Origin of the sequence: Bradyrhizobium sp. CB3481 (assembly GCF_029714305.1) — a bacterium.
GTDB lineage: Bacteria > Pseudomonadota > Alphaproteobacteria > Rhizobiales > Xanthobacteraceae > Bradyrhizobium.
In genome coordinates, this window is the sequence record NZ_CP121647.1 from 2,255,719 (window position 1) to 3,170,075 (window position 914,357).

The window sequence follows — 914,357 nt, forward strand, 5'->3', positions numbered from 1 at the left end:
TACCTGTTGCAGCCCTCTTTCTATTGGGAAATGTTCAAGCGGCGCTGGGCCTATTTTGTCCTGCCGTTCGTCGCGATCCTGAGCGCAGGCGTCGCGGCGGCCATGTTGTGGCCGCCAACCTACCTTTCCGAAGGGCGGATACTCGTTCAATCGCAGCAGATTCCATCCGAACTGGTACGGCCGACGGTGACCAGCGCCGCGCAGGAGCGCATTCAGGTCATCCAGCAACGGACCATGACGCGCGACAACCTCATCGCGATCGCCGACAAGTTCAAGCTGTTCCCCGAGAAGCGCGCGCTGATGTCGCCGACCGAGCTGGTCGCCGAGGTCAAAAAACACACCAAGATCGCGCCGGTCGACCTGCAACTGGATTTCAAACAACGCACGCGGGCGGCACTCGAAAATCCGACGATCGTTTTCTCGGTCGGATTCGAGTACGGTACTGCCACTGTGGCGGCGCAGGTTGCCAACGAACTGATGACGCGGATCCTGAACGAGGACCTTCGCGATCGAACCAGCCGCGCGACGGATACGACGAAGTTCCTTGGCCGAGAAGTGCAGCGGCTTCAGGCCGAGAACAATGCGCTCGATGCCAAGATCGCGCAGTTGCGCCTGACGCAGGGCAAGCCGGTGACCGGTGGCTCCGACCAGCCGACGACTCTCGCCCAGCTCAAGGCCGAATTGATCCAGAAGGGTGCCCTCTATTCGGAGCGGCACCCGGCCATCCAGTCTCTGAAGAAGCAGATCGAAGCCCTTGAAAAGGTGGCTTCCGCGTCGGTGCCTTCGAATGATGCCGCGACGGCGGCCAGCCTCGAAGCCATGGTCGCGCAACAGGAAAGCTTGCAGAAAAACCTGGATGAGGCCTCGGCAAAATTGGCCGCCGCGCGGCTCGGCGAAAATCTCGAAAAGGACCAGCAGTCCGAGAAGCTCGAAATCATCGAGCAGCCTACCGTTCCGCAAGAGCCGGTCAGGCCCAATCGGTTGAAAGTCCTAGCGTTGGCAATTGCGGCTGCTTTTGCCGGCGGAGCGGGACTGGCCTTCCTGGTCGAAATCATGGACACGGGAATCCGTAGAAGCAATGATCTTCTGTCGGTGGTCGACGGCAAACTGATCGTTTCAATTCCCTACATCACGACGGCAGCGGAATTGCGCGCGAAGCGACGACGCATGTTCCTTTTGCTGGGAGCATTCATGCTGGTTGTGGTGGGGTTGTTGGTTGCTGCCTACCTGTTCCTACCCCCGCTCGATCTGATCATTGCCAAGGCCAGAGTCGGGCTGTTTCGATAATTGCGGAGTCACGCAGTGGATTCAATAAAACATGCTGTCGAACTCGCGCGAGCTGCCGAGACGGTTCATCAGCCGGGCGCCTTGGGTGGACCTTCGCTGGCGGCTGACGGGGGGCTGCACCGTTCGACGGAGGCGCAGTACAACGAAGTGCGCCTGAACGCCGACCACCTCGAAAACAATCGAATCGTGGCCTACGGCACGTCGGGTCAAAACGGCCGCTATTACGACATGCTGCGCACGCAGGTGCTGCAGGAAATGGATAAGAAGAGCTGGCAGTTCGTGGCGGTGACGTCGCCGACCGCGGGGTGCGGGAAATCCGTCACGGCCTGCAATCTCGCGCTGAGCATTTCCCGGCTTCCCGAACGATCGGTGCTGCTGGTTGACCTCGATCTGCACCGCCCGGCGGTCGCAAAATATCTGGGCATCAACGGCACTGGCGGCGTTCTCAGCGTGCTCGAGGGTCGCGCGCCGCTTTCGTCGGCGGTCGTGCAGGCAAGCGTTGGCCCCAACAGAATGCTGGTGCTGCCCGGATCGGTATCGTCGTCTTCTTCGGAATGGATGGCGTCGCAGACGATGGGCGCGCTGCTCCAAACCATCAAGCGGGACTTCAGGTCGCGTATCGTCATCTTCGATCTTCCGCCGCTGCTGCTCGGCGACGACGTGATTTCGATCCTGCCCCGGATGGACACGACCTTGCTCGTGGCTGGCGTCGGCAGCACGTCACTCTCCGACATCAAGGAATGTCAGAAACACCTGCAGCGCACACCTGTCGTCCGTGTCGTCGTCAACAAGATCACCGAGGCCGTGGGATCGTATTACGGCTACTGTTAGCGGCTTTTACAGGCGCAGATCGGCCGGCAGGAATGCGGCAATCTCCGCTGCCGGAACGAAGTACTTGGCGATATCTCGCGTCTCCGGTTTTGCGGCGCCGAGCCGGGTTTGCGATTGGGAAATCTTCCGGCTCATGATGCCGAGCAGGCACTTGCGCTTGACGTCGAACACCCCTGATCCCGAATTGCCCGTGCGCGCCACATCGGCGATCACCGTGTTGAACCGCTTGCGCGTATCGGCTGGCAGCCGGTCGGGTGCGAGAATGTGAGAACGCACCGCAGATCCCGGAACGATGGTCACGACTTCCTGGCCGGGCACGGGCGGGGCGCTGCAGATCACGTTCCGCCGAAGCCACAAGCGCGCAGGAAGAAGGTCTTCCTCGACCGACAGCAGTGTGAGATCCGTTCCCTCGAAGCTGCCTTCCTTGACGACGCGAGTTGGATATTCCACGCCGGCAATGGCGACCTTGGGGCGCGTCAGCCAGCTCCGGCCTGCGACATGCGCCGCCGTGATAAACAAACCTTTGCCGAGATAGATGCCGGCTCCGGGGCCCCAGTTCTGCATCGGCGTCTGATGAATGTGCACCGCGTACGGCAGCAGCGTGTCGTCAGTGTCTTGCGCTAAAGCAGGCTGCCAGAGGATGAGCGAAATGAATGCGCCCCAAAGCAGGGCCGCGCGCATAGGCTTAAAGGCGCGTCGCTCAAATACCGAAATCACCCCCCAGATCAGCGCCTGGGACTTGCCGGGATCTTCAGCTCGCGCCCGTAAAGAACTTGAGTTCTTGGGGCGGAATGGCGGCGAGCAAATCGCGGATAAACTGATCCTGGAGCTTGAATGATACATCCTTCGGCAAACCGATCGTGGAGACCCTGATCAAGGCGCCATCGGGAATGATCCCGCGGAGGCCGTACTTCAACCGGCTCAATTGATGGTCGACGACGCCGTTGGCGATGTCATTGCCGACCCGCAGCCAGTAGGTAACAGGTTCGTACCGTGACTCCCTCGCCGCGATCAACCGCGTCATCTTGATGGGCTGCGTGCCGCCTCGGTAGCTCATCGCAGCATCCGCTTTTTCCGAGATCCGGAAACCATTGGCGGTATAACAAATCTCCGGGCGGTGGGACTTCAGCCGGTAGTTCTGCACCGGACCGTAGGCGACCATCAGCATGACGATGTTACCATGCCCGTCCGTATAGCCCCGGCCCACTTCCTGGCTGTAAATTTTGCCCGCGAGAGGATCCGGCTGGACGTATGCATCGGGATCTACGGGACGCACCGGGCTGACTTCCGGAACCAAGGTCCAGGTTCCAAATTTCCGCGGAATGACCGATTCAAGGCTCGGGGAGGCTGATGTGCGGGCCATGAGTTGGCGGGGCGCCAGCACCGTCGCGAGTACCGCACATCCCACGATTGCGATGCATGCCAATATGATCTGGATTCGAGGATATTTCATTGAGGCCCACAACAATCTTCAAGAGTTAATTGAATTAGCCGTTTCAGTTCAGGATATATCCCGGGCGGGGCACTTTGCAGTCAAAAGAAAGAGATAATAGGCTACCCGAACGAAATTAACATAAATAACGGAAATTGCAGCAAAAAAGCGTTATCTGCTCGACCCGGACCGGCGGGGCCGTTAGTCATGTCAGCACTGATGCGGGTGACCTGTTGTATGTTTCGGCGGCTCATTTGGATGCACGGAGTTCCTGGATGAAGGGTATATCCATTAAGATCGCCCGGCTTGCCGTTTTGCTCGTCTGTGGTGCAATCACCTTGGCTGGATGTGGCAAGAAGACCGATCAGCCTGCGGCCTCCAAAGGCCAGGTGGTTGCCCGCGTTGGCGAGGAAGTCGTGACGACCCAGGATCTCGAGAACGAGTTTCGTTGGGCGAACGTGCCGCCGGACAAACAGAAGGAGCCGGAAGTCGTCAAGCGTGTCCTGGGCGAACTGGTCGTACGGAAATATCTGCTGCGCCAGGCCATGGCTGCAAAGCTTGATCGCGAGCCGAGCGTACTGCTCGACCTCCTGCGGTCGCGTGAACAGATTCTCGAGAATGCGTATCTGCAGCGAACGGCGGCGGCCAAGGCGCCGGGCAAGGCGGACATCGACCGGTACATTGCCAACAACCCGGCGAAATTCGCCGGCCGGAAACTGCTAAGCGTTGAACAGATCGCATTCCCATTGGGCCCGACCGTCCAGTCCTTTGTCGAAGCGAACAAGAACGCCAAATCGCTCGATGAGATCGACGAGAAACTCACCGCCGCCGGTATTCCGCACGGCCGGCAAATGGCCGCCCTAAACAGCGGCGATTTGCCGCCGGAGTTTTACGGATTGATCCAGGCTAAAAAAGCCGATGACGTCTTCTTCGTTCGCTCGGGCCAGAACGGCGTGTTCTTCAAGGTCAAGGGCGAAGAAGCGCGTCCACTCGAAGGAGAGGCCGCTGCCAATCTTGCGCGGCAGTTGATGCGTGCGGACGCGGTCAAGGCAGAGCTCGGGATTGCGACCTATTCGGCGAATCTCGAAGCGAAATACGAAGGTGAGTACGCGAAGATCATGCAGCCGGGAGACGGAAAGCAAAATTGAGCGGCACGCTGGTTCGCGAATGTTCCCTGAGGGCGTATAGAGTGAGATGACGACGTTCTTTGATATATTGACCGTGACATGTTTCGTGGCGCTGGTGATCGCCTTCTTCCAGTTTACCGAGCGAGACAACCGAACATTGCTGCATTTCATGCTGGCGGGTATCGTGTTCGCCGTCGCCAACCAGGTCGGAAATGCGGGATCGTTCTATCTTGCGCTGGTCCTGATACTTGCCGGCGCCAGTTACGCGGTTTTGATAGCCCGAAGATGATGGTTCACTCCATTAATGGTAAGTGGACTGGATTAGGAGCCTGTTGGTATTGAAATGACATATTCGCAAGTGATGCCATCCGCGAAGGCAGGTTTTTTGGGCCCTTTTTTATGGCCGGCGCTGCTCGGCGCCTCCGTGATCATTGCTTATGTCCAGACCGTGCTCAGCCTGATCGATGGACCCTGGCAGACGGAGCAGGAGGGGCATGGTCCGCTCATCATCGCCGCCTCGCTGTGGCTGGTTTGGCAATCGCGCGAGAAACTGCGGGCAGTTGAAATTTCTCCGGCTCCCATCCTGGGATGGCTCTCGCTTCTCGGCGGCCTGGTCATTCTTTACCTCGCCCGGATTCAGCAGGGGCTTGTCACCTTCGAAACCTTTTCCCTGATTCCGGTCATCGTCGGCTGCGTCCTGATTTCGGTCGGATGGCCGGCGTTGCGAGTTCTCGCGTTTCCGATCGGTTTCCTGATCTTCGCCGTGCCGATGCCCGACTGGCTCGTCGATGCCGCGACCGTTCCGCTGAAGGTCTTCATTTCAAACGTCGTTACCAACGTCCTCTATGCAACGGGCTTCCCGGTCGCGCAGAACGGCGTGATGATCATGATCGGAACCTATCAGCTCCTGGTCAAGGACGCCTGCTCCGGGATGAACTCGATTTTCGCCTTGTCAGCGATCGGTGTCTTCTATGCGTATGCGTTTCGCTGGCAGGAGAAGGTCCGGAGCCTGTTGCTGCTTGCGGCGATCATACCCATCACTATCATTGCGAACTTCTTCCGCGTCTTCGCATTGGTCCTGATCGCGTATTACCTCGGCCCTGACATGCTCGAAGGACTTCTGCACGATCTCACCGGCATCGGCCTCTTTGTGGTCGCGGTCCTTCTGCTGTTCCTGTTCGATGCTTTCCTCGGCCTTTGCTTCGCGCTGGTGCGCCGCGTCCGCAATCGCTCCGCGCCGGCGACTGCGGTCTAAGTTTCGCAAACTGCGGCACCTCGCGGACCGCGCCTTGACGTGCTTTACTCGCGCTTCCTTGTTGCGAGATAGCTCGCTGACTTCTCGACCGCTTGTTGACGAAGGTTGCCGTGAGCCGAACCTATGCCATACCCGACCTTCATGGCCGGCTGGATCTGTTAGATCGCGCAATCGAGGCGGTCGAGCGTCACGCGGACGGCAAGTCCTTTACCATTGTGACGTTGGGCGACTACGTCGATCGCGGGCCACACAGCAGACAGGTCGTCGAGCGTCTCATGGGTTGGCGACCGAACGAAGCGAAGGTCGTTAATCTGAAGGGCAACCACGAGGCCATGATGAGCGCGGTCTGCGCGAACCTGGCTGAACTCGACTGGTGGCTCCAGAACGGCGGAGCAGAGACAGTCGCGTCTTATGACCTAGATCCGACGCGGCCTGATCTGCGCGCGGTCCCTGCGGGCCATCTGGAATGGATCGTCAGTTTGCCGCTGCTGCACGTCGATCGGCACAGAATTTTCGTCCATGCCGCGATCGATCCCAAGGCTCCGCTCGATCAGCAAAACGAAGAAACGCTGCTATGGAAACGTTACCCCGCTGGCGCCGATGTCGGGCACGGGCGCCGGCATGTTGTGCACGGTCATCATGCGGATCGGCGCGCTCCAATTGCAGGCAAACATAAAACTAATCTCGACGGGATGGCCTGGAAGACGGACCGGCTAGTCGTCGGAGTGTTTGAAGACGACCAGCCGGGCGCTGCTTCCGAATATCTTGAAGTGTTTGGCCGCGGAATCTGATTTGTCATACGGCCATGGCATCGCTGTCACTATCAGTAACTATCGCTGCTAATAACAGCGCCGTCCCTGCCGGTCATGGGGCACATAATCCGTACCTGGCGTGGGATAGTAGAGCTGTCCGCAGGCGCCTGAATTCACCGGCGCACCCTGAATATCGAGCTTCCTGTCCAGCGCATTCGGCGAGGCGGTCTGGTCGCTGCTGCCGCGGCCGTAATATTGTCCGCTGTACTGACCGTTGAACTGCCCGCCATATTGGCCACCGTACTGCCCGCCATAGCGGCCGCCGTACTGCATGTTGACCTGACCAATCGCCGGCTGCATCGAGCCGATCATCGTCGCAATCGCCGGTGCAAGCAGGATCCTCATTTCACTTCTCTGGAAGCGCGAGTGAGGGGCAGGGGGCGCCGCCGAATTTGCCGGCTATGCCGCCGAGCTAGGCTTCTATCAGGGCGACCAGCTTAGCCGTTTCCGTGTTCACATCATGGCGCTGCAATACCCGTTGGCGGGCATTTGCTCCCATCTGCGCGATCTTGTCAGGCGCCGTTCCGAGGCATTCCTCCATCCCTGCGGCCAGCCGTTCGAGGTCGCCGGCGGGAACCAGCCAGCCGTGTTCGCCTTGCTGAACCAGTTCCGGAATGCCTGCAACGAAAGTGCTGATTACCGGCCGGCGCAGCGCCATGGCTTCCATAATGACGACCGGCAGGCCTTCGGCGAAGCTCGGGAGCACCAGGGCGCGGGATGCGAGAATTTCGGCACGGACCTCCTCGCTGCTGATCCATCCGGTTATTCGCACGCTCTCTGCCAGCTTGTATTTTGCGACAAGCGTCTCGATCTCGCCGCGCATCTCGCCATCGCCGGCCAGCACCAGCTCGAATTTGACTCCGCGTTCCGCCAGGAGACGCGCCGCCTCGATCAGGAGCAATTGTCCCTTCTGTTCACACAGCCGGCCCACGCAGACCAATCGCCGTTCGTGGCCCGAGGCCGCAGTCACATCGGTTTCATGGAAAGCCGGTTCGAGGCCGCAATGAACCACCTTGATCTTGTGCCAGTGGGAGTGGGGTACATTGCGAAAGAGCTGGCTCCGCCCGAAGGAACTGACCGCCACGACAAAGCGCGCCCGCCGGATTTTCTCGGGCAGCGCGATGAATTTCGGCTTGTCAAACTCCTCGGGGCCGTGGGCCGTGAAGCTCCAGCGTGGTCCCCCTAGTTCCCGTGCAAGCATTGCGACTTCGGCGGAGTTGGTTCCGAAATGCGCATGCAGGTGCTCCACCTTTTCACTGCGCAGCCACAGGACCACCTGACAGGCTTCGAACAGATAAATTAAATGAACGGGAAGGGGACGCTCGGCCCGCCGACCGACCCTGAGCGTCAGTACCAGCGAGCGAAAGAGCCCGGCAGGATTGGTTATCAAGATACGGAGGAAGGCGGCCAGCAGCGGCGCCGGACCGCCGCGCAGCACGTAACGCGTGCGTTCCTGTTCGAGCCGATCTTCGGCACCGCGCTGCGGATCGGCCCAGCCGCGCAAGGATATTCGCAGGACCTCGTGGCCAAGGCGCTCGAGCGCCAGGATTTCGCGCCGGATAAAACTGTGGCTGACCGCCGGATAGTGGTTAACCAGATAGGCGATCTTCATGAAAAAGGAGCTCTCCCGAACCTGCCGCAAAAACGAGCTCGAAAAATAACCATTTCGGGCTCTCATCGTATTATCTGTTTGAGAAATATAGTAGTAATCGACAGCTAAGCGGGATATTTATAGCGGACTTGGTTACTCGCTTTTTGCCTGAAAAAACCTTAAGTCAAACGTTTCGAGATCGGTTGTGAAATGTTGATCTTGGCCGCTCTGGCTGGATTGCTCAGCGTTCCCGTCGCTGTCCTGCTGCTCGAAGTGATTGCGGCGCTCAAGGCGCCGAAATTGCAGCCGCTCGAAGTCCAGGAATTAAATATCGAGAAGCGCGTCGCAGTCATTGTTCCCGCGCACAATGAGAGCACGGGCCTCATTCCAACGCTGCACGATATCAAGCTACAGCTTGGCGCGGCAGACCGCCTGATCGTCGTCGCCGATAATTGCACCGATGATACTGCGGCGGTCGCGGCGGCTTCGGGAGCCGAGGTTATTGTCCGCAACGACCTGGAGAGAATTGGCAAGGGTTTCGCGATGGGATGGGGCATCGCTCATCTCAGCCACGACCCGCCCGATTTCGTGCTCTTCGTCGATGCCGACTGCCGGCTCCAGGTTGACTTGATCGGCGCACTCAAGCGCGTCTGTCACCAGGTTCAGCGGCCGGTGCAGGCGTTGTTCATGATGCAAAGCGCCGAGAATTCGCCGATCAATCACAGCTTCGCCGAGTTCGCCTGGATTCTCAGAAACTGGATTCGCCCCCTTGGATTGCGCAATCTCGGTGGTCCCGTTCAGTTGATGGGAACGGGAATGATGTTTCCCTGGGATGCGATCAGTTCCGTTCCATTGGCCAGTGGCCACCTTGTGGAGGACCTGAAGCTCGGTCTTGATCTCGCAGAAGCCGGCAAGGCGCCATACTTCTTCCCTTTCGTGCAGATCACCAGCACATTTCCGACCAGCGCCAAGGGGACCGAGAGCCAGCGCCAGCGCTGGGTGCAGGGACACCTCGGCACCATCGGCAAATTCGTTCCGCGGCTTCTTGCGGTCGGTTCGATGCGTGGCGACATCAATGTGCTCGCGCTTGCGTTCGATCTTCTGGTGCCGCCACTGTCGTTGCTTGCCCTGTTGATCGCCGGGACGACGTTCCTGACCTTGTCGGCCGCTCTGCTTGGCGGAGGATGGCTGCCCGCTCTGATCGCATGCGGCAACCTTGCGGCATTTATTCTGTGCGTTTTTCTGGCTTGGTTTAGATTTGGACGTCAGGTTTTTCCCGCCCACGAGGCATTGTCGTTCGGAGCCTTTGCGCTAAAGAAAATCCGGTTCTATTGCCGGATGCTGATCGGCGGGACAGCGTCCCAATGGATACGGACGGATCGGTCGACGCCCCGTTAGTGTCGTCGTTTTTTTTCCGCCAAATCCCCAAACGGGTCACGCAACCGTTATCGAACTCCCCTAAAGAACTCGCCGACGAAAAGGGCAATTGGGTGTCCCGGTCGCATCACAGCGTTTGACTGGCACACCGCTTGCTTGAGCTGGCAGGCAGAGGAGGGGCCATATGAAAGCGCATAGCCGCACGACCGTTCTGCCGAAACCAAAGAAGCCGAGGAAGGCTTCGAAGAAGCAGCCGGCCGAAACTATTGCCGAGCGATATATGGAATTGCGACGCCTCCGCGAGCGCCTGTCGGAGGCGGAAGCTCTGCGAAGTTCACAGTGATGAAATCGAAATTGCGCCAGGGACTGGCTCAGCCGCTCTACCTGACGGCGATCGGGATCGCCATGGTTGGCTGGCTGTGGGCGATATTTACCGGCGTGGAATGGCTTTTGGGGGTCTAGCGGGCCCCCCGGGTACATCAGGCTCCGGGGCAGCCGAGAGGCCTCCCAGGCCAGCCTAGGGGGCGCCTGCTGCCCTTGCCCGAGCTTTCCCCGTTAGTGCCGATCCTCTCACACCCGCTGCTGTTGCATTCCTGCCGCTGCGCACAAGAATCGGCCGCGTCCAAACACGCAGGCATACTTCTCGCCGCCTTTGTAAGCTATCAAGCCGCCTCAGAGCCGTTCATCTTGAGTCGGCGGGGCATAGGCGAATCCAGCGGCAGGCTTGTGAATGCGCCCCCGGCTGGGTTCTGCCTCGGACCGGCATCGAGTTCGACAAGCGGCTTTGGGGTTGCGGCGTGCCCCTCCGGCGTGAGGCCAGGCGGGCGCCAGATCGAGCAGGGGACTAGGGCCGTGTCGGATAGACTGACAAGCGCGCTGCTTGCTGCGCTGAACGAATCGACCGAGATCAAGGAGAGTGACTGGCTGACGCTCGAAAGGGCGCTGCGCGGCCAGTTGGACCGGGTCGAGAGCGTGCCGGCCACCGAGCCTAACGCAGGCCTGGAGAACCGGTTCGCCGCCACGGTATGCTCGGGAATGGCCAAGATCCGGGCGAGCCTCTGAGCGAACCGGCGTCGGCGGGCGGGCCCGGCAAATCCTGGGGCGACCGGGTAGCTCATTTAATTCGTCAAGCAGATTTTCAACAGGCGCTGAGCTGCCGCATTTAATTTGGCAACGTCGGAAAGCTGCGGGACAGGCCCCTTCAGGGCAGCCGATTCGCGGACGAAGGTTAACAGCGCCAGCTCCTCGCATTGACGTCCGGTCATTGTTGAAAGGCCGCTGAGCAGACTGTCTTTTGCTGGTAGAATGCCAGTCGATCCATTTTAGGCGTGCCATGCGCAATTTATTGATTGTCCTGTCTGGCATCCTGGCGTTGGGCGCGGAGGCGTTCGCGCAGGAGCGTGGTCGAATCCAGCGTCCGCCACCATCACCCGCCGAAGCGGAGCGAATCGCCTCGGAGATGGCGATGAATGACACGCTGCTGCAGAAGGGCGATATCGTCGTAACCGATCGGGGTTATTACGTCTTTCGGGGAATAGCCGCAGACGGCGTGACCAACGAGTTCACCCGGATTCCCCATCCCGCAAGCGTCCCGCGGGCCCCTCGGAATTGACAGCGCACGCTTCGGTTAATGTTTATCACGGCTTTTTGACTGCTCTACGCCAATCGAACGCCACCCCGTCGCATGTTCAGCGACCAATGTAATGAAAGCGGCGCATTCCGAATAAATCGCTCGATCTCGAACTGCCGCACATGGGGATGGATCGTTTTGCTACAAATAACGCATTCAGATTGTTAACGATAAACGCTCGCCCTGCAGATGTTCCTTGCACTGGCCGCGGCTCGTGGTAATAACTTGGTAACAATAAGTCGGCGTCGCTCGATTTAATTGTTCGTCTCTTTGAGGATTTAATATGTCGCTGCGGTCTCGTTTGCTCATTGCCCTCTCAACCACCGTGTTGGGTTCCACGGTCGCATCGGCAGGATTGGTCACCGTCACCAGCTACGAAATGAACAACGGCAACGGCGCCTCGCAATATACGACGCCGACCGGCGGTCAGAACTATTTCGACTTCACCTACACCAAGACAGGTGAGGGGTCGCCGACGGCCAACGCCGGCAAGAACGGATCGCAAAGCTCCATCCCCTATAACGGCGTGAACGACGCGCCGCTTTCCGGCGGCACTGGCAAGCTCACCGACGGGGTCAAGGCTAGCGACAATTTCTCGCTGGTCAGCGGCACCGACGGCACCATCTCCAACGGTTGGACCGTGGCGGGCTCACCCTACTATGGCGGGCTCAACGGAGGTCCAAGCCAGTATGTGGGCTGGAAGTATCAGGACCCGACGATTCTGTTCAATCTGACCGGCGGCCAGGCGGTGACGTCGATTTCGATTTACGCCGCGGCAAACAAGTCGGGCGGTCTGGTGGGAGCGCCGGCGAATATTGCGCTTTCGCTCAACGGAACTTTGCTGGATCCCTCGCTCTACACCCTGAGTTCAGTTGCCTATAAGCCCGGCAGCAACCCCTACGCGGGAAGCACCGATCTGATCACGCTGACGCTGAAGAATCCCGTGCCGTCCGCCTTCTCTTTCGGTTTGCAGTTTTTCCGCGGGCCGCTGCTGCAAGACGGTTATGACTACTGGAATCAGTACTACGACCCCGTCACCAAGACATTCAATGACCCGCTCAGCGGATTTGATACCAGCGCCTATTATCCGAACCTGGAGCCCTGGATCATGCTCAGCGAGGTCGAGTTCAATGCCGCCGTCCCCGAGCCGTCGACCTGGGTGATGATGATTGCCGGTTTCGCCGGTCTGGGATTCATGGCCTATCGCCGCAAGGCCAGGCAGCCGGCGCTGGCGACCGCGTGAGGCGCTCAAGATCAAATGCAATAACTGCGCAGCCGCCTCCGGGCGGCTTTGCTTTGTCAGTGTGAGATGGCAGTCGGAACTCGCGTGACGGACGGCGATGTCTTGCCCGGGGCGCGCGGGAGCAAGGGCCAGCGAGGTGGAGCCCGTTCTACTTTGCATGGGGTTGTTTTGCGATTTTTGCTTCGCACCAGCCACTAAGTCGGTCCGTCAATAATTGATCGACGTCTGCGCGAAGATGCCTTCGGCCCGCTTGTCGCCGGCGATGCGGAAGCGATATTGCAGCGTCAGCTCCCAATAGGACGGCGGCGCGAGATATTTGGTGTCGCCGAACCAGTAGCGCAGCGAACCGCCGGCGCCCACCGAATAAGCTTCATGATTGGCGAAAGAGTCGTCGTAGCTCGCGGCCAGCACGGCGTGCGGGAAGAACACCAGATTGCGGCTGATCGGATCGAGGCGGAAACTGTGCCCAAAGCGTCCTTCGGCGATGCCGACGAGCTGGCGCTTCTCGAGGAACTTGTCGACTTCGGCATAGACGTACCAAGTTGGCCAGTGGGTATCGATCGCCCGCAGATCGGTGCCGACTGTGTACGAATAGGCCGCGCGTAGCAGCGTATCGTTCCGCGCTGCGTCGCCGAGCGCGATCAGCTTGTCCACTTCGAGTACGAGGTTGTGGTCCGAGAATGGCTTCCAGCGCGCGCCGACCATGCCTTGCGTGGTGCGCAAGCCGGTGGGGCCCCCGGCCTGGTCGTACAGCGTTTCGAACAGCCGGACGAACACGTCGAACAGCGCGCCGTTGCGGTTGCCGAACTCCGGCGGCCGGTAATAGAGCTCGGTCCCGAGCTGCGAGGTGTAGGTGCTGGCCGGATTGTTCACTGTCAGGAACGGGTTCGGCGCTGACCCGACCTTGCCGTAGGTGACCGACGTGTTGATGCCCCACACGCGCGAGAGGTCGGAGATCGTGCGACGGGTTTCGAACAATTTCTGATCGTCGATATTGATACGGCCGTCGGCCTTGGCGTCGACGCCTTCCATGAGGTAGGCGATCGCCTTCGGATTCTGGAACTGACGCATCGCGGTATAACCGGCGTCGATGGTGGCCCGCGGCGGAAGCTGGCCGCGATCATGCGCCCGGTCGAAGCGGTGCAGCGCGACCGCGTCGTTGCCGACGGCGACCGCGAGATAGGCCAGATCGGCATCCCGCATCGTGCTGAGGCGGCCGCGCGCGATCGCAGAATCGAAGATCGCGCGTGCCTCTTGCTTGCGCTTCAATTCCAGTAGCGTGTTGATCTGGGCCCGCAAGGCAACGTCGCGCTGCGCAGCCGTCGCGCCGAGGCGCTCGGCGGTGCGGAATTCGGCGATCGATTCTTCCTTGCGCTCGAGCGCCTGCAGGGCGTAGGCGCGGCGGATCGCCGTGTCGTAGCTCACCGGCATCCGCTGCAGCGCGCGGAGCGCGCGCGCCGGGTCCTTGGCGGCAAGCGCGGCGTCCGCCAGCGACAGCCGCACGTTCCGCGTCTGATCCGGCGGCAGTCCGCGCTGAAGTGCGGTCTCCCAGTCAGCCATCGCGCCGCGCGGGTTGTGTTGCAGATTACGGGCATAACCGCGCTGGGCGTAGATTTCGGCGGTGCCTTGGCCGAGGGCGATGGCCTTGCTGGCGGCCACTTCCGCTTCGGCCGGCCGGCCCGCGGCGATCATCAGATTGACCAGCAGCAGGCGGTTGGCGATCGTATCCGGGCTGGCCTCGATGGCCTTCCTGGCCTCCTCTATGGCCAGCGAGTAATTCTTGGACCGGCTGGCCTGATAGGCCTTGCCGGCGGCTTCGAAACTCTCCGCAGCCTTATCGACGGGAGGGATCGGGGTGGCGATGCTCTGGACCAGCGGCGCCTCCAGGCTGCACACCGAGCCATAGGGCGTATCGCGACAGGTCTGCACTGGCATCGGCATCAGCTTGCCGTCGCCCTTCAGCGTCGCCTTTTTCTCGGCCACGGCGTCGGCATCACCCAGCCGCGTTACGACCGCCGGATCCGTCCTCGGATATTCCGCCAGCAGGTTGCGGGCGGCGGCATAGTCGCCGGAGGCCAACGCCGCGTCGGCTGCGATCAGGCGAATATTCTTCTTTTCGATGTCGGTCAGGTTGGGGGTGGCGAGGGCGGCATTGAAATCGCTGACCGCTTGCGCCCGGTTCCCCAGCTTTTGATGGAGATAGCCGCGCCAGACCAACGGCACGTAATTGCCGGGATCGAGCTGGATCGCACCGGTCGCGGTCGCGACCGCGTCGTTGAAGCTATTGTCCGCGATCTGAGCGCTCAGCAGCAGCAGGCGGTAGGACATCGAGTCAGGTGCATATTCCACGGCGCTGCGGGCCGCCCGGATCGCCGCCTTGGGATCACCCCGTTCAAGCGCCTTGTAGCCTTCACCGGCGGGCTGCTGGGCGAGGCGCTGCCGAATATTGGCCTGCCGGCCTTCGAGTTCCTGGTTGCCCGCAAAGGCCGCCGATGCGGTTTTGGTGGCCTGCTCGGCCTGGGTGAGATCGCCCGCGGCAACGAGCGAGTCGATCAGCAGCAGATGCAGGCGGAGGAGGTCGGGACGCAGGGCCACGGCCTCTGCGGCGCGTGCGGCGGACGCCTTGTAGTCGCCCTGGCTGAACGCCTTGTAGGCGCTTTCAGTAGCCGTATAGGCCTCGCCCTCCAGCGGGGGACCGCTATCGGCGACCTGGGCGCGGGCGACCGGACACGGCACGGCGGCGAGCAACAGTGCTGCTAACACCGCCCGACAAACCGTCTGGCCGAGGTATTTCCCGCCCCAATTGCCCATACAACCAGCGCTACGCCAATCCCCTTAAATTTTACCGCCGAACTTTAACCGAGGCAGTGATTCAGCGGAACCGGGATTTGGCCTTTTGGTGGCGCGCCAGCCGTTGATGTCATTCATTTTTCTAACTTTTTTCGAGGCTGTGATGTTTTTGCTGCGAACGTTTGAGCAAAACATGGCGCTGCATTCGTTAACCGCATTTTCTAATTGCGCAGGGCGTCCTGCACGCGCGCGCTCCAATCGGCCGGGCTGATGATGCTTTGCGACGCCCATTCCCCCATCGCGTCGGGACCGTTTTGAAGCTGGGCCTCGTTGAATTGCCAGACCAGGAATTGAGGAGGACTGCTCTTGAAGTCGGTTGATTTGAGGTACTGAAGTAAGGAAGCCCAGGGCCCGACGTCGCCGGGGTTCCATTTGAGGGTGACCGGCCGTTCAATCCTGTTCGACAGCCGCTGCGAGAACCCGAAATAGGGCTGCACAAAACTATTCCCCACCACAGCCACCGGCGCCGGGTCACCGTCCAGCAGCCCCCCGTCAGCCTTGCCAGATTCAGCCTTGGGAGCCTGGCGGATGACGTAGGCCTCCGGACCGATCGCGCGTTTGCGTTCGGGCGAAAGGAAATTCGCGGCGAGGTCGCCAAGATGGCGATCGTTGATCCATTCACCGAGTTTCATGCCCGTTCCGGCTTTGCCGGGCAGTGGGCCTGTCGAAAGCATCAGCGCGGCGACCTGGTCGGCGCTCGCCTCCGCGGCAAATGTGGTCCAGTGAAAATCGGCGCGGTAGAACACCTCCTGCTTGCTCGCGATCACCGTCTTGAACGCATCCCTGACATCAACCGCGGTGACGCCGCCAGTGCGGAGTTCTGTCAACAGTGCGTCGTAGCGCTTGCGGATCTCGTCCGACATCGCAGCGCCATCGGGCAGCAGGGGCTCGTAGTACCGCGGCTTCAGCGGAACGATCAGCACGATCAGCTTGATGTTCTTTTTTGCGAACATCCGGCTGGCGCCGGCAATCAGGGCGATCGAGGATTTTTCTGCGGCAGGCTTCGGGGCGGTCAGGCTTTCCCAGCCGGCAAACAGCCAGTTCTGCTTGCCCTCGAGCACGGCGTCACGCGCGTGGGAGGGAGTTGTCATCGCGAATAAAACGGCCGTTGCCGCGATCAGGTTTGCAAGGGGGCGACGCACGTTCAATGACCTTCGGTTTGCCGGAGCCACTGCCGCTCGGCATCGCTCAGCGGCGCCACAAGGGATCGCATCGGCCACTCCCATATCACAACCTTCGCGCCCGCCAACATCTCGGGCTTCTGCTGCAGCATTTTGAGCAGCGCGCCGGCAAAGCCGCCGCCGGCTTCGCTGACCTGCGCGACCTCCCTGAGGAGCGATACCTGCAGGTACTCGATAAAGCCGGAGTTCAGCGAGAACGAGGAGCCCGCGAGCAGGATCGACGGTGCCGCTGCGTCATCCAGCAGCCCACCGGAGCGCTGGATGTTGGCGCGTGCCTCCTCGACATATTCGGCTGCCGGCGCCAGCCACTTCGGCGCATCCAGTAATCCTGCCAGGCGCGCAAGGTCGCCGGGACGCTCGTGCCGGGCGCCACGCGTCAGGCTGACGCGTTCAGTTCCAGCTCCCAGCGCGCTGTTGACGAGTTTTGCGGTTGCTTCGGCCGCGAGCTGTGCACCCGTCGTGTCCCAATGCGTGTCGGTTCGCCAATAGCCGGGCCGCGGCCACTGATCACGCAAATTGACCCGATGAAGTTTTGTCGTTCCCGCGGCGCGCGCCCAGGCATCGGCTCGAACGCGAGATGCGTCGGCGGCGACGCCGCACAGCTTGTCCTCGACCTGCTCGGCCTTGTCGGGCACGGGGACGACTATCAGCAGAATATTCCGATCGGCGAACGCCTGTACCAAATGAGGTAGCATGCGAAGGCGCGCGGCCATATGTTCGGCATCGCGACGGTCGACACGCAACTCCTCGGTGGAGTAGAGCCAGTCGTTGCAGCCCGCCCACACCTGTGGTCCGGCGTCACGCAATCCCTTGTAGAGCAGCCCTGCCGACAAACCATTGAGATCGGCACTTCGCGGAATCGCATCGAACACCGCGCGATCGACTCTGCCCGAGAGGTTTCCGGACAGATAGTCCTTCAGCGGCGCCGCCTTGAGGATATCGAAAAGGGAATCGCCGCTGCGGACCAGGACCGACACGAAGCCGGAGAAGATGATCGCCAGAACAGCCAGAATTTTTATCATGCCGGCGCTCATGCTCAGAACTGGAAATAGAGAAACGGGATGACGGTTCGGCTCTGCATCACCCAGAGTGACCACAGCCACAATAGTGCAGCGAGCATAAACGGCGGCCGCGTGACGAACGAGATCAGCGACGGCGACGATTTGGCAAGCGCCGGCAAGTACACCAGCCCAATGCCGATCAGGAGCGTCACCACTTCGATCGGCCGCAGTGCGGCGGTGAAGCCGTTCGACATCGCAAGACCGTGCTGTCCCGCAAGCCCGCTGAACATGGTAGCGGCCGTCGGCCAGTCTTGCGCACGGAAAAGCATCCAGCCGATCATGACGAAAACGAGCGTGATGACATGGCCGACGAGCGCTGGCATATCCGGGAATCGCAGGGCATTCCAGGCGCGGCCGATGACGAGGCCAAGGCCGTGCCAGATGCCCCAGATCATGAAGGTCCAGCTCGCGCCGTGCCACAGCCCACCCAGTGCCATCGTCACCATCAGGTTGACATAGGAGCGAAACCGACCGGCACGGTTTCCGCCGAGCGGGATGTAGAGGTAGTCGCGCAACCAGCTCGACAGGCTGATGTGCCAGCGCCGCCAGAAGTCGGCGAGCGACGTGCTCAGATAGGGATTGTCGAAATTCTCGGGAAACTTCAGCCCGATCATCAGCCCGAGGCCGATCGCCATGCTGCTATAGCCGGCGAAGTCGAAATACAGATGCAGCGTATAGGCCGCCACCGTGACGATGGTGTCGCACATCGACGGCGCCGGCAGTGCGTAGCCGGCATCGACGAGCGGCGCCAGCGTGTCGCCGATCAGGACCTTCTGCGCAAAGCCCAGCATGAACCGCCGCAGGCCTTCGGCAAACTCATTCGAATCGAAGACACGCGACTTCAGCCGCTCGGCAACCGACTGATAGCGGACGACTGGGCCTGCCACGAGATGACCAAACATCGCCTGGTAGGTGGAATAGTTGATGAGGCTCGGCTCGGCCGGCACGGTCTTTCTGAAGACATCGACCGAATAGGAGATGGCGCCGAACACGAAGAACGACAATCCAATCGGCAGCGGAATCGCCGACCAGTCCTTGATCGGCGCGCCAAGGCTGGCGAGGCTATCGACGATCAGGTTGACGTATTTGAAATAGACCAGACTGACGAGCGGCGGCACGATCCCGGCGAGCAGGGCCCAGCGTCGCTCCGGCCCCGAAGCTCTCGCGATCCACAGGCCGGTCAACCACGACCAACAGGCGATCGCGACCAGTAGCGGCAGGAAATCGAAGCGCCACCAGCCGTAGAAAACCAGGCTGAAGAACAGGATGGTCGAATTTCGGAGGAAGGCGGGCACGCCCGCATAGGCGATCAGGAACAGCGGCAGGAAGACGAAGACGAAGGCGTCGCTGACGAAAACCATGCAGCGATCGCCTACCGCTCTTGATACGGTTCGGTTTCGTCAAATTGGCCTGATAGCGAACTCGTGCGGCCGGCCCGGGTGAGAAACAGGCTGTAGTGATCGCCGGAACGGAGCGGAGGCAGCTTCAGGGATGCCTGGCTGCCGCCACAGGCGGCCTCGAGCCGGGCTTCCACCGGATTGATGGCGCGCGATTTGACACCGGCGAAACCGACCGCATCGAAGACGGTGGGACCTTCGGCAATCCGCAGCGTTGCTTCGCAACCAGGCACGAGATTGAAGAAACGGAGCTGCGCTTTCAGGTCGCTGGCGTTGGCACCCTGGCCCTCGTCGATGGTGGTGCTGCTCCACTTCGCGCCGTCGCGTGCAACCACGAGGGTGTAGAACCGGTCAGGTGCGAACGTGATGTTGTCGCCGATGGAGGCGCCGTCGATCGAGAGCTTGACCGACGCGTCAGCGCGCACGACGCGATATTGGCTGGCGACCTGGTTGTCCGGCACAGGAAGATCGCGGCCGCTGATGTGCACCCTGGCGTCGGCCTTGCCGATGGATGCGATGCGAACGAACACCGATCCCGGCGGCGGCCGCGTGGCGTAGAGCTTGCCGATCTCCTGCGCAGGCACCGGACCGACGGCAATCCACCAGACCACCGCAGCCAGCAGCCACGGCCGGCTGAGATAGGATAGGAACGCGCGAAACGGTCTGGACCGGGAGGGCAATTTCAAATGCTCCGAAATGAGGGCTTCCGCCTGCGTCCGCGGTACGCTGGATTTATCGGAAACGTTGCACCTTTAATGCGCTGTCATACCAAACCGGCCGGGATTCGGAAATTTGCCGGAGCCACGAACCCCCGCAGATAGTAAACGGTCTATCGCCGGGAGCTGCCCCGTTAGGGTTAAATGCGCTGAGCCATTGCAGGAGCCGTGCGGAACCTGGATTTGTTGGGCGGAGCTGCGCACGGGCGGGTTCCTGACTTGACGGCTTTTACCGTGCACCATGACTTATTGCAGTCCAAATGGATTAATCGACATGGGTGTTGAACCGAACGTCGCCCTTCTGGATGTCCAAACATTCAAGCTGGTTTGCGAACAATGCGGCAGCCTTACCGTTGCGCTGCCGGTCGAGGCCCGGCCCGATCCGTGCTCCATCCTGAAATGCGGGCGGTGCGGGTCTCCCAGAGGAACGCTTCAGTCGCTGCGCGACACCTCGATTCAAGCGGGCAGCCGGCACCCGGTATAGCCGCGCTGTGTCCCGACAACCCCGGGGAAATGCAGTCAGCAGGCCCTAGCCAGCATTTGGCCAACCGGGTAGGCTTCGGCCGAAGCGTTCGGTCGGACTGTTTTCTGGAAACCCGGCCGCATTTTCCCAATTGTTTGCAAGGGGGCGTGAGACCAGACTCAGCCGCAACCGGATAGGCGGGGCGATCGCTGGCTGTTGCCCCTGTGAGCTTTGGCTTTCGAGACTGCTATTTATTTTCGCGAGGGAGAGAAAGAGACATGCGAACGATCTGTGCGTCCGTGCTGGCGGCCGGCCTTCTGATTGCGACCCACGCCGAGGCGGCGCCGCTCCTGAGCCACATGCAGCCCGCGCCGGATTCGCTGATCACGGCCGCGAAGGTCATCTGCGACGAGGCGGGCGTCTGCTATCGGCCGAACAAGCGGCGGCCGGTCGCCCGCTGGGTCTATGGCGACAAGAATTTCTACGGGCCGTATGCCGGGCCGGGCTACTACGGCAATCCGCGGTATCGCTATAATTGGTGGCCCTGGTACTGAGCTGATCGGCCTGAGATCGCTGCAGGGGCCGCTAGCCTGACGAAAGCCAATGCAGGAATGTGGCGCAGCCGCAGATCAGTTGCGATGCGAGCAGGAAAACGGCCCAGGAAACGAACAGGATTCGAATGACCATCCGCGCGCTCTCGACCCGGCTGCTGATCGCTGATTGGCCGGGCTAACGCGCCAAATTCGAAATTGTTCATCATTGGCAAAATGGGGCACCGATGCGCGACGGATTCTCCGCAACCGCATTGATATGGAACCCAAGTCGGATTTGTTTTCGACCTATAATCCGTATCAAATCGCTGGTATAAAGCCGCACAACGCAGCAAGGTTTGCTGGCTTACGGTCACTGTTTTCAAGATAATCACCTTGTCCAATATCATGGCGATTAAAATCAATGATGCAGCCGCGCGGTCAGAGCCGCGCGACAATTGCGATTCGACCGGCGGACCTGAAGTATCGCGCCACGATGACGCCGATGGCATCGACTGGTCAAAGGCGGCGCCAAGCTGGGTTTCAATGTTTACCGGGCTTGTTTTGCCGCTGCTCGGTTTCCTGCTGCTGGTTGGCTCCTTCGACGTTGGCTTGAGCTGGTTGTTTGAAAGATGGGCCAATCCTTCGGGCATGTCGCAGTTGTTGCGGTCTTCCATCATGTTGCCGCCGGCGCTGATTCTGGCTTTCGGCTGCTGCAAGCTCTTCCTGCATTTGAAAGATGCAAAGAACGCGAAGGCTGGGGCTGATAGACGCCCATGATCTGAACGGATCACGCGGCTGCGGCATTCCTGACGGATTCGAATCCGTGTATTCACGTCCATAGCCTGCCTTGATATCCGCGCGGTGTGCGGCGATGATTTGCGCCTGCAAAGCCCTTTCCCCGCACTTCGGCCGGGCTTTGAGGAGGGGGCTTCATGAGCCATGGAGATCAAACCCTATCGCATTTCGATCGGCGACGACGTGCTCGGCGATCTCAAATCGCGGCTGCGCAACACCCGCTGGCCGGAAGCTGAACTCGTCGACGACTGGAGCCAGGGCGCACCGCTGCGATGGGTCAGGGACGTCTGCCGCTACTGGGCTGAAGAATATGATTGGCGCCAGCGCGAAGCGCTGCTTAATCGCTTTGCGCAGTACACCACCGAGATCGACGGCCTCGACATTCATTTCCTTCACGTGCGCTCGCCGCATCCGGATGCAATGCCGCTGATCATCACCCACGGCTGGCCGGGCTCGATCGTCGAATTTCACAAGGTGATCGAACCTCTCACCGATCCGGCCGCGCGCGGCGGCAACGCCGCCGACACGTTTCATGTCGTCTGCCCATCGCTGCCGGGCTTTGGGTTTTCCGCCAAGCCGAAGACAACAGGATGGGGCGTCGATCGCATCGCCTCGAGCTGGGCGATACTGATGGATCGCCTTGGCTACAAGCGCTATGGCGCGCAAGGCGGCGATTGGGGATCGGCGATCACCACTGCCATCGGAGCACAGGATACCGCGCATTGCGCCGGCATTCACACCACGCTGGCGATGTCGGTGCGGCCCAACGTCGAGGGTCAGCCGACGGCGGAAGAGGCGCGGGCGCTGAACGGCATCAAGTATTACGCCGACTGGGACTCCGGCTATTCCAAGCAGCAATCGACGCGGCCGCAGACGCTTGGATACGCTCTAACGGACTCGCCGAGCGGGCAGGCCGCGTGGATCCTGGAAAAATTCTGGGCCTGGACCGATTGCGAGGGACATCCCGAGAACATCCTCGGCCGCGACGAACTGCTCGACAACGTCATGCTCTATTGGGTGACGGCGACGGCCGCTTCATCGGCGCGTTTGTACTGGGAAAGCTTTGGGCCGAAGCGCCGTACTGCGCACAAGGTGATGGTGCCGACCGGCGTCGCCGTCTTTCCCAAGGAGATCGTCACGCCGGTGCGAAAGTGGATGGAAGCGAACTACACGAACATCCAGCGCTGGAGCGAAATGCCCAAGGGCGGCCACTTCGCAGCGTTCGAGCAGCCGGAGCTGTTCGTGAAGGAGGTTAGGGAATTCTTCAGATCATTGCGCAAACCGCCGATCTAGTGATCGCTTTGGAACTGGTAAATTCATGCCAGAGGGTGGAGATCGAATTGCGGAGGTCGATTTGGGTAACAGGGACCACTCATTGTCATAATGCCGTTTGCGTTCCCCGAACCGCGTATAATCTCTGTCCCGGAGCGGTTCTCGGGCAATCTGGCCCGTCCTGATAACCACTCCGTCGAAGTTTATGCCAAGGGAAGCATTCGAACCGAAGGCACGCAGCGATCACACAGCTGCGGAGATAGATAGCAAATAGGCTAGGAGTCTAGCAGATCTGGCTTTAGCAATTTCCAAGCTTCTATCTTCAGTGCCTTTGCGATTTTTTCGATGTTGTCTATCGAGACATTTCGTTCGCATCGCTCGACAGAGCTGACGTAAGTTCGATTCATCCCAGATCCGTGTGAAAGTGCCTCTTGGCTAACGCCCTGGGCCGCCCGCAACATCCGCATGTTGCGGGCCAAAATCTCTCTTGCCGAGCGTCTATGGGATCGCCTGTCCACGACGCATTTACAACAGATTGACGACTTTGAGGCGACCTGATATAGGATACAAAATGAACACTATAAGATACATTCCTAATTCAGACGTCGCGACGACATCGGGCGGTTTTGGGGCATGAGTACGGATTGCAGGGTGCGAGGCCGAAGGCGGGGAGATGTTGAATTGCTGGTGCTGGGGCGGCAGCTGAATGCGGCCGTTCGGGAGCTCATGGAGCTAGAGACAGATCCTTCGCAAACTGTTGAGCGTATCGAGGCTCATCTGGCGAAGATGGAACCGATAGAGAGCTCGATTCTGGCGATCCCGGCGCAGGGGATGACAGGTCTTGAGGTGAAGGCGCGCGTTGCCGCTCAGGATCTATCCAATTATTGGGAAGTCCAAATTGATTGCCTCGATTTCGAAGCCCGAATCATTCGTCTCCTGATTGATGCGATCTTTGATGCAGCGGGAGTTTCGCATCCTCTCGCATCTAATTTCGATGCAGATCGTTTACGCCCGTCGAGTACTAAATAGGAGCCCGAGTACCCCAAAAGAACGGCCGCCCGGTCGCCGCCGCGGTCGGAGTCACAGAACAACCACGACTTCCGCCCCAGGGCAATGCCGCGCAGGGCTCGTTCGGCGGCGTTGTTCGACAGGCAGATGCGGCCGTCCTCGAGGAAGCGGGTGAACGCGCTCCAGCGCTTGAGCATGTAGTCCATCGCCTTGGCGACATCGTTGCGCCGCGAGAGCTTGGCGCGTTGCTCACGCATCCAAACTTCCAAATCGGCGACCAACGGCGCACTGAGCTCCTGGCGGACGGCCCGGCGCCGTTCGGGCGTCTCGCCGGTGATGCCTCGCTCGATCTCGAACAAGACGTCGATCCGGCGGACTGCTTCCAGCGCCAAAGGCGAGATCACCGCTGGCTTTTTACCCTGTACCTTGCGGCGCGCATTCTCCGCCAGATCAGCCATCACGAAGAACGGCCGTCGGGCATGGACCCAGCACGCGGCTTCCAGGATCGGACCTGCGTTGCGGCCCGGGTCGTAAAGCCTCCCATAGCCGCCATAGGCATCGGCCTGGAAGATGCCGCTGTAGCCGGCCAGATGGGCCTGGGGATGCTTGCCAGCGCGATCGCGCGAGTAATAAAACACTGCCCCCGGCGGGGCCTGACCGCCGAACGGCTTGTCGTCGCGCACATAGACCCAGATTCGGCCAGTGTCGGTCTTGCCCTTGGCCAGGACCGGCACCGTAGTGTCATCGCCGTGCAGTCGCTCGGCGCACAGCACATGGGCCTCGAGGCGACGCAACAAGGGCATCAATGCGACCGTACAGCCGCCGACCTGGTCGGCGAGTGTCGACAGGCTGATTGGCACGCCTTCCTTGGCATAGCGTTCGGCCTGCCGGTTCAGCGGCTGGTGCTGGCCGAACTTCTCGAACAGTACCATCGCCAAAAAGCTGGGACCGGCCCAACCGCGGGCGATGACGTGGAATGGCGCCGGGGCCTGGCTGATCTTCTCGCAGTCACGGCAGCTGAACTTCTCCCGGACGTGCTGGATCACCTTCCAGGATTTCGGGATGGCCTCCAGCGTCTCGGTGATGTCCTCCCCAAGCTTGGACAGCCGCGCTCCGCCGCAACAGGCGCACGCCACAGGTCCTGGCACGACCACCCGCTCGCGGGGTAGATGCTCCGGGAACGGCTGGCGTGACGGCCGCTTGCGGGTGAACGACGCCACCTTCGTGGTTTTGGCCGCCGCCATTTCGGCTGCGAGCTCGTCCTCAGTCGCCGAACTCTCCAGCTCCTCCAGCGTCAGTTCGAGCTGATCCAATAGCCGCGCGGTGCGTTCCGAACGCGGGCCATAGCGGTCGCGGTTGAGTTTCTCGATCTGCAGCTTCAAATGGGCAATCAACGCTTGGTCATCGGATTGCCGGGCGCGGGCGGCCGCAGCCTCCGCGCGCGCAACGATCAATGCCGCTTTCAGCGTTTCGATGTCGTCTGGCAGCGATTCAAAGCCGTCAACCATGACCTGATGGAATCACAAAAGGCGCGATTTGAGGCGTCTTTTCTTTCGCACCTCAGAGCTTTTTTGAACCTAGCCTGCGCTCTGTGGCCGCCACGTGTGCTGCGGGTTGCGCCAATCGATCGCCTCTCGGAGATAACTCATCTGCGCAGCGCTCAACGCCACCACACCGCCCACCGTCACCGGCCAGACAAAACGGCCACGGTCCAACCGCTTGGCGTAAAGCGACAATCCAATTCCGTCGTGCCACAACGCCTTGATCAGCGAACCGCCGCGTCCGCGGAACACGAAGACATCTCCGGCAAACGCGTCCCGATCTAGGTTTTCCTGCACCAATAACGATAGACCCTGCATGCCCTTGCGCATGTCGGTGTGGCCGGTTGCTATCCATATTCGCGAGGTGGAGGATATCGCGATCATCGACGCTCCAGGACCTGCAGCACCCGCGCCAACGCGGCGGCATCGACGCCGGCATCGACAATCACCCGGCGATCCCTGCCAATGACGATCACCATCTGCCCCTTCGTCGGTGCGGCAGCAACAGCCGGCTCGGCCTCAGCGGCAAGGACGACCCGCGCAAAGCCGGACTTCTCGCTCTGAGAGCCAATCGGTTTGGGACCGAACGACCGTCGCCAGGTCATCAGCAACGAACGTGATATGCCATAGCGTCTCGCCGTCGAGGATATCGCGCGTAGCGCCTCAAAGCTCTCCGTCACGATCCGCAGCTTCTCGTCATTCGACCAGCGCCGCCGGCGCCCAGTCTCTACTACCTCAAGCCGTTCAAGCTGAGTACTGCGCTTATGGCTGTCCATAAGGGCTGTTGTATCCATTCGGCGTAGGCCGCAGGGTTAGCGCCTGAGCAATCCAGGGTTCTCTTTGTAGAACCTAATCAGCTCGATGAGGTTTTCGATTCCGAAGTCGGTGAACGCCTGGACGCCGTCTTCTCCGACGCCATAGACCCAGATGACGCCGTCCTCGATTTCCATTTCGTTGGCGATGTCCCACAGCCAATCTTCATCTTCGCCGAGGTCCTTGGCGACCTTGGTAATAGTGGTGACGTGATGGACCTTGTTGACGTGGGTGGTCATGCCGCTCGAGCGGAGAGCGTTGATGCCGGCGTCCAATTCCAGGGCAGAAGTTCGTCCAGCCGATGAGCCGGATGGGCGGCGATGCGGGCGAGGATATCGGTGAGCCAGGCTTGCGGGTCGATGCCGTTCATTTTTGCCGTGATGATGAGGCTGTACATAGCTGCCGCGCGCCGCCCTCCGCGATCAGATCCGCAGAACAGCCAGGACTTCCGTCCAAGAGCGATGCCTCGCAAGCCTCGTTCGGCGGCATTGTTGGAGAGACACACGCGTCCGTCTTCGAGGAACAGCGTAAAGCTCGCCCAACGCTTCAGGATGTAGTTGAACGCCTTGGCCAGGTCGTGACCGCGGGACAGTTTGGCGAGCTGCTCGCGCATGTAGACCTGAAGGTCCTCGACCAGAGGCCGGCTCAGCGTCTGTCGCACCTGAAGTCGCCCTTCGGGGCTCCTGCCATTGATGGAGCGTTCGATCTCGAACAGCGCATCGATCCGCCGCACGACCTCGATCGCGATCGGAGAGAGCGGGATTTCCTTCTTTCCGGCACCCTTGCGCCGCGCATTCTCTTCGATGTCGGCCATGGCAAAGAACGGGCGCCTTCCATGTGACCAGCAGGCAGCCTCCCGGATCGGTCCGGGCTCGCGCCCGGCCAGATAGAGCTGGTTGTACCCGTCATAGGCGTCGGCCTGCAGGATGCCGGCATACCGGGCCAGATGCTGCTGGGGATGTTCGCCCTTGCGGTCGCGTGAGTAGTAGAACATCGCTGCTGGCGGACCCGCGCCCCCAAACGGCCGGTCGTCCCGAACGTAGATCCAGCACCGTCCCGTATCGGTCTTGCCCTTGGCCAGCACCGGCACCGTCGTATCGTCGGCATGAAGCCGCTCGGCTGCCATGACATGGGCTTCTACCAGGCGCAGCAGGGGATCCAGCGACGCACAGACCGACCCCACGGCATCGGCCATGGTCGACAGCGCGATCGGCACCCCTTCCAGGGCATAGCGCTCGGCCTGGCGGTTCAAGGGCTGATGCTGGCCGAACTTCTCGAACATGATCATGGCCAGGAGGCTCGGGCCGGCCCATCCCCGGGCGATGGCATGGAATGGCGCCGGCGGCTGGCTGATCTTCTCGCAATCGCGGCAGGAGAACTTCTCCCGGACCGTCTCGATCACCTTCCACTGGCGCGGCACTACTTCCAGCGTGCGCGTCACGTCCTCGCCGAGCTTGCGAAGGCGATTGCTGCCGCAGCATTCACAAGCCGTAGGTCCTTCGATCACCACCCGCTCCCTGGGAAGGTGCTCAGGGAAGGTCTGGCGCTCAGCGCGCTTGCGCGTAAATCCGCGCACCGTCGTCTTCGCCACGGCTCGTTCCGCCGCAAGCTCGTCCTCGGTGGCGTCGGCTTCCAGCTCTTCGAACGTCAGTGCCAACTGCTCGATCAGCCGCGCCGAACGTTCCGACCGCTGCCCATAGATCTGATGCTTCAGCTTGGCAATCTGCAACTGCTGCTGGGCGATCAGCGCTTCGTCTTCCGACGCCTTCGCGCGAGCGACCGCGAGCTCGGCGGCGATCTCCAAACCCTTCGCGCGCTCGACCGCCAGCGCCTCCTTCAGGGCGGCAACGTCATCCGGAACAGTGTCGCGGTCGGCATCCATGCGACGCAGTGAATCACAGATTGGACGCGATGGGACTCCCCAAAATGGCAGCAACCGCAGATTTCTTCGCTCAGCCCGCGCTTTGCGGCCGCCAGCTTAGTTGCGGATTCCGCCAGTCGATGCCCTCGAGCATATAGGCCATCTGCGCCGCTGAGATCGATACCGCGCCGGCCGACGCCGAGGGCCAGATGAACTTCCCACGGTCGAGGCGCTTGGCGTAGAGCGACATGCCCAGCCCATCGTGCCAAAGAATCTTGACGAGGTCACCGCGGCGGCCCCGGAAGATGTAGAGATCGCCGGCATGGGGATCGCGCTTCAAGCTCTCCTGAACTGTAAGAGCCAGGCTTTGCATGCCACGACGCATGTCGGTGTGGCCAGTGGCGATCCAAACCCTGACGCCGCTCGGAATCGGGATCATCGTCGCCGCAGCAGCTCAAGAATTCGCTGCAGCGCCTCAACGTCCACGTCACGGTCAACGCGAACGCGGCAGCCTCCGCCAAGCTCGATCTCGATGATTCCAGCCCTTGCACGTTGCGCAGGCGGTGAAGCCACTGGTTGTGGCGCGTCGCTCGAAGTCGGAGCCGCCATCGGTGTGATTTCGACCGGAACGAGAGCTGGCACAGAATCTCCGCCCAGTCGACCCTGGCGCGCCTGTCGACGCCAAGTGAACAGCAGGCTGTGAGCCACCCCATGCCGGCGCGCGACGCCGCAGACCGTCTCGCCAGCCTGCAAGGTCTCTTCGACAAGGCGAACCTTCTCGTCGTAACTCCATCGCCGCCGACGCTCGGCGCCCAACACATTGACCTGCATTCGCCACGTGACCTTAAAGCTAGACTTAAGGTCAAATCCTCGGGCCGCCAATCAAACTACACAAGGCGGCCGCCGCCGGAGGGATACGGGCTGTTACGCACCAATTGGACTAATCCAACAAGGCGACCTTCACCGGAGGGAGACGGCTAATCCAGCACAGCAACGGATGTATGACGATAAACGGCGCAGTTGGCGCGAATAAAGGGCAGCAGATGCTCAACTGTCGAGCATTCAGAGGGAAGGTTGCCTGGCTCGAAAAGTCGGCCGATCATAAACGATCTGCGACTTAGGAAATCCAAAGAGGCGTTCTGTAATAAGCCTAGATGATGGAAAAAGACGCTTCAGCTGATCGCCTGAAATTGGTCTTGTTGAAGCCATCTGCTCCGCGAGAAATCTATGCTCCGTGTGGTGCCACTTTCGAATCACTTTTCTTCGGAACTGCGTTGGAGTGAACCACCAAAAGGGAATGTCGCAATGCGCCTCGATGGGGAAGAGCGGAGACGGCGTTTGAATCCAGAAGCTTTCGCTAACGGATTGTACAAAATTCGCAAATGCCTGCTGCTTGCGAAGTGATCCGACATGCTCAATGACGCTATTGCTGAAGACAATTTCGTATTTTTCCCTTAGTCCTGGGCTTTTACAAACGTCCGCCTCTATAAGGCGATAAGGGGCGAGTTCAGTTCGACTGAAGTTCTCAAATGAGCCCGGCAGATTGATGAGTGTAACCCGGAACGAGTCACTATAGTTCTGCCAAAAGCCAGGAACACCATTGAGCGATGGTAATCCTCCCACATCCAAGATGGTGGCTCCTGCTGCCGGTCTCATAAGCTGGAGGAAGGTAGCCATGCGATTCTCTCGAAACGACGGCATCAACCTCCATTTCAATGAATGGTAAAAATCGATTTTGAGCCTAGGTCTCAAGCCTTCACGCCGAGCAAGAGCATCGCTCTCCGAAAATCATCGAAAATAGTACGGTGCGTCGTACAAGTACGATTTGGTGCTCTGACTTCCAGAACGCACCCTAGCGATTTCTGTCGCATTTGCTTTGCCGCCTCACTTCGCCATATGGATCTTGCAGATTGTTGTCTGACGTTGCCTATTGGAGGAGAGCAGCCGCAGGTCCTAACGTCTCCCCGAGGATTGATTAGAAAATTGCGAAGGGGATCGCGGCAGTTAATTTTGCTTGAAAGGTCGCGCGAAAAAAAAGCGACCATGCCCCGCAAACCGTCTTCCCCGGTCTCGATCGGTGCTCCCCTAGCTTTGAGAACTATCAATTCTTCCACTTGATCTCGCAACAGTAGGAGATCTGTCGGCTCGACTATTGAAAGACATTCGACGTCTTCCTTACGCCACAAGCCATTTACGGCATTGAAGTCAATCGATGTTGCTCCAACAGCTTCCGCCCATCGCACGATCGGAACTAGACTGCCAGCGTTTAGCTTGTGCACTGTTACTTTCAGTCGCACAGGGAAATTTTGTCCGGATCGATTGCGTTCGGAGATTAGAGCACTTGCGCCTCGTGAGATGCGCGACAGTGAACCAGGAACCCCCCGCGCGTCGTCGTGTATATCATTCGAGGCGCTATCTATGGAGATGTCGATCTTCAAAGGTCGCGCGGCAACGAGTTGTTGAACGAATTTGGTTCTTGTAAGTGTCGAACCGTTTGTAGTGGTGACCCAGTCGATTCCTTGCGAGCAGCAAAATTCAACGATGTCGAGGAAGTGCGGATAGATCGTAGGCTCTCCACCTGTAAAGTCGATCAAAAGAGGGCTGCAGAATTCTTTTAAGCTGAGAAGCGCCTCTTTCCAATCAGCTACCGAAATCTCGTCGGTGTAATGTTCCTGCCGCCAATGAGAGCAGTACTTGCATTTATAGTTACATTTTTCCGTGAGGACGCACTGGACGAAGGCTGGGGTCGTGAAATCCAACCCGCTGAGCCGAAAAAGACGCTCGTGAAAGCTTCTCCCTAAGCGTGCGTAGCCTTGGCGCATTAATGCCGAGAAAAGCATTTTGGGTTTCCTACATCGTCCTCAAACTTGAATTGTCGGCTGCATAGCCCAATTTACTTTTGCATCAGCGGTCGCCAGATCGATTAGATTAAAATCTCTGGAGAAGCGTCTGAACTTCCTCCAACAAGACTGAATTCCCACGTACGACTTGAATCGCCGGTAAGGCGAAAGGTTAGGTACTAAAGGCTGCTCTGAATCGAAATCTCTCGGATGGAAATATGTCATTACATACTCCGACCGGCTGGCGATGTGCCGAATAGTCGAATACGGCAGCAATCGAAAATATCCTCCTCCTGAGAAATTGAGATCCATACCGAGCAATCGGCCTGGTACGATCGGGAATTGCTTTATGAAAACGTTCCCGCAAAGCTCGATCTTAGCGGGCCCATTTGCTGGGAATCCGCGAAAGCCACCATGGGAGTGCCGCGATACGAAAATGGAAGAGTCTAACTCGATGCCGTTTTCTGCCAGTATCGACCATGCCCATCCTGTTTGTCTTGATATCGAAAAGCCTGGAGATCTATACGCGCGTATTCTAGTGCCAGTGACGTCTTCAAGAGCTCGTATAGAATTACGCAGGTCCTCTTGAAATTGTCTCGGTGTTAATCGGTGCACTAGTTTGTGAACGTCCGAATGAGATCCAATTTCGTGTCCAGCGCTATGGATAGCCCGAATGACTGCTGGATGGGTCCGCGCAACCCAACCTAAACAAAAGAAAGTTGCCCTTATGTTTTCCTCGGCAAGGCATTCCAAGATCTTATCTGTATTGCGAGCGATACGAGATTCGTAGCTGCGCCAACGATGATGATCTTCGGTTTCTTCGTGATCCAGTAGATGAAACCAATCTTCAATATCAAAGGTTAGTATCAGCATCCTACAAACCTCTGCCTTGCAAAACTCTGTAGAAGCACGCCAGTATCAGCTGGAGGTCATAATACACGATCTTAAGTGAGGAGCTCCTGTTTAGGATGTCTAGATAGTCGTACTCTCCTTCCTGTTTTCCGTATCGAGCTGTTCCTTTTAGCGATTGAGAGGGGCCAAATAATCCGGCCCTAAGAAGTTTGCGATGAATATTTCCTTGGGCAACATCTCGGTTGTAATGATGTACAGCTAAAGGCCGCGGTCCAACCAGGCTCATATCACCCACGAGCACGTTCAAAAGCTGAGGTAATTCGTCCAGATAATATTTTTTGAGAATCCGGCCGAGATGAGTGTGGCAATTCGAATCCCACTCTGCCGAATAGGCGTGCCAATCTCCTCTGCTTGCGGACGCCGGGTCGATGTGGGCGCTTCTGACAACACGAAACTTGTACTTCCAAAAGATGCGGCCCCTGCTAACAGCCTTATAGCGGATCAGTAGTGCACCTCGTTCATCCGATCGGAGAGCTGAAATGGTGAGGTGTGCTATAACTATTGCCGCTATAAGAGGTGTTGCGAGCAAAAGGGCGATGATAGCTCCTATACGATCGAACACCGCTTTTACAAATGGTTCTATTTGAGGTTGTTGCTGAAAAAGATGAGCATACCTCAGTCGTATGGTGGCTGATGGTGGCTGATGGGGGAACGCCTGTTGGGGCTCCGCTTCCATAAAGGTACTCGCGGGCTACTAAAGTTCAATAAACAACAATCTGAAGTGGCGAATAACTTTGCTAAGTACCTCAATCGAGTCAAGCGTATTTTACGACCTGTCTTAGATCTCCAAGCTTGCGCGAACTAAATGCGGAGCTAGGGACAAGTACCGAGCGTCAGTTATAGTTAAGTTGTTCGGCCATGGGTAACTTGCTCGCATATGCCGCGCTTATTACGTGGCCCTTAATTGCTCTGTTCTTGTACAGGTTTCAATCATTTACTCGGGCAACCATATGGACGGTCCTCGCCGCAGATGGGGTTCAGCTTGCCGGACCAATGGTCTGTCCGATTGTTCATCGCCCTGTGCCGCCTTTATGGTGTTCGGCCGTTCCTATAACCGCGGCAGCGCTCGACGACGATCATGGTCAGAGTGCCATGTCGCTTTTTCGACACTTGGTGTGGCGGCAGTTTTCTGACCTGCACAGGGACCTATGGCCCTATATCAAGCCGACGACGGAGCGGTTGATCCGGAAGGCTATCCACGCCGATACGGAGGCAGCCGAGACCGCAATCGAGCCGGCCAGCCTGCGACGCGCGAGGTTATCGACTTGCACAACTCCTGAGTTCAGCGAATAGCCCCACATCAAACTCAACTTGGCGAACGGTTCCTCTGCACGCTTTCCTACACATAGCGACGAGGCGATCAGCCTGAAGCGCTGCCGCCAGCGGACGTCGACACCCTCAGTCGAAAAGTTGAGGACTAATTTTGCGAAACGGTAGGATCGAACCAGCCGGGGACGAGCTTGGCACGGCCATGCCGTCATTCGGCCCGAATTGGCTGTGCCAAAGTGGCACGACCGAGGCGGAGGGGGCAGATGCACGACATTGTAAGTACGCCTACCGGGCTGCAGCCGGAAGATTTCGTATCGACCGCAGCCTATGTGGCGGCCGTAAAGGCGCTGGGCGATCCGCCGGCCCATGCGGACGATCCTTCGATGGCGAAAGAGCATGCAGCGCTGTTCGCGCTAGTGCCGCGCGCCGAAGCGACGCATGTCGCTGTCAGGAACGGCTCATGGTTCGATCCGACCACCTGGTCCGACGGACGCATTCCTGATGCGGGCGCCAAGGTGCTCATTCCCGAGGCCATCTCCGTAAAATATGACGGCGTCAGCGATGCGTCTCTGTTCACTGTACGCGTTGATGGCAAGTTGCTGTTCGCACCCGATCACGACACCCGCATGGTGGTCGACACGCTTGTCGTGGCCAAGACGGGACTCTTGCAGATCGGCACCGATGATCATCCTATTCAGGATGGCGTGACGGCGAACATCGTGATCGCGGATAACGGCCCGATCGACGTCAATTGGGATCCGATGCTGCTCAGCCGCGGGATTATCTCTCACGGCAGCACCGAGATTCACGGTCAGGAAAAGACGTCATTCCTGAAGCTGGAGATGGATCCTGTTGCGGGGAGCACGCTGCTTCACCTCGATGAGGATGCTGTTCAGAACGGTTGGAAAGTAGGCGATAAGATCGTCGTGACGGGTACTCATATCGGCCCCCAATTGATACCGGGGGCAGGCTGGGTAGATATCGGATCGCAAGACGAGGTCCGAACTATCAAAGCGATCTATGGTTCGACCATCGTTCTGGATCAAGCGCTCGCCTACAATCATGATTCTCCGCGGGCAGACCTCAAAGCTTACGTGGCCGACTACACCCGCAACGTGGTGATCGAAACGCAGCATGCGAGCGATCTCCCCTCATCGCAGCGGGGGCACGTCATGTTCATGCATAGCCCTTCGGTCGATGTGGAGAATGCTGAATTTTATGAGTTGGGCCGCACAGACAAATCCACCCGTGCGGTCGATGCAGCTACAGCAACCGACATTACGAGCGATACCAACGTCAAAGGCCGATACGCGCTCCATTTGCACGAAACTGGTGTCGGTCCTTTAAGCCCGGAGACCATCGTAAAGGGTAATGCGATCTGGGGATCTCCCGGCTGGGGCGTCGTCCAGCATGCATCGAGCGCGGACATCGAAAACAACGCCACGTTTAATACATTCGGCGCCGCTTATGTCGCCGAGACGGGTGATGAGACAGGTCTCTGGCGTAGCAACATTGCGATTCAAGCGCACGGAATCGGCGCGGGATCGTGGGTAGACAAGAACCAATTCGACGTCGCGGCGTTCGATCTCGCGAAGTCAGGAATCGGCTTTTACTTTCAGGGCCGAATGATCGATGTGACCGACAACGTCGCGGCTGGGGTTAACGAGGGCTTTGTGTACATGGTCAGGGGAACCCCGGCCAATATCGACGCTAACAACCTTGATCAACCCGAGATTCTGCACGGTTCGTCGTCGAGCGACGTAGCAGCCGCGCCAATACAAAACTTCACGAACAACGAAGTTCTTGCGGCAGCCTATGGCTTTATGGTCGTGAAGGCCAATCCGGCCCAGGGACACGACGTTCGATCGGTGATCGACGGTTTCAAGGCGTGGGAAACCGACATCGGTATTCACCTTGAGTATACGGCTCACTATACCTTCCTTGATGCGGATTTGGTTGGTCCCGACCTAGGTCGGGTGGCACCCAAGGGCACCAGCGGCATCGAGTTGGGGAACAATACCTTCGATATCGTGATCAACCGGGCCAACATCGCGAATTATCAGGAGGGCATAGTTCTATCAAAAGTAATGACGACCGATTCCATCTCACCGTCAGATCTGAACTATGTGATCATCGACCTGAAGACGCAGGACATCCAGAATAACGCGATCAAGAATTTCGATCCGCTTCTCGACAAGCAGTTGGCTTCGGGGCAACTCGTGTCAGGCCCGGCTGGCCTCGCAATGAGCTGGAGCCAAATTCCAGTCTGGGATTTCACCTGGCCGGGTGGCCGCTCCGTGAAGCTGGTAGGCGTAAAGACTGACAGCATCGGCCAGATCAAATATGCGAATGGTAATGAGACTTTCACGATCGGCCTCGAGGAGATGGCCGGCATCCTTTCGCATCAGGGATATTACACCACGGCAGATGGCCGGAAGATCGTGCTGATCGAGGAGTACTTTTCCGACCGGGCGACCGGTGAGATTTTCAAGACAAGCATCCCGATCCAGATTGCCGAAAACGTCCCGCTCCTGAAGAGCAGATGGTACATGTTGGACCGCGATGCGATTTCGCTGGGCAACATCGATCTCAATGCGCCAGCGCCTCTCGCTTTCGCCGATACGGCGTCAACGAGCGCAGGGATGAGCGTTGTGATCGACGTCCTCCACAACGACGTCGACCTGAAAAATTTGGCCATGAAAATCGATGGCACGACGCAGCCGGTCCACGGCACTGTCACCGCAAACCCTGACGGCACGCTGACCTACAAGCCCGACGGCGACTTCACCGGTGTGGACACCTTCAAATATTGGGTGACGGACAAGAATGGAAAGTTCGACGACGGCTTCGTAAGGGTGACGGTCGGCCCCGGGACCGGTACGGGCGGGTCACATGGCGGCGGCACGCCGGGCCACTCGCACGATCCCGGTGACGTTGGTGCGCATGACGACGATGGTCATGACCCCGATGTGCCACCGGAAGTCCCGGCTCCGCCCACAAGACCACTGCCGGCGCCGGGTCACGCGCACGATCATGACGATCGCGTCAATGACCGTGATCCCGGTCATGCTCATGATACCGGCGTGCCGTCGGTCCCGGAGGTCCCGTCTCCGCCGGCGGTGCCGGTTTTTGACAGGCCGGGAGCCTCTGATTCGCGGCCGTGGCAGCAGATCAATGTCCGGCTCAGTCACGACGAAAAAGATTGGGGCGGCTGCGGTGGGGAAGGTATGCTGAAGGCGGTGGCCGGAAGCTTGGAAGCGTTTGCGGGCGGCCGGTCAGGGTACGATCCCTTGTCCACTCCCTCAGCCGTGTACGGCGACGATTTCGGGGTCGTGAAGAAAGTCGGCGAACATCTTGAACGTGCCGTCGATCAGCCTTCGCCGGATCATGGCGTCATCGCTCCGAACGCACACCTATTTTCGATGGGCAATACGCTTACGTTGCACCTCGAAAGCTCGGCATCTGAAATGGGGCTTCCGGTGTCAGATAGCCTCGACCTAGCTTTTTCCTTCAGGGACTTGGCTACGCCCTATTTGGATGGGAGTCATCAGGCGGGGCCCGAAATGCGGCCTCTCGTCGAGCACTTGGGCGGAGTTGCATCCGGCTTTATTTTTGCGTGATTTGCAGCAGTTGAACATCCTCCGAATGAGTGGACACCTGTAGTAGGCTCATTGAGCCCGGAGGTGTCGAATGGGACGTCAACGTCGGTCATTTACCGAAGAGTACAAGCGCCAGGCCGTTGAGCTGGTGGTGTCGAGCCGTCGCTCGGTCACGTCGGTGGCCAAGGAGCTCGGTCTGCGCGACTCGGTGCTACGGCGCTGGGTGGACAAGTTCCGGCAGGAGCCGACATCGGCGGCGTGGCGCTCCACCACGCAGGCGACGCCGATGTCGGCGACCAGGCTTCGGAGATCGCCCGGCTGCGCCAGGAGAACGAACGGCTGCGCATGGAGCGCGACATTTTAAAAAAGTCGATCGCGATCTTCGCCGGAACCGGACATGAGCTTCCGCTTCATTGAGGGCCACCGCGACGTCTATCCAGTGCGGCTGATGTGCGCTGTGCTCGAGGTCTCGCCGGCGGGCTATTACGCCTGGCGCGAGCGGCCGGTGAGCGCCCGAGCAACCTCAAATTCCGTGCTGCTGGCTGCGGTCCGGCAAGTCCATCACGACAGCAGCGGCCGCTACGGAAGTCCCCGCGTCCATGCCATCCTGCGCAGGCAGGGCCGTGGCGCCAGCCGCGGCCGGATCGAGCGGCTGATGCGTCGGCACGGCATCCGCGCCATCATGGCGCCGCCGCGCCGTGTGCGCACCACCGACAGCCTTCACGACCTGCCGATCGCCCCGAACCTGGTCGCGCGAGACTTCACAGCGGAAGCCCCGAACCGGGTCTGGCTCGCCGATATCACCTATATCCCGACCGCGGAGGGTTGGCTGTATCTGGCGTCCGTCATGGATCTCTTCAGCCGAAAGATCGTCGGCTGGGCCATGCGGGAGCATATGCAGGTCGAATTCGCATCCGCGGCACTGACGATGGCCATCCAGCAGCAACGGCCGCAGGCCGGATTGATCCACCACTCCGATCGCGGCGTGCAGTATGCCTCACGCGCCTATCGCGACGCTCTCACGGCGCCGGCATCACCGCATCGATGAGCCGCAGGGCCGATTGCTACGACAATGCCCCGATGGAGAGCTTCTTCCATACCCTGAAGACCGAGGTCGTTCACCATCGCGACTACAAGACCCGCGCCGAGGCCCAGCGCGATATCTTCGCCTTCATCGAGGGCTTCTACAACCGAACAAGGCTCCATTCCGCCGTCGGATATATCGCCCTGATCGAGATGGAGCTAAACGCCGCCTAAACCCGTCCACTTTTTCGGGGGAAGATCAAGTGCAACCTTTCTGCCTTCCATGCCGTAACACGGGCGGCAGGCCCAACGCTATGCTCATAGCTGATGTCGGTTACAGCACGCGTTATTGAGTAACAAGCAACGCGGCTCAGCGAATCCGGTTCGGCAACGGCTGCTTCCGCAACCGGTAGGGACCGTGGTTGCCGGAGTGGGAATCAGGGCTCGAACGCAGGCTTACGCATTGGGGGAAGGCGCCGCCTTGGAAAAATGGAGTCGATCTACGCAAACTGTAAGGTTAGTTGCCGACGTTCTGGCCCGTCGTGGCGCTCACGGAATCAGCGTGGAGGGTAATTCGCACATCTGAAGGTCGGAACGGCGGCGCATTCCCAGGCGACGTCTTCCACACTTCCTCTGACCAGCTCCGCCGCTGCGATAAGCTACAAAGGGCGGCTCACCTTAGGTGAGGCCTCGGCTTGCCCTTGATCTTACTCTCGATGGTCTCCGCGATATCGAGGAAAAGGCATATCGCAGTTAAGGCAACGGCTAACACGATCAGGCTGAAATAGCGCGCAAAACTAACCAATATCTGCTTCATAGTACGCAACTCACAACTCAACGGTGCGGTGCGGATGCACCTGATTTAAAACGACAAAGGCTGTCGCAGGTTCCATCCCCCCGGGAAGCGTGCAAATGCCTCAGTCCGGCCAGCCATCCGAGCAGGGATGCGGCAGCGGCTGCGCGACGGCATCTACTCACTCGCCCCGACCACAAGGCGACTGCACCGATCCAAAAATGAAAGCGAGAAATAGAATCGAGGCAATTTCCATGGTCCTTCACGAAAGACTTCAAAAGGGTGGGGCCGCATCGAGGGCAGGTTGAAGCGGCCCTTGGCTCGCGCTGGGACGTATTGGGGATAGTCTGGTCCGCGCGACTTGCAATTACGCTATGCCCCGTTAGATCGGCTGCAACGAAACTCGTTGGTTAACATTGGCTGTTAAGCTTGATATCCGCAGTAGACTTTAGTTCTGGAACTGGCTGCGGAATTCCCACCCTCGCGGATATTGCACGTCGGTTCACGCTGGCGGTTCGGTAGCGGATGACGTGTTTTCGAAGCTGGAGCGCTTCTATGGGCCCATGCAGGATGTCACCACGGCTAAGCTTATCTGGTCTTGACTAGCCATGGCCTAGCTGCGAATGGAACAACGCCAGCATTTACTTTGATCGAGGAGCGACGCGAAGCGCTCGCCGCGCCCGTGCCTACAGAAGTGGGATTCAACCTTCGACTGCCGGGAGTTCGCTAATTACTCAGGGCAGCACACACATGTGGTGTGTCGAGCACCACCGGCAATTCCAGCGGTGGTGAATTTGGCTATGCTGACGCGGCGCGACCAACCTACTCGTCATCCCAAATTTCCGCAGCAACAAACTCGCAGTACGCGGTAAACCGCGCGGGAAGCTTTTACCGAAAGCACTTCAGACGGCAAAGGCTTCTAACTTGCATCTCGAACGGCGTCTAACACCCAAACCACTATTGGGGATCTGGCGGCACCTTAAGCACGCTGACTCAGCGAACACGGCAAGTGGGGCGATGCCAAATGGGAACCTTCTCTTTGATGGTGTCTGAGGCTTCGGCTACGACAACAAGCAAGTTTCAGTGGCCAGCTTCGGCGCCGCGCTTACAGCAACAGAGGCCGCCAACTACTCGCGGCTGCAACTTTCATGACTGCCGTCGGCAACTGACGACGAGGGTTGTCTGGAAGCCGCGAATCCAATCTCAGCGAACCCGATCAGCAGCATTCGCTCAGGCGCCAAATCGACGGCAAGAAACGCCGACGCCGTGCTACACCGCCGTTTGCAATTGGAGCGGTAGCAAGCGTGCCGGTCTCCGGTTCCACGCGTAGCCTAGCCCCGGCGGGGCGCTAGCCCGGCTCTCTTGCTCGGCAACTTGGGCAGAATTTGCTGACGTTTTCGTCTGATGACCATCCGGCGCGTTCCTCGAGCGCGCTGGCAGAGCAACTCTGGGTCATTTGATTCTTCGTTGTCACTCATGACAGGTCGTCGATGGCTTTGGCCAAGACGGCGTCGATCCCATTCCGCCGGTCGTAGAATTGAGCTTGGAGAGGTTCGCAAGCGTCGCACAGCCGCTTATAAATGGCCGGATCATCAAAAAGACGGGATATGACGTCGACATAGGAGTCGACGTCATCGGTGCGCGCTTCTAACGATGCCTCACGCAGCACCTCGAGGGCCGGCACCACTGGATTAGTGATCAGCGGACGGTTCGCCAATATGGCCTCGGCCGCGGTCATTGCGAGACCTTCAGCAAAATCGCTTCGGGTTGGTACGATCGAAATGTGATTGTCACTGTAGACCTGTTGCAATCGCTCAAGCGACACCCAACCGAGTAGGTTGACGTTTTCGAGCGCCAACTCGCTCTTTCTTTGTTGAAGAAGATCAAAATCCGGTCCGGTGCCGCAGATATCCCACTGCACTTTACCGGGATGTGTTTGTTCAAGCCGCCTCGCAATCTCAAGGATGTCGAACACGCCCTTGATCCGGTTCACGCGTCCTACATACATCACTCGGAGTTTTTTCCCGTCGAATGCCGGGGGCGGGGCAATGGGTACAAAGCGGCTCGGCAGGAATTGTGCACGGATCTCGTAAAGCGGTCCGTGAACGCCGTTGGTGATTTGACGGACCTGACGCACACACTCGGGCGACACACCGATGGTGGCTGATGCTCCCCATCGAAAGAAAGCCGCATCGATCATTGATAGTAGTCGATGATGCGGCCGCTTCGGCGGAAACCCGCGCGGCCAGATTGTATTGTGAAGAACGACGACGACAGGAATGCCGACCAGGCGGAACATCCATCCAGTGAAAAACTGGCTCGTTCCGGAGTCGATTACTGCTAGCGTCGCTCTGAATTTCAATGCCGTCCGGAAGAGGCTCCAGAAGTAGCTCAGTTCGGACCAGTGAAACCGCCAACCTTTGCTCGCGCTCCATTTAGGCCGATGTTCGAGCGTTATGAAGCCATCGTTGAGTAGATCAGCCGGGGACCTGTACGAAATGAAATAGGCGACGGCGCCGGCGCGCTTGCAGTAGTCTTCGATCTGACTGGAAAAGGTAATCGAGACCTCGGTTGGATCGTGAGCTCCAGCGCGCCAGTGCCGGTGGGCGGCAATGATATTGCCTGGGCCCGCGGCGTACAGCAGTCGATGTTTTGACATTCAATCTTCTAGCGTTTACTGGAGGCTTTGAACGAATCGACGGTCGCGCTCGATCTCTTCAACTGGTCTGGTCGAAGGAGCGTATTTCAGTCGCCGCAAGCATACGTAGACACCAGCGAAAATTCCGAGGGTGATGACTAAAAAGATGCCGAAAATCATGAGGTAGGTCTCCGAACCTCTTCCAAACTGATAAGACTACCCCGCGTTGCCATCTGTGCCAATCCACGAAAGGTGGTTAACTACCAGCAAATGACACTGGCACCCCGACAACATCGTTTTCCGTCCCGAAGAGGGGTTATAGTTCCCGATTGCTAATCCTGGCCGCCCGAGAGCCAGACTCTTGGTCCTGCTAGGGATGAAGCTCGAGGAGTTGAGGACGAGCGCGCTGGAGACCGGCGCGTCACCACCTACGATCGACCATGTCGATTCGATGATCTGGTCACCGTCAAGACGTGCGGTCCAGTCGACGTCGAAGTCGGCGACTTCGTGCGGATCCTTGCCACTTTCCCAGAACAACATCTTGATGGGTTCCTACTCGTCTTTCGGCGCGTAAACGGTACGCTCTTCCTTCATGGTGACGGCAATGAGCGAGGACTTCGTGATTGTCGCCACCCGTGACGAGCGGCCGAAGACATAGCGCATCGCCTGCGTCGACCCTGATCAGAACCCGGCTCGCCAGCGGGAGCGGTGCGCTTGAGGCTGAAGTGTCGCCAGCCGGACAGACCGGACGACGGCAGCGAGCTAGTTTTGCTTACTGGCTGTATCCTCACCCGCAGCCAGGGTTTCTCCTCATGGTTAGCGGCCTCGGCGCGCGAATGCCCCGGGGCCGCTTCTCATGCTACTGCCGGTTGATCGATCGCCGGATGCGGCAGCGGCCCAGCGTGATCAGCGACGGCGCCAAGATCGCTAATATCAATCCAACCGCCGCACTGCGGACACATGATAATTTCGGCAGCTTCCTTGGATGAGCGGCGCAGCCGCTCGGCAAGATATTTGCCGCGAGGAATATGCCTCATCGAGAGGCCTCCTTGACCCGCTCGACAGAGTGATGCAAGCGGTTCTTGATCTTGATCCAATGGGGCGAGCGGCCGCCGCGATAAGGGCTCTCTCTCTGCGCTTCGAAACTAAGCAACTTTCCGCTTGCAAGGTCTGACCGAACAAAAAAGGCGTTATTTCCGGTGATATTGCATCCGACGAGCGAATAACCTTTGTCAGACAGTAGGCGTGTCCATGCCGTAAGAGATGCGCTATACCAATCGGTGCCATCCCAAACGTGATCAGCGCGATATGGCATATGCCAGTCAATCGGAGGGCGTAGCTTGGGATTGTATTCGACGATGATTAGGCGCGCTTGGAGCTTTCCCTGCAGTGCTTCGATGATGTCATAGTCATTGCCATCGATATCAATCGAAAAGAGGTCTAATCCCTTCAGGGATGGCCATCGGGCGCTTAGTTCGGCGGAGAAGTCCCTCGTTACGAATTTCTGATTAGCCTCTAGCTGGCCGTTCGATATTCTGTCGGAGAACTTGTCCTTAATGGATGCTACGGCGGAGGATGATCCTTCGAACCAAACCCCCTTCCATCCATGATAAAGCAGAGTGCAAGTATTGCACTCCCAGCCGTTCTCTACGCCAATCTCTACGAACTGTTTTGTCTCAGTCCCGATGCGATTGAAGATTTCGGCAATAATCCCGTCTTCGTCTTCCTGCGAAAAGACCTTATAGCCGTGCCGCAAAAGTCGTTTCGGTTCCTGGTACCTTGTCTGCGAGAGGATGTCTTTCAGTGTTGCTTGGCCAATATGCCAGCGCAGCTCATAAAGCTGTTTTCGGATATCTCTAATGCCGAGCGCACGGTCGCTAAATCGGCGAAATAAGCTTGTTAAGCGATAAGCTATGCTAGGCAATGGCAATACTCGTGAAGCTGCAGGGGTACATTCCGCAAGCGATAGGCCATGCAGTCGATACTAGTAAGTATGACGGACGCGCCGAAGCGCCCCCACCCGGATCGAAATAGGCTTGCCGACGATAGCGCAGGGTCATTGAAACCAAATACCGATCAAAAAGGCTATAACACCTATTACTCAACTCCCCACTGAAAGCCCCATTCCACCTTCCCGCGGCGGCTGAGTCAATCTGACCAGGATTGCGTCTGGTAGGGCGGATCCATAACTAAGGTGTAGACGGACGCCTGCGCGGTTGAAGCGAAAAGCAGCGGGAAGATAAATGCAAGCAAACGCGTAACTCAATTCCTTACCATTCTGGCAAAGGGTGGCTACTTGCTGGAGTTCGTCAAATAGTGCAGAAATGTTGCTGCTGATTTTTTGACCTCTTCGCCGCTTAAGGGCGCCCCCAGCGACAGCGCACCAATGGTTATATCTGCTGCGGGTCTGTCTTGCTCGAAACTCGCGAATTGCTTGGATGCGCCCGAAATTATTCCTGAAATCCCTTCGGGTAAGTCCAGTTCTCCGCCCGGGTCCCCGTTCAGCCAAAACTGCATCTTTCGCGCGTCCTTTGTGATTTGAAGGACGATGATTTGAAAACCAGATCTCGAGCCGCATGTCGGGATGACCAACTACCTGTTTGGCAGCCGGCCCTCGCTCGCTGATTTCGCCTGGTTCGGCCAGCTCAGCGAGATGGCCACCGACCCGACGCCGATGCGGATCATGCGTGCAAGAGCGCCGTTCACCGATCACTGGGTACGGCGGCTGGACGATGCGTCGGGCGTCGAACGGGAGTGGTATCCGCGCGAGCAGGCGCTTGGTGGCATGGTCGAAGAGCTGCTGAAGATAGCCGGCGAACTCTATCTGCCGTTCCTTGTCGCCAATCAAGAGGCCTTTGCGAACGCCCTCGATCAGGTGGAGATGAAGGTCTGGGGCCTGCCTTATGCGCTGGCGCCGTTCAAATACCAGGTGAAGTGCCTCACGCTGCTCCGCGACAGGTTTGCAGCGCTCGATGCGGACAGCCGGGCGGCGTTGCGGCCGGTGCTGGAGCGCACCGGATGCTGGCAGCATCTGGCACACGGTTCAAATCGCTGAGCAGTTAATGCTGGCGGCTGCCCAGCGCGCGAGCACCGCCAGACTCTAAACTGACCCATGCACGCGTTCGTGGAATATGATCGACCAACCACTAAGACGCTCCGCCGGCCGGCTGGCCCCGTTTAATGCTGACTATGTCTCGTAGTAATGCTGTGGAGTAGAAGCGAAAACGTTTCGTCAGCGCAGGATGCTATAGCGAAGAAAATGTGAGCGTCAGTCCTGCAAAGTGATTGCGGGATTAGGTACGCCGGCCACGTCACATACTGCCTCAATGAGCAGGCGCACCGCTTTGGCGTGCCAATCGATTTGGTCCAGAGACTTGTCCCAGTACTCTGACATCACGTGAGCGGTGTGGCGTGCCTTTACCCCTAATCCGACGACCGGGTGAGCAGGCGTCGTCATGATTGCATCTTCGACGGGATAAAGTCTGCTCAGAATGGCTTCGACCTCGGATCCCTTAGCTTCCCCAATAGCTGCCACGCCCCCGGTTCGTATTGAAGCGAGTTCTTCAAGGAGGCCCGTCAACTCGGCTTCCAGTGCAAGCAACGTACGGTCATTGAGCCAGGGCGATGCCGCTCTAGTTGAGCTTTCCTCCGGGTTTAGCCCGGCATTTACAACGCGGTCTCTCATGATGGGAGTCTCCAGCGCAGAGCAGTTCGCAACGCTTGTTGAAATACAACGTTTGTTGAGTATACTCAATTGATGAGTACGTTCAACAGGTCGCATTCGTTCGAAAATGAACGATTTGCGGGATACTGTTGCTCGGAATTTGCGCCGGCTGCGCACGGTGAAGGGTTGGACACAGGAGGAGCTCGCGTATCGTGCAAAAGTTGATCGGAGCTATGTGAGTCAGCTGGAGACTGGGGTGTACAGCGCGTCCGTGACGATGCTTGGTAAGCTGTCGAAGGCACTAGGTGTGGATCCCAGCGAGTTGCTCAAACCTTGACCGTCTACCTTTGTCAGGCGTTCACTGGAGTGTTTTAGCAGACTTTTGCCAGCGCCCTTGCCCTTCAGCCTCAAGAATGGCAGCGGGCCGAATGACCAGAGCGCGTGCAAAGTCTGGCGTGATCGCCCAGTCCTTGTAGATTCTGAGCTGCCACTGAGCATTCCTCCAGAAGAAGCAGAGCCGATCTTGCCCATGGAGCCGATCCAGTTCGCAATTGGCGGTGCGGCTGCGCCTGAGACAGCAACTGCGGCGCGGTTAGCTGGACGAGTGGTGGCGACTGCCGAGCGCCGTCTTAATCGAGTCAGGATTTTTGATCCGCTCGATCAGCATGTCGATGCGATCCCCGCCCCAGAATAATTCGCCATTGAACACCATCGTCGGCACGCCGAAAACCCCGAGTTTCTCGGCCTCATCGATGATGCGATCATGTTCCGCCCGTGCCGGGCCGCGGACGTAAGCTTCGAATTGATCGGCAGAACCGCCGAGCGATGCGATCACGCCCGATATCTCCGACAGCCCGTCGATCTCGAGATCGTGACTCCAGAAGCGGCGGAACACCGTGTCGTGGTAGGCGCGGAACAGGCCCTGGCGCTGCGCGAACAGCATGCCGGCGCTGGCATAAAAGGCGTCATAGATGCGCCGCGGACCCTTCATGACGAGGCCCTGTGCATTGGCATGGCGGCGCGCATCCATATACGAATAGCGCACCTTGCGCCAGAAATGCGGTGTGCGCTCCTCGACCGTGCCCATGAACGCGGGAATGCGCAGCGTGTAGGGCAGCCATTCGAGTTCGACGCCGTGAACCTCCTCAAGTTCGAACAGCCGCTTGTTGGCGACGAAGGCGTAGGGGCTCTTGTAGTCGGTGTAGATTCGGACGCGTGGTCTATCCATGGCGCATTCCTGTTCGAGCGGATCAGTATCCGCGATCCGACCAGGGAAGGGAACCACGCCTCGCGTTTCCGACGATGCAAAAACGAATGGGCCCCGGTGCATGAGAGCATCGCGGGGCCCGACATCTTCGTTATAGGCGAAGGATTTCTGGTACACACCAGTAGGGTCTCAGGATCCTGGAGCACGTGGCCTTTGCGCTCCCAGTCCCGCGGATATGTGCGAATTTTTGAAAGCGCGATGAGGCTGGCAGCTGCTTATGACCTCAACCGCACTTGGACCTTGCGCTGAGCAAGGTCAGCCGGATAACCCGGTGGCGTCATGCTCCTCTCCAAGAGTTGGCCAACGGACTGTGTCCGCTTTCTGCGTGTCGTCTCGATCATGTAATCGGGACGCCAATGCCTGCAAAGCGGGGAGCTGACGCTCCGTGACTCCTGCAGGTGCAGTGAGCCAAATGCTGCGGCAGATAGAGCCATGTGTCAAGTAAACCAAGGTTTGTTGATCCACCGGGTTCCCGTGCCCGCTGGTATGTCAGGCCTTTGTGTGGCGGTAATCGCGTAAATCGGGATCGTGCGTCATTGCCCAGTAATCCACGAACCGCCAAGGCATTGCAGAGAACACGCGGCCCTGAGTGTTGCGGTAGTAGGTGGTCATGCCCGGATGAGTCCAGATCAATTGCTCATGCTCGGCATCGACTTTCCTGATGTATCGATCATGCGCTTCGGGACGAACATCGATCGCGGCGATGTCCTGCTCGATCATGTCGACCAGGCACGCCGAGATATAGCGGCTTTGGCATTCCGACTGGAAGATCACGCTGCCGCCATGCGCCGGTCCTGAATTGGGGCCGAGCATCACGAAGAGATTGGGAAAGTCTGGCACGGTGAGGCCGAGATAGGCGGTCGGGTTGTCGTTGGCCCAGGCCGTCTTCAGATTCTTTCCGCCGCGTCCGGTGATGTTAAGGCGAGCCGCCATTTCCGTGACCTTGAAGCCGGTCGAGATGACGATGATATCCGCAGGCCGCGTCTTGCCGTCGGCCGCGACGATGCCGCCACCGGCAAAATGATCGATCTTCTCGGTGACCAGTTCGACATTCGGCTTCGTCAGCGTCTTGAACCAGTTGTTGTCGAGCAGGATGCGCTTGCCGTAGGGCGGATAGGTCGGCACGCATTTCTCGACGAGGTCGGGGCGGTCCTTCAATTCGGACAGGATGAAGTTGGTCAGCTCCTCGCGATGCCGGTCATTTCCCTTGTTGACGGCGCGTTCGGGATGCGGCCAGTTGGGGTCCTTGCGCAGGAACGGCAGCAAGCCGTCGCCGTAGCGCCAGAACATGTTGAAGCGATACCACTGTACATAGAACGGCAGATGCGCGAGCAGCCACTGGGCGCCCTCGCTGATCGGATCGGAATAGCCGGCGACTGGGCGCGCCCATTGCGCGGTCCGCTGATAAACAGTGACCGAGGCTACGCGGTCTGCGATCGAGGGGACCAACTGCATGGCGGTGGCGCCGGTGCCGATGACGGCGACGCGCTTGCCGTCGAGCTCGATATCGTCCGACCACAGCGCGGAGTGCAGTATCCGGCCCTTGAAATCTTCCTCACCCTCGAAGTGCGCTGGATTGGGATCGTTGAGCTGGCCGATCGCGCTGACGAGAACGGTCGATTCAAATGTCTCCTCGCCATGGACGGTCCTTAGCGTCGATACCCAGCGCCGGCTGGCTTCGTCCCAGCGCGACGACGTCAGCTCGGTGTTGAGGCGCAGATGCTTGCGGATGTCGTGCTCGAGCGCGACCTTCCTGAGATAGTCGAGCAGCTCCTGCCGCTGGGCGAAATAGCGCGTCCACGGGTTACGCTTGCCGAATGAGAAAGAGTACGAATGGTTCGGCGTGTCGACACCGCAGCCGGGATAGCGATTGACATACCAGGTGCCGCCGAGCTCGTCGTTCTTCTCGACGATGGTGTAGGGGATGCCGAGCCGGCCAAGCGCGACGCCCAGCGCAATGGCGCAGACGCCGGCGCCGACGATCAGCACATGCTGCTGTGTCAGCTTCTCGTTCGCAGGTGGCTTGCGCCAGCGCGCATCGCGCGGGATGAAGCTCATTTCCTCGCGCATCAGCGGTGCATATTCCGGCGCGACGTTCTCGCCGAGCGTGGTGCGCATCATCTTCAGCATCAGCTCGTCGCCGGGGTCCGTTATGAAAGGCTTCGGCTCGCCGTTCGCGAACAGTTTCAACACCGCGGCACGGATTTCAGCCTGGATTTCAGGAGGGACGCCCGCCTGAGGGTCCGGGATCAGACGCACGTCGCGCTTCGGCTTGTAGGGTGGCTCCAGCCAGCGTTCGTCGCCGGTCATGTGCACCAGCACCATCAGCAGCACGCGGATGTCGCCCTCGGCGATGGCCGACGACAGATCGAGTTTCTTGCGCGGCAGCTCGATATTCATGCGGATGTCCTCGTTTACGCGCCAGGTAGCTCCGGCAAGCCGCCATAGGCGGCCCAGGTAGTGCCGGCGATGTAGCCGGCATCGACAGGAAGATTGATCCCGGTGACGCCGCTGCTCAGCGGCGAAAGCAGCCAGGCGATGGCCTGTGCGACCTCGATAGGCTCGACCAGCCGGTTCATTGCGGTCGGGCTTTCGGCGGATTTTCTATTCAGTGCGCCGGAGGCGATCGCGGCTTCAAGCGCCACGGTGCGGGTGAAGCCCGGCGAGACCGCATTGACGCGTACGCCGCAGCGGCCCCACTCGGCAGCCATGGTCTGCGTGATCTGGATGACGCCGGCCTTCGCCGCGGTGTAGGCATGGATCGGGCCCGAGGTCATGCCGGCGACGGAGGCGACGTTGACAATCGCGCCATGCCGGCGCTCGGCCATCTTCACGCCGACGCTGCGGGCGACCAGAAAGGTGCCGCGCAGGTCGATATTGACCTCGCGGTCCCATTGCTCCATCCGCACGCGCTCAATTCGGTGCATCTTGCCGAACACGCCGGCGGCGTTGACTAGGCCGGTGATCGGGCCGTGTGCGGCCTCGATGTCGGCGATGCCGTTGATGACGGCAGCCTCGCTCGCGACATCGAACGGCGCGGGCCATAGGATCGCTTGCGTTTCGGCCAGCGGCTCCGGCGCAATATCGACAATAACGATCTTTTGGCCCTGTTCGGCGAGCAGCGTGGCGGTTGCGGCGCCAATGCCGCGGCTGCCGCCGGTGACGAGAACGATACCTTCAGCGGTCATGGCTATTGCCCTTTTCAGGAGTGAACAGCCCGCGGGTGACCAGCTTCCGGTACGCGGAGATGACGTGCTCGGGCACCGCGGTGACTACGCCGCCAGCATAGGAGTAACGCCGGCTCAGATAACCGCGCGCGCCCATGAACATGTGAACGATCGCCTCGAATTCCTCGTCGCTGAAATCCACGATGGCGCCGGCGAGACGGGCGCGCTTGAGAATGCGCACATAGGCAGTGGAAATATTGTCGAGGTGCTTCTGATAGCCGCTCGGCGCAAAGAACTCGGCTTCGTTGAGGATGCGCAAAAACTCCGGAACCTCGCGGATGAACTCGAAGAAGGCGCTGAAACGTTCGATTTCCTGCCTTGCAGCGTCCGCATTCGCGGTGCGCTCGCGGATGAAGTGAACCATGTCGATGCCGATCTTCGGCAGCAACTGATCGAGCAGTTCCTGGCGGTTCTCGAAGTGATTGTAGAAGGTGCCCTGGGCCACGCCGGCTTCCTCAGTGATGCGGGCAACGGAGGCCTCGGCATAGCCGTATTTGCCGACGACCTTGGTGGCGGCGTCAAAAATCTTGCGCTTGGTCCAGGCGTTGCGCTCGACACGGTTTAGCTTTGCCACTTTGCCTGACGTGGCTTGCGATTGCGTCATGCTTTAAGATTCCAGTTCGGCGCGCAGCACGCGCTTGAGGACTTTGCCGGAAGGGTTGCGCGGCAGGCTGTCGCGGATGATCAGTTGCTTCGGGACCTTGAAACCGGCCAGACGCGCGCGGCAGTGTTCAGTCAGGCCGGCCAAATCCAGCGTGGCGCCATTCCCGAGCACCACGACGGCAACCGGCTTTTCGCCCCATCTTTCGTCGGGCATACCGATCACGGCGACTTCGCGCACCTCAGGCAGTTCGTAGATGACGCGCTCGACTTCCGAGGAGGCGATGTTCTCGCCGCCGGAGATGATCATGTCCTTCTTGCGGTCGGTCAGAAAGAGGAAGCCGTCGTCGTCGAGATAGCCGACGTCACCGGTGCGGAACCAGTCGCCGAAGAAAGCCGCCGACGTCTTCTCGGGATCCTTCCAGTAGCCCTGCGTGACCTTCGGTCCACGCAGGCAGATTTCGCCGTTCTGGCCTGATGGCAACGGATTGCCGGCATCGTCGCGGATTTCGATCTCGACATGGGCGGTGGCGCGGCCGGTCGAGCCGATCTTCTCGATCTCGCGGCCGGCTTCCATGAACGTATCGCCGCCGCAGGTTTCCGTCAGGCCGTAGGCATCGATGTAGCGGGCGTTCTTGAAGTACTCAGAGAAGCTGCGGATACGCGCTTCCGGGGTTTTCTCGCCGCCGCCGATCGCCCAGCGCAGGCTGGAGACGTCGTAGCTTTTGCGGGTGGGGCAGGTGAGGATCGCAGTGGTCATAACAGGCGCGAACCATGCGGCGTTGAGCTTCTCGGCCTCGATCGCCGCGAGCGCCTGCTCCGGCTCGAAGTTGCGGTGGATGGAGAGCAAGCCGCCATGCCACAGCACCGCGATCCCCGGAAGGTCGAGCGCGCCGACATGATAGAGCGGCCCGATCACCAGCAGTCGCGTTTCCGCGTTCAGTCCCAGGACAACCGTCTGATCGGCCGACTTCCAGTACATGTTCTCGTAAGTGAGCATCACGCCTTTGGGGCGGTCCGTCGTGCCCGAGGTGTACATCAGCCGCATCAGGTCGCGCGGCTGCCGCACTTGCATGGAGGCCGGCGCGACATCGACCGCGAGGAGGGAAGCGTTCAATTGCGCAGCTTCGTCGAGGAAGACGACCGGCGCGCTGCCGGCGGCTGTGCCGGAAAACTCGTCATCCGAAATCAAAATGCGCGCGCCGGAATTGCCGACGATGTAGCCGACCTCGTCGGCTGACAGGCGGTAGTTGATCGGCAGAAACACCGCGCCGATATGGCTGGTCGCAAACACCAGCTCGAGGAACGCCGTGCTGTTCTTCATCAAAACCGCGACGACGTCGCCAGGGCCGATCCCGCGCGCGGCAAGCCACCCGCCGACCTGCCGGATGCGGCGGTCGAACTCGGCGTATGAAATGTCCTCGCCGCGATATTTCAGCGCACAGCGGTCCGGCGTCCGCCTGGCGTGAAACGCGATAAAGCCCGAAAGATTGATCATTTCCCGCTCAAAAGGTCGATTTCGCGGCTCTTTCCCGTTTGATGAATTCTGACTCGTAATTCATCTTCGGCTTGACGTCACCCCCCTTGCTCTGAAATCCTCGGCTCGTACGGAGACGACACGATCTCCGGCTGGGACCTGGGAACGCCAACCCATTGGGAGGAAGCAATGACGAGAACCCGCAAACCGGGCGTGAGCCGACGTGCGACGTTGGCGATGATGGGCGCCGGCGCCGTAACGTTCGCGACACCATTTGGGATTCCTTGGGTGGCGCGCGCGCAAGCCAAGACCATCAAGATCGGCATGCCGACCATTCTCTCCGGGCGCGTTGCGCAACTCGGGACGTCGTCGCGCAATGCGGTGATGTTGGAGATCGAGAAGGTCAACGCCGCCGGCGGGCTCGCCGGCCGCACCATCGAAATGGTGATCCGCGATTCCAAGGGGCAGCCGCAGGAAGCCGCCCGCGTCGCCCGCGAACTCGTCAATACGGACGGATGCGAAATCCTGATCGATGCGGAAGCATCATCGGGTGCATTTGCGGTGCATGAGGTGGCGCGCGATCTCGGCGTGCTCTGCATTCACACCAATTCGGAAACTTCGGCGCTGACCGCCGATCCCAAGCAGCACATTCCGAATGCCTTCCGCACCGCGCGTCAGGGCGTGCATGACTCCATCGTCGGCGGCAGCTATGCCGCGGCGATCGCGAAAACCAAGGGCCTAAAGAAATGGGCGACCTGTTCGCCCGACTACGCCTATGGGCGCGACACCACCGGCGAATATGTGACCTACCTGAAGCGCTTTGCGCCTGACGTCGAGATCATCAGCGAGTCCTGGCCAAAGCTGTTCCAGCCTGATTATACCGAGGTGGTCACCAAAATCCTGCAGGCGAAGCCGCAGGCGCTGTATTCCTGCCTGTGGGGCGGCGATCTCACCTCCTATATCGACCAGGCCAATATCTACGCGCTGTTCAGCCAGATGGAGGTGTTTGCGGTCAACATGGCGGACTACACCGCGCTGACGGTGGTGAAGAACCTGCCGAAAGGCATTCATTCAGGTAACCGCTACATCAAGACCTATCCCGCAACGCCTGAGAACGCCGCATGGGGCGATGCCTACAAGGCGAAGTATGGCGAGTATCCCACCAACTGGTCCTGGGAGAATGCGACCGCGATCCAGCTGCTGGCGGAGGCGTCGAAGAAAGCCAATTCGGCCGACGGCAAGAAGATCGCGGAAGTCTTGCGCGGCCTGAAGATCAAGTCGCCATTCGGCGCCGACGGCACCGTCACCATGCGCGCCGAGGACCAGACGCTCGTGGGCTACGCGATTGGCTGGGGAACGACGATCCCGCAGGAGCCCTATGTGCCGCAGGTTCAGGCCGGCGATTGGAAGACGATCTTCGAGCTCGAAGCCGAGTGGAAGAAGAGCAAGGGTTATATCTGATCGAACGGAAGTGACGGAGGCGGCAAAACCGCCTCCGTTTCGCTTTGGAATGTTTCTCGCGTGCTGCGCATTCCGGCACGCCGCAATGGATGTTTCCCTTGGATCTCGACGCGCTTACCGGCTGTCTCGCCAGCTCCGCCTGTCTGGTGACACAAATCACCAGCGGCTTCATCATAGGCATGTTGCTGTTTCTCGTCGCCGTCGGGCTGACGCTGATCTTCGGCGTGCTCAAGGTCGTCAATTTCAGCCACGGCGCCTTCTATATGTTTGGCGCCTACTTTGCGATGACGGTTTATCAGCTCTCGGGCAGTTTTGCGCTGGCCATGCTGGCCGGCGCTGTCGGCACCGCCATCATTGGCCTGATCTTCGAGCGCGGGTTCATGAGCCGGGTGTACGGTGCTGACGTGCTGATGCAACTGCTCGTCTGTTACGCCTTCGTGCTGATCTTCGACGACGTCGTGCGGATGGTCTGGGGCCCCGAGTTCAAATCGATGGGCATGCCGGCGGCGTTTCAGGTGATGCCGCTGTTCATCGCCGGCGGTGTGGTGCCGCCATACTATCTGCTGCTGATCGGCGTCGCGCTGGCGGCCGCCGTCGTGCTTGGGCTGGGATTGGCGCAGACACGAATAGGCAAGGTGATCCGGGCGGCCGCGCATAATCCCGGCATGGTATCGGCACTCGGCATCAACACAGGGCTGATCTATGGCGGGGTGTTCGCACTCGGCGGCATGCTGGCGGGCCTTGCAGGAGCGCTGGCGGCGCCGGTGCGTTCGCTGACACCCGGCATGGGATTCTCGGTCCTGATCGAATCCTTCATCGTTACCGTGATCGGCGGCATGGGTTCGATCCTGGGCGCGCTGATCGGCGCGCTGTTGATCGGGTTGATCCGCTCGTTCGGGACGCTCGGCTTTCCCTTGTTCACGGAAGGGCTGATGTATCTGTTCATGGTGATCGTGCTGGTCTCGCGCCCGACCGGCCTGTTCGGCAAGGAGGTCGCATGACCGAGCTGCGGGCCGAGCAGGGCGCGCCGGCACTCGATGTTAGCCGCACCGAGGTGAAGCCGCGGCGTAATCGGGATGCTCTGATCGCGCTTGCGCTCTTTGTCGTGCTTGCTCTGTTGCCGATGGTGTTCAGCAGCAAATTGTTGCTCGATTTCGTGATCCGCTGCGCGGCCTATGGACTTTTTGCGACGTCGCTCAACCTGCTGGTCGGCTACACCGGCCTGACGTCGTTCGGCCACGGCATGTTCTTTGGCCTTGGCGCCTACGGCTTCGGGCTGATGATGCAGAAGACCGGCGTTCCGGTCCCGGTGGCTTTTGTCGCAACGCTGGCGATCACCTTCGTTGTCGCTCTCGTCATCGGCGCCATTTGCGTGCGACTGAGGGAAATCTACTTCGCTTTCGTGACGCTGGCGTTCCAGATGTTGATCCACTCGACCATCCTGTCCTGGGTATCGCTGACCGGCGGCGATCAGGGATTGCGCGGCGGTATTCCGCGGCCGCCGTTCTGGGGCATCGATCTATCGAACCAACTGCATCTGTACCTCGCGAGCTGTGCGCTGCTGGTGATCGGGCTGCTCCTGATGCGTCAGATTGCGCAGTCGCCGTTCGGCTACACGCTGCGCATGATCCGCGACAATGCGACGCGCGCCAGCTTCATCGGTATCGATGTCTGGCGGGCCAAACTGATGATCTTTGTCCTCGCGGCGCTGTTCGCCTCGACCGGCGGGATGATCATGGCGCTGTTCGTCTCGGGGGCCTATCCGGAATTCGCCTATTGGACTACGTCAGGCGAGGGCATTTTCATCAACATGCTCGGCGGCGTCACGACATTCCTGGGGCCGATGGTCGGGACCGTGCTGTTTCTGATTCTCAACGATACCGTCACCCGGCTGACCGAATATCATGGCCTTGTGCTCGGCACCGTGATCCTGTTCTTTGCGATCGGTCTGCGCAAAGGACTGATGGATTTTGCGGTCGAATGGTACGCGCAGCGTCGCAACGGTCCTGGGGGGCGCGGTTAGCCATGCTGCACATCCGCTCCCTTTCAAAATCGTTCGGCGGCGTCAAGGCGACCGATAATGTCACGCGCGACTTTGCCGACGGTTCGCTCACCGCCGTGATCGGCCCCAACGGTGCCGGCAAGAGTACGTTTTTCAATCTGATCACCGGGGCGCTGAGGCCGGATGCCGGCCAGATCCTACTCAATGGCGTCGATCTGGCCGGACGCACGCCACCCGAAATCGTGCGGTACGGCATCGGCAGGGCGTTTCAGGTCGCAAGCATCTTCCCGTCACTGACGGTGCAGGAGACGATGCTGGCCGCGGTCTGCGCCGATCAGCGGCGGGCCAGCGTCCTGCACCGGCGTTTCCCCCTCGCCGAGACGCGGGATCGTGCCGAGCATGTGATGGAATTGCTTGGGCTGGCTAGCAAGCGAAATCGCGTCGCAGCGACACTGTCGCACGGCGATCAGAAGCTGCTCGATATCGCACTCGCACTGGTGCTCGATCCGAAGGTGCTACTGCTCGATGAGCCGACCGCCGGCATGGGCACCGAAGAACGCTGGCGGATGATCGACAAGGTGAGGGAGCTTTGGGAGAAGCAGAAGATCACGGTGGTGTTCATCGAGCACGATATGGATATCGTCTTCAAGATCGCGCCTGAGATCGTCGTGCTCTGCTATGGCCGCATCCTCGCGACTGGCACGCCGGACGCGATCCGCCGCAACGAGGCGGTGATCGAGGCCTATCTCGGGGCCGAGCATCATGCGGAGGCCGGGGCATGAGCGCGCAACCGGTCGTGCAGGTCGAGGATCTCGACGTTTATTATGGCACCAGCCAGATCCTGTTCGGCGTCGGCCTTTCCGTACGGCAGGGCGAGACGATGGCGCTGCTCGGCAGAAACGGCGCTGGCAAATCGACCACCATGAAGGCCATTATGGGCCTCGCGCCGGCGCGGCGAGGCAGGGTGACGCTGCACGGCAAGGTCGTTTCCGGGCTGAAGCCGCATCACATCGCGCGCGCAGGGCTCGGCTTCGTGCCGGAAGACCGGCAGATTTTTCCGGAGCATACGGTCGAGGACAATCTGGTCATCGGCGCCAAGAAGGGACCCAATGGCGAGGACGAATGGCCGATCCGGCGCATCTATGATGTGTTTCCGCTGCTGGAGCCGCTGCGCCACCGGATCGCGGGACGGCTGTCCGGCGGCGAACAGCAGATGCTGGCGATTGCCCGCACGCTGATGGGTAATCCCGCGCTGCTGCTATTGGACGAGCCGAGCGAGGGGCTGGCGCCGATCATTGTGCAGCGGATCGGCGAGTTGCTGCGGCAGCTCCGCGGTACCGGCGCCACCGTGCTGATCGCGGAGCAGAACATGCATTTTTGCCTTGGCCTTGCGAGCCACGCGACGGTTATCGACAAGGGCCAGATCGTCTACACATCCGGGATCGAAGAGCTGAAAGGCAACGAAAACATTCGTCAGCGCTATCTCGCGCTGTAGCTTTCGGTCGATCCGGGAGAAGAGATGGCCATTGATCGCAAGCTATCGCCGACGCATGAGGCACCATATCGCGGGCTGCGCGTGCTGGATTTCGGGCAGGGCATCGCTTCGCCGTACTGTGCGATGTTGCTGGGCGCCTATGGCGCTGACGTCATCAAGATCGAGCCGCCGGAGGGCGACTGGTCGCGTTTCCTAGGCACGACTTATGGAAACCATACCACGCTGTCGGCAGTCTATAACCGCGGCAAACGCAGTCTCTGCCTCGACATGAAGCATAAAGACGGCATCGCGGTCGCTCAGAGGCTGGCGAGAGATTGCGACGTATTGATCGAAGGGTTTCGGCCAGGCGTCGCCGCGCGGCTCGGCATCGGTTATGAGGAGTTGTCGCGCGGCAATCCCGGCTTGATCTATCTCTCCGTCAGCGCGTTCGGACAAAGCGGGCCCTATTCGAAACGGCCGGGCTCTGATTCTGTCGCGCAGGCCTTTTCCGGCTTCGTATCGATCAATGTCGGCAATGATGGCACGCCGCATCGGGCCGGCACCACGATCTCCGACGTCGTGACCGGCGTCTATGCCTTCCAGGCCATTGCGACGACGCTGTTTGCGCGTGCGACCGTCGGCACGGGGCGTTGGATCGACGTCAACCTTTGCCAATCGACGTCTGCGTTACTCGGCCACAAGGTCGCCGAACATGTCCTCGAAGGCGGGGCGCCACGTGCGCTCAATGTTCCGGCGGGCTCGTACCAGACGGCGGACGGCTGGATGATGGTCACCCTCGTGAACGAGCCGCAATATAAGCGGCTGTGCTCGGCGATTGGTCGCGATGACCTCGCCGGCGATCCACGCTTCGCCGATTTTTCCCGGCGCGCTGATGCTGTGGATGCGTTGATCCCGCAGCTAAGGGAGGTATTTCTAACACAGCCAACTGATACTTGGCTGTCGCGCCTGCATGCTGCCGACCTTATCGCCGAGCGGATTTTCGATCCCGGCGAATGGCTGCGCAACGTCCATGTCGAGGCGACAAGGGCCGCGGTATGCCAGGACACGCCGGGGGTGGGGCCGGTGTACTCACCGCGAACCCCTGGTATTGCAAGCCTATCGGAGGATGACTTGTGTCCCGCACCTGATATAGGCCAGGACAGTTTTGAGGTGTTGCTCGAGGCTGGTTTCGAGCGCGGCGCCATCGATGATCTGGTCGCGGCTGGCGCGGTGCGCCTAGCCAAAGGAGGCAAGGCATGAGTACCCATCTTGTTCGTTATTCCGTCTCAAGCAATATCGCCGAGATCATGCTCGATCGCCCGCCGGTCAATGCGCTCAGCATGGACCTGATCGATGCGCTGCTGGTGGCGCTGGCGAAGGCAAGAGACGACGAGACGGTGCGCGCCGTGATCATCGGCAGCGCGCACAAGGTGTTCTGCGCCGGGCTCGATCTGGATATCGTTCGCGGCAGACCCGGGATCGAGACGAAGAAATTCCTTGAACGGCTGTATTTCGCGCTCAACGACACTCAGTACCGCATGGGCAAGCCGACCATCGCGGCCATCGACGGCGCCGTGCGGGCCGGCGGTATGACCATTGCCATCTCCTGCGACATGATCATCGCGGGCGACGGCTGCACTTTCGGCTATCCCGAGATCGACGTCGGCCTGATCCCGGCCATTCACTTCGTGCAGCTGCCGCGGCTGGTCGGCAAGCACCAGGCCTTCGGGCCGCTTTTCCTGGGCGAGCCCTTCGACGCCGCCACGGCCTTTCGCATGGGCCTGCTCAGCGAAGTGGTGCCGAAGGGCACCGCGCTTGAGCGCGCGCGGGAGATTGCCAGCAAGCTCGCCGCCAAATCGCCTGTTGTCATGAAGATCGGGCGCGATGCCTTTATGCGGGCGATCGACGCCGACTTCCGCCGCTCCGTGGAGAACGCCGCCGAGAGCTTTGCGCTGGTCGCTACGACGGAGGATTGTCAGGAAGGCTTGAATGCGTTCGTTGAGAAGCGGACGCCGAACTACAGGGGACGCTGATGGCTGGATTGTATTTCGAGGAATTCGAGGTTGGCCAGGAATTCCATCACGAGTTCAGCCGGACCGTGACCGAGATGGACAACACGATGTTCAGCCTGCTGACCATGAATCCGCAGCCGCTGCACATCGATGCGCATTTTGCTGAGAATACCGAATTCGGCCAGCGGCTGTTCAACAGCATCTATACGCTCGGCATCATGATCGGCATGAGCGTTTACGATACGACGCTCGGCACCACGATCGGCAACCTCGGCATGACTGACGTCAGGTTTCCAAAGCCGGTGTTTCACGGCGATACGCTCAAGGCGCACACCAAGATCATCGGCAAACGGATCAGCAAGTCGCGGCCGAACCAGGGTATCGTCGAGTTCGAGCACACCATGACCAATCAGCGCGGCGAGCTGGTGGCGAGCTGCCGCCGGACCGGCCTGATGCACTGCAAGCCGAAGGCATAAGACGATGCGATCCTTCCTGTTCGTTCCAGGCGACAGCCTGCGCAAGTTCGAGAGCGCCAAGAAGACGGCGGCCGATGCGCTGATCCTAGACCTCGAGGATTCCATTGCGCCAGAGGAGAAAGTCGGCGCGCGGAAGACGGTGCGCGAGATGCTCGGCGCGCGGAACCCTAGTCAGAAGGCCTATGTTCGCGTCAATGCGCTCGATACCGACCTGACGCTTGGCGATCTGGCCGCCATCATGCCGGGTCGACCCGATGGTATCGTGCTGCCGAAATGCGCCGGCGCCGCCGACGTCAATCGTCTTTCTCTCTATCTCGACGCTTTCGAGGCGGCGGCCGGGATTGAGCATGGGATAACGAGGATCGTTACGGTAGCGACGGAGACGGCGCGAGCGGTCCTCAAGCTGCTCGACTTCGAGAACATGAGCCCGCGGCTGTGGGGCATGATGTGGGGAGCTGAAGATCTTGCGGCTTCGCTTGGCGCGTCGCGTAACCGGACGGGGGGCCGTTTTCTTGGCCCGTTCCTGCTGGCGCGTGATCTCTGCCTGATCAGCGCCGCTGCCGCCGGCGTCGTTGCCATCGATACCATTGCCACCGATATCAACGACCTCGACGCGCTCAGAGAGGAATCCATTGCCGCGCGGCAGGACGGCTTTCTCGCCAAGGCGGTGATCCATCCAAAGCATGTCGACGTCGTCAATGCGGCCTTCATGCCGACGGATGAAGAGATCGCCTGGTCGGAAAAGGTCGTGAAGGCATTCAGCGAGAATCCGGCGTCCGGCGTCGTGAAAATCGACGGCAAGATGATCGACAAACCGCATCTGCGGGCCGCGGAGAAGATCCTGGCGCTGCGGGGACGGTAGAGAAAGCTTGGTAGCGCGGATGAACGAAGCGATATCCAGGGTAATACACGCGGAGTTCCCAGATGTCGCTTCGCTCATCCGGGCTACGGACCTCAGATTGACTCCGTGACTTGATCGGCTGCAAATGCAGTCAACAAATTGAAGGAAGAGTACCATGGTTGACGCGCTGATCATCGATGCATGCAGGACGCCGCGGGGCATCGGCAAGGCGGGGAAGGGCGCCCTGTCAGGCATCCATCCGCAGCAGCTCGGTGCCACGGTGCTGCGCGCGCTGGCCGATCGCACCGGGATCAATACCGCTGATGTCGATGACATCATCTGGGGCACCAGCTCGCAGCGTGGCCAACAGAGCGGCGATCTCGGACGGATGTCGGCGCTCGATGCCGGCTATGATGTGCGCGCCAGCGGCGTGACGCTGGATCGGTTCTGCGGTTCCGGCATCACCAGCGTCAACATGGCGGCCAACGCCATCATGTCGGGTTCGGAAGATCTCGTGATCGCCGGCGGCACCGAGATGATGTCGATGGAGGGCCGTCGCGGCGAGGGCCCGTTCATGATGGACAACGGCAACCTTCGCCTGCGAGCCCGCCATCCGCAATCGCACCAGGGCGTCTGCGCCGACGCGGTGGCGACGCTGGAGGGCATCACGCGGCAGGACGTTGACGAACTCGGCCTTGAGAGCCAGAAGCGCGCAGCGGCCGCCATCAAGGGCGGCTACTTCGACAAGAGCCTCGTGCCGGTTTACCGCGAAGACGGCAGTCTCGCACTCGACCGCGAGGAATACCCACGGCCGCAGACTACCCTTGAGGGACTCGCCGGATTGAAGCCGGCGTTCCCGGCGATCGCCGATTACGCGCTCGATGACAAGGGCACGACCTACCGCAAAATGATCCTGGACAAGTATCCCGATCTCGACATCAACTTCGTGCACCACGCCGGTAATTCCTCCGGCGTCGTCGATGGCTCGGCGGCTATCCTGCTGGCGTCGCTGAATTATGCAAAGGCGCACGGACTGAAGCCGCGGGCGCGTGTCGTTGCGATGGCGAATATGGGGGATTCCCCGACGCTGATGCTGAATGCGCCGGTGCCGGCCGCGCGCAAGGTGCTGGCCAAGGCCGGCCTGACGCTTGACGACATCGATCTGTTCGAGATCAACGAGGCCTTTGCGGTCGTTGCCGAAAAGTTCATCCGCGACCTCAAGCTCGATCGCGACAGGGTCAACGTCAACGGCGGCTCGATTGCGCTCGGTCACCCCATCGGCGCAACCGGTTCGATCCTGATCGGCACCGTCTTGGACGAGCTGGAACGGCGCGATCTCAAGCGCGGCCTGGTGACGATGTGCGCCGCCGGCGGAATGGCGCCGGCGATTATCATCGAGCGCGTTTGACCGCCCCGAAGGCAGCGCCTTTGCTGGTCGGCAATAGCCGGATCGATCCGCCGTGGCTGGTCATCACGGCCCGCACGATCGAGAGGCCCTGCCGGTGCCGCCAGTGTCGCGGCGGGTGGTGAAGAAGGCATCAAAAATCTTTTCTCGGTTCGGCTCGGAGATCGGATCGCCGTCGTTGCTGACGGTCATAAAGAGGTCGCGAGCCGTTATCTTGGCCTAACACGCGAAAATAATCCGCCGCGGCTCTGCCGTCGTGTGTCAGCGGAACATACTCGCCCTCAGCCTACCAGTGCGCCTTGCTATAACTCATAATATCCTGCTTTGTGAGCTATAGAAGGAATTCTATAACTCAAAGGGATGGTTTATAGGCGCAGGCGATCGCGCTCGGTCACCCATCGGCGCGACCGGCTCGATCCTGATTGGCACCGTCTTGGACGAGCTGGAACAGCGCGATCTCAAGCGCGGCCTGGTGACGATGTGCGCTGCCGGCGGCATGGCGCCGGCCATTATCATCGAGCGCGTTTGACCGCCCCGTTAAGCGGCCGGAAACTGCAACTCGAAGGCAGCGCCTTCGCTGGTCGGCAATAGCCGGATCGATCCGCCGTGGCTGGTCATCACGGCCCGCACGATCGAGAGGCCCATGCCGGTGCCGCCAGTGTCGCGGCGGGTGGTGAAGAAGGCATCAAAAATCCTTTCTCGGTTCGGCTCGGAGATCGGATCGCCGTCGTTGCTGACGGTCATGCGGACGGAGGCCGGTTCAGCGACGGCGTCGAGCCGGATATTTTTCGCATTGTGACGGATGGCGTTGTCGGTCAGGTGCGACAGGACGATCAAGGCTTTTTCGCTGGACATGCCGATCGAGCGGTCGAGGCAGCCGGTCGCGTCGATCGTGCGGGTCGGAAACCGGCTCTTTAATCCGCCGATCACCTGCGACAGTTCGGTGTGCTCGTTCTGGGGCACAGTTTCGGCGCGGGCCAGTTCGCGGAGCCGCTGGGTCATAGCCTCGAGGCGGCCGGTGTCGCTGAGAATGTTCGAGATGAAGTTCTTCTGTTCCATCCGGGTGAGGTTGTCGGATTTGCTTTGCAGCGAATCCAGCAGTAATTCAGCGGCACCCTTGATCGACGTCAGCGGCGACTTCAGTTCGTGGGTGAGATGCGAGGAGAACGTCGCAATATAGTCCGACCGCCGCGATAATTGTTCGGCCATGTCGAGGAAGCTATCGGACAATTGGGCGAACTCGCGCGTGCCATAATGGGCGAGCGGCTGGAATGCTTCGCGATCACCGCGGCCGATGCGCCTGGCGCGGTCGACCAGCTCACGCATCGGACGGGTGATGGTACGGGAAAAGATCAGACCGATGAGGATGGTCGCCAGAACAACGGTAAGACCCGCCAGGATGAACTTGCGGCGCTCCTGATAAAAGTGGTCGAAGATGTTGCTCGGCGTTCTCGACGTGTAGACAACCCCCGCGACACGGTTGTTGACGATGACGGGCATCGCCGAAAACACGTGCACGCCGACGCCGCGGCTGATCGAATAGATCGGAGGCGGAGGCTTGTCCGGTTTGCGAATTCGCAAAGCGGCGCGGTATTGTCCCTGCAGCGCTGTCGCCACTTCCTCGATATGGGCAAGAGACTGGCCGACCTCGTCGCGGCCGGCGATGACGACCCCGCGGGGATCGAGGATCCGGAAACCGGCCAGCGTGACCTTCTGCGTTTCCAGGATGATCGGCATCAGCCGCGTGCCGATCTCGACATAGGCGGCCGATGCGGGCGCGTTGGCCGGAAGGGCATTCGGCCGTCGCCGGAGAAGGTCGCCGCCGGCGGCAAGATCGAGGGCGGGGCGGATCGGCGTGAGCTGGTTCTCCCGGTCAGGCCGCGCTTCGGGTGGAATTTCAGCGCCGAGCGCTATTCCAGCCGCCAGCCGTGCCTCCACCTCGCGCGCGTACACGGCGGCGAGCACACGGCTTTGGGCGATCAACTCGGCTTGGGTCTGATGAATGAGCTGATTGTCGTAGAGGCGAAAGAAGAACAGCCCGACAAGGGGCAGCATCGCCACCGAGGCAAGCATGGCGAAAATGACCAGTCCGAGCGACGGTCGCCATTTCTTGCGTGCGCGCGATGTCATGCCTGCGGCTCGCATCGGCCGAGCTTGAAGCCAACGCCATGAATGGTTTCGATTACATTATCGCAGTTTACGGCCGACAGCTTGGCGCGGATGTTACGGATGTGGCTGTCGATGGTGCGATCCGATACCTGGATGTTGAGCTGATAGGCGGCGCCCATGATCTGCTCGCGGCTGAAGACGAAGGTCGGCCGCGTCAGAAAGGCGCGGAGGATTCCGAACTCGATCGCTGTCAGTCGCAGCGGCGTGCCCGCGAACTCGGCGATATGCTGTTCCGGATCGACGGACAGCCTGCCTTGCGACAGTGCCGCTGTGGACGCTCCGGTATCCTGACCGCGCACCGTGATGCGGCGCAAGATGACGTTCACCCGCGCGACCAGCTCGCGCGGGCTGAACGGCTTGGTGACATAGTCGTCGCCGCCGATTTCAAGGCCGAGGACACGATCGATCTCGTCGTCGCGCGCGGACAGAAAAAGGATCGGAACGCTGGAGGACTTTCTAATTTCCCGGCAGACGTCGAGGCCGTCGAATTCCGGCATGCCAATGTCCAGAATAATGAGATCCGGCTTATCGGAAGCAAAGCGGGCCAGCGCTTCCTTGCCGTCCCGCGCCTCGAAGACGGTCATTCCGGCCTTCTTCAGGGCAACGCGGATGACCTCACGGATATGAAGATCGTCGTCAACGATGAGAATGCGGTGCGTCAAACGTCTCTCCTGGCGCAATTGATCAGCGGTCGAATTAGCCTGCGGTCGAACTCTTCGGTTGGACGCCCATAGCGCGCTGGAGGCGCCAGCTCCGAAAGCCCCAGGAGCGCCAGAAAGCCGTGTCTTTCAGCTGCTGTTCTACAAGGCAACCACGGCGGGAAACAAGGGTGGGATCGATCCCGTGGAGGGCGATGGCCCGGTCGATCGCCGGCAATGCCTGCGGACCCAAGGAAAGCAGGTAGTTCATGTCGATCGATACGCCCTTGCCGGTGGCCTCGCGGCTGTGGCTGACATTGTAGTCGGCGATAATGGCGGCGAAGTTGACCAGCGAGCAGATGTAGAGCGTGGCCGTCAGGGCGATGAGGTTTGCACGGATCAGCCAATCATTTGAGCGGTTCAGAACGATGCGGGCAACGATGAGAATGAGGCCCAGCGCGACCAAAATCATCCAGATGAATGCCGCAACGCGCCACCAGGTCAGGAGATACACTTGAACATAGAGATCGAGGCGCAGGATCGACGACAGCACGAGTAGGACATTCTGCGCCACCCACAGATAGACCAGCGGTCGGACCACCCGCGATTGCTCGGCTGGACCGCCGGGTCTTATCGCCGCCAGAACGAAGCCCGCAGCCAGTAGCGCCGTGACAATGAGCGGATAGGCGCCCCGGTGCGCATATGATGCGTAGCTGATATCGGCGGGGAGGGCGACGTTATCCCAGAGGTAGACGGCATCGAGGATCGTCTGAACGGCGAACAACAGGTTGAACAGGACCAGCGACCGCAGGATCGTGGCGACGCCGAAGAATTCCACTCGCTGTGACGATCGCTTCGGTTCGGCAGCAGCCGTATCGGTCAAGGCAGACGTGGCCTCCACCTTGCGGCGCCACCACACCTGGACAAACGGCCAAATGACCGACAGTGCCACCGTCCAGAACAATATGCGTCCCAAGCTGACGTAGGACGCGGCATCGCCCGGGCTCATCAGGCGGATCCACTTCTCGAGCAATGGATTCGCCGAAACGAGCAGAAAGACGAAAACGCCGCCGAGCGCTATGGGGACGAGCCACACGGTAAGGCCGCCCTTCAAGGCTGGCAGATTGAATAGCCCCACGGCATCCCGGAAAAATCTGAACGGGCCGACCAGATACAGATCGCACAACGCCGCCGCTCGCCCGCCGAGATCGCGCTGCTGCGGATTGGTCGTCAGCAGCAGAGCGATGCCGAGCGCCAGAATCATGAGAATCAGCGAGGCTGCGTTGAATTCCTCGATCGCGGGTATAAGCCCGGCGAGCACGAAGGCGGCTGCCGGCAGTAACCGACTTCTGTTCAGGCTCGCGAAGTTGGCGGCAAGCGATCCGAGAGCCAGTGCGAGGGCGAAGGCGACGGCAGAAATTCCAATCTGATGCCCGTAGAACAGCCAGTCGGCCAACGCCGCGAGCGCGATCGCGATCGCAGGCTTGACGGATTGCGGACTAGCCTGAGCGGAGCCCGCATCGGACGCCGGCGTGGTGAGGTCGGTCATTCTTGCGGCACCTGTCTGGAGGGGAAAACTGCAAATCAGCACTGTTGCGGGGCGCTCGCAGAGCCACCACCCGTCATTGGCCAGTCTTGTCGGAATAGGCATTCGATGATCGTCACGCTGGTTGCACGGCCAACTATCCGGCGCAGTTGTGCAGTTGATTGGATTGCGCTCTGCAAGAGTTCAGGATTTTTATGCAGTTTCTATGCAGGCGTCGTTATGCGCCTCGCGCTATCGGGACTAGTTTGATAGGGCAATCGTCCCGTCCCGACTTCCCCGCGCAAAATCGTAATCTCATGCAAATTCTCAGACGTGTTGGCCTCGCCCTGGTCTGGTTCGCCGGAGCGCTCTTCGTGTTCGCGGCGGCCAACAAGAATGATCCCTATCTGATCTCGCTGCGCGGTTGGGGAAACATTGCTCTGGTCGTCACGAGCATCGCTGTTGCAATGATCCTCATCCGCCGCGGCTATTGGCGGAAAGGCATTGTGGGAAGGGCGCTGGTACTGCTGTGGTGCCTGCCAGCCCTTTCGATGCTCGGTGCGCATGCCGCGTTTGAATGGCAGAAGCAGCGGGTGCTGCAGGCGAATGCTTCAGAGGTGCGAAATTTGGGCCGGCACTTTGTCGTCGGATACTCGTCATTCCCTGAGATTTCAGCCCTCGCCGAAAAGGGGCTGATTTCGGGTGTCTACATCACCAAGCACAATATTGCTGGATCGTCGGCGGCGCGTTTGAAAGAGGAGATATCCGCGCTGCAGGAAAAGAGGCGTGCCGCAGGCCTGCCGCCGCTGATCGTCGCAGCCGACCAGGAGGGCGGCATCGTCTCGCATCTGGCGCCGCCGTTGACCAAATTGCCAGCATTATCCACCCTTGCGAACTTGCCGCCCGATGTTCGTGCCGAGAAGGCAGAGGCGTTCGGCCGCACGCACGGACAGGAGCTGGCGGCGCTCGGCGTCAACCTCAACCTGGCGCCGGTGCTTGATCTGAGGCCCGAACTGAAACGCAACCGGTTCGACTTTAATACGCTGATCGGCCAACGCGCGATTTCCAATGTTCCGGCCGTCGTTGCCGATATCGCGCGCGCCTATGTGAGCGGCCTCGAAGCGTCCGGTATCGGCGCGACGGTAAAACACTTTCCGGGGCTCGGTCGGGTGCGAACGGATACCCACCATTTCACCGCCGAACTCGATACGCCCGTCGACGAACTCGAAGCGTCCGATTGGATTCCGTTCAGAAAAGTGCTGGCCGGGTCGAAGGCGCAGCTGATGGTCGGCCATGTGACGTTGACGTCGGTCGATCCGGACCGTCCGGCGTCGCATTCCAAGCGGGTCGTCGACGGCATCATCCGCAAGAAGTGGAACTTCCAGGGGATCGTCATGACCGACGACCTCGTGATGGGTGCGATCTACCAGCGCGATGTCTGCACGGCGGTGGTCGAGGCGCTCAATGCCGGCGTCGATCTGCTGCTGGTCGCCTTTGACGGCACGCAGTTTTACCGCATTTTCACCTGCGCCATGGCGGCCTCAGTCGAGGGTAGGGTCGAGGCCGCCATGATGGGCGAGAGTGACCTGCGGTTGAAAGTGGCATTCCCGGTGGATTGAGGGGTCGAGGAAGGCCGGTGCGAATTACTTCGCGAACCGGCCTTGCTCCGGCACTCCGGTCATTGCACAGGCCTGGAACGCGGGCTTTTGGTCCTGCCGTTTCGACCAGGACACATAGTAGGCGACGCCCGTCATGATCGAGACCCCAGCCACGCTGACCAGGACGTGCATGAGAAGCGAATCCGGCCCGGTGATAAGGACGAGATGCCCGGCAAACGAAAGAAACACGCCGGCGCAGAACACGGCTAGCCACTCCTGCCCACATTTGATGATCGGCTGCAGCACCGGCCATCGGAATCCGGACCAGTCTCGCGGCACCATGTAGGCGAATAGAAACGCCAGCGCGAGAAAATGAAGTACCCTGTATGGCGCCAGGTTTTCCTTATGGTCAGGCAGAAACACATCGCGCAGCAGATCCGGGACGAGGCCGGCTTGGGGAAACTTCCCTGCCACCGTCATGGCCAGGGCGAACAGCAGATAAAGCCACGCGATGGCGCGCAGGATTGCAAATTTCCGAAGCGTCCGCAGGGCCTGGATCTGATTCGTACCGCTCAAGGCCAGCCAGGCGCCGAGCACGAACAGGAGCTGCCAGCAGAACGGGTTGAGGTACCACTTTCCATCCGGAAACGACGACAGATTCCAGTCAAAATGGCGGGCGGCGGCGTAGAGGGCGGCGGACGCCGCCAACGTGATATTCGGGCGGCGCACCATGCCGAACAGGACGAACGGGAAGACCGCCATCAGCACGATGAACAGCTGCAGCACATCGAGGTTGAGCGGCTTGGCCTGCAGCAGCAGGCCGTGAATCAGAGTCCGGATGGTATGGTCAACGATCCCCGTCACATTGAAGTCGCCGATCAGCTCGGATGCGCGGGCCTTTCGCGCGACATATCCGATCAGATCGATGTAGATCACGAACAGGACGATATAGGCGGCATAAAGCTGCCACAGCCGCTTGAAGATGCGGGTTGCCGTCACGACGAAGCCGCGCTCCAGCATCATCCGTCCATAGAGAATTGCGGCCGTATAGCCGCCGACGAACACGAACAGGTCGGCAGCCCCGCTGAAGCCGAAATTGCGCATGGTCAGCAGGCTGACCGCATTGTGCGGCACATGATCCAGAAAAAGAAACCAGGCCGCGACACCAAGCAGCAGACAGGGTCGGAGATCGCCGTCGCGCGCGGCGAGTTCGGCCTTCATTGACGGATGCATTGAGGTTTAAGAGCTTTACGAATCGGAGGAATCGAATCGCGACAATACCGCGATTGTCCGCAGCGTCGGAATAGACTTTGCGTGAAGAATAATTAAGCAGCCTCTCGGCGAATACAGCCGCGCATCAATCACGATTTATTGAGAGATGGCGCGACGCCTATGCCCGCCCGTGCTTGCGCAGGTCGCGCATGTGGTCGAACTGGCTGGCTTGCAGATCGGCACCGGCCGCGCCGATATCGGGCAGCGCTGCCTCGGTAAGGATTTCGGCGGTGATGTCCTCGACCGAGCAATCAGCGATTTCATGGATGAAGCTGATGTTTCTGTATTCACCCGAAGCAATGCGGGAGACGACTTCGCGCCTCGTCACTTCCGGATCGACGATCGCCTCTCGGCCACGGCGGCCGTAGTCGATCATCACGACGAAATACTGCATGTTGGCGATCTGATCCCATCCCCTTCGCCGGAATCGGCGATGGAAGACAATATTTCCGAAAATCGGAAATTAGTCAAGCGGCAATTCGGAAAAACAGAAGATGTCCTTCTGCGTCGAATCGAGCAATCCGAAAGCCGCGGTGACCTTATTTATCCGACGAGCGGCCCGAGGTCCGTGCCGCCTTGCGCGCCCGGGTCGCAGCCTTGCTCCGCAATCGCTCGATCTGCCCCCTGGGCAGGGTAACGCAGATCTCGCCGACCCATTCCAGCTTGACACTATTGATCGGCTTGGCATTGAAGCTCTTGAGGTTGACCACGGTCGGCGATTTTCCCCGCTCGATGGTCTTCAGATAACGTTCGCCGGTCTTCAGGCGGACGGCGGCTTCTTCGCCATAGAAGCTCGACAGCGGGTGACGCTGCTCGCGATAGACTACGATGATGTCGCCATTCTCGTATTTCGGCAGCATGGAATCGCCGGATACCTCGAAGGCGATGGTCTCTTCGGCGATCGGGAAAGGCAGTTCGACCTCGCCGAGACCTTCCGGCGGCACCTGCTCATGCTCCGGCTCGATCGATGCGCCAGCGCCGACGCGCCCCATAATCGGAACCGAGTTCAATTCTAGGTACTCGATGATAGGCGTAATTTCCGACGCTTTGATCAGGCGTATCCCAGACAGGATTTCAGAGACTGCCCCCGGGCGAACACCCATCGCAGCCGCCAATCCGCCCTTGGTCTTGCCCGGCTTCTCCAGGCCCCGTTCAATCAACTTCACATCCAGCATGGCCTAACCTCCGAGTCGAGATCCTAGCAATTCCGATTTTCAGAATCAAGCTTGACATGGACTTCGGAATATCGGAAATTATGGTTAGGGCTGGCAAACAATCATTTTAGACAAAGAAAGCTTGCGATGTCAGATAAGTTGTCAGTCCACCTGTGGGGCATGAGCGCCAACGCGGAAGGCCAACTAGCCATCGCAGCTATTATTGTGATAGTGCTCATAATCGCGATCCTCGCCGTGATTGCCAAGCGGCGGATCTAATGACCCGACTTCGGCTCTAATGAGAGAAGCTGAGGGCCCCACATCTATCGACAGCCCCGGGGCCGCGATCCCGCCGCCAGACGCTTTGAGGGCTACAGAAAAATCGCTAGGCTCTCTTTACGCCCATCCGGATGACCATTCCCAGACGGCCCGCAGCTCAATCTTGTGGGCTTCTGGTTGGAGGATTCTGTTCGACGCTGAGCAACTGGAATGAGGAGAGCCGTTGCGGTCGTGAGGCCCGGACACCCAAGCATTGTCCCGGCTTGCCTGTTTCGGGGTATCAGCCGTCGCTCTCAACTTGCGAGCAGGTTATGACAATCCGTTTTCCGGAACTCAACCAGTCGCGCAACGTTTAACCTGTGTCACCGGGCGTCCTAGGTACTCGACGGTGATGAGAACGGCGGAGAAGAATTCTTGAGGCGATCGAGACGAGGTCGCACTAGGCGAGTTCTTACAGATTTTGTTGGGCAGATATGAATTATTCCCAAACAAAAGACGAAACCCTATTGCGGTTTTACGACGACGTGCGCCAGCAAGTCCTCCTGGATGGCAACGGTCGCTACCGCTTCGCGGTTGAAGGCATTCGCGTCTACGCGGAAAAGCTTCGCGATGAAATGGATAGGCGTCGGCTCAGATACGCGTCTATTGATTGGACAAGCCCATGATGGAAACGCGACTAGAGGTCCCGATCGAACTTCGCGAAACCGTTGCGAAGACTATCGATCACACTGAACAAGCATTCAGCTTGTTCTTCGATGCTGCCAATACTTCTGTCCCGCCAGGCGCCACAACGTCTTACGCCCTTTTTCAACGCACGGTACATGCCAAGCTTGCCTATGCACGGCGACTAGCCTTCGCAAAAGATTTTCGCGAGACCACCGCAGCACATGCCGCATTCTTGCGGACTCAAATCGAAATCGCGACCGAGTTAATTCGCTTGTCGTCGAAATTCGCTGATTAGATTCTTCGATACGTCACATGCGCGGTGGCGAAAGGTAATCCTCCGCCCGACGCTGCCACACAATGCAGACCCGATCATCTATCCGATAAAACCAGTCATCGAATTTTAACTTGTTCTTCTTGCCATCCGCCGGCGGCACGTCCCCTGTACTTCCGATGAAACGCGCATCAACTGCTCACTTCCACTATATCTGCCTTCACCGCTCTTGCCGATCATCCAATGCAGTCTGTCAATGTGGCCATCGTCAAACGTATGGTTTCAGTGAAGGCGACCGTTTGTAGTAATATCCCATTCGCCAGTGGCAGAAATCTTGGCGCGCTTCTAAGCCGCCTACAAGACTTTCCAGTCCGGCCCAGCCTTCAAGCCTGCCAACGAAGAAGTGTTCGGGCAGAAATTCCGGCGTCGTTCCCTAGAAATCGTCAAACACTCCATGCGCGTCCTCATGTTTGGAGATACGAACAAGGGTGTACTTGGTTTCATTGGCGCGAGCGGCCTCGTGAGGTTTGGAGGTCTCCTCAGCGAGTCCGCTCGCGCGGCACTGCCGACCATTCAGAATGTCATCAGGATCGCCGCGAGCGATTGCGTTGATCGGGTCCATCTTTATCCAACCGTGCCACTTGACCTGGGCGCGACTGCTCGATGATAGCAATCTCATCTCTCAATTTTTTCAATTCGAGATAATTCTTGGCGAAGTCGAAGTCCTCAGGAACAGGGGGTGCGTGTGGTTTGGGCATAAGCAATCCTCCGGTGTCACACGCCGCAGCCCGCCGCCTGTGATACTAGGTACGGCACGCGAGCGGAATCGGTTCCCCGATGAAATCCGCAGCAACCGTGCCGCATTGGTAAGCCCCATCTAGTCAGAGCTTAACGATGCCTTTGATCAAGTCTGTAAGCTAATGTACATAAGTAAGCGGAACCCGCGTCCTGTGGCATCGGGGCGACAGGTCGAAACACCTTCAACGCGGCATATGTCATAGATAAGTTTCCATGGCCCCTGACACGGGCTCTAACATGCGGTCTTGGCGTTGATCCATGCGCTGGAGAATGCGCGCGAGCGGACTCGTTGGAGGCTGGAGGTCTCCTCAACGAGTCCGCAACCGCCGCCGCTGCTTGGTACCGCGCAGACGACCTTACGAGCGTCCGCGACAATGTCTGCAACGAAGCAAACATAATCACCGGGAATATTGCGCTGTGGTAACAAAGGTACAGTTGCACATGTACCGTTGACTAGAACAATCAAAGGCCAGCGAGACGTCGTGGCAACGAAGGACGTGTCGCGCCGATCCACACGCGTCCAACCTAAGGAACACGATACCCCACCGGTTAGCCAGTGGCGGCTCATTGCAAATGTCAAGCTCCCGCGCGGCTATGCGTGCTTGCAGACTTCTATTCTCTCATAGAAAACGGACGTTAGTGCCGATATGGCTGCCTTGCCTTTTCGATCGCATCGGTGACGGAAAGCGTGGGAGGAGACTTTCTGTCGGAGGCTGCGTACAGGAGCGCTATCAACCCACTTAGCGCGGTGCCCATAAGGCAGGCGTGTTGGAGCAAATTGGATCCAATCGCCCCTGCTTAAGGTCGCAAACGCCGCCCTCCGGCTGGCGCGCTTGTATGGCTTCGCGACGGAGCATCCAATCCCCGTCAAAAGCCGCCAGCGCTGAATCGCAGCGGCTGCACTACGTCATAGGCAGCCTTGGTCAGCGGTATGGCGTAGTCGACGGTCAAGGCTCCGAACGGCGAGGCCCAGGTCAGGCCGGCGCCGACGGAGGAGCGGACGACATTCTTGTTGGCGACCTGCAGCCCTGCCGTCGACCCGCTGTAACGGAATACGCTGCCGGCATCGACGAAGGCGGTGGCCTTAAGGCCGTATTCATTGGGTATGCCAGGAATGGCGCTCTGCAGTTCGGCGGTCGTTGCCCAATAGGCGCTGCCGCCAACATTATCCATCGTGGTGCCCGCCGTCAGGTCGCGCGGTCCGAAGCCGTTCGGCGAAAAACCGCGCACCATGGTGGGGCCACCGAAGAAGTTGTTCATCAGCGGTACCTGCTGGCCGCCCCAGCCGGTGACGTAACCGCCCTGGGCGCGAACCATGCCGACAAGGTCGCTGCTGAGCGACTTGTAATAGCGCACGTCTTCCGTGGTTTTCAGAAATTTTACATCGCCGCCCAGTCCCGCGAGATCCTGGCTGAGCTGCGACCTGATTCCGCTGGTCGGGCTCTGCGTATTGTCCAGCGTGCTGTAGGTCGTCGTGCTGCCGGGGGCCGAGACCCAGGTCGGGCCGGCGGCGGCGGCCTGCCGGACGGCCAGCGAAGGCATCAGACCGGAGCTGTTCGGTGAGATCGTGATGTTCTGGTTGTAGATCGAGTAGCGCCACTGAACGCCGATTTCCTCGGTAATGGGCGTACCGAGCTGAAATCGCGCGCCGTAGGTGGTGCTGCCATAGGATTGATAGCTGCTAAGATCAGTTTGCCGGCCGAAGAGGTCTATGCCAGCCGCGACCTTGGTGCCGAGGAAATAGGGTTCGGATGCGGCGAGATTGATGCCACGCGCATACTGGCCGTAAGTGAACGTCGCCTGGACGTTCTTGCCCGTGCCGTAAAAATTGCGCTCGCCGACTTTGACCTCGACGAGTGCGCCGTCGACGGTCGAGTAACCGCCGGCGATATTGAAATCGCCGGTCGCCTGATCAAGCGCCTCGACATCGAGGATGACATGATCCGGTGCGGAGCCCGGCCTGTTCGTTATCTTGACCGTCTTGAAGTAGTTCAAGTTCTTCAGGCGTCGTTCGGCCCGGTCGATCAGCGTCTTGTTGTAGGGATCGCCCTCCGCGACGTCGAATTCGCGCCGGATCACATAATCGCGGGTGCGCGTGTTGCCATGAATCTCGATCCGCTCGACATAGGCGCGGGGTCCTTCGTCGATCACGAAGGCGACATCGACGCGCTGCGTGATGGCGTCGCGGGTGAGGCGAGGGGTGGCCTGGGCAAAGGGATAGCCGAGCCTTGCCATTTCGATCGCCAGCAACTCGGTGGACTTGTCCAGCGCGTTGCCGTCGAACAGTGCGCCAGCTCGCGCGGTGGGAACGGCACGGAGCTTGTCGCAATCCATGCCCGGGATGTTGCAGGCGACGCTCACTTCCCGGAACTGATAGAGCGGACCCTCGTCGATTGCGAAGGTTAGCGTAAACCCCTTTGTCGCGGGATCATACTCGGCCTTCGCCGCCGCGACATTGACATCGGCATAGCCCTTGCTGCGGTAGTAGAGCCGCAGCTGCTCCTGGTCTTGCGCGACACGGTCGGGATCGTAAACGTTACCGCCGGTCAAAAAGCTCAACATGTGGGTCGCAGACGTCTTGATGACAGCGCGGAGCTGGCGTTCGCCGAAAGCCTTATTGCCGGTGAAGCTGATCTGCCGCACCGGCGTCTTTGCGCCCTCTGTGATGACATAGGCGAGGTCGATCCGGCCGTTGCCGCGGTCGATGATTTGCGGATCAACGCGGACCTCAGCCCGGCCGGCGCGCCGGTATACCTCGATGATGCGGCCGACGTCGGACTGCACGGTGGCGCGTTGCAGCGAGCCGCGCGGCTTCGCTTCGACGGCGGCGGCAAGGTCGGTGTCCTTGACCTTCTTGTTGCCTTCGAATGCGACGCGGCCGAGCACGGGTGCTTCGGAGAGACGAACGATCAGCCGTTCGCCGGCGCGCTCGATGGTAATCCTTTCAAACAGGCCCGTTGCAATCAGCGCCTTCAAGGCGGCGTCACGGGCGGCCTCGTCGAAGCGCCCGTCGGAGGATGGATGAAAATGCGAGCGAATGGTCTCGGCGTCGACGCGGCGGTTTCCTTCGACGATGATCGAACCCTGCGACGGCGGCGCGGGGTCGGCGAGAACCGGTGTCACGAAGACCACGCTGAGGGCAATGGCGAGCCGGCATGCAGCCGGTCTCCATCGACGCACCCGGTCGACTTGCGTGATGCTTCGGATCTCCACGTCCCCGCAGGACTCCCAATTGATCGAGTGTGATCGAATTGCCACGGCGGGGCAAAAAAATGTCTTGCATGGGGTGAGTTGCGGGCGAGTTTTAACGATGCGCCACAATTTTGACGCTTTTTGTTAGGGCCGATTTTCTCAGAATTGTCGCAATGAGCGCTTCATGCTTCGCCGCGAGAGCCTGGGACGCGCGCATCGGAATTGCGCAGGCGCCCGTGCTCGCAGGAGCATCACATGCGTTATGCAGCTTTCGTTGTCGCCGCGCTCATGCTGATTCAGCCCGCGCACGCAGGCACGACACAGGAAGTCGACCCAAGCGCCTCGCTCGGCGTTGTCCAGCGATGGATCTACAACTACCGGGCCAAGCCGGATTACGCCCACGTCCCGGCGGCCGTGCGCGTGCTGTTTCATTCGCAGACGTTCAAGGAGCCGGAGAACGCCGGAATCTATCTCGGCTTCGTTGCCGGCGCGATCGGCTCGAACCCGTCCAAAGCCGAGCAGCTCATTGCCAGCTTTTTCCCCGTCCGGCCCGAGGATGAATGGGTGATCGTCCGCGCCATTGCCTATTCGGGATTGCCGGACTGGCGAAACGTGCTGCGCCGGGTCGCGCCACGCATGCCGGGCCGGCGAGTCATGATCGACGCCTATCTGGCCGGCAAGCTGCCGACCTTGACCGACATTCCGCTCGAGGAAACCAAGCCCGGCATGATGGACAAGCTGCGCGGGGCCTTCACCAAGAATCCTTTCGCAAAGGACGAGCGCAAGGTGAACACGACGCTCACCTTTGCGAGCAACCAGGATTTGCTGGATACGCTGTGGGGCTATTACTTTGCGACCGGCTCGCATGCGCCGATCCAGCGCATCGTCCAAATGCTGCCGTGGAGCAAGAGCCGCGATACCGTCGACAAGCTGACGGTCGGAAGCATGGCGCGCTACACGCTCGCAAGTTACGCCATTCGCGATGGCAGTTTGCGCGAATATCTGCGCGGCGAACTTGCCAGGCAGCCGGCGGCGGTGAAAGCGCCGCTCGCTGAGGTGGTCGAGGCGGCCGACACCGTGCAAATCGCGCCACTGCGCAGGGATGCACTGGCCGCCGTCGACGAACTCAAGGCCAAGGGCTCTGACAGCCGTCGCGACCTCAGCTTCTGGGGACAGGTCGGCGTCGGCGCGGTCGCGCTCGGCTGCGTCTCCGCCGCGGCGCTGGGACAGGTGGCGGTCGGCATTCCCTGCGTGATCGGAGGCTCGGCCTCGCAAGGGCTGCTGTCGTTCTGGGAGAAGCAGCAATAGTCGACGGACAGTCGCTACTGCTCATTCCAGTCCGGCGCGGCGAAAGCCTTCGAGATAATGCTCGCGGTCGGCATCATGCTTCCATGGTAGCTGCGTCGCGATCCAGGCAAGCGAAATGTTGGGCTGGGTCCGCCGCAACTCCTGAAGCGCGGAGCGGGCGAGCTCGATCTGTCCGGTCATGCCGGCGGCGACGGTCAGCACCCGATAAGCGCCGGTCAGGTCGCCACGCTGGCGGGTCGCCTCGCGCGCGAGCGTGATCGCTTCATGATAATTCCTTCCGATGAACTGGGCGTAGGCGGCAACGCCGTAGTAGATCGCTGAAGAGGGATCGCGTGGGCTCTGACGGATCGCGCGCTGTGTCGCGGCATAGGCATCGGTCCATCGGCCAGCATAAGACAGCGCCAAGGCATAATATCCCTGCGCCAGCGAGAAGTTCGGGTTGAGCTGCAGCGCCAGCTCGAATTCGGCCAGCGAATGGTCGAGCCGGCGCGTAGAAAAATAGACGCTGCCGAGCGCGGTATGCGCCCAGGCGTCCTCTCTGTCGGCGGCAATCGCCGCCAGCGCCGCTTGCTCGGCAACGGGTGCCGCGGTTGCAAGGTCCGTCCAGCCCAGATGCACGCCGAACATATGGTTGGTCGCGAACAGGGCGAGTGCCTGACCGTATTCCGGATCGATGGCAATGGCGCGCTCCAGCAGCATTTGCGCCGCGAGGCTGTCGGACCGCGTTATGCGCCAGTGATGGGATAGTGCCCGCATCACAAGGTCCCATGCATCGATGCTGCTCGGCGGCTTCCGCCTGCTACGAAAGTTCTCCGCCGCGTAAATCTGCGGCTCGATCGCGGCTACGATGGCGTCGGTAATTTCGTCCTGTACTGCGAATACGTCGGTGAGGTCGCGGTCGTAATGCTCTGCCCAGATATGACTGCCGGTCGATGTGTCATTGAGCTGCGCGGTGATGCGCACGCGATCGCCGGCCCTTCGTACGCTGCCTTCGAGCACGTAGCGTACGCCGAGCTCAGCCGCGATCTGCCTCATGTGGACCGGCTTGCCCTTGTAGGTGAACGAGGAGTTGCGCGCGATCACGAAAAACCAGCGCAGCTTCGATAGTGCCGTAATGATGTCCTCGCTGATTCCATCGGAAAAATATTCCTGCTCCCGGTCGCCGCTCATATTGTCGAACGGGAGTACTGCGATCGCGGGCCGGTCAGGCAGCGTCGGTCCCGCATGCGATTGTTCTGCTTGTGCGTGCGCCGCAGCCTTCGCACCGCATGGGCGGTTCACGGCGCCTACGAAGCGAAGCCCCTTGCGCGGGATAGTGCGAATGAGCCGTTGTTCCTTGCCGTTGTCACCGATCGCATTTCGTGCCGCGTTGATCCGACTGTCCAGCGTCGAGTCGGACACGACCCGTCCACCCCACACCAGGGCGATGAGATCGTCCCGGCTGACCACGCGATCATGGTGCTTCAGCAGGTGAACCAGCAGATCGAATACCTGCGGCTGCATCGCCACCAATTCGCCGCCGCAACGGAGCTCGCGGCGATCGGTGTCCAGAATATGATTATCGAAATTGAATTTCACGTGTGCTTTCTCAAGGAACAATCAAGTCCATCTGAAGAAGAGCTGAAGCATAACGCAAAGTCCTGTGGACGCTCTTCGTGCAACGTTTTCAAGGCCGGCAGCTGCAAACCCATCTGCCGTAACGGAGCGAATTTCATGACGGAGACCCAAATCGTTCACCCGCCAGTACCGGGTAACCCAATACTAAGATTCACTGCATTTCTGTTCGGAGGTGTGGCCTACCTCACATTTCTCTTCACGATTCTGTACGCCATCGGCTTTGTATCCGGCCTCGCCGTGCCGAAGACCATCGACACTGGCCCGAAAGCCGGACTATTCGAGGCAATTGCGGTCAATCTCATACTGATGTCGTTATTTGCAATCCAACATAGCGTCATGGCGCGTAAATCATTCAAACACTGGTGGACGCTGTTTATTCCCAGGTCTGTCGAGCGCAGTACCTATGTATTGTGCGCAAGCCTGACCCTCCTCTTGTTGTTCTGGCAGTGGCGGCCGATGCCGACCGTGATCTGGAATGTGCAGGAACCCGAAATGGCTATGGTGATCGCGACGGTGTCATTCGTCGGTTGGGTCATCGTGTTTACGAGCACCTTCCTGATCAACCATTTTGAATTGTTCGGACTGCATCAGGTCGCGAACAACCTCGTCGGCCGCGAGATGCAGCCACCGGTTTTCCGGACACCGTTCTTCTACAGGTTTGTCAGGCACCCGATCTATCTTGGTTTCATCATCGCCTTCTGGGCGGCGCCGGTAATGACCGCCGGACATCTGTTGTTTGCGGCGGTGACCACGGCCTATATATTGGTCGGCATAAAGCTCGAAGAGCGCGACCTCGTCGATATGTTCGGTGATCAATATCGCCGCTATCGGGAGCGGGTTTCGATGTTGATCCCCTGGCACAAGCTTTCCTGATCACTTGGCAATCATCTGCAAGGAGACACACTAATCATGAAACACACTGGAAGCTGTTTTTGCGGCGCGGTCGAGATCCAAGTCACCGGTGAGCCGGAGGGAATGGGCTATTGCCATTGCCGTTCCTGCCGCTCGTGGTCCGGCGGACCGGTGAACGCGTTCACCTTGTGGAAGCCGGATGCGGTCCGGGTCACGGCGGGGGCGCAACACGTCTCAACCTTCGCGAAGACCGCGATGAGCCAGCGCAAGTACTGCGCGGAGTGCGGAGGTCATCTGATGACCAATCATCCGACGCTCGGCCTTGTCGATGTCTTCGCCGCTACCCTTCCGACGCTTCCTTTCAAGGCGGGCGTACACGTCAACTACGCCGAGACGGTGCTGCCGATGCGGGACGGGCTGCCAAAGCTGAAGGATTTCCCTGCCGAGCTTGGCGGCTCCGGCGAAATGGTCGCCGAATAGGGGTAGGCTTCCACTGAAGCAGTGGCGTCGCGAACGTTCGCGACGTTCGTTCATCGGCGGGACGCCGCTCGTCTCCCGGACCAGACCGGGAGGCGGGCGTCACTTTTTGGCATGGCCTTCTCCGGGAGACCCGTGATGCGAGGCGATGCGGCGGCTCCGCATGCCATCCGGAGAGCTATGTCAGCGGCAGGTCCCGCCCTGCAAAATCGGGGTTTGGCGTAACCCATTCGGTTCCGGTAAGACAGCCTTGAAGTCGCGGCGAAAACCTTCATTTCGCCAGGCAAAATAACAAGGGAAACGCCGGAAATGACAGTCAGACCGCAATTGCCGGAGCGTACGCCGCGCGCCAAGGGCGAGCCCACCGCGCTGGATGGTCTACTGGTCGTCGATTTCACCCGGGTCGTTGCCGGCCCGGCCTGCACGCAAACACTGGCCGATTTCGGCGCCGAAGTGATCAAGATCGAAAATCCCGATGGGGGCGACGATACTCGCCACTATGAGCACGCGGAAATCGGCGGTGAAAGCGCGGCCTTCCTGAGCCTCAATCGCAATAAGCGCGGCATTGTGCTCGATTTCAACAACCCGGCAGCGCTCGAAGTCGCGCGTGAATTGATCGCAAAGGCCGACGTCGTGGTGGAAAATTTCTCCGGCGGGGTGATGAAGAAGTTCGCCCTAGACTATGCCTCCGTTGCGCCGACCAATCCGCGGCTGATCTATTGCTCGATCTCGGCCTATGGCCGCAAGGGCGAGTTCGCCTTGCGTCCGGGCTTCGATCCGATCACGCAGGCCGAAAGCGGCTTCATGTCGCTGAACGGATTTCCTGATGGGGAACCGGTGCGGACCGGCCCGCCGATCGTCGACATGGCGACGGGCATGTCCGCCTGCAACGCGATCCTGCTGGCGCTGATCGCGCGCGACCGGCTCGGCCGCGGCCAGCAGGTCGAGGTTGCGCTGATCGACACCGCCGTCTCGATGACCGGCTTCTATGGCATGGCCTATCTGATCAGCGGTGCGAACCCGGGACGTTTTGGAAATTCGCCCAACGGATCGCCGACCGTCGGTGTCTATCAGGCGTCCGATGGACCGCTCTACATGGCCTGCGCCAACGATCGCCTCTATCGCCGGCTCGTGGTGGACGTGCTGGACAGGCCGGACCTCGTCACCGATCCGCGCTTCGCGCACCGAAAGGACCGGACGGCCAACAAGGAGAAGCTGCGCGCCATCATTGCCGGCGTCTTTGCCAGCGACAGTCTCGAGAATTGGATGGTCAAGATGAAGAAGGCCAATATACCGGTCGGCTATCTGCGTACCGTGGAGGAGGGGTTCAACGCGCCGGAAGTCCGCGACCGTCATCGGCTCAGCCGGATTCCGCATCCGACGGCAGGCACCGTTCCCAATATCGAGACGCCGGTGCAGTTGAGCTTGACGCCGACCATCGATCCCGTGGCGGCGCCACTGCTCGGCGAGCATACGCGGGAAGTGCTGCGGAAGACGCTCGGCTATGACGAGCAGCGTATCGCCGATCTGGCCGAGGCCGGCGCTTTCGGCAAGGCGGGCAATACGGGCTAAGGCGTCGGTTTTTCAAGATTGGTGCCCAGCCTATGATCCGTCTTTCATTCTATTTCACGATCTAACAATAAGCGTGGTTCGTCTGACGTTTCTCTCATGGATAGGCTTTGTCTCTCCCATCTTTCGCGATGCTTCTTGATTAGAGACACGGGGATAACACGAAACAATCTGTTCTCAAGGCCCGGGAGATTGCCATCATCGTGCACCGCACCGCGGTTTACCTTCTCGACAGTCCAAAGCCCGCGAAGACGGGATCAAGCCATGTGGCAACCCGAAGGTTAGCAAGTCAGAGCCGCTGCGGCTTGCGATCGTATCATGCTACGAGCGTGAGCAGGAGCAAACGCCTTGGCAGGATAGCGAGGAGGGCCCGCTCCAGTGTCGCCTGTCGGAGATCGCCGCGGACATCGTTGTGGCCGCCGAGCAAAACTATCGGCACGGCTGCTTCGAGCTTTCGAGTGGCGGGTGAAGCGCAAGGCCCGAAACACTAAATTTAACGTTACTTCATCGGCGAAACCGAGGGCCGGCGGATTTACGCTGGTGGGCCAAAGTTGTGGCCCCGACACGGGGAGAGACCGGGGCCACAACACGCCTTCAGATTGGGCAGGGGGACTGAAAGCCAGTGTAAACACTGGCCAATGGCGATTGTTCCCAAGCAACGCGAAGGGGGTGTGAGGCTGATTTTCAGCCTATCGCATGATGGCTTCCATCGTCTCTTCCATTAAGATTTGCAAAACTCGCCTGAGTTCATTTCGGTAAGCCATTCATTGCCGGCAGGGACGAAGCTAGGTGGCATTGCTTCGTCCATGGAACCCACAAACTTACGCACCGAGTCTAAAGCTGCCTCACGGTTCGTCGCATCCAGCTCATCCAAAATCGCTAGAACAAAGAGCTCTGTTGCATGATGCCTCGCGCTCATTTCGGCCAACGCCCTCGCCAACGTTTGCCTTTCTTCTTCCCGCCGCTGCCTGCCGAACCAATCCATGCAGCCTCTCTCGCGTCCCGCGGCCAACGCAGTTCATTTAGCTGAGAATCTCCTTGACCTTGATGCCTGCAGAGCCTCGATGCAGTCAGCTACCAAATGCAAAAACTCTTGCCGCTTTATGCTTTTCACCTGACGCCCTTCCATATTGATAAGAATGAACCTCGCCATTCGAAGGCGACTTCAAACTGCGATTTGCCGGTAACCTCAACATCGAATCTTTCAGCCATTTCGCTCTCCGAAGTTGTAATTGTTCACTCTAGAACCTCATATTCAAAGGCGACGCCTTCGTGTCGTTTTCCTCGAACCATTTTTCCGCGGCGTCGATATTGAGGGAAAGGCGCGCGAGAATGATAATGGCAATCACCTGTTCGGAACCAATCGATCACATTCGGCTTGTAGCCAAATGAGCGACTTCACCCCCCGGAATCGCGTCAGTAGCGAGCTAAGACGACCGCGCCGCATACTGCCGTGGGTTCTACTTCTTCTCCTCGCGGTTGCGATCGCTGCAGTGCTTTGGGCCAGCAATCGAATTGGATCCGAGACATCTCCATTAGCGGCTGTTCGCCCCAATGCTGAGCCGTCTCTGGCCGAAGTTGCGGACAAGGCCGCTAAAGATGCTGTGGCCAATTTCCAGCAATCGATCCAAGAGCTCCAGGCAGCACAGCAACGTGCCACAGAAGAGATCAGCGATCTACGGAGGCAGATATTAGCGGAGCAGGGCCAACGTAAGTTACTTTCGGAACAGCTAGGTGGGCTTTCCGCTCGCGTGGATGGCCTCCGAGGGTCGAACGCAGCAGCGCCACCGGGCGCCAAGAAAGAGCGCGGAAATTGAGTGCGGCGAAGCGCAGAGACGCAGAGATCATGCCCTTTCGCGGGGCTCATCCTGATGAGGATCGGTAGACCTGGGTTCAAGATGCCCGTCTCTTCAACCACGCGCGTGAATCCGCGATCGTCTTCTCGTTAATGTTGGACGGCTCTGGCTCCGCGCTTGCTGAAGCTCGAAATGCCGGCCGACGACGCTCAACTGCTCGACTTCAGCCTCTTGGATGCCAAGCGGCTAAAGGCCCCGCGGGAGGTCGTGGAATGCGCCTGATCCGCGCTCTTTTCCATCTCTACCGGCTGCGATTCGCACGTTGGCGCGTCATGCGCCGATACTGCCGCTGACCTGAGAAGCCGCGGCCCCTGGTCTATCGGCGTCCCGGGGCCGCGAGCCTGCCTGCAGGCAGATGCAGTGACGGAGGGCTGCAGGCTTTCCCTATACGCCCAGCGGAAATGATCGTTCCTAGATGGCTCGCCGGTTCACGCTGGCGGGTTTTTTCTATTGTAGGAACCGGACCTTTCGCTCAAGCGTATCTTCTACGAAGGAGGCCCGCGGCAGGTGCCCCGCTACTATTTCGACATCCGGGAGGGTGACGATCTCGCCCCTGACGAGGAGGGACTGGATCTTCCCAGCATTGAGCTGGTGCAAGAAGAGGCTGCCCGGGTACTAGCCGACATGGCGCGGGATACGGTCAGAAAGGACCGCGACAAGGCCGGCCACGAGATGGCAATCGAGGTCCGTGACGATCATGGGCCGGTGCTACAGGTAAAGTTCACGTTTGAGATGGACCGGCACAGGAATTGAGACCATCAGTTGCCGGCCTATTTGTGCGGGTGATTGGGTACTCCAAAAGATCAGATTGAACATCCTAAAGAGCGAGTACGAGGCAATCTGCCATTTGCTATCAAGGGATGTGCCGAGCTTCGGCACAGGAGACGCATTTCCTTTACGGCCCCAGCCCCCGAGCCCCTGCTGGGGTCGTATTTTATTTGGCGCGTCTTAACTACAACGACCAAAGAACCTGCCAGACGTTCGCCAGCACCATTCGCGGGAGCGTCGCACGATTTTGCGGCTTTATCTTAGTAAGCACTCGGAAGAGTGCATCTTGAGCGGGGACGGCTCTGGCGCATTTAGCCCCCAGGCCCGGCGCCGGGGCCGTTCTCGTCAGTTGCCCATACTAAGGTAGAATCTGCGAGCGAACATGAAATTGCATCGCGGACCTCAATGGGGAGGAACCGGCCTGCTGGTCGCGGATTGGAGGGCACAGCTACGAAGAAGGAGTGTTTCGATGCACCTTCACACCTATAAGGACGAGCAGAAATCGCGGCACTTCGATTTAGTGCGAGATGGCGACCACCCGAGATCGATTGATGTAGTTTTAGTGGCTATGTGTCACTTTTAGCTGTCGGCGCAGTCTGCGCTTTAGTCGCGCGCTTCCAGTAAACGCACCACTACTCTCAGCCGACGGGTGCACGCCATCGTCCGATGGTCCCGTTAGGAGGCGGGGCTCCTTCGGAGTATCGGCTTCGGCCGCGCCGCTCAACACCGCTGTCAGCGATAGACCCAGCCACTGTCGTGCGCTGGCGGCCCGCCCAGGCCTCCGGCTGCTACCCAACGCCGGACTCTCGCATCTCTCCGAAGGTGATTTTCTGATCGCGTGGCATAGGTTCAATTCCGCCCATAACCGGCCGTGGCCGGGATTAGCCATTCCTGGGGAGGCCGCCCGGGGGGCAGGGGGTGGCGATACCTCGAAGCTATTTGAACAGGTGCGTAGTATGGTCTCACAGGCCTTCTCGGCCTCCGCAAACGTTTGAAAGGGTGATCCACCAATTCTGATGGCCGGGCTGTTAAAGTCGATTGAGCGCCACGAAGCTACAAAGCCGGGTCGCCCGTGAAGTCCCGGACCACTGCTGCTCTCGTTACTTATTACAAATGAGAAGCCGCGCTCATTCGCGCTCCATATTTCGAGCTCCACTTTCGCGGTACCAACGCGGCTGAAGTGCAGAGCCATGCCACGATCCGGCCTATCCGCAAGCGGCCAACCTGAGCAGGTTTTCCTCCGGTTTGGGCTTGCGGTTCTTGTTGCCGGAGGTGGCGATTCGATTCTTGAGGCGATCGATCGTTCCCGCCGGGGGGAAAACATGCATCTGCTTCATGCCCGTCCCCGCCGAGGCCGCACCTCTACCCTACTGCGGCTGATCAATGGCCGGATGAGGCAGCGGCTCCGCGTGATCGGCAACGGACCCAAGATCGCTAATGTCGATCCATAATATGTTGGACCAGCTTCGTGCAATCTGTGTCCACTCATCCGGTTCTTAAAACCCTAACGTGGCCATGATTTCCTGGAGACGTTTCCATAGCTCCAACCAATTGTGACCAGTAACGTTAGGCAAAGCGGGTTCCGAACAATTAGGATCGCACTCTCGATCGAGAGCTCGATCGAGTGTCTGCACAAGAAGAAAATCGCCTCACTGAGATTGGTCTTGTTTGGCCAGTCGCGAATTGCAATCTCAGTTAGTTCATCGAATGCTCTCCCGTAAGAATTGGCAAAGTATTCGCGCGAGCGACATCTTCGGAAACGTCTTCTGACCAGCGCTCGGCAGTGTTGAAGGCGACCACGCGAAATGGATTGCTATACTGGCCGGTAAGCTGATCCTGAATGACAGTCTCCAGGTCCGTGGCTTCATAGTCCGCTTCGCGCCACGCTCGTCCAATGCGTCCGAAATCATTTGCGACCAGGTAGACCGTTTCGTCGTAATCAACGGGGACAATCGATGGTGTCCAGGTGGACCTACGCATTGAAAAACTCCACGCTGCTCACAATTTGGACTCAACTCGCCTGAGCCAAATCGTTCCCGGAGGAACTTGCCTCATCATGTGGCGTTGCTTCCTGAGAATCGAGGTATCTAAGGATGGCGAAGGCAAAGAAGCAAACGAGCCGAGGACGTTTGCAGGATCGCTCGCGGGTCGCCGGCGGACAGGAGTATGAGGTTCGCTACGAGGCCAGGAAAACTAAGAAATCCGCAGCCGCGGTGAAGAAGGCCGTTAAGAAGGTTGGCTCCAGCCGCAAGAAGGTGGAGCGCCGCCTTGGAGGCTAGGAACGTGCTTGCGGACGGTGAGTAATCCTCATTGCACTTTCCGCGGTGGAGGCCGGGCGCCTCCCGGTGATCACAATGATCACGAAAGAACAAGTCAAGCAGGTTATGGACGAGGTTGACGCTCTCAACCTGTCGGACGGCGCACACTGGGCCCTTGTCCATGAACGTCTCGGCCTCATGTATGGGGAGGTATTCGACATTATTGCAGAACATCCGGAATTCTTCGGAGTGATGGCCGTTTCGAACGCCCGAGAGGCAGATTGATGAGTGGCGCTCGCCTGCTCGACGTCAGACGGAAAAATGCCGCGTCATGCGATACTGCGTGAAATGCGACAATACCCGATGGGTCTGCGAAACTCACAACGAGCGCCCGTTCTTAGGCGAGAGCGCTTGCGACTGCGGTGCCGCGGGTGCTCCTTGTCCAGTCTGCAATAGAACCGACCTACAAGATCCTGCGGAGCTTCCCGCGATGCCTCCCGGCTTCCTTGTCGAGCTTGGGTAGGAATGAATGGGCTGTGGTTGCCGCGTAGCCTAGTTCGTCATTTCGAAATCGAAACTGAAGCGGACCTTCATAGTCGGTCCCTCTCATCTCTTACCTGGACCGACAGTTGCTCTGCAGCAAGGGGTGCAGTCGCCATCAGAAAGTCCCCTTGCCCAGTCGATCAACGACCGCGCGGCTTCAATCTGAACGTTGTGAAGACCTTCTATCTCCCGGCCTTCAGCGTCAACAACCAGGCCGTCACTCTCTAAGAGATCAAAATAATATCGAGCCATGCGCGCATTCCTTTCCATCTAGAACTGGAAAGCGAAGATGCTGCTTCCGTCCCCCGCGAATGGTGGCCTGGCCGGGCTTCGCTGGCCGCGACCTGGGGGCACTGGTAAGGCGGAGGAGCGGTATACACTTGACGGCCGTGATAGTTTAAGCAGCCACCGATCCTTAACCCGTCCTGGTTAGGATCCTGCCCAATCGCGGAGGTCATCACACCGCGGGAGTAACGCGTAGAGCCGCCGCTGATACGGCCCCAGCGGCGGCTTTTCTTATTCCGCCGGTTCGCGCTGGCCGGCCAAGCCGCGGCCCCGGATATCGGCGCCCGGGGCCGCGAACCTACCTCCTCCTCAGCGTACTTTGGGGGCGTCTGGAGGGTCGGAGGTCAGAGTCTACATCGGTCAATAAGGATCGTTCCTAAGTCCCGCCGGTTCACGCTGGCGGGCCTCAATCGCGTTAGGGTTGAAGTGGACTCGCTACCCGCTGACGGAAATCGCGTCTAGATAGTCGCAATGAACGGATGTTGGTGACTTGTTTCCGTCGAGCAAGACACGCGCGCAATTTACGTAGATGCTGCTCCGCCCGACGATGGTGCCCGCCTTGTCAGCTAGTCGCGGACACCGTAATGCGCCGAGAGCGCTGATTTGAATGCGATCACCAATAGAAAAATCTGATGTCATGGTGCCTGTCCAGATTGCATGGGATCAGGCGTGGAGTTAAAGGCGACTAATAGCGGCGGAGCACCTCGGCGTTCTGTCCACTATCGTACATATGTTGCCACTTTTTCCCGCTATTATCGGGGCGCCAGACGGTACCCACTACCTGTCCGGCAATTGGAATGGGAATACTTTAGATGGCCCCCAGGGCACGTCCCGCCTTGGGGCCATTTTTATTTCAAAACCTCATTATTCGATGCAACGCCTTCCGGGTCGTTCTCCTCGAACTAAGTCTGCGCCGCGTCTATGGTGGCGAACACTTTGAGGTGCTCGGGGTGGTCAATCTGCTTGGCAGTGTTCCCGTAGACAAAAACGGTCATTGGTCTCTCTTCAGCTTGCGCTTGCCCCAATGTGGCATCTTCAGATCCGGATCAAAGACCCGTTCGACGTGGCGGCTCAACGCGCGCATGACGCCGATCCGGGCGAGCATTGTCGGGCCGCCTTTCTCTGCCACTAGGATCAGGGCCACCATCGCGGCCTGCCATTCCGGCGTGGAGTGCTCGCCCTTCGGCAACTTCATGATGTAGCTCGCGGCATCCCTCAAGGTAAGGAGCCGGCGGCCATTCGGAAGCGGTATTGGATCCTCAAACGAGGTGGACCAGGGCAAGGGGAAAGGCTTTTCAAAATGGGCGGGGCCGCCCCTTGGGCGAGGCGGCCCTTAGTCGCGCAATACGCAATGGGGGACATTTCAGCGCGACCTGCAGCCACGCTAGGCCTGTTCAGATCGGCCGCAACGGATATTCTGGGTTAAGGCTGGAGTACGCCGTGGAGTTAATTCTGGATTGCATTCAGCGCAGGCCCATGACCCGCTTGCTGCTACCTTGGAAGTCCGGCCGGACGTCGGCACCGCGCTTGCCGCGCGCTTTGCAGACGAACTGCGGCTCGATATCCGACAGCCGCACGTGATCCGGCCAGCGATCGGGCTGCACCGGTAGTCGCTGCAGAAGACGTCAATCCGGCTGACGCCGGACTGCCGCATCTCTCCAAAGGTGATTTTCTGTTCGCGGGGCATGAGCCATATAGGAATCCTATTCAGGAGGTCCACGTGCGATCTCCGCACCAGACGCATTCGAATAGATGAATGACGTCTCCACTTTCAGCCTCCACGATCGTTTTGACGAGCGCAAGCCTTCGCCCGCACCGGCGGCAGTCATGGTTTGATTGGTCACGGACAGTGGCAATCTTCTCGGCTCGAAACAGCTCCATAGCGGGGCCCCCACCCCAGAGAAAAAGGGAGGATAGGAAGCATCTGTTTTGGAATTGATAAACTGCCGGTGCGGGCCGTAGTCTTACGGCAATGCTGTCTCAAAGGCGCGGCTTCAGGTGGGGTAATCCTATCGGAACTTGACTCCGATTAAGTTTATCGCGCGCCATATGACGGCGCAGCGGTGTTTCTTATCTTCAGTAATCGAAAGCGTGAATTGAGCCGGGATACCCCAAGGGCTCTCGACTTCCAGTGCCGCTCCCGTCTCGGACTGGTTACGAACCATACAGGCGATGGTGCGCCCGCTAAACTCAATACGTGCTGATTTCAAACTTCTTCATTCCAACGGCATCACTGCTCCGCGCTATCGCAGTTAGCGCGGATCGTCTGTTCGCTTGTGAACAAAAGCGCTGCACGAGATGCGCAAATTTGCCAAGAATCGGCCGCAGCTTGAATTTGCCATTCGGGAGCGCCTCGCAGTGGCAAGGGTCCGGCGTATGTCGTCCGGTCCCGTCGTGCGCCGGGTCGCTTTTAATCTGATGGACCGAACATCAAGTACATCAAGAGCACCATCACGGCGATGGCGGGTGATGACCTCCAGTATGACAGCCGCGCGAGCCCTTTCCATACCGGATCAACCGGGCGGGCAGTGGCACGTTCCTCCCATGTCGCCAAGGCGGGCGTTTTCTCTGCCGGCGCCGCTCCGGTGCAAGGGCGATCAAGCTTATCGCCAGCATGAACACGACGAAAAGGACGCCGGCAGTATCGAAAAATGGTTGTACGTTGGATTGTGCGTACAAATCTCAAGATTAAGAAATACGAATGTTTTCAATAGGTTTTGGCGGAAGTGGTGGGATTTGCCTTGCGCGTCGGGAGGTTTTCAAGACCTCTGCCCTAACCAATCAGGCACCTCTTCAAGAATCATAAGTTGGCACGCGAACCATCTTCAAGCGATTGCAAACAGATCAGCCGGTTAGCTTGATTCACTTTCTCAGGTTTCGCCGCCGGCGTCTCTCGCAAACGAATAACATCTCTGCGTTTGCATGGCGCCTAAGCCGTTCAAAGCAGTAGCTTTTCCCGCTTCTCCGGCTAATGTGCCGCCAAAAGTGGGAGAGAAGCATCATGAACGACGGGACCCCCATCCGATCGGCGAGAAACGTCGAACTCGGCGCCAGCGGCGAGGAATTCCAGAACCTCCACGAATTCATTCGGAAGGCCCGCGCGCGGCTCAACCAGAACGCCTGGGACTATATCGTCGGCGCTTCGGAGACGGAGACGACGATGCGCCGCAATCGCATGGCGCTCGACGAGATCGCGTTCCGGCCTCGGGTGCTACGCAACGTCGCCAACGTCGATCCCTCGATCGAGGTGTTCGGCCGGCGCTTGCGTCTGCCTGTCATGATCGCACCGGTCGGCGCGCTCGAGATTTTCGATCCTGATTCAGGCGCCGCGGTCGCGCGCGGCGCGGGGCAGTTCGGCGCCGCCCATATGCTGAGTTCGGTATCCGAACCGGGGCTCGAGGCGACCGCCAAGGCCGCGCCGGATGCGCTGCGCATCTACCAGCTCTATGTGCGGGGGGACGATGCTTTCGTCGAAGACGTCGTGAGCCGCAGCATCGACAACGGCTATGCCGCGTTCTGCCTGACGGTCGATACCGCGCATTACAGCCGGCGCGAGCGCGATATCGCCAAGCGCTATGTTCGCGAAAGCCGCATCCGCGCGACCGGCGGCGATTTCCAGAAGGGGCTGGAATGGCGCACGGTGAAGCTGATCAAGGACAAGTATAAAATTCCGCTGGTCATCAAGGGAATTGCCACCGCGGAAGACGCCAAGATCGCAATCGATCACGGCGTGGAATGGATCTACGTGTCGAACCATGGCGGCCGCCAGCTCGACCACGGCCGTGGCTCCATGCATGTCCTGCCGGAAATCGTCGATGCCGTCGCCGGCCGTGCCAGGATCATGGTCGACGGTTCGTTCTGCCGCGGCACCGACATCGTAAAGGCGATTGCCTCCGGCGCCGATCTGGTCGGCATCGGCCGTCTGCAGTGTTGGGCTCTCGCAGCCGCAGGCGAGGCGGGCATCGTGCGGATGCTTGAGCTGCTGGAAGATGAAGTAATTCGCTGTCTCGGACTGCTCGGCGTGACCCGCTTTGCCGAGCTCGACAAGTCCTACCTGCATCCGGCAACACCGACCAATCTTCCAAGCGTGTTCAGCGCCTTTCCGTTGGTGGATATCGAGCCGTATCGCTACTGAAAGATCAGAGCCGCCACGGTCCTCATCATTTACCGGTCGACATGGCCGGGGAACCCGATCGCGCCTGCCGCATTGTTAGCAGCGGGCAGCGCGCCGCCGTAACAGATCTTGATCCAAAAGGCGCAATGGTTGGAAGCGAATGGCGGAAAATCCTTTCGCCGAACTCGGCCTGGAAAAGGCTATCGGTCTTCGCTGGACACTGCGGGATATTCAGGCCCGGCGGCTGAAACTGTCGCCGGTCAGCGATGAAGATCTGAAGATATTGGCAGGTCTTGGCCTTGTCGAAGTGCACGAGGAGGGACCTGTGCTGACGGCGGCCGGGATTGCGGCACTGAATGGGGCGTGATCAGCGCGCCTTCAGGAAGCTCTCGCCGGAATCGCAGGGCGTACAGCGGTAGGTCAACACGTCGTAGTTCTGGTCGCGCGGCTCGATCGTGGCCAGACGCATTTGTGCACCGCATTTCATGCACGGCATTTCAATACTGGTTTGAAACCGCGTGCAGGTTGGCGTTGGCCGAAACGTTTGCAGCATTTTATCCCCTTGTCCCGAGAGACTAAATTCAGAGACGCAACGCCACGAAACCCTAACCGCGAATCACTATGCCACACTGTTGCCACCATTGGAATCCGCCGTACGACCCGTACAGCTACGGGCGAGAGAAACGAGAGGATTCCCTGGCCATCTCTCCGGACGTGGCCGGCTGAATGTCCAGCCCTCGGGGGTCCGCGCCCGGTGGCTTCCCACAATACGAAGCAGACGCGGCCGGGATTTGTGCTAACCTCGCAGGGCGACAGTGGAGAAGCGACCATGACTGAACCGAAACTCGAAGTCCCGGCCGAGCTGCGCGAGCTGGCCGAGAAAACCATCGATCAGGCGGAAAAGGCATTCAGCATGTTCTTCGATGCCGCCGGCAAGTCCATGACGTCGATGCCGGGGGCCGGTACGGAAATATCCAAGCAGGCACTGTCGTTCACCGAGCAGAACATGAAGGCTGCGTTCGAGCACGCCCGCAAGCTGGTTCATGCGACCGACCTTCAGGAGGCGCTGCGGATCCAGTCCGAATTTCTGCGCAGCCAGTTCACCAACGCCGGCGAACATATGCGGCAGATCACCGGCGGCGTCATCTCGGCCGCAAAAGACTCGACAAAGGGAAAGTTCTGAAGCGACGAGCTAGCGGCGGCGCCCGATCGCGACGCCGAACAGGAAGGCCACGAACAGGCTGGCCAGCGGCGCTTCGCGGGTAATCGCACTGATGGTCGAGAGTGGCATTCCAGGTCGCCGCGCCGCCGCGATCGCCTCGCTGAGACGATCGACCGCTGCGTGCAGCCCATCAGACACTTCCGTCAGCGTGCGCGACACGTCGGTTGCGGTGTCGATGGCGCGTTCGGCTAAACCCGGCTGCGGTGGCTCTTCGATCGTCACTTTAAATATTACCCCTTCCATCAGGCCGACATTTGCGGGGCTGTGGTTGATGCCCTGACAATCCGCGGCCAATGCATTTGTTCCTGGACGCCATGGCGTGCCGGCGAAGAGGGAACTTTTGCCATCGCCGGGGTTTAATTCAGATCGGAGGAAACCAGCGGACGTTTTGATGGCGAAGAATCTGCAGATGGCGAAGAACTTGACGGAAGATCATTTGAGCCGATCCGGCGGCGCGCCGCTGAAGGTTGCGATTGCCGTCGCAGTTCTCGGCGTGCTCAGCATGCTGGTTGTCGACCACGGGCCGTGGAGCAAGCCGAAAGTAGAGCACCCGGTAGTCGCGAATTACAGCAATACCGGCGAAGCAGCCCGCGCGGCCGGCGCGCAGGTGATACCGACCGAGCCAAGGCTCGAGGTCGAGCCTGAACCGCCCGTGCCGAAGCCAGTTCACCCGGTCAATCCGGCGCCACAGCCACAGTAGAGGACGGCGTTTGAAATTTCGGGCAAATCACCGGCATAAGGATATCATTCCGGAATTCGCGAATGACCCAACGAATTCCTCGCGGACATCTGACGAGCGCCCCAATGTCCGGCAGCGCGGCGTAACAGGAGCCTCCGACGGCTTTAGTTGGGGGTGCGTTGTCCTCGGCTTAACGACTTCACTTTCGGTTGCTCGATGTGTTGGATCTGTTTGCTTTGACACTTGACCTGTCGGGCAAATCACGCGCATTTAACACAATCAGAATTTCGTAGAGCTCGCGCTGGAATCAGTCGCGGGCTTTTTCATTTGTCAGGTTCGATCTACCCGAGACGGTGATCGCGATTTGTCGAGGGCGTTCCGTCGAGCTTTCGATGTTGTAGCGCCGCGGAGTTCACGCCTGATTGTGCCGCTGGCTCGGCGGACATCTAGACTAGCATTGCCATCACCGGAGCTGTTGCCCAGCATTCGCAACCGAACCTGTGCTGTGTTTAACGCGCTCGACGTTTCTCCGACCATATCGTGCGTTTCAGCTGATGAGAGTAGCTTCTAAGTAGGGTCGCTCGCTGGATGAGGCCGATACGAAGAAGCTGGAATCTAGATTGGAATAAACCGCGACTATTTGGGTGCGGCTTCTGTGGACGAGGAAGATCTTCGCTGGGGGAAGCTTTTTTGGCGCCGGTCAGCGTGTGCTCGTCCGCGCGATCATCTGGATTTTTCAGCGCCGTTCCATCCGTAGATGTTTTTTCCGAACGTAGGATTAGAGGCGGTGAACAGAATGGAAGCCAAAAATGTAAACGATATCATGAAAGCGCTGGCCGAGCGCCAGAGAAATCGTCAGGAGGATTTTGATGCAAGAGTTCTCAAAGCGGTGACAACCAAACCAAATTCGTTTGGGATCGATGAAGAGGAGCGAAGCGAGTTGCGGGTAGATTTTCAGCACTTACGGTGGTGGCGTAGAAACGTTGAGCAGGCCCAAAGCTATATATTCAAGGCAATAGTCACTGTGACGGTAACGGGCATTGTTGGAGCTGTGTGGTTCGGTATCAAAGGGACTGTCGGGAAATGACCCGTTTGCGACACGCTGGACTTCTTCCATGCGCAGAACCCTGCAGTGTGGTAGCCTGTACGCCTTGATCATTGGCGACCAGCCGGTAGACTGACAAAGCTCGGGCGACGGCAACAGAGCAGGCGAGGAGATACATGGCCGGAGACAGCGGCAAGCCGGATGCGGGTCTATCCGTGGGACCGGGGGCGGCGAGCTATGCTGCCATGGTCGCACGTGCAAAGGCCCTGATTCCGGAATTGCGCAATCGAGCTTCAAGAACGGAGGAACTCCGGCGGTTGCCGCCGGAGACCGAGCGCGATTTGCACGACGCTGGTCTATTTCGAATTGTTCAGCCCAGGCGGGTGGGCGGTGCCGAACTTGACTATGTCGCGCTGGTCGATTGCGCCGACGCGCTTGGACAGGCCGATGCTTCCGTTGCGTGGAATTTCGCAAACCTTGCCAGCCATCACTGGATGCTGGGCATGTTTGACAGGCAGGCGCAGGACGCAGTCTGGGGCAGAGATGCCGATGCATTGATTGCCTCGTCATTCATCTTTCCGGCGGGCCGCGCGAAGAGAGTCGATCGCGGCTACGTCCTGCGTGGCCACTGGCCGTTCTCGTCAGGGGTCGAGTCCTGCGACTGGAACATGCTTGCTGGCGTGGTGGCCACCGACGACGAGGCTGACGGCATCGAGTACCGGCTATTTCTGCTTAACAGGAGCGAGTACCGGATCAACGACACCTGGAACGCGACCGGGCTGTGCGGTACCGGTTCGAACGACGTATGGGTCGAGGACAGCTTTGTTGCGGAGAACATGACGATTGCGATTAGCGATCTGACCGGCGGACCGACGCCGGGAAGCGCCGTCAATCCAAATGCGCTCTATGCGCTACCGGTCTTCTCGCTGTTTCCCTATGTGTTGTCGGGTGTCGGTCTGGGCAATGCACAAGCCTGCCTGGACGACTATGTCGAGTTGGCGCGGCGTCGGGCTTCGACTTACAACCGCGCCAAACTTAGCGACTTGCAGACAACCCAGATCAAGATCGCGGAGGCATCGGCCAAGATCGATGCGGCCCGTCTCGTGATGCGGACCAACTGCATCGAAGCGATGGCCGACGCCCGGCGCGGGTACATTCCTGACCTTGCGGGCAAGACAAGGTTGCGGCGGGATGGCGCCTTTTCGGTGAACCTATGTACCGAGGCAGTCTCACTGTTGTTCGCCGCGAGCGGCGCGCGCAGCCTGTTCACGTCAGGCGCACTGCAGCGCCAGTTCCGCGACGCGCATGCGGTGAATTCGCACCTCGCATTCAATTTCGATGCGGCGGGCACCAACTATGGACGCGTGGCGCTTGGCTTGCCGTCCGAAAATCTGACGCTCTGAGGCACGGCGGATGTCTGACGCACCCAAACATCCGGCCGATCCGGCCAATGAACTGGCAAGCGACAATTCGGCGATCGATCCACGCGACTTTCGCAACGCGCTTGGCTCGTTTGCCACGGGTGTCACTATCGTCACGGCCATGTCCGCAGATGGAAGGCCGTATGGCGTGACGTGCAATTCGTTTGCCTCGGTATCGCTCAATCCACCTCTAGTATTGTGGAGTCTTGGGATGTTTTCTCAAGGACTCACGATTTTTCAGAATGCCAGTCATTTTGCCGTCAATGTTCTTGGCGTGTCTCAGCAGGCACTGGCGTCACAATTTGCAAAATCGTCGGAGGATAAATTCGCCGGCGTGAGCTGGACGCCGGGGCTTGGCAACGCACCGGTGTTGACCGATAGCGTCGCCAATTTTCAATGCCGGGCGGCCAATCGGTATTACGGCGGCGACCACGTCATCTTTCTGGGAGCTGTAGAAGCCTACACCTACAATCGCCAGGAACCTCTCCTGTTCGCGCGCGGCTCCTTCGGCCGCTTTATCGCCGGAGACGGCAACAAGTCCTCTTGACCGGATCACTGCTTTTACCGGTCGCCCATCGTCCGGCCATGGACGCTCGTCTAGACCTTTGCCATCTCCGCGCGATACCAGTCGCCAATCTCGCTGGCGGTCATCAACGCTACCCCATCGTGGCCAAGGACATAATCGAGTAACGCTTCCAGATATTTTATCCGATGCGGCACGCCCGTAATATAGGGATGGATTGAGATCGCCATGACGCGCGCGTTCGCTGCGCCTTCGAGGTATAACCGGTCGAACTGATCGGTACAGCGTTTCAGGAACTGCTCGGACGGCAGGTGCTGTAAAGCGTGGATGACGATGTCGTTGGTCTCGACCGAATAGGGGATCGTTGTGATGGTGCCGTGCGGCGTCGCAATGTCCTGCGGCAGATCATCGATCACCCAGTCTGCGACATATTCGATGCCGTTGAGGCGTAGCAGATCGAGTGTTTCCTCGGTTTCGGTGAGCCCGGGGCTTTCCCAGGATCGCGGCGGCTTTCCCGCGAATTCTGCAATTATGTCGACCGAGCGCTTGATCGCATCTGCCTGGTTCTCGACCTTGTGCATCGGTCCTTGCACGAAACCATGGCCCATGAATTCGAAACCCGCTTCGCGCGCGGCGGACGCCACGCGCGGGTAGGTATTGCAGACATTGGCATTGATTGCCAACGTCACCGGCACTTTGCGTTCAGTCAACGCCTTGAACTGACGCCAGAAGCCGGCACGCATTCCATATTCATGCCAGGACCAGTTCGGCACATCTGGCAATAGCGGCTGGCCCATCGGCGGGCTCAGCACGGTGCGAGGCATCGCGCCTTCGATCCGCCACTCCTCCACATTCAGGATGATCCATATCGCGAGCTTCTTGCCATCGCGAAGCACCAGCTTCGGCCGATCGACTTGCGCCTGATAGGGGACGCGATCGCTCAACGCCACGTCTAGCCTCCCTTGCGGACCATTCGAGCGACCTTCGAACTGCTCGATCTGCCGGCGTTGATCCTCGGCATGACTTTTTCGGCCATCAGGATCATCGACTGGCGCCCCAAGTCGCGATCCTTCCAGTCCTTGCCGGCGTAGAGCAGCGTCCCGAACGGTCCTGTCTCTTCCTGGAATGCCAGCAGTTGATCGGCAACGCTCTCCGCCGTGCCATGGATGATCAATTTGTCGCAGATATCTTCGAGGGTCACTTCGTCATCAGGTTGATCGCGACGAGTCTTGAACAACTCGATGCGCCCGCCGCGCTTCAACTTGGTGAATAATGAGCGATAGTAATAGACATAGGGACCATCTGGATCGGTGGCGTAGGCCTTTGCCGTAGCAGCGTCCTTGGCGACGAATACACTCTTGGCGACGCGCCAGTTCGCGGTATCCGCGGGCCGCCCGGCGCGTTCGCAACCCTCGACATATTTCGGCCAATGGCTTTTCACCCAGCCCGGCATCAAGAAGTTTGCCGAAATCGGCTCCCAACCACGTGCGGCAGCTTCCGTCACGCCTTTCGAGAATGGCGCCACTGCCGTCACCACGATCGGCGGGTGCGGCCGTTGCAGGGGACGCGGAATGAAACCCTGGCCAATGTCCTCGATCATGGTGTTCTGGACCGATATGTTCCAGTATTTGCCTTGAAGATTGTACGGAGGCTCGCTGGCCCAGATCTGAAGCACCTGATTGATGGCTTCCAGAAACATGGCGTTCCTGTCCGCTTCGAGATTTCCGAACACTTCCGCATCTGAAAGCAGGCCGCCGGGGCTGATTCCGAAAATCAGACGTCCGTCGAGCATGTGATCAAGCATCGCCATCGAGGCGGCGACTGTCGCCGGATGGGCATTGGGCATGTTGACGGTGCCGGTGCCAAGTTTGATCTGCCTGGTTGCGGCGGCAAGCCAGGCGATGAAAGCGATGCAGGACGTAATATTCTCGGCTCTGTCGGTTGTGTGCTCGCCGACATAGCCCTCGGCGAATCCCAGCTCGTCGGCCAACAAAAAAGCCTCTCGATCCTCTTTGAGCGAAAGCCGCCAGTCCTTGTCGACAGGATGGATCGGCATCGTAAAGAACCCAAGCTTCATGGTCGGCTCTTTCTCCAAGGGCAGGCTTTTTGGTTGGTACAGACCGTGCGTCGTTAGCCACGTTAAGACAAGCGCAAAGTCGAAATAATGGCGCGACATCAAACTTGACCTTTGGCGGCCTCAGCCTTCTAATCCCGGGAAAATACCAATCGTTGGCCGGGGAGGTCACACCAGGGATGAAGGCCTCGGCTTTCGCTTACGCTCGCGCCACCAGTCTCGAAAATGCGCTGGAACTGCTGACCGCGCACGGTGAGAAGGCCAAGGTGCTTTCGGGTGGCCAGAGCTTGCTGCCGGCAATGAATCTGCGTCTGATCGCACCCGAGTTCGTTGTCGATATCGGCGATTTGCTTGAGTTGCACGGCGTTGCGGTGCATGGAGACGTCCTCACCATTGGTGCACTGACGCGTCACGCCGATCTCCTGGGGTCGCCCGAAATTGCAAGCCATGCTCCCTTGCTGAGGGAGGCTGTGGCGCATGTCGCGCATCCTGCGATCCGTAACCGCGGCACTATCGGCGGAAGCCTTGCCCAGGCAGACCCGGCTTCAGAACTGCCGGCGTGCATGCTTACGCTCGGCGCCACCATTGTCGCCCGTGGGCCAGGCGGCGAGCGCCGGATTGCAGCACACGAGTTCTTCACCGGCATCTTTGAAACCGCGCTTTTGCCACAGGAACTGCTGGTTGCGGTCGAGCTGCCAATGCCTGCAAAAGACGCGACGCATTTCTTTCACGAGTTCTCCCGGCGGCACGGCGATTACGCGATTGTTGGCCTAGCAGCGCAGGCTCGCGTCAAGAACGATCGGTTCGCCGATCTTCGCCTTGGCTACTTTGCCATCGGAGACCGCCCGCTGCTGGCCAGTTCGGCCAGTAAACTGGTCGGCGTCGTCATTACATCTGCGGTTCTTTCCGAAGCGTGCTCCGCACTGGGTGCCGAACTGGCCCCCCTGGAAGATCAACAGGCGACGCCCGCCATGCGCAGACATCTGGCGAAAGTCCTGTTGACACGCTGTGTTTCCTCACTGCTTGCCCGTTCTGATCTCGGCGCCGGAGCATCGGCGTGACAAACCCGGTTGCGATTTCGCTGAGCGTCAATGGCGAGCGGGTTGAAGCGAATGTACTGCCGCGCCTCAATCTGGCGGATTTTCTCCGCGAGCATTTGAAATTGACAGGAACGCATGTTGGCTGCGAACACGGCGTCTGCGGCGCATGCACGGTTCGCGTCAACGGCGATATCGTCCGCTCCTGCTTGCTGCTCGCTGTGCAGACGCACAATGCAACGGTCGAAACCATCGAAGGGTTGTCCGATAGCGGTGAGATTGCCGATTTGCAGTCCGCATTCCGAGAACGCAATGCATTGCAATGCGGCTTCTGCACGCCGGGAATGCTGATGGCGGCGCAAGATTTGCTGAAGCAATTGCCGTCTCCAGATCGGGAGCAGATCCGCGAGCACCTTTCGGGCAATTATTGTCGCTGTACAGGCTATCAGGCAATCATCGACGCCGTTGAGACGGCCGCACGGGTGCGCAGCGGACGCTTGCCATGACTTCGGATCCGGTAAACCCTCAAGCGCTTTCCATGCTGGACCGCCCGAACTCCTATATCGGCAAGACCGTGCCGCGGCCGAACCTCGACCGCCTCATGCAGGGGCGGGCGCTCTATGTGAGTGACATCGAGTTGCCGAGAATGGCGCATGTCGTCTTCCTGCGCTCGCCGTACGCGCATGCGAAGATCAAGAGGATCGATGCTTCGGCGGCCAGGCAGATGCCGGGAGTGGTCGCCGTAGTCTCGGGCAAGGAGCTCTCGGCCGTGATCACGCCATGGGTTGGCGTACTATCGCATTTGAAAGGCCTCAAATCCGCTCCGCAGAGCGCCATCGCGATTGATCGGGTGTGCTGGCAGGGCGAAGCGGTTGCGGCTGTCGTGGCAAACAGCCGTGCCCAGGCTGAGGACGCGGCAGAGCTTGTCGAGGCCGAATACGAGGAACTTGATGCGGTCACGGACATGCGCACCGCGCTCGATCCGGCAACGCCGGTGATTCACGCCTCGCTCGGCGACAATCTTGCTTTTGAACGCGTGCACGATGCTGGTGCCGTCGATCAAGCATTTGCCGAAGCGGACGAGATCGTGGAGGCGGAATTCGTTTTCGGACGGCATACCGGTGTGACGCTGGAGCCGCGTGCGGTGGTCGCGGATTGGAACGTGGCGGAAGCGAGACTGACGATTTATCAGGGCACCCAAGCGCCACACATGGTGCAGAACATCGCGGCGTTCCATCTTGGCTTGAGGGAATCTCAGGTCCGCGTGGTTTGCAAGGATGTCGGCGGCTCATTCGGCATCAAGGTTCACATCTATGCAGACGAGATGGCGACCTACGCGCTGTCGAAGCTATTACGGCGTCCCGTCAAGTTCGTCGCCGACCGGGTCGAGAGCTTTAACACGGACATTCACGCCCGGGATCATCGCTGCAAGGGAAAGATAGGCGTCATGCGCGACGGCGCCATCACGGCATTCGAGATCGACGATCTGACGGGCATCGGACCGTATTCGATGTACCCACGCACCAGCGCGATTGAGGCCAATCAGGTCGTCAATCTCGTCGGCGGTCCCTATGTGGCCAGGAATTACCGCGCCCGAGCCCGTGTCGTCTTCCAGAACAAGAATGTGATGTGCCAATACCGTGCCGTCGGCCATCCGATCGCCTGCTCGGTGACGGAAGGGCTGGTGGACCTGGCGGCCGCGAAGATCGGCATGGATCCGGTCGAAATCCGTCGCAGAAATCTGATTGCAGACGATGCATATCCATATGCATCGCCGTCGGGCTTGCGCTTCGAGCAACTGTCCCACCATGCCGCGCTTACCAAGCTCGTCAGGATGATGGATTATGATGCACTGCGCGCGGAACAGGTGGCCTTGCGGGCAAGAAATATTCATCGGGGTATCGGCATCGCCAGCTTCATCGAAGTCACCAATCCAAGCGCGGCGTTCTATGGCGTCGGGGGTGCGAAAATATCTTCGCAGGATGGTGTTGCGGTGCGGCTCGATCCTCAGGGCTCGGTGATCTGCCAGACCAGCATAACAGAGCAGGGGCAGGGGTCGGAAGCACTCACGGCCCAGATTGTTGCAAGCATACTTGGCGTCTCAATGGATCGTGTTCGCGTCATTCTGGGCGATACCGACAATACGCCGTATGGCGGCGGAACGTGGGCCTCGCGTGGCGCCGGCATCGGAGGTGAAGCCGCGCTGCAGGCCACAAAGGCGCTGCGTAAAAACCTTCTCGATGTGGCAGCCGCCATTCTTCAGTCTGCGCCAAGTGAACTCGACATCGTCGACAACAGGGTGGTGAATGTCGTCGACGGCGCGCCGCGGATCGAGTTGAGTGAACTCGGGCGGATTGTCTATTTCCGTCCCGATACGCTGCCGCCAGGCATTCAACCCGAACTGATGGCGACCAGGCACTTCGTTCCCCGCGAATATCCATTTGCTTTTACCAATGGCGTTCAAGCCTCCTGGCTTGAGGTTGATATCGATACTGGTTTTGTCAAGCTGCTGAAGCATTGGGTCGTCGAAGACTGCGGCACCATCATCAATCCGCAACTGGTGGACGAGCAGATCCGGGGTGGCGTGGTGCAAGGGCTTGGCGCCGCGCTGTTCGAGAAATGCGTGTATGACGAGCGAGGTCAGCTTACCAACGCGAATATGGCCGACTATCTGGTTCCGATGGCCGGGGAGATGCCGGATATCGATGTCGGGCATGTGGTTTCGCCGACCATGGAATCTGAATTAGGCGCGAAGGGTGCGGGCGAGGCCGGCACGGCCGGAGCAGCAGCGGCGGTGACTAATGCGGTCAACGACGCACTCAGGCCGTTCGGAACAATTGTCACAGAGATTCCACTCACGCCGCAAGTCATCCTGACGGCGCTCGGACGAATCTGATGCAACAATAAGATTGGTTGAGAAGAGGAGGGCGTTCCATCGACGGCGCGCCATGATAAACCGAAACCAATGAAGTTCGAACCGCATCGCGGTCATCACACGCAATGCGCCTGAGCGCATGGACAGGATTTCATGTCAACTGACTGGTGTGGCTCATAGTTGACAATGGGATCCTTCGAATAAACGAATGAGCGATCGCGAGTGCCTACACTTTTGAGACCTGACATCCATAATGGATAGGGAGCGCGCACGATTGCAGCAACACTTCGAGTTAGTAACTTACGGCAGCTTGAGGGAGCGCAAGCGCGCGGGCCTAACTCTAGTTCGCGTCATAGTTTGTCCGCGAGCTGCTGCCGAATAGGCCGTCAAATATGGATTTCTGACGGATGCTTGGGCGGGCTTGGCCCGTTGTTCGTGCCATAGGCCGCCCGCGGTAGACTGTCGAGCAGACTCCGGAGCCAGTCCGCGCACGGGCGGGGCCCTCCTGCCGCCGGCGGAGAGGCCATCTGTTGCATCTGCTTCCGGGTCGGCATGCGCCAGCTTGCGGGGCGAGCGGAGCAGCGAGCTTGCGCCTCGCCCCGAGCAGGATCGTTCGCTCACGCCGTCAAGAGCTGAACGACGGTACCGTGAACTCGCGCGGCGCCGGCGCGAGCCAATATGGCATCTGCGGCGGCCTCAGCGTATCGACCTTCAAGGTGTTGACGCCCGCATTCCACGTCATCCATGGCATCGACTCGAGATGGGGAATCGGCGGGAGCGCGATCTTCTTTTCGAAGGCGTCGGCCGCAGCAGGTTTGCCCGGCATACGATCCATTCCCCAGGCCGGCAGCGACGGCAGCATGAGTAGCGCAGCCATCGACGCCGCGAGTATCCGCCGCACCAGGCGTTGCGCGGGGACTATCTGGGATTTCTCCGCCCGAGCGGAGATAATGGTGTGATCGGCGATCATCTCATCCTCCTATCGTTCGAAAAAGACTGATCCAGGCGATCGTGGTGCAGCTCAGGGTGAACATCAGCCAGTGCACGGCGGCCGCGCCATTCCTACGCAGCCTTCGCTGAAGATTCCTGCTCATCTGAAAGCTCCTAATTGTCGATCTGTCCTTTCCTGGTTCGAGGGATAGGTCTGTTGGCTTGTCCGCCAAGCTAGAAGTCCATCGGCGGCGCGGCCGGGGCTTCCGCCTTCTTCGGTTTCTCGGCGACGAGCGCCTCGGTGGTGATCAGGAGCGCGGCGATAGACGCGGCATCCTGCAAGGCCGTGCGAACCACCTTGGCCGGGTCGATCACGCCGGCCCGCACCAGATCCTGGTACTCGCCGGTCGCCGCGTTGAAGCCCCAATTGTAGTCACTTTTCTCAATCAGCTTGCCGACTATCAGCGAGCCGTCTTCTCCGGCATTCTCGACGATCTGCCGGGCCGGCATCTGGATCGCGCGCCGCACGATGTCGACGCCGGCTTTTTGGTCGGCGTTGGCGGTCTTGACGCGTTCAAGCGCCTTGAGCGCGCGCAATAGCGCCACCCCGCCGCCCGGCAGGACGCCTTCTTCCACCGCGGCGCGCGTCGCATGCATCGCATCGTCAACGCGATCCTTACGCTCCTTGACCTCGACTTCCGTGGCGCCGCCGACCCGGATCACGGCGACGCCGCCGGCGAGCTTGGCAAGCCGCTCCTGCAGCTTTTCGCGATCGTAATCCGATGTGGTCTCCTCGATCTGCAGCTTGATCTGGGCAACGCGCGCCTCGATGTCCTTCTTGGCGCCGGCGCCGTTGACGATGGTGGTATTCTCCTTGTCGATTACCACCTTCTTGGCCCGGCCGAGCACGTTGAGCGTGACGTTCTCGAGCTTGATGCCGAGATCTTCGGCGATCATTGTGCCACCGGTGAGGATCGCGATGTCCTCCAGCATCGCCTTGCGGCGATCGCCGAAGCCCGGCGCCTTGACGGCTGCGATCTTCAGCCCGCCGCGCAGTTTGTTGACGACCAGCGTCGCCAGCGCCTCGCCTTCGATGTCTTCGGCGATGATCAGCAGCGGCTTGCCCGACTGCACCACCGTTTCGAGCAGCGGCAGCATCGATTGCAGTGCGGACAGCTTCTTCTCATGGATCAGGATGTAGGTGTCTTCGAGCTCGGCCCGCATCTTTTCGGCATTGGTGACGAAATAAGGCGAGATATAGCCGCGGTCGAACTGCATGCCCTCGACCACTTCCAACTCCGTATTGAGGCTCTTTGCCTCCTCCACCGTAATGACGCCTTCATTGCCGACTTTCTGCATGGCTTCGGCAAGGAAGCGGCCGATCTCGGTGTCGCCATTCGCCGAGATCGTGGCGACCTGGGCAATCTCGTCGTTCGCGGTGACCTTCTTAGCGTGCGATCGGAGATCATTGACGATCGCCTCGACCGCGAGGTCGATGCCGCGCTTGAGGTCCATCGGGTTCATGCCCGCAGCAACGGATTTCGCGCCTTCCTTGACGATCGATTGCGCCAGCAGCGTCGCAGTCGTCGTGCCGTCGCCGGCGATGTCGCTGGTTTTGGACGCCACCTCGCGGACCATCTGCGCGCCCATGTTCTCAAACTTGTCTTCGAGCTCGATTTCCTTGGCGACCGTGACACCGTCCTTGGTGATGCGCGGCGCGCCGAAGGATTTGTCCAGCACGACGTTGCGCCCTTTCGGCCCGAGAGTCACCTTGACGGCGTTTGCCAGCGTATCGACGCCGCGCAGCATGCGGTCGCGCGCTTCCGTTGAGAATTTTACCTCCTTGGCAGCCATGACGTTCTCTCTCCTTTTCCCCTTCAATGACTGTCAGTGCTTCAAGCGGCTTTCTTCGTTGCGGAGCTCTTCTCGACCACACCCAGGAGGTCGCTCTCTTTCATGATGAGAAGTTCTTTGCCGTCGATCTTGACCTCCGTACCGGACCATTTGCCGAAAAGGACCCGATCGCCAGGCTTCACGTCGAGCGGCATCAATTGGCCCAGTTCGTTACGGCCTCCCGGACCGGCGGCGATCACCTCGCCCTCCTGCGGCTTTTCCTTCGCGGTGTCCGGAATGATGATGCCGCCGGCAGTCCTCTCCTCGGCATCGATGCGGTGCACCAGAACGCGATCGTGCAATGGACGGAAATGCATGCACATCCTCCCTGCAATTCAGCGATGTCATCAGAACCGGGGCCGCAACCGGCCCTCCGGCAAAATCGACCTAGGCGCGGCAAAGCTGAGGTCAAGAGGAGTTACGTAAATTTTTTCGACACCGCCGGCAGAAGTTTCCGCGACGACGTTGCCGCGACACCGCGGAGCCGTCACCCTGGGTGATCTCAGGCGGGACGGCGCGGCTCTCCTAGCCGATTTTCCGCAGTGCCGCAGGTCGGTCCGTCCAATTTACGCGGCCGTGGGCGGCGCTTCCGGGGCCGTGTCCGTGGAGGGCGGCCGAACACGCAGCGAGTGCCGATCGCCGGAACTGGGCATCGGAAGCCTGCGAAGCATCCTGTGGTAGATTCGGCCGTAGTCCGCCGCCATGCGGGCGGAGGAGAAACGCTCCTCGAACCGGGCGCGGACGGCCTTGCGGTCGAGCTGCAGCAGTCCGGGAACGGCCCGCACCGCCTCGTCGACGTCGGACACGATACGGCCGGTCAGTCCGTCCTCGACGATCTCCGGGACCGCCCCGCAGCGGAAAGCGAGCACCGGCGTGCCGCAGGCCATGGCTTCGATCATGACCAGGCCGAAAGGCTCCGGCCAGTCGATTGGGAAAAGCAGCGCTGCCGCTTCGCCGAGAAATTCGCTTTTGGCGTTCTCATTGATCTCGCCGATGAACTCAATTCCCGGCTCGTTCAGCATCGGCGCGATGACACCGCGGAAATAGGCGTCGTCCGCCTTGTCGACCTTCGCCGCTATCTTGAGCGGGAGGCCGGCTGCCCGCGCAATCGCGATCGCGCGGTCGGGACGTTTCTCCGGTGAGATCCGGCCGAGAAACGCCAGATAGTCGCCTTTCGGATTGTAGCTCGGAATGTGCAGATCGAGCGGAAGGCCATGATAGACCGTCGCCACGAAGTTCGCGCGTGGAAGCGGCGACCGTTGCGCGTTCGAAATCGAAACCAGCGGCATGTCCGCAAACCGGCGGTAGAACGGCATATGATCCGGAAGATCCTGCCTGCCGTGCAGCGTGGTCAGCGTCCGGCCGCGTTCAGATCGGAACAGCGGAAAATGCAGATAGTCGGTGTGGAAGTGGAGAATGTCGAACTCGTCGGCGCGCTCGCGCACCTTGTCGAGCATGATCATCTGGTGGGGAAGAGCGTCACGGACGTCGGGGTCGAGGCGCAGCGCGCGAGACGTGCAGGGGACGAGCTCGGCGGAGGTGATGGAATCCTCGCTCGCAAACAGCGTCACCTGGTGGCCTTGTCGGACCAGCTCCTCGGTCAGCCAGGAAACGACCCGCTCCGTTCCCCCATACAGCCGGGGCGGGACGCTCTCGAATAGCGGGGCTATCTGTGCAATCCTCATTTCTGTCGCTCCGCAATAGCCGCTGCGCCAGAGGGGGGCCTCCTTCCGCCGGGAAAGCCAGGAGGCAATCCATCCAAGTGAGCCTCGAGCGCGCCCCTGATCTTTTGTACTGCGCGAACCTCGATCTGGCGGATGCGCTCGCGTGACACGCCGAAAGTGGCGGCGAGCTCCTCCAGGGTCTTCGGCTGTTCGGCCAGAAATCGCGCGCCGACGATATGGCGCTCGCGGGGGTTAAGGAGCGCGAGCGCGTCGTCCAGTGCGCTCCATATCCGGTTGCGATCCTCCGTTTCCGATAGCAGCGTTTCCGGGTCCGGGGCCGGATCAATCAGCCAGTCCTGGATTTCCTCGGACCCGTCCTCCCGAGCCATGGGCAGGTTGAGCGAAGTATCACCCCGGATCCTCCCGTTCATCTCGACGACCTCGCGGGGAGCCACCTGCAGCTGGGCGGCAATATATTCGGTTTGCTCTGGCGACAAGTCGACTTCCTCGCCTGCAGAAATCCGGTTCTTCAGCCTTCGCAGGTTAAAGAACAGCTTCTTCTGGGCGGCGGTCGTGCCCATTTTTACCAGCGACCAGGACCTGAGAATGTATTCGTGGACCGTCGCCTTGATCCACCACATCGCATACGTCGCGAGCCGAACGCCTTTTTCAGGTTGGAACCGTTTCACCGCCTGCATCAGGCCTACATTGGCCTCCGAGATCAGGTCGGCGACGGGAAGGCCATAGCCGCGATACCGCAGGGCCAGCTTGGCGGCCAACCGGAGGTGACTTGTGACGAGGCGATAGGCCGCATCGCGATCGCCGTGTTCGTGCCAGCGGCGAGCGTACATGGCCTCGTCCGCCGCGCTCAGCAGCGGAAATTTGCGAATGGTGGCGAGGTAACGGGAGAGCCCGCCGTCCGAATGGATCGCGGGCAGATTCGATAGAACCGACAGGGTGCTCATTTCCAATTCCTCCTCGGAGCGAAGTGGGTTTGAGCTACCGAGCATGGCTTGGGCCCGGAAACGGCGCCCAAGCGCGTCATGCCGGCGGCGTCCACAGAATGTCGAAGCTGGCGGTTTGTTCCTTCGAGATTTGAAAGCCGACGAACCAGATAGCCGGGAGCACGGGCCCTGCCGACAGGGGCATGGACGAAGCAACTGGGCCCGCCCGGTAATCGTGCGATGTCCGGCTTATTGGCTATTGGGCCGGGCGTCAGATGGCATCGCGGCACGACGCCCGAAGTTCTCACGCCGTGACGGATAAGCTTGTTGGCTTAGTCGTGTAGCTGTCCGCCGTAGGCAAGCCCCGGGGCGGCGTCAAGAGGTGAGAGTTCGGACATGGCGCCTCGGGCGGGTTGGTTGCGCAGCGCCAAACGTGACCACCCGCAGCCGGCGTTGATGCGGTCCGCGCGGTCTCTCGAGCTCGGGCCAGGACGGTGGAAAAAAATGCAATTTGTGCGCGGGTGTCGCTCTTGAAGTCACCCCAGACCCTTCTAGTTCTCGTGGTGCCACATGCGTGGCGCCGGATGCCGTCAGGGTCCGGCCGAGACCGCCGGAAATCACGGCGTTGCCTCTATCCATGTTGCTCAAGGGAGGATGTGGTTATGAGAACCTACGAAATGTCCCCGTTGTGGCGTTCGAGCGTCGGATTCGACCGCCTGTTCGACCTCGTCAACAACGCGACGAACGACAGCGACGATTATCCGCTGTACGACATCGCGCGCACCGGCGAGAACCAGTACCAGATCACGCTGGCGCTGGCGGGCTTCAGCCCGGAGGAGATCACCATCACCACCGAGCAATCGACGCTGACCGTCGAGGGCCGCGAGCCCAACAAGGGTAATCGCGACTATCTGTACCAAGGAGTCACCCTGCGGCCATTCAGGCGCGTTTTCAACCTGGCGGACTATGTCCAGGTCAGGGATGCGACTTTCGAAAACGGCATGCTGACGATCACTCTGGTTCGGGAACTGCCGGCGGCGATGAAACCGCGTCGCATCGCGATCGAAACCGCCGGCAACGACAATCTGCAAATCGAGCAGAAGCAGACCGCCTGACGAAGTTCCGTTCGAGGCTGTCGAACCGCCTGTGCGCGGCTTGGCCGCGGGCGGCGGAGCTCTGTCCAGTGAACATGAAGAACAGAAAGGAGGACAACTATGGCACTACGCGATCTCATTCCGTGGAACGACGGCTCTCGTGATCTGAGCTTGCACCGCAACGAGCCCAATCCGTTCCTCGCGCTTCACCGCGAGATGAACCGGCTGTTCGACGATGCGTTCCGCTCGTTCGACATCGCTCCGTTCAGCTCCCAGGCGATGGGCTGGCCGAAGCTCGAGGTCAACGAGACCGAAAAGGAAGTCAAGGTTATTGCTGAACTTCCCGGTCTCGAAGAGAAGGACGTCAACGTCGAACTGAGGAACGGCATGTTGACGATCAGCGGTGAGAAGAAGAGCGAGACCGAAGATAAGGAGCGCCGCTTCAGCGAGCGCTACTACGGGCGCTTCGAGCGTTCCGTTCCGGTCGACGATGTCGATCAGGATAAGGTCGGAGCGTCGTTCAAGAATGGCGTTCTCAGCGTGACGCTGCCGAAGCTACCTACCGCGCAGCAGAACGTGAAACGGATCGCCATCAACGGCAAGTAACCGCGGGGCGGGCGGGAGTCTTTTGCTCTCGCCCGCGTTGAGGGCATTGCCAATCAACAATGAAAGGTCAAGCGAACTCGAATGAATGAGAGGAGCCAATGTAAGGAGTTGCAACCATGAACACCGTCTGGAAAAAAGACATGATCGCTGATGTGGCCAACCTTGTAATCGGCCTGGGCTTGTTCGTGTCGCCATGGGCCTTCGGGTTCGCCGCTGAAAGTCCCACAAACTGGAATGCCTGGCTGAGCGGCATCCTGATCGCTGCCTTGGCCGTAGCAGCGCTGGCGATCTTCGCCGAATGGCAGGAGTGGATGGCACTTGCCGCCGGCGTTTGGGTCGCCGTGTCGCCCTGGGTGCTGCTCTTCTCGGCCAAGGCAACGGTGACACCGCTCCACGTCATCGCCGGAATCCTGGTGGCGGCTGTTGCGGCTCTGCGCCTCTGGCAACTGCACCAGAGCCATCCCCGTGTGACGGCCTGATGCTCGGCGAGGGGAGATTGCTGCCAGCCTCCCTTCGCATTTTATCTGCGCGACTGCGCCATTTTGCTGGCCCGCGAGTCAACGATGATGGGTGCTGCAGTGAAAGGGAATACGCCAATAGCTTCTCAGTTGGCCGTTGTGCCAAGCAGAGAAGCCGTGCTGCTGACTTCGTGCATGTACACGCTTGATAAGAAGCGTCGCCGAGTCCTTGCGGGCCTTACCCCCGAGGAGACGACCGAATTCGAACTATTGGATGCTCAGCTTCCACTCGATGGCAAGCCGGCTTGGCGACCTTCCGATCTACCGCTCTCTCCAAAAGAGCAGCGGTGGCTGGAGCTATTCCGAAGAATGGAGGCCGCGCGGAAGCAGACCGCTGCCTGAAATCGATTGAGCGTGGTGAGTATGGAGGATTGGCCGATACGCGCGTCCTTCGCAAGAATGGGATCTTGGGCACGGAGCCTGTTCGCCGGCATGCGCGAGAAATGCCGCTCACCCAGCACAGTGAACGACGGTGTGCATCGGCAACCAGGTCCGCAGATCCTCGCGCGAAATCTGATGCAACAATAAGATTGGTCGAGAGGAGGAGGGCGTTCCATCGACGGCGCGCCATGATAAACCGAAACCAATGAAGTTCGGACCGCATCGCGGTCATCACATACAATGGACCTGAGCGCATGGACAGGATTTCAGGTCAACTGGCTGACGTGGCTCATAGGTGACAATAGGACCCTTCGAATAAACGAATGAGCGATCGCCAGCGCCTACCCTTTTGAGACCTGACATCCATAATGGATAGGGAGCGCACACGATTTGCAGCAACATTTCGAGTTAGTAACTCACGGCGGCTTGAGGGAGCGCAAGCGCTCAATAACGGCATTCTTTACTGACGTGTGAATGTGCTCCGGGAAGTTGTTGGGCAACTGGCTCTCTGTCGTATTCAAGGCAGCAGTCGCCTGATCGGCTACCGATGCAATTGCGTTCTCGACGAGGCGTTTAGGAACGCCCGCGGCTTCTGCCGTCTGGACGAAATGCCGGCCCTGCACGTCCGCGATTCGATAGTGGTTCTTTGAGCCAACTGACATTGCCAATTTCATTTGCTTGCGCTGTATCTGGCCACTATCAAGACTGGGTTGGGCCGTGAGTACGTCATATAGCGGCGTCAGGTGAAAGCGGCCGCCTTGCGAGAGGAAGATGCTGAAGTTCTTTGCGTGGCCATCCGTAGCACCGATCAGCCAGAAAATTATCTGCGCCTTCAGCAACATCGCTTGATCCTCTGCGGGCGTGTCACTGCCTTTGACAAGGTTCAGAAGGTGCGTAAGGCCAGGGCCGCCGTCACTCTGGTATTTGCGGCTTGGGGGGAATGACAGTGCTTGGCAACAGTCCTCCTGCGGCAGACGCAACAGACGTCCATCTTTCGTCCATCTGCGATCAAAGCGCTCGATTACAAGCGCGGTCGTTTTGCCGAATTTTGCGATCTCCGCGTTGTTGACGGGTAGACCAAAGGCGGCAACGAGCCTGAGGCAGTAGTACTCATTTTCGACACTATTAGTGAGGTCAAGGCCATTCGGCAGCTCGCCAATCTGCGTCTTGAGAATGTGGGTGGTCGGCGTAGTGCCGCGGGGCTTTAGCCATTTTCCATTCTGCCGCAGCAGCGCCGTTTTTTCTTGCGCACCCGCAATGGAAATCCGAAAGTCATCTTCGCGTGTCAGTCCGAGTGGGGCCTGTGCGAGGCCCTTGAGCATTTTTTCGATGGCGACGTCGTCAATGGCATCGCCAGAAAGCGAACGACCATCGTCGCCGTACTCGTCGGCCTCACGGACGAACTGTAACGCGCCAACACAATCGCGGCCGATGGCTGCCAGCAGACTGTAGGCGTCGGTACCGACAGCACCGACCCTTTCTGCCACTCTGCGGCGTAATGCATCTGAGTCGGGCAGCAGGTTATCAAAGACCGCGGTCACGTTATCCCCGCGGAAGGCGTCTTCGCGTAGGGGGAGGGAGAGCGAGACCGGCAACGTATGGTCCCACTCCAGCCAGGTTTGGTCGTAGCGAAATTCGATGGCCCCCGTAGCGGACTTGGTGAGGCGGCCGACAAGGCGGTTGTTGAGTAGAACGCGCAGAGGCGTATGACGCGGGCGTCTTGCCATCAGAAGATTTGCTCAATATCGGCAGCGGTTGTCTTGCCGCGGGGCGAGACCCTGAATTCAAGGTTGAGAGCTGCCAGGACATCCAAGATGGTCTGCAACTTTGCAGCAGGATTGCCCGTTTCGATGAGCGAGATCGTCTCCTGGCGCACGCCCGCGCGGCTCGCCAGCTCAGTCTGGCTCAGATCATTCCGTTTTCGAGCGCGGCGGATCAAATTGCCTATTTGTTGCGGGGTGCGGGCCAAATCGCTCATGAATTACCTCCCCAGCGATTATGCGCTAAATACGATAGTGCAACAATATCGGATTTAACGCATAAAAATGAATTATGCGTTACTTTGCATAAACGGGCTTATGGGCGAGCCGAATGTGCTGTTGAATCACCGCAGGCGCCATAACAAAGCGGCGCCGCGCCGCCCGGGGCGAGAATGCTGAGACCTTTCTCGCGTTTAGCGGGCTCGAACCGCTAAACTCAGGTTACCCGCGTTCATGTCTCAGGCTGACCGCCTGTCTTCCTCGCGGATGGCTTCGGCTTCATTAAGGCGATCTGCGATTTCAGGCGACGGCGGACTCTCCGCATCTGCGATGGAGGTGCCGTCCTGCTTCTTTATCTTCTGCCCTTCGGGCCTCCACCGGCCCGCGTTGTGGTTGGCACTGCCACCGTGACCAGACGAAAGCACAGAGAGCGCCGTCCCGTTAGGAACGCAAGTGAGGGAAGTGGGGTGACCCCGAGTCGCATCGTAGCCCGCTGCGGCGCCGCCGCTAGCGACCTCCATCTTATAGGGCTGAGGTCTGCGCTACATCGCGCGAAGGATACAGATCGCCCGCCTTACTCTGTCTGGTTGCGACCAGCGTCGCTAAAGGTTGCGCAGCTTTCTGCATCTTGTGCAGGTCCTCCGGTTTGAGATTGGGATAGCGTCGCAACATTCGCCAATCTTTACGCCCCGTCGCCATAGCAACCTGTTGTATTGAACGACCGAACAGGCGGGCTTATGGCTTTGCTGCACAGCAGCATGCTTTGTCGCAAAACCTTCATGCGTGACCTATACTTGCACGCCGGCTGATGCTGAAATCCCTTGAGACTGCGACGTTTGATCCGGAGTGACCCATGAAGACCGTCCGCTTTGTTCTTGCCCTGCTGGCGCTATCCTTGATCGCGCCCTGGCAATCTGCCAAGGCGGCTGATGTCATCTGCTACAATTGCCCGCCGGAGTGGGCAGATTGGGCCTCCATGCTCAAGGCCATCAAGGCCGATCTGAATTACGATATCCCGCACGACAACAAGAATTCCGGCCAGGCGCTGGCGCAGATCCTTGCCGAGAAGAATAATCCGGTCGGCGATATCGGCTATTTCGGTGTCACCTTTGGCATGAAGGCCAAGGCGCAGGATGTGCTGGACGCCTACAAGCCCGTAAACTCCGATCAGGTGCCCGCCGGCCTGAAGGATGCCGACGGCTACTGGACCACCATTCATTCGGGCACGCTGGGCCTGTTCGTGAACAAGGACGCGCTCGGCGGCAAGCCGGTGCCGGCCTGCTGGAAGGATCTCCTAAAGCCAGACTATAAGGGAATGGTCGGCTATCTCGATCCGTCCTCGGCCGCAGTCGGCTATGTCGGCGCGGTCGCCATCAATCTCGCGCTCGGCGGCTCCGAATCGAACTTTGATCCCGCGATCAACTTCTTCAAGGACTTAAGGAAGAACGATCCGATCGTCCCCAAGCAGACATCCTATGCCCGCGTCGTCTCCGGCGAGATGCCGATCCTGCTCGATTATGATTTCAACGCGTACCGCGCGAAATACTCGGAAAAAGGCAATTTTGAATTCGTGATCCCCTGTGAGGGATCGGTGGTATTTCCCTATGTCGTCGGTCTCGTGAAGAATGCGCCCCACAAGGACAAGGCCAAGAAGGTGCTGGATTATCTCTTGTCCGACAAGGGCCAGGCGATCTGGACCAACGCCTACCTTCGCCCAGCGCGGCCGATCGATCTCCCTGAGGCGGTCAAGAAGAAGTTCTTGCCTGACAGCGAGTATGCGCGCGCGAAAAATGTCGACTGGGGCCAGATGGAAAACGTGCAAAAAGGTTTTGTCGACCGCTATCTCGCCGAGGTCCGCTGAGGCAATATGGCGCCTTCGCCCCGCGGCACCCATTTTCTGATGTCGCATAGATCCTTTGTCTGGTTGTGCCTGCTGCCGCTTGCGGTGGTGACGGCGGCGTTTTTCCTGTTGCCGATGGCACGGCTGGTTGTAACCGGAGCAGAGGGACCACAGGGGATCGCGGCTTATCTCGCGATCCTGACCGAGCCGCGCTACCGGGCAACGCTTTTCAATACCGTCCTGCTCGCCGCCGCGACTACCGTTGTGACGCTGATCGTGGCAACGATTGCCGGGATGTTCCTGCAGCGGCATCATTTCCCCGGCCGCGCCGTTCTGGTTGCGATGCTGACCTTTCCGCTGGCATTTCCCGGTGTCGTGGTCGGTTTCATGATCATTCTGCTCGCCGGGCGGCAGGGCCTGATCGGCGATTTCTCCAATCGCCTGTTCGGCGAGAAGCTGGTCTTCGCTTATTCGATCTATGGGTTGTTTCTCGGATATCTCTATTTTTCGATTCCGCGCGTCATCCTCACGATCATGGCGGCGGTGCAGAAGCTCGACACCGGCCTCGAAGAAGCCGCGCGTTCGCTTGGCGCGAGCCCGTGGGCGGTGCAACGCGACGTCGTTCTGCCGGCGCTGGCGCCGGCCTTTGTTGCCTCCGGCGCCATTGCTTTTGCAACGGCGATGGGAGCGTTCGGGACGGCGTTTACGCTGGCGACGAACATCGATGTGTTGCCGATGCTGATCTATACCGAGTTCACGCTGGCCGCGAATTTGTCGATCGCCGCCGCATTGTCGGTCGGGCTTGGTATCATCACCTGGTTCATTCTTGCGCTTGCCCGTTCCTTCAGCGGAAGCGCGGTTGCGGCCGCTGGATGACACAATGCGCGATCGCCTGATCTTCACCGGCCAGCTTGTCTTTACCCTTCTGGTCGCCTCCTTTCTGGTGGTCCCCGCGATCCTGTCGATTTCCGCCGGTATAACCGTGAATTATTTCCGCGGCATTCAGTCCGGTGTGACGATGCAATGGGTCGCGCAGGTGTGGGAGCTCTATGCGGGCACTATTCTGCTCTCCTTCGTGGTCGCCTTCGCGACCCTTGCATTGACGCTAGTCGTGGGCGTCCCCGCCGCTTATGCGCTGCACATCCGGGGAGGGCGCATGTCGCGTATCATTGAGGAGATTATCACCTTGCCGCTGGCAATCCCTGGCCTGGCCATCGCGCTGGCGCTGCTCTTGACCTATGGCGGCTTCGGTGATTTCCGCCGTTCGTGGCTGTTCATTCTCGTCGGCCATGTCATCTTCACCATGCCATTCATGGTGCGGTCGGTAATGGCCGTGTTCGCGACCATCGACATCAAGACGCTGGACGAGGGCGCGGCTTCGCTTGGTGCTTCGCCGTGGCAGCGCTTCCGTGACGTGATCGTGCCCAATGCGCTGCCCGGCATATTAGCTGGCAGCCTGATGGTGGTGACGCTGTCGCTCGGCGAGTTCAACCTGACCTGGATGCTGCATACGCCGTTAACCAAGACGCTGCCCATCGGCCTTGCCGACAGCTACGCCTCGATGCGGCTGGAGGTAGCTTCTGCCTATACCCTGATCTTCTTCGTGATGATCATTCCGCTATTGATCGCCATGCAATTGTTCGCCGAGAAGGACCGAAAGAGATGAGTGCGCAGGCCGGACACGGCGCCGCCGTGCGTATCGAAGCCTGCGGCAAGACATTTGCCGACGGGACCCGCGCCCTGGAAGCGGCGACGCTCGACATCGCGCGCGGCGAAACGCTGGTGCTGCTTGGTCCCTCCGGCTGCGGCAAGACCACCATGCTGCGCATCATCGCCGGCTTGGAGCAGCCCGATGCCGGCGGCCAAGTGCTGTTCGACGGCAAGGACATGACGGCGGTGCCGATCGAGCGGCGTAATGTCGGCATGGTGTTCCAGTCCTATGCACTCTTCCCCAACATGACGGTGTCGGAAAATATCGGCTATGGTCTGAAGATCCGCGGAGTCCCTGCCAAGGAGCGCGCCGAGCGCGTCGCCGAACTGGTGGCACTGACCAATATCTCGGGCCTCGAGAACCGCCGCATTGACCAGCTTTCCGGCGGCCAGCGTCAGCGGGTGGCGCTGGCGCGCGCGGTTGCGATCCGGCCGGGCATCTTGTTGCTCGATGAACCCTTGACGGCGCTCGATGCCGCGTTGCGCGACCGGCTGCGTGGTGAATTGAATCGCCTGCTGCGCGCGTTGGGCATCACCACGATTTACGTGACGCACGATCAATCCGAGGCGATGGAGCTCGGCGATCGTATCGTCGTCATGCAGAAAGGGGCAATTGTGCAGATCGGCTCACCGCGGGAGATCTACTTCACGCCGCAAAGCCGCTTCGTCGCCGAATTCATCGGCGCTGCCAATATCGTCGAAGCCGCTATCGAGAAAGGGCATCTCGTGCTTCCGGGAGGACGGCTGCCGGTCCCGTGCGACGCCGATGTGCCCGCGGCGATAGCGATGATCCGCCCCGAGACCATCCGCGTGACCTCATTGGGCAGTGCGCCGTTGTCGGGCACCATTGATAGCGTCAGCTTCATCGGCGACAGACAACGGCTCGTCATCAGCGGGGCGTCCAACCGGTTGCTTACCGTCGACGCGCCGAATACGGTTCAGGCAAGGTCCGGTGAAAGCATTGGACTATCGATTTCGCCGGATGCGATTCGCTTGCTGCCGCACGAGAGCTGAGAAGTCCGATGTCGCCAAAACCGGTTCATATTGCCCAGATATCCGATCTGCATATCAAGCCGCCGGGGTCACTTGCCTACGGCAAGGTCGACACTGCAAAAGCGCTCGAGCGTTGCGTTGTTGCGCTGAACGAATTCGATCCGGCGCCAGACTTTGTGGTGATATCGGGCGACCTGGCGGATACGCCGACGGCCGAGGAGTATCAATATCTCAAGCGGCTGCTGGCGCCGCTCAAGCTTCCATTTGCCGGCATTCCCGGTAATCACGACTCGCGGGAATTGATGCGCGCGGCGTTTCCTTCCGCTTCATACGCCTTTGTGTCCGGGCCGCTCAACCAGAAGATCGAGGTCGCCGGGCTTGATCTCCTGCTGCTGGACTCGAGCGTGCACCGGAAGCCGCATGGCGAGCTCGATGAACCGACATTGCAATGGCTTGATGCGAGCCTTGCTTCCTCGCCCGCGCGGCCGGCGCTGCTGTTCCTGCACCATCCGCCGTTCAAGTCCGGCATTTGGCACATGGACCGGCAAAACCTCCTCAACGCAAGCCAGCTTGCGTCTATCGTGCGGCGTCATCCGCGTGTGCAATTGATCGCAACCGGGCACGTCCATCGGGCTGCGCTGACCATGTTTGCGGGCGTGCCCACCACGATCTGCCCGGCGCCCAATCACGCGGTCGATCTCGATCTGGCCGAACTGCGCGAACCTTCCTTCAAGGTCGAGCCGCCAGCTTTCTACCTCCATAGCTGGTTTCCGGGCGACGGGTTCGGTACCGTCGTGACCCACCAGGTCCCGATCGGCAGCTTCGACGGCCCACATCCGTTCTTCGGGCCGGACGGCAAGCTGCTGTGATCGCCGCCGCGCCTGCTACCGGGCGGCAAGGCGATTCGCCTGCAGGGCCATCCCACATTGTGGGATCGTTGCAAAGTGGGCAGTTCAAGGGCAAGCTTTTCCCATAAGTGGCGGCGCCGGTCATGAAAACGTGCCGCCAATTGGGGGAATAAATGCGCCTGATCCGATTGTTGATCCCTGCGTTCCTGGTGTTCTCGACCCAACACGCGATCGCGCAGGCGAACTATCCGGACCGGCCTATCAAGATGATCGTGCCGCTGGCCGCGGCAAGCGCGGTCGATGTCGCCGCGCGCATCGTTACCCAGAAGATGGCCGACAATATGGGCCAGCAGATCGTGATCCTGAACCAGCCGGGGGCGTCAGGCCTGATTGGAGCGGAGGCGGTCGCTCGCGCCGAGCCGGATGGCTACACGATTGGCGGATTCAACGACAGCATCATGACGATGGTGCCTAACCTGCAGACCAAGATGCGCTGGGACATCCTGAAGGACTTTGAGCCCGTGTCGTTGGTCGCAACGGTGGAGTGGGGACTGGTTGCCAGCAATCAGGCGAGCTTCAAGAGTGCCGCCGATCTCATCGCGGCTGCGAAAGCGGCGCCCGGCAAGATCGACTACGGCTCGGGCGGACCGGGCAGCCCGCAGCATCTGGCGATGGCGATGTTTGCGTCCGCGGCCGGCATATCGTTGACGCACGTGCCCTACAAGGGCGCCACCCAGGCCGCGACCGATATTGCAGCCGGTCAGATTCCCGTCGGTTTCCAAGGGCTGGGCACGGTTGCAACGCTCGTCCGGGGCGGTCAGCTCAAGCTGATCGGAGTGACCACGGAGAAGAAATTGTCGCAGTTTCCCGATGTGCCGACCGTCTCTGAATCCGGTCTGCCCGGCTTCTTCTTCAACTCGTGGTTCGCGATCCTTGCTCCGGCGGGCACCCCAAAGGGTATTCTCGCGCGCCTGAACGCCGAGGTATTGAAGGCGGTCGGCGACCCCGACGTTCGCCGCAAGCTTGAAGAGCTGGGTTTTGCAGTACGCGGCAGTTCGGCGGAGGAGCTGCGCGCGATGACGCGCGATCAACTCGCCAAGTATGAGCGTGTGATCAGGGAAACGGGAATCGCCAAGGAATAGCCGTATCGAACGGCGCCGCCGGCCGGTGCTGCGTCCGGCATAGCTCCGCTACCGGGCATCCCCTAGTTGCATGCCAGGTTATCTGCTACGGAAGTCCCGTTGTGGTTGAATCAACCTCCCTTCCAGTCCTTCGGTTCGAGATCCAGCGCATCATGGCTTATACCCGTCAGAACCTTCATCGATCTCGATCGACAACGTAAGTACTTGTTCGATCTGGATCTTTCGCTAGTCTGAACAAGGTGGATGGAGGAAGCTGAGGGTGTCCTGCCAGGTCTGTTTGTCGACGCTGAGAGCTGGCGACCTGTTTTGCTCGGCATGCGGCGCGGTTGTACCCAACCAGCCCGCGAGCCCGCCCGCATCCGAAGCCCGTGGCCGCATCGCCGGCGAGCGTAAATTCCTCACCGTGCTCTGCTCGGACCTGCAGCGTTCGACCGATCTGATCTCGGAGCTCGATCCGGAAGAGGCGATTTCCAGGCTCGAGCCGGCCCTGATCGCGATGCGCACGGCAGTTCGCCGCAACCGCGGGATCGTCAGCAAGGAAGGCGGGGACGGGCTGATTGCGCTGTTCGGTGCTCCGCGCGCCGACGACAATCATGCGGTGATGGCCTGCCACGCCGGCATCGAGCTCGTTCGCCGTATCAAGCTGCTGGAAGATCCCAAGCTCAACGTTCGGGTCGGCATTCACTCAGGTTACGTCGTCACCCATGTCATCGAAGCAGACTTCTCTTCGATCTATGAAGCGGGCGGGCCTGCGGTCCATCTGGTGAAGCGGTTTGAAAGCGCAGCGAACGCCGGACAAGTTCTCGCATCGGAATCCTGCCACGGTCTGGCGAACGGCATCGTGACCTTCAACGCCTTGCCGCCGAAGCGGATGGAAGGATTTGCCGCCCCGGTGCCCTGCTACGAAGTCGTCGAAATCAGCGGCTTGAGCCGCTGGCGGGCTCGCTCGGCCAGTGTCCTTTCATCCTTCGTCGGCCGGAATGAACAGATTTCGCAGCTCGAGCGCGCGGCGCAAGCGGTCGGTGCTTCCGGGAAGATCGCGGCGGTGGTGGGAACGGCGGGAATAGGCAAGTCCCGCATGGTCCATGAATTCGTGACGACCTTGCGGCAACGGGATTGGCAGGTCATCGAAGCCGAATGCAATCCGCTGGAGCAAGCGGCGCCCTATGCATTGCTGAAGAGGTTAGTTCAAGGCGCGCTGCAGGCGGAGGGGACGACCCTTGCGAATTATTTCGGCACCAGCGAGGAACCGGCGCCATCTCACGCCGAGCTTTGGCCAGCGGCGCTCAATTCGGTTCTCGACGAGCCCGTCGGAGACCCGCGCTGGCGAAATCTTGAACCCTTGCTGCGGCGGCGCGTGATCATCGATGCCGTCCGCAGCATGCTTGATCAAATGGTCTCGTCGCGGCCCACGGTTTTATTGCTGGAAGATCTGCATTGGATCGACAGCCAGAGCGAGACGGTGATTGAAGCGCTGATGTCGCTTGCAGCAAGCCGGCCGCTGCTGGTGCTGTTGACCTGGCGGACGGAGTATACGCCAGCCTGGCTCGAAGGCCTGGACGTAGTGCGTATATGGCTTCGGTCGCTCGATGCTGCCTCGGCCAATGTGCTGCTCGACAATTTGCTCGGCACGGCTGCCGAACTCGATACGCTCAAGGCCCGTATCCTCCGTCACACCGGACAGATCCCGCTCTTCATCGAGGAGGTTGCCCGGCAGCTCATCAATCGCCGTGCCGCGGGCGAGGAGAGGGTATCCTGGGACACGCTCGAAATCCCTCCCACTGTACAAGGGGTGATCGCGTCGCGGATCGATCGTCTGCCGAAAGAAGAAAAGGCGATGCTGCAGTTGGCTTCGGTTCTCGGGCCGCGCGTATCGCCTCATCTGCTTGCTACCATGACCGAGCTCCCGCTCGCGCAATTGCAAAGCCGGCTCTGGTCGCTGGAGATCCTGGACTTTCTGGAGGAGGCACGGTCGAGCCCAGCGATCGAGTACGTGTTTGCCCACGATCTCATTCGCGAGGTCGCCTACGAGTCGATTCTTCGCTCGCAACGGGAAGTGCTGCATCGGCGGACCTTGACCGCGCTCGAGGCAACCTCCGCCGGCAGGGAGGAGGATGTTGCGGAAGCTCTCTGCCATCATGCCGTCAAGGCGCAGGATTGGACCAGGGCCGATCGATATGGCCATTTGGCCGCCAGGAAGGCGTTCGCCAAGTCCGCGTTTCGGGATGCTACGGAATATTTTAAGATCGCCATGGACGCGGTGGACAAGCAGCCTGAATCGATGGCGCGCGAGCAACGGGCGATTGACCTTCGGATCGAGGCGCGGCTCTCGTTCGTGTCGCTTGGAAGTATCGAGGAGTGGTTCGGTCTTGGCCACGATGGGGAAGCTCGGTCCAGGAAGATTGGCGATGAAGGGCGGCGGCTTGCTTCCATCGCGATCAGGGCTGCGGCGCTGAACTTCTACGGAACGCCGTATGAAGCGATCGCAGTAGCGGAAGAAGCTGTCGCTCTGGCCAACCAGATGAACAGCGCCCGCTGGCTTGCTTTTGTCGAATACGGCCTTGGTCAATCCTATTTTCTAGCCGGGCGATATCGGGATGCGGAGCGGCATATCGCGAAGGCCACCGCAATGCTTACGAAGGCGCCGGAAAACGTTCCTCCAGGAACGACGGGCTCGAGCCTGCTTGTGCTTTGCTACATGATGAACGCCGTCATTCATGCATGGCTGGGTGAATTTGATGAGGCCGAACAGTGCTCCGAAAAATCGGCCGTTCTGGCAGAGACGAGCGGCCGCCCTTACGACATGATCGCAGCGGATTACGGGCGCGGCATCGTGCTGTTGATGCGCGGCGATCTCGAAGACGCAGAAAGCGCTCTCGATCAGGCGTTACGCTGCTCGCGTGAAAGCGAGGCGCGCTTGTTCGGGCCCCTCATCATGACCGCGCTCGGAAATATCTACGCGCAGCAAGGCCATCCCAAGCGTGCAACGGAGATATTGCTGCAGGCCAAGCATGAAGCCGACAGTCTCGGCCATGAAACCAGCAAGGTCGCCGTGCCGGCATATCTTGGGGCGGCTTATGCCCAACTCGGCGACGTCCAGCATGGGCTGGCCCTCCTGCGTGCTTGCCAAGCCAGCGCGCGACAGAAGGGATATGCGGGAATCGAGGCGCTGGCGACCAGCGCCGAGGCCAATATTCTCGCCTCGCAAGGCGGGCATATGCGCGAGGAGGCCATGGCCTGCCTGGAGCGCACCATCGCATTCACCGCCAATCTCGAAGCACTGCCCTTGCTGGGAGCGGCCAAGGAGACGCTCGCCCGGCTTTTGGCGGCTTCTAGCCCGGACAGATGAGGCGAAGGGGCTCGTCCGACCTTCAGCTCCTCCGGCCTGTCAAAAATGACTGTGCATCTACAGGGTGCCGGGGCCGAACGCTCCAATTTCTCCGACATTTGACATAATATGGCCGCGTTATGGCTGCGGCGGTCAGCCGCTTTTAAGAAGCAAGAAATGGGCGGGTTAGTCTACAGCGGAAAATTTGAAGAACACATCAACGAATTGTACAGTCCGGAGAATATCAGCAAAACCGCGAAGAAATTCAAAGAATACGAAAAGAAGAACGGCCCCTACGCATTCGGGAAATTCACAAAATTTCTGGTGCCGAAGAAGGAAAACTGGGCCGACGAATCAGGGTCGACGGCCGGGCACGACAGGTGGGAAAAGCACTCCGGTGCCATTCCCAAGGCAATCCGCGACAAAATTACCGAAGTCATTGCGACCAATCTGCGGTCCCCAAACCCGATGCCGCTGGTGCTGAAAGTGGGCGAAAACGTCGACGGGACGCATGACCTGAAAGTTAGGATCTTTGCCCATAATGGCCACATGCATATTGGACTTCACATGCTTTGTCCGAATTCTTCGCTGAAATAGCCTCATCGCGTAAAATTAGAGCGGCCAGCAAGACCCTCCGGTTTTGCTGGCTTTTTGCTGCAAATATCCCGCCTGCCGGGATGAAAGGGCGGTCCAGCCATTGTTCTGCCGTTAAGGCATGGGCTGTTTGAGGCCGCCAAATCGCCGCGACGGGGGCGCTTTCCGGTTGAAAAGCCGGCCTGCCTTGATTACGGAAGGGCTGCAATCCCGTGTTCCCTGGAGTTTGACTGTCGTGCCTCAACAAAGGACGGGTGAAGCTCACGGATTCTCGAACGGCAAACTGTCGGTGCTGCGCAAGCACCCGTTCTTTGCCGATCTCGAGCCCGAGGCGTTTGACCAGCTCTGCCGCTACGCCAAGCATACCACGTTGAAGCGCGGCGCCACGCTGTTCGCCAAGGGAGATCCGGGCAACAGCCTGTATGCGGTTATTTCGGGCACGGTGAAGATGAGCATTTCTTCGCCGGATGGCCGCAACGCGATCCTCAATATCATCGAGCCCGGAGAAATCTTCGGCGAGATCGCGCTGCTCGATGGCGGAGCCCGCTCGGCCGATGCCATCGCAAACTCCAATTGCGAGCTGTTCGTCATCGACAGGCGCGAATTCATCCCCTTCGTGAAGGAGCAGCCGGCGCTGGCGATGAAGTTCATCGAGTTGCTATGCGAGCGGCTGCGGTGGACCAGCGATCAGGTCGAGCAGATCATCCTGCAGAATCTGCCCGGGCGGCTCGCCAGTGCGCTGCTTCGGTTGTCCGAGAAACACAAGCCGGCCCAGCCGGGCCGGACCATCGCGATCACCCAGCAGGAGATCAGCGAGATGGTTGGCATGACCCGGGAGAGCATCAACAAGCAGCTGCGCGCCTGGGCGACCCGCGATTGGGTGCGTCTCGAGCATGGCGCCATCGTCGTGTTGAATGCCGAGGCGCTTCGGGATCTCGCCGACGCGGGGTCCGGCAGCGAGGGCGAGTAGGCCTGTTAGTTCCTTGCACGCGGGCCGGCGGGCCTGCCTTCACATATCGAACACCGCCACCGCGCGGATCGGCGAGGCGGTCCCGCCACGCCACTTCATCGGCAGGCCGATGAAGGTGAACCGGCCATGCCCCAGCAGCGCTTCGAGATTGCACAGGCTCTCGATATGGGTGATGTCGAGGTCGAGACAGGCTTTGTGGACGAGGGCATTCACCTTGCCTTCGGGTCCGGGCCGCATCGAATCGATCCCGAAATGCACCACACCTTGCTGCGCGAGCCATTCGGTGGCGGCGACGTTCACGCCGGAATTGTCGGTCGAATATTCCTTTCCGGGGAAGGTCCGCTCGTGATGGCCGGTGCAGAGCAGGACGGTGCCGCCCCTCGGCACCGCTACGCCGGCCTTCGTCACCACCGCTTCGAGATCGGCAGGCGTGATCTCGGCGCGCGGCGCAATGTGGCGCAGGTCGATGCAGATGCCCGGCACGATGCATTTTTCCAGCGGGTACTGGTCGATGGATATGCCGCTTTTGCCGAAATGCCGGGGCGCGTCGATGTGGGTGCCGGCATGGTCCACCATGGAGATAAACATCGAGGCCAGCCCGTGCACATTGCCGGACTCAGCGAAGGATTCCTCGTGAGTCTTCCAAACGCCGTGAATGACCGGCGGATGGCCGGGATAGCTCGGGGTGCGATGATATAGCTCCCGGCTGAGATCGACGATCTTCACGCGGCATCTCCCCCGCTGTGCACTTGCGGTGCCCGAACTAGAACCCGAACATCCTTGGCAGCGCGAGCGACAGCCAGGGCACGTAGGTTACGATCATCAGCACTGTAAACATCACGTAGTAGAACGGCCAGATGCCGCGCATTACCTCGTCGACCGAAACCTTGCCGATGGCACATCCGACGAACAGCGTCGTTCCGACCGGTGGCGTCAACAGGCCGATGCCGAGGTTGAGCAGCATGACGATGCCGAAATGCACGGGGTCGATGCCGAAGTTCTTCACCACCGGCAGCAGGATCGGGGTGCAGATCAGCAGCAGGGGCGCGAGGTCGAGCGCCGTTCCGAGGATCAGCAGCATGATGTTGAGCCACATCAGTAGCACGTATTTGTTGCTCGATATGGCGACGAAGAACTCGGTCATCTTCGCCGGCATCTGCATCAGGGCGGCGACGTAGCCGAAGCACGATGCGGTTGCCACCAGCGTCAGGACCATCGCTACAGTCTGCAGCGTCTTGTAGACCAATAGCGGCAGCTCGGACCATTTGTAGTCGCGGTAGATGAACATGGTGACGAAGAACGCCCAGACGCAGGCGACCGCGCCGGCCTCGATCGGCGTGAAGACGCCGGTGAGAATGCCGCCGAGAACGATGACCAGCGTCACGATCCCCCATATGGCGTCGCCCAGCATCTTGACCGCCTGCCGGATCGGAACGGGTTCGCCCTTGGGGTGCTTGTCGCGATAGGCATAGAACAGGCAGAGCACCATCAGCGAGAAGCCGAGCAGCAGGCCGGGGAGCACGCCGGCCAGGAACAGGCTGGTGATCGACACCACGCCGCCGGTCGCCAGCGAATAGATCACCGAGTTATGGCTTGGCGGGACGATGATCGCCTGCAGCGAGGCGCTGATGGTTACGTTGGTGGCGAACACCCGCGGATAGCCCTTGGCGGCCATCTGCGGGATCATCACCGAGCCGATCGCGGAGGTATCGGCGACCGACGATCCGGAGATGCCGCTCATGATCGTGGTCGCCAGAATATTGACCTGCGAGAGGCCGCCCCGGATGCGCGTGAACCCGACAAGGACCGCCGCGAAGTCGACCAGCCGTTTGGCCATGCCGCCTTCGGCCATGATGGCGCCCGCCAGCACGAAGAAGGGGATGGTCAGCATCGAGACCTTGCCGACGCCGCTGGCAAATTGCTGCATGACCGCGCCGACCGGCAAGTCGATCCAGAGCGCGCCGACGAGCGAGGACAATGCCAGCGCATAGGCGATCGGCATACCGATCGCGAAGAACAGACACATGCTGAGAAGCAGAACCGCAATATCCATGGCAGTTTACTCGACCGGTACGTGAGCGTCAGCGCCGTCGCGCGGCGGCGGGCCAATGGTCAGGCGTTCGATGACGAACAGAAGCATCATGGCGCCGCTGACCACGATCGGCAGATAGGTGATGCCGACCGAAAGCCACGGAAACTCGTCCACCGAATTGTCCCAGGTGGTCTGGACCAGCCGCAGTCCCCAGATCACCATGAAGATGGCAATCACGCCCATCAGTATTTCGCTGAGGAACAGCGACGCGCGGCGCAGCAGCGGCGGCAGCAGGTCGGTACCGACCGTCATGTTCATGTGGATGCGCTGGCGGTAGCAGTTGGCCGAGCCGATGAAGGTGATGCCGACGGTGAGCAGCACCGCCATCGGCTCGGGCCATGACGAGGCGCTGTTGAGAATGTATCGCGTGTAGACGGCCCATGGGATCACCGCCGAGACCAGCACGAGCGCGACACACCCGATCACGGCGCCGGTCCAATAAACCGTATCGTTCACACGCCGGAAGATTCCGGCCGCAGAGTTAGACATCTTGACCTCGGAAATAGCGGGCGTACTTGATCCCGCGAGCGATAAGGGGCGCGACCGGCTGAACAAAACCGGTCACGCCCAGTCGTGCGCGATCCTACTGGACCGCTTCGATACGCTTGACCATCGCGGCATACTTCGCGCCGTATTTGTCCCAAACCGGCTTGACGGCTTCCTGGAACGGCTTCTTGTCGATGTCGGTGATGATCTCGGTGCCGGCAGCCTTCATCTTTTCGATGGCGGCGTTTTCCGCTTCATACCAGAGCGTGCGCTGCTCTTGCTGGGCTTCCCTTGAAAGCTTCTTGATCAGCGCCTGATCTTCCGGCGACAGCTTTTGCCAGGAGATTCGCGAGAACACCAAAAGCTCTGGAATGATCAGGTGCTCGGTCATCGTAAAATACTTGGCCACCTGATAATGGTTCTGCGCCATGAACGATGGCGGATTGTTCTCGGCGCCATCGACCACGCCGGTCTGCATCGAGCTGAAAACCTGATCGAAGCCGAGCGCGACGCCGTTGCCGCCCAGCGCATTCATGGTGTCGACGAACAGCGGGTTGCCCATCATGCGGACCTTGAGCCCCTTGAGGTCGGCGATCGTCTTGACCGGCCGCTTGTTGTTGTAGACGTTGCGCGAGCCGGCGTTCATCCAGCACAGCGCAATCAGGCCGGTCTTTTCGTTGGCGGAAATCTTGGCCAGCAATTCGTCGCCGATCTCGCCGTCGATCACCTTCTCCATGTGCTTGGAGTTGCGGAAGACGAACGGCATGTTGAAGACATTGACGTCGTCGACGACAGGACCGACGGCGCCCACCGAAATGCGGGCGATCTGCAGCGCGCCAAGCTGCGCCTGCTCGATCATTTCCTTCTCGCCGCCGAGCTGCATCGAGGGGAACATCTGGATCGTCAGCCGGCCGTTGGTGGCGGCCTCCAGCTTCTTGCCCATCCGGACGACGGCTTCGACCGTTGGATAGCCGAGCGGATGTACGTCGGATGCTTTCAGCACCATTTTGGTCTGCGCGAAGGCGGGCGATAGCGACGTCGTGGTCGCCAGGGTCGCTCCGAGCCCTGCGCTCAATTTGATGAAGTCGCGGCGTTTCATGTGTTCCTCCTCTTTGTTTGTTTATCGGTTGTGGACTTTCCAGACTCTACGGTTGCTCGTCGAAGTACTCCGGATTGATGTGTTGAGTAGCCGAGATGTTCTCGATAAGACTTTCGAGGTGGATTTCCATCGCCCGCCTTGCGCGCTCGGCGTCATGCGCCTCGATCGCCGTGAGGACGGCCTCGTGCTCGACGATCACCTTCGCGATCCGCCCGCGCTGGGGCAGGGTGAGCCGCCGATAGCGATCGACGTGAACCTTCACCTGCTGGATATATTTCCAGATGCCAGGATAACCGGCGACATCGGCGACTGCAGCATGAAACATTTCGTCGGCCTGGTGGAACGTGTCGCTGTCTCCAGCGGCGCTCGCCTCGCGCTGGCGTTCCAGGATCGACTGCAGCGCCAGTATCTGGCTCGGTGTCGCGCGTTCCGCAGCAAGCCGCGCGGTGGTCTCCTCCAGCGCCTTGCGGATGATGATCGCTTCCGGCAGCGCCGCGATGGGAATGCGCGAGACGAAGATGCCGGATTGCGGAAAGATCTCCAGCAGGCCTTCATCCGATAGCTTGAGAATGGCCTCGCGGACCGGGGTACGGCTCACGCCGTAGGACAGCGCGATCTGTGCTTCGGAGATGGCTTCGCCAGGGCGTCGCTGCAGCGATAGCAGTTCGGCCCGAAGCTCGGAATAAATTCTGGACGCCGCCGTCGCCGCGCGCGGTCTGCCGCTGCGGCGGGTGCCGGTGGCAATTCGCCGAGCCGTTGGGGCCGTCTTTTTCGATGCGCGGGCAGGCATGGCTGTTTCCTCAATTAATATATTAGTATATGAATTGACTTTGACAACCAAAATCGAGCCCTGCAGAGCGCCATCCACCAGTTGATCCGGCGACACTAGCTCCGGCCGCCGATGAAACCGGCGCGCGTCCGCTGCTCTCCTTGTCCGGCACCGGTCAACAGCTCGATGAGGTACTGGGCTTGGCGCGGGTGGACGGCGGTAGTCGTGATACCTGCCGTGTACATGGTGGCGAGCTCGCAGCCCGTCGGCAGAGAACCAGACAGGTCGACGCCTTTGGTGCTGATGATCTCGGTCGATTGCGTGCACCCGATCGGACGCTGAGCCTTGGACGCCGCCAGTTCTCGCATCGCGGTCGCTCCATTTGGGAAAATCCGGAGCCGGCCGGCAACTTGCTCGGCGATGCCGAGTTGCCGAAGGACTTTTGCAACATGAATACCGGCCGTCGAGGTTCCGGTATCCGGCACAAAGATCGCGTCGGCCGACAACAAGACTTCACGCAGCTCTGCGGCATCCCTGACGCTGGCCGGAGGATCACCGGTTCGGACAGCAAGGGCCGTTTCGACCAGGCCGACGTCGGTTATCGATGCAGAAACCGCCAGCTTCTCCTGCGCAAGTTTGGCGAGGAGCGCCGCGGTCAGGATGACGATGTCAGCTGGTGTGCTCTGGCGCAATTTGTCGGCCATGACACCGACTGCGCCGAACTCGCCCGCAATGTCGAAGCCGGTAAAGGCTTTGAAGGCCGGCGTCAGGCTGGTGACGAGGCCCTGCGCCGCTCCGCCGCTCAGGATGTTCAGGCTGCTCATCAAGTCAATTCCATCGCCGCGATGATCCTGTCCCGTGTGATCGGCAAATTGCGGACGCGCACACCGAGCGCGTCGAACACCGCATTGGCAATGGCCGCCGTAACCGGGCCATGGGCGGCCTCACCGGCGCCGACCGGATCCATATCGGGCCGCTGGATCAATTCGACATCGACATCAGGCACTTCGCTGAAGCGCAGAATCGGATATTCCGTCCAGTTTGTGCTGGTGATGCGCTGCCGGTCGAAGCGGACGCGTTCCTTCAGCACCCAGCTCGTCGCCTGAATGGCGCCGCCTTCGATCTGGTTGATGACCCCGTCTGGGTTGATCGCTTCGCCGACGTCGACGGCCAGCGTCAGTTTCCTGACGCTGATGTCCTCCGCGCCCTCGATCTCGGCGATAACAGCGCAATAGGCGCCGGTGTTCTTGTAGCGTCCGAAGCCGACGCCGTACCCAATCCCGGGCCTTTTTTCGGGCTTCCACCCGGCGCGCGCAGCGGCGGCACGGATGACATCCTTGGCCCGCTCGTCCCGCAAGTGGCGCAGCCGGAACGCGACCGGATCCTCGCCGCGCTCGGCCGCGATTTCATCGAGCATGGATTCAATGGCGAACACATTGCCCTGTCCGCCCAGCGTCCGCAGCGCGGAGGTGCGAACCGGCATTGTCGTCAGACGATGGCTTTCGATATGCCAGGATGGAAAATCATAGAGCGGGATCGCGTTACGATCGCCGCCTCCGCCATTGGCCTGCGGCGGATTGGTCGAAATCATCCGGGGAAACGGGTTCTCCAACTCGAACGCGGCGAGTAGGGCGGGCTGTGCCGCGCGCCCCGGCCGCGCCGCATGGCCGTTGCTCCAGATCGAATGCCGCCAGCCGATGATCTCACCCTGCGCGTCGAGATCGGCCTCGACCTCGATCGCCATCGCCGCGCCAAACGGCGCATCCGACATTTCGCCCTGCCGCGACCATTGCGCCCGCACGGGCCGGCCGCCGGCGCCTTTGGCGAGCAGCACGGCATCGAGCGCAACGTCGTCGGCGGCATTGTGTCCGTAGCAGCCCGCGCCTTCCATATGCTCGACGGTGATGTTTTCGACGGGAAGCTTGAGAACGATCGCAAGGTCAGCGCGCAGCAGATAGACGCCCTGGCTGTGGGTCCAGACATGGACGCGGTCGCCGGTCCATTGTGCAATCGCACAGGACGGCGCGATCGATGCATGCGCAATATAGGGACGGGTATATTGTCGCCGGATGGTCCGTGTCGCCGCGCCGGGCGATGCGGCGGCCTTCGTGGCGATGATTGTGGATTCGCACGGCTGCGCTTTGAGGAAATTGGCGAGATCGTTTTCGTCCGGCAGCGGCTCGCCCTCGGACCACGTCGTGCCCTTGCGCAGTGCAGCGAGTGCTGCCTCCGCATCATGCTCGGTTTCGGCAACCACCCCCGCAAAACTACCGTCGCGTACGACCGCGACCAAGCCGTCCGCCGAACGCGCACCATCCTCGTTCAACCCGACTAATTTCGCGCGCGCGTTCTCCGGGCGCAGCACGCGGCCATGCAGCATTTCCGCTAATGCCTGGTCATGGATGAAGCGCGGCCGTGCAAATACCTTGTCCGGAATGTCGATGCGCGGAATGGAACTGCCCGCTACCGTCCGGCGCGCGGCGACCTTCGGCTTGACGCCCGGCGTCGCGTCGCGGTCGAGCGAGACCTCCCCGGCAAGCTCCCAGTAGCTCGTCGTGACGTTGCCCGGTCCTGAAATGGTGCCGTCCTCGATGTCGAGCGCATCGATATCGACTCCAAGCCGTTCCGCGGCCTGCTGCAGGAAGATCTGGCGGGCTTCGGCGCAGGCATGACGCAGCGCGCGGCCGGATTGCTGGATGGAAAGGCTGCCCGACGTGACACCCTCGTTGGGGCTGGCGGCGGTTGACGCGCGGACCATCTGCACGCGAGACGGAGCGACATCGAGCTCTTCCGCGGCGATCTGCGCCAGGGCCGTCACGATGCCTTGTCCGATCTCGACCTTTCCGGGCGAGATCGCTACTTGTCCATCGCTCGAGAATTTAAGCCACGCCGAAAGTCGCGGATTCGCTGCGAGGCTTACCGGCAGGGCAGGCGGAGAGCGAGCTGGCGCCTGCTGGCTCATGGTGCCGCCGCCATTTCTTGCGCGGCGCGGAGCACCGCCCGCACCATGCGGTTGTGCGAGCCGCAACGGCAGAGGTTGCGGTCGAGCGCTTCCTTCACTTCGCGGCTCGTCGGTGACGGGTTTCGCTTCAACAGCGCCGCGGCGCTCATCAGGATGCCGGAGACGCAATAGCCGCATTGCAAGGCCTGCTCGGCGATGAAGGCACGCTGCAGCGGGTGCGGCCGCTCGCTCGTTCCCAGCCCTTCGATGGTGGTGACATCCTTGTCCGCCACCGACCATAACGGCGTATCGCAGGCGGAGACCGCGCGATCGCCGACGATCACATTGCAGGCGCCGCACTCGCCGGCACCGCAGCCGAAATGCGGTCCGGTCATGCCGAGCTGCCCTCGCAGAATATCCAGCAATGAGCGGTCGGGATCGGCGTCAATTTCCAGCTCGACGCCGTTGAGGCGAATTCGAACGCTTGGCATCGCGGGCAGGCCTTCTCTTGCGGCTTCTTATTGCGGCGGCTTGTCGAACTTCTTGACTACCTCCGCCCACTTCACGATGTCGTCGCGGAGGAATTTGTCGAATTCGGCTGCGCTCATTGACATAGGCACGACGCCCTGCTGGGACCATAGTTTTATGATGTCAGGCCGTTTCACGATGTCGTTCACGGCCGCGTTGAGTTTGTCGATGATTGGCTTTGGCGTGCCCGCGGGCGCCATCAAGCCGAGCCAGATGGTGGCCTCATAACCGGGAACGCCGGCCTCGATCACGGTCGGAGCATTGGGAAGCACGGTCGAACGGATCTTGCCCGTCGTCGCCAGCGCGCGCACCTGATTTTCAGCGATGTTAGGTGCCATTGCCGGAAGCGCGTCGATCATCATCTGAACCTGGCCGCCGATCACGCCACTGCGTGCCTCGCCGCTGTTGCGATAGGGCACATGCAGCACATCGACGCCGGCCATGGCTTTGAACAGCTCGCCCGCCATGTGATACGGCGTGCCCTGGCCCGACGAGGCGTAGTTCAATTTCCCCGGCTGCGATTTGGCAAGCGCAACGAATTCCTGCAGGGTCTTGGCCTGCACGGAAGGATGAACCACGATGACGAGGTCGGAGTAGTTCACCGGCGCGATCGGCGCGAGGTCGCGCATCAGTTCATATTTGCGCTGCGGGACCAGCGATTCATTCGCGGTCTGCGTGTTCGACATCATCAGCAGCGTATAGCCGTCGGGCGGCGACTTCACCGCCTCCTGCGTGCCGATCACGCCGCCGGCGCCGGTGCGGTTTTCGACCACGAACGGTTGGCCGAAGCTTTCCTGCAGAATGCTGCCGATCTGGCGAGCGGTGACGTCGGCCGGTCCCCCGGCGCCGAACGGAACGATCACCTTCACGGGACGCGACGGGTAATCCTGCGCGAGGCACGGCGTCACAAACAGCGCCAGCACGAGCGCAAGCCTCAGGCCCCTCATTTCCATCTCCCTGTCCTGGTCTGTCTGCCAGTTTAGGGATCAAGTCTAGCCGCTAAGCGGGGGCCCTTAAAGCCCGCAAACCGTGCGGGCCATGCGGCGGCGCCTATACCAAGGACGGATATCCGGTCAGTGCGTGTGTTTCGGAAGTTCAGCGCTTGCCGCGCCCTTGTGCCGCTTCGGTGCTGCCTTCGTCGGCTCGACCTGCTCGGGACGATCGGGCGGCGTGTTCATCGCGCCAGCCATGCTATCCAGCGCGACCGCGTATTCCTCTGCTGTCGCCGGAGAAGCCTCGCCTGACGGGCCTGCCGGAGGCACTTCGTGCGGATTGGCCAGCTCGAGAGCTCCAGGCTCGAAGCGGAAGCGCTCGAGCTTTTGCCCGACGAACCACGCGCAGACCACGCCGGTGACCTTGCCGTCGTCAAAGATGCTTGTGTTGACGGCATCGACCGTCATGGTCGGTCCGCCGGATTTGAGCACCACAAGGTCGCCTGACTTGAAAACGGTCATGGCCGGATTCCCTGGAAACTCGGGCGAATCAGACGCGGTTGCAGTGCAACGATAGCAAATCGCCATTCTGGTTTCATCCCTTGGTAGAAGCCATCGCCCGGCGCACCGCGCTCGGCGGTCGGCGCGCTGTCCGCCATGACCTGCCAGCCATGGACAGCCGCCGATCCATGGGAATAATGGATGGGCGTATGGGGTACTCAACTTCGCCAACAGCGCGGGGAACGACAAATGAAACACCCAGGGATTTCGCGCCGCCATGTACTGGCAGGCGCCGGCGCCGTTTTCGCAGGCGCAGCATTCTCCACCCGCGTGATGGCGGCTGCGCCGCCGCCGGAAGCGGTGACACCGGCGCTGATCGAGGCGGCGAAGAAGGAAGGCAAGGTCATCTACTACACCTCGACCGATCTGCCGGTCGCGGAGAAGCTGGCGAAAGCCTTCGAGGCGAAATATCCGGGCATCGCGGTGCGGGTCGAGCGCACCGGTGCGGAGCGCGTGTTCCAGCGCATCGGCCAGGAATATTCCAGCAACATCCACGCCGTCGACGTGGTCAACTCGTCGGACGCGGCGCATTTCATCGTCTGGAAGCGCGAGGGCATCCTGGCGCCCTTTGTGCCGGAGGAGGTCGCAAAATACTATCCGGCCGAGCACAAGGATCCTGACGGCCAGTTTGCGAGCTTTCGCGTCTGGCTCAGCATCATCGCTTACAACACCAACCTCGTGAAGGCCGAAGACGCGCCGAAGAGCTTTGCCGATCTGCTCGATCCCAAATGGAAGGGCAAGATCGTCAAGGCGCATCCGGGTTACAGCGGCACCATCATGACCGCGACCTACCAGATGCAGCGCGATCTCGGCTGGAGCTATTTTGAAAAGCTCGCCAAGCAGAACATCATGCAGGTGCAGTCATCCGCCGATCCGCCGAAGAAGCTCGATCTCGGCGAGAGGGCGGTGATGGCCGACGGCAACGAATACAACATCTTCCAGATGAAGGAGGCCGGCCGTCCGGTCGAGCCGGTTTATGCCACGGAGGGCTCGCCGCTGATCATCGGGCCCAACGGCATTTTCAAGGATGCCCCCAATCCGAACGCGGCAAGGCTGTTTCAGTCGTTCAGTCTGAGCCGGGAGGCCCAGCAACTCATCATCGACGTCGGCGGCCTCCGCTCGGTCCATTCTCAAACCGTCGAGAAGGCAGGGCGCACACCACTCAAGGACATCAAGACTATGAAGGACGACGCGGCGGCGGTTGAGAAGGAGAGCGAGGCCATCAAGGCGCGCTACACGAAGATCTTCCGCGTTTGACCGGCATGGCTTCTGGATTGCCCAGAATTTCGGTCGCCGAGACGCTGGCCGAAAGGATCGCCGCGCTCCACTCCGGCGCCTTGCCGGCGCCGACCGTGCGGAAGTGCGAGGACCTCTTGATCGACGTGGTCGGCCTCTGCGTCACCGCGCGCAACGAGGATTACGTCAAAAGCGCGCTAACCGGCTGTGATGACGATGGTCCATGCACGGCGATCGGGCATCAGCGCATGCTGAATGCCGCGGGAGCCGCTTTCGTCAACGGCACGGCCGCGCATGGCGAGGATTTCGACGACACCTTTGAAGGCGGCCCGGTGCATGCTGGGGCCGTGGTTGTACCGGCGGTGCTCGCCGCCTGCGAGCGGCACAATCCGGATGGTCGCATGGCGCTGATCGGGATCGCTGTCGGCACCGAAGTGCTGTGTCGTTTGAGTCTCGTGGTGCCGAAAGCCGTTCACAAGGCAGGATTCCATCCGACGGCGATTTTCGGCGCAATGGGGGCAGCCGCTGGTGTCGGTGCGGCCCTTGGCCTCCATGCTCGGCAGATCGTCGATGCGCTCGGCATCGCCGGCAGCATGGCCGGCGGCATCATCGAATATCTTGCCGAGGGCGCGTGGACCAAACGGCTGCATGCCGGATGGGCGGCCCAATCGGGGATCCGCGCGGCGCTATTGGCACGGGCAGGGTTCGTTGGACCACGCACGGTGTTCGAAGGGGGGCACGGCCTGTTCCATGGCTTCGCGCACACCACGAAAGGCGACTACGACGCGCTGACCGACGATTTCGGCACGCGTTGGGTGACCGATACGCTGGCTTTCAAGCCCTATCCATGCGGGACCATGGCGCAGCCCTACATCGATTGTGCGCGTCGGCTGGCCGCGCGCGGCATCAAGCCGGAGGATGTCGTCGAGATCGTCTGCGAGGTCGCGGAGGGGACCGTGCACCGCCTCTGGGAGCCGCTTGCCGACAAGCAGCGCCCGCCCAACGGCTATGCCGCCAAGTTCGCCGTGCCTTACCTGTTGGCCGCCGGATTCGTGCATGGCGGCGTCGGGCTCGGTGCGTTCACGGAAAGTGCTGTCAGTGATGAACGCGTGCTCGCGCTCGCCGCCAAGGTCAAATTCGTGATCGATCCGGACAATCCTTATCCCAACAATTACACCGGCCACATCCGCGCCAGCCTCCGGGATGGCAGCGTGGTCGAGGAGCGGCAGCCCTATCTGCGGGGCGGCGCGCAGGAGCCGCTGACCCGGCAGGACGTGATCGACAAGTTCAGGCTCAACGCAGCACATGGCGGCTGGAATGCCGGGCAGAGCGATACGGCGCTGCAACTGCTGGCCGGTCTATATGATGGACGCATCGATCTAACCTCATTGCGTGGATAGCGCCTCATGATGAAAGAACTCTCAGGTAAAGTTGCCATCGTCACCGGCGCGGGCCGCAATATCGGCCGCGCGATCGCACTGACGCTGGCGGAAGGCGGTGCTTCCGTAGTGGTGAACGCGCGCAGCAACCGCACTGAAGCGGAAGCCGTCGCCCACGAGATCGAGGCCGCAGGCGGCGAGGCGCTGGTTCATATCGGCGACGTGGCCGACGTCGCAGCTGTGCAGGCAATGGCCGATGCTGCGGCAAAACAATTCGGTGGCATCGACATCCTTATCAACAACGCTGCGCTGCGGCGCGAAAAGCCATTCGCTGAGATGGATTATGCGGCATGGCGCGAAATCCTCGACGTGACGCTCGATGGAACGTTCCACTGCGTCAAGGCCTGCCTGCCGGCCCTGCGCAAGGCGGGCGGCGGGACCATCGTCAACATTGGTGGCCTCAGCGCGCATACGGGAGCGAAGAATCGCGCGCATGTCGTGACGGCGAAGGCCGGCATCATCGGCTTCACCCGCGCGCTGGCGCACGACCTGGCCGACGACGGCATTACCGTGAATTGCGTGGTTCCCGGCCTGATCGGCACACCGCGGCCGAACGACAAGCCCGAGCCGGCGCATCATCTCACTCATCAAACCATCACTGGCAATCGAGGCCTGCCGGAAGATGTTGCTGCAACTGTACGTTTCCTTTGCGGCCCCGGCGCGCGCTACATCAATGGCCAGGCGATCCACGCCAATGGTGGCGCCTATCTGGGCGCCTGATGCATGGCTAGAGGCCGTTTTTGCAGGTGCACGGCCGGACAAAGGCTCTCGGCGGCCGCCGCGTTTGATGTTACCTAAAACGCATGAACCAGCATGCCAAGATCGATATCCGCCACTCCACCTGTCCGCACGATTGTCCGTCGGCCTGCGCGCTCGACGTCGAGGTGATCGAGGGCCGCTCGATCGGCCGCGTCCGCGGTTCCAAGGTACAGACTTATACGGCGGGCGTAGTCTGCGCCAAGGTCGCGCGCTATGCCGAGCGCATTCACCATCCCGACCGGCTGCTCTATCCGATGCGCCGCACTGGACCGAAAGGCTCCGGCCAGTTCGCGCGGATTTCCTGGGATGATGCGCTCGATGAAATAGCCGCACGGTTCGATCAGGCCGAGCGCGAATTCGGCGCTCAATCTGTCTGGCCCTATTACTACGCCGGCACCATGGGGCTCGTTATGCGCGACGGCATCAATCGCCTCGCGCATGTGAAGAAGTATTCGCGCTTCTATTCGACGATCTGCGCCAATATCGCGCGCGTCGGCTTCTCCATTGGCACGGGCAAGATCGCCGGCGTCGATCCGCGCGAAATGGGCGTCTCGGATCTCGTCGTGATCTGGGGCACCAATCCGGTGAATACCCAGGTCAACGTGATGACGCATGCCTCGCGCGCCCGCAAGGAGCGCGGCGCAAAAATCGCGGCGATCGACATCTACAACAACGACACCATGAGGCAGGCCGACATCAAGATCCTGCTCCGGCCCGGCACCGACGGCGCCTTTGCCTGCGGCGTCATGCATGTGTTGTTCCGCGAGGGCTATGCGGATCGCGCCTATATGGATCGCTACACCGATTGCCCCGATGAGCTCGAGGCGCATCTCAAGACCCGCACGCCGGAATGGGCCTCGCGGATTTCGGGCGTGCCGGTCGACGAGATCGAGGCGTTCGCGCGGGCTGTCGGCCAGACCAAGCGAACGTTCTTCCGCCTCGGCTACGGCTTCACCCGCAGCCGCAACGGCGCGGCGCAGATGCATGCGGCGCTTTGCGTCCCCGCGGTGACCGGCGCCTGGCAGTACGAAGGCGGCGGAGCTTTCTTCAACAATGCCGGGATCTGGCGGTTCGACGAATCCATCATCGAGGGGCACGACGCGATCGATCCGACGACCCGCTGGCTCGACCAGTCCAAGATCGGGCGCATTCTGACCGGGGACGCCGAAGCGCTGAAGGGCGGTGGCCCGGTCAAGGCGATGTTGATCCAGAATACCAATCCGGTGACGGTGGCGCCCGAACAGGCGCTGGTGCGTCAGGGGTTTGCGCGCGAAGACCTATTCGTGGTGGTGCACGAGCAGTTCATGACCGAGACGGCCGCCATGGCCGACGTCGTGCTTCCCGCCACGATGTTCATGGAGCACGACGATCTCTACTATGGCGGCGGCCATCAGCACATCTCAGTCGGCGCAAAGCTGATCGATCCACCCGGCGAGTGCCGTTCCAATCATGAAGTGCTGCAAGGCCTCGGGCGCCGCCTGGGCGCCATGCATCCCGGATTTGAGATGACGCCGCGCGAGCTGATCGACGCAACGCTGAAGAAGAGCGGCCACGGCGACATCGAAACGCTGGAAGCGGATCTGTGGCGCGATATCCAGCCGGATTTTCGCACCTCGCACTATCTCGACGGCTTTGCGCATGCCGACAAGAAGTTCCATTTCAAGGCCGACTGGGCCAATCCGCCGTTCGGCAAGCCGGGGCTCGGCCCGTGGTCAGAGATGCCGTCGCTGCCTGATCACTGGACGATCATCGAGGAAGCGGACGACAAGCATCCATTCCGTCTCGCAACGTCTCCGTCGCGCAGCTATCTCAACACCAGCTTCAACGAAACGCCGGGATCGCAGGCGCGCGAGGGCGCACCGACGGTGATGATGCATCCGGAAGACGCCGCGAGCCTCTCGATCGCCGATGGCGATGCCGTGACGCTCGGCAATATGCGCGGCGAGACCACGCTGACGGCGAAATTATTCGACGGCGTGCGGCGCGGCGTGCTGATTGCCGAGTCCATCCATCCGAACAAGGCCCATATCGGCGGCCGCGGCATCAACATGCTGACCGGCGCCGAAGCGGTGGCTCCCGTCGGCGGCGCGGCGTTTCATGACAACAAGGTCTGGATGAGGAAGGCCGCACCGGCGATCTAATTCCCGCTTGCAGTCCTCCGCTATCCTGCCGCAAATGCTCAGAGATCAAGGACAGATAGGGCGAGCGGAACAATGACCGACACAAGCAGCGTGGTACGCGAGAAGCGCGGACAGGCGTATTGGATCACTATCAACCGGCCTGACAAGCGCAACGCCATCAACACCGACGTGGTCGCCGGTATCGCCCGTGGCTATCGCGAAGCGCATGACGACAAGGATGTCCGCGTCATCGTGCTGACGGGGGCGGGTGACAAGGCGTTTTGCGCCGGGGCGGATCTGCAGAACAGCGGCGCTGCCTTTGCGATGGATTTTTCCAGGCCGAACGTCGACTACGCCGACCTGCTGCGGTTGTCGCAGGACGCCACCAAACCCGCGATCGCGAGGGTGGGGGGCGTCTGCATGGCCGGCGGCATGGGCCTCCTGTGCATGACCGACATGGCGGTCGCCGCCGATCACGTGGTGTTCGGTTTGCCCGAGGTGAAGGTCGGCGTGTTCCCGATGCAAGTGTTGAGCCTCCTGCAGTCGATCGCGCCAAAGCGGCTGGTCAGCGAGTGGGCGCTGACCGGCGAGCCGTTTGACGCGCATGCCGCCAAGGAAGCAGGCCTGCTGAACTACGTCGTGCCGGCGGCCGAGCTCGATGCCAAGGTGGATTGGCTGGTCAGCCGCATCGTCGACAAGTCTCCGACGGCTATCCGTCGCGGCAAATATGCGATGCGGGCGATCGCCTCGATGTCGTTCGACGAGAGCATCGCCTACACCGAAGGCCAGATCGCATTGCTGGCGATGACGGAAGACGCCAAGGAAGGCCTTAGGGCGTTCAGTGAAAAACGGAAGCCTTCGTGGACGGGGAGGTAGCCAACTTGCAGTTCGCAGTGGGAGCCTTGATCAGCTAAACTTACAACGCGGCGGACGGATTCGGTAAAGGTCCATCCCAAAAGCGGAGGCCGGGTCGAAGGTGAATGAATGATCGTCGAGCTTCAGAATCGCCTTCCATTTCAATCGTTTGCCCGTGATTCATATTCTAATCTTGTCATAGGGTTGCTCGGATTGGCCGTCTGGTGTTAGAGGCTTCGGCGGATGGGGGGCACGTCCGTAATGAATCGCCTAGTCTATCGTCCAGACATCGACGGTCTCCGGGCCATCGCAATCGGCACAGTCGTGCTGTATCATGCGTTCCCTGGCGCTCTGCCTGGCGGTTTCATTGGGGTTGACGTCTTCTTCGTCATCTCAGGGTTCCTTATCTCGGGTATCGTCTTTGCCGAGATGGAAGCCAATCGCTTCTCTTTTCTGCAATTCTATGTCCGCAGAATATGCCGCATTTTCCCGGCTCTGGCGCTGGTTCTTAGCCTGACATGCGCGGTTGGCTGGCTGTGGCTATTACCAAATGACTGGCTTCGTCTGGGCCAGGAAGTACGCGGCGGCGCGTTCTTTTTCGCCAACTTCGTCTTCATGAATCAGGCAGGGTATTTCGATCAGGCCTCGATTCAGAAGCCACTGCTGCACCTATGGTCTCTGGCGATAGAAGAGCAGTTCTATTTTGCCTGGCCGCTGGCCGTGTTCCTCGTCTACTGGCGCACGCGCGCCTTGAGCGCCCTCATATGGATCGGCCTGATCGCTTCGTTCGTCCTTAACATTGCGCAAGTTGCTGGCAAACCTGTCTCGACATTCTACATGCCGACGACAAGAGCGTGGGAATTGCTCGTCGGTTGCCTGATTGCCTACCGCGCACAGTTTCACAAGAGCATGACATCGATGGTTTTCGACGTCATCGAGAGCGTTATCTCGCGCGAGGTCCGCGCCGTGTTAGGCTTGGCCTTGATTGCTTGGGCTGCAGCGCTTTTTGACAGCCATCAACTCTTCCCCGGATGGCGCGCTCTATTTCCAGTTCTAGGCGCCGCCTTACTTATTTCTGCCGGTCCAAAGGCGACGGTAAACCGTATTCTCTTGGCCAACCGCGCGGCGGTTTTCCTCGGCCTAATCAGTTATCCCTTGTATCTTTGGCATTGGCCGGTCTTGTCGTTCGCCACGATCTACAAAGGCAGCGCTCTCGGCGACAGCGAAACTTGGTTGCTCGTGTTCCTCGCAGTCGCCTGCTCGATAGCCACTTTCTATCTCATCGAACGCCCTATTCGTTTCGGCCGGCCGCAAGTTCGGCGAGCAGCAGCAGCGGGTCTGGCAACATTATGTGCGTCATTGGGCCTTACAGGGCACCTGATCGCTTTGGACAACGTGCGATCAAACGCCCACCGGTTCCAAGTGGACCGCATCGTTGACGCTTCTAGCGAATGGTCTTACCCAACCGATGATCTCACCGCCGAAGCTGTTCGCGGCCATGTGCTTCGAAAATACAAGGGCACGAACGGTCCAAACGCTGTTCTCTTCTTCGGGGACAGCAATATGGAGATGTACTGGCCTCGCGTTCAGGCCCTTGCATCGCATAGCGAGACAGCTAGCCAAAGCTCCATCTACTTCCTCACCTACGGCGGATGCCCACCGATCCCCGACGTTACAGAGGTTCTACATCCGTATTGCGCTGGCCTCGTGGATGCGGCCAAGGCTATCGTGCAAAACAAAAACATCAAGACCGTCGTGCTCGGCGCACATTGGTGGGGCTATCTAGGATCGACATCAGTTTACCGGTACAAGGATCAGAGATTAGCGACACCTGCGGGACGGACTGCTGCGATAGACGCTTTGGCAGCAATGACAAAATCGATGATTGCCGACGGTCGGACTGTCTATGCAATCATGAACATCCCTTTTGCAGCATCTATGCACCCCATAAGCATGGTTCGGCGACACCTGACCTCGTTCGATATTGTCCCGACCGCGATTTCTTTGTCGAGTCAAGATGAAGGTCTTTCGGTCACGGCCCTCCTTCGCAAAGCGCTTGAGCAAGCTGGCGCTAAGATCATTGATCCGCTGTCCAATCTCTGCCCTGGTGGTAACTGCCCCACAGTCACCGACGATGGAGACCCAATTTACAGAGACGCCATGCACCTCAGGCCAAAATACGTCAGGTCAAGCGTTTCTTACATCGACCAAGTGTTGGATTAGGTCATCTTGCGACAACGCCATTCACGCCGGTTCCTGATGAAGTCGAGCACCTCGATTCTTGCATCTCTTCTGGCGTCTTGCCTCGCAGTATCTTCTGCACTTGCGCAAGCGAACCTTGTCACACAATATGACCTCGGAGGATGTGGAGGGTATCCTCTCGATACGGAAGGTGTGGTCCAGGTTCCTTACGATCAGTTCGGCAAACAGTACAATCCAGTGACCATCAGTCAGACGGCGCTCGGATGTTATCACACCTACAAGCGAACAGGCAGTGTCGAGGCGCGCAAGACCTATCTTGATCAGATCCGGTGGATAACCTCGCATCATGTGCCTGCAGGCCAGGATATGGTTGCTTACGAATATCAGTTCCCATGGGATGGCTACGGACTTAAGTCGGGTTGGCGTTCTGGACTAGCGCAGGGACAAGCTATCTCAGCTCTGATCCGCTATCACTATGATACAGCGGACGCCTCGGTTCTGCCGCTGATCAAGAAGCTTAAGAATTTCATGTTCCTGCCTCGTGACAAGGGTGGGGTGTTGGCAAAAAGCCCGGAAGGCGGAATTTGGTTCGAGGAATATCCATCAGATCCTCCGTCGTTCGTATGGAATGGAAACGTCTCCACAGTCTTCGGCCTGTACGAGTTCGTGCGGCTATTTCCCAACGACAAGGACGCCAGTGAACAGTTGGATCAGGCGTTCGCCAGCCTCAAGGCATCACTGCCTGCCTACGATACTGGTGATTGGACGGTACTGGATCGCCGCAGCAGACCGTATCCGAAAGCAACAACTGGCTACGCGATCGGGCATGCCGTTCAGCTCAAGACGCTTGCTGAGATCACCCACGACAAGTTCTTCCAGCGCGCGTGGCTGAGATGGCAGAGCTTTTTCGATGACGCGAATTTCGATGCCTACGGCACAATGAGAGAATCGAATGGTGTCCTCCGATTAGCTTCGCGTCCGGCAACTCCGATGCCGCTAGACCAGTTGGCCGGGAATATCGAAGTGATCAGCTCGACGCCAACGGTGCCAGGATACGGAGTAGAAACATTATTTGACCGCAAGGACGATACGTATTTCGCCCCATCTGAAAACGGGGAAACGCATCTTCATTTACGGTTGAGGAGGCCCGTCAGCGCAAACCTTTTGTCCCTTGGACTCTACAATCCAATTCTTTATCCCCGATCGCTAAAATTAGAGATCAAAGAGTGCGGATCCGAGTTGAAACCGATCTCATACACACTCTCTTCGAGTCGGCTCGTTCTGAGCTATTATTTTGCTCGGCAGGAAATTTGCGAAATCAGAGTATCGTCGGCCCAAAACGCTGGTCAAAACCGTATGGTTCTATCCGAACTTTCAATAGGCAATCAGCCATTGCAATCGGAGCTCCCGGCCATCGGAAGCTACGTCACGTCAGTCTATAGGATGACGGAACCCGCGTTCACTGTCAGGCTTATTACCACTCAACAGCCGGCCATGGCCACGGCAATGTACCGTTGTGCAGACACCGTGGATAAAATCAACACACATGGCTGGGTTTTCGATATGCTTGATCCGGTCCGGGGCGATAGCCGTCCATCTCCAGCAGGGTTCTGCCAATTCAAATTTGTGTCCGATCCCAATTCTGCTGTCGCCGGGTGGCGAGTTCGCGTCGATGGTGTCGAAACGGCGTCTCAACGATAGCTGTGCTCCAGATTCTCGACGCGATTCTTCACGCGCTGCAGCGCAGAGCCGGTTGATAGTTGCGCATAACGAAAGAGTTGCCCCGCGATCAGACCTTGAATAATACGCAGTACATGATCCTTCGGGAGAACGTGCTCGGCAGGCACCCTTTCTTTTAGATCCATTGAAAGCCATTACCCAGCGCGGGGCTCCGAAGCCGTTCCTCCAAATTGAGCTTTGAGCTTCACCGGCGGTTGACAAGCCAGCCGCTCAGTTGGAGGAGTTACTTGGAAGCGTGACGAGAGCCTCAGAACCTTGCTCAGCGTTTGCTTCAGGAATTCATCGTGATTACCAAGTTCATCGACCGCTGATGCGTCGGCGAAATGGTTGGTTGCAGTCCTACGCTAGCTTTCGAAGCAACGCTGTCAGTTTGGACTATAGCTCGTCAGGCGAAGGCCGGACGGATCGGGTTAGGGGGGGTGCATTACTGGTCCTTGTCGTCACACATTGGGCCCCAAACCATGCTTGCCAATACTGGTAAGGCTGTGAGAGCCGGCAAAAGGCTCTCGAACGTCGAGCAGAGAGGTGCCTGAACAGCTATCGTCGAGAGGCATCCCAACGCAAATAATCGAAAGTGCAGCAAGGGCGAACGCCATGACGACCACAGAAACACCGATGGGATGCATTGTCGCCGCTCAAACAGGCCATCGTTGAGAATTTCGCTATGTGCCGACAATCAAAAAGACGGCTTCGATCATAGTTTGCTCTGCCAAAGGAGTGCGGCAATAAGATGCAATCCTTTATGTGTTTGCGAAGGGGGCTATCTACATTCAACTAGACTAGTGCAGGGACTAAAGAGTTTTCGACGTTTACAAGCTCTGTTCCGTTCCATGAACCTCTGGTTATCCAGCATTCGCCTTGAACCCAGCCGCTTCGATACCAGCGACGGCGCAGATTTCGTCATTGTCGGAGGTATCGCCGCTGACGCCGACGGCCCCGAGCAGGCTCGTGCCGTCCATGATCAGCACGCCGCCGGGCACCGGAACCAGGCGCCCCTGAGCCAGCGCATTCACCGCGCCGACGAAATAGGCCTGCTCCTGTGCCCGCTGAAACAGCGCGCGCGAGCCCATGCCCATCGCGAGCGCGCCATAGGCCTTGCCATGCGCGATTTCGGCCCGCATCAGGCTGGTGCCGTCCTGCGCGGCGGTGACCTTCACGCAGCCGCGGGCATCGAGAACGGTAATGACCAGCGGCTTCAGTTTCTTCTCCACGCCCTTGGCCAGCGCGGCATCGAGGATCTTGCGGGCGACATCGAGGGTAAGTTCAGCCATGAATCAGTTCCTTTGCGATTGATCGGGATTAACGGTTCGCTGCGCGTCGAGGCTCATCGCGAGGACCCGGGCAACATGCAGTGCGGCACGGTTCGCGCCGTCCTTGATCTGGTGGCGGCAGGAGGTGCCGTCGGCAACGATCAGCGCCGCCGCATCGGCGCGGCGCACCGCCGGCAATAGCGACAGCTCGGCCATTTCGATCGAAGCCTGATAGGTGTCGGCGCCATAGCCGAACGCACCGGCCATGCCGCAGCAACTGGATTCAATGGTCTCGACACTGAGATCCGGAATGAGGCGAAGTATCTTTTCGACCGGCTTGAACGCGCCGAATGATTTTTGATGGCAGTGGCCGTGAACCAGCGCTTTCACCGGCATCGCACCGAGCGGCAGCTTCAGGCGGCCGGCCTCCGCCTCGCGAACCAGAAATTCCTCGAACAGCAAGGCGTGCGCGCTGACGCTCCTGGCGTCATTGTCCGAGCGAAGCGAGAGCAATTCGTCGCGCAGCGTCAGGAGACAGCTCGGCTCCAGTCCGACAATGGGCATCCCGCGCGCAGCGAACGGCGCGTAGGCCGCGACCAGCCGGTCCAGCTCGCTGCGCGCCTGTTCGACCAGACCGGCCGAGAGGAACGTTCGCCCGCAGCACAGCGCACGGCCCTGGTCCGCGGGCCTTGGGAGATGCACACGAAATCCGCCTTCCACCAGAACATGCAGGGCCGCCGTGAGGTTCTCGCTTTCGTAGTAGCGGTTGAAGGTGTCGGCGAACAGCACGACTTCGCGGCCGTCGGCAGGGCCGAAGGCTTCGACATCCGGCCTGAACACGTCGCGGCGGAACGCCGGCAGCGTGCGTTTCGCGCTGATGCCGGCAAGCTTCTCGAACAGGCTGCGCAATAGCGGACTGTTGTTGCGCCGGTTGGCGATCGACGCAAAGCGCGAGGCCAGACCAGCATAGCGCGGCAGATAGCCGACCAGCCGGTCGCGCAGCGAGAGGCCGTGCCTTGCCGCGCGCGCCGCCAGCACCTCGATTTTCATCTTGGCCATGTCGACGCCGGTCGGACATTCATGCCGGCAGGCCTTGCAGGAGACGCAGAGTTTTAGCGTCTCCATCATCTCGTCCGAAGCCAGCGCATCCGGCCCCAACTGCCCGGAGATCGCAAGACGCAACGTATTGGCGCGGCCTCGCGTGACATCCTTCTCGTTGCGGGTCGCGCGATAGGACGGGCACATCACGCCGCCCTCGAGCTTCCGGCAGGCGCCGTTGTTGTTGCACATCTCGACCGCACCCTGAAAGCCGCCGCCCGCGCCAGGATAGGCCGACCAGTCGAGCACGGTCTTCAGTTCGCCAACGCGATAATCCGGCCGATAGCGGAACAGCGAGCGGTCGTCCATTTTCGGCGGATCGACGATCTTGCCGGGATTGAGCAGATGGTCCGGATCGAAGCGCTGCTTGATTTCCCGGAAATCGGCGACGATGCGGGAGCCGAACATCGCTTCATGGAATTCGGAGCGCACCAGCCCATCGCCATGCTCGCCGGAATGCGAGCCCTTGTATTCGCGCACCATCGCGAAGGCCTCTTCGGCGATGGCGCGCATCACCTTGACGTCCTTCTCGAGCTTCAAATTGAGGACAGGGCGCACATGCAGGCAGCCCTCGGAGGCATGCGCATACATGGTGCCGCGCGTGCCGTGTTTGGCGAAGACCGCATTGAGCCGCTCGGTATAGTCGGCGAGGTGAGGCAGCGGCACGGCGCAGTCTTCGACAAAGGAGACCGGCTTTCCCTCCTGCTTCATCGACATCATGACGTTGAGGCCGGAGGTGCGAAAATCCGCAATCGCCGTCTGCGTCGCGGGCTCGACGACGTCGACCACGCCGCCCCATTTGCGCGGCGGATGGTTCCAACCGAAACCGAGGTCCGACATCAATTCGGAAAGCTGTTTCAGCTTTTGCAGATTGTCGGCCTGATCCTCTTCGGCAAATTCGACGATCAGGAGCGCATCCGGATCGCCGCGCACGGTCGCCTCGATCACGGGCTTGAACATCGCGATATCGCGCCCGAGCGCGATCATGGTGCGATCGACCAGCTCCACCGCGATCGGCCGCAGCTTCACCAGATGCTGCGCCGCGTCCATCGCCTCGTAGAAGCTGCCGAAATGGCAGACGCCGAGCACCTTGTTGCGGATGACGGGCCATAGCTTGAGCTCGACCTGCGTCGTGAAGGCCAGTGTCCCCTCGGAGCCGACCAGGAGATGCGCCATGTTGTTCGGTGCATTGCGCGGCACCAGCGCATCGAGATTGTAGCCGCCGACCCGGCGCTGCACCTTCGGAAATCGCTCCGATATTTCGGCGGCCTCGCGCTCGCCGAGATCGAGCATGTCGCGGAACAGGGCTAGGCCGCTCTGCGGCGAGTGCACCCGCGCGAGATCCCGTGGCACTTCGCCGAAATGCAGCCGCGTGCCGTCGGCCAGCGCCGCATCCATCGACAGCGTGTTGTCGCGCATGGTGCCGTAGCGCAGCGAGCGGCCGCCGCAGGAATTGTTGCCGGCCATGCCGCCGATCGTGGCGCGCGAGGCGGTGGACACATCGACCGGAAACCACAGCCCGTGCTTTTTCAGTTGCCGGTTGAGGTCGTCGAGCACGACGCCCGGCTCGACTACGCAAGTGCGGTTTTCGACGTCCAGGGAGAGCAGGCGGTTCAGGTGCTTGGAAAAGTCGACGACGATACCTTCATTGATGGTCTGGCCGCATTGCGAAGTGCCGCCGCCACGGGGGGTGACTACGCGGCCCTCGTCTTTGCAAATGGCGAGCGTCGTCAGCGCCTCGTCCAGGCTGCGCGGCACCACGACCGCCGCCGGCACGATCTGGTAGAAGGAGGCGTCGGTCGCGTAGCGGCCGCGGCTGAAGGGATCGAACAGGACCTCGCCGGTCAGGTTCGACCGCAGGCGGCGTTCAAGCGGTGAGGCGTTCTTCATCCCAAATCCAAAGTGATCCAGAGGCTGTTGTAATCCCTCCACGGGATTATGCACTTTTTATTCGGATGAATTACATTATGAATTCATAATCGGCAAGCTAGCCGGCGGCGCCGGCCGTCCCATTGGCGTCGCTTGCGGTGGCCAAGTGCTCGATAGCGGCGCTTCGCTTGTTGCGCAAATGCTGGAACAGGATGTCGCTCAGCTCGCTTCCGGCGCGGCGGCGTAGCGCATCCAGGATCGCCTCGTGCTCGCGCATCGCCTCGCCCCAGCGCTGCCGCTTGCGGGCGAAATTGGCCGAATAGCGCACGCGGCGGATCCGGCCGGCGAAGCTGGCGTAGGCTGTGCGCAGGGCTTCGTTGCGCGCGGCGGCGACGATGCTCTCGTGAATGCGCTGGTTGACCTGAAAATAGCCGTGCATGTCGCTGTTGAGGTAGTGGCCGTACATCTCATAATGCAGCCGCTCGATCGCTGCGATTTCCTTGTCGGTGATGGCCTCGCAGGCCAGGCGTCCGGCGAGGCTTTCCAGGCCGGCCATCACGTCGAAAAGCTCCTCGAGATCGCGCTCGCTGAGCTGGCGCACCCGTGCGCCGCGATTGGGCAGAAGGTCGATCAGGCCTTCCGCCGCCAGGACCTTGAGGGCCTCGCGCAGCGGCGTCCTGGAGATTCCGAGCATCTCGCAAAGTTGCCGCTCCGGAACGCGCGCGCCATCCGGAATGTTGCCTTCGACGACATAGTCGCGAAGCCGCAGCAGGATTTCGCCGTGCAGCGAGGTTTCCTGGCGGTCGGATGGAGTGATCGGCACTCCGGTTTCGGGAATCGTGGATTTCATTTGCACAACAGTAGTTTGCGAAAATCGCGGCGTCGACGTTACAAATCGAATACCAAATTTCGGTTGAAAAGACAAAAAATGAATGCAAAATGATCGCCAAGACGATGTTTGGGAGGTTTGTCATGCGCCAAGGACGGCATTTTCTGCAGATTCCAGGACCCAGCCCGGTCCCGGAGCGGGTTCTTCGCGCGATGGACATGCCGGTGATCGATCACCGCAGCGCCCAGTTCGCCGAGCTCGGGCGGGCGGTGCTGGAAGGCAGCCAGAAGATTTTCCAGACCTCCGGACCGGTGGTGATCTTCCCGTCGTCGGGGACGGGCGCCTGGGAGGCGGCCATCGTCAACACGCTGTCGCCGGGCGACAAGGTATTGATGGTGGAGACAGGCCATTTTGCGACCCTGTGGCGCCAGATGGCAGGCCGCTTCGGGATCGAGGTCGATTTCATCGCTGGCGATTGGCGTCGCGGCGCCGACCCCGCCCAGATCGAGGCCCGGCTCGCGGACGATGCGGCGCACACCATCAAGGCGGTGATGGTCGTGCATAACGAGACCTCGACCGGCGCGACCAGCCGTATCGCCGACATCCGCGCCGCGATCGACCGGACCGGCCATCCCGCCTTGCTGATGGTCGACACCATCTCCTCGCTGGGGTCGGTCGACTATCGGCACGACGAATGGAAGGTCGATGTCAGTGTCAGCTGCTCGCAAAAGGGTTTCATGCTGCCGCCGGGCCTCGGCTTCAACGCCATCTCGGAGAAGGCCCGCGCCACCGCCAAAACCAACCGGATGCCGCGCTCCTACTTCGATTGGGAGGAGATGCTGAAGCCGAATGCGAAGGGCTTCTTCCCCTATACGCCGGCGACAAACCTGCTCTATGGGCTGCGTGAAGCGATTACCATGCTGCTCGAGGAGGGGCTTGACCAGGTGTTCGCCCGTCATCAGCGGCTCGCCGCGGCGACGCGTGCCGCGGTCAATCACTGGGGGCTGGAGGTGCTGTGCCAGGAACCCCTTGAATATTCGCCCGTGCTGACGGCCGTGTTGATGCCGCCGGGTCACGACGCCGACCAATTCCGCCAGGTCGTCCTCGATCGCTACAACATGTCGCTCGGCTCAGGTCTGTCCAAGGTCGCAGGAAAGGTGTTCCGCATCGGGCACCTCGGCGAATGCAATGAGCTGACGCTGCTCGGTGCGTTGACCGGTGTGGAGATGGGATTGTCGGTCGCCGGCGTGCCGCATCGCGCAGGCGGCGTGGCGGCCGCGATGAGCTATCTCGAAGGCCGAACGGAAACCAACAATCCCACGCCACTCAAGGTGGTGGGCAGGTGATGCACGCAAGCGGATCGAATTTTGTCGGTCCGTTTGAGGAGACATCGGTCGCGAATTCCGTCGGCTGTTGACGTTGTCAGCGAAGCCGCCGGAGCAATCAAAAACATCAGGCGTAAGCGCCAGAGATCACGGAGAGGAATATGCGCAAGGTAACAGGCATCGCCGTTGCACTGGCATTTGCTGCGAGTGCGGCGCCGGCGCTGGCATGGGAGCCGACGAAACCGGTCGAGATCGTAGTCGCGGCGGGCGCCGGTGGCGCCTCGGATCAGATGGCCCGCATGATGCAGGCGGCGATCCAGAAGAACGGCCTGATGAAGGCGCCGATCGTAGTGTCTCTGAAGGGCGGGGCTTCCGGTGCCGAAGCGCTGATGTACATGAAGTCCAGCGAGGGCGACGCCAACAAGGTGCTGATCGCCTATTCGCTGATCTACATGCTGCCGCTGTCGGCGAAAATCCCCTTCAACTGGCGCGATCTCACGCCGGTGGCCGTCGTGGCCATGGACCAGTTCGTGCTGTGGGACAATGCGGCCGGCCCGAAGTCGGTCAAGGATTTCATCGCGGCGGCGAAGGCGGCGCCATCGCCCTTCAAGATGGGTGGCACCGGTTCGAAGCGTGAGGACCATGTGCTCACGGTTTTCATGGAAAAGCAGACCGGCGCCAAATTCTCCTATCTGCCGTACAAATCCGGCGGTGAGGCCGCTACGCAGTTGGTTGGCAACCACACCGAGGCGAACGTCAACAATCCAAGCGAAAATCTCGAAGTCTGGCGTGCCGGTCAGGTCCGCGCGCTCTGCGTGTTCGACAAGGAGCGAATTTCCTACGCGGCCAAGGTGACCGAAGCGCAATCGTGGAACGATATTCCGACGTGCAAGGAAGAAGGTCTCGACGTGCAGTATCTGATGCTGCGCGCGATGTTCCTGCCCGGCAAGGTGACGCCGGAGCAGCAGGCGTTCTATGTCGACCTGTTCCAGAAGGTGGCGCAGACGGCCGAGTACAAGGAGTACATGGAGAAGCAAGCGCTCAAGCCGATCTTTCTCAAGGGGCAGGAGATGATCAAATTCCTCGAAGAGGATGACGCGCTGAACAAGTCGCTGATGACGGAAGCAGGATTTGCCGCGCGGTGAGCGTTCGTCCTCCCCGCGTTGCTCCACCATCGATCACAGATCTCGAAACCAGCGCAATAGATCATGTCCAACACTGATATTGAAATCGTTGTCGAAGATCCGACCGCTCCGGAAGACAATTCTCCCGCGATATCAAGCACCCGGGTCGTCGACATTGTGGCGTCGCTGTTGTTGCTGCTGCTGGCGCTGACGCTTGGCTTTGACAACTGGCGCACCGGCGCTGGCTGGGAGACGACCGGTCCGCAACCCGGTTATTTCCCGTTCTACCTTTCCGTCATCCTTGCCGGCGCCAGTCTCTATGGCCTGGTCGCCGCGTTCTTCTCGCGCAAGGAAGCGAGCGAGACGTTTGTCACCCAGGCGCAGCTGCGCCGCGTGCTGGCGGTGTTCGTGCCGACGGTGCTGTTTGTCCTCGCCACCCAGTTTCTTGGCCTCTATGTCGCGAGCTTCCTGCTGATCTCCAGCTTCATGCGGTTGGTCGGCAAGATCGCGTGGTGGAAGTCGCTGCTGACTGCTTTCATCTTCGCCGCCGCGATGTTCGTGACCTTCGACGTCGCCTTCGATGTCATCATGCCGAAGGGCCCGCTCGAAGCGGCGCTCGGCCGCTAGGAAGCCTGCCATGGAAGCGTTCGGATTGCTGCTGCACGGCTTCGCCGTTCTGATGACCTGGAAGATCATCACCTTGATGATCGTTGGGCTGGTGCTCGGCATCTTTGTCGGCGTACTGCCCGGCCTCGGCGGTCCCAACGGCGTCGCGATCCTGCTGCCGCTGACCTTCACGATGGACCCGACCTCGGCCATTGTGATGCTGTCCTGCATCTACTGGGGCGCGCTGTTCGGCGGCGCCATCACCTCGATCCTGTTCAACATCCCCGGCGAAGCCTGGTCGGTCGCGACCACTTTCGACGGCTACCCGATGGCGCAGCAGGGCAAGGCGGCGGAAGCGCTGACCGCCGCCTTCACCTCGTCGTTCATCGGCTCGCTGGTCGCGGTGATGCTGATCACGTTCCTGGCGCCGATGATCTCCTCGTTCGCGCTGAAGTTCGGGCCGCCGGAGTTCTTCGCGGTCTATCTGCTCACTTTTTGCTCGTTCGTCGGCCTCGGCCGCGAGGCCAAGCACAAGACGGTGATTTCGATGTCGCTCGGCCTTCTGCTCGCCGGCATCGGGATGGATACGGTCTCCGGCCAGCTCCGCATGACATTTGGTTCTTCGGAACTGCTGCGCGGCGTCAATTTTCTGGTCGCCGTCATCGGCCTGTTCGGCATCAGCGAGATCCTCTTGACCATGGAGGAGCGGCTGGCGCTGCGCGGCCACGCGGCCGGCATCTCGCTTCGGGTGGTGCTGTCGGTCTGGAAGGACCTGCCGAAATACTGGGTGACGCTGGTGCGCTCCTCCTTCATCGGCTGCTGGCTCGGCATCACCCCGGGCGGCGCGATCGCCGCCTCCTTCATGGGCTATAACCTCGCCAAACGCTTTTCGAAGGATCAGGACAGTTTTGGCAAGGGCCGCATCGAGGGCGTGTTCGCGCCGGAGACCGCGGCGCATGCCTCGGGCACCTCGGCGCTGCTGCCGATGCTGGCGCTCGGCATACCCGGCTCCGGCACCGCGGCGATCCTGCTCGGCGGCTTGATGGTGTGGGGCCTCAATCCCGGGCCGCTGCTGTTCGTCGAGCACAAGGACTTCGTCTGGGGCCTGATCGCCTCGATGTATCTCGGCAATGTCGTCGGCCTCGTGCTGGTGCTGACCACGGTGCCGATCTTTGCCTCGATCCTGCGGGTGCCGTTCGCGGCGGTGGCGCCGATGATCGTGGTGTCCTGCGCGATCGGGGCGTACGCGATCCAGAACGCGATGTTCGACATCTGGCTGATGCTGGGCTTTGGCATCGTCGGTTACGTCTTCAAGAAGATCGGGATTCCCCTGGCGCCGTTCACGCTGGCGCTGGTGCTCGGCAACCGCGCCGAGGATGCGTTCCGCCTGTCGATGATCGGCGCCGGCGGCGATCTCAAGGTGTTCTGGTCGAACGGCTTGGTCGGTTCGATCACGACGCTGGCGATCGTGCTGCTGTTTTGGCCGGTGATTGACAGGATCATCAGCGGCGCCGGAAAGCTCATGCGGCCGGCGCAGGCTTAAGGGGCAAAGCAGCACTGAAGCCCGTTGCCTGGAGGGGGCGCTCATCGGCGATATTCCCCTCGGCCAGGCCCCGATTCTATTGCATTGACAGTCCGACCCCGGAGGGGGACAACCCGGCGAAATAGTGATATTCGACCGTCTCGCGAAACCGAGACACTACCGGGAAGGACGCCTATGACCGTGCATACTGGAAGGCATTTTCTGCAGATTCCGGGACCGACCAATGTGCCGGACCGGGTGCTGCGCGCCATGGATATGCCGACCATGGACCACCGGGGTCCGGAATTCGCCGAGGTCGGATACGCCGCGCTGGCGGCCATGCAGCGGGTATTTCGCACCAAGCAGCCGGTGATCATCTACCCGTCCTCGGGCACCGGCGCCTGGGAGGCGGCCATCGTCAACACGCTGCAGCCCGGCGACAAGGTGCTGATGGCGGAGACCGGCCAGTTCGCGGTGCTGTGGCGCGGTATCGCCGACAAGTTCAAGCTCGAAGTGGATTTCATTCCCGGCAACTGGCGCCATGGCGCCGACCTCGAGCAGATCGAGGCGCGGCTGTCGGCCGACAAGGCGCACAGGATCAAGGCCGTGTGCGTGGTTCACAACGAAACCTCGACCGGCTGCGTCACCCATCCGCAGGAAGTCCGCGAGATCCTCGACCGCGTCAATCATCCGGCGCTTCTGATGGTCGATACTATCTCCGGCCTCGGCTCGCTGGAATATGAGCACGACGCCTGGGGCATCGACGTGTCGGTGGCCGGCTCGCAGAAGGGCCTGATGCTGCCGCCGGGCCTCGGCTTCAACGCCATATCGGAAAAGGCGCTCGCGGTCGCGAAGGCCAATCCGGCGATGCGTTCCTATTGGGACTGGCAGGAAGTCATCGCCATCAACAAGGCCGGCACCTGGCCCTACACGCCGGCGACCAACCTGCTGTTCGGCTTGCGCGAAGCGGTGAAGATGCTCGAGGAGGAGGGGCTGGAGAACGTCTTCGCCCGCCACAAGCGCCACAGCGCCGCCACCCGCGCGGCGATCAAGGTGTGGGGCCTCGAAACGCAATGCCAGGAGCAGGGCGCGCATTCGCCCGCGCTGACCGGCGTCGTCATGCCGGAAGGCCATGACGCCGACAACTTCCGTAAGGTCGTGCTGGAAAACTTCGACATGTCGCTTGGCACCGGCCTGAACAAGATCAAGGGCAAGGTGTTCCGCATCGGCCATATCGGCCACTTCAACGACCTGATGCTGATGGGCACGCTGTCGGGCGTCGAGATGGGCCTCGACCTTGCCAAGGTGCCGCATCGCGGCGGTGGCGTGCTGGCCGCGATGGAAGTGCTCAAGGGACGCGACGCCGTGCCGATGCCGAAGGCGGCCGTTGCCTGAGACCGTTTGACCGAAACAACAATATAGAGAGAGCTGCGATGAACGCACCGGTAGCTGCGACTGAAGACCTGATCTATTCTGTCGAGGACGGTATCGCCCGCCTGACGTTCAACCGTCCGCAGGCACGCAATGCGCTGACGTTTGCGATGTACGAGCAGATGGCGGCGATCTGCGAGAGCATCAACAACGATCGCTCGATCAAGGCGATGATCCTGACCGGCGCCGGCGACAAGGCATTCGCGTCGGGTACCGACATCTCGCAGTTCCGCGCCTTCAAGACCGCGCAGGACGCGCTCGACTATGAGGCGCGCATCGACCGCGTGCTCGGTGCGCTGGAGTCGTGCCGCGTGCCGGTGATTGCGGCGATCGCCGGGGCCTGCACCGGCGGCGGCGCCGGCATTGCGGCCTGCTGCGATATCCGTATCGGAACCGAATCGACGCGGATCGGATTTCCGATCGCGCGCACGCTCGGCAATTGCCTGTCGATGTCCAACATCTCCAGGCTGGTTTCGCTGGTCGGTCCGGCGCGGACCAAGGACCTGATCTTCAAGGCGCGCCTGGTCGATGCGCCGGAAGCGCTGGCGCTCGGCCTGCTCAACGAAGTCGTGCCTGATGTCGAGACGCTGCAGCGCCGCGCCGACGAGACCGCGAAGCTCGTTGCCAGCCACGCGCCGATCACGCTCGAAGTCACCAAGGAAGCGGTGCGCCGCATCCGCCGGACGCTGAGCCGCGACGAGGGCGAGGACCTGATCCTGCGCGCCTATATGAGCGAGGACTTCCGCGAGGGCATGGACGCCTTCCTCAACAAGCGCTCGCCGAACTGGAAGGGTAAGTAGGTTCGAGGCAGCGGCCGACATGGATGCGAAGAGCCAAATTCTGTTTCTTTGTACCGGGAATTATTACCGAAGCCGCTACGCCGAAGAGCTCTTCAACTTCCGCGCCAAGAGCGAAGGATTGGGCTGGTCTGCGTTCTCACGGGGGTTGGCTGAAAAGGGTTCGCCCGAGAACGTCGGAGCGATGTCCCGCTTTGCGCTTGAAGCGCTTTCGGCAAGAAATATCGAACCAGCGGGCGCGCGTCGCCTCCCGGTCTCCTGCTCGGTGGCTGACTTTGGGGCGGCCGAGCTTGTCATCGCCTTGAAGGGCAGGGAGCACCGACCGTTCGTCGAGCGCCGATTTCCTGATCTGCTTCCGCGGGTCATTTTTTGGGATGTCGATGATGTGGCGTTCGCGCCGCCGGTGGTGGCGTTGGCGCAGATTGATGACCTGATCGATGGTCTTATCTCAGGATTGCGCAAGACATGAGACGCGATGGCATACGGGAAAGCGCCGCAGCCATCTTGCTCGACGAGGACGGTCGTCTCCTGATGCAATTGCGCGACAACGTCCCGGATATTCGCGAACCGGGCAAGATCGGACTGTTTGGCGGCCAGCGGGAGGGCGATGAGAGCTTTCTCGATTGCATTGTGCGCGAAATCCAAGAAGAGCTCGGCTACTATCTCCCGCCAAGTCGTTTCGAACTCCTCGCACGATGGTCTGGTCCGGACGATGCGGCTCCCGAAGGTACCATTCACGCCGAACTGTTCCTCGCGCGGGGAGTACCTGTTGAGAAGCTGACAATTGCGGAAGGCGCCTTGAAGATTGTTGCAGTAGATGAATTGGAGCAGGTTCGGCCATTTCTGTCGTTGCCGACGCGCTATGCGCTGGATACCTTTCTCCCGCGCATCACAGCGACCAGCCGGCCGTCGCATGAGTGATCCAGCACAGTCGCGCGTAGCTGCGTTCGCGGTGGTGCGAGACAAACCAGTCGCGAACGCTTCCGTATCGTAGCGCCAGAATGTTATCGGCTTGCAGCTTGGAAGGAAGCCTAAGGCTTCTTGAGGCAAAGGCCGACGGTGGGCGTCGTCCCGCACTTTGCGCCATCGGGCGCGCCGCCGGATGGGCAGAACACCGACACCAGGGTTTCGCTTGCCTCGCAGCTGACCTGGCCGTCCGCCTGCACCGATCTTATCGAAGTGCCAGCCGGGCCCGGATCGCCTTTTGCACCGGGCGCGCCCTGCGGTCCCTGTGGCCCTTGAGGACCCTGTTGTCCCTGCGGACCCTGCTGCCCCTGCGGGCCGGGCACGCCTTGCAACCCTTGCGCGCCCTGCGGCCCGGCCGGTCCTTGTGGGCCGGTTTCCCCCTTCGGCCCGGGCTCCCTGCCGCAGCCGGCAAGCAGCACCGCCGTCCCCACAGCAACGGCTAGTAGAATAGTTCTCATTGCGTGCTCTCCTCCCGATCGTCCCATAAGCATTAAACGGTTGCACGTGTAGGCTTGCAACCGAAAAGCCCGCCGAGCCATTTGCGGAGCGCGCCTGGATTCCATCTAATGCGAAAGTCATAAGCCACGCATTGCAGTGCAGCTTGAACTGGTGGTGTTTCGCCCGCAAGATGATGCAAGAGGTCAAATCTTGCTTCCAAGTCCTAGAAAAAACATAGGGATGAAACTCGTGGGACATATCCTGAAAGCCGCGGCCGCCGTGACGGCCATGATCGCAAGCAGCTCGGCGCTTGCCGCCTGGGAGCCGTCCAAGCCGGTTGAAATCGTCGTTGCGGCGGGTGCCGGCGGCGCGTCCGACCAGATGGCGCGGATGATGCAGGCGGCGATCCAGAAGAACAATCTGATGAAGCAACCGATGGTTGTTTCGCTCAAAGGCGGGGCGTCGGGCGCCGAGGCGCTGATGTATATGAAGTCCAGCGAGGGCGATCCCAACAAGGTGCTGATCGCCTATTCGCTGATCTACATGCTGCCGCTGTCGGCCAAGATCCCCTTTAACTGGCGCGACCTGACGCCGGTGTCGGTGGTCGCGCTCGACCAGTTCGTGCTGTGGGACAATGCCGAGGGGCCGAAGACGGTGAAGGACTTCATCGCGGCCGCCAAAGCGGCGAGCTCGCCGTTCAAGATGGGCGGCACCGGCTCCAAGCGCGAGGACCACGTGCTCACCGTGTTCATGGAGCAGAAGACCGGCGCAAAATTCTCCTACCTGCCGTACAAGTCCGGCGGCGAGGCAGCGACGCAGCTGGTCGGCAAGCACACCGAATCCAACGTCAATAATCCGAGCGAAAATCTCGAAGTCTGGCGCGCCGGTCAAGTCCGCGCGCTGTGCGTGTTCGACAAGGAGCGCATCTCCTACAAGACCAAGGTGACAGAGACCCAGTCCTGGAACGATGTCCCGACCTGCAAGGAGGAGGGGCTCGACGTGCAGTATCTGATGCTGCGCGCGATGTTCCTGCCCGGCAAGGTGACGCCGGAGCAGCAGGCATTCTATGTCGACCTGTTCCAGAAGGTGACGCAGACGCCGGAATACAAAGACTACATGGAGAAGCAGGCGCTCAAGCCGATCTTCCTGACCGGCAAGGACATGCTGAAATTCCTCGAAGAGGACGACAAGCTCAACGCGCAGCTCATGAACGAAGCGGGCTTTGTCGCGAAGTAGAGTGTAAGCAAGCGCTACTCCTCCGCGTGGCCGTATCCGGTCATGCGGAGCCGAACCTTCTCGATCTCCTCCTTCGACAACAGCGGCGGCGTGCCGATCTGCAGGCAGCCGTGATATTGCCGCGCCAGCGTCTCGACCTCGACGGCGAGCCACATCGCTTTCGGCAGCGTCGGCCCCACCGCGATCATGCCGTGATGCTCGAGCAGGCAGGCCAACCGTCCCTCCAGCGCGCGCACGGCATGTTCCGAAAGCTCCTGGGTGCCGAAGGTCGCGTATGGCGCGCAGCGGATCGTGTCGCCGCCGGCGACCGCGACCATGTAGTGAACCGGCGGAATCTCCATGCCCATGATGGCCAGCATGGTGGAGTAGGGCGGGTGGGCGTGGACGATCGCATTCACTTCCGGCCGGGCCTTGAGGATGTCGCGGTGAAACCGCCACTCGCTCGATGGCCGCTGGCCCGGATCGTGGTTGCCGTCGAGATGCATATAGACGATCTGCTCGGGCTTCATCGCCTCGTAGGGCGTGCTGGTCGGGGTGATCAGCATGCCGTCGCCATGGCGCAGACTGATATTGCCCGATGTGCCCTTATTGATGCCTGTTGCATTCATGCGCAGGCAGGCATCGATGATTGACTGGCGTTTTTCCCGGTCCTTGGTGGCAGGCATGTCGAACCCTCTTGCGGCCTGCGGACAATGCTTGATTATTGCGTCGCAGTATAGTCGAACCTATCCTTGGAATAGCTGACTGGGAGTAGTCATGGCCCGTAGCGTGCTTGGCATCATCGGCGGATCTGGAATCTACGACCTGCCGGGGCTGGAGGACGTCCACGAAGAGACCATCGCAAGCCCCTGGGGCGAGCCTTCCGCTGCCCTGACGCGCGGCGTCGTCACCGGGCTGCCGGTTGTATTCCTGCCGCGGCACGGCAAGGGGCACGTGTTGTCGCCCTCCGACATCAATTATCGCGCCAATATCGACGTGCTGAAGCGGGCGGGGGTGACTGATCTGGTTTCGCTCTCGGCCTGCGGTTCGTTTAGGGAGGAGCTGCCGCCTGGCACGTTCGTGCTGGTCGATCAGTTCGTTGACCTTACCTATCGGCGCGAGAGCTCGTTCTTCGGCAAGGGCTGCGTCGCCCATGTCTCGATGGCCCATCCGGTGTCGCCGCGGCTGCATGTGCATCTGGCCGCTGCCGCCGAGGCGGAGGGGATCGCGGCGGTGCGGGGCGGCACCTATGTCTGCATGGAAGGTCCGCAGTTCTCCAGCCTCGCCGAGAGCCTGATGTACAAGGCGCAGGGCCATTCGGTGATCGGCATGACGAACATGCCCGAGGCCAAGCTCGCCCGCGAGGCTGAGATCTGCTACGCCAGCGTCGCGATGGTCACCGATTTCGATTGCTGGCATCCTCATCATGATGCGGTCACCGTGCAGGACATCATTCGCGTGCTGAACTCGAATGCCGGAAAGGCGAAGGCGCTTGTTGCGCGACTTGCCCGGGATTTCCCGCGCGAGCATGAGCCTTGCCCGATCGGATCGGACAAGGCGCTCGACACCGCGCTGATCACGGCGGTGGAGGCGCGCGACCCAGAATTGCTTGCCAGGCTGGACGCTGTCGCGGGCAGGGTGCTGAAGTCATGAAGGTCGATGGTCGCCATTTCCGCAGTATCTGGCTGGAGCCCGACGGCTGGACCGTCGGCGCGATCGACCAGCGGCGGCTCCCGCATGAATTTGCGATCGTTCGCCTTGAGACCGCGGATGCAGCCGCGGATGCCATTCGCAGCATGCTGGTGCGCGGGGCCCCCCTGATCGGCGCCACGGCCGCTTACGGCATGGCGCTGGCGGTGCGGGACGACCGATCCGACGCCGGCATCGATCGCGCCTATGAATTTCTGATTGCGGCGCGGCCGACCGCGATCAACCTGAAATGGGCGCTTGACGAGATGAAGCGCGTGCTCAAGCCGGCGCCGCCTTCCGAACGCGTACAAATCGCCTATGCCCGCGCCGCCGAGATCGCCGAGGAGGATGTCGCGATCAACCAGGGGATTGGCCGGCATGGCCTGGCGCTGATCGAACAGATTGCCGCGAGCAAGCCGCCCGGCGAGCCGGTCAACGTCCTGACCCATTGCAACGCCGGCTGGCTCGCCACGGTCGATTGGGGCACCGCGACGGCCCCGATCTACCTCGCGCATGATCGCGGCCTGAAGGTCCATGTCTGGGTCGACGAGACGCGGCCGCGCAATCAGGGCGCTTCGCTGACCGCCTGGGAACTCGGCCACCACGGCGTGCCGCACACCGTGATCCCCGACAATACCGGCGGCCATCTGATGCAGCACCGCATGGTCGATCTCGCGATCGTCGGCACCGACCGCGTCGCCGCCAATGGCGACGTCTGCAACAAGATCGGGACCTACCTGAAGGCGCTTGCCGCCCACGACAATGGCGTGCCGTTCTATGTTGCACTGCCGTCGCCCACCATCGACTTTAGTATCGATGATGGCATCAGGCAGATTCCGATCGAGCAGCGCAGCGCCGACGAGGTGGCTGTCATGACCGGCCGCACCGCAGATGGCCGCGTGGAGAGCGTGCGCATTGTTCCCGATGGCACGCCGACCGCCAACTACGCCTTCGACGTCACGCCGGCGCGGCTGGTCACGGGGTTGATCACCGAGCGCGGCCTGCTGCGGCCCGAGCGTGCTGCACTTGCGAGCGCATTCCCCGAGCGCAGCACCGGTCATTGACGGCGGCGACGTCGGCACGTAATCCCGTTCGACAGCGTCGCATCGGGGGTCGTCGTCTCCATGTCCAATACCGACATCGAAATCGTCGTCGAGGATCCGACCGCGCCGGAGGCCAACTCGCCTCAAATCGTGAGCGTGCGGGTGGTCGATGTGGTCGTCTCGCTCATGCTGCTTGCGCTCGCGATCACGCTCGGGTTCGACAACTGGCGCACGGGCGCCGGCTGGGAATCCACCGGTCCGCAGCCCGGCTATTTTCCATTTTATCTCTCGATCATCCTCGGCGGTGCCAGCCTCTACGGCTTGGTCGCCGCGTTCCTGTCGCGGACGGAGGCTACGGAAAGCTTCGTTACCCGGGCTCAGCTTCGCCGCGTGATGGCGGTGTTCGTGCCGACGCTGCTGTTCGTCCTCGTGACGCAATTCCTCGGGCTCTATGTCGCAAGTTTCCTGTTGATCTCCGGCTTCATGCGCCTGGTCGGCAAGATCGCGCTGTGGAAGTCGCTGCTCACCGCTTTCGTGTTCACCGCCGCGATGTTCATGACCTTCGACGTCGCCTTCGATGTCATCATGCCGAAGGGCCCGCTCGAAGCGGCGCTCGGCCGCTGACGGGGCGATGGAGCTGACGAAATGGAAGCCCCGTAAATGGAAGCTTTGGGCCTCTTGATGCACGGTTTTGCCGTGCTGCTGACCTGGAAGACGCTGCTGTTGATGATGACCGGGCTGGTGCTCGGTATCTTCGTTGGCGTGCTGCCCGGCCTTGGCGGCCCCAACGGCGTCGCGATCCTGCTGCCGCTGACCTTCACGATGGACCCGACCTCGGCGATCGTGATGCTGTCCTGCATCTATTGGGGCGCGCTGTTCGGTGGCGCCATCACCTCGATCCTGTTCAACATCCCCGGCGAGGCCTGGTCGGTCGCGACCACCTTCGACGGCTATCCGATGGCCCAGCAGGGCAAGGCGGCGGAAGCGCTGACCGCGGCCTTCACCTCGTCCTTCATCGGCTCGCTGGTCGCGGTGATGCTGATCACCTTCCTGGCGCCGATGATCTCGTCCTTTGCGCTGAAGTTCGGGCCGCCGGAGTTCTTCGCGGTCTATCTCTTGACCTTCTGCTCGTTCGTCGGCCTCGGCCGCGAGGCCAAGCACAAGACGGTCATTTCGATGTCGCTCGGCCTTCTGCTCGCCGGCATCGGCATGGACACGGTGTCCGGCCAGCTCCGCATGACATTTGGTTCGGCGGAACTGCTGCGCGGCGTCAACTTCCTGGTCGCGGTGATCGGCCTGTTCGGCATCAGCGAGATCCTCTTGACCATGGAAGAACGCCTGGCGCTGCGCGGCCACGCCGCCGGCATCTCGCTCCGCGTGGTGCTGTCGGTCTGGAAGGACCTGCCAAGATACTGGGTGACCCTGGTGCGCTCCTCCTTCATCGGCTGCTGGCTCGGCATCACCCCGGGCGGCGCGATCGCCGCCTCGTTCATGGGCTATAACCTCGCCAAGCGCTTTTCGAAGGATCAGGACAGCTTTGGCAAGGGTCGCATCGAGGGGGTGTTCGCGCCGGAAACGGCGGCGCATGCCTCGGGCACCTCGGCGCTGCTGCCGATGCTGGCGCTCGGCATTCCCGGCTCCGGCACCGCCGCGATCCTGCTCGGCGGCTTGATGGTGTGGGGCCTCAATCCCGGACCGCTGCTGTTCGTCGAGCACAAGGATTTCGTCTGGGGCCTGATCGCCTCGATGTATCTCGGCAACGTGGTCGGGCTCGTGCTGGTGCTGACGACGGTGCCGATCTTTGCGTCCATTCTTCGCGTGCCGTTCGCGGCGGTGGCGCCGATGATCGTGGTGTCCTGCGCGATCGGCGCCTACGCGATCCAGAACGCGATGTTCGACATCTGGCTGATGCTGGGCTTTGGCATCGTCGGCTACGTCTTCAAGAAGATCGGGATTCCCCTCGCGCCGTTCACGCTGGCGCTGGTGCTCGGCAACCGCGCCGAGGATGCGTTCCGCCTGTCGATGATCGGCGCCGGCGGCGATCTGAAGGTGTTCTGGTCGAACGGCTTGGTCGGTTCGATCACGACGCTGGCGATCGTGCTGCTGTTCTGGCCGGTGATCGATCGGCTGATCAGCAGCGTCACGCGGATGTGGAGGCCGGTGAAGATGTGATCGGATCGGCAACGACGGAGAGGTAGCGCAGCACATGCGATTGTCATCCCCGCCTAGTGCGCAATTGCGCACGGGGGGCGGGGATCCAGTACGCCGCGGCTTCTCGGTTCAATCACTGCTGTCTCTGGAATACTGGGTCACCCGCCTGCGCGGGTGACGACAGCTGAGTATGACTTTGCGATCTCGCGACATGTTTTGCCCGAGGTTTGCATCTTCTGTTGCCCCCATCGAAAATGAGGGCGCAGGGAAGACCGGGTGCGCGCCGCACCCGCGGTCTCGCGTGCTGTTTGCGCATAGGCAAAAGCTGCACACGAGCATACAGGTTCGGCGGAAGCATCCCGGCCTTCCCTGCGCAATGGCTTTACGGCTTACTTCGCGCTCTTCCCGGAGAACGGCTCTTTTGCCTCCGTCGCCCGCAAGCAGCTTTCGCCTTTCGCGGGCTTAACGCCAGCACCACGGCGCCAGAACCACACGACTTTACCGTACGCCTCGGCCATACTCGTCAGTTACGGCATCGGCGTCCATCGCATCTCGCCGCGCGTCAGTGACGATGGCCAACGCCCCTCATCCCGCGGTGAGACGGCGGTATTTATGCGGCTGATTTGGGGGAAAACGGAAGCGGAATATTTCTGATTCTCAGAAATTACTGACTTGACGCCACTTCCGAAAATCAGAAGTGATTTGCCCGTCGGGCAGTCGCAGACGAGATGGCACATGCCAGACCTCATCCTGAGGAGGCGCGAAGCGCCGTCTCGAAGGATGAATGGCACCAGCCGGGCCACATGGTTCGAGACGCGCGAAGACGCGCTCCTCACCATGAGGGTTGAGAAATTGCAGCACGTCGCATGCGCTCCTTTGCCCACCGTACGCGTGTCCTCAACCTGGCAGCAGCCGCTTTGGCAGGCCGAAGGCGAGGCGATAGAGCGGCAGGGCGTCGACCGCAGCGTGATGCTCGGCGGGAAGCATGCTGCGCAGACGATGCAGCGCGGCGCGGACGGCGGCTTCGTCGAGGCCCTCGATCAGCAGCAGGGCAGCGAAGGTGTCATCCCTGGTTCGCATGCCTTTCTCGCTGGTCTTGATCGAGGTCTGCGCGACGTCGGTGAGCAGGAGCCGCGCGGCGATGATCCGGTCGAGGCCGGCCAGCTCGGTGACGAGCATGGCGGCGTCACAGGAAGGAACGACGTCGAGACGCAAGGGCGCGACGATGCCGCCCTGGCCGATGCCGACTGAAGCTGCAACGCGGCCGCCACCGCGCGCAAAGTTGCCGAGCCGGGGCATGATACGCTGCGACCATGGCGTCGGCGCGTTCAGCCGCGCCAGATAGTCGGCGCCGCCGACGACGCGTTCATCCTCGAGCTCGTAGAGGATGAAGTAGCGGTTCACCGACGCGCCAAGCGCACGGAAGATGCGGCAGGCCAGAAATCCCTCGATGCCGACGCGCTCGGCGGCGTGTTCGCGCGTGATCCAGTGTGCCCAGTCGGTTTCGTCCTGCGGGGCGAGATCGCTCCAGATCGCGAGATAGCCGGCTCCCTGCATGTCAGCCTCCATCCGTCATTTCGGGCCGACACGCACCGGTGGCGGCAGCGCGGCGGGCAACTGGCCGGCGGCCTGCAACGCCGCCTGCATGGCGACGATGTAGCCATAGGGGCCGAGGCCGGCGATGACGCCCTTGACCGTGGCCGAAAGCTTGGAGTGGCGATGCAGCTCGTCGCGGGCGTGGATGTTGGAAATGTGCACCTCGTAGATCGGTCCCTCGAAGATCTTCATGGCGTCGAACATCGCGATCGAGGTGAAAGAGTAGGCGGCGGGATTGATGATGAGGGCGTCCGCCAAGGTGCGCGCGGACTGGATCAGGTCGACCAGCACGCCCTCGTGGTTCGACTGGTGGAACGCCAGCTCGGCGCCGGCGAAGGCGGCGAACTCCTCGCAAGACGCCTTGATGGCGTCGAGCGTGGTCGAGCCGTAGATGTGCGGCTCGCGGATGCCGAGCATGTTCAGGTTCGGGCCATTGAGGATCATGATGCGCATGGCGTGCCTTTCATTGCGGAAATGAAAGGCCAGTGTAGCCGATCCGGGCCACGTGTCAGCCGGCCACTACTTCACCGGCTGGGTGACAACGTCGCATGCGCTCGCGAGGGTGGTCCTGTGAAGCAGGGTGTCGCTGTCACCGCGCCATTGAGAAGCCTACACCACCTTGCGCTGGCGCAGCTCTGCGATCTCGTCCTTAGCGAAGCCGAATTCGGCGAGCACCTCCTCGGTCTGCTCACCAAATTCGGGCGGGCGTGCGGCCATCTTGCTCGGCGTGCGCGACAGCGTGACCGGCTGGCCGACGAGCTGGATGTGGCGGTTCTCGTCGTTCGGCACGTGCTGGGCGATGCCGAGATGCCTGACCTGGGCGTCCTCGAACATCTGGTCGATGGAATAGATCGGACCGCAGGGCACGCCGGCTGCGTTCAGCTCGTTGACCCAGGTCTCCGTCGATTTTTTCTCGGTGAGCTTGCCGATCACCGCATTGAGTGCGTCGCGGTTCTTCGAGCGCGCAGGCGCGGTGGCGTAGTCGGGGTTGGTGATCAGCTCGGGCGCGCCGATCGCCTGGGCGCAGCGTTCCCAGATCCGGCCGCCCGTGGTGGCGATGTTGATATAGCCGTCGGAGGTCTTGAACACGCCGGTCGGGATCGAGGTCGGATGGTTGTTGCCGGCCTGCTTGGCAACGTCCTTTTCCATCAGCCAGCGCGCGGCCTGGAAATCCAGCATGAAGATCTGGGCCTGCAGCAGCGAGGTCTGCACCCACTGGCCTTCGCCGGAGACGTCACGCTCCAATAGGGCGGTGAGGATGCCGAGGGCGCAGAACAACCCGGCGGTGAGATCGGCGACGGGGATGCCGACCCGCATCGGACCCTCGCCGGGCGCGCCGGTGATCGACATCAGCCCGCCCATGCCTTGCGCGATCTGATCGAAGCCCGGCCGCTTGTGGTAGGGGCCGTCCTGGCCGAAGCCGGAGATGCTGCCATAGACGATGCGTGGGTTGATCTGGCGCAGGCTGTCATAGTCGATGCCGAGTTTTGCCTTCACGTCGGGCCGGAAATTTTCGACCACGACGTCCGCCTGGGCGGCGAGGCGCTTGAATACCTCGAGGCCCCTGGGGTCCTTCAGGTTCAGCGTCATGGCCCGCTTGTTGCGGTGCAAATTCTGGAAATCCGAGCCATGGCGCGGGCCGCCCGGCTGCTCGCCGCCGCCATCCTCGAGCAGCGCGTCGACCTTGATGACGTTGGCCCCCCAGTCCGCCAGCTGCCGGACGCAGGTGGGCCCCGACCGAACGCGGGTCAGATCGAGCACGGTGAAACGGGACAGGGCCTGCGAGGCGCGGTGGGAGGGCATCAAGAAGTCTCCAGCCAACAATTGGTCAGAGTCAAACTATCCGCGAAATACATGGGCTTGTCATGCCGTCATCGCGGATGGTGTCCGTGCCGGGATGCATGGCATGTCGTGGCTAGCGCGATAGCGACCGCAAATCGGCTCGCGCTTTCGCCGCGAGAGGGTCGTCGGGGTGCCTGGCGATGAAGAGCTCCAGCGACTGAACCGTGTTCTGTCGCCGCGCCATTTGATATTCTTCCTCCACCGCCAGCTTGGGATCGCGGGCGGGCGGCATGGGTTTTGCGGCAGCCGTGCCAGGTTTTGCATCCGACGCGATGGCTTTGGCCATGGACAAATGACCCTTCTGAAGCAACCGATCCGGCTCCGGCAGGAAGACTGCCACGATCGGTAAAGAGATCGTAAACGCTAAAGAAATCGTAAACGCTTTTGCCGTAGCGTTCACGCGGAACACGCTTGGCATTGTTGAACCCACGCTGTTCTCTGGGCAGTTCCGGTCACCGGAACCTCGCCCCAAACAATTTTAGCATAGCATTGTAACTTGATCGAAACCCGAATTGCCTGGAAATGAGGCGCCAGACGAATCAGGTAACTAGGATCTCCCGGAGATAGACTTGGCCACGGCTGTAGGGGTTACCCAAACCAACAACTCGGAAATCGATGGTCTGCTGGGCGGCACGAAATGGTCCGGCACGATCTCCTATGGCTTTCCAGATTCCCCGAGCGATTACCCCGCCAACTATTACGGCAACGGCGAGCCGACGACCTCAGGTTTTGCGTCGGCACCGGCTGCGATGCAGCAAGCCATCATTTACGCCATTTCGCTGATCGCCGGCTACACCAATGCCAGTTTTCAGTACACAGGAACGAACGGAGCGGATATTGCGATCGCCCAGTCGCCAGCCGCCAATCCGACATCCTACGCCTATTACCCCGCTAATGTGCCGGCTGGTGGCGATATCTGGTTCGGGACCCAATACAACTACTCCCTTGCGGCGCTAGGAAATTACTATTTCGCCACGGCGCTGCATGAGCTCGGCCACGCTCTCGGCCTCAAGCACAGCCAGGAAACCGGCGGTGTCGCCAACGTCGCGGTGCCGGCGGCGCACGACAATTCCGAATATACCGTCATGAGCTATCGCAGCTATGCCGGTGCGCCGCTCACGGGATACACGGCCGAATCCTACGGCTTCTCGCAGACCTACATGGCCAACGATATCCTGGCCCTGCAAACGCTTTACGGCGCGAACTTCTCGACCCATAGCGAGAACACCGTCTACTCCTGGAGCGCGACGACCGGGCAGATGTTCATCAACGGCGTTGCCCAGCTCGCGCCAGGCAATGGTATCGGCGGCTCGGCGAACCGCGTGTTCGAGACCATCTGGGACGGTAACGGCGTCGATACCTACGACCTGTCGAACTACACGACGGCCGTAACGATCAATCTCAATCCCGGTGCATCCTCGATCACGTCGAGCACGCAGCTCGCCTATCTCGGAAACGGCCACTATGCGGCCGGGAATATCTACAACGCCTATTTGTTCAACGGCGATGTGCGATCCTATATCGACAATGCCATTGGTGGTTCGGGAAACGACACCATCACCGGCAATGCGATCGCCAATACGTTGAATGGCGGCAGCGGCAACGATACGCTGAACGGCGGCGACGGAAACGATAGGCTGATCGGCGGCTCCGGCACCGACACGCTGACCGGCGGTGCCGGCGCCGACACATTCGTGTTTGCCTTCGGCGAGAGTTCGGCCGCGAGCGGCCAGCATGACCGCATCACGGATTTCGTTTCGGGCCTGGACCACATCGATCTCAGCGGCATCGACGCGATCAGCGGGACGGGAGCCTATGACCTGTTCAGCTTCATTGGCGCTTCGGCCTTCAGCGGCTCCGCCGGACAGCTCAACTACTTCTATAACAGCGCGCTCGGCGTCACCACGCTGCAGGGCGACACCAATGGCGACGGGATCGCGGACTTCGCGATCGACATTGCCGGGAATGTCTTATTCAATGTGACTGATTTTGTGAGCGTATACGCTGGTCCAATCGTGATCGAGACGGTTGGCGCGACCAAGCTGGTGCAGGCCGGTGTCAACTATGAACTTGATCCGATGGCGGGTGGCTCGGGGCCGTTGCTGAAAACGGGCGGCGCCGTGGTGATGTCCGGTCAATTTGGCGGATGGACGCCGATTGGTGCGGAGCAGTCGGGAAGCGGCTATCTGGTCGCGTGGAAGTTCACTGGCATGGACCAGTATCTAGTGTGGGCAACGGACAGCAACGGCAACTGGACCAACAGCCCCATTGGCTCTGCGGTGTCCGGGAGCAATGCGACGCTGCAGTCGCTGGAAACCAGCTTTCATCAGGACTTGAATGGCGACGGCACGATCGGAGTCCCGACTACCGTGATCGAGACGGTTGGCGCGACCAAGCTGGTGCAGGCCGGTGTCAACTATGAACTTGATCCGATGGCGGGTGGCTCGGGGCCGTTGCTGAAAACGGGCGGCGCCGTGGTGATATCCGGTCAATTTGGCGGATGGACGCCGATTGGTGCGGAGCAGTCGGGAAGCGGCTATCTGGTCGCATGGAAGTTCACTGGCATGGACCAGTATCTAGTGTGGGCAACGGACAGCAACGGCAACTGGACCAACAGCCCCATTGGCTCTGCGGTGTCCGGGAGCAATGCGACGCTGCAGTCGCTGGAAACCAGCTTTCATCAGGACTTGAATGGCGACGGCACGATCGGAGTCCCGACTACGGTGATCGAGACGGTTGGCGCGACCAAGCTGGTGCAGGCCGGTGTCAACTATGAACTTGATCCGATGGCGGGTGGCTCGGGGCCGTTGCTGAAAACGGGCGGCGCCGTGGTGATATCCGGTCAATTTGGCGGATGGACGCCGATTGGTGCGGAGCAGTCGGGAAGCGGCTATCTGGTCGCATGGAAGTTCACTGGCATGGACCAGTATCTAGTGTGGGCAACGGACAGCAACGGCAACTGGACCAACAGCCCCATTGGCTCTGCGGTGTCCGGGAGCAATGCGACGCTGCAGTCGCTGGAAACCAACTTTCATCAGGACTTGAATGGCGACGGCACGATCGGAGTCCCGACTACCGTAATCGAGACGGTTGGCGCAACCAAGCTGGTGCAGGCCGGTGTCAACTATGAACTTGATCCGATGGCGGGTGGCTCGGGGCCGTTGCTGAAAACGGGCGGCGCCCTGGTGATGTCCGGTCAATTTGGCGGATGGACGCCGATTGGTGCGGAGCAGTCGGGAAGCGGCTATCTGGTCGCATGGAAGTTCACTGGCATGGACCAGTATCTAGTTTGGGCAACGGACAGCAACGGCAACTGGACCAACAGCCCGATTGGCTCTGCGGTGTCCGGGAGCAATGCGACGCTGCAGTCGCTGGAAACCAGCTTCCATCAGGACTTGAATGGCGACGGCACGATAGGAACCGCGGCGGCGAGCTTGCAAGCGGAGACCGTTCCGAACTTATTCGCGATGACATCATTAACAGCCGACGCTTTCATTTTGCGCACAGACCTGGCCGATCCATACAATGCAAAGGATCTCGGCATTCCCGATACGTTCCGTACAGGTGACCGCCAGTTTGTGGACGTCCATCATTCGGTACTTGAGGAACTTCACGGCTCGACCGAAGCTGCCCACGAGCATTCCGCCAATACGCAAATCCTTGCAGACATCCAGTGGATCACCTCCACGACGAGCTACTTGTTCGATCACTGACCGCGCCCTGCAGAACCTTCAATTCGGGTCGGCGGGACCTCGAACGGCAGAGCGAGGAATATCAACAGTTCGGGAGAGGCCGCAACGTTGAATGCGCCCTTGAGATCGACGAAGGTTGACGTTCATTGGATGAGCGAGCTAAGACGAAATGGAGTACTCGGGGTGCTCCCGTAAACGTCGACCCAAACCCAATCCTAGATAGGCCAGTCAATACGTGTGCGGCATATTCGGTCTTGTCACAAAGAACGGGCCCGTTGATGCTGATCAAGTCGATCAACTAACGGATCTTGTCGCCCACCGTGGACCGGATGGGCGTGGCGTGAGGGTCAACGGAAATGTCGGGTTAGGACACCGGCGATTGGCGATCATCGACCTCACCGATGATGGCGCCCAGCCGATGCGAGACCGGCAGCATCCGATCTGGATCACCTACAATGGTGAGATCTACAACTATCTTGAGCTCCGCGCGGAGCTTGAGGCGCTTGGACAGGTCTTTCATACAGCCTCCGACACCGAGGTTTTGCTGGCGTCCTATATCCGCTGGGGAGAACGGTGCCTCGAGCGCTTCAACGGCATGTGGTCGTTTGCGATTCATGATGAACGCGACAACACGTTGTTTTGCGCCCGCGACCGCTTCGGGGTGAAGCCGTTCTACTATGTGAATTCGGCGACGGGGTTCGCATTCGGATCGGAAATTCGGCAGCTTCTCCCCTTGATCGGGCGCCACGTCGCGGATGACGATCTGGTCAGGGATTTTCTCGTCTGCGGTCTGACCGATCATACCAATCGCACTTTCTTCACGGGCATCGAAAAGCTGCCGCCCGGACACCGAATGCGTGTCGATGTGTCCACGGGGCGGATTGAGATTGGACGCTATTATTCGCTGACCGCTGGGCTGAGGATGGCCGAGGAGAATGTTGCGGCTCAATCGCTGCGAGATCTGCTTGATGACGCGACCCGGTTGCGCTTGCGTTCGGACGTCCGGGTCGGAACCTGCCTGTCGGGTGGATTAGACAGTTCGAGCGTTGCTGCCCTGGCGGCAAGACGGTATTCATTGGCCTCCAACGAATGCTTTTTTGCCATCACTGCGGTGAGCGAACAGGCGACGAACAACGAAGAGGCCTACGCAGCGGAGGTTGTAGCAAAATCACAACTGAACTGGTTGCGCACCAAGCCAACATATGAAGATTTTGCATCGACTGCGGAAACATTGCTCGAAGTCCAGGAAGAACCATTCGCCGGCCCTTCGATCATGATGCAATATGAAGTTATGAAAACCGCACGATCGAATGGTGTGATCGTGCTTCTCGACGGCCAGGGCGGTGATGAAACGTTGCTGGGCTATCATCGGTATTACGCCGCCTGGCTACTTGACCATTTTCATCGTGCAGGCGTAGGCGGATTCTGCTCTGCTTTCAGTGAGGCCACGAAGGCGGGCATTTCGCCGCTGCGAATGCTGATGTACCTGTGTGGGGCAAGCTCAGCGGCGCTGCGGGCAGCCTTCTATCGCTGGCGGTACACTTTCTTGAAGAGGCCGGATCTGCCGGAATCTCTGCGCCGCTTCGCGCGGAAGACCAGCGACGCACGGGAAATGCAGGTTCTGGAGATTACAGAGACCAATTTGCCGATGCTGTTGCGTTTCGAGGACAAGAATTCAATGCGCTTTGGGATCGAAACGCGCTTGCCATTTCTGGATTACCGCTTTGTTGAATTTGCTCTGGCTCTGCCGACGTCCATAAAATTGAATAAGGGCTGGGCCAAGTGGCCGCTTCGCGACGCGATGCAGGACTTTCTGCCGGCCAGCATCACCTGGCGAAAGGACAAGATCGGATTTGCCGCGCCCGACCAACTTTGGCTCAGCCGCCATTCCCCTGTGATGTACGACAAGGTGATTGGCAGTGCACTGCTTGCTCGCTACGTCGACATGGGCGCAGTTCGGAAGAAATTCCACCAGCTCGACCTCGGAATGCGTTGGCGGCTCTATTGTGTTGCGCTCTGGGGTGAGCGCTTCCGGGTTGAGGTCCCATGAAGATATGCATGCTGTCCAGCGTTCATTCGGCTAATGACATTCGAATTTTCGAAAAAGAAGCGCGAAGCCTTTCCAAGGCCGGCCACAACGTGACCGTCGTGGCGCGGCCGCCTCGCGCCGGCGATGCAGGTAGCATCGAATTCAAGCTAATCGATCTGCCGGCAGTTGCGCGGTGGAAGCGGCCGTGGGTCATTGGGCGAGCTGCGACGCTGCTTGCCCGTGCGACCGGCGCAGATGTTGTGCAGTTTCACGACCCGGAATTGATACCCTTCGCACTGTGGCTCAGGGGGCGGGGTTTCAAGGTGATCTACGACGTCCATGAGGACGTGCCAGCGGACATTTACTCGAAGAAATGGATTCCCCGATGGATGCAGCCGCTCGTATCGCTTGGTGTGGAATTGGTGGAGCGAAGCACCGCGCGCCGTTTTGACGCGATTGTCGCGGCGACGCCAACTATAGCAAAGCGCTTTCGCGACTTCGGTGCCGCGGTGACGCTCGTTCGAAACAGCGTGCGGCTCGAGGAATTCGTCGAGCCTACCGACAACACGCCGCGAAAGAGACAGGCCGTCTATATCGGGCATGTAAGCTTCAACCGTGGGCTCGTCGAGATGGTTGAGGCATGTGAAGCCGCGGGACTGCCGCTTGTCCTGGCCGGCAGTATTGGCGCGATCGAAGCCGACTGGCTGAGAACTGCATCCGCTATGATCATCCATCGCGGAAAACTGGGCCGATCAGAGATCGCTGCTTTGCTCAATGAGAGCCTGATCGGACTTTGTCTCTTCCAGCACGAGCCAAATCACCTCTTCGCGATGCCGACCAAGATCTTCGAATATATGGCTGCGGGGCTGCCGGTCGTTACCAGCGACTTGCCGAGATCGACGGAAATCGTCGAAGCGGCCGGCTGCGGCTTTTCTGTGTCACTGGATGACAAGAAGGGGCTGGTGGAGTTGTTGTCCTTGCTCGCGGACGAACCTCGGCGCGCGATCGAGTTGGGATTGGCGGGCCGGACCGCGGTTGCCAGGGACTACAACTGGCAACATGACGCGGCGGAGCTCAACAATCTCTATGGAAGGCTGTCTTCGGTCGGTGCGCCTGCATGAATATCTGGCTTGTGCATCCGTTTGCGGGAGGACCGGATTTAGGGCGTCACTGGCGGCCATTTTGGTTGGCAGATGCCTGGCAGAGGATGGGGCATCGGACGTTGGTCGTGAGTGCCGGGTTTCATCATCTTCACAGGGAGCCCCGGGCGCCGGGTCCGCAGCGCATCAATGGGGTTGACTTCTGGTTCCTCGATACGCCGCGTTACGGTAAGGGCAGCCTGGATCGACTCCGGAACAATCTGAGTTTCGGGCCGCTCCTTCGCTCGGGTTCAACTGCGATAGCCAAGCAGTTTGGTGCGCCGGACCTCATGATCGCTTCAAGCCCACACCTGTTCTTCATATCGGCGGCACATCGCGTCGCGCGCCGGTTCGATGCCAAGTTCTGGGTCGAGATTCGTGATCTCTGGCCGGAGAGCATCGTAGCACTTGGGATGACCCCGGCATGGCATCCCTTGATCAAGTTGCTCCGCCGGAAGGAACGGTACGCCTATCGTGCGGCCGACCGTGTTGTCTGCCTGCTAGCCGGCGCGGAGAACCATATGCGGGCGTGCGGCTTGCCCGCAGGCAGGTTCATGTGGATTCCCAATGGAGTGTCCGAGGGCGAAATCCGCAATGCCCTTACGATCGAAAGTCTGAGCCACCCGCTCATCGACCGCATCAATTTGATGAAGCAACAGGGCAGGCGCGTCGTTCTTTATGCCGGGGGTATGGGGCCCCCTAATGCGATGGAGGTCATTCTCGACGCTGCGGCGGCGCTCGGCAGGACAAATCCCGAGATTTATTTCATCCTGATTGGCTCGGGCACCTCACGCGCCGAGCTGGAGCAGCGTGCGACAGCGCTTGCGAATTTGGAATTCCAGGATGAAGTAGACCGATCGATCGTCCACGGCATGCTTCACGCCTCCGATTGCGCGGTGGTGTCCTTCCACAACAATGCGCTCTATCATCACGGCATTAGTCCGAACAAACTCTTCGACTACTGCCTCTTCGCGCCGCGTAGCCTTATCGCGTGCGAACGCAAGGCGCTTGCAGGGCTCGAAGATTTGGTGACCAGACGATGCGAGCCCGATGATGCTGCCGCGCTCGCCGCATCCCTGGTGGCAGCGCTTAATGACCTGCCGCGCTCGTCGAGCGAACGGATGGCCGTCGCGCAGCAGTACAGCTATTCAACTCTCGCGGCGCAATATCTGGCCGATTGCGCGATCGCCCCCGCGGTGTGACCATTACGTCACATCTCTGCTTGAAAATTTCAGATAAATCAATGTGTTGAAGTGTTCATAGCGTGAACATTTTGCTTGACGTTCATCATGTGAACGCGCTAGTGCCTCTGCAGCGGAGACAGACGGCATGGACAGGATTGTTCCGACGGATGAGAAGGAGAGCGACCGGCTTGTTCTTGGTCTGCTCACCTCCGTTGAGGCTGATGGCGCGCGGTCGCAACGGCGGATCGCGGCCGAGCTCGACGTGGCTCTTGGCCTCGTCAATGCTTATCTGAAGCGCGCCGTCAAGAAGGGGCTCGTCAAAGTTGGCCAAGCACCGGCGCGCCGATTTGCCTATTACCTGACGCCCCAGGGTTTTTCTGAGAAGTCACGACTGACCGTTCAGTTCCTGTCTTCCTCGTTTTCACTCTTCAGGAAGGCAAAGGAAGACTATTCCAACGTTTTCGATCGCGCGCAGGCGTTGGGCTTCAAGCGAGTCGTTCTGGCGGGGAAATCCGATCTGTGTGAAATCGCTATTCTATGTGCCGTAGATGGCCCGGTCTCGATCGTCGCTATTGTTGATCCGGATGAAGCCGCGTCGCGCTTCATTGGGATTGATGTGGTGGCGTCTTATGCAGAAGTCGCCGAGCCGTTTGACGCCATTGTCGTCACGCATCTGACCAAGGCCAAGGATGCGTTCGATCAAGCCACGAATGAATTTGGGGCGGAGAGAGTATTGGCACCCGACTTGTTGGGATTGCGTCCCTCGCACGTGCAGAGGGCTGGATGACGACAATACAGCCGCAATTTGGGTCAAGCTGGCATGTCGTGCAGACGCACATCAATGCGGAAGCAAAAGCCGTAATCAATCTGGGTCGGCAGGGATTTGATGTTTATCTCCCCCGCTACCTCAAGCGTCGCAGTCACGCTCGCAAGATTGATACAGTGGCGCGTCCCTTGTTTCCGCGTTATCTGTTTGTCGCCATCGATCTCGCGACGCAGAGATGGCGCGCCATACAATCGACGCTAGGCGTCTCCCATCTAGTGTGCTGGAACGGCCGGCCCGCCTCGGTGGAAGGCTGCGTGATTGGGGCGCTGAAAGCGCGTGAGGACGAAAACGGCTTCATCACGCTGGTGCGCCGGCATGCCTTCTCGCCTGGAGATAAGGTTCGGATTATCGAGGGCGCATTTATTGACAGTCTGGCGCTGGTAGAGGGCGTCAGCGATCGCGAGCGCGTCGCGGTGCTGCTCGATCTATTGGGACGCAAGGTGCGCGTGACTGTCGCGGCAGATCTGATCGCGGCGGCCTGATAGCGTCCGCTGCTGGCGGGCGTGGTAGTCAAAATTCGCTCGGGGATGGCTCGATTCACCCCGAGTGCGGTAGCTTGGAAAAATTGCACTCAGTCGGAGGAGTGAGAGGTCAGATGCATTCATTTGCGTTGATTGGAGCTGCCGGTTATGTCGCGCCGCGTCACATGCGGGCCATACACGCCGTGGGTGGCGACCTGAAGGTGGCTTACGACCCAAACGACTCGGTTGGCATCCTGGACAGCTATTTTCCCAATGCACACTTTTTTACCGAGTTCGAACGGTTTGACCGCCATGTTGACAAACTTCGGCGTCGTGGCGAGAAAATCGATTACGCGTCGATCTGCTCCCCCAACCATCTGCACGATGCGCATTGCCGTTTCGCTCTGCGTTCAGGAGCCGATGCCGTTTGCGAGAAGCCACTAGTCCTTAATCCTTGGAACATCGATGGGCTAGCCGAGATAGAGCAGGACACTGGCCGCCGCATTTCGACAATCCTGCAGCTGCGACTTCATCCCGCCATCATCGCCCTCCGAGAAAAGTTCGGGACCAGCAACAAGCGTCACAAGGTTGAGCTTACTTACATCACCTCGCGAGGTCGCTGGTATTATACGTCGTGGAAGGGCGAAGACGAAAAATCGGGAGGGGTGGCAACCAACATTGGCGTGCACTTCTTCGACATGCTGAGTTACGTCTTCGGCTCCGTCAAACGTAATGAGGCGCATCTTCGCGAGCGCGAACGCGCGGCCGGCTTTCTCGAATGTGCGCGTGCCGACATCAGCTGGTTTCTGTCCGTGGACAGCAACGATCTGCCGCCTGAGGTGCAAGGCAAGAAGACGACGTTCCGTTCGATCACCGTGGATGGTGAAGAGATCGAGTTCTCGGAGGGCTTCACGGACCTCCACACGCGAAGCTACGAGGAAATACTGGCGGGGCGGGGTTTTGGACTTGAGGATGTGAGGGCCTCGATCGAAATCGTGTCTGCTTTCCGGCAGGCGCCAATCACCGCCGGGCATGAATGGCGGCATCCCTCGGCACGCAGGACGTCATCCAAGTGACCGAGATGAGGGAAGACCCGAGATTTCCGGGCGCGCTGATCCATGTGTCCAGCTATGTGGATGATGGTGCGGTTGTTGGACGAGGCACAAAGATCTGGCACTTCTGTCACGTGCTTTCCGGTACCGTGATCGGGGAAAACTGTTCGATTGGACAGAATGTCATGATTGGACCGCGAGTGAAGGTCGGCAATGGCTGCAAGATCCAGAATAACGTTTCCCTCTACGACGGTGTGGAGCTCGCAGCCGATGTATTTTGCGGCCCAAGCTGCGTGTTCACCAACGTCAATAACCCGCGCGCCAATGTGTCCCGCAAGGACGAATTTCGCCGCACGCCCATCGGGCGCGGAGCCAGCATCGGTGCCAACGCCACCATCGTGTGCGGTCATTCGCTTGGCGAATATTGTTTCATTGGTGCCGGCGCAGTCGTAACAAAGGACGTACACGCGTTCTCCTTGATAATCGGCAATCCGGCGCGCCGGGTGGGCTGGATGAGTCGTGGTGGAGAGCGGCTCGGTAAAGATCTCGTATGTCCGCGGACCGGTGAACGGTATCGGGAGCTATCGCCCGATCAAATTGCGCTGGTCTAAGGGAGGCTCTGTCGGTGGATATTCGCGGCAAACGCTTGGTGGTGATCGGAGGCGCGGGCCTTATCGGCTCCCATGCGGTGGATCAGCTAGTCCAGCAGGATGTGGGCGAGATCGTGATTTACGACAACTTTGTGCGCGGCACGCACGAGAATCTGGCGGGCGCGATGCGGGATCCTCGCGTGAGGATATTCGAGGCAGGCGGTGATATCACGCAGATCGATATTCTAGATGCAGCGCTCAAGGACGCGGACGGCGTCTTCCAGTTCGCAGCGCTGTGGCTCCTGCAATGTCATGACTATCCACGGACGGCGTTCGATGTGAATGTTCGCGGCATGTTCAACGTGCTCGACAGTTGCGTCCGTAACGGTGTCAAGCGGCTGGTCTGGTCATCTTCTGCCTCTGTTTACGGCGACGCCATTGAGGAGCCGATGACGGAGGATCATCCCTTCAACAACAAGAACTTTTATGGCGCGACCAAAATTTGCGGCGAGGCCATGGCCCGTGCGTATCACTTCCGCTATGGGCTTGATTACGTCGGCTTGCGCTACATGAATGTTTACGGCCCACGTCAAGACTATCGTGGGGCGTATATTGCGGTCATCATGAAGATGCTGGATGCGATCGATCAAGGCGAGGGGCCCACCGTCTTCGGCGATGGTTCCGAGGCCTTTGATTTCGTGGCGGTCGAAGATTGCGCGCGCGCCAACCTCTGTGCCATGCGCGCGAAAACCACGGATCGCTTTTACAACGTCGGGACCGGTAAGCGCACCTCGCTTAACGAGGTTGCCGAGAAGCTCCTTAATTTGACGGGCTCAAACCAGCCAATTAAGTACGCTCCTCGTAGTCAGGCAACTCTCGTTCGCAACCGCATCGGTTCGCCGAGGCGGGCGGCCGACGAGATCGGGTTTTCAGCGCAGATCGAGCTAGACGATGGGCTGAAGCGGCTCATCGATTGGCGGCGTAATCACATGGACCGTCTTGCCAGCTTGCGGAGCCGTGCGGCAACATAGCGACAATATTGCGTGACTTCTTCGGGAAGCAGATGGCCGAGCCCCTCGCCGTGAAACTTCACGAGAACGGCCGACGCCGGCTAGATCGCATCAAGACACTGCCGTTGTGGTTTCGTGTTCGGTTCAAAGGGCTATTGGGCTCGATGCTGAAGTTTCGGCTTTTCCGGGTCGAGCGTGAAATCGGATTGGCGCGTGGTACCCTTAGCGGCGCGAGCAGCCTGGTGATCGCTCAGCGCCGGAATGAACTGCTAATTCATGTTGTGGATGAGGAAAGCGCGAGACTACACCTGACGTCAGGCGTCACCGTGAAGGAAGCGGTGGCGAACATCCGGCGCGGGGCAATCGAACAGGTCATTCTCATTGCAAGGGTCGACGGCCGGTTACAGCATTTTCAGCTGCCCAAGCTGCTCTGCGTATTTCGACGTCATCCCCGTCGTGCCGCCGCCTGGCTCGAGGGGACTGTTTGCAACAGGACGAATGAAGCGGGCGAGGCAGCTGACCTGTTTGCAACGATCCGCTCGATTCGCGCCAACGAGCCGCTCATCGATTTTTTGGGGGGAGGGCAGCTTCCCTTCGAAATAAAGGAACTCATGCCGAGCTATCTTTGGGCGGAGCCCAAAAAGCGATCGGCAGTTCTGCTCAACAATTGCTACTACTACTACGAGGTGCTTGCAGCCGCCTTGCGGCGCCGGGGCTGGGAGGTGCGTACCGCTTCCTTCGAGCCTCCTGATAGCCCGTCACGGAAACTCTACTGGAATCGAGAGGAGATCATCTACGATCCCGACCCGATAGCAAACCGTCGCAAGGCTGCTGAATTTTTCCACTCCGTGGTCGAGCGGTTTGGGGCTATTCAACTTTATGGCCAGTTCCAGATGAGTTGCTTCCGGGAGAACTGGTCTTTCGGCGGAAGCAAGAGCGTCCCTTGGGACTTCCTCGAGATGCGTCGCAGAGGAATAGTCGTCGGATACACGCCAAACGGCTGCCTGGACGGCGCGCGCCAATCATCCATTCGTCGAGTTTCGGGCGATATGTGCAGTCGCTGCGTATTGGAGGACCAACCGTCAGTTTGTTCGGACGAACTCAATGGCGATTGGGCCAAACAATTGGATCTGATGTGTGATTGGGTCGGCTTGGAGAATGACTATGCCGTCGATGAACGGGCGGGACCCCGGTATGTGCGCCGTCCGATAGTGACTGGGCTCGATCCTTCTATCTGGACGCCTGAATTGACCGTTCCAAGAGAATACGTGATCGACCGGCGGCCGGATGAAATTCTCGTTTACCATGCGTTTGCGAACAGGCGCACGCGTCAGGCGGATGGGCGAGATTCGAAGGGTTCCGCTGTTGTTGTCGCAGCTATCGAGCGTCTTCAGCGCGAGGGAGTTCCCATAAAGCTGTTCTATGCGACAGACGTTCCGATAACTGAGGTGCGATTTTATCAGGTTCAGGCCGATATCGTTGTTGATCAACTCTACTACGGCCGCCTTGGCTCGAATGCGCGCGAGGCGCTGATGTTAGGCCGGCCACTTGTGACTCGACTTGAGACGGCGCAGGAGGGGCGCGCCGAGCCGCTGGATACGATGTCCACCGTTCCGGCGATTCCGGCAGATGAAGCGACGATCTATGACGTGCTTCGCCGATTGGTCCGCGAACGCGACACGCTTCACGAAATCGGAAAGCGATCACGGGAATATGCGCTCAAATGGCATTCCGATGACGTCTGCGCGGCTCGTTTCGAGAGGGTTGTTGACAGGGCTCGGGCCGGCCTTGCGGTCGATATCGACGAACATCCTGGCTTGTGATCGGCGGCAAAGGGGGTAACTGGTGGATAACGGGCAAAACAAGGCAGGTGTGGAAGCCTTTCTTCCAATTGCGAGACCGGCAACCGGTCCGGAAGAGATCGAGGCCGTTAGGAAGGTTCTCGAAAGTGGATGGCTCACCCAGGGCCCATTCGTGGCTGAGTTCGAAAAGGCGTTCGCTTCCCGACATGGTGTCAAGCATGCGTTCGCCGTGACCTCGTGTACGTCGGCGTTGCACCTTGCGCTTGTCGTGCTGGGCATCGGGCCGGGAGACGAGGTGCTGGTCCCCGCCTTCACCTGGGTTGCCACTGCCAACGTCGTTGTGCACTGCGGAGCAAAGCCGGTCTTCGTGGACATCAATCCCGGCAGTTTTAACCTGAATCCAGACGCGGTCAGTGCAGCTCTAACTGAGCGGACTAAGGCCGTGATAGCCGTGCACCTGTTCGGCCGGATAGCTCCCATGGACGAACTGCGCGCGATTCTTCCTGAGGGTATTCCGATTGTTGAGGACGCCGCTTGCGCGATCGGGGCTTCGTATAGCGGCCGGCCGGCTGGCTCGTTGGGAGAAATAGGCTGCTTTTCCCTGCACCCGCGCAAGGTCGTGACATGCGGGGAAGGGGGCGTGGTCACTACGAACGACGATGAACTTGCACAGCTCATCGATACCTATCGGAACCACGGCGCAAGCGTTTCCGAGGAAGTACGGCACCGTGGCGGCCGGCCCTGGGAGCTTCCCGCGTTCAAGGTGTTCGGATTCAATTATAGAATGACAGATATCCAGGCAGCTATTGCGCAGGTTCAGCTGCGCAAGCTGGACCGCTTCATCGATGAGAGGCGCCAACTTGCCGATCACTATGATGCCCGTCTTCAGTCGATCGATTGGATTAGGGCACCGGAGCGGCCGGATCATGCTGGACATTCGCTTCAGGCCTATGTCGCCACGATCGACCCTCTGCGTGCGCCTGTATCAAGAAATCGCGCTTTGGCAGTACTTCAGGAAAAGAAAATCGGCGCGCGTCCCGGAACCCACGCGGTTGTGGCGCTCGAAGCGTACCGGAGGGAGTTCGGGGTGGATCCGCAGCGCTTTCCCGGTGCTATGGCCGCGGAGGCCCAGTCCATTGCCTTGCCGCTTCATAATGAAATGGGGTGTGCTGATGTCGATCGGGTAGTGGAAGCGCTGGAGAAAGCTGAATGAACGCTGACCTCATTCAAAGGCTTTTCGGGCGACCACTACCTCTTGAGGGGGGCACGTTAGATTTGGGTCATCGGCAGCTGGTCATGCAGAATGGCATTCTTCGTGGCGGCGAAGTCGGGGATGCAGGCCAGGCCCAGACGGCCGAGACATTCGGGTTTAAGTGGGACCGGACCGAGAGCTATCAATCCGAGCATCTTAGGCAGAAGACCAAAACGTGGTTGATCGAGCGCTATGGAGACCTCCTGGAACAACTTGGCGCGAGAGATCACGCGCCGCTCTTGCTCGATGCAGGTTGCGGATCCGGCTTTACGGCAAGCTTGCTGTTCGGAGAGAGGCTTCGTGGTACGGCCTATGTGGGGGCCGATATTTCGACGGCCATCGAATTAGCCCGCGATACAATCCGAGGACTGGCCGGTGAAAGTCTGTTCCTCCAGTGCGACCTGATGGAACTGCCGTTTCCAAAGGAAAGCTTCGATCTCGTGTATTCGGAGGGGGTGTTACATCACACACCGTCGACCGAAGCTGCGATTCAGAAGACGGCCGCGCTAGTCCGGCCCGGTGGGCTCTATGCCATCTACGTCTATGCGCGAAAGGCACCGGTTCGAGAGTTCACCGACGATTACATTCGCTCCGTGTTGGTCAACATTCCTCCTCAGAAGGCCTGGGAGGAAATTCGTCCTCTTACACTGTTGGGCAAGACCCTTGGTGACCTCCACGTCAAGGTCGATGTTCCTCAGAATGTGGATCTGCTCGGAATCCCAAAGGGTGAAATCGATCTTCAGCGGTTGTTCTATTGGTATGTCTGCAAGATGTTCTACGATGAAAAGCTCACCCTTGAAGAGATGAATCACATCAACTTCGATTGGTTTGCGCCGCGCTATTCGCATCGACAGACCCCTGACCAGGTTCGCGCATGGTGCGAAAGCGCTGGTCTTCGCATCGAGCGTATGAAAGTTGAAGAGGCCGGCATCACCGTGGTCGCACGGCGGCCCGTGAACTAGTTCGGTAAATTTCCGATGTGCGGTATCGCTGGAATTTTGAACTTGGACGGCCGTCCCGTGGACAGGGCAGTAATCGGCGCCATGCGGGACGCGATCGCGCATAGAGGCCCAGACGGGGCAGGGCTCTTTCTCGACCGCTCGTTTGGCGTTGGGCACCGGCGCCTCGCGATCATTGACCTCCGGGACGTCGCGGGTCAGCCCATGAGTTCTCCCGATGGTCGATGGACAATCGCCTACAATGGAGAGATCTATAATTTCCGCGAACTTCGAGCCGATTTCGAAAAGAGAGGTTGGCAGTTTAGGACGCGTTCCGATACCGAAGTCCTTCTCGCGGGGATAGCGACAATTGGCGTGCAAGAGACCGCTCTCCGTCTTAATGGTATGGCGGCGTTCGCGGTCTGGGACCGACAAGAGAGGCGGTTGTTTCTTGTCCGGGATCGGTTCGGGACAAAGCCGCTCTATGTTTGGCGCAAGCCCGGCGTGCTGGCGTTTGCTTCGGAAATCAAGGCTTTCTGCCGTCATCCCGATTTCAGCGTGAGAGTCAACGCGGCTGCCTTACGCGAATATTTCACCTTCCAAAACCTGTTCCGGGATCACACCCTGTTCACTGGGGTGGAGCATGTTCCGCCGGCTTCGATTCTGATCGTCGACCGACATGGTGAGCGGATCGAGAGATACTGGGACTTCGATTTTTCAAACACCGTCGACGTGGACGAAGCCGAGAGCGTAACGGCGCTCAAGCGCTTGATGGGCGAGGCGGTCGAACGACAGCTCGTCTCCGACGTCCCCGTCGGGGCTTATTTGTCTGGCGGCATAGACTCCGGATCCATCGTCGCCCTTGCCGCCAATCAAATCCCGCGCTTGCAGACATTTACGGCGGGATTTGAGCTGTCAAAGACAGAAGGCATTGAAGCAAGCTTTGACGAGCGCCGTGCGGCAGAACTTATGGCGTACTCTTTCAAGACTGAGCACTATGAACAGGTCATAAATTCCGGCGATCTCCATTGGTCGCTAGCGCGCGTGGTCTGGCATCTCGAGGACCTGCGTCTGGGAATGAGCTACCCGAATTATTACATCGCTCGACTGGCTTCGAAGTTCGTCAAGGTTTGCCTATCGGGCGCAGGCGGCGACGAACTCTTCGGCGGCTATCCATGGCGCTACTATCGGGTTTTCCGGTCATTGGACAAACAGCATTTCCTGGAGAACTACTATCAGTTCTGGCAGCGGCTGACGACGGGGGAGGAACGGCGTGAGATGTTCGGCGCCGCTGCGGACGATGAAGGCGAGATGTTCGATGTGTTCTCGGGTGTATTCGCCAACACTGGCAACGTTGGCTTCGACACGCCTGAGCAACAAATCTCGGCCTCGCTATATTTCGAGTGCCGCACCTTTCTTACGGGTTTGCTAACGGTGGGAGATCGGCTCTCGATGGCCAATGGGCTCGAAGAGCGTTTTCCTTTTCTCGACAACGAGCTCGTCGATTTTGCCATGCGGCTGCCGATTCGACATAAGCTATCGGATCTGGAGCACATGCTCCAGATAGACGAGGATGCGTTGAAAAAGAAGCTCCTTGCCCAGGAGGCTTTCTCGAGCGGAAAGAGCTGCCTGCGGCAAGCCATGTCGCAGATCGTGCCAGCCGAAGTCATGGAACGCAGGAAGCAAGGCTTCTCGGCGCCCGAGGCCTCTTGGTATCGCGGCGAGAATGCTCAGTTTGTCCGCGAGATGCTGGAACCGCGCAAGCTGGCATGCACCGAATTCATCAATCCGAAGTTCATCGTCAGGACGGTGAATGAACACCTTTCCGGCAAATTCAATCATCGTCTATTGATCTGGTCGCTATTGTGTTTTGAGCAATGGTGCCGAACCTTCCTTGGCCTGCAGGAGGCTGCGGCTTGAGCGCCGAGGATTGCCAAGATGTGGTGGTGCGGGCGTTGGAAATGCCCGAGGACGCGGCCGCATATGCGCGCTTCCTGGAGCTCTCCGCTGCCGCAACTGTCTATCATTCGGCTCCCTATCGCGATCTCGTGCTCCGCTCCACCCAAGGCCGGGCGCGATATGGGTTGGCATGGCGCGGAACGGAAGTCATCGGGGCGTTACCGCTCATGGTCATGGATGGCCCACTTGGGCCGGTGGCGAACTCACTGCCGTTTTTCGGTAGTCACGGCGACCTGCTGACAGGCGACGCTGGTGCGGCCGCAGCTCTGCAGCAATGGTTTCGCAATCAGATGGAGCAGGACGACATGGCTGCTGCCACCATCATCTCCAACCCGTTCGACGCTGCACCGCAGGCGAACTGGCAAGATTCGACGCTCGTCGACGAGAGGATTGGCCAATGGACGCCGCTTACCGATGAAAGCGGGGAGCCACTCGACTTTCACAGCGCCATCGATGGCTCCGCGCGGCGAAACCTTGTCAAAGCGCAGGCCGAACGGGTTTCGGTTGAGGTCGACAACACCGCTTTGGACTTCCTGGCCGTGTGTCACAGGCAGAACATGGCCGAGATCGGCGGGCGAACCAAGCCGGCAGCGTTCTTCTCGGCGCTGCCGTCCGTCATGAATGCCGGGCGCGACTATCGCATTTATCTGGCGAAGCGTAACGGCAGTCCGATCGCCGCTCTCCTTGTATTCCTGTTCAAGCACTTCGTGGAATACATCATGCCGGTGACCGCACCGGGTAACCGAGAATACCAGCCGACCGCCGCTCTCATTTTCCGCGCGATGCAGGAATCGCAATCAGAGGGGCGCCGGATCTGGAATTGGGGTGGGACCTGGACCAGCCAAACGGGGGTCTACAGGTTCAAGAGAAAATGGGGCGCGACGGAGAAGCGATATGCCTATCACACATACGTCCGTGATAGCCGTGTACTCAGTCAATCCGCTGAGGCGCTGACCGCCGGCTACCCCTATTTTTTTGTGGTGCCCTTCTCAGGCTTGACGAAGGTTGGAGTGGTCGCATGACGGGCCATCGTTGGGCGTACCTATCCAGTGGACAGCGGACAGCCGTGTTGAAGCGGCTGATCTCGGAGGGCTACGATGTCTCCGGCGTTTACGTAACCGACCCCGAGCGCTGGCCGAAGGTCGCGTCGACCGTGAGCTACGCCAGAGAGGTCGGTCTGCCGGTTCGCATCCTTCGGCGCGAGGATCTTTTGACGCCTCCCGACGAATTGCGAGACGCCCAATGTCTTTCTGTAGGGTTTGGTTTCATCCTGCCCAAGGCATTCCTTGCACACGTCCGGATATGTCTGAATGTTCATGGAACGTTGCTGCCCAAATATCCCGGCGCGAGGTCGCTGAACTGGCTGCTTGCGAATGGCGAGCAAGATAGTGGCGTAACCGTGCACATTGTCGATGAGGGTGTCGACACAGGACCCATTGTCCTGCAGCGCGCATTCAGACTCTCAAATTTCGAGAGCTCTGCGAGTCTCTTGCGCAAAACGCTCGAGTTCGAGCCGGATGTTGTTGTTGACGCGCTGCGACGCTTTGAGCGAGAGGGACTGTCCTGCGCTGCTCCACAGTCTCCGCTCCAGGCCGCTCGTTTTCCGGACCGTGCGCCAACGCATTCTGAAATCGATCCGGAAAAGCCGCTTGCGGGCCTGTTCAATGAGATTCGGGCGGCGGATCCGGATCGCTTTCCGGCCTATTTTTACGTTGACGGCCAGAAGGTCTGTATCAGGCTGTGGCGGCCGGACAAGCCGGCGGACGAGTGGGATCTGATTTGAACTTCGGCTTCAGGCTTCGCCGAACAAGTGTGAACTAATACGAGAGAGGACCAGCGATGCGCAGCAATCGTGTATTCAATATGGTCAGGTCGCGATTATTTGGAACGGCGCCCAAGAGCGCCGCAACACCCGTGGCGGCTGAGGACAATGCCGCCGAGCAAGAGCGAGCGCGTCACGAAGCTTCGTTGAAAGCAACTTATTCGAATGGTTCCTTGCCAGGCAAGTTCTCGATCAATCTCGGGGCCGCTCCCTGCAACCATTCTTGCCGCTTTTGCCCGCAATCGGTTCACAAGCCGAGGCGAGCCTCCTGGCTCGATCTGGATTTGTTGCGCAAGGTCGCAAGTGAAATGCCGGAAGAGGGGATGGAAATCAATATTTCCTCGTACTCCGAAACCCTTGCCGCTCCGAACCTGCTTTCGGCCATCCGTTTGCTCAAGGAAGTTCGTCCAAAGCTCAGGATTGCCATGGCGACAAACGGTTCGCTGATGCGTGAAGATGTGGTCGTGGGCCTGATCGATGCGGGACTGGACCACTATTCGTACAGTTTTGATGCCCCGGACCGGCAATCCTACGAGCGGCTGATGCAAGTCGACCACTTCGACAGGGTTTGGAAGAATCTGGATCGCATTGTGGATTTGCGGAACGCGCGAAACTCGAAAATGCTCATTACGACGCACATCATGGGCTTCGAGGAGTTCCGGCAGTCATACGAGGAGTTCAAGGCCTACTGGGAGAAGCGGGTCAATTTGGTCTATTGGCGCGAGGTTGGAAACTGGGGCGGCGAAACCTGGGGGCTTGAGGAAAAGCTGGCGGAAGGAGGCTTCACCGTGCCGCGAGCTGCGCAAAAATTTCCGCGCGTGCCTTGCACGTCGATTTTCATGCACTTCAAGCTTCAGCACGACGGCCGATATGCACCCTGCGTGGCCGCCGTTCCAGATTACCTGCCGAGTGAAGAACGGCACAAGGTCGCCTACATCGGAGATGCCCGCGAGATCACGTTCATGGAAGCGTGGCAACGACTGAGCGACATGCGTCAGGCACATTTGCGCGGCGAGTGGGATCGCTATGAGTGTTGCAGCAGCTGCAATATCTGGGGCCTCTTTACGAACGGATGGGAGGATCGCGGAGTCAACCTTCCTGACAGACCGCGGTTTCACGTGCCCGGGATCGAGATCGCGCAGTAGTGCTGCTGGCAATTGATCGCGAGATGTCGTTCACAGAGAGATTGCGGTGATGGAATCGGGCGGAATTGTCGCGGTAGGTTGTCGCGGCGTGAGCAAGCGATTCGCCATCGTCCAAGCTGGGCAGCTCTGGCGCGTTGCGCTGGGATTATCTGGCAACATGGAGAGCTTCGAGGCGCTGCATGATGTCACCTTCGATGTGCCCAAGGGACAATTTGTCGGAGTCCTCGGTCGGAATGGCGCCGGAAAATCGACGTTGCTTCGCGTTATTGGTGGAGTATATCCCGCCGAAAATGGATTCGTCACGATTAACGGCGCTCTGTCAGGACTCTATGAGCTCGGGATCGTAGGCAACTCGCAAGCGACGGGACGCGAATATGCGGATCGGCTGCTCACCGTTCATGGCTTTGCCAAGCGCGAGCGAGAGCGCATGATCCTCGACATTCATGAATTTTCCGAACTCAGTGATCGCTTCGAAGATCCCGTCCAGACCTATTCAGCCGGAATGGCTGCGCGGCTCTATTTCTCGACCGCGACGGCCGGCCGGTATTCAGTCTATCTGCTCGACGAAATCCTCTCGGTCGGTGATCAGCATTTTCAGGCCAAATGCTGGCGTCGGCTTCAGGACCGGTTAGCCCATGGCGCTTCCGGGATTCTCGTCACGCATGATTGGAGTGCAGTGTTGAAGCTTTGCCAGACGGCGCATGTGCTCGACCGCGGCCGTATTGTTTTCAGCGGGCCTTCGGAACGAGCGACAAGAATCTATCTGTATGGCGATAATGCCGTCGGCGAAATGCGCCGAGATCTGGCTGCATTCATCAAGAGGCCGCCCGCGTTGGTCAATGCCCGCCAGGGCGAGGACTTCGTTGTTGCTGCCGATTTGGAGATATTTCAGCCCTGCGACGTCTGCTTTGGCTTCGTTATCGAGCGGATGCAGCCCGGCTTTGGTTGGGAGACCGTCATCGTGACGAAACGGCCAATTCCGGTTGGTTCCCAGCCAGGCCGTTATCGGGTTGAAGCCCGGGTACCGCGCCTGCCGATTGAGCCGCAAACTTATCAGGTCAGTCTTCAGCTCAGTTCGCCCGATCCGGGGGCGACAGGACAATTCGTCCTCCTCGATAGCGTCGGATGGTTGTCCGGCAATGGGATCGCGCTCGAGGTGGTTGGCGAGAGCAATACTCAACTTCTCAATGCGATCTGGAAAGTCGCCGCGGCATGAGCGCGTCAGTCAATGTCGAGCATGTGTCCAAATCCTTTGTTTTGGCGCAGCACGGTGGCTACACGGGCCTTTTCGAAGCGTTGCGGGCAGGCAAGCCCTCGGTCACACAACGGGAGATTCATGCTCTCCAAAATATCTCGTTTTCCATTGGGCCCGGTGAGCGGGTCGGCATTATCGGACGAAATGGAGCCGGCAAAACTACTCTCTTGTCATTGCTAGCCGGTATTACACAGCCGACTACCGGCAAGATTGGGGTCGTCGGGCACGTGCACGCCATGCTCACAATAGGCATGGTCTTGCGCGAAGAAGCCACAGGCCGGGAGAATATCCTGCTTGACGGCGCGGTGCATGGTCATTCGCGGGATTTCATTGAGGAGCTGGCACCCAAAATCGTGGAGTTTGCGGAACTCGGTGATTTCATCGACCGACCAGTTCGAACCTATTCGTCCGGCATGAAGGCTCGGCTGGCGTTCGCGATGGGGGCGTTCACGAAGTCGGACATTCTGATCATCGACGAGACTCTCTCAGTCGGAGATGCTGCCTTTTCGCGCAAAGCAACCCGCAGGATGAAGCAGCTGGCGGGCGAGGGCCAGATCGTGATTGCCGTAAGCCATAGCATGGGGGCGATTGCCGACATTTGCGATCGGTGCCTGTGGCTGGACAATGGTCGTCTGATCATGGATGGCCCCGCGGATGAGGTCACGAAGGCCTATGTACAGACGGTAGACAAAGCCGATGAGGCCGAGTTGGCGCAAAAATTCCAGAACACGGATTTCGGCGAGCCTCGTACAGAGTGCGGGACAATTACAGGCGTTGAGATACAACAGCACGGAGCCCCGATAGGCGCTTCCGCCCGTGCCCTGGTTCCGATCGAAATCACCGTGTGCGGCCAGCTGATGAATCCCAGGGGACGCGCTGACATTGAGCTACGCTGTACCCGAGTCGATGGTCGCTTAATCTGGGTAGATCGCTTGTCGGCCCACGATGGCTGGCTTCAGCACCGCCTGCCGTTCGAAGTGAGTGTCCGGATGGAGCCGCTAGTCCTTGGAGAAAATCTATTCAGGCTCGATGCGATACTCCTCGATGACCGGGGTCTGTCGTGCGGCTTGTCGCGAGTATTTGAAGTGGTGGATCATGACCCGCCCATCGGGGGGCGACCGATGCTCAATGTCTCGCCAGTAATCAACGTTCACGCCCTTGAGGAGGCCAATCAATGATCCTTGCGGGTTTTGACCAACGCGACTTTGCCATGCTTAAGAGCCTGTTTCGGATGAATCTCGGGGATCGCTTTCTGGGGTCCAAGCTGGGGCTTGTTTGGGCTGTGCTGTCGCCCCTTATGCTTATGGGCATCTTCTGTTTCGTGTTCACTGTTGTCTTTCCGGGACGCCTGCCCGGGAAGGAGGGGGCTATCCCCTTCCTGATTTGGCTGATCAGCGGTTATGGTCCGTGGCTCGCCGTGAACGAGGGTCTCATGAGCGCCACGAATTCCGTCGTTGCCAACAGCGGTGTGGTGAAGAACGTCGCATTCAAGTCCGAGATTTTGCCGATCGTTGGAGCCATGATGGGCGTCGTGCCGCTTCTCGTGGCAATAGTAGTTGTTCTCGGATTGCAGATTGTCGGTGGCGAGCTTCCCAAATGGACATTGATCCTTTTGCCGTTCGCAATGATCATTCAACTAGTGTTCTTGTCCGGAATCGGTCTGTTTCTGGCAGCATTAAATGTTTTTGTCCGTGATACGGCTTTGATTCTGCCAAACCTGCTTCAGATTATCCTGTTCGCTTCGCCGATTTTCTATGTACTAACCGCCTATCCGGCGTTCGTCCGGCCGCTTCTGGTCTGCAATCCATTCTATGCTCTGGCCGAATTCTATCGAGCCATTATCGTCGATGGCAAGCTGCCGGAGTTGTGGATGATCACTTATCTGGCGGCGGTCTCGATAGCTCTGTTCGTGGGCGGCCTATGGTGGTTCCGAAGGCTCAAGCTGTTCTTTGATTCAAGACTTTGAGCAGACACATTCAATTTTTTTGGCGCGAAAGAGACCGAGGTTGATGCAGAGGCTTTCGACCAGTAACCGGTTTCGAGTGTGTTCGGCTGCGGATGATCAGAAATGGCGCATCTAGTAGCAATTCATCAACCTAATTTTTTCCCTTGGCTTGGCTACTTTGACAAGATTCGCCGGGCAGAGATCTTTGTCTTCTTGGATGACGTCGACTATCCGAGATCAGGATCCGGCGGAATGGGCTCTTGGATCAACCGCGTGCGGCTTTCCATCCAGGGCGATGCGCAGTGGGTTACATGCCCGATCAAGCGGATGGCTCGGGGACAATCCATCATGGCGGCCCAAATCGACGATGGCCAGCCATGGCGCAAGAAGATCATGCGCACGTTGCAGATGAACTATGGGAAGGCGCCGCAATATGACCGTACAATGGAGTTTCTCTTACCTCTGATCGAGTCGGCCGAGAACAACCTTGCTGCCTTTAACATCTCAGTTATCCATGCAATTGCGGAACGTATCGGTGTAACCACGCGTTTCGTGCGTCAATCCGAGATCAGGAGCGAAGGGCAGGCAACGGAACGGCTGATCTCACTGGTGAAAGCGGTTGGTGGATGCGCCTATCTGGTGGGAGGAGGTGCAGCAGGGTATCAGGACGACGACCTGATCCGAGGAGCCGGCATCGATGTCGTTTATCAGCGCTTCGTTCCGGAATGCTACGGATCGCCAGACCGATTCCTGCCGGGCCTTTCGGTCATTGACTACCTGATGCACGATGGTCGTCCCCTCACCGAAGCTTTCCCTGACAGGTCGTGATGACGGAAACCGTTGTTCTGCTTACCGGCTTTTCTGGCAACGAACTCGCGCGATTGAAGGGTGCTTTCCCGGGTGTAGCTGACATCCGTGCGGTATCGAATCCAGAGGAGCTGAGCCGGCTTCAATTCGGCCCGCACATGCTGCTTCTGAGTTTTGGCACGAGCGTGATCGTTACGCCCGAAGTACTCGGTCGACTTGGGAGACCTGCCTACAACCTTCACGCGGCTTCTCCGGAATTCCCTGGTCGAGACCCGCACCACCACGCCATCTACCGCGACGCCACGACGTATGGCGCGACACTGCACATCATGGATGCGAAAGTCGATGCCGGGCCCATCGTTGCAACGGAGATGTTCCCGGTCGCACCTGATGCGACGCCCGCTTCATTGTTGGAGGCGGCGAACGAAGCCGGAATCCGAATGATCGAAAAAGTGGGCGCTAGATTGCTCGATGTGGAGCCAATGTCGTCGCTTACCGGCATCGCCTGGGGAAACGTGAAGACAACCAGGGCCGATCTCATCCGCCTTTCCAACATAACCCCGCTAATTGATGAGGTGGAACTCCGGCGACGTTACCGGGCCCTTGAAGGAGGTGCTTACGACAATCTGGTCGTTCGAATCCACGATCGAATGTTTCGGATCGACAAGCGTGCTACGGCTACAGCCGCCTCCGTCGCCGTTGATGACGACTTTACCGAAGATGCATATTGCCGGCTTCTTTCGATGCTCAAGGCCGGTCAGTATCGATTTGCTTTCTATGGCGACGTTGTGAGCGACCGCCACGTCATTTGGCGCCACGACGTCGATTTCTCCATGCATCGTGCGGCTGCGCTAGCCGAGATTGAGGCGAAGGAGGGCGTTATGGCCACCTATTTCGTCAATCCACATTCTATCTTCTACAATCTCCTGGAGCCTTCGGTAACTAAGTTGGTTCACCGCATTGCCGAGCTCGGACACGAGATTGGGTTGCATTTCGATTCAGCAGCCTATGATTTAAAAAAATGGGATATCGGCCACTTGGAGACATGTGTCGAGCGCGAGCGCAAACTCCTGGAGATCGCGTTCGAGGTACCAGTTCGATCGCTTAGTTGGCACAACCCGGATATGTCCAATCTGCTCGACTTCGATGCTGATCGTATCAATGGATTGTGGAACGCCTATTCGCGCCAGCTGCGCAATGAATATCGATACTGCTCGGATTCCAATGGCTATTGGCGGTTCCAGCCCATGTCGGCTGTAATTGCTGAAGGATATCCGCGTCTGCACCTCCTCACACATCCTGAGTGGTGGACGAAAGAGAGGCTATCTCCCTCAGAGCGAGTTGATCGCGCAATCCTCGGGCGCGCGCGTCAAGTCCGCCGCGAATATGATGCCGGCTTGGCGAAGGCAGGGCGCCACAATATCACTTGAGGACAAGTGGGTGCTTTTTTCAAAACGTCCGATCGGGTAGGTAGTTTGCCGGTGCTCAAATCTGCCGATGGACGGATTTGCGCGGTCACGGCTGAAACGAACTGCAAGGCGAACTCCCGATCACTCATGCGCGAATTGATCCTCTGACTCAACCTTTCCCGGCTTCTTGTGTATGAGACATCTAAGCGAGAAATTCTTCGTGCCGCTGACCTTGGAAGACTACCAAGGAGGTAACTACGAACGGTTGCAAAGGCGCGTCAGTCGCTCGAACCGCTTTCCATTGAAGCCGCTTGCCATCATGGCCGGTTTGCTCAACTGCACAGTTCTTACGATCATCGCTATTGTCGTGTGGCTGGGCGGAAAAGCTCGCCCAGCACCCTGGCACCGTGAATTGGGCGAGCTCTATTTTCATGTGCCGGAGATGGCAGTTCACAAAGGCATCGAACTGGATGCGCTGGCCGGTCATAGAAGCTGTCTACTCGGCCGCGGCATAGATATAGGATGCGGCAACGGATATATCGGCGGGCTCCTGAAGCGCATGGTAGGTTTGGCGGAACTTCACGGGGTCGATCCAGTCGGCAGCTTCGCCAACGACACTCTTGCGAACGGCTACACGGGCTTTTCCTGTGCGACTGCAAGTGAAATACCCCTGCCGCCAGCTTCATTCGACTGTGCCATCAGCATTTGCGTGCTGGAGCACGTTCGAGATCTCGACAGTGCCTTTCGTGAGATGCTTCGGTTGCTCAAACCCGGAGGTGCGCTTGTTTTCACGACGCCATCGCCTGAATTTCGTTCAAGCACACTGGACACAAGGTTGTGGGCATGCCTTGGAGATCGTACACGCGCCGAAGATGCTGCGCGTTCGCGAGACAAGGTCAGCATGCACTTTCACTACGCAACGGCGAATGAGTGGCGCATGAATCTCGAGCGAATCGGGTTCGACAGCGTTAATGTTTTGCCGATCTTCTCGAGGCGGCAACTGCTGGTATATGAATTAATGAATTGGTCGGTGCGAGTTCCCGAGTTGTATTTTCCAGATAAACTTTGGAGTCTGTGCCAGAAGATAAAGCCCATGAAGATGATGTTCGCTTGGTCAACTGCGGTGATCGCGGCGTGGGTCGGGCGTTGGCGCATTGGCGAAGGTTGCCAGACGCACTGGCTGATCTCTGCGCGGAGACCCACAATCACGATCTTTGATCGAACGCAGGTCGTTGCGCACGCTCCGTCCTGACACATAAACGTCTCGCCAATTCCTGCATCGGTCGCTTTCGTCATCCAGATTGCCGATTGTGAAATTCTCGCTGGGGACGGCGAGCAAAGGCGCAGTTCCACGAAGTATCGAGTCATTCGCCTAGATCGAAATGCGACAGCTTGACATGAGGCTCTCATTGCGAAGGAACGGTCGCTGATGTGCGGCGTATTTGGCGTCCTCGATCGGCGCGGTCTTGGACAGCCACAGCAAAACTTGCTACGCGGACTTTCCGTGGTCTCACACCGCGGCCCGGATGGCGAGGGTTTTGTCTGGTTCGATACGCGACCGGGTAGGACGGCGGCTTTCCGTGAAGTGGGCCCGGGCGCTTCAGTGAACGTACTGCTCGCGCACCGGCGTCTTGCCATTATCGACCTTTCGGACCTCGGGCACCAGCCGATGGCGTCTGAGGACGAGCAGGTTTGGATAACGTACAACGGCGAGATCTATAACTATCTGGAGCTCCGTACCGAGTTGGAGGGTAGGGGCGTTGTCTTCCGCTCAAATTCCGACACTGAGGTCATCCTCCGCTCATACGAGCAGTGGGGCTCGGATGCGTTCACCCGGTTTGTCGGAATGTGGGCGCTTGCGATCCTTGATCTTCGGCAGCGCCACCTGATGCTTTCACGCGACCGCTTCGGTATCAAGCCACTACACTATTTTTCATCCGGCGATCGCTTTGCGTTCGGCTCGGAGATCAAGCAACTGCTCGAAATCCCCTGGGTTCCGCGATCGCTTAACGCGCGAGCCGCCTATGACTATCTTCGTCATGAGGTCGCGGATATTGGGCCTGAAACGTTTTTTTCCGGAATCTACAAGGTTCGTCCCGGTTGTACGCTGGTGCTGTCGTTGGATGAAGGCCGCCACAAAGAGAATTCGTACTACAATCCGCCTGCCGGACCCGAGCTGGAGGATATTTCACCTGAAGGCGCTGCCGGGAGGCTTCAGGATCTCCTTCGTGAGAGTGTTCGCATCCACCTGCGCGCTGATGTGCCGGTCGGAACCTGCCTTTCCGGAGGCTTGGATAGCGGCGCCATTGCTGTCCTGATGCGGGATATCTCGCAACGTGAACAGCTTGGCATCGAAAGGCATGCGTTCAGCTGCCATTTCGACATTCCTGAGGCGGACGAACTTGAGTTTACGCGGCAGAATATGACTGCTGCGGGGATGCAGCCGCATTTTACCGAGCCTCGGGACAAGGACATCGAGGCCGACCTGAAAGAGCTGGTTTGGCATCAGGACGAACCGTTCACTTCAACCTCGATCTTTGCCCAATGGTCAGTATTCCGTCTGATCCAGGATACGGGGGTTAAGGTGGTGCTGGACGGCCAGGGATCCGACGAAATGCTTGGCGGTTACGCGAGCACTGCGCCGCATCTCTTCCTTGAGTTGGCAGCGCAGGGTCGGCTGATGAAGGCTCTTGTCGAGAGCTGGCAATGGTCCCGCTTGCAAGGAACTCCATGGCGTGCGGTTCTGCCCTTGCCGGGCGTGAGGCGAGCGCTAGCTGCGCTGACAAGGACAAAGGGCATTGCCGTGGCGTCCCCCTCAGCATTCTGGATGCGAGAGGACTTTGAACGGGCGTGGGCAGGCAAATCTGTGGTCGGAACAGGGGCATACCAAACCCCGTGGGACGATAAAGCCCCCTTGGCCTCAGTCCTGCGACGCTTCTTTTTTGAGAGCAACCTGCCAGCGTTGCTGCGCTATGAGGATCGGAACTCGATGGCATTCTCAGTCGAATCTCGGGTGCCATTCCTCGATCATCGTCTGGTTGAGTTTGCATTCTCGCTTCCAGCGCACATCAAGTTTCGTGGCGGTTACGCGAAGCGCGTCCTGCGCGATGCCATGCAGGGCCTGTTGCCGGACCCCGTAAGAATGCGCGCACGAAAGATGGGTTTTGCTACTCCGGAAATGCGCTGGCAAACAGGAGTGCTCAAGCCGTTCATCCTAGATGCCCTCCATTCGGACAAGATGGCTGACTTTATCGACCGAGAGGCTGCGCTGCAGGCACGTGATCGGATAGAGGAGACCCAACGGCTCGACTTTCTTCCCTGGAGGCTGCTCAATCTGTACTTGTGGCGGAACCAATTTCTAGTTTGACTTGTTCGCGAGTGTCTGCTCCAACACCGCACTTGGGCGCACGACAATGCATTTGGAGAGAAGGGTCTCATGACGACTGCCGCCGACCGCAGGCCCGTCATAGTATCTTTGACGCCGCTGCCGCTTTCGGCCGATAGCCGAACGCTGAAACAGGTGATTTCGGTCCATCGATTCGGCTTCCGATCCGTGGTTATCGAAGGCGAGAAAAGTCAACTCGCGTCCGCGGAAGTGCCGATTGAAGTCATATCGAGCTTGGATTGCGCGAAATCTGGAGCTTCGGCTCCTGAGGTCGGACAAGGGGACCCAGGAAGGAAGGAGCCGTCTTCACCATCCTCAGAGTCCACAGCCGCCCCGCGCATTTCCACGTTTTTGAGATTGCGGGAATCCAGCGTCGGCCGCTTTTTTCGGCGTTGGCGGGGGACTCGGGCTATTGCAGGAATGTTTGTGCCCGCCTTGGATCGTTTCGATCAGGCTGCTGTTTCCTGTCGAGGTTCGGGCTCAATCGCGGGAGTGCTCTCAATCAGGGCGGTCGTCGTCGCTGTTCCAGCTGCGACGTTCATGACCCTAAAAGCCATTGCTAGAGGCGCCGCGACGAAGCTTCCGAATTGGGCATTCTACCATCCGTCGCTCTTCGCGGAGCATCTCGCTGTTTATCTCAACAAGTATTTCTTCTCGGTCCTCGCTGTCGCTCCGCGTGCGGACGTCTACTACCTTCATGCGTTTTACCAATTTCCGGCCGTATGGTTCCTCTCATTGAGGTATCGGGCCAAGGTGATCTACGACGCTCATGATTTTTATTCGCAATTAGAAGATGACGGCAGTCTTTCGCCGTTCTGGAAGAACTGGGTCATGCCTTTCGAAAGGTTCATTGAGCGACTTTGCGTCCGGTTCGCAGATGATGTGGTAACCGTAAACGACGGCATCGCTGCCCTGATGCGAGAGCGATTTGGTTGCGACGCCGCAATTGTGCGCAATGCGCATGATCTTCGGCTTGACCGCGAACTTGCCGGGACCATTAGGGAAGCGATCGACCTACCCGTAGAAGCATTTCTGGTTGTTTCAATTGGGAATTGGAAGCCGGGAATGGCTATGGAGCAAATGTTTGATGCGCTCTCACGGTTGCCGGAGCATGTTCATTTGGCTTTTCTGGGAGGGGGTTATCCGCCGCTTGACGACGCGATCAAGTCGCGTGGCATTGATGGACGAGTTCATGTCCTTCCGCCGGTGCTTCCGCAAGAGGTGGTTCCATTTATCTCGTCTGCGGACGCATCGGTTGTGCTTTACTACGGCAAGTCGCCCAATTATCAGAACGCATTACCCAATCGGTTTTTCCAGTCGATCGCGGCAAGATTGCCGCTGGTCTATCCCGACCTCGCAGAGATTCGTCGTCTGGCGGATCGCTATGGCGTGGGACTTATGGCCGATCCCCGAGATCCGAGCCAGATCGAGTTGGCGCTTCGGTCATTTGTCGAGAACCGTGACCAGTGCGTAGCGATCAGGAGAAATCTCGATCTGGCCAGCCGTGAACTTTGTTGGGAGCGCGAAGAGCGAGTCCTCAGAGGGCTACTCCATCGAAATCTCGGCAAGGCTGAAGCCTCGTGTTCGGCGGTCGAGAGCGAAACCATCGGCTGAACAGGCGAGCTTCAAGATATCAAAGTGGCAAAGAAAAAGACTCTCTTTCTCGATCTAAACGGGATCGGGCCTACCGTCATGGCTTCGGCAACGCTGCTGCGAGGCTTGTTGGGAATCGAGGATGGTGCGCAACCGCCAAATCTGCTGCGTGGTAGCGCAACTATCCGTACGCTGTACGCTCATCTGCAGGATTTCAACCAGCGGTTATCCTACGTTCGTGATTGGAGGGATGCTTTCTGCCGATCGCCTGAGCTCGACGTCACCATCTGCGACATGAATAATCTCGTTCATCTCGGAACTTGCATGTTACGCGTCAGGACCTACGACCTCATTGTCGTGTCACATGTGGCGGCCGGTGACGATATGTCCTTGATCAACCGGATCGCGCCTTTCTTGGCCAAACGCTCCTGTCCGATCGTCGTCTTTCTAGGCAATGAATACGACCTTCTCGACCAGAAGCTGGAGTTTTGCAGAGCGGTGAAGGCCGAGTTTCTCTGCAGCCAGCTTCCTATTGCGGCCGCGGAATATCTCTATGGAGAGCTTGACGGAACGCAAATCCTTGCGACGCCGCATGCGCTCAATCCTTCCGTATATTCACCGCTACCCGGCGCGCAGCGCGATATCGACGTGGGATTTGTCGGTGACATCTACTGGCCCTTCGTCGGAGATCGGGAAAGAACCGACTTGATTGCGTATTTTGAGCGGCATGGGGAGGAACGGGGCGTTCGATGCGACATTCGAGGTGGTCGGTCGTCGCGGATGCCGCGCGATGAATGGGCGGCATTTCTCAATCGCTGTCGTACTTTGATCGGCGCAGAGTCCGGGACCTATTATCTCAACGAGAGAGGTGCTCTCCTCGATCGCGCCAGAACCTACAATCTGAAGCAGAATCAGAACGCCAGCTTTGAGGAAGTGTTCGAGAAATTCTTTGCCGGCGTCCCGCGCGGTGTGTCAGGCAAGAGCATCTCGTCAAGGCACTTCGAAGCGATCGGTACCAAGACCTGTCAGGTCCTGATCGAAGGAGGCTATAACGGCATTCTCAAGGCCAATGAACACTACATTCCGGTACGCGCTGACCTCTCCGATATTGACGAGGCGATTCGCGCGCTCCGGGATCAGACTCATTGTCGCGAGATCGCTCAGCGCGCCTATGATCTCGCAATGTCCGGTCATACCTACGATCATCGCGTTGCAGATATCGTGGCGCGTGTTCTCTAGCCGCTGAGCAGATAAATCAGATGTGCGGGATCGCAGGAATCATGAATTTTGACCGGCAGAAGCCGGTCGATCGTGGCGTGGTCGTCGCCATGACGAGAGTCGTCGCCCATCGTGGCCCTGACGCAGAAGGCGTTTGGGTGGATGGTTCCGTGGGGCTCGGTCATCGTCGTCTTTCCATCATCGATCTTTCCGTGGCCGCCGAGCAGCCAATGGTCTCCGACGATGGCCAAGTCCGCATTGTCTATAACGGAGAAGTCTACAATTTTTTGGAACTGAAGCGCGAGCTGCAGGCAAGGGGCTATGGCTTTCGAACCTCGTCGGACACCGAGGTCATCCTCCAGGCCTATCGATGTTATGGCCAGGACTTCGTAAAGCGTCTGCGGGGAATGTTCGCGCTGGCGATCTGGGACGCAGCGCAACGAACGCTACTGCTCGCGCGCGATCGGATCGGGATCAAGCCGCTCTATTATCACGTTGGCCACGAACACGTATCGTTCGCATCGGAGTTGAAGTCCCTGCTTGTCAATCCCCAGACGCCGCGTGAAGTTGACCAGGCGTCACTGGCAAATTTCCTTCATCTTCTCAGCATTCCCGACCCGCAATCAATTCTGAAGGGAGTTCGGCGGCTCGAGGCCGGTCACATGCTCATCGTTCGTGGGCGTGACGTGCGTGACCACGCGTACTGGAATGTTCCTCTGCCTTCGGCACCGCGATCGCTTTCGCTTGCGGATGCTTGTGTCGAATTCGATGAGCGGTTTGGCGACGCGGTTCGAAGTCACCTTGTTGCAGACGTGCCGGTAGGAGCTTTCCTGAGCGGCGGTGTCGATTCTAGCTCGGTCGTGGCCCTCGTTGGACCGCAGGCCAGTGCGGGGATGCGGACCTTTTCGGTTGTATTCAAAGGCGACGAAGTCTTCGACGAAGGACCTTATGCTCGCGTTGTGGCGGAACGCTACGGTACGACGCACCGCGAGTTGGATCTCGGTGCCGAGGCGGGTGATTTTCTTCCGGCGATGGCCTGGCATTGCGACGAACCCTTCGCAGTCTCGTCAGCACTGGGTATATACTTTCTCGCCAAGGCGGCGAGGGAGGACGGAATCAAGGTCGTTCTGACGGGCGACGGAGGCGATGAGGTCTTCGCGGGATACACCTGGAGGCATCAGGACTTTCCTCCGTTGGTCGCGACCAGACTAAAGCCGCTGCGCCGGCTGCTCTCGCAGGCTGGTGCGATCGGTCACCGCATGGCTCCAGACTTCCGGCTGTGGCGGGCGATGGCGAGAAGTGAGAAAGACGCGGAACGCTACATCGACAGTTATGCCTGCCTTCGAGACATCGACCTTGCACACCTTGTGATGCCGGACATTTGGCCGAATTTGAAGGACGCATGGTCTCGCAACATCACGGCTTCGCACTATGAGTCTGCGGTTGGCCAACCGGAGTTGACGCGTAAGCTGTACACCGACATGAAGTCCTCGCTGATCAGCGAAATGCTGACCAAGGTCGACAGACTCACAATGGCCGCTGGCGTCGAGGCGCGTGTTCCGTTCTTGGATCACGAACTGGTCGAATGGGCGTTCACGTTGCCCGGCAATCTTAAGATCAAGGGCGGCGAAGGCAAATTGATTGTGAAACGAGCCATGGAGTCGCGTCTCCCGGCCGATATTCTCTATCGTCCCAAGGCTGGCTTCAACCTTCCGCTCGGCAAATGGCTACGGACGGGTCTAAGAGATATGGTCTATGATCTCCTCTCCCCCGCTAGCGTCGCGCGCAGAGGCTACTTCAGGCCGGACGTTGTCTCGACAATGGTCGACCGGCACATGAAAGGTGGCGACGATATCGGCAACAGGCTGTTCGTGCTGCTCATGCTCGAGCTCTGGCACAGGCAAATTCTCGATCCCGGTGCTTCTGCAACGAACATCGGTCTGGTGGCCTAGCGCAATGACTTTGGCGTCATCCACATCCCGCCCGCTGAAGATCCTGGCGATCGGCTACGCGACGAGCACGCACGTGGTGAACAGGGTGCGCTGTTTCGGCGGCCTTGGGCATGAGGTCTATCTGTTGGGCACACCATCGGCAGGTCTCATCGAGGTTACGGAGCTTACACCGTCCGTTCGCCCGGGCCAGGACGAATGGCTCTCGCGTTTGGCGCGCTGGGGAAGCAAGCTGATCGGGCGCAATTTGAGTGGTCTGTCTGATATGGCGAGGTTGTTCCTCGACTTTCGCCGTCTGATAAGATCGACAAACCCCGACATCATCCACGTGCACTATGCATATAGCACGTGGGCCTGGCTGGCAGGCGCGTTGGGCTACCGTCCGCTGGTGGTCAGCGTGATGGGTGGAGATGTGCTGTTCGAGGAGCAGGGCGAGCCGACACCACGTGGAATTTCGCTGACCAAGCGCCTGTTTGCTGCGGCCGACCGCATCACCGCAAAATCCGACTTTCTGATTGCCAAGCTCAATGAACTGGGCGGCTATGGCGGCAAGGCGACCAGGGTGGTATGGGGGGTTGATCCTCAACAGTTCCGGCCGCTTGATGCGTCAAACCTTCGCGCCGAGTGCGGAATCCCGGACCATGCCCGGATCGTGCTCAGCCCAAAAATCCTGCAGCCTTTCTATAATATCGACGTTCTTGTCGAGGCTATGGCGCTGGTGGTCAAACAGGTTCCATCGGCCCACCTCGTTGTCACGGAATATGGCGCCAACCCGCAGTACCGCGCAGAGCTGTTGGCCCAGATTGAGCGGCTTGGCCTCGCGGGTCATGTGAGCTTTGTCGGTCACATCGCCCATGACCAGATGCCGCTCTTCTACTCCCTTGCGGAAGTGGCGGTCGGAATTCCGCAATCTGACGGTTTGCCGCAGACCTTGCTTGAAGCGATGGCCTGTGGTGTCCCGAATGTAGTTGGCAGACTCGACCGCTACGGAGAGATTGTCAAAGATGGCGAGAGCGTTCTGTTTGCCGATATCGAGCCGGCAAGTGTCGCGAGCGCTATCCTCAGATTGCTGGAGGAAAAGCCATTGCGGGATGCGATCGTCGCAAGGGGGCGGGAAATTGTCGTCGAGGAGGCGAACTTCCCGAACGACGTGCGGCGCGTGGAGGCAATATACCGCGAATTGGCTTCGCAGCCCATAAGGCGTTCCTGGTATCGCCCGATGATGCTGATCGATGTAGCGCGCTACTGGCTCAGAATCTGATCGGGACCTGCAACATCGCAGTAATCGCTGTAACAATGACTTTCTTCGAGGGATGACTTGCCTGCATGAAACCGATTGTTCCGCTTATTTGCCCCGACACGGGTGAACAACTGAAGCCCATTCCACCGTCCGAGGAAATTTCCGACAAAACGACAGAGCTGCGGTCATGCAGCGGCCGCGCTTACTCAGTGATCGGAGGCGTTCCACGCTTTGTTCCGCCTGAGAACTACGCTGCGGCATTTGGACTGCAGTGGAAGACTTTCAGGAAGACCCAGTTGGACTCCTACACCGGAACATCGATCAGCCGGGATCGGCTGGAGCGATGTTTGGGCGGCTTCGGCGCGGTGCGGGGCAAGAAAGTGCTGGAGGCAGGATGCGGCGCTGGCCGGTTTACGGAAGTGCTGCTGGCAGAAGGCGCGCAGGTCCTTGCATGCGATCTTTCCACGGCGGTTGAAGCAAACCGCGAAAATTGTGGCTCAAGGGATGGATATTTTGTTTGTCAGGCCGACATACGCGCGCTTCCGGTTGCGCCTCGATCTTTCGATGTTGTGATCTGCCTTGGGGTCATTCAGCACACGCCTGACCCCGACGAGACCATCCGGGTGCTCGCCGGCCACGTTGCTCCAGGGGGGCTTCTGGTCATTGATCACTATCGATATGGTCATGAGGATATGACCAAGACGCGGCAGCGCTTGCGCAAATTCCTCATCCGGCAGGATCCAAAAGTTGCGATGAATCTTGTAAGGCTGCTTGTTGCAGCTCTCTGGCCTCTACACCGACTGAGCTGGCATTTGCGAAAACTGGCGCTCGGCGGCAGATTCAGACAAGCCGTCTTGCATTTTTCGCCTGTTCTCGACTACCACGACTATTATGGACAATTGGGACCCAAGTTGCTCTATGCATGGGCCGTCCTGGATACTCACGACGCGCTTACAGATCGATACAAGCACAAAAGATCGACGGAGCAGATTGCGCAGGCTCTCGATGCTGCTGGGCTGGTTCAGATCGAAGTAAGCTATGGCGGGAATGGCGTCGAGGCGCGGGGTCTGGTTCCGAAGCTATCTCCCGCCGGAGTCTAAGGTCGAGAGCCGCGCCGCCGTGGCTTGACCCGGCTTGCGCACACCGAGATACCACGTCTGAAACGGATCATCTCGCGAGGCGAATGGCCCGGCGTAGTTCAAGCCGAGGCACTCTCTGCCTTGACTTCGGAAAGTCTCTTAGGGCTATCGCATGTGTGGAATTGCCGGTTTCCTTTCACTGACGTCCGAGCCGTATCCTCAGAGCGGGGTGGCGCTGCGCGCGATGTCTTCGCTGATCGCCCATCGTGGTCCTGATGGCACCGGTGAATGGACGTCGAGCGACCGGCGCGTGGGCTTCGTCCATCGACGGCTTGCGATCATAGACCTGTCGCCGAGCGGTGCGCAGCCAATGATCGCGCCAAACGGCACCGTGATCACGTACAATGGCGAGATCTACAACTATATCGAACTGCGTAACGAGTTGTCGTCTCGATGGGAGTTTCGCTCGACTTCAGACACAGAAGTGATCCTTGCCGCCTATGAGAGGTGGGGAGATGATTGCGTATCTCATCTGAGGGGAATGTTTGCGTTCGCGATCTGGGATGAGAAAAAGCAAAGACTGTTTGCTGCGCGTGATCGTTTCGGCATCAAACCACTCTACTATACCGAGCAGAGGGGGAGGCTCTTCTTTGCGTCAGAGGCCAAGGCCCTGCTGCCCCTGCTGCCCGAAATTCGCACCGATTCGAGTGCGCTCGCGGAATATCTGACTTTCCAGTATACGATCGGCGCCAAGACGCTCTTTGAACATGTCAACGCGCTGCTGCCCGGACATGTGCTCACGGTCGACCACGGAAATATCAGCGTTCGTCGCTACTGGGATGTGCAGTATGCCGTCGATTTCGATCACAGCCCGAGGTATTTCGAAGCGCGCTTCAAGGAGTTGATCGCCGACTCCATGAAGATCCATTTGCGGGCGGATGTACCGATCGGCGGATATGTCTCAGGAGGGCTCGACTCCAGTCTCGTGGCGTTGCTGGCCTCGCGTCACGACCACCGCAATCGTCTCGCATTCCACGGCCGGTTCACGGAGTATCCCGGGTACGACGAGAGCCGATATGCACAGGAGGTCGGAAGGCTGGCCGACATGACCTTGCACATGGCGGATATCACCGCGGAGGACTTCAGGACCTCGCTCCACGATGTCATCTATCATCTTGATTTTCCGGTCGCCGGTCCCGGTTCGTTTCCGCAATTCATGGTCTCGGCGCTCGCTGCGAGGCATGTGAAAGTCGTTCTCGGCGGGCAGGGCGGGGACGAACTGCTTGGAGGCTACGCACGATATCTCGTGGCCTACTTCGAGCAATGCATCAAGGCCGCGATGGACGGCACCTACCAGGAAGGAAACTACGTCGTCACGATCGAGTCCATCGTTCCGAATCTCGGTCTGCTCCGTGAATACAAGCCGATGATCAAGGAGTTTTGGCGCGAGGGGCTGTTCGAGGATCTGGACGAGCGGTATTTCAGGCTCATTGATCGCTCCACCGACATGGTCGGCGAAGTGGATTGGGGGGCGCTCGACAAGGCGCGGGTCTTCGAGGCGTTCCGCGGGATCTTCAATAATCAGGACAACGTCAGAAAAGAGGCCTACTTCGACAAGATGACTCACTTCGATTTCAAGTGCCTGTTGCCGGCGTTGCTGCAGGTTGAAGATCGAATGAGCATGGCGCACGGGCTCGAGAGCCGGGTGCCTCTGCTTGATCATCCGCTGGTCGAGTTCCTCGCCACGGTTCCTGCCGACGTCAAGTTCAAAGGCGGGCAGATGAAGCAGCTTATGAAGACCGCCTATCGTGACATCCTGCCGGCCGACGTATTGAAACGGCGAGACAAGATGGGTTTCCCGGTTCCCCTGAAGGAATGGTTCGAGGGATCGCTTCGCAGCTTCGTGACGGATATTTTCGATCAGCAGCGGGCGCGAGAGCGCGACTATTTCAACAGTGGCGTGGTGCTCGCAAACTTTCAGAAGGCGTCTCGTTTCTCGCGCAAGGCCTGGGGGCTATTGTCGCTCGAGCTATGGCACCAGCGCTTCCATGATCGGGCGGCCGAATTCAGAGCTATGGTTCAATCCTAGGGCCAGCGAAGTCCGTCGCAGCGGCGGCGCTCTTATTTCGCCGATCGCTGGACATGTTGGAAGAATGCGCGGGAATCGGGGTCTCGGATCGCCTTGCTTGCCGATGCTCCCGATCTGCGCGCGTCGGCCGTCCGCCGAAATGAGGCGGCGCGACGTCTCAGGCCGCGGCTCTGGGAGACTTGGGGTATATTTGACAACGGCGACCGTCATGTTATCTCCGCGTCATTCGTGCGATTTCCATAAACTGGGCCCGCGCCAAACCAATCGGAATGAAAAATGGGACACGGACGCAACATCGCTGTAATCGGGTTGGGCTATGTCGGTTTGCCTGTCGCCGTGTCGTTTGCGCGATCGGGTGCGCCGGTAGTCGGATTCGATATCGATCAAAGACGGGTGACCGAACTCAAAGACGGTCACGATCGTACGAGAGAGGTCGAAGCGCATGATCTGCACCAGGAGTCACTCGTCTTCTCGTCCGATCGCGCCGCGATGGCAAGGTCCGACTTCTACATTGTAACGGTGCCAACGCCGATCGATGAGGCGAGGCGGCCGGACTTGAGGGCAATGATCTCCGCATCGCGCTCAGTTGGTGCGGTGCTGAAGAAGGGCGATATTGTTGTCTATGAGTCGACGGTGTACCCCGGCGCCGTCGAAGAAGAGTGCATTCCGATCCTGAACGAGACATCAGGGCTCAAGGCGGGGGACGATTTCACGGTCGGCTATTCGCCGGAGCGAATAAATCCAGGCGACAGGCAGCATCGGTTTGAAACCATCGCCAAGGTGGTGTCGGCGCAGGATGAGCGAACGCTCGATATTGTGGCCGCCGTTTACGGGTCGGTCGTGACAGCCGGCGTTCATCGTGCATCTTCCATCAAGGTGGCGGAGGCCGCGAAGGTCATCGAAAATACGCAGCGCGATCTGAATATCGCCTTCATGAACGAGTTGTCGTTGATCTTTCAGGCGCTCAATATTGACACTGCGGATGTGTTGGCTGCGGCGCGCACCAAGTGGAACTTCCTGCCTTTCCAACCGGGGCTTGTCGGCGGCCATTGCATCGGTGTCGATCCTTATTACCTGACCTTTCGGGCGGAGAAGGCCGGCTATCATCCGGAGGTCATTCTCGCAGGCCGACGCATCAATGATGGCATGGGGCAGCGTGTGGCGCGAGAATGCGTGAGGGGGCTGTTGCGACGCAAGGCGCAAAGCGGCGTCGTCACGGTTCTTGGGCTCACATTCAAGGAAGATGTCCCGGACACGCGCAACTCGCGGGTCATTGATATTGTGAGCGAGTTGCAATCGTTCGGCTTGACAGTGCAGTTGCATGATCCTCTCGCAAACGCGGCCGATGCTGAGGAGGAATATGGAGTCAAGCTGCTGCCGCTGCGCGAACTGCAGTCGGCGGATGCCGTCATTCTTGCCGTAGCACATAACGAATATGCGAGCGGCGGGTGGCCGCTTATCCAGCGGCTGCTGATTGGCGGCAATGGCTTGGTTTTTGATGTGAAATCGAAGCTCGACCGCGGCTCGAAGCCGGTCGGCATTGAATTGTTGCGACTTTGAGCTCGGGTATGGCGAGCAAGGTAGTTCTTGTCACCGGAGCCGCCGGTTTCATCGGCTTCCATGTCAGTCAGCGTCTTCTATCGGAAGGCTTCGACGTCGTCGGCGTCGACAACATCAACCATTATTATGATCCAAAGCTCAAAGGGGCGCGCCTTGACGTGCTCAAGAGCAACTCTCGATTTTGCACCGAAAAGCTCGATCTTGCTCATCGGCAGATGACGAAGGCGTTGTTTGAACGGCATCGCTTTGGCAAGGTGATCCATCTTGCTGCGCAGGCCGGCGTCCGATATTCGATCCAGGATCCGCACGCTTACGTCGACGCGAATATGCAGGGCTTCGTCAACGTCCTGGAAGGATGCCGTCACAACGGATGCGAGCATCTTGTCTATGCGTCCTCGTCGTCGGTCTATGGCGCCAACACCAAGTTGCCATTCTCGATTGAAGACCGTGTCGATCATCCGATCAGTCTCTATGCTGCTTCCAAGAGGGCGAATGAGCTGATGGCTCATGCCTACAGTCATCTTTACCGCCTTCCTACGACAGGTCTGCGCTTCTTTACGGTCTACGGTCCATGGGGCCGGCCTGATATGGCGATGTTTGTGTTTGCCAGATCCATTCTGGCTGGCGAGCCAATAAAGCTGTTCAATCATGGTAAAATGCGGCGAGACTTCACCTATGTCGATGACGTCAGCAAATGTATCGTTGGTCTCATCGACCGGGCGCCGCAAGGCTTTGGCGATTTGAGCAGCGATAAGCCGGGTACCTCGGCGACCAGCGTCCCGTGGCGGATCTATAATATTGGCAACAATAATCCCGAGGAACTGACATACGTCGTTTCTCTTCTCGAAAAGGAATTGGGGAAGGCGGCCATCAGGGAGATGTTGCCGATGCAGCCTGGCGATGTCGAGGCAACCTACGCCGACGTCAAGGATCTCGAGCAAGATATCGGCTTTCGTCCCGCGACACAGATCGAGGAAGGTGTCGCTCGCTTCGTCAAATGGTACCGGGATTACTACCGGATTTAGCAATAGAACTCGACAACAGCTTCTTGAATCTGGGTGGTCATATGAAAATCTTTGTCACCGGCGGAGCCGGACAGGTCGGATCAACGGTCATAGACATGTTCTTGTCGCGCGGCGATGAGGTCGTTGCGATCGACAACTATGCGACCGGTCGGGCCGACAATCTGACCAAGCACGCAAAGCTTATGCTGATTGAAGACACGATCGCGAACGCCGAGGTCATCAATCGGCTGTTTTCGGATTTCCGGCCCGAGATCGTCGTCCACACTGCGGCGTCCTATAAAGATCCCGAAGATTGGGGCACCGATGCGCTGGTCAATGCCGTTGGCACGGCCAATGTCGCCAAAGCGTGCAAGGCGCATGGTGTATCTCGCCTCATCTACTTTCAGACGGCTCTTTGCTACGGTACGAAACCGCTGCAATCTCCTATCCCGCTTGATCATCCAATCAATCCCGTCAATTCGAGCTATGCAATCTCGAAGACGGCTGGAGAGAACTACGTTCAGTTTTCCGGAGTTGACTGGGTGACTTTCCGGCTGGCCAATGTGATCGGACCGCGAAACGTTTCCGGGCCGCTCCCCATCTTCTACGGTCGGTTGTCCAAGGGACAGAAGTGTTTCGTCACGCCGGCGCGTCGGGACTTCTGCTATGCGGACGACTTGGCGCGGGTTGTCGTCAAGGCTGCCGATGGCGCCGGCAGCGGCACCTACCATTTCTCCTCGGGCAAGGATGTCGCGATTAAGGAGCTTTATGACGCCGTGGTGCGCGCAATGAAGCTCAATGATTATCCTGAACCGGAAATCAAGCCGCTCGGCCCCGACGACGCGCCTTCCATTCTTCTTGACCCGGACCGCACATTCAAGGACTTCGGAGCGATAGAGTTCACTTCGCTCGATGACATTGCGCGCATGTCGGTGGAGCGATGGCAGAGGGATGGCGTTGTCGGAGGTTATACGCACCTGAAGGAAGCGCGGGCGGAAATCCGCAGTTGATCAGGATAGGTTGATGCGCATTGTCATTACTGGTGGCGCAGGCTGCCTCGGCTCGAATCTTCTTGAGCATTGGTTGCCGCAAGGTCACGAGCTCCTCGTCATTGACAACTTTGCGACCGGTAAGCGCGAGGTTGTGCCGGCTCTTCCCGGTCTGACGCTTGTCGAAGGCTCAGTCGCCGATCGCGATCTGGTACTGCGGACATTTGCCGAGTTCAAGCCAACTCACGTTGTTCACTCAGCCGCTTCCTACAAAGACCCCGCCAATTGGCGGGAAGACATTACGACGAATGTCGAGGGGACTGCAAACGTCGTCGAAGCGGCGCGCCGCGCGGCTGTTACCCGCATCCTGAACTTCCAGACTGTATTGTGTTATGGCAGACCAGAGAGCATGCCTATTCCCGTCGAGCATCCGCTGCGGCCGTTCACTAGCTACGGAATTTCCAAAGTCGCTGGCGAACAATATTTGGCGATGAGTGGCTTGCCCTTCGTCTCGCTTCGGCTTGCGAATGTAACCGGCCCTCGTCTAGCGATAGGTCCGATTCCGACCTTCTACAAACGCCTGAAGGCGGGCCAGGCATGCTTTTGCAGTGACGCCCAGCGTGATTTCCTGGACATGTCCGACTTTCTCGCCGCAGTCGATATAGCAATGACTGCTGCTGCGCCGGATGGTATCTTTAACGTGGCCAGCGGGGTAGGGCATTCGATCAAGGAAATATACGATCTGGTACGATCACATCTGGGCATGGCCGCCGATCCCGACGTCAAAGTAGTACCCGTGGGCGATGACGACGTGCCGTCGGTCGTTCCGGACCCGAGCCGAACACATGCCTTGCTTGGCTGGCGGGCGAAAGTGCCGTTTGAGGAAACGATCCGGCGGCTTCTCGCGTGGTATGACGCGCATGGCGTGAGCGACGTTTACAGCCATCTGGCCGAACCAAAGAGCTGATCATGATGTCTTTTGAGGGGGCGACCATTCTCGTGGTTGGCGGAGCCGGCTTCGTCGGCTCCAATCTGGTCCGAATGCTGCTGGAGAGGGGCCCGACGCGCATTGTGGTCGTCGACAATCTTTTGTCGGCGGACTCCTCGAATGTTCCGGATGATCCGCGCATCGACTTCATTCCGCGATCCATTACCGAAGATGCGGTGCTCGCCGCACAGCCGCAGGACCTCGACTACGTCTTCCATCTCGCCTGTTATCATGGGAATCAGTCGTCGATCGCCAATCCGCTCGCCGATCACGAGAACAACACCCTTACGACGCTGAAGCTTTTTGAGAAGCTCAAGGATGTGAAGTCGTTGCAGAAGGTGGTATATGCGGCGGCTGGTTGCGCAGTAGCGGAGAAGACGTTTGGGGGCGCTAGCGCAACGAAAGAGGATGCACCGGTTTCTCTGTTTCACGACAGTCCGTATTCAATCTCCAAATTGATTGGCGAGATGTACGGGAATTACTATTGGTCCCGCTACAAGCTGCCGTTTGTGAAAGCCCGCTTTCAAAACGTCTACGGACCCGGCGAGATTCTGGGGGCTGGCCAGTGGCGCGGAACGGTGCACACCGTCTGGCGAAACGTAAGTCCAACCTTCATCTGGAAGGCGTTGCACGGCGAGGCCTTGCCTGTCGAAAATGGCGGAGTTGCATCCCGCGATTTTATTTACGTGGAAGATATGGCGAGAGGGCTTATGGCGTGTGCGCTGTCGGGCGAGCCGGGAGAAATCTACAATCTCGCCTCCGGCGCTGAGACCACCATCCTTGAGCTCGCGAAGCGGGTGAACACGATTACTGGCAACAAGACGCCGATCGCGTTGGCGCCGGCGCGCGACTGGGACAGATCGGGACAGCGCTTTGGTGATCCTGCCAAGGCCCGGGAGAAGCTCGGCTTCGTCGCGACCGTTGGGCACGAAGACGGCCTCAACAGGACGGTGGACTGGACGCGCAAGAACCGCGAGCGAATCCTGAGCTGCATGCGAAATCACATCGGGCATGTGCCCGAGGTCGGCAAATACTCGTGACGCCGCTAAAGATCCTCACCATCGTTGGCGCCCGCCCGCAGTTTATCAAAGCTGCGGCCATCAGTCGCGCCATTCGCGAGATCGACGGGCTTTCGGAAGTGATGATCCACACCGGTCAGCACTTCGATTCCAATATGTCCGATATCTTCTTTGAAGAACTGGATATTCGACAGCCACAGCATCATCTGGCCATCAACGGGGGTGGTCATGGCGACATGACAGGCCGGATGCTGATCGCGATCGAGCCAATCTTGGTTGCCGAGAGGCCGGACTGGGTCGTGGTCTATGGCGACACAAATTCCACGCTGGCCGGATCATTGGCTGCGTCCAAATTGCACATTCCGGTGGCGCATGTTGAAGCTGGGCTTCGCTCTTACAATCGGCGCATGCCGGAGGAAATCAATCGCGTCGTCACCGACCATCTTTCCACGTTACACTTCTGTCCCACGGCGACGGCAGTTGCGAACCTGGCAGTTGAGGGGGTTACCCAGGGCGTACATCATGTTGGTGACGTGATGTACGACGCTACCTTGTTCGCAATAGACAAGGCAGAGAAGGCTTCGACGGCACTTTCCGACCTGAAGTTACGGCCAAAGGAGTACGCCGTTGCAACGGTTCATCGCGCGGAGAATACCGACGATCCCCGACAGCTGCGAGCGGTCGTGCAGTTTTTGCAGGAGCGGGCAGAAAGCCATCCCGTAGTACTGCCGTTGCACCCGCGTACCCGGCAGGCGGCATCCCGAATGGGAGTGAGTCTGGATCGCCTGCGGGTCATCGAACCGGTCGGCTACCTCGATATGGTAAAACTGCTGCACCATGCCGTCGGGGTTTACACGGATTCCGGCGGGGTTCAAAAGGAGGCTTATTTCCATCGCGTTCCATGCATCACTCTGCGAGACGAGACCGAATGGACGGAAACGGTCACGCATGGCTGGAACCGTCTCTGGAAGGGGCCCGAACGAGGCACACCTCGCGAGATTGAGGAGTATGGTAAGGGGCGCGCAGCGTTCGATATCGTTCACTTGTTGGCCTCGAACCGCGCCTCAACGTGAATGCCATTTCTCAATGCCGATTTGTCTGACTGAATTCTTGCTCAACCCAAGACCCAACTGGTTCGATCATCCTTGACCGGCGCTTTTGATGAGCACAACCCCGAAGGCAGGCTTCGGCCCCCAAACCGCGCGCGTCGCCTTTCGAAAGGTTGGTCGGCCAATCTCGTGCAGATAGTACTGGGGATCGCGCAGCAGGTTGCGCTGATTCCCATTTTTTTGCACTACTGGTCCAACGACATCCTGGCTGCATGGCTGGCGATTTATGCCGCCGGGAATCTCGTGCCGATCGTCGATGTCGGCCTGCAGTTTCGTGCGATCAATCGATTTCTCACACTTAAGTCGAGCGTCGATTGCGATCGCCGAAGTGGTCGGTTCTATGCCGACATGCAGCGGATTTACATTGGGCTGGCAGGATCCTTCGCCGTCGTGCTGGTGATCGCGGCTCAGTTTTTGTCACCATCTGTCGTGCTGGGATTTGGGTCCGTCCCGCAGTTCGATCTTGCGTTTGGCACCATGGTCGTGGGTATGATCCTCACCTTGCCAGCCAATGTCCCAGCGGCGCTCTACCGCGCTCGCGGCCTCTATGGGCGGGCAGTTAAGCTCGCGAACCTGGGAATGATGAGCGCGTTGTTCAGCCAATTGGCGGCCATCACGCTGACTCAAAGCCTGCTTTACGTAACGATCGTCTACGTCGCGACGCAAATGCTGTTCGCGCTGTATGTTCTCACGGTCGATGCACCGCGCTTGTTTCCGTTCCTGCGGGGCGCCGGCAAAGCCCATTCCCCGCGTTGGGTGATCGGCCAGTTGCGCAAGGGAGCTCCCTTCGGAATCGCGTCCGCAACGGAGCTGTTGCAGCTCAATCTGCCGGTGCTGCTGGTGAGCGCACTGGTGTCCGACCGCGTGGCGGTCGCGCAATGGGGCCTGACCCGGGTCGTCGCTGGATTGTTGCGCGGGCTTTGCCAGCAGGCAACGCTGCCGTTGGCGGCCGAACTTGGCCATGACCATGCCGTCGGGGCCGCGGATCGGCTCCGCAATCTCTACGCCCGCGGTTCGGTGCTGGTGACCCTGCTGGCCAGCCTCGTCGTCTCCGGTCTGTTGCCGTTCTGGCCGGATTTTTTCGCACTGTGGACGCATGGCGCCGTTCCGTACGACCCGCTGCTGACGATGACGCTGCTGATCGGTGCCGCTGCGGCGGCGCCTTCGATCCTGGCGCTGGGCTATGCCTATTACAGCAATCGTGGAGAGCTGTTGTTGCAAACCAAGGGGCTGCAGCTCGTTGTCTTCCTGGCGCTGTCAGCGGTTCTGATCCCCTCGACCGGACTGATCGGCGCAGCCATTGCCGTTGTCGCCAGCGACCTCCTGATACAGTTCGGTTTTCTGGGGCGCATCATCATGCAGCAGACATTGGAGCGTCCGCTGAGGCATGCCGGTTTTCTGACGGCGGTGATGATTGTGGTGACGCTGGCCGGCTGGGGATTGGGATCGGCAATCCGGCTGGCATTGCCCTGGACCGGGCCCATCCGCTTCGTCGCCGAATGCGCGCTATGGCTTGCGGTGGTGCTGGCCGCAGCAAGCCCCCTCGCGTTCGAAAGCGTGCGCGAGAAGCTGACCGCAGCGATCCCGCGTTAACGCAGAATCGCGGCCTGACGGATCAGATACTGCCCGTAGCCGGTACCTTTCATCGGCTCGGCGAGACGCAGCAACTGCTCGGCGTCGATAAAACCCTGGCTGAATGCGATTTCCTCGGGGCAGGCGATCTTCAGCCCCTGGCGCTTCTCCACGATGTGGATGAACTGCGACGCCTCGAGCAGCGATTCATGCGTGCCGGCGTCGAGCCAGGCGTAGCCGCGGCCGAAGCGTTCGGCGTGGAGCTCGCCGCGCTCGAGATACCACTGGTTGACGTCGGTGATTTCGAGTTCCCCGCGCGGCGACGGCTTCATCTCGCGCACGACATCGACGACGCGTTCGTCGTAGAAGTAGAGTCCCGTCACGGCGTAGTTTGACTTCGGCGCCTTCGGTTTTTCGATGATCCGCAGCGGCCGGTGAGCAGGATCGAACTCGATGACGCCGTAGCGCTCGGGATCGTCGACCCAGCACGCGAACACGGTTGAGCCGCGGTCCTGCTGCGCGGAAGTGCGGAGCAGCGCCCGCAGATTGTCGCCGTAGAAGATATTGTCGCCGAGGATCAGCGCGCTGGATCCGCCGGCCAAAAAATCCCGCCCGATCACGAAAGCTTCCGCGATGCCGCCCGGGTGATCCTGGACGGCAAAGGAAAGCGCGATGCCCCATTGCCGGCCGTCGCCGAGCAGGCGCTTGAATTGATCGATCTCATCCGGCGTCGTGATGATCAGGATCTCGCGCAAACCCGCCATCATCAGCGTGGTCAGCGAATAATAGATCAGCGGCTTGTCATAGACCGGCAGCAGCTGCTTCGAGGTCGCGAGCGTCAGCGGATAGAGCCGCGTGCCGCGGCCTCCTGCCAGAATGATTCCCTTGCGGTTCATGCGCCGAGCTCTTCGCAGTTGGCGGGGGGACGGCAGCCTCGTTAGCATGGGCCAACTGCCCTACAAAGAGCCTTCCTTGCCTTCATAGCGGAAATATTTCAATGGTTTACGCAAGGGCCGCCCGCGTTGCACCCATCATGCGGGTGGGCTAGGAATGGCGTTGCCGCGGCGGTTGGCAACGCACAACGCAATTCGCGACCTGCGACGGGGATCATGGCCAGCCGCGTTTACTGCACTTATTTCGATCACAATTATCTGCCGCGCGGGCTGGCGCTTTATCATTCGCTGCAGCGGCACGTCCCTGGCGCCGGGCTTTGGGTGCTTTGCCTGAGCGAGGCGTGCCATCAGGCCCTGCTGCGGCTCGAACTTCCGCATCTCGTGGCGGTGCGCCTTTCGGATTTCGAAGCCGCCGATCCCGACGTTGCCGCGACGCGGTCCTCCCGCAGCCAGATCGAATATTACTTCACGTGCTCTCCGGCCTGGATTCTCTTCGTGCTGGAAAGCAGCGGAGATGCCGAGTGGGTCACCTATCTCGACAGCGACCTGTTCTTCTTCGCATCGCCCGATCCGATCTATGAGGAAATGAAGGACGCGGCGTTCGGCATCGTTCCGCATCGTTTCTCGCGCGGGTTGGAAGACCAGCGCAGGTTCGGGCTCTACAATGTCGGCTGGGTCAGCGCGCGCAAACGCGACGACGGCATCGCCGTGTTGCGCTGGTGGCGCGAACGCTGCATCGAATGGTGCTACGACCGGGTCGAGGGCGACCGTTTCGCCGACCAGCGTTACCTCGACCGGATGCCGCAAATGCCGGGCGTTCATGTGATATCGCATCTCGGCGCCAACCTCGCGCCGTGGAACATCGCCGATTGCCGGCTCGAATGGAACGACAGCAGGGTCGAGATCGAGCGGCGCTATCCGCTGCTGTTCTTCCATTTCTACGGAGTCAAGCGCGACGGCGGCTACTATTTCAATAGTCACCGGTTCTATCACGCGCCATTCTCTGGTCTGATCAGGGAAAAACTGTACGAGCCTTATGTTGCCGCGCTCGTCGAGGCCGAGCAGTCCTCGGCTCCGCTGTTGCAGGGGCAGCTGCTCGAAACGATCCGTAGGCCCATGGCCGGTAATTTCATCGACCGCCTGTTGAACGCGCTGCGCAAGGCACGGATGATGGCCTTCCGCGGCGTCGATATCGTCACCGGCCGGGCGATTGCCGTTCGCTAGCCCGCTCTATTGCTCGAAAGATATTGTGCATGCGACTGCTGATCCTTGGCTACTCCTCGATCGTCGAGCGGCGCGTGCTGCCGGCCGCGGCCAAGGTTGGCCGCATCGAGGCGATCTCGATCGCGAGCAAGAGCCGCCCCAAGCCCGAGAGTTGGCCGAAGCACGGGCGCTTTTTCGACGATTATGAGGCCGCGCTGCACGGCAGCGATTGCGATCTCGTCTATCTTTCGCTGCCCAACGCGATGCACGAGCGCTGGGCGATGGCGGCGCTGGCCGCCGGCAAGCACGTTGTGGTCGACAAGCCGGCAATGATGACGTTGGCGGCAAGCGAACGCGTGGTCGAAGCGGCGCGGCGCGCCGGCCGTCTCGTCGCGGAAGCGACGGTGTTCGGCTATCACCCGCAGTTCGCGGCCCTCGCGGAATTTGTCGCCGAGACAGGTCCGTTGATCCAGTCGGCCGCGCAATTCATCTTTCCTCCACTGCCGCTCGGCAATTTCCGCAACCATGCCGAACTCGGCGGCGGCTGCCTGCTCGACCTCGGGCCTTACGCCGCCGCCACGATGCGCATTCTTGGCGGCGACGGCGTATCCGAGGTAACGGCGCTGGCCGGCGGCCGGCATCCCGAAACCGGCGTCGACATGGGCTTTTCGGTCCTGGCCCGGCTCGGCAATGGCAGCACATTTTCCGGCCTTTTCAGCTTCGAGGGCGAGTATCAGAATCGCCTGCTCGTTGTCGGTCGCTCGGGCTCCGTGCTAATAGAGCGCGTTTTCACGCCGCCCGCCGATTACGCTGTCGAATGGCGGCGGCGTGTCCGCAATGCCGATGGTGTCGTGACGTTCGAGCCCGCCGATACGTTTGCCAACTTCCTGGAGGCGGTAACGTCGGCAATCGCAAGCGGCGATCACGAGGGCTTCCATCGCGATCTCCTGAGCGACGCGAGGTGCCGGGAAATGATCGCGGCGGCGCTCGCATCAGATAATCCGGCACATCAATCCGTGTGAGAGACAATGCCAATCAACGTATGGGACTATCTGCGGGAATATGACGAGCTGCGCGAGGAGATCCTCGCTGCGGTCGATCGGGTGTTCCGTTCCGGGCGGCTGGTACTGGGACAGGAAGGCCTCAAGTTCGAGCGCGAGATGGCCGACTATCTCGGCGTCGCCGGCGGCGTCGGCGTCAACAGCGGAACCGATGCGATCTACATCGCGCTGGCCTCGCTTGGGGTCAAGGCCGGTGACGAGGTCATCACCGTGCCAAATACAGCGGTGCCGACGGTGTCGGCGATCCGCACGCTCGGCGCCACGCCGGTCTTCGTCGATATCAGCGACGATGACTTTCTGATGGATGTCGCGCAGGTGGAAGCTGCGGTCACGCCGCGCACGAAGGCGATCGTTCCGGTGCATCTCTACGGCCAATGCGTCGATATCGATCCGCTGATGGCGATTGCGGAACGGCACGGCCTGAAGGTGATGGAGGACTGCGCGCAGTCGCAGGGCGCGCTCTACAAGAACCATCAATCCGGCAGCATCGGGCATGCCTCCGCGTTCTCGTTCTACCCGACCAAGGTATTGGGCGCCTATGGCGACGGCGGCATGGTGCTCAGCGATGACGAGGCGGCGATCAGGCTGGCGCGCAGCCTTCGTTTCTACGGCATGGAGGCCCAGTATTATTCCGAGCGCCACGGCTACAATTCGCGGCTCGACGAGGTGCAGGCCGCGATCCTGTCGCTGAAGCTGCCGCGCATCGGGGGCTGGATCGCGCGGCGGCGGGAGATCGCCGCGCGCTATAATCGCGGGCTTGCGGGCAGCGGCCTCGTGCTGCCGCGCGAGAACGCCCACAGCCGTCATTCCTACTATCTCTACGTCGCGGAGCATCCGACCGACCGCGACGGCGTGCTGGAACGACTGGCCAAGCGCGACATCAACTGCAACGTATCCTACCGCTGGCCGATCCACACCATGCGCGGCAGCGCCGATCTCGGCTACCGCGAGGGCCAGTTTCCGGTCGCGGAGCGAAAGGCGCAGCGGATCTTCTCGCTGCCGATGTATCCGCACCTCAGGGATGAGGAAGTCGATACCGTGATCGACGTGCTCAAGGACGTAATCTGATGGCCGAGCGCGCGCATCTCGACTGGTTTCGCGGCCGGCTTGCCGCCTCGCTTACGATCGAGCCGAAGGACCCGGCGCCGATCCTGGCGTGGCGGGAAGAGCGCTGCCAGGCGATCCGGTTCAAGGCGGATCTGATCGGGCTCGACGAGGTGCGCGGCTGGTCGCACGATGCGAAGGGCAATGTGCGGCACCAGACCGGGCAATTTTTTGCCGTCGAGGGCGTCCGCGTCGAAAGCGGCGCGCTGCGCGAGGTCGCCTCGTGGGATCAGCCGATCTACACCCAGGTGGAAGGCGGTGTTCTCGGCCTCATCTCCCGCGAGACGCCCGCTGACGGCGTTCAGTTCCTGCTGTACGCCAAGGCCGAGCCGGGCAATATCGGCGTGCTCCAGCTCTCGCCCTCGGTGCAAAGCACATGGTCGAACATCCGTCGCGCCCATGGCGGAAAGCTGTCGCCGATGCTGGAGGTGCTGACGGCCAAATCCGGTGTTCGGATCATCTACCGTGCCGAGCACAATGAAGAGGGCGGGAGATTTTGGCGCAAGTCGAACGAGAACATCATCGTCTTCATCGACGACGAGGCGGTGATCCAGTCCGATATGACGATGTTCTACTGGGCGAGTCTCAGCCAGATCAAGGCGCTGGCCGCGATCGACAATGTGCTCAGCCCGTTCGTGAAGACAATCATCGCGCCGCTGTAAGGCGCGAGCTCACCTGTCAACGGGCCGCATCTTTCGAGAACAGATAGGTTTCGGTCCGCGAGCGATGGCCCGTCACCTCGGAGACATCGTAGGGAATGCAGGTCCATTCGCGCTGCAATCGAAGCCCGGCATCGCGGCACAGCGCCATCAATTCGCCCTTGCCGAACACGATCTCGATGACGGGCGCGCCATAGGCATATTTACTCAGATAGGTGGTTTGATGATCGTCAAACACCGGAACCGTATGCAGAATGCAGTATCGTCCGGCCACGCGCGCGGCTTCGCGGATCGCCGCCTGATAATTGATGATGTGCATCAGCGACACGCCGTTGAAGACGATGTCGAAGGCCTTGTCAGCGTAAGGCAGCCGGGTGGCGTCCGCGACCTGGAAGGCGGCCGATGGGTAGTTTGAATGCGCGCGCGCGATCATCGCTTCCGAATAATCTATCCCGGTGTAACTGACGCCGCCCGGAACGAGATCGGCAAACACTTCTGAATAATAGCCGCTGCCGCAGCCAACTTCGAGCAGGCGGGGAGAGGCGATACCTGTTGCGCTGACGGCTTCGGCCGCAACAGTGAAATCGAGCCGCGGTTCGCCATGCTTCATGCCGGCGATCAGTGCACGATAGGCGCGTTCCTGGCGCGCGACGGTGCGTGCCGCCAGCCAGCCGTCGGATGAGGTGGCCACACGCCGCGCCGCGTCGACACCATCAAGCACCTTGTAGTCGGTCGAGGTCAGGACATGGCGCCGCAGGATCGGGGCCGCCTTGATGACGCGCTTGCCGATCTGCCTGACGAGGCGCGGCAGCTTCATCGCGCCGCCCGCAGCGTTTCGATGAGGCCGAGGATCTCGGCGGCGCGGTGGCGATAGGTATGCTGCGCCATAGTTCTGGCCTGGCCCGCAGCGGCTATGGCGGCGCGGCTATCGGCATCGCCGAGCGCGCGGCCGATGGCGTCAAGGCAGTCGCCTATCGAGCGCCACACCGCGACCTCGCGGTCCGGCGCGAACAGGGTGTGCAGATTATCCTTGAAGTCGGTCAGCAGGAAAGCGCCGACGCCGGTCGCCTCGAACAGGCGCATGTTTCCGGCTTCGCGCCCGGCCATGTCGATGTGTGAGTTGAGCGTGATCTTCGAACGCCGCAAGGTCTGGTACATGTCGACGCCCCAGACTTCGCCCTGAAAGCAACGATGCAGCGGCGAAGAGGCTGGTAAGGTCTGTAGCGGGTTGCCGAACAGCTTGAGATCGTAACGCTCGGCGACGGCCTCGAGCAGCGCGATCCGCTGCTGGTGATCCGGCGACACCGTGCCGACAAAGGAGACGTCGATATCCGTGACCGGCGGCGGCGGCAGCATATCGAGAAGGGCCGGCTCGAACGCCAGGTGATTGACTTCCGCGCGCACACCGAGGCGGCGGAAGAACTCCACGTTCGCCGACATTTGCGACATCATGAGGTCATAGACCGACCAGTCGACACCTCGGGATGGCGCGACCCCGATTTGCCCGATCAGGAGAGGCCTGCCGATGGCCTTGATACGCCGCATCAAGCGCGGATCGACGTGAAAGGTGTCCTGATTGAGCACCACGTCGGGTTTGAAATCCTCGATCTGCGCCAGCAGGATCGCTTCGGCTTGCCGATCGAGGCTTGGGCTGAGACCAACCTTGCGGGCCAGCGGACGCAGCATCGGTTTCAGCGGCGCGACGGCGCGCTGCAGCCAGGCTGGCAGCGCGGTGGTTCCGCTGGCGGTGGGCCCCGCCATTTCGACCGCCATCCCGTGCTCGCGCGCCCACGCAGTCTGAAGCCAGGCGTTGTTGACGTGTATCTCCGCTGCCGTATGGCCAAGCGCGGCAAAATTCCGCGAATAGAAATCGGCGACGCCGAACAGGCTGGCGTTTCGCGCCGACATCTGGGCCACATAACCAGCGCTGCCTAACCCGGGATGTCGGCGATACAGCCAGCTGAGGAAGCGCGGGTAGTCGGCGTTGAGCACGAGGATGCGCATGACTGGCTAGACTGCTCGCCGAAAGCTGTAGTTCTTGTCAATCCACGCCTGATAGGCGCCGCTGGTGACGTCGCGCCACCATGGCTCGTGGTCGAGGTACCACCGCACGGTCTGCTGCAGCCCGCCTTCAAAGCTGACACTGCAGTGCTTGCTGAGCTCGTCGGCGAGCTTGGAGGCGTCGATCGCATAACGGTGATCATGACCGGGGCGGTCGGTCACATAGCTGATGAGCGTGCGGCAGGGTCTGCCGGCTCCCGCCGGGCAGGACGGAAAGCGCGAAGCCAGGCCAGCGTCGGCCGCGAAGGCGGCATCGATCGCATCGCAAATCAGGCTCACCACGTAGCGGTTGGTGCGCTCGTTGCCGCCGCCGACATTGTAGGTCTCGCCGATGCACCCCTGCTCGATTACGTGCATCAGGGCGCTGCAGTGATCGGAAACGTGCAGCCAGTCGCGCACATTGGAGCCGTCGCCGTAGACCGGCAGCGGCTTGCCTTCCAACGCATGGATGATCATCAGCGGGATGAGCTTCTCGGGGTGCTGATAGGGACCGTAATTGTTGGAGCAGTTCGTGATCAGCGCCGGCAGCCCGTAGGTGGCGACGAAGGCACGGACCAGATGATCGCTCGACGCCTTGCTCGCCGCGTAAGGCGAGTTGGGACGATAGGGCGAGGATTCCGTGAAGGCCGGATCAGACGGGCCGAGCGAGCCATAGACCTCGTCGGTCGAGACGTGGAGGAAGCGCGCCGTGCCGAGCATCGCCGCCGCACGCCAGTGATCGAGCGTCGTCTTCAGAAGCGTGAAGGTGCCAAGCACATTGGTCTGCAGGAAGGCTTCGGGATCGCTGATCGAACGGTCGACATGGGATTCCGCGGCGAGATGCGCCACACGCGAGAACTTGTGCTCGCCAAACAGGCGCTGCATCAGCGCCGTGTCGCCGATGTCGCCCTTCACGAACATGATGCTGCGGTCGGTGATCAGCGGCTCGAGGCTGCGGATGTTGGCCGCATAGGTCATGGCGTCGACGACGACCAGGCGGTCGGCCGGCCGCGCGGTCCGCCACGCATGCACCAGGTTCTGGCCGATAAAGCCCGCGCCACCCGTGATCAGAACGCTCTGCATTGGCTAACCTGGTTCTCCGGTATCGGAAACTGCGCGCGGCGCGAAAGCAGCGGAGCATTGAAATTTCTGAGGATCCGTAAGGCAATCATGATCACGACGGAGAACAGATCCTGGTGCGGGTACGTCACGAATGGGGCGAGGAGCGCTCAAATATCGAACGCGGCGTAACATACCATAGCAAGAAGAGAACGCCGGCGCCATTAGTCAGCAGGGTCGTCGAGAGAGGGACGTTCAGCAAGATCTGAGGAAGGATGCCCCCCGACAGCACGATAAATTGTGGCGGCAGGCCGGACGAAAGACGGTTGCCGATAGCGATCACCAAGCCGCAACCGAATGCGGAAAGCGGTGCCAACCATGGACCAACCGAGGCAATGCCTTCCGTCGCGAACAGCGACGCGTTGAATGCGCCTTGGTTATAGGCCTTCATGAGAATTGATAGCGGTTCATCATAAGGGCAGTCGATAACGAGCTTGAGTACGTTGATCTGGCAAAAATGCGTCAGCGGATGCGTCGAAAAGTAATTGTTATATACTTCCAGCGCGATCGACGGCATGGCGATCATCCTGGTATTGACCACGCCGAAGTATTGCGCTGCCCATTCAATGGGGAATAGCTCGGCCTTGGCGAGGAACAGGGTTGCCAGGCCGACCGTTGTCGGTAGCAGCAACGACAGAATGACCGTGCTTCTCGCTTCAACCATTCGGCATAGGAAGGCGAGAAACAGAAGCCAGAGCGGCGCAAAGAGCGCTAATTTGCTTAGCGTCACGGGATAGAGCAGCAGCATCAGAACAAGTACGATTCCTGCCCGCAAAGTACTTCCACCCAGAGCGAAGCCGGCAAAAGCAAATGGCAATAACGCGTTCGATGTAATGCCGATGGCATATCTCAGGGGCGCCGGAAACGCGATCTCTTCGCGAAAGCGATATATTTCCGAAAGGCCGACAAGTCTGAAATTGTAAAAAGCAGCGACCGCAACGAGGATCGCAGCAAATATCAAGATGGCGGATAGCAGCAGATCAAAATCCCTCACCGACAAGTCCAGCCGCGCCCTAACCGGTGAAGTGATAAATAGCGCGGGTGCCAGGAATGCCAGCGCAGATGCGAAGATTGAAATTATCGCCGACGGGTGATTGTAAGGAAGCAGCGAAAACTCGATCAACCAAAGATAGCCGAAGATCGTCGTATAGAAGTAGAATCCGACGAAGTAGCCAAAGCTGAATCGGCCGATCGCGAAAACGGTAGACACTACGGCGAAAGGTAGCGTCCGCAGTATCGCTATCGGGACGTTTGCCTTGTCAAACCCTACAATTCCAGAAAAAGCGGCTGCGGCGTAGCTTAGCGAGATACAACACGCCGCGACATGCCCGCAGAGGAGCAGGCCTAGTATGGGCCGGAACTCCAGGCGCCCGGATGTCGTCGCGAGATGGGCGTCCGGCCCGCTCATGGCATATTCTTGGAGTTCAGATGACCCCGATAAGAGTTTCTCATGGCCGTTGCCGAAGCCTCGCGCGATTGGATGCGCTCAAACAAGCATGTTGATACGCTGATGAAGCTCAAAATGTCCCTGGTCGGAACCGAAGGAAACTTCCGAACGGCAAGATTACGATTGGCCGCCGGTTCGAACTGACCATTCGGCCGATCATAGCATAGCGCGATTCGAGGTGATCACTGGCGGGGCCGCACGCTTGTAAGATGCCATCTCTCAGGACGGCTTCCAGCCGAGCGCGAGCAGCTTTGTCGGACGGGCGACGAGCGGTTTGCCGACCCGGTTCCAGGTGTCGGCCAATCCAAAGGCCGCAAAGGTTAGTTCGATCCATCTCTCGGGAATGGCTACCAGCCCGGGCGAACGGCCTAATACGGCGCGATGTCGGGAAATGAGGTCGCAGACAGTAACCGGCGTGGGATCGGACACGATGAATGTCTCTCCGTGTGTGCGCGGCTCGGTCAGTATCATCACGATGGCTGAGCAAAAATTGTCGATCGATAGCACCGATCTTTGGGCCGTCAGTCCGCCGAACGGCAGCGGTATAGGTAGGCTCGCGACCCTGTGGATGATGGAGACGTTACCCTTTTCGCCCTGTCCGTAAATCACGACAGGACGCAGGATCGTGAAGCAGGCTCCCGATGCGCGAATGGCTTGCTCGGCGGCTAATTTGGACCGCCCATAGCTATTGGCCGGCTTGGGAGGCGCTTCTTCCGTCAGTTCCTGTTCCGAAAACGGCCCGCTCTGCGCAGCGATCGACGAAACGAAAACCAGGTGCTTCTGCTGGCGACAGGCAGCTTTCGCCAACCCGGCCGTCGCCAGGTGATTGACGAGATTGTATTGCTCATCTTCCGAAAATCGATGCGCAACGCCGGCCAGATGGACGACGGCGTCGCACCTTTCCAGCAAGGGCTGCCAGTCGAACGGCAGAGCCAGGTCGGGAAGAGGGGCCGTGACTACATTGGCGCGAGAAGGGACTGAAGCGGCTCTGGAAGCCGCGATTACCTGAAAGCCCTGTGACGCGAGATAACCGACGAGATTGCGGCCAATGAAACCATCGGCGCCGGTCACGAGCACGGTAGCAGCCATGAAACTCACCGTAGCGAAGTTACTGAACGACGCTCCTTTAAATATACGCCCTTTCCTGGCGCAAGGAAAAAGGGCGTACGCGGTAGATTCGCCTGCGCCTGTGAAGGGCGGCGCGCTCGCCTGGCGCGTCAGCTGCCAATGCTATTGCTCCGCTGCAGGACCGATCTGACGAACTGCGCGAGGTTGCCACCCGAGAACAGAACGCCACGGAGGCCTGCGGCCCGCGCGGCCTCGAGGTCGGTTGGCTTGTCCCCGATGAGAATGCTGCGGGCGAGATCTACCGGAAAGCGCTCCAGCAGGTCGGTGATCATTCCCGGCGCAGGCTTTCGTCGATGGCTCACCTGACGATACCGCTCGATCACGGCGTCAGGATGATAGGGGCAATATTCGAACGCGTCGACGCGCGCTCCGATTCTGGCCAGATCCGCCGCCATCCACGCGTGCAGGGCCTGGACGTGATGTTCATCGAAAAAGCCTCGCGCGACGCCTGATTGGTTGGTCACGACGAATACAAGATATCCGGCATCGTTCGCCGCCTTCACGGCTTCACGGGCGCCATCTATCCATTTCAGTTTGCTGGCCTCGTAGACGTAACCGTCGTCCTCGTTGAGTACGCCATCTCGGTCAAAGAAAATCGCTGGTCTCTTCATTCGTTGCCTGAAAGCGGATCGCGGTTTTGGGGTAAGCTTGCCTTGTCGACGTAAGCCGCAGCATGAATGCACGCCTGGGGCCGACGACGAGCATCATTTCGACATTTTCGCGCTATCGCCGACCCGCCGCCAGGCCGGTGTCTCGCCGAGATCGCCGAGAGGGATTTGCCAGCCCTTGGAAGAAGCCGCTATCTAGCAGCCCTGGCGGAGATTTGAAAGGCGGCCCTTTCGAAGGGGCGGCTGCGAAGCGAGCGATCCATGCCGGCGACGTTGGGCCAGCGGCCTCGTGTGCTGAAATCACCGATTTTAAGGGCTTCGAAGTCCGAGAAACGCCTTGATTCACTGCGACTTCCATATAGAAGCAGTGGTTTCGCGCCGCGCTTTTCCGCGGCCCTCTGGTTTCCCTTGATCGCTGTTTCAGGCATCTCGCGAGCAGGCACGAAGACGCATGTATGTGATTGGAATTAGCTCCGGCATCAAGCATGGCCATCACGATGGTGCTGCGGTTCTGCTTCGCGACGGTCAACTCATCGCTGCGGCGGAAGAGGAGCGCTTCACGCTGGCCAAGCACGCACGTGGAGAACTGCCCCGGGGCGCCATCGGCTACTGCCTAAGTCAGGCCGGCATCACCATTCGCGATGTCGACTTCATCTGCTCGCCGCTGCGCACCTACACGAACTACGCGCAGCGGCTGACCGAATATTTCAAGTTTCAGTTTGGCCACAGCCCGAAGATCGAGCTTTACGATCATCATCTATGCCATGCTGCGAGCAGCTACTATGGTTCGGGATTTCGCGAAGCCACCGTTGCCTGTTTCGATTTTTCAGGCGACTCCAGTTCGGGACTGGTTGCCCATGCCAAGGACAATGACTTCAAGATACTGACGCGATTTGGCCGGCATAACAGCCTTGGTCTCTATTACGGCATGCTGACGCAGTATCTCGGCTATCAGATGACCAACGACGAGTACAAGGTCATGGGGCTGTCATCCTACGGCAGCCCGAAATACCTGGATGAATTCGCTGGTCTGTTGCGTCCGGATGGGATCGATTACGTTCTGGACCCCGAACTCGACAAGCGCAAACGGGACGCCGAGATCTTCACCAGCGATTTCTCGACGCGGCAGGAGCGTATCTTCACTGAGAAGATGGAAGATGTGCTGGGACCCCGCAGGCTCCGCGGTCAACCGCTCGACCAGCGCTTTACGGACATTGCCGCGAGCGGCCAGAAGCAACTCGAGATCGTCACGACGGAGGTGGTGCGCACCGCCATCGCTATGAGCGGTTGTGCCGATGTTTGCCTCGCTGGCGGCGTCGCGCTGAACTGCAAGATGAACATGGAGATTGCCGCAGAGCCGTCGATCGGGCGTCTGTACGTTCCGCCGGTACCGCACGATGCAGGCGTTGCTTTGGGTGCAGCGATGCTGAAATGCGTCGAGGCCGGGCATGCGATAGCGCCGCTGACGCATGCCTATTGGGGTCCCGAATATTCCAATGATTCCATCAAGGCGACGCTCGATAAGATCGGCGCGCGCTACGAAGTGCTGGATGATCCGGTTGCCGCGTGCGTCACCGACCTCGTCGATCAAAGGACGGTAGGATGGTTTCAGGGCCGGATGGAGTATGGCCCGCGCGCGCTGGGCAATCGATCGATTCTCGCCGATCCGCGCTCGCCCGGCATGAAGGATCGTATCAATCTCGGCATCAAGTATCGCGAGGAGTTTCGTCCCTTTTGTCCATCGGTGCTGTACAACAGGCAGGCCGAATATTTCGAGGATGCGTTCGATGCCCCATTCATGGTCGTGACGTTCCCCGTCAACGAAAAAATACGCGAATTGATTCCGGCGGTAGTCCATGTCGATGGCACCGCGCGCATTCAGAGCGTCCACGCCGAGACAAATCCGACCTACAGCCGGTTGCTCGATGAATTCAGCAAGGCTGCGTCGGTGCCGATGCTGATCAACACCAGCCTCAACATCAACGAGCAGCCCACCGTGAATTCGCCGCTCGAAGCACTGCACACGTATTTCTGTTCCGGCCTTGATGTGCTGTTTCTCGGCCCGTATCGGTTATCGAAGCCGAATTGATTTTGGCAGCTGCTGAAGCGCACCGTCCAACGATCATCGATGAGGCATGTGAGGACAGTTGCTTGCCCATGATCGGCAATGGCAAATTCTCAGCGTTCGTCAGATATCACCTTGCCGTCGTTGGGCAGCGAGCCGGGGCTGACCAGTTCGACATTGCCGCCGAGCTTGGTCACCGTGCGGAGCGTTGCGGTGAGTTGCTCCCGTAGAGCTCCACCCGTCGAATCCGTCTCCGCCTTCAGCGTCATCAGATCACTCTCGCCGGACCGCGTCACCACGAGGCGCAGGCGGCCGAGTTCGGGATGGCGCTTGCCGATCTCGGCGATCTGCTCGGGGCGAACGAACATGCCTTTGACCTTGGTGGTCTGGTCGGCGCGGCCCATCCAGCCCTTGATGCGCATGTTGGTGCGGCCGCACGGGCTCGCGCCCGGCAGCGTCGCGGTGAGATCGCCGAGCGCGAGGCGGATCCAGGGATGCTGCGGGTCGAGCGAGGTGACGACGATTTCGCCGACATCGCCGGGCGCCACCGGATCGCCGGTGCCGGGCCGCACGATCTCCATGATCAGGTCCTCGTTGACGACCATGCCCGCGCGTGCCGACGTCTCGAAGGCAACCATGCCAAGATCGGCGGTCCCGAACGCCTGATAGGCATCGATGCCGCGCGAGGCGACCTCGTCCTGCAGCGATTTCGGGAAAGCCGCGCCGGATACGAGCGCCCGCTTGATCGAGGAGACGTCGCGGCCTGTGCTTGCGGCGGCGTCGAGCAGGATCTTGAGGAAGTCGGGCGTGCCGCTGTAGCCGACCGGCCGATAGGCCTCGATCAGCTCGAACTGCTGCTCGGTATTGCCGGGCCCAGCCGGGATCACCGCGCAGCCCAGCGCCCGCGCCGAAGCGTCGAAGATGAAGCCGCCGGGCGTCAGATGATAGCTGAAGGTGTTGAGCACGACGTCGCCGGGCCGGAAGCCTGCCGCGAACAGCGCCCGCGCGCCGCGCCAGGGGTCGGCGTGAGCGGGTTCGGGCTCGAAGATCGGGCCGGGCGAGGTGAACAGCCGTCCGAACGACCCCAGCGGCCCCGCCACGAGCCCGCCGAACGGCGGCGCGGCCTTGTGCAGGGCAGGGAGTTCCGACTTGCGTAGCACCGGCAGGCGCGCCAGCGCGGCCCTATCGGTCACGGCAGCTTGGTCGATGCCCCTCAGCCGTTCGGCATAGGCCGGCGCTTCCAGCGCCTTGCGCAGGACGTCTGGCAGCCGTGAGAACAGCTCGGCCTCGCGTTTCGCCGGCTCGCGTGTTTCAAGGGCGTCATAGTGATCGGTCATGGCTGATGATCCCGCAGGAAGGGGCCGATTGCGTACCGCCGCTGACGTGCTATCAGACGGCCTCTGCCGGTGTTGCCCGTGTTCCAGAGGACGCAATGGTTGAAGGACATACTGCTGCGGCAGGAGACGCCGGCGCTTCGGCCGATATCGTCACGAAGCTGAAGCTTCGCATGATCGACCATTGCCTGCCGCTGTGGTCCACTGAAGGCTGGGACGCCCAGACGGGCGGCTTTATCGATCGGCTCGACGCCGACGGCCATGCAGACAGGCTGGCGCCGCGCAGGACCTTCGTCCAGGCGCGCCAGATTTATTGCTACGCCAAGGCCGCGCAGCTGGGCTGGTATCCCGACGGACGCGCGATCGCGCTCAAGGGGCTGGAGCACCTGCTGGCCAACGCTAAAGCCCCCGACGGCAAGCCGGGTTTCGTCCACGTGCTGACGCCTGAGGGCGCTGTGCTGGACCCGCTGCGCGATTCCTACGACCACGCCTTCGTGCTGCTTGCGCTGGCCACTGTCTACAGTCTGGATCGCGACGCGCAGGTGCGTTCCGAGATCGACGCGCTGTGCCGCTTCGTCGAGACGGAATTGCGTTCGCCGCACGGCGGCGTTCACGAGGGATTGCCTCCCTCGATGCCGCGCCGGCAGAACCCGCAGATGCATCTTTTCGAGGCGATGATCGCCGCGTTCGACGCGACGCATGACCTCGTGTTCCAGAACCGGGCCGGCAACTTCTTCAGCCTGTTTCTGGCCAACCTCTACGACAAGCAGCGTCAGGTGCTCACCGAGTATTTCGAGGAGGACTGGTCGAAGATCGAGCCCGTCAGCGTCGAGCCGGGGCATCAGGCCGAGTGGGTGTGGCTGCTCAGAGGCTTTGAGCGCATCACGGGCTGCCCGACAGGGCGCTACCGCGGCGAATTGCTGGCGACCGCGCTGCGCTACCGCGACGAAGCGACCGGTTGCCTGATCGACGAGGGCGACGCCAGAGGCAACATCCGGCGCCACACGCGCCGGCTGTGGCCGCAGACCGAAATGGCGAAGGCGTGGATCGCACAGGCCGAGTCGGGCGAGGCGGGCGCGGCGGACGAAGCGCGCGCGGCGCTCTCGCGGCTCGAGCGGCATTACCTCAGCCATCCCGTGGCGGGCGGCTGGTACGATCAGTTCGACCGCGACGGCAGCTCGCTGGTCGCCACCATTCCCGCATCGTCGTTCTATCATGTTCTCTGCGCGGTCACGGAAGCGGAACAGGTGCTCGGCTGAGCTCTTGAATTTGCTCACAGCCACCGCTTTCGCCGCTTGAAGCTTTTCAGGTTCTTGAAGCTCTTGCGCTGGTCGCCGGCGCCGCCGAGGTAGAATTCCTTGACGTCCTCGTTGTCGCGCAACTCATCGGCGGTGCCATCCAGCACCACCTTGCCCTGTTCCATGATGTAGCCGTGGCTCGCGACCGACAGCGCCGCGCGCGCGTTCTGCTCCACCAGCAGGATGGTGACGCCGAGGTCGCGGTTGATCTCCTTGATGATCGAAAACACTTCCTTGACCAGTAGCGGCGACAGGCCCATCGACGGCTCGTCCATCAGGATCATCTTCGGGCGCGCCATCAGCGCGCGGCCGATCGCCAGCATCTGCTGCTCGCCGCCGGAGAGATAACCGGCGAGCCCAGTGCGCTCCTTGAGACGCGGGAAATATCTGAACACCATGTCGATGTCGTCAGCGACCTCGTTGTCGGTGCGGGTAAAGGCGCCGAGCTTCAAGTTTTCGATCGACGTCATGTCGGCGATGATGCGGCGGCCCTCCATCACCTGGAAGATGCCGCGGCGGACGATCTTGTCGGGATCAATGCCGTTGATGCGCTCGCCGTCGAACAGGATCTCGCCGCGGATGACCTCGCCGTCCTCGGTCTTGAGCAGCCCGGAGATCGCCTTGAGCGTCGTCGACTTGCCGGCGCCGTTGGCGCCGAGCAGCGCCACGATCGCGCCCTTCGGCACCTCAAGGCTGAGGCCGCGCAGCACCAGGATGACCTTGTCGTAGACCACCTCGATGTTGCGCACGCTGAGCAGCGGGGCTTGCGCGGTGGTCTTCGCAGGACGGTTGAGTTCGGTTGTTTCAGTCATGTTTCCGATCCTGGCGTTGTTGGTGGGGCGGGTCACCCGCTCCACCCACCGCCGTCATCACCCGCGAATGCGGGTGATCCAGTATTCCAGAGGCGCCTGCGATCTATCGAGAAGCCGCGGCGTACTGGATCCCCGCTTTCGCGGGGATGACAGTTGAGTATGAGGCGCTTCGAGGCACGCCTAACTTTACCAGCCCAGCCAGTCGGGCTTGCGCGGCAGGTCGATGGTCTTCACCTTCTCCATCTTGATGCCGCCGTTCTTGACGAGGTCGTTGAGCGGCGCATCGGTCGCACCGGCGACCTTCATGCGATAGAGATCGACCTTGAGCGTGCCGCGGTGATCGGTCTCGGTGAAGGTCGAGGGATTGCAGATGCCTTCGCCGCCGGCGGGCACCCAGTCCTTCTTCTGGTAAAAGCCCTTCTTGACGTTCTCGCCGGTGGCGCCGCCGTTCTTGGCAGCCCATTCGACCGCTTCCTTCATGTAGAGCGCGGTGCAGACGCCGGCGATGTAGTGCACGGGACGATAGGTAGTCCCGGCCGCGTCAGACATCTTGGAGATTTCCATAAAGGTCTTCATGCCGGGCGCGTTGCCGCCCCATGCCACCGCGGTGCGAAGCGGAAACACCACGCCATCGGCAGCGGCGCCGGCGGCCTTGGCGGCGTTCTCGTCCATGCCCCAGACATTGCCGAGGAACTGCACGTCCACGCCCGCCGCCTTGCAGGCGTTGAGCACGGAGATGTTGGAGCCGGCGGTATTGCCGAGATAGGCGTAGTTGGCGCCCGAGCTCTTCAGCGTCAGGCACTGCGCGCTGTAGTCGCCGGGCGTCAAGGCAAACACGATCGGCGGCAGCACTTCGAAGCCGAGCTCGCCGGCAATGGCTTCACCGGCCGCCTTCGGAGCGTTCGGGTAGGGGTGGTTGGCGCCCATATGGACGTATTTCGGCTTGCCCGGCTTGCCCTTGGCCTTCCAGTCCTCGGCGGCCCAGGTCAGCATGCCGCGAAGCGCGTCCGAATAGCTCGGGCCATAGAAGAAATTGTAGGGCGCGGGCTTGGCCTTGCCGCCGGCACCGGTCGGATCTGACAGCGCCGCGGCGTACGACGCCGAGATGTCGGGGATCTTGTCCTGCGCCAGGAAACCCGTCAGCGCTTCGGTGTCGGCCGTGCCCCAGCCGAGAATGGCGGCGACCTTGTCGGCGCCCGACCATTTCTTGTACTGCGCGATGGCGCGTGGCACCTGATAGCCGTAGTCGACGGTGTCGACATTGACCTTGGCGCCGCCAATACCGCCGTTCTTGTTGATCCATGCGTAGGTGTCGGCGACGCCCTGTCCGAACGGCGTGCCGACGTCAGAAGTGGGACCCGAATAGTCGGCGAGATGTCCGAGCGAGATCGGCGCCTGGGCCGACGCCGCGGTACTGCCCACCAGCAAGGCGAGCGAGGCTGTGCTCAACAGAGTCTTCATCGTCATGGACATAGTCCTCCCGGTTACTTCTCGAGGTCTTCTCGTTGTCAGCCCCGTTCCGACCTCAATGCGAGAACGGGTAGAGTTTCCAATAGGCCTTGATCTGCCGCCAGCGATGCGCAAGTCCATCCGGCTCGAACACCAGAAAGACGATGATGATCACGCCGATGGCCATTTCGCGCAAGAAAGCGATATTGTTCTTTAGTCCGAGAAACTGATCGATCGGGCTGTCGCGCAGCGCGACGCTGAGCCACTCCATCGATTCCGGCAGCAGCACCATGAACGCCGTGCCCATCAGCGTGCCCATGACCGAGCCGAGCCCGCCGATGATGATCATGGCGAGGAAGATGATCGAGCGGTCGATGCCGAAACCTTCGTTGGAGACCACCAGATTGTAATGCGCATAGAGCCCGCCACCGACGCCGGCAAAGAACGCGGCAAGGCCAAATGACAGCGTCCGGTACTTGGTCAGGTTGATGCCCATGATCTCGGCGGAGAGATAATGGTCGCGCACCGCGACCAGCGCGCGCCCGTCGCGCGAGCGGATCAGATTGGTGACGAGGAGATAACAGACGATCACATAGGCCAGCACGACGTAGAAATACTGTTTATCGCCGCGCAGCGCGTAGCCGAAGAGCGAGAACGGCTCGGCGCTGGCGGGGACGCTGCCGCCGGTGAACCATTCGGCCCGCGCGAAGAAGTCGAGCAGGATGTACTGCGCCGCCAGCGTCGCGATCGCCAGATAAAGCCCCTTCAGCCGCGCAGCGGGCAGGCCGAAGATCAGGCCGACCGCCGCCGTCACGACGCCCGCGAGCGGGATGCAGAAGAAGACGGGGATGCCGAACCGGTTCGACAGATAGGCCGAGGTGAAGGCGCCGAAGCCGAAGAAGGCGGCGTGGCCGATCGAGATCTGACCGGTGAAGCCGACCACGATGTTCAGCCCGAGGGCGGCGATGCCGAAAATGCCGATCTGGATCAGCAGGCTGAGGACGTACTCGTTGACGACGTAAGGCGCAAAGCAGACCAGCACGATGCCCGCGATCATCGCGTTGCGGCTGGTCGTGGTCGGAAACACCGTGGTATCCGCCGCATAGCTGGTGCGGAAATCGCCGGCGGGAATGAGGGTATGGCCTGCCATGATGTTTTACACCCGCTCGATGTCTTTGGTGCCGAACAGGCCGTACGGCTTGATCATGAGGATGATGATGAGGGCATAGAACGGCGCGATCTCGTAGAGATTTCCCCAGTGCAGATATTCGCTGTCGAGAAAATGCGCGATGTTTTCGAGAAGCCCGATGATGATGCCGCCGAGCACCGCGCCGCCGACGCTGTCGAGACCGCCGAGGATCGCCGCCGGGAACACCTTGACGCCATAGGCGGAGAGACCGGCCGAGACGCCGTTGACGACGGCCACCACCACGCCGGCGACGGCAGAGACGGTTGCCGAGATCGCCCAGGCCATCGCGAACACGCTTTTCACCGAAATGCCGAGCGACTGCGCGACCTGCTGGTTGAACGCAGTGGCGCGCATCGCAAGGCCGTATTTGGAGAGGCGGAAGAACCACGCCATGCCGATCATCATCGCGACCGACACCGCAAGGCTCATCAGATAGACGGTCTGCACCTGCAGGCCGAGGAAATTGACGTTCTGGGTCTGGAAGATGCGCGGGAACGGCTGCAGGTTGACGCCGAACATCCACTTCATCAGCGCCGAAAACACCGTCGAGAGCGCGATCGTCACCATGATCACGGAGATGATCGGCTCGCCGATCATCGGCCGCAGGATGACGATCTGGATCGCAATGCCGAACAGGAACATGAAGACCAGCGTGATCGGCATGCCCAGATAGAACGGCACCTGGTACTTGGTGAGCAGCCACCAGCAGACCCAGGCGCCGATCAGAAGCAGTTCGCCCTGCGCGAAGTTCACCACCTGCGTCGCCTTGTAAATCAGCACAAACGACATCGCGACGACGCCGTAGAGCGTGCCGACCACGAGGCCGTTGACGAGGAGCTGGATCAGAAGCTGGGTGTTCATGCGGACTCACCGAACGTACAGGTTGTCATCGCCGGGCTTGACCCGACGATCCATCGCCTGAAGAAGCACTTTTTCGGAAGAGGATGGATGCGCGAGTCCCGGCTACGCCAAGGCTTCGCCGCGGCGATCCTCTGCTGGCGCGCCGAAGCTTTGGCGGAGGCGGCAAGCCCGCGCATGACGACCGGTTTTGCGGCGGCGTTGCTCGACATCACCCTCATTCCGCAGCCTCCGCCATCGGCGCAGGCCCGCCAAGATGGACGACGCGCAGCGTGGTGCGGATGCGCTGGGTGGTGCCGTCCTGGAAGCGGATCACGGTGTCGACGGGAATGTCGCTCTTGCCGGCATAGATTGCGTCGATGATGTCGGCGTATTTCTCGTTGATGACGCTGCGGCGGACTTTTCGGGTACGGGTCAGTTCGCCGTCGTCGGCATCGAGCTCCTTGTAGAGCAACAGGAAGCGCGAGATACGCTGCGCCGGCGGTAGCGTGGCGTTGACGCTTTCGACCTCCTTGCGCAATAGTGCATAGACCTCGGGGCGCGAGGAGAGGTCGGTATAGGTCGTGAACGAGATGCGGTTCTTCTCTGCCCATTTTGAAATGATCGAGTAGCGGATGCAGATCATCGCCGCCAGCGTATCGCGGCCGGCGCCGAGCACGACGGCCTCGGCGACGTAGGGCGAGAACTTCAGCTTGTTCTCCAGATATTGCGGCGAGAACCGCTCGCCGCGCGAGGTCTCGGCAAGATCCTTGATGCGGTCGATGACGACGAGCTGGCCCTGCGCGTTGAAATAGCCGGCGTCGCCGGAATGCATCCAGCCATCCTTGATGTCGGCGACTGATGCTTCCGGATTCTTGTAGTAGCCGAGGAACATGTTGGGGTGGCGGACGACGATTTCGCCGACTCCGTTGACGTCAGGGTTATCGACGCGGATTTCGACATCTTCCGCCATCGGCACGCCGGTCGTATCGGGGTCGACCTTGCCGGCGGGATGCAGCGTGTAAGCGCCGAGCAGTTCGGTCTGGCCATAGAGCGTGCGCAGCGGCACGCCCATCGCCTGGAAGAATTTGAAAGTATCCGGTCCGAGCGCGGCGCCGCCGGTCGCCGCCGAGCGCAGTCGCGTGAAGCCGAGCCGGTCGCGCAACGCGCGGAACAGGAGCTGGTCGGCAAACAGCGAGCGCTTGCCCTGCGCCAGCGCCGAAAGCCCGGTCTTCATGCCGATATCGAACAGCTTCTGCTTCAGCGGCGAGGAGTCCATCACGCCGGCGCGGACGTCGGCGGCGATCGATTCCCACAGCCGCGGCGCAAACAGCACGAAGGTCGGCGCGATCTCGCGGAAATCGTGCATCATGGTCTCGGGTTCTTCGACGAAGTTGACCTTCATCCGGCACAGCAGCGCTTTGCCGAGCGCGTAAACCTGTTCCATGATCCAGGGTAGCGGCAGCACCGAGACATATTCGTCGTCCGGCCCCTTCGGATCGAACGCCAGATAGGTCGCGCAATGTTTCAGGACACGGCCGGCCGCCAGCATGGCCAGCTTCGGGTTCGCCGTCGTGCCCGAGGTGGTGCAGAGGATCGCGACGTCTTCGCCGCCGGTCGCGTCGACCAGCCGGTCATAGAGTCCCGGCTCGCGCGCGGCGCGCTCGCGGCCCATTGCCGCGAGCTTCTCGGCTTCCATCAGCCGCGGATCCTCGTATTTCCGCATGCCGCGCGGATCGGAATAAACGATGTGCTTGAGATTAGGCGCGCGATCGGCCAGCGCCAACAGCTTGTCGACCTGCTCCTCGTCCTCGGCGAACACCAGCTTGGCCTCGCCGTAGCTCAGGAGATAGGCCGCTTCCTCGTCCAGCACGTCGCGATAAAGGCCGAGGCTCATCGCGCCGATGGCATGGGTTGCGATTTCCGCCGCTACCCAATCCGGGCGGTTGTCGCCGATGATGCCGATGACGTCGCCGCGCTTAAGACCCAGTTCGACCAGGCCGAGCGCGAAATCATGCGTGCGCCTCTGGTAGTCGTTCCAGGTGAAGACGCGCCACAGCCCGAGATCCTTTTCGCGCAGCGCAATATCGTCGCTGTGCTCCTTGGCATTGAGGCGCAGGAGTTTTGGAAACGTATCCGCCTGGGCGACACGTCCTGCATAATCCATCATGCTGCGCACTCCGGAGCTGCGGGCTTGTCATCGGGATCGACCAGCATCTCGTCCTCTTCGCCGAGATAGGCGCGCTTCACATGGGGATCGGCGAGCACGGAGGCCGGATCGCCCTCGGCGATCTTGCGGCCGAAATCCAGCACCATGACGCGGTGGGAGATGTCCATCACGACGCCCATGTCGTGCTCGATCATCATCACCGTCATGCCGAACTCTTCGTTGAGATCGACGATGTAGCGCGCCATGTCCTCCTTTTCTTCGAAGTTCATGCCGGCCATCGGCTCGTCGAGCAGGATCAGCTGCGGCTCCAGCGCCATGGCGCGAGCGAGCTCGACGCGCTTGCGCAGGCCGTAAGGAAGGGTGCCGGCGGTCGCCTTGCGCACCGACTGCAGGTCGAGGAAGTCGATGATCTCCTCCACCTTGTGGCGGTGCCGAAGTTCCTCGCGCCGCGCGCCGGTCAGCCAGTACAGCGAGCCGGTGATAAAGTTGTTCTTCAACAGGTGGTGCCGCCCGACCATGATGTTGTCGAGCACGCTCATATGGTGGAACAGCGCCAGGTTCTGGAAGGTGCGGCCGATGCCGAGCGAGGGCCGGGCGTTCGGATTAAGACCGGTGATGTCCTTGCCGCGATAGAACAGCCGGCCTTCGGTCGGCTTGTAGCGGCCCGAAATGCAATTGACGATTGAGGTCTTGCCGGCGCCGTTCGGGCCGATGATCGAGAACAGCTCGCCCTCGTTCACGCCGAATGAGACTTCGGTCAGCGCTCGGACGCCGCCGAAGCGCAGCGAGACGCCGCGCACTTCCAACGTATGAGCCACTCATTCCCTCCAGATACGGCGCTTGAGCGGCGCTCTTTATCTATCGTTTGCAATGCGCAATCCTACATCGGCGATGACGGGCGGACCATCCGACTATCGGTAGCGGCCGGTTGCCACATCACGCGTGGTAGGTGGCTCTCCTTACGGCAATGCGATAGTTTGAAATGTCTTTTCCCTGACAATCTGTCGGGAAATTTGCCTGGCGGCCTCCTGTTGCGGTGCAGCAAGAGGCCGATGGAGACGTGACGGTCGATGCGATCATGATTGCTGCGGATTACCTCAAGCGTATCGCGGCCTGGTCGCGCGAATTGAACGAGCGGGAGATCGAGGCCGCCCGTGCCGGCATCGTGGAGAAGTCCTACCGCGCCAATGAATTCATTTTCATGCGCGGCGATGCCTTCGATTACTGGACCGGTATTGTCACGGGCTTGGCGCGGATGGGCACAGTGTCGAGCGGCGGCAAGGCGGCGACGTTCGCCGGCCTCACGGCCGGCGCCTGGTTCGGCGAAGGGTCGATGCTGAAGAGCGAACCACGTCGCTACGATATGGTTGCGATCCGGGATACCAGGTTGGCGCTGATGGATCGGGCCACCTTCTTCTGGCTGTTCGAGAACAGCGTCGCGTTCAACCGGTTTCTGGTACGGCAGCTCAATGAACGGCTCGGCCAGTTCATCGGCGCGGTGGAACATGGCCGCACGCTCGACGCCACCAGCCGCGTTGCGCGCTCCATCGCCTCGCTGTTCAACCCGATTCTTTATCCCGACATGACGCGGCATCTCGAAATCACACAGGAAGAAATCGGAGCGCTGTCCGGTATTTCCAGGCAGAACGCCAACCAATGCCTGAAGCGGCTGGAGAAGGAGGGCCTGCTGCGGCTCGAATATGGCGGCGTCACCATCATCGAACTCGAACGGCTGCGTAACCATGGCGATTAAGATTAAGCCTCTAAGACCCTGATTTCAAACGGCTTTGCCGATAGACTTGGCGCTGGCGCAATGCTATGGGCAGCGCAATATTCGAATTGTGTATTTGGAGATGATATGGCGGCTCAGGATTCAAAACGGCGGGTGGCGCTGATCACCGGCGTCACCGGGCAGGACGGCGCCTATCTCGCCGAATATCTGCTCGGCCTCGGCTACACCGTCCACGGCGTCAAGCGGCGTTCGTCCTCGTTCAATACGGCGCGGATCGACCACCTGTACCAGGATCCGCATTCCCGCAACGTGCCGTTCCTGCTGCATTACGGCGACATGACCGACTCGACCAACCTGATCCGGTTGATGCAGCAGATCAGGCCGACCGAGATCTATAACCTCGCCGCCCAGAGCCATGTCGGCGTCAGCTTCGAAAGCCCGGAATATACCGCCAATGCGGACGCCATCGGCGTGCTGCGGCTTTTGGAGGCGATCCGCATCCTCGGCATGGAGAAGGAGACGCGGTTCTACCAGGCCTCGACCTCGGAACTCTACGGCCTGGTGCAGGAGGTGCCGCAGAAGGAGACCACGCCGTTCTACCCGCGCTCGCCTTACGGCGTCGCCAAGCTCTACGGCTACTGGATCACGGTCAATTACCGCGAAGCCTACGGCATGTTTGCCTCGAACGGCATCCTGTTCAACCATGAGAGCCCGATCCGCGGCGAGACCTTTGTCACCCGCAAGATCACCCGCGGCGTCGCCCGCATCGAGGCCGGGCTCGACGAGGCGCTCTATCTCGGCAATCTCGAGGCCAAGCGCGACTGGGGCCATGCACGGGACTATATCGAGGGCATGCACATGATCCTGCAGGCCGACAAACCCGACGATTTCGTGCTGGCTACCGGCGAGACCCGCTCGGTGCGCGAATTTGTCGAACTCGCCTTCGCCGAAGTCGGCCGCAGCGTCGAATGGCGCGGCAAGGGCGTCGAGGAGACCGGCGTCGACAAAAAGTCCGGCAAGACCGTGGTCCGCATCGACCCCGAATATTTCCGCCCCACCGAGGTCGATCTCCTGGTCGGCGATGCCAGCAAGGCGCGCGAGAAGCTCGGCTGGAAGCCCAAGACGTCCTTTGCCCAGCTGGTCAAGGACATGGTCGCGGGCGACCTCGAAGACGCGCGTCGGGAGGCGGCCCGTGGCCAGCATTCCGTTTGAGCTGAACGGCAAGACTGTCTACGTCGCTGGCCATCGCGGCATGGTCGGCTCCGCGCTGGTGCGCCGGCTGGCGCTGGAAAACGTCCAGTTGCTGACGACGGCCCGCAATGAGGTCGACCTGCGCGACCAGGCGGCGGTCAACAAATGGTTCGCGGCCAAACGGCCGCAGGTGGTGTTTCTCGCCGCCGCCAAGGTCGGCGGCATCGTCGCCAACAACACGCTGCGCGCCGAATTCCTCTACGACAATCTGGCGATCGCGGCGAACGTGATCCATGCCGCGCATGTCCATGACGCCGAGAAGCTGATGTTCCTCGGCTCGTCCTGCATCTATCCCAAGCTGGCGCCGCAGCCGCTGCGCGAGGATTCCATCCTGACGGGGCCACTGGAGCCGACCAACGAGCCCTACGCGATTGCGAAGATCGCCGGCATCAAGATGGTGGAAGCTTATCGCAGCCAGTACGGCGCCAATTTCATCAATGTGATGCCGACCAATCTCTATGGAAGGGGCGACAATTATCATCCCGAATATAGCCACGTCGTCGCCGCGCTGATCCGCCGCTTCCACGAGGCGAAGCTATCAGGCGCCAAAAAGGTGGTGGTCTGGGGTACCGGTACGCCGCGCCGCGAATTCCTCTATGTCGACGACCTCGCGGATGCCTGTGTCCATCTGATGAAGACCTATTCGGATGACGAACTGGTCAATATCGGCACCGGTGAGGACATCACGATCGCCGAGTTTGCCCGCGTGGTCGCCGCGACCGTCGGCTACACCGGCCAGATCAGTTTTGACACCTCGCGCCCGGACGGCACGCCGCGCAAGCTGCTCGACGTCAGCCGTCTGGCGAAGTTCGGCTGGCGCGCCACGACAAAGCTCGAGGATGGCATCCGGCTCGCCTATCAGGCGTTCCTCAGCGAGCAGGCGGAGAACGCCTAGCTCGCGGAACGAAGGTCCTGTCAGGTCGTGACAACGCGGAAGCGTTTCGCGTTGTCACGACGAAAATCGGTACCCCATTTTCCCGATCATGCTCTAGTATGCACGACGCCGAGCGGCCACAAGAGCCGCCGGCGCAGTGGAGGAAGCATGATGAAATATCAGCGTCGTCAGTTCCTGCAGCTCGTGGCCGGTGCGGCCGCCGTTCCGGCCATCTCGACCATCGCCAGCGCGCAGGCCTATCCCACACGTCCGGTTCGCCTCGTGATCGGCTATACGCCGGGCGGCTCGGCGGACCTCACCGCGCGCCTGATGGGGCAGTGGCTGTCGGAAAGGCTCGGCCAATCCTTCGTCATCGAGAACCGGCCGGGCGGCGGCACCAATATCGCCACCGAGCAGGTATTGCGCGCGACACCCGACGGCTACACGCTGCTGCTGGTCGCGCCGGCGAATGCGATCAATGCGACGCTCTACGACAAGCTGCCCTTTGATTTCATGAAGGAGATGGAGCCGATCGCCGGCATCATCCGCTTTCCCAATGTCGTGGTGGTGCATCCATCGCTGCCGATCAAGACGATCCCCGAGCTGATTGCCTACGCCAAGGCCAATCCGGGCAAGCTCAACATGGCATCGTCCGGCAACGGCTCGACCATCCACATGTCGGGCGAGCTGTTCAAGATGCTGACGGGCATCAACATGCAGCATGTGCCATATCGCGGCGGCGCGCCGGCGCTCACCGACATGCTGTCCGGCCAGATGCATGTGATGTTCGACAACCTTCCGACCTGCGCCGAGCACGTCAAATCCGGCAAGCTGCGCGGGCTCGCGGTCACCAGCACGACGCGCTCGGACGTGCTGCCCGATCTGCCGCTGGTCGCCGATTATCTGCCCGGCTACGAGGCCAGCGCCTGGTATGGCCTTGCGGCGCCGAAGGGCACGCCGCCCGAAATCGTGGGCGTGCTGAACAAGGCCGTCAACGAGATCCTCGCCGATCCCAAGGCGAAGGCCCGTTTCAACGAGATCGGCGCCATTCTGCTGCCCGGCTCTCCCGCCGATTTCGGCAAGCTGGTGGCTGACGAGACCGAAAAGTGGGGCAAGGTGGTCAAGTTCGCCGGCGCCAAGGTGGATTAGCGCTTCATCAAACTGGCGGCGAGGTGAGATTGCGCCGCGATAGGCCGGGAGTGGCAGCCATGGTGGAGAACCTAATAGCCGGATTGGTCGTGGTGGCTTTGATTATCATGGGCGTGCTTGCCTACGCCCAGAAGCATGAGGGGTGCTTGCACGGGCGCTCGCTCCAAACTTTCAAGCCCTGCGGATCGGTTAGCGTTGACATGTAACGCTGGCCGCGACGCTGCGCCCAACCTCGCGCGATTTGGTGCCAAGCGGACGGTCGCAAGCAAGGCGTCTGTGGTTTGTCAGCCTCTTGCCGGCATGCGCGGCGGGCCCGTGCCGGCCAGGCAATCAGAAATTGGTCTGAAGGTTAAGCCCGGTATAGAATCCCGATCCGTACGTCGAGTCCCGAACGAAGCCCAGCGACACACCGGACTGCATCCCCAACACGTTGAAGCCGGTGATGTGACCGCCGACCCGGACCTGGTCATAGGTCCAACTGCCCGAGAAAGCTGCCTCGGGTCCAATGAATAGGTTTTTGGCGATAGCTATGCCCGTCTTGCCCTGCACATAGAAGAACTCTGATCCGGTATTGTAATGCGCCTGGGCGTAGAGCATCGTATTGCTGGTTGGATTGCCGTAGACCGATGTCAATGCTTTGACGCCAAGTAGCGTCATATTGGATGGCGACAGCCCTGGTGCCGCATATAGATGGGCGTTCACCATCGATGGGCCCGCGGCAAGAAGCCATGACCAGCCATTTGAGATGAACTGATATCCCACTAAACCGTCGACCGTCGTATCGAGGCCGATGCGTTTCGTCCCGGCGTCCATGAAGCTGTAGCGCCGCGCGGACGCGATTCCCTGCACACGCCAGCCCTGCTCCCACAGGCTTCCAAACGGCGAGTAGGTTGCGGTCAGGTCCGTATAGAAGGCCCCGTATGATGCGAAATCGCTGGTGCTCTGCAGCGACCATCGGGGCGGCTCTTCTGCGCGGGCCGTCGTGAGACCCGCCGCGATCAGCGCCGCCAGAGCCGCGAGCCAATGCACCGCGATTGTCTCAAGCAAAGACTTTTCGCGGCGTGGCATGATCGTATGCCGGTTGATGCTGATCATGTCGTGGCCGATGCCAGTCTGGTGGAAATACGCAAGGTCAGGCCCGCTGTGATGTCCACGGCGGCCTCTCGCCACCCAATCAGGCTTATAAAGCCGTAGAGGAAGAAGCCCGCGTTGACTCCGCAAAAGGCGAAGAACAACAGATTGCCAGACCACAGGTTCATCCCGGCGGAAAAGATCGCGGTCGCGGTCAGGGCGCACAGCGCAAGCAGATGGGATGCCGGGGCGGCGGTGCGGCCTTCGATCTTCGGTGTGCGAGCAAACGGGCTTTTGCGGCCGGTGACCATCTGCTCCAGCGAACGATAGACGCCGGCCAGGTTAACGGGAACGAGCAGCAGGGTGAGCGCGTAGACCCGCAACAGATCACGCCATTTATAGCCGGTCCTTTTCAGGTCCTGACCGTAGAGCAAATAATACGGAGCGGCCGCGACCGGAAACCAGATGCTGGAGAACTCGCTGCCGAACGGGATAATCAGCAGCAGCAGCAAGCCGATATTCGCCAAGGCTGGCGACAGCAAATAGTGTGACCTGATGATCGTCTCGAGTAGGCCGGCGTTGGGTGACTGTCTCCAAAGTTCGAGCAGGCGCGGGAAAATGATCAGTCCGCCATTGGCCCACCTGCGGCGCTGGATGACGAGAGCGCCGAAGTCGGACGGGGTGGCGCTGAACGCCAGACGCTCCGGATGATTGTGCAACAGCCATCCGCGTGCTGCGAGATCAATGGTCGATCCGGTATCTTCAATGAGGGTCTTGTCCTGTATGAAGATCGGGATCGGATGGCCGCGCTCCTCCGTCATTGTCTTGATCTCGTCCAGAGCTTCGCGGCGGAGAACCGCATTCGCGCCGACCCAGAACGTGGCATTGTAAGCGGTGAAGCCCTGATGAATCAGATACTGGATGTCGGTGGTGGCACCGGCCACTCGTTCGAGCACGGTCGGCGGGCCGGGATAAGCGGAGTAGGGCGTCTGCGCGATCGCTATCCGCCGATCAGCTTCCATGATCGAGACGAGCTTGCGAACGTAGTCGGGAAGAATGATGCTGTCTGCATCGATGGTTATGATGTAGTCGGCATTGGGAACCTTGAACTCCGCCTCGCTCGCGGGCGTTTCAAGTAGCAGCAAAGCGCCGTTCGCGCTCTTCGATATGCGGAATGTCCGTCCGATCAGCCCGATATAGCTGTTTAGGTTCATGGCCTTGTTCGGGGCATGCGAGAGATTGGCAAATCGCTTGCGCTCGAAAATGCCGATGGGCACCGCAAATAGTTGCGCGAGACGTCGGTACTCCAATTGCAGTCGCGCCGCATCGATGCTCTTCCCGTTCCGAAGAACGGCCGCGGTGCCGCGATGCTCTCGGATGAGACGCTCGATGACTTCGCGCGCGAATAGTTCATCGGCATGAGCAAACGCCGGTTGGGAAAATTCGGCATATCGTCGTCCAAGGCATTCCACGACTGTCGCGGCATCGTCGAAGAGCGCCCCGATGAGCTGTCGTTCGCGTGAAATAGCCACCGATCCCGACGAAGTGCGTTCCAAATAGTCGCGTTCCGCGGCCCGAAATCGATCGGCCGCCGCGGCGAACGTTTCGTCAAGCTCGTTGATCAGATCACGAGTTGCCGAGAGCGCGAGTAAATCGGCTCCGGCACACTGCGGCGGGTCGTCGAGAAGCAAGGTGATCCTGCGATTCGGATATTCCGACAGCGCCGCCGATATCACCGTTTGCATGACGACGGGAACTTGTTCCTTGTAGGATGGCACGAGGATGCTGACCGTCGGGCTGCAAACGATTTCCTCGAACGATCGACGATCAGAATTATCTTCGGAGTCGCCGGAATGGCGCTTGAGCTGGCCGATCCGCGTCAACTGATAGACGACATTGCCGTAAAACAGACTGAGCAAGGCGATACTGAAGCTAATCGCGAGCGTGATCTTCAGGACTGAGCGACCGCCCGAGCCCAGTTCAATGCTCGAGAATACATCGGTGAATCCGAGCACAAGCGCGACGATGCTCGTGGCGGCGGCAACGCGCGTCAGCAAGATGTCTATCATTGAGGCGGCCGGGATCGGAGTGCGGAGTGGGAGTGATTGCCAAGTTTTCCCGATCGCGTAGAGTTAAGAACTATGACGCAAATGAGGCTCGATTTCGAACATCACAGGATTCTTGATGCCTGAGGTATCTGCATGCCCAATGATACTTCGTGCCTCGACGGCTGAGGTATCAACGTGCTTACGCATCGGCTCGAAAAGCGCGCTGCGATGAGCTGGTTGATTCGTTGTTGAGCCTCAGCGGATCAAGATGGCCATGCGCCGCTTCCGCTTCGGTCGCAAAGCGGAATTGGGCCGTCGTGATTGATCTGAGGTACGTCTCGGCTGTCAGCCTCTTGCCGCCATGCGCGGCGGGTTCTTGCCGAGGGCAGTTGCCATCGCCGAGATCAGCGGCCGCATGAAGAAGGCGTCCTCGGCCGGATAGATATCGGTGGCCAGGCCGTGCGACTTGAGTTCATCGGAGACCGCGGGTCCGACAGAGGCGATCGGCGTGCGATCGAGCCCGGCGCGTAGCCGGTCCTCGCAGTCGCGGGCGCGCGCCACCTCGATCAGGCGGCGGATCTGGCCGAGATTGGTCAGCGCGATGGCATCGACGCGGCCTTCCGCCATCTCGTCGATCGCCTTGATGATGTTGGCGTCCGCCGCCTGCGCATCATAGGCGTAGGGCAGCACGGGTTCGACCTCGGCGCCTTGCGCCTTGATCGCACCGATCAGGACGCCGTGATCCTTGTCCGGGTAGAGTTGCAGGCCGACGCGATGGCCCTTGAGGTCGAGGCGCGACAGCATCTCGGCGACGCCTTCGGAGGTTGGCTTCTCCGTCGTCATCTGCGGCTCCAGGCCAATTTCGCGCAGCGCCTTTCCGGGCTTGGGGCCGCGGGCGAATTTGCGCGCCTTGTTGAGCGCCGCGATGAATTCCTGCTCGACGCCGATCCGCCGCACCACCTTCATCAGCCGGCGCAGGCCTTCGCCCGTCAGCAGCACGAGGTCGTCGAACGGCTTTTCGATTGACCGCCGGATCCAGGCTTCCACCGGCGCGGGGTCCGGCGCATCGTGGATGGTGAACATCGGGCATTGCAGCACGTCGGCGCCTTGCTCGGTGAGGAGGCGGGAAAACTGCGCTTCCTCGCGCGTTTCCAGGATCAGGATGCGGTAACCGTTCAATCTGTCAGCCATGGTGTCGCTCCAACGCAAGACGGTGTGCTTTGTTCATCCTGCCTCCGGTTTCGGGATTGGCGCAAGCGCGCCGGCAGTGATAGAGCAGGGCCGCAAATCCCTAAGGTTTCCACCCTGCTGCCCGAATTATAATCAAGCGCCATGCCCGATCATCAGTTCGTCCTGACCCTGTCCTGCCCGGATCGCCCCGGCATCGTTTCCGCGGTGTCGACATTTCTGGCCCATAACGGGCAGAACATTCTGGACGCCCAGCAGTTCGACGATGTCGAGACCAAGAAGTTCTTCATGCGGGTGGTGTTCACCGCCGCTGATCTCGCGGTCGAATTGCAGGCGTTGCAGACCGGCTTTGCCGCGATCGCCGAGCGCTTTGGCATGGATTGGCAGATGCGCGACCGCGCGAACCGCCGCCGGGTAATGCTGCTGGTCTCCAAGTCGGATCATTGCCTGGTCGATATCCTCTATCGCTGGCGCACGGCCGAACTCGAGATGATCCCGACGGCGATCGTCTCCAACCATCCGCGCGAGACCTACGGCTCGCTCGATTTCGGCGAGATCCCGTTCCATTATCTACCGGTCACCAAGGAAACCAAACGCGAGCAGGAAGACGCGGTCTGGAAGCTGGTGCAGGACAGCGGGACCGATCTCGTGGTGCTGGCGCGCTACATGCAGATCCTCTCGGACGAGATGTCGGCAAGGCTGGCCGGGCGCTGCATCAACATCCACCACTCGTTCCTGCCCGGCTTCAAGGGCGCGCGGCCCTACCACCAGGCCCATGAGCGCGGCGTCAAGCTGATCGGCGCCACCGCCCATTACGTCACAAGCGACCTCGACGAAGGCCCGATCATCGACCAGGACGTCGAGCGCATCAGCCATCGCGACACGCCGGAAGATCTTTCGCGCAAGGGGCGCGACATCGAGCGCCGTGTGCTGGCGCGTGCTGTGCGCCATCACCTTGAGGACCGCGTGATCCTCAACGGACGTAAGACCGTGGTGTTCATGGATTGAGAGGCGGGCGCCTCTCCGCCTTAACGGGCCTTTTCTTCCGGCGACGGTGCCGGCTTTGCCTCTTCGCCGCGCTCGGAGGCCGGCAACAGCCGCTTGCGCTCGCGCTCCTTCATGTACTCGTCATACTTCGCCGTGCCGGGACGCGGCGGGGCGTCCGCCGGGATGCCGCCGAGCCACGCCGGTACGGCATCGCTGACGCCCGCCGAGACTTTCTCGTTGATCGTTCCGCAACCGGTCAGCCCGCCGCCCGCGAGGGCAACGGTAAGAAGTGTCGCAATGTGGCGCGCGCTGGTCGTCATCGGCAGAAGGCTACAACTTTCCTCTTTAAGGATGATGGATTTGCGGCGCTGCCCAACGCGCCGCTTCTTTGTTGACAGGACCATTTTATTTGTACAATCGTACAAATAGTCGACCGTTGGAGCGCCGTTGGGGGCGAACCGTATCAGGGATTATACCATGGTACCGTAGTGCATTTGGTTCCGCCGGGGCCGGCCCTCAGGCCAATGGTCCGATTGACAACAGGGTGGCGAAGGACGCCATGTTGCCGCGCTACCCGGCCAAAAAAACTGGGTTATGGTGAGATCAAGGGCCGGGGGACTCGGTTCGAGGCACAGACCGATCAGGGGGAGAAACATTGATGTCTATTCGCAGTCACATATTGCTGGCCGCAGGTGCGGCCGCCGCGATACTGGCGCTCACGCCGGCCTACGCCCAGGAGACCGTCAAGATCGGCTTGATCCTGCCGATGACCGGCGGCCAAGCCTCGACCGGCAAGCAGATCGACAACGCGGTCAAGCTCTACATGCAGCAGAACGGCGACACCGTCGCCGGCAAGAAGATCGAGGTCATCCTCAAGGACGACGCCGCGGTTCCCGACAACACCAAGCGCCTCGCGCAGGAACTGATCGTCAATGACAAGGTCAATTTCATCGCCGGCTTCGGCGTGACCCCGGCGGCCCTTGCCGCCGCTCCCTTGGCGACGCAGGGCAAGGTTCCGGAAATCGTGATGGCGGCAGGCACCTCGATCATCACCGAGCGTTCGCCCTATATCGTCCGCACCTCATTCACGCTGGCGCAGTCGTGCACCATTATCGGTGATTGGGCCGCGAAGAACGGCATCAAGAAGGTCGCGACTCTGACCTCTGACTATGCACCCGGCAACGACGCGCTGAACTTCTTCAAGCAAAACTTCACCGCCGGTGGCGGCGAGATCGTCGAAGAGGTGAAGGTGCCGCTGCAAAATCCTGATTTTGCTCCGTTTCTGCAGCGCATGAAGGACTCCAAGCCCGATGCCGTGTTCGTTTTCGTGCCGGCCGGACAGGGCGGCAACTTCATGAAGCAGTACGCCGAACGCGGGCTCGACAAGGCCGGCATCAAGGTAATCGGCCCCGGCGACGTCATGGACGACGACCTGCTCAACGGCATGGGCGATGCCGCGCTCGGCACGGTGACAGCGCATCTTTATTCCGCCGCCCATCCTTCGGCAGCCAATAAGGAGTTCGTCGCCGCCTACAAGAAGGCCTTCAACCAGCGTCCGGGCTTCATGGCGGTCGGCGGCTATGACGGCATCCGCCTGATCTACGAGGCGCTGAAGAAGACCGGCGGCAAGACCGATGGCGATGCGCTGATCGCGGCCATGAAGGGCATGAAGTGGGAAAGCCCGCGCGGCCCGATCTCGATCGACCCGGAGACCCGCGACATCGTGCAGAACATCTACATCCGCAAGGTCGAGAAGGTCGACGGCGAGCTCTATAATGTCGAGTTCGCCACCTTCGAGGCGGTGAAGGATTCCGGCAAGACGAAGAAGTGACCGAAGGTCATCCCGGGGCGACGCGAAGCGTCGAACCCGGGATCTCGAGGTTATTGCAACGAGATTCCGGGTTCAGCGCTGGTGCGCTGCCCCGGAATGACGAGTCCTAGAGGTTCTTCGCTGCTCCCATGACCACGCTGTTCACCATCCTGTTCGACGGTGTCGCCTACGGCATGCTGCTGTTCGTGCTGGCCTGCGGGCTCGCCGTGACGCTCGGTTTGATGAATTTCGTCAACCTCGCCCATGGCGCCTTTGCGATGGCCGGGGGCTATATCTGCGCGGTGCTGGTGAACAATTCCGGCTGGCCGTTCTTCGCGGCGCTGCCGCTCGCCTTTGTGACGGCTGCCGCCATTGGCGTGCTGCTGGAGCGGACGCTCTACCGCCATCTCTACACCCGCAGCCATCTCGACCAGGTGCTGTTCACTATCGGCCTGACCTTCATGTCGGTGGCAGCCGTGGACTACATCATGGGATCGTCGCGGATCTTCATCAAACTGCCGGCGGCGCTGGAGGGGCAGTTCGACCTTTTTGGCGTCGGCGTCGGCCGCTACCGCCTCATGATTATCGTGATCTGCGGCCTGCTGACGCTCGCGCTGCAACTGATCCTGTCGAAAACCCGCTTTGGCAGCCGCCTGCGCGCCGCGGTCGATGATCCCCGCGTCGCCAGCGGGCTCGGCATCAACGTGCCGCAGGTGTTCGCCTTCACCTTTGCGTTCGGCTGCGGGCTGGCGGGACTTGGTGGGGCACTCAGCGCAGAAATCCTCGGCCTCGACCCGTATTTCCCGCTAAAATTCATGATCTACTTTTTGATCGTGGTCACCGTCGGCGGCTCCTCCAGCATCACCGGGCCGTTCCTTGCTTCGCTGCTGCTCGGCATCGGCGACGTCGCCGGCAAATATTACGTACCGAAGATGGGGCCGTTCGTCATCTACACCATCATGATCGTGATCCTGATCTGGCGTCCGAACGGCCTGTTCGGCCGCGCCGCCGCGCGGTGAGCCTGCAATGACCGTCATCTCCGACGTCTCATCTCTCGCCTTGGCCCGCGCCCGCTGGCGCCCGGCCGAGATCGCGTTCTGGCTGCTCGCGCTATCCTGTGCGTTCCTGTTTCCGTCGCGTTATCTCATCATGACCGACATCCTGCGCCTGGCGCTGTTCACGCTGTCGCTGGACCTGATCCTCGGTTACGCCGGCATCGTCTCCTTAGGACATGCCGCCTTCTTCGGCGTCGGCGCGTACTCGGCCGGCTTGCTGGCGCTGCACGGCATCATCAACGAGCCGGTCATCGCGCTGGTCGCCGCCGGGCTGATCGCGATGGTGCTCGGCTTTCTCACCAGCTTTCTCGTCATCCGCGGCGTCGACCTGACGCGGCTGATGGTGACGCTCGGCATTGCGCTGCTGCTGGAGGCGCTGGCGGAACGCTTCTCCAACATCACCGGCGGCACCGACGGGCTGCAGGGCATCGAGATGCAGCCGATCCTCGGCCTGTTCGCCTTCGACATGTTCGGCAAGACCGGCTTCTTCTATTCGCTGATCGTGCTGTTCCTGCTGTTTCTGCTGGCGCGGCGGATCGTCAATTCGCCGTTCGGGTTGTCGCTGCGTGCGATCAAGAACAATCCACTCAGGGCATCCGCAATCGGCGTGCCCGTCAACCGCCGGCTGATTGCGATCTATACGGTAGCGGCGTTCTATGCCGGCATTGCCGGCGCGTTGTTCACCCAGACCACCGCTCTGGCCTCACTCGACGTGTTCGCCTTCGAACGCTCGGCCGATCTGATGCTGGTGCTGGTGATCGGCGGCACCGGCTATCTCTACGGCGGGCTGATCGGCGCCGTCGTCTTCAAAATGCTGCAGGAGCTGTTTCAGACCATTACGCCGCAATACTGGCTGTTCTGGATCGGGCTCGTTCTGGTCGCGATCGTGCTGGTCGGCCGCGAGCGAATCCATCGCTGGGTGCTGTGGGGGCCGAACCTCGTCATCCGACAGGTCTTCGGCCGCAAGGCCGGTGTCGCCGTTCCCGAGAGCGACGCGCCATGACGGTCGCGCTCGAAACCAGGGGACTGGAAAAATCCTTCGGGGGCCTTCGGGTCACCCGCGATCTGTCGCTTAAGGTGGAGCAGGGCGCCCGCCATGCCCTGATCGGGCCGAACGGCGCCGGCAAGACCACGGTCATCAACCTCCTGACCGGCGTGCTGAAGCCTAATGGCGGCCAGATCCTGCTTGAAGGCAACGACATCACCGATCTCGCCGTTCACAAGCGGGTACTGCGTGGATTGTCGCGCACCTTCCAGATCAACCAGCTCTATGCCGACCTGACCCCGCTCGAAACGATAGGGCTCGCCGTCTCCGAACGGCTCGGCCGCGGCGGCGACTGGTGGCGGCGGATGGGCACGCGTGACGACGTCAATCAGGAGATCGCGGAACTGCTTGGGCGCTTTCATCTGCTCGACGTGATGAACGAGCACACCGCGACGCTGCCTTACGGAAAGCAGCGCCTGCTGGAGATTGCGGTCGCGATCGCGACGAAGCCGCGCGTGCTGCTGCTCGACGAGCCCGCCGCCGGCGTTCCCGAAAGCGAGCGGCACGACATTCTGGCGGCGGTCGCGGCGCTGCCGCGTGACGTCACGGTTTTGCTGATCGAGCACGACATGGATCTGGTGTTTTCGTTTGCCGACCGCATCTCGGTGCTGGTCAACGGCGCGATGCTGGTTGAGGGTCCGCCGGACGAAGTGGCGCGGGATCCGCAAGTCAAGGCGGTCTATCTCGGCGAGGCCGCCGATGCCTGAGCTTCTCGCGATCGACGCCTTGCGCGCCGGCTACGGCGAAGCCGTCGTGCTGCCCTCGATGTCGCTGACGCTTGACGAGGGTCAGGTGCTGGCGCTGCTTGGCCGCAACGGCACCGGCAAGACCACGCTGATCAATTCGATCGTCGGCATCACCCGCCGCTTCGGTGGCGCGATCGCGGTGGGCGGATTGGATGTCACCGCGATGCGTCCGGACCAGCGGGCGCGGGCGGGGATCGGCTGGGTGCCGCAGGAGCGCAACATCTTCCGATCGCTGACGGTCGAGGAGAACATGACCGCCGTGGCCCAGCCCGGTCCCTGGACAGTGGAGAAGGTCTACCAGATGTTTCCCCGGCTGAAGGAGCGCCGCAACAATTTCGGCAACCAGCTTTCCGGCGGCGAGCAGCAGATGCTGGCGATCGGGCGCGCGCTGACCCTCAACCCGAAGGTGCTGCTGCTGGACGAGCCGACCGAGGGCCTGGCACCGATCATCGTTGAAGAATTGTTAAGGGCACTCGGCACGATCACCCGTTCCGGGGGCATCTGCTCTGTTATCGTCGAGCAGAACGCGCAAAAGATTCTGGGGCTGGCCGACCGGGTTGTGATATTGGAACGCGGCGCGATCGTGCATGATGCCGCCAGCAGCGCGCTGAAGGCCGATCCCGCCGTGCTCGAACGCCATCTCGGCGTCGCCGGCGCTGCCGCGCACTAGATTGATGGGAGTTGAAACCATGCAGAGAACCAAGCCCCCGTTCCGCGCCGACGAGGTCGGCAGCCTGTTGCGACCGCCGCGCATCAAGGAGGCGCGCGCCAAGCTGGAGAAGGGCGAGATCACGCCGGAGGACCTGCGCAAGGCCGAAGACCTCGAAATCGAGAAGGTCGTGCACAAGCAGGCTTCTATCGGCCTGAAGCTGGCGACGGACGGCGAATTCCGCCGCTCCTGGTGGCATTTCGATTTTCTTAGCCATCTCACGGGCTGCGAACTGTTCCACCCGGAAACGGGCATTCAGTTCGCCGGCGTCGAGACCCGCCATGACGCCGTCCGCGTCATCGGCAAGCTCGATTTCCCCGACAACCACCCGATGCTGGATCATTTCCGCTTCCTGAAGAAGCATGCGGATACGGCGCACGTCACGCCGAAGATGACGATCCCGTCGCCGGCTGTGCTGCACTTCCGCGGGGGCCGCAAGTCGATCTCCAAGGAGGTCTATCCGGATCTGGAGGAATTCTTCCTCGACCTCGGCAAGACCTATCGCAAGGCGGTGAAGGCATTCTACGACGCCGGCTGCCGCTACCTGCAGTTCGACGACACGGTCTGGGCCTATCTCTGCTCGCAGGACGAATTGCAGAAAGCGCGCGATCGCGGCGACAACCCGGACGGCCTGCAGGAGACCTATGCGCGCATCATCAATTACGCGCTGGCCGATCGGCCGGCCGACATGGTGGTGACCACGCACGTCTGCCGCGGTAACTTCCGCTCGACCTGGATCTCCACCGGCGGCTACGAGCCGGTGGCCGAGACCATGTTGGCCGGCACCAATTACGACGGCTACTTCCTCGAATACGACTCCGACCGCGCCGGCGGCTTCGAGCCGCTGCGCTATCTGCCGAAGGGCAACAAGGTCGTGGTGGTCGGCGTCATCACTTCGAAGTTCGGCGAGCTCGAGAAGAAGGATGACATCAAGCGCCGCCTCGAGGAGGCCGCCAAGTTCGCCCCGCTCGAGCAGCTCGCGGTGTCGCCGCAATGCGGCTTTGCCTCGACCGAGGAAGGCAACATCCTCTCCGAGGAAGAGCAGTGGGCCAAGCTCAGCCTCGCGGTGGAGGTGGCGAACGAGGTGTGGGGCAAGTAAGCGGCGCTCGCGCGTCGTCGTCATTGCGAGGAGCGATAGCGACGAAGCAATCCATCTATCCCGGTGCGGAGAGGTGGATTGCTTCGCTCCGCTCGCAATGACGGGGTGAGGGTGGTGCAAGTGCCCTTATTTTTCCGCCAGATACACCTCGCCCAACAACGACGAGTTCGACCACGGCACCTGCTTGCCCTTGGTCGCGGCGACGACTTCGGCGCGGACGCGCGTCAGCATCTGCTGCACCTCAAGTCCGGGCGTGCCTATGTGGCGCGACAGCGCGGCCGAGAACGGGCTGTTGGCGCCTTCGCCGTCGAGTGCGACCTGTCCGGGCGCCGTGGCAAAGGCGATCAGGGTGCCCGCGCCGCGCGTTGCGCCGGCGCCGAGCGTTGAGGGGGCGGCCAGCCCCGAGCCTACCTCGATATCGCGGGCAGGCCCGGCGGACGCCACTTTTGGCGCCATCGGATTGTTACGACAGGCATCGAGGATCAGGATGTTGGTGCGGACCTGATCGTCGAGGCCGGCCATGATCGTATCCATGTCCATCATCGCCTCGGTGACGCCGCTGCCGGGGCGAAGCTGGATGTCGATCGGCACCAGGTAATTACGGCCCTCGATTTGCACGCCATGGCCGGCGTAATAGACGACCGTCACCTGCGCCCGCACCGCGTCGCGCAGGAAATCGCGGATCGTCGCCTGCATGCCGGTGCGGTCGAGGTCGGTGCCTTCAGTCACCACGAAGCCGATCTCGCGCAGGCTCTTGGCCATCGCGCGCGCATCGTTGGTCGGATTGGGCAGCGGCTTGACATAGGCATAGGCGCTGTTGCCGATCACCAGCGCCACGCGCCGGCCGGTCTTGGCGCGCGGGCGCTGCTCCGCGGCGGGCGGCGGAGGCGGGCTCGCTGCACCCGCCGGCGCGGCCGGCGTTGCGCCGCTCTGGGCGGGGGCTGGGGCCGGCGCAGCGACCGCCTCCTTTGCCATTCGCGGAGGGGCAGGCGCGATCGCCCCCGACAACAGCGACAGGCGGACTTTTGCAGTCGCCTGGTTGGCCTTGCTGCCGGCGTCGGAGGCCTTGCCTTCGAGTACCGCCGCGTAATCCTGCCTGGCGCGGATGAGATCGCCTTTGGCCTCATAGGCGAGGGCGCGCTGGCCGTGGGCCGAGATCAGCACGCTGCCCGGCGGGGTCATGATGTTGGTTGGTGCTTTTGCTTTCGCGAGCCGGATCGCCTCTGACGCGTCGGCGATGGCGCGATCGAGATCTCCCTTCGCACGCCAGATCACCGAGCGGTTGGCGAGCGGCTGCGGCAATTGCGGGTCGAGCCGGATTGCCTCGTTGATGTCGGCCAGCGCGCCGTCGAGGTCGCCGAGCGCCTGTTTCGATATGCCGCGGTTCTGAAAGGAGAATGCGGATGGCGGGCCAAGCTTGATCGATTGATCGTAGTCGGCAACCGCCTTGGCGAATTCGCCTTTACTGCGCCAGGCATTGCCGCGGTTGTGATAGAGAATGCCGCTCGGCGGCCCCATGCGCAGCGCGTCGTTGAAATCCGCAATCGCGATATCGTCCTCGCCTTTATCGTAGTAGGCGGAGCCGCGCAGATTGTAGGCGGCGACGCTGGCGTGCAGGCGGATCGCCTCGCTGGCATCCGCAATCACCTGCGCGTAGTTGCCCTTCTTGTTCCAGCCGACCGCGCGCCAGAAATAGATCGTCGCGAGCTTCTCGCTGGAAAACACCTTCAGCGCGATGATCTTGTTGCAGGCGTCGATCTGCTGATCGGCCGGCGTGGTGTCGGTGGTGCAGAGCGGCCCAAGCTGACTGCGCGATTGAGCGGGAGAAGGAGCCGGCCACAGCGCGGCGGCAAGCAGGGCAAGGATCGGGATTGCGCGGCGCATCAGGTCCCCATGATTGGCTGTCGCAAGCTAGCGGATACTGCTTTGTTGCCGCCTGCGGAATGGGGGTTCAAGGCCGGCCGGCCAGGTGTGCCGGCGACCGACAGTAGGGGGTTTCTTTGGTGGGCAGGGCGTGGTAGGACGATCTCGTCACCCGGCGCTGCCCACCAACACTTCCCAAAATCCCGCCACGATGAAGAACGACCAGATCCTCAGCCAGATCACCGACTTCTGCCGCCATTCCGATATGGCGGAGACGACGTTTGGCCGCCGGGTGGTCAACGACGGCAAGCTCGTGCACCGCCTGCGCGAGGGCAAGCGCATCACCGTCGATACGCTCGACCGCATCAATGCCTATATCGCGGCGTCCACCGGCGCGCTGCCGCCGCCGCGCGGCCTGGAAGTGCCGCCGGAAAAGCGCGATCCGCGGGGTAATTTCCGCTTTTTCGAGAACCGGCAGAAGTACCTGCTGTTCGTCCACACCTGCAGCGAAAAGCGGGTGATTGCGGAGCGGGTCGGGCTGGAACTGTCCAGCCTGCATCCGCGCCCGCCGGCGCTGCGGGTGTTCGATGCCGGCGTCGGCGACGGCACGGTGCTGGCGCGGGTGATGCGCTCGATGCACGGCCGCTTTCCGCACATGCCGTTCTATATCGCCGGCAAGGAGCTCAGCCTGGAGGACGTCCGCCTGACGCTCGACAAGGTGCCGGACCGGCTGTTCGAGCATCCGGCGACCGTCGTCGTCCTGACCAACATGCATTATGCCGAGGCGCCTTGGCTGACGCCTGCCTCGCCGGCCGCGGCGGCCGGTATGATCTGGCATGAGGTCGCGCTACGGGGGGCCTCTTCAGGGGAATTCGAGACCCAGATCGCCGAATTGGGGCCGTTTTTGGAGCAGAACTGGCGGGCCAATATCAGCCCCAAATCGGGCATGCCGATCTATGAGCGCCCGGTTGCCCTGGTGGTGTACCGCGAGGACCACCGGTTCCTGCTTGATTCGATCATCCCCCGGGCAGGCCGGACGGAAGCCAATTTCGACCTCGTGATCGCTTCCCAGCCCTATCGGGCCAAATCCTCTGTGAATTTCCGCGCCAAGCGGATCATTGCGCCGCTGGCCCGCAGTCTGCGGGCAGGGGGCCGCTTGATCGGGATTCACTCCCACGGCCACGATCCGGGCCTCGAAATCATCCAGGCGGTCTGGCCGGGAGAAAATCCTTTCGCCGTGAGCCGCCATGAGCTATTGCGCGCCGTGAAATACGAGCTCGGATCGGCCGGGCGCGACCTTAACTTTAATGCCTACGCCGATAACCGTTCCATCTTCCGTTATGATATGGAAGCGCTGCCCAACGAGGTAACCGGCTCGATCGGAACCTCGACGGCTTTTGCAGCGTGGAATGCGGCAGTGTATGTCGCCCAGATCGAAGACGACCGGTTGACGGAAATGACAGAAAACAGCCGGGCCCTCGATGCCACGCGAGAGGTTCTGCGCAAGCATAATGGGCTTTGGTTTTACGACGAATCCTACGTCATTTCGCGGCGTCGCGACTGACATTCCGGGATAGATCACACACAGCCGCCGGCAGCCGGCGGGAACAAGGGGTTGTTGATGCGCGCGTCTTATCTTTTCACCAGCGAGTCGGTTTCCGAGGGACATCCGGACAAAGTTTGCGATCGTATCTCGGATGAGATCGTCGACCTGTTCTACCGGGAAGGGCCGAAGGCCGGAATCGATCCCTGGCAGATCCGCGCGGCCTGCGAGACGCTCGCCACCACCAACAAGGTCGTGATCGCCGGCGAAACCCGCGGTCCGAGCTCGGTGACCAATGATCAGATCGAGAGCGTGGTTCGCGAGGCGATCAAGGATATCGGATACGAGCAGGAGGGCTTCCACTGGGAGAAAGCCGACATCGAGATCCTGCTGCATCCGCAGTCTGCGGACATCGCGCAGGGCGTCGATGCGCTGCAGCCGGGCGAGAACAAGGAAGAGGGTGCGGGCGACCAGGGCATCATGTTCGGCTACGCCACCAACGAGACGCCCGACCTGATGCCGGCGCCGATCTTCTACGCCCACAAGATCCTGCGTTTGATTTCGGAGGCGCGTCACTCCGGCCGCGAGAAGGTGCTCGGTCCGGACTCCAAGAGCCAGGTCACCGTGCAGTACGAGAACGGCAAGCCCGTCGGCGTGCGCGAGATCGTGGTCTCGCACCAGCATTTGGTCGAGGACCTCACCTCCAATCAGATTCGTGACATCGTCGAGCCTTATGTGCGCGAGGCGCTGCCGAAGGAATGGATCAACGGCAAGACCATCTGGCACATCAATCCGACCGGCAAGTTCTACATCGGCGGTCCCGATGGTGACACTGGCCTGACCGGCCGCAAGATCATCGTCGATACCTATGGTGGCGCGGCGCCGCATGGTGGCGGCGCGTTCTCCGGCAAGGACCCGACCAAGGTCGACCGTTCCGCGGCCTATGCCGCACGCTATGTCGCCAAGAATGTCGTCGCGGCCGGTCTCGCCGACCGCTGCACGCTGCAGCTTGCCTACGCGATTGGCGTGGCGCGTCCGCTGTCGATCTATATCGATACCCACGGCACCGGTAAGGTTCCGGAGGATAAGCTCGAGAAGGCCGTCGCGCAGGCGATGGACCTCACCCCGCGTGGCATCCGCACCCATCTCGATCTCAACCGTCCGATCTACGCGCGCACCTCGGCCTACGGCCATTTCGGCCGCACGCCGGACAATGAAGGCGGCTTCTCCTGGGAGAAGACCGATCTCGTCGAACCGCTCAAGCGCGCGGTCTGACTTTTGCGTCATTCCGGGGCGCTCGCGACAGCGAGCGAACCCGGAATCCTTATCCATCATTTCGAGATTCCGGGTTCGCCTCTTCGAGGCGCCCCGGAATGACGAGCTAGAAAGCAGGAAGCTCTCATGAACGCCCCGACCAAGCCCGGCTTCACCGACTACATCGTCAAGGACATTTCGCTCGCCGATTTCGGCCGCAAGGAGATCTCGCTGGCCGAGACCGAAATGCCCGGCCTGATGGCGACGCGCGAGGAATACGGCCCCAAACAACCCTTGAAGGGCGCGCGCATCGCCGGCTCCCTGCACATGACGATCCAGACCGCGGTCCTGATCGAGACGCTGGCCGCGCTCGGCGCCGACATCCGCTGGGTCTCGTGCAACATCTATTCGACGCAGGACCACGCCGCCGCCGCGATCGCGGCTGCCGGCATTCCGGTGTTCGCCGTAAAGGGCGAAACGCTCGCCGAATATTGGGACTACACCGCAAAGCTGTTCGACTGGCACGGCGGCGGCACGCCCAACATGATCCTCGACGATGGCGGCGACGCCACCATGCTGGTGCATGCCGGCTACCGCGCTGAGCAGGGCGACACCGCCTTCCTCGACAAGCCGACGTCGGAGGAAGAGGAAATCTTCTATGCGTTGGTCAAGCGCCTGTTGAAGGAGAAGCCGAAGGGCTACTTCGCGGAGATCGCCAAGAACATCAAGGGCGTCTCGGAGGAGACCACCACGGGCGTGCATCGCCTCTACGAGATGGCGAACAAGGGCACGCTGCTGTTCCCGGCGATCAACGTCAACGACAGCGTCACCAAGTCGAAATTCGACAACCTCTATGGCTGCCGCGAGTCGCTGGTCGACGGCATCCGCCGCGGCACCGACGTCATGATGTCCGGCAAGATCGCGATGGTCGCCGGCTTCGGTGACGTCGGCAAGGGCTCGGCCGCCTCGCTGCGCCAGGCCGGGTGCCGCGTCATGGTCTCCGAAGTCGATCCGATCTGCGCGCTGCAGGCGGCGATGGAAGGCTATGAGGTCGTGACCATGGAAGACGCCGCGCCGCGCGCCGACATCTTCGTCACCGCGACCGGCAACAAGGACATCATCACCATCGACCACATGCGTGCGATGAAGGATCGCGCCATCGTCTGCAACATCGGCCACTTCGACAATGAGATCCAGATCGCGGGCCTACGTAACCTGAAGTGGACCAACATCAAGCCGCAGGTCGACGAGATCGAATTCCCCGACAAGCACCGTATCATCTTGCTCTCGGAAGGCCGCTTGGTGAATCTCGGCAACGCCATGGGCCATCCGTCCTTCGTGATGTCGGCCTCGTTCACCAACCAGACGCTGGCGCAGATCGAATTGTTCGCCAACAACAAGAACGGCAAATACGAGAAGAAGGTCTACGTGCTGCCGAAGACGCTGGACGAGAAGGTCGCGCGCCTGCATCTCGCCAAGATCGGCGTCAAGCTGACCGAACTTCGCAAGGACCAGGCCGATTATATCGGCGTCAAGCAGGAAGGTCCGTACAAGTCGGATCACTACCGCTACTGATTGCGCGCCGTCTGCGGTGCAGACGATGCCCTGAAGCAGACAACAGAGCCTCAAGAAGCCCCGGAGCGATCCGGGGCTTTTTGCTGGCCGGCGGAATAACCCGCGCTTTCGCGACGGAGGCGCCGCTTTCCGCTATTTCAATACAGGATGTATCGCGACAGCAAGCTCACAATGCGAGTTGCAATTTCTGCCTGCTGCCCATTACATCTGAAGCAGGGAGAGCGCCATGATCGATACGGCAGAGCATTTCGACGTCCTCATCGTCGGCGCCGGACTTTCCGGCATCGGCGCGGGCTATCACCTGCAGGAGAAGTGTCCCGGCAAGAGCTATGTGATCCTCGAGGGACGCGACTGCATCGGCGGCACCTGGGATCTGTTTCGCTATCCCGGCATCCGCTCCGACAGCGACATGTACACGCTTGGCTATTCGTTCCGCCCCTGGACAGAGCCAAAGGCAATCGCCGACGGGCCGCGCATCCTGAACTATGTGCGGCAGACCGCGACCGAGAACGGCATCGACAAGCACATCCGCTTCCGCCATCGCGTCAAACGCGCATCCTGGTCGTCGCCGGATTCGCGCTGGACGGTGGAAGCCGAGCGCATCGTCGGCGAGGGCGCGACCGAGACGGTACGCTTTACCTGCAATTTCCTCTTCATGTGCTCGGGTTATTACAAATACGAGGAAGGCTACACGCCGGAATTTTCCGGCACGGCGGATTTCGCCGGGCAGATCGTGCATCCGCAGAAATGGCCTGAGAATCTCGACTATGCGGGCAAGCGCGTGGTGGTGATCGGCTCTGGCGCAACAGCGGTGACGCTGGTGCCGGAGATGGCCAAGACCGCGGCGCACGTCACCATGCTGCAGCGCTCGCCGACCTATGTGGTGGCGCGGCCGGCGGAAGACGCGCTGGCCAACAAGCTGCGCAAAAATCTTTCCGCAAAGCTCGCCTATCACCTGATCCGCTGGCGCAACGTGCTGTTCGGCATGTATTTCTTCCAGCTCTGCCGCCGCAAGCCGGAACGCGCCAAGCAGCTGATCCTCGGCGGCGTCAAGATGGCGCTGGGACCGGAATACGACGTGGCTAAACATTTCACGCCGCGTTACAATCCGTGGGAGCAGCGGCTCTGCCTGGTACCGGACGGCGATCTCTTCAAGTCGATCCGCGACAAGCGCGCTTCAGTCGTCACCAATGAGATCGACACCTTCACTAAACGCGGCATCAGGCTGAAGGATGGCAGCGAGCTCGAGGCCGACATCATCGTCACTGCGACCGGGCTCGTGCTGCAGGTGGTTGGCGGCCTTGAGGTCAGCGTCGACGGCCGCACCATCGATTTCGCGCGGACGCTGAACTACAAGGGCATGATGTATTCGGACATTCCGAACATGGCCTCGGCGTTTGGCTACACCAATGCGTCCTGGACGCTGAAATGCGATCTGACCTGCGAGTATGTCTGTCGTCTCATCAACTACATGGACCGGAACGGCTACAAGCAGTGCATGCCGCATAATGTCGATCCTGAGGTGACGGAACTGCCCTCGCTCGATTTCTCGTCCGGCTACGTGCAGCGCTCGATCGCGAAACTGCCCAAGCAGGGCTCGAAGCGGCCGTGGCGGCTGTACCAGAACTATGCGCTCGACATCGTCACGCTTCGCTACGGCAAAGTCGATGACGGCGTGATGCAGTATTCGTGACGGCTCGCGACACCGCGTCCGCGCGCTTCATGCGTCATTTCGCGTATACGTAAGCCTCTTCGAATCGTCCAAGGTGCCCTCAGGGTTAACGCCGGATTAACCGGCGTGCCGCTACGCTGCACGACTTGCGGCCCCTGACAGCACGAGGAAGCCCATGGACGCCCAGCGCATTGCCATCGACGCCATCGTGGCGCTGACCGATTGCGACCGGGAGGCGGCGGCCGCCTTCGTCCGCAAATGCTATCTCGCCGGCGTCCGCGATCCCAAGCGCCTCACGTTCAAGGGCCTGCAGGCGCTGCGGGGGTGAGGCTTTCCAGCGCTTTCCGTCATTGCGAGCGAAGCGAAGCGAAGCAATCCATCTTTCCGTGTAAGAGGTGACAATGGATTGCTTCGCGGGGCCTGTCATCGGGCGCGCGTTCGCGCGACCCGTTGGCTCGCAATGACGGCGATAGCGACCCAAAATCGACTGTCATCCCCGCGACGGCGGGGATCCAGTACGCCGCGGCTTATCCGTTGAATCATTGACGTCTCTGGAATACTGGGTCGTCCGGTCAAGCCGGACGATGACAGGTGAATGTGAGGCGGCATTCTCGCGACATGGATTGCACGAGGTTTGCTGAAACTTCCCGCCCTCATCGAATTCTGAGAGCGCAGGGAAGACCGGGTGCGCGTCGTACCCGCGATCTCGTGTGCGGTTGCGCATAACAAAAGATGCACACGAGCATACAGGTTCGGCAGGAGCATCCCGGCCTTCCCTGCGCAATGGCTTTACGGCTTACTTCGTGCTCTTCCCGGAGAACGGCTCTTTGCCTCCGTCACCCGCAAGATGCTTTCGCGCCTTGTGAGTAACGCCAGTGCCGCGGCGCCAGAACCACACGACTTCACCGTATGCCTCAGCCATACTCGTCCGTCATGACCTCGGCGTCCATCGCATCTCACCGCGCGTCGGTGACGATGGCCAACACCCCTCATCCCGCGGTGACATAGACGGAGTTATTCCCGCTGATTTGGGTCGGAACGGAAGCGGACTATTTGACCTGACTTCCGAAGATCAGAAGTGATTTGCCCGTCGTGCCATTTGGCCGCGGCTGCTGCGTGAAATGTCTCGCAAAAAGCAAATCACTCCGCGGACGCCGTGCCAACCATCTGGCCGCGTGCTCGGTGATCGATCTGTGCTACAGCAGCTACGACAGCTTCGACATATTCTGTAGCAGCTGCAGAGCCTCATCGGCTCTGTGCTCCGGCACGAACAAATGGTCGTGATGAAAGGCCGATACCGCATTCACGCCGATGCCGGCCTCCGCCAGGCGAGCGGTGACTGTTGCCAGAAAGCCGACCGCCCCAAGTGAGGAATGAACGGTCAGCGTGATCAGCCGCGATGCAAACTGATAGGGGAGCGCGGCGCTCTCGGCTTCCTCACGCTGCACCACGAAGCTTATTCCTTCGCGTTCGCGGAAGATGTGCACCGGGCTGAGGGGTGGGGGAATCCTTTCGTCGCTCGAAACGCTGCAGAACACGAAGACGTCTTCGTGCATCTCGGGCTTCATATTCTGCAGCAATTTTGCGAGATCGCGTTCGCCCGACATGATCTGTATCTTTCGGGGCCCGCGCACGAAATCGGCGGGTTACGCTTTCGCTAACCCGCCGACCATTTCGAGCCCGCCGACTGAGCTAATGGCCGACGACGACTTCGCTGATCTGGATCACCGGGGACTGGTCGGTATAGTTCGGGATGTCGGCCATGATCTCCTTGGCGTGCGGTCCGAAGCCGGTCTGGAACGCCTCGATCGAGTCGCAGAAGATGTGGCACATGCCGACATAGGTGGCAGGAGCGCCGGGGGCCCCGCCGGCGAGGCCCTTATCGATGGTGTAGTATTTGCAGGCGTCGCCCATGCGCGCCTTCACCAGCGGCATATGCTTGTCGCGATAATAGTCGTGATCGAAGCGTCCGCCCGGTGTGTTGGGATACATTACGCTGACCTTGATCATGGACGTTCCTCCGATCTGATGTTCGCCGTTATTCTCCGGCAATAACCAAAATCTGCGGCAGTTTTGCGGATCTTGCAACCGGCATATGGTGGACGCGCCGCGATCGATTGCGGTGCATGAGCCCGGATGCAGTGCCGTAGGATGGGTAGAGCGAAGCGAAACCCATCAATTCCGGAGCACGCGGCGGATGATGGGTTTCGCTGCGCTCTACCCATCCTACGGCGTAACAAAAAGCCCCGGATCATTTCCGGGGCTTCTCGCGTGATGCGCGTTGCGCCGATCGCTATTCCGCCGCGCCGATATTCACCTTCAGCGTGCCGACGCCGTCGACGCCGCATTCGAGCTTGTCGCCGGGTTGGAGCTGGGACACGCCCGCGGGCGTGCCCGTCATGATGATGTCGCCGGCGGCGAGTTTTACCTGCTGCGAGAGCTGCCAGATGATTTCAGGCACGTTCCAGATCAGTTCGGTGAGGTCGCCCTTTTGCGCTTCCTTGCCGTTCACGGTCAGCCAGATCTTGCCCTTGGTGGGGTGGCCGATCTTGGACGCCGGCTGGATCGCCGAGCAGGGCGCGGAGTAGTCGAACGACTTGCCGATTTCCCACGGACGCTCCTTCTTGCGCGAGGCGATCTGCAGGTCGCGGCGGGTGAGGTCGATGCCGACGGCGTAGCCGTAGACATGGTCGAGCGCCTTCTCGGTCGGAATGTTGAGGCCGCCGCTCTTCATTGCGACGATCAGCTCGACCTCGTGATGCAGGTCCTTGGTCAGCGGCGGATAGGGGATCGTGGCGCCATCGGGCACCAGCATGTCGGCATGCTTGGCGAAGAAGAACGGCGGGGCGCGCTCGTCATTGCCCATCTCGCGGATGTGCTCGAGATAGTTGCGCCCGACACACCAGATCCGGCGGACCGGATAGACGCCGGTTTCGCCGACGACGGGAAGCGAGGCTTGCGGAGGAGCTGGTATGACGTAGGAAGCTGCGTTCATGAAAATCGTCTCAGGTGGTTACAACGGGAAAGCCGGCGGTTTGCCTTTTACGCGGTTGCGCTGACCGGCGCCAGACTGGGGTGACCTGCATCGCGCTGCTGCAGACGGAAGAACGAGGCGTAGCGGCCGCCGCGGCGCAGCAAATCGTCGTGCTGGCCGCGCTCGACGATCTCGCCGCCTTCGACCACCAGGATCGCGTCGGCGTGCATGATGGTGTGCAGGCGGTGGGCGATCACGATGGTGGTGCGGTTCTGGCAGAGATGGTCGATCGCCTCCTGCACCGCCTTTTCCGATTCCGAATCCAGCGCCGCGGTCGCTTCATCGAGCAGGATGATCGGCGCGTTGCGGATCAGCGCCCGCGCCACCGCGATGCGCTGGCGCTGGCCGCCGGAAAGCTGCGTGCCATGCTCGCCGACGGGGGTGTCGTAGCCGAGCGGAAAGCCCATAATGAAATCATGCGCGCAGGCCGCTTTCGCGGCTGCGACGATCTCATCCTGGGTGGCGTCCTCCTTGCCGAAGGCGATGTTGGCGCCGATCGTGTCGCGGAACAGGTAGACGTCCTGCCCGACATAGCCGCTCTGCCGGCGCAGCGACCGCCGCGACACGCTCGATATGTTTTGGCCGTCGATCTGGATGTCGCCCTGGCCCACTTCGTAGAGCCGCAGCAGGAGCGCGAGCACGGTGGATTTTCCGCCGCCGGATGGGCCGACCAGCGCCGTGGTCTTGCCGGGCTCGGCGACAAAATTCATGCGATTGAGCACCGGCTCACTCGGCCGGTAGCCGAAGGTGACGTCGCGGAACTCGACCCGGGCGTCAGTGAGCTTCAAGGGCGGCTTGCTGCTGTCGTCGGGCTCGCTCGGCGGGCTGTCGACGATTTCGAGCAGCTTGCGCGCGCCGATCAGGTTGCTGTTGAGCTCGATGTTCAGCCGGGCCAGCCGCTTGGCAGGCTCATAGGCCAGCAGGAACGCGGTCAGGAACGAAAAGAACTGGCCGGGCGGAGCGCCCATCGCGACCACGCGGTAGCCGCCATACATCAGGCCGCCGGCGATCGCAAAGCCGCCGAGGGTTTCCATCAAGGGGCTTGAGCGGTTGGAAACCCGCGCCATCTTGTTGGCGTTGCGCTCGACCGCAGCGATGCTGGCGTCGATCCGCTCGCGCATCGCCTGTTCGAGCGTAAAGGCTTTCACGGTACGGATGCCCTGCAGCGATTCCTGCATCGTCTCCATGATATCGGCGGTGCCGGAGAACTGGTTGTGCGCAAGGCCCTTGATGCGCTTCACGAGCTTGCGCAGCACGATCATCGCGGGCGGCGCCACCGCAAAGCCGAGCAGCGCCATCAGGGGATCGGTCATCACCATGACGATGACCAGCGCGATCAGCGACAGCAAATCGCGGCCAATGGCATTGATCAGGAGATTGAGCACCTGCGTCACCGCGGTCGCGCCTGCGGTCAGCCGCGCCAGGAATTCCGAGGAATGCCGCTCGGAGAAGAACGCGATATTTTCGCTCATCAGCTTGGCGAACAGTGCCCGCTGGTTGTTGGCGAGGATCGCATTGCCGATCTGCGAAAGGATCACGGTATGCCCGTAGGTCGCCGCGCCCTTGATCGTGAAGATGACGATGGTGACCAGCGACAGCAGCGCGATCCCGCGCACATCCTTGTCGACATAGGCCTTGTTGATGACCTCGCCGAGCAGGTAGGCGGAACCGGCGGTGGTCGCCGCCGCAATGCCCATCAGCGAAAAGGCGAGCAGATAGCGCCGCCAATAGGCGAGCCCCTGTTCGGCGAATAGGCGCCGAATCAGGATCGCCGCGCCATAGGGGTCGTCCGTGATTTTCTTTGGAAGTTCGGTCATCCGCGTTCCATTGACGGCGCCTGGATAGCCCGGCGCGTCAGGGCTCGTGCGATGCCTCCTTGCCTGCTAAAGCGGGGTTTTTCAAGCCAAATAAGCGCCTGATTTCAGGCCGATTCCGCCTGCTGCGGATGGCCGCCGCGCTCTGAGAACAGCCGCTTCTCCCAGGTCAGCGCGTGGCCGGCAATGGTCTCCAGGTTGTCGTAGTGCGGCGTCCAGTCCAGCACCGAGCGGATGCGGCTGGTATCGGCGACCATGGTCATGATGTCGCCGGGGCGGCGCGGCGCATAGGAAACCGCGAAATTGCGCATGGAGACGCGGCGCACCGCCTCGATGGTCTCTTTAACCGAATAGCCGCGGCCGTAGCCGCAGTTCAGCGTGATCGAGCCGCCGCCGTCACGGAGGTATGTCAGAGCGGCGCGATGGGCGTCGGCGAGATCGCTGACATGGATGAAGTCGCGGATACAGCTTCCGTCCGGCGTCGGATAGTCCGTGCCGTAGACGTCGACCTTGGCGCGCTGGCCGGTGGCGGCCTCGACCGCGATCTTGAGCAGATGCGTCGCGCCGACGGTCGAGAGGCCGCAGCGGCCTTCCGGGTCGGCGCCGGCGACGTTGAAATAGCGCAACACGACATACTTCATGTCATGCGCGCTGGCTGTGTCATGCAGCATGATCTCGGTCATCAGCTTGGAGGAGCCGTATGGCGACATCGGCCGCGTCGGCGCATATTCCGGCACCGGCACCTGGTCGGGATTGCCGTAGACGGCCGCCGTCGACGAGAAGATGAAGCTGTTGATGCCGGCCTTCACTGCCGCATTCAGCAGGCTGCGGGTGGTCATGGTGTTGTTGCGGTAATAGCCCAGCGGATCGCGCATCGAATCCGGTACCACCACGGAGCCCGCGAAATGAATGATGCTCTCGACGCGGTGCTGCGCGATCACGTTCTCGACGAGGTTTTCGTCACCGGCATCGCCGATGAACAACGGAACGGTGCGGGGCAACAGCGAGGAAAATCCGGTCGACAGATTGTCGATCACGACGACGCTTTCGCCGGCGTCCACCAGCGCATGAACCGTATGACTTCCAATATAACCGGCGCCACCTGTGACGAGCACGGTCATGGCACACCTCTCCCGTTCTTATTTGGGGACGATGCTAGGGGGCTCGCGGTGAAGAGGGGGTTTCGGCGCCGGTGAACTGGCCACTATGCTTAATGTTGCGTATAGGAACTGGCCGAAATGGAGCTGATAGTGCCGATCGACGACAATCTGGCCAGCGATTTGCAGCTGATCGTGCCGAATCTGCACCGGCGCTATTCCGGCGTCACCGCGACCAACCGGATGGTGGCGCCGAAACTCGCCCGGATGTACCGCGCGGCATGGCTCGGGCCGCATGCGCCTGACGGCATCGGGCGGATGGATCTTGCGGATCTGCTGAAGCTATGGCGCCGCCGCGAGCCCCTGATCTGGCATGCCCGGCGCAATGACGAGATGATCGCGGGCATCCTGCTGCGCGCGCTCGGCTGGCCCTTGAGGCTGGTGTTCACGTCGGCGGCGCAGCGTCATCACAAGCGGCTGACGCGCTGGCTGATCCGGCAGATGGATGCCGTGATCGCCACCTCCGAATTGTCGGCGTCCTTTCTGCAGCGCGAGGCGACGGTGGTGATGCACGGCGTCGACACGGCACGCTACGCGCCGCCGGCCGATCGCGCCACGGCGTTTGCGGAATCGGGGCTGCCGGGACGTTACGCGATCGGCTGCTTCGGACGGGTGCGTGCGCAAAAGGGGACGGACGTCTTCGTCGAGGCGATGTGCCAGCTGTTGCCGCGATACCCGGATTTTACCGCCGTCATCGTCGGCGCGGTCGTGGCGGAGCAGCAGGGATTTGCGAATGCCCTGAAGCAAAAGATCGAGGCCGCCGGCTTGCAATCGCGCATCGTCATCACCGGCGAGCTCGAGATCGGGGAAGTGCAGCGCTGGTATCAGCGGCTGACGATCTACGCCTTTACTTCGCGCAACGAAGGCTTTGGGTTGACGCTGATCGAGGCGATGGCGGCCGGCGCGGCGCTGGTTGCGGCGCGCGCCGGGGCCGCCGAATTCGTGGTCGAGGATGGCGTGACCGGCCTATTGATCCCACCAGGCGATGCCGCCGCGCTGGTCGCCGCGCTGGAGCCCCTGATGCGCGATCCGGCATCGGCGAATGCCATGGGTGAGCGGGCACGGACGCGCGTCGTGGAAAAGTTCAGCCTGGAAGCGGAAGCGAATGCGATCGCCGCGGTCTATCGCACGCTGGATTGAGCCGTCTTAGTACGTACCGTCGAAGCATGCCTTGTCGACGAGCGGCCACATTGTCCTGGCGTGCGCGACAGTCACGTGGTCCTGATTCAGGAACTTGGTGTCGTCGAAATCGAGTGGTAGCTGCCGGAAATCGACAAGGCGGATGCGCTCGGCGCCGGCAAACCCGCTCATCCATCGGTCGAATGCATCGAAGCGTCCCTCGGGCATGGCGCGGCCCAGTCTCACGTAATCTGCGGTGACCGGCGTTCTGAACAGGCAAACCTGGGCGCCACGCTCCCGCAGGAAGCGTATCGCGGCAACATAGTCGCGCAGGGCGTTCGAGGATTCGAAGTCGCTGGTCGGATTCTGTTCATACAGTCGTGCCGTCGTCAGAACCTCGCGCTTGTCCGGCTCGATTTGCGCCCAGTTGAAGGCCTCTCCACCGGCTTCGCGCTTGCGCGACCATTCCCTCGCATACTGGCCAACCTGCGACGTATTGATCGAGGGCTGCTGCGCCTTTGACGGCGAGATGAAAGCGGTCAGCGACACCATGTCCGCGATCAAAAATTTGAACAGCGAGCCGGAATATAGCGGCGTCACGGACAGCACGCGAATGCCGAACACGCTGATCGGCGGCCGCAGGTTCGCGGAGGTGAGCAGCGGCTGCCGCCCCTTGTGGTATTCGCCGACCCATTGCGGCGCGGCCTCGATGATGACCTTGCCCGGTTGCCTGTCGTCGAAAAGGAAGTGCACCAGGTTGAGAAGCTCGTGGGGCTGCTGCCCGGCCAGCCCAAAGAATCCGTAACCTTCGATCATCGGCGCGAAACCGACGTGCGAATCGCCAAAGACGGCATTTCGCGAACGGTCCGCGGCAATCGCCCGGATCGTGATGGTCTGTTCGTTGTCGAAGCGCTTGGAGGTCCTGCAATAGATCTCCAGCAGGCATGCCGCGACAAGGATCGTGCCGAGGAAGGCGGCAAGCCGGAGGCTAAAACTGGAAGTAGATGAATGCATTTGGCTGATTCCGCGCCATTCCGATCAGAGAGGCCAGGAGGGCAATCGCCGCCGCCGAGGATACCCAGACGGGCGGCAGTGGTATGCCCGGCGGCGCAGTCCAGTCGATCGCGTCGCGGTCGGCTGCAACGCGGAAAATCCCTGGAAGGTTGGGCAGCAGCAGCGCCCAGAGCGTTGCGACGACAACCAGCCAATGATCCGGCGGACCCGTGGTCGCAGCTATGTTGTCGGCATTGGCCACAATCGAGAGCAGCCATCGTCCTGATGTTGCGAAGTCGGGTGATCTGAACAGCGCCCAGGCGATGAGAACGATGGTCATTGATAGGGCCCACGCGCCGAAACCAAATGCCCGGTGCTCATCGAGGCGCTGGACGATTGGTAATTGCCTGACTTGATGGTTCGCCACCAATGCAACGCCGTGGACGAATCCCCATGCCACAAAGGTCCAGGCGGCGCCGTGCCAAAGGCCGCCGATCAACATCACGATCAAGAGATTTGCCGCGGTCCGGCGGGCGCCGAGGCGACCGCCTCCGAGCGGAAAGTAGATGTAGTCCCTGAGGAACGATGACAGGGTAATATGCCAGCGCCGCCAGAACTCGATGATCGAGGTGGCTTTATAGGGCGAGTTGAAATTGACCGGCAATTGAACGCCGAGCATCCATGCCACGCCCAATGCCATCTCCGAATATGCCGAGAAATCGAAATAGATCTGTCCGCTATAGGCCAATAGCGCCGCGATCGCATCCAGCGGCCTCACAAGGCCGTCCTGCAGCCGAACGACGGTTGGGTCGACGACCAAAGCGAGGTTGTCCGCTATGACAACTTTCTTGAACAAGGCGAAGCAAAAGATGCACAGGCCGGTGAAGATTTGCTCCTTGTAGCGCACCCCGGCCTGCGCGAGCTGCGGCGCCATCTCGCGAAACCGTATGATCGGACCTGCGATCAGCTTCGGGAAAAAGGTTACGAAAACCAGGTAGCGCAGGAAGTCGCCCTTGTGGGCTTTCTTGGAGCGAACATCCGACAGGAATGAAATCTGCTCGAACGTGATGAACGACAACGCAAGCGGAAGAACGATGTTCGGTAGCGCGAATTGCTGACGAAAAACGATATCGAAGTTCCAGACGAGGAAGTCGGCATATTTGAAGATGGCGAGAAGTGCGACGTTGAAGACGACGCCGAACCAGAACACCGAAGGGCGGGCGGTCCGCTCGATGAGTGCAGCGAGATAGAAATTGACGGCGGCCGAAACGATCAGGATCAGGATGTAGTCGGCGCGAAACCAGCCGTAGAACAGCAGAGAGAGCGCCAAAAGGGTTACAAGCAGCGTGCGCTGGCCGAACCGGGTGGCCACCGCGAGCGCCGCGATGGCGAGCGGCAGGAACAGAAGGAAGGTGTAACTGGAGAACAGCATTGCTTTGTGGCCAGCGGGTCCTGGGTCATCACGCCGGAGACCGACGCATCGAGGCCGCGAAGATTGTTGCGGCTCTCAACTTTTGCGTCAAGGCGCGCGCCCGGCCACCAGCAGGCGATGCGCCACATCGACCACGTAAGAGGGATCGATATCGCGCATGCAGCGGTGATCGTTCATCGTGCACGTGGTGCGTTGGCACGGCTGGCAGGATAGCTCCGTCTTGGTTTGAAGGACTGTGGCGGCAAGGCCGTTCAGCGGCGCCCAGAGATAGGGGCTGGTTGGGCCGAATATGCCCATGGTGGGCGTGCCGATCGCCGCCGCGATGTGCATCAGGCCGGAATCGTTCGAGATCGCGACGCCGGCCGCCGCCATCGCCAGGATACCGTTGCGCAGGTCAGTGCCGGTGAGATCGCGGGCCTTGCCGCCGGTGGCAGTGATGATCTCCTGCGCCAGCGTCTTTTCGCCGGGGCCGCCGACCACCCAGACGTCGATGCCGCGCTCGATCAGGAGCCGGGCGGCCTGTGGATAATAGGTCCAGCGCTTCGAGGCGCCGACCGAGCCGGGGCCGAGCGCCACGGCCGGGGCCGTGCCGAGCCCGTTTTCCTGCCGCCAGCGGGCGGTCTGTTCCGGCGGCACGGCAAGCTGCGGCACCGGCCATTCCGGCGGCAGCGGCGCGCCGTCGGGCAGCGCCAGCGCGGCGTTCTTGTCGATGAAGCGGGGCAGGGTCTTTTCGCCCCAGCGCATCCGGTTAATGAGCCCGACTCGTGCCTCGCCAAAAAAGCCGACGCGCTCGGGGATCCCGGCCAGTGCGGGTGCAATCGCCGCCTTCCAGGTGCGGGGCAGGACCAGGGCGGTTCCATAGTTGCGCGCGTGCAGTTCGTGGGCGAGACCGCGTTGTTTGGTCAGCGCCAGCCGGCTGCGGGGCAGGTCGAAGACGATGCCCGCCCGGACACCGGGCATATAATCGACCAGCGGTGCGCAGAGGGGGGTGACCAGGAGGTCGACCGGGCGATTCGGCCAGCGCTCCTTCAGGACCCGCACCACGGTATGGCCGCGGACGAAATCGCCAATCCACATATAGGGAACAATCAGGATAGGCCGGGTGTCGGCGCTATCTTCCATTTTGATCCCATTGTGTGAATTTGAATTCATATCTTTGTTGGCTTGCCGCTAAGCAATTGCGGCCCCGTCGGTAACCGCTCCGCGCCGGCAGGTAAAGGCACTCGATGGGTCATCGATTCGCCGAAGCGGTGAAGTTGCCTGCCGCGCGGGAGTGGGGCAAAGCTTTGCCGAGCAATCATGGCAGAGGATGGCATGCTACTGGTGACCGGGGGCGCCGGTTTTATCGGGTCGAACGTCGTGGCTGCGTTGAATGACGCCGGCCGCAGTGACGTTGCGGTCTGCGATATCCTTGGGTCTGACGGCAAGTGGCGGAACTTGTCCAAGCGCCAACTCGCCGACTTCGTGCCGCCAGCCGAGTTGATCGGATGGCTGCAAGGCCGCCGGCTCGATGCCGTCATCCATCTCGGTGCGATCTCTTCGACCACCGCGACCGATGGCGATCTCGTCATGGAAGCCAATTTCAAGACGCCGCTGCGGCTGCTCGATTGGTGCACCGCGACCGCTACGCCGCTGATCTACGCGTCGTCGGCCGCGACCTATGGCGACGGCGAGCGGGGCTTTGACGACGACGGCTCAGTCGCGGCGCTGAAGCAACTCAGGCCGATGAACCTCTACGGCTGGAGCAAGAACTTGTTCGATTTGGCCGTCGCCGAGCGCGCTGCGCGCGGCGAGAGGCTGCCGCCGCAATGCGTGGGCCTGAAATTCTTCAATGTGTTCGGCCCCAACGAGTATCACAAGGGCACGATGATGAGCGTGCTGGCGCGCCGCTTCGACGACATCAAGGCCGGGCGCGTCGTGCAATTGTTCAAGTCGCATCGAGAAGGGATCGCCGACGGCGATCAACGTCGCGACTTTATCTATGTCGACGACGTCGTGCGCGTGACTATGTGGCTGCTCGCCACGCCATCGGTCAGTGGTCTCTTCAATGTCGGCACCGGCAAGGCACGCAGCTTCAAGGACCTGATCTTGTCGGCTTACACGGCGCTCGGCCTGCCGCCGAACATCGAATATGTCGACATGCCCGAGCAGATCCGCGGCGCTTACCAATATTTCACCGAGAGCAAGGTCGAGCGCCTCCGGCAGGCGGGCTATAATGGCGGCTTTACCGCGCTCGAAGACGCAGTCGAGACCTACGTGAAGAATTTCCTCAATCGCAGCGATCGCTTTCGCTGACGGGCAACGGTTAGACAGATGTTCGATTTCGAGGCCCTCAGCCAGGCGATTGCCCGTCAGACCGTGCTCTGCGTCGGCGATCTCATGCTCGACGAGTTCGTCTATGGTGAGGTATCGCGGGTTTCGCCGGAAGCGCCGGCACCTGTGATCGCCGTCCAGCGCAGCGAGAGCAATGTCGGCGGCGCCGGCAATGTCGCCCGCAACATCGCCTCGCTCGGTGGGCGCTGCATCTTTGCCGGCCTGGTCGGCGAGGACGAGGCGGGCGCCAAACTGAGGCGCGATTTGGCTCAGGAGAAGCGGATCGAGGCGGTGCTGGTTTCGGATCCCGCCCGGCCCACGACGCGCAAGGTACGCTTCGTCTCCGAGCATTTTTCCACCCACATGCTGCGCGCCGATTGGGAACTCGCGGCGCCGGCATCGCCCGAGACCGAGCAGCGGCTGATCGACGCCGTGCTGCCGCATCTGCCGCGCGCCGACATCGTGCTGCTGTCCGACTATGCCAAGGGCGTGCTGACCGCGCGTGTCATCCGCAACATCATCGATGCGGCGAAGAAGCTCGGCAAGCGCGTGATCGTCGATCCCAAGAGCGCCAATTTCGCGATCTATCGAGGCGCCACGCTGCTCACTCCGAACCGTAAGGAGTTTGCGGAGGCCACCCGCAGCCGCGCCGACAATGACCAGAACATTGCTGGCGCCGCGCAGGACGCGATGGTCCTCGCCGATTGCGAGGCCATGCTGGTGACGCAGAGCGAGCACGGCATGACGCTGGTTAAGCGCGGCGGCGACGCGATCCACGTGCCGGCGCTCCCGGTGAAGGTGCGCGACGTCTCGGGCGCCGGTGACACGGTCGCCGCAGCGCTGGCGCTGACGCTGGCGGCCGATGCCGATTGGGAGACCGCGCTGCGGATGGCGAACGCGGCAGCGGCTGTCGCCGTCGGCAAGAAGGGCACCGCGACCGTGACGCCGACGGAGCTGCGGCGGAAAATTCTGCCGCATGCCTCGCTCGCGGCCGAGGAGAAGATCGTGCCTGTCGGCGGTGATCTCGATGCGCATCTTTCCGATTGGCGCAAGCAGGGATTGCGCATCGGCTTCACCAACGGCTGCTTCGACATTCTGCATCCCGGCCACGTCAAGGTGTTGACCGCGGCGCGCGGTGCCTGCGACCGCCTGATCGTCGGGCTCAATAGCGATGCCTCGGTGAAGCGCTTGAAGGGCGAGGGGCGTCCGGTTCAGGACGAGAGCGCGCGCGCCGAAGTGCTGGCGGCGCTGGAGGCGGTGGATCTGGTCGCGATCTTCGAGGAAGACACGCCGATCGAACTGATCACGAAGGTGAGGCCGAGCGTGCTGGTCAAGGGCGGCGACTACACCCGCGAGCAGGTCGTCGGCCACGAGATCGTCGAGGCTGCCGGCGGCGAGGTCGTGCTGGTCGATATTCTGCCCGGCCACAGCACGACGTCGCTGGTGGGCCGCGCGCGGGGAGGCAAGACGTGAGCGTGAATGCGATGCCGATATCCCAGCCGTGGATACGGCGGTATTGGCGCGACCAGGCGACGTGGATGACGATCGCGGACGTCTTCGCGATTCTCGCCGTACTGACGCTGCCGTGGTCGACGACCTTGCCAAGTATCTTCGTGCCGTGCTGGCTCGGCGCCGTGGCGTGGGTGACGGACTGGCGGGCGTTCTGGCGACTGTTGCAACAGCCGATCTGCTATCTGCCGCTCGCTTTCGCTGCTCTCGCCGCCGTCGGCACGCTATGGTCGGACGCGGCTTGGAGCGCGCGGCTTTGGTCCGTCGGCCCCATGCTGAAGTTGCTGGTACTGCCCGGCCTGTTCTATCATTTCGCCCGATCGAAACGCGGAATGTGGGTGTTCATCGCGTTCCTGGTTTCGTGCACGTTGCTAATGGTGGTGTCCTGGATCGTCCTGATCGATCCCAGTCTTTCGCTGAAGCCGCCTGCCGAGCGGGCGCCCGGCATTTTCGTCAAGAACTATATCGACCAAAGCCAGGAATTCGCGCTGTGCGCGGTGGCGCTGGCCTATCCGATCATCCGCTTGATACAGGCGAAGAGGCTCTGGTTGGCGATGCTTCTGGTCGCGCTCTCGCTTCTCTTTCTCGTCAACATGTCCTTTGTGGTTGTTTCGCGGACCGCGATGGTCACAATTCCGGTGATGATCGCGGTGTTCGCGCTGCTTCACCTGAAATGGCGAACCAGCCTGATCATCGCTTGCGGATTGGTCGTTCTCACAGGATTGGCGTTTCTCGTCTCGCCGCAACTGCAGCAGAGGGCGGCTTCCATCGTCAGCGAGTATCAGGTCTACAAGCAGCAGAACGTGGCTTCTTCCGTGGGGCTGAGGCTGGAATATTGGCGGAAGTCGCTCCAGTTTATCGCCGCTGCACCGGTCATTGGCAACGGGACGGGCTCGACGCTCGGCCTATTTCAGAAGGCCGCGAGCGGGGGGAGCCAGGACGTAACGGCCCAGGTCATCCGCAACCCCCATAACCAGACGCTTGCGGTTGCGGTTCAGTGGGGCATCGCCGGAGTAGTCCTGCTGTATGCGATGTGGTTTGCGCATCTGCGGCTGTTTCGCGGCGAAGGTCTCGTGGCCTGGATCGGATTGCTGGTCGTGGTGCAGAACATCTTTACCTCGCTCCTCAATTCGCACATTTTCGATTTCCACGAGGGTTGGATGTATGTGCTGGGCGTCGGTATTGCCGGCGGCATGATGCTCGCGGAAAGGCAACGCGGCACGGGCGAGCGGCGGGCAGGATCGTGATGGGCGCGGACTACCAGCGCCGTGAGAAGATCAACTCGATCGGCGAGATGCTGTCGGTCATGGCTTCGGCCCGGCACGACCCGTTCGCGCGCATGCTGAATGTCGATCTGATGGCGGTGCTGGTCGCAGCGCTGCTGCCGTGGTCGACCAGCGGCGTCGGCATCGGCATGCTGGTGTGGCTCGCGGCGCTGGCCGCGACGCTGGAACTGCGCCCGTTCCTGAATTCGTTGCGGCGGCCGATCAATGTGCTGCCGATCGCGCTGGTTGCGCTCGCCGCGATCGGTACGCTGTGGTCCGACACATCCTGGGGCTCGCGCCTCTACGCCGTCAGCCCTGCGACCAAGCTGCTTTTTCTGCCGTTCCTGCTCTATCATTTCGAACGGTCGACACGCGGCCTGTGGGTATTCATCGCATTCCTAGCGTCCTGCACGCTGATGACGGTCGCCTCCTGGATCGTCGCGATCGAACCCAGCCTTTCGATGAAGGGGCTCGGCGATCCCGCGACGTATGGCATCTTCACCAAGAACTATATCGACCAAAGCCAGGAATTCGTGTTGTGCACGGTCGTGCTGGCACTTCCCATCATCATTTCGCTGCGTGACGGCAAGATCCGTCAGGCACTGCTTCTGATGGCGGTCGCGGTCAACTTCATCGTCAACATGGCGTTCGTCGTCGTGTCGCGCACGGCGCTGGTCACGCTGCCCGTCATGCTGGTCGTGTTCGCGATGGCGCATCTGAGATGGAAAGCCAACGTGCTGCTGTCCGTTGCCGCCATCGCGCTCGGCGCGCTGGCGTGGACGGCATCGCCGCATCTGCAGGCGACTACGGAAAGGTTTACGCGGGACTACCGGCTCTACAAGGAACTCAACGAGCCGACATCGATCGGGCTGCGGCTCGAATTCTGGGAGAAGTCGTTGCGGTTCTTCGCCGAGGCGCCGATCATCGGGCATGGTACGGGATCGACGCGGGGGTTGTTCGAGGCAGCCGCAACCGGGCCTGCGGGATCGGCGCAGGGGCAGGTGATCGGGAACCCGCACAACCAGACCCTCAACGTCGCGGTGCAGTGGGGCATGGTGGGGGTCGTCATTCTCTATACGATGTGGTTTGCACATTTCTCGCTGTTTCGCGGCGAGGGGCTGGCGGCCTGGATCGGATTGATGGTGGTGCTGCAGAACATCTTCAGTTCGCTGTTCAACTCGCATTTGTTCGATTTTCATGAAGGCTGGATGTATGTGCTGGGCGTCGGGGTAGCCGGCGGCATGGTGCTGCGCGCGGGCGCCCGGCGCACGGATTCTTCAGGTATGGCCGCGCGATGATCGCTGGCATGCACGGCGCAGATAAGATATCAGCGGTCGAGCTACGCTTCGCGAATCTTCCTCGTTTCCGCGGCCGGCCATTCGAATGACGCCTGTTTCGCAACTGACCCGTCGCAACTACCTGATTGCCGCGCATGATGCGCTGGCGACGGCCGTCGCGCTGCTCGCGAGTTTCTACCTGAGGTTCGATGGCGGCGACTCATTCTATGCCCGCCTCCCGCTGCTCTTGCGCATCCTGCCGCTGTTCGTCGCCTTCAGCGTGGTGATCTGTTACGTCTTCAACCTGACGACGACAAAATGGCGCTTTATCTCGCTTCCCGATGCGCTGAATATATTGCGGGTCGCGACCGTGCTGGCGGTAGCGCTGATCGTGCTGGACTACGCCTTCATTTTCGCGGCAGCGAATGGCAAGTCGCCGGTGTTGTTCGGCCGGATCACCATCGTTCTCTACTGGTTCCTCCAGGTGTTCACGCTGAGCGCACTCCGCTTCGGCTACCGTTATTTCCGCTACACCCGGATTCGACGTCATGCCCAGACTGATGGCGCGTCCGTCACGCTCTTGATCGGCCGTGCCGCCGATGCGGAAGTATTGCTACGCGCGATCGAGAGTGGGGCGGTCAAGCAGCTTTGGCCGGTCGGCGTGTTGTCGCCGTCGGCCGCGGACCGCGGGCAGTCGATACGGAATGTTCCGGTGCTCGGCGGGCTCGATGACCTCGAGGACGTGGTCCGCGATTATGCCGGACGCGGAAAGCCGATCTCGCGGGTCGTCATGACGCCGTCGGCGTTCGAGCCCGAGGCCCATCCCGAGGCGGTGCTGATACGGGCCAAGCGGCTCGGCCTTTTGGTCAACCGCCTGCCGTCGCTCGAAAGCGGCGATGTCCCGCGGCTGACCAACGTTGCCGTCGAAGACCTGCTGCTGCGGCCGAGTCACAAGATCGACTACGCGCGGCTTGAAGCGCTGGTGAAAGGCAAGGCGGTGATCGTCACCGGCGGCGGCGGCTCGATCGGATCGGAGATTTGCGACCGGGTCACGACCTTCGGAGCCGCCCGTCTACTCGTGATCGAGCACTCGGAGCCGGCGCTTTACGCCATCACGGAGAGGCTGACGGAGCATGCCACCGGCGCCACGATCGAGGGGCGCATTGCCGATATCCGCGATCGCGAGCGGATCATGAACCTGATGAAGGAGTTTAAGCCCGACATCGTGTTCCATGCCGCGGCGCTGAAGCACGTGCCAATCCTCGAACGCGACTGGAGCGAAGGCGTCAAGACCAACATCTTCGGCTCCGTCAACGTCGCCGATGCCGCGCGGGCGGCGGGCGCCGAAGCCATGGTGATGATCTCCACCGACAAGGCGATCGAGCCGGTCTCGATGCTCGGCCTCACCAAGCGTTTTGCCGAAATGTATTGCCAGGCGCTCGACCACGACTTGATGGTGCAATCGGCCGGCAGGCCGCATATGCGCCTGATCTCGGTGCGATTCGGCAATGTGCTGGCCTCGAACGGATCGGTGGTGCCGAAGTTCAAGGCGCAGATCGAGGCTGGCGGTCCCTTGACCGTGACGCATCCGGACATGGTGCGCTACTTCATGACGATCCGCGAAGCCTGCGACCTCGTGCTGACGGCGGCGACGCATGCGCTGACGCCGGCGCGGCCCGATGTCTCGGTCTATGTGCTCAACATGGGGCAGCCGGTCAAGATCGTGGAGATGGCCGAACGCATGATCCGCCTGTCCGGCCTCGAGCCCGGCATCGACATCCAAATCGTGTTCACCGGGATACGGCCCGGCGAGCGGTTGAACGAAATCCTGTTCGCGAGCGAAGAGCCGCCGAAGGAGATCGGTGTCCCCGGCATCATGGCGGCCAAGCCGAACGAGCCGCCGATGCAGACATTGCGCAAATGGCTCGCGGCGCTGGAAGAGGCGATTGCGCTGGACGACCGTTCCACCATCGGCGCCGTGCTCAAGGACGCCGTGCCTGAATTCGGATCGCACGCCGCCTGATCTTGTTCCTCCGCGGGCAGCGGAGCCGCCTCGAAAGCCATCATGCAGAAATCCGGCAGGGTCGTCGTCGTCAGCCAGCACTATCCGCCCGATCCGAGCACGACGGCCGCGATTATGGCGGCGATTTCGGAGCGCATCGCGCACGAGGCCGATGTTCTGGTGCTGTCGGGCACGGCAGGCTCCGCCGCCGCGCCATCCGCCGGCAAGCCTGGAATCGTCGAGATCAGAAACTGGATGCCCGGCAAGGCCGTGCTGCTCAAGCGCGCGCTGGCCGAGCTGCTGTTCACGGCGCGGACGTTCGTTGCGATGCTGGCGCGGCTGCGGCGCGGCGACGTCACGCTCACCGTTCCGGCCCCCTTCATGCTGCCTTACGCCTTCGCTCTTGCTGCGAAGCTGAAGGGCGCGCGATCGGTGCTGATCATGCATGATCTCTATCCCGACGTGCTCGTCATGGCGGGCCTCCTGGAGCCGGGCTCGTGGCTGGCGAAGGCCATGCACGCGCTGAACGGACCGATGTTTCGCGCGCTTGACGCTGTCGTCATCATCGGACGCGACACTGAAAGGCTACTGCTGCGCTACCGCGGGATGAACCGCGACAAGATCCGGTTTATCCCGAACTGGGCGACGCTTGCACCCGGCGTTCGCCTCATCGCGCCGGACAATCCATATCGCAGCTCGCTTGCCGCCCGTTATGTGGTCGGGCTATCCGGCAATCTCGGCTTTACCCACGATCCCGTCATTGTGTTCGAGGCGGCACGTCTGTTGTGCGGCAGCAGCGATATCCACTTTCTGCTATCGGGCTGGGGCGTAGGCTTCGAGCAGTTGAAGGGCATGCAGGCCGAAGCGAAGCTTCCCAACGTTACATTGGTCGATCGCGTCGAGGACGAGCAACTGGAAACGTTTTTGTCGGCTGCCAACGTCTGGATCATCCCGTACCGCAAGAACGTCGCCGGCGTATCTGTGCCGAGCCGGTTCTATAATCTGCTAGCGATCGGTCGTCCGGTGATTCTGGTCTCCGAAGCGGATGCCGAAGCGGCGTTGACAGTAACCGAACACGATGTCGGCTGGATCGTGACGCCGGGCAGGCCGGATCAGCTGGCCGAGACAGTGCGCCGCGCCGCGACGTCGCAAGACCCGGGAAGGGCCGAACGCGCGACCGAGATATCCAGGCGCTTCGATTTCAATGCGGCCATGGCCGGCTACTCTGATCTGATCCGCGAGCTTGCGCAGAAGAAGTCGGATTAACCGAGGGATGGCCGCGCACGCGAAAAGCGGTGCATCAGGAAGGCGGTCGCGGCGGCGCCGATGACGAACAGCAGGACCGCGAATGTCGCCGACGAGGTCATGGCCGCGCCGATGGCCAGTGCGGCGAGCACGACGTTGAGCGCGAACACCTCGCTTACGACGCGCGATACCGAAAATCCGTTTTCGGTGGCGCGCTGGTAGAAATGGCTGCGATGCCCCTCCCAGAACGGCTCGCGTCTGGCGATGCGCCGAAGCAGCGTGACGGTGGCGTCGGCGAGATAATACAACGGCAACAACAGCGCGGCGGTGACCTGCTGGTGCCAGGCGAGCTGCAGCAGGCACCAGCCGACGAGCAGGCCGATCGGCAGGCTGCCGACGTCGCCGAGAAATATCCTCGCCATCGGCTTGTTGAAAGGCGCGAAGCCGAGCATCGCTCCGAACAGCGCCGCGGCAGCGACCGTCGTCGATGCCGGCAGCTCGCCAAGCCAGCCGAGCAGAACCAGCGCGCCGGTGACCGGTACGATCTCGGCGACCGTCATCAGGTCGAGCCCGTCCATGAAGTTGACGAGGTTCACGAACCACAGGCCCGCGAGAAACAGCAATCCGCGTTCGAGCCAGAACGGGCAGGCGGCGACGAGCCTGAGATTATCCGGTGCGGCAAGGATCACCGCGGCGACCGCCGCGCCCTGCAGCGACAGCCGCGGCGCGATCGGGATGGAATGGATGTCATCGGCAAAGCCGACGGCCGCGATGAACAGCGTGGCGCCAAACACGGCGAGGGGGATTCTCATTTCTGCCGCGCCGGCAAAGGCGATCACCGCTGCGGCCGCGACCAGCGTAGCTGCGATCACCGCGATGCCCGCGCCCTGCGGCGTCGGCACCCGATGGGAAGAGCGTGCGTTCGGCTTGGCCAGCGCTATCCGCAATAGCAGCGGGCGGAGCCCCCATGTCAGCACACCCGACAACAGCGCCGCCGATACTGCGGCGGCAAGCGACAGCAGTGATTGCGAATTGGCCATTCTATCCGCGCGTTACTCGAAGATTACTTGGGAACCTCGATCGGCGTCGCACCTTGCGCGGCCTTTTCGGCGCTCAATATCCAGACCACACCGCCGACCAAGCCGACGATAAAGGACACTGCGCCATAGAGCAGCGAGATGTTGACGCCCTCATTGGCCATCAGCCCGGCATAGCCGAACGCCAGCCCCATGGTGGCCTCGCGGACGCCCCAGCCGGCGATCGAGATCGGCAGCATGGTGATCAGCATGACCGGCGGAACGAGCTGGAAGATCTGGCCGAACATTACGGGGGCGGCGATCGACTGCACCACGCACCAGGCGATGACGACCGCGAGCACATGCACCAATAGCGAGAGCACCGCGACCTTCGGGCCGTGCACGCGGCCGAACAGCACGCGGTTGGCGATCACGGAGCAGGCGTGGATGTGGTGGGTGCCCCACCAGTGCTTCAGCCACGGCCATTTGAGCCGACCGAGCAGCAGAAAGCCGAGGCCGCCGGCGAGCGCGGCGAAATCGACCAGTAGCAGCGCCGACCTGCCATTGGGATCGGTGATCAGGCGATAGCTCCAGGGCAGGCTCGCGACGATGACGACCGCAAGCGCGATCAGGCCGATGGCGCGGTCGACGAAGATGGAATAGGTGGCGGCGCGCCAGCCGGCGCCGTTGCGCGCGACCAGCCACAGCCTGACCGCGTCACCGCCGATCGAGGACGGCAGCGTCTGGTTGAAGAAGGTTCCGATCACATTGAAGCGCATGGCCTGCCGGGTCGGCAGCGGCGCGCCGCATTCGGCGCTGATCTCGCGCCATCGCAGCACGCCGATGAATATCTGCAGGAACGTGACGGCGATCGCGAGGCCGATCCAGCCAAGACTGGACACGTCGATGCGGGCAGCAAGAGCGGCCAGATCGACCTTGCGCAGCGAGAAATACAGCAGCGCCGCCGAGACCAAGATCTTCAATGCCGAAAGCAGGATTTGGCGCATCTCGCCCGTGCCGGGTTTGGGGAGGAGGGTACAAAAAGCGATGCAATTCGGCGCCTTGGTATGGTTTTCGAGCCGTTCTGGCAATAGCAGGGCTGCTAAGTGTTGCGGGCACCTCGACAACGCGGGTAAAGAGGCGAAGCCGGAAGGGACGCACCGGTACCACGTTCAGGAATATGATGTCGGATCAGGCAATATTGGTCACGGGAGCGGCGGGTTTCATCGGCTTTCATGTCGCTCGCCGGCTGTTGGCCGAAGGCCGCGCCGTGATCGGGCTCGACAGTCTCAACTCTTATTACGATCCGGCGCTGAAACGCGCGCGGCTGGATATTTTGTGCGGGAAGCAGGGTTTCGCGTTCGAGCAGATCGATCTCGCCGATCGACCGTCCGTGGAACGCCTGTTCGCCAAACACCGTTTCGCGCGGGTGGTGCATCTGGCGGCGCAGGCCGGCGTGCGCTATTCGATCGACCATCCGCATGCCTATGTCGACGCCAATCTCGCCGGCTTCGTCAACGTGCTGGAGGGATGCCGGCACCATGGATGCGGCCATCTGGTCTATGCCTCGTCGTCGTCGGTCTATGGCGCCAATACCAAGCAGCCATTCTCGGTGGACGATAGGACCGATCATCCGATCAGCCTCTATGCCGCGACCAAGAAGGCCAATGAGCTGATCGCGCATTCCTATAGCCACCTCTACCGGCTTCCGCTGACGGGCCTGCGGTTCTTTACCATCTATGGCCCCTGGGGCCGGCCCGATATGGCGTATTTCATCTTTACCAAGGCGATCGTGGAGGGCACGCCGATCAGGCTGTTTAACCATGGCCGGATGCGGCGCGATTTTACCTATATCGGAGATGCGGCCCAAGCGGTCGTGCAACTGGTTGACCTGCCCCCACGCGACGGCGGCGAGGGCGCCGGACCGCCAGCGAAAGTTTACAATATCGGCAATAATCATCCGGAAGAGCTGACCCATGTGGTAGCGGTTCTGGAGCGGGAGCTCGGCCGCACGGCGGTCACGGAAATGTTGCCGATGCAGCCCGGAGACGTGACTGAGACCTTCGCCGATGTAACCGAACTGATGCGCGACACCGGCTTTAGGCCGCAGACCTCGATCGAGGACGGGCTCCGCGAGTTTGTCGCCTGGTATCGCGACTACCACAGGATTTGAGGCGCCGATGAACCGACGAATTATTCCCCTGATCATGTGCGGCGGTGCCGGAACGCGGCTGTGGCCGGCCTCGCGCGAGGTTCATCCCAAGCAGTTCATCTCGCTGTTCGGGGCGCGTTCGACGTTCCAGGACACGCTGCTGCGGGTTTCGGATGCGACGCTGTTCGAGCGGCCCGTCATCATCACCAACAATGCCTATCGTTTCATGGTGCTCGAACAACTCGCAGAGATCGGGCTCGAGGCCGACGTGCTGCTGGAGCCGATGCGGCGCGATTCCGGCCCGGCGATCGCGGCCGGTGCCGCGTTTGCGGAAGGCCGCGACAAGGATGCGATCGTGCTGGCGCTCGCCGCCGATCATGTGGTTCGCGACACGCCCGCCTTCCTTGCCGCCTGCCGCGAGGGGCTGGCTGCGGCGGAAGCGGGCCACATCGTGACATTCGGCGTGCAGCCCGAACGCGCCGCCACCGAATATGGCTACATCAATCCCGGCGAGGTGATTTCCGGCCAGGTTCGTGCGGTCGCAAAATTCGTCGAGAAACCCGACCCGGCGACTGCGGCTGATTACGTCAAGTCGGGCTATCTCTGGAATAGCGGCAACTTCATGTTCCGCGCCGCCGTGCTGTTGGACGAGTATCGCAACGTCGATGCGGACAGCGTCGCGGCCGTCACCGACGCGGTCGCCAAGGCTGGTACCGACCTCGGCTTCGTCAAGCTCGACGAGGCCGCGTTCGGATCGGCGAAGGCGATCTCGATCGACTATGCGGTGATGGAAAAGACGTCGCGCGCCGCCGTCGTGCCGGTTGCGTGCGGCTGGTCCGATGTCGGCTCCTGGCACGCGGTGTGGGAATTGTCCGCCAAGGACGGCGAAGGCAACGCGGCGCGCGGCGCCGCCGTGTTCGAGGACTCCCGCAACTGTAACGTCGCGACCGACCGCGCGCTGGTCGCGCTCGAAGGCGTCGACGATCTCGTGGTGGTCGCAACCCAGGATGCCGTGCTGGTCTCGCGGCAAAAGGATGCCAACGGTCTGAAGCGGCTGGTCGCGAAACTGAAGACGGTCGCGCCGCAGGTGACCGAAGATCACATCAAGGTGCACCGGCCCTGGGGCTCGTATCAGTCGGTCGACAATGGCGACCGCCACCAGGTCAAGCGCATCATCGTCAAGCCGGGTGGGCGGCTGTCGCTGCAGAAGCACCACCACCGCGCCGAGCACTGGATCGTGGTGCGCGGCACCGCGCAGGTGACGGTCAATGAACTGGTCAAGACCGTGCACGAGAACGAATCGATCTACATCCCGATCGGCGCGGTGCACCGGCTGGAGAATCCCGGCAAGATCCAGCTCGAATTGATCGAGGTCCAGACCGGCAGCTATTTCGGCGAGGACGACATCATCCGCATCGAGGACGACTATCGGCGCAGTTGAGCGGAGCCGTAGTTCTACCGGCTTGGCAGTTGTAACCGTTTGAATCAAAACGTGTCCGAAAACTGCCGATCGCGTTCGCCACGTCTGTGACCGGCATGCTAGAGAACCGCCGGGGAAAGTTCCGGCGCAGAATCTGCTTGGGGTCGACACATCATGAGTTCCAAAGAGTCCGCATCTGACGCGAAGGTCGATGCGAAACGCGCGCTTCGCGTCGGCGTCGTCGGCGCCGGCGTGATGGGCAGCAACCATGCCCGCGTGCTGGCCGGCCTGCCCGGGGTGACGCTGGTCGGCATTGTCGATCCGTTGCCGGAGCACCGCGCACGCGCCACTGCGCTGGCCGGTTGCCGCGCTTTCACCGATCTCGACGAGCTGTTCGACGAGGGCGTCGACGCCATCACCATCGCGGCGCCGACCCATCTGCATCACGAGATCGCGCTCGCCTGCATCACGCGCAACATCCACATCCTGGTCGAGAAGCCCGTTGCTTCGACGGTCGAGGAGGGGCGGGACATCGTCAACGCCGCGCGCAGCGCCGGCGTGACGCTGATGGTCGGCCATGTCGAGCGCTTCAACCCGGCCGTCGCCGCGATCAAGCAGGCGATCTCCGGCGAGGACATTCTTTCGATCGGCATCACCCGCGTCGGGCCGTTTCCGCCGCGAATGTCCAATGTCGGCGTCGTGATCGATCTGGCCGTGCACGACATCGACCTGATCCGCTGGTTCACCGAGTCCGATATCGTCGAGGTGCAGCCGCAGCTCTCCAGCGCGGTCGCCGAGCGCGAGGACATCGCGCTATTGCAGTTCCGCACCGCCTCCGGCGTCCTCGCCCACATCAACACCAACTGGCTGACGCCGTTCAAGGCGCGCAGCGTCACGGTTGCGACGCGCGGCAAATATGTGATGGGCGATCTGTTGACGCGCCAGGTGACCGAATGCTTCGGCTTCAAGCCCGACGGCAGCTACTCGATGCGCCATCTGCCGGTCGGCCATGACGAGCCGCTGCGCGCCGAGCTGATCGCGTTCCTCGATGCCGTCCGTTCCGGCAGCCTGCCGGCGGTCTCGGGCGATGAGGGCGTCGCCAGCCTCGAAATCGCGATCCGCTGCCTCGAGCAGCCCGCCAAGCCCGCGGCCTCCGCCGCGCGCAAGGGACCGCGCCGCGTCGTCGGCTGAATTTTTCTTGAAAGAACCGAGCAAGGCTCCATGAACCAGCACATGCGCCAAGAACCCATTCCCTTTACCGATATCGCCGCGCAACGTCGCCGGCTCGGCAAGTCGGTCGACCACGCCGTTGCCCGCGTGTTCGATCACTGCCAGTTCATCAACGGACCAGAGGTCACGGAGCTGGAAGCTGCGCTGGCAAAATTCTGCGGCGCCAAGCATGTCGTGAGCTGCGCCAGCGGCACCGACGCGCTGCTGATGGTGCTGATGGCGAAAGGCATCGGACCCGGCGATGCCGTGCTGTGCCCCTCCTTCACCTTTTGCGCCACCGGCGAAGTGGTGGTGCTGACCGGTGCCACGCCCGTCTTCGTCGACGTCGACGAGGCGACCTTCAACATCGATGCCGCTTCGCTCAAGCGCGGCATTGCGACGGCGCGGCAGCGCGGCCTGAAGCCGCGCGCCATCATTCCGGTTGACCTGTTCGGACAGCCGGCCGACCACGACGCGATCGATGCGATCGCGGAGGCCGAGGGCCTGTTCGTGCTCAACGACGCCGCGCAGAGTTTTGGCGCCAGTTACAAGGGCCGCCGGCTCGGCACCTTTGGCCTCGCCACCACCACCAGCTTCTTTCCAGCCAAGCCGCTCGGCTGCTTCGGCGACGGCGGCGCGATCTTCACCGACGACGATGCGTTGGCCGAGAGGCTGCGCAGCATCCGTGTCCACGGGCAGGGCTCGGACAAATACGACAATGTCCGTATCGGCCTCACCGCGCGGCTCGACACCGTGCAGGCCGCGATCCTGATCGAGAAGCTAAAGATCTTCGAGGACGAGATCGTGGCGCGCAATAAAGTCGCGGAGCGCTATGCGCGCGGCCTCGGCAATGTCGTGACGGTGCCGCGTGTCGCCAGCGGCCGCGATTCGATCTGGGCGTGTTACACCATCCGCCTGCCCAAGGGTACGGACCGCGACCGCTTCGCGGCCGACCTGAAGGCGCAGGGGATTCCGACCGCGATCTATTACCCGAAATCGATGCATCAGCAGACCGCCTATCGCGAATTCCCGGTCGCGGATGGCGGACTGCCGGTGTGCGAGAGCCTGTCCGCCGACGTCATCAGCCTGCCGATTCACGCCTATCTCGACGAGGCGACGCAGGAGCGGATCATCGCGGCGGTGCGCGGCGCGCTTCAGGCGTGATCGCGATCGGAAGGGCTGCGCGAATGCGAGGGGCCCTTTCCGGATTCGGTCAACATCATGGCTAGGCTGCGCGCGGGCTGATTTCCCCGCGCAGCGAATATGCGCTAGAAGCGGCGCATGCTTGGGCGCATCTTCACCGTCGGCGGATACACGCTGCTTTCGCGGCTGACCGGATTTGCACGCGACATCATGCTCGCGGCGATTCTCGGCGCCGGTCCAGTGGCGGACGCGTTCTTCGTGGCGCTGCGGCTGCCCAATCATTTTCGCGCGATCTTCGCCGAAGGCGCCTTCAATGCCGCCTTCGTGCCGGCCTATGCGCATGTGCACGGCCAGAGCGAGGCGTCGGCAAGGCTGTTTGCCGACCGCGTCTTCACCCTGCTGTTTGCCGTTCAGCTCGTCCTGCTCGTCCTCGCCTGGTGGTTCATGCCGGAGGTGATCGGCATTCTCGCGCCGGGCTTCAAGGACGACCCGGCGCGCGGCGAGCTTGCGATATCGCTGACGCGGATCACGTTTCCGTATCTGCTATTGATCACGCTGGTGACGCTGTATGGCGGCATGCTCAACGTGATGCACCGCTTCGCCAGCGCCGCCGCGGCGCCGATCTTTCTCAATCTGTCGATGATGGCGACGCTGGCGCTGGCCGCATTCTTTCCCGGCGCGGGCTACGCCGCGGCATGGGGCGTCCTGCTCGCCGGCATCCTCGAGTTCCTGCTGCTGGCCGGCGATGCCGCCAGGACCGGCATCCTGCCGAAATTTGCCGCCATCAAGTTCGACGAGGACGTGCGCGCGTTTTTCCGGGCGCTGGGCCCTGCGACCATCGGCTCGATGGGAACGCAGATCGCGTTGTTCGCCGACACCATCATCGCGACCTTTTTGCCGGCCGGCGCGCTTTCTGCGCTGTACTATGCCGATCGTCTCAATCAACTCCCGATCGGCGTGATCGGGATCGCGATCGGCACCGTGCTGCTGCCGGAGATGTCGCGGCGTCTCACCGCGAACGATATCGCCGGTGCATCGGCCGCGCAGCGGCGGGCGTTCGAATTCTCGCTGTTGTTTTCGGTGCCGTTCGTCGCCGCGTTCCTGACCGTCCCTGACGTCATCATGCGCGCGATGTTTGCGCGCGGCGCGTTCTCGAAGGCCGACGCGGCGGCTGCAGGCGCCACATTGGCCGCTTACGCGATCGGGCTCGTACCGTTCGTGACGATCCGCAGCGCGGTGGCGACCTTCTATGCCCGCCAGGACACCGCGACGCCGGTCAAGGCGGCACTGACCGGCGTTGCCGTCAACGTGGCGCTCAAGGTCGCCTTGATGGGCCCGCTGGCGCAGATCGGCTTGGCGCTGGCCACCGCCATCGGGGCCTGGGTCAATCTGCTCTTGGTGCTCGCCTTCGCGGTGCGCGCAGGCTACCTCGAACTCGACCGCGCGTGGATGATGTCGCTTGTCAAATTTGCCGCGGCGGGGGTGGTGCTCGCCGCCGGGCTGTGGGGCACCGCCCAATTCGCCAGCTTCTATTTCGCACCGATGCATGCCTTTCGCGATGAGACCGCGCTGCTGCTGCTGATCGTGGCTGGCGCCTTCGTGTATGGGGTGGCAATTCTCCTGCTGTTTGGGCGGGGATGGCTATTTACGCTGCTGCGTGACCGACGGCAGTCCGCCAAGTAATTGCATACAAACGTTATTTTGAATTGCGTCCGTTTGTGGCCCTATTCGGGTATTTTTGCAACAAATTCCCGAAAAGTGCTGGCCCCAGCCGATTCCAGCATGATGCAAGTTTCACGTAACGCTAGAGTGGGAACCAGATTCAACCACTTTTTTTAGAGGCTTCCATGCGCGTTTCGATTTTTAAGACGATTGCTGCTTCCGCTCTCGCAGCGATGGTTGTGGCTTCCGCGGCATCTGCGGCCGATCTTGCCGCGCGTCCCTACACCAAGGCGCCCGTTATGGCGCCGATCTATGATTGGACGGGCTTCTACATCGGCGGCAACGTCGGCTACAGCTGGGGACGATCGAGCGACACCTCGACGCTGACCAATGGCGCGGGCGCCGTGCTCTTCACCACCGGCGCTGGCGCCAACATGGATGGCGTGATCGGCGGCGGTCAGATTGGCTATAATTGGCAGGTCCAGAATTGGGTATGGGGTCTTGAGGCCGATATTCAGGGCTCCGACCAAAAGGGTCGCCGCGATTATCTCTGCCCCACCGGCGTCTGCACGCCGCCCTTCGGCGTAATTGCCGTTTTCCCGGGACCGGCCGTTCCGGTTGCGCTTGACCAGAAGCTTGAATGGTTCGGCACGGTTCGTGGCCGTGTGGGTGTGCTCGCAACCCCGCAAGTGCTGTTCTATGCCACTGGCGGTCTTGCCTATGGCGAGGTCAACACCTCAGCCGTGATCGGTGCGGGCGCCTTCGGATTTAATGCTCACGATACCCGGGTCGGCTACACCGTCGGTGCCGGCGTCGAAGGTGCGATCGGTGGCAACTGGACCGCCAAGCTCGAATATCTCTACATGGATCTTGGTAGGACGTCCGGGACGTTCCTGACAACGATTCCGGCGCTTGGCGGCGGCGTGCTCAGCTACAACTACAGCTCGCGTATCACCGACAACATCGTGCGCGTCGGTGTGAACTACAAATTCGGCGGCCCGGTGATCGCGAAGTATTGATTTCGACGTTATCTCCTTCCGAAAAATCAAAGCCCCGGCACCGTCCGGGGCTTTTTTTGTGCAAGCGCGAAAAGCATTGCGCTCCGCGGCGATTCGGTTGCCTAGGCGCAATGGCTAATTTGCCGAAAGCGGTTTGCGCTGGGCGGGCAACCACTGCAATATGGCGCCCGCTCTAGAACCGGGAATTGGAGATACGATGGCAGCTCCCATCAAATTCGGCGTCGGTCAAAGCGTTCTTCGCAAGGAAGACGACGCGCTCATCCGCGGCAAGGGCCGCTATACCGATGACCACTCGCCGGCGCCGGCGTTGCACGCGCTGATGCTGCGCTCGCCGCATGCCCATGCGAAGTTCACCATCAACGTCACCAAGGCCCGCGGCATGCCGGGCGTGGCGTTGATCCTGACCGCGGCCGAAGTCGCCGATCTCGGCGACCTGCCGTGCCTGTTCAACCTGGAGACCGATCCCTTCACCGGTCCGCCATACCCGATCCTCGCCAAGGACGAGGTTCGCCATGTCGGCGACGCCGTGGCCTTCGTGGTCGCCGATTCGATCGATCAGGCGCGCGACGCGATCGAGGCGATCGACGTCAAATGGACGCCGCTGCCGGCGGTGGTCGGTCTCGCCAATGCCGTCAAGCAGGGCGCGCCGCTTGTGTGGCCCGACAAGCCCGGCAATGTATTGTTCGACGTGTCGATCGGCGACAAGAACGCGGCGGAAGCCGCCTTTGCCAAGGCGCATGCGGTCGCCGAAATCACGATCGTCAACCCGCGCGTCATTACCAACTTCATGGAGACACGCGCCGCGGTCGCTGAATACGATGCCAAGCGCGACCATCTGACGCTGACCATCGGCAGCCAGGGCAGCCATCGCCTGCGCGAGATCTTGTGCGGCATGGTGCTGAAGATCCCGATGGAAAAGATGCGGGTGATCTGCCCCGACGTCGGCGGCGGCTTCGGTACGAAGCTGTTTCCCTATCGCGAATACGCGCTGATTTCGGTCGCCGCGAAGAAGCTGCGCAAGACCATCAAGTGGACCGCAGACCGCTCCGATCACTTCATGGGCGACGCGCAGGGCCGCGACAACGTCACGACCGCAAAGATGGCGCTCGCCGAGGACGGCAAGTTTCTAGGCATGGACGTCGACCTGATGGGCGACATGGGCGCCTATCTCTCGACCTTCGGGCCTTATATTCCGCATGGCGGCGCCGGCATGCTGCCCGGCCTATATGACATCCAGGCCTTCCACTGCCGCGTCCGCACCGTGTTTACCAACACCGTGCCGGTCGACGCCTATCGCGGCGCCGGCCGCCCAGAAGCGGCCTATGTGGTCGAACGCCTGGTCGATGCGGCCGCACGCAAACTCGGCATGACGCCGGATGCGATCAGGCGCAAGAACTTCATCCCGCCGAAGGCAATGCCCTACAAGACCGCGACCGGCAAGATCTACGATTCCGGCGACTTCACCGCGCATATGAAGCGCGCGATGGAAGTCGCGAACTGGAGAGAGTTTCCCAAGCGCGCCAAGGCAGCGAAGAAAGCGGGCTTGGTGCGCGGCATCGGCATGTCCAGCTATGTCGAGGTCTGCGGCACCATGGGTGAGGAGACGGCCAATGTCGCGCTCGATCCCAATGGCGACATCAACATCCTGATCGGCACGCAATCGAGCGGGCAGGGCCACCAGACCGCCTACGCGCAGCTGGTCGCCGAGCAGTTCGGCGTGCCGCCGGAGCGCGTTCATGTCCTGCAGGGCGACACCGACAAGATCGCGACCGGTCTTGGCACCGGCGGCTCGGCGTCGATCCCGACCGGCGGCGTCAGCGTTGAGCGGGCCACGCGCGAGCTCGGCAACAAGCTGAAGGAGATCGCGGCCGAAGCGCTGGAGACCAGCGCCGGCGACCTCGAGATCTCCAACGGCGTCGTGCGCATTGCCGGCACCGATCGTTCGATCAGCTTCGCCGACCTCGCGAAACGTCCGGGCGTCGATCCGTCGAAACTGAATGCGAGCGCCACCTTCGCACAGGCCGACGGCACCTATCCGAACGGCACGCATCTTGCGGAAGTCGAGATCGATCCGACAACCGGCATCATCAAGATCGTCAACTACGTTATCGTCGACGATTTCGGCGTGACTCTCAATCCACTGCTGCTCGCCGGGCAGGTGCATGGCGGCGCGATGCAGGGTATCGGTCAGGCGTTGATGGAGCAGGCGGTCTATAGCGCAACCGACGGCCAGCTCGTCACCGGCACCTTCATGGACTACGCGGTGCCGCGGGCATCCGACGGCCCGTCATTCCATTTCGAGACGCACAACGTGCCGTGCACGACCAATCCACTCGGCGTCAAGGGCGCGGGCGAGGCGGGCGCGATCGGCTCCTGTCCCGCGGTGGTCAATGCGATCATTGAGGGGTTGTGGCGCGAGTACCAGATCGACCACATCGATATGCCGGCTACCGCAGAGCGGGTCTGGATCGCGATCCGCGAGGCGCAGAAACGGCATAATCTCTGATATTTTGTCGCAGGCGGAATGGAACTCCGCCTGCGGTGTTTGCAAACAGTCGGTCGCACCATCTTGGGGCCGGTACAAACCGGAATTGAAGGGAATTTAGCCAATGAATCGGATCGTCGTCGTCGCAGCTGTGCTTGCATTCAGTGCCGGTGCGGTCGTTGCGCAGCAGGATCAGGTCAAGCGGACCCAGGGCATGATGAAGGACAATGGCAAGAACGCAGCCGCGTTGTCGGCGATGGTCAAGGGCGAAAAGCCCTACGACCAGTCGACTGTCAATGCCGCGCTGGCCCAGTTCGAAGACACCGCCAAGAACCTTCCGACGCTGTTCCCCGCGAGCATGAAAGGTCTTAAGCTGGAGGGTGATTACGATCCCTCGCCGAAAATCTGGGAAGACAAGGCCGGCTTCGAGTCCAAAACTCAAAGCTTTGCCAAGGTCGTCGATGATGCCAAAAGCAAGATCAAGAATCTCGACACGCTAAAGGCGGAACTGCCTGTCATCGGTAAGCAGTGCGGTGGCTGCCACGAGACATACCGGATCAAGAAGGGCTGATCGCATTCCAACTTTGAGCATGACCTCCGCGCAAACGCGTTCCGCGTTTGTCGCGAGGGAAAACCGATACACATTTTTTCGGATCACGCTCTGGCCTCAAAAAGGGGCGGATGCCGCGAAGCGTCCGCCCATTTTTTTCGATCGTCAGCCGACGCACTTACCTGGTTGGCTTACTTGGTTACCTGGCCGCGGATTTCGCCGCCCGGATTGGCCGCGGTGTGAATGTTGATGTAGTACTTGCCGGCCACGAGGTCGGCAGCCTGCGCGTCGGTCAATGTCGCGCTGCCCTCGACCGGGCTCGACGTCGCGTTGGGAATGGCGACCGCGACGCCGGCATTCTTGCCGGCTTCGGCAGGGCCGTGGAAATGCGCAGCGGTGGCGGGGCCGGACAGGCCGGAATAGTTCAGCTTCCAGCTCAGCTTCTTGCTGGCCGCATCGTAGTCGATGTCGGCGGTGCCCTTGCCGGCGCTGGTGTTGGGCGGCACCTGGGAATTGCCGTCAAGCGTCGCCTTCATCTTGTCGGCCAACGCAGTTCCGGCAAAAGCGATCGTTGCCCCCAATGCAAGCGTGACAAGCATGGTCTTGTTGGACATGGTGTTTCTCCCTGTTGACATCAAACTTCCGTGTCAGCCTCGAAACAACAACTCTCCGAATTTATTCCCGAAACGCCGGCTCCGCATGAAAATTTCGTGCAAGCCTGCGGCGCGAACCGCGTTCATACTGTCATCGTGAGACCACCTGATAACGGATCGGTGAATGCTGCGACGGATTCTCCTCGGCTTGGTTTTGATCGGCGCCGCCGGCTTTGGCATGTTCTGGTGGCTGACAACCCCGGCGGTCGTCGCGGCGGCCTCGCTGCCGCCGCGCACGCCGAACCTCGCCAACGGCCAGGCGGCATTCAACGCCGGAGGCTGTTCCTCCTGTCACGCCGTCCCCAACCAGCCCGACCGCCTGAAGCTCGGCGGCGGGCTCGCCATGCCTTCGCCGTTCGGAATGTTCTACGTTCCGAACATCTCATCGGATCCCACCTACGGCATCGGCCGCTGGAGCGAGGCGGACTTCGTCACCGCGGTGCTGAAGGGGACGTCGCCTGATGGTGCGCACTACTTCCCGGCCTTTCCCTATGCGGCGTATCAGCATGCGCGCGTGGACGACGTGCGCGATCTCTTTGCCTATCTGAAGACGTTGCCGGCGGTGAGCGGCAAGCTGCGCGATCACGACGTGCCGTTTCCATTCAACATCCGCCGGAACGTCGGCGTGTGGAAATTTCTGTTCACGGACGCCAAGCCTGTTGTGGCGGATGCCTCACGCTCGGCGTCCTGGAATCGCGGCGCCTATCTCGTGAACGGTCTCGGCCATTGCGCCGAGTGCCACAGCCCGCGCAATTTTCTCGGCGGCATTGTCGAGGCGCAGCGCTTTGCCGGTGGACCCAATCCGGAGGGCGAGGGCTGGGTGCCCAACATCACCCAGAAGCGGCTGGGCGACTGGAGCGCAAACGATATCGCTTACTTCCTCGAGACCGGGCAGACGCCTGACGGCGACACCGCGGGCGGATCCATGGTGCGGGTGATCAAGAACACCTCGCAATTGTCGGCCGAAGATCGCGCGGCTATCGCTGAGTATGTGAAATCGCTGCCGGCGGTCGAAGGACCGCCGCGGCCGAAGAAGGCCAAGGAAGGCTGAGATCTCGGGGCCGGGGGAGCGCTTCTTACGGCGTCAAGGCCGCCGTCATCGGCTCCCGCCGTTCCGGCAGCGAGGGCACGATCGTCAACGGTTTGCGTGGCACAGGCGGCGGCGTAACGTTCGGCGTCGCGTTCTTGGTCCGCCTCAATTCCGCGGGGCGCTTGACCGAGGTGATGTCGGTGAGCGGGCGGTTGAAATCCCCAGTGCGGTACATCACGAAGCCGCCATCGAAATAGGCGGCGGTGAAGCGCGGATAATACTGTACGCCCAGATTGTAGGTGGCGAAGGGCGCGACCGGCTCGAAGCGTCCGATCGGCGCCGCGATGGTTTCCTTCGCCAGGGGAACGGCAGCCATGGTGGCTGTTCCGGTCGTCAAGACGTCCTTATCGCGCTGGCTCAGCCCTTCTTCGTCCCGGGCGGAATCGGTTTGCAGCGAGGCGACCTCGAGCGCGCCGTCAGGCATCTCTGCCGCAACGGGTGGCTTGGAAAACAGCCCGAACAGGGTGTAGCCGCCGACCAGTACCGCCAGGATCAGCGAGGCTGCCATGGTGTTGGACGCGACCTTGCGCATGGTCTCGTAGGTGCGGGTCGCCGGCACCGTTTCGGGCTGCAGCGCAATGGCGAGCAGTTCGTCATAGGTGTCGCGCTGCTCGGGATCGATCAGGATGTCATAGGCGCGCACCAACTCCCTGAACCGCACCGCGGCATCAGGATTGTCGGGATTCATATCGGGATGCGTGGCCTTGGCGGCCTTGCGGAAGGCCGTCCGAAGTCCCTCGGCGTCATCGCTCGGAAGCGCTCCGAGCAGATCGTACAGCGTCCCCATTGGTGGTACTCGCGACTATTTCCCCCTCAGAGGTCCCCCGCCGCGGAGCCTCCGATTGACGACACTTAATCTAATGAAAAACTTCAAGGCGGTAGAATGATCCCCTTGTGGCAAAAGCAAGCCAACAGGGATCGCCGTTAACCATATGATGCCGCGAAGCTATTCGGCCTAGCCTAGCAGGCCCCCGCGGAAGGTTCCAGTCCCGAGTTCCATCACAAACGGGCGATCCCCTTGAACGACCCGTCCGTCTGAATGGCGGTGAGCAAGACCTTGGGAGGCGCACCCCCGGTCTTCGCCGACGGCGATGAGGCTTCCGCCGATATCGAACCGTTGTTTTCAATCGTGCGATCCTTTTACCTTGTCTGAAAAACCAGATGGATCGCGCCCAGGAGCGCCTCAGGCATGATTGTCCTCGGTCGTCATCGCGCGCTTGCACACGACACCTGGAATGAGCTCGCTGTCCGCACTGCAATCGAGGAGATTGCGGCCGATGCCGTCGCCCATTTCGATCCGGACACGTTCTGGCCGGCGCACCCCAGTGATGACGGAGTGGCAGACGGCGATCCCAGTCTCTACTGGGGCGCGGCCGGTGTTGTCTGGGCGCTGGACTATCTGCATCGCATCGAGGCTATCAGCGTTACCGAAGACTTTCGCCCCGTGCTGCCAAAGCTTCTGGAGCGGACGATCGCTGCTTTCGAAAGTCGTTCGCCTACCGGTTACGCGAAGCACGGCTCGCTGCTCTTCGGCGACATGGGTACGGCCCTTGTCGCCATGCGCCTGGCGCCCAGGCCGATCCTGGCTGATCTGGTTCATCGGCGCGCAGAAGCAAACATGGAGCTGCCGATCCGGGAGCTGATGTGGGGTATGCCCGGGTCCATGCTGGCCGCCATCCACATGGCCGGGATGACGGGGGAAGCGCGCTGGCGGGGCCTGTTCGAAGCGCAGGCGGCCCGGCTGCTGGCCGATCTGGGGGACACGCCGCAAGGTCAACTCTGGACACAGGATCTTTACGGCGCCAACGACCGCTGGCTTGGACCCGTTCACGGTTTTGCCGGCAATGTCATCCCGCTATTGCGCGGGTGGGATTGGTTGACATCGGCGCAGCAGGCAGAGGTGGCCGAGTTTGTGCCGAAGACGCTCGCCGCGAATGCGTGGCGGTCTGAAGTTGGGACCACGTGGGGCGCGAGAAGCAAGCGCGAGATGCCGCCAAGGATGTGTCAGCACTGTCACGGTGCGCCGGGCATGGTGACGGTCTTTGCAGATGCGCCATTCGCTACCTCCGAATTTGACGCGCTCTTGTTGGATGCTGGTCGCTTCACCTGGACCGCCGGACCGCTGACCAAGGGCTCCAACCTTTGTCACGGCACGGGCGGAAACGGCTACGCATTCCTCAAGCTCTATCGCCGCACCAAGGATCGGATCTGGCTCGACCGCGCACGCCAATTCGCGATGACGGCCATCGTCCAGCATCGCGGCGCGCAGATGGCCGTTGGCCGCGGACGGTATTCGCTTTGGACCGGCGACGTCGGCCTTGCAATCTACCTGTGGGACTGCATCACCGCGGAGCCTCGTTTCCCGACCATCGACGTATTCTGATCCGAATGCGACGACACATCAGCGTTGGGGCTTTGTCTTGAATGACTTCCTGCCGGGCAATAGATTAACGGCAGGCCAACTTTCGGAGCGCGTCCATATGGCGTTGGATTTACTTCGTGCCGGATACGCAACGCTGGAATACGAAATCGCCGAGGAGCGGGTGTCGGCGCTCGGGCGGCTTGGGCGGCGGCTGGAGGCCGCGCTGGCGGCACTCGCCGCATGCCCGCGGACGACCACTTCCGATCGAAACATCTGGGATAGTCTGGTCGAGCAGGCGGGATATGCGCTGTGGCTCTTCGTCGTGCAACGCGAAGCCTGCGGCCTGAACAAGATCGATCACGTGATAAAGGTCTATCGGGTACCGGACGAGGTGGTTGCGCGCATGGGGCCACTGGCGAGGCCGAGCGGCCATCCGGCGAAGACCAAAGGGGCTGAGGCAGCGCTGCCGCCAATGTTCTGAAAGCGGCTTTTCGCGGGGGCCACCGAATTCGACGCCAACGAATTCGACGCCAACGATGAGATCAGGTTCAGTCGATCACCTGGCTGCCGGTCCTTGCCGGCTACTGTGCATGGGGTTGTTTTCGATATTTTGTTTTGGGCGGCCGACGGAGCATCAGGCCGGATTCGATCTCGTCATGCTTTAATCGACGAGCCGCGATATTCCGAGCTCATCGGCGACCTGGTCCAGCCCGCGGAGCAGCGCCGGCGCGACGGGAATACCTGAGCTGGTCCGCTTGAGGCGCGTTTCGTGGCTGCGCTCGCCGGGCACCCAGATCCGTTCGACGCCGGGGATGCGCTGGCTGCCGCGGAAATCGCGCACCAGCGCATCGACGCTTCGCTTGAAGGTCGCGACGTCGCCGAAGGCGGCGACGTTGATCGCGGCGATCGCCTGTCCGGTGTTGGTGACGCTATCGTTGTCGTGGTTGAAGTCGATCACGTCGCGCCCCATCGCGGCGCCGCCGAGCGTGCCGGCGAGCAGGCCGATGATCATGGCGAGCCCATAGCCCTTGTAGCCGGCCTCCATGCCGCCGAGCGGGAGCAGCATGCCTTCGTCGGCGCGTTTCGGATCGGTCAGCGGCTTGCCCTCGCGATCGATCATCCAGCCCTCCGGCATGGTCTCGCCGCGCAGCGCCTTGGTCTTGACCTTGCCGTAGGCCGCGACCGTCGTCGCCATGTCGAGGACAACAGGCCGTTCCTCGCCGGCCGGGATCGCCGCCGCGATCGGGTTGGTCGACAGCAGCATGTCGAGGCCGCCCCAGGGCGGCAGATGATTGGCGTTGCCGACCGCGAAATAGAGCCCGATCATGTCGCGGGCGAGCGGCATCATGGCGTAGAGCGAGGCGGGACCGGCGTGGTTGCTGAACTGCGCGTTGACCCAGCCGATGCCGGTCGTGCGCGCCTTTTCGACCGCCATCTCGGCGGCGCGCTTCATGACGAGGTGCCCCATGCCGTTGTCGCCGTTCAGCACGGCCGTGCTGGCATGCTCGTGCACGATGTGGATGTTCGGCCGGACGTTGAAGCCGCCGGCCTTGATCCGCCTGATATATTGCGGCAGCCGGCTGACGCCGTGCCCGTCCGAACCCTGCAGGTCGGCCTGCGCCATCAGGGCCGCGACGGTTGCGGCGTCGGCCTCTGGTAAGCCGACCGCGGTGAGCGCCCGCTGAATGAAGCCTTTCAGCCGGTCAAAGGTGACAGAGATGTCGGACAGGGCGGGCACTCCATGAGGGCGCGCGCATGGCCGCGCGCCGGATAAGTCAGGGCAGGTGAGGCCGCCGCTGTTAGCCGGTGCCGAAGGCCTTGAAGGTGATGATGGTGTGGGTGTCCTGGATGCCCGGAATCACCTGCACCTTCTCGTTGACGAAATGGCCGATATCGGTGTCGTTATCGACGTAGAACTTGACCAGAAGATCATAGTCGCCGGCGGTGGAGTAGATCTCCGAGGCGATCTCAGCCTCCGCAAGCGCATTGGCGACGGCGTAGGACTGGCCGAGCTTGCATTTGAACTGGACGAAGAAGGGAACCATCGCTGTCGTCTCCGAATAGGTTGACCCCAATAGGCCAAAAACCGCCGATAATGGCAAGCCAGCTTGCTGCCGGCGGGAGGGCGCGTTACTTCTACCGGACCAGACCTGCTTAAAACCTCATCCTGAGGAGCCCGCGGCGCGGGCGTCTCGAAGGATGCAGGCCACCGACGGGGCCTCATGGTTCGAGATGCGCTTCGCGCTCCTCACCATGAGGGGCAAGCATTCCACGAGACTTTAATGACAACGCCGATTGCACTGACCATCGCGGGCTCCGATTCTTCAGGCGGCGCCGGCATTCAGGCGGATCTGAAGTCGTTTGCCGCACTCGGCGTCTACGGCGCCTCCGTGATTACGGCGCTGACCGCGCAGAACACGCAAGGCGTCAGCGGCATCCACCAGGTACCTGCCGAATTCGTCACCGCGCAGATCGATGCGGTGTTTTCCGATCTGGCCATCGGCGCTGTCAAGATCGGTATGGTGGCGCATCCGCCTGTCATCGATGCCATCGCGGCGGGCCTCAAGCGGTGGGCGCCGAAACACGTCGTGCTTGATCCCGTCATGGTTGCAACCTCGGGCGACCGTCTGCTCGCCGCGGAGGCGGTCGATGCGCTGCGAACCAGGCTGATCCCATTGGCCTCGGTGATCACGCCGAACCTGCCGGAAGCCGCCGCCTTGCTCGACGAGCCGATGGCGCAGGACGCGGCTGCGATTGCAAGTCAGGGCCAGCGGCTGCTCGTCTTGGGATGCGCCGCCGTGCTGATCAAGGGCGGTCATGGCGAGAGCCCTGAAAGCACCGACTATCTCTGCACTTCCAGCGGCACAATCGCGTTGGCCGCGAAACGTATCGCGACCAAGAACACCCATGGCACCGGCTGCTCATTGTCCTCGGCGATTGCCGCAGGGCTCGCCAAGGGCGAGGGCATGGAGAGCGCCGTGCGCAATGCCAAGGCCTGGCTCACCGCCGCCATCGCCGCCGCAGACCGCTTCAGCGTCGGGCACGGGCACGGTCCGGTCCATCATTTTCACAAGTTCTACTGAAACCTGTTCCCGCATCGCCGCCTTTGCGGGGACGACCGGCGCGGTGCATCCATGTTTATCTTGCACTGCGGCAAAAAAATTGCACACTCGGGACCGCCGGGTAGTTTCTGAGGTGCGAGCCTATGACCATGCCGTCCCAGACCGAGATCCGGTCCAATCGCAGCGACGAGGCGCTGGCGCTGGAGGAGGATGCCCGGCTGCGGACCGATATCCGCCTGCTCGGGCGCATTCTCGGCGATACCGTCCGCGACCAGGAGGGCGCCGACGTCTTCGACCTCGTTGAGCGCATCAGGCAGACCTCGATCCGGTTTCACCGCGACGAAGACAAGCTGGCGCGGCGCGAGCTGGAAACCATCCTCGACAGCATGTCGACTGCCGATACCGTGCGGATCGTCCGCGCCTTCAGCTATTTCTCGCACCTCGCCAACATCGCCGAGGACCAGAACAACATCCGCCAGATGCGTGGCCGGGGTCCGGCCGGGCCGCGGCCGAGCACGCTGACGCAGACGCTGGCGCATGCCAAGGCGGCCGGCATTGGCGCCGCCGAGCTGCGCCGCTTCTTCGGGAATGCACAGGTCAGCCCGGTCCTGACCGCGCATCCGACCGAGGTCCGGCGCAAGAGCACGATGGACCGCGAGATGGAGATCGCCGCGCTGCTCGACCGGCGCGAACGGGTGCAGCTTACGCCGGAAGAGGCCGAGGCCTGCGACGAGCAGCTCCGCCGTGCCGTGCTGACGCTGTGGCAGACCAACCTGCTGCGCCGGACCAAGCTGAACGTGCTGGACGAAGTTTCCAACGGCCTGTCGTTCTACGACTACACCTTCCTGCACGAGGTGCCGCGGCTGCATTGCGCGCTGGAAGACCGCTTGAACCAGAAGGAGGGCGGCGGCGCGCCGGGCGAGTTGGCATCATTCCTGACCATGGGAAGCTGGATCGGCGGCGACCGCGACGGCAATCCCTTTGTCACGGCCGACGTGATGCGCGGCACGCTGCGCCTGCAATCGAGCCGCATCATGAGCTTCTATCTGGAAGAGCTGCATGTGCTCGGGTCGGAATTGTCGCTGGCGGCGCATCTTGCCGATGTCTCCGACGAGCTGCGCGCGCTGGCCGAGCGTTCGCCGGATACTTCGCCGCACCGGAGCGGCGAGCCGTATCGCCTTGCGGTGTCGGGTATCTATGCAAGGCTGACGGCGACCGCGCTGCGGCTCGAGGTCGAGACCACGCGCCGGCCGGTCGGCGAGGCCGCGCCCTATGGAAGCGTGAAGGAATTCAAGGCTGATCTCGACGTGCTCGACCGTTCGCTGATCGCCAATAATTCCGGCGTGATCGCGCGCGGGCGGCTGCGGTTGCTCCGCCGCGCCGTCGACTGCTTCGGTTTCCATCTCGCCCGGCTCGACATCAGGCAGAACTCCGCGGTGCATGAGCGTACCGTGGCCGAGCTGTTCGATGCGGCGATATCAGGCATGTCCTACATGGACTTGAGCGAGGAGGCGCGCATCAATCTGCTGCTCGGCGAGCTGCGCAGCGCAAGACCGCTCAGCTCGGCTTTCGTCAAATACAGCGAGGAGACGCAAGGCGAACTCGCGGTGTTTCGTGCCGTGGCGGAAGCGCATGCGCGGTTCGGCCCCGACGTGATCCACCAATGCATCATCTCGATGTGCAAGGGCATGTCCGACATGCTGGAGGTGGCGGTGCTGCTCAAGGAAGTCGGGTTGATCAACCCGTCCGGCCGCAGCGCCATCAACATCGTGCCGCTGTTCGAGACGATCGAGGATCTGCAGGCCTCCTCCGGCATCATGGACCGGATGTTGTCGCTGCATGATTACCGCCGTCTGGTGGACAGCCGCGGCGGCATTCAGGAGGTGATGCTCGGCTATTCCGACAGCAACAAGGATGGCGGCTTCGTCACCTCGGGCTGGGAGCTTTACAAGGCCGAAATCGGGCTGGTCGAGGTGTTCGAGCGCCACCACGTGCGGCTGCGCCTGTTCCACGGCCGCGGCGGCTCGGTCGGCCGCGGCGGCGGGCCTTCCTATGATGCCATCATCGCGCAGCCCGGCGGCGCGGTGAATGGCCAGATCCGCATCACCGAGCAGGGCGAAATCATCTCCAGCAAATATTCCAACCCGGAAGTCGGCCGCAGCAATCTGGAGATCCTTGCCGCCGCCACGCTGGAAGCGAGCCTGCTGCATCCGCGCCAGAGTGCGCCGCGGAAGGAGTATTTGACCGCGATGGAGCAATTGTCGGCGCTCGCCTTCAAGGCCTATCGCGGGCTGGTCTACGAGACCAAAGGCTTTGCCGATTATTTCTGGGGCTCCACCGTCATCACCGAAATCTCGACGCTCAACATCGGCAGCCGCCCGGCGTCGCGCAAGAAGACCCGCGAGATCGAGGACCTGCGCGCCATTCCCTGGGTGTTCAGCTGGGCGCAGTGCCGGCTGATGCTGCCGGGCTGGTACGGTTTCGGTTCGGCGGTGGAAACCTGGATCGCGGAGCATCCGGAGCAGGGCATGCCGTTCCTGCAGGAGCTTTACCGCGAATGGCCGTTCTTCCGCACGCTCTTGTCGAACATGGACATGGTGCTCGCCAAGAGCTCGATCGCGATCGCCTCGCGCTATGCCGAGCTGGTGCCCGACGTGAAGCTGCGCGACAGCATTTTTGGCCGCATTCGCCGCGAGTGGCATGCCTCGATCGAGACCCTGCTCGACATCATGGGCCATGAGCGGCTGTTGCAGGGCAACCCGCTGCTGGAACGCTCGATCCGCAACCGCTTCCCCTATCTCGATCCGCTCAACCACGTGCAGGTCGAGCTGTTGAAGGAGCACCGCGCGCAGAACCCGGACGAGCAGGTGCTGCGCGGGATTCAGCTCACGATCAACGGGATTTCGGCGGGGTTGCGCAACAGCGGGTGAGGGGCGCCATTCCCTCCGCCGTCGTCCCGGCGAACGCCGGGACCCATACCGCGTGATCTTTCAGTAAGGCAGGATGGGAGACATCATCCTCCTACAATAGAACCCTGTGGTTATGGGTCCCCGCGTGCGCGGGGACGACTCGTGGTGGGCGCTCAACAACTACAGGCCCCTCACGGCTTCATCGCACCCTGCGCACTTGTATAAACCGCATACAGCGACGACGACCCGCAGATGTAGAGCCGGTTGCGCTGCTGGCCGCCGAAGCACATGTTGGCGACCGTCTCGGGGATGTGGATCTTGCCGAGCAGATCGCCGTCGGGCGTATAGCAGCGCACGCCGTCCTCGTTCGGATCGCCCCATCCGACCGAGCACCAGACGCGGCCGTCACGATCGCAGCGCAGCCCGTCGGTAATGCTGGGCTTGGGCATGTCCGCAAAGACCTTGCTGTTGGACAGTTTTCCGCCCGCGAGATCGACGTCGAACACGCGGATATGCGAGGGGTTGTCCGGCCCGTCCGTGAAGCCGGTATCGCAGATGTAGAGCTTCTTCTCGTCGGGCGAGAAGCAGAGGCCGTTCGGCTCGACGAAGTCGTCGACGACCACTTTGATGTCGCCGGATTTCGGATCGACCCGGTAGACATTGTGTTTTTCCTGCTCGGGCTCGGCCTTGATCCCCTCGTAATAGCCGCCGATGCCGTAGATCGGATCGCAGAACCAGATCGAACCGTCGGCAGCGACCACTGCGTCGTTCGGCGCGTTCAGCTTCTTGCCATTGTACTTGTCGGCGATGATCGTGATCGAGCCGTCGAGCTCGGTCCGGGTGACGCGGCGGCCGGAATGCTCGCAGGTGATCAAACGTCCTTCGCGGTCGATCGTGTTGCCGTTCGAGTTCATCGACGGCTGGCGATAGACGCTGACGTGACCGTCATCCTCCGAGAAGCGCATGATACGGTTGTTGGGAATGTCGCTAAACAGAACATAGCGCCCGGCCGGAAAGTAGACCGGACCTTCGGCCCAGCGGAACCCGGTCGCGACGCGCTCGACTGCCATGGTGCCGGCGAAGGCGGGGAAGCCGGTGGGGCCGAATGAGACCTTCGGCTTCTTCATCGATTCCAGGCGGGCATCGGGATAGCGCGCGCCGGGAAGCGGGCCGAGCGGCAGCGGCTGCGTTGCCGTGGTCGGCGCGCCGGTCTGGCCGAGCGGTGCGACGGAAGCGGCGGAAGCCGTCTTCACCGTTACGGCGGAAGCGGCCAGCGCTGCCGCGCCCGTCAATATCTTGCGACGGTCGAGGCCGCCGCCTTGTCGCTGGGGATCGGAAAAGGTCAGTGAGGTTGTCATGATTTCCTCCCATGTGTTTTTTGTTGGGAGGAAAAGCATCAGCCCGCATTCCGGCATAAAGCGGGCAGGCTGTGCTGGAGAACCGCAACTATTAGTCCCTCATGGTGAGGAGGCGCGTCGCGCCGTCTCGAACCATGCGGCCCGGCTGGTGCCATTCATCCTTCGAGACGGCGCTACGCGGCTCCTCAGGATGAGGTCTCGCAGGAGCAGAGTGGTGGGCACGACGCTACGCGTCTTTGCTCACCCTAGGCTGCGCGTCGTGCCCGGCTCAGATCGGATCCCACGTAAAGATATCCGCGGAGCGGTCGAGCTTGGAGAACGATCCCTTCAGTGCAGGCATGCCGTGCTCGGCGATGGTTTGCGGCGTCCAGCCTTCGCCGCGGTGAACCGAGCGGATCGGACGATTCTGGCTGAAAAGGAAGATCTCGTTCATGCGCACGCCGAAGATCTGTCCGGTGACGTCCTTGGCGGCATCGGAGAGCAGATGGCCGCACAGCGGCGCGATCTTCTCTGGGCCCATCTGCTTGATCTTCTCGACGCGCGCCTTCTCGGCGTCGGTCTCGGTCGGGATGGTGCCGATCATGCGGGTCCAGGCGAACGGCGAGACGCAGTTGGAGCGGACGTTGAAGCGGCCCATGTCGAGCGCGATCGATTTCGACAGGCCGACGATGCCGAGCTTGGCGGCGGCGTAGTTGGCCTGGCCGAAATTGCCGATCAGCCCCGAGGTCGAGGTGAAGTGCACGAAGGAGCCGCTCTCCTGCTCGCGATAGATCCGCGCGGCGGCGTGCGAGACGTAGAACGAGCCCATCAGGTGGACCTTGATGACGGCCTCGAAGGCTTCCACGCTCATCTTGTGGAAGATCATGTCGCGCAAGATGCCGGCATTGTTGACGACGCCGTCGAGCCGGCCGAAATGATCGGTTGCGGTCTTCACGATCTTGCTGGCGGGTATCGCTTCGGCCACCGACTCGAAATTGGCGACGGCTGTGCCGCCGCGCTTCTTGATCTCCTCGACGACCTCCTCAGCAGGCGCTGCGCTCGAACCGGCACCGTCGGCCGCACCACCGGGATCGTTGACGACGACTTTTGCGCCTTCGGCGGCGCAGAGCAGCGCGATTTCGCGGCCGATGCCGCGGCCTGCGCCGGTGACGATGATGACTTTGTCTTGCAGTGATTTTGCCATTGAAGTTCTCCCGATTGATCCGGCGTTCTTACCTCGCCCCGCGTGCGGGGAGAGGTCGGATCGCATCGTAGATGCGATCCGGGTGAGGGGGACTCTCCGCGAGTCCGAGTGTGTGGAAGCAGCCCCTCACCCCAACCCTCTCCCCGTAAGAACGGGGAGAGGGAGAGGCGGGCAGCTCGCTCATTTCTCGTTCGTAAAGATGATCGTACCACTGGCGGCGAACATGCCGCCGACGCCGTGGCAGACCGAGATTTTCGCATTCGGCACCTGTGCCGGCGCGATGCCGCGCATCTGCCGCACGCTCTCCTGCAGCGCGTACATGCCGTACATGCCGGAGTGCATGTAGGAAAGGCCGCCGCCATTGGTGTTGAGCGGCAGCTTGCCGCCGGGCCTCGTGTTGCCGTCGGCAATGAACTTGCCGGTTTCCTCATGCGGCATGAAGCCGAGATCGCCGAGGCCATAGAGCGGCAGATGCGCAAAGGCGTCGTAGATCATCAGGTGGTCGACGTCCTTGTGGGTGATGCCGGCCTCCTTGAAGGCTAGGGGGCCTGCGACCTTGAAGGCGCGCGAGGAGTTGAAGGTCTCCATCTGGCTGACCATCGGCGTTTCCACGCTCTCGCCGGTGCCGAGGATGTAGACAGGCTTGTTCGGAAAGTCCCTGGCGCGATCGGCCGAGGTAAGGATCAGCGCGCCGCCGCCGTCGGTGACGAGGCAGCATTGCAGCAGGCGGAACGGGTAGGCGATCATGCGCGAGTTGAGCACGTCGGCGACCGTGATCGGGTCCTTCATCGTCGCACGCGGATTCTTCGCGGCCCATTCGCGCTGCACGACGGCGACCATGGCAAGCTGCTCATGGGTGATGCCGTAGGTCTTCATGAAGCGCAGCACGGGGATTGGGAACATGCTGGGTGGGCCGTAGACACCGAACGGTGCTTCGAACTGGCCGTTGAGGCTATCGGGCGGCGTCGAGCGCGGCAGCTTGCCGACCATCGACTTGCCGCTTTCCGCATGCGTGATCAATACGGTCTTGCAGAGACCGGCCTCGATCGCGGCCGCGGCATGGCGGACATGCAGCATGAACGAACAGCCGCCGACCGAGGTGCCGTCGACCCAGGTCGGCGTGATGCCGAGATAGTGCGCGATCTGCTGCGGGGTTTCGACCGCGGTGGCGATGCCGTCGATATCGGAGAGTTTCAGCCCGGCATCCGCAATGGCGTTGAGCGCCGCATCCGCATGAAGCTGGATCTGCGACATGTTGGGGATGACGCCGAGCTCGGTGGTCTCGGCAGCGCCGACGACGGCGACCTGGTTTCTGCGCATGGTGCTTACCCCTTCGCCGGACGGAACAAGGGAAGGGTGATCTTGTCGTCGAGTTTTTCGAAGGCGACTTCGAGCTTCATGTCGAGCTCCAGCGCCTCCGGCGTCTGCGGACAATCGATGATGTTGCTCATCATGCGCGGACCTTCGTCGAGCTCGACGACCGCGATCGCGTAAGGCGGGGTGAAGCCGGGCGCCGCCGGACGGTGGTTGATGACGTAGCTATAGAGCTTGCCCTTGCCGCTCGCCTTGAACACGGAAACCTTGCGCGAGGCGCAGGAGGGACAGAACGGGCGCGGCGGGAAATAGACATTGGCGCAGGCATCGCAGCGCTGCAGGCGGAGTTCGCCGGCCTGCGTTCCATCCCAGAAATGCTGGGTTTCCGGTGTCGGCTTTGGTCTCGCGCGGGCAGGTTCGGCCATCTCGGCAATTTCTCCTTGGGAAATCGGGCGTTTTGCTTGAGCGTTGCGATCTTGATGCGACATTGACTGTGGGCCGTCAACGGTTCTGCGCTAGCGGCAATTGCATGGCCGCATTCCTGCGCCCGAGAGCGCTTGTATGCCACCCCATCATCGGAGATAGTCCGCGCCACGGTAAATTGCTTTCAGCCCGGAAGCGATCCAGACAGACAAGAGAGCCATGCCTGACCATCCGACGCTGGCGAGCCTCGCCGCCGATCTCGATGCCGGACGCACCACCGCGCGCAAACTCGTCGAGGAGTGCCTCGCACGAATTGCCGATCCCGCCGGCGAGGGCGCGCGCACCTTTATCCATGTCGACAAGGACGCCGCGCTCGCCGCTGCGGACGCGATGGATCATCTGCGCAAAGCCAACGCCGCGCCGTCGCCCTATGCCGGCATTCCCGTGTCGATCAAGGATCTCTACGACATCAAGGGACAGGTAACACGCGCAGGATCGCGGGCCCTTGAGGATTCCGCGCCCGCAGAGGCCGATGCGCCCGTCGTAGCGCGGCTGCGCCGGGCCGGCTTCGTCGTGATTGGCCGCACCAACATGACCGAGTTCGCCTATTCCGGCATCGGCATCAATCCGCATTACGGCACGCCGAAGAGCGTGTTCAATCGCAGCGTCGGCCACGTGCCCGGCGGCTCCTCCTCGGGCGCGGCAGTCTCGATCGCCGATCGCATGGCCTATGGCGCGCTCGGCACCGATACCGGCGGCTCCTGCCGGATCCCGGCGGCCTATAACGGCATCGTCGGTTACAAGCCGACGCAGGCCCGCGTGCCGCTCACAGGCGGCGTGCCGCTATCGTCCTCGCTCGACAGCTTTGGCCCGCTGGCGCGTAGCGTCGCCTGCTGCGCCGTGCTCGACGCGGTGCTGGCCGATGAAGCCGTGCAGCCGCTGCAACCGCGCCCGGTCAAGGGCATGCGGCTCGCGGTGCCCACGACGATAGCGCTCGACGATCTCGACGACGAGGTCGCGAAGACCTTCGAGCGCGCGCTCGCCGCGCTGTCGCGTCAGGGCGCCCTGATCGAGCGGATCGAGGTGCCGGAATTCAATGACGTCCTGGTCATGAACAGCAAGGGCGGGTTTGCCGCCGCGGAGAGCTACGCCTGGCATCGCTATCTGCTCGCGAGCAAGGGCGACGTCTACGATCCCCGCGTTCGCGTCCGCATCCTGCGCGGCGAGAGCATCAGCGCGGCCGACTACATCGATATCCTTGGCGCGCGCAGCTCGTTCATTGCGCGCACTGAGAAACGGATCGCGCCTTATGACGCACTGGTGTTGCCGACCACCGCGAATACGCCGCCGAAAATTGCTGACCTCGCCGATGACCAGGCCTTCGCCGTCCAGAACCTGCGTTCCTTGCGCAACTGCACGCTGATCAACATGCTCGACGGCTGCGCGATCTCGCTGCCGGCGCACGGTGAAGGCGAGGTGCCGGTCGGGCTGATGCTCGCCGCCGCCGGCGGGTCTGACCGCCGCATCTTCGAACTCGCGGCCGGAATGGAGGATGTCATCCGTGTTTGATCTGACCTTCAACGTCGATGACAAGGGGTTGCTGACGCCGCTGACGCTGGCGATCGATCAGGCGGTGATTGCCGGCTGGACCGGGCGTGATCCGGTGGCGCGCGACAAGCACATCGCCGAGCTCGAAGCGATCGGCATCGCACGTCCGGCAACGACGCCGATCTACTACCGCTGCTCGGCGCGGCGGATCACGCTGGCCGACCGCATCGAGGTCTCCGGCGAAGATTCCTCGGGCGAGGTCGAGTTCGTGCTGATCGGCTGGCAGGGCCGCATCTTCGTCGGCTGCGGCTCCGACCATACCGACCGCAAGGTGGAGAGCTACAGCGTCACCGTCTCCAAGCAGATGTGCGACAAGCCGATGGGCTCTACGCTATGGGAGCTGGAGGACGTCATCGGCCATTGGGACAGGATGATCCTGCGCTCCTGGGCCACGATCGGCGGCGCCCGCGTGCTCTACCAGGAGGGCACGCTGGACGCGATGCTTCCGGTAAAAGACCTGATCGCGCGCGGCTTCGGCGGCCAGGGGCTGCCGGACGGCTGCGCCATGTTCGGCGGCACCTTCGCCGCCAAGGGCGGCATCCGTCCGGCCGATCGTTTTGATTTCGAGCTGGAAGACCCCGTGCTGAAGCGCAAGATCAGCCACGGCTATGATGTGATCACGATGCCGGTGTTGGGGTAGGCGTCAACTATTGTCTCTGCGTCGTCCCGGCGAACGCCGGGACCCATAATCCCGGTCATCTGTTGTTGAAAGAGGCCGTCGGCCCCTCGTGCTCAGCCACAATCGCCGCGGCGTATGGGTCCCGGCGTTCGCCGGGACGACGACCGAGCATTCGGAAATCGGGTGGCTTCGACAAGCCCGGATTGCGATATTGGTGCCATGAGAGCAACCGCAAGAAATATCGACCGTCCGTTCACCGTCGCCGGCCGCGTGGATGCCATCGACTGGGCGCAAATAGAGGCCGATCTCGACGCGCAGGGCTGCGCCGTCCTGAAGGGGTTGCTGTCGCCGGATGAATGCGCTGCCATCGCCGCGCTCTATCCCGACGACGCGAACTTCCGCAGCCGGATCGTGATGGGCAGCCACGGTTTTGGCCGCGGCGAGTACAAGTATTTTGCCTATCCGCTGCCGGACCTGATCGCGGAACTGCGGCCCGCGCTGTATGCACGGCTCTGCGGCATTGCCAATCGCTGGAACGAGACGATGGGGATCGATATCCGCTATCCCGACAAGCACGCCGCGTTCCTTAAACGCTGCCACGACGCCGGGCAGACGCGGCCGACGCCGCTGCTGCTGCAATATGGCGAGGGCGATTACAACTGCCTGCATCAGGACCTCTACGGCGAGCATGTGTTTCCGCTGCAGGTCGCGATCCTGCTGTCGGAACCGGGGCGCGATTTCGAGGGCGGCGAGTTCGTGCTGACCGAGCAGCGGCCGCGGATGCAGTCGCGGCCTGAAGTGGTGCCGCTCCGTCAAGGCGATGCGGTCGCCTTTGCTGTGCATCACCGTCCGGTGCAGGGGACGCGCGGACCTTACCGCGTTAATCTGCGCCATGGGGTGAGCCGGATCAGATCGGGCCATCGCCACACCGTCGGCGTGATCTTCCACGATGCCAAATGAGTGCGGACTGAATTGACTGCGGATTTGTTCGAAAGCGTTGGCGACACGCGCCCATCGCGCGGGGTGATGGCGGACGGTGCGGTGCTGCTGCGTGGTTTTGCGAAGCCCTTTGAGGGCGAACTGCTTCCGGCCCTGCGCGTGATCGTCAAACAGGCGCCGTTCCGGCATCTGATCACGCCGGGCGGCCACCGCATGTCGGTCGCGATGACCAATTGCGGCAGTGCCGGCTGGGTGTCGGACCGGACCGGCTACCGCTATGACGCCATCGATCCCGAGTCCAAACAGCCGTGGCCGGCGATGCCGCCCGTGCTGCGCATGCTGGCGGCCAGAGCTGCTGATGACGCCGGGTTCAACGGCTTCGCCCCGGAGGCTTGCCTGATCAACCGCTATGTGCCTGGCGCAAAACTGTCGCTGCATCAGGACAGGGACGAGCTGGATTTTGCGGCGCCCATCGTCTCGGTCTCACTCGGGCTGCCGGCGATCTTCCTGTTTGGCGGCGCGAAGCGTGCCGACAAGACCGCACGCTACCGGCTGGAGCACGGCGACGTTGTGGTTTGGGGCGGACCGTCGCGGCTGTTCTTTCATGGCGTGGCGCCGCTGGCCGACGGCGAGCACCCGGTGCTGGGCCGCCAGCGGATCAATCTGACATTTCGCAAGGTGCGCTGATCTCGTGTCCCGGACGCGGCGCAGCGTGGAGCGCTGCGTCGCAGAGCCGGGACCCAATGCCGCGGCAGGCCCCGGCTTAGCAGCGCACCGTTTCACGCTGCGCTGCATCCGGGGCACGAGACCGTATCGATTGCTTTTCACTGGAACGCTTCGTGGTCTATGCTCATCCGGCCGGGGGCCGACATGAGCATGACAACCGCAGCGTCCGAAACCAGCGCTAACCGCACCGGCGTCTATCTCGCGATTTTGCAACTGGTCTTCACGCTGGGCTGGACCACCTACGTCATCTACCTGCCAAAACTCTGCGCTGACGTCGGCATCGCGCCGACGGCCGTGATCCTGATCCTGATGCTGGACCAGGCGATCTTCACGATCACCGATACCGCAATGGGCATAGCTGCCGATAAAATCGTGCCGTACGTCGGCCGGCTCGGCGTAGTCGTCGGCGTCGTGACCGCGATCTCCTGCGCGGCGTTTGTCGCGCTACCGTACGTGGCGGGCACCGGACCGGCCGCGCAGGCCTGGTTCATCGGATTGATCCTGATCTGGGTCGTGACGTCGTCGGCGCTGCGGGCACCGCCGCTGACGCTGCTCGGCAAATACGCCGCGCGTCCGGCGATTCCATTTTTGTCGGCGCTGACGATGCTCGGCTACGGCCTGGCCGGCGCGGTCTCGCCCTATCTCGGCGTCGTTTTGCGCAACCACGACCCGCGGCTGCCCTTCGTGATCTCGGGCGTGGTACTGCTGCTCACCACGCTGGCTCTTTCGAAGGTCGAACGTGATCTGGCGCTGGCACCTCCTGTCGCAAAACAGCCGGTTGCGCCCGCGAAACCGTTCGGACCGGTACCGATGTTCTTCATAGCCTCGATGGTCATCCTGTCGCTCGGCTATCAACTGCATTTTTCCATCAACAGCACGCCGTTCTTCCTGCGGTTTGCCAGGCCGGACGAATTGCCATGGCTGATGCCGGTGTTCTGGATCGGCTTCAACATCGCGATGTTTCCGGCGAGCATCGTGGTCAAGCACCGCGGCGGGCTGATCGTGATTGGTGCGGCGGGCCTGTTCGGCGCGCTCGCGGTGGTGGCTGCGGAAATGGCGGGCAATCTCAATATCCTGATGGCGGCGCAGTTGGTCGCAGGCGCCGCGTGGGGCTGCATGCTGATGGCCGCTGTCTCGGCGGCGCTGGCAATCGGGGAGACCGGTGCCGAGGGCAAGGTGGTGGGGCTGGTGTTCTCCGCGCTGGCGCTGGCCACCTTTGCGCGGATGGCGGCGGTGGCCGGTGGCCTGCAGAAGCTGCCGGAATATGCGCCGCTGTTGCAGTGGGCCCCGGTTGCGTGCTGGTCGGTGGCGGGCGCGGGGCTATTGGTGATCGCGGCGGCGCGGATGCAGAGGGAAGTAATGAAGCGAGCCTAGTTCTCTCCGCCGTCATTCCGGGGCGGTCCGTAGGACCGAACCCGGAATCTCGAGGTTCCGGGTTCGCGTCTTCGACGCGACCCGGAACGACGTACTAAATCAAGGCTTCGGCGGGTGAATGAACGCCCATGGGCTCACTTCCGAATCCGTCGGCACTTCCACCGAAATCAGGTAGGGCCCGCCATCGGCCAGCGCTTTTTCCAGCGCCGGCTTGAACTGATCGGGCGACGCCACGCGCACCGCTGGAACGCCGAAGGATTCGGCAAGCTTCACGAAATCCGGATTGACGAGATCGGACGCGACCACGCGGCCGTCAAAATGCTGGCGCTGGTCGCGGCGGACGTTGCCGTAGGCGTTGTTGTTGAACACCAGTGTGACCACGCCGATTTTGAATTGGACGGCGGTCGACAGCTCCTGCACGCCGAACATGAAGCCGCCATCGCCGGTGATAGCCACCACCGGCCTGTCGGGATTGGCGACCTTGGCGCCGAGCGCAGTCGGAAAGCCCGAGCCGAGCGTGCCTTGATAACCTGAGGTGATGAAGGTGCGGGGCTCATAGACTGGAAAGCCGTACCAGGAGGCGAAACCGACCTGCGATAGCTCGTCAGTAACGATGGCGTTCGCCGGCAGCACCTCGCGCAGGACGTTCAGATACGCCATTTGCGGCTGCACCTTTTGAATTTCCTGCTGCGCCGCCGCGGTCGCCTCGCGGATCTCGCCGCGCCGGCCGCTGGTCTTGCTGTAGCCGGCCTTTTTCACTGCGGCGACCAGATCGGCCGTGCCGGCCTTGGCATCGGCGACGATGGCGGCGTCGGTCGTCACCCGGCGCATTTCAACGGGATCGATATCGATGCGAACGGATTTCAAACCCTTCGGCTGGTACGGCCAGCGGAAACCGGAGGTCGGCAGTTCGGCGCGGGTGCCGATCGCGATCATCAGATCGGTATTCGTCCACAGTCTGTAGGCCGCGGCCATCGTCAGCCCGAGCTCGTGCGCGTTGGAGACGATGCCGCGGCCGCTGCGGAAGGCCACCACGGGCGCATCGATCATCTCGGCAAGTTCGAGGATTTCATCGCGCGCATCGATCGCGCCGCTGCCGACGAAGATCATCGGCCGCTTCGCATCCTTGATCAGCGCGGCGGCCGCCTTGATGCGGTCGGGATCGGGCTGCGGCGCGGGGAGGCGATCGAACACCTCCGACGGGCCGACCTGCGCGCGCTGGGTGAACACGTCCCACGGCATCTCCACAGACACTGGACCGCGCCGTCCCGAAAGCATTTCCTGGAACGCGCGCGACATCACGTTCGGTGCAGCTCCAGGATATTCGACGCGCTCGGCCCATTTCACAAAGGTGCGCAAGGTCGCGAGCTGATCCGGCATCTCGTGCAGATGGCCGCGGCCCTTGCCGAGGAACGACGTCGGCACCTGACCGGTCAGGCAAAGCACCGGCTCGTTGCAGCCGAACGCGGTGAGCAGCGCCGCGCTGGCATTGAGCACGCCGGGGCCGGGGACCACGCTGAACACGCCGGGCTTGCCGGACGAGCGCGCATAGCCGAACGCCATGTAGCCGCAGGCCTGCTCATGCCGCGCGCCGATCACCTTCAGCTGCGCCTGATGGAAGGCGTCGAACAGGCCATAAACTTGCGCGCCGGGCAGGCCGAACACGGTGTCGACGCCGTGCGCGACAAGGCCATTGACGATTGCTTCGCCGCCGGAGGTTGGTGTCATTGTGCTATCCACTCGCTTCTCAGGAATTGTCAGGCTTCGTCGACCACGCCGTTCCTCAGCACGCCAACGCCCTCGGCCTCGATCTCGACGACGTCGCCGGGCTTGAGATAGCGCGGCGGGTCGAACCGTGCGCCGGCGCCGGTCGGCGTGCCCGTCACGATGACGTCGCCTGGAACCAGCGTGGTGAAGGTCGAGAGATAGTTGATGAGGGAGCGGAAGCCGAAGATCAACCGCCCGGTGCGGTCGTCCTGCCGCGTCTCGCCATTGACCTTGGTGGTCAGGCGGATGTCCGCGATCTGGCTCTCGTCGGTGTAGGGTACGATCCATGGCCCGAGGCTGCCGGTCGAATCGAAATTCTTGCCCTGCGTGACGTTGAACTTGGCGTGCCGCACCCAGTCGCGGATGGTGCCCTCGTTGCAGAGCGTGACGGCGGCGATATGCCCCAGCGCGTCGCTCTCCTTGATGTGCCGGCCGGCCTTGCCGACGACCAGCACCAGTTCGCCCTCATAGTCGAGCTGCGCGGAGGCGCGTGGGCGCACCAGCGGCGTGTTGTGGCCGACGAAGGAGCGCGGCGTGCGCATGAACATGCTCGGATATTTCGGCACGTCCTGCCCGTCCTTGTATTCGGCGTTGCGGTCCGGGTAGTTGACGCCGATGCAGATGATCTTTTCCGGCGCCGGGATCGGCGGCTGCCAAATGATCGCATCGAGCGCGTGATCCGGCTGATGCCGCGCGCCTTCGTCCGCGAGCTTCATCAGTGCACCGGCCGCGATGACTTCGCGCAGCGTCGGAAACTCCTTTCCGAACCGCGCGGAGAGATCCACGATGCCGGCATCGGTCACGGCGCCGTACTTCTGCGCGCCGTTGATGGTGTAGGTGGCGAGGCGGGGAGACGTCATTGTTATCCGATACTCCATGTCGTCCCGGCGAACGCCGGGACCCATACGCCGTGTCTTATCTTTTGGGCACCAAGGCAGACACCTTCTGCAACATTACCGCCGCGGATTATGGGTCCCGGCGTTCGCCGGGACGACGCGTGGGGAAGCTCATTATCGGCACGGCGCACGACTCTAATCCGCAATGGTGACGTCGGCCACGAATGCCGGCTCGCGCACCTTTTGCCCGGTGAAGGGCGATCCTTCCTCGAACCACGAGCGCGGCGCCGGTGCACCCCACAGCGTCTGCCGGCGCGGGTCCTTCAGCGACCAGCGCAGCGGCTCGTGGTCGTGGTCGCCGGTGAAATAGTCACTGGTATAGAGCTCGAGGCGGTGGCCGTCGGGGTCGCGGACGTAGAGGAAGAACGCATTCGAGATGCCGTGCCGTCCCGGGCCGCGCTCGATGTTCTTGAGGTATCCGCTGGACGCCATGACGTCGCAGAGATGCAGGATGTTCATCGCGGTCGGCGTCCAATAGGCGATATGGTGCAGGCGCGGGCCGCGGCCGTTGGTGATGGCGAGGTCGTGGACATTGCCCTTGCGGTGCATCCAGGCCGCAGCAATCCGTCCGTTCGGCCCGTCCTCCTCGCCATATTCGGTCAGCCGGAAGCCGAGCCGCGCATAAAAGTCCATGGTGCCCTGAACCTCGGGCGCGAAGATGTTGAAGTGATCGAGCCGCTGCGGGTGGCAGCCCTTGTAGAGGTCGTAGCGCCGCAGCAGATGCGGGCGTTTTTCCATGGTCGCGTAGAGTTCGAGCTGGAAGCCGGCGGGATCGGTGAACTGCAGCGTGCGGCCCTGGAACGGCTGATCGGCGAAGGCGTAAGGGATGCCGTTCTCGGAAAAGAACGTCGCGGCCCTGTCGAGATCGCCGTCATTGCCGACCTTGAAGCCGAGCCGGCTGCAGGCCGCGGTGACGGCTTTCCGCAGCACCAGCGAGTGATGCTGCTGCTCCTCGCTGCCGCGCAGGTACACCGCGTTGTCATCGGCGTCCTCGACATGGAGGCCGATGGTGTTCTCGTAGAAGGCGCGGCTCTTGCCGAGATCGACGACCTCAAGCACGGCGTGGCTGCAGCGGATGATGTTGAAGGGCGGGGTGAATGTGTGAGTCGGAACGGGCATGTGGTTTCTCAATTGTTAATCCTCATGGTGAGGAGGCGCGAAGCGCCGTCTCGAACCATGTGGCCCGTGGCCCATCCTTCGAGACGCGGGCTTGCGCCCGCTCCTCAGGATGAGGGCAGGCCAAGTCTCTGAATCTTATGCCTCCCGCGGGCGAGCGAGACGTGCTTGGTTTCCATGTAGAAGTCGAACGAGTAATCGCCGCCATCGCGGCCGATGCCGGAGGCCTTCATGCCACCGAACGGGGTGGGCAGATGACGGACGTTTTCGGAGTTGAGCCAGATCATGCCGGCTTCCAGCGCGTCGGCCGTGCGCAGCGCGCGGCCCATGTCGCCGGTCCAGACATAGCCGGTGAGGCCGTACTGCACGCCGTTGGCGATCTCGATCGCATCCTTCTCGTCCTTGAACGGAATCACCGTCAGGAACGGGCCGAACACCTCCTCCTGCGCCACCCGCATGTTTGCATTCGCGCCGGTGACCAGCGTCGGCTGTACGTAATGCCCGCCGCCCGGGCCGTCATGCGGCTTGCCGCCGACCGCAATGGTGGCGCCGTCTTGCTTCGCGACGTCGAAATAGCTGCAGACCTTGGCGAGATGCCGCTCGTGGATCAGCGGCCCGATTTCGGTGGCGGGATCGAGGGGATGCCCGACCTTCAGCGCCTTCACCCGCGCGGTGAGCTTCTCGATGAACTTGTCCGCAACGCTCTCCTGAACCAAAAGCCGGCTGGAGGAGGTACAGCGCTCGCCGTTCAGCGAATAGATCATGAAGACGACGGCGTCGAGCGCGCGGTCGAGATCGGCGTCCTCGAACACGATGACAGGGTTCTTGCCGCCGAGCTCGAAATGTATCCGCTTCAGGGTCGGGGCGCCCTGTGCCATGATCGCAGACCCCGTGGCGCTCTCGCCGACAAAGCCGATCGCCTTGATCGCGGGGTGCTCGGTCAGCGCCTTGCCGGCTTCCTCGCCAAACCCGTGGACGGTGTTGAGCACGCCGTCGGGCAGGCCAGCCTGCTTGGCGAGTTTTGCCAACAGGTCCGCCGTCACCGGCGACCATTCCGCCGGCTTGTGCACGACCGTGCAGCCGGCGGCGAGCGCAGGCGCGATCTTCCAGGTCGACAGCATGAACGGTGTGTTCCACGGCGTGATGACGCCGACCGGGCCGATCGGCACTCTCGTCGAGATGTTCCAGTGCTCCTCGGAGGGTGTGTTGAGGCCGTCTCTCGCCTCGGCGCACTTGTCGGCGAAGAAGCGGAAGTTTTCCGCCGCCCGGATCGCGGCCTTGGCCATGAAGCGGTGGGCCTGCCCAGTATCGATGCATTCGAGCACGGCGATGTCATCGGCATGGTCCTCGATGGCGTCGGCGACGCGATGCAAGAGTTTCCGCCGCGCCGCCGCCGAAACCTCGCGCCAGGCCTTGAAGGCCCGGCTGGCGGCATCAGCCGCGCGGTCGATATCTTCGGAAGTGCCGCGGGCGACGGACGCCAGCACCGCGCCGTCCACCGGCGACTTCGTCTCAAAGGTCTGGCCCGAAGCCGACGGCACGATCTTGCCGTCGATCATGTGGCCGATGCCCTCGTTCTTTAATTTGGCGAGCAGGGGGGCTGCGCGGTCGCGATTTGCTTGAAACACGTCCTTGGGTGTCGCTTTATCCATTGATCGTTTCCACCTTCAGGGCTTCGTGGATGTTGTTGCGTTTCCAGCTGGTTTCCTTGTCGTTGATCTGCATGTCGAACGACAACGCGAACTTCTCGTTCGCAAACACTGGATCGAGATAGGCCGACAGGGCCTCGAAAATATGCTCGCCCGCCTTCTTGCGGGTGGCGAGATCGCGGCCCTCGCCGAGGCGGAGCACCATGTCGAGAAAGGCGTAAGTCTGCCGACCGTCGGCGATCGCATAGTGCTCGCATTTGATGGCGCGGACTCGGATACCGCCGAGCGGGAAGATGCCGGTCTCGACCGCAGCCTTGCGAACCAGTTCGACGACGCCGCCCATGTCGACGCACCCGTCCAGATTGCCTGAATACTCAATCGTGAAGTGCGGCATGTTCCGATTGCTCCAACTCTCTTAAAGCCTCAGGCGAAGTAGCAGCTCACCGAACCATACGGGCCATAGTCGGCCTGGATCGTGTCGCCCTTGCGGGTCTCGATCGGGCGGATGAACGATCCCGCCAGCACTACTTGTCCCGCCTCCAGCGCCAGCCCGTTCGGTGCGATCTTGTTGGCGAGCCAGGCGACGGACGTTGCGGGATGGTTGAGAACGCCGGCCGCGAGCCCGGTTTCTTCGAGCTGGCCGTTGCGGAAGCAGAGCGCGCCGATCCAGCGCAAATCGGCATCCAGGGGGCGGATCGGACGGCCGCCGAGCACGATGCCGGCATTGGCTGCGTTGTCGGCGATGGTGTCAAAAATCTTCCGCGTTGCCTCGGTCTCTCGGTCGACTCGCTCGACCCGCGTGTCCAGAATCTCCAGCGCCGGCACCACGAAGTCGGTGGCGTTGAGCACGTCGAACATCGTGCAGTCCGGCCCCGAAAGCCGCGACTTCATCACGAACGCCAGTTCGGCCTCGACGCGGGTACCGATGAAGCGGTCGGATGGCACCAGGCCACCATCGGCAAAGAACATGTCGTCGAGCAGGACGCCGGAATCCGGCTCGTCGATATTGAGCGCGCTCTGCATCGCCTTGGAGGTCAGGCCGATCTTATGGCCCTTCACGGCGCGCCCCTGCGCGACCTTCATTTCGACCCAGACCTTTTGAATAGCGTAGGCATCCTCGATCGTTATGTCGGGGTGCTCGAGCGAAAGCTGGCGGATCTGCGTACGGGTCTTTTCGGCGCGGTCGAGCCGCTCTGCAGCGCTGCGGATTTGATCTTGGGAAAGGGCCATGGCTGCGTCCGGGGGAACGGAAAAAGCACGTGCTGAAATTTGTTTAACATGTTAAGTTCTCCGGCGCAAACTGATTTGATGCTTGTTGCGCCGCAAAACTTTATCCTTGGCGATAGCGACGATTCCGGAAGTAACGGACCAGAGAAGATGGCAGGCAAGAGATCGCCGAACGGATCGAGTTCGGAGCAGGCGGAAACGCCAGAGCCCCGCCGCGGGCCGATGCGCGAATTCTCCCGCTCGCTGCCGATGTCGCTGCTGCGCGCCCGCGAAGCTGTCATGCGCCAGTTCCGGCCGTCGCTGCGCAACCACGGCCTGACCGAACAGCAATGGCGGATCCTGCGCGCGCTGACGGCGATCGACACCATCGAGGTGACCGAGTTGGCGCGTGTTGCCTTTCTCTTGGGGCCGAGCCTGTCGCGCATCCTGCGCGACCTCGAAGCGCGCGATTTGATCGAGCGGCGCACCGCCAAGGCCGATCTGCGTCGCGGCGAGGTCTCGATCTCGACCAGGGGGCTCAAGCTGATCGAGGCGGTTGCGCCGACGTCGGAGGCGATCTACGCCGAGATCACCAATCGCTATGGTGCGCGCAAGCTTGGCGAATTGCAGGACATGCTCGGCGAACTGGAACGCAGCCTCGCGGCGATGGAGGTAGCGGGCGAGGGCGACGCAGCGGCTGAAGAAGAGTAAGCGCAATTTTGCATGATGCTACCGGCCCGGTGCATAGCAGGCGGGCAAATGATTGCGATCATTTGGCTAATGCGATCGAGGCGAGTAGACACGCGCGTGGTTTTTCGCTCAAAGTGCCGGTCAAGCCGGTCATCAAAACCGGCGCGGGAAGCGAAGGTGTGCCGCCGATGGGCAGGCATCCCGGGCAAGGACAGGCTGAAATCCGGAAATGGTCACAATAAAAGTCAACAATCTGATCGATTTTGTCACTGACGTTTTCTCGCACGCGGAATCCTCGCCGGAAGAGGCGAGGCGCATCGCGACCTATCTCACGACGGCCAATCTCACGGGACATGACAGCCATGGCGTGATCCGGGTGCCGGTCTATATTCGCTGGAAGAAAACCGGCAACGTTGTTCCCAACCAGACTCCCGAAATCGTCGTCGATACGCCGTCGCTCGCGGTGATCGACGGCAAGTTCGGCTACGGCCAGACCGTGACGCCCTTTGCGGTCCGGACCGGCATCGAGAAGTGCAAGAAGGCGGGACTGTCCGCGATCGCGCTGCGCAATGCCGGGCATATCGGCCGCGTCGGCGACTGGGCGGAAATGGCCGCCGCCGAAGGGCTGGTGTCGGTACATTTCGTCAACGCCGCGGGCTCGCTGCTGGTGGCGCCGTTCGGCGGCGTGCAGAAGCGACTCTCGACCGCGCCTTACTGCGTCGGCATTCCACGCCAGGGGCAGGATCCGATCGTGCTCGACTTTGCAACCTCCATCGTCGCCGAGGGCAAGGTGCTGGTGGCGAGCCGCGGCGGCAAGAAGCTGCCGACCGGCGCGCTCGTCGATGCCGACGGCACGCTCAGCGAGGAACCCTCCGTTCTGTACGGGCCCTACACGCCGGACGGGCCGCGCGACCACACCAAGGGGACCGGCGCAATCCGCGCCTTCGGCGAGCACAAGGGCTCGGGGCTTGCCTTCATCTGTGAGCTGCTCGGCGGCGCGCTGACCGGCACGGGCGCCACCTCGGGCGGACGGCAGTTCGCCAACGGCATGCTGTCCTTCTTTGTCGATCCCAAGGTGATCGACACCGCGGGCTTCTTCGATGGCGAGATTTCGCGCTATACCGACTTCATCCGCCAGACCAAGCCGATCGCCGGCGTCGAGAGTGTCTTGGTGCCGGGTGACCCTGAACGGAAGACGCGCGCCGAGCGGACCAAGAACGGTGTGCCGCTGCCTGACGACACCTGGGCCGCAATCGTCAACACCGCACGCGAGGTCGGCGTCAGCGAGGCCGCCATCCAGCGCGCGGCCAGCTAATCCAATTCACGAACTCCAACAATCGCAACGATCACAAAGGGAAGGCGAGCAATGACTTCAAACAACGTCAAGAAAGTATGGGCCTCCGGCAAGGCCGTGGTGAACGCGTGGCTCGCGATCCCCTCAGGATTCTCGGCCGAAGTAATCGCGCAATGCGGTTTCGACAGTGTCACCGTCGACATGCAGCACGGCGTGCAGGACTATCTCTCGATGGTTCAATGCTTCCAGGCGATGAACGGCCACCCGGTGACCCCGATGGTCCGCGTGCCCTGGAACGAGCCCGGCATCATCGGCAAGGTTCTGGACGGCGGCGCCTATGGCGTGATCTGCCCGATGATCAACACCCCGCAGGAAGCCAAGGATCTGGTTCAGTTCGCCAAATATCCGCCGAAGGGCACGCGCTCAAACGGCCCGATCCGCGCCGGCCTGTACGGCACTGCCGGCTCGTACCAGAAGACGGCCAATGACGAGATCGTGCTGCTGCCGATGATGGAGACCAGGACGGCGGTGGAGAACATGGAAGCGATCCTCGACGTCGAGGGCATCGACGGCGTCTATATCGGCCCGTCCGACCTCGGCTTCTCCTACGGCCTGGTGCCGAAGCTCGACCGCGACGAACCGGAGATTTTGAAGATCTACGAGAAGATCATCAAGGAATGCGGCAAGCGCGGCCTCAACCCCGGCATCCACTGCTCCGGCGCCGAAGGCGCGGTGCGCGCCATCAACATGGGCTTCAAGCTGGTGACGCTCTCGAACGAGGTCGGGTTGATGTCGACCTACGCCAGGATGCAGGTGAACCAGACCAGGAAGGATAGCGCCGGGAAGGCGTAAAAGGCTCTCGTGTCCCGGACGCGGAGCAGCGTGTAACGCTGCACCGCAGAGCCGGGACCTAGTAGTTGCAGCAAGGGTGGGCCCCGGATGCTGCGCAGCGCTTTGCGCTGCGCAGCATCCGGGGCAAGATAGCTAGATTTCAGGAGACACCACAATGACCCCAGCCCCCGTGATCCGCCTGCATCCCGACGACGGCGTGCTGATCGCGCGCGCGAGCCTGCCGCCGGGCATGGTGGTCGCCGACGGCGTCACCACCACCGAGCGGATCCCAGCGGGCCACAAGGTCGCGATCAGGCCGATTGCGGTCGGTGAGCCGGTGCGGCGTTACGGCCAGATCATCGGCTTTGCCACCGCGCCGATCGCGCCGGGCCAGCACGTGCATACGCAGAACTGCGGCATGGGCGATTTCGCCAAGGACTATGCCTATGGCGTCGACGTCAAGCCGGTGCCGAATTTCGATCTGCCGGCGACCTTCGAGGGAATCCGCCGCGCCGACGGCCGCGTGGCGACGCGCAACTATATCGGTATCCTCACCTCGGTGAATTGCAGCGCCCATGTCGCCGGCATCGTCGCCGACATGTTCAAGAAGAATCCGTTCACCGGCGACAATCCGCTGGCCGACTATCCGAATGTCGACGGCGTGGTCGCGCTAACCCACAAGACCGGCTGCGGCATGACACAGAACGAGCCGCTGGCGCTGCTGCGCCGGACCCTCGGCGGTTATGCGCGGCACGCGAATTTCTCTCATGTCGTCGTGCTGGGCCTCGGCTGCGAGGTCAACCAGATCGGCGGGCTGATGGAGGAGCAGAAGCTCGCCGGGCGCCTGCGCGCGATGGACATCCAGGAAGTCGGCGGCACCCGCAAGACGGTGGAAGCCGGCATTGCCTTCGTGAAGGAGGCGCTGACCGACGCTAATAAAGTGAAGCGCGAGCCGGTGCCGGCGAGCGAGCTCACCGTGGCTCTGCAATGCGGCGGCTCCGATGGCTATTCCGGCGTATCGGCTAACCCCGCGCTCGGCGCGGCGAGCGATCTCCTCGTGCGTCACGGCGGCACCGTGGTCCTCTCGGAAACACCGGAGACCTATGGCGCCGAGCATCTGTTGACGCGCCGCGCGGTCAGCCGCGAGGTCGGCGAAAAGCTCGTCGGCCTGATGCGCTGGTGGGAGGAATACACGCAACGCGAAGGCGCCGAGATGAACGCCAATCCGAGCCCCGGCAACAAGGCCGGCGGCCTCACCACGATTCTCGAGAAGTCGCTCGGCGCGATGGCCAAGGCCGGCAGCACCAATCTTGTCGACGTGCTCAACTATGCCGAGCCGATCACCAAGAAGGGTTTTGTCTTCATGGATACGCCCGGCTACGACCCGGTCGCCGCAACCGGGCAGGTGGCGGGCGGCGCCAACATGGTGTGCTTCACCACCGGCCGCGGCAGCGTGTTCGGCTGCAAGCCGGCGCCGTCGATCAAGCTCGCCACCAACACGCCGATGTACAAGCGCATGGAAGACGACATGGACGTCAACTGCGGCACCATCCTCGACGGCGAAGAGACGGTGCAGGAATGCGGCCAGCGCATCTTCGAGCTGATGCTGAAGACGGCATCGGGCCAGCCGACCAAGAGCGAAAGCTTTGACTTCGGCAGCGCCGAATTCGCGCCCTGGGTGCTGGGCGCGACGATGTGAGGGCGGGCAGACTGTCTCAACCGTCATTGCGAGCGCAGCGAAGCAATCCATAGCGCGGCATAACGGAGAGATGGATTGCTTCGCTGCGCTCGCAATGACGGGGGCTCAGCCTGCCCCATAGGCACCCCATGCCCGTTGTTAGTGCTTGATCCCACCCGGAACCGGTGTTCTGCTTAAAAAAGCCGCTGGAGTCTCCGGTCCGTGTCGATCTTCGTCGCACTGCATCATGTCACGCACTACAAATACGACCGACCGATCGATCTCGGCCCGCAAACCGTTCGCCTGCGCCCGGCGCCGCATACGCGCACGCCGGTCCTGAGCTATTCGCTCAAGGTCACGCCCTCCAACCATTTCGTGAACTGGCAGCAGGACCCGCAAGGCAACTGGCTCGCGCGATTCGTCTTTCCGGAGAGGGCGACCGAGCTCAAGATCGAAGTCGACTTCACCGCGCAGATGACGGTCTTCAATCCCTTCGACTTCTTTGTCGAGCCTTACGCCAATTCGTTCCCGTTTCGGTACACCGCCGATCTCAAGACCGAACTGGCGCCCTATCTTGTCACGACGGAGCAGGGGCCGCTGTTCGCAGCCTATCTGAACGAGATTCCGCGCGAGGCCGACAGTTCAGTCAATTTCCTGGTCGAGCTCAACGCCAAGCTTGCGAAGAAGATCAAATATCTCATCCGGATGGAGCCGGGCATTCAGACGCCGGAACAGACGCTGGCGCGCGGCGCCGGCTCCTGCCGCGACTCCGCGTGGCTCTTGATCGAGACGCTGCGGCATCTCGGCCTCGCCGCGCGCTTCGTCTCCGGCTATCTCATCCAGCTTCGGCCCGATATCGATCCGGTCGAAGGTCCGCGCGAGGTCGAAAGCGACTTCACCGATCTGCATGCCTGGGCCGAGGTCTATCTGCCCGGGGCGGGGTGGATCGGGTTCGACGTCACCTCCGGCATGCTGACCGGCGAGGGGCATATTCCCGTTGCCGCCACGCCGCACTACCGGTCTGCGGCGCCGGTCTCGGGCAGTGCCGGCTTTGCCAATGTCGATTTCGGCTTCGAGATGAGCGTCAAGCGGATTCGCGAGGCGCCGCGGATCACGCGGCCGTTCTCCGACGAATCCTGGGCGCGGCTCGATGCGCTCGGCGAACAGGTCGATGCCGATCTCGTCAGTGATGACGTGCGCCTCACCATGGGCGGCGAGCCGACCTTCGTCTCCGTCGAGGATCTGGAATCGCCGGAATGGAATATCGCCGCCATCGGCCCGACCAAGCAGGCGCTGGCGGACGAGCTGATCCGCAAGCTGCGCGCGCGGTTCGCGCCGGGCGGGCTGCTACATTACGGGCAGGGCAAATGGTATCCGGGCGAGAGCCTGCCGCGCTGGGCGTTCGGTCTCTATTGGCGCAAGGACGGCGTGGCGATCTGGAAGAACGCGGATCTGATTGCTGATATCGACAATCCGCGCAAGTCGACCATCGAAGAGGCCAGGGCCTTCACGGAAGCAGTGGCGAAGCGGATCGGCCTCGATGCCGGCTATGTCATACCGGCTTATGAAGACCCCGTGCACTGGCTGCAGAAGGAGGCTGCGCTTCCCGTCAACGTCGATCCGCCCGACTCCAAGCTGGCCGACGCCGAAGAGCGCGCGCGGATGGCACGGGTATTCGATCAAGGGCTCGACAAGCCGAGAGGCTTCGTGCTGCCGGTCCAGCATGAGGACGCCGACGCCTCCGCCTGGATGAGCGAGCATTGGCAGCTTCGGCGCAGCCATCTGTTCCTGATCCCGGGCGATTCCCCGCTCGGGTTGCGGCTGCCGATGGCATCGCTGCCGCACGTTCCGCCGGAAGAATATCCCTACGTCGTTGAACAGGATCCGATGGAGCCAAGGCTGGAGCTTGTGGCCGAGGAGAAGACGGCGGGACCAAAAGGCGCGCAGCGGTCGAAAGCCAAGTCCAAGCCGAAGCCGGTGCGCACCGCTGCATCAGTCGAAATCCGAGATGGCGTGCTGTGCGTCTTCATGCCGCCGGTCGAGAAGGTCGAGCATTATCTTGAACTGGTTGCGGCGGTGGAGGCGGCCGCCGAGGAGATGCAGATCGCGGTTCATGTCGAGGGCTATGGGCCGCCCTATGATCCGCGCATCGAGGTGATCAAGGTGACGCCCGACCCCGGCGTCATCGAGATCAACGTCCAGCCGGCGCAGAGCTGGCGCGAGGCGGTCGATATCACCTTCGGCCTGTATGAGGATGCTGCGAAAGTCAGGCTCGGCGCCAACCGCTTCCTGGTCGACGGCCGCCACACCGGCACAGGCGGCGGCAATCATGTCGTGGTCGGCGGCTCCACCCCGCAGGACTCGCCGTTCCTGCGCCGGCCCGATCTCCTGAAGAGCCTCGTGCTGTACTGGCAGCGCCATCCGTCGCTGTCCTATTTCTTCTCCGGCATGTTCATCGGCCCGACCAGCCAGGCGCCGCGCATCGATGAGGCGCGGCATGACGGGCTCTATGAGCTGGAGATCGCGCTTTCGCATGTGCCGCCGCCCGGCCTCGAGGCGCCGCTATGGCTGGCCGACCGGCTGTTCCGGCACATCCTGGTCGATATCACCGGCAACACCCATCGCGCCGAAATCTGCATCGACAAGCTCTATTCGCCCGATGGGCCGACCGGCCGGCTCGGGCTGGTCGAATTCCGCGCGCTCGAAATGCCGCCCGATCCCAGGATGTCGCTGGCGCAGCAGCTCCTGATCCGCGCACTGATCGCAAAGCTCTGGCGTGAGCCGCAGCAGGGCAAGTTCGTGCGCTGGGGCACCGCGCTGCACGATCGCTTCATGCTGCCGCACTTCCTCTGGGAAGATTTCCTCGGCGTGCTCGATGAGCTCAGGCAGTCGGGCTACGCGTTCTCGCCGGAATGGTATCAGGCCCAGCTCGAATTTCGTTTTCCGGCGTTCGGCCGCGTCCATCATGGCGGTGTCGCGCTCGAATTGCGCCAGGCGCTGGAGCCCTGGCACGTGCTCGGCGAAGAGGGCTCGGCGGGCGGCACCGTGCGCTATGTCGACTCTTCCGTCGAGCGGTTGCAGGTCAAGGCGACCGGCTTTGTCGAGGGCCGCCATGTCATGACTTGCAACGGGAGGCGGATGCCGATGACGCCGACCGGGCGCGCCAGTGAGGCGGTGGCGGCAGTCCGCTTCAAGGCATGGCAGCCGGCCTCCGGGCTGCATCCGACCATTCCGGTCCACGGGCCCCTCACATTTGACCTGATCGACACCTGGAACGGCCGCTCGCTCGGCGGCTGCGTCTACCACGTCGCCCATCCCGGCGGCCGCAACTATGATACCAAGCCGGTCAATTCCTATGAGGCGGAGGCCCGGCGGCTGGCCCGGTTTCAGGACCACGGCCACACCCCCGGCAAAATCGACCCGCCGCCCGAGGAACGCACCATTGATTTCCCTTTGACGCTCGACTTGAGGACGCCGCTCCTGATCTAATCGGAGGCGACGGTCTCAGGGAATCGGAATGTCAGGCCAAGGCACCAGTCAAGGCGATAATCAGGAGATCAAGGCCCGGCCGGGCCAGCGCCGGATGGCGCAATGGACCCGCGATTATGCGCGGCTGCCTGGCATCCCCGACGAATATATCGGCCCCGACGGGACGCCGCGGCCGGCCTGGACCCGCTTCTTCGATGCCTTCGCCGCGCTTTCACCCGTCGATATCGAGCGGCGCTTTGCTTCCGCCGACCGCCATCTGCGCGAGGCCGGCGTCACCTATCGCGCGCCCGGCGAGACCGCCGATCGCCTGTGGCCGCTCAGCCATCTGCCGCTGATCATCGACGAAGCCGATTGGAAGCAGCTGACGACGGGCATCGCGCAGCGCGCGCAATTGCTCGAAATGGTGCTGCGCGATCTCTACGGCGAGGGGCGGCTGGTGGCCGATGGTGCGGTGCCCGCGGCGGCGATCGCCGGCAGCAGCGAATATCTGCGCGCGGTTTGCGGCGTCAAACCGCCGGGTAACCGCTACCTGCATTTCTATGCCGCCGACGTCGGCCGCGGTCCCGACGGACGCTGGTGGGTGCTCAATGACCGCACGCAAGCGCCATCGGGCGCCGGCTACGCGCTGGAAAACCGCCTGGTGCTGTCGCGCGCCTTTTCCGGCCTCTACAAGTCGATGAATGTCGAGCGCGTCGCGCCGTTTTTCGAAGCGTTCCGCGAGAGCTTGCGCGCCAGCGCCGACCGCGACGAGCCACGGATCGGGCTGTTGACGCCGGGCGTCTTCAGCGAAACCTATTTCGAGCACGCGACACTGGCGCGCTATCTCGGCTTTCTGCTGGTCGAGGGCGACGATCTCGCTGTCAGCGGCGACCGCATCCATATCCGCACCGTCGCAGGGTTGAAGCGGCTCGACGTGCTGCTGCGCCGGGTCGATTCCAATTTTCTCGATCCGCTTGAGCTCGATGCCTCCTCGCATCTCGGCGTGCCGGGCCTGATCGATGTCGTGCGCAAGAGTGGCGTCGTCGTCGCCAACATGCCGGGCTCGGGCGTATTGGAGGCGAGGGCGCTGCTCGGTTTCCTGCCGAGCCTGTGCCGGCGCCTGCTCGGCGAGACCCTGATCATGCCGCATATCGCGACCTGGTGGTGCGGCCAGAAATCGGCGCGCGACGAGGTGCTATCGCGGATCGAGGATTTTGCGATCGAGGGCGCGTACGGCCGCGCCGTCCCTGGCTTTTCCGATTATGGGCCCGTGCTGGCCGGCGAGTTGCCGCCCGCCGAGCGCGACCGGCTCCGGCAGGCGATCACTGACCGTGGCATCGACTATGTCGGCCAGGAGCTGGTGCGGCTGTCGACGACGCCGGTGTGGGAGGAGGGGCGGCTTACGCCGCGTCCGTTCGTGCTGCGGGTTTTCGCCGCCGCGACGCCGAACGGCTGGACCATCATGCCCGGCGGCTTCTGCCGGATCGCCGAGCAGGCCGATGCCCGCGCGGTGTCGATGGGCGACGGCGCGCGATCGGCCGACGTCTGGGTGGTATCCGACAAGGCGGTTGCTTCCGCAACGCTGTTGCCAGCGGCCGACACTGTGCGGATCAGGCGCATCGCCGGCGTGGTGCCGAGCCGTGCCGCGGACAATCTGTTCTGGCTCGGCCGCTATCTCGAGCGCGCCGAGGCGACGCTGCGGCTGATCCGAGCGCTCGGCACCTCGACGCGCAATTCGGCCAACGGCGCCTCCGCGCTGCCTTCGGTCGAGCGGATCCAGCGCATTCTGGTGAGCTGGGGCGCCACGTCGCAGACGACGCGGACCAATCCGGCGCGGGTGATCGCCGAGGCGCTGCAGAGCGAGCAGAAGTTCGGCTCGGCGCTTTCGCTGGTCAGGTCCGTGCAGCGCACCGCGAGCTCGCTGCGCGAGCGGCTTTCGCCCGACGCCTGGCAGATCATCACCGAAATGGTGGAGCGCCTCGCGCTGCAGGTCGATGACGACGACAGCATCGTCAGCGCCGCCGAACTGACACTGCAGGAACTGGCGAGCATCGCGGGCCTCGCGCAGGAGAACATGAACCGCGCCGCCGGATGGCGCTTCCTCGACATGGGCCGCCGTGCCGAGCGCGCCATCAACACCGTGCGGTTTGCCCGGCAGTTCGCCTACGACGAGGCGGGCGAGGAAGACCTCGATATGCTGCTGACACTGGTGGATTGCCAGATCACCTATCGTTCGCGCTATCTGGTCGGCCCGGCGCTGGCGCCGGTGCGCGATCTCGCGGTGCTCGATCCCTATAATCCGCGCTCGGTCGCGTTCCAGGTCGCAGCACTGAACGACCACATCGCCGCGTTGCCGAGCCTGAAGGAGCATGGCCTGATCGAGCGGCCGCAGCGGCTGGCGGTGGCGTTGCAGGCGACGCTGACCACGGCGGAAGCTGCAACGCTCGACGTCACCAGCCTGTTCTCGCTCGAACAGGCGCTGCTCAATCTCGCCGATGCCGTCGGCCAGCATTATTTCCCGCACGGACCGCATGCGAGCCGGCCCGAGAAGCTGACGGGCCTTGCGTGATCTACGACATCCGGCACGTCACGACCTATGCGTATGACAGCCCGGTGAGTTTTGCGCGCTGTTCGCTGCGGCTCGAGCCGTGGAGCGGCAACGGGCAGCAACTGATTTCCCACACCGTCGAGATCCGGCCGCGGCCGGCCGAGCGCACAATACGGCGGGATTTTTTCGGAACCCATACCGAGAGCGTGCTGATCGAGGCGGCGCATCGCAATTTGCGCATCGATTCCAGATCGCGCGTTTCGGTCTCGCGCAAGCAGCTTGACCGCGCCGCGCCGAGCCCGTCGTGGGAAGACATCCGCGAGGCAGCCTTTGAATCCAACAGCCTCGGCCCGATGTCGCCGGTCGGCTACGTCTTTGCGAGTTCGCTGGTGCCGGTAGATGCGTCGGTCACCGCCTATGCCGCCGTGAGCTTCGCGCCGGGCAGCGGCATCGTCGCCGGCGCCGCCGATCTGATGCGCCGGATTCGCAGCGACTTCAGATACGACCCCAAGGCAACGGTGATTTCTACGCCGCTCCGCGAAGTGTTCGAGAAGCGTCACGGCGTGTGCCAGGATTTTGCCCATGTGATGATTGCCGGCCTGCGCGGCCTCGGCCTGCCGGCGGCCTATGTCAGCGGATACCTGCGCACCATTCCGCCTCCGGGCCAGCCACGCCTGCAGGGCGCGGACGCCACGCACGCCTGGGTGTCAGTGTGGTGCGGCGCCGCGATCGGCTGGACCGGTTTCGATCCGACCAACGATCTCATCGTCGAGAACGATCACATCATTCTGGCGGTCGGACGCGACTTCTCCGACGTCTCGCCGGTCGACGGCATCATCGTCGGATCGCGCAAGCAGAAACTCGGCGTTGCCGTCGACGTGCTGCTGGTGGAGTGAAATGCCCGCTTCCTCAACGTCATGGCGGACTTGTCCCGGCCATCCACGTTCTTTTGTGAGTGCCCAAGACGTCGATGCCCGGGACAAGCCCGGGCATGACGAGTTTGGGGATACAGGCGATTGCCTGTCGGCAAACGGGAGGAGGCCTTAAGTCCCGGTCTTCCGCATCTGCTCGGAGGCATCCGCGCGCAGGTCACGGAAGAATTTTTCGACCTCGCGTGACAGCGTCTCCGCAGTCGCCGTCAGCTCGCTGGAGGCGGTGAGAACGGAGGCGGCCGCGGTGTTGGTGGTGCCGATCGACTCGCTCAGCGAGTTGATGTTGACCACCAGCGTTCCGTTGCCTTGCGCCGCCAGTTGCGCGTTCGACGAAATCTCGCGCGTTGCCGAATCTTGCTGTTCGATCGCGCTGGCGATGATCGAGGTCACCTCGTTGATCTCGCGCACGGCATTGCCGATCTCACGAACCGCCTCGACCGAGGTCTTGGTCGAGGTCTGGATTAGCCCGACATTCTGGCCGATTTCGGCGGTCGCTTTCGCGGTCTGCTCGGCCAGCGCCTTGACCTCATGGGCGACCACGGCGAAGCCGCGGCCGGCGTCGCCCGCGCGCGCGGCCTCGATCGTTGCGTTGAGCGCGAGCAGATTGGTCTGCTCGGCGATCGCCTGGATCAGGTTGAGCACGCCGTCGATGCGCTGGGTCGCGGCCGCAAGCCCCTCGATTTCCGAAACCGACTTTTCGGTGCGCTGGCCGGCCTGCTCGACGGCGCCGGCCGACTGCCGAACCTGGCGGCCGATTTCCTCGACGGAAGCGGACAGTTCCTCGGCGGCGCTGGCAACGGCGGAGACGTTGCTGGACGCCTGCTCGGTCGCGCCGGAGGCGGCCACCGCGCGGCCGCTGGCATCGGAGGAGACGCTGGCGATGGTCTGGGCGGTGTCGCGCATCGCGGTCGCATTGTCGGTGACGGCGCGTACGACGCCGCTGATGGCTTCGCGGAAGGCGTCGACTGAGGCCTCGATATGGCGGGAGCGCTCATCGCGCGCCTTGGAATCCTCCAGCACCTGCGAATTCAGGTTGCGGTTGCGATCCATCGCTTCCTGGAAGATCTTGATGGCGCGGGCGAGAGCGCCGATCTCGTCGGCACGGCCGGTATGCGGAACTTCGACGCCTTCGTCGCCGTCGGCGACCTGCTTGATGGTCGAGGTGATGGCCGAAAGCGGCCGCGCGATCGAGCGCGCGATGATCAGGACGCCGATCACGACCACCGCCAGCGCCATGACGCCGAGGCAGGTCAGCACAAAGGCCATCGTGTGATTGGTGTCGGTCTGCAGTGCAAGCTTCTTGCTGCGCTCGGCATAGACCTTCGACAGCGCCTCGAGGTCCTTGTTCAGCGCGGTGCGCACTTGGCGGTTGGCGTCGTTGTCGCCCCATTCGCGCCCCGCAGCCCCGTTGATCTCGACGCCGCGGCGCACCAGCTCTTTACGGAAATCGACGAACTGCTCGATGCGCTTTTTGAAGGTGGCGAACTGCTGGGCGTCGTCGGCCTGCACCAGCGCCTCCCAGTTCTTGACGACTTCGAGAATGCGGGCGTTGAACTTGAGCAGCCCGTCGCCGTACTTCTTCACCACGGGAGGCTCTGATGACATGTAGATGCCGCGCGATTCCATCACGACCGCATAGACCAGCGAATTGATGCGCTCGACATTGAGCGCAGCGCGGCTGGCGATCGAGACCGCTTCGGTGAGTTCGGCGTTCTGGCGCGTGTTGTAGTCGGACAGGGCCGTGATGGCCGCGACCAAGACCGCGAACAGCGCGAAGATCGAATACAATTTGGCTGCAAGCGAAAACCGGGATGCCATGGCGCCACCAAAAACGAGCAGGGGATATTGCAATTCAGGGGTAGCAAGACGCCGGCGCAGGTCCAGCGAATGCCGCCAACATGGGCAAAGTGTGCTGAACTTTGATGGACATTGTCTTAACGCGTGAAATCGCAAAATCTGCAACTAAAGCACAATAATCCAGCTGGTTCAGGTGATTACGAGCCCTCTGCGAATTGCAGGGGCGGGAAATTTCGGCAGCATCCCGCGACCACAGCGAGCCTCTGGTATGCCACCGCAATTGCAGGTCGCTGTTTAGGCGGAGCAGAGGCGCGCGGTCTTTCGTGACAGCGGCGGCAACCGAAAATAGTTCTGCGTCGCATTGCGCAACCGAAAGAATAGTTCTCACGAGGCGCATTCCTCATCGCCAGAGATCCCTTCACCGAATCAAGTTAGACAAGAGCAAGGGACGGAAGCTGGAGTTTCCGCTGCGCTCCCTGGGCAATGATAAGAACTGGACCTGATGACTCAAACTGCGATCCTGTCGGGCAATGCCGATCTCTATCTTCACGTGCGGGTGCTGATCGGAATCATTCTCGGGCTCAGCGTGACGCGCCTGGTCAGCGGCATCGCGGCAATCGTCCAGCACCCCAAACGCTACCAGATCTGGTCCGTTCACCTCGGCTGGGTGGCCTGGGCGCTGGTCAACGTAGTGACGTTCTGGTGGTGGGAATTCCGCCTGAGCCTCATCCCGCACTGGACGTTCGGCCTTTATTTCTTCGTCTGCGCCTATGCATCGATGTATTTCTTCCTCAGCGCGCTGCTGTTCCCGCAGGATCTTGAGGAATACAAGGGCTATCAGGACTACTTTCTGTCCCGCCGGCGCTGGTTCTTCGGCTTTGCGGCTCTCACCGAAGCGCTCGATGTGATCGACACCTGGATCAAGGGCGACGCGCATCTGCAGTCGCTCGGACTGGAATATCTCGTATCGGTCGTGGTCTTTATATTGATCTGCGGCGTCGCCGCGGTGACGCGGAATGTGAAATTCCACGCGCTGTTTGTGCTCGGCGCGCTGGTCTACGAGATCAGCTTCTTCGCCCGTTATTATCACACGCTGAACTAGCCGGGAGGCGGCCGGACAGCGAGCGCCGTGCTGAAAAAAACGACCACCTCTTCTTCCGCATCGTCGCGCGCAAGGTGATAGGATAGCGTTGCCATCGGGCTGATACGGTTTTTGGGAAACTCAGCATGGTCTATCGCCAGGTCATCGGTGCGACCTCCTACGTGTTCGGCGATTTGCGCGAGCTGCTCGCCAAGGCGACGCCGCCGCGGTCCGGCGACCGTCTTGCCGGCGTGGCGGCCGAAAGTGCCGAAGAAATGATCGCGGCGCGCATGGCGCTCGCCAATGTGCCGCTCAAGCAGTTTCTCAACGAGGCGGTGGTCCCTTACGAGGAGGACGAGGTCACACGGCTGATCATCGACAGCCATTCGGAGCCGGCTTTTGCGCCGATTTCCGCGCTGACCGTCGGCGGCTTCCGTGACTGGCTGTTGTCCGACGCCGCAACCGGCGAAACGCTCACGCGTGTTTCGCGCGGGATCACGCCGGAAATGGCGGCTGGCGTCTCCAAGCTGATGCGCAACCAGGATCTGATCCTGGTTGCGAGCAAATGCGCGGTAACCACGGCGTTCCGCAACACCATCGGCCTGAAGGGGCGGATGAGCGTGCGGCTGCAGCCCAACCATCCGTTCGACGACACCAAGGGCATCACCGCGTCGATCCTCGACGGCATTTTGCTCGGCTCGGGCGACGCCTGCATCGGCATTAATCCGGCGAGCGACGATCCGGCCGTGATCGGCGAGCTGCTGCGGTTGCTCGACGGCATCATCTCGCGGCTGCAGATCCCGACCCAGGGCTGCGTGCTCGCCCACGTCACCACGACGCTCGGCTTGATCGGGCAGGGCGCCCCGGTCGACCTGGTGTTCCAGTCGATCGCTGGAACCGAGGCCGCCAACCGCAGCTTCGGCGTCGATCTGAAGCTGCTCCGCGAGGCGCGCGAGGCCGGGCTGTCGCTGCGCCGAGGCACGGTAGGCGACAATGTAATGTATTTCGAAACCGGGCAGGGCTCGGCGCTGTCAGCCAATGCGCACCGCAACGTCGACCAGCAGACCTGCGAGGCGCGCGCCTATGCGGTGGCGCGGGCGTTCGATCCGCTGCTCGTCAACAGCGTGGTCGGCTTCATCGGCCCGGAATATCTTTATGACGGCAAGGAAATCATCCGTGCTGGCCTCGAGGATCATTTCTGCGGCAAGCTGCTCGGCCTGCCGCTCGGTGTCGACGTCTGCTACACCAACCATGCCGAAGCCGATCAGGACGACATGGACAATCTGTTGACGCTATTGGCCGCCGCCGGCGTCACCTTCATCATGGGCGTGCCGGGCGCCGACGACGTCATGCTGAACTACCAGTCGACCTCGTTCCACGACGCGCTCTATGTCCGCGACCTCTTCGGATTGAAGCGTGCGCCGGAGTTCGACGACTGGCTGGTCCGGTCAGGCCTTGCGAATGCCGATTTCCGGCTTGCGGGCGACGCGGGGCTGCTGCCCGAATTTGCCTCACGGCTGATCGCCTGAGCGGCAGAAGGGCCCGGCCCAACGCCTTCATATTTTAGTGCAACCAATTGAACCCGCTACGAGTTAGCAGACACTGTCACAATATTGAAGAATTGCTGGTCCAGCTTTCAATGTCGTGCTTAAATTCGTGTCAGCCTTGAGGAAATTTGATGAGAGCTGAAGGCCTTAGAACGGTACGGCGTATCCTGTGCGTCTTCCCGCGCTATACGTCTTCTTTCGGTACGTTCGAGCACGCTTATCCCCTGACCGACGGCGTCCAGGCGTTCATGCCGCCGCAGGGCCTTCTCTTGATCGCGGCCTATCTTCCGGCGAACTGGCCGGTCCGCTTCGTCGACGAGAATATTCGCCCTGCCTCCAGGGAGGATTTCGAATGGGCGGAGGCGGTGTTCGTCAGCGGCATGCACATTCAGCGCCAGCAGATGAACGATATCTGCCGCCGCGCGCACGCCTTCAATCTCGCCGTGGCCATCGGCGGACCGTCGGTAAGCGCGTGTCCGGATTATTATCCCTCGTTCGACTATCTCCATGTCGGCGAACTCGGCGACGCCACCAACGAACTACTCGCGCGTCTGGCGGATGATCCCTCGCGCCCGGCGCAGCAGGTGGTGCTGAAGACCAATGACCGGCTGTCGATGACCGAGTTTCCGATCCCGGCCTACGAGCTGGCGGAAGTGAAAAAATATCTGCTCGGCAGCATCCAGTTTTCCAGCGGCTGTCCCTATCAGTGCGAGTTCTGCGACATTCCCGGCCTCTACGGACGCAACCCGCGCCTGAAGACGCCTGAGCAGATCGTTGCCGAACTGGACCGCTTACGCGAATGCGGCATGACCGACACGATCTATTTCGTCGACGACAATTTCATCGGCAACCGCAAGGCTGCGCTGGACCTGCTGCCGCATCTGATCGAATGGCAGAAGCGGACCGGCTACGTCGTGCGGCTGGCTTGCGAGGCGACGCTGAACATTGCCAAGCGGCCCGAGATCCTGGAGAAGATGCGCGAGGCGCAGTTCGTCACCGTGTTTTGCGGCATCGAGACGCCGGATCCGGATGCGCTGCACGCAATGCACAAGGACCACAACATGATGGTCCCGATTCTCGAAGGTATCCAGACCATCAATTCCTACGGCATGGAGGTCGTCTCCGGCATTCTCATGGGGCTCGATACCGATAAGCCGGGCACCGCGGATGCGCTGCTCAAGTTCGTCGATGACTCGCGGATTCCACTGCTGACGATCAATCTGCTGCAAGCGCTGCCGAAGACGCCGCTGTGGGATCGGTTGGAGCGCGAAGGACGCCTGGTCGACGACGACGGCCGCGATTCCAACGTCGAATTCCTGATGCCCTATGAGGAAGTCATCAGCTCCTGGAAGCGATGTATGGAGATCGCCTACGAGCCGGCGAAGCTGTTCGCGCGCTATCAGTATCAATGCGAATATACCTACGCCAACCGTATCAAGGTGCCGGTTGCGCCCGAGATGAAGAGCTGGAGCAACATCCGCCGCGCGCTGATCATGCTGCGCAACATCTTCTGGCAGGTCGGCGTGCTCGGCGATTACAGGCGCGTGTTCTGGAAGTTCGCATTTGGGCGGCTCCGGCGCGGCGATATCGAGGGGTTCATCGGCTCCGCTACCATTGCGCATCATCTGATCAAGTTCGCGCGTGCCGCATCCGGTGGCCAGCAGAACGCGTCCAACTACTCGATCCGCCTGCGCGAGGCCTCTGTCCCTGCCGAGTAGCAAAAGATGAAAACGCCGGCGCCGCCGTCACGCCCGCTCGAAGCCCTGCGGGAGCTGACGCCGGCGCGCGTCGGGCTCGGCCGCTCCGGCGCCAGCATGCCGACCGAGGCGCTGCTCGCCTTCACGCTCGATCATGCCCGGGCGCGCGACGCCGTTCACGCCGTCTTCGATGGGCAGCGCCTCGTCATGGAGTTGGGTGGTCTCGGCCTTGAAGTGAGGACGGTTTCCAGCCAGGCGCGTAACCGGCGCGACTATCTGCGTCGTCCCGATCTCGGTCGCATGCTCGATGCGGACTCGCGTCGCGCGTTGGAGAAGCCGGGCGGCGCAGGCAAGATTGCGATCGTGATCGGCGATGGCCTCTCGCCGGTGGCCGTCAATATGCATGCGGTCGAACTGGTTCGTCAGCTTGTGCCGCGCCTGACGGAGGCGGGTGTTCCGTGCGGCCCTGTCGTGGTCGCCTCGGGGGCGCGCGTCGCGCTGGGCGACGAGATCGGCGCCGTGCTCGGCGCGCGGATGGTGGTGATGTTGATCGGCGAGCGGCCCGGCCTGTCGGCGCCCGACAGCCTCGGCGCCTACCTGACCTTTGCGCCGCGCATCGGCCTTACCGATGAGAAACGCAACTGCGTGTCCAACATCCACGGCGCGGGGCTGGGCTATGACGAAGCCGCCTTCAAGATAGCTTGGTTGGTGCGTGAGGGCATCGCGCGCGAGGTGACCGGCGTCGCGCTGAAGGACGAGAGCGGAACCGCGCTGATAGCCGCCAAGCCCCGCGATTGAAGGACCGAAAACGTTCCGGCCTGTGGCCGCGCTGCCGTTGTGAGCCAATTCGCGCCTGATATAAGCGGGCGAGAAGCGGGCAGGGACAGGCGATGGAGAAGACGGGGGCACGACCGACGGCCGCAAGCAAGCCTGCGATTGCTGACGCATTCCGGCTCGATATCAACGCGCTCCGCGCGTTATCGGTGGTCGCTGTCCTCGGCTTTCACTTCAAGATACCGGGTTTTGCTGGCGGCTTTGTCGGCGTCGATGTCTTCCTGGTGATCACCGGCTATCTCATGACGGCGAAGGTGCTGAACGAGCTGAAGCTCGGCCGATTTTCGCCGTGGACTTTCTGGATGATGCGGATGCGCCGGATCTATCCTGCGCTCGCGGTGCTCACCATTGCGTCAGTCATCGTCGGCTGGTTCGTGACCCTGCCGGCCGAATATCTGCGGCACCTGCTCCAGGCACTATCGGCGCTGACCTTGTTGTCGAACTTCGCCTTCAAGAGCGACAGCGGCTATTTCGCCATGGCGGCCCAGACCAAGCCGCTGCTTCACACCTGGTCGCTTTCGCTGGAATGGCAGTTCTATTTCTTCATGCCGTTGATCGTTGGCCTGGTGTGGCGGCTTGCCTCGCGCTCCACGTCGGGGATCACTGCGGTGATCGTGACGCTGCAGATCTTCGCTGCCCTGTCATTGGCGTGGTGTCTGTGGGCAAGCGAGCAGGATGCAACGGGCTCATCCTACTTCTCGCTGCAGGCGAGAGCCTGGGAGCCGCTGGCTGGCGGATTGATCGCCGCAGCAGAGGTCCGGCGCCGATCCGAAGGATCAGCCGGTCGCTCCTGGCTGCAATCGCCGGTCGCTGCGCTCGCAGGCTGGGCGCTGGTCGCCGGCTGCGTCGTCTATCCCTTGCCTGAAGCGCGATGGCCCGGCTTGCTCACGATCCTGCCGATCCTGGGCTCGGCCATCATCATTGCGGCCCGACAGGGGAGCCACGAAGCCGGTTTGCTGGGGGCGGCTGCGATCCAGCGCGTCGGCGACTGGTCCTATTCGATCTATCTTTGGCATTGGCCGGTCTGGGTTTTTGCACTGAGCTGGCTATCCGTGCGCGGGTATGGCGTGGGCCCCACGCAGAAAACGTTGATGGTGCTCATCTCGCTGGCGCTCGGCGCGATCTCCTATCGCTATGTCGAACAGCCCTTCAGAATTCGAAAGGATTTGTGGACGCCGCGCAGGCTGCTGGGAGCATCCATCGTCTCGTTCACGCTGTTGGCAGGCTTCGTATCGCTGACTTTCCTCAATAAGGGTTTTCCGGGCAGGCTGCCGGAATATCTGTTGTCCGCCGAACTGGCGAGAAGAACCAGCACACCGCGGGACGAGTGCTTCAGAAATGCCAACTCCACCAAGAAGGCGGCCGAGGCCTATTGCAGCTTCGGCAGCGCGCCGGCCGCCGGCAAGCCGACTGCGATCCTGTGGGGTGATTCCTATGCCAACCAGTATCTCGAGCCGATTTCGGCGGCGGCGCTCGACAACGGCATCCATGGCTTGATCGCGACCCAGAGCGCATGCAGGGCCTTCGTCGACGACGACGCTGCATACGCGGACGATCAGCCGCCATGCCGGCAGTTCAACCGCGCGACGCTCGCCTTCGTGTTGGCGCAGGCCGGGCCAAACATTGTCGTGCTCAACAGCAACGGGAGTGGCGGGGCCGAGATGTCCGCCCTGGCGGAACGCCTGTTGTCGGCAGGCAAGACCGTCGTCGTGATTATGCCGCTACTGGAGATCGGCTTCGACCTGCCGCAGCGCTGGATCGAAAACCAGATCCGCGCCGGCAAGGCGATCAGCGAATGGAAGGTTGAGGCTGGCCCCGCCATTACCAGAAGCGCCTTCCGGGAGGAGATCGCGCACGCGTTGGATCGGTATCGGGATAGTCCCCACCTCATCAAGGTCGATCCGCTGCCTGTCGTCTGCGAGCAGGGCTATTGCTACCTGATCCGGGACGGGCATGCCAATTTTCGCGATGCCGCCCATATCTCCAACGTCAATGCGCTCCAGTATCGCGGCCTGTTCGACGCTGCGTTCCGCGCGGCGCTGCGCGGGCGGACCGAAGCCGAGAAGAAGAAAGACTGAGCGCCGTGCCAGTTCGGGACGCGGGTTTTCAGGGGCGAGTTTCTTCCCGAAAAATTGACCCGAGGGTGCTGTGCCGTTCCGCTGCCACCGGCATTGGCCTCGCCATGGGCGCGCCGCCAACCGGTGGGTTTACGGGTGTGGCAAATCAGAGACTTAACGGCGATTTTCGTCATGTTCAGGCCGATTTGCCCGGCCTGGTGTGCTTGCCCGATGGGGTTCGGCCCTGTAAAACGGCGGCCGTTGAATTTACCGCGTGATTTCAAGGGCTAGCGCCCATTTCGAATTGGGCCGCCAAAGCCGTATTCGCGCCACCAAACTGCATAGAACCAAGCTGCACAAACAGGCCGACGTGAGAACTGGACAGGGTATGCTCGACAAGAACTCCGAAAGTCGCGTCCACGTCGCAGCCATCGAGGAGCCGCCGCCGGGCAAGAGCATCGCCTTCGGGCTCGAGCGCATGGGCCTGATCGCGGTCAAGGCGCCGATCCTGTCCATGATCATCCTGGCCGTGCTGATCGTCGGGGCTCTGTTCGGCATCGAGCGGATCAAGATCGACGACTCCTTAAGCCAGTTGTTCCGCTCCGATTCCAAGGACTACAAGCAATATGAGGCCGTGACCAAGCGCTTCCCGGCGACCGAATTCGACGTGCTGGTTGTGGTCGAGGGCAAGACGCTGCTGGCCCGCGAGAACCTCGAAAAGCTCCGCGACATGGTCACCGACCTGCAGCTGATCGAGGGTGTGCGCGGTCTGGTCTCGCTCTTTTCGGCGCGGCAGGCGCCCGAGCCCGGCAAGCTGCCGGCGGCGCTGTTCCCGCCCGAACTGCCGCAGGGCGCGGCCTACGACAGGTTCGCCGAAACCGTCAAAACCAACGAGATCATCCGCGGCAAATTGTTGTCGGAAGACGGCACGCTGGCGCTGATCGTATTGTCGCTAGAGCCGAAGATCGTTTCCTCCAACGAACTCGGCAAGGTGATCGGCGAGATCAGGAAGATCATGGCCGAGGATCTTTCCGGCAGCGGGCTCAACGCGCAGCTTTCCGGCGTGCCCGTCATGCAGCTGGAGATCCGCAACGCGGTCAAGCGCGACGGGCTGACCTACAACATCCTGGGCATTCTCGCCGGCTGCATCATCGCGATCATCTTCTTCCGCAAGATATCGTTCATGGTGGTCGCGGCCTTCCCGCCGATCATCGCGATCCTGCTTGCGCTCGGCGGCCTCGGCTGGGCCGGCTTCAACCTCAATATGTTCCTGAACGTGATGACGCCGCTCATCATGGTGATCAGCTTCTCGGACTCGATGCAGCTGACCTTTGCGGCGCGCGACCGCCTGATCGCGGGGCAGGACAAGATCACTGCCTTCAAAAACGCGGTGCTGGTGGTAGGCCCGGCCTGCGTGCTCACCCACGGAACCGCGGGCATCTCCTTCATCGCCCTACAGTTCTCCGATTCCGAGCTGATCCGCAAATTTGGCGAGGCGGGCCTTGCCGCCACCATCATCGCGCTGGTCGCCGTGCTGTCGCTGGTGCCGGTGTTCGGCGTGCTGTTCGTCCGCAACGAGAAGATCTTTGCGGTCAAGTTCCAGAGCGCCGATGCCGGCGTGCAGGCGCTGCGCAATTTCTGTTACTGGATCGCGGTGCGCATGGTCGGCCGTCCCGGGCTGTTCAGCCTGCTCGCGTTGGCCCTCGTGGCGGGTCTCGGCATCATTTACGCCACGCTCGAGCCGCGCTATCGCCTGGCCGATCAGGTGCCGGACAAACGCCAGGCCGTGGCGGCATCCGGCCGTCTTGATGCCAAGCTCACCGGCGCCAATCCGATCGATGTGCTGATCGAATTCCCCAAGGGCGCCTCGCTCTATGCGCCGGATACGCTGAAGACGATCGCGGAAGTTCACGCCATGGTCGAGAAGTCGGCCGGCGTCGGCAACGTCTGGTCGCTGGAAACGCTGCGCCGCTGGCTCGCTGAGAAAGCCGGCAGCAGCGACGTCGCGACGCTGAAGGAATATGTCAGCGTGATACCCGAGCATCTGGTGCGCCGCTTCATCTCGGCCGACCAGGATGCGGTGGTGGTCTCGGGCCGCGTGCCCGATCTCGATTCGAGCGAAATCCTTCCCGTGGTCGACAAGCTCGACAAGGCGCTCGACAAGGTGAGGGCCGAGCATCCCGGCTTCGAGATCGCGGTCACCGGCCTGTCGGCGATCGCGGCGCGCAATAGCGCCAACATGATCTCAAAGCTCAATCACGGCCTCACGATCGAGTTCCTGCTGGTTGCGATCTTCATCGGCCTCGCATTCCGCTCGGTCGTCGTGATGTTCTCGTGCATCCTGCCGGGCATTTTCCCGGTCGTCGCATCGGGCACGGTGCTCTGGATACTGGGCGAGGGGCTGCAGTTCGCCAGCGTCGTCGCGCTCACGGTGTCATTCGGCCTTGGCCTTTCAGCCACCATCCACTTCCTCAACCGCTTGCGGCTGGAGAGCAAGCCGGGCGTCAGTTCAGGACTGGCGGTCGAGCGCGCCACCGTGCTGGTCGGCCCGGCGCTGATCCTGACCACGGTGGTGCTGGCCTGCGGCCTTGTCGTCACCGTGTTCTCCGACCTGCCGTCGCTGCGGCTGTTCGGCTGGCTCAGCGCGTTCTCGATGATCGCGGCCCTGGTCGCGGACCTCTTCATCCTGCGGCCCACCTCGATGTTCCTGATCAACCTGTCGGAAAAGATCCGCGGCGTCAGTCACGCCACGCCGGCGGAGAACAAGGCTGCGGAATAACTGCGGCTGCTCATCAAATAATGGCTTGCCGGCCAACGGCGTGGCGACACGGGGCTGAGGAATGACGTCTGCAGGACTAGTCACACCACGTGCAGCAGATGCCGCCGCCTACCGCGCGGTCGAACACATCTATCATTCCTATCTCACCGGGCTGATCCTGATGCTGGCCTCGCGGGCCGGAAGCCTGCGCGCGGCGGAGGTGGTGTTTCGCACCTTCCGGCGCCAGCAATTGGCGCGCTTTCTGCCGGGATTGAAGAAGCTCGGCCTCGACCAGCTTCCGCATGCGGTCGCCTGCGCGCAATATCACTATTTGTCGAACCAGGTCGGCGGTGTGAAGGTCGAGTATGTCTATGAGAGCGACACCAAGGCCTGGGTGCGCTATCCGCCGCCGCGCTGGATCTGGTCGGGCACCGCGATCTGCGGCATCCCGTCAGACGTGTCGCGGGCGATGCTGCGCGGATGGCACGCCAACAATGGCGTCGTGCTCGGCAATCCCAGGCTCGGCTTCGTTTGCACCGGCCAGACCGTCGACGGCCAGCCGGGACTGGAGGGTTATTACAAAGAGTGGGATCGCGATCTCGCGCCCGAGGAGCGGCTGCAGTTCTCGCCGGGCGAACGCTGCCCGCCATTCCGCGCCGATCTCGCGCCGCGCCTGCCCGGGAATGCCTGGCCGGAGGAACGGCTGCAGAAGGTGCTGCGCAACTACGCGATGGAGTACATCACTTCGATCGTGCCGGAGACGATCAACGTGCTCGGCCCGGAGGAGGGCGGTCACCTCGCCGGCGCCGCGGCCCGGCTCGTCGGCATGCACACTTTCGACGAAGTCGCTGCGATGCTCGGCGGTGTGGAAGCGGGAGCGGTGGGGTTCGCAAAGGCGTTCGCGCGGCTGGCCCGCGGGCAGGATGACGATGCGGAATTACAGATCGAAGGCGCAAGCGCGACGGTGCGTCAGACCTCATGGCGCCTGATGGCGGAGCGCGAGGCGCTGTCGCCTGCCGTGTTCGACGCCTGGAATGAATTATGGGTCGGCGCGGCGCTGGCGCATGATCGCTTCATGCGGGTCGAGCTGATCGAGCGTCGCGACCGCGGCGATCCCTGCTGGCAGTGGAAATTCGGCTGATCTCAAAACAAAAGGCAGCGCTATTGCGCTGCCTTGAAGCGTTTGGATGGAGCGGCGTATCAGGTCTTGGTCATCGTGATCTTGACGCCGCGGATCTCGCCCTTGGAATCGATCTGCACGGTCTGCTTGTTGCCGTTGGTGCGCAGGTTGAGGTTGGCTGCAAAGCCTGAGGCTTCGACGAACACCTCGATCTGGCCGCCGCCGGCGGTGCCCTGCAGGTTGCCGAAGATGTTCCGGCTCTTCTCGCTCCAGTTGCCGGAGATGCGCTCGCCCTGGCTGGTGACGTCGCTCGACAGGTCGAACTTGTAGCTGTCGCTGGCGCAGTGCAGGTTCTGCTTCAGGCCAAGCCCGTTGGCATTGACCTTGTAGTCAGCCTTGCAGCGGATGTTCTCGGTGGTGCCGTTGGAGAGTGCGACCGTGCCCGTGCCGCTCCAGTTTCCGTCGAAGCCGGCGAACGGTCCGACCGCCTGGGCATGGCTTGCGGTGACCGACAACATCAGCGCGGCGCCGACGCCGGCCGCTGCCAAAGCCTGACCGAGCAAGCTGGAACCAAAGAGTTTCATCGTGATTTTTCCCATCAAATAGACGTGTCTGCAAAGATACGTCTCGCCGCATCGAAGATTTAGTGTTCCCGCAGTATCTTAGGTTCAAATGACGGCGATGCCGTTTCCGCCGGTCGTAGCAGAGAAATGGGCACCCGCCGGATGGAATCAATCATTCACATCGGCTCCGTCGCCGCAGCATCTAGCTTTGCGCCACATCGCCTGCAACATCGAATTGCCGGACATCTGTGGCAAAAATACACGTTAAATATCAGTCGGTTATTTTACGTGCTAATGCCGCGGTAGATGTCGCCGTAAATTTGACCGCATTTACCATGCTTGTCCTTGGCTCGCTGCTGCGCTACGCGGCGCCTGCCATCCAAACAAATCCGTTCCGGCGATGCCGAAGCGCTCCTCGGGAACAGGATTTCTTGCTGCCGAAATGAAGGAATATGATGCGTAAATCTCTCCTCGTCCTCACCTTGTTGTCGCTCACGGTTTCGTCGAACGTCGCCTTTGCCCAGCAGCGCGGAACGGCGGAAGAACAGAAGGCATGCACCCGTGACGCGCAGAAGTTCTGCCGTCCGGTACTCGATCAGGGCGATTTCACCGTCCTGGCGTGCCTGAAGGAACACCGCTCCAAGATCAGCGCGGCCTGCGACCAGGTTCTGAAGAGCAACGGCCAATAAGCCGGTCCAGCGTCCGTTAACCCTTCGCGGACAAGCCTTTTTCGGCTCTATGACGCGCGTCACGGGCGGGGCTAATCAGCCCATATAGCATTGGTTTTGGCTGCGGATTCCCCTATATGGGGCCCGCACCTCGCATGCGCCGAACCAACGGCGCATGCTGCCAATTCCTGATGATGTAGCCAGTTGTTGATGACCACCGCGAGCGACCTGCGATCCGGAAAGACCGACCGCGACGAGAATTTTCCTGTCGCGTCGTGGATCATCCACCCGCGTCACCGGGCGCTGATCCTTTCCTTCTATAATTTCGTCAGGACGGCGGACGACATCGCCGACCACGCGACGCTTAGCGCGGACGAGAAGCTGCGCTATCTCGACCTGTTCGAGGCGGAACTGCTCGGCAAGGGCGACACGCAGAAGGAAGCGGTGAGCCTGCGCCGCGCGCTGGCCGAGCGGTCGATGCCGCCGCGCCATGCGCTCGACGTGCTGGTCGCGTTCCGCATGGACGTCACCAAGCTGCGCTACGAGAACTGGGACGAGGTCATTCACTATTGCCGCTATTCGGCAATGCCGGTCGGGCGCTTCATGCTCGACGTCCACGGCGAGAGCAACTCGACCTGGGCGGCGTCGGATGCGCTGTGCGCGGGCTTGCAGATCAACAACCATCTGCAGGACTGCGCCAAGGACTACAAAAACCTCAACCGCGTCTATCTGCCGCGCGATGCGCTGGCCGCGAGCGGCGCCACCGTCGAGATGCTGGGGGAGGCGAAGTCGCAGCCGGCGCTGCTGCAATGTCTCCATGCGCTGGCGGTGCGCACCGAAACGCTGCTCAACGAGAGCAAGTCGCTCGGCGCCGAGGTGAAGGATTTCCGGCTCGGGCTCGACATTGCGGTGATCCAGGCCTTCGCCGACAAGATCGTCGGCATGCTCAAGGGGCGCGATCCGCTCAGCGAGCGCGTGCATCTGAGCAAACTCGAACTGCTCGGCCATACCTTCAGGGCCGTGGCGGGCGAGTTCATCCACCGCTCGGTCGGACGCCGCCCCTCGGCAAAACCGGCGGCCGGCGCATGACGATTCAGACGGCGGCGGCCAACGCAGATTACGGCACCACGGCGTCCGGCAGCTCGTTCTATGCCGCGATGCGCATCCTGCCGCGCAGCCAGCGCGAGGCGATGTTCCAGATCTACAGCTTCTGCCGGCAGGTCGACGACATCGCCGATTCCGACGGCCCGCGGCCCGACCGGCTGGCGGCGCTGCAGCAATGGCGCGACGATATCAATGCCCTTTATGAGGGCCATCCGCCGCCACGCCTGCAGGACTACGCCGCCTCGGTGAAGCGGTTCGGCCTCAAGCGCGAGGATTTCCTTGCCATCGTCGACGGCATGGAGATGGACGTGCCGCAGGATATCCGCGCGCCGGATCTTGCTACGCTGGATCTCTACTGCGACCGCGTCGCCAGCGCCGTCGGACGTCTGTCCGTCCGGGTGTTCGGCATGCCCGAGGAAGACGGCATCCTGCTCGCCCACCATCTCGGCCGCGCGCTGCAACTGACCAACATCTTGCGCGACATCGACGAAGACGCCGGCCTCGGCCGACTCTATCTGCCGCGCGAAAGCCTGATGCTCGCCGGCATCACCAGCAACAATCCTCACAAGGTGATCGCCGAACGCGCGCTGCCGAAAGTTTGCCTGCCATTGGCCGAACGGGCGAAGAAGCATTTTGAAAAGGCCGACGAGATCATGAAGCGCAATTCGCGCCGTGCCGTGCGCGCGCCGCGGATCATGTCTAGATACTATCGCACCATACTGGATTTGTTGCTGGCGAGGGGCTTTGCCGCCCCACGCGAACCGGTCCGCGTCCATAAGTGGGCGAAGATTGCCATCCTTCTCCGTTACGCGATCATCTGATGCAGAAAAATGCTCATATCATAGGCGCCGGTGTTTCCGGCCTCTCGGCCGCCGTGCGGCTCGCCAATGCCGGCTACCTCGTGCACGTCCACGAGGCGACGCAGCAGGCTGGCGGCCGCTGCCGCTCCTATTTCGACGCGGCCACCAATCTCACCATCGACAACGGCAATCATTTGCTGTTGTCGGGCAACAGCCACGCGAGGGCCTATGCAAGATCGATCGGGACCGAGGCGGGCCTGGTCGGGCCGAAGCAGGCGCAGTTTCCTTTCGCCGACATCTCGACTGGCCAGCGCTGGCTGCTCGACCTCGGCGAGGGCAAATTGCCGCTCTGGGTGTTCGACGAGGCGCGCCGCGTCCCCGATACCAAGCTGTCCGATTATCTCGCATTGGCGCCGCTGGTCTGGGCAGGTGCCGGCAAGCTGGTCGGCGATACGATCCCCTGCAAGGGCACGCTATATGATCGGCTGGTGCAGCCGTTGCTGCTCGCCGCGCTCAATGTCGACCCGCCCGAGGGATCGGCGGGCCTTGCCGGCGCGATCGTGCGTGAGACGCTGCTGGCGGGCGGCCAGGCGTGCCGGCCGCTGATTGCGCGCGAGGGTCTCAGCGCGGTCCTGGTCGAGCCAGCGATCAAGCTGCTGCAGGACAAGGGCGCCTCGATCCAATTCGGCCACGAGCTGCGCGAATTCGCGACCAAGGGCGAGGGCATCGGCGAACTGAAATTCGGCAGCGAGACGATTGCGCTCGGCGACGGCGACGTCGTGGTGCTCGCGGTGCCGCCGCGCCCGGCAGCGGCGCTGTTGCCGGGCCTGAAGACGCCGACGAAATTCCGCGCCATCGTCAATGCGCATTTCCGCTACGATCCACCGCGCGATGCCGCGCCCATTCTCGGTGTGGTCGGCGGCCTCGTGGAATGGCTGTTTGCATTCCCGCAGCGGCTGTCCGTCACCATCAGCAATGGCGACCGCCTCGTCGACATGCCGCGCGAAGAACTCGCGCTGGCGATCTGGCGGGACGTCTGCAAGGCGGCAGGCCTGCAGGGTGATCCGCCGTTGCCGCCCTGGCAGATCGTGCGCGAGCGCCGCGCGACGTTCGAGGCGACGCCGGAGCAGAACGCGCTGCGCCCGGGACCTGTGACATCATTCAAGAACCTGTTTCTCGCCGGCGACTGGACCGATACTGGATTGCCGGCAACCATCGAGGGATCGATACGGTCGGGCGACCGCGCTGCCGACCTGATCCTGGCGAGGCCTTGAGGCCTGAGCGGACGTTACGTGACCGGCCTCACGGAGCCGGCGCGCGAACAAAGGGATGCTAGCAATATGCTTTCCATCGACAAGACAATTGCGGGCAATGCCGTCGCGACCGTCGATCCGGTCGCGCTGGAGAAAAGCATCTCCTCGGCGACCGAAGCGCTGCTCGGCTACCGGCAGTCCGACGGACACTTTGTGTTCGAGCTCGAAGCCGACAGCACCATCCCGGCGGAATATATCCTGCTGCGCCATTATCTCGCCGAGCCCGTCGACGCCGAGCTCGAAGCCAAGATCGCCAACTATCTGCGCCGCACGCAAGGCAATCACGGTGGCTGGCCGCTGGTGCACGATGGCCCGTTCGACATGAGCGCCAGCGTCAAATCCTATTTCGCGCTGAAGATGATCGGCGATTCCATCGACGCGCCGCACATGGTGCGCGCGCGCGAGGCGATCCGTTCGCGCGGCGGCGCGGCCGGCAGCAACGTTTTCACGCGCTTCTTGCTCGCGTTCTACGGCGTGCTGAGTTGGCGCGCGGTGCCGGTGCTGCCGATCGAGATCATGCTGCTGCCGATGTGGTCGCCATTTCACATCAACAAGATTTCCTATTGGGCGCGCACCACGATGGTGCCGCTGATGGTGCTGGCGGCGCTGAAGCCGCTGGCGAAGAATCCGAAGGGCGTCGGCATCGACGAATTGTTCCTGCAGGATCCCAAGACGGTCGGCATGAACAAGAAGGCGCCGCATCAGAGCTGGGGCTGGTACGCGCTGTTCTCGACGCTCGATAAGGTGCTGCGCGTCGTCGAGCCGCTGTTTCCGAAAAAGCTGCGTCAGCGCGCGATCGACGCCGCGCTTGCCTTCACCGAGGAGCGGCTGAACGGCGAGGACGGCATGGGCGCGATCTATCCGCCGATGGCCAACATCGTCATGATGTATGACGCACTCGGCAAGGGGCCGGATTATCCGCCGCGTGCGGTCACCCGCCGCGGTATCGACAAGCTGCTTGTGATCGGTGAGCAGGAGGCCTATTGCCAGCCCTGCGTCTCGCCGGTGTGGGACACCGCGCTGACCTGCCATGCGCTGGCGGAAACGGGCGGCGAGGATACGCTTGCGAAAATGAAAGCGGGCCTCGACTGGCTGAAGCCGCGGCAGGTGCTCGACCTCAAGGGGGACTGGGCGGTGAAGGCGCCCGACGTCCGTCCCGGCGGCTGGGCGTTCCAGTACAACAATGCGCATTATCCCGATCTCGACGATACCGCCGTGGTCGTGATGGCGATGGACCGCGCACGCCGGCAGAGCGGCAGCAAGGACTATGATGCGGCCATTGCGCGCGGCCGCGAATGGATCGAGGGGCTGCAGAGCCGCGACGGCGGCTGGGCCGCGTTCGACGTCAACAATCTGGAATACTATCTCAACAACATCCCGTTCTCCGACCATGGCGCGCTGCTCGATCCGCCGACCGAGGACGTCACCGCGCGCTGCATCTCGATGCTGGCGCAGCTCGGCGAGAGCGCCGAGACCAGCAAGGCGGTTGCCGACGGCATCGCCTATCTGCGCCGCACCCAGCTTGCGGAAGGGTCGTGGTACGGCCGCTGGGGTCTCAACTACATCTATGGAACCTGGTCGGTGCTGTGTGCACTAAATGCCGCAGGCGTCGATCATCAGGATCCGATGATCCGCAAGGCTGTAGACTGGCTGGTGTCTATCCAGAACGTGGACGGCGGCTGGGGCGAGGATGCAGTCAGCTACCGACTCGACTACAAGGGATACGAGGTTGCGCCGTCGACCTCCTCGCAAACGGCATGGGCCTTGCTTGGTTTGATGGCGGCCGGGGAGGTGGAGAAGCCGGCGGTCGTGCGCGGGGTGGAGTACCTAAAAACCACACAAACGGAAAAAGGGCTTTGGGATGAGGCCCGTTACACGGCTACAGGCTTTCCGCGGGTGTTTTATTTGCGTTATCATGGCTACTCGAAATTCTTTCCGCTCTGGGCGCTGGCGCGGTACCGGAATTTGAGAAGCACCAACAGCAGGGTGGTAGGGGTCGGGATGTGACTTTGGGGGCGGAGATCGCCGCGGGGGACAATCTGATTGATCGTAGTTCAATCGATCCGCGGCCGGTGTTGATCGTAACAGGTTTGGTGCAGGAAGCCCGCATCGCGGCCGGGCCCGGCATGATTGTCATCTGCAGTTCCAGCGATCCGCAGCAATTGCGCGAACTGCTGGCAACGCTGGATTCTACCACTTTCAGGGGTGTCATTTCGTTCGGCGTCGCCGGCGGACTGGATCCGTCGCTGAAGTCGGGCGACGTGGTGGTGGCGACCGAGGTGCTGGCGGGCGATACGCGTTTCCTCGCCGGCCTGGCGCTGAACGAGGAACTGATCGCACGTGCGGCGTTGCGTCGCAGGCGCGTGGTGCGCGGCGGCCTCGCTGGCGTCGAGCGGGTGATCGCGGCGACCGCCTGTAAGGCTGCGCTCCATTCGGAGACCGGGGCCGCGGCCGTCGACATGGAAAGCCATATTGCCGCGGCCTATGCCGCGGAGGCCGGATTGCCATTTGCCGCGCTGCGGGTGATCTCCGATCCCGCCAGCCGGGCGCTTCCGGCGATCGCCAAGAGCGCGATTAAGCCGAACGGTGACATCGACCTCCGCAAGGTGCTGCGCGGCGTGGCACGCAATCCGACTTCGCTGCGCGCGCTGGTCTCGACCGGCATCGATTTCAACCGCGCGCTGCGCTCGCTGCGCGGTTGCCGCGGCTTCCTGCACGGCGGCGAGAGCGCGCTCGCGGCCGCGGAGATTTGATCCGCGAAACGGCGACTGGATTTTCAAGGGCGTCAAACAAAAAGAAAGGGCCTCGGTTCATTGCAGAACCGAGGCCCAATTCTTTTTTCCGATATCGCGCTCAGGCAGCGGTCGAGGCCTTCTCCTGCTGCTTGGCGGCGGCCGCGGCCGCCTCGTCGCGGCGGATTTCCGAAAGCTTCTTCTGCACCTGCTCGGAGAAGATGTACTGCGCCGGACGCTGCTTGGAGAGATCGATCTCGGGCGCCATCGGACCCGTGGTGCGCACGCCCCTCAGCGCCACCCACATCGCCTTCAGCGGGTTGTTGAACGCCGCGGTGGCGGCGGTCGGCTCATAGCCGCAATGCGCCATGCAGTCGGCGCACTTCTCGTAACGGCCGGTGCCGTAGGAGTCCCAGTCCGTGGTCTCCATCAGCTCCTTGAAGGTCTTGGTGTAGCCTTCGCCGAGCAGGTAGCAGGGCTTCTGCCAGCCGAAGATGTTGCGCGCGGGCATGCCCCAGGGCGTGCACTCATAGGACTGGTTGCCGGCCAGGAAGTCGAGGAACAGGCCGGAATGCATGAAGTTCCACTTCTTGCCCTTGCCGAGCGCAAAGACGTCGCGGAATAGCTTCTTGGTCTTGGTGCGGTTGAGGAAGTGCTCCTGGTCGGGCGCGCGCTCATAGGCGTAGCCCGGCGACATCGACACACCGACGCCGAGCTCGGTGGTGAGGTCGAGGAACTTTGCGATCTCTTCCGCCGGATGGCCGTCGAAGATCGTCGCATTGACGTTGACCGTGAAGCCGCGTGCCTTCGCCGCCTTGATCGCGGACACCGCGCGGTCGAACACGCCCTTCTGCGACACGGCCTTGTCATGGTGGTCCTTCAGGCCGTCGAGATGCACCGAGAAAAACAGATAGGGCGAGGGCTCAAACAGATCGAGCTTCTTCTCCAAAAGCAGCGCATTGGTGCACAGCGAGACGAACTTCTTGCGCTCCACCAGGCCGCGGACGATCTCGCCGATCTCCTTGTGAATCAGCGGCTCGCCGCCGGGGATAGCGACCATCGGCGCGCCACACTCGTCGGCCGCATCCCAGCATTCCTGGGCGGTCATGCGGCGGTTGAGGATGGCATCGGGATAGTCAATCTTGCCGCAGCCGACGCAGGCGAGGTTGCAGCGGAACAGCGGCTCCAGCATCAGCACGAGCGGATAGCGTTTGCGGCCAAGCATCTTCTGCTTGATCAAATACGCGCCGATACGCATTTCCTTGAAGAACGGTATTGCCATTTGAGAGGGTTTCTTTCTGGACTTGGAGCCTGGGCTTGGGGAGCCCAGGCCTGGAATCTTGCAGTGGATCAGCCCGCCGCGGCCAGTTCAGCCGGAAGCCGGAACTCGATGTTCTCCTCACGGCCGGGAAGCACCGATACCGTCACGGGTCCGATACGTCTCAAAGCCTCGATGACGTCGTCGACCAAAACTTCGGGCGCCGATGCGCCCGCCGTGATGCCGACGGCCTTTGCACTCTTCAGCCAGTCCGGGTTCAGCTCGCTCCCGTCGGCAATGAGATAACTCGGGACCCCGACCTCAGTGCCAATTTCGCGAAGCCTGTTGGAGTTGGAACTATTGGCGGCCCCCACCACGAGGATGACGTCCACCAGTTTGCTGAGATCCCTTACCGCAGATTGGCGGTTCTGTGTCGCATAGCAGATATCCCGGATGTCGGGGCCTTGAATATCTGTAAATTTGGCCTGAAGGGCCGCGATTATGTCCTTTGTGTCGTCCACGCTCAGGGTGGTCTGGGTGATATAGGCCACCGGCGCATCCGTGGGCAGCGCCAGGGCCGCCACGTCGTCGACGCTCTGGACCAGCAGGACCGGGCCGGGAACCTGACCCATGGTTCCCTCGACCTCGGGATGGCCGGCATGCCCGATCAGGACCAGGGTACGGCCCTTGGACATGTACCGTTTACCCTGATTGTGGACCTTGGTGACCAGCGGGCAGGTGGCATTGAGGACCGGCAAGCCGCGGGCGGCCGCCTCTTCCTCGACGCTGCGGGCGACGCCATGGGCACTGAATACGGTGACCGCCTGGGGCGGAACTTCCGACAGGTCCTCGACGAAGATCGCGCCCTTGGCCTTCAGGCTTTCGACCACGTATTTGTTATGCACGATCTCATGCCGGACATAGACCGGCGGACCGTACTTCTCGAGCGCACGCTCAACGATTTCGATGGCACGCACGACGCCCGCACAAAATCCGCGGGGCTGCGCTAAATACACTTCCATGGGATGTCCATTACGCAAGTTGCACCAGGTCCTGAATTCGCAAATTCACCCGAAGGTCTCCGTGCGGCCGGTCACACCGGATATTTGCAATATCCGCACCACGACCGGAACCCGTAGGTAGATGGAAGCGCAGGTCTATGTGTCAAAAATCGTGCAGATAGAAAAGGGCGGATCGCGCAATGGTTACCAAGTAATTGGTAACTAAATACCAAAAAATGCTCTTTCGGAAGCGGTGGTTCCTCACCGGTTCGTCACTTTATCGCCCACTGGAAAGGGCTATACCGGCGCCTGAACTTCCGGTGGCAGTCGGTTCTGCCGATTTGCTTGCACCGGCTGGGAAGTCGCCAAAACAACATTAGATCGGCTGCGGGAACTCCGCTAGACAGCGGGCGTTTTCGCCCAGCTCTCCTTGAGATTTAGAAAGAAACGAAGTGCTGACCAGCATTGTTGTCTCGATTGTCAGAACCTGTACGCGGTTTGCCACTCTCGTTATCGTCGTCTCCCTGCTTCTGGCAGTCGGGGCGTGCTACTACGCGGCCAAGCACTTCGCCATCAACACCGACATCAACACGCTGATTTCGCCCGATCTCGACTGGCGCAAGCGCGACAACCAGTTCGAGCACGCGTTCGACCGCGAAAAGCTGATTCTGGCCGTGGTCGAGGCGCCGACGCCGGAGCTTGCTAGCGCCGCGAGCAAGGCACTGGCTGCAAAACTTTCCGGCGACACCACGCATTTCGAATCCGTGCAGCCGCTCGGCTCCGGCGAATTCTTCGAAAAGAATGGCTTGCTGTTCCTGCCGGTGGAGGAAGTCGGCAAGGTGACCGGCCAGCTCGAAGCCGCCGGCCCGCTCATCGAGATCATGGCCGGCGATCCCTCGATCCGCGGCCTGACCGGTGCGCTGGAAACCGGGCTTGCCGGCGTCAAGCGCGGGCAGGTCAAGCTCGACAATGCCGAGCGCCCGTTCAACCTGATCAGCCAGACCGTCGAGGACGTCCTGAACAAGGGAACGGCGACGTTCTCCTGGCGCGAGCTCGTCAGCGACAAGCCGCTGGCCGATGCCGACCGCCGCGCCTTCATCGAGTTCAAGCCGAAGCTCGACTATCAGGCGCTCGAGCCCGGCAAGGACGCGACCGACGCGATCCGGCAGGCCGCGGTCGATCTCAATTTCGCCGGCGAGTACGGCGCCCGCGTGCGGCTGACTGGCCCGGTTCCTATCGCCAATGAGGAATATTCGACCGTGCAGGACGGAGCGATCGTCAACGGCATCGCCACCGTCCTGATCGTGCTGGTGATCCTCTGGATGGCGCTGCACTCGGCGAAGATCATTTTCGCGGTGTTCGTCAACCTGTTCATCGGCCTTTCGCTCACGACCGCGGTCGGCCTGATGATGGTGGGATCGCTCAACCTGCTGTCGATCGCCTTTGCCGTGCTGTTCGTCGGCCTCGGCGTCGATTTCGGCATTCAGTTCAGCGTCCGCTACCGCTCCGAGCGTTTCAAGAACAATGGAAATCTTGCAGAGGCGCTTGAGAGCGCGGCCAGCCGTTCGGCAGTGCCGCTGTCGCTGGCCGCGATGGCGACCGCCGCCGGCTTCCTGTGCTTCTTGCCGACCGACTACAAGGGCATTTCCGAGCTCGGCAAGATCGCCGGCGCCGGCATGCTGATCGCCTTCATCTCGAGCATCACGGTGCTGCCGGCGATGCTGAAGCTGCTGCACCCGCCCGGCGAAAGCGAGCCAGTCGGCTACGCATTTCTCGCGCCGGTCGACGAATTCCTCGAACGGCATCGCGTCATCATCGTCGGCGGCACGCTGGCCCTCGTTATTGCCGGCCTGCCGCTGCTCTATTTCATGAAGTTCGACTTCAACCCGATCAACCTGCGCAACCCGCACGCCGAATCGATCGCGACCTTCCTTGACCTGCGCAAGGATCCCAACACCGGCGCCAACGCCATCAACGTGCTGACCAATTCCGAGGCCGAGGCGAAGAAGATCGAGGAGCGGCTTTCGAAATTGCCGGAAGTTCTGCGCGTGATGTCGATCGACAGCTTCGTGCCGGACGATCAGCCGGCAAAGCTGCAGCTGATTGCGAAGGCGGCGAGGGTGGTAGGGCCCGCGCTCAATCCCGACTCCGTCGATGCTGCGCCAACCGACGAAGAGAATGTCGAGGCTTTGAAGAGTTCGGCCGAGGCTTTGCGCAAGACCGCTGGTGATGGCAAGGGGCCGGGCGCGGTGGCCTCGCGGCGGCTCGCGGATGCGCTCTCGAAGCTTGCCGCCAGCAACCAGGCAACGCGCGACAAGGCGCAGAATGTTTTCATAGCCCCGCTCAAGATCGTATTTGACCAGCTCCGCAACACGATCCAGGCCGGCCCGGTCACGCTGAAGACGTTGCCGCCGGAACTGCTCAACAGCTGGAAGTCGAAGGACGGCCTGATCCGCGTCGAGGCCTTGCCGAAGGGCGACCCCAACGACAACGACAATCTGCGCCGATTCGCGGACGCGGTGCTGGCTGCCGAGCCGAACGCGATCGGCGGGCCGGTATCGATTCTCAAATCCGGCGACACCATCGTGAAGGCGTTCATTCACGCCGGCATCTGGGCGCTGCTGGTGATCAGCCTCTTGCTGTGGCTGACGCTGCGGCGGATCAGCGACGTCTTGATGACGATGGTGCCGCTATTGGTGGCCGGCGCGGTGACGCTGGAGCTTTGCGTGCTGATCGGATTGCCGCTCAACTTCGCCAACATCGTCGCATTGCCGCTGCTGCTCGGTGTCGGCGTCGCCTTCAAGATCTATTACGTCGTGGCCTGGCGCGAGGGCAGAAACAATCTGCTGCAGTCGAGCCTGACGCGCGCGATCTTCTTCTCTGCGCTGACCACCGCGACGGCGTTCGGAAGCCTGTGGCTATCCAGTCATCCCGGCACCGCCAGCATGGGTAAGCTGCTGGCGCTGTCGTTCATCATCACCTTGATGGCGGTGCTGCTGTTCCAGCCCGCGCTAATGGGCAAACCGCGCGATGTCGGGAAGTAGGCAGATATCGCCGATATCGGCGGGCGGCGCGGCAGCCGCCTGCTTTTGACCCGGCGCAGCCTTCGGCGCAGGCGCAGGGTTGGCCGGTGAGGGCGCTGCACCCGTGGTCTTCGCTGCAGGGGCCGGTGCAGCCCCCGATGCTGTACTCTTGGGCGCCGCGCCGGGTGTTCCCTTCGGCGCGCCCTTGGCCATGCTGTTGGTCGGGCTTGAAGGAATCGGCGGTCCGACCCGGGTCCAGGTTTCGCCGCCGCAGAGGAAACCGAGCACGCAGCCCTGAATCTCGAGCTGGTCGGTGCCAACCGGCTTGATCGTCGAAGAATAGAGCTGTCCGTCCTTGGCGTTGTAGACTTGGCCTTCCCAGGCCTCAGTGCCCGGCTTCTTCTTCATGTCGATCAGAATCGGCATGCCAAGCGTCGGCCGGCTCTGCTTGGCGACGTCGGGATTGTTCTTGTCCTTGCCGCCCGGCTGCTTTTCCCAGGCGACGACCCCCCACATGCTGCCGTTGCATTGGGCTACGCGGATATTGGCTACACCATCGGCTACCTTCCAGTCGCCGGTAGGGTCGGCGGCAAGCGCCGCATTAAGACCTGTGGCCAAAAAGAATCCCGAATAAACTATTGTACGCGCGAGTGTTCTTGGGCAGTGCAACATGGGTGTAACCTATGTTTAAGTAGCTGGTCCAAAGCAGCGGTCAAAACGCCGCAATGAGTGTTTTCAGTTGACGAAACGGCCATCAACCGACGTATGTAGCCAATGCCAGATTCATATCTAGAGGTTTCCGAGCTGTTTGTAGAGCGGCAGGCGCAGCGCAGTTCCCTGCATGCGCGTCATCTCAATGAGCAGCTCGTCCGGGTGCTGAAGACCATCGGCTACGATGTGGGCTTTCAGAAGGGTCAAGGTCAATACCTGTTCGATCGTGACGGGGCCCGCTATCTCGATCTACTCAGCGGATTTGGCGTTTTTGCGATTGGCCGCAATCATCCGGCATTGCGTCACGCGCTGAAGAGCGTGCTCGATGCCGATTTTCCCAATCTGGTGCAGCTCGACGTCTCTACGCTCGCCGGCGTGCTGGCGGAACGTTTGGTCGAACATGTTCCATATCTGGACAAGGTGTTCTTCTCGAATTCCGGCGCCGAGACCGTCGAGGCCGCGATCAAGTTCGCGCGCGGCGCGACCGGCCGCCCCGGCATCGTCTCGTGCTCGCATTCCTTTCACGGCCTGACCTATGGCGCGCTGTCGCTGATGGACGATGCGAACTTCCGCAGCGGCTTCGAGCCGCTGCTGCCGGGATGCACGCAGGTTCCGTTCAACGATCTCGCCGCGCTCGAGCAGGCTTTGTCGTCACGTCAGGTCGCGGCGTTCATCGTCGAACCCATTCAGGGCAAGGGCGTCAACATGCCCTCGGACGAATATCTGCCGGGCGCGGCCGCGCTGTGCAAGAAGTACGGCTCGATCTTCATCGCCGACGAGATCCAGACCGGCATCGGCCGCACCGGAAAATTCCTCGCGGTCGAGCACTGGAACGTTGAGCCCGACATGGTGCTGCTCGCAAAGGCGCTGTCGGGCGGCCACGTGCCGGTTGGCGCGCTGCTGACGCGCAAGTCGATCTTCGACAAGATCTTCAGCCAGATGGATCGCGCGGTCGTGCACGGCTCGACGTTCTCGAAGAACGATCTGGCGATGGCCGCGGGCATCGCGACGCTCGACGTCATCAAGCAGGAAAGACTGGTCGAGCAGGCCGCCAAGCGCGGCGCCGAGTTGCGCCTTGCACTGACGCGCATGGTGCCGGGCTATGAACTCTTGAAGGAAGTGCGCGGCAAGGGGTTGATGATCGGCATCGAGTTCGGTCCGCCGAAATCGCTCAAGCTGAAGGCTTCGTGGAATCTCCTGGAAACCGCGAACAAAGGCCTGTTCTGCCAGCTCATCACCGTGCCGCTGTTCAAGGAACACAAGATCCTGACGCAAGTCTCCGGCCACGGCAGCCACACCATCAAGCTGCTGCCGCCGCTGGTGATCACGGAAGAAGACTGCGCCTGGATCGAAAAGTCGTTCGACGAGGTCATCGCCGCCAGCCACAAGGTACCCGGCGCGATCTGGTCGCTCGGCAAGACGCTGGTCGACAACGCGGTCAGGAAGTCGGCTTAGTCGCGCGACGGTAGGCCGCAATGGCAAATCCATTGCGTTGAAGCCGTCAATCTCCGAAGTATCGAGCGGGCCGGGCTGCAACGATCGGAGGAGACCATGGTCAACGTCACCGGCGGCTGTCATTGCGGCGCGATCCGCTATGAGATCACGGGCGAGCCCATTGTCCACGCGTTGTGTCATTGCACGGATTGCCGCCGCCACGCCGGCGCGCCGATGGTCGGCTGGACGATGTATGCGGCGGACGCGCTCAAGGTGACGAAGGGTACGCCAAAGCTCTACAAATCTTCCGAGCATGGCCGGCGCCAGTTCTGCGCCGATTGCGGCACGGGCCTGTTCTATACCAACGACAATATCATGCCCGGCACCGTCGATATCCAGAGCGGGACTTACGACGATCCCGACGCCGTGCCGGCGACGATGCATATCCAGACCGCCGAGCGTCTGCGCTGGATGGAGCGCGCGCATGAGTTGCCGGCCTTCGAGCGCTTTCCGCCGCAGAGCTAGCATGCGGAAATCGTGGGGCGGATTTAGCTAGCTAAGCCGCCCTTCAGCACCGCCGCGCGGCAGCGAAAGCGTTGCACCGATTGCTTCAGTTGTAGACGAATATTCCGTGCGTTGTCAGCAGAGCCCGCTCCTGCACCACTGGGCGTCCTCGCGCACGGCTTTTCACATCGCGGTGAAAGACCTCGCGCGGCTCTCTCGCATTTGCAGTGCGATACCCAAGTGGGTGGGGTAACTTCAACAAAAGAGGATTTCCCCAATGACCAGGTCTATCCCGACCATCGCCGCCGCGTTTCTGCTTACTGCGATCGCAACGCCCGTGTTCGCGCAGGCCGCGATCCAGGAGCCCGGCGCCTTTTCCTTCTTTCATCCCAACGCCGATGTGCTCGGCGGCCGGGGCGGCTACCGGTCGTTCGATCAATCGAACGCCTATTACAATCCCAATGCCTATTACGGCGAGGTCGCACCAACGCGTGACCGGCAACCGATCGCACCGCGCCGCCATCGCAAGGCACGCTAGGGAGCGTGTCCCGTCTTGCCGGCGCGGATGCATCAACGCAGCCGCGCCGCGCCATTCTATCCGGGGGCGCGCGTCGCGCTCTCGAATTTGTCGCCGAAATCCGCCAGCTCGTCTTTTGCGAGATCGCTGACCGCCCAGTAGTTGAGCCCGCGATCGCTCCAGTGGCGAATATTGAAGCCCTGGATCGTGTCGATCTTTGCTGCGCGCCGTTCGGTGCTCGATGTCTGCGAGACGAACAGGTTGATGACGTGCTGGCGGCGGCGATAGACCACGGCGCCGATGGCGCGGGCATCGACGTAATCGAGCCGGCCGCCGATCAGCGTGAAACCCTGCGCAGTCAGGTCGATCACCGGCGGTGAGACGTCGAGCTTGCCGTTGAACCACGGCTTTACGGTGTGCTGATCGGTCGAGATGACATCGGTGAGGTGACCCGCCTGCAGCGAACGCAAATGCGCCGATACGACCTCCGACTGGATGCGTTCGACATCGTCGTGGCGCAGCACAATCGCGACCAGGCCGGTTGCCGCCAACGCCGATACCGCCGAGCCCATCGCAAAGCCGCGTAGCACGGCGCGACGGTTCGTCGTCTGGCGCGGCTGCGGCAGCGCCGCCTCGATGCGCTGGCGCAAGGCCGCGGGCGCGGTGTAGCCCGCGCCGGCTTCCGTAATCGCTTTGCTCATCTCGCGATAATCGCGCAGCGCCGCCGCGCAGCGCGGGCAATCAGCAATATGGTCTTCCACCTCGCGCGCGTGCCCGGCGTCAAGTTCGCCGTCGATCAATGCGTCAAGCAGAACTTCGGCCTCGTCGCAGGTCATTTCTGTTGCTCCTCTTCCGCCAGCCAGGCCGATCGCAGCATGGCGCGGGCGCGCGCGAGACGTGACATCACGGTGCCGACCGGCACCTCGGCGACCTCGGCAATCTCGCGGTACGACAGGTTCTGGATTTCACGCAGCACAAAGGTCTCGCGGAATGGTTCGGCCAGCGCCGCCACCAGGCGGCGGAGTGTCTCGGAGTCCCAGCGGCGGCGCAGCTGCGCCTCGGGCGTTCCTTCGGACTCATGCCACAGCGGCGCCTGTTCGGCGCTTTCGGGGACGTCCTCGATCGCGCTGGTCGGCGTGGCGGCGCGCCTTGCATATTCGGCCCGGCAGACATTGCGCAGGATGGCAAACAGCCACGGCTTCATCGCCGGCCCGCGATATCCGTCGAAATGCCTGAAGGCGCGCAAATAGCATTCCTGCACCGCATCCTCGGCGTCATCGGCGCTGCGAAGCAGGTAGCGCGCCAGCGTATAGACGTCGTTCAGGTAGGGCAGCGCGGCCTCGCGAAACCGCCGCGCTTTTTCGGGATCCTCGTCGGATGCGTTGATCGGCATCTTCTTTTGTCCGGCTCTTGCAGAACAGGATTCCACCCGGCCGGGCTGTCGCCAGCGGCCGGGCAGGGATGTGATGCCTTGGTCTGACGCGCTACTCAACCTTGATCAACCCCGTCATATGCGGATGCAGCGAACAAAAATACTTGTATTCGCCAGGTGCCGTGAACGTGAACGCGAAGGTGTCATCGGTATCCATCGTCTTCGACCTGAACTTGCCGGCGCACACTACGGTGTGGGGAATGTCATCGCGGTTGGTCCAGGTCACGGTCTGGCCGACCTTCACCGTGAGCTGCGCCGGCTCGAATACGAAATTGTCGATGTGCACGGCCAAAGGATCAGTTGAGTCTTCGGCGCGCGCGGCGCCGGCCGAGAGAAGCGCGGCCGCGATCACGGCGATGCCGAAGTCGCGACGATTGATCGAATGCATTGCCAAAATCCTCTCAGCCCTGCAGCGGCGTGTCGATGATCGCGAGCCGCTGGTCGCCCTGCTTGAAGTTGATACTGGCGACGCCGAGCAGCGATCGAAGCCGGCTGTCTTCGACCTTCATCGGGCCGGGCGAGGGAGCGGTGCCTGGCGCCGGCTGCGGGAAGGCGGTCGAGCGCGCGGTATGGAAGGTAACGTTGCCCTCGACCTTCTGCATCACCTGATGGATATGGCCGTTGAGCACCGTGACCGAGCCGAAACCCTTGACGTATTCCAGCGCCCGCGCGCCGTCCTCGGTGCCCCAGCCCCATTGCGGATACACCGTCCACAGCGGGATGTGCGCGAACAGCACGATCGGCGTCGACTTCGAGCGGCCTTTCAGGTCGTGCTCCAGCCATTCGAGCTGCTCGTTGCCGAGATTGCCGAGGCCGCCACCCTTGAGGTCGACGACATTGACGAGGCCGACGAAGTGCACGCCGCCGGCGTCGAACGCGTAATAGCCGGGCCCCCTGGTGCCGCGGCCGTAGCGCTCCTTGTAGAGCTTGACCTCTTCATCGATGATGTCGTGCTCGCCCGGCACATAGTGCACGTCGAGCTTGGCCTGCGAGATGATGCGCTCGGCGTCGTCGAATTCGGAGGCCTTCGATAGGTGCGTGATGTCGCCGGTATGGATCATGAAGGACGGTTTTGCCGGCATCGCCCTGATCTTCTCGACGGCCTCTTCCAGCGTGCCGATCGCATTCGGATTGGCCGGTTTGTCGAAGCCGACATGGCTGTCGCTGATCTGCAGGAAGGTCATGCCTGTGGGCTCGGCGGCCTCAGCCGAATCCACAATGCCAAGCGACCGCGGTACGCCGCCCGCAACGGTCCAGAGCACGCCGGTGCCTGCCCAGGTCATGCATTCCAGCACGCGACGCCGGCTGACACCGTCATCGTGGTGATCGTGATCGCTCATGGCAAATCTCCCTGAGCCCGTGATTGGGCTTGCAGGGACGTGATCGGGCAGGGGCGGGGTTTATTCCCGCCATGTCAGGTAAAGCGGGAAGTCGCAATGACGATTTCGTGAGGACGGTAGCGACAAGGCGGTTGGATGCTTGGCGAAGTTACGCGACAGCGGGAGTTAATTGCAGCGCTTGCGCCCTCGGAGCCGCAATGCTTCTCCTGTTCTTCAAAGCTGCACGGACCAAACCGACAGGCTCGCGCATTACCAGCCAATTGCGCGTCGGAGAAAGGCAAGTTCAAGCGCGATGAGAGCAGCCTGCTCGTCATGATCCTTGCCGGAGCTGTGGCCGCCGGTAGCGGGCTCATAGAAATGAGCCTCATAGCCCATTGCCTGCAATTTGGCCGCCATTTTGCGGGCATGCCCGGGATGAACGCGATCATCACGGCGGCTGGTCACAAGCATGATTGGCGGATAATTCTTGCCGGGCGATGCGACGTGATAGGCAGACATCGGCGCCAGGAATTGCCAATCCTCGGGCTTGTCGGGGTCGCCATATTCATCGATACACGCCGCGCCAATGAGCAGCTTTGCATAGCGACGCATATCGATGACCGGGACGGTGCAGAGCAGGGCACCGAATCGATCCGGATAGCGCGTGAGCATATTGGCGATCAGCAAACCTCCATTCGATCCGCCCTCGGCCGCAATGCGGCCGGGATGCGTGACGCCACGGCGCACGAGATCGGCTGCCACGGCTGCGAAATCATCGTGCGCAAGGCGCCGGCCTTCGCGGCGTGCGGCCTCGTACCACTCGGTACCGAACTCACGACCTCCACGTAAACGTGCAATCACGCTTGTGCCGCCGAGTTCGAGCCAGAGCTTTCCGATAGCGGCGTTATAGAACGGTGGTAGCGAGACGTTGAAGCCCCCGTAGCCATAAAGGTGCACGGGCGCGTCTCCGGACATTCCCGGCGGGCCGACCTGCACATAAGGTATCCGCGTGCCATCGCTCGACACCGCTTCGTGCCGTGTGGTCACAAGGCCGGCTGGATCGAACGCCCGCGGAGCTTGCTTGAGCAGAACGGGGGCTGCCGCAGGTCTGACGACGAACAGCGACGGCGGTGTCAACGGGTCCTGAGCGCTCGCTAACAGATCCCCGTTCGACTCTTCCGCCTCGCTGTCGAAGGGCCAGACATACACCGTTCCAAGGTCGGGCAGGCCGGCGACAAGTTCGCGTGACCAGGCACCGTCGGCTGGAGTGAAAACCTCGAAGACGGGTTTCAGATCGTCGAGGATCGACAGGACCAGTCGGCCGCCACACCAGAAGAAGCCTTGCAGCGCGCGTCGGCTAGCTGGTTCGAAAAGAGTCGTGAAGCGACGATCGCCAGCCAGGAAGGCCGAAAAGGAAATGCCTATTACGGTGTCGGTCCCGTGCGTCTTGTCTCCGTAGGCTGCGTCAGGGATATTCCAGGGCGTGCGCGGTTTCACGGCGAGCCAATCGCGCTGCCAGGACAGCCAAGCGTCGGTTGGGACTTCGATCCGCATTTTCGGGCCCGTACGATCACCGGTCCAGACGTTGGATTCGATGATCCCGGGCTTCTCGACAAACCATACGAGCTCTTGGGGACTCTCCCGATCCACACCTGCGTAGACGAGGATAGAGTGGGGGCGCGTTTCGAAAATGATGAGAGCTGCGAGCGGATCGGTTTCTCTCTGCCAAAGCCGAACCGTGCGCGCGTAGCCCGATGCCGTCGCCATGTCCGGTCCCACCGCCGACATCAGCAACAGAGTGTCGCGGTCGAGCCAGACTGTCGAACTCTGGCCTTCCGGAAGGTAGAAGCCATTCGGCATGAAGGCGCGCTCGGCAATGTCGAATTCGCGCAGCACGACCGCGTCTGCGCCTCCGCGCGACAGGCTGAGGATGGCGCGGTCATGGGTGCCCGGCAAGATCGAAGTGCCCTTCAGAACCCAGTCTTCGTTTTCCTGGCGTGCGAGCGCATCCAGATCGAGCAGAACCTCCCAAGCGGGAACTTCACTGCGGAAGCTTTCCAGCGTCGTGGTTCGCCAAAGACCACGCGGATTGGCGGCGTCCTGCCATAAATTGAATAACCGCCCGCCGATCCGGGTGGGATAGGGAACGTTGTCGGGGCGGTCGAAGATCGTCTTGAGCAGATCCCGGTCCGCCGCAGTCTGCTTCTGGCCGAACAGCTTCCCCGTCGCCGTATTCTGCGCTTCAACCCATTCAAGCGCTAGAGCACCCTCGATGTCTTCGAGCCAGAGGTAGGGATCGTCGTCCGGCGCGTCGAGCGTTGGACGAGATTCAGGCCCGAGCATGACGTCTTCTCCAATGATATTCGAGGATGAAATCGGACTACCGGATGACAACCGATTTAAGCCATAGTGGAGCTTTCCATAATGTGGTCCATTCCCTGCTATTGCGGCCACAGGGCATTTGTTAAGCGCCCGCGTTCCGCGCGGTCCTCTGCGGGAGCGGCTACTATCGACGCGCACTTGTAAGCGCGCGGCTAGCAAATTCGTTCTACTACAACGCGAAACAATTTCAATAATCGCGTTCCGCGATGCGCGGCTATTTGTGCCCATCCTGCAGGATCATCGCGGCGTCTTTCTCGACGGTCATCTACCTCGAAGTATTGGATTGCCCGAGGTGACTGTCGGCGTCAGCAGTCTCAAGGGATGACATTTTCGTGAGCGAACGAGATCATGCTCCGTTACGGTTGCAGTCAACCTGCCTTGCTTCCGGCCGCATGGTGGCCGATGCTTTGTGTAGTGCCATGAGCGCCATAGAGGAGTTCACGATGACCGAGATCTGGCAACTCTCCGCGACCGAGCTGGCGCAGCGGATCGCAGATCGTCAGCTCAGTTCGGCGGAGGTGGTGGATGCGCATCTGGCGCGCATCGATGCCGTCAATCCGGCGCTCAACGCGGTGGTGCGTGTGCTGGCGGACGAGGCCCGCGCCGCGGCGGCCACAGCCGACCGAAAGCTGGCTGCCGGCGAGCGGATGGGTCCGCTGCACGGTGTGCCCTTCACGGTGAAGGAGAACATCGACATGGCCGGCCTGCCCACGACGTGGGGCGTGCCGGCGCTGGCCCAAGCCGTGGCACCGGCCGATGCGCCGGTTGTCGAGAGAATGCGCGCCGCCGGGGCGATACCGATCGCCCGCACCAATCTGCCTGACATGGCGCTGCGCGTTCACACCATGAGTTCGTTGCATGGACTGACGCGCAATCCCTGGCATCCTGAGCGCACCGCCGGCGGCTCGAGCGGCGGCGAGGCTTCTGCGCTCGCCAGCGGCATGACGCCGATCGGCCTCGGCAATGATATCGGCGGTTCATTGCGCAATCCGGCCAATGCCTGCGGCATCGCCTCGATTCGGCCCTCGGCCGGCCGGGTGCCCGATGCAGGTTACGTTCCGGTGGAAGACCATTTGCTGGCCGTGCAATTGATGAACGTCCAGGGTCCGATGGCCCGCCGCGTGGCCGATGTGCGGCTTGGTCTGCGTGTGCTGATGGGCGCGCATCCGCGCGATCCATGGTCGATCGATGCGCCCTTCGACGGCCCGCTGCTGGGCCGGCCGATCCGCGTCGCTGTTGTGGCCGAGCCGCCCGGTGGCAGCACGGATCCGCAGGTCGCCGCGACGGTGCGCCGCGCGGCGCAAGCGCTGGCCGACGCCGGTTATGTCGTCGAAGAGGTTTGCCCGCCGCGATACGAGGACGCCATAAGCTGCTGGGCGCGGCTGATCATGGGCGACTTCAATTCAGTGCTCGGGCTGTTGCAGCCGATGATGGGCGCCGACGCGGTCGCCTTTCTCAACATCGCCAACCAGGGCGTACCGCCGCTGGCCGACGCCACAGCGTGGTCGCATTTGATGGTTGAGCGCGACGGCGTCGCGCGCGCCTGGTCGACCTTCATGGCCGACAGACCGCTGCTGCTGTCGCCGACATGGTCGCAATTACCGTTCGCGCACGGCTTCGACTCAGCGACGCCCGAGGGCACCGCGGCGACCATGGAGCTGATGCGCCCGGTAGTCCCCGCCAACGTGTTGGGATTGCCGTCCGCCTGTGTGCCGGCCGGCCGCGATGAGGCGACAGGCCTGCCGATCGGCGTGCTGGTCACCGGCCGTCGGTTTCGGGAGGACCTTTGCCTGGAGGCGGCCGAAGCGATCGAGGCGCGGCTCGGCTTGGCTACGCCGATTGATCCGGTGCGCTGAACAAGGCTCAGCGACCCCTCGCCAATGCAGGCCACGGCGGTGCTTTGCACGCCGTGGCCGGTTGGCAGAGCCGTGGACAGATTCTAATAGGAGGAAGCCGACGGCGGAGCAGGGGGCGCATGCCAGCCACAACGTATTGCGACGAGGAGATGATGGCCTATCGGTCGGGCCAAAAAGTATATCGGCCTGGTGACTGTATCGCTTTCGACGATGGATACCGGCTCGCCCACCTTCCCCTCGTCAACCCCGGCCATCCGGCCGTGATAAGCGAAGCGGATGGGCGCGACTATCGGAACGGGACTTACGAGAAGGCGCGCCATGCGCTGGTGATGCCGATCGCGGCGGACGTCTTCGCGCAATCCGCGCCGTTTGGGGCGATCGAGCAGGCGATGAGATCAGCGCGCTTCGCGCCGAAGATTGCGTGGGAGATTGGCGAACGACGCCGGTCCAGGCTGCACGCCACGCTTGTCAGCGGCATGTCGGAGACCGATCTCGATCGCTACGTGGCCGCAGCGCGGGAATTGCTGCAGCGGACCGGTCCGATCTCAATTTGCCTGAAAGGCCCGTTTCTGGGCACCCGGAATACCGGCCGCATCTATTTTCCGGTCTATCCGCAGCAGATCGACGGCGAAGATCCGTTTGCAGTGCTGCAGAGAAGCCTGGGCATTTCTCCCACGGGGCTCTACCTCGTGGGCTATTATCATATGAGCACCGAGCTCGATGCGGTGGAAACGACAGAACTCGTCGAGCTGGTTGATCGGTGGCGCGACCGGGTTGTCGTCGAGACAACCATTTCCTCTCTTGAGTTGTATGCCACCAATGACGACCTTGCGCTGTCGGCGCGCATCCGCGCGAAAATTTCGGCGCGGGAGCAGCAGGCCTAGCTCCCATCCTCCAAAATCATCGCAGCCCCTTTCTCCGCGATCATCGCCGTCGGCGTGTTGGTGTTGCCCGAGGTGATCGTCGGCATCACCGACGCGTCGACGACGCGCAAGCCGCCAATCCCGTAGAACCGCAACCGCTCGTCGACGACAGCCATGGGATCATTCGGCGTGCCCATCTTCGCGGTGCCGACGGGATGGAAGATCGTGGTGCCGATATCGCCGGCGGCTTTGGCCAGCGAGGCGTCGTCATCGCCGACGCCGGGGCCGGGCAAATATTCGACCGGGTGATAACGCTCGAGCCGCTTCTGCTTCATCAGCCGCCGCGTGGTGCGGATCGCGTCCGCCGCGACCTGGCGGTCGTCATCGGTCGAAAGGTAATTCGGCGCGATCGACGGTGCTTCATCGGGCTTGGCGGAGCGGATGCGTACGGTGCCACGCGAGGTCGGCTGCAGATTGCAGGCGCTGACGGTGATCGCGGGGAAGCGGTGCAGGGGATCGCCGAACTTGTCGAGCGACAATGGCTGCACGTGAAACTGGATGTTGGCGCGCGCACGGCGCGGATCGGAGCGCGTGAAGATGCCGAGCTGCGACGGCGCCATGGTCAGCGGCCCGCGGCGGCGGAAGGCGTAGTCGAGACCCATCATGCCGCGCCGGATCAGCGACCAATAGGTTTCATTCAGCGTGCGCACGCCCTCGACCTTGTAGATCGCGCGCTGCTGCAGATGGTCCTGCAGGTTGCGCCCGACACCGGACTTGTCGAGCACCACATCGATGCCGAGCGGCGACAGCCAGTCGGAAGGGCCGATGCCGGACCGGTGCAGCACCTGGGTCGAGCCGATCGATCCCGCGCACAAAATGACTTCGCCCTTGGTGCGCGCTTCGACCTCCTCGTTGCCTTGCAGAAAGCGCACGCCGACGGCGCGGCCGTTCTCGATGATGAGACGGTCGACGAGCACGTGCTTTTCCAGCCGCAGATTGCTGCGGTTCAGCACCGGCTTGAGGAAGCCGCGCGCCGATGACCAGCGGCGGCCGCGCTTCTGGTTGACGTGGAAATAGCTCACGCCTTCGTTGTCGCCGGTGTTGAAATCCGGGATGCGCCTGATGCCCATTTCCTCGGCGGCGTCGCCGATCGCATCTAACACTTCCCAGGACAGCCGCGGCGCCTCGATGCGCCAGCCGCCGCCGACGCCATGATGCTCGCTTGGCCCGAGGAAATGATCCTCCAGCCGCTTGAACAGCGGCTTGACGTCGTCATAGCCCCAGCCGGTCAGGCCGAGCTGGCGCCAGTGATCGTAATCGGCGGATTGGCCGCGCATCGAGATCATCGCGTTGATCGCCGAGCAGCCGCCGATCACCTTGCCGCGCGGATAGGCCAGCGAGCGGCCGTTGAGGCCTGGCTCGGCCTCGGTCCGAAACATCCAGTCCGAACGCGGATTGCCGATCGCGAAGAGATAGCCGACCGGGATGTGAAACCAGATCCAGTTGTCATTGCCGCCGGCTTCCAGCAGCAGCACGCGGTTTTTCGGATCGGCCGACAGGCGGTTGGCCATGATGCAGCCGGCGGTGCCGGCGCCCACCACGATATAGTCGAAATCCCCTTCGAGCCGCTTCGGCATTTTTGGTTTCCACCCGATCCCGACCGTCATGCCCGGCCTTGCCGGGCATCCACGTCTTTCGCCTATTAGTCAGACGTGGATGGCCGGGACAAGCCCTGGCCATGACGGCTGGGAATGGGCGGCGTTCCCGTGCGCGTCTTGGGTGGACCAACCCTTGCATGCTACACGAGATAAGCATCCAAATTCGGAAAGCCTGTTATTACCATGCCCATCGTCAACCGCGTCGCCGAGTTGCAACCCGATATCCAGGCCTGGCGCCGGGATTTTCATGAACATCCGGAACTTCTCTACGACGTGCACCGCACCGCGGCATTGGTGGCGGACCGGTTGCGGGAATTCGGCTGCGACGAGGTGGCTACCGGCATCGGCCGAACCGGCGTCGTCGGCGTCATCAAGGGCAACCGTCCCGTCGGCACGGGCGATGTGAAGGTCATCGGCCTGCGGGCGGATATGGACGCGCTGCCGGTCGAGGAGGCGACCGATCTGCCTTACGCCTCCAAGACCAAGGGTTTGATGCACGCCTGCGGCCATGACGGCCATACCGCGATGCTGCTCGGCGCAGCGCGCTATCTCGCCGAGACAAGGAACTTCGCCGGCGATGCGGTCGTGATCTTCCAGCCCGCCGAAGAGGGCGGCGCCGGCGCGGTGGCGATGATCAAGGACGGTCTGATGGACCGTTTTGGCATCGAGCAGGTCTACGGCATGCACAACGGACCTGGCATTCCGGTCGGCTCGTTCGCGCTGCGGCCCGGCCCGATCATGGCTGGCGGCGATGCCGTGCTCATCAAGATCGAAGGGCGTGGCGGGCACGCGGCGCAACCGCACCAAAGCATCGATTCCGTTCTTGTCGGTGCGCAATTGATCACGGCGCTGCAATCGATCGTGTCGCGCAGCGTCGATCCGCTGGAATCGGCTGTCATTTCGATGTGCGAATTCCACGCCGGCCATGCCCGCAATGTGATCCCGCAAACCGCCGAGTTGAAGGGCACGGTGCGCACGTTGAATGGCGAGGTGCGAAAACTGGTCGAAAAGCGGGTCCGCGACGTCGTCGCCGGCGTGGCGCAGCTCACGGGCGCACGGATCGATCTGGATTACGTCCATGGCTATCCGGTCACGGTCAACCATACCGAGCAGACCGAGGTCGCGACGCGGGCGGCCCGCGACATCGCCGGCGATGCCAATGTGCAGGTGATGCCGCCGCTGATGGCCGGCGAAGATTTTGCCTACATGCTGGAGCAGCGGCCGGGCGCGCTGATCTTCTGCGGCAACGGCGACAGCGCGGGCCTGCACCACCCCGCCTACAATTTCAACGACGAGGCGATCGTGTTCGGCACCTCCTACTGGATCAGGCTGGTCGAGAACACGCTGGCCGCTTGATCCCCAAGCACAATTCCCAGCGCTTTTCCGGGCTTTTTGGCCTCGGCCGGCCAAGCTCCTTGTGGACGGGACTGTGAGGCAGCGTATTGGGTGGACCGCCCCTTGCATGCTACAGAGGCTCCAGCGTTTCCAACCCCGAGGTTCGAGAAAATCCATGCCTATCGTCAACCGCGTCGCCGATCTGCAATCCGATATTCAGGCCTGGCGCCGCGATATCCATGAAAATCCCGAATTGCTCTACGACGTGCACCGCACTGCAGCATTCGTGGCGGACCGCCTGCGCGAATTCGGCTGCGACGAGGTCGCCACCGGCCTCGGCCAGACCGGCGTCGTCGGGGTCATCAAGGGCAAGCAGCCCGGCAAGGGCGAGATCGGTGTGATCGGGCTCCGCGCCGACATGGATGCACTGCCGATCGAGGAAGAAACCAACCTGCCGCACGCCTCGAAAACCCCGGGCAAGATGCACGCCTGCGGCCATGACGGGCATACGGCGATGCTTTTGGGTGCAGCGCGATATCTCGCCGAGACCAGAAACTTCGCCGGCAATGCGGTCGTGATCTTCCAGCCCGCCGAGGAGGGCGGGGCGGGCGCCGACGCCATGATCAAGGACGGGCTGATGGATCGGTTCGGCATCGAGCAGGTGTACGGCATGCACAACGGCCCGGGCATTCCGATCGGTTCGTTCGCGATCCGCTCCGGCCCGGTGATGGCCGCGACCGACTCGATCGACATCAAGATCGAGGGGCTCGGCGGCCACGCCGCCCGTCCGAACAAGTGCATCGATTCCGTCCTAGTCGGCTCGCAGCTCATCACCGCGCTGCAGGGCATCGTCTCGCGGACCATCGATCCCCTGGACTCGGCCGTGATCTCGATCTGCGAATTCCACGCCGGCAACGCCCGCAACGTCATCCCGCAGACCGCCGAGCTGCGCGGCACGGTTCGCACGCTGACGCCGGAAGTACGCGAAACGGTCGAGCGGCGCGTCCGCGAAATCTGCGAGGGCATCGCCAAGATGACCGGCGCCAGGATCGAGCTGGTTTACGAGCGCGGCTATCCCGTCACCAAGAACCATGCCGAGCAGACCGAGTTCGCGACCCGGGTCGCCAAGGAGGTGGCCGGCGCCCAGAACGTCCACGAGATGCCGCCGCTGATGGGCGCGGAGGATTTCTCCTACATGCTGGAGGCCCGGCCGGGCGCCTTCATCTTCTGTGGCAACGGCGACAGCGCCGGCCTGCATCACCCCGCCTATGATTTCAACGACGAGGCGATCGTCTACGGCACCTCGTACTGGATCAAGCTGGTCGAGAACAAGCTGGCGGCGTCGTAAGCAGGCAAGAAGTCACTTCAACTTCGATCGCACATGAAGTGCGACGGCGCGTAAAAGAAGGCCTGTATGTTCAATACAGGCCTTCATTTTTTTTGTTCGTTGAGAAGAATTTCCGTCGGCCATGTCGGCAGAAGCTTCCTTCATCCGTCCTTGGAACGAAAGTGGCCGCAAGGTGCGGCTGGCTATGTGAGAGGAGCGTCGATGAAGGTCACACAACATCTCTGGTTCGAAAGGGACATGGAGGCCGCGATCGGCTTCTACACCTCGCTGATCCGTGGGTCCGCGATCCAGTGGGTCTCGGCTCTGCCGGCCGACAGCCCGAGCGGGCCCGCCGGCAGCGTCAAGATCGCCGCCTTCACCTTGGGCGACCAGCGCTATATGGCGATCGAGGCGGGTCCGCTCGATCCGTTCAACCACAGTTTCTCGATCATGGTCGAATGCGACACGCAGGCCGAGATCGACCATTTATGGGATGCGTTGCGGGAGGGCGGCAAGATCGAGCAATGCGGTTGGCTAAGGGATCGCTGGGGCCTTTCCTGGCAGATTGCACCGCGACGGCTTGGGGAATTGATGGCCGATCCAGATCCCGCCAAGGCAAAGCGCGTTTCCGAGGCCATGCTGAAAATGGTGAAGTTTGATATCGCGGAATTGGAAGCTGCGGCGCGGGGCTGAACGCTTGGGCGTGCAGCGCCGAACAGCCAACGCGTGACCAGCCGACAGGGAGGTTGCGTGCGGTGCAATAAGGAGAGGAGTTGAAGGGAAGTGGGTCGCGCGCTGCACGGCGCCGGGGCTGGAGGAGGACCGCGCAGCGCGTCGACCATATGGGAGCGTCATAGCGTGACCAAGACGTCCCACATTCCCTTGAGAATGCGATTGTGTCTCCAATCAATTAATAGTTGCAAACGGGATTGTCAATTTTTCCCGTTATATTTCACCAGAAATTGCGGGTCGGGATCGGCGAAATTCAGGCCGCATGTGCCGATTTTCGCAGCACCTCGGCGGCGATTTTGAGGTCCTGGACGAAGCGCCGGTATTCGCGCGCCTTGGCCTCCGCATCGGGCAATCGGAGCAGATAGGACGGATGCACCGTCACCAGCGCCCGGGTTCCATCATCTAGATCGATCGGACGGCCGCGATTCCTGTTGATCGGCGTAATCTTGCCGAACACGCTTTGCGCGGCGGTGGCGCCCATCGCCACCACCAGGTCAGGCCGGATAGCGGCCAGCTCGCGTTCATACCATTGCCGGCACGCCCGTATCTCCGGCGTGTTCGGCTTCTGGTGCAGCCGGATCTTGCCACGCGGCACGAATTTGAAATGTTTCACCGCATTGGTGACGTAGACCTTGCGGCGGTCGATCCCGGCCTCTTCCAGCGCACGATCCAGCATCTGCCCCGCGGGGCCGACGAACGGCTTGCCGGCGAGATCTTCCTTGTCACCGGGTTGCTCGCCGACCAGTATGATCCGCGCCGTCTGCCTTCCTTCGCCGAACACGGTCTGGGTCGCGTGCTTGTAAAGATGGCAGGCGCGGCAATCGGCGGCTTCCTCGCGGAGTGCCTCGATTTCGTCCAAGCGCTTGCGTGCCATGTCGTCCGCTCTATCGCCCGTCTGGGGCGGCTCCGGCCGCTTCTGCGGCTTGTGCGGTTCGCTTGCTGCCTTTGCGATCATCGCGCTGGCGATGCGTTCCGCGCCTTCGGTCAGGGGTTTAATCAATGAGGCCTCCGGCAGGTTCCGCCAGTATTTGCGCGGCATCTCCTTCTGCATGGCCTGAACCTTCAGCCGGGCGGGGTTGAAAATGCTGGCGTAGTAGCGCCGCCAGGTTTCCTCCAGCCGATCGGCGGTCGGCGCTTCGCTTTTGCCGACCCCGGGCGTGATCGAGACCGCATGGCCGTCCCAATGCGCGCAGACATCGGGGGTGAGGATCGACCAGGGCATGTCGGCGAAGCGGCGTGCGAAGAACGGGGCGGCCAGCTCGACGATGTGGTGCTCCGGCTCGAACCAGGCGACGAAGTGCGACTTCTGCTCGCGGCCAACTTCGCGGAAGCGGACGAAGGCGTGCATCTTGTGCTCGTCGCGGCGCACTGCCTTCGCCATGGCGGCGATCTCGGCCACATAGGGATCGGTCGCGATTTCGAGCAGGTCGTGATTGCTGCGCAGCCGCCAGAGCAGGCGGTAGAGCAGGGCGAACCGTTCGGGATTACGGTGCAGGATCGCGATCTCGGCCAGTTCGACAAATCGAGCCGGGACGTTGAAGGTGCCGTGGGGTGGTTCGAGCGGCGGATCGGTCGGCTCGAACAGGCCGGGCGCATCACCAGCCACGCGCCAGGTCACGTCGGAGGGTTTGACGTCGTTCAACGCCAGCGCCCGTGCTGCTTTGCGCCAGCCGTCGAAATCGGTTTCGCTATCGAGGGTGATGTGGTGCATCTGTACTCTCCGCATACTCCGCCGTCATTGCGAGCCACCTGGTCGGCGCGAAGCGCCGCCGGATGACAGGCTCCGCGAAGCAATCCATTTCTCGGCCTGTTGAGGCATGGACTGCTTCGTCGCTTCGCTCCCTTGCGCAAACGCTTCGCGTTTGTCGCAGGCAATGACGCCGGTGGTCAAAACCCAAATCCCAACTGCGTCGCCTTCGGCTTGAATCGTTCCATGAGGCCCGCACCATCGAGCAGGCGCGGCGACGGACGGTGGTCGCCGAGCACGATGAACGGCAGCGCTTTCTTCTGCGGAATGTGCAGCCGCGCCAGATCGGAAAGGCGGATCGTGGTCAGGCGGCGCGTGGTGATGATGCGGTCGACCGCCTTGGTGCCAAAGCCCGGCACGCGCAATAGTTCCTCGCGGCTGGCGGTTGCGACATTGAGCGGAAAGCGGTCGCGGTGGCGCAGCGCCCAGGCCAGTTTCGGGTCGATGTCGAGCCGCAGCATGCCCTTGGCCTCGTCGACGATCTCGCCGGCGTCGAACCCATAGAACCGCATCAGCCAGTCGGCCTGATAGAGCCGGTGCTCGCGAACAAGCGGCGGCGCAGCCAGCGGCAGCGCGCGGCTGGCATCCGGGATCGGGCTGAAGGCCGAATAATAGACGCGCTTGAGGCGGTAGGAGCCGTAGAGATTGGCGCTGGTGTCGAGGATGGTTTTGTCATTGGCTGTATCGGCGCCGATGATCATCTGCGTGCTCTGGCCGGCCGGCGCAAAGCGCGGCGGCTTTGCCCTGGTTGCGGCCTGGCTGTTCTCCTTGGCTTCATCCAGCTTCAGGCGCAGCCGGCCCATGGTGCGGCGGATCGCGCGCACGTCCTTCTCCGGCGCGAATTTGGCGAGGCTGTTCTCCAGCGGCATTTCGATGTTGATAGAGAGACGGTCGGCATATTTGCCGGCCTCCGCGATCAGCGCGTCGTCGGCCTCCGGAATTGTCTTGAGATGAATGTAGCCGCGGAAGTGATGCTCCTCGCGCAGTTTTCGCGCGACGCTTACCACCTGCTCCATGGTGTAATCCGCGCTGCGAATGATGCCGGAGGAGAGAAACAATCCCTCGATGTAGTTGCGGCGGTAGAAGTCGATCGTCAGCTGCACAATCTCGTCGACGGTGAAGCGGGCACGCGGCACGTTCGAGGAGGTGCGGTTGACGCAATATAAGCAGTCGTAATTGCAGGCGTTGGTGAGCAGCACCTTCAATAGCGAGATGCAGCGGCCATCAGGCGCATAGGAATGGCAGATACCCATGCCAGGTGCGGTCGAGCCGAGGCCCTTGCCGTCGCTGGAATCCCGCCTTTCCGTGCCGGAGGAGGCGCAGGAAGCATCGTATTTCGCAGCATCGGCCAGGATTTCCAGCTTACGTTGCACGTCCATCGGTGAATCCCTTTGATTCCGCTCATGAATCGCCCTGATGTCGATCTCGATTGACTCTGCTTGGGCTGTTAGCTTTATATTAGAACATATCATGAACGATTGGGCCAGCCGCGCGTTCACTTCGGGAAGAAGCGGCAAGGCCAAATTCCAGAAGGAGCGGCGCATGAGCGGCGCACGCACAAGCACGCTTGCGACTTTGCGGGGAAGCATCGAGCGCCTGGAGCAGGGCGCGGCGCATGATCTCAACAGGGTTGCGCTCGGCCATATGGTTGCGGATGCAACGTTGCAGGGCGGACTGGCGCGCGCGGCGGTGCACGAGGTATTCGCCGAGGGACACCAGAGCGCGACGGCCACCGGCTTCATCGCTGGCCTCGCGGGACGGATGTCGTCACGCCGGCCGCTGGTCTGGGTGCGGCAGGATTTTTCGGAAATTGAAACAGGCGCCCTCTCGATGAGCGGGCTGTGCGAATTGGGTCTTGATCCGCGGCTGCTGGTGACCGTGCGCGCCCAGGACACCGATGCCGCGCTGCGGACCGCCGCCGATGCGCTGGCCTGCGATGCGCTCGGCGCCGTCGTGTTGGAGGTCTGGGGGCAGGCGCGTCAGCTCGATCTCGTCGCCAGCCGCAAACTCACGCTGGCCGCGCAGGCTTCCGGTGTCACGGCCTTGCTGCTGCGGGTGGCGGCGGAGCCGCGGCCTTCGACCGCGGAAACCAGATGGATCGTGCGCGCGGCGCACTCGCCGCCGTCTGGTCCTTGGAGTGCGTGGGGCGCGCCAGTGTTCGACGCGCAGCTTGTTCGTAACCGTCATGGCCCGGTCGGCCGCTGGATCATGGAATGGAAATGCGATGAGTGCCTCTTCAGCGAACCGGCGGCGTATTCTCAGCCTGTGGCTGCCACGCCTGCCCGTCGATCGCATCCAGCGGCGGCTTATGCAGGCCAGCGCCGCGCAAGCTGAAAACTGCAAAGCGGATGAAAATTCCGTTTCGAGTCTCGCTGCTTGCGACACGACCGGTGCGCTCCCTCCCCCCTTGCGGGGGAGGGCTGGGGAGAGGGGTAAGCCACAGACACCGCCGTTGCCGCCACCCCTCTCCCTAACCCTCCCCCGCAAGGGGGGAGGGAACAACAGTGGTGCGCCGGTTGATACCTCCAGCCACACGACCAGTGCGCAAACTTACCCCACCGTCGTCGTCGCCAAGCAGCACAATGCCATCCTGATCCATTCGCTGGATGAGGCCGCCGTCCGCGCCGGCCTTTCGATCGGCCTGCCGCTCGCCAATGCCCGCGCGATCTGCCCTGAAATGACGGTGTTCGACGCCGATGAAGTGGCCGACCGCAAGACGCTCGAGGACATCGCCGACTGGTGCGATCGCTTCGCGCCGCTGGTGGCGCTCGATTCTCCATACGGGCTCTATCTCGACATCACCGGCTGCGCTCATCTGTTCGGCGGCGAACGCGCGCTGTTGCAGATCGTCATGGGCGCGCTGAGCCACCGCGGCTTTACGGTTAGCGCCGCGATCGCCTCCACCGCGATCTGCGCCCGCACGCTGACGCGGCACGCCTCCGGAAAGATCGTCGCCGACGGCGAGGAGGCGGAAGCTGTCGCGCCACTGCCGGTCTCCGCGCTCGGCACTGAAGATGCCATCATCGCCGGTCTGCGCCGTGCAGGATTGAAGACCATCGGCGACGTCGCCTTGCGTGCGCCCCACGAAATCACCGCGCGGTTCGGCGCGGCCTTTACGGCACGGTTGCAGCAGGCGCTCGGGCAGGGCGATGGGCCGATCAGCCCGCGAAAGCCGCTGCCGGATTACATCGTCGAGAAACGTTTTCCCGATCCAGTTGCCACCGACACCGTGATCGCGATGAACCTCTTGGCGCTGGCTGCCATGCTGGTCACGGCGATGGACAAGCAGGGCAAGGGCGCCCGAAAGCTGGAAGCAAGTTTTTTCCGCACCGACGGCGCGGTGCGGACGATTTCAGTTGAAACCGGACGTCCGGTGACGAAGCCTGAGATGATCGACCGCCTGTTCCGCGAGCGGTTAGAGGCGCTCAACGATCCTCTCGATCCCGGCTTCGGTTTCGATCTGATCCGGCTTTCCGCCAGCCGCACCGAAATCGTGGTGCAGCAGCAGCGCGACCTCGACGCGAACGTCCATGACAATGATGAATTGTCCGCGCTGATCGACCGTATCGCCGCGCGCATCGGGGGAAAACGCGTCGTAGTGCATCTGCCCGCCGATACTCACATTCCCGAAAGCGCCGTGCTGGCGGTCGCTGCGCAGCATCATCTCGCCGCGGCGACGCAGGCAGCATGGCCCGAACGCATCGAGGGCGAGCCGCCGCTGCGTCCCTTGCGGCTGTTCGAAAAGCCAGAACCGATCAAGGTGCCTTTCGCCACCGTGCCTGACGGGCCGCCGCACCAGTTCACCTGGCGGCGCGTGACGCACGCGGTGGTGCGGGTGGAAGGACCCGAGCGGATCGCCATGGAATGGTGGAAGCCAAACGGCGACGGCCCGACGCGGGATTATTTCCGCATCGAGGATGAAGCCGGCCGGCGCTTCTGGATTTTTCGCGGCGGTCTCTATGACAGCGAGCCGGCGGATGAGGAGGGCGAGCCCGCGCCGGTCAGATGGTTCGTGCATGGGCTGTTCGCATGAAAAACTTTGTTCCTGCTTATGCCGAAATCGGCATCACCAGCAATTTCTCGTTCCTGCGTGGCGGCTCCGATCCGCGCGCCTATGTGCATCAGGCGAGCGAGCTCGGCATTCCCGTCATCGGCCTCGCCGACCACAACACGCTGGCCGGCGTGGTGCGCGCCTACAAGGAGCTCGAGAATCCCGAGGTCAAGCACGCGCCAAAGCTCCTGATCGGCGCGCGGATCGTCTTCGTCGACGACACGCCCGATATTCTGGTCTATCCGCGCGACCGCGCTGCCTACGGCCGGCTCTGCCAGCTACTCACCCGCGGCAAGCGCGGCAACGACATCAATCGGATCGAGAAGGGCGAATGCCATCTGCGGTTCGAGGATCTGCTCGACTTCGCCGAGGGGCAGCTTCTGGTGCTAGCGCTGCCGCACCGTTTCGACGCAGAAGGCGCGCAAAAGATTCTGGAACGGCTAAAGGCGAGCCGCGCCGATGGCGTCTGGCTCGCCGCCAGCCTGCTCTACCGCGGCGACGATCGGCGCCGCCTTGCGCATCTGCACCATATCGCGCGCGCCGCCAAGGTGCCGCTGCTCGCGACCAACGAGGTGCTGTACCACAATCCCGCCCGCCGCAGGCTGCAGGATGTGCTGACCTGCATCCGCGAGAAGACCACGATCGACGCCATCGGCCGGCGGCTGGAGGCCAATGCCGAGCGCCACCTCAAGCCTGTCAGTGAAATGGCGCGGCTGTTTCGCGATCTTCCCGAGGCTGTTGCCGAAACCATGCGCTTTGCGAGCCGCATTTCATTCTCGCTCGACCAGCTCAAATACCAGTATCCGGACGAGCCGGTGCCGCCGGGCAAGACCGCACAGCAGCATCTGGAAGATCTCACCTGGGCCGGCGTCGACAAATATTTCGGCGGGGTGATCGATGACAAGCTGCGCGCGACCTTGCGAAAAGAACTCGATCTGATCGCCGAATTGAAATACGCGCATTATTTCCTCACCGTGCATGACATCGTGCAGTATGCGCGCAGCCAGAACATCCTCTGCCAGGGGCGGGGCTCGGCGGCGAACTCGGCCGTGTGCTACGTGCTCGGCGTCACCTCGGTCGATCCGACCAAGGTCGATTTGCTGTTCGAGCGCTTCATCTCCAAGGAGCGGCTGGAGCCGCCCGACATCGACGTCGATTTCGAGCATTCGCGGCGCGAGGAGGTAATGCAATATGTCTACCGCCGCTACGGCCGCCACCGCGCCGCGATCATTGCGACCGTCATCCATTATCGCCCGCGCAGCGCGATCCGCGATGTCGGCAAGGCGCTGGGGCTGACCGAGGACGTCACCGCGGCGCTTGCCGACACGGTGTGGGGAAGCTGGGGCAAGGGCCTCAACGAGATGCAGGTCCGCCAGGCCGGGCTCGACCCGCAGAACGCCATGGTCGAGCTTGCCGTGGAGCTCGCCACCGAGCTGATCGAATTCCCCCGCCATTTGTCGCAGCATGTCGGCGGCTACGTGCTGACGCAGGACCGGCTCGACACCTATGTGCCGATCGGCAATGCCGCGATGGATGACCGTACCTTCATCGAATGGGACAAGGACGACGTCGACGCGCTGAGCATGATGAAGGTCGACGTGCTCGCCCTGGGCATGCTGACCTGCATCCGAAAATGTTTTGACCTGATCGCCGGCCACAAGGGCAAGCGCTACGAACTGGCTGACATCAAGGCGATCGACAACGACGATGTTTTCAAGATGCTACAGAGGGGGGAGTCCCTCGGCGTGTTCCAGGTCGAGAGCCGCGCGCAGATGAACATGTTGCCGCGCCTGAAGCCGAAGACGTTTTACGATCTCGTCATTGAAGTCGCGATCGTGCGGCCAGGTCCGATCCAGGGCGACATGGTGCATCCGTATCTGCGGCGGCGGAACGGCAAGGAAAAGGTTAGCTATCCGTCGCCGGCGCCTGACCAAGGCCCGGCGGATGAACTGTACCGCGTGCTGCACAAGACGCTCGGTGTGCCGCTGTTTCAGGAGCAGGCGATGCGGATTGCGATCGAGGCGGCCAGGTTCACCTCCGAAGAGGCCAACGGCCTGCGCCGTGCGATGGCGACCTTCCGCAATGTCGGTACCATCGGCAAGTACGAAGACAAGCTGATCGGCAACATGGTCGCACGCGGCTACGATCCCGATTTCGCCAGAAGCTGTTTTGAGCAGATCAAGGGTTTCGGTAGTTACGGCTTTCCGGAAAGCCATGCCGCGAGCTTTGCCCAGCTCGTCTATGTCTCGTCATGGCTGAAGCATTATCACCCGGACGCGTTCTGCTGCGGCCTGCTCAATTCGCAGCCGATGGGCTTTTACGCCCCTGCGCAGATCGTCGGCGACGCCCGCAAGAACGGCGTCGAGGTCCGCGAGATCGATGTGTCCTACAGCTTTGCGCAGAACACGCTGGAGGAAGGGGACGGCAAATACTGCGCGGTGCGCCTCGGCTTCCGCCAGATCGACGGGTTTCATTGGCTCGATGAGGATGAGGAGAGGTTGAAGCGAATGCAGGCGTCATTCCGGGGCACGCGAAGCGTGAACCCGGAATCTCGAGGTTCCGGGTTCACTGCTATCGCAGCGCCCCAGAATGACAACATAGAAAGAGAGCAAGACTGGGCCGACCGCATTGTCGCCGCCCGCAGGCGCCGACCCTTCACCTCGCTTGAAGAGTTCGCCCGCGACACCGGCCTGCCGAAGCGCGCGCTGATCCTGCTCGCCGATGCCGATGCCTTCCGCTCGATCGGGCTCGATCGCCGCGCGGCGCTGTGGGCGGTGCGGCGGCTGCCGGATGACGTGCCGCTGCCGCTATTTCAGGCCGCGGTCGCCCGCGAGCAGCCCGACGAGAACGCAAAGCCGCTGCCACAGATGCCGCTGCCGGAGCAGGTGGTCGCCGACTACCAGACGGTCCGCCTGTCGCTGAAGGGCCACCCGATGGAGTTCTTGCGCGAGATGTTTACCCGGGAACGTGTCGTTCCCTGCAAGGACGTCAACCACAGGAACGACCGCCGCCGTGTCAGTTGCGCCGGCGTGGTGCTGGTGCGCCAGCGGCCGGGCAGCGCCAAGGGCGTCGTCTTCATGACGCTGGAGGACGAGACCGGCATCGCCAATATCGTGGTGTGGCCGAAGGTGATGGAGCAGTATCGGAAAGAGGTGATGGGCGCGCGCCTGATCCTGGTCGAGGGCTATATCCAGAGCAGTCCGGAGGAGGTGACGCATCTGGTGGCGCAGCGGATGTTCGACCGCTCCCACGATCTGATCGGCCTCGCCAATGATGCGCTGAGCCGCAAGCCTCCGGTGCCGGCAGGGGCAGCACTAATCGAGCCACTCAACGACGATCGCCGCGACCACGCCGATACGCCGGCCCAGAAAATCCGCCACCCGCGCGACGTCCGCATCCTGCCGCCGTCACGCGATTTTCATTGAGCTTGCGGAACGTGCCTCGTCGCTACAATCGATACGATTTTAATTGACGTTCTAAACAACCTGAAAGAGACGATCGCTTACGATCATCGCGCAGCCGGGTCTGACGTAGCGGGTGACACTTGCAGTACTTGGAATTGTCGCGAAAATCCCGCGGTCTCGTCGTGGCAAAAAAGCCGGACCGAAATCCCTCCTACGCCGATCTCATTGCACTCTGGCTATCAACGAACAGAAACGTTGATGGGCTCTGGGTGGGCACCATGGAAGATGAGCCCTATCCGGGCTTGCGTCGCGTCGAGGATGCGCTTCAACTGCTCAAACGCCACGACCCGCTCAACTATTTACGAGTCACCCGTAATCTCGACCGAATATGGGTGCGTCTGATTCCAAGCGCTGAAGCGCACTATGAAAGGACATTGAACGCTTGCATCCTTGATAAGCGTTACCTTCTCAAGGAAGAGATGACGCTCGATCGGATAACTTCCACCATCGTCCATGAAGCGACTCATGCAAGGCTCGAACGATGGGGAATCATCTATGAAGAGGAGAGCCGCTATCGGATCGAAGCCATCTGTCTCCGGCGCGAACTGAACTATCTCGCAAAGCTACCAGATGGCGGTCCTTTACAGGAGGAGATCGCAAGCACACTGGAGTGGTGCGCCACGGATCGGGACTATCTCTCCGATGCAAGCTTTCGAGACCGCGAAGACCAAGGTCAGGTTGAAACATTGCGCTACTTGAATGCACCGGACTGGATCGTCAGATTTGCGATGTGGCTCATCCGGAGACGACGGGCAGGTACTTCCGGATGAGTTTCGCGAGGAGGCGATGGCGGCCGCGATTTGTTGAAGCTCCGCGATCAGGGGGAGCGCTGGTTTCACGATGCACTCGCGCTTCGAGTTCCCGAGTCCGCAGCGGGACGAAACACCTTCCTTCACGGCGCGGCGACCTTGTCGGCACGGAAATAGACATCGGCCTTCATGCCGATCGTGAGGTCTCCCGGCACCGTCAATCCGACCACGACCCGGACGACATCAACGTCGGATTGATTGCGCGATCCGGGCGGATCGAGCTGGCCGGGCTCGATCAGCGGCGCGACCGACGAGACGCTTCCTTCGAACTCGCGGCCGGGAAATGCCGTCGCCCGCACGATCACCGGCTGGCCGACCCTGACTGCGCCAATATCGCGTTCGTCCAGTTCCGAGCGCACGCACAACGCAGAGAGATCGGCAAGCTGCAGCGGTGGCTGCGGCGAGCCCGGCGAAACTGCCTCGCCCTCCCGCACATTGACCTGAAGCACGGTGCCGTCGATCGGTGCGCGCACCGTCATCTTGTCGAGGGCGGCACGCGCCACGGCGTATTCCGCCCGGGCGATCGTCAGCTGCCCCTCCAGCGAAGTGGGCAAAGCGTCGTCATCGATGGTGCGAAGCTCCCCTTGCCGCGTTGACAGCTCGTTCTGGGCGCGCGTCAACGCCAGCCGGGCGGCGGTCAGGTCTGCCTCCGAGCCGGCCTTGGTTCGAAGCCGCGCGGCAGCCCGATCCACTGCGGATCGCGCGTCGTATAGCGTTCGCTCGGCGTCGGCCACGGCATCCTGGGCCTTGCGCCGTGTTTTGGCGCTGCCGGTCGCGGACCTTTCGTCCCGCGCACGCTCGCGCATGGCGACCTGCGCCTCCGCCGCTGCGAGCCGCGCGCGCAGCTCATCGTCGGCCAGCTGGATCAGCGGCTCGCCGGCAAACACCTTGTCATTGGCCTTCACCAATACCTTGTGAACCACCCCGACGACCGCCGCCGAGACCTTGATTTGACCGGAGCAGGCTTCAACACGCCCGGGCGCAACGGCTTGCCAGCGCTTTTCCTGCGGCGTGGCGGCCGACGGGCCCCACATCGCCGGATTGACCGGGCCCATCGCTGCGATCGCAGCCAGCACGCCGCCGACTGCGATCAGGGCCAGGACGGCCACGGCTATCCGGCGCTTCGACATGAATAACGGTCCTCCAGCCTTTCACACATTCATTGCAGTTTGCCGCGCTGCTCATCAATGATCCGTCCATCCTCGATATGGACGACGCGATCCGCAAAAGGCAACAGCCGCGGGTCATGTGTCACGATCAGCACGGCGCGTTCGCGTTCCCTGGCGACTCCAGCGAGTATTCTCATGATTGCCTGACCGTTCTCGCCATCGAGCGCGGCGGTCGGCTCGTCGGCAAGAATGATGGACGGATTTCCGACAATGGCCCGGGCGATCGCGACGCGCTGTTGCTCACCGCCGCTGAGTTCACGCGGATACGCCTTTATCTTGTGGGTCAGGCCGACTTCGGCCAACGCCTCACGCGATCTCGCTCTCGCCGCCCTCGAGGGCTCGCCGCGGACGTCGAGCGCCATCCTCACATTGTCGGTCGCAGACAGGGTTGGAAACAGATGAAACGACTGGAAGATGAAGCCGACATGCTCGCGCCTGAGACGAGCCAGATCCTCGGGCTCAGCGCCCGCAATTGCGTGTTGGCGGATGCGAACCGTTCCGGCCGTCGGCGTCAGCATGCAGCCGAGAATCGACAACAGCGTGGTCTTGCCGCTCCCGGAGGGGCCCATCAGCAGTGTCAGCTCGCCGCCCTTGAGCGCCAGGCTGACGCCCTTGAGCGCCGCCACTTTCGCAGCGCCGGTGCCAAGATCCTTCGTTACGTTCACCGCCTCGAGCAATGGTTCGGTCATCGCGTGAACACCATGGCCGGGTCGATGCGCGTGACCTGAACGATCGCAGCAATGGATGATCCGATGCACATGACGATGGTCAGCACAAACAGGCCGCCAACCAGCCAGGGCGTGATGACGATCGGGAGCGCAGTCGCCGCCGTTATTCGCACGACGACGTCGCTGACGAGCGCGGCGATCGAGAAGCCGATGATGGCGCTGAGTAGTGCCTGCCAGACGATCACCTTGTAGATATATTCCCGGGAAGAGCCCATGGCGCGCAGGGTGGCAAATTCGTTCAGGTGCTCTTTCGTGCTGGCATAGAGCGTCTGGGCGACGACGACGGTGCCGACGATCACGCCGAGCAGGGCGCCTGCGAACAGCGCCGCACCGGCGCCGGTGCTGAATAGCCAGAAGGTGCGGCTGCGGTCACGAAACTCGGCCGAGGTCAGAATTTCGACGTCAGTGATATCGGACGTCAATTGACGACGAACATGATCGAGATTCGCATCGGCGGTCAGGCGGATGAGAAGATAGGTGGCTTTGCCGGGCGGAACGCCCGTGTGCGTCCGCGCGCGATCGACGTCCATGAAAACGAATGGAGTGGTGGTGAATGAGCGGATGCCGCTCGTCACGGCCGCCACGCGCACGGGCTGCTGCCGGATTTCAGCGGTCGCCCCAACCCCGGAGATTCCAAGACGATCGAAATAGCTCCTGTCGACTGCGACCGCTTTCGGGCTCGACAGCGCCTCGATCTGGCCGTCCACCACGTCCCATGGCTGCAGGCCGCCCGTCCGCAGATCTGAACCGACGACGAAAACCGGCGTCATCGCACCGCTCGGCATGCGCCAATCTGCAAATCCGATCACCAGAGGGATGACGTCGGCCACGCCGTTGATGGCAAGCGCGCGATAGCGATCACGTGTGTTCAGCAGGGACGGATCCTCGAAGCACTTCGTTCCGCGTGGCATGATCCAGAGATCGGCCGAGGCGTGGTCGATCATCGTCGTCACCATGCGCCCAAAGCCGAGATAGAGACCCATCTGGATGGTCACCAGAACGATGGAAAACACGATCCCGATCACCGTGGCCGTGAGCCGCAGCCGGTCATGAAATAAATTCCGGAAGGCGAGGGTGAAAACCAATGGCATGCTGTTGGGGCTCGATTACCTTGTCCGTAATGCGGTTCGCTCTTCATGCGCCGCGCGCTTCCCGTACGGTCTCGCGCGGTCGCAGGACGGGCAGCGCGCCGCCGAGTGCAGCGGCCATGGACCAACTCGCGATCAGCGTCCCGCAGAATACGATCACGGCCTTGCCGATTGCAAACAAGCCGATGCCGAGCAGCGCGTATTGCAGCCAGACGGCGAATACGTAGTGGATCAGATATATGCGGTAGGCATTGGCCGAGAGACTGTCGAACGCCCGCGCGCGCCAATGCGCAAAGCGCAAGCAGATCGCCAGCGAGCAGAGACAACTCGTCGCACATGCGACGGCAAAACCTGTGCCTGTCGCCAGTTTCGCGGCGAGGGGAGCATTCTCCCAATCCGGCAGTGTCGCCGACGTCGCCGCAGCCCACAGCAGGAAGCTGGCAAAAGCTGCGGCGAGCCATACGATCCAGCGCTGCGCCAGAATCCCGTCGGGGCGGAGCAGGCCACGATCAAGGCCATGCGCCCCGACCGCCATGCCGGCTAGGAAATAGGCGAGATAGTGCAACGGGCGGGTGGGCTGAAAAGCCATCGGGCCGACATTGATCCATGCGAACGGAGAATAAGTCAGCAGCAGGGGAATGTAGGCCGCTGCGGAGATAGCGGCAAAACCGGCGCCGAACCGCACCGGATTCTCATCCGCGAGGGCCGCCAGCCGAGCAAGACGGAAATTCCATCCCGGTATGAAGCGGTGGATGCCGGCCGCGAGAATATTGAACGCGACAAGCTGTCCCAGGAACCACTGCGGTCCGCACGGCCAGAACGGCAGCGCGAGCCAACTTTGCCAAAAGGCGTCGAGGCCGGGATCGACCGCCGTCGTGCGATAGGCGGCGTAATAGGCAAGCGGCGAAAGAAAAATCACGGCCAGCGCCATCGGCAAGCCGATACGCAGCAGGCGGTCGGACAGGAATTTCCGGCTTCCCTTGCCGGCCAAGCTCGACGGCACGAACAGGCCGGAAAGGAAAAACATCAGGCTCATCAGGCCGACGTCCTGCCAGGCGCAGAACAGGTCGAAGCCGAACCAGCGTTGACTATCAATGATCGGAAAAGCCAGCCACAGATAAGGGGGCTGGTCGAACGGATATGGGGTGGGCGGCAGGAATGCGAGGTAGGGCAGCACCGAATGGAAAGCCAGCACGATCAGGATGACAGCGGCCCGAAGATTGACTAGGGCAAGACTTGAGCTGCTCATCCGTGAGGCCTCGTACCAACTCTGGGGATACGCACCAGAGAGGGCCCCGGTTCCACATCGGAAACTCGTCCTTGATTATTTCGCCTGCAATTCGCCGCTAAGGTGACGATTTGGCGGCGTACCCCGCGGAGTGCTTGCCGAGGGGAGCGCCCGATGAGCTGATGGGGTAGTGGGGTAGCTCAGCACCGGAGTCCTGCAGTTGCACTGCAGCAACTGCTAGCGGCCACGCCGACGCTTAGCCGGCGTTTGCGCGGTACGGTTTTGACTGGCTAGGGGCAATGCCGGTCGTCGGGCGAGCCAACGCACAGCTGCGCGCGAGGGATTCCTCTCGGTTGGTCCGCCGTCTTCGGGCCTACCAGTAGATCAGTCCCCTCGGCACCGTTCCGGCGCCACTTTTCGTAAACATGGCTGCGAGCCGCTGCTTTTCAGCGCAATGTGCAGCCACCGCATCGTAGAGCCTCGCCTCCATGAACGGGACGTGTTCCTTGCTGGTCGACGCTGCATCGGCGGTCGCGGATACCAGCGCACTAATCTGGCGGATCAGCAGATCGTCTATCGATGGCTGCATAACCTTCTCCTTCGATCTCCATTCAACAAGATGATTCCTGATTGCGGCTCACCGCAAGCCCGCAGATCCTGGCTGCGACAGATTGCTCGACTTCATCGAGTGAGGGTGACCCTGCGCATCTCCTGCAATCGAGCCAGACAATATTCCCGGTAGAGCATGTCGATGAGCGCCCGCATGATCGACTCCAATGTCTGATCAGGGGGCAGGCTACAACGGCTTCGTTTCCGGATCTCTTCGCCGGCTGGGAAAATGGCTTCGTGCCGGCGAAGGAACATTTCATGCCGCCCCCGGCGACGAAATACCCTCACGGTGCGGTGACTGTTACGTATCCCGTGCGCTGATTGTTCGTGCGGCGTTGAACCCCGCGTGGGCCGCTGCCGGTACGATCCAACCGCGACTCACCGGGCCGCCACTCAATCCTTCTTCTCCTCGCTCTCGCCGTCCTGGCCGATCTGCAGATCGCGCTCTTCCTTCACCAGCGTGAGCAGCCGCAGCGTCAGGAAGGTGAAGGCCGCGATCGTCACCGCGACGTCGTAGCTGCCAAGCCCGACGGCAACGCCGATTGCACCTGTCGCCCACAGGCTGGCGGCCGTCGCCGTACCCTGTACGGTGGTGCCCTGCTTGAGGATCGCGCCGCCGCCGATGAAGCCGATGCCGGTGATCACCCCTTCGATCACCTTCGACATGCCGTCGGGAGAATTTACCATCAATTGTTCGCTGGCCTGCACGAAGCCGCAGCTTGCCAGCGCGACCAGCGGAAAGGTGCGAAGGCCGGCGCTGCGCGCGCGCTTCTCTCGGTCCCAGCCGATCGGAACGGCGAGCGCAAAAGCTGCCGCCAACGCGACAAAATGAACGCCTATTTGAAACCGGTCCAAAGCCTGCCCTTTGAAATGAAAATGCCGCGCAATCTGCGGGTAACGCGGCAGCGCGGCGTAAAGTTTCAGGGCAGGTTGTCGCTACCGATGGCTGCCGCCGCCAGGCACGCTCGATACTTCACTGGCGATCACGGCATCGGTTCGGTAATGCGGCAGGTGATGCTGGAGCGAATAGAACACGCACAGTGCAAGGCTCGACCAGACCGCCAGGCTGAAATAGAGCGCCATCCAGGTCATCTCTTCCTTCCACTCGGCGTGGTCATGCGTCACCACCCAGCGCGTCGCCACGTCGCGCAGGCCCTCGCGCGGCGTCAGGCGCTTGTCGCCGTCGGCGTCGCCGGTGCGCCAGCGCTTGAGGTACATCGGCACGTCGATCGTCATCAGAAACGCCAGGAAGCAGGCGATGCCGGCGATGGCGACGATGAGGATTGCGCGCACGATGCCGGTGAACTCCGGCAGCAGCCGGCACAGCGCGACGCCGATGGCGAAGAAGGCGACCGCCCACAGCGAATTCTCGATCGCGTTGCCGAGATAGTTTCGGGTCAGCACCGCATACCATGACAGGCATTCCGCGATCAGGATCAGCGGCACGATCAGCCATGCGACATTCACGACGGTATCCGCGCCGGTCATGGTGCCGAGATGATGCAGGATGATCGCCCACTGCACCACGAAGCAGACCTCGGCAACCGTCGCCACCGAACGGCCGACCATGACGCTCGACAGCCAGGTGTCGAACAGGCAGATCCGCTGCACATCCGCGCGCGGCAGGAGCGAGCGGAAGGCGCAGCCGAACACATAGGCCGCGCAGAACAGCAGCATGATGCCGATGCTCGATGAGCTGCCGGCGGTCCCGGCCGGCGCCACCGGAAGCTCGCGATAGAGCACGAACCAGACGGCGATGTTGACGCCGCTGACCAGGGTCAACAGGCCCCACCACCGGGCCACAGGGTTCGACCAGGCCAGGGAACCTGACCGTGCCTGCCATTCCAAGCTCATTCGCCGCTCCGCTGTAATCGAACTGACATTTAACTGTAATAATACAGTCATGTGTCGAGGCCAATCACGATGAGAGCAGGCGGGCAATTATGACAGTCGGGGCCTTCATCCTTCGAGACGCGGCGAATACGCCGCTCCTCAGGATGAGGGTCTAAGACCAATGCTTGCGGAAGAATTGATGGTTGCCGCGGAATAATTGGCTCCCCTCATGGTGAGGAGGCGCGCTAGCGCCGTCTCGAACCACGAGGCCACGGAAGGAGCCACAGCGCTTACGCAGCGGCGAAGACGCGCCCTGTCAGGCCAGGAACTTCACGCCGTAGGTCTTTCCCCGGCGCCAGACCACTTCGCAGGACTGGCGTGTCGAATGTTCGGGCACCAGCGCCAGTTCGAAGCTGTCCCTGATATCGAACGCGGCGTCGGTCACGATCTTGGCGCCGCCGGGCGAGACGTCGAGGACGATGCATTCGATCTTCGTCACCCCGTTGTCGATCGTCATCCATGTCGGCCGCTTGCGCAATTGACGCCGCGGCTCGCGCTGCACCTTTGTCCTTTGTTCGTCGACAATCATGTCCTGCCCATCCGTCGTTTGACCCAGTCGGCTGGGTCGTCGAAGCGGGCCTCATAGTGAATGCAACTTCGTAAAGTTCCCTTAGCCTATTGATTCAAATTGACCGCTTCGATTGGCGAGGTTGTAAGCCCTGCACGCGCAACCAGGCTGGCCCGGTTTACGTCCGGTTGGCATCGCCGGACGCCGACGATTTCGCAGCTGCAGAAAGCTGCCCGCAGTGCGCGCAGACCGCGCGTCCGAATGCAGTTTCAACCAACCCGGAAAACGCCTACTGTCTGCGGCAGCCCGGGACGGCATGGGGGAAGCCCGGCGCAACAAAACCAACACCCTCAAATCACTTGGGAGGAAGTCATGCGTCGGAATAGTTTGGCGATTCTTGCGGCATGCGCCGCGGTAACTGTCTGCGGTCAGGCTGAAGCCCAGCAATCGGCCCCGCCGCCCGCGCCGGCGGTGCCCGACCAGATGCCGTTCGATGTCCCCTATGGAAATTCGATCACCGTCGATCGCGCCGCCGAGGTCGTCAAGGCAGTGCTTGCCGAGGCCACCAAATCTCCGCGCAACTGGAAGCTCGCGATTTCCGTCGTCGATACCCATGGCGAGCTCGTCTACTTCTACAAGATGGACAGCACCCAGCAGGCGTCGGTGGTGATTTCCCAGAACAAGGCGCGCACGTCGGCTCGCTATCGACGCCCGACCCAGAACATCAACAACGTGCTGCAGACACCAGCCGGCGCCTACATCATCACATTGGAGTCGCCTCCGCCAGCCGGATCACCCGGCGGCTTTCCGCTGATCGAGGGCGGCAAGATTATCGGCGCGATTGGTTGCAGCGGCGCTACCGGCGACCAGGACGCGGTGGCCTGCAAGGCCGGCGTGGAGACGATCAAGTAGTTTCATCATTCCGGAATCGTAGGGTGGGCAAAGCGTAGCGTGCCCACCATCTATCAGCGACTCCTGCTGCTTGATGGTGGGCACGGCGCAAGCGCGCCTTTGCCCACCCTACGGCCGCCTGCACACGACACATCGCCTCACGCACCGGCCGCGGCGAAGAACGCCTCAGGCCCATCCACCTCGACCAGCCTCTTCCTTTCGATCAGCCAGAACCGGTTGCCGACCGCACGCACGAAACTGCGGTCATGCGACACCAGAAGACAGCTTGCCTGGCGGCCGATCAATTCCTCCTCCAAAGCTTCCTGTCCTTCGATGTCCAGATGGTTGGTCGGTTCATCGAGCAGGTAGAAGTTCGGTTCAGCCAGCCGCAGCAACAGCATGCCGAGGCGGGCCTTCTGTCCGCCGGAAAGCTGGCCGATCGGGCGAGCCTGCATTTCCACCGAGAGGCCGGCGCCGGCCAGCAGCGTGCGCGCCCGCTGATCGCCGACCGCGAACCGGGCAGCGACCGTGCGCATCGGCGTATCGTTATCCCTGAGATCGGCGAGGGCCTGGTCGCCGTAGCCGAGAACCAGCGACTGCGTGGCCTTGATGCCGGCATGCACTGCGCCCGGATTCTCGATCGCCGCACGCACGAGGGTGACAAGCCGGGTCTTGCCGGCGCCGTTCGCCCCGAGCAGCACGATACGGTCTTGCTTGCAGATGAACTGTTTGCCGGTCTTGAATAGCAGTTTGCCGTTCGGCGTCTCGACGGCCGCATCGTCCAGCGTCACCAGGACCTTGGCGTGGGTGCCGCGATTGGCCAGCCGGATTGTGCCGGCCGAGCGTTCGAGATGCGCGGGCTGCGCCGTGTCTTCGAGCTTTTCGGCGCGCGCTTTCAACTGCCTCGTCTTCGACAGCAGCAGGTCGCTACCGGAATTGATGCCGATATTGTTGAGCTTGGCGGCCTGCTGGCGAAGCTTCTGCGCGGTTTTCAGATCGTTTTGGTAGCGCCGCTCGTCCGATGCATCGGCTTCGCGGAGCGCGGCGCGTGCCCGTGTGTAGGGCAATGAATACGCCTGCGACTGCTCCGGACGCAGGAACAGCGTCCGGTTCGTCGTCGCATCGAGAAAGGCGCGGTCATGGCTGGAAATCACGACCGGTATCTCGCGCGGCAGCGCATTAATCCAGTTTTCGAGCTGGCCGATCCGGGCGAGGTCGAGATGGTTGGTCGGCTCGTCGAGCAGCAGCACGTCGGCGTCCATCATCAGCACGCGGGCGATCATCGCCAACCGTTGCCAACCGCCGCTCAAATGCTTCAACGGCTTGTCCCGCAGCGCATCGGGCACGCCAAGCGAATCGAGTACAACATCCACCCGCCAGCGTTCGTTGGCGCGTTCTTCACCGGACAATAGATCGAGCACGGCGGCATGGAGCGGCATATCCAGCAGCGCCATTGGCACGTTCTGCTCGACATGGCCGACGGTCAGCCCGCGCGAGCGGATGATCTCGCCTTCGCTGGCCTCCATGGTAGCCGCCATGCAGCGCAGCAAGGTGGACTTGCCGCGGCCATTGGCGGCGACGAGCCCGATCCGGTCGCCGGGATTGATCGTCAGGTTAAGCCGGGAAAACAGCGGCGCACGCAGCGTCACGCCGAGATTGCGGAGGGTGATGAGCGTCATGATCGTTCTCTGGTCCTGCCGGCGAGCACGACGTTCGGTGGCCAGCGGCCATCATCGAACGTCGGTGTCGAAGCGCGGCGGTTGATTGAAATGCGGGCGCGAATTCAAGAGGCGCGACACCGCACGGCCACGAGGGCAGACCAGAAAGACGTTTTGCCAGAAGACGTTTTGCCAGAAGACGTTTTTGGAAAATTGTCTGGTCAGCCCTGCAAACGCATTTGCAGGGCGTGACCCGGGCCATGCTGGCGATAGTGCCGGAAAAACGTCGTCATCGCACGGCCCTCCTTTCTTGATGGCATTAGACTAGCGAGGCCGAGAGCGAACGGCAAGCCAAAGCCGTGGCTAGAAATTCACCCGGTTCGAAATCGCGCCGTCGACGACGAGGTTGGAGCCGGTCGTGAAGGAGGAGGCGGGGCTCGCCAAAAACACCGCCGCGTTGGCGATCTCCTGCGGCGTTGCCATCCGGCCGGTCGGGTTGCGCGCCAGCGCATCCTGGTAGCGCTTGGGCATGTCGCGCTCGACCATGTTCCAGACGCCGCCCTTGAAATAGACCGTGCCGGGCGACACCACGTTGACGCGGATTTTCTTAGCCGCGTGCTGCCGCGCCAAGCCCTTGGCCATATGGATCAGCGCCGCCTTGATCGGGCCGTAGGAGCTCGCGATGTCGGCCTGCGCGGCCGAGATCGACGAGATGATGATGAAGGCGGCATCGCCGGTCTTGCCGCCGCTCGCCTCGAGAAACGGCCGTGCCGCCTCGAACGCATTGACCGCGCCGAGCACGTCGAGCCGAAAGTTCTGCTCCCAGGAGGCGGGATCGCCGCCTTGCGCCATCGCGCCGGCGTTGGAGAACAGCATGTCGATGCTGCCGAGTTCGCCGGCCGCATCCGCGATCCATGCCTTCAGCGCTGTCGCATCGGTAAGATCGAGCGGTGTTCCGGTCGCGCGCACGCCCTTTGCCTTGAGCTCGGCAACGGTGGCCGCGACCTGCTCGGCATTGCGCGCGCAGACGGCGACGCCTGCGCCTTCGCCCGCCAGCGTCTCCGCAATCGCTCGTCCGATGCCGCGCGTGCCGCCGAGCACGATGGCGTTTCTGCCTTTCAAACCCAAATCCATTTTTGTTTTTCCTTGTGTGAGTCCACACGCATTGTAGCGGCGAAGGCCATCGAAGCGCAAACCGCGTGGGCAGTTCATGTTGCGAGATTACAACGTCAAACTCAGTTGTCGTCACCCGCGAAGGCGGGTGATCCAGTATTCCAGAGACGTCAGTAATTGAATCGAGAAGTCGCGGCGTACTGGATCCTCCGCCTGCGCGGAGGATGACAGTCGAATTGTGCGGCACTATCTCGGCGTCATTGCTGCGTTCGCAATGGCTCACTCCGGCGCGGCGCCTACCGGCGGGCCGCCGGGCGGGCGGTGCAGGAAGGTGATGGTCGCGTAGGCGCCGAGCCAGGAGCCGAGGGCGGCGAAGGCGACGTAGACCCAGTTCTCGGTGTAGCTGATGACGGCGTAGGACGAGAGCAGATACCAGATGCTGCTCCAGGTCGCCGCCGGCACGCGCTTGCGCGCCACCACCGCCGAGGTGAACATGACATAGACCGCGTCCGTTGCCGCGGTCGCAAGCAGAACGGCTCCTGCCGTCAGGGGATCGATGGCAGCCATTGCAACTCCTCTGGAGCTCGGGCAGAGCTTTTGCAAGCTAGGGAAGAGACACGCCGATGCAAAGCCCCCGCGAAATCCTTTCCGATATCTGGACCTCCGTCGGCGGCGAGGCGTCCGCGCTCGATGCCGTCACGCTGACCGGCGAGGAGCCGCAACTGCCGTCCTCGTTTCGCGTCGCCGCCGCCGCGCAGGTCAGCATCGCGGCAAGTGGGCTCGCCGCGGCCGAAATCTGGAAAATGCGGAAGGGGCAGGCGCAGGAGGTCGCTGTCGATATGCGCCACGCCGTGGTCGAGTGCCGCAGCGAGCGGTATCTGCGCGTCGATGGCAAGCCGCCGCCGCCGGCCTGGGACGCCATCGCCGGCGTCTACAGGGTCCGCGATGGCTTCGTTCGGCTGCACACTAATTTTCCCCACCACCGTGACGCCGTCTGCAAGGTGCTCGATTGCCGGGCCGACCGCGAGGCGGTTCAGGTCGCGCTGATGCAATGGGAGGGCGAAGCGTTCGAAACCGCCGCCTATGCGAATGGCGGCGTCGTCGCCTTCATGCGTTCGCAGGACAAATGGTCGGCGACGCCGCAGGCGAAAGCGCTCGCCGGATTGCCGCTGATCTCGATCACGAAGATCGGCGAAGCTGCGCCAAAGTCCTGGCCGCCCGGCGAGCGGCCGCTGGCCGGCATCCGCGTGCTCGATCTATCGCGCGTGATCGCAGGACCGGTGGCCGGGCGGACGCTCGCCGCCCATGGCGCCGACGTGCTGCTGATCTCCGGTCCCGAACTGCCGGCAATCCCTTGGCTCACCATCGACACCGGCCGCGGCAAACTGACCAGCTTTGTCGAGCTCAAGAACGAAGAGGGGCGGGCGGCCTTGCGCGAACTGCTGGCGGCGGCCGACATTTTTTCGCAGGGCTATCGCCCGCGCGCGCTCGCACGCCTCGGCTTCTCGCCGGAAGATGCCGCGCGCATCAGTCCCGGCATCATCTATGTCACCTTGTCGGCGTACGGTGCCGCCGGGCCGTGGGCGGAGCGGCGCGGCTTCGACTCCTTGGTGCAGATGGCGACCGGATTCAACCATGCCGAGGGGCAGGCCGTGGGCATCGATGGTCCCAAGGAGTTGCCGGCGCAGATGCTCGATCACGCCACCGGCTACTTCATGGCGTTCGGCGCCATGATGGCGAAAGCGCGTCAGGCGCGTGAAGGCGGCAGTTGGCACGTCCAGGTATCCTTGGCGCAGACCGGACGCTGGCTCTGGAATCTCGGACGGATCGATGGCGGGCTGGATACCCGGGATTTTACGGGGGAAACGGTAATGCCTTTTATGGAGGCGATGGATTCCGGCTTTGGTGCGCTGCGATCGGTCAGGCATTCCGCGGTTCTGTCAAAAACCCCGGCATTTTGGGATCGCCCGGCGATGCCGCTCGGCAGCCATTCACCGCAATGGCCCTCCTGCGAATGAGGCGGTCATCCGTCATTCATCCGCATTTCTCCAAACTTTAACCTCACCGCGAACCCGGTTTCGATTTTTAGGTTGTCTAAATGCCCAATTGCGCACTATTAGCGGATAGGTGAGGCAAAACGTCGCTGAGTGGCCCGGGCCAAAATGCTGAACGAATTTACAAAGCGCTGGCAGCCGCTTAGTCGGAAGCGTTGGGCTATGATCCTGACGCTGGTCGGCCTTGCAGGCGCGGGCGTCTACGGCTTCTCGAAGATCGGGGGCACCAAGGCCGGGCATTCCGAAATTTCGAGCCAGTCCCGCAAAGGACTCCAGCGCTACGCGCCGAGCCCCGCGGAATGGGCCAGCCTGACCATTCAACCCGTTACCGAACGCGGCTTCCGCGCCGAGCACGTCACCGAAGGCAAGATCGCGATCGACGAAGATCGCTCGACGCCGGTGTTCTCGCCCTATGCCGGCCGCGTCACCCGGTTGCTCGCCAAGCCGGGCGACAGCGTCGTCAAGGGCCAGCCGCTGTTCGTGATCGAGGCCGCCGACAACGTTCAGGCACAAAACGATTTCATCGCCGCGATGACGGCGATGAACAAGGCGAAGTCCGCGCTCGATCTGGCGCAGTTGCAGGGCCAGCGCGCCAAGGATCTGTTCGAAGGCAAGGCCGTTCCGCTGAAGGATTATCAGCAGAGCCAGGCAACCCTGATCCAGGCGCAGAACGACCTGCGCTCCTCGGAAACGGCGCTGCAGGCGGCGCGCAACAAACTGCGCCTGCTCGGCCTCACCGACGAAGACATCGCGACCTTCCAGGAGAAGGGCCGCATCAACCCCGAGATCACCATCTTCGCGCCGATCGCCGGCACCGTGGTCCAGCGCAAGATCGGCCCCGGGCAGTACGTCAACGCCGGGGCAAGCGATCCCGTCTACGTGATCGGCGACCTCTCGACCGTCTGGCTCACGGCCTTCGTCCGCGAAAGCGACTGCGCCAACGTCGCGATCGGGCAGGACGTGACCTTTAACGTGCTGGCGCTGCCGGGACGCTCGCTGACGGCGCGGATCAACTATGTCGCCACCGCGATCGATCCGGCGACGCGGCGCCTTTTGGTACGCGCCACCATCGACAACAAGAACGGCACGCTGAAGCCCGAAATGTTCGCCAATGTCACGATCTATTCGGCGAGCGACCGTCCGGCGGTCGGCGTGCCGAAGCAGGCGCTGATCTATGAAGGCGACCAGGTCCGGATCTGGGTCGCGCATCCGGACAAGACCATTGAACTGCGTCAGATCAAGCCCGGCCTCACCAATGGCGAACTCGTCGAGGTGGTCGGCAATCTGAAGCCCGGTGAGCAGATTGTCACCAAGGGCGCCCTTTTCATCGACCGTGCCGCGTCCGGCAGCTGACCCCTCACTGAAAGCTTCGATCTGAATGGATCGCCTGATTGCCCTAGCTGTCAGCCGCCGTTATTTGATGGTCGGCATGTTCGTCGCGGTGCTGATTGGCGGCGTGCTTGCATTCAAGCAGCTCAACATCGAGGCCTATCCCGATCCGACCCCGCCGATGGTCGACATCGTGACGCAGAGCCCGGGCCTGTCGTCGGAAGAGATCGAGCGCTACATCACGATCCCGATCGAGACCCAGGTCGCCGGCATCAAGAACCTGCGCACCATCAGAACCATCTCGCTGTACGGCCTGTCCGACGTCAAACTGCAATTCTCCTTCGACTACACCTATGAAGAGGCGTTGCAGCAGGTGCTGAACCGCCTCGCACAATTGCCGCCGCTGCCAGGCAATGTGCAGCCGACCATCTCGCCGCTCAGCCCGATCGGCGAGATTTTTCGTTATCGGCTGAAGGGACCGCCGAACTACAGCGTGCTCGACCTCAAGACGCTGCAGGACTGGGTATTGCAGCGCCGCTTCCGTGCCGTGCCCGGCGTCATCGACGTCACCGGCTGGGGCGGCAAGACCAAGACCTATGAGCTGCAGGTCGATTTCAACAAGCTGGTCGCCAATGGGCTGACGCTGCCGCAGGTGCTGCAGGCGGTCGGCAACGCCAACATCAATGTCGGCGGCAACACCGTCAACATCGGCGCGCAATCCGCCGTGGTGCGCGGCGTCGGCCTGATCCGCTCGATCGACGACCTCAGCAACACCATGGTGTCGCAGTCCGGCGGCAACCCGGTGCTGGTTCGCGACATCGCCCATGTCACGATCGGCGAGAAGCCGCGGCTCGGCATCGCCGGCCTCGACCAGGACGACGACATCGTGCAGGGCATCGTCCTGATGCGGCGCGGCGAGCAGAGTTCGCCGACGATTGCCCGCGTCGAAAAGCTGGTCCACGACATCAACCATTCCTCGATCCTGCCGCCCGGCGTGAAGATCGAGCGCATCTACGATCGCAAGGACCTGATCGACCTCACCACCCACACCGTGCTGCACAACATGGTGGTCGGGATACTGCTCATCGTGCTGCTACAGTGGATATTCCTCGGCGATCTCCGCAGCGCGCTGATCGTCGGCGCGACGATTCCGTTCGCGCTGTTCTTCGCCGTCATCATCCTGGTGCTGCGAGGCGAATCCGCCAATCTCTTATCGGTCGGCGCGATCGATTTCGGACTGATCGTCGATGCCACCGTGATCATGGTAGAGGCGATCTTCCGGCGCCTGACGCAGACCACCGCACTGTCGGAGGCCGAGGAGAGCCACATCTCGTTCGAGACCACCATGGGCATGAAGAGCCACGCCATCATGTCCGCGTCCGCCGACGTGTCGCGCTCGATCTTCTTTGCCGCCGCCATCATCATCGCCGCCTTCCTGCCGCTGTTCACGCTGAGCGGTGTCGAAGGCAACATCTTTGGCCCGATGGCGCGGACCTACGCCTATGCGCTCGCGGGCGGACTGCTGGCGACTTTCACCGTGACGCCTGCGTTGAGTGCTATCATCCTGCCCGCGCACATGCAGGAAACCGAGACCCGCATCATGGCGTTCCTGCATTGGCTCTATATGCCGATTCTAAGAAGAGCGATTGCGAACCGCCGGATCGTCATGATCGGTGCCGCAGGCCTGGTGCTGCTCACCATCGCGCTCGCGCGCCTGCTTGGCCTCGAATTCCTGCCCAAGCTGGAGGAAGGCAATTTGTGGATCCGCGCCACGCTGCCGCCGACCATCTCGCTGCAGGAGGGCAACGCCTACGTCAACGAGATGCGCAAGATGATCCGCGCGCGGCCCGAGGTGGAATCGGTAGTGTCGCAGCACGGCCGCCCGGACGACGGCACCGACGCCGCCGGCCTGTTCAATGCCGAGTTCTTCGCGCCCTTGAAGCCGATCACCGAATGGCCCGGCACCCGCGACAAGGACGAGCTGACGGCCCAACTGCTCGGACAGCTGCAGGACAAATTCCCCGGCGTCGAATTCAACTTCTCGCAATATCTGCAGGACAACGTCTCGGAAGCGGTGTCGGGCGTCAAAGGCGAGAACTCGATAAAACTGTTCGGCAACGATCTGCAGGCGCTGACCGATACCGCCAACAAGATCAAATCCGTGCTCGGCACGGTGCAGGGCGTCACGGATCTGGCCGTGTTCACCTCGCTCGGCCAGCCGACCATCCAGATCGATATCGACCGCGCACGGGCGGCGCGCTATGGGCTATCGCCCGGCGATATCAACGCCACCATCAAGGTCGCGGTCGGCGGCGACAGCGCCGGCGATCTCTATGAACCCGGCAGCGACCGGCATTTCCCGATCATCGTTCGCCTCGCGCCGGAATATCGCAAGAGCGCGGAGGCGATCCATAATTTGCGGATCGGCGTCGCCGGGCAGGGTGGGGCGATCTCGCAGATCCCGCTCAGCGAGGTCGCCTCGATCAACCTGATCTCGGGCGCCGCCTATATCTACCGCGAGGGGCAGGAGCGCTATCTGCCGATCAAGTTCTCGGTGCGCAACCGCGACCTTGGCAGCGCGATCCATGAGGCGCAGGACAAGGTCGCCGAGCAGGTCCAGCTTCCGCCGGGATCGAGGATCGAATGGGTCGGCGAGTTCGGCAACCTCAAGGACGCGATCCGGCGGCTGTCGATCGTGGTCCCGATCAGCCTTGCCCTGATCGGCGTGCTCTTGTTCTTCAATTTCGGCTCGATGGTCGACACGCTGCTCGCCATGAGTGTGATCCCTATGGCGATCTTCGGCGGCGTGCTCGGATTGTTCATCACCGGCATTCCCTTCAGCGTGTCGGCGGCGATCGGCTTCATCGCGCTGTTCGGCATCGCCGTGATGGACGGCATCATCATCCTGTCGCAGTACAACCAGCTGATCGATGAAGGCTATGAGCGGATCCGCGCGGTGATCCGCACCGGCGAATTGCAGCTCCGGCCGGTGCTGATGACCTGCGTGGTGGCGGGCGTTGGCCTATTGCCGGCGGCGGTGTCGGAGGGGATCGGCTCGCAGGTGCAAAAGCCGCTGGCGATCGTGGTCGTCACCGGCATGATGCTGGCCCCGCTCGTCATCCTGGTGACGCTCCCGGTGCTGATCTCGGTCTTCTCGCGCCGCGCCCGGTGATGGGCATGTGGGCACATGCCCATGTTTCCTGCCCACTCGATTTGTGGTTGACGCCTTCCCGTGGCCGTTCCTTGATACCTGCAGGGAAAAACCGCAGGAGCAAGCCATGCGGGCCGAGGAAAGCCAGGGACATGCCAACGGCCACGTGCCGCCGGCGAAATCGCCGGCCACGGCCGAGCAGATACTCGGAGAAATCCGCGAGTTCTGCCGTCAGACCCAGACCGCTGAATCGACCTTCGGGCGGCTGGTCGTCAATGACGGCAAGCTGGTCTCGCGGCTGCGCGACGGCGCGCGGATCACGACCGGCACGCTCGACAAAGTCCGCGCCTATCTCGCCGAGCACCAGCCCGCCTCAAGCGTAAATGGCGGCCAGTCGCCGCCGGCCGCGAAGCCGCAAAATGGCGTCGCCGCGGCGCCGGCGGTGGCGCCCCCAGGCTTCCGGTTCTTCGACAACCGGCAAAAATACCTGCTGTTCGTCTCGACCTGCAGCGAGAAGACCGAGGTCGGTAACCGCATCTCACTCGAGCTCGGCAATCTGCAGCCCGCGCCGCCGGCGCTGCGCATCTTCGACGCCGGCGTCGGCGACGGCACGGTGCTGTCGCGGGTGATGCGGGCGGTGCACGCACGCTTCCCGACGATGCCGCTCTATGTCGTCGCCAAGGAGATCAGCTACGAAGACGTCCGCCTGATGCTGGAGAAAATGGCGGACCGCCTGTTCGAGCATCCCGCCACCGTGCTCGTCGTCACCAACCTCTATTATGCCGAGGCGCCGTGGCTGACGCCGCGCTCGGTGACATCGGCGCACGGCCTGATCTGGAAGGACGTCACACTGACCGGCAATACCGCGCACGGCTTTGCCGAGCAGATCGGCCAGCTCGAAGGCTTCCTGGCCGAGAACTGGCGCGCCGGCATCAGCCCGGTTACCGGCAATCCGGTCTACCAGCGCCCGGTGATCCTGACACTGCGGCGCGAGGACCATTCGTTCCTGCTCGATCCGATCATGCCGCGGCCGGGGCGGGTGATGGCAGACTATGATCTCGTCATCGCCTCGCAGCCCTACCGGGCGCGGGCGAGCGTCGAGTTCAAGGCTTCGAAGGTCATCACGCCGCTGGTCAAGTCGCTGCGGCCGGGCGGGCGGCTGATCGGCATCCATTCGCACGGCAAGGATCCCGGCATCGAAATCATCGATCAGGTTTGGCCCGGCGATGATCCCTTCAAGACCGACCGCTACGCGATCCTGCGCCAGGTCAAGCACGAGCTTGGCGCGGCGGCCCGCCACTATAATTTCAATGCCTCCTCCGACGCGCGCTCGATCTTCCGTTACCACATGCACACGCTGCCGGATGAGGTCAGCGGCCCGATCGGAACGTCGACGCTGTTCGCCGCCTGGAACGCCGCGATCTACGTCGCGCAGATCGAGGACAACAGGCTGTCGGAAGTGGTTCGCGACGGCCGCTATCTCGAGGCGACCGACCGCGTGCTGCAGAAGCATGGCGGCCTCTGGTTCAACGACGAGACCTACGTGATCTCGCGCCGCCGCGCACCGGCCTGACGAGGAGGCGCCGGTGACCGTCTCCGTTCAGTCATCCGACCGTCTCGCCGCGCTGCTGCCTGCGGCCTCGGTCGAAATCTCCTCACGCGGGCACCAGGTCGCGGAATTGCGCGATCATTTCGCTGAAGGCACCGACGTCACCATCACCTTCCTGCCCGGCGACCATTATCGTCACAACGTAGAAACCGCCGCCGCGCTGCGCCGCGCCGGCTATAATCCGGTGCCGCATATCGCCGCGCGCGAAATGGCTTCGCGGGAGGCGCTGGGCGATTTTCTCGCGCGGGCGCGGGGCGAGGCCGATGTCTCGCGCATCGTGCTGATCGCGGGCGATGTCGCCGCAGCCAGAGGCCCATTCAAATCAACGCGCGACGTTGCCTCAAGCGGCTTGCTCGAGGCGCATGGAATTGCGTGTGTCAGCGTGGCCGGTCATCCCGAGGGCCATCCCTATCTCGAACTGCCGGAGGCGCTTGACGGCCTGAAGGCATGGCGCGACTGGTCTCGGCAGACGGGCACGCGGGTCGATGTCGTCACGCAATTCTGCTTCGAGAGCACGCCAATCCTGCAATGGATCGGCGCACTCGATAAAGGGGGCATCGATCTGCCTGTCATCGTCGGCCTCGCCGGCCCGGCCACGCCCGCGACGCTGACAAAGTTCGCGCTCCGCTGCGGCATCGGCAATTCCATGCGCGCGCTGCGAGCCCAGATCGGCCGGTTCGGCCGGCTGCTGACGGATACCGGGCCGGACGAGGTCATGAGAGGGCTGCGGTCGGCGCCGACAGGCGCGACCGCTGCGATCACAGGATTTCACCTCTTCCCGTTCGGTGGCCTGCGCAAGGCCGGCAACTGGCTGCGCGATTACGACCGCGACCCGCTCCCACCTGCGGAGCGCGTCGCGGCCGCGCATGCCGGGCTTCAGAACCCGTAGAGCTGCGCTGGGTTGTCGACCAGAATCTTCTTGCGGACGGCGGCATCCGGTGCCCACACCGGAAGCTGGTTCAACAGCCGGCCATCGTCGATCTGGAATAGCGGCGTGACGTCGGTGATCTGCTTGCCCGGCGGGGTGACGGAATCCGGATGCGGCCAGTCGGTGCCCCAGACGATGCGGTCGGGATTGGCCCCGATCAAGGCCTTAGCGAGCGGAATGCAGTCGGTGTAGTCGGGCCCGAGTTTCGAGGCGCGATAGGCCCCGGAAATTTTCACATAGGCCTTGCCGGCTTTGACGAGATCGACGAGGTCGGCAAAGCCGGGCTGCTCGACGCCGAGCGCGGCCTGCGCGCCGCCGAAATGATCGAAGACGACTGGCACCGGCGAAGCCATGACCAGATCCTTGACCGCCGTGATCAGCGGCATATTGGTATAGATCTGCACGTGCCAGCCACGCGCCTTCATGCGCTCGACGGCGGTCGTAAATCGGGGACGGGCGACGTTGGGATCGTTGACGCCGCCGGTTGCGAGGTTGACGCGCACGCCGCGGATGCCGGCCTTGCCCATGAGGTCGAGATTGCTGTCCGAGGTCTTGTCGTCGATCACGGCAACCCCGCGCGCGGTCGGGCCACGTGCTGCCATGCCGAACAGCGTGGCCGAATTGTCGGTGCCGTAGATCGAGGGCGTGACGATCACCACCCGCTCCATGTGCAGCGCCTTGTGCAGCGCCGTCATCTCCTCGGGCGAGGCCAACTCGGGCGTGTAGACGCGGCCGGAGAAAAACGGATATTTCGCAGGGTCCGGGTGAATATGGGTGTGGCAGTCGCAGGCGCCGGCGGGCACGTCGAAATTCACGGGCGTTGCGGGCTGCGCCGCTTTGGCAGAGGCGGTTCGGCTCTTCATCATGACTCCGGCGGCGATCGAGGCAAGCATCATACTGCGTCGCGTCAGCATTGGCGTTCTCCCTGGACAATGTTGTTGATTGTTGACGTCTGACGGGCGGGGCGTCCGTCAATTCCAGCGTTCTCCCATTCCGGCGCCGAGCGTTGCTTCGCCCGTTATGCGGCCCGCGAAGCTTATCGGCAGAAGTGAGGCGCGGGAAGGGCGGGCATCGCCGAGTTGTCGATTCGCGAACGCAGCCCGCCCATCGAACCGGAAGGCCGTCCGATTTGACTAATCACCCGCCCGCCCGGAATATCTCGCCATCCTCTGGAATCACTTCATGCGAAAATTTTCAAAAAGGTTCAAAACCGGCGCGTCGGTCGTTGCCGTAGTCGTCGTGCTGCTCGGCATTTACAGCTACCGCAAGCTTCAGGCGCTGGCGGCTGATCCCACCGGCGAGAAGGATTGCGGGCCGGCGGCCGGTGGTGGCGAGCAGGCGAAAATCGATCTGGAGCGGGTCAAGGCGATTGCGCCGCTCAAGGACGTGAAATGGTCGCAGCTCGGCGGCAGCATCAATGATGCAAGCTGTCTCAACAAGACCGAAATCTACGGCGTGGTCGAGGTGCGCAGCGTCGAGGATATTGCGAAGACGCTGGCCTTTGCGCATGACAACAAGCTGTCCGTCACCACGGCCGGCGTCCGCCACAGCATGGGCGGGCACGCATTTCGCCAGGGCGGCATCGTCCTGGACATGCGCGGTTTCAACAAGATCGTGCTCAACGAGAGCGCGCGATCGGTGACGGTGCAGCCGGGTGCGACCTGGCACGATATCCAGAACGTGCTGCACCCGCGCTTTGCGGTTCGCGCGATGCAGTCGACCGACATCTTCACGGTCGGCGGCTCGATCTCGGTCAACGCCCACGGCATGGACCACCAGGCCGGCGCGCTCTTAAAGTCGATCAAGTCGATGAAGGTGATGCTGGCGGATGGTTCGCTGAAGACCGTATCGGCGACGGAGAATGCCGATCTGTTCAATCTCGTGGTCGGCGGCTACGGCCTGTTCGGCGTCATTATCGAGGCGGAGCTCGATATTGCAGACAACCTCGTTTACCAGACCGGCCGCCGCGTGCTGGATTACGAGGAATTTCCGGCGCTGTTCGCCGGCGAGATCGAGAAGAACAGCGATATCGGCCTGATGTACGGTCATCTCTCGACTGCGCCGAGCAGCTTCCTGAAGGAGCTATTGCTCTATACCTACACCAAGGTTGACGGCAGCGACTTCAAGCGGCAGCCGCTCGGCGAAGTCTCCGGCGTCAAGCTACGCCGGCTCACGGTCAATCTCTCCAAGCAGGGGCGGCTGTTTCAGGAAATGAAATGGCTGTCGGAGAAGCATATCGAGCACCGCATGGAAAACTGCACGGTGACACGCGCGCAGGCGATCGGATCGGCGGAAGCCTGCCTCGTCAACCGCAACGATCCCATGCACGATTCCGTGCCTTACTTACGCAACTCGCTGCCCAACGATACCGACATCCTCCACGAATACTTCATCCCGCGCAGCCAGTTCGTCTCGTTCGTCGACGGCATGCGCAAGGTGCTGACCGACAACAAGACCAACCTCTTGAACGCGTCGGTCCGCGTCGTGCATCAGGAAAGCAATTTCCTGACCTATTCGCCGGAGCCGGCGTTCTCGCTGGTGCTCTACATCAACCAGACCACGGATGACGAGGGCAACCGGCGCATGAAGAAGGCGACGGAGGAACTGATCGATCTCACCATCGCGCACCAGGGCCGATTCTTCCTGCCCTATCAGCTCTATTATTCGAAGGACCAGCTGCAACGGTCATATCCGCAAATCAACGACTTCTTCGCAGCGAAGCGGAAATATGATCCGGGTGAACTGTTCACGAATACGTTCTATCAGAAGTACGCGTCGTAACGCTCGTTCCGATTGGGTCGATCAAGGTCGTTTCCGCAGCGGTGGGGGCGGGGCCGGGTTCACGAGCGGAGCGCTGTTGGCAGCCAGCAGATCGTGAACGACCTTGATAAACTCCTGCGACAGCCGGGATTGCGCCTGATGGCGCGGCTGGATGAAGCGCCCGATGACATTCACTGCCGGGTTGAATGGGCGCAGCACAAGATCATCTCCCGGGGCGCCCATGAGGCTTATACCGTCCAAAAGTGCGACCCCGGCGCCGGCCCGTACCAGGGCGCATGCGACGGTCGATTGCGAAACCTCGATGGCAGCATGCAGGGGAACGTCGGCATCTGCATAGACGCGCATTGCCAGCGCACCAAGCGGAAGATGTTTGCCGAGGCAGATGAGTGTCTCACGCTCGAGGTCCGAAGCCGTCACGCTCGCTTGTTTCGAGAGCCTATGGTTGCGTGGCATGACGCATCCGAACACGGTCGAGCACAGGGGCGCGATCGATATCCCCGGCACTGAAATCGAATCGATGATGAAGCCGAGATCGGCTTGATGAAGGGCCACGCCAGTGGCCACTTGCAGGGCGCTCATCACCTGCAGGGTGATGGTGACTTCCGGCCGCGTCGCGCGAAATCGCTCGACCGCAACGGGCAGAAGCGCGTTTGCAAAGGCCGAAATGGCGGCAATTCGTAACACGCCTCCCTGGCCCGAATGCAATTCGTCCGTACGCCGCTGGATCGTATCAAGCGCGGCGAACACGGCGGTCGTTTCGGGGAAAAGGACGTGCGCCTCGGCGGTCGGCAACAGGCGCTTGCTGCGCCGCAGGAAGAGGGCGAACCCCACTCGCTTCTCCGCCTGCTGCAGGATACGGCTGACCGCCGGCTGGGAAATATGCAGCGCTTCGGCGGCTGCCGTGATGGTGCCGAGCTCCATGACGCGACGGAATACATCGAGTTCGCGCAGGCTGAGCATCCATAACCCCAAGGCATGATTGGTATAGGAATTTGTATTAGAAACACATGACATCCCGAGCGACAATACTGGCGAATGATCCACCACGTTCATCGCCCGGCGGCGTTGCCTGCCGCCGGAGGCAGAATTTGAACGCCGGAAACGTCGCAGAGGTGTTCGGGTGAAAGCGCAATTGATCGCCGACGTCGCAGCGATTCCGTTGCGCATCCCGTTCGATCACTGGGCTCCTCCGCCGCTGTTTGCAGGCCGGCCGCGCACGACAATGGATTCCGTGCTGGTGCGCGTCGCCACCGATGGGGGATTGGTCGGTTGGGGTGAGGCCTATGGCAGCACCTGGCCGGCAATCGTTTCGATGTGCCGGGACTGGATAGCACCGCTCGCGGTCGGCCAAAGTGTGGAGGACGTCGAGCTGTCGCCACGCCTGGAACGCCTGATGCACAATCTCGGCCGGGCCGGGCCAAGCATACATGCGCTCAGCGGATTGGACATCGCGTTGTGGGATCTCCGCGGCAAGATCGCCGGTGTACCGGTTTCAACGCTGCTCGGCGGGCGCAAGCGTGCTCGGATCGAGGCATACGCCTCGTTGCTGCAGTACAATGGTTCAGTCGGCCACGTCCGGAATGCGGTCAGGCGCGCGCTCGACGCTGGCTATCGGCAGATCAAGCTGCATGAGCGCACGACAGAGGCCGTCGTGGGCGCCCGCGCGGAAGCGGGGCCGGAGGCGCCGCTGATGGTCGACACCAATTGCGCCTGGCTTCCCGACCAGGCAACGGCAGCCGTCACGGCGATGGCGGCATCGAACCTGCTGTGGATCGAGGAGCCGATCTGGCCGCCGGAGGACTTTACCTCGCTCGCCGCGCTTCGGAAGGCCACGGGTGTTGCCACCGCCATCGGCGAAAATGCATCCGGCGTGCTCGACTTCCGCAAGATGATCGACGCGCAATCGGTCGATTACGTGCAACCCAGCGTCATCAAGATCGGTGGTTTGACGAACCTGTGGCGCATATGCACCGGGGCAGAAAATGCCGGCGTGACCTGCGTTCCGCATGCGCCGTTCTTTGGTCCGGGCTATCTCGCCACCTTACATGTACTCGCGGCCAAGGAGCGGGAAAGTCCGCTCGAGCGCTTCTTCTTCGATATGGCATTCCTGCCGTTCCGGGACACCGTCGCGGTCTCCCGCGGGTATGTCGACGTCCCCGATGGTGCAGGTCTGGGCGCCGACCCCGAGGATGAATTGATTGAAAGATATCGTGTCTGACGTCCACCACGCCTGTCCCGAGGAAAATAAAAATGCACAGGTTTGACCGACGATCGATACTCCTTGGCCTTGCCTTGACACCGCTTGGCGCGGCCGCAGATCAGGCGTGGGCGCAGGAATATCCGCAGCGGCCCGTTCGGGTGATCGTGCCCTACGCGGCTGGCGGCGCCTCGGACATCGTGGCGCGCCTCGTTACTTCCTACATGGCCAAGGAACTCGGTCAGATGTTCGTGGACAACCGTGGGGGCGGCGCCAGCATAACTGGCACTCAGGCGATCGCGACATCCCAGCCGGACGGGTACACCGTTGGTGTCATCGACACGGCTTTCACCATCAATCCGGGCCTGTTCGGCGCCCGGCTGCCGTACAACACTCAGAACGACTTCGCGCTGGTGTCGCTGTTTGCGCGCAGTTCGCTTGTGCTCGTGGTGCCGGCATCTCTGCCGGTCAACGGCCTGCAGGATCTGGTCGCGCTCGCCAGGGCCAAGCCCGGTACGGTCACCATGGCGTCGGCAGGTCTCGGCACCGCGATCCATCTTGCATGCGAGCAGTTTCGGCAAGCCGCGGGCATCGAGACCATCCACGTCCCCTATCGTGGAGGCGGCCCCTCGATCATCGATCTGCTCGCCGGAAAGGTCGATTTCACGTTCGGCACGATCCCGGCGATCCTGGAGCATGTTCGCAGCGGTCAGTTGAAAGCCCTCGGCATCACGACGGGAGGTGTCGATGTGCTGCCGGGGGTACCGACCATGGCTGAATCCGGACTGCCGAATGTAGATGCCGCCGCCGAATTCGGAATGATCGCTCCGGCTCGCATACCGGAGCCGATCATGACCAGGCTCAGCACGGTCGCGCAGAACGTGCTGCAGATGCCGGAACTGCGCCGCCGCATGACGGAGATCGGATTCGAGGCGGTCGGCATGGCGCCCAAGGAATACAGCGCGCATATCGAGGGCGAAATCGCCAAGTGGACGCGTGTAATCGCGGCCGGCAACATCAAGGCGGAGTGAAACTGGCTGCTACGGCAGTGCTGACTTCGTGTCATCAACGGTGCCAGCACTTTGGCGGTGCTCGGCGAAGTGGAGCGGCAATCCAATCTATTGCAGGAAATCTCGCAACCTGCCGAGCTCAACCGCGAGTTCGGCAGAGATTACTGCGGGGATCAGGTCGCCCTGTGGGGCGGTGTGAATCTCGTAGAGATGACGTTGGCCAAGCGGGAGCTTCAGGAACTTTGTGATGCATTCGTCCAGGGTGCCATCAAGGACCGAGTACGGAACGGGCCAACGTGCATCTTTGACGCGTTCGTTGTTTTTCGAAGGCCATTTCTTGAGAACGGCAGGAGAGGTGAAATTCGTTTGCGGCTCCTTGAGGACTTGCTTCCAGGGCAGAACGCCAGCTCGGCCAGCAGTATACAGTGATTTCGGCCGAAAGCGTTATCAGCTGCCGGAGCACCATCAAAGTTGTGCGGTGGATCGCTTGGGCGGCAGGCCGCTGCAGCCGCCCGCTTGCTCGGCGTCCAGCACCAGCAGTGCGCCGGCCGCGTAGAGACGACCGACGAAGTCAGCGTCGTCGGATCGCGCGATGGTAACGTAGTTGTTCGACGCAAGTATGCGGCCATTGGCCTTGGCGATGGCCGCAAAGGCCTGCGACGGGGGACCGATGACGGCCATCGACTTGCCTGGTGTCGAACCAAAGGTCAGCGCAACGACCACCGCAAGCCAGCCGACGATCACAACAGCGATCGCGCCTGCAATCCGGCCCCATGGTCCGGCCCTGTGCTGACGTCCGTCAGTAGTCATAGAAGTGCTCAATGCTTGCACCTTTGGCTTTGAGCTCACGGTTGATGTCGACGAGCTTGTCGATCCTGGCTTTCAGGCCGGCGCGGCGAAAGCCGGGCCGCGCATCCAGCGCCAGTGAAAACAGCTCGGTCGTACCCTTGATATCGAGTTTGGCGGGATCGGGCGCGATCACCGTGATAAGGATGTCGTGATTGCCGGCGACCTCCGCAAGGCCAAAACCCTTGTCCAGCAGGCCCTGGACGATCTCGGTGAAGTCCTTGTAGCGCGGCGTCTGCACCAGCTGCCATTGCGGCGTCAGCGTCCGGACTGGCTTGATGCGCGGCTCCTTTGCGATCACCTCGGGCGGCAATGTCGCGACCACGAACATGATGTCGCGCGGCTCGCTATCATTGCTGGCGTCGAGCGCCTTCTGGATCAGCGAGGCATAGCCGATCTTCGCAAAATATTCGGTGCCGAGCGCGAAGTCGCGTTCAAAGCTGCGCAACTTGCTTGGCGTCGGCGCCGAGATCGCCAACAGGCCGTCGAGCTTCTCGCGGAACGGATACTTGTACCAGGGGATGGTGTAGAGGAAGGCGGCATAGTCCTGCAACACGGCGCGGCCGAACTCGTCCTGCGGCGTGCGCTTCTCGCCCCTGATCCACTCGAAGACGCGGCCGATGGTGTTCTCGTAAAAGCCCTTGATGGCGTATTCGACGGAATAGCTGATGCCGATGACATAGATCATCGTCTTCACCTCCGTGAGCGATTCTCCCGTCGCCGGCACCGCGCGGTTGATGGTGCAGAAGCTGCGCCAGAAGCCGAGGATGTGACCGAGATAGCCGAAATGGCTTTCGCTGGAGCGATCGAGGAAGCGGCCGAAATCTTCGAAGGAATAGACGATGTACCACTCCGGGAAGGTGAAGTAGGTGTTGTTCAGCTTGCGCCGGTAGCCCGGCTCGTCGACGGCGGGCAGCGTGATTGCAGGCCCCGCCGGCGCCGACGGGCTCGCCTCGGGCCGGCAGGTGCCCTCGATATAGGCCAGCGGCAAAAGCACCGTCAGCGCAATCAGGATTGCGACGACCGCGAGGATGCGCCGCAGCCATTTAAGCATGAACGGCGGTCCGCGTCCGCGGCGCGAGCAGGTAGCCGATCAGGATCGCCACGCCGCCGAGGCCGAGATGCGGGGCGTTGGCGAAGAACCGCGTCGAGAGCGGCAGGTTGAGAACGCCATTGATCAGGATGCCGAAATCGAGATAGCCGCTGCCGGTCAACAGGCCGAGCACGCCGTCGGCAAAGTAGAATGCGCCGAACAGTTGAAAGAATAATTCGGAGGCGCGACGCGAGGTCAGCGCGGCCGCGGCCGCCCACAGCGCCGAGACGAGATGCAGCCCGTCGGCGTACCAGGTGCGGCGAAACAGGCCGAAGATCATGTCGTTGGCGTCAATGAAGGCGGGGATATAGCCGGTGAGGATCACGAAGCCGAGCAGGGCGGCGTAGCCCCAAGCGCACAGTCTGATGATGTCCATGATATCTCCGGCCACTTTTTCCGAATCTCGACCCAGTCTAGAGTTTTGCAAGCGTCTTGAGCAGGGCGTCGTTGAACATGGTGGGGTCCTCGATCTGTGGAATGTGGCCGAGCCCCGGCAGCAGCGTGAGCTCCGTCTCGGGCGGCAGCAGCGTCTGGAGGTCGCGCGCCTGCTCGACCGGGGTGATGGTGTCCTTGTCGCCCCAGAGGATCGCGACCGGGACTTCCAGCTTTGCATAGGCACTGCGATCCGCGCTTGCCGCATTCGTGTCGCTGCCGAGGAAATAATACAGCCAGTCGGCGATGTCGCTGGTGCTGTCGCGCTGCGTCAGCGGCCGTTGCAGGATCGCGACATATTCCGGCAGCGCACGCTCCTTCTTCGCGATCATCGATTGCAGCAGCATCTGCGTCGCGATCGGATTGGTGATGGTGAGCGACACCAGGATTTCGCGGATCCATTGCGGCCGGATCACCCAAGGTGCGGGCGAGGGCGCGGCCATCAATCCGAGCGCGGCATCGACCAGCACCAGGCCGCGCGCCCTATCAGGATATCGCATCACGAACTCGGTCGCGGCACCGGCGCCGAAGGAGTGGCCGACGATGATGGCGGGCGGGGCCTCCAGCGCCTCGAGCACGTCGTGGATTCGCCCGGCCTGGTCTTCCCGCGTATAGCTGCCGGGGCGATCCGAGAAGCCGAAGGGCGGCAGGTCAAGGGCGATCACGCGAAAGCCGGCCTCCGCCAGCACGCCGCTGGTATGCCGCCATAGCTCGCTCCATGCCGCCGTGCCGTGAAACAGCACCACGGGAATGCCGTTCGCCGGCCCTTTCTTCTGCACGAAGACGCCGCCCGAACGCGTCGGCACCAGATGGCCGCTCCGCGGCGCCAGTTGGGCGCGCAGGCCGGTCTCCCGTATCGAGGCCGCCATGCGAAACGAGGTGATCAGAAGGATGATCGCCAGGACGAGGACCAACAGGCCGTTGGCCGACCAGCGCAGGATGTTTGAAACCACGAGGCCTCGCAAGATCGGTCCAGCAAAGCAGGGGCAGGAACGGGCCTGAGTTTTAGGCCAACGCCGGTTACTGGCGATTGAAAATATCCGACATGATCAGCGCTCGGTTAACACCGCCGTCATTCCGGGATGGTCCGAAGGACCAGACCCGGAATCTCGAGATTCCGGGTTCGATGCTGCGCATCGCCCCGGAATGACGCTGGAAATACAACTACTGCCCTGACGGCGTCCGCAGGCCGTGCCAGGCGTCGCGCACCTGGTGGTAGTGCACCTCCGGCAGATAGTCTGGCGTGTTGAGGCCGAGGTTGCGGACGTCGAGCCGGCCGATGGCGCTGAGCAGCGTGTAGGAGGCGATCACGCGGTCACGCTGCGCGCCGATCAGCCGGGCCTTTGCCAGGATGAGGTCCTGCTGCGCGTTCAGCACGTCGACCGTGGTGCGCTGGCCGCCGGCCGCCTCCCGCTGCACGCCCTGCAGCGCGACGGTGGCGGCGCGGACTTCGGCTTCGGAAGCCGTGACCGCGATCTTGGCGCCCTCATTGGCGACCCAGGCACCGACCGCGGCGGTGCGCGCCTGGTTGCGGACCTGGTCCAGCACCAGGCGGCTCTGGCTCGCCAGTTCCTTGGCCTGCCGGGTCTGTGACGCGGCCATGCCGCCGTCATAGATCGGCTGGTTGAGCTGGGTGGTCACCGAGGCCTGATCGGTCGCAAAGGTGCCGAGAGTCGGATCGGAATCCCTGCTGCGGCTGGCGCTGCCCTGCAGCGTGATGGTCGGCATCAGGCTGCTTTCCGCGACCCGAATCGTGGTCGAGGCGACGTCGACATCGAAACTCGCCGCCATCACCGCCGGATGCTGGCGGAAGGCAAGGCCCGTGGCGTCGTCGCGGCTGCGCGGCAGCAGGCGGTCGACGGCGTCGGCGGGACGGAGCTGGCTCGGCGCGTTGCCGATCACCTGGGTATAGGTCGCCTGGCTGACGGCGAGGTTGACTTCGGCGGCGTTCAGATCGGCCCGGCCGCGGCTCAGGCGCGCCTCGGCCTGCGCGGTATCGGTCGGCGTGACGTCGCCGGCATTGAGCCGCTTCTGGGTGATGCCGAGCGTCTCCTGCAGGAACGCCACGTTGGCGCGCTGCGCCTCCACCAGCGACTGGTTGGCGAGCACGTTGGTATAGACGGTGACGGCATCGAGCAGCACGCCCTGGCCGACATTGCGCAGGGCTTCACGGCCGGACCGTACCTGCAGCTCCGCGACACGGACGCTGTTGGCGGTCTTGAAACCGTTGAACAGCGTCTGGCTCACCGTCACGCCGATGGTCCACGGCTTTAGATTGGCCGACTGGACGGTGTTGTCGGGCAAGAGGTTGCGCACCGCCTGAAAGCCGGCGGAGAGTGTCGCGACGATCTGCGGCCGATAGCCCGAAAGTGCCTGCGGCACGTTCTCGTCGGTGGCGCGCTGGCGGGCGCGTTCGGCGTTGAGGGCGGGGTTGGTCTGGTAGGCCTTGGTCAGCGCCTCGGGGAGGCTCTCGCCATGGGCGGCTGTCGCGACAAGCGCGAAGCCAACCGCTGCAAGGCAGATGCCCGATCGAAGCAACCGTTGTGTAACGTGGCCAACCCGTGCGGCGCGCCTAGCCATTTGATCCTGTAGTCGACACGAGAACGTGATAACCCCGTTTCGGGTCATCCCGCTCTATCTGCTTGTTTGGGCATGATCTTCGGGAACGCCGGTACTCACTCTTCCCGATCATGCACTGCCCGTCCGCCCCCCGGCAGCGCGGTTCGTGTACCTGTTTAGGGGGCGTCGCCGCCACAGGCAAACTGCCGCGCGACATCAGTACATGAATTCGGTGAAATCCGCGCTTGGCTGTTGCTCGTTCGTCACAGCGAAAAGTTCGCGGCAAATGCGCTATGCTCCGCCGGCTGGCGTCCGATTCAGGGCGGTTGGCTTCCCCAGTCGTGCCCGGATCCGCAACTGATGCCAAAACTATTTTCCGACCCCGAAGCGATTGCGGAGGACATCATCCGCGATGTCGGAACCAACCTCGTGGTCGGCCTGCCGCTCGGGCTCGGCAAGGCGAATCACGTCGTCAACGCGCTGTATGCCCGCGCCGTCGCCGATCGCTCGATCAAGCTCACGCTGTTTTCGGCGCTCACGCTGGAAAAGCCCCGGCCGTCAGGCCTGCTGGAGGCGCGCTTCATCGAGCCGGTGATCGATCGGCTGTTCGGCGGCTATCCCGATCTGGAATATGCCAAGGCGTTGCATGCGGGCGAGCTGCCGCCCAACGTCGAGGTGATCGAGTTCTTCTTCCTCGCCGGCAAATGGCTGCACGTGCCTTATGCCCAGCAGCATTACATCTCCGCGAACTATACCCACGCCGCGTCCTATCTGCTCACGCGCGGTCTCAACGTCGTCACACAACTCGTTGCGAAACGGGTGGTCGATGGCACGGCGCGCTACAGCCTGAGCTGCAACACCGACACCACGCTCGACATCCTGCGCGCGCGCAAGGAGGGGCGGGCATCGTTCAAGCTGATCGGCCAGGTCAATTCCGAACTGCCGTTCATGCCGGGCGCGGGCGATCTGCCGGAGGATGAATTCTCTGCCGTGCTCGACGGCCCCGCGACCGAGTTTCCGCTGTTCGCGCCGCCGGCCGAGCCGGTCAGCGACGCCAAATACGCGATCGGGCTTCATGCCGCGAGTCTCGTCCCCGACGGCGGCACGCTGCAGATCGGCATCGGGCAGGTCGGCGATGCGCTGGCGCAGGGGCTGATCGTCCGTCACCATGACAATGCGCAGTTCCGCGCCGTCATGAAGCGGCTTGCGCCTGATATCGAGCCGGCGCAGGCCGCACCGTTCGAGAAGGGGCTCTATGGCGTCAGCGAGATGCTGATCGAGGCGTTTCTCGGCCTGATCGAGGCCGGCATCCTCAAGCGCGAGGTCGATGGCGTGAGGCTGCACGGCGCGTTCTTCCTCGGGCCGAAATCGCTCTATCGCGCGCTGCGCGAGATGCCGGAGGAACAGCTCGCGAGCATCCAGATGATGCCGGTGTCCTTCACCAACGAGCTCTATGGTGACGAGGACGCCAAGCGCCGGGCGCGCGTCGGCGCCCGCTTCGTCAATAACGCGATGATGGCAACCCTGATGGGAGCCGCGGTCTCCGACGGCCTCGACAATGGCCAGGTGGTCAGCGGCGTCGGCGGCCAGTACAATTTCGTCGCGCAGGCATTTGCGCTTTCCGGCGCGCGGTCGGTCCTCACGCTGGAAGCAACGCGGCAGGCGGGCCGGAAGACGCACTCCAACATCCGCTGGAGCTACGGCCACGAGACCATCCCCCGCCACCTGCGCGACGTCTTCGTCACCGAATACGGCGTTGCCGATGTCAGGGGCAGATCGGACGCCGAGACCATCGCGGCGATGCTGTCGGTTACGGATTCCCGTTTCCAGGACGAGCTGGCGAGGACAGCCAAGGATGCCGGCAAGCTGCCGAAGAGTTTTGAAATCCCGCGTAGCCACCGCGAGAATTTTCCGGAGCGGATCGCGCAGGCGGTCAAGCCGGCGCGCGAAGCCGGACTGTTGCCGTCATTCCCGTTCGGCAGCGACTTTACCGACGTCGAGCAGCGGCTGATCCCGGCGCTGCAGCTGTTGCGAGAAGCGCAGCGGACGCCGCTGTTGCTCCCCGGATTGCTATGGCAGGGAATGACGCAGCCGCCGGATGCGTCGAGCCGCGAATGCCTGGCGCGGCTAGGTCTCGATCAGCCAAAGACGTTTGCCGAGCGCGGCTACCGCGCGCTGGTCAACGCGGCGCTGGCGCGGACGAAATAGCAAGGCGTAACGAAAATATCGAAAACAACCCCATGCAAAGTAGCTGTTGGGGGCAAAGCGAGCGCTACGGCGTCGACCTTACCGACGTCCAAAAGCAAGCCGGAGCCAAACGCAGCCGGCGCAGGGTTTTTCTTTAGACGGCTGGCGCACCGAAGAGTAAGGCCGCCTCGGTTGCCGACCTTCTTGTGCGCGTGATGGAGGCACCCCAAAAGATCCGATTGGACACCCAAAAGTGCAAGTGCGAGGCAATCTGCCATTTGCTACCAAAGGGAATGTGCCGAAGCTAGTTTTGTTTCTCGGCACAGACGCTTATCCCTTACTTACGGCCCCAGTCGCGGCCCAAGCCTGCTGGGGCCGTATTTTAGCTGGCGGCGTCTTACAGACTACACGATGACTCCAGCACCTGCCCGCCGATTGCCAGCACCGAGATAACGGGCGTGGCGTAAGCAATCGTGCGGCCAATGCGGTTCACTTTGAGGTGTGACCTACTTCATCTTTTGATCGATGGGCCGGGCTTATACTCTTCCACGTTTAGTCCTCGAGAATGAGCAATCGGACGGGAGGATGTAATGAGGATTGCCAGCCTGACAGCACTAGCATTCTTTGCCACCGCAACGGTCGTACCTGCCGTTGCAGAACAGGCCACCCCTATAAAGAAGCCCAAGGTGTTGGGCGAAAGAATAAGTACGGTGACGACTTACCAAGCGGGCTCTCATATCAATTGCCAAGGGAGGTGCTCGCCGGGTGCTGGATGGGAGTATTGGCAATGTAAAGGCACACACGCCGACGTAAAGTGCTTCGTTGACTGTAGAGGACCGGCACCGCATGGGCAGTGTGTGCCATTTTGAGCAAGGTCAATGATTGCTGCAATAGAAGATACTGGGTGCGAGGATCGCCAGGCAGGCAATGACCAGGGAGACGAAGTGAGTTGGTTCAAATAGCCCGCTCCGGCTCCGCAATGTGATCAACCTGCATCAACCTGAGGACGCCTGCCTGCTAACCAGGTGCAAAGTCTACGGCGAGGCTGCGCCCTCGACCGCGAACGTATGATACCTGGCATACTTTTCGCCGACAGCCCGCACTTGCACGTAAGCTGGGTCATTGCGCCAAGCCTGTAGCGCGTCCATGCTCGGATAAGCATAGATGACAACACGCTTTGGTGGATTTCCGTCCACGGCAACTATTGGCGAACCAGCGGCTGCGCCGGCAGCTGCGACCAGCCGTCCTCCGTGCGCCTTGATGATCTCCCTTGCCTTGGGCAGATATTCCCTCGCATAGCCTTCAGGATCGGTAACTTCGATTTGCCCGATCAGATAGGCTGGCGGCCTGACTTGGCCATGAACCGCTTCGCCGCCGATTGCACCTAATGCGATACCGCTCAACACGACCATCGCGACGGGAGCCCTCATAGTGCACCTCCTCGTTTTGTAGAATGACGAGGCGGATAGCTTGCGCGTGACGCGAATGCAGGTCCAATATATAAATATTCTAGGTTATTATGCTCAATCGCTATAAGCAACAATGAACCTTCGCCAGGCGCTGACATTCGTGACCGTGGCCGAACTGGGTGCAGTTTCAAAGGCAGCACTACGCCTGCGCATTGCGCAGCCTGCACTGTCCAGACAAATCATCGATCTGGAGGAGGAGCTCGGCCTTCGGCTCTTTGATCGGGTAGGTCGCCGATTGCTCTTGACTGGCGAGGGCGCGCAAATGATCGCCGGCTGTCGCCTCCTGCTCAACACTGCCAATTCCGTCAAGGAGCAGGCTCAGCTGCTCCGACATGGAGATACCGGCGTCTTGAAGGTCGCCGGTTCGCCACAGCACATCGAAAGCGTCTTGTCGCAGTTCCTGCACCGGTATGCGGGGCGTTTTCCAAATGTAGAGGTGAAGATTACCGAAGGGACCGGCAGTGAGATTTTGAAGCTGCTCGAACGCGGAGAGATTCATCTTGGACAAAACCTGCTACACGCCGTCAAGCTGAACGAACAGCATTTTGCCAGCCTTCCCCTCGGGGCCGTCGAACTTCTGGCAGTTTGTCACCCAAAGACATCGCTGGGCTCTCGCTCGACCATCGAGGTCGCTGAGCTTGCAGATTTTCCGCTGTTACTGATGGATAGCGGGTTCGGATTCCGACGTGCATTCGATGCAGCGAGCCGGATGGCAGGGTTGCATCCCAAGACCATATTCGAGAGCCGCAACCCGCATACCTTGCTCGCGCTTGCAGAGGCTGGACATGGAGTTGCGATCGTGCCGTCCCAACTGCAGTGCCATCGTTACAGGTTGAGAGTTGTCGGACTTACGTATCGGCGCCGCGCCTTGCGAGAGCCACTAACCATTTCGTGGGACAAACGCCGGCCGTTACCTCGTTTCGCCACTGGATATTGCGAGATGCTCGCAGCGTATATGCGCGAGGTCTTTCCCATTACTAGACCAACTCAGCCAAGTCCCAGGCGGGCGCACCTTAGGCAAACGCGTTCTTCACGCGATCGATAGAAGGATGCTTTCGGTTCTCGAATCCTTCTCCGAACGACACCGGAGCCTTCTCTGAGAATGGGAAGTCAGTTTCGTGAACGAAGCAAGGCCGAGGCTGCAGTCCAGCAGTGTCATCCCAATTACAATGCGCCGCGAGAATGCGGACAAAGACTCACCCGCCTTGTGCGCAATTGCGCGCTGGGGCGGGTGACCCGATATCAAAGACAGTAGTGGTACAACCGATAAGCCGCGGCGTACTGGATCCTCCGCCTGCGCGGAGGATGACGGCGGTGGGTGCGGCGCTGTCACCGCGTCATAGCAACGCCGCCCTCTACCTGTTCTTGTTCACCGGCTTGCGCTTCTCGATGAACGCCGCCATGCCCTCGGCACGATCTTCCAGCGCGAAGGTCGAGTGGAACAAATTGCGCTCGACGTTCATGCCTTCGGAGAGCGGCGTTTCGAACGCGCGGTTGATGGCTTCCTTGGCCATTGCGGCGGCGGGGCGCGACATTGACGCGATCTTTTCCGCCGCTGACAGCGCTTCTTCCATCAATTTGTCGGCCGGCACGACGCGGCTGACGAGGCCGGAGCGCTCGGCTTCCGCGGCGTCCATCATGCGCCCGGTGAGGCAGAGATCCATCGCCTTGGATTTGCCGATCGCGCGCGTCAGGCGCTGGGTGCCGCCGATGCCGGGGATGGTGCCGAGCGTGATTTCGGGCTGGCCGAACTTGGCAGTGTCGGACGCGATGATGATGTCGCACATCATGGCGAGCTCACAGCCGCCGCCGAGCGCATAGCCGCTGACCGCGGCAATCGTCGGCTTGCGACAGGTGGCGACGCGGTCGCCGCCGATCGCGGTGAAATCGCTGGAGAACATGTCGATGAAGCCCTTCGGCTGCATCTCCTTGATGTCGGCGCCGGCGGCGAACGCCTTTTCGCTGCCGGTCAGCAGGATGCAGCCGATGTTGTCGTCGGCCTCGAGGTCGTCGACGGCCGCCGCGATCTCGCGAAACACGCCGAACGACAGCGCATTGAGCATCTTTGGCCGGTTCAGCGTGATGATGCCGACCGCGCCCTTGCTCTCGACAATGATGTATTCGAACGTCGCCATGATCCACCCCGGGTAACCGATTTGCGGGCAATGTGCCTGCTGCCGGGGTGGGCTTCAAGTGGGATGGGAAGGATTGCGGGACGCGGCGAGGCCGCGCCCGGCTTACGCCATGAACATGCGCGCGGCGGACGCCACCGTGAGCAGCGCGCCGACGGCGATGAAGATCTTCCCGATCATCGAGGTCTTGTCCAGCGTGGAACTGTCGTTGCTGGCCTGCGCCACGGTCTCCGAAGACGGCCTGGAGGTGGAGGCCATGACAACCGACTGCGTGGCGCTTGTCGCCGTGGCGGGGGTTTCATGCAGGGCACGGTCGAGGTCGTTGAGCTGGTCGGAGCCGGCCGCGCCGGTCTCGGCCGGGGCCTGTGCCTCGGCCGGCTGGTCGGCCGCCGTCTGCAGCACCGTGTTGGCCTTCTCGGACATGGCCGCGGACATCGCCTTCGCGCTGTCGTTGGTGATGTCTTTGGCGCCATCGGACGGTGCGTCGGCCGCCGTCATCTGGGCGTTGGCATTGGTGAGCCAGTCGGGGATCGCCCGCGGAGTTCCACTGCTTGCGTCGGCGACCTGCTTTTCCTCGGTCTGTCTGCGCTCATCGGATTTCGCCGCCGGGGGCTCGGCTTTGCGGTGGGCATAGCGCTTTTTCAGGTAACGCGACCCCTGTCTGACCGATTTGTCCGACGTTGCGCTCTCTGATTTCGAGACGGTCGCGCTATCGGCCCCCGCAGCGATCACAGGCGCAGATCCTGCCAAACTTACCAGAATCCCTGCCGCAAAAAGCATGGCCGATCGCGCGCTGGCTTTGATCGTCATGTGGAGTCTCCCCATTAGCCGCCGCCCAGCGCCGAAATGAGACCCTGCCGATGTCCACAGCACGGCAGAAAGTAGGAATCTTCGGGCAACACCGGGCGAAAGCTGGGCAATGGTGTTGCAGCGGATATGAGTCCGTGGACATTTGGGCCGCCGCTGGCGTCATGGAGAGGGCTGCGGCGGATGCGAGGCTGCGCAATCGATGTTATGAGCCTGCCGTCCGCGCGAGGCCGGCCGGCCTGATTCCCCTTCTGGCCGCCGACAGCGGAGGAGGGACGTCTGCGGCGTTGATCACGACTTCGTGATCAGGCTGCGCCGGTGTAACAAATTGAAAGATAGACCGAATTGCAAGGGTAGGAGCGCGGGTGCGCGAGCGGGATGACGAGTGGACCGGCCTGATGCGGTCGGCCATCGCAGGCGATAGTGCGGCGTATCATCGCCTGCTCAAGGCCGTCACGCCGGTGCTCCGGGCCGCGGCGCGCCGCGGCTTGGCGCGCGCAGGGCAACCGGTCGATCAATCCGAGGACATCGTGCAGGACATTTTGCTGGCGGTCCATCTAAAGCGGCATACCTGGGATGTCAGCGCCCCATTTGCCCCATGGCTGTTCGCCATCGCCCGCAACAAGCTGATCGATGCGCTGCGCCGCCGCGGCCGGCGCATTTTCGTCGATATCGACGATTTCGCCGAGACGCTGCCGGGCGAGGCCCCGGCGGAGACCGCCTCGGCGAGCGAGGTCGCCGCCCAGCTCAACACCTTGCCGGCGCGGCAGCGCGAGGTGCTGCAGTCGATCGCCGTCGACGCCGCCTCGATCAAGGATACGGCGGCGAAATTTTCGATGAGCGAGGGCGCGGTGCGAGTGGCACTGCACCGGGGGCTGGCCAGCCTGACGGCAAAGCTACGGGAACACTGAAATGGATACCGATCAGCTCATTCGAACGCTGGCCGCCGACAACGCCAACCGCGCGCGCCCCGTCGGCTTCGCGCTGATGCTGGCGCTGCTCGCCGCCGCGCCGGTCTCGCTCTTGATGTTCTTTACCGAACTTGGCATCCGGCCCGACGTGATGGTGGCGATGCACAACCCGTTCTTCGACCTGAAATTCGCGGTGACGCTGGCGCTGGCGATCGCGGCGATTGCCGTCAGCCTGCATCTGTCGCGGCCCGAGGCCTCGCTGCGCGGATTTGGCTGGCTGCTGCTTGCTCCGGTCGGGATTTTGGCCGCCGCGATCGGCGGCGAGATGATGATGCCGCAGCGGATGCCGATGATGACCCGCCTGGTCGGCAAGAACTCGTCGGTCTGCCTGGTAGCGATCCCGCTGCTGTCGCTGCCCCTGCTGGCCGGTAGCCTGATCGGGCTGCGCCACGGGGCGCCGTCGCGGCCGGCCCTTGCCGGCGCGCTCGCCGGCCTGTTGTCGGCGGGACTGGCGGCAACGCTCTACGCCTCGCACTGCACCGACGATTCACCGCTGTTCGTCGCCACCTGGTACACGATCGCAACCGCGCTTGTGACCGCGATCGGCGCCCTCGTCGGCGCGAAATGGCTGAAATATTGATGCCGCTCTGTCACCCCTCCAGGGGAGGGTAAGAAGGTCATGCCACCGGCACGTTCTGCTGCATGCGGTGGAAGCGCAGCACCTGCTGGGCCGTCGAGGGCCGCAGCCGCTCATAGGTATCCTTGCAGGCGTTCAGGTCGCTCGGCTCGGCGCCGGACACTTCGTCGCGCATCTTGATGAGGGTCCGGACCGTCGGCCACGACAGCCCCGCCACCTTCGCCAGGATCATCACGCCTTCGGCCCGGCTTTCCAGCATCATGTTCTCGGCGATCGCGACCGGCAGATTGGCAAGCGCCGCGATCGAGGCGTTGGCCTCGTCGAATTTCCCGGCCTCGACAAACTTCGCCACCTGGGATTCGTCGAGCCGGCCATCCGCATGCAGCGACTTGACCAGCGCATGCGCGATCTCGGTGTCTTGCGTGATCGTCGAGGTCGCCGAGCGCGCGCGCCGCGTCGCTTCCTTGATCACGGTCGGCACCTCGGCCGCCTGCTGCGGGTTGGCGGCTTCCAGCCGCTGCCGCACCGTGTCGGAGGCCTTGGCGAGCAGTTTCAGGTAGAGATGCCGCGGCACCGACGGCCGCATGCCGACGGAGGCCGCGAGATTGTCGTTGCCCTCGGCGCGGTCGACGAGGCGGGTAAAGCCGCGCTCCGTGAACTCAGCGCCGGGATTGCTCACGGTCGACTGCACCACTTCATCATTGCCGCGCTGGACCAGCACGTCGGTGACCGCGCCGCTCAGGGTCCTGCGGGTGGAAATCGCCATCAGATGCGCCTGGCTCTTGCAGCGTGCGTTCTCGATCAGCGTCTTATCGTCGAGCCGCGCCGATCGCGACAGCACGGGACCCGCCACCTCGATGATGTCGTCGAAGGCCAGCGCGCGGATGGTGAGCGGCGGCGCGGTGTCGATCGGGGCGAGGCGGTTGGCCAGCAGCATCTTGGCCGATGCTTCGATGTGATCGATCAGGCACTGGAAGACGTCGTCGAACAGTCCGACCTGCTCGTCCGAATAATCGACTGCGCCGTTGATGAAGAGATCGGTGACCCGCCGGAGGGTTTCTACGCGGCGTGCGACGGTGCCGTGCGCGAGCGTGGACTGCAGCTCATCGAGCAGACTTCCGGGAGAGGAGATAGTAGCGGCTTTCGAAATCATGACTCTGTCCTGGAGCAAAGCCGGCGACGACTTCTTCGCGGCCGGAGCTGAAATATCTCGGATCAAGCGCTGGTAATGCGGTTGCGTCCCTGTGCCTTGGCTGCATAAAGCGCGCTGTCGGCGCGCGCGAGGAATGTGTCTGACGTTTCGCTCGGATTGAGCGTTGCGACGCCGGCGGAAATCGTCACCCTCATGCCGGGCGAAAATGCGCTCCAGTCCAGATCGGCAATGATGGTGCGCAGGCGGTCCAGCGCTTGGGCCGCGCGCGCGGTGTCCATGCCGGGAAGCACCAGCAAAAATTCCTCGCCGCCATAGCGGCCGAAACGGTCGACGCTGCGGATATTGGCGAAGGTGGTGATTGAAAAGGTGCGCAGCACCTCGTCGCCGGTCGGGTGGCCGTAGGCGTCGTTGATGCGCTTGAAGTAATCCAGATCGATCAGCGCGATGGAGCAGGGCGAACCGTTGCGGGTCGACCGTGCGATCTCCTCTTCCAGCGTGCGCATGATGCTGCGGCGGTTGGACGCGCCGGTCAGCTCGTCGAGCTCGGCGAGCTCCTCGATCCGCTTGTAGGCGGCTTTCAGCTCAAAGCTGCGGTCGTAGAGCATCTTGCGCATGGTCGAGCCATACAGCCCGACGAAGGCGCATTGCCCGATCGTCAGCACGAAGGAAAGCATCGCCGCGAGCCGTTCGGTCTGGGTGGTGATCGGCAGGCCGATCGGGGTGCTGCTGAACAGGAAGATCGGCGCCAGGCCGATCATGGTCAGCGTCCAGGAGGTGATCGCCTGCCGGGACGTCATGCGCAGCGCACCGAACCCGAAGATCAGGAATACGACGCTGAGAAAGACAAATCCGATTTGCGGGGCTGCCAGCAGAAAACAGAGCTGCAGCGCGACGTGGCCGCCGACCTGGAAGATCGTGAGATAGTGATCCTCGAAGCGGTCGTTGAAGTGGGCTTCCGACAGCACGATGAAGACCGAAACCAGACCGATGCCGGACAGGAAGTAGGCCGACGGAATGATCAGGGGGATGGTGCCGGCGTAGCAATAGACCAGCAGGACCGACGAGATCAGCGCGTAGCTGACGACCTGGACAGCCAGCATGTGGCGGCGCTGGCCGGCCCGCCGTCGCAATACTTCCGGCGGCTTGCGGGCGGCATGCGCGGTCGCATTGTGGGAGCCTTGCCCCTGAAGCACTGAAGCCGCGCTGCTCATGTCCCGTCGCTGTTGGAGTATGCCAAGCGAAACTTTAGGGAATAAAGCCTTTAGGTTTGGTATCTTTTCGCGTCGAATCGAGTCCGTTAAAACCCTGCCATTGCACTGTTTTCACAATGGAAATCTGCCGGATTCCGATAGTGTGGAACCCGCCCTTGCGGCCAATCCCGCGCCTCACGCCGATGCTGCCCTGCCGGCGAAGCCTTGCTAAGGTTGTGGGGTGCAGTCTTTAGGAAAGCGTTTCCGTATTATGGTACCAATTTCGGGGCTCAATTCGTTTCTGCCGGGACAATGGCCCGGCCCCACCCGTCTGTGCGGTAAGTCACACATGCGGTTGCAGCATTGCCGTAATGTGAAGAATCTCACTCTTCATATCGAACCGCCGGCCACTCCCGTCCGACCAACCTTGCGAGACGGCCATTGAGTGCGGCACAGGCGGCTTCAGACGAAATTCTGATCGCTCGGATCGCTCAAGGCGACCGGCTCGCCATGCAGGTGCTGTACGGAAGGCACCATGTCAGGGTGTTCCGTTTCGGGCTTCGGCTCGTAAGGGATGAACAAGTCGCGGAAGATCTCATTAGCGAGGTTTTTCTCGATGTGTGGCGTCAGGCCGGCAAGTTCGAAGGCCGCTCCGCCGTTACCACCTGGCTGTTGGCGATTACCCGGTTCAAGGCCCTTTCGGCACTAAGGCGCCGCAAGGACGTTGGACTGGACGAAGAGGCCGCGAACGCGATCGAGGATACGTCCGACGATCCGGAAGTGGTGGTGCAGAAGAAAGATACGGGTGAAGCGTTGCGGAAGTGCCTGACCGGCCTTTCGCCTGAGCACCGGGAGATCGTCGATCTCGTCTACTACCACGAGAAGTCCGTGGAAGAGGTGGCCGAAATCGTCGGAATTCCGGAGAACACCGTCAAGACGCGCCTGTTTTATGCGCGCAAGAAATTGGCCGAGTTGCTCAAGGCAGCAGGCATAGAGCGAGGTTGGCCATGATGGCAGCGAGCAGAAAAATGCTGGATCAAGAGCCCGGCGACATCGAGATGCTGCTGCCATTCCATGCGGCCGGCACCCTGAACGCGCGGGATGCACGCCGCGTCGAGGAAGCGCTCGCCAGCGATCCCGATCTCGCCCGGCAATATGCCGTTATCCGCGAAGAATACGCCGAGACGATCAGCCTCAACGAGAGCCTCGGCGCGCCGTCCGCGCGCGCGATGCAGAAGCTGTTTGCCGCCATTGACGCGGAGCCGGCGCGCGAGCCCTCGCGTTCGGTGAGCCTGTCTGCGCGTGTATCGCAATTTTTCGCAAGCCTCTCGCCGCGTACGCTGGCCTGGTCGGCAAGCCTCGGTGCCGTGGCGCTGTTGCTGCAGGCCGGCGTGATCGGCGCTGTGCTGATGAAGAACCAGGGCGGTTCGTTCCAGACGGCGTCGCTCAGCATGAACGAGCCGTCGTCCGGACCGGTTACGCGTGACCTTGGAGGCAGCCTCGCACCGACCCGTGCGCTGGTGCGATTTGCGCCCGAGGCGCGGATCGCCGACATCACGGCGCTGCTCGACAATTACCAGGCCTCGATCATCGATGGTGCCAAGGGCGGCATGTTCCGCCTGCAGTTCGGCAAGGCGATGAGCAAGGACGAGGCCGCTGGCCTGATCAGCAGGCTGCAGCGCGAGAAGATCGTCAGCCTGGCGGTGGCAACGCCGTAACGGCGTTCGCGCGGACCGGGCAAGCCGAGGTCGCATGGTTCATGATCGCAAGAGTTGGCGGCTAAGGACCCTGCGCACAGTAGGGGCGTTGTCGGCCGCGCTATTACCGCTGCTCGCCCTTGGGGCCTCGGCGGTGCATGCGCAAAGCTTCATGCGCACCCCTAATCTCAACGTTGGCGCTCGGGTACCGACCATCAATCCGACGGTCGCGCCGCGGATCAATCCTGCCGTCGCGGCCCGGCCGAGCGTGAGTGCCGATCGCGTGGCGCGGACGCCGCCGACCCGGCTCGGCACCATGAGTTCGACGATGCGCGTGCGTCCCGGTGCCGGCGTTCAGTCGACGCTGCCTTATGCGCGGTTTTCGCCCAACCTCTATCCGGCCTGCCAGACAGCATTACGCGGTCCCGACGGCGAGTGCTTCGATCGTCCGGTCGTGTCGGCCGGCGGCGACGGCGGCAACACGGCGAAGAAGGGCAAGGGCAGCTCTGGCAAGAACAACGCGCAAGCGGCGGTCAATCTGCGCGCGGTCAAGAACGAGCTCGTTGCCGAGATCGACGGCGCGCTGTCGAGCGCCGAGGCCGACGAACTGGCGCGCCGTCACGGCCTGGAACGCATTTCCTCGCAGAGCTTCCGCCTGCTGGGCGGTACCATCGGCCTGTTCCGCATCGTCGATAACCGTCCCGTGGACACGGTGCGCCGCGAACTCGCGGCCGACGGCAGCGTGCGTTCGGTGCAGCTCAATTTCCGCTACTTCCTGCAGGACCAGAAGAAGACCGAGGGCGACGCCGCGCAATACGCGGTCGCCCAGCTTCGGCTGCCGCAGGCGCATGCGGTCGCGCGCGGCATGAACGTCACCATTGCGGTGATCGATTCCGGCATCGACGTAAGGCACCCTGAACTCGCCAATTCGGTCGCCGACAGTTTCGACGCGCTCGGCAGCAAGGAAGGTGCGCATACCCATGGCACCGGCATTGCGGGCGCGATCGTCGCGCATGCCAAGCTGATGGGCAGTGCGCCGGAGGCGAGGCTGATCGCGATCCGCGCCTTCGGCTCGGGCGCGAAGGGGGCGGAGAGCACCTCCTATGTCATCCTCAGGGGACTGGACTACGCGGCCGAGCACGGCGCGCAGATCATCAATATGAGCTTTGCCGGCCCGAAGGATCCGCTGATCGAGCGCGGGATTGCCGCAACCGCGGCGCGTGGCATCCTGATGGTGGCCGCCGCCGGCAATGCCGGGGCGAAATCGCCGCCGCTCTATCCGGCCGCCAACTCGAACGTCGTCGCGGTGAGCGGCACCGACGCCCAGCAAAAGCTGTTCACGGCATCGAACCGCGGCAACCACATCGCGATCGCGGCGCCCGGCGCTGATATCTTCCTGCCGGCGCCGGATGAAAAATACCAGATCACGTCGGGCACCTCGTTCTCCGCCGCCTACGTCAGCGGCGTGGCCGCACTGATCATGGAGCGCAATCCCGCGCTGAAGCCGGCGGACGTGCGCGCCATTCTGACGAACACCGCGCGTGACCTCGGCGCTCCCGGCCGCGACGAGCAGTTCGGAGCAGGCGAGGCCGACGCCTTTGCGGCCGTTACCGCGGCGGCCGCGGCGCCGGCGGTTCCGCTGGCCTCGGCTACAGGCAAGCCGGCGGCGGAAAAGCCCCCGGCGCTCGATCCGGCCGCAGATAACGCTTCCGTGAGCCGGGCGCTCAACGATGCCCCGCCGTCGATGGCGGCGGACAAATCGGCCGCAAACGCCGCCAAATAGCGCCGTTACGCCGCATTTTCCGGCAATCGCTTCCAAACAAAGGGTTAAAAAAAATCGCCGGGCGTTTTGAACGTGCCGGGAGGGTGCTGCGACTTATGAACGTGGGAGCGGTAATCCCTCCCCAGTGGCTATATACGGCGCGAGCGCCCATCCACCCCAAGCGCCCATATGGCTTTGACCCGTCCGGTTGTCCCCCCGGACGGGTCTTTCATTTTGGGCGGATATTTCCTGAACAGGTTGTGCGGCATACGGTGGTGCGCACTGGCGGAGGCCGGCCGATCACCGGGCGGGCGGACGGACGCCGTATCTCGGATCGCTTGCCGGTGAACGCGCTCCCGTGTGCCGCTTCGCGCGAAATCCATCGACGTGTCCTACGCAACATGGCCATGCTGCCGTGCGGCTTGACCATTGATCGAGCGGAGAACTCCGTATTTGTGCTGAAATCTTCGATCGCTGCGCACTTCCGTAGCTTCACGCTCTGGACAACGAAAAAGTTTTCCACAGAATATCCCTGTCACCTCCCAACTGATTCGTCTCTGGTTGCGTCTGCGTCCGTCTCTCTCTTACGGGCTAATTTATGGCACATCCAGCAGACGTGGCGCGCGGCCGCAACATCGTTGCGCGCTGGTGCAACCTCGCCGAGCAACGGTTGGAACATCTCACTGAACTGTTCGAGACCGGACGCTGGCGGCGCTATCACACCGAACGCGAATTTCTCGAAAACATCAGGGAAGCCAAGGAGGCGGTCGCAACCTGGCGCGATTTGTTGAACCGCGAGGCCGCGCTCGACAACACGACGATCGACCTGGCCTGGCTTGGCCGCCGCCGGACCTCGCCATTGCCGCTGACGCCGCTGCCGCGCGATGAGGGCTATCGGCGGCCGATCGTGGAGCTTCAGCCGCAATTGCAGTCGCCACCGATCGTCGCCGCACCACCGCCGGTCGCCGCCCCACCGCCCCGCGACATTTCCGACGATGTTCTGGTTGCGCTGGAGAGCCAGCTTGCCGTGGCGAACGAGGCCCCCTCCGTGCCGGACGCGCACGCGCTCGAGGAAACGGCGTTTCCGGCCATTGATTTCGACGCCATCAAGCAGCGCTATCCGGCGCTGCGCAACGTGCTGTAGGCGTTGTACTAGCGCCGCACGGCATTGCCGCCGACCACCACCTGCGCATAGCGCTGCGCGCCGTCGGCCGACAGGTCGGTCGTGATGGTGCGGGCGTGGTCGAGCCCGACCACGGCGCCGCGCGGGGTTTCCGAAATCATGTTGTTGTTGACCAGCGCCGTGCCAGCGCCCGGCAGCACCGATACGCCGACGCCGACGAACGCCTTGCGGATCACGTTTCCGGTGATGGCGACGTCGCGGAGATATTTGCCCCAGCCGGCGATGATGCCGAACGAGGGCGCGTTCTCGACCACGTTGCCGGTGACCGTCGTATCAGCCTCGACATAGATGCCGATCCCGGCGTCGTCGTCAGGCGCGGTGCCGATCGGCCGCTTCGGCAAGAGGTTGCGGATGATATTGCCCTGGACCACCGCGATACGGCCGCCCTCGTTGAAATTGCAGACGGAGACGCCGAGCGCGGCGCCGTCCACCGTGTTGTTGGCGATGACGGCGGCCTCGAAGGCGAATTCGGAATAGAGCGCGACCTCGCGGACATTGCTGATGCTGTTACCGACAATCTGGATGTTGGAAGCCGAATTGCCGCGCACCGCCGAATAGTCGCAGTTCCTGATGCGGTTGCCGCGCACGATCACGTTGCCGGCGCGGAAGGCGTTGATGGCGTTGCCGTACTGCCCGGAGCCACCGGGACCGGCCTTGATGTCCTCGATGCGATTATCGAGCACAAGCGTGCCGTCGTCGCCGATCGCGGTGCGCAGGATCTCGATGCCGTTGTCGTTGGCGTCGATGATGGTGTTGCGCGCGACGATCAGGCCCTTCGCGTCGAACGACACGACCGCGGTCGTTGCCATTTTGGTGAGAATGTTGCCGGAGATGTCGCCGGAGATTTGCTCGAGCCAGATGCCGTTGCCGCCGCTGCCGGTGATCTCGCAGTCGGTGATGCGGACGTCGCGGCCGCCGAGGCAATGCACGAGACCGCGCCGTTCCGGCAGGGGAATATTGCCCCCGTCGAGCGTCAGGCCGGTCAGGCCGACGCTGCCGGCGCCTTCGCTCAACAGAATGGAAGCGCCGCCGGTGAATACGAGCTTGGTCGCGCCGCGCACGCCGACCAGTTGCGTACCGTTCGAAAGCCTGAGCATGCCGGTGCGATAGACGCCCGGCGGCAGTGCCAGCGGCACTTGCGCGCGCGCTGCTTCGTCGATCGCGCGCTGCAGTTTCGCGGTCTGGTCCTCGGCGCTGCCGGGCCGCACGCCGAATTGGGTGACGTCGCGGCCGAGTGTGGAGGTGAGCGGCGCGGCGCGGGCGGCGTCGGGCGACATCGCCAGCGCGCCGGCAATGCCGACAGTGGATGCTCCAATGAGATGGCGGCGGTTCATGTCCATGGTGAGTCGCCCTCGCGGGCTAAATGTCGCGGTAGTTGTGTTTCCCTAGGTATCGCGCAAATGCGGCTCCGCTTGGTGAAGATGCGGATGGGGGCCGGCGATTGTTGGGGGTAGGGTTAATCAATCCCCCGTCGTCCCGGCCAAGCGAAGCGCGAGCCGGGACCCATACGCCGCGGCCCTTGGAAAGGGCACGAGAGTAGATAGCTTTTTTTGACAACTCACGATGGTGGCTATGGGTCCCTGCGTTCGCAGGGACGACGAAAGAGTTAAACCGCTTGCCGTGCCAACCTTACCATCTCCAGCAGCATCGCTTCGCCGGCGTCGACCAACTCCTCCAGCGTGATGCGCGGAAAGCCCTTGCGTCTCACCGCGCCGCTGCGCGCCAGTGGCGGGATGTGGATGAAGGCGGCAAGGCGAGGGCCGCTGTCGGCATTGACAGCCTCGATCGCGCGCCAGCTCAGATAGTTGCAGAGATAGCTTCCGGCATCGCGCGAGGCGCGGGCGTCGAGGCCGGTCGCCTTGGCGGCCCGCAATAGCTTTGCGGCATGCGGACCGAACCTTTGCGCATCGGCGCCCTCGGCGATCGATCCTTTCCGGAAGCGCGTCTGCGCGGCGTCGGGCCACAGCATGGTGACGGTATTGCGGGCGCGGGTTTCGATCCGCAGGTAGGGCGTGCGCGAGGCGAGGCCGAACATCAACAGCGCGTGCGGCCTGTGCTGCCGAAGCGCCAGCGGCAATTCGCGGTCGACTGCGTTGTAGGTCACGGGAAAGATATGGCTGGATAGTTCGACGTCGTCGAAGGCGGGACGGCGCAACCGCATCAGGCGCGCCACCAGCGGCTGCGTCGGATTGTAGGGCGCGCCGGGAAACGGGCCGAAGCCGGTGACGAGGACGCGCAGCTTGTCGCTCACTTGAGCCACTCCGCGATCTGTTCAGCGGCGAGTGCCGGCGTGATGCGGCCCTCGGCGACCTCGGCCTCGGTCTTCTTCACCTTGGCGCGGATCGTTGCATCGGATCGCAGCCGCGCCATCATGCGCTGCTCCAGCATCGACCACATCCATTTCACCTGCTGCTCACGCCGTCTCCCTGCGAATTCGCCCGAAGCATTCATGGCGGTGCGGTGATCGACGACCTTCTGCCACAGCGCGTCCATGCCCGCGCCCGTCAGCGCCGAGTAGGTCACGACCGGCGGATGCCAGTGCTGCGAGCGGGGGCTCAGGATATGCAGCGCCGAGCGATATTCGGCCGCCGCCATGTTGGCGCGCTTGATGTTGTCACCGTCGGCCTTGTTGATCGCGATCATATCGGCGAGTTCGACCAGGCCCTTCTTGATGCCCTGCAATTCGTCGCCGGCGCCGGGCAACATCAGGGCCAGGAAGAAATCGGTCATGTCGCTAACAGCGGTTTCGGACTGGCCGATGCCGACGGTTTCCACCAGCACCACATCGAAGCCGGCCGCCTCGCACAGCAGCATCGCCTCGCGGGTTTTCGCGGCGACGCCGCCGAGCGTACCCGACGAGGGCGAAGGCCGGATGAAGGCGGCGTCCGAATTCGCCAGCCGCGCCATCCGCGTCTTGTCGCCGAGGATCGAGCCGCCGGTGCGGGCCGAAGAGGGGTCCACCGCCAGCACCGCGACCTTGTGGCCGCGCTCGATCAGGAACATGCCGAGCGCGTCGATGGTGGTGGATTTGCCGACGCCCGGCGAGCCGGTGATTCCGACGCGGAATGCCTTGCCCGTGTCGGACAATAGCGCCTGCACCAGGTCGCGGGCGGCGGCCTGGTGATCGCCGCGCCTGCTCTCGATCAGGGTGATCGCCCGCGCCAGCGTCGCGCGCTGGCCGGCGCGGAGGTCCTTGGCGAGCTTCTTGATATCGAGGGAGGCGGTCTTCGGCAGGGTCATGCCGGTGGTTTACAACGGCCGTGCCGTGCAGGCGAGGGGGCCTGCACGGTTCATTCGCCGGGCGATGCGGCGGGAACGGGCTCGCGCCTGAGCTTCCGCCACACCCAGACCAGCACCGGCCAGATCAGCGCGCCGATCGCCATGGCGGCGAGAATGGCGGCGATCGGCCGCTCGAAGAACGGCAGCACGCTGCCGTCGGACTTGATCAGCGAGGTGACGAAGGCCTGCTCGATCATGGTGCCCATCACGATGCCGAGCACCATGGCGGCGACCGGATAGCCGTTCTCCTCCATGACATAGCCGATCACCCCGAAGGTCGCGACGGTCACGACGCCGAACATGTTGTTGCCGATGGCGAACGAGCCGACCGCGCAGCACAGCATGATAACGGGCATCACGGTGGAGCGCGGCGCGCGCAGCACATGGCTGGCGAGGCGGATCATCACGATGCCGAACGGGATCATGATGATGTTGGCGATGATGAACATCAGATAGATCGCATACATGCTCGACGCTTTTTCGGTGAACAGCGTCGGGCCGGGGTTCAGCCCCTTCATGTAGAGCACGCCGATCGCGATCGCCGCGATGGTGTCGCCGGGGATACCGAATAGCAGCGAGGGCACCCAGCCTGAGGCGATGCTGGCATTGTTGCTGGCACCGGCTTCCACCAAGCCTTCAACATGGCCGGTGCCAAACTTCTCGGGTTCTTTCGAAAAACGCTTGGACATGGCGTAGCTGACCCAGGCGGCCATGTCGGCGCCAGCGCCCGGCAGCACGCCGATGATGATGCCGATGATGTTCCCGCGCGTCATCTGCCAGTGATATTTTCTGGTGAGCCGCCACTGGCCGGCCATGATGCTTCCGAACTTGCGCCGCGGAATCGGCGGCGGTTCCGGGGTGAGCATCGCGCGCATCACTTGCGCCACGGCAAACACGCCGACCAGCGCCGGGATCGGCTCGATGCCGCCGAACAGGTCGGTGATGCCGAAGGTGAAACGGGGGACGCCGCCGGGGTTTTCGATGCCGATGCAGGAGACCAGCAGGCCGATGAACATGCCGGCGATCGCCTTCACGGGCGAGGAGCGTGCGACCAGCGTCGCGCACATCAGGCCGAGCAGTGCCAGCCAGAAATATTCGAAGGTCGAGAACGACAGCGCGATCTCGGCGAGCGGCGGCGCCAGGATCATCAGTGACAGCGTGCCCGCGATGCCGCCGACCGCGGAAAACCAGACGCCGGCGCCGAGCGCAAGCTCGGCCTCGCCCTTGCGAGTCATGGCATAGGCTTCATCCGCATAGGCTGCGGATGCGGGCGTGCCGGGAATGCGCAGCAGCGCGCCGGGGATATCGCCGGAAAAGATTGCCATCGAGGAGGCCGCCACGATGGTGGCGATGGCGGCGATCGGCGAGAGATAAAACGTGACGGGGACCAGCAGCGCGGTCGCCATGGTCGCCGACAGCCCGGGCAAGGAGCCGATGACAAGGCCATAGACCGATGCCGCCAGCATCGAGACGATGACTTCCCAGGTGGAGATCAGCGCGAACGCATCAAGCAGGGTTTTCAGCATCGGTCACCAGGGCATCGGCAGCAGCCCGGCCGGCAGCGGCACGCGCAGCAATTTTGAAAAAATCAGGTGGATGCCGATCGGCGCCAGCACGGCGAGCGGCAGCGATAGCTTCCAGCGGGCGCCGAGCGCGGTCGACGTTACGAACACGATCAGCGCTGCGGTGATGATGAAGCCAAGCCGGTCGGCCACGGCGACGTAGAACAGTAGCAACGCAGGAGGGAGCAGGGCGCGCAGGCCGTAAAATCTTCCGGTCGGCGGCGGCTGGCCGCCCTCGACCGGAATGAGCTCTTCCTCTTCTTCGAAACTGTGGCCAATCCCGAATGCGATCGCGAGCCCGCACAGCGCAAGGCCCGTTCCGATCACGAGGGGAAAGACGTTCGGCCCGACCGGCTGGCCTGGCACCGGTGGCAATTGCCAGCCGCCATAGGCGGCGGCTGCGCCGAGGCCAACGAGAAACAACCCCGTGACGCGATCGGGAAGACGCATGAACTGGCTCCGCAGATATCGGACGATGTCAGCCGATGAGGATCAGGCCTTGGAGAGACCGGCGGCCTTCATCGCCACGCCCATCTGGGCGTCGCCCTTGTCCATGAAGGCAGCGAATTCGGTGGCATCGCCCCAGACCGTTCCGAACCCGCGGTTGCTCATGAACTCCTTGAACTCCTTGGACTCGTAGACCTTCTTCAGCGCCGCGGTCAGCTTGGTCGCAACGTCAGCCGGAATGCCCTTGGGGCCGGCAATGCCGCGCCAGGCGCCGGTCGAGTAATCGATGCCCATCGCCTCCTTCAGCGTCGGCACGTCGGGGAAGGCCGGATTGCGCTTGGAGGCCATCAGCGCCAGGCTGCGTGCCTTGCCGGCCTCGATGATGGCGCGCGCTTCCGGCACCGAGCAGGTGGTGAGGTCGAGGCCGCCGGCCGCGAGATCCTGCATCGCCGGCGCGGCGCCGTTCGAGGGCACCCAGGCCACGTGGTTCGGCGCCAGTCCCATCGCCTGCAGCCAGCCGACCAGCGCCAGATGCCAGATGCCGCCCTGGCCGGTGCCGGATGCCTTCATCTTGCCCGCAGGCGCGGCCTTGATGGCGTCGGCCAGTTCCTTCACGGTCTTGTAGGGTGAGGTGGAGCTGACCTGGATGCCGGGCGGATCCTCGTTCATCAGCGCCAGCGGCGTGTAGCTCTTGGGCGCGAGCTCGGTGAGCCCCTGCCAGTGCATCATCGAGATTTCCACCGTCAGCATGCCGATGGTGTAACCGTCGGCCGGCGCGGTCGCGATGGCGGAATGGCCGACCACGCCGGAGCCACCGGTCCGGTTGACGACGTTGAAGGGTTGGCCGAGATCTTTTTCCAGAAGGGCTGCCACGATGCGCGCGGTCGCATCCGTGCCGCCGCCGGCGCCCCAGGGCACGATCACGGTCACCGGCCGCGCCGGGTAGGCCTGCGCTGATGCCGGCCTGAGGCCAAGACCTGCGACGGCTGCGGCAGCAGCGGATGAAGCCGCAAAGGCGCGGCGCGTGATCTTTTTGGACATTGTTGATCCTCCCTGCGGCATCCGTGAATCCGGACGCTCTTGTGATGCGACATTGTAGGCGGCTTTGCGTTGGGGTCGCAAGGCGTTGGCGGGAAATGGGGCGCATCGCCGGTGGGGATCCCGCCACAGCCGGAAATCGGGTGGTGGCGGTCGGTCTACCCGAAATAGGTATCGCTGTGCGGCTCATCAGGCGGGCCGCGACCTGCTGCGGAGATAACCATGACGACAGCCTATTACAGCACCGTGCTGAACCATCCCCTGGAAACCGTGTGGTCCCTGATCCGCGATTTCAACAACTACCCGGCCTATATCGAGGGCGTCAGCGAAAGCATGATCGAGGACGACAAGGGCAGCGACGAAGTCGGCGCGATCAGGCGCTTCTGCTATCTCGGCAACTGGGTCCGGCAACGTCTCGCCGGCCATTCCGATCAGGCGCATTCGCTGACCTATGCGGGTATCGATCCGTTTCCATTTCCATCCGAATCGCAGTCCGCCGTTCCGGCGCCGACGCGCTATGAGGGGACGATGCACCTGCTGCCGATCGTCGAGGGCGACCGAACCTTCATCGAATGGTCGGTGAAGCTCGACACCACGCCGCAGGACGAGGATCGCTGGCGCGCCCTGTTTCAGTCCTGGATTCCGGACTGGACCCATTCGCTGGAAAGAGCGCTGGACCGCAAGGCTGCTTGACGGCAAACGCCGTCATTGCCGGTCTTCATCGTCCTTGGGACGCGCGCCGCCGAAAATCCTGACGCCTTCCGCCGTCAGATACGGCTTCAATTTTTCCCACGGCACGAAGGCGATGTACTCGCCTTCGGCATAGGAGCCGACCGCGTAAGGCGAATAGTGAAAGGTCAGGCCGGAGCTCTTGCCTTGCTCGGTCGACGGCGCCAGCGAGACCGGCCCGATCTTGAGCAGTTTTGGTTCGATCGCCTCGATGGCGCTGGCATCAAGGTCTTCCGCGCCGCGTTTCTTCTTTTCAGCTTTAAGCGAAGCAATGACCTCTTGCCGCATCGCCTTCATCGCCGGGCCGTTATCGGCGGTTTCGGTGAAGAACGGACGGATGCTGATGCGCTTGCCCGCCGATTTGTCCCACAGGATCGTATCGGACGAAGAGTTGGGATGCGCGCCGCCCGTATATTCGTAATCGGCCCTGATGATGCTGACATAGCGGCCGTCGACCACCGAGCGCGTCAGGTATTTCCGTTCGTATGACCACGGGTTGCGGAACAGCTCCGGGTCCTGCTTGCGCTCCTTGTCGGCATCGGCACGGTTCTTCTGGGCCCATGCCTTGCCCTCGCTCAGGCAGTTCGCCGCCAGGGCCGGATCGGCTTTGACGGTCCCGTCGAGAAAGACTGCCGCCTCGACCCATTTGGTCTTGATGGAAAAGTCTGGCTTGGGATCGTCGGCGAACGCAGGACCAACTGCATGATAAGCAACAACAGCCGTCGCGAAGCCCACGAGCATGCGCAACTGAACGTACCGGTTCATTTCGAGAAGAGTCTTCTGCAATTTGACAAGTATGCTTGCCTAAACATTGGTATTTCTGATGATCTTCTGAAGTAGGATGTCCATGTTTGCTAAAACTAGGTCACGTGACAGCATGCCGCAAACGGCGTCTGAATACATGTCCACTTTTTCGATAAAGGCATCTAACCCCTGTATTGACTTCGGAATCTCTCCGAACTGAACGGCGGAGAGGGCTAGGACATACTTAGCGACGCAGACCATGGTTATGAAAAGCAAATGCGTAGAATAGGCACGGAGAACTGGTCCGCGTTGCAAAGTTTGGACTTCATCTTTTGAATAGACAAAAAAGTGAGTGTGATGGTCGTACTCAAAGTGAGTGTATTTTGACATGAGGCCGTATAGTTGCCCCGCGGCCGGTACGTATCTTTTCAAATGGTTGAGGCATTGAATTGGCTTAATGCCTTGAAAGTCTTCTGCCCCACTTAATGTTGCAAGTCTCGAGCAGTATGCAAACTGTTCGAGCGCAGATCTAAGAATATTGGCGGCCTCACATAAGTAGCCCAGATCAGCCAGACGTTTTGTGGCGTCAAGAGAACCCAGGCTTCGGTAGAAGAAATTGATTGCATGGGTCCGAAAGGATTGATCGTTCTCCGGAATCTGATCTCTTTCGATCGAGATATACCAACTCAAATATTCCCGACCCTCGCGATACATCGCGTCGATCGTGTCTGTCAAACCCATCCACCGGGACTGATCGCTTTCTTCGGTGTATCGACGTCTTGCGTATGCCAAGCTAATGCCGAGCTTATCGGCCACAAGGGCAGCCAGTAAATCTCTACGCAATCGAAGTGAATCTTTGTCTGATAAGCCAATGGTTTCGCCGTGCTTTAGACCAACAACGTAATGAGCCGCAAAGTCGGGCAGGATGGGAAACAACGCGTTATAGCGCTCGATACTTTCATCGGAATGCCAAGGGGTTGTTCCGATTTCTTGCAAGCTACTCCGCCGCCTCGCTGCTGTGGCCGAGCCGGGCGTTGAGCTTGCGGATCAGCTCTTCAGCGGCATCTGATATCACGGTGCCCGGCGGGAAGATCGCTTCCGCGCCGGCCTTGTAGAGGGCGTCATAGTCCTGCGGCGGCACCACGCCGCCGATGATGATCATGATGTCCTCGCGGCCGTGCTTCTTCAGCGCGGCTTTTAATTCCGGCACGGCGGTGAGGTGGGCGGCGGCCAGCGACGAGACGCCGAGGATATGGACGTCGTTCTCCACCGCCTGCCGCGCCGCCTCGTCGGCGGTGGCGAACAGCGGCCCGATATCGACGTCGAAGCCGACATCGGCAAACGCGGACGCGATCACCTTTTGGCCACGGTCGTGGCCGTCCTGGCCGATCTTGGCAACGAGGATGCGGGGGCGGCGCCCTTCCGCAGTCTCGAACGCATCGATCAGCTCCTGCACCTTTTCGACCCGGTTGGACATGGCGGACGCCTCCCGCTTGTAGACGCCGGTGATGGATTTGATCTCGGCGCGGTGACGGCCGAACACTTTTTCCATCGCGTCCGAAATTTCGCCGACGGTTGCCTTGGCGCGCGCCGCATCGATCGCGAGCGCCAGCAGGTTGCCGTTACCTTCGCCGGCGCTGCGCGTCAGCGCGGCGAGCGCCTGGTCGAGTTCCTTCTGGTCGCGCTCGGTACGCAGCCGCTTCAGCTTGTCGATCTGCAGCCGGCGCACGTTGGAATTATCTACCTTAAGCACGTCGATCGGTGCTTCGCTGACCGGCTTGTACTTGTTGACGCCGATCACGGCCTGCTTGCCGGCGTCGATCCGGGCCTGGGTCTTGGCGGAGGCTTCCTCGATGCGCAATTTTGGCACGCCGGCCTCGATCGCCTTGGCCATGCCGCCGAGCGCCTCGACCTCCTGGATATGGCCCCAGGCCTTCTGCGCGAGATCGCGGGTCAGGCGTTCGACGTAATAGGAGCCGCCCCAGGGATCGATGATGCGGTTGGTGCCGCTTTCCTGCTGCAGGAACAATTGTGTGTTGCGCGCGATGCGGGCCGAGAAATCCGTCGGCAGCGCTAAGGCCTCGTCGAGCGCGTTGGTGTGCAATGATTGCGTATGGCCTTGCGTCGCCGCCATCGCCTCGATGGTGGTGCGCATCACGTTGTTGAAGACATCCTGCGCGGTCAGCGACCAGCCGGAAGTCTGGCAATGCGTGCGCAGCGACAGCGAGCGCGGATCCCTGGGGTTGAACGGCTTGAGCAGCTTGGCCCACAGCAGCCGGGCGGCGCGCATCTTGGCGACTTCCATGAAGAAGTTCATACCGATCGCCCAGAAGAACGACAGCCGTGGCGCGAAGCGGTCGACATCGAGGCCGGCCGCAAGGCCGGCGCGCAGATATTCGACACCGTCGGCGAGCGTATAGGCGAGTTCGAGATCCTGTGTCGCGCCAGCTTCCTGCATGTGATAGCCGGAAATGGAAATGGAGTTGTACTTCGGCATTTTTTGCGAGGTGTACGCAAAAATGTCGGAGATGATCCGCATCGAGGGGGCGGGCGGATAGATGTAGGTGTTGCGCACCATGAACTCTTTCAGAATGTCGTTCTGAATGGTGCCCGACAGCTTCTCCGGCGGAACGCCCTGTTCCTCGGCGGCGGCGACGAACAGCGCAAGGATCGGCAGCACCGCGCCGTTCATGGTCATCGACACGCTCATCTGGTCGAGCGGAATGCCCGCAAACAGCGTGCGCATGTCATAGATGGAATCGATGGCCACGCCCGCCATACCGACGTCGCCAGAGACGCGCGGATGATCCGAGTCGTAGCCGCGGTGGGTGGCGAGGTCGAACGCGACCGACAGGCCCTTTTGCCCGGCCGCGAGGTTGCGGCGGTAGAACGCGTTGGAATCTTCCGCCGTGGAGAAGCCGGCATACTGCCTGATGGTCCAAGGCTGGTTGACATACATGGTCGGGTAGGGGCCGCGCAGATAGGGCGCGACGCCGGGCCAGGTCTCCAGGAAATCGATGCCCTCGAGATCGGCCTCGCTGTAAAAAGGCTTGACCGGGATGCCCTCCGGCGTCAGCCACGGCTCGGCGCTGCCGACGGGCGGAGCGGGCGCTACGGCTTCAAAGGCGATATCTGCGAAGTCAGGTATGCGGCTCATGGTACCCATCATAGCACATGCTAGTTGAGGGGACGTCACCCCTAATCATGATCCGGATGCTGGTGGCTGGTGATCGTCGCCATCTTTTCCGGCCCGTAATTCTGCATCGTGGTCTGGCTCGGCAAATTGGCGATGCCGACCACCCAGCCGAGGCGGGATTCGGAGCCATATTGCCGCGTCGGCACCACCCGGTCGGGGCGGTCGAAGGTGCCGGTCATGATCTCGATCCGGGGGCCGCCGATCAGCCGGTAGCTCAGCGGCGTGCCGCAGGAGGAGCAGAAATCGCGCTCGGCAATGGAGGAGGACTGGAACGATGCCGGCTTGCCGCGGGTCCAGGTGAAATGCTCGTGCTCGATGTCGGCAAGCGAGGCAAAGGGCGCGCCCGAGGCCTTCTGGCACATCCGGCAATGGCAGATGCTGACCTTGGTCGGCGCTTTCGACATCGCGAAGCGGACGGCGCCGCATTGGCAGCCACCGGTCAAAACCGCCTTATGGTTGTTTTCCGTCATGCTTGCTCCATCCGCCGCCAGGCTTCCTGCAGCATCGCCAGCGCATCGCCGCCGGCAAAGATGAAATCACTGATGCCAGCCTCGCGCAGTGCGGCCTCCTGCTCGCCGGGCCGCCCTGCCAGATAGATATGCTTGCAACCCGCGGCTTGAAGGGCCTTTGCGGCCGCCACGGCGTGTTCCGCATAGACCCTGTCGGACGAGCACAGGCAGGCGATCGCGGCGCCGGACGCCTTGAACGCGGTGGCAAGCGCCGCCGGATCGGCAAATCCTTGCGTGTCGAGCGCCTCGATGCCGCCGGTCTCGAAGAAACTTTTTGCGAATGTGGCGCGCGCGGTGAAGTCGGCGGGCGTGCCGAGATTGGCGAGGAAAATTGTTGGCCGCGCGCCCGATGTCTTGAGCTTTTCGTCCGACTTGTCGCGCAGCGCCTCGAACGGCGCGGCGAGCCGGATCGGCGGCAGCGGATCGAACTTGAATTTTGCTTCGCCATAGGGCGGCAGCACGATCGGCGTGGCGCCGAGCACCGCGATATCGTCTTCATGCAGGTTCGGGAATTCGCTGGCGCCGGTCAGCACATCCCGGCGTTTGGCGATATTGGCCTCGCGCGCCGCCCGCGTTGCTGCGACCTTTTGCTGGAGCAGGTTCTGCTGGAGCGCGGCAAAGATGCCGCCGGCCTTTTCGATTTCCTGAAACAGCGACCATGCGGCTTCGCAAAGCTGCTTTGTCAATGTCTCGATGCCGCCCGAGCCGGCTGCGGGATCGCTGACTTTTGCGAGATTGGATTCTTCCAGCAGCACGAGTTGCGTGTTGCGCGCGATACGCCGCGCGAATGGATCGGGCAGGCCGAGCGCCAGCGTATGCGGCAGGACGCTGATGGCGTTGGCGCCGCCGAGGCCGGCGGAGAAAGTCGCCATCGTGGCGCGCAGCATGTTCACGTAAGCATCGCGCTGCGTCAGCAGGCGCCAAGCGGTATCGGCCGCGACGAACAGCGGCTTGGGAGTCAGCCCGCAGGCCTGTTCGATGCGGGCCCACAGCAGCCGTAGCGCCCGGAACTTTGCCAAAGTCATGAACTGGTCGGCGTCGGCGCGGAGCCGCGCATAGATCATGCCCTGCGCGTCTTCGAGCGCGACGCTGGCGCCTTCGATCGCGCGCAAGTACGCGACGCCGCTTGCCAGCACGAACGCCAGTTCCTGGACTTCCGATCCGCCGGCGTCGTGGATCACCCGCCCATCGGCGGCAGTGAACGGGCCCTTGAAGCCCATCGCGGCGAGGCCTTTCACCGCACCGGTGACGGCCGGGACGATTTCGTCCCAGCTATACGGGCTGGAGCCCCACACTGCACCGGACCCGAGCGGGTCGAGACCGAAACGGATGTCGCAGGCCGCGGGATCGATGCCCTTGCCTTTGATGTATTCGGCGAGGTGAATGGCGGCCATGCGCGACTGCGGCCCGATCTGCAGCTCGATGCCGATTCCGGCGTCGAGATGGATGCCGTCGAGAACCTGCGCGACCGCCTCCGGCGTAGGATCGAGCCCGAAACCATGGGCGCCATTGGCGCCGGCGAACACCAGCGTCAGCCCGGTCGCGCCGTTCTCCAGATCGTGCAGCGCCTGGGCGTTGGCGGCCTTGGCATCGGGGTGGTCGATCCGCTGCATGATCTGCCAGGGCGCGGCGGCGGGACGGCCGGCGACCGGTACGGCGCCTTGGGCGCGGCGATAGATTGGATCGATTTTCAGCCCGTCGGACGTCTTGCTGACCAGTTTTTCGAACGGCGCGCCCTTCAGCACCCCGTCGACCAGCTTGCGCCAGTCCTCATAGGTCGCCTGCGGAAACTCCGCGGCCAATGTCAGCTCGTCGATCCCAGTCATCCGGCCCATCAATCCCTGGTCGTCGCTTGATTTGGCCGGAAATTGCCACGCCGCGCCCGCCAAGCCAAACGGTTGTTTTGGGGTGTTCCGGCTGTCAATCGAGGTCGGGCAGCGGCTGGATACCCTCGGTCGAAAGGCCGGCCAGCGCGTCGCGCACGCGGCGTCCCGCAATGACACGGTCAGGGGCGATCTCGGCCAGCGGCACCAGCACGAAGGCGCGCTCGAAGACCCTCGGATGCGGCAGGGTCAGTTCCGGCTTGTCGAGCCTGACATCGTCATAGGCGATCAAGTCGAGGTCGAGGGTGCGCGGGCCCCAGCGCGTCTCGTTCGCGCGGTCACGGCCGAACTTCTTCTCGATCTTGTGCAGCGTGAACAAGAGCGCATGCGGATCGAGGCTGGTCTCGATCTCGATACAGGCGTTGGTGAATGGCGCCTGGTTTTCCTCGCCCCAGGGCGGCGTGGTGTAGTCAGAGGATCGCGCGATGAGGGCAGCCTGCGTCATGCCGCAGATGTTGGCGATGGCCTTGCGGAATGTCGCGCGGACGTCGCCGACATTGCCGCCGAGCGCGATCAGCACGCTGGCCATCTCAGGGCGACGGCCGCGTGCGCATCAGCACCACGCCGACATCCTCGAAGATCTCGGCAATCGGTGCGTGCGGCTTGTGGACGGTGACCTTGACCGCATCGACGCGCGGGAACGTCGCGAAGATCGCGTCCGAAACGGCGCCGGCTGCGCGTTCCAGAAGCTTGTAATTGGTGTCTGTGAATGCGGCGGTCGCGGTTTCAACCACGCTGGCATAAGAAACGGTGTCGGACAGCCGATCGGAGTGGGAGGATTCCGACAGGTCGATGGAGAGTTCGAGGTCGATCACGAACCGTTGCCCGACCTTGGTCTCGTGCTCCATCACGCCGTGGCGGGCATGGGTGACGAGGCCGGTGATGAAGATCGTATCGCTCATCCCTGTTCCCTGATTGCGGCTGCCACACGCAGCGCCTGTACAGTTTCGGCAACGTCATGCGCCCGGATGATCCGCGCGCCATTCTGCGCCGCCAATAGATGGGCTGCAATCGAGCCGCCGAGGCGTTGATGCGGCTCCAACGGCGTCACCGTGCTGATGAAGCGCTTGCGCGAGGCGCCGACCAATAGTGGCAAACCGAACGATTGCAATTCGCCGAGCCGCGCCAGCGCGGTCATGCTCTGCTCGGGCGTCTTGCCGAAGCCGATGCCGGGATCAAGCACGATGTTGTCGGATGAAATCTTGGCCTTCGCGGCGATGTCGAGCGAACGGGTGAAGAAATCCGCGATGTCCTGCATGATGTCGATGTCGGGATCGGCACTTTCGCGGTTGTGCATGATGACGACGGGCACGCCACGCTCGGCGACGAGGCCGGCCATGCCGGAATCGCGCTGCAGCCCCCAGACATCGTTGGCGATGGCCGCGCCCTGATCGAGCGCCCAGGCAACGACGGCGGATTTCATGCTGTCGATCGACACGGGAATACCGAGCGCAACGACGCCGGCCAGTACCGGCTCAAGGCGCGTCATTTCCTCTTCCACGGAGATCGGTTCCGATCCATAGGGCCGGGTGGATTCCGCGCCGATGTCGATGATGTCGGCGCCCTCGGCGATCATCCGCTGCGCCTGCGCCAGCGCCTGCTCGGGAGCTGTGAACTGCCCACCATCGGAGAATGAATCGGGCGTTACGTTCAATACGCCCATCACCGCCGGATAGGGCCTCGACAACAGCGCAGGCAGCACCGGATGGCCGGCAGAACCGGTCGCAGCGGTGGATCTAGGCTTGGCGGCGATCATGCGGTCGCTTTGCGCGGTCCGCGGCGGGGAGTCAAGGCGGGAGAGCGGGCCGCGCGGCCGTCCCGAAGGAGATCCTAATAGCTGATCTTGGGCGGCAGCCTTCGCGCCTGCTCGATCAGCAGCTCCACCGATCTTTCGGAGGGCAGAACGCGAACGAGTTTACGTTTTATGTTCACGTCTTTCATGTTCTGGGCAAGCCGCGCCGGGTTGCGGTGGGCGAGCTCGCGCACCGTGGTGACGCCGGCGGCGCGCACCAGGCCCACCTTGGCCTTGCCCATGCCTGGAATGCGCATGTAGTCGGAGAAATTCGCCCATTCCAGCAGTTGCTGTTCGCTGATGCCGGTCTTTGCCGAAAGCGCTTTGCGTCCCTTCATCGTGCGGGCGGCTTCCAGGAGCGCATCGGTCGTGCGAATGCCGAGCGATTTCAGCTTCGAGGCAGAGTAGGCGGTCAAGCCGTCGATCTCGGAAAGGGGATAAGTCATGATACCGGATGAAAAAAGAATGTGCCCGCGTCGAATGTGCTCTCCAGTGCCTGTGTCAGGCGAACTGGCTGATGCCCGGCGTGCCCTCAATAATTTCGCCCATTTGATCCGCTCCGATTTTGTCGCGTCCGAACCTGAAAAGTTCACGCGCCACGTTTTGAATCTCGCCCATGCCGAGGCCAAGTGCCATCAATCGGGTGCCGACGGCCATCACGCCGCCGCCCATCAGCCTCGACAATCCGCTTGTGTTGCTGGTCGCTGCAATCGCAGCTTCGGCCCCCGGAATTTGATCGATCAACGCCTGAACCTGATCGGAGGGGCCCTCGTTGCGGAGAAACCCCAGGACGATACCGATGGTTTTTTCAGCGACAGCGCTATCGATGCCGGCCTTTGAAGCCAGCCGCCCAATCAGTTCGTCCATACATTTGCCCCGTCCCCAACCGGCCCGTTTGCCAAGCCGCTTGCTCAAAATTGATCTTGAGCGCCTGCGTTCTGAAACACAACACCAAGGCGGCTTTGATTCGCGATCGCCGCGCGAGTGTTGCAGCAATGCAAGAGTGAACGCCGGATTCACGCAGATTTATTGCGCTGCGTTCTCGATTTCTTCGCTGAAGGTTGGAAAAAAGTACGAGAAGTGACCGACGAGGCGAGTGAACGCTCACGTATTCGCCGCTGAAGGTTTCAATCGGCGGTCAGGATGCGATATGATTGCGGACCAAATCTCCCCGATGCGCGCGAAGAGGCGATGCGATGCCAACCCCCGATAACAAGACCGCCGATACCGACGAGAAGATTTTCATCGGAAAGGGCGATGAAACGGCCTGGCTGACGCTTGCGCTCGCCAATCGGCATGGGCTTGTCACCGGGGCGACCGGCACCGGCAAGACCGTGTCGCTGCAGGTGATGGCGGAGGGCTTTGCCCGCGCCGGTGTTCCCGTATTCGCGGCCGACATCAAGGGCGACCTGTCCGGAATTGCCGAAGTCGGCGAGGCCAAGGACTTCATCCTCAAGCGCGCCAAGGAAATGGGCCTCGATTTCCAGCCCGACCAGTTTTCGACCGTGTTCTGGGACGTGTTCGGCGAACAGGGGCACCCGGTGCGCGCCACGGTTACGGAAATGGGGCCGCTGCTGCTGTCGCGGATGCTCGATCTGAACGACGTGCAGGAAGGCGTCCTCAATGTCGCATTCCGTGTGGCGGATGAAAACGGCCTGACATTGATCGACATGAAGGATCTACGCGCGCTGTTGGATGCGATTGCGCCGGTCGCCAAAAAGGCAGCGGCTGCGGACGATGATCCCGATGACAATGAGGAGCTCAAGGCCGCGCTCCGAAAGGCCGCGCAGAGCTACGGCAATGTCACCAAGGCAACGGTCGGAACCATCCAGCGTCAGCTTCTGGTGCTGGAAAACCAGGGCGCAACCAAATTCTTTGGCGAGCCGGCGCTGACGCTGAAGGATTTCATGAAGACCGACAGCGACGGGCGCGGGATGGTCAATATCCTGGTCGCCGACAAGTTGATGCAGAGCCCCAGGCTCTATGCCACCTTCCTCTTGTGGATGCTGTCGGAATTGTTTGAAGAGCTGCCGGAAGCCGGTGACCTGGCGAAGCCGAAACTGGTGTTCTTCTTCGACGAAGCGCATCTGTTGTTCGACGATGCACCGGATGCGCTGATGGACAAGATCGAGCAGGTGGTGCGCCTGATCCGCTCCAAGGGCGTCGGCGTCTACTTCGTCACCCAGAATCCGATCGACGTGCCGGACAAGGTGCTGGCGCAGCTCGGCGGCCGCGTGCAGCACGCATTGCGCGCCTTTACGCCACGCGACCAGAAAGCGGTGAAAGCGGCGGCGCAGACTTTTCGGCCAAATCCGAAACTGGATACCGCCCGCGTCATCATGGAGCTCGGCAAGGGCGAGGCGCTGGTGTCGTTCCTCGAAGGCGGCGGCACGCCGACTATGGTCGAGCGCGTCATGATCCGTCCGCCGACCGCACGGATCGGGCCGGTCACGCCGGAAGAGCGCAAGGCGATCATGAACCAGAGCCCGTTCAAGGGCAAATACGACACCGCTGTTGATGCCGAATCCGCCTATGAGATGCTGCAGAAGCGCGTGGCCGACACGGCGGCGCCGGCGGATGACCAGGGTGGTGGCGGCGTTCTCGGCCAGATCGGTTCGATCGTCGGCACGATCTTCGGCACCAACACAAAGCGCGGCCGCCTGACGACCGGTCAGGTTATTGCGCGGGACGTCACGCGGTCCGTTACCAACAAGGTGGTCGGCGGCATCGTGGCGGATCTCGGCAAATCCGTCGGCGGATCGCTCGGCGGTTCGGTCGGGCGCGCGCTGGTACGCGGCGCGCTCGGCGGCTTGCTGCGGCGATAGATATCTCCTCTTACGAATCCGGAAACGAGTGTGCTGAGATATCCGTCGCTTCGAAGGCCGCTCGATATCCTTTTTCTGGTCTGTTGCATCGCGCTCACCGCCGATGTGCTGGTCCCGGAAATCTGGGGCAGCGGCAAGACCAAGGATTATCCGCTGTGGTTCTGGGCCGGGCAGCAGGTGCTCCAGGGCGGGAAACTCTACCCTGAGAATCCCGCCGCCTATTTCGAGTTTATCTATCCGCCGTTGTCGGCGGTGCTGCTGGCGATCCCGAGCTGGTTCGGCAAGATCCCGCTCTATCTGTGCCTATCGTTCCTCAACATCGTCGCCTGGTGGATGACGGCGCAGTTCTCGCACGCCATGGCGGGCTCGGGGCACAAGCCCGGGCCCTGGCTGGAAGCGCTGCCGGGTTTCATCACTGTCACCTTCGTGTTCGACATGTTCGATCTCGGCCAGCCGAACCTCGTGCTGCTGTTCCTGATGCTCTACGGCTTCTGGCTGCTCCGCGACCAGCGCGGCTGGATGGCAGGCTGCATGTTTGCACTCGCCACCGCGATCAAGGTGTTTCCGGTCGCGGTGCTGCCGTATCTGGTGTGGCGCAGGCAATGGGCAGCTTCCGCGAGCCTGTTGGTGTTCATCGGCGTGTTCCTGTTCGTGCTGCCGGCGCCGTTTCGTGGCTTCCAGCACAATGTCACGGAGTTGAAGACCTGGTACCAGGGCATGGTCGGATCGAGCTCGGAGAAGGGGTTCGGGCAGCGCGACGAGCAGAACTGGTCGTGGGTCAACCAGTCGATCATCGCGGTGACGCATCGGCTGACGCGGCCGGTCAACTACAACCAGGACAATCCGTCCAGGCCGGTGCGGACGATGAACATCGTCGATGTCGACTTCAAGACCGCGAACCTGATCGTGCTGGTGCTCTCGCTCGTGATCGGGCTCGGATACATCGCGGTGATGCCGCCGGCGTCGCGGCGGACCGAGCGCTCGGATGCCGAGGAACTCGGCATCCTGTTCTGCCTGATGACGGTGGCGTCACCGCTGGCCCGCCAATACTACTTCCTGTGGCTGTTCTTTCCGATCACGGTGCTGCTCCATCGCGCCGCCTACGATCCACGTCCGGCGGTCAGGACCGGCACATGGCTGCTGCTGGCGGGCGCGGGCGGTTTCCTGGGCCTGTCGCTGCCGCTGTTTCCGATCGACCTGCAGGCCTATGGCAACAATCTTGCAGCCACCGTCCTGCTCGCGGCAGGGCTGGTCTGGCACATGCGTCATCCCTGCGTGGAAGCCACCTTGCCTGATCCAGCGGGCAAGCTACAACTTGATGCCAATAACAAGGCTCACAGCCAGGGATGATCAGCCATGTCCAACGCAAAAATCCAGCCGGTCCTCGATCATATCGACGCCGATTTCGATAACAGCCTCGAGCGGCTGTTCGCGCTGTTGCGGATCAAATCGATCTCGGCCGATCCGGCCTTCGCCGCGGATTGCAAGGCGGCGGCTGATCACCTGGCCAAGGATATCGCGACGCTTGGCTTCAAGGCCGAGGTGAGGCCGACCGCGGGACATCCCGCGATCGTGGCCAAGATGAATGGCAGCACCGATGGACGGCCGCACGTGCTGTTCTATGGACACTACGATGTGCAGCCGGTCGATCCGCTCAATCTCTGGCACCGCCCGCCGTTCGAGCCGGTTGTCACCGACCATGCCGACGGCAGAAAAATCATCGTCGCGCGCGGCGCCGAGGACGACAAGGGGCAGTTGATGACCTTCATCGAGGCCTGCCGCGCCTGGAAGAAGGTCACGGGATCGCTGCCGGTCGATGTCACGATCCTGATCGAAGGCGAAGAAGAGGTCGGCTCGAAGAATTTCGTGCCGTTCATGGAAGCGATCAAGGACGAGCTGAAGGCCGACTTCGCGCTGGTCTGCGACACCGGCATGTGGGACCCGAACACGCCAGCCATCACCACCTCGCTGCGTGGCCTGATGTATGACGAGGTCACCATCAAGGCCGCCAACCGCGACTTGCATTCCGGCGTGTTCGGCGGCGGCGCGCGCAACCCGATCCGCGTGCTGACCAACATCCTCGGCGGGCTGTTCGACGACAACGGCCGCATCACCATTCCCGGCTTCTACGACGGCGTGAAGGATCTGCCGCCGGATATTCTGGCGCAGTGGAAGAACCTGAACCTCACGCCGGAATCGTTCTTGAAGCCGATCGGCCTTTCGATCCCCGCCGGCGAAAAGGATCGCCTGCTGATCGAGCAAATCTCCTCGCGTCCGACCTGCGACATCAACGGCATCGTCGGCGGCTATACCGGCGAGGGCTCGAAGACCGTGATCCCCGCGGAAGCTTCCGCAAAGATCTCATTCCGTCTGGTCGAGGGCCAGGACCCGCAGAAGATCAAGCAGGCGTTCCGCGATTATGTCACCGCGCGGCTGCCAGGCGACTGCAAGGCCGTGTTCACCGAGCATTCCAGCGGCGCGGCAATCGCGCTCGACTGGAACATGAAGCCGCTGGCCGCCGCCAAGCGCGCGCTGACCGAGGAATGGGGCAAGGAAGCGCTCCTGGTCGGCTCTGGCGCCTCGATTCCGATCGTCACCGACTTCAAGCGCACGCTCGGCCTCGATAGCCTGTTGATCGGCTTCGGCCTCGACGACGACAACATCCATTCGCCGAACGAGAAGTACGACCTCAAGAGCTTCCACAAGGGCATCCGCTCTTGGGCCCGAGTTTTGGCCGCGCTCGCGGAGGGGAAGTAAGATCCGTAGGATGGGTAGGAGCGCAGCGAAACCCATCATTTGGTCGTACGGGCAGACCATGACCGCATACCGTCGCAATTTCATCCCCGGCGGTTGCTTCTTCTTTACGGTCAATCTTGCCGATCGACGGTTAAAACTACTGACGGAACATGTTGATGCGCTTCGCTTTGCGTTTCGCGAGACTCGCGAGCGTCATCCGTTCACGATCGACGCCATGGTCGTATTGCCGGATCATCTGCATGCGGTCTGGACAATGCCAGAAGGCAATCGAGATTTTGCAACGCGCTGGCGATTGATCAAGTCGACGTTCTCACGCCATTTTGCTGCCGGGGAGCCTATCTCAGACAGCCGAGCCGCCAAAGGCGAGCGCGGCATTTGGCAAAGGCGCTATTGGGAGCATACGATTCGCGATGAGGACGATTTGGCACGTCACATCGATTACGTTCATATCAATCCGGTAAAGCATGGGCTGGTAACGCAAGTGAGGGATTGGCCGCATTCGTCATTTCACCGCATGGTAAGGCTTGGAATTTATCCCGAGGATTGGGCGGGGGATTTTGCCGAACTGTCCGGAAGTTTCGGCGAACGATCCTGACGCGGCGACCTGATGGGTTTCGCTGCGCTCTACCCATCCTACGGCACCTCAATAAAAACGCCGCCCGGGATTGGGCGGCGTTTGGATTCCTGACGTGTAGAGGTATGTGGCTGATAGTTTAGCATATCCACGCAACGCGTCCACTCCCGCAGCTTCAGTCGACCGGGTACGGCCCATCGCGAAAGGCGCGGTCGTGATAGCCCTTGCTGCCGATCTCCCGCGCGAGCGGGCTGCTTATGTCTTCATCAGATCTGAGCCGGGCAACCAGTGCGCGGAAATCATGGCGTGGCTGCCAGCCGAGTTCGGCCCGCGCCCGCGCGTTGTCATAGACGCGGTCGATGCCTGGAACCATACTCCAGCCGCGCCGTGCAAATTCGGCCTCATAGTCCGGCACGTAACGGCGGACCACTTGCGGCGCGTTGTTGCGCAAATCCGCCGCGTCCTGGCGCGCGAATGGCGTGGTGGCGCTGATGATGTATTTGGCAAAACCGGCCGATGGTGCATGCTCGGCGGCGAGCAGGTGGGCGCTGACCACGTCCTCGATATCGACGCGGCGATGGAGGAACTCGTTGCTCTTGATGTTGGCGTCGGCATAGACCTCGCGGACCGCGTGGTTGTCGTCCTCCTCGGGAAAGAAACGCGAGGTGCGCAGCACAATGGTGCGAAGCGCATGGTTGCGCGCGAACAGCTGGCACAAATCTTCCGCCGCCGCCTTGGTCACGCCGTAGATATTCTTCGGCACCGCCGCCACGTCTTCGGTGATCCAGGCGGCCGGCTCGCCCGGCGGCGGCACCAGCGCATCGCCGAAGACGCTCGTCGTGCTGGTGTAGACGAACGCCTTGACGCCGGCCGCGGTGGCCTCTTCGAGCAGATTGAGCGTGCCCGTGATGTTGACGTCGACAAAATCCTGCCGGCTGTGGGTCGCCACATGCGGCTTGTGCAGCGTCGCCGCGTGCAGCACGGTCGTGGCATGCCTCATGCAGCGATGCACGAAAGCACGGTCGATGATGGAGCCGACGTGATGCGTGAACGCGCCGGGCAGAACATCGATGCCCAAGGCTTCGCGCCGCTGCGCCTGCAGCGTCAGCATCAGCGCCTCGCCCAAATGGCCGGAACTGCCGGTCACCAGTATCGTCACGCTACCAGAACCTTTCGCGCGCCGGTCCGCCTCAGGTCTTGTAGCTCGGATCGATGCGATCGAGCTTGCGGAGCAGGGGCGGCCAGACAAGGTTGGTCGAACGCCGTTCCGCGAAATCGGCATTACTGAACAATTGCTCGTTCTTGTCGATCACGGCCTGTTCGATCGGGTAGGCGGTCGGTCCCAGCATGCGGGTGCGCACCTGCATCGTGCAGGCCCGCTCGAGGTGATACATGCGCTCGAAGGCGGAGGCGACCGAACGGCCGACGGTCAGCGTGCCGTGGTTGCGCAACAGCATGTGGTTCTTGTTGCCGAGATCCCTCTGCAGCCGCGGACGCTCCTCATGGTCCAGCGCCACGCCTTCGTAATCGTGATAGGCAAGGTCGTGGGTGACGAATTGCGCAGTCTGGTTCATCGGCAGCAGGCCTTCCATGCAGCTCGCCACCGCGGTTCCGTCCGCCGTGTGCAGATGAAGCACGCAGCCGGCATCCTCGCGCACCTCGTGGATCGCCGAATGGATGGTGAAGCCGGCCGGATTGATGCTGTATTCGCTCTCGCTGAGCTGATTACCGTGCAGATCGACCTTCACCAGGCTCGACGCCGTGATTTCCTCGAACATCAATCCGTAGGGGTTGATCAGGAAGTGATGATCGGGGCCGGGCACGCGCGCGGAGATGTGGGTGTCGACCAGATCGTCCCAGCCATAAAGTGCAACAAGGCGATAGCAGGCGGCCAGATTGACGCGCTGGTTCCACTCCGCGTCCGTCATGCCGGACGGAATTTGCGTGAGGCGAGCTTCGGCTGGCGACATGACGCGCTTCTCCCGTGGATGGCTGATTGGGAGGCGAGCCTAATCCTGCGCCGGACGGCCAGCAAGGCAGCCGCTGCGACTGGCAGTCATGTCCTTGCGGACTTACCTACGGCGCCGGTATTGCCAGCAGGGTGGAGATGGCGCGGCCGCGGATGTCGTAGACCCGCGCGAACACGACATCGTCGCGCTTGATTTCGACCATCACGGGCGCGGTGAGGCCCTTGCAGTAGAATTCGCCCAGCGTCATCGCGAAGTCGGCGGACTGGCTGTCCCAGCCGATCGTGAAATCCGGGCCGAGCGCGACCTGCGCCGGGCGCTGCGGGCCGCATACCGCGACCTTCCATTTGCGTCCCTGCGGCGGCACTTCCTGGCGTTCGACCAGTTCTTCGCGCAGGCCGTCGGAGGCCTGCTTCAGCGCCAGCCCCCAATAGTCCAGCATGAAGTAATTGTCGGCCGCGCGCACCGTGCCGGCAATATGGTTGAAGTGGGTGTACTCGTAGGGGTGCAGGCGGATCATCTCGCTGAGCGGCAACAAGAGGCCGAATGTAAACAGCGCAAGCGCAGCAGGCTGCCAGCGGCGGTGATTGTCTTTCAGCCAGTTCATGCCCCAGGCGAAGGAAACGCCGGCGACCACCGCCATCGGCGGGATGACGAACACGAAGTGCCGGATGCCGTTGTAGAGCGCCGGCCGCTTCACCATCGCGATCACCAGCGGCAACGTCGCCGCCAGCGTCAGCATCAGGAAGATGGTCTTGCGGCGGGCCGTCACGTCGAGGCGCGACAGCGACATGAGGGTTCCGACGATGCCGGCGACCAGCAGTCCAAGCAGCACCTCGGGCAGCTGCAGCGCGAACAGCGTCGGCAGGTACGACCACGGCATGTCGGGCACCGACACCAGCGCGCCGTCGAACATCTCCTTCCAGGGCTTTTCGAAGAAGTGCGAGAAATAGGTCAGCGCCTTGAAGGGGTGGTCCGCCTCCATGATCGACCAGGGCCACACCAGGCCCATGACCAGATACCCGAACGCGAGCCCAGGCAGCAGCACATACACGACATGGGCGAAGCGGCGGATCGCTTCGCGCGGGCCTTGCTTGCGAACTTCCTCGATCAAGAGCGGGACGAAGCCAACCATGGCATAGACCAGTGCCAGCCCGCCGAGAATCCGACAGCCGATGGAGAGGCCGGCGCCGAGGCCGACGATCAGAATGGTGCGCGGCGAGGGCGCGGGATACTCCTCGGCGAGGCGCACCAGGCCCAGGATCAGGATCACCATCGAGACGGCAAACGGCGCGTCCTTTGGATTCATGAACATGTGCCCGTAGAAGGTCGGGCACAGCGCGAGCAGCAGCAGCGTCGCGAGGCCGGCTAGCGGGCCGCCGACGCGCCGCGCCAGCCGCCAGGTGACCGCAAGGCCGATCAGGCCGACAACGGCGCCGAGCAGGCGGCGCGTTTCAAACAATTCCAGCGGGATGATCTTGTGCAGCAGCGCCGCCGCCATGTCGAAGCCGCCGCCATACATATAGAGATTGGCGAACGAGAGCGCGCCGGTGTCCTTGAAACCGGAACCGTACATGCGCAGCAAAAGATCCGCATATTCGGCGTGCGTGTAATCGTCCCAGCCCAGCCCGTAATCGCGGAAGGTCAGACCCGCGACGATAGCGACCATGGCCAGCACGAAGATGGCAAGGTCGTCACAGGTCCGCTCGACCGAGCGCCGCGCGGGCGTGTCGAAGGCAGAAGTCGTGATGGAAGACATGGCGATCGGTAACCCAGCGTCCCTATAGCCCAACTTGGATATTCTTGAGCCTCATTCCCCGGGTACCCATATAGCGCAGTTCCATTTCCAAGTAATTGGGAATTGTGGCGTAAATCCCTGATGCAATGCAACAAAAGGGCAGTAATTAGTAGCTGGTAAAACTACGGCCAGCGGGCTGAACGGCGCCTGAATGGAACGACGCGGCTCAAAGGGAATACTGCAAGCGAATGACGCGATACGGAACCTCCGGCGGAAATGGCGTTGGCGGGCCGCACAAGATGACGGTATCGTGGCCCGGGGCGGCTGGCGAGCGTTCGGGCGCGGCTGAGGGATTGGTTCAATGATGTTTGTCATGTTGGTCGCAGGCATCGGCCTCGTTCTGGCAGGCCTGCTGGCGACGGCATACGGAATTTCGGTTCAGCTCTCCACCGGCAACACAATGATCCTTGCCGGAGTCATGGGCTTCTGCACCGGTGTGATCATGCTCGGGCTGTGGATGACGGTCCGCGAGTTAAAGAATATCGCGCGGCGGATCGGTTCCGGTTTGCCTGAAGCAAGCGGCGATGCTGCGCTGCCGCCGCTGCTTTCGCCTGCTACGGCGCGGGACACGGCCCCTATTGGCGCGCCGGCCGCCGAACCGCCCGGCATGCCCGGGCCATTCCCGCCAGCAGCGCCGCCGCCGTGGCAGAACGAGGCGGTTCTGCGCGATCACCCGATTCCGGAGCCGACGCACCCCGAACCCCCGTCATCGGCTCCCAAGCCGAAGCGCAATCTGCTGTTTGCGTCGACGTCACGAAAGGAGCGCGAGCGCGCCCAGACGCGCGCCGGCGAGCCGCTGCCGCCGGACCTGTTGTCGTCAGACCTTCGCTCCAGGCCGCCCACCATTCCCATGGTCGAACCGGCTGAGCCGCCGCCATCATTCGACACGACCTGGCCGAGGGGGGAACGCGCCAAGTCCGGCGAGACGCTGCTGCCGCGGCGCGGCCGCGCGCCGCCGCCGATCACAGAACCCAATGGCGGACCGCCGCACGCCGAGGAGCCGCCGGCCGTGACGGTGTTGAAATCGGGCATCGTCGATGGCATGGCCTATTCGCTCTATTCCGACGGTTCGATCGAGGCACAGATGCCGGAGGGTATGATGCGCTTCGCCTCGATCGATGAGTTGCGCGCGCACCTCGATCAGCGCTCGTAAGAGCGGCAATACTTGCCGCGAGACTGGCTATCGAAAATAAAACGCCGTCGTTCTTGTCAGTTTCCCGGCACTGCGTTCATATTCGCCAAGTCGTATCGGATTCCGATGCTGTATAGGCGCGGCTGGATACTGTCCGAACCGGGCAGCCGACAGATGCATTCGCGATCCCAGAAGGTTGAGCCATGACCGATTCCGCCGGCAAAACGCCCGTCGAACTGACCGCCAATATCGTATCGGCCTATCTCAGCAACAATCCGACCCAGGCCTCGGAAATCCCGAATCTGATCAGTCAGGTCCATGCGGCCTTGATGCGGGTGTCGAGCGGCCGACCCGAGACGCCGCTCGAGCCGGCCAAGCCCGCCGTGTCGGTGAAGAAATCGATGACGCCGGAATATCTGGTCTGTCTGGAGGACGGCAAGCGCTTCAAGTCGCTGAAGCGCCATCTGCGCACGCAGTACAACATGACACCCGAGCAATACCGCGACAAATGGGGCCTGCCACCGGACTATCCGATGGTGGCACCGAACTATGCGGTGGCGCGCTCGCAGCTCGCCAAGAAGATGGGCCTCGGCCAGCAGGCGCGAAAGCGGAAATAGATCCCGGTCGCTTCGCGTCTATGAAGCCGCGGCGAGTGCCTCGCGTGCGTCGTTACGGATGCGCTCGACCATCGAACGCAGGCCGTTGGAGCGCTGCGGCGTCAGGTGTTCGCGAAATCCGAATTCGTCGAACACGGCGAGCGCATCGGTTGAAAGGATCTGTTGCGGCGTACGGCCGGAATAGAGCGTGAGCAGGATCGCGACCAGGCCACGTACGATGTGGGCATCGCTGTCGCCAAGATATTTCAGGTGCGGCTCGCCATTGCCGCTGCGGTCGATCTGCTTGGAAAGCCAGACCTGGCTGACGCAGCCATTGACCTTGTTCTCGGCGGAATGCTCGCCCTCCGGCATCGGCTCGAGTGTGCGGCCGAGCTCGATGACGTATCGATAGCGATCGTCCCATTCCTCCAGCAGCTCGAAATTTTCCCTGATTTCGTCGATCGTCATCGCGGCCCGCGTCCGTTTCTCCATTGTCTATATAGGATGCGGATCGAACGAAAGCGACGGAAATGGAACCGGTTCCGCCGCCTTATTTCGCGGCCGGCGGCGTCCGCGGCAGGCGCCATTCGATCGCCATGTCATCGTCCGTCAGCGCGTCGGCGGGCGCGGCGGCTGTGAGCACGGCCTCGGCATCGATGGAGCTGGTGTGATCGGGCTTCTTCGCGGGAGCGGCGGGAGCGTTCGGTTGGACGCCCGGCTGATCGGGCTTCTTGTCGGTGATGATCTTGTACACTTGGCGGGCGCCATCCTGCGCGCGCTGGCCGATCGCCGTCGCGGCCTGACCGCCGACCTCGCAGGCCGCCGGCTGACGCTTGCAGAACTGGCTCATATCGGAGACGGCCGCCGTCGCGGCCGATATCGCTTCGGATGCGTTGATCTGCGGCGCCTTGTCCGATTCAGACGTCTTTTCCCTGGGCAGCAGCACGAGCACCAGCCCGAGCCAGAATGCCATGCGAAGAAGAAAAGACATGTCGCGACCCCGGTCGTCTTTTGGTTGTGCCGCACTTAAGGCGCAGCTTCGTTTGTAACTAACAGTCGTGGATAAAGCCTAAGTGTTTTCATTGAAGTAAATTCGGCGAAAACTTGCCGAAAATCGCAAAGATTCGATTCGGCGTAAATTTTCGATTGATGATGCTCAATGCGGCAAAGGTGGCCGCACGGGTGCATCCACCATTTTGAAACCATAGATCGGCCGCGCTTGGAAACCTGTCGTTCACCATGCGCGCCGAATGGAGGCCGTGTGGCGCGCGAAACCGCCGCGCAATGACGGTGTCGGGCGCCAATCCGCCACGCCTTAGCGTTCGCTTAAGTTCGCTCTGACACGGTGGCGCAAAGGATAATGGGGGCGTTCCGGCGCGTCTGTCTGACGAATGAGCCGAAGCGCGAGAGCCGTGATTGTTTTGAGTATCATCCGCGATTGTCTCGATGCGTTGCTGCATCCCTCCGCACGATATGATGCGTTGACGCGTGCGCGTCATCGCGCCTTCATGGCGCCGCGGCTGCTCGGCAGCCTGGTGGCGCTTGCCGCTTTTCCGGTCTATCTGGCGATGCGCGGGGCGCCCACCGCGCTCGAGGTCGCGGCGTTCGCCTGGCTGATCGCACCCATTCTGTTGTCGTGGTTTCTGTCGCGCACCGGCCGCTATGAAGGCGCGCATATCCTCTCCGCGCTGGCGCTGGCGGGCCTCGTCATGATGGTCGCCGTGACCACCGGCGGCATCGAATCCTTCGCCGCGGTCTGGCTCATCGTCGTTCCGCTGGAAGCGGCGCTGTCGGCCTCGCGCCGCGTCGTCGCCTTCGCTTCCGCACTGGCACTGTCATGCGCCGCCTCGCTGATCGCGCTCGGACATTTCCATCTTCTGCCCGAGATGGAGCCGAATGCCGCCCTGCATGGCGTCCTGATGGGGGCGGGCGTCGCTTCGGCGACGCTCTATGCTGCGGGGCTGGCCGTCAGTGCGGAATCGCTGGCGCGTACTTCCGTGGCCCTGCTCAGTCTCGAGGAAGACCGCTACCGGTTGCTCGCGCGCAACATGAGCGACGTGATTTCGCGTCACAACCGCAATGGCGCCGTGGAGTTCATTTCGCCGGCGGCGGAGGCCATGCTCGGCACCCCGTGCGCCCGGCTCACCGGCCATGGCCTGTTCGACCGCGTTCATGTCGCCGACCGCCCGGCCTATCTTACGGCACTGTCGGATGCCGCGCGCGGCAGCGAGCAGCGCAGCGTCGAATTCCGCCTGCGCCGCGATGCCACGCGCGGTCAGAACACATCAGCCGATTTCATCTGGGTCGAAATGCGTTGCCGGACGCTCGAACAGGTTTCGCCTGAAGCCGAGGTCGTCGCCGTGATGCGCGACATCACCGACCGCAAGATCCAGGAGCAGGCGCTCGAACTGGCGCGCACCGCCGCCGAGCAGGCCGATGCCTCCAAGACGCGATTCCTGGCCACCATGAGCCATGAACTGCGCACGCCGCTGAACGCCATCATCGGTTTCTCCGAGATGATCGTGCATGAAGAGGCGATGATGCTCGATGCCGCGCGGCGCAGGGAATACGCGCAGCTGATCAACGATTCCGGCCAGCATCTGTTGTCGGTGGTCAACGGCATCCTCGACATGTCCAAGATGGAAACCGGCAATTTCGAAATTTCGCCGGAACCGTTCGCGCCGCGCGCCGCGCTGCTGCATTGCTGCAATCTGCTGGCGCTGAAGGCGCGCGACAACGGCGTCGACCTGGTCACCCGCGCCGCCGAGGATTTGCCGGTGATGAACGGCGATCCGCGTGCGTTCAAGCAGATCGCGCTCAACCTGATCACCAACGCCATCAAGTTCACCGAGCGCGGCGGCAGCGTCACGGTTTCCGCCGCGACCGAAGGAACGCGGCTGATGCTTGTTGTCACCGATACCGGGGTCGGTATCGCCGCCGAGGACCTCGCGCGGATCGGCGATCCGTTCTTCCAGGCCGGCAAGACCTATCAGCGCAAGCACGAGGGCACCGGCCTTGGCCTGTCGATCGTGAAGGGCCTGGTCGCATTGCACGACGGCGAGATGAACGTGCAGAGCACGGTCGGCGAGGGAACCACGGTGACGGTTGCTTTGCCCCTTGACTTTGTGCCGCTGCTGTCGCCTTCAAGCAACGTCGCGACGCTGGTACCGGCGCAGCGACCCGAATCACAGGATCAAGCTCAGGTGAAGAAGAGTGCCTAGGCGTATCGACGACGACGATGAGGAGACGCCGCGCCGCCGCCGTCGCAGCGCGAAGGCCGCTGCTGTCGCGGTGGAGCGAGAGCGCGGTCTTCTGATGCGCATGTTCCTGCACAGCCCAAAGGACATGATCGCGGGCCTGCTCGCTGCCGCCGCGATCTGCGCCATCGTCGCCAATGCGCTGTTCCTGCAGGCCGGCCGCCATCCGTCGCCGATGTTCGGCTCGGTCGTCACGCTGCCGGCGCCGCAGGCGGGCACCGCGAACCCATTGCCGCGCCCGCGCCCGGTCGAATTGACCAGGTCGGCCGACACCGATCCGCCGGAAATCAGGCCGGTCGAGGTGAGGGGCGCCGATCCCAAGCACGTCGAAACCAAGAGCGCCGATCCCAAAAATGCCGATCCCAAGAATCCCGATCCAATGGCCAATCTGGTGGTCAAGTCGACCAATGCGACCACGACCGCGCCTGCCAATGGCGTGCGTCCGCCGGCACCGATTCCGGGGAATACGCAAAGCGCGGGCGCGAAGCGCGTGGCCGCGGTGCAGCGGGCGCTGACGCAATATGGCTATGGTCAGTTGAAGCCGACCGGCGCGGTCGGTTCGGATACGCAGGCTGCGATCGCGAAATTCGAGCGCGACCGCAAGCTCCCTGTGACGGGCCAAATGTCTGACCGCCTGGTGAAGGAGCTGACGGCGATGATCGGGCATCCGATCGACTAGCTTCCGCCGGATCGCTGGCCTATCGTCCAAAATATGCGATTGAAATCATCCATCTGGGTGGCTGCTTACCTGCGCCGCTGCCAGACCGAGGGAATCTTTGGCGCCGTGCGCAAGCGCGGGGCGGAGGAGGCGGGCGCGGTGTTCGTCAAGGTGGCGCTGCTCGATGGCAACGCCATGCTGTACGCCCCCGCGCCGCAGACCGTCTATGACGAGAGCCGCCCGGCCGAGCGGCTGTTCGCGCCGGCTTCTCCAGCGCCGGTGCCGGAGCAGTCGGTCGAGGAGCGGCTCGCCAAGGAAATCCGTTTCGATCCCGACGCATGGATCGTCGAGACCGAAGACCGGGCAGGGCGCCACCTTCTGGATCTGGCGAAAGCCTAAGCAGACAAAAACAATGCGCTAGCGCTTCGAGCCGTCGGTGCCGGTGCGAACGGCCGGTGCCGTTCCGGGCTGCACTGCGGGCCGTGCCTGCAAATTCGCCGCGCGGGCGCGATGACGTTCGTCGTCGTACAGCGCGGCGCGGTATTTGGCGCGGGTCACCGCCATGGTCGAGCCGCGCCAGGCGGCCAGCATCACCAGCGCGGAGCGTTCGCTGAGGCAGTCATAGAGCCGCGACAGGCGGTAGACGTTGTGCACGGATGAGCCGAATTCCGGATTGAGGAACAGCAGCACGCGCTGAAAGATCGCGCTCGACATGTCCAGCGCTTTCATCGCACACGCCAGCGGCTCGCCGCCGGGATCGTCGACGACCTGCGCGGCGATCCGCTGCGGCAGGATCAGGGCCTCGCCGAGCTCGAGCGCGAAGTTTTCGGTGTCCTCGGCGAACGCCGCCATTTCCAGAATATGCAGCGCGCGCGCGGCGCGGGCGGTCGGAATGCGCGGCGAGGCCTTCAGCGGCGTGTCGGCCAGATTATGCAGGATCAGCGCGCGCTCGCTGGCGCTGGCGGCGAAGAACATGTCGCTGATTTCGGCGGCATCGTTCGGCCGCATCGCAAGACTGGACGCGATCCGCAGCTCTGCCTCGGTCGGCGCCCTCGCCGCCGGTGGGGTGGCCGGCGCCGCAGCGATCGGAGCAGCCAGCGGCAGCGGCTCGCCCGGATGTGGAGATCGCAATCCGAGCTTGGCCATGACCTCGACCGGCGTCGCCGGATAGATCGCAAGCCGCGCCCGCACCGCGGCGCGGGTGGCGTCGTCGACCTGGTCGATCAGGCGGGACGTCAGCTCGACGAACTGCCGCTCTTCATCGGCCGAATGGGCGCTGGTCTGGACGTAAAGGTCAGTCAGCACGCGCAGCAGGGTCGGCCTGATATCGACGCCCTCGCGGCGCGAGAGCGTCATCAGCCCGTCGAAACCTGGAAACAATGGAGCTGCCGTCATGTCAGGGATACGCGACTTCGATCATCCTTCGCGTCAGACTACGTTAAGGCACTTTAATGGTTGGTTAAGGAAAACGGCCCGTGAAGGAATCCGATAAAATGCGAACTTTTCGAACGCAGTAGAGCTGTCCGAGCCCGTAACTGTACCGACCTCACACATTAAGATGCCGTTAACCACGTTCTGTTCTGAATGATGGCATGTCGCCGGCCAAATCGCGTCCGCGCGGCAACCAGAGAGAACGGAATATGGGCACCATCATTGAATTTCCGGCGGATGCGGCTTCAAAGCGGCCGGGCTCAACCATGGATGGCGCTCCACGCGATGGCCTGGGTACCGTGCTGATTCTTCCTGTCGTCCGTATCGAACGCCAGGCCGGCGAGACCGGCGACGGGCGCGGGCCGGAAGAGGGGACGGCGCCCGGTCGCCGTCGCCGTCGGCGCCCCTGAACCACGGATGTTTGCAAATGCCGGAGCCGTGCCTCCCGATCCGGACCGCCGGGCTTCGGTCACTCCCGGCTCTCATGATATTCGCGGCGAGCGCCGTGCTCGGCGGCTGCAGCGGCGGCGATTTCGGCCGTACCCGCGCCGACATGCGCAACGACGACATGCACCGCTGGATCGGCGCGGAGGCGACCGCCAGTGTCGGCCTCAGGCCCTCGCACTTCCAGCTTACCGAAAACGAACGCCAGCTCCGCGATCTCGCCTATCCCCTGATCGAGCCGCCGCATTCGCGCCCCGCCTGGAAGAGCGTGTTCGGCGATTACCAGCCGCTGCCCTCGCCATGGCGGCAAAAGGTGGTGTTCGACCGCACCACCTATGGCCGCGCCTTGATCGACGAGCCGCACCGCTCGCACACCTCGCGCTATCAGCAGTTGATCGAGGACGTCCGCAACGACATCACGCGGTTCGAGCCGTTCTTCGCCTCGGCGGTGCGCGTCATCGAGCTCGACCGCAAGCGCAGCGCCAGCCTGAAGATGGTCTCGGAATTGTCGCCGCGCGAACAGGCCGATGCGATCGCCCGCATGGAAGAGAACACGCTGATCGTGCAATGGGTCCAGCAATGCCTGGAGCGGCGGATTTCTTCCTATCGCTGGGCGCTGGAGCGGCTGGTGATCCAGGCGCCCGATGGCATCGCCGCCGACGCCGACCGCCTGATCGGCGAACTCGCCGCGCAAACCGCCAACCCGCCGGTCGCCGCCCAGCCCGTGATCGGGCGCGCGGTGACGGTGAAGGGGTAGGCGAGGGCGTTATTCACAAATCCGAAAGAGCCATGTACATGGCGATGTCCGGATTTCGGCTCAGAAGCAGACACCAGGGTTGGTCTTCAGCAAGTCTGCTTTGGGCCACAACCAGACAACCGTATGCGGGAGACGAGAGGAGATCGTCGTCGGGTGATCGCGCAACTAAATTCTTTAGTTCTTCGGAAGAACGTGAGGCGAGGAATGGTGATGTGCGATGCACCACTCATTTCCTTGCTTGGTGACGAGCATGGTGAAGCGCGACGGACCTGGTACTGATTTGCCATCCACCATACGAGTGAACGTGTAGAAGCCGGTGACCACGGCGGCGCTATCGTTGATCATTATTGTGCGCCGCTCTTCGATCGTATTCGTGTTGCCGCTCCCTTTTATGGGTGTGAAGTATTTTATTATCGCTTGCGTCCCTTCGGAGATGACCGGACTAACAGTTCCGAGAAGGACTGCAGTCGGACAATAGGTCTTAGCAATGGTTTCTGGATCATTGGTGCCATACGCAACTGACCAACGGTCCACTGCAGCATTTGCATCTTCCGACGGGCCAGCCAAGGCCAGAGTGGGGGCCATCAGTATCATTGCAATGTAGGCGAGCGTGACAGTTCGTGTCATTACTTCCCCCCATTTGCTACAAGCACAACCCTTTGTAAGGGCAGGCAGTATAACAAACGCAATTGCGTTTAGCCATTGCGTGCAGCGACCGCTTTGGGTCAGCAGGCGGAGAACTCAACCTGAGCAATTCTAGTCCGCTATGCCCCACTGAGCAGACCTCAATGAGAGCTGCGGCCACTTCGCTGATGGGCCAGATGCGGACCGGTGCTTCACCTACTCGTAGAAAAGGAGCTTTGCTCTCGGAAATATGCGGACACTTCGGCCTCCCACCGAGCGTGTTGCGAGGAGCTGATCATGAATGACGTCAGACGACGAACGCCGTCTTCCGCCGAATAGATCATCACCGTGTATTCCTGACTGAGTTGGTCGGGTGTTTGGGGAATGCCGACCGGGTTGGCAAAGTCTCGGTAGTCGGTTCGTAGCCCCATTCGGACTTCAAAGACACGACCATTTTCGGCGCTGCCTCTCTTTACCTCGGTAATCTCGACTTTTGTCGCGAACACGTCGTTACCAGGCTCCTCGCCATGACGGCCAAGGAGCCAAATTGGCGGCTCCAAGAAACGAACCTTAGCGATGATAACGTCCCTCGCGTTGGCAGGCAGGTTGTTCGACACATCGGCGCCATCTGACGTCTTATCAAGAAAATATGCGATAGGCGCCTTGGCTTGTGCGTGCGCAAAGGACGGTGCACCGACTATCACGCCGCTCAGAGCAGCGAAGGCAAAAACTAGCTCAAGCAATTTTTTGGCTCTGCATCGCATCAGGATTGTAGTGCTAATCTACACCATTTTAGGATGGTCTAACAGATCAGGTCCGCTGAGGGGTCACAAGCCGACATTGCCCGCCGGTACCTTTTTCTCAACCTGATCGGCAAGTCGTTGCAGGTTCAAATGCCGCTTTGCGCGACCGAACCTGGAGTTCTACGGCTTTCCGGGCAGTCTCCCATGGCACCGCAAACGTGCCTGTCATCCGATCAATTGTAAATTTGCCGTCGAACTGAATATCGCGCGTTTTACCTTCGTCCCATTCAATCGAAACTGAAAAAGATAATTGGCCGGACCCTCGATCGTAGTTAGCGACTTTAGCGGCGACGGGCTGCTTCAGGGCGCCTTCAGACCAACTCAACCTGATCACCGGGAAAGGCTTACCGTCCGAGACGATGACGACATAGCCGCCAATGTCGCCGCTTTCCTGTTCCACGCAACTGTCAGTGTAGTAGACGGTCCTGTCTGCAGATGCAGGCGAGCAAGTCGCTCCGATAATAACTCCTGCCGCGGCTGCAAACCAGCACACGTCGCGTTTGAACCTTCTAGATAGCACAGTCGATCTCCTTAACTGTCGAGCCACCACACGGACTGGGCTTCTGTCAGCGGGCTATAGCGATCAAAAGGCGAAGTTCCGGGCTAGCCAGCACATGTCTGCTTTTGCGTCAAAAGCAGACGTCTCTCGTTTTATGGGTACACTATCGCCGGGTCTTGTCGGCCGATTTGGCACGGCCCGCTTCGGGCCGCTGGCTCTGCAGTTTCGCGATGAAATTCTGCAGCGCCTCCGACGGCGGCCGCTTCGTGCTGTAGGCGAGGCCGACCTCGCGCTTTACATCGACGTCGATCTCGCGCACGGCGACGTCAGAATTGGCGCGCGCCACGCCTTCGGGCACGATGGCGATGCCGACGCCGGCGGCCACCAGCGCCATCGCCCAGTCTTCGGATTCGGCAATCGCCGCGGGCTGCCGCTTCGCCGAGGCAGCACGGCCGAAGAATTCGCTCTGCTCGCAATGACAGCGATCGACCATGGCGGCGCCGGCGAGATCTGCGGTGCGCAGCCGCTCCTTAAGCGTCAGCGGATGCGACGGCGGTAGCGCTGCGACATAGCGCTCGACCCAGAGCGGAACGAAATGCTCGTCAGCGCGCAGAACGTTCTTCGAGATGATCCGCGCATCTGCCGCATCATCGATGCCGACCAGGCGGAGCGCGATATCGGACGTCCCGGTCAGCGGCTTCAATAGCGCGATGGTGCGGGGACGGTCGAGCGTGCGCATCAGGCCGAGCGTCAGCGTGTTCCGCGTCGCAGATTTCCGGAACAGATTTTTCGCAGCATCGGCTTCATCGATGATGCGGCGGGCCACGGCGTGAAATTGTTCGGCGGCTTCCGTCGGCGCCACGCCCTTCTTGTGGCGGATGAACAGCGCCGTGCCGAGTTCGGCTTCGAGATTGGTGATCGCCGCCGAGATCGAGGGTTGCGAGATGAAGCAGCGTCTGGCCGCCGCCGTCAAATTGCGCTCCCTGAACACGGCCGAGAAATAGCGGAGCTCGCGAATATCCATAGGTCTATCCTATCGATGATATCAATTTTCGATATTTTACCTATGATATTCCGGATGACAAGCTGAGGCTCCGATCTCAAGGAGACATCGTCATGCGCGTCCACCATCTCAACACCGGCACCATGTGCCCGATCGGCCGGCGCCTCGTGAACGGCACCGGCAGCATTTTTCAGCGCGCCCGCATGGTGTGTCATTGCCTGTTGGTCGAGACCAATGACGGGCTGGCGCTGGTCGATACCGGCATTGGCCTCGACGACATCGCAGAGCCGCCGCGGCTGGGTCCCAAATGGGTCCGACAGACCAAGCCGCGCCTCGATCCGGCCGAGACCGCAGCAAGGCAGGTCGAGGCGCTCGGCTATGCGAGGGGTGACGTGCGACATCTGTTGCTGACGCATCTCGACCGCGATCATGCCGGCGGCATCCCGGACTTCCCGAACGCAAAAGTGCACGTCCATCGCCGCGAATACGAGATGGCGGCGGCGCGTACGGTGCCGGCGCCGAACGGCCGCTACATCACCGCGCAATGGCAGCACGGCCCGCAATGGGCGTTCTACGGCGAGGGCGGCGAAGACTGGTTCGGCTTCAGGGGCGTGCGCGCGCTCGGCGACCGCGAGCCCGACATTTTGATGATCCCGTTGCCGGGCCACACTATCGGCCATTGCGGCATCGCCGTGCGCAGCGGGGACAGATGGCTGCTGCACGCCGGCGATGCGTACTTCTTCCACGGCCAGATGCAGACTCCGCCGCAGGTGCCGCTGGTGCTCGGCCTGTTCCAGCGCCGCGCCGACATGGACCGCGCCATGCGCATGGAGAACCAGGAGCGCTTGCGAACGCTCAAGGCCAAGCACGGCGACGCCGTGACCATCTTCAACAGCCACGATCCCGTCGACTACGAGCGCTGCCGCTGCGGGCTGCATTAGGGCAGACGCCTTGAAGCTGGCAATCGTTCCGAGTCACCAGCAGACGTTCACGGGGACCACACGCCATCCCCAGCCTGTCCAGACCCGACGCCATCTCGTGCAACCATCCCACGCCGCGTAGCCCCAGCCGGGAGTACCCCAGCCCCAGCCGGGCCCCCAAGCGGCTGCGCTGGCCAGCCCTAGACCAAGCCCGATCCCCACGGCTGGGCCGCGCCAACCCCAACCACCGCCGCGCCAGCCGCCTCCGTGCCAGCCACCGCCATGCCACCCACCGCCGTGCCATCCTCCCCCATGAAAGCGCTGTGCAGAAGCAGCGTTCGGCGTCAGCGCGAGGACCGCAGCCACACCGAGCGCGAAGAGCGTCTTCCTCACCATGCAAGCCTCCTTACGTTGAAGATGCGCTCGTATGAACGCGGTAAGCGCGGAGACGTTGCAATCCGCGCGGCGCAGGACACCGGAAGCGCCCGGTTCCTGCTACGGAACCTGAGATTGTTGCGGGTTACTTCACAATCTTTCGATGTGTTTGGTGCAAAGTTTCCTTGTATTACTCAGAGGTTGTGTTTGACTTGGTGTGCTCGATTCATCGCTCCCAGCCCCTTCCAGATCGGCGGATCGGGCGGTCCCCGGTGCAGGACCCGTCCTTCTGCGCCGGGGCCCTGATTTAGTGGAGTTGCGTGATGCCGCCATCAGAGCGAAGAGACATGCTCCGGGTGATCGCAATCGGCGTCGTATCGTCGGTGCTGCTGGTCGCAGCGTTCGACTTTCTGCATTAGGCGCTGAACCAGATCATGCCTGATGCCGATCTGGCTCGGCAGGTACATCGTCTTGATCGCTGGGCTAGGTTTTGTTGCAATCCGGGTAGGGCTCGCCAGGCCCTCCGCAGCCGCACGCCCACTCACCAGCGAATGGCTTGCCCAGGTGGTTTTCAGAGCGTGCACGGACAATCCAGAAGGCGTGCAGGAGAGGACGTCGGTCGCGTGCGGACGGCATAGAGGGGGGTGCATTGACCTAACCATCTGCCATTTCTAGGCTGCGCCGGAAATTCGGAGGGGGCAGGCGTGCTTTCAAAGCTCAAAGATCTGGCCGCAGGCGCCGTGAAGAGCGTCAGCGAAGGGTTCGCGAACGCCTCCAGCGCCATTGCCGACCTGGCCGCCAGTCTTGCTACCCGCGCCGTGGCGGCCGCTGATCTCGGCCGCATTCTCGACATCATAGAAATGGTCCCGGGCGTAAGTTTCGACAAGCCCGAGCCCGATGCCGACTATCTCAATACGTTGCTGGCCGCGGTGCAGATGGGCGAGCTGACGCTGGCCGTGCACTACCGCCAGCAAACCGAAGCCAGCGTGGTGCGCTTGCATCCCATCGCAACGGCAGAGGCCAATCGACTGACCGGCACGGACAACAAGTTCTCCTCGAAAATCCTGCTCGACGGTGAAAACGACAAGCCCGCCATCCAGATGCTGATGAACACCGAGCATCTGGCAAAAAATTACCGGCACGTTTCCGCCGATACGCTGATCAACGCATTGGCCTTCCCGATCGAAAATGTCAAAGGCGGTTTCCTCATCGCCAGGCCGTTTCGCGCGATCGCACGGCCCATTGCAGGCTGGCTGCTCAATATTATTTTCGACCAGGGCGAAAAACTGCACCGGCGTTTCCGCGGCAATCGCGGCGAAGATCAGCCCGGGCTACCTTCGCCACCTGCGGACCAGGAACAAGCCGACGTGCCGCGTGCCTCAAGCACGTCGGAAGGCGACGACATCCAAGCGCGAGACGCCGATCGGCCCACGGGCAACCAGCCGCGGAATGATGGCGCAAATTGACTGAACACAGTTGAGAGCAGTGCACTCACCGTCAGCGCCAATCGGAATTCGGTTAAACGCCGCTAAGGAGAGGCGTTTTCCGCGGGGGTCCGTTTACCAGTATCTCGATGTCGCTTCGTAAGCCAATTAGCCACGGTCGCAAGTCGATATCAACATTGGTACTCTTAGCGGATGGCAAGGTCGGTAATGCTCAGAACTTTTCGAGGTGTGTGCCTGATTTGCCTGTGCATCCTGGGAGGTGCCGTTATCGTAGCCCTCCTGGAGCTTGTCGCTTATCCCATTGTATTGAAATCAACTGGGTGCAGTTGGACCGATGGACCGCAGAGGTTCACCTGCGGAGACGGTTGGGTCGGTCATTCGATCGCAATTGTCCTCAACCTGCCGATACTATTCTCCTACGCGCGAACGTTTACTCTTTTTGGCGCCAGTGCATCGTTTGGTCGGGAATTCACGCTTTTGCTCTACTTGTTCGACGTTATCTTCATTCTCGCTCTGACCTATCCTCTTCTGATCCTCTTTGCGCGGAAGAGCGGTCGGCGCAGCAGCTAACATCGGCAATGGGGTCACAAGGCGACATCTGCGGTCGCGGCTGCATGTTCGCATACCTTCAAAAGCGGACATCGCCGGTGCATAAGTGAATGTCCGCCATGGGCCAAATGCGGATATCGCGCTGTGGTCCACGTAGAAGTCTCGCAGCCGTTACACTCGCTCGTGAGCCGGGTGACCCAAGTCGCCGATTTCCATCGACCACGGTTCTATTTTTCATCATCCGGCAATACAACCTAAGGATTCAATCGATCATTTTTACGCCCGTTTTTACAGTTCATTAATGTTGGCCCTTCAAAATAGAAGATAGTCAATAATACAACTACAGCTGGGTTCCAATGAATGTACCGGCGGCGGTCATCTCCGCAGCGTTCGGCGCAGCGGTTTTCGCAGCGATGAACGCCTTTCAGTATCGGCCTTCTTCGATCATGCCCGACTACTCGCTGGATAGCATCTTCGCAACGAAGCACTCGAAAGCTCGCCTTGCAGTCACTCGTTTGTTGATCGATCCGGCATCGGCGGATTTTAGTGCGTTGCGCTCGGTTGAGGAAGACAAGGCGGAGTACGTTTGCGGCGCCGTCAGGGCGAAAGATAAATCGGGCCACTATGTCGAGTATCGCGACTTCGTTTACACAGTGGCGGTCGACGTCGCCCGTATCGACGACGACGGTCGGATTGCACATCGGCATGGTGCATTCAGGAGATGCCCAATTTCGGAGGAAGAAAAGGTCGCCCTGCGGAAGATGCCGACAATGCCCGGCGCAGCCTCGATGGCGAAAAATATTCAAACGATCCTGCCAACAGCGGGTGCTACGGTTCTGTCTACCATGACGCCTGATATGTCAGCAGGAGGTGCAATGTCTTCAGGTGGGACCTTGGAGCAACAGGTTGGTCAGATGGCAAGCCAGCTCGGTTCGGCAGGCCAGCCCGGGTCAGTGGGACAGCAAGGGGCAAGTTCGACATTCAAGGCGGCTTTACGGAAGGAGGGCGAGTGGCGCAGCGACCAGCCTCCACTCGCATGGCCAACGTTTCCGTCGGACCACCCGCTGGCGAGACCAGCGAAAAAACGGACCACGGCACAAGCCATGGACTTGGCCAAAGATATCGAGGACCGTTGGGAGAAATCGAACTCCGGGGCCTCCAATTCGCGTCCTTCATCCGATGAGGTCAAAGAAGCCTGCCGCGCGCTGCTCGCAATCGATCCGAAGGATGAGGCATATCCGAAAGCATGGGCGGCGTTCGTGCGGCTGCGAAAAATCGATCGCGACACGGCCTCCTAACGCTGGCCATTTCGCAGTCGAATGTCCGTTGCGGGTTCAAAAGGCGACAATCCGTGGTCGCGGCCGCGTGTCCGCTTTCCCTCGAAAGCGGACATCTCGGATTTATGAGGCTCGTCCTAGGTAAGTAGTGTGCCCACCCAAGCCCTGCTCAGCGCTTGCCCTTCGGCGCGGGCGTCGGGGCTGGCGGCGGCTCGGGCTGCTTGGCCGGCGGCGGCTCGGTCTCCACGGTGCATTTCGACGCCGCCAGCGAAGCTTGCGCCTGCGGCATCAGGCCGGGCTCCGGGGCGAGGGCCTTCAGCACGATCAGGCCGGTCGTGGTCGGGGAATCGATGATCAGCCGGTCGGCGGCGGTGACTTCCTCGTCCTCCGGCAGCGCCGAATGCTGCTCTTCCGTCATCAGGTCGAGCTCGATCACCTTGCGGCCGGCCGAGCGGTCGTTGATGGCGTAATAGGCGACTTCGTTGCGGGTGTAGAACGACACCGACGTGTAGGCCTGGCTGACCGGCACCGTGAGTTTCAGCGGGCCATCCTTGAGGTCGTAGCGGCAGATCGCCACCGCAAAGGCCGGGTCCATGAACGGCATCGGCGCGTTGCTCGGCTCGGCGAGCGGCAGCGCGGTGACGGCGTTCTCCTTGGTCATTGACGTCAGGCGCGAATAGGCGTCCTGGGTCGCGATGCGCGGCAGCGCCAGCACGCTGACGAGATGCACCACGCCGCCTAGCAGCACGCCCGCGATGATGGTGAACGCCAGGCGGATCATGGGCAACCCACCGTCGATATCGAGGGCATCGGCGCGTCGCGCTGCGTCCGCGTCGCGACGCCCACCGGCGTATCGTAAAGCCGCAGCATCAGCGTGTAGCGCTCGATGCCGCCGGTCGGCAGCCAGTTTCCGGCGCGGGATCGCGCCGCCACGCGGATCTCGAATGCGCCGTCGGAGCCGCGCACGATCTCCTGGCTGGTGAAGCCGTAGCGCTGCAGCGAATTGGCGACCAGGTGTCCCTTGCGGTCGAACAGCGTCAGCGTCCAGAACCGGGCCGCCGGCGTCACCCCGGCGACGACCACGTCGCAACGTCCGTCGAGCGGCTTCTTGTTGTCGTCGGTGGTGGCGGTAAAGGCGATGCCGTCGCCGGTGCCGATCGGCAGCTCGCCGCTGCGGGCAATCGAGGCGCGAGAGTAGGGATCGATTTCGGAGCTGCCGCTCTTCGGTCGCGCCGTCCAGGCGCCGATCGTGAGCGTGCCGAGATCGGTGCCCCGTGTCGACGTCACGTAGGTCGAGCCGAGACCGACGGCCGTGGCAAGCGCCAATGCCAGCAAGGTGATGAAGATCAGCCGCACGGGCCTGTGCTCCGAAATCTCACGGCGTCAGATTCCGCGCGGACCGGCTTCATCCGGCAGGTGAAGCGTTTTGCCTGGTTCGCGCATGTCGGCGCGGACGCTTCGCATCTGTTCTAGGGAACGCCAGATAACAACCTGCCGGATCATGCGTTTTAATTCTTCCGCCCTGCCGGCGCACCCTGTTCACCGGCGGCCGTGATGTAGTTCTCCGGAAATGCCAGCGCACCTGAGGTGACCGGCTTGGCGGGCTGCTTCTGATCGTTGGACGAGGTCTTGCCCGCGGCCCTGCCGGCCTCGTCGAGCAGCCGCTCGACCCGCACCAGGATGTCAGCACCGCGCCGGGTCAGCACCGGCGGCGGTCCCGGCTTGGTCTCGAGCACCCGCGGGCCGGCGGCGACGTTGGCAGGCGCGGCAGGCTGCGGCAGCTTGGTGCCCATGCCGATGCCGGGGATTTCCTTCACCTCGACGCCCTGGTGCGCCACCACCATGATGTCGTGCCAGGTCTGCGCCGGCAGCGAGCCGCCGGTCATGCGGTTGGTCGGCGAGTAATCGTCATTGCCGTACCAGACCGCGCAGGTGAAATTGCCGGTGTAGCCGACGAACCAAGCGTCGCGGTAGGCGTTGGTGGTGCCGGTCTTGCCCGCGGTCGGAATGCCGTCGAGGGCGGCCCGGCGGGCGGTGCCTTCGCTGACGACATGGCTCATCATCTCCGCCATGTCGGAGGCGACCGAGGCGGGGATGGCCTGCGTCGGCTTCTTGCCGTCGCGGTCGAAACGCCAGACCAGGTCGCCGGCGCCGGTGCGCACTTCCAGCACCGAATGAGGTTTCACCGCCTTGCCCTTGTTCGGGAAGGTCGCGTAGGCCACCGCGTGCTCGAGCACGGTGACTTCGTCCGAGCCGATCGGCATCGAGGGCGTATCGGGCAGGGGGGCTGTGAGGCCGAATTTCCGCGCCACTTCGGTGATCTTGACGCGCCCGGCCTTGGCCGGGTTCGGCGTCTTGCCGCCCAGCGCAATCGACAGCTTCACCGGCACGACGTTGATCGAGCGGGTGATCGCCTGGGTCAGCGTCACCGAGCCGGAATAGGAGTGGCCATAGTTCTGCGGGCACCAGTTGCCGATGCAGACCGGGCCGTCGACCACGATCGAGGTCGGCTTGAAACCATTCATGAGCGCGGTGGCGTAGACGTAGGGCTTGAACGAGGAGCCCGGCTGCCGGTAGGCGTCGGTGGCGCGGTTGAACTGGCTGGCGCCGTAGTCGCGGCCGCCGACCATGGCGCGCACGCCGCCGTCGAGATCAGCTACGACAACGGAAGCCTGGGTGGCGTGATAGTCGCGGCCGAACTGGCGGAGCTGGTTCTCGACCGCATCCTCCGCGGCGCGCTGCACGTTCATGTCGATCGCGGTGCGGACCACGAAGACGCGCTCGGTGTAGGATTTCGGGAAGGTGTCGACCAGCTTGCGCATCTCGTCGAAGGCGTAGTCGAGATAATAGTTCGGCGAATTCTCGTCGCGGCGGTCGACCGCGACCGCCGGGTTGCGGCGGGCGCCGAACACCTGGCCCTCGGTCATGAAGCCGGCGTCGACGAGGTTGTCGAGCACGACGTTGGCGCGGGCGCGGGCGGCGGGCAGGTTGATGTGCGGGGCGTATTTGGTCGGCGCCTTGAACAGGCCGGCCAGCATCGCGGATTCCGCGAGCGTGACGTCGCGCGCCGACTTGTTGAAATAGAAATGCGCCGCGCCGTCGACGCCAAAAGTGCCGCCGCCCATATAGGCGCGGTCGAGATAAAGCTTCAGGATCTCGTTCTTGGTCAGGCGTGTCTCGAGCCAGATCGCCAGGAAGGCTTCCTTCACCTTGCGCTCGATGGTGCGCTCGTTGTTCAGGAACAGGTTTTTGGCGAGCTGCTGGCTGATCGACGAACCGCCCTGGCGAACGCCACCGGCCTGGGCGTTGGTCACGAGCGCGCGCGCCAGGCCGGGAAAGTCGATGCCGAAATGGTCGTAGAAGCGGCGGTCTTCGGTGGCGAGCGTCGCCTTGATCAGGTTGTCGGGAAAGTCTTCCAGCGGAATCGAGTCGTTGTGCTTGATGCCGCGGCTGCCGATCGGGTTGCCGTAGCGGTCGAGGAAGGATACCGCCAGATCTGACTTCTTCAGCCAGTCGTCATCGGCGGTTTCGCGAAACGCAGGGATCGCGAGCGCCAGCATCATGACCAGGCCGCCGAGACCGATGGTGGCGGCCTCCGACAGCGGCTCGATGAACACCCAGCGCTTCCAGCGGCCGACATAGAAGCGGTCCATGAAGGTCGAGTAGCGCTCGTAGAGTTCACGCAGGCCCTTGCCCGACGAGAACAGCGTCGAGTCGATGCGGGCATCCAGATCCAGGAAGAAGTTCCGGATCTTCTGCTTCACATGCGGGGGTAGGATCTGGCGCACTAGGACCCTTGGTCGTTCGAAACGCTCGCGGCGCCCATCTCGGACGCGATCGATACGTCATGCTTCGATGTTGCGGCAAACCCAAGGCGCTTTTAGGACCCTTGGGGGACTCGCAACTGTTCTATCCGAGCGGGGGCTATAAACCAATGCTCCCGCTCACCATTTTGGTGGTCAGGCCTAACGCGTTCCACGCGTTTTTGGGCCCGTAGTCGGCCCGCTTGCGCATCTATTGGCCGACCCCCTAGAAGGGCCTATCGCCGAATACGATCCGGAACTATTGGACCAGATGACCGCACCGCCCAAACGAGCTTCCGGCCAGGAGGGATTCTTCTGGAAAACCAAGACGTTGGAAGAGATGTCCAACGCCGAATGGGAAAGCCTGTGTGACGGCTGCGCGCGCTGCTGCCTGGAAAAGCTCGAGGACGAGGACACCGGGAAAATCTATTTCACCCATGTTTCCTGCAAGCTGCTCGATTCCGGCCTGTGCGCCTGCAAGGATTACCAGAACCGTTCCGACAAGGTCCCCGACTGTGTCCGCCTGACGCCCGAGAACGTCCGCACCCTGACCTGGCTGCCGCCGAGCTGCGGCTACAAGCTGGTCGCCGAGGGACGCGATCTCTATTGGTGGCACCCGCTGATTTCGGGCGATCCCAATACCGTGCATGAAGCCGGGGTTTCCGTGCGGGGGCGGGTGCAGGGCACCGAGGACGAGATTCCGGACGAGGAGCTCGAAGACCACATCGTGCAATGGCCCGCGCTGCTGCCGAAGCGGGCAAGGCTGAAAAAGCGGCCGAAGGCCTGAGCATAACCAAACGCCCGCGCCTCCTGCCGGACCATCACGCAAACGCGATGGTCGGCGCGCGGGATGCTCCCATGCGCGCGCGGCGCTGCCGCCGGGGCAATATGCCCTCTAATGTGCGGCCATATGGCGATTCCATCTCTGCGGTTTTGGCCGCGTAGAACAATATTACGCTCGACATGAACAAGCACCAACGGCAGGGCGCTGAGCCCGCCGACCAGACGACATTGCCCGAGGATATCGGCGAGGAGCTTTCACGCATCACGACCGAGGTGATCGACGTCAGCGACGCCCCGCCGCTCGCGCCGCCGGCCCCGCTGACCCAGGATGAGGTTCGCACCATCCTGATGAGCCTGTTGCTGACGATGTTCCTGGCGGCGCTCGACCAGACCATCGTGGCCACCGCGCTGCCGACGATCGGCCGCCAGTTCAATGACGTCAGCAACCTGTCCTGGGTTATCACCGCCTATCTCCTAGCCTCGACCGCGGTCGCGCCGGTGTTCGGCACGCTGAGCGACATCTATGGCCGCCGCGTCATGATCACCGTGTCGCTCGTCCTGTTCACGGCGGGCTCGATTCTCTGCGCGGTGGCGCCGAACATGCCGGTATTGATCGTCGCGCGCGGCCTGCAGGGGCTGGGCGGCGGCGGCATCATGCCGGTCGTGCAGACCGTGATTTCCGATGTCGTCTCACCGCGTGAGCGCGGCAAATATCAAGCGTATTTCAGCGGCGTCTGGATGGCGGCGGGCCTGCTCGGGCCCGTGCTTGGCGGCGTGTTCGCCGAGCATCTGCACTGGTCGATGATCTTCTGGATCAACGTGCCGCTCGCCGTCGGCGCGCTGTTCCTACTGCTGCCCAAGATGGCCAAGATCCCGGTGTTTCACCGCCGCCGCAAGGTCGACTGGCTCGGCGGGGTGCTGCTGATGGCCTCCGCTGTGGTCGTCATGCTGGTGCTGACCTGGGGCGGCAACCGCCATGCCTGGCTGTCGCCGGCGATTATGGCGATGATCGGTGCGTCGGTGGCGCTGGCGCTCGGCTTCGTCTGGCATGCGCGAACTGCCGAGGAGCCGTTTTTGCCGTTGCCGCTGCTCGGCGGAACGGTGGTGCCCTTTGCCATGGTGGCCGGCGGCTGCGCGCTCGGCGCCATCACGGGCCTGACCGTGCATCTGCCGCTCTATTACGAGGTCGTCTATCACCTGAGCGCGAGCGAGGCCGGCCTCGCATTGATCCCGCTCGCCGCGATCTCGACCTGCGGCGCGGCGATCGCCGGACGGACCATGGCGCGCGCCAAGCATTACAAGCGTGTCGCGATCGTCGGCACGTCGGCGGCCACGATCTTCGGTGCGGTATTGACCGCGACGACGCTGCCGCTGTGGGCGTTGCTGGTCGTGCTGTCGCTGTTTGCGCTCGGGCTCGGCACGACGTTCCCGGTCAGCGTGGTTTCGCTGCAGAACTCGGTGGCGCGCCCGCAGATCGGCACGGTGACGGGCGCGATGAATTTCTTCCGCTCGCTGATGTCGTCGTTCACGGTCGCCGCCTTCAGCGCGATCCTGTTGATGGCGCTGGGGGCGGGCATCTCGCTCGGCGAACATCGCGGGCCGGCGAATGCGATACCGGTGGCCGACATGGTCACCGCGTTCCATTACGTGTTCGGCGCCGCCACCGCGCTGCTGGCCTGCGCCGCGCTGTGCATCATCCTGATGGAGGAGCGGCCGCTCGCCGGTCCATCGACGCCGGCGGAGATGGCGGAGTAGGGCGTCTATTCGATTTGCATGCGGGCGCCCTTGGCGCCGTTCAGCAATCGCTTGAGGTGAAAATTGGCCAGAGGGTCCTCGGCATGCGAGCCGACAAGTGCAGCAAAGGCCGGCATTGCAGCGCCGTCGCCGGCCTCAAGCTTGGCGAAAGCATCGCCATACTGCGATGTCGCTGGCGCTCCAAAACTCGCCGCCGATAACGGCTCGTAAGCGCGCAATGGTTCGCTGCGCCCACGCAGCACGAGATCACCGATTGGTCGACCCCTGAAATTCTCCGCCGCGCTTGCAATTGTCGCGCTGACGCAAATCCGGGTGCCGAGAAACTTGTTCGCTCCTTCAAGCCGCGCCGCCGTGTTGATGGTGTCTCCGTAAGCGGTGTAGTCAAAGAAGCGGTTGCCGCCGAAATTGCCCACCAGCGCAGGTCCGGCATGAACACCAATGCGGGTCGCACCGAAATTCACACCTTTCGCTTTCCACCGTTCGCGAAACGCTTCCGCCCATAGGTCAAGTTCCTGCGCACAGGCAACCGCGCGCGTCGCATAGTCGGGCTGGTCGCTGGGCGCATTGAACAGAACCTCGATCGCATCGCCGATCACCTTCGCCACGGTTCCCTCGTGCGCGAAGACGACGTCGGTCATTCCGGCCACATATTCGTTGAGAAGCTCTCCGAGCAGTTCAGGCACGGCAGTCTCAACCAGCGACGTGAAACCGGTTATGTCGGTGAAAATGACCGCAACCTCTCGCCAGGTCACCTCCGTGCCGTCGCCAACACTGGCCGCAAGCCGCTTGGCGAGCTCGGGCGAGAAATAACGGGAGAGCGAGGCATGGGCGCGCTCGGCTTCCGCCTGACGGCGACGAGCATCGCGCAGCACTTCGATGTGCCGCAGAGTCTTGTCGATCGTCGCTTCGAGATCGGAAAAATCGATCGGCTTGGTCAGGAAGTCGAACGCGCCGCGATTCATCGCAGTGCGGATGTTGCTCATGTCGCCGTAAGCCGACACGATAATGGTGGACTTTTTATCCTCGGCTTCCTGCAGTTTGGCGAGCAGCGACAAGCCGTCCATTCGCGGCATGTTGATGTCGGAGACCACCAGGTCGACGTGCGGATGCTGCTCGAGCGACTGCAGCGCCTCGAGCCCGTCACGCGCAAACATGAAGCTGACTGAACCCTCGCGAACCTGCCGCCGGAATTTCTGAAGGATCAATGCCTCCAGATCCGGCTCATCATCGACCACGAGGATGGTTGCAGTCATGCGGCTTGCTCGACCCTGGCATCGATCTCCCGACGCAGCGTCACGAAGTCGATCGGTTTGGTCAGAAGGTCAGTCGCGCCGTTCTCGAGTGCCTTGCGCTTTGTGTCGGCGTCGCCATAGGCCGTGATCATGATGACCGGCACCTCGGGCCGCATCTGCTTGACCTTCGGCAACATCTCCAGTCCAGTCATGCCGGGCATATTGATGTCGGACAGAATCAGAATCAGCGAATGCTCGATGTTCGAGCCGACGCGCTCCAGCGCATCCGGTGCGGAATTGGCGAAGTCCATGACGAACCGCTGCGCGCGCAAGTCACGGCGGAATTGCTGGCGGAACAACGCTTCGATGTCGGGCTCATCATCTACAACCAGAACCAGAACGCTCACGGCTATCCTCTGGAGTTTTCTGCAAAATTGCTTGTTCGCGGCAACACGATGCGGAATTCGGTGAAATGACCTTGTTCAGTATTCACGTCAATTGTGCCGCCATGTTGTTTCACGATGATGTCGTGGCTCATCGATAATCCCAACCCGGTTCCTTCACCGGCCGGCTTGGTCGTGAAGAAGGGGTTAAACATCTTCTCTCTTACCTCGAGCGGTATGCCGGTCCCGTTGTCGCGGATGCGGATTTCGACGGCATCGCCGAGGTTTTTTGTGCTCGCCCGGAGTGTCGGCTCGAAACCGGGCTCGCCGCCTTCCTTGTTGCGCTTGGTCACGGCATGGAAGCCATTCGAGACCAGGTTGAGGATCACGCGGGTGATTTCCTGAGGGAACACGTCGATCTGCCCCGCGGCGAGATCGAAGTCGCGCTCGAGCGTGACATTGAAGCCGGGCTTCTCGGCGCGGGCGCCGTGATAGGCGAGGTTGAGACTCTCGTCGACCAGCGCATTGATGTCGGACGGCCGATGCTCGCCGCCGCCCTCGCGCGAATGCAGCAGCATGTTCTTGACGATGGAATCGGCGCGGCGGCCGTGCTGCACGACTTTTTCCAGATTGCCCTTCAAAAGCCCCGTCAGCTCGTCGACCTCGGTGCGGACTTTCCCCGCGAGCTCAGTCGGCTTGAGGATGTCGTTCAACTCCTCGGTCAATTCGGCCGAAAGGGCGGCGAAATTGTTGACGAAGTTGAGCGGGTTCTTGATCTCATGCGCAATGCCCGCGGTTAGCTGGCCGAGCGAAGCGAGTTTTTCGGTCTGCACGAGGCGATCCTGCGCGGTGCGGAGATCGTCGAGCGATTTGGAGAGATCACTGGTGCGCTGGCGCAGTTCGTTGAGCAGGCGGGCATTCTCGATGGCGATCACGGCTTGAGCCGCGAACTGCTTCAACAGCGCAATCTGTTTTTCGGAGAACGGACTATCTTCCTGCCGGAAGATCATGACATTGCCGACCACGCGTTCGTCCTTGAGCAGCGGCACAGCCAGCAGGCTGCGTGCGCCGCCGATGTCCACCAGTGCACGGCGATTCGGGTCGCCGCGGCGATAGGCCTCGGAATCGATCAGGTGGAGAATTTCCACATGAGGCTCGCCCTGCAGCAGGAGGGCCGGCGCCGTGCCCGGTCCATAGTCGAGCGGCTGTCTGCGGCGGAATTCGTCGTAGGCAGGCGGCAGGCCGTAGGTAGCTGCCGTATGGAAGTGCGAGCCATCATAGGTATTGAGCACGCCGAAATTGGCGCCGCAGAGCTGCATCGCCTTGCCAAGCATGGCATCGAAAACCGGCGCAAGGTCGCCCTGCGATGAACTGATGGCGTGCAAGACCTCAGAGGTAGCGGTCTGTTGCTCCAGCGACTCCGTGAGCTCGCGCGTGCTGGCCTGAACCTCCTCGAAAAGACGAACGTTGCCTATGGCGATCACCGCCTGATTGGCGAAAGTCTGCAGGAGCGCGACCTGCTTGTCGGTAAATGGATGCACCTCCGTACGCCTAAGCAGGATCGCACCAATGCTTTCGTTCTCGCGCAGCATGGGAACGCACAATATGCTCCGAATGCCGTCCCTCCGCGACAGTTCTCGCGATTCCGGAAAGTCCGCCGCTTCTTCTGAAAAGACATCGCTCACATGGACCGGGATCTTATCAACCATCGAGCGCCCCGCGACATAGCCGCGGTTGATTGCGCGATTCTCACCAAAGACGACAGGGATGGGGCCATGATGTGCCTTGTAGCCGAGGCGATCGCCTTCTCTTAGGAATACGATGGCGTCATTGGCGTCACAAAGCTCGCAGGCACTCTCCACTATCGCGTTGAGCACAGGTCCGACGTCCGTCGGTGAAGAGGCGATAACCTTGAGGATATTGGCGCTGCCGGTCTGGTGGGTGAGGGCCTCGGTCAGATCGCGGGTCTTGGCCTGCACCTCCTCGAATAGTCGGACGTTGCCGATCGCTATCACGGCCTGATCGGCGAAGGTCTCTAACAGCGCGATCTGCTTGTCGCTGAAGGCTACCGGTTCCAGGCGACGCAGCGCCAGCGCGCCGATGGCCTCTCCCTCCCGCAACAGCGGTACGCTTAACGTGCAGCGGTGGCCCTGTTCGCGCGATTGCCGCTGCCCCTCGGGAAACTCGCCGGCTTCGGGAGCTTCAAAGTCCGGCACCTGCACCGGCACCTTGTCGACGACCGAGCGACCCACCACCCATTCTCTGCTGATCGGACGCGGCTCCTGACCTGTCGGAATGGGGCCGTGATGGGCGCTGAAATGCAGATCGTTGCCGATCTTCAGGAGCACGCCCGCATCATAGGCGTCGCAAAATGCGCAGGCGCTCTCGACGATGGCCTGCAGGGCCGGTTGGACGTCGGTAGGCGAGGAGGCGATCACCTTCAGCACGTCACCTGTGGCGGTCTGCTGCTGCAGAGATTCAGTGAGGTCGCGCGTCTTGGCCTGCACCTCTTCGAATAGCCGGACGTTGCCGATGGCAATCACGGCCTGGTCGGCGAAGGTCTGCAGGAGATTTACCTGCTTGTCGCTGAAAGGATTCACTTCGGTTCGTCGAAGAATGATGGCGCCTATGCTTTCACCTTCGCGAAGCAAGGGGACGGCCACCATCGTGCGATGGCCCATGCGGGAGGACATGTCGCGCCCATCCGGAAATTCGTCGCCCTCGGCCATCAGGTCATACACGTGCACCGGTCTCTGATCGACAAAAGCACGTCCCGTCACCCATTTGCGGTTGATGGGCCATTTGTCGAAGTCCATCGGGATCGGCCCATGGTGCGCGCTGAAGCGAAGGTAGTCACCGTCCCTGAGGAACGCGATGCAATCGTAGGCCTCGCACAAGTCACAGGCGCTTTCCACGATCGCCTTCAGGACCGGCCCCACGTCTGTCGGCGAGGAGGCGATCACTTTCAGGATGTTGGCGCTGCCGGTCTGATAGGTGAGCGCTTCGGAAAGGTCCTCGGTGCGTTGGCGCAGTTCGTTGAGCAGGCGAGCATTTTCGATCGCGATCACGGCCTGGGCAGCAAAGTTCTGCACCAGCGCGATCTGCTTTTCGGTGAACGGCCGGACCTCCTGACGGTAGATGCCGATGGTTCCGACGAGCTGATCCTCCTTGAGCATGGGCACCTGCAGCAGCGTGCGTGCGCCTCCGAGTTCTGCAACGGCGATCATGCCCGGATAGCCCTCAAGATAGGCCTCATGCTGCAGGACATCACGGACGTGAACAGGCTGCTTCGTGTCCACGACTTGGCCCAGCGGAAGCTTCGGGTCGATGCGGATCGGAGTCTGCGCAAGAAATTCGCTGAAGGCGGGAGGCAAATTCCACGCGGCGACGCCGTGAAATTGATCGCCTTTCAATAGGCGCAGCATCGCAAATTTCGCCTCGCAGAGCCGCCCAGCGTTTTCCAGCATGGTGTGGAACACCGGCTCTGGTTCGCCGGGGGAAGCGCTGATCACCCTGAGTACGTCGGCGGTGGCGGTCTGCTGCTGCAGTGATTCCTGCAGATCGCGCGTCTTCGCCTGGACCTCGTCGAACAAACGAACATTTTCGATGGCGATGACGGCCTGGTCGGCGAACATCTGCAATAAGCGGGTATGCTGCTCGCCGAATGGGCCGGGCGCGACACGGGTGACGGTGATAATGCCGACGGCCTCGCCTTCGTTCATCAGCGGCGCGAACAGCATGCTGCGGTAGCCGCGCGCGCGTGCGATGTCGCGCGCCGCCGGTTCGAGATCGGTATCGGGCAATTCCGCGGGCGCGCCATCGCGCGTCAGGTGGTAGGGCGGAAACTCGGCGAGTGTAACCGGGAATGAAGACTGCAGGACTGCGTCGCCTTCTGCATCTGTTGGTGTGAAGGCCGCGAGATGAATCTGGCCGTCGACATAACGGAACACCGCGGCCGAAAAGCCGCCGATCAGGCGGTTGGCACTGTACGCAATCGCGTCGAATACCGGCTGCACGTTCGATGGCGAGGAGGCGATGACCTTCAGAATGTCGGCCGTGGCGGTCTGCCGCTCCAGCGCCTCGCGCGTCTCATTGAACAGCCGGACGTTCTCGATCGCGATCACGGCCTGGTCGGCGAAAGTAGCCACGAGATCGATCTGCTTCCGCGAAAACGGCTCGACGCGCGTGCGCGCCAGAACGATCACGCCGATCGGTTCGTTTTCGCGCAGCAACGGCACGCCGAGCGTGGTGCGTTGGCCGGCGAGCGTGGTTGTTTCATGCAGCGTATATTCGGGATCAGCCGCAACATCCACAATCTGGACGGGGCGCCTTTCGAGCACGGCGCGGCCGGTCACCGTACCCCGGTCGACTGCCAGCGGATGGTTATTGAGAAAGTCGATGTAAGCTTGGGTGTAGCCGACGGCGGCTCCCGCGCGGTACTCGTCGCCTACGCGGCGCATGATGAAGGCCATATCGGCTTCACAAAGCTGTCCCGCCGAATTCACCAGCGTGTCGAGCACCGGTTGCAAATCGAAGGTCGAGCGGCTGATGGTCTTGAGCACGTCGCCGACCGCCGTCTGCTGCCGCAGCGATTCCGTGAGATCGCGCGTCTTGGCCTGCACCTCCTCGAACAGCCGGGTATTCTTGATGGCGATTACGGCCTGGTCGGCGAAGGTTTGCAGCAATTGAATATGATGCGGCTCGAATGTCCCAGGCTCCTTGCGGGTGACGGTGATGGCGCCGATCGGACCTTCGTCGCTGTTCATGGGCACGAGCACCATGGAGCGAAAGCCGCGCGCTCGTGCCATGGCCATGGCCGCCGGCGGTACGCGCGATTCGCGCTCCATGTCGAAAACCTGGGCGACCTCACCGCCGCGGACCAGCTCGAAGAGCGGATAGTCCGCCAGCCGACGCGGGTACAACGCCCTAAGGGCGGCATCAGCCTCGGGGTTAACTGGGGTGATCGCTCCCAGCTCGACCCTGTCGCCGACGTACATCGACACGGTCGCAGAGTGGCCGCCGACCAATTGGATTGATCGCGCCGCGATTGCCTCGAACACCGGTTGCAGGTCGGATGGTGAAGAGGCAATGACCTTCAGGATGTCCGCCGTCGCTGTTTGGCGTTCGAGCGCTTCCTGCGTCTCCTTGAAAAGCCGCGCGTTCTCGATGGCTATCACTGCCTGGTCGGCGAAGGTCTGCAGCAGCGTCAGTTCCTTGTCACTGAACCCGCCTTTGTTCCGCGACGCGCCGATTGCGCCGATGCCGCGCCCGTTCGACACCATCGGCGCGTAGGCCATGGACTCGTATCCTGCGAGTTGGGCAACCCGTCGCACCGTGCGCGTAAGCTGAGGATCGTTAGCAACGTCGGAGTAATGCACCGCGCGCCGCTCGCGAATGGCGCGACCTGCAGGAGATTTGTCCAAAGGGGCAGGAAAGCTCGCCGCCACGGCGTCGTGTTGCTTGCCGACATAGGCGCCGAGTGTGATGGTGTCTTCGCCATCGAGCAGCAGCACAGCCGTCTCGTCGCTGCCGAACAGATGCTTGCAACTGTCAAGAATCTTGTCGAACACCGGTTGAGCGTCGGCCACGGAGCTGCTGATCACGCGCAGGATGTCGGAAGAGGCCTTCTGTTGCTCCAGCGCTTCCTTGGTCTCGTTGAACAGCCGAGTGTTCTCGATCGCAATCACCGCCTGGTCGGCGAAGGTCTGCAGCAATTGCACGAAGTGGTCTGAGAACGGACCGGGTTCTACCCGGGTGACACTGATCAAGCCGATCGGCGTACCTTCGCGCAGCAGCGGAGTAAGGAGCATGCTGCGAAAACCGCGTGCCCGCGCGATGTCTCTAATGTCGTCGGACAGGGCTTCCGTATCCGCGGCCTGCACAGTTCGCCCGGCCTGTACCATCGCAAATGACTGGAAATCGGCAATCGGACGCGGGAATGAATTCTTCATTATCACGTCGGCCGCCGGGTTCGTCGGCGTGATGGCCTGCAGGTGGGCAGTCCCGTCAATGAAACGAAACACCGCGGCTGAGAAGCCGCCGAGAAGCCGCTTCGCGCTTCCGACAATCGCCTCGAACACCGGTAGGACGTCGGAAGGAGACGACGCGATGACTTTCAATATCTCCGCGGTCGCGGTCTGCCGCTCCAGCGCTTCCTTGGTTTCATTGAATAGCCGCACATTTTCGATCGCGATCACCGCCTGAGCGGCAAAGGTTTGCAGCAACTGTACATGATGCGACGCGAAGGCGCCGGGCGCTTCGCGCGTCACGCTGATCATGCCGACCGGCGCGCCGCGGTTCATCAGCGGCGTGAACAGCACGCTGCGAAAACCGCGCAGCCGGGCCAATTCCCGGTTTGCCTCCGGCACCGCTTCGGCCTCGGTGTCGGAAAACTGGATAGTCTCGCCATTGCGAACCAGGGCAAAGGTTGGGAATTCCGCGAGCTTGCGCGGGAAGGAGGCTTTCAACGCTTCATCGGCTTCGGGACTCGTCGGCGTGTAGGCGACGAGATGGAGTTCATCGCCGACAAAATGCAGCACGGTGGTCGAGAACCCGCCGAGCAATTGCTTGGCGTTCGAGGCGATGGCCTCGAACACCGGCTGGATGTCTGCAGGTGAAGAGGCGATCACTTTCAGGATTTCGGCCGTTGCGGTTTGCCGCTCCAATGCCTCGCGCGTCTCGTTGAACAGCCGTACGTTCTGAATAGCAATCACAGCCTGATCGGCAAAGATTTCCAGCAGCCGGATCTGGCTGTCGGAAAACAGACCGGGGTCGCTCCTTGCCACGAAAATTGCGCCAACGACCTCGCCTTTGTGATGCATGGGCACGCCAAGACAGTTCCGGTACCCGGTCTGTGCGGCGAGACCCTTATTGTCGTAGGTGGTATCGGCGAGTACGTCGCCAATGTGAACGACGGTCCCGGACTTGATGGTCCGCGCGGTAACGGTCTGGCGATCAAGCGGCATCGGGAAGTGCGCGCGAAAGAGCTCGACGCCCTCTCTGCTGATTCCACGAATACCGGCGACCCTGATGAGGTCGCCATCGAGAACGGAAATAACGCTGATTTCCGCGTTGCACAGCTTCTCGGCACGCTCGCCAATGACGTCAAACACCGGCCCGGCGTCGGTCGGAGACCGGCTGATCACATTCAGTACGTCGGCTGTCGCCGTTTGACGCTCCAGCGTCTCCCTGGTTTCGTTGAACAGCCGCACGTTCTGGATGGCAATGACTGCCTGGTCCGCGAAGCTGTTCAGCAGTTCGCACTCCTTGTCGGTAAATGGCACCATGGACGAGCGGCCCACGAAAATCGTGCCGATCGCCTTGTCTTCCCAGAGCATGGGGGCAATGGCCATCGAATAATTTTGTCCAATCCGGCGGGCCGTCTCGCGCAGCTTGATCGGCATGTCGGGATCGTTCTGGACGTCGGCAGAACGCACCAGCTTCCGCTCGCGGATCGCAAGCTCGCTTGCCGTTCCTTCAACGGGAATTGGAAACCGCTCGCGCGCGGCCTCGGCGCTTGCGCCACGCGCGGCCGCAATCCGCAGCAGGCCGTCATCGTCGGTGAGAAAGATCAGGCTCTCTTCGCCGTCAAAGAGATGCTTGATGCTGGAGAGGATGCTTTCGAATACCGGGTTGGTATCGGCCACCGAACTGTTGATGACGCTGAGGATGCCGGTGGAAGCCTTCTGCTGCTCATGCGCCAGGTTCAACTCCCGGCGCAGGTTCGCATTCTCGGTCTCAAGCTCGACCTGGCGCGCCTTCGCCTCATCGCGTTCGGCGCTGACGGATTCGAGGTGCGATTCCAGCTCGGTGATGGCTGATTCCAGCTCATCGATCGCGACCGACCTGTGCTCGGGAAGTGTCGCCATTCCAGCTATTCCTGCCCGGAGCGCGAGGCATGGTCCTCGCGTCGCGGTTCCATCCTCCGGATTATTTCATTCCGGAAGCCTTAGAGCCAGCGGCCATAGCGGCCTTTAGGTGGCGTTCGGGCGCTCACGTTTCAGGGGTGCCCCAACCGTGCAGCCCAAGGCCTGCGCCGCCCTGTGCATCATCCTCCATGGAGGAGCGACCGCTCGCCAGCCCCTCGACGCCAGCGGAGAGGGCGGAGTATGCGGAGTATTATGTTACCTCAATCTGCGGCTTTTCGTACTTTGCATGGGGTTGTTTTCGCGATTTTGTCTTCGGCCATCCGGCGCACCGCCGAGGACGGGTCTAGGCTGAGCGGGTGAGAAACTGCGTGATCGCGCCGCCGAGACGCGCGCTCTCGAGCGGTTCGGCGAGCGAGGCTTGCGCCGATGTCACGACGCGATCGGGCGCATCGCCCTTGCTGCGCGCCATCTCGCAGCAGGCGAGCGCAAAGCCGACCGAGAATTCCGGATGCGGCTGCACCGATAGCGTCCGGCCGCTGCTATAGAGCAGCCCGGCATAGGGCGTGAAGTCCGAGGACAGGATGGTCATGGCGCCGTCCGGCGGCGTGATGACCTGGTCCTGGTGCGAGCAGGCGATGGCGATCTGCGTGCCGTCGATCACGCCGTTGCCGGGCGCGACCTCGTAGACGTGCCGCCCGAGGCCCCAGCCTTTCTCCGATTTGCGCACCACACCTCCCAGCGCCTGCGCGATCAATTGATGGCCGAAGCAGACCCCAACCATCGGCACCCCGGCCGCATGCGCCGTACGCACGAACTGCTCGAGCGGGGCGATCCACTCGACATCGTCATAGACGCCGGCCGCGGAGCCGGTGACGAGGATCGCCTCCAGCCGATCGGTATCGGGCAGCGCCTCGCCTTCGGGAAGGCTCACGGTATCGAAGGTGACGGTCGCGTCGGCGGCACCGATCATCCGCTCGAACATCTGCGGATAGGAACCATGGAGTTCGCGGTTTTTGGGGCTGACCAGCCCGGTTTCGATGATGGTGACGCGCATCGGCGATGACCTGCTGCGTTGGCCTTAAGTCCCCGGCCTCGACACCTCGGTCTCCTTGCTGGTGATGAACTCCAGCAGCACCGGCACGCCTTCCTGGGTCTTTTGGATGCCGCGCTTGATGGCGGGGATGATGTCTTCCGGCTTCGTCACCCGCTCGCCATAGCCGCCGAACGCTCGCGCCATCGCGGCGTAGTCGCCGGAAATATCGGTCGAGCGGTATTTCTCCGTCGAGATCGGCATCACCTTCAATTCGATCGCCATGGAGAAGTTGTTGAGCAGGATCGACATGATCGGGATGCGCTCGCGCACCGCGGTCTCGAAATCCATGCCGGTGAAGCCGATCGCGGCATCGCCCCAGACGTTGATGCAGAGCTTGTCAGGCTTTGCCAGCTTGGCGCCCATCGCAAGCCCGAGGCCGTAGCCGAGCTGCGTGGTCTTGCCCCAGCCGATATAGGACAGCGGCTCGACCGATTTCCAGAACGGGGACAGCTGATCGCGCGGGCTGCCGGCATCATGGGTGATGATGGTGTTGTGGATGTCGACCGTGTGCTGCAGATCCCACAGCACGCGATAGGGGTTGAGCGGCGCATCATTGTGCGTCAGCTTCGGCAGCCACTTTGCCAGCCACTCCTTGTGCAAGGCGGCGATTTCGGCGGCGACCCCTGTCGCATCGCGATCCGCGGTGACGGTCTTGCCAATCTCTTCCAGCAGTGCATCCAGCACCAGCGCGGCATCGCCGACCAGGCCGACTTTCGCCTCGACATCCTTGTTGAGATGGTTGGGATCGAGCGTCGAATGGATGATGGTCTTGCCCTTCGGCATGGCGGTGCCGAACGATGTCTCGGTAAAGGAGCAGCCGATGCCGAAGATGACGTCGGCTTCCCCTAAGAATTTCGGCACCGCGCGCGGCACCGCAAGGCCGCCCGATCCGAGCGACAGTGGATGCGTCTCGGGAAACGACGACTTGCCGCCCAGACTGGTCGTGACGGGGATGGCAAGGCGTTCGGCCAGCCGCTTGAGCTGCGGCCAGGCTTTTGCGTAGTGCACGCCCTGGCCGGCATAGATCACCGGGCGCTTGGCGGCGACGAGGAGGGCGGCCGCCTCCTTCACATGGACGGGGTCGGCGCCGTAGCGGGTGCGCAGCACCGGCGTGTAGTTTAAGGGTTCCGGCACCTCCTCGTTCCACATGTCGGCAGGGATTTCGACGATCACCGGTCCGCCGCGGCCGTTCTTCAGCTTGGTGAAGGCCCGGCGGAAGATGTTGCAGACCTCAGTTGCGATGTTGATCGGCTCGGACGATTTCGAGAACGCCTTCATCGCCTGGCTGGAATTGAAGTTCGGGTCGATATTGGCAAGCCGGCGCGCATAGCCCATCGGCAGCACCAGCACGGGCACGGATTCGCCGTAGCATTGCGCCACGCCGCCCATCGCATTTTCGGCGCCGGGTCCGTGCTGCATGCAGAACGCGCCAATCGAGCGGCCGGAAGTGACGCGTGAGATCGCGTCCGCCATGTGAACGCCGATGCGCTCCTGGCGCACCATCACCGGGCGGATCTCGGCATTGGCGGCGTATTCGATCAGGTGATTGACCGGATAGCCGCAGAGGATTTCGATTCCCTCCCGCTTCATGATTTCCGCGATGGCGGCGCCGAGCTTCATGACGGTCTCTCCCCCTGATCGGCAAGCCGGTTCGATCCGGCCCATTGCCGACAGTTGGAGCAGGATTTTACCGTGCGGTAAAGCGCGCCCGGCGCGTGCGCGCGGAAGTGCTGATATGCGTTTGGCCGCGCGAACGGCTCTCCAGGCAGAAATACCGGGGGCAGGGCAGTGGAGAATTTTCTTGCTCCCGAGACGTCGCGCGCAAAACGAAATTAGAGGTTTTGCCTCGGCGCGCTGACCCGCCGTGGCGAAAACATCACAGCCGCGGTCCAAGTGTCGCGGCATCACAAGCTTGTCATTCCAGATAACGATTTTTGGATTACCTGTGTCGCATGCAACTGCATGAATCGCGGGACAGGAGACTTTAATGATTACGGCGCGAACACTCATACTCGGCTCGGCGGCCGCCTTGATGACCCTGAGCGGGGCACAGGCGGCCGACCTTCCGGTCAAGGCCAAGGCGGTCGAATATGTGCGGGTCTGTTCGCTGTACGGCGCCGGCTTCTTCTACATCCCGGGTTCCGATACCTGCATCAAGCTTGGCGGCTATCTGCGCGCGGACACCACGTTCAACGGCGGCGCGCACGGCGCCCCCGGCTGGAACGGTGATATCGGCCAGCATAACCGTTATCAAAATTACATGGTCTCCCGCTCCCGTATAGCGCTGACGGTCGACACTCGCACCGCGACCGAATATGGCGTGGTCCGCACCTTCGGCCAGGCTGACATTCAGTTCACCACGCTCGGCGGCAGCACGTTCAACCCCAACTCGCTCGCCACCAACCTCGGCAACAACGCGAACCTGCTTGACACCGCCGGCGCCGGCTACGTCGCGGTCGAATACGTGTTCATCCAGTTCGCCGGCTTCACCTTCGGTAAGTCCGCCTCGGCCTATGCCACGCCGTGGCAGGGTTTCCCGGGCAACATCAACTCTTCGTTGCTCGGCGGCCAGAACACCGATACCGGCGTCAACAACATCCAGTACACCGCCCAGTTCGGCAACGGCGTATCGGCCTCGATCGGTCTCGACGACCCGACCGTGTGGGACCGCACCGCCGTGTACAATCTGGGCATTCCGTCGGCGATCGGCGTCAATGGCACCGGATCGAACGCCTATGCCGGCGTGCATGCGCCCGATATCGTCGGCAACATCCGGATCGATCAAGCCTGGGGTCTGCTGCAGTTCTCGGCTGCCGCGCATGAAGTGAGCGGCTCGTACAACACACTGGCTGCCGGTGGCGTTCCCAATGCGCTTTCCGAAATCAGCGGTCACCCCGACACCAAGTGGGGCGGCGCGGTGATGGCGGCGCTGCAGATCAAGAACCTGCCGACTGGCACGGGCGACGACATCAAGATCGACGCATCCTACGCCAAGGGCGCGACCAAGTATGTCATCGCCACCAGCGGCACCTCGCCGAGCTTTGCGATGTTCGGCAACAGCGGCTTCGCCTATCAGAGCGCCGGATTTGGCGCGACCACCGACGCCGTCTATATGCCCGGCGCTGGCGGCACCGGCGGCCTTGTCCTGACCACGGCTTGGGGCGTCCGTGGCGCGTTCAATCACAACTGGAATCCGAACTGGTCGACCAGCCTGTTCGGCAGCTATTCCGCGGTCCGGTATGATGGCGGTGCGAACGACAATTTGCTCGGTGCCGGCACCACCACGGCCAAGGGCGCTTATTGCGCTGCCTTCAACGTCAGCCACCCCGGTCAGGCGCTGGCCGGCAACGCTGCCGGTAACTACACCTGCAATCCCGACTTCAACGTCTCGCAGCTCGGCATCGTGACCCGCTGGACCCCGGTCAAGAACCTGACCTTCTCGGGCGAAGTCCAGTGGTTCCATCTCGACCAGAAGATGTCGGGTTCGTCAGTGTTCACCGCGACCGCGCCGAAGCCGAACGCGCTGTATGAGTTCAAGGACCAGGACACCGTTCTCTTCCAGGCCCGCGTCCAGCGTAACTTCTGAGAACGACGTTCCGGACCGGGCCATGGCCCGGTCCCTTGTTCAATGCCGCGGCCGGGGCGGGGGCTACCTCGTTACGCCGCGGCGCCCGAACAGCGCGGCCACTAGGTCGAGTATGTGATCCACGGTCGGATACTTCGCGGCCGCCGATAGGTCGGCAATGCGCCGCTCGTCGGTCTCCTCGTGCGGGAGGCCGATGTAATTCCTATCCCTGTCGCGCTTCTGCGCGCTCATGTCCGCTCACTCCGAGAAGCCGCCGATCGCGGCCACGATGAACGGTCGGTGAGCAACCGATGGTAAATTTTCCGTACCGTACAATTCCGGCCCTGCGATTGTGCGTTCGCCTTAATCAATCGTTCATTCTGTTCCTCAAGGGCTCTTCAACGGTTCCCTCCTAGAGTTTAACCAGTATGGCGCGGGAGAAATTCCGGGGAGCGTCGACAGGAGTTTTTTTATGCGTCGATTACTGGCACGATTTGTCGACGATGAATGCGGCGCGACCGCCATCGAATATTGCCTCATTGCCGTCGGCATCAGCATTGTGATCATCACCGCGGTCAACGGCGTCGGCAGCGCGCTGAGCACGAAATTCGTCGACGTCGGCACGTCGATCAAGTAGCGCGAAAAGGGACGGCGGCAATTGCAGCCGCTGGCTAGCCTGCTTTTTTGCCATCCGCATTGAGCGCCCGGATCATCGCGATCCGCGCGAACATCAGCCAGCCTCCGCCGGTCTCGGCCGCGTTGATCAGATTCTCGATCGCGGTCTGCCAGTGCGCCTCGTGCTGCACGCTTTCCGGCAATGCCATGACATGGTCAGCGGCCTGCTGCAGCGTCGCGAGCTTGCGGCCGCCACGCAGCAGTATCGGATCATCGAACGGGGTCGACCAGGGCATTGCGCGCTAGACGGTGCGATCTATCGCGCTCCTCTTTCGGTCATCCGGCCTTCTTGGCGCGGGCGGTGCTGCGCACCGGCTTTTCCGCCTTCTTGGGCGCTTCTTTCGCCGTCTCCTTGGCGGCGCGCTTGCCGCTGCCGCTGATCGGCAACAGCATCTCGCGCTGGCCGGCGGCGGCCTTCTTCGGCTTCTTGCCCTTCGCCTTGGCCGGGGCAGGGGCGGCCTCTTTCTCGCTGGCGAGGCTGCGCTTGAGCGCATCCATCAGGTTGATGACGTTGCCGGAGGTCTTCGGCGCCGGCTTGGCCTTGGTGCTCAGCCCGTTGCGCTTCTGGTTGATCAGGTCGATCAGCGCCTGCTCGTAGCGGTCCTCGAACTGCTCGGGCTCGAATGATGCGGATTTCTGCTCGACGATATGCTTAGCCAGATCAAGCATATCCTTGGTGATCTTCACGTCCTGGATATCGTCGAAATATTCCGTCTCGCTGCGGACCTCATAGGGGTAGCGCAGCAGCGTTCCCATTAGCCCCTTGTCGAGCGGCTCCAGCGCGATGATGTGCTCGCGGTTGGTCAACACCACCCGTCCGATCGCGACCTTGTTCATGCTGCGGATGGTTTCGCGGATCACCGCAAATGCATCGTGACCGACCTTGCCGTCCGGCACGAGATAATAGGGGCGGATCAGATAGCGGCCGTCGATATCGGATTTCGGAACGAATTCGTCGATCTCAATGGTGCGGGTCGATTCCAGCGCGATGTCGTCGAGCTCGTCCTTCGACACCTCGATGTAGGTATCGGTGTCGATCTTGTAGCCCTTCATGATGTCTTCGTTGGCCACTTCCTCGCCGGTCTCGGCGTCGACCTTCGAATATTTGATGCGATGGCCGGTCTTGCGGTTGATCTGGTTGAAGGAGACCTTCTCGGTATCCGACGTCGCCGGATAGAGGGCGACCGGGCAGGTCACCAGCGAGAGGCGCAGAAAACCCTTCCAATTGGCGCGGGGGGCCATGGGCTACTCCGGAATACGCAACGGACAATCCCTGACGATACCATCGGATGGCCCGGTCTCAAACATGCCCGGGCAGGGAATCGCCGATTGGCGTTAACTGTCCTGGTGGCCACGGGCGAGGGGCCTTTTTGACGGTTCAATGCGAGGCGATCGGAAGCCCGGAACATCATTTCCGATCAGGCGTTGCTTTAACGGCCGGTGTCGAAGCATTCGCTGGCATTTACAGGCACTTACTCGAAGAGGTCACCATGGCAACGCAACGGCATGGCCAGATCGTCGAAACCCCGACCGAGGCGCGTCAGGGCGAACCCGGCCCGTCGGTCCTCGCCCTCCTGTCGGTGTCGACCGGGCTTGCAGTCCTGATCCTGGGCATCGTCTGGTTCGTATTCTTCCGTACTTGAGGAAATTGACCGAGGCGGCGCGTTTAGCCTCCCTGTCCGGCGGTGGGAAGGTTGCGCCTGCTTGCGGACGAGGGCCGCGACCAACGGGTGCGGCTGCCTTTGCCACCTCACTTGGGGCATCCGGAGCTATATGTCAGGCCCTCGGTCTCCCGGGCCCGCCCCGCGAGCCCTCATGACGAAAAAGTAACATTGCCTCATATCCGCCGTTCATGGGCCGTTCACGCCGGTGGGCCTCATCTGGCGAACCTGATATCGTAGGGTTCACTTTCGGAGGCCAGCTTGCGCCTGCTTGTTGTTGAGGACGATCCGGATCTCAACCGTCAGCTTACGACGGCGTTGACGGATGCCGGTTATGTGGTCGATCGCGCATTCGACGGCGAGGAGGGGCACTACCTCGGCGACAGCGAACCGTATGACGCCGTCGTGCTCGACATCGGGCTGCCCAAGATGGACGGTATCTCGGTCCTGGAAGCCTGGCGCCGCAACGGCCGCGCCATGCCGGTGCTGATCCTGACGGCACGCGACCGCTGGAGCGACAAGGTGCAGGGTTTTGACGCCGGCGCCGACGACTATGTCGCCAAACCCTTTCACCTCGAAGAAGTGCTGGCGCGAATTCGCGCGCTGCTGCGCCGCTCGACCGGCCATGCGCAGTCGGAACTGACTTGCGGTCCTGTGTCGCTGGATACGCGCACGGGCCGGGTCAGCGTCTCGGGCAACCCGATCAAGATGACCTCGCACGAGTACCGGCTGCTCGCCTACCTGATGCACCATACCGGGCGCGTGGTATCGCGCACCGAGCTGGTCGAGCACCTCTACGACCAGGACTTCGATCGCGACTCCAACACCATCGAAGTGTTCGTCGGCCGCATTCGCAAGAAGCTTGACGTCGACATCATCCAGACCGTGCGCGGCCTCGGCTATCTCCTGACGCCGCCGACGCCCGGAACCTGATGAGCCTTGCTCTTTTATTCGAGCGTGATCTTATCCGAAAACCGGCCTCGCTCGATTGGATCGGGGCTTGGGGATGTGCTTTTCGGGATCGTGCTCTGATGCGCGGAAGTTCGCTCGCCACGCGGTTGTTCCTGTCGGCGACCGCGTGGGTGGTCGTGATCCTGCTCATAACAGGCGTGATCCTTTCCTCGGTCTATCGCAACGCCACCGAGCGCGCCTTCGACCGCCGCCTCAACCTTTATCTTCGTACCCTGATCGCCGAGGTCGCGACCCCGGACGAGCCGCCCGACCACCAGTTCCAGTCGCTCGGCGAGCCGCTGTTCGAGCTGCCATTATCCGGCTGGTACTGGCAGATCGTCCGCACCGACGAAAAGGCCGAGACGCGGGCGTCGCGTTCGCTGTGGGACAAGAAGCTGCCGAAGCTGGAGGAGCAGGGCGCCGAGTTGACGGCCGCCGGCATCCGCCTTGGCTATATCGACGGCCCTGAAGGCCAAAGCCTACGGGTGGTCGAGCGTCCGATCGACCTTGGCGCCGACGGCAAGTTTTTGGTCAGTGTGGCCGGCGACGCATCGGAGATTTTCGACGAGATCCGCGCCTTTGACTACTACCTCGGCGGCACCTTCGCCGCGCTCGGCATCGTGCTGCTCCTGACCACGATTTTCCAGGTCAGGTTCGGCCTCGCGCCGCTCAAGCGCATTTCGGAGGCGATTGCCGACATCCGTTCCGGCCGCGCCGAACGACTGGAAGGCGACTTTCCCGTCGAGATCGCGCCGCTGGCGCGCGAGACCAACGCGCTGATCGACGCCAACCGCGAGATCGTCGAGCGCGCGCGGACCCATGTCGGCAATCTCGCCCACGCCATCAAGACCCCGCTCTCGGTTATCGTCAATGAAGCCAGCGCCCACGCGGTAAATCCGTTTGCCAGCAAGGTCCTGGAGCAGGCCGATGTGATGCGGGATCAGGTTGCCCACCACCTCGAGCGTGCACGCATCGCCGCGCGCGTCACCATCGTCGGCACCGTCACCGAGGTCGCGCCCGCCATCGAGGCGCTGCGGCGGACCATGGAAAAGATCCATCGCAACCGCGGCATCACGATCTCCGTGAAGGCGGACGCGCAGGCCAAGTTCCGCGGCGAGCGCCAGGATCTCGAAGAGATGGCCGGCAACCTCGTCGACAATGCCTGCAAATGGGCAGCGTCGCAGATCTCCATCGAGGTGAGGGTCGAGCCGCCGGCGGAACCCGGGACCGGGCCGCGGCTGCGGATCATCGTCGATGACGACGGCCGCGGGTTATCCGCCGCCGAACGCGCCCAGGTATCCCGGCGAGGTCAGCGGCTGGATGAGTCCAAGCCCGGATCCGGGCTCGGCCTATCGATCGTGGTCGATCTTGCGGCGCTCTATGGCGGCAGCCTCGTGCTCGGCGATGCCCCGATCGGCGGGTTGCGGGCGGAACTGGTGCTACCGGGCATCTGATGGGTAGGGTGATTACGGGTGATTGCGTGGATTACTTGGAGTTGACGGGATAGCGGCCGGCAATGTCCGGGGTCGATTTCGTTATTCCTAAAGGGCTTCTTAACGCGCACGCTTCTAAGATCGGCGGCGGGCGCTTTTTGCCGTCCGCATGACACACGCATCCACACCAGGCGAATGAGCCAGACATCGACCGAGCGGCTGAGGGACTATCTCGCCCAGCTCCCGCCCCAATCGCAGGCGCTGCTGATGCGCGAGTTCGAGCGCGCCATCGAGCGCGGGGAGGACGTCGCCGTCGCCAATTTCGTGCTTGAGCAACTTCGCAAGGTGGTGCGGGGCAGCGAGGAAGAGGACGAGGCGCGCCCGCGGACCGACGATCCGGCGCGGCTGCTGTTCCGTCCGCTCGAGCCATTTCTGGTCGAAAGCAACTTTCCAATCCGGGCCGGGCAGATCAGGCGCACCTCGCTGGTGCCGGTCTGGCAGTGGCTCAGCCGCGATGGCGCGCCCACGGCGGCCGCGGCCTTCGAGGCCGCGCTCGCCGGCATCAGGCAGAGCGACTCGACCGCCGGCCTTGAAGCCGCGACCCGCAAGTTCCAGCTCGCCGCCGCCGAGGCCATCGCGCAGGTCGCTACCCCCGCGCAGGGCGACGACCGGCAGCGCGTGCTCTCCCGGATCGGTCCACCGAATGTTGTCGAGGATCTGCTCTCGATCGGCGCGGTGCTGCGGGCCCGCGAGGCGATGGAGGTGCTCGGCAGCAAGCTTCCCGGCCAGATGCGGGCGTTGACGCCCTCCCAGCTCGAGACCGTGACCGCGGCGCTCAACGTCCCTTCGTTGCAGACGCCGCAATTGCTGCCGTTCGCGCTATCGCTGATCATGCAGCGCCTGGCCTCGCCATGGCAGATCATCCGTCTCGCGATCAAGATGGCGGCATCCGACGACGAGATTCGCGTGGCTGCCACGCCCTATGGCGTTGCCGTCACCATCGCGCTGCACGATCTCTCGTTCCTCACCGCCTGTCTGCGCACAGACATCAGGCGCAGTCATTTCACCAATGTCGGCGACCACCTGAAAATCCTGCATGACGGCGTGCGCGGGCTGCGGACCGAGCTCGACCTGCGCAACGATTCCGCCTGGGGCCGCCAGCTCACATCGATCCGCGCCGACATTTCCAATTCGCTGCAGTCGGAAATCGAGAGCGTGCCCGGCCGGGTCCGCCGCCTGCTGCGGCAACGCGCCGACAAGGATATTGCTTCCGCACCCAAGATCGATACCGCGGAGGTCGAGGAGATCGCCGCCCTGATCGACTTCGTCGCGGTGTGCCGCACCTATGCCAGTGAGCTGGCCATCAACGAGGTGACGCTGCGGACCTACTCCGATCTCCAGCATTACGTCGAGCATTCCACGGAGAGCCTGGTGCAGGCGCTGCGCGGCGGCGATGCCAAGGCGCGCGCTTACCGGCAGATGCAGGCCAAGGCAGCGATACGCTTCTGCGAAATCCTGTTCGGCCACGACTATGCGTCGCTGATGAACCGGGCGGCCGAAAATGCCGTGACCGGCGAGCGCAAGACCACCAAGGCCGGCTAGGCCCGAAGTTTCACCGAATTTACCCGCCGGCCTGACCCGGGAGTCTTCCCGAGGCGTGATCAATATTGCGCAATGTCAATTGCCGGGCTTGCCGCCCGTGGTGTAAAGCGGCGCATTGGCGGCTCGCCTGGGCTGCCGTTCCGCCTCCGGGAACCGCTTGATGACGCTGTGGTTTGTGTTCGCGCTGATGACGGTCGCGGCGATCTTTGCCGTGCTATGGCCGTTGAGTCGCGGCGCCTCCGCGCCTGATGGTGGCAATGAGGCGGCTGTCTACAAGGATCAGCTCGATGAGGTCGAGCGTGACGCGGCTGCCGGGCTGATCGGCGTGGCCGAAGCGGAAGCCGCGCGCATCGAAATCGGCCGCCGCCTGCTCGCCGCCGCCGACAGCCAGCGCGAGCTGCCGTCGCGCGCGAAGCTTGGCCTGCGCCGTGCCTCGGCGGTCGCGGCGCTGATCGGGCTGCCCATCGCGGCGGTGACGTTCTATCTGTCGCTGGGTTCGCCGTATCTTGGGGATTTTCCGCTGGCCGCGCGCACCCGCACCGCCGACGCCAACCAGCCGATCGAGAACATGGTGGCGCAGGTCGAAGCGCATCTGGAAAAGAACCCGACCGACGGCCGCGGCTGGACCGTGCTGGCGCCGGTGCTGGCGCGGCTCGGCCGGTTCGACGATGCCGTGCGGGCCTATCGCAACGCCATCGCCTATGCCGGCGACAGCGCGGACCGCCGCTCCGACCTCGGCGAGGCCATGGCGGGCGCCGCCGGGGGCGTCGTCACCGCCGACGCCAAGGCCGAATTCGAACGCGCGGTGGCGCAAAACGCCGACGAGCCCAAGGCCAACTACTTCCTCGGGCTCGCCGCCGAACAGGACGGCCGCCCGGCGGACGCGGCCGCGATCTGGCAAGGCATGCTCGCCAAGGCGCCAGCCGACGCGCCGTGGCGACCGTTGCTCCAGTCCGCCCTGACAAGGGTCGGCGCCCCGGCCGCGCCGGCGGTCTCTAGCGATGTGATGGCCGCCGCCAAGGACATGAATGAGGACGACCGTAACGCGATGATCCGCGGCATGGTCGACCGCCTCGCCACGCGGCTGAAGCAGAACGGCGACGACGTCGAGGGATGGTTGCGGCTGGTGCGGGCCTATGTCGTGATGGGGGAACGCGACAAGGCGGTGAGCGCGCAAACGCAAGCGCGTCAGGCGGTTGCGGGCGACGCGGAACGCTTGCGGCAGCTCAATGACGGCCTGAAGAAACTTGGGCTGGATGGATGAGCAGGGCGGCAGCACAAATAACGGAACGTAGGGAACAGAAATGACGCGCAAGCAACGGCGTTTGACCATGATCGGCGGCTCGCTCGCGGTGCTCGCGATTGCGGCGGCACTGGTCTTGAATGCCATGCGCGATTCCATCGTGTTCTTTTCCACGCCGACCATGGCGGCCGAAAAGCACATTCCGGCCGGCAAGCGGTTCCGCCTCGGCGGCCTGGTGCAGCCGGGCTCGCTGGTGAAGGGCGACAATCTCGCCGTGAATTTCTCCATCGCTGACGGCAGCGCCACGCTGCCGGTCGCCTACAAGGGAATTCTGCCGGACCTGTTCCGCGAAGGGCAGGGCGTCGTCGCCGAGGGCGCACTGGATGCCTCCGGCGTGTTCAAGGCCGACACGGTGCTCGCCAAGCATGACGAGACCTACATGCCCAAGGATGTCGCCGATGCCCTGAAGAAGCAGGGCCACTGGAAGGACGATTACGCCAAGCCGGGCACGCCGGGGGCGCAGGCCCAAGGAACGCCCCAAGCGACACCTCAAGGGGGAACGACGAAGTGATCGCAGAAGCCGGGCATTACGCGCTGGTGCTGGCGCTCGCGCTGGCGCTGATCCAGTCCATCGTGCCGATGCTGGGCGCGCGCTGGGGCGATCATGCCTTGATGAACGTGGCGCGCTCGACAGCGCTCGCGCAATTGCTGTTCGTCGGCGCGTCGTTCACGGCGCTGACGATGCTGCACGTCGTCTCGGATTTTTCCGTCGCCAACGTGTTCGAGAACTCGCACTCGATGAAGCCGCTGCTCTACAAGATCACCGGCGTGTGGGGTAATCACGAAGGCTCGATGCTGCTGTGGGTATTGATCCTGGCGCTGTTCGGCGGCCTGGTCGCCGCGTTCGGCAACAATCTGCCGCTGTCGCTGCGGGCCCATGTGCTGGCAGTGCAGGGCTGGATCGCTGCTGCCTTCTATCTCTTCATCCTCGTCACCTCTAACCCCTTCCTGCGCATCGCAAGCCCGCCGATCGAGGGCCGCGACCTCAATCCGGTGCTGCAGGATATTGGGCTCGCGGTGCATCCGCCGATGCTCTATCTCGGCTACGTCGGCTTCTCGATCTCGTTCTCGTTCGCCGTCGCCGCCCTGATCGAAGGCCGTATCGACGCCGCCTGGGCGCGCTGGGTGCGGCCGTGGACGCTGATGGCATGGATCTTCCTCACGCTCGGCATCGCCATGGGCTCCTACTGGGCCTATTACGAGCTCGGCTGGGGCGGCTGGTGGTTCTGGGACCCCGTTGAAAACGCGTCGCTGATGCCCTGGCTCGCCGGCACCGCGCTGCTCCATTCCGCTGTTGTGATGGAGAAGCGCAACGCGCTGAAGGTCTGGACCATCCTGCTGTCGATCCTGACCTTCTCGCTGTCGCTGCTTGGCACCTTCCTGGTGCGCTCGGGCGTGCTCACCTCGGTGCACGCATTCGCGACCGATCCGGCGCGCGGCGTCTTCATCCTGCTGATCCTCTGTCTCTTCATCGGTGGCAGCCTGTCGCTTTATGCTTTCCGCGCATCGACGCTGAAGCAGGGCGGGTTGTTCGCGCCGATTTCGCGCGAAGGCGCGCTGGTGCTCAACAACCTCTTTCTCACCTCGGCCTGTGCCACCGTGTTCATCGGAACGCTGTATCCGCTGGCGCTGGAGGTTTTGACCGGCGACAAGATTTCCGTCGGCGCGCCGTTCTTCAACCTGACCTTCGGCCCGCTGTTTGTGCCCTTGCTGCTCGCGGTGCCGTTCGGTCCGCTGCTGGCATGGAAGCGTGGCGATCTCTTGGGCGCGGCACAGCGGCTGACGGCGGCCGGCATCGCCGCGCTGGTCGCCATTGCGGTGCTGTTGGCGTGGACCCAGGGCGGCGCCACGCTCGCGCCGCTCGCGATCGGGCTTGCAATATTCGTGATCGGCGGCGCCGTCAGCGACCTTGCCGAGCGCATGGCGTTGTTCCGCGTTCCCCTTGGAATCGCACTGCGCCGCGGGCGCGGCTTGCCGCGCGCGACCTGGGGCACGGCGTTCGCGCATGCCGGCCTCGGCGTTGCCCTGATCGGCGTGGTCTGCGAAACCACCTGGAATAGCGAATATATCGGCACGATGAAGGTGGATAGCGTTGCGAGCGTCGCCGGCTATCAGCTGAAGCTCGACGGCATCACGCAGCGGCAGGGGCCGAATTTCCGCGAGATGATCGCGCAGTTCACCGTTAGCCGCGACGGTGAAACGCTGCAGGTGATGACGCCGTCAAAGCGCAACTTCACCACGCGCGGCGCCTCGACCACCGAGGCGGCGCTACTGACCCGCGGCGCCAGCCAGCTCTATGTTTCGCTCGGCGACACCAATGCCGAAGGCGCGATCGCGGTCCGCATTTATCACAAGCCGCTGGTGCTGCTGATCTGGTGGGGGCCGGTGCTGATGGCGTTCGGCGGCGTGCTGTCGCTGTCCGACCGCCGCCTGCGCGTCGGCGCGCCGAAGCCTGCCAAGGCGGCCCGCGCGCTGCAGCCGGCGGAGTGAGCCCGTGAAGAAGCTTCTCGCCAGCTTCTTTGTTGCCGCCCTGCTGTCGGCCGCGCCGGCCGCTTACGCCGTGCAGCCCGACGAGATCATGGCCGATCCGGCGAAGGAGGCCCGCGCGCGCGATCTGTCGCGCGAGTTGCGCTGCATGGTGTGTCAGAACCAGTCGATCGACGATTCCGACGCGCCGCTGGCGCGTGACCTGCGGCTTCTGGTGCGCGAGCGGATCGCATCCGGCGACAGCGACAGGCAGGTGATCGATTTCCTGGTCGCGCGCTACGGCGAGTTCGTGCTGCTCAAGCCGCGCTTTTCGCCGCACACGCTGTTGCTGTGGCTATTGCCGCCGCTTGCCTTGGTCGGCGGCGGACTGGCGCTCTGGTACTACAGCCGACGCCGTCCGGCCCCCGGCAGCGCCGCCGATCCGTCGCTGCGGGATCTCACCGAGGAGGAAGAGGAGAGGCTGGAGCGCCTGCTCGCGGCTGATGCAGCGGACAAGAAGGCCTGAGCCGCGCATTGCAAGCCGACCGGTTTCCGCTATGACATTCCGCTGCAAAACAATCAACGCAGGGGGAAATCGGACATGGCCTTTTCACTCTACGACGCCACCGTGGCGAATTATCTGCAGACCCTCGGCGCGGTCAGCGGCTTCCTCGAACGTGGCCTCAAGCATTTCCAGGACAACAACATCGATCCGGAAACGATGGTGGAGGCGCGGCTTGCGCCTGACATGTTGCCGCTGCGCTTCCAGATCATCTCCGTCGCCCAGCATTCCCGCGGCGCCATCGAGGGCGTGCAAAGCGGTGAGTTTCGTCCGCCCGCGTCGAAGACGCCGTATGACTACGCCGGACTGCAGGGCCTGGTGACGCAAGCCCGCGAAGCCTTGTCGGCGTGGACGCCGGCAGCGGTCAACGCGCTCGGCGGCCGCGATGTCGTCTTCCACGTCGGTGACCGGCAATTGCCGTTCACGGCGGAGGATTTCCTGATGTCGTTCTCGCTGCCGAATTTCTATTTCCACGCCACCACCGCCTACGACATCCTGCGCACCAACGGCGTGCCGCTCGGCAAGCGGGATTTCATGGGCCGGCTGAAACTGAAGAGCTGAAATTCGGAACAAGCGAACCATCAAATTGCCTGTCCGGCGGGCCCTGCGAAAGGGACCGGCTATGCTTTCCGGCGTTCAGATCGAGGGCTATTCTGCCCGCGACGGCTGTTTTTCAGCTAGCACTAAGCCATTGATTGCCTGCGCTATTCTGCCGCACGGCGAAACCGCCGCATTACAAAAGTTTAATTCCCCAGCCAGCGGACGGTAAGGCGGCAAACACCATCTTCAGACCTATCAGGTGCCTAGCCCCCCGCACCGTTCAACAATGAAGAATTCAGGCTCTGGAGATTTCAAGAATGACCGAACGTCCCGTCGATCTTTCCTCGCTACCGTCCCACGGCGCGCCGCGCCGCTCGCTGTTCTCCGCACGCAAATTCGCGCTGATGGCTTCCGTCGTCGCCGGCCTCGGTGCCGCCGTTTATGGCTTTGGCCCGCAGCAGGGCCCGGTCGACGTTTTCGCCAGCGCGGCGCATGCGCAGGTCAATAACGAGGTCCGCAAGGTCGAGCGTCCGATCGGCTTTGCCGACATTGTCGAGCGCGTGAAGCCGTCGGTGATTTCGGTCAAGATCAACATCGCGGACAAGAGCAGCAAGGACGACAGCGCCAACAAGGACGAGGACTCGCCGTTCGCGCCGGGCTCGCCGATGGAGCGCTTCTTCCGTCGCTTCGGCGGGCCGGACGGCTTGCCGCCCGGCCTGCGCGGCGGACCGCGTGGCGGCCGTGGCCCGGTGACGGGGCAGGGCTCCGGCTTCTTCATCTCGCCTGACGGCTATGCCGTGACCAACAACCACGTGGTCGACGGCGCCGACAAGGTCGAGGTGACGATGGACGACGGCAAGAACTACACCGCGAAGGTGATCGGCACCGATCCGCGCACCGATCTGGCGCTGATCAAGGTCGAAGGCCGCACCGATTTCCCGTTCGCCAAGCTGTCCGATAGCAAGCCGCGGATTGGCGACTGGGTGCTGGCGGTCGGTAACCCGTTCGGCCTCGGCGGCACCGTGACCGCCGGCATCGTCTCGGCGTCCGGCCGCGACATCGGCAACGGCCCCTATGACGACTTCATCCAGATCGACGCGCCCGTGAACAAGGGTAACTCCGGCGGTCCGGCGTTCGATATCAACGGCGAAGTGATGGGCGTCAACACCGCAATCTATTCGCCGTCCGGCGGCAGCGTCGGCATCGCGTTCTCGATCCCGGCTTCCACGGTCAAGAATGTCGTCGCCCAGCTCAAGGACAAGGGCACGGTCAGCCGCGGGTGGATCGGTGTCCAGATCCAGCCAGTGACCTCAGACATCGCGGACAGCCTCGGCATGAAGAAGGCGGAAGGCGCGCTGGTTGCGGAACCGCAGGCGAATGGCCCGGCGTCCAAGGCCGGCATCCAGTCCGGTGACGTCATCACCGGTGTCAACGGTACCCCGGTCAAGGATGCTAAGGAGCTCGCCCGCACCATCGGCGGTCTGCCGCCCGGCACAGCCGTGAAGCTCAACGTGCTGCAGAAGGGCCAGGAGAAGGTCTTCAACCTAACGCTCGGCCAGCTGCCGAATACGGTCGAGGCCAAGGCTGACAACGACAAGGAAGACCGCGGCGGAGCCACCAAGGGAACCGGCGTGCCGAAGCTCGGCCTGACGGTAGCCCCCGCCAACAGCGTGGCCGGCGCCGGCCGGGAAGGCGTCGTAGTGACCGAGGTCGACCCGAAGAGCGCGGCGGCCGAGCGCGGCTTCAAGGAAGGCGACGTCATTCTCGAGGTCGCCGGCAAGAGCGTCGCCACGGCAGGCGAGGTGCGCGAGGCGATCGACACCGCGCGGACCGAGAACAAGAACAGTGTTCTCATGCGCGTGAAGAGCGGCGGTTCGTCGCGCTTTGTCGCGGTGCCGCTGGCGAAGGGCTAAACGAGGACTAGATATCAGATGGAGGGTTTCGCCGGCATTAGTCGCCCCCGCCGACGTCTCCTTCCGGGGAGCGGGTCCCAAACTCGCTCCCTCTGGCAACCTTCCCTCGGAACACGCCCCCCTCCGTCGGAAGGCCCAAAGGGCGGTGAGGTCCCCCAGCTTCACCGCCCGCTTTTTTCACTTCAGCGAGAATGCGGCCGGCCGCCTTGCATGTGCAGGGCGGCCGCGCCATGGTGAGAGAAAGCCAATCCCGTGACCGCAACTGCCCCGCAAATGCGCCTGCTGATCATCGAAGACGATCGCGAGTCCGCCGACTATTTGGTCAAGGCGTTCCGTGAAGTCGGCCATGTCGCCGATCTCGCCAGCGATGGCGAGGAGGGCCTGTCGATGGCGGATGGCGGTGATTACGATGTGCTGGTGGTGGACCGCATGCTGCCCAAGCGCGACGGTCTCTCCGTGATCGGCGCGCTGCGCGAGAAGGGCAACCGCACGCCGGTCTTGATCCTCTCCGCGCTCGGCCAGGTCGACGACCGCATCAAGGGCCTGCGTGCCGGCGGCGACGACTATCTGCCAAAACCCTATTCGTTCGCTGAGCTGCAGGCGCGTGTTGAGGTGCTGTCGCGCCGCAATGTCGGTCCGGCGGAAGAGACCACCTATCGTGTCGGCGATCTCGAACTCGACCGGCTCTCTCACCGTGTCGCTCGCGGCAAGGACGAGTTGACGCTGCAGCCGCGCGAGTTTCGCCTGCTCGAATATCTGATGAAGCATGCAGGGCAGGTGGTGACCCGCACCATGCTGCTGGAAAACGTCTGGGATTATCATTTCGATCCGCAGACCAACGTCATCGACGTGCACATTTCGCGGCTGCGCTCCAAGATCGACAAGGGTTTTGAGCGGCCCTTGCTACACACGATCCGCGGCGCCGGATACATGATCCGTGACGGCCTTCGGTAAGCTGATCCGCACGACGGCGTTCCGGCTGACGCTGGTCTATCTGTTTCTGTTTGCGCTGTTCGCCGCGTCGCTGCTCGGCTATTTCGCCTGGAATACGCGGCGCCTGATCAATGAGCAGATCACCGCCACGGTGACCGCCGAAACCGGCGAGCTCGTCGACATCTATACGCGCCGCGGCTTGCGCATCCTCGTCCCCTCGATTGAGAACCGCGCGCTGCGGCCGGGCGCCAATCTCTATCTCGTGACCACGCCTGAAGGGAAAGCGATCGGCGGCAATGTCGGTGCGCTGGCGCCAGGCGTGATGGCCTCGATCGGCTGGTCCGAGACCGCCTATCGCCGGCTCGACGAGCAGGACACGGCGCATCATCGCGCGCTGGTACGCGTCACCGAACTCACCAACGGTTTCCGCCTCCTGGTCGGTCGCGACCTGGAGGAGCGGCGGCGTATTTTCGGCATCGTCGCCAAAGCCGCGCAATGGTCGCTGCTCGTCGTTATCGTGCTGGGCATCGGCGGCGGCATCTTCGTCGCGCGGCGCGTGCTGCAGCGGATCGACGCGATGACCGGGACCACAAGGCGCATCATGGCCGGCGACCTCTCCGGCCGCCTGCCGGTCGGGCGAAGCGGCGACGAACTCGACCGTCTTGCGGAAAGTCTCAATGCGATGCTGGAGCGCATCGAAGCGCTGATGACGGGGCTAAAGGAAGTCTCCGACAACATCGCCCATGACTTGAAGACGCCGCTGACGCGCCTGCGCAACCGCGCCGAGGAGGCGCTGGCGAGGTCAGGCAGCGAGGCCGAATACCGCGCGGCGCTGGAGCGCACCATCGAGGAATCCGACGGCCTGATCCGCACCTTCAATGCGCTGTTGATGATCGCCCGCGCCGAGTCCGGGCAGGCGCGCGGCAACATGGATGATTTTGACGCGGCCGACGTTGCCCAGGGCATCCATGAATTGTATGAGCCGCTGGCCGAGGACGACGGCATGACGCTGCGCGTCAAGGCAGCGACCGCGCGGCTGCACGGCAACCGCGAGTTGATCAGCCAAGCGCTCGCGAATCTGGTCGAGAACGCCATCAAATACGGCAAGCCGTCACCGGTGGTGCAGCCGCTCGACCCCGCCGCCGCGGCGCGGGCCCGCGAAATCCTGATCGAGGCGCGGCGCGAGGGCGACCGCGTGCTGCTCAGTGTGACCGATCACGGGCCCGGTATTCCCGAAGCGGATCGCAAGCACGCGGTGGAGCGCTTCGTGCGCCTCGAGGCGAGCCGGACGTTGCCGGGTTCCGGCCTCGGCCTTAGCCTGGCGTCCGCCGTGGCGACCCTGCATGGCGGTGAGCTCCGGCTCGGCGATTCGCATCCGGGCCTGACCGCAACGCTGGTCATCCCGGCGCTATCTGCCGCGGCTGACAGGCTTGCCGCGCAAACACCGGATGTGCCACAGAAGGTGGCATGAATTCCTCCGCTCTGGCCGCGCGGCTGGTCTGCGGGCCGCATGTTCCAGCTGATTGCACCGCTGAACAACGCTTCACGGACTGGCTCGCCGAACTGGAGCCGGCGCAGGCGGCCGAGATCCGCGTGCGGCTGGAGAGTCCGCACGTCAGGGCTATCCTGCTCGGCATCACCGAATTCTCGCCGTATCTGCTCGACCTGATCCGCGCCGATGCCGCGCGGCTGGTCCGCCTCCTGGCATGCGACCCGGAACGGCATCTCGCTGCGCTTATCGAAAAGACCTCGCGTGACGTGCTGGCCGCTACCAGCGAAGCTGACGTGATGCATCTGCTTCGCCGCATGAAGTCGGAGGCGGCGTTATTGATCGCGCTGTGCGACATCGGCGGCGTCTGGCCGGTGATGCGGGTGACGGCGGAGTTGACCGGTCTGGCGACCTTCTCCGTGCAGACGGCGCTGCGCTTTCTGCTGCGCCAGGAGATCGCGCGCGGCCGCATGAGCGCATCCAACCACGACCGGCCGGAGGAGGGCTCCGGCCTGATCGTGCTTGCCATGGGCAAGATGGGTGCGGGCGAACTGAATTATTCCAGCGACATCGACCTGATCGTGTTCTTCGATCCCGCGGCGACGTCGCTCGCCCCTGATATCGAACCGGCACCGTTCTTCGTGCGCGTGACGCAGGGGATGGCGCGCCTGTTGCAGCAACGCTCCGGCGAGGGCTACGTGTTCCGCGTCGACCTGCGGCTGCGGCCCGATCCGGCGTCGACGCAGGTGGCGATCTCGACCGAGGCGGCGCTGCACTATTACGAGCGCGAAGGGCGGACCTGGGAGCGCGCCGCGATGATCAAGGCGCGCGTCTGCGCCGGCGACGTCAAGGCCGGCGAGGCGCTACTCGCCGAGCTTGCGCCGTTCGTCTGGCGCAAACACCTGGATTTTGCCGCGCTCGCCGACGTCCACGACATGAAGCGGCAGATGCAGACCTATCGCGGTCAGAGCGAGATTTCGGTCGAAGGCCATAACGTCAAGGTCGGCCGCGGCGGCATCCGCGAGATCGAGTTTTTCGCGCAGACGCAGCAGCTCATTGCCGGCGGCCGCCATCCGGAACTGCGGGTACGCCCGACACTGCACGCGCTGCAGGTGCTGGCCACCAGCAACTGGATCGGCTTCCAGGCCTGTGACGAGTTGACGGCGGCCTATGAATTCCTGCGCCGCGTCGAGCACCGGCTGCAGATGATGTGCGACGAGCAGACCCATTCGCTGCCGGAAGACGCCGAGGCGGTAGCGCGGTTTGCGAACTTCTTCGGCTATGAGAGCCGCGCGGCCTTTGCGAACGACCTGCTTGGTCATCTCAACATCGTGCAGGGCCATTACGGAAAACTGTTCGAGGGCGATCCCACCGGCACCGTGAAGCTGCCGCAGCTCAACTATGCCGCGGGTCCGGAGGATGCGCGCCTTGTCGATCATCTGACAACGCTCGGATTCAAGAAGCCGGTCGCGGTGGCCGGAACGCTGCAGCTCTGGATGGAGGGCAATTACCGCGCGCTGCGCAACGAGGCGACCAAGGCCGCCTTCATCGAGTTCGTGCCTGGCCTGATCGACGGGCTCGCCAACGCCGAGGACCCTGACGATGCCGTGATCGCGTTCGATCGCTTTCTCGGCGCGCTGCAGCGCGGCGGCCGGCTGATCTCGCTGCTCAGCCAGAACCGCGACCTGGTCGCCCTCGTCGCCCTGATCCTCGGCGCCGCGCCGCGGCTCGGCGACATGCTGGCGCGGCAGCCGCAGATCATGGACGGCCTGATCGATCCGCGTTTCTTCGGCGCGATGCCGGACCAGAAGGAACTGTCGGAACGGCTGGCGGCGACGCTGAAGGACGCGGACTCCTATGAGGACTTTCTCGATCGCCTCCGGCTGTTCGGGCAGGAAAGCCTGTTCCTGATCGGCACGCGCATCCTGTCCGGAACGGTCTCGGCCCAGCAGGCCAGCGTCGCCTTTGCCGACGTCGCCGAGGGCGTCGTGCACACCGTGCACGGTCTGGTCACCGATCAGTTCGCCAGCCGATATGGCGGGATCAAGGGGCAGGAGACCGCGATTGTCGCGATGGGCCGGCTCGGCAGCCGGGAGATGACGGCGTCCTCCGACCTTGACCTGATCCTGCTCTATGACTTCGATCCGGACCATCCGGATTCCGATGGCGAGCGATCGCTGCACGGCGCGCAGTATTTTGCGCGGCTGACCCAGCGCCTGATTTCGGCGTTCACCACGCGCACCAATTACGGCGTGCTCTATGAGGTCGACATGCGGCTGCGCCCCTCGGGCCGGGCCGGCCCGCTGGCGTCGCGCATCGATTCCTTTGCCGACTATCAGGAACGCGAGGCCTGGACCTGGGAGCACATGGCGCTGACCCGGGCACGGGTGATCTCGGCCTCGCCGGCGTTTCGCCAAAAGATCGAGGCCATCATCCGCAGCGTGCTGACGCGGCCGCGCGATGCGGCCTCTACCGCCGGCGATGTCGCCGACATGCGGCGGGCGATTGCGCAGGAAAAGGGCGAGGACGATATCTGGGATCTCAAGCTCGCCGCCGGCGGGCTCGTCGATATCGATTTCATCGCGCAATATCTGCAGCTCGCCCATGCCGCGGACAAGCCCGATATTCTCAGCGTCTCGACGCTGCAGGTGCTCGACAACGCCGCACGCCTCGGCGTGCTGCCGCAGTCGGACGCCGAAATCCTGCGCCATGCCGCGCGCCTCTATCACGATCTGACCCAGATCCTCAGGCTCTGCGTCACCGGAAAATTCAACCCGGCAACGGCGGGGGAGAACCTCTTGCGCGTGATGGCGCGCGCCGGCGATACGCCCGATTTCTCGACGTTGGAAGCACGGGTGCGCGAGACGCAACTGGAGGTAAGGCGGGTGTTCCAGGCGCTAGTGGGCGGGGATTAGAAGTTAATCCGGCCCGCCCGCCATCGCGACAGGCGCGTCAGTCGAATCGCGCTGTTGCCGTCTTGCCGTCGGGCGCTGTGAGCTGAACCGCACCCTTGGGTTTGGCCGGCAGGGCCGTGGCGGCCGTGCCGCTCAAATTGTTCTTTTCCGAAGGCGCGAGTGTGATGCGTTCGGCTTTTCCTCCGAGATTGAGAATGGCAACGCCCTTGAAACCCTTGGGGTCGACCGGCTTGTCGTTTTCGCCGATGAGGAAGATTTCAATCGCATTGTCCTTCGCGACGAGTTCCAGATGGTATGGACCGGCTTCCGCGACACGTCCGCCATGGGACGGTTTCGGTTCGTGTGCGTAAGCCGGCATCGCGGCCAACAGGGCACCGCCGAGAGCAAGATATCTAAGCTTCATGATGATCTCCTTTCGAGATGCGAGTATTCAATAAGAGTGTGAAGCGGCACGAGCATCAACGGACTCGCCGGGTTGCCGCTGCATCAGCCGTATCAGCGGCTTTCTGCCGAACATCAGGAACAGCACCGGCGTAATCAGCGCATCGAGCAAGGTGGCGCTGATAAGCCCGCCGAAGATCGTGATCGCGACGGGATGCAGGATTTCCTTGCCCGGCTCATCCGCCGCGACAAGCAGCGGCAGCAACGCAAGCCCCGCGGACAGCGCCGTCATCAGCACCGGCGTCATACGCTCGAGGCTGCCGCGGATGACAAGCTCGGGCCCGAACGGGATCCCCTCATGCAAGGCGAGGTTAATGTAGTGGCTGATCTTCAGAATCCCGTTGCGTGTCGCGATCCCTGTCAGGGTGATGAAGCCGACCATGCTGGCGACTGATAATGGCTGGTCGGTCAGCGCCAGCGCCGCGACCGAGCCGACCAGCGCGAGCGGCACCCCGCCCATGATGATCAAGGCGAGCACGACGGAGCGATAGCGGCTGTAGAGAATCGCAAAGATCAGTGCCAGCGAAAGGGCTGACAAAATAGCTATCCTGCGGCTGGCTTCCTCCTGCGCCTGGAAAGTGCCTTCAAGGCTCGCGGTGACGCCCTGCGGCAGGCTGGTTGCCTGCAGCTCGGCGCGAATGCGGCGCACGATCTCCGCCATGTCGGTCTTGCCGTCGGAGTTCGCGAGCACGACGATGCGCCGGCGGCCGTTCTCTCTCAGGATCTGGTTCGGCCCGTCTGTCTCCTTGATATCCGCAATCTGGCGTGCCGGTATCCAGCCCGAGGGGGTCTTGATCAAGAGCTCGCCGAGCTTCTCGGTGGTGCGCAGGCGCTCGGGCAGCCGCATGACCACATCGTAGCGCTTGTAACCGTCGACCACGCGCGAGATGACGCGTCCGCTCGACAGCCGGGACAGTTGCTCCGTCACGGCGCCGGGCTGCACGCCGTACAAGGCAGCGCGCGTATAGTCGACGCGGACTTCGAGCTGCGGAATGCGTACCTGCTTTTCGACCTGCAGGTCCTGAATGCCGTCAATCCTGGCAAGCCGCGCACGCAATTCTTCCGCGCTGTTTCGCAGCGTGTCGAGGTCGTCGCCGAACAGTTTGAGGGCGAGTTCGGCGCGGACGCCCGAGAGCAGGTGATCGAGCCGGTGCGAGATCGGCTGTCCGACATTGATCGAGAGCGGCAGCACCGAAAGCCGGGCGCGGATGTCAGCGACGATCTCGGGCTTTGGCCGCCGCGAGGGCTTGAGATCGACTTCAAGGTCCGAGGAATGGACGCCTTCCGCATGCTCGTCCAGCTCGGCGCGGCCTGTCCTTCGCCCGATGCTGATGACCTCCGGCACATCGAGCAGCAGGCGCTCTGCGATCGATCCGACCCTTGAGGATTCCGTCAGCGAAACGCCCGGGGCAAACGCGATATTGATCGTGAACGTGCCCTCGTTGAAGGCCGGCAGGAACGCCCGCTTCAAAGCGAATACGCCGGCGCCCGCGCCGAGCACCGCGAGTGCCGTCACGCCAAGCAGCAACCCTTTGTGGACGAACGCGAACCGGAGCGCGGCATGATTGGCGGATTTGAGCTTGCGAACAAGCCAGCTTTCGCGTTCGGCGAGCCGTTTCATGCCCGGCAGCAGGTAATAGGCTAGCACCGGCGTCAGGGTGATCGAAACCAGAAGGCTTGCGAGGATCGAAATGATGTAGGCGTGGCCGAGCGGCGCGAACAACCGCCCCTCGATGCCCGAAAGCGCAAACAGCGGCACGAAAACGAGGACGATGATCATCGTGGCGTAGACGATGCCAGATCGCACTTCGTTGGATGCCGAAACCACCACATCGAAGGTCGAGCGGGGATTGCCTTGTTCCCTGTTCTCGCGCAGCCGCCGAAAAATGTTCTCGACATCGACGACGGCGTCGTCGACCAGCTCGCCGATGGCGATCGCAAGGCCGCCGAGCGTCATCGTGTTGATCGACAGGCCGAGCAGCTTGAAGATGATGGCCGTGGTGAGGATTGAGACTGGGATCGCCGTCAGCGAGATCGCCGTGGTGCGCCAGTTGAGCAGGAACGCGAACAGGATCGCTGCCACGACCAGCGCTGCCTCAAGCAGCACCCGTTCGAGGTTCTGGATCGAGTTTTCGATGAAGTCCGCCTGCCTGAAGATGACTTCGTTGGCCTTCATGCCGGAGGGCAGGGAGGGCTCCAGCTCGGCAAGCGCCCGTGTGATCTGTCGCGTCAGCTGCACTGTGTCGACATTCGGCTGTTTCTCGACGGAGACGATCACGGCGGGCCGGCTCATGTAACCCGCATCGCCGCGCTTGACCTTCGGCGCAAAATCGACGTTCGCCACCTGCCGCAGCAGGATGGGGCGCCCTTCGACGGTGGTAACGACGATGTTGCGAAGGTCTTCCAGGCTCGTGGTGCGCCCGATATTGCGGATCAGATATTCGCGGGCATTCTGGTCGGTGAAGCCGCCGCCGGTGTTCGTGCCGAACTGCCGAAGCGCGAGCTCGACCTGATCATAGCCCACGCCGAGCGCACGCAGCGCGGAAGGCAGCGGCGCAATCCGGTATTGACGGACTTCGCCGCCGATCGGGATCACCTGCGCGACGCCGGGTATGGCGAGGAGCCGCGGCCGGATGGTGAAATCGGCGATCTCGCGCACTTCCATCGCCGACGCCGTCTTCGACGTCACCGCGACCAGCAGGATTTGACCCATGATCGAACTGATCGGGCCGATTTGCGGGGTGACGTTAAGGGGCAACTGGCTTTGCACCTGCGCCAGACGCTCCGCGACCAGTTGACGGTTGCGGTAGATATCGGTGCCCCAGTCGAATTCCACATAGACGATCGACAGGCCGATGCCGGAGACCGACCGCACACGGCTGACGCCCGGCACGCCGTTCATCTGGGTCTCGATCGGGAAGCTGACGAGCTGCTCGACTTCGGGCGGGGCATAGCCTTCCGACTCCGTCATGATGGTGACGGTCGGACGGTTGAGGTCGGGAAACACGTCGACCGGCAACTGGCGCGCGGTATAGGCGCCGAGCACGACGAGGATGCCTGCGATCGCCAGCACAAGCAGACGGTTGCGAAGCGAGGCGCTGACCAGGAATGTGAACATGGATGTGTTCCCTCAGCGCACGTGATCGAGCAGGTCCGCGCCTTGCGACACCACCCGCTTGCCGGAAGCGATGCCGGATACGATCAGCACGCGATCGCCGTCGAGAGGCTCTGTGCGCACGCTCCTTGGCACGAACCTTTCAGGGGCGACATGCTCGTAGACGAAATCCTGGCCGTTCGAGCCGCGCACGACGCTGCTGCGCGGCACCGCGAGGCCTTCCTTGGTCTCGTCGGTAGCGACCAGCACGGTGAGGAACTGGCCGGCCCTGAGGCCGGCTGTGTCGCCCGTGATGGCAAAATGGACCGGCACGGATTGGCTGCGGTCGGCAAAACCGGTGCCGCGATAGGTGAGATCGTAGTTCTTGCCGGTATAGGTCGTTGCGCGCGCGCCCTGCGACGGCTCGACGCTCTCGAAGCTGAGCGCCTCCACCCACAGCCGTGCGGGATCGATGATGTTGAAGACGATGGAGCTTGGCTGAACGATCTGGCCCGCCACCGCGCTGCCTTCCGCGATGATCCCCGCGACCGGGGCGATCAACGCTTCGGGTTCGCGGCGCGACGCCCTTTCAATCGATGCGCGCCGGTCGCGAAGCCCTTCCAGCTCGAGCCGCGTGTCCTCGAGTTGGGTGCGGGAAATGGCGCCTGACGGTGCGAGCTGCTCGTAGCGCGCAAACCGGCGCTCCACGATCGAGATTTGCTGATCAAGTTCGCCCTGGCGCTGCCGCATGTCGGAAACGTCGATCGCCTGGATCGGCGGGGTGACATAGCCGAGGATATCGCCTTGCTTCACCCGCGTGCCGAGGCGAGGGAAGCCGTCCGGCGGCGCGGAAAGCCGGCCGCCCACTGCGGATTGAGCGTAGCCGCTGGCATTGGGATCGGGAATGATCCTGCCCGGCAGCTCGCTGACTTTCCTGTGCTTGGCCTGTTCGGCGACCAGCGTGCGCAGCGCAAATATCCGCTGCACGGTCTTGGGCACGAACACCGCGCCGTCGGGCAGGCGCTGGGCGCGTTCGCCTGCGACGACGTCGATCGCGACTTGCGCCTTGTCTTGCTCATGGCCGTGGCCTTCATGCGGGCCTTCATTCGCTTTCGTCTCGCGGATGCCCGCGAGCGCCGCGAGGATGACGACAATGGCCGCCGCCCGTCTGCCGTGCATCGCGATGGCCGTCAGCAGCGCACCCGCCACCAGGCCGGCCAGCACGAGAAGGATCGAATTCGTGCCGATGCGCCCGTCATGCGTCGCGTCTTCCTGCGGGGCGCTTTGCGCCGTCTCACGCGCCGTCTGAAGCGTCATCGGCAAAATGTCGGTCGCACCGTCAGCTGTCACGGTGAAGATGAGGTCGGTACGGCCGTTCTTTGCCAGCCACGGTGCTGGCAGGTGGTATGTACCGTCAGGATTCGCGGTCGCCTTTGCGGAGCCGGCTGGCGTTTCAACTTCAAGAACCGCGCCGATGACCGGCTCGTTCGTGGCGAAGCGGTCAACATGGATCTCGAGATGGTCGCCGCGGACGACGGCCACGATCTCGAACGCATTGGAATCGGTCTCGCCACGCGGCAACGCGGTGGCCGAGACGGCGGGTGGTTGTTCGTCGTGGTCGTGGCCCTCATGGGCGGCAACGGGAACGATCGCCGCGCACAGAGCTGTGACGGCCAGGAGAGCGCGCAGGGCACGCCCGAAACGGGAAAACATACCAAAAATCCTTCAGTCTGAATGACCGTCAGTTGCCGGCCGTGACGTCCGGCCGCGCGAATTCACTGATCTTCTTCGTTCAGATGAAGTGTTTGGGAGGGCGCCTGAGGGACTCAGGCGCGCGATCCGGTTTCATTTGAGCCGGGACAAAGGCAACACGCGTTGTCGATCGCGGCAACGGGACCAGTTGCACGAAATTCGGCAATCCGGCGGCGCTGCAAGCGGAGCATACGGTGCTGCAGCAGGCGCCGACGCAATTCCGGTCCGAAGAGGCCGGTACTTCGGTTTGCCCGCGCGGAGCCTGTTGCAATACGGCCTGTGTCGCCAATCGTTCAGATTGAACAATGGTAACGTGACCATGGCCGCCATGGATGTGAACGGCGGCATGATGCGGGTGGCCGATGTGGGCCCGGGCAACGGAGGGCGCGAGCGAAAGCACGATCAGGACGATCGCAGCTCCCAGCATGCACATAATTCGTTGCTTCAACATCACAGTCCGATGGCGCCACAAGCACGCACTAGATATCGCCGGGGAACCGGGAATTCAATACCGCAATGCGGCGGTACCGATATGGTTACCGCGCGCGTTATATTGTTACGAATAGCTGCGAGCGTTTCTCAGTTCCGTTTGCCAAGAAGCCTGTCAAAGACCTGCCTGGCGGTTTCGCCGATGATGTGTCCGGTGGCCTCGTCTCCCTTGATCATCGAGGACATGAAGCCGTGGGCCTGCTTCAGCGTGACGTGAGGCGGAAGCGGCACGACTTCCGGACCAGTCTTGACCTCGATACCTCGATCACCACCGGCCGGTCGCTCCTGAGCTCTTCCTGCCAGGCGGAGGCGAGGCTATCGCGCTGGAACTCCTCCAGCTAATATGAATTGTAGCGGGAATAATAGGAGGCTGGGATGCATACCGAGATCAACATCTTTGACAAGCCGATCGAGCGCATCCGGAAGACGTGCGAATTGATGGGGCTTGGCGCCGACTTCGACCGCAAGCTGCCGGAACTCGAAACCCATCTGGAAGCGCTGGTGGCCGCAGGCGAAACCAGCGAAGAACGGCTGGCCGTGAGCGGCCTGACCTTTCTGAAACAAGCCCACTAGGTATGCGGCGCGGCCACGTCAGGAGATTTCTTGGTCAGGAGATTTCTTGCGGAAGCTCCCAGGCCGGATCCGGCGCGCAACATTCCTCCAGCTTGATTTCCTTCACATGGTAGCGCGCGGGCAGCACCTGTCCGCCTGCTTCGTCGGCAACGGGAATGTCGGAAATCAGGCCATCGTCGAGCGCGTGCTTCCAGACTTCCGGCTCGCTTGGCAGGCCAGGGCCGATCTGCTTGTCGTCATTGAACAGCGCGTAAGCCAAGTGCCGCTCCCAAATCAAAACCCCGCCAGCTATCGCAATAACTGACGGGGCTTTTGAGCCGATATTTCCGGAAAAATCTCTCTTTCCTGAATTACCTGCTCACTCCTTTAACGCGGAAGATGCGAGCTCGTTCCGGCTTTTCGGTGCTCTGCGCAGAAAAATCCGAGAGACCGGGTGCGTGGAGCGAAGCGATACCCATCCGGGCTATCCATCCGACGAATCGCTGCCGGCGGTTCGCCGGTAGCGAAAGTCGCAATGGCTGGCGCCCTGCATGATGGTCTGAGTGCGCGTCAGCTCGACGTCGGGCCCAAATCCCTTGGCCGTGTCGAAATCGGCTGAGCAAACCAGCAGGAACCCAAGCTCGGGCTCGCCAAGCTCCTTGTAGAATTCCGCATAGCGGCATCGCGTGACATCGAAGGCAAAGGCGTCCTGCGACTGCTCGATCACGCTGTAGTGCAACGCATCATCGCGGGCGTAGGTGGTGAACGCCGATCCGATGGCCTTGCCGAGGTTCGTCTCGTTCTTCGCCCGCCAGAACTCTTCGCCGAACTGGCGATAGAGATCGCCGAGCGTCCTTCGTACGAGCTTCCTGGCGCGTTCCTCGCCCAGTTCCGCCTGCAGCGCCTTGACCAGCGGCACCAGAACCTGGGCCTGGATTTTTGCCTGTTGGATGACGGGAATGCTCACGGGCGGCCTCCATGCTTTGTTCTTGAAGCTAGCGATATCCACGCCTTTCTGGAAGGCAGCCGCATTGGCGTGGAACTATTGCCACTTTTTCCTGTTTTGACGTTGGCCGTTCAACCCTGGAGCTGGTGGACCATGCGCGCACTACTATTCGGACTAGCAATCACGATGCCAATCGCCTTTGTATCCCCGGCGGCCATGGCGCTGCCCGCGGGCCATGCGATGGGCCACGCTCCCTTGGTCAAGGCCGATCTGATTGAGGTCAAGGGCGGATACGGCCACGGCCACGGTTGGGGCGGCGGGCATGGCTTTCGCCCGTATGGTTGGAGCCGCGGCCGCAAGGTCGGCTGGGGCGGGCGTGGTTGCCCTCCCGGCCATTGGAAGAAGGGCTGGTGTTGAAACTTGAGTGCAGTTCGTAGGGCGGAAGAACTTGGCTATTCCGCCCCGCTGCTATTCCCACGTGGCGACACGACGGATCCTTGACGCTGGAGACGCATCGTCGGCGGTTGCCAGGCGACTACAGCGCCCGTGCTGCGTTGCCCTTGAACAGGACCGGGCCGGTTGGCCGTCCGATCGGTGAGCCGCCTTCCGGCTCCAGCGTGATTTCGAACAGCTGGTCTTGCACGGTCTCCGGCAACGCCTCGAGGTCGAGCTGCAGTGTGCGCGGCTGACCGGTGAGGCCGATCGATTTCGGGCCGACCGCGCGGTCCCACAGGGTCCAGACCTGCAGCGTGCGGCCGGCGGGAACCTCGATCGGTCGCAGCGGTATCAGCTCGACCCGGCCGTTCGAAAACGCGTTGACGATCGCGCCGGCCTCCTTGGTCGTGTCGTTCACCAGCACGGCGACGTAAACCGGTTTGCGCTGGGCGAGGGCAAGCATGTCGTGACGAAGCTGGCGCGACGTCGCCAGCGCGCCGATCATGATCATGGCAAAAACCGCTGCAGCGAAGGCGCCGCCGATGCCCAGCGCCCGCCAGAACCGGATGTTGTCCCACAGCGTGGTGCCACGCAGCGCGGCGCGTGCGGAGGGCAGGGCATCGATCGGCGCGATCCTGGTGGCGTCCGCGATGCGCTGCCAAAGCGCCTCGCTCGGCGGGGTCTCCTCGGCCGTGAGATCGAGGTCTGCGAGCCGTTCCCGCCACGCGGTGACAGCCTGGGCAAACGACGGGTCGGTCGCGATGCGTTGTTCGGCAGCGGCGTGCTCGGCACCGTCAAGCAGGCCCATCACGTAATCGGCGGCCAAGTCATTATCGGAGTCGTGCGGGTTCATCCCATGCACTCCTGCAACGCAAAGAGGCTGCGCCGCACCCAGCTTTTGACCGTGCCGAGCGGGACCTTGAGCCTTGCAGCCAATTCGCCGTGGCTCATGCCGTGGACATAGGCCAGCACGACGACGTCGCGCCGGGGGCGGTCGATCTGCTCGAGACACCGGCGCAGCGCGCTGGTCTCCGGCATCCGCGACAGGGTGGCTTCGCTGTCGACGTCCTGGGCGGCTTCATCCGATGCTTCATAGCGGTGCTCATCGCGATGAATACTCAGCGCGCGGTTGCGCACCACCGCATAGAGCCAGCCCCGCGCGCTGCCGCGGCGCGGATCAAAACCGGCGGCGCCACGCCAGATCCGGATAAAGGCGTCGTGCACCGCCTCCTCCGCAAGGTCCTGCCGAAACAGGATGCGGCGGGCGATGCCAGTCATGCGCGGCGCCTCGCTGTCGTAGATCGCGCGCAAGGCGGTGCGGTCGCCGGCCGCGCAGCGCGCCAGCGCCGCGGCAAGCTGCGCCTCGCGCTCCTGATCGAGCGCGGCTGGAGCCTGCGCGCTGGCGGTGATGTTGCCATTTCCGGTCATGTCTATGCCCTTGCATAGTTGTTCTACCTTGAGATGCGGCATTTGGATGCATGTCCCGAAAATTATTTTCAGTGGCCTGCATCCGTTTCGCCGCGCCGCCGGTACCCGCTGTGTTGGTCCCGAGGGGATCATAGGAACACAGGGAGCTTTACGATGAATTTTCGCTCGATTTTCGCTGCTTCGGCGGCGCTTTTGCTGTCGTCCGCCGCCGCCAACGCCGCGCAGGTCGCTGCCCTGATCGGCGGCGACACCATTGCGATGGTCGATACCGCGCAGAAGAAGGCAACGGGCTCCGTCAAGGTCACCGGGATATCAGGCGCGCTGGTCGGCATCGACGTGCGTCCGGACGACGGGCTGCTCTATGGACTGGTCGACGATGGCACCATTGTGACCATCGCGACGGACGGCAAGGTCACGGCGAAGTCGAAGCTCGACACCATGCTGGCCAAGGGCGTGGCCGCGACAGTGGATTTCAATCCGGTGGCGGACCGCCTGCGTGTGATGGGCGCGGACGGGATGAACCTGCGCGCGAATGTCGACGACGGCAAGGTGACCAAGGACGGCGACCACAAGTTTGCCGACGGCGACATGCACAAGGGCGAAAAGCCGAACATCGTCGCCGGCGCCTATACCAATTCGGTGAAGGGTGCCAAGGAGACGGCGCTGTTCAATATCGACGGCACCATCGGCGGATTGATCAAGCAGGCGCCGCCGAATGACGGCGTGCTCGGCGCGATCGGCAAGCTCGGCGTCAAGGCGGATACCGTGGCGTTCGACATCTGGTCCGACGGCAACGGCAAGAACGAAGCCTGGCTGATGGCGGACGGCACGCTCTACAGCGTCGACCTCGCGACCGGCAAGGCAACCGAGGCGGCGAAGATCGCTGGCGTCAGCGGCGCGGTCAAGGACATTGCCGTCATGGGAATGTAGGATATTCCTGAAGCACGACGAACGTAGGTTGGCGCGAAGTCACTTACTTCTCCCTCGCCCCGCTCTTGTAGGGCGGGGGTTGGGGGTGAAAGGTGCTTCCGCGAAGCTGGTGCCAGGACGCGTATGCAAAAAGACGAGATTGATCGGTGCGGCTTGGTCGATGTCCGCTGTGGCCGGACAGCGACCGAATTCGTAGCGCAGCGGTATGACGTGATGGGCCAGATTCGGTCCAGCGGCTCAAAGCGCGGGAACGTCGAAAAGGGCCATTAGCTCCCCTTCATATGCGGTCTTTCATAAGGTATTTGGTGGGTTACGAGAACTGGACCTTGGTCGTCCCAATGTTGCGAAGGCTAGTCTTCATTATCGTCGCACTGATAGTGACCGCGCTGTGCGCTGCCGCGGCCGGTCCATGGCTGCTCTACTGGTATGGACTTCGACAAATAGATGGTCGTCCCACCGCAGCTACTCATACCGCTACAGCTGAGCAATCGGACCGCCTGTTTAAGAAGCTAAAGATAGCGCCACCGGTTCATCTCGAGATACTTTCGCCCTACACGTTTGTGCTTCAAGGAGCACGCCCGACATCCAGCGGTCGGCTCGCGTGGAGTATCGCTAGATCCTACAATCTGAACCACTTGGGAGATCAGAAAATACGGATGTGGCATTTGTCCGGTGCGGCGCTGACGATATGGCTCACTCGCAACTGGACCCTGACTGAGCTAATCGCGAAGGCAGTCGAGTTGGAGGCACCCATGGGGAATTCGACCATCCCGTAAGCAGGCTTCCGCTTTGGATTTCCCGGCCATGTCCGCTATACCCGGAAAGCCGAAGTCTTTCGGGGTCTGCATCCGGGTGCACCGCAGCGCGCGATCTGCCAGGGAGCTATGGGGTCGCGGCTTAAACCTTCTTCAGCGTTTCAAGCGCGTCGCGGACAAATGGATCGAGCCCGGTGCCGCCATTGTCCAGATGGGCAAAGATCGCGTTGCGCATCCGCGGGTCCCAGAATTTCCTGATGTGCTCGGCGATCCCGGGGACGGCCTTGTCGTGGCCCTGGCTCTGAAAGAACGTTCCAATTTGATTGGCCATGTAGATCAGCCGATCAGGCGACATGAGTAGCCTCCGCAACGCCGGTATTTCGGGTGAGCGCAATCCGCTCCGGATGGGTGAAGATTTCAAAGCCGTCGGACCGGGCGATCGCCGCGAGCGTGATGCCGGCGGCGTCCGCCGTACGGACGGCGAGCGCTGTCGGCGCCGATACCGCTACCATCAGCGGCGCGCCAATGGCGGCGGTCTTCTGCACCATTTCGACCGAGACGCGGCTGGTCAGCAGCACCATGCCCTCGCTGGCGGGAATTGCGACATGCGCCAGCGCGCCCGCGAGCTTGTCGAGCGCATTGTGACGGCCGACATCCTCGCGCAGCGCCACGATGCCCTGCGCCGGCGTCCAGAACGCCGCGGCATGCACCGCGCGGGTCTGGATGTTGATCTGTTGCAGCACTGTGATGCCAGCCATCGCCGCCATGATTTCGGCGGGCGCAAAGGTGCGCCCCTTCGGCACGATCGCGGCAGGACGGACGGCTTCCGCAATCGATTCGACGCCGCAAATGCCGCAGCCGGTGGGCCCTGCAATATGCCGCCGCCGTTCGTTGACGAACTCCGCACGGGAGGGCTTTAGCCACATCCTGAGCTCGATGCCGTCGTTGAGTTCCACGATATCGAGCGTCTCGATCTCGTCCGGCGACTGCACGATGCCTTCGCTGAGGCTGAAGCCAACGGCAAAGTCCTGCAGATCCTGCGGCGTGCCCATCATGACGGCATAGGTGCCGCCATTGTAGGTGAGGGCGATCGCCGTTTCCTCTGGGATCAGGCGCGCGCCCTCGCCAGGCTGGCCGTCGCGCCAGATTCGCCGGTCGGCGCTATAGACCGGACCGTGCATGATCACTCCGCGGCTTCCGCAGGCGCGATGCGCCGCGAATGGCGGGCCTGCTCGTCATAGGCCTTCTGCCAATCGCTCGGACCATTGGACGGCGAAATCTGCACCGCCGTGACCTTGTATTCCGGGCAGTTGGTGGCCCAGTCCGAAAAGTCCGTCGTGATGACGTTGGCCTGGGTGTCCGGGTGGTGGAACGTGGTGTAGACCACGCCCGGCGCGACGCGGTCGGTGATTTCAGCGCGCAGCGTGGTCTCGCCGGCGCGGCTCGCCAGCCGGACCCAGTCGCCGTCGCGCACGCCGCGCTGCTCGGCGTCATGCGGGTGGATTTCCAGCCGGTCCTCGCTGTGCCAGACAACATTGTCGGTGCGGCGGGTCTGCGCGCCGACATTGTACTGGCTGAGGATGCGCCCCGTGGTCAGCAGCAGCGGGAATCTCGGACCGGTGCGCTCGTCGGTGGCGACATACTCGGTGATGATGAACTTGCCCTTGCCGCGAACGAAACCGCCGATATGCATCACCGGCGTGCCCTCCGGCGCCTTCTCGTTGCAGGGCCACTGCACCGAGCCGAGCTCGTCGAGCCTGGCATAGGAGACGCCGGCAAAGGTCGGCGTCAGCATTGCGATCTCGTCCATGATCTCGGACGGATGATTGTAGTGCATTTCAAAGCCCATCGCCTTGGCAAGGCCGATGGTGACTTCCCAATCGGCAAGGCCGTTGCGCGGCGTCATCACCTTGCGGACACGCTGGATGCGGCGCTCGGCATTGGTGAAGGTGCCGTCCTTCTCCAGGAAGGTCGATCCCGGCAGGAACACATGCGCATAGTTCGCAGTCTCGTTGAGGAAGAGGTCATGCACGATGACGCATTCCATCGACGACAGCGCCGCCACCACATGCTTGGTGTTCGGGTCCGACTGCAGGATGTCCTCGCCCTGAACGTAGAGGCCCATGAAGGTGCCTTCGATCGCGGCGTCGAACATGTTGGGAATGCGCAGGCCCGGCTCGGGATTGAGCTTGACGTTCCACATTGCCTCGAACTGGTCGCGCACTGCATCGCCCGAGATGTGCCGGTAGCCGGGAAGCTCATGCGGGAACGAGCCCATGTCGCAGGAGCCCTGCACGTTGTTCTGGCCGCGCAGCGGGTTCACGCCGACGCCGGGGCGGCCGATATTGCCGGTCGCCATCGCAAGGTTGGCGATCGCGATCACCGTGGTCGAGCCTTGGCTGTGCTCGGTGACGCCGAGACCGTAATAGATCGCGCCGTTACCGCCGGTCGCGAACTGGCGGGCGGCCTCGCGTAGCACCTTGGGATCGACACCGGTCATGATCGCGGTTGCTTCCGGGCTGTTCTTCGGCAGCGCCACAAAGGTGGCCCAATCCTCGAACTCGCTCCAGTCGCACCGCTCGCGCACGAAGGCCTCATCCACCAAGCCCTCGGTGACGATGACATGCGCCAGCGCCGTCAGCACGGCAACGTTGGTGCCGGGCATCAAGGGTAGGTGCAGCGCCTTCATGTGCGGCCCTTCCACCATCTCGGTGCGCCGCGGATCGACCACGATCAACTTTGCACCTTGCCGCAGCCGCTTCTTCAGCCGCGAGGCGAACACGGGATGGGCGGAGGCCGGATTGGCGCCGATCACCATGACGACATCGGTATGTTCGACCGAGTCGAAGTCCTGCGTGCCGGCCGAGGTTCCAAAAGTCTGCGACAGGCCGTAGCCGGTCGGCGAGTGGCAGACGCGCGCGCAGGTATCGACATTGTTGTTACCGAAGCCGCCGCGGATAAGCTTCTGCACCAGATAGGTTTCTTCATTGGTGCAGCGGGAGGAGGTGATGCCGCCGACGGCGTCGCGGCCGTACTGCTGCTGGATGCCCTTGAACTTGGCCGCGGCGAAATTGAACGCCTCATCCCACGACACTTCGCGCCAGGGATCGGCGATATCTTCGCGGATCATCGGCTTGAGGATGCGCTCCTTGTGGGTGGTGTAGCCCCAGGCGAAGCGGCCCTTGACACAGGAATGGCCGCGGTTGGCCTTGCCGTCCTTCCACGGCACCATGCGCACGACTTCCTCGCCGCGCATTTCCGCCTTGAAGGCGCAGCCGACGCCGCAATAAGCACAAGTCGTGACCACCGAATGCTCGGGCTGGCCGATCTCGATGACGGATTTCTCCGTGAGCGTCGCGGTCGGGCAGGCCTGCACGCAGGCGCCGCAGGACACGCATTCAGAGCCGAGGAAGCTTTCACTCATGCCGGGCGAGACGCGGCTGTCGAAGCCGCGCCCCGAAATCGTCAGTGCGAAGGTGCCTTGCACTTCCTCGCAGGCGCGGACGCAGCGCGAGCAGACGATGCATTTCGAGGGGTCGTAGGTGAAGTATGGGTTGGATTCGTCCTTCGGCATCCAGTTGTCATTGTCGCAGCCATGCGACTTGGCGAACACATGGTTTTCGCCCTCATAGCCATAGCGCACGTCGCGCAGGCCGACCGCGCCTGCCATGTCCTGCAGTTCGCAATCGCCGTTGGCGGCGCAGGTCAGGCAGTCCAGCGGATGATCGGAGATGTAGAGTTCCATCACGCCCTTGCGCAGCTTCTTCAGCCGCTCGGTCTGGGTATGGACGACGAGGCCGTTCATGACCGGCGTGGTGCAGGAAGCCGGCGTGCCGGCCCGGCCTTCGATCTCGATCAGGCAGAGACGGCAGGAGCCGAAGGCGTCCACCATGTCGGTGGCGCAAAGCTTTGGGATCTGCGTGCCGGCTTCCATCGCCGCGCGCATGATCGAGGTGCCATCGGGCACCGTGACGCTTCGCCCGTCGATGGTGAGCGTCACCATCGTCTCGGATTTCGAACGGGGCGTGCCGAAGTCGATTTCCTCGATCAAGGACATTGTCAGTCTCCTATTCCGCGGCCTGCAGGGTGGCCGGTGCCGGGCCAAAATCTTCCCGGAAATGTTTCAAGGCGCTCAGCACGGGGTAGGGCGTGAAGCCACCGAGCGCGCAGAGCGAGCCGAATTTCATGGTGTTGCAGAGGTCTTCGACCACGGCGAGGTTTTCAGAGACACGCTCGCCATTGATGATCTTGTTGATGGTCTCGACGCCGCGGGTCGAGCCGATCCGGCACGGCGTGCACTTGCCGCAGGATTCCACCGCGCAGAACTCCATGGCAAATCGGGCCTGCTTGGCCATGTCGACGCTATCGTCGAACACGACGATGCCGCCATGGCCGATCAGTCCGTCGCGCGCCGCGAAGGCCTCATAGTCGAACGGCGTGTCGAACAGCGCGCGGGGAAAATAGGCGCCGAGCGGGCCGCCGACCTGCACGGCGCGCACGGGACGGCCGCTCAACGTGCCGCCACCGATGTCGTCGACGAGTTCGCCGAGCGTGACGCCGAACGCGGTTTCGAATAGCCCACCATGCTTGATGTTGCCGGCAAGCTGGATCGGCATGGTGCCGCGCGAGCGGCCCATGCCGAAATCGGCATAGGCTTTGGCCCCGCCGGCAAGGATGAAGGGGATCGCGGCGAACGACAGCACGTTATTGATCACGGTCGGACGGCCGAACAGGCCCTTGTGCGCCGGCAGCGGCGGCTTGGCGCGGACGATGCCACGGCGACCTTCCAGGCTTTCGAGCAGCGAGGTCTCTTCGCCGCAGACATAGGCGCCGGCGCCGACGCGGACTTCGAGATCGAAGGTATGGCCGGAGCCGACGATGCGCTCGCCGAGATAGCCGGTGCGCCGGGCGGCCGCGATCGCGGCGTTCATCGCCGCCACCGCATGGGGATATTCCGAGCGGATGTAGATATAGCCCTTGGTGGCACCGACGGCGATGCCGGCGATCATCATGCCTTCGATCACGACGAAGGGATCACCTTCCATGATCATGCGGTCGGCAAACGTGCCGCTGTCGCCTTCGTCGGCGTTGCAGACAATGTATTTGCGGTCGGCGCTGGCCTGGGCCACCGTCTTCCACTTGATGCCGGTCGGGAAGCCGGCGCCGCCGCGGCCGCGCAGGCCCGATGCGGTGACGTCGGCGATGATCTCGTCCGAGGTCAGCGTCACTGCGCGCTCCAGCCCCTTGTAGCCGTCGTGGCTGCGGTAATCGCTGATGGAGCGGGGGTCGATCACGCCACAGCGCGCGAAGGTGAGGCGGGTCTGCCGCTTCAGCCAGGGAATTTCGTCGGTGACGCCAAGCCGCAGCGGATGCGGCGCGCCGGTGGCCATTGAATCAAAAATCGACGACGCATCCGCGGCTGTCACCGGTCCGAATGCGACGCGGCCTTGCGATGTCGCGACTTCGACCATCGGCTCGAGCCAATAAAGCCCGCGCGATCCCGTCCTGACGATCTCGACGGGAATGCCCGATTTGATCGCGGCCTGCTCCAGCGCGATGGCGACTTCATCAGCGCCGACGGCAATGGCGCCGGCGTCGCGGGATACGAAAATGCGCATCGTCATCGCTGCGCCTCCGCGACCAGCGCATCGAGGCGCGATTCATCCAGCCGGCCGACGAGGCGGCCATCGAGCATCGCCGAGGGCGCGGTAGCGCACAGGCCGAGACAATAGATCGGCTCCAGCGTCACACGGTCATCCGCAGTGGTGTCTCCGAGCGCGATGCCGAGCCTAGCTTCGGCGCGCGCGGCGAGCGCATCGCCGCCTGCCGCCTGGCAGGCTTCGGCGCGGCACAGCTTCAGCACATGGCGACCGGCGCGCTTGCGGCGGAAGTCGTGATAGAAGGTGAACACGCCATGCACTTCGGCGCGCGACAGGCTGAGTGCGGATGCGATCATCGGAACGGCTGCTTCCGGCACGTAACCGAACGCCTCCTGCATCGCGTGCAGGATCACCAGCGTTGCACCTTCAAGCTTGTCGTGCTCGGCGATGATCTCGGCGCCGCGCGCTTCGTTCCAGGGTTCGTAGGCCGATGTCATTTCCGCACTCTCATCAGAGGTTGTGTCCTCCGATGAGTAGGGGAATCGCAGCGATTATCAATAAAGCTGTCTCATGTTGCGATTTCAAAACGCAATCAAGACAAGGACATAGGCAATGCCTATGGGCTGATAGCAACCGGGATCGAGGTTAACGCCCGACTGCCGTCACATTCGGCAGCGGAACGCGCCCGCCAGGTCTGTCCTGACGGGCGCGTTTGCACATTTCGAAGTCAATTTCAGAAGATACCCGGCACGAGCATCGCCACTTTTTCGCGATAGCGCCTGTATTCACTGCCGAACATCGCCACGAGGTCGCGCTCCTCGAGATAGATGCCGACAAAGATATAGGCTGTCGTCACCGTGGCGAACAGCAGCTGGCCGAGCGTCATCGTCGGCGCGCACCAGAACGCGATGATGAAGCCGAGATAGATCGGGTGCCGGATCATGCGATAGAGGCCCGGCGTCTTGAACTTCATGGGTTCGACCATGCGGCCGGCGAAATGCGAGACCACTTGCGTCAGTCCGAACAGCTCGAAATGGCTGATGAGGAACGTGCTGTAGAGCACGATCAGCCAGCCGACGGCGCCGCCCGCGGTCGCGATGCCGGCGAGAATCGGATTGTCGATGTGCCAGGCCACAGAAGGCATCGGCTCCCACTGCCAGAACAAGAGGATCAGCGAAAGGCTGGCTAGCAACACGTAGGTCGAGCGCTCGATCGCCGGTGAAGCGAAGCGCGCGAAGAGTTGCTTGAAGCCTCGGCGCGCCATGCCGCTGTGCTGGATGGCGAAGATAGACATCAGCACCAGGTTCGTGAGCAGCGCTGTCATCAACGACGGCGCCGGACCCGTGTTGATGTTCTTCGGCACGACGTATTGCGAGACAAAGCCGATGGCGTAGAGGAACGTGCCGAGGAAGATCAGATAGGCGAGACCGCCGTAGCAAAGCGTCAGCAATCTCGCCGCGAGAGAAACTGTGGTCGCGGGACTGTTCGGCCCGGTCTGCATGGCAATCGACATTTTCAATCTCCTTGTTTGAAGTGATGTTGTTGGCAATGGTCTTGGTCAGGAATGTCTGAGCTGGCGCCGCCTGTAGATCTTCGTTGCTTTCTCGACGGCATTGTCGATCGGGCTGCGATAGATGCGTGCCTCATCCAGCCCCTCGAGACGGTGCAATGCGCACAGCGCAATCTGCCGCTCGTGGTAGGCGGTGGTCACGGCAGCCCAATGCTTGAAAAATCGGCGCACACGCACCACCACGTGAAGGGTGTTTCTTCGCAACGCTGGCGCTGCCGCTGATGGGTCGGTTGTGATCATCAACAGACCCCCCGTTGCGGCGGCCAGGCTTGCGTCATGGAAAGAATGAGGCGCAGACAAGCGGCGCTGGCCGTGTGGCCTTGCGGCATCAAGCCTTCTGGCGAGGCATTGAAATTGGTGAGATCAAGCAGGCGGGTCATGCGCCGTCTCCGGTTGAATGAGCGTTGACCCGTCTGTAAATTGAGATCTTCCTATAAGCTTGGCGGAGTTCTTCAGAACACCTTGGTTTTTCCTTCCTGAAGCGGTTGTTTTTGCTCAATTTGTTCCATTGATTTCTCTGGTGGTTGCGAGGGCCCGGATCGCATTAGCATCAGTAGGGGTGGTAATGCAGTACCGATTCGCCGAGTTTGAGCTAGATCTCAGCCAGCAAGAGCTGCGTCGGGTTGGCGAACTCGTGCATATCGAGCCGCAGGTGTTCGACCTCATCGTGCACCTCGTGCGTAACCACGACCGCATCGTCAGCAAAGATGAACTGATCGACACCGTTTGGAACGGCCGGATCATTTCGGAGGCGGCGCTTTCCAGCCGCATCAACGGTGCCCGCCGCGCTCTCGGCGACAACGGAACCGACCAGCTTTTCATTCGGACGCTCCACAAGCGCGGTTTCCGTTTCATTGGCGATGTTCAGGCCGTCAGCGCGCCGGAAGCCGTGGTGGGAGCAGCCCCACTTGTGCCCGACACTTCGCCGGCCAATCCGCCCGCCCGGGTTTCGGTTTCGCCTGAAGTCTCTCGCCTCGATGACATCGTCTCGGAATCGGTGAAGGCCGAGGCCAATGCGCGGCCGTCGATCGCGGTGCTGCCGTTCGGGAATATGTCTGACGATCCGGAAAACGACTATTTCAGCTACGGGCTGACCGAGGACATCATTCGCCTGCTGGCGCGTAACCGGTGGCTTTCGGTGATCTCGCGTCACTCGACCGTCGCGTTCCAGGGACGGGCCGTCGATGCCCGCGAAGTCGGTGAGCTGCTTGGCGTCCGCTATGTCATGGTCGGCAGCGTTCGCAAAAGCCGGGATGCGGTGCGGATCACAGCCGAGCTCGTCCGCGCGGCCGACGGCAAGCAGCTCTGGGCCGACAAATACGATCTGCAGCTCGAGGATATCTTCGATATCCAGGAGGAGATGGCCCGCCAGATCGCCGCCACGATCGAGCCGGAGCTATCGAAAGTCGAGCAGCAGCTCGCCGCCCGCAAGGCGCCGGAGAGTCTGGACGCCTGGGATTGCTATCAGCGTGGTCTGTGGAACCTGTGGCGCTTCACCACGCCGGGGTTCGACCTGGCCGAGGAATATTTCCAGCGCGCGATCGAGGCCGATCCGAACTTTGCCCGCGGCCATGGCGCGCTCAGCTACGTCAACCTGCAGCGTGCCTTCATCGACGAGCCGAAGGACCGCGCGGCGCGACTGGAGACGGCGCTGCGCCAGGCGCGTCATTCGGTTGCGCTCGATGAGCTCGATTGTTTTTGCCACTGCGCCCTGGGGCGCGCTTTGTGCCTGACCCACCAGAACGACGAGGCGCTGGCGGCGCTCGACGTCTCGCTGGAGCTCAATCCGAGTTTTGCGCAGGCTTATTTCGCGCAAGGCTTCAACATGCTGTGGTATGGGCGGGAGATCGAGGCGGAAACGCTGCTCGACCGCGCGACCATGCTGAGCCCGCGCGATAGCCATCTTTCAGCGTTCCACCATGTCCGCTCCTGGGCGCACTTTTCGCTCGGAGAGTACGATATCGCGGTCGAGTTCGCCCGGCGGGCAACCAGGCAACCTAACGTCACCTATCAGGCCTTTGCGACGCTTGCCTCTTCGCTTGGCCTGCTCGGTGACGCTACACAGGCGAAAGCGGCGGCTGCCGAGCTTGCGCAGCGCAAGCCGAACTACAGCGCCGCAACGGCACGGCAGGAATTCTTCTTTTGCAACGATGCCGGCTTCATCGACCGCTTCGTCGAAGGGCTGCGCGTGGCCGGCATACCGAAAGCCGGGCGAAGCGCGGCCCCATGATCACGGCTGCGGGCCGGACAGGTTCATTTCTCGCTCGGCCCGGAACACGTTGCTGTAAAGATTTGCAATCCACTGACGCCCCCTTGAGGTGACGTTGAGATAGCGTATGGCTGTCTGGATCTGCGGCGCCACGTTGTTCCAGTAGAACTGCGGATACTTGTAAACGACATCGGCCGGCGTCTCGTAGCCGAGTTGCTTGGTCAGGCCGATCTCGAGGAATTCATAGAACAGCGCGTTCGATTTTTTCAGGTAGTTGGGGTCGCCGAGCTGCCCGATGAGGTCGGCCGCACGCAGCAGCAATCCTTCCTCATCGACCAGATCGTCGCCTGAGGTTTCCGGGTAGGGAAAGCGGGTATATTCGATCGCCCTGGCAATCCGGCTGGCGTCGACCTCTTCAGTGTCGAGGCGTTCGAAGACGAACAGCTTTGAGCGGTCCACATGGTAGGGCGCCAGCGACGCATCGGACGAGCCTCTCGGCAGGCGAATGGTTCGGCCGCTGAGATCTGCGACATAGGACTCGCCGTCATCTCCCTGAACCGTTCCTCTGACATATCCGATGTCGTGGGTCAGGCACGCCAGGATGAAATTGGCGTAGTCGTCGGGCGTCGTTGGCCGCAGCACCGCCCGTCCCATCAGGATGTCGTGGCCGGCCAAGGTGACGAGCAGGGTATGCTCGACGTTGTGATAAAGCGCATCGCTGTTGCCGATGCATTCCAGCGTGAGGCGGGCGGCATAGGGCAAGAACTCGGCCAAGCGGGCTTGAGAGGCGCCGAATCGGCTCTTGGTTTCCAAGGTGAGAAACGATCCGAGGGCTTGCGCTACCAGTTCCGGAATTGTGATCATCTGAACCCCCATATCGGCGTACGACGTCGCGAGTTAGGGTAGGTATCGGGGAGGATGATAGCACGCCGTCGCCGATCCGCGCGCGTCCCGGCGTCGTGATTTCAGTGTGACCGACGCCCGGCCGGATGCTTCCGAACCCGCACCGTGAGCGCTAAAATCAAGATTATCTGCAGATTATCTGAATATTGGCTCTAAGCGCCGAAAGCCGGGCTGCGCCATGCTGGCGGCATGAAACGACGCGATTTCATTGCATTGATGGGGGCTGCGCTCGCCTGTCCGGCCGCCGCGCTGGCGCAGAACCAGGCGCGGGTCTATCGCATCTACTGGCTTTCCACGCAGGCCCAGCCCGATCCGTTCCTGGATGGGTTTCGGGAGGGATTGCGCGCGAAGGGCTATGTCGAGGGCAGGAACGTCGTCCTTGAACTGCATTATGCGATCGGTAATCCGCAGGCGTTGCGCGAAGTGGCTTCCGAACTCAGGCGCGGCAAGGTCGACCTGGCGGTATCGAGCGGCCCGGCGACACGGGCGATGACGGCGGTCGCGGAAGTGCCTGTCCTGTTTGCCCTGAGCGGCGACCCGGTGGAACTGGGTCTCGTCAAGAGCCTGGGTGAGCCGGGCGGCAATTTCACCGGCTCGACCTTTCTGTCGCTGGATCTGGCAGGGAAACGGGTGGAGCTGTTGAAGGAGGTGCTTCCGAACCTGCGCAAGCTTGCGGTGTTTTCGAACGCCAATCATCCGGGCGAGCAGTCGGAATGGCGCGCGACCAGGGAGGCTGCGCAAAAGCTCGGGGTCGAGCCGATTTACGTTCCTTTCTCCGGCGCAAGCGAGTTCGACAGCCCACTCGAGAAAGTAGGGCAGGTGCATGCGGACGCGCTGCTGGTCTTCCCGGACGTTCTCACGATGGTGCACCGGGCCAAGATCGCTGACTTCGCGATGGCGCATCGGCTGCCTTCGATGTTCGGCTGGAGCGAATATTGCGACGCCGGCGGATTGTTGAGCTATGGCGCCAACCAGCGCGCGACGTATTTCTGGCTCGCGACTTACGCCGACCGGATCCTGCGCGGCGAAAAGCCTGCGGATCTCCCGGTGTTCCAGCCCACCAGATTTGAACTGGTGGTGAATCTAAGAACCGCCCAGCGGCTTGGCATTGACCTCGACAAATCCTCCATCCTGTTTCGCGCCAATCGGGTGATCGAATGAGACGGGCACGTCCGATATTGGTGTGCGGCTTGTGTTGTAGGACCTTCCTCAGGTGACCCGTCCGCGCCGCTCCCTATTCTTCAAATATTTCATCACACTGTTTGTCGCGGTGGTGGTGCCCCTCGTGCTTGGCGCGATCACCGAAGCGTGGTTCGCCTTTCGGGACAATCGGCTCTATCTCAACGAGATCCTTCAGGTCGAGGCGCGTTCGGCCGCCGACCGTATCCAGGCGTTCACCGATGGAATTCGCGATCAGCTCGGTTGGGTCGTGCAGTTTCCCTGGACGGAAGGTGAGGACGATCGGCGCCGGATCGATGGATTACGCTTGCTGCAGCAGGTGCCGGCGGTCGTTTCGCTCTCGATGATCGATCCGAGTGGCATCGAACGCGTCTTCGTCTCACGCGTCAGCATGAACCGAGCCGGCCGCGGCTCCGATATGTCGGCCGACCCTCCGGTGGCCGGCGCACGTGCCAACCGGGTATGGTATGGACCGGTTCACTATCGTCGCGATTCCGAGCCTTATATGCAGATCGCGGTCGCGGGCAACCGCGCTGCCGCCGGCGTCGTGGTGGCCGATATCAACCTGAAACTGATCTGGGACATCATCGCGGCAATAAAGATCGGCGACACCGGTCATGCCCTTGTGCTCGATGACGCGGGGCGCCTGATTGCCCATCCCGACATCAGCCTGGTTCTGCGCAGCGGAGCAGGGGCAGGCGACCTCAGCCGGCTGAAGTCTTCCGTCAGCGAAGCCAATGGATCGGCGGTCTCCACCACCGGCGAGGACGGCAAGTCGGTTGTTGCCTTGGCGGTGCGTGCCCCCAATGTGGGTTGGACGGTAATTGCCGAACAGCCGGTTCTGGAGGCGTATGAGTCGATCCGGGCCGCGTTGTGGCGCTCCGTGATCCTCATCTTCATCGGTATCGTTTTCTCGCTGGTGCTCGCCTATTGGCGCGCGTGCCGCATGTGGGGACCGATCCGGCAGCTCGAGAAGGGCGTGGAGCGGATCGGCATGGGACAGTTCGACCATCGCATCACGATTCAGAGCCGCGACGAGCTGGAGCAACTAGCGGCGCGGTTCAACCAGATGGCGGAGGAGCTCGGGACGTCGCAGCAGAAGTCCGAGCGCATCAATCGGCTGAAGCAATTCCTTGCGCCGCAGGTGGCCGAACTGGTCGAGCATTCCGATCCGCGGCTGCTGGATGGGCAGCGGCGGGAGGTGGTCGCCATCTTCGGTGATCTCAGGGGCTTCACGGCATTTTCCGCGCGTGCCGAGCCGGATGCCGTTATGGCCGTGCTGCGGCAGTATTATGAGGCCATCGGCGCCGTGACAGCCCGGCACGAAGCGACCCTGATCCGCTTTGCCGGTGACGGGGTCATGGTCCTCGTCAATGCACCCGTCACTTGCGAGAGCCCGGCCGATCGGGGCGTTCGGCTCGCCATCGACATGCAGGCCGCGGTGCAATCCCTTGCCGGCACTTGGTCCGCAGGCGGTTCTGCGATCGGCTTTGGCGTCGGCGTCGCAACGGGAGCAGCGACCGTCGGAACGCTGGGCTATCAGGGACGCCTCGACTACACGGCCATTGGAAGTGTCGTCAATCTGGCGTCGCGCCTCTGCAGCCTGGCCGGTGACGGGCAGGTATTGCTTGATAGCGCGGTCCGTGAGCGGGTCGGGAATGGCTTTGCGCTCTCGTCGATCGGGGAGCGGCCCATCAAAGGCTACGATCGCGCGCTGGAGATTTTTGCCGTGAACGGAAGGAATATGTCCGCATCAGGCCTCGGCCCCGCTGGAGACTCCAGTTTGGAGCGGCCGCGCCAAGGTTTGGCGCTGGCGGAGACAACGTAGCGAGGGCCCGTCTGCTGAGGCGCGCAGCGACCTGCGTGGTTGATAAGGTTACGATATCGGGTGATACGGGCCCCGAATTACCGCGGAAATCCGACGCTCTGGAACGCTGTTTTTGAAGTTTTGGCTATCCTGGGGCCGTGCTATTTCTGCTCCTCCTGTAGCATCAAACTTCCGGGGCCATCCCTTTGATCGACAAGCTTGAACTCCTGCTGGCGCTCGCGAAGGAGCGGCATTTCGGACGGGCGGCGGAAGCCTGCGGCGTCACCCAGCCGACGATGTCGACCAGCCTCAAACAGCTCGAGGAAATTCTCGGCGTCATGCTGGTGCAGCGCGGCTCCCGCTTCCAGGGGTTTACGCCGGAGGGCGAGCGCACGCTCGACTGGGCGCGGCGCATCGTCGGCGATGCCCGCGCGATGCGGCAGGAGATCAACAGCCTCAAGGACAAGCTGTCCGGCGAAATCAGGATCGCGGCGATCCCGACCGTGCTCGGCATGGTGGCACAGCTCACGACGCCGTATCGCGCGCGCTATCCGGACGTGCGCTTCCGCATCCAGTCCTGCACCTCGGCCGACGTGCTGGGGCTCCTCGAAAATCTCGAGGTCGATGCCGGGCTGACCTATATCGAGAACGAACCGATCGGCAAGGTGCGCACCATCCCGCTCTACAACGAGAGCTATCGCCTGTTGACCGCGCCCGACGCCATGTTCGGCGACCGCGACAAGGTCACCTGGAAGGAGGTCGGGCAGGTGCCGCTGTGCCTGCTCACGCCGGACATGCAGAACCGCCGCATCATCGATCGCGCGCTGGCGTCCGTCGGGGCCGAGGCGACGCCGACGCTGACCTCGAACTCGCTGCTGGTACTTTACACCCATGTGAAGACCGGACGCTGGGCGAGTGTCATGCCGGCCAAGCTTGCGGAGACGCTTGGTCTGTCGGACTCCGTCCGCTCGATTCCGATTGTCGATCCCGTCGTTGATTACAGCATCGGCCTGGTGGTGCCACAGCGCGATCCGATGACGCCGCTGATTGCCGCGCTGGTGCAGGTCGCCCGCGAAGTCGCGCCGACGCTGGAATAAGGGCTGGAATAATCAGGCCGCGGCGTTCTCGATCCTGGCCTTCGCCTGCGGCCGTTGCACCTCGCGCGGCAGCACGATGCGCACCACGGTGCCGGCGCCGAGCTTGGAACGCAGCCGCATCGTCCCGCCATGCAGGTTGGTCAGCGAGCGCGCGATGGCAAGGCCGAGGCCGGAGCCCTGGTAGGTCTTTGTAAGCTGGCTCTCGACCTGCTCGAACGGTTTGCCGAGCCGCCGCAGCGAGTCGGGCGCGATGCCGATGCCGCTATCGGCGATCATCAGCACGATCGAATCCGGCAGCACGTGGCTGCGCACGGTTACCCGGCCGTCGTCAGGCGTGAACTTCACGGCATTGGACAGCAGGTTGACGAAGATCTGCTTCACGGCGCGGCGGTCGGCGACGACCGAGATGGTGCTTTCGATGTCGGCGTCGAGCGTCAGGTTCTTGTCCTCCGCGCGTCCCGAGACCACGCGCAGCGACTCCGCGAGCAGCTTGGAGAGGTCGAGCTGCTCCTTGTCGAGCTTCATGCGGCCGGCCTCGATCTTCGACATGTCGAGGATGTCGTTGATGACCTCGAGCAGGTATTTGCCCGACGTCAGGATGTCGTGGCAGTACTCCTGATACTTGTCGGAGCCGAGCACGCCGAACATGCCGCTGCCCATGATCTCGGAGAAGCCGATAATGGCGTTCAAGGGCGTGCGCAGCTCGTGGCTCATATTGGCGAGGAACTTCGACTTGGCCTGGTTGGCTTCCTCGGCGCGGTTCTTCTCCTGCGAATATTTTTCCGCGAGGTCGGCGAGTTCGGCTTGTGAACGCTTGAGATCGATGACGTTGGCGCGGAGGCGGGCGTCGTTCTCGATCAGTTTCTGCTCATGCTCCTTGATGCGGGTGATGTCGGTGCCGACCGAGACGTAGCCGCCGTCCTTGGTGCGGCGCTCGGAGATGTGCAGCCAGCTGCCGTCGTCGAGCTGTGCTTCGAAGGTACGGGCACCCGGCACCGGCGCGCCGGTCTCGTGCAGGCGGGTGCGCACCTCCGGCATGCTGCCGACCTCGATCACGGTCTCATAGGAGGTGCCGGGGGTCACGGCCGTGTCGGGCAGCTTGTGCAGGCGCTGGAAGTGCGAGTTGCAGAGCACCAGGCGATCTTCTGCGTCCCACAGCACGAAGGCCTCCGGGATGGTCTCGATCGCGTCGCGGAGCCGAAGATCGGCCTCCACGGTCTTCTCGGCGAGGCTCTTCTGCTCGGTGATGTCGACCGCGATGCCGATCAGGTGCAGGCCGCCGTCGGCCTGGGTGTGGCTGAGTTCGCAGCGTACCCTGAGCCAGATCCAATGGCCGTCGGTGTGCTGCATGCGAAAGCTCTGGTCGATGTGGTCGATCTCTCCGGCGATCATTTGGTCGGCAATCGCGAACAGGTCGATGTCGTCGGATTTCACCAGCGCGTTGACTTCGCCGAAGGTCAGGAGATCGTTGCGGGAGTCGAGGCCGAGCATCGTGAACATCGAGGCCGACCAGAAGATCCGGCCGCGGGAGAGGTCCCAATCCCACAGGCCACAGCGGCCGCGGTTGAGCGCGGTGTCGATCCGGCCGCGCACCGCGTCGTTGATGAGGTCGCCCTCGCGGGCGCGGGTCGACTGCCAGTGGAAGGCGAAGCCGAGGATCAGCACGACGAAGCCGGTGGTGGCCGACAGCGTTACGGAGAGCGCGGCGTCCGAGCCCCACAGCGGCTCGTTCTTTTCCTGGATCACGATGACCTGGCCGGGCAGCGCCTTGACCAGCCGCGAGATCGCCATGGCGCCGTTGCCGTTCGGCAGCGTCATATCGGCAACGACGCCCTGCTGGCCTGGAGCCGCGATCAGTTGGGCCGTGCTGATGATGTCGAGGACGCGGTCGTTGCCGCCGAGGCCGCTTTCGACGGGGACGCGCGCCAGAATCCGATGATCGGATCCGGTGATGATGACGTGGCGGCCGGCAGCTAAGCCCCAGGACGGAATGAGATCGGGCAGCAGACTCTGCAGCCGCTCGATGTTGGCGGCGCGGTCCTGCCGCACCGAGGCAAAGCGATCGAGGCGTTCGGCGAGCAGGTCAGTGAGTGCAGAGAGGTCGCGCTTCATCGCGGCGCGCTTCTGCCGGCTCTGGTCGATCACCTGCACGAAGGCACCGAGGCAGATCGTGATCAGGAAGGCGATGATGAGCGTGGGAACGGCGCGACGAAGCGCCGGCTCGGCAATGAGCAGCCGGTGATAGGCAGGTTTCGCGATCGATTGCGCCAATCCTTTAATCGAGTCGGATTGAACGTACGCGTTCTCCGCGTGCGCTCGCGCCATGCCTTAGACCCCCGCCGAAAGCCCATTTGCACATTGTCCGGAAGCACCCACACAACTTCCGAATCACAGCGATTTGAATCCACTTTTTTGGGGCTGTCGAGAGTCAACAAATCGTTAATCGAAATAAATGTTGTCCAACACAAATTAAGGCATCGTCGAGACGAGTCCGAAACGAGAACGCGTCCGCAAAACTACGCACGCGGCGGTTCCGCGTGGCTGATCACGCGCTTGATCGAGGGAAAGGCGCGGCGCAACGAGCGCTCGATCTCGTCGACGTTCTCGTGCACCTTGATCACGCTCATCGACGGTGCGGCGCGGCAATGGAAGTTAACGATTTCGCCGGCCTCGGTGTCGCGCACCCGTACGTTATGGATGTCATGGATCGCGCCGCTGCCGGCAAATTGCGACAGCGCCTTCCTGATGACCTCGACGCGCTCGGGCGGAGCGTCGGTGCCGTGCGGCAGCTCCGGCTCGAGCGGCTCGATATGGGTGTCGACCTCGACATCCTCGCCGAAATCCTCACGGATGCTGCGCTCCAGCCCATGGGCGATATCGTGCGCAGCCTTCAGCTCCATGTCGCCGTCGACCTCGAGGTCGATGCTGACGGTCAGCTTGTCACCGAGATCGTGCACGGTGACATGATGGACCGCGAGGCCGGAATTGCGTGCAATCACCATGATGCGCTCGCGCACGCTCTCATTGTCGCGTGCGACCGGCACCGCGGTGAAGGTAAGGTCGGCGTCGCCGAGCGCTTCGGAAACCGCCGCCTGCGCGGCTCTCTTGATCGCCTCGACGCGATCGATCGGGTAAGTGCGCGGCACCTTGGCGATCGCGTCGATGAAATGCGTCGGCCCGACCATGCGCACCCGCACGCGCTCGACGCCGACCACGCCGGATACCGAGCGGATCGCCAGCGTCGCTTTCGCCGAGGCGCCCTCCGGCGCGCGGTCGAGCAGGGTCTCGATGGTGGAGCGGCCGAGCCGCAGGCCGAGAATCGCTATCATCACGGCGACCGCGATGGCCGCGACCGAATCGCCCCAGGCAAAGCCGAGGCCGGTCAGCACGAGGCCGATAATGACCGCGATCGAGCCGAGCACGTCGGAGGCGAAATGCAGTGCGTCCGCCGCCAGGGCCTGGCTCCGGGTCTCGCGCGCCGTACGGTGCAGCGCTCGCGCGCGCCAGAAATTGACGGCGATATCGATCACCAGCACCACGAAGGGAACAGCCGAGATCGTCGGCGGCGGCGCGCCTTCGCGCAGCCGGCTGTAGGATTCCACCAGAATGCCGCCGGCCAGCACATAGAGCAGGGCGATGACAAAGAGCGCCGACAGGCTCTCGAACTTGCCGTGGCCGTAATGGTGCTCCTCGTCGGCTGGCTGGTCGGACACCCGAACCACCAGCCAGGTGATGACGGTCGCGATCACGTCGACGGAAGAGTGCAGGGCTTCCGAGATCAGCGCGAGCGAGCCGATCGCGATGCCGACCACGAATTTGGTCGCCGCCATGCCGGCGCTGGCAAAGATCGAGATCGCCGCGACATTGGTTTTAAGGGTAGGGATGCTGGTCATGGCGGGCGGTTTAGCAGGGCGTCGCGCAACATTAAAGCCGAGGTCTAACACGCAATCGCCAATCACTTGCAGGAGCGAATTGTCGTTGCTGTCGTCTTCCGCGAAGGCGGGGTGCCCTGTACGCCGCGGCTCATCGATTCGATCACGGCAGCCTCGACATAACTGAGTCGCCCAGCACGTGGGATGGTGGAGTGAAGCCATACCCATCCCTCCGTTGACACCGGCGATGGGTTTCGCTGCGCTCTACCTATCCTACGAAGACATATCGACGGATATCTGGTTTGGAAGTCAGATGCGAGAAGTCTCAATCGTGGCTTAAGCGGCGGGCCATATAGAGATGCGTCTCGTAGTTCACATCGAGCGTGCCGCCGTGATCGTCGATCGTCCTGGCAATTTCGCCAAGCATCGCTTCACGTTTTTCGGCTTTCATCATCCGATGATCCGATCGCGTGTGCAGCAGATCTATGTAGCTCGATGTCGTGTGCTGCCAGATCCAGGGATAGCTTTTATGCTGCACCGGCCCGAACAGCCCTGGCTCGTCGAACCATCGCTTGAATGGGCCGCCAGGCAGGTACCAGGCCTCCGGCGGGAGGCCCCATTTGCCGATGTGGCGCAGGTAGATTTCCTTGAAGGCCTGAAGCAGCGGGGCGGGAAATCCCACCGGCACGTGCCCGAACACCGCAAGCGCACCGTCGGGCGAGAGCGCCTTGGCGGCTTTCGCAAACCGCACCTCCGGAGATACCCAGTGCCAGGATTGGGCGGCGATGATCAGTCGGAACGCTTCCTGGCCCGCAGGGAAGGCCTCGAAAGTGGTCTCCAGGAATTCTACGTTGCCGAAGCTTGCCAACGTCTCCTGCGCGCCGCGCAGCATTTCCGGACCAGGGTCGGTCGCGAGAATCCGGAAACCGCGCTTGGCGAAGCTCTTGGTTGCCTGGCCTGTGCCGCAGCCGACTTCGAGAATTCGGTCGTCCGGCTTCAGGTCGGCGTAGGAGAGAACATCCTCGACGAGAGCCTGAGGATAGTCGGGGCGCGCGACGCGGTACACGCGCGCGATCTGGTCGAATGTGAAGCGCTGCTCCATGAACTGGCCCCTCGCATTGAGTGGGAACGGCCCAGTAAAGCTGTTTGTAGCGCGCCGCACAACCTGAAAGCCCTGGCCTGATTTCCGCATGACGCGCACGATGATAGCCAGCCGTCCCAAACATGCGGCCCAGCATCGTTAGCGCTTCGTAACGATTGCAAAGCAAATGCGTTGGCTCCGATGTTGGCTTCCTTGATCAGCGTGATGCAAAGTACCGGCCAAACGCGCAATCACGTCGCCAAAGACCAGCGAGAGTCATCGATGAAGGCCAAGCTCGCCATCGCAGCATTCCTCGTCCTTGGCGCCGTTGCTGTTCGCTATGTTTACGTTCTTGGCTATCCGCCATTCAAATCTCAATTTGTGCAGACCTGCGAGAACGCGATCAAGCAGCGGCTGGCGGCTTCATCTACCTATCAACGGATTGGTGTGGAGGAGTCCAGGAGGATACTCACGTTCGAGGAGTTTTTTGCCGATCCGATGCGGGCCGTGTCCGAATCGAGCAGAAAAGCGATGATCCAGATCGCGCGAGTGCCACCAGTGCAGTATGTCGCGCTGATCGACTACCAGGCGCAGAGCTTTGTCGGTGCCATCATTCGGGAAAGGGCGACATGCACCTTCAACTCGCTTGAGGGGGACGACGATGCGCCGACCCGCACCTACTGGGTGATGATCGACGGCGAGTACAACATGGCTTGGGCGGCAAGGCAGCCCAATGCCGCGGGTCTCCAGCTACGCCTGTTCAAAGATTAGCGGCGCACAGCGAGACGCCGAGGGCCGCAGGTCGGATTGCAATGTCGGGGGCGTAGCCGAATTCGCTGCGTGCATCAGAGCCATGATAGCCGAGCGTTCCGCGTAGTTAAAAAGCGTTCGCGATCACTTTAGAAACCATCAACGAAACCCTGAGATGGAACACTTGGGGTTGTGACCGAGATCATACGGGTTCCCTCGGGTTCCGGTGCATTGTGTCGCCGCTATTGATCCCCTGAGGTCCGGATGCACTGCACGAGTTGCGCGGCCGAAATCCCGGAGCAAAGCAAATTCTGTTGGCAATGCGGAGCGGCGGTGGTGCGGCGCTGCCCGGCCTGCCGTGCGGTAAATCCAGCCGTCAGGAAGCTGTGCGTCGACTGCGGGACCCCATTGCAGGTGGAGTCTCCCGTGCAGAAACCGCGGGATTCGCGACCGATCGAACGGCGGCAGCTTACGGTGCTGTTCTGTGACCTCGTCGGATCGACCGAGCTGTCCGCGAGGCTCGATCCCGAAGATTTCGGCGCCATCATCGCAGGCTACCGGCGCTGCATTGTTGAAACCATCGGCCGTTTCGGCGGCTTCGTCGCGCGGCATCACGGGGACGGCGCGGTGGTATATTTCGGCTATCCTCATGCGCAGGAAGACGACGCAGAGCGCGCTGTTCAAGCGAGCCTTGCTTTGGTGCAGGCGATTGCCGCCTTGCCCGCGAAAGAGAAACTGAGTGCCCGCGTCGGCATTGCAACCGGTGTCGCCCTGGTCGGCGACATGTCCGATGGCGCTATTTCGGAGGAGCACGGTATCCTCGGCGACACCCCGAACCTTGCCGCCCGATTGCAATCACTCGCAGAGCCGGGCAGCGTCGTCATCTCGGAGAACACAAAGACGGTCGCAGGGCCGCAATTCGCGTATCTCGATCTCGGCAAAGTCGACGTCAAGGGATTCGCAAGACCAATCGCTGCCTGGCAAGTCGCGGGCAGGACAGCCGTGACCACCCGGTCGCACGCTCTCCAAAGTAGCGATTTGCTGCCGCTGATCGGTCGTGATGACGAAATGGAGCTGATTCTAAGCCGATGGAAGCAAGCCAGGAGCGGCGAAGGTCAGGTGGTGCTGCTGTCAGGTGAAGCAGGAATCGGCAAATCGCGACTCACCGTGGCACTGCTGGAACAGCTGGCTCGCGAACCACATATACGCCTGCGTTGCTTCTGTTCGCCGCAGCATACCGACAGCACACTCTATCCGGTGATCGGCGAGATGCAGCGCGCCGCTCACTTTTCCCACGATGACAGCCAGCAAGTGAAAATGGACAAGCTTGACGCCCTGCTGGCGCAAAGCTCGACGTCTTCGGAGGATGCGGCGCTGTTTGCCGAAATGCTTTCGCTGCCCAATGATGGACGTTACCCCCCGGTTGAAGTTGAGCCGCAGCTCCGTCGCCAGAAAACGTTGAAAGCACTTGCCGCGCAGATCGAGGCGCTGGCACGCATCAATCCTTTGCTGGTGATCTTCGAGGATGCGCATTGGGCCGATCCGACCAGTCTCGAATTGTTCGTCCAGGTGGTGGATCTGGCCGTGAGCCACCGGCTCTTGCTACTGGTTACCTTCCGGCCGGAGTTCAGTCCGCCCTTGATCGGACGGCCGCACGTGACGGAGCTGACCCTCAATCGGCTGGCGCCGGGCGACATCGACTTCCTGATCGAGGGAGTTGTCGGCGACCGATCGCTACCGACGGGCATCCGCCAGGACATCATCGAGCGCACCGACGGCATTCCGCTGTTCGCCGAGGAGATGACCAAGGCGGTGCTGGACGCGGAGGACGAGGGGGATGCGCAGCGGGTCTACGCGGGAGCGCCGACGCCTGTTGTGGCGGTTCCGGCCAGCCTTCAAGCCTCGCTGATGTCGAGGCTCGACCGGCTGGGGCTGGCGAAGAACGTGGCGCAGGCCGGCGCGGCCATCGGCCGGTCATTTTCCCACATGCTGCTCGCCGCGCTCGTACGAAAGCAAAAGGAAGAGCTGGACGCCGACCTCGACAAGCTCATCGCCGCGGGCTTGTTGTTTCGACACGGCACGCCGCCGCATGCACGCTACCTGTTCAAGCATGCGCTGGTGCAGGACGTGGCCTACAGCACGCTGCTGCGGGAGCAGAGGCGCGCGCTGCACGCGCGGATCGCCGAAATCCTCGAAAGCCAGTTCCCGGAAATCGCCGAGAGCCAGCCCGAGCTGCTCGCGCGTCACTGCACAAAGGCCGACCTGATCGAGAAGTCGGCGCGGCTGTGGGGCAGGGCGGGACTTCGATCGCAGGAGCGCTCGGCGCTGGTCGAAGCAGCAGAACAGCTTGGTCAGGCGCTGGCGCAAATGGCAACTTTGCGCAGCACGCCCGACCTGCGGCGCGAGCAGATCATACTGCAAGTCGCGCTGCTGAATACGCTCATGCATGTCAAGGGATATGGCGCTCCCGAAACCAAGACCGCTGTGGCGCAGGTGAGGGCGTTTATCGAGCAGGCCGAACAGCTTGGCGAGCGGCCCGACGACCCCTCCCTGCTCCTCTCGGCCCTTTTCGGCCAGTGGATCGTCAATTTCATCAACTTCAACGGCGACGTTGCGCGGGAGCTCGCGGCGCGGTTTCTGGAGCTTGGCAAAAAGGAGGGAGAGGCGGTCCCGCTCTTGATCGGGCACCGCACCATGGCGAGCACGCTCGCGCTGAGGGGCGACCTCGTTGAGGCGAAGGCGCACTATGATGAAGCCCTCGCTCTCTATCGCCCCGCCGAGCACCGGCGATTGATGACGCGATTTGGCCAGGATCTCCGGGTGACGTGCCTGGCCTTTCGATCGTTGGACTCCTGGCTGCTCGGCTATCCCCAGGCCGCGCTTGATGATGCAGACTGCGCGCTGATGGAAGCGCGCCAGATCGAGCATGCCGCCACCTTGATGTTCACGCTGAATTTCCCGATTCTTGTGAATACCTATTGCGGCAATTACCACGCGGCAAACGAGCATCTCAACGAGCTTGTCGCGCTGGCCGAGGAGAAGGGTGCCCCGTTCCGAAAAGCGGAGGGCGTGTTGCGGCGGGGCTATATCCTGACGCTTACCGGGGCCGCGAAAGCCGTCGAGACCGTCACGGCGGGTATTGATCTGTGGCGGTCGGCCGGGTCGACGATATTTACGCCGGAGCAGGAGTTCATGCTGGCCATAGCGCACGCGGATGCAGGCCAGTTCGATCATGCCTGGCGCTGCATCGGCAACGCCATGACAGCGATGCAGGCAACCAAGGAAAGATGGTGCGAGGCCGAGGTTCATCGCGTGGCCGGCGAAATCGCGCTCAAGTGGCCGCGGCGGGACGAGGCGAAGGCGCAAGAGCATTTCGAGCATTCCCTGACCATTGCGCGCGCGCAGTATGCAAAATCATGGGAATTGCGTGCGGCCACCAGCTCGGCACGGCTCCTCAGCCACCAGGGCAAACGGAAAATGGCACGTGACCGTCTCGCGCCTGTCTACGATTGGTTTACCGAAGGATCCAATACACGCGATCTACGAATGGCCGAGGCTTTGCTCGCCGAGCTTCATTGATCGCGCGTTCCGGCGACAATTTCCTGGATACGGCCGGTGAGAGCGCTGGTCTCGCGCCGCCGGACGCATTGCAGCGCCGCGTTCTTGTCCTCTGGACACGAGTGGGCCGCATTGTCCAAACTCGTCCGATAACAAAAAGTGGAGGCGCCGATGATCGTTGTCGATTCCCAGGTCCATGCCTACGAGGCGAACAGTCCGAAGCGGCCCTGGCACAGTGTGCCGAACTGGCCCGATCACGTCACCGGCGATGAGATGGTGGCGGCGATGGACAAGGTCGGCGTCGACGGGGCGATCTTCATCTCGGCGTTTTCGCTGTACCGCTACGACGCCAGCTATGCCGTGGAAGTGGCGCGGGCCCATCCCGGCCGGCTAGCCATCGTCAAGCCGATCGATCCTGACGATCCCGCCGCGGCCGACGTTGTCGCGGAGTGGAAGAAGACGCCGGGCACGGTGGGAGTCCGCGTCTGGCTGACAAAGGATGCGAACCGCGCGCCGGATGATCCCGGTATCGAGCGGATCGTGCGCGCGGCGGTGCGCCATGATTTCCCGGTGAACGTGCACTGCTGGGACAATCTGGACGCGGCCGCTGCGCTTATCGACCGTTATCCCGACACGCGGTTTATCATCGACCATATGGGCATCCTGCAGCCGCGCGTGCCGCCGGCGCCAGCAGAACCCTGGATCACGCTTCCGAAGGTGCTGGATCTCGCCAAGCGGCCGAACGCCGTGATCAAGATCAGCGGCGCCTGCACGCTGTCGCGCGAGCCGTATCCGTTCAATGATATCTGGGATCCACTGGCGCGCATCTTCGATGCCTGGGGTTTCGAGCGCTGCCTGTGGGGCACCGACTGGACGCGGGCGTTTGCCGTCGTCAACTATGAGCAGGCGGTCGAGCCGTTCCTCAAAACCAGCCGCCTTAGCGAGAGCGAACGGGCCATGCTGATGGGCGGCGCCTGCATGAAGGCGTACGGCTGGTCGCCGAAGAAAGGGTAGGCGCAGTGCGTAGGGCGGATTAGCGAAGTGTAATCCGCCATCTAGATGCGAGATGCAGCGGCGGATTACGCCTTCGGCTAATCCGCCCTACGCCCCTGTTAGGCCACTTACCGCTCGGCACTGACGAGCTGATAGGTGCCGCGTTCGAAGGCGTCGTAGACGGCCAGCGCCTTGGCGTCGGCGAACGGCAGATACTGCATCATGATCACGCCGGCGATGCCGCGCGCCGGATCGATCCAGAAGAAGGTGTTGTTGATGCCACCCCAGCTCAGGCTGCCGGGTGAGCGCTTGCCGGGCACCTGGTCTGACGTGATGAGGAAGCCGAGCCCCCATTTGTCGCGGCCGTTGGCGATGAAGGTGAAGTCGGCGCTGCGCGGCAACGCGGATTTCAGCGCCGGGACCGAGACCGCGCCGATGTGGTTCTGGCCCATCAGATCGACCGTTTCGGCCTTGAGCACCCGCACGCCGTCAAGCTCGCCGCGATTCAGCAGCATGCGCACGAAGCGCCCGTAATCATCGGCGGTCGAGGCGAGGCCGCCGCCGCCGATCGGGGAAGCGATGGTAAGGCCGAGCTGCGGGCTTTGCAGCTCGACGGCGCCGTCCATGCGGGCGCCGGCGCGCTGCTGTTGCGCGACGAGGCGCGGCCCCTTTGCCTCCGGCACGTTGTAGGAGGTGTCGTCCATCTTGAGCGGCGCGAAGATGTGCTGGCGGAAATAATCCTCCAGCTTCTGGCCGGAGATCGCCTCCACCAGCTTGCCGCAGACATCGGTAGAGGTGCTGTAGTGCCAGCGCTCGCCCGGATCGAACAGCAGCGGTCCGCCGAACGAATAGCTTTCGCCGGCCTTCGGCTTGAAGTCGCGCCAGATCGTGCTGGTGAAAGGATATGCCAGACCAGACGTGTGCGTCAGGAAATGCCGCACCGTCGGCAGCTTTGCGGCTGGGCGGAGCTGATAGGCGCCGGTCGCAGGGTCAAAGGATTCGAAGACTTTCAGGCCCACGAGCTCCGGCAGGTATTTTTCAGCCGGGTCGTCGAGGCCGAGGCGGCCCTGCTCGACGAGCTGCATCAGGGCGACCGATGTCACCGGCTTGGTCATCGAGGCGATGCGAAACAGCGCGTCGGCGGTGAGGGGGCGGTCGGTAAAGACATCGGCGACGCCAAAAGCGCTCCGATAAAGCACGCGTTCGCGGTCCGTGACCAGCGCGACCACGCCCGGCACGTCCTTGCGCTCAACGGCGCCACGAAGGCTTGCGTCGAGCGCGGTGCTCGCCGCCGAATTCTGTGCGCTCGCGGTACCGTCCAACGCGGAAACCGCAACGCCCATGCTGAAGATCATTCCAATGGCCTTTCGATTCACCGAAGCCTCCCCGTTGCGCCCCGGGTGTTACCCGTGCAGCCCTCCCGAGGCCGATTTTTTTCTTGTTTGGCGCCGCGGCGATAACAGCGACAGGATGCGGCGCCGCAGTCGCCTGTCGCGGCGCGACGCTAGCATCTGTTATTGGACGAGTCTCCCACGATCGCGCGGTGCTCGCGGGACGGCAACGGATGATGTGCCGATCAGGTTCGAGGACCGAGTGGGCACGGGCCCAGCGCGCAAATTCATGGGGGCATGACGCCTTCGGCTAATCCGCCCGCCGATCTTAACAACGGCCATTCGGCATCATAATCTCCCGCTCGGGAGGAACCGGCGATGGAATTTCGAATCTTTGGCCGCACCGGCCTGCGGCTCTCGATACTTGGTTTCGGCTGCGGTGCCGTCGGCGGGTTGATGGTGCGCGGCGATGCTGCCGATCAGGAACGGACCGTCGCGCGGGCGATTGCCGCCGGCGTCAACTACTTCGACACAGCGGTGCTGTATGGCGAGGGCGAATCGGAAAAGAACCTCGGCCGCGTCCTGCAGAAGCTGAAGCCGCCAAACGTCGTCGTCGGCACCAAGGTTCGCCTGACGCCCGGCGACCTCGGGCGCATCGGAGACGCGATCACGATGTCGCTCGAAGGCAGCCTGTCGCGGCTCAAGCTCGACCGCGTCGACATTTTGCACCTGCACAACCCGATCACGGGGGAAGGCGGCGGATCGGCGCTGAGCGTGCGGCAGGTGCTCGGCGAGGTGGTCCCGGCATTCGAGCGGCTACGTCAGCAGGGAAAGATCCGGTTTCTCGGCCTGACGGCGCTCGGCGAGACGGCGGCGCTGCATGAGGTGATTGGCGCCCGCGTCTTCGACAGCGCGCAGGTCATCTACAACATGCTCAATCCATCCGCGGCCGACGCGTTGCCGCCAAACTATCCGGCGCAGGATTATGGGCGGCTGTTCGATGCGACACACGCGGCGGGCGTTGGCGTCGTCGGCATTCGCGTGCTGGCCGGTGGCGCCTTGTCGGGGTCGGCCGAGCGTCACCCGATCGCGGGGCCGGCGCCGGAGCCGATCGGGTCGGCGATGAGCTATGAAGCCGATATCGGGCGTGCGCGCCGCCTGATGCCGCTGGTCGAGGAGGGGTTCGCTACGAGCCTGACGGAGGCCGCCACGCGGTTCGCGCTGTCGCATTCGGCGATGGGCACCATCCTGGTCGGCATGGCGACACCGCAACAATTCGAGGACGCACTGGCCGCGGTCGAGAAGGGGCCGTTGCCGCAGGCGGCACTGGATCGGCTGGTGGCACTGAGGCAAGCGTTCTCGGGCGAGGCGCGGTGATCGGCGTGTAAAATGTATTATCCCGCGCGTTGTCACGGAAAACCTGCGCCCGCAACTTCGACCTCGATTACGTCGATCCTTGCCGACGACTTCCGTTGCCGCAGCTCTTCATAGGACGTCGCCGCGCTCAGGCAGAACAGCGTTTTCCGTTCTTCGCCGCCGAGCGTGCAGGCGAGGGCGCGGCGGCCGGGGACTTCGATGCGCTGCAGCTCGCGCCCGCCGCGGTCGATCCGGATGAACGCATCCTCCTCGAACGCGGCGACCCACACGGCGCCATCGCGATCGAGGCAGATGCCGTCGGGAGATTTCATCTGGCCGAAGCGGCCACGTAGCGTCAAGTCGCCGTTCGCCTCGATTCCATAGTCGGCAAGGCACCCGCCATCCATCTCGGCGACCACCAGCCGGCTGTGATCGGCCGAGACGGCAATCCCGTTCGGAAACCGCAGTCCTTCCGCGACCACGCGCGTCGCGCCGTCGGGCATCACCAGGATGATGCGGCCGGGAGCGCCGCGATCGGGCGGTGGCGGCAGATCGAAGCCGAGATCCCCGACATAGGCGCGGCCAAGCCCGTCGACGATCATGTCGTCGATCGTGCCGGTCGCGATCCCGGAAAGATCGGCGTAGAGCGAAAGCTTACCATCTGCATAGGCTAGCAGGCGCTTGCGGAACATCGTCAGCACAATAATCCGGCCATCCGGCAGCACGCCGAGGCCGCAGGGCGTATCGTCGTCGAGTTTTGCGTGCTGCTCGCATTCGCCTGACAGCGATAGGCTGAGCAGCGTCCGCGCCATGCAGTCAACGAACCAGAGCCGGCCTGCGTGCCAGCGCGGGCCTTCGTAATAACGTCCGCCATCGAGCAGGCAGCGCACCGTCATCGGCTACAGCGTCACCACGATCTTGCCGAGGTGCTTGTTGGCTTCCATGTGCTCGAACGCTTTTCCGATCTCGGCGAAGGGGTAGACCTTGTCGATCGGAAGTTGCAGCTTTCGCGATTCCACCGCGCCCCAGATGTCCTTGCGGACCTCGTCGAAGATCTCGCGGACTTCCTCGATGGAGCGGGTGCGGAAAGTGACCCCGATATAGTGGATGCGGCGGGCGGCATGCAGGTCGAAATTGAAGTCGCCATGGGTGCCGCCAAGCCGGCCGACATTGACGATGCGGCCCTTGACCTTGGTCGCGGCGAGGTTCTGGTTGGCGACCTTGCCGGAGACCTGGTCGACGATCAAATCGACGCCTTCGCCGCCGGTCGCCTTCAGCACCTGATCGACCCAGGCGGGATCGCTTGAATCAACCGCGAGATCCGCGCCGAATTCCTTCAGGCGGCCGCGGCGCATCGCATCCGTCGAGGAGCCGATCACGAGTTTGGCGCCCTTGAGCTTTGCGATCTGCATCGCCATCAAGCCGACGCCGGAGCTGGCGCCCTGGATCAGCACGGTCTGACCGGCCTGCACCGCGCCATTGGTCACGACGGCATTGTGCATGGTGGCGAGCGCAACGGGGAGGGTGGCGGCCTCCTCGAAATTCATGTTCGAGGGCGCGCGGAACAGCCGGCCATGATCGGCCAGTGTGTATTCGGCAAACGCCGCGCCGCCCGAGCCCATGATCTTGTCGCCGATCTTAACCCCCTTGGCATCGGGCCCGAGCTCGGCGACTTCGCCCGCCCATTCCATGCCAAGCACGGCGCCGATGCCGCCGGCCGAACCATGGGCGTGGCCTTTTGTCATGCCGAGATCGGCGCGGTTGAGCCCGCAGGCATGGACCTTGACCAGCACCTGCGTGCCCTTCGGCGTGGGTTTTGCGACCTCGGTGATTTCCGCGCCATTGGCGCCATAGACATAGGCTTTCATGGGTTCTTCTCGTTCTTGGCTTGAGGCCGCCGTTCGGCGACCTCTCTCTCGCGCGAAAGCTGGCTATTCGGCGGCCTGCCGCTGTGCTCCCGACAGCATGCCTTCGAACCGGCCACGCATGATCGCTTCGGCATCGCGCATGATGCGCGAGATCAGTTCGGCGCAGGTCGGGATGTCATGGATCAAGCCCTGCACCTGGCCGGCCGACCAGATGCCCTCGTCGGCATCGCCGGTCGCATAGACCATCTTGCCGCGGGCGCCGGCGACGAGTTCGCGGACGTCCTCGAACTTCGCGCCTTCCTTCTCCATCGCCACCACTTTGGTCGAGATCGCGTTCTTGGCGACGCGCGAGGTGTTGCGCATGGTGCGGAAGATCAATTCGGTCTCGCGTTCGTCATTGGCAACGATGCGCTCCTTCACCAGTTGATGGATCGGGCTCTCCTTGGTGCACATGAAGCGCGTGCCCATGTTGATGCCCTCGGCGCCGAGCGCCAGCGCGGCCACGAGGCCGCGGCCATCGCCGAAGCCGCCAGAGGCGATCATCGGTATCTTGACCTTATCGGCGGCTGCCGGAATCAGGATCAGGCCGGGCGTGTCGTCCTCGCCGGGATGGCCGGCGCATTCAAAACCGTCGATCGAGATGGCATCGACGCCCATCCGCTCCGCCGACAGCGCGTGACGGACGCTGGTGCATTTATGGATGACCTTGATGCCGTGCTTCTTGAAGTCGGTGACGTGATCCTGCGGCTTGTTGCCGGCGGTCTCGACGATCTTGATGCCGGCCTCGATGATGGCCTGGCGGTATTCGGCGTAGGGCGGCGGCTTGATCGCGGGCAGGATGGTCAGGTTGACGCCGAACGGCTTGTCGGTCAGGTCGCGGCAGCGCGCGATTTCCTTGGTCAGATCTTCCGGCGTCGGCTGGGTCAGCGCGGTGATCAGCCCGAGTGCGCCGGCATTGGCAACGGCAGCGACCAGCTCGGCGCGGCCAACCCATTGCATGCCGCCCTGGACGATCGGGTGCTCGACGCCGACGAGCTCGGTGAATCGCGTCTTGATCATGTCTGCCCTCTGTTTCCCCGGCACGGAGGCCCGCGCACGTCATGTTCTGAGATTTCGCCAGGCAGGATGCCGTCACCCCCTGCAAAAGTCTACCGGGCAGGGCAGGGATCAGGGCAACGCAATCATGCAAAAGCGAGGCTTGTTCCGCAGTGCGAACAATTCCGCGTGTGGTCATGCTTCCTTGGAATGCTCACTTTCGGCCGAGGCGAGCGCCGTCTGGCTGGCAATCTCGTCAGCGCGCCAGCACCTGACCGAATGTCCATCGGGACGCGTTTCAAGCGGTGGCACCGGCGCGCGACGACACACGGCCTCGGCGTGGCGACAACGCGGACTGAACGCACATCCCTCCGGTGGATTGAGCGGATTGGGAAGCTCGCCTTTTGCCGTTGCGAGCGGTGCGCGCCGTAGCGGATCGGGAATGGCGGCGATCAGGGTTTGCGTATAGGGGTGCGCCGGCCGTTCGAAGATGTCGCGCCAGCCGCCGGTCTCCACGATGCGGCCGAGATACATCACAGCGACCCTGTCACTCATGTGCTCGACGACGCCGAGGTCGTGGCTGATCATGATGTAGGAAAGGCCGAGCGTTTCCTTCAGGTCCAGCAGCAGATTGATGATCTGGGCGCGGATGGAGACATCCAGCGCCGATACCGGTTCGTCGCAGATGACGATTTTCGGATTGAGGATCAGTGCGCGCGCGATACCGATGCGCTGGCGCTGGCCGCCGGAGAATTCATGCGGATAGCGGCCAGCCTGTTCGGGCCGCAGGCCCACATGCCTCAGCATGACAGCAACACGTTCGTCGATCTCGCTTTTGGCCGTTACGCCGTGCAGGCGTAATGGATCTTCAAGCGTGCGACGAACGGTCTGGCGTGGATTGAGCGAGGCGTAGGGATCCTGAAACACCATTTGTACGATGCGGGCCAATGCCTTCCGATCGCCCGATTGCCGGCCCGTCACGACATGCCCGTCCAGCACGATCCGGCCACGCGTCGGCGCCAGCAGGCCAAGGATCGAGAGCGCGACGGTCGACTTGCCGCAACCGGATTCGCCGACGAGACTGAGGCATTCACCGCGCTTCAGTTCGAGATCGACGCCGTCGACTGCGCGGAGCAGCCGCACGCCTCCGCCCAGCAGGCCGCCGCCCACCGGAAAATGGACGGCGAGATCCTCCACGCTGAGGATGACATCGCCGCCAGACTTTTGCGCGGGGTCATGCATGGTGATGGCACCTGACTAACCCGCCTGCACCGAGTAGCGTCGTCTCTGGTGCGGTCGTGCGGCAAATCTCGGTCGCCCGCGCGCAACGCGGATTGAACCGGCAACCGTCCGGAAAATCCGCGATCGCCGGTACGACACCCGCGATTTCCTTGAGCCGCGTCCGGCCAAGCGCCGCGCGGCTTCCCAGCCGCGGCAGCGAGTCGACCAGGCCTTGCGTGTAGGGATGCGAGCAGGCGCGGAAGATATCGGCCGAGCTGCGTTCCTCGACGATGCGGCCGGCATACATGACGGCGACGCGGCGGCAGACATTGGCAACCAGGCCGAGATCGTGGCTGATCATCAAGATCGCCGTGCCTTTCTCGGCGCATAAATTCCGCATCAGCTCGATGATCTCGGCCTGCACCGTCACGTCGAGCGCGGTCGTCGGCTCGTCGGCGATCAGAAGATCCGGGCCGCATGCGAGGGCGATGGCGATCATCACGCGCTGGCGCATGCCGCCCGAAAGCTGATGCGGGTAATCCTTCACCCGCCGCTCGGGCGCGGGGACGCGGACGCTGGCCAGCGCCTCGATGGCCAGCCGGTTGGCTTCTCGCCAATCCTTGCCCTTGTGCAGCACGAACATCTCGGCGATCTGCCGGCCGACAGGGGAAACAGGATTGAGCGCCGTCATCGGCTCCTGGAAGATCATGGCGATGCGATTGCCACGCAGTGCGCGTTGCTCGGCCGCCGGTAGTCTCTGGATCTCGCGGCCGTCAAATCGTATGGCACCGGCGCCGACCGAAAGCGGCGGGCGCAACAGTCCGATCAAAGCGAGCGCCGTAATGCTCTTGCCACAGCCGGATTCGCCGACAAGGCCGAATGTCTCGCCGCGCTCGATGCGGAATGAGACCCCCTCGACCGCCGCAACGCGGCCGGACGGATCGCTGAGATCGATGCGCAAGTCCTCGACTTCGATCAAAGGAGGGCTCGTCATGTGCGCCGGCTCCTCGACTGCGGATCAAGGACGTCCCGCAAGCCATCGCCGAGCAGGTTCAGGCCGAGCACGGTCAGGAATATGGCAAGGCCCGGGAAAACCGAAAGCCACGGTGCCGTGGTGATCTGGTCGCGGGCCTCCGACAGCATGCTGCCCCAACTCGGAAAGGGCGGGCGGACTCCGAGGCCGAGGAACGATAATGCGGCCTCGGCCAGCACCGCGCTGCCCATGCCGAGCGTGCCGATGACAATGATGGGTCCGAGCATGTTCGGCAGCAGCTGCGTGAACATGATGCGTACATCGCCATAGCCAAGCACTTTTGCTGCCTGCACATAGCCCTGGCTTTTGAGCGACAGCGCTGATGCCCGCGCGATCCGGCAAGTGAAGGACCAGTTGGTCAAGCCGAGCGCTATCAATAGGCTCGTCAGCCCGGGTCCAAGCACCGCCATGATGGCAAGGGCGAAGATCAGCGAGGGGATCGCGAGCATGAGATTGGTCAACCCGTTGACGACGTCGTCCCACCAGCCGCCCCAATAGCCGGCGGTCAGGCCCAGCGTCACGCCGATGACGCTGTTGACGAGTTGCGAGACGATGCCGACCGTCAGTGAGATGCGCGCGCCGTACACGACACGGGAGTAGATGTCGCGGCCCTGCGCGTCGGTGCCGAACCACCACATCCAGCTCGGCGGCTCCTCCGCATTCATGAGATTGGCATCCATGACGGGATCCGTATGCGCCAGCCAGGGTGCGAGCAGGCCGACGAAGATCGCAAGCGCGAACAGCGCCCCGCCGATGACGAGACTGGTTCCGAGCTTCATCGACGCCGCCCCACTGCGTGCGGGACAATCGCATGCGGTGTAGTCGAGGACTGGCCGCGGGCTCGCTTCGCCTCTCCCGCTCGCGGGGGAGGCCGACGCGCTCGAAGAGCGCGGCGGGTGGGGGCTTTCGCCACGCAGGGAATCCCGATGTGGAAGCACCCCCACCCCAACCCTCCCCCGCAAGCGGGAGAGGGGGCGCAGTGCCGATGCCGCCGCACCTCGCGCACACAGGCGTAATCCGGCCGGCTACCGCTCATACGTATCTGATCCTGGGATCGATCACGGCATAGAGCACGTCGATCAGCATGTTGATCGCCAGAAAGAACAGCACGACCACGAGGATACAACCCTGAACGGCGGGAATGTCGCGCTGCAGGACGCTGTCGACGAGCAGCGAGCCGATGCCCGGCCAGGAGAACAATTTCTCGACGACGACCGCCTGTCCCATCAACGCGCCGAACTGCAGGCCGATCGTTGTCAGGATGAGCACGAGTGCGTTGCGCATCACGTGCCACTTCACGAGCCGGGTTTCGCTCATGCCCTTCGAGCGCGCGGTCCGGACAAAATCGGCGGTCATGATCTCGAGAACCGCGGCCCGCGTCGTCCGCGCCAATAGTGCCATCGGCGAGACGCCGAGCGTTACGGCAGGCAGGATCAGATATTTGAGCCCGCCGTCGCCATAGCCGAAACTCGGCAGCCAGCCGAGCTTCAGCGCAAACAGGTACATCAGCAGCAGCCCGAGCCAGAATTTGGCCATTGAGAGGCCGGACACCGCCAGCACCATCGACATCGTATCGACGATGCTGCCCGGCCGCAGGGCTGCGACGAAACCGAGCGGCACGCCGATCACAACCGCAAACATCATCGCTGCGAATATCAGTTGCAGCGTCGGCCACATCCGTTTGGCGAGCATGGTCGTGACCGGCTCGCGCGTCCGGAACGAGGTTCCGAAATCGCCCGTCGCGAGCTTGGCAATGTAGGAGCTGAAGCGAACGTAGACGGGATCGTCGAGGCCGAGTTGTTTTTTCATGCGCTCCACGACCTGCGGATCCGCCGCACCTCGGCCGTCGTCGCTCATGCTCGATACGATGCTGCCCGGAACGACGCTGAACAGCACGAAGATCACCAGCACGACGGCCAGCACGGTCGGAATGGCTTGCAGGAGACGGCGGATCACAAACGAGAGCATTGGAATTGTTCCTCCCTCCCTCCATCATGTTGCGATGCAGGGAGGGCGAGCGCGCGTCACTTGGCGGGCGAGGTCTCGTCGACCCAGAGGTCTTCGACGTTTTGATGGGTCAATTCCGTCGCGTTCAACTGAATCCCCTTCAACCAAGGCTGCACGGCCATGACCGCCTTGTTGTAGTTGAAGAACCAGACCGGCGCTTCGTCATAGAGCAGGGCATTGGCCTTTTGCAGCAGCTGGTCGCGCCTGGCGGCGTCGTCGGTTTGCCCGGCCTCATCGATCATCTTGTCGAAATCCGCGTTCTTGAAGGTCGTGTAGTTGCAGGCTGACTGCGGCGTCGTCGAGTAGAAGCATTTCAGCGCCGCCTGGGGATCGGGGCCGGTCGCCATGGAATAGACGTAGGCCTGGAATTCGCCCTTCTTGATTACCTCCGCCAGCACCGCAGTCTCGACCTGCTTGACCTTCACTTTGATGCCCACCCGGTCCAGCATCGGGATAATGGCCTCGACGATCGGCAGGCCCCAGCTTTCGTTCTGACTGGTCGTCCACTCGAATTCGAAGCCGGTGGGATAGCCGGCGTCGGCCAGCAACTTCTTCGCCTTGGCGGGATCGAAGGCGTAGGGCTTCATCGTCTTGTCGTAGAGCGGCGAGGTCAGGGGGAGCCAGCTCGTGGCGCGATAGGCCTTGCCCTTGACCAGCTTGCTGATGATCAGGTCGGTATCGATCGCATGGTTGATCGCCTGCCGAACCCGCTTGTCGGCAAACGGCTTGAAATTGGGATTCATGCCCATATGCCGCGTGAAGACCTCGGCAACTTCCGTGATCGTGCCCTTGAGGTTGGGATCGGCCTGATAGGCGACATATTGCGCAGGTCCCAGCACCGAGGTGTCGATTTCCTTGTTGCGGAAGGCAACGTCGCGTGCCGCAGCTTCGCCCATGACCGAGACGACGAGCTTGTCGGCGTACGGCTTGCCGGGCTTGTAGAACCGGTCCCATCGCTCGAGAACGACGCGCGATCCCGGCACGTGCTCGACAAATTTAAACGGCCCAAGGCCGATCGGCTTCTGGATGAAGCTCTCCTTGGCGCCCTCGTCGGCGGGGTAGATCGAAGTTATCGCGTTGAAGAAGTAGAAGCCTGGATCGGCTTTCTCGGTCAGCTTCATTTCAAGCGTGAAGTCGTCGATCTTCTTCAAGCCAGAGATTTCCTTGGCCTGGCCCTTCTCGACCTCGGCCGCGCCCTCGATCAGGCGGACAAAACGCGCGCCGGGATAGGCCTTGCTGCCGTCCATGATGCGATTGAAGCTCCAGATGACGTCGTCGGCCGTCATCTTGCGGCCGTGGTGGAAATAGGCGTCGTCGCGCAGCTTGAAGGTGTAGACGAGACCTCCGCCCGAGACCGTGACCTCCTTGGCAAGCTCCGGAACCGGCTTGCCCTCGGCGGAGTCCCAGATGTAGAGCGAGCGATGCAGGCCTTTGGCGTATATCTCGTCCTGGGCGCGCTGCGTCGTATGAATGTCCATGCTGGAGAAGCTCGAGCCATAGGGCGCCGTCATGCGAATGGTGCCACCCTTGCGCGGTGTCTGCGCCTCCACAGCGGTAGAGAGCGCCAGGGCCAGACCGGCCACGATCGCAATCTTCTTGAGCATCACGTCTTCTCCGACAATGCAGGAATATTCCGATCCGCGAGTTGACCACTCGCAGCGTATCAGACGCAAGGGGGGACTGTTCTGAATTCGCCAGGGCTCCGGAAACAAATCGCCATATTGCGGCAGTGCATCAGCCTGCTTCGGGCGCCTGTCGGAAATGAGGTGCCCGGCCCGTGGTCGCAATGCGCATCAAAAGAGCATCGGTTGCCCGGACGAATGGCGTCCGCCTGCGTTTCACTCGCTCATGCCGCCGTGCAGCTCCGCTTTGAACCCATCGGTATTTTCAAAGTTGACTGTCACCTTGTCGCCGTCGAAGGTCAGCGACCAATTCTGGATTTCCCCGCGTCCCAGGATGCGCCGCTCCATCGCAAAGGTGCGTTCGTTGATCCAGCGACCCTTGGCGGCATTTATCCCGTAAAGCGCAGGGGGACTCTTGCGGTAACGTCCATCAAGCCCGAACAGTCCGGTAAATCGTTCGGTGGAACGCTCCGTCTTGTCGGTGTAGGTCGTGATTACCCACGACGAATCCGACTCGAGGAAATTCAACGTGAAGCTCTTCACGCGCAGGACGTTGTCGGAGAACTGATAGGTCCTGCCCGAAACTGCCTTGACCAGATCCGGCGTACCGCCAACGGCCGACGGCTTTTCTGTCGCGGCGAGCTGTATCGCGCTGGTCAGCAACGCCGCGGCGATGGGGTCAGCGCGCAGCGGCTTATCGGATTTGACCGCCCTGGCAATATCGTCGATCAGCCCGGAGACTGAGTAGAACTCGTTATCCCGCAAGACGCCGGTCATGACGGCGACGATATCCAGTTTCGGCATCACGAGGATCAGCTGCGAATGACGGCCGCGCGCCATGTAGGCTCCCTTGTCGGGAAGCGACCACCAGAGGTTCGCGTACTGGAATCCGTTGCTCGCGGCAATCTTGCCTTCTTTCGCCCGTTCGACCCACGAGGAGGGAATGATCTGCTTTCCCTCCCACATCCCGTTGCGCAGGTAGAGATAGCCAATTCTCGCCATGTCATGCGGTGAAAGGAAGAGTCCGGCTTCTCCAATCGTGACGCCCTGCGCATCGACGGCGCCCCATTTGGCGCTCTTGATGCCAAGCGGTTCGAACAACTCCTTCTTTGCGAAATCGAATGCGTTCTGCCCGGACTTCCTGTTGATCAGCGCGGACAACAAATAGGGGTTGCCGCCATTGTAGTTGAATTTGGCGCCGGGCACGCCGGCCATCGGCTGATCGAGCACGAAGGCGGTGCGATCAGGGCTCTTGTACATCCGCATCAGCGTCTCGTCGGGCGTATAGAACCTCTCCACCCACTCCATGCCTGACGTCATGTCGAGAAGGCTCTGCACCGTCATCGCCTTCTTACGATCATCGACGTTCTGAATTTCCTTGTCGGAAAACAGATCAATCACCGGATGGTCGACGCTGTCGAGGTTGCCCTTCTGCAGCTGGATCGCGGTCAGCGTGCCGACCACGCTCTTGGTGACCGATCTCAGGTCGTGGCTGATTCCTGCGACGTAGGGCGCATAGTAGGCTTCAGCCACGATCTTGCCATGCCGGACGATCATAAGGCTGTCTTGCTTGTAGGTGCCGACGGTCTCGATCAGCCGGGCAAGACTGGCTGAATCCATGCCTTGCTGCTCGGGCGTCGAAACCGGCCAGGATTTCGTCGGCCACATTTCCTGCTGATCTTGGCCTTCGGCTGCGGCTATTGCCGAACCATATCCAGCAACGCACTGAAATCCCGCAACCAGTGCGGCAATGGCCACTACTCGGAGATGCATCGACAGCCTCCCATCGGCGCCCGTTGTCGTGCGCCAGCAGTCACAGAGGCAATCATAGATTGAAATCGTAACAGAAATCGAGCCCTGGCCAGGACCGAACTTCCGATTTTGCGGTCGGCGGGGCAGCCGAGTGCCGTGGTCATGCGCCAAGGCGCATGACCGCCGGCACCGATTCGATCGGGTGCGCCGCAGGTTTCAGGGGCGACCGTCTCCGGCCGCGATAGAACAACGAAGGCCTTGCGGGGTTGCTCAATATCGAGCTTTGGTCCGGCCGACTGTGTTCTCAAAACGACGATGGATATTAAGTGCGAAAAGCCAAGAAAGCCGGCGCTGCGGGCGCAATGGAGAAAAGCAAGGGTTCACAGCGTTCTGCGGTCTCCTCTTCCTCGCCGCTCGGCATGTTGGCGCTCCATCTCCTCGAAGAATGGAGGAAGTCCGGCCGCGCCGGCATCGTCTTCCTGGCCGAAAACGAGAACAGGGCGGAGCGGCTCGGCAGCGTGCTCCATTCGCTTGACCCCTCGCTCGATGTATTGGTGTTCCCGAGATTGAACACCTTGCCATTTGATGGACTGGAGCCATCGCCCGAAATTGCCGGCCGACGGAGCTCGGTGCTGCGGCGTCTCGCCAAGACGAGGAAGCCCGTCTTCCTGGTGTCGACGGCAGAGGCGATCATGGAGCGGCTGCCGTTGCCCGCGAGCTGGGGACGCCTCAGCATCAGCCTGAAGGTCGGGGCGACCCATGCCGAGCAGGATCTCAAGGCCCGTCTGGAGGCGCTGGGATATGATCTCGGCGAAGAGGCGGAATATCCGGGCACGGCACTGTTTCACGGCAAGACGTTCGAGATCTTTCCGGCGGGCGCGCTTGGTCCGTTCCGGATCGAGCATTCCGGTGGGGCGATCCGCAAGATCCTGGCCGTCGATCCGGCGGAGCATGACGTCTTGTTCGAGGCCAAGGAGCTCTTCGTCGATCCGATGTCCGAGCGCCTTGCATTGGCAGGCAAGCGGGGACAGCGGGCGATGCTGTCGGACTACTGTGGTCGGGCGCGATGGATCGCGGATGCAGGAATTCCTGTACATGCCGATGGCTGGCTGAGCACGATCGAGGAGGCCGCCGGCCGCAAGGACGCGGAACGCGAATATCTCGGGCGAGCGGATTGGAAAAAGCTGGCGAAGCGCATGAACGTGCTGCCCCGCAAGGCAGCTTTTGCGGCGACGCCGGACTTCTCGAAGATGGCGGCGCCCAGGAAGGCGCTCCGCGCGTTTGTCGCCGAGACGCAAGCCGCGGGATCGCGGCTGCTCTTTGTCGCGGCGGTGGAGGAGGACCTGCGCGCGATGGAGCGCATGAGCGGGATCAAGGCGGAGCGTTTCGCAGGTTGGGACGAGGCGAGTTCAGGCCGAAGTCGCGAGGGCGCGCTGCTGGCCGACTTCGATGCCGGCTTCGTCGGCTCTGGCAGGAAGCCTCCTGTCGTCGTGACGGCGTCCGACGTGCTCGGCAGCAGAGCCCATCATCCGCAGCCGATGGCCCGGGCCTGGACGGCGGCTTTTGATCACCCTGATGTGCCGGAGCGAGGGGCGGTCGTCGTTCATCTCCAGCGTGGGCGGGCCTTGCTGGATGGCTTGCAGGCCCTGAACATGGGGAAAGGAGCATCGCGCGAGATGATCAGGCTCGAGTTTGCGGGCAACGACGCCGTTCTCGTTCCGCCCGCCGATCTCACGCTGATCTGGCCTTACGCGGCGGAGCTCGGCAAGCTGACGCTGGACAAGGCGGACGGAAGCACGTGGTGGCAGCGGCGTGGCGAGGCCGAGCGGGAAATCCAGATTGCGGCCAAGGACCTTGCCAAACATATCGCCCAGCGGCGTCGGCGGCGCGCGCCCAGGCTGGTCGCTCCGGGGCCCGCCTATGAGAGGTTCGTCGCACGCTTTCCGTATTTCACGACGATCGACCAGGCGAGGGCGATCCAGGACGTGCTGGCCGATCTCGCATCCGGACATCCCATGGATCGGGTCGTCTGCGGCGACGTCGGCTTCGGCAAGACCGAGGTTGCCTTGCGGGCGGCCGCGGCGGTGGCTCTGTCCGGGAAACAGGTCGCCATCGCGGTACCGACCACCGTTTTGGCCAGGCAGCACGTCGCGACCTTCCGCAAGCGTTTCGGTCCACTCGGCATCGAGGTCGGAAGCCTGTCGCGGGCCACGTCGGCGCCGGAAACGAGGGAAACGAAGGAAGGCCTGCGTCGCGGCAAGCTGAAGGTCGTGGTGGGCACGCAGGCGCTTGCGGGGAAGGACGTGAAGTTCGCCGATCTCGGCCTCGTCATCATCGACGAGGAACAGCATTTCGGCGCGGCGGAGAAGGCAAAACTCTCAGGGCTGGCGAAAGGCATCCACACACTTTGGATGAGCGCCACGCCGATCCCACGCACGCTTGCGGCGGGCCTTGCGGGCTTCAGGGATCTCAGCGTCATCGCAACGCCGCCGGTTCACCGGCTGCCGGTTGTCACCAAGGTCGCCCCGCTATCGGACGCGGCCATTGTCGCTGCGCTGCTGCGCGAGCAGCGGCGTCACGGGCAGAGCTTTCTGATTTGCCCTCGCATTCAGGATCTGGAGCCGATGTTGGCGCGGGTGCAGTCGGCAGCCCATGATCTGCGCATCGTCTGTCTTCACGGCAAGCTGCCGGCCGACGAGATCGACGATCGAATGATGAGCTTCGTCGAAGGCGAGGCGGATGTTCTCCTGGCGACCAATATCGTGGAGAGCGGCCTCGACATTCCCCGCGCGAACACCATCGTGGTCTGCTGGCCGGAAAAGTTCGGTCTGGCGCAGCTCCATCAGCTCAGGGGGCGGGTGGGCCGAGGCGGGATACGGGCCTTCGCGTATCTGCTGAACGAGTCGAGCTCGGCACAATCCGAAAAGCGCCTGACCATTCTTGAAGAATTCAGCAGGCCCGGCGCGGGCTTTGCCATCAGCGAACGGGATCTCGACCTCAGGGGAGCGGGCGACCTCTTTTCAGAGCGGCAGTCGGGCCATGTCCAGGTTTTCGGACCCGTGCTCTACAGCCATCTTCTGAAGCGGGCCTCGGAGAAGACCGAGGACCGGGCAGCCGATTTCTGGGTGCCCGATCTGAATCTGCCGGTCGCGGATATGCTGCCGGCGGGCTACGTGCAGTCGGAAGCGGTCCGGCTTGAAATCTATGGCCGCGTCGCCAGGTGTCAGAACGAAGACGATCTGGAGGAGTTGGAAGAAGAGACCGCGCGCCGCTTCGGCCGGCTGCCGCAGGAGGCGCGCGATTTCTTTGCGGCGGCGAGGCTCAGGCTCGATTGCAGGCGCCGGGGTATTGTCAGGCTGGACGTTGGGCCGGAAGCCGTCGCTGCGACATTTCTGCCCGGCCGGCTGCGCAAATCCAGATCGAAATCCAGATCGCTCGAGCGCGATGGCGATCGCGTCGTCTTTGCCAGCAAGGGAAATGGGAAGCCATTCGAGCGGGTCGAGGATTTCCTGGAGAGGCTGGACGAATAAGGCTCCGGGTGCCGCTTATCCTCGAAACGTGAGCTTCTCGGCGGTGCTGCAGAGCGACCTCGAGATCTTTGGATTCCGGCCGATCGCAGGGCCAAATACCATGATCGCTTGATGTCATGATCGTTTGGGTTTGGTGCTGATCGAGTTCAGCAGTGTGGCGATTGCGATCATCGCTGCGATACCAGCGAGACTCACCCCTATCTGCATCGCTGGTCCGGCTGAAAATTCGAGCAGCGCCAGATGGCTGGCAAACGTCAAGAGAACACCGAGACAATAGATTGGCAGCGAGTTCTGGCCACAGCGGATCGCACCGCGCATTACCGGCGTTGCGAGTCCTCGCCAATTGCGGGGCACGAACCATGCCGCCACAACCGCTATGGCCAAAAAATGCAGTAGTCGCAATGCAGGCAGATTCGATTTGTCCAATGGGTGTTTGGCCAGCGCCGGCGGAATCAGCGCTTCCAACGGGCCAATGCGCCAGCTCAATGCGATGACCATGCTGAAGACCAGATACAGGACGGCGAGTATGAGCGTCGTGCGTGACGTCATCCACGGCTGGACTCTCTTGCCCTCGATCATCCACCACGCTCCGAGCAGGACAAGCAGCTGCCAGGCCAGCGGATTGAACGCCCAGTGTCCGTCCGGCCATGCCGGAACGGTCCAGCCAAAAACATGCACCGATACATAAAGCGCCAGCGAGGCGCCAAGCGTTGCGTTCGGCGCTCGCAGCAGCAGCCACAGCAGCGGCGCGAACAAGAGGTGAAGGAGCACAAAGACCGGCAATACGTCGGTATTGACTGGACGGTATTGCAGTATCGCCGCGCGCGCGAGCGTCGTGCCGGGATGGTCCAACAGGACTCGCGTGTTGCTCTCGTCAGCAAGACGACCTGTGAGATGAACCAGGATGGCGCAGGCGAGGGTAACCAGCAGAAATGCGACATAGATGTCCCAGCTTCGCCGCAGTGTTCGGCTGATCACTCCGGGCCAGCCCTCGCTGCGCCAGGCCGCTCCGTAAGCCAGCGCGCAGGTCACGCCCGACACGAACATGAACACTTCCGCGGCATCGCTGAAGCCGTAGTTCCGCAGTGTCAGCCAGCTTCCGATGTTGTTGGGGATATGGTCGAGAAAGATGAACCAGAGCGCGATGCCTCGACAGGCATCGATTCGCAGGTCGCGTCCTTGGCGTTTGAGCTCCGGCAACTCGCCGACCGCTGACTGGGGGATGGTAATTCGGTCGTGCATTTGGCTCACCCCAAGCCGGCAAGATGGACCTGCCGCGCCAGCTTTTGGTGTGAGCTCGTTCACCTTTAAGTACTTATTTTTTCAGGTGAATCTGCGCGCGAACGTTGAGTGCTGGTGGCCTTGCACGCGGTCATTTGCGACACGCGATCGGTGCGATCTCGCTGTCCTGCAATCTGGCTCTATTGACGCCTTCAACCCGCGTTGTCAGGCACGAAACTCACAGCTTTCGTTGCCGCGCGTTCCTCGTGTGTGCGTTCGCGATACATCGATACGGCATGACAGCGGGAAAATTGCCACGCTGCATCGGCAGTCAGATGAACGAGTATCTCGCCAGCCTTCTTCTACGCAAACGCCCGCTGCGAGCGCAGCGGTAATCGCGCGAGCGGCGAACGGCCACTTAGTATTGCGGCACGCAAATCTGCTTCTATGTCGGTTGTTGCTGCTGCCCGTTCACGGAGGGCCAGCAATGCGTCGATCTCGGCACCACCCGGCAGTACGGCGGCGAGTACCGGGGACGCTGTTCACGAGTATCGAAAGCATTGCTGGGTCCTGTGGTGGATGTCGGCGTTGGCCACGCAATCCCGCAGGCGTCAGACACTTAGCCAGCGGACAGGATGCTTCGCGGGTCTGTATCCCGGTGCGATGCAACGTAGTCGATTTCGCCGCGCGAGATACCGATATCCGCGAGCTCGCTGTCCGTCAGATGGCACAATTCTGCACGCAGCCTATCACGCTTGCGCCACTCCAAAAATGCATACCAATATTTTTCAAAGGGACTGTAGACCTGACGATTTGCCGTTGCCGGTCGGAGCTCGGTGGCTCCGTATATCGTGCTCATGGCGGTGTCCTGTCTGGACTGTTTCACCATGCAGAGGTTGCCGCAAGATACGCCGCTTCGCTTAACTGAAGCCTTACATTTCCCTCACCGGCAGCTTATTCTTCGGCTTTCAGTTGGATTTAAGGAGTAACCCTGAGAAGGAATGGCAACTTGCGCTATCTCTTCGAGGACTTCGCCCTTGATACCGAAAGGCGTGAACTGCATCGCGGGGCGGAGACCGTCCCCGTCGCTCCACAGGTTTTTGACTTGCTGGACTACCTGATCCGCAATCGGGAGCGGGTCGTCGGCAAAGACGATCTCATCGAGGCCATTTGGAATGGGCGCAGCGTCTCGGATGCGGCGCTGACGACCCGTCTGAATGTTGCCCGGAGCGCGCTCGGCGATTCTGGCGAGGAACAGCGCCTCATCAAGACATTGCCGCGCAAGGGCTTCCGCTTTGTGGGTGCGGTCCGGGAAGAGCGGGCGTTAGTAAGATCTGCAATGACCGAAACCCCGATAGAGTCGCCGAGGCCCTCTCTCTCGCTACCCGATAAGCCGTCGATTGCGGTGCTGCCGTTCCAGAATCTCAGTAACGATCCGGAGCAAGAGTATTTCGCCGATGGCGTCGTTGAAGATGTCACGATGGCGCTGTCTCACTTCCGCTGGCTGTTTGTGATCGCGCGCAATTCGAGCTTTGCCTACAAAGGTCAGTCCGTGGACATCAAGCAGGTTGGCCGGGAGCTTGGGGTGCGCTATGTGCTCGAGGGTAGCGTACGCAAGGCTGGAAGTCGCCTTCGCATCGCTGGTCAGCTTATTGATGCTGAAACGGGAGCACATCTCTGGGCGGACCGTTTTGACGGTGCGCTTGAAAATATCTTCGAACTACAGGATCAAATGACGTCCAGCGTGGTGGGGGCGATCGCGCCCATGCTGCTGCGTGAGGAAGTCAGGCGGGCCAGGCGCAAGCCGACCGAGAATCTGGATGCATACGACTATTATCTGCGTGGCCTGGCGAGCGTTCGCCGCTGGACGCAGGATGCGAACAGTGAGGCACTCCAGCTCTTCAGCAAGGCGATTGAGCTCGACCCCGGCCTGGCGTGCGCCTATGGCATGGCCGGATGGTGCTACATCCAGCGCAAGGCGCGTCGCTGGATGGTCGATCGTGAAAAAGAGAGCTCCGAAGCTATGCGGCTAGCCCGCAGGGCGGTGCATCTGGGAGCAGATGACGAGGTAGCGCTATCCATGGGTGCATATGTACTCACCTTCATTGCCCATGAATTCGACGATGCCATTGCATTCGTGGATCGTGGACTGGCAATCAATCCAAACTCGACGCTAGCCTGGAATCTTGGTGCCTGGGTGAGAGTTTTCCGAGGTGAGCCCGACCTTGTAATTGATTACGCTGCGCGTGCCATGCGTCTGAGCCCGCTTGACCCGTCTATGTACGCCATGAACGGAGCCGTGGCGTATGCTCATTTTCTTATGGGCCACTATGATTCGGCGTCGTCGTCCACCGAAAAATCACTGCGCGACAATCCCGAGTTCCTGCTGGCGATCGCCATGTTCGCAGCCAGCAACGCGCTCGCCGGATGCCTTGCGGCAGCCCGGAAAGGCATCGCACGTGCACGCGAATGCAATCCGGATCTGCGCCTCTCTAACCTGGGAGATCTTGCGCCATTTCGTCGACCGGAGGACGCAGCCCATTTTGCCAACGGCCTTCGCGAAGCAGGTCTCCCGGAATGATTGCAAGCTCCCATCTCGAACGTGGCGACGCAGGTGGCCATTAAGCTGATATGGCCTCGGCGCTCTCGCCCAGTTTCTGATTGACGATCCGGACCGTGCGGTCGATTTCGGCATTGGGCATGCCAAGCTGGTGCGAGATCAGCTTCACGAGGAGGTCTACGCGCTCGATGAACGGCGAGCCGCCAGCGACTGCGCGCGCCGCCGAGGAGGGTCTGAGAAGACTTTCCGCGGCCTTGGCATATTTCTCGAAAGGTACCTGATCGCTGGGATCGGCGCCGAGTCGCTGGGCGACAGCATCGACATGCTCATAGATCGACTGCGAGAGGTTGATGTCGCCAAGCACCGCCTCGCGGATCGATCGCGGCTCGTGGGGCGTAATGCAGCGGTAATTGCCCGTGAGCAGCATCGACCATTTGGCCAGAGGGACGAACATCGAATCGAACACCCTGAGCTTCACCGGAACATCCTGTCCGTCGAGCCTCACGGCATCGATGTCAGCTTCCAGCTCCCGAAGCAGCAAATTGTGCTTCTCATCGGCAAATGACGCGGCCTTGAAATTTGTCGGCAGGCCGACGTGAAGAACATTCGCCGCTTCCTCCGGCGGACGGAAGGCCTGCGGATCCGGAGAGCAGAGCGAGACCAGGCCCGGCTCGAACCGATCCCACACCGCGGCATTGGTATAGGCTTTCTCAAGATCCATTTCCGCCAGCGCCGGGATGCGCTTGAGGTAGGGCAAAGGCGGCATGTTCATGATCGAAAGGCAGGGCAGCTTCGCCTCGGCGATCTTGATCAGCATAAGCCGCATCGTAGGAGCTGCGTATTGCGGCTCCTGCATCGCAAGACCAACCAGATCGTAGCGGGAAGGATCGACATTGGCGGGCTCGACCGCGTCCAGCATCCCGGGCAGATCGCGCGAGAAGATCGGCCGATGGGTCGCCTCGTCGCGCAGCCTGATGCGAACTTCGGTGCCGTCACGATTGATGAGCTCTGCGGTCTGCCTGCGGCAAACCAGGGTCACGTTGTGACCCGCCATCAAGAGCTTCGTCGCCAACAATGAGCCGTACGAGGCTCCGAGGATCAGAACGTTGCGCGCCATGCGCCCTCCATCGATGATGTTTTTCCGGCGCACCACGACCCCGGCGCTTTGCCAGCGCCCGGTTTGCGACAGGAGTTAAGCGGAAGCTTGCGGTGCGATGCCGGTTCTTCCTGTTCCCGCAAGAGAACCGGCATGCGGAGCGTGAGGTCAGGCGGCGTAGACCGTCTCTTTCGCCGTGGCCTCTTCATCGAATGCGGCAAGGATGTCGCGCATGCTGATGACGCCGATCAGGCTGTAATTGTCGATGACGGGGAGGTGGCGGATATGCTCGCGGTTCATCACGTGACGAACGTGCTCGAGCGTATCTGACGGCGTGCAGGAGATCAGCTGCTGCACGGAGACGAACTGCGAGACCTTCATGTTGGCGCCGGCCGCGCCGTACTGGGCGATCGCGCGCACTACGTCGCGCTCGGTGAACATGCCGACCGGGGTGTTGCCTTCGGTACGCACGACATCCTTGACGACCAGCGCGCTGATATTGCCGGAGCGCATCAGTTGCGCGGCAATGGCCACGGTCTCGTTCATGCGGACCGTTGCGACACGGGCGGCTTTCTTGCGCAGGATATCTCCGACTTGCATGGCAACCTCCTTGGGGTGAATCATTACCCGTAAGTCTGGTATACATAATGCCAATTGTCAACACGCATCAGGATAGAAATCGTGCGCGGAATACAAGATAAATAGGCAGTATTGCTGACATTTTTCCGGAAGGCGTTTGAGACCGATAAGGCCCGCCGGCGGCCAAGCAATTACAAAAGCTGATCAGGTATACCAGGGAGGTCCGGGCCAAAAGAAAACGCGCCCATCCCGGAGGATGAGCGCGTCTCTATCGATCGACTGATCTGTCGGATCAGGCCGACAATTGCGACTTCTCGACCACTACCTTGCGCCAGGGCTTGAGCACCGCGATCGCCAGCAGCGAGGCCAGGATATTCGCGCCGGCCGCGACGATGAACACGCTGTCCCAGGTGCCCGACGACTGCTGCATGTAGTTCGCAACCGGCACCAGGAGCGCCGCGGTGCCCTTTGCCGTATAGAGCAGGCCAGCATTGGTGGTCGCGAACTTGGCGCCGAACGTATCCGTGCAGGTCGACGGGAAGAGCGAGTAGATCTCACCCCAGGCGAAGAACACGAAGCCCGACAGCAGCACGAACCACACCGGATCGTGGCCCAGCATATAGAGGCCCCAGATGCCGATGCCTTCCATGCCGAACGCGAGGAACATGGTGTTCTCGCGGCCGATCATGTCGGAGATCCAGCCAAAGAAGGGGCGGGTCAGGCCGTTGAGCACGCGATCGATGGTGGCCGCGAACGTCACCGCCGTCATCGTTACCGCCATCAGCGTGACCGGCACGCTGTCGACCTTCCAGTCGACCGCGATCGGCTTCAGGTTGGCGGTGACCATCAATCCGCCGGCGCCGACGATCACGAACATGAAATACATCAGCCAGAAGATCGGCTGACGGATCACCTCAGTCGGCTGATAGTTGCGCCGGCTCTGGATGATGTTGGCGTTCTGCGTCACCGCGGGGACTTGTCCCGATTTCGGCGCGAACAGGAAGAAGGCGAGGAGGACGATGATGATGCCCTGGCCGAGACCGAAATAGAGGAAGGTGGTCTGGAAGCCGGAATCCTTGATCATCGCCTGGATCGGCGCGACCGTCAGCGCCGAGCCGGCGCCGAATCCGGCGGCCGTGATGCCGGCGGCGAGACCGCGCTTGTCGGGAAACCATTTCAGCGCGTTGCCGACGCAGGTGCCGTAGACGCCACCGGCGCCGATGCCTGCGATGATCATGCCGAGATAGTATCCGTTGAGCGAAGTCGCCTGCGCGTTGATGGCCCATCCGAGGGCGCAGAGCACGCCGCCGACGAGGACGACGATGCGCGGGCCGTATTTATCGACGAACCATCCTTCGACCGGCACCAGCCAGGTCTCGAACAGAACGAACAGCGTAAATGCCCACTGGATCGAAGCACGATCCCATCCGAATTTCTTCTGGATGTCGGGGACGAAGAAAGTCCAACCATATTGGTAATTGGCGATCATCACCATCGCGAGCACGCCGATGGCTAGTTGCGTCCAGCGGTAGGTGTCGCTGACCCGGGCCGCCACTGGGGCTGCCGCTCCGTGCACAGTATCCGTCATCTTCCCTCCAAAGGCTGTTCTATCTGTTAGCCGACAGCTCAAGTGCGGAGTTTGGTATATGTTATGCCAGTAGACAAGCGGAATCTTATCGAGTTATCACAATTCGTTTGCGTGCGACATGCCGCAGGCGCGAAAGAAAACGGGCCGCGTCCACTGCGCGGCCCACCGGTCGAAAATAGACAATATCCTTGATTTTACAGGTAATTACGACCGCCCTCTAGGCGGCCGCACCACGCAAGCGGGTATAGCCCTGCTGGATTGCAGACCAGAACAGCGCAATCAATCCCAACACCATGATCGAGCTGACCAGGGTGTTGGAGAAGAAGATGCCGAGCGAGCCCTGGGATCCCAGCAACGATTGCCGGAAGGCTTCTTCCGCCTTGTCGCCGAGCACGATCGCAAGCACCAGCGGGGCGAGCGGATAATTGCACTTCTTGAGCAGGTAGCCGATCACGCCGAACACCAGCATCAGCATCACGTCGAACGTCGAGCTGTGAACCGAATAGGCGCCGATCGCGCACAGCACCAGGATCAGCGGCGCGATGATTGAGAAGGGCACGCGCAGGATCGCGGCGAAGATCGGCACGCAGGTCAAGACCACGAGCAGACCGACGATATTGCCGAGATACATCGAGGCGATCAGGCCCCAGACGAACTCCTTCTGCTCGACGAACAGCATCGGTCCCGGCTGCAGGCCCCAGATCAGGAGGCCGCCGAGCAACACGGCCGCGGTCGGCGAGCCCGGCACGCCGAGCGAAAGCATCGGCAGCAGCGCCGCGGTGCCGGCGGCGTGCGCCGCGGTCTCCGGCGCGACGACGCCTTCGATTTCGCCCCTGCCGAAATTGCTGCCGTTCTTGGCGACGCGCTTGGCGATGCCATAGCTCATGAACGAGGCCGGCGTAGCGCCGGCCGGCGTGATGCCCATCCAGCAGCCGATTACGCAGGACCGCAGCGAGGTGATCCAGTAGGCCGGCAATTCCTTCCAGGTCTGCAGCACCACGCGCAGATTGATCTTGGCGCTGCCGCCGCGGAAGGCGAGGCCTTCCTCCATGGTGAGCAGGATCTCGCCGATGCCGAACAGACCGATCACGGCGATCAGGAAGTCGAAGCCGTTGAGCAGTTCGGTGAAGCCAAACGTCAGCCGCAACTGTCCGGTGATGGAATCCAGACCGACGGCGGCAAGCGCAAAGCCGACCATCATCGCGGCAATGGTTTTGAACGGCGGCTCCTTGCTCAATCCGACGAAACTGCAGAACGCCAGGAAATAGACGGCGAATTTTTCCGCCGGCCCAAATTGCAGCGCGAAGCTTGCGACCAGCGGTGCCACCAGCGTGATCATGGCGACCGCAAACAGTGCGCCGACGAACGACGAGGTGAACGCCGCGGTCAAGGCTTCGCCGGCCTTGCCTTTCTGCGCCATCGGGTAGCCGTCGAACGTCGTTGCGACCGACCATGGCTCGCCGGGTATGTTGAACAGGATCGAGGTGATCGCTCCGCCGAACAGCGCCCCCCAGTAGATGCAGGACAGCATGATGATGGCCGATGTCGGCGGCATGCTGAAGGTCAGTGGCAACAGGATGGCTACGCCGTTGGCGCCGCCCAGTCCCGGCAGCACGCCGATGATGACGCCGAGCACGATGCCGACGAGCATCACCATCATGTTGAAGGGCTGCAGCGCGACCGCAAAGCCGTGAAACAGATTGACGAGTTCTTCCATCCCCGGATCCCAACCTTGCGATTAAATCAAAGACCGAGCCACTCTTCGACCGGCCCCTTTGGAAGCGGGACCAGGAACCAGCGCTCGAAAATCAGATAGGTGACAACAGGCATGCCGATCGCAACCGCCACGACGGTCAGCCACGGGTACTTGCCGAGCCAGCGCATGAACCATCCGATGAAGATGATCGAGGCGAGGTACAGTCCCGTGAACGGCATGGCGCCGACGTAGATCGCGGTCGGAATGACGACGCTCATGACCTGGCGAAGCTGTCCCCATTCGGCGAACAGCGCGTCATTGTCCTCGCGAAGCCCGTTCCAGAGATTGATCGCGCTCGAGGCGACGATGAATATGCCGATGTAGAATGGAAAGAAGCCGGCGCGCGGGCCTTCCGCGCCCCAGTTGATCCCGGCCTTCACGCTGCCGATGATCACGATCACGCCGAAGAGGGTGATCAGCAACGTGACGCCTGCCTCCACCAGTTTGTGGGTGGGGCCGGGCTTGCTCGAACTGCCTGTCGTCATCAAAGCTCCATCCGCTGCCGGGCCCATGGTCATACAAGGCCCGGCGTCTGCGTTGCGATGGCCGGCTACGGCCGGCGTTCCGTCAGTTGCCGGCGGAGGCGAGGAAGCCCGCGTCCTTCATCAGCGTCTCGTGACGCTTTTCCTCGGTCTCGACCCATTTGGCGTAGTCGGGCCCGGTGAGGAAGGTCGTGTTGAAGGCGCCAGTCTTCATGAAATCCTGCCATTCCGGCGTCGCGCGGACCTTCTTGAACAGCTCGACGTAATATTCGACCTGATCCTTGGTCGCCCGTGGCGACATGAAGATGCCGCGCAGCATCAGGTACTCCATGTCGAGCCCCTGCGACTTGCAGGTCGGAATGTCCTTCCAGCTCTTGCCATCCGCGATCTGCTCGTCATAGGCCATCGGCTGGGCGTCGAACACGCAGAGCGGACGCAGCTTGCCGCCGCGCCATTGCGCTACCGCCTCGATCGGGTTGTTGACGGTCGAATCGAGATGATTGCCGACCAGTTGAACGGCAACTTCGCCGCCGCCCTTGTAGGGGATGTAGGTGAACTTGCTGCCGGTGGCCTTTTCGATTCCGACCGTGATGATCTGGTCTTCCTGCTTGGAGCCGGTGCCGCCCATCTTCATCGAGCCTGCGGGCGCGGCCTTCACGGCGTCGACATACTCTTTCGCCGTCTTGTACGGCTTCTCCGCGTTCACCCAGAGCACGAACTCGTCGAGCGCCAGCATCGCGACAGGCGTGAGATCCTTCCAATTGAAGGGAATGCCTGTTGCGAGCGGGGTGGTGAAGAGGTTGGAGAGGGTGATGATGATCTTGTGCGGATTGCCGCCCGAGGTCTTGACGTCGAGGAAGCCTTCGCCGCCGGCGCCGCCCGCCTTGTTGATGACGACCAGCGGCTGTTTCATCAGGTTGTGCTTGGTGACGATACCTTGGATCGTCCGCGCCATCTGATCGGCGCCACCGCCGGTGCCGGCAGGCACGATGAACTCGACGGGTCGCACCGGCTCCCATGCTGCGCTGGCGGGAATGCTGATCCCGGCCGCGCACAAGGCAGCAATTGCGCCCAATGCCGTTTGTGCAGTGTGCTTCATGTGTTTCACTCCCATCGATTTATGGTTGCGCCAGTCTTTGCCGGCTTCCCTTTGTTGTATATTTAATGCCGTAGCGGCTGTCTTCTTCTCCGAACGCTCATCCGATTGAATTGTAAGGGGGCTCCGCCGATGCGGCACCCGCTTCTTTCGACCAATTGTGAATTTGCGATATGCAGCAAAGGGAAGTCATGGGGGGCGCCCATGTTCCCAAATCGATCGGGCTGCCTGTCCCCGTGTCGCAAGGCCGTCCCCCAAAATGCGCCCTTATTTCTTTGGCGTGGCGCTCGGGTCATTGTTGTATGCGATATGCCAGTAGGCAAACGCATTATTGCTTCGGATTGCCGTTCGGGCTGATTTGTCGCAGATGGCAGTAAAGAGGGCTCGACCCCCGCAAACGAAAAATGGCCCCGGAAACCGGGGCCATTTGTTCAAACGTCGAAAGCGTCGTTTGTCGGAACTGCGCCGATGCGCGAGAACCCTATGTTTTAAGGCTCAGAGACCGAAATAGGGCAGATCGCCATTGCGCACGGCGATGCGGCTGCTCTGGGTCAGCAGGCGGTCGATGGAAGCCATCAGGCGGCCGAACAGGGTGCTGGAGGGCAGGAAACCAATGGAAGCAGTCTTGGACATGTGTTGTCCCCTTTCTGAAGGAGCGGAGCGGCTCCGCGTCGTGTCAGGGAACAGAGTATGTATACCAGATGCCACCTACAACAGACTTGTTTGCATAGCAGCAATTGGCCGGTTGCATTGCAGCAAAATTAACTGATTTGGCATTCCAGAACGAAAAAAGCCGCCGGAACCCGGCGGCCTTGGCATTTCAGAGGACAAGAAGGGCTTACTCCGCCGCCTGCTTCCGCGGCGGGTCGAGCGCGCCGGAATCGTGGATTTCGGCGACCTGGTGGTCGGAGAAGCCGAGCACCTGGCGCAGGATCTCGTCGGTGTGCTCGCCGAGCAGGGGCGAGCGGGTCACTTCGCTCGGCGAATCCGACAGCTTGATCGGATTGCCGACCGAGATGTACTTGCCGCGGGTCGGGTGATCGACCTCGACCACGGTGCCGGTGGCGCGCAGCGACTGGTCCTCGATGATCTCCTTCATCGAAAGGATCGGGCCGCAGGGGATGTCGTCCTTGTTGAGGATCTCCATCGCCTCGAACTTGGTCTTGGTCATCGTCCACTGCTCGATGCGCGCGAAGATCTCGTTGAGGCGCGACAGCCGGGCCGGCGGCTTGGCGTAGTTCGGATCGGTCTTCCAGGAGGGCTCGCCGATCACGTCGCAGATCTTCTCCCAGACCGGCGCCTGGGTGATGAAATAGAGGTAGGCGTTGGGATCGGTCTCCCAGCCCTTGCACTTGACGATGCGGCCGGGCTGGCCGCCGCCGGAATCATTGCCGGCGCGCGGCACGGCGTCGCCGAACGGAATGCCTTCGCCGTACTGGCTGTATTCCTTCAGCGGACCATGGGCGAGACGCTGCTGGTCGCGCAGTTTTACGCGCGCAAGATTCAGAACGCCGTCCTGCATCGCAGCGGTGACCTTCTGGCCCCTGCCGGTGACGGTGCGATGATAGAGCGCGGTGACGATGCCGAGCGCCAGATGCAGGCCGGTGCCGCTGTCGCCGATCTGCGCGCCGGTGACCAGCGGCAGGCCGTCGCGGAATCCGGTGGTCGAGGCCGCACCCCCGGTGCACTGCGCGACGTTCTCGTAGACCTTGCAGTCTTCATACGGGCCGGGGCCAAAACCCTTGATCGAGGCCACGATCATCTTCGGGTTGATGGCCTGGATCTTCTCCCAGGGGAAGCCCATACGGTCGAGCACGCCGGGGCCGAAGTTTTCCACCAGCACGTCACAGCTCTTGATCAACGCGGTGAGGACTTCCTTGCCCTTCGGGTTCTTGGTGTCGAGCGTGATCGAGCGCTTGTTGTGGTTCAGCATGGTGAAATACAGGCTGTCCACGTTGGGGATGTCCTGCAGCTGGCCGCGGGTGATGTCGCCGACGCCGGGGCGCTCGACCTTGATCACGTCGGCGCCGAACCACGCCAGCAATTGCGTGCAGGTCGGGCCCGACTGGACGTGGGTGAAATCGAGAATACGAACGCCCGTAAGCGCCTTAGACATTTGTTCTCTCCTGTTACTATCTGTTGCCGTCATGCCCGCGCAGGCGGGCATCCAGTAATCACCGTCGGTTCAGTCGGGCACAGCCTTCGTCACACGATAGTTCGGCGGTTACTGGATTCCCCGCCTGCGCGGGGAATGACGCCGATGGGTTGATCAATTCACTTCTTTTTCAGAACGCTTTGCGGGTTGAGGTTGCCGATACGGCCGCTCTCCGAGCCGGCGGCCGGGTCGATCACTGCGTTGATCAGCGTCGGCTTGCCTGAATCCATTGCCTCGTTCACGGCGCGCTTCAGTTCGTCCGGCGAGGTGGCGTTGACGCCGACGCCGCCGAAGGCTTCCATCATCTTGTCGTAGCGCGCGCCCTTGACGAACACCGTCGTCGCGGGATCGGCGTTGGCGTTGTTGACGTCGGTGCCGCGATAGATGCCGTCATTGTTGAAGATGACGACGCAGATCGGAAGGTTGTAGCGGCAGATGGTCTCGATCTCCATGCCGGAGAAGCCGAATGCGCTGTCGCCCTCGACCGCGAGCACGGGATTGCCGGTCTCGAGCGCGGCGGCGATCGCCTGGCCCATGCCGATGCCCATCACGCCCCAGGTGCCAACGTCGAGGCGCTTGCGCGGCTTGTACATGTCGATCACGCCGCGGGCGAGGTCGAGCGTGTTGGCGCCTTCGTTGACGAGGATGGCGTCGGGACGCTCCTTGATGACGTTCTTCAAGACGCCGAGCGCGCCGTGATAGTCCATCGGCGACTTGTTGTTCATCAGCTTCGGCGCCATCTTGGCGACGTTGTCTTCGCGCTTGGCCTGCACCGCCTTGGTCCAGTCAGCTGATGGCGCGGTCCAGCCGCTTCCCATCGCCTGAGTGAAGGCGGAGACGCAGGAGCCGATATCGCCGACCACGGGCGCGACGATCTCGACGTTCGAATCCATTTCTTTCGGCTCGATGTCGACCTGGATGAATTTCTTCGGCGCTTCGCCCCAGGTCTTGCCCTTGCCGTGCGACAGCAGCCAGTTGAGCCGCGCGCCGATCAGCATCACGACGTCCGATTCCTTCAGCACCGTGGAGCGGGCCGCGCCGGCGCATTGCGGATGGGTGTCGGGCAACAGGCCCTTGGCCATGCTCATCGGCAGGAAGGGCACGCCGCTTTTCTCGACGAAGTTCTTGATCTCTTCGTCGGCCTGCGCGTAGGCCGCGCCCTTGCCGAGGATAATCAGCGGCTTCTTCGCGCTCTTGAGCACGTCAAGCGCGCGCTTGACGGCGGCAGGAGCGGGGATCTGCGCAGGCGCCGCATCGATCACCTTGACCAGCGACTTCTGGCCGGCATCAGCATTCATCACCTGGCCGAACAGTTTGGCGGGCAGGTCGAGGTAGACGCCGCCTGGGCGGCCCGAGACGGCAGCGCGGATCGCGCGGGCGAGACCGATGCCGATATCTTGGGCGTGCAGCACGCGATAGGCCGCCTTGCACAGCGGTTTTGCGATCGCGAGCTGGTCCATCTCTTCATAGTCGCCCTGCTGCAGGTCGACAATCTCGCGCTCGGAGGAACCCGAAATCAGGATCATCGGGTAGCAGTTGGTGGTGGCATGGGCGAGGGCGGTGAGGCCGTTGAGAAAACCCGGCGCCGAGACGGTGAGGCAGACGCCTGGCTTCTTGGTCAGAAAGCCGGCGATGCCAGCGGCATAGCCAGCGTTCTGCTCGTGACGGAAGGAGATGACGCGAATGCCCGCAGCCTGGGCCATGCGGCCCAGATCCGTGATCGGGATACCCGGCACGTTATAAATGGTGTTGATGCCGTTGAGCTTGAGCGCGTCGATGACGAGATGAAAGCCATCGGTCAGCTCTTGCTCGGAGCCCGGTGCTTCGGACTTAATCGCGGTATTCAGCATGGGCTTCATCTCCCTGATCGTGCGGTGTTGGACGATTTTTGGTCGTCTTCTGGTGCGAAGTTGCGTCTAGGTAAAAAGTTCCTGCCCGTGGGTCTCGACATAGGTGGCAAGACCGAGCGTGTGATCGCGCGCGAGTTTTTCGGCGAGTTCCGTGTCGCGCGCTTCAAGCGCTTCAATGATGCCGAGATGCTCGGGTAGTGAGGTCGCGGTGCGATCCTTTCGCCCGATGGTCAATTGCCGGTAGCCGCGCACGTGCAGAAGGATATCGTTGGTCATATCGACCAGCACCTGCGACTCCGACAGCGAGATCAGCGCCTGATGGAAGGCGATATTGGCCTTGGAGTATTCCTCGATATGATCCTGCGGCAGGCGATCCTTGCCAAAGTCCTTGAAGAAATCGCGCAGCGCCGTGATGTCTTTCTTGCGCGCGGTGGTCGTGATCAGGCGTGCGGCCATGCTCTCGAGCGCGGCCCAGGCGCGAATCATGTCGACGATCTCGGTCTTGGTGCGGCGGACCACGACGATGCCGCGGCGCGGCACGGTTTTGACGAAGCCATCCTGTTCCAGCATCGCGATGGCTTCGCGAATAGGGGTGCGGCTGACGCCGAGCCGTTCGGACAGCGCGCGCTCGTCGAGCATGACCGGCTCGGGCGTCGCATAGATGTCCATCTTGAGGATGGCTTCCTTCAAGGCCTCATAGGCCTTGTTCTTGAAGCTCGTCTCAGGCGCAATCCGGACGATTGCGATATCTGCATCAGCCATGACAGGCGGCGCCTTGGTTTGTTTACGTGCGGGCACGACTCGTCTCCTCCCTGTTTTGGAGACGTCTTCTTAGCAGAAGAAACAGTCGAATATTTTTGGCATACCAAATACCAGGATGTCAAGATGCCCGTGTTTTCGCAGAATCTGCGCGATAGTTTGTCTTGACAATCCGATCTCTGGCATACCAAATGCCATAAAATTAGCCCCAGGAGGAAGCCAATGTCAAATTCTGCAGATGCGGCCCGCAAGATCGCCGAGCCCAGCGCCCACGAGGCTGTCCGCCGGGTGCTCGATACGGTGAAGGCCGACAAGCGCACCAGCCTCACTGCGCCGGAAGGCAAGCTGGTGTGCGATGCCTATGGCATCCCGGTTCCGAAGGAAGGCGTGGCCAAGTCCGCCGCTGATGCAGCCAAGTTCGCCACCGGCATGGGCTTCCCGGTGGTGATGAAGATCGTCTCGCCGGACATTCTCCACAAGACGGAGGCGGGCGGTGTCGTGGTCGGCCTCAAGACCGCGGCCGATGCCGAAAAGGCCTTTGAGACGATTCTCGCCAACGCCAAGAAATACAAGGCTGACGCCAAGATCGAGGGTGTCCAGGTGCAGCAGATGCTGGCCGGCGGCACCGAAGTCATCGTCGGCTCGATCACCGACGGTTCGTTCGGCAAGCTGGTGGCGTTCGGCCTCGGCGGCGTGCTGGTCGAGGTGCTCAAGGACATTACGTTCCGTCTCGCGCCCGCGACCAAGGAAGATGCGCTGTCGATGCTCGACGGCATCCAGGCCCATGACATGCTCAAGGGCGTCCGCGGCGGCGACCCGGTCAATCGCGACGCGCTGGCCGATGTCATCGTCAAGGTCTCGCAGCTCGTCAGCGATTTCCCTGAAATCGTCGAGCTCGACCTCAATCCGGTGTTTGCCACCAAGAAAGACGCGATTGCCGCCGACGTGCGTATCGTCGTCGATTTCGATTACAAGCCGCGCCCGGCGCCGCGTCCGACCGAAGAGATCGTGTCGGCGATGAACCGCATCATGCAGCCGAAGGCCGTCGCCGTGATCGGCGCGTCCGCCGAGGACGGCAAGATCGGCAACTCCGTGATGAAGAACCTGATCAATGGCGGCTACAAGGGCGAGATCTACCCGATCCACCCGAAGGCCGCCGATATCCTAGGTTACAAGGCCTATAAGAGCGTCAAGGACGTGCCCGGCGTGATCGACACCGCGGTGTTTGCGATCCCCGCCAAGTTCGTCGCCGGCGCGCTGGCGGAATGCGGCGAGAAGAAAATTCCCGGCGCCGTGCTGATTCCATCGGGCTTTGCCGAAGCCGGCGCGCCTGAACTGCAGGCCGAAATCGTCGAGGTCGGCAAGAAGTACAACGTCCGCCTGATGGGGCCGAACATCTACGGCTTCTATTATACCTGGTCGAACCTCTGCGCCACGTTCTGCACCGCCTACGACGTCAAGGGCCATGCGGCGCTGTCGTCGCAGTCCGGCGGCATCGGCATGGCAATCATCGGTTTCTCGCGCTCGGCGAAGATGGGCGTCTCCGCGATCGTCGGCCTCGGCAACAAGTCCGACATCGACGAGGACGATCTGCTCGCCTTCTTCGAGCAGGATCCCAACACCAACCTGATCGCGCAGCACTGCGAAGACCTCAAGGACGGCCGCGCGTTTGCGGAAGCCGCCAAGCGCGTCGCCAAGAAGAAGCCGGTGATCGTACTGAAGGCGGGCCGCACCTCGGCCGGCGCGAAGGCGGCCTCGTCGCACACCGGCGCGCTCGCCGGCAACGACAAGATCTATGAGGACGTGTTCAAGCAGTCCGGCGTGATCCGCGCCCGGTCGTTGCGGCAACTGCTCGAATTCGCGCGCGGCGTGCCGGTGCTGCCGACGCCGAAGGGCGAGAACGTGCTCATCATCACCGGCGCCGGCGGCTCAGGTGTGCTGCTGTCGGACTCCTGCGTCGACAACGGCCTGTCTCTGATGTCGATGCCGCCGGATCTCGATGCCGCGTTCAGAAAATTCATCCCGCCGTTCGGCGCGGCAGGAAATCCTGTGGATATCACCGGTGGCGAGCCGCCGATCACCTACATCAACACGGTGAAGCTCGGCCTGACGGATGAACGCATCCATTCGCTGATCCTGGGCTACTGGCACACGATCGTCACCCCGCCGATGGTGTTCGCCCGCAACATGGTCGAGGTGAAGAAGGATATGGAGGCCAAGGGCTTCGTCAAACCGATCGTCGCCTCGCTCGCCGGCGACGTCGAGGTCGAGGAAGCTGCCGAATATCTCTACCAGAACGGCATCCCGGCCTATGCCTATTCGACCGAACTGCCGGTCGAGGTGCTCGGCGCCAAGTACAAGTGGGCGCGCGGCGCGGGCCTGCTCTGAGATTAGGAGCAACAAAATGCCGCTTCGGAAATCCTCCGAGGCGGCATTTTCATCTGACGAACGAAGATACGGAACATGCCGATCTACGCACTAGGGCATCATCCGTGGCTTCATCCTTCGAGACGCCACGCTTGCGCGTGGCTCCTCAGGATGAGGTCTGAGACCCTCATGGTGAGGAGCGCGGCGAAGCCGTGCGTCTCGAACCACGAGGCCACGGATACGCGGTATTGATCCAATCTGTGGACGGATGCAGGTCGCGATGAGAAAAGACGTGATCCGGCGCAAGGCCATCGAGCCAAGATCCAATGCGGAAGAGGCCGACGTTCGCGACAGCGGCGTCCAGTCGGTCGATCGCGCGCTTTCGATCATCGAAACGCTGGCGGAAGACGACGAGGGTTATCGCCTCAGCGACCTCGCGATTCGCACCGGGCTCTCGACCTCGACCGTGCATCGCCTGCTGGCGACCCTGGAAAACCGCCGCTTCGTGCAATTCGACCGCAGCCAGTCGAAATGGCATGTCGGCGCGCGCTGCTTCACGGTGGGGGCGACGTTTGCCCGCCGCCGCAATTTCGCGGCCCAGGCGATTCCTTATTTGCGCAAGCTGCGCGATCTCACCCGCGAAACGGCCAATCTCGCCGTGGTCGATGACGAATTCATCGTCGTGCTGACGCGGATGGAAAGCCGCGAGATCATGCGCTCGCTGACCAAGCTCGGCGGGCGCGTCGCCATGGTCGCCTCCGGCGTCGGCAAGGCGGTGCTCGCGACCTATTCCAACGAGGACGTCAGCGCCATTATCCATCACCACGGCATGCCGCGGCTGACGGAGAAGTCCATTGTGCGGCCCGGCGAATTGTTCAAGGAGCTCGAAAAAATCCGCCGCCAGGGCTATGCCATCGACGACGAGGAGGCCTGCATGGGCCTGCGCTGCGTCGCCGCCGTCGTCTACAACGACTGCGCCGAGCCGTTAGCTGCGATTTCCGTCTCGGGCATGACGGGCCGCCTCACGGACGAGCGCCTGCCGCAGCTCGGTCAGACCGTGCGCGAGGTGGCGGCCGAACTGACGGCGGCGCTCGGCGGCGTGATGCCGGCGGCAAAGGCGTCCTGAGTCTTTCGCAGCGAGGATCACACCCCCCGCAAATCCCACAGTTGCGTTGACGGTGCACTCAGATTTGTATCGTCTTCCAACGGCCGACCGTCTACGGTGCGCTGATGTCGCGCCTTGCATTGCTATCGATCGCTATCGTCCTATCGCTGTTGCCGGTCGTCGCGCCGGCCGAGCCGGCTCAGAAACGGCCGGCGCCGCGCTGGCACGGCTATGGCTTCCTGCCGGGTTATCAACAGCCACCGAACAACAGCCTGCCAGCCTATAAGCAGAAAGCTGCGGTTTCGCGCATGGCACGCAATAACCGGCGCCACTGGTATATCGATCCAGTCCCGAGTTATTACGGATACGATGGCGACTGGCATTATTTCGGCCGGCCCGGCTTCTACGGCGGCCGCTATAATGGCGGCAGCTTCGGCCCTTGCTGGACACGGACGCCGATCGGCCCGATCTGGAATTGCGGCTGATCGCTATCACTTGAGGATCGCGCGCATGCGCATCCGTTTTCTCCCAACGGCAGTTCATGGCGCGATGCCGATGCGCTAGGGTGTTGGCCAACGAAGAAGTAGGGCCGTTTGCGCCCTGCAGAGAAAAGGGGAGAGAAGCATGGGCCGCAGGATCGCGATCGTCGGAGCCGGCGCCGTCGGCGGCTATGCCGGCGCCCATATGGCGCAGGCGGGGGAGGACGTCACCTTCATCGATCCCTGGCCCGAACATGTCGAGCATATGCGTAAACATGGTCTGCGCGTCACCCATGCGATGGACATTGCGGAATTCTCGGTGCCGGTGCGCGCGCTCCATGTCACGGATGCGCAGCAGCTTGCCAAGGAGAAGCCGGTCGACATCGCCTTCGTCTGCATGAAATCCTATGACACGGCCTGGGCCACCATGTTGATCCGGCAGTATCTGGCGGCCGACGGCTATGTCGTGTCGTTGCAGAACTGCATGAACGAGGAGACGATTGCCGGCATCGTCGGCTGGGGCAAGACACTCGGCTGCATTGCCAGCAGCATCACGGTGAACCTGCCGGAACCCGGCCATATCCATCGCGGCGCCGGCAAGGGCGGGGCAGCGCACACCGTGTTCCGCGCCGGCGAGGTGCATGGCCGGATCACGCCCCGGGCCGAGGAAATCCGCCGCCTGGTCGGCTATTCCGACAGCGCCAAGGTCACCGATAATCTCTGGGGCGAGCGCTGGTCGAAACTTGTCGCCAACGTCATGGGCAACGGGCTCTCCGCCTGTACCGGCCTTCCTGGCGGCGAGGTGTTGCAGAGCGAACCGCTGCGCCGGTTCTCCACCCGGCTCGGCAGCGAGGCGATCCGCGTCGGGCAGGCGCTCGGCTATCAGCTTGAGGAAATACTGCACCTGCCGCCGGAGACGATCGCGCGCGCCGGCGAGGGCGACGAGGCGGCGATGCGCGCCTGCGACGAGCAGCGTTTCAAGGATGCCAAGCGCACCTCGTCGGCGCAGCGGCCCTCGATGGGGCAGGACATGCAGAAAGGCCGCCGCACCGAGATCGAATTCCTCAACGGTTTCGTCGTGCAGGAGGGCGAGAAGATCGGCCATACCTGCAGCGCAAACGCGGCGCTGACCGATATCGTCAAGCGCGTGGAACGGGGTGAGCTGAGCCCCGATCCGCGGCACATCACCGAGCTGCGGCTGAACTGAGCCGCTTTGCTTCAACGCGCACGGGAATCGCGATGGGGATAAGAAGCATTATTGCCGGGCCCATTGCAGCACTTGCCCTCGGGCTCTTTTTCATGCCGCCTGCAATGGGCGAACCGGCGGCACTCACGAAAAAGCAGTCGGATGCGCTCAATGCCTACAATAATTCGCGCACCAATTTTGAGCAGGTCCTGAAGCAGCGGCGCGCGCAGATCAATTCGAATGCATTGCCGAACCTGCCGGGACAGGCGCTCTACCTTGCGCGCAACGACATGATCAGCGCCTACAAGGACCTCACCGACGCGCTTCCGTCCAGGATTGGCGGGCCCAATAAATACGGAATCCCGCCGGCGTATTTCGATGCCGGCAACGAGCCGCTGCTCGATGAGTACAAAAAACTCTTCGACCTCATGCAGGCGCCGCCGGCCAATGCGCAAAAATCGGATACGCCGTTCAAGGATGTCGTCGATCTGGGCCGGGTCATTGCGCGAGCCAGGGGCCTTGATGCGGCCAATGCCGAAGCAGCCGGCCGTATCAGCCTCGGGCTGTTCTTCGCCGAGACCAATGGCAATCAGAACATCGGGAATGCGCGCTCGAACAAGTACAAGGGCAGTTTGCAGACCGGCGTACCCGAAGATCAAAACGGCCGGAGGAAATGGTCGGCGATAAAAAGCAAGGTCGCAGCCTTTGATCCGGCACTGAACGATCGCGACGACAGGGAAGAGGCGCGGGCCGGCAATCAGGATCACCGGTTCAATCACTGGACCGCCGTGCGCGATGGCCTGATGAACGCGCACGCGGATATCTTTCCGCAGGTGCCGTCGATCGTGAAGACATTGCCTGATGCGATCGATCAGATGAAGCTCTTCGAACTGATCCAGATCATTCCGAGCCCGACGAGGTCCGCGCTCGCCTCACGCGACCTGGCCGGTTACAGAATATCCGACCCGAAGATCATGGCTTACTTGCGAAACAACAGCATGTTCACTTTTGGACAAGCTGACAGGGCCAGGACTTCAGCAACCTTCCGCGAAATTCTCGATGCGATGTGGCTCTTCAACGAGAAGTTTGAACGCGCGCTGGCCAAGTTCGAGGAGATCAAGGCGGGATCAAAGAGTTGAGGTGTCGTCAGAGCGGACCGAGCATGCCCCACCGGGGCTCGCAGAATTCCTTCACTGCCGACGCAACGCCGCTGCTGATGGTATCCTGGTGCTCACGCGAGCTCATCTTGAGCTCTTCATCCCGGTTGATGATCGAGCCCGCCTCGAGTAGCGCGGCGGCCATCCGGGTCTTTCGCAGCACGATCAGCTCATCGTAGCTGTAGACGCCGGTGTCCTTGTTCAGCAGCGGGTGTTGATACCGGCCCATGATTGGCAGGGTATATTGCTTGGCATAGTCGAGGCCCTGCGCTTTCATCTCCTTGCCGATCAGTTCGGCGAACGAGAGGCTCGTCTTGAAGTCCGGATTGTCGCGGGAGACGAAGACGGAATAGCCGCTGAAGCGGTCGCTGAAGCGGCTTTTCTTGCCCTCGAATTCCCAGTCTTCGAGCAGCTTGTTGGGCACGGAGTCATGGTGGATCGACAGCAGCAGATCCGCCGGCAGATCGTTGGCGGCAGCAACGCGTTTGAAAAGGCTGCGCCTGGCCTTGCCCTCGGTCAGCAGCAATCTTGTTTCCGTAAAGCCCTCGGCCTTCAGCTTCGCCTCGATCCGCTTGGCCAGGCGCAGGTTGAAGACAAACTCGGAAACGTTGCGGGCGCTGATCGCGCCCTCCGATTCGGCGGTATGGCCGACGTCCAGAACGATCCGGAACTTGGCAGGCTCGCACCGGTTGGCGGCTGGTTTGAAAGCGGCAGGGTTGAGGCCGAACGGGCCCAGGGCGGCGAGCTTTACGCCAGGGGCCTTCGGCGAGGCGGCCGGCTTCGGCGAAGCGGCCGGCTTGCGCGAAGCGACGCGCTTCGGCGATTTGGCTTGTTTTGACGGTTTGGCTTGCTTTGACGTGCCTTTGAAGACGTCCGACAGCCAGCCGGCCTCGCTGGCCTCGACCGGCAGAAGCGCTATGGCGACCATCGCGGCGACGAGGGCGCGGCGGCGTGGCCAAAATCGCCGAGCAATGCCACCGAGAACACCAATGAACCCGCCCCGCCTCATGCTGGTCCCCCTCTTGGAGGCCATCATAGCAGCTCGGATCGCGATATCGAAGAGGTCGACAGCAGGCACTGCGGGGTACTTCGGAGACCCGGTTTTCCCGGCGGCTTCCGTTCCTTCGTCGAAGGGTACCGCTCGGCAGCATTTGTGTCGTCGATCATTGGTGCCCTGGAATTCCATCGTGCAATGTACTCAAGCGTCTGATTATCCGCGCTTTTTTTGATCCCCTCCCACTCCGCGGGAAATAAAATCGCCCGCGTTGAGATCACCTGTCGCCGCCACGAAGATCGCGTCCAGAGCCAACCCTGTTTGAAGCGAGGTGCGAGATGGCGAAGATGCGAGCGGTCGATGCAGCCGTGCGGATCCTGGAAAAGGAGGGCGTCAGCATCGCCTTCGGCGTTCCCGGTGCCGCGATCAATCCGCTGTACTCCGCGCTGAAGAAGCGCGGCTCGATCGGCCATATCCTGGCGCGCCATGTCGAGGGCGCTTCCCACATGGCCGAGGGCTATACCCGCGCCAGGGCCGGCAATATCGGCGTCTGCATCGGCACTTCGGGGCCGGCCGGCACCGACATGATCACCGGGCTTTACTCGGCGATCGCGGATTCGATTCCGATACTCTGCATCACCGGGCAGGCGCCGCGCGCGCGGCTCTACAAGGAAGACTTTCAGGCCATCGATATCGAATCGATCGCAAAACCGGTGACCAAATGGGCGGTCACCGTGCGCGAGCCGGCGCTGGTGCCGCGCGTGTTCAGCCAGGCGTTTCACATCATGCGCTCGGGCCGTCCCGGGCCTGTTTTGATCGACCTGCCGCTCGACGTGCAACTCGCCGAGATCGAGTTCGACGACGAGACCTATGAGCCGCTGCCGGTCTACAAGCCCGCGGCGACCCGCAAGCAGATCGAGAAGGCGCTGGAGATGCTCAACGCCGCGGAGCGGCCTCTGATCGTGGCGGGCGGCGGCGTCATCAATGCCGACGCGTCCGATCTGCTGGTGCAGTTCGCCGAGACCATCAATGTTCCCGTGGTGCCGACGCTGATGGGGTGGGGCGCCATCCCCGACGATCACGTACTGATGGCCGGCATGGTGGGCCTGCAGACCAGCCACCGCTACGGCAACGCGACCATGCTGCAATCCGACTTCGTGCTGGGGATCGGCAACCGCTGGGCCAACCGTCACACCGGTTCGATCGAGACCTATACCAAGGGCCGCACCTTCGTGCATGTCGACATCGAGCCGACGCAGATCGGCCGTGTCTTCAATCCGGATTTCGGCATCGTGTCGGATGCCAAGGCGGCGCTCGAACTCTTCGTCACCGTTGCGAAGGAATGGCGCAAGGCCGGCAAGCTGAAAGAGCGCCAAGCGTGGCCGGCGGCGTGCCAGGACCGCAAGCGCACCATGCTACGCAAGAGCCATTTCGACGACATGCCGATCAAGCCGCAGCGGGTCTATGAGGAGATGACCAAGGCGTTCGGCCGCGACACCTGCTATGTCAGCGTGATCGGCCTGTCGCAGATCGCCGGCGCGCAGTTTCTGGGCGTCTACGGTCCGCGTAACTGGATCAATGCGGGGCAGGCCGGTCCGCTCGGCTGGACGTTGCCGGCGGCGCTTGGCGTGCGCGCGGCCGATCCGAAGCGCGAGATCGTGGCGCTGTCGGGCGACTATGATTTCCAATTCCTGATCGAAGAACTCGCGGTCGGCGCGCAGTTCAAGCTGCCCTACATCCACGTGGTCGTGAACAACTCCTATCTCGGGCTGATCCGCCAGGCGCAGCGCGGCTTCGACATGGATTACCATGTCCAGCTTTCCTTCGAGAACATCAACGCGCCCGAGATCGGGGTCTATGGCGTCGACCACGTCACTGTCGCCGAGGGGCTCGGCTGCAAGGCGATCCGCGTCACCGATCCGAACCATGCGCAGGCGGCGTTCGCGACCGCGCGTCAATGGATGGAAGAATTTAGGGTGCCCGTGGTCGTCGAGTTCATCCTGGAACGGGTCACCAACATCTCGATGGGCACCGAGATCGACAACGTCATCGAATTCGAGGAGGTGCTCGATCTGCCGCTGGATGACACGCCGGCAAAATCGAGCGCGCCAAAACCCGGCACGCTGCTGCCGGCCTGAAGTTTAGGGGAGAACAACCGTGCCGAAATTTGCCGCCAATCTCACCATGCTGTTCGGCGACGTGCCGTTCCTCGAGCGCTTCGCCGCCGCCAAGGCCGCCGGCTTTAACGGGGTGGAATATCTGTTCCCGTATGATTTCGACAAGGCGGAGCTGCGCGAGCAGCTGCACCAGCATGGCCTGACCCAGGTGCTGCATAATCTGCCCGCCGGCAATTGGGGCGCCGGCGAGCGCGGCATCGCCATCCTGCCTGACCGGATAGAGGAATTCCGCGACGGGGTCGCGCGCGCGATCGATTACGCCAAGGCGCTCGATTGCCGACAGCTCAACTGCCTGGTCGGCATCGCGCCCGAAGGCGCCGATGCGACCGATCTCAACGAGACCTTGATCGGCAATCTGCGCTTTGCGGCCGATGCGCTCGGCAAGGAGGGGATCAAGCTGTTGATCGAGCCGATCAACACGATCGATATTCCCGGCTTCTTCCTCAACAAGACCGCGCAGGCGCTGCAGCTGATCGCGGATGTGCGCTCAAACAATCTGTTCGTGCAGTACGATATCTATCACATGCAGATCATGGAGGGCGATCTCGCGCGAACGCTGCAAAAGCACTTGCCCCGCATCGCCCATGTGCAGCTCGCCGACAATCCCGGCCGCAACGAGCCGGGGACCGGCGAGATCAACTATCCCTTCCTGTTCAGGCATCTCGACGCTATTGGTTATCGTGGCTGGATCGGGTGCGAATATAAGCCGCGGACGACGACGGTCGATGGTCTCGGCTGGCACGCGGCGCTGACGCTCGATACCTGACCGACAACCAAGAAACGAAGGGGAGTGTGAAATGACCAATATCGGCTTTATCGGCCTTGGCACCATGGGACGCCCGATGGCAGGCCACCTCCAGGCCGCCGGCCACCGCCTGTTCCTGCATGACGTCGCTCCCATCGCACCGGAATTGGTGGCGGAGGGCGGCGTCGTCTGCAAATCGGGCAAGGCGGTCGCCGAGCAGGCTGATATTGTCATCGTCATGGTGCCGGATACGCCGCATGTAGAAGCGGTGCTGTTCGGGCCTGACGGTGTCGCGGCCGGGCTATCGAAAGGCAAGATCGTCGCCGACATGAGCTCGATCTCGCCGCTCGCCACCAAGGAGTTTGCCAAGAAGATCGAGGCGCTCGGATGCGACTATCTCGATGCGCCGGTTTCCGGCGGCGAGGTCGGTGCCAAGGCGGCGAGCCTGACCATCATGGTCGGCGGGCCGGAACGCGCTTTCGAAACCATGAAGCCCATCTTCGACAAGATGGGCAAGAACGTGACGCTGGTCGGCGGCAATGGCGACGGGCAGACCACCAAGGTCGCCAACCAGATCATCGTGGCGCTGACGATCGAGGCGGTCGGCGAGGCGCTGTTGTTTGCATCGAAGGCCGGCGCAGATCCGGCGCTGGTGCGCAAGGCGCTGATGGGCGGCTTCGCCTCGTCGCGGATTCTCGAAGTCCATGGCGAGCGCATGGTGAAGCGCAATTTCGAACCGGGCTTTCGCATTGAGCTGCACCAGAAGGATCTCAATTTGGCGCTGGAGGGCGCGCGGGCGCTCGGCCTTTCCTTGCCGAGCACGGCGCTGGCCCAGCAATTGTTCTCATCCTGCGCTGCGCATGGCGGCAAGGCATGGGATCACTCGGGCATGGTGCGCGCGCTCGAAATGATGGCAAGCCACGAGGTGGCAAAAGGCTAACCGATTTGACTGGAACTCCCTGTGACTGGAACCTCGCGTCGAAGCTTCGGCGCGGGCTTTTTTCCGCACCAATGGAACCGGAACCTGTCGCGCCTCCAGTAGTTGAAAAGCATCACCAAATTACTGGAGGGTGCAATGAATAATCGTTTAGCCGTTTCCGTGATTGCCGCCGCGCTGCTGCTGCCGGGCGCGGCATTTGCGCAGTCGACGACCGCGCAAGGGGCCGCGGAAGGTGCCGCGCGGGGCGGTGAAGCGGCGGGTCCGGTCGGCGCGATCGTCGGTGGCACAGTGGGCGCCGCGGTCGGCGCTGCTGTGGAGATTCCGAACGCCGTGATCAATTCGGTTCCGCGTGACCGCTCGGTCGTGGTTCGTGAGCGGGTGGTGGTAGGCGAGCCGTTGCCGCCGACCGTCGAACTGCGCACCGTCCCGCAGCACACCGAATATCGCTATGCGGTCGTCAATGATCGCCGCGTGATCGTGGAGCCGCGGACGCGCCGGGTGGTCCGGATCCTCGACTAACGAACGTAAGTTTTTGCTGAGCCATCCTCGCGGGCGTCGTCCCGCGGGGATTTTTTCAGGAGGCGCTGGGGCGTGTTCGCCTGACCATCCAGTCAAGCGCCGCGGCGGCCACAAGGCCAAGCGACGCGGCGATCGCGTCAACCGCAAAATCTTCCATCCGCGCGTGCCGGCCGGGCGCCCAGAACTGCATGATTTCGATCAGGCCGGTGTAGCTGATAACGAAGGCCGCCGTCAGCGAACGGCTGCGCGTGTGGGCCAGTCCGAAGGCGAGCCCCAGCAGGACAAAAGCGAGCGCATGCTCCCCGTTCTGTCCGAGGTTCGAATGCGGCCGCTGTTCCGCTGGGCCGAGGGTTGCGAAAGCGATGGCCGCGGCAAGGCCCCAGGCGGCAAGTCGAAGGATGATCGTCATGGGGACGGCATAGCACACAATCCGCGCGGTAAGTCCATGCGCGCGAACGAGGCGACGAGCCGTGGTTAATTGAAGCGCGTCATTCCGGGGCGCCCGGAGGGCGAACCCGGAATCTCGAGATTCTGGGTTCTATGCTTCGCATAGCCCCGGAATGACGGTTGCAGCTAGAGCGGCTCCCTTACGCCCATACCGTGCATGAACCGTTCCCGGATCTGCACGGGATCGCGGCGGGTGGTGCCGGTGCCCGGCTTGTCGTCGATGCGCACACCGATCAGGGTTGGCCCCTCCGCCGACAGGGCCTCCTCGATCAGGCGCTCGAAGTCGTCTTCGTCCGCTGCCCAGCTGCTGTTTGTGAGCCCGCTTGCCACCGCAATGGCGACGATGTCGGCGACGGAAGCCGCCGGCGTCGGCTGTGCGCCGGTGATCTGGTAGATGCCGTTGTCCATCACGACCATGGTGAGGTTCTTCGGCGCCATCATCGCGATCGTCGTCAGCGAACCCAGTTGCATCAATAGCGAGCCGTCGCCCTCCAGCGCGAACACGCGCCGGTTCGGTTGCGCCAGCGCGACGCCGAGTGCGATCGGGAAGGCGAGGCCCATGCTGCCGAGCATGTAGAAATTCTGCGGCCGGTGGCCGGCGGCCCATAGGTCGAAATTGGTGTTGCCGATGCCGCCGATCACGGCTTCCTCGCTTTTCAGCTTCGCGATCAGCCGCGAGGTGAGATCGAAGCGGTTCATGATCTTGGTGTTGCGGACCGGATTATCACTGTTCATGATATCGCTCACTTGTCGAAGATCTTGCCGCCGGTGAGCAGCGGCGAGAGGATCAGCGCCACCGGCGCCTGTGTGGTGACGGCCTGCTTGATCGAGCGGTCGGCGATGAATTCGAGCTCATCGAACCGGGTGATGGTGTGGTGCTCCATCGCAAGCGAATCCAGCACCGGCCGCATGGTGCGGCAGACCAGGGATTGCCCATAATTGAATTCGCCAAGCGTGCCGCGCTCGGAGACGAACATGATCAGCGGGATCTGATAGGGGATCGCCAGCGACGCCAGCACGTTCGCGAGCGTGGCAAATCCAGACGTCTGCATCAGCACCGCGCTCCGCATGCCGCCCATCCAGGCGCCGGAGACGATGCCGACCGCTTCCTCTTCGCGCGCGGTGGCGAAGGTCGTGAAAAACGGGTCGGCGTGCAGGCTCTTGATTAGCGGCGTCAGGACGCGGTCGGGCACGTAGGGGACCAGACGGACGTCGTTGCGCTTGAGCGTTTGCAGCACCACGCCGTGCCAGCTCTGTTCGGAAGCGCCTCCCTCGGAAGTACCTGGCGAGGTTTTTTCTTCTGCAACCGCCATTTCGGTCTCCCTCTGCCCGCGCCGATCATGCGTCGGCGTTCATCCTTCGTTATCGTTGGGGCAGAGAAACTTGACGCGCTTGGCGAGATTGTCAACATGTTCCGAACGTATCCGGCTCTGCGCTGCGCGCCGCTACATCAGACGTGCGACGATGTGAGATAAGCGGATGAAGATATAGGGAACGCTAGGCTCTGCTCAACCGAAAGCTGCCAGGGAAATGACCGTCAACAACAAGCGCGTGTTCTACGTCAAATATCTCGCCCACGAAATCTACATCGACATTCTGAAGGCGCGCCCCGACGTGCGGCTCGACCGGCTGGAGAACGACAGCCCTGACGCCGTTGCGGCGCCGATCCTGTCGGCGGCGCATGCCTATCAGGTTGGCGCAGCGCGCGACGAGATCGCCGGGCATTTCCACGTCAACCAGGATCTGCTGCGCCGGGCGCCGAATCTCCTGATCGTTTCCTCGAACGGCGCGGGCTTTGATCCCGTCGACATCGACGCCTGTACGGCGGCCGGCGTGCTGGTCGTCAACCAATCCGGCGGCAACGCCAATTCGGTGGCCGAGCACGCGCTCGGCATGATGCTGACGCTGTCCAAGCGCATCCTCGAATCCGACCGCGCGCTGCGCCGCCAGGCCAATGTCAATCGCAATTCGCTGATCGGCAACGAAGTTCAGGGCAAGACTGTCGGCATCGTCGGCATCGGCAATGTCGGCCGGCGCATCGCCGAACTCTGCAACGGGCTGTTGCGCATGAAGGTGATCGCCTACGATCCTTATCTCTCCGCAGAAGAAATCGCCGCGCGTGGCGGCGAAAAGGTCGAGCTCGCCGATCTGATGCGCCGCTCGGACTTCGTCTCGATCTCATGCCCGCTGACCAAGGACAACCGGCGCATGATCGGCCCGCGCGAATTCGCGCTAATGCAGCCGCACGCCTTCTTCATCACCACTGCGCGCGGCTTCATTCACGACGAGGAGGCGCTCTACGAGGCGCTGCGCGACAAGCGCATCGCCGGCGCCGGGCTCGACGTCTGGGACAAGGAGCCGCCGCCGCCGGAGCATCCGCTGCTGCAGTTCGACAACGTGCTGGCGAGCCCGCATACGGCTGGAGTCACCAAGGAAGCACGCATCAACATGGGCAAGATCGCCGCCGAGCAGATTCTCGATGCGCTCGACGGCAAGCGGCCGCCGCGCGTCGTCAATCCCGAGGTATGGCCGGCTTATGCCAGGCGCTTCGAGCGCGCGTTTGGGTTCGCGCCGAAATAGGCCGGCACCTCCCGCGAGAGACGATTTAACGATGATCGAGCCGGCAGATCGCTTTTACGAGTCCCAGGCGCTGCGGCTGCACTATGTCGATTGGGGCAATGTATCGGCGCCGCCCCTGGTCCTGATTCACGGTGGGCTCGACCATTGCCGTAGCTGGGACGCGATCGCGCGCGCATTGCAGCCGCACTTCCACATCATGGCGCCGGACCTGCGCGGCCATGGCGATTCCGAATGGGCGAAGGGAAGCAGCTATAGCCTCACGGACAATGTTTATGACCTGACCCGGCTGATGCGCATTGCCGAGCTGCAGGATGCGGCGATTGTCGGCCACTCGATGGGCGGCATGGTCGCGTTGGCCTATGCCGGCACCTACCCTGAAAGGGTGTCGCGCCTCGTCGTGCTCGACGGCGCGTTCTTGTCGAACTCACAATCCGCGCCGATTGCCGAGCAGATGTCGCGCTGGATCACCCAGCTCGACCGCATCGGCGATCATCAGGAGAGCACATTTGGGACGATCGAGGAGGCGGCGAAGCGGCTGTCCACGCGCAACAAGCGCCTGACACCGGCGCTGGCGCTTCATCTGGCCGGTCACGGCGTCCGGAAGGGCGATGACGGCCTCTACCGCTGGAAATTCGACCATTATCAGCGGGCGAGGGCGCCATACCGGCTATCGTCGGAGGATTATGCCGCTCTGTGGTCGCGCATCACCTGTCCGACCCTCCTGATGTGGGGCGACGAAAGCTTTCTGCCCGATCCCGAAGCCGCGGGCCTGCTCGCGCATTTCAAGGGCGCCGAACTGCAGAAGATCGCGGGCGCCGGACACTGGCTGCATCACGACCGGCTCGACCTGGTGCTGGCATCGCTGCGGCGGTTTCTCGATGCGACGCAGCTGGCCCAAACACGGTGAGATGAAGGATGTCCGACAAGATCCAATATGTCCGCCAGCTCAGCCCGGAATCCGCAGGCGAAGCACCTGGCCGCGGGCGCCTTCAGGGCCGCAAAATTCTCATCGTCGGCGGCGGCCAGCGGACGTTCGACGCTCCCATCGATCCGGTTGGAAACGGCCGCGCCATGTCGCTGTTGTTCGCGCGGGAAGGCGCCCACGTCGCGGTCGCCGACATGAACCGCGCCAGCGCCGATGACACCGTGCAGCGCATTGCCGCCGAAGGCGGCCGGGCCTTTTCGATCCAGGCCGATATCGCGCGCGAGGACGACGTGGGCCGGATGGTCGACGAGGCGATCGAAGGGCTCGGCGGGCTCGACGGCATGGTGCTTAACGTCGGCATCGGGCTTGGCAAGCTCGGCCTTGGCAGCGTCGACCTCAAGGAATGGAACGACACCTTTGCGGTCAACCTGACCGGACCGATGCTCTGCTGCCGCAAGGCGCTGGGGCACATCGCGGACGGCGGCTCGATCGTGTTCATCTCGTCGATCGCGGCGCTTCGCACCGGCTCGCGGCTGATCGCTTATGACGCCTCGAAGGCCGCGCTTGGCGGGCTGATGCGCAATGTCGCCAAGGAAGGGGCAAGGCGCGGCATCCGCGCCAACACCATCTGCCCGGGCCTGGTCGACACGCCGCTCGGCCGTCACGCCAGCGCCGGCCGTCCGTCGCGGACCGCCGCCGGCGTGCCGTTCGGGCGAATGGCGACCGGCTGGGAAGTGGCCTACGCGGCGCTGTTCTTCATTTCCGACGAGAGTGTCTACGTCAACGCCCAGACGTTGGCGGTCGACAGCGGCATTACCGGGCTCTGAGGGCCGGAATCCGGGGAGAAAATGTTGTTCGCCGCCGGGGCGATTGCGGCAATGAATCCACTGCCGAGAGGCCTCCGGACGAAGCGCGCATTGCTATTTTCCCAGCAATCTCGACTAGTTAGCCCGCTAATATCATCTTCCCTGTGCGCCCTTGCCCCCCGGCGCATATGGAAGATGAAGATATGCGACAGGTTCGTTCATTGCTGAGCAGCGCGTCCTCCAGGCTGTCGGAGATCGTGGCTATCGCCGCCGCCAGCCTGCCGTCCGCCGGCGCTTGAGGCGTTCCTTCAATCCTCGCTAGGCTCCTTGTCGACGAACTAACCCCTCGGCCGATGAATTTTGCGGGTTACGTCCCTCGCGGCCCACTGGTCATCGAAGACGGCCCTTTCACCGCACATCGATCCCCTTATCATGCCTGCCAGGAACCCGGCAGACGAATGCCAGCGCTTGTGTCTGACGTGCCGTTGCGCAGATGGCTGCCACGTTCTCCATTCCAACCAACGGAGTAACCGTGTGAAGGCCGTCTACACCGAACTGCATCGCAGCCACGACCCGCAATTCTTCCTGGTGCGCGGCGTGATCAAGCGCACCACCGAGCAGCCCGAGCGCGCCGATCGCTTGCTGGCGGGGTTGAAGGCCGGCAAGCATACGCTTATCGAGCCCACGGTGTTCGGCCAGGGCCCGCGGGCGCGCGTCCACAGCGCCGAATATCTGCGCTTTCTGGAGGAGGCCTGGGACGCCTGGGTCGCGCTCGGCGACTCCGGCGCGGAGATGATCCCCAACGTCCACCCGGTTCGCTACGGCGCGACGTATCCGACCCACATCGTCGGCCGCCTCGGCTGGCACGCGGCGGATACGGGGGCTCCGATCGGCAAGGGCACCTACGCCGCCGCCTGTGCCGCCACCGATGTCGCGGCGACGGCGGCGCAACTCGTCGTGGACGGCGAAGACGCGGTTTATGCATTGTGCCGGCCGCCGGGGCATCATGCCTATGCCGACATGGCCGGCGGTTTCTGTTTCCTGAACAACAGCGCGGTGGCAGCCGCCCACCTCCGGCTGACGCATGAGCGCGTCGCCATTCTCGATGTCGACGTGCACCATGGCAACGGCACGCAGGGCATCTTCTATGAGCGACCGGACGTTCTCACCGTGTCGATCCATGCCGATCCCGTGTTTTTCTATCCCTTCGTCTGGGGATACGCGCATGAGCGCGGCGCAGGTCCCGGCCTCGGCGCCAACCTGAACATCCCGTTGCCGAGGGGCACCGGCGATGACGACTACATCAAGGCGATCGGGGAGGCGGAAAAGACCATCCGGGCGTTCGCGCCCGGCGCGCTGGTGGTGGCGCTCGGTCTGGATGCCTCCGAGCACGATCCGCTCGCCGGCCTTGCCGTGACGACGTCCGGCTTCCGCCGCATCGGCGCGGCGATTGCCCGTTTGGGCCTTCCGACCGTGTTCGTGCAGGAGGGCGGGTATTTGTCCGATACTCTCGGCGCCAATCTCACCGCGGTGCTCGGCGGTTTCGAAGAGGCGCGTTAGGTTCAATCGATCGCCGGCTACAATGGCCCTTGACGGCTACTGTGCATGGGGTTGTTTTCGATATTTTGTTTAGGCGGTCTGGCATCGGCCGGACCTGCCTCTACTCGATGACGATGCGCGGCGGCGCCCGGTGCGCCGCGCCGGTGACGATCGACGTCCAGATGTCGCTGGCGATGCCGACATAACGCTTGGCGTGGGTGCCGTCGGGTTCCATGGCGACGATCGGGCGGCCGTCGTCGGAGGTTTTCCGGATCTGCAAATCGAGCGGGATTTCACCGAGATAGGGAATGCCGCGGCGTTCCGCCTCGGTGCGCGCGCCGCCGTGTCCGAAGATCGGCGTGACGTGGTTGCAGGTCGGGCAGCAGAAGCTCGACATGTTTTCAATCAGGCCGAGGATCGGGATGCTCACCTTCTCGAACATTGCGATGCCGCGCCGGGCGTCGATCAGCGCGATGTCCTGCGGCGTCGAGACGATGACGGCGCCGGCGAGCGGCACCTGTTGCGCCATGGTAAGCTGCGCATCGCCGGTGCCGGGCGGCAGATCGACCACGAGAATATCGAGATCGCCCCACGCGACTTCGCGCAGCATCTGCGTGATTGCCGAGATCACCATCGCCCCGCGCCAGATCATGGCGCTGTCTTCCTCGACCAGAAAGCCGATCGACATCACCTTGACGCCAAAGCGCTCCATCGGCTCCAGCAGGCGCGCAGCGATCTGCCGCGGCTTGCCGCGCAGCCCGAACAGTCTTGGCAGGGACGGCCCGTAGATGTCGGCATCGAGAATGCCGGTCTTCAGTCCACGCGCGGCAAAGCCGAGCGCGAGGTTGCATGAGGTGGTGGATTTGCCGACGCCGCCCTTGCCGGAGGCCACCGCGATGATGTGCTTGACGCCGGGAATGCCCGGTGCCTTCGACGTTGCGCGGGCCTTGAGATCGGGAGGGGCAGTGGACACGGACGGCTCACGATCCCAGCGGATCGTCCTTCTTCACATTGCGCGCACGTAAATAATCTTCGGTCGACATCACGGGCGGGCGCTGCGGCGCCGCGTGCGGATCGAAACTTTCGTTCACCACGGCTTCGACGCGGCAGTCGGCGCACATCTTGATGACGTCGAGACGCCGCGCATTGGCGCCCTGGAACATCCAGTGCTTCTCACCGCCAAGCTTGGCCAGCACCCGCTCAATCGAGCTCTTGGTGCCGAACGGTTTGCCGCAGGCAATGCAGTTGAAGGGTTCTTCTTCCTTCAAGACGCGCTGCGGGGAATTCCAGGCCTGAAAGTCGAGGCGCGGCTCGATGGTGATCACCTTCTCGGGACAGGTCGCCTCGCAAAGCCCGCACTGCACGCAGAGGCTTTCGGTGAAGCGCAGCATCGCTCGATCGGGATTGTCGGATAGCGCGCCGGTCGGGCAGGCGGTGACGCAGGCATGGCACAGCGTGCATCCCTCGACATTCAGCTTCACGGTGCCGAACGGGGCGCCCGGCGCCAGCGGTATCACATCGACCGGTGCGGGGGCAGCGAGGTGAAGCTCGCGGAAGGTCGTTTCCAGCACGCCGCGCTTCGCGCCACGCGGCACGAAGCCGGCCGGCTTTTGTGTCGCGATCCCGCGCGGGGCGGCATCCAGCATGGCGCGCAGTTGATCCGGATCGTCGGTCTCGATGATCTGGATCGCGCCAGCACCGAAGCCGAGCGTCGCGACGATTTGATCTGATGTCTCGACCGCGCGGCGAAGCGCCGTGATGTCGTGGCGTGGCTTGGCGCGCGTCAGCAGCGCGGCGCCGCTGCCGCCATAGGCGAACGCGGCTGCGATAAGCTCCGGTCCAACTTGCGTCACTTCGTTGACGCGCAGTGGCAGCACGTTGGCCGGCAAACCGTCGCCGAACCGCGCCAGAGCATCGATGATGTCCTCACCGTGCTCGCCGTCGTGAAACAACACGACGGCGTCGCTTCCGCCGGCCTTGCGGTAGGTCTGCAGCAGCGTCCGCAACCGCCGCATCAGTGCATCCACGCTCGGCAGCGCATAGGAAGCCGCGCCAGTCGGGCAAACCGATGCGCAGGAGCCGCAGCCGGCGCAGACATTGGCATCGATGGCGACCGCATTGCCGTTTGGCGTGATCGCGCCGGTCGGACACAGATCGAGACAGCGCGTGCAGCCGGTAATGGACGAGCGCGAATGCGCGCAGAGCGACGGCTCGAAATTGACAAAGCGCGGCTTGTCGAAGGTGCCGACGAGACTGCCTGCCTCCGCGATTGCGCGCTCGACGGCGACCTTGTCGCGCGGATCGGCGCGCACATAACCGGGGCGCAATTCGTGCGCGGGAAATAGCGGCATGCCGCCCGAGAGATCGAGGATCAGATCGCAGGTCGATTTTGCGCCGTCGCGCGAAGGCCCGAGTACGAGCTTCGCGCGCGAGGAGGGGGAGGGCAGCGCGTAATCGTCGATGGCAAGTTCGAATTGGCCGAGATGCCCATGGGCGTTGCGGATCGTGCCCTTGAGAACGGGAAACTCGTTGGTACGGCGCGGTGTCACGTCCCCGGGCTTGCTCAGAAGCACGGTGATATCAAGACGATCAGCCAGACGCTGCGCCGCCTCGATCGCGATTTCGTCCCGGCCATAGATCAGCGCAACGCCGGAGCTCTCGAGCGTCACCAATGAGAGCGGGGGCGTCTCTTCGCCCGCCGCGGCAATCAACGCAGCGGCTTTTGGCCCGGCCGCCGAGGCGTCCTTCGACCAGCCGCCGGTCTCGCGGATGTTGACGAAGGTGAGCTCTGCCTGCGGGGAATTTTCGGCAACTTCCCGAAACAGCGGTGCTTCCTGCGTGCAGGCGACCGTGATCGGCTCGCCGGCAGCGAGCGCCTCCTTGAAGCGGTCGAGGTCGAGACCGCAAAGCTGGTTGGCCTGCGTGATCTTGGCCGTGCAGCCGCGAGCGATCGCTTCCGCGTCGAGCGGCATGGTCTTCTCGCAACTGCAAATCAGGAGGCGAGACGTCGCCGCACTCATTTTGAAATACCTTGAACCCGGAGCATCCAACGGGTTGTTGCTTCATCCTACAGTTCTGCGGTAACCGCTCGGACGGATATCTGCAAGACAGAAGGCCGCTCGCGCCGCCCGGACTGTGCGGGATAGCATACATAGATGGCCGCCCAGCAATGAGGAAATAGTAGTTCGTGATCGTTCGTCCAGGGCATACGGAACAGATGCTCGATCTGCCGCCCGGTTATACTTTGGTCGCGCTGCGCGAGCTTGGCGACGCCTTTGCCCATGCCTGCGAAATCGCTCCGGAGGCGGGGGCCGGGACGCTGGTCTGGGTGCGCCGCTACGATCTGGTCGAGTTCGCGGTGGTGCTCGAACCGGACGAGCCGCTGAGATCGGCGCGCCGGGCGTTGTTTGCCGGGATGAATGCGCTGGCGGACGCGATTGCCGCGCACTGCCCACCGGAGCGGGAGGTCACGTTCGACTGGCCCGACGCCGTCAGGTTCGATGCCGGATTGCTTGGCGGCGGGCGGCTGGCCTGGCCGATGGATTTCGCCGAAGATCAGGTTCCGCCGTGGCTCGTTTTCGGGGTGATCCTGCGCGCCGCCGCCATGGCGCATGTCCCGGAGGTGCAGGCCGCCGCGGGCGTGTCATTGCTGAGCGAAGGCTTCGAGATGGTCGAGACCGACGCGATCATCGAAAGTTTTAGCCGCCACTTGATGACCGCCTTCGATCGTTGGAAGGAGCGCGGCTTTGAGGCGATTGCACGGGACTATCTGGAGCGGCTTCCCAAGGGGAAGGCCGGCGAGCGACGCGGCATCGATATCAACGGCGATCTTCTGGTGAGCTTGCCGAACAGCCGCGGAGAGCCTGACAGGAGCAGCCTTGTGGATGCGTTGGGGCGCTCCGATTGGTATGATCCGCAGGCGCGCGGTCCGAAACTCGGATGAGGCGGACATGCTGAAGTTTCCGCGAACCATCAGGCTGGATCCGTCGGATACGTTCGTCTTCGAACGGGCGGCGGAACCTGGCGAATGGGCCGTTTCCGGCGCCTTCGTGTTCTGGAACCGGGATTTGGCAAGGCTGGGCCCAAAGCAGCGTGTGGCGCTGCGCTCGGGATTTCTCGGCATCGACAGTCTTGGATGGTCGACGCTAGCCATCGTCACTGAAGCAACCGAAGCCGAGCGGCAGGCAATGGTCGCGCGGCTCGCCAGCCAGTTGCTGGAGAAATTCGGCGCACCTGATGCGGAGGCCGCGCGCCATGCGGCGGAGGAGGAGATCGCATTCGCAGCCTCGCTGTGCGAACATCCGCCGCAGACACTGCTTGCGGTGCAGCGCAGCGTCGACAACGGCGAAATCCGCGAGCGCTTTCGCACCCTGAAACCGCGCGCCGGTGCCGCAGATGGCGACCGGTTGCACGCCCATGCCAGCGCCTTTACCTTCCATGAAGTGGAAGGCGAAGATGAACCTGCCGAAGAGGTCGATCTTCTTGGGCTGATCAGGACTGACGCCGGCACGAATCGTACATGACGGACCGTACATGAGAGAATTCTGGGTCGCCTCGGGCCACCACCTCACGCGCCGTGCCGATCACGGCGGCCTCGTCGCGACGCCCGAGCTGATCATGGCCTATCTGGCGCGGCCCGAACTGATGCCGCCAGCGGACGCCTGCGACGCCGAGCGCGGCCTGCATGCGAGCCTGATGGCCGATCCGCTGCGCCCGGTGTCGAGCGCCGAGATCGCTGCGCTTGCCGACGCCGACGCGCGCGAAAACTGGTCGTTCATGATGAATTTCCGCGACCGGCTGATGGCGGCACCATCGCTCGAGGCGGTCTATGTCGCGCTGGCGCGCAAAGGGGCCGGCGACCTGCCGCCGATCTTCCTGTCGCAATTATGCCATCTGATCCTGCGCAACGCGCTCGAAGGCTGCGACGACCCTTATATATTGCGTGCCGCAGAGCTGTTCTATCGCAGCCAGCTCGCCGCAATTCACGAAGGTACGCTGCTACTCGCCGATGCCGAGGTGATCGAGGCGGAACAGCACGCCCAGCACGACCTGCATTCATCGCCGCTGTCCGCCATGCTGCAGCAGCCAAAATCGTTCGGCGAGATGGACGTCATGGACGACGACAACGCCTGGACCTACTGGTCGCGGTCGGATGCGCACGCGATGGCCATGAATATGGGCGGCAACGCCAAGGCGCGCGCCGGGCTGTGCCGGGTCATCGAGCGCTGGATCGGCCATCTGCTCGGCGTCACCGTCAGCGTCGAAAGCATCGCCACCATCGAAGATCGGGATTGGCGCTGGTTCGTCGGCCTCGACAGCGAGGCGACACGGATCGGCAACGCGCTATGGCGCGGCGAGCGGCTCGACAATAGCGTTACCGAACGCATCGTGGCGCTGATGCGCCTGACCTTCGAGGACACCCGGCTGGTGGATGAGCGCGTCGGAAACAAGCCGGTCTACCTGATCCTCGCCATGGGCGCGGACAAGGTGGTGAGATTGAAGCCGCAAAACCTGATCGCGGGGTTGCCGCTTGCGGCCGCCGCGAATGTCGCATGATCAGTCGCGGATGGAGGATGGTGCATGGCTATGACCGAGGCATCTCGCGAAGTCGATATGGGACTGCTGATCAACTACCTCGAGTCTTCAAGTTGAGCTCCCCCGCGACACCCTTGTTGCGCATTCCCGCAGGCGTCGTGGTCGAACGCCGCAAGGCCGATTCCCCATGGATTGATTTCGTCTGGCGCGGCATCGGCGTGTTGCCGGATGAACCCGAGATGAAGCCGTGGACGCTTCTGCGCGAGCAGGATGAGACGGCGATCTATTATGCCGGCAGCGCCACCGTCGATCTCTACCGGTCCGAAACGGAGCGCTATCGAGATAATCTTGCGTCCGGCTCGCCCAGCATCTGGGTCGTGTTGAGCCCTTCAGAAGGGGCTTGGCCCTACGCCGTTTTGGCGGCCACCGCCGATCCCGCGGAAGGAGAAGCCTTCACCATAGCAGGCGTCAATCTTGTCGAAGCGGTGCCGATGCCCGAAGTGTTTCGCGAGGCGATTGAAAAGTTCATTGGCGAGCACCACGTCGAACGGGAGTTCGTCAAGCGAAAGCTGGGTCGCGCAGATCCGGAAGCGCTGGCGCGGCGGCATCGGGAAGGCGGGCACGAATGAGCGACGAGGAATTCCTTGCGCGCTGGTCTCGCCTGAAGCGGGAGACGAGGGTCAGCAAAGAGGTTTTGCAGCCGACCGAGCCGACGCAGGCGCCCAGCCCGGCTCCTCCCGCCAATGCAGTTGAAGAGCCTGAAGCGCCGGAAATCGATCTGTCGAGCTTGCCGCCAATCGATTCGATCGAGGCCGGCACGGACATCACGGCTTTCCTCCGCAAAGGCATCCCACAGGAATTGAGCCGTGCGGCGCTTCGTCGCGCCTGGACCGCCGATCCTGCCATACGGGACTTTATCGGCCTTGCGGAGAACGCCTGGGATTTCAACGATCCGAATGCGATGCCTGGATTCGGGCCGCTCGACTGTTCAGAGGCGGAGCTTCGTGGGCTCGTCGACCGGATCGTCGGAGGTGTCAAGAAGGCCGCCGAGGCGCTCACGGACCCACTCGCAGAGGTCAAGGAAGAGCGGTTGGCTTCTTCCGGACGCGATCCTGGGAAAGTGCGGAATCCTACGGAAGCGATAGGCGCGCCGAATACGACGGAGGAGTCCCCTCCGGTCGAACCGGTGATAAGTTCCGCTGCATCGCAACCGTCGACCGCGGAGACAAGCGACAGCGAGGACCCTTCCGTTCGGCGCCGCACACACGGCAGTGCGCGACCTCGTTAGGTTGCGACGAAATGCTATAGGTTCGAACTATACCTACCGATTGACCACTCGGGAACCCGCGTTTAGAATTCTTCCAACTAAACGATATCAAGCGGTTGGCACCTGGGATGGGAGGTCCACATGCGTGATGCGGGCCTTGAACGTGCCATAGATGCGGCAGGCGGCGTTGCGCAGCTCGCCCGCAAAATTGGCATTGCGCAGCCTTCAGTCTCGAATTGGAACAGAGTTCCTGTTGGAAGGGTGATTGCGGTGGAGACCGCGACCGGCGTGCCGCGTCAACAACTTCGTCCCGATCTCTATAGCGAGCCCGTTGTGCCAAGTAATGATGTCGATCCCGTCGACGCCGCTCGCGCGCGGGAATACGAACTGCTCGCCGTATTGCTTTCCTGTCCGCCGTCGATCGCCTTGCTGCGTGAGATCGCGCATTTGCGCGGCGACGCAACGCCGCTTGGTTACGCCCATGTCGCCTTGGCTGAGGCCGCATCTGACGTCTTGGCCAGCGGCGTCGAGCGCGAATATTTCGATCTGTTCGTCGGTCTCGGGCGTGGCGAGCTGTTGCCCTATGCCTCCTACTATCTGACCGGCTTTCTCAACGAACGCCCGCTTTCCCGCCTCCGCGATGACCTCGCCGCACTCGGCATCGAGCGCGCGGAGAATAATTTCGAACCCGAGGATCATGCGGGCACGCTGTGCGAGATCATGGCTGGATTTGCGGCTGGCCGCTTCCCGGCATCGGAACAAGCCCAGCGCGCTTTCTTCGAGAAGCACGTCGTCTCGTGGATGGGGCGCATGTTCGCCGACATGGAGCGGGCAACGAGTGCCAAGTTTTACAAATCGGTCGGGACCCTCGGCCAGGTGTTCATGAAAATCGAAGCTGAAGCTTTTACCTTCGCCAACTGACCAGGGGCGCTGGTCCGGGAGAGATGCGATGAAGGACGAGAAGAAAACGACAGTCGGTCGCCGAGATTTCTTGCGCAAGGTCGGCGCGGGCGCGGTCGGCGCCAGTGCGACGCTGGCGACACCATTGATCGCGCCTGCGCATGCCGACAGCGAGAACAACGATGAAAAGCGCAAGGCGCGCTACAAGGAAACCGATCACGTGAAGGCGTTTTACCGCGTCAATCGTTATCCTGCTTGAGGAGGCGGCCGTGCTGATCAGGAGAAGAGAACAACGTTCCGAATCTGGCCGTCGCGGATCAGTTGCACAGGCCTTGTCGGGGCAGGGCGACGGCGTCAATCGCCGTACGTTCCTGCGGCGCTCCGGACTTGCCACGGGCGCGCTGGCTGCGCTGAGCACGCTGCCGGTCGGCAGCGTCCGCAAGGCGGAAGCCGCCGCGGCCGGTCCGCTCACCTCGGGAGCGACGGTCCGCAAGAGCATCTGCACGCATTGTGCGGTCGGTTGCACCGTGACCGCGGAAGTACTGAACGGGGTCTGGATCGGCCAGGAGCCGAGTTGGGATTCCCCGATCAATCGCGGATCGCATTGCGCCAAGGGCGCATCGGTGCGCGAACTGGTCCATAGCGAGCGCCGGCTTCGCTATCCGATGAAGCTCGTCAACGGGCAGTGGACGCGCGTCTCATGGGAGACGGCCGTTAACGAAATCGGCGATAAAATAGCGGCAATTCGTGAAAAGTCTGGCCCCGATTCCGTCTACTGGCTGGGATCGGCCAAGATGACGAATGAGGGCTCCTATCTGTTCCGCAAGCTCGGCGCGTTCTGGGGCACCAACAATACCGATCATCAAGCGCGTATCTGCCATTCGACGACCGTCACCGGCGTGGCCAACACCTGGGGCTACGGCGCGATGACCAACAGCTTCAACGACATCCGCAATGCGAAAACCCAGATCATCATGGGCGGCAATCCGGCCGAGGCGCATCCGATATCGATGCAGCATCTGCTTGAGGGCAAGGAGCTTCAAAAGGCCAACTTTATCGTCATCGATCCTCGCATGACGCGAACCGCCGCTCACGCCACAGAGTATGTGCGCATGCGGCCAGGCACCGACATCCCGGTGCTCTACGGCATGATGTGGCACATCCTCAAGAATGGCTGGGAGGACAAGGAGTTCATCAAACAGCGTGTCTACGGTTTCGACGAGCTCCGCGAGGAAGTGGAGAAGTGGAATCCGGAAGAGGTCGAACGCGTCAGCGGCGTTCCTGGCGAACAGCTCAAGCGCGTCGCCAAGATGTTTGCGACGGAGAAGCCGGCAACACTGATCTGGGCCATGGGCCAGACCCAGAAGACTGTCGGCACCGCCAACGTGCGAGCGAGTTGCATCGCCTTGTTGATGACCGGCAATGTGGGCAGGGCCGGCGCAGGCGCGAACATCTTCCGTGGCCATGACAACGTGCAGGGAGCGACCGATGTCGGGCTCGATATCGTCACGTTGCCGTTCTATTACGGCCTCGCGGAAGGCGCCTGGAAGCATTGGTCGCGGGTTTGGGAAGTCGACTATGAGTTCTTGAAGTCGCGCTTCGACTCCAAGCAGATCATGGAAACCCCCGGCATCCCGCTCACCCGTTGGTTTGACGCGGTGACGCTGCCGAAAGATCAGGTCGCGCAGAAAGACAATGTGCGGGCTGTGTTCGTGCAGGGACATGCCAGCAATAGCATCACCCGCATACCCGAATCGCTGAAGGGACTAAAGGCGCTCGAACTGCTGGTCATCGCCGACCCGCATCCGACCACCTGGGCATCGCTCGCCGTGGAGGCCGGGCGCACGGACAACCTCTACATTCTCCCGATTGCCACGCAATTCGAATGCAAGGGTTCGCGCGTTGCCTCGAACCGCTCGCTGCAATGGGGCGAACAGATCGTCAAGCCGGTCTTCGAATCGAAGGACGATCTTGAGGTGATCTATCTGATGGCGAAGAAACTCGGATTCGCCGACAAGATGTTCAAGAACATCAAGGTCGAGAATAACCTTCCGGAAGCCGAAGATGTGCTGCGCGAGATGAATCGCGGAAGCTGGTCGACCGGCTATTGCGGGCAATCGCCCGAGCGGCTCAAGGCACACATGAAGAACCAGGCGAAGTTCGACATGCTGACGATGCGCGCGCCCAAGGACGATCCTGAGGTCGGCGGGGACTATTACGGACTGCCCTGGCCGTGCTGGGGATCTCCGGAAGTCAAGCATCCGGGCACGCCGCTGCTCTACAACACCAATCTTGCGGTGATGGACGGCGGCGGCACGTTCCGGCCGCGTTTCGGCGTCGAGCGTGAGGATAAGCTTCCAGACGGCTCGACGCGAAAGGTCAGCCTGCTGGCGGATGGCTCCTACTCCAAGGATTCCGAGATCAAGGATGGCTATCCGGAGTTCACGTTGGCGAGCCTCAAGAAGCTCGGCTGGGACACGGACTTGACCGAGGCCGAGATGGCGGTCATCAACAAGGTCAATCCCGCCAATCCCGACGCGGTGTCGTGGTCGCTCGATCTGTCGGGCGGAATCCAGCGTGTGGCTCTCAAGCACGGGTGCGTTCCGTACGGCAATGGCAAGGCGCGCATGAATGCCTTCGGCTTGCCGGACCCGATCCCGGTGCACCGCGAGCCGATCTACACGCCGCGCGTGGATCTGGTGGCGAAGTATCCGACGCGGCCGGACGCCAAGCAGTTCCGTGTGCCCAACATTGGTTTCTCCGTGCAGAAGGCGGCGGTGGAGAAGGGGATCGCCAAGCAGTTTCCGCTCATCCTGTCCTCGGGTCGCCTTGTCGAATACGAGGGCGGCGGCGAGGAGACCCGAACCAACCCATGGCTCGCAGAATTGCAGCAGGACATGTTCATCGAGATCAGCCCGGCCGATGCCGCCGAGCGCGGCATCAAGGACGGTGGCTGGGTCTGGGTCACAGGCGCCGAGAGCAATTCCAAGGCCAAGATGAAGGCGCTGGTTACCGAGCGGGTCGGCAAGGGTGTGGCCTGGATGCCGTTCCACTTCGGCGGCTGGTTTGCGGGCAAGGATCTTCGTGACGCTTACCCGAAGGGCACCGATCCGATCGTTCTCGGCGAAAGCGCGAACACGATCACCACCTACGGCTATGATCCCGCGACCGGCATGCAGGAGCCCAAAGTCACTCTCTGCCAAATCGCGGCGGCATAAGGAGCAACGACCATGGCACGTATGAAATTTCTCTGCGACGCCGACCGTTGCATCGAATGCAACGCCTGCGTCACTGCCTGCAAGAACGAGCACGAGGTGCCCTGGGGCATCAACCGGCGCCGCGTCGTCACCATCAACGATGGCAAACCGGGCGAGCGTTCGGTCACGATGGCCTGCATGCATTGCACGGACGCGCCCTGCGCGGCGGTTTGCCCGGTGAATTGCTTCTACACCACGGCCGACGCCGTCGTGCTTCACTCCAAGGACCTGTGCATCGGCTGCGGCTATTGCTTCTACGCCTGTCCGTTCGGTGCGCCGCAATATCCGAAGGTCGGCAATTTCGGTTCGCGCGGCAAGATGGACAAATGCACCTTCTGCGCCGGTGGGCCCGAGGCCGACGGCAGCAGGGAGGAGTACGAGAAGTATGGTGCGAACCGTCTTGCCGAGGGCAAGCTGCCGCTATGCGCCGAAATGTGCTCGACCAAGTCGTTGCTCGCCGGCGACGGCGAAATCATCGCCCAAATTTACAAGGAGCGCGTGATGAAGCGCGGCTACGGCTCCGGGGCGTGGGGCTGGAAGACCGCCTATCGCGAGACGATTGAGTCCTAAGGACCACATTGGCTGCAATCGCGCAGATATCGGGGAGGAGGAGCCTATGGCGTCGCTTGCAAGATTTATCCGTCTGGCCATCGGTGCGTGGGCCTTTCTTCTGCTGGTCATCGCATTGCCGGCGCCATCGGTTGCCCAGCAAGTGAATCCGACCGCGAGTTCGGTCAAGGAGCAGCAGCTCCTGCAGGAGCTGAACCGGATCCAGGGGCGCGTCACCATTCCCGACCAGCGTTCCGGCGTGCTCGTACAACCCGCCGGCCGCGATTGGCGGGAATTCCGTAATGTGACGCTGCGGTGGATCGGCGGCATCGCCATCCTGGGCATGCTAGCCGTGCTCGTGATCTTCTACCTCAGCCGCGGCATGGTCCGGCTCGAGAGCGGTCGCTCGGGGCGTACCATCGTGCGCTTCACGGCATTCGAGCGCTTCGTGCACTGGGTGACCGCGGCCTGTTTCATCGTTCTGGCCATCTCGGGACTGAACATCACGTTTGGTCGTCCGCTGCTTCTGCCACTCATAGGCTTCGAAGCGTTTTCCGAGTGGTCGCAATGGGCGAAGTATGCGCACATCTATCTGAGTTTTCCGTTCACCATCGGGGTGGTAGTGATCTTCCTGATCTGGATTGCCGGTAACATCCCGAACAAGGTGGATGTCGATTGGATGAAGCGAGGCGGCGGCATCGTCGGCCACGATCATCCACCGGCCTATCGCTTTAATGCTGGGCAGAAGGCGATCTACTGGATCGTCATCATCGGCGGCACTGCCGTTGCGGTAAGTGGCTATCTGTTGATGTTCCCGTTCTACCTGTCCGGGATCGAGGGAATGCAATGGGCGCAGGTGGTTCACTCGATCGTGGCGGTGCTGTTCGTGGCGGCGATGCTGGCGCACATCTACATCGGCACCATCGGCATGGAAGGGGCCTTCGAGGCGATGGGCAGCGGCACGGTCGATGTCAATTGGGCCAAGGAGCATCACTCGCTCTGGGTCGAAGAAGAGCAGGCTCGCGCAGCCTCGGGCGGCGCGCCGCGAACCGTGGCGGCTGAATGATCCGGCGCAGTCGAGATTTGAGGGAGTGCCATGAAAGCGTTTTTTGCGGCCCTGGTGTTTGCGGCAATTGTCGCGGCCGGAATGTCGATCGTGCTGAATTCCGTTCAGCGGCCGAGCTATGAGGCCTTCGCGACCGGCGGCGCCAGGGTGGGCGATCCTGGCCACAACCTTGTCGGTCCAGGTTGATTGGAGCTGGAGCGCCGCGTGAGCGCACCGGATATATCCGTGGCGTGGCCGGTCGAAATTCGCCTGCCAAAGGACCGCCGCAGCTTGCGCGTCGTCTTTGACGACGGCCGCACATTCGAACTCTCTGCCGAATTGCTCCGGGTCACCAGTCCCTCCGCGGAAGTGCAGGGGCACTCCGAAGCCGAACGCAAGACCGTCGGCGGCAAACGCAATGTCACCATTCTTTCGGTCGATCCTGTCGGCAACTATGCAGTCAGAATAGGGTTCGACGACATGCACGCGACCGGCATCTACTCCTGGGCGTTCCTGCGCGATCTCGGCATCAATGCCGATCGGCGCTTTCAGGAGTACCTCGACGATCTGCAGGCCAAGGGCCTCGACCGCGATCGACCGGGCGTGCGCTGACGCCGATGTGGATGGTGCAGGGCACTGCCGCGAACGCGTTGCCTGCCAAACGAGGCCGGTTAGCGCTTCTGACCATGGTGGCCTTGATCGTGCTGCCCGTCGGAGTAACGGCCGCCTTTGCGCAACTGCGCGGCCATGGCGGGCCGGTGCGGGGGCTGGCGATTTCGGCGGACGGGCAAAGTGCGATATCCGGCAGCTTCGATTCGACCGCGATCCGCTGGTCCCTGACGCGCAATGCGGCCGAGCAGGTGCTTCGTTTTCATTCCGATGCCGTCAATGCGGTGGTGTTACTCGCAGACGGGCGCGCGGCGACCGCAGGTGCCGATGGGCGCATTGCGATCTGGACCTTTGGAAGGACAGAGCCCGACGCGGTGCTCGAGGGCCACACGGCGCCGATCGTCGCGCTGGCGGCATCGCCCGATGGTGCCGCGCTGGCATCCGCCTCGTGGGACCGCACGGTGCGACTTTGGCCGCTCGCCGGCGGCGCGCCGCGCGTGCTCGACGGGCATATGCAGAACGTCAACGGCGTCGCATTTACCGCCGATGGTCGCGCCCTGATCAGCGTCAGCTACGATCTGAGCGTTCGAATCTGGCCGCTGTCGGGCGCAGAAGCGCCAACCGTCGTTCCGATGCCGACCCCGCTCAATGCCCTGGCCATCGGTCCCGATGGTGAGATCGCGGTCGGCGGCGCCGACGGCAAGGTTTACTTTCTGACGGTCGCGGGCGCGCGGACCGGCGAGGTCGCGGCCGGGCCGAGGCCCGTGATCTCGATTGCGATCTCACCTGATGGCGCACAGGTTGCCGCCGCGAGCATCGGCGGATCGGTGGGCGTCATCGATCGCAAGGCGCGCAATCTGGCGCGCACGCTGGTCGGGCCTGGGCTGCCGGTCTGGTCGATGGTCTTCATGCCCGACAGCCGCACTTTGCTGACCGGCGGCGCCGACAACATCATCCGCCGCTGGAACGCGGCGACGGGTGAGGCGATCGATCCGATTCTTCTGGAGACGGCAGGTGATCCGCTCGCCGCCTATGCCGGCGACCGGGGTGCGGAAATCTTTCGCGCCTGTGTCGCCTGCCACACGCTCGCCGCGGACCAGGGCAACAGGGCAGGACCGACGCTGGCCGGCATATTTGGTAGGCGCATCGCCACGGCCCCGGGCTATAATTTTTCCGAAGCGCTCAAGCATCTCGACATCGTTTGGACGCCGGAGACGATTTCAAAATTGTTCGAGATCGGCCCGCAGGCCTACACGCCCGGCACCAAGATGCCGGAGCAGCGCATCGGTTCGGAGCAGGACCGCGCGGCCCTGGTGCAATTCTTGGAGCGCGCGACCAGGCGATAGCGTCAAGGCGGCGATTACTCCGCCTTTTAATGTTTCGTGGACGGCGTCGAGAAGACCAGCGACATATCCTCGAACTCCTCGATCGGAAGCCTGGTTACGCCCGCGGAGGCGGGAGATTTCTTCGACAGCGCAGCGCCGGTGGTTACCGTGGGACCATAGGAAATTGAATAGGAGCGCATCGTGGTTGCAATAGCGAGCAGGGCGACTGCCACGAATCCTGAAATCAACAGACGCTTCATGAAAAACCCCGTTGGTTCGAAACGCAGTGTGGCTTGTGCCATCCGCTTTACGGCCAACGGTCACGCGTGAATGTGTGCTGAATCACCTATCACGATCTTGTTTTTACCATGGCCCCAGGTTCCACCGGCTGGCCGCATGCTAATGTAGAATTGGATGGCGGCTGCCAGCTGTCGTTTTTTGCAAAACATGGCATCGGTTGCGTGTGCGCGGCGTGGACCGCTCAGGGCGTTGAACGACGGCCTGTGCGCGGATTGAGGGGGCCGGTCGGCGCGCGGCGCAGCGCTTCCGGCAAAAACTCCTCTTCTGCCGCGGGCAGGGCGCTGGAGCGCACATCCGCCGCGGACTGGGCGCGCTCGTGCGCGGTCTGGTTTTCAGTGAATCTTCGCTTCACGTCGACGCCATCGACGGGATCGTTGACGCCGTGCTGAACATCTCTGAAGTCGCTCATGGTCTCTCCGGGAGGTTTTTCGACTCCATGCACGCAAAACGCCGGTGAACGGACCGTGTTCCGCCAGCGAGGGCGTCGGAAGCTAAATTGAAGCGCTCAAACTGGAACTGCCCGGGCCGCGCCCGATTGATTCTGAGGCGATCGGGACATGGAGCGGCAGATGAACGACAGCACGGTCAAAAAAGTCTCCAGCAAGACTGCGCCCAAGGGAAAGATGGGTCAAACCTATCTTGTTTCCGGCAAGCGCCTCTCAATGCGCATCTGGGAAAACGAACCGCCGCAGACCGATGTATCCGACAAGCGGGACTATGAGACCGTTGGTTACGTCATGAAGGGACGCGCCGAGCTTCTCATCGAGGGCCAGACGATAAGGCTGGAGCCGGGCGACTCGTGGCTGGTGCCTGCGCATGCCGAACACAGCTATCGCATTCTCGAGCCGTTCACGGCCGTGGAGGCGACTGCGCCGCCGGCGCAAGTGCATGGCCGCGACGAATAACGGCGTCATCGCACGCACAAAATGGATTGGGAGAATGAGATGGGACTTGAATCGCTTTATTTCCTCGGAGCCTTGGTTCTGCTGACCGCGCTCATCTATGGCACGCTGAGCTACCGATACCGCAACAAGGCGGCAACGCGGGTCGGAGAAGAAATCACGCGGGAGCGATACCGCCAGAATCAGTCGTAGGGTCGAAGTTTTCGCGCTCACGCGCCGCCAGACCGGATGACGACGTGCGTCACTGCGTGCTCTGGGAATCCTTGGCACCAAGGGCGGTCTTGTTGCCGGCGTCGCGGCCGGGCACGCTGACGTGCACTTCGTGGCCCTCGCGGATTGCGAGAGATGCTGCGGCAACTGCCGCCTCGAAAGCCGCTTCCTTTGTATCGTAGTTGTGCGGCGCATTTCCGTCGTGAAGAACCGTCCAGCCATCCGGCTTGGAAACGATCATGTATTCCGCCAAACCCATCATTGCCTCCTCGCTCTCAAGGAGTGCAACGTGGAACCCGTTGCCGGGTTCCGATAGCAAGCTTTCGGGGTTCAGTTCTTTGGTGGACGACCGCGCTTGGCGAAGGTCAACCCCTGCATGTCGGCTGCGTTCTGAAGCAGGCCCGCGCGTTTCAACGCTTCGCTGCGGGCAGGACCTTTGGGCATCGCGCGCGCCTGCTCCAGCGCGGCCAGCGCCTCCATATGCAAATCCCGGTTTGGCCGATCTTCGTTCTTCTTGTCCATTCGAAAAGCTTAGGGTGCGGGCGAGCGGCCGTCTGCCCGGTTCCAAACGTTGGAACCGGGTCATCCACCAGAAACTGCAGGAACCAATTTGCGTGCTAGGCGCTTCAACTTCTGGAGGTATCCGATGAGCAGAGAAAAGCCGACCGACGATCCACGTCAGCAGACCGACTGGGGCTCGCACCGGCAGACCGACAAACCCTGGAAAGAGAAGCCGGAGAAGGAGCAGCGCTCGGGACCCGTCAAGCCCGATCTGGAAAAGTGGCACGAGACCAACACTCACTAATCGCGCGCGGCGCGATGACTGGAGACGTTGCGGATGCTTGAAGAGAAATTGAAGGAAGCGATCGTCGCGGAATTGAAAAGACAAGCGGCGAATGATCCGAAGTCGCTGAGCGTCGAGCAATCCGACGGCCTTGTCGTGCGTGGCAAGATCGATCTGGAAGATCTGACGATGGTGATTGCAGGAGCCGTGGCCGGAGGGCCGTGATGGCCTTTGCATTGTGCACGCGCTTGCGATCAGCCGCATCAGGAACGGAGACTGGCGACGGACGTTTTCCTGGAAATGACTTTGGATGCAGAGATGACAGAATTACCGCTGCCTCTATTGATAGAGAGTTCGATTGAAATCGCCTGGGATTATCTGGAGCGCACCGGCGAATTAGGGGACGCGATGGCCGCAGGCCGTTTTCTCAGCGATACAATCGAGTTGATGGTGCGTCGCGGCGAGCGACGGCGATTGATGCTCGCGAACAAGGCCATCACCGCCTATCAGCAATTCAAGCGGCAAACTGAACACCCGATCCTCGCCTCAGCGTGATAGCGTTCCCGTGTTCCAAGGAACCCTTTGCGTGAGCGCCTGTTGAAGGATGTCTTCAACCAAAGGAGCTTCCCCATGAAGAAGACGATCCTGGCTTGCACCTGCGCCCTGCTGCTGTCGACCGGTGGCGCGTTCGCACAAATGCAGCCCGCGCCGGGCGGCGCAGCGCACGGCGACGTCGGGCCCGGTGCCAAGGGCTCGATGAAGAATACCCACATGAAGAAGGGAACGACGACCGGCATGGCGAGCGGCAAGATGATGAAGCCGGGCAGGTCGTCCAGCGCGCCGTCCAGCAGCGGCAATGTCGGACCCGGCACCAACAACAATGCGGGCCCGCAACCCGGTGGCAAATAGTCTCCTGTCGAATGCCGTTATCCGTGGATGGATGGCGGCATTCGCCGCTCGATCCCCCGGCGTTGAGGGGTCATGAGAACGGAAGGCGAGCGTGTGCGCGTCTGCGCCATCGACACCATCGCTGACGCCAAGGGAAAGCTGATCAGTGTGCGCTACGAGCAGCGCAGGCGAGACGGCGGGCAGCAGGTGTGCAAGCGTGAGATCTACGACAACGGCAACTCCGCCGCCATTCTTCCCTACGATCCCGAGCGCAAGACCGTGCTGCTCACCAAGCAGTTGCGTCTGCCGGTTTTCCTGCAGGACGGCACTGAGCGAACGCTGGAAGCCTGCGCCGGCAAGCTCGACGGCGAGAAGGCCGAACGGCGCATCGTGAAGGAGATGCAGGAGGAGCTCGGCTACAAAGTCTCGCAGGTGGAGCGGCTGTTCGAACTCTATGTCAGTCCCGCCGCAATCATGGAAAAGATCGTCTTCTTTACCTGCAAATATTCAGCGGCGAACAAGGTATCGGACGGCGGTGGACTCAAGGATGAGGGCGAGGATATCGAGGTGGTCGAGACCACGCTGGAGCAGGCGGCTGCGATGATTGCAACCGGCGAAATCATCGACGCAAAGACGGTCGTTCTAATTCAATATCTGCGCGATCGCGTCCGGTTATAGAAACGGCTTGCCGCCGGTGACCGCAATCGTGGCGCCGGAAACATAGCTGGACAGCGGATCGGCCAGCATGACGTAAGCAGTCGCCAGCTCGACCGGCTGACCTGGGCGCTTCATGGGCACCTGCTTGCCGAAATTCGACACGGAATCCTCGGGAAGGGTGGAGGGAATGAGCGGCGTCCAGATCGGCCCCGGAGCGACCGCGTTGGCGCGGATGCCTTTCTCGGCCAGCATCTGCGCCAGCCCGGCCGTGAAGTTATGGATCGCTCCCTTGGTCGTCGCATAAGCCAGCAGGCTGGGATTAGGAACGTCCGAATTGATCGATGCGGTATTGATGATACAGCTACCCGCCTTCATATGCGGCACTGCGGCTTTGGTGAGGTAGAACATCGCGTGGATGTTGACCTTGAAGGTCAATTCCCATTCCTCGTCGCTGATTTCATCGATCGACTTGAAGCTTGCCTGATGCGCGGCGTTGTTGACAAGGATGTCGATGCCGCCGAACTCCGATACGGCTTTCGCAATGATGGCGCGGCAGTGATCGGCTCTTTGGATATCGCCTGCTACAAGTACGGCCTTGCGGCCCGCCTCGGTCACCAGCCGCTCGGTCTCCTTGGCATCGTCGTGCTCATCTAAATATGAAATGAGGACATCAGCTCCTTCCCGGGCATAGGCGAGCGCGACGGCGCGGCCGATGCCGCTGTCGCCTCCGGTGATGACCGCCTTCTTGCCATTGAGCCGCCCGCTGCCCTTGTAGGACGACTCGCCATGGTCCGGCAGCGGGGTCATTGCCCCCGTCTTGCCCGGCATAGGCTGGTGCTGGCTAGGAAAGGGTGGGCGCGGATAATGCAGCATGGTCGACCTCCGAAGAGTCGCGGCCGGCGCCGCGGTGTTCATATTGCGGCTAGGTGAGGCGGTTGAGGTTTCCGAGCGGCTTGGGGCCGCTGGGTTCCTCGTTCTCGCCCTTCTCCTTCTGGCGTTGTTCGGCCCTGGCTTCTTCTTGGAGTTTTCCATCGCCAAGAACCTCGGCAATCGCCTCCTTGGCTTTGCCCTTGGCCTGGCGGGCGGCTCGTTTGATCGTACCCATGGTGATGACCTGCGCGTGGTGCAGATTGGTGAATCAATGTCCGGCCGACGCGTTCGTTCCTGCCCCTCGACGTGCCGCGCTCCGTCGCAGGGAGACCTCGGAGGAACGTTGCGCTGCACCTCCGGCTTGGTTCTCCGAGAGAGGCGACACGGATGAAACGATTTGGACCCCGATAATCTCGATGCGTTGATCGTCGGCGGCGGGCCGGCGGGGCTAACCTGTGCCATCTATCTGGCACGGTACCGACGCAGAATTGTCGTCGTCGATAGCGGGCAGAGCCGGGCAGCGCTGATTCCAGAAACGCACAACTATCCGGGCTTTGCCGATGGCATTGCCGGCCCGGAATTGCTCGAGGCGCTCAGGTTGCAGGCGAAAACATACGGCGTCGAGATCATCCGCGACCGGATTACGGAGCTGCAACTCGTCGAGGACGTCTTCGAGGCGAGATGTTCGGAAGGAATCATCAGGGCGAAGCGGGCGGTGATGGCCAGCGGATTGGTCGATCGCGATCTAGGCGATCCCGAGCTGCAACAGGCCGTCGGCGACGGGTTAGTTCGATACTGCCCGATCTGCGACGGGTTTGAGGCGTCGGACCTGCGCATCGGCGTTCTCGGAGCCGCCGATAATGTAGGCAACAAGGCGCTATTTCTGCGTACCTATTCAAGACACGTCACGCTGTTGACGTTGGACGGCGAGGGTTGCCGCGAGCCGCTCGCACGTGAACTATCGGAAGCAGGCATTCGCCTTCTGGCCGCGCGCGTAGTGGGCTTTCGCCGGCAGGGCAACCAGATGATGATATCCCTGAACGACGGGACCGTTGAGGTTTTCGACATGATCTATCCGGTTCTGGGCTGCGAGGTTCGGTCCGAGCTGGGAATGAAGCTGGGTGCCCGTCACAATGATATCGGATGTCTCGAGGTTGATACGCATCAGCGCACCAGCGTGCCGGGATTGTATGCGATTGGAGACGCCGTCTCGGACCTTCACCAGATCGCGGTGGCAACGGGCCATGCCGCCGTTGCGGCCACCCATATTCATAACAGTTTGCCGCGCAATTTCCGCTGATCGCCGGGCAGGGGTGTTACGGCCGATCCGGGATTTCGATCTCGGGCAGCGGGCCAACCGCCGGGGCGTTGAGCGGGGTCCCATCGAAGGCGAAGTGGGAGCCGTGGCACGGGCAATCCCAGCACGTCTCGAACGAATTCCAGTGCAGATGACAACCGACATGCGTGCAGGCCGCCGAGCGGGCATAAAGCTTGCCGGCCTCGTCGCGATAGGCGGCGATCTTGCTCAGGCCATCGCGTATGATGGCGCCGTGCCCAGCTTTCAACTCGCTCAGGGAATTCAACTCGCCAGGTGCAAGATATTCAGCAAAATTCTTGAGCGGCGTCAGATTCTCGCTCAGATACGTGCCGATTCCTGCGAGCGTTTTCCGTGAGGGCTCATAAACGTCGACCCATTTGCATTCGCGGCCTAGGATCAATGACGAATTGATCATGGCGCCAACGACGCCATGCGTGATGCCCTGACCGGAATCGCCGGTGTGCACATAGATATTGTTGTTTCCTGGATTCCTCCCGATGAAGGCGGCATGGTCGATGGTCTCGAGAACCTGGCCCGACCAGCGATGGGTGACCTCCTGCACAGCCGGGACGAGATTGCGCGTCCAGGCTTCAAGTGCCTGAAACCGCACCTCGGCGTCGTCGGCTTCACCGCTCTTGTGATCGCCGCCACCAACGATCAGGTAGTCGGTGCGATCATCGCCGGGCTGAAGCCGCACGTAGTGATAGGGATCAAGCGTGTCCCAGTACAGGGCATCCGGGATAGCGCCCTTGGGAATCGAGAGCGCCATTGCATAGGTGCGATAGGGGGCCGTCTTAGTATGCAGTGCGAACCGGTCCACGATCGGCGAATTCGTCGTCACAACCGCCGCGCGGGCTGTGACTTTGCCGCTGGCCGCCGAGACCACGACCTTGCCATCGTCGCGCTCTTCGACGCTTTCGACGGCCGTATCTGCGTAGAACGTGCCGCCCTTTGTTTCGATGGCGGCGACGAGGCCTTTCAAATATTTAAGGGGGTGAAACGTGCCCTGGCGCGGATAGCGCAAAACGTGCTGTTGCTCGCAATGCGCAAGGGGTACGCCGACCAGCCGGTAGACAGGGATGCCGATCTTGCAAGCCGCATCAAGCTCATCCTCGATGATCTTGCCGTCCGTATTGAGCGCCTGGAAAAGATAGCCATCCAGACGACGGAAGTCGCAATCGATGGATTCTTGGCTCTGTATCTCTTCGATGCGGTCGATCGCGGCCATCTGGCTTTCGTAAAAACGGCGCGAAATATCTTCGCCGCGCCGTTCGATCATCACCGAGGTCCCGTCGTCGCACGGCGCGCCGAGGTGGGCCGTGGTCCGGGCCGTCATGCCGCCGGCGATCTTGGCGCGATCGATCACCATGACGCGGGAGCCTGCAATCGCGAGCTCGTAGGCTGTGGAGATGCCGGCGATACCTGCGCCGATGACGACGACATCGCATTCCCCATCGCTCCGCAATGCTGCTGCATTTGGGGCTACTCCGACGCCCATCCATAACGAGGTGCTGCGTCGATCGGCAAATTGGCTCATCCGGAAAATCCGATAATCCAGAACTTTGTCGTAGAGCCAACGGTAGACCGACGCAGTGGTTCCTCTGGTTCTGTTGCGATCGCGCCGTCACATCAGCTCCATCAGTCGCCGGGCATCGGCCGGTGCGGCGCTCTTCTGGTCGTTGTCGAAATAGACGAAGACGTCGCATCCCTGCCGCTTCCAGGACTTGATGCGGCGTGCCCAATCGCGGAGGGCCGCGTCGCCGTAATGATCCTTGTAGCGGCCCTGCGGCCCGTGCCCCCGGACATAGACGAAATCGGCCGTGCGCTTCCACGGCGCCGGCGCGTCATGATGATCGGAAATGCAGAGCGAGATGTTTTGCTCGCGCAGCATGCGAATGATCGCCGGCTCATACCAGCTCGGATGCCTGAACTCGAAGCTGTAGCGGCGCTTCTTCGAGAGCAGCTTGAAGAAGGCGCAAAGGCGATCGGCGTCGGCCTTGAAATTAGGTGGCAGCTGAAACAGAACCGGCCCGGCTTTCTTGCCGAGCAGCGAGAGGCGGCTCTCGAGCAGCTCGAGACTGTTGACCGAATTCTCCGAGAGTCGCTTCCAATGGGTGATGAATTTCGATGCCTTCCAGGCAAATACGAAATCGCGCCCGGTCTGTGCGCGCCAGCCCTTGACGGCTTCCGGCGTCGGCGTTCTGTAAAACACGCCATTCAATTCGGTCGTTCGAAATTGGCCGGCATAGAACTGCAATTGCTCCTTGAGCGGCAGTCCCTTCGGAAAGAACGGTCCGCGCCAAGAGTCATAGTGCCAACCTGATGTGCCGATCAGGACCTGCGGCATCCCTGCCTGCCGGTCCACATCAGCGCTTCCATGGTCGAGATCCTCCGTGTTGGTTGGTGAACGACCAATGGGGACGAGTTGTTCCTGAGTCCAGAGGTCGCCATTAGGAACGGAGGGAGCGACGTCGTCACAGGCCTGAAGGCCAGGCTGCAATCGGCGGCGGCGGCGCCGGATGTGTTGCCGGGCCGGAGTTCTGGCAAGGCACACCGGCAACAGGCTGAGCCTGGATCGGCAAACCGATCAAAACGACGGAGACGGCTACCCACGATAAGCGGAGGCGAGCCCTACGCAAGATCCGGCGTCTTCTCGGCGCCGTCCAGCTCGACCAGATAGGCGAGCAGCAAATCGTCCTGTGGCTGGGCGGCATCTCGCTCGGCCTCCCGGTATGCCGCAATCTCGCTCTCGGTCGAACGCCGGGCGCGGAGCCGTGCCTTGCCATCCCATAGCGGTGTGCCATTGGACGTCAGGTCGGCAATATCCCTCCGTAGCCAATACTCGTGACAGAGTTGCTGCGACTCCCGCAAGTTCTTGGCTTCGAAGGCCAGCGTCGGCTTTCCGCCGATATCGAGGGTGAAAATTGCCGGCGACAGCATCATTCCATCCAGGCAACAAATCTAAGGGCAATCAAGAGGCCGGCGACCCCGACGGCGACAATGGCGCAGGGCATTGCGATCCGCATTGTTATTTGAAGGAGGGTTAGGCTCATGCCGGCGGCCTGATGTTATCCGTCAAACGGGTCAACTCGTCGGAATCGAGCGGATCCGCAACGAACCTGGTTTCGGTGGCGCCGCATTTTGCGCATTCGAATATCCGTTTCTCGGAATGGCCGGTGCCCAGGACGGTTTTAGCCAATCGCATTCGGGTCAAGCATCTGACGCAACGCGGACATTCGATCGGCGAGAGGATGGCGAGCATCGTGCTACCTCTTCAAAAAGATAGTCCGACGGTAGCCCGTCGTCTGTCCGATCCCAGACACAAGGCTACCGGAAATCTGCCTGGAAGCGGGGCCGTCAGAAGGGAAATTCCCGCAACCCGGACCCGTTGCGGCGCGAAAGCGCAACCATGCAAGGGAACGATGAGGAATATCGCCGATTGATACGTAGTTGCCGGGCCCGCCCGGCTCCGGAGAGAAGGACATCGAGATGAAATACCTTGCCCCATGCCTAGCACTCGCTCTCCTGGCGACGCCGGCCATGGCCCAGTCTCTCGGGGAGAAGACCGGAATAAACGCGACCCTCGGTATTTCCCCAGCGACGGAAGATTTCGTCAAGCAGGCCGCGGTCAGCGACATGTTTGAGATCCAATCGAGCCAGCTAGCGCAGGAACGTGGCGATGCCGCCGACAAATCCTTTGCCGCCACCATGATCAAGGATCACGAGAAGACGACAAGCGATTTGAAAGCAATGGTTTCGAGTGGTGACCTGAAGGTGGCATTGCCAACCGAACTCGACAGCACCCACCAGAGCAAGATCGATAAATTGAAATCGCTCAACGGCGGCGACTTCAGCGCCCGCTACCAGCTCGACCAGGTAAGCGGTCACAAGGACGCGGTGTCGCTGTTCGAACGCTATGCCAAGGGTGGAGACCATCCGAAGCTGAAGGAGTGGGCCGACAAGATGCTTCCGACGCTGCGCCACCATCAGCAGATGGCACAGGATTTGTCGACCGGCAAGACGGTCGGGAAGCACTAGGAGGTGCTGCGTTTGTTGGTGGCCGACCTGGTACGAAGCGCGCGGGACGTCGATGGACCGGCGCCCGCGCGCATATTTGAACATTAAGGATTAGAAAAATGGCGAAGAAGGCAAAGAAGCGTCGATATTCCAAGGGTGCATCGAAGAAGGTCGGCCGCGCCATGAAGAAGCGCAAATCCGGCACGCTGCGGAGTGGGCGCTCGGGCAAGAAGGTAAAAAGCAGGAAGCAGGCAATCGCGATCGGCTTGTCTGAAGCTCGCAAGAAGGGCGCCAAGGTGCCCAAGAAGGGTTCGAAAAAGAAGGGTTCGAAAAAGCGTTCGAAGAAGCGTTCGAAAAAGTCCTGAAGGGTCAATCCAGCCGGGCCAGATCGGCGGCCGGATAAGCTACCATCCAGTCGTCCAGCCATTCATCGCCGAAATCATCGAGCGCACGAAATCGATAGCGCTCGGGATTTCGCGGAGAGGAAAGTTTGCGGGGGAACATCGGTTTTGTTGTCATCGGTCTGGGCCGCTCCGTCGGGGTTCCCCCTTCCGCTCAGTGGACATAGAACGGTGCGTGGTTGACCGGAGTTCCTGTGGTCCTTTGAAAAAATCAGGGCTGAGGCCGGCTTGCTAGGCCAGCGGCGGTTGACCGTTGGACGCAGAAACGCCGCCATCGACAGCGACATTTGCGCCTGTCACGAAGCTCGCATCGTCACTGGCGAGAAATGCAATGACGGCAGCGACCTCGTGTGGTTCGCACACCCGCCCCAATGGAATTCGTTCGCGGAACTTGGCCAGCAATTCCTCGTCTTCCATCATGTCGGCAGTCATGCCGGTCCGGGTCAGGCTGGGACAGACGGAGTTGACCCGGACGCCCTTTTTGCCAAGGTCGAGCGCGAGCGATCGCGTCAGGTTTACGACCCCGCCTTTGGCGGCATTGTAGGGGCTCGTCGCCCAGTCGCCGCCGGTTCCGGAGACCGAAGCCGTATTGATGATCGAGCCCTTCGTCTTTTCGAGGTGGGGCAGGGCGGCGCGGCAGCCGAAGAAGACGCCGTCGAGGTCGGTCGCCATCACCTTGCGCCACTGATAATTGGTGATCTTCGCCGGGTCGCCGCCTTCGTAGACGCCGGCGTTGTTGACCAGGACATCCAGCCGCCCAAAGCGCCTCACCACCGTCGCTACCATTTCGTCCACCGCTTCATGGTCCGAAACGTCGGCAATGTGGGCAAGGGTCAGCTGCGCCGGCAGATCTCGTGCGGCATCAGCCAGCGGCGCTTCGTTGCGGTCGACCAAAGCCACGCGAGCGCCCTCGGAGGAGAAGCGCCGCGCGGTGGCTTCGCCGATGCCGGAGGCCGCCCCGGTGACGATGACGACCTTTCCATCAAAGCGCTGCATGGCCGTTCATTCTGAACGCATTTTTCCAACGGCTTCACGCCGATTACACTTGCGCATGTTGACCGCCGGGACGCGAAATTCGGCTCAACGTTGCGCCGGTGCCGTTACCGCCTTGCACTAGAGCGATATCGCCAAGCGCGATGATGCCGACAAGCCGCTTGCTGCGATTGAGGACCGGCAGGCGACGAACCTGGATGTCGCCCATGTTTGCGCAGACCTCGTCGAGGTCCTGGTCCTCGTAGCAATATTTGACCTCGGCAGTCATGACGTCACCAACTCGCGCCTCCGGTCCCCGGCTCATGCCGATACCGCGGATGGCGATATCGCGATCGGAAATCATGCCGACCAGCCGCTCATTGTCCGTCACCGGCAGCAATCCGACACCTAGCGCCGCCATGGCCTGTGCGGCGTCCCTAATCGTATCATCGGGAGTGCAGAGTTGAACTTCCGGCGTCATCGCATCGGAAACTTTCATGAGTCTCTCCGTTTGCCCGTTGCTTCACCGCCTAACAGGCATCGCGGACCGCCGTTCCTGCACCGAACGAAATATTCTCAGGAGGGAGAGACTTCAGGCCAGCCGAAGTCTCTCCTTGCCTTGTCTTACCAACGGTCGTTGTCGACGCCAACGCCGACGCTCACGCCGGGAGCACGGATGCCGACGCCGGCCCGTGGTTCGTCATAATCGCGATAGTGCCGTCGCTCGATATAGCGTTCACGCGGCGAATAGGCGTAGGAGTCGCGAACGATGACGCGGCTGCCGCCGCGGGTGCGATAGCAGCGGCCGTTGTCGTCACAGACCATGCGGACCTGCTGTATCAAATCAGGATTTGTGTATTCGGTTTCGGCGTAGACGTCAGACGCATATGCGCTGCCGGTCAGGAGCGCGCCGGCACCAGCCAGTAGGCCGATTGCAATTTTCCTCATCATATTCTCCTCATTCGAATGCTGCCCGGGGCACAAAGCGTCGCACCCGCTTTGGTTCCGGCACCGCGCGCGGCGAGAAGGGTTCCGCGCGGCTCACGCATCTGGAACAGCCGCGAAGAATGCGGAGTTGATGGGCACGTTCTTATTGGCAAGATTGTCGATGCGATGCTGCGCGTCGGTCGAGCAGAGCGCGAGCCGCGCACCAGCTTCGAGACCAAGCGGGGTGGATCGCGTGCGCCACCAGGTTCCATTGTCCGGTAGGCAACTTTCGCAGCGGTTCATGCGTTGGGGCCACATGGAGCAGCATTAATGGCCACAGAAACGAAACCTCGCATCTTTCATAACGCGCTCGTCCTCATCGGTGATGGACAAAAGGCGCTCTTCCTACGCAACAAGGGTACCCCACAGCAACTGAACCTGCAGGTCGAGCACGTTCTCGAGCAGGACAATCCGGCAACCCGGGAGCAGGGGACCGACCGTCCCGGGCGCTCAGCCGGCAGCGTCGGCGCGGCGCGGAGCGCGATGGAGCAGGCTGACTGGCATTATATCGCCGAAGAGCGGTTCGCCGGCACGATTGCCGACGTCCTGTATCGCCTCGCGCACAGCAACCGGTTCGACAAGCTGGTCGTCGTGGCGCCGGCAAAAGTGCTCGGCAATCTCCGCCAGGCCTTTCATGCCGAGGTGACGGAACGGATCGTCGGCGAAATTCCGAAGGAGCTGACGTCTCATCCTATTCCCGATATCGAACGGCTGATGGCTGCCTAGCGCCGCTGCAGTTCGCGGCGGCCGGCCTTGCATCGGTCAGGTCACCGGGCCCGGATTGAACAGCGCGAGCGCGTTGGTCAACTTCCAGTGCTCGGCCCAGGTCTCGCGGCCGCTGGCGACATCGAGCATGAGGCGGAAGATCTCCCAGCCGACGTCCTCGATCGTGGCATCGCCGGTGGCGATGCTGCCGGCGTCGACGTCGATCAGGTCGTGCCAGCGCTGCTTGAGTTCGCTGCGGGTCGAGACCTTGATGACGGGGACGGCGGCAAGGCCATAGGGCGTGCCGCGGCCGGTGGTGAAGACGTGCAGTGTCATGCCCGAGGCGAGCTGCAGCGTGCCGCAGACGAAATCGCTCGCCGGCGTTGCCGCAAAGATTAGGCCTTTTTGGCTGACGCGCTCGCCCGGTGCGAGCACGCCCGCGATCGGGCTCGTCCCCGACTTGATGACCGAGCCCATCGCCTTCTCGACGATGTTGGAGAGGCCGCCCTTCTTGTTGCCCGGCGTGGTGTTGGCGCTGCGGTCGGCCTCGCCACCGGCGAGATAGCGGTCATACCAGGACATCTCGCGCACCAGCGCGTCGGCAACATCCTGGCTCGCCGCGCGCGGCGTCAGAAGGTGGATGGCATCGCGCACTTCGGTGACTTCGGAGAACATCACGGTGGCGCCGGCGCGGACCAGAAGATCGGCGGCAAAGCCCAGCGCCGGGTTGGCGGTGACGCCGGAGAACGCATCGCTGCCGCCGCACTGCATGCCGACCACCAGCGTGGAAGCCGGGCAGGTTTCGCGGCGGCGCTGGTTCAATATCTTGAGGCGCGCATCGGCCATCTGGACGATGTCCTCGACGATCTCGCCGAAGCCGGTGAGGCCTTCGTCCTGCATGCGCATGATCTCGTCATCGGCGCTCATGCCCTCGGGCAGCAGCAATTCCGGCTGCAGCTTCTCGCAGCCGAGACCGACGATCATGACCTCACCACCGAAATTGGGATTGCGGGCGATGTTCTGCAGCGTGCGGATCGGCACGGCCGCACCCGGCGCGTTGATCGCAACGCCGCAGCCATAGGCGTGTGTCACCGCGACCACATCGTCGACATTGGGATATTTCGGCAGCAGCTCCTTGCGAATGCGCTCGAGCGCGAACTCGACCGTGCCGGCGACGCATTGCACGCTGGTCGAGATCGCCAGAATATTGCGCGTGCCGACCGAGCCGTCAGAATTGCGATAGCCCTCGAACGTGTAGCCTTCCAGCGGCGGCGGCTTGATCGCGCCGCCGTTCGGCTTCGGCAGATTGTCGAACGACGGCGCGTCGGGCATGCGCACTAGTGCTTCCTTGACCCAGCTTCCCCTGGTAATCGGCGCCGCGGCATGGCCGATGATCTCGCCGTAGCGGCGAATGGCTTCGCCTTCGCCGATGTCGGCGAGCGCAACCTTGTGCCCTTGCGGAATCTGCTCGACCAGCCGCAACCCGCAGGAAAATTCGGCGCCCGGATGCAAGCCGCCGCGGTTGGCGACGATCGCGACATTGTCGTCTGCGTGCATGCGGATGTAGAGCGGCTTCGCGGTGGCGGGTTGCATGTCGAATCCTCAAGAGCTGCGTTTGGCAACGCGTAGCTGCCCGGCATGATCGAGGCAATCAAGGTCGAAACGGGCGAGGGATCAAGCGGGCTTTGGACGATAAGTTGGTGGGGCCGAAGGCTCGGTCCGGGCTCTTATAGGAATAAAATCGGAGAGCAGCATCGGGCTGATTTGGAACTCAATAGTCAAATAATATTACTAGTCAGGACCGCTCTTCCGTGAAATATTGCCCGCGCTGCCGCCAACGGGCAGCGCCAAAGGTGCCAAAGTACCGATTTCGGGGAATCCGGGCACCGCTGAGCAACATTTGGGAGAACGCGCCTCATGACCTCCAAAGCCCTTCTTGCGGCCACTGCCTTGGTCGCCATTACCCTTTCGCTTCCCGCGACCGCCGCTGAACTCACGGTCGGCTTCTCCCAGATCGGATCGGAATCCGGCTGGCGGGCGGCGGAGACGTCGGTCTCCAAATCGGAAGCCAGCAAGCGCAAGGTCACCCTCAAGATCGCCGACGCGCAGCAGAAGCAGGAGAACCAGATCAAGGCGATCCGTTCCTTCATCGCGCAGGGCGTCGACGCCATCTTCCTCGCACCCGTCGTGTCGAGCGGCTGGGACGCGGTGCTGAAGGAGGCCAAGGAAGCCAAAATCCCGGTCGTGCTGCTCGATCGCGACATCGATCCCTCGGGCAAGGAGCTTTATCTCACCGCCGTCACCTCGGACAGCGTGCACGAAGGCGCGGTGGCCGGTGAGTGGCTGGCGAAGGCCTTAAGTGGCAAGCAGTGCAACGTCGTCGAGCTGCAGGGCACGGTCGGCGCCAGCGTCGCGACCAACCGCAAGAAGGGCTTTGACAGCGTCGTCGTCAAGAACGCCAACCTCAAGGTGGTGCGCAGCCAGACCGGTGACTTCACCCGCGCCAAGGGCAAGGAAGTGATGGAAAGCTTCATCAAGGCCGAAGGCGGTGGCAAGAATATCTGCGCGGTTTACGCCCATAACGACGACATGATGGTCGGCGCGATCCAGGCGATGAAGGAAGCCGGCCTCAAGCCGGGCAAGGACATCCTGACGGTGTCGATCGACGCGGTCCCTGATATCTTCAAGGCCATCGCAGCCGGCGAGGCCAACGCCACCGTCGAGCTGACGCCTAACATGGCAGGGCCGGCGCTCGACGCCATCATGGCCTACAAGGCGAAGGGCACGGTGCCGCCGAAGTGGATTCAGACGGAATCGAAGCTTTACACGGCGGCCGACGAACCGCAGAAGATCTACGACAGCAAGAAAGGCCTCGGCTACTGATCGGCCGACCCTGCGCCGCCGGGTCTCAAGCCAGCCCCGGCCCGGCGGCGAGAGCCTTCTCGACGAATCCGCCTCACAAGGCGAACATGCCAGGCGTTCGCCCGATGCGAACGTCGGTGGAGTGATGCCGGCATGAATGCAGCTTCCGACCCTGGCCCCGCCCTGCTGGAAGTCCGCGGCCTCTGCAAGAGTTTTGGCGCGCTGCGGGCCCTGCAGGAGGTCGATTTCACCCTGCGGGCCGGCGAAATCCACGCGCTGCTCGGCGAGAACGGCGCGGGCAAGTCGACCCTCATCAAGGCGGTGACCGGCGTGTTCCCGCGCGATGCCGGCTTCGTCAAGCTCGGCGGCGTCGAGGTCGCGCCGCGCTCGGCCAAGGCCGCGGTCGATGCGGGGATTGCGACCGTCTATCAGGAAGTCAATCTGCTGCAAAACCTGTCGGTGGCGCAAAATCTCTATCTCGGCAGGCAGCCGACGCGGTTCGGCCTGGTGCGCGAGGCCGAAATGCGCCGACGCGCCACCGAACTGCTCGCGGAATTCGACCTGCACATCGATGTCGCCGAGCCGCTTGGAAACTACTCCGTCGCGATCCAGCACATCACGGCGATCGCGCGCGCAGTAGACCAGTCGGCGCGCGTCCTGATCCTGGACGAGCCGACCGCGAGCCTCGATCGGCATGAGGTCGAGATTCTTTTTTCAGTGATGCGCAAGCTCGCACAGCGTGGCATCGGCGTCATCTTCGTCACGCATTTTCTCGATCAGGTCTATGAGATCTGCGATCGCATTACGGTGCTGCGCAACGGCCGCCTGATCGGCGAGCGGACGACCGCCGAGCTGCCCCGCATCGAACTGATCCGCATGATGCTCGGCCGCGAGCTTGCGGAGACGACAAGCGAACGCGCAGCGGCGCGGGCGCGGCAAGCGGGGGAAGTTTGCGCGCGGTTTGAAGGCTACGGCAAGGCCGGTTATGTCGCGCCGTTCAATCTTTCGCTTCGCCGCGGCGAGGTGGTGGGGCTCGCGGGCCTGCTCGGCTCGGGGCGCACTGAAACCGCGCGGCTGGTGTTCGGCGCCGAGCGCGCCGACAGCGGCAGCGCCACTGTCGATGACAGGCCCGTACGACTGCAATCGCCGCGCGATGCGGTCGCCCACGGCTTTGGCTATTGCCCAGAGGAGCGCAAGACCGAGGGCATCATCGCCGATCTCACCGTGCGCGAAAACATCGTCCTGGCCCTGCAGGCCAAGCGCGGCCTCGCAAAACCGCTGTCGCGCACCGAGCAGGATGAGATTGCCATGCGCTTCATCCGGATGCTCGACATCCGCCCGCCGGAGCCGGAACGCCCGATCGGGCTGTTGTCCGGCGGCAACCAGCAGAAGGTGCTGCTCGCCCGCTGGCTCGCGACATCGCCGCGACTCCTGGTGCTGGACGAGCCGACCCGCGGCATCGATGTCGGCGCCCATGCCGAGATCATCCGCCTGATCCGCGAACTCTGCGACGATGGCCTGGCGCTGCTCGTGATCTCTTCCGAACTCGACGAGATCGTGACCTATTCGGACCGGGTGATTGTGCTGCGCGATCGCAGCCACATCGACGAGCTGGAAGGAGAAGCCATCGACGTCTCCAATATCCTGGCGGCGATTGCCGCCGGGACAGCCGGTGCAGAGGCCGGGCAGTCATGATGGCCAGGTTGCAACGGGGGCTTCCCCAGATCATCGCACTGCTGGTGATCCTTGCGATCGACCGCGCCGTGTCGCCGCAATTCTTCGATCTGCGGATGCAGGACGGGCGGCTGTTCGGCAGCCTGATCGACGTTTTGAACCGCGGTGCGCCGGTCGCGCTGCTGGCGCTTGGCATGGTCCTGGTCATTGCGACGCGGGGCATCGATCTGTCGGTCGGCGCGGTCATGGCGATATCGGGCGCGATTGCCGCGAGCCTCGCCGATGGCCACGGCCTGCCGCTGGCGCTGGCTGCCGCGCTTGGCGCCGGGCTGCTGTGCGGCCTCTGGAACGGTTTTCTTGTCGCGGTGCTTGGCATCCAGCCGATCGTTGCGACCCTGATATTGATGGTCGCCGGGCGGGGTGTCGCGCAGCTCATTACGGAGGGGCGGATCATCACCTTCACCGCGCCGGATCTGGTCTGGCTCGGCAACGGCGCCGTGCTCGGCGTTCCGACGCCGGTGGCCGTCGTGCTCGGCATGTTGATCGTCACAGGTGCCGTGGTCCGCGGCTCCGCGCTCGGTTTGTTGATCGAGGCGACCGGCGGCAATGCACGGGCGAGCGAACTGGCCGGGATCGGCACGCGCGCCATGATCCTGGCGGTCTATGTCTGGTGCGGCCTGTGCGCGGCGCTCGCCGGGGTCATCGCCGCTGCCGACATCATGGGCGCGGACGCCAACAATGCCGGGCTCTGGCTGGAGCTCGACGCGATCCTGGCGGTCGTGATCGGCGGCACCTCGCTGTTCGGCGGTCGCTTCAGCCTGGTGCTGGCGATGGTCGGTGCGCTGATCATCCAGGCTATGAACACCGGCATCCTGCTGTCGGGCTATCCGCCGGAGTTCAACCTCCTGGTGAAGGCGGCCGTTGTGCTGGTCGTCCTGCTGTTGCAGTCGCCGCGCCTCGCCAGTGCCGGCGCGATGCTGGGGAGGGCGCGCCAGTGAGAAGGCTGCCGCCGGTTGCGATCACCGCCATCGTTTTCGTCGCCGGGTTTGCGCTCTGCACGGCGCAATTTCCTAATTTTGCCTCGACGCGCGTCGTGGCCAATCTGCTGACCGACAATGCCTTTCTCGGCATTGTCGCGACCGGCATGACCTTTGTGATCATTTCCGGTGGGATCGACCTCTCGGTCGGCTCGGTGATCGGCTTTACCACCGTGTTCGTCGCGCTCGCGATCGAGCGCCTCGGCGTGCCGCCGCTTGCCGCCTTCGCGGCGATCCTGTTGTTGTGCGCCGCTTTTGGTGCGGCGATGGGTGCCATCATCCATATCTTCGATATGCCGCCTTTCATCGTCACCTTGGCCGGCATGTTCCTCGCCCGCGGTGCCAGCTTTCTGATGTCGACGGAATCGACGCCAATATCGGCGCCGCTCTATTCGGCGGTATCGGATTTCGCTTGGCGGCTGCCGGGCGGGGGGCGGCTCACCGCCATTGCCCTGATCATGCTCGCCGTGGTCGGGGCCGGCGCCGTGCTGCTGCACTTCACGCGCTTCGGGGCGAATGTCTTTGCGCTCGGCGGCAGCCGCACGACTACAGCCCTGATGGGTATCCCGGTCGGATCGATGACGGTGCGCATCTATATGCTGTCGAGCGTCCTTGCCGGCCTCGCCGGCATCGTCTTCTCCTTCTACACCGCGGCCGGCTACTCGCTGTCCGCGGTCGGCGTCGAGCTCGATTCCATTGCGGCCGTGGTGATCGGCGGCACCCTGCTGACGGGCGGCCAAGGGTCGGTGGTCGGCACCTTGCTTGGCGTGCTGATTCAGGGCTTGATCCAGACTTACATCAACTTCGATGGAACCTTGTCGAGCTGGTGGACCAAGATCGTGACAGGTGTCCTGCTGTTCGCCTTCATTGCGCTGCAGCAGGCCATGCTGGGCATCGCCCGCCGCACCGCCCCCCGTAAGGCAGGAGGCCCCAAATCATGACGTCCCGGCTTGTCGTCATCCCGACGCGGCGCGCCCATTCCAACCACGCCGAGGTCGCCCGCAGCATCGGCGTCGATATCATCGCCGGCCGCTATGCCGAAGGCGGCCGCCTGCCGGGCGATGCCGAGCTCACGGCGATGTTCGGCGTGTCCCGGCCAGTGTTACGCGAGAGCGTCAAGACGCTGGTGGCCAAGGGGCTGCTCACCACCAAGGCGCGGGTCGGCACTGTCGTGCGCGAGCGCGGCGCCTGGAACATGTTCGACGCCGACGTGCTGGCCTGGCATCTCGACGCCGGCATCGACCGCCGCTTTCTCAACGATCTCGCCGAAATTCGCCTCGCGGTCGAGCCGCGCGCGGCCGCGCTCGCAGCCCACCGTCGCTCGGAGGCCGACATCGCAGAACTCAATCGCAGCATGGCGCGGATGCGGAGCGAGGCGTCCGACTCGGTCGGCTTTGCCGATGGCGATCTCGCGCTGCATCTGGCGGTCGCCAATGCCTCCGGCAATCTGTTCATGCGCTCGATCGGCAACGTCATCGAGGCGGCGCTGCGCGCCTCGTTCCTGCTCAGCGCGCCGGTTGAAACACAGGACCGCGAGACGGTGCTGCTATGGCACCAGCGCATTGTCGATGCGATCGTAAGCGGCGATGCCGGGGCAGCCACCGCCGCCATGACCGAAGTCATTCACAATGGACTCCGGCGCCACGAGGAGACTCCGGCATCCTCTGCTGCCACGTCAGCGATACCGGCCACGGCCGAGCCTGGAGAACAGTCATGAACCCGCTTCGCGTCGCCATCGTCGGCTTCGGCAAGATCGCCCGCGACCAGCACGTGCCCGCGATCGCCGCGACCGAGGGCGTCGAGCTGGTCGCCGTCGCCAGCCGCAACGCCTCGCTTCCCGGCGTGCCGCATGCGGCCACGCTCGAGGAGCTCCTGCGCGAGGGACCGCCGATCGATGCGGTCGCGCTGTGCACGCCGCCGCGGGTCCGCCACGCCCAGGCGGCGACGGCACTGGCCGCCGGCAAGCATGTGATGCTCGAGAAGCCGCCGGGCGCCACGGTGGCCGAAATCACCCCGCTTGTGACCGCTGCGCGGTCAGCGCAGCGCACCCTGTTCGCGACATGGCACTCGCGCTACGCGCCGGCCGTCGAGCCGGCGCGGCAGCTGCTGGCCGGCCGCAAGGTTACGTCCGTCAAGATCACCTGGAAGGAAGACGTGCGGGTTTGGCATCCCGGGCAGGCCTGGATCTTCGAGGCGGGTGGGCTCGGCGTGTTCGATCCCGGCATCAATGCGCTGTCGATCCTGACCCGTATTCTGCCGCAGCCGCTATTCGTGACGTCGGCCGATCTCGCGTTTCCGGCCAATCGCGACGCGCCGATCGCCGCCAACCTTGCGCTCAGCGATGCCTACGGGCTTAACATCACAGCGGAGCTCGATTTCCTCCAGACCGGCCCTCAGAGCTGGGACATTGATATCGAGACCGATGCCGGCCCGGTTACGCTTTCGCGCGGCGGCGCAAAGTTGCAGGCAGGGGGTAAGCAGCTCGTCGATGCCCCCGATGCCGAATATGCCGGGCTCTATCGCCGCTTCCGCGACCTCACCATGGCCGGCGAGAGCGATGTCGATCTGGCGCCGCTTCAGCTCGTCGCCGATGCGTTCCTGCTGGGCCGGCGCCGCATGGTCGAGCCATTCGAGGACTAGCATGAGCAATCCGTCGGTATCTCGCGTGGTGCGTTCCCGCTTCGGCGTCCTGCCCGACGGCAGCGACGTCGAGCGCGTCGTCCTGCGGCATCCCGAGGGGCTGGAAGCATCCATCATCACCTATGGCGCGAGCTTGCAGGCGTTGCTGGTGCCGGACGCCGCCGCACAGCGCGATGACATCGTGCTCGGCCATGACGCGTTCGAGGGCTATCTCGCTCGCCGGCAGTTCTTCGGTGCGACGGTCGGACGTTACGCCAATCGCATCGCCGGTGCGCGCTTTACGCTCGACGGCGCCGAGGTTCAGCTTGCGGCTAACAACGGCGCCAATGCGCTGCATGGCGGGTTGGAGGGCTTTGATCGACGTAACTGGCGCATTGCGAGCGTCGACGGCGGAGAGCATCCGGCCGTGACGCTTACCTATACCAGTCCCGATGGCGAGGAGGGATATCCGGGAAAGCTCGACGTGGAAGTGACTTGGCGGCTTTCCGGGCCGATGGAATTGCTACTCGACATGACCGCACGGACCGATCGTCCGACCGTGGTCAATCTCACCAATCACAGCTTCTTCAACCTGTCAGGTGCGCGCTCGGGCCGGCAAATTCTCGACCATCACCTCATCGTGGCGGCGGATCATTTCCTTGCCATCGATGCCGGCGCGATTCCGCTGCCGCAGCCGCCGAGCGAGGTTGCCGGCACGCCGTTCGACTTCCGCGAGGGCCTTGAGGTCGGTGCGCGGATCCGCGACGACCATCCGCAATTGCGCGTGGGCCGCGGCTATGATCACAATTTTTGCCTCGCGCCGGCAAGCGGCGAGCCTCGTTTTGCGGCGCGGCTCGCCGAGCCAACGTCCGGCCGCGTGCTCGAACTGTTCACCAACCAGCCCGGCCTGCAGGTCTATTCCGGCAACTTCCTTGACGGCACCACGGGCGGGAAGGGCGGCCGTCTCTACCGCCAGTCCGACGCGATCTGCCTCGAGCCGCATGCCTGGCCGAATACGCCGAACCGGCCGGACTTTCCGACCGCCCGGCTTGATCCGGGCGAGGTCTATCGTCACACCACATCGTATTGTTTCACGCATGCGGTCCACGGTCCGATTCAAGGCGCAATCGGGACACAATCCGAGGTAGAGTTCCCTGAGAGGAGTGGACGATGATCGGGGGGCCCAGGATGGAAGAGGTGCCAACGAGCGTGCTTTGCCGCGAGCGGTGCCATCTCGGCGAGGGGCCGACCTACGACGCCGCCACCGATACGGCTTGGTGGTTCGACATCGTCGGGCGCCGGCTATTCGAGGCGCGGCTCGATGCCGGACAGATCACCATCCATTCGCTCGATGTGATGGGCAGCGCGCTCGGCCGGATCGATGCGCACCGTCAGCTCCTCGTCGCCGACGACGGCCTCTATATCCGCGAGGCGACGGATGGACGGATGGCGCTGTATCGTGCGCTCGAAGCCGACAACGCCGCCACGCGCTCGAACGACGCCCGAGTTCACCCGTCCGGCACTTTCTGGATCGGCACCATGGGACGAAAGGCCGAGCGGGGGCTCGGCGCTATCTATGTGTTGCATCGCGGCGAACTCACGCGGCTCTATGAGCATGTCACCATCCCGAATGCGATCTGCTTTTCACCGGACGGGACCGTCGGCTATTTCGCGGATACGGGGGAGAATGTACTCTACCGCGTCGACCTCGATGCGGCGACCGGCCTGCCGCGCGGCGAGCCGGCCGCGCTGGTCACGCGGCGGGGTGGCGGCGGGATCGATGGTGCGGTGGTCGATGCCGATGGGCTGATTTGGAATGCGCGCTGGGGTGGCGGCTGCATCGATGTCTATAGCCCGCTAGGTGAGCATCTGCGCACGCTCCGCGTACCGGCGCGGCAATCGAGCTGCCCTGCCTTTATTGGGCGGGATTTCTCGCGTCTGCTCGTGACGTCGGCCTGGCAGGGAATGGCCGAGGATGCGAAACGCGCCGATCCCGATCATGGCCGCACCTTCGTACTCGACGTCGGAGTAAACGGCCGCCCGGAGCCGAACGTGAAACTTGCAACCGCTTGACGGAGGACGGCAAAGCGCGGCAACCAAACGCGCAAGATGATCTGAATTCAAGAACCGCCTCGAGCGGGCTGACGATCCAAAAACCAGAGATCCTCGATGAGGAAGGGAGAGAAGCATGACTAGTCTGAAGACGACATTGTCGGCCCTGGCGCTGGCAACAACCATGGCCGCTGCGGCGGTGACCGGGGCCTTCGCCCAAAGCAAGGGCACCGTCGGCATCGCGATGCCGACCAAATCGTCGGCGCGCTGGATCGACGACGGCAACAACATCGTCAAGATCCTCAAAGAGCGCGGCTACGGCACCGATCTGCAATATGCCGAGGACGACATTCCGAACCAGCTCTCCCAGATCGAGAATATGGTGACCAAGGGTGTCAAGGTGCTGGTGATTGCCGCGATCGACGGCACCACGTTGTCGGACGTGCTGAAGCAGGCGAAGTCCAAGGGCATCGTCGTGATCGCCTATGACCGCTTGATCCGCGACACGCCCAATGTCGACTACTACGCCACCTTCGACAATTTCCAGGTCGGCGTGCTGCAGGCGCAATCGATCGAGCAGGCGCTCGGCTTGAAGGACGGCAAGGGACCCTTCAACATCGAACTGTTCGGCGGCTCGCCGGACGACAACAACGCCTACTTCTTCTACAACGGCTCGATGTCGGTGCTGCAGCACTATATCGATAGTGGCAAGCTGGTCATCGGAAGCGGCCAGAAGGGCATGGACAAGGTCTCGACGCTGCGTTGGGACGGCGCCACGGCGCAAGCCCGCATGGACAACCTCTTGAGCGCCTTCTACGGCCGCAAGCGGGTCGATGCGGTGCTCTCGCCCTATGATGGCCTCTCGATCGGCATTCTCTCGTCGCTGAAGGGCGTCGGCTATGGCAGCGGCAACATGCCGATGCCTGTGGTCAGCGGCCAGGATGCCGAGGTGCCCTCGATCAAATCGATGCTGCGCGGCGAGCAGTATTCGACCATCTTCAAGGACACCCGCGATCTCGCCAGGGTTACCGCCGATATGGTCGACGCTGCCCTCAGTGGCAAGGAGGTCAAGGTCAACGACACCAAGACCTACAACAACGGCGTCAAGGTGGTGCCTTCCTATCTCCTGAAGCCTGTCGTCGTCGACAAGAGCAATTGGGAGAAAGTTCTGGTCGAAGGCGGCTACTATAAGAAGTCGCAGATCGAGTGAGCAGGAGCGCGGCGCCGGCGACAACCGGCGCCGCCACCAGCCCGCCTGAGCGGCGGGCAGAGATATGAAGGACATGATGGTGCGATGACCGCAATTCTCGAAATGCGCGGCGTCAGCAAGAGCTTTGCCGGCGTGCAGGCCCTGCGTGACGTCAACTTCACAGTCGAGGCCGGGCAGATCCATGCCCTGGTCGGCGAGAACGGCGCCGGCAAGTCAACGCTCATGAAGGTACTCAGCGGCGTCTATCCCTACGGCGACTATGAGGGCAGCATTATCTTTGAAGGCGAGGAGCGGCGTTTCCGCGACATCAATGATTCCGAAGCGCTCGGCATCATCATCATTCACCAGGAACTGGCGCTGATTCCGCTGATGTCGATCGCGGAGAATATCTTTCTGTCGCACCCGCCCTCGCGTGCCGGCGTAATCGACCGCGACACGGTGTACCGCCGGACCAAGGAACTGCTCACCCAGGTCGGCCTCACCGAGATGCCGGATACGCTGGTCACCGATCTCGGCGTCGGCAAGCAGCAATTGGTAGAAATCGCCAAGGCGCTGTCCAAGCGGGTCAAGCTGTTGATCCTGGACGAGCCCACCGCCAGCCTGAACGAGAATGACAGCGCGGCGCTGCTGGATCGTCTGCTGGCCTTTCGCGCCCAGGGCATCGCATCGATCCTGATCTCTCATAAGCTATCGGAGGTGGCCCGCGTCGCCGACCGGATCACGGTGCTGCGCGACGGCCGCACGGTCGACAGCATCGATTGCCGGGCCGAGCCGGTGGAAGAGGACCGGATTATCCGCAGCATGGTCGACCGCGACCTGGCGCATCGCTTTCCGGAGCGCACCCCCAGAATCGGCGAACCCGTCTTTGCGGTTAAGGACTGGACCGTGCATCACCCGCAGCACCGGGAACGCCAGGTGATCAAGGGTGTCGATTTCGAGGTCCGGCGCGGCGAGGTGGTCGGGATTGCCGGGCTGATGGGCGCCGGCCGCACCGAATTCGCCATGAGCCTGTTCGGCCACGCCTGGGGCGATCGGATCAGCGGCCAGGTGTGGCTTGACGGCAAGGAAGTGAACCTCTCCAGCGTGGCGGCGGCGATCGATGCCGGCCTTGCCTACGTCACCGAGGACCGCAAGCAGCTCGGCCTGATCCTGGATAGCGACGTGCGCAAGAACATCACGCTGGCCAGCCTCGGCCGGGTGGCGCGCCAGGGCGTGATCGACGACATATCCGAACTGCGCGTTGCCAGCGACTACCGCAACCGGATGCGGATCCGCTGTTCCGATGTCTATCAGGAGACCGGGCAGCTCTCCGGCGGCAACCAGCAGAAGGTGGTGCTGTCGAAATGGCTGATGACTGATCCGAAGGTATTAATCCTCGACGAGCCAACCCGTGGCATTGACGTTGGGGCAAAATACGAAATCTATTGTATCATCAACGAGCTTGCCGAGGCCGGCAAGGGGGTGGTGATGATCTCGTCGGAAATGCCGGAACTGCTTGGCGTCTGCGACCGCATCTGCGTCATGAATGACGGCGCCTTTGTCGGCGAATTCGCCGCCGCTGAGGCCACCCAGGAAAGGATCATGCGCGCCATCATGCGCAACAAGAGCATTGCCAGGAAGGAAGTCGAGGGAGAACTACGGATATGACCGACAAGACGGTTTCGCTCCCGGAGCCTTCGCACACCGGCTTCATCAAGAACAATCTGCGCAATTACGGCATGCTGCTGTCGCTGTTTGCGATCATGCTGTTCTTCCAGATCATGACCGACGGCACGCTGCTGCAGCCGCTGAATCTCACCAATCTGGTGCTGCAGAACAGCTATATCGTGATCATGGCGCTCGGCATGCTCCTGATCATCGTCACCGGCCATATCGACCTGTCGGTCGGCTCGGTCGCGGGCTTTGTCGGCGCGGTGGCGGCGGTGTTGATGGTGCGCTACCACGTCGCCTATCCGCTGGCCTTCGTCGCGTGCCTAATCGTTGGCGCGGCGATCGGCGCCGCACAGGGCTATTGGGTTGCCTACTTCAAGATTCCGTCCTTCATCGTGACGCTGGCCGGCATGCTGGTGTTCAAAGGGCTCGCGCTCGCGATCCTGGCGGGCCAGTCGGTCGGGCCGTTTCCGCCGACCTTCCAGAAACTGTCCTCGGGCTTCATTCCCGAATTGTTTCCCGGGGCCGGCACGCTCTATCCGACCTCGCTGCTGATCGGTGCGGTTTTGGCGGTGGCGCTGGTCTACACCAGCGCGAAAGCCCGGGCGCGCCAGGCTTCGCACGGCATCGAGGTCGAGCCGTTTGCGTTCTTCGTCGCCAAGAGCGCGGTGCTGTTCGCTGTGATCGTGTTCTTCGCCGGTCTGATCGCCTCGCATCGCGGCCTGCCCAACGTGCTTGTCATCATGACGGCGCTGATCGGGCTTTATGGGTTCGTCACCACCCGCACCGTGATCGGCCGCCATATCTATGCGATCGGCGGCAACGCAAGGGCCGCCAGCCTGTCCGGCATCAAGACCGAGCGGCTGACGTTCCTGACCTTCGTCAATATGGGTGTGCTGGCGGCGCTTGCCGGGCTCGTGTTCGCCGCGCGGCTCAATACGGCGACGCCGAAGGCCGGCGCCGGCTTCGAGCTCGACGTCATCGCCGCCTGCTTCATCGGCGGCGCGTCCGCCTATGGCGGCGTCGGCAAGGTCGGCGGCGCGGTGATCGGGGCCATGATCATGGGCGTCATGAACAATGGCATGTCGATCCTCGGCATCGGCATCGACTACCAGCAGGTGATCAAGGGTCTGGTGCTGCTCGGTGCCGTGTGCCTCGACGTTTACAACCAGCGGCGATAGGTCGGCCTGATTAGGCCGCCGCCAATTCCCGCTTTGCGAACTCGCTGGTCTTGAGACGCGCGACCAGTGCAGCCAGCTCCTCGGTCTCGGCCGGTGTCAGATCGGTCAGTGGCGAACGCACATGGCCGCTGTCGCGGCCGATCACTTTCATGCCGGCCTTGATGATCGACACGGCATAGCCGCGCTTGCGGTTGCGGATCGCGATCAGGGGCAGGATGAAGTCACGCAAGCCGGCCTGCACTGTCTCGCGGTCGCGGCGCCGCACGGCCGCGTAGAATTTGGTCGAGAACTCCGGAACGAAGTTGAAGACCGCCGATGAGTAGGTGGTGACGCCCATTTCCAGATAGGGCAGTGCAAAGGTCTCGGCGGTCGGCAATCCGCCAACATACGTCAGCCGATCGCCCAAGCGCAGATGGATACGGGTCATCAGCTCGATGTCGCCGATGCCGTCCTTGTAGCCGACCAGGTTGGGGCAGCGCTGGCACAGCTTTTCCAGCGTATCCTCGTTCACAATCGCATTGTCGCGGTTGTAGACGATGACGCCGAGCTTGGTCGCATTGCATACCGACTCGATATGAGCGGCCAATCCCTCCTGTTCGGAGAAGACCAGATAGGGTGGGAGCAGCAGGACGCCGTCGGCGCCAGCCGCCTCGACCGCAATAGCCAGTTGCGTCGCCGTCGCCGTACCGTGACCGACTCCGGCAAGGACCGGCACACGCCCCTTGGTCTGGCTTACGGCCGTCGCTACCACTTCCGCGACCTCGGCTGGACTCAGCGAGAAGAATTCGCCGGTGCCGCCGGCTGCGAAAAGGCCTGCTACCTCGTGGTCGCATAGCCAATCGAGATTGGAGCGGTAGCGAATTTCATCAAACGCGTTGTCAGCGCGAAACGGCGTAACGGGAAAAGACAGCAGGCCTTCGCCGATCCGGCCGGCCATCTCCTCGGGGGTCATCCTGCTCATGCTTTGGTCCTTCAGTCGCTTGCACTGAAGGATTAATGCAGGACTCTTATGAAGAGGGACCAATCACTGTATCGATCGATCCATTGATTGGATCGAGCCGGCTTGGCCGGCAAGGGTCCTGGCGATGCCAGAGATAACAGGAAGAAGCGGGTTGTCGTTATCGCTGCGCCAAACGAAGAACAATTCGGCTGGCCGCTGCCATTGCGTCAGGACCGGCCGCAGCGCCACACCGTTGAAACGGAGATTTTGCGCAGTTTCGGGCACCAGAGCCACGCCGACGCCGGAATGCACCATGGCGAGGATTGAATGGATCTGTGCGAGGTGATGCGCGTAGTTCGGCGCCAGGTTGGCGCGCGAGAACAGCTCGACCAAGAGATCGTGGAAATAGCGGGCTTCATAAGGTTCGTACATGATGAAGGGCTCGCTCGCGAGATCCTCCAGACGCAATTCGGTCACCTGCGCCAGCGGGTGGCCGCTCGGCAGCGCTGCCAACAGCGGCTCCGCAGTGACGCGGAAAGCATCGAGATTGCCGCGTGGGATCGGCGGGCGCAGCAGGCCGATGTCGATCTCGCCGGAATCGAGCCGCTTGAGCTGGTCGCTGGAGACCATCTCTTTCAGCGATATCTCGACATCGGGCAGTTCGCGTCGGCATGCCGCGACCAGCGACGGGACGTAACTATAGGCCGATGTCGCCGTAAAACCGACATTGATTGATCCGGCCTTGCCCTTCGCCATCCGCCGGGCGAGCACGGCCGCGCTTTCGGCCAGCTTGAGGAGATGCCGGGCATCGGTCAGAAAACGCTGCCCCGCAGGCGTCAATCTGACGGCGCGGTTGCTGCGCTCTAGCAGCGTCACGTCGAGCACGCGTTCGAGAATCTGAATCTGACGGCTGAGCGGCGGCTGCGTCATGTTCAGCCGTTGCGCGGCGCGGCCGAAATGCAGTTCTTCTGCAACTGCAACGAAGCAGCGCAACTGGCTCAATTCAAACATGAAACCCGTATTTCAACCTGAGGCAGGGGTGCGCGGCGACTGTGCCGGCAGGCTGCTTCTATAGGTTGGTGCACGTCCGATCCATCCAAAAAAGGTATCGATCTATCCGCAGACTGGTTCATGGGCGAGCTTGCCCGTGACCTATCATCCTCCGAACGCGAACGCGAAGGCCCGCAGCCTGGCCCGTGAAACGGCAGGATTGCGCCGAATTGCGCAATGAAATGGAGGAAGTCCGATGTCTACGCCATCTCTCGCCCGGGTAATTGCCGCCGCAATCCTTGCGGTATGCGCCTTGGCGCCCGGCCAAGCCGGCGCTCAAAATTTCGAACGACCGGTGCGGCTGGTCGTGCCTTTCGCTCCGGGCGGCACCTCGGACATTCTCGCCCGTCTGATCGGCCCAAAGCTGTCGGCCGCGATCGGACAGCCGGTTGTCGTCGAGAACAAGCCGGGCGCGGCCGGTAATCTCGGCGCGGATACGGTTGCCAAAGCGCAACCCGATGGCCACACCCTGTTGCTGATGGATGTCGGCTCGCTTGCCACCGCGCCCAGCCTGTTTTCCGATCTTACCTTCGACGTACAGAAGGATCTGGCTCCGATTTCCATGGTGATGTTCGGTCCTTACGTGCTGGCCGTCCACGAATCGGTCCCGGCCAGGTCGCCGAAGGAACTGATCGAATACGCCAAGGCCAATCCCAACAAGCTTACGATTGCCAATTCCGGCGTCGGCGGCGCCACGCACATCACGGCAGTGGCAATGGCAAAGCAGCTCGGGATTCAGTGGAAGAACGTCCCCTACAAGGGCGGGGCGGCCGCCTCGCGCGCCGTCGTATCGGGAGAGAGCGGCGTCATCATCAACGGTGCCACGGCGACATTGCCCTTTGTGGTGAACAAGCAGCTGACCGGGCTTGCCGTCACCGGCGAGCAGCGGATTGCGTCGGCCCCCGATTTGCCGACATTCAAGGAGGCGGGCTTGCCCGGCGGCGACGCAGGAACGTGGCAGGGCATCCTGACCACGGGCGGCACGCCGCCTGCGATGGTCGCGCGGTTGAACGCCGAGATACGCAAAATCCTCGAGATGCCCGAAATTGCGCAGAAGATTGCCGAGCAGGGCGGTGTCGTGCGCGCTCAATCGCCGGAGGAATTCCGCAACTGGCTGAAGGATGCGACGGAGCGCTGGGGCACGATCATCCGCGAGGCCGGGATCAAGGGCAGTTGAGAGCAAGATGATGACGCGTTTCCGGATCGACCTGCAGGATCTGCTGTTCGGCCTGTTCCTCGTCGCGGTCGCGACCGGAACTCTCGTCGCCACGCGCAACTTGACGGTCGGTCACGCCGCCGATATGGGGCCGGGTTATATGCCGCGCGTCGTCGCGCTTGCGCTGTTGGGTTTTGGCCTCTTCTTCACCGGGCGCGGGTTCTGGGGCACGGGCCGCGGCATCGCAGCCGTTGAGCTGCGGCCGCTGCTCGCAATCCTGGCGTCTGTCGGCGTGTTCGCACTGGCGGCTGAGCGGCTGGGTCTTGCCATCGTCTCGGTCGTCACCGTGGTCTTCGCCAGCCTTGCGACGCGGGAAGGGCGGCTCCTCGAGACCGTGCCATTCGCCGTCGCGCTCTCAGGCGCCGCGGTGCTTCTGTTCGTCAAGCTGCTGGGCCTGCCGATTCCGATCTGGCCCCGCTAGGGCGCGCGCATATGGATCTCTTCAACAATCTGCTGATGGGCCTTTCGACGGCCCTCGAACTCAACAATTTGCTGTTCTGCCTGATCGGGGTGGTGATCGGCACCGCAATCGGCGTGCTGCCCGGCATCGGGCCGATTCCGACAGTCGCGTTGCTGTTGCCCTTCACCTTCGGCCTGTCGCCGGCCAGCGCCATGATCATGCTGGCCGGTATCTTCTACGGTGCGCAATATGGCGGCTCGACCACCGCCATCCTGGTCAATGTGCCCGGAGAGACATCTTCGGTCGTCACCTGTATCGACGGTCATGAGATGGCTAAGCAAGGCCGCGCCGGAACCGCGCTCGCCATCGCCGCCATCGCCTCGTTCTTTGCCGGCACGATGGCGACGATCGTGATCGCGGTACTCAGCGTGCCGCTGTCGATCCTGGCGCTCAAATTCACCGCGGTCGAATATTTCAGCCTGCTCGTGCTCGGCCTGATCGCAGCGGTCGTGCTTGCCCACGGTTCGGTCGCCAAGTCGCTGGCGATGGTGCTGCTTGGGCTGTTGCTCGGCCTCGTCGGCATCGATGTTTCCTCGGGTGTTGCGCGCATGACCTTCGGCATTGCCGCGCTATCCGATGGTCTTGATTTCGTGCCGATCGCGATGGGCCTGTTCGGGCTCGGTGAGATCATTGCCAATCTGGAGCGGCCGGCTGAACGGCGCGTTGTCGGCCAGTCGATTCGAAGCCTCATTCCGGGCATCGCGGACTTACGCGCTGCATTTCCGGCGATGGTGCGCGGCACGGCACTGGGCTCTGTGCTCGGCGTGCTGCCTGGCGGCGGGGCCGCGCTGCCTCCGTTCTCTTCCTATGCGCTGGAAAAAAAGCTCGCGCGCGATCCCTCGCGGTTCGGCAAGGGTGCCATCGAGGGCGTCGCCGGTCCGGAGGCCGCCAACAATGCAGGCGCCCAGACTAGTTTCATTCCGCTGCTGACGCTCGGCATTCCCGCCAACGCCCTTATGGCGCTGATGATTGGCGCGCTGATGATGCAGGGCATCCAGCCCGGTCCACAAATCATGACCGAGCAGCCCAAGCTGGTCTGGGGCGTGATCGCCAGCATGTGGGTTGGAAACCTGATGCTATTGGTAATCAACCTCCCGTTGATTGGGCTCTGGGTCTCGATGTTGAAAATCCCTTATCGCTTGCTGTTTCCAGCCATCGTTCTGTTCTGCTGTATCGGCACCTACGGCATTGCGAACAGCCTTTTCAATGTATGGTTGATGATGGGGTGCGCCATGGTCGGCTATTTCTTCATCAAGGTCGGCGTCGAGCCGGCACCGCTGCTGCTCGGCCTCGTGCTTGGCCCGCAGCTTGAGGAAAATTTCCGGCGCGCGATGCTGATCGCGGACGGCGACTTTACCGTCTTTCTGTCGCGGCCGATCAGCGCGGCGATTCTCGGCGTCGTCGCCACTCTGCTCCTGGCGATGTTGTCGCCACAAATCGTGAAGACGCGAAAGGAAGCGCTCGCGGAATAATTGGCGGCGACGAGCTATCCCGACGGAGAATGCAGGCAGCCGCCCGGGCGCGGTTTGCTCCCGCGCTTGTCGGCGGGCACGTTGCAATTGTCGATCCGCTGTTCGTCCATCCACTTCCTGCCCATGCGTTCCTTTCCGGTGAGGGATGGCCCGTTGGCGGGCACCATTGATTCAGCGTTCGGCGCGGTTTGGTCAGGTTGCCTGTCCTGCGCAAAAGCCGGGAGTGCAATGCACGCCGCGAAAAGAAGGCTGATCAACCTCAGGTGAATCGGTTCCATAGCGGACCTCGCTAAGAGTTCGCTCGCAAGATTAAACCTCTCGATATTCACGCGGCCACCCGGAACCTGGGAGCAATGGGCCGGTTGCCTCTCGTCATGTCGTGCGTGCATCACGAAGAAAGGAGAGACACATGAAGATGAAACAGCTCATTCTTGCGGGTTGCTCCGTCCTGGTGTTGAGCACCGGTGCGGCACTGGCGGGCCCGTGCGATACCAATCGCGCCGCCAGCGCGAAGGATGCCGGATCCGGACCGGCCAGGACCGGCGAACAGACGACCGGTATGGCCAGCAATACGGGGCAGCATCCGCCAACCGAAACGATGAACAAGTCAACTGACAACACCGCTGCTTCTTCGCAGGATGCACAGCGCCAGATGCAGGGGCAGCCGACGGCTGCACAGCAGGCGGAAGGTGCCAAGGGTGACCAGAAGACCGCGGACAAGGACTGCTGAGGCGCGAAGCTGAAGCCTTGCATGCATGGCCGGATCGATGCGGCCTACATCGATCCGCCGCTATGCGCATTTTGTCCAAGAGCGAAGTCGGCTTGTCCAAGAGCGAAATGTCTGGCGCAGACGCGTGCAGATCTTTCCAACGAGCGATCTTCCACGCTTGCGCAATGGGCGGGGCCAACCTAGTTTTGATCCGGCACGGGCATCGTGCCAAACACACTCCTTGGGAGGACCTTGATGAGTTGGAAAACTCCGAAGATTGTGGAAGTGCCGGTGGGCATGGAAATCAACATGTACGCCTGCGCGGCGCGTAAGTAACGCGTCGAAACGGTCTTGCCCGGCTCCGGCAACGGCCTGTTGCCGCGGGCCGGGCAAGCTGTATCTCTCCGAAAAGTTTTCCACCGTTTGCTGTCCACGCAAGGCCTGGGTCCCGCCGTAGCGCGCGGAACGGCCGAAAACGGTGGCAGATTGCATTCAGCCGATCTTTTTCATGCGTTCCCGTGTCTCGCCGATCGTCCCAGCGTCGTGCTAGGCTGAGTTCTCGGCTGACCTACCCAATTCCCCTCTGACCGCTGAATACGAATGCTGACGCGTGCAAAGACCTTTCAGATGGCGGTTGTGTTGGTCGCGGCGTTGCTGCCGGTACCCGCTGACGCCGAGGGCTTCGACACCGAGCATATCTTCGCTTTCATGATCGGCGCCGATGTCGGCACCCTCGGCGAGCGGGAATTTCAAACCGAAACGACGGGGCGCTTCGGCAGAAGCGGCGGCACGTACCGAGCGGTCGGCCATGAGTTCGAGCTCGAGTTCGTGCCTTTCAGGAATTTTCGCGTCGAGGTGGGCTCAGCGTTTGCATCGCATTTCATCAGCGACGTGCCGGGTCTTGACGACCAGCGCCGGCTGTCATGGCAGGGCGGATCGATCGACTTCCGCTACCGCTTTCTCGATCGCGAAACCGCGCCATTCGGGCTCACCTTCGCGACAGAGTTGCACGGGCACCGTGTCGATGAAACGACGGCTGAATCGGTCAGAAGTTTCGGGACCGAATTCAGGCTGGCATTCGATCGCGAGCTGGTGCCCGATCGGATCATCGCGGCCTTCAACCTGCTCTATGAGCCGGAATGGACGCGCGTTATCGGCAGCGGCGTGATGGAGAAGGACTCCACCGCCGGCGCAGCGCTCGGCGTGCTGGCGCAGGTGCGCCCGGGCTTCCTGCTCGGCGGCGAGGCGCGATACTTGCGCAAGTATGAAGGGATCGGCCTGGACGAGCTGGCGGGGCAGGCGTTGTACGTTGGTCCCACGGCATATTTCCAGCTGTCGAACCGCTCGCGGCTGACCGCGAGCTGGAGCATTCAGGCGTGGGGCCGTCCGTCCGGCTCGACGGCCAGCCTTGATCTCGTCAATTTCGACCGTCATCAGGCCCGGCTGGTATTTGGCGTGAATTTCTAGGCGCGAGACGCTACTCGGTTCGGGTTCCGGTCTTCACGCCGTAGTGAAACTTCCATTCGCCGGTTAGCGTATTTGTCCGTGTTATCCATTCAGGAACTGCTCAAAGGGATATCAGGCATGAACGCGATAGATTTGATCATAACCGTCTGTGCGGTGGCCTCGCCGACGACCTGCGAGGAAACCCATCTGGTCTTTTCTTCAGCCGTTTCGCTGCGGCAATGTGCTATGGCCGCGCAGCCCTACATCGCGCAGTGGATCGGCGAACATCCGAAATGGACCGCGGTCAAGTGGCGCTGCGAATATCCGAGCAATAACCAGAAGGCCTCCGGCGAGCCGGTTTGGTCGGTGGTCTGAGCGCGATCTGCGACGCGGTTATTTGTTGCAGTCTTTCAGGTCCTTGTCCGCGATGGAGAACACAGCATCGGCCTTGATCTCGATGTCCCGGACAAAGCAGTGCCTGGCGCCGCGATAGCCGACCTTGGCATCGTAGCGTCCCGGCTCCACGCCGGAGATCCGCAGGCGTTCGTCGTGATCGACTTCCTTGTCCTTGTCGTTCAGGGTCTGGTTGGGACCCCAGTCGTTCTTGCCGGCCGGCGAGAGCTGAAAATCGGAAATGGTCGCGCTGGTCAGGTTCCATAGGCGGATGCCTTTTCCTTTTCCCTGCGCGGCGAGTTCATTGGCGCCCACCGACAGGACTATCAACAAGGCCAGAATCCACCGCATCGGACATCCTTTCATCGCAGGTCGCGTGGACCCGTCATTGCCTTACCAAACGATCTCGATTTTTCGCCTTGTCGAAATTTCTCGCTTTGTCGAGTCCGACTGGACCGATCAGCCGTGCTGAATCGAGATCGGCACCGTCGAAATCGGTGTCGATGACGCTAACGCCGGTCAGGTCGGCGCCGCCGAGCTGGGCTCCCTTGAGCGAAGCGCCTGTAAGGTCGCCACCCCTGAGCACGGCGAATTCGAGGTCGACGCGCGACAGGTCGGCGCCGCGGGCGTTGAGCCGCTCCAGATTGGCGGATCTGAGCACCGCGCGCATCAGGCCCATCGACTGGTTGCGCATGTCGGCGCCCAGATTGGCATCGGCGATCGAAGCTCCGACAAGGCTGGCGCCGCTCAGATCGGCGGCAACGCGCGCTCCCGACAGATCGGCGCCGTCGAGGCGGGCGCGAAGCATCTGCGTAGCGAACAGGTTTGCGCTCCTGAGGCTTGCACCGGTGAGATCGGCTTCCAGCAGCCATGCCTGGTCGAGGATGGCGCGATCAAGCTTGGCGCCGGCAAGTTTTGTCTTGTTGAGCTTGGCCGCGCGGAAGATCGCGCCGGACAAGTCAAGGCCGGACAGGTCAAGGCCGGACAGTCGTTTGGCGGTGAAATCGGCAGGCGCGGCGCTGGTTGCCGCCTTCAATGCGGCCTCGACCTCGCCGCGCGTCATCTCGGCCGAGACCATGTCTGGCGACGACAGGTCAACATGCCGCATCATGTCCTGCGCCGCTGCTGTCATGACCGCAACAGCAAGACCGAGCAGCGCGATTCCGATCGAGCGTTTCATCTTCAATCCCAATCGACGACGCATCCTAGCACCGGCCCCGGGCGCTGCCTATGAGGCAGCTTGGTCGGTGGACGAACCATTGATCCTCCGCATGATGTCCGTCCTGATCGCCGCGATCTCGGCTTCCCCGCGTGCGCTTCGTGGCGTGCTTATCGGCAGGTCGCCGAGGATCCGGGCCGGGCGCGGCGACAGCAGGAGGACGCGATCGCCGAGACGGACCGCGTCGTCCATGTCGTGGGTGACCAGCAGCGCTATCATGGAACGGCCTTCCATCAATGTGGAAATCTCCTCGCGCAGACGGGCGGCGAGGGCGACATCGAGCGAGGCGAGCGGTTCGTCGAGAATAAGCAGCTCCGGCTCGATGGCGAAGGCGCGGGCCAGCGCAACGCGCCGGGCGAGGCCGAGCGACAGCTCGCCGGGAAAATGGTTGCGATGCGCCTTCAGTTCCAGAATTTCGAAGAGGGCCGAAAGCTTCGCTTCGTCGGCGGCCGGCGCGGCAATGCGCACGTTGTCCTCGACCGACCGCCATGGCAGCAGCCGCGGCTCCTGAAACACAAAGCCGATCCGCGCGCCGGCGGGACGCGACACGTGGCCTTGGTAGTCGTGGTCGAGACCGGCGATAATCCGCAGCATCGTGCTCTTGCCACAGCCGGACGGACCGACCAGGACGCCAACCTCTCCCGCGTCGAGCGCAAAGGATGCGCCTGATATCACGTCGTGCTGTTCGCCCGCCGCGCTCCTGAACGTCTTGCCGGTGATCTCGACCTCAAGCCGCACGGGGACGCCACCGGGATGCCCGGGCCTCAAATGGCTGCACCAGCAAGGTTTCGATGAGGAGCACGATCGCGGCAAAGCTCAGTGAGTATGCGAGCAATAGCGGAATGTCGAACAGCTGGAACGCCACGCCAATCTCGAACCCGACGCCGTTCGGGCGTCCGAGCAATTCCGCGACAAGAACGATCTTCCAGACCAGCGAAAGACCGGAGCGCGCGGCGGCTGCGACATAGGGCGAGAGTTGCGGCAAAACGACGTGGCGAAACTTGCTCCAGCGCGGCAAGGCAAACACGCTCGCCATTTCGTCAAGCGCCGCGTCGAGGGCGCGTGCTCCCTCGCGCAGTGTCACGACAGCGGTCGGCAGCTTGTTGATCGCGATAGCCGCAATGGCGGCCACTTCCGTCAATCCCGCCCAGATATAGGCCAGCACGATGACGACCAGCGCCGGCAGGTTCAGCAGCAGGATCAGCCAGGGATCGCCGAGCCGGTCGGCAATCCGCACCCGCCCCATCATGTATCCGATGGCAGCGCCGAGCGCCATCGCCAGCGTGAAGGCGAGCGTGACGCGCGCCAATGTCGCGCCGAGATGCAGGAACAAGTTGCCTGATCTGGCTTCCGCGACCATGACGGCGAGCACCGTGTCAGGAGGCGGCAGTTTTGCATCACCGGCTACCAGCGCGGCGATCCACCAGATGGCGAGGAATACGGCGAATGACAGCAGGCGCGCCACCTCAGCCCCCTGGTATCGCGTGATAGAATGTCCCGGAAACGAGTTCAGGCGTCGGCCCCACCAGTTCGGGGCCGCCGATCCCGGCCAGCACGCGATAGAGAATGCGCGCATCGGCTTCCTCATCGGCGACCGGACGACGCGGAATTCCCTCCCGATAGCGATCGCGATAGGCACGTAGCGTCGCTGCATCTGGCGCGCCGGTCAAGGGCGCGATGTTCTCCCATTCTGCATCCGAGGTCGCCAGAATCTCTTTCGCCTTGCGGCTCATGGCGATGAAGCGGGCGACCTTGTCCTGGTTTGCGTTCGCCCATGTCTCGTCGAAGACATAGCCGAGCATCGCCGTGCGGCCTGTGGCGCCGAGCTTTGGCAGCAGATCCTCAATGCCTGCGATGCGGCGAAAACCCTTTGCTTCCAGGCTCGCGCAGAAATTCCAGTAGTTCACGGTCGCATCCATTTCGCCGCTGAGCATCTTCGCGGCCAACAGCGGCGGCGCGCCGTATGCGATTGTCGCATCCGACTTGAGGTCGATGCCGTCCCGCTTCAGCCACGCCTGCAACAACAGCCAGTTCTTGTCGATCGGGCCGCCCGCGACGGCGAGCTTGCGGCCCTTGAGGTCGGCAAGGCCCTTGATCGGTGAGGAGGCGGGGACCATCACGGCGCCGAGCGCGCTCGAATAGGGATAGAAGGTCAGCTTGGCGCCGAGGGCGCGTTCGCGCGACACCCAAAGCCAATCGGTGACGATAACGTCGGCATTTCCCGCGCGAAGCGCGATCTTGCCCGCCTCGGGGCTCGCCAGCTCGAGAACCTTGACCGAGAGGTTGGCCTGCTTGTCGAGGTCATGCGCGCGGATGACGGCGAGTTCCCATGCGAATGTTCCGGTCTTCTGCACCGCAACGCGCAACTCATCGGCGCTGCAAAAAGTGCCGAGCGTGATCCAAACAACCGTGGCAAGCAGCATGCGTACAAAATGCATCATAGGCCTTGAACCGTTTCCCCGAACGCCCGCTTTTCAATGGATCAGTCATAGCATAGCTTGCACGCAAGGTAGCTGGAGGAAGACGATGACGCATGCCCGGTCGGTACGACGTATTGTCGCCGCATTGGCGGTGCTGCCGGCAATGGCGGGGATCACGTCAGCCGAGGAGATCAACGATTACCCGACGTCCGCGCGCGTCGAATATGTCTTCGGCTGCCTGAAGGCAAATGGCGAGACGCGGCAGGCGATCGAGCAGTGCTCCTGTTCGGTCGATGTCGTGGCTTCACTCGTCCCTTACGCGCGCTATGTCACGGCCGAAACCGTGCTCAGCATGTCCCAGGTACGGGGAAATCTGGGCAGCCAGTTTCGTACCTCGGAGCAGGCGGCAACGGCACTCAATGAGCTCCGGCGGGCGCAGGCGGAAGCGGAAGTGCGCTGCTTCTAAGGGCGCACGGCGCGGCCGTAATCACATGCCGGAATTGTCGACCTGCCATTCACGCTGGAAAACGTGCCCCTCGGTATCCTTTGCTTCGGCACGGATATGTTTCGCGCCGTTGGATACATAGGTGAACCTGATATTGGGGTCTTCCGAGATCGAGATGCCACCTTCCATCGTCAGGACGAGGCTGTCGTCCTGCCAGAGCCGCAGCTCGTTGATGAAGAATGCCGGGACATATAGCTGCGTGATCTGGTCCATCTGCAGGCCGGAATTGTTGGGATGCCCGATCATGATCTGGGCCTCGCGGACGCCGCTGGCAGGTTCTTCGGCGGCTTTCGCGAACTGCCGGTAGCGCATCTGGCCGAGCCTGGCTTTCGCCTCGTCGGCGTTCTTAGCGGCGGGCGCCGAACAGCCGCCGGACGCCTTTACATAGGTTTTCGCCATGTAGAGCTTGCCGTCGCTGAGCTCGGCAACCGCATGAACGTCGGTGTAATTGTTGACGCGAACGCGGGTGGAGATTTCGGACACTTTGGCATCCGGCCCGAGCTGGAATTTGGCCGCCATCGGCGCGGGGTTCTGGTCAATGACCAGCGTAATGCTTCGCACCTGCCGGCTGTCACCAGGCGAAAGCTTGCTGCGCAACGTGACCGGGACGATGGCGGCATCCTCGGCACGAACGGGCATTTCGATGCCGATCACATCGCTGCCGTCGTTCATCGGGCGGTTGTCGAAGATGTCCTGGACCAGGCCCGGCCAGGGATCGGTCGTGCCCGGCGCGGCTAAAAGGGCCAGCGGTGCGGCGACCAGCATGAAGCCGGCAATACCGAACAATCGGAAAAGATATCCGGGCATAGTCACCACCTTCGCGGAGACGAAACGAGCGTCGGCAATATAGGGCAATGCGCGCGCTATTCCCATTCAATTTCCGAGAATGCTGCGGTTGCGTTGCGGGCGTTGAAATCGTCAAACAGCTCCCATCGGCTCCGCTCGGAAGCCGCCGCCTTTCCCGCCGCCGCTGCGATCGGCTCGCCGCGGGAGACGAGCCCACGGATGTCCGACGCCAGCGTTTCGAGATAGCGGCGCTCATCGGCCAGGGCCGCCGGCCATCCGCTCACCGGGCCGTGGCCGGGAACCACGCGCTGCGCGGGAAGGGCGGCAAGCTCGCCGAGCACGCCGAGCCAGCCGCGAATGCTGCCGTCGAGCACCGGCGTATGGGTCAGAAACACCAGATCGCCCGCAAACAGGGTTCCGGACTTTTCGTCGAGCACCGTCAGATCGCAATCGCTATGCGCGGCGGGCCACGCCCTCACGAGGAGGGGCCGCGCGCCGAGATCGAGCGTGAGCGTTCCGCTCACGAGCAGGGTTGGCGGCACGATGCGTATTTCGTCGATCAGTTCATCGCCCATCGTGCGGCGAAATGCGTCGATGTAGAATTGCCCGCGCGCGGCGAGCGCACGCGGCAGGTTCATGTGTCCGACAAAGGTCGTGCCATCCTGCACGAAAGCGCCGTTGCCGAAGATGTGATCGGGGTGGCCGTGCGTATTGATGACATAGCGGATCGGCTTGCCGGTCCGCGCGCGGATAGCGGCCATCAATTGCCGCGCCTCGCGAAGGCTGCCGCCGGTATCGATCACCGCGACCGCCTCTTCGCCGACGATAAAGCCGACATTGGCGATCGCGCCGGCGTTCTCGCGCGTCATCTGCGCGGTCTGGCCATTATGCACGAACACACCATCCGCAATGGAATTGACGGGCAGCGGCTGTTGCTGCGCGAATGAGGCGGTTGCCATCGCGAACGTTACAAGCGCGGCCAAGATCAATTTGGGATAAGCCATATTTCGGCCTTCGTCTCCTTGCGACGCTGCCGGCAATTCGATGTTTCATCGCGCGCTGCGTTTGCATCGCAGCACGGGCGGTGAGTTCGTCGGGATATTCCTGTTGCGCGCCCTAATTGACAAGCATAGCATTTTGCTTATCTGCGGCTTCAACGGAACTTCGTTCGTCGAGGTTGTCGATATCTTTTGCGACTTGGCAACAACAGCGAGCCGGAAGTGCAGCAGCTTTCAATGACATGTGCCAGACAGAAGCGCTGGCTGACGATCTCAACCTTGACGGTGTTAGCGGTCGTGTTCGGGCGCGACGTTGCGCACGCGCAGATCAAGGAAGGTGGCGATCTTTCGATCGAGCTGGTCGATCCCAAGGTGCTGCGCGTCTGCGCCGACCCGCACAATTTGCCGTTCTCCAACGACAAGGGCGAAGGCATCGAGAACAAGCTTGCTGAGCTGTTCGCCGAGAAGCTGCAAAAGAAGCTCGACTATACGTATTTCCCGCAGGCGACCGGCTTTGTCCGCATGACGCTTGGCGCCCATCGCTGCGACGTGATCATGGGCTTTCCGCAAGGCGACGAACTGGTTCAGGGCACCAATCCCTATTACCGCACTTCCTATGCGCTGGTCGCCAAACAGGGCAGCGGCCTCGAAGATGTTGATACGCTCGAAGACGAGCGGCTGAAAGGCAAGCATATCGGCATCGTGGCCGGCACGCCGCCTGCCACCAACATGGCGGTCAACGGGTTGATGGCGAACGCCAAGCCATATCCGTTGATGGTCGATACTCGCCTGGATTCCTCGGCAGAAGCCATGGTCGCCGATTTGATGTCGGGCAAGATCGACGCCGGCATTCTCTGGGGCCCGATGGCAGGCTTCCATGCGAAGAAGGCGAATCCGCCGCTCCATGTCACGCCGCTGGTGAAGGAAAAGACCGGTCCACGGCTGGCATTTCGTATCGGCATGGGCGTGCGCGCGGCCGACCAGAACTGGAAGCGGTTGCTCAATCGCCTGATCCAGGAGAACCAGCCCGCCATCAACAAGATACTGTTGGATTTCGGTGTTCCCTTGCTTGATGAGAACGACCGGCCGATCGGCGCGGAGACGGCAACGAAAGCGCAATGAGAAAAGCGCTTGCAGGCCTGGTCCTTGCGGCATTCGCCTTCGTCATCCCTGCTGTTGCGCAGGAAAAACCTCCCGAGCCGGATGCGTATCGCACAGAAGACTATCGTGCGCCGGTGCCGGCGACCCTCGCGGGGGTGCGGGTGCTGACGACTGCGGAAGCCGAGGCGATTTGGTGGGCAAAGGCGGGCGTCTTCGTCGACGTCATGCCTCGCGCGCCGAAGCCACCAAATCTTCCCGCAGGCACCGTCTGGCGCGACCAGCCGCGGCTCAACATTCCCGGGAGCATCTGGCTGCCGGATACCGGCTACGGAAAGCTCGCGGCCTCGACGGAGGACTATCTGAAACGTGGGCTCGTCCGAGCGACGAAGGGAAACAGCGCGACGCTGGTCGTAGTCTACTGCATGGCCGATTGTTGGATGTCCTGGAACGCGGCAAAGCGAATCCGGACCTACGGCTATTCCAACGTGGCGTGGTACCCCGAAGGGACCGACGGCTGGGAACGGGCCGGCCTGGAATTGGCCGTGTCGCAACCGGAGTCGCGGACGGTCGAGGAGACCTCCTCGCCGCGTTAGCTGCTATTCTATTTCCTGCTGGATCGTTCGGCCGAGGGCGAACAGGCGCTGGTCGATCGCGGTCGGCACCTCGCAGACGAATTTGATGACACCGCGCCGGTCCTCGAAGATGCGCGTCTGCCAAATGAGTTGATTGCCGAGTTCGTCGATCTTGGCCTGGTCGCGCTGTTCTTCGCCCTGCAACGCCTGCAGTGCAAGCGTGTCCGTGCGAATCTTGTCCGCCGCCTCGCGCTGCTTGCGGGTAACGCGCTCTAGCCCGTTCATGACCTGGGAGCGCTGGGCGTTGAGCGTCTCGAACAGGCCGGCAAACAGCAGCTTTCCGCTTGTCGTCTTGTCGGATGCCCCGTTCAGATATTCCCTGATCGCCTTTTGCGCTTCCTCGAGTGGGGTCCGCCTTGCGGCGAGTTTCGCGACCAGCGCGCTGACCTTGGCATCGTCCTTCCACTTGCCGGCAACGTCGTCGAGCGGCGGACCGGCCCACACCGCGGCAAGCGAAATCTCGGGCACCTTGGCCTGGGTGCACGGCCAGTCCGGATAGCGCGGGTCGGCAGCGCGGGCCGTTGTGCCCGTTGCCATAATGGCTAGCCAGAACGCGATCGCGGTCCGATATCTCATGTCTCGCCTCCGGCCGGCCCGCGGCGGATCAGGCCGCGCGATGGATCATATGCGAGGATGGCGCCGACCATGAAGGCGATCGTGCAGCCACCGACGACCGCGAGCGCGATCCAGTTGATCTGTCCGTACAGCGCAAAGCGTATCAACTCCACGGCATGGGTGAACGGATTGAACAGGCAGACATAGTAGAGCAGCGGGCTGCTCTCGAGAACGCGCCACAGCGGATAGAGCGCCGACGAGGCAAAGAACATCGGGAAGATGACAAAGTTCATCACGCCCGCGAAGTTTTCCAGTTGCTTGATGCCGGACGAGATCAGCATTCCGAGCGCGCCGAGCATCAGGCCCGACAACACCAGCGCCGGCAGCACCGTGAGATAGCCTGATGGCGGCGGCGCAATATCCCAGAACCAGGCAATCAGCAGGAAAGCGTAGACCTGAAGCAGCGAGACGGCGGTTCCCGCCAGCAGCTTGCAGGAGAGCAGGAACCAGCGCGGCAGCGGGCTCACCAGCAAGGTTCGCATGTTGCCCATCTCGCGGTCGTAGACCATCGACAGCGAAGACTGCATGCCGTTGAAGAGCTGGATCATCGCCATCAGGCCGGGCGCGATATAGACCTCATACAGTATGTAGGTCTCATAAGGCGGGATGATGGAGAGGCCGAGCACCTGGCGGAAGCCGGCAGCGAAGATGAACAGCCATACCAGCGGCCGCACCAGCGCCGAGATGAAGCGCTCGCGCTGATGCAGGAAACGGAGCGCTTCGCGCCACACGATGCCGCTCAGGCAGGTGAAGTATTCGGCGGGCGAGAAGCCGGTCCTGGCAGGCGTGATGGTTTCGGAGGTCATGATGTCTGGCCTCCGTTCTGTCCGGCAGCGCCGGTCAGCCGCATGAAGGCCGTGTTGATGTCGCTGCCGCCGGCATCGGCAATGACGCGCGCCACTTTCCCTTGCGCCAATATCCGGCCTTGATGCAGCACGACGAGATCGTCGCTCGCGTCGATCTCGTCGAACAGATGTGTCGCCCACAGCACACCGATGCCCTGTTCGGCAACGAGCCGACGGACATGGGTGAGGATGTCGGCGCGCGCCTTGACGTCGAGGCCGACGGTTGCCTCGTCAAGCAGCAGCAGGCGCGGCCGGTGCAGCAGGGCTCGTGCAATTTCCAACCGTCGCATCTGGCCGCCGGAGAGATCGCGCACCTTGCTGGCGGCGCGGTCGGAAAGGCCGATGCGGGCCAACACCTCGTGGCTTCGCGCGCGGGCCTCGCGCCGGCCGATGCCGTGCAGTGCGGCGTGGTAGAGCAGGTTCTGCGTCACCGAGAGGTCGAGATCGAGCGTGCGCGGTTGAAACACCACGCCGAGCAGCCGCAAGGCTTCGCCGGGAGAACGCGCGATGTCGTGGCCGAAAATTCCGATATGTCCGTGCTGGATGCCGAACAGCCGCGTGACAAGCGAGAACAGCGTGCTCTTGCCGGCACCGTTCAGGCCGAGCAAGGCGGTGAAGCTTGCCGGCGCCACGGAAAAGCCGACGTCGATCAGGGCGCGCCGCGTGCCATAGGAATGGCTGATGCCGTCGATCGACAGCGCAGCCATCTCCGCGGCTTCACGCCGGGAAGGGATGTCCCGCGTGTCTTGACCGGCGGAAGATGCGTCAGTGGCCGTCATGGTTGTGCAATCGTGACTCCCCAGGGCAGCTCGCCGACCTGGATCGTCTTGATGACCTTTTGCGCGGCGACGTCGATCACCGAAACGTCGTTCGAAACGCCATTGGTGACCAGCAGATATTTCTCATCCGGCGTGAACGCCATGTGCCAGACCCGTTGACCCACCAAGAGATATTTGGAGACCTTGTGGGTGGTGGCATCGACGACCGCGATGCGGTTGGCCGGGCCGAGGGCGATGAACGCAGTCTTGCCATCCTTGGTCATGCCGATGCCGACCGGCTGGATGGCCTCGCTTCTGAGGCCGGGAATCTCGAAGGTGATCTTCTTCGTCACCTCCCGCTTGGCCGGATCGATCACTGAAACGGTGCCGCCGATCTCCGACGATATCCAAACTTCGGAATTGTCGCGCTTGAACTCGGCGAAACGCGGGCGCGCATCGACCAGCACGTTGGCGACGATCTGGCGCGTCGTGGTGTCGATGAAATGCGCCATGTTGGTGGTTTCGGACGTATTGATCAGGGTCTTGCCGTCCGGGCTGATGGCCATGCCCTCCGGCTCGACACCGACCTGAATTTCGCCGAGCCGGGCGCGTTTCTCGACGTCGATGATGGTCACCGTGTTGTCGTTCTCGTTGGCGACATAGAGGATCTTGCCCTCGGCATCGAGCGCGAACAGCTCGGGGTCGGGGCCGGAGGGCAGGGTATCGACGATTTCCTGCTTGGCGACGTCGATGACCTGGATACTGTCGTCGTCGCCGACGGCGACGAACACGAACTTGCCGTCCCTGGTGAACTCGATGCCGCGCGGCCGCTGCCCGACCTTGATGGTCTTGGTGACGGTCCAGCTGTTCGTATCGATCACGGATACGGTGTTGCCTTTTTCATTCGAGACATAGGCGATGAAGGCCGACGCTGGGACCGCAGTCGCAAGCCAGACGGCCATTCCGGAAACGAGGCAACATCGCCACATCTGCAATCTCTCCTCCCTCAGCGCAGCTTGCACTTGGTTTCGGGACGGTCGACGCCAAGCGTATCGAGTTCCGATACCTGGTGCAAAAATCCCTCCTGCGGTGAAACCGACACCACCATGCGTCCGTCGACCAGCAGGATCGGCTGACGAAGCTGCAGGTTCCAGTCGCGCAGCGTCAACCGCCGGCCCTTGAACGCAGCGATCGAAAAGTCGGGCCCCTTGAGGAAGCCCGCCACCGCCTTCGGATCGCCCGACCTGGTGCGCGACGCCGCTTCGCCGATCATGCGCGTGGCCGTCCAGGCCTGCATGTCCAATGCGGTCATCTGCCGCGAGTTCAACTTCACAAACCGGTTCTGGATCTGGACCGCGCCCCATTGATCCTGCGCCGCGTGCCAGCTGGTCGGAACCAGTCCCGCCGAGCCGGCGACCGGGCGCGGGTCCCAGGTGCGGTAGGGCAGGTAGGAGGCGAACACCTCGCTTTCGTCGGCCGCAACGAGGACGTCGTAGGCCGGCGCCTGCTGGGTGAATACCGGCATCTGGCGCTGGATCAGGGTGACGCCGCTGTCGGTGCGCCGCGCGCCGCCGGTGTCCTCGAAGATTCGTTCCTGAACGATCTTGGCGCCGAAGCGCGTCGCCGCGCGGCGCAAGGCGTCGGCGTAGAGCTTGTCCTGGTCATGGGAGCCGACAACGAACAGCCAGCGCTTCCACTGCTTCCACACCAGATATTGCGCGAGCGCATCCGCGAGCATCGAGCGCGTCGGCGCGACGTGGATGACGTTGGCGCGACAGTCCTGCTCGCGGAGCCGATCATCGATCGCACCGGCATTGAGCAGCAGCGTTCCGCGATCGCGCAACGCGTCGGCGGCCTTCAAGAGATCGTCCGCCGCAAGATCGGAGATGATGAAACTGTTTCGCTCGGCAAGCGCTGTCGCCGCCTTCGCAACATCCTCATTGTCCTTGAGCCGGACTTCCTCCAGCTTGAATTTCTGATTGAGGAACTTGCCTGTGGTGTTGTTGTCCTCGATGGCGAGGCGGGCACCGGCAACCCCGTCATTCTCGGCCGGCAGCTCGACCAGCGACAATTTCGGCATGACGCCGGCATTGCCGAGATAGCCGATGCCGATCTCGATCGGGTCGGCCGCGCGCACAGGGGTGGCTGCGATGCTCAAGAAGGTCACAGCGACCGCCCATCGGATCATGGTTTCTCCCTGACAGGTCCTCTCGATTTCACGGGATGGAGGACCTTGTGGCTTGAACCATGACCGAATTGTCTTGGCTTGCAACTCAATTCTATTGCGGCGTTTCAGCCCTTCAGGCGCTCGGCGTGCCAACGCAGATGGTCAGCCATGAAGGTGGAGATGAAGTAGTAGCTGTGGTCATAGCCGGGCTGTCGCCGCAGGGTGAGGGGGATGCTCGCTTTCTCGCAGGCAGCCTGCAGCAGTTCGGGGCGGAGCTGTTCGGTGAGAAACTGATCGGCATCGCCGTAGTCGACGAGTAGGCCGGGCAACCTGGCACCGTCCTCAATCAGGGCGACGGCATCGTGCTTGCGCCATGCTTGACGATCGCTGCCGAGATAACCGCCGAGCGCCTTGATGCCCCACGGCACCTGCGAGGGCGCAACGATCGGCGCAAATGCGCTGGCCGCGCGATAACGGCCGGGATGGCGCAGCGCGACGGTCAGTGCGCCGTGACCGCCCATGGAGTGGCCAAGAATGGACTGCCTGGCGGGATCGACGGGAAAATGTTCGCCGATCAGTTTTGGCAATTCATCCGTGACATAGCTCCACATGCGATAATTGCGGGCAAACGGCTCGCGCGTCGCATCGACGTAGAAGCCTGCACCAAGTCCGAAATCATAGGCATTGGCGGGATCGCCGGGCACGCCTTCGCCGCGCGGGCTGGTGTCGGGCGCAACGAAGATCAGCCCGAGCTCGGCGCAGGCGCTGCGGAATTCACCTTTCTCCGTCACGTTGGCGTGGGTGCAAGTCAGGCCGGAGAGATAGTAGACCACGGGCAGCTTGGCGCCTGCATTGTGCGGGGGGACATAGACCGAAAAGGTCATGTCGGTCTGCGTCTCGCGGCTGGCGTGCCGGTAGACACCTTGAATGCCGCCATGGGCCTTGTTGGTCGAAACGGTTTGAATTGTCATGCCTTTGCCACTTTAGCGCTGTGCTGTCGTTAACCGACGCCGTTCGTGATGGCCAGCCGCACCAGTTCGGCAGAGGTTCGTACGCCGAGTTTCTGGCGCATGATCGAGGACGTGTTGGCGACCGTCTTGTAGGAGGAGTGGATCAGCCAGGCGATCTCAGAGAGGCTTTTGCCTGCGCTGAGCAGCCGTAATATCTCCATCTCACGTGAGGTCAGCTTTGAAAGCGGGCTCTGCGCGAACGAGGCGCCGGCGAAAGCGATACTCCGCGCCATCGCGGGCGGGAGATAAACGCCGCCGTTTCCGACCTCGCGAATGGCTTCGACGAGGTCTTGCGGATCTCCGGTCTTCGAGACGTACCCCTTGGCGCCGACTTCGATGGCGCGCTTGGCGAATACCGGGTCGTCATTCATGCTGAACATGATGATGCGCGCGGACGTATCGTGTCCGAGGATGCGCCTTGCTAGTTCAAACCCGGATACCGTCGGCAGGTTGATGTCGAGAACAGAGATGTCCGGGCGCTGTTCACTGAACACGCGCTCGCCGCTCTCTGCGTCGGCGGCTTCCAATATGTCGATGCCGGGATCATCCGCAAACAGGGCACGGCAGCCCGAAGCAACGATGCGATGATCATCGACGATCAGAACGCGCATTGGCCGAGGCTCCCGATAGCTGCGTCAATTCACTTGCTGCACCGCATCAGATCACCGCCGCCGCGAAGCTCATCCATCGGCGGATTGTGTAACCCGCGCAATGTTGCTGTACGGTTCGATTAGATAGCCGCCTCCTTCTATCTGTCAACGCTTCCTTCGGCGGAACCGTAGGCACCGTACTCGTGGACATCAGCCATGTGGCAACGATTTTCTTTACGCGCCCGGATCAACCTGCTGCTTGCGCTCGTCCTCACGCTGGGTCTTGGCATCAACATTGCGCGGCTTGTTCTCGAAGCGGGGCCGCGTGTTCAGGCCGAGGATCAAAGCGTCACGCGGCTAGCGCGCGAATTCGTCGAAACCATCGTTGCAGGGCTGGACGAGGCGCCGGACCCCGATGCACGTTTGACCCAAATCGTTCGCGACCTCAACCGGCTTCGTCACGTGAGCATCACGCGGCAGGGCGATGCGACGGAGGTATCCGGAAACAGCGAACGTTCGGGCAGTGCCGAGGATGCCCGCTCGCCTCCGGCGTGGTTCGTCGCGCTTGTTCATCCCGAAAAGACGACCGTCACTGTGCCAATTTCGGTCAAGGGAAAGCCGGGCGCGCTGCTGATCACCTCTCATCCGAATGACGAGATGAGCGAGATCTGGGATGGCATTGTCTCCCAGCTCCAGATCGGCTCGGTGATAACAATCGTGCTTTTTCTCATCACCAGCAGGGTCGTTGGCCGGGCGCTGGCGCCGATCACGACGCTTTCCGACGCGATGACGAAGATCGAGGCGGGGGCGTACGACACGCGCGTAAGGCCGGATGGACCGCCTGAACTTGCGGCCATCTGCGACAAGCTGAATCATCTTGCGGCGACGCTGGGCAACGCGGTTGACGACAAGAGACGTCTGGCCGAGCGTGTCGTCTCGTTGCAAGACGTCGAACGCAAGGAGATTGCGCGCGAACTGCATGACGAGTTTGGGCCGCATCTGTTTGCCTTGCGGGCACATGCCAGCGCACTGACGCGGACGGCGGACGCGGGAGAGCCGAATGCGGAAGCCACGCGAAAGCATGGCGGTGCCATTCTGGAGCAGGTGAATGCCCTGCAACAAACCAACCGGCGGGTCCTTGAAAAGCTGCGGCCGGTGGGGCTGACCGAACTCGGGCTCCGCGATGCGCTCGGAGCACTGCTACGCCTGTGGGGCGAGTCGCATCCAGATGTCGCTATCGAAACGTCGATTTCACCATCGCTCGGCGAGAGCGGAGAGACCGCCGATCTGACGATCTATCGCACCATCCAGGAAGCGCTGACCAACGTCTTTCGCCACGCCGGCGCGACCAGCGTCAACGTCACCGTCGAGCCGACCGAGCTATCGCCGGGACCCGCCCGCGACAGCCGCAGCGGCGCGCTGGTGCGTATCAGCGATAATGGCGGCGGATTGCGGCCGGATCACAAGCTTGGCTTCGGGCTCACCGGCATGCGCGAGCGGATCCTGGCCCTGGGCGGCTCGCTCACGATTGCTTCCGGAGACGGCGGCGTCACCGTGGAAGCCGTGATTCCCAGCGACGCGCGCGGCTGATCCGGGAATTTTTCCCGGTCCTGGTCGGGAAAAGAATTGTCGGCGAACGAGACGTTTTGAATGGTGCGCAATCTGATCGGCGCGCCTTAAAATCACCCGCAACCAACCGGCGGGGGTATCAGTGCGGCCGGAAGGGAGTGGGGATAAGCAAATGGGCGTTCGGTTCCTGGTCGTCGGGACGACAATATCGCTATGTCTGGTTCCGGGAAACGACGTTGCTCAGGCGCAAAGCGCTTCCGGTGAAAGCGAGGTCTTGCCAGCCATCGAGGTGGTCGCTCCGACGACGAGCGCCAAGCCAGCCCGCAGCCGAGGCGCTCCGCGCGCCGCACCCCGAAATATGCGCAGGGTTTATGTGTATCCAACCGCGCCAACGCCGATGGCCGGCTCAGGAACGGATGTCGACAAGGTGCCGGCCGCCATCAACGCCGTCGGCGCCGCGCAGATCGCGCGCACCGGCTCCCTGAATATCGCGGATGCCCTGCAGCAGCAGGTGCCGAGCATCAACATCAGCGATACGACGGGTAACCCCTTCCAGCCGGATATCGAGTTTCGCGGCTTTGTCGCATCTCCGGTGGCCGGCACGCCGCAGGGGCTGGCAGTCTACCAGAATGGGGCGCGCATCAACGAAGCTTTTGGCGATACCGTCAACTGGGACCTGATCCCGACGGCCGCGATCAGATCGGTGACGGTCGTGACCAATAACCCGGCATTCGGCCTCAATGCGCTCGGCGGAGCCGTCAACGTCCTGATGAAGGACGGTTTCAACTATAAGGGGGCCGAAATCAACACGATGGGCGGCTCGTTCGGCCGCATCCAGAGTTCGGCGCAGTATGGTCAGCAGTACCGCAATTGGTCGGTCTACGGCGCGCTCGAAGGCGTGCGCGACAACGGCTATCGCAATTTCTCGCAATCGGAAATTCGTCGATTCTATGGAGACGTCGGATACCGGACGGACAGCAGTGAGTTTCACCTCAATTTCGGTGTCGCCAAGAACAATTTTGGCGCGACCGCCGCAGTCCCGGTCGAATTGCTGCAGAATTATTGGGGCGCGACCTATACGACGCCGCAGACCCATGACAACCGCGTTGCCTACGCCAATCTGACGGGCAAGGTCGAGGTCTCACCGACCTGGACGATCGAAGGATCGGCGCGCGTCCGCAGATACCAGCAGAAGACGGTGGACGGAAATCCGACCGAGACGGCGCCGTGTGCCGGCGATGATACGCTGCTTTGCTTCAACGAGGACAGCACGACGCTAGGCGCGCCGGCGAACGGTCTCAACGGCGTCCAGCTTGCGAATCCGTTCCCGGACACGGCGGTGCTCGGTCAGATCGATCGAACGACCACCCGTTCGACGACCACGGGAGCTACCTTGCGGGCGACCAATACCGACCAGCTGTTCGGGCACAACAACCAGTTCATGGTCGGCACCAGCTTCGATTCCGGCGTCACCCGTTTCGGGGCAACCGCGGAATTGGGCACGATCGGGCCAAACTACGTCGTCAGCGGCAGCGGCATATTCCTCGGTTCCTCCGGCCTGCCGATCTCGATCGGCCCGGTCTCGCTCCGTGCCACCAACCGCTACACCGGCCTCTATGCGCTCGACACTTTCGATGTGACGGACAGGTTCTCCATCTCGGCCGGCGGCCGCTTCAACTATGCGAGCATCAACCTTCAAGATCTGATCGGTACCGACCTTAACGGCAGTCACACGTTCAGCCGCTTCAATCCGATGATCGGCGGCACCTACAAGGTCACGCCGGAATTAACCGCCTATGCCGGTTATTCCGAAGCCAATCGCGCGCCAACCCCGCTGGAACTCGCCTGCGCCGATCCAGCGCGCCCCTGTATCATCGGAGCTTTCCTGATCGCGGACCCGCCGCTGAAGCAGGTCGTGTCGCGAACCGTCGAGGCAGGCTTCCGCGGCACCAAGGAGCTGAATGTTGGAACGCTCGGATGGAAAGTCGGTGCGTTCCGCGCCACCAATGCCGACGACATCCTGGCGATCCCGAGCCAGCTGCAGGGTTTTGGCTACTTCCAGAACGTCGGCAGCACACGGCGTCAGGGCATCGAGGCGCAGGTCAATCTGACGTCGAAGACGCTGCAGCTCTATGCCAGCTATGCCCTCGTGGATGCACGCTTCCTCGACGCTTTGCAGCTCAACTCTCACAGCCCGTTCGCCGATCCCGCGACCGGCCTTATCCAGGTCCTGCCCGGCAACCGAATTCCGGCGATACCCCGCAACCGGGTCAAGCTTGGCTTCGATTATGCGGTTACAGACGCCTTCAAGGTCGGCGGCGATGCGCTTCTCGTCGGCAGCCAGTATTTTGTCGGCGATGAATCCAACCAGGCGGCAAGGTTGCCTGGGTATGCGGTCTTCAACGCGCACGCCTCGTATCAGATCAACAAGATGTATCAGATCTATGGCCGCGTCGATAATATCTTCGATAATCGCTACGCGACCTATGGGACGTTCTTCGAGACCGGCAATGTGCCCAATTTCGCCAATGGCGGTGCGGATTTCGCGGACCCTCGCTCTGTGAGCCCAGCGCGACCGCGCGCATTCTACGCGGGGCTGAAGGCGACCTTCTAGCGTCAGGTTTTCGGGTGTGAGCGGGCTGATGTCTCAGGTGCGGTGCGGGCAGACAGCTGGGTGGGCGCTATGTTCAGGATGCGTCGGGCAGCGAATCGTTGGCGTGCGCCTTGTGAATGGCTGACGGCACGACCCCGAAATGCTTCCGGAATACGCGGCTGAAATGCGACGAGCTGGAAAAACCCCACGAGAAGGCGACGTCGGTAATCGTCTTTCCGTGCTGCGTCTCCAGCTCCTGCCGGCAGTGCAACAGCCGCGCGCGCCAGATGTAGTCGCTGACGGTCATGCCCTTGTCGCTGAACAGCATATGCAGGTAGCGCTTGGTGCAGCCGAGCGCCGCCGAGATCTGGTCGATGGATAGCTCCGGGTCACGCAGATGTTCGCGGATGAATGCCTGCGCGCGAATGTACATCGCTTCGGGGCCGACGCGGTCGAACATCGTGTCGGCTTCGCGCAGCGGCAGCAGCAGCAGATCGATCAGCGAATCGGCAACCCCGATGGCGTTGTAGGGCGACAATCTTTTCGCTTCGTCGAACGCGGTGTGCACGAAGTCGTAGGCGATGCGGCCGGTGCCGTTGCGCGCGGAGAGCTTGCACGGCAACATCTTCGCGGTGCGGAAGCCGCGTTCGTGAAGCAGCTCCTTGGGAACGATCACGACCTCATGCCGGGTCAGGGATGGACTGATGATCGTATGCGGGCAGGAGACGTCATAGGCGAGGCAGTCGCCGGGCATGATATCCATCCGGCGGCCGGCCTGTTCGAAATGAGAGATGCCGTAGGTCTGGAACAGTATCTTGACGTAGGGATGTTCGCTCAGCTTCGTGCCTGAGATGGTGTGGGCGATGCGATGCTGGCTTGCCTCGATCTGGCACAGCTTCAGCTGCGAGACGGTAGTGTAATTGATCCGGCCTTCGAGCGAGGAACCTTCGAGCGGATCGACATCGAACTGGCCGCAGAGATCCGTCAGTGCATCTGACCAAGTTTGGATCTGCTTTTTCGGCGCTAATCCGGAAGTGCTGAGTGAACGAACTGTATCAGACATTGCCCAGCCACCGATTTGAGAACAGGCTACAACCTCCGCCAAGGCGTCGGTCAGATGGTCGTGACATTTGGTCCCAATTTTGACAGTCGTTCGGGAAGCTGCGCAGATTCTTCCCAATATCCCTTTGACAATCCTCCAACTTAGTTTTGGCGGCGTCAAGGGAAACCTCGACGCGGAATAGCGCTGAGACTGCGTGGGAACATGCCCATGGATTGATGCTTCGCAGCATCGCGGGGGGCTTCGGAAGGCCGCGCGGGACCCAAATCAAAAAATTCAATTGGTTTTCGCTATTGAGCAAACACGGTTCGCTCTTGGGCAAGTTTCCTATTTCGGGCCGGGATAGGAATAAGGACCAACAATGGAAGAAGTGGGCCGTTTCGGCGGAAACCCAAATCTCGTATCCTGGAGGAAACCACTATGCGCAAGGTGCTATCCGCGACCTGTCTTGGCGCTATGGCGGCATTCGCCGCGGGCGCCGCCTACGGCAATGACGAGCTGATCAAGATGTCGCAGAACCCGAAGGACTGGGTTCAGCCGGCCGGCGACTACGCCAATACGCGCTATTCGAAGCTTAATCAGATCAACGCGTCGAATGTCGGCAAGCTCCAGGTTGCCTGGACCTTCTCGACCGGCGTGCTGCGCGGCCACGAGGGCGGGCCGCTGATCATTGGCAACATGATGTACGTCCACACGCCGTTCCCAAACAAGGTCTATGCTCTTGACCTTTCGCAGGACAACAAGATCGTCTGGAAGTACGAGCCGAAGCAGGACCCGAACGTCATTCCAGTGATGTGCTGCGATACGGTGAACCGCGGCTTGGCCTATGGCGATGGCAAGATCTTCCTGCACCAGGCCGACACCACGCTGGTCGCGCTTGATGCCAAGACCGGGCAGGTGGCGTGGAGCACCAAGAACGGCGATCCGGGCAAGGGCGCAACCGGCACGTCCGCGCCGCTCGTCGTCAAGGACAAGGTCCTGATCGGCATTTCCGGCGGCGAATTCGGCGTGCAGTGCCACGTTACTGCCTATGACCTGAAGAGCGGCAAGCAAGTATGGCGCGCCTTCTCCGAAGGACCTGATGATCAGATCATGTTCGATCCCGAGAAGACCACCGAGCACGGCAAGCCGGTCGGAAAGGATTCCAGCGTCAAGACCTGGCAGGGCGACCAATGGAAGATCGGCGGCGGCTGCACGTGGGGCTGGATGTCCTACGATCCTTCGCTGAACCTCGTCTACTACGGGTCCGGCAATCCCTCGACCTGGAACCCGAAGCAGCGTCCGGGCGACAACAAGTGGTCGATGACCGTCTTCGCGCGCAATCCGGATACCGGCATGGCGCGCTGGGTCTATCAGATGACGCCCCATGACGAGTGGGACTATGACGGCGTCAACGAAATGATCCTGAGCGATCAGAACGTCAACGGCCAGGAGCGCAAGCTGCTGACCCATTTCGATCGCAACGGTTTGGCTTACACCATGGACCGTGCCACCGGCGAACTCCTTGTCGCCGAGAAGTACGATCCGAAGGTGAACTGGACCACTGGCGTCGACATGAACAAGAGCTCGCCGACCTATGGTCGTCCCAAGGTCGTCGATCAGTATTCGACGGAGAAGGGCGGCGAAGACAAGAACACCAAGGGGATCTGCCCGGCCGCGCTCGGCACCAAGGACGAGCAGCCGGCAGCCTATTCGCCGGACACCCAGTTGTTCTACGTGCCGACCAACCACGTCTGCATGGACTATGAGCCGTTCAAGGTGAGCTACACCGCGGGTCAGCCCTACGTCGGCGCGACACTCTCGATGTATCCACCTCAGGGCGAGAGTCACATGGGCAACTTCATTGCCTGGGACGGCAAGACCGGCAAGATCGTCTGGTCGAACAAGGAGCAGTTCTCGGTGTGGTCGGGAGCGCTCGCAACGGCTGGCGGCGTGGTGTTCTATGGAACGCTGGAAGGCTATCTGAAGGCAGTCGATGCCAAGACTGGCAAGGAACTTTACAAGTTCAAGACCCCGTCCGGCATCATCGGCAACGTCACGACCTATGAGCAGGGCGGCAAGCAGTATGTGGCCGTGCTGTCCGGCGTTGGCGGTTGGGCGGGCATCGGCCTTGCCGCAGGTCTGACCGATCCGACCGCGGGCCTCGGCGCCGTCGGTGGCTACGCCGCGCTGAGCAACTACACGGCACTCGGTGGCACGCTCACAGTGTTCGCGCTGCCGCAGTAAAGCAGGACCACCTCGTCCGGCGCGTGGCTCGCCACGCGCCGGTTGATCTAGATCTGTTATCGAGGATGAGCTCTTGCGTAAAATCTGGTTGATTGCAGCCACTCTCGTGCTCGTGGCGCCCGGAAGAATTGCCTTTGCGGAGGCGTCTGATCCGACCGCCGTGAAGTCCGAGGATGGCAAATATCTCGACAAGGAAGGCAACCCGACTTTCAAGGTCGCGGCCGACGGAACGGTCGATTGGTACACCTACTCCGGCTACCGCCGCTATCACTCCGAATGCCACGTCTGCCACGGGCCTGACGGGATGGGATCGACTTACGCGCCGGCGTTGCAGCAATCGCTGAAGACGATGAGTTACGGCGATTTCCTCGGGGTCGTCGCTAGCGGCCGCAAAAACGTCAACACCGCGCAAGAGAGCGTCATGCCGGCGTTTGGCGATAATCCGAATGTCGCCTGCTACATGGACGACCTCTACGTCTACCTGCGTGCCCGTGCCTATGACGCGGTCGGCCGCGTGCGGCCCGCCAAGCGTGAAGAGAAACCCGACGCCTATACTGAGGCGGAAAAAGCCTGCATGGGGGCCAAATGATCATGCCGAACATCCGGGGCGTGTATTTCGGTTCGTCCATGCATCGGCTTGAAAAGCAAATGTGGAGCCTACGATGAAGACCCGCGCTGCAGTCGCGTTCGAAGCGAAGAAACCTCTTGAGATCGTCGAACTCGATCTGGAAGGCCCGAAGGCTGGTGAGGTGCTCGTCGAGATAAAGGCGACCGGCATCTGCCACACCGACGCCTACACGCTCGATGGATTCGACAGTGAAGGAATCTTTCCATCGATCCTCGGTCATGAGGGCGCCGGCATCGTCCGCGAGGTCGGGCCAGGCGTAACCTCCGTGAAAGCCGGCGATCACGTGATTCCGCTCTACACCCCGGAATGCCGCCAGTGCAAAAGCTGCCTGAGCCAGAAGACGAATCTCTGCACCGCGATCCGCGCCACCCAGGGCAAGGGGCTGATGCCGGACGGCACCTCGCGCTTCAGCTACAAGGGCAAGCCGATCTACCACTACATGGGCTGCTCGACATTCTCGAACTTCACCGTGCTGCCGGAAATCGCGGTGGCGAAGATTCGCGAGGACGCGCCCTTCGACAAGAGCTGCTACATCGGTTGCGGGGTGACGACGGGGGTTGGCGCCGTCGTGAACACCGCCAAGGTGACACCGGGCGCCAATGTCGTCGTGTTCGGTCTCGGCGGCATCGGGCTCAACGTCATCCAGGGCGCCAAGATGGTGGGCGCCGACAAGATCGTCGGCGTCGACATCAACGATGCAAAGGAAGATTGGGGCCGCCGCTTCGGCATGACCCATTTCGTCAACCCGACGAAGGTCAGCGACATCGTCCAGCATCTGGTCGGGCTCACCGACGGTGGCGCGGACTACACGTTCGACTGCACCGGCAACACCAACGTGATGCGGCAGGCCCTCGAAGCCTGCCATCGCGGCTGGGGCGTCTCGGTCATCATCGGCGTCGCGGAGTCGGGCAAGGAGATCGCAACCCGCCCGTTCCAGCTCGTGACCGGCCGCGTCTGGAAGGGCACGGCGTTCGGCGGCGCGCGCGGCCGCACCGACGTGCCGAAGATCGTCGACTGGTACATGAACGGAAAAATCGAGATCGATCCGATGATCACGCATGTCCTCAAGCTGGAAGAGATTAACCAGGGGTTCGATCTCATGCACCAGGGCAAGTCGATCCGCTCGGTAGTCGTGTTCTGAATAAGGGAACGTCAAACACAAGGAGGATAGGCCCATGACTGTTCATATCCACCCATCGGTCGACAGCGGCGTCAAGCAGGGGTCTGGCAATTTCGCCGGCGGCACCCTTGTTTGCAAATGCACGGACAGGCCGGTCAAGGTCGCCATCAAGGGCGACGTTGCCCATAACCATGCTTGCGGCTGCACCAAATGCTGGAAGCCCTCGGGGGCGACCTTCTCCGTCGTCGCGGTCGTGCCGCGCGACAATGTGACGGTGATGGAGAATGGCGACAAGCTACAGGTCGTCGATCCCGCGGCGGTGATCCAGCGCTATGCCTGCAAGGCGTGCGGCACTCACATGTACGGCCGGATCGAGAACACCGGTCATCCCTTCTACGGTCTTGATTTCATCCATCCTGAACTATTCCAGGAAGGTGGATGGGCCGCACCAGGTTTCGCCGCCTTTGTGTCGTCCGTGCTGGAATCCGGCGTCCAGCCGGGCGAGATGGCTGGAATCCGGGCGAGGCTGAAGGAACTCGGGCTGGAGCCGTATGACTGCCTGTCGCCGCCATTGATGGACGCGATCTCGAGCCACGTGGCGAAGTCCAAGGCCAAAGCAGCCTAGCGAGGCTACTTGAACGACACAGCTTGAAGAGGGCGCGGAGCCGATCCTCCGCGCTTTCTTGCGCCGATGGCCCGCACCATCGGCGGAACTCGGCCATGGCCGACGGTGCGGTGCTGACCGCCTAAACAAAATATCGAAAACAACCCCATGCACAGTAGCCGTCAAGGGGCGGCATAGCAGGCGATCGACCAAACGCCAGTCGAACTCCAGCGGCTCTGCGCCATGACCGTCGCGCCATTGGCGGCATCGAAATCCGCTATAGTGCGCCCGTGTAGCCAAGCTATCCGGATCCAGTTGCTGCGCGTCCTTACTTGACCGATCGTCTGATTTTGCATGCTGCGCCGCGATGCGGCCGGCGCTGAGGGTGTTGACCCACCGCGCGGTTCCCTTCTATGGACGAGGTCGCCCGACTGCAGACTGTCCTCAGCAAAGGATTTCCACGATGCCCATCACCACGGACGCCACTTATATTCTGCCCGAGGATTCCGCTGGCGCCGCGCTGATGGGGCGGATCTGGCGTCCCGATCTGGCTGGCCCGTCGGTGGTGGCAATCCGCCAGGAGGGCGTTTTCGACGTCACCGATGAATTCCCGACCGCCAGCCAATTGGCGGCCGCCGCCGATCCGGCCAAGGCGCTCCGCGCGGCGCGCGGTGAGCGGGTCGGCGCGCTGCAGGATCTCCTGAACAACACGCCGCCGGACACCCGCGATCCGACCAAGCCATGGCTGCTGGCCCCGATCGACCTGCAGGTGATCAAGGCGGCCGGCGTCACATTCGCCGTGTCGATGCTGGAGCGCGTCATCGAGGAGCGGGCGCGCGGCAATCCCGATTCGGCGGAAGCGATCCGCGCCGAAGTGACGCGGATTGTCGGCACCGACCTGTCGCAGTTGAAGCCGGGCTCGGCCGAAGCACAGCATGTCAAGGACGTGCTGGTCTCCCAGAATGCCTGGAGCCAGTATCTCGAAGTCGGGATCGGTCCGGATGCCGAGGTGTTCACCAAGGCACCCGTTCTTTCCGCCGTCGGCACCTGCGTCGATGCGGGACTGCATCCAAAATCGACTTGGAATAATCCGGAGCCGGAGGTGGTGCTGGTGGTGACGAGCGACGGCCGTATCGTCGGCGCGACGCTCGGCAATGACGTCAATCTGCGCGACTTCGAGGGTCGCTCGGCGCTGCTGCTGTCCAAGGCCAAGGACAACAACGCCTCCTGCGCCATCGGGCCGTTCGTGCGGTTCTTCGATGAAGGCTTCACGCTCGACGACATCAGGAAGATGGAGATCACGCTGGAGGTGAAGGGGCCGGAAGGCTTTGTCCTGCACGGCGCATCCTCGCTGACCCAGATCAGCCGCGATCCCGCCGACATCGTCGGGCAGACCATCAACGAGAACCATCAATATCCCGATGGCTTCGTGTTGTTCCTCGGCACCATGTTCGCCCCGATCCAGGACCGTTTCGCGAAGGGGCAGGGCTTCACGCACGTCGAGAATGATCTGGTGACGGTCGCGACGCCGAAGCTCGGCCGGCTGACCAACCGCATGCGTCACAGCGGCGATTGCGAGCCCTGGAAGTTCGGCCTGACCGAGCTGTTCGCCGCCTTGATGCGCCGCAAGGGTGCCGGGCGATAAGCGGGAGGCGTTCCGAGCATGGCGAAAATCAGGATCGGCCTCGTCGGCTGCGGCTTCGTGTCCGAGCTGCACATGCACGCCTACCAGCGCGTTTACGGCGTGAATGTCGAAGTCCGGGCGGTCGCGGCGAGAGGCGATCATGTGGTCGAGTTCGCGCGCCGTCACCAGATCGCGACGGCGTATCGCAGCTTTGGTGACCTGATCGCCGACGCTGAGATCGACGTCATCGACATCTGCACGCCACCCAATCTGCACGCGTCGATGATCGTTGGCGCCATGCAGGCCGGCAAGCATGTGATCTGCGAAAAGCCGTTCGCCGGTTATTTCGGGCGCGATGGCGACATGGCGCCGATCGGCAAGCATGTGCCGAAGGCGTTGATGTACGAGCGGGTGCTGGAGGAGATGGAAGCAACCCGCGCGGCGATCGCAAAGACTGGCATGCTCTTCATGTATGCGGAGGATTGGATCTACGCGCCGGCGATCACCAAGACGGCCGAGATGCTGAGAGCCACCAAGGACAAGGTCCTGTTCATGAAGGGCGAGGAGAGCCACTCCGGCTCGCATGCGGCGCACGCCGCGCAATGGGCGATGACCGGCGGCGGCTCGCTGATCCGGATGGGATGCCATCCGCTTTCGGCCGTGCTCTATCTCAAGCAGGTCGAGGCCACGGCGCGCGGTGAGACGATTGGCGTTACCGGCGTCACCTGCGACGTCGGCAATGTGGCGGCGTGCCTGCGTCCGGATGAGCGCGGCGTCATCAAGTCAAACCCGGTCGACGTCGAAGACTGGGGCGTGCTGACGGTCACTTTCTCCGACGGCACCAAGGCGACGGTGTTTTCCGGCGACATGATCGCAGGCGGCGTGCGCAATCTGATCGAGACCTATACCAGCGGCGGCGCCCTGTTTGCCAACATCACGCCGAACACGCACATGATGAGCTATCAGACCAGCGAGGAGAAGCTCGCCAGCGTCTACATCACCGAGAAGGTCGACCGCAAAACCGGCTGGCAGTATGTCTGCCTCGAAGAGGAATGGACGCGCGGCTACACGCAGGAAATCCAGGACTTTATGGAATGCGTCGCCACGGGCCGGCAACCGCTTTCGGATCTGGCGCTGGCCTTCGAGACGATCAGGGTGAATTACGCGGGGTATTGGGCGGCGGAGGAGGGCAGGCGCGTTGCGCTGTGAGGGCGCTGTCGGTGGCCTCGTGGTTCGAGACGCGCGGCGTGGCCGCGCTCCTCACCATGAGGGTCTGGCAGCTTGCGCGATGGGAGACCTCATCCTGAGGAGCATCGCGAAAGCGATGCGTCTCGAAGGATGAAGCCTCGAACCGTAAGCCTAAGCCGCGTACACCGACGATTTCGGCAGCGGGAAGACCGGGTCCTGCGTCCTGATGCTGGTCGGCCAGACCACTGAAATATGCTCGCCGGCATTTTGCATCACGACGGGGGTCGAGCGCTCGTTCTGGCCGGAGAGCGGCGTGCCGGGCCGATAGAATTTTACGCCGTAGCCCTGGATGGTGCCGCCCACGGGGATATCGACGTCGAGCGCCGCCTTGCGGACCGCTTCGGGATCGAAGCCGCCGTATTTCTCCTTGGCGACGGGCAGCACGTTGTTGAGCAGGACCCAGGTCTGGTTGAAGCCCATCGAACAGTGCGGCGGCACATCCGTCGCGCTGGTCTTCTCCTTGTAACGCGCCACCATGGTCTTGGTGAGATCGCCGATGCCGGGCGCGAGCTTGGCAGGATCGAGCAGTTGTGCCGGCACCGGATCGATGTTGCAGAAATTGTCGATGTCGGCGGCGAAGGTTGCCCGCAGCTTGTCGAGCTGGCTGTAGCCCGCGCCGGCGCCGAACAGCATCTTGAACTTGAGGCCGTTCTCGCGAGCCTGGCGCAGGAACAGGGTGATGTCGGGATTGTATCCCGCATGCGAGATCACGTCGGCCCGTGCGCGCTTGATCTTGGTCACCAAGACCGAAAGGTCGGGCGCAGACGCCGAATAACCTTCCTTGAGCACGACCTGCAGCCCTGCCTCCTTGGCATAGGCTTCATCAGCGGCGGCAACGCCGACGCCGTAGGGACCGTCCTCGTGGATCAGCGCGACCTTGACCTCCTTCGGCTCCATGCCGAGCTTGGCCTTGGCGTGCTCGTTGAGGAAGCTCGCAAACGCCTGGCCGTACTGATCGGAATGAATCTGCGCGCGGAAGACGTATTGCAGGTTCTTGTCCTTGAACACGGCGGTCGAAACCGCGGTCGTGATCCAGAGGATCTTCTTCTGCTGCTCGACCTTGGCTGCGAGCGGTACGGCGTGCGAACTCGCATAGACGCCGTTGATGATATCGATCTTCTCCTGATCGATCAGGCGATTGGCTTCATTGATCGCAACGTCGGGCTTGCTCTGCGAGTCGGCGGCGACAGGAGCGACCTTGTACTTGCCGCCGATGCCGCCTTTTTCGTTGACGAGATCGATGGCAATCTGCGCGCCGATCGAGGAGGCGACCGATCCGCCGGCGGCAAAGGGGCCGGTCAGGTCGTAGATCAGGCCGATGCGTACCGTCTCGGCTTGCGCCTGCGCGCGTCTCCAATCGAGGGTGAAAGCGGCGGCGGCAGCCGCGGAAGTCTTCAGCAGCGTCCTGCGTGAAGTCGACATCGTGTTTCCTCCCACTGGTTTTTTATTATCGCCGGGACCGGTTCTGCCGGTTTTCGGTCAAGTATTTGGACAATGCGGAAGGAAGTCAACCAGCGCCGGGCTCACGGGGCGGCGGTGGAATGCGCTGCGAAGCAGGCAGGCCCATCAACTAAAGTCGGATGGCGCGCGGAAGCGCCACCCAATCGTCGCAACACGAAGAAAGCCGTGCGTGTGCCGGAGATTTCGCACGCCGCCTATCACGCGCCGGCGGCTGCGGCATGCTGCGCCGCCATTTCATTGTCGGCCGCGTTGATGCGCTGGTAGGCGGGGCGCGAGGTGATGCGCTCGGCATAGCGCACGAACACGTCCTTCTTCGGCACCAGGCCGAACGTTATCGTCCAGCTGAAGGCAACGCCCCAGAGAATGTCGGCCGCGGTGATGCGGTCGCCGAGCAGATAGGGGCCTTTGGAAAGCTGCGCCTCGAGCGCGCCGAGCATGGTCTCGTAGTCCGAATAGGGCGATTGCGTCACCGGAGCTGGCGGGTGATTCATGAACTTGTCGATCAGGGCCGGCTCAAAGGACGCGCCGTAATAGGCGATCCAGCGCAAATAAGGCCCGCGCCTGGGATCGTCGAGCGCCGGCGCCAGGCCGGCTCCGGGAAACAGGTCGGCGAGATAGATGTAGATCGCGACCTGCTCCGTCACCAGCGCCTCGCCATGGCGGATCGCCGGCACTTTGCCGAGCGGGTTGACAGCGAGATAGCCGGGCTGCCGCTGCTCGCCCGCCTTCATGTTGAGAACATGGAGATCGTAGGGGGCTCCCAGTTCTTCCAGCAACACCCGCGTGCCCGTGGCGCGTGTCTGGGGCGAATAATACAGGGTGATGCGGTCGGATTTGGTCATCGGCGGTCTCCTTAAGCTGCCTTCGGTCGGGCCCCTTCTATGCCAGCCCATACCTGACATCCTGTGTCAGGTATGGTTTAAGGGGCCATGCGCGCGAGCCGATTGCTTTCCATCCTCACCACCCTGCAGGCCCGGGGGCGGATCACCGCGCCCGAGCTGGCGGAAGCCTGCGAGGTATCGGTCCGCACCATCTATCGGGACATCGATGCGCTCGCGGCCGCCGGCATCCCTGTCTACGCGGACCGCGGCGCGGAAGGCGGCTACCGCCTGCTCGACGGCTACCGCGTGCGGCTGAACGGATTGTCGCCGCCGGAGGCCGAAGCGCTGTTCATGGCGGGACTGCCGGGCCCTGCCGCTGCGCTTGGTCTCGATGCGGCGATGATGGCGGCGCAGAACAAGGTGATGGCGGCGCTGCCGGCGAACTTGCGCGAAAACGCCGGGCGCATGCAGGAGCGTTTCTATCTCGACGCGCCAAGCTGGTTCGGCGAGGCCGAGGAGCCAGTGCATCTGCGCGCGATTGCGGGCGCGCTATTGCGCGAACGTCTCATCAAGATTCGCTATCGGAGCTGGCGGGCGGAAAAGCAGCGCCGCGTCGCACCGCTCGGCCTCGTGCTGAAAGGCGGCAGCTGGTATCTCGCCGGCAGTGTCGATGGCAGCGTGCGCACCTACCGTGTCGCGCGGATTCTGGATTGCAGCGTTCTGGATGAACCTTTCGTCCGCCCCACAGATTTCGATCTCGCCGCCTATTGGCAGGCCGCGACGCTGCGGCTCGAGGCCGAACTCCATCCGAGCACCGTCACCCTGCGGCTGTCACCGTTTGGCGTCAAACTGCTCAATGCCTTGAGCCCGCCTTATGTAAAGGCGCGCATGCGTATCGAAGACGCTCCCGATAGCGACGGCTGGCGCATCGCCGTGCTCCCGATCGGAAAGACCGTATGGCATGCGGCAACCGAGCTGCTGCGTTTCGGCGCCGAGGCGGAGGTGCTGGAGCCGGCCGAGCTGCGCGAGAAGATGGCGGAGATCGCGCAGGCGATGGCCGCGCGCTATCACGGTGGAAGGGCTGCTGGACCAGCGTCGGAGAGCCTCGCGCCGCCGATCGCATCGAGCTGACCGAAGCAGCCAAAAGCATGATGATTTTTGGCTAGATCGATTTGGCCGGAGACGGTGCTTCACCTCTCCCGCTTGCGGGGGAGGTCGGCGCGAAGCGCCGGGTGGGGGCTCTCTCCACTCGGGCAGTGTCGCGTGCGGAGACACCCCCACCCCAACCCTCCCCCGCAAGCGGGAGAGGGGGCGCACCTTCTTCGTGGTCGCAATCAAACCTAATTCCATCAAGTTCTAGCGCCGCAAAGCCGTCTCGGGAATGGCGCGGCGTACCACCTCGCGCATCGCAAAGCTGGAATGGATGCGCGCCACACCGGGCATGCGTGAAAGATGCTGCTTGTGGATGCGCTCGAAATCCGCGATGTCGCGGGCAATCACCTGCAAATGATAATCGTCGCTGCCCGACATCAGGTGGCAGGACACGACGTCGGGGCAGCGCGCGATGGCGGCTTCGAACGCGGCGAGGTAGTCCTCGCTCTGCTTTTCCAGCGTGATAGTGACGACAACGGTCGTGACCAGCCCGAGCGCGGTCGGTTCGAGATCGGCGCGATAGCCCCGGATGATCCCACTTTCCTCGAGCTGACGGATGCGGCGCGCGCAGGCCGTTGGCGATAGGCCGACCTTTTCGGCGAGCTCGATCTGGCTTGCCCGGGCGTCGGCGAGCAGCTCGCTTAGAATCCGTAAATCAATGCGATCCAGCTCGGTCACGCCATAAATCGCTAATTTGTGCGGCTATGGCGCAGAGTATATGCGCAAAATGCGGCCGGCAAGACGTAATTCGCAGAGAAGCGTTACTTGTTCAGACGTAGTTTATTCCTAGCCGGACAATCCGACAGAAGGAGCAAACCCATGCGGATCGGCGTGCCCAAGGAAATCAAGATCGAGGAATATCGCGTCGGTCTGACGCCGGCCTCGGTGCGGGAATATGTGACGCAGGGGCACGAGGTGATCGTCGAACAGGGCGCCGGGGCCGGCATCGGGGCAGGCGATGATGTCTACCGTTCGGCCGGCGCAGGGATCGTGGATACATCAGCGGAGATTTTTGCGACTGCCGACATGGTGGTCAAGGTCAAGGAGCCGCAGTCGGTGGAATGGCGCCAGCTCCGCGAGAACCAGATTCTTTTCACGTACCTGCATCTCGCACCGGATGCCCAGCAGACCAAGGGGCTCGCTGCATCCGGCTGCACCGCGGTTGCCTATGAGACGGTGACGGATGCCCATGGCGGGCTGCCTTTGCTGGCGCCGATGAGCGAAGTGGCGGGGCGGCTGGCGATCGAGGCGGCCGGCGCGGCGCTGCGGAAATCGGCCGACGGCATGGGCAAGCTGATCGGCGGCGTGCCGGGCGTCGCGCCGAGCCGGATTGCGGTGATCGGCGGCGGCGTGGTCGGCACGCATGCGGCGCGAATGGCGGCTGGCCTCGGCGCCGACATCCTCATCCTCGACCGCTCGCTGCCGCGGCTTCGTATTCTTGACGAGATGTTCCAGGGGCGCGTTCGCACCCGCTACGCGACGCTGGAGGCGATCGAGGAAGAGGTGATCGCGGCGGACGTCGTGATCGGCGCCGTGCTGGTGCCGGGCGCCAGCGCGCCAAAACTCGTCTCGCGCGCACAACTCGGCCGCATGAAACGCCGCGCTGTGCTGGTCGACGTTGCGATCGACCAGGGCGGCTGCTTCGAGACGTCGCGGCCGACCACGCATCAGGCGCCGACCTATCTCGTCGACGAGATCGTGCACTATTGCGTCGCTAACATGCCCGGTGCGGTGCCGGTGACGTCGAGCCATGCGCTCAACAATGCCACGCTGCCGTTCGGCCTCGCGCTGGCGGGGAAGGGCATCCGCGCGCTGATCGAGGATCCGCATCTACGCGCCGGCGTCAACGTCCACCGTGGACAGATCACCAATCGCGCGGTGGCCGACAGCCAGAATTTGCCTGCGGCGGAGCCTGAGACGATTCTGGCGGCTTGAAGATCAGACCTGACGGATCACCCGCTCCGCGCATTTCAGAAAATTGCGGACGAGCGGATTGAGCGAATCCCTCCGCCAGCAAACCGCGACGTCCATGGCATCGTCGGCATCGAGGAAGGGCCTGAACACGACGCCGGTCGGGGCGCCGAGCTGGGAGCACGCGGGAACGATCGCCATGCCTTCTCCGGCAAGGACGAGGCTGAGCGCCGAATGCACCGTCTCCACCCGGTTCGCGACGGGCATGCTGACCTGATGCCGCCTCAGGAGTGAGGTGACAACGGATGTCGCGGGGTCTTCGGCAGGCCAGGGCAGGCTGATCAGCGGACGGCCCTGCAGCTTCTTCACCGGCACCGCCGCCCCGCGCGCGAGTTGCGAACCGGCCGGCATCGCCAGCATCAACCGCTGCTTCCCGATCGTGGATACTTCGATCTCGCTGTGGCGAATGGCCGGCATGCACAGCGCAACCGTCACGCTGTGATCGAGCAGCCGCGCCTCGCGCGTCGAGGCGCTCAGTTCGATGAACTCAAGATCGACCTTGGGAAGGGACCTTCGCAGCTCTGGAACGAGCCTTGGCAATACGGCGTGGGCGAGCGCGAACATGTAGCCGACCGATAGTCTTCCATGGCGTCCCGCCGCCACCGCGCGGGCGGTCTCAAAACCCTCGGCCGCCAGCGCCAGCGCCTCGCGTGCGCGCGACAGCAAGGCGCGGCCGGCGGCGGTCAGCTCCATGCCCCGCGCCCCGCGGCGAAACAGCGAGGTGCCGACTTCCGCTTCCAGTTTGCGGATCTGCACCGACAGCGGCGGTTGCGCCATGCGCAGACGTACGGCCGCCTGGGCGACGCTGCGCTCTTCGGCGACGGCAACGAAATAGCGGAGACGCCGGAGGTCCATTTTTGCTATACCGATCTCGTATAGCTCGGTTGTGCGATGGTATTGGACGGAAAGTCAATCCGAATGTCATCCTCCCGTCGTCGACGCCACCTCGGAGCTTGAGGCCCATGACTGACGAACTGTGCTTTCTGCCGGCCAGCGAGCTCCGCACACGGATCGCCCGCAAGCAGGTTTCGCCGGTCGAGATTATCAATGCCGTGCTGGCGCGCGCCGAGCGGCTGCAGGGCGAATTGAACTGCTTCATCACGCTGTGCGGCGATGAGGCGATGGCCGAGGCGAGGAAGGCGGAGCAGGAGGTTATGGCCGGCGGGCCGCTGCCGCTTCTGCACGGCATTCCCTACACCGTGAAGGATCTCGTCAACACCAGGGGTGTGCGAACGACGTTCGGCGCGGTGCCCTACAAGGACAACGTTCCTGACCATGATGCGGTCGCGGTGGCGCGAATGCGGGCAGCCGGTGTCATCCTGATAGGCAAGACCACGACGCCGGAGTTCGGCACCAAGTGCCTGACGGATTCGCCGCTGTTCGGCCGCACGCGCAATGCCTGGAATGCGACACGCTCCAGCGGTGGTTCGAGCGGAGGTGCGGCGGTTGCGGTTGCCAGCGGCATCGCGCCGCTGGCCATCGCAACCGATGGCGGTGGCTCGACGCGGATTCCGGCCGCTTGCAACGGCGTGGTCGGGTTGAAGCAAAGCAACGGCGTCATTCCGCACAGCCAGGTGCAGGATGCGTTCGGCAATCAGACCTATGTGACTCCGACAACGCGCACCGTCGCGGACACCGCCTTGATGATGCAGGCGATGTCGGGAGAGGACGCTTCCGATCCGTGGTCGATCGGAGTCCCGCCCGGGAATTTTGTCGAGGGATCGGCGCCGAACGGCGACCTGCGCGGGCGCAAAATTGCGTTCTGCCTCGCGCCGCTGGGACGGCCGGTCGCGGCCGATGTCGCCGCCGCATTCAAGGTCGCGCTGACCAGGCTGGAAGCGCTCGGGGCCGAAATCGAGGAAATGTCCGCCGAAGGATTTGAGATCGAGCCGATTTGGCGCGCCATCAACCACACCGCCTGGCGTGCGCGGTTCGAGAAGCTTGCGGCCGATCATGGCGAGGTGCTCAGCGAGACCTTCATGAAGCAACTGGCGCTGGCGACCAAGGTCAGCGGTGTTGACTATCAGCAGGCGATGTTTGACCGTACCGCGCTGTTCCGGCGGATTCAGACATTGCTGCAGAGGTTCGACATTCTCGCGATGCCTGCCATCACCCGCACCGCGCTTCCGATCGATCAGGACCTGTTCGGCACGATCGAAATCGACGGCCGGGTGTTCAGTGACGTGCGGCCGAGCTGGTTTCCCTGGACCATGCCGTTCAACATGACCGGCCATCCTGCGGTCAGTCTGCCCTGCGGCTTTGGCGCTGATGGCCTGCCGGTTGCGATCCAGCTGGTCGGGAAATTCCGCGGGGACGTCGAATTGCTGCGGGTCAGTGCGCTGTTCGAGGCCTCGCAAGATATTCTCGGCCGTTGGCCGAATTTCGCCTGATATTGCAGATGTGGCTGTTGCCAGCTTGAAAGGATCAGGGACTTGAGCGTCTTCATCTTGCGCCGCTTTCTGACGCTGATCGCGACGCTCTTCGGCGCGTCGCTGATCATCTTCCTGGTGCTGGATGCCTTGCCCGGCAATGCCGCGCAGATGCTGATGGGCGCCGACGCCTCGCCCGACGCCGTCCGCGCGATGACGATCAAGCTCGGGCTCGATCAGCCGCTCTATTATCGCTACTTCCACTGGATCGCGGGCATGCTGACAGGCGATCTCGGCAACAGCTATGTCTATGGCACGCCTGTTGCAGCATTGATCGCGGAGCGTCTTACGCTGACAATTCCTCTGGCGATCATGTCCATGTCCATGACGGTCGTGCTGGCGCTTGCGGCCGGCATCTATACGGCGGCAAACCACAACAAGCTCGGCGATGTCGGCGTGATGTCGCTGACGCAGTTCGGCATCGCTCTTCCGAACTTCTGGTTCGCCATCCTGCTGATCCTGCTGTTTGCGGTGAAGCTGCAATGGCTCTCGGCCGGCGGATTTGCGGGATGGGACGACAGCATCATCGCCGGAATCAAGTCGCTGCTGCTCCCGGCGATCTCGCTGTCGGTGGTGCAGGCGGCGATCCTGGCGCGCGTCACGCGCTCGGCGGTGCTGGAGGTGCTGCGCGAGGATTTCGTGCGCACGGCGCGCGCCAAGGGCCTCAGCAAGCGCGACGTGTTATGGCGGCACGTGCTGCGCAATGCGATGATTCCCGTCATGACGATCATGGGCCTGCAATTCGCCAATCTTCTGGCAGGCACGATCGTGATCGAGAACGTGTTCTATCTGCCGGGGCTTGGCCGGCTGATCTTCCAGTCGATCGCCAACCGCGATCTGATCGTGGTGCGCAACTGTGTGATGCTGCTTGCAGGCATCGTCGTCATCGTCAATTTCGTGGTCGACGTGCTCTATGCGTTCATCGATCCGCGCATCAAGGTGCATAACCTATGAGCACCCCGAGCGTTCCGATCGATGGTGGTACGGTTACCGTGGGTTCGCGGCCTGCGACCGGCTTCTGGCGCCGTGCGCTGCGCCATCGCAGCTTTGTCGTTGGCGGCACCCTCAGCATGATGGTGCTGTGCGCCGCCTTGCTGTCGCTGGTCTGGACGCCGTGGTCGGCCTATGAGATCGACATGACCGCCAAGCTCAAGCCGCCATCGGCCGCGCACTGGCTCGGCACCGATGTGCTGGGCCGCGATATCGTCTCGCTGCTGCTGGTCGGCGCTCGCTCCACCATCATGGTCGGCGTCATCGCCGTCAGCATCGGCCTTACCTTCGGGGTGTGCCTCGGGCTGATCGCCGCGGCGCGCAAGGGCTGGACCGAAGAGCTCATCATGCGGATGAGCGACTTCACCTTCGCATTTCCGGCCGTGCTCTCTGCGATCATGCTAGCGGCCGTCGCCGGGCCGGGCATGGTGACCTCGATCATCGCGATCGGCATTTTCCAGATTCCGACCCTGGTGCGGCTGACCCGTGGCTCCGCGAATGCGATCTGGGCGCGGGAATTCGTGCTGGCCGCGCGCGCCTCGGGCAAGGGCGGTTTTCGCATCACCATCGAGCATGTGCTGCCGAATGTGCTGCCGATCCTGATCGTGCAGGCGACGATCCAGTTCGCGCTCGCCATCCTCGCCGAGGCGGCGCTGTCCTATCTCGGGCTCGGCACGCAGCCGCCGCAGCCGTCCTGGGGGCGCATGCTGAATGACGCGCAGACGCTGCTGTTCCAGTCGCCGATGCTCGCGGTCTACCCGGGTGCTGCGATTGCGGTCGCCGTGCTTGGCCTCAATCTGCTCGGCGACGGGTTGCGCGATCTGCTCGATCCCCGGCTGGCGCGGGAGCGTTGAACATGAGCGGATCGACCAACGCCCCCTTGATCGAAGTCAGCGATCTCGGTGTCAGGCTCAACACCAGCCGCGGTCCCGCTCAGGCCGTTCGCGGCGTCAGCTTCTCGCTGAAGTGCGGCGAGACGCTCGGGCTCGTCGGCGAGTCCGGCTGCGGCAAGTCCGTCACCGCGCTGGCGCTGATGGGCCTGTTGCCCGACAGCGCCGTCGTCAGCGGCAGCATTCGCCTCGACGGCAGCGAACTGGTGGGCCTGTCCGATGCGAGTTATTGCAAGTTGCGCGGCAACCGCATCAGCATGATCTTCCAGGAGCCGATGACGGCGCTCAACCCGATGCACACGATCGGCCGCCAGGTGGCCGAGCCGCTGCGGCGCCACACCAATTGCTCGGCGGGAGAAGCGCGCAAGGAAGCCATTGCCTTACTCGATCGTGTTGGGCTTCCCGATGCGGCGAAACGGGTCGATGCCTATCCGCATCAATTCTCCGGCGGCCAGCGCCAGCGCATCACCATTGCCATGGCGCTAGCCTGCCAACCTGACGTCTTGATCGCCGACGAGCCGACCACGGCGCTCGACGTCACCATCCAGGGTCAGATCCTCGACCTGATCGCCGATCTCGTTGCCGAGCGCGGCATGTCGATGATCCTGATCTCGCACGATCTCGGCGTGATCGCCGAGAATGTGCAGCGCATGATGGTGATGTATGGCGGCACCGTTGTCGAAAGTGGCGCAACCCATGCCGTGTTCACGCGGATGGGGCATCCATATACGCAAGGCCTGTTCCGCGCCCGGCCGCGCCTTGGCGCGCGCAAGGGTACCAGGCTGCAGACCATCGCCGGCACTGTGCCCGAATTGGCCGATCTGCCTGCGGGATGCACCTTCGCCGACCGCTGCGCGATCGTCGAGGACCGCTGTCGCGCAGCGCTGCCGGCCGCAGTCGACGTCGGCGGCGGCCATGGCGTGCGTTGTATCCGCACGGATGTTTCAATGGCCGAACGAGTCGGAGCGGTGGGAGCATGACCATGCTGGACGAGGGGCTGGCGGCCATGGAGCAGCCGCTGCTCGATGTCAGGGATCTGGAGCAACGTTACACGCTGCCGCGCGAAAGCATGTTCAAGCCGGCGGCGCAGGTGCATGCACTCAACGGCGTCACCGCGCAGGTGATGGCTGGCAAGAGCCTCGGCGTGGTCGGGGAGTCCGGCTCGGGGAAATCGACCTTCGCACGGCTGGTGATGGCGCTGGAACGGCCGTCGTCAGGCTCGGTGTCGCTGATGGGGCGCGACCTCAACCGGCTGCCGGCCGATGAGCTTCGCCGCGCCCGGCGGGATTTCCAGATGGTGTTTCAGGACCCCTATGGATCGCTGGACCCGCGGCAGACCATTGCGCGCATCGTCGCCGAGCCGTTGACCGCGCTCGGGCGCATGGACGGCGCCGCGCTGCGGGAGCGCGTTTCCGGCGTGCTAAGGCAGGTAGGTCTGCGTGACGCCGACATGGACAAGTTTCCGCATGAATTCTCCGGCGGCCAGCGCCAGCGCATCGCGATCGCGCGGGCGCTGATTACCCAGCCGAAGCTGATCGTCGCCGATGAGCCGGTCAGCGCGCTCGATGTTTCGGTGCAAGCGCAGGTGCTCAATCTGCTGCAGGACCTGCAGGATGAGTTCGGGCTGAGCTACATCCTGATCAGCCATGATCTCGCGGTAGTCGATTATCTCTGCGACGAGATCGCGGTGATGTATCTCGGCCGGATCGTCGAGCAGGGGACCCCCGAGGACCTGTTCGCGCATTGCGCCCACCCCTATACAAGGGCGCTGCTCGAGGCGGTGCCGCGCGCCCGCGCCGGCGGGGTGCGTCGCCGCCGCGGCGCCCAGCAGATCGCCTCCCAGTCGACCGGCGCGACCGGATGCGCCTACGCCTCGCGCTGTCCGCTGGCCGACCAGCATTGCCGCGACAGTGCGCCCGCGCTACGGAGCGTCGGCCCGGCGCACCTTGCCGCCTGCCACTACGCTGAGGCGGTGATGGAGCTGCCGCCGGTGGTGGCAGAGGAATAGCCTTTTGGACGGGACTGCACTAGCTTGCTTGAGATAGGTCGCGGGAGCTGGACATGCTGAAGAAACTGACCATTGTCGCGGTGGCCGCTGCGTTCGCTGCGGCGCCGCTGCCGAGCCTGGCGCAGGGCAAGAAGGACAGCGTCGTCATGGGCATGACGCTGGAGCCGCCGGGCCTCGATCCGACCAATGCGGCGGCTGCGGCGATCGCCGAGGTCACGCTCTATAACATCTATGAGCCGCTGACCAAGATCAACGAGGACGGTTCGGTGTCGCCGTTGCTCGCCGAGAGCTGGCAGGCCTCGCCCGATCTGAAGACCTATACGTTCAAGCTGCGCAAGGGCGTCAAATTCCACAATGGCGAGCCGTTCGATTCCGCCGCGGTCAAGTTCTCTTATGAGCGCAACGCGGCGCCGACCTCGACCAACAAGGACAAGAGCCTGTATCAGGCGTTCGAGTCCGTCTCGACGCCGGATCCGGAGACGGTCGTCGTTAGCGTGAAATATTCCGAGCCGAACCTGCCGTTCCTGCTCGGGCAGGCGGGCGGCTCGATCGTCGAGCCGAAGAGCGCACCGACCAATGTGACGCAGCCGGTCGGCACCGGACCTTATACGCTGGGCGGCTGGGCCAAGGGGTCGTCGATCACGCTGAACAAATGGCCCAACTATCGCAACGCCGCTGCGATCAAGCTTTCCAAGGTGACCATCCGCTTCATCGGCGATCCGGCCGCACAGGTCGCGGCGCTGCTGTCCGGTGATATCGACGTGTTTCCGCGGGCCGCGGTGCAGCGTAGCGTGGCGCAGCTCAAGGCCGATCCGCGCTTCAGCGTGCTGATCGGCGGCTCCAGGGCCAAGACGATCGTCGGCATCAACCAGCGCAAGAAGCCGCTCGACGATGTCAGGGTTCGCCGGGCCATCCTTGCCGCCATCGATCGCAAGGCGATGATCGACGGCGCCGTCGACGGTTTTGGCACCCCGATCGGCAGCTTCTATACGCCGGGATCGCTCGGCTATGTCGATACCACCGGCATCAATCCGTTTGACCCCGAGAAGGCCAAGAAGCTGCTCGCGGAAGCCGGCGTCAAGACGCCGCTCGAGCTCAGCCTCAAGCTGCCGCCGCCGCCTTACGCGCGGCAGGGCGGCGAAGTCCTCGCGGCCATGCTCGCCAAGGTCGGAATCATCGCCAAGATCGAGAACGTCGAATGGGCGCAGTGGCTGTCGCAGGTTTTTGCCGGCAACGGTCCGCACAATTTTGACCTCACGATCGTCTCGCATGTCGAGCCGTTCGATCTCGTGAAGATAACCGAGAGCGACTATTATCTCGGCTATAACAACGAAGCCTTCAACGCGCTCTACAAGCAGATCACCGCAACGCCCGCGGAGGCCGAGCGCGCCAAGCTGCTCGGCGATGCCCAGCGTATGCTGGCAACCGACGCCGTCGCCGGCTTCCTGTTCCAGCCGCAGTGGATCACCGTTGCGGCCAAGAAGCTGAAGGGCGTGTGGAAGGAAGTCCCGCAGTTCGAGAACGACTTTTCGGCCTGGTCCTGGGAGTAGGCGCAGAGCGGGCGGCGGCATCCCGGCCGCCCGCGATTTCGAAGACGCCTGCAGCAACTCTGCAATTCAACGAGCCTTAGCAATCAACCAGCGCCGCCCGTGGCGTCTGCGGGCGCATGTTTGTGACAAGATTGCTGCGTTCTCAGGGCAGGTGCGGCAAACAGATGTCGCTTGCATAGCAAGTGGAGTGCTCCTCAGGCTTCGACCGGACGTTTTTTGAAGATTCAATTTCTGCGCTCGTTGCCGGATCGCTGCAATTCATAATCTCGCCAGATTGGCGTACCAGTTGTCTACCGACAAAAACCAGTTGTTTGGCGACGAAAACGCCAACTCGGGAAGGCCGCAGTCTCTGGCTGTTCAACTGTCGTTCGGCGGGTCGGCTGTTTGTCAGGGAAGAAGTCATGTGGTCGCGCAGCCTGCTGGTCCAGAATCTGTTGGTCCCAAAAAAGGCGAAGCCACCTGACAGCGATGCCGACCGTGCTGATGCTGAGCGGCCAGTCTCTTCCGAGATGCAGTCGCCGCCAAGCGGCAACTTCGAACAGGCGCTTGTCAATGCCGTCCTGACTGGAGAGGCTGGTGCGGCCGGCAAATTTCTCGAACACGTGTCGACGACGCTGTGGTCGATCGTCGTGAAGCTGGCGGGCAATGGCGCCGACGGGGAGGCTGCATTCCTTCACATCGTCGCCGCGCTGAAGGCCGATGATTACGCGAGGCTGCGGGGCTTCGACGGACGCTCACGGCTTACGACGTATCTGTCGCTTGTCGCCCGTGATGTTCTCGCCGACCAGTTGGCGGGACAATTCAGCAGCAGGCCGCACGAGGCGTGGGAACGATTCTCGCGCTACTTCGAAACTGACATTCGAAGCCGGATCGGCAGGCAATTGCCGAGCAGGCTCGGGAGAGCCGGCCGCGAGGACGCCTATCAGGAGGTATGCCTCAAGCTGATCGAGAATGATTTTCGCCGCATCCGCTCATACGGCGGCCGCGGCAGCTTCACCGGCTACATCCTGACCGTGGTCGATCGTGTCCTGATCGATCTCGTGCGGCGTGAAACGCCGCGACGGCGCCTGCCGGCGGCGATTGTCCGTTCGGCACCGATCGACCAGGCGATCTATACGGCCGTGGTGTGGGAGGGCTGTCCGTTGGACGCCGATCGGCTCGCCGCCGCGCTGCGCGGCAGGCTGGCGCAAGATCCGACAGTCGCTGACGTCACCGAGTCGGTCGCGCGGCTTGCCGGTATCGTGAGGCTGGAACGTGCGTCACCGACTACCGAGGCCACCTCGCTCGATACACTGCTTGGCGAAGCTGGCGGCCTTTCGATCGCCGATTCCTCGCCAACGCCTGAAGACCACCTGTTACTCTTCGAGGAGGAGCAGCGCCGCGCAACCCTCGTCGCCGCCGTCAATGCGGCCGCGGAGAAGCTTCCGACCGATGAGCGATTATACCTCCAGATCGTATTTTCAGCGAATGAGCCGTTGCCGGCGCGCGGCATCGCGAGGCTGATGGGGTGTCCGGTCGAGGAAGTCTATCGTTTGAAACAGCGTACCCAAAGGTGGTTGAAAGAAATCACGGTGCAATTGGAAAAAAATGCCAATATGTCCGTCTGAACAGGGGTACTGGAATTCTGCCCGATGATCGAACGCCTCAGTCACGAACCGGCGTCTGTGCCTGCCGAGGACGATGACCGTTCCGATCGGCTGCAAGCGCTCGAGCTGCTTCGCGCGCAACTGTCGCGGACCATCTCCGAGGGTCTGGGGCAGGGTTCCGTTGCGGCTCAATGGGGCGAGATCGACAATGCGCAGATTGCTGCGTTTCTCGACGGTTCCTTATCGCGGGCGGAGTGGGAGGCGGTCGCCGCAAGACTTGTCAGCGATCCGGTGGCCCGTGCGGAGCTGGCGGCCGCGGTGGCATTGCTCGACGAAACGCAGGCGCAACCCAGGGCAGCTCCGGCTGATTTGGTGGAGCGGGCGGCTGGCGTTCTTGGGGCGTCGGAACAAGCGCAGCCACATGCTTCGGCTGCGGCGGTCACTTCAGTTGCCTGGTACCGGCGTTCGATGGCATGGCCCGGCTTCGCTCTTGCTGCTCTGGCTATCATCGCGGTCCCGGCTGTCTTGAAGATGGCTGGAGACGGCACGCCGACCGCGATCAAGCCAGGCGACCCAGGTGACACATTCAGCCGGGGGATCGTGGCGGCCCCGTCCAGCCCTGCCAAGAAGAAAGATGCCCAGTCGTGCAATGACGCGGAGCAGGCCAGGAAGCCCGCAGCCGACAACGCGGGGAATGATCGTCGCGCGACCGCGGTGGGGCCGGCCGAACACAATGATTCATGTGGGCCGAAGCCGGCAGCAGCCGGCAAGAATGAGCGCGCCGCTCCCGCAGGTTCGAACTGATCTGAATGCGATGCTCAAGTCGTTCGCGCTGCATTCCGGCTGCGCGCGGTGCATCGCATTCCAATCACGAGAACGAGCCAAGCGAAGCGCCAAAATAGTTGGCGACCAAAAGTGAAATCCTGTCCGTCTGCTCCAATGTTGTCATCCAACTCTCACGCTGCAAAGGAGCAAGAGATAATGCGTTACACAATGACGAAGGCTGCGATCGGATCAAACTCGAGCACGCGCAGGGCGTTGCTTCTCTTGCATCTGACGGCAGCCGCTCTGCTCGCGATGGCCGTCGCCGGACCTGCGCGTGCGCAGAGCACGGGCATCGCCGCCTGCGACGAATTCCTGCAGAAGTATGATACTTGCGTTACCTCGAAGCTTCCGGAAGCGCAGCGCGCGACCTACAAGGCACAGCTCGACCAGACACGGAAGATGTGGGTCGACATGGCCAAGAATCCATCGGCGAAGTCGACGATGGAAGGGACGTGCAAGCAGACGATGGACGCGATCAAGACCTCGCTGCAAAGCTTCGGCTGCTCGTTCTGATGTAGCCGCACGGGCGGAACGTTGCGCAGTCATCTTCCGCGGACGCACACGTCAAAGCGAAGAGACTGCGCTCAATTTGATCTGGAAAAAGCGAGCCCACCGGGCCACGGCCCGATGGGCGCACGCGTTTTCTGAAAGTATCATGCGAAGAATAAGAAACTCGAGCTCGACGACGATAATCGATCGCACTCCAGCCAATTGCCTCACCTATCGCGATGTAATCTCCCGGCAACGAGCCTCGCGCAGCCCCGTCAAAGCGTCGCGCCGCAACAGTATCGGGCAGGTGTTGCCGAGATAGTAGCTATTATCGCTGGTCTCGCGTGCGACCTGTGCCACGACGGCCGTGCCGAGTGTTTTCCAGCAGGCTTCCGTGAGCGCCGCCGCGGCCTTGGCTTCATTCCAGTCCGGAGGCCGGTCGAATGCGGCAATGACGGCGGTCGTGAGATCCGGATCCGCGCAGACCGCCGCATCCGTTTCGGCAGACGCCTCGACCGCGACGGCGAAAAACGGCGCCGCGGCCGAGCGGTTGAGCTTGCGCCCGATGAGACGGGCGGCGTCACGCGCGAGGTCGGCGCGCGCCGTCCCGCCGCTCTTAGGCGTCGTGCGCACGAAGTCCTCCAGCCCCCGGCGGCACTCGGAGGCCCCGTAAGATTCGTCAAGGCAGTCGCCGAACGCGGACAGGCCGACCGACGTGCGCAGGGCCAGGAATTTCGGGTTGTCGGTCAAGACCTGAAACGTCGTGGCATAGTGCTCGAGTGCCGCCAGCCGATCGCCAAACGGACGCGACGACGTTGCAAGTGGGGTCAGTTCGCCGATCGCGGCTTGTTCGGCCAGCGAAGCCCAGTGGGCGTCGCGCGCCGTCGGCTTCACCGTTGTCAGCTGGCTGCGGAGTTCGCTCCAGCTCTTGGCGGCCGCCAGTGCGTCGAGTTCGGCCATCACGGGATCGGCTGCAGGAGCCGGCACGGCCTCGGTGGCGCGCTTGTCGACGTCGGCGAGCAGCGCCGCCGCTTGTGGCGTCGGCGGGCCGGCGGGCGTGGTGCGGTCGCTTCGGTTGAGGATGATTTCGCCGACGACCTGGTCGTAATAGGCCGGCGTCTGGTCGCCACCGACACTCGCCGCCAATTGCTTGACTTCGATTTGCAGGCGCTTGGCAATCTGCACCAGCGTCAGGTCCGGCTCCGCCAGCCAGCGGACGAGATTTCGCGTGAACACGGAGTTGGCGACGCGCTCGGCGTTGGACAGCCGGTCGAGCGCAGTCTGTTTGGCGCCGGCGGAGAACATGATGAACACGCCCTCGGCAGGCGTCATCGCGGCAAGCCCGCCGCTGCCTTTGAGCCCGCGTCCGCCTGGTCGATCGAACGGATTGTTGCGGCAGGCGTCGAGCACCAGCACGGCGGTGCGGGCGCCGCGCGCCTGCAGCCGGTCGATGATCCGATCGGCTGGAAACGCGGAATCTCTGATCAGTTCCTCCTGTCCTTCGCGGACCTCCGGGATGTCTGTCGGCAGCAGGTAGTTCTGGCCGCGGATCTCGAAGCCATGTCCGGCGAAGAAGAACAGCGCGACATCGCCCGGCTCGATCGCCTTGTCGAAGGCGAGCAACGCCTCGCTCATGGCCCGGCGCGACTGGTTCTCGGCGAGGATCACGGAGAAGCCGAGCCCACGCAGGGCGGCGCCGACCGCGCGGGCGTCGTTGACGGCGGTCTGCAGCCGCGGGACACTCTGATAGGCGTTGTTGCCGACCAGCAGGGCGACGCGTTTCTCCGCGCGCGCGGTCGTGGCGAAGCCGATCGCGACGCTCAACGCGAGGATCGCAAGGCACGCGTTTATTTTCGACATGGCAGTTCTCGTCGATGCTTTGGCGGGCGCATGGAGCGGCTTTCTCCTCCGGTTGGCCAAAATTGCTCGGTGATTGAGCGCCATTATCCGTCAAGCCATTGTTTGGGAGCTCTGTGGCCGGATAATGTGCACGCTGTGGGTCGACAGGCCGCGAATTCCACCACGGGGGCTTAGCCGGCGATGAGCGGAAGCTTCAAACATAAGGGCCGCCTCGCGGTTCGTTCACGCCCAGCATAATTTTTCAGCGACCTGCTGGGGCGCGATGAGTTCAAGATGAATTGTCATCGCGCCTTAGCTCGTTGTTCAGTATGGTCTTTTTGGAAATTCGGTGTGCTCCCGTCGGGGCGTGGCCTGAGGGGATGGTTTTCCGGATCGTGCCCTAGGCGATACGGTAGAGGAACGTGGCGGCGATCGTCCACAAGCCGAGGCCGATTGCGACATAGCCGAGCACGGTCTGATAGGGCACGATGATGGCTCTGATCTGCTCACCGCGCTCTGCCGCCTTGGCGTTGTGGTTGAAAATGTGCTTGGTCAGCAGCGCGTAGCCGAGCAGCAGGCCGAGCGACGCGTTCAGCAGGCCGGTCGCCAGGTAGGTCAACCACCAGACCGGCACGTAGGTGAACCAATTCAGGTTGAGGACTGCGCTGATGATGATCCAGGCGCCCCACAGGCAGGTTATGAATCCGAACCATCCCTGGTAGGGGACCATCATATCGATATATTCCTTCGCGTCCGGACGCCTCGCGACGATGCTCGAAGCGGCCGCCAGAGCGCCGAGCGCGAGCAAAACCAGCCCAGTAATCAGACCTGACATTGGATTCCTCTCTTTCATGACAAAACAGTGCAGATATTGCGGTGAGATTTCGAAACGGACCTCGGCCGCCGCCACCGCATCACGATAGAGAGACGGACGGGTGGGCATTTTTCTTCACGCGAGTTGTCGTCGATACGTGCCCAGCCAAAGATCCGGCTAAAGGAGATCGCCGATCGCGGACCTGAGGCGTGCCGAGGACGGCCTACCCGTGACCGCCGCCTTGGCTTCGACCTCTACGATCAACGTGTCGTCTGCCAGCTTGACGTCGGCCTGATCGGCGTCGCGGATGACGACGCGCCGCAGTTTGGCGGCGATGACCTCACGTGCGATCGGCGAGGTGAGCATCTCAGCCAGGGTTATTCCGGTGACGGCGATGGCGTCTGCCATGGCGGACCATTCGGCGGCGTCGGCGGAAAGGCGCGGCGCGTCGAGCGATATCGCAAGCGCGGGAGCGCCCGCGCGCCTGAGCTTGCGCCCAAGCGACTCAGCCTCGGTCTCGGCCTGCTCTTTCGTTGCCTTTTTCACAACGAGCGGCTCGGCGTCCTGGTCGCGATACGCATCGGCCGAACCATCTGGCAATTTGTCGCTGAATATCAGGATCCGCCCCGTTTCGTAGATCCGAAGAACCGAGACGCCGTCGTCGCGCTTGAGCGCGATCGAATTGTATGGCGCCTGCTCGGCGGTCAAGGCCAGGATTTCTTCAGAGCCGTCGAAGCGCACCTTGACCGGTGTGCCCATGCGGTCGATCACCAAGCCGATCAATCCGTTGCCGCTGCTGTAATGCCCGATGCGGAGCGGCGGACCTGTCTCCGCGGCGAGAACGTCATGACCCGCAATCAAGCTGAGGGCAGCACCGACGACGGCCGCTCGGAAACGTCCGGACATGGCAGACCTCACAGCATCACGACAATCCGCGGGATGCGGTATCGTTGATGAGCGCGGCGAGAGATGAGAAACAAATACGGAGTTTTTGCGGCCGATGCCGACGTTGAGCGGAGCGCATTTATTGTTCTAGAATATTTCGATCAGGACGCACCGCGCCCAGGTGCCGCAATGGCGCCGGAAAAATCACGATCGCTGTCCGTCAATCCCTAGGTCGGCCGCAATGGCCCGACACGGTGCACGCGCGGGACGCGCATGATCATCTCATTCGGAGTTATCCGTCATGAATTTCCACGTCGGTATCGCCCTCGTCGGGCTCTCGATCATCTCCTCGATCGCGTTTGCACAATCGTTGAAGGACAAGGAGTATTTCGCGGACCAGGAGAAATATCTCGCGGGAGAGGTCACCACCACGAACGAGCGGTGCGGCAACGGTCTAACGGCGAAGTTTGACTGGTCGAAGCCGCCGGCGCCGGAGGAGCGGAAAATCTACAGTGCTTACGGCTACTGCGGCGCAGCGCTCGAGGCTATGCGGCGCGTCTGCGACTCCCAGGCCGGCAAGGAAGCCGTCAAACAGAAGGTCAAAAGCCTGACCTGTAGTTTTGGGCCGAAGCGAACGGTTGTCATCAAGGATGGTACGATCGACTATGAGGTGAATTTCAACTCGAGCAACGATGCGGACTATGTGTTCGAATATCTGCAAAACAATCTGTGAGCGTCCACGGAATGTTTGTGCGGCCCTCAATCTGTCCGAACTGTTGCGGTGGCGAAGCGCATCGAAGCGAGAGAAGATGCGGGCGCTTCGGCAAATCGTTGTTGCGTAGCTTATCGTGGCAGATCTGCCGCCAGCCTACTTCGTGCCGTAGGCGCGGTCGCCGGCATCGCCGAGGCCCGGCAGGATGAAGCCGTTGCGGTCCAGCCCTTCGTCGATCGCGGCAAGCCAGATCGGAACATCCGGGTGAATGCCGCGCATCCGCTCAACGCCTTCCGGCGCACCGATGAGACAGACCAGTCGAATGTCGTTGGCACCGCGCTCTTTCAGCCGGTCGACCGCGGCGACGGCGGCGTTCCCCGTTGCCAGCACCGGCGCGATCACGATCACCAGGCGCTCATGCAGATCGCTCGGCGCCTTGAAGAAATACTCCACCGCCGTGAAGGTCTCCGGCTCGCGATAAAGGCCGATATGCGCAATGCGCGCGGTCGGCACCAAGTCGAGCATGCCTTCCGCAAACGTCACGCCGGCACGCAGCACCGGCGCGAACACCAGCTTCTTGCCCGCGATCTGCGGCGACTTCATCTGCGCGAGCGGCGTTTCGATTTCGATATCGGCCAGCGGCAGGTCGCGGGTGACCTCGTAGCAAAGCAGCATCCCGATCTCCTTGAGGAGTTCGCGGAACGACTTTGTTGAAATATCCTTCTTCCGCAGCAGTGTCAGCTTGTGCTGGACCAGCGGGTGATTAACGATTGTAACGCCTTCCATGTTGTGACCTCGGATCTAGAGCATGATCCGGAAAAGTGTGAAGCGGTTTTCCGAAAAGATCATGCTCAAACAAAGACCTAAAGCGCGATGACGATTCATCCAAATCTCATCGCGCTTTAGAAAACCGTGCCGTCGCTGACGACCTTCACCGGGGGCGACGCGTCGGCGCGGCGTTCGCGCGCCAGCCGCCGGCCCGCAGCCCAGGTGCCGCCCTCGAGGATCTTCGCTAGCGGCATCGACGTCGCATCTTGCCCAAGCCGGTGCCGGACACCATCGGCGAGGCGGTCGAGCAGCGCCACCGTCAGCGCGCGCCATTCCACGACAAGCGGTGAGGCGACCTCATGCTCTTGCTGCGCCGCTTCGGCGTCGCGAAACACGAGCACGCCGCTATCGACGAACAGCCCGCCATTGCGATATTCGGCAAGGCCGGTGAGGCCGTCGATATCGGTCACGTCGATGCCGAACGTCTGCAACGGCTCGATAAGAGAGTACGCCAGCCATTGCGAGAGTTTGTGCAGCGGCACCAGGCCGCTGGTTGCGTCGGCCGTCGTCAATGCCGGATGCCGCCAGCAATCGCCGAGCGCGATCCCGCCCAGCGTCAGCCGGGATGGCCAGATCGGCCCGAGTTGCTGCAGCAGTTCCGTCAGGATCGTGGGGGCGGGCAGCTTTCCATTTTCTGCCAGCGTCGCCAGCCGGTCGAACAGGCCGCCGGGCCGCGGCGTGTCGTGGCTGGCGAAGATGTCCGGTTTCGAGGCGACCAGCCGGCCGAGGCGACGCAACAGGTCGGCGCGGCCGTCCGTCCCGATCAAGGGATTGACCTCCGAGACCTGCATGCCGCGCTCGAGGTCGGCAACGCCGAGATTGCTGAGCGTGTCGGCATCGACACGCAAGGGCTCGCGGGGGCCGGCCGAAAATGCGCCGCCGGTGAACATGGCAAGACTGGCCAGCCCCAGACCTTCCGATCGGCCGATGGCCGATCCGGTTTTGGGATCGCGGTAGCGCCAGGATGGGCCAGCACCGGCATCGAGGAAAACGCTGACGATAGCCAGGTCGAATTCGGCCCGCGCTCGCGCCGCGCGATCGAACCAATCGGTCCGGTCCGCAACATCAGCCCATCGGTTGTCACCGTTCGCGACGAAGTGCCGCCAGCGCGAATGAAACGGCACATCGAACGAAGGATAGGCTTGGCGCGTTGTTTCCAGCACCAGATCAATGGCGCTGTCGAGCCGATCGAGATCAATACGGAAGTTCGGAAGCCGGTCGTCCAGACCGATCGCGAGCATGCGATGCGCGCGCTCGCGCACCGCCTTCGCGCTCAACAACGTCAAAGCGGCTGACGCCTCCGGGTTGGCAAGGGACAAGGCCGCCGCCTCTCTCAATAGTTTTCGAGCGGACGACCGAGCGGGTTGTCCGGATCCTGCTGCGGCTCGGGCGTGTAGTATCCCGCGGCTTTCTTTGCCGCGATTTCCACGTGCGCGTCGGCCGGAATCATATCGTCGGGAATGGGCACACGCTCGACGATTTCGATGCCCTGACCGGTCAGCGCGTCGTACTTCATGTCGCTCATGGAGACGAAACGGTCGATCCGCTTCAACCCGAGCCAGTGCACCACATCCGGCATCAGCTGCTGGAAGCGGGCATCCTGCACGCCGGCGACGCATTCGGTGCGCTCGAAATACTGGGCCGCTGCGTCGCCGCCTTCCTGGCGCTTGCGGGCGTTGTAGACCAGAAACTTCGTGACTTCGCCGAGCGCGCGGCCTTCCTTGCGATTATAGATGATGATGCCAAGCCCGCCGCCTTGGCCGGCGCGTGCGCATTCCTCGATGCCGTGAATCAAATAGGGGCGGCAGGTGCAGATGTCGGAGCCAAACACGTCGGAGCCGTTGCATTCGTCGTGCACGCGGCAGGTTATCCTGGTCGTGTGGTCGGGCAGCTTGCTGACGTCGCCGAACAGATAGGCCGTCGTGCCGCCGATCGGCGGCAGGAAGACCTGCAGGTCGGGCCGTGTCACCAGTTCGGGAAACATGCCTGCGGTCTGCTCGAACAATTGCCGGCGCAGATTGTTCTCGGTGGTGGCGAAGCGTGCCGCGAGGCCAGGCAGATGCCAGACCGGGTCGATCGCAATCTTGACGACGGAAACGCTGCCGTTCTTGTGCACGACGTCGCCATCCTGCTTGAGCCGTCCGGCTTCGACCGCGGCCTGTAGCTCGGGCAGATCGAGACGGGCACGCGTGATGGCAATGCTTGGACGGATGTCGACGCCCTCGGCGATCTCGCTGGCGAAGGTTTCGGCGGCAAGATGTCCCCATGGATCGAGCGAGACGATCCGCTGCGGCTCGGCCCATTGCGGAAACGGTCCGATCGGCTCGGCAGGGTGGGTGTTGGTCAGATCCGGCCGCTTGAGGGGATCGAGCGCGCCGGATGATACAGCGAGCGCGCGGTAGACCGAGTAGGACCCGCCATGCGTGCCGATCACGTTACGGTCCGCCGGGCGTGACACCGTGCCAATGATGGGCCCGCGCTCGCGGGCGCTGGCCGCGCCCCAGGTGATCGGGAATTTGAGTTTCGCACCCGGTGCCGGGTGCGACGTAATGCGAATATGATCAATCCGATTGGAACGAGTCATCGCCACGAACCCCAAAACGGCGACGGCCCGCCTGAACAGACGGGCCTGGTCACCAATATTGAAATCTCAGCAGCGGTTGCGGCTGAGACAGTAGTATAATCAGATACCGGCTGAACACAACGGCGATTTCGGCCACCCGCCGGCTACCTGCTGTTAACCTTTTGCAATGCGGGGACGGCGCTGCCGGCGCTTGCGCGCCCGGCGCACGAGAGGCCCAAATCGTCTTATCCCGCTGACCGAAGTGAACACAGCAGCAGGGAACGCGTCGCGTAAGTCAGGTCCGCATCTTGGCTCAATTCGACCGAGCGTGCCGAAAATACTCTACGTGAGACGTTCGGCAACTGGCTCGCTGATGAGGTCAGAACGAAGATCGCCGAAAAACATCACGCGCGATCTTGGCGCGAGCCACGCGGCCAATAGCTGCATTGTCGCAACGCATTAGCTGCGAAAAATTTTCCGTTAACGCTGCCTTTGACGCGGCGCACGCTGCAAATAGTTGCGCGATGGCACTTGACGAATTCGCAAAATCCTGTGCATACCGCTGCCCCACAAAACGCCGTCGATCTCGCCGGCGCTGTTCAAGGACCGAAACCGTGTTGCGATTGCGCTCACATATCGTCGCGAAAGCCGCCGCCGCGCTGCCGTTTAATCGGCCGTGCGATTGGTCGTGCATGTCCGCGACGGAACAAGGTCCGAGCTATCTGACCAAGCCCGATTATCTCGGGACCGGCAGGATAGCAGGCAGAACTTAACAGGCAGCGGGAATCCACCCTCTGCCAAACAGGCGGAGGGCAACATGGCCCGCAACGGCACCACCAAGAACGGACTCGAGAAGCGTACCCGCGAGAAGAATTTCTCCTCGCCGGTCATGCTCGCCTTCGTGCGCACCGTCGTGGCGCGCCGCGGCATTTCCGAGACCGAAGCCCGCCAGATTTACCTCGACTACATCAACCGGCCTCGGCCGGCATGTCACCGGGGCTGCCGCGAGATGACGTGAAGTGATTTCGAATACAGGACGATCGCCCCTGCAAGGACATAAGGCGATCCGCTGACCGGTACCGGTCTCCTTCAGTGGAGCGGCAAACGGTGGTTTCAGGCAGCGATCGCTTTTTTTTGGCCGGGCTTTCCCCGGCCGTTTGTAGATTTCACGCCGGCGTAGCACAGCGGAAGTGCGGCGCTTTCGTAAAGCGAAGGTCGGGAGTTCGATCCTCTCCGCCGGCACCATCGCCCCCTAGCTTGAGGCGCTCTCCCCAAAAATATCGAAAACAACCCCATGCAAAGTAGCAGGTCACCGCCGGCATTCGCCAAAGCAACTTGACACGTCGGGCAAATCAGGGGCATTTTTCGATTATTCCGAAATCGTGTGCGCTCCCGTCGCCTCGCAACGGCAGGCGCTTCCGTCGCGCTTGCCGACGAAAAATCCTCATTTCGCTCCACTAGCCCAACCGGTAGAGGCGACGGACTTAGAATCCGTGCGTTGGCGGTTCGAATCCGTCGTGGAGCACCAGCATTGCAATTCAATGCCTTAATGCGCGCTTAGCTCAGCGGGAGAGCGCCTGCTTCACATGCAGGATGTCGGCCGTTCGATCCGGCCAGCGTGCACCAATTCGCGTCCGTAGCTCATTTGAGGAGAGCGCCGCTGTGACATGGCGGAGGTGGCAGGGGCAGAGCCTGCCGGACGCACCATCAATTCCTCTCGTAGCTCAGTGGCAGAGCAATCGCTTGATAAGCGATCGACGGATGTTCGATTCATCACGGGAGGACCAACAGCATGGGAGGTCATCATGAGCGAGAACTTAGCCGCCGGCGTTCACCGTCTCTCCGCCGAGAGCCAGGCCGCGCTTGCGCGGCCAAAGGCGAGGGGCGAGGCCATCATGGCGCGCCACATCAAACCGGGGCGGCTGGCCGCCGCACCCATCAAGCCGATGGATCCGGAGCGTTAAACCTGAATGGAGATGGAGCGGATTGTTAACCCGTGCGCACGTGGTTCGAAACCACCCGGATCCTCCACAGCGGACCTGTGCCCCCAGCGGCCAAGGGAGCGGATTCTTAATCCGTCGCGAAAGCATCGTCGGTTCGAGTCCGACCAGGTCCTCCAAACCACAGCGCGCTCGTGGCGAAACTGGTAGACGCGCCGTCTTGAGAGGGCGGTGGGAGACCATGCCGGTTCGATCCCGGCCGAGCGCACCAATTGCCCATGTTCCCATCTGGCGAAGGGACCGGATTGTCGATCCGGGAAGGCGAGTTCGATCCTCGTCATGGGCGCCAATTCCAGGATGTAGCTTAGTCCAACTGCGACCACGAAGAAGGTACGCTCCCTCTCCCGCTTGCGCGGGAGGGTTGGGGTGGGGGTATCTCCACGAGCGACACTGCCCGAGTGGAGAGAGCCCCCACCCGGATCGCATCTTCCGATGCGATCCGACCTCCCCCGCAAGCGGGAGAGGTGAAGCACCGTGCGCGGCCAAACCGATCTAATCAAAATCATCACGCTCAACGGTAGAGCCGGCTGCTCATAGCGGTCCCAATATCGGTTCAAGTCCGGTGGCGCCCACCACCGCCAAAGAGAGGAGAGGGCAATGTTTACAGCAAACCCGGTTCTTGTCCTCAACGCCGACTTCCAGCCGCTCAGCTACTTCCCCTTGTCGCTGTTTGGCTGGGAGGACGCCGTCAAGGCGGTCGTGAAGGGATCGCATGTCGTCGTCGCGGAATACGACGAAGTGGTCCGCAGCCCCTCGACGGTGATGCGGCTGCCGTCGGTCATCGCGCTGCGCGAGTATGTGCGGCCACCGGTTCGCGTCGCCTTCACGCGGTTCAACGTCTTTCTCCGCGATCGCTTCCGCTGCCAGTATTGCGGCGACCAGCATCTGCGCGGCGAACTGACGTTCGACCACGTCGTGCCGCGGGCCGACGGCGGCCAGACCTCCTGGACCAACATCGTGGCGGCCTGCAGCCCCTGCAACACGCGCAAGGACCGCCTCCACCTCAAGCCGCTGCGCAGGCCGTTCGAGCCGACGCAGCACGACCTGATGGCGGCGCAGCGTCTGTTTCCGCCGAACTTTCTGCACGAGACCTGGCGCGACTATCTGTACTGGGATGTCGAGCTCGAGGAGTAACGGCGCCTGCGGCGAGTTGCCGCCGCCGGCGTAGCATCACCACGTAGCTCAACTGGATGAGTACGACCCTCCGAAGGTCGAGGATGCAGGTTCGAGTCCTGTCGTGGTGGCCAATCCGGACAGTGAACCGGCGCGCCGCCGGCCTCGATTGGAAGTCGAGTGGGCCCTTCGGCGCTGGGGATCAGGGCCTCCGCTGTCCGCCACCTTGGAGAGTCAACCGGACAGGCGCGCCGGCACGGCTTCGAACACCGATGGCACCGCAAGGTGTGAGGCTCAGGTCCTCGGCTCTCCGCCAATTTAGACCAAAGCTGGCGGAGAGCTTGAGGTCCGCTTGTACGCTGATAGCGGCCCAAAAGTAGACAAGCCGGGATGTCCGTTGCGGGCCAAGAGGGTGCGTCGGCGCGAGAGCCAGCAGCTGGTGTTAAGTTGTCCGCTCTATGATACAATTTCATCATGGCACAGCTTGCGACATCACTCTACGACCTCAGCGTTCCGACCTTCCTGCAGACCGCAAGGGCCGTCGGAGGCTTTCTCGATCGCACGACCACACATTGCGCCGAGACCGGGGCTGGCCTGGAAGAAGTTGTGAAGGCTCGCCTCTTCCCCGATATGGCACCTTTTCACTTCCAGATCGAAGCCCTGACGCATCATGCAGTATGGGGGATGGAGGCTGTGAAGACCGGCGTGTTCGCCCCACCGCCGCTGGTCGGCGTGATGCCGTTTGCCGACCTACGAACGATGGTCGGCCACGCAATAGTGGCGCTGGAAGCGTTCTCTTCCGATGAGGTCAATAGTTGGTCCGGCAAGAATCTGGATATCGAAATCTATCAGCCGCTCGACGTGGACAATCCCACAACTTCGGGCTGGGTCCCGCGGATATTGGCCCTCACGCCAGAGACTTTCCTCCTCTCGTACTCACTACCCAACTTCTATTTCCATGCTGTGACCGCGTACAACATCCTGCGCACGCGGGGCGTGCCGCTTGGAAAATATCATTTCCAGGGACAGTTGCGCACCAGACCGGTCTAAGCCACCGGCGCATGCACTCTAATGGAGGCGAGTAGTCGGCTATCAGACCATGCATCTTGCCGACGGCATGCGCCCATAGATGCCCGCTCCGGGTCAAAATCCGAAAGCTCACATTGAGCGCAACTGGTCTGCTGTGCTCCCGGAAGCGGTCGTCCCATCCGGTCATTCATAAGTACGCCCTGGTCTCGGGCCAACCAGGGCAACGATCGCGCCAGGCCGGATGTACGCCGGCGCCGCCGAGGAGTTTGCAGCCTTGGCACTCTTTATCGCAGGCAGATCGGTTAGGCATCCATGCGGTCTCATAAGCCGCGTTGAGCCCGGTGCACCCCCGGGGCCTGCAACCAATCTGGGTAACGTCAAGTCTGGGGACTGAGCGGGCCTGTAAAGCCTGCGCCTTTGTGCCTGCCTGGTTCGATTCCAGGGTTACCCACCATCAATGCGGACGTAGCTGGAAGGTCGAGCACCTGAGTGCCACTCAGGAGATTCGGTTTCGATTACCGACGTCCGCGCCATCCAGCCCAGTTAGCAAATCTGGTGATTGCACGCGTTTGAAGAACGCAGGAGGCCAGTTCAAATCTGGCGCTGGGCACCATTTTCGGGGCAGGCAGCGGGCTGCAGTTGATCCTTGCAAGATCGACGTCCGGAGTTCGACTCTCCGTTGCTCCACCATCTCATTCCCGTCGAGCCATCTCGGTGAGGGCGCTCCGCTGTTAACGGAGGAAGGCACGTTCGAATTGTGCGGCGGGAGCCACTTCGGAACTGGACACTCCAAACCTGCTGTTTCTTGCGCTCGAAGCGGTGACGAGCATGCGCCGTGACCCGGTCTGATCTAGCTCGTCAAGGGCTTAGGCGCCAAGGAACCGGACGATGTGGTCGCAGAACGTACTCTCAGCTTCGTCAGCAACGAAGTGACCGCTGTCCTCGACGACGACGCCCACATGTCGGTCGCATCGCGGCGCGAGTTGCTGGGCGAGCTTGTCGCCGACGCTGTGGCGACCACCGATCGTCATCACCGGCATGATAAGCCGGCGATCAATTAACGAAGCCACCAGGGCGGCGTCGGCCTTGAGCGCCGGATAAAGGTTGAACCCGGCCGTCATCCCCCGGCTTTGCGTAATGCGAGGCGTATTCGGAGATCGCCTCGTCGGTCACCGCGTCCTTGCGATGAGACCACGACTTGATCTGAGCCGCGATATAGCTCGTAGGATGGGTTGAGCCCTTGCGAAACCCATCAAAGCGCCGCTCACAGAGCGATGGGTTTCGCAAGGGCTCAACCCATCCTACATGCTGCCGGCAAGGCCATTTAGCTCGTCCATTGCATCGTCCGGTAAATCGAGTTCGGCTGCGGCGAGATTCTCGCGCAGATGCACGACGGACGAGGTGCCGGGGATAGGGAGGATGTTGGGCGCGCGTCGAAGCAGCCAGGAAAGCGCTACCTGCATGGGTGTTGCACCGAGGCGAGCAGCGACATCGGTTAGAGTGGACGATTGCAGGGGAGTGAACCCGCCGAGCGGAAAGAACGGCACGTAGGCGATGCCGTCCCGGGCAAGGTCGTCGATCAAGGAGTCGTCAGACCTGTGGGCCAGATTGTATTGGTTCTGCACGCAGACGATCTTGCAAATCTTGCGTCCTTCCGCGACCTGCGTGGCGGTCACGTTGCTCAGTCCAATATGCCTTATCAGGCCCTGACGTTGCAGATCCGCCAAGACGTTCAGCGGCGCTTCGATCGAGCCCTCGGCCGGACCATGCCGGTCGATCATGACGCGAAAGTTGACGACATCGAGTGCGTCGACCCCGAGATTGCTCAGATTGTCGTGGACCGCCTGGGTGAGCTCTTCGCGCGAGAAGGCCGGATTCCATGAAGCGTCCGCGCCACGCCGAGCCCCGATTTTGGTGTCGATGACGAGATCCTTGGGGTAGGGGTGCAGCGCCTCACGGATCAACTGGTTTGTGACATGCGGGCCGTAGAAGTCGGCGGTGTCGATATGGTTCACGCCCGATGCGATGGCCGCTCGCAGCACAGCCAATGCCGCGGCGCGATCCTTGGGCGGACCGAACACGTGGGGGCCAGCAAGCTGCATGGCACCGTAGCCAAGCCGCTTCACGCGGCGGTCTCCGAGGTCAAAGCTGGCAGTCGTGGCGGTGTTGGGCATAGGTCATCTCCATAAAACCGATGGTCGGTAGGTAGACGTTGCCCGCGTGCTCGATAACTGGGTACAATCCGAACGGGTCGTTCGGAGAGGCGAACAGTGAAAATCGATCTGGGTGAACTGAACGCTTTTGTGACTGTCGCGTGGGCCGGAGGCTTCCGCGACGGAGCTCGGTCGAGCGGGCCAGTGCGCCAGGACTCAGCGAAGCGGTAACCAGGCTGGAAGCGCAACTCGGCGTCAGGTTGTTGAACGAACGACGCGGACCGTGGTGCCCACCGAGGCGGGGCCCCTCTTTCGAGGACTGACTGTCGACTTCCTGCCATCGTCTAGCGGCAAGGACACCCGGTTCTCAGCCGGTCGGCGCGGGTTCGAGTCCCGCTGGCAGTACCATATCCAACTTCCCGTAGCTCAACTGGATGAGTAGCGCGCTACGAACGCGAAGGTATGCAGGTTCGAGTCCTGCCGGGAAGGCCAATCATCATCAGCGTGTAGGGGAGCCTGGCCGTCCCTACCTGCCTTGGAAGCAGGGGATCGGTGGTTCGAATCCACCCACGCTGACCATCATCGCGCGCTGACCGATCGGTTAGGTGACGGATTCTGAATCCGTTCAGACAGGTTCGATTCCTGTGCGCGCTGCCAATTCGGCCCTGTGGCGAAACAGGAACGCGGCGGTCTGCAAAACCGCTATGAGCCGGGGCAGCACCGGCCGGGGCCTCCAACATGTGCTCGTGGACCAACTGGATGGTCAGCCGTCTTCTAAACGGCCCTATGCTGGTTCGAGTCCAGCCGAGCGCGCCATCACCATCTGAATTGGAGAGTTGGCCGAGCGGCAAGGCAACGCGGTGCTAACGCGTCGAGTCCTCACGGGACGCACAGGTTCGATCCCTGTACTCTCCGCCATCCTACGAACGCCACGGGCGGGCCCGTCGCGATCGAAGCGGCTATTTGCGGGCTGGCGTAGTGGGCTGCGTGCCTGTCTTCCAAACGGGAGGTGCCGGTTCGATCCCGGCCGCCCGCGCCAACCTGCCATCGCCTGGTGCCAAGGGCACAGCGCTTTCAACGCTGGACTTCACGGGTTGAACTCCCGTTGGCAGGACCAAATTACAAGACCAGATCTTTGGGCGCGTCGCCAAGCTGGCCAAGGCGCCGGATTTTGATTCCGGTTACCGCAGGTTCGAGTCCTGCCGCGCTTGCCAATTCCTCGCGGGGCCTCGGCAGGGAAGGGGCCGGCTCTCATAAGGCTGGAGTGGCGGGTTCGACCCCCGCACCCGCGACCATTTCCTGTCGCCAGCTACGCGGCAGGTGACCATTCAATCTTTCCTGACTTCGTTCAATGGCAGGATGCTCGGTTGTGGACCAGGAGATGCGGAGTTCGATTCTCCCAGTCAGGACCAGATACCGGCTTAGTTCAGTGGCAGAACGCGGGCCTCCAAAACCCGATGTCGACTGTTCGATTCAGTCAGCCGGTGCCAAACTTCTCATGCAGCAGCGGCCACAGCCGGTCGGGCTTGAACGGCGTCGCGGTGAAGCGAATGCCGGTGGCGTTAGCAATCGCGTTGCCGAGCGCGGCGGCGACCGGATTGTAAGGGCTTTCGCTCATCGATTTGGCGCCCATCGGCCCCAGCGTATCGGACGTGTCCGCGAACAGCACTTCGGTGCGGGGAATGTCGGCAAAGGACGGCAAATGATAGTCGCGAAATTGGGGATTGATGACCCGCCCGTTGTCATCGATCACCATTTCCTCGTAGAGCGCCGCGCCCAGCGATTGCGCGACGCCGCCTTCGACCTGGCCGCGGCACTGCATCGGGTTGGCGACGCGGCCGGCATCGGCCGCCTGCACGCTCCTGAGGATCCTGAGTTCGCCGGTATATTTGTTCACGGCGACACGAAAGCCCTGCACATTGAAAGTGACGGAGCGCGGCGTGCCGGTCGAATTGCCGCTGGCGCTGAGAACCTTGCCGAGTGCGTGCGCCGATGCGGCAAGCTGGGAATAGGGGGTGCGGCGCCCGGCGCAGACCGCGGCATGGTCGTCGAGGCTGCACGCTTCAGGAGTTTCGCCCGACAGTGACGCCGCGAATTGCTTGAGCTGGCCGGCCAGCGCCTCGGCCGCAGCCTGGGTCGCGCGGCCCGCGACAAAGGTCCCGGCGCTGCCATAGGCGCCGGTGTCGTGGCCGCCATGCGCCGTGTCGGATTGCATGAGATGGACGCGATCGACGGTCGTCGCCAGCGCGGACGCGGCGATCTGGCGATGCACGGTGCTGGTGCCATTGCCGAATTCGGCGGTGCCGACGGTGAGGTCGAAGCCGCCGTCTTGGCGCAGTGAAATGCTGCAATCGGCGAAGTGACCGGCCGGCGGCACGGTATCGATCATGGTCAGCGCGATGCCGTCGCCGGTCAACCAGTCCGCGGAGAGCGCTGACGCCGACGTCCCGGCAGCCATCGCCTGCTCGACTAGGTCGAGGCATTGATCGAGGCCATAGCTGCCATAGAACACGTCATGATATTTGGATGCCGGCGGCGACAGCATGGGATCGCCCGGCTTGACGATATTGCGGCGTCGCATCTCGAACGGATTGATGCCGAGCTGCTTTGCCAGCTCGTCGATCGCGGCCTCGACGGCGATCAGCGTCTGCGGCAGGCCATAGCCGCGAAAGGCGCCGGCGGGCACGGTGTTGGTGTAGGCGGCGATGCCGTCGACCTTCTTGTTGGGACAGTTATAGACGCCGATGCATTCATTGACCGAATGAAACAGCACCGGGCCGGCGTGGTTGCCGTAGGCGCCAGTATTTGAGAGGACGTCGAGCTGCAGCGCCGTCAGCTTGCCGTCCTTGTCGGCGCCGGCCCTGACGGTGACCTGCATCGGATGCCGCGTCGAGGTCGCGATGAATTGCTCTTCCCGCGTCAGTTCGAATTTGACCGGGCGGCCGGTCTTGAGCGCGGCGAGCGCAAGAATATCCTCGACGAACATTTCCTGCTTACCGCCGAACCCGCCGCCGACGCGCTCGCAAAATACCCGCACCTTGTCGGGCGGCAGGCCAAAGAGGTCGGCAAGGGTACGCCGGGTGAGGAATGGCACCTGCGTGGAGGAGCGGACGTTGAGGATTCCATCAGCGTCGACCCAGGCAATGCCGCCATGAGTTTCCAATGCCGCATGCTGGACCCGCTGGGTCGTGAAAGTGCCTTCATAGCTGACGGCGGCCTGCGCCCGGGCTGCCGCGACGTCGCCGAATTCGCCGTGGATTTCCGCCACGATATTCCGGCCTGCGTTCGCGACGCGATTTTCGGTTGTCTTGTCGCCGTGCAGCACAGGCGCGTCGGGCGCGATCGCGGCGACGGGATCGATCACCGCCGGCAGGATTTCGTAGTGAACCTCGAGCCGGCGGCAACCTTCCTCGGCAGCGGCTTCGGTCTCGGCGATGACAGCGGCAACTTTCTGCCCGATAAAGCGCACGACATTGTCGAGCACCTTTGTATCGTCTGGGTCCATCCAGTCCCATTCATGCCGCGCGGTCGAGAACAGGCGGTCCGGTGCGTCTTCATGCGTCAGCACCGTGTGCACGCCTGATACGGCGAGTGCTGTGCCCTTGTCGATCGAAATGATTTTTGCGTGCGGATGCGGCGAACGCAGCATCTTGATGTGCAGCAGACCTTCCGGCGTAACATCGAACGTATAGCGCGCCGCGCCGCGCACCACCTGTGGTCCGGCGGGGGCGGGGAGGCTGCGGCCGAAGGCGGTGCCTGCAGCGGCGTCTTCAATGTTGGTCTTGCCGTTCAGCGCATCCTCGATCGAGCGATAGCCGGTGCAGCGGCAGATATTGCCTTTCATCGCGGCGCCGAGGTCCTGCCGCTGCGCCTGGTTCAGCGATGCGCAGGTCAGGATCATGCCCGCGGTGCAGAATCCGCACTGAAATCCCTGCGCATCCAGGAACGCCTGCTGCAAAGGGTGAGTGCCGCTGACCGGCGCAAGGCCTTCGATGGTGGTGACGGTATGGCCCTCGGCGCGGAAGGCCGGGATCAGGCAGCTATGCACGGGCTCGCCGTCCATCAGCACCGTGCAGGCGCCGCAGTCGCCGGCGTCGCAGCCCTTCTTGACGCCGAAATGGCCGAGTTCGCGCAGGAACGTGCGCAGGCACTGGCCGGGCCGCGGCGCTTGCGAAAACTCCGTGCCGTTGATCTGGAACGTCATGCTATGCCGTGACCTGCAATTCGAGGCGGATCTCTTCCGCAAGCCGCAGCGTCATGTGCTTGCGCCATACTGGCTTGCCGTGAACGTCGGTGTGGTAGAGGTCGTCGGCAACGCGCTGCAGAATCGTTTCGTGCAATTCCTTGCCGCTGGGGATTTGCGCAAAGGACAATTGAACAGGCCGCTTGGTCGATGCCGTTATCGTCAGCGCCAGGCCGCCGTCGCTGGTCACGCCGCCGATCAATAGCGCCGCCGAGCGCCCGACCGGCGTCAGCGATATCTGGCGGAATGCCGAACGCCGCCGCAAGGCTGCAAGCGGGATATCGACCTGCCGCAACAGGTCGCCCGGCGCGAGCACGTTGCGCTGGTCGCCAGTGACGAATTCGGCGACAGGTACTTTCCGTTCGCTGCCGCCGGACGGCCAGATGGTGCAAATGCCGTCGAGGGCCGAGGTCAGCGAGATCATCGGCCCTGCCGGCAGCGACATGCAGATGTTGCCGCCGACGGTCGCCGTCTTCCAGATCTTGAACGAGGCGAGAAAGGCGCGGCAGCACTGGTTGATCAGCGGCGCGGCGATCCAGTCCGGCGGGCAGGCCAGCGCATCGAGCTGTGCTACGGTGCAGGTTGCCGCGATGGAGAGCCCGGTCTCATTGATGGTCAGCGCCGGCCATTTCAGGTTGGTCAGATCGATCAGCCGCTTCAGATCGACCTGCGGTTCCGAGAACAGCCAGGTCCCGCCCGCCAGCCAGGCATCGCCTGCCGTCCAGGCGGGCAATTGCTCCCGTGTCGTCGGGTGCGCAACCGCGGTAATGGTGTTCAGGTCCATGGATACGCTTTCAAGCAGGTGCATCTGCGATTATGAAGTCTTGCAAGACCAGCGCCAATTGCCAATGCCGTCGGGATGGCGTTTGCATTGCGTGAAGCGAGACGCCTTTCGCAAATCAGGTGGGATTATGGACCAAACGCAGGCGATCTGGATCAAGGATCCGCTCTCTATTTTCGCCGACGGCGCGGAACGCGGCATTGTGATCAGTGGCGGCAAGATCGTCGAGCTGGTGCCGCGCGCCGGCGAACCTGCGACCGCCAATGCCACTGTATATGACGCCGGCGCCCACGTCGTGCTGCCCGGCCTGATCAACACCCATCACCATTTCTACCAGACGCTGACCCGCGCGCTGCCGGCCGCGCTCGATCGCGAACTGTTTCCGTGGCTGCAGGCGCTGTATCCGGTCTGGGCGCGGCTGACGCCGGAGGCGCTCGATCTCGGCGTCACGGTAGCGATGTCGGAATTGCTGCTGTCGGGCTGCACCACCACGACTGACCATCACTATGTTTTTCCGGCCGGGCTGGAGGATGCCGTTGATATCGAGGTCGCAGCCGCAAGGCGCCTCGGCATCCGCGTGCTGCTGACGCGCGGCTCGATGAACCGGTCGCAGAAGGATGGTGGGCTGCCGCCTGACAGCGTGGTGCAGGACGAGGACACGATTCTGGCCGACAGCGAACGTCTGGTGACAAAACATCACCAGCGCGGCGAGGCTGCGATGACGCAGATCGCACTGGCGCCATGCTCGCCGTTTTCGGTGACGACCTCGCTGATGCGCGCGACCGCCGAGCTGGCAGAGAAGCTCGACGTTCGCCTGCATACGCATCTCGCCGAGACCGAGGACGAGAACAGGTTCTGCGAGCAGATGCATGGCTACCGGCCGCTGGACTATCTCGAACAATGCGGCTGGCTCAATGCGCGGACCTGGCTGGCGCACGGCATCTTCTTCAATCCGGACGAAATGAAGCGGCTCGGCAAGGCCGGGACCGCCATCAGCCATTGCGCCTGCAGCAATCAGATCCTGGCGTCGGGCTGCTGTCCGGTCTGCGAGATGGAGGCGGCGGGGGTGCCGATCGGTCTCGGGGTCGACGGCTCGGCGTCGAACGATGCGTCCAACCTGATGCAGGAGGTCCGTGCCGCGTTCCTGCTGCAGCGGGCGCGCTACGGCGTTTCGCGCGTCAGCCACAAGGATGCGCTGCGCTGGGCCACCAAGGGCTCGGCGGCCTGCATCGGCCGTCCCGAGCTCGGCGAGATCGCGGTCGGCAAGGCGGCCGACCTCGCGCTGTTCAAGCTCGACGAGCTGCGCTTCTCCGGTCACGGCGATCCGCTCGCCGCGCTGGTGCTATGCGGCGCGCACCGCGCCGACCGGGTGATGGTCGGCGGCAACTGGGTGGTGGCGGATGGGGCGATCCCCGGGCTCGATGTGCCGGACCTGATCCGCCGCCACAGCGCCGCCGCGCGTGCGCTGCATGTGGGGTGAAGGCTGCGCCGTCATTGCGAGCGCAGCGAAGCAATCCATCTCACCACCGAAAGGAAGAATGGATTGCTTCGTCGCAAGAGCTCCTCGCAATGACGAGAACCGACTCTTAGGATTACACCCTCGCTCACTTCCCGGGAATCTTCTCGTCGATGCCCTTCACATAAAAGTTCATGCCGAGGATCTGCCCGTCATCGAGATGGGTGCCGCCCTTGCATTCGACTTCCTTGCCGTCCTGGCCGACGACCGGGCATTTGAAGGCATGCAGCTTTCCTTCAGTGAGGGCGGCTTCGGTTTCCATCGCCAGCTTCTTCACGTCGTCGGGCATGTTGGTATAGGGCGCCATGACGACGAGCTTGCTCTTCAGGCCGCCCCAGTAATCTTCCGATTTCCAGGTGCCCTCCAGCTCGGCCTTGACGCGCGCGATATAGTAGGGGCCCCAATTGTTCATGGTCGATGTGAGCTGCGCCTTCGGTCCGAACTTGATCATTTCGGAATCCTGGCCGAACGCCAGCTTGCCGCGCTCCGCCGCAATCTGCATGGCGGCCGGGCTGTCGGTGTGCTGCATGATGATGTCGGCGCCCTGGTCGAGCAGCGCCTTGGCGGCATCGGCTTCCTTGCCTGGATCGAACCATGTGTTGGCCCAGATGATCTTGACCTTGATGTTGGGATTGATCGTCTGTGCGCCAAGCATGGTGGCGTTGATGCCAGAGATGACCTCCGGGATCGGGAACGAGGCGATGTAGCCGAGCACGCCGGTCTTTGACATCTTGGCGGCGATGATGCCCTGGATGTACCGGCCTTCGTAGAATCTTCCCGAATAGGTCGATACGTTCTTGTCGCGCTTGTAGCCGGTGGCGTGTTCGAAATGCACGTTCGGGTATTTTTTGGCGACCTTCAGCGTCGGCTCCATATAGCCGAACGACGTCGTGAAGATCAGCTTGTTGCCGGCGCGCGCCAGCTGCTCGATCGAGCGTTCGGAGTCCGGACCTTCGTTGACGTTCTCCAGGAACGTGGTTTCGACCTTGTCGCCGAGTTCTTTGAGCATTTCGAGGCGTCCGAGGTCGTGCTGGTAGGTCCAGCCGAGATCGCCAACGGGTCCGAGATAGATGAATCCGACCTTGAGCTTGTCTGCGGCGGAAGCGCCGGACAGGCCCGCTCCTGTAACGAGCATCGCCGCGGCCGCTGCGATGAGAATCTTCTTCATGGAACTCTCCGTTTACTGACGGGCGGACTGTCTCTCCCGAAGCGCGGCGCCCCGTCGCGCGCGCATCAAGCATGTTTACCGGTCGGGCACGAACACGGTACCGAGCGCCGCGGGCGCGGTCGAGCCGCCGCTTCGTGCCCGTGAAATCAGGACAAGGACGATGATGGTGGCGAGATAGGGTAAGGCCGACATGAATTGCGAGGGGATGCCGACGCCCCAGCCCTGGGCATGCAGCTGCAGGATCGACACCGCGCCGAACAGATAGGCGCCGATCACGAGGCGTCCCGGCCGCCAGGACGCGAATACGACCAGCGCCAGCGCAATCCATCCGCGCCCGGCCGTCATGCCGGGAATGAAAAACGGCGTATAGGCGAGCGGCAGATAGGCGCCGGCAAGGCCCGCGCAAGCGCCGCCGAACAGCACCGCGAACAATCTGATCCTGAGCACGCCATAACCGAGCGCATGCGCGGAGGTGTGGTTGTCGCCGGCGGCACGCAGAATCAGGCCGGGCCGCGTCCTGTAGAGGAAGAACCAGACGGCAATCACCAGCGCCAGCGAAAGATACACAAAGGCGTCCTCGCCGAACAGGATGCGCCCGACCAGTGGGATATCGGTCAGGCCGGGAATGTATAGATGCGGCGCCAGCGAAATCTTTTCGCCGACGAAGCGGGAGCCGATCAGGCCGGAAAGGCCGATGCCGAGAATGGTCAGCGCGAGGCCCGTCGCGACCTGGTTGACCGCAAGCCCCAGCGTCATCAGCGCGAAGATCAGCGACATCAGCATGCCGGCAAGGATGCCGCAGAGCGCGCCGATGATGACCGAGCCGGAAAGCCAGGCGCCGCCGAAGCCGCAGGCCGCGCCGACGATCATCATGCCCTCGACGCCGAGGTTGAGCACGCCGGCGCGTTCGGTCACGAGTTCGCCGGTCGCAGCCAGCAATAGCGGCGTCGAAGCCGCGAGCACCGCGAGGATGATGGCCTCAATGAGCCCCACTGGTCACCTTTGACGTGAAGACGAGCTTGAAGCGGTAGAGGATCAGGGAGTCGCAGGCGAGTACGTAGAACAGCAGGATGCCCTGGAACACCTTGGTGACATCAAGCGGGATTTTCATTGCGATCTGCGCCTGCTCGCCGCCGATGAAGGTGAGCGCGAGGAAAAGTCCTGCAATTAATATTCCAACCGGGTTCAGCCGCCCCAGAAACGCGACGATGATCGCGGTGAAACCGTAGCCGGGCGAGATTCCGGGCTGCAGGTGCCCCACGGGCCCCGCGACCTCGATGATCCCGGCCAGGCCCGCCAGCGCGCCTGATATCGCGAAGGTCAACAGGATCAACTGGTTGGAATTGAACCCGCCGAAGCGCGCGGCACGCGGCGCGGCGCCGACGACGCGGATTTCAAAACCCGTGATGGTCTTGCTGAGCAGCACCGCGCCGGCGGCGACCACCACCAGCGCAATGATGCCGCCGAGGTGCAGCCGCCCGCCCTCGATCAGCACGGGGACGGTAGCGACCGGATCGAACTCGGCGGTGGTCGGGAAGTTGAAGCCTTTCGGGTCGCGCCAGGGACCGCGTACCAGATAGTCGAGCACGAGGTCGGCGACATAGACCAGCATCAGGCTGGTAAGGATTTCGCTGGCGCCGAACCTGACTTTGCAGATCGCGGGGATCAGGGCATAGAGCGCACCGGCCGCGGCAGCCAGCAACATCATCGCCGGCAATACCCACGGACCGGCGTCGCTGCCCTGCGTCTTCACCGCAAGCCAGCTTCCGGCCACCGCGCCGATCAGGAATTGTCCTTCGGCGCCGATGTTCCAGGCGTTGGCGAGGTAGCAGAGCGAGAGGCCGATCGCGATCATCACCAGCGGGGTTGCCTTCACTGCGATTTCCTGCAGCGAATAGCTGTCGGTGAGGGGATCGATGAAGTAGACGCCGAGCGCGGTGACCGGATTCTTGCCGAGGATCGCAAACAGGATGCTCATGGTGACGAGCGTCATGCCGATCGCGATCAACGGCGATACCAGCGCGATCGTGTTCGACCGCTCGGCGCGCTTTTCAAGCACTAGCTGCATGCGCCGCTTCCTTGTCCAGACTGCTGCCGCCCATCAAAAGACCGAGCTTCTCGCGGCTCACGGCGGCCGTCGGCAATGGCTCCGACAGCCGGCCATGGAACATCACGGCGATGCGGTCGGTGATCTCGGTGAGCTCGTCGAGGTCCTGGCTCGTCACCAGCACCGCGGCGCCGCCGGCGGCGAGATCCAGCAGCGCTTGCCGGATCACGGCAGCGGCGCCGGCGTCGACGCCCCAGGTCGGCTGGCTCACAACGAGCAACCCCGGTTTGCGCAGGATTTCGCGGCCGACGATGAACTTTTGCAGATTGCCGCCGGAGAGGCTGGCGGCCTCGGGATCGCGCCTGGCCTTGCGCACGTCGAAGGTCTCCGTCGCACGGTCGACGGCGTGAAGCGTTGCAGCGGTATTGACGAAGCCGTGTCGGACCATGCCGGAGGCGGCGTGGCCAGTCAGCAGCGCGTTCTCCGAAAGCTTCATGCGCGGCGCGGTGCCGTGGCCCAGCCGCTCCTCGGGAACGAAGGCCGCACCAAGCCTGCGCCGCTGCGTGATCGAAAGGTGCCCCGCGGCCTTTCCGTCGATGACGATGGTGCCGGGGTTATGCGCCAGCCGCTCGCCGGACAGAGCGGCGAAAAGCTCGTCCTGGCCGTTGCCGGCAACGCCGGCGATGCCCAGGATTTCACCGCCCTTGAGCTCGAAGGAGATATGTCGAAGCCGGACGCCGTGCGGATCGTCCGGCTCGAGGCTGAGGCCGTTGACGACGAGCCGCGGCGCTGTGGTTTTCGGGTGGGCGGTGGCCTTCACTTCCTTGACCTCGCCGCCAACCATCATCCGCGCGAGCGAAGCCGCTGTCTCTGCTTTGGGATTGCAGGTCGCGACCTTCTTGCCGCCGCGCAGGATGGTGGCGGTGTCGCAAAGCCGCTTAACCTCTTCCAGCTTGTGGCTGATGTAGAGGATGGCGCGCCCCTCGGCCCTGAGGCGCTCGAGCACACCAAACAGCTGGTCGGCCTCCTGCGGGGTCAGCACCGCGGTTGGTTCGTCGAGGATCAAAAATTTCGGGTCTTGCATCAGCGCGCGCACTATCTCGATGCGCTGGCGTTCGCCGACGGACAATTGCCAGACCTCGCGCCTGGGGTCGAGCGGAAGCCCGTAAACGCGGGATACTTCCTCAAGACGCGCCGAGATGTCCTTGAAGGATTCCTTGCCGTCGAGCCCGAGGGCGACGTTTTCGGCCACGGTGAGATTGTCGAACAGCGAGAAATGCTGGAACACCATGCCGATGCCACGGTTGCGGGCGTCCGACGGTCCGGAGAGGATCATCTTCTCGCCGTGCCAGCGCATCTCGCCTTCGCTCGGCTGGATCAACCCGTAGATGATTTTGACCAGCGTCGACTTGCCAGCGCCGTTTTCGCCGAGCAGCGCGTGGATCTGCTGCGGCCAGATATCGATATCGATCGCCTCATTGGCGAGGAGCGTGCCATAGCGCTTGGTCAGGCCAACCGTCTGGAGCAGCGGGATGGCATCAGCATGCAGCGCGGCGGGCGTCGAATCCAACATGCGTTGTCACGGTCAAAAGGAACGGAAGCCTCGATACTGGGCTAGTTTAGGCGGGCGCGAAGGTAGGGGAAAGCACCAGCCCCCGCGCCGAGCTATTTATCCCAAACCCCGGCATGCACCGCCGCGGCTTCCTCCTCGAGCAGCGGGCCTATCACCTCGGTTGCGCGTTGCCCGCTGGCGAAGACGTCGCGGCAGGGCAGGTTGAGCGTCGGATTTTCCGGATGGTTGCCGGTGAGATCCCGCAGCCGATGTTCGCTCAGGCCGTAGACCAGGCGGCCGATGCCAGCCCAGTAGATCGCACCCGCGCACATCGCGCAGGGCTCGGCGGACGAATACAGCGTGGCGCTGCGCAGGATATCCGGCGCAAGCGTCCTGCAGGCTTGCGTCGCCAGCAGCCGCTCGGCATGCGCCGTCGCATCACGCGACGGCATATAGCCGTTCTCGGCCTCGATCAGCACGACGCCGTTCCGATCGACGAGCAGGGCACCGAAAGGGTGATTGCCGTGGGTCACGGCGCGGCGGGCGACGTCGAACGATCGCCGCAGGAAATGCAGGTCGCGTTCCAGTTGGTTCAGCGCGGCAACATCAACCATCGGCTTGACCCGTCAATGCCCCGCCATGTGTCGCCCGATTTCGGTGAGATTGGCTTCGCTGGCGCGGGCTTCGTGGACGAACTCACCATGAAACATGACGACCAGGCGGTCGGACAGTTCCAGCAATTCGTCAAGATCCTCGCTGACCAGCAGCACGGCAGCGCCGCGATTGCGGGCCGCCATGATCTCGGCGTGGATCTGCGCCACCGCGGCGAAATCGAGCCCGAAGCAGGGATTGGCTGCGATCAGCACCTCGACCTCGCCGCCGAGTTCCCGCGCCAGCACCGCACGCTGCACGTTGCCGCCCGACAGCGCTGAAATCGGGGTATCCGGCGTGCGGGTCTTGATCTTGTAGCGCCCGATCTTGCGCTCGGCGTCTTTTCGGAAGGCCGATCGGTTGAGCCACCAGCCGCCGCTGGCAAAGGGCGCCCGGTCGAATTCGCGGAACGCGATGTTGTCGGCGACGCTCATGCCGCCGACGCAGGCATTCTTCAGCGGCTCCTCGGGGAGCAGGGACATCCGGTGCCGGCGCATTTCCTCGCGGCTTGCCGAATAGAGTTCGCCGCCGACGTGGATCTCGCCGCTTTCGGCCTGGCGCTGGCCGGCAAGCACTTCGACCAGCTGCCGCTGGCCGTTGCCGGAGACGCCGGCGATCCCGACGATTTCGCCGCCGCGCACGGTGAGCGATACGCCGTGGACGGCAATGGCGCCGGCATCGTCGAGCGCGGTGAGCCTGGTCAGCTCGAGTCGCGGCTCGCCGACCTCGCCAAGGCGCGGCGGCTGGACCGTCAACTGCTCGGCGCCGATCATGGTGCGGGCCATCTCGTCAGGCGTCAGTTCGGCGACCTTGCCGTGCCCGGCCAGCTTGCCCCGGCGCAGGATGGTCACCTCGTCGGCAAACGCCATCACCTCGCGGAATTTGTGCGTGATCATCAGGACGGTGAGATCGCCGGCCACGACCATGGCGCGCAGCATGCCCAGCACCTCATCGGCCTCGCCCGGCGTCAGCACCGAGGTCGGCTCGTCCAGGATGAGAAAGCGCCGCTTCAAATAGAGCTGCTTGAGGATTTCGCACTTCTGCCGCTCGCCGGCGGAGATGTCGGAAACCCTGGCGTCCAGCGGCACCTTGAACGGCATCCGCGACAGGAACGCGGCGAGCTCCTGCTTCTCCTTCGCCCAATCCACCACGGCAGGGACGTCGTCGCGCGCCAGCACCAGGTTTTCGGCAACCGTCATCGCTGCTACCAGCGTGAAATGCTGGTAGACCATGCCAAGCCCCAGCGCGTGCGCGTCCTTTGGGTTGGCAATCGTCTGCTCGCGGCCGCCGACCAGGACATTGCCTTCGGTCGGGTGGTAATAGCCCATGATGCATTTCACCAGCGTGCTCTTGCCGGCGCCGTTCTCGCCGAGCAGCGCGTGGAACGAGCCGGGCCGCACCTTGAGTTCGACATTGTCGAGGGCGGTAAAGTCGCCGAACCGCATGGTCATGGCGATGGCGTCGACGCCAAGCGCGCCACTGGGTAACGGCGTTTCGCCGACGATCATGACAGGGCCCCGATCAAGGCCGATGACGTCGCAACCGCGCCGAACACGCCGCCCTGCATCTTGATCATTTTCAGCGCATGATCGTGGTTGCTCTTGTCGGTCGCCGCGCAGCAATCCTCGATCAGCACGCATTCGAAGCCGCGATCGTTGGCCTCGCGCATGGTGGTATGGACGCAGACGTCGGTGGTGATTCCGGTCAGCACGATGTTCTGGATGCCGCGCAGCCGCAGCATCAGTTCGAGGTCGGTGGCGCAGAACGATCCCTTGCCGGGCTTGTCGATGATGGGTTCGCCGGGCAGCGGCGCCAGATCCGGAATGATTTCCCAGCCGGGCTCGCCGCGCACCAGCACGCGGCCGCACGGGCCGGGATCGCCGATGCCGGCGCCGATCTGCCGCGAACGCCATTGCTTGTTGGCGGGCAGGTCGGCGAGGTCCGGGCGGTGTCCTTCGCGGGTGTGGATGATGTGAAAGCCACCGGCGCGCATCACCGTCAGCAGCCGCTTGATCGGCTCGATCGGGGCCCGTGTCAGCGAGAGGTCGTAGCCCATCTTGTCGACATAGCCGCCGACGCCGCAGAAGTCAGTCTGCATGTCGATAACGATCAGCGCGGTATTTTCCGGGCGCAGATCGCCATTATAGGGCCACGCATAGGGTTCGGATTTGATGTAGCGCTCGGGCATGGCTCGCTCTCGCCTATCGGGTGATGGACAGCTCGGCCGGCGCGCCAGTCAGCGTGCGCTTCGGCGAGCAGGTGATGATCATGATGGCCAGCGTCAGGATGTAGGGCGCGGCGTTGAACAGATGATAGCCGGAGGTGACGCCGACCGACTGCAGCGCCGGCCCCAGTGCCGCCGCGCCGCCAAAGGCGAGCGACGCCCACAGGCACAGCATCGGATCCCATCGCGCGAAGATCACCAGCGCCACGGCGGTGATGCCCTGTCCGCTGGAGAGGCCCTCGTTCCAGCTTCCGGGATAGAACAGCGACAGGAACGAACCGCCGATGCCGGCGAGGAAGCCACCGACCATGGTGGCGCGCAGGCGGATCCACAGCACGGAATAACCCATCGCGCGGGCGGCATCCGAGCTTTCGCCGGCGGTGCGGATCAACAGGCCCCAGCGCGTGGTTCGAAACGCCCAAAACAGGATCGGCGCGATGGCCACCCCGATCAGGAACAGCACATTGATCCGAAGTGCCGCGCGCACCTGCGGAATGTCGCTCCACCAGCCGAAATCAATCGCCGGCAGGCGCGCGGCGGTCGGCTCGATCAGCGGCTTGCCGAGAAAGAACGCCAGCCCGGTGCCGAACAGCATCAGCGCGATACCGACGGCGATATCGTTCACCCGCGGCAGCGAGCAGATGCCGGCGTGGAGCGCGCCGAGCAGCGCGCCCGTGAGGCCGGCCGCGAGCACCCCGAGCCAGGGCGAGCCCGAGAGATAGGAGATGCCATAGGCGCTCATCGCGCCCATGATCAGCGTGCCCTCGAGGCCGAGATTGATGCGCCCAGCGCGTTCGGTGATGCATTCGCCGAGGCTGACGAACAGGAACGGCGTCGAGACGCGGATGGCGCCCCCGAGCACCGCGAGCGGGACGGTCCAGAGTCCGAGCGTTGCATCCGCCATGTCAGGATTTTCCCTTCAGGAAGCCGATCCGCCCGTACAGCGCGTCGCTGGCCAGAACGAAGACGAAGATGATCCCCTGCAGCACCAGCACGGAGGCGTCCGGCAAGCCCAGCCGCCGTTGCAACAGCCCGCCGCTGGCGCTGATGCCGCCGAGCAGGATCGCGACCGGAATGATGGCGAGCGGATTCTGCCGCGCCAGGAAGGCGACGAGGATGCCGGTGAAGCCATAACCGGCTGCGAGATTGGCGTTGGTGCGGCCTTGCACCGCGGCGACCTCGATCATGCCGGCGAGGCCGGCCGCGCCGCCGGCGAGAAAGCAGATCGTCAGGATCAATTTGCCGACGCTGAGGCCGACGATCTTTGCCGCGCGGATGTTGCCGCCGGCCACGCGCGCCGCGAAGCCGAACACGGTGTGATAGATCAGGATATAGGAGGCGAGGGCCGCGACCACGCCGAACACCAGCCCCCAATGCACGTCGGTGCCGGGAATGCTGCCGATCATGTTGGCGGCACCGATTTCGCGGGTCGAGGGCTTGTTGAGGCTGGACGGATCGCGCATCGCGCCTTCGACCAGATGATTGAGGATCGCCAGGCCGATATAGACCAGCAGCAGGCTGGAGATCGTCTCGTTGACGCCGCGGTATTGCCGGAGCGCGCCCGCCAGCGTGATCCATAGCCCGCCGCCCACAACGCCGGCGCAGACCATTGCAATTTGTACCGCCAGCGGCGGTGCCCACGGCATGGCCAGCGCGATCGAGGTCGCCGACAAGGCGCCGATCAAGAGCGCACCTTCGCCGCCGATGATGACCATGCCGAGCTGCGCGGGCAGGGCGGTACATAATGCGGTCAGGATCAAGGGTGCCGCGCGAGTCAGCGTGTTCTGCCAGGAGAACCAGGTGCCGAACGCGCCCTGATACATATAAAAGTACAGGTCGAGCGGGTTCTTGCCGAACAGGGCCACGAATACGCCGAATACACCGAGCGCGCCGACCAGCGCCGCGCCCGGGATCAGGATGTATTCAATTGATGTGCCGTAACGTTGGAGAAAACCGGGGTCCGCGGCCGGAGAGACTGCGACCGCCTCGACCGGATCCGCAGCCTCAGACGTCATGAAGTCGCTCCGATCACGCCTTCGACCAGATAGTCCATCTTCTCCAGCTCAGGGTCTTTCTGGCCGCGGTCGGTGCCGGCCGTGATCACGGCCTTGCCCTTGTTGTCCATGATCGGGCCCTTGAAGATGGTATAGCTGCCTTCGGTCAGCTTGGCCTTGATGTCGTCGGCGTGCTTGCGCGCTTCCGCCGAGACGGCCTCGCCATAGGGCGAGCATTTCACGATCTCTTCCTTCAGGCCGCCGCGATAGAAGTTTGGAATCGTTTCGCCGGCCGCGATCATCTTGACGAATTTCGGATACAGCGCTTCCCAGTTCCACTCCGCGCCGGTCAGATAGGCCTTCGGCGCCAGCGGCGACTGGTTGACGTGATAGCCGCAGACCATCGCGCCGCGGCGCGCGGCGTTCTCGACCATCGTCTTCGGGCCGTCGACGTGACAGGTGAGGACATCGACGCCCTGGTCGATCAGGCTGTTGGTGGCTTCGGCTTCCTTGACCGGCATCGACCAGTCGCCAGTGAAGATCACCTGGGTGGTCGCCTTCGGGTTGGCAAGCCTGGCGCCGAGGGTGAAGGCATTGATGTTGCGCAGCACCTGCGGGATCGGTTTCGCCGCGACGAAGCCGAGCTTGCCGCTCTTGGTCGAATAGCCGGCGACGATGCCGGAGATGTACTGGGCTTCGTCGATATAGCCGAAATAACTGCCGGCATTGGTCGGATCCTTGTCGCTCCACAACCCGCCGCAATGCTGGAAGCGAAGCTTCGGAAACTTCTTCGCCATCTTGATCATGTGCGGGTTGTAGTAGCCGAACGAGGTCGGGAACAGCAGCGATGCGCCGTCGAGGTTGATCATGGACTCGATGGTCTTTTCGACCGCGTCGGTTTCGGGGACCTTCTCTTCCTCGACCACCTTGAGGCCGGACAGCTTCTTCAGTGCCGCCGCGCCTTGCGCGTGGGCCTGGTTGTAACCGTAGTCGTCGCGCGACCCGACATAGATGAAGCCGATCGTGGTGTCGGCGGCCTGCGCGGAACGCGCACCAAGCGCCGAACCAAGCGTCAGGGCCGCGCCGCCTTGCAACAAATGCCGTCGTGAAATCCTGCCAAAATCCATTGCCTGCTCCCCTCTGGCGACTGGGTCGCCTGTCCTTTTCAGCTGCGCCGATCCGGCGGAGCTCGGGAGGGTCGTCGCAATGTTCGTGCCAGAGATGGCGCCAGGCGGATTCTGCCCTAAGTAATTGAATCTGTTTTGATGCGATCGTTCGATCGAATCTTGTGCAGTGCGTCATGTGCCCAAATGATGAGCATCATTCGCGAATTGTATGCAACGTGGTTGAGCACGCCGCCGACTTCTTAAGGCCAGCTCGACGCCTCGATCCGGTTGAGGGCGTCGGCAACTCGGGGCACGGACACGTAGTGAATCGCCTTGAGATAAGTCGGACACGCCGCTCGACCGCGCAAAGAACCTAGCCCAGTGCTGAGGATCGGAATCATCTCGGATACTCACGGGCTGCTGCGGCCCGAGGCTGAGCAGCGGCTTGCCGGCGTGGCGCATATCATCCACGCCGGCGATGTCGGTCGTGCCGATGTTCTGGCCGGACTTCGTCGGATTGCGCCTGTTACCGCGATCAGAGGAAACGTCGATACCGGCGAATGGGCCAAAGATTATCCCGACACCCTGACGTTACGGCTTAGGGAGCGTTCCTTCTACGTCTTGCATGACCTTGGGGAATTGCAGATCGATCCAGCCGCCTGTGGAATTGACGTAGTGGTTTCCGGCCACTCGCATCGTGCGCGGGTCGAAACGATTGACCGTGTGCTCTATCTAAATCCTGGAAGTGCCGGGCCGCGGCGTTTCAACCTGCCGATTACGTTGGCTACCATGGAACTAGGCGCGAGCGGCCTTCAGCCGGTCATACATGACCTTGATCGCATCGCGTGATGTGCATCCAGCGGAACTGTTCGCGCTGTCTGTGGCGATTTTGATCTTCCCTATGGTGCGCGAACTGACCTATATCGCGGCCCGGAGGGCACGAGCATGTTTGGAAAAATGCGGCGAGAGAGGAACCTGCGCGAGCGTGACGCCGCGGAAGCTCAGGCGCGCTTCGAGCGGAACGAACGCCTCGGCAAGACTATTTACGGGCGAATTGCCGATTTGAAGAAAGTGCCGCGCGAAAATCTGCCGGATGCGGTGTTCCTGCTTTTCATGCAGGCCAAGCAGCAGAGCGAGCTGATTCGGCAGGCGACAAAGGACCGCACCCGGTATGACTCCAGTTTCGACGTGATCGACGGCGATCGCGCGACTTACCTGGCGCAGGACGCGACGCATGCGGTGAGGGATCACGTCACACATCCCCAGACATTCTTCGAGGCGATCTCCGAGCAAACGCCCGACGTGCACTTCACGATCGAGCAGCAGGACGCCGTTTCGCTGGTCGCCGCGACGATCCGTGAGCAGCGGCTGGACGGAATTCTGGAAGGCTTGCGACTGGCCGGATTGTTGAACGAAGTGCCAAACCGCCGCCGCGCCGGCTCGGAGGCTGAAGGGGCGGGTTAAGTGTCCGTTCGAAGCGGTTGCCGGCCAATACTCTGCTTCGGTTGCCAGCACTGACTTGGAATCTCGCAAAGCATTTTTGGAATTTTTCCAAACTTGATGTCAGCTGACGCGAGTCGTCGATGATCGAGGCATTCTAAATCGCCGCGCACGCATTTGCGTTGCGGTCACCATGGCGCCTCTCTAAACGGAATTGCCGATAGGCCACAGGCAACCAACGCGGAGTGTGGATCTGCGGGGGCGCTGATTCACGAGCCATAAGTGTCGATCGGACGCGGAGAGCGGATCTTCGATCCATGATCTTTGCAGGTCGAGCGTGAAACCAGTTCGCGTTGGAGCAACGTGGTGTTGATGGGGGATTTTCTGGAATGGGACGTGCAGGTGGTGTTGGGACGGTAGGTCGCTTTGGTGCGACTCTGCTGGGTGGAGTGGCGTTGCTGGCGTGGTTCGAATCGCCGGCTCAATCCCAGACTTCGCAAGGCGGCAGCTCCCTTCCACCTGTTACGGTCGATGCTCCAGCGCAACAGTCGGTCCGCCGCGCGCCTGCCAAACGAAGTGACGCCAGGGTCCGATCGGCTTCACGGCGCACTACGGTGCCTGCCACCCCGCAAGCTGAAACCGTCCAGCCGCCGCCGTCGCCGCCGGGTGTCGTGCCCGCCTTTGCGGGTGGCCAGGTCGCGCAAGGCGCGCGGCTCGGAATGCTCGGCAACACCAACACCTTGAAGTCGCCGTTCAACGTGGCTGGTTATACGGACAAGTTCATCCGCGACCAGCAGGCGGCAACGGGTACGGATGCCTTGATCCTGGATCCTTCCGTGCGCAGCACCCACCCGATAGGCGGCATCGTCGATTCCTTCAACATTCGCGGCTTCCCGATCAACGAAGGCAATAATGGTGAGTTCGCGTTCGAAGGCCTTTACGGCATCGCGCCGAGCTACCGCATCTTCACCGATTACGTCGAGCGCATCGAGGTGCTCAAGGGTCCCTCGGCTGCGCTGTCGGGCATCGCACCCAACGGCGGTGTCGGCGGCGTCATCAATGTCGTGCCGAAGCGTGCGGGAGAGGACTTGACGCGCTTGACTGCGAGCTACGGTTCGGCCTCCCGGTTCGGCGGTCACTGGGACGTCGCGCGGCGCTACGGCGAGGGCCGGGAATGGGGCGTGCGCGCCAGCGGCAGCCTGCGCGGCGGCGACACGCCGATCGACCGCCAGTCTGAAACGACTGGCGTTGGAGCGCTGGCACTTGACTATCAGGGCGAACGATACCGGTCCTGGCTCTATCTCCTCGCGCAGACCGACCGATTTACCGCGCCGCAACGGCCGTTCCTCATGGCTCCCGGCCTGCAAGTGCCCAAGGCGCCGGACGGCCGGCTCAACGTGACGCAACCCTGGGAGTGGTCGCGCATCAACGATCAATCCGTCCTGTGGCGCAACGAATACGATCTAACCGATCAGGTGACGCTGTTCGCCGATGTCGGCGGATCGCACACCAATGTCGAGCGGTTCTTCGGTCTGCCGACGATCACCAGTGTGGGCGGCAACACTACCTCGACGCCGCAATTCTTCGGGCTCAGCATCGATCGGCAAACCTATGATGCCGGCGTCCGCGCGAGGTTCGATACTGGGTTCGTTCGCCATGCCGTCACCTTCCAGGGCTCGGTCTATCATGATGAATTGTTCCGGCGGACCACCAATGGCACCGCGATGACGTCGAACATCTATAGTCCGACGCTTGCGCCAACTCAGTTCGCAAACGAGATCCCCGGCCGCCCTCGGCTTTCGGAAAGCAATCTCACGGCGCTCTCGATCGCTGACACCATGTCTGTGCTCAATGAGCGCGTTCTGCTGACGCTGGGTGTCCGGCGCCAGGGCATCGAGGCGACCAACTATATTCCCAATGTCGGAACGATCGGAAATTCTTATGACAAGAGCGCGACCACCCCTGTAGTCGGGCTCGTTGTTCGTCCCCTGGAGAACGTCTCCCTGTATGCCAATTACATCGAAGGTCTAAGTCGGGGCGATATAGCGCCGTCGCAGCCGAATGTTTCCAATGGCAGCGAACTGCTCCCGCCCCACATCGCCAAACAGTACGAGGCCGGCATCAAGGTGGACTTCGGCCGGATTGCAACCACCTTCAGCGCCTTCGAGATATCGAAGGGGAGCGGCGAACTGGTGGCTGGGCGCGCCGCGGCGACCGCTGAAACGCAGGTGCGCGGGCTCGAGTTCAACGTGTTCGGCGAACTCAGGCCCGACGTTCGCATCCTCGGAGGCGTTTCGCTGCTGGACGGCACCCTCACGAAATCAGCCATCGCGACGCGGGTGGGCAATACGCCAATCGGCGTTCCAAACGTACAGGCCAATATCGGCGCCGAGTGGGATCTGCCATGGGTGAGCGGGCTCACCTTGAACGGCGCGGTCATCTACACGGGCCGGCAGTTCGTCGATGCGGACAACAAGCAGCCGATCCCGGACTGGACCCGCCTCGATCTCGGCGCCCGCTACACGACGGCGATCAACGGCAGGAAGACGGTTTTCCGCGCCAACGTTCAGAACGTGACCGGTGAAAATTACTGGTCCAGCGTGGCCTCATTCGGAACGTTCTTCCTGGGGGCACCGCGCACGTACCTCCTGTCGATGACCGTGGACATGTAGTTGCTGCACATGCTGTCGGTGGCGGAAGCGGAATGCCAAACACTTCCGCCGCGAAGCCGTTCAGCGAGCGGCCGAAATTTCGGTCGCTGACCGGTTCTCCAGGAACTGCTATTTCAAAGTACGTCAGCCAACGACTGCCCGTGCAAGTCTATATTGAGCCCCTGCAAACCTTGGTCGCTGATTTCTCCGCCCATTGCTTTCAGGCTTTCTTCACGAATCAACGACATCAGGCCGCGTCGCAAGGCAAGGAATTCCGACGACATCATCATCGATTGTTGGCGGGGCCGTTCCAGCGGAATGGGAATTTCCGCCTTGATTGAGCCGGGGCGAGCCGTCATGCAGTATACGCGGTCGGAAAGGAAGATCGCCTCGTCGATATCGTGGGTCACGAACAGGACTGAGATTTTCAGCCGTTGCCACATGTTATTGAGAATTTGCTGCATGATGACCCGCGTCTGCGCATCCAGGGCACCGAAGGGCTCATCGAGTAGAAGAACTTTCGGCCCTGTCGCCAATGCTCGCACAATACCGACGCGTTGCTTCATGCCGCCGGAAAGGCGGTCTGGGTAATGCTTTCCGAACGCCTCAAGGCCGGCCAGTCCGAGCAGGGTGCGAGCAGCTCTATCGCGACGGGAACGGTCCATGCCGCGCATCTTCAGTCCAAATTCGACGTTCTCCTGAACGGTCTTCCAAGGGAAAAGAGAATATTGCTGGAAGACCATCCCGCGTTCGGCGCTAGGACCCTTTACCTCTTCGCCGTCGACCGTGACCGTTCCAGCAGTAGGCTTCAGGAAGCCCGCGACCGCGTTCAATAGCGTGGATTTTCCGCAACCTGATGGGCCGACGATCGAAACAAATTCACCCGGCTTGACATGGATTTGGGTGTCCGTAACGGCGGCGACGGGCCCATCGATCGTCTCATAGCTCAGCGCGAAGTTCTTGACCTCGACGTGGCCTTCGGCCTCCTTTGCCTCGATCAGACTCATGTGCGTCCCCAAGGCATTGCGAGCCTTCCGGCAGACCGGATCAGCAGACTTGACGTCAGGCCGAGCACGCCGATCGCAATCATGCCGAGTGCGATGTCTGCGTACTGGACCAGCGAATAGGCTTCCCAGGTGAAATAGCCGATGCCGTACTGGCCGGAGATCATCTCAGCCGCGATCAGCGAAACCCACGCAACGCCCATCCCGACGGTAAGCCCGGTGAAAATGTGCGGAAGTGAAGCCGGGAAATACACTTCGCGAAAAATCGACGCTTCCCGTGCCCCGAGGCACCGTGCGGCCCGGACCAGCACCGGATCAACCAGAACCATGCCGTGCAGCGTATTCACCAAGATCGGGAAGAACGAACCGAGGAAAGTGATGAAGACGATGCTCTGTTCGTTGGTCGGCCACAGCATGATCGCCATCGGCACCCACGCGATCGCCGGAATCGGACGCAGGACCTCGGCAACAGGGAACACTATTTCGTGGATCAGCTTGAAGCGGCCCATGACGAGACCGAGCGGTATCGCGACAAGTGCCGCCAGCGAGAAGCCGAATATGATTCGGCGGCAGCTCAGCAGAACATGCATCAGGAATTTGGGGTCGTGGATTGCGGTTGTGAAGCTTTCGTAGACCGCAAGTGGGGAAGGGACGTTGGTGAACCGCACGAAGAACACGACGCGGTATTTCGTCAGGAGGTGCCAGACGATCAGAAATGCCACCAGCGATAGGGCGCCGATCAGCGTAGCGCGCAGACGGCCCTTGTTGAGTCGGAACCAGCGCGCGGCCAGAACGCCGACCGTGACGGGATTGTGGATCGGCTCCACGGTGGGAACCAGTTCGGCAGCGATCGCGGGTGTCTTGCGCTCCGCCGGATGCAGCGCATGCGCAGGGCTACTGCTCATGTCTTGCCTCCGCCCACGGCCGACTTCACCGCGTCTTCGAAACCAAGAACCTTGCCGTTGTTCTTTGCGGCGTAAGCTTCGGCGTCCTTCTTCAGCAGGAAGGGCGCGATATCGCCGCCGGCGACCGCAAAGAAGGCCTGGTCGGCGAACAATTTGATGCCGCGCGCCGTGTCGAAGACATAAGTGACGTTGATCTTCTTTCCCTTGGACTTGAAGTCCGCGTAGGCACCGAGCGTGCAGGTGGCGCTGCTGAACGGAAGGATGCCTTCATCTTCGACCCACACTTCGCCGGACTTGCGGGGCTCAGAAATCGGCTTCTTGCAGAACTTGTCGTCGCCGGAAATCTCGTAGTTCTTGCTGCTCGTGAGCTGGGCGGCGTAGTCCAGTTTCATGTCGGCATAGGCCTTGCGGATGTACGAGTCGTCGACCCATCTCTTTGGATCGAATTCCTTCATTCGTCCAAGGTTCTGAAGCACCTTGACATCGACTTCCGCCGCATCGATCAGGGCTGGCTTGATGGTGGGGTCGGTGGTCATGTTGCCGCTCGGACCGAGGAAGATGTAGACGACTTCCTTGCTGATGCCGGTCCATTCCGCGACTTTCTCTGCCGCCAGTTTGGGGTCGGCGCGGAGCCACCGGTTGGCGGCGATGATCGCCTTCATGTAAGCGGCGACGACTTCTGGATATTTCTCGGCGAAGTCGGTGCGGACCACGACGCCGTGCCAGGTCGGCAGGTTCGTCTCCACGCCGTCGAATATCTTGCGGGCAAATCCGCGAAACGGCAACAACTCGGCGAACGGGACAAAATCAGCGTGGGCGTCGATCTTCTTCTCCTGAAGATTCGTCGAACCGACTTCAGGACTTTGACTGACCAGCTGGAAGAAATCCGCCGGGTAGCCCCTGTCCTGCATCGCCTTCAGAACCATACCATGGGCGGCCGATCCAAAGGGGACGCTGACCAGCTTACCCTTGAGGTCCGCAAACTCATAATACGGCGAGTCCTTATGGACGACGAGACCATTGCCAGAGCCGGACATGCTGTAAGCTGCAACCGCGACCAGGCGGCTCTTGCTTTCAGGATTCTTCTCGAACGTGAACCCGTTGACGACGAGGGGATAATCTCCCATCGCACCGAACTGCAGCTTGTTGGCCATCATGCCGTTGGTGACGGGAGGACCCGAGGTGAAGTTCTGCCATTCGAGCTCGAACTTGATGTTGGCATATTTGCCGTCCGTTGGAAGGTACTTCTCCAGGAGGCGCAATTGGCGGATGACGATCCCGGTCGTCACGGTGTTGGTCGTGGTGTCCTGGGTGCCGATCCCGATTGTGACCGTCTCACCTCGGGCAGGCTGCGCGAAAGCCAAGACCACGGACGCTATGGAAATCGCTATCGAGAGTGAGTGGACTTGGCGGACCATGTTCATCCTCATTCGGTTGGAAGCACTGCACCCATGATTGGTTGGGCCAGCGTTCCAGGCAAATGCGGACTGGCCATCGGAGTAGATTAGTTGCCGTTAAAGGCCGGCTGCATACTCGTTGGGCAAATCTTCCGTGCAAAGCCGCTTACGTGTGCACCCAAGCTCAATCCGATGCCTGACCGCGCATTTCTTCCAGAATATTTGGCAGGCAGACCACGATCTGGGACCGCTTCGTCAGCACGATCCGCCTTTTCTGCATTCGCTTGAGGCTGATCGTCACCCACTGCCGGGTTGCGCCTACCATGTGCGCTAGGTCGGCGTGGGTGAAGGCAGCCGCGATAACGACCCCGTCCGGATCCTCGACGCCGTATAGTTCCATCAGGTGCAACAGAAGGTGCGCCAGCCGCTGCGTGATCGAGCGCGTTCCCAACATCTGCGCAAGCGCCGAATAGCATTTGCCCTTGAACGCAAGCCCCTCAATCAGACCGATCGCGAGATTGGGTATTTCAGTTGCAAGCGTTCGCAGTTCTTTCCCGGGAAGCTGCACGATGCTGCAATTGCTGGAGGCGACGCCGGACCACTGATGAATCCCGGTATCGAAGACCTCCGGCCCGCCCACGAAATTGCCGGCATGCCAATAGGCGAGGGTAATTTCGCGGCCGAGCGGTGAGGAATAAAACACGCGGATTCGGCCGCTTTCGATCAGGAATATACCGTCATGCTTTGCGCCCTGACTGAAGATCGTCTGCCCCCGACTGAGGACCTTGCGGCGCCCCTGTTTCAGGACGATCTCCCGCTCGCGTGGCGTCAGCTTTTCCATCAGCGACGGCGGACCGCCGATCAATTGCTGGTTCTCGGTGAGAAGCAGGGATGAGGTTGATTTGGTCGCGGCAGCCGCAGCCGCAGCCGAAGGCGAGCTTCCGCGCACCCCATTTCCAGCCTGCAGCAACATTGCCGGTCTCCAGATCACTTGAGAACTGATCTAAAAAGCAGCAATCTTCGTGCCAGATTGACCATTGCCTTGATCATTGCCGCCAAAGACGCGGGCAGAAAACACAAATAGAATCAAGGCTCGGCCAAGTGGACCAAATAGCTTTTGGGGTAGATGCCCCGGTTGTGCCCGTCCGAGAACGAAATATTCAGACCGTAGCCGAGGTCGGCGACCCCTACGATGGCGATCCCGGGGAAACCATCGGGGAAGCGTTCGTCGAAGCGTGCGCGGGTGCAATGTGCGCATTTGCAGGATAGCCGAAGCTTCTCCGCCGTAAGAGTGACCCGTGATCCGCCGCTTGCGAGCATGGATAGTGATGCGAGATCGGCGCTTACCTCGCAATTCGTTCCTTCCGCGGCAATCGGTGGTGGCATCGACATCGGCAAATCCATCCTCGGGGAAGGCTACTCTCCGAGTGATTGCACAGATAGCAACTAATTGCCGGTGTGCTCCGAACGCCGGTTTTGGAAATTACTTGCTTGTCCCGCGTCAGCATCGCGAACAGCACTTCGCAAGCATCGCGCGGGGTAGGAAAATGTTGCACCGGTCGGGAGGGATCATCGAGCCGAACCGGCTTTGGCGGGATATCCCGGGTATCGCCTCTGAAGGAGCATCCGTGCCTTCGGCCTAAAACCCATCGTACTTTTGTTGATTCTTTCCGTGATCCTGATCGGGTTGTCGTTGACTTACGTTATGTATCATTCGTTCTGATGGAGCCCCGCGAAAAATTAGAAACTAATCGACCAAGGATTGAAGTCCGTCGTTGCGACATTGTCGCTTCTCACCCAACGTTCCATCGTCGCGCAGACAAGCGCTTTTTGGCGATCGAGCTATCGAAGGAGGAGAAGAACGATGAGCGTATTTCAGAAGGAAACGGTTCTCTCGGTGAAACACTGGACCGATTCCCTGTTCAGCTTTACAGCCACGCGCGATCCGGGGTTCCGCTTTCAGAATGGACAATTTGCAATGATCGGGCTGGAGGTCGATGGACGCCCGCTTGTTCGCGCCTACAGCATGGCCAGCGCCAATCATGAGGACGCCCTCGAATTCTTCAGCATCAAGGTCAGTGATGGACCACTGACCTCGCGCCTGCAGAAGATCAAGGAGGGAGACATTATCCTCGTTGGTCGCAAGGCAACCGGTACACTCATCACCGGAAACCTTATGCCGGGAAAGCGGCTGCTGCTGCTCTCGACCGGCACCGGCATCGCGCCGTTCGCCAGCCTCATCAAGGATCCGGAAGTCTATGAGTCCTACGAGACGATCATTCTCGCCCACGGCTGCCGCCAAGTCTCCGAATTGGCCTACGGCGAACGCCTGGTGGAGAAGCTTCGACGGGATGAGTTGTTCGGACAGTTGCTCGCCGACAAGCTCATCTATTATCCGACCGTGACTCGCGAGCCGTTTCGCAACCGTGGCCGCATCACCGACCTGATCGAATCAGGCCAGATATTCAACGACGTCGGACTACCCCTGCTGGACAGGGAGACGGACCGCGTCATGTTGTGCGGCAGCCCCGGCATGTTGGAGGAACTCCGCGACATGTTCACGGAGCGCGGTTTTGTCGAAGGCAATCACAGCGAGCCGGGCCACTTCGTGATCGAGAAGGCTTTCGTCGAACGATAATGGTCGAGTCTGCCTATTTGTTGTTCAAAAGCTGACCTCGATTTCGGCAGCAGGCCCAAACAATGGGTTTCTCTCACCGGCGACAACTAATTGCTATCGCCGAAGGGACAGCCGAACAAATCTAGCACCAAGACGGCGAACACGCCGAACCAGGAGCGAGTAATGGCAATGGATGAGATCGTCGACGGGCTTTCGGAAGTTTCCTGCGATGTGCTCGTTATCGGCGGCGGAACGGCCGGGCCGATGGCCGCACTCAAGGCCAAGCTGAAAAACCCCAAGGCGAATGTTGTTCTGCTCGAAAAGGCGAACGTCAAGCGGTCGGGCGCGATCTCGATGGGAATGGACGGGTTGAACAACGCCGTCATTCCCGGTTATGCGACACCGGAGCAGTACACCAAGGAAATAACCATTGCGAATGACGGAATCGTCGACCAGAAGGCGGTCTACAAGTATGCGCAGAATTGCTACAAGATCATCGAGGAGCTCGACAGCTTCGGCATCCGCTTTCTGAAAAACGAGAATGGCGATTACGCGGTCAAGAAAGTGCACCACATCGGCACCTATGTGCTGCCGATGCCGAACGGCGAGACGGTGAAGAAAGCGATTTACCGGCAACTCCGGCGCGCGCGAATCCTGATCTCGAACCGGTATATGGCGACACGCTTGCTGACGTCGAGCGACGGGCGCGTGGCGGGAGCCATCGGCGTCAATACCCGCACTGCCGAAATCCTGGTCATCAAGGCCAAGGCTGTCATCCTCTGCATGGGCGCGGCGGGACGCCTCGGGCTTCCGACCTCCGGCTATATGTTCGGTACCTACGAGAATGCCGCCAATTCAGGCGACGGCTATGCGATGGCCTATCATGCCGGCGCGGCACTCGCGAACCTCGAATGCTTCCAGATCAATCCGCTGATCAAGGATTACAACGGACCGGCCTGCGCCTATGTCGCCGGTCCCTTCGGTGCGTTCACCGCCAACAACGAAGGATCGCGCTTCATCGAATGCGATTACTGGTCGGGCCAGATGATGCTCGAGTTCTACAACGAATTATCGTCGGGCAAGGGGCCGGTGTTCCTTCAGCTGTCGCATCTTCATGAGAAAACCATCGAGGAAATCGAGTCTACGCTCCACAAGGTCGAGCGGCCGACGCGCGGGCTGTTCCAGAAGGGACGGGGTATCGACTATCGGACCGAATCGATCGAGATGCACATCTCCGAGATCGGGTTCTGTTCGGGACACAGCGCGTCCGGTGTGTTCGTCGATGATTTTGCGCGCACGACCGTGCCCGGTCTTTACGCTGCCGGCGATATGGCCAGCGTACCTCACAACTACATGCTTGGCGCTTTTACGAACGGCTCGGTCGCGGGCACCGACGCGATGGAGTTTGCGGACAATCACGACTTCGCAACGTTCGATGCCGCTGACGTTGCCAAGGAGCGGGACCGCGTGATGGCACCGACCAAGCGGGAAGACGGTATCCCGCCGAACCAGATCGAATACAAAACCCGTCGGCTCGTGAACGATTATCTGCAGCCGCCGAAGGTCACGCGCAAGTTCGAACTCGGTCAGCGCCGGTTGGCGGAGGTCCGTGAGGACATGGAGCAGCAAATGATTGCGCGCAACTCGCACGAACTGCTTCGCGCGCTCGAAACCCAGTCGATACTGGACTGTGCCGACATGGCTGCCCATGCTTCCCTTTTCCGCGAGGAAAGCCGCTGGGGCCTCTATCACCTCCGCACCGATTTCCCGGACAAGGACAACGAGAACTGGTTCTGCCACACACTTCTCAGCAAGAAGAATGGCGCGATGACCAGCGAGAAGCGGGATGTGGAGCCATACGTCGTTCCGATCGCCGACGAGGAGAAGGATCTCTACGACAAGCAACGTATCCGCGCCAGCGCGTAACGGCCCCGCAACGAAGCAACAGGAGATTTAGCAATGCCTCTCGCCAGTTATCAGACCTCTGTGCCGGTCGTCGTCGATGATGCCAAATGTATCGCGGACAAGGGATGCACCGTTTGTGTCGATGTTTGCCCGCTCGACGTGCTTCGCATCAGTGACATGACCGGAAAGGCCTTCATGGCTTATGACGAGTGCTGGTATTGCATGCCCTGCGAGGCCGATTGTCCGACTGGCGCCGTTACCGTCAACATTCCCTATCTCCTGAGGTAATTCATGTCGGGCCCTTTCGAGTCCTACGACGATCTTGAAGACGCCGACGAGCGCCTAGGGGCTGCCCATCCGGGCGAGCGCCGGGTCGCGATCATTGCGCTTGGACATTCCGGGGATCCTGCGGCCGTTGGGCATCTGACCGGCATGGTCACGGACCCCGACGCGGGGGTGCGTCAGCAGGTGGCGATGGCGCTCGGGGAGTTCGACGGCCCGGATTCGGCCGCGGCCCTGGCGAAACTGCTGGTCGATCCGGAGCAGGCGGTCGCTTCTGCAGCGGCTGACAGCATGGCTGAATTCAAGGACCCGGCATGCGCCGACGCGATATTGCCTTTGGTCAAGCACGGGCACGCGTTTGTCCGGATGGGCGCACTCCGTGCGCTGAAGGAACTACGGCGCAAGGACACGCTCAAGCCCGCGCTGGAAGCGCTCAGGGACAGCGATGCCGCGGTTCGCGTGCAGGCGATCGGCGTGATTGGCTTTTTGAAGCTCGAGGAATCGATACCCGCGCTCACTGCATCTACTGGCGACCCGGATGCCCATGTCAGGCGGGCGGCGGTTAGCGCGCTGGCGTTCTCGCAGATGAAGCCTGCGGCCGAATCGATCACCCGTACGCTTGGGGATGACGACTGGATGGTCCGCGAGATGGCTGCGGAGACTCTCGGCCTGAATGCCAACGGCTCAGTTGCAGCGGACCAATTGATCGCCGCGTTGACGGACGAGTTCTGGCAGGTACGGCTCAAGGCAATCAGAAGCCTTGGCAAGATGAAAATCGACCGGGCGGTTCATCCGATCGGAAACTGTATCACGCACGAGCAGGCAAATCTGCGCAAGGAAGCTGCAGCGGCGTTGGGAGAAATTGCCGATCCGGCAGCGGAACCGTTTCTCGTCCTGGTCGCAAATGATCCCGACCCCGAGGTCAGAAAAAATTCGCGCTGGGCGCTCCAGCAGATCGCCGCCAGGAAGGCGAGGACAAGTTCTTAGCGACCTGAATGGCGGGTACTACGTATCCAGCAAAAGTGGCGAGATGGTCCGGCGGGTAAGATACCCCGCGACACGAGGTAACTGGTTCACCACGACACAGCCCGTGCGAAGACGTGGGCTCTGGCGCGTCAAGCCCCTACAAATCGGCCGGCTCGCTGTTCAGCGACCGCGCGCACTCCCTCGCGAAAATCTGCTGTCGTGATGAGCTTCGCCTGCTCGGATAGCTCATATTCGGTCTGCGTTTTCACCCGTTCGGCAAGACCCGCGCGCATTGTCGCGGGCGTGGCCTGCACCGCCAGGAGGGCGCGGCCTCTGTGATCTCGGTTGCGAGCGCAACGGCCGCGGCGCGAAGCTCGGATTCTTGCGAAGCAGTCAGTTTTGAATTTGTGCCGGCCCAAAAATCAGCTATACCGGACATGATGATAAAGCGAAATAACATCAATATGTTAGCGCATCGATTTTGCATTGCGCCCATGATGGATTGGAGCGAGAGTTCAAGTTTTTCAAACGGTTAGAGGGCAGCGTGTGCACGACGTGTGCACCGGGAGATCAAGAAAAATCTATCGAGAGCAAGTGCGGATCGTCGCTTTTTGGGTGATGTGAGACCCGCGCGAGTTTGGGCGCGATGGAAAGTCGGGCCGCAAAGGTAGGGCGCTGATCTGCGACTTCAGAGCTGGTCGTGCTGAAGGCCGGCTGCGCTCGATGGTTATCTCTACGCCGAAGAGTTCTGCTGATCACAGTAAAGAGAAAGATTGATGTCGGGGTTCGAGTCGCTCCCCCGCTACCAACGATCCCCGCGACGTAGCCATATTGGGAAACAGGGCAGGGTTGCCGCATAGAGCGGCGAGGCGACCCTTCGATCCGAACACTCCGGTCATCCTCAGCATTGGCCTTAGTACCAGCGCCTCCGGGGCGGCTCGGGCTGGCATGCACGATGATCGCAGTCACCAGCTCACGGACGGTCGCAAACTCGGTCGGCGTGCCGTGCTTGAACTCATTGGCCAGCTCCATCACCGCGCGCTTGTAGCGGTCGAGGGCCTTGGGGTGCAGGGTGACGACGTTGTCGGTTTCCTTGGCCTCTTCGAGCCTCGCGGCGAGCGTCTTGCGCTCGGCTTCCAATTCGTTCATCCGAGGAATGAGCGCGTCCGTCGCCGTGCCCTTGACGATAAAATCGACGATCCGCTTGATCTCGCGCTCGATCTCGCCGAGGCGCCGTTCCATCCGAGTGCGCTCGGCGTTTGCCTCTTTCTTCAGCCGTTTGCGCTCGGCGTTATAGGCATCGACATATGCCGCGATCATCTCGGGGCTCGAGAGGTGCTGGCGCAATCCCTTGATCGCCAGCACCTCAATGTCGTCGAGGTAAACGCGGCGGCTATTGGTACATGAGCCACTTTCCTTGTAAGTGCTGCATTGCAGACGAACGCCTTGCGGTCAGCGCCGTTCGACGCCATACCGCCGCCGCAGCATCCACATTTGATCAGCCCGGAGAACACCCGTTTCGGCGCACGTGCCCTTTGCACGGTGGCCGGAGTGGCGCTGTGACGCCGCTCGATTTTGATCGCTTGCGCCGCCCTGAACGTCGCATCGTCAACGATCCGCAAATGTGGTACCTCGACGATTTTGTATTGATCCTTGGGGTTGGGGCGCGAGAGGCGCTTGCGCGTCACAGGGTCTTTGACCATCCGAACTTTGTTCCAAACGATGCGGCCGGCATAGAGATCATTCAGGATCATGCCGCCGCCGCGTGACACGTTGCCGTTTATAGTCGATGCACTCCATAGGCGTCCGCGCGCAGGGGGCACGCCACGCTTGTTCAGATCGTGCGCGATCTGGCGAGGCGTCTTGCCTGCGATGTAGTTGGCAAAAATCTGGCGAACGATCTCGGCCTCTTCCTCGACGATCTCCAGCTCGCCGGGCTTGCCCGGCACCGCACGATAGCCGAACGCGCGCCCACCAGCATGCCGGCCGTCGCGGATCACTCCTTCGAGCCCGCGCCGCGTATGCAGCACAAGGTTCTCAATGTACATTTCGCTCATGAGTGCACGCAGCGCACCATCGAGCTTGCCGACCTTGCCGCTCGCGGTGTGGATCGCGACACCGAGATGATCGAGGTGCTTGCGGGTCGTGTGGTAGTCAGCTTGGTCGCGGAAAAGCCGATCCATGTCCTCGGCCACAATGACATCGAATAACTGCGCCTCTGCGGCGCGCATCAATGCCTGAAAGCCGGGGCGGTTGATTGCTCCGGCGCCAGAAATCGCGCGATCCTCGAACACGATGACGACCGCCATGCCCTCGCGCGCGCATAGCTCGCGCAGCATGGCATTTTGATCCTCGATCGAGCGATCCTTTTGACGGTCGGAAGAATATCGGGCATAGCGGCGCGGATCATGGCTTCTGATCGCGGGGTCTGATGCCTTATGGGCCGCGATCTCGGCCTCATGATCCTCGCGCGCGTGCCGTTTGGCAAGTTCCCGCACATACCGGAAAACTGCCTCGTCAGGTCGATCCGGCGGTATTATAGGAGTCTCGCGCTTCATTCTCGGTGGGAGCGGTTGTCCGTCAGAGCAACATGGCGCGTAACCTGAACGCGTTCGGTTGGGTAATGCACCTTTGGTCACGTCTTGGGCGCGAAAGATGAATTCTCACGTTCTTGCTTGTGGAACTCGATGCGGCGTCCAACGACGGCTGGCAGCGCCCCGATGTGTGTAGCTCACAGATGAAGCGCCGATCTGCCGCCGCTTGGATTGAGAACGAAGTTATGGGCGAGCTTGTCCCGCCCGAGTTGGACTATCTCGTCAGGCGCTTGAGCCTGATCAATCCGGCGGCCGATGCTGCGCTCGTCGTCGAGCATGCGCGCAAAATCTATACTGCCTACCAACTCGTGCGCGGGCGTCCCGACAACCGCGGCATCAAGATCAAGGGCGATAGCAGGCCGTGGGCAGAGTCTGTAACCGCCGCGCGTGGACTAAAGGACGACCTGCATCGGCTGTTGAAAGCAGCGCGCGGCGGTTCGGAAAAGGAGTGGCAAACGGCATGGCTGGGGGTTTCCGGTCAGGCCCGGCTCGTTGCTTCGCCAATGCGTAAACCGGGCGCTGTAAAGGGCGAGCCGCCGCCGGTCGCGGGGCGCAACGAACCAGCCGTGATCGGCGGTAGGTCAGGAACGTTTGCTTTCCGTCGCTCTCCGCTCAACACACGTGAGATGAAGCTAGTGAGGGCCGAGAAATTTAGCTCGGTGATCCCGAGCGCCAAAAAATGCATCCCAAACATCGAAGCCGCTCTTGCCGAAGGCGGGTTTTCTAGCAGACGCCAAGCCGACAAACTGACCTACATCTATGTGCTGCGGGTCCGTGATGCCCATCTGGCGCTCACTGGCAGGAAAGGGCTAACTTATCGCGAGCTAAACGACGATGAAACCTTCGAACCCAAAGGCGGCTTCGCAGATGACGGCCTGATCGCGTTGGCCAAGGACATCGAACGGCAATTCCGAACCAAAATCCTCACGATTTCCCGTCTGCGAAAAAAAGAAGCCGAGATGGGAATACCTGCAGAAGAGCTGACAAACCTCAGAAAGCCTTGGGGTGAGCGCACTTCTTGAATTTGTTTAGCCCAAGACGGGGCCAAAGGTGCATTAGTCGCGCCCCATTTTTTCGGTCAGTGTCGCGCCATCCGAAGACAACTGAGGGCGCTTCATGCCGACGGTCGGCCTGATCAACGCATAGCTACGCGAAAGCCCGGGACGTTCGCCGCGTCACCGGGCTTTCTCATGTTCGGGAATTATTCTATGCACGGTCATTTTACCAACGCCGACGCCCGCGCGCAAGCTGGGGCCTATCGGCTTGCGCCGGACGCGGTCGCAATCAGCGCATTCTTGTACGCACTGTTCGCGACGGATTTTGCGCATCAGCACCCTGATGCATGGATCGAGATCGTCTGCATCGAGCCCGACGGCCCGATTAGCTACCGCTTCTACTCTGCGCATGATTTGAGGCCGATCATTGACTGCGTCGTCAAGATGAACGAGCGCGGCTACAATTGTTACCTCGGCGCTGCCCTCCGGCATGGCAACAAGCCTGAAAAAGGACGTGGCACTAAGAAGCACTTCTGCGCTGCTCGCTTTTCGTGGATCGATTGTGACAAAGCCGGTGATTACGATCGCGTTGCCGCGATTTGTCAGCATGAGCAGGTTCGGCCTGCTATCATCGTTCAGACGGGCAGCACGCCGGACTGGCGCGGTCAACTCTATTTCCTGAACCGCGAGCCACTGACCAATCCGAAAGATGTCGAGGATGCCAACACTGCGCTTCGCGATCTCTTCGGAAGTGATGACGTCCAGAACTGCGACCGCATTTTGCGCATTGGCGGTACCATCAGCTATCCGAACAAGGACAAGCGGGAGCGCGGTTACGTCATCGAGCTTACTTCGGTTCGGAGCGATGCGAACGCGCCGTCCTATAGTGTGGAAGCCTTGCGCGGGCTGCGCCAGTCAGCGCGCGCTCACGAAACCAAGAGCGAAAAGGATTTCTCTGCTGAATTTGGCTCAGCGCGCGGCATGGATAAGGTTCGCGAGCTGCTTGCGAGCGTAAGTCCGGGGCACTGGCACATTCCTATGCGCGATGCCGTGGCAGTCATGGTCGGCCTTGGCTTGTCTGACGCCGTGATTAAGATGGTTTGCGCTTCCTACTGCAAGGGCGGCTATCAGGACGCAGACTTGGCGAAGCTGATTGATACGGCTCGCGAGAAGTTCGACAAGCCGGACTTTGGCGACACCTACGACAGCGCCAAGGATAATGCGGAAAGTGCTGGCGCGGATACCTCGGGAAAGCAGGCGCGGTTTCTCACGCTGGATCAGTGGCGAGATCGCGATCTACCGACGCCCGACTACCTGTTGGGCGATGTCCTCTCCACGACCAGCCGTGCGATCATGGCGGCTCCGACCGGCTTGGGCAAGTCGAACGTTGCCATTGCTATCGGCATGCGCATGGCGGCGGGCGCGCCGTTTCTCCATTGGCATGGTCGCCGCCCGGCCAACGTACTCTATATCTACGGTGAGATGTCACGGCGGCTGCTCAAGCAGCGTCTGCTGGCAGAAGAAGCCCGCTTGCAGGGCGAGATCAGCTCCCGGGGCCGCGAGCAGTTCCAGCCAAGCGGCTTTCATGCTCTCAGCACCGAGGACGTTCCCAATTTTCAGCCGCTCAACACGCAGATCGGCCAATCGGCAATCGAGCGGGTCATAGTCGCCATGGGCGGCTGCGATTTTGTGATCTTCGACAACGTCATGTGCCTGATCTCTGGATCGATGGTCGATGAAGAGGCTTGGGCGCAGACGTTGCCATGGGTGAGATCGCTGACCAAGCGCGGCATCGGACAGCTCTGGGTCCACCATACTGGCCATGACGAAACGAAGGGCTATGGCACCAAGACGCGCGAATGGCAGATGGATGTTGCTATCCATCTCGCCAAGGTCGAGCGGCCCGATACTGATGTCTCGTTCAAGTTGGAGTTCAGGAAGGCGCGCGAGCGCACGCCGGACAACCGTCATGACTTCCAGAAGGTCAACGTGTTCCTGGTGAACGACCGATGGAACGGCGATGCACAGTCCGGTTCTCACCGTCCCAAGAAGGTGTTGCTTGGACGTCAGGTTGGTGGTGTTACCGTTGATCCCGCCGCCGACGGCGGCTTCGAGGGGCTTTGCTGGGGCGTCGGGTACAAAGAGGCGTTCAAAGACGGTCGTGGCGATGCTTCCGATGTGCGCGAAGCCCTCACGCCATTAATGCCCGCACCAGGCGAAGATCGGCGCGGTGTGGCCGATATCTTCGGGCAGGTGCGCGATCAGTGCATCGAGTTTCTGGCTGGCCGCGCTGCCGAGCGCATCTTGCTGGAAGGCGAACCTGTACTCCCGGTCGATGATCTCCGGCAGGCGCGTGAGCTGGCAATATTGATATGCTCTAGTGAACAAGCGGTTCAGACGTTCATCGATCATTGCGATATCGCTGCGCGGGACTTGTTGATGCCCCACGGCGATTTGATGATTGCGTTGTCGGTCGTCTTGCGCATCAAGCGCACGATGAACGCTCGGAGATCGATGAGCTGATCTCGGACGTGCAGAGCCGCAAGGCACGGGCTATCGAACTCGCGCGTCGCGCCGATTGGAAAAAGCGCGAGTTGTCTGCTCTTGCTTTTCAGGCGGATATAAATTCACGCGATTGACGCGTCGCTGCCACACGCCGCCCACAGTTGGGTAGCGAGATGTCGAGCAGTGCATCGTTGGATTGGGGGATGTACCCAATTCCCAGCGATCCAAGAGGCCCCCGGGGAGAAAATCTCCGGGGGCTTTTTCTTGCGCAGCCAACCCCCGCTCCGACATCATCCCTCGGGCACCGCCGCCAGCCGCAAGCCCACGCAAAGGCGCTCTCGCGCAGCGAGATACGTCGCATTGTCGCTGTAGGTGACGGCGCGGAGGCGACCGATCGTAAAATCTGGCTGCAGCGCTAGTCCAGCCTTTGCGGCAGCTCGCGCCTCATCCATCTCGCCGAGTAAGCCCAAGGCAGCAGCCAAGACAAAATGGGTTAGAGGAAAATTTCGGTTGGCGTTAAGGCTCCTTTGCAGCCAAGTGACAGCTTCGACATCCGCGCCGAGCTGCAATTTAGCTGTCCCCGCTATGTGCATCCATTGGTAAGCAGCGATATCGCGAGGGGAGAGGCGGAATGCCTCGACGACATGAGCTTCGGTCTCGGCCGAACGACCCAAGAATACTTTTGCCAAACCAGTGTAGGCGTGTGCGTCGGCCGAATTGCGATCAAGACGCAGCACTTGCTCGAATTCCGCAATCCCTCGCGATGCGCGGTTTGTAAAGATCAGGGCACCTCCTAGCGCCAAGTGACCCCATGGGTAGTCCGGGGCGAGCGAAACTGCCTTGATCGCATTCGTCTCAGCCGCCAAGAGCTGCGCAGCCCGGTCATCGGCTAACATGCCCGCACCAATCGCTAGATGGACGCGCGCCATCCCCACCAGTGCTCTATAACTTCGAGGATCGATTTCCAAAGCACGCTCAAAAAAGATGCGCGCTTGAGCGACGTACTCGAAAGTCGGCCCCTTATATGACCAAGAAAAACCTTGGAAAGTCAAATCTGTTGCATCCGGGTGCACTGAGTGTTGTGCGCGCTGCGCCTCGGCTTCGATAAGCTGGGCGTTCAGAGCGTTGGCGAGCAGTGACACGATTTCGTCCTGAGTATCGAACAGGTCGGCGACGGGTTTGTCGAACCGCTCCGCCCATATGTGGTTGGCTGTTTCAGCATCGATAAGCTGCACGTTCACCCGAAAGCGCTTGCCGCTGCGCTGCACCGATCCCTCTAGCACATACCGGACGTTCAACTCGCGGCCGACCTTTCTAAGGTCGTGCGCCTCGCCCTTATAAGCAAATGCGGTGTGGCGGCCTATCACGAATGCGTCCTTGATGCGTGACAAATCCGTGGTCAGGCTCTCGGTCACGCCATCGGCGAAATAGTCTTGTTGGTGATCGCCGCTTAGGTTGGTGAAAGGCAAAACTACGATGGAAAGACGAGGCGGCTTAGGTGCGTCTTGTGTAGCGCGTTTGATCTGGGTAGCGGGGCTAGGTCCATCGACGACCACGGCATAGGCTCGGACCAGACGAGCGATATTTTTGAGGTCCTGCTCGCCGAGATCGACGAACTCAACGCTGACCTTGCCTCGCACATGATCCATGGCAGAAGACGAGATGCAGATGCCGCCCGGCTCTGCAATGCTCTCAAGCCGGGCCGCGATGTTCACGCCATCCCCAAAGATATCGTGCGGTTCGACGATCACGTCGCCGACATTGATGCCGACGCGCAAGGCGATGCGAGCATCCTGCGCGTCGGCAGCCGTGAGTTCTCGGACGCGGTTCTGAAATTGCACGGCAGCTCGGGCAGCCTGTACGGCGCTCGGAAACTCTGCCAAGAACCCGTCGCCGGTGTTCTTTACGATGCGGCCACCGTATTCAGCGATTGCGGGATGGACCGCCTCCGTTAGCAGGGAGGTCAGCTTGGCATGTGTGGCTTCTTCATCATGGTGCATAAGCCGGGAATACCCGGCCACGTCAGCGGCCAATATCGCCGCCAACCGACGTTCAACGCGAACCGGCCGATCCTGCACCATGGCATTGGCATCCAACCTAACGCATAGTGTACGATGGATGTGAACGCTGCGCTAGGCGCGTTTGTCCGGGTAGTGGCGGTAGCAATCACGTCCCTTGATTGTTCGAGATTTTCAGGAAGCAAGTAAAATGCCCGCCGTTGTCCCAAGTGCGGTGGGCTTTTGATTTGTGAGTTCCTGAATTGTCAAACCGGATCGAGATGCCGGGGTTCATTGAGCCCCAGCTTGCCACGTTGAAGTCTAAAGCCCCCAACGGGGACCAGTGGCTTCATGAAATCAAATACGATGGCTACCGTATTCAGGTGCACCTGAACCACGGCCGCAAGAAGGTCTACACCCGCAATGGCCTAGACTGGACGAAGCGGTTCACTGAGATCGCAGGCGCGCTCGCCATCCCGGGCGAGGCTATCATCGACGGTGAAGTGGTAGTCGTCCATGAAGGTCGGACCAACTTCTCTGAGCTACAAGCGGAGTTAGCCGCAGGCAGGCAAGGTCGGCTCGTCTACTATGCTTTCGATCTGCTTTGGCGGGATGGTGACCTTCGCAGGCTGCCGCAAATCGAGCGCAAGCAGCTCTTGTTAGACTTACTGGGCGAAAACGACGTCGAACTGCCGGTGCTCTATTCCGAACACCTCGTCGGCGACGGCCAGAAGATGTTCGAGCATGCGGCCAAGCTGAGTTGGGAAGGCATCATTTCCAAGCGGACAGACGCGCCGTATCGGTCGGAGCGAAATGAGAACTGGCTGAAGATCAAGGCCGTGCACAAAGGCAAGTTTCCGGTCGTTGGTTCATTAAGGACCCGAGCGGCGTGGCGGCGCTGTACCTCGGAAAGCAAGAAGGCAAGGACCTCGTCTATATGGGGAAAGTCGGGACCGGCTGGTCTCGCACGGTCTCAAGCCAGATAAGAAAGCAGCTCGATACGGTCGTTAGCCCGAAATCAAAGCTAACAAGGTCAATCAGAAAACCGAAGGCGACGTGGGTCGAACCGAAATTCTTTGCCGACGTTGAGTACCGAGACATCACATCGGAAGGCTTGCTGCGTGCCAGTTCGTTCAAAGGACTTCATCGGAAGGATTAATCCTAGTTGCCGCACCTGTTTTGGATTGGGATAGGTGTGTGAAAATCATCCTAAGCGGGCATGGAGCGAAGAGCTGGGTTGCCAGTGTGGCGCGGGCATGCCGTGTGAGTGCGTCAGTGCAGATGGGCTTGAGGAGCCTGACATCGGTCAAGTCTTCGAAGCCGCGTCAACGCGCCATTAGCGCGGCTTGGTCTCCAAGGTGCGGTCGTGTTTGATTGATGGGCTGGGTAGGTCGAACCCGGACCTTGCGAAAGCTGAACCCGTTTTTGAGAAAGGCGAAGGTAGGCGAGCAAATGAAATGGATGCTTGTTGTCTTGGTGGGTGGCATCACTCCGGTAAACACTGACCTTGTGTTCGAAAAGTTCTCTGACTGTCTAGCCGCCGAGGAACAGATGCGGAAGCATTATGCTGATGCGTTCGAGGCTTGGGATTGGAGTGCTGCGCTTACGATAGAACGGAGACGAGATTACTCCAGAGCGCGTGAGTTGCAGGCAAAGCGACTTCTCAGCAACGTCGGTACCTGTGTGCCCCATGGCGGAGCCGGTCAGAATCCGCAACAGCCGCCATCCGCTCCGTCCGAAAGACCAGCCGCTCCTCAGCCATAGCCGCGCAGCTAAGGTACTTGTCCCGAGCCAAGCGGGAACTCGGCTTAACCTGCGAAGTTATCCCGGGCGTGACCTCTAGGAGGAGCCCAATGAAACTTCTGTTCGCAGCTCTTGGAGTAGTCAGCCTGCTCATTTCACCCGCAGTCGCTGACCCTTGGAAAGACGAAAGCGGCAAGGGACGGGGGGGCGGCGACGACCGCCGCTACGAGCGCAGCTACGGTTACTATGACCGCGAGTACAAGCAGGAATATTACCGAGGACCCTGCAACATTGAGCGGAAATGGGGTAAGCACGGGGAATACAAGGAAGAGACCAAGTGTAAGGGCTACCAGCATTGAGCCTGACGGACCTAAGCGTCCGCTTCCCTTGACATAAATCAAGCTGTTGATCGTGACTAAGTTGACGTTTGTGCAATGGCTCGGATCGACTGGACGATTGTGTTGTCCATAGCCACGCTGGCCGTATCGGCCGGCGCGATCAGTATTCTATTGTTCGCGCTGTAAGTCTTTCGGGTTCGCGAACAACATGGTTGATACCGCAAGTCCCGCAAGCGCTCCGAACAATTGGCCGATAACGAAGGCTGGCACCGATGCCGGTGCGATCCCGGAGAACGTATCGGTAAACGACCGAGCGAGCGTCACGGCTGGATTGGCGAACGAGGTGGATGCCGTGAACCAATACGCCGCCGTGATGTAGAGACCTACCAGCCACGGCACAGCGGCTCGCTGATGTCGTAACCCGCCCCGAATAACCATTACCAGTCCGAACGTCGCAACAGCTTCTGCGAACCACTGCCCGACACCTGTTCGCACCTTCTCCGCCGAGCCAAGCGCAGGCATCGCGAACATGAGGTGAGCAGCGATGGTGCCAAGCACGCCACCAGCCAGCTGACTGAGGATGTAGGCGATTGCCTCGATCAGCGAAGTCTCTCGCTTGGCAGCGAAGATCATCGTTACAGCGGGATTGAAGTGAGCGCCGGAAACCGGCCCCAAGATCGTGATCAACACGATGAGGATGGCCCCAGTCGCCAGCGAGTTCGCCAGCAGGGCAACGGCGAAATCTTTCGTCAGCGACTGGGCCATGATCCCAGAGCCGACCACTGTCGCCACAAGGAGGCAGGTGCCGAGCAGCTCCGCCGTAAGCCGCCTGCCCATTTCGCGGGTCATCAGCTTGCCTTCCCGTGACCGAACGTTGATCCTTCAGAACGCCCAATGTCCCGCAGCTTTGCGCCAAGCGTCAGCTTATCGATGCTCGTCAAGGGCAAACTGGCGAAGGTGCTGATACGGTTTTTGAGATACCGGAATGCCTCAACGAAGGCGGCTTCCTTCTCGAAATCCGCACCTTCCACTGCTGCTGGGTCTTCGACGCCCCAATGCGCCGACATTGGTTGACCGGGCCATACCGGGCAGCTTTCACCCGCCGCGTTGTCGCAGACAGTGAAGACGAAGTCCATGACCGGCGCAGCGGGGGCAGCAAACTCTTGCCAGCTTTTTGATCGCAAGCCATCGGTGGGATAATCGAACCGCGAAAGAACCCTCAACGCGAATGGGTTCACATCGGCTTTCGGCTGACTGCCAGCAGAATACGCGCGGAAGCGGGCTTCACCATCTTTGTTGAGGATCGCCTCTGCGAGGATTGAGCGCGCGGAGTTGCCCGTGCAGAGGAACAGAACGTTGTAAACGCGGTCGGCCATGCCCCCACCTCAATCGTTGCAACAGGCGGCAGCTTGCTTCTGTTCAACGCTGGGAACGCAGCAAGCGCTTTGCTTCGCATGAGCAATGCGGGCTACGTTTTCACCCGTACCGTCACCATACGTGGTGCTTTCGCCCGTCGTATGGAAGGTTTCCCATGCGATGCCAGCAGGATCATCAATCCACGACTTCTCAGATTGGGCGTAGCAGCAAGCCGTATGGCCCTGCTCGATGATGTTGCCACCCGCCTGCCGCATCCGGGCATACACGTCTTGGAGTTCGTTAGTTTCTTCCACCTGAATGCCGAGATGATCTAGGCCGGGTTTTCGGCCCCGTGTCGAGATGGCGAAGTTGACGCGAGGGTCTTCCAGCATCCATTTCGCGTAGTCTGTTTTCACCACGGATGGCTGGGCGGCAAACAGGGCGGAATAGAACCCTATGGATCGCGGAAGGTCTTCGACGGAGACGTGAACGTGCAGACGCTTCATGATTGTTCTCCTACGTGGTTGCCTTGGTTCGTTTGGAGCTAGCATTGCGCTGTGATGCGGGGCCACACGGCGCGCCACCGCAGCAGTTGTCTGTGAGAAAACTTAGCAAGTCATTCATGGTGTGATACTGCGCCGCGTAGATCATTGACCGGCCATCCCGTCGTACCGTGAGGAGGCCAGCGTTCCGCAACCGGTCGAGATGAAAGGTCAGAGTGTTGGGTGCGACACCAAGGAGGTCAGCTATCGAACCGGCGGCCATGCCGTTGGGTCCAGCCTGAACAAGCAACCGGAAGACATCGAGCCGATTGACTTGCGCGAGAGCCGCCAAGGCAGTCACAACATCACTCTTTTCCATAATTCAACGAATATCGAAATAAATGCCCTAGGTCTAGACCTCAAAAAAATAACGCCGCCCGGTTCGAAATATGTGTCCGGGCGGCGCCTTGTCTCAAACTGGGCTCTGAAATCCCAGTCGCGGAGTAAGGTGCAATGCGTGTGCCACACGGGTATGTCACGATGGGAAGAAACGGAACCCTTGGCAGGAGGCGCGCTGGACCGCACTCATCGCAACGTGCCCATTCGGCAGGCACGTCACTGTCATCATTCCGTAAAATTACTGTCGTGAACCTTCCTCGGGTTCGCGCACTTAGGTATGTTGGGCGGGGTTCTCTAATGGGTGGCGTTTCATGACGGGACATTCTGAGTTGGCGATCACGCCGCGCAACCGCTTTCTGGAAGCGGCGAAGAAAGAGCTTGCTGCGTTCGAAAAGAAAGAGCGCGAACTCCGCAAAGCGATCCGCAAGGAGCGGGTTGAAAGGCTTAGGCTTCCAATAGACAAGAGGGAGCTATTGAACTGAGGAGAGCCCGAAGTCGGGATATTACGCCGTATAAGTGAATGCACCCGGATGAGGAGCGCTAAAGCCTTGGAAGGGGTGAGCGGCCTCGGTAGCTTCCTTCATGACCTTGGACGGACCGGCATGCCGATCATCGTCCCTCTCGGCGTCAACGGGAATAGACAACCCTCTGTTAGCGAGTACTATACAGTTCCAATCAGGGTGCTGAGCAGTGCCTGTCGTATCCACATTGGAAGCGCCCCGGCGCTTGGGCGCGGGGCCGAGTAAATCTGGGGCTCCTCCTGACCCTTTCGATCGTATTGCTGAGATAATCTTCCGCATACGGCCAATATCTTGGCGCGCCCTTGCGGTCGCTTTGGCCGCTATCCTATCGGGTGCCTTTCTTCAGACGCTGGTCGTATTAACGGCGGGACCGGGCGTACCATTTGCAGGGTTCTTCCCCCTATCGGAATTGCGGCGATCCTGGCCGGGGCACCTGCCGGTATTGCCGTTAGTTTGGGATCGCTCGTTCTTGTGTGGTGGGTTTTTAGGGAGCCTCACTTCATCTTGCATGCACTTTCCGTCCAAGAGCGTACCGAGGCGGCTTGGCTGCTCGTTTGCGCTCTCATTCTCGTCGGGTTTGGCCTGTTGTGCCGGAAGTTAATCGAACGCGCGTACAACCGGCACCAATCCATGAATGTCCTCATTCGTGAGCTTGAGCACCGGAGGGCCAATACTTTCTCAGTGCTACGAGCGATTACGAAACGGACGCTTCAGCACGAGCCCGAGGCGGCGGAACGGCTGCTGCGCCGCTTCGAGGCGATCAGGAGGACAAACGATTTTCTGACAGAGCAGCCGAAAGGCACTTTGGTCACAACGATTTTCAGGAACGAATTGGAAGGAATTACCTCCGAGCAAGTGGTCCTGCACGGCGCTGATGTAATGCTTTCGGCGGAACAGTCGCGTCATCTCATTCTAATCGTGCACGAGCTTCTAACGAACGCTGTGAAATACGGCGCACTCTCCAATGCAGTAGGACAGCTTCGCATTGAATGGTCCCGCACAGAGAACGACCTGAGCATCCGGTGGGAAGAAGTCGGCGTGCCTGTCCTGTCTCAGCCGGATCGGAAAGGCTTCGGCACCAGCTTGATTGAACACTGTATTGCTTCGGTTCGTGGGTCTTGGGAGCCTACGTTCAAGCCGGATGGGTTTCGATGCGCCATTCTTTTTCCGTTATCATCGGCGCATGAGAGCAGCGATTGATCCCGTTGCCGATCCCGGAGCCTCCATGTGAAAACGCCGCCACTCGATCCACATATCGCCGACATAGCGCCCGCCGGACCAGCCCTCACCGATTATGACAAGGAGCACATGATCACGTACATGCGCTTGTTTGATGCTCATCAACAAGGCGCTAACTGGCGTGATGTCTCTCGGATCGTGCTGCGGATCGATCCGGATATCGAGGCCGATCGGGCGCGAACTGCGTTCGAGAGCCACCTCTCGCGTGCCAGATGGATGACGGAGCAGGGTTATCGTCATCTGTTGCGAAGCGGCTCCTGATCAGCGCGAGCCATCAGCGGCATCTGTGAACTGTGTGATTTTACCGGATATCTCCGATATACTGGCAGAAGATCGATCCCGCACGCGAATGCGAAGTGCAGGCCAGCGCAGGAGGGCAACCGCTCAAGTTCCCAGAGTGGTGTTGATGCGCTGAAAGAGAGTTTCAAACCTCGTCAGCGTTTCCGGCGAGAGCGTGGGCAGGAAGCTCGGATAATTCTTGAGGAGCACGGTCGCGGGAAGTCCGTGGTCATACCGTTCGACCTTCGAAACTCGTGCGAGCCTGTTGACGATGGGGTCTTTCCCGACCAAATCGGTGACCTTGAAGGAACTGGAAAACGCTTCGTTGAAAAGCCTTAGGTATTCATCTGGCGTGAATAGGTCCTCTATGTCCGCCACTTTGGTCCCGGTGATTTCGCCGATTGTGATCAGCCGCGCTCCCTTCAAGAGCCCTTGCTGCGTCAAGTTTTGGAGCCGCTGGTTTCCCTCTTTCCGGGCATCAATCAGCACGGTGAGATCGAGGTGATTTCCGAGCAATGCCACAAACGAAGGGATTAGGTCGGCCCCTCCTACCGGGATGATGGACCACTTCGGGTCCAAGCCCGTTCGTCCTGTACTCCCAAGATGGGTAGAAAGGAGATTCAGATAAGTGAAATCGGATGTGCCTTCCACAATGAGGTTATGCGGAGCGATGAAGAGATGCTGGACCATATCGTAGCCCAGCGCTCCTTGTAGAGGAAATAGCGTGTCGCGATCCGTGGACAGGACATTAGCCGTGATCCGAGAGCCCACCTCGCGGCCGCCGTCTTGGACAAGCCGCACGCGCTCCAGCTTACCCGGCTGCACCATGAACGGCGAATGGGTGGTATAGATAACCGGGCATCGCTTGCTTAGGCGATCGTCAATGAACCTGAGAAAGTCCGCCTGCGCGCGCGCGTGCAGACCGAGACCAGGTTCATCAAGGAGAATAACCACCGGCGAGTCACTGCTTTCATATTCCGAAAATGCCGCGAGAAACGAGAAAAACCAGCGAAATCCGGTGGAGCGTTCGTCAAATGACAACGAGAGCAGATGACGATTGTCGTACAATCTTATTTTCAACTCGTCCAATACCGTTTGCTGACCATTCGCGGTCTGCGTTTGCTTCAAAGTCATATCGACGTCGGTGCGTAGCTCGGGGTTGGTGCTCCAGAACGTAAGCACTTGGTGAGTTATCGCGTTTGCGATGTTTTCTAGTTCTCGCTTTCTGGTCTCATAATCTGGGTTAAGCAAATACTCGTTATCGGCCCCGCCTAGTTCTAAGAGAGAGCGTGCGGTCAATTCTCCCGGAGCAAGCTCCTCTTTTTTCTTTGCTAGTAGCTCGCGAATGTTTACCGATGCGGGGAGCTGACTGTAATCGTCGAAATAGAAGAATTTCGGCAGTCGAGGTTGGAGAAGTTCCCAAAGCCTATCGTTAACTGACGTGCACTTTCCGAGAGCCTGATCTCTCGCTTGCGTTATCTCACTGGCTAAACTTCGGTCGGCTGCAATTTTGGCCTCGTCAGTGTGCGTGCTATTGCCGAGTGTGTTGATCAGTCCATTAAGTTCATCAATGCTCGTTGGCGTCGGCGTACTCCCGAGTAAACCGCGCGCAATATGAGTGACTACCGCCGGTTCGTTTATCTCTACCGTCCACCGGAAATGATCGCTGTAGGTGCGCGAGATGGGGATCGTCGATTTTTTGAGAACACCCGAGCCAAGCACCTGTTCGATTGCTTCGAGATCATGCTTCTCGAGCTCAAATGTGCAAGTTATCGGGCAGTGCTGATTGATGTCCTTCTGGCGTCGATGTTGTTTCTCTAACCAAGCAGGGTATTGGCGCTGCGCATTAAACGTTACATTTGGTTGCGCAGGATGAAATCGATGCAGCGCCTGTAGGAACGCAGTTTTACCGGATTCGTTTTTGCCGACGACGCAGGTGACATCTGGCTGTATTGTCACGATGCCCGATTTTAGAATGTTCTTGAAGTGATCGGCCTCCACGCTCACCAGTTTCACGGCTGAATACCCCCGAAAGACACGCGTTTTTCCTCACCCGAGTGACGGGCGTTCTACCATGGGTTTATTTTGCAGTGAGCAGCAACAAGGGCCCTATCCCCATCATTTCAGGTTAGGGATATTAGCGCTGGGAAGCCCGGTGAGTTGTCGGTGGCGTTAGACGTAGCCGTATGGAAGGGACGCCACACGGACATTGCCTTGCGTTTTCAACGGCATTTCAACTGAAAGGCCGCCCTATGGGCGGCCTGTCACTGATTTGCTTCTGCCTTTTTCGCCTTTAGGGCAGCTATCCGAGGATGCGTTTTAGCTCCTCGCTTCACCGCTACGGCGACCGCCTTTTTGCTACTCGCCCTTAGCTGCCGCCTCAGCGAGTAATCTCTAAGGCATTGAAATGGGGCGCGCCCGGTTCCTGCAACGTTATTTAAGTACCACCGAAGGAGAATGCTAGCTTCAGCTTCGGTGAGCCGTTTAGCTTCATGGCCGATCTCCTTTCTCCAAAAATCGTTCAAACTGTTACCAAACGCAGCCTCTAAGTCGTGCCACGTTCGTTCCGAAAGCGCAAGATCCCGCCATTGGCCGCTGCCGTGCGCCAGTGTCCTGATCGCGACCACTGTACCTCCGCCTCTCATTATATGACTGCGGAGGGCGGCCAGTGTTCCGCCGGTGGTAAGGACATCGTCCAACAAGATGTAGGCGGCATCTTGACGCACTGCACCATCGAAGCAAGGTTGACATAGAAACCGTGGAAAATCCTTTAATTTAGTCCGGCCGACACGGGCTTTCTGGACGATTTGTGTGTCAATTTCGGCATCGAGTTCAATGCTCAGTCTAGCCATATATTGGTGTGGAAGGGCGTTTCTGACACCCCTCCTTACTGCATCTGCGCCATCTCCGTGGGGGTCGTCGAAAGGAGGGTGCGGAACCGCACATATTAGGGGAACCCCTTTAACCACAAATGGCGAGACATCATCGATAATGCGGTCTAAGACCCGATCCGACAACATATCTGCCACGATACGGTCGGCTGCGTCATAGTCGGCGGCCGTTTTGCTTTCAAATACAGTACCTTGCGAGCCTTGGCTTGAGCTCCCTGTAGCAAAGTACCATTCATATGCCCGAGGCGCCCGCACACGTAAACAGCCTCGCCGCCGGTCCATGGCTCGCGGGGATGTGGAAAACTTACAAGGGGAGGGGGCGCACCCAAGCTCGTCAACATGCCCGAATCTTGATCTGAATATGACGGGCTCGTTTAGCAGTCAGTGCTGTCTGCTCAAAGCTGTCGGCGGAAATCTTTGGTCGCTTCCAAAATGGGGGGGCCCGGCTCGCTGCACCACTTTCTTCGACTTCGTTTCCTCACACTCGCCGCAAATCCGCACGTCTCAGCTTCGTCGATCACCCACGTGTGCTGAAAAAGCGGAGTGGACCGACCACCAACGGGGGGCACGCCACCGACACCATGAACTCGATCTGTCGGGGGGATCGAAGGTAGCGCTCCCACCCTACCAACTCTACGATTGCCCACGCCAGACTACGATCTTCTACGATTTTGTACTCCAGATGGTATCGATCCGTGTCGCCCGCGATGACCTCGCTGTGTTGGGACGTAGCCGATGGCTAGCACGCGAGGACGCGCGTCGGCCAATCCTGCATCCTCAGCAGCGCCAATCGCGCGCCGGTTAGAGCCGCGCCCTTGGTCAGAAAGCGTAGAGCTTGGCGGGATTATCAACCAGGATCAGGTTGCGCGTTTTGTCGCTGCCGGCCCACACCCCGAGCAGATCAAGTAACTCGGCATCGTCGGGCTTGTGCTTCTCTGTGACGTGGGGCCAGTCACTGCCCCACACCAGCCGCTCGGGTGCTTGGGCCACGAAAGCCTGCGCAATCCGGGTGGCATCGGCATAGGGCGGTCCTTGCTCGCTGTTGAGATAAGCGCCCGCAAGCTTCACCCAGGCCCGGCCCTTGCCGACGAGGCCGGCGATCACCGCAAATGCAGGGTGGTCCGGCCCCTGTTTCGGCGGCAGCCGCCCCATATGATCGAATACGATCGGACAGGGCAGCCGGTTGAGCATGGCTGCCGTGCCGGTGATCTGGTCACCGGACATGTGCAGCTGGACGTGCCAGCCGAGATCGGCGATACGCTTTGCCAGCGGCTCGATCATGTCGATCGTGGTGACCGTGTCTTTTGGGTTCCAGACGCTGAAACGAAGTCCGCGAATGCCGCCGGCATCGAGCCGCTTCAATTCACTGTCCGCCACATCAGGATGGCACACGCCGATGCCCCGGCCGTTGACGCCAAGGCGCTTCAGCGCATCAAGCATGCAGGTGTGATCGGTGCGATGATATTTCGGCTGAACCGGAACAGCGCGCGTGGTTCCGATGCGGTGCTGATGCATCAGATAGTCATCGAGGGACGACCCTTCGGGTTTTGTCGTCTCCGGAGACGGAAAGCGCGGGTCGATGATATGGAAATGCGCGTCGCAGGCGTTCGCAGGCGCTTTGGTTTTCGGCGGCTCCGTTCCGGATGAGTTGGGAACCGCTCGGGCGTTTGCCGAAGTCGTCGCTGCCGCGCCCGCAAGCGTTGCTATGCTCGATGCGACGAATGTCCGGCGTGTCATGGCATGTTGCATAAGAGTCTCCTTTGCGTGTGACGCGCCAGTCTTATGAGCGCTGAGCATTGGCAGTACGGCGCGCATCCGCGGGGCGCGGCGTCGCCTCGCAAACGACCCCGGTCTCGACGAGGGCGTTGTAGGCGTCATCGTCGACGCCGATTTCCTCCAGCAGCTCACGATTATGCTCACCCAGCGCCGGCGCCGCAGTTCGGATGGAGCCCGGCGTCTGATCGAGGCGCGGCACGACGTGATGCATTGGGATTTGGCCCATTTCGTCATCCGGATAGTCGGCAATCACCTCGCGCGCGATGACATGGGGATCTGCCATGATCTGCGGCGTGTCGTAGATCGGGCCGATCGTGACCTCGGCCTTTTCGAAGAAGGCGACGTTTTCCGCCTGCGTCCGGACGCCGATGAACTCGCCGATGATGGCGTCAAGCTCATCGGCATGCCGCAGCCGGTCCGCATTGCTGCGGAAGCGGGGATCGTCGACCAGTTCGGCACGGCCAATCGCCCGGAACAAACGCTCGGTCATCTTCTGGATCGAACCCGACAGGCTGACGTACCGTCCGTCGCTGCAACGATAGGCATTGCGCGGCGCCGAATTGGTCGAGCGGCTGCCTGTGCGCGGCTTCACCTTGCCGGTGAGGCGGTAGTTCGCCGACTGCGGGCTCAGGATCGCGAACAGCGGGTCCAGGAGTGGCAGGTCGACGACCTGGCCGCGGCCTCCCTTCATTTCCACCTCCCGCAACGCGATCATCGCCGCCGAGGCACCGTATATTCCGGCAACGCCGTCAGCCAGGTACATCGGCGGCAAAACCGGCTCACGATCGGGAAAGCCGTTGATCGCGGCGAAGCCGGACACGCCCTCGATCACGGTGCCGAAGCCCGGCCGCTGCGCGTAAGGACCATCCTGTCCCCAGCCGGAGATGCGGATGATGACGAGCGAGGGATTGATCGCCAGCAGCGCCGCGGGCGACAGCCCCATTTTCTCCAGCACGCCCGGCCGAAAACTCTCGATAAAGATGTGCGCCGAAGGGACCAGCTTGCGGATGATCTCGACGGCACGGGCGTCGCGCAAGGAAAGGCACAGGCTCTTCTTGTTGCGGGCGTAGACCTTCCAATGTGTCTCGACGCCCTCGGTCTTCCACGCGCGCAAAGTGTCGCCTTCCGGCGGCTCGATCTTGATCACCTCGGCGCCGAAGTCGCCGAGTATCTGCGTCAGCACGTTTCCGGCGAAGAGTCGCGACATGTCGAGAACGCGAATGCCGTCGAGTGTTCCGCGCGCGTCCGGCTGATAATCGCGCTGATGGAGCCTGCTCATGTCATGCCTCCGTCTGGAAGCGGCCGGCTAGGGCGACGACGGCGCGGGCGCGTTCAAGGAAAGGTTTGTCGATCATTTGGCCGTCGAGGAGATAGGCGCCGATGCCGCTTGCCTCGGCATTCGCAGCTGCCGACACCACTTTTCTGGCCCAGGCGATTTCGTTCGCATCGGGCATGAAGATCTCGTTGGCGATCGTGATTTGGCTCGGATGGATGCAGCTCTTGCCGGCGAAGCCGTGCCTCTTCGCCGCCTTGCATTCAGCACGGTAGCCCTCAACATCCGTAACCGCCGCAAACGCGCCGTCATAGGCGGCAATGCCGGCTTCGGCGGCGGCGAGGCGTACCGCGAGCCTGATATGGGCAAGCGCCGCGCTATCGGACCGCGCGATACCGCATGGCTCAAGCAGATCTGCGTAGCCGATCTGCAAGCCCGTCACGCGTGGATGCACGGAGGCAAGCCGCGCTGCTTTGCGCAACGCCCTGAACGTCTCGATGTTGAGCAGGATCTTGAGAGGACGCACGGCCGGATTGCACACCTCGCCGCGCTCGATAGCGGCAATGGCCTGGAGGACGGTGTCTTCGTCCTGTGCCATCGGCAGGTTGATGACGTCGACGGGGAGGCCGGCAAGCGCGACCAGATCGGCCTCGAATTCTGCCGTGCCGAATGCGTTGACGCGGACGACGATCGTCTTGCCTGTCGGCGGCAAGTCGCGCAGGAACGCGGTGAGATTGGCGCGGGCCTCCGCCTTGCGGCTTTGGGCAACGGCGTCTTCCAGGTCGAACGATAATGCGTCCGCCGCGCAAGCCAGCGCCTTGCCGAATAGCTCCGGGCGGGAGGCGGGCACGAACAGCTTGCTTCGCATCACCATGATCGTCGTCCTCACGATGTCCCTCAAACGATCTTGAAGTGAGCCATCGCGATGATCGCGAGCGTCACGGTGATGGCGCCGCCAATCCGGGTCGCGACCTGTGCGAACGGCATCAATTCCATCCGTTCTGCCGCGGTCAGGATCATGACGTCGCCGGTGCCGCCGAGGCCGCTGTGGCAGGCGTTCACGATCGCGGCTTCGATCGGATACATCTTCAGCCATTTGCCGACGTAGAAGCCGGTCGCGGTCAGGGTCAGCACGGTCGCGACGATCGTGACCAGGTTGGCCGGGTGAAACGCCTCGACCAGCTCATGCCAGGGCGTGAGCGCAACCGCCGTAGAAAACAGCAGCGGGTAGGTGACGGCGGTGACGAAGAAGCGGAACACGACGCGCGCGCCTTCCTCAAGCCCAGCCGGCACGGCGCGGAGCAGCTTGACCAGCACCACGAGGAACAGCATGGCGACGGGGGCGGGCAGGCCAATCAGGCTGTGGATCAGCGTGCCGAAAACGTAGATCGCGATGCCGGTGATTCCGCCGGCCGCGACGGTGGCGACATCGATGCTCGTGACGCCCGAATGGACCCTATCATCCTTGTCGTTGGCCGCATCGTTTCCGGCCGGCTGGAGTTCACCATTTCCGGTGAGCTCGGGACGGCATCTTCCCAGCGAATTCAGGGCGCCGCAACAGATGATCGCGATCAGATTACCGAAGAACACCAGCGGCAGAATCTGGCCGAGCATGGTCCCCTGACCGAAACCGAGCGCCTCGGCATAACCGATCGACAGCGGAATGGCGCCTTCGCCGACGCCGCCAGCCATCACCGGCACGACCACATAGAGAATCGAGCGCCAGAAGCCAATGCCGCAGATCCAGCCGACCGCGCCACCAACCGCCAGTGCGGCGACCGAACCGGTGGTGAGCGGGATGAAGATCTTGACAAACCCCTGAATGAGGAAGCGGCGGTCCATACTCAGGATCGACCCCACCACGATAGCAGTGATGAAAAGATAGATGAAGTTGGTCGACTTGGTGAACATCGTGACCTGCTGCACAAGCGGGACCGGCAGAAGCTCATGTGCCACCAGGAACGACGGCAGAAAGATCGTCACCAGGGACGAGCCGCCGATGACGTTCAGGATGGGTATCCGGAGCCCAATCTCGGCGCAGGTGAAGCCGCCGAAGACGAGAACGGCGATCATGACGGTCACTTCACCGGAAATCTTGCCTTTAATCGAAAATGCCGCGATCAGGGCGAGAAGGACTAGGTAGATCGGCAAGGGGATGATGCCGACCCTGATCTCCATCAGCCGCTGAAAGACATTCGGTTCGCGCTTCTCGGTCGGCGGGGCGCCAACCTTCGCCGGGTGGACCGGGCCTGCAACCGCATTGGTAGTCATAGTTCGCTCCCTAGCTGGTCATTGCTGCGCCCGGTTGTGGACCCGGCCGTCGTGGAACCACCTTGCAGGGACGACGAGATTGCGTAAAATGCAATAATCGCAATTTTTCATGAGTAATATGCATGAAAATACCCATCGATGGCGTACAGGCATTCGTTCATGTCGCCGAGCTCGGCAGCTTCAATCGCGCCGCCGAGCATCTGTTCATCACGCAGACCGCGCTGACGCGGCGCATTCAGCGTCTTGAGGCTTTTGTCGACTTGCGGCTCCTGGATCGGACCACCCGCTCGACGGCATTGAGCCCGATGGGAAAGGAGTTTTTGCCGCTGGCGCGCCGCATCGTCGACGACCTTGTCCATGGACTCGACCGGCTGCGAACGTCATCGCGGCTCGGGGTCGGCGACGTCACGGTCGCGACGCTGCAATCTGTGGCATTCCGGCAGTTGCCATTCGCATTGCGCAGCTACGCGCGAAAATATCCAAAAAACCGTATCCATTTGCTGGAACGGTCCGGCGCGCTCGTGACGGAAGCGGTCCAACAGGGGCAGGCCGATTTCGGCATCCACATCCAGCAGGATGTCCATCCGGACCTGACCGAAGACGTGCTGATGCGGGATCCCTTTGTGCTCGTTTGTAGCCGGTCGCACCCCACAGCCAGATTCAAGAAGGTCGCATGGGCCGATCTGAAAGGCATCGATCTGATCACGCTGGGCGGAGCTAGCGGCAATCGGCGCATAGTCGAAAGTCAATTTGCAAAGGCGGGTTTGGACGCCCGTGGCCGCTTCGTGGTCGAGAGCACGCCAAGCGCGATCGCGCTTGCGCGAGCCAACGTCGGCGCTGCCATTCTTCCTGCCGCGATGAACGCGACGAACGTCACGACAGGGCTCATTGAGGTGCCACTCGTTGAGCCAGTGCTTTATCGTACGATTGCTCTGGTTCGGCGCAGGAATGAAACCCTTTCTCCGGCGGCCAATTCCCTCTACGCCATGATCAAAGCACGCTTGTCGGCGGTCAAACGAAGATCAAGTGGAGAATGACGCCCCATTTGCTGATCCTTTGCAGTCGATTGGTCGAGTCTACATTCACATAAGCTGCTCGACTGGACGCAGACCAACGCTTGTGTGCTCGAGCACATCCGAGTGCAACCCAAAGCAAACTTGCGGCGAGAACGGGCCTTCATCGGCTGTGCTGCACCACGAAACATGCCTTCGAAGGGCACGCTCCATACTACCAATCGCGGAACAACTCTTTCCACGACTCGCAAGAATGGCGCGTAAAAGGCGGCGTCTGGCGGGCTATCAAAGCGCTGCTAGGCCGGTTACGCTGCTCGCCGATAAGAAAACAGGGCTTTGGAAATAGTAGGTTTGGCGATGTAGCGGACCTCCGCTACCACGTATGACCCACTATTATGGTGGGCCTCCGGAAAGAGCCCTCCGCTGACCAGTGCGGCCAGCTTTAACCTCGACCTCGAAGCCTCCTAAGGGCCTTTCGGGTGGATGATGACACTGTGCACCAGCGACCTGAAGTCGGCGACCAACGGGCCGCGGTCATCCCCCGCGCTTGCGTGCCTTGCTATCGTGTCGGCAAGCGCATTGACAGTCTCGATGTAGCAGTCCAGCGTTGCCGGATGCAGTGAGATGGGGATAGGGGCCTCTTCGAGGGCAGCCAGTTCCGCCTCGAGGCGCAACCGCTCTTGCTTCAGCTCGGCGATCCGTTGCTTGGCATCCTCCTCGGAAATCACGTACCTGATCACGAGATCGATGTAGCGCTGACGCTCGCCTTCGATCCGGTCACGTTTCGCCTCCAGCCGCAGGCGCTCCGAGGAAGCGTTCCCCGCAAGCCGCACTCGCTCACCGTTGTAGTTGCGGACGTAAGTCTCGATGCCCGTGGGCCCTTCAACTCCTCGACCATGCCGCTGAGCACAAGTCTTTCGATATCGCGCAGGTAGATGATCCTGCGATTCGAGCAACTGCCACTCTCGCGCACAGCTGAGCAACGAATCCTGGTCTTTCCGGTCTTGCAGCGGTCGTGAACTGGCATATCTGATCCGCAACAACCGCACCGAAGAAGACCGACAGGAGATGGGGCGCCCGTCGCTACATGTGTCGCCAAATGCCCTTTCTCAGTCGTCAAAGTGTGCGCCTGCTCCCAAACGGACTGTTCGACGATCCGCAGTTGAGGCACATCAATCTCTGCCACTCCTCACGAGGGTTTGGGCGAGACAATCGTTTGCCTGTATCGGGATTCCTCACCATCCGGACCTTGTTCCAGACAATACGGCCAGCATAGAGCTCATTGAAGATGAGCCCCGTCCCGCGTTTGGCGTGGCCGTTGATCGTCGACGCATTCCATTGCCGCCATCGCGGTGGATGGATATTTTCCCGATTGAGATCCTGCGCGATCTCTCGGGGCCTGCAGTCCCACTGCGTATGCTGCAAAAAATCCCCCGGATGATCGTAGCTTCGTCTTACGATTTCGAGCTCGCCGGGTTTGCCAGGTACCGCTCGATATCCGTAGCACGCCCTCCCGCATGTCGGCCATCGCGTATCACCGGCCATGCCACGGCGGACCTTCTTCGCGCCGTCCTCGCGTTGCATCTGTCCGACGAGGCCGCGGATCCCAATCAAGATTGAGTCCGCAGTGCCATCGTGGACGGCCTGGATCTCGATTCCTTGGAAAGACAACTTTTGTGGATCCCGGCCAGGTCGTCCATATCACGTGAGAGCCGGTCCAATGCCTCTAGCTACACCATTGTGGGTATGGTCGTAAGACGGCTTGGCGCGCACGGGATGTGGGCGCACTTCTGTCTGAAAGCGGACGCGCCTGATCCCTAAAGCCTGCCAAGCTGTTTTGGCGCGCGACATTGCGTCCCGAACAACCGCTAGCGTTCTGCTGCATTCCCATTGGCCGAATCCTGCTTCGCCCATGAGAAAAGTCCACGAGCGGTATGCCACTCCATAATCCGCTTTCCCATCATGTTCCTGTCTTCCTGCCTTGCAGCACGTGCTCGACCGCGCGCAGCGTTCGCATAGCGGCCAGTGACAGCCTCCTCACTTGCCGCTGCAATCGACCAACGCCAGCAGCGGTTCGGTACGCGGGTCGCGAGATAAGTGCGGCCGGTTCCGATAGCTCGCGTACCTCTGTAGGCGCTTCTGTCCATAAAGGTACGTAAGCTCACTGTCGTTGTCGCTGGGGTGACCTTATAACAATAGTGAGATTGAAGCAGATTTGGCCAGCTTCCCAACCGGGCAGCGGCGGCCCTGCGGCAGGTCAGATCGCCGATCGGATGCTATAGTTGCTGAAACTCTTCGTGGTGCGTTTGACCCTGCGCAACATGTGACTGCAGCACCAGTTGCGAGTCTGTCTCGGCCTATATTGCTGCCGGAGTTGGCCGGACGTGCACATGCCCTTTCTGTCGAAAAGCAAACGCGCGGCTTGTCTCAAATCCGGCAACCTGTTGCAAACGCCACCTTGCGCAGGAAAACTCGAAGCAACTCGCATTGCTAGCGCTCGCCTAAATCGCGCAGGGTGAGAAGCCGCCTAAATCGCGCCAAACAATCACGAGTGCCTTTGAGTCTTGACGTGCCAAGCTGCCTTGCTGTTGCTGGCCCGACATTCCGGGCGGAGCTTCCCGCTTGCCCGTTTCACACCGACCGATTCTGCCATGCGTACGAACGGCGCTCGACGTTGATCTCGCGCGGGATCGCATACCAACCGGAAAACTGATCTCGGAAGCAAAGCTGGCGCACAACCACTTGCGCGCATCAGCCTTTTGACGAGGCCCGTTGCCACGGGAATTGCGGTGGCGATAACCAACGTCAGGTCGATCTGAACGATAAACGCGCGCTTCGCGCGGCACAATTGACATCAAGGGCTGGGTCAACGGCGAGCCGCTGCACGCGCTACATAACGCCACAATTCAACTAAAATGAAAGTCCTCAACGGGAAGGTGATTGAAACGATGTTCAGCCGGAGAGGGGATAAGGCTTGTATAGCTTCTCGAACAAACTGTTGCAAACCACATAACGCGCATGCCGAAGGTCGTCACGCGCGACCTCGCTCTGCTTGAGCTTTGTGATCTCTTCGAAAGGGACGATTTCAACGCTTATCCTGTTGAAGAAAATTTGCAAGTCATCAGCGTGGTTTCAAAGCTTGAGGTCCTGGCGAGGTTTGCCTTGACCCACAGTCACATCATGCCGCGCTATGAGGATTTGATGAAAATTGACATTTAGGGACATGATGGCGCCAGAGTTCATTCATGTTGGAAGAGCCGGTCCCAGAATTCTGCACAGGGCGATAAGTGGAGTTTCTGCCTGACAGCGGGCACGCTAGTGCCTGCGAATCAGGAGCGACGATGAGCAGACGAGCACGCCGGAATCACACACCGGCTTTCAAGGCCAAGGTGGCGCTTGCCGCCGTCAAGGGCGATCGAACCGTTGCGCAGCTTGCCAAGCAGTTCGATGTCCACCCCAATCAGGTCACGACGTGGAAGGCTCAGCTTGAAAGCAAAGCTGCCGATGCGTTCGGTGCCGGCGGGCGCCGGGGCGGAGCAACCGACGATCGACGTGAAGTCGCTGCACGCCAAGATCGGGGAGCTGACGCTGGAGAACGATTTTTTAGAAGGAGCGCTCACCAAGGCGGGATTGCTGAGCGCAAAGCGATGATCGACCGCAAGCACGATCTGTCGATCACCAGGCAGGCGGAAGTTTTGCAGATCAGCCGCGGCAGCGTTTATTACCTGCCGCGCCCGGTGCCGGACGCCGATCTCGCGATCATGCGGCATCTCGACCGGTTACATCTGGAGTTCCCTTTCGCCGGTTCGCGTATGTTGCGCGGCCTGCTGGCTGCCGAGGGGTGCAAGATCGGCCGCCGGCATGTGAAGACGCTGATGAAGCGGATGGGGATAGAGGCGCTCTTTCGCCGTCGTCGCACCACCAAGCCCGAGCCCGGCCACAAGATCTATCCATACCTGCTGCGTGGCATGGCGATCACGCGACCGAACCAGGTCTGGGCCATGGACATCACCTATATCCCCATGGAGCACGGGTTCGTTTACCTCGCTGTGGTGCTCGATTGGGCGACCCGTCGGGTCTTGTCCTGGCGGTTGTCGATCACGATGGAAGCAGCCTTCTGCGTCGAGACACTGGAGGATGCCATGGCTCGTTACGGCAAGCCGGAAATCTTCAACACGGACCAAGGCTCGCAGTTCACCGGGGCAGCCTTCACCGGCGTTCTCGCCGACAACGGCATCGCCATCAGCATGGACGGCAAGGGCGCCTGGCGGGACAACGTCTTCGTCGAGCGGCTATGGCGCAGCGTCAAATACGAGGAGGTCTACCTGCGAGCTTACGAAACTGTCGGCGAGGCTCGCAGCTCGATCGGTCGATACCTCGACTTCTACAACTGCGCATCAGAACACCCATCTGTCTAGTTGTTGAAGAGAAGAGAGTTTGCTGATTGGGATGCGATTTTGTGGGGTATCTTGGGTTCTGTCGCGCTCGTTCGGCGATAGATTGAGCAGCAGTTGTTATCAGCTCGGTGCGGGCGAAGATCCATGGGCCGTCCGAGAGCGGATGGATGGCTGCGATCTCGCCGGCTCCAGCGGCGAGCCGGAGCGTCTTGGGCGCAATCTTTAGGAGCTTTGCCGCGTTGCTCAGGTTTAGCCAGGGCTCGATCCCGTCCTCGGCGGGCTTGAACACCGGGATGTGATAGTTCGAGCGCATCGAGGTGACACGCTCGCGCGTCCAGCGATGACCGTTACCGGTCTTGAGGCCGTTGCGGTTGAGGAGGCCGGCGATCAGATCGTCATTGGCGATCAGCACCAGTTGGCGCACAGCTTCGATGATGCTGGCGGAGGTGCTGTTACGCTGCCCGCGCCGGCGCTTGGGCAGGCGTATCTCGCTGTGAACGCCGCCGACCCAGTGGATGATGAGGACAATCTCGGAGGCCATCGTCGATATCGGCCACGACCTCATGGATGAGGGTGCGCACAATCCGCTTCTTGAGGCGCGCATCCGTCGTCGGCGCATCCCAGACCGTTTTGAGGTTCGAGGCCAGAACGCCGAGCGACGCTGGATCAGCAATGGGGGTGGGCGTCGCCGCCTCATGCATGGCGATCTTGCCCTCGACCTCCGCCGCGTGAGCAAGCGCCCTGTTCCAGCGCGCTTCAAGCTCGCCCGCCACCAGCCGGTTCGCGGGATCAGCGGCATCGTATTGCCGGAAGGCCCGGTCGACGGCATAGCGCGCCGCTTCGAGGTCGCGACTGAGAGCCTCGCGCACCTGATCCCGCCGTTCGCTGGCCTCGTTGGCGGCAGCGGTCGCAGCGGCGATAGCGCCCGGACCGACGATCCCAAGCAGTGCTTCCTCGATTGCATCATCGACGCGCAGTCCGCCGAAGCCGATGCAGTGAGGGCCGCCATTGTCCATCCAGGCGCGGCTGCAGCTGTAGCGCGGGATATGGTGCTTCATGCCGGAGTACCGGAGTGTGAGCTTGCGACCGCAGCGCTTGCAGCGGATCAGACCGGCCAGCAGCGCGTCACCGTGCTTGGGCGCGCCGTGATGCCGACCGGTGGGAACGTTGCTGCTAACCATGGTGCGGATCGCCTCGAACCTCTCCCAGCTCACGTACCCATCGTGGGTGTTGGGCTTTAGCGCCAACCATTCGTTCCGCGCCTTGCGGCGGATCTTCACGCTCACGCCCTCGGCGCCGTATCCCGCCGCCACAGCCGTCTTACCATAGGCATAGGCGCCGCCGTAGACCGGGTTCTCAATGATCCGGTGGATGGCGGAGTAGCTCGGTCGCCGCCAGGCCGTGTCGCCGTTGGTCTGCTTCACCGGCAGATCGAGATTGTACTCGTGGAGCCAGCAGAGCGCCTGTCGCGCGCTGCCCAGCTCCTCGACCTTGTCGAACACCAGCTTGATCGCTTCCTGGACACGCCGATCCGGATCCTTCTCATAACGGTCGCCGGACTTCACGAAGCCCACCGGCGCTGCCACAACCAACTCGCCCCGGCGCGCCTTCTCGTAGCGGGCCGAGAGCGAGCGCTGGCGCAACAGATCCAGCTCGTACTCGTTGAGGCTGCCCTTGAGCCCGAGCAACAGGCGGTCGTTGCCGTGCCTTGGCGCATAGATGGTCTCCTGATCGACCAGAACGGTATCGACCACACGGCACATCTCGATGAGTTGCTGCCAATCCCGGCTGTTGCGAGCGAAGCGCGAGACCTCGCGGGCGCAAACCGCGCCAACCTTACCGAGACAGACCTCCGCCACCATTCGCTCGAAGCCTGCGCGTTGTACCCCGCCGGCGGCTGACCGACCGAGATCATCATCGATCACTTCGATCTCGGACCACCCGAACGCCGTCAGCCGGTCTCGCATGGCGTATTGCAACGCGCTGCTCTCGCGATTGTGCAACACCTGATGCGCTGAGGATTGACGCACGTAAAGAATTGCCTTGCGCGCGAGATGATGAGGCCTGACTTTGTCAGAGATCATGACCGACCTCCTTCGCGCGCGGCGTTGCCGTCGCCGCAGCGTAGTCGAGGATCAATTGCGTCATCAGGCTCGTGAGGGCCGCCCGCGCTTCTGCCGGCAGCTCCGACCATGCCGGCGCGCCGATGGCGCTGTTCAACAGGCCGCTCCCGAACAGATCCATCTGCTGCTGCGACCGCGGTTTTTGATTGTGTCGGTATCCGCTCCCTGGCATTACCGTCTGGCGTGACATGAGTCGCTCCCCGATTCTGGTCGTGAGAGCCTTTGGATGCGCCAGAAACCAGGGCAGCTGATGGCGTTCGAGCCTTCAACGCCAGATCGAGAAGCGCAGAAAGCGCGGCAATTGCATCGATGCTAACAAACGGCTGAGCTGTCAAAAGCTCAGCGTCAGGGCACGCCGTCCGGTCGAACATCCATGCTGGAACTTCCAGCCAACGATCTGCTTGCGACCCGTCCAGAGTGCAACGAAAAACGACATCATCAGCCTTGGAGACGGTCCCATGAACGCAAACTCGGCGACCAAACCAAGGATGATGCCGATATAGTACTTCGCGAAGAACGGTCCTGTGGGCGTTCTCAAACGTTGTTGTACAATGCCCGCCGACCCCATTCGAGCCTTGACGGCGCCACTCCGGATCAAGCCTACTTCAACCAACCGCCATTCCGCTTGGTGGCCTAACCCGGCAGACGCTCCACTTACCAGCTCTGGAACAGAAACAGCGATTCACATTTAATATTCGGGGTTGTACCCGAGCCCCTATACAGAAACCTCCGCGGCTCCCAAAAAAAGGGTTTCGGCGGGGGCGGGCAAGTCGCGTACGAGTCCAGGTCTTGCAGACGAGGGATAAACTGGATTTGATACTCCTGGGCTAGATCGCGCACGTTGATGCATGCAATTTGGCCACTGGAAAACGGTCCCGCGGAACGGTACACTACATTACCAACCATGACCCTAATAAACGCCTCTTTTTCCGCCGTACGATTGCGCACACAAACCTCTTTTAACGGTTTATACAACTTTAATGCTAATGCCGGTTGGGCATGGCACAATAAGCTCAATCCGATGCTGAGGATTCCGGCAGCTTGACCCAGCCATCGAGGATACTTCCAGGTATTGCATGCCCGCCGCGCCGCTAAACTGCTTTCACAGAGCTGGGTTAAGTGGAGTTTGGCCGCGGCATTATTATTGATCAGGTCGATCAGTCGCTGGATCAGCGTCATTTTGGTCTCTGCACTTCGTTGTGAGCGGGAATTAGAGAACAGCCGGCGCTGGTGCTCGTTCGCCTCACGTGTCGCAATACGATGGCTCTTACTTCGGCGGCAGTGTCTTTGATCTTTCGTCAGCTGCTGGTATCGCATGGCTCTTTGATAGCTCCATTGCAAGGCATTGTGGACGAGGAATCTCGTCACGGTGGATACAGTCTGCATCGTCTGCTCTGGCGTCTCCGATGATCCGATCGAGAGCTTGTCAGTCTTCTCAGGAGTATCGTTCGTTTTACGCGTTCGCGTCGAGGCAATTGCACAACGCGTGCCACGCGCCGCGCGAAAGAAAAAACCTTTTGATACAAAGCGCTCATCCGCGTCGGCTATATCGCAAATCCGACATCGTCGCACATCGGACACCGTCAAGCGGCAATGATGTTGTCTGCGGCGGCGCGAAGCGCACCGCTTGTCTGTGTGCCGTTCACGGCCCTTTGTGATAGAGTGATCCACGCATTCAACGTTTTCTAGTCGAACAATCTAGGGGCGTTATATTGCGATGCCGCGGCGCGGATTATTAGCCGCCGGCGAGCATGGTGCGGACCGGCCCGCCGCGAACAGCATCGCCGCGAACGCCGGCAGCCAGATACGCTGCTTGACGACAGCGCGCTTACACCACGATCCGTCCGACGGACCTGGTACATCAGCACTCCTTCTCTTCAAGTCCCGCCAGTGCTCGGCGAGAGCCCCGACAAACATCGCGACGATCAGCAGCAACCTGGCGATCAGTCCGACCGCTACGAATTTGAGGGCGACGAGGCTCATAGCTAATGCTCGCCGGCGTTGTTGATTTTCTCGATCCGGTCCGACATGCGGTCGAGCCGGCCGGTGATTTCGGGTTTGAGATCCGCGAACCCGCGCTCTACCCGGGCCACGACGGTTTCAAAGCTCCTCTTGCGGACGAACTCGTCACGCGCCCAGATCTCGATCTGGTAAAGCTTGCTGGAGAGCTGGTCCGCCTTTGCTGTGGCTTCCGCGGCCTGGCGCTTCGCCTCGGCGACCGCCTCGGCCGCTAACCGCTTATGTTCGGCGAGCGCGTCGACCGCCGCGGCGACCTTGCTGTTGGCGCTGGTAATACCATCGGATGTCCGGGTCCAGAGACCGATGCTCGTAGCCAGCGCGCCGATCGCGTCCGCGACCGATCCCCAGGTGACGACACCGTTCATTCCTTCCCCCGGTAGTCTCGCGAACGCCCTCATACCAGTCGCGGCCGCCGATGATGCGTGTTGGCCTCGGCGAATGCATCGCGGTTTTGCGCCAGGCGCGCCTTGGGATCATCGCCGGGCCTGACCTGCGGCGCGTCGATGGGCTGCATCAAGGAATCTGACGCCGGGGCAGCTCCCTTTGCACCACCTTCGGGCTTGATGCGCATCCCGCGCAGCTCATCGTTAGTGATAGCGCAAGCGCTCTCAAACCTCGCCTTGAGCTGTTCGACATAGATCGCCGTCCCTTCCTTGTCTGCGTTGGCCTGAAGTTCGATCGTCGCGGTGCGCAGCCGCGCATCAGGTCTCAGAACAAATCGCGGTTGCCCTGTGCGGGACGACGTGGTCGACGACCTCGGTGGCAGCGACAACGCCGACCGCCTCGCAACCTAGGCAGAGCGGATGGCTTGAAGATAGCGGCCGCCTTCTCCCAATGGCGATCATAGCCACGCTCATGTGAGTTCGCTCGCAATCTACCAAAAGAAAGGGCCGCTTGCGTTGCCACAAGCGGCCCGAGCCTAGTTAGCTTGGATGGTCAGTTTAGTGCGTCTGGCGTCGGAGCGCTCCGCACGAAGTGCTCGCGGAATTCGATGCGAACCCCGTCAGGGAAGCGAACCTTAATCACTGCGTCCAGCTCACCATTTTCATCGAGAGTCAACGTCATCTTCATTGCGCCCTGTCTATCTTTCCATTTGGCAATCAGGCCCTCATCGTCAGTATCGGAAGGCTGCGCCCAGGTGGACCCAAAAGAGCAGAGCTCCGTGCCCAAGGAACCACATTTGCCCCATGCCTTAACCAGCGTCCGGCCTGCGCGGTAGCGAATAACCAGGCGTCTGATCTTTGCTTCTGGAAGTTCGTTGTCCCACGTATCTGCGAAATCCTCGTCTGGTCGAGTGTCAGGCATTGAGTGCCACACATGTGGGAAATCCTCGTCTCGAGTGGCCAAAGTGTACGGCACCGAATTTGCTGGGCTAGTCTGATCGGCAAATGCTGCCCCGACCAGCGAGAGCGTGGCAAATGCGGAGAAGAGAAGCTGGCGCATGCGCGAAGTAGTCATTTGTGTCTCCATGTGACCCGTTCTATCGGGCCAGTAAGGATTTGCACGCACTAGGCCAAATGAGCTTGAATAGAAAAATGAGCGTTTAGAAGTAGATAGAAGACGCATTGCTCACTGGCTGTGCCGCAAACCCGACAATCCAGCGTCGCCAACCGCACGCGTCGGGCTCCCTACTCACCGTCTTCTGATCGGAGCGCGGCTTCGTACTTTCGCAGGTGATCGCTTATTGCATCAGCGACCTTAGGCCCACCAGCTTGTTAATTGGCGAGCACTGGTATCGACGACCAAGGATACCGACGTCGAGATTGGGTCGACCCGAAGACTTCCGCAATGCGCCGAGACAAGGTCGAGCTGTTGCGCCATCTGCCGCTGGCAGAAAGTGGACATCCCTGTGCTCGTGGTCTATGGCCTCATCGGCCGATACACGATGGCCGACTCTGCAGTCCGCTCGTTCACTGACCCGCAGTCTAGTGGGAGAGGATTGGACCTCTGGCTGATCGACTGGGGAAACCTGGCACACTGAGCGGTCGCTCTCCATCGATGATGATGTCGATGACTTGGCCAGCCATGTCGTACGATCGGCAGCAGCGATGGCAGAAGAAGCGCTGCTCGCGCCGGTACGAAATCGGTTTTATGAGGCAGTTAGGGCAATGTTCTTTGGCGTCAAGCTTCGTCCGCTTACCCGTCTCACCGTGGCCGCATCATGCCGCCTTAGAACGCGCTCTCGAGCGAACGTTCGGGGGCCCGCTTGATTTGCCGCTCGAGCCTCGCCCTGAAAGCCGGATGGCCGTAGATCGTACCGCCGACCTGCCACATTGCCGTTTCTTTTCGGAATCGCCGCCGAACCGCTTGACCAGTTTCTTGGGGATCCGCGGCGATCGATGTCGAGAGACCGACAAAAGGCGCTCGGTCGTTTCCTTGAGCGCTGAGCCGCTCCATAGCAGGCTCGCCCGCGACCAGCGACTCCGGCTCTTCGTCGGCCCACTCCAAGAACGGATTCCCCTCCACCTCCTGCGCCACGTGGGCAGAGAGATCCATGTTGGACATTTGCAGCAGCTTCATCGCCTGGATCTGCTGCGGCGTCATCACCAGCAACTGCGACTGGCGGTGCTCTAATCCCTGGTTCGGTCTCATGACAGGTGATCCCTAAAAATTGCCACTGGGCGGCAAAGCAAATCATCTCGCGGACGAGATCGGCGTTCGGCGCCTTCGCCGAAGGCGCATACGTTCGACGCAGGTCGCGGGCTGGGATTCCGTGAGGGGGCTGACCGCGCAGCCAGCCTCTACCTTGATGCTGAGCCGGGGATCCCATGGGCACCGGCATTTTTGCTCCTCGAGATTTTGTTCTCGGAAATGTTTCTCTCCAAAGTTACCGGTAACTCTTGCGCGAGCTGTGCTCTCTGTTGAATGTAGCAAGCCGCATGCAACGCCCCCTAAGACGCGTTTAAGGGTCTGATTTTACTTCGAGACCGGACACAAGTCGCGGGTCGCGCCGGCAGGGAAATGGCGGAATTGGCAGCAAGCAATTTCTGAGAGAGCCACGTCCGTGCAAAGCGCAACAAGCGGATGGTTGGGATCCCGGTAAAGATCTCAAATGACGCCGAGCGCTTCCATGGCCTCCGCAACCCGCACGAAGCTGGCAATGTTGGCGCCCAGCACATAGTCGCCTGGCGCGCCATAATCGCGGGCAGTCTCGGCGCAGCGGTCGTGAATATTGCGCATGATGGTGGCGAGCCGCGCTTCGGTCTGCTCGAATGTCCAACTATCGCGTGAGGCGTTCTGCTGCATTTCCAGCGCGGAGGTCGCCACGCCGCCGGCGTTGGCGGCTTTGCCCGGTCCGAACAACACACCAGCCTCCCGAAAGATGCGCACCGCTTCCGGCGTGCACGGCATGTTGGCGCCCTCGCCCACAGCGACGACGCCGTTGCGGACCAAGGCGCGCGCATCTTTCCCGGTCAATTCGTTCTGTATAGCGCAGGGCATGGCGACGTCGCACGGAACATCCCAGATAGACCCGCCCTCGATGTAATGCGCGCGCGCACCCTTGAGGCGCGCGTACTCAGCAATGCGCTCGCGCCCATCCTCCTTGATCTCCTTGACGAGCGCAATATTAATACCCTGCTCATCGATCACGTGCCCATTTGAATCCGAGCAGGCGACGACCTTGCCACCGAACGCGGCGATCTTTTCCATAGTATGGATGGCGACATTACCCGAGCCTGACACGACCACGCGCCTGCCGTCGAACGACTGCTTTTTCGTCGCCAGCATGCTGTGCACAAAATACGTCGCGCCATACCCGGTCGCCTCCGTGCGGGCGCGCGAGCCGCCATAGACGAGCCCCTTTCCGGTCAGAACACCTGCTTCATAACGGTTAGTCAGCCGCTTGTACTGACCGAACATGAAGCCGATCTCACGGCCGCCCACGCCGATGTCACCGGCCGGCACATCGATATCCTCGCCGAGATAGCGATGGAGTTCCGTCATGAATGATTGACAGAACCGCATGATCTCGCCTACGGAGCGTCCGCGCGGATTGAAGTCGGATCCGCCTTTCCCGCCGCCGATCGGCATGCACGTCAGCGCGTTTTTTAACGTCTGTTCGAAGCCGAGAAATTTGATGATCCCGATATTGACCAACGGGTGGAAGCGCAGTCCACCCTTGTAAGGGCCGAGCGCCGAGTTAAACTGCACCCGAAATCCGCGATTGATCCGCACCTGTCCGCTATCGTCCACCCATGGCACGCGGAAGATGATCTGACGCTCGGGCTCACAGAGCCGCACGATCAACGCATGATTGGCGTAGCGTGGATGCTTGGCCACCACGCGACCGAGACTTTCGAGGACTTCCTTTACGGCCTGATGGAATTCCTCTTCACCCGGATTTCTACGTAGAACCTCCGCAAGGATAGGCTCCAGCTTCTCATCGACATGGACCATGATAGACAGACTCCAGTTTAAGGGACAGTGAGGTGGTCGCCATACCTAGCAATAAACGGGCCGCGCACCGCGGAAGTAGAACATCAGTGAAAACAGTAAGCTCACTGGACGCGTTGTCGGCTTCCGGACACACTTGTCGAACTGGAACAAGTTCTGCCTCAGCACGCTCCAGAGCTTCTGCGCCGAGTGTCACAACAGCGAAAAGAAACGCATCGAGGCGCGCGGCTACGGCAACGCTGTCGACGATGACGGCTGGCGGACCGACCCGAAGCATCCGGCAAACAGGAGGAGATGATGCCGCTTAACGTGCCCAACGGCCAGGTGATCGCGCAAGGCGAGTCGCTGTCGGACGGCCTCGACTGCTCGCATGCCGACCTCGTGCGGCTCACCATGCCAGCGGAATGGACGCCAGCAAACCTGATATTTCAGATTCAAGCGATGGCAATGGCTATGACGACCTCTACGCGTCCGACGGCAGGGAAGTCACGGTGGTGGTGGTCCCCGGGGCCGCTGTCGTGTCGCGCATCTCGGCGACTGTTTGAAAGCGATTGCCTTCCTCCAGGTTCGCTCGGGGGCGCGGGAATATTCGGTGCCACAGGAAGTCCGGCGGTAGTTCGCTCTCGCGGTGTCGAGCGGCAATCTGGCTGAAACCCAGCCGACAGGAGAATGAGGTGTGCCGATTCTGCAATGGCGTTGCGCGCACGGTGATGCACCAGCTCAAACGCTTTCGTGCGCCGAAACAGTCGCCATTGCGCCGCTCGACGACAGCGTCGACAGCAACATCGTCCGTATCTCCGGCTGCGGCACCATCGCCTGGTTCGGCGACGGCCCGGCGATCACCAAGCGTATCATCTTCGGGCCGGGCATCGTTGTCGTACATAACCCGCCGAGGCTCGAGCTTCTGACCGATGCCGACCGCCACATCAGCGCGCTGTCGATCGGGATCTACTCCTGCCAGGGCAGCGGCAACTGGCTCGAGATTCATTTCACGTCGACCGGTGCCGCCGAGCTGTCGCGGCGCATCGATGCCATGGAGCAGCGGCTCGCCACCATTGAACGGCGGCTACGAATAACCCCCGAGCTGGGCGGCGGTTGACTGCTCTGCCGCAACCGTGCGGCAGACGCCGCCCGCGCCGGGGCTGATGACCCAACACGTCGACCGAAGGCTCACCTGCAAATCGCGGGAGGGACTAGCCTAGTCATGCCAATCAAACCGCAGAGGGCGAAAGCCCGAGCGATTTCACGGCGCGCTGCGTGCCCGACATGATGGGCGACGGCGATCGACCGCGCGACCAGGCTGCGGCGGCCTACCAGCAAATCTGGCGTGACGAGCAGTTGATCGGCGCAGTGATCAGTTGGCGAAACGTCATCGGATCGCGGCAGTCGCCGCATATCAGGAGGTGATCGCCCAATTGCCGGATGCCGTTCGGCTTGGTCTGCGGGTTCTGTGGGATTGCGGGATTATATCGGCTTGGTGTCCTCGATGTTGTCGTTCATGGCGAGGATCATCGCGATGTCGTCTCGGGGAAGCCGAGCACGTCGAGGTCGGTGGTCTGCAAATAATCCAGTTCTTCGCGCAGAAGATCGGCGTCCCAGCCGGCATCAAGCGCGAGCTGATTGTCGGCGATCAAATAAGCGCGCTTCTCGGCTTCAGCCCAGCCAGCGGTGACCATGACGGGCACCGTCGGCAGGTTCAGCGTCTCGGCGGCGAGCAGGCTGCCATGGCCGGCGATGATCAGGCTGGCCTCATCAACAAGAATTGTGAAACCGAAACGCGTGGAGGCGGTCAATGCCCTGCGCGCAGATCTGGCCGAATTGGGCATCATCGCCACGGCCGGCCTGGCAAACGTTGAGGCGCTGGTCGCGATCGCGCGGGACGAGGCAGATGCTCGCCTGTCTAGAGCGGCGCCCTGGGCTATTGCCGATGCGATCCAAGCTGCAGCCGACCAGATCGACAGGCTCGAAGCGCGCAATCTTCGTGGAGCTCAAGCGCGACGAGGACATGCGGCGGCTGACCGTCATCACCAGGACCGAACGCGGCGTCTGTTGATGCGCGGTGATGTAGGGTTCGCGACAAACTTGCTGGTTGGCAACACCGCTTTGCGGTGCTGTAGGGTTTTCAACACCGCTCTGCTGAGCTGTGCGCGCACGCTACTTCCAAACGCGCCCATTTTGCCCCTGACAGGCAGTGGCATGGCGGTTGCTAAGCTTGGCCCAACACCGTCAACATGAAGGACATGGAAAGCAGTTATGACCGCTCGAATGGATGAACTTGTCCAGACCTGGTGCCGCTCTGATGTCACTCATCAGCCCCGAGGCACGGTCCAAGAACCGCGCCTCACCTCGCGGCTCGCCGCCTGCGATGCTGCAACGACGCGCGGCAACTTCCTCGGCAGAGATGCCTCCGGTCCCGCTGCAGAGGGCGAACCGATTTTCAAGGACCCGAGAAATCTGGCGACGGCGATCGCGTCGATTCTCAGCGAACCCGAGCAAGATCACAACCGAGCGTGCCATGACCGCTGCAATTGAAATCTACACCCGCCCGGGCTGCGGTTACTGCAGCGCGGCCAAGTCGCTGCTGACCCGCAAGAAGGCGGCCTTCACCGAATTCAACATTGCCAGCGATGCGGCCTATCGCGACGAGATGTACAAGCGGGCTGGCGCACGTTCGACCTTTCCGCAGATCTTCATCGGCAACACCCATGTCGGCGGTTGCGACGAACTCTATGCGCTCGACCGCGAGGGCAAGCTCGATGATCTCTTAGCGAAGGCGTGGCCTGATGAGGGGCGATAGCACCTTCACCGCCGCTATGGTACAGATGCGCACCTCGCTTCTGCCGGAGCCGAGCCTCGAGTAGGGCATCAAGCTGGTGCGCGAGGCGGCGGAAGGCGCGGACTATGTGCTCACGCCCGAAGTGAGCAACATGATGCAGTTGAAACGCAAGGCGCTGTTCGAGCACTTGGCGACCGCAGAGGACCAAGTCGCTGAAGGCCTATCGCGCGCTCGCAGCCGAATTTACATCTTCATATCGGCTCGCTCGCGCTGCGTTTCTCGCCGGAGGAGGCGTTCAACCGCTCCTTCCTGATCGGCCCCGACGGCAACCTGCTCGCCAGCGAGCCGGGCGTGTTCCTGGCCGAGATCGATCCGGCCAACGTCGAGACCGCGCGCAGGGCTCGCTGCAGCACGGCCGCCGCTTCACGGTCGCCGACAGCGGTGAAGTAGTTACCACTAACACACGACAAGGACCGCATTCGCGTCGAATAAGGAGTTAACACCGCCGAGGGTGAGTCCGTTCACGATTCCAAACAGCTCCCACCCGCCTAATTCCTTTCAATTACCCATAATTTTTGCCTCGACCGCGGCTCCCAGACCGATGGTCAGCCGCGATAGTCCGCGCCAGATCACGCTATTTCCTGGAGGCGGATCATTGGCTCGGCCAAGTATCCTCCGAGGCGCGCGATCTCGACGACATAGTGCAAGAGCGTGCCTCGTCGAGAGCGATCGCCACCTCTGTCTTTCACCAAATGATCAAGAAGCCTGATTTCCGGATCCGTCAACGCCATCTGCGGTAGGGCACTCAGCGAGGAACGAATAAGCATCGTCATCCAGAAGACGCGCCAACTCACAATGCAGAAAACCGCGATCAAAATGACCAGACGCTGAGGTTCGCAATTTAGACTCCTCCGCCTTGCAGCCCGATTTGAGGATCTTATGGAAGACCTCGATCTTCCACCTCAACGCGTACCATTCGATCTTCTTGATGACGTCCTTGCGCTATTGGACCGGGAGATCGGTAAGGAGCTTCCACTCGATCTTCTTTCGCCGCTTCGGCCTTCCCCGCTCTTGAGCATGGATCACGGTCAAAGTGAGTGCGGGATGTTTCTTCTGCTTGCCGATCGGCGGCAGAATTCGAAGCTTGCGGAAACGAATTTCGAGAAGCGCTTCATATTGTATGATTGCCGTCCCCGGCAAGCCGATCAACACAAGTTCGCACCAGAAAATGCGTTCCAAGCTTCTCGGCCAGGCAAAACAGCTCATAGATGTCGCTCTCGCGATCACGAATATGAACGCATCGTTCAGGGGCAGCGAGAAGGTCGGTCGATTGGCGTAAATTCTCCAGCCAGCGGATGCTCTCTTTCTGCTCGATCGGAACACGTGTCGGATTGATCTTTCGCTTCAGCGCCGTCGTCCCCTTGAACTTTTTGCGTGTCCAGAACTTGATTGCCGCCAGTCCGAGCGGAAGCCCCGCGGTCGTTACGGCGAGGCTCGAATGCATCAGGATGCCGCACTGCGTGCGGCCCGCCGTCTTGCCCGTAAAGCCAATCAGATCCGGCTTCTCGCGCTTGAAGCTGAATTCCGTCGTGTCATGTTACGCGCCCGCGCGTCGCCTCGAAATGACCACAAAGAATATCCGCCTCGTTGATCCGTTCGTTGGAGAAGAAGCGATAGGCGGCCTTCGTGTTGGTCCAGTCCTGACAAACCAGCGGGATGCTTTGACCCATGTCGCTCCCCCACTTGTGCGAGCAATTTGCAGAACCGGCGGCCAAGCCGCTCATCCTTAAACTCGCATCCCGCAGCTTCCCGATCAACCCACGTCTCGATACCGGTCGTCAATCGCTGAGCACGCGTCCCCGCGCGTTCCTTCATCAAGCCCATCGAGCACCCCATGACTCCGAATCAGGTGCTCAACAATGAATCACAACAGATTCTGCCGGTTCAAGATTTTGCCCGCGGCGCGACGTTCAAACCCCGATGTCAAATGTGGGTAATTGAAAGGCCTAATTCCCACTTACAACGAAGTGCAGAGGACCAAAGCGACGCTGATCCAGCAATTGACCGCGGCAAGACTCCACCTATCCCAGCTCGTCGTAATCGTTGGTATTGGCTTGAGCTCGTCGTGCCATGCCCAACCGGCATCTGCAAAACAAGAGATTTGTCTGCGTAATCTTACGAAGGAAAAAGCCCCGATTATGGGCCTCGAGATTATGAGCCCGGACGAGTATAAGAAGCGGGGTGTTCTGTCCGAAACCATCTCCCCTGGCCAGGTTGGTTGCATTGATCTGAGGGGAGTTACGCCGACAGAGGGAACACGTTATCGAGTCTGGTTTTGGCCGCACGACGGCGGGCCGGACGTGCCTTGCAGCCCGGACCGGCCGCCCTTTTCGTCTCGCAACGAGTCGTCCATTGTCTACAATGGCTCGGGTACAAGGCCGAATTTCAAATGCGAATTGCAGCGATAGGCGGTCCTCCCGATCATGACGTTTACAGAATCCGAAGACGGGCGGATGGTTTAGAAAATGGAAAAAGAGGCTCTTGCAGGCCCCGAAATGAATAGCGACGATCAAAGCAAATGCACGCGGCGCGCAGCCTCTGGCGAAGAGGCGCAGCTCGGGCGTGAACTGGGTGGTTCGCGAGTGCTCTCTCCACCACCGGGTCCGTAGACGGCGCGATACACGACGCATCACCCGGCAGGTTTCGCTCCAACCACACTGCATCCTTCGGGGAGCAGCAGTCCGACGATGATGGGGGAGAAATCGACGGGCATTGAATTGCGCCAGCGGATTGTGTTTGCCCGCCGCTGGTCGGGCTCTGGGGGCCGGTCGCTCCCGGCTTCACCGGTCAATCAAACGCAGTCGCACTCTCGGGTTTAACAGTGGGGGTCGCTTACTTCATGGCTCTTGCTCCTGTTGGCTTCGCTCGTCATTTTGGCCTCCCATGGGTTGGCGTGTAGTAGACGTACATGCTGCCGTCCTCGTGCCACCAGAGCCGGCCCTTACGGACCAACACCTGCTCGTTGCGGACACCGTGCTCGTCGTCAATCTTGGTCATGACTGCCACGCCGTCCGGAGCGCTCTCGATCGTGAGCCAGGGCATCAGCGATCCTCCTTCTCGACAATGCGGATGACATCGCCATCTCGAAGAGAGCAGACCTCATGGACAAAGTCGCTGACCTGCTCTGGCAGCTCGGCCCCGTCAGCATCAACGATACGCTCATCGAGCTTGCCGGCGACATTTTCGACTATGATGTGGAACTTCGCCATCACAGCCTCCAATGTTGTATGCGGGCGCGAATATCCTCCGTAGCCGCTGTGTTGGTAGGTACCGCCGCTTCCTCCTCAAAGAGCGGCCGAAGATTACGGATGGACTCTTCGGGGACGTCGGGCTTGCTGAACGAAAGCCTGGACTTCCAGCGCTTTAGATGGGTTTGTGATCCGGCGATCCACGGAAGAGTTCCGTGGCCAGCTCGTACGCCCATGCAGTGGGTTGCTTGTCGGTCATGCTGCCTCCTTCGGTGCGGGGGACAGTTCATCTCTCACTTCCAATCCAAGGGAACGGCTTCCACTCCAGTGCAGTGCGGAGCGGGCTCTCGAGTGGCTCGTTCTGTCCGTTGTGGCGGTAGAGGCTCCATCTCGCCGGTTGGACTCTTCATGCTAACAAGAAACAGATATTTAGGTGAGGCCGGATCGTAAGCGCCGTCCTGGACAGTCGAACCAAAAACCCCACAGAACTCTAGCAACGCGTGCCATTCGCGGCCATTGCCGACCAAGCAGAGGCTTCCACGACAGCGGAGCGCCCTGCTGACGACAGACACCCGTCGCTGGTCCGGGGCCTTCAATGTTCGACAGAGATCTGTACCGTCGCTCTCCTGAAAATCGCGCGATAGGGGCGGCTTGCAGAAGCTGAACTTTCTTTTAAAAAGTTAGGCCACGATGTGCGACTTCGTTACGTTCGGTACTGACGGCGGCACAGCTCCTGTCAGCTTCAAGACAAGTTGCCGCAGCGCTGGGCGCCATTTCTCCAACGAATCAACAGCTTAAATAACTGGGACGCTTTTGGTACGGCGGTTGCTAGACAGATGCAGCAACACTGAGCGAGGGCTGAGTGCACGCAGACGCGCGAGAACGAGCGATGCTCTCCTTCCCTTGAACCCGTGTGCCCCGTTTCTGAGACAGAAACAAGCTCGCGCACATCGCGTGATGTAAAGGCAATCGATTGATGGAGAGCAAGGTGGCTTCCCTGAGACAAATCGCGTTCTACGGCAAGGGTGGTATCAACGCGCTAGCGGCGCTAACTGAGATGAGTCGCAAGATCCTGATCGGCCGCATTGCTCTGCTTGCATTGCTGATAACTACACCGGCTATGTCGATGGACATGAAGGCTCTGAACAAACAGATCGACGAGACCAACGCCCTCGTTGGTGATGGTTGTTCTGGCACGTTTATCGGCGAAAACCTTGTGTTGACAGCGGCGCACTGCGTTAAGGATCTTTACCGGTATGTCGACAAGGACACGGTCGGAAAGGACGGAGAAGTCGAGACAAAGAGGTACCGGATTGAAGATCCGGGGACTGTAACCCAGCATGTCTACAACGGTCCTAACATCACCGAGCGACGCATCTTCGTCTCTAAGATCGTGCTTTTTTCCGAAGAACTCGATCTTGCGCTGCTGAAGGTCGAAGGTCGGACCGGCGGGGTGGCTAAGCTCGCCTGCCAGGGTGTTGATAGAGGCGACACCGTGCTAGCCGTTGGTAACCCTTACGGGTCTTTCTACTCAAGCCTGACTAAGGGTATCGTTTCCAGCGTCAACCGAAGCTACCGCGATTTCGGTGCCAATGGTGAGCTCGGTGATACTACAGATGACGGTCGGCATGGCCTCATACAACACAATGCTGCGACTGCGCCTGGTAGCTCTGGCGGCGCTCTTTATAACAGTCGTGGTGAGCTCGTCGCTGTGCACGTCCTGGGCCGCAAAACAGGGTTTTCCTTTGATGTACCACTGGAGGACATCAAGGCCTTTCTTGGTGACGCCGTAAAGCAGGATTGCCACTAAATCCGGAAGACGGCGGGCGTCTTGGTGTTGAGTACACCGAGCGCCCGTGCGTTCCCGGATCAAAGCCCGCAACTTCTGCACTTGTGAGCCTCTCTCGCCCCCTTGCAGGACCTTCCATGTTCTCGTGTTCACGCGCGTCCGATTGAAGACGCCGATGTTCGCAAGCCGACACACTGAGGTACAAGTACTTCGCCGGCGCGGCACGACCAACGTGCTTTTCCGCATTTGCTCGCACACCTCTTCAGTGGCATGCCGGTTGCACTGAACACAGTGAAAGCGCTCGGGATTCAGACGGGCTGTTGCTCTTGTTAACGAAATCCGAGCGCATGAATGTGCTAGCGGGCACCCAGGGAGTACCTCATGCGAGTAGCCATCGTCGGAACCATGATCACACGGGCGTGATCAACCGTTTCGGTCAATCTTGTCGGGAGGAATATGACCGCGATGTGATCAAAAGGGTAGTAACGGCACTGCAGGAGGGCGGCCACGAGACGCTGCTGTCCGAAGGCGATAAAGGACTGCTCGCCGCGCTCGAGCGATTTATGCCACCCGATCCTCAAGTGAGCCCCTCCGGAATCGTCTTCAATTTGGCGAACGGGAGTTCAGGGCGAGTGCCGCTTGTCCCACGTTCCGGCCATGCTCGAGTTGGCCGGAGTCCCCTACACCGGGGCGGGCACCCTTGGAAATGGGCTGGCGCTCGACAAGGTGATCACCAAGGCGCTCATGCGCGATCGCGGCGTGCCGATGCCGAATTTTCGCGTGATGCGTCGCGGAACTGAGAGCACCAGTGACTTGCGATTCCCGGTAGTGGTAAAACGGCGTTCGGAATCCACCGGCTTCGGATTGCAGCTCGCACATGAGCCCGCTCAGTTGAGGCAGGCAGTAGAAGCGATCGTCGCGCAGTATGCGCAAGATGCGCTCGTGGATCGCGCCGCCCACGCGCGCCGCCTCCGCAGAGAACTCAATATCGCGACCGAAAAGTTCGGGGAATACGTCGGCGAACAGGCCGATATCGGACTTCCCGCCCGGCACCGAGGTATGCCGCTGACCGTGCTGGGACGTCCGAACGTCGGGCTGAGGGTCGGGAAGGGCAGGCAATCCTCGCCGACGGGGCTGAAGATCCTGAACGTTCGCCGCTCCGACGAGGCGGAATCCGAGGGCGAAATAACGACGGCTCCGATCAGGCGACGTTCTTCGTGACGAAGTCCAGATTGAAAGGCCTCAAGACGAACCTCGACGAATATGCCGAGTACGATCCTCCGGTGCGGAGGGATCTCAGTTCGAACAACCGTTTTCGCAAGATGGACAGGCCGACCAATTTCGGACTGTTTGAGAGTGGTTCCGACGAGCCGCACAAAGGCGAGACGGGAAGGTGTGGACGCAGGCGCAGCTCCAGCCGTACTTTCTCAAGGCCGCGAAGAAGCTGGACGTCGAATTCTTCGGAAGACCTACCGAGTTCGTCGAGACAGTCATCCACGGCATCGTGGCGACACCCCTCGGGCTGCAGCGGCTAGCGCGGCAGAGTGCCGCCGTCGTCGAACTCCGGAGCGCCTCTTCGGTCGCTTCAGGCTTCTTTAGCCTGGATGCCGAAGATCGCGAGATCGCGATGAGCGCGATCTCTCGTCGCATAGAGCGGGCGCCGGCGACAGCGCCAAAGGTCACGATCCTCGATACCGGAGTGAACAGGAACAATCCTCTGCTCAAGGGATCGCTTGCGGCCGCCGATTGCAGCACGGTCGAAGCCCCCCTGGGGGACTGAGGATCATTCCGGTCACGGCACGAAGATGGCGGGCCGCGCGCTGTATGGCGACCTCGAACAAGCGATATCGAAATGAGGCCCGATCGTCCTCGAGGCGAATCTGGAGTCGGTCGTCGTGACATCGCCCACTCAGCCGGCGACGGTACCTGGGCGCGACGCACTGCAACGTGCCATCGATATCGGCGAGAAGAAGTCCGCGCGCCGTGTGTACTGCTTGGCCCAAATCCCGGTCGGCGAGTCGGAGGACGGCCGTCCGACCAGCACCTCGGCCGTGCTGGACAACCTCGCATACAACGCCGGAAACGCGACCCGCCTGTTCTGCGCGGCCGTCGGCAACGCGCCCCATTCGCGAAGCCCGCCGTACCAATACGCCGATTACGAGGGCCGCAACGTACGTTTCGGAATCCAATCCCCGGCCCAGGTGGCGAACGCGCTCGCCGTGGGAGCGGTCAGCCTGAAGAGGCGGAACGGCGCTGTGACCTCGAGTCTGTTCGCCACCCGGGCCTTTTTTGGGGTCGAAGTCGGTCAGGATTTTTGCGAAGAGCCGCTTGACATGCTCGGAGGCGACATTGCCTTCGAGCTTGATGACATTGCTCGGCCGCGTTGTGACCTTGATCTCGAAGACGAGGTCCTGCAGGCGGACGAGCTTCTCGACCGCGTAAGGCCATTCGTCGGCGGGCTCGTTGAAATGGCCGCTGATGAAGAACTGTCTGGAGCGGATCGGCGAGTGGCGCTTCATCGACCACGTCCATGGGGGCGATTCATTCATTGTATCGGCTTCCGAATGATCAGTCGGCGACGACGAGGAAAACGTCTTCGATGGGGTGGAATTGGTCGGCGGAGAGACGCACGCGATACGCACCGGCTCAAGCGGCAGGTCCACGCGATGCCGATCTCCCGTGGGCCTCAATTTCACGGGTCTCGGCTTCGCGGCTTCGTCGGCGCGTTCGAGTACGCCACCGATGATCTGGACGTTTTCGGTGGCCGTCGCCTCGATGCGGACGTTCTGTCCGGAGCGGTAGGCGTGTTCGAGATACAGCGAAAAGCTTCTGCCCAAGCCCGCCCGGTAGGTTCGGGGATCCAGGTCGGCCTCGGTGAGCACGCTCCGCATGTGCCCGAAGGAGACTTCGTCGCTCTGCAGCGCGGAATGCGTGTTGGGAACGTATGTAGCGTTCACGAAGTCTAATTCCAGAGGGAGCGCCGAGACGCGAGGCACTGTGCCGTCACCTGAGACGTCCTCGCCGTCGCGCACCGTCAGCGTGGTGAGAGTGCTCCCGTCCCAGGCTGCGGATTGCACGGTCGGCTGCTCGGAGCCGATCACCGGCCGGACGCGCGGACCAGACCGGAGGTATTCCTCGGATCGGGCATTACGCTCCTGAGCGATGCGGATCTCCTCATGGAATGCATGCGCGGCGTTTGCCCGTCCCCGGTCGAGGTTCGGTAGGCCGAGTTCGAAGGTGCGCTAGAGCCCCTGGCCGGGCTCCTTCACGAACGGATAGGTCGGCAGCAGCTGATAAACCGAATCGAACGATCGCAGGACGTCCGTACCGTCGAAGGCTTTCACCGGTCCGATTTTCCAGGCGAATCCGTTGCACAGGAAACCGAGCGCGTTACCGGATCCTTTGTATGGCGTGCCGAAGCTCAGGATGGTGGTGGTCATCTTCCAGCCCTTGAGGCATTCGACGTAGTGACGGGCGACGAGCCCGCCCATGGAGTGGACGACGAAGACGACTTTCGCCTCGGAGTTTCCACTCTTTTCGCGCCACGCGTTCAGCCATGTCGGAACAATCGCGGCGAGCCTGCGCGCCGAGACCCGGTTGCTGCGACGCCAGTCGTAGGGAACGTGAAGTAGTTCTCGCCGGGAATTAGGCCGATACCTTCGGTCAATCACCGATTTGAAGTACGGGCAGATGTGTTTAAGCCGTGATGCAACTTTGATCAGGTTGTATGCTGGGGAGGGAGACAGTGAGGACAAGAGACTCGATGATCGAACGGAATATTACCTCCTGCCGATGCTCGATGAGATGTTGGTATTTGTGTTGGTATCGGTAAGGAGTCGATAAAGAAAAATCACGCGATTTCAGCTTGTTAGATGTCAATATCCATTACCTCGGACGTAATGGAATGGATGAAATTCGCATGGTAGGTTTTCCACCATGAATGCATATGCTGCCACGGCTCGAGCCGAACGATCCAAACCCCTCCATGTCGGCGACCACCTGCGCGAATGGCGCCAGCGCCGCCATTTGAGCCAGCTCGATCTGGCGGGCGATGCCGAGATATCTGCGCGTCACCTCAGCTTCGTCGAGACCGGCCGCGCTACGCCGTCGCGTGAAATGGTGCTGAAGCTCGCCGAGCGATTGGAGGTTCCCTTGCGTGAACGCAACGTGCTCCTGGTCGCCGCGGGCTTTGCGCCGGCCTTTCCGCAGCGCTCACTGGATGATCCTGCGCTGAAATCCGCGCGGCAGGCGATCGATCTGGTGCTGAAGGCGCATGAGCCCAACCCGGCGCTGGCCTATGACCGGCACTGGAATCTGGTGACGGCCAACCGCATGGTGGCACCGCTGCTCGAAGGCTTGCCGCCGCATCTGCTCGGGCAGCCCTTCAACATTTTGCGGCTCGCCTTTCATCCCGAGGGGCTGGCGCCGCGCACGGTCAACCTCGCCGAATGGAGCGCACATCTTCTGGAACGGCTGCACCGGCAGTGCGAGGCGACGGCCGATCCCGAGCTGCTCAAGCTCTATCAGGAGCTGAAGGCGTATCGGATGCCGGCGCGGTCGGGGCCGGTCTCGGCCGACAACGTCGCGATCCCCTTCAAGCTGCGCCGCAATGATGAGGTGCTGAGCTTCATCTCGACCACGATGGTGTTCGGCACGCCGGTCGACGTCACGCTGCAGGAGCTGGCGCTGGAAACATTCTTCCCCGCGGATGATCTGACGGCCGAGCGGATGCGGCAGATCGCGGCGAGTCTCACGTAATCCGTAGGATGGGTAGAGCGAAAGCGAAACCCATCAGCGTCATAAACGGTATTGATGGGTTTCGCTGCGCTCTACCCATCCTACACGGGCCGTTTACACAGCCGCGTCTCCTCCGCATAATCCCCACATGGACTCGCGCCAACATGCACAACTGCCGATCAACCCGGTCGGCGATCTCCTGCGCGGCTGGCGCAGTCGCCGCGCCATGAGCCAAGCCGATCTCGCCTTCGAGGCCGGCATTTCGATCAAGCATCTGAGCTATGTCGAAACCGGCAAGGCCGCGGGCAGCCGCGACATCCTGCTGCAATTGGCCGCCGCGCTCGGTCTGTCCTTGCGCGACCGCAACGCGCTCCTGGAAGCCGGCGGCTTCGCCCGGCAATATGGCGAGCGCGATCTATCCGCGCCCGAAGTCGCCGACGCCAGGCGCGCCATCGACCTGCTGCTGCGCCGGCACGAGCCGTTTCCGGCTGTTGTCACCGACCGCCGCTGGAACGTGATGCAAGCCAACCGCGCCGCCGCGCGGCTGATGACGATGCTGCTCGGCGAAGCGCGGATGATGCGGCCGCTCAATCACATGCGGATGTTTCTGGCTCCTGATGAACTGCGCCCGTTCGTGGTGGACTGGCCGGACGTCGCGGCAGCATTGCTGGCGCGCGCCCGCCACGAGGCGATGGCCGCGCCGCTCGATCTGGCGCTGCAATCGACATGGCGCGAGCTGCTGAAGCTGCCCGATATGCCGGCACCCAAGCTCGGCGATAGCGAGACGCCGGGTCCGCTCTGCGAGGTGCGGCTGAAGAAGGGCGATATCAGCATCGGCCTGATCGGCGCGGTGCTGACGCTCGGCACGCCGCAGGACGTCACGTTGCAGGAATTGCGCGTGGAGATGTTCATGCCGGCGGACGCCGCCACCGAGACGGCGCTCACCGCGCTCGCGGCTCAGGAGGCCTGAGCCTGCACGGCGCGGCGCTCGAAGGTCATGGCCTGCAGCACTTCGGCAAACGGGCCCTTGCGGTCGCTCAGACTCGCCATGGTCAGGCCGGCGCCATCGGCGCCGGTGCGGGTACGCGAGCGGATCAAAATCCAGTCGCCCTCCGGCGGGCGGAAGAAGTACAGGCTGATCTCGGGATTGATGAAGGTCCATTCCCGCATGTCGACGATCTGGCCGACGCCGCTGGCAAAATCCGCGGCCTGCACCGCCTGTAGCAGCGGCGTGTTGGTCTCGCCGTCGACCATCGGTACGTCGAGCCGCATCCATGCCGCCGCGGGACCCGGCTTCTCCAGCGCGCCCTCGATCAGCCGCACCGAGACGTTCTGGAAATAGCGGCTCCATTTCTGCGCAAAGGCGGGCGGCGGCGTGCCAGTTTCCGGCGCGGCGTCGGCGCCGTCCTTCGAGAATGGATCGGCCGGCGACTCGCCGCCTTGCACCGTCAACAGCGCCGTGCAGCGGCCGATCTCGACGTCGCCGTCCGTGAGTCGCACCTGGATCGTTTTGGCCTTGCGGCCGTCGCGTAGCATGTCCGTCGCTAGGCCGAAGGCGCGCAGTCCGGCCGGCCGCCACAGGTCGAAGGTGAGGCGGCGGACCGCAAAGCCGGAAGCCCCAGCAATCCGCTCGACCTCGCGCGTCATCAGCGCCGTGGTGGCGCTGCCCTGCAGCATATCGGGCGACCAGGGCCCGCCGGCGTGCTCGGTGGCGCGAAACAGGGGGCCTTCGGGCTTGAAAATGGCGGTCATTGCTTGGGCTCCGCGGTTCAGATCGGGTTACGGAGTTCTAGAAAGGCCGGCCGCACCCCACAATAACCGCGGAGGTGAAGTGATACGAGACATGCCGATATCGCCCTTGTCTCTCCGCCCGATCGGACTACCTTCCGGCGATCATTCAGCGAGGAGGCCCCGATGAGCGCCCTGAAACCCCTCACGATCGACATCGTCTCCGACGTGGTCTGCCCGTGGTGCTATATCGGCAAACGGCGGATCGAGAACGCGCTGGCGCTGGTGCCCGATGTTCCCGTCGAGGTGCGCTGGCGGCCGTTCTTCCTCAATTCCTGGGTGCCGCGCGAGGGCATCAGCCGCGACGAATATCTCACCGCCAAGTTCGGCTCGGTCGAAGCCTACAAGGGCATCGCCGGCCGCGTCGTGGCCGCCGCGGGCGAGGAGGGCCTGACCTACCGGCCCGATCTGGTGAAGCGCCAGCCCAACACCATCGATTGCCACCGCCTGATCCACTGGGCGGAAGCGCAGGGCAAGGCCGCCGAGATGAAGCAGCGCCTGATGGAATTGTATTTTCGCGATGGCGGCGATCTGACCGATGTGAACGTGCTGGTGCAGGCTGCGGCCGATGTCGGGCTGGACGCCGACGATGTGCGCAGGCGCCTCGCCACCGACGAGGATGTCACGCGGATCTCGGCTCAAGCGCAGGAGGCCTCGGACAAGGGCATCTCCGGCGTGCCGACCTTCGTCTTCGCGCAGAAGTATGCCGTCTCCGGCGCCCAGCCCGCCGAACAGCTCGCCCGCGCGATCCGGCAAGTATCGGGCGAAATCAATACACAGGCGGCGGAGTGATTTTGCGTGTCCCGGACGCGGTGCAGCGCACAGCGCTGCGCCGCAGAGCCGGGACCCAAGCCGCCGCGATGGACCCCGGATCAGCAGCGCACCGCTGCGCGCTGCGCTGCGTCCAGGGAACGAGGGACCAAGCTCCCTTTCATATATCGTTCGCGCGGTTTTCGGGCCCGTCAGGTGGATCGGTTGCGGTCTCAAGTACGTACCGTTCTTGCGAGTTCGATGAACACAACAACTGGGGAGGCGTCATGATCTACGAACTGCGAACCTACACGTTAAAGCCCGGCACGCTTGGCGACATGGTCAAGGCCGCGAGCACGATCTCGCGCGAGATCCGCAAGGACGATTACGGCAAGCTCGAAGGCTATTGGTTCACCGAGATCGGGCCGCTCAACCAGGTCCTGCATATGTGGAGCTACAACAGTTTTGACGAGCGGGCGCGGCTGCGCGCGGAGCTGGCCAAAAATCCGCGCTGGACCAATGAATATGTGGCGTTGATCCGTCCCCTTCTGGTGCGTCAGGAGGTTCGCCTGATGAATGCGGTGCGGCCGCCGGTTGCGCCGGCCTCGACCGGCAATGTCTATGAACTCCGCAACTACCGCGCCAAGGCGGCGGGCGGCCTCAAGCAATGGCTCGATGCGTTCACCGGCGTGCTGCCCGAGCGTGAAAAATATTCGAAGATCGTCGGCCTCTGGACGACTGAAGCAGGGCAGCCGAACGAGGCCTGCCACATCTGGGCCTATCCCAGCCTGAACGCCCGCACTGAGGCCCGCGGCAACGCGATGAAGGACCCCGCATGGCAGGAATTTCTCGGCAAGGGGCCGGGCTTCCTGGAGGAGATGCACTCGACCATCATGCTGCCGGCGCCGCATTCGCCGCTGCAGTGAGGAGGTCGCTCAGGCACCCTTCAAATAGTAATTCGCCCGCTTGCCGAGCGCGATCCGCCGCAGCACGCGGCGCATCGCCATCGAGGCGCGCAGCGGCTTGATCGCTGCTATCACCGTCCGATAGAACGCCAGTTTCAGCGCATCGCGCACCGGCTGCTTGCCTGGCGGCTGCTGCGGCAGGCCGATGCCGCGCAGCATCGAGTTGAAGAAGTGCAAATCGTTCGTCCGCCGCACTTCGCGCGTCTTCCAGGTGATCGCCATCGAGATCGAGAACGAGCCGGCGGTGCGCACCCAGTGCGGCCATTGGTACGGCACGTAGCAGCCGTCGCCCGCGAGCAGGTGGAATTCCATGCCGCGCGGCGCGATGCGCTCGTCGTATTTCAAATTGCGATGCTTGGTCATCGAGCGCTCGATCTCGTCGTCGGAGACGATCGAGCGGTCGGTATTGTCGAAGATCGTAAAGTATTTTTCGCCGTGGATGTGGACGAAGAAATTGTCTTCGCTGTCGAGATGAAACGGCGTCGTCGAGTTCGGCGAGGATACGAACAGGAAGCCTTCGACCTGCTCAAAGCCCGCATCGAGCAGGCTATTGAAGCCGCGGGCGCGGGCGACCGACAGCAGCGCATCCTCCAGCAGCGCCCGGTATTCCGGGAAATTCTCGACGCGCTTGAGCACCATCCAGGCCCCGGCGGTCTCGATGCTTTTCACCACTTCGACCGGGTCGAGGTCGACGGTCGGGATTGCATCCGGGTCCTGGCTGATCGCGACCTTGCCGGAATTATATTCGATCAGGTCGCGCGGCAGCTCGGACGCCAGTTGCGCGATGCGCGGCAGCGTCAGCAGCGGATGGCCGGCGAGCTTGTGGCGGATCGCGAACGGCTTTAGCGGAAAATCGCGGCGCAGCGCGTCGCGGTCGGCCGTAATCGCCGGCGCAATGGCTGTGAGCGTATTCATCTAGGATTTCTCCTGCCGTGCCCGGACGAAGTGGACGAGGCGGCGCGCCGGTTCGCGGATGGCGCCGCGCAGGCCGAGCGCTGTGCGGATCAGCGCAACCACCGGATCGTTCCGCCGCAGCGGGATCAGGACATCGCCGATCGCGAGGCGCCCGCGCCAGATCGGGTTGATCATGGGATGGTCGGGGCCCGCGGTGGAATCCACCGCCGAAATATCGGGGTCGGCACAGAGATGCCGGGTCAGATCCAGCGTCAGCTGCACGCCGGGAGAGAATTTCGCAAAGCGCTCGTCGACGCCGAGCTTGAAGTAGAAAGCGCGGCTGCGATGCCGCAGCACGATCGCTGCCGCCACCGGTGTTTCGCCGGCGCGCAAGGTGACGATCTCGCACTGGCCGGACCCGGCCAAGGCGGGGACTGCCCGGCGGATGAAGGCCGCATCGCCGTCGTCCTGGCTGAGCGCGGTGCCGCGCTGGCCTTTCCAACCGCTGGCTTCCAGCGTCAGGAATGTTTCGATGGCAATGGCTGTTTCAGCTGGCGTCCGGGCTACGTCGAAATGCACGGCGCCCTGTTCGGCGAGGCGGTTGCGCTGGCGGCGCAGCTCTTTCAGCTTCTTTGCGCCGAGCGCCTCGCGCAGCGTCTCGTCGGCGTCGGCGTTGGCATCGAGGCAGGCGCGGACATGCGATTGCAGCACGACGGGCCGCATGCCACCACGATGCAGCACGTCGGTGAAGGCCTTCATGGCGGCGCCCTCGAGCGAGGTGGCGCGGAAGATCAGCGCATGCGCGCCGGCCTGCCGTGCTTGCTGCAACAGGCCCGTCACGGCTTCCTCGGCCATGTCGGCATCGAGCAGCGGCGTGCAAAGCGTGCCGTAGGGATCGGCGCTGACCAGGGCGGGCAGGGGGATCTTGTAGGCGCGCCACATCGAGATCACGGGCACGAGACCGATCAGCGAGGCATCGCGCCATGCGCCGAGCGCGGCAGCGCCGCCGCGACCGCGCGCCGACGCGTTCACCGCCAATTCCCATTCGGGCAGATAGTAGCCGTTCGGCTCGGCGGCGCGTTCGGATAGCGCGCGCCAGTGCGTCGCGGAAACGCCGGCAAGCGCCAGCAGCGCTGCGCCGGATTCCGCCGCACGCGCATTCGCATCTGTGCTTGATGCACGATGCACCGTCGATGTGTCGGCTATGTCAGCCACTTCCCCGTATCCCCGTTCGCGACTTATGCGGCCGCCGGCGCCATTCGAGCGTCGCGGCCATCGCGTTCACGGGGCAAGGCTAGTGGAAAGAGGTGGAAAATGGCGTTGCTGAGACGCTCCGATTTGAGCGGTCGCGTTAATGGTTTGTTCAGCCTGATCGGGCCGCGCCGCCGTCACGCCACTTCGGCCGTTGCCGGAGCGGACAGGAATTTTGCTTCGAACTCGCTGGCCGGCATCGGGCGGCCGAAGCAATAGCCCTGGCCTTCCTCGCAGCCCATCCTCACGAGGAAGTCGGCGGTCGCCCGGTCCTCGATGCCTTCGGCAATGACGGAGAGGCCCAGTTGCTTGGAAAGGCCGATGGTCGAACTGACGATCGCGGCGTCATCGGGATTGGTCAGCAGGCCCAGGACGAAGGAGCGGTCGATCTTCAGCCCGTCGAGCGGAAATTTTTTGAGGTAGCTGAGGCTGGCAAAGCCGGTGCCGAAATCGTCGAACACGAGGTGAACGCCAAGCTCCTGAATCTCGCGGAACGTGTTTAGCGCGCCCTGCTCGTCGTGGAGCAGGATGTCCTCGGTGACCTCGAGCTCCAGGCTGGTCGGACTCAAACCGGTGTTGGCGAGCACCTGTGCGACCGAGATCGCGAGATCGCCGGACTCCATCTGCGAGGGCGAGAGGTTGACGCCGATGCGCAGCCGGTGCCCCGCGCGCTCCCAGGCGGCTGCCTTGGCGCAGGCGGCCTGCAGTACCCATTCGGCAATCCGCTCGGAAATCGGCGAGGTGTTGACGACAGGCATGAACTCGCCGGGCGAGACCAGGCCTCGCTGCGGATGACGCCAGCGTATCAAGGCTTCGGCGCCGACCAGGCGGCCGTCGGCCAGATGGAGTTGCGGCTGGTAGAACAGTTCGAACTCGTTGCGGTCCGCGGCCAGCGCCAGCTCGGCCTCCAATGTCAGGCGCTTCTCCAGTTCACGGCGGATGGAATCCTCGAACAGCACATAGCCGCCGCGGTTGGTGGCCTTGGCGCGGCTCAGCGCCAGATGCGCATTGCTGAGCAGTTCGTCGGCCGTCCGTCCATCGCCCGGGCAAACGGCGGCGCCGATGCTGACCTTGACGCGGAGGTGGCGGTTGCCGGCCAGCAGCGGTGCGTCAAAACTATCGCCGATCTGTTCGGCGAAGCGGCCGAGATTTTCTGCGATATCGCCCATGGGAACGGCGATGGCGAATTCGTCGCCGCTCAAGCGCGCGAGCAGACCCGTAGGTGGAATGGCCGCCGTCAGTCGCTTCGAAATGGCGCGCAGCACGAGATCGCCGCAATTGTTGCCAAGCATGTCGTTGATCTGCTGGAACCCGTCGATGCCGATCACCAGCAATGCCACCTTGCGGCCGCCCGCTTCGGCCGCGGACATTTTCGCCTCAAGCTGGTCGTGAAGCGTGTTTCGGTTGATCAGCCCCGTCAGCGTATCGTGTTCGGCCAAATATCTGATGCGTTCGGCCTCGCGCTTGCGCACCGAGATGTCGCGCAGGATCGCACCGAACTGGAATCCGTCGGTGCCCTGCCAGCCGGAGAAGCTGGCTTCGACCGGAAACACCTCGCCATTGCTGCGCCGTCCGTTGAATTCGATCACGCTTCCTGCAGCGAGTGCCGCGGCGTCCCTGATCGAAAAGGCGGCGGTTGCAACGGTTTCGTCGCGGGCGCAGATCTCGTCGAAGGGACGGCCGATCATTTCGTCGGGCTGGTAGCCGAAAATCGCCGTCGCACCGGGATTCCATTCCGTGATCATGTAGCGGGAATCCGTGCAGATCAGCCCGTCGCCCAGCGACATCGCCACGCGCTGGAAGCGGCTCTCGGCGACCCGGCCGAGCAGATTACGGATATCGATTTCGTCGAGCGCGACGGCAGCGATGTAGATGACGACGGCGATATGAAACAGCGCGGTGTCCGGAATGATCGGAAATATCGCTTGCAACAGGAATGCGGCGGCTTCCACCGCGACCGCCATTGCCAGCAGCAGCGCCACACGCTTGCCGGCGGACAGTCGGCGCCACGTTGCCAGCATGACGAGCGCAAGCAGCGCAAGGCCAGCTGCCGTGACGGCGCCGGAGGTCCATTGCAGCGCGCGGTTCTGCAGCAGCGACTCGGCGGCAAGGGCCTGCAGCACCGGGCCGGACAGGATTACGCCGTTCGGGACGCTGAAGCGGTCACCGAGTTCGAGCGCCGTGCCGCCGACGACGACCTTCTTGCCGGTCAGCTTGCGCAGCGTCGCTTCATCGCCGCGCAGGACGTCGGCATAGGCCAGCTTGGGAATCGCCGTGGTGCGGATGCTGAAGTCGATCAGGATGGGCGCGCGCTTTTCCGTATATTGTCCGGCGAGCACGGCTGCCATCGAGGGCACGAACTTGCCGTCGATCTTCTCGCCGAACGGATAACGGCGAACCAGGCCGTCCGGCCCGACCTCTACATTGACCAGGGCAGGCCATGAATGCTCGGCAAATTGTGGCAGCGGGCGGTTGACGTGAAGATTCTTCCGGTCGGCGCCGGGCTGCTGGAACGACGGCAGCACGATCGATCCGCCCGCGCTCTCCAAGGCCTCGGCGAAGTTGCGGTCGGATGCGGCGTCCGATGGCGTGGAAAAGTCGACGTCGAGCGCGATGTCCTGCGCGTCCGCCTTCTGCAGCTGCCGCAGCAGTTCGGAATGAAGCTCGCGCGGCCACGGCCAGACGCCGACCTTGTCGATTGAGGGTGCGTCGATGGCGACGACGACGACATTGCCGCTGGCCTGGCGCGATTGCCATGCGAATCTGAAGTCGGCCAGTGCATTGCGAAGCGGGCCATGCCAGCCACCTGCCGTGACGATTGCGAGCGCAATCATCACGAAAATATGCGACCGGTATCGTTTCACTGGCTCACCATTCTGGTGGTTCGGATCTAAAGGGTCTCGACGTTGAAGCCGCGGCTAGCGGCCTCTTCCATGTCCGTTGTTGCCGCGACCGCTGCCGTTAGCTCCGTTGCCACCTCCGACGGCGGCGACTTCGTTGCCGTTGCCGCCATTGCCACTGTTGGCGCCGTTGCTGTTGCCGCTGTTGGCATTGCCGCCAGCGGCAGCCGCTGCCGCGCTGGCATTGGCCCGGCCTTCGGCACTTGCAGTGGCGCCGTTTCCATTGCTGTTCTCGCCCAGGCCATTGTTGGCGGCGGCCGTCTCCAGGCCCGGAGCGGATGAGTTCCAGACCGTGCTGGGTTCGGACGAACCGCGCGAGGCGGCGCTTGCGGCAGAGCCGCCATGGGCGAGGCCGTTAGTGACGCGATGGAAATTGACCCGGACTTCGCCGATCGACGAGGGGATGCGCGTCACGCCGAGCTTTGCGGAATGAGCGTTCGCGTGCGTGTCCTGCCCATTGGACGCATGGCGCGGGGCGGCGAGACCGTTGCGTGGCACCGGCACCCGCTCGATCGAGGGGGCGCGCGGCTTGCCATGTTCGATCGGGCTGAGCGTGCCGGCGCCGCCCAGCGACAAACCGAGCTTGCCGCTGGCAAAGGCCGTCGCGTGCTGGCCCGCCATCACCTGGGCGGTCTGGCCCGACTTGAAATCGGAAACTTCGACCTGGCCGCGGATCACGTCGACGGTGGTTTTGCCGGCGTTGATGGTGACACGGAATTGCGTGCCCTTCACCACGGCGGCGAGGTAGGGCGTCTCGACCTCGAAATGCTTGACGTTGCGCTTTTCGACATCGAGCAGGATCGTACCGGCCTGCTGCACGATCGTGGTCGAAAGGCCTTCCTTCTTCTCGGCGGGGATGCCGACCACCGAATTCGGCGCGAGCATGATCATTTCCTCGCCGCGCTTGAGGAGCACGCGGCCGTTGCGGCCCGTGCGCACGGTGTCGCCCGGCTTCAGCACGTCTTCCTGCTTCAGCGATGCCTGCTGCACGTCTGAGCCGGCGAGCCAGACCTCGCCAGAGAATTTGCTGACCGTCCACGTGTCGCCATCGGCGGCAAAAGCGGCCGACGCCGCCATGACCAACGCTGCCGCAAGGGCTCTTGAGACGTGGGGAATCGCACGCATGAAACTCTCTCCGATTGCCGCTTTGTCCCAAGACGCTATCGGAAATGTTTCAACATTGAGTGAGCGAGAAGCGTGTTGTGCGCGGGGCGCGTTAACCATCCATTTACCATAAAAAACTATTAAAAATCAGATGGCTAGCAGTTCGACGCATGAGCATAGGTTCCTCTCCGTAGATGTACGGAGAAGCCCAGGTGCAACCGTCGCTGTCCGATATTGCCTGCCAGTGCTCAGCTTCGCTTGGTGGGCCGTCGCTTGTTTGCCGGCGCATGCGCAGCAGGCGAACCAGCCCGCCTACGATCCGAGGCAGACCGAAAAGCGCTTCGAGGATCAACAATCCAGCCAAGGCGCGAACGGCCGGCCTCGATTGCCATCGCCGCAATTCGCGGGGGCAACCGGGCGAGGGGATTCCCGGCCGCTGTTTGTGCTTCGGCACGTCGCGATCGCCGGCGCGGTAGCCATCCCGCAGGATCGGCTGGTGACGGCGTATCAACCCTTTCTCGGGAAACAGGTGTCGCAGGGCGATCTGGCCGCGATCGCCAGCGCGGTCAGCGACGTCTATCGTGCCGCCGGCTTTCATCTCAGCCGGGCAATCGTTCCGCCGCAGGACATCCAAGGTGGCGCGCTTCGCATCCAGGTCATCGAAGGCAGCATTACCGAGTTGACGCTGAAGGGAGACGCCGCCGGGCAATTCGGCGTCCGCGCGATGCTTGGCGCCGTGCTGGCGGAACAGCCTTCGCGGCTGGCGACGCTCGAACGGCAATTGCTGCTCATCAACGGCCGGCCCGGCGTGCGGATCGAGGATACCGCGATCGATGAGATCGGCACGGCCAGCGGCCATTTCCGCCTGATCCTCTCGGTGAAGACCTGGCATGTCTTCACGTCGTTCGGCGTCGATAATCTGGGCTCGTCGTCGGTCGGACCCTGGCAAAGCTACGGCACGGCCGCGTTCAATTCCTATCTGACGCCGGGCGACTCCTTTGTGGTCAATCTCTCGACCACACCGGGCGATGTGCGCCAGCTCGCATTCGGCCGTCTGTCTTACGAGATGCCGGTCGGCACCGATGGCGCACGCATCGGCGCGTCGGGCTATTACAGCGAAGTCTGGCCCGGCGATTACCGTCGCCTCTATAGCGACAACATCAAGACCGAGTCGTTCGAATTTCGCGGCAGCATCGTTCCGCTGCAATCGCAGAAATCCACGTTGACGCTCACCGCGGCCGCCGGCTTCACCAATTCCAACGAAAACGATGTCTTCGGCCCGATCTATGCCGATCGCATCCGCACGGCGAGCCTGACGGCGGACTACCGCCTGCAGGACAATTTCGGCGGCACCAATTATCTGACGGTGAATTATCGCCAGGGCCTCGATATCTTCGGTGCGTCGCACCGCGGCGACGACTACCTGTCGCGCGTCGGCGCATCCGGCAATTTCTCCGCATTGAATTTCTGGTTCACGCGCTACCAGGCGCTGGCGGATGCCTGGTCGCTGAAACTGGCCGCGGCCGGGCAGGCCGCGTCCGGCCCGTTGTTCACCTCGCAGCAATTCTATCTCGGCGGCCTCGCCTTCGGTCGCGGCTATGGCAGCGCCGAGATCAGCGGCGATAACGGCCTGGCGGGCTCGGTCGAATTGCGCTTCGACCAGAAGACCAGCCTGCGCTATCTCAGCGGCTATCAGCTCTACGGCTTCGTCGACAGCGGCGTTGCCTGGAATGACGGGTATCGCCCCAGCGACGGCATCACGCTCGTCTCAGCCGGTGCCGGCGTCCGCTTCTTCATGCTCGACGGCCTGCAGGCCGATATCGGCGTAGCGGCGCCGCTCAGCTATCGCGCGCCCGACAATCCGACCCGCGGCGCACGCGTGCTGCTCTCGTTGTCGAGCGCGCTGAAGCTTTGTCCGGTCCGCGCAGCGACCCGCTGCCTCTAGATCGGCTCATAGCTCTCGTTGTTGCAGGTATCCTCCGGCTCGATCTGCCTGCGATCGGCAATCACGCCATCGGAAATCTCGATCCGATAGGTCTGCGTGCCCAGCGGCTTGCCGGTCACCGAAACCACCTCGGCCTTGACGCAGGCGGTCCAGCCGGGTCCGCGGAGGTTGGGGCGCGGCTCGGATACGCGGACATTGGCCGGCTGCGAGGCCGCGGTGAAGACCGAATCCAGTTTGTCCTTCAGCAAGCGCTTGACGTTGGGCGGCGGCTCGAGCGGGGCGGCTTCGGGCACCTTGGCGCGCATGAATTCGGGCACCGGCGCGCGGATATCGGCAAAGCCACAACCCGCAAGCGCCAGCGCTGCGCCCGCCACCAGCGCTATGTGAACCCCGATCCGCCGCATCTAAGGTTGTTCTTAACCCGAAGGCTGCGTTCCGGACAGACCATTGCGGTCCTGTCAACATAACGATCTCGCGACTGTGATTCACATCACTTCGCAGGACGTTGGCTCGCGACAACATCGCCGCTGAATCGGGCTTCTTGTCACACCTCCCATCGCGCGACCGGCCTGAACCTTTGGCCTCGAGGCCGTGACCAATCGCTAACCTGTATTGTCTGGAGCTGGCATCATGTTCCGTCACACGCTGCTCAAGCTGATGATTCCCGCCGCGCTTGTCCTGGGAACACACCCGGCCTTTGCCGAGAGCCGTCTTGCACTGGTGATCGGCCAGTCCGCCTATCGCTCGGTGCCGGCGCTGCCCAATCCCGCCAATGACGCCAAGGCGGTCACGCAATTGTTGACCGATTCCGACTTCGAAGTGTCGACCGCCTCCGACCTTTCGCAGAATCAGATCCGCGAGGCGGTCAGCGAATTCGCCGGCAAGGTGGCGGCCAAGGGCGCCGACACCGTTGCCCTGATGTTTTATGCCGGCCATGGGTTGCAGGTCGACGGCGAGAATTTCCTGATCCCGGTCGATATCGACGCCAAGCGCGAGGCCGACATTCCGCTCCAGGCGGTTCGCCTCAACGACGTCCTGAACACTCTGACCTCGGTGCCGAGCCGGATGCGCATCCTGATGCTCGACGCCTGCCGCAACAATCCGTTCCCGGAATTGAAGACGGCCGGCAGCGGCCTTGCGCTGGTCGACGCCAAGGTCGGCGCGCCCGGCACGTTCCTGTCGTTCTCGACCTCGCCAGGCGCGGTTGCCGAGGACGGCAGCGGCTCCAACAGCCCGTATACGACCGCGCTGCTTGCGGCCGGACGCGAGCAGATTCCGATCGAGGAGACCTTCAAGCGGGTGCGGCTTGCGGTGAACAAGGTCACCGAGGGACGCCAGACCCCATGGGACAGCTCCTCGCTAACGGAAGATTTTCGCTTCGCGGGCGCATCGGTCGCAGGACCGAAGCCCGCCGCCGCACCCAAGAAGACCGTGGCCGAGTGGACGCGCGACCTGAACGGCAAGCCGGTCGAAGCGGCGAACGAGTTGATCGTGGCCGACGGTACCGACGAGGCCTATGAGGCGTTTGCCGGCCTCTATCCGCAGACGACGCTTGGGCGGCTGGCACGCGAGTGGCTGGTCCGGCACCGCCGCATGGTGGCGTGGAACGAGGCCGTGCTGATCAACACCGCGTCTGGATATCGCTCGTTCCTGGCGAAATTCCCCGACAGCGATCTCAGCGCGACCGCGCGCAAGCTCGAGCAGCGGCTGCGCAACCGGCCCGAGTTCACGCCGGCCGTCGCTGCGGCCAACGCCGCGATCCCGCAAAACGTCGCGCTAACCTGTCCCTGCAACGCGCAGCCGCCGCAACAGCAGCCGATCAAGGTCAATGCGCCGGTCCGGCGCGTCGAGCCTGAAACGCCGAAGAAGCGGGGCGATCGCAAGCCGCCGCGCCGGAGCGATCCGGATGATGACGACGTCGTGGTCGTCCGCCGTCCGCCCCCGCGCGTGGTGTACGACGCGCCGCCACCGCCGCCGGTCAGCATCGGCATCGGCATTGGTCTCGGTGGTTTCGGCGGCGGCCGCGGCGGCCACTATGGCGGCGGCCAGTATAGTGGCGGCTATCGCAGGGGTGGATACTGAGGTAGCGATGGGGTAATTGATCCCGCAAGCGTTGCGACACGCTTGCGGGGGTGGAATGCGAAGTCCGGTTCGTCTGCTCGCTTTCTTCATTGTCATCCTGTGCGCCTGTATCTCGCCTCCGTCCTCCGCCTGGGAGCACTGGGGCGGCGATCGCGGCGGATCGCGGTTTTCGCCACTGGGCCAGATCACGCCCGACAATGTCGATAGCCTCGTCCGCGCCTGGGAATTTCGCACCGGCGATCTCGACAGCCGCCCGCCCGAGGCGATGCGGCGCACCAAGTTTCAGGCGACCCCGCTGCTGGTCGAGGACAGCCTGATCTTCTGCTCGCCCTTCAACGAGGTCATCGCGCTCGATCCTGGTTCTGGGGCGCAGAAGTGGCGGTTCGATCCGAAAATCTCGACCAATCAGCGCCCGGCCAACCGCTACAATTGCCGCGGTGTCGCCTATTGGGTCGATGCAAAGGCCGCCGACGGCGCCGCCTGCCGCGCGCGAATCTTCATGGGCACCAATGACGCGCGCGTCATCGCGCTCGATGCGAGGTCAGGCGTGCCTTGCGCCGATTTCGGCGCGGGTGGCGAGATCAAGATCGATATCGGCATGCCGCTGGAATGGCCGGGCGAATTCCAGATCACCTCGGCGCCGGTGATCGCGCGCGATACCGTCATCGTCGGCTCGGCGATCTCGGACAACCGCCGCGTCGAGGCACCTGATGGCAGAGTGCGCGCCTTCGATGCGCGAACCGGACGCGCACGCTGGACTTTTGATCCGCTTGATCGTAGCGGCATCAGCGCAGGCCATGCCAATGTCTGGGCGCCGATGTCGGCGGACGAGGAGAGGGGCCTGGTGTTCCTGCCGACGTCCTCGCCGAGCCCGGACTTCTGGGGCGGCAAGCGGCCCGGCAATAACGCGCACGCCAACTCGGTCGTGGCGTTGCGCGCCGAGACTGGTGAATTGGTGTGGTCATATCAGACCGTGCATCACGATGTCTGGGACTACGATCTGCCGGCGCAGCCGACGCTGGCGCGGATCGATACCGGCGAGGGTCAGCGCGACGTCGTGATCCAGCCGACCAAGCAGGGATTTGTCTTCGTGCTCGACCGTGACACCGGCAAGCCGGTGTGGCCGGTGGAAGAACGCGCCGTGCCGCAGGGCGGCGCCGAGGGCGAGCAGCTCTCGCCGACGCAGCCGTTTCCGAGCCATGTGCCGCCGTTGCTGTCGCAGCAGATTTCGGCTGACGACGTGTTCGGCCTGATCCCGTTCTGGGAGCGCGAGGCCTGCCGCGCCAAGGTCGCCGCCGCGCGCAATGACGGCCTCTACACGCCGCCTTCAACGCAAGGCACGGTCGTGTTTCCGATGACGGGCGGCGGCGTGAACTGGGGCGGCGCCGCGTTCGATCCCGTCAACCAGATCCTCATCGCCAATACGACGCGGGCGATCCACCTCGTCAAATTGATCCCGCGGAGCCAGACGCAAGGCTTCGAGCCGCCGCCGGGGCATGATTTCGGTCGGCAGCAGGGCGCGCCCTTTGCGATGACCCGGGCGGTTGCGCTGTCGCCGCTGGGGCTGCTCTGCAACAAGCCGCCATGGGGCGAGATGGTCGCGGTCGATCTCAAGGGCGGCAAGATTCTCTGGCGCTCCCGCGTCGGCACAACGGAGGACCGCGCGCCGCTCGGCCTTGCGTTGCCGTTCGGCACGCCGCTGGTCAGTGGCGTTGCGATCACCGCCGGCGGTCTCATCTTCACCGGCGCGATGGATGCTTACTTGCGTGCCTTCGACGCGCGCTCGGGGCGCGAACTGTGGCAAGGGCGTCTGCCGGTGCCAGGTGTCGCCAATCCCATGACCTACATGTGGAACGACGAGCAATATGTCGCGATCGGCGCCGGCGGCCATTCGGAGTCCGGCACCACGATCGGCGACAGCGTGGTCGCATTCCGTCTGGCGCGGCCGGGGGAATCGCCCTCGCTGCGCTCGCGCACGATCGATCGGCCCGGCGGACGCTTCATGAGCGGGGCGATTGCGGTCGGGCTCGTGATCGTACTGATGGCGGCGCTCGTCTGGCGCTGGCGGCGGCGCAGGGTGGGGGTGTGACACGCGCCGCATACACGACTGTCATTCCCGCGCATGCGGGAATGCAGTACGCCGCGGCTTATCAGTCCGGTCACTGCCGTCTCTGGAATACTGGATCCTCCGCCTTCGCGGAGGATGACAGTGGAGAAGACTAGGTGCGTCCCGTGCGCCCTACAGCATCGCAAACGCGCTCGAGACCATTGCGACCGGCTTGTTGTCGGCGGCGGATAGCAGCGTGACGCGGCCGAAGCTCATGGTGCGTCCGAGGCGGACCACGCGGGCGTCGGCCAGCACGTCGGAGGCCGAGACCGCACGCATGAAGTGCGTGGTCTGGTCTACCGTGGTCATGGCGCGATAGCCGCGGTTGGCGGCGAGGTTGGCGATCACCATCGCGGTGTCGGCAAAGGCCATCAGCGCCTGGCCGGAGACCGTGCCGCCATTGCGGCACAGCCGCTCCGAGAACGGCAGGCGCAGGATCGCGCCGGGCTGCCAGTCGGCAGCGTCGCCGGATGGCGTCACGTCAAAGCGTTCGACGGACAAATTGAGATCCATCACCCATGGCGCAAATACTTCGCCGAGCACGCGCCGCGCGTCCGCGATGCCGAATTCCGCCGCTTGTGGCTCTTGTTGCATGAATGTCAGTTTCCTCATCCGTCTTGCTGTCGGCGCATTGTAATGGTCATGGCGGCGAAGGGAACAGCGGGGCCATCGACCCAAAGACGAGAGCGCTTGCGCTTGGCGGCCCCATTGGGCCGGTGCTATCTTTCCGGGCAAACGCTGAAGCGTCCGAAGGAGAGTTTCAATGAGAATGCTGAGCGCGGCCGCGGTGGTCGTATCTTTGACGGTGCCGGCCTACGCACAGATGCAGACCCCCAATATCAACCTGCTGCCGGAGACGCAGTCCAAGTCGCCTGAGGAGAAGGAGCAGGATGCGATCAAGGACAGGGCCTACAGGGACTCCTTGAAGAAGATTCCGGACGCCAAAGCCTCCTCCGATCCCTGGGGCACCGTGCGCAGCTCGGAGGCGCCCAAGGCCGCCGCGCCCGCCAAGAAGAGCAAGACCGGTAGCAGCAGCCAGTGACGGCGACAGGACGAGCGGACGAGTAGGATTCGTCCGCCGCCGCGCCTATATTAGGCCTGTCGTCATGCTGTCTGGAGTTGCGACATGGTCTTTCGCCCGCGGGATCTCGCGAGCCGGATGGCCGGCCGGCGCAAGCCGGGCGATGGCTATCTGCGCGAGACGTTTACGCTGCCGCGGGAAGAGGCCAGGGCGAAGGCGCGCGACTTCCTGAGCCGCTATCCCAAGGCCGCCTATATGAGCTCGGTGGAGAGCTGGCGCGAACTGCCCGGCGGCGACATCGAATTCACGATGCGCCGGCTCGCCAGCGCCGATTAGGTCTCATAAGCCCCTCATCGTGCACAGTGATGAGCGCCGGGTCTGGCTCGGTGCGCCTCCCCGGAATGGGGATGATGGCTGCAACTCAGCCGAAACAAGCGGCGGAATTCCACCGCGCGCCCACGATAAAGCCCCGATGCCCCGTTTTTTGCCTAATTCCGATAACTCGGTATTCAGGTGTTGAGCCTAGTATTTCTACGGACAGGAGAAATCATGGCGAGAGACCGCAAAGACCTCGGTGCCCGCAAGTTCGTCAGGGTCGACCTGCACAAGCCGGGATTTCTGATTCCGGCACCCGATGCACCTTGGATCGAATGCTATATTCTCGACATTTCCGAGAACGGGGCCTGTCTTGATGTCGGTGACCTCGCCGTCCCGAAGATGTTCGGCCTTTCGCTGACCGCGGGTGGTGAGGTGCGGCGGATCTGTAGCCTGATCTGGCGCCGGGGCGAACTGATCGGCGTCCGCTTCGTCTCCGCGAGGGAACTGCGGCAGGGGACGCCACCGGCAAGCGAGCCGGACAAGGCTTCGCGCAAGGCGCACGCCTAAAGCCCGTCAGCGCAACTTTCCGTCGATCCCCTGTAGGGTCTCCGAGATCAGGCGAATTCGGAACACCGGCTTGCTGGCTTCATCCAGCAGCTCCATCTGCCGCTCGGCATTTTCGCCAAAGTCTTCGGGAGATGCCCGCGACCATGTCGGCGTAGGCCCCGGTCATTTCGTGCGGTGCATTCAGGAAAGGCGTTAGGTTGTTGTAATTGCTGGAAAGAGTCGGGGCCGATCGCAGGAGATGCCGGAAGCGGATTATTCCCGCTCGGCTTTCTTAAGCTCCCGATCGATCCGGAGCTGCACCCGCCGGATGGCAAGCAGGTTGAGCTTGGCTTCGGTCTTCCCCGTGACGACCTTGTCGCCAATGCGGAATTGCCATTTCCAGATGCCCGGCGCGACCGCCGTTACGGTGTATTCGACGCCCTTGTGATTCATTACAAAAATCCCGCTGCGGCCCTAGCCGCTTCAAATCCAGACCTCATACTTAAAATTGCAGGCGTTAATCAATGCAACTAAATGAGATTTGCACAACCGCCGGCGCATATGGCGGCGAACGTCAGGCAAGCGCTGGAATTCCCACGCGGCCGGCGATCAGGGCGTCAGTGCCGCTGTGTCAGCATGAGGTCTATCTTAGACGAGACGCCGCGCATGGCCCAAAGGCTTTCCCCAAAAAAGCTTTGCGGCCTGGTCGACTTTAATCCAGGGCTTACGTTTTATGGAACGGCTCTCGCCGCCCGTGCGATACTGGACGCGGAAACCGCAGCGTTCCTGAACCCAACCGCGGCGACGCGGCCGAACTCCTCCCTCCCGCTGGTCTAACCCCACGTGGACGGCCGAATTCCCGTACCAGGACCGGTCCGGCCTTCCGTCAAAAGCACTGCGCCGCGCAAGCGGAATATGATCGCTTGGCGGCGCAGGCCTATTCCCCGAGTGATGCAATGTCCCAGGCAAGCATTTGGTCTGGGCGGCGGCCAAAAGGTTCAACGTCGCCCGCTATAGGTCGGGGCGATTTTGCGCGCTGAAACGGGAGTTTGGGGCGGGCCGTATCTGGTCGCTGAGGGCGGGGCGGTTCTTTGGAATTTCCCCGCCGCCGGCGACCTCGCTGCATAGCCCCATGCGGCGAGGCCGTTGGGCCGGGCGCTGCCGGCGGCGCCTATTCCTGACGTGTCGGATAAGGCTGCCGCGGCGGAATATGGGTTCGCGAGGGTGCGTCCGGGCCGCGGATGGGCTGCGGCACCCGCGAGGGTTCGGGGGTGCGGCTGAGGCTGAAGAGCCGGGTGAGCAGATGGGCACCAAGCTGTTGAGGCGTCGGCAAGGATGTGTAGGGGAAGGCGATCTGTGCGTGCATGCTGCCAACCATAGGGTTGTCCACTTGACGGACAGTTCAGACGAAACCGCAAGCACGCCTAAAATTGTAAGCGGTGCACAACTTGCAGTTCGACTTGAAGATGAGGTCTGGAAAACGATGAGGCCGCGCTTTGGCGGCCTCATCGCGAGAGCTAGCCGTCCGGCTGCTCTACATCAGGCGGCCGGGGGCTGGCGTCCGGCGCCTCTTTACTCTTGGCGGAAAGGTCGGCGGCCTTGTCGAGGAAGCCCGCGGCGACATCCGGATCCGTGGTGGCCATTGCAAATTTCAGGAAGGTTGCCGCTTGTTCACTCAGATATTTTTTACCCGGCACAATCTGGTTCCCCGTTGCTACCGCTAACCGCCGCACCCGTCCGATTACGCGCTGCGGCGGAATCCGTTCCGCGGGAACAGTACAAAAGTGAACTTTAATGGGGGAGGTGTGGCCGGCTGCCTGGAGGCGGCGTCAGTCCTTGCCTAGGAGCTTGCCGGTCTCTTTGTGGATGAGATGAAGCCGGGTGCAGGCAAGGCACACGACCGACACATAGGCATTGCGCTCGTCCTCCGGCGTGGGGTCCGGAAGCCAGTGCTGAACGTTGGTGCCCAATTGGGGGCATTTGAAGAGGATGTGACGGCCCATCCGGTTGACTAAGCAGAGCCTTTGGGCCGGGTCACTTCCGTATGATTGCGTAGTTGGGGAAGGGAAAGGCTGGATCGCTCCCGCCAGGGAAGCGGCGCCCCGGCTATCCCGAGACCATCTCGATCAGGGTCACGAAGGTTGCCGGCCAGGGGGCGGGCTCCGGACCTCCATCACGATCGGACTTTTGCCAATCGTCCCGGGCCACCCTGCCTGACGCATTCGTTGACCTTATTGTCCATCACCTCGACCTCGGCGTTGGATGGAATATTGCAGTGGCTGGTTGCGTTGGGAGGGATCGCCATCCGGCAATCAGGCCCCTTCATTTCGGCGCGGACGGCGGCGCGGCACCGATATCCGAGCGACTGTGCCTGCACCTGTCGGTTCGCTTTCTGTTCCGCTAGCGCGGCTCCATTCCAGGCTGCGAAAGCCACGCAGATTGTCGAGCCTGCGATGAAACTCCTTGCCGAGAGAGACTTCATGGGGGCACCTCCGTTTTGGAGTGAGGATGTAAAGCGTAATCCTAAAGTTGAAATTTGGACATTCGCCAAATCAGCAGGGGACGCTTGGCATTAAGGATGGGGGGGGGGACGCGGATTTCCGGTGCTGGGCGCAGGCCAGCACCAGATTTCCAAAAAGAACATATTGCGAACATAGAACAAACGTGGTACGGATTTTCCCAGACAAAAATCGCATCAAAAAAGCCTCTCGCCGCCGTTTGTCCCGCTCGCGAATCCCCGCCATAAGGAGCACGTAAGATGTCCGCCACTGCCCTGCGTATCGTTGAAGGATCCTCCATGGATAAGACCAAGGCCCTGTCTGCCGCGCTCTCCCAGATCGAGCGCCAGTTCGGCAAGGGCTCGGTGATGAAGCTGGGCAAGAACGACCGCTCGATGGACGTCGAGACGGTCTCGAGCGGCTCGCTCGGGCTCGACATCGCGCTCGGCGTCGGCGGCTTGCCGAAGGGGCGGGTGGTCGAAATCTACGGGCCGGAATCGTCGGGCAAGACCACGCTGGCGCTGCATTGCGTCGCCGAGGGACAGAAGAAGGGCGGCATCTGCGCCTTCATCGACGCCGAACACGCGCTCGATCCGGTCTATGCCCGCAAGCTCGGCGTCAACATCGACGAGCTCCTGATCTCGCAGCCCGACACCGGCGAGCAGGCGCTCGAAATCTGCGACACCTTGGTGCGCTCCGGCGCGATCGATGTGCTGGTGGTCGATTCGGTGGCCGCGCTGGTGCCGAAGGCCGAACTCGAGGGCGAGATGGGCGATGCGCTGCCCGGCCTGCAGGCACGCCTGATGAGCCAGGCGCTGCGCAAGCTCACGGCGTCGATCAACAAGTCCAACACCATGGTGATCTTCATCAACCAGATCCGCATGAAGATCGGCGTGATGTACGGCTCGCCGGAAACCACCACCGGCGGCAATGCGCTGAAATTTTACGCCTCCGTCCGCCTCGACATCCGCCGCATCGGCGCGATCAAGGAGCGCGACGAGGTGGTCGGCAACACCACCCGCGTCAAGGTGGTGAAGAACAAGCTGGCGCCGCCCTTCAAGCAGGTCGAGTTCGACATCATGTATGGCGAGGGCGTCTCCAAGATGGGCGAGATCCTCGACCTCGGCGTCAAGGCCGGCCTGGTCGAGAAGTCCGGCGCCTGGTTCTCCTATGACAGTCAGCGGCTCGGGCAGGGACGCGAGAACGCCAAGGCTTTCCTCAAGGCCAACCCCGACATGACCGCCAAGATCGAGATGGCGATCCGCCAGAACTCCGGCCTGATCGCCGAACAGATTTTGGCCGGTCCCGCCGAGCGCGATGCCGACGGCGAGGAGCCTGGCGACGACGAATAAGTTTTAGAATCGCTTTGGGGGTTAAGGCCCGAAGCGTGACAGACGGGCGCTGCGGACGTTGAGTTGCCGACGTTCGCAGCGCCCGTTTTTGTTTTGCTCGTATTGGTACTCGCATGACGCGTCTGGTCCTGACGGCTGATTCCTCCAGTGCAGGTGGCATTGCATCGGCAGGTCACGCCGATCTGGCTGTGGCGATCGAGCTTCGGATGGTCTTTGGACCGCCGCGTTCCGATGCAGATCTTGCAGCGTTTTTGGCTCCACGAACAAACCAGCAGGCGGAGTCGCACTGGCTGGATTTCATGCCACCGCAGCGCCCGCAGAAATTCGGGATGAAAGACCTCGGATTGATCGAGGTCTGCCGGCGTTTCGAAACGGTCGAACTCTGGATGGACACCGAGCCGAATGCCCAACTGGTGCTGATCTGGCTGCTCGATCATCTCGGTGCACTAGCCAAAGACCTGGGCCTCACGCTGAGGCATGTGGATGCCTCTCTCGGCGAGATAGAACCGGAGCGCCTCGCCAAAATGAAGTTTATGGGCGTTGCGATTGGCGACCATCATCTCGAGATCGCAAACTTGGCGTGGCAGGCTTTTCGGGCGCCGGCGCCGCATGCGTGGTTCGATCTCCTGGCAAAGGATTTGAGCGTCCTGCCGCAGCTTCGGCACTGCGTTGTCGAAATGCTGGAAGAACTGCCGGGGCGCGCTACTGGGCTTGGTGCGTCGGAAATGCGGATGTTGGAGTTGATCTCGGCCGGCTATGTGCAGCCGTTCGACATATTTCCCCACTACCGGGAGCGCTTTCAGCGCCGCGTGTTCGGTTATTGGGAAGCGGGGGCTCTCCTGGAAGGGCTCGCGCTTGCCCCAGTGCCTGCTGTCTCGGGTCTCACAGAGTGGCCATTCTCGCTCGAGATGCACAACGAGCGCGAGCGCCTCGTGCGCTACAAGGAAAGTCGGCTGTCGCTCACTGCGCTCGGCAAGGCAATCTTGGCCGGCAGCGAAGATTTCAGCCGGCATAACCCAATCGACCGCTGGTGGGGTGGCACACATCTCACTAACGACCGGCTGTGGCGCTGGGATCCGGTCCTGCTGGTGCCGTAGACTGTAGGATGGGTAGAGCGGAGCGAAACCCATCATCGTGCGGCTTGCGCTATAATGGATGCGATGGGTTTCGCTCTGCTCTACCCATCCTACAAAGCTATTCCGCCGCCTGCGCGTAATCCTCAACCGGCGGGCACGAGCACACCAGATTGCGGTCGCCATAGACGTTGTCGACGCGTCCGACCGGGCTCCAGTACTTGTCCGTGCGCGAGATGCCATCGGGGAAACAACCCGTGGCCCGGCTATAGGGGCGATTCCATGCATCATCGACAATGTCGTGCACGGTGTGCGGGGCGTGGCGCAAGGGCGAGGCTTCGACCTTCCAGCGGCCGATCTCGATCTCCGTAATCTCGCTTCGGATCGCGATCATGGCGTCGCAGAAACGATCCAGCTCCGCCTTGGATTCCGATTCGGTCGGCTCGATCATCAGCGTGCCCGCCACCGGGAAGCTCATGGTCGGGGCGTGGAAGCCGTAGTCGATCAGGCGCTTTGCGATGTCGTCGACGGTGACGCCGGTGGTCGTTTTCAGTGCGCGCGGATCGACGATGCATTCATGCGCGACCCGGCCCTTGGCATTCCGGTACAGCACCGGGAAATGCGGATCGAGGCGGCTTGCGATGTAGTTGGCATTCAAAATCGCGACCTCGGTGGCGCGCTGCAAACCTTCGCCCGACATCATCAGGATGTAGATGTAGGAGATGGTCAGGATCGATGCCGAGCCGAACGGTGCGGCCGACACCGGCCCCACCGGATGCGCCGTCGCGCCGTCGGTTGCGGGATGGCCCGGCAGATAGGGCGCGAGATGTGCCTTGACGCCGATCGGGCCCATGCCCGGGCCGCCGCCGCCATGCGGAATGCAGAACGTCTTGTGCAAATTGAGGTGCGAGACGTCGGCGCCGTAGTCGCCGGGTCTGGAGAGGCCGACCTGCGCGTTCATGTTGGCGCCGTCGAGATAGACCTGGCCGCCATTGCTATGAACGATGTCGCAGATCTCGGTGATGTGCTCCTCGAACACGCCATGCGTCGAGGGATAGGTGATCATCACGGCGGCAAGGTTTTTGGAGTGCTTCTCCGCCTTGGCGCGGAGATCCTCGACATCGACATCGCCGCGCGCGTTGCAGGCGGTCACCACCACCTCCATGCCGGCCATATGCGCGGACGCCGGGTTGGTGCCGTGCGCGGAGGAGGGGATGAGGCAGATGTTGCGGTGCGGCTCGCCGCGCGCCGCATGATAGGCGCGGATCGCCAGCAGCCCGGCATATTCGCCCTGCGCGCCGGAATTCGGCTGCAGCGAGATCGCGTCATAGCCGGTGATGTCGCACAGCCATTGCTCGAGCCGCTGGAACAGCGCGTGATAGCCGGCGGCCTGCTCGCGCGGCGCGAACGGATGCAGCGAACCGAATTCCGGCCAGGTCAGCGGGATCATCTCGGTGGTGGCATTCAGCTTCATGGTGCAGGAGCCGAGCGGGATCATCGCGCGGTCGAGCGCGAGGTCGCGATCGCTGAGCTTGCGCATGTAGCGCAAGAGCTCGGTCTCGGAGCGGTGCGCGTGGAACACGGGATGGGTGAGGAAGGCGCTGTTGCGCTTCAGCTCCAGCGGCAGCGTCTCGCGCGCGGTCAGCTCGACCTCGGCATAGGCGAGCTTGCCGCCGAAGGCGCGCCACACCGCCTCAATGATCGCAGGCGTCGTGGTCTCGTCGATGGCGATGCCGAGGGTGCCTTCGTCAATTCCTTGGCCGATGCGAAGGTTGATCTTCTCGGCGAGCGCGCGGGCGACGATCTCGTCCTGCTTGCCGCCAGCGGCCACCGTGATCGTATCGAAGAACGCCGGCGAGGCCGGTGCAAAGCCGAGTTTTGCCAACCCCGCCGCAAGCACGACGGCGCGCCGGTGCACGGTGCGCGCGATATGCGCCAGCCCTTCCGGGCCGTGATAGATGGCGTACATCGAGGCGATCACGGCGAGCAGCACTTGCGCGGTGCAGATGTTCGAAGTGGCTTTCTCGCGGCGGATGTGCTGCTCGCGGGTCTGCAGCGCGAGGCGATAGGCCGGTGCACCCCGCGAATCCACTGAAAGCCCGACGATGCGGCCGGGCAGCGAGCGCTTCAGCGCATCGCGCACCGCCATATAGGCCGCGTGCGGGCCGCCATAGCCCATCGGCACGCCGAACCGCTGCGCCGAGCCGATCGCGATGTCGGCGCCGAGCTCGCTGGGGGAGGCGATCAGCGTGAGTGCCAAAAGATCAGCCGCCATGACGGCCAGCGCGCCCTTGGCGCGGAGCGCCGCGATCGCGGGCCGCAGGTCGCGCACGGCACCCGACGTGCCCGGATACTGCAAGAGCCCGCCGAATACGTCGGCCTTTTCGAGATCGCTGAGGGGATCGCCGACGATCACGGTCCAGCCGAGCGGCTCGGCGCGGGTGCGCACGACCGCCAGCGTCTGCGGATGCACCTCGCTATCGACAAAGAAAGCTTTGGTCTTCACCTGCGAGGCGCGTTCGGCGAGCGCCATCGCTTCGGCCGCGGCAGTGCCTTCATCGAGCAGCGAGGCGTTGGCGACGTCGAGCCCGGTGAGGTCGCAGATCATGGTCTGGAAGTTGAACAGCGCCTCCAGGCGGCCCTGGCTGATCTCCGGCTGATACGGCGTATAGGCCGTGTACCAGGCCGGATTCTCCAAAATGTTGCGCTGGATCACCGCCGGCAGGATCGTGCCGGAATAGCCTTGGCCGATCAGCGAGGTGAACACCTCGTTCTGCCCGGCCAGCTCGCGCATATGCGACAGCGCCTCGGTTTCGCTGAGCGCCGCTCCCAGATCGAGCGGCTTCTTCTGCCGGATCGAGGATGGCAGCGTCTGGCTCATCAATTCGGAGAGGCTGGCCGCGCCGACAGTTGTGAGCATCGCGCTGATGTCGCGAGGCGAGGGGCCGATATGGCGGCGCACGAAATCGGTGGCGGCTTCAGCGGTGGTTTTCAGCGGCGCGTTCATGATTATGTATCCTCAATATTGCTCGTCATGCCCCGCGAAGGCGGGGCGTCCAGTACGCCGGGAATTCAGCGAACGAGCCGAAAGGCCGCGGCGTACTGGATCGTCCGCCTGCGCGGACGATGACAGCGAGTGTGTGGTTGCCGAGTGCATCATCCTCACGCCGTATGGGCCTTGTAGGCGGCTTCATCCATCAGGCCGCCGAGTTCGCTTTTGTCTGCGATCTTCAGCTTGAAAAACCAGGCCTTGCCGCCGGCGTCGGAATTGACCAGCGCGGGCTCGGCGGCGAGCGCCTCGTTGACCTCGACCACCTCGCCCGAGATTGGCGCGTAGACGTCGCTAGCGGCCTTCACCGATTCGACGACCGCGGCGGCTTCGGCCTTCTTCAAGCTGCGGCCGACCTTGGGCAGGTCGACGAACACGACGTCGCCGAGCTGCGATTGCGCGTAGTCCGTCACCCCGATGGTGGCGACATCGCCCTCGATGCGGATCCATTCGTGGTCGGAGGTGAACAGCGTCGTCATGAAGTGGTCCTCTGTGAATCAGCGTTTATAGGTGTTGGGAACGAAGGGCATCGGCGCGACTTGCATCGGCAGGCGCTGGCCCCGCACTTCGGCGAATACTTTCGCGCCGCTCGTTGCGAGCGATGTCGGCAGATAGCCCATCGCAACCGGTGCATTGAGGCTCGGCCCGAAGCCGCCGGAGGTGACGCGGCCGATAGCCTCGCTGGAAGTGCCGTCCGCAAACAGCAGCGCGCCCTCGCGCACCGGCGCGCGGCCCTCGGCCCGCAGGCCGACGCGGCGGCGCGCGGCGCCTTTTTCGAACTGGGAAAGGATCTTGTCCGCGCCCGGGAATCCGCCGGCGCGGGCGCCGCCGCTACGGCGGCTTTTCTGCACCGACCACTCCAGCGCGCCCTCGACCGGCGTCGTCGTGCTGTCGATGTCGTGGCCGTAGAGGCAGAGGCCGGCTTCGAGCCGCAGGCTGTCGCGGGCGCCGAGACCGATTGACAGGACATCAGGATTTTGCAGCAGCATCGTCACCAGCGCCTCGGCCTGGGGGCCAGGCACCGAAATCTCAAAGCCGTCCTCGCCGGTATAGCCGGAGCGGGAGACGAAGCAGTCGAAGCCGGCGACCTTGCGCGGGCCGGCATCCATGAATTTCATCGCGGTGACGTCGGCGCCAAGCCTTGCCAGTGCCGATTCGGCCTTTGGTCCCTGCAGCGCGACCAGCGCGCGGTCGCCGAGCGAATCGATGATGCAGCTTTCGGAGAGATGCGCGCGCAAATGCGCCTCGTCCTCCTTCTTGCAGGCGGCGTTGACGACCAGAAACAGATGGTCGCCGAAATTCGCCACCATCAGGTCGTCGAGCAGGCCGCCATCGTCATTGGTGAACTGGGCGTAGCGCTGCCGTCCCGGCGCCACAGCTACAATGTCCTGCGGCACCAGCCGCTCCAGCGCCTGCGCGGCATCCTCGACCCGCCCCGATTTGGCCCGCAGCGCGAGCTGACCCATGTGGGAGACGTCGAACAGACCGGCGGCGCTGCGGGTATGGAGGTGCTCCTTGAGTACGCCGGGCGCGAATTGCACCGGCATCTCGTAGCCGGCAAACGGAACCATCTTGCCGCCGCGCGCCACATGGAGCGCGTGCAATGGTGTGCGTTTCAGGGGGGAAGCGTCGCGTGCCAGCATCGTCAAGGCCCTCACGGGTTCCGGAGACCAGTCTCCGAAAACCCATAGAAAGCCCCATCTGTCGCTGTGCCTGAGAGTATTATCCCGTCGGCGGACGCCCTGGGCATTTGGCCCGGCGTCTCTTTCCAGATGCTATTTCGTCACGCGGTCCGTTTGCCTGAGAGTTTCCGGGGCGGTTGCTCCTTCGGCGCCGGCGCTGAAGCCGATCTCTCCCGACGTGACGTCTTAACAGATATGAGGGAAACACAGGCTTGCCAAGCCTGTCAACGCAGGCGCAGCATTATCAACGGGAGTTGCGTGCCCATCTTGTGTGCTGCGGCAACCCTATGATCTGCCTGCACAGTTTCTGGACAGTGCAGGCGGCAATGTCTAAAAGCGTTCCGCCGGAAGATTAAGGTTAGTTCCGACCTGGCCCGGCCCTTTTTCCGAGTGGATGAACATGAGCGGCGTCAACGAGATCAGGTCGAAATTCTTGGATTTCTTTAGCGAGAACGGCCACGAGATCGTGGCCTCGTCGCCGCTCGTGCCGCGCAACGACCCGACCTTGATGTTCACCAATGCCGGCATGGTGCAGTTCAAGAACGTCTTTACTGGCGTCGAGAAGCGCTCCTATCAGCGCGCCACCACCTCGCAGAAATGCGTGCGCGCCGGCGGCAAGCACAACGACCTCGACAATGTCGGCTACACCGCGCGCCATCTCACCTTCTTCGAGATGCTCGGCAATTTTTCGTTCGGCGATTATTTCAAGGAGCGCGCGATCGAGCTTGCCTGGAACCTGATCACGAAGGAGTTCGGGCTGAAAAAGGACAAGCTGCTCGTCACGGTCTATCATACCGACGACGAGGCGGCGACCTACTGGAAGAAGATCGCCGGCTTTTCCGACGACCGCATTATCCGCATCCCGACCTCGGATAATTTCTGGGCGATGGGGGACACCGGCCCCTGCGGTCCCTGTTCGGAAATCTTCATCGACCGTGGCCAGCACATCTGGGGCGGTCCTCCCGGAAGCCCCGAGGAGGATGGCGACCGCTTCCTCGAATTCTGGAATCTCGTCTTCATGCAGTTCGAGCAGGTGACGCCGGACGAGCGCGTGCCGCTGCCGCGTCCCTCGATCGACACCGGCATGGGGCTGGAGCGTATGGCCTGCATCCTGCAGGGCGTCGACAGCGTGTTCGAGACCGACCTGTTCCGCAACCTGATCGAGGCGACCGCGTCGGCGCTCGGCAGCGAGCCCGAGGCGCAGACCGTCGCCTCGTTCCGCGTCATTGCGGATCATTTGCGTTCCTCGGCGTTCCTGATCGCCGACGGCGTGCTGCCTTCGAACGAGGGCCGCGGCTATGTGCTGCGCCGGATCATGCGTCGCGCGATGCGCCATGCGCAGTTGCTCGGCGCGAAAGAGCCGTTGATGCATCGCCTGGTCTGGGCGTTGGTGCGGGAGATGGGGCAGGCCTATCCGGACTTGGTGCGCGGGGAGCGGCTGATCGAGGAGACGCTGCGGCTGGAGGAGACGCGCTTCCGCAAGACGCTGGCGCGCGGCCTTGCCATCCTCGACGAGAAGAGCAGTGGCCTGAAGAAGGGCGACATGTTCGACGGCGACACCGCGTTCACGCTCTATGACACCTATGGCTTCCCGCTGGATCTCACGCAGGACGCGCTGAAGTCGCGCGGCATCAGCGTCGACCAGGCGGCGTTCACGGACGCGATGGAACGCCAGCGCGAGAAGGCGCGCGCGTCATGGGCCGGCTCCGGTGAAGCAGCGGATGAATCGGTCTGGTTCCCCTTGAGGGAAAAGCTCGGTGCGACCGAATTCCTCGGCTACGACACCGAAAGCGCCGAGGGTGTGGTGACGGCGCTGGTCAAGGACGGCAAGGAGATCGACAGCCTCAAGGCCGGCGAGACCGGCTCGATCGTGCTGAACCAGACCCCGTTCTATGCGGAGTCCGGCGGCCAGGTCGGCGACACCGGCGTGTTGACCGGCGAGGGCGGCATCAAGTTCCGCGTCACCGACACGCAGAAGAAGGCCGGCGATCTCTTCGCTCACACCGGCACCGTGGAGCAGGGCACGCTGAAGGCCGGCACCGCGCTGCAGCTTGAAGTGGATCATTCGCGCCGTTCGTCGATCCGCGCCCATCACTCGGCGACGCATCTGTTGCACGAGGCACTGCGCCAGGTGCTCGGCGACCACATCGCCCAGCGCGGCTCGCTGGTCGCGCCCGATCGTTTGCGCTTCGACTTCGTGCATCCGAAGCCGATCACGGCAGAAGAACTCGCCCGCGTCGAGGACATCGCCAACGAGGTGGTGCTGGAAAACGACGAGGTTACCACCCGCATCATGGCGGTGGACGACGCCCGCGAGGCCGGCGCGCGTGCGCTGTTCGGCGAGAAATATGGCGACGAGGTCCGCGTGGTCTCGATGGGCAAGCAGTCCCGCGAGCACGGGCAGAACGCGCTCGGCTGGTCGGTCGAACTGTGCGGCGGCACCCATGTGCGCCGCACCGGCGATATCGGCCTGATCTCGGTGACCAGCGAAAGTGCGGTCGCTTCGGGCGTCCGGCGCATCGAGGCGCTGACCGGGCGCCATGCCCGCAAGCACGCCAACGATACGATGGCGCTGGCAAAGACCGCGGCCGCCGAGCTGCGCACCTCGATTGAAGACGTGCCGGCGCGTATCGCTGCGTTGATGGAACAGAGCAAGAAGCTCGAGCGTGATCTCTCTGACGCCCGCAAGAAGCTTGCGATGGGCGGCGGCGCGTCCGCCGGCAACGGCGCCGGCGGCGTGCGCGAAGCCGGTGGCGTCAAGCTTTTGGCGCGTGCGGTCGAGGGCGTCGAGACCAAGGATCTCAAGAGCCTCGTCGATGACGGCAAGAAGCAGATCGGCTCCGGCGTCGTCGCGATCGTCGGCGTCACCGAGGACGGCAAGGCCGGCATCGTGGTCGGCGTCACCGCCGATCTCACCGCGCGCTTCAACGCGGTCGAACTGGTGCGCAAGGGCTCGGAGGTGCTCGGTGGCAAGGGCGGCGGCGGCCGGCCCGACATGGCGCAGGCCGGCGGCCCCGATGGCGCCAAGGCCAACGCGGCGCTGTCGGCGATCGAGCAGGCGATGGCTGGCGCTTAGCCGCGCGTTCTTGGGTTCAATGCACCTCGAGGAAGGATAACCTCACCCCGGTTGCGGGGGAGGTTATCTTGGATAGCAAACTGCCAGGCAGGATGTAATCCTCGTGCCATCCATCGCGCCTGCAGACGTCCGAGCGACAGAATGGCTGACGCCCTTCATTCGTCACGCTGCGGCCTAGTTCATGGTGATGTTATAGCGCATCCACGTTAATCGAACCCTCGATGAACGCGACAGCCGACGTTTGGCGTTCGGGCGAGAGGTGCAGGGATGACCCGGTGGATGATAAAGCCATCTCTATTTGCGTCGATGATCTTTGGCGCTTCGGTCTGCGTGGCGGCGGCGCAGGACGATAAGGTTTCGGTCGACATGATCGGAGTAGGGAGCATGAGTTGCGCTCACTGGCGATCCACGAAAGAGCGTGTGTTGGAGGGGACTGTCTGGATTCACGGTTTCTGGACAGGACTTAACTACGTCGCCGCGGCCAGTGGCCAAACACAGCCAAAAATCAGCATGTCCTCGATTGTTGCGGAAGTCGAAAAGGCGTGCGCGCGCAAGACATCACAGACGTTGGCCAGCGCCGTGTGGGCGACATATCTTGCGGCCACGAGATAGGGCGCATCAAACAGGGCCGATACGGCCTTTTCTCCTGCACTCAGACGATCCTGCTGCGCGGAATGCTGTGTGGCTTTGACGCTCTTACTGGAACTTAGAGGCTTGGGAAAAGTTGGCAGCACGCCAATGGAGCCTCGATCCTGGAAGAGTGACGATGATCCGCCCGATCAGCGCCGTCCTGGCGCTCACATGTCTATCTGCGCCGGCATTCGCCGAAACCTGTATTGCTTCTCGCTATGGCTATAGTGGAGGCCGAACCGCTTCGGGAGAGCGGATGAATCCAAACGCGATGACTGCGGCGCATCGCGCCCGGCCATTCGGCTCCCACGTCACGGTCACCTCACATTCCAACGGGCGAAGCGTCACCGTTCGCATAAATGATCGCGGCCCGTTCGTGAAGGGAAGGTGCATAGACCTGTCGACTGGCGCGGCTCGTGTGCTTGGCTTAGCCGGGACTGCGAAGGTCTCCCTCGCTGAGATAGACAAGCACAAGTGGGAAGCTACCCCGTAAGGGCTCAAGCCCCACGCAGCGGACGTGGTCTACGATTACGGGCGATGTCATTGCAGCCGCAATGACCCAATGCGGACCAGGAGTAGTGCAGTGCAGCGTTCTATTGCTCGACCTCTCGCTGGCAATTCGGCGTCAGAGCGCGCATAGTTGCGGTGTCACAATTCCGGATGGGTTCATCGGCGTTGATGATGTGGACTCTCCCGGTCAGCGCCGGCGATCTGCGGTTCGGACAACCGAGGTCCCGCCATGTCTGTCACGGCTTCCAGCGAAACACACCGTCAACACACCTTCAATTCTGCTGAAATGGGCGCCATCGCTCATTTGTATCGCGGCGAGGTCTACCGTTCGACGATCTGGCGAACGCGGCTCGACAACACGACCAACTGGGCGATCGTCACCATGGGCATCGCCCTCTCGACGACCTTCTCGAGCCCGGAGTCATCACCGCTGCCACTCCTGCTCGTGGGCCTGCTGATTGCCGTGTTTCTCGGCATGGAGGCGCGACGGTATCGCTACTTCAATGTCTGGCGCGCCCGAGCCCGGTGGATGGAGATGAATTTCTACGCGCCAATATTCACCGGTGAAGCCCGTGACGATAGCTGGCAGGTGATACTCGGCCACGACTACACCGCGCCCCGCCACCACATTTCGTTTATCCGCGCGGCGGGACGACGGCTGCGCCGCAACTATGTCTGGATTCTCGCCGTCCAGGTGATTGCCTATTACGGCAAGATCGCAATTCATCCGACGCCGGCGTCCACCGTAGCGGAATTTGTCGATCGTGCCGCGGTCGGACCGATTCCCGGTTGGGTCGTTCTGATGATCGGGTTTGCCTACAATTTCGGCTGGCTGGCGTTCGCGCTTGGCACGATGTGGCTCGATGGGCGTGAACACCGGGGCGACAAGGTGGCGATGGGCTAGCAACAGCGCGGCGCTGTTGGGGTTGAGGTCCGGGGTCGCAATCAGAAACCGCTGTCGTGTCGTCGTCATTGCGAGGAGCGAAGCGACGAAGCAATCCATGCTTCCGCCTTTGGAAAAATGGATTGCTTCGCTGCGCTGGCAATGACGCAGATGGATTTCAGCCCTTGCGCAGGAAGACGTAGTCGGCCGAGTAGGGGACGCTTTCATAGCTGCCTGCCTTGTAGCAGGCGCTATTGAGCCTTCCACCCACCGTGTTGATCCGTTGCACGGTTGTCACCGCGCTGAGAACACCGTTGCCACGCCGGGAAGTGACGGTGAGCTTCAGCCAGGGAATGTCCATGGCGACCTGCCCCGGGGCGGTGCCGGCGACCTGGCCGACCACTGCGCTGCCGTCGCTGTACTCCCAGTTCGGTCCGGCATAATGGCGGCCGACCGTCTTGCCGTCCTGGAAAAGCGTCGCGATCGGCTCGCGAAATACCCAAGTCAGCGTGCCGTCGGGGCCGGTCTTGCATTCGTAGACCTGCGCGCCTTCGGCATGCAGCGTGAGCACGGCAGTTTCGCCCGGCGCCGCGATGGCCTCGGGAAGCGGTGTCTGGGCAGTCGCGCTGACGAGCGACCCGGCCAGAAAGAAGACAGTGAGCGCGATGCGCTTGGTGAACGACACGGTGATGCTCCGTCGTTGTTATTGTCGGCATTGCGAGCAGCTCGCGACAAAATGCAACGCAATTTTGCGCGGAAGCGACGAAGCAATCCACCGACGCGAGGGTCCATGGATTGCTTCGCAAAGCCTGTCATCGGGTGGGCGTTCGCCCGACCCGTTGGCTCGCAACGGCGAGGGTAGGATCTTCAGCGAAAGACGGCTTACGCCGCCATCGCCTTTTCGAGGTTGGCGGCAACCTTGTCGAGAAAGCCGGTCGTGGACAGCCAGCGCTGGTCGGCGCCGACCAAGAGCGCGAGGTCCTTGGTCATGTAGCCTTCCTCGACGGTCGAGACGCAGACCTTCTCCAGCGTGTCGGCGAACTTCGCGAGCTGCGGGTTGTTGTCCAGCTTGGCGCGGTGCGCGAGGCCGCGCGTCCAGGCGAAGATCGACGCGATCGAGTTGGTCGAGGTCTCCTTGCCCTTCTGGTGCTCGCGGTAGTGGCGGGTCACCGTGCCGTGCGCGGCTTCGGCTTCCACGGTCTTGCCGTCGGGCGTCAGCAGCACCGAGGTCATCAAGCCGAGCGAGCCGTAGCCCTGCGCGACCGTATCCGACTGCACGTCGCCGTCGTAGTTCTTGCACGCCCAGACATAGCCGCCGGACCACTTCAGGGCGGAGGCCACCATGTCGTCGATCAGACGGTGTTCATAGGTCAGGCGCTTGGCCTCGAATTCCTTCTTGAACTCGCGGTCGTAGATGTCCTGGAAGATGTCCTTGAAGCGGCCGTCATAGACCTTGAGGATCGTGTTCTTGGTCGAGAGATAGACGGGGTAGCCGCGCAGCAGGCCGTAATTGAAGGAGGCGCGGGCGAAGTCGATGATGGAATCGTCGAGGTTGTACATTCCCATCGCGACTCCGGAGTCGGGGGCCTTGAACACTTCCCTCTCGATCACGGTGCCGTCCTCGCCGACGAATTTCATCGTTAACGTGCCCTTGCCGGGGAACCTAAAATCGGTGGCGCGGTACTGGTCGCCATAGGCGTGGCGGCCAATGATGATCGGCTTAGTCCAGCCGGGAACCAGGCGCGGCACGTTCTTGCAGATGATCGGCTCGCGGAAGATGCAGCCGCCGAGGATGTTGCGGATGGTGCCGTTCGGCGACTTCCACATCTCCTTGAGGCCGAACTCCTTCACCCGGGCCTCGTCCGGGGTGATGGTGGCGCATTTCACGCCGACGCCGACCTTCTTGATGGCGTTGGCGGCATCGATCGTGACCTGGTCGTTGGTCTGGTCGCGGTATTCCATTCCGAGGTCAAAATACAAAAGCTCGACATCCAGGAAGGGGGTGATCAGCTTGTCCTTGATGTACTGCCAGATGATCCGGGTCATCTCGTCGCCATCGAGTTCGACGACGGGGTTGGTCACCTTGATTTTTGCCATGACGGAGGGGGCCTTTTTCGGAAAACCGCGCGTTTCGGGCGGGGGTGGGTGATTATAGGGGGCCTATAGCACCGCAAACCGGCCGGCGAAAGCTGGTGCGGGGCCCACTTTTAGCCCATCGTTCAGGCTCGGAATGCATGGGGGCCGCATGTCCCGGACGCGGTGCAGCGCTTCTGCAGCGCTGCAGCATCCGGGGGAACGCGGCCAGCGCCTAGAACGCCGTCTGGGTCGCCGTCCCCGCCACCACATACCAGGTCACGAACAGGCCGCAGATCAGGGCGCCCGGCAGGCTGGAGCCGGTCCGCCGCCAGGTGAAGGTCGCGATCACGGCGCAGATCGCGAGCAGCGGTATGAACTGGATGGCGACGATGGTCGAGAGCGGCACGAAGCCGGGGTCGGGCAGCGGATTGAATAGCGCTCCGGTGAGCCAGAGGATCAGGTACTGCCCGCCGACAAGCACAATGAAGCCGAGCGTCAGCGCCAAAATATTGGTCAGATAGAGCGCGCCCCGTGGCGCGGCCATGGTCGAGAAATTGCGGTGCAGGACGTGCAGCGCGACGACGAAAAACGCCGTGAACGGCGCGAGATAGATCAGGAAGATCAAAAATTGCTTCGCGCTCATCAGCTTGACCGCGACGATCCAGAACCGGAAGTCGATCTTGAAGGCGAGGTCGGAAAGCCAGAGCGCGGCATAGCCGATCGCAACCGTCGCGATCGCGATCACGGCCGACGGCAGGACGATGCCGGCGCGGCTGGCGCGCTTCGGCGCAAACCGCATCAGGCCGAGTGTGATCAGGCCGTTGATGACCGCCCAGGCCAGGATCTGGTTGGTGATCCCCTGCGGCAGAACGGCGGAGGGTTTCAGGAATGTGCCGCCCAGTGCGAACGCCGGGTAATAGGTTAAGGCTGGGATAAAGGCCGACAGGATGAAGGCCGCGGTCCAGCGGCGTCCGGTCGTCGCCGCATGCTCGGGCATGGTGCCGTCGGCGATTTCAGGCAGCCGCAGGCGGGAATACATCGGCGCCTCCAGCAGCGCGTCGAAGGCGCCGATCAGGAGCGCCACAAAACCGATCAGCGCTATTCCCGTGCCGATCTCCTTACGGAACCAGATCTGGTCGCTGGCCGGGCGGGGCGTGCCGCCCTGCAGCGTCCTGGCGAACCAGTCGAGGCTGTAGCCGATCGCCTGGCGGGAGATGTGCTCGGCCGGATGGGTGATAGCAGGCGTGTAGAGCACGCGCGCGGTGCCTTCCGCGATATCGCCGTAGAGCTTGCCCGGTTCCACCGGGCCTTGCGTGCCGAACACGGCCCACAGCTTTGGGCTGGCCGTGACGTCGCGGGCCTTTTCTATGCCCCACATCAGGACCGGGAATTCCTCATACTGGGCAAAGACCAGCGCCATGTTGCGCGGCCAGTTTGGCGTGCCCTCGGCGGCGAACGGCTTGCCGGTGGAGGAGCCCTCCAGCACGATCGATTTGTAATCGTTCGGCATCGCGGTTGCTGCCGTCAGCACGGTCCAACCACCCATCGAGTGGCCCTCGAGGCCGATATTGTTCTTGTCGACGATTTCGAGGCTGCGCAGGTAGGCGAGCCCATCGGGACCGCCAAAACCGTTCGCAAAGGCGGGCGGGTCGCTGTAGCCGTGGCCGGTCTGGTCGAGCGCCAGCACAACATAGCCGTGGCGGGCGAACTCGATGGCAAAGCCGTCTTGGGTCTCGCGCGAATTGATGTAACCGTGGACCGCGAGGATGCCGGGAGCGGGGATCTGGGGCGTCGCATTCGGCGGGACGTAGAGCAGGGCGCTCATCGTGTTGCCCTTGGCGCCCTTAAACCTGACGTCCTCGATCCGGATGCCGCCGGCGGTCTGGGTGAAATGGGCGAGCACGCCGCCCAAGAGGATCAGGACCACGCCGACAATCGCCAACGACCACCTGCCGCGCATGGACGCCTCCCCAAGAAATTCCCTCGCCGTTGAAACTCGGCTTTCGGGCTGGTTTGCAGCTTCACTTTGTTTGTGATTGTTAGCCTATCCGAAAGTCTAACGCCCGCAAACGGCGGTGCGGGACCTGGGCCGGCTTGAGGCTTTGAGCGAGCTTGCGGAGAGGCTAGTAAGCCGCGCAGCGGCTTTGCGAATTGGCGCTCCATCCGAAACGCGAGCCCTCCGATTTCTAATCGTCCGCGCGTGCGGCGCGGTCATGCTTCTTCAGAGGCTTAAATCAACTTCTGAAGCCGAATCAGAAAGTGAAGGAATGTCCGGCACCGATAAATCCAAAACTGGTCTCGACCTGGCCGGACCAATTGTGATCCTCGTCGAGCCGCAGCTCGGCGAGAATATCGGCATGGCGGCGCGCGCGATGGGCAATTTCGCGCTGTCGCGGCTGCGCATCGTCAACCCGCGCGACGGCTGGCCGAACATCGCCGCGCAGCGGGCGGCGGCGGGCGCCGATCACATTCTGGAGCAGGCCGAACTGTTCGATACCGTCGAGCAGGCGGTCGCGGACCTGACCCTGCTGTTTGCCACCACCGCCCGCGCCCATGACCAAGCCAAGCCGGTGGTTGGGCCGGAAGCTGCCGCCGCTGAGATCGTGGCCCATGTCGGGGGAGGCGGCGGGGCCGGCATCCTGTTCGGCCGCGAACGCTGGGGACTGCAGAACGAGGAGGTCGCGCTCGCCAACCGGATCATCACCTTTCCGGTCAATCCGGGTTTTGCCTCGCTGAACCTCGCGCAGGCGGTACTGCTGATCGGCTACGAGTGGTTCAAGCATTCGACGGGCGGCGCGCTGCCGTTTGCGATGCCGGAACGGTCCGAGCCGGCCTCGCAGCACCAGACGCAGGCGTTCTTCGACAATCTGGTCCGCGAGCTCGACAAGGTCGAATTCCTCCGCCCGAAGGAGAAGCGCGAGACCATGCTGGTCAACCTGCGCAACATCTTTACGCGGATGGACCCGACCAAGCAGGACATGCACACGCTGCACGGCGTGGTGATGGCGATCGCGGAAGGGCGCAAGGGCCCGGCCAAGGGCGGCGTGCTTGACGGCGAGCAGGCGACCCGGCTGCGTGCGCTCCTCGCCGAGCACGGGCAGGGGGCCGCGGCGCCCGGCGACAGTTCCACCGTGCGCGGGCTTGCCCGGCTGCTCCGCCGCAACCCGACGGATGCCGAGCGGATCTTGTGGCAATCGCTGACCCGCGACCGCCGCTTCGCCGGCCAGTTCAAGCGCCAGACCCCGGTCGGGCGCCATATCCCCGATTTCGTCTCCTTCGTGCATCGGCTCGCGATCGAACTCGTCAACCCGAACGAGTCGGACGCGATCGTCGCCGACCGTGCGATGCGGAAAACATGGCTCAAGGCGCGTGATTACCGCGTCGTCGAGATGCGGGTGGCGGATGTCGAAGCGGATCTCGCGACGGAACTGGCGCGGTTGGAGAAGGCCATGGGGGCACAGGCGCGCTAGCGCCATGCCCACCATTGTCCCGGTGGCGGACGCGTAAAGCTTTGTCGGGCGCACATTCGTGCGATCGGGCGGCATGGCGCACCCAACGGTCACTGTCCCCGGGGCCACAAACGGCGTAAGCTCCCCTTGTTGGGACTAGACGCCGCAAGACGCCAATCACGGCGAGCTTTTCACCGATCTGATCCCGCTCGCATTGTCGAGCCTATGACGGCCAAGGAGCATTCAAGCGGCTGCAGTCCGATCGAAAACGCAAGAGGAGGTGTGCGATGGCTACATCTGACTGGCGTCTCGAAGGTGAATGGGTCAAGAACTGCAACTGCGCATTTGGCTGTCCGTGCGATTTCAATGCGCTGCCGACGCAAGGATATTGCAAGGGCGCGGTCGGCATGCGGATCACCAAGGGGCATTTCAAAGACACAGCGCTCGATGGTTTGGTTTTTGCGGCCGTGGTTCATTTTCCCGGCGCGCTGCACGAGGGCAATGGCCAGTTGCAGCCGATCATCGACGAGCGCGCGACAAGCGAGCAGCGCGAGGCGCTGTTCAACATCATGTCGGGCAAGTTTGCCGCCGAGGGCACGCTATTCCAGATCCTCAGCGTGATCGTGACCAAGATCCATGATCCGCTATTCGTGCCGTTTGAGTTCTCGTTCGACAAGGAAGGACGCGTTGCGCGCATGGTAGCCAAGGGCGTGCTGGAAACCGAGGTCGAGCCGATCAAGAATCCGGTGACAGGACTGCCGCACCGCATTCAGGTTGTGATGCCGGAGGGTTTCGAACACCGCGCTGCCGAGGTCGCCTCGGCCAACATCCGCTCGAACGGTGCCATTAAATTCGAAACCCAGGGCACGCACAGCTCGCTCGCAAACGTCGTGCAGACGCCCGAAGGTATCGTGGCCTAGCGGCGCGCCCGAAGCCAACGCGATGTGCCGTTCCAGCAGCGGGGCGGATTCATGACGGGGACCTGGTCACTCGAGCAGACCCTCCGGCACGATCGCCTGATCGTCGCCATCGGATTGGCGACGGTGGTTGCATTCTCCTGGGGCTATTTGCTTGCGGGCGCCGGCATCGACATGAGCATGGCCGACATGCCGATGGACCCTGAGCCGTGGTCTGCGGATCAGGCGTTGCTCATGTTCGCGATGTGGTGGGTGATGATGATCGCGATGATGGTGCCCAGCGCTGCCCCCGCGATCCTGCTGTTCGCTGCCGTCAAGCGCCGGCAGGCGGCGACGGACAGCCCCGTCATCGCAAGCTGGCTGTTTCTTGCCGGTTATCTCGTGGTCTGGGCGGGCTTCAGCGTCATTGCGGTGTTGCTGCAGTGGACGCTCGATCAGGCCGGGCTGCTGTCCGGCATGATGGCGAGCACGAGCAATGTGCTCGCCGGGGTCATCCTGATCGCGGCCGGGCTTTATCAGATGACGCCGATCAAGCGCGCCTGTCTGCGTTATTGCCAGAGCCCGTTGCTGTTCCTCTCGAGCTACTGGCAACCGGATGCGTTGGGCCCGTTGCGCATGGGTCTTCGGCACGGCGGCTATTGCGTCGGCTGCTGCTGGTTTTTGATGGCACTGCTCTTCGTCGTCGGCATCATGAATCTTGCCTGGGTCGCGGCTGTCGCGATTTATGTCGCCTTTGAGAAGCTGATGCCGCACCACCAATGGCTCAGCCGCGCCGCGGGGATAGTCCTCATCGTGGCCGGCGCCGTCGTCCTCGTGCGCGGCTACGTCGATTTTGCCCCGGCTTCGCTGTAATGCGAGCGGCGATCTCTGCGCTTCAGACCACGGCGAACTCCGCAACGCTGCCAGTCCGCTTCGGCTTTTTTGCCTTGGCCGGCCCGAATAGGTTGCTCGCCGCGAGGCCCGCGGTGTCGGCGACGGAGGGATCGCGCGAGACCATGGCGGCGACGATGGCGCCGTCGATCAATAGTGCCAACTGGTGGGCGAACATCTGTGGTTCAGTCGCGCCCATTTCGCCGGCGAGCTTTTCGATGTGCGCCAGCACGACCTTCTTGTGGCGCAGCGCGATGGTGCGGAACTGTTTTGCATGCTTGTCGTGCTCGGCGACCGCGTTGATGAAGGGGCAGCCGTAGAACCGCTCTTCGGCGAACCAGTGCTTCAGCGCCGGAAAGATCCGCTTCAATTTTGCCTGTGCGTCGCCGCCGCCATCTTCCATCGCACCGATGAACCATTCGCGCCACGCCTTGCCTTCGCTTTCCAGCACGGCGTTGACGAGGTTGGTCTTGGAGCCGAATAATTTATAGAGCGTGGTCTTGGCGGTGCCGGCCTCATCGATGATGGCGTCGATGCCTGTCGCGTTGATGCCGTTCTTGCAGAACAGATGCGTCGCCGCGCTGAGCAGGCGGCCGCGCGCCGATTCCTCGTCGCCCACCGCGAATTGCTTCTTCCTTGAAACCGATTTGGCCATGCGCGCCAGTTAAGCGAACCGCGGCGCAATCATCAAGCTGATCTTTGCGCGGAAAATAATCGCTCGCCTGCGGCAACTGCACCGCGCGTGAGCAGCCGCACGCTGATCAATTTCCGGGCAGGCACCCTTAAGCGACTTAAGACGTTCGGCTTTTGATTTCGGTCGCATCTGGCACGCTTAATGCAGGAAACAGAACGTTCGGTATCCTATCCCAGGGAGAGAAAAGATGACCGCGGTCGCCCAGAAAACAGTGCTCACCGGCTGCCTTGCGCCGATCGACAAAGGCGGGCTTGAGCAGCTCATCGCCAACGGCAAGGCCAATCCGAAGGTCATCAAGACCTTGAAGTGCAGGACGGTGGCGGAGGGCAAATTCCGCCATGCCAACTACATCCGCAACCTCGCGCCCTACATCGTCGACGAGCCGCCGGGCCTGCTCGGCGACGACACCGCGCCCAATCCGTCGGAAGCATCATTGGCCGCACTCGGCTCGTGCCTTGCGGTCGGCCTGCACGCTAACGCCGTTTACCGCGGCTGGATCGTCAACAAGCTCGAGCTCGAACTGGAAGGCGACCTCAACATCACGGCGGTGTGGGGCACCGGTGACGTCAGCGAGAAGCCGGTCGGCTTCACCGATGTTCGCGTCAAGGTCGACATGGAATGCGAGGGCATCGCGCCGGCCGAGATCGAGACGCTGGTCGCGCATGTCAAGAAGTGGTCTCCGGTCGCCAACACGTTCACGCGGCCCGTCAATCTCGAGGTCGGCATCTAGGCGAGCGCGCGTGCAAGAGGTGCGGGAGGCGAGCATGGGTTCTCTGGCGTTATCGCGGGCCGACGTTTCGGATCGTCCTGCACCTACCATTGTCGATGAGGTGGCGAGGATCGCGCGGCACGAGCTCGCGCCGCTCGCCCCCGACATCGATGCCGGCTCGGTCTATCCGGGCGATCTGCTGCGCCGCCTCGGCAAGGTCGGCGTCTGGGGCAGCCATGTGCCGCTGGAGGGCCCCGCCGATCTGCGCTGCGCGATCCAGTCGATCGCCGCACTCGGGGAGGTCTGTGGCGCCTCCGCCTTCATGGCGTGGTGCCAGATGACACTGGTTTGGTACGTCGCCAATTCCACCAACATGAAACTGGCCAGGCGTTTCGGTGACAGTTATTCGACGGGGCGTGTGCTCGGCGGCACCGGTCTTTCCAATCCCATGAAGAGTTTTTTCGGCATCGAGAAGCTGAAGCTGAAAGGGCGGAAGGTCGAAGGCGGCTACATCGTGCGCGGCGCGCTGCCCTGGGTGTCCAATCTCGGCCCCGATCATTTCTTCGGCACGATCTTCGAGCGTGAGGACGATGGCGGCGGCACCGCAAAGAGCGGGCCGGGCATCGTGATGTTCCTTGCCGACTGCGCCGATCCCGCGATCACGCTGCAGCCGTGCAAACCGTTCCTTGCGATGGACGGCACCGGCACCTATGGCGTGCAGTTCCGCGACGTCTTCGTACCGGATGAACTGATCCTGGCCGATCCGGCGGGGCCATTCATCAAAAAAATCCGCGCCGGCTTCATCCTGCTGCAGTCGGGCATGGCGCTCGGCCTGATCAAGGATTGCATCAAGATCATGGACGAGGTCGGCGCGCCGCTCGGCCACGTCAACCGCTATCTGCCGCAGCAGCCGCAGCAGTTCCGCGAACTCCATGCCGAGTTCGAGAAGGAGACGATGGCGCTGGCGAGCGATCCCTACAATGCCGACGACAGCTACTGGCGGCGCGTGATCGCGTTGCGGTTGCGCGCCGGCGATGCCAGCGTCGCCGCCGCGCATGCGGCGATGCTCCATTGCGGTGCGCGCGGCTACCTGAAGAGCCACCGCGCCCAGCGCCGGCTCCGCGAAGCCTATTTCGTCGCGATTGTTACGCCCGCCACCAAGCAGCTTCGCAAGATGCTGGCCGGCGACGAGCCGTGATTTCCGACCGACCAACCCGCAACCCAAGAACAGGAGAGGCCTGCCATGACGGACGTTCTCATTACTGCCGGCGAACTCGCGGAGTTCCTCAAGAAAGAGCCGTGTGTCGTCATCGACACCCGCAATCCCGACGCCTACAGCGCAGGCCACCTTCCCGGCGCCGTCAATGTCCATGAAATCTTCACTTACCTGGCGACCTCGACGCCGGAGGGCATTCACGAGCTGAAGACCAAGTTCGCCGACGCGTTCGGCGCGGCGGGGCTTTCCGGCAAGGAGACCGCCGTCATCTACGAGCAGTCGATGAATTCCGGCTTCGGCCAGTCCTGCCGCGGCTACTATCTGCTCACCATGCTCGGCTATCCCAAGGTCAAGGTGCTGCATGGCGGCTTCGACGCCTGGATGGCGGCGGGCCTGCCGGTGACCACAGAGGTGCCTTCGCCGGTGAAGGCATCGTTCTCGATCGTCCCTGAGGCGGGCGACATCCTGATCGACGCCAAGACCATGCTCGCGGCCGTCGGCAAGCCGGGCATTGCGATCCTCGACGTTCGCGACATCGACGAATGGATCGGCGAAAGCTCGTCGCCTTATGGGAAAGATTTCTGCCCGCGCAAGGGGCGCATCCCCGGTGCGGTCTGGCTCGAATGGTACCGTATGATGAAGCCGACCGCGGAAGGGCCGCGCTTCAAGTCCAAGAACGAAATTCTGGCGGAATGCGCCACGGTCGGCATCACGGAGACGACGCCGGTCTATCTCTACTGCTTCAAGGGCGCGCGCGCCTCGAACACGTTCCTCGCTTTGAAGAATGCTGGCGTGAAGGACGTCCGGATGTATTTCGGATCCTGGAACGAATGGTCGCGCGATCCGGCGCTGCCGATCGAGGAGGGGCTGCCGATGGAGGCGAAACTCACCAAGGCGGCGTGACGATCCGCCCGAAGTTGCAGTCCGATCCCGCGGGATCGGACTGCGTGCGGCCCTCGACGGATCAGTTCGTTCGTTCCACAAGCTGCGCACGCGACGGTGATGGTTCGAACCGATCGGCGAAATATTGCGTTTCGTTGGCCACTAGGCCTTCGCGGAATTCCATGATGCTTACGGCGTAGGAGGGGATGCCGTCATAGCTGAGTATGAATTCGGTGACCCAGAGGTCGCCGCAGCCGATGATTCGCCGGACCGCGAAGCGTTTCTTGTTGGGCTGGACAAACCGGCTCTGTTGAATGTTGCGCCGGCCGCGAATCCGCTCGCCCGATTGCGGATAATCAAGCACGGCATCCTCGCGGTAGATTTCATGCTCGGTCTCGAAATCGTTCGCATCCGAGGCGTCCCAGTGGCGCTGCAGCGCCGTCCGCACCGCTCGATCATCCATCTCGATCTCCTGCCTGCGCTTGCCGTCATCATGCCGGGAAATTGAAGTCATTGTGCTACAGGTGGCGATCGATGCGGCGGAAGCCGATGGAACCATGCCGCCGCGCCACTCTGGCGTTCCCGATATGCTCTGCGTATAATCGCGGCACAGTCGGGTGGTCGCGCAGATGTCGATGTTCTCACGCAAGTTTGCTCTCACATTCACGGCGATGCTGGGCCTGGGCGCGCCAGCGGCCCACGCGCAGGCCTCGCCGGTGAATTACTGGATCCCGGGCTGGCCGATGGGGTTCAGCGGCGCAGCAGGCGAGAGCCCGAACGCCTATGGTAGCTTTCCGAGCTTCGACTTCCGCGACCTCGGCAACGGCTCTTCCTATGCGCGCTACAATTTTTCGAACGGCTTTTTTGTCGGCAGCCAGCGCAACACCATGGGCTTCAGCAGTTTCAGCCAAAGCGCGCTCGGCGGTTTCGGCTCGATCTACAGCGAAGGCACGCAGTTCGGCTACAGCCTGAAGAATGCCGGCGGACCGCCTGTCACCTTCTATGCCGGCTTCGACACGCTGAAGTACAACACAGGCATCGGCGGCCCGTTCGCGCCGTTCGACTCCAAGTCCGGCACGCTGCCGGTTTCGAGCGCCTATGCCGGCGTCGAATTCCAGCCGACGTCCAATCTCAGCCTGTCGCTCGGGGTCGGCGTCGTTCAGCAGACGGGGCGGATCGACAGCGAGATCAATGCGCTGCCCGGTGCGTCGTCATTCTCGGTCGGCGGCCGACGCTACTAAACGCGCAGCCGTAAGTCAGGTCTGCATTACCGTCGAAGGCGCGAGCTATTGCTCTGACGACAGGCGGATCACCTGACGCCCGTCATTCATCGCCTTCAGACTGTTGACGTAGTTCTCGGGACGCTGCCAGCGATGAGGCACTTTCAATCCCATGAATTCCGCGATGCTGCCGATGAACGATGTGCAATTGGTTGTTTCGGCGTTCCAGACCGGCGAACTCGCCTGCAGTTTCTTGATGTATGCGAAAACCTTTTTTGCGTCCGGCTCATTCAAGTAAACGCGGTAACTGGCGGTGAGGTACTGCGGATCGAGATCGCCATAGCTCGCCGTGGTTTCGGACGGCACCCACATTAGGTGGCCAAGCACATACGGCACGGTGTCTCCCGCAGGAGTGAGGCCCGCGACTTCAACGGCTCGCTCGCTTGTCTTCCCGAACCATACGAAAGCATGTCCCCAACTCGCCGCCGTCCTGGCTCTGAAATCTACGTAATACGGGCCCTTTGCTGATCGCGATGCCGGCTTGCTGGGCGACTGTGGTGCCGAATTCGATTCAGTGGACGCCGCATTGGAACTAACGGCGGTCGCATTGGCGACGTCCCTGTAACCTTCCTGTATCTGGGAAATGAAACGCTCCAGGCCCGCGCGAGGATCAATCTCGCGCGCGGAAGCTGGATGGATTTCGTACTGGAGCAGGACCGTGAGTGTCAGTCCCGCAAGCAGGCATCGTCCTGATCTTTTTGGCCCATTTTCCACGGTTCGCCTTTCGCTGCCGATGAAGGTCAGGATCAACGAGCCGGGTCAGTAACGCGCATAGGGCCGCGGCGCGACGGGCGTCTTGCCGACCGGGGTCTTCCCGATTGGGGTTTTGCCAATCGGCATCTTGCCGACCTGCGCCTGTTGATAGACGGGTTGCGCACGCGGAATATCAGCCGCGCCGGCCGCGGTCACCAGGGCGAGCGTCGCACCCGCTATAATTACGATCTTCATCACAGTACTCGTCCTTTACTTTCGAGAAAGCGGGGCCGTCCGCCGCGCCCCCCTCAGCCATGCCCGCAAGCATGAATATCCGAATGCGTCCACAGTGCGGCAGGCCGGACACGTTTCGGCGATAGGTCCGTCGTGCGGCAGACATGAGACTGGCTGGAACCGAAACGGCCGCTTGCGACACGAGCCGCCGATCGCGCTCAAGCCGCTTGACTTCGGCTTCGCCGCAGAAAGCCGGCGTATCAGCCGGAGCCCTGATCAGCCACCAGCCCCACGCGCATTCGCAATCCCCAGCGCTTTGAGGCGCGAGGCCAGCGTGGTCGGCTTTATGTCGAGCATTTCTGCGGCGCCGCCGGGACCGAACACTTTGCCGGAACAGGCCGCAAGCGCGGCGAGGATGTTGGCGCGTTCGTGGGCGCGCATCTCGGCTGATGTCATGACGGCTGGGCGGCTATCTGCTTTCACGCGTGCCGCGGCGGGGAAGGGCGACACGCCTGATACATCGGGCAGGTCGATGCGCAGGCGGCCGTTCTGGGCGAGGATCGCGGCGCGCTCGATCACGTTTTGCAGCTCGCGGACGTTGCCGGGCCAGTCGTAGCGCGACAGCCGGCGCGCATCGCCTTCCGACAAGCGCAGCTCGGATTTCAGTGCCTTGCTTTCGCGCGTCAGAAAATGCTGCGCCAGAAGCGGGATGTCCTCGCGCCGCTCGCGCAGCGGTACCGATTCCACCGGGAAGACGTTGAGGCGGAAATAGAGGTCTTCGCGAAACCGGCCGCGCTGCACTTCCTGCTTGAGGTCGCGGTTGGTCGCGGCGATCACGCGCACGTCGACCGCGCGGGTGCGCTCCTCGCCGACGCGCTCGAAATTGCCCTCCTGCAGCACGCGCAAGAGTTTACCTTGCAGCTCCAGCGGGATTTCGCCGACCTCATCGAGAAACAGCGTGCCGCCGTCGGCAAGTTCGAACCGTCCGATGCGGTCGCGCATCGCGCCGGTGAAAGCGCCCCTGACATGGCCGAAGAACTCGCTCTCGAACAATTCGCGCGGGATCGCGGCGCAGTTGACGCGGATCAGCGGGCGGTCGCCGCGGCTGCTGGCCTCATGGATCGCGCGCGCGATCAACTCCTTGCCGGTACCGGACTCGCCCGTGATCATCACCGCCGCGGCGGTCGGCGCCACCAGCTTGACCTGGCGCAGCGTCTTCTGGATCGCCTCGCTCTGGCCGATGATGCCGCGCGGGTTGGTCTCGATGCGGATTTCTTCCTGCAAGTAGGCGTTTTCCAGCTCCAGCCGTTCGCGCAGGCGATCGACCTCGGCCAGCGCGGCGTGCAGCTTCTCATCGGCCTCGCGGCGCTGGCTGACGTCGCGGAACACGATGACGGCGCCGACCACGACGCCGCGGTCGCGGATCGGCGTCGAGGTATATTCGACCCAGACCGGCGTGCCGTCCTTGCGCCAGAACACCTCGCCATCGACCTGGTGCACGGCGCCGTCGCGAAATGCCGCGTAGATCGGGCAATCGTGATCGGGATAGTGCCGTCCATCATGGTGGGTGTGATGGACGATCGGGTGAATTTCCTTGCCGACCAGTTCCTCGGCGGACCAGCCCAGCATCCGCTCGGCCGCCGGATTAACGAAGGTCGTCTTGCCATCGGCGTTGACGCCGTAAATGCCTTCACCGGCGGCGCGCAGGATGAGCTGGTTCTCGCGCTCGATGTCCTGGAAGACGCGCTCGACGCGCTGCCAGGTCGCGATCCCGCCGCGCATATGGTCCTCGGCCGCGGCGTCGACGTAGCGGCGCCGGCGCGCATCGAGGTCGCTCATGGTCAGCAGCACCAGCGCGCGGCCGTCGCCCGGCACCAGCGCGCCGGCATATTCAAGCCGCAGGTTTTGGCCGGTGGCGTGGCGCGGGGTCAGCGCGTTGGTCCAGTATGCGCCCCTATCCAGCACCGCCTGCGTGAACACGATCAGCGCGGGCAATTGTCCTGAGTGCAGCGTCGAGACCTTGGTCTGCCGCAGCAAGGCGCGGTCGTAGCCGAGCAGGGTGCAGGCGGCCGGATTGGCATCGAGAATCTGGTCGGCGTGGGGATCGATCAACAACGTCGGCTCGATTGCGAACTCGAATGCGGCGGCGCGCAGTTCGGCATCCTGCGGTGGGGCGGTTGAACCGAGCGCGAGGTACATCGTGGTACTCCGAAAATTCGTAATTGAGCTACGAATTTTCGTGTATCACGAATTTTCGTAATCGCCAATCTCAGCAGAATCCCTGCGATCTCAACGCCATCGCCATCGAACGGCGCTGGCATGTGCCTTGCTTAATAAGGGGGCAACGTCGCGCAGGAGGGCTGATGTCTACCTTCGACAATCCATTCGATCCCAACCGTCGTCTTCATGCCGGTGGCTGCTCATGCGGCCGGCACCTCAGCGAAGCCGAGCACCAGGCCGCACAACTGCGGATCCAGTCCGCCATCGAGAGCGAGCAAAAGCGCTATGAGGGCGTGGTCGCCTCCGCCGTGATGCGGGCGATGTTTCCGCAGGATGCCGCACGGCGCGCATTCCTGAAATCGGTGGGAGCCGCGACGGCAGTGGCGGCGGTATCGCAGTTCTTCCCGCTCAAGACGGCGACCGAAGCGTTTGCGCAAGGAGGGCCGCTGGAAAAGAAAGACCTCAAGGTCGGCTTTATCCCGATCACCTGCGCCACGCCGATCATCATGGCGGCCCCGATGGGTTTCTACGCCAAGAACGGCTTGAACGTCGAAGTCATCAAGACCGCTGGCTGGGCGGTGATCCGCGACAAGACGCTCAACAAGGAATACGACGCCGCCCACATGCTGTCGCCGATGCCGCTCGCGATCACCATGGGCGCCGGCTCCAATCCGATCCCCTACACCATGCCGGCGGTGGAGAACATCAACGGCCAGGCGATCACGCTGTCGATCAAGCACAAGGACAAGCGCGATCCGAAGAGCTGGAAGGGTTTTAAGTTCGCGGTGCCCTTCGACTATTCGATGCACAATTACCTCTTGCGCTATTATCTCGCCGAGCACGGCCTCGATCCCGATACCGATGTGCAGATCCGCGCGGTGCCGCCGCCGGAGATGGTCGCCAATCTGCGCGCCGACAATATCGATGGCTATCTCGGCCCCGATCCGATGAACCAGCGCGCCGTCTATGACGGCGTCGGCTTCATCCACATCCTGACCAAGGACATCTGGGAAGGGCACCCGTGCTGCGCCTTCGCTGCCTCGAAGGAATTCGTCACCACGATGCCGAATACCTATGGTGCGCTGCTCAAATCGATCATCGAGGCGACCGCCTTCGCGCACAAGGCCGAGAACCGCAAGGAGATCGCCAATGCGATCGCGCCGGCGAACTATCTGAACCAGCCGCCGATCGTGCTGGAGCAGATTTTGACCGGCACCTTCGCCGACGGGCTCGGCAACATCGTCAACCAGCCGAACCGCGTCGATTTCGATCCGTTCCCGTGGCAGTCGTTTGCCGTGTGGATCATGACCCAGATGAAGCGCTGGGGGCAGATCAAGGGCGACATCGACTATGCCGGCATCGCCGCCCAAGTCTATCTCGCAACCGATGCTATCAGGCTGATGAAGGAAGCCGGGCTGACACCGCCGACGGCGACGACCAAGAGCTTTTCGGTGATGGGGAAGAATTTCGATCCGGCGAAGCCCGAGGATTATCTGGCGAGCTTCAAGATCAGGAAGGCGTCGTGATGGCAGCGGCGCAACGACATCTGCCACTGTCGTCCCGGCGAACGCCGGGACCCATGGCCCGCGGCGTTAGTAATGAAGCAAGGTCTCCAACGCCGTGCCCAAAAGAGCCGGCACGGCGTATGGGTCCCGGCGTTCGCCGGGACGACGTGCTGAGGGACCGTGCCCCATGAACGCCTCCCTCCGCTTCCGCGCAGCCGTCGTCTCGATCGCGCTGCTGGCCGCCTTCTTCGGCATCTGGCATCTCGCGACGCGCCCGACGGCGGCGGCCACCAACATGTCGCCGGAATACGCCAAGCTGATGGGGCTGACGGCAACGCAAGGCAAGTCGGCAATGCCGGGGCCACTCGATGTCGGCGCGAAATTGTGGGAGCACCTCAAGCAGCCGTTCTACGACAAGGGGCCGAACGACAAGGGGCTAGGCATCCAGCTCGGCTATTCGATCGCGCGCGTCGGCCTCGGCTATCTGCTCGCCGTGCTGATCGCGATCCCGCTCGGCTTTCTGATCGGCATGTCGCCGCTGATCAGTAGGGCGCTCGACCCGTTCATCCAGGTGCTGAAGCCGATCTCGCCGCTCGCCTGGATGCCGCTCGCGCTCTACACCATCAAGGACTCAAGCATCTCGGCAATCTTCGTGATCTTCATCTGTTCGGTCTGGCCGATGCTGCTCAACACCGCGTTCGGTGTCGCCTCGGTGCGCAAGGAGTGGATCAATGTCGCGCGCACGCTGGAAGTCGGCACCGTCAGGCGCGCCTTTACCGTGATCCTGCCGGCCGCGGCGCCGACGATCCTCACGGGCATGCGGATTTCGATCGGTATCGCCTGGCTCGTGATCGTCGCGGCCGAGATGCTCGTCGGCGGCACCGGCATCGGCTACTTCGTCTGGAACGAGTGGAACAACCTCTCGATCACCAATGTCATTATCGCCATCCTGATGATCGGCCTCGTCGGCATGCTACTCGACCAGATCCTCGCGCGGTTCACCCGCATGGTCACCTTCCCGGAATAACGCGATGACCGACAAGTTCATTTCCATCGAGGGCATCGCGCGGCGCTATCCCGGCGCGGATGGCAAAGAGACGACCGTGTTCGAGAACCTGTGGCTGGCGATGAACCGCGGCGAGTTCGGCTGCGTGATCGGCCATTCCGGCTGCGGCAAGACGACCGTGCTGAACATCCTGGCCGGGCTCGACGAGCCGAGCGAAGGCGCTGTCATCGTCGACGGACAGGCGATCGAAGGCACCAGCCTCGACCGCGCGGTGATCTTTCAGAGCCATGCGCTGCTGCCCTGGCGCACAGTGCTTGGCAACGTCGCCTATGCCGTGACCTCGAAATGGCGCAACTGGGATCGCGCCAAGGTGAAGGCGCATGCGCAGAAGTTCATCGATCTGGTCGGACTGTCGGGTTCCGAGCACAAGCGGCCGTCGGAGCTGTCCGGCGGCATGAAGCAGCGCGTCGGCATTGCGCGGGCGCTGTCGATCACGCCAAAAATCATGCTGATGGACGAACCGTTCTCGGCGCTGGATGCGCTGACCCGCGGCACGCTGCAGGATGAGGTGCGCCGGATTTGCCTGGAGACCGGGCAGACCGCGTTCATGATCACCCATGACGTCGATGAAGCGATCTATCTCGCCGACAAGATCTTTCTGATGACCAACGGCCCCGGCGCGGTGCTGGCTGAGATCGTCGAAAACCCGCTGCCGAAGGATCGCGGCCGCATCGATTTGCACCGCCATCCGCTCTACTACGCGCTGCGCAACCATATCGTCGATTTTCTGGTCAGCCGCAGCAAGACGTTTGCGGCCACGGTGACCGACCACGATCCGCGCAACGTGCCGGTGGTGCGGATCGGCAAGCCGGAACTCATCGTGGCGTCGGCAGGCGAGGATTCCATTGAGGTGTCATGGCCGGGCTTGGCCCGGCCATCCACGTCTTCCTAAGGCGCGAGACAAGACGTAGATGCCCGGGACAAGCCCGGGCATGACGAATACACAAGGAGACGAACCATGAAACGCGAAGACCTCACCGAGAAGCTGCTCGACATCAAGCGCGAGAAGGGCTGGAGCTGGAAACATATCTGCGAAAAGATTGGCGGCTATTCGGACGTGCTGATCGTCGGCGCCATCATGGGCCAGATGAAGCTGACAAAGCCGCAGGCCGCCAACGCCGGCGAGTTGTTCGGCCTGTCTAAGGCGGAAACCGCGATGCTCAACGAAGTGCCGATGCGCGGCACCGGCACGCCGATGCCGCCGACCGATCCGTTGATCTACCGCTTCTACGAGATGGTGATGGTCAACGGCCCGGCCTGGAAGGCGCTGATCGAGGAGGAATTCGGCGACGGCATTATGTCGGCGATCGATTTCGACATGGCGATCGACCGCGTCGCCAATCCGAAGGGCGATCGCGTCAAGATCACGATGTCCGGCAAATTCCTGCCGTACAAGTATTACGGCGCGAGCGGCAACGTGCCGGAGTATGGGTTCAAGGAGGAGTGACGCATCTCTCCGCCGTCATGGCGAGCGAAGCGAAGCAATCCATACCGCGGCATAACGGAAAGGTGGATTGCTTCGTCGCTTCGCTCCTCGCAATGACGTGGAGAGCGGTTACCCAAACGCAGCCCTGATTTCCGCGATCGGGGCCATGTCGCGCACATACGTAAACGCGCCCTTGTCCTTCATCTCGCGGGCGCATCTTAGGAACGCGGCGAGCGCATAGCGCTCCATCGCGCCGCCGACGCTGATACGCTTGACGCCGGCCTCGGCGAGTTGCTGAAGCGTCAGCGTTGGATCGGCAAAGCCCATCACGAGGTTGAACGGCTTTCCGACCGACGACACCACGGTGCGGATGGTGCCGATGTCGTAGAGGCCCGGCGAATACAGGACATCGGCGCCGGCGGCCTCGAATGCCTGCAGGCGCTTGATGGTGTCGTCGAGATCCTTGCGGCCGTGCAGGAAATTTTCCGCCCGCGCGGTCAGCGTGAACGGGAAGGGAAGTTTGCGCGCCGCTTCGACCGCCGCCTGCACGCGCTCGACCGCGAGCGAGAAATCATAGATCGGCTTGTCCCGGTCGCCGGTAAAATCCTCGATCGAGCCGCCGACCGCGCCGGCCTCTGCCGTGCGCGTGATCGCTGTTGCTGCGGCCCTCGAATCGTGCGCACCGCAATTCTCGAGATCGACGCTGACGGGCAGGTCGGTGGCCTCTGCGATCGCGCGGGCATTTTCGATAATGGCATCCAGGCTGACGGTCACGCGGCCGAGCGTGTTGGCAAGCCCGAGGCTGGTGGTCGCGAGCGCCTCAAAACCCATTGCGGCGAGAAGTTTCGCGGTTCCCGCGTCCCACGGGTTGGGAATGATGAAGGCGCCGGGCCGCGCATGCAGCGCGCGAAACGCTTCGGCTTTTTCCAGCTGATTTCGCATTGCAATCTCCGCTTGCTGATGTGTCGGCGGCAAAGCTAGCGGGCTGTCGCCCATCAGCCAAATTTGTTATTTCTCTCGCTGCCATCAGGTTTTTGCATGAGCCAGAAAATGGACAGCGACGCGCTTCTCACCTTCCTGACCGTTCATCGCCGCGGCGGCATCTCGAACGCGGCGAAAGCGCTGCACCGCTCGCAGCCGGCGATCTCGCGGCGTATCGCCCTGCTCGAACGGGAGCTCGGCGTGCCGCTGTTCGAGCGCATCACCGGCCGCACCATGCTGAGCGATGCGGGGAGGGTGCTGGTGCCGTACGCCGAGCGCGCTGTGGCGGCGACGCAGGATGCCGAAAGCGCCGTGCGTGCGCTGGCGCGGCCGAATTCGGGCCCGATCGCGCTCGCCGTGGTCGGCACGCTCGCAGGCGGGCGGCTGTCGGCGGTCCTGAAGCGCTTTTCAGCCGGGCATCCCGAGGTGGATTTGAGCCTGCGCACCGCGACCAGCGCCGAGGTCAGCGACATGATCCGCCGCGGCGAGGCGACCATCGGGCTGCGTTACGACCGCGACCGCTCGCGCGATCTCGACTGCGAGCTGCTGTTTGCCGAACCCCTGCAGGTGGTGTGTGCGCCGGACCATCCGCGCGCCGGGCGCCGTGTCGCAAAACTTGCTGAGCTCCGCGGCGAGCGTTGGATCGCCTTTCCAGTGGTACCGGGCCGGCGCGAGATCACAGCCGCGCATGTCTTCGCGCTGTTTCAGACCCACGGCCTCGGCGAGATCGACTGGACGGCGGTCGACAGTCTGACCGCGCAGAAGCGATTGGTCGAAGCAGGCCTCGGCATTGCACTGCTCTCGGAGAGCAATGCGGCCGAGGAGCTGCGGCATAGGACGATCGCCACCATCGGCGTGCGCGATCTCAAGGCGAGCCACGACGTCGTCGCGGTGACACGCCGCGGCGGCTTCCTCAGCGCGGCGGCGCGGCGGCTATTGGAGATCGTCCGGAAGGAATACGGCGCGTGATCGGTCGGCCTCGCGTTCCGGTTAATGCCTGATGAAACCGCTGGGCCGCTTTTTGTCGCGGCGGTTTTCGAAATCGCCACCAGAGGTAGCTATGGACTATCCAGTCGCTTCAACTGCCGAGGTCCACCATGACATTGCGCTCGCGCCTTGCTCCCACCTGCCTTCCAGCATGCGTGAGCTTGCTGATTCTCGCCGCTCCCTCGCTCGCGCAGGCGCAAATGCCGCGGACCACCGTCATGGAGCAGATGGCCGGGTCGCGGCAGGAAGGCTGGGTGTCGGTTCAAAATTCGATCAATTATTTCGTGGCGGGACCGACCGGGGAGGGTGAAGAGGCGCAAAAACTGCGCGACCGGGCGCGGCGCACCATCTACGAAATCGCGGCCCGTGAATGCGATCTGCTCCGCGAAGTCATCGCCAGGGAATGCCGGATGGTATCGGTGTCGAGCAATATGAGCCGGCAGTACGGGCAACAGCAGCCGGAAGGCTTTACCATCAATGGTTCGATGAACTTTCAGATCACGCTGAGATAGGGCGTGATCCGAAAGCAAAATGGCGTGAGGCGTCAACTCCCCGCCTTTACCTGAGCGGCGGCCTGGATCATCAGCTCGTCCATCTTGGCGCGCACTTCCGGCGCCGAGATCGCGACGCCCTTAGCAGCAAAATCCTTCACCACCTTGTTCTGAACGTCCTGATCGCCGGCCTGTTCGAAATCGGCCGCGACCACTTCCTTGGAATAGGCCGTGGCGGCATCGCCGGCTAGTCCCAGCTTTTCCGCTGCCCAAAGACCGAGCAGCTTGTTGCGGCGGACCTCGGCCTTGAATTTCTGCTCCTCGTCGAGGGCAAATTTCTTCTCAAAACCTTCCTCGCGCTTGTCGAAAGTGGTCATTCTTCGGTTCCAATCCCCGCAAATGGTGAATTGGGCCAGCGTTGTCGCGGCCCGATCGCCTACCTAGATAGAGGGGGCGAATCGGTAAAACAACAGGCCGTTCGGCCGCAGGCAATCGGGATAAGTTGGCCCCAATCGGGCCGGGTCGATTGTGCTGGATGGGCCAATCGGATAGGTTGCCGGTAGGCGAGGTTCTTGTTCTGTTTCCGGTCGCTTAGGTTCGGGATCTTGCCTTCACGGCAGCTCCGTCGTGGTCACAAACCCTTGTCATCCGGAGCACACCAATTTCATGGATTTCAACAAAACACGGTACATCCCAATGAGCCGTCGACGCCGTATTTATGAAGGCAAGGCCAAGGTCCTGTATGAAGGCCCGGAGCCCGGAACCTTGATTCAGCACTTCAAGGATGATGCGACCGCGTTCAATGCCAAGAAACACCAGGTGATCGAGGGCAAGGGCGTCCTCAACAACCGGATTTCGGAGTACCTGTTTCAGCACCTTAACGACATCGGGGTGCCGACCCATTTCATCCGCCGCCTCAACATGCGCGAGCAGTTGATTCGCGAGGTCGAGATCGTGCCGTTGGAGGTGGTGGTCCGCAACGTCGCGGCCGGCTCGCTGTCGCAGCGCCTCGGCATCGAGGAGGGCACCCAGCTGCCGCGCTCGATCATCGAGTTCTATTACAAGAACGACCAGCTCAACGACCCCATGGTGTCGGAAGAGCACATCACCGCGTTCGGCTGGGCGACGCCGCAGGAAATCGACGACATCATGGCGCTCGCCATCCGCGTCAACGACTTCCTCACCGGCCTCTTCCTCGGCATCGGCATCCGCCTGGTCGATTTCAAGATGGAATGCGGCCGGCTCTTTGAAAACGAGATGATGCGGATCATTGTCGCCGACGAGATCTCGCCCGACTCATGCCGGCTGTGGGATATCAAGTCGAACGAAAAGCTCGACAAGGACCGTTTCCGCAGGGATCTCGGCGGCCTGCTCGAGGCCTATACCGAGGTGGCGAAGCGGCTGGGCATTCTGATGGAGAACGAGCGCCCGGCCGGCACCGGCCCGGTGCTGGTGAAGAGCTGAGCTAAGGGGCAAGTCTCGTGAAGGCACGCGTTACCGTTACGTTGAAATCCGGCATCCTGGACCCGCAGGGCAAGGCCATCGAAGGCGCGCTGAAATCGCTCGGCGTCGACGGCGTTGCCAGCGTCCGTCAGGGCAAGGTGTTCGACATCGAACTGGCAGGCGCCGACAAGGCCAAGGCGGAAGCGGCATTGAAGGATGCCGCCGACAAGCTCCTGGCGAATACGGTCATCGAGAATTACGCTATAGAGGTGAAGGCTTAGGACCAACCAACGCCTGATGTAACGCCCGGCCGCTCACAGCCATCCCGCGCGGCGGAAGCGCCAGTACAATGCGCTGCAGGCGGCGAGCATCAATCCCAGCACCATGAAGTAGCCGTACTCCCAATCCAGTTCGGGAATGTGCTTGAAATTCATGCCGTAGATTCCGGCGAGCGCCGTGGGGACGGCGATGATGGCGAGCCATGAGGCCAGCTTCTTGGAGACCGCGGTCTCCTGCGCCTGGCCAACCAGAAGGCTTGCCTCGAACGCGAACGCCAGCACCTCGCGCATTGAATCGGTGCGCTCCTGGATCGTCCTGACATGGTCGGTGACATCGCGAAACAGCGGCCGCATGGTCGAGCGCACCATCGGCAAATTGTCGTGTTCAAGCCGGCGGCAGACTTCCACCAGGGGCCCGATCGCGTTGCGCAGCCGCAGCAGATCCCGGCGCAGCATATAGAGCCGCTCGACCTGGGTCCGCGTGATGGCGTGGGCGAGCACGTAGTCTTCGATCTCCTCGACCTCTTCGTGGATCGCGTCCAGCACGGGGGAGTAATTGTCGACAATGAAATCGAGGATGGCGTAGAGAATATAGTCCTCGCCGCGCGCCAGCGCACGGGGACAGCTCTCGCAGCGCTCGCGCACCGCCGCGTATGAGGTCGATGCGCCGTGGCGCACCGAGACCAGATAGCCTTCGCCGACGAACAAATGGGTCTCGCCGAACGCTATCCGGCCCTGGATCAGTTGCGCGGTCCGCGCCACGATGAACAGGCCGTCGCCATATTGCTCGATCTTGGGGCGCTGATGGGCGTGATTGGCGTCCTCGATTGCGAGATCGTGCAGGTCGAATTGCTGCTGCACGCTCTTCAGGAGCGCGAGATCCGGCTCGTAGAGGCCGATCCAGACGACGTGACCGGGCTTGCCGCGCCAGCTCGATGCCTCCTCGATGGCGATATTGGCGATACGGCGGCCATCGACGTAAACACCGGCCGCGACGACACCATCGGAGGTCTTCGATTCAGTTGCAGATGTCGCCCGCGACGGGACGTTCATGGTTTCCATCCCTGAGCGATTGTTGTTGAGCGTGGTTTCCACGCAGGCCGTTTTGGCGACGCTAGCACTGGAAAAAACCGCGTCAAATGGTTATGTCTGTGGCCGGTCGGCGGTCTGCCGACGAATCTCCCTTCCTGCCGGAACCGCCATGAAATCAGCCGTTCTCGTCTTTCCCGGAATCAACCGCGAGCGCGACATGGCGCGCGCGCTCAAGCTCGCCTCGGGCCAGGAGGCGGCGATGGTCTGGCATGCCGAGACCGAGCTGCCCAAGGGCACTGATCTCGTGGTCGTGCCCGGCGGTTTTTCCTACGGCGATTATCTGCGCTGCGGCGCCATTGCGGCGCGGGCGCCAGTCATGGATGCGGTGCGCAAATATGCCGCCGGCGGCGGGCTGGTGCTCGGCGTTTGCAACGGCTTTCAGATCCTGTGCGAGGCGGGGCTGCTGCCGGGCGTACTGATGCGCAATGCCCGGCTGAAATTCATCTGCAAGGATGTACACCTGCGCGTCGAACGCTCCGATACGCCGTTCACGCGCGGCTACAATGCCGGCCAGGTGATCCGCGTGCCGGTCGCACATGGCGAGGGCAATTACGAGGCCGATGAGGAGACGGTGAAGCGGCTGGAAGGCGAGGGGCGGGTGCTCTATCGCTACTGCACGCCGGAGGGCGTCGTCGACGAGGAATCCAACATCAACGGCGCGGCCCAGTCGATCGCCGGTATCGTCAACGAGCGCGGCAACGTGCTCGGCATGATGCCGCACCCGGAAAACCACGTCGAAGACATCATAGGCTGCACCGACGGCCGCGGCCTTTTTGCGGGTCTCGCCGCGCATCTGGAAAAAGCCGCGTGAATTCATTCATTGGAAAACTGGCGGTCGCGCTCGCGGCACTTTCTCTGGCGACGACAGCGCATGCGCAGGACTATCCCAAGCGTCCCATTTCCATGATCGTGCCGTTCGCGGCCGGCGGCACCTCCGACGTGATCGCGCGCGTGGTCGCTGAAGAGATGAGCAAGTCGCTCGGGCAGCCGATCGTGATCGAGAACGTCGCGGGCGCCGGCGGTTCGACCGCCCTGACGCGCGCCGCACGCGCGGAAGCCGACGGCTACACCATCGCCATCGGCAATGCCGGCACCAGCGCCGCGACCTATACGATCTATCCGAAACTGCCATTCACGCCGCAATCCTTCGTGCCGATCGCGATGGTCGCAAAGACCTTCGGCATCGTCGCGCTGCGCAAGGACTTTCCCGCCAAGGACCTGCAGGAGTTCATCGCGTTCGCAAAGAAGAATCCCGGCAAGGTCAATCTCGGCCATGCCGGCGTCGGCTCCTCGAATTACCTGATCTGCAAAAGCTTCGTGCAGGCCGCCGGCATCGAGGTCCAACTCGTCGGCTATCGCGGCGCCGCACCGGCGCTGACGGATGCGATCGGCGGCCAGATCGACGGCGTCTGCGATAGCGCCGCCTCGGTGTCGCAGGCGATCGACGACAAATTGGTGAAGGGCCTCGTCGTCGGATCGACGGTGCGGCTTGCGACGCTGCCGAACCTGCCGACGTCGGCCGAGGCCGGGCTCCCCGATTTCGAGGCGCAGGGCTGGAACGGCCTGTTCGCGCCGAAGGGCACGCCGCCTGCGATCGTTGCGAAACTGAACGCCGCCGCCAAGAGCGCCGTCGAGAGCGAGGCGGTGAAGACGCGCTTCCGCGATCTCTCCACCGTCGCCCCCGATGCCAACGAGCACGCCAGCGAGGTGCTCGGGCAACTGGTGACGCGCGATGTCGAAAAATACCGGAAGCTGCTGGAAGAGAAGAAGTAGCACTCGGACATCACATGAAAAAGCCCCGCATTGCGGGGCTTTTTGCTATCGGCCGGTGGTTGAGCCCGGGCCGGTGGGTGAAAGCGTCGAGCCGCTGGGCGAGGGGTTGATGTGGGTATTTCCGGACGGATTCACGGCACTGTTGCGTCCGGCCGCCGCGCTGCCGGCGTCGTTGCTCATGCCGGTGGTCGCATTATTGCCCGCTCCACTTCCGGCAGTCGTTCCGCTGGTGGAGGATCCTGCTGCGCCGCTAGCTGCCGCGCCGCCCGTACCCGAGCTGCCGCCTGATGCGCCGCCGCCAGACTGCGCGAGCGCCACGCTGCTCGTGAATGCCAACGCCGTCATCAATCCCAATGTCGCGAGTTTCATGATTGCTCCTTTTCCTGGTCGCATAACGGCGCAACACAATGCGCGCGCATGCGTTCCTGTGTGATCAATCACAGATGGTTGCTGTTCCCTGGCGCAATTCCGCGCGTGAAACCTGGCTTGGAAACGCCACGGAAAAAACCGAAACCGGCCATCGCCATCCAATACGTTTAGCACCGATTAACAACTGAAGATTGTCCAATTGAACGTGACGCGCTATCAAGGCCACTAAGGACCGTCCACCGGTTTGACTGGAATGTGCCATGCCCGTTGCTCTCGTCGTCTTGATGCTCGACATCACACTGATCTGGCATGCGTCGAAGACTGGACGCTTGCAGCCCTGGGCCTTCATCATCCTGATGATCCCGCTGGTCGGTGCGCTCGCCTACATCGTCGTCGAACTGATACCGGAGTGGTTTGGCAGCCCCGGTGCGCAGCAGGCGCGCAGGCGGATGGCAGAGCGGCTTGATCCGGAAAAGCGCTACCGGGAGCTGTCGGACCGGCTCGCCGGCAGCGACACCATTGCCAATCGCGAGGCGCTTGCCGCCGAATGCCTGAAGATCGGGCGGTTCAACGAGGCCGAGCGGCACTATGATCACGTCCTCACGCTGCCGATGGGGAGGGAGCCGGCCTACGCGCTGGGCAAAGCGCAGGCGCAGTTCGGTCTCACGCGTCCGGCCGATGCGCTCGCGACTCTGGATGATCTGAAGAAGCACTGGCCTGATTTTGAATCGGCCGAAGGCCATCTGCTTTATGCCCGGGCCCTGGCGGAGGTCGGACGCGTCGACGAGGCGCTCGACGAATACCACGCGCTGTCAGACTATTTTCCGGGCGCCGAGGCCAGGGTTCGATACGGCATGCTGCTGCAGGTGGTGGGGCGCACCGCCGAGGCGAGGGTGGTGTTCAACGAACTGCTGCTGCAGATGCGGCGGGCGCCGAAATATCTGCGCGACGCGCAGGCCGAGTGGCTCTCGATTGCCGAAAAGCAGTTGTCGGCTTGAATCGCCCCACGGCGGGGCCCGTGACTCGGCTAGGCGCCCGACGTCAAGCTTAGCTAAGAACTGGGGTTGCTAATATGACCGATATTGTGGCCGAGCGTTCCTTCCGAGAAGCGGATTCTGGGGCATGCGTTACCGCTAGAATTTTCGCACCCGAAAGAATCAGGGAATCATCAGAGTGGTCCTGCAAGATCGAAGTCCAGGGCTTGCCGATGCCCTTCGAAAGATCACTTATCGGAGTAGATTCATTTCAGGCCTTAGAATTGGGAATAAGCCTTCTCTGTTCGCATCTGGAAAAGCACGAGCCAACTCTGGCTTTTCTGGACGGCTCAAAAGGCGATTGCGCTTTGCCGTTAATCGCATTCTGCCCTCCCTCGTTGAGGGCGGAAGTACGCCAATTCATTCGCAGCAAGATTAAAGATGATCTCGACGCGCAATAGTGAAACATCGGCAGACGGACGGGCCGATGGCGTCAGGTGGCAAGGGTGGCAGCGTCCAGCGGCTTCTTCCACTTCACGCGCTTGATCGTGCCTGAGAAGGTGAACAGCGGCCGCTCGCCGGATTTCAGGACGCCGCGCAGGAAGATCAGCGAACCGCCGGCGCGGGTGATCTCGCCCTCGCATTCGATCAGTTCGCCCTCGCGCGCCGCGTCAAGAAACTCGCAGGCGAACGCGACCGTCACGCCCGGCCCCTCCAGCACCGAGGAGGCGATGGCAAACAGGCAGTAATCGGCGAACGACATGAAGCAGCCGCCATGGACGTTGCGCATGCCGTTGAGGTGTTTTTTCTCGACCCGGAACGCGCATTGCACTTTGCCGTTCTCGTCCATGCGGTGCCAGAAAGGGCCGTTATGGGTCTCAAAACTGTCGCGGGTCCAGGTCCGCCATCCCTTGAATTCGCCCTCGGTTTCGACGTGGAGGTCGGGACGGTGCTGAAATGCATTTTTGGGTAGTTCGTTCACGAAAAAAGCCCCTTCAACCAAATGTTTGCGCCCTTAAATCCGATCCGGGAACGATGTGCAAACCTCGATCCTGCAAGGCCCCCTTCGCAAAGCTCTGGACAGGGCCGAAATGCGCCATAAAAGGCCTTTTCGCCCCCCGTCGATCTTCCTATTAAGGCACCCATGAACGAGCCCCAGATCACCCCCGAACTCGTCGCCAGCCATGGTCTCAAGCCCGACGAGTATGAGCGCATCCTCAAGCTGATCGGGCGGGTGCCGACCTTCACCGAGCTCGGGATCTTCTCGGCGATGTGGAACGAGCACTGCTCGTACAAATCCTCGCGCATCCATCTGCGGGGGCTGCCGACCAAGGCGCCCTGGGTGATCCAGGGGCCCGGCGAGAACGCCGGCGTGATCGATATCGGCGACGGGCAGGCGGTGGTCTTCAAGATGGAGAGCCACAACCACCCGAGCTATATCGAGCCCTATCAGGGCGCGACCACGGGCGTCGGCGGCATTTTGCGCGACGTCTTCACGATGGGCGCGCGGCCCATTGCCTGTCTCAACGCGCTCTCCTTCGGCGCGCCGGAGCACCCCAAGACCCGCCATTTGGTGTCGGGCGTGGTCGCCGGCGTCGGTGGCTATGGCAATTCCTTTGGCGTGCCGACAGTCGGCGGGCAGGTGCGTTTCCACACCCGCTATGACGGCAACATCCTGGTCAACGCGATGGCGGTCGGCCTCGCCGAGACCGACAAGATTTTCTATGCGGCGGCCTCCGGCGTGAACATGCCGATCGTCTATCTGGGCTCCAAGACCGGCCGCGACGGCATCCACGGCGCCTCGATGGCTTCGGCCGAGTTCGACGACAATTCCGAGGAGAAGCGTCCGACCGTGCAGGTCGGCGATCCCTTCGCCGAAAAGCTGCTGCTGGAGGCCTGCCTCGAGATCATGGAAAAGGGCTGCGTGATCGCGATCCAGGACATGGGCGCGGCCGGCCTGACCTGCTCGGCAGTCGAGATGGGCGCCAAGGGCGATCTCGGCGTCGACCTGATCCTCGATCGCGTGCCGACGCGCGAGACCGGGATGAGCGCCTACGAAATGATGCTCTCGGAAAGCCAGGAGCGCATGCTCATGGTGCTCAAGCCGGAAAAGGAAAAAGAGGCCGAGGCGATCTTCACGAAGTGGGGGCTCGATTTCGCCATCGTCGGCTACACCACGCCGAGCAAGCGTTTTGTGGTCAAGCATGGCGGCGACGTGATGGCCGATCTGCCGATCAAGGAGCTCGGCGACGAGGCGCCGGTGTATGACCGGCCGCATGTCCCGTCCGCAGTGTTGCCGGTGGTGCACGCGCGCGAGGTGAAGCCGCCGATCGGAATCATGCCGGCGCTGGAGAAGCTGATCGGCACGCCCGAACTGTGCTCGAAGCGCTGGGTGTGGGAGCAGTACGACCACGTCATTCTCGGCAATACCGTGCAGCGCCCAGGCGGCGATGCTGCGGTCGTGCGGGTCGAGGACGGGCCGAAGGGTCTCGCGCTGACCGTCGACGTGACGCCGCGCTATTGCGAGGCCGATCCGTTCGAGGGCGGCAAGCAGGCGGTGGCCGAGGCTTGGCGCAACATCACCGCGGTCGGCGGCCGCCCGCTCGCCATCACCGACAATCTCAATTTCGGCAATCCGGAGCGGCCCGAGATCATGGGCCAGTTCGTTGGCTGCCTGAAGGGCATCGGCGAAGCCTGTCGCGCGCTGGATTTTCCGGTCGTCTCCGGCAACGTCTCGCTCTACAACGAGACCAACGGCCGCGGCATCCTGCCGACGCCCTCGATCGGCGGCGTCGGCGTGCTCGACGATTTCACCAAGTCCGCCACGCTGGCGTTCAAAGCCGATGACGAAGCCATCCTGCTGATCGGCGACACCCAGGGCTGGCTCGGTCAGTCGGTCTATCTGCGTGACATCTGCGGCCGCGAAGAGGGCGCGCCGCCGCCGGTCGATCTCGCCGCCGAAAAGCGCAATGGCGATGTGGTCCGCGGCATGATCCATGCCGGTACCGCCACGGCCGTGCATGACGTCTCTGACGGCGGCCTCTTGATCGCGCTGGCCGAAATGGCGATTGCGAGCGGGATCGGTGCGCAGCTATTGGCCGCGCCAAGCTCGATCGTGCCGCACGCCTACTGGTTCGGCGAGGATCAGGCGCGCTACATCGTGACGGTGCCGGCGGCGGATGCTGGCCTCGTGCTCGCTAAGATGAAGGGCGCGGGCGTGCCCTGCGCGCGGATCGGCACGACGGGTGGGAATGCGCTTGCGGTGGCGGGCGAGGGGCAGGTCGCAGTGAGTGCGCTCAAGACCGCGTTCGAGCACTGGCTGCCGGCCTATATGAGCGGCAAGGCTTAGCAGCGACGCTCTCTCCACGTCATTGCGAGGGGCCAACGGGTCGCGCGAATGCGCGCCCGATGACAGGCTCCGCGACGAAGCAATCCGTCTTTCCCCGAGCGGAGCTATGGATTGCTTCGCTGCGCTCGCAATGACGGTGTGAGGCCGGTGCCGCTTCCCTAGAGCACCTTCGTCGCGCCAGGGATCTGCCGTAACGCGCGTGTCAGCGCCCAGCTGAACGCGACCGTCAGCACGAAGCCGGCGGTCGCCTTCACGATCGCGGGCAGGTCATAGTCGAACAGCCAATATTGCAGCCACAGCGCGATCGGGTAATGCACCAGGAACATGCCGTAGGCGTCCGACTGCATCGGATCGAGCAGCTTGGCTGTGCCCGATTGCCTGAACCTCTGGAAAAAGGCCAGGATCAGAAACAGGATGGCGACGCTGAAGACCGCGAAACAGACGGCGTAGAGTCCCTCATACCAGTTCGGCAATGGCGACGGGTTGCCCAGGATTTGGCGCTTGATGAAGATCAGCGTCCAGAGCAGGCAATACGGCACGATCGCCAGCACCATCCAGTCCCAGCTCACCTTCGCCATCCGGCCGTCTGCCGAGAGCAGGCCGCGATCCATTTGCGCAACCCCGATGCCGGCGCCGAAAAAGAAGTAGCTCGCATAGAGCATGACGCGACCGTGCTGGACCGAGAACGGCCCGAACTCGAACCAACTGCTTGGCCCGTAAATCATCAGCCCAGGGACATAGAACGCGGCGGTGACGGCCAACATGACCGCGAAGAACGCGGCGGGCCGGCGGCGGCCGTACAGCGAAAGGCGATTGATTGGATCGAGCAGGTTGGGCGACAGCCGGTGCAGGACGCAGGCGACCACGTCGAAGGCGAGCAGGACCCAGAGGAACCAGATCGGCCCGCTCGGCCACGGGCCCTTCGTGACCAGATTCCACCAGAATTCCGAAAAGCCGACCTCGGGATGGTGCCGGAGCGAGATGGCATAATAGGCGAGCGGAATGACCGTGAAGGCGCAGATCACGAACGGCAGGCCAAGCCGAAGCAGGCGGTCCGTCAGATAACTCAGCGCGCCCTTCCGCGCGATACCGGACCAGGCAAACAGCCCCGACAGGAAGAAGAACATCGCCATGAAGAAACTGTCGGTAGCGAGCACGATCATATCGAAGCCGAAGAAGGACTTCGCGTCGGTATGGCCGAAATAGGTATAGGGAATGACGGCGTGGTGGAGCAGCACTACCAGTGTCAGGAAGGTGCGGGCGCGATCGAGCGAAAGGTTTCGCGACTTTACTTGGGGCGGGGCGCTGACGTCGGCATGCCCCACGGTGGAAATCGATGTCATGCAGGCCTCCCGGCCGGGCTGTCTGGCCAAATGTTGCCGCTCGGAACCTGATTCAGCAAGGCCGATTCGTGCCAGCTAATTCGCATGTTCGTCGCTTCGGAACCGGGGGCGCAACCCGCCGTTCTCGGTAGGTCGCCATTGGGCATGGCTGTAGAGAGGCTGCGGAGCAAGCAATGACAATTCTCAAATGGGCGCTGATCTTCTTTCTGGTGTCGATAGTCGCCGGCATTCTCGGCTTCACCGGCATTTCGGCGGCGTCCGCCGATATTGCCCGCTTCCTGTTCTACGTCTTTGTCGTCATCTTCCTGGTGCTCCTGATCCTCGGGCTGACGATATTCAGGGCGTGACCGTCATTCCGGGGCGCGTCGGAGACGCGAACCCGGAATCTCGAGCTTCCGGGTTCGATGCGTTAGCATCGCCCCGGAATGACATCGGGTTCACGACGCCACTTCCTCGATCCTCACCTTGTCCGGGTAGAACGCCAGGTGCCCGGCGATCTCGGCCATGGCCGGGAAGGGCGTCTCATAGGTCCAGATCGAATTTTCGATACGTTTGCCGTTGGCATTGATGCTGAAATAGTTCGCGTCGCCCTTGTAGGGGCAGTGCGTGGTCCGCTCGGTGCGGGCCAGCAGCGCCATGTTGGCGTCCTCGCGCGGCACATATTGCACCGCCGGATAGCTGGCTTCCTTGAGCGTTAGCGCACGGGTGGTATCGGCGACGACGACGCCGTCGACCGAGACCCTGACACGCCGGGGGTTTGCCGCAATCGTGATCGGATGGTCGGGACCGGGCAATTTCATGGTTCTAGGCCTCTTTTTTGGTCAGCCCGACGTGATCGGGCGCGACGGGATCTCGCGGTGTCAAAGCGGTCGGGGCGGAATATAGTGGCGCCGGGCGTGACCTAGAAGAGCGTACGCGCTAGGTTTGGCCGTCACGGCCGCGCGAGCCGGCCGTGATTCGAAACACCTGACGGAGACATGCTGGATGCCAATGGACGCCCACGATATCGAATCGATGATCAAGGCAGCCATTCCCGATGCCGAGGTGACGATCCGCGATCTCGCAGGCGATGGCGATCACTACGCCGCGACCGTGATCTCGGAATCCTTCCGCGGCAAGTCGCGTGTGCAGCAGCACCAGATCGTCTATCAGTCGCTCAAGGGGCAGATGGGCGGCGTGCTGCACGCGCTGGCGTTGCAGACCGGAGTACCTGGCGGATCGGCAGGCTAGTCCCCCGACCGGCCAGGCGGGGGCACCGATGACGGATAATCCGCACGGCGCGATGTTTCGCGTGATCGTGCCGCATCAGCACAGCCGCGTCACCTACGCGGAGCTGTTTTTCGACCTCGTCTTCGTCTTTGCGATTACCCAGATCTCGCACACGCTGCTCGCGCACTTTACGCTGCTCGGCGCGCTGCAGGTCACGCTGCTGTTTCTCGCGGTGTGGTGGGTCTGGGTTTTCACCTCCTGGATCACCAACTGGCTCGATCCGGAGAAGACCCCGGTCCGGCTCCTGCTGTTTGCGATGATGCTGGGCGGGCTGGTGCTGTCGACGTCGATCCCGAAGGCGTTCGACGAGCGCGGCCTCTGGTTTGCCATCGCCTATGCGGCAATGCAGGTCGGCAAGACGATCTTTCTGTGGCTGTCGACGCCGGCCTCGCGCCCGCGCATCAGGATGAACGCCATCCGGATCGCGGCCTGGCTTTCGGCGTCGGCCGTCTTCTGGATCGCCGGCGGCATCGCCGAAGGCCAGCCGCGGTTGGTGCTGTGGGCCGTCGCGCTCGTCATCGAATATGTTTCACCGGCGGTGCGGTTCTGGATTCCCCGCTTTGGGGCATCCTCGGTCGCGGACTGGATGATCGAAGGTGGCCACATGGCCGAGCGCTGCGCGCTGTTCATCATCATCGCGCTCGGCGAATCCATCGTCGTGACCGGTGCGACCTTTGCCGAACTCAGCTGGACGGGCGAAAACGTTCCGGCGTTCGTCTCGGCTTTGATCGGCAGCATCGCGATGTGGTGGATCTATTTCCACATCGGCGCCGAGGCCGGCTCCGAGGAGCTTTCGAAATCGAGCGAGCCGGGCAGGCTGGCGCGCCTCGCCTATACCTATCTGCACATGCCGATCGTGGCCGGCATCGTCGTTACAGCGGTCGCGGACGAACTGGTGCTGAAGCACCCGGGCGGCCATTCCGATCTGAAGACGGTGACGAGCGCGATCGGCGGTCCCTTGCTGTTCCTGTTCGGGACCATGCTGTTCAAGCACAGCTTTCGCGGCTTTCTTCAGCTCTCGCACGGCATTGGTATCATCGCACTCTGCGCGCTTGCGTGGTTCGCCAGCGAGATGTCACCGCTGATGCTGTCGATCCTGACGACTGCGATCATGATCGTCGTTGCGACGTGGGAAACGATATCGCTGCGACCCGGCCACGCCGGGTAGCGGCTTCAATCCAGTCGCTTCAGACTTGCGTTGGTCAGTCGAGTGGTCAGTCGAGTCTTGGCCGCTTGACCGGCAACAGTGGCGGCGAATTATGCTGGTCGACGACATTTCTGAGCACAAGCGTTGAGAGCTGCACGACGAGTGCCCGAAGCCGTGCATTTTCCTCGATGAGCGCCACCCGCTCGGTATCAGCGCCATCATCCCAGTCGGTATCCGTATCATTATGAGACGGCGATCCGGCACATGGCCCGTGGCTGCTCGACGCTGGATACGCATTCCCCATGACTGACATCCCTTGAAACGAATTACCCCATGTTGCCTGAAAGGATACGGCTGAGTCCGCGTCAAAAATTGGACCTTTCGAAGGGCAAACGAGAGCGCAGATGGACCCTTTTGCGGGCGGGGCTATAAAGATGAACACTTGTTAAGAAGTTTGGTTATAGTGCGTTCCGGCAAAGGTGCGGGGACGCGCGGCGGCGTAGGCACCTTTACCAACAGACCTTGACCAGCGCGATCAACTCAGTGCCCACGGGGGTGCCGTGGCCGGGAATACGCGCCTATGAAACAGAGTGAAGCAAGAGTACGGATCATCCAGGAGTGGGACCGCTGGATTCTGACGCAAGCGATCGAGCCGGACGGGCCCACTGGAAAAGACTCGCTGAAATTCTACCACGAACTGCAGGACACCGGATCATCGCTACTCGACTTCCAGTCTCGCGGACAGGACAAGTGGCGGATCATTCACGCCTGGCTGCTCGGCGCGGACCGCTTGTCCGACGACTGGATATCGATCGCGCCGCGGATCGCGCCCACGCGCCGGATGCGACCCGATCGCCGGCGATCGTTCTGCAAGACGTGAACGGTAGAGTGCGCGGCGGCACCTCAGTCCGACGCCACAAGCGCGTGAACGGAGAACATCTGGTCGCGGTCGGTCCAGGATTCCCGCACCGACCAGGCCGACTCGCATGCCAACGCGGTGAAACGCTCGAGGCTGTATTTGTAGCTCGACTCGGTATGGATGCTTTCGCCGGGACGGAATGAAAAATTCCGTCCCATGATACGTACCGTCTGCGCCTTCTTGGCGATCAGGTGCATCTCGATGCGGTGCCGCTCGCGGTTATAGACCGAGCGGTGCATGAAGCCGGAAACATCGAAATTGCCGCCGAGCTCGCGGTTGATGCGGACCAGCACATTGAGATTGAATTTCGCAGTGACGCCGGCGGCGTCATTGTAGGCGTCATACAGCACACGCTCATTCTTCTCGAGATCGACGCCGATGATCATCTGCGCGCCGTCACCCAGGATGTCGCGCGCGCTGCGCAGGAACGCGCGCGCTTCGTGCGGTTCGAAATTGCCAAGTGTCGATCCCGGAAAGAAGCCGACCTTGGGCAGCCCTTCGATCTCGGCGGGCAGGGTGAACGGCGCGGTGAAATCGGCGGCGACCGGATAGACGCCGAGGTCGGGAAAATCCTTGCGCAAGCCGCCGGCCTGCGCGCTCAGGAAATCGCCGGAAATGTCGACCGGGACATAGGCGCTGAATTTGCAACGCTGCAGCAGGAGGCGAACCTTGGTGGTCGCGCCGGCGCCGAATTCCACCAGCGCCGCGCCCTTCGGAATGATGGAGGCGATCTCGTCGCCGCGGCTGCGCAGGATGCCGAGCTCGGTGCGCGTCGGATAATATTCCGGCAGCACCGTGATCTGCTCGAACAACTCGGAGCCTGCCGCGTCGTAGAAATATTTCGGCGACAGGCGTTTTGGAAATTTCGACAGGTTCTCGATCACGTCGCCAGCGAAGGCGGAGGTCTGCTCATCGAACTGCGTCTGGGCCAAAGCGGCGGCGTGCACATTCATGGTACTCTCCTGAACGCGCTTTCCGGCGCGCTTTGATGGTCGGAAACATCAGGCGTAATCGGCGAGGCGCAGCCCCGTGAACTGCCAGCGGTGGAAGGGATAGAAGAAGTTACGGTAGGTGATACGGCTGTGGCCGTCCGGGGTTGCAAGCGAGGAGCCGCGCAGCACCAACTGATTGACCATGAACTTGCCGTTATATTCCCCGAGCGCGCCCTCGATGGCGCGGTAGCCGGGGTAGGGCGAGTAACAACTGCGGGTCCACTGCCAGACGATGCCGAAGGCATCGTTGAGCTGGCCGGCGCGGGCGGCGACTTCCCATTCCATTTCGGTCGGCAGATGGCGGCCGGCCCAGCGCGCATAGGCGTCCGCCTCGTAATAGCTGACGTGGCAGACCGGAGCTGAGGGGTCGACCGGCTGCAGGCCGCCGAGCGTCATAATTCGCCATTCGCCGTCAACCTGCCGCCAGTGGCCGGGCGCCTGCCAGCCCTCATTGGTCGCGGTGGCAAAGCCGTCCATCAGCCACAGCGTCGCGGTGCCGTAGCCGCCGTCCTTCATGAAGGCCAGCCACTCGCCATTGGTGACGAGGTTGCGGGCGAGCCTGACCGGGCCGACGAGGGCGCGGTGCGCGGGCTTTTCATTGTCGAAATGGAAACTGTCGTCGGCATGTCCGACGGTGTGGATGCCCTCGTTGAGGGTGACCCATTCTTCGCCACCGCGATGCGATGCCGGGAAACGCCAGGACGGATCATAGGCCGGCGGGATCGGGTTCTGGGCAAAGGCGTGCAGGATGTCGGTCAGCATCAATTCCTGGTGCTGCTGCTCATGGTTGAGGCCGGTCTCGACCAGCGGGACCAATTTGGCGAGCTGCTCGTCGCTGGTGCTGTGGAAGAACTTCACCACGGCGGCATCGACATGCCGGCGATAGGCGGTGACCTCATCGGCGCTGGGGCGGGTCAGGTGGCCGCGCGCGTGGCGGGCATGCCGCGGGCCGGCGCTGACATAATAGGAATTGAATAGAAACGCGTAGTCCGGGTGGAAGGGTTGATAACCCTCGCAATGCTCGCCAAGCAGGAATTGCTCGAAGAACCAGGTGGTGTGGGCGCGATGCCACTTGGCCGGGCTGGCATCCGGCATCGACTGGATGAGCTGGTCCTCGGGGCTCAACGGGGCGGTGCGCCGCTCGGTCTCGCCGCGGACGGCGAGGTAGGCGTCGACCAAATTCTGGGCGAGGGCGCCTGAATCGGAGAAAAGTGACGGGGCGGATGGCGCGTACTCGGCGGCGGCTACTGGTTTCGTCACAGGCATCTCCGGTTAGGGGAGAGAACGTTAGGCCGGGAAACTGGTTCCGGGCGGGCAGTCCGTCCTAAATAGGGGCTCAGTTCCGGGAAAAAAGCCTTCCCCCGCTATGATATTAATGCCGTCAGACTATGGGGTGCGGGCTGGCGGGTACGCGGAGCCGGCCCCGCGCATGCCAGCTCTTCGCCATTTTACTTTGGATGAACAACGGTTTGCGCTACATATATGCGAAGTAACCGGGTTACATGGACCAGTCGGTCCGTCGGGCGAGGCCGCAGGGGGCTGAGCCGCAAAAGGAAGCCAATATGAGCATCGAGCAATTCATCGACAACGAAGTGAAGTCGAACGACGTCGTGCTGTTCATGAAGGGGACGCCGCAGTTTCCGCAGTGCGGTTTTTCCGGTCAGGTGGTGCAGATCCTCGACCATGTCGGCGTCGGCTATAAGGGCCTGAACGTCCTGGAATCCGCCGAGCTTCGCAACGGCATCAAGGAATATTCCAACTGGCCGACCATTCCGCAGCTCTACGTCAAGGGCGAGTTCATCGGCGGCTGCGACATCGTCCGCGAGATGTTCCAGGCCGGTGAATTGCAGCAGATGTTCGCCGATAAGGGCGTCACCCTCAACGCGGCGGCCTCCGCCTGAGCGTATCAGCGCGCCAGGTCGGCCAGGCGCGGCTCGAAGTCATCGTTGCCGACATCACCACAATGCGCGTTGACGCCATCGTCAACGCCGCGAACTCGTCGCTGCTTGGCGGAGGTGGTGTGGATGGGGCGATTCATGATGCAGCCGGACCCGAGCTGCTGATTGAATGTCGGACGCTGAAGGGCTGCCAGACCGGTGACGCCAAGATCACCAAAGGTTACCGGCTGCCTGCGCGACACGTGATCCATGCCGTTGGACCGATCTGGTACGGAGGTACGCGCAACGAGGATGCGCTACTCGCATCTTGCTATCGTCGCAGCATCGAGCTCTGCCAGGCGCATAGTCTTGCTTCAATTGCGTTTCCAGCCATCTCAACTGGCGTCTTCCGATTTCCGGCGGATCGGGCCGCCAAAATCGCGGTCAACACGGTGGTCGACGTGCTGTCCTCCGCGCCTCACCTGATACGCGTGGTTTTCTGCTGCTTTTCTAGGCCGAGCGGCGAATTGCATCAGGATGTCCTGGATGCCTTCGGTAGCCCTTGTCCCTGATCACGCCTCCGTTACACTCCCTCCTGAGTTCCGGGGAGAGGGGTCCAATGAATCCACGTCAAGTTCTGCGCGCGCTGGCCGTTGGCACGCTGTTGCTTGCGACGTCGCCAGTCCGCGCCGAAGGCACGTTCGACATTCCGGCCGGCGCGCATTTCAACCAGGAAAAGCTCGCAAAGATCACCGACTTCTTCAAGAACGAGGTGACGACCGGCAAGATCTCTGGCGCCAACGTCCTGATTCAACAACACGGCAAGGTGGTCTATCATGAAACCTTCGGCGTGCAGGATGTCGTCTCCAAGGCGCCGATCACCGACAAGACAATCTTCCGCCTGTCGTCGCTGACCAAGGCGATCACGTCGGTCGTGGCGATGCAATTGGTCCAGGACGGCAAGATCAAGCTCGACGATCCCGTCTCGAAATACATTCCCTCCTTCGCCAACATGAAAGTCGGCGTGGAGAAGAAGGCCGAAGACGGCACCAAAACGCTCGAACTGGTGCCGCTGGAGCGGCCGATCACCGTCCTCGACCTTTTTCGTCATACCTCCGGCATCACCTACGGCTTCTATGGCGACAGCCTGGTGCGCAAGGCCTACAAAGAGGCCAACCTCTACGCCGGCGAGTTCGACCTCGCCGAATTCGCCGAGCGGATCGCCAAGCTGCCGCTACACAACCAGCCGGGCGCGCTCTGGCAATACGGACATTCCACCGACATCCTGGCGCGGATCATGGAGATCGTGTCCGGAAAATCGCTGCTTGAGATCGAGAAGGAAAAGCTGCTCGATCCGCTCGGCATGGTCGACACGAACTTCTTTGTGACCGAGCCGGAGAGGCTGCAACGTCTCGCCCAGCCGCTGCCGAACGACAGCGATTTCCGTGTCGGCCGTCTATACCGGACCGAGGTCCGGCAGAAATGGGAATCCGCCAGCGGGGGCATGGTTTCGACCATGTCGGATTTTTCGAAATTTGCGCAGATGCTGCTCAATGGCGGATCCTTTGACGGCAAGACCTATCTCAGCCCTAAGACGTTTGAGTTGATGGCATCGGATCATGCCGGCAAGGACTCCGGGGTTGCGCGGGATTATTTCTATTTTCCCGGTGATGGTTTTGGTATGGGACTTGGGCTTGCCGTGCGCACCGATCCCGGCAACGCCAAACCGCCACCGCCGGGATCACTGGGCGAGCTAAAATGGGACGGCGCCAGCGGATGCTATATGGTGATCGACCGCAAGCAGGACCTGTTCTTCGTCGTGCTCGAGCAGACGCCGACGGAGCGGCAGCGTGTCCAGCGGACCCTGAAGCAGCTAGTCTATGAAGCGCTGGAGAACTGACGGCGGAGGTGGGCGCTGGCTTGTCGCGGCGGCGCTCGCGGTTCTCGTTCTATTCGGCTCGCCGGATGCGTTGCGCAGCGAGCCGAAGGCAGCAGACGCGCCAACCTTTTCGCGCGCGGCGCTCGACCGCGTCGGCGATTACGTTCGCAACGAGATCGCGACCGGCAAAATTCCTGGGGCAGTCCTGCTGATCCAGCAGCATGGCAAGTTGGTGGATCTTGAATGTTTCGGTGTTCGGGACCCTGCCACCAAGCAGCCGATGACGCCGGATACCATTTTCCAGATCTATTCGATGTCGAAGGCCGTCACCTCGGTCGCCGCGATGATGCTTGTGGAAGACGGCAAGCTGTCTCTCGACGATCCCGTCTCGAAATACATTCACGCCTTTGCGTACGCAAAAGTCGGCGTCGATCTTTCCGATGAGGCAGGAAAGTATCCGCTCAAGCTGGAACCCCTGAAGCGCCCGATCACGATCAGGGATCTGCTGCGGCACACTTCGGGCATCACTTACGGCTTCTTCGGCGAAACCCAGGTGCAGAAACTCTATGCCGATCCCAAACTCTACGCCGGCGACTACGACAACGCCGAATTTGCCGACCGGATCGCGTCACTGCCGCTCGCCGACCAGCCGGGAGTGCGTTGGAATTACAGCCATTCGACCGACGTGCTCGGCCGCGTCATCGAGGTGGCGTCGGGGCAGAGTCTATTTCAATTCGAGAAGCAGAGACTGTTCGATCCGCTCGGCATGTATGAGACCGAATACTTCGTCGCAGAGAAAGCCAAATGGCCACGCATCGCACAGCCATATCCGGTCGATCGTTTTCGCGTAGCCGGCATCAAGGATCCGACAGAGACGCGGCGCTGGGAATCCGGCGGCGCCGGCCTGGTCTCGACGGCCAGCGACTATGCCCGTTTCCTGCAGATGCTGCTGAACGGCGGCGAGCTGGACGGCAAGCGCTACCTTAAGCCCGAAACCGTCGCGCTGATGACGTCGGATCAGATCGGGCCTGAGACCAGGATCATTCACGATCCGTTCTACTTTCCTGGGCCTGGCAGCGGCTTCGGCCTTGGTTTTGCAGTACGTACCGCGTCTCCGCCCAACACCACCTGGCCACTCGGCGAATACCGCTGGGACGGGGCGGGCGGCAGCTTCTATTTCGTCGATCCCGTGGATGACCTGCTCGTTGTCTTCATGGTGCAGGCCCCGACCCAGGGTGGCCGGATTCAGCTCGCGCTGAAGACGATCATGTATGAGGCGCTTGGCAAAGGTCTGCGCAAAGACTGACCGGCGCCAGACTAGACCACCGCGTTGCGCGCGATCGTCTCGCGATAAAATGACGCGCTCAGTTTCGGCGTGCGGCGCTTGGTTTCGAAATCGACGTGATAGATGCCGAAGCGCTGCTCATATCCGTCCGACCATTCGAAATTGTCCATGAGGCTCCACAGAAAGTATCCCAGCACGGGCACGCCCTCAGATGTCGCGCGCTGCAACTGCGTCAGATAGTTGCGCAAGTACATGATGCGATCGACATCGTAGATCGTGCCGTCCGCCGCCGGCTTGTCACTTCCCGAGGTGCCGTTCTCGGTGATGTAGATTGACTTCACATTCCACAATTTGGCGACATGCCGCGGCACCCAGTAGATCGCCTCCGGCCCGGGCCGCAGCCAATCCGCCTTCATGTGCGGAAACGAGGCCGGGAAGGGCGCCAGCGTGAAGCCGCGTTCGCTATCGGCGGCGACGACGTAGTGGTCGGGCGTATAGACGTTCAGCCCGACGAAATCGACCGGCGATGAAATGATGCGCAAATCTTCAGGGGTGAATTTCGGCGCGTCGTTGCCGGCCTTCTCCAGATAGGCGTCGGTATATTTTCCTTCCATCATGACGGTCATGTAGCCGGCGTTGAGCTCGCGCGTTGCTATTTCGGCGGCGCGGATGTTGGTCGCCGTTTCGATGGCCGGAATGCAGCTCACGACATTCTCCGCCGGGCCGACCTTGGTGCCGCCCCGTCCCAGCGCGCGGATGGCCTGAACCGCAAGGCCGTGGCCGAGCGCGACATGATGACGGACTTGGTTCAAGGCGGATAGCGGCAGCTTGAGGCCCGGCGCATCGCCGCCGAGGCCGTGACCGAGATGGACGAGCCGGGAGCATTCGTTGATCGTGAAGAAATACTTCACCCGATCGCCGAGCTGCTGCGCGACATAGGCGGCGTAGTTCGCAAATGCCTTCGGCGTCTCGCGCGAGGTCCAGCCGCCGACGCGATCCTGCAGTGCTTGCGGCAGGTCCCAGTGATACAGCGTCGCGAACGGCTCGATGCCGTTCGCCGATAATTCGTCGATCAGTCGTTTGTAAAAATCGAGGCCCTTCGGATTGGGCGAGCCGGTCCCATCCGGAAAGACGCGCGGCCATGCAATCGAGAATCGGTAGGCCTTCGTCCCCAGCTCCTTCATCAGCCGGATGTCTTCCTTGTAGAGGTGGTAGTGGTTCGTCGCGGTATCCCCGTTGCTGTTGTCGGCAATCGTCCCGCGCGTGTGGGCGAATCGGTCCCAGATCGATGGGCCGCGACCGTCTTCGTTGACGGCGCCCTCGACCTGATAGGCGGAGGTCGCCGTGCCCCACAGAAAACCGTTTGGAAAGCCGGAAGGGGCGGGCCTGTTTCGCGGCTCGCTTTGCGCATCCGTTTGTGCCAGTCCCGACGCCGCCGGCAGCATCGGCATCCCCAGCGCCGACCAGCCTGCAATCCTGCCGAATTGCCGCCGGGAAAATCTCTTGAACGACATCATTCCACTCGCTACGCCCCGATCAATCTTGAGCAAAACAAGGCAACATTCGATGCTTTGTGTTTGATGCAATCCAGTATCACTTCTTCCGTGATCGCACGCAATTGTACGCGTGGGCGGCGTCGGTGGGTCGACAGGGCTGTTGCGCGCCGCTAAATAGGCCCATCTACGCAACGCTTTGGGAGCAGGACCAATCGGCATTCGCACGCCGCTGGCGCTTTTGTTCGTATCGCTGGGCATCGTTGTCGGGGTTTGGTGGTGGCTCGCCACTCCCGTCGCGCTGACGCGTGCGCCGATCGACGATGCGGCGAAGCTGGAATGCGTCTCCTACGCGCCGTTCCGCAACGAGCAGACGCCGCATGATCCGACGCTCATCGTCCGTCCGGAACAGATCTCGGAGGACTTGCGCGAGCTCGCCAAGGTTTCCAAATGCATCCGGACCTATTCGATCGACAACGGGCTCGACAAGGTGCCCGAGCTGGCGTCCAGGGTCGGATTGAAGGTCCTGCTCGGCATATGGCTCGGTCGCGATCGCGCCAAGAACGCCCAGCTTTGCGACATCGCGGTCTCGCTGGCGAAGGATCATCCCGCGACGGTGGCGGCGATCATCGTCGGCAGCGAAGTGCTGCTGCGCGGCGACATGACGGTGGGCGACCTTCGCCAAACCATCCAGTCGGTGAAGCCGCGCGTGAGCGTGCCGGTGACCTATGCCGATGTCTGGGAGTTCTGGCTACGCTACCGCGAAGTCGGCGCCGATGTCGATTTCGTCACCGCGCATTTCCTGCCCTATTGGGAGGACGTGCCGCCGCGCGCCGAAGACGCCGCCGCGCACGTCGACGATATCAGGAAGCAGGTGGTGGCGGCCTTTCCCGGCAAGGAGATCCTGATCGGAGAGACCGGCTGGCCGAGCTTCGGGCGGATGCGCGACGGCGCACTGGCTTCCCGCGTCAACCAGGCACGGTTCATTTCCGAGATTCTCGAGCGGGCGAGGCGGGACAAATTCCGCGTCAATCTGTTCGAGGCCTATGACGAGCCGTGGAAGCGCCGCTGGGAAGGCACGGTCGGCGGCTATTGGGGACTGTTCGACGGGACCGAGCGCAAGCTGAAATATCCGGCTGGCGTTGCCATCAGCAACTATCCGTTCTGGAAGCTGCAGATGGCGGGCGGGCTGCTGCTTTGCATCTGCATATTCACTGTGGCCATGTTCGCGCCGAAGCATCGGCCGTCGCCGCGCTTGGCCTCGTGGGTCGCGGTCGCCGTATCCGCCACATCAGGCGGGATATTGCTGGGTATCGGCGTCGACAAGATGCTCCTCGAAAGCTACGGGCTCGGCGGCTGGCTGGTTCAGGGCTTTATGCTGATGGCGGCTGTGACGGCGCCGCTGCTGTCAACGCATGCGCTGATGTCGGGGCGGTCGCTGCCGTCGTTCCTCGAGGTGTTGGGGCCGCCCAAGGGCCTGACCCCACTGTTCATGACCAACATGCTGGGTATCACGCTGATCGTGACGACGCTCATTGCAGGCGAGACCGCGCTCAGCCTGATCTTCGACGCGCGCTGGCGCGATTTTCCGTTCGCCGCCTTGACCATGGCCGTGGTGCCGTTCTGGACGCTGGCTTTCCTCAACGGTTCGAAATCCGGCGAGCGACCGCTGTCGGAAGCCGTGTTCGCCGGGCTGTTCGCGCTTTCCGCTGTTTATGTCGTCCTCAACGAAGGCTTTGAGAACTGGCAGGCGATGTGGACCGGGGCAACCTATCTCTTGCTCGGCAGTGCGCTGTGGCGGGCGCGCACGCCAGCCACAGCTTGAACCCGGCGCCTTGAGGCTAGGCCCGGCGTACGATCTCGCGAACGATGCCGACCGTCTCCTCGATCATGTCAGCGCTGATCTCGAGATAGGTGCAGGCGCGAATCCGACCGTCCATCATCGCAACCAGGATGCCGCGCTTGCGCAAGGCCTCGACCATCTTTTCGCCGGCAACGCCGGCGCCATCAGGCTTGAAGAACACCAGGTTGGTCTCGGGCTCCTGCACCTCGACGCCGTTGATCTGCGACAGGTCCCGCGCCAGAGCGCGCGCATTGGCGTGATCGTCGGCGAGGCGATCGACATGATGGTCGAGCGCGTAGACGCAGGCCGCAGCGCAGATGCCGGCCTGCCGCATCGACCCGCCGAGCCGCTGCTTCCAGCGCCAGACCTCGTCGATGAAGGCGCGGCTGCCCGCGATGACGCCGCCGATCGGCGCGCCGAGGCCTTTTGAGAAATCGATCCAGGCCGAATCCCATCCCGCGGCCATGTCGCGCGCCGATATGCCGGTCGCGACGCAGGCATTCAGCAACCGCGCGCCGTCCATGTGGGTGATGAGGCCGTTGGCCTTGGCGATCTCAACGACTTCGTCGAGCGCGGCCTTCTTCCAGATCGTGCCGCCGCCGATGTTGGCGGTCTGCTCGACGCTGACGAGGGTCTGCGGCGGCTGGTAGCGCGAGCGCGGATGCAGGGCGGCACGGAAGGTTTGCGGCGTGAACTGTCCGCCGTCACCTGGCAGTTGGGTGACTTGAAAGCCGCCGAGCGCTGCATGCGCGCCGCCTTCGCGGGCGATGATATGCGCGGTCGCATGGGCCAGAAGTTCATCGCCCGGCCGGCAATGAGCCAAGGTCGCCGCGACGTTGCACATCGTGCCCGAGGGCATGAACACGGCTGCCTCCTTACCGAGCAAGTCGGCGACCCGTTCGCACAGCAGGTTCACGGTCGGATCGTCGCCGATCTGCTCGTCGCCAACCTCCGCCCGCGCCATCGCCTCGCGCATCGCCGGTGTGGGGCGCGTCTGCGTATCCGACAGCAGGTTGATGCGGATGGGATCGGCCTTGGGATCGCGCGGGGCAGGGGTGTAGTGCATGGGGAGGGCTCACAATCTTGCGTCATGGCCGGGCTTGTCCTGGCCGTCCACGTCTTGTCTTTGCCGAAACCATAAAGGCGTGGATGCCCGGGACAAGCCCGGGCATGACGGAACAGCCATTCGCGCTCGACACGCTCAAACAAAAGGCCCCGGCAAAACCGGGGCCTTTGTATTTCGGACCGTAAAACCAATCAGCGCGAATAGAATTCGACGATCAGATGCGGCTCCATCTGCACCGCGAACGGCACGTCCGACAGCGCCGGAATGCGGGTGAACTTCGCGGTCATCTTGGAGTGATCGGCTTCGATGAAGTCGGGCACGTCGCGCTCGCCGAGCTGGCTGGCTTCCAGCACCGGGGTGAGCTGCTTGGAGGCTTCCTTGATCTCGACGAGGTCGCCGGGCTTGAGCTTGTAGCTCGGAATGTTGACGCGGCGGCCGTTCACCTTGATGTGGCCGTGGTTGATGAACTGGCGGGCGGCGAACATGGTGGCCACGAACTTGGCGCGGTAGACCACGGTGTCGAGACGGCGCTCCAACAGGCCGATCAGGTTCTCACCGGTGTCGCCCTTCATCCGGCCGGCCTCGACATAGATGCCGTGGAACTGGCGCTCGGAGATGTTGGCGTAATAGCCCTTGAGCTTCTGCTTGGCGCGGAGCTGGACGCCGAAGTCGGACAGCTTGCCCTTGCGGCGCTGGCCGTGCTGGCCGGGGCCATATTCACGGCGGTTCACGGGGCTCTTCGGGCGGCCCCAAATGTTCTGGCCCATACGGCGATCGATCTTGTATTTCGCCTCACTGCGCTTTGTCATCGCGTCCTCTGCGTAAGTTTGAGTTTTGAGGAAACGCGCCCTCCTGTGCACCGGCAGGGCCGGGGCCGACAGGTCTGCCCCCGAAAGCTCGGGGAAGACCACGGGTCGCGAAACGCATCGCGGGCCGAAACCGGCCCGCGAGCAAGCGGGGTATTAGGGAGAAACCGCGGGTCTGTCAACGAAATGCATGTCATTCCGGGGCGCGCGATAGCGCGAACCCGGAATCTCGAGATTCCGGGTTCGATGCTGCGCATCGCCCCGGAATGACTGCCAAAAGCCCGGAATGACGGCCCTAGAAGGCCGTCAGGTCGCGACCGCCCGGACCGGCTTGGGCTCGGTTTGCTGCCGGTTGGCGCGCAATTCGGCGGCAATTTCGCCGTTCAGAACCTGTTCCAGCCGGTTCAGGGCCTTGGCCATCGGGGCGGCGTCGGTAACCCGGTGATCCCAGCGCAGCACCACCTCGATGGTCTGGTCGGGCTTTTCCACCCCATAGCTCAGGACGAACGGCCCGGGGCTGACGGCATGCAGCTGGCCTGCGCCATAGGCGGCCACCGAGGTCACGCCGAAACTGCCGAAATAATTGGCCCGCTGGCGGCCGAAATTGAGCCCGATCGCCCAGAACAGGCGGCGCAGGGGCAACGGGAGGCGGGTGGTGCGCAGGATCTTGCGGAACGCCGGCACCTCGTTGATCGGGGCCGTCTTGGCGTGCCGGATCAGCGCGTCGACCTCGGCAAGCGACAATTCATCCGGGGCGGCCACCTTTTGCGGCAGCACGCAATCCTGCCCGTCCTCGACCCGGGCGACCGCCACCATCGCGACGCTGCGCGGCAGCTCGTAGAAGGCGGGCAGCGGCCATTTGACATAGAGGGTGCGCAGGATCGGCTGTTCCTTTGCCACCAGTGCGAAGGCCTTGACGAAGATCGCGGCCCAACCGGGCCGCTCGACGGCCTGGGCGCGGGCCTCCGAGAGGCCGCGGAGGTTGAGGGGGCGGGTCAGCGAAACAAAGGGCACGCGGATCGAGGCGTGCATGAGGTCGGCGACGAGGCGGCGCGGCAGTGTGATTTTTCGAACCGTTCCGCGCATGCTCTGCCCGGGTCTCCACAATAGGCAATCGAAAGGCCGGCAGGCCGCGGGGGCGGCCTGCCATAACTTCATCTAGCACGAACCCGGCAATTTGACGCCAGCCAGATCGGCCTATGGCGCCGGCTTGGCCAGCGGCTCACCGGCCTTCACGACATAAACCCCGAGCACTTTGAAGGGTTTGTCGCCGGCCTTGGCATCGTGAACGGCGCCTTCCGGAATCTGGTAGGATTCGCCCGCCTTGATTTTCACCGGCGGCTTGCCGTCGATGATGAGTTCGAGCTCGCCCTCGAGCACATAGCCGGTCTCGGCGCCCGGATGGGTATGGCGGCCGGCGGCGCCGCCGGCCGGAACTTCCGCGATCGCGGTCACGGTGTTGTAGCCAGCCGGGAAATCGAGTTTTTGCAGCGGCGTTCGCTTGATGCCGGTTTGCTGAGCGACCGCGACGCCGGCGCCAGCGAGCGCGACCACGGCCAATCCGAACAGAATTTTTCTGATCATGCATTTCTCCCTGTTCGGAGAGCCTAGCAGCGCCCGCGTGATGCTGGAAGCGGTGGACGGACAGGGCCTATCGCTTGATCCCGTCAAGGCTCGCCGCGATACCGCGCTGGAACAGCGACCAGTCGAAGCCGAGCGCCAGCGCCACATAGCCGCGCGCGATCATGGCGTTGGCCTGCTCGGCGGTGCGGGCGACGCCGCCGATCGGCACGCCGCTCTTGAGGATGCCTTCCTCGGCGCGCTTCATCAGGCCCACCACCTCGGGATCGTCGGGCAGGCCGCGCTTGTTAATGGAGGTTGCGAGGTCGCCGGGGCCGATCACCGCGAGGTCGATGCCGGGCGTTGCCATGATCTCGTCGATGCGGTCGACCGCATCGACATGCTCGATGGTGATCATGCAGATCATGTCGTCGTCCGCGGTCGCCATGTAGTCCGCCATCGAGACCCCCCAGCGGAACGGCGCGTGGAACGGGCCCCATAGCCGGTCGCCGTTCGGCGGATAGCGCACGCTGCGCACCGCTTTTTCGGCATCCGCCCGGCTGCAGATCATCGGAAAATTGATGCCGAGCGCGCCGAGATCCATCGGTGCCTTCGCCAGCGAAGGCTCGTTGGCGGCAATCCGCACCATCGGCACGCAGGGCGTGCCTGACGTCGCCGTGATCATCGCATGCGCCGAGCCAAGATCGATCGGCCCGTGCTCGAGATCGATGATGATCCAGTCGATGCCGGAGCGGCCCATGATCTGCACGGTCTGGATCGAGGGAATGGTTGCGATCGCGCCGAAGGTCGGGCGCCCCTCGCGCCAGAGCTGGCGCAAGCGGTTGAGCGGCGCGGGCTTTGCGGAGGTCACGGGGAAACTCCCTCATCAAATGATCGATTCAACGTCTGGCATCATATGAATAAATGCACCGGCTATCGAGCCGCTTTGTCTTTGGCGCATGAGCGCCGGATTCATGATTTGCGGCGCCGGCAGGCTGGACGCGGCGGTGCCCGCGAGTAGCAATCGATGCAGTCTGTCGGAATCTTGCTGAAGGAAAAGTCGGCGGTACGGCGGCTATTACGCCAGCACGCGCCCGCCGAAGAACGGCATCAGTGCGGGGGCGAGCGTGTGCGGACGCTGGGACGTGAAGATCATCTCGGCCCCGGCGTCATCGCCGGTGCGGCCGGGAGCGCCGAGCAGCGCCGAGACACGCCGCGCAATGGCCGGCGCCGGATCGATCCAGTCGACCGGCCATGGTGCGAGCTGGGTCAAGCGGTCGAGCAGCAGCGGATAATGGGTGCAGGCCAGCACGATCGTGTCGGTGCGGTCCGTGCCATCGCCGACGAAGCAGGGGGCGAGTTCGGCCGCGATATCGGAATCGCGGACATCGTTACCGCTGAGGGCGGATTCGGCGAGCGAGGCAAGTTCGCCCGATCCCACCAGGGTGACTTCGCAGCCTTGCGCAAAATCCTCGATCAGGCGTCTCGTATATTCGCGCTTCACGGTGCCCCTGGTGCCGAGCACGGACACGCGCCTGCTTTTCGAACTGGCGCAGGCCGGCTTGATCGCCGGCACGGTGCCGACGAACGGCACGCTGTAGGCGCTGCGCAGATGCGACATCACGAGCGTGGAAGCGGTATTGCAGGCGATCACCACCAGCGCGGGGGAATGCCGCGCGATCAGTTCGCCAATCAGCGGCACCACGCGGGCGATGATCTGTTCCTCGCTGTGATGGCCGTAAGGAAAGAACGCGTCGTCGGCAACATAAACGTAATGCGCGTCGGGCCTTGCCCGGACGATCTCGCGCAGGACCGTGAGGCCGCCTAGGCCGGAGTCGAAGACGAGGATTTTGGCCGGGGATGACACGCTGTGAGCTTAGTTGATCTGCGGTTACTGTTCGGTTGCTACCAAGGGCCGGCGAGGGGTCACTAAGGTTGTCGGCGGCGTTCGTGACAATTTGGAATGATTTAGTTCGGCGTGGCAAGGCCGGGAAACTGCTGGGTTGGTCGGCGGGGGCTGCCACCGGCAGCATCGGTCCGAGTATCCTAGCAGTCCTGCCAAGCGGTTGCACTATTTAGAACTTCTCCAATTTATACCCCCGTTTTGCCCCTTCACGCCATGGCTGCCGGCAGCGTATGCCAACGGCGGATCTCGTCAGCCATATTGGAAAAGCCAGCATGTCCTTCCCGAAGCTCACTCTGTTCGCCGCCCTTGCACTCGTCTCATTGGCCGCCGCCGGCACGGCAAACGCGCAGAGCGCGACCGAGATCCAGCTCAGCTACAAGGACAAGAAGTTCGATCCGGCCGAGGTCAACGCGCCGGCCAATACGCCGATCGTGATCAAGCTGAAGAATCTCGATGCCAAGGCGATGGAATTCGAGAGCAAGACCCTGAAAGTGGAGAAGGTGGTCGCCGGTTCCAGCGACGCCACCATCAATGTCCGCGCGCAGAAGCCGGGCCGCTACGAATTCTTCGACGAATATAACGAGAAGGTGGCGCGCGGCGCGCTGGTCGTGAAGTAAGGAAGAACAAGTAAGCGATCGTGATCGCCGCCCTGATCATCGTGTTCCGTGAAGTCTTCGAGGCCGGTCTGATCATCGGCATCGTGCTCGCGGTCACGCGCACGGTGCCGCACCGCAACGGATGGATCGGCGGCGGTGTTGTCGCGGGCGTGCTGGCGGCTTGCCTAATTGCGGTCTTCGCGGGCGCGCTGTCGAACCTGTTTGCCGGCATGGGGCAGGAGGTCTTCAACGCGGGCATCCTCGCGCTCGCCGTCGTGATGCTCACCTGGCACAACGTCTGGATGGCGCGGCATGGCAAGGAACTCGCCGGCGAATTGCGCGCCGCGGGGCAGGCGGTGGTCGCGGGCGAGAAATCGCTGCTGGCGCTGGCGGTCGTGGTCGGCGTAGCCGTGCTGCGCGAGGGCAGCGAGGTCGTGCTGTTCCTCTACGGCGTGCTGGCGACCGGCAACGACACCGGCTGGGGCGTGGCGGTCGGCGGCTTTGCCGGGCTGGTGCTTGGTGCGCTGGTCTGCTGGCTGACCTATGTCGGGCTGTTGCGGATTCCGCCGCGCGCGCTGTTTACCACCACGACGGTGCTGATCGCGCTGCTCGCGGCCGGCATGGCGGCGCAGGCGACCGCGTTCCTCGAACGGGCGAACTGGCTGACCGCGCTCGACAGCGTCGTCTGGGATTCGAGCTGGCTGCTGTCGGACTCCAGCCTGCTCGGCAAGGCGCTGCACACGCTGATCGGCTACACCGACCAGCCGACTGCCATGCAGCTCGTCGTCTACCTGGCGATCCTGGCCGCGACTTTTGTGCTGATGCGGCTTTACGGCAGGCCGGCGAAGACCGCGACGGCTGCGCCGGCGGAATAATCAGCTCTCGCCGAACACCCGCTTGAAGATCGTGTCGACGTGCTTGAAGTGATAGCCGAGGTCGAACTGCTCCTCGATCTCGGCATCCGTCAGGTGCTTCTTCACGTCGGGGTCTTTCTTCAGCAGCGTCTGGAAGTCGCCTTCGCCGCGCCAGACCGGCATGGCGTTGCGCTGGACGTACTTATAGGCGTCCTCGCGGCTGGCGCCCTTCTGCGTCAGCGCGATCAGGAGCCGCTGCGAATGCACGAGGCCGCCGAGGCGGTCGAGGTTCTTCTGCATGTTGGCGGGATAGACCAGCAGCTTCTCGATCAGGCCGGCAAGCCGCATCAGCGCGAAATCGAGCGTCACGGTGGCGTCGGGCCCCATCATGCGTTCGGCGGAAGAGTGCGAGATGTCGCGCTCGTGCCACAGCGCGACATTCTCCAGCGCCGGCGTCACATAGGCGCGCACCATGCGCGACAGGCCGGTCAGGTTTTCCGATAGCACCGGATTGCGCTTGTGCGGCATCGCCGACGAGCCCTTCTGGCCCTCAGAGAAGAATTCTTCCGCTTCAAGCACCTCGGTACGCTGCAAATGGCGGATTTCGATGGCGAGCCGCTCGACCGATGAAGCGATCACGCCGAGGGTGGCAAAATACATCGCGTGGCGATCACGTGGGATCACCTGGGTCGAGATCGGTTCCGGCGCCAGGCCCATGGCCTTCGCGACATGTTCTTCGACGCGCGGATCGATCTGGGCAAAGGTGCCGACGGCGCCCGAGATCGCGCAGGTCGCGACTTCCTTGCGCGCGGCGACCAGCCGCTCGCGGGCGCGGGAGAATTCCGCATAGGCATAGGCCAGCTTGAGCCCGAACGTAACAGGCTCGGCATGGATGCCGTGCGAGCGGCCAACAGTCGGGGTCATTTTGTGCTCGAAGGCGCGCTTCTTCAGCGCGGCCAGCACCTTGTCGATATCGGCGATCAGAAGATCGGCGGCGCGGACGAGCTGCACGTTCAGGCAGGTATCGAGCACGTCGGAGGACGTCATGCCCTGGTGGACGAAGCGCGCCTCAGGGCCGACGATCTCGGCCAGATGGGTCAGGAAAGCGATGACGTCGTGCTTGGTCTCGCGCTCGATCTCGTCGATCCGGGCGACGTTGAAGGTGGCGTCCTTGGCCTTGGCCCAGATCGTCTTCGCCGCTTCCTTCGGGATCACGCCCAATTCCGCCAGCGCATCAGCCGCATGCGCCTCGATCTCGAACCAGATCTTGAAGCGGGTCTGGGGCTCCCAGATGGAAGCCATTTCGGGGCGGGTATAGCGGGGGATCATCGAAAACTCCGGACGGGCAGGGGCGCGCGAGGCAATCCCCGGCCGATTTTGTTTTTACGCCGCGCTTTAGCAAATTGTGCCAGGGGAAGCCACCCGTACAGGCTCCGGAGAGGGGGAAAACCGGGGCCGAAATCCGAGGGGAAACGGCCGCCGCTACAGGCTGGCGAGCCCGCATTCCACGGCGAGGCGGACCAACTGGGCATCCGTGCGCATGCCGGTCTTGGTCTTGATCAGGTAGTGGTAGTTCTGCACGGTCTTCATGCTGAGATTGAGGTTGGCGGCGATCTGTTCCGTGGTCGCGCCGGCCGCCAGTTGCCGCAAGATCTCGATTTCCCGCTCGCCGAGCTGGTCGAGCAGCGAGTGCGAAGGGGACAGGCTTTCCATCGCCAGGACGCGGGCAATGTCGTCGCTGATCGCCTGCTCGCCGCGCATGATCGAACGGATTGCCCGGATCAGCTCGGCCGGAGCGGAGCCCTTGGTCACATAGCCGTTGGCGCCGGCATTGAAGGCCGCCTTCACCTGCGCCGCCTCGCTATGCATGCTGAAGACGAGAATGCGGGTAGCGGAACTGCGGGAGCGGATGTTCCTGATCGCTTCGAGCCCGCTGGCGCCCGGCATCGAGACGTCCATCACCACGACATCGGGGGCGTGCGCCTTGAAGGCGCGGTAGGCGTCGGCCGCATTGTCGGCCTCGGCCACCACATGGAAATCGTCCTGATGTTCGAGGACGCGGCGGTAGCCCTGCCGGACCACGGGATGGTCGTCAACGAGCAGGATCGAAATGGCGTGGGTCGAAGGGCCCTCGGCCGGGCTCTGCGACGCGGTCATCAGGCCGCAAGCGGGATCGTTGCGGCCACGCGCACCCCGCGAGTGGCGTCTGCAATCGACAGCGAGCCGCCAAGCGCGGTGATCCGCTCGCGAATGCCCGTCAGCCCGAAGCCGGTCGACGCCGCCACCTTGGCCGCATTGCCGCCGCCGTCGTCTTCGACATGGACCAGCAGTGCGTTTTCCGCGCCGCTGCGCCGCTCGATCCGCAGCACAATCTCGCGCGCCGAACTGTGCCGCAGCGAGTTGGTCAGGCATTCCTGGGCCACCCGGTAGGCCGCCGCGGCAACCGCGCCGCGGACATCGGCGAGGTCGCCCTTGAGGTCGAGCTGGATCATCGGCTGCGCGGGATTGCGCGACCGCCAGCCGTCGACGAGATCGACCAAGCAGGCCTCCAGCCCGAGTTCCTCGGCCGGCGGATGGCGCAGGCGGTTCAGCGTGTCCCGCAGGCAGGCCATGATGCGATGGGTGGCCTGCGAGATCATCCGCGCGTCCTGCGCGACCTCGTTGTTGCCGTGCTCCGGCGCGCTCGCGGCCTCGATCGTGTTGGCGAAGGCCAGGATCGCCGTCAGGTTCTGCCCGAACTCGTCGTGCAGCTCACGGGCCAGCGCGCGCCGCTCGTCACTACGGATTTCCAGCAGGCGCCGGGTCAGGGCGGCACGCTCTTCGGTGGCCAGCGCGAGGCGGTCGCCGAGTTCCCCGACGGCTTGCCCGATCATCGCCAGTTCCACCGAGCGCAAGCGTGGCAGCGGTGTCCGGTACTCGCCGCGCGCCATCTGCTGCAGCGCGGTCACGATCTGCCGCGCCGGCGCCAGCGTATGCGCAATCGCCAGCGAGGCGAGCAGGGCGATCGCGACCGCCATCAGAAGTGCGAGATGGATGTTGTCGAGCACATGCTGCCAGGCCAGCGCGATTGCGGCCTGCGGATCGGCCGTGGCCGACACGCTGCCGGCATTGGCGGCGCGCGCGCTGATGGGACGGACGACCGGGGCGTGGCCGCCAAGCACGGTATCCACGGCGGCCGCGAACCAGCGGGGCGGGGTCTGGCCGATGCCCTTGCTCTGGCCGCAGAGCGGCCTTTCGAACGCGCCCGATGGCTCGATCCGGACGCAGATGCCCGGCGAGATCAGGCTCATGGTCTGAATGGTGCGCCATTCCGCCGCCGGCACCAGCTGCTCGCGCATTCTGCTGCTGCGGAGCAATAACTCGCGCCAGTACAGCGCTTCGAGCGCGACCGAGACGCGCTCGGCGGAAGCCGACGTGGCGCGGTCGACGCTGCGATAGGCGTCGATCGTCGCCCAGATGGTGGCGGCCCCGAGGCACAGGATGACGATGATGAACAGGCGAGCGACGAGTTGAAGCACGAGGCGCATGCGATCACTCCGCGGGCGGTGCCGCCGAGCCTAACAGCACTGCCGGGCGGTGCCAATTGCAAGCAGGTCGTGAGATCAGGCTTGGGAAATTTTCCCAACAAACCCTGGGCATATCTCTTTGGACGGCGTCGTGGTGGCTGATCTAACAAGGGGGCCGATGCCGCTTTAGAGGACGGCCTGCCAGGAGCTGCGCAGCATGAGTGTCACGGCACGCGCCGAAACCGTTTCATCCGCTGACACCTCGGAGCGCAGCGTCCTCCTGCTATGGATGATCTTCACCGGCCTGTCGGTGTTCGCCTGCTTCGTTCTCTGGCGCTACGGGCTGCTTCATCTGATGGTCGTCTCGGACCGCACCTATATTTCGAGCGTCATCGCGGTCCTCTACGTCGCCACCTGCTTCCATTGCTTCTGGCGGAGCCGGGCCATCGCGCGCGAGGGCGAGATCGCGCGGCGCTGCCGCGCCGTCCTGTCGGCACCGGGCGGGGCGAGGGCGCTCGCCGATGCGCATGCGCTGCCGACGGGGATGGTGCCGGATCACATCCGCAGCCTCGTGCAAAAGGCGGAGGCGCAGACCGGAGGACGGATCGACCAGACGCTCCTGCTGCGCTCGCTCGCCGACCGCCTGCGCGGCTCCAACGGGTTTGGCGCGTTCGTCTCCGACACGCTGATGAAGCTCGGCCTGCTCGGCACCATCATCGGCTTCATCATCATGCTGGCGCCGATCGCAACGCTGGATGCGGCCGACAAGGTCGCGATGAAGTCCTCCATGGGGTTGATGAGTGATGGCATGGCGGTCGCGATGTACACGACGCTGGCCGGCCTGATCGGCTCCATCCTGGTGAAAATCCAATACTACATGCTGGATGCCGCGACCCAGCGGGTGTTTTCCGACGCCGTCGTGCTGACCGAGACGCACGTCACGCCCGCGCTGGAACGCCGTCATGATGGATGATTTCGGCCTTTATCCGCGCGAGGAGCCGTTCGATCCGCTCGGCGTGATGCTGTTCAAGGCGCTGCAGGTGATCGCGTTCCTGTTTTTCCTGGCATTGCTGGCGGCGTCGCCCGATGCCAAGGACGGCAAGATCGATTCCAAGGCCGAGTTCATCATCACCATGGACTGGCCTGATAATCACCCTGACGATCTCGACCTGTTCGTGCAGGACCCTGCCGGCAACATCGCCTGGTATCGCCGCCGCGAGGCCGGCTTCCTCACGCTCGACCGCGACGACCGCGGCGGCGCCAACGATTTCATCATTGTCAACGGCAGGAAGATCCCGTCGCCGATCCGCGAGGAGATCGTTACCGTGCGCGGCATCGTGCCAGGCGAGTACACCGTCAACGTCTCGCACTTCCAGGCCACCACCGGCCAGCCTGTCACCGTGAACGTGAAGGTCCAGAAGCTCAATCCGTCCGCGCAGGTGATCTTCGACAACAAGCTGACCGTTGACCACACCGGCCACGAAAAGACCGCGCTGCGGTTCTGGCTCGATGCGGAGGGCAAGGTGATCGACGTGCAGCAGCGGCCCAAATCGCTGATGGAGACGTTCCGGAACGTCCGCGCCAACGGCGCCGACATCGATCCGAAAACTGGTGTCAGGATGCCGCGCCGTGAGTAGCCTGCAGTCGGTCGTCCTCACGCTCTCCATCAGCTACGCGCTGGTCGGCGCGCTGCTCCTGGTCGTGCTGGTCTATGCGCGGCTGCCATGGCAGGCCAAGGCGGCGGCGGTGGTCGTGACCAGCGCGTTCTACATCGCAAGCTTCGTCGGCGTGCGGGGCCTGCTCGGCTGGGCGACCATCGACCGCCTGCCGGCCAGCTTCAAGCTCTTGCAGGTCCGCATCGTGGAGCCGCATTCGTTGGAGGGCGATCCGGGCTCGATCTATCTCTGGGTCGAGGCGCTCGACGACGGCAACCGGCCGAGCGGCATCCCGCGGGCCTACCGTCTGGCCTATACCGACCGCCTCGCGCAGAAGAGCGACAAGGCCGCCGGCGAAATCGCCGCCGGCCGGCCCCAGGGCGGCCGGGCCGCCGATTTCGGCGATGGTGGGGGCAGCCTGCTGCAGGCCGCCCGGGAATACATCACGCCGGGCACCATCCTGGACACCTCAGGCGGCGATTCCTCGACCGGCGGGGGGTTGCTGGCCACACCCCGTGACGGCGACGAGATGTCCTTTACCCCACTTCTGCCGCCCCGAATGCCACCGAAAGACGAGCAATAGGGGGTCACCGGCCGGTGTCCGGCTTTGACGAAGCCCCGCCACTCACGGATTATTGACTGACAGATATTGAAATCTGTCAGCGCGAGATGCTATATGCATTTTCGACGCCGGTGCTCGGGCGTCACCCGGCCCAATTGGTTCGGAGCCGGGGACTTGCAAAGGACTACCGTTATGACGACCCATCTCATTCATCTTGCCGCCCAAATTCAGCGCTGGCTTGACCAGAGCGTTGCCCGCCATCTGGCCGCCCAGGCTGAGCGGTTTGAACCGGCGGCGAAACATTAACTTCGCTCGGGGCACTACACGAGGCGTAGTATAGGGGAATTAGATGACCACCCGTCCGATCGCATCAAAGGTGCGCGCATGAACGAAGTCGTGGTTCTCACCCCCGAACGGATTCTGGAGGTTACCGAAGACGTTTTGCGCCGCTATGGCTTGGCCAAGGCAACGGTGGTGGACGTTGCCCGTGCGCTCGATGTCAGTCATGGCAGCGTCTACCGCCATTTCCCCAGCAAGGCCTCGCTGCGCGAAGCGGTCGCCAAGCGCTGGCTCGACCGCCTGAGCGCGCCGCTGCTCAAGATCGCCGAAAGCGAAGGCCCGGCGCCGGCGCGGCTGGAGAGCTGGCTGCGCACGATGTTTTCGATCAAGCACAAGCGGCTCAGCGACGATCCCGAGATGTTTGCGACCTACCTGGCGCTGGCGCGCGAGGCCTGCAAATCCGTAAGCTGCCACAAGGACTGCCTGGTCGATCAGATCGCAATGATCCTCGCAGATGGCGTCAAGCAGGGCGCTTTCGAGGTCGCCGACATCAAGGTGACCGCACGCGCCATCTTCGACGCCACCAGCCGCTTCCATCACCCCGCCCACGCCGAGGAATGGAAGGAGCCGGGCGCCCCGGCCCGGATCGATGCGCTGCTGGCGCTGCTGCTCAAGGGCCTGGAAGCGCCGTGCAAGCAGTGACGTTTGCGCTGAGCAAGCACTAAGAACCGTGCTCGCGTGTTGTCGGGCACGTGGAGCTATAGCCAACGCTGGGTATCGAACCTCAATCGGCCGTATAGAACGCTTCCCGAACAAGATTCGCGATCGGTCCGGAGCCGATAATCGCTGTCTGGGTCATGACCACGCCGACGACACGGTTTGCCGGATCGACCCAAAACTGCGTGCCATAGATGCCGCCCCACCCATAGCTGCCGGCCGGAAGACGGCTCTTGGCCGCAGCAGGATCGGTCACTATCCCAAAGCCCAGTGTGAAGCCCCAACCCGGCCCGCGAAGCGTCCGCATATTGCCGGTCGCGTTCTGCGTCATCTGCCGGACCGTCTCCGCGCGGAGCACCCGTCCCCCGTCGAGTTCGCCTTCGTTCAGCAGCATCTGCAGGAACCGCGCGTAGTCCCCGATAGTGCCGCTCATGCCGGCGCCGCCAGAGTTGTAAGCGGTCGGAGCGAAGGCGCGGTTCGGGTCGAATTTGGCGGTGCCCTTGGTGGGCGGGAACGGCACAGCCTCGAGTCCCACTACAGGAACATAGCCCGTCCCGAGTGCGCCCGTGACCTGTGCGGGCCGGGTCACCTGCACGAAGCTTGAGCGGATGGTTTCGGGTACGTTGAACACAAAGCTCTGGATCCGCAGGGGGGTTGCAATCCGCTCGGTCACAAAGGCTTCCAGGCTGGCTCCCGTCACCTTTTCGATGATGGCCCCGAGCACGTCGGTGGCGAGCGAGTATTCCCAGCCCGTACCAGGCTGATAGCCAAGCGGAACGGAAGCAAGACGCCGCATCGCTTCGGCCGTGGTTACGTCGGGCTGGTCCAGGCCGTCCGTCACGCGCGCTTCGCCGTATGAATTAACGAGCCGGGGATTGTTGATGAAATTGTAGGAGAACCCGGCAGTGTGGGTCAGCAGTTCGCGGATCGTCGGAGGCCTGCTCGCAGGAACCTCGGTGCCGTCCGGGCCGCGCACCCGCAGGCTGGCGAACTCGGGGAGAAAACGGCTGACCGGATCATCCAGGCCGATCTTGCCCTGCTCGACAAGGATCATCGCGGCCACTGAGGTGACAGCCTTCGTCATTGAAGCGAGGCGGAACATGTCGCTCTCGCCGATCGGCGCGGTGCTCCCGACCTCCCGAACACCGACGCTGCGGCTGTAGACTGGGCGTCCGTTTTCGAGGATCAGCACCGCAATACCCGGAGTGCTGCGACCTTCGACCAATCCCCGTAAGGCTTCATCGAGCTTTGCGTTGCGCGTCTCGGGCGAAAGAGCCAACGCAACTGGGGTGGCATAGAGCGCAAACGTTGTTACTCCTGCCCAAAGCAGTCCAATCACAAGACGACGTGAGATCATGATGTTTCCTCCCCTAGACGGTTTCTGACTGCCCATTGGTCAGCCAATCCAGATCGGAAAAATCGGAGCCTAGACGGCGCCGCGGTACTTTTGACTTGAAACCGCAAAAGCACGGTTACGAATGACCATAGGTGAGCCATCATCGGGCAATTACGCCCAGCCCGTAGGGCATTTCACGCAACACTTGCATCACGCACAAATCAACGTACCACATCCGGTCGCCGCCGGCGCAGCTGAAATACGGTAGCCGTGCTCCGAACCACGGCCATGTGGCATGGTGTACTCATGGATGGCATTGGCGCTGCGCCATGCTGGGCGGAAAGTTCATCGGGAAGGGATCTGCTCGCCAGTCGGCCTGCAGGCACCCGGCATATGATTGCAACCCGCACGCCGCCTGTTGTTTGATATCCGTCAAGGCATGCTCAGGCACGGGCGTGATAATGGATGAGGGGAGACGGCGCGTTGCGGCTGGCCATTTTTGCCGATATCCACGCCAACCGGCAGGCCTTTGCTGCCTGTCTCGATTTCGCGCGCTCCCGCGGTGCGGAGCGGATGGTCTGCCTCGGCGATATCGTTGGCTATGGCGCCGATCCGGAATGGGCGGTCGATACCGTGATGGCACTCATTGATGACGGCGCGATCGCCGTCCTCGGCAACCACGATCATGCGATCTCTACGCCGTCGGAGACGATGAATGCCGAAGCCCAGATGGCGATCGAGTGGACGCGCGGCAGGCTGAGCGTGGCGCAACGGCGTTTTCTTGCCGAACTGCCGCTGACCCGCCGCGAGGACGATCGCCTCTACGTGCATTCCGAAGCCTCGAATCCGGGGCGATGGCATTATGTGCGGGGAACCTCGGACGCGGCGCGCAGCCTGGAGGCGACCGACGCCCACGTCAGCTTCTGCGGACACATCCATCGCCCGGCGCTTTATTCGATGTCGTCGGCAGCGAAGATGACGAGCTTCATTCCGACCAATGACGTGCCGGTGCAATTGCTCGGCGGCCGCCGCTGGCTCGCCGTGCTCGGCTCCGTCGGCCAGCCGCGCGACGGCGATCCGGCAGCATCGTTTGCGATGCTCGATACGGTTTCGCGCGAGATCACCTATTGCCGGGTGCCCTATGACGTCGAGGCGGCTGCGGACCGGATACGCGCCAACGGTCTGCCGCCCTGGCTTGCCGATCGTCTGCTGATCGGGAGGTGAGGGCGATGGGCAAGTCTGCAATCGCGCCGGGGACGGTGCTCGACGGCTTCACGGTCGGGGAGTGCGTCCACCATGGAGGCATGGCGACGCTGTGGACGGTGACACATCCCGGCATCCCCGTGCCGCTATTGATGAAGGTGCCGCGGATTGCCGAGGGCGAGGACCCCGCGGCCATCGTCTCGTTCGAGATGGAGCAGATGATCCTGCCGCGGCTGGCGGGCATGCACGTGCCGGGCTGCTTCGGCACCGGCGATTTCGACCGTCAGGCCTACGTCGTCCTGGAACGTATCCCCGGTAAGACGCTGTATAGCCGCATCGACGAGCTGCCGATTCCCTATGAGGAGGCGAGGGTGCTGGGCGGCAAGATCGCGACCGCCTTGGCCGACCTGCACCGGCAGAACGTCATTCACCACGACATCAAGCCGAGTAGCATCATGTTCCGCCCCACAGGCGAATGCGTGCTGATCGATTTCGGCCTGTCGCACCACAACCAGTTGCCTGACCTGTTGCAGGAAGAATTCCGGCTGCCCTACGGCACCGCGCCCTATATGGCGCCGGAGCGCCTGCTCGGCGTGCGCGACGATCCGCGCAGCGATTTGTTTTCGCTGGGCGTGCTGCTGTATTTCTTCACCACCGGCGTGCGGCCGTTCGGCGAGAGCGAAACGCTGCGCGGCATGCGGCGCCGGCTGTGGCGCGATCCCTATCCACCACGCAAGCTCAGGAGCGACTATCCGCCATGGCTACAGGAAATCGTGCTGCGGTGCCTGGAGATCGAGCCGGTGTGGCGGCAGCCGACGGCGTCGCAACTGGCGTTCGACCTCGCCCATCCCGACCAGGTCAAGCTGACGGCGCGATCGGAGCGGATGCAGCGCGATCCGCTCTCTACGGTTTGGCGCCGCCGCTTCAACCGCGGCGTGACGTTGCCGAGGCCGAAATCCGACGTGGCGGCGCAACTGGCGTCCGGGCCGATCGTGGTCGTCGCGATCGATACCGAGGAAGCATCGGCGACGCTGAACGCGTGCCTGCGCCGGACCGCTGCACAGCTGCTCGCAACGCTGCCGTCGGCGCGGCTCGCCTGCCTGAACGTGCTGAGGCTCGGCCGCGTCACCATCGACAGGACGCTCGACGAGCAGGGCAACAACAAGCATATCGACCGCATGGTCGCGCTGCGGCACTGGGCGCAGCCGCTGGAGCTCGACGAGAGCCGGCTGACGGTGCATGTGCTGGAGGCGGTCGATCCCGCGGCGGCGATCCTGGAATTCACCCGCGTCAACAATGTCGATCACATCGTGATGGGCGCGCGGCAGAATTCGATGTTGCGCACGTTGCTAGGCAGCGTTGCCGGCAAAGTTGCCGCCGAAGCCGCCTGCAGCGTGACGGTCGTGCGCCCGCCGCGGTCGGCGGAGGTCGCTCCGCCCGAGGAAATCACATAATTGGTCCGAACTTTCGGCCCCGATCGGCCGACCAATGCTCGTTCAATCGGTTCATGTGCGAGACGGTTTATGACCAATTCGGATGCAGCGTTCCAGCGCGAGCTCGACGCCGGCGAGCGGTTGTTGTGGAGCGGCCGGCCATTGCCTGACCTTCGGATCGAATCCGGCAGTCTGCTCCACTCGCTCTTTGGGTTCGTCTTCCTGGGCATTGCGGTTGCGTCGCTGCTTGCCGCCGGCAAGGAAAGCTCCATCTTTCCGACGCTATGGACGATACCGTTTGTCGTCGTTGGCCTTTACGTGTCGGTCGGGCACTTCTTCTGGAGCGCGTTCTGTCGCCGCTACACCGAATATGCCGTGACCAACCAGCGCGTCATCGTACGCTCAAATATGCCGCGGAGAACGATTCAATCGATCGAATACCGCAAGATCCGGACGATCACGCTGACCGAGAAGTCCGACGGCAGCGGGACGATCCAGTTCGGTGAAAGCGGCGGTGCCGATGCAGGAGACGCCAGTGCAACGCGAATGGAAGCCGTCGCCGATGCGCGGCTGGTCTACAATATCATCCGTAAGGCGTCGCACCGTCTGGCCTGACGCGTCGGCGCGCTGACGGCCGATAGCGGATCAGCTTTCGACCGCACTCACTCGAGTGTTTGAACCGGCGGGGCCTTTGAGCGCGGCGAGGGAGAACTGGGGGCGCGGCCGCTCCGTTCCGCCGGTGCGGCAGCCATGGCTTCGGCCCGCGCCCCGCGCACGCTATCCCTTGACGAGTGCCTGCGGTGCCGCGACGAGCGCGAGCCTTCCAATCCCCATGAGCGCGAGATCGACGGGCCGGCCGTATAGCCGACAAAGGCGCCGGCGACGGCCCCGACCGGGCCCAGCACGACGGCGCCGGCCACGGCGCCGAGCGCCGCGTCACCCGCACGCTGCGCGAACGCGGCCGAGGGGGCGAGTGCCAGGAGCAATGCAGCGGTGGCGAGGGCCTTGATCATATCTGTGTCCCATCCATGAATGGCGGGATGCTGATCTGCCTTTATGGCGAGATGCGTAACGCTTTGTGGCCAGAGCGTGGACTTTACGGTTCCTGCCCGCCATTTCGGCGGCGTGCACGCTCCAGAATGTCGCAGACCGTGGCGGGGTTCTTATTGGTCGCGCCGCTACGAGAGCCAGGTCGGTGGAGACCGGCCATCCGCATCAAGCTGCTTCGCCGCGCGCCAGCGCCGCCGCATGGCGGATCGCGGAAATATTGGCCTTGTAGGCCTCCAACGTGCCGCCCTTGAACACCGCCGAGCCCGCGACCAGCGCGTTGGCGCCGGCGGCGGCCAGCTGGCCCGCGACGTCGGGCCCGACCCCGCCATCGACCTCGATGTCGATCGGACGTCCCGCCGTCATCGCCCTGATGTCGCTGACCTTGCCGAGCGCCGACTTGATGAAGGCCTGGCCGCCAAAGCCGGGATTGACCGACATGACGAGCACGAGGTCGATCAAATCGATGACGTATTCGATGGCGCTCGCCGGCGTGCCGGGGTTGAGCGAGACGCCGGCCTTCTTGCCGAGCGCGCGGATCGCCTGCAGCGAGCGATGCAGATGCGGGCCGGCCTCGGCGTGAACGGTGATGTGGTCGCAGCCGGCCTTGGCGAAGGCTTCGAGGTAGGGATCGCAGGGCGAGATCATCAGATGCGCATCGAATATCTTCTTCGTATGCGGCCGCATCGCCTTGATGACGTCGGGGCCGTAGGAAATGTTCGGCACGAAATGTCCGTCCATCACGTCGAGATGGATCCAGTCGGCGCCGGCCGCATCGACGGCGCGGACCTCCTCGCCAAGCTTGGCGAAATCCGCCGCCAGGATCGATGGCGCGATGACCAGGGGACGCGACGCAAATTGCTGGGACATGTGCGCTTTCCCAATCTCTTCGAGGGGAGGAAGCGCTCCGCGTAACATGCAGGCGGGCCGGGGGCAATGCGGCGGGCCGAGCTCTCCTGTGGGCGGAAAAATCTGCCGCCGCAGGCAACCATTGCCGGGTTGAACAGGCGGGGCGCAACGCAGCAAAGACTGGTTTTATTGGGTTTTTCTGCATGGCACGGCGCTTGCTGAGGAAAGCGCACGGGGTTGTTGGCCGCTTGCCGCGGCATTTGTTGGAGTTCCGCCATGTTCTTTGCTTTGGGCGCCGCCTCATCGGCGATTGATGCCCTCAAGGCGCTGACGTCGTCGACGTCGCCAAAGAAGACCGTTGACACCAGCCAGGCCTCAGAAAGCCCGTTTGTTCTCCTGTCCTCGAACACCTCGCAGATCGGCTCGGGACCCATCTCGTCGGGCCCAAGCAATGGTTCGCCCGGCAAAGGCGGCGCGTCGATATCGCCGGAAACCATGAGCGCGCTGCTCGACGCGCAAAACCAGTCCGCAGGCGCATCGGGGACGGCGTCGAAGAACCGCCACGCCGCGCTGAAGGACCTGTTCGGACAGATCGACGGCGACGGCGACGGCAAGATCAGCAAGGCGGAATTCGAAGACGCGCTTGGCGCTGGCGGCACCAATGTTGCGAACGCCGACAATGTGTTCGGCAAGCTCGATCAGGACGGCGACGGCTCGGTCAGCGTCAAGGAACTGGCGTCGGCGCTGAAGGCCAAGAAACATCACGATCGCGAGGACGACAAAGCTTCCAGCAGCGATGGCGCGGGCTCCGACCCGCTCGCGCAACTCCGCCAGGGCGCGACCACCACAACAGTGACCAATAGCGATGGTTCGGTGACGACCTCGCTGACCTATGCCGACGGATCGAAAGTGACGATGACGTCGCCGGCCTCCGGCAACTCGTCCTCTTCAGCGACGTCGTCCTACAATTTCATCGAGCAGATGATCCAGCGCGAAGCCAAGGCGATTTCGTCTGCCGCCACGGCATCGGTTTCGATGAGCGCCTGATCACGAGACCCGGCGGGATCCCTTCGGACCGCGACCTTTAATCTTGAGCATGGTCTTTTCGGAAAACCGGTACCCACTTTTCCGGACCACGCTCTAACCGAAGCGATCGCTCCACGCCGGTAGCGCACCCAGAAAGGGTAGTGCGGTCGCACTGTGAACGCCCCGCGCGATCGCCCGTGCCACCGTGTTGGCGGCCACCATGCCGAGTTCGGTCATGCCGAACAGCGGATCGACCGGCTTCTTGCCGGTCGCGGCGGCAAATACCACGTCGCCATCCGTCGTTGCATGGACAGGGTAGATGGCGCGGGCCATGCCGGTATGCGCGATCATCGCCAGCCGCTTGGCCTGCGCTTTCGTCAGCACGGCGTCCGTGACCACGACCACCAGCGTGGTGTTCTCTGCAGGCGTTACCGCCGGGCCGCCCTTCAGGCGTGCCCGCAGCATGTCCGGCGTGAACGCGGGCGGCAGTCCGCGCCCACCGAACTCGTTATCCTGCTCGAACGGCGCTGCCCAGAACCAGGGGCCGTCGCCGACGGTGACGCTGCCCACCGCATTGACCACCGCGAGCGCGCCGACGGTGACGCCGCCTTCGGTCTTTGCGGAAGCCGAGCCAAGGCCGCCCTTGAAATTGGCGGTGGTTGCGCCGAGGCCGGCGCCGACGCTGCCGAGCGCGAAATCCTCGCCCGCCGCATTCGCCGCCGCATAGGCAAGATCGCGATAGGGCGGGAAGCGGCCCCACGCCTTGTCGCCGCCGTTCAGCAGATCGAAGCAGATCGCCCCCGGCACGATCGGAATAATCGCACCGCGAACTTGAAAACCCCGGCCCTGTTCGGCGAGCCACGCCTGCACGCCGCCGGCGGCGTCGAGGCCGAGGGCCGAGCCGCCGGAAAGGGCGATGCCGTCGATCGCCTCAAGGGTACTTTCCGGCTTGAGCAGGGCATCCTCGCGGGTGCCGGGCCCGCCGCCGCGCACGTCGATCGATGCGACGGCGGGCGTGTCGAACAGAACAGCGGTGACGCCGGAGGCGATCGCTGTATCCTGGGCGTGGCCGACGCGAACGCCGGCAATATCGGTGAGCAGGTTTTTCAAGGCGTGGTCCGTGGCTTTAGCGTTGCACCCACGGATATATCAGCCGCAGAGGATGCTTCAACTGGCCAGCGCCAGGCGGAGCATCTTGGCGAGTTCTGACTTGCGATAGGGCTTTGCCAGCAGCAGCACGCCGGAATCCAGCCGGCCGTGGTGCACGATCGCGTTCTCGGTATAGCCCGAGGTGTACAGCGTCTTGAGCTTCGGCCGCCGCTTCAGCGCTTCGTCGACCAGCTGGCGGCCGTTCATCGCGCCGGGCATGATCACGTCGGTGAACAAGAGATCGACGCTGGGAACATCGTCGATGATGCGCAGGGCGTCGGAAGCATTGGCGGCTTCCAGCGTGGTGTAGCCCAGGCTCTCGATTTGGGTGATCACATAGCGCCGCACCAGCGCATCGTCTTCGACGACCAGGACTGTTTCGCTGCCGCCCTGGAGGTCGGCGGCGACCTGAGCCTCCGCGTCGGTCTGCTGCAGGCCGGTGGCCCGCGGCAAATAGAGTTTCACCGACGTGCCGTGGCCTTCCTCGCTGTAGATCTTGACGTGTCCGCCGGTCTGCTTGACGAAGCCGAACACCATGCTGAGCCCGAGGCCGGTGCCGCGGCCGACCTCCTTGGTCGTGAAGAACGGCTCGAACACGCGGTCGAGCAGCGCCGCCGGGATGCCGGCGCCTGTATCGCTGACTGCGATCATCACGTAATGGCCGGGCGTGACCTCGCTATGTATGCTCGCGTAGTTTTCGTCGAGGAAGACGTTGCTCGTCTCGAGCGCAAGCTTGCCGCCGTTAGGCATGGCGTCGCGCGCATTGATAGCCAGGTTGAGGATGGCGGTAGTGAGCTGGTTGGGATCGACCAGCGCCGTCCATGCGTCGTCGGCAAGCAGCGGCGTGATTTCGACGTGCTCGCCAAGCGTCGGGTGCAACAGTTTCGCCGTCTCCAGCACCAGCGCGTTGACGTCGATTTCGAGCGGTTTTAGCGGCTGCTTGCGGGCGAATGCCAGCAGATGCTTGGTCAGATTGGCGCCGCGTTCGGCGGCCTCGTCGATCAATCTGGTGATAGCGACGAGCTGGGGCTGGTCGGCGACCGCTTCCTCCAGAATGCCGATGGTGCCGGTGATCACGGTCAGGATGTTGTTGAAGTCGTGCGCGACGCCGCCGGTGAGCTGGCCGACCGCATCCATCTTCTGCGCGTGCCGCAACTGGGCCTCGGCGGCCTGCTTTTCGGTGAGGTCGCGGCCGATGAAGAAATGGCGGCGGACCGGCTCCGACCACGTCCCGGTCCAGTTCAGCGCGACGGCCTTGCCGTCCTTGCTGACATAGCGCGTCTCAAAATTGCGTTTGCTCCGTCCGCGCCGCCCCGTTCGCATTTCCTTACGGGTATGTTCGAGATCGTCGGGATGGATGAATTCAATCGCGTTGTGTCCGACCATCTCGGACGGCTGATAGCCCAGGATGTCGGTGACGCTCGGGCTGACCTGGATCAGGTTTCCCATGGAATCGCTGACCAGGATGAGGTCGTTCGACGATTCGAAGATGCGCCGCCGCTCTTCGGCTTCCTGGTCGAGTGCCCGCTGTGTCCGCTTGCTTTCGGTGATGTTGCGCGCCGTCTTGGAAATGCCGATGATTTTGCCTGAGGCTGCACGGATCGGCGAGATGCTCAGGGAGACCTCGATGGTGTGGCCGTCCTTGTGCACGCGCGAAGTCTCGCGGTGAGCGATCGGCTCGCCCTGGCTGGCCCGTTCGATGATATTGCGCACCTCATCGCGGCGGTCAGGCGGGACGATGATATTGATGCTGTTGCCGATGGCCTCCGCTGCGCTATACCCGAACAATCGTTCGGCCGCGCCGTTCCAGCCGGTAATGATGCCGTCCAGCGATTTGGTGATAATTGCGTCGTTGGAGGATTCCACGACCGCGCTGAAGAGGCTTTCGCGTTCGGTGCGGAGCTCCTTTTCGGAGGCGGCCTCGCGGCGCATCACTCCGAGGAGGCGGGCGAGCTTGGCCTGCAGGCCGACATTGTCGATCAGCAGCACAGCGAGCACGAAACTCGCGGCGCACAGGCCATAGATGCGGCCGAGATAGAAACCGACATCGAAGCGCGCGACGTTCAGGATTGCCGATAGTGCGATGTCGAACAGCCAAGCGCTCATCACCACCATCAGCCAGATGTCGAGCACGGAGTGCGGCCGCAGCAGCAGCAAAGCGATCAACGCCGCGAGGCTGAGACACCATACCGTCGATACCACCGCGAGCATCACCGGCGTATAGTGGCCGCCGCTCAAAAGGATCGGCAGCAGGTCGTGCTTGCCGGTGACGACCCAGGTGAACACGGCGACGGCGGCCGCGACTGCGATGACGCTCGTGATGATGGCGCCGCTGATCGAGCCGCGCATTTTCGCCTTGTCGTCCCTTGCCTTGAGCAGCGCATAGATGAGGACCAGGACCGGAAATCCGCCGTGCCAGATCATGTAGAGCCAGACGGTGGTCTGCGTGCCGGAGCCGAGCGCGCCGCCGGAGGCAAACAGGCCGGGAAAGCTCAGGGCATGAACGATCGCCGCAGCGGCGGTGAACAAATATCCGCTCGCGAGCAGCAGCATCCCGCGCGAGCGGGAAATCGCGAATTGTGAAAACAGCAGGACGGCCGTGATCAGGTCGTTGATGGCGAGCGCGGACTGGTAGCTCGCCACGAACGCCGGAACCGGAGTAAGCGGCACGCCGGCGAACGGCACGGCACAGGCGAAGAGGATAGCGGAGACGCTGACCACGGCGAGGGCGAACGTACGATCGCCTTGAGTCGCGGGCATGGTCGAGAGGAAGATGTTGCGTTCGTTACCCAATGTCGTCTCCGGCAAACTGGCAGCGAACGCGCCTGGACAAAAAGTATTATGAAATGCATCAAAGCAACGCATTCGACGGGGCGGAGATCCGGCCGGCAGCTTGGATGCCCGCGGGAATCGCATCCCTTTGATGCTACGCTAACTGTGCTTCGGCAGGAATCAATCCAAGGTTACATATTACCTGAGCGAGGCAGAAGCCGTTCCGCCGGATCTGATGCACGCGATCGAAGCAGCGCGAACCGCGTCCGGCGGTGCCGTCACGGCGTTGGCGGGATAGGTCGTCCAGGATCGTGCAAGGGCTTTCATCGAGCAAGGCGCAAGGTTAACGCTCGGCGCGCCGCAGGCCGTTGCCGTCCACCGCAACATCACGAAGCGAGACCGGCTCGGGAGCAAAGCGCCGTTGCGACAGCGGGACCGACAGGCGGCAGACGAGGCCTTCCGGGCGCCAGTCGAATTCGGCGTGGCCGCCGAGCTGCGACTCGATGCTGGCGATCACGCTTCTGGTTCCAAAGCCGCGTGATATCGGCTTCTCGACGCGCGGCCCCCCGGTTTCCACCCATGTGATCCTGAGCAGGTCCGCCTGGTCCTCCCAGCTCACTGCCAGCCGGCCCGACAGCGTCGACAGCGCGCCATACTTCGCCGAATTGGTGACGAGCTCGTGCAGCGCCAGCGCGATGGTCTGGGCCGTGGCGGGCTCGAGCCGGACCTCCGGACCGGACAGGTCGATCTGCTCGCCGGTGGAATAGGGCGCCAGCTCTTCGTCGATCAGCTTGCGTATCTCGGCGCCCTGCCAGCTCGACAGCGACAGCACAGTGTGCACCCGTGCCAGCGCGTTGATCCGCCCCTCGACCGAGCGGATGTAGGTTTTGACGTTCTCGCCGCGCGTCAGGCGGACGATGGACTGCGCGAGCGCGAGCGCGTTCTTGGCGCGATGATCGACCTCGCGCGCCAAAAGATTTTGCCGCTCCTCGGCCTGCTTGCGCTCGGTGATGTCGACGGTGACGCCGCTGACGCGGATGACGCGGCCGCCCTTGTCGGTGCTTGCCGCCGCCGTTCCCGCGCACCAGCGCACCTCGCCATTGGGTCGGACGATGCGGAATTCGGCTTCGTATGATTTGGCGCCGCGGGCGAAGCTCGCCCATGCATCGTGCAATTCCTGAACGTCGTCGGGGTGAAACAGCGCCTGGATGTTGGCCGGCGTCAGCTCGAATTTGCCGGGATCGAGGCCGAGGATCTGGTACTGGCCTTCGTCCCACATGAAGTCGCCGTTGACCCAGTCCCAGTCCCAGGACCCCATCTTGCCGGCGGCAATCGCGAGGCTGCGGCGCTGCTCGCTTTCCAGCAGACGGGCATGCGATTCCTCCAGCTCGGCGGTGCGGGCGCGAACCCGGTCTTCGAGTTCGAGGTTGAGACGTTCGAGCTGGCGGGTCTTGCGATAGAGTTCGGCGAACACCTTGATCTTGGCGCGCAGCACCTCCGGCACGACCGGCACCGGAACGTAGTCGACCGCGCCCATCTCATAGCCGCGCAGGCGGTCGATATCGCTGACCTGGATCGCGGAGATGAAGATCATCGCGGTCTTCTGGAAGCGGGGATGTTCGCGGATCATCGCGGCGAGCTCGAAGCCGTCGAGCTCCGGCATGCAGACGTCGACCAGGATGATGGCCACATCGTTCTTGAGCAGGAACTCAAGCGCTTCGCGGCCCGAGGAGGCCTTGACCAGGTTCTCGCCGAGCTCCTTCAGGATGACCTCATAGGCGAGCAGCTTCGCCGGCTGATCGTCAACCAGAAGAATGTTTACCTTCTCTTGGTCCATCATCTGCTTCCGCGTCAGCGGTGTAACCACATTCGTATGGCGAGCAATAACTGCTCGGTATTGACGGGCTTGGCGAGATAGTCCGAAGCGCCGGCCTCGAGGCATTTCTCACGGTCGCCCTTCATCGCCTTGGCGGTCAGCGCAATGATCGGCAGGCGGCCAAAGGAGGGGTTTTGCCTGATAACGCCAATGGTCTGATATCCGTCCATCTGCGGCATCATGATATCCATCAGCACGATTGCGACATTTGGGGTGGATTCGACCAGCGCGATGGCCTCATGGCCGGTCGTCGCGGTCAGCACTTTCATTCCGCGCCGTTCGAGAACGCTCGATAGTGCGAAAATGTTGCGTGCATCGTCGTCGACGAGAAGCGCGGTCTTGCCAACAAGATCCTCATCGGAACTATTGAGCTTTTCGAGCATCCTCTGCTTGTCGACCGGCAATTCCGTGATCACACGGTGCAAAAACAGCGACGTTTCGTCGAGCAGGCGTTCCGGCGACTCCACGCCCTTCACCACGATGCTTCTCGCCATGGTGTGAAGTTCCGCGTCTTCCTCGGCCGAGAGTTCCCGTCCCGTGAACACCACGACCGGCACATTCGACAGCGATTCATCGTTGCGTAGCCTGTCGAGCACCTCAAAACCGCTCATATCGGGCAGCCGCAGGTCCAGCACGACGCAGTCGCAGGGCTGGTTCCGCAGCGTCGACAACGCGTCCGCGCCGGTGTCGGCGGTGAGGATCTCGATGTCGTCATGACCGAGCAATTCGGTGATGCTCATCTGCTCGGCGGCGTTGTCCTCCACGATCAACAGGCGCTTGCGGCGCGGCTTGGCATATTCCTTGATCTGCGACAGTGCCGCGCTGACGCCCTCGGTCGTCGTCGGCTTGTTGACGAAGGAGAACGCGCCGCGCGCCAGCGCGTGCTGGCGGTCTTCGTCGAGCGTGATGATCTGCACCGGAATGTGCCGCGTCAGCGGATTGTGCTTGAGCTGGCTGAGCACCGTCCAGCCCAGCATGTCGGGCAGGAATACGTCGAGCGAAACCGCGGCCGGCTGGAACTGCTTGGCGAGTTCGAGCGCTTCGGCGCCGCGGCTCGCCACCAGCACCTTGAAGCCCTTGTCGCGCGCCAGATCGATCAGCACACGCGCATAATGCGGATCGTCCTCGACGATCAGGAGAATCGTATCGCCCGGTGCAAGGTCGAGGCGGTCGTCCGGCAATTGCTCGATGACCCGCTCCTGGGTCGCCGCGACCTGCAGTGCCGGAGGCGGCGTGAAAGGCGACGGGGCAGGGGTGCGCGGCGCGATGGTCGGGCCGGAATATTTCAGCGGCAGATAGAGCACGAAGGTAGAGCCTTTGCCGGGCGCGCTGCGCAGATGGATCTCGCCGCCGAGCAGGCTGGCGAGCTCGCGGCTGATGGCAAGGCCGAGGCCGGTGCCGCCGTATTTGCGGCTGGTGCCGGCATCCGCCTGCTGGAACGCCTCGAAGATCAGCTTCTGCTTTTCCAGCGGAATGCCGATGCCGGTGTCGGTCACCTCGAAGGCGACGACGGCCGGCGCGTGGTTGAGGATCGGGTGCTCGGCGCTCCAGCCGCCGACCGCGGACGACACGTCCAGCTTGACGCCGCCCTCCGCGGTAAACTTGAAGGCGTTCGACAACAGGTTCTTCAGCACCTGCTGCAGCCGCTTGGAGTCGGTCACCATGCTGCGCGGCAGGCTTTCGTCGACACTGATGTTGAACGAGAGGTGGCGGTTCTCGGCCTCATGCTTGAACGGCCGCCCGACGGTTTCCAGAAGGTTCGACGTCAGGATCTCCTCGGCATCGACCGTCACGGTACCGGATTCGATCTTCGACAGGTCGAGAATGTCGCTGATCAGGTTGAGCAGATCGGTGCCGGCGCCGTGGATAGTGCGGGCGAACTCGACCTGCTTGGCCGACAGATTGCCGTCCGGATTCTCGGTGAGCTGCTGGCCGAGGATCAGGATGCTGTTCAGCGGCGTACGCAGCTCGTGCGACATGTTGGCGAGGAATTCCGACTTGTACTTCGAGGTCAGCGCGAGCTCGGTCGCCTTTTCCTCGAGCGCGCGGCGGGCCTGCTCGATTTCCTGGTTCTTTCTCTCGACCTCGACGTTGCGCTCGGCAAGCTGCTGGGCCTTCTGCTCGAGCTGCTCGTTGGTCTGCTGCAATTCCTTCTGCTGGGTCTGCAGCTCGCCGGCGAGCTGCTGCGACTGCTTGAGCAGGCCCTCGGTCTGCATCGTGGCCTCGATCGAGTTGAGCACGATGCCGATGCTGTCGGTCAATTGTTCGAGGAAGGTCAGCTGCGAGGTGGTGAACGAAGAGATCGAGGAAAGCTCGATCACGGCCTTCACCTGGTTCTCGAACAAAACCGGAAACACGACGATGTTCCGCGGGACGACGCGGAACAAGGCCGAGTTGATCGGAGCGGTGCCTTCGGGGATGTTCGACACCAGCCGCTGCCGCTTGTCGAGGGCGCACTGGCCGATCAGCCCTTCGCCGAACTGTATGGCTTGCGGATGCGGATGGGCGCCGTCGCCGGCATAGGAGGAGAGCAGGCGGAGTTGCGGGCTGTCGGCGTTCTCCACCTGGTAGATCGCGCCCATATGCGCGTCGATCAGGGGCGCCAGCTCGGTCAACAGCAGCCGGCCCACGGTGGAGAGGTCGCGCAGGCCCTGCAGCATGTTGGTGAATCGGGCGAGGTTGGTCTTCAGCCAATCCTGCTCGGTATTCACCTGCGTGGTCAGGCGAAGATTGCCGATCATCGTATTGATGGTGTCCTTGAGTTCGGCCATTTCGCCGCGGGCATCGACCTGGATCGAGCGGGTTAGGTCGCCCTTGGTCACGGCGGTCGCCACCTCGGCGATCGAGCGCACCTGCGAGGTCAGGTTGGCGGCGAGCAGGTTGACGTTGCCGGTGAGGTCCTTCCAGGTGCCGGCAGCACCGGGCACGTTGGCCTGGCCGCCGAGGCGTCCCTCGACGCCGACCTCGCGCGCCACGCTGGTGACCTGATCGGCGAAAGTCGCGAGCGTGGCGGTCATGTTGTTGATGGTGTCGGCGAGGGCTGCGACCTCGCCCTTCGATTTCACCGTCAGGCTCTGCTTCAGATCGCCGTTGGCGACCGCGGTCACCACCTTGACGATGCCGCGGACCTGTTCGGTCAGGTTGGCGGCCATGAAATTGACGGTGTCGGTGAGGTCCTTCCAGGTGCCGGCGACGCCGGGCACCTGCGCCTGGCCGCCGAGCTTGCCTTCGGTGCCGACTTCGCGCGCCACGCGCGTCACTTCGCCGGCGAAGGCGTTGAGCTGGTCGACCATCGTATTGATGGTGTTCTTCAGTTCGAGGATTTCGCCCTTCACGTCGACCGTGATCTTGCGCGAGAGGTCGCCGCGCGCCACGGCGGTCGTGACTTCGGCGATGTTGCGGACCTGCGTGGTGAGGTTGGCCGCCAGGAGGTTGACGTTGTCGGTAAGGTCTTTCCAGGTGCCGCCGACGCCGGGCACCACGGCCTGGCCGCCGAGCCGGCCCTCGGTGCCGACCTCGCGCGCCACGCGCGTCACTTCGGCGGCGAAGGAGCGGAGCTGCTCGACCATCGTATTGAGGGTGTCCTTGAGCAGCAGGATTTCGCCGCGGACGTCGACCGTGATCTTCTTGGAGAGGTCGCCGCCGGCGATCGCGGTCGCGACCTCGGCGATGTTGCGGACCTGCGCGGTCAGGTTCGAGGCCATGAAGTTGACGTTGTCGGTGAGGTCCTTCCAGGTGCCGGCGACTTCAGGCACTTGGGCCTGGCCGCCGAGCTTGCCTTCGGTGCCGACCTCGCGCGCCACGCGGGTGACTTCCGAAGCGAAGGCGTTGAGCTGGTCGACCATCGTGTTGACGGTGTTCTTCAGCTCGAGAATTTCGCCCTTGACGTCGACGGTGATCTTCTTCGACAGGTCGCCCTTCGCCACCGCCGTGGTGACTTCGGCGATGTTGCGGACCTGGCCGGTGAGGTTGCCGGCCATCGAGTTGACGTTGTCGGTGAGGTCTTTCCAGGTGCCGGCGACGCCGGGCACGTTGGCCTGACCGCCCAATCGTCCCTCGGTGCCGACCTCGCGCGCCACGCGGGTCACTTCGCCCGCGAAGCGGTTGAGCTGGTCGACCATCGTGTTCAGCGTTTCCTTGAGCTGCAGGATCTCGCCGCGCACGTCGACGGTGATCTTGCGCGAGAGGTCGCCGCCGGCAATCGCGGTCGCGACTTCGGCGATGTTACGGACCTGGGCGGTGAGATTGCCGGCCATCGAGTTCACCGAGTCCGTCAAGTCCTTCCAGGTGCCGGCGACGCCGGGCACTTCGGCCTGGCCGCCGAGCTTGCCGTCGGTGCCGACCTCGCGCGCCACGCGCGTCACTTCGCCGGCGAAGGCGTTGAGCTGGTCGACCATCGTGTTGAGCGTTTCCTTCAGCTGAAGGATTTCGCCTGACACGTTGACCGTGATCTTCTTCGAAAGGTCGCCCTTCGCCACCGCGGTCGCGACTTCGGCGATGTTGCGGACCTGGGCGGTGAGGTTGCCGGCCATCGAGTTGACGTTGTCGGTGAGATCCTTCCAGGTGCCGGCGACGCCGCGCACGTTGGCCTGGCCGCCGAGCTTGCCTTCGGTGCCGACCTCGCGCGCCACGCGCGTCACTTCGCCGGCAAAAGCGTTGAGCTGGTCGACCATCGTGTTGATGGTGTCCTTCAGCTCGAGAATTTCGCCGCGCACGTCCACCGTGATCTTCTTCGACAAGTCGCCATTGGCGACCGCGGTCGTCACCTCGGCGATGTTGCGGACCTGCGCGGTCAGGTTCGACGCCATCGAGTTGACGCTCTCGGTGAGGTCCTTCCAGGTGCCGGCGACGCCGAGCACGTTGGCCTGGCCGCCGAGCCGTCCTTCAGTGCCGACCTCGCGCGCCACGCGTGTGACTTCGCCGGCGAAGGCGTTGAGCTGGTCGACCATCGTATTGAGCGTTTCCTTCAGCTGAAGGATTTCGCCCGATACGTTCACCGTGATCTTCTTGGAGAGGTCGCCGCCCGCGATGGCGGTGGCGACGTCAGCGATATTGCGGACCTGCGCCGTCAGGTTGGAGGCCATGAAGTTGACGTTGTCGGTGAGGTCCTTCCAGGTGCCGGCCACACCAGGCACCTGGGCCTGGCCGCCGAGCTTGCCTTCGGTGCCGACCTCGCGCGCCACGCGCGTCACTTCCGAGGCGAACGAGTTTAGCTGGTCGACCATCGTGTTGATGGTGTCCTTCAGCTCAAGAATCTCGCCGCGCACGTCGACCGTGATCTTGCGCGAAAGGTCGCCGCGGGCGACCGCGGTGGTGACGTTGGCGATGTTGCGGACCTGCGCGGTGAGGTTGCCGCACATCGCGTTGACCGAGTCGGTCAAATCCTTCCACGTGCCGGCGACGCCGGGCACGATCGCCTGGCCGCCGAGCTTGCCGTCGGTACCGACCTCGCGGGCGACGCGCGTCACTTCGGAAGCGAAGGAGCGGAGCTGGTCGACCATCGTGTTGATGGCTTCCTTGAGCTGCAGGATCTCGCCGCGGACGTCGACGGTGATCTTTTTCGACAAGTCGCCATTGGCGACCGCGATGGTGACCTCGGCGATGTTGCGGACCTGGCCGGTGAGGTTGTTGGCCATCGAGTTGACGCTCTCGGTGAGGTCCTTCCAGACGCCGGTCACCTCCGGCACCTGGGCCTGGCCACCGAGCTTGCCCTCGGTGCCGACCTCGCGCGCCACGCGCGTCACTTCCGAGGTGAATACGCCGAGCTGCTTGATCATCGTGTTGACGATGTTGGCCGACTGCAGGAATTCGCCGCCAAGCGGGCGGCCGTCGACGTCGAGCTGCACGGTCTGCAACAGATCGCCTTGAGCCACGGCAGCGACCGCGCGCGTGACTTCGCGGGTCGGCCACAGCAGGTCGTCGATCAGCGTGTTGACGGAGCCTTCCATGTCCGCCCACGAGCCGCTCGAAAGGTCGAATTTGACGCGTTGGCGCGTCTTGCCTTCGCGCCCCACCACCTGGCCGACGCGCTCGAGCTGCTGCGCCATGCGCTGGTTGGCGGCGACGATTTCGTTGAAGGTGTCGGCGATCTTGCCCTCGATGCCGATGTGATCGCCGGTCATGCGGACCGAGAAATCGCCCGCGCGCATCGCCTGCAGCGCGTGCAGGAGATCCTGTAGGGGATCGGCTTGTCCGTTGACGGGGGTCTTGCCTTTGGGAACGCGGCGAACAGCGGGTGATGCTTCGGGAGAAAAGTCACTCATGGTGTTTCCTCAATCGCCAGTCGCTCAAAAATTAAACGGCGAAGCGATTCCAGTCATAGAACCGGCTGCCCCTTTGCAGATCAAGTTGGAACAACGGTTAGTATGGAGAATCAATGACATGGAACCCAGCCCGGGTTCCTCAATGCGTCGGGAACCTGAAAGTTCCAATCGCGGGAAAATTATTTGGAACCTGTGAAACAAAAACGCCCCGGCGCGCCGGGGCGTTTGCGATTTTTCATCTGGGAATAAATCCGAACGTCGTCAGGAACCCTTCGGATTGATCTCGGCGTAGTTGCCCTTGGCGTCCCACTTGTAGACGACGTAGTCGATCACCTTGATGTCGCCCTTGGCATCAAAGCCGAGCTTGCCGAGCACGGTGTCCCATTCGCCGGCCTTGATGGTCTCCATCACCTTTTTCGGGTCGGTGGTCTTGGCCTTCGCCACCGCCTGCGACCACACCTGCATCGCCGCATAGGTGTAGAGGGTGTAGCCTTCCGGATCGATGTTCTTGGACTTGAACTTCTCGACGATCGCCTTCGCGGTTGCCTTGTTGCGCGGGTCGGGGCCGAAGGTGAACAGCGTGCCTTCAGCGGCGGCGCCGGTGATCGAAGCGAACTCCTTGTCGTTCATGGCGTCACCCGCCATCAACACCGTCTTGAGGCCCTGGTCGCGCATCTGGCGCAGGATCAGGCCGGCTTCCTGATGGTAGCCGCCGACGAAGACGAGATCGATGTTGTCGCGCTTCAGGCGCGAGACGATCGAGTTGAAGTCCTTGTCGCCCTTGTTGTAGGACTCGAACATCTTCTCGGTGACGCCGGCCTTGTTGAGCGCCTTCTTGGTCTCGTCGGCGAGACCCTTGCCGTAGGTGGTCTTGTCGTTGAGGATGGCGATGTTCTTGCCCTTGTAGTTCTTGACGATGTAATCGGCGGCGACCAGGCCCTGCTGGTCGTCACGGCCGCAGACGCGCGCGACGTTCCACAGCTTGCGCTCGGTGAACAGCGGGTTGGTCGAGGCCGGCGTGATCTGCAAGACGTTGCCGTCGGCATAGGCTTCGGAGGCCGGGATCGACGAGGACGAGCAGAAGTGACCGGCGACGAACGGGATCTTGGCGCTGGCGAACTTTTCCGCCACCGAGCGCGCCTGCTTGGGATCGCAGGCATCGTCGCCGACCTGCAGGGCGAGCTTCTTGCCGAGCACGCCGCCGGCGGCGTTGATGTCGGCCACCGCCTGTTCGGCGCCGTTCTTCATCTGCCGGCCGAATGCGGATTCGCCGCCCGTCATCGGGCCGGCCACTGCGATGGAGATGTCCTGCGCCAGCGCCGTTGTCGACAGCGCCAACGATGCGCCCAATGCCAGGCCGATGAGTTTCAGTGATTTCATGAGATATCCTCGCAGGTCAGTCGATTTCGGGAAATACCCGGCGGGCCGGGTACGAAAATCCCGCCCATTGTCGGCTGATTTTACGGCGAAGTCATCGGCAATTTTCGGGCAAATCCACGGCCCGTTCGCAGCATCTTGCCGCAGTTTGCCGTGTCCCGGACGCGGTGCAGCGCTTCTTCAGCGCTGCTCCGCAGAGCCGGGACCTGTCAGAGTTGGACCCCGGATCAGCAGCGCACCGCCATAGTGCGTCGAAGACGCGCGTAAACGCGCTTTCGGTGCTGCGCAGCGTCCGGGGAACGCATCCGGCGCTATTCCCGCCGGCCGCCTTCCAGATAGGCAGCGCGGATTTCCGGGCGCTGCAGCAATTCGCTGCCGGTTCCGGACAGCGTGATGAGGCCGTTGACCATGACATAGCCGCGATGGGCCAGTTTCAGGGCGTGGTTGGCGTTCTGTTCGACGATCAGGACGGTGAGGCCGTCCTGCCGGTTCAACGTCCTGATCGCATCGAAAATCTGCCGTGCGATCAGCGGCGCGAGCCCGAGCGAGGGCTCGTCCAGCATCAAAAGGCGGGGGCGGCTCATCAGTGCGCGGCCGATCGCCAGCATCTGCTGTTCGCCGCCGGACAGCGTGCCGCCGCGCTGGGTCATGCGTTCCTTGAGCCGCGGGAACAGGGCGAAGACGCGTTCCAGCCCGCTTGCCCGGTCGCTCTCGCTTGAGTCGGTCGCGTCAGCGCCCATTTGCAGGTTCTCGGCCACACTCATGCGCGGGAAGATGCGGCGGCCCTCGGGGGATTGCGCGATGCGCAGCCGGGCAATCTCATGCGTCGGCACGCCGGTAATGTCCTGGCCATCGAATTCGATGCGGCCGGAACGGGCGCGCGGCCGGCCGAAGATCGTCATCATCAGCGTCGACTTGCCGGCGCCGTTGGCCCCGATCAGCGCGACGATCTCACCGGCATTGATGTCGATATCGACGCCCTTGAGTGCCTCGATCTTGCCGTAGGCGGCGCGCAGCGAGCGGATCGCGAGCAGGGGAGTGGATGATGACATCATCTTTTCTCCCCACCGTCATGGCCGGGCTTGTCCCGGCCATCCACGTCTTTGCAGTCGGCACGAGAAGACGTGGATGCCCGGGACAAGCCCGGGCATGACGAGAATATAGAGAACGCGCTCACGTGCCGCTCTCCATCACCGCGATCGCTTCCTCCTCGTCGGTGCCGAGATAGGCGGCGATCACCTTGGGATCGTCGCGGATCTGTTTCGGCGTGCCCTCGGCGATCTTCACGCCGTGATCCATCACCACGACATGGTCGGAGATTTCCATCACCACGCTCATGTCATGCTCGATCAGGAGGATCGAGGTGCCCTGATCGGCGCGGATCGAGAGCAGCAACTCGCTCAAGGCGGCGCTCTCGCGCGCGTTCAGGCCGGCCGCCGGCTCGTCGAGGCAGAGCAGGGCGGGCTCCGTGCACATCGCCCGCGCGATCTCCAGCCGGCGCTGGTCGCCATAGGGCAGGTTGCCCGCGGCATCATCGGCGCGATCCAGCAACCCGATGCGATCGAGCCAGGTTCGCGCCAGGTCGATGGCGGCCTGTTCGGCCTGCCGCCAGGACGGCACGCCGATCAGACCGAGGAAGGTCAGCCCGGAGGCGCGCATCAACGCATTGTGCTGCGCCACCATCAGGTTCTCCAGCGCCGTCATGCCGGGGAACAGGCGGATGTTCTGGAAGGTGCGCGCGACCCGGGCGAGTTTTGCGATCCGGAAATCGTTGAGACGTTCCAGCCTCGTCACATGACCGTCATCCTGCGTCAGGCGGATGGCGCCGGAGGTCGGCTTGTAGAAGCCGGTGATGCAGTTGAACACGGTGGTCTTGCCGGCGCCGTTCGGCCCGATCAGCGCGGTGATCTTGCGCCGCTCCGCATCGAAGGAGAGGTCGTTGACGGCGACGATGCCGCCGAAGCGCATCGACAGGCGATCGACCGAGAGGATGGGAGCATCGCTCATCCGTGGCCCTCCTTGACGAGGTCGGACGAGATCGCCTGCTGGCGCTGCAGGAACACGGTCGGGGCGCGGTGGCCGATCAGGCCGCGCGGCCGCCAGATCATGAGCAGCACCATCGCCATGCCGAACACCAGCATGCGGTACTGGTCGAGCCCGCGGAACAGCTCGAAGCCGCCGATCATGGCGAGCGCGGCCAGCGCCACGCCGAGCTGCGAGCCCATGCCGCCGAGCACCACGATCGCCAGCACCAGCGCCGATTCATGGAAAGTGAAGGATTCCGGGCTGATGAAGCCCTGCCTGGTCGCGAAGAACGCGCCGGCAAAGCCTCCGAACATTGCGCCGGTCGCGAACGCGGTCAGCTTGGTCGTGGTGGTGTTGATGCCGAGCGCGCGGCAGGCGACTTCGTCCTCGCGCAGCGCCTCCCAGGCGCGGCCAATCGGCAGCCGTCGCAGTCGGATGGTGACCCAGTTGGTAAGCAGCGCCAGCGCCAGGATCAAATAGAACAGAAACACGATGCGGTGCGTCGGCGAGAACTCGATGCCGAGCAGGGCCGCCAGCCCGTCGTCGGCAGGTGTCAAGGGAATGCCAAACAGGGTCGGGCGGGGAATGCCGGTGACGCCGTTCGGCCCGCCAGTCAGGCTCTGCCAGTTGATGATGACGAGGCGGATGATCTCGCCGAAGGCGAGCGTCACGATAGCGAGATAGTCGCCGCGCAGCCGCAGCACGGGGAAGCCGAGCAGCACGCCCCAAAACGCGGCGAGGATGCCAGCTAGCGGCAGGCAGACCCAGAACGACAGCCCGAAATTGGTGGCGAGCAGCGCATAGGAATAGGCACCGACCGCGTAGAAAGCGACATAGCCGAGGTCGAGCAGGCCGGCGAGGCCGACCACCACGTTCAGTCCCCATCCGAGCATGACGTAGGTCAGCACGAGGATAGCAAGGTCGAGAATGTAGCGCTCGTTATAGAACAGCACCGGCACCAGGAACGTGAAGACCAGCAGCACCGGTGCGACCAGCCGGCCGGCCAGCGACAGCGCACTCTGTACCGACGCCGGCACCACTTTGACCGTGTCGACCGGTCCCCACCATTGCCGCAGCAACTCGATGATGATGCTGCCGCCGAACACGGCCCCGACCATGGCGGCGAGGTCGCCAAAGCGCGTCCAGTAGACCAATTGCCCTTGCGGACCTGCCTCGGTGCGCACGCCGATCATCAGCGAGAACAGTACCAGGGCCACGAAGGCGCTGATCAGCGCTTTCTTGAGGATGAAGGCGGCGCCCGGAGCGCGCGATGTTTGGACGGCGGGGTTTGCGCTCACGCTATGGCCCGTCAGACTTTTTCGACTTCGGGCCGGCCGAGCAGGCCAGTCGGAAGGAAGATCAGGACCACGATGAGAATCGAGAACGCGGCAACGTCCTTGTACTCGACCGAGAAATAGGCCGACCACAGCGTCTCGATCAGGCCGATCAAGAGGCCGCCCAGCATGGCGCCGGGCAGCGAGCCGATGCCGCCAAGCACGGCGGCGGTGAACGCCTTGATGCCGGCGACGAAGCCCATGAAGAAGTCGACCAGCCCGTAATAGAGCAGGTACATCATGCCGGCGACGGCGGCGAGCGCAGCCCCGATCACGAAGGTCATGGAGATGGTGCGGTCGACGTCGACGCCGAGCAGGGAGGCCATGGTCTGATCCTGCTCGCAGGCCCGCATGTCACGGCCGAGCCGCGTGCTGGATACCAGCCAGGTGAACAGCGCAAGCAGCACCACGGTCGTGATCACGACGATGATCTGGATATTGGAAAGCTGCACGACAAAGCCATCGGCGCCCTCATGCAGGGTATGGCCGCCGGTGATGATCGGCGGCACCGGCTTGACGCGGGCGCCTTGGGCAACTTGCGAATAATTGGTCAGTACGAATGACATACCGATCGCCGAGAGCATCGGCGCCAGGCGGAACGAGTGGCGCAGCGGCCGGTAGGCGATGCGCTCCACCGTCCAGCCATAGAGCGCCGTGATTGCCATCGACACCAGCAATACGACCAGCAGGATCAAGGGGATCGCGGTCAGGCCGAACGAGACCAGGATCAGGAAGGTGATCAGCGCAATGAAGCCGCCGATCATGAAGATGTCGCCATGGGCGAAATTGATCATGCCGACGATGCCGTAGACCATCGTGTAGCCGATGGCGATCAGGCCGTAGATCGAGCCGAGCACGAGGCCGTTGATCAGTTGCTGGGCGAAATAATCCATGCGCTGCCGTTTTTTGTATGAGGACGCGGCGAGAGCTCCGGCAGCCCATGACGACGCGTCGTGCCGTTTTCTAACAGGTGGGAACCATGGGCGGCAACAGCACTCGGTGCGGCTTAATTGGCTTGTACAGAGCTAGTTTTTGCGCAGTTGTTCCAGTGCCACGGTCCGGCCACGGCTTTGCCGTGTGAACATCGCATCGGAACCCTGGTTCCCGGCAACCATCCCGGCGGCGCTTCGTTATGTTCGTCTACGTCTAAACAACGGAGATCCCTCGATGAGCAAGATGAACCAGAACCTGGGTCAGCAGAACCAGAACCCGGGCCAGAAGCCTGGTCAGCAGCAGCAGGGCGGCGGTCAGAAGCCGGGCCAGCAGCAGCAGGATCCAGGCCGTCAGGGACAGAAGCCTAGTCAGGATCCACGGCAGATGCCGGAGTAGAGCGGCACATACCAGAACAGAAACAGAAAAGGCCCCGCCGAAAAGGTGGGGCTTTTCTTTTTGTGCGTTGCCAACTTCGTGTCCCGGACGCGGCGCAGCGCCCCTTGGCGGTGCGGCGCAGAGCCGGGACCCGGATGCAGCCGGCGCCTGGGTCCCGGCTCTGCGTCGCGTCATTTCATGCCGCGCCGCGTCCGGGACGCTAGCCTTGCCCAACTAACTCTTCAGCAAAACCAGTTCGGCGATGATCGCGTTCGCTTCCTTCACCGCATGGTTGGCCGCCGGTACGCCGCAATAGATCGCCTGCTGCAGCAGGATTTCCTTGATGTCGTCGGGCGTGAAGCCGCCCTCAGTCAGCGCCGCGCGCACGTGCAGGCGGAATTCGTCCCATTGTCCGAGCGCCACCATGGTGCCGATCACGAGCACGCGACGGGTGCGGTGGTCGAAATGCGGCCGGGTCCAGATATCGCCCCAGGCGTAACGGGTGATCAGGTCCTGGAAGTCGGTGTTGAATGCGTTGCGGTTCTTGATCGACTTGTCGACCCATTCATTGCCGAGCACTGTTCGGCGCTGCGCCATGCCGTCGTCGCGGCGTTGGTTGTCGTCCATGGTACGTTCTCTCCCCGTCATTGCGAGGAGCGAAGCGACGAAGCGATCCATATCTCGGCAAGCGGTGAAATGGATTGCTTCGCTTCGCTCGCAATGACGTCCGTGGTTGCTAGCGTTGCGTCAGAAAACCGATCACCGCGTCGGTGAAGGCGTGCGGCTGCTCGACGTTGGAAATATGCGCGGCGTCGAGGATGGTCATGCTCGCGCCGGGAATCCGGCTGCGCATGAATTCGCCGTCGGCGATCGTTGTCGACATGTCGTGGCGACCGGTGATGATGAGCGTCGGGCTCTTGATCTTGGGCAGGAGTTCGCGCTGATCCAGCGTCGACAGCGCCTCGCAGCAGGCGATGTAGCCCTCGACCGGCGTCGTCAGCATCATTGCTTTCATGTTGGCGGCGACCTGCGGCTGCCGTTCGCGGAAATCCGCCGTCAGCCAGCCGGCCAGCACGGCGTCGGCGACCGCGGCGATGCCGCCTTCCTTCACCGCCTTGATGCGGTCGTTCCAGCGCGTCGGATCCGGGTAATAGCAGGTGGTGTTGGCCAGGATGATCTTGCCGAACCGGTCGGGCGCGTTGGCCCCGAGCCATTGCCCGACCATGCCGCCCATCGACAGCCCGCACCAATGCGCTTTGGCAATGTTGAGGTCGTCGAGGATCGCCAGCACGTCGCGGCCGAAGCGTTCCAGCGAGTAGGGCCCGGGCGGCACGCCCGACTTGCCGTGGCCGCGGCGGTCGTAGCGGACGACGCGAAACACCTGCGTGAGCGCCTTCATCTGCGGCTCCCACATCTGCATGGTTGAGCCAAGCGAATTCGACAGGATCAGCGTCGGTCCGCCGTCGCGGCCTTCGACGGATACGTTGAGCAGGCATCCGTCGGCGTCGATCATCGGCATGGAGGTCTCCGGTCTCTTATTTATCGTCAAGCGAAGCGAGCAGGCGGTCGATCAGGGTCTGTGAAGCGCCCTGATAGGCCATCGGCTCGAACAATTTTGCAATCTCATCCGCACCGAGCTGCGCGGTGACCTCTGCATCTTCGCGCAACACCTCGCGCAGATGCTTCTTGTCCTTGACCGCCTTCTTGCTGGCAGCCTCGACGAGGTGATGGGCGTCGCTCTTGCCGATCTTCTCTGCGAGCCGCATCGCCACCGCTTCCGCCATGATCAGCCCATCGGTCGCATCGAGATTTCGCCGCATGCGTTCGGCGTCTACTTCCAGCCCTTCGGCGATATCGACGATCGCGGCGAGCCCGCCGGACGTGACCAGCATCAGGGTCGGCAGCGTCGGCCATTCCGCGTGCCAGGGGCCGGCGCTGCGCTCGTGCTCCTGCACCTGCGCGGCAAGGATCGTGGCGGCGAGGTTCGGCGCCATGGTGGCTGCGGCGAGCGCGCTGGCGGATGCCACCGGATTGCGCTTGTGCGGCATGGTGGAAGAGCCACCACGGCCTTCGCCCGACGGCTCGAACGCTTCGCCGACATCGGTCTGCATCATCAGCGAGACGTCGCGCGCGATCTTGCCGCAGGTGCCGGCAAGAATCGCGAATATCGAGGCGGCTTCCGCGATGCGGTCGCGGTGGGTGTGCCAGGGCGCATCAGGTAGCGGCAACTTCAGCTCCGCGGCCAGCTTTTCCGCGACCGTCAGGCCTTTGTCGCCGAGCGCGGCGAGGGTGCCGGCAGCGCCGCCGAACTGCAGCGCCAGCGTCTCGCTGCGCAGCCGCTTGAGCCGCACCCGCGAGCGGTGCAGGGCGGCGGCATATTCGGCGAGCTTCAGCCCGAACGGCATCGGCAGCGCATGCTGCAGCCAGGTGCGGGCCACCACTGGGGTATCGCGGTGCCGGCACGCCAGTCCGGCGAAGCCGGCGACTGCACGATCGAGGTCGGCGAGCAGCACATCGATACCGGCGCGAAGGCCGAGCATGGCGCCGGTATCGATCACGTCCTGGCTGGTCGCGCCCCAATGCACATAGCGTGCGGCATCCGCGTCCGCCTTTGCGACGTTGGCGGTCAGCGCCTTGACCAGGGGGATGGCAAGGTTGCCGGACCTTGTCGCGGCATCGGCCAGCCCGGCGAGGTCGAATGATTCGGCACTGCACGCATTCGTGATCGGTCCCGCGGCGCTTGTCGGAATCACTCCGGCCGCGGCTTCGGCGCGCGCCAGCGCGGCCTCGAAATCCAGCATGTTCTGCAAGGCCGCCACATCGTCGCAGACCGCGCGCATCGCGGCGCTCGACAGCATCGGGGCAAGCAATGGGGAAAGGGGCGTGCTCATCTTCCGTGCGACCTAACCACCCCGTCCAGTCAATGCCAATGGCCTTGTTGCCCTGCACTTGTTGCAAGTGCGAATTTGCGTCGCTTATCGCCCTTCCTTTTGCGCCTTGCGTGCTTTACTTGGGAGATCGGGTTAAGCGTGGATTTCAGGAGGGACCCCCATGGCGATGACGATGAACGGCGAGGTCCAGCTTGCGGCGTCGCGCGAGGCGGTGTGGGCCAAGCTGAACGATCCGGACGTGCTGAAGGCCTGCATCCCCGGCTGCGAGGAGCTGGAAAAGACTGAGGATAACGGCTTCCGCGCCACCGCCAAGATGAAGGTCGGCCCGGTCTCGGCCCGCTTCAAGGGCAAGGTCATGCTGAGCGATCTCGACCCGCCCAACGGCTACAAGATCACGGGCGAGGGCGAGGGCGGCGTCGCCGGCTTCGCCAAGGGCGGCGCGACGGTGGCGCTGTCGGAGAAGGATGGCGGCACACTCCTGAGCTACAATGTCGAGGCGCAGATCGGCGGCAAGCTGGCCCAGCTCGGACAGCGCCTGATCAACGGCGCCGCCAAGAAGCTGGCCGACGAGTTCTTCAGCAATTTCGGCAAGGCCGTGCAAGGGTGATCCGAAGGCTGGCACCACTGCCCGACACAACTGATTCCTGCCACGCCAGCCCGCCCGAACAGGCCCGTCAAGTCACTCAGGCCATGCCCCAAACGAGGGGCTCCTGAGGTTGCTCATTACCGGGATGGCCCATATTATGGGCCTTGGAATGACTATAAACACCTGCACAGCCGCCGATACGCGGCAGTGCAGCCAAGAGAGTGCTGATGGCCAAGATTTCCCTGATCGTCAACGGTAATCCCGTAAACGCCAACATCGATCCCCGTACCCTGCTGGTCCAGTTTCTGCGGGAAAATCTCCGCCTGACGGGCACCCATGTCGGCTGCGACACCTCGCAGTGCGGCGCCTGCGTCGTGCATCTCGACGGCAAGGCGGTCAAATCCTGCACCACGCTTGCGGTGATGGCCGACGGCCACGAGGTTCGCACCATCGAGGGCCTGGCCGCCGACGGCGCGCCGCTGCACCCGATGCAGGAAGCCTTCCGCGAGCATCACGGCTTGCAGTGCGGCTTCTGCACCCCCGGCATGATCATGACCGCGGTCGATATGGTCAATCGCAAGGGCCACGATCTCTCCGACGAGGTCATTCGCGAGGAGCTCGAAGGCAATCTGTGCCGCTGCACTGGCTACCAGAACATCGTCACGTCCATCGCCGCCGGCGCCAAGGCGATGGCCAAATCTGCTTAGCCGTCTCGTTCGCCTAATCGATTTCATCGCGACCCGCGATCAGGAAGTTCTCCATGTACGAATTCAAATATCATCGTCCGGCGACCGTGCGGCAGGCCGCCAATCTCCTGGTGAAGAACGAGGACGCCAAGGTGATCGCCGGCGGCCACACCCTGGTGCCGGTGATGAAGCAGCGGCTCGCCAGCCCGCCGCATCTGGTCGACCTCTCCCATATCGAAGGGTTAGACACGATCGAGATGAAGGGACGTTCGCTGGTGATCGGTGCGACGGCTACGCATGCCAATGTCGCCAACTCGGCGACCGTTCGCGAAGCCATCCCGGCGCTCGCCGAACTCGCGGGCGGAATCGGCGATCCCGCGGTGCGTCACAAGGGTACGATCGGCGGCTCGCTCGCCAACAACGATCCTACCGCGGACTATCCGGCCGCGGTGCTCGCGCTCGGCGCCACCATCGTCACCAACAAGCGCCGCCTCAAGGCGGAGGAATTCTTCCAGGGCCTGTTCACGACGGCGCTCGAGAGTGACGAGATCATCACCAAGGTGATGTTCCCGCTGCCGAAGAAGGCCGCCTACATCAAATTCCGCAACCAGGCGTCGCGTTACGCGTTGGTCGGCGTGTTCGTCGCCAAGCGGCCGTCGGACGTACGGGTGGCAGTGACCGGCGCCGGCTCGGACGGCGTGTTCCGCGCCACGGCGTTTGAGGAAGCCTTGAAGAAGCGCTTCTCGCACAAGGTGCTGGACGGCATTTCGGCTTCGGCGGAAGGGCTCAACAGCGACCTGCACGGCAGCGCCGAATATCGCGCGCACCTGATCGGCGTGCTGACGCGCCGCGCAGTCGAAGCGGCCACGGCGAAGTAGTTGCCGAATTCCGGCATATTAAGATTGGCTATCCTATGAGTACATCGGCGCTGCCCAAATCCGTCGATGGGATGCTCGAACTCCTCAACGCGCGCGGTTATTTCGCCGAGCGCTCGCTGGCCACGGTCGCCTATCTGTCGCTGCGCATGGGCCGGCCGCTGTTCCTCGAAGGCGAGGCCGGCGTCGGCAAGACCGAAATCGCAAAAGTGCTGTCGGCGGCGCTCGGGCGCAAGCTGATCCGCCTGCAATGCTATGAGGGCCTCGACGTCGCTTCCGCCGTCTACGAGTGGAGCAGCGCCGCGCAGATGATCGCGATCCGCCTGGCGGAAGCCGCTGGTGATACCGATCGGGAGCAATTGTCCTCCGACATCTTTGCCGAACGTTTTCTGATCAAACGCCCGCTGCTGCAGGCGCTTGAGCCGGACGTTGCCGGCGCGCCGGTGCTCTTGATCGACGAGCTCGACCGCGCCGACGAGGCGTTCGAGGCGTATCTCCTCGAAATCCTCAGCGACTTCCAGGTCACGATCCCCGAATTCGGCACCATCAAGGCGCCGCAGCCGCCGATCGTCATTATCACCTCGAACCGCACCCGCGAGATCCACGACGCGCTGAAGCGCCGCTGCCTCTACCACTGGGTGGATTACCCCGAGGCCGAGCGCGAGCTCGCGATCGTCAAGTCGCGGGTGCCGGGGATCTCCGCGAAATTGTCGCAGCAGGTTGTGCGGTTCGTGCAGGCGCTGCGCGACCAGGATTTCTACAAGTCGCCGGGTGTCGCCGAGACCATCGACTGGGCCACCGCGCTGACGGAGCTCGACGCCCGCTCGCTGACGCCGCAACTGGTCGGCGACACGCTGGGCGCGCTGCTCAAATACCAGGACGACATCGCGCGCATGCAGGGCGACACGCTGCAGAAGGTTTTGAAGGACGCGACGAGCGAGAATTAGCCGTCGTCATTCCGGGGCGCACGCAGTGCGAACCCGGAATCCCGAGATTGTAAGCGCGAGATTCCGGGTTCACGCTTTGCGTGCCCCGGAATGACGAGGCCGCAAGACCATGACCACCATCGATCACCTCAACCCGCCCATCGGGCATATGGCCGACAACGTCGTCGGCTTTGCCCGTGCACTTCGCGCGGCCGGGCTGCCGGTCGGGCCGGGCTCGGTGATCGACGCCCTGAGCGCGCTGCAGCTGATCGAGATCGGCCACCGCGCTGACGTCTACGCCACGCTGGAGGCGATCTTCGTCAAGCGCCACGAGCATGCGCTGATCTTCGCCCAGGCCTTCGACCTGTTCTTCCGCGCCGCCGAAGACTGGAAACATATGCTGGATTCGGTGCCGCTGCCGGACCATGCCAAGAAGAAGCCGCCACCAGCCTCGCGCCGGGTGCAGGAGGCCTTGGCGCAGCCCTCGATGCGCGAGGAAGCGCAAGAGACTGAGCAGCAGGAACTGCGGCTGTCGGTCTCCGACAAGGAGATCCTGCAGAGGAAGGATTTTGCGCAGATGAGCGCGGCGGAGATCGCCGAGGTCACCCGCGCTATCGCCAACATGAAGCTGCCGCAGGCCGAGCTGCGCACCCGCCGCTACCAGCCCGACGCCAAGGGCCTCAAGCTCGACATGCGCCGGACGCTGCGGAGCTCGTTGCGCACCGGCGGCGAGATCATCGATATCCGAAAGCTCGGCCGGATCGAGAAGCCGGCGCCGATCGTGGCGCTGCTCGATATATCCGGTTCGATGAGTGAATATACCCGCCTGTTCCTGCATTTCCTCCACGCCATCACCGACGCCCGCAAGCGCGTCTCGGTGTTCCTGTTCGGCACGCGGCTGACCAACGTGACGCGCGCGCTGCGGGCCAAGGACCCCGACGAGGCGCTGGCGAGCTGTTCGTCCTCGGTGGAAGACTGGGCCGGCGGCACTCGCATCGCCACCTCGCTGCACAGCTTCAACAAGCTATGGGGCCGCCGCGTGCTCGGGCAGGGCGCCATCGTGCTCCTGATCTCCGACGGGCTGGAGCGCGAGGCCGACGCCAAGCTCGCCTTCGAGATGGACCGGCTGCATCGCTCCTGCCGCCGCCTGATTTGGCTCAATCCGCTGCTCCGCTACAGCGGTTTTGAGGCCAAGGCGCAGGGCATCAAAATGATGCTGCCCCACGTTGACGAATTCCGCCCGGTGCATAACTTGACCTCGATGGAAGGGCTGATCGAGGCGCTTTCGGCGCCGCCCCCGCCGCACCACATGAGCCGCATCCGCTCGGCCGCATGAAGGAGGTTTCTCCGATGCTCAACCGCGACGAAGACATTCTGCAGGCCGCCGAGAACTGGCAGAAGGCCGGCCATGGCGTGGCGCTCGCCACCGTGGTCGAGACCTGGGGCTCGGCGCCGCGGCCGGCCGGCTCCAACCTCGTCATCAACGATGACGGCACGTTTCTGGGCTCCGTTTCCGGCGGCTGCGTCGAGGGCGCCGTCGTTACCGAGGCGCTCGACGTGATCGCCAGCGGCAAGCCCAAGATGCTGGAATTCGGCGTCGCCGACGAGACCGCCTGGAATGTCGGTCTGTCCTGCGGCGGCACCATCCGCGTCTTTGTCGAGAAGGTGGGCCAATCGTGAAGCTCGATACACTCACGCAGGTCAACGCCGAGCGCGCCGCGCGCCGCCCAGTCATCGTGGTCACCGATGTCGCCACGGGCGATCAGCGGCTGGTCAAGGCCAAGGACATCGCCACCGATCCGCTCGCGGGCGAGCTTTCAAAGCAGCTCCGCATGGGCAAGAGCGCCATGATTGAGAGCGGCGGCAAGAAGCTATTCCTCAATGTCTACGCGCCGACCGCGAAGCTCGTGATCGTCGGCGCGGTCCATATCAGCCAGGCGCTGGCGCCGCTCGCCCGCTCACTCGACTACGACGTGACCGTCGTCGACCCGCGCACCGCCTTTGCCAGCCCCGAGCGGTTTCCGGACGTGCCGCTGATCGCCGAATGGCCTGACGTGGCGCTGCCGCCGCTCAACATCGATCACTACACGGCGTTCGTCGCGCTGACGCATGATCCCAAGATCGACGATCCGGCACTGCTGCACGCCTTCGAACGCGACTGCTTCTATATCGGCGCGCTCGGCTCGCGAAAGACCCATGCCAAGCGGGCGGAGCGGCTGAAGGGGCTAGGTGCTGATGACGCCGACATCGCACGCATCCATGCGCCGATCGGGCTTTCGATCGGCGCGGTCTCGCCGTCGGAGATCGCAGTCGCGATCATGGCCGAGATCACCGCGGAGTTGCGGCTGCCGAAAGAAACCGCGAAGGTGCAGGCAGCATGAAATTCGGTCCCGCCAGTCCGGCCGACGCGATTGGCGGCGTCACCGTGCACACGCTGCGGCAGGGATCGCTGGTGCTGAAGAAAGGCACCACGATTGGACCTGCCGAGGTCGAGGCGCTCAATAAAGCCGGCGTCAAGGAAATCGTCGTGGTGCGTCTGGAGGAGGGCGACGTCTCCGAGGACGAAGCCGCCGCCAGCATCGCGAAAGCCGTCGCGGGCGAGGGCGTCACGGTAGAACGCGCCTTTACCGGCCGCGCCAATCTGTTTGCGGCACGCGCCGGCGTGCTGGTGGTGGACCGCGCCGCGGTCGACCGCATCAACGGCGTCGACGAGGCCATCACCTTTGCGACGCTCGCCGCCTTCAAGCCGGTGGTTGAGGGCGAGATGATCGCGACCGTCAAGCTGATCCCGTTCGGCGTCGAGGGAAAGCTGCGCGATGCTGCCGTCAAAGTCGCGGGCAAGGACACGCTGCGGATCGCGCCTTACGTGATCAAGCGTGTGGGCGTGGTCTCGACATTGCTGCCGGGGCTCGCGTCAAAGGTGATCGACAAGACCTTGCGCGTGACGGCGGAGCGGCTCGCACCTGCGGGTGCGACCATCATCGCCGAACGTCGCGTGCCGCATGACGAGGCGGCGCTCGCTGCTTCCATCAAGGAGCTACTCGGCCTCGGCGCCGAGCTTGTGATCGTGTTCGGCGCCTCCGCGATCGCCGACCGCCGCGACGTCATTCCGGCTGCGATCACGGAAGTTGGCGGCAAAATCGAGCATTTCGGCATGCCGGTCGATCCCGGCAATCTCTTGCTGATCGGCAGCGCCGGCGACGTGCCGGTGCTGGGCGCCCCGGGCTGCGCGCGCTCGCCGGTGGAGAACGGTTTTGACTGGGTGTTGATGCGGCTGCTCGCCGGGCTAAAGGTGACGCGCGCCGAGCTCACCGGCATGGGCGTCGGCGGCCTGTTGATGGAAATCGTCACCCGGCCGCAGCCCCGCACCAATCTCGAGGGCGAGGCCAACCGCAACGTTACTGCCGTCGTGCTCGCCGCCGGCCGCTCGACGCGGATGGGCGGCCCGAACAAGCTGCTCGCGGAAATCGACGGCAGGAAGCTGGTGCGGATCGTCGCCGAGCAGGCACTGGCCTCGAAGGCGAGCGAGGTGCTCGTCGTCATCGGCCACCAGGCCGAACTGGTCGAGCAGGTCTTGGCGGGGCTGAACGTCAAATTCGTTCGCAATCCCGATTTCGCCGGCGGCCTCGCGTCCTCGGTGAAGGCCGGCATCGCGGCGGTGCCAGACAATGCCGACGGCGCGATCGTCTGCCTCGGCGACATGCCGCTAATCTCGGCAAAACTGATCGACCAGCTGATCGAAACCTTCGCGCCGGACCGCGGCCATCTCATCGCCGTTCCCGTTAGCGAGGGGCGCCGCGGCAATCCCGTGCTGTGGTCGCGGCGTTTCTTCAAGGAATTGATGACGCTCGACGGCGACGTCGGCGCGCGGCACCTGATTGCCAAGCATGCCGAGGCCGTGGCTGAAGTTCCCGTGGACGGCCAGAGCGCGTTTCTCGACATCGATACGCCGCAAGCATTGGAAGCAGCACGAGGAGCGTGAGCCATTCACGGCTGTCGTCCCGGCCTTGAGCCGGGACCCATAGCCACCGTCGTTGATGGTTGCGACGGGCTGAGGCCACTGCCCGGGCTCTAGCCAGGTCATCCTGTGGTTATGGGTCCCGGCGTTCGCCGGGACGACGCCGCGGATTCCTCCATTCACCAACTGGAAACTCCCCCGCCTTAGATTCTGCCGTGTTACCTCGGGGGAGGGGCATTTGATTGTTTCGAACGTGGCGGCAAAGCGCCGCGCGCTCTTTATCCTTGCGCTGGCGCTGATACTGGGCGCCTCGGGCCTCATCAGCAGGACGTGGGCGGCCGGCGCCTTCGCGGTCGGCAAATGCGGCGCCTATGGCCAGGCCTATGACTATCCTGCCGAGGCGGACGCGCGCGCTGCGGCGCTCAGGCAATGCAAGGGCGCCTGCGCCGCCGTCACCATGAAGCGGGCCTGCGCCGCGCTTGCCATCGACATGACCAACCCGTGCGGCCCGCATGGCTACGCGGTGAAGCCGAGAATTTCGAGCTCGCTCAACGCGGCGACCAAGAAGTGTTATGAATTCGGCGGCAAGGAATGCGTCATCCGCGCCTGGGCCTGCGACGCGAAGGGGTAAAGCTGCTATCGTCATTCCGGGGCGCGCGCAGCGCGAACCCGCAATCTCGAGATTCCGGGTCTGGTCCTTCGGACCATCCCGGAATGACATCGGGAGACATCATGCAATTCGACACCAAGATCGCGGTCGTGATCCGGGCCGACCTCGAAGCCTGGCAGAAGCTCAACGTCGCGTCCTTTCTCGCCGGCGGCATCGCGGCGGCGTTTCCCGAATGCATTGGCGAGCCCTATGGCGACGCTTCGGGCACGCAATACCTGTCGCTGATCGGCCAGCCGATTCTGATCTACGGCGCCGACCGGGCGGCGCTGTCCCGCGCGTTGGAGCGCTCGCTCGCCCGCAACGTCACGCCGGCGGTCTATACTGAGGACATGTTCAAGACCACGCATGACGCCGCCAACCGCGAGGTGGTTCGGGCCGTGATCCGCGCCGAACTCAACCTGGTCGGCATCGCCATGCGCGCCGAGCGCAAGGTGATCGACAAGATCGTCGATGGGCTGAAATTTCACAGCTAGTGCCATCGCGGCGGACCGCCGCAATACGCCCAGTGGCAGCGCTTCCATGGCGACCTCGAACTCCGCTATGATGCGGGCCGAATGGTCTTGGCATACGCTTTTGCGCGCCCCGCGTCACCGGATTGCGATCAATAAAAAAGGAGTAAGCCCATGAAACGCCGTACGTTCCTCAAAGGCGGCGCCGTGGCCGGCGCGGCGACGCTGGTTGCGGCACCCGCGATCGCGCAAACCTCGCCCGAGATCAAGTGGCGGCTGACCTCGAGCTTTCCGAAGTCGCTCGATACCATCTACGGCACGGCGCAGACCTTTGCGAAATACGTCGCCGATGCCACCGACAACAAGTTTCAGATCCAGACCTTTGCGGCCGGCGAGATCGTGCCCGGCCTGCAGGCGCTCGATGCCGTCAGCTCGGCGACCGTCGAGATGGCGCAGACGCCGCTCTATTTCTACATCGGCAAGGAGCCGGCGCTGACCTACGCGACCGGCGCGCCGTTCGGCATGAATCATCGTCACCAGCATTCCTGGTGGTCGTTCGGCGGCGGCGCCGACCTCACCAACGAGGCGCTGAAGCCGTTCAAGGCCCATGCGATCCTCTGCGGCAATTCCGGCACGCAGATGGGCGGTTGGTTCCGCAAGGAGATCAAGACGCCCGAGGATCTCAAGGGCCTCAAATTCCGCATTGCCGGCATGGGCGGCCATGTCTTGGCAAGACTGGGCGTTGTGCCGCAGCAGATCGCGGGCGGCGACGTTTATCCGGCGCTCGAGCGCGGCACCATCGATGCCGCGGAGTTCGTCGGCCCCTATGACGACGAGAAGCTCGGCTTCTACAAGGTCGCAAAGTACTATTACTTCCCCGGCTGGTGGGAAGGCGGGGCGATGCTGCACGTCGTCGTGAACGACGAGAAGTGGAACGCGTTGCCCAAGCAATATCAGGCGATCGTCAACCAGGCAGCTTCGGCGGCGGGCGCGTGGATGATCGAGAAATACGACAGCGTCAATCCGGCCGCGCTGAAGCGGCTCGTCGCCGGCGGTGCGGAGCTGCGCGCCTTCCCGCAGCCGGTCATGGAGGCCTGCCACAAGGCGACGCAGGATCACCTGAACGAGATCGCCGAGAAGAACCCGCTGTTCAAGAAGACCAAGGAGAGCCACGACGCCTATATGAAGGAAGTGCTCTTCTACACGCAGATCGCGGAAAACTATTACGACAATTATCTGCTCAGCAAGACGCGCAAGGGCTGAGGTCGCGATAGCATGTGAGACGCCAATGGCGAAGCGAACACGACTGCCGACGATAGTGCTGTGCCGCAGCATGACAACCCATCCTTCGACGGAGGAGCACCCTGAAGCCAGATTCGAGCTGGAGGCGGAGACCGGCGAGATTTTTGAGGTTAATTTTTCGCTTCGTGGAATCCTGAGCACAGTCGTGATGGCTCACGGCTGGTCTCGTTTGAGAGAGGAGCTTGCTCAACTGGAACCGCCGACCAAAATCTAGCTCTTGGCGTCGACTACCGTCATCACCTGATGCGCCGGCGCCGTGCCTCAGAGGACTACTTTTGCCGGTCTTGCAGCACGCGCGCAAAGCGCAAATACTCTCCCAGTTGGATTCCCGGAAGGGGAGTCCGGCCAAGAAAGCCCGGGAGCGGGCAACAGGGAGAGAACGTCATGACTTGGGAAGCCGGGGGCAGTTCGGCTGATGGCAGCCATTTCGACACCAATCGGCGCAGGTTTCTGGGTGGCTCGGCGCTGGCGGCGCTAGGCGCCGCGATCGGCGGCACGCTGCCGCTTTCGCGCGACGGATTTGGCATTCCACAGGCCCATGCGCAGGCAGCTCCTGCGCCCGCCAAGGGGCCGCAATATCTGAAATTCCCCGGCAAGAACGAAGGGCTGGTCGTGCTCGGCGAAAAGCCGCTGGTTGCCGAGACGCCGGAAAGCCTGCTCGACGACGACACCACGCCGATCGAGAAATTCTACATCCGCAACAACGGGCAGATCCCCGAGGAGGCCAAGGACCCCGAGGCCTGGAAGATCACCATCGACGGCGAGGTCAACAACAAGATCGAGATCACGCTCGGCGAACTGAAGTCGAAGTACAAGCCGGTCACGCGCCGCATGGTGCTGGAATGCGGCGGCAACGGCCGCGCCGGTTTCTCGCCGCCGGCGCGCGGCAACCAGTGGACCAACGGCGGCGCCGGCTGCGCCGAATGGACCGGCGTGCCGCTCGCCGATCTCCTCAAGAAGGCCGGCCTCAAACCGACAGCGAAATACACCGCCCATTACGCCGCCGATTTGCATCTGTCGGGCGAGGCCGGCAAGCCAAGCCTCTCGCGCGGGGTGCGCATCGAGAAGGCGATGGACCCGAACACGATGATCGTGTGGGCCATGAACGGCAAGCCGCTGCCGAACATCCATGGTGGGCCGGTGCGGCTGATCGTGCCGGGCTGGGCCGGCTCGGCCTCGCAGAAATGGCTGACGCGCATCACCATCCGCGACCGCGAGCATGACGGCCCCGGCATGACAGAGTTTTCCTATCGCACCGCGATCAAGCCGATGGTGCCGGGGGCCAAGGCCGATCCGGCCAACTTCCGTATCCTGGAATCGATGCCGGTGCGCTCGATCATCACCAATCCGGCGAACGGCGCAAAATTCGCCGCCGGCACCAAGGAGCTGAAACTGCGCGGCGCCTCCTGGGCCGGCGATCTCACGGTGAAGCAGGTCGACGTCTCGCTTGATTTCGGCGCGAGCTGGCAGCGCGTCACGCTCGAGAAGCCGAAGAACAAGTATGACTGGCAGCGTTGGACCGCGACGGTGAAATTGCCGACCGACGGCTATTTCGAGATCTGGGCGCGCGCCACCGATTCCAAGGGCGCGATGCAGCCGCATCAGGCCGGTTTCTGGAATCCGCAAGGCTATGGCGGCAACGCCATGCACCGCATCGCCGTGCTGGTCGGATGATGCAGCGCCTTGTGTGGTTAGCGCTGGCCGGTGCGCTCTGGATCGCGCCCGCCATGGCGCAGCAGGCCTTCACGCCGCGCGACGAAAGTCCAGAGGAGTTCGTGGCGGGCGCGGGGCGCAACGAGACCTTCTATGCCTGCACCGCTTGCCATGGCTTCAAGCTCGTGGCGCAGCAAGGCATGACGCGCGCGCAGTGGGAGGATTCGATCAACCTGATGATCCGCCGCCACGGCATGCCGCCGCTTGATGAGAAGGATCGCGAGATGGTCCTCAACTATCTCGAGACCGCCTATCCGCCGCGTGCGCCGGCGGGCAGGGGAGGTTTTGTAAATCCGTTCGCCAAGTGAGCGGGTAAGATTCGCGGTTGGCGACGAACTCGATTCGCAAGAAGCGGAGTGCATGCGTATTTGACGTTACAGCCATGTGACGGCGCCGGGCCTTGTTAACCCGTGAGGTACAAAATTGATGCATGATTGCGAGGTATTTGGTCTCGCAATGTCGGCACCAATACCTATCTCTCCGATCAGGGAAGGAATTCGCCCAGGGACAACTCCGATTAAAGGAGCCATCCATGGCGAACGTACTCACCACTGGGGCCTGGTTTTTTGCCCCGACCAAAAAGCCCTCATTTCTCTCTCGATTGTTGCGCGTTCATCTCGAAGCCCGGCAGCGGCAGGCTGACCGTGTGGTCGAGCAGTACCTTGCTACCCACGGCCGGACGTTGACCGACGATGCCGAGCGCGCGATCGGAAATCTGCTCGCCAACGGGGCGCGTCGGCCATGATCACGTTCATCCTCGCGCAGCTCGCAACCTCGCTGACCCGCTTCGGCAAAGAGGCGCTTGCGACCTGGCACGAAGCCCAGGAGCTTCGCCGTCGGATGTCCAGACCGACCGAAGAATAGCCGGCCTGGTGCGGGTACCAACCTGACGCCGCGGTTCTGATTCCATCAGAGCCGTCGGCGTCGCCGCCTCTCTTGACGCGGTTGCGCTTCCGGCCAGAATGGGAGGCAGCTTGTGCCGGGAGGCGGCCATATGAGATTTTTGATCACCGCGTCGGATACGGCAGGAAACGTCACACTCAACCGGGAGTCTGCTCCGGCCGCGTTGAAGAAGGCCGCCGAATTGATCTCGGACGGCTGCTGGAACGTCGAGATCGTGACTCCTGACGGCGCGACTTTTCATTCCGGCGAGTTCGATCAGTTGCGAGAGCGCGTCAGTACGCCGGCGCCGATCTATCGCTGATACACAATCTCGTAGCCGCTTAGCTCGCTCCTAGCCGCTTAGCTCGACGATGCGCTGACGTAGGAATGCTGGCGACGACGGCGACGAGCACGATGGCATTGGACAGCATGCCGCCCCGCATCGGCATCGCCGGCATCGCGCGCGCAGAGCTGGGCATTCCACCGCTGCATGAACCAGCCACGGCCCCAGAACGCAAGGGCCGCGATCTCTCAGCGTAGCGGTGTGTTCAGCCGCTCGCCGATCACCTGGTAGAGCCGTGACGCGATCACGGCCAACAGCGTCGACGCAATCAGGAGCGTGGTGCCGAGCCACAGCAGGCTTGCGACCAGTCCGGCCAGGGTCCCCGGCGCCGCCCAGACCCAGGCCTTTAGCAGGGACACTCCGGCGAGACCGAGCAGCGCTACCGGAATGAACGGCAGGATCGTAACCGCAATGGCGTACCAGATCTGATTGCGTGTATCGCTGATCGCATTTTGCCAGCCGGCTCCCGGCGCATCGACAGCCATCGCCGGAAAAAGCACGAGAAGTTGCTGGAGCACAAGCCAGGCGACAGTGCTTGCAGTCCTCGAGATCCAAGGATCAAGGCCGGCAGGAGGTCGACCGACGTAATAGACAGGTCCCTTTGTCTCCGCGAGGGCGGCCAGAATGGCCGGAAAACTCGCCAGAACGACACACACCGCGAACCAGCCGAAGAACATTTGAAAGCGCGGGCTGGACGGTGTGAAATCATATCGGATTGGCTCCTCGCCGAGGAGCACAAAACGGTGCATCGCGAGGAAGAACGGCGTCAGCAGGAAGCAAAGTCCGACCAGGATTGCCAGCCGGATGGCTGCCCTGCCGAGTGGATCATACGTCAGCCGTATCGGCCCGACCGCCGCCACAACGCTTCCCACCGAAAGGATCAGAAAGGCAAACAGGGCAGGCCGCCAAGCCTTTCGCAGCACATGGCACAAATCCCAGTAAGCCCAGAACAATGCGGTGATGATGGAGGGGCGGGGGCGATCCATGCGGGACTCTTGCGGCAACGGCCGGCATCATTATCCGGGCGCAACCTTAAGGAGATGCTCGCAGGCATCGTTAACACTGCATGAGAGTCGCGCGAAAAATCCGATCCGCTCGCGATGACGTGGAGAGGGCAGGCCTGCATCCTTCGGGATGCAGCGCAAGGACGCTTGCAGGATGAGTGTGGGATCCTCATGGAGCTCGGCAATGTCGCGCGTCTCCAAACCACGAGGCTGCTGCGATCGCCCGCGCGTACAAGCGCATCGCGCCTTCCGGCGACAATAATGGACAGGCCGCCGCAGTAGGGCGGAGACCCCGCATATGTGGGATGTCGGAGCCGACGGGAGCCGCGCCAAAATCACCCCACGCGGCGACCGGACCCAATGGCCGGTCACGCCCATGTGAAAGCCCGCGCTGTGCTTGAAGTTGACAATGACTGACCAGTCAGTCATAAATTCCACATGACAAAGGAAGCCACCAGAAGCGTGCGAAAATCAGCTGCAAAACCCGCCGGCCGCCGAGCCAGGATGAGCGCGCCGGCTGTGTTGAACCCGCACCCGAAGCCCGCCTCCAACCGCGCCGAACGGGCTGCCGAGCGGCGCGGGGCGATCATCGAGGCGGCGATGGACGAGTTCATCGCCCGCGGCTTTGCGGCGACGCGGATCGACGACATCGCAAGGCGCGCCGGCGTCGCCAAGGGCACGATCTACCTGCACTTCAAGGACAAGGAATCGATGTTCGAGGAACTGATCCGCACCGCCATCGTTCCGATGATCAGCCGTCTCTGGGCGACGCCGCCCAAGCCAGATGCATCCGTGCGCGACCTGATGGAGGGGTTTGCCCGCACCTTCATCGAGGAGGTGGCGACCACACGGCGCGGCGATCTCGTGCGGCTGATCGTGGCCGAGGGGCCGCGATTTCCTGAGGTGGCCGACTTCTATTACCGCGAAGTGGTGTCGCGGGGGCTCGCCGGCATGCGCGCCCTGATCGAGCTCGGCATTGCGCGCGGCGAGATCCGGCACAGCAACCTCGTGCAGTTTCCACAGATCGTGGTCGCGCCGGCGCTGATCGCGGTGATCTGGCAGAGCCTTTTTGCGCGGCACGCGCCGCTCGACGCGATCGCGATGTTCCGTGTTCATCTCGATTTGATTTTTGGCGAACGGAGAGCGGCATGATTGCGTCGCGGACGATAACGATCCTGGCCGCGCTGACGCTCGCCGCCACGCTTGCGGGCTGCAAGGAGCGCAGGGATCCGGGCTTTCAGGGCTGGGTGGAAGCCGACATGATCTTTGTCAGCCCGGACGAGAGCGGCCGTGTCATCAAGCTCAATGTGCGCGAGGGTGACGAGGTCAAGCCCGGCGACCATCTCTATTCCGTCGATGACGATCTGCAGCAGGCGGACCTCAACCAGAACAAGGCGACGCTCTCCAATGCGCAGCAGACGTTTGATCGCGCGGCCTCGCTGAGCAAGACCGGATCGGGCACGCAAGCCAATTTGGATTCCGCAACCTCGGCGTTGCGCGTGGCGGAAGCCCGCGTCAACACCTCGCAAACTCGCCTTGCGCGGCGCAGCGGTTTCGCGCCGGTCGGCGGCACGGTCCAGCAGATCTATTTCCGCGAAGGCGAGATGGTCCCGGCGCAGCGGCCGGTGCTGTCGATCATGCCGCCCGGCAACATGAAGATCCGCTTCTTCGTGCCGGAGACCGAATTGCCGAAGCTTGCGATCGGCGACGAGGTGAGGGTGACTTGCGACAATTGCGCGGCCGATCTCACCGCCAAGATCTACTTCATCGCGACGACGGCGGAATATACCCCGCCGGTCATCTACAGCCTCGATGAACGCAACAAGCTGGTCTACTTGATCCAGGCGCGGCCGAGCCGGCCCGATGTGTTGCGTGTCGGCCAGCCGATCAGCGTGTTCCTCAATCCAAGGACGCCGGTGGCGAACAAGCGATGAATGCAGCGCCCGCATCAGCCCCCGATATCGCCATCAACGTTGAAGGTCTTTCAAAATCCTTCGGCGGCCGCGAGGTCGTGCACGACCTTTCGATGCAGGTGAAGCGCGGCTCGATCTACGGCTTCCTCGGCCCCAACGGCTCCGGCAAGACCACGACGATCCGCATGCTGTGCGGGCTGCTGACGCCTGACGCCGGCGAGGGCACCTGCCTCGGCTACGACATCCGCCGCGACGCCGACAAGATCAAGCGCCTGGTCGGCTACATGACGCAGCGCTTCAGCCTTTATCAGGATCTCTCGGTGCGAGAAAACCTCGAATTCGTTGCGCGGCTCTACGGCCTGCGCGACGCGCGCGGCGCAGCAGGCGATATGATCCGCCGCATCGGCCTGAGCGGTCGCGAGGAGCAGCTTGCCGGCGAGCTTTCGGGCGGCTGGAAGCAGCGGCTGGCGCTCGGCGCCTGCACGCTGCCCAATCCGCAATTGCTGCTGCTCGACGAGCCGACTGCCGGCGTCGACCCCAAGGCGCGGCGCGACTTCTGGAACGAGATCCACGCGCTCGCCGCCGAAGGGCTGACGGTGCTGGTCTCCACCCACTACATGGACGAGGCCGAGCGCTGCCATGAGATCGCTTATATCGCCTATGGCCACCTCCTGGCGCATGGTACGGTCGACGAGGTGATCGCCAAATCGGCGCTCTCGACCTGGACGGTCTCCGGCGATGAGCTCAACGGGCTTGCTTCCGAGCTCACCGGCAAGCCCGGCGTCGACATGGTGGCGCCGTTCGGCACCAGCCTGCACGTTTCGGGCCGCGACAAGGTCGCGCTTGAGGCTACGATCGCGCCTTATCGCGACAACAAGGGATGGCACTGGCAGGATAGCGAGCCGTCGCTGGAAGATGTGTTCATCGACCTCATGAACCGCTCGAAGGACAATTTCCAATGAGTGCGACCGACGCTGTTTCCGCCGGCGAGGCAAGGGAACCGGCCTTCGGTTTCTGGCGGCGCAGCTACGCGATGCTGGTCAAGGAGTTCATCCAGCTTCGCCGCGACCGCGTCTCTTTTGCGATGATCGTGATGATCCCGGTCATGCAATTGCTGTTGTTCGGCTACGCCATCAACACCACGCCGCGCCATCTGCCGACGGCGGTCTTGATCCAGGAGGACAGCGATCTGGCGCGCTCGGTGCTGAAGGCGCTGGAGAATACCAGCTACTTCCGCTTCACCCGCGAGGTGCACAGCGTCGCCGAGTTCGACGAGCTCCTGCAGTCCGGCAAGGTGCTGTTCGGAGTCGAAATCCCGCGCGGCTTCGAGCGGGCGGTGCGGCGCGGCGACAAGCCGGCGCTGCTGGTCGCGGCGGATGCGACCGATCCCGTCGCCGCCAGCGCGGCGCTCGGATCGCTCGGCGTCCTGGTGCAGACCGCGCTCGCCCATGACCTTCACATCGGCGATCCGCCCGCGATGCCGTTCGAGATCCGGGCGCATGCCCGCTACAACCCGGCCGCCGAATCCCGGCTCAACATCGTGCCGGGCCTGGTCGGCACCATCCTGACCATGACCATGCTGATCTTCACCGCGCTGTCGGTGACGCGCGAAATCGAGCGCGGCACCATGGAGAGCCTGCTGTCGATGCCGATCAAGCCGGTCGAGGTGATGTTCGGCAAAATCATCCCCTACGTGATCGTCGGCTTCATCCAGGCCTCATTGATCGTCAGCATCGGGGTGCTGTTGTTCGGCGTTCCGATTCTCGGCAGCGTGGTGCTGCTGGCGCTGCTGACGACGCTATTTATCACCACCAACCTGTCGATCGGCTACACCTTCTCCACCATCGTGCAGAACCAGTTGCAGGCGATGCAGATGTCGATGATGTTCTTCCTGCCCAGCATCTTGTTGTCCGGCTTCATGTTTCCGTTCGCGGGAATGCCGGTCTGGGCGCAGTATCTCGGCGAAGCGCTGCCGCTGACCCATTACATCCGCATCGTCCGCGCCATCATGCTGAAGGGCGCCGTCCCGTCCAACCTGCAATACGACACGATTGCACTGATTGTACTGATGCTGGTGGCGATGACGATCGCCGTGACACGCTTCCGTCGCACGCTGGATTGAGGTTATAAAGACTCGCGGCGCAAGCACGGCGGCGATTTTACCCGTCACTGCGAGGAGCGAAGCGACGAAGCAATCCATCTATCCACGAGGAGAGACATGGATTGCTTCGCTCCGCTCGCAATGACGGTTGAAACTTCATCGTGAGAGATTGAAGGCCGGCAGGTGAGGTGATGACGGGGTTCCGGGGCAAGAAGACAAAAGACCAAGACACCGGAGTGTCGGCCGACTTCCAGCGGGCGCTGACGCAGGAAGTGATGGCGACCGAGCTGCTCCGCATCAAGGCGCTGATCGGAACGACCGTTCTGTTGTCCGCGATCCTCTGGACCGTCTACTTCTTTGCGCCCGAGAAGATGAGCCAGGTCTGGCACGGCAATCTCAAGCCGCACTATCTTTATTCGGTGATGGTGCCCTTCGTCCTGTTCGAGCTTTGGGTGCACGGGGCGATCACCAGGCATATGCGCGAGGGCCGCGACCTGCCGCTGTTCCGGCGCTATCTCGGTGCGCTGATCGAGACGTCGATGCCGACGGCCGCGCTGGCGCTTCATATCAACAGCATGGGATCGGTGGCCGCGCTCGGCTTCGTGGTCCCGATGACCTATTTCATCTTCATCATCCTCTCGACGCTACGGCTGGACTTCTGGCTCTCCACCTTCACCGGCTTCGTCGCGGCGGCGGAGCTGCTGGCGATGGCGATCTTCTATCACCCGGACCCCAGCCAGGATACCAGCGTCCTCTATCACGCTGCACGCAGCATGATCTTGTTGATCTGCGGTGTGCTCGCGGGCGCCGTCGGGCACCAGTTGCGGCGCCAGTTCGAGAAGAGCATCATGGCGGCGACCGCGCGCGACCGCATCACCAATCTGTTCGGCCAGCACGTCTCGCCGCAGGTGGTCGAGCGCCTGATGGCCGAGGGCACCAAAACCGATAGCGACATCCGCCGCGTCGCCGTGATGTTCGTCGACTTCCGCAGCTTCACGGCGGGCGCGCGCACCCGCACGCCGCAGGAAGTGGTTGATCGACTCGACGGCGCCTTTGCCATCCTGGTCGATATCCTCGACCGCCATGGCGGCATCGTGAACAAGTTTCTCGGCGACGGATTTTTGGCACTGTTCGGCGCTCCGCTGGAGGCGCCGGAGCCCGCGCACCGGGCCGTGGCTG

General features: G+C 62.2%; 831 protein-coding genes, 25 tRNA genes, 10 pseudogenes and 1 riboswitch (2 of these 867 only partly in view). Of the genes and pseudogenes, 475 read left to right on the top strand and 391 right to left on the bottom strand.

The features are described 5' to 3' along the window. On the top strand, positions 1-1,287 hold the 3' portion of the coding sequence (locus tag QA643_RS10895; protein WP_283033166.1) for a sugar transporter. The gene continues 132 nt to the left of window position 1, outside the view; the window shows 1,287 of its 1,419 coding nt (coding positions 133-1,419); the start codon falls outside the window, past its left edge; it ends in the stop codon at positions 1,285-1,287. Between the two features lie 147 nt (positions 1,288-1,434). After that, a complete protein-coding gene (locus tag QA643_RS10900) occupies positions 1,435-2,118 on the top strand; it encodes a CpsD/CapB family tyrosine-protein kinase (protein WP_283033167.1) in 684 nt (227 codons plus the stop codon). Positions 2,119-2,124: 6 nt separating this feature from the next. Here QA643_RS10900 and QA643_RS10905 read toward each other — a convergent pair whose 3' ends face one another. After that, entirely contained in the window at positions 2,125-2,961 is an 837-nt protein-coding gene (locus tag QA643_RS10905; protein ID WP_283033168.1) for a serine protease, read from the bottom strand. Further along, on the bottom strand, positions 2,870-3,571 hold the full coding sequence (gene epsI / locus QA643_RS10910) for an exosortase-associated protein EpsI, V-type (protein WP_283033169.1): 702 nt from the start codon (positions 3,569-3,571) through the stop codon (positions 2,870-2,872). The genes QA643_RS10905 and epsI overlap by 92 nt, the downstream gene beginning before the upstream one ends. A 254-nt stretch (positions 3,572-3,825) precedes the next feature. On the opposite strand from epsI, the gene QA643_RS10915 reads away from it, so the two are divergent. From QA643_RS10915 to QA643_RS10930, 4 genes are all read left to right on the top strand, one after another. After that, entirely contained in the window at positions 3,826-4,698 is an 873-nt protein-coding gene (locus QA643_RS10915) for a hypothetical protein (protein WP_283033170.1), read from the top strand. A 46-nt stretch (positions 4,699-4,744) separates the two neighbouring features. Next, positions 4,745-4,966: an XrtV sorting system accessory protein gene (locus tag QA643_RS10920; RefSeq protein ID WP_283033171.1), complete on the top strand. Its 222-nt coding sequence runs from the start codon at positions 4,745-4,747 to the stop codon at positions 4,964-4,966. A 96-nt stretch (positions 4,967-5,062) separates the two neighbouring features. Beyond that, entirely contained in the window at positions 5,063-5,932 is an 870-nt protein-coding gene (gene xrtV / locus QA643_RS10925; RefSeq protein ID WP_283033172.1) for an exosortase V, read from the top strand. 110 nt (positions 5,933-6,042) lie between these two features. Then, a complete protein-coding gene (locus tag QA643_RS10930) occupies positions 6,043-6,723 on the top strand; it encodes a metallophosphoesterase (RefSeq protein WP_283033173.1) in 681 nt (226 codons plus the stop codon). A 48-nt stretch (positions 6,724-6,771) separates the two neighbouring features. On the opposite strand, the gene QA643_RS10935 is transcribed toward QA643_RS10930, so the two are convergent. After that, positions 6,772-7,089 (bottom strand): hypothetical protein, encoded by a 318-nt coding sequence (locus tag QA643_RS10935; RefSeq protein ID WP_283033174.1) that lies wholly within the window; start codon positions 7,087-7,089, stop codon positions 6,772-6,774. Between the two features lie 67 nt (positions 7,090-7,156). Then, positions 7,157-8,356, bottom strand: a complete 1,200-nt coding sequence (locus QA643_RS10940) for a glycosyltransferase (RefSeq protein WP_283033175.1) — start codon at positions 8,354-8,356, stop codon at positions 7,157-7,159. Positions 8,357-8,545: 189 nt separating this feature from the next. On the opposite strand from QA643_RS10940, the gene QA643_RS10945 reads away from it, so the two are divergent. The 4 genes from QA643_RS10945 to QA643_RS10960 all read left to right on the top strand — a co-directional run bounded on the left by QA643_RS10945 (position 8,546) and on the right by QA643_RS10960 (position 12,585). Then, positions 8,546-9,733 (top strand): glycosyltransferase, encoded by a 1,188-nt coding sequence (locus tag QA643_RS10945; RefSeq protein ID WP_283033176.1) that lies wholly within the window; start codon positions 8,546-8,548, stop codon positions 9,731-9,733. An 831-nt stretch (positions 9,734-10,564) separates the two neighbouring features. Beyond that, on the top strand, positions 10,565-10,774 hold the full coding sequence (locus QA643_RS10950; protein ID WP_283033177.1) for a hypothetical protein: 210 nt from the start codon (positions 10,565-10,567) through the stop codon (positions 10,772-10,774). 403 nt (positions 10,775-11,177) lie between these two features. After that, positions 11,178-11,324, top strand: coding sequence for a hypothetical protein (locus QA643_RS10955; RefSeq protein WP_283033178.1), 147 nt, complete (start codon positions 11,178-11,180; stop codon positions 11,322-11,324). A gap of 301 nt (positions 11,325-11,625) precedes the next feature. Beyond that, a complete protein-coding gene (locus tag QA643_RS10960; protein ID WP_283033179.1) occupies positions 11,626-12,585 on the top strand; it encodes a PEP-CTERM sorting domain-containing protein in 960 nt (319 codons plus the stop codon). A gap of 207 nt (positions 12,586-12,792) precedes the next feature. Here QA643_RS10960 and QA643_RS10965 read toward each other — a convergent pair whose 3' ends face one another. The 5 genes from QA643_RS10965 to QA643_RS10985 form a co-directional block, all read right to left on the bottom strand. Further along, on the bottom strand, positions 12,793-15,348 hold the full coding sequence (locus tag QA643_RS10965) for a bacteriophage N4 adsorption protein A (RefSeq protein ID WP_283033180.1): 2,556 nt from the start codon (positions 15,346-15,348) through the stop codon (positions 12,793-12,795). Between the two features lie 248 nt (positions 15,349-15,596). Further along, positions 15,597-16,655 (bottom strand): twin-arginine translocation pathway signal, encoded by a 1,059-nt coding sequence (locus QA643_RS10970; protein WP_283033181.1) that lies wholly within the window; start codon positions 16,653-16,655, stop codon positions 15,597-15,599. Continuing rightward, positions 16,580-17,638, bottom strand: coding sequence for a hypothetical protein (locus QA643_RS10975; protein WP_283033182.1), 1,059 nt, complete (start codon positions 17,636-17,638; stop codon positions 16,580-16,582). The genes QA643_RS10970 and QA643_RS10975 overlap by 76 nt, the downstream gene beginning before the upstream one ends. 14 nt (positions 17,639-17,652) lie before the next feature. Continuing rightward, on the bottom strand, positions 17,653-19,038 hold the full coding sequence (locus QA643_RS10980) for an MBOAT family O-acyltransferase (protein ID WP_283033183.1): 1,386 nt from the start codon (positions 19,036-19,038) through the stop codon (positions 17,653-17,655). A gap of 11 nt (positions 19,039-19,049) precedes the next feature. Next, entirely contained in the window at positions 19,050-19,754 is a 705-nt protein-coding gene (locus QA643_RS10985) for an alginate O-acetyltransferase AlgF (RefSeq protein ID WP_283033184.1), read from the bottom strand. Positions 19,755-20,531: 777 nt separating this feature from the next. Between QA643_RS10985 and QA643_RS10990 the strand changes: the two genes are divergently transcribed. From QA643_RS10990 to QA643_RS11000, 3 genes are all read left to right on the top strand, one after another. Beyond that, positions 20,532-20,807 carry a hypothetical protein gene (locus tag QA643_RS10990; RefSeq protein WP_283033185.1) on the top strand — a complete coding sequence of 92 codons (276 nt, stop codon included), beginning with the start codon at positions 20,532-20,534 and terminating at the stop codon, positions 20,805-20,807. Positions 20,808-21,179: 372 nt separating this feature from the next. Further along, positions 21,180-21,563 carry a hypothetical protein gene (locus QA643_RS10995; protein WP_283033186.1) on the top strand — a complete coding sequence of 128 codons (384 nt, stop codon included), beginning with the start codon at positions 21,180-21,182 and terminating at the stop codon, positions 21,561-21,563. Between the two features lie 162 nt (positions 21,564-21,725). After that, complete coding sequence (locus tag QA643_RS11000; protein ID WP_283033187.1) at positions 21,726-22,874, top strand: epoxide hydrolase family protein; 1,149 nt, start codon at positions 21,726-21,728, stop codon at positions 22,872-22,874. Between the two features lie 254 nt (positions 22,875-23,128). Here the strand turns inward: QA643_RS11000 and QA643_RS11005 are convergent, their stop codons facing one another. The 11 genes and pseudogenes from QA643_RS11005 to QA643_RS11055 form a co-directional block, all read right to left on the bottom strand. Further along, complete coding sequence (locus QA643_RS11005) at positions 23,129-23,320, bottom strand: helix-turn-helix transcriptional regulator (protein ID WP_349253284.1); 192 nt, start codon at positions 23,318-23,320, stop codon at positions 23,129-23,131. 414 nt (positions 23,321-23,734) lie between these two features. After that, positions 23,735-25,369 carry an IS66 family transposase gene (locus QA643_RS11010; protein WP_283033189.1) on the bottom strand — a complete coding sequence of 545 codons (1,635 nt, stop codon included), beginning with the start codon at positions 25,367-25,369 and terminating at the stop codon, positions 23,735-23,737. Positions 25,370-25,438: 69 nt separating this feature from the next. Further along, the gene (gene tnpB, locus QA643_RS11015) at positions 25,439-25,786 is read right to left on the bottom strand and encodes an IS66 family insertion sequence element accessory protein TnpB (RefSeq protein WP_283033190.1); all 348 of its coding nucleotides are present in this window, start codon (positions 25,784-25,786) and stop codon (positions 25,439-25,441) included. Beyond that, the gene (locus tag QA643_RS11020) at positions 25,783-26,178 is read right to left on the bottom strand and encodes a transposase (RefSeq protein ID WP_283033191.1); all 396 of its coding nucleotides are present in this window, start codon (positions 26,176-26,178) and stop codon (positions 25,783-25,785) included. Before QA643_RS11020 ends, tnpB (QA643_RS11015) begins: the two co-directional genes overlap by 4 nt. A gap of 36 nt (positions 26,179-26,214) precedes the next feature. Beyond that, positions 26,215-26,454, bottom strand: coding sequence for a hypothetical protein (locus QA643_RS11025; RefSeq protein ID WP_283028218.1), 240 nt, complete (start codon positions 26,452-26,454; stop codon positions 26,215-26,217). Then, positions 26,451-28,097: an IS66 family transposase gene (locus tag QA643_RS11030; protein WP_283028219.1), complete on the bottom strand. Its 1,647-nt coding sequence runs from the start codon at positions 28,095-28,097 to the stop codon at positions 26,451-26,453. The genes QA643_RS11025 and QA643_RS11030 overlap by 4 nt, the downstream gene beginning before the upstream one ends. A gap of 70 nt (positions 28,098-28,167) precedes the next feature. Beyond that, complete coding sequence (gene tnpB / locus QA643_RS11035; protein WP_349253214.1) at positions 28,168-28,515, bottom strand: IS66 family insertion sequence element accessory protein TnpB; 348 nt, start codon at positions 28,513-28,515, stop codon at positions 28,168-28,170. 236 nt (positions 28,516-28,751) lie between these two features. After that, positions 28,752-28,907: pseudogene (locus QA643_RS11040) on the bottom strand (transposase); the annotation flags it as partial. Positions 28,908-29,138: 231 nt separating this feature from the next. Further along, a complete protein-coding gene (locus QA643_RS11045; RefSeq protein WP_283033192.1) occupies positions 29,139-29,753 on the bottom strand; it encodes a hypothetical protein in 615 nt (204 codons plus the stop codon). A 71-nt stretch (positions 29,754-29,824) separates the two neighbouring features. Then, a complete protein-coding gene (locus QA643_RS11050) occupies positions 29,825-30,916 on the bottom strand; it encodes a radical SAM protein (protein ID WP_283033193.1) in 1,092 nt (363 codons plus the stop codon). A gap of 874 nt (positions 30,917-31,790) precedes the next feature. After that, a complete protein-coding gene (locus QA643_RS11055) occupies positions 31,791-32,504 on the bottom strand; it encodes a sugar transferase (RefSeq protein WP_283033194.1) in 714 nt (237 codons plus the stop codon). Between the two features lie 856 nt (positions 32,505-33,360). Here QA643_RS11055 and QA643_RS11060 point away from each other — a divergent pair. Both QA643_RS11060 and QA643_RS11065 read left to right on the top strand, forming a co-directional pair. Further along, on the top strand, positions 33,361-36,717 hold the full coding sequence (locus tag QA643_RS11060) for a G8 domain-containing protein (RefSeq protein WP_283033195.1): 3,357 nt from the start codon (positions 33,361-33,363) through the stop codon (positions 36,715-36,717). 70 nt (positions 36,718-36,787) lie between these two features. Further along, a pseudogene (locus QA643_RS11065) lies at positions 36,788-37,953 on the top strand (IS3 family transposase). Between the two features lie 2,033 nt (positions 37,954-39,986). On the opposite strand, the gene QA643_RS11070 reads toward QA643_RS11065, so the two are convergent. The 4 genes from QA643_RS11070 to QA643_RS11085 all read right to left on the bottom strand — a co-directional run bounded on the left by QA643_RS11070 (position 39,987) and on the right by QA643_RS11085 (position 43,667). After that, positions 39,987-41,171 (bottom strand): glycosyltransferase family 4 protein, encoded by a 1,185-nt coding sequence (locus QA643_RS11070; protein ID WP_283033196.1) that lies wholly within the window; start codon positions 41,169-41,171, stop codon positions 39,987-39,989. A gap of 833 nt (positions 41,172-42,004) precedes the next feature. Next, on the bottom strand, positions 42,005-42,187 hold the full coding sequence (locus QA643_RS11075) for a hypothetical protein (protein ID WP_283033197.1): 183 nt from the start codon (positions 42,185-42,187) through the stop codon (positions 42,005-42,007). Continuing rightward, on the bottom strand, positions 42,184-43,074 hold the full coding sequence (locus tag QA643_RS11080) for a hypothetical protein (protein WP_283033198.1): 891 nt from the start codon (positions 43,072-43,074) through the stop codon (positions 42,184-42,186). The genes QA643_RS11075 and QA643_RS11080 overlap by 4 nt, the downstream gene beginning before the upstream one ends. 368 nt (positions 43,075-43,442) lie before the next feature. Next, on the bottom strand, positions 43,443-43,667 hold the full coding sequence (locus QA643_RS11085) for a hypothetical protein (protein ID WP_283033199.1): 225 nt from the start codon (positions 43,665-43,667) through the stop codon (positions 43,443-43,445). Positions 43,668-43,734: 67 nt separating this feature from the next. Here QA643_RS11085 and QA643_RS11090 point away from each other — a divergent pair, with 67 nt between their 5' ends. Further along, the gene (locus QA643_RS11090; RefSeq protein ID WP_283033200.1) at positions 43,735-44,205 is read left to right on the top strand and encodes a glutathione S-transferase C-terminal domain-containing protein; all 471 of its coding nucleotides are present in this window, start codon (positions 43,735-43,737) and stop codon (positions 44,203-44,205) included. Positions 44,206-44,418: 213 nt separating this feature from the next. Here QA643_RS11090 and QA643_RS11095 read toward each other — a convergent pair whose 3' ends face one another. Next, positions 44,419-44,835, bottom strand: a complete 417-nt coding sequence (locus QA643_RS11095) for a hypothetical protein (protein WP_283033201.1) — start codon at positions 44,833-44,835, stop codon at positions 44,419-44,421. A gap of 106 nt (positions 44,836-44,941) precedes the next feature. Between QA643_RS11095 and QA643_RS11100 the strand changes: the two genes are divergently transcribed. Next, positions 44,942-45,151, top strand: coding sequence for a helix-turn-helix transcriptional regulator (locus QA643_RS11100; RefSeq protein WP_283033202.1), 210 nt, complete (start codon positions 44,942-44,944; stop codon positions 45,149-45,151). 255 nt (positions 45,152-45,406) lie between these two features. On the opposite strand, the gene QA643_RS11105 is transcribed toward QA643_RS11100, so the two are convergent. The 5 genes from QA643_RS11105 to QA643_RS11125 form a co-directional block, all read right to left on the bottom strand. Next, the gene (locus QA643_RS11105; protein ID WP_283033203.1) at positions 45,407-46,042 is read right to left on the bottom strand and encodes a DsbA family protein; all 636 of its coding nucleotides are present in this window, start codon (positions 46,040-46,042) and stop codon (positions 45,407-45,409) included. Positions 46,043-46,570: 528 nt separating this feature from the next. Next, positions 46,571-48,481, bottom strand: a complete 1,911-nt coding sequence (locus tag QA643_RS11110; RefSeq protein ID WP_283033204.1) for an NAD(P)/FAD-dependent oxidoreductase — start codon at positions 48,479-48,481, stop codon at positions 46,571-46,573. Between the two features lie 14 nt (positions 48,482-48,495). Then, positions 48,496-49,269, bottom strand: a complete 774-nt coding sequence (locus QA643_RS11115; protein WP_283033205.1) for an SDR family oxidoreductase — start codon at positions 49,267-49,269, stop codon at positions 48,496-48,498. Then, the gene (locus QA643_RS11120; protein ID WP_283033206.1) at positions 49,259-49,912 is read right to left on the bottom strand and encodes a TetR/AcrR family transcriptional regulator; all 654 of its coding nucleotides are present in this window, start codon (positions 49,910-49,912) and stop codon (positions 49,259-49,261) included. The genes QA643_RS11115 and QA643_RS11120 overlap by 11 nt, the downstream gene beginning before the upstream one ends. A gap of 3 nt (positions 49,913-49,915) precedes the next feature. After that, positions 49,916-51,406, bottom strand: coding sequence for an AMP-binding protein (locus tag QA643_RS11125; RefSeq protein WP_283033207.1), 1,491 nt, complete (start codon positions 51,404-51,406; stop codon positions 49,916-49,918). A gap of 168 nt (positions 51,407-51,574) precedes the next feature. Between QA643_RS11125 and QA643_RS11130 the strand changes: the two genes are divergently transcribed. From QA643_RS11130 to QA643_RS11175, 10 genes are all read left to right on the top strand, one after another. Next, entirely contained in the window at positions 51,575-52,846 is a 1,272-nt protein-coding gene (locus QA643_RS11130) for an ABC transporter substrate-binding protein (protein WP_283033208.1), read from the top strand. Between the two features lie 98 nt (positions 52,847-52,944). After that, the gene (locus QA643_RS11135) at positions 52,945-53,847 is read left to right on the top strand and encodes a branched-chain amino acid ABC transporter permease (RefSeq protein WP_349253264.1); all 903 of its coding nucleotides are present in this window, start codon (positions 52,945-52,947) and stop codon (positions 53,845-53,847) included. Then, entirely contained in the window at positions 53,844-54,869 is a 1,026-nt protein-coding gene (locus tag QA643_RS11140; protein WP_283033210.1) for a branched-chain amino acid ABC transporter permease, read from the top strand. The genes QA643_RS11135 and QA643_RS11140 overlap by 4 nt, the downstream gene beginning before the upstream one ends. Before the next feature lie 2 nt (positions 54,870-54,871). Then, positions 54,872-55,630 (top strand): ABC transporter ATP-binding protein, encoded by a 759-nt coding sequence (locus tag QA643_RS11145; RefSeq protein WP_283033211.1) that lies wholly within the window; start codon positions 54,872-54,874, stop codon positions 55,628-55,630. Further along, entirely contained in the window at positions 55,627-56,343 is a 717-nt protein-coding gene (locus QA643_RS11150) for an ABC transporter ATP-binding protein (RefSeq protein WP_283033212.1), read from the top strand. Before QA643_RS11145 ends, QA643_RS11150 begins: the two co-directional genes overlap by 4 nt. Positions 56,344-56,367: 24 nt before the next feature. Beyond that, entirely contained in the window at positions 56,368-57,582 is a 1,215-nt protein-coding gene (locus QA643_RS11155) for a CoA transferase (RefSeq protein ID WP_283033213.1), read from the top strand. After that, complete coding sequence (locus tag QA643_RS11160) at positions 57,579-58,355, top strand: enoyl-CoA hydratase/isomerase family protein (RefSeq protein WP_283033214.1); 777 nt, start codon at positions 57,579-57,581, stop codon at positions 58,353-58,355. The genes QA643_RS11155 and QA643_RS11160 overlap by 4 nt, the downstream gene beginning before the upstream one ends. Continuing rightward, entirely contained in the window at positions 58,355-58,810 is a 456-nt protein-coding gene (locus QA643_RS11165) for a MaoC family dehydratase (protein ID WP_283033215.1), read from the top strand. Before QA643_RS11160 ends, QA643_RS11165 begins: the two co-directional genes overlap by 1 nt. Before the next feature lie 4 nt (positions 58,811-58,814). Beyond that, positions 58,815-59,672, top strand: coding sequence for a CoA ester lyase (locus QA643_RS11170; RefSeq protein ID WP_283033216.1), 858 nt, complete (start codon positions 58,815-58,817; stop codon positions 59,670-59,672). A 154-nt stretch (positions 59,673-59,826) separates the two neighbouring features. Then, positions 59,827-61,059: an acetyl-CoA C-acetyltransferase gene (locus tag QA643_RS11175; protein ID WP_283033217.1), complete on the top strand. Its 1,233-nt coding sequence runs from the start codon at positions 59,827-59,829 to the stop codon at positions 61,057-61,059. Here the strand turns inward: QA643_RS11175 and QA643_RS11180 are convergent. Beyond that, a pseudogene (locus QA643_RS11180) lies at positions 61,043-61,248 on the bottom strand (HAMP domain-containing sensor histidine kinase); the annotation flags it as partial. The gene QA643_RS11175 and the pseudogene QA643_RS11180 sit on opposite strands and share 17 nt — an antisense overlap. 202 nt (positions 61,249-61,450) lie before the next feature. Between QA643_RS11180 and QA643_RS11185 the strand changes: the two are divergent. Then, a pseudogene (locus QA643_RS11185) lies at positions 61,451-61,585 on the top strand (acetyl-CoA C-acyltransferase); the annotation flags it as partial. 8 nt (positions 61,586-61,593) lie between these two features. Here the strand turns inward: QA643_RS11185 and QA643_RS11190 are convergent. The 3 genes from QA643_RS11190 to QA643_RS11200 are packed head-to-tail and all read right to left on the bottom strand — an operon-like array spanning position 61,594 to position 65,412. After that, positions 61,594-63,186, bottom strand: a complete 1,593-nt coding sequence (locus tag QA643_RS11190) for an ATP-binding protein (RefSeq protein ID WP_283033218.1) — start codon at positions 63,184-63,186, stop codon at positions 61,594-61,596. After that, positions 63,183-63,887, bottom strand: coding sequence for a response regulator transcription factor (locus QA643_RS11195; protein WP_283033219.1), 705 nt, complete (start codon positions 63,885-63,887; stop codon positions 63,183-63,185). Before QA643_RS11195 ends, QA643_RS11190 begins: the two co-directional genes overlap by 4 nt. Positions 63,888-63,921: 34 nt before the next feature. After that, positions 63,922-65,412, bottom strand: a complete 1,491-nt coding sequence (locus QA643_RS11200) for a DUF4173 domain-containing protein (RefSeq protein ID WP_283033220.1) — start codon at positions 65,410-65,412, stop codon at positions 63,922-63,924. Between the two features lie 293 nt (positions 65,413-65,705). Here QA643_RS11200 and QA643_RS11205 point away from each other — a divergent pair, with 293 nt between their 5' ends. Beyond that, positions 65,706-67,007 (top strand): glycoside hydrolase family 3 N-terminal domain-containing protein, encoded by a 1,302-nt coding sequence (locus QA643_RS11205; protein ID WP_283034771.1) that lies wholly within the window; start codon positions 65,706-65,708, stop codon positions 67,005-67,007. 24 nt (positions 67,008-67,031) lie between these two features. On the opposite strand, the gene QA643_RS11210 is transcribed toward QA643_RS11205, so the two are convergent. The 3 genes from QA643_RS11210 to QA643_RS11220 form a co-directional block, all read right to left on the bottom strand. Then, positions 67,032-68,219 (bottom strand): OpgC domain-containing protein, encoded by a 1,188-nt coding sequence (locus QA643_RS11210; RefSeq protein WP_283033221.1) that lies wholly within the window; start codon positions 68,217-68,219, stop codon positions 67,032-67,034. A gap of 157 nt (positions 68,220-68,376) precedes the next feature. After that, positions 68,377-68,652, bottom strand: a complete 276-nt coding sequence (locus QA643_RS11215) for a hypothetical protein (protein ID WP_283033222.1) — start codon at positions 68,650-68,652, stop codon at positions 68,377-68,379. A gap of 145 nt (positions 68,653-68,797) precedes the next feature. After that, a complete protein-coding gene (locus QA643_RS11220; RefSeq protein ID WP_283033223.1) occupies positions 68,798-69,433 on the bottom strand; it encodes a S24 family peptidase in 636 nt (211 codons plus the stop codon). Between the two features lie 919 nt (positions 69,434-70,352). On the opposite strand from QA643_RS11220, the gene QA643_RS11225 reads away from it, so the two are divergent. Then, on the top strand, positions 70,353-70,652 hold the full coding sequence (locus QA643_RS11225) for a hypothetical protein (RefSeq protein ID WP_283033224.1): 300 nt from the start codon (positions 70,353-70,355) through the stop codon (positions 70,650-70,652). A gap of 409 nt (positions 70,653-71,061) precedes the next feature. On the opposite strand, the gene QA643_RS11230 is transcribed toward QA643_RS11225, so the two are convergent. Both QA643_RS11230 and bamA read right to left on the bottom strand, forming a co-directional pair. After that, the gene (locus tag QA643_RS11230) at positions 71,062-71,250 is read right to left on the bottom strand and encodes a hypothetical protein (RefSeq protein WP_283033225.1); all 189 of its coding nucleotides are present in this window, start codon (positions 71,248-71,250) and stop codon (positions 71,062-71,064) included. Between the two features lie 1,043 nt (positions 71,251-72,293). Then, positions 72,294-74,549, bottom strand: coding sequence for an outer membrane protein assembly factor BamA (gene bamA, locus QA643_RS11235; RefSeq protein WP_283033226.1), 2,256 nt, complete (start codon positions 74,547-74,549; stop codon positions 72,294-72,296). A 357-nt stretch (positions 74,550-74,906) separates the two neighbouring features. Between bamA and QA643_RS11240 the strand changes: the two genes are divergently transcribed. Further along, entirely contained in the window at positions 74,907-75,926 is a 1,020-nt protein-coding gene (locus QA643_RS11240; protein ID WP_349253285.1) for a hypothetical protein, read from the top strand. A 21-nt stretch (positions 75,927-75,947) separates the two neighbouring features. Here the strand turns inward: QA643_RS11240 and QA643_RS11245 are convergent, their stop codons facing one another. Then, entirely contained in the window at positions 75,948-77,504 is a 1,557-nt protein-coding gene (locus tag QA643_RS11245; protein ID WP_283033228.1) for a winged helix-turn-helix domain-containing tetratricopeptide repeat protein, read from the bottom strand. A 135-nt stretch (positions 77,505-77,639) separates the two neighbouring features. On the opposite strand from QA643_RS11245, the gene mddA (QA643_RS11250) reads away from it, so the two are divergent. The 3 genes from mddA (QA643_RS11250) (at position 77,640) to QA643_RS11260 (ending at position 80,444) form a co-directional block, all read left to right on the top strand. Further along, positions 77,640-78,416, top strand: coding sequence for a methanethiol S-methyltransferase (mddA, locus tag QA643_RS11250; protein ID WP_283033229.1), 777 nt, complete (start codon positions 77,640-77,642; stop codon positions 78,414-78,416). Between the two features lie 36 nt (positions 78,417-78,452). Next, a complete protein-coding gene (locus QA643_RS11255; RefSeq protein WP_283033230.1) occupies positions 78,453-78,875 on the top strand; it encodes a GFA family protein in 423 nt (140 codons plus the stop codon). A 306-nt stretch (positions 78,876-79,181) separates the two neighbouring features. Then, positions 79,182-80,444 (top strand): CoA transferase, encoded by a 1,263-nt coding sequence (locus tag QA643_RS11260; protein WP_283033231.1) that lies wholly within the window; start codon positions 79,182-79,184, stop codon positions 80,442-80,444. A gap of 718 nt (positions 80,445-81,162) precedes the next feature. On the opposite strand, the gene QA643_RS11265 is transcribed toward QA643_RS11260, so the two are convergent. Next, positions 81,163-81,426 (bottom strand): hypothetical protein, encoded by a 264-nt coding sequence (locus QA643_RS11265; RefSeq protein WP_283033232.1) that lies wholly within the window; start codon positions 81,424-81,426, stop codon positions 81,163-81,165. Between the two features lie 1,378 nt (positions 81,427-82,804). Here QA643_RS11265 and QA643_RS11270 point away from each other — a divergent pair. Further along, positions 82,805-83,050: a hypothetical protein gene (locus QA643_RS11270; RefSeq protein ID WP_283033233.1), complete on the top strand. Its 246-nt coding sequence runs from the start codon at positions 82,805-82,807 to the stop codon at positions 83,048-83,050. A 1,220-nt stretch (positions 83,051-84,270) separates the two neighbouring features. On the opposite strand, the gene QA643_RS11280 is transcribed toward QA643_RS11270, so the two are convergent. Next, positions 84,271-84,402 (bottom strand): hypothetical protein, encoded by a 132-nt coding sequence (locus tag QA643_RS11280; RefSeq protein WP_283033234.1) that lies wholly within the window; start codon positions 84,400-84,402, stop codon positions 84,271-84,273. A gap of 358 nt (positions 84,403-84,760) precedes the next feature. Further along, positions 84,761-85,045: a hypothetical protein gene (locus tag QA643_RS11285; protein WP_283033235.1), complete on the bottom strand. Its 285-nt coding sequence runs from the start codon at positions 85,043-85,045 to the stop codon at positions 84,761-84,763. 113 nt (positions 85,046-85,158) lie between these two features. On the opposite strand from QA643_RS11285, the gene QA643_RS11290 reads away from it, so the two are divergent. Beyond that, on the top strand, positions 85,159-85,344 hold the full coding sequence (locus QA643_RS11290) for a DUF3606 domain-containing protein (protein ID WP_283033236.1): 186 nt from the start codon (positions 85,159-85,161) through the stop codon (positions 85,342-85,344). 75 nt (positions 85,345-85,419) lie between these two features. Beyond that, positions 85,420-85,608: a hypothetical protein gene (locus tag QA643_RS11295; protein ID WP_283033237.1), complete on the top strand. Its 189-nt coding sequence runs from the start codon at positions 85,420-85,422 to the stop codon at positions 85,606-85,608. A 1,534-nt stretch (positions 85,609-87,142) separates the two neighbouring features. On the opposite strand, the gene QA643_RS11300 is transcribed toward QA643_RS11295, so the two are convergent. The 3 genes from QA643_RS11300 to QA643_RS11310 all read right to left on the bottom strand — a co-directional run bounded on the left by QA643_RS11300 (position 87,143) and on the right by QA643_RS11310 (position 88,361). Further along, positions 87,143-87,346 carry a hypothetical protein gene (locus tag QA643_RS11300; protein WP_349253265.1) on the bottom strand — a complete coding sequence of 68 codons (204 nt, stop codon included), beginning with the start codon at positions 87,344-87,346 and terminating at the stop codon, positions 87,143-87,145. A gap of 268 nt (positions 87,347-87,614) precedes the next feature. Continuing rightward, positions 87,615-87,755 (bottom strand): hypothetical protein, encoded by a 141-nt coding sequence (locus QA643_RS11305; RefSeq protein ID WP_283033239.1) that lies wholly within the window; start codon positions 87,753-87,755, stop codon positions 87,615-87,617. Between the two features lie 405 nt (positions 87,756-88,160). Next, positions 88,161-88,361, bottom strand: coding sequence for a PilZ domain-containing protein (locus QA643_RS11310; RefSeq protein ID WP_283033240.1), 201 nt, complete (start codon positions 88,359-88,361; stop codon positions 88,161-88,163). A gap of 791 nt (positions 88,362-89,152) precedes the next feature. On the opposite strand from QA643_RS11310, the gene QA643_RS11315 reads away from it, so the two are divergent. From QA643_RS11315 to QA643_RS11325, 3 genes are all read left to right on the top strand, one after another. Continuing rightward, the gene (locus QA643_RS11315; RefSeq protein ID WP_283033241.1) at positions 89,153-90,286 is read left to right on the top strand and encodes an alpha-hydroxy acid oxidase; all 1,134 of its coding nucleotides are present in this window, start codon (positions 89,153-89,155) and stop codon (positions 90,284-90,286) included. A 139-nt stretch (positions 90,287-90,425) separates the two neighbouring features. Then, positions 90,426-90,632, top strand: coding sequence for a hypothetical protein (locus tag QA643_RS11320; protein ID WP_283033242.1), 207 nt, complete (start codon positions 90,426-90,428; stop codon positions 90,630-90,632). Between the two features lie 462 nt (positions 90,633-91,094). Then, positions 91,095-91,448 carry a phasin gene (locus tag QA643_RS11325; protein ID WP_283033243.1) on the top strand — a complete coding sequence of 118 codons (354 nt, stop codon included), beginning with the start codon at positions 91,095-91,097 and terminating at the stop codon, positions 91,446-91,448. Between the two features lie 9 nt (positions 91,449-91,457). On the opposite strand, the gene QA643_RS11330 is transcribed toward QA643_RS11325, so the two are convergent. Continuing rightward, positions 91,458-91,730: a hypothetical protein gene (locus tag QA643_RS11330; RefSeq protein ID WP_283034772.1), complete on the bottom strand. Its 273-nt coding sequence runs from the start codon at positions 91,728-91,730 to the stop codon at positions 91,458-91,460. A gap of 148 nt (positions 91,731-91,878) precedes the next feature. Between QA643_RS11330 and QA643_RS11335 the strand changes: the two genes are divergently transcribed. The 4 genes from QA643_RS11335 (at position 91,879) to QA643_RS11350 (ending at position 95,179) form a co-directional block, all read left to right on the top strand. Further along, entirely contained in the window at positions 91,879-92,187 is a 309-nt protein-coding gene (locus QA643_RS11335) for a hypothetical protein (RefSeq protein WP_283033244.1), read from the top strand. A gap of 775 nt (positions 92,188-92,962) precedes the next feature. Continuing rightward, the gene (locus QA643_RS11340) at positions 92,963-93,253 is read left to right on the top strand and encodes a hypothetical protein (protein ID WP_283033245.1); all 291 of its coding nucleotides are present in this window, start codon (positions 92,963-92,965) and stop codon (positions 93,251-93,253) included. 134 nt (positions 93,254-93,387) lie between these two features. Beyond that, positions 93,388-94,614 (top strand): acyl-CoA dehydrogenase family protein, encoded by a 1,227-nt coding sequence (locus tag QA643_RS11345; protein ID WP_283033246.1) that lies wholly within the window; start codon positions 93,388-93,390, stop codon positions 94,612-94,614. Between the two features lie 10 nt (positions 94,615-94,624). Continuing rightward, positions 94,625-95,179: a flavin reductase family protein gene (locus tag QA643_RS11350; protein ID WP_283033247.1), complete on the top strand. Its 555-nt coding sequence runs from the start codon at positions 94,625-94,627 to the stop codon at positions 95,177-95,179. Positions 95,180-95,229: 50 nt separating this feature from the next. On the opposite strand, the gene QA643_RS11355 is transcribed toward QA643_RS11350, so the two are convergent. Beyond that, positions 95,230-96,105 carry a polysaccharide deacetylase family protein gene (locus QA643_RS11355; protein WP_283033248.1) on the bottom strand — a complete coding sequence of 292 codons (876 nt, stop codon included), beginning with the start codon at positions 96,103-96,105 and terminating at the stop codon, positions 95,230-95,232. Between the two features lie 2 nt (positions 96,106-96,107). After that, entirely contained in the window at positions 96,108-97,232 is a 1,125-nt protein-coding gene (locus QA643_RS11360) for an LLM class flavin-dependent oxidoreductase (RefSeq protein ID WP_283033249.1), read from the bottom strand. A 176-nt stretch (positions 97,233-97,408) separates the two neighbouring features. On the opposite strand from QA643_RS11360, the gene QA643_RS11365 reads away from it, so the two are divergent. The 3 genes from QA643_RS11365 to QA643_RS11375 are packed head-to-tail and all read left to right on the top strand — an operon-like array spanning position 97,409 to position 101,162. Beyond that, complete coding sequence (locus QA643_RS11365; RefSeq protein WP_283033250.1) at positions 97,409-98,290, top strand: xanthine dehydrogenase family protein subunit M; 882 nt, start codon at positions 97,409-97,411, stop codon at positions 98,288-98,290. Beyond that, positions 98,287-98,772 carry a (2Fe-2S)-binding protein gene (locus tag QA643_RS11370; RefSeq protein WP_283033251.1) on the top strand — a complete coding sequence of 162 codons (486 nt, stop codon included), beginning with the start codon at positions 98,287-98,289 and terminating at the stop codon, positions 98,770-98,772. Before QA643_RS11365 ends, QA643_RS11370 begins: the two co-directional genes overlap by 4 nt. Then, a complete protein-coding gene (locus QA643_RS11375; protein WP_283033252.1) occupies positions 98,769-101,162 on the top strand; it encodes a xanthine dehydrogenase family protein molybdopterin-binding subunit in 2,394 nt (797 codons plus the stop codon). Before QA643_RS11370 ends, QA643_RS11375 begins: the two co-directional genes overlap by 4 nt. 604 nt (positions 101,163-101,766) lie before the next feature. On the opposite strand, the gene QA643_RS11380 is transcribed toward QA643_RS11375, so the two are convergent. The 5 genes from QA643_RS11380 to rpoH all read right to left on the bottom strand — a co-directional run bounded on the left by QA643_RS11380 (position 101,767) and on the right by rpoH (position 106,593). Then, entirely contained in the window at positions 101,767-102,111 is a 345-nt protein-coding gene (locus QA643_RS11380; protein ID WP_283033253.1) for a hypothetical protein, read from the bottom strand. A 194-nt stretch (positions 102,112-102,305) separates the two neighbouring features. Then, complete coding sequence (gene groL, locus QA643_RS11385; RefSeq protein WP_283033254.1) at positions 102,306-103,925, bottom strand: chaperonin GroEL; 1,620 nt, start codon at positions 103,923-103,925, stop codon at positions 102,306-102,308. A 41-nt stretch (positions 103,926-103,966) separates the two neighbouring features. Further along, entirely contained in the window at positions 103,967-104,281 is a 315-nt protein-coding gene (locus tag QA643_RS11390; protein WP_283033255.1) for a co-chaperone GroES, read from the bottom strand. Between the two features lie 249 nt (positions 104,282-104,530). Continuing rightward, positions 104,531-105,649, bottom strand: a complete 1,119-nt coding sequence (locus QA643_RS11395; RefSeq protein ID WP_283033256.1) for a glycosyltransferase family 4 protein — start codon at positions 105,647-105,649, stop codon at positions 104,531-104,533. Next, positions 105,646-106,593: an RNA polymerase sigma factor RpoH gene (rpoH, locus tag QA643_RS11400; RefSeq protein WP_283033257.1), complete on the bottom strand. Its 948-nt coding sequence runs from the start codon at positions 106,591-106,593 to the stop codon at positions 105,646-105,648. Before rpoH ends, QA643_RS11395 begins: the two co-directional genes overlap by 4 nt. A 641-nt stretch (positions 106,594-107,234) precedes the next feature. Here rpoH and QA643_RS11405 point away from each other — a divergent pair. The 3 genes from QA643_RS11405 to QA643_RS11415 all read left to right on the top strand — a co-directional run bounded on the left by QA643_RS11405 (position 107,235) and on the right by QA643_RS11415 (position 108,751). Then, positions 107,235-107,687, top strand: a complete 453-nt coding sequence (locus QA643_RS11405) for an Hsp20 family protein (protein WP_283033258.1) — start codon at positions 107,235-107,237, stop codon at positions 107,685-107,687. Between the two features lie 99 nt (positions 107,688-107,786). Beyond that, entirely contained in the window at positions 107,787-108,272 is a 486-nt protein-coding gene (locus QA643_RS11410) for an Hsp20/alpha crystallin family protein (protein WP_283033259.1), read from the top strand. Between the two features lie 116 nt (positions 108,273-108,388). Next, a complete protein-coding gene (locus QA643_RS11415; RefSeq protein WP_283033260.1) occupies positions 108,389-108,751 on the top strand; it encodes an SPW repeat protein in 363 nt (120 codons plus the stop codon). 836 nt (positions 108,752-109,587) lie between these two features. On the opposite strand, the gene QA643_RS11420 is transcribed toward QA643_RS11415, so the two are convergent. Beyond that, positions 109,588-110,898: a type II toxin-antitoxin system HipA family toxin gene (locus QA643_RS11420; RefSeq protein ID WP_283033261.1), complete on the bottom strand. Its 1,311-nt coding sequence runs from the start codon at positions 110,896-110,898 to the stop codon at positions 109,588-109,590. Beyond that, positions 110,898-111,149 (bottom strand): helix-turn-helix domain-containing protein, encoded by a 252-nt coding sequence (locus QA643_RS11425; RefSeq protein ID WP_283033262.1) that lies wholly within the window; start codon positions 111,147-111,149, stop codon positions 110,898-110,900. Before QA643_RS11425 ends, QA643_RS11420 begins: the two co-directional genes overlap by 1 nt. 854 nt (positions 111,150-112,003) lie before the next feature. Here QA643_RS11425 and QA643_RS11430 point away from each other — a divergent pair. The 9 genes from QA643_RS11430 (at position 112,004) to QA643_RS11470 (ending at position 122,575) form a co-directional block, all read left to right on the top strand. After that, positions 112,004-113,011 (top strand): ABC transporter substrate-binding protein, encoded by a 1,008-nt coding sequence (locus tag QA643_RS11430; protein WP_283033263.1) that lies wholly within the window; start codon positions 112,004-112,006, stop codon positions 113,009-113,011. A gap of 39 nt (positions 113,012-113,050) precedes the next feature. Next, positions 113,051-113,866, top strand: coding sequence for an ABC transporter permease (locus QA643_RS11435; RefSeq protein ID WP_283034773.1), 816 nt, complete (start codon positions 113,051-113,053; stop codon positions 113,864-113,866). A gap of 4 nt (positions 113,867-113,870) precedes the next feature. Further along, entirely contained in the window at positions 113,871-114,656 is a 786-nt protein-coding gene (locus tag QA643_RS11440) for an ABC transporter permease subunit (protein WP_283033264.1), read from the top strand. Continuing rightward, a complete protein-coding gene (locus QA643_RS11445; protein WP_283033265.1) occupies positions 114,653-115,714 on the top strand; it encodes an ABC transporter ATP-binding protein in 1,062 nt (353 codons plus the stop codon). The genes QA643_RS11440 and QA643_RS11445 overlap by 4 nt, the downstream gene beginning before the upstream one ends. 8 nt (positions 115,715-115,722) lie before the next feature. After that, positions 115,723-116,562, top strand: coding sequence for a phosphodiesterase (locus QA643_RS11450; RefSeq protein ID WP_283033266.1), 840 nt, complete (start codon positions 115,723-115,725; stop codon positions 116,560-116,562). A 152-nt stretch (positions 116,563-116,714) separates the two neighbouring features. Next, positions 116,715-117,683, top strand: a complete 969-nt coding sequence (locus QA643_RS11455; protein ID WP_283033267.1) for a tripartite tricarboxylate transporter substrate-binding protein — start codon at positions 116,715-116,717, stop codon at positions 117,681-117,683. Between the two features lie 403 nt (positions 117,684-118,086). Then, positions 118,087-121,032, top strand: a complete 2,946-nt coding sequence (locus QA643_RS11460) for an AAA family ATPase (RefSeq protein WP_283034774.1) — start codon at positions 118,087-118,089, stop codon at positions 121,030-121,032. Positions 121,033-121,140: 108 nt separating this feature from the next. Further along, positions 121,141-121,608 (top strand): hypothetical protein, encoded by a 468-nt coding sequence (locus tag QA643_RS11465; protein ID WP_283033268.1) that lies wholly within the window; start codon positions 121,141-121,143, stop codon positions 121,606-121,608. A gap of 232 nt (positions 121,609-121,840) precedes the next feature. Beyond that, positions 121,841-122,575, top strand: coding sequence for a Crp/Fnr family transcriptional regulator (locus QA643_RS11470; protein WP_283033269.1), 735 nt, complete (start codon positions 121,841-121,843; stop codon positions 122,573-122,575). A 39-nt stretch (positions 122,576-122,614) separates the two neighbouring features. Here QA643_RS11470 and QA643_RS11475 read toward each other — a convergent pair whose 3' ends face one another. From QA643_RS11475 to QA643_RS11520, 10 genes are all read right to left on the bottom strand, one after another. After that, entirely contained in the window at positions 122,615-123,301 is a 687-nt protein-coding gene (locus QA643_RS11475) for a cyclase family protein (protein WP_283033270.1), read from the bottom strand. 37 nt (positions 123,302-123,338) lie between these two features. Further along, on the bottom strand, positions 123,339-124,628 hold the full coding sequence (locus QA643_RS11480; protein WP_283033271.1) for a TRAP transporter large permease: 1,290 nt from the start codon (positions 124,626-124,628) through the stop codon (positions 123,339-123,341). 6 nt (positions 124,629-124,634) lie between these two features. Continuing rightward, the gene (locus QA643_RS11485) at positions 124,635-125,156 is read right to left on the bottom strand and encodes a TRAP transporter small permease (RefSeq protein ID WP_283033272.1); all 522 of its coding nucleotides are present in this window, start codon (positions 125,154-125,156) and stop codon (positions 124,635-124,637) included. Positions 125,157-125,250: 94 nt separating this feature from the next. Further along, entirely contained in the window at positions 125,251-126,252 is a 1,002-nt protein-coding gene (locus QA643_RS11490; RefSeq protein WP_283033273.1) for a TRAP transporter substrate-binding protein, read from the bottom strand. A gap of 46 nt (positions 126,253-126,298) precedes the next feature. Further along, a complete protein-coding gene (locus tag QA643_RS11495; RefSeq protein WP_283033274.1) occupies positions 126,299-127,042 on the bottom strand; it encodes a GntR family transcriptional regulator in 744 nt (247 codons plus the stop codon). A gap of 95 nt (positions 127,043-127,137) precedes the next feature. Next, positions 127,138-127,845, bottom strand: coding sequence for a substrate-binding domain-containing protein (locus QA643_RS11500; protein WP_283033275.1), 708 nt, complete (start codon positions 127,843-127,845; stop codon positions 127,138-127,140). Continuing rightward, positions 127,845-129,983 carry a molybdopterin cofactor-binding domain-containing protein gene (locus QA643_RS11505; protein ID WP_283033276.1) on the bottom strand — a complete coding sequence of 713 codons (2,139 nt, stop codon included), beginning with the start codon at positions 129,981-129,983 and terminating at the stop codon, positions 127,845-127,847. The genes QA643_RS11500 and QA643_RS11505 overlap by 1 nt, the downstream gene beginning before the upstream one ends. Then, on the bottom strand, positions 129,980-130,453 hold the full coding sequence (locus QA643_RS11510; RefSeq protein ID WP_283033277.1) for a (2Fe-2S)-binding protein: 474 nt from the start codon (positions 130,451-130,453) through the stop codon (positions 129,980-129,982). The genes QA643_RS11505 and QA643_RS11510 overlap by 4 nt, the downstream gene beginning before the upstream one ends. A 27-nt stretch (positions 130,454-130,480) precedes the next feature. Continuing rightward, positions 130,481-131,437: a tripartite tricarboxylate transporter substrate binding protein gene (locus QA643_RS11515; RefSeq protein WP_283033278.1), complete on the bottom strand. Its 957-nt coding sequence runs from the start codon at positions 131,435-131,437 to the stop codon at positions 130,481-130,483. A 126-nt stretch (positions 131,438-131,563) separates the two neighbouring features. Continuing rightward, positions 131,564-131,944, bottom strand: a complete 381-nt coding sequence (locus tag QA643_RS11520; RefSeq protein WP_283033279.1) for a DUF2158 domain-containing protein — start codon at positions 131,942-131,944, stop codon at positions 131,564-131,566. A gap of 228 nt (positions 131,945-132,172) precedes the next feature. On the opposite strand from QA643_RS11520, the gene QA643_RS11525 reads away from it, so the two are divergent. From QA643_RS11525 to QA643_RS11555, 7 genes are all read left to right on the top strand, one after another. After that, positions 132,173-133,240: an extracellular solute-binding protein gene (locus QA643_RS11525; protein WP_283033280.1), complete on the top strand. Its 1,068-nt coding sequence runs from the start codon at positions 132,173-132,175 to the stop codon at positions 133,238-133,240. A gap of 17 nt (positions 133,241-133,257) precedes the next feature. Then, positions 133,258-134,619: an MmgE/PrpD family protein gene (locus QA643_RS11530; RefSeq protein ID WP_283033281.1), complete on the top strand. Its 1,362-nt coding sequence runs from the start codon at positions 133,258-133,260 to the stop codon at positions 134,617-134,619. A 6-nt stretch (positions 134,620-134,625) separates the two neighbouring features. Next, the gene (gene fabG, locus QA643_RS11535) at positions 134,626-135,378 is read left to right on the top strand and encodes a 3-oxoacyl-ACP reductase FabG (protein WP_283033282.1); all 753 of its coding nucleotides are present in this window, start codon (positions 134,626-134,628) and stop codon (positions 135,376-135,378) included. An 83-nt stretch (positions 135,379-135,461) separates the two neighbouring features. Beyond that, positions 135,462-137,558: a molybdopterin oxidoreductase family protein gene (locus QA643_RS11540; RefSeq protein WP_283033283.1), complete on the top strand. Its 2,097-nt coding sequence runs from the start codon at positions 135,462-135,464 to the stop codon at positions 137,556-137,558. A gap of 72 nt (positions 137,559-137,630) precedes the next feature. After that, positions 137,631-138,413 (top strand): enoyl-CoA hydratase/isomerase family protein, encoded by a 783-nt coding sequence (locus QA643_RS11545; RefSeq protein ID WP_283033284.1) that lies wholly within the window; start codon positions 137,631-137,633, stop codon positions 138,411-138,413. A gap of 240 nt (positions 138,414-138,653) precedes the next feature. Then, positions 138,654-140,615: an acyltransferase family protein gene (locus tag QA643_RS11550; protein ID WP_283033285.1), complete on the top strand. Its 1,962-nt coding sequence runs from the start codon at positions 138,654-138,656 to the stop codon at positions 140,613-140,615. 36 nt (positions 140,616-140,651) lie between these two features. Next, positions 140,652-142,295, top strand: a complete 1,644-nt coding sequence (locus tag QA643_RS11555; protein ID WP_283033286.1) for a D-glucuronyl C5-epimerase family protein — start codon at positions 140,652-140,654, stop codon at positions 142,293-142,295. Here the strand turns inward: QA643_RS11555 and QA643_RS11560 are convergent. From QA643_RS11560 to QA643_RS11575, 4 genes are all read right to left on the bottom strand, one after another. Then, complete coding sequence (locus QA643_RS11560; RefSeq protein WP_283033287.1) at positions 142,286-142,459, bottom strand: hypothetical protein; 174 nt, start codon at positions 142,457-142,459, stop codon at positions 142,286-142,288. The two genes, QA643_RS11555 and QA643_RS11560, sit on opposite strands and share 10 nt — an antisense overlap. A 717-nt stretch (positions 142,460-143,176) precedes the next feature. Then, a complete protein-coding gene (locus tag QA643_RS11565; protein ID WP_283033288.1) occupies positions 143,177-143,605 on the bottom strand; it encodes a heme-binding protein in 429 nt (142 codons plus the stop codon). Between the two features lie 3 nt (positions 143,606-143,608). Then, positions 143,609-146,572, bottom strand: coding sequence for an FAD-binding and (Fe-S)-binding domain-containing protein (locus tag QA643_RS11570; RefSeq protein WP_283033289.1), 2,964 nt, complete (start codon positions 146,570-146,572; stop codon positions 143,609-143,611). A gap of 97 nt (positions 146,573-146,669) precedes the next feature. Then, positions 146,670-147,401: a GntR family transcriptional regulator gene (locus QA643_RS11575; RefSeq protein WP_283033290.1), complete on the bottom strand. Its 732-nt coding sequence runs from the start codon at positions 147,399-147,401 to the stop codon at positions 146,670-146,672. Positions 147,402-147,523: 122 nt separating this feature from the next. Between QA643_RS11575 and QA643_RS11580 the strand changes: the two genes are divergently transcribed. The 8 genes from QA643_RS11580 to QA643_RS11615 all read left to right on the top strand — a co-directional run bounded on the left by QA643_RS11580 (position 147,524) and on the right by QA643_RS11615 (position 155,106). Beyond that, a complete protein-coding gene (locus tag QA643_RS11580; protein WP_283033291.1) occupies positions 147,524-148,726 on the top strand; it encodes an alanine--glyoxylate aminotransferase family protein in 1,203 nt (400 codons plus the stop codon). A 140-nt stretch (positions 148,727-148,866) separates the two neighbouring features. Then, a complete protein-coding gene (locus tag QA643_RS11585; RefSeq protein ID WP_283033292.1) occupies positions 148,867-149,850 on the top strand; it encodes a tripartite tricarboxylate transporter substrate-binding protein in 984 nt (327 codons plus the stop codon). Positions 149,851-149,913: 63 nt separating this feature from the next. Beyond that, positions 149,914-150,456 carry a tripartite tricarboxylate transporter TctB family protein gene (locus QA643_RS11590; protein WP_283033293.1) on the top strand — a complete coding sequence of 181 codons (543 nt, stop codon included), beginning with the start codon at positions 149,914-149,916 and terminating at the stop codon, positions 150,454-150,456. Between the two features lie 10 nt (positions 150,457-150,466). Further along, positions 150,467-151,978 (top strand): tripartite tricarboxylate transporter permease, encoded by a 1,512-nt coding sequence (locus QA643_RS11595; RefSeq protein ID WP_283033294.1) that lies wholly within the window; start codon positions 150,467-150,469, stop codon positions 151,976-151,978. 174 nt (positions 151,979-152,152) lie between these two features. After that, positions 152,153-153,352 carry an aminotransferase class V-fold PLP-dependent enzyme gene (locus QA643_RS11600; RefSeq protein WP_283033295.1) on the top strand — a complete coding sequence of 400 codons (1,200 nt, stop codon included), beginning with the start codon at positions 152,153-152,155 and terminating at the stop codon, positions 153,350-153,352. A 38-nt stretch (positions 153,353-153,390) separates the two neighbouring features. Next, complete coding sequence (locus QA643_RS11605; RefSeq protein ID WP_283033296.1) at positions 153,391-154,188, top strand: enoyl-CoA hydratase/isomerase family protein; 798 nt, start codon at positions 153,391-153,393, stop codon at positions 154,186-154,188. Positions 154,189-154,207: 19 nt separating this feature from the next. Beyond that, complete coding sequence (locus QA643_RS11610; protein WP_283033297.1) at positions 154,208-154,654, top strand: low molecular weight phosphatase family protein; 447 nt, start codon at positions 154,208-154,210, stop codon at positions 154,652-154,654. Further along, the gene (locus tag QA643_RS11615) at positions 154,651-155,106 is read left to right on the top strand and encodes an NUDIX domain-containing protein (protein WP_283033298.1); all 456 of its coding nucleotides are present in this window, start codon (positions 154,651-154,653) and stop codon (positions 155,104-155,106) included. Before QA643_RS11610 ends, QA643_RS11615 begins: the two co-directional genes overlap by 4 nt. 110 nt (positions 155,107-155,216) lie before the next feature. Here QA643_RS11615 and QA643_RS11620 read toward each other — a convergent pair whose 3' ends face one another. After that, positions 155,217-155,609, bottom strand: coding sequence for a hypothetical protein (locus QA643_RS11620; RefSeq protein ID WP_283033299.1), 393 nt, complete (start codon positions 155,607-155,609; stop codon positions 155,217-155,219). A 229-nt stretch (positions 155,610-155,838) separates the two neighbouring features. Here QA643_RS11620 and QA643_RS11625 point away from each other — a divergent pair, with 229 nt between their 5' ends. After that, complete coding sequence (locus tag QA643_RS11625; protein ID WP_283034775.1) at positions 155,839-156,825, top strand: tripartite tricarboxylate transporter substrate-binding protein; 987 nt, start codon at positions 155,839-155,841, stop codon at positions 156,823-156,825. Positions 156,826-156,839: 14 nt separating this feature from the next. Here the strand turns inward: QA643_RS11625 and QA643_RS11630 are convergent, their stop codons facing one another. Continuing rightward, positions 156,840-157,490: a class II aldolase/adducin family protein gene (locus QA643_RS11630; RefSeq protein ID WP_283033300.1), complete on the bottom strand. Its 651-nt coding sequence runs from the start codon at positions 157,488-157,490 to the stop codon at positions 156,840-156,842. 91 nt (positions 157,491-157,581) lie between these two features. Here QA643_RS11630 and QA643_RS11635 point away from each other — a divergent pair, with 91 nt between their 5' ends. Genes QA643_RS11635 through QA643_RS11650 form a run of 4 tightly spaced genes read left to right on the top strand, consistent with a single transcriptional unit; the run spans position 157,582 to position 161,708 of the window. Beyond that, complete coding sequence (locus QA643_RS11635; RefSeq protein WP_283033301.1) at positions 157,582-158,457, top strand: S-methyl-5'-thioadenosine phosphorylase; 876 nt, start codon at positions 157,582-157,584, stop codon at positions 158,455-158,457. Beyond that, on the top strand, positions 158,454-159,557 hold the full coding sequence (gene mtnA / locus QA643_RS11640; RefSeq protein ID WP_283033302.1) for an S-methyl-5-thioribose-1-phosphate isomerase: 1,104 nt from the start codon (positions 158,454-158,456) through the stop codon (positions 159,555-159,557). The genes QA643_RS11635 and mtnA overlap by 4 nt, the downstream gene beginning before the upstream one ends. A 60-nt stretch (positions 159,558-159,617) precedes the next feature. Beyond that, positions 159,618-160,160, top strand: a complete 543-nt coding sequence (locus tag QA643_RS11645) for a tripartite tricarboxylate transporter TctB family protein (RefSeq protein WP_283033303.1) — start codon at positions 159,618-159,620, stop codon at positions 160,158-160,160. Between the two features lie 36 nt (positions 160,161-160,196). After that, entirely contained in the window at positions 160,197-161,708 is a 1,512-nt protein-coding gene (locus tag QA643_RS11650; RefSeq protein WP_283033304.1) for a tripartite tricarboxylate transporter permease, read from the top strand. 876 nt (positions 161,709-162,584) lie between these two features. Here the strand turns inward: QA643_RS11650 and QA643_RS11655 are convergent. From QA643_RS11655 to QA643_RS11670, 4 genes are all read right to left on the bottom strand, one after another. Next, positions 162,585-163,244 carry a hypothetical protein gene (locus QA643_RS11655; protein ID WP_283033305.1) on the bottom strand — a complete coding sequence of 220 codons (660 nt, stop codon included), beginning with the start codon at positions 163,242-163,244 and terminating at the stop codon, positions 162,585-162,587. A gap of 15 nt (positions 163,245-163,259) precedes the next feature. Continuing rightward, positions 163,260-163,736: a type II 3-dehydroquinate dehydratase gene (locus tag QA643_RS11660; protein WP_283033306.1), complete on the bottom strand. Its 477-nt coding sequence runs from the start codon at positions 163,734-163,736 to the stop codon at positions 163,260-163,262. A 156-nt stretch (positions 163,737-163,892) separates the two neighbouring features. After that, on the bottom strand, positions 163,893-165,086 hold the full coding sequence (locus QA643_RS11665; protein ID WP_283033307.1) for a CoA transferase: 1,194 nt from the start codon (positions 165,084-165,086) through the stop codon (positions 163,893-163,895). 112 nt (positions 165,087-165,198) lie between these two features. Further along, positions 165,199-165,543 (bottom strand): hypothetical protein, encoded by a 345-nt coding sequence (locus QA643_RS11670; protein WP_283033308.1) that lies wholly within the window; start codon positions 165,541-165,543, stop codon positions 165,199-165,201. A 151-nt stretch (positions 165,544-165,694) separates the two neighbouring features. Here QA643_RS11670 and QA643_RS11675 point away from each other — a divergent pair, with 151 nt between their 5' ends. The 36 genes from QA643_RS11675 to QA643_RS11850 all read left to right on the top strand — a co-directional run bounded on the left by QA643_RS11675 (position 165,695) and on the right by QA643_RS11850 (position 212,257). Next, positions 165,695-168,838, top strand: coding sequence for a M10 family metallopeptidase C-terminal domain-containing protein (locus QA643_RS11675; RefSeq protein ID WP_283033309.1), 3,144 nt, complete (start codon positions 165,695-165,697; stop codon positions 168,836-168,838). 214 nt (positions 168,839-169,052) lie between these two features. Continuing rightward, entirely contained in the window at positions 169,053-170,867 is a 1,815-nt protein-coding gene (gene asnB / locus QA643_RS11680; RefSeq protein WP_283033310.1) for an asparagine synthase (glutamine-hydrolyzing), read from the top strand. An 8-nt stretch (positions 170,868-170,875) separates the two neighbouring features. Further along, on the top strand, positions 170,876-171,967 hold the full coding sequence (locus QA643_RS11685; RefSeq protein WP_283033311.1) for a glycosyltransferase: 1,092 nt from the start codon (positions 170,876-170,878) through the stop codon (positions 171,965-171,967). Then, complete coding sequence (locus QA643_RS11690; RefSeq protein ID WP_283033312.1) at positions 171,964-173,187, top strand: glycosyltransferase family 4 protein; 1,224 nt, start codon at positions 171,964-171,966, stop codon at positions 173,185-173,187. Before QA643_RS11685 ends, QA643_RS11690 begins: the two co-directional genes overlap by 4 nt. Before the next feature lie 127 nt (positions 173,188-173,314). Then, entirely contained in the window at positions 173,315-173,956 is a 642-nt protein-coding gene (locus QA643_RS11695; RefSeq protein WP_283033313.1) for a winged helix-turn-helix transcriptional regulator, read from the top strand. Beyond that, on the top strand, positions 173,953-174,477 hold the full coding sequence (locus tag QA643_RS11700) for a transcriptional activator RfaH (RefSeq protein ID WP_283033314.1): 525 nt from the start codon (positions 173,953-173,955) through the stop codon (positions 174,475-174,477). The genes QA643_RS11695 and QA643_RS11700 overlap by 4 nt, the downstream gene beginning before the upstream one ends. A 113-nt stretch (positions 174,478-174,590) precedes the next feature. Further along, a complete protein-coding gene (locus QA643_RS11705) occupies positions 174,591-175,532 on the top strand; it encodes a Gfo/Idh/MocA family oxidoreductase (RefSeq protein ID WP_283033315.1) in 942 nt (313 codons plus the stop codon). Positions 175,533-175,537: 5 nt separating this feature from the next. Continuing rightward, a complete protein-coding gene (locus QA643_RS11710; protein ID WP_283034776.1) occupies positions 175,538-176,119 on the top strand; it encodes an acyltransferase in 582 nt (193 codons plus the stop codon). A 14-nt stretch (positions 176,120-176,133) separates the two neighbouring features. Then, on the top strand, positions 176,134-177,129 hold the full coding sequence (locus QA643_RS11715; RefSeq protein WP_283033316.1) for an NAD-dependent epimerase/dehydratase family protein: 996 nt from the start codon (positions 176,134-176,136) through the stop codon (positions 177,127-177,129). 32 nt (positions 177,130-177,161) lie between these two features. After that, positions 177,162-178,931 carry a hypothetical protein gene (locus tag QA643_RS11720; RefSeq protein WP_283033317.1) on the top strand — a complete coding sequence of 590 codons (1,770 nt, stop codon included), beginning with the start codon at positions 177,162-177,164 and terminating at the stop codon, positions 178,929-178,931. A gap of 22 nt (positions 178,932-178,953) precedes the next feature. After that, positions 178,954-180,123, top strand: a complete 1,170-nt coding sequence (locus QA643_RS11725) for a DegT/DnrJ/EryC1/StrS family aminotransferase (RefSeq protein ID WP_283033318.1) — start codon at positions 178,954-178,956, stop codon at positions 180,121-180,123. Beyond that, positions 180,120-181,124 (top strand): class I SAM-dependent methyltransferase, encoded by a 1,005-nt coding sequence (locus QA643_RS11730; RefSeq protein WP_283033319.1) that lies wholly within the window; start codon positions 180,120-180,122, stop codon positions 181,122-181,124. The genes QA643_RS11725 and QA643_RS11730 overlap by 4 nt, the downstream gene beginning before the upstream one ends. A 42-nt stretch (positions 181,125-181,166) precedes the next feature. Continuing rightward, on the top strand, positions 181,167-183,020 hold the full coding sequence (gene asnB, locus QA643_RS11735; RefSeq protein ID WP_283033320.1) for an asparagine synthase (glutamine-hydrolyzing): 1,854 nt from the start codon (positions 181,167-181,169) through the stop codon (positions 183,018-183,020). Then, positions 183,017-184,081 (top strand): GNAT family N-acetyltransferase, encoded by a 1,065-nt coding sequence (locus QA643_RS11740; protein ID WP_283033321.1) that lies wholly within the window; start codon positions 183,017-183,019, stop codon positions 184,079-184,081. The genes asnB (QA643_RS11735) and QA643_RS11740 overlap by 4 nt, the downstream gene beginning before the upstream one ends. A gap of 47 nt (positions 184,082-184,128) precedes the next feature. Next, on the top strand, positions 184,129-184,842 hold the full coding sequence (locus QA643_RS11745) for a formyltransferase family protein (RefSeq protein ID WP_283033322.1): 714 nt from the start codon (positions 184,129-184,131) through the stop codon (positions 184,840-184,842). Between the two features lie 56 nt (positions 184,843-184,898). Next, on the top strand, positions 184,899-186,026 hold the full coding sequence (locus QA643_RS11750) for a radical SAM/SPASM domain-containing protein (RefSeq protein ID WP_283033323.1): 1,128 nt from the start codon (positions 184,899-184,901) through the stop codon (positions 186,024-186,026). A gap of 49 nt (positions 186,027-186,075) precedes the next feature. After that, positions 186,076-187,242, top strand: coding sequence for an ABC transporter ATP-binding protein (locus QA643_RS11755; protein WP_283034777.1), 1,167 nt, complete (start codon positions 186,076-186,078; stop codon positions 187,240-187,242). Continuing rightward, the gene (locus QA643_RS11760) at positions 187,239-188,459 is read left to right on the top strand and encodes an ABC transporter ATP-binding protein (RefSeq protein WP_283033324.1); all 1,221 of its coding nucleotides are present in this window, start codon (positions 187,239-187,241) and stop codon (positions 188,457-188,459) included. Before QA643_RS11755 ends, QA643_RS11760 begins: the two co-directional genes overlap by 4 nt. Further along, positions 188,456-189,247 carry an ABC transporter permease gene (locus tag QA643_RS11765; protein WP_283033325.1) on the top strand — a complete coding sequence of 264 codons (792 nt, stop codon included), beginning with the start codon at positions 188,456-188,458 and terminating at the stop codon, positions 189,245-189,247. The genes QA643_RS11760 and QA643_RS11765 overlap by 4 nt, the downstream gene beginning before the upstream one ends. A gap of 102 nt (positions 189,248-189,349) precedes the next feature. Continuing rightward, positions 189,350-190,054, top strand: coding sequence for a WbqC family protein (locus tag QA643_RS11770; protein ID WP_283033326.1), 705 nt, complete (start codon positions 189,350-189,352; stop codon positions 190,052-190,054). After that, positions 190,054-191,463 (top strand): formyltransferase family protein, encoded by a 1,410-nt coding sequence (locus QA643_RS11775; RefSeq protein WP_283033327.1) that lies wholly within the window; start codon positions 190,054-190,056, stop codon positions 191,461-191,463. Before QA643_RS11770 ends, QA643_RS11775 begins: the two co-directional genes overlap by 1 nt. Before the next feature lie 199 nt (positions 191,464-191,662). Then, positions 191,663-192,694 carry a class I SAM-dependent methyltransferase gene (locus tag QA643_RS11780; RefSeq protein ID WP_283033328.1) on the top strand — a complete coding sequence of 344 codons (1,032 nt, stop codon included), beginning with the start codon at positions 191,663-191,665 and terminating at the stop codon, positions 192,692-192,694. A gap of 177 nt (positions 192,695-192,871) precedes the next feature. Then, the gene (gene asnB / locus QA643_RS11785; protein ID WP_283033329.1) at positions 192,872-194,809 is read left to right on the top strand and encodes an asparagine synthase (glutamine-hydrolyzing); all 1,938 of its coding nucleotides are present in this window, start codon (positions 192,872-192,874) and stop codon (positions 194,807-194,809) included. Positions 194,810-194,878: 69 nt separating this feature from the next. Next, positions 194,879-196,441, top strand: a complete 1,563-nt coding sequence (locus QA643_RS11790; protein WP_283033330.1) for a glycosyltransferase — start codon at positions 194,879-194,881, stop codon at positions 196,439-196,441. 24 nt (positions 196,442-196,465) lie between these two features. Continuing rightward, the gene (locus tag QA643_RS11795) at positions 196,466-197,659 is read left to right on the top strand and encodes a glycosyltransferase (RefSeq protein WP_283033331.1); all 1,194 of its coding nucleotides are present in this window, start codon (positions 196,466-196,468) and stop codon (positions 197,657-197,659) included. Positions 197,660-197,700: 41 nt separating this feature from the next. Beyond that, on the top strand, positions 197,701-199,590 hold the full coding sequence (gene asnB / locus QA643_RS11800) for an asparagine synthase (glutamine-hydrolyzing) (RefSeq protein WP_283033332.1): 1,890 nt from the start codon (positions 197,701-197,703) through the stop codon (positions 199,588-199,590). Between the two features lie 4 nt (positions 199,591-199,594). Further along, on the top strand, positions 199,595-200,848 hold the full coding sequence (locus tag QA643_RS11805; RefSeq protein WP_283033333.1) for a glycosyltransferase family 4 protein: 1,254 nt from the start codon (positions 199,595-199,597) through the stop codon (positions 200,846-200,848). Positions 200,849-200,913: 65 nt separating this feature from the next. After that, positions 200,914-201,927: a class I SAM-dependent methyltransferase gene (locus QA643_RS11810; RefSeq protein WP_283033334.1), complete on the top strand. Its 1,014-nt coding sequence runs from the start codon at positions 200,914-200,916 to the stop codon at positions 201,925-201,927. Positions 201,928-202,078: 151 nt separating this feature from the next. Next, on the top strand, positions 202,079-203,995 hold the full coding sequence (gene asnB, locus QA643_RS11815) for an asparagine synthase (glutamine-hydrolyzing) (RefSeq protein WP_283033335.1): 1,917 nt from the start codon (positions 202,079-202,081) through the stop codon (positions 203,993-203,995). Positions 203,996-204,271: 276 nt separating this feature from the next. After that, positions 204,272-205,555 carry a nucleotide sugar dehydrogenase gene (locus tag QA643_RS11820; protein WP_283033336.1) on the top strand — a complete coding sequence of 428 codons (1,284 nt, stop codon included), beginning with the start codon at positions 204,272-204,274 and terminating at the stop codon, positions 205,553-205,555. Positions 205,556-205,563: 8 nt separating this feature from the next. Then, positions 205,564-206,580: an NAD-dependent epimerase gene (locus QA643_RS11825; protein WP_283033337.1), complete on the top strand. Its 1,017-nt coding sequence runs from the start codon at positions 205,564-205,566 to the stop codon at positions 206,578-206,580. 41 nt (positions 206,581-206,621) lie between these two features. Continuing rightward, positions 206,622-207,569: an NAD-dependent epimerase/dehydratase family protein gene (locus QA643_RS11830; protein ID WP_283033338.1), complete on the top strand. Its 948-nt coding sequence runs from the start codon at positions 206,622-206,624 to the stop codon at positions 207,567-207,569. 13 nt (positions 207,570-207,582) lie between these two features. Continuing rightward, the gene (locus QA643_RS11835; protein WP_283033339.1) at positions 207,583-208,515 is read left to right on the top strand and encodes an NAD-dependent epimerase/dehydratase family protein; all 933 of its coding nucleotides are present in this window, start codon (positions 207,583-207,585) and stop codon (positions 208,513-208,515) included. Positions 208,516-208,517: 2 nt separating this feature from the next. Continuing rightward, positions 208,518-209,576, top strand: a complete 1,059-nt coding sequence (locus tag QA643_RS11840) for an NAD-dependent epimerase/dehydratase family protein (RefSeq protein WP_283033340.1) — start codon at positions 208,518-208,520, stop codon at positions 209,574-209,576. After that, entirely contained in the window at positions 209,573-210,628 is a 1,056-nt protein-coding gene (wecB, locus tag QA643_RS11845) for a UDP-N-acetylglucosamine 2-epimerase (non-hydrolyzing) (RefSeq protein WP_283033341.1), read from the top strand. Before QA643_RS11840 ends, wecB begins: the two co-directional genes overlap by 4 nt. Before the next feature lie 72 nt (positions 210,629-210,700). After that, positions 210,701-212,257, top strand: a complete 1,557-nt coding sequence (locus tag QA643_RS11850) for a hypothetical protein (RefSeq protein WP_283033342.1) — start codon at positions 210,701-210,703, stop codon at positions 212,255-212,257. On the opposite strand, the gene rfbA is transcribed toward QA643_RS11850, so the two are convergent. Continuing rightward, positions 212,254-213,132 carry a glucose-1-phosphate thymidylyltransferase RfbA gene (gene rfbA / locus QA643_RS11855; protein ID WP_283033343.1) on the bottom strand — a complete coding sequence of 293 codons (879 nt, stop codon included), beginning with the start codon at positions 213,130-213,132 and terminating at the stop codon, positions 212,254-212,256. The genes QA643_RS11850 and rfbA overlap by 4 nt on opposite strands. Positions 213,133-213,345: 213 nt before the next feature. Between rfbA and QA643_RS11860 the strand changes: the two genes are divergently transcribed. From QA643_RS11860 to QA643_RS11875, 4 genes are read left to right on the top strand one after another with little or no spacing between them, the layout of a single operon-like run. After that, positions 213,346-214,353 carry a hypothetical protein gene (locus tag QA643_RS11860; protein WP_283033344.1) on the top strand — a complete coding sequence of 336 codons (1,008 nt, stop codon included), beginning with the start codon at positions 213,346-213,348 and terminating at the stop codon, positions 214,351-214,353. 29 nt (positions 214,354-214,382) lie between these two features. Next, complete coding sequence (locus QA643_RS11865; RefSeq protein WP_283033345.1) at positions 214,383-215,354, top strand: Gfo/Idh/MocA family oxidoreductase; 972 nt, start codon at positions 214,383-214,385, stop codon at positions 215,352-215,354. A 6-nt stretch (positions 215,355-215,360) separates the two neighbouring features. Continuing rightward, positions 215,361-216,461 (top strand): DegT/DnrJ/EryC1/StrS family aminotransferase, encoded by a 1,101-nt coding sequence (locus QA643_RS11870; protein WP_283033346.1) that lies wholly within the window; start codon positions 215,361-215,363, stop codon positions 216,459-216,461. Beyond that, positions 216,461-217,159, top strand: coding sequence for an NDP-hexose 2,3-dehydratase family protein (locus QA643_RS11875; protein ID WP_283033347.1), 699 nt, complete (start codon positions 216,461-216,463; stop codon positions 217,157-217,159). Before QA643_RS11870 ends, QA643_RS11875 begins: the two co-directional genes overlap by 1 nt. Positions 217,160-217,175: 16 nt before the next feature. Here QA643_RS11875 and QA643_RS11880 read toward each other — a convergent pair whose 3' ends face one another. The 4 genes from QA643_RS11880 to QA643_RS11895 all read right to left on the bottom strand — a co-directional run bounded on the left by QA643_RS11880 (position 217,176) and on the right by QA643_RS11895 (position 221,723). After that, complete coding sequence (locus QA643_RS11880) at positions 217,176-217,973, bottom strand: class I SAM-dependent methyltransferase (RefSeq protein ID WP_283033348.1); 798 nt, start codon at positions 217,971-217,973, stop codon at positions 217,176-217,178. Next, positions 217,970-219,160, bottom strand: coding sequence for a glycosyltransferase (locus tag QA643_RS11885; RefSeq protein ID WP_283033349.1), 1,191 nt, complete (start codon positions 219,158-219,160; stop codon positions 217,970-217,972). The genes QA643_RS11880 and QA643_RS11885 overlap by 4 nt, the downstream gene beginning before the upstream one ends. Positions 219,161-219,166: 6 nt before the next feature. Next, on the bottom strand, positions 219,167-220,279 hold the full coding sequence (gene rfbB / locus QA643_RS11890; protein ID WP_283033350.1) for a dTDP-glucose 4,6-dehydratase: 1,113 nt from the start codon (positions 220,277-220,279) through the stop codon (positions 219,167-219,169). A gap of 124 nt (positions 220,280-220,403) precedes the next feature. Then, a complete protein-coding gene (locus QA643_RS11895; RefSeq protein ID WP_283033351.1) occupies positions 220,404-221,723 on the bottom strand; it encodes a hypothetical protein in 1,320 nt (439 codons plus the stop codon). A 42-nt stretch (positions 221,724-221,765) separates the two neighbouring features. Between QA643_RS11895 and QA643_RS11900 the strand changes: the two genes are divergently transcribed. Next, entirely contained in the window at positions 221,766-221,906 is a 141-nt protein-coding gene (locus tag QA643_RS11900) for a hypothetical protein (protein ID WP_283033352.1), read from the top strand. Between the two features lie 75 nt (positions 221,907-221,981). Here the strand turns inward: QA643_RS11900 and QA643_RS11905 are convergent, their stop codons facing one another. Both QA643_RS11905 and QA643_RS11910 read right to left on the bottom strand, forming a co-directional pair. Then, positions 221,982-222,851, bottom strand: coding sequence for an NAD-dependent epimerase/dehydratase family protein (locus tag QA643_RS11905; RefSeq protein ID WP_283033353.1), 870 nt, complete (start codon positions 222,849-222,851; stop codon positions 221,982-221,984). 128 nt (positions 222,852-222,979) lie between these two features. After that, the gene (locus QA643_RS11910; protein WP_283033354.1) at positions 222,980-223,501 is read right to left on the bottom strand and encodes an HAD family hydrolase; all 522 of its coding nucleotides are present in this window, start codon (positions 223,499-223,501) and stop codon (positions 222,980-222,982) included. A 448-nt stretch (positions 223,502-223,949) separates the two neighbouring features. Here QA643_RS11910 and QA643_RS11915 point away from each other — a divergent pair, with 448 nt between their 5' ends. Continuing rightward, positions 223,950-225,587: a carbamoyltransferase C-terminal domain-containing protein gene (locus tag QA643_RS11915; protein WP_283033355.1), complete on the top strand. Its 1,638-nt coding sequence runs from the start codon at positions 223,950-223,952 to the stop codon at positions 225,585-225,587. 89 nt (positions 225,588-225,676) lie between these two features. Here the strand turns inward: QA643_RS11915 and QA643_RS11920 are convergent, their stop codons facing one another. Then, on the bottom strand, positions 225,677-226,900 hold the full coding sequence (locus QA643_RS11920; protein ID WP_283033356.1) for an AMP-binding protein: 1,224 nt from the start codon (positions 226,898-226,900) through the stop codon (positions 225,677-225,679). A gap of 95 nt (positions 226,901-226,995) precedes the next feature. Here QA643_RS11920 and QA643_RS11925 point away from each other — a divergent pair, with 95 nt between their 5' ends. Continuing rightward, positions 226,996-228,156 carry an AGE family epimerase/isomerase gene (locus QA643_RS11925; RefSeq protein WP_283034778.1) on the top strand — a complete coding sequence of 387 codons (1,161 nt, stop codon included), beginning with the start codon at positions 226,996-226,998 and terminating at the stop codon, positions 228,154-228,156. A gap of 14 nt (positions 228,157-228,170) precedes the next feature. Here QA643_RS11925 and QA643_RS11930 read toward each other — a convergent pair whose 3' ends face one another. The 6 genes from QA643_RS11930 to QA643_RS11955 all read right to left on the bottom strand — a co-directional run bounded on the left by QA643_RS11930 (position 228,171) and on the right by QA643_RS11955 (position 235,470). Continuing rightward, positions 228,171-229,007 (bottom strand): ABC transporter ATP-binding protein, encoded by an 837-nt coding sequence (locus QA643_RS11930; RefSeq protein WP_283033357.1) that lies wholly within the window; start codon positions 229,005-229,007, stop codon positions 228,171-228,173. 186 nt (positions 229,008-229,193) lie between these two features. Then, on the bottom strand, positions 229,194-230,474 hold the full coding sequence (locus QA643_RS11935) for an ABC transporter substrate-binding protein (RefSeq protein WP_283033358.1): 1,281 nt from the start codon (positions 230,472-230,474) through the stop codon (positions 229,194-229,196). Between the two features lie 58 nt (positions 230,475-230,532). Continuing rightward, complete coding sequence (locus tag QA643_RS11940) at positions 230,533-231,606, bottom strand: branched-chain amino acid ABC transporter permease (protein ID WP_283033359.1); 1,074 nt, start codon at positions 231,604-231,606, stop codon at positions 230,533-230,535. Between the two features lie 6 nt (positions 231,607-231,612). Continuing rightward, a complete protein-coding gene (locus QA643_RS11945; protein ID WP_283033360.1) occupies positions 231,613-232,506 on the bottom strand; it encodes a branched-chain amino acid ABC transporter permease in 894 nt (297 codons plus the stop codon). A 214-nt stretch (positions 232,507-232,720) separates the two neighbouring features. After that, positions 232,721-234,652: a long-chain fatty acid--CoA ligase gene (locus tag QA643_RS11950; protein ID WP_283033361.1), complete on the bottom strand. Its 1,932-nt coding sequence runs from the start codon at positions 234,650-234,652 to the stop codon at positions 232,721-232,723. After that, positions 234,649-235,470, bottom strand: coding sequence for an ABC transporter ATP-binding protein (locus tag QA643_RS11955; RefSeq protein ID WP_283033362.1), 822 nt, complete (start codon positions 235,468-235,470; stop codon positions 234,649-234,651). The genes QA643_RS11950 and QA643_RS11955 overlap by 4 nt, the downstream gene beginning before the upstream one ends. A gap of 260 nt (positions 235,471-235,730) precedes the next feature. Between QA643_RS11955 and QA643_RS11960 the strand changes: the two genes are divergently transcribed. The 4 genes from QA643_RS11960 to QA643_RS11975 all read left to right on the top strand — a co-directional run bounded on the left by QA643_RS11960 (position 235,731) and on the right by QA643_RS11975 (position 239,658). Further along, positions 235,731-236,405, top strand: a complete 675-nt coding sequence (locus tag QA643_RS11960) for a Crp/Fnr family transcriptional regulator (RefSeq protein WP_283034779.1) — start codon at positions 235,731-235,733, stop codon at positions 236,403-236,405. Positions 236,406-236,510: 105 nt separating this feature from the next. Further along, entirely contained in the window at positions 236,511-237,596 is a 1,086-nt protein-coding gene (gene gmd / locus QA643_RS11965) for a GDP-mannose 4,6-dehydratase (protein ID WP_283033363.1), read from the top strand. After that, entirely contained in the window at positions 237,577-238,530 is a 954-nt protein-coding gene (locus tag QA643_RS11970) for a GDP-L-fucose synthase (RefSeq protein ID WP_283033364.1), read from the top strand. The genes gmd and QA643_RS11970 overlap by 20 nt, the downstream gene beginning before the upstream one ends. A gap of 147 nt (positions 238,531-238,677) precedes the next feature. Next, positions 238,678-239,658, top strand: coding sequence for a tripartite tricarboxylate transporter substrate binding protein (locus QA643_RS11975; protein ID WP_283033365.1), 981 nt, complete (start codon positions 238,678-238,680; stop codon positions 239,656-239,658). Positions 239,659-239,988: 330 nt separating this feature from the next. On the opposite strand, the gene bcsS is transcribed toward QA643_RS11975, so the two are convergent. From bcsS to QA643_RS11990, 3 genes are all read right to left on the bottom strand, one after another. Next, positions 239,989-240,753 carry a cellulose biosynthesis protein BcsS gene (gene bcsS, locus QA643_RS11980; protein ID WP_283033366.1) on the bottom strand — a complete coding sequence of 255 codons (765 nt, stop codon included), beginning with the start codon at positions 240,751-240,753 and terminating at the stop codon, positions 239,989-239,991. Then, positions 240,750-242,786 (bottom strand): glycosyltransferase family 2 protein, encoded by a 2,037-nt coding sequence (locus QA643_RS11985; protein ID WP_283033367.1) that lies wholly within the window; start codon positions 242,784-242,786, stop codon positions 240,750-240,752. Before QA643_RS11985 ends, bcsS begins: the two co-directional genes overlap by 4 nt. 336 nt (positions 242,787-243,122) lie before the next feature. Next, the gene (locus tag QA643_RS11990; RefSeq protein ID WP_283033368.1) at positions 243,123-243,968 is read right to left on the bottom strand and encodes a uroporphyrinogen-III synthase; all 846 of its coding nucleotides are present in this window, start codon (positions 243,966-243,968) and stop codon (positions 243,123-243,125) included. A 141-nt stretch (positions 243,969-244,109) separates the two neighbouring features. On the opposite strand from QA643_RS11990, the gene purU reads away from it, so the two are divergent. Next, complete coding sequence (gene purU, locus QA643_RS11995) at positions 244,110-244,973, top strand: formyltetrahydrofolate deformylase (RefSeq protein ID WP_283033369.1); 864 nt, start codon at positions 244,110-244,112, stop codon at positions 244,971-244,973. 20 nt (positions 244,974-244,993) lie between these two features. Here purU and QA643_RS12000 read toward each other — a convergent pair whose 3' ends face one another. After that, the gene (locus QA643_RS12000; RefSeq protein ID WP_283034780.1) at positions 244,994-245,272 is read right to left on the bottom strand and encodes a hypothetical protein; all 279 of its coding nucleotides are present in this window, start codon (positions 245,270-245,272) and stop codon (positions 244,994-244,996) included. Positions 245,273-245,610: 338 nt separating this feature from the next. Here QA643_RS12000 and QA643_RS12005 point away from each other — a divergent pair, with 338 nt between their 5' ends. The 6 genes from QA643_RS12005 (at position 245,611) to QA643_RS12030 (ending at position 251,416) form a co-directional block, all read left to right on the top strand. Further along, entirely contained in the window at positions 245,611-246,783 is a 1,173-nt protein-coding gene (locus tag QA643_RS12005) for an ABC transporter substrate-binding protein (protein ID WP_283033370.1), read from the top strand. Positions 246,784-246,911: 128 nt separating this feature from the next. Further along, entirely contained in the window at positions 246,912-247,781 is an 870-nt protein-coding gene (locus tag QA643_RS12010) for a branched-chain amino acid ABC transporter permease (protein WP_283033371.1), read from the top strand. A gap of 7 nt (positions 247,782-247,788) precedes the next feature. Next, positions 247,789-248,820, top strand: a complete 1,032-nt coding sequence (locus QA643_RS12015; RefSeq protein ID WP_283033372.1) for a branched-chain amino acid ABC transporter permease — start codon at positions 247,789-247,791, stop codon at positions 248,818-248,820. Then, complete coding sequence (locus QA643_RS12020; protein WP_283033373.1) at positions 248,817-249,569, top strand: ABC transporter ATP-binding protein; 753 nt, start codon at positions 248,817-248,819, stop codon at positions 249,567-249,569. The genes QA643_RS12015 and QA643_RS12020 overlap by 4 nt, the downstream gene beginning before the upstream one ends. Continuing rightward, positions 249,562-250,278, top strand: a complete 717-nt coding sequence (locus QA643_RS12025) for an ABC transporter ATP-binding protein (RefSeq protein ID WP_283033374.1) — start codon at positions 249,562-249,564, stop codon at positions 250,276-250,278. The genes QA643_RS12020 and QA643_RS12025 overlap by 8 nt, the downstream gene beginning before the upstream one ends. A 19-nt stretch (positions 250,279-250,297) precedes the next feature. Next, positions 250,298-251,416 carry a cobalamin-independent methionine synthase II family protein gene (locus tag QA643_RS12030; protein ID WP_283033375.1) on the top strand — a complete coding sequence of 373 codons (1,119 nt, stop codon included), beginning with the start codon at positions 250,298-250,300 and terminating at the stop codon, positions 251,414-251,416. A gap of 126 nt (positions 251,417-251,542) precedes the next feature. On the opposite strand, the gene QA643_RS12035 is transcribed toward QA643_RS12030, so the two are convergent. Further along, positions 251,543-253,300, bottom strand: a complete 1,758-nt coding sequence (locus QA643_RS12035; protein ID WP_283033376.1) for a caspase family protein — start codon at positions 253,298-253,300, stop codon at positions 251,543-251,545. A gap of 190 nt (positions 253,301-253,490) precedes the next feature. Here QA643_RS12035 and QA643_RS12040 point away from each other — a divergent pair, with 190 nt between their 5' ends. The 5 genes from QA643_RS12040 (at position 253,491) to QA643_RS12060 (ending at position 259,651) form a co-directional block, all read left to right on the top strand. Beyond that, complete coding sequence (locus QA643_RS12040; protein ID WP_283034781.1) at positions 253,491-254,843, top strand: hypothetical protein; 1,353 nt, start codon at positions 253,491-253,493, stop codon at positions 254,841-254,843. Between the two features lie 57 nt (positions 254,844-254,900). Then, entirely contained in the window at positions 254,901-256,097 is a 1,197-nt protein-coding gene (gene metK / locus QA643_RS12045) for a methionine adenosyltransferase (RefSeq protein ID WP_283033377.1), read from the top strand. 126 nt (positions 256,098-256,223) lie between these two features. Next, the gene (gene ahcY / locus QA643_RS12050; protein WP_283033378.1) at positions 256,224-257,651 is read left to right on the top strand and encodes an adenosylhomocysteinase; all 1,428 of its coding nucleotides are present in this window, start codon (positions 256,224-256,226) and stop codon (positions 257,649-257,651) included. Between the two features lie 226 nt (positions 257,652-257,877). Continuing rightward, positions 257,878-259,344, top strand: a complete 1,467-nt coding sequence (locus QA643_RS12055; RefSeq protein ID WP_283033379.1) for an NAD(P)/FAD-dependent oxidoreductase — start codon at positions 257,878-257,880, stop codon at positions 259,342-259,344. A gap of 154 nt (positions 259,345-259,498) precedes the next feature. After that, positions 259,499-259,651 carry a hypothetical protein gene (locus tag QA643_RS12060; RefSeq protein ID WP_199805542.1) on the top strand — a complete coding sequence of 51 codons (153 nt, stop codon included), beginning with the start codon at positions 259,499-259,501 and terminating at the stop codon, positions 259,649-259,651. Positions 259,652-260,528: 877 nt separating this feature from the next. Here QA643_RS12060 and QA643_RS12065 read toward each other — a convergent pair. From QA643_RS12065 to galE, 5 genes are all read right to left on the bottom strand, one after another. After that, positions 260,529-260,930: an ACT domain-containing protein gene (locus QA643_RS12065; protein ID WP_283033380.1), complete on the bottom strand. Its 402-nt coding sequence runs from the start codon at positions 260,928-260,930 to the stop codon at positions 260,529-260,531. An 85-nt stretch (positions 260,931-261,015) separates the two neighbouring features. Further along, positions 261,016-261,333 (bottom strand): EthD family reductase, encoded by a 318-nt coding sequence (locus QA643_RS12070; RefSeq protein ID WP_283033381.1) that lies wholly within the window; start codon positions 261,331-261,333, stop codon positions 261,016-261,018. Between the two features lie 283 nt (positions 261,334-261,616). Next, on the bottom strand, positions 261,617-262,318 hold the full coding sequence (locus QA643_RS12075; protein WP_283033382.1) for a fumarylacetoacetate hydrolase family protein: 702 nt from the start codon (positions 262,316-262,318) through the stop codon (positions 261,617-261,619). Positions 262,319-262,365: 47 nt separating this feature from the next. Further along, positions 262,366-264,174, bottom strand: a complete 1,809-nt coding sequence (locus QA643_RS12080) for an ABC transporter ATP-binding protein (protein WP_283033383.1) — start codon at positions 264,172-264,174, stop codon at positions 262,366-262,368. A 104-nt stretch (positions 264,175-264,278) separates the two neighbouring features. Beyond that, positions 264,279-265,292: a UDP-glucose 4-epimerase GalE gene (gene galE, locus QA643_RS12085; protein WP_283033384.1), complete on the bottom strand. Its 1,014-nt coding sequence runs from the start codon at positions 265,290-265,292 to the stop codon at positions 264,279-264,281. A 117-nt stretch (positions 265,293-265,409) separates the two neighbouring features. On the opposite strand from galE, the gene QA643_RS12090 reads away from it, so the two are divergent. Continuing rightward, entirely contained in the window at positions 265,410-266,468 is a 1,059-nt protein-coding gene (locus tag QA643_RS12090) for a glycosyltransferase family 4 protein (RefSeq protein WP_283033385.1), read from the top strand. A gap of 6 nt (positions 266,469-266,474) precedes the next feature. On the opposite strand, the gene QA643_RS12095 is transcribed toward QA643_RS12090, so the two are convergent. From QA643_RS12095 to waaF, 3 genes are all read right to left on the bottom strand, one after another. After that, positions 266,475-267,461 carry a hypothetical protein gene (locus tag QA643_RS12095; protein ID WP_283033386.1) on the bottom strand — a complete coding sequence of 329 codons (987 nt, stop codon included), beginning with the start codon at positions 267,459-267,461 and terminating at the stop codon, positions 266,475-266,477. Then, positions 267,436-268,872 carry an MBOAT family O-acyltransferase gene (locus QA643_RS12100; protein WP_283033387.1) on the bottom strand — a complete coding sequence of 479 codons (1,437 nt, stop codon included), beginning with the start codon at positions 268,870-268,872 and terminating at the stop codon, positions 267,436-267,438. Before QA643_RS12100 ends, QA643_RS12095 begins: the two co-directional genes overlap by 26 nt. A gap of 87 nt (positions 268,873-268,959) precedes the next feature. Continuing rightward, a complete protein-coding gene (gene waaF, locus QA643_RS12105) occupies positions 268,960-270,024 on the bottom strand; it encodes a lipopolysaccharide heptosyltransferase II (RefSeq protein WP_283033388.1) in 1,065 nt (354 codons plus the stop codon). 162 nt (positions 270,025-270,186) lie between these two features. On the opposite strand from waaF, the gene rfaD reads away from it, so the two are divergent. The 6 genes from rfaD to QA643_RS12135 all read left to right on the top strand — a co-directional run bounded on the left by rfaD (position 270,187) and on the right by QA643_RS12135 (position 278,504). Next, entirely contained in the window at positions 270,187-271,167 is a 981-nt protein-coding gene (gene rfaD, locus QA643_RS12110; protein ID WP_283034782.1) for an ADP-glyceromanno-heptose 6-epimerase, read from the top strand. An 18-nt stretch (positions 271,168-271,185) separates the two neighbouring features. Next, on the top strand, positions 271,186-272,658 hold the full coding sequence (rfaE1, locus tag QA643_RS12115) for a D-glycero-beta-D-manno-heptose-7-phosphate kinase (protein ID WP_283033389.1): 1,473 nt from the start codon (positions 271,186-271,188) through the stop codon (positions 272,656-272,658). Between the two features lie 65 nt (positions 272,659-272,723). After that, positions 272,724-273,941 (top strand): O-antigen ligase family protein, encoded by a 1,218-nt coding sequence (locus QA643_RS12120; RefSeq protein WP_283034783.1) that lies wholly within the window; start codon positions 272,724-272,726, stop codon positions 273,939-273,941. A gap of 47 nt (positions 273,942-273,988) precedes the next feature. Continuing rightward, a complete protein-coding gene (locus tag QA643_RS12125) occupies positions 273,989-275,257 on the top strand; it encodes an O-antigen ligase family protein (RefSeq protein ID WP_283034784.1) in 1,269 nt (422 codons plus the stop codon). A gap of 85 nt (positions 275,258-275,342) precedes the next feature. Beyond that, complete coding sequence (locus tag QA643_RS12130) at positions 275,343-277,259, top strand: SDR family NAD(P)-dependent oxidoreductase (protein WP_283033390.1); 1,917 nt, start codon at positions 275,343-275,345, stop codon at positions 277,257-277,259. Between the two features lie 42 nt (positions 277,260-277,301). Next, the gene (locus QA643_RS12135) at positions 277,302-278,504 is read left to right on the top strand and encodes a glycosyltransferase family 4 protein (RefSeq protein ID WP_283033391.1); all 1,203 of its coding nucleotides are present in this window, start codon (positions 277,302-277,304) and stop codon (positions 278,502-278,504) included. On the opposite strand, the gene QA643_RS12140 is transcribed toward QA643_RS12135, so the two are convergent. Together QA643_RS12140 and QA643_RS12145 are read right to left on the bottom strand one after the other, a co-directional pair. After that, a complete protein-coding gene (locus tag QA643_RS12140) occupies positions 278,501-279,523 on the bottom strand; it encodes a glycosyltransferase family 4 protein (protein ID WP_283033392.1) in 1,023 nt (340 codons plus the stop codon). The two genes, QA643_RS12135 and QA643_RS12140, sit on opposite strands and share 4 nt — an antisense overlap. Positions 279,524-279,546: 23 nt before the next feature. Then, complete coding sequence (locus tag QA643_RS12145) at positions 279,547-280,506, bottom strand: lysylphosphatidylglycerol synthase transmembrane domain-containing protein (RefSeq protein WP_283033393.1); 960 nt, start codon at positions 280,504-280,506, stop codon at positions 279,547-279,549. A gap of 176 nt (positions 280,507-280,682) precedes the next feature. Between QA643_RS12145 and QA643_RS12150 the strand changes: the two genes are divergently transcribed. The 8 genes from QA643_RS12150 (at position 280,683) to QA643_RS12185 (ending at position 291,160) form a co-directional block, all read left to right on the top strand. After that, positions 280,683-281,672 (top strand): NAD-dependent epimerase, encoded by a 990-nt coding sequence (locus QA643_RS12150; RefSeq protein ID WP_283033394.1) that lies wholly within the window; start codon positions 280,683-280,685, stop codon positions 281,670-281,672. Positions 281,673-281,679: 7 nt separating this feature from the next. Beyond that, positions 281,680-283,092 carry a mannose-1-phosphate guanylyltransferase/mannose-6-phosphate isomerase gene (locus QA643_RS12155; RefSeq protein WP_283033395.1) on the top strand — a complete coding sequence of 471 codons (1,413 nt, stop codon included), beginning with the start codon at positions 281,680-281,682 and terminating at the stop codon, positions 283,090-283,092. 153 nt (positions 283,093-283,245) lie between these two features. Beyond that, entirely contained in the window at positions 283,246-284,262 is a 1,017-nt protein-coding gene (locus tag QA643_RS12160) for a Gfo/Idh/MocA family oxidoreductase (RefSeq protein WP_283033396.1), read from the top strand. A 30-nt stretch (positions 284,263-284,292) separates the two neighbouring features. Next, the gene (locus tag QA643_RS12165; protein WP_283033397.1) at positions 284,293-285,444 is read left to right on the top strand and encodes a DegT/DnrJ/EryC1/StrS family aminotransferase; all 1,152 of its coding nucleotides are present in this window, start codon (positions 284,293-284,295) and stop codon (positions 285,442-285,444) included. Positions 285,445-285,561: 117 nt separating this feature from the next. Continuing rightward, entirely contained in the window at positions 285,562-287,106 is a 1,545-nt protein-coding gene (murJ, locus tag QA643_RS12170; RefSeq protein WP_283033398.1) for a murein biosynthesis integral membrane protein MurJ, read from the top strand. A gap of 164 nt (positions 287,107-287,270) precedes the next feature. Next, positions 287,271-288,104: an outer membrane protein gene (locus QA643_RS12175; RefSeq protein ID WP_283033399.1), complete on the top strand. Its 834-nt coding sequence runs from the start codon at positions 287,271-287,273 to the stop codon at positions 288,102-288,104. A gap of 196 nt (positions 288,105-288,300) precedes the next feature. Then, positions 288,301-290,610, top strand: a complete 2,310-nt coding sequence (locus QA643_RS12180) for a xanthine dehydrogenase family protein molybdopterin-binding subunit (RefSeq protein WP_283033400.1) — start codon at positions 288,301-288,303, stop codon at positions 290,608-290,610. Positions 290,611-290,713: 103 nt separating this feature from the next. Continuing rightward, on the top strand, positions 290,714-291,160 hold the full coding sequence (locus QA643_RS12185) for a cytochrome c (protein WP_283033401.1): 447 nt from the start codon (positions 290,714-290,716) through the stop codon (positions 291,158-291,160). Between the two features lie 170 nt (positions 291,161-291,330). Here QA643_RS12185 and QA643_RS12190 read toward each other — a convergent pair whose 3' ends face one another. Then, a complete protein-coding gene (locus QA643_RS12190) occupies positions 291,331-291,753 on the bottom strand; it encodes a CHRD domain-containing protein (RefSeq protein WP_283033402.1) in 423 nt (140 codons plus the stop codon). A gap of 163 nt (positions 291,754-291,916) precedes the next feature. Here QA643_RS12190 and QA643_RS12195 point away from each other — a divergent pair, with 163 nt between their 5' ends. Then, a complete protein-coding gene (locus QA643_RS12195) occupies positions 291,917-292,843 on the top strand; it encodes a c-type cytochrome (protein ID WP_283033403.1) in 927 nt (308 codons plus the stop codon). Positions 292,844-292,868: 25 nt separating this feature from the next. On the opposite strand, the gene QA643_RS12200 is transcribed toward QA643_RS12195, so the two are convergent. Further along, a complete protein-coding gene (locus QA643_RS12200) occupies positions 292,869-293,669 on the bottom strand; it encodes a J domain-containing protein (RefSeq protein WP_283033404.1) in 801 nt (266 codons plus the stop codon). Between the two features lie 402 nt (positions 293,670-294,071). Between QA643_RS12200 and QA643_RS12205 the strand changes: the two genes are divergently transcribed. Together QA643_RS12205 and QA643_RS12210 are read left to right on the top strand one after the other, a co-directional pair. Continuing rightward, a complete protein-coding gene (locus QA643_RS12205) occupies positions 294,072-295,265 on the top strand; it encodes a LanC-like protein (RefSeq protein WP_283033405.1) in 1,194 nt (397 codons plus the stop codon). Between the two features lie 37 nt (positions 295,266-295,302). Continuing rightward, the gene (locus QA643_RS12210; RefSeq protein ID WP_283033406.1) at positions 295,303-295,725 is read left to right on the top strand and encodes a DUF6665 family protein; all 423 of its coding nucleotides are present in this window, start codon (positions 295,303-295,305) and stop codon (positions 295,723-295,725) included. A 180-nt stretch (positions 295,726-295,905) separates the two neighbouring features. Here QA643_RS12210 and QA643_RS12215 read toward each other — a convergent pair whose 3' ends face one another. Next, complete coding sequence (locus QA643_RS12215; RefSeq protein WP_283033407.1) at positions 295,906-296,982, bottom strand: Ldh family oxidoreductase; 1,077 nt, start codon at positions 296,980-296,982, stop codon at positions 295,906-295,908. A gap of 61 nt (positions 296,983-297,043) precedes the next feature. Then, the gene (locus tag QA643_RS12220; RefSeq protein WP_029583462.1) at positions 297,044-297,289 is read right to left on the bottom strand and encodes an Lrp/AsnC ligand binding domain-containing protein; all 246 of its coding nucleotides are present in this window, start codon (positions 297,287-297,289) and stop codon (positions 297,044-297,046) included. Between the two features lie 237 nt (positions 297,290-297,526). Here QA643_RS12220 and thiD point away from each other — a divergent pair, with 237 nt between their 5' ends. Both thiD and ppc read left to right on the top strand, forming a co-directional pair. After that, positions 297,527-298,327 carry a bifunctional hydroxymethylpyrimidine kinase/phosphomethylpyrimidine kinase gene (gene thiD / locus QA643_RS12225; RefSeq protein WP_283033408.1) on the top strand — a complete coding sequence of 267 codons (801 nt, stop codon included), beginning with the start codon at positions 297,527-297,529 and terminating at the stop codon, positions 298,325-298,327. 122 nt (positions 298,328-298,449) lie between these two features. After that, positions 298,450-301,236, top strand: coding sequence for a phosphoenolpyruvate carboxylase (gene ppc / locus QA643_RS12230; RefSeq protein WP_283033409.1), 2,787 nt, complete (start codon positions 298,450-298,452; stop codon positions 301,234-301,236). Positions 301,237-301,406: 170 nt separating this feature from the next. On the opposite strand, the gene QA643_RS12235 is transcribed toward ppc, so the two are convergent. The 4 genes from QA643_RS12235 to QA643_RS12250 all read right to left on the bottom strand — a co-directional run bounded on the left by QA643_RS12235 (position 301,407) and on the right by QA643_RS12250 (position 305,495). Continuing rightward, positions 301,407-302,573 (bottom strand): SMP-30/gluconolactonase/LRE family protein, encoded by a 1,167-nt coding sequence (locus tag QA643_RS12235; RefSeq protein WP_283033410.1) that lies wholly within the window; start codon positions 302,571-302,573, stop codon positions 301,407-301,409. Between the two features lie 268 nt (positions 302,574-302,841). Further along, positions 302,842-303,756 (bottom strand): SDR family oxidoreductase, encoded by a 915-nt coding sequence (locus QA643_RS12240; protein WP_283033411.1) that lies wholly within the window; start codon positions 303,754-303,756, stop codon positions 302,842-302,844. A gap of 180 nt (positions 303,757-303,936) precedes the next feature. After that, positions 303,937-305,076 carry a thiolase gene (locus QA643_RS12245; RefSeq protein WP_283033412.1) on the bottom strand — a complete coding sequence of 380 codons (1,140 nt, stop codon included), beginning with the start codon at positions 305,074-305,076 and terminating at the stop codon, positions 303,937-303,939. A 5-nt stretch (positions 305,077-305,081) separates the two neighbouring features. Next, on the bottom strand, positions 305,082-305,495 hold the full coding sequence (locus tag QA643_RS12250) for a Zn-ribbon domain-containing OB-fold protein (protein ID WP_057839588.1): 414 nt from the start codon (positions 305,493-305,495) through the stop codon (positions 305,082-305,084). Positions 305,496-305,712: 217 nt separating this feature from the next. On the opposite strand from QA643_RS12250, the gene QA643_RS12255 reads away from it, so the two are divergent. The 5 genes from QA643_RS12255 (at position 305,713) to QA643_RS12275 (ending at position 310,759) form a co-directional block, all read left to right on the top strand. Then, positions 305,713-307,062: an amidase gene (locus QA643_RS12255; protein ID WP_283033413.1), complete on the top strand. Its 1,350-nt coding sequence runs from the start codon at positions 305,713-305,715 to the stop codon at positions 307,060-307,062. Next, the gene (locus tag QA643_RS12260; protein ID WP_283034785.1) at positions 307,055-307,741 is read left to right on the top strand and encodes a DUF2848 domain-containing protein; all 687 of its coding nucleotides are present in this window, start codon (positions 307,055-307,057) and stop codon (positions 307,739-307,741) included. Before QA643_RS12255 ends, QA643_RS12260 begins: the two co-directional genes overlap by 8 nt. A 198-nt stretch (positions 307,742-307,939) precedes the next feature. Continuing rightward, on the top strand, positions 307,940-308,680 hold the full coding sequence (locus QA643_RS12265) for a 2OG-Fe(II) oxygenase (RefSeq protein WP_283033414.1): 741 nt from the start codon (positions 307,940-307,942) through the stop codon (positions 308,678-308,680). Between the two features lie 12 nt (positions 308,681-308,692). Next, positions 308,693-309,346 (top strand): DNA oxidative demethylase AlkB, encoded by a 654-nt coding sequence (gene alkB, locus QA643_RS12270; protein ID WP_283033415.1) that lies wholly within the window; start codon positions 308,693-308,695, stop codon positions 309,344-309,346. A gap of 189 nt (positions 309,347-309,535) precedes the next feature. After that, positions 309,536-310,759 carry an MFS transporter gene (locus QA643_RS12275; protein ID WP_283034786.1) on the top strand — a complete coding sequence of 408 codons (1,224 nt, stop codon included), beginning with the start codon at positions 309,536-309,538 and terminating at the stop codon, positions 310,757-310,759. A 99-nt stretch (positions 310,760-310,858) separates the two neighbouring features. Here QA643_RS12275 and QA643_RS12280 read toward each other — a convergent pair whose 3' ends face one another. The 6 genes from QA643_RS12280 to hpaH form a co-directional block, all read right to left on the bottom strand. Beyond that, complete coding sequence (locus QA643_RS12280; protein ID WP_283033416.1) at positions 310,859-312,487, bottom strand: thiamine pyrophosphate-dependent enzyme; 1,629 nt, start codon at positions 312,485-312,487, stop codon at positions 310,859-310,861. Positions 312,488-312,516: 29 nt separating this feature from the next. Further along, entirely contained in the window at positions 312,517-313,386 is an 870-nt protein-coding gene (locus QA643_RS12285; protein ID WP_283033417.1) for a fumarylacetoacetate hydrolase family protein, read from the bottom strand. Positions 313,387-313,557: 171 nt separating this feature from the next. Continuing rightward, positions 313,558-314,541 carry a 3,4-dihydroxyphenylacetate 2,3-dioxygenase gene (gene hpaD, locus QA643_RS12290; protein WP_283033418.1) on the bottom strand — a complete coding sequence of 328 codons (984 nt, stop codon included), beginning with the start codon at positions 314,539-314,541 and terminating at the stop codon, positions 313,558-313,560. Positions 314,542-314,645: 104 nt separating this feature from the next. After that, positions 314,646-316,190 carry a 5-carboxymethyl-2-hydroxymuconate semialdehyde dehydrogenase gene (gene hpaE, locus QA643_RS12295; protein ID WP_283033419.1) on the bottom strand — a complete coding sequence of 515 codons (1,545 nt, stop codon included), beginning with the start codon at positions 316,188-316,190 and terminating at the stop codon, positions 314,646-314,648. Continuing rightward, positions 316,183-316,581 carry a 5-carboxymethyl-2-hydroxymuconate Delta-isomerase gene (locus tag QA643_RS12300; RefSeq protein ID WP_283033420.1) on the bottom strand — a complete coding sequence of 133 codons (399 nt, stop codon included), beginning with the start codon at positions 316,579-316,581 and terminating at the stop codon, positions 316,183-316,185. Before QA643_RS12300 ends, hpaE begins: the two co-directional genes overlap by 8 nt. A gap of 29 nt (positions 316,582-316,610) precedes the next feature. Beyond that, positions 316,611-317,417 carry a 2-oxo-hept-4-ene-1,7-dioate hydratase gene (gene hpaH / locus QA643_RS12305; RefSeq protein WP_283033421.1) on the bottom strand — a complete coding sequence of 269 codons (807 nt, stop codon included), beginning with the start codon at positions 317,415-317,417 and terminating at the stop codon, positions 316,611-316,613. 147 nt (positions 317,418-317,564) lie between these two features. Between hpaH and hpaR the strand changes: the two genes are divergently transcribed. From hpaR to QA643_RS12340, 7 genes are all read left to right on the top strand, one after another. Further along, a complete protein-coding gene (hpaR, locus tag QA643_RS12310; RefSeq protein WP_283033422.1) occupies positions 317,565-318,104 on the top strand; it encodes a homoprotocatechuate degradation operon regulator HpaR in 540 nt (179 codons plus the stop codon). A gap of 208 nt (positions 318,105-318,312) precedes the next feature. Continuing rightward, positions 318,313-319,398, top strand: coding sequence for a malate/lactate/ureidoglycolate dehydrogenase (locus QA643_RS12315; RefSeq protein WP_283033423.1), 1,086 nt, complete (start codon positions 318,313-318,315; stop codon positions 319,396-319,398). A 51-nt stretch (positions 319,399-319,449) separates the two neighbouring features. Beyond that, on the top strand, positions 319,450-320,229 hold the full coding sequence (locus QA643_RS12320) for an aldolase/citrate lyase family protein (protein WP_283033424.1): 780 nt from the start codon (positions 319,450-319,452) through the stop codon (positions 320,227-320,229). Between the two features lie 154 nt (positions 320,230-320,383). Further along, positions 320,384-321,907, top strand: coding sequence for an altronate dehydratase family protein (locus tag QA643_RS12325; RefSeq protein WP_283033425.1), 1,524 nt, complete (start codon positions 320,384-320,386; stop codon positions 321,905-321,907). Between the two features lie 201 nt (positions 321,908-322,108). After that, positions 322,109-325,375 (top strand): transglutaminase family protein, encoded by a 3,267-nt coding sequence (locus QA643_RS12330; RefSeq protein WP_283033426.1) that lies wholly within the window; start codon positions 322,109-322,111, stop codon positions 325,373-325,375. Positions 325,376-325,403: 28 nt separating this feature from the next. Next, positions 325,404-327,923 carry a circularly permuted type 2 ATP-grasp protein gene (locus QA643_RS12335; RefSeq protein ID WP_283033427.1) on the top strand — a complete coding sequence of 840 codons (2,520 nt, stop codon included), beginning with the start codon at positions 325,404-325,406 and terminating at the stop codon, positions 327,921-327,923. Continuing rightward, the gene (locus tag QA643_RS12340; RefSeq protein ID WP_283033428.1) at positions 327,920-328,798 is read left to right on the top strand and encodes a transglutaminase family protein; all 879 of its coding nucleotides are present in this window, start codon (positions 327,920-327,922) and stop codon (positions 328,796-328,798) included. The genes QA643_RS12335 and QA643_RS12340 overlap by 4 nt, the downstream gene beginning before the upstream one ends. A 147-nt stretch (positions 328,799-328,945) precedes the next feature. Here QA643_RS12340 and QA643_RS12345 read toward each other — a convergent pair whose 3' ends face one another. Continuing rightward, the gene (locus tag QA643_RS12345; protein WP_283033429.1) at positions 328,946-330,652 is read right to left on the bottom strand and encodes a methyl-accepting chemotaxis protein; all 1,707 of its coding nucleotides are present in this window, start codon (positions 330,650-330,652) and stop codon (positions 328,946-328,948) included. Positions 330,653-331,133: 481 nt separating this feature from the next. On the opposite strand from QA643_RS12345, the gene QA643_RS12350 reads away from it, so the two are divergent. The 7 genes from QA643_RS12350 (at position 331,134) to QA643_RS12380 (ending at position 341,746) form a co-directional block, all read left to right on the top strand. After that, the gene (locus tag QA643_RS12350) at positions 331,134-331,733 is read left to right on the top strand and encodes a hypothetical protein (protein WP_283033430.1); all 600 of its coding nucleotides are present in this window, start codon (positions 331,134-331,136) and stop codon (positions 331,731-331,733) included. A 125-nt stretch (positions 331,734-331,858) separates the two neighbouring features. Beyond that, positions 331,859-333,241, top strand: coding sequence for an ethanolamine ammonia-lyase subunit EutB (locus QA643_RS12355; protein WP_283033431.1), 1,383 nt, complete (start codon positions 331,859-331,861; stop codon positions 333,239-333,241). 149 nt (positions 333,242-333,390) lie between these two features. Next, positions 333,391-334,977, top strand: coding sequence for a B12-binding domain-containing radical SAM protein (locus QA643_RS12360; protein WP_283033432.1), 1,587 nt, complete (start codon positions 333,391-333,393; stop codon positions 334,975-334,977). 6 nt (positions 334,978-334,983) lie between these two features. Further along, entirely contained in the window at positions 334,984-335,754 is a 771-nt protein-coding gene (gene eutC / locus QA643_RS12365; protein ID WP_283033433.1) for an ethanolamine ammonia-lyase subunit EutC, read from the top strand. 92 nt (positions 335,755-335,846) lie between these two features. After that, positions 335,847-337,868 carry an acyltransferase family protein gene (locus tag QA643_RS12370; RefSeq protein WP_283033434.1) on the top strand — a complete coding sequence of 674 codons (2,022 nt, stop codon included), beginning with the start codon at positions 335,847-335,849 and terminating at the stop codon, positions 337,866-337,868. Positions 337,869-338,235: 367 nt separating this feature from the next. Further along, positions 338,236-340,626 (top strand): MMPL family transporter, encoded by a 2,391-nt coding sequence (locus QA643_RS12375; RefSeq protein WP_283033435.1) that lies wholly within the window; start codon positions 338,236-338,238, stop codon positions 340,624-340,626. 61 nt (positions 340,627-340,687) lie between these two features. Beyond that, positions 340,688-341,746 (top strand): hypothetical protein, encoded by a 1,059-nt coding sequence (locus QA643_RS12380; protein ID WP_283033436.1) that lies wholly within the window; start codon positions 340,688-340,690, stop codon positions 341,744-341,746. 59 nt (positions 341,747-341,805) lie between these two features. Here the strand turns inward: QA643_RS12380 and QA643_RS12385 are convergent, their stop codons facing one another. Further along, complete coding sequence (locus QA643_RS12385) at positions 341,806-342,309, bottom strand: hypothetical protein (protein ID WP_283033437.1); 504 nt, start codon at positions 342,307-342,309, stop codon at positions 341,806-341,808. A gap of 434 nt (positions 342,310-342,743) precedes the next feature. On the opposite strand from QA643_RS12385, the gene QA643_RS12390 reads away from it, so the two are divergent. The 6 genes from QA643_RS12390 (at position 342,744) to QA643_RS12415 (ending at position 348,926) form a co-directional block, all read left to right on the top strand. Next, positions 342,744-342,977 carry a hypothetical protein gene (locus QA643_RS12390; RefSeq protein WP_283033438.1) on the top strand — a complete coding sequence of 78 codons (234 nt, stop codon included), beginning with the start codon at positions 342,744-342,746 and terminating at the stop codon, positions 342,975-342,977. A gap of 189 nt (positions 342,978-343,166) precedes the next feature. Beyond that, positions 343,167-344,045, top strand: a complete 879-nt coding sequence (gene hpnC, locus QA643_RS12395) for a squalene synthase HpnC (protein WP_283033439.1) — start codon at positions 343,167-343,169, stop codon at positions 344,043-344,045. Further along, on the top strand, positions 344,042-344,881 hold the full coding sequence (gene hpnD, locus QA643_RS12400) for a presqualene diphosphate synthase HpnD (protein ID WP_283033440.1): 840 nt from the start codon (positions 344,042-344,044) through the stop codon (positions 344,879-344,881). The genes hpnC and hpnD overlap by 4 nt, the downstream gene beginning before the upstream one ends. Beyond that, the gene (hpnE, locus tag QA643_RS12405; RefSeq protein WP_283033441.1) at positions 344,881-346,134 is read left to right on the top strand and encodes a hydroxysqualene dehydroxylase HpnE; all 1,254 of its coding nucleotides are present in this window, start codon (positions 344,881-344,883) and stop codon (positions 346,132-346,134) included. Before hpnD ends, hpnE begins: the two co-directional genes overlap by 1 nt. Positions 346,135-346,200: 66 nt before the next feature. After that, complete coding sequence (gene shc, locus QA643_RS12410) at positions 346,201-348,180, top strand: squalene--hopene cyclase (protein ID WP_283033442.1); 1,980 nt, start codon at positions 346,201-346,203, stop codon at positions 348,178-348,180. Between the two features lie 83 nt (positions 348,181-348,263). Beyond that, entirely contained in the window at positions 348,264-348,926 is a 663-nt protein-coding gene (locus tag QA643_RS12415) for a phosphorylase (protein WP_283034787.1), read from the top strand. A gap of 100 nt (positions 348,927-349,026) precedes the next feature. Here QA643_RS12415 and hpnH read toward each other — a convergent pair whose 3' ends face one another. Both hpnH and ispH read right to left on the bottom strand, forming a co-directional pair. After that, positions 349,027-350,187 carry an adenosyl-hopene transferase HpnH gene (gene hpnH / locus QA643_RS12420; RefSeq protein WP_283033443.1) on the bottom strand — a complete coding sequence of 387 codons (1,161 nt, stop codon included), beginning with the start codon at positions 350,185-350,187 and terminating at the stop codon, positions 349,027-349,029. A gap of 68 nt (positions 350,188-350,255) precedes the next feature. Beyond that, positions 350,256-351,185: a 4-hydroxy-3-methylbut-2-enyl diphosphate reductase gene (gene ispH, locus QA643_RS12425; RefSeq protein ID WP_283033444.1), complete on the bottom strand. Its 930-nt coding sequence runs from the start codon at positions 351,183-351,185 to the stop codon at positions 350,256-350,258. Between the two features lie 431 nt (positions 351,186-351,616). On the opposite strand from ispH, the gene QA643_RS12430 reads away from it, so the two are divergent. Beyond that, complete coding sequence (locus QA643_RS12430; protein WP_283033445.1) at positions 351,617-354,208, top strand: MMPL family transporter; 2,592 nt, start codon at positions 351,617-351,619, stop codon at positions 354,206-354,208. Here the strand turns inward: QA643_RS12430 and QA643_RS12435 are convergent. Next, entirely contained in the window at positions 354,176-354,859 is a 684-nt protein-coding gene (locus tag QA643_RS12435; RefSeq protein WP_283033446.1) for a DUF2147 domain-containing protein, read from the bottom strand. The two genes, QA643_RS12430 and QA643_RS12435, sit on opposite strands and share 33 nt — an antisense overlap. Before the next feature lie 102 nt (positions 354,860-354,961). Here QA643_RS12435 and hpnO point away from each other — a divergent pair, with 102 nt between their 5' ends. From hpnO to QA643_RS12450, 3 genes are all read left to right on the top strand, one after another. Next, the gene (hpnO, locus tag QA643_RS12440) at positions 354,962-356,353 is read left to right on the top strand and encodes an aminobacteriohopanetriol synthase HpnO (protein WP_283033447.1); all 1,392 of its coding nucleotides are present in this window, start codon (positions 354,962-354,964) and stop codon (positions 356,351-356,353) included. 96 nt (positions 356,354-356,449) lie between these two features. Further along, positions 356,450-356,857, top strand: a complete 408-nt coding sequence (locus QA643_RS12445) for a GFA family protein (protein WP_283033448.1) — start codon at positions 356,450-356,452, stop codon at positions 356,855-356,857. 256 nt (positions 356,858-357,113) lie between these two features. Then, positions 357,114-357,374, top strand: a complete 261-nt coding sequence (locus QA643_RS12450; RefSeq protein ID WP_283033449.1) for a hypothetical protein — start codon at positions 357,114-357,116, stop codon at positions 357,372-357,374. A 56-nt stretch (positions 357,375-357,430) separates the two neighbouring features. On the opposite strand, the gene QA643_RS12455 is transcribed toward QA643_RS12450, so the two are convergent. From QA643_RS12455 to QA643_RS12475, 5 genes are all read right to left on the bottom strand, one after another. Then, positions 357,431-358,189, bottom strand: a complete 759-nt coding sequence (locus tag QA643_RS12455) for an anti-sigma factor (protein ID WP_283033450.1) — start codon at positions 358,187-358,189, stop codon at positions 357,431-357,433. Continuing rightward, positions 358,186-358,746, bottom strand: coding sequence for a sigma-70 family RNA polymerase sigma factor (locus QA643_RS12460; RefSeq protein WP_283033451.1), 561 nt, complete (start codon positions 358,744-358,746; stop codon positions 358,186-358,188). The genes QA643_RS12455 and QA643_RS12460 overlap by 4 nt, the downstream gene beginning before the upstream one ends. 91 nt (positions 358,747-358,837) lie before the next feature. Continuing rightward, a complete protein-coding gene (locus QA643_RS12465; RefSeq protein ID WP_283033452.1) occupies positions 358,838-359,173 on the bottom strand; it encodes a cupredoxin family copper-binding protein in 336 nt (111 codons plus the stop codon). A gap of 13 nt (positions 359,174-359,186) precedes the next feature. Next, positions 359,187-360,125: a metallophosphoesterase gene (locus QA643_RS12470; protein ID WP_283033453.1), complete on the bottom strand. Its 939-nt coding sequence runs from the start codon at positions 360,123-360,125 to the stop codon at positions 359,187-359,189. Between the two features lie 249 nt (positions 360,126-360,374). Then, positions 360,375-362,447: a prolyl oligopeptidase family serine peptidase gene (locus QA643_RS12475; RefSeq protein ID WP_283033454.1), complete on the bottom strand. Its 2,073-nt coding sequence runs from the start codon at positions 362,445-362,447 to the stop codon at positions 360,375-360,377. 482 nt (positions 362,448-362,929) lie between these two features. On the opposite strand from QA643_RS12475, the gene QA643_RS12480 reads away from it, so the two are divergent. Beyond that, a complete protein-coding gene (locus QA643_RS12480) occupies positions 362,930-364,342 on the top strand; it encodes an amidase (RefSeq protein WP_283033455.1) in 1,413 nt (470 codons plus the stop codon). A gap of 119 nt (positions 364,343-364,461) precedes the next feature. Next, positions 364,462-365,226 carry a hypothetical protein gene (locus QA643_RS12485; RefSeq protein WP_283033456.1) on the top strand — a complete coding sequence of 255 codons (765 nt, stop codon included), beginning with the start codon at positions 364,462-364,464 and terminating at the stop codon, positions 365,224-365,226. Here the strand turns inward: QA643_RS12485 and QA643_RS12490 are convergent. Continuing rightward, positions 365,223-366,842 (bottom strand): GMC family oxidoreductase N-terminal domain-containing protein, encoded by a 1,620-nt coding sequence (locus QA643_RS12490; RefSeq protein ID WP_283033457.1) that lies wholly within the window; start codon positions 366,840-366,842, stop codon positions 365,223-365,225. The genes QA643_RS12485 and QA643_RS12490 overlap by 4 nt on opposite strands. A gap of 204 nt (positions 366,843-367,046) precedes the next feature. Between QA643_RS12490 and QA643_RS12495 the strand changes: the two genes are divergently transcribed. The 3 genes from QA643_RS12495 (at position 367,047) to QA643_RS12505 (ending at position 370,218) form a co-directional block, all read left to right on the top strand. Beyond that, the gene (locus QA643_RS12495; RefSeq protein WP_283033458.1) at positions 367,047-368,219 is read left to right on the top strand and encodes a M20 aminoacylase family protein; all 1,173 of its coding nucleotides are present in this window, start codon (positions 367,047-367,049) and stop codon (positions 368,217-368,219) included. Positions 368,220-368,373: 154 nt separating this feature from the next. Further along, complete coding sequence (locus tag QA643_RS12500) at positions 368,374-369,546, top strand: M20 aminoacylase family protein (protein WP_283033459.1); 1,173 nt, start codon at positions 368,374-368,376, stop codon at positions 369,544-369,546. A gap of 201 nt (positions 369,547-369,747) precedes the next feature. Continuing rightward, positions 369,748-370,218 carry a VOC family protein gene (locus QA643_RS12505; protein ID WP_283033460.1) on the top strand — a complete coding sequence of 157 codons (471 nt, stop codon included), beginning with the start codon at positions 369,748-369,750 and terminating at the stop codon, positions 370,216-370,218. A gap of 292 nt (positions 370,219-370,510) precedes the next feature. Here QA643_RS12505 and QA643_RS12510 read toward each other — a convergent pair whose 3' ends face one another. Then, positions 370,511-371,968, bottom strand: coding sequence for a UdgX family uracil-DNA binding protein (locus tag QA643_RS12510; protein WP_283033461.1), 1,458 nt, complete (start codon positions 371,966-371,968; stop codon positions 370,511-370,513). A gap of 176 nt (positions 371,969-372,144) precedes the next feature. Beyond that, on the bottom strand, positions 372,145-373,383 hold the full coding sequence (locus QA643_RS12515) for a putative DNA modification/repair radical SAM protein (RefSeq protein WP_283033462.1): 1,239 nt from the start codon (positions 373,381-373,383) through the stop codon (positions 372,145-372,147). Between the two features lie 163 nt (positions 373,384-373,546). Between QA643_RS12515 and QA643_RS12520 the strand changes: the two genes are divergently transcribed. The 4 genes from QA643_RS12520 to QA643_RS12535 all read left to right on the top strand — a co-directional run bounded on the left by QA643_RS12520 (position 373,547) and on the right by QA643_RS12535 (position 380,289). Next, positions 373,547-374,338 (top strand): DNA repair protein, encoded by a 792-nt coding sequence (locus tag QA643_RS12520; protein ID WP_283034788.1) that lies wholly within the window; start codon positions 373,547-373,549, stop codon positions 374,336-374,338. 118 nt (positions 374,339-374,456) lie between these two features. Continuing rightward, the gene (locus QA643_RS12525) at positions 374,457-376,037 is read left to right on the top strand and encodes a DNA polymerase Y family protein (protein ID WP_283033463.1); all 1,581 of its coding nucleotides are present in this window, start codon (positions 374,457-374,459) and stop codon (positions 376,035-376,037) included. Further along, entirely contained in the window at positions 376,034-379,480 is a 3,447-nt protein-coding gene (locus tag QA643_RS12530) for an error-prone DNA polymerase (RefSeq protein WP_283033464.1), read from the top strand. The genes QA643_RS12525 and QA643_RS12530 overlap by 4 nt, the downstream gene beginning before the upstream one ends. A gap of 257 nt (positions 379,481-379,737) precedes the next feature. Beyond that, positions 379,738-380,289, top strand: coding sequence for a hypothetical protein (locus tag QA643_RS12535; protein WP_283033465.1), 552 nt, complete (start codon positions 379,738-379,740; stop codon positions 380,287-380,289). A gap of 122 nt (positions 380,290-380,411) precedes the next feature. Here the strand turns inward: QA643_RS12535 and QA643_RS12540 are convergent, their stop codons facing one another. The 8 genes from QA643_RS12540 to QA643_RS12575 all read right to left on the bottom strand — a co-directional run bounded on the left by QA643_RS12540 (position 380,412) and on the right by QA643_RS12575 (position 387,572). Continuing rightward, complete coding sequence (locus tag QA643_RS12540; protein ID WP_283033466.1) at positions 380,412-381,458, bottom strand: efflux RND transporter periplasmic adaptor subunit; 1,047 nt, start codon at positions 381,456-381,458, stop codon at positions 380,412-380,414. Positions 381,459-381,487: 29 nt separating this feature from the next. Next, a complete protein-coding gene (locus QA643_RS12545; RefSeq protein ID WP_283033467.1) occupies positions 381,488-382,186 on the bottom strand; it encodes an ABC transporter ATP-binding protein in 699 nt (232 codons plus the stop codon). Continuing rightward, positions 382,183-383,316, bottom strand: coding sequence for an ABC transporter permease (locus QA643_RS12550; RefSeq protein ID WP_283033468.1), 1,134 nt, complete (start codon positions 383,314-383,316; stop codon positions 382,183-382,185). The genes QA643_RS12545 and QA643_RS12550 overlap by 4 nt, the downstream gene beginning before the upstream one ends. Positions 383,317-383,359: 43 nt before the next feature. Beyond that, entirely contained in the window at positions 383,360-384,562 is a 1,203-nt protein-coding gene (locus tag QA643_RS12555; protein WP_283033469.1) for an acyltransferase, read from the bottom strand. 352 nt (positions 384,563-384,914) lie between these two features. Beyond that, complete coding sequence (locus tag QA643_RS12560) at positions 384,915-385,130, bottom strand: hypothetical protein (protein ID WP_283033470.1); 216 nt, start codon at positions 385,128-385,130, stop codon at positions 384,915-384,917. A gap of 413 nt (positions 385,131-385,543) precedes the next feature. Beyond that, entirely contained in the window at positions 385,544-386,005 is a 462-nt protein-coding gene (locus QA643_RS12565; protein ID WP_283033471.1) for an MgtC/SapB family protein, read from the bottom strand. Positions 386,006-386,086: 81 nt separating this feature from the next. Continuing rightward, the gene (locus QA643_RS12570; RefSeq protein WP_283033472.1) at positions 386,087-387,004 is read right to left on the bottom strand and encodes a hypothetical protein; all 918 of its coding nucleotides are present in this window, start codon (positions 387,002-387,004) and stop codon (positions 386,087-386,089) included. A 295-nt stretch (positions 387,005-387,299) separates the two neighbouring features. Then, on the bottom strand, positions 387,300-387,572 hold the full coding sequence (locus QA643_RS12575; protein ID WP_283033473.1) for a PilZ domain-containing protein: 273 nt from the start codon (positions 387,570-387,572) through the stop codon (positions 387,300-387,302). Between the two features lie 351 nt (positions 387,573-387,923). Between QA643_RS12575 and QA643_RS12580 the strand changes: the two genes are divergently transcribed. Then, positions 387,924-388,463 (top strand): heme-binding protein, encoded by a 540-nt coding sequence (locus tag QA643_RS12580; RefSeq protein ID WP_283033474.1) that lies wholly within the window; start codon positions 387,924-387,926, stop codon positions 388,461-388,463. A 137-nt stretch (positions 388,464-388,600) separates the two neighbouring features. On the opposite strand, the gene QA643_RS12585 is transcribed toward QA643_RS12580, so the two are convergent. The 3 genes from QA643_RS12585 to QA643_RS12595 form a co-directional block, all read right to left on the bottom strand. Then, positions 388,601-390,121, bottom strand: coding sequence for an ABC-F family ATP-binding cassette domain-containing protein (locus tag QA643_RS12585; RefSeq protein ID WP_283033475.1), 1,521 nt, complete (start codon positions 390,119-390,121; stop codon positions 388,601-388,603). A 342-nt stretch (positions 390,122-390,463) separates the two neighbouring features. After that, positions 390,464-391,234 carry an SDR family oxidoreductase gene (locus QA643_RS12590; protein ID WP_283033476.1) on the bottom strand — a complete coding sequence of 257 codons (771 nt, stop codon included), beginning with the start codon at positions 391,232-391,234 and terminating at the stop codon, positions 390,464-390,466. Between the two features lie 258 nt (positions 391,235-391,492). Then, positions 391,493-391,780 carry a hypothetical protein gene (locus tag QA643_RS12595; RefSeq protein ID WP_283033477.1) on the bottom strand — a complete coding sequence of 96 codons (288 nt, stop codon included), beginning with the start codon at positions 391,778-391,780 and terminating at the stop codon, positions 391,493-391,495. Positions 391,781-391,836: 56 nt separating this feature from the next. Here QA643_RS12595 and QA643_RS12600 point away from each other — a divergent pair, with 56 nt between their 5' ends. From QA643_RS12600 to QA643_RS12620, 5 genes are all read left to right on the top strand, one after another. After that, positions 391,837-393,231: a CoA transferase gene (locus tag QA643_RS12600; RefSeq protein WP_283033478.1), complete on the top strand. Its 1,395-nt coding sequence runs from the start codon at positions 391,837-391,839 to the stop codon at positions 393,229-393,231. Positions 393,232-393,375: 144 nt separating this feature from the next. Beyond that, positions 393,376-394,620: an efflux RND transporter periplasmic adaptor subunit gene (locus QA643_RS12605; RefSeq protein WP_283033479.1), complete on the top strand. Its 1,245-nt coding sequence runs from the start codon at positions 393,376-393,378 to the stop codon at positions 394,618-394,620. 25 nt (positions 394,621-394,645) lie between these two features. Continuing rightward, complete coding sequence (locus QA643_RS12610; protein WP_283033480.1) at positions 394,646-397,768, top strand: CusA/CzcA family heavy metal efflux RND transporter; 3,123 nt, start codon at positions 394,646-394,648, stop codon at positions 397,766-397,768. A 106-nt stretch (positions 397,769-397,874) separates the two neighbouring features. Continuing rightward, positions 397,875-399,320: a hypothetical protein gene (locus QA643_RS12615; RefSeq protein WP_283033481.1), complete on the top strand. Its 1,446-nt coding sequence runs from the start codon at positions 397,875-397,877 to the stop codon at positions 399,318-399,320. Positions 399,321-399,333: 13 nt separating this feature from the next. Continuing rightward, positions 399,334-400,245 carry a hypothetical protein gene (locus tag QA643_RS12620; RefSeq protein WP_283033482.1) on the top strand — a complete coding sequence of 304 codons (912 nt, stop codon included), beginning with the start codon at positions 399,334-399,336 and terminating at the stop codon, positions 400,243-400,245. On the opposite strand, the gene QA643_RS12625 is transcribed toward QA643_RS12620, so the two are convergent. Beyond that, positions 400,233-401,198, bottom strand: a complete 966-nt coding sequence (locus tag QA643_RS12625; protein WP_283033483.1) for an amidohydrolase family protein — start codon at positions 401,196-401,198, stop codon at positions 400,233-400,235. The genes QA643_RS12620 and QA643_RS12625 overlap by 13 nt on opposite strands. Before the next feature lie 268 nt (positions 401,199-401,466). Here QA643_RS12625 and QA643_RS12630 point away from each other — a divergent pair, with 268 nt between their 5' ends. Beyond that, a complete protein-coding gene (locus QA643_RS12630) occupies positions 401,467-403,065 on the top strand; it encodes an FAD-binding oxidoreductase (protein WP_283033484.1) in 1,599 nt (532 codons plus the stop codon). Positions 403,066-403,086: 21 nt separating this feature from the next. Here QA643_RS12630 and QA643_RS12635 read toward each other — a convergent pair whose 3' ends face one another. Beyond that, a complete protein-coding gene (locus QA643_RS12635; RefSeq protein WP_283033485.1) occupies positions 403,087-404,025 on the bottom strand; it encodes a LysR substrate-binding domain-containing protein in 939 nt (312 codons plus the stop codon). Between the two features lie 172 nt (positions 404,026-404,197). On the opposite strand from QA643_RS12635, the gene QA643_RS12640 reads away from it, so the two are divergent. Genes QA643_RS12640 through QA643_RS12650 form a run of 3 tightly spaced genes read left to right on the top strand, consistent with a single transcriptional unit; the run spans position 404,198 to position 406,701 of the window. Beyond that, on the top strand, positions 404,198-405,283 hold the full coding sequence (locus tag QA643_RS12640; protein WP_283033486.1) for a mandelate racemase/muconate lactonizing enzyme family protein: 1,086 nt from the start codon (positions 404,198-404,200) through the stop codon (positions 405,281-405,283). Between the two features lie 32 nt (positions 405,284-405,315). Then, entirely contained in the window at positions 405,316-406,293 is a 978-nt protein-coding gene (locus QA643_RS12645; protein WP_283033487.1) for a tripartite tricarboxylate transporter substrate binding protein, read from the top strand. A gap of 51 nt (positions 406,294-406,344) precedes the next feature. Continuing rightward, positions 406,345-406,701 (top strand): hypothetical protein, encoded by a 357-nt coding sequence (locus tag QA643_RS12650; RefSeq protein ID WP_283033488.1) that lies wholly within the window; start codon positions 406,345-406,347, stop codon positions 406,699-406,701. 36 nt (positions 406,702-406,737) lie between these two features. Here QA643_RS12650 and QA643_RS12655 read toward each other — a convergent pair whose 3' ends face one another. The 5 genes from QA643_RS12655 to QA643_RS12675 form a co-directional block, all read right to left on the bottom strand. Beyond that, entirely contained in the window at positions 406,738-407,082 is a 345-nt protein-coding gene (locus QA643_RS12655; RefSeq protein ID WP_283033489.1) for a hypothetical protein, read from the bottom strand. Beyond that, positions 407,072-408,172, bottom strand: coding sequence for a hypothetical protein (locus tag QA643_RS12660; RefSeq protein WP_283033490.1), 1,101 nt, complete (start codon positions 408,170-408,172; stop codon positions 407,072-407,074). The genes QA643_RS12655 and QA643_RS12660 overlap by 11 nt, the downstream gene beginning before the upstream one ends. Continuing rightward, positions 408,165-408,587, bottom strand: coding sequence for a hypothetical protein (locus QA643_RS12665; RefSeq protein ID WP_283033491.1), 423 nt, complete (start codon positions 408,585-408,587; stop codon positions 408,165-408,167). Before QA643_RS12665 ends, QA643_RS12660 begins: the two co-directional genes overlap by 8 nt. Positions 408,588-408,624: 37 nt before the next feature. Beyond that, positions 408,625-409,596, bottom strand: coding sequence for an alpha/beta hydrolase (locus QA643_RS12670; protein ID WP_283033492.1), 972 nt, complete (start codon positions 409,594-409,596; stop codon positions 408,625-408,627). A gap of 211 nt (positions 409,597-409,807) precedes the next feature. Further along, positions 409,808-411,223, bottom strand: coding sequence for a TolC family outer membrane protein (locus tag QA643_RS12675; protein WP_283033493.1), 1,416 nt, complete (start codon positions 411,221-411,223; stop codon positions 409,808-409,810). A 339-nt stretch (positions 411,224-411,562) separates the two neighbouring features. Between QA643_RS12675 and QA643_RS12680 the strand changes: the two genes are divergently transcribed. Beyond that, on the top strand, positions 411,563-413,410 hold the full coding sequence (locus QA643_RS12680; RefSeq protein ID WP_283033494.1) for an acetyl-CoA hydrolase/transferase C-terminal domain-containing protein: 1,848 nt from the start codon (positions 411,563-411,565) through the stop codon (positions 413,408-413,410). 1,013 nt (positions 413,411-414,423) lie between these two features. On the opposite strand, the gene QA643_RS12685 is transcribed toward QA643_RS12680, so the two are convergent. After that, positions 414,424-414,801: a DUF1330 domain-containing protein gene (locus QA643_RS12685; protein WP_283033495.1), complete on the bottom strand. Its 378-nt coding sequence runs from the start codon at positions 414,799-414,801 to the stop codon at positions 414,424-414,426. Positions 414,802-414,931: 130 nt separating this feature from the next. Here QA643_RS12685 and QA643_RS12690 point away from each other — a divergent pair, with 130 nt between their 5' ends. Further along, the gene (locus tag QA643_RS12690) at positions 414,932-415,903 is read left to right on the top strand and encodes a LysR family transcriptional regulator (RefSeq protein WP_283033496.1); all 972 of its coding nucleotides are present in this window, start codon (positions 414,932-414,934) and stop codon (positions 415,901-415,903) included. A 310-nt stretch (positions 415,904-416,213) separates the two neighbouring features. Here the strand turns inward: QA643_RS12690 and QA643_RS12695 are convergent, their stop codons facing one another. Next, the gene (locus QA643_RS12695; protein ID WP_283033497.1) at positions 416,214-416,993 is read right to left on the bottom strand and encodes an enoyl-CoA hydratase; all 780 of its coding nucleotides are present in this window, start codon (positions 416,991-416,993) and stop codon (positions 416,214-416,216) included. Positions 416,994-417,095: 102 nt separating this feature from the next. Further along, positions 417,096-417,800 carry a hypothetical protein gene (locus tag QA643_RS12700; protein ID WP_283033498.1) on the bottom strand — a complete coding sequence of 235 codons (705 nt, stop codon included), beginning with the start codon at positions 417,798-417,800 and terminating at the stop codon, positions 417,096-417,098. Between the two features lie 362 nt (positions 417,801-418,162). Here QA643_RS12700 and QA643_RS12705 point away from each other — a divergent pair, with 362 nt between their 5' ends. After that, on the top strand, positions 418,163-418,708 hold the full coding sequence (locus QA643_RS12705) for a sigma-70 family RNA polymerase sigma factor (RefSeq protein ID WP_283033499.1): 546 nt from the start codon (positions 418,163-418,165) through the stop codon (positions 418,706-418,708). A 1-nt stretch (position 418,709) separates the two neighbouring features. After that, positions 418,710-419,348: a DUF1109 domain-containing protein gene (locus QA643_RS12710; RefSeq protein WP_283033500.1), complete on the top strand. Its 639-nt coding sequence runs from the start codon at positions 418,710-418,712 to the stop codon at positions 419,346-419,348. Positions 419,349-419,385: 37 nt separating this feature from the next. Here QA643_RS12710 and QA643_RS12715 read toward each other — a convergent pair whose 3' ends face one another. After that, entirely contained in the window at positions 419,386-420,498 is a 1,113-nt protein-coding gene (locus QA643_RS12715) for a DUF2336 domain-containing protein (protein ID WP_283033501.1), read from the bottom strand. Positions 420,499-420,560: 62 nt separating this feature from the next. After that, positions 420,561-421,709 (bottom strand): GGDEF domain-containing protein, encoded by a 1,149-nt coding sequence (locus QA643_RS12720; RefSeq protein WP_283033502.1) that lies wholly within the window; start codon positions 421,707-421,709, stop codon positions 420,561-420,563. 420 nt (positions 421,710-422,129) lie between these two features. On the opposite strand from QA643_RS12720, the gene QA643_RS12725 reads away from it, so the two are divergent. The 4 genes from QA643_RS12725 (at position 422,130) to QA643_RS12740 (ending at position 426,291) form a co-directional block, all read left to right on the top strand. Further along, positions 422,130-422,699 carry a sigma-70 family RNA polymerase sigma factor gene (locus QA643_RS12725; protein WP_283033503.1) on the top strand — a complete coding sequence of 190 codons (570 nt, stop codon included), beginning with the start codon at positions 422,130-422,132 and terminating at the stop codon, positions 422,697-422,699. After that, positions 422,696-423,406 (top strand): hypothetical protein, encoded by a 711-nt coding sequence (locus QA643_RS12730; protein WP_283033504.1) that lies wholly within the window; start codon positions 422,696-422,698, stop codon positions 423,404-423,406. Before QA643_RS12725 ends, QA643_RS12730 begins: the two co-directional genes overlap by 4 nt. Before the next feature lie 34 nt (positions 423,407-423,440). Next, positions 423,441-425,168 carry a S8 family serine peptidase gene (locus QA643_RS12735; protein ID WP_283033505.1) on the top strand — a complete coding sequence of 576 codons (1,728 nt, stop codon included), beginning with the start codon at positions 423,441-423,443 and terminating at the stop codon, positions 425,166-425,168. 577 nt (positions 425,169-425,745) lie between these two features. After that, on the top strand, positions 425,746-426,291 hold the full coding sequence (locus tag QA643_RS12740; RefSeq protein ID WP_283033506.1) for a TIGR03809 family protein: 546 nt from the start codon (positions 425,746-425,748) through the stop codon (positions 426,289-426,291). 8 nt (positions 426,292-426,299) lie between these two features. Here QA643_RS12740 and QA643_RS12745 read toward each other — a convergent pair whose 3' ends face one another. From QA643_RS12745 to QA643_RS12770, 6 genes are all read right to left on the bottom strand, one after another. Beyond that, positions 426,300-427,670, bottom strand: a complete 1,371-nt coding sequence (locus QA643_RS12745) for a TIGR03808 family TAT-translocated repetitive protein (protein WP_283033507.1) — start codon at positions 427,668-427,670, stop codon at positions 426,300-426,302. A 266-nt stretch (positions 427,671-427,936) separates the two neighbouring features. Further along, positions 427,937-428,581: a pyroglutamyl-peptidase I gene (locus tag QA643_RS12750; protein WP_283033508.1), complete on the bottom strand. Its 645-nt coding sequence runs from the start codon at positions 428,579-428,581 to the stop codon at positions 427,937-427,939. After that, positions 428,578-429,570, bottom strand: coding sequence for a methylmalonyl Co-A mutase-associated GTPase MeaB (gene meaB / locus QA643_RS12755; protein ID WP_283033509.1), 993 nt, complete (start codon positions 429,568-429,570; stop codon positions 428,578-428,580). The genes QA643_RS12750 and meaB overlap by 4 nt, the downstream gene beginning before the upstream one ends. Positions 429,571-429,620: 50 nt before the next feature. Continuing rightward, positions 429,621-431,135, bottom strand: a complete 1,515-nt coding sequence (locus tag QA643_RS12760; protein ID WP_283033510.1) for a tripartite tricarboxylate transporter permease — start codon at positions 431,133-431,135, stop codon at positions 429,621-429,623. 3 nt (positions 431,136-431,138) lie between these two features. Next, positions 431,139-431,621 carry a tripartite tricarboxylate transporter TctB family protein gene (locus tag QA643_RS12765; protein WP_283033511.1) on the bottom strand — a complete coding sequence of 161 codons (483 nt, stop codon included), beginning with the start codon at positions 431,619-431,621 and terminating at the stop codon, positions 431,139-431,141. Between the two features lie 42 nt (positions 431,622-431,663). Then, complete coding sequence (locus tag QA643_RS12770; RefSeq protein WP_283033512.1) at positions 431,664-432,659, bottom strand: tripartite tricarboxylate transporter substrate binding protein; 996 nt, start codon at positions 432,657-432,659, stop codon at positions 431,664-431,666. A 219-nt stretch (positions 432,660-432,878) separates the two neighbouring features. On the opposite strand from QA643_RS12770, the gene QA643_RS12775 reads away from it, so the two are divergent. Continuing rightward, on the top strand, positions 432,879-433,349 hold the full coding sequence (locus QA643_RS12775) for an SRPBCC family protein (RefSeq protein ID WP_283033513.1): 471 nt from the start codon (positions 432,879-432,881) through the stop codon (positions 433,347-433,349). A gap of 12 nt (positions 433,350-433,361) precedes the next feature. On the opposite strand, the gene QA643_RS12780 is transcribed toward QA643_RS12775, so the two are convergent. The 10 genes from QA643_RS12780 to QA643_RS12825 all read right to left on the bottom strand — a co-directional run bounded on the left by QA643_RS12780 (position 433,362) and on the right by QA643_RS12825 (position 442,376). Beyond that, complete coding sequence (locus QA643_RS12780) at positions 433,362-434,150, bottom strand: DUF3298 and DUF4163 domain-containing protein (RefSeq protein WP_283033514.1); 789 nt, start codon at positions 434,148-434,150, stop codon at positions 433,362-433,364. A gap of 39 nt (positions 434,151-434,189) precedes the next feature. Further along, positions 434,190-435,125 (bottom strand): hypothetical protein, encoded by a 936-nt coding sequence (locus QA643_RS12785; RefSeq protein WP_283033515.1) that lies wholly within the window; start codon positions 435,123-435,125, stop codon positions 434,190-434,192. A gap of 1 nt (position 435,126) precedes the next feature. After that, on the bottom strand, positions 435,127-437,286 hold the full coding sequence (gene scpA, locus QA643_RS12790; protein ID WP_283033516.1) for a methylmalonyl-CoA mutase: 2,160 nt from the start codon (positions 437,284-437,286) through the stop codon (positions 435,127-435,129). A gap of 41 nt (positions 437,287-437,327) precedes the next feature. Further along, positions 437,328-437,795: a GFA family protein gene (locus tag QA643_RS12795; RefSeq protein WP_283033517.1), complete on the bottom strand. Its 468-nt coding sequence runs from the start codon at positions 437,793-437,795 to the stop codon at positions 437,328-437,330. Next, positions 437,792-439,660 (bottom strand): methylmalonyl-CoA mutase family protein, encoded by a 1,869-nt coding sequence (locus tag QA643_RS12800; RefSeq protein ID WP_283033518.1) that lies wholly within the window; start codon positions 439,658-439,660, stop codon positions 437,792-437,794. The genes QA643_RS12795 and QA643_RS12800 overlap by 4 nt, the downstream gene beginning before the upstream one ends. 94 nt (positions 439,661-439,754) lie before the next feature. After that, a complete protein-coding gene (folK, locus tag QA643_RS12805) occupies positions 439,755-440,246 on the bottom strand; it encodes a 2-amino-4-hydroxy-6-hydroxymethyldihydropteridine diphosphokinase (RefSeq protein ID WP_283033519.1) in 492 nt (163 codons plus the stop codon). A 1-nt stretch (position 440,247) separates the two neighbouring features. Next, complete coding sequence (gene folB, locus QA643_RS12810) at positions 440,248-440,619, bottom strand: dihydroneopterin aldolase (RefSeq protein ID WP_283033520.1); 372 nt, start codon at positions 440,617-440,619, stop codon at positions 440,248-440,250. Beyond that, on the bottom strand, positions 440,616-441,473 hold the full coding sequence (folP, locus tag QA643_RS12815; protein WP_283033521.1) for a dihydropteroate synthase: 858 nt from the start codon (positions 441,471-441,473) through the stop codon (positions 440,616-440,618). Before folP ends, folB begins: the two co-directional genes overlap by 4 nt. Positions 441,474-441,547: 74 nt before the next feature. Further along, the gene (locus QA643_RS12820) at positions 441,548-441,955 is read right to left on the bottom strand and encodes a DUF4332 domain-containing protein (RefSeq protein WP_283033522.1); all 408 of its coding nucleotides are present in this window, start codon (positions 441,953-441,955) and stop codon (positions 441,548-441,550) included. 55 nt (positions 441,956-442,010) lie between these two features. Continuing rightward, complete coding sequence (locus QA643_RS12825) at positions 442,011-442,376, bottom strand: DUF2267 domain-containing protein (protein ID WP_283033523.1); 366 nt, start codon at positions 442,374-442,376, stop codon at positions 442,011-442,013. 329 nt (positions 442,377-442,705) lie between these two features. Between QA643_RS12825 and QA643_RS12830 the strand changes: the two genes are divergently transcribed. Genes QA643_RS12830 through QA643_RS12845 form a run of 4 tightly spaced genes read left to right on the top strand, consistent with a single transcriptional unit; the run spans position 442,706 to position 447,686 of the window. After that, positions 442,706-444,334 carry a helicase HerA-like domain-containing protein gene (locus QA643_RS12830; RefSeq protein ID WP_283033524.1) on the top strand — a complete coding sequence of 543 codons (1,629 nt, stop codon included), beginning with the start codon at positions 442,706-442,708 and terminating at the stop codon, positions 444,332-444,334. A 30-nt stretch (positions 444,335-444,364) separates the two neighbouring features. Continuing rightward, positions 444,365-445,684, top strand: coding sequence for a glycosyltransferase family 87 protein (locus tag QA643_RS12835; RefSeq protein ID WP_283033525.1), 1,320 nt, complete (start codon positions 444,365-444,367; stop codon positions 445,682-445,684). A gap of 6 nt (positions 445,685-445,690) precedes the next feature. Beyond that, positions 445,691-447,091: a M20/M25/M40 family metallo-hydrolase gene (locus QA643_RS12840; protein ID WP_283033526.1), complete on the top strand. Its 1,401-nt coding sequence runs from the start codon at positions 445,691-445,693 to the stop codon at positions 447,089-447,091. Between the two features lie 58 nt (positions 447,092-447,149). Then, positions 447,150-447,686 carry a transposase gene (locus QA643_RS12845; protein WP_283033527.1) on the top strand — a complete coding sequence of 179 codons (537 nt, stop codon included), beginning with the start codon at positions 447,150-447,152 and terminating at the stop codon, positions 447,684-447,686. A 154-nt stretch (positions 447,687-447,840) separates the two neighbouring features. Here the strand turns inward: QA643_RS12845 and QA643_RS12850 are convergent, their stop codons facing one another. From QA643_RS12850 to QA643_RS12860, 3 genes are all read right to left on the bottom strand, one after another. Then, positions 447,841-448,824, bottom strand: a complete 984-nt coding sequence (locus QA643_RS12850; protein ID WP_283033528.1) for an NAD(P)-dependent oxidoreductase — start codon at positions 448,822-448,824, stop codon at positions 447,841-447,843. A gap of 31 nt (positions 448,825-448,855) precedes the next feature. Next, positions 448,856-449,635, bottom strand: coding sequence for a class II aldolase/adducin family protein (locus tag QA643_RS12855; protein ID WP_283033529.1), 780 nt, complete (start codon positions 449,633-449,635; stop codon positions 448,856-448,858). A 106-nt stretch (positions 449,636-449,741) separates the two neighbouring features. Then, entirely contained in the window at positions 449,742-451,391 is a 1,650-nt protein-coding gene (locus tag QA643_RS12860) for a glycosyltransferase family 39 protein (RefSeq protein ID WP_283033530.1), read from the bottom strand. Positions 451,392-451,731: 340 nt separating this feature from the next. Here QA643_RS12860 and QA643_RS12865 point away from each other — a divergent pair, with 340 nt between their 5' ends. Both QA643_RS12865 and QA643_RS12870 read left to right on the top strand, forming a co-directional pair. After that, positions 451,732-452,583, top strand: a complete 852-nt coding sequence (locus QA643_RS12865; protein ID WP_283033531.1) for a DUF308 domain-containing protein — start codon at positions 451,732-451,734, stop codon at positions 452,581-452,583. Between the two features lie 182 nt (positions 452,584-452,765). Further along, complete coding sequence (locus tag QA643_RS12870; RefSeq protein WP_057854862.1) at positions 452,766-453,179, top strand: MucR family transcriptional regulator; 414 nt, start codon at positions 452,766-452,768, stop codon at positions 453,177-453,179. Positions 453,180-453,197: 18 nt separating this feature from the next. On the opposite strand, the gene QA643_RS12875 is transcribed toward QA643_RS12870, so the two are convergent. The 3 genes from QA643_RS12875 to QA643_RS12885 all read right to left on the bottom strand — a co-directional run bounded on the left by QA643_RS12875 (position 453,198) and on the right by QA643_RS12885 (position 454,462). Further along, positions 453,198-453,626: a SufE family protein gene (locus tag QA643_RS12875; protein ID WP_283033532.1), complete on the bottom strand. Its 429-nt coding sequence runs from the start codon at positions 453,624-453,626 to the stop codon at positions 453,198-453,200. An 82-nt stretch (positions 453,627-453,708) separates the two neighbouring features. Next, entirely contained in the window at positions 453,709-454,149 is a 441-nt protein-coding gene (locus QA643_RS12880) for a DUF5330 domain-containing protein (protein WP_283033533.1), read from the bottom strand. Between the two features lie 88 nt (positions 454,150-454,237). Further along, a complete protein-coding gene (locus QA643_RS12885; RefSeq protein WP_283033534.1) occupies positions 454,238-454,462 on the bottom strand; it encodes a hypothetical protein in 225 nt (74 codons plus the stop codon). Positions 454,463-454,549: 87 nt separating this feature from the next. On the opposite strand from QA643_RS12885, the gene QA643_RS12890 reads away from it, so the two are divergent. Genes QA643_RS12890 through QA643_RS12900 form a run of 3 tightly spaced genes read left to right on the top strand, consistent with a single transcriptional unit; the run spans position 454,550 to position 457,472 of the window. After that, entirely contained in the window at positions 454,550-456,379 is a 1,830-nt protein-coding gene (locus QA643_RS12890) for an ATP-binding protein (RefSeq protein ID WP_283033535.1), read from the top strand. Further along, complete coding sequence (locus QA643_RS12895) at positions 456,372-457,094, top strand: peptidoglycan-binding domain-containing protein (RefSeq protein ID WP_283033536.1); 723 nt, start codon at positions 456,372-456,374, stop codon at positions 457,092-457,094. The genes QA643_RS12890 and QA643_RS12895 overlap by 8 nt, the downstream gene beginning before the upstream one ends. A gap of 33 nt (positions 457,095-457,127) precedes the next feature. Continuing rightward, positions 457,128-457,472: a DUF1491 family protein gene (locus QA643_RS12900; protein WP_283033537.1), complete on the top strand. Its 345-nt coding sequence runs from the start codon at positions 457,128-457,130 to the stop codon at positions 457,470-457,472. 18 nt (positions 457,473-457,490) lie between these two features. On the opposite strand, the gene QA643_RS12905 is transcribed toward QA643_RS12900, so the two are convergent. After that, positions 457,491-458,468 carry a DUF2336 domain-containing protein gene (locus QA643_RS12905; RefSeq protein WP_283033538.1) on the bottom strand — a complete coding sequence of 326 codons (978 nt, stop codon included), beginning with the start codon at positions 458,466-458,468 and terminating at the stop codon, positions 457,491-457,493. A gap of 245 nt (positions 458,469-458,713) precedes the next feature. On the opposite strand from QA643_RS12905, the gene QA643_RS12910 reads away from it, so the two are divergent. Together QA643_RS12910 and QA643_RS12915 are read left to right on the top strand one after the other, a co-directional pair. Beyond that, positions 458,714-458,914, top strand: a complete 201-nt coding sequence (locus tag QA643_RS12910; protein ID WP_283033539.1) for a hypothetical protein — start codon at positions 458,714-458,716, stop codon at positions 458,912-458,914. A 74-nt stretch (positions 458,915-458,988) separates the two neighbouring features. After that, positions 458,989-459,705, top strand: a complete 717-nt coding sequence (locus QA643_RS12915) for a hypothetical protein (RefSeq protein WP_283033540.1) — start codon at positions 458,989-458,991, stop codon at positions 459,703-459,705. A gap of 174 nt (positions 459,706-459,879) precedes the next feature. Here the strand turns inward: QA643_RS12915 and QA643_RS12920 are convergent, their stop codons facing one another. From QA643_RS12920 to QA643_RS12935, 4 genes are all read right to left on the bottom strand, one after another. After that, positions 459,880-460,332, bottom strand: coding sequence for an SgcJ/EcaC family oxidoreductase (locus QA643_RS12920; protein ID WP_283033541.1), 453 nt, complete (start codon positions 460,330-460,332; stop codon positions 459,880-459,882). A 209-nt stretch (positions 460,333-460,541) separates the two neighbouring features. Next, on the bottom strand, positions 460,542-461,072 hold the full coding sequence (locus QA643_RS12925; RefSeq protein ID WP_283033542.1) for a hypothetical protein: 531 nt from the start codon (positions 461,070-461,072) through the stop codon (positions 460,542-460,544). A 118-nt stretch (positions 461,073-461,190) separates the two neighbouring features. Then, positions 461,191-461,532: a hypothetical protein gene (locus QA643_RS12930; protein WP_283033543.1), complete on the bottom strand. Its 342-nt coding sequence runs from the start codon at positions 461,530-461,532 to the stop codon at positions 461,191-461,193. A 262-nt stretch (positions 461,533-461,794) separates the two neighbouring features. Next, positions 461,795-462,655 (bottom strand): LysR family transcriptional regulator, encoded by an 861-nt coding sequence (locus tag QA643_RS12935; protein WP_283033544.1) that lies wholly within the window; start codon positions 462,653-462,655, stop codon positions 461,795-461,797. Between the two features lie 92 nt (positions 462,656-462,747). Here QA643_RS12935 and QA643_RS12940 point away from each other — a divergent pair, with 92 nt between their 5' ends. From QA643_RS12940 to QA643_RS12950, 3 genes are all read left to right on the top strand, one after another. Next, positions 462,748-463,575, top strand: coding sequence for an MBL fold metallo-hydrolase (locus QA643_RS12940; RefSeq protein ID WP_283033545.1), 828 nt, complete (start codon positions 462,748-462,750; stop codon positions 463,573-463,575). Between the two features lie 1,094 nt (positions 463,576-464,669). Further along, positions 464,670-465,395, top strand: a complete 726-nt coding sequence (locus QA643_RS12945; RefSeq protein WP_283033546.1) for a hypothetical protein — start codon at positions 464,670-464,672, stop codon at positions 465,393-465,395. Positions 465,396-466,279: 884 nt separating this feature from the next. Continuing rightward, positions 466,280-467,221, top strand: a complete 942-nt coding sequence (locus QA643_RS12950) for a hypothetical protein (RefSeq protein WP_283033547.1) — start codon at positions 466,280-466,282, stop codon at positions 467,219-467,221. A gap of 148 nt (positions 467,222-467,369) precedes the next feature. Here QA643_RS12950 and QA643_RS12955 read toward each other — a convergent pair whose 3' ends face one another. The 3 genes from QA643_RS12955 to QA643_RS12965 form a co-directional block, all read right to left on the bottom strand. After that, the gene (locus QA643_RS12955) at positions 467,370-467,981 is read right to left on the bottom strand and encodes a DUF1254 domain-containing protein (RefSeq protein WP_283033548.1); all 612 of its coding nucleotides are present in this window, start codon (positions 467,979-467,981) and stop codon (positions 467,370-467,372) included. After that, a complete protein-coding gene (locus QA643_RS12960; RefSeq protein WP_283033549.1) occupies positions 467,978-468,556 on the bottom strand; it encodes a DUF1214 domain-containing protein in 579 nt (192 codons plus the stop codon). Before QA643_RS12960 ends, QA643_RS12955 begins: the two co-directional genes overlap by 4 nt. Before the next feature lie 152 nt (positions 468,557-468,708). Beyond that, positions 468,709-470,988 carry a PBP1A family penicillin-binding protein gene (locus QA643_RS12965; protein ID WP_283033550.1) on the bottom strand — a complete coding sequence of 760 codons (2,280 nt, stop codon included), beginning with the start codon at positions 470,986-470,988 and terminating at the stop codon, positions 468,709-468,711. Between the two features lie 286 nt (positions 470,989-471,274). Here QA643_RS12965 and QA643_RS12970 point away from each other — a divergent pair, with 286 nt between their 5' ends. Together QA643_RS12970 and QA643_RS12975 are read left to right on the top strand one after the other, a co-directional pair. Continuing rightward, positions 471,275-471,790 (top strand): YcgN family cysteine cluster protein, encoded by a 516-nt coding sequence (locus QA643_RS12970; protein WP_283033551.1) that lies wholly within the window; start codon positions 471,275-471,277, stop codon positions 471,788-471,790. Between the two features lie 176 nt (positions 471,791-471,966). Continuing rightward, a complete protein-coding gene (locus tag QA643_RS12975; RefSeq protein WP_283033552.1) occupies positions 471,967-473,541 on the top strand; it encodes an MDR family MFS transporter in 1,575 nt (524 codons plus the stop codon). Between the two features lie 5 nt (positions 473,542-473,546). Here QA643_RS12975 and QA643_RS12980 read toward each other — a convergent pair whose 3' ends face one another. The 5 genes from QA643_RS12980 to QA643_RS13000 form a co-directional block, all read right to left on the bottom strand. Then, entirely contained in the window at positions 473,547-474,794 is a 1,248-nt protein-coding gene (locus QA643_RS12980; protein ID WP_283033553.1) for an adenylate/guanylate cyclase domain-containing protein, read from the bottom strand. Next, entirely contained in the window at positions 474,791-475,180 is a 390-nt protein-coding gene (locus QA643_RS12985) for a response regulator (RefSeq protein WP_283033554.1), read from the bottom strand. Before QA643_RS12985 ends, QA643_RS12980 begins: the two co-directional genes overlap by 4 nt. Before the next feature lie 2 nt (positions 475,181-475,182). Then, the gene (locus QA643_RS12990) at positions 475,183-483,024 is read right to left on the bottom strand and encodes a GAF domain-containing protein (protein WP_283033555.1); all 7,842 of its coding nucleotides are present in this window, start codon (positions 483,022-483,024) and stop codon (positions 475,183-475,185) included. Positions 483,025-483,367: 343 nt separating this feature from the next. Next, entirely contained in the window at positions 483,368-484,078 is a 711-nt protein-coding gene (locus tag QA643_RS12995) for a type 1 glutamine amidotransferase (protein WP_283033556.1), read from the bottom strand. A gap of 24 nt (positions 484,079-484,102) precedes the next feature. Continuing rightward, complete coding sequence (locus QA643_RS13000; protein ID WP_283033557.1) at positions 484,103-485,737, bottom strand: thiamine pyrophosphate-requiring protein; 1,635 nt, start codon at positions 485,735-485,737, stop codon at positions 484,103-484,105. Between the two features lie 367 nt (positions 485,738-486,104). On the opposite strand from QA643_RS13000, the gene QA643_RS13005 reads away from it, so the two are divergent. Then, positions 486,105-487,703 carry a porin gene (locus QA643_RS13005; protein ID WP_283033558.1) on the top strand — a complete coding sequence of 533 codons (1,599 nt, stop codon included), beginning with the start codon at positions 486,105-486,107 and terminating at the stop codon, positions 487,701-487,703. Positions 487,704-487,766: 63 nt separating this feature from the next. Here the strand turns inward: QA643_RS13005 and QA643_RS13010 are convergent, their stop codons facing one another. Then, the gene (locus QA643_RS13010) at positions 487,767-487,934 is read right to left on the bottom strand and encodes a hypothetical protein (protein WP_283033559.1); all 168 of its coding nucleotides are present in this window, start codon (positions 487,932-487,934) and stop codon (positions 487,767-487,769) included. 220 nt (positions 487,935-488,154) lie between these two features. On the opposite strand from QA643_RS13010, the gene QA643_RS13015 reads away from it, so the two are divergent. Continuing rightward, positions 488,155-488,319, top strand: a complete 165-nt coding sequence (locus QA643_RS13015; protein ID WP_283033560.1) for a Flp family type IVb pilin — start codon at positions 488,155-488,157, stop codon at positions 488,317-488,319. A 34-nt stretch (positions 488,320-488,353) separates the two neighbouring features. Here the strand turns inward: QA643_RS13015 and QA643_RS13020 are convergent, their stop codons facing one another. Together QA643_RS13020 and QA643_RS13025 are read right to left on the bottom strand one after the other, a co-directional pair. Further along, the gene (locus QA643_RS13020) at positions 488,354-488,593 is read right to left on the bottom strand and encodes a hypothetical protein (RefSeq protein ID WP_283033561.1); all 240 of its coding nucleotides are present in this window, start codon (positions 488,591-488,593) and stop codon (positions 488,354-488,356) included. 40 nt (positions 488,594-488,633) lie between these two features. Further along, positions 488,634-489,599, bottom strand: coding sequence for a Ku protein (locus QA643_RS13025; RefSeq protein ID WP_283033562.1), 966 nt, complete (start codon positions 489,597-489,599; stop codon positions 488,634-488,636). Between the two features lie 248 nt (positions 489,600-489,847). Between QA643_RS13025 and QA643_RS13030 the strand changes: the two genes are divergently transcribed. The 13 genes and pseudogenes from QA643_RS13030 (at position 489,848) to QA643_RS13090 (ending at position 506,125) form a co-directional block, all read left to right on the top strand. Next, positions 489,848-490,000, top strand: a complete 153-nt coding sequence (locus tag QA643_RS13030; protein ID WP_283033563.1) for a hypothetical protein — start codon at positions 489,848-489,850, stop codon at positions 489,998-490,000. Between the two features lie 279 nt (positions 490,001-490,279). Beyond that, a complete protein-coding gene (locus QA643_RS13035; RefSeq protein ID WP_283033564.1) occupies positions 490,280-490,951 on the top strand; it encodes a response regulator transcription factor in 672 nt (223 codons plus the stop codon). A 98-nt stretch (positions 490,952-491,049) separates the two neighbouring features. Continuing rightward, complete coding sequence (locus QA643_RS13040; protein WP_283033565.1) at positions 491,050-492,423, top strand: sensor histidine kinase; 1,374 nt, start codon at positions 491,050-491,052, stop codon at positions 492,421-492,423. 174 nt (positions 492,424-492,597) lie between these two features. Next, a complete protein-coding gene (locus QA643_RS13045; protein ID WP_283033566.1) occupies positions 492,598-494,004 on the top strand; it encodes a hypothetical protein in 1,407 nt (468 codons plus the stop codon). Positions 494,005-494,164: 160 nt separating this feature from the next. Continuing rightward, positions 494,165-495,268 carry a c-type cytochrome biogenesis protein CcmI gene (gene ccmI, locus QA643_RS13050; protein ID WP_283033567.1) on the top strand — a complete coding sequence of 368 codons (1,104 nt, stop codon included), beginning with the start codon at positions 494,165-494,167 and terminating at the stop codon, positions 495,266-495,268. A 40-nt stretch (positions 495,269-495,308) separates the two neighbouring features. Beyond that, positions 495,309-495,743, top strand: a pseudogene (gene ccmE, locus QA643_RS13055) (cytochrome c maturation protein CcmE); the annotation flags it as partial. A 71-nt stretch (positions 495,744-495,814) separates the two neighbouring features. Further along, positions 495,815-497,797 (top strand): heme lyase CcmF/NrfE family subunit, encoded by a 1,983-nt coding sequence (locus tag QA643_RS13060; protein WP_283033569.1) that lies wholly within the window; start codon positions 495,815-495,817, stop codon positions 497,795-497,797. Positions 497,798-497,801: 4 nt separating this feature from the next. Continuing rightward, positions 497,802-498,299, top strand: coding sequence for a cytochrome c-type biogenesis protein (locus tag QA643_RS13065; protein ID WP_283033570.1), 498 nt, complete (start codon positions 497,802-497,804; stop codon positions 498,297-498,299). A gap of 75 nt (positions 498,300-498,374) precedes the next feature. Next, positions 498,375-498,896 carry a DUF1993 domain-containing protein gene (locus QA643_RS13070; RefSeq protein ID WP_283033571.1) on the top strand — a complete coding sequence of 174 codons (522 nt, stop codon included), beginning with the start codon at positions 498,375-498,377 and terminating at the stop codon, positions 498,894-498,896. A 296-nt stretch (positions 498,897-499,192) separates the two neighbouring features. Beyond that, entirely contained in the window at positions 499,193-500,788 is a 1,596-nt protein-coding gene (locus QA643_RS13075) for a Do family serine endopeptidase (protein WP_283033572.1), read from the top strand. Positions 500,789-501,061: 273 nt separating this feature from the next. Next, positions 501,062-501,742, top strand: a complete 681-nt coding sequence (locus QA643_RS13080; protein ID WP_057848354.1) for a response regulator transcription factor — start codon at positions 501,062-501,064, stop codon at positions 501,740-501,742. Next, positions 501,726-503,192 carry an ATP-binding protein gene (locus QA643_RS13085; RefSeq protein ID WP_283033573.1) on the top strand — a complete coding sequence of 489 codons (1,467 nt, stop codon included), beginning with the start codon at positions 501,726-501,728 and terminating at the stop codon, positions 503,190-503,192. The genes QA643_RS13080 and QA643_RS13085 overlap by 17 nt, the downstream gene beginning before the upstream one ends. After that, the gene (locus QA643_RS13090) at positions 503,189-506,125 is read left to right on the top strand and encodes a bifunctional [glutamine synthetase] adenylyltransferase/[glutamine synthetase]-adenylyl-L-tyrosine phosphorylase (protein ID WP_283033574.1); all 2,937 of its coding nucleotides are present in this window, start codon (positions 503,189-503,191) and stop codon (positions 506,123-506,125) included. The genes QA643_RS13085 and QA643_RS13090 overlap by 4 nt, the downstream gene beginning before the upstream one ends. 37 nt (positions 506,126-506,162) lie before the next feature. Here the strand turns inward: QA643_RS13090 and QA643_RS13095 are convergent, their stop codons facing one another. The 3 genes from QA643_RS13095 to QA643_RS13105 are packed head-to-tail and all read right to left on the bottom strand — an operon-like array spanning position 506,163 to position 511,373. Beyond that, the gene (locus QA643_RS13095) at positions 506,163-506,528 is read right to left on the bottom strand and encodes a hypothetical protein (protein WP_283033575.1); all 366 of its coding nucleotides are present in this window, start codon (positions 506,526-506,528) and stop codon (positions 506,163-506,165) included. A 27-nt stretch (positions 506,529-506,555) separates the two neighbouring features. Next, the gene (locus tag QA643_RS13100) at positions 506,556-509,684 is read right to left on the bottom strand and encodes an efflux RND transporter permease subunit (protein ID WP_283033576.1); all 3,129 of its coding nucleotides are present in this window, start codon (positions 509,682-509,684) and stop codon (positions 506,556-506,558) included. A 12-nt stretch (positions 509,685-509,696) separates the two neighbouring features. Further along, positions 509,697-511,373 (bottom strand): HlyD family efflux transporter periplasmic adaptor subunit, encoded by a 1,677-nt coding sequence (locus QA643_RS13105; protein ID WP_283033577.1) that lies wholly within the window; start codon positions 511,371-511,373, stop codon positions 509,697-509,699. Between the two features lie 358 nt (positions 511,374-511,731). On the opposite strand from QA643_RS13105, the gene QA643_RS13110 reads away from it, so the two are divergent. Both QA643_RS13110 and QA643_RS13115 read left to right on the top strand, forming a co-directional pair. Then, on the top strand, positions 511,732-512,118 hold the full coding sequence (locus tag QA643_RS13110) for a hypothetical protein (protein WP_283033578.1): 387 nt from the start codon (positions 511,732-511,734) through the stop codon (positions 512,116-512,118). Between the two features lie 158 nt (positions 512,119-512,276). Beyond that, on the top strand, positions 512,277-512,474 hold the full coding sequence (locus tag QA643_RS13115; RefSeq protein ID WP_283033579.1) for a hypothetical protein: 198 nt from the start codon (positions 512,277-512,279) through the stop codon (positions 512,472-512,474). 34 nt (positions 512,475-512,508) lie between these two features. Here QA643_RS13115 and QA643_RS13120 read toward each other — a convergent pair whose 3' ends face one another. Together QA643_RS13120 and QA643_RS13125 are read right to left on the bottom strand one after the other, a co-directional pair. Continuing rightward, complete coding sequence (locus QA643_RS13120) at positions 512,509-512,733, bottom strand: hypothetical protein (protein WP_283033580.1); 225 nt, start codon at positions 512,731-512,733, stop codon at positions 512,509-512,511. A gap of 204 nt (positions 512,734-512,937) precedes the next feature. Then, on the bottom strand, positions 512,938-513,420 hold the full coding sequence (locus tag QA643_RS13125; protein ID WP_283033581.1) for an L-2-amino-thiazoline-4-carboxylic acid hydrolase: 483 nt from the start codon (positions 513,418-513,420) through the stop codon (positions 512,938-512,940). Positions 513,421-513,552: 132 nt separating this feature from the next. Here QA643_RS13125 and QA643_RS13130 point away from each other — a divergent pair, with 132 nt between their 5' ends. Next, positions 513,553-513,816, top strand: a complete 264-nt coding sequence (locus tag QA643_RS13130) for a hypothetical protein (RefSeq protein WP_283033582.1) — start codon at positions 513,553-513,555, stop codon at positions 513,814-513,816. Between the two features lie 118 nt (positions 513,817-513,934). Here QA643_RS13130 and QA643_RS13135 read toward each other — a convergent pair whose 3' ends face one another. Both QA643_RS13135 and QA643_RS13140 read right to left on the bottom strand, forming a co-directional pair. After that, a complete protein-coding gene (locus QA643_RS13135; protein WP_283033583.1) occupies positions 513,935-514,687 on the bottom strand; it encodes an anti-sigma factor in 753 nt (250 codons plus the stop codon). Next, positions 514,684-515,304, bottom strand: a complete 621-nt coding sequence (locus QA643_RS13140) for a sigma-70 family RNA polymerase sigma factor (protein ID WP_283033584.1) — start codon at positions 515,302-515,304, stop codon at positions 514,684-514,686. Before QA643_RS13140 ends, QA643_RS13135 begins: the two co-directional genes overlap by 4 nt. Before the next feature lie 111 nt (positions 515,305-515,415). Here QA643_RS13140 and QA643_RS13145 point away from each other — a divergent pair, with 111 nt between their 5' ends. After that, positions 515,416-516,192, top strand: coding sequence for a DUF4394 domain-containing protein (locus QA643_RS13145; RefSeq protein ID WP_283033585.1), 777 nt, complete (start codon positions 515,416-515,418; stop codon positions 516,190-516,192). An 897-nt stretch (positions 516,193-517,089) separates the two neighbouring features. Here the strand turns inward: QA643_RS13145 and QA643_RS13150 are convergent. From QA643_RS13150 to QA643_RS13185, 8 genes are all read right to left on the bottom strand, one after another. Continuing rightward, on the bottom strand, positions 517,090-517,302 hold the full coding sequence (locus QA643_RS13150; protein WP_283033586.1) for a formate dehydrogenase subunit delta: 213 nt from the start codon (positions 517,300-517,302) through the stop codon (positions 517,090-517,092). Next, positions 517,292-518,128, bottom strand: coding sequence for a formate dehydrogenase accessory sulfurtransferase FdhD (fdhD, locus tag QA643_RS13155; RefSeq protein WP_283033587.1), 837 nt, complete (start codon positions 518,126-518,128; stop codon positions 517,292-517,294). Before fdhD ends, QA643_RS13150 begins: the two co-directional genes overlap by 11 nt. Positions 518,129-518,130: 2 nt before the next feature. After that, positions 518,131-521,004: a formate dehydrogenase subunit alpha gene (fdhF, locus tag QA643_RS13160; RefSeq protein ID WP_283033588.1), complete on the bottom strand. Its 2,874-nt coding sequence runs from the start codon at positions 521,002-521,004 to the stop codon at positions 518,131-518,133. Positions 521,005-521,014: 10 nt separating this feature from the next. Further along, the gene (locus QA643_RS13165; protein WP_283033589.1) at positions 521,015-522,571 is read right to left on the bottom strand and encodes an NADH-quinone oxidoreductase subunit NuoF; all 1,557 of its coding nucleotides are present in this window, start codon (positions 522,569-522,571) and stop codon (positions 521,015-521,017) included. Then, positions 522,568-523,044, bottom strand: a complete 477-nt coding sequence (locus tag QA643_RS13170) for a formate dehydrogenase subunit gamma (RefSeq protein ID WP_283033590.1) — start codon at positions 523,042-523,044, stop codon at positions 522,568-522,570. The genes QA643_RS13165 and QA643_RS13170 overlap by 4 nt, the downstream gene beginning before the upstream one ends. Before the next feature lie 236 nt (positions 523,045-523,280). Next, the gene (gene mddA / locus QA643_RS13175) at positions 523,281-524,060 is read right to left on the bottom strand and encodes a methanethiol S-methyltransferase (RefSeq protein ID WP_283033591.1); all 780 of its coding nucleotides are present in this window, start codon (positions 524,058-524,060) and stop codon (positions 523,281-523,283) included. 45 nt (positions 524,061-524,105) lie between these two features. Further along, positions 524,106-524,357 (bottom strand): hypothetical protein, encoded by a 252-nt coding sequence (locus QA643_RS13180; RefSeq protein ID WP_283033592.1) that lies wholly within the window; start codon positions 524,355-524,357, stop codon positions 524,106-524,108. Then, the gene (locus QA643_RS13185; RefSeq protein WP_283033593.1) at positions 524,357-524,497 is read right to left on the bottom strand and encodes a hypothetical protein; all 141 of its coding nucleotides are present in this window, start codon (positions 524,495-524,497) and stop codon (positions 524,357-524,359) included. The genes QA643_RS13180 and QA643_RS13185 overlap by 1 nt, the downstream gene beginning before the upstream one ends. Positions 524,498-524,556: 59 nt before the next feature. Between QA643_RS13185 and QA643_RS13190 the strand changes: the two genes are divergently transcribed. After that, complete coding sequence (locus QA643_RS13190; protein ID WP_283033594.1) at positions 524,557-526,347, top strand: winged helix-turn-helix domain-containing protein; 1,791 nt, start codon at positions 524,557-524,559, stop codon at positions 526,345-526,347. Here QA643_RS13190 and QA643_RS13195 read toward each other — a convergent pair whose 3' ends face one another. Next, on the bottom strand, positions 526,348-527,190 hold the full coding sequence (locus QA643_RS13195) for a metal-dependent phosphohydrolase (RefSeq protein ID WP_283033595.1): 843 nt from the start codon (positions 527,188-527,190) through the stop codon (positions 526,348-526,350). Positions 527,191-527,418: 228 nt separating this feature from the next. Here QA643_RS13195 and QA643_RS13200 point away from each other — a divergent pair, with 228 nt between their 5' ends. The 3 genes from QA643_RS13200 (at position 527,419) to QA643_RS13210 (ending at position 531,312) form a co-directional block, all read left to right on the top strand. Continuing rightward, complete coding sequence (locus tag QA643_RS13200) at positions 527,419-528,390, top strand: ABC transporter substrate-binding protein (RefSeq protein ID WP_283033596.1); 972 nt, start codon at positions 527,419-527,421, stop codon at positions 528,388-528,390. 52 nt (positions 528,391-528,442) lie between these two features. Further along, complete coding sequence (locus QA643_RS13205) at positions 528,443-530,236, top strand: adenylate/guanylate cyclase domain-containing protein (protein ID WP_283033597.1); 1,794 nt, start codon at positions 528,443-528,445, stop codon at positions 530,234-530,236. Positions 530,237-530,421: 185 nt separating this feature from the next. Then, positions 530,422-531,312, top strand: a complete 891-nt coding sequence (locus QA643_RS13210; protein WP_283033598.1) for a LysR family transcriptional regulator — start codon at positions 530,422-530,424, stop codon at positions 531,310-531,312. A 12-nt stretch (positions 531,313-531,324) separates the two neighbouring features. Here QA643_RS13210 and QA643_RS13215 read toward each other — a convergent pair whose 3' ends face one another. From QA643_RS13215 to QA643_RS13225, 3 genes are all read right to left on the bottom strand, one after another. Continuing rightward, positions 531,325-533,637 (bottom strand): ATP-binding protein, encoded by a 2,313-nt coding sequence (locus tag QA643_RS13215; protein ID WP_283033599.1) that lies wholly within the window; start codon positions 533,635-533,637, stop codon positions 531,325-531,327. 191 nt (positions 533,638-533,828) lie between these two features. Beyond that, positions 533,829-535,205, bottom strand: a complete 1,377-nt coding sequence (locus QA643_RS13220) for a cation-efflux pump (RefSeq protein ID WP_283033600.1) — start codon at positions 535,203-535,205, stop codon at positions 533,829-533,831. A 304-nt stretch (positions 535,206-535,509) separates the two neighbouring features. After that, positions 535,510-536,286 carry a class I SAM-dependent methyltransferase gene (locus tag QA643_RS13225; RefSeq protein WP_283033601.1) on the bottom strand — a complete coding sequence of 259 codons (777 nt, stop codon included), beginning with the start codon at positions 536,284-536,286 and terminating at the stop codon, positions 535,510-535,512. A gap of 261 nt (positions 536,287-536,547) precedes the next feature. Between QA643_RS13225 and QA643_RS13230 the strand changes: the two genes are divergently transcribed. From QA643_RS13230 to QA643_RS13240, 3 genes are all read left to right on the top strand, one after another. Further along, on the top strand, positions 536,548-537,036 hold the full coding sequence (locus tag QA643_RS13230; protein ID WP_283033602.1) for a hypothetical protein: 489 nt from the start codon (positions 536,548-536,550) through the stop codon (positions 537,034-537,036). A gap of 405 nt (positions 537,037-537,441) precedes the next feature. Next, positions 537,442-540,594 (top strand): adenylate/guanylate cyclase domain-containing protein, encoded by a 3,153-nt coding sequence (locus QA643_RS13235; RefSeq protein ID WP_283033603.1) that lies wholly within the window; start codon positions 537,442-537,444, stop codon positions 540,592-540,594. Positions 540,595-540,744: 150 nt separating this feature from the next. Continuing rightward, positions 540,745-541,587, top strand: coding sequence for an amidohydrolase family protein (locus tag QA643_RS13240; RefSeq protein WP_283033604.1), 843 nt, complete (start codon positions 540,745-540,747; stop codon positions 541,585-541,587). Positions 541,588-541,694: 107 nt separating this feature from the next. Here the strand turns inward: QA643_RS13240 and QA643_RS13245 are convergent, their stop codons facing one another. Then, complete coding sequence (locus QA643_RS13245) at positions 541,695-542,942, bottom strand: serine hydrolase domain-containing protein (RefSeq protein WP_283033605.1); 1,248 nt, start codon at positions 542,940-542,942, stop codon at positions 541,695-541,697. Between the two features lie 333 nt (positions 542,943-543,275). Here QA643_RS13245 and QA643_RS13250 point away from each other — a divergent pair, with 333 nt between their 5' ends. Then, positions 543,276-544,274 (top strand): aldo/keto reductase, encoded by a 999-nt coding sequence (locus QA643_RS13250; RefSeq protein ID WP_283033606.1) that lies wholly within the window; start codon positions 543,276-543,278, stop codon positions 544,272-544,274. Between the two features lie 32 nt (positions 544,275-544,306). Here QA643_RS13250 and QA643_RS13255 read toward each other — a convergent pair whose 3' ends face one another. The 9 genes from QA643_RS13255 to QA643_RS13295 all read right to left on the bottom strand — a co-directional run bounded on the left by QA643_RS13255 (position 544,307) and on the right by QA643_RS13295 (position 554,812). After that, entirely contained in the window at positions 544,307-545,149 is an 843-nt protein-coding gene (locus QA643_RS13255) for an SMP-30/gluconolactonase/LRE family protein (RefSeq protein WP_283033607.1), read from the bottom strand. 3 nt (positions 545,150-545,152) lie between these two features. Further along, positions 545,153-546,121: a zinc-binding dehydrogenase gene (locus QA643_RS13260; protein WP_283033608.1), complete on the bottom strand. Its 969-nt coding sequence runs from the start codon at positions 546,119-546,121 to the stop codon at positions 545,153-545,155. Between the two features lie 63 nt (positions 546,122-546,184). Beyond that, positions 546,185-547,180 (bottom strand): nitronate monooxygenase family protein, encoded by a 996-nt coding sequence (locus QA643_RS13265; protein WP_283033609.1) that lies wholly within the window; start codon positions 547,178-547,180, stop codon positions 546,185-546,187. A 171-nt stretch (positions 547,181-547,351) separates the two neighbouring features. After that, entirely contained in the window at positions 547,352-548,398 is a 1,047-nt protein-coding gene (locus QA643_RS13270) for an oligopeptide/dipeptide ABC transporter ATP-binding protein (RefSeq protein WP_283033610.1), read from the bottom strand. Beyond that, a complete protein-coding gene (locus QA643_RS13275) occupies positions 548,391-549,371 on the bottom strand; it encodes an ABC transporter ATP-binding protein (RefSeq protein ID WP_283033611.1) in 981 nt (326 codons plus the stop codon). Before QA643_RS13275 ends, QA643_RS13270 begins: the two co-directional genes overlap by 8 nt. Beyond that, positions 549,368-550,189 (bottom strand): ABC transporter permease, encoded by an 822-nt coding sequence (locus QA643_RS13280; protein WP_283033612.1) that lies wholly within the window; start codon positions 550,187-550,189, stop codon positions 549,368-549,370. Before QA643_RS13280 ends, QA643_RS13275 begins: the two co-directional genes overlap by 4 nt. A 253-nt stretch (positions 550,190-550,442) precedes the next feature. Beyond that, complete coding sequence (locus QA643_RS13285) at positions 550,443-551,378, bottom strand: ABC transporter permease (RefSeq protein ID WP_283033613.1); 936 nt, start codon at positions 551,376-551,378, stop codon at positions 550,443-550,445. A 56-nt stretch (positions 551,379-551,434) separates the two neighbouring features. Beyond that, positions 551,435-553,021 carry an ABC transporter substrate-binding protein gene (locus tag QA643_RS13290; protein WP_283033614.1) on the bottom strand — a complete coding sequence of 529 codons (1,587 nt, stop codon included), beginning with the start codon at positions 553,019-553,021 and terminating at the stop codon, positions 551,435-551,437. Positions 553,022-553,255: 234 nt separating this feature from the next. Continuing rightward, positions 553,256-554,812: a serine hydrolase gene (locus tag QA643_RS13295; RefSeq protein WP_283033615.1), complete on the bottom strand. Its 1,557-nt coding sequence runs from the start codon at positions 554,810-554,812 to the stop codon at positions 553,256-553,258. 398 nt (positions 554,813-555,210) lie between these two features. On the opposite strand from QA643_RS13295, the gene QA643_RS13300 reads away from it, so the two are divergent. Next, on the top strand, positions 555,211-558,321 hold the full coding sequence (locus QA643_RS13300; protein WP_283034789.1) for a helicase-related protein: 3,111 nt from the start codon (positions 555,211-555,213) through the stop codon (positions 558,319-558,321). Positions 558,322-558,435: 114 nt separating this feature from the next. On the opposite strand, the gene QA643_RS13305 is transcribed toward QA643_RS13300, so the two are convergent. Both QA643_RS13305 and QA643_RS13310 read right to left on the bottom strand, forming a co-directional pair. Beyond that, complete coding sequence (locus tag QA643_RS13305) at positions 558,436-559,563, bottom strand: OpgC domain-containing protein (protein ID WP_283033616.1); 1,128 nt, start codon at positions 559,561-559,563, stop codon at positions 558,436-558,438. Positions 559,564-560,161: 598 nt separating this feature from the next. After that, on the bottom strand, positions 560,162-560,401 hold the full coding sequence (locus tag QA643_RS13310; protein ID WP_283033617.1) for a DUF1127 domain-containing protein: 240 nt from the start codon (positions 560,399-560,401) through the stop codon (positions 560,162-560,164). A 150-nt stretch (positions 560,402-560,551) separates the two neighbouring features. Between QA643_RS13310 and QA643_RS13315 the strand changes: the two genes are divergently transcribed. Next, positions 560,552-562,123, top strand: coding sequence for a winged helix-turn-helix domain-containing protein (locus QA643_RS13315; RefSeq protein WP_283033618.1), 1,572 nt, complete (start codon positions 560,552-560,554; stop codon positions 562,121-562,123). Positions 562,124-562,163: 40 nt separating this feature from the next. Here QA643_RS13315 and QA643_RS13320 read toward each other — a convergent pair whose 3' ends face one another. From QA643_RS13320 to QA643_RS13365, 10 genes are all read right to left on the bottom strand, one after another. Beyond that, positions 562,164-563,219: a 2-dehydropantoate 2-reductase N-terminal domain-containing protein gene (locus QA643_RS13320; protein ID WP_283033619.1), complete on the bottom strand. Its 1,056-nt coding sequence runs from the start codon at positions 563,217-563,219 to the stop codon at positions 562,164-562,166. A 147-nt stretch (positions 563,220-563,366) separates the two neighbouring features. After that, positions 563,367-563,798 carry a CBS domain-containing protein gene (locus QA643_RS13325; RefSeq protein WP_283033620.1) on the bottom strand — a complete coding sequence of 144 codons (432 nt, stop codon included), beginning with the start codon at positions 563,796-563,798 and terminating at the stop codon, positions 563,367-563,369. Between the two features lie 271 nt (positions 563,799-564,069). Then, the gene (gene oxlT, locus QA643_RS13330) at positions 564,070-565,365 is read right to left on the bottom strand and encodes an oxalate/formate MFS antiporter (protein WP_283033621.1); all 1,296 of its coding nucleotides are present in this window, start codon (positions 565,363-565,365) and stop codon (positions 564,070-564,072) included. Between the two features lie 217 nt (positions 565,366-565,582). After that, positions 565,583-567,082, bottom strand: coding sequence for a tripartite tricarboxylate transporter permease (locus QA643_RS13335; protein ID WP_283033622.1), 1,500 nt, complete (start codon positions 567,080-567,082; stop codon positions 565,583-565,585). Between the two features lie 26 nt (positions 567,083-567,108). Continuing rightward, entirely contained in the window at positions 567,109-567,606 is a 498-nt protein-coding gene (locus QA643_RS13340) for a tripartite tricarboxylate transporter TctB family protein (RefSeq protein ID WP_283033623.1), read from the bottom strand. An 82-nt stretch (positions 567,607-567,688) separates the two neighbouring features. Continuing rightward, positions 567,689-568,702, bottom strand: coding sequence for a tripartite tricarboxylate transporter substrate-binding protein (locus QA643_RS13345; RefSeq protein ID WP_283033624.1), 1,014 nt, complete (start codon positions 568,700-568,702; stop codon positions 567,689-567,691). A gap of 492 nt (positions 568,703-569,194) precedes the next feature. Beyond that, on the bottom strand, positions 569,195-569,332 hold the full coding sequence (locus tag QA643_RS13350) for a hypothetical protein (protein WP_283033625.1): 138 nt from the start codon (positions 569,330-569,332) through the stop codon (positions 569,195-569,197). A 205-nt stretch (positions 569,333-569,537) separates the two neighbouring features. Continuing rightward, positions 569,538-570,815 carry a formyl-CoA transferase gene (frc, locus tag QA643_RS13355; RefSeq protein WP_283033626.1) on the bottom strand — a complete coding sequence of 426 codons (1,278 nt, stop codon included), beginning with the start codon at positions 570,813-570,815 and terminating at the stop codon, positions 569,538-569,540. A gap of 158 nt (positions 570,816-570,973) precedes the next feature. Further along, entirely contained in the window at positions 570,974-572,704 is a 1,731-nt protein-coding gene (gene oxc, locus QA643_RS13360) for an oxalyl-CoA decarboxylase (protein ID WP_283033627.1), read from the bottom strand. A gap of 66 nt (positions 572,705-572,770) precedes the next feature. Further along, entirely contained in the window at positions 572,771-573,502 is a 732-nt protein-coding gene (locus QA643_RS13365) for a GntR family transcriptional regulator (protein ID WP_283033628.1), read from the bottom strand. 183 nt (positions 573,503-573,685) lie between these two features. On the opposite strand from QA643_RS13365, the gene QA643_RS13370 reads away from it, so the two are divergent. The 5 genes from QA643_RS13370 (at position 573,686) to QA643_RS13390 (ending at position 579,739) form a co-directional block, all read left to right on the top strand. After that, a complete protein-coding gene (locus QA643_RS13370) occupies positions 573,686-575,851 on the top strand; it encodes an acetate--CoA ligase family protein (protein ID WP_283033629.1) in 2,166 nt (721 codons plus the stop codon). Positions 575,852-576,110: 259 nt separating this feature from the next. Next, positions 576,111-576,956, top strand: coding sequence for an IclR family transcriptional regulator C-terminal domain-containing protein (locus QA643_RS13375; RefSeq protein ID WP_283033630.1), 846 nt, complete (start codon positions 576,111-576,113; stop codon positions 576,954-576,956). Positions 576,957-577,060: 104 nt separating this feature from the next. After that, on the top strand, positions 577,061-577,420 hold the full coding sequence (locus QA643_RS13380; protein ID WP_283033631.1) for a hypothetical protein: 360 nt from the start codon (positions 577,061-577,063) through the stop codon (positions 577,418-577,420). A 139-nt stretch (positions 577,421-577,559) separates the two neighbouring features. After that, entirely contained in the window at positions 577,560-578,621 is a 1,062-nt protein-coding gene (locus QA643_RS13385) for a 2-dehydropantoate 2-reductase (protein ID WP_283033632.1), read from the top strand. Positions 578,622-578,713: 92 nt separating this feature from the next. Beyond that, complete coding sequence (locus tag QA643_RS13390) at positions 578,714-579,739, top strand: hypothetical protein (RefSeq protein WP_283033633.1); 1,026 nt, start codon at positions 578,714-578,716, stop codon at positions 579,737-579,739. A 7-nt stretch (positions 579,740-579,746) separates the two neighbouring features. Here the strand turns inward: QA643_RS13390 and QA643_RS13395 are convergent, their stop codons facing one another. After that, positions 579,747-580,766 carry an N-acetylmuramoyl-L-alanine amidase gene (locus tag QA643_RS13395; protein WP_349253266.1) on the bottom strand — a complete coding sequence of 340 codons (1,020 nt, stop codon included), beginning with the start codon at positions 580,764-580,766 and terminating at the stop codon, positions 579,747-579,749. Between the two features lie 323 nt (positions 580,767-581,089). On the opposite strand from QA643_RS13395, the gene gcl reads away from it, so the two are divergent. From gcl to QA643_RS13415, 4 genes are all read left to right on the top strand, one after another. Then, positions 581,090-582,889 carry a glyoxylate carboligase gene (gcl, locus tag QA643_RS13400; protein WP_283033634.1) on the top strand — a complete coding sequence of 600 codons (1,800 nt, stop codon included), beginning with the start codon at positions 581,090-581,092 and terminating at the stop codon, positions 582,887-582,889. A gap of 19 nt (positions 582,890-582,908) precedes the next feature. Beyond that, positions 582,909-583,694, top strand: a complete 786-nt coding sequence (gene hyi / locus QA643_RS13405) for a hydroxypyruvate isomerase (protein WP_283033635.1) — start codon at positions 582,909-582,911, stop codon at positions 583,692-583,694. A 31-nt stretch (positions 583,695-583,725) separates the two neighbouring features. Next, positions 583,726-584,613, top strand: coding sequence for a 2-hydroxy-3-oxopropionate reductase (locus QA643_RS13410; RefSeq protein WP_283033636.1), 888 nt, complete (start codon positions 583,726-583,728; stop codon positions 584,611-584,613). 135 nt (positions 584,614-584,748) lie between these two features. Beyond that, on the top strand, positions 584,749-585,132 hold the full coding sequence (locus QA643_RS13415) for a DUF1236 domain-containing protein (RefSeq protein WP_283033637.1): 384 nt from the start codon (positions 584,749-584,751) through the stop codon (positions 585,130-585,132). A gap of 55 nt (positions 585,133-585,187) precedes the next feature. Here QA643_RS13415 and QA643_RS13420 read toward each other — a convergent pair whose 3' ends face one another. The 3 genes from QA643_RS13420 to QA643_RS13430 all read right to left on the bottom strand — a co-directional run bounded on the left by QA643_RS13420 (position 585,188) and on the right by QA643_RS13430 (position 586,892). Then, on the bottom strand, positions 585,188-585,541 hold the full coding sequence (locus QA643_RS13420; RefSeq protein WP_283033638.1) for a VanZ family protein: 354 nt from the start codon (positions 585,539-585,541) through the stop codon (positions 585,188-585,190). A 164-nt stretch (positions 585,542-585,705) separates the two neighbouring features. Next, positions 585,706-586,314, bottom strand: a complete 609-nt coding sequence (locus tag QA643_RS13425; protein ID WP_283033639.1) for a thiamine pyrophosphate-dependent enzyme — start codon at positions 586,312-586,314, stop codon at positions 585,706-585,708. 8 nt (positions 586,315-586,322) lie between these two features. Next, on the bottom strand, positions 586,323-586,892 hold the full coding sequence (locus QA643_RS13430) for a thiamine pyrophosphate-binding protein (RefSeq protein WP_283033640.1): 570 nt from the start codon (positions 586,890-586,892) through the stop codon (positions 586,323-586,325). Between the two features lie 217 nt (positions 586,893-587,109). On the opposite strand from QA643_RS13430, the gene QA643_RS13435 reads away from it, so the two are divergent. The 4 genes from QA643_RS13435 to QA643_RS13450 all read left to right on the top strand — a co-directional run bounded on the left by QA643_RS13435 (position 587,110) and on the right by QA643_RS13450 (position 591,450). Beyond that, positions 587,110-588,159, top strand: a complete 1,050-nt coding sequence (locus QA643_RS13435; protein ID WP_283033641.1) for a hydroxyacid dehydrogenase — start codon at positions 587,110-587,112, stop codon at positions 588,157-588,159. A gap of 31 nt (positions 588,160-588,190) precedes the next feature. Then, entirely contained in the window at positions 588,191-589,066 is an 876-nt protein-coding gene (locus QA643_RS13440; protein ID WP_283033642.1) for an alpha/beta hydrolase, read from the top strand. Positions 589,067-589,074: 8 nt separating this feature from the next. Next, positions 589,075-589,911 (top strand): SDR family oxidoreductase, encoded by an 837-nt coding sequence (locus tag QA643_RS13445; protein ID WP_283033643.1) that lies wholly within the window; start codon positions 589,075-589,077, stop codon positions 589,909-589,911. A gap of 513 nt (positions 589,912-590,424) precedes the next feature. Next, the gene (locus tag QA643_RS13450) at positions 590,425-591,450 is read left to right on the top strand and encodes a histone deacetylase family protein (RefSeq protein ID WP_283033644.1); all 1,026 of its coding nucleotides are present in this window, start codon (positions 590,425-590,427) and stop codon (positions 591,448-591,450) included. A 100-nt stretch (positions 591,451-591,550) separates the two neighbouring features. Here QA643_RS13450 and QA643_RS13455 read toward each other — a convergent pair. Further along, positions 591,551-592,363, bottom strand: a pseudogene (locus tag QA643_RS13455) (Mrp/NBP35 family ATP-binding protein); the annotation flags it as partial. Between the two features lie 46 nt (positions 592,364-592,409). Beyond that, complete coding sequence (locus tag QA643_RS13460; protein ID WP_283033645.1) at positions 592,410-594,449, bottom strand: 4Fe-4S binding protein; 2,040 nt, start codon at positions 594,447-594,449, stop codon at positions 592,410-592,412. A gap of 197 nt (positions 594,450-594,646) precedes the next feature. Here QA643_RS13460 and QA643_RS13465 point away from each other — a divergent pair, with 197 nt between their 5' ends. The 13 genes from QA643_RS13465 to QA643_RS13525 all read left to right on the top strand — a co-directional run bounded on the left by QA643_RS13465 (position 594,647) and on the right by QA643_RS13525 (position 605,937). Then, complete coding sequence (locus QA643_RS13465) at positions 594,647-595,372, top strand: biotin/lipoate--protein ligase family protein (RefSeq protein ID WP_283033646.1); 726 nt, start codon at positions 594,647-594,649, stop codon at positions 595,370-595,372. Positions 595,373-595,379: 7 nt separating this feature from the next. Continuing rightward, positions 595,380-595,952, top strand: coding sequence for a DUF6505 family protein (locus tag QA643_RS13470; RefSeq protein WP_283033647.1), 573 nt, complete (start codon positions 595,380-595,382; stop codon positions 595,950-595,952). A 10-nt stretch (positions 595,953-595,962) separates the two neighbouring features. After that, positions 595,963-596,985 carry a DUF6352 family protein gene (locus QA643_RS13475; protein ID WP_283033648.1) on the top strand — a complete coding sequence of 341 codons (1,023 nt, stop codon included), beginning with the start codon at positions 595,963-595,965 and terminating at the stop codon, positions 596,983-596,985. Positions 596,986-597,077: 92 nt separating this feature from the next. Next, a complete protein-coding gene (locus tag QA643_RS13480) occupies positions 597,078-597,593 on the top strand; it encodes a DUF3305 domain-containing protein (protein WP_283034791.1) in 516 nt (171 codons plus the stop codon). Next, positions 597,590-598,252, top strand: coding sequence for a DUF3306 domain-containing protein (locus tag QA643_RS13485; RefSeq protein WP_283033649.1), 663 nt, complete (start codon positions 597,590-597,592; stop codon positions 598,250-598,252). Before QA643_RS13480 ends, QA643_RS13485 begins: the two co-directional genes overlap by 4 nt. Positions 598,253-598,372: 120 nt before the next feature. Beyond that, on the top strand, positions 598,373-599,152 hold the full coding sequence (locus tag QA643_RS13490; protein ID WP_283033650.1) for a molecular chaperone TorD family protein: 780 nt from the start codon (positions 598,373-598,375) through the stop codon (positions 599,150-599,152). A 28-nt stretch (positions 599,153-599,180) separates the two neighbouring features. Further along, on the top strand, positions 599,181-599,390 hold the full coding sequence (locus QA643_RS13495) for a twin-arginine translocation signal domain-containing protein (RefSeq protein WP_283033651.1): 210 nt from the start codon (positions 599,181-599,183) through the stop codon (positions 599,388-599,390). A gap of 10 nt (positions 599,391-599,400) precedes the next feature. Continuing rightward, a complete protein-coding gene (locus tag QA643_RS13500) occupies positions 599,401-602,349 on the top strand; it encodes a formate dehydrogenase subunit alpha (protein ID WP_283033652.1) in 2,949 nt (982 codons plus the stop codon). 12 nt (positions 602,350-602,361) lie between these two features. Next, entirely contained in the window at positions 602,362-602,958 is a 597-nt protein-coding gene (gene fdh3B, locus QA643_RS13505) for a formate dehydrogenase FDH3 subunit beta (RefSeq protein ID WP_283033653.1), read from the top strand. A 46-nt stretch (positions 602,959-603,004) separates the two neighbouring features. Next, complete coding sequence (locus QA643_RS13510; protein ID WP_283033654.1) at positions 603,005-604,003, top strand: formate dehydrogenase subunit gamma; 999 nt, start codon at positions 603,005-603,007, stop codon at positions 604,001-604,003. A gap of 30 nt (positions 604,004-604,033) precedes the next feature. Next, complete coding sequence (locus QA643_RS13515; protein ID WP_283033655.1) at positions 604,034-604,189, top strand: hypothetical protein; 156 nt, start codon at positions 604,034-604,036, stop codon at positions 604,187-604,189. 33 nt (positions 604,190-604,222) lie between these two features. Next, positions 604,223-604,594 (top strand): DUF971 domain-containing protein, encoded by a 372-nt coding sequence (locus QA643_RS13520; RefSeq protein ID WP_283034792.1) that lies wholly within the window; start codon positions 604,223-604,225, stop codon positions 604,592-604,594. Positions 604,595-604,668: 74 nt separating this feature from the next. Continuing rightward, positions 604,669-605,937 carry a c-type cytochrome gene (locus QA643_RS13525; protein WP_283034793.1) on the top strand — a complete coding sequence of 423 codons (1,269 nt, stop codon included), beginning with the start codon at positions 604,669-604,671 and terminating at the stop codon, positions 605,935-605,937. Positions 605,938-605,963: 26 nt separating this feature from the next. Here the strand turns inward: QA643_RS13525 and QA643_RS13530 are convergent, their stop codons facing one another. Together QA643_RS13530 and QA643_RS13535 are read right to left on the bottom strand one after the other, a co-directional pair. Beyond that, entirely contained in the window at positions 605,964-606,176 is a 213-nt protein-coding gene (locus QA643_RS13530) for a hypothetical protein (protein WP_283033656.1), read from the bottom strand. A 221-nt stretch (positions 606,177-606,397) separates the two neighbouring features. Continuing rightward, positions 606,398-606,625 carry a hypothetical protein gene (locus tag QA643_RS13535; protein WP_283033657.1) on the bottom strand — a complete coding sequence of 76 codons (228 nt, stop codon included), beginning with the start codon at positions 606,623-606,625 and terminating at the stop codon, positions 606,398-606,400. A 160-nt stretch (positions 606,626-606,785) separates the two neighbouring features. On the opposite strand from QA643_RS13535, the gene QA643_RS13540 reads away from it, so the two are divergent. Both QA643_RS13540 and QA643_RS13545 read left to right on the top strand, forming a co-directional pair. Then, positions 606,786-607,121: a cupin domain-containing protein gene (locus QA643_RS13540; RefSeq protein ID WP_283034794.1), complete on the top strand. Its 336-nt coding sequence runs from the start codon at positions 606,786-606,788 to the stop codon at positions 607,119-607,121. 39 nt (positions 607,122-607,160) lie between these two features. Then, positions 607,161-607,310, top strand: coding sequence for a hypothetical protein (locus QA643_RS13545; protein ID WP_283033658.1), 150 nt, complete (start codon positions 607,161-607,163; stop codon positions 607,308-607,310). A 49-nt stretch (positions 607,311-607,359) separates the two neighbouring features. Here the strand turns inward: QA643_RS13545 and QA643_RS13550 are convergent, their stop codons facing one another. Beyond that, positions 607,360-607,587, bottom strand: a complete 228-nt coding sequence (locus QA643_RS13550; protein WP_283033659.1) for a DUF2188 domain-containing protein — start codon at positions 607,585-607,587, stop codon at positions 607,360-607,362. 71 nt (positions 607,588-607,658) lie between these two features. Then, positions 607,659-607,850, bottom strand: coding sequence for a hypothetical protein (locus tag QA643_RS13555; protein WP_283033660.1), 192 nt, complete (start codon positions 607,848-607,850; stop codon positions 607,659-607,661). 124 nt (positions 607,851-607,974) lie between these two features. Here QA643_RS13555 and QA643_RS13560 point away from each other — a divergent pair, with 124 nt between their 5' ends. The 5 genes from QA643_RS13560 (at position 607,975) to QA643_RS13580 (ending at position 609,678) form a co-directional block, all read left to right on the top strand. Then, positions 607,975-608,133: a hypothetical protein gene (locus tag QA643_RS13560; protein ID WP_283033661.1), complete on the top strand. Its 159-nt coding sequence runs from the start codon at positions 607,975-607,977 to the stop codon at positions 608,131-608,133. 33 nt (positions 608,134-608,166) lie between these two features. Then, positions 608,167-608,337 carry a hypothetical protein gene (locus QA643_RS13565; RefSeq protein WP_283033662.1) on the top strand — a complete coding sequence of 57 codons (171 nt, stop codon included), beginning with the start codon at positions 608,167-608,169 and terminating at the stop codon, positions 608,335-608,337. Between the two features lie 93 nt (positions 608,338-608,430). Further along, positions 608,431-608,667 carry a hypothetical protein gene (locus tag QA643_RS13570; RefSeq protein WP_283033663.1) on the top strand — a complete coding sequence of 79 codons (237 nt, stop codon included), beginning with the start codon at positions 608,431-608,433 and terminating at the stop codon, positions 608,665-608,667. A 75-nt stretch (positions 608,668-608,742) separates the two neighbouring features. Continuing rightward, entirely contained in the window at positions 608,743-609,021 is a 279-nt protein-coding gene (locus QA643_RS13575; protein ID WP_283033664.1) for a hypothetical protein, read from the top strand. A 72-nt stretch (positions 609,022-609,093) separates the two neighbouring features. Next, positions 609,094-609,678: an NUDIX domain-containing protein gene (locus QA643_RS13580; RefSeq protein ID WP_283033665.1), complete on the top strand. Its 585-nt coding sequence runs from the start codon at positions 609,094-609,096 to the stop codon at positions 609,676-609,678. On the opposite strand, the gene QA643_RS13585 is transcribed toward QA643_RS13580, so the two are convergent. Continuing rightward, complete coding sequence (locus QA643_RS13585; RefSeq protein ID WP_283033666.1) at positions 609,673-610,530, bottom strand: SDR family oxidoreductase; 858 nt, start codon at positions 610,528-610,530, stop codon at positions 609,673-609,675. The genes QA643_RS13580 and QA643_RS13585 overlap by 6 nt on opposite strands. A 49-nt stretch (positions 610,531-610,579) precedes the next feature. Next, complete coding sequence (locus QA643_RS13590; RefSeq protein WP_283033667.1) at positions 610,580-610,762, bottom strand: CsbD family protein; 183 nt, start codon at positions 610,760-610,762, stop codon at positions 610,580-610,582. A gap of 162 nt (positions 610,763-610,924) precedes the next feature. On the opposite strand from QA643_RS13590, the gene QA643_RS13595 reads away from it, so the two are divergent. Then, on the top strand, positions 610,925-611,827 hold the full coding sequence (locus tag QA643_RS13595; protein WP_283033668.1) for an NAD(P)/FAD-dependent oxidoreductase: 903 nt from the start codon (positions 610,925-610,927) through the stop codon (positions 611,825-611,827). A gap of 16 nt (positions 611,828-611,843) precedes the next feature. Here QA643_RS13595 and QA643_RS13600 read toward each other — a convergent pair whose 3' ends face one another. The 3 genes from QA643_RS13600 to QA643_RS13610 all read right to left on the bottom strand — a co-directional run bounded on the left by QA643_RS13600 (position 611,844) and on the right by QA643_RS13610 (position 614,785). Then, a complete protein-coding gene (locus QA643_RS13600) occupies positions 611,844-613,382 on the bottom strand; it encodes an FAD-dependent oxidoreductase (protein WP_283033669.1) in 1,539 nt (512 codons plus the stop codon). Between the two features lie 87 nt (positions 613,383-613,469). Then, on the bottom strand, positions 613,470-614,192 hold the full coding sequence (locus tag QA643_RS13605; protein WP_283033670.1) for a DUF72 domain-containing protein: 723 nt from the start codon (positions 614,190-614,192) through the stop codon (positions 613,470-613,472). Between the two features lie 284 nt (positions 614,193-614,476). After that, on the bottom strand, positions 614,477-614,785 hold the full coding sequence (locus QA643_RS13610) for a hypothetical protein (protein ID WP_283033671.1): 309 nt from the start codon (positions 614,783-614,785) through the stop codon (positions 614,477-614,479). 549 nt (positions 614,786-615,334) lie between these two features. On the opposite strand from QA643_RS13610, the gene QA643_RS13615 reads away from it, so the two are divergent. Beyond that, positions 615,335-615,883, top strand: a complete 549-nt coding sequence (locus QA643_RS13615; protein ID WP_283034795.1) for a DUF4142 domain-containing protein — start codon at positions 615,335-615,337, stop codon at positions 615,881-615,883. Between the two features lie 98 nt (positions 615,884-615,981). Beyond that, positions 615,982-616,227: a DUF6496 domain-containing protein gene (locus QA643_RS13620; RefSeq protein ID WP_283033672.1), complete on the top strand. Its 246-nt coding sequence runs from the start codon at positions 615,982-615,984 to the stop codon at positions 616,225-616,227. Between the two features lie 4 nt (positions 616,228-616,231). On the opposite strand, the gene QA643_RS13625 is transcribed toward QA643_RS13620, so the two are convergent. The 5 genes from QA643_RS13625 to QA643_RS13645 form a co-directional block, all read right to left on the bottom strand. Next, positions 616,232-616,381 carry a hypothetical protein gene (locus tag QA643_RS13625; RefSeq protein WP_283033673.1) on the bottom strand — a complete coding sequence of 50 codons (150 nt, stop codon included), beginning with the start codon at positions 616,379-616,381 and terminating at the stop codon, positions 616,232-616,234. A 113-nt stretch (positions 616,382-616,494) separates the two neighbouring features. Then, the gene (locus tag QA643_RS13630) at positions 616,495-617,259 is read right to left on the bottom strand and encodes an SDR family oxidoreductase (RefSeq protein WP_283033674.1); all 765 of its coding nucleotides are present in this window, start codon (positions 617,257-617,259) and stop codon (positions 616,495-616,497) included. Positions 617,260-617,302: 43 nt separating this feature from the next. Further along, the gene (locus QA643_RS13635; RefSeq protein ID WP_283033675.1) at positions 617,303-617,734 is read right to left on the bottom strand and encodes a CBS domain-containing protein; all 432 of its coding nucleotides are present in this window, start codon (positions 617,732-617,734) and stop codon (positions 617,303-617,305) included. A 125-nt stretch (positions 617,735-617,859) separates the two neighbouring features. Further along, positions 617,860-618,186, bottom strand: a complete 327-nt coding sequence (locus QA643_RS13640; protein ID WP_283033676.1) for a hypothetical protein — start codon at positions 618,184-618,186, stop codon at positions 617,860-617,862. Between the two features lie 90 nt (positions 618,187-618,276). Beyond that, positions 618,277-618,465, bottom strand: coding sequence for a hypothetical protein (locus QA643_RS13645; RefSeq protein ID WP_283033677.1), 189 nt, complete (start codon positions 618,463-618,465; stop codon positions 618,277-618,279). A 27-nt stretch (positions 618,466-618,492) separates the two neighbouring features. On the opposite strand from QA643_RS13645, the gene QA643_RS13650 reads away from it, so the two are divergent. Continuing rightward, a complete protein-coding gene (locus QA643_RS13650; RefSeq protein WP_283033678.1) occupies positions 618,493-618,948 on the top strand; it encodes a host attachment family protein in 456 nt (151 codons plus the stop codon). Between the two features lie 36 nt (positions 618,949-618,984). Here the strand turns inward: QA643_RS13650 and garD are convergent, their stop codons facing one another. Continuing rightward, positions 618,985-620,520, bottom strand: a complete 1,536-nt coding sequence (gene garD / locus QA643_RS13655; RefSeq protein WP_283033679.1) for a galactarate dehydratase — start codon at positions 620,518-620,520, stop codon at positions 618,985-618,987. A 324-nt stretch (positions 620,521-620,844) separates the two neighbouring features. On the opposite strand from garD, the gene ytfQ reads away from it, so the two are divergent. The 11 genes from ytfQ to mmsB all read left to right on the top strand — a co-directional run bounded on the left by ytfQ (position 620,845) and on the right by mmsB (position 633,212). Then, positions 620,845-621,810, top strand: a complete 966-nt coding sequence (gene ytfQ / locus QA643_RS13660; RefSeq protein WP_283033680.1) for a galactofuranose ABC transporter, galactofuranose-binding protein YtfQ — start codon at positions 620,845-620,847, stop codon at positions 621,808-621,810. Positions 621,811-621,942: 132 nt separating this feature from the next. Beyond that, complete coding sequence (locus QA643_RS13665; RefSeq protein ID WP_283033681.1) at positions 621,943-623,484, top strand: sugar ABC transporter ATP-binding protein; 1,542 nt, start codon at positions 621,943-621,945, stop codon at positions 623,482-623,484. Beyond that, positions 623,481-624,461, top strand: coding sequence for an ABC transporter permease (locus tag QA643_RS13670; RefSeq protein WP_283033682.1), 981 nt, complete (start codon positions 623,481-623,483; stop codon positions 624,459-624,461). The genes QA643_RS13665 and QA643_RS13670 overlap by 4 nt, the downstream gene beginning before the upstream one ends. Beyond that, positions 624,458-625,441, top strand: a complete 984-nt coding sequence (gene yjfF, locus QA643_RS13675) for a galactofuranose ABC transporter, permease protein YjfF (RefSeq protein ID WP_283033683.1) — start codon at positions 624,458-624,460, stop codon at positions 625,439-625,441. Before QA643_RS13670 ends, yjfF begins: the two co-directional genes overlap by 4 nt. Then, positions 625,438-626,217, top strand: a complete 780-nt coding sequence (locus QA643_RS13680) for a FadR/GntR family transcriptional regulator (protein ID WP_283033684.1) — start codon at positions 625,438-625,440, stop codon at positions 626,215-626,217. The genes yjfF and QA643_RS13680 overlap by 4 nt, the downstream gene beginning before the upstream one ends. Further along, entirely contained in the window at positions 626,214-627,140 is a 927-nt protein-coding gene (locus QA643_RS13685) for a Gfo/Idh/MocA family oxidoreductase (protein WP_283033685.1), read from the top strand. The genes QA643_RS13680 and QA643_RS13685 overlap by 4 nt, the downstream gene beginning before the upstream one ends. 1 nt (position 627,141) lies before the next feature. After that, positions 627,142-628,293: an aldose epimerase family protein gene (locus tag QA643_RS13690; RefSeq protein WP_283033686.1), complete on the top strand. Its 1,152-nt coding sequence runs from the start codon at positions 627,142-627,144 to the stop codon at positions 628,291-628,293. Between the two features lie 14 nt (positions 628,294-628,307). After that, positions 628,308-629,192, top strand: a complete 885-nt coding sequence (locus QA643_RS13695; RefSeq protein WP_283034796.1) for an SMP-30/gluconolactonase/LRE family protein — start codon at positions 628,308-628,310, stop codon at positions 629,190-629,192. Between the two features lie 115 nt (positions 629,193-629,307). Continuing rightward, positions 629,308-630,381 carry a multiple monosaccharide ABC transporter substrate-binding protein gene (chvE, locus tag QA643_RS13700; protein ID WP_283033687.1) on the top strand — a complete coding sequence of 358 codons (1,074 nt, stop codon included), beginning with the start codon at positions 629,308-629,310 and terminating at the stop codon, positions 630,379-630,381. Between the two features lie 84 nt (positions 630,382-630,465). After that, positions 630,466-632,028, top strand: coding sequence for a multiple monosaccharide ABC transporter ATP-binding protein (gene mmsA, locus QA643_RS13705; RefSeq protein ID WP_283033688.1), 1,563 nt, complete (start codon positions 630,466-630,468; stop codon positions 632,026-632,028). Next, a complete protein-coding gene (gene mmsB / locus QA643_RS13710) occupies positions 632,025-633,212 on the top strand; it encodes a multiple monosaccharide ABC transporter permease (protein ID WP_283033689.1) in 1,188 nt (395 codons plus the stop codon). Before mmsA ends, mmsB begins: the two co-directional genes overlap by 4 nt. 10 nt (positions 633,213-633,222) lie before the next feature. On the opposite strand, the gene kdgD is transcribed toward mmsB, so the two are convergent. Continuing rightward, positions 633,223-634,173, bottom strand: a complete 951-nt coding sequence (gene kdgD / locus QA643_RS13715) for a 5-dehydro-4-deoxyglucarate dehydratase (protein ID WP_283033690.1) — start codon at positions 634,171-634,173, stop codon at positions 633,223-633,225. Positions 634,174-634,236: 63 nt separating this feature from the next. Next, entirely contained in the window at positions 634,237-635,163 is a 927-nt protein-coding gene (locus QA643_RS13720) for a LysR substrate-binding domain-containing protein (RefSeq protein ID WP_283033691.1), read from the bottom strand. 235 nt (positions 635,164-635,398) lie between these two features. Between QA643_RS13720 and QA643_RS13725 the strand changes: the two genes are divergently transcribed. The 3 genes from QA643_RS13725 to QA643_RS13735 are packed head-to-tail and all read left to right on the top strand — an operon-like array spanning position 635,399 to position 638,350. After that, the gene (locus tag QA643_RS13725; RefSeq protein WP_283033692.1) at positions 635,399-636,379 is read left to right on the top strand and encodes a tripartite tricarboxylate transporter substrate binding protein; all 981 of its coding nucleotides are present in this window, start codon (positions 635,399-635,401) and stop codon (positions 636,377-636,379) included. A 7-nt stretch (positions 636,380-636,386) separates the two neighbouring features. Then, on the top strand, positions 636,387-636,839 hold the full coding sequence (locus tag QA643_RS13730; protein ID WP_283033693.1) for a tripartite tricarboxylate transporter TctB family protein: 453 nt from the start codon (positions 636,387-636,389) through the stop codon (positions 636,837-636,839). An 11-nt stretch (positions 636,840-636,850) separates the two neighbouring features. Further along, positions 636,851-638,350 carry a tripartite tricarboxylate transporter permease gene (locus QA643_RS13735; RefSeq protein ID WP_283033694.1) on the top strand — a complete coding sequence of 500 codons (1,500 nt, stop codon included), beginning with the start codon at positions 636,851-636,853 and terminating at the stop codon, positions 638,348-638,350. Positions 638,351-638,364: 14 nt separating this feature from the next. Here QA643_RS13735 and QA643_RS13740 read toward each other — a convergent pair whose 3' ends face one another. Continuing rightward, on the bottom strand, positions 638,365-638,628 hold the full coding sequence (locus QA643_RS13740; protein ID WP_283033695.1) for a hypothetical protein: 264 nt from the start codon (positions 638,626-638,628) through the stop codon (positions 638,365-638,367). Positions 638,629-638,759: 131 nt separating this feature from the next. On the opposite strand from QA643_RS13740, the gene QA643_RS13745 reads away from it, so the two are divergent. The 4 genes from QA643_RS13745 (at position 638,760) to QA643_RS13760 (ending at position 640,880) form a co-directional block, all read left to right on the top strand. Then, a complete protein-coding gene (locus QA643_RS13745) occupies positions 638,760-639,080 on the top strand; it encodes a hypothetical protein (protein WP_283033696.1) in 321 nt (106 codons plus the stop codon). A 234-nt stretch (positions 639,081-639,314) separates the two neighbouring features. After that, the gene (pqqA, locus tag QA643_RS13750; protein WP_072824652.1) at positions 639,315-639,395 is read left to right on the top strand and encodes a pyrroloquinoline quinone precursor peptide PqqA; all 81 of its coding nucleotides are present in this window, start codon (positions 639,315-639,317) and stop codon (positions 639,393-639,395) included. A 291-nt stretch (positions 639,396-639,686) separates the two neighbouring features. Continuing rightward, the gene (locus tag QA643_RS13755) at positions 639,687-640,526 is read left to right on the top strand and encodes a hypothetical protein (protein WP_283033697.1); all 840 of its coding nucleotides are present in this window, start codon (positions 639,687-639,689) and stop codon (positions 640,524-640,526) included. A gap of 117 nt (positions 640,527-640,643) precedes the next feature. After that, positions 640,644-640,880: a hypothetical protein gene (locus QA643_RS13760; protein WP_283033698.1), complete on the top strand. Its 237-nt coding sequence runs from the start codon at positions 640,644-640,646 to the stop codon at positions 640,878-640,880. A gap of 18 nt (positions 640,881-640,898) precedes the next feature. Here the strand turns inward: QA643_RS13760 and QA643_RS13765 are convergent, their stop codons facing one another. From QA643_RS13765 to QA643_RS13785, 5 genes are read right to left on the bottom strand one after another with little or no spacing between them, the layout of a single operon-like run. Beyond that, positions 640,899-641,249 carry a hypothetical protein gene (locus tag QA643_RS13765; RefSeq protein WP_283033699.1) on the bottom strand — a complete coding sequence of 117 codons (351 nt, stop codon included), beginning with the start codon at positions 641,247-641,249 and terminating at the stop codon, positions 640,899-640,901. 34 nt (positions 641,250-641,283) lie between these two features. After that, positions 641,284-642,078, bottom strand: a complete 795-nt coding sequence (locus tag QA643_RS13770) for a pentapeptide repeat-containing protein (RefSeq protein WP_283033700.1) — start codon at positions 642,076-642,078, stop codon at positions 641,284-641,286. A gap of 48 nt (positions 642,079-642,126) precedes the next feature. Further along, a complete protein-coding gene (locus tag QA643_RS13775; RefSeq protein ID WP_283033701.1) occupies positions 642,127-642,855 on the bottom strand; it encodes an ATP-binding cassette domain-containing protein in 729 nt (242 codons plus the stop codon). Next, complete coding sequence (locus tag QA643_RS13780) at positions 642,845-643,582, bottom strand: ABC transporter permease subunit (RefSeq protein WP_283033702.1); 738 nt, start codon at positions 643,580-643,582, stop codon at positions 642,845-642,847. Before QA643_RS13780 ends, QA643_RS13775 begins: the two co-directional genes overlap by 11 nt. A gap of 1 nt (position 643,583) precedes the next feature. Next, complete coding sequence (locus QA643_RS13785; RefSeq protein WP_283033703.1) at positions 643,584-644,555, bottom strand: ABC transporter substrate-binding protein; 972 nt, start codon at positions 644,553-644,555, stop codon at positions 643,584-643,586. A 145-nt stretch (positions 644,556-644,700) separates the two neighbouring features. Here QA643_RS13785 and QA643_RS13790 point away from each other — a divergent pair, with 145 nt between their 5' ends. Beyond that, the gene (locus QA643_RS13790; protein WP_283034797.1) at positions 644,701-645,003 is read left to right on the top strand and encodes a hypothetical protein; all 303 of its coding nucleotides are present in this window, start codon (positions 644,701-644,703) and stop codon (positions 645,001-645,003) included. 21 nt (positions 645,004-645,024) lie between these two features. Here QA643_RS13790 and QA643_RS13795 read toward each other — a convergent pair whose 3' ends face one another. Next, on the bottom strand, positions 645,025-645,807 hold the full coding sequence (locus tag QA643_RS13795) for a quinoprotein dehydrogenase-associated SoxYZ-like carrier (protein ID WP_283034798.1): 783 nt from the start codon (positions 645,805-645,807) through the stop codon (positions 645,025-645,027). Between the two features lie 98 nt (positions 645,808-645,905). Beyond that, entirely contained in the window at positions 645,906-646,832 is a 927-nt protein-coding gene (locus QA643_RS13800) for a quinoprotein relay system zinc metallohydrolase 2 (protein ID WP_283033704.1), read from the bottom strand. 231 nt (positions 646,833-647,063) lie between these two features. Here QA643_RS13800 and QA643_RS13805 point away from each other — a divergent pair, with 231 nt between their 5' ends. Together QA643_RS13805 and QA643_RS13810 are read left to right on the top strand one after the other, a co-directional pair. Beyond that, positions 647,064-647,948 carry a substrate-binding domain-containing protein gene (locus tag QA643_RS13805; protein WP_283033705.1) on the top strand — a complete coding sequence of 295 codons (885 nt, stop codon included), beginning with the start codon at positions 647,064-647,066 and terminating at the stop codon, positions 647,946-647,948. After that, a complete protein-coding gene (locus QA643_RS13810; protein ID WP_283033706.1) occupies positions 647,945-648,520 on the top strand; it encodes a PQQ-dependent catabolism-associated CXXCW motif protein in 576 nt (191 codons plus the stop codon). The genes QA643_RS13805 and QA643_RS13810 overlap by 4 nt, the downstream gene beginning before the upstream one ends. Positions 648,521-648,523: 3 nt before the next feature. Here QA643_RS13810 and QA643_RS13815 read toward each other — a convergent pair whose 3' ends face one another. From QA643_RS13815 to QA643_RS13845, 7 genes are all read right to left on the bottom strand, one after another. After that, on the bottom strand, positions 648,524-649,135 hold the full coding sequence (locus QA643_RS13815; RefSeq protein ID WP_283033707.1) for a hypothetical protein: 612 nt from the start codon (positions 649,133-649,135) through the stop codon (positions 648,524-648,526). Further along, a complete protein-coding gene (locus QA643_RS13820) occupies positions 649,132-649,980 on the bottom strand; it encodes an ABC transporter permease (protein WP_283033708.1) in 849 nt (282 codons plus the stop codon). Before QA643_RS13820 ends, QA643_RS13815 begins: the two co-directional genes overlap by 4 nt. After that, complete coding sequence (locus tag QA643_RS13825; RefSeq protein ID WP_283033709.1) at positions 649,977-650,798, bottom strand: ABC transporter ATP-binding protein; 822 nt, start codon at positions 650,796-650,798, stop codon at positions 649,977-649,979. Before QA643_RS13825 ends, QA643_RS13820 begins: the two co-directional genes overlap by 4 nt. Further along, on the bottom strand, positions 650,795-651,739 hold the full coding sequence (locus QA643_RS13830) for a YVTN family beta-propeller repeat protein (RefSeq protein ID WP_283033710.1): 945 nt from the start codon (positions 651,737-651,739) through the stop codon (positions 650,795-650,797). The genes QA643_RS13825 and QA643_RS13830 overlap by 4 nt, the downstream gene beginning before the upstream one ends. Before the next feature lie 44 nt (positions 651,740-651,783). Continuing rightward, entirely contained in the window at positions 651,784-652,965 is a 1,182-nt protein-coding gene (locus QA643_RS13835) for an ABC transporter substrate-binding protein (RefSeq protein ID WP_283033711.1), read from the bottom strand. Between the two features lie 104 nt (positions 652,966-653,069). Then, the gene (gene fghA / locus QA643_RS13840; RefSeq protein WP_283033712.1) at positions 653,070-653,915 is read right to left on the bottom strand and encodes an S-formylglutathione hydrolase; all 846 of its coding nucleotides are present in this window, start codon (positions 653,913-653,915) and stop codon (positions 653,070-653,072) included. Positions 653,916-653,944: 29 nt separating this feature from the next. Then, the gene (locus tag QA643_RS13845) at positions 653,945-654,565 is read right to left on the bottom strand and encodes a response regulator transcription factor (protein ID WP_283033713.1); all 621 of its coding nucleotides are present in this window, start codon (positions 654,563-654,565) and stop codon (positions 653,945-653,947) included. 195 nt (positions 654,566-654,760) lie between these two features. Between QA643_RS13845 and QA643_RS13850 the strand changes: the two genes are divergently transcribed. Next, positions 654,761-656,134: a histidine kinase gene (locus tag QA643_RS13850; protein WP_283033714.1), complete on the top strand. Its 1,374-nt coding sequence runs from the start codon at positions 654,761-654,763 to the stop codon at positions 656,132-656,134. Positions 656,135-656,510: 376 nt separating this feature from the next. Further along, positions 656,511-658,727 (top strand): TonB-dependent receptor, encoded by a 2,217-nt coding sequence (locus tag QA643_RS13855; RefSeq protein ID WP_283033715.1) that lies wholly within the window; start codon positions 656,511-656,513, stop codon positions 658,725-658,727. 73 nt (positions 658,728-658,800) lie between these two features. Here the strand turns inward: QA643_RS13855 and QA643_RS13860 are convergent, their stop codons facing one another. Then, positions 658,801-659,769, bottom strand: a complete 969-nt coding sequence (locus QA643_RS13860; protein ID WP_283033716.1) for a helix-turn-helix domain-containing protein — start codon at positions 659,767-659,769, stop codon at positions 658,801-658,803. A gap of 417 nt (positions 659,770-660,186) precedes the next feature. On the opposite strand from QA643_RS13860, the gene xoxF5 reads away from it, so the two are divergent. From xoxF5 to QA643_RS13890, 6 genes are all read left to right on the top strand, one after another. Continuing rightward, positions 660,187-661,992 (top strand): lanthanide-dependent methanol dehydrogenase XoxF5, encoded by a 1,806-nt coding sequence (gene xoxF5 / locus QA643_RS13865; RefSeq protein WP_283033717.1) that lies wholly within the window; start codon positions 660,187-660,189, stop codon positions 661,990-661,992. Positions 661,993-662,065: 73 nt separating this feature from the next. Beyond that, positions 662,066-662,581: a c-type cytochrome, methanol metabolism-related gene (locus tag QA643_RS13870; RefSeq protein ID WP_283033718.1), complete on the top strand. Its 516-nt coding sequence runs from the start codon at positions 662,066-662,068 to the stop codon at positions 662,579-662,581. A 73-nt stretch (positions 662,582-662,654) separates the two neighbouring features. After that, positions 662,655-663,761 carry an S-(hydroxymethyl)glutathione dehydrogenase/class III alcohol dehydrogenase gene (locus QA643_RS13875; protein ID WP_283033719.1) on the top strand — a complete coding sequence of 369 codons (1,107 nt, stop codon included), beginning with the start codon at positions 662,655-662,657 and terminating at the stop codon, positions 663,759-663,761. A 34-nt stretch (positions 663,762-663,795) separates the two neighbouring features. Further along, on the top strand, positions 663,796-664,365 hold the full coding sequence (gene gfa, locus QA643_RS13880) for an S-(hydroxymethyl)glutathione synthase (RefSeq protein ID WP_283033720.1): 570 nt from the start codon (positions 663,796-663,798) through the stop codon (positions 664,363-664,365). Between the two features lie 442 nt (positions 664,366-664,807). After that, positions 664,808-665,989 (top strand): fumarylacetoacetate hydrolase family protein, encoded by a 1,182-nt coding sequence (locus QA643_RS13885; protein WP_283033721.1) that lies wholly within the window; start codon positions 664,808-664,810, stop codon positions 665,987-665,989. Positions 665,990-666,007: 18 nt separating this feature from the next. Continuing rightward, entirely contained in the window at positions 666,008-667,177 is a 1,170-nt protein-coding gene (locus QA643_RS13890) for a Gfo/Idh/MocA family oxidoreductase (protein ID WP_283033722.1), read from the top strand. 150 nt (positions 667,178-667,327) lie between these two features. Here QA643_RS13890 and QA643_RS13895 read toward each other — a convergent pair whose 3' ends face one another. Next, positions 667,328-668,638, bottom strand: coding sequence for an ABC transporter substrate-binding protein (locus QA643_RS13895; RefSeq protein WP_283033723.1), 1,311 nt, complete (start codon positions 668,636-668,638; stop codon positions 667,328-667,330). Positions 668,639-668,874: 236 nt separating this feature from the next. After that, positions 668,875-669,519, bottom strand: a complete 645-nt coding sequence (locus tag QA643_RS13900) for a glutathione S-transferase family protein (protein WP_283033724.1) — start codon at positions 669,517-669,519, stop codon at positions 668,875-668,877. A gap of 87 nt (positions 669,520-669,606) precedes the next feature. Here QA643_RS13900 and QA643_RS13905 point away from each other — a divergent pair, with 87 nt between their 5' ends. Next, positions 669,607-670,629, top strand: coding sequence for a YafY family protein (locus tag QA643_RS13905; protein ID WP_283033725.1), 1,023 nt, complete (start codon positions 669,607-669,609; stop codon positions 670,627-670,629). A 225-nt stretch (positions 670,630-670,854) separates the two neighbouring features. Here QA643_RS13905 and QA643_RS13910 read toward each other — a convergent pair whose 3' ends face one another. Continuing rightward, the gene (locus QA643_RS13910; protein WP_283033726.1) at positions 670,855-671,328 is read right to left on the bottom strand and encodes an Lrp/AsnC family transcriptional regulator; all 474 of its coding nucleotides are present in this window, start codon (positions 671,326-671,328) and stop codon (positions 670,855-670,857) included. Between the two features lie 141 nt (positions 671,329-671,469). On the opposite strand from QA643_RS13910, the gene ald reads away from it, so the two are divergent. Further along, complete coding sequence (gene ald / locus QA643_RS13915; protein WP_283033727.1) at positions 671,470-672,585, top strand: alanine dehydrogenase; 1,116 nt, start codon at positions 671,470-671,472, stop codon at positions 672,583-672,585. Positions 672,586-672,588: 3 nt separating this feature from the next. Here ald and QA643_RS13920 read toward each other — a convergent pair whose 3' ends face one another. Next, on the bottom strand, positions 672,589-673,476 hold the full coding sequence (locus QA643_RS13920; protein ID WP_283033728.1) for a LysR family transcriptional regulator: 888 nt from the start codon (positions 673,474-673,476) through the stop codon (positions 672,589-672,591). 107 nt (positions 673,477-673,583) lie between these two features. On the opposite strand from QA643_RS13920, the gene QA643_RS13925 reads away from it, so the two are divergent. From QA643_RS13925 to QA643_RS13965, 9 genes are all read left to right on the top strand, one after another. Beyond that, positions 673,584-675,011 (top strand): amidase, encoded by a 1,428-nt coding sequence (locus tag QA643_RS13925; protein ID WP_283033729.1) that lies wholly within the window; start codon positions 673,584-673,586, stop codon positions 675,009-675,011. A gap of 42 nt (positions 675,012-675,053) precedes the next feature. After that, positions 675,054-676,004 (top strand): ABC transporter permease, encoded by a 951-nt coding sequence (locus QA643_RS13930; RefSeq protein WP_283033730.1) that lies wholly within the window; start codon positions 675,054-675,056, stop codon positions 676,002-676,004. After that, on the top strand, positions 676,001-676,894 hold the full coding sequence (locus QA643_RS13935; protein WP_283033731.1) for an ABC transporter permease: 894 nt from the start codon (positions 676,001-676,003) through the stop codon (positions 676,892-676,894). The genes QA643_RS13930 and QA643_RS13935 overlap by 4 nt, the downstream gene beginning before the upstream one ends. 2 nt (positions 676,895-676,896) lie before the next feature. Beyond that, positions 676,897-677,910, top strand: coding sequence for an ABC transporter ATP-binding protein (locus tag QA643_RS13940; protein ID WP_283033732.1), 1,014 nt, complete (start codon positions 676,897-676,899; stop codon positions 677,908-677,910). Between the two features lie 2 nt (positions 677,911-677,912). Beyond that, a complete protein-coding gene (locus QA643_RS13945) occupies positions 677,913-678,938 on the top strand; it encodes an oligopeptide/dipeptide ABC transporter ATP-binding protein (protein WP_283034799.1) in 1,026 nt (341 codons plus the stop codon). Between the two features lie 53 nt (positions 678,939-678,991). Then, positions 678,992-680,488: an ABC transporter substrate-binding protein gene (locus tag QA643_RS13950; RefSeq protein WP_283033733.1), complete on the top strand. Its 1,497-nt coding sequence runs from the start codon at positions 678,992-678,994 to the stop codon at positions 680,486-680,488. A gap of 182 nt (positions 680,489-680,670) precedes the next feature. Continuing rightward, the gene (locus tag QA643_RS13955; protein ID WP_283033734.1) at positions 680,671-682,095 is read left to right on the top strand and encodes a sigma-70 family RNA polymerase sigma factor; all 1,425 of its coding nucleotides are present in this window, start codon (positions 680,671-680,673) and stop codon (positions 682,093-682,095) included. A 24-nt stretch (positions 682,096-682,119) separates the two neighbouring features. Further along, on the top strand, positions 682,120-682,878 hold the full coding sequence (locus QA643_RS13960) for a hypothetical protein (RefSeq protein ID WP_283033735.1): 759 nt from the start codon (positions 682,120-682,122) through the stop codon (positions 682,876-682,878). A 177-nt stretch (positions 682,879-683,055) separates the two neighbouring features. Continuing rightward, positions 683,056-683,412, top strand: a complete 357-nt coding sequence (locus QA643_RS13965; protein WP_283033736.1) for a hypothetical protein — start codon at positions 683,056-683,058, stop codon at positions 683,410-683,412. 207 nt (positions 683,413-683,619) lie between these two features. On the opposite strand, the gene QA643_RS13970 is transcribed toward QA643_RS13965, so the two are convergent. From QA643_RS13970 to QA643_RS13980, 3 genes are all read right to left on the bottom strand, one after another. After that, complete coding sequence (locus tag QA643_RS13970; RefSeq protein WP_283033737.1) at positions 683,620-685,248, bottom strand: caspase family protein; 1,629 nt, start codon at positions 685,246-685,248, stop codon at positions 683,620-683,622. 379 nt (positions 685,249-685,627) lie between these two features. Beyond that, positions 685,628-686,062, bottom strand: coding sequence for a hypothetical protein (locus QA643_RS13975; RefSeq protein WP_283033738.1), 435 nt, complete (start codon positions 686,060-686,062; stop codon positions 685,628-685,630). 156 nt (positions 686,063-686,218) lie between these two features. Further along, the gene (locus QA643_RS13980) at positions 686,219-686,947 is read right to left on the bottom strand and encodes a DUF4908 domain-containing protein (RefSeq protein WP_283033739.1); all 729 of its coding nucleotides are present in this window, start codon (positions 686,945-686,947) and stop codon (positions 686,219-686,221) included. Between the two features lie 280 nt (positions 686,948-687,227). Between QA643_RS13980 and QA643_RS13985 the strand changes: the two genes are divergently transcribed. After that, positions 687,228-687,659, top strand: coding sequence for a hypothetical protein (locus tag QA643_RS13985; RefSeq protein ID WP_283033740.1), 432 nt, complete (start codon positions 687,228-687,230; stop codon positions 687,657-687,659). Positions 687,660-687,794: 135 nt separating this feature from the next. Here QA643_RS13985 and upp read toward each other — a convergent pair whose 3' ends face one another. From upp to QA643_RS14000, 3 genes are all read right to left on the bottom strand, one after another. Further along, the gene (upp, locus tag QA643_RS13990; RefSeq protein ID WP_283033741.1) at positions 687,795-688,424 is read right to left on the bottom strand and encodes a uracil phosphoribosyltransferase; all 630 of its coding nucleotides are present in this window, start codon (positions 688,422-688,424) and stop codon (positions 687,795-687,797) included. A gap of 116 nt (positions 688,425-688,540) precedes the next feature. Further along, positions 688,541-689,707: a URC4/urg3 family protein gene (locus QA643_RS13995; RefSeq protein WP_283034800.1), complete on the bottom strand. Its 1,167-nt coding sequence runs from the start codon at positions 689,705-689,707 to the stop codon at positions 688,541-688,543. Positions 689,708-689,799: 92 nt separating this feature from the next. Next, the gene (locus QA643_RS14000) at positions 689,800-691,050 is read right to left on the bottom strand and encodes a GTP cyclohydrolase II (protein WP_283033742.1); all 1,251 of its coding nucleotides are present in this window, start codon (positions 691,048-691,050) and stop codon (positions 689,800-689,802) included. 796 nt (positions 691,051-691,846) lie between these two features. Here QA643_RS14000 and QA643_RS14005 point away from each other — a divergent pair. The 16 genes from QA643_RS14005 to QA643_RS14080 all read left to right on the top strand — a co-directional run bounded on the left by QA643_RS14005 (position 691,847) and on the right by QA643_RS14080 (position 695,784). After that, entirely contained in the window at positions 691,847-692,047 is a 201-nt protein-coding gene (locus QA643_RS14005) for a hypothetical protein (protein WP_283033743.1), read from the top strand. 152 nt (positions 692,048-692,199) lie between these two features. After that, positions 692,200-692,274, top strand: a tRNA-Thr gene (locus QA643_RS14010). 206 nt (positions 692,275-692,480) lie between these two features. Continuing rightward, a tRNA-Leu gene (locus QA643_RS14015) sits at positions 692,481-692,557 on the top strand. A 23-nt stretch (positions 692,558-692,580) separates the two neighbouring features. Further along, positions 692,581-692,655 (top strand) — tRNA-Val (locus QA643_RS14020). Positions 692,656-692,659: 4 nt separating this feature from the next. Continuing rightward, positions 692,660-692,736: transfer RNA gene (locus QA643_RS14025), tRNA-Val, on the top strand. 6 nt (positions 692,737-692,742) lie between these two features. After that, positions 692,743-692,816: transfer RNA gene (locus QA643_RS14030), tRNA-Ile, on the top strand. An 18-nt stretch (positions 692,817-692,834) separates the two neighbouring features. Further along, a complete protein-coding gene (locus QA643_RS14035; protein ID WP_283033744.1) occupies positions 692,835-692,993 on the top strand; it encodes a hypothetical protein in 159 nt (52 codons plus the stop codon). Positions 692,994-693,064: 71 nt separating this feature from the next. Next, positions 693,065-693,148, top strand: a tRNA-Lys gene (locus QA643_RS14040). Positions 693,149-693,157: 9 nt separating this feature from the next. Further along, positions 693,158-693,240 (top strand) — tRNA-Leu (locus QA643_RS14045). Positions 693,241-693,243: 3 nt separating this feature from the next. Continuing rightward, positions 693,244-693,318 (top strand) — tRNA-Asp (locus QA643_RS14050). A gap of 308 nt (positions 693,319-693,626) precedes the next feature. Further along, the gene (locus tag QA643_RS14055) at positions 693,627-694,163 is read left to right on the top strand and encodes an HNH endonuclease (RefSeq protein WP_283033745.1); all 537 of its coding nucleotides are present in this window, start codon (positions 693,627-693,629) and stop codon (positions 694,161-694,163) included. Positions 694,164-694,200: 37 nt separating this feature from the next. Then, positions 694,201-694,276, top strand: a tRNA-Arg gene (locus QA643_RS14060). Positions 694,277-694,616: 340 nt separating this feature from the next. Next, positions 694,617-695,192: a DUF1993 domain-containing protein gene (locus QA643_RS14065; RefSeq protein ID WP_283033746.1), complete on the top strand. Its 576-nt coding sequence runs from the start codon at positions 694,617-694,619 to the stop codon at positions 695,190-695,192. A 348-nt stretch (positions 695,193-695,540) separates the two neighbouring features. After that, positions 695,541-695,625 (top strand) — tRNA-Tyr (locus QA643_RS14070). Between the two features lie 5 nt (positions 695,626-695,630). After that, a tRNA-Gly gene (locus tag QA643_RS14075) sits at positions 695,631-695,704 on the top strand. A 4-nt stretch (positions 695,705-695,708) separates the two neighbouring features. Then, positions 695,709-695,784: transfer RNA gene (locus QA643_RS14080), tRNA-Phe, on the top strand. A gap of 253 nt (positions 695,785-696,037) precedes the next feature. Here QA643_RS14080 and QA643_RS14085 read toward each other — a convergent pair. Beyond that, entirely contained in the window at positions 696,038-696,292 is a 255-nt protein-coding gene (locus QA643_RS14085) for a hypothetical protein (RefSeq protein WP_283033747.1), read from the bottom strand. A gap of 180 nt (positions 696,293-696,472) precedes the next feature. After that, positions 696,473-697,345 carry an aldo/keto reductase family oxidoreductase gene (locus QA643_RS14090; protein ID WP_283033748.1) on the bottom strand — a complete coding sequence of 291 codons (873 nt, stop codon included), beginning with the start codon at positions 697,343-697,345 and terminating at the stop codon, positions 696,473-696,475. 96 nt (positions 697,346-697,441) lie between these two features. Between QA643_RS14090 and QA643_RS14095 the strand changes: the two are divergent. The 14 genes and pseudogenes from QA643_RS14095 to QA643_RS14160 all read left to right on the top strand — a co-directional run. Continuing rightward, a pseudogene (locus QA643_RS14095) lies at positions 697,442-697,628 on the top strand (LysR family transcriptional regulator); the annotation flags it as partial. Positions 697,629-697,657: 29 nt separating this feature from the next. Then, positions 697,658-697,732 (top strand) — tRNA-Glu (locus QA643_RS14100). 7 nt (positions 697,733-697,739) lie between these two features. Beyond that, positions 697,740-697,816, top strand: a tRNA-Arg gene (locus tag QA643_RS14105). 8 nt (positions 697,817-697,824) lie between these two features. Then, positions 697,825-697,903: transfer RNA gene (locus tag QA643_RS14110), tRNA-Pro, on the top strand. Positions 697,904-697,907: 4 nt separating this feature from the next. Continuing rightward, positions 697,908-697,981 (top strand) — tRNA-Gln (locus tag QA643_RS14115). Positions 697,982-697,985: 4 nt separating this feature from the next. Further along, positions 697,986-698,060 (top strand) — tRNA-Cys (locus tag QA643_RS14120). Between the two features lie 4 nt (positions 698,061-698,064). Continuing rightward, positions 698,065-698,140, top strand: a tRNA-Arg gene (locus QA643_RS14125). 14 nt (positions 698,141-698,154) lie between these two features. Beyond that, positions 698,155-698,242 (top strand) — tRNA-Ser (locus QA643_RS14130). Positions 698,243-698,289: 47 nt separating this feature from the next. After that, positions 698,290-698,363, top strand: a tRNA-Gly gene (locus QA643_RS14135). Position 698,364: 1 nt separating this feature from the next. Continuing rightward, positions 698,365-698,441: transfer RNA gene (locus QA643_RS14140), tRNA-Glu, on the top strand. A gap of 20 nt (positions 698,442-698,461) precedes the next feature. Further along, a tRNA-Gln gene (locus QA643_RS14145) sits at positions 698,462-698,538 on the top strand. Between the two features lie 6 nt (positions 698,539-698,544). Further along, positions 698,545-698,619: transfer RNA gene (locus QA643_RS14150), tRNA-Met, on the top strand. 42 nt (positions 698,620-698,661) lie between these two features. After that, positions 698,662-698,736: transfer RNA gene (locus QA643_RS14155), tRNA-His, on the top strand. Between the two features lie 3 nt (positions 698,737-698,739). Beyond that, a tRNA-Trp gene (locus QA643_RS14160) sits at positions 698,740-698,814 on the top strand. Here QA643_RS14160 and QA643_RS14165 read toward each other — a convergent pair. Together QA643_RS14165 and QA643_RS14170 are read right to left on the bottom strand one after the other, a co-directional pair. Beyond that, a complete protein-coding gene (locus QA643_RS14165) occupies positions 698,802-701,528 on the bottom strand; it encodes a molybdopterin cofactor-binding domain-containing protein (protein ID WP_283033749.1) in 2,727 nt (908 codons plus the stop codon). The two genes, QA643_RS14160 and QA643_RS14165, sit on opposite strands and share 13 nt — an antisense overlap. 1 nt (position 701,529) lies before the next feature. Continuing rightward, entirely contained in the window at positions 701,530-702,351 is an 822-nt protein-coding gene (locus QA643_RS14170) for an FAD binding domain-containing protein (RefSeq protein WP_283033750.1), read from the bottom strand. A gap of 127 nt (positions 702,352-702,478) precedes the next feature. On the opposite strand from QA643_RS14170, the gene QA643_RS14175 reads away from it, so the two are divergent. After that, complete coding sequence (locus QA643_RS14175; protein ID WP_283033751.1) at positions 702,479-703,828, top strand: 8-oxoguanine deaminase; 1,350 nt, start codon at positions 702,479-702,481, stop codon at positions 703,826-703,828. A gap of 124 nt (positions 703,829-703,952) precedes the next feature. Here the strand turns inward: QA643_RS14175 and QA643_RS14180 are convergent, their stop codons facing one another. The 10 genes from QA643_RS14180 to QA643_RS14225 form a co-directional block, all read right to left on the bottom strand. Further along, the gene (locus QA643_RS14180; RefSeq protein WP_283033752.1) at positions 703,953-705,032 is read right to left on the bottom strand and encodes a BMP family ABC transporter substrate-binding protein; all 1,080 of its coding nucleotides are present in this window, start codon (positions 705,030-705,032) and stop codon (positions 703,953-703,955) included. A gap of 75 nt (positions 705,033-705,107) precedes the next feature. Beyond that, positions 705,108-706,025: an ABC transporter permease gene (locus QA643_RS14185; RefSeq protein ID WP_283033753.1), complete on the bottom strand. Its 918-nt coding sequence runs from the start codon at positions 706,023-706,025 to the stop codon at positions 705,108-705,110. Then, positions 706,012-707,100 (bottom strand): ABC transporter permease, encoded by a 1,089-nt coding sequence (locus tag QA643_RS14190; protein ID WP_283033754.1) that lies wholly within the window; start codon positions 707,098-707,100, stop codon positions 706,012-706,014. Before QA643_RS14190 ends, QA643_RS14185 begins: the two co-directional genes overlap by 14 nt. After that, a complete protein-coding gene (locus QA643_RS14195; RefSeq protein WP_283033755.1) occupies positions 707,084-708,652 on the bottom strand; it encodes an ABC transporter ATP-binding protein in 1,569 nt (522 codons plus the stop codon). The genes QA643_RS14190 and QA643_RS14195 overlap by 17 nt, the downstream gene beginning before the upstream one ends. Positions 708,653-708,744: 92 nt before the next feature. After that, positions 708,745-709,245, bottom strand: a complete 501-nt coding sequence (locus QA643_RS14200) for a nucleoside deaminase (RefSeq protein WP_283033756.1) — start codon at positions 709,243-709,245, stop codon at positions 708,745-708,747. A 12-nt stretch (positions 709,246-709,257) separates the two neighbouring features. Further along, positions 709,258-710,790: an ABC transporter ATP-binding protein gene (locus QA643_RS14205; RefSeq protein ID WP_283033757.1), complete on the bottom strand. Its 1,533-nt coding sequence runs from the start codon at positions 710,788-710,790 to the stop codon at positions 709,258-709,260. Beyond that, the gene (locus tag QA643_RS14210; RefSeq protein WP_283033758.1) at positions 710,787-711,470 is read right to left on the bottom strand and encodes an isochorismatase family cysteine hydrolase; all 684 of its coding nucleotides are present in this window, start codon (positions 711,468-711,470) and stop codon (positions 710,787-710,789) included. Before QA643_RS14210 ends, QA643_RS14205 begins: the two co-directional genes overlap by 4 nt. A 13-nt stretch (positions 711,471-711,483) precedes the next feature. Continuing rightward, entirely contained in the window at positions 711,484-712,410 is a 927-nt protein-coding gene (locus QA643_RS14215) for an ABC transporter permease (RefSeq protein ID WP_283033759.1), read from the bottom strand. Position 712,411: 1 nt separating this feature from the next. Continuing rightward, entirely contained in the window at positions 712,412-713,521 is a 1,110-nt protein-coding gene (locus QA643_RS14220; protein ID WP_283033760.1) for an ABC transporter permease, read from the bottom strand. Then, positions 713,518-714,627, bottom strand: a complete 1,110-nt coding sequence (locus QA643_RS14225) for a BMP family ABC transporter substrate-binding protein (RefSeq protein WP_283033761.1) — start codon at positions 714,625-714,627, stop codon at positions 713,518-713,520. Before QA643_RS14225 ends, QA643_RS14220 begins: the two co-directional genes overlap by 4 nt. 360 nt (positions 714,628-714,987) lie before the next feature. On the opposite strand from QA643_RS14225, the gene QA643_RS14230 reads away from it, so the two are divergent. The 3 genes from QA643_RS14230 to QA643_RS14240 all read left to right on the top strand — a co-directional run bounded on the left by QA643_RS14230 (position 714,988) and on the right by QA643_RS14240 (position 718,718). Continuing rightward, positions 714,988-715,455, top strand: coding sequence for a metallophosphoesterase family protein (locus tag QA643_RS14230; RefSeq protein ID WP_283033762.1), 468 nt, complete (start codon positions 714,988-714,990; stop codon positions 715,453-715,455). A 96-nt stretch (positions 715,456-715,551) separates the two neighbouring features. Beyond that, a complete protein-coding gene (locus QA643_RS14235; RefSeq protein ID WP_283033763.1) occupies positions 715,552-716,070 on the top strand; it encodes a hypothetical protein in 519 nt (172 codons plus the stop codon). A 365-nt stretch (positions 716,071-716,435) separates the two neighbouring features. Next, the gene (locus QA643_RS14240) at positions 716,436-718,718 is read left to right on the top strand and encodes a TonB-dependent siderophore receptor (RefSeq protein ID WP_283033764.1); all 2,283 of its coding nucleotides are present in this window, start codon (positions 716,436-716,438) and stop codon (positions 718,716-718,718) included. A 113-nt stretch (positions 718,719-718,831) separates the two neighbouring features. Here QA643_RS14240 and QA643_RS14245 read toward each other — a convergent pair whose 3' ends face one another. The 5 genes from QA643_RS14245 to QA643_RS14265 form a co-directional block, all read right to left on the bottom strand. Then, positions 718,832-719,704: an ABC transporter ATP-binding protein gene (locus tag QA643_RS14245; protein ID WP_283033765.1), complete on the bottom strand. Its 873-nt coding sequence runs from the start codon at positions 719,702-719,704 to the stop codon at positions 718,832-718,834. Further along, positions 719,701-720,606 carry an ABC transporter permease gene (locus QA643_RS14250; RefSeq protein WP_283033766.1) on the bottom strand — a complete coding sequence of 302 codons (906 nt, stop codon included), beginning with the start codon at positions 720,604-720,606 and terminating at the stop codon, positions 719,701-719,703. The genes QA643_RS14245 and QA643_RS14250 overlap by 4 nt, the downstream gene beginning before the upstream one ends. Beyond that, complete coding sequence (locus QA643_RS14255) at positions 720,603-722,024, bottom strand: ABC transporter substrate-binding protein (RefSeq protein WP_283033767.1); 1,422 nt, start codon at positions 722,022-722,024, stop codon at positions 720,603-720,605. The genes QA643_RS14250 and QA643_RS14255 overlap by 4 nt, the downstream gene beginning before the upstream one ends. Before the next feature lie 163 nt (positions 722,025-722,187). Continuing rightward, on the bottom strand, positions 722,188-722,976 hold the full coding sequence (locus tag QA643_RS14260) for a Crp/Fnr family transcriptional regulator (RefSeq protein WP_283033768.1): 789 nt from the start codon (positions 722,974-722,976) through the stop codon (positions 722,188-722,190). Positions 722,977-723,089: 113 nt separating this feature from the next. Then, positions 723,090-723,395 carry a DUF971 domain-containing protein gene (locus QA643_RS14265; RefSeq protein WP_283033769.1) on the bottom strand — a complete coding sequence of 102 codons (306 nt, stop codon included), beginning with the start codon at positions 723,393-723,395 and terminating at the stop codon, positions 723,090-723,092. A 472-nt stretch (positions 723,396-723,867) separates the two neighbouring features. Here QA643_RS14265 and QA643_RS14270 point away from each other — a divergent pair, with 472 nt between their 5' ends. The 4 genes from QA643_RS14270 to QA643_RS14285 all read left to right on the top strand — a co-directional run bounded on the left by QA643_RS14270 (position 723,868) and on the right by QA643_RS14285 (position 727,794). Then, a complete protein-coding gene (locus QA643_RS14270) occupies positions 723,868-724,641 on the top strand; it encodes a ferredoxin--NADP reductase (RefSeq protein WP_283034801.1) in 774 nt (257 codons plus the stop codon). A gap of 162 nt (positions 724,642-724,803) precedes the next feature. Continuing rightward, positions 724,804-726,546, top strand: a complete 1,743-nt coding sequence (locus QA643_RS14275) for a fumarate reductase/succinate dehydrogenase flavoprotein subunit (protein ID WP_283033770.1) — start codon at positions 724,804-724,806, stop codon at positions 726,544-726,546. 33 nt (positions 726,547-726,579) lie between these two features. Next, positions 726,580-726,813, top strand: coding sequence for a ferredoxin family protein (locus QA643_RS14280; protein ID WP_108522320.1), 234 nt, complete (start codon positions 726,580-726,582; stop codon positions 726,811-726,813). A gap of 3 nt (positions 726,814-726,816) precedes the next feature. After that, positions 726,817-727,794: a HEAT repeat domain-containing protein gene (locus QA643_RS14285; RefSeq protein WP_283033771.1), complete on the top strand. Its 978-nt coding sequence runs from the start codon at positions 726,817-726,819 to the stop codon at positions 727,792-727,794. A gap of 549 nt (positions 727,795-728,343) precedes the next feature. Here QA643_RS14285 and QA643_RS14290 read toward each other — a convergent pair. Then, positions 728,344-729,138: a hypothetical protein gene (locus QA643_RS14290; protein ID WP_283033772.1), complete on the bottom strand. Its 795-nt coding sequence runs from the start codon at positions 729,136-729,138 to the stop codon at positions 728,344-728,346. After that, positions 729,090-730,271 (bottom strand): recombinase family protein, encoded by a 1,182-nt coding sequence (locus QA643_RS14295; protein WP_283033773.1) that lies wholly within the window; start codon positions 730,269-730,271, stop codon positions 729,090-729,092. The genes QA643_RS14290 and QA643_RS14295 overlap by 49 nt, the downstream gene beginning before the upstream one ends. Before the next feature lie 179 nt (positions 730,272-730,450). Here QA643_RS14295 and QA643_RS14300 point away from each other — a divergent pair, with 179 nt between their 5' ends. Both QA643_RS14300 and QA643_RS14305 read left to right on the top strand, forming a co-directional pair. Beyond that, positions 730,451-731,389 carry a hypothetical protein gene (locus QA643_RS14300; protein WP_283033774.1) on the top strand — a complete coding sequence of 313 codons (939 nt, stop codon included), beginning with the start codon at positions 730,451-730,453 and terminating at the stop codon, positions 731,387-731,389. A 186-nt stretch (positions 731,390-731,575) separates the two neighbouring features. Beyond that, positions 731,576-733,885, top strand: a complete 2,310-nt coding sequence (locus QA643_RS14305; RefSeq protein ID WP_283033775.1) for an AAA family ATPase — start codon at positions 731,576-731,578, stop codon at positions 733,883-733,885. 272 nt (positions 733,886-734,157) lie between these two features. On the opposite strand, the gene QA643_RS14310 is transcribed toward QA643_RS14305, so the two are convergent. Continuing rightward, entirely contained in the window at positions 734,158-735,948 is a 1,791-nt protein-coding gene (locus QA643_RS14310) for an adenylate/guanylate cyclase domain-containing protein (RefSeq protein WP_283033776.1), read from the bottom strand. 179 nt (positions 735,949-736,127) lie between these two features. Between QA643_RS14310 and QA643_RS14315 the strand changes: the two genes are divergently transcribed. From QA643_RS14315 to QA643_RS14325, 3 genes are all read left to right on the top strand, one after another. Continuing rightward, positions 736,128-736,850, top strand: a complete 723-nt coding sequence (locus tag QA643_RS14315; protein WP_283033777.1) for an RNA ligase family protein — start codon at positions 736,128-736,130, stop codon at positions 736,848-736,850. Next, positions 736,802-737,023, top strand: coding sequence for a hypothetical protein (locus QA643_RS14320; RefSeq protein WP_283033778.1), 222 nt, complete (start codon positions 736,802-736,804; stop codon positions 737,021-737,023). Before QA643_RS14315 ends, QA643_RS14320 begins: the two co-directional genes overlap by 49 nt. Positions 737,024-737,717: 694 nt before the next feature. Next, complete coding sequence (locus tag QA643_RS14325; protein WP_283033779.1) at positions 737,718-737,966, top strand: hypothetical protein; 249 nt, start codon at positions 737,718-737,720, stop codon at positions 737,964-737,966. Between the two features lie 147 nt (positions 737,967-738,113). Here QA643_RS14325 and QA643_RS14330 read toward each other — a convergent pair whose 3' ends face one another. The 4 genes from QA643_RS14330 to QA643_RS14345 are packed head-to-tail and all read right to left on the bottom strand — an operon-like array spanning position 738,114 to position 740,162. Further along, complete coding sequence (locus QA643_RS14330) at positions 738,114-738,794, bottom strand: MIP/aquaporin family protein (RefSeq protein ID WP_283033780.1); 681 nt, start codon at positions 738,792-738,794, stop codon at positions 738,114-738,116. Beyond that, positions 738,794-739,321 carry an arsenate reductase ArsC gene (locus tag QA643_RS14335; RefSeq protein ID WP_283033781.1) on the bottom strand — a complete coding sequence of 176 codons (528 nt, stop codon included), beginning with the start codon at positions 739,319-739,321 and terminating at the stop codon, positions 738,794-738,796. Before QA643_RS14335 ends, QA643_RS14330 begins: the two co-directional genes overlap by 1 nt. Before the next feature lie 9 nt (positions 739,322-739,330). Beyond that, positions 739,331-739,807, bottom strand: a complete 477-nt coding sequence (locus QA643_RS14340; RefSeq protein ID WP_283033782.1) for an ArsI/CadI family heavy metal resistance metalloenzyme — start codon at positions 739,805-739,807, stop codon at positions 739,331-739,333. Positions 739,808-739,817: 10 nt separating this feature from the next. Further along, positions 739,818-740,162: a metalloregulator ArsR/SmtB family transcription factor gene (locus tag QA643_RS14345; RefSeq protein WP_283033783.1), complete on the bottom strand. Its 345-nt coding sequence runs from the start codon at positions 740,160-740,162 to the stop codon at positions 739,818-739,820. Positions 740,163-740,493: 331 nt separating this feature from the next. Between QA643_RS14345 and QA643_RS14350 the strand changes: the two genes are divergently transcribed. From QA643_RS14350 to QA643_RS14360, 3 genes are all read left to right on the top strand, one after another. Next, positions 740,494-740,664 (top strand): hypothetical protein, encoded by a 171-nt coding sequence (locus tag QA643_RS14350; RefSeq protein WP_283033784.1) that lies wholly within the window; start codon positions 740,494-740,496, stop codon positions 740,662-740,664. A gap of 543 nt (positions 740,665-741,207) precedes the next feature. Then, on the top strand, positions 741,208-741,903 hold the full coding sequence (locus QA643_RS14355) for a sensor histidine kinase (protein WP_283033785.1): 696 nt from the start codon (positions 741,208-741,210) through the stop codon (positions 741,901-741,903). 27 nt (positions 741,904-741,930) lie between these two features. Further along, the gene (locus QA643_RS14360) at positions 741,931-742,203 is read left to right on the top strand and encodes a DUF2285 domain-containing protein (protein ID WP_283033786.1); all 273 of its coding nucleotides are present in this window, start codon (positions 741,931-741,933) and stop codon (positions 742,201-742,203) included. Between the two features lie 123 nt (positions 742,204-742,326). Here QA643_RS14360 and QA643_RS14365 read toward each other — a convergent pair whose 3' ends face one another. The 5 genes from QA643_RS14365 to QA643_RS14385 form a co-directional block, all read right to left on the bottom strand. Continuing rightward, positions 742,327-744,237 carry an AAA family ATPase gene (locus QA643_RS14365; RefSeq protein ID WP_283033787.1) on the bottom strand — a complete coding sequence of 637 codons (1,911 nt, stop codon included), beginning with the start codon at positions 744,235-744,237 and terminating at the stop codon, positions 742,327-742,329. Between the two features lie 1,694 nt (positions 744,238-745,931). Beyond that, positions 745,932-746,927: an amidohydrolase family protein gene (locus QA643_RS14370; RefSeq protein ID WP_349253268.1), complete on the bottom strand. Its 996-nt coding sequence runs from the start codon at positions 746,925-746,927 to the stop codon at positions 745,932-745,934. After that, entirely contained in the window at positions 746,893-748,167 is a 1,275-nt protein-coding gene (locus QA643_RS14375; RefSeq protein ID WP_283033788.1) for a CoA transferase, read from the bottom strand. The genes QA643_RS14370 and QA643_RS14375 overlap by 35 nt, the downstream gene beginning before the upstream one ends. Position 748,168: 1 nt before the next feature. Further along, complete coding sequence (locus QA643_RS14380) at positions 748,169-749,050, bottom strand: CoA ester lyase (RefSeq protein ID WP_283033789.1); 882 nt, start codon at positions 749,048-749,050, stop codon at positions 748,169-748,171. Between the two features lie 8 nt (positions 749,051-749,058). After that, positions 749,059-750,432, bottom strand: coding sequence for a 2-hydroxycarboxylate transporter family protein (locus QA643_RS14385; protein ID WP_283033790.1), 1,374 nt, complete (start codon positions 750,430-750,432; stop codon positions 749,059-749,061). A gap of 122 nt (positions 750,433-750,554) precedes the next feature. On the opposite strand from QA643_RS14385, the gene QA643_RS14390 reads away from it, so the two are divergent. Then, positions 750,555-751,469, top strand: coding sequence for a LysR family transcriptional regulator (locus QA643_RS14390; RefSeq protein WP_283033791.1), 915 nt, complete (start codon positions 750,555-750,557; stop codon positions 751,467-751,469). 440 nt (positions 751,470-751,909) lie between these two features. On the opposite strand, the gene QA643_RS14395 is transcribed toward QA643_RS14390, so the two are convergent. From QA643_RS14395 to QA643_RS14405, 3 genes and pseudogenes are all read right to left on the bottom strand, one after another. Further along, positions 751,910-752,401: a hypothetical protein gene (locus tag QA643_RS14395; protein WP_283035118.1), complete on the bottom strand. Its 492-nt coding sequence runs from the start codon at positions 752,399-752,401 to the stop codon at positions 751,910-751,912. Between the two features lie 5 nt (positions 752,402-752,406). Next, positions 752,407-752,472 (bottom strand): annotated as a pseudogene (locus QA643_RS14400) (hypothetical protein); the annotation flags it as partial. Between the two features lie 89 nt (positions 752,473-752,561). Beyond that, positions 752,562-753,029: a recombinase family protein gene (locus QA643_RS14405; protein ID WP_349253286.1), complete on the bottom strand. Its 468-nt coding sequence runs from the start codon at positions 753,027-753,029 to the stop codon at positions 752,562-752,564. A gap of 1,434 nt (positions 753,030-754,463) precedes the next feature. Here QA643_RS14405 and QA643_RS14410 point away from each other — a divergent pair. After that, positions 754,464-754,664: a hypothetical protein gene (locus tag QA643_RS14410; RefSeq protein ID WP_283033792.1), complete on the top strand. Its 201-nt coding sequence runs from the start codon at positions 754,464-754,466 to the stop codon at positions 754,662-754,664. 122 nt (positions 754,665-754,786) lie between these two features. Continuing rightward, the gene (locus QA643_RS14415) at positions 754,787-755,863 is read left to right on the top strand and encodes an IS3 family transposase (protein WP_283033793.1); all 1,077 of its coding nucleotides are present in this window, start codon (positions 754,787-754,789) and stop codon (positions 755,861-755,863) included. On the opposite strand, the gene QA643_RS14420 is transcribed toward QA643_RS14415, so the two are convergent. From QA643_RS14420 to gdhA, 11 genes are all read right to left on the bottom strand, one after another. After that, positions 755,751-756,383: a hypothetical protein gene (locus QA643_RS14420; protein ID WP_283033794.1), complete on the bottom strand. Its 633-nt coding sequence runs from the start codon at positions 756,381-756,383 to the stop codon at positions 755,751-755,753. The two genes, QA643_RS14415 and QA643_RS14420, sit on opposite strands and share 113 nt — an antisense overlap. Then, a complete protein-coding gene (locus tag QA643_RS14425) occupies positions 756,295-757,926 on the bottom strand; it encodes a recombinase family protein (protein WP_283033795.1) in 1,632 nt (543 codons plus the stop codon). The genes QA643_RS14420 and QA643_RS14425 overlap by 89 nt, the downstream gene beginning before the upstream one ends. After that, on the bottom strand, positions 757,916-758,086 hold the full coding sequence (locus QA643_RS14430) for a hypothetical protein (protein ID WP_283028978.1): 171 nt from the start codon (positions 758,084-758,086) through the stop codon (positions 757,916-757,918). The genes QA643_RS14425 and QA643_RS14430 overlap by 11 nt, the downstream gene beginning before the upstream one ends. A 210-nt stretch (positions 758,087-758,296) precedes the next feature. Beyond that, positions 758,297-758,578 (bottom strand): hypothetical protein, encoded by a 282-nt coding sequence (locus QA643_RS14435; RefSeq protein WP_283035119.1) that lies wholly within the window; start codon positions 758,576-758,578, stop codon positions 758,297-758,299. Between the two features lie 41 nt (positions 758,579-758,619). Beyond that, positions 758,620-759,144 (bottom strand): hypothetical protein, encoded by a 525-nt coding sequence (locus QA643_RS14440; protein ID WP_283033796.1) that lies wholly within the window; start codon positions 759,142-759,144, stop codon positions 758,620-758,622. Between the two features lie 528 nt (positions 759,145-759,672). Further along, complete coding sequence (locus tag QA643_RS14445) at positions 759,673-759,948, bottom strand: hypothetical protein (protein ID WP_283033797.1); 276 nt, start codon at positions 759,946-759,948, stop codon at positions 759,673-759,675. Between the two features lie 2 nt (positions 759,949-759,950). Further along, the gene (locus QA643_RS14450) at positions 759,951-760,349 is read right to left on the bottom strand and encodes a hypothetical protein (RefSeq protein ID WP_283033798.1); all 399 of its coding nucleotides are present in this window, start codon (positions 760,347-760,349) and stop codon (positions 759,951-759,953) included. A gap of 29 nt (positions 760,350-760,378) precedes the next feature. Then, positions 760,379-760,756, bottom strand: coding sequence for a hypothetical protein (locus tag QA643_RS14455; protein WP_283033799.1), 378 nt, complete (start codon positions 760,754-760,756; stop codon positions 760,379-760,381). Between the two features lie 164 nt (positions 760,757-760,920). Further along, positions 760,921-761,442 (bottom strand): hypothetical protein, encoded by a 522-nt coding sequence (locus tag QA643_RS14460; protein ID WP_283033800.1) that lies wholly within the window; start codon positions 761,440-761,442, stop codon positions 760,921-760,923. Between the two features lie 711 nt (positions 761,443-762,153). Then, positions 762,154-762,576, bottom strand: a complete 423-nt coding sequence (locus QA643_RS38670; RefSeq protein ID WP_349253270.1) for a hypothetical protein — start codon at positions 762,574-762,576, stop codon at positions 762,154-762,156. A 456-nt stretch (positions 762,577-763,032) separates the two neighbouring features. Continuing rightward, a complete protein-coding gene (gdhA, locus tag QA643_RS14470; protein WP_283033801.1) occupies positions 763,033-764,382 on the bottom strand; it encodes an NADP-specific glutamate dehydrogenase in 1,350 nt (449 codons plus the stop codon). A gap of 401 nt (positions 764,383-764,783) precedes the next feature. Between gdhA and QA643_RS14475 the strand changes: the two genes are divergently transcribed. From QA643_RS14475 to QA643_RS14485, 3 genes are all read left to right on the top strand, one after another. Then, on the top strand, positions 764,784-764,924 hold the full coding sequence (locus QA643_RS14475) for a hypothetical protein (RefSeq protein ID WP_283033802.1): 141 nt from the start codon (positions 764,784-764,786) through the stop codon (positions 764,922-764,924). Positions 764,925-765,055: 131 nt separating this feature from the next. Next, positions 765,056-765,478, top strand: coding sequence for a hypothetical protein (locus tag QA643_RS14480; RefSeq protein WP_283033803.1), 423 nt, complete (start codon positions 765,056-765,058; stop codon positions 765,476-765,478). 167 nt (positions 765,479-765,645) lie between these two features. Further along, a complete protein-coding gene (locus tag QA643_RS14485; RefSeq protein ID WP_283033804.1) occupies positions 765,646-765,786 on the top strand; it encodes a hypothetical protein in 141 nt (46 codons plus the stop codon). A 101-nt stretch (positions 765,787-765,887) separates the two neighbouring features. On the opposite strand, the gene QA643_RS14490 is transcribed toward QA643_RS14485, so the two are convergent. Continuing rightward, positions 765,888-766,214 carry a hypothetical protein gene (locus QA643_RS14490; protein ID WP_283033805.1) on the bottom strand — a complete coding sequence of 109 codons (327 nt, stop codon included), beginning with the start codon at positions 766,212-766,214 and terminating at the stop codon, positions 765,888-765,890. A gap of 92 nt (positions 766,215-766,306) precedes the next feature. Here QA643_RS14490 and QA643_RS14495 point away from each other — a divergent pair, with 92 nt between their 5' ends. The 4 genes and pseudogenes from QA643_RS14495 to QA643_RS14510 form a co-directional block, all read left to right on the top strand. After that, positions 766,307-766,432: a hypothetical protein gene (locus tag QA643_RS14495; RefSeq protein ID WP_283033806.1), complete on the top strand. Its 126-nt coding sequence runs from the start codon at positions 766,307-766,309 to the stop codon at positions 766,430-766,432. Positions 766,433-766,644: 212 nt separating this feature from the next. Further along, the gene (locus tag QA643_RS14500) at positions 766,645-766,911 is read left to right on the top strand and encodes a hypothetical protein (protein WP_283033807.1); all 267 of its coding nucleotides are present in this window, start codon (positions 766,645-766,647) and stop codon (positions 766,909-766,911) included. Beyond that, entirely contained in the window at positions 766,895-767,176 is a 282-nt protein-coding gene (gene grxC / locus QA643_RS14505) for a glutaredoxin 3 (RefSeq protein WP_283033808.1), read from the top strand. Before QA643_RS14500 ends, grxC begins: the two co-directional genes overlap by 17 nt. After that, positions 767,163-767,527: pseudogene (locus QA643_RS14510) on the top strand (nitrilase-related carbon-nitrogen hydrolase); the annotation flags it as partial. The gene grxC and the pseudogene QA643_RS14510, both read left to right, overlap by 14 nt. A gap of 799 nt (positions 767,528-768,326) precedes the next feature. On the opposite strand, the gene QA643_RS14515 reads toward QA643_RS14510, so the two are convergent. From QA643_RS14515 to QA643_RS14535, 5 genes and pseudogenes are all read right to left on the bottom strand, one after another. Beyond that, positions 768,327-768,659, bottom strand: coding sequence for a hypothetical protein (locus tag QA643_RS14515; protein ID WP_283033809.1), 333 nt, complete (start codon positions 768,657-768,659; stop codon positions 768,327-768,329). 88 nt (positions 768,660-768,747) lie between these two features. Continuing rightward, positions 768,748-768,939, bottom strand: a complete 192-nt coding sequence (locus QA643_RS14520) for a transposase DNA-binding-containing protein (protein ID WP_349253271.1) — start codon at positions 768,937-768,939, stop codon at positions 768,748-768,750. Continuing rightward, positions 768,911-769,051: pseudogene (locus QA643_RS14525) on the bottom strand (hypothetical protein); the annotation flags it as partial. The pseudogene QA643_RS14525 and the gene QA643_RS14520, both read right to left, overlap by 29 nt. 1,032 nt (positions 769,052-770,083) lie before the next feature. After that, positions 770,084-770,257, bottom strand: coding sequence for a hypothetical protein (locus tag QA643_RS14530; protein ID WP_283033810.1), 174 nt, complete (start codon positions 770,255-770,257; stop codon positions 770,084-770,086). Next, complete coding sequence (locus QA643_RS14535; RefSeq protein ID WP_283033811.1) at positions 770,257-770,424, bottom strand: hypothetical protein; 168 nt, start codon at positions 770,422-770,424, stop codon at positions 770,257-770,259. Before QA643_RS14535 ends, QA643_RS14530 begins: the two co-directional genes overlap by 1 nt. 967 nt (positions 770,425-771,391) lie before the next feature. Between QA643_RS14535 and QA643_RS14540 the strand changes: the two genes are divergently transcribed. From QA643_RS14540 to QA643_RS14550, 3 genes are all read left to right on the top strand, one after another. Next, positions 771,392-772,213: a trypsin-like peptidase domain-containing protein gene (locus tag QA643_RS14540; protein WP_283033812.1), complete on the top strand. Its 822-nt coding sequence runs from the start codon at positions 771,392-771,394 to the stop codon at positions 772,211-772,213. 636 nt (positions 772,214-772,849) lie between these two features. Continuing rightward, complete coding sequence (locus QA643_RS14545) at positions 772,850-773,413, top strand: hypothetical protein (RefSeq protein ID WP_283033813.1); 564 nt, start codon at positions 772,850-772,852, stop codon at positions 773,411-773,413. Positions 773,414-773,585: 172 nt separating this feature from the next. Next, a complete protein-coding gene (locus QA643_RS14550; protein WP_283033814.1) occupies positions 773,586-773,972 on the top strand; it encodes a hypothetical protein in 387 nt (128 codons plus the stop codon). Here QA643_RS14550 and QA643_RS14555 read toward each other — a convergent pair. Both QA643_RS14555 and QA643_RS14560 read right to left on the bottom strand, forming a co-directional pair. Further along, positions 773,914-775,293, bottom strand: a complete 1,380-nt coding sequence (locus QA643_RS14555) for a hypothetical protein (RefSeq protein ID WP_283033815.1) — start codon at positions 775,291-775,293, stop codon at positions 773,914-773,916. The genes QA643_RS14550 and QA643_RS14555 overlap by 59 nt on opposite strands. A gap of 141 nt (positions 775,294-775,434) precedes the next feature. Beyond that, the gene (locus tag QA643_RS14560; protein WP_283033816.1) at positions 775,435-775,947 is read right to left on the bottom strand and encodes a hypothetical protein; all 513 of its coding nucleotides are present in this window, start codon (positions 775,945-775,947) and stop codon (positions 775,435-775,437) included. A 181-nt stretch (positions 775,948-776,128) separates the two neighbouring features. On the opposite strand from QA643_RS14560, the gene QA643_RS14565 reads away from it, so the two are divergent. Beyond that, positions 776,129-776,950, top strand: coding sequence for a helix-turn-helix transcriptional regulator (locus QA643_RS14565; protein WP_283033817.1), 822 nt, complete (start codon positions 776,129-776,131; stop codon positions 776,948-776,950). A gap of 127 nt (positions 776,951-777,077) precedes the next feature. Continuing rightward, positions 777,078-777,899, top strand: coding sequence for a helix-turn-helix transcriptional regulator (locus tag QA643_RS14570; protein WP_283033818.1), 822 nt, complete (start codon positions 777,078-777,080; stop codon positions 777,897-777,899). Here the strand turns inward: QA643_RS14570 and QA643_RS14575 are convergent. Then, positions 777,887-778,681 carry a thioesterase family protein gene (locus tag QA643_RS14575; protein WP_283033819.1) on the bottom strand — a complete coding sequence of 265 codons (795 nt, stop codon included), beginning with the start codon at positions 778,679-778,681 and terminating at the stop codon, positions 777,887-777,889. The genes QA643_RS14570 and QA643_RS14575 overlap by 13 nt on opposite strands. 162 nt (positions 778,682-778,843) lie before the next feature. Here QA643_RS14575 and QA643_RS14580 point away from each other — a divergent pair, with 162 nt between their 5' ends. Together QA643_RS14580 and QA643_RS14585 are read left to right on the top strand one after the other, a co-directional pair. Next, the gene (locus QA643_RS14580) at positions 778,844-779,509 is read left to right on the top strand and encodes a DsbA family oxidoreductase (RefSeq protein WP_283033820.1); all 666 of its coding nucleotides are present in this window, start codon (positions 778,844-778,846) and stop codon (positions 779,507-779,509) included. A 245-nt stretch (positions 779,510-779,754) separates the two neighbouring features. Then, complete coding sequence (locus tag QA643_RS14585) at positions 779,755-780,393, top strand: NIPSNAP family protein (protein ID WP_283033821.1); 639 nt, start codon at positions 779,755-779,757, stop codon at positions 780,391-780,393. Between the two features lie 9 nt (positions 780,394-780,402). Here QA643_RS14585 and QA643_RS14590 read toward each other — a convergent pair whose 3' ends face one another. The 4 genes from QA643_RS14590 to QA643_RS14605 form a co-directional block, all read right to left on the bottom strand. Further along, positions 780,403-781,347, bottom strand: a complete 945-nt coding sequence (locus tag QA643_RS14590; RefSeq protein ID WP_283033822.1) for a cupin-like domain-containing protein — start codon at positions 781,345-781,347, stop codon at positions 780,403-780,405. Continuing rightward, positions 781,348-782,541, bottom strand: a complete 1,194-nt coding sequence (locus tag QA643_RS14595) for a GNAT family N-acetyltransferase (protein WP_283033823.1) — start codon at positions 782,539-782,541, stop codon at positions 781,348-781,350. 173 nt (positions 782,542-782,714) lie between these two features. Beyond that, positions 782,715-785,441, bottom strand: a complete 2,727-nt coding sequence (locus tag QA643_RS14600) for an EAL domain-containing protein (RefSeq protein ID WP_283033824.1) — start codon at positions 785,439-785,441, stop codon at positions 782,715-782,717. A 54-nt stretch (positions 785,442-785,495) separates the two neighbouring features. Then, positions 785,496-786,602, bottom strand: a complete 1,107-nt coding sequence (locus QA643_RS14605; protein WP_283033825.1) for a FecR family protein — start codon at positions 786,600-786,602, stop codon at positions 785,496-785,498. Positions 786,603-786,825: 223 nt separating this feature from the next. Here QA643_RS14605 and QA643_RS14610 point away from each other — a divergent pair, with 223 nt between their 5' ends. Beyond that, entirely contained in the window at positions 786,826-788,526 is a 1,701-nt protein-coding gene (locus tag QA643_RS14610; protein ID WP_283033826.1) for a ShlB/FhaC/HecB family hemolysin secretion/activation protein, read from the top strand. Here the strand turns inward: QA643_RS14610 and QA643_RS14615 are convergent. Next, positions 788,523-788,930 carry a hypothetical protein gene (locus QA643_RS14615; RefSeq protein ID WP_283033827.1) on the bottom strand — a complete coding sequence of 136 codons (408 nt, stop codon included), beginning with the start codon at positions 788,928-788,930 and terminating at the stop codon, positions 788,523-788,525. The genes QA643_RS14610 and QA643_RS14615 overlap by 4 nt on opposite strands. Before the next feature lie 226 nt (positions 788,931-789,156). Here QA643_RS14615 and QA643_RS14620 point away from each other — a divergent pair, with 226 nt between their 5' ends. Continuing rightward, on the top strand, positions 789,157-790,608 hold the full coding sequence (locus QA643_RS14620) for a caspase family protein (protein WP_283033828.1): 1,452 nt from the start codon (positions 789,157-789,159) through the stop codon (positions 790,606-790,608). Between the two features lie 55 nt (positions 790,609-790,663). Continuing rightward, positions 790,664-792,697 carry a pyrroloquinoline quinone-dependent dehydrogenase gene (locus tag QA643_RS14625; RefSeq protein WP_283033829.1) on the top strand — a complete coding sequence of 678 codons (2,034 nt, stop codon included), beginning with the start codon at positions 790,664-790,666 and terminating at the stop codon, positions 792,695-792,697. A gap of 150 nt (positions 792,698-792,847) precedes the next feature. Here the strand turns inward: QA643_RS14625 and QA643_RS14630 are convergent, their stop codons facing one another. Further along, on the bottom strand, positions 792,848-793,309 hold the full coding sequence (locus tag QA643_RS14630; RefSeq protein WP_283033830.1) for a PaaI family thioesterase: 462 nt from the start codon (positions 793,307-793,309) through the stop codon (positions 792,848-792,850). Positions 793,310-793,478: 169 nt separating this feature from the next. Between QA643_RS14630 and QA643_RS14635 the strand changes: the two genes are divergently transcribed. From QA643_RS14635 to QA643_RS14645, 3 genes are all read left to right on the top strand, one after another. After that, on the top strand, positions 793,479-793,757 hold the full coding sequence (locus tag QA643_RS14635; RefSeq protein WP_283033831.1) for a hypothetical protein: 279 nt from the start codon (positions 793,479-793,481) through the stop codon (positions 793,755-793,757). A gap of 84 nt (positions 793,758-793,841) precedes the next feature. After that, positions 793,842-794,072, top strand: coding sequence for a hypothetical protein (locus tag QA643_RS14640; protein ID WP_283033832.1), 231 nt, complete (start codon positions 793,842-793,844; stop codon positions 794,070-794,072). A 213-nt stretch (positions 794,073-794,285) separates the two neighbouring features. Next, complete coding sequence (locus tag QA643_RS14645; protein WP_283033833.1) at positions 794,286-794,621, top strand: PilZ domain-containing protein; 336 nt, start codon at positions 794,286-794,288, stop codon at positions 794,619-794,621. A 252-nt stretch (positions 794,622-794,873) separates the two neighbouring features. On the opposite strand, the gene QA643_RS14650 is transcribed toward QA643_RS14645, so the two are convergent. Both QA643_RS14650 and QA643_RS14655 read right to left on the bottom strand, forming a co-directional pair. After that, positions 794,874-795,053 carry a hypothetical protein gene (locus tag QA643_RS14650; protein ID WP_283033834.1) on the bottom strand — a complete coding sequence of 60 codons (180 nt, stop codon included), beginning with the start codon at positions 795,051-795,053 and terminating at the stop codon, positions 794,874-794,876. Positions 795,054-796,117: 1,064 nt separating this feature from the next. Then, positions 796,118-796,297 carry a hypothetical protein gene (locus QA643_RS14655; RefSeq protein ID WP_283033835.1) on the bottom strand — a complete coding sequence of 60 codons (180 nt, stop codon included), beginning with the start codon at positions 796,295-796,297 and terminating at the stop codon, positions 796,118-796,120. A 1,061-nt stretch (positions 796,298-797,358) separates the two neighbouring features. Between QA643_RS14655 and recA the strand changes: the two genes are divergently transcribed. Both recA and QA643_RS14665 read left to right on the top strand, forming a co-directional pair. After that, positions 797,359-798,450 (top strand): recombinase RecA, encoded by a 1,092-nt coding sequence (gene recA / locus QA643_RS14660; RefSeq protein WP_283033836.1) that lies wholly within the window; start codon positions 797,359-797,361, stop codon positions 798,448-798,450. Between the two features lie 113 nt (positions 798,451-798,563). Continuing rightward, on the top strand, positions 798,564-799,547 hold the full coding sequence (locus tag QA643_RS14665; RefSeq protein WP_283033837.1) for a hypothetical protein: 984 nt from the start codon (positions 798,564-798,566) through the stop codon (positions 799,545-799,547). Between the two features lie 97 nt (positions 799,548-799,644). Here QA643_RS14665 and gcvP read toward each other — a convergent pair whose 3' ends face one another. The 3 genes from gcvP to gcvT all read right to left on the bottom strand — a co-directional run bounded on the left by gcvP (position 799,645) and on the right by gcvT (position 804,215). Continuing rightward, positions 799,645-802,530: an aminomethyl-transferring glycine dehydrogenase gene (gcvP, locus tag QA643_RS14670; RefSeq protein WP_283033838.1), complete on the bottom strand. Its 2,886-nt coding sequence runs from the start codon at positions 802,528-802,530 to the stop codon at positions 799,645-799,647. A gap of 155 nt (positions 802,531-802,685) precedes the next feature. After that, positions 802,686-803,051 (bottom strand): glycine cleavage system protein GcvH, encoded by a 366-nt coding sequence (gcvH, locus tag QA643_RS14675; RefSeq protein ID WP_283033839.1) that lies wholly within the window; start codon positions 803,049-803,051, stop codon positions 802,686-802,688. Between the two features lie 18 nt (positions 803,052-803,069). After that, complete coding sequence (gene gcvT, locus QA643_RS14680) at positions 803,070-804,215, bottom strand: glycine cleavage system aminomethyltransferase GcvT (protein WP_283033840.1); 1,146 nt, start codon at positions 804,213-804,215, stop codon at positions 803,070-803,072. Between the two features lie 135 nt (positions 804,216-804,350). Continuing rightward, positions 804,351-804,441, bottom strand: a riboswitch (glycine riboswitch). Between the two features lie 213 nt (positions 804,442-804,654). On the opposite strand from gcvT, the gene alaS reads away from it, so the two are divergent. After that, positions 804,655-807,330 (top strand): alanine--tRNA ligase, encoded by a 2,676-nt coding sequence (alaS, locus tag QA643_RS14685; protein WP_283033841.1) that lies wholly within the window; start codon positions 804,655-804,657, stop codon positions 807,328-807,330. 467 nt (positions 807,331-807,797) lie between these two features. Here alaS and QA643_RS14690 read toward each other — a convergent pair whose 3' ends face one another. Next, positions 807,798-808,064, bottom strand: coding sequence for a hypothetical protein (locus tag QA643_RS14690; RefSeq protein ID WP_283033842.1), 267 nt, complete (start codon positions 808,062-808,064; stop codon positions 807,798-807,800). Positions 808,065-808,096: 32 nt separating this feature from the next. Here QA643_RS14690 and QA643_RS14695 point away from each other — a divergent pair, with 32 nt between their 5' ends. Together QA643_RS14695 and QA643_RS14700 are read left to right on the top strand one after the other, a co-directional pair. Further along, the gene (locus tag QA643_RS14695) at positions 808,097-808,453 is read left to right on the top strand and encodes a septal ring lytic transglycosylase RlpA family protein (RefSeq protein ID WP_283033843.1); all 357 of its coding nucleotides are present in this window, start codon (positions 808,097-808,099) and stop codon (positions 808,451-808,453) included. 246 nt (positions 808,454-808,699) lie between these two features. Then, positions 808,700-809,374 carry a DUF2270 domain-containing protein gene (locus QA643_RS14700; protein WP_283033844.1) on the top strand — a complete coding sequence of 225 codons (675 nt, stop codon included), beginning with the start codon at positions 808,700-808,702 and terminating at the stop codon, positions 809,372-809,374. Positions 809,375-809,531: 157 nt separating this feature from the next. Here the strand turns inward: QA643_RS14700 and QA643_RS14705 are convergent, their stop codons facing one another. From QA643_RS14705 to QA643_RS14715, 3 genes are all read right to left on the bottom strand, one after another. Further along, positions 809,532-810,020, bottom strand: coding sequence for a DUF3455 domain-containing protein (locus QA643_RS14705; protein WP_283034805.1), 489 nt, complete (start codon positions 810,018-810,020; stop codon positions 809,532-809,534). A 215-nt stretch (positions 810,021-810,235) separates the two neighbouring features. Then, on the bottom strand, positions 810,236-811,450 hold the full coding sequence (locus QA643_RS14710) for an NADP-dependent isocitrate dehydrogenase (RefSeq protein ID WP_283033845.1): 1,215 nt from the start codon (positions 811,448-811,450) through the stop codon (positions 810,236-810,238). Positions 811,451-811,661: 211 nt separating this feature from the next. After that, positions 811,662-813,389 carry an alpha/beta fold hydrolase gene (locus tag QA643_RS14715; RefSeq protein ID WP_283033846.1) on the bottom strand — a complete coding sequence of 576 codons (1,728 nt, stop codon included), beginning with the start codon at positions 813,387-813,389 and terminating at the stop codon, positions 811,662-811,664. A gap of 307 nt (positions 813,390-813,696) precedes the next feature. On the opposite strand from QA643_RS14715, the gene QA643_RS14720 reads away from it, so the two are divergent. The 3 genes from QA643_RS14720 (at position 813,697) to QA643_RS14730 (ending at position 816,647) form a co-directional block, all read left to right on the top strand. Next, positions 813,697-814,899 carry a TrmJ/YjtD family RNA methyltransferase gene (locus QA643_RS14720; RefSeq protein ID WP_283033847.1) on the top strand — a complete coding sequence of 401 codons (1,203 nt, stop codon included), beginning with the start codon at positions 813,697-813,699 and terminating at the stop codon, positions 814,897-814,899. A 266-nt stretch (positions 814,900-815,165) separates the two neighbouring features. Next, positions 815,166-815,798 (top strand): DUF1326 domain-containing protein, encoded by a 633-nt coding sequence (locus QA643_RS14725; RefSeq protein ID WP_283033848.1) that lies wholly within the window; start codon positions 815,166-815,168, stop codon positions 815,796-815,798. Positions 815,799-815,849: 51 nt separating this feature from the next. Then, a complete protein-coding gene (locus QA643_RS14730; protein WP_283033849.1) occupies positions 815,850-816,647 on the top strand; it encodes a DUF2182 domain-containing protein in 798 nt (265 codons plus the stop codon). Between the two features lie 22 nt (positions 816,648-816,669). Here QA643_RS14730 and QA643_RS14735 read toward each other — a convergent pair whose 3' ends face one another. Beyond that, entirely contained in the window at positions 816,670-817,320 is a 651-nt protein-coding gene (locus QA643_RS14735) for a TetR/AcrR family transcriptional regulator (RefSeq protein WP_283033850.1), read from the bottom strand. Positions 817,321-817,546: 226 nt separating this feature from the next. Between QA643_RS14735 and QA643_RS14740 the strand changes: the two genes are divergently transcribed. Genes QA643_RS14740 through QA643_RS14750 form a run of 3 tightly spaced genes read left to right on the top strand, consistent with a single transcriptional unit; the run spans position 817,547 to position 820,187 of the window. Continuing rightward, positions 817,547-818,089: an OsmC family protein gene (locus tag QA643_RS14740; protein ID WP_283033851.1), complete on the top strand. Its 543-nt coding sequence runs from the start codon at positions 817,547-817,549 to the stop codon at positions 818,087-818,089. A gap of 34 nt (positions 818,090-818,123) precedes the next feature. Continuing rightward, complete coding sequence (locus QA643_RS14745) at positions 818,124-819,266, top strand: acyl-CoA dehydrogenase family protein (RefSeq protein ID WP_283033852.1); 1,143 nt, start codon at positions 818,124-818,126, stop codon at positions 819,264-819,266. A gap of 45 nt (positions 819,267-819,311) precedes the next feature. Next, positions 819,312-820,187, top strand: coding sequence for a sulfurtransferase (locus tag QA643_RS14750; RefSeq protein ID WP_283033853.1), 876 nt, complete (start codon positions 819,312-819,314; stop codon positions 820,185-820,187). A gap of 61 nt (positions 820,188-820,248) precedes the next feature. Here QA643_RS14750 and QA643_RS14755 read toward each other — a convergent pair whose 3' ends face one another. After that, positions 820,249-820,629, bottom strand: coding sequence for a nuclear transport factor 2 family protein (locus tag QA643_RS14755; RefSeq protein ID WP_283033854.1), 381 nt, complete (start codon positions 820,627-820,629; stop codon positions 820,249-820,251). A 166-nt stretch (positions 820,630-820,795) separates the two neighbouring features. On the opposite strand from QA643_RS14755, the gene QA643_RS14760 reads away from it, so the two are divergent. Continuing rightward, positions 820,796-821,407, top strand: coding sequence for a hypothetical protein (locus QA643_RS14760; protein ID WP_283033855.1), 612 nt, complete (start codon positions 820,796-820,798; stop codon positions 821,405-821,407). 45 nt (positions 821,408-821,452) lie between these two features. On the opposite strand, the gene QA643_RS14765 is transcribed toward QA643_RS14760, so the two are convergent. The 3 genes from QA643_RS14765 to QA643_RS14775 all read right to left on the bottom strand — a co-directional run bounded on the left by QA643_RS14765 (position 821,453) and on the right by QA643_RS14775 (position 824,572). Further along, positions 821,453-822,160 (bottom strand): hypothetical protein, encoded by a 708-nt coding sequence (locus QA643_RS14765; protein WP_283034806.1) that lies wholly within the window; start codon positions 822,158-822,160, stop codon positions 821,453-821,455. Positions 822,161-822,205: 45 nt separating this feature from the next. Then, complete coding sequence (locus QA643_RS14770) at positions 822,206-822,397, bottom strand: hypothetical protein (protein WP_283033856.1); 192 nt, start codon at positions 822,395-822,397, stop codon at positions 822,206-822,208. A 252-nt stretch (positions 822,398-822,649) separates the two neighbouring features. Then, entirely contained in the window at positions 822,650-824,572 is a 1,923-nt protein-coding gene (locus tag QA643_RS14775) for a sigma 54-interacting transcriptional regulator (RefSeq protein ID WP_283033857.1), read from the bottom strand. A gap of 164 nt (positions 824,573-824,736) precedes the next feature. Between QA643_RS14775 and QA643_RS14780 the strand changes: the two genes are divergently transcribed. The 4 genes from QA643_RS14780 (at position 824,737) to cynS (ending at position 828,611) form a co-directional block, all read left to right on the top strand. Further along, positions 824,737-826,119: a CmpA/NrtA family ABC transporter substrate-binding protein gene (locus tag QA643_RS14780; protein ID WP_283033858.1), complete on the top strand. Its 1,383-nt coding sequence runs from the start codon at positions 824,737-824,739 to the stop codon at positions 826,117-826,119. A gap of 166 nt (positions 826,120-826,285) precedes the next feature. After that, a complete protein-coding gene (gene ntrB / locus QA643_RS14785) occupies positions 826,286-827,125 on the top strand; it encodes a nitrate ABC transporter permease (protein WP_283033859.1) in 840 nt (279 codons plus the stop codon). 4 nt (positions 827,126-827,129) lie between these two features. Further along, on the top strand, positions 827,130-828,056 hold the full coding sequence (locus QA643_RS14790; RefSeq protein ID WP_283033860.1) for an ABC transporter ATP-binding protein: 927 nt from the start codon (positions 827,130-827,132) through the stop codon (positions 828,054-828,056). Between the two features lie 66 nt (positions 828,057-828,122). Further along, positions 828,123-828,611, top strand: coding sequence for a cyanase (gene cynS / locus QA643_RS14795; RefSeq protein WP_057843778.1), 489 nt, complete (start codon positions 828,123-828,125; stop codon positions 828,609-828,611). 108 nt (positions 828,612-828,719) lie between these two features. Here the strand turns inward: cynS and QA643_RS14800 are convergent, their stop codons facing one another. Next, on the bottom strand, positions 828,720-829,532 hold the full coding sequence (locus QA643_RS14800; RefSeq protein WP_283033861.1) for an isocitrate lyase/phosphoenolpyruvate mutase family protein: 813 nt from the start codon (positions 829,530-829,532) through the stop codon (positions 828,720-828,722). Positions 829,533-829,628: 96 nt separating this feature from the next. Here QA643_RS14800 and QA643_RS14805 point away from each other — a divergent pair, with 96 nt between their 5' ends. Both QA643_RS14805 and QA643_RS14810 read left to right on the top strand, forming a co-directional pair. After that, a complete protein-coding gene (locus tag QA643_RS14805; RefSeq protein WP_283033862.1) occupies positions 829,629-830,540 on the top strand; it encodes a LysR family transcriptional regulator in 912 nt (303 codons plus the stop codon). A 173-nt stretch (positions 830,541-830,713) separates the two neighbouring features. After that, the gene (locus QA643_RS14810; RefSeq protein ID WP_283034807.1) at positions 830,714-831,070 is read left to right on the top strand and encodes a hypothetical protein; all 357 of its coding nucleotides are present in this window, start codon (positions 830,714-830,716) and stop codon (positions 831,068-831,070) included. Between the two features lie 32 nt (positions 831,071-831,102). On the opposite strand, the gene QA643_RS14815 is transcribed toward QA643_RS14810, so the two are convergent. Beyond that, positions 831,103-831,426 (bottom strand): DUF1476 domain-containing protein, encoded by a 324-nt coding sequence (locus QA643_RS14815; protein ID WP_283033863.1) that lies wholly within the window; start codon positions 831,424-831,426, stop codon positions 831,103-831,105. A gap of 319 nt (positions 831,427-831,745) precedes the next feature. On the opposite strand from QA643_RS14815, the gene purC reads away from it, so the two are divergent. Beyond that, positions 831,746-832,513, top strand: a complete 768-nt coding sequence (gene purC, locus QA643_RS14820; protein ID WP_171708996.1) for a phosphoribosylaminoimidazolesuccinocarboxamide synthase — start codon at positions 831,746-831,748, stop codon at positions 832,511-832,513. Positions 832,514-832,530: 17 nt separating this feature from the next. After that, positions 832,531-832,773, top strand: a complete 243-nt coding sequence (purS, locus tag QA643_RS14825; RefSeq protein WP_283033864.1) for a phosphoribosylformylglycinamidine synthase subunit PurS — start codon at positions 832,531-832,533, stop codon at positions 832,771-832,773. Positions 832,774-832,806: 33 nt separating this feature from the next. On the opposite strand, the gene QA643_RS14830 is transcribed toward purS, so the two are convergent. After that, positions 832,807-833,823, bottom strand: coding sequence for a magnesium and cobalt transport protein CorA (locus tag QA643_RS14830; protein WP_283033865.1), 1,017 nt, complete (start codon positions 833,821-833,823; stop codon positions 832,807-832,809). 148 nt (positions 833,824-833,971) lie between these two features. Between QA643_RS14830 and purQ the strand changes: the two genes are divergently transcribed. From purQ to QA643_RS14850, 4 genes are all read left to right on the top strand, one after another. Beyond that, a complete protein-coding gene (purQ, locus tag QA643_RS14835) occupies positions 833,972-834,673 on the top strand; it encodes a phosphoribosylformylglycinamidine synthase subunit PurQ (protein ID WP_283033866.1) in 702 nt (233 codons plus the stop codon). Continuing rightward, entirely contained in the window at positions 834,670-835,635 is a 966-nt protein-coding gene (locus QA643_RS14840) for a tripartite tricarboxylate transporter substrate binding protein BugD (protein ID WP_283033867.1), read from the top strand. The genes purQ and QA643_RS14840 overlap by 4 nt, the downstream gene beginning before the upstream one ends. 73 nt (positions 835,636-835,708) lie before the next feature. Beyond that, positions 835,709-836,068, top strand: a complete 360-nt coding sequence (locus QA643_RS14845) for a hypothetical protein (RefSeq protein WP_283033868.1) — start codon at positions 835,709-835,711, stop codon at positions 836,066-836,068. Positions 836,069-836,264: 196 nt separating this feature from the next. Continuing rightward, on the top strand, positions 836,265-837,002 hold the full coding sequence (locus QA643_RS14850) for a hypothetical protein (RefSeq protein WP_349253272.1): 738 nt from the start codon (positions 836,265-836,267) through the stop codon (positions 837,000-837,002). Between the two features lie 469 nt (positions 837,003-837,471). On the opposite strand, the gene QA643_RS14855 is transcribed toward QA643_RS14850, so the two are convergent. Then, on the bottom strand, positions 837,472-837,960 hold the full coding sequence (locus QA643_RS14855; RefSeq protein ID WP_283033869.1) for a PaaI family thioesterase: 489 nt from the start codon (positions 837,958-837,960) through the stop codon (positions 837,472-837,474). Positions 837,961-838,122: 162 nt separating this feature from the next. On the opposite strand from QA643_RS14855, the gene purL reads away from it, so the two are divergent. Beyond that, positions 838,123-840,327: a phosphoribosylformylglycinamidine synthase subunit PurL gene (gene purL / locus QA643_RS14860; protein WP_283033870.1), complete on the top strand. Its 2,205-nt coding sequence runs from the start codon at positions 838,123-838,125 to the stop codon at positions 840,325-840,327. 158 nt (positions 840,328-840,485) lie between these two features. On the opposite strand, the gene QA643_RS14865 is transcribed toward purL, so the two are convergent. Next, the gene (locus QA643_RS14865) at positions 840,486-841,670 is read right to left on the bottom strand and encodes an acyltransferase (protein ID WP_283033871.1); all 1,185 of its coding nucleotides are present in this window, start codon (positions 841,668-841,670) and stop codon (positions 840,486-840,488) included. A gap of 173 nt (positions 841,671-841,843) precedes the next feature. Between QA643_RS14865 and QA643_RS14870 the strand changes: the two genes are divergently transcribed. Continuing rightward, positions 841,844-842,017, top strand: coding sequence for a DUF1328 domain-containing protein (locus tag QA643_RS14870; protein WP_283033872.1), 174 nt, complete (start codon positions 841,844-841,846; stop codon positions 842,015-842,017). A 90-nt stretch (positions 842,018-842,107) separates the two neighbouring features. Here the strand turns inward: QA643_RS14870 and QA643_RS14875 are convergent, their stop codons facing one another. Next, a complete protein-coding gene (locus QA643_RS14875) occupies positions 842,108-842,470 on the bottom strand; it encodes a DUF427 domain-containing protein (RefSeq protein ID WP_283033873.1) in 363 nt (120 codons plus the stop codon). A gap of 184 nt (positions 842,471-842,654) precedes the next feature. Here QA643_RS14875 and QA643_RS14880 point away from each other — a divergent pair, with 184 nt between their 5' ends. From QA643_RS14880 to QA643_RS14890, 3 genes are all read left to right on the top strand, one after another. After that, positions 842,655-842,900 (top strand): BolA family transcriptional regulator, encoded by a 246-nt coding sequence (locus QA643_RS14880; protein WP_283033874.1) that lies wholly within the window; start codon positions 842,655-842,657, stop codon positions 842,898-842,900. Positions 842,901-842,928: 28 nt separating this feature from the next. Then, complete coding sequence (locus QA643_RS14885; RefSeq protein ID WP_283033875.1) at positions 842,929-844,107, top strand: low temperature requirement protein A; 1,179 nt, start codon at positions 842,929-842,931, stop codon at positions 844,105-844,107. Positions 844,108-844,666: 559 nt separating this feature from the next. Beyond that, positions 844,667-844,966 carry a hypothetical protein gene (locus tag QA643_RS14890; RefSeq protein ID WP_283033876.1) on the top strand — a complete coding sequence of 100 codons (300 nt, stop codon included), beginning with the start codon at positions 844,667-844,669 and terminating at the stop codon, positions 844,964-844,966. A 23-nt stretch (positions 844,967-844,989) separates the two neighbouring features. On the opposite strand, the gene egtD is transcribed toward QA643_RS14890, so the two are convergent. Together egtD and egtB are read right to left on the bottom strand one after the other, a co-directional pair. After that, on the bottom strand, positions 844,990-845,958 hold the full coding sequence (egtD, locus tag QA643_RS14895) for an L-histidine N(alpha)-methyltransferase (protein ID WP_283033877.1): 969 nt from the start codon (positions 845,956-845,958) through the stop codon (positions 844,990-844,992). Between the two features lie 48 nt (positions 845,959-846,006). Next, entirely contained in the window at positions 846,007-847,257 is a 1,251-nt protein-coding gene (gene egtB, locus QA643_RS14900; protein ID WP_283033878.1) for an ergothioneine biosynthesis protein EgtB, read from the bottom strand. 302 nt (positions 847,258-847,559) lie between these two features. Between egtB and grxD the strand changes: the two genes are divergently transcribed. Genes grxD through QA643_RS14920 form a run of 4 tightly spaced genes read left to right on the top strand, consistent with a single transcriptional unit; the run spans position 847,560 to position 851,059 of the window. Further along, the gene (gene grxD, locus QA643_RS14905) at positions 847,560-847,898 is read left to right on the top strand and encodes a Grx4 family monothiol glutaredoxin (protein WP_283033879.1); all 339 of its coding nucleotides are present in this window, start codon (positions 847,560-847,562) and stop codon (positions 847,896-847,898) included. Beyond that, positions 847,895-848,446 (top strand): O-acetyl-ADP-ribose deacetylase, encoded by a 552-nt coding sequence (locus tag QA643_RS14910; RefSeq protein WP_283034809.1) that lies wholly within the window; start codon positions 847,895-847,897, stop codon positions 848,444-848,446. The genes grxD and QA643_RS14910 overlap by 4 nt, the downstream gene beginning before the upstream one ends. A 47-nt stretch (positions 848,447-848,493) precedes the next feature. Next, positions 848,494-849,774 (top strand): serine hydrolase domain-containing protein, encoded by a 1,281-nt coding sequence (locus tag QA643_RS14915; protein ID WP_283033880.1) that lies wholly within the window; start codon positions 848,494-848,496, stop codon positions 849,772-849,774. Continuing rightward, positions 849,755-851,059, top strand: coding sequence for a serine hydrolase domain-containing protein (locus QA643_RS14920; RefSeq protein ID WP_283033881.1), 1,305 nt, complete (start codon positions 849,755-849,757; stop codon positions 851,057-851,059). Before QA643_RS14915 ends, QA643_RS14920 begins: the two co-directional genes overlap by 20 nt. A gap of 11 nt (positions 851,060-851,070) precedes the next feature. On the opposite strand, the gene QA643_RS14925 is transcribed toward QA643_RS14920, so the two are convergent. Then, positions 851,071-852,552, bottom strand: coding sequence for a GH1 family beta-glucosidase (locus tag QA643_RS14925; RefSeq protein ID WP_283033882.1), 1,482 nt, complete (start codon positions 852,550-852,552; stop codon positions 851,071-851,073). Positions 852,553-852,730: 178 nt separating this feature from the next. Between QA643_RS14925 and QA643_RS14930 the strand changes: the two genes are divergently transcribed. Then, the gene (locus QA643_RS14930; protein WP_283033883.1) at positions 852,731-854,356 is read left to right on the top strand and encodes a glycosyl hydrolase family 17 protein; all 1,626 of its coding nucleotides are present in this window, start codon (positions 852,731-852,733) and stop codon (positions 854,354-854,356) included. A gap of 16 nt (positions 854,357-854,372) precedes the next feature. On the opposite strand, the gene QA643_RS14935 is transcribed toward QA643_RS14930, so the two are convergent. The 6 genes from QA643_RS14935 to murI form a co-directional block, all read right to left on the bottom strand. Next, positions 854,373-855,440 carry a threonine aldolase family protein gene (locus QA643_RS14935; RefSeq protein ID WP_283033884.1) on the bottom strand — a complete coding sequence of 356 codons (1,068 nt, stop codon included), beginning with the start codon at positions 855,438-855,440 and terminating at the stop codon, positions 854,373-854,375. A gap of 191 nt (positions 855,441-855,631) precedes the next feature. After that, the gene (gene rpsD, locus QA643_RS14940; protein ID WP_283033885.1) at positions 855,632-856,249 is read right to left on the bottom strand and encodes a 30S ribosomal protein S4; all 618 of its coding nucleotides are present in this window, start codon (positions 856,247-856,249) and stop codon (positions 855,632-855,634) included. Between the two features lie 303 nt (positions 856,250-856,552). Continuing rightward, entirely contained in the window at positions 856,553-857,332 is a 780-nt protein-coding gene (locus tag QA643_RS14945) for an acyltransferase (RefSeq protein ID WP_283033886.1), read from the bottom strand. Between the two features lie 111 nt (positions 857,333-857,443). Continuing rightward, a complete protein-coding gene (locus QA643_RS14950; RefSeq protein ID WP_283033887.1) occupies positions 857,444-857,830 on the bottom strand; it encodes a cupin domain-containing protein in 387 nt (128 codons plus the stop codon). A gap of 67 nt (positions 857,831-857,897) precedes the next feature. Then, positions 857,898-858,677: an aldolase/citrate lyase family protein gene (locus tag QA643_RS14955; protein WP_283033888.1), complete on the bottom strand. Its 780-nt coding sequence runs from the start codon at positions 858,675-858,677 to the stop codon at positions 857,898-857,900. 207 nt (positions 858,678-858,884) lie between these two features. Further along, entirely contained in the window at positions 858,885-859,673 is a 789-nt protein-coding gene (murI, locus tag QA643_RS14960; protein ID WP_283033889.1) for a glutamate racemase, read from the bottom strand. 311 nt (positions 859,674-859,984) lie between these two features. On the opposite strand from murI, the gene QA643_RS14965 reads away from it, so the two are divergent. Together QA643_RS14965 and QA643_RS14970 are read left to right on the top strand one after the other, a co-directional pair. Then, entirely contained in the window at positions 859,985-860,329 is a 345-nt protein-coding gene (locus tag QA643_RS14965; protein WP_283033890.1) for a cupredoxin domain-containing protein, read from the top strand. A gap of 20 nt (positions 860,330-860,349) precedes the next feature. Continuing rightward, positions 860,350-861,183 carry an FTR1 family protein gene (locus QA643_RS14970; protein WP_283033891.1) on the top strand — a complete coding sequence of 278 codons (834 nt, stop codon included), beginning with the start codon at positions 860,350-860,352 and terminating at the stop codon, positions 861,181-861,183. Here the strand turns inward: QA643_RS14970 and purB are convergent, their stop codons facing one another. From purB to QA643_RS14985, 3 genes are all read right to left on the bottom strand, one after another. Then, on the bottom strand, positions 861,184-862,491 hold the full coding sequence (gene purB / locus QA643_RS14975; RefSeq protein WP_283033892.1) for an adenylosuccinate lyase: 1,308 nt from the start codon (positions 862,489-862,491) through the stop codon (positions 861,184-861,186). It abuts the gene before it with no gap. 153 nt (positions 862,492-862,644) lie between these two features. After that, positions 862,645-863,319, bottom strand: a complete 675-nt coding sequence (locus QA643_RS14980) for a response regulator transcription factor (RefSeq protein ID WP_283033893.1) — start codon at positions 863,317-863,319, stop codon at positions 862,645-862,647. Next, positions 863,319-864,689, bottom strand: coding sequence for a histidine kinase (locus tag QA643_RS14985; protein WP_283033894.1), 1,371 nt, complete (start codon positions 864,687-864,689; stop codon positions 863,319-863,321). Before QA643_RS14985 ends, QA643_RS14980 begins: the two co-directional genes overlap by 1 nt. A gap of 196 nt (positions 864,690-864,885) precedes the next feature. Here QA643_RS14985 and QA643_RS14990 point away from each other — a divergent pair, with 196 nt between their 5' ends. The 4 genes from QA643_RS14990 (at position 864,886) to QA643_RS15005 (ending at position 867,866) form a co-directional block, all read left to right on the top strand. Beyond that, positions 864,886-865,641: a MotA/TolQ/ExbB proton channel family protein gene (locus tag QA643_RS14990; RefSeq protein ID WP_283033895.1), complete on the top strand. Its 756-nt coding sequence runs from the start codon at positions 864,886-864,888 to the stop codon at positions 865,639-865,641. Further along, positions 865,631-866,305 (top strand): hypothetical protein, encoded by a 675-nt coding sequence (locus QA643_RS14995; RefSeq protein WP_283033896.1) that lies wholly within the window; start codon positions 865,631-865,633, stop codon positions 866,303-866,305. The genes QA643_RS14990 and QA643_RS14995 overlap by 11 nt, the downstream gene beginning before the upstream one ends. Continuing rightward, entirely contained in the window at positions 866,298-866,906 is a 609-nt protein-coding gene (locus QA643_RS15000) for a hypothetical protein (RefSeq protein ID WP_283033897.1), read from the top strand. Before QA643_RS14995 ends, QA643_RS15000 begins: the two co-directional genes overlap by 8 nt. Before the next feature lie 363 nt (positions 866,907-867,269). Beyond that, a complete protein-coding gene (locus QA643_RS15005) occupies positions 867,270-867,866 on the top strand; it encodes a TetR family transcriptional regulator (RefSeq protein WP_283033898.1) in 597 nt (198 codons plus the stop codon). An 82-nt stretch (positions 867,867-867,948) separates the two neighbouring features. On the opposite strand, the gene QA643_RS15010 is transcribed toward QA643_RS15005, so the two are convergent. Then, the gene (locus tag QA643_RS15010) at positions 867,949-869,238 is read right to left on the bottom strand and encodes a serine hydrolase domain-containing protein (protein WP_283033899.1); all 1,290 of its coding nucleotides are present in this window, start codon (positions 869,236-869,238) and stop codon (positions 867,949-867,951) included. 462 nt (positions 869,239-869,700) lie between these two features. Between QA643_RS15010 and QA643_RS15015 the strand changes: the two genes are divergently transcribed. The 3 genes from QA643_RS15015 to QA643_RS15025 all read left to right on the top strand — a co-directional run bounded on the left by QA643_RS15015 (position 869,701) and on the right by QA643_RS15025 (position 872,468). After that, entirely contained in the window at positions 869,701-870,441 is a 741-nt protein-coding gene (locus tag QA643_RS15015) for a metallophosphoesterase family protein (protein ID WP_283033900.1), read from the top strand. 5 nt (positions 870,442-870,446) lie between these two features. Next, positions 870,447-871,874 (top strand): bifunctional serine/threonine-protein kinase/universal stress protein, encoded by a 1,428-nt coding sequence (locus QA643_RS15020; protein ID WP_283033901.1) that lies wholly within the window; start codon positions 870,447-870,449, stop codon positions 871,872-871,874. A 69-nt stretch (positions 871,875-871,943) separates the two neighbouring features. After that, a complete protein-coding gene (locus QA643_RS15025; RefSeq protein ID WP_283033902.1) occupies positions 871,944-872,468 on the top strand; it encodes a PH domain-containing protein in 525 nt (174 codons plus the stop codon). Between the two features lie 47 nt (positions 872,469-872,515). On the opposite strand, the gene QA643_RS15030 is transcribed toward QA643_RS15025, so the two are convergent. Further along, the gene (locus QA643_RS15030; RefSeq protein ID WP_283033903.1) at positions 872,516-872,866 is read right to left on the bottom strand and encodes a DNA-directed RNA polymerase subunit N; all 351 of its coding nucleotides are present in this window, start codon (positions 872,864-872,866) and stop codon (positions 872,516-872,518) included. Between the two features lie 202 nt (positions 872,867-873,068). Further along, positions 873,069-873,770 carry a ribulose-phosphate 3-epimerase gene (gene rpe / locus QA643_RS15035; protein WP_283033904.1) on the bottom strand — a complete coding sequence of 234 codons (702 nt, stop codon included), beginning with the start codon at positions 873,768-873,770 and terminating at the stop codon, positions 873,069-873,071. A 255-nt stretch (positions 873,771-874,025) separates the two neighbouring features. On the opposite strand from rpe, the gene QA643_RS15040 reads away from it, so the two are divergent. After that, complete coding sequence (locus QA643_RS15040) at positions 874,026-874,796, top strand: EF-hand domain-containing protein (protein ID WP_283033905.1); 771 nt, start codon at positions 874,026-874,028, stop codon at positions 874,794-874,796. A gap of 93 nt (positions 874,797-874,889) precedes the next feature. Here QA643_RS15040 and QA643_RS15045 read toward each other — a convergent pair whose 3' ends face one another. The 9 genes from QA643_RS15045 to QA643_RS15085 all read right to left on the bottom strand — a co-directional run bounded on the left by QA643_RS15045 (position 874,890) and on the right by QA643_RS15085 (position 892,464). Next, positions 874,890-875,885 carry a P1 family peptidase gene (locus QA643_RS15045; RefSeq protein ID WP_283033906.1) on the bottom strand — a complete coding sequence of 332 codons (996 nt, stop codon included), beginning with the start codon at positions 875,883-875,885 and terminating at the stop codon, positions 874,890-874,892. 57 nt (positions 875,886-875,942) lie between these two features. Further along, entirely contained in the window at positions 875,943-878,684 is a 2,742-nt protein-coding gene (locus tag QA643_RS15050) for a PAS domain S-box protein (RefSeq protein ID WP_283034810.1), read from the bottom strand. A 355-nt stretch (positions 878,685-879,039) separates the two neighbouring features. Further along, positions 879,040-880,533 carry an HWE histidine kinase domain-containing protein gene (locus tag QA643_RS15055; RefSeq protein WP_283033907.1) on the bottom strand — a complete coding sequence of 498 codons (1,494 nt, stop codon included), beginning with the start codon at positions 880,531-880,533 and terminating at the stop codon, positions 879,040-879,042. 14 nt (positions 880,534-880,547) lie between these two features. Continuing rightward, the gene (locus QA643_RS15060; RefSeq protein ID WP_283033908.1) at positions 880,548-886,835 is read right to left on the bottom strand and encodes a HAMP domain-containing protein; all 6,288 of its coding nucleotides are present in this window, start codon (positions 886,833-886,835) and stop codon (positions 880,548-880,550) included. Positions 886,836-887,096: 261 nt separating this feature from the next. Next, complete coding sequence (locus tag QA643_RS15065; protein ID WP_283033909.1) at positions 887,097-888,215, bottom strand: branched-chain amino acid ABC transporter substrate-binding protein; 1,119 nt, start codon at positions 888,213-888,215, stop codon at positions 887,097-887,099. A gap of 308 nt (positions 888,216-888,523) precedes the next feature. After that, complete coding sequence (locus QA643_RS15070; RefSeq protein ID WP_283033910.1) at positions 888,524-889,264, bottom strand: ABC transporter ATP-binding protein; 741 nt, start codon at positions 889,262-889,264, stop codon at positions 888,524-888,526. A 121-nt stretch (positions 889,265-889,385) separates the two neighbouring features. Continuing rightward, entirely contained in the window at positions 889,386-890,219 is an 834-nt protein-coding gene (locus QA643_RS15075; protein WP_283033911.1) for an ABC transporter ATP-binding protein, read from the bottom strand. Beyond that, on the bottom strand, positions 890,216-891,535 hold the full coding sequence (livM, locus tag QA643_RS15080) for a high-affinity branched-chain amino acid ABC transporter permease LivM (RefSeq protein ID WP_283033912.1): 1,320 nt from the start codon (positions 891,533-891,535) through the stop codon (positions 890,216-890,218). Before livM ends, QA643_RS15075 begins: the two co-directional genes overlap by 4 nt. 11 nt (positions 891,536-891,546) lie before the next feature. Beyond that, on the bottom strand, positions 891,547-892,464 hold the full coding sequence (locus QA643_RS15085; RefSeq protein WP_283033913.1) for a branched-chain amino acid ABC transporter permease LivH: 918 nt from the start codon (positions 892,462-892,464) through the stop codon (positions 891,547-891,549). Between the two features lie 274 nt (positions 892,465-892,738). On the opposite strand from QA643_RS15085, the gene QA643_RS15090 reads away from it, so the two are divergent. Then, positions 892,739-892,900, top strand: coding sequence for a hypothetical protein (locus tag QA643_RS15090; RefSeq protein ID WP_283033914.1), 162 nt, complete (start codon positions 892,739-892,741; stop codon positions 892,898-892,900). A gap of 213 nt (positions 892,901-893,113) precedes the next feature. Here the strand turns inward: QA643_RS15090 and QA643_RS15095 are convergent, their stop codons facing one another. The 3 genes from QA643_RS15095 to QA643_RS15105 form a co-directional block, all read right to left on the bottom strand. Beyond that, complete coding sequence (locus QA643_RS15095; RefSeq protein ID WP_283033915.1) at positions 893,114-893,506, bottom strand: carboxymuconolactone decarboxylase family protein; 393 nt, start codon at positions 893,504-893,506, stop codon at positions 893,114-893,116. A gap of 109 nt (positions 893,507-893,615) precedes the next feature. Then, a complete protein-coding gene (pcaD, locus tag QA643_RS15100) occupies positions 893,616-894,398 on the bottom strand; it encodes a 3-oxoadipate enol-lactonase (RefSeq protein ID WP_283033916.1) in 783 nt (260 codons plus the stop codon). 16 nt (positions 894,399-894,414) lie between these two features. Further along, positions 894,415-895,770 (bottom strand): 3-carboxy-cis,cis-muconate cycloisomerase, encoded by a 1,356-nt coding sequence (locus QA643_RS15105; protein ID WP_283033917.1) that lies wholly within the window; start codon positions 895,768-895,770, stop codon positions 894,415-894,417. A gap of 160 nt (positions 895,771-895,930) precedes the next feature. Between QA643_RS15105 and QA643_RS15110 the strand changes: the two genes are divergently transcribed. The 18 genes from QA643_RS15110 to QA643_RS15195 all read left to right on the top strand — a co-directional run bounded on the left by QA643_RS15110 (position 895,931) and on the right by QA643_RS15195 (position 908,357). Continuing rightward, complete coding sequence (locus QA643_RS15110) at positions 895,931-896,377, top strand: carbon monoxide dehydrogenase subunit G (protein WP_283033918.1); 447 nt, start codon at positions 895,931-895,933, stop codon at positions 896,375-896,377. A 206-nt stretch (positions 896,378-896,583) separates the two neighbouring features. After that, positions 896,584-897,063 carry a (2Fe-2S)-binding protein gene (locus QA643_RS15115; protein ID WP_283033919.1) on the top strand — a complete coding sequence of 160 codons (480 nt, stop codon included), beginning with the start codon at positions 896,584-896,586 and terminating at the stop codon, positions 897,061-897,063. A 53-nt stretch (positions 897,064-897,116) separates the two neighbouring features. Continuing rightward, on the top strand, positions 897,117-897,920 hold the full coding sequence (locus QA643_RS15120; protein ID WP_283033920.1) for a xanthine dehydrogenase family protein subunit M: 804 nt from the start codon (positions 897,117-897,119) through the stop codon (positions 897,918-897,920). Between the two features lie 35 nt (positions 897,921-897,955). Then, a complete protein-coding gene (locus tag QA643_RS15125; protein ID WP_283033921.1) occupies positions 897,956-898,864 on the top strand; it encodes a MoxR family ATPase in 909 nt (302 codons plus the stop codon). 109 nt (positions 898,865-898,973) lie between these two features. Continuing rightward, positions 898,974-900,179 carry a VWA domain-containing protein gene (locus QA643_RS15130; RefSeq protein ID WP_283033922.1) on the top strand — a complete coding sequence of 402 codons (1,206 nt, stop codon included), beginning with the start codon at positions 898,974-898,976 and terminating at the stop codon, positions 900,177-900,179. Between the two features lie 14 nt (positions 900,180-900,193). After that, the gene (locus QA643_RS15135; RefSeq protein WP_283033923.1) at positions 900,194-900,523 is read left to right on the top strand and encodes an XdhC family protein; all 330 of its coding nucleotides are present in this window, start codon (positions 900,194-900,196) and stop codon (positions 900,521-900,523) included. Then, positions 900,520-901,224, top strand: a complete 705-nt coding sequence (locus tag QA643_RS15140) for an XdhC family protein (protein ID WP_283033924.1) — start codon at positions 900,520-900,522, stop codon at positions 901,222-901,224. The genes QA643_RS15135 and QA643_RS15140 overlap by 4 nt, the downstream gene beginning before the upstream one ends. Beyond that, positions 901,221-902,825 carry a molybdopterin-binding/glycosyltransferase family 2 protein gene (locus QA643_RS15145; protein ID WP_283033925.1) on the top strand — a complete coding sequence of 535 codons (1,605 nt, stop codon included), beginning with the start codon at positions 901,221-901,223 and terminating at the stop codon, positions 902,823-902,825. Before QA643_RS15140 ends, QA643_RS15145 begins: the two co-directional genes overlap by 4 nt. Positions 902,826-903,042: 217 nt before the next feature. Further along, positions 903,043-903,432: a DUF4189 domain-containing protein gene (locus QA643_RS15150; protein WP_283034811.1), complete on the top strand. Its 390-nt coding sequence runs from the start codon at positions 903,043-903,045 to the stop codon at positions 903,430-903,432. Positions 903,433-903,533: 101 nt separating this feature from the next. Then, positions 903,534-903,944: a DUF2000 family protein gene (locus QA643_RS15155; RefSeq protein WP_283033926.1), complete on the top strand. Its 411-nt coding sequence runs from the start codon at positions 903,534-903,536 to the stop codon at positions 903,942-903,944. A gap of 150 nt (positions 903,945-904,094) precedes the next feature. After that, positions 904,095-905,183 carry a TRAP transporter substrate-binding protein gene (locus tag QA643_RS15160; RefSeq protein WP_283033927.1) on the top strand — a complete coding sequence of 363 codons (1,089 nt, stop codon included), beginning with the start codon at positions 904,095-904,097 and terminating at the stop codon, positions 905,181-905,183. A gap of 25 nt (positions 905,184-905,208) precedes the next feature. Continuing rightward, positions 905,209-905,436 (top strand): hypothetical protein, encoded by a 228-nt coding sequence (locus QA643_RS15165; RefSeq protein ID WP_283033928.1) that lies wholly within the window; start codon positions 905,209-905,211, stop codon positions 905,434-905,436. Between the two features lie 170 nt (positions 905,437-905,606). Beyond that, positions 905,607-906,896, top strand: coding sequence for a sulfite oxidase (locus tag QA643_RS15170; RefSeq protein WP_283033929.1), 1,290 nt, complete (start codon positions 905,607-905,609; stop codon positions 906,894-906,896). Beyond that, entirely contained in the window at positions 906,893-907,243 is a 351-nt protein-coding gene (locus QA643_RS15175) for a hypothetical protein (protein WP_283033930.1), read from the top strand. Before QA643_RS15170 ends, QA643_RS15175 begins: the two co-directional genes overlap by 4 nt. Before the next feature lie 224 nt (positions 907,244-907,467). After that, positions 907,468-907,680 carry a hypothetical protein gene (locus QA643_RS15180; protein WP_283033931.1) on the top strand — a complete coding sequence of 71 codons (213 nt, stop codon included), beginning with the start codon at positions 907,468-907,470 and terminating at the stop codon, positions 907,678-907,680. Further along, positions 907,677-907,799, top strand: coding sequence for a hypothetical protein (locus tag QA643_RS15185; protein WP_283033932.1), 123 nt, complete (start codon positions 907,677-907,679; stop codon positions 907,797-907,799). Before QA643_RS15180 ends, QA643_RS15185 begins: the two co-directional genes overlap by 4 nt. A gap of 130 nt (positions 907,800-907,929) precedes the next feature. Then, positions 907,930-908,139, top strand: coding sequence for a hypothetical protein (locus QA643_RS15190; protein ID WP_283033933.1), 210 nt, complete (start codon positions 907,930-907,932; stop codon positions 908,137-908,139). 65 nt (positions 908,140-908,204) lie between these two features. Then, positions 908,205-908,357 (top strand): hypothetical protein, encoded by a 153-nt coding sequence (locus QA643_RS15195; RefSeq protein ID WP_283033934.1) that lies wholly within the window; start codon positions 908,205-908,207, stop codon positions 908,355-908,357. Here the strand turns inward: QA643_RS15195 and QA643_RS15200 are convergent. Next, positions 908,349-909,146: a hypothetical protein gene (locus QA643_RS15200; protein ID WP_283033935.1), complete on the bottom strand. Its 798-nt coding sequence runs from the start codon at positions 909,144-909,146 to the stop codon at positions 908,349-908,351. The genes QA643_RS15195 and QA643_RS15200 overlap by 9 nt on opposite strands. A gap of 522 nt (positions 909,147-909,668) precedes the next feature. Here QA643_RS15200 and QA643_RS15205 point away from each other — a divergent pair. The 5 genes from QA643_RS15205 to QA643_RS15225 all read left to right on the top strand — a co-directional run. After that, positions 909,669-910,316: a TetR/AcrR family transcriptional regulator gene (locus tag QA643_RS15205; protein WP_283033936.1), complete on the top strand. Its 648-nt coding sequence runs from the start codon at positions 909,669-909,671 to the stop codon at positions 910,314-910,316. Further along, complete coding sequence (locus QA643_RS15210) at positions 910,313-911,098, top strand: efflux RND transporter periplasmic adaptor subunit (RefSeq protein WP_283033937.1); 786 nt, start codon at positions 910,313-910,315, stop codon at positions 911,096-911,098. Before QA643_RS15205 ends, QA643_RS15210 begins: the two co-directional genes overlap by 4 nt. Further along, a complete protein-coding gene (locus QA643_RS15215; RefSeq protein ID WP_283033938.1) occupies positions 911,095-912,039 on the top strand; it encodes an ABC transporter ATP-binding protein in 945 nt (314 codons plus the stop codon). The genes QA643_RS15210 and QA643_RS15215 overlap by 4 nt, the downstream gene beginning before the upstream one ends. Continuing rightward, on the top strand, positions 912,036-913,199 hold the full coding sequence (locus QA643_RS15220) for an ABC transporter permease (RefSeq protein WP_283033939.1): 1,164 nt from the start codon (positions 912,036-912,038) through the stop codon (positions 913,197-913,199). Before QA643_RS15215 ends, QA643_RS15220 begins: the two co-directional genes overlap by 4 nt. A gap of 170 nt (positions 913,200-913,369) precedes the next feature. After that, positions 913,370-914,357, top strand: partial view of an adenylate/guanylate cyclase domain-containing protein gene (locus tag QA643_RS15225; protein WP_283033940.1) — the 5' portion only. The gene runs 320 nt beyond the window's last position; only the first 988 of its 1,308 coding nucleotides appear in the window; it begins with the start codon at positions 913,370-913,372; its stop codon lies beyond the right edge, outside the window.

Excerpts from the sequence above, each read along its gene's own strand:
- QA643_RS10905 (WP_283033168.1), bottom strand. The coding sequence starts at position 2,961 with ATGTATCATTCAAGCTCCAGGATCAGTTTATCCGCGATTTGCTCGCCG.
- epsI (WP_283033169.1), bottom strand. The coding sequence starts at position 3,571 with ATGAAATATCCTCGAATCCAGATCATATTGGCATGCATCGCAATCGTG.
- QA643_RS10915 (WP_283033170.1), top strand. The coding sequence starts at position 3,826 with ATGAAGGGTATATCCATTAAGATCGCCCGGCTTGCCGTTTTGCTCGTC.
- QA643_RS10920 (WP_283033171.1), top strand. The coding sequence starts at position 4,745 with ATGACGACGTTCTTTGATATATTGACCGTGACATGTTTCGTGGCGCTG.
- QA643_RS10935 (WP_283033174.1), bottom strand. The coding sequence starts at position 7,089 with ATGAGGATCCTGCTTGCACCGGCGATTGCGACGATGATCGGCTCGATG.
- QA643_RS10940 (WP_283033175.1), bottom strand. The coding sequence starts at position 8,356 with ATGAAGATCGCCTATCTGGTTAACCACTATCCGGCGGTCAGCCACAGT.
- QA643_RS10945 (WP_283033176.1), top strand. The coding sequence starts at position 8,546 with ATGTTGATCTTGGCCGCTCTGGCTGGATTGCTCAGCGTTCCCGTCGCT.
- QA643_RS10955 (WP_283033178.1), top strand. The coding sequence starts at position 11,178 with ATGAATGACACGCTGCTGCAGAAGGGCGATATCGTCGTAACCGATCGG.
- QA643_RS10960 (WP_283033179.1), top strand. The coding sequence starts at position 11,626 with ATGTCGCTGCGGTCTCGTTTGCTCATTGCCCTCTCAACCACCGTGTTG.
- QA643_RS10975 (WP_283033182.1), bottom strand. The coding sequence starts at position 17,638 with ATGATAAAAATTCTGGCTGTTCTGGCGATCATCTTCTCCGGCTTCGTG.
- QA643_RS10980 (WP_283033183.1), bottom strand. The coding sequence starts at position 19,038 with ATGGTTTTCGTCAGCGACGCCTTCGTCTTCGTCTTCCTGCCGCTGTTC.
- QA643_RS10990 (WP_283033185.1), top strand. The coding sequence starts at position 20,532 with ATGCGAACGATCTGTGCGTCCGTGCTGGCGGCCGGCCTTCTGATTGCG.
- QA643_RS11000 (WP_283033187.1), top strand. The coding sequence starts at position 21,726 with ATGGAGATCAAACCCTATCGCATTTCGATCGGCGACGACGTGCTCGGC.
- QA643_RS11005 (WP_349253284.1), bottom strand. The coding sequence starts at position 23,320 with ATGCGGATGTTGCGGGCGGCCCAGGGCGTTAGCCAAGAGGCACTTTCA.
- QA643_RS11010 (WP_283033189.1), bottom strand. The coding sequence starts at position 25,369 with ATGGTTGACGGCTTTGAATCGCTGCCAGACGACATCGAAACGCTGAAA.
- tnpB (WP_283033190.1), bottom strand. The coding sequence starts at position 25,786 with ATGATCGCGATATCCTCCACCTCGCGAATATGGATAGCAACCGGCCAC.
- QA643_RS11020 (WP_283033191.1), bottom strand. The coding sequence starts at position 26,178 with ATGGACAGCCATAAGCGCAGTACTCAGCTTGAACGGCTTGAGGTAGTA.
- QA643_RS11025 (WP_283028218.1), bottom strand. The coding sequence starts at position 26,454 with ATGACCACCCACGTCAACAAGGTCCATCACGTCACCACTATTACCAAG.
- QA643_RS11030 (WP_283028219.1), bottom strand. The coding sequence starts at position 28,097 with ATGGATGCCGACCGCGACACTGTTCCGGATGACGTTGCCGCCCTGAAG.
- tnpB (WP_349253214.1), bottom strand. The coding sequence starts at position 28,515 with ATGATCCCGATTCCGAGCGGCGTCAGGGTTTGGATCGCCACTGGCCAC.
- QA643_RS11045 (WP_283033192.1), bottom strand. The coding sequence starts at position 29,753 with ATGGCTACCTTCCTCCAGCTTATGAGACCGGCAGCAGGAGCCACCATC.
- QA643_RS11050 (WP_283033193.1), bottom strand. The coding sequence starts at position 30,916 with ATGCTTTTCTCGGCATTAATGCGCCAAGGCTACGCACGCTTAGGGAGA.
- QA643_RS11055 (WP_283033194.1), bottom strand. The coding sequence starts at position 32,504 with ATGGAAGCGGAGCCCCAACAGGCGTTCCCCCATCAGCCACCATCAGCC.
- QA643_RS11060 (WP_283033195.1), top strand. The coding sequence starts at position 33,361 with ATGCACGACATTGTAAGTACGCCTACCGGGCTGCAGCCGGAAGATTTC.
- QA643_RS11070 (WP_283033196.1), bottom strand. The coding sequence starts at position 41,171 with ATGTCAAAACATCGACTGCTGTACGCCGCGGGCCCAGGCAATATCATT.
- QA643_RS11075 (WP_283033197.1), bottom strand. The coding sequence starts at position 42,187 with ATGAGGCATATTCCTCGCGGCAAATATCTTGCCGAGCGGCTGCGCCGC.
- QA643_RS11085 (WP_283033199.1), bottom strand. The coding sequence starts at position 43,667 with ATGCAGTTTTGGCTGAACGGGGACCCGGGCGGAGAACTGGACTTACCC.
- QA643_RS11090 (WP_283033200.1), top strand. The coding sequence starts at position 43,735 with ATGACCAACTACCTGTTTGGCAGCCGGCCCTCGCTCGCTGATTTCGCC.
- QA643_RS11095 (WP_283033201.1), bottom strand. The coding sequence starts at position 44,835 with ATGAGAGACCGCGTTGTAAATGCCGGGCTAAACCCGGAGGAAAGCTCA.
- QA643_RS11100 (WP_283033202.1), top strand. The coding sequence starts at position 44,942 with ATGAACGATTTGCGGGATACTGTTGCTCGGAATTTGCGCCGGCTGCGC.
- QA643_RS11105 (WP_283033203.1), bottom strand. The coding sequence starts at position 46,042 with ATGGATAGACCACGCGTCCGAATCTACACCGACTACAAGAGCCCCTAC.
- QA643_RS11110 (WP_283033204.1), bottom strand. The coding sequence starts at position 48,481 with ATGAATATCGAGCTGCCGCGCAAGAAACTCGATCTGTCGTCGGCCATC.
- QA643_RS11115 (WP_283033205.1), bottom strand. The coding sequence starts at position 49,269 with ATGACCGCTGAAGGTATCGTTCTCGTCACCGGCGGCAGCCGCGGCATT.
- QA643_RS11120 (WP_283033206.1), bottom strand. The coding sequence starts at position 49,912 with ATGACGCAATCGCAAGCCACGTCAGGCAAAGTGGCAAAGCTAAACCGT.
- QA643_RS11125 (WP_283033207.1), bottom strand. The coding sequence starts at position 51,406 with ATGATCAATCTTTCGGGCTTTATCGCGTTTCACGCCAGGCGGACGCCG.
- QA643_RS11130 (WP_283033208.1), top strand. The coding sequence starts at position 51,575 with ATGACGAGAACCCGCAAACCGGGCGTGAGCCGACGTGCGACGTTGGCG.
- QA643_RS11140 (WP_283033210.1), top strand. The coding sequence starts at position 53,844 with ATGACCGAGCTGCGGGCCGAGCAGGGCGCGCCGGCACTCGATGTTAGC.
- QA643_RS11145 (WP_283033211.1), top strand. The coding sequence starts at position 54,872 with ATGCTGCACATCCGCTCCCTTTCAAAATCGTTCGGCGGCGTCAAGGCG.
- QA643_RS11150 (WP_283033212.1), top strand. The coding sequence starts at position 55,627 with ATGAGCGCGCAACCGGTCGTGCAGGTCGAGGATCTCGACGTTTATTAT.
- QA643_RS11155 (WP_283033213.1), top strand. The coding sequence starts at position 56,368 with ATGGCCATTGATCGCAAGCTATCGCCGACGCATGAGGCACCATATCGC.
- QA643_RS11160 (WP_283033214.1), top strand. The coding sequence starts at position 57,579 with ATGAGTACCCATCTTGTTCGTTATTCCGTCTCAAGCAATATCGCCGAG.
- QA643_RS11165 (WP_283033215.1), top strand. The coding sequence starts at position 58,355 with ATGGCTGGATTGTATTTCGAGGAATTCGAGGTTGGCCAGGAATTCCAT.
- QA643_RS11170 (WP_283033216.1), top strand. The coding sequence starts at position 58,815 with ATGCGATCCTTCCTGTTCGTTCCAGGCGACAGCCTGCGCAAGTTCGAG.
- QA643_RS11175 (WP_283033217.1), top strand. The coding sequence starts at position 59,827 with ATGGTTGACGCGCTGATCATCGATGCATGCAGGACGCCGCGGGGCATC.
- QA643_RS11190 (WP_283033218.1), bottom strand. The coding sequence starts at position 63,186 with ATGACATCGCGCGCACGCAAGAAATGGCGACCGTCGCTCGGACTGGTC.
- QA643_RS11200 (WP_283033220.1), bottom strand. The coding sequence starts at position 65,412 with ATGACCGACCTCACCACGCCGGCGTCCGATGCGGGCTCCGCTCAGGCT.
- QA643_RS11205 (WP_283034771.1), top strand. The coding sequence starts at position 65,706 with ATGCAAATTCTCAGACGTGTTGGCCTCGCCCTGGTCTGGTTCGCCGGA.
- QA643_RS11210 (WP_283033221.1), bottom strand. The coding sequence starts at position 68,219 with ATGCATCCGTCAATGAAGGCCGAACTCGCCGCGCGCGACGGCGATCTC.
- QA643_RS11215 (WP_283033222.1), bottom strand. The coding sequence starts at position 68,652 with ATGCAGTATTTCGTCGTGATGATCGACTACGGCCGCCGTGGCCGAGAG.
- QA643_RS11220 (WP_283033223.1), bottom strand. The coding sequence starts at position 69,433 with ATGCTGGATGTGAAGTTGATTGAACGGGGCCTGGAGAAGCCGGGCAAG.
- QA643_RS11225 (WP_283033224.1), top strand. The coding sequence starts at position 70,353 with ATGATGGAAACGCGACTAGAGGTCCCGATCGAACTTCGCGAAACCGTT.
- QA643_RS11230 (WP_283033225.1), bottom strand. The coding sequence starts at position 71,250 with ATGGACCCGATCAACGCAATCGCTCGCGGCGATCCTGATGACATTCTG.
- QA643_RS11240 (WP_349253285.1), top strand. The coding sequence starts at position 74,907 with ATGCTGATTCAGCCCGCGCACGCAGGCACGACACAGGAAGTCGACCCA.
- mddA (WP_283033229.1), top strand. The coding sequence starts at position 77,640 with ATGACGGAGACCCAAATCGTTCACCCGCCAGTACCGGGTAACCCAATA.
- QA643_RS11255 (WP_283033230.1), top strand. The coding sequence starts at position 78,453 with ATGAAACACACTGGAAGCTGTTTTTGCGGCGCGGTCGAGATCCAAGTC.
- QA643_RS11260 (WP_283033231.1), top strand. The coding sequence starts at position 79,182 with ATGACAGTCAGACCGCAATTGCCGGAGCGTACGCCGCGCGCCAAGGGC.
- QA643_RS11265 (WP_283033232.1), bottom strand. The coding sequence starts at position 81,426 with ATGGATTGGTTCGGCAGGCAGCGGCGGGAAGAAGAAAGGCAAACGTTG.
- QA643_RS11280 (WP_283033234.1), bottom strand. The coding sequence starts at position 84,402 with ATGAAGCAGATGCATGTTTTCCCCCCGGCGGGAACGATCGATCGCCTC.
- QA643_RS11285 (WP_283033235.1), bottom strand. The coding sequence starts at position 85,045 with ATGCGTAGGTCCACCTGGACACCATCGATTGTCCCCGTTGATTACGAC.
- QA643_RS11290 (WP_283033236.1), top strand. The coding sequence starts at position 85,159 with ATGGCGAAGGCAAAGAAGCAAACGAGCCGAGGACGTTTGCAGGATCGC.
- QA643_RS11295 (WP_283033237.1), top strand. The coding sequence starts at position 85,420 with ATGATCACGAAAGAACAAGTCAAGCAGGTTATGGACGAGGTTGACGCT.
- QA643_RS11300 (WP_349253265.1), bottom strand. The coding sequence starts at position 87,346 with ATGAAGTTGCCGAAGGGCGAGCACTCCACGCCGGAATGGCAGGCCGCG.
- QA643_RS11315 (WP_283033241.1), top strand. The coding sequence starts at position 89,153 with ATGAACGACGGGACCCCCATCCGATCGGCGAGAAACGTCGAACTCGGC.
- QA643_RS11320 (WP_283033242.1), top strand. The coding sequence starts at position 90,426 with ATGGCGGAAAATCCTTTCGCCGAACTCGGCCTGGAAAAGGCTATCGGT.
- QA643_RS11325 (WP_283033243.1), top strand. The coding sequence starts at position 91,095 with ATGACTGAACCGAAACTCGAAGTCCCGGCCGAGCTGCGCGAGCTGGCC.
- QA643_RS11330 (WP_283034772.1), bottom strand. The coding sequence starts at position 91,730 with ATGGAAGGGGTAATATTTAAAGTGACGATCGAAGAGCCACCGCAGCCG.
- QA643_RS11335 (WP_283033244.1), top strand. The coding sequence starts at position 91,879 with ATGGCGAAGAATCTGCAGATGGCGAAGAACTTGACGGAAGATCATTTG.
- QA643_RS11340 (WP_283033245.1), top strand. The coding sequence starts at position 92,963 with ATGGAAGCCAAAAATGTAAACGATATCATGAAAGCGCTGGCCGAGCGC.
- QA643_RS11345 (WP_283033246.1), top strand. The coding sequence starts at position 93,388 with ATGGCCGGAGACAGCGGCAAGCCGGATGCGGGTCTATCCGTGGGACCG.
- QA643_RS11350 (WP_283033247.1), top strand. The coding sequence starts at position 94,625 with ATGTCTGACGCACCCAAACATCCGGCCGATCCGGCCAATGAACTGGCA.
- QA643_RS11360 (WP_283033249.1), bottom strand. The coding sequence starts at position 97,232 with ATGAAGCTTGGGTTCTTTACGATGCCGATCCATCCTGTCGACAAGGAC.
- QA643_RS11365 (WP_283033250.1), top strand. The coding sequence starts at position 97,409 with ATGAAGGCCTCGGCTTTCGCTTACGCTCGCGCCACCAGTCTCGAAAAT.
- QA643_RS11375 (WP_283033252.1), top strand. The coding sequence starts at position 98,769 with ATGACTTCGGATCCGGTAAACCCTCAAGCGCTTTCCATGCTGGACCGC.
- QA643_RS11380 (WP_283033253.1), bottom strand. The coding sequence starts at position 102,111 with ATGATCGCCGATCACACCATTATCTCCGCTCGGGCGGAGAAATCCCAG.
- groL (WP_283033254.1), bottom strand. The coding sequence starts at position 103,925 with ATGGCTGCCAAGGAGGTAAAATTCTCAACGGAAGCGCGCGACCGCATG.
- QA643_RS11390 (WP_283033255.1), bottom strand. The coding sequence starts at position 104,281 with ATGCATTTCCGTCCATTGCACGATCGCGTTCTGGTGCACCGCATCGAT.
- QA643_RS11395 (WP_283033256.1), bottom strand. The coding sequence starts at position 105,649 with ATGAGGATTGCACAGATAGCCCCGCTATTCGAGAGCGTCCCGCCCCGG.
- rpoH (WP_283033257.1), bottom strand. The coding sequence starts at position 106,593 with ATGAGCACCCTGTCGGTTCTATCGAATCTGCCCGCGATCCATTCGGAC.
- QA643_RS11405 (WP_283033258.1), top strand. The coding sequence starts at position 107,235 with ATGAGAACCTACGAAATGTCCCCGTTGTGGCGTTCGAGCGTCGGATTC.
- QA643_RS11410 (WP_283033259.1), top strand. The coding sequence starts at position 107,787 with ATGGCACTACGCGATCTCATTCCGTGGAACGACGGCTCTCGTGATCTG.
- QA643_RS11415 (WP_283033260.1), top strand. The coding sequence starts at position 108,389 with ATGAACACCGTCTGGAAAAAAGACATGATCGCTGATGTGGCCAACCTT.
- QA643_RS11420 (WP_283033261.1), bottom strand. The coding sequence starts at position 110,898 with ATGGCAAGACGCCCGCGTCATACGCCTCTGCGCGTTCTACTCAACAAC.
- QA643_RS11425 (WP_283033262.1), bottom strand. The coding sequence starts at position 111,149 with ATGAGCGATTTGGCCCGCACCCCGCAACAAATAGGCAATTTGATCCGC.
- QA643_RS11430 (WP_283033263.1), top strand. The coding sequence starts at position 112,004 with ATGAAGACCGTCCGCTTTGTTCTTGCCCTGCTGGCGCTATCCTTGATC.
- QA643_RS11435 (WP_283034773.1), top strand. The coding sequence starts at position 113,051 with ATGTCGCATAGATCCTTTGTCTGGTTGTGCCTGCTGCCGCTTGCGGTG.
- QA643_RS11440 (WP_283033264.1), top strand. The coding sequence starts at position 113,871 with ATGCGCGATCGCCTGATCTTCACCGGCCAGCTTGTCTTTACCCTTCTG.
- QA643_RS11445 (WP_283033265.1), top strand. The coding sequence starts at position 114,653 with ATGAGTGCGCAGGCCGGACACGGCGCCGCCGTGCGTATCGAAGCCTGC.
- QA643_RS11450 (WP_283033266.1), top strand. The coding sequence starts at position 115,723 with ATGTCGCCAAAACCGGTTCATATTGCCCAGATATCCGATCTGCATATC.
- QA643_RS11455 (WP_283033267.1), top strand. The coding sequence starts at position 116,715 with ATGCGCCTGATCCGATTGTTGATCCCTGCGTTCCTGGTGTTCTCGACC.
- QA643_RS11465 (WP_283033268.1), top strand. The coding sequence starts at position 121,141 with ATGGCCGCGTTATGGCTGCGGCGGTCAGCCGCTTTTAAGAAGCAAGAA.
- QA643_RS11480 (WP_283033271.1), bottom strand. The coding sequence starts at position 124,628 with ATGGATATTGCGGTTCTGCTTCTCAGCATGTGTCTGTTCTTCGCGATC.
- QA643_RS11485 (WP_283033272.1), bottom strand. The coding sequence starts at position 125,156 with ATGTCTAACTCTGCGGCCGGAATCTTCCGGCGTGTGAACGATACGGTT.
- QA643_RS11490 (WP_283033273.1), bottom strand. The coding sequence starts at position 126,252 with ATGAAACGCCGCGACTTCATCAAATTGAGCGCAGGGCTCGGAGCGACC.
- QA643_RS11495 (WP_283033274.1), bottom strand. The coding sequence starts at position 127,042 with ATGCCTGCCCGCGCATCGAAAAAGACGGCCCCAACGGCTCGGCGAATT.
- QA643_RS11500 (WP_283033275.1), bottom strand. The coding sequence starts at position 127,845 with ATGAGCAGCCTGAACATCCTGAGCGGCGGAGCGGCGCAGGGCCTCGTC.
- QA643_RS11505 (WP_283033276.1), bottom strand. The coding sequence starts at position 129,983 with ATGAGCCAGCAGGCGCCAGCTCGCTCTCCGCCTGCCCTGCCGGTAAGC.
- QA643_RS11510 (WP_283033277.1), bottom strand. The coding sequence starts at position 130,453 with ATGCCAAGCGTTCGAATTCGCCTCAACGGCGTCGAGCTGGAAATTGAC.
- QA643_RS11515 (WP_283033278.1), bottom strand. The coding sequence starts at position 131,437 with ATGAGGGGCCTGAGGCTTGCGCTCGTGCTGGCGCTGTTTGTGACGCCG.
- QA643_RS11520 (WP_283033279.1), bottom strand. The coding sequence starts at position 131,944 with ATGACCGTTTTCAAGTCAGGCGACCTTGTGGTGCTCAAATCCGGCGGA.
- QA643_RS11525 (WP_283033280.1), top strand. The coding sequence starts at position 132,173 with ATGAAACACCCAGGGATTTCGCGCCGCCATGTACTGGCAGGCGCCGGC.
- fabG (WP_283033282.1), top strand. The coding sequence starts at position 134,626 with ATGATGAAAGAACTCTCAGGTAAAGTTGCCATCGTCACCGGCGCGGGC.
- QA643_RS11540 (WP_283033283.1), top strand. The coding sequence starts at position 135,462 with ATGAACCAGCATGCCAAGATCGATATCCGCCACTCCACCTGTCCGCAC.
- QA643_RS11545 (WP_283033284.1), top strand. The coding sequence starts at position 137,631 with ATGACCGACACAAGCAGCGTGGTACGCGAGAAGCGCGGACAGGCGTAT.
- QA643_RS11550 (WP_283033285.1), top strand. The coding sequence starts at position 138,654 with ATGAATCGCCTAGTCTATCGTCCAGACATCGACGGTCTCCGGGCCATC.
- QA643_RS11555 (WP_283033286.1), top strand. The coding sequence starts at position 140,652 with ATGAAGTCGAGCACCTCGATTCTTGCATCTCTTCTGGCGTCTTGCCTC.
- QA643_RS11560 (WP_283033287.1), bottom strand. The coding sequence starts at position 142,459 with ATGGATCTAAAAGAAAGGGTGCCTGCCGAGCACGTTCTCCCGAAGGAT.
- QA643_RS11565 (WP_283033288.1), bottom strand. The coding sequence starts at position 143,605 with ATGGCTGAACTTACCCTCGATGTCGCCCGCAAGATCCTCGATGCCGCG.
- QA643_RS11570 (WP_283033289.1), bottom strand. The coding sequence starts at position 146,572 with ATGAAGAACGCCTCACCGCTTGAACGCCGCCTGCGGTCGAACCTGACC.
- QA643_RS11575 (WP_283033290.1), bottom strand. The coding sequence starts at position 147,401 with ATGAAATCCACGATTCCCGAAACCGGAGTGCCGATCACTCCATCCGAC.
- QA643_RS11580 (WP_283033291.1), top strand. The coding sequence starts at position 147,524 with ATGCGCCAAGGACGGCATTTTCTGCAGATTCCAGGACCCAGCCCGGTC.
- QA643_RS11585 (WP_283033292.1), top strand. The coding sequence starts at position 148,867 with ATGCGCAAGGTAACAGGCATCGCCGTTGCACTGGCATTTGCTGCGAGT.
- QA643_RS11590 (WP_283033293.1), top strand. The coding sequence starts at position 149,914 with ATGTCCAACACTGATATTGAAATCGTTGTCGAAGATCCGACCGCTCCG.
- QA643_RS11595 (WP_283033294.1), top strand. The coding sequence starts at position 150,467 with ATGGAAGCGTTCGGATTGCTGCTGCACGGCTTCGCCGTTCTGATGACC.
- QA643_RS11600 (WP_283033295.1), top strand. The coding sequence starts at position 152,153 with ATGACCGTGCATACTGGAAGGCATTTTCTGCAGATTCCGGGACCGACC.
- QA643_RS11605 (WP_283033296.1), top strand. The coding sequence starts at position 153,391 with ATGAACGCACCGGTAGCTGCGACTGAAGACCTGATCTATTCTGTCGAG.
- QA643_RS11610 (WP_283033297.1), top strand. The coding sequence starts at position 154,208 with ATGGATGCGAAGAGCCAAATTCTGTTTCTTTGTACCGGGAATTATTAC.
- QA643_RS11615 (WP_283033298.1), top strand. The coding sequence starts at position 154,651 with ATGAGACGCGATGGCATACGGGAAAGCGCCGCAGCCATCTTGCTCGAC.
- QA643_RS11620 (WP_283033299.1), bottom strand. The coding sequence starts at position 155,609 with ATGAGAACTATTCTACTAGCCGTTGCTGTGGGGACGGCGGTGCTGCTT.
- QA643_RS11630 (WP_283033300.1), bottom strand. The coding sequence starts at position 157,490 with ATGCCTGCCACCAAGGACCGGGAAAAACGCCAGTCAATCATCGATGCC.
- QA643_RS11635 (WP_283033301.1), top strand. The coding sequence starts at position 157,582 with ATGGCCCGTAGCGTGCTTGGCATCATCGGCGGATCTGGAATCTACGAC.
- mtnA (WP_283033302.1), top strand. The coding sequence starts at position 158,454 with ATGAAGGTCGATGGTCGCCATTTCCGCAGTATCTGGCTGGAGCCCGAC.
- QA643_RS11645 (WP_283033303.1), top strand. The coding sequence starts at position 159,618 with ATGTCCAATACCGACATCGAAATCGTCGTCGAGGATCCGACCGCGCCG.
- QA643_RS11650 (WP_283033304.1), top strand. The coding sequence starts at position 160,197 with ATGGAAGCTTTGGGCCTCTTGATGCACGGTTTTGCCGTGCTGCTGACC.
- QA643_RS11655 (WP_283033305.1), bottom strand. The coding sequence starts at position 163,244 with ATGCAGGGAGCCGGCTATCTCGCGATCTGGAGCGATCTCGCCCCGCAG.
- QA643_RS11660 (WP_283033306.1), bottom strand. The coding sequence starts at position 163,736 with ATGCGCATCATGATCCTCAATGGCCCGAACCTGAACATGCTCGGCATC.
- QA643_RS11665 (WP_283033307.1), bottom strand. The coding sequence starts at position 165,086 with ATGCCCTCCCACCGCGCCTCGCAGGCCCTGTCCCGTTTCACCGTGCTC.
- QA643_RS11670 (WP_283033308.1), bottom strand. The coding sequence starts at position 165,543 with ATGCCAAGCGTGTTCCGCGTGAACGCTACGGCAAAAGCGTTTACGATT.
- QA643_RS11685 (WP_283033311.1), top strand. The coding sequence starts at position 170,876 with ATGCTGTCCAGCGTTCATTCGGCTAATGACATTCGAATTTTCGAAAAA.
- QA643_RS11690 (WP_283033312.1), top strand. The coding sequence starts at position 171,964 with ATGAATATCTGGCTTGTGCATCCGTTTGCGGGAGGACCGGATTTAGGG.
- QA643_RS11695 (WP_283033313.1), top strand. The coding sequence starts at position 173,315 with ATGGACAGGATTGTTCCGACGGATGAGAAGGAGAGCGACCGGCTTGTT.
- QA643_RS11700 (WP_283033314.1), top strand. The coding sequence starts at position 173,953 with ATGACGACAATACAGCCGCAATTTGGGTCAAGCTGGCATGTCGTGCAG.
- QA643_RS11705 (WP_283033315.1), top strand. The coding sequence starts at position 174,591 with ATGCATTCATTTGCGTTGATTGGAGCTGCCGGTTATGTCGCGCCGCGT.
- QA643_RS11710 (WP_283034776.1), top strand. The coding sequence starts at position 175,538 with ATGAGGGAAGACCCGAGATTTCCGGGCGCGCTGATCCATGTGTCCAGC.
- QA643_RS11720 (WP_283033317.1), top strand. The coding sequence starts at position 177,162 with ATGGCCGAGCCCCTCGCCGTGAAACTTCACGAGAACGGCCGACGCCGG.
- QA643_RS11730 (WP_283033319.1), top strand. The coding sequence starts at position 180,120 with ATGAACGCTGACCTCATTCAAAGGCTTTTCGGGCGACCACTACCTCTT.
- QA643_RS11750 (WP_283033323.1), top strand. The coding sequence starts at position 184,899 with ATGCGCAGCAATCGTGTATTCAATATGGTCAGGTCGCGATTATTTGGA.
- QA643_RS11755 (WP_283034777.1), top strand. The coding sequence starts at position 186,076 with ATGGAATCGGGCGGAATTGTCGCGGTAGGTTGTCGCGGCGTGAGCAAG.
- QA643_RS11760 (WP_283033324.1), top strand. The coding sequence starts at position 187,239 with ATGAGCGCGTCAGTCAATGTCGAGCATGTGTCCAAATCCTTTGTTTTG.
- QA643_RS11765 (WP_283033325.1), top strand. The coding sequence starts at position 188,456 with ATGATCCTTGCGGGTTTTGACCAACGCGACTTTGCCATGCTTAAGAGC.
- QA643_RS11770 (WP_283033326.1), top strand. The coding sequence starts at position 189,350 with ATGGCGCATCTAGTAGCAATTCATCAACCTAATTTTTTCCCTTGGCTT.
- QA643_RS11775 (WP_283033327.1), top strand. The coding sequence starts at position 190,054 with ATGACGGAAACCGTTGTTCTGCTTACCGGCTTTTCTGGCAACGAACTC.
- asnB (WP_283033329.1), top strand. The coding sequence starts at position 192,872 with ATGTGCGGCGTATTTGGCGTCCTCGATCGGCGCGGTCTTGGACAGCCA.
- QA643_RS11790 (WP_283033330.1), top strand. The coding sequence starts at position 194,879 with ATGACGACTGCCGCCGACCGCAGGCCCGTCATAGTATCTTTGACGCCG.
- asnB (WP_283033332.1), top strand. The coding sequence starts at position 197,701 with ATGAATTTTGACCGGCAGAAGCCGGTCGATCGTGGCGTGGTCGTCGCC.
- QA643_RS11805 (WP_283033333.1), top strand. The coding sequence starts at position 199,595 with ATGACTTTGGCGTCATCCACATCCCGCCCGCTGAAGATCCTGGCGATC.
- QA643_RS11810 (WP_283033334.1), top strand. The coding sequence starts at position 200,914 with ATGAAACCGATTGTTCCGCTTATTTGCCCCGACACGGGTGAACAACTG.
- asnB (WP_283033335.1), top strand. The coding sequence starts at position 202,079 with ATGTGTGGAATTGCCGGTTTCCTTTCACTGACGTCCGAGCCGTATCCT.
- QA643_RS11820 (WP_283033336.1), top strand. The coding sequence starts at position 204,272 with ATGGGACACGGACGCAACATCGCTGTAATCGGGTTGGGCTATGTCGGT.
- QA643_RS11825 (WP_283033337.1), top strand. The coding sequence starts at position 205,564 with ATGGCGAGCAAGGTAGTTCTTGTCACCGGAGCCGCCGGTTTCATCGGC.
- QA643_RS11830 (WP_283033338.1), top strand. The coding sequence starts at position 206,622 with ATGAAAATCTTTGTCACCGGCGGAGCCGGACAGGTCGGATCAACGGTC.
- QA643_RS11835 (WP_283033339.1), top strand. The coding sequence starts at position 207,583 with ATGCGCATTGTCATTACTGGTGGCGCAGGCTGCCTCGGCTCGAATCTT.
- QA643_RS11840 (WP_283033340.1), top strand. The coding sequence starts at position 208,518 with ATGATGTCTTTTGAGGGGGCGACCATTCTCGTGGTTGGCGGAGCCGGC.
- rfbA (WP_283033343.1), bottom strand. The coding sequence starts at position 213,132 with ATGAACCGCAAGGGAATCATTCTGGCAGGAGGCCGCGGCACGCGGCTC.
- QA643_RS11860 (WP_283033344.1), top strand. The coding sequence starts at position 213,346 with ATGGCCAGCCGCGTTTACTGCACTTATTTCGATCACAATTATCTGCCG.
- QA643_RS11865 (WP_283033345.1), top strand. The coding sequence starts at position 214,383 with ATGCGACTGCTGATCCTTGGCTACTCCTCGATCGTCGAGCGGCGCGTG.
- QA643_RS11870 (WP_283033346.1), top strand. The coding sequence starts at position 215,361 with ATGCCAATCAACGTATGGGACTATCTGCGGGAATATGACGAGCTGCGC.
- QA643_RS11875 (WP_283033347.1), top strand. The coding sequence starts at position 216,461 with ATGGCCGAGCGCGCGCATCTCGACTGGTTTCGCGGCCGGCTTGCCGCC.
- QA643_RS11880 (WP_283033348.1), bottom strand. The coding sequence starts at position 217,973 with ATGAAGCTGCCGCGCCTCGTCAGGCAGATCGGCAAGCGCGTCATCAAG.
- QA643_RS11885 (WP_283033349.1), bottom strand. The coding sequence starts at position 219,160 with ATGCGCATCCTCGTGCTCAACGCCGACTACCCGCGCTTCCTCAGCTGG.
- rfbB (WP_283033350.1), bottom strand. The coding sequence starts at position 220,279 with ATGCAGAGCGTTCTGATCACGGGTGGCGCGGGCTTTATCGGCCAGAAC.
- QA643_RS11895 (WP_283033351.1), bottom strand. The coding sequence starts at position 221,723 with ATGAGCGGGCCGGACGCCCATCTCGCGACGACATCCGGGCGCCTGGAG.
- QA643_RS11900 (WP_283033352.1), top strand. The coding sequence starts at position 221,766 with ATGGCCGTTGCCGAAGCCTCGCGCGATTGGATGCGCTCAAACAAGCAT.
- QA643_RS11905 (WP_283033353.1), bottom strand. The coding sequence starts at position 222,851 with ATGGCTGCTACCGTGCTCGTGACCGGCGCCGATGGTTTCATTGGCCGC.
- QA643_RS11910 (WP_283033354.1), bottom strand. The coding sequence starts at position 223,501 with ATGAAGAGACCAGCGATTTTCTTTGACCGAGATGGCGTACTCAACGAG.
- QA643_RS11915 (WP_283033355.1), top strand. The coding sequence starts at position 223,950 with ATGTATGTGATTGGAATTAGCTCCGGCATCAAGCATGGCCATCACGAT.
- QA643_RS11920 (WP_283033356.1), bottom strand. The coding sequence starts at position 226,900 with ATGACCGATCACTATGACGCCCTTGAAACACGCGAGCCGGCGAAACGC.
- QA643_RS11925 (WP_283034778.1), top strand. The coding sequence starts at position 226,996 with ATGGTTGAAGGACATACTGCTGCGGCAGGAGACGCCGGCGCTTCGGCC.
- QA643_RS11930 (WP_283033357.1), bottom strand. The coding sequence starts at position 229,007 with ATGACTGAAACAACCGAACTCAACCGTCCTGCGAAGACCACCGCGCAA.
- QA643_RS11935 (WP_283033358.1), bottom strand. The coding sequence starts at position 230,474 with ATGACGATGAAGACTCTGTTGAGCACAGCCTCGCTCGCCTTGCTGGTG.
- QA643_RS11940 (WP_283033359.1), bottom strand. The coding sequence starts at position 231,606 with ATGGCAGGCCATACCCTCATTCCCGCCGGCGATTTCCGCACCAGCTAT.
- QA643_RS11945 (WP_283033360.1), bottom strand. The coding sequence starts at position 232,506 with ATGAACACCCAGCTTCTGATCCAGCTCCTCGTCAACGGCCTCGTGGTC.
- QA643_RS11950 (WP_283033361.1), bottom strand. The coding sequence starts at position 234,652 with ATGATGGATTATGCAGGACGTGTCGCCCAGGCGGATACGTTTCCAAAA.
- QA643_RS11960 (WP_283034779.1), top strand. The coding sequence starts at position 235,731 with ATGATTGCTGCGGATTACCTCAAGCGTATCGCGGCCTGGTCGCGCGAA.
- gmd (WP_283033363.1), top strand. The coding sequence starts at position 236,511 with ATGGCGGCTCAGGATTCAAAACGGCGGGTGGCGCTGATCACCGGCGTC.
- QA643_RS11975 (WP_283033365.1), top strand. The coding sequence starts at position 238,678 with ATGATGAAATATCAGCGTCGTCAGTTCCTGCAGCTCGTGGCCGGTGCG.
- bcsS (WP_283033366.1), bottom strand. The coding sequence starts at position 240,753 with ATGATCAGCATCAACCGGCATACGATCATGCCACGCCGCGAAAAGTCT.
- QA643_RS11990 (WP_283033368.1), bottom strand. The coding sequence starts at position 243,968 with ATGGCTGACAGATTGAACGGTTACCGCATCCTGATCCTGGAAACGCGC.
- purU (WP_283033369.1), top strand. The coding sequence starts at position 244,110 with ATGCCCGATCATCAGTTCGTCCTGACCCTGTCCTGCCCGGATCGCCCC.
- QA643_RS12000 (WP_283034780.1), bottom strand. The coding sequence starts at position 245,272 with ATGACGACCAGCGCGCGCCACATTGCGACACTTCTTACCGTTGCCCTC.
- QA643_RS12005 (WP_283033370.1), top strand. The coding sequence starts at position 245,611 with ATGTCTATTCGCAGTCACATATTGCTGGCCGCAGGTGCGGCCGCCGCG.
- QA643_RS12010 (WP_283033371.1), top strand. The coding sequence starts at position 246,912 with ATGACCACGCTGTTCACCATCCTGTTCGACGGTGTCGCCTACGGCATG.
- QA643_RS12015 (WP_283033372.1), top strand. The coding sequence starts at position 247,789 with ATGACCGTCATCTCCGACGTCTCATCTCTCGCCTTGGCCCGCGCCCGC.
- QA643_RS12020 (WP_283033373.1), top strand. The coding sequence starts at position 248,817 with ATGACGGTCGCGCTCGAAACCAGGGGACTGGAAAAATCCTTCGGGGGC.
- QA643_RS12025 (WP_283033374.1), top strand. The coding sequence starts at position 249,562 with ATGCCTGAGCTTCTCGCGATCGACGCCTTGCGCGCCGGCTACGGCGAA.
- QA643_RS12030 (WP_283033375.1), top strand. The coding sequence starts at position 250,298 with ATGCAGAGAACCAAGCCCCCGTTCCGCGCCGACGAGGTCGGCAGCCTG.
- QA643_RS12035 (WP_283033376.1), bottom strand. The coding sequence starts at position 253,300 with ATGCGCCGCGCAATCCCGATCCTTGCCCTGCTTGCCGCCGCGCTGTGG.
- QA643_RS12040 (WP_283034781.1), top strand. The coding sequence starts at position 253,491 with ATGAAGAACGACCAGATCCTCAGCCAGATCACCGACTTCTGCCGCCAT.
- metK (WP_283033377.1), top strand. The coding sequence starts at position 254,901 with ATGCGCGCGTCTTATCTTTTCACCAGCGAGTCGGTTTCCGAGGGACAT.
- ahcY (WP_283033378.1), top strand. The coding sequence starts at position 256,224 with ATGAACGCCCCGACCAAGCCCGGCTTCACCGACTACATCGTCAAGGAC.
- QA643_RS12055 (WP_283033379.1), top strand. The coding sequence starts at position 257,878 with ATGATCGATACGGCAGAGCATTTCGACGTCCTCATCGTCGGCGCCGGA.
- QA643_RS12060 (WP_199805542.1), top strand. The coding sequence starts at position 259,499 with ATGGACGCCCAGCGCATTGCCATCGACGCCATCGTGGCGCTGACCGAT.
- QA643_RS12065 (WP_283033380.1), bottom strand. The coding sequence starts at position 260,930 with ATGTCGGGCGAACGCGATCTCGCAAAATTGCTGCAGAATATGAAGCCC.
- QA643_RS12070 (WP_283033381.1), bottom strand. The coding sequence starts at position 261,333 with ATGATCAAGGTCAGCGTAATGTATCCCAACACACCGGGCGGACGCTTC.
- QA643_RS12075 (WP_283033382.1), bottom strand. The coding sequence starts at position 262,318 with ATGAACGCAGCTTCCTACGTCATACCAGCTCCTCCGCAAGCCTCGCTT.
- QA643_RS12080 (WP_283033383.1), bottom strand. The coding sequence starts at position 264,174 with ATGACCGAACTTCCAAAGAAAATCACGGACGACCCCTATGGCGCGGCG.
- galE (WP_283033384.1), bottom strand. The coding sequence starts at position 265,292 with ATGACCGTGCTCGTCACAGGTGGCGCCGGTTATATTGGAAGTCATACG.
- QA643_RS12090 (WP_283033385.1), top strand. The coding sequence starts at position 265,410 with ATGGAGCTGATAGTGCCGATCGACGACAATCTGGCCAGCGATTTGCAG.
- QA643_RS12095 (WP_283033386.1), bottom strand. The coding sequence starts at position 267,461 with ATGCATTCATCTACTTCCAGTTTTAGCCTCCGGCTTGCCGCCTTCCTC.
- QA643_RS12100 (WP_283033387.1), bottom strand. The coding sequence starts at position 268,872 with ATGCTGTTCTCCAGTTACACCTTCCTTCTGTTCCTGCCGCTCGCCATC.
- waaF (WP_283033388.1), bottom strand. The coding sequence starts at position 270,024 with ATGAATTCAAATTCACACAATGGGATCAAAATGGAAGATAGCGCCGAC.
- rfaD (WP_283034782.1), top strand. The coding sequence starts at position 270,187 with ATGCTACTGGTGACCGGGGGCGCCGGTTTTATCGGGTCGAACGTCGTG.
- rfaE1 (WP_283033389.1), top strand. The coding sequence starts at position 271,186 with ATGTTCGATTTCGAGGCCCTCAGCCAGGCGATTGCCCGTCAGACCGTG.
- QA643_RS12120 (WP_283034783.1), top strand. The coding sequence starts at position 272,724 with ATGACGATCGCGGACGTCTTCGCGATTCTCGCCGTACTGACGCTGCCG.
- QA643_RS12125 (WP_283034784.1), top strand. The coding sequence starts at position 273,989 with ATGCTGTCGGTCATGGCTTCGGCCCGGCACGACCCGTTCGCGCGCATG.
- QA643_RS12130 (WP_283033390.1), top strand. The coding sequence starts at position 275,343 with ATGACGCCTGTTTCGCAACTGACCCGTCGCAACTACCTGATTGCCGCG.
- QA643_RS12135 (WP_283033391.1), top strand. The coding sequence starts at position 277,302 with ATGCAGAAATCCGGCAGGGTCGTCGTCGTCAGCCAGCACTATCCGCCC.
- QA643_RS12140 (WP_283033392.1), bottom strand. The coding sequence starts at position 279,523 with ATGGCCAATTCGCAATCACTGCTGTCGCTTGCCGCCGCAGTATCGGCG.
- QA643_RS12145 (WP_283033393.1), bottom strand. The coding sequence starts at position 280,506 with ATGCGCCAAATCCTGCTTTCGGCATTGAAGATCTTGGTCTCGGCGGCG.
- QA643_RS12150 (WP_283033394.1), top strand. The coding sequence starts at position 280,683 with ATGTCGGATCAGGCAATATTGGTCACGGGAGCGGCGGGTTTCATCGGC.
- QA643_RS12155 (WP_283033395.1), top strand. The coding sequence starts at position 281,680 with ATGAACCGACGAATTATTCCCCTGATCATGTGCGGCGGTGCCGGAACG.
- QA643_RS12160 (WP_283033396.1), top strand. The coding sequence starts at position 283,246 with ATGAGTTCCAAAGAGTCCGCATCTGACGCGAAGGTCGATGCGAAACGC.
- QA643_RS12165 (WP_283033397.1), top strand. The coding sequence starts at position 284,293 with ATGAACCAGCACATGCGCCAAGAACCCATTCCCTTTACCGATATCGCC.
- murJ (WP_283033398.1), top strand. The coding sequence starts at position 285,562 with ATGCTTGGGCGCATCTTCACCGTCGGCGGATACACGCTGCTTTCGCGG.
- QA643_RS12175 (WP_283033399.1), top strand. The coding sequence starts at position 287,271 with ATGCGCGTTTCGATTTTTAAGACGATTGCTGCTTCCGCTCTCGCAGCG.
- QA643_RS12180 (WP_283033400.1), top strand. The coding sequence starts at position 288,301 with ATGGCAGCTCCCATCAAATTCGGCGTCGGTCAAAGCGTTCTTCGCAAG.
- QA643_RS12185 (WP_283033401.1), top strand. The coding sequence starts at position 290,714 with ATGAATCGGATCGTCGTCGTCGCAGCTGTGCTTGCATTCAGTGCCGGT.
- QA643_RS12190 (WP_283033402.1), bottom strand. The coding sequence starts at position 291,753 with ATGTCCAACAAGACCATGCTTGTCACGCTTGCATTGGGGGCAACGATC.
- QA643_RS12195 (WP_283033403.1), top strand. The coding sequence starts at position 291,917 with ATGCTGCGACGGATTCTCCTCGGCTTGGTTTTGATCGGCGCCGCCGGC.
- QA643_RS12200 (WP_283033404.1), bottom strand. The coding sequence starts at position 293,669 with ATGGGGACGCTGTACGATCTGCTCGGAGCGCTTCCGAGCGATGACGCC.
- QA643_RS12205 (WP_283033405.1), top strand. The coding sequence starts at position 294,072 with ATGATTGTCCTCGGTCGTCATCGCGCGCTTGCACACGACACCTGGAAT.
- QA643_RS12220 (WP_029583462.1), bottom strand. The coding sequence starts at position 297,289 with ATGGTTCCCTTCTTCGTCCAGTTCAAATGCAAGCTCGGCCAGTCCTAC.
- thiD (WP_283033408.1), top strand. The coding sequence starts at position 297,527 with ATGACAACGCCGATTGCACTGACCATCGCGGGCTCCGATTCTTCAGGC.
- ppc (WP_283033409.1), top strand. The coding sequence starts at position 298,450 with ATGACCATGCCGTCCCAGACCGAGATCCGGTCCAATCGCAGCGACGAG.
- QA643_RS12235 (WP_283033410.1), bottom strand. The coding sequence starts at position 302,573 with ATGACAACCTCACTGACCTTTTCCGATCCCCAGCGACAAGGCGGCGGC.
- QA643_RS12240 (WP_283033411.1), bottom strand. The coding sequence starts at position 303,756 with ATGGCAAAATCACTGCAAGACAAAGTCATCATCGTCACCGGCGCAGGC.
- QA643_RS12245 (WP_283033412.1), bottom strand. The coding sequence starts at position 305,076 with ATGCGCAGAAACCAGGTCGCCGTCGTCGGCGCTGCCGAGACCACCGAG.
- QA643_RS12250 (WP_057839588.1), bottom strand. The coding sequence starts at position 305,495 with ATGGCCGAACCTGCCCGCGCGAGACCAAAGCCGACACCGGAAACCCAG.
- QA643_RS12255 (WP_283033413.1), top strand. The coding sequence starts at position 305,713 with ATGCCTGACCATCCGACGCTGGCGAGCCTCGCCGCCGATCTCGATGCC.
- QA643_RS12265 (WP_283033414.1), top strand. The coding sequence starts at position 307,940 with ATGAGAGCAACCGCAAGAAATATCGACCGTCCGTTCACCGTCGCCGGC.
- QA643_RS12275 (WP_283034786.1), top strand. The coding sequence starts at position 309,536 with ATGACAACCGCAGCGTCCGAAACCAGCGCTAACCGCACCGGCGTCTAT.
- QA643_RS12280 (WP_283033416.1), bottom strand. The coding sequence starts at position 312,487 with ATGACACCAACCTCCGGCGGCGAAGCAATCGTCAATGGCCTTGTCGCG.
- QA643_RS12285 (WP_283033417.1), bottom strand. The coding sequence starts at position 313,386 with ATGACGTCTCCCCGCCTCGCCACCTACACCATCAACGGCGCGCAGAAG.
- hpaD (WP_283033418.1), bottom strand. The coding sequence starts at position 314,541 with ATGCCCGTTCCGACTCACACATTCACCCCGCCCTTCAACATCATCCGC.
- hpaE (WP_283033419.1), bottom strand. The coding sequence starts at position 316,190 with ATGGATAAAGCGACACCCAAGGACGTGTTTCAAGCAAATCGCGACCGC.
- QA643_RS12300 (WP_283033420.1), bottom strand. The coding sequence starts at position 316,581 with ATGCCGCACTTCACGATTGAGTATTCAGGCAATCTGGACGGGTGCGTC.
- hpaH (WP_283033421.1), bottom strand. The coding sequence starts at position 317,417 with ATGGCCCTTTCCCAAGATCAAATCCGCAGCGCTGCAGAGCGGCTCGAC.
- hpaR (WP_283033422.1), top strand. The coding sequence starts at position 317,565 with ATGGCAGGCAAGAGATCGCCGAACGGATCGAGTTCGGAGCAGGCGGAA.
- QA643_RS12315 (WP_283033423.1), top strand. The coding sequence starts at position 318,313 with ATGGTCACAATAAAAGTCAACAATCTGATCGATTTTGTCACTGACGTT.
- QA643_RS12320 (WP_283033424.1), top strand. The coding sequence starts at position 319,450 with ATGACTTCAAACAACGTCAAGAAAGTATGGGCCTCCGGCAAGGCCGTG.
- QA643_RS12325 (WP_283033425.1), top strand. The coding sequence starts at position 320,384 with ATGACCCCAGCCCCCGTGATCCGCCTGCATCCCGACGACGGCGTGCTG.
- QA643_RS12335 (WP_283033427.1), top strand. The coding sequence starts at position 325,404 with ATGTCAGGCCAAGGCACCAGTCAAGGCGATAATCAGGAGATCAAGGCC.
- QA643_RS12345 (WP_283033429.1), bottom strand. The coding sequence starts at position 330,652 with ATGGCATCCCGGTTTTCGCTTGCAGCCAAATTGTATTCGATCTTCGCG.
- QA643_RS12350 (WP_283033430.1), top strand. The coding sequence starts at position 331,134 with ATGACTCAAACTGCGATCCTGTCGGGCAATGCCGATCTCTATCTTCAC.
- QA643_RS12355 (WP_283033431.1), top strand. The coding sequence starts at position 331,859 with ATGGTCTATCGCCAGGTCATCGGTGCGACCTCCTACGTGTTCGGCGAT.
- QA643_RS12360 (WP_283033432.1), top strand. The coding sequence starts at position 333,391 with ATGAGAGCTGAAGGCCTTAGAACGGTACGGCGTATCCTGTGCGTCTTC.
- eutC (WP_283033433.1), top strand. The coding sequence starts at position 334,984 with ATGAAAACGCCGGCGCCGCCGTCACGCCCGCTCGAAGCCCTGCGGGAG.
- QA643_RS12370 (WP_283033434.1), top strand. The coding sequence starts at position 335,847 with ATGGAGAAGACGGGGGCACGACCGACGGCCGCAAGCAAGCCTGCGATT.
- QA643_RS12375 (WP_283033435.1), top strand. The coding sequence starts at position 338,236 with ATGCTCGACAAGAACTCCGAAAGTCGCGTCCACGTCGCAGCCATCGAG.
- QA643_RS12380 (WP_283033436.1), top strand. The coding sequence starts at position 340,688 with ATGACGTCTGCAGGACTAGTCACACCACGTGCAGCAGATGCCGCCGCC.
- QA643_RS12385 (WP_283033437.1), bottom strand. The coding sequence starts at position 342,309 with ATGAAACTCTTTGGTTCCAGCTTGCTCGGTCAGGCTTTGGCAGCGGCC.
- QA643_RS12390 (WP_283033438.1), top strand. The coding sequence starts at position 342,744 with ATGCGTAAATCTCTCCTCGTCCTCACCTTGTTGTCGCTCACGGTTTCG.
- hpnC (WP_283033439.1), top strand. The coding sequence starts at position 343,167 with ATGACCACCGCGAGCGACCTGCGATCCGGAAAGACCGACCGCGACGAG.
- hpnD (WP_283033440.1), top strand. The coding sequence starts at position 344,042 with ATGACGATTCAGACGGCGGCGGCCAACGCAGATTACGGCACCACGGCG.
- hpnE (WP_283033441.1), top strand. The coding sequence starts at position 344,881 with ATGCAGAAAAATGCTCATATCATAGGCGCCGGTGTTTCCGGCCTCTCG.
- shc (WP_283033442.1), top strand. The coding sequence starts at position 346,201 with ATGCTTTCCATCGACAAGACAATTGCGGGCAATGCCGTCGCGACCGTC.
- hpnH (WP_283033443.1), bottom strand. The coding sequence starts at position 350,187 with ATGGCAATACCGTTCTTCAAGGAAATGCGTATCGGCGCGTATTTGATC.
- ispH (WP_283033444.1), bottom strand. The coding sequence starts at position 351,185 with ATGGAAGTGTATTTAGCGCAGCCCCGCGGATTTTGTGCGGGCGTCGTG.
- QA643_RS12435 (WP_283033446.1), bottom strand. The coding sequence starts at position 354,859 with ATGTTGCACTGCCCAAGAACACTCGCGCGTACAATAGTTTATTCGGGA.
- hpnO (WP_283033447.1), top strand. The coding sequence starts at position 354,962 with ATGCCAGATTCATATCTAGAGGTTTCCGAGCTGTTTGTAGAGCGGCAG.
- QA643_RS12445 (WP_283033448.1), top strand. The coding sequence starts at position 356,450 with ATGGTCAACGTCACCGGCGGCTGTCATTGCGGCGCGATCCGCTATGAG.
- QA643_RS12450 (WP_283033449.1), top strand. The coding sequence starts at position 357,114 with ATGACCAGGTCTATCCCGACCATCGCCGCCGCGTTTCTGCTTACTGCG.
- QA643_RS12455 (WP_283033450.1), bottom strand. The coding sequence starts at position 358,189 with ATGACCTGCGACGAGGCCGAAGTTCTGCTTGACGCATTGATCGACGGC.
- QA643_RS12460 (WP_283033451.1), bottom strand. The coding sequence starts at position 358,746 with ATGCCGATCAACGCATCCGACGAGGATCCCGAAAAAGCGCGGCGGTTT.
- QA643_RS12465 (WP_283033452.1), bottom strand. The coding sequence starts at position 359,173 with ATGCATTCGATCAATCGTCGCGACTTCGGCATCGCCGTGATCGCGGCC.
- QA643_RS12470 (WP_283033453.1), bottom strand. The coding sequence starts at position 360,125 with ATGAGCGATCACGATCACCACGATGACGGTGTCAGCCGGCGTCGCGTG.
- QA643_RS12475 (WP_283033454.1), bottom strand. The coding sequence starts at position 362,447 with ATGCTCGGGCCTGAATCTCGTCCAACGCTCGACGCGCCGGACGACGAT.
- QA643_RS12480 (WP_283033455.1), top strand. The coding sequence starts at position 362,930 with ATGACCGAGATCTGGCAACTCTCCGCGACCGAGCTGGCGCAGCGGATC.
- QA643_RS12485 (WP_283033456.1), top strand. The coding sequence starts at position 364,462 with ATGCCAGCCACAACGTATTGCGACGAGGAGATGATGGCCTATCGGTCG.
- QA643_RS12490 (WP_283033457.1), bottom strand. The coding sequence starts at position 366,842 with ATGCCGAAGCGGCTCGAAGGGGATTTCGACTATATCGTGGTGGGCGCC.
- QA643_RS12495 (WP_283033458.1), top strand. The coding sequence starts at position 367,047 with ATGCCCATCGTCAACCGCGTCGCCGAGTTGCAACCCGATATCCAGGCC.
- QA643_RS12500 (WP_283033459.1), top strand. The coding sequence starts at position 368,374 with ATGCCTATCGTCAACCGCGTCGCCGATCTGCAATCCGATATTCAGGCC.
- QA643_RS12505 (WP_283033460.1), top strand. The coding sequence starts at position 369,748 with ATGAAGGTCACACAACATCTCTGGTTCGAAAGGGACATGGAGGCCGCG.
- QA643_RS12510 (WP_283033461.1), bottom strand. The coding sequence starts at position 371,968 with ATGCACCACATCACCCTCGATAGCGAAACCGATTTCGACGGCTGGCGC.
- QA643_RS12515 (WP_283033462.1), bottom strand. The coding sequence starts at position 373,383 with ATGGACGTGCAACGTAAGCTGGAAATCCTGGCCGATGCTGCGAAATAC.
- QA643_RS12520 (WP_283034788.1), top strand. The coding sequence starts at position 373,547 with ATGAGCGGCGCACGCACAAGCACGCTTGCGACTTTGCGGGGAAGCATC.
- QA643_RS12530 (WP_283033464.1), top strand. The coding sequence starts at position 376,034 with ATGAAAAACTTTGTTCCTGCTTATGCCGAAATCGGCATCACCAGCAAT.
- QA643_RS12535 (WP_283033465.1), top strand. The coding sequence starts at position 379,738 with ATGGAAGATGAGCCCTATCCGGGCTTGCGTCGCGTCGAGGATGCGCTT.
- QA643_RS12540 (WP_283033466.1), bottom strand. The coding sequence starts at position 381,458 with ATGTCGAAGCGCCGGATAGCCGTGGCCGTCCTGGCCCTGATCGCAGTC.
- QA643_RS12545 (WP_283033467.1), bottom strand. The coding sequence starts at position 382,186 with ATGACCGAACCATTGCTCGAGGCGGTGAACGTAACGAAGGATCTTGGC.
- QA643_RS12550 (WP_283033468.1), bottom strand. The coding sequence starts at position 383,316 with ATGCCATTGGTTTTCACCCTCGCCTTCCGGAATTTATTTCATGACCGG.
- QA643_RS12555 (WP_283033469.1), bottom strand. The coding sequence starts at position 384,562 with ATGAGCAGCTCAAGTCTTGCCCTAGTCAATCTTCGGGCCGCTGTCATC.
- QA643_RS12560 (WP_283033470.1), bottom strand. The coding sequence starts at position 385,130 with ATGCAGCCATCGATAGACGATCTGCTGATCCGCCAGATTAGTGCGCTG.
- QA643_RS12570 (WP_283033472.1), bottom strand. The coding sequence starts at position 387,004 with ATGAGCTTGGAATGGCAGGCACGGTCAGGTTCCCTGGCCTGGTCGAAC.
- QA643_RS12575 (WP_283033473.1), bottom strand. The coding sequence starts at position 387,572 with ATGATTGTCGACGAACAAAGGACAAAGGTGCAGCGCGAGCCGCGGCGT.
- QA643_RS12580 (WP_283033474.1), top strand. The coding sequence starts at position 387,924 with ATGCGTCGGAATAGTTTGGCGATTCTTGCGGCATGCGCCGCGGTAACT.
- QA643_RS12585 (WP_283033475.1), bottom strand. The coding sequence starts at position 390,121 with ATGACGCTCATCACCCTCCGCAATCTCGGCGTGACGCTGCGTGCGCCG.
- QA643_RS12590 (WP_283033476.1), bottom strand. The coding sequence starts at position 391,234 with ATGGATTTGGGTTTGAAAGGCAGAAACGCCATCGTGCTCGGCGGCACG.
- QA643_RS12595 (WP_283033477.1), bottom strand. The coding sequence starts at position 391,780 with ATGGCTGCCATCGATCCCCTGACGGCAGGAGCCGTTCTGCTTGCGACC.
- QA643_RS12600 (WP_283033478.1), top strand. The coding sequence starts at position 391,837 with ATGCAAAGCCCCCGCGAAATCCTTTCCGATATCTGGACCTCCGTCGGC.
- QA643_RS12605 (WP_283033479.1), top strand. The coding sequence starts at position 393,376 with ATGCTGAACGAATTTACAAAGCGCTGGCAGCCGCTTAGTCGGAAGCGT.
- QA643_RS12610 (WP_283033480.1), top strand. The coding sequence starts at position 394,646 with ATGGATCGCCTGATTGCCCTAGCTGTCAGCCGCCGTTATTTGATGGTC.
- QA643_RS12615 (WP_283033481.1), top strand. The coding sequence starts at position 397,875 with ATGCGGGCCGAGGAAAGCCAGGGACATGCCAACGGCCACGTGCCGCCG.
- QA643_RS12625 (WP_283033483.1), bottom strand. The coding sequence starts at position 401,198 with ATGCTGACGCGACGCAGTATGATGCTTGCCTCGATCGCCGCCGGAGTC.
- QA643_RS12630 (WP_283033484.1), top strand. The coding sequence starts at position 401,467 with ATGCGAAAATTTTCAAAAAGGTTCAAAACCGGCGCGTCGGTCGTTGCC.
- QA643_RS12635 (WP_283033485.1), bottom strand. The coding sequence starts at position 404,025 with ATGCTCAGCCTGCGCGAACTCGATGTATTCCGTCGCGTCATGGAGCTC.
- QA643_RS12645 (WP_283033487.1), top strand. The coding sequence starts at position 405,316 with ATGCACAGGTTTGACCGACGATCGATACTCCTTGGCCTTGCCTTGACA.
- QA643_RS12655 (WP_283033489.1), bottom strand. The coding sequence starts at position 407,082 with ATGACTACTGACGGACGTCAGCACAGGGCCGGACCATGGGGCCGGATT.
- QA643_RS12660 (WP_283033490.1), bottom strand. The coding sequence starts at position 408,172 with ATGCTTAAATGGCTGCGGCGCATCCTCGCGGTCGTCGCAATCCTGATT.
- QA643_RS12665 (WP_283033491.1), bottom strand. The coding sequence starts at position 408,587 with ATGGACATCATCAGACTGTGCGCTTGGGGCTACGCCGCCCTGCTCGGC.
- QA643_RS12675 (WP_283033493.1), bottom strand. The coding sequence starts at position 411,223 with ATGGCTAGGCGCGCCGCACGGGTTGGCCACGTTACACAACGGTTGCTT.
- QA643_RS12680 (WP_283033494.1), top strand. The coding sequence starts at position 411,563 with ATGCCAAAACTATTTTCCGACCCCGAAGCGATTGCGGAGGACATCATC.
- QA643_RS12685 (WP_283033495.1), bottom strand. The coding sequence starts at position 414,801 with ATGGTCGTGTTGAGCGGTATCGCATTAGGTGCAATCGGCGGCGAAGCG.
- QA643_RS12690 (WP_283033496.1), top strand. The coding sequence starts at position 414,932 with ATGAACCTTCGCCAGGCGCTGACATTCGTGACCGTGGCCGAACTGGGT.
- QA643_RS12695 (WP_283033497.1), bottom strand. The coding sequence starts at position 416,993 with ATGGCGACGTTCGAATACATCATTGTCGAGAGCAAGGGCGCGGTCGGC.
- QA643_RS12700 (WP_283033498.1), bottom strand. The coding sequence starts at position 417,800 with ATGACGATCAAAGCCAGCGCGCGATCGGCCATGCTTTTTGCGGCAGGG.
- QA643_RS12710 (WP_283033500.1), top strand. The coding sequence starts at position 418,710 with ATGGATACCGATCAGCTCATTCGAACGCTGGCCGCCGACAACGCCAAC.
- QA643_RS12715 (WP_283033501.1), bottom strand. The coding sequence starts at position 420,498 with ATGATTTCGAAAGCCGCTACTATCTCCTCTCCCGGAAGTCTGCTCGAT.
- QA643_RS12720 (WP_283033502.1), bottom strand. The coding sequence starts at position 421,709 with ATGAGCAGCGCGGCTTCAGTGCTTCAGGGGCAAGGCTCCCACAATGCG.
- QA643_RS12730 (WP_283033504.1), top strand. The coding sequence starts at position 422,696 with ATGATGGCAGCGAGCAGAAAAATGCTGGATCAAGAGCCCGGCGACATC.
- QA643_RS12735 (WP_283033505.1), top strand. The coding sequence starts at position 423,441 with ATGGTTCATGATCGCAAGAGTTGGCGGCTAAGGACCCTGCGCACAGTA.
- QA643_RS12740 (WP_283033506.1), top strand. The coding sequence starts at position 425,746 with ATGGCACATCCAGCAGACGTGGCGCGCGGCCGCAACATCGTTGCGCGC.
- QA643_RS12745 (WP_283033507.1), bottom strand. The coding sequence starts at position 427,670 with ATGGACATGAACCGCCGCCATCTCATTGGAGCATCCACTGTCGGCATT.
- meaB (WP_283033509.1), bottom strand. The coding sequence starts at position 429,570 with ATGACCCTGCCGAAGACCGCCTCCCTCGATATCAAGAAGCTCGCCAAG.
- QA643_RS12760 (WP_283033510.1), bottom strand. The coding sequence starts at position 431,135 with ATGCTGAAAACCCTGCTTGATGCGTTCGCGCTGATCTCCACCTGGGAA.
- QA643_RS12765 (WP_283033511.1), bottom strand. The coding sequence starts at position 431,621 with ATGCGTCTTCCCGATCGCGTCACGGGGTTGTTTCTCGTTGGCCTCGGC.
- QA643_RS12770 (WP_283033512.1), bottom strand. The coding sequence starts at position 432,659 with ATGTCCAAAAAGATCACGCGCCGCGCCTTTGCGGCTTCATCCGCTGCT.
- QA643_RS12775 (WP_283033513.1), top strand. The coding sequence starts at position 432,879 with ATGACGACAGCCTATTACAGCACCGTGCTGAACCATCCCCTGGAAACC.
- QA643_RS12780 (WP_283033514.1), bottom strand. The coding sequence starts at position 434,150 with ATGAACCGGTACGTTCAGTTGCGCATGCTCGTGGGCTTCGCGACGGCT.
- scpA (WP_283033516.1), bottom strand. The coding sequence starts at position 437,286 with ATGAGCCGCATACCTGACTTCGCAGATATCGCCTTTGAAGCCGTAGCG.
- QA643_RS12795 (WP_283033517.1), bottom strand. The coding sequence starts at position 437,795 with ATGACGGAAAACAACCATAAGGCGGTTTTGACCGGTGGCTGCCAATGC.
- QA643_RS12800 (WP_283033518.1), bottom strand. The coding sequence starts at position 439,660 with ATGACTGGGATCGACGAGCTGACATTGGCCGCGGAGTTTCCGCAGGCG.
- folK (WP_283033519.1), bottom strand. The coding sequence starts at position 440,246 with ATGGCCAGCGTGCTGATCGCGCTCGGCGGCAATGTCGGCGACGTCCGC.
- folB (WP_283033520.1), bottom strand. The coding sequence starts at position 440,619 with ATGAGCGATACGATCTTCATCACCGGCCTCGTCACCCATGCCCGCCAC.
- folP (WP_283033521.1), bottom strand. The coding sequence starts at position 441,473 with ATGATCGCCGCCAAGCCTAGATCCACCGCTGCGACCGGTTCTGCCGGC.
- QA643_RS12820 (WP_283033522.1), bottom strand. The coding sequence starts at position 441,955 with ATGACTTATCCCCTTTCCGAGATCGACGGCTTGACCGCCTACTCTGCC.
- QA643_RS12825 (WP_283033523.1), bottom strand. The coding sequence starts at position 442,376 with ATGGACGAACTGATTGGGCGGCTGGCTTCAAAGGCCGGCATCGATAGC.
- QA643_RS12830 (WP_283033524.1), top strand. The coding sequence starts at position 442,706 with ATGCCAACCCCCGATAACAAGACCGCCGATACCGACGAGAAGATTTTC.
- QA643_RS12840 (WP_283033526.1), top strand. The coding sequence starts at position 445,691 with ATGTCCAACGCAAAAATCCAGCCGGTCCTCGATCATATCGACGCCGAT.
- QA643_RS12845 (WP_283033527.1), top strand. The coding sequence starts at position 447,150 with ATGACCGCATACCGTCGCAATTTCATCCCCGGCGGTTGCTTCTTCTTT.
- QA643_RS12855 (WP_283033529.1), bottom strand. The coding sequence starts at position 449,635 with ATGTCGCCAGCCGAAGCTCGCCTCACGCAAATTCCGTCCGGCATGACG.
- QA643_RS12860 (WP_283033530.1), bottom strand. The coding sequence starts at position 451,391 with ATGTCTTCCATCACGACTTCTGCCTTCGACACGCCCGCGCGGCGCTCG.
- QA643_RS12865 (WP_283033531.1), top strand. The coding sequence starts at position 451,732 with ATGATGTTTGTCATGTTGGTCGCAGGCATCGGCCTCGTTCTGGCAGGC.
- QA643_RS12870 (WP_057854862.1), top strand. The coding sequence starts at position 452,766 with ATGACCGATTCCGCCGGCAAAACGCCCGTCGAACTGACCGCCAATATC.
- QA643_RS12875 (WP_283033532.1), bottom strand. The coding sequence starts at position 453,626 with ATGACGATCGACGAAATCAGGGAAAATTTCGAGCTGCTGGAGGAATGG.
- QA643_RS12880 (WP_283033533.1), bottom strand. The coding sequence starts at position 454,149 with ATGTCTTTTCTTCTTCGCATGGCATTCTGGCTCGGGCTGGTGCTCGTG.
- QA643_RS12890 (WP_283033535.1), top strand. The coding sequence starts at position 454,550 with ATGAGCCGAAGCGCGAGAGCCGTGATTGTTTTGAGTATCATCCGCGAT.
- QA643_RS12900 (WP_283033537.1), top strand. The coding sequence starts at position 457,128 with ATGCGATTGAAATCATCCATCTGGGTGGCTGCTTACCTGCGCCGCTGC.
- QA643_RS12905 (WP_283033538.1), bottom strand. The coding sequence starts at position 458,468 with ATGACGGCAGCTCCATTGTTTCCAGGTTTCGACGGGCTGATGACGCTC.
- QA643_RS12910 (WP_283033539.1), top strand. The coding sequence starts at position 458,714 with ATGGGCACCATCATTGAATTTCCGGCGGATGCGGCTTCAAAGCGGCCG.
- QA643_RS12915 (WP_283033540.1), top strand. The coding sequence starts at position 458,989 with ATGATATTCGCGGCGAGCGCCGTGCTCGGCGGCTGCAGCGGCGGCGAT.
- QA643_RS12920 (WP_283033541.1), bottom strand. The coding sequence starts at position 460,332 with ATGACACGAACTGTCACGCTCGCCTACATTGCAATGATACTGATGGCC.
- QA643_RS12935 (WP_283033544.1), bottom strand. The coding sequence starts at position 462,655 with ATGGATATTCGCGAGCTCCGCTATTTCTCGGCCGTGTTCAGGGAGCGC.
- QA643_RS12940 (WP_283033545.1), top strand. The coding sequence starts at position 462,748 with ATGCGCGTCCACCATCTCAACACCGGCACCATGTGCCCGATCGGCCGG.
- QA643_RS12950 (WP_283033547.1), top strand. The coding sequence starts at position 466,280 with ATGAATGTACCGGCGGCGGTCATCTCCGCAGCGTTCGGCGCAGCGGTT.
- QA643_RS12955 (WP_283033548.1), bottom strand. The coding sequence starts at position 467,981 with ATGATCCGCCTGGCGTTCACCATCATCGCGGGCGTGCTGCTAGGCGGC.
- QA643_RS12970 (WP_283033551.1), top strand. The coding sequence starts at position 471,275 with ATGACCGCACCGCCCAAACGAGCTTCCGGCCAGGAGGGATTCTTCTGG.
- QA643_RS12975 (WP_283033552.1), top strand. The coding sequence starts at position 471,967 with ATGAACAAGCACCAACGGCAGGGCGCTGAGCCCGCCGACCAGACGACA.
- QA643_RS12980 (WP_283033553.1), bottom strand. The coding sequence starts at position 474,794 with ATGACTGCAACCATCCTCGTGGTCGATGATGAGCCGGATCTGGAGGCA.
- QA643_RS12990 (WP_283033555.1), bottom strand. The coding sequence starts at position 483,024 with ATGGCGACACTTCCCGAGCACAGGTCGGTCGCGATCGATGAGCTGGAA.
- QA643_RS12995 (WP_283033556.1), bottom strand. The coding sequence starts at position 484,078 with ATGCGCGTCACCATCATCGAAACCGGGCTGGTCAGCCCCAAAAACCGC.
- QA643_RS13000 (WP_283033557.1), bottom strand. The coding sequence starts at position 485,737 with ATGAAGCTCGGCGCCGCCATCGCGGAAATCATGAAGCGGGAGGGAATC.
- QA643_RS13005 (WP_283033558.1), top strand. The coding sequence starts at position 486,105 with ATGATTACGGCGCGAACACTCATACTCGGCTCGGCGGCCGCCTTGATG.
- QA643_RS13010 (WP_283033559.1), bottom strand. The coding sequence starts at position 487,934 with ATGAGCGCGCAGAAGCGCGACAGGGATAGGAATTACATCGGCCTCCCG.
- QA643_RS13015 (WP_283033560.1), top strand. The coding sequence starts at position 488,155 with ATGCGTCGATTACTGGCACGATTTGTCGACGATGAATGCGGCGCGACC.
- QA643_RS13020 (WP_283033561.1), bottom strand. The coding sequence starts at position 488,593 with ATGCCCTGGTCGACCCCGTTCGATGATCCGATACTGCTGCGTGGCGGC.
- QA643_RS13025 (WP_283033562.1), bottom strand. The coding sequence starts at position 489,599 with ATGGCCCCCCGCGCCAATTGGAAGGGTTTTCTGCGCCTCTCGCTGGTG.
- QA643_RS13030 (WP_283033563.1), top strand. The coding sequence starts at position 489,848 with ATGGCAACGCAACGGCATGGCCAGATCGTCGAAACCCCGACCGAGGCG.
- QA643_RS13040 (WP_283033565.1), top strand. The coding sequence starts at position 491,050 with ATGCGCGGAAGTTCGCTCGCCACGCGGTTGTTCCTGTCGGCGACCGCG.
- QA643_RS13045 (WP_283033566.1), top strand. The coding sequence starts at position 492,598 with ATGAGCCAGACATCGACCGAGCGGCTGAGGGACTATCTCGCCCAGCTC.
- ccmI (WP_283033567.1), top strand. The coding sequence starts at position 494,165 with ATGACGCTGTGGTTTGTGTTCGCGCTGATGACGGTCGCGGCGATCTTT.
- QA643_RS13070 (WP_283033571.1), top strand. The coding sequence starts at position 498,375 with ATGGCCTTTTCACTCTACGACGCCACCGTGGCGAATTATCTGCAGACC.
- QA643_RS13075 (WP_283033572.1), top strand. The coding sequence starts at position 499,193 with ATGACCGAACGTCCCGTCGATCTTTCCTCGCTACCGTCCCACGGCGCG.
- QA643_RS13080 (WP_057848354.1), top strand. The coding sequence starts at position 501,062 with ATGCGCCTGCTGATCATCGAAGACGATCGCGAGTCCGCCGACTATTTG.
- QA643_RS13090 (WP_283033574.1), top strand. The coding sequence starts at position 503,189 with ATGAATTCCTCCGCTCTGGCCGCGCGGCTGGTCTGCGGGCCGCATGTT.
- QA643_RS13095 (WP_283033575.1), bottom strand. The coding sequence starts at position 506,528 with ATGAAGCTTAGATATCTTGCTCTCGGCGGTGCCCTGTTGGCCGCGATG.
- QA643_RS13100 (WP_283033576.1), bottom strand. The coding sequence starts at position 509,684 with ATGTTCACATTCCTGGTCAGCGCCTCGCTTCGCAACCGTCTGCTTGTG.
- QA643_RS13105 (WP_283033577.1), bottom strand. The coding sequence starts at position 511,373 with ATGTTTTCCCGTTTCGGGCGTGCCCTGCGCGCTCTCCTGGCCGTCACA.
- QA643_RS13110 (WP_283033578.1), top strand. The coding sequence starts at position 511,732 with ATGGCCGCCATGGATGTGAACGGCGGCATGATGCGGGTGGCCGATGTG.
- QA643_RS13115 (WP_283033579.1), top strand. The coding sequence starts at position 512,277 with ATGCATACCGAGATCAACATCTTTGACAAGCCGATCGAGCGCATCCGG.
- QA643_RS13130 (WP_283033582.1), top strand. The coding sequence starts at position 513,553 with ATGCGCGCACTACTATTCGGACTAGCAATCACGATGCCAATCGCCTTT.
- QA643_RS13135 (WP_283033583.1), bottom strand. The coding sequence starts at position 514,687 with ATGAACCCGCACGACTCCGATAATGACTTGGCCGCCGATTACGTGATG.
- QA643_RS13140 (WP_283033584.1), bottom strand. The coding sequence starts at position 515,304 with ATGCCGCATCTCAAGGTAGAACAACTATGCAAGGGCATAGACATGACC.
- QA643_RS13145 (WP_283033585.1), top strand. The coding sequence starts at position 515,416 with ATGAATTTTCGCTCGATTTTCGCTGCTTCGGCGGCGCTTTTGCTGTCG.
- QA643_RS13150 (WP_283033586.1), bottom strand. The coding sequence starts at position 517,302 with ATGTCGCCTGATCGGCTGATCTACATGGCCAATCAAATTGGAACGTTC.
- fdhD (WP_283033587.1), bottom strand. The coding sequence starts at position 518,128 with ATGCACGGTCCGGTCTATAGCGCCGACCGGCGAATCTGGCGCGACGGC.
- fdhF (WP_283033588.1), bottom strand. The coding sequence starts at position 521,004 with ATGTCCTTGATCGAGGAAATCGACTTCGGCACGCCCCGTTCGAAATCC.
- QA643_RS13165 (WP_283033589.1), bottom strand. The coding sequence starts at position 522,571 with ATGACGATGCGCATTTTCGTATCCCGCGACGCCGGCGCCATTGCCGTC.
- QA643_RS13170 (WP_283033590.1), bottom strand. The coding sequence starts at position 523,044 with ATGACATCGGCCTACGAACCCTGGAACGAAGCGCGCGGCGCCGAGATC.
- mddA (WP_283033591.1), bottom strand. The coding sequence starts at position 524,060 with ATGTCGATTGCCATGCAGACCGGGCCGAACAGTCCCGCGACCACAGTT.
- QA643_RS13180 (WP_283033592.1), bottom strand. The coding sequence starts at position 524,357 with ATGATCACAACCGACCCATCAGCGGCAGCGCCAGCGTTGCGAAGAAAC.
- QA643_RS13185 (WP_283033593.1), bottom strand. The coding sequence starts at position 524,497 with ATGACCCGCCTGCTTGATCTCACCAATTTCAATGCCTCGCCAGAAGGC.
- QA643_RS13195 (WP_283033595.1), bottom strand. The coding sequence starts at position 527,190 with ATGATCACAATTCCGGAACTGGTAGCGCAAGCCCTCGGATCGTTTCTC.
- QA643_RS13200 (WP_283033596.1), top strand. The coding sequence starts at position 527,419 with ATGAAACGACGCGATTTCATTGCATTGATGGGGGCTGCGCTCGCCTGT.
- QA643_RS13215 (WP_283033599.1), bottom strand. The coding sequence starts at position 533,637 with ATGGCGCGAGCGCACGCGGAGAACGCGTACGTTCAATCCGACTCGATT.
- QA643_RS13220 (WP_283033600.1), bottom strand. The coding sequence starts at position 535,205 with ATGACCAGCATCCCTACCCTTAAAACCAATGTCGCGGCGATCTCGATC.
- QA643_RS13225 (WP_283033601.1), bottom strand. The coding sequence starts at position 536,286 with ATGGAGCAGCGCTTCACATTCGACCAGATCGCGCGCGTGTACCGCGTC.
- QA643_RS13230 (WP_283033602.1), top strand. The coding sequence starts at position 536,548 with ATGAAGGCCAAGCTCGCCATCGCAGCATTCCTCGTCCTTGGCGCCGTT.
- QA643_RS13240 (WP_283033604.1), top strand. The coding sequence starts at position 540,745 with ATGATCGTTGTCGATTCCCAGGTCCATGCCTACGAGGCGAACAGTCCG.
- QA643_RS13250 (WP_283033606.1), top strand. The coding sequence starts at position 543,276 with ATGGAATTTCGAATCTTTGGCCGCACCGGCCTGCGGCTCTCGATACTT.
- QA643_RS13255 (WP_283033607.1), bottom strand. The coding sequence starts at position 545,149 with ATGACGGTGCGCTGCCTGCTCGATGGCGGACGTTATTACGAAGGCCCG.
- QA643_RS13260 (WP_283033608.1), bottom strand. The coding sequence starts at position 546,121 with ATGAAAGCCTATGTCTATGGCGCCAATGGCGCGGAAATCACCGAGGTC.
- QA643_RS13265 (WP_283033609.1), bottom strand. The coding sequence starts at position 547,180 with ATGATCAAGACGCGATTCACCGAGCTCGTCGGCGTCGAGCACCCGATC.
- QA643_RS13270 (WP_283033610.1), bottom strand. The coding sequence starts at position 548,398 with ATGCATGACCCCGCGCAAAAGTCTGGCGGCGATGTCATCCTCAGCGTG.
- QA643_RS13275 (WP_283033611.1), bottom strand. The coding sequence starts at position 549,371 with ATGACGAGCCCTCCTTTGATCGAAGTCGAGGACTTGCGCATCGATCTC.
- QA643_RS13280 (WP_283033612.1), bottom strand. The coding sequence starts at position 550,189 with ATGAAGCTCGGAACCAGTCTCGTCATCGGCGGGGCGCTGTTCGCGCTT.
- QA643_RS13285 (WP_283033613.1), bottom strand. The coding sequence starts at position 551,378 with ATGCTCTCGTTTGTGATCCGCCGTCTCCTGCAAGCCATTCCGACCGTG.
- QA643_RS13290 (WP_283033614.1), bottom strand. The coding sequence starts at position 553,021 with ATGCTCAAGAAGATTGCGATCGTGGCCGGTCTGGCCCTGGCGCTCTCT.
- QA643_RS13295 (WP_283033615.1), bottom strand. The coding sequence starts at position 554,812 with ATGCATCTCCGAGTAGTGGCCATTGCCGCACTGGTTGCGGGATTTCAG.
- QA643_RS13300 (WP_283034789.1), top strand. The coding sequence starts at position 555,211 with ATGTTGGCGCTCCATCTCCTCGAAGAATGGAGGAAGTCCGGCCGCGCC.
- QA643_RS13305 (WP_283033616.1), bottom strand. The coding sequence starts at position 559,563 with ATGCACGACCGAATTACCATCCCCCAGTCAGCGGTCGGCGAGTTGCCG.
- QA643_RS13310 (WP_283033617.1), bottom strand. The coding sequence starts at position 560,401 with ATGAGCACGATATACGGAGCCACCGAGCTCCGACCGGCAACGGCAAAT.
- QA643_RS13320 (WP_283033619.1), bottom strand. The coding sequence starts at position 563,219 with ATGGCGCGCAACGTTCTGATCCTCGGAGCCTCGTACGGCTCATTGTTG.
- QA643_RS13325 (WP_283033620.1), bottom strand. The coding sequence starts at position 563,798 with ATGCAAGTCGGAGATATCCTGCGCAAGAAAGCCGCCCGTGTCGCAACG.
- oxlT (WP_283033621.1), bottom strand. The coding sequence starts at position 565,365 with ATGACGGATACTGTGCACGGAGCGGCAGCCCCAGTGGCGGCCCGGGTC.
- QA643_RS13335 (WP_283033622.1), bottom strand. The coding sequence starts at position 567,082 with ATGGAAGAACTCGTCAATCTGTTTCACGGCTTTGCGGTCGCGCTGCAG.
- QA643_RS13340 (WP_283033623.1), bottom strand. The coding sequence starts at position 567,606 with ATGACGACAGGCAGTTCGAGCAAGCCCGGCCCCACCCACAAACTGGTG.
- QA643_RS13345 (WP_283033624.1), bottom strand. The coding sequence starts at position 568,702 with ATGAAGCACACTGCACAAACGGCATTGGGCGCAATTGCTGCCTTGTGC.
- QA643_RS13350 (WP_283033625.1), bottom strand. The coding sequence starts at position 569,332 with ATGTCCAAGACTGCTTCCATTGGTTTCCTGCCCTCCAGCACCCTGTTC.
- frc (WP_283033626.1), bottom strand. The coding sequence starts at position 570,815 with ATGTCTAAGGCGCTTACGGGCGTTCGTATTCTCGATTTCACCCACGTC.
- oxc (WP_283033627.1), bottom strand. The coding sequence starts at position 572,704 with ATGCTGAATACCGCGATTAAGTCCGAAGCACCGGGCTCCGAGCAAGAG.
- QA643_RS13370 (WP_283033629.1), top strand. The coding sequence starts at position 573,686 with ATGTCAAATTCTGCAGATGCGGCCCGCAAGATCGCCGAGCCCAGCGCC.
- QA643_RS13375 (WP_283033630.1), top strand. The coding sequence starts at position 576,111 with ATGAGAAAAGACGTGATCCGGCGCAAGGCCATCGAGCCAAGATCCAAT.
- QA643_RS13380 (WP_283033631.1), top strand. The coding sequence starts at position 577,061 with ATGTCGCGCCTTGCATTGCTATCGATCGCTATCGTCCTATCGCTGTTG.
- QA643_RS13385 (WP_283033632.1), top strand. The coding sequence starts at position 577,560 with ATGGGCCGCAGGATCGCGATCGTCGGAGCCGGCGCCGTCGGCGGCTAT.
- QA643_RS13390 (WP_283033633.1), top strand. The coding sequence starts at position 578,714 with ATGCCGCCTGCAATGGGCGAACCGGCGGCACTCACGAAAAAGCAGTCG.
- QA643_RS13395 (WP_349253266.1), bottom strand. The coding sequence starts at position 580,766 with ATGAGGCGGGGCGGGTTCATTGGTGTTCTCGGTGGCATTGCTCGGCGA.
- gcl (WP_283033634.1), top strand. The coding sequence starts at position 581,090 with ATGGCGAAGATGCGAGCGGTCGATGCAGCCGTGCGGATCCTGGAAAAG.
- QA643_RS13410 (WP_283033636.1), top strand. The coding sequence starts at position 583,726 with ATGACCAATATCGGCTTTATCGGCCTTGGCACCATGGGACGCCCGATG.
- QA643_RS13415 (WP_283033637.1), top strand. The coding sequence starts at position 584,749 with ATGAATAATCGTTTAGCCGTTTCCGTGATTGCCGCCGCGCTGCTGCTG.
- QA643_RS13420 (WP_283033638.1), bottom strand. The coding sequence starts at position 585,541 with ATGACGATCATCCTTCGACTTGCCGCCTGGGGCCTTGCCGCGGCCATC.
- QA643_RS13425 (WP_283033639.1), bottom strand. The coding sequence starts at position 586,314 with ATGAACAGTGATAATCCGGTCCGCAACACCAAGATCATGAACCGCTTC.
- QA643_RS13430 (WP_283033640.1), bottom strand. The coding sequence starts at position 586,892 with ATGGCGGTTGCAGAAGAAAAAACCTCGCCAGGTACTTCCGAGGGAGGC.
- QA643_RS13435 (WP_283033641.1), top strand. The coding sequence starts at position 587,110 with ATGACCGTCAACAACAAGCGCGTGTTCTACGTCAAATATCTCGCCCAC.
- QA643_RS13440 (WP_283033642.1), top strand. The coding sequence starts at position 588,191 with ATGATCGAGCCGGCAGATCGCTTTTACGAGTCCCAGGCGCTGCGGCTG.
- QA643_RS13445 (WP_283033643.1), top strand. The coding sequence starts at position 589,075 with ATGTCCGACAAGATCCAATATGTCCGCCAGCTCAGCCCGGAATCCGCA.
- QA643_RS13460 (WP_283033645.1), bottom strand. The coding sequence starts at position 594,449 with ATGAGTGCGGCGACGTCTCGCCTCCTGATTTGCAGTTGCGAGAAGACC.
- QA643_RS13465 (WP_283033646.1), top strand. The coding sequence starts at position 594,647 with ATGCTCGATCTGCCGCCCGGTTATACTTTGGTCGCGCTGCGCGAGCTT.
- QA643_RS13470 (WP_283033647.1), top strand. The coding sequence starts at position 595,380 with ATGCTGAAGTTTCCGCGAACCATCAGGCTGGATCCGTCGGATACGTTC.
- QA643_RS13475 (WP_283033648.1), top strand. The coding sequence starts at position 595,963 with ATGAGAGAATTCTGGGTCGCCTCGGGCCACCACCTCACGCGCCGTGCC.
- QA643_RS13485 (WP_283033649.1), top strand. The coding sequence starts at position 597,590 with ATGAGCGACGAGGAATTCCTTGCGCGCTGGTCTCGCCTGAAGCGGGAG.
- QA643_RS13490 (WP_283033650.1), top strand. The coding sequence starts at position 598,373 with ATGCGTGATGCGGGCCTTGAACGTGCCATAGATGCGGCAGGCGGCGTT.
- QA643_RS13495 (WP_283033651.1), top strand. The coding sequence starts at position 599,181 with ATGAAGGACGAGAAGAAAACGACAGTCGGTCGCCGAGATTTCTTGCGC.
- fdh3B (WP_283033653.1), top strand. The coding sequence starts at position 602,362 with ATGGCACGTATGAAATTTCTCTGCGACGCCGACCGTTGCATCGAATGC.
- QA643_RS13510 (WP_283033654.1), top strand. The coding sequence starts at position 603,005 with ATGGCGTCGCTTGCAAGATTTATCCGTCTGGCCATCGGTGCGTGGGCC.
- QA643_RS13515 (WP_283033655.1), top strand. The coding sequence starts at position 604,034 with ATGAAAGCGTTTTTTGCGGCCCTGGTGTTTGCGGCAATTGTCGCGGCC.
- QA643_RS13525 (WP_283034793.1), top strand. The coding sequence starts at position 604,669 with ATGGTGGCCTTGATCGTGCTGCCCGTCGGAGTAACGGCCGCCTTTGCG.
- QA643_RS13530 (WP_283033656.1), bottom strand. The coding sequence starts at position 606,176 with ATGAAGCGTCTGTTGATTTCAGGATTCGTGGCAGTCGCCCTGCTCGCT.
- QA643_RS13535 (WP_283033657.1), bottom strand. The coding sequence starts at position 606,625 with ATGAGCGACTTCAGAGATGTTCAGCACGGCGTCAACGATCCCGTCGAT.
- QA643_RS13540 (WP_283034794.1), top strand. The coding sequence starts at position 606,786 with ATGAACGACAGCACGGTCAAAAAAGTCTCCAGCAAGACTGCGCCCAAG.
- QA643_RS13545 (WP_283033658.1), top strand. The coding sequence starts at position 607,161 with ATGGGACTTGAATCGCTTTATTTCCTCGGAGCCTTGGTTCTGCTGACC.
- QA643_RS13550 (WP_283033659.1), bottom strand. The coding sequence starts at position 607,587 with ATGGGTTTGGCGGAATACATGATCGTTTCCAAGCCGGATGGCTGGACG.
- QA643_RS13555 (WP_283033660.1), bottom strand. The coding sequence starts at position 607,850 with ATGGACAAGAAGAACGAAGATCGGCCAAACCGGGATTTGCATATGGAG.
- QA643_RS13560 (WP_283033661.1), top strand. The coding sequence starts at position 607,975 with ATGAGCAGAGAAAAGCCGACCGACGATCCACGTCAGCAGACCGACTGG.
- QA643_RS13565 (WP_283033662.1), top strand. The coding sequence starts at position 608,167 with ATGCTTGAAGAGAAATTGAAGGAAGCGATCGTCGCGGAATTGAAAAGA.
- QA643_RS13570 (WP_283033663.1), top strand. The coding sequence starts at position 608,431 with ATGACAGAATTACCGCTGCCTCTATTGATAGAGAGTTCGATTGAAATC.
- QA643_RS13575 (WP_283033664.1), top strand. The coding sequence starts at position 608,743 with ATGAAGAAGACGATCCTGGCTTGCACCTGCGCCCTGCTGCTGTCGACC.
- QA643_RS13580 (WP_283033665.1), top strand. The coding sequence starts at position 609,094 with ATGAGAACGGAAGGCGAGCGTGTGCGCGTCTGCGCCATCGACACCATC.
- QA643_RS13585 (WP_283033666.1), bottom strand. The coding sequence starts at position 610,530 with ATGCTGCATTATCCGCGCCCACCCTTTCCTAGCCAGCACCAGCCTATG.
- QA643_RS13590 (WP_283033667.1), bottom strand. The coding sequence starts at position 610,762 with ATGGGTACGATCAAACGAGCCGCCCGCCAGGCCAAGGGCAAAGCCAAG.
- QA643_RS13600 (WP_283033669.1), bottom strand. The coding sequence starts at position 613,382 with ATGAGCCAATTTGCCGATCGACGCAGCACCTCGTTATGGATGGGCGTC.
- QA643_RS13605 (WP_283033670.1), bottom strand. The coding sequence starts at position 614,192 with ATGCCGCAGGTCCTGATCGGCACATCAGGTTGGCACTATGACTCTTGG.
- QA643_RS13610 (WP_283033671.1), bottom strand. The coding sequence starts at position 614,785 with ATGCTGTCGCCGGCAATTTTCACCCTCGATATCGGCGGAAAGCCGACG.
- QA643_RS13615 (WP_283034795.1), top strand. The coding sequence starts at position 615,335 with ATGAAATACCTTGCCCCATGCCTAGCACTCGCTCTCCTGGCGACGCCG.
- QA643_RS13620 (WP_283033672.1), top strand. The coding sequence starts at position 615,982 with ATGGCGAAGAAGGCAAAGAAGCGTCGATATTCCAAGGGTGCATCGAAG.
- QA643_RS13625 (WP_283033673.1), bottom strand. The coding sequence starts at position 616,381 with ATGACAACAAAACCGATGTTCCCCCGCAAACTTTCCTCTCCGCGAAAT.
- QA643_RS13630 (WP_283033674.1), bottom strand. The coding sequence starts at position 617,259 with ATGCAGCGCTTTGATGGAAAGGTCGTCATCGTCACCGGGGCGGCCTCC.
- QA643_RS13635 (WP_283033675.1), bottom strand. The coding sequence starts at position 617,734 with ATGAAAGTTTCCGATGCGATGACGCCGGAAGTTCAACTCTGCACTCCC.
- QA643_RS13640 (WP_283033676.1), bottom strand. The coding sequence starts at position 618,186 with ATGATGAGGAAAATTGCAATCGGCCTACTGGCTGGTGCCGGCGCGCTC.
- QA643_RS13645 (WP_283033677.1), bottom strand. The coding sequence starts at position 618,465 with ATGAACCGCTGCGAAAGTTGCCTACCGGACAATGGAACCTGGTGGCGC.
- QA643_RS13650 (WP_283033678.1), top strand. The coding sequence starts at position 618,493 with ATGGCCACAGAAACGAAACCTCGCATCTTTCATAACGCGCTCGTCCTC.
- garD (WP_283033679.1), bottom strand. The coding sequence starts at position 620,520 with ATGCAACCCGCCACCGCGAAGCCGCTCTACATCCGCATGCACGCAGAC.
- ytfQ (WP_283033680.1), top strand. The coding sequence starts at position 620,845 with ATGACCTCCAAAGCCCTTCTTGCGGCCACTGCCTTGGTCGCCATTACC.
- QA643_RS13665 (WP_283033681.1), top strand. The coding sequence starts at position 621,943 with ATGAATGCAGCTTCCGACCCTGGCCCCGCCCTGCTGGAAGTCCGCGGC.
- QA643_RS13670 (WP_283033682.1), top strand. The coding sequence starts at position 623,481 with ATGATGGCCAGGTTGCAACGGGGGCTTCCCCAGATCATCGCACTGCTG.
- QA643_RS13680 (WP_283033684.1), top strand. The coding sequence starts at position 625,438 with ATGACGTCCCGGCTTGTCGTCATCCCGACGCGGCGCGCCCATTCCAAC.
- QA643_RS13685 (WP_283033685.1), top strand. The coding sequence starts at position 626,214 with ATGAACCCGCTTCGCGTCGCCATCGTCGGCTTCGGCAAGATCGCCCGC.
- QA643_RS13690 (WP_283033686.1), top strand. The coding sequence starts at position 627,142 with ATGAGCAATCCGTCGGTATCTCGCGTGGTGCGTTCCCGCTTCGGCGTC.
- QA643_RS13695 (WP_283034796.1), top strand. The coding sequence starts at position 628,308 with ATGGAAGAGGTGCCAACGAGCGTGCTTTGCCGCGAGCGGTGCCATCTC.
- chvE (WP_283033687.1), top strand. The coding sequence starts at position 629,308 with ATGACTAGTCTGAAGACGACATTGTCGGCCCTGGCGCTGGCAACAACC.
- mmsA (WP_283033688.1), top strand. The coding sequence starts at position 630,466 with ATGACCGCAATTCTCGAAATGCGCGGCGTCAGCAAGAGCTTTGCCGGC.
- mmsB (WP_283033689.1), top strand. The coding sequence starts at position 632,025 with ATGACCGACAAGACGGTTTCGCTCCCGGAGCCTTCGCACACCGGCTTC.
- kdgD (WP_283033690.1), bottom strand. The coding sequence starts at position 634,173 with ATGAGCAGGATGACCCCCGAGGAGATGGCCGGCCGGATCGGCGAAGGC.
- QA643_RS13720 (WP_283033691.1), bottom strand. The coding sequence starts at position 635,163 with ATGTTTGAATTGAGCCAGTTGCGCTGCTTCGTTGCAGTTGCAGAAGAA.
- QA643_RS13725 (WP_283033692.1), top strand. The coding sequence starts at position 635,399 with ATGTCTACGCCATCTCTCGCCCGGGTAATTGCCGCCGCAATCCTTGCG.
- QA643_RS13730 (WP_283033693.1), top strand. The coding sequence starts at position 636,387 with ATGATGACGCGTTTCCGGATCGACCTGCAGGATCTGCTGTTCGGCCTG.
- QA643_RS13735 (WP_283033694.1), top strand. The coding sequence starts at position 636,851 with ATGGATCTCTTCAACAATCTGCTGATGGGCCTTTCGACGGCCCTCGAA.
- QA643_RS13740 (WP_283033695.1), bottom strand. The coding sequence starts at position 638,628 with ATGGAACCGATTCACCTGAGGTTGATCAGCCTTCTTTTCGCGGCGTGC.
- QA643_RS13745 (WP_283033696.1), top strand. The coding sequence starts at position 638,760 with ATGAAGATGAAACAGCTCATTCTTGCGGGTTGCTCCGTCCTGGTGTTG.
- pqqA (WP_072824652.1), top strand. The coding sequence starts at position 639,315 with ATGAGTTGGAAAACTCCGAAGATTGTGGAAGTGCCGGTGGGCATGGAA.
- QA643_RS13755 (WP_283033697.1), top strand. The coding sequence starts at position 639,687 with ATGGCGGTTGTGTTGGTCGCGGCGTTGCTGCCGGTACCCGCTGACGCC.
- QA643_RS13760 (WP_283033698.1), top strand. The coding sequence starts at position 640,644 with ATGAACGCGATAGATTTGATCATAACCGTCTGTGCGGTGGCCTCGCCG.
- QA643_RS13765 (WP_283033699.1), bottom strand. The coding sequence starts at position 641,249 with ATGCGGTGGATTCTGGCCTTGTTGATAGTCCTGTCGGTGGGCGCCAAT.
- QA643_RS13770 (WP_283033700.1), bottom strand. The coding sequence starts at position 642,078 with ATGAAACGCTCGATCGGAATCGCGCTGCTCGGTCTTGCTGTTGCGGTC.
- QA643_RS13785 (WP_283033703.1), bottom strand. The coding sequence starts at position 644,555 with ATGCATTTTGTACGCATGCTGCTTGCCACGGTTGTTTGGATCACGCTC.
- QA643_RS13790 (WP_283034797.1), top strand. The coding sequence starts at position 644,701 with ATGGCGGGGATCACGTCAGCCGAGGAGATCAACGATTACCCGACGTCC.
- QA643_RS13795 (WP_283034798.1), bottom strand. The coding sequence starts at position 645,807 with ATGCTGGTCGCCGCACCGCTGGCCCTTTTAGCCGCGCCGGGCACGACC.
- QA643_RS13800 (WP_283033704.1), bottom strand. The coding sequence starts at position 646,832 with ATGGCTTATCCCAAATTGATCTTGGCCGCGCTTGTAACGTTCGCGATG.
- QA643_RS13805 (WP_283033705.1), top strand. The coding sequence starts at position 647,064 with ATGACATGTGCCAGACAGAAGCGCTGGCTGACGATCTCAACCTTGACG.
- QA643_RS13810 (WP_283033706.1), top strand. The coding sequence starts at position 647,945 with ATGAGAAAAGCGCTTGCAGGCCTGGTCCTTGCGGCATTCGCCTTCGTC.
- QA643_RS13815 (WP_283033707.1), bottom strand. The coding sequence starts at position 649,135 with ATGAGATATCGGACCGCGATCGCGTTCTGGCTAGCCATTATGGCAACG.
- QA643_RS13820 (WP_283033708.1), bottom strand. The coding sequence starts at position 649,980 with ATGACCTCCGAAACCATCACGCCTGCCAGGACCGGCTTCTCGCCCGCC.
- QA643_RS13825 (WP_283033709.1), bottom strand. The coding sequence starts at position 650,798 with ATGACGGCCACTGACGCATCTTCCGCCGGTCAAGACACGCGGGACATC.
- QA643_RS13830 (WP_283033710.1), bottom strand. The coding sequence starts at position 651,739 with ATGGCCGTCTGGCTTGCGACTGCGGTCCCAGCGTCGGCCTTCATCGCC.
- QA643_RS13835 (WP_283033711.1), bottom strand. The coding sequence starts at position 652,965 with ATGATCCGATGGGCGGTCGCTGTGACCTTCTTGAGCATCGCAGCCACC.
- fghA (WP_283033712.1), bottom strand. The coding sequence starts at position 653,915 with ATGACAATTCAAACCGTTTCGACCAACAAGGCCCATGGCGGCATTCAA.
- QA643_RS13845 (WP_283033713.1), bottom strand. The coding sequence starts at position 654,565 with ATGCGCGTTCTGATCGTCGATGATCATCGCATCGTTGCTTCGGGCTGC.
- QA643_RS13850 (WP_283033714.1), top strand. The coding sequence starts at position 654,761 with ATGTGGCAACGATTTTCTTTACGCGCCCGGATCAACCTGCTGCTTGCG.
- QA643_RS13855 (WP_283033715.1), top strand. The coding sequence starts at position 656,511 with ATGGCCGGCTCAGGAACGGATGTCGACAAGGTGCCGGCCGCCATCAAC.
- QA643_RS13860 (WP_283033716.1), bottom strand. The coding sequence starts at position 659,769 with ATGTCTGATACAGTTCGTTCACTCAGCACTTCCGGATTAGCGCCGAAA.
- xoxF5 (WP_283033717.1), top strand. The coding sequence starts at position 660,187 with ATGCGCAAGGTGCTATCCGCGACCTGTCTTGGCGCTATGGCGGCATTC.
- QA643_RS13875 (WP_283033719.1), top strand. The coding sequence starts at position 662,655 with ATGAAGACCCGCGCTGCAGTCGCGTTCGAAGCGAAGAAACCTCTTGAG.
- gfa (WP_283033720.1), top strand. The coding sequence starts at position 663,796 with ATGACTGTTCATATCCACCCATCGGTCGACAGCGGCGTCAAGCAGGGG.
- QA643_RS13885 (WP_283033721.1), top strand. The coding sequence starts at position 664,808 with ATGCCCATCACCACGGACGCCACTTATATTCTGCCCGAGGATTCCGCT.
- QA643_RS13890 (WP_283033722.1), top strand. The coding sequence starts at position 666,008 with ATGGCGAAAATCAGGATCGGCCTCGTCGGCTGCGGCTTCGTGTCCGAG.
- QA643_RS13895 (WP_283033723.1), bottom strand. The coding sequence starts at position 668,638 with ATGTCGACTTCACGCAGGACGCTGCTGAAGACTTCCGCGGCTGCCGCC.
- QA643_RS13900 (WP_283033724.1), bottom strand. The coding sequence starts at position 669,519 with ATGACCAAATCCGACCGCATCACCCTGTATTATTCGCCCCAGACACGC.
- QA643_RS13905 (WP_283033725.1), top strand. The coding sequence starts at position 669,607 with ATGCGCGCGAGCCGATTGCTTTCCATCCTCACCACCCTGCAGGCCCGG.
- ald (WP_283033727.1), top strand. The coding sequence starts at position 671,470 with ATGCGGATCGGCGTGCCCAAGGAAATCAAGATCGAGGAATATCGCGTC.
- QA643_RS13920 (WP_283033728.1), bottom strand. The coding sequence starts at position 673,476 with ATGGACCTCCGGCGTCTCCGCTATTTCGTTGCCGTCGCCGAAGAGCGC.
- QA643_RS13925 (WP_283033729.1), top strand. The coding sequence starts at position 673,584 with ATGACTGACGAACTGTGCTTTCTGCCGGCCAGCGAGCTCCGCACACGG.
- QA643_RS13935 (WP_283033731.1), top strand. The coding sequence starts at position 676,001 with ATGAGCACCCCGAGCGTTCCGATCGATGGTGGTACGGTTACCGTGGGT.
- QA643_RS13940 (WP_283033732.1), top strand. The coding sequence starts at position 676,897 with ATGAGCGGATCGACCAACGCCCCCTTGATCGAAGTCAGCGATCTCGGT.
- QA643_RS13945 (WP_283034799.1), top strand. The coding sequence starts at position 677,913 with ATGCTGGACGAGGGGCTGGCGGCCATGGAGCAGCCGCTGCTCGATGTC.
- QA643_RS13950 (WP_283033733.1), top strand. The coding sequence starts at position 678,992 with ATGCTGAAGAAACTGACCATTGTCGCGGTGGCCGCTGCGTTCGCTGCG.
- QA643_RS13960 (WP_283033735.1), top strand. The coding sequence starts at position 682,120 with ATGATCGAACGCCTCAGTCACGAACCGGCGTCTGTGCCTGCCGAGGAC.
- QA643_RS13965 (WP_283033736.1), top strand. The coding sequence starts at position 683,056 with ATGCGTTACACAATGACGAAGGCTGCGATCGGATCAAACTCGAGCACG.
- QA643_RS13970 (WP_283033737.1), bottom strand. The coding sequence starts at position 685,248 with ATGTCGAAAATAAACGCGTGCCTTGCGATCCTCGCGTTGAGCGTCGCG.
- QA643_RS13975 (WP_283033738.1), bottom strand. The coding sequence starts at position 686,062 with ATGTCAGGTCTGATTACTGGGCTGGTTTTGCTCGCGCTCGGCGCTCTG.
- QA643_RS13980 (WP_283033739.1), bottom strand. The coding sequence starts at position 686,947 with ATGTCCGGACGTTTCCGAGCGGCCGTCGTCGGTGCTGCCCTCAGCTTG.
- QA643_RS13985 (WP_283033740.1), top strand. The coding sequence starts at position 687,228 with ATGAATTTCCACGTCGGTATCGCCCTCGTCGGGCTCTCGATCATCTCC.
- upp (WP_283033741.1), bottom strand. The coding sequence starts at position 688,424 with ATGGAAGGCGTTACAATCGTTAATCACCCGCTGGTCCAGCACAAGCTG.
- QA643_RS13995 (WP_283034800.1), bottom strand. The coding sequence starts at position 689,707 with ATGCTCGCGATCGGTCTGGACGACCGGCTTCCGAACTTCCGTATTGAT.
- QA643_RS14000 (WP_283033742.1), bottom strand. The coding sequence starts at position 691,050 with ATGACTCGTTCCAATCGGATTGATCATATTCGCATTACGTCGCACCCG.
- QA643_RS14005 (WP_283033743.1), top strand. The coding sequence starts at position 691,847 with ATGGCCCGCAACGGCACCACCAAGAACGGACTCGAGAAGCGTACCCGC.
- QA643_RS14035 (WP_283033744.1), top strand. The coding sequence starts at position 692,835 with ATGAGCGAGAACTTAGCCGCCGGCGTTCACCGTCTCTCCGCCGAGAGC.
- QA643_RS14055 (WP_283033745.1), top strand. The coding sequence starts at position 693,627 with ATGTTTACAGCAAACCCGGTTCTTGTCCTCAACGCCGACTTCCAGCCG.
- QA643_RS14065 (WP_283033746.1), top strand. The coding sequence starts at position 694,617 with ATGGCACAGCTTGCGACATCACTCTACGACCTCAGCGTTCCGACCTTC.
- QA643_RS14085 (WP_283033747.1), bottom strand. The coding sequence starts at position 696,292 with ATGACGGCCGGGTTCAACCTTTATCCGGCGCTCAAGGCCGACGCCGCC.
- QA643_RS14090 (WP_283033748.1), bottom strand. The coding sequence starts at position 697,345 with ATGCCCAACACCGCCACGACTGCCAGCTTTGACCTCGGAGACCGCCGC.
- QA643_RS14165 (WP_283033749.1), bottom strand. The coding sequence starts at position 701,528 with ATGACGTTCCAGATCAACGGCACGGAGTTTTCGCAAGCGCCGCGGCCC.
- QA643_RS14170 (WP_283033750.1), bottom strand. The coding sequence starts at position 702,351 with ATGGACCTGAACACCATTACCGCGGTTGCGCACCCGACGACACGGGAG.
- QA643_RS14175 (WP_283033751.1), top strand. The coding sequence starts at position 702,479 with ATGGACCAAACGCAGGCGATCTGGATCAAGGATCCGCTCTCTATTTTC.
- QA643_RS14180 (WP_283033752.1), bottom strand. The coding sequence starts at position 705,032 with ATGAAGAAGATTCTCATCGCAGCGGCCGCGGCGATGCTCGTTACAGGA.
- QA643_RS14190 (WP_283033754.1), bottom strand. The coding sequence starts at position 707,100 with ATGCAGCTAGTGCTTGAAAAGCGCGCCGAGCGGTCGAACACGATCGCG.
- QA643_RS14195 (WP_283033755.1), bottom strand. The coding sequence starts at position 708,652 with ATGTTGGATTCGACGCCCGCCGCGCTGCATGCTGATGCCATCCCGCTG.
- QA643_RS14200 (WP_283033756.1), bottom strand. The coding sequence starts at position 709,245 with ATGGTTGATGTTGCCGCGCTGAACCAACTGGAACGCGACCTGCATTTC.
- QA643_RS14205 (WP_283033757.1), bottom strand. The coding sequence starts at position 710,790 with ATGATCGTCGGCGAAACGCCGTTACCCAGTGGCGCGCTTGGCGTCGAC.
- QA643_RS14210 (WP_283033758.1), bottom strand. The coding sequence starts at position 711,470 with ATGCCCGAGCGCTACATCAAATCCGAACCCTATGCGTGGCCCTATAAT.
- QA643_RS14215 (WP_283033759.1), bottom strand. The coding sequence starts at position 712,410 with ATGGCGGATGCAACGCTCGGACTCTGGACCGTCCCGCTCGCGGTGCTC.
- QA643_RS14220 (WP_283033760.1), bottom strand. The coding sequence starts at position 713,521 with ATGACGTCTGAGGCTGCGGATCCGGTCGAGGCGGTCGCAGTCTCTCCG.
- QA643_RS14225 (WP_283033761.1), bottom strand. The coding sequence starts at position 714,627 with ATGGATTTTGGCAGGATTTCACGACGGCATTTGTTGCAAGGCGGCGCG.
- QA643_RS14235 (WP_283033763.1), top strand. The coding sequence starts at position 715,552 with ATGTTTGGAAAAATGCGGCGAGAGAGGAACCTGCGCGAGCGTGACGCC.
- QA643_RS14240 (WP_283033764.1), top strand. The coding sequence starts at position 716,436 with ATGGGACGTGCAGGTGGTGTTGGGACGGTAGGTCGCTTTGGTGCGACT.
- QA643_RS14245 (WP_283033765.1), bottom strand. The coding sequence starts at position 719,704 with ATGAGTCTGATCGAGGCAAAGGAGGCCGAAGGCCACGTCGAGGTCAAG.
- QA643_RS14250 (WP_283033766.1), bottom strand. The coding sequence starts at position 720,606 with ATGAGCAGTAGCCCTGCGCATGCGCTGCATCCGGCGGAGCGCAAGACA.
- QA643_RS14255 (WP_283033767.1), bottom strand. The coding sequence starts at position 722,024 with ATGGTCCGCCAAGTCCACTCACTCTCGATAGCGATTTCCATAGCGTCC.
- QA643_RS14260 (WP_283033768.1), bottom strand. The coding sequence starts at position 722,976 with ATGTTGCTGCAGGCTGGAAATGGGGTGCGCGGAAGCTCGCCTTCGGCT.
- QA643_RS14265 (WP_283033769.1), bottom strand. The coding sequence starts at position 723,395 with ATGTCGATGCCACCACCGATTGCCGCGGAAGGAACGAATTGCGAGGTA.
- QA643_RS14270 (WP_283034801.1), top strand. The coding sequence starts at position 723,868 with ATGAGCGTATTTCAGAAGGAAACGGTTCTCTCGGTGAAACACTGGACC.
- QA643_RS14275 (WP_283033770.1), top strand. The coding sequence starts at position 724,804 with ATGGCAATGGATGAGATCGTCGACGGGCTTTCGGAAGTTTCCTGCGAT.
- QA643_RS14280 (WP_108522320.1), top strand. The coding sequence starts at position 726,580 with ATGCCTCTCGCCAGTTATCAGACCTCTGTGCCGGTCGTCGTCGATGAT.
- QA643_RS14285 (WP_283033771.1), top strand. The coding sequence starts at position 726,817 with ATGTCGGGCCCTTTCGAGTCCTACGACGATCTTGAAGACGCCGACGAG.
- QA643_RS14305 (WP_283033775.1), top strand. The coding sequence starts at position 731,576 with ATGCACGGTCATTTTACCAACGCCGACGCCCGCGCGCAAGCTGGGGCC.
- QA643_RS14310 (WP_283033776.1), bottom strand. The coding sequence starts at position 735,948 with ATGGTGCAGGATCGGCCGGTTCGCGTTGAACGTCGGTTGGCGGCGATA.
- QA643_RS14320 (WP_283033778.1), top strand. The coding sequence starts at position 736,802 with ATGGGGAAAGTCGGGACCGGCTGGTCTCGCACGGTCTCAAGCCAGATA.
- QA643_RS14325 (WP_283033779.1), top strand. The coding sequence starts at position 737,718 with ATGAAACTTCTGTTCGCAGCTCTTGGAGTAGTCAGCCTGCTCATTTCA.
- QA643_RS14330 (WP_283033780.1), bottom strand. The coding sequence starts at position 738,794 with ATGACCCGCGAAATGGGCAGGCGGCTTACGGCGGAGCTGCTCGGCACC.
- QA643_RS14335 (WP_283033781.1), bottom strand. The coding sequence starts at position 739,321 with ATGGCCGACCGCGTTTACAACGTTCTGTTCCTCTGCACGGGCAACTCC.
- QA643_RS14340 (WP_283033782.1), bottom strand. The coding sequence starts at position 739,807 with ATGAAGCGTCTGCACGTTCACGTCTCCGTCGAAGACCTTCCGCGATCC.
- QA643_RS14345 (WP_283033783.1), bottom strand. The coding sequence starts at position 740,162 with ATGGAAAAGAGTGATGTTGTGACTGCCTTGGCGGCTCTCGCGCAAGTC.
- QA643_RS14350 (WP_283033784.1), top strand. The coding sequence starts at position 740,494 with ATGACGGGACATTCTGAGTTGGCGATCACGCCGCGCAACCGCTTTCTG.
- QA643_RS14370 (WP_349253268.1), bottom strand. The coding sequence starts at position 746,927 with ATGCGCGCCGTACTGCCAATGCTCAGCGCTCATAAGACTGGCGCGTCA.
- QA643_RS14375 (WP_283033788.1), bottom strand. The coding sequence starts at position 748,167 with ATGAGCAGGCTCCATCAGCGCGATTATCAGCCGGACGCGCGCGGAACA.
- QA643_RS14385 (WP_283033790.1), bottom strand. The coding sequence starts at position 750,432 with ATGACTACCAATGCGGTTGCAGGCCCGGTCCACCCGGCGAAGGTTGGC.
- QA643_RS14390 (WP_283033791.1), top strand. The coding sequence starts at position 750,555 with ATGAAAATACCCATCGATGGCGTACAGGCATTCGTTCATGTCGCCGAG.
- QA643_RS14405 (WP_349253286.1), bottom strand. The coding sequence starts at position 753,029 with ATGCAACGCGAGGACGGCGCGAAGAAGGTCCGCCGTGGCATGGCCGGT.
- QA643_RS14410 (WP_283033792.1), top strand. The coding sequence starts at position 754,464 with ATGCCGAAGGTCGTCACGCGCGACCTCGCTCTGCTTGAGCTTTGTGAT.
- QA643_RS14415 (WP_283033793.1), top strand. The coding sequence starts at position 754,787 with ATGAGCAGACGAGCACGCCGGAATCACACACCGGCTTTCAAGGCCAAG.
- QA643_RS14420 (WP_283033794.1), bottom strand. The coding sequence starts at position 756,383 with ATGGCCTCCGAGATTGTCCTCATCATCCACTGGGTCGGCGGCGTTCAC.
- QA643_RS14425 (WP_283033795.1), bottom strand. The coding sequence starts at position 757,926 with ATGATCTCTGACAAAGTCAGGCCTCATCATCTCGCGCGCAAGGCAATT.
- QA643_RS14430 (WP_283028978.1), bottom strand. The coding sequence starts at position 758,086 with ATGGATCTGTTCGGGAGCGGCCTGTTGAACAGCGCCATCGGCGCGCCG.
- QA643_RS14440 (WP_283033796.1), bottom strand. The coding sequence starts at position 759,144 with ATGACGCTGATCCAGCGACTGATCGACCTGATCAATAATAATGCCGCG.
- QA643_RS14445 (WP_283033797.1), bottom strand. The coding sequence starts at position 759,948 with ATGAGCCTCGTCGCCCTCAAATTCGTAGCGGTCGGACTGATCGCCAGG.
- QA643_RS14450 (WP_283033798.1), bottom strand. The coding sequence starts at position 760,349 with ATGAACGGTGTCGTCACCTGGGGATCGGTCGCGGACGCGATCGGCGCG.
- QA643_RS14460 (WP_283033800.1), bottom strand. The coding sequence starts at position 761,442 with ATGACTACTTCGCGCATGCGCCAGCTTCTCTTCTCCGCATTTGCCACG.
- QA643_RS38670 (WP_349253270.1), bottom strand. The coding sequence starts at position 762,576 with ATGAGACCGAACCAGGGATTAGAGCACCGCCAGTCGCAGTTGCTGGTG.
- gdhA (WP_283033801.1), bottom strand. The coding sequence starts at position 764,382 with ATGGTCCATGTCGATGAGAAGCTGGAGCCTATCCTTGCGGAGGTTCTA.
- QA643_RS14475 (WP_283033802.1), top strand. The coding sequence starts at position 764,784 with ATGGACGCCAGCAAACCTGATATTTCAGATTCAAGCGATGGCAATGGC.
- QA643_RS14485 (WP_283033804.1), top strand. The coding sequence starts at position 765,646 with ATGATGGGCGACGGCGATCGACCGCGCGACCAGGCTGCGGCGGCCTAC.
- QA643_RS14495 (WP_283033806.1), top strand. The coding sequence starts at position 766,307 with ATGCGATCCAAGCTGCAGCCGACCAGATCGACAGGCTCGAAGCGCGCA.
- QA643_RS14500 (WP_283033807.1), top strand. The coding sequence starts at position 766,645 with ATGGATGAACTTGTCCAGACCTGGTGCCGCTCTGATGTCACTCATCAG.
- grxC (WP_283033808.1), top strand. The coding sequence starts at position 766,895 with ATGACCGCTGCAATTGAAATCTACACCCGCCCGGGCTGCGGTTACTGC.
- QA643_RS14515 (WP_283033809.1), bottom strand. The coding sequence starts at position 768,659 with ATGCATTCGAGCCTCGCCGTAACGACCGCGGGGCTTCCGCTCGGACTG.
- QA643_RS14520 (WP_349253271.1), bottom strand. The coding sequence starts at position 768,939 with ATGAGCGGCTTGGCCGCCGGTTCTGCAAATTGCTCGCACAAGTGGGGG.
- QA643_RS14530 (WP_283033810.1), bottom strand. The coding sequence starts at position 770,257 with ATGCCCTGGCTCACGATCGAGAGCGCTCCGGACGGCGTGGCAGTCATG.
- QA643_RS14535 (WP_283033811.1), bottom strand. The coding sequence starts at position 770,424 with ATGGCGAAGTTCCACATCATAGTCGAAAATGTCGCCGGCAAGCTCGAT.
- QA643_RS14545 (WP_283033813.1), top strand. The coding sequence starts at position 772,850 with ATGCTCGAGTTGGCCGGAGTCCCCTACACCGGGGCGGGCACCCTTGGA.
- QA643_RS14565 (WP_283033817.1), top strand. The coding sequence starts at position 776,129 with ATGAATGCATATGCTGCCACGGCTCGAGCCGAACGATCCAAACCCCTC.
- QA643_RS14570 (WP_283033818.1), top strand. The coding sequence starts at position 777,078 with ATGGACTCGCGCCAACATGCACAACTGCCGATCAACCCGGTCGGCGAT.
- QA643_RS14575 (WP_283033819.1), bottom strand. The coding sequence starts at position 778,681 with ATGACCGCCATTTTCAAGCCCGAAGGCCCCCTGTTTCGCGCCACCGAG.
- QA643_RS14580 (WP_283033820.1), top strand. The coding sequence starts at position 778,844 with ATGAGCGCCCTGAAACCCCTCACGATCGACATCGTCTCCGACGTGGTC.
- QA643_RS14585 (WP_283033821.1), top strand. The coding sequence starts at position 779,755 with ATGATCTACGAACTGCGAACCTACACGTTAAAGCCCGGCACGCTTGGC.
- QA643_RS14590 (WP_283033822.1), bottom strand. The coding sequence starts at position 781,347 with ATGAATACGCTCACAGCCATTGCGCCGGCGATTACGGCCGACCGCGAC.
- QA643_RS14605 (WP_283033825.1), bottom strand. The coding sequence starts at position 786,602 with ATGCGTGCGATTCCCCACGTCTCAAGAGCCCTTGCGGCAGCGTTGGTC.
- QA643_RS14615 (WP_283033827.1), bottom strand. The coding sequence starts at position 788,930 with ATGCGGCGGATCGGGGTTCACATAGCGCTGGTGGCGGGCGCAGCGCTG.
- QA643_RS14620 (WP_283033828.1), top strand. The coding sequence starts at position 789,157 with ATGTTCCGTCACACGCTGCTCAAGCTGATGATTCCCGCCGCGCTTGTC.
- QA643_RS14625 (WP_283033829.1), top strand. The coding sequence starts at position 790,664 with ATGCGAAGTCCGGTTCGTCTGCTCGCTTTCTTCATTGTCATCCTGTGC.
- QA643_RS14630 (WP_283033830.1), bottom strand. The coding sequence starts at position 793,309 with ATGCAACAAGAGCCACAAGCGGCGGAATTCGGCATCGCGGACGCGCGG.
- QA643_RS14635 (WP_283033831.1), top strand. The coding sequence starts at position 793,479 with ATGAGAATGCTGAGCGCGGCCGCGGTGGTCGTATCTTTGACGGTGCCG.
- QA643_RS14640 (WP_283033832.1), top strand. The coding sequence starts at position 793,842 with ATGGTCTTTCGCCCGCGGGATCTCGCGAGCCGGATGGCCGGCCGGCGC.
- QA643_RS14645 (WP_283033833.1), top strand. The coding sequence starts at position 794,286 with ATGGCGAGAGACCGCAAAGACCTCGGTGCCCGCAAGTTCGTCAGGGTC.
- QA643_RS14650 (WP_283033834.1), bottom strand. The coding sequence starts at position 795,053 with ATGAATCACAAGGGCGTCGAATACACCGTAACGGCGGTCGCGCCGGGC.
- recA (WP_283033836.1), top strand. The coding sequence starts at position 797,359 with ATGTCCGCCACTGCCCTGCGTATCGTTGAAGGATCCTCCATGGATAAG.
- QA643_RS14665 (WP_283033837.1), top strand. The coding sequence starts at position 798,564 with ATGACGCGTCTGGTCCTGACGGCTGATTCCTCCAGTGCAGGTGGCATT.
- gcvP (WP_283033838.1), bottom strand. The coding sequence starts at position 802,530 with ATGAACGCGCCGCTGAAAACCACCGCTGAAGCCGCCACCGATTTCGTG.
- gcvH (WP_283033839.1), bottom strand. The coding sequence starts at position 803,051 with ATGACGACGCTGTTCACCTCCGACCACGAATGGATCCGCATCGAGGGC.
- gcvT (WP_283033840.1), bottom strand. The coding sequence starts at position 804,215 with ATGCTGGCACGCGACGCTTCCCCCCTGAAACGCACACCATTGCACGCG.
- alaS (WP_283033841.1), top strand. The coding sequence starts at position 804,655 with ATGAGCGGCGTCAACGAGATCAGGTCGAAATTCTTGGATTTCTTTAGC.
- QA643_RS14695 (WP_283033843.1), top strand. The coding sequence starts at position 808,097 with ATGATCCGCCCGATCAGCGCCGTCCTGGCGCTCACATGTCTATCTGCG.
- QA643_RS14700 (WP_283033844.1), top strand. The coding sequence starts at position 808,700 with ATGTCTGTCACGGCTTCCAGCGAAACACACCGTCAACACACCTTCAAT.
- QA643_RS14710 (WP_283033845.1), bottom strand. The coding sequence starts at position 811,450 with ATGGCAAAAATCAAGGTGACCAACCCCGTCGTCGAACTCGATGGCGAC.
- QA643_RS14715 (WP_283033846.1), bottom strand. The coding sequence starts at position 813,389 with ATGCGCGGCAGGTGGTCGTTGGCGATTGTCGGCGTGGTCCTGATCCTC.
- QA643_RS14720 (WP_283033847.1), top strand. The coding sequence starts at position 813,697 with ATGTCCGGCACCGATAAATCCAAAACTGGTCTCGACCTGGCCGGACCA.
- QA643_RS14725 (WP_283033848.1), top strand. The coding sequence starts at position 815,166 with ATGGCTACATCTGACTGGCGTCTCGAAGGTGAATGGGTCAAGAACTGC.
- QA643_RS14730 (WP_283033849.1), top strand. The coding sequence starts at position 815,850 with ATGACGGGGACCTGGTCACTCGAGCAGACCCTCCGGCACGATCGCCTG.
- QA643_RS14735 (WP_283033850.1), bottom strand. The coding sequence starts at position 817,320 with ATGGCCAAATCGGTTTCAAGGAAGAAGCAATTCGCGGTGGGCGACGAG.
- QA643_RS14740 (WP_283033851.1), top strand. The coding sequence starts at position 817,547 with ATGACCGCGGTCGCCCAGAAAACAGTGCTCACCGGCTGCCTTGCGCCG.
- QA643_RS14745 (WP_283033852.1), top strand. The coding sequence starts at position 818,124 with ATGGGTTCTCTGGCGTTATCGCGGGCCGACGTTTCGGATCGTCCTGCA.
- QA643_RS14750 (WP_283033853.1), top strand. The coding sequence starts at position 819,312 with ATGACGGACGTTCTCATTACTGCCGGCGAACTCGCGGAGTTCCTCAAG.
- QA643_RS14755 (WP_283033854.1), bottom strand. The coding sequence starts at position 820,629 with ATGGATGATCGAGCGGTGCGGACGGCGCTGCAGCGCCACTGGGACGCC.
- QA643_RS14760 (WP_283033855.1), top strand. The coding sequence starts at position 820,796 with ATGTCGATGTTCTCACGCAAGTTTGCTCTCACATTCACGGCGATGCTG.
- QA643_RS14775 (WP_283033857.1), bottom strand. The coding sequence starts at position 824,572 with ATGTACCTCGCGCTCGGTTCAACCGCCCCACCGCAGGATGCCGAACTG.
- QA643_RS14780 (WP_283033858.1), top strand. The coding sequence starts at position 824,737 with ATGTCTACCTTCGACAATCCATTCGATCCCAACCGTCGTCTTCATGCC.
- ntrB (WP_283033859.1), top strand. The coding sequence starts at position 826,286 with ATGAACGCCTCCCTCCGCTTCCGCGCAGCCGTCGTCTCGATCGCGCTG.
- QA643_RS14790 (WP_283033860.1), top strand. The coding sequence starts at position 827,130 with ATGACCGACAAGTTCATTTCCATCGAGGGCATCGCGCGGCGCTATCCC.
- cynS (WP_057843778.1), top strand. The coding sequence starts at position 828,123 with ATGAAACGCGAAGACCTCACCGAGAAGCTGCTCGACATCAAGCGCGAG.
- QA643_RS14800 (WP_283033861.1), bottom strand. The coding sequence starts at position 829,532 with ATGCGAAATCAGCTGGAAAAAGCCGAAGCGTTTCGCGCGCTGCATGCG.
- QA643_RS14805 (WP_283033862.1), top strand. The coding sequence starts at position 829,629 with ATGAGCCAGAAAATGGACAGCGACGCGCTTCTCACCTTCCTGACCGTT.
- QA643_RS14815 (WP_283033863.1), bottom strand. The coding sequence starts at position 831,426 with ATGACCACTTTCGACAAGCGCGAGGAAGGTTTTGAGAAGAAATTTGCC.
- purC (WP_171708996.1), top strand. The coding sequence starts at position 831,746 with ATGAGCCGTCGACGCCGTATTTATGAAGGCAAGGCCAAGGTCCTGTAT.
- QA643_RS14830 (WP_283033865.1), bottom strand. The coding sequence starts at position 833,823 with ATGAACGTCCCGTCGCGGGCGACATCTGCAACTGAATCGAAGACCTCC.
- purQ (WP_283033866.1), top strand. The coding sequence starts at position 833,972 with ATGAAATCAGCCGTTCTCGTCTTTCCCGGAATCAACCGCGAGCGCGAC.
- QA643_RS14850 (WP_349253272.1), top strand. The coding sequence starts at position 836,265 with ATGCCCGTTGCTCTCGTCGTCTTGATGCTCGACATCACACTGATCTGG.
- purL (WP_283033870.1), top strand. The coding sequence starts at position 838,123 with ATGAACGAGCCCCAGATCACCCCCGAACTCGTCGCCAGCCATGGTCTC.
- QA643_RS14865 (WP_283033871.1), bottom strand. The coding sequence starts at position 841,670 with ATGACATCGATTTCCACCGTGGGGCATGCCGACGTCAGCGCCCCGCCC.
- QA643_RS14870 (WP_283033872.1), top strand. The coding sequence starts at position 841,844 with ATGACAATTCTCAAATGGGCGCTGATCTTCTTTCTGGTGTCGATAGTC.
- QA643_RS14875 (WP_283033873.1), bottom strand. The coding sequence starts at position 842,470 with ATGAAATTGCCCGGTCCCGACCATCCGATCACGATTGCGGCAAACCCC.
- QA643_RS14880 (WP_283033874.1), top strand. The coding sequence starts at position 842,655 with ATGCCAATGGACGCCCACGATATCGAATCGATGATCAAGGCAGCCATT.
- QA643_RS14885 (WP_283033875.1), top strand. The coding sequence starts at position 842,929 with ATGACGGATAATCCGCACGGCGCGATGTTTCGCGTGATCGTGCCGCAT.
- QA643_RS14890 (WP_283033876.1), top strand. The coding sequence starts at position 844,667 with ATGAAACAGAGTGAAGCAAGAGTACGGATCATCCAGGAGTGGGACCGC.
- egtD (WP_283033877.1), bottom strand. The coding sequence starts at position 845,958 with ATGAATGTGCACGCCGCCGCTTTGGCCCAGACGCAGTTCGATGAGCAG.
- grxD (WP_283033879.1), top strand. The coding sequence starts at position 847,560 with ATGAGCATCGAGCAATTCATCGACAACGAAGTGAAGTCGAACGACGTC.
- QA643_RS14915 (WP_283033880.1), top strand. The coding sequence starts at position 848,494 with ATGAATCCACGTCAAGTTCTGCGCGCGCTGGCCGTTGGCACGCTGTTG.
- QA643_RS14920 (WP_283033881.1), top strand. The coding sequence starts at position 849,755 with ATGAAGCGCTGGAGAACTGACGGCGGAGGTGGGCGCTGGCTTGTCGCG.
- QA643_RS14925 (WP_283033882.1), bottom strand. The coding sequence starts at position 852,552 with ATGTCGTTCAAGAGATTTTCCCGGCGGCAATTCGGCAGGATTGCAGGC.
- QA643_RS14935 (WP_283033884.1), bottom strand. The coding sequence starts at position 855,440 with ATGCACTACACCCCTGCCCCGCGCGATCCCAAGGCCGATCCCATCCGC.
- rpsD (WP_283033885.1), bottom strand. The coding sequence starts at position 856,249 with ATGACAAAGCGCAGTGAGGCGAAATACAAGATCGATCGCCGTATGGGC.
- QA643_RS14945 (WP_283033886.1), bottom strand. The coding sequence starts at position 857,332 with ATGCGCGGAACGGTTCGAAAAATCACACTGCCGCGCCGCCTCGTCGCC.
- QA643_RS14950 (WP_283033887.1), bottom strand. The coding sequence starts at position 857,830 with ATGATCAGAAAAATTCTGTTCGGATTGGCCGTGGTCGCGCTCGCTGGC.
- QA643_RS14965 (WP_283033890.1), top strand. The coding sequence starts at position 859,985 with ATGTCCTTCCCGAAGCTCACTCTGTTCGCCGCCCTTGCACTCGTCTCA.
- purB (WP_283033892.1), bottom strand. The coding sequence starts at position 862,491 with ATGATCCCCCGCTATACCCGCCCCGAAATGGCTTCCATCTGGGAGCCC.
- QA643_RS14980 (WP_283033893.1), bottom strand. The coding sequence starts at position 863,319 with ATGACCGCGTCGCAGAGCCCGGCCGAGGGCCCTTCGACCCACGCCATT.
- QA643_RS14985 (WP_283033894.1), bottom strand. The coding sequence starts at position 864,689 with ATGCGCCTCGTGCTTCAACTCGTCGCTCGCCTGTTCATCATCGTCATC.
- QA643_RS14990 (WP_283033895.1), top strand. The coding sequence starts at position 864,886 with ATGAGTGTCACGGCACGCGCCGAAACCGTTTCATCCGCTGACACCTCG.
- QA643_RS14995 (WP_283033896.1), top strand. The coding sequence starts at position 865,631 with ATGATGGATGATTTCGGCCTTTATCCGCGCGAGGAGCCGTTCGATCCG.
- QA643_RS15005 (WP_283033898.1), top strand. The coding sequence starts at position 867,270 with ATGAACGAAGTCGTGGTTCTCACCCCCGAACGGATTCTGGAGGTTACC.
- QA643_RS15010 (WP_283033899.1), bottom strand. The coding sequence starts at position 869,238 with ATGATCTCACGTCGTCTTGTGATTGGACTGCTTTGGGCAGGAGTAACA.
- QA643_RS15020 (WP_283033901.1), top strand. The coding sequence starts at position 870,447 with ATGGGCAAGTCTGCAATCGCGCCGGGGACGGTGCTCGACGGCTTCACG.
- QA643_RS15025 (WP_283033902.1), top strand. The coding sequence starts at position 871,944 with ATGACCAATTCGGATGCAGCGTTCCAGCGCGAGCTCGACGCCGGCGAG.
- QA643_RS15030 (WP_283033903.1), bottom strand. The coding sequence starts at position 872,866 with ATGATCAAGGCCCTCGCCACCGCTGCATTGCTCCTGGCACTCGCCCCC.
- rpe (WP_283033904.1), bottom strand. The coding sequence starts at position 873,770 with ATGTCCCAGCAATTTGCGTCGCGTCCCCTGGTCATCGCGCCATCGATC.
- QA643_RS15040 (WP_283033905.1), top strand. The coding sequence starts at position 874,026 with ATGTTCTTTGCTTTGGGCGCCGCCTCATCGGCGATTGATGCCCTCAAG.
- QA643_RS15050 (WP_283034810.1), bottom strand. The coding sequence starts at position 878,684 with ATGCCCGCGACTCAAGGCGATCGTACGTTCGCCCTCGCCGTGGTCAGC.
- QA643_RS15055 (WP_283033907.1), bottom strand. The coding sequence starts at position 880,533 with ATGGACCAAGAGAAGGTAAACATTCTTCTGGTTGACGATCAGCCGGCG.
- QA643_RS15060 (WP_283033908.1), bottom strand. The coding sequence starts at position 886,835 with ATGAGTGACTTTTCTCCCGAAGCATCACCCGCTGTTCGCCGCGTTCCC.
- QA643_RS15065 (WP_283033909.1), bottom strand. The coding sequence starts at position 888,215 with ATGAAATCACTGAAACTCATCGGCCTGGCATTGGGCGCATCGTTGGCG.
- QA643_RS15070 (WP_283033910.1), bottom strand. The coding sequence starts at position 889,264 with ATGTCATCATCCACTCCCCTGCTCGCGATCCGCTCGCTGCGCGCCGCC.
- QA643_RS15075 (WP_283033911.1), bottom strand. The coding sequence starts at position 890,219 with ATGAGCGATGCTCCCATCCTCTCGGTCGATCGCCTGTCGATGCGCTTC.
- QA643_RS15085 (WP_283033913.1), bottom strand. The coding sequence starts at position 892,464 with ATGGATTATTTCGCCCAGCAACTGATCAACGGCCTCGTGCTCGGCTCG.
- QA643_RS15090 (WP_283033914.1), top strand. The coding sequence starts at position 892,739 with ATGAGCAAGATGAACCAGAACCTGGGTCAGCAGAACCAGAACCCGGGC.
- QA643_RS15095 (WP_283033915.1), bottom strand. The coding sequence starts at position 893,506 with ATGGACGACAACCAACGCCGCGACGACGGCATGGCGCAGCGCCGAACA.
- pcaD (WP_283033916.1), bottom strand. The coding sequence starts at position 894,398 with ATGCCGATGATCGACGCCGACGGATGCCTGCTCAACGTATCCGTCGAA.
- QA643_RS15105 (WP_283033917.1), bottom strand. The coding sequence starts at position 895,770 with ATGAGCACGCCCCTTTCCCCATTGCTTGCCCCGATGCTGTCGAGCGCC.
- QA643_RS15110 (WP_283033918.1), top strand. The coding sequence starts at position 895,931 with ATGGCGATGACGATGAACGGCGAGGTCCAGCTTGCGGCGTCGCGCGAG.
- QA643_RS15115 (WP_283033919.1), top strand. The coding sequence starts at position 896,584 with ATGGCCAAGATTTCCCTGATCGTCAACGGTAATCCCGTAAACGCCAAC.
- QA643_RS15120 (WP_283033920.1), top strand. The coding sequence starts at position 897,117 with ATGTACGAATTCAAATATCATCGTCCGGCGACCGTGCGGCAGGCCGCC.
- QA643_RS15125 (WP_283033921.1), top strand. The coding sequence starts at position 897,956 with ATGAGTACATCGGCGCTGCCCAAATCCGTCGATGGGATGCTCGAACTC.
- QA643_RS15130 (WP_283033922.1), top strand. The coding sequence starts at position 898,974 with ATGACCACCATCGATCACCTCAACCCGCCCATCGGGCATATGGCCGAC.
- QA643_RS15135 (WP_283033923.1), top strand. The coding sequence starts at position 900,194 with ATGCTCAACCGCGACGAAGACATTCTGCAGGCCGCCGAGAACTGGCAG.
- QA643_RS15145 (WP_283033925.1), top strand. The coding sequence starts at position 901,221 with ATGAAATTCGGTCCCGCCAGTCCGGCCGACGCGATTGGCGGCGTCACC.
- QA643_RS15155 (WP_283033926.1), top strand. The coding sequence starts at position 903,534 with ATGCAATTCGACACCAAGATCGCGGTCGTGATCCGGGCCGACCTCGAA.
- QA643_RS15160 (WP_283033927.1), top strand. The coding sequence starts at position 904,095 with ATGAAACGCCGTACGTTCCTCAAAGGCGGCGCCGTGGCCGGCGCGGCG.
- QA643_RS15165 (WP_283033928.1), top strand. The coding sequence starts at position 905,209 with ATGGCGAAGCGAACACGACTGCCGACGATAGTGCTGTGCCGCAGCATG.
- QA643_RS15170 (WP_283033929.1), top strand. The coding sequence starts at position 905,607 with ATGACTTGGGAAGCCGGGGGCAGTTCGGCTGATGGCAGCCATTTCGAC.
- QA643_RS15175 (WP_283033930.1), top strand. The coding sequence starts at position 906,893 with ATGATGCAGCGCCTTGTGTGGTTAGCGCTGGCCGGTGCGCTCTGGATC.
- QA643_RS15180 (WP_283033931.1), top strand. The coding sequence starts at position 907,468 with ATGGCGAACGTACTCACCACTGGGGCCTGGTTTTTTGCCCCGACCAAA.
- QA643_RS15185 (WP_283033932.1), top strand. The coding sequence starts at position 907,677 with ATGATCACGTTCATCCTCGCGCAGCTCGCAACCTCGCTGACCCGCTTC.
- QA643_RS15190 (WP_283033933.1), top strand. The coding sequence starts at position 907,930 with ATGAGATTTTTGATCACCGCGTCGGATACGGCAGGAAACGTCACACTC.
- QA643_RS15195 (WP_283033934.1), top strand. The coding sequence starts at position 908,205 with ATGCTGGCGACGACGGCGACGAGCACGATGGCATTGGACAGCATGCCG.
- QA643_RS15200 (WP_283033935.1), bottom strand. The coding sequence starts at position 909,146 with ATGGATCGCCCCCGCCCCTCCATCATCACCGCATTGTTCTGGGCTTAC.
- QA643_RS15205 (WP_283033936.1), top strand. The coding sequence starts at position 909,669 with ATGAGCGCGCCGGCTGTGTTGAACCCGCACCCGAAGCCCGCCTCCAAC.
- QA643_RS15210 (WP_283033937.1), top strand. The coding sequence starts at position 910,313 with ATGATTGCGTCGCGGACGATAACGATCCTGGCCGCGCTGACGCTCGCC.
- QA643_RS15215 (WP_283033938.1), top strand. The coding sequence starts at position 911,095 with ATGAATGCAGCGCCCGCATCAGCCCCCGATATCGCCATCAACGTTGAA.
- QA643_RS15220 (WP_283033939.1), top strand. The coding sequence starts at position 912,036 with ATGAGTGCGACCGACGCTGTTTCCGCCGGCGAGGCAAGGGAACCGGCC.